Source organism: Bacillus cereus group sp. BfR-BA-01311, assembly GCF_022664295.1.
Lineage (GTDB): Bacteria > Bacillota > Bacilli > Bacillales > Bacillaceae_G > Bacillus_A > Bacillus_A cereus.
On record NZ_JAKUHC010000001.1, the window covers coordinates 114,687 to 997,672 of the forward strand.

An 882,986-nucleotide genomic window follows, 5' to 3' on the forward strand; every position below is an offset into this window, starting at 1 on the left:
ACAGGCATTATTAGTGGAGTTGCCTAAATTCTCTAACATGAAGGCGATGGAAGACATTATGGATCAATTAAATACTTGGTTTGCAACACATAAATAAAGCTGGGTATATGTAACAGCATTAGTGATTCATGTAGTACAGTTTTATATAATATGTCATATTTTTAAATATATACAAGATTTAACTGAATTTTTTTGAAATCTGTAATATATATTTTTTCTTGGTGTTACAATTTTTTCACTTGAAATATATGTCGGACGATGTTTAAATTAAAATCGTGAGTATAAAATTTGCTAATGATGAAACGTTTTCATATTTGGTGAATTTGATCAGATAAAATCGAGCGGTTTGTGGAAACATCCACACAACTACCAAGAGAAAAAGGGGCGAAAGACTAGATGTCAAAAATCATCGCGATTAACGCAGGAAGCTCTTCCTTAAAATTCCAATTATTTGAAATGCCAAGTGAAACAGTATTAACAAAAGGTTTAGTAGAACGTATCGGTTTAGAAGATAGTATCTTCACTATTACTGTAGATGGCGAAAAACAAAAAGAAATTACAAACATTCCAGATCACGCAGTAGCAGTTAATATGCTTCTTAAAAAGTTAACTGAAAACGGAATCGTTAAATCTCTAGATGAGATTGGCGGTATCGGTCACCGTGTTGTTCACGGCGGCGAAAAATTTGCTGACTCTGTTTTAATTACTGATGAAGTATTAGCTGATATCGAAGAATTAAGCGATTTAGCACCACTTCATAACCCAGCAAACGTTGTTGGTATTAAAGCATTCCAAGAAGTATTACCAAACGTACCAGCAGTAGCAGTATTCGATACAGCATTCCACCAAACAATGCCGGAATCTGCATTCCTATACAGCTTACCATATGAGTACTATGAAAAATTCGGCATCCGTAAATACGGTTTCCACGGAACTTCTCATAAATATGTAACTGAGCGTGCGGCTGAATTATTAGGTCGTCCAATTGAAAGCTTAAGCTTACTTTCTTGTCACTTAGGTAACGGTGCAAGTATCGCAGCAGTAGAAGGCGGTAAATCTATCGATACTTCTATGGGCTTCACACCACTTGCTGGTGTAACAATGGGTACACGTTCTGGTAACCTTGACCCTGCGTTAATTCCATACATCATGGAAAAAACAGGCCAAACAGTAGAAGAAGTAGTTAACGTATTAAACAAGAAGAGTGGTATGTTAGGTCTTACTGGTTACTCTAGTGACCTACGTGACATCATTGCGAAAGAAGAAGAAGGCGACCACCGTGCGAAAGTAGCACTTGATGTATTCGTAAGCCGTATCCACAAATACATCGGTTCTTACACTGCTCGTATGAAAGGTGTAGACGCAATCATCTTCACAGCTGGTGTAGGTGAAAACAGTGCGATTATTCGTGAGCGTGTATTAGAAGGCCTTGAGTACATGGGCGTATACTTCGATGCAAAACGTAATAACGTATTCGGTGAAGAAGCATTCATCAACTTCCCACACTCTCCAGTAAAAATTATCGTAATTCCAACTGACGAAGAAGTTATGATTGCTCGTGACGTACTACGTCTTGGAGATATTGGTTAATATATGAAAAGAAAGACGAGATCCTATAGGATTTCGTCTTTTTTCTTTTGGATGTATTTTAAAACTCCATCTGGATATAATATTTTTTCTTTCTGAATGAATGCCGTAATAGGAATCCATTTCGCATACGCTACTGTTTCTTCATCTTGTATATTTAATATTTTCATTTCATATAGTGACGTGTCTAATAAACGCAAAGAATATAGTTGAATGATTTCATGACCAATGTCTCCATCGAGATGAAAGACATTTTCTAAACACCCTAAATAATTGGTGATTTCTATCTCCGTATGAAGCTCTTCTTTAAACTCCCGAATAACAGTATGTGCTGATTTTTCACCAAGCTCAATTGAACCGCCAAGAGGACGATAATATATTTCGCCTTCTGTATAATATTCTTGTACGAGAAGGCGATCTTGATGTACAGCAAGACCGAAAGCTTTTGCACGTGGATACATATAGAATCACTCCTTATTTGTTTTGTATAAGGACGATTATAATGTATGGTGTGATAAAAGTATCGTGTATTTAAGTGTGCGGTCTAACTGTAATTCCATCAAATAAGTCTTTCCAAAATGCTTCATTGTATTGGTATACATCCATAATAGGACATTTCATAACGCAAATACGTTGTAATCCCCAATCTTCTTGGGTGATAGTTGGTATATCGGCAGGAATTAGTAACAGGACAGAGAATGTATGTGTAACGATTTGAGATAAAATTTGTTCTAGGGAACATGCTTCTTCATATGTTCCTCCAGTTCGAATAAATAATATGGATTCTGCCGTTTCAATTGTAGCTAGAAAACGATTAATACGATGTTCATAGTTTAACTTAATTTCTGTATAAGAAGGCCAAGAAGTAGGTGTGTTTACATCTGTTTTAAAGTCATGACAGGAGTCAATTTCATAAAGGTTGTCCCTTAATCTTAATTTTGCATCATCATCCCAAAATGAGATGAAGGATAAATTTTCGAAATTTAAAAAGCGGTCAAATCGATTGTGTAATAATACATTCACTTTTTCTAATGAGGGACTTAGCATAAAATCAATAACGCCAAAAAATGGTGATAATTCTAATTGATATAATGCCCAAGCCGGCCAGCAGTTTTGTCCTAAGCTGAATACCGCATTATATTCTTTTTTTATATCGGATAGATTCATGTGATTTATCTCATCCTTTTTGTTAATATTTTATGCCATTCAAAAATGGTATGTGAATAAAGATAGACAAGCATATTTGCAAAGAATAAGCAGAAATATGTTACAATAGAAAAAAATCGAACGAGGTGGTTGTTACGATGCGATCGAAGCGAGAACAAGCCATTTTAGACAATATAAAAGAATGGGAAGCGCAATTAGTTGAGCAAGAAGCGACCGATTTTCAAAAAGTGTTTGATAAATGGTTACATGCTACAGTTGCGAAATTACCTGAGAAAAAGCGAAAAGAATTCTTCACGAAAGCAGATGGATGGCTCTTTCATTTGCATGCATTTATTCAAAGTTCACAAGCACAGTTAGATGCACGTAATCGGATTTTAGGAACATCAAGGTTATTTGATGAATCGATTGAACAGCTTGAAGATTTGAAAGCATTATCTATTGATCAATTAACATACATAGCAGAGCAGCAAACAGCACGTCATCGTCTATATTCATTTGTACAAGGTGGGGCAACAGGTGCTGGAGGTTTATTATTATTAACGGCGGATTTTCCGGTTATGATCGCGTTAAATGTGAAGGCAGTCCAACTTATTGCAACATCATTTGGACATGATGTGAACAAGCCGTATGAAATGATGCTTGCGTTAAAGGTGTTTCATGCGTCATTACTACCAGGAAGACTTCAGCAATATGCATGGTACAATTTATTGCAAGAGCTGGAGCAAGAAGATTCGTTCTTTTACGAAGGAGACGAAGCAGTGCTACAAACAGCTTCTACTGAGGTTGTGTTAAAACAAATTTTGAAGACATTTTCGATTTATGCTCTTCGTCGTAAATTATTCCAAGGTATACCGGTAATTGGAATGGCAATTGGATCTACAGTGAATTATCGTTTAACAAGAAACGTTACTGAATTTGCAAATAGATTTTATCAAGTGCGCCATATAGTCGAGAAAGAAAAAAGAGCATAAAAAAAGCGAGAGGCCGAAGCCTTTCGCTTTTTTAATTTGTTGCATGTTTTTTGGACATTGGAACAGATACTGGCTGCTTTTCTGCTGTTTTTTCTGTTTTTGGATAATAAATTAAATCCAATGTTTTTGCCTGTACGGCAATCGAAAGAATAGTAAAAGCAATTTCTGTCCAATTTAAATAATATAATGAAAGCGCAAGAACAATCGCGTCAAAGACGAAGAAAATTTGCCCAATTGTAAAACGAGTTCGTTTACTTAATACAATTGTTAAAATATCGTCTCCACCGGTTGCACCGCCAAATCGTAATATAAAACCGAGTCCAATACCAGCTAACGCACCGCCAACTACTGCAGCTATAAATAAGTTATTTGATAAATCTACCGTAAATGGAGAATAATTTTCCATAAAGGAATAAAATACTCCGAATGAAATTGAACCTAGGAATGAATAACCAACCATTTTTCTACCTAAAAATGAAGCGCACAGTAAAATAATTGGGATATCCATTAATACAGTTGAAATAGATGGTGAAATATCATAAAAGTTTTGAATGAATAGTGCAATTCCTACAAATCCACCTTCTGTTAAGTGGTTTTGGAAGTGAATGTGATATAGCGCTGCTGCTAAAATAAATGAACCGATTAAAACCATAAAAATTTCTTTAATAATTTGCCGACTTTGGATGTTCCTCATCGTTATTCCTTCTTTCCGTAGTTAGTAGTCCTTTTTGTGTTGTAAACTAACTACGAGCTCACATGTAGCTTTCAGTTAGTTTACGAAAAAACTAACTACGCTATATGTCGCTGAAGAAATAACGAATAATCCTCTCGTCCATCAATTCTCCCTACCTTCGTTTTAGTTTAAGTCTTAAAACGACTAAACAAAACGTGGAGTAGGATTCGTCATTTAGCAATCCTGCTCTTCTTTGTTTTGTTTAGTTAGTAACAATTAAGTCCTAAACAAAACGCTATGTGTAAGAAGAGTCTTTTTTTTGCCAAATTATCCTTCGGGCAATCATAATTTCCCCACTCTCGTATTTTTTTCGCTAGACTAAAGTATCTGAGCTGAAAAATACGCTACGTGTATGATTCGTCAATACGATGCCACATGCTCCTTCGAGCGATCATGATATCAAAATCCCTTCCTTCAAGATTTATACTATTATATCATACTTTTAAAAAATGTATGCGGATGGAAACCGACAATAAACGGAGGGAATCTACAAAAAATGTTATGTTTAAATATTTTTGTAGAAAAGCCTAAGTTATTTCGGAGGATTGGACAGTTTATAACGGTTTGTCCAATAAGTAAGAAAAAAGGGTTTTATTCCGTTGTGTTCTTTTCATCACTTTTATCTTTAAAAAACGCATCCCAACTAATTACACTTAAAAAAGTTAAAGTGATAATAACGAAAGCACGCATAATTTTTAAACCTCCTTTTGTACATAGTATATGAATCATTCGATTCAGAATGTGTCATTTTTTTACAAGTCTTAACTATTATGAGAGTATATTAATATAGATAGATGAAGGGGAGAGTGAAGGTATGCTAAAAGACATGTTCAAAAGAAAAGAATTAATATGCATTTCATGTCAGAAAAAAATTCAATATGAAGAAGAGCTTGTTGCTTTTGTAAAGTTGCCGAAAGAAAGAAGTATATTAGTTGGTCCATTCGATGTATGTTTGGCGAAAACAGCACAAGAAATATATTGTAAATCATGTTATGACAAAAAAGCATGACCCAAAGTTATTGAGGGGCATGCTTTTTTCATTGGTGTGCTTTCCCCTCAGATACATTTTGAGTGAGTCGATACCAAAGCCAAAGGTCATTAATGATGGAAGCAAGATCGGCAATTTCTGAATTTAGTTTACAAGAAACTTCGAAGTCTTCTTCGTTATTTAAATAATGTTGTTTTGTATTAATATAGTGCTCAAGTTCTTTTATACGATCAGGAATTTTCCCGCGAACTTGTTCCCATTTTAGTAAAATAGCATGTTGCATTTTTTCGGGGATTTCTTCCCAGTCTTCTTGTAAATGTGGAATTTCAATTCCTAGATGTTCATCGTATAAGAAATACTTTTCCATAAGTTCACCCCCGTTTTCCTGCTTATATTGTACATAAAAACAGAAAGAAGTTCGACGAAATTGTTTGAAAAAATTTGAAAATGACTCTTGATACATTTTGTGAAAGGTGGTAAAGTGTGAATTATTATAAAAGAAAATGAATATTTATTCTTTAGGGGGATGCAAAATGGAGAAGAAAAAAGTTGTATTAGCATATTCCGGAGGTCTTGATACTTCCGTTGCAATTAAATGGTTACAAGAGAAGAATTATGATATTATCGCGCTTTGTTTAGACTTAGGGGAAGGTAAAGACTTAGCATTTGTAAAAGAAAAGGCACTTTCAGTAGGTGCAATTAAATCATATATGATTGATGTTCAAGAAGAATTTGCAAACGAATATGCATTGATGGCGATGCAAGCACACACATTATACGAAGGGAAATACCCTCTTGTCTCTGCATTATCTCGTCCGCTTATTGCGAAGAAATTAGTAGAAATCGCAGAACAAGAAGGCGCAACTGCAGTTGCACACGGATGTACAGGGAAAGGAAATGATCAAGTTCGTTTTGAAGTTTCTATTCAAGCATTAAATCCTTACTTAGAAGTGATTGCACCTGTACGTGAATGGAAGTGGTCACGTGAAGAAGAAATTGCCTATGCAAAAGAAAACGATGTACCAATTCCGATTAATTTAGATAGCCCGTTTTCAATCGATCAAAACTTATGGGGACGCAGCAACGAATGTGGAATTTTAGAAGATCCATGGGCAGCGCCGCCAGAAGATGCATATGAGATGACATTGGCATTAGAAGATACACCGAATAAACCAGAGTTTGTAGAAATCGGATTTGAAGCAGGCGTACCGACTACTTTAAATGGCACTGCATATTCACTTGCAGAATTAATTAAAACGTTAAATGCGCTTGCTGGAAAACACGGCGTTGGACGTATTGATCACGTAGAAAATCGTCTTGTCGGTATTAAATCTCGTGAAGTATACGAATGCCCAGCAGCAATGACGTTAATCACTGCGCATAAAGAGTTGGAAGATTTAACACACGTAAAAGAAGTAGCACATTTTAAACCAGTGATTGAACAGAAAATAACAGAACTTATTTATAATGGTTTATGGTTCTCGCCTTTAAAACAAGCGCTTCATGCATTTTTACAAGAAACGCAAAAGAATGTAACAGGTACAGTGCGTGTGAAATTATTTAAAGGTCATGCGATTGTAGAAGGACGTAAATCTGAATACTCTTTATACGATGAAAAATTAGCAACATATACTGCTCAGGACGAATTTAATCATGATGCAGCAGTTGGATTCATTTCATTATTCGGTTTACCGACGAAAGTATACAGCCAAGTGAATCAAAAGAAGGTGGAAGCGTGAGCAAACTTTGGGGCGGACGTTTTACAGAAGAAGCGGAAGCATGGGTTGAAGAGTTCGGAGCATCCATCTCCTTCGATCAACAATTAGTAAATCAAGATATAAATGGGAGTATGGCACACGTAACGATGCTAGCAAAGCAAGGCATCGTTACGCAAGAAGAAGCAGAGAAAATAAAGATAGGTCTTCAATATTTATTGAAAGAAGCAAAAGAGAATAAGCTACAATTTTCAGTAGAAGCAGAAGATATTCATTTAAACATCGAAAAAATGTTAATTGAACAAATTGGCGAAGTAGGAGGAAAACTTCACACTGGCCGAAGTCGTAATGATCAAGTAGCGACAGATATGCATTTGTATTTAAAAGAAAAGGTAGAACATATTATAAAAGCTACAAAGCAATTGCAAACTGTTCTTGTTCATCAAGCAGAAAATAATATTGAAACCATTATGCCTGGCTATACGCATTTGCAACGTGCTCAGCCGATTTCATTTGCTCATCATATTCTCGCTTACTTTTGGATGTTAGAGCGTGATGTGAATCGTTATGAAGATTCGTTAAAACGTATTAACATTTCGCCATTAGGAGCAGGAGCGTTAGCTGGAACGACATTCCCCATTGACCGAGAGTATAGTGCGGAGCTTCTTGGATTTAATGGAATCTATGAAAATAGTTTAGATGCAGTAAGCGATCGTGATTTCATACTGGAGTTCCTAAGTAACTCCTCTATGCTTATGATGCACTTATCACGCTTTTGCGAAGAACTTATTTTATGGAGTAGCCAAGAGTTTCAATTTATTGAAATGAGCGATCAATATGCAACGGGAAGCAGCATTATGCCGCAAAAGAAAAACCCGGATATGGCGGAACTAATCCGTGGTAAAACAGGCAGAGTATACGGTAATTTATTCAGTTTACTCACAGTAATGAAAGGATTACCGCTCGCTTACAATAAAGACTTACAAGAAGATAAAGAAGGAATGTTTGATACAGTTAAAACAGTAGAAGGATGCCTTCATATTATGGCGGGCATGCTTGAAACGATGACTGTAAACAAAGAAAAAATGAGGCAAGCTGTGACGCAAGATTTCTCCAACGCAACAGAAATTGCTGACTATTTAGCGAACAAAGGACTACCATTCCGTCAAGCTCATGAAATTGTTGGAAAGTTAGTGCTATATTGCACACAAAAAGGAATTTATTTATTAGATGTCTCTCTTGAAACATATAAAGAAATGAGCTCCTTATTTGAAGAAGATTTGTATGAAGTGCTGTCACCATATGCAGCTGTAAAGCGTCGTAACAGTGCTGGCGGGACTGGGTTTGAACAAATCAAAAACGCTTTGGAGAAGGCGAAGGGGTTAACGAAAGAAGTTATTAAGAATTGAGTTGGGAAGTACGCCAGTCTAGTAAAGTCTGGCGTACTTTATTTTTTACTAGCATTTAAGTTAAAATGTAGTAAAAAATAACAATTTAGGGGAAGTCTATGAAAAAAATAGTGTTGATCATTGTACTGTTAATTAGCTTAATTGCAAATGCTAAAGTGTTTCTTTTGGACAAATATATGTATGTTGGTGAAAAAGAAAAGCGAGAAGAAGCGGTTATCGCAACGATGTGGCATTTACAAGATAAAGGATATAAAGAAAGTGATATTTTATATATAAAACCGGCCTTTTATAGCAAAATGGATTCGTATGGTATGAATGTACAGTTTAAAGATGAACCAAATGAATCATATACATATAGAGTTTTAAAAGATGCGAAAACAAATAAACTAACTGTACACCAAGATAGCAATGAGTCTGGTGGTATGGGCGGGAAACATCAAGAGCTTAAATAAAGAAAGAAAACGACTGATGGCATTCGCCTGCAGTCGTTTTCTTTTAATCATACTTATGTCGATCTTCCGTAATTCGAATATACTCAATATCCATCAAATCACGAAGTAATGCACCATTACTTAGTTCAACGCCGTGCTTCTCTTTAAAATGAGTGCGAATCGTATCTAGCATTTCAATTTCTTTGCCGTTCACATCTAAAATAATGCGTTCAGAATCATCCATATAGCATCCTCCTTTTTTACACATATATATTTTGTCCGTCTATTTCTAAAAAATGTATGTTAACGTAATGTTAGGAAATAAGAAAGGGATGGAAAATGAGACGTATTTATTTTATAGGGCTAATTTTGTACACATTCATTGTATTACATGTTGCATTCCAAAATATCTTTTCATTTGAGGATTTAGAAACAGTACACGTTGCGATATTTATTTTTGCTCTATTTGTAGTAGATTGCTTTATTTCTATATGGCTTTCGAAAAGAAAAGATATACAAGGCAAAAAAGAAATGGAACGGAAAAAGAGAAAACGTTCCTTTTGGATGATGACATACTGTTTGTCTTTAGTGCTTACTGCTGCTTTTTTTAGTGAACATATTCCATTAGAAAGAGTAAATATTGGATTTGGAGCATTCGTATTCGCATACTATTTTTTTATGCACTTTCTTCCTTATATGAAAGAAAAGCGAGGAGAAGAGGAAAATCCGCTTGTAGAAGAAGAGAAAGAACAAGAGCATAAGAGAATAGAAGGGGATATAAAGAAACTTGGAGAACAAAAGTGGTATTTAAAATCAAAAATCATATACGTTCTTTGCTTTATTACGCCGCCAATTGGTTATTTGTATGTTTTCTTATTTCGTAAAAAAATGACAGAAGGTGCAAGGCGAACGTACTTAACGGTTGCGACGATTATGATGGCATTATGGTCTTTGAAGTTTCTTCCGCCTTATGTGTTGGCAATTACCGTTGTTGTCGTAGCATGTCTTTTGTTTATAGTGAAGTTTATAAAATGAAAAACACCAAGCCTATGTGGACTTGGTGTTTTATCTATAAATTAAAGCTCACCTTGCTCTTCATCACCACGAACAACAAGGACATCGCATTTCGCATAGCGAATAATATGTTCAGAGACGCTACCAATTAGGAAACGCTCAACAGCATTTAAACCAGTCGCACCACACATAATTAAATCTACTTTATGGTTTGGAGCGATTTCTTTTGAAATTTTTGATTTAGGATTACCGAATTCTAATACAGTTTCAATTTTTTCAAGGCCAGCTTCAAGCGCAGTTTTTTTGTAGTCTTCTAATAGGTCTTCTGCAAATAGATTTGCACGTTCCGCAATTGCACGGCTATAAGCTTCTACTGCTGAGTATGCTTTTACATCAACGATATGAGCAATTGTTAATGTTGCATTGTTGCGCTTTGCGACTTGAATTGCTTTTTTAAAGGCTTTTTCTGCTTCTTTAGAACCATCCACCGCGATTAAAATATTTGTATATGTATTATTCATAGTAAATTCCTCCCAATCTGTTTTATAACTGTTTACAACTTAATTATAAAACAAATTTTGGTAACGTGCTTGCCAGAAACGTTACAGAATTTTGAAAACTCTGTTTCAATTCATTTTAGTTGTAATTGGAGCGAGAACTTGTTACATATGAAGTATAGCAATTTAAAAGGGGGCAGTTTTGTGAGACATGCGCTCATTACAGCCGGTACGAAAGGTTTAGGAAAGCAAGTAACAGAAAAGTTATTGGCTAAAGGCTATTCAGTAACAGTAACGTACCATAGCGATATCACGGCTATGGAAACGATGAAAGAAACATATAAAGATGTGGAAGAGCGTCTACAATTCGTGCAAGCGGATGTCACGAAAAAGGAAGATTTACATAAAATAGTAGAAGAAGCGATGAGCCGTTTTGGCAAAATTGACTTTTTAATTAATAATGCTGGTCCATATGTATTTGAACGAAAAAAGTTAGTTGATTATGAAGAAGATGAATGGAATGAAATGATTCAGGGAAATTTAACAGCGGTATTTCATTTATTAAAACTTGTCGTTCCGGTCATGAGAAAACAGAACTTTGGCCGTATTATTAATTACGGATTTCAAGGGGCGGATAGTGCACCGGGATGGATTTATCGTTCAGCTTTTGCCGCAGCGAAAGTAGGACTTGTTTCATTAACGAAAACAGTTGCTTATGAAGAAGCGGAGTATGGTATCACTGCGAACATGGTATGTCCTGGTGATATTATTGGCGATATGAAAGAGGCAACTATTCAAGAAGCACGTCAGCTGAAAGAGCATAACACACCGATTGGTAGATCTGGAACAGGTGAAGATATTGCAAGAACCATTTCGTTTTTATGTGAGGACGATTCCGATATGATTACCGGTACAATTATTGAAGTGACTGGTGCAGTGGATGTTATTCATAGACATCGATAGAATAAAATAAGATGAAGTTTCGAATAATTGGACAGTTTATCCATTGTGCTGAGAGGTGCGGATAATACTGTCCTTTAATATAAAATTAAATCTATCGGAAAACTCGTGTTATTTTTTTGTCAAATATTGAGATATTATGTTAAAATATAAGAGCGTAGAAAGCGCTTTAAAAAATGATTCAGGGGTCATTTCATAACTCAAGGGGGAACTAATCATGCGTATCGGTATTCCAACAGAAATTAAAAACAATGAAAACCGTGTGGCAATGACGCCAGCGGGAGCAGTACATTTAGTACAAAATGGTCACGAAGTTTTTGTTCAAAAAGGAGCAGGTTTAGGATCTGGCTTTACAGATGAAGAATACGTACAAGCTGGTGCGAAACTTGTAGAAACTGCTGAAGAAGCATGGAATCAAGATATGGTTATGAAGGTAAAAGAGCCAGTAGCAAGTGAATACGGCTATTTCCGTGAAGGCTTAATCTTATTCACATACTTACACTTAGCTCCAGAACCAGAATTAACGAAAGCATTAATCGATAACAAAGTTGCATCAATCGCATACGAAACAGTACAATTAGACAATCGTTCTTTACCATTACTTGCACCTATGAGTGAAGTGGCTGGTCGTATGTCTGCACAAATCGGTGCACAATTCCTTGAGAAAAACAAAGGCGGTAAAGGTATTTTACTTGCAGGCGTTCCAGGGGTAAAACGCGGCAAAGTAACAATCATTGGCGGTGGTCAAGCTGGTACAAACGCAGCTAAGATTGCAGTAGGTTTAGGTGCAGATGTAACAATCATTGATTTAAGTGCAGAACGTCTTCGTCAATTAGATGATATTTTCGGTAACCAAGTAAAAACATTAATGTCTAATCCATACAACATTGCAGAAGCTGTTAAAGAATCTGACCTTGTTATTGGAGCAGTATTAATTCCGGGTGCAAAAGCGCCAAAACTTGTAACTGAAGAAATGATTCAATCAATGGAACCAGGTTCTGTCGTTGTAGATATCGCGATTGACCAAGGTGGTATTTTCGAAACAACTGATCGTATTACAACTCATGACAACCCAACTTACGAAAAACATGGCGTTGTTCATTATGCAGTTGCTAATATGCCAGGTGCAGTTCCACGTACGTCAACTCTTGCATTAACAAACGTAACAGTACCATATGCAGTACAAATTGCTAACAAGGGCTACAAAGAAGCTTGCTTAGGCAACACTGCATTATTAAAAGGTATTAACACATTAGATGGTTATGTAACATTCGAAGCAGTTGCGGAAGCTCACGGCTTACAATACGCTGATGCAAAAGAGCTTCTTGAAAAAGCTCCTGCTTTATCATAATAGAAATACATTTGAGACCTTCCTTTTCGTGAGGAGGGTCTTTTTTATATGGAGAAATAACATGTGAATAATTGTTATTTATTGGTGTAAATCGATTTTTATTATGATAATTTAGAATTATATAATAAAAAGAGGGGATTCGATGGGGAGCAAAAAGAGGAAGAAAAAACAGGCAAAGAGACAAAGGTATATAAAGAACAAAAAGGAACAGAACATACCTTTTTCACAAAAAGTAGTCATTACGATAGAGAAAACATTTCGGTATATTTGTATGGCTCTGTATGTAATTTTGTGTATGTATTCATTTGGAGTGTTTTACAGTTTTGGGATAACTCCCAATATTATTGAGAGCATTCTAGAATTTATACTTGTTGTAATAGAATTAGCCTTATTCGTTATACTCTTTGCTACAGTATGGCCTAGTCATGAAAGTAAAAAAGATAGAAAAAGAAGCAAAAAATCTTCATACGCTTCAAGCTCATCAAGTGGATTCGGTGACTACAGTAGCAATGACTGTAGTAGCTCAAGTGATGGTGGAGGAGATTAAGTTAGTTTTTTAGAAGAACGACTAATGAAAGGATGGGACGAAAGATGGAGACTGTGAACTTAATAGAATTAACAAAGGATATTAAAGATCAACATAAAAACTTCGTCGTTTCAAATATAAACAGTCATTGCTTACGAATCGCTGTATTTACTGGTGAATATGATTGGCACTATCATTCTAATTCGGATGAATTATTTATTGTGTTAGAGGGAGAATTACTTATTGATTTTGAAGATGGAGAAACAGCGGTTTTAAAGCCAAATGATTCAATCTTAATTCCAGCATGTAAGATTCATAGAACGAGAGCATTAAAGAGAACTGTAAATCTTTGTTTTGAACATATAGAGGCGGATACGATTAAAGTGGAGCAATTATGAAAAAATTATCCGTAGCCGAGTATAGAAAAATCCTTCCGATTTTAGAAAGTCATACAAAAACGACGACGTTTGCTTATGCGGTATGTGATCAAGTGATAGATGGTGAGATTTTTGCAAACGAGAAATTAACAGCAGGACTAATTCGTACAGCTAACGGTATTTATTATTTATTTGGTGATACTGATGATCAAAATTATAACGAAGATTTATTTTCTTTTATAAAAAAGGCTATTGAAAAAACAGAGAAGAGATTTACATTGTTCTCTTCGAGTAACGAGTGGGAAATGATGATAGAAGAACGTTTTAGTCATGTACTTCGAAACATTCCGCGAATGAAATTTCAAAGCGTAACCTTTGAAGAGAGAAAACGAGATTGTAACAAAAATACATATGAAGTGAAGCGTATTGATAGAAGAGATATAGAACGAAGCAGTGAATTTAAAGAGGAGTACTACAAAGAATATTGGGGATCAAAAGAAACGTTTTTGAATAGTGGTTTTGGATTTTGTATAGAACAAGATGGGATAATTGTAGCTGAATGTGTCTCGATATTTAGCGGGAATGGTTATGCTGAAATAGATATTGCAACACATGAAGCGCATCAAGGGAAAGGATTAGCTCAAGCTGTTGCAACACGGTTCATTGAACATTGCATGCAAAATGATATTATACCGAGCTGGGATTGTTATGTAGACAATATTCCTTCGCGAAAATTAGCTAGTAAATTAAGTTTTTATCATCCAATAGAATACAGTTTGTTTGTACGTAAGAAAACGGGGGAAGAAAAATGAATGTAGAATTAACGAGATTTAAAGTTAAGCCTGGTAAGAGTCATCGAGTAAATGAATGGATGCAGCTTCTGAATGACAATATGAAAGAAGTACTTTTGACATTAAACGACGAAAAGATGTATGTTGAGACAATTTTCCGGGAAATAAGAGATGGAGAAGAGTACTTATATTGGTATTCTGTGCAAGGAGAAGGTGGGGCTCTTGTCGAAAATTCTCAGCATGAAATTGATAAAAAGCACTTGGAATTTTGGTATGAGTGTATTGATGAAGAAGCACCCTCTGTTGATATGAAAACAGAAGTCGTTATGATTCAAGATGTTGTGAATGACGCGATGGAATAATAGAATAGTATTTCAGAGAAGCGCATCAAAATGGATGTGCTTTTTATTATGAAACAATTTATAAAAGCTGCATTTGGATGTCTTTAAGTGAAAATAAAGAGGGATACTGAGAATATTTTAGGATAAACTATAAAGTGAAACTTTAATCAGTGTGGGGTTCATCCCCCATCTAACTTCTTGCTTCCGCTGAATTTTGATGTGAGGTCTTACTGCCCGTTAATGCGGGATAAAGAAATAAAAAACACGAAACCAAAAGACCTACCAATATACGGTGTAGTCGTAACAGGCAAAACAGAGGATTTACAAAGTTTACAAGGAGCACCATATATTAAGGCTGCTGTAAGAGGTGTAACAGTTGAGAAATATTGATTACAAGCAATTAATGTGAATAATCAGAAAATTTATGTTATAATATGGGAAAAGGAGGTTTATATGAGGCAAATACATGGAGCAATTTATATTTACATAACAATGTTTTTCGTGGCGGTATCCTATGGATTGGGGCACGTGTATTCGCATCCTATACTAACTTTTTTAAGCGGAGCATGTATGGCGTTTGCGCTTCTTGTCCACCTTTTCTCAGTTTGGATCGTGAAATTTCAATTAAATATTAGTGAAATAGAAGAAGGCACTTTTTGAGTGGCCTTCTTTTTTTAATAATATTTTGGAAGTTCTTGTAGCAATTTTTCAATTTCGCATTCTGTTTCTTCACATATAGAAAGCTTGCGCAGTCTGAAAAATAAGCTGCGTAAGAAAGATTTTATATTTCCGTATAGAAACTCGTATGATTCAATATGTAATGTTTGTTTTTGAACGGGTAATTGAGCTACTAAATCACGAAGGGCTAATATGAGTGCTTCTTCCTTTAAGCCATTTTGTAGCATTGCGACAATCGGATAAACGATACGTTCATCTTCTTCATATTTGTAATAGATGGAATGAACACAAACTTTGTTTAATAAAGTTTGTAATATTTCTTCGTAATATAAAGTTTCCAGTTTAGGACTATTCACAAGCGCCTCAAATGTATCAGAAGCATGAGCGATACTATGTGCCCAGCCGTGTTTTTGCACATATCCCCGGAAATCATGTTCGTTGTTCATATATAGAATTAGTTGATCTTTTACATTTGAAATATCAGTCTGTGATAAGAAATTATGATTTGTATCAGCATCAATAATGAGGGCAATTAATAATGTTGTAAATGCTCGGGTAAATACCGCATCTTCATCATCTGAATGAATCTTATACAATAAATATTTTTCACCGATGCTTTCTAATAATAGTTTCTGTAATTGTGTGTGTGAAAGATATTCCTTCTTGATGAGATGAAAAAAAGTAGAGTAGATGAGTTTGTCCCTTAAATAGCTATCAGTATCGCCAATTTGCTCAAGCATATTGGAATTTAAAGAATCAATGTTAAGTGTGTTATCCAGTATGTAATTATTATTACGAATTTCTTCTAACTGTTGTTGTAACATATAAACCCCCTGTTTTAGAAAATTCTGTATTTTAATAGTATAATAGAAGGAAGAAATAGACAATAAATAAGTGCATTTGAATGGAGGGGCATGATGAAGAGAGCTTTATTCTTTTTCATTAGTATTTTCTTTTTAGGAAGCTGCTCGATTTGGTATTTTACTTTTTCTAGCGAGAGCAAAAGTTGGACTGGACAATATAAAGGGCATATTAAGGATGACAGTGAAGATGGAATGTTTACGTTTCAATATAAGGGCGGGGATGGAAAGACAGAATTTAAAAACTTAGAGATTGCTATTAATGGAGCCTTTAGTACAATGACACAAACGTCAGAAGTTCATAGAGGAGCAAAGGTTGAAATGAAGTCTTCTTGTGTAAGTTGCGCGCCTATCTCTAAAGATGAACCTATAGAAGTTGTGATTAAATGGGATGATAAGTATGAGGAGAAGATGGTGTTAAATTTGAAATAGCCTAGAGTAAGGAGTTAAAAATGAATAGGCATATGAAAATTGTTATGTTTTTAAGTGTATTTCTAGTCGTATTATCAGCGTGTGATACAAAACAAGTAGAGCAAGTAACGGTAAAAGAAGTACCTAAAGAAGGGTATATCATATTAAGAAATGACACGATGTTTTTTGCCGATGATAAAACGGTTGAAACAAAAGTAGAGTTGCAACATTATATAGAACAACAAATGAATAAAGAGCATCCAGCACATATAGTCTTGAGCTTTAAGGACAAAGACGCATATAAACAGTTAAAAACAGGGGATAAAATAAAAGTATGGTTTTCTCAAATACTTGAAAGTTATCCAGCAAAAATGATTGTAGAGAAATTTGAAATAGTAGGGAAATAGAAAAAGGCAGCACTCCCGCTGCCTTTTTCTATTATTTTACAAATTGTAACTCTTTCGGGAATTTCGTTAAAATTTCTGATCCGTCTTTTGTGATGTAAATATCATCTTCAATACGAACGCCACCTACGTTTGGTACGTAAATACCAGGTTCGATTGTGAAGACCATACCTTCTTTTAATGGAGACTCGTTACCAGCTTTTACATCTGGATATTCGTGTACGCTAATTCCAAGTCCATGACCAAGTCGGTGTGGGAAGAAGTCTCCGTAACCTGCATCTGCAATAACAGAACGAGCAGCGTTGTCGATTGCGCCAAGTGTAACACCTGGTTTACATGCTTCAACTGCTTGTAGTTGTCCAGCAAGTACGGTGTTGTAAATACGAGTTTGTTCTTCAGAAATCTCGCCGAATGCCACTGTACGTGTAATATCAGAGCAATAACCGTCAATGATTACGCCTAAATCAAATAGTACGAAATCACCGCGTTTCATTTTGTTTGCGCCAGGAATACCGTGTGGAAGAGCTGAGTTCGCACCTGCTAATACCATCGTATCAAATGACATTTTATGTATGCCTTTTGTTTTTAATTCGTGTTCAATAATTGCTAATACTTCTAGTTCACTACGATCTTCTTTAATTGCATTTACACCAACTTCAACAGCATAGTCCGCCATTTTAGCTGCTTCGCGTAAAATAGAAAGTTCTTTTTCATCTTTAATTAAACGAAGTTCGCGAACTTTCTCCTCAGCTGATTTGAAAGCTGCATTTGGGAATAATTTCGTTAATTCTTCGTAGCGCTCTACGTTTAAATGTTCTTTTTCAATTGCAACTGCATTTGCATTGATGCCGCGGTCTTTAATTGCTTTTGCAATCATATCCCATGGTCTGTCAGTATCAGTAAATCCGATAATTTCATGTGCCCAGCCAGCGTTACGTGCTTGACCTTCTTCCATTTTAGGGCAAATTAAAATAGGTTCTTTTTCTTGGAATACAAACATACCAAGTAATCTTTCGTGTGGTTCACAGTGGAAGTTTGTCATGTAGAAGACGTTTGGTGTAGAAGTTAAGAACGCAGCTTCTACGTTTTTTTCTTTTAGCCATTGCATTAAATTTTCTAATCTAGCATTCATCTATTGGCACCCCCGAGATATTTAATTACAAATATAACTTTAACTCGGAAGAAAGTGTTATGACAAGTAAATAGATGTTAGAAAAGACAGGGAATTGAAAAATCATGTAGAATAAAAAGTGAGAATGTGAATAGGGGAGGAATGTAATAATGAAAGTATCTTATCATGGACATTCAGTTGTGAAAATTGAGGCGAATGAAAAAGTTATTTTAATTGACCCGTTTTTAACAGGTAATCCGAAAACAGATTTAAAAGCTGAAGATGTAAAAGTGGATGCAATTCTTTTATCGCATGGACACGGTGATCATGTTGGAGATACAGTAGAGCTTGCGAAGAAAAATAATGCAGTTGTTGTAGCGCCATTTGAACTAGCAACATTTTTAAGTTGGCAAGGTGTAAATACACACCCGATGCATATTGGGGGTTCACATGAATTTGACTTCGGAAAAGTGAAGTTTACACAAGCATTCCACGGCTCTAGTTATATTGATGAAGCAAATAAGACGATTACATATACAGGTATGCCAGCAGGTATTTTATTTACAGCAGAAGAGAAAACTGTATACCACGCAGGAGATACTGCACTATTCTCTGATATGAAGTTAATTGGGGAATTAAATAAAGTTGATCTAGCATTTTTACCAATTGGTGATAATTTCACAATGGGGCCAGAAGATGCTGTACTAGCGGCAAAATGGATTAATGCGAAAACTGTTGTACCGATGCATTACAATACGTTCCCAGTTATTGAACAAGATCCATATCAATTTGTAGAAAAGCTACAAAATTGTACAGGGAAAGTATTAGAAGCTGGAGAAAGTATTACACTATAGAAAAGAAACCCTTCATTTGAAAAGAAAAGTGAAGGGTTTTTTACGTGTGTAGGACAGCTTTTAATGCTTGTATTTGTTTTGGTGATTCTTCTCTTTTGGTACGTGGTTGTTCAGGTGTTTCATTCAATTCCATTGCAACTTTTTTCCCATCTACGAAAGCTAAAAATACAGCACCTACAACCTCTAAAAGTTTTTTCATCATGTGTTCGCTCCTCTGTTTTATTTCTTGTCTTAATTGTATAGGCAATTAAGTGGGCGAACTATCGAATGAGATGACAATAGCATTACATTGTTGTAATAGAATGACTGGTGGAATGTAAGCGTCATTTTGTTATAAAAAAAATAGTACAGGTATGCAAAGAGAGAGTGTAACAGTTTTGAAAATATAGTATACTGAAAGTACAACACATGAAGAATTTAGGGAAAAGAAAGTATGGTGAAACCATTTGGCTACCAAGCATAACCAAATTTTAGAACATATTAATAGCCTGCCAGTAGGCCATAAAATTTCTGTAAGACAAATTGCGAAAGATTTGAGTGTAAGTGAAGGGACCGCTTACCGTGCAATTAAAGATGCAGAAAATAAAGGATATGTTAGTACAATTGAACGTGTCGGAACAATTCGAATTGAACAAAAGAAGAAAGAGAATATCGAAAAACTGACATATGCAGAAGTCGTTAACATTGTCGACGGTCAAGTACTTGGAGGCAGAGAAGGACTACATAAAACATTAAATAAATTCGTAATCGGAGCTATGAAATTAGAAGCGATGATGCGCTATACAGAAGCTGGGAATTTACTCATTATTGGTAACCGTACCAATGCACATGAATTAGCGCTAGAAACTGGAGCCGCTGTATTAATTACGGGCGGATTTGATACGGAAGATCATGTGAAGAAATTAGCAGACGAATTAAAGCTGCCGATCATTTCAAGTAGCTACGATACATTTACGGTCGCAACGTTAATTAATCGTGCAATTTATGACCAACTTATTAAGAAAGAAATTGTACTCGTTGAAGATATTTTAACGCCAATTGAAGAAACGTTATATTTAAAGCCGAGTGATACAGTACAGCAATGGCATGCATATAACGAAGAGACAATGCACGGAAGATATCCAATTGTCGATGAAAGTAACAAAGTACTAGGAATCGTAACTTCAAAAGATATGATCGGAGTAGCGAAAGAAACACCAATTGATAAAGTAATGACAAAACACCCAATTACAGTGAACGGTAAAATGTCTGTCGCAGCTGCGGCACGTATGATGGTGTGGGAAGGAATTGAATTACTTCCTGTCGTTGAGGAAGGAAACAAACTGCAAGGTATTATTAGCCGTCAAGATGTACTTCAGGCACTGCAAATGATTCAACGTCAGCCACAAGTTGGAGAAACCATTGATGATATTGTAACGAATCAATTTATGACACCAAAAGAAGCGAAGAATGAGCATCTATATCAATTTTCGGTGACGCCGCAAATGACGAACTCAATCGGGACGTTATCGTACGGTGTATTTGCAACAATTGTGACAGAAGCGACAAATCGCGTCATTCGTGCGCAAAAGAAGAGTGATTTAATTGTTGAAAACTTAACGATTTATTTCGTAAAGCCGGTTCAAATTGATAATGTTGTATCTGTTCATCCGAAAGTATTAGAAATTGGACGTAAATTTGGTAAGGTCGATGTAGAGGTGCATCATGAAGGTAATGTTGTTGGAAAAGCATTACTTATGGTTCAGTTAATCGATAAATAAAAAGATGGAACAAATCGTTTTGATTTGTTCCATCTTTTTTTGTTGTTTTAAATTTGAAAGGCATGATTTTAGATGGGAGTTTTAGTGAAATATGTATGGGATGGAGTGGAAAAGTAATGTGAGAAAAGACGGAATAATAATTCAATTCAGTTGTATATTGTGTTATGATTATATTGTAAGAAAATGGAATCGCGAGAGGTGGTATGCATTATGTCGTCAGCCGTACTCTTTTTTGGTAGTATCGCACTATTTTACTTTCTTGTAATGATACCGATTCAATATTTATATTTACAAGGTTTACATGAAAAAAAGGAAAAGACAGGATTATCTCAGCGAGAGCTATATGAAAAAATGTCTTTTGGAGAAGAACAATTACATTTTCACGTACAAGGGAACCCATTTAATATACCATCTGCGTTTGTTGCGTATATGATTTTGAAAGTTAAGGGACGTAAAAAAGCATCACAATATTGATGCTTTTTTACGTTGCTTCATAGACTTCAGCTTCTTTAACTGCTAATGGCAAGAAATGTTTGTATTGGCGAAACCCGTTAAATACACTTGCACTACCAAATAGAACGAATAAAACACCAACGATAATACGAGCGGTTGAAAGTTCTAAAAAGAATTGGTTTATCCCGAAAAATAAAACGAATGAACCGAGTGCCATTGCGGATTTTCCTGAGAGCCAACCTTTCTCCATTGGGCGGTTTGTACGAAAGTATTTTGTTTTGTAAAAGAGGTACAACATAAATGAGACGATAATACAGAAGACTAATACTGGCATAATGAACACTCCCATCGCTTTGTGAAAAATAATAGAAAAGAAAAAGAAATATCTAAACTTTCTAACTTTTATTATAAAGCAATTGTTCGCATGTATGAAATATTTTCCGTTATAATGGAGGATAAAGTGAAGAAGTTGATTAAAAAGGAGATTATACATATGCATGAGCAAATTTTAGGAGCAATTAAAGAGTTTGATACAATTATTATTCATCGCCACGTGCGTCCGGATCCAGATGCGTTAGGTTCACAGGGTGGTCTTGGTACAATTCTACAAGAATCGTTTCCAGAGAAAAATATTTATACGGTTGGGTACAATGAGCCGTCACTAGCATACTTACGAGTAATGGATGATATTGAAGATAGTGTATACGAAAATGCGCTTGTTATTGTTTGTGATACTGCGAATCAAGAACGTGTTGACGATCAACGCTATACAAAAGGGAAGATGTTAATTAAAATTGATCATCATCCAAATGAAGATCCATATGGAGATATTACGTGGGTAGATACGACAGCGAGTTCTACAAGTGAAATGATTTATGAGTTTTATAACTATGGGAAAGATAAAGGATTAAAAATAACAAAAGAAGCAGCCCGCCTTATTTTAGCAGGAATTGTTGGAGATACAGGTCGTTTCTTATTCCCGAATACGACAGCAAAAACACTTCGTTACGTAAGTGAGCTTGTTGACATGGGTGTGAAATTCACAGATTTATACAATGAGATGTATAAGACAAAAGAAAAAATTGCTCGTTTAAACGGTTATATTTTACAAAACTTTACGATGGTAGAAGAAGGAGCAGCTTACATTAAATTAACGAAAGAAGTATTAGAAGAGTTTGATGTACTTCCTTCTGAAGCATCTGGTGTTGTTGGAGCGCTTGGCAATATTGATGGATTAAAGGCGTGGGTTCTATTTTTAGAGGAAGACGACGTAATTCGTGTTCGTCTTCGTTCAAAAGGACCAGTTATAAACAAATTAGCAATGCAATATAACGGCGGGGGGCATCCGATGGCTTCTGGTGCGAAGGCATCTTCTTGGGAAGAAGCGGATCGTCTTTTTGCTGATTTACGTGAGATTTGTAAATAAGAGACTATATGTTAGAACGAAAAGAAGGAGCGGCGCTAAAGCCCTCCTTCTTTATTTTTCTTTCTCTATAGTAATGCTAATTTCAAGCACTGTATCAAAAGATATTGTATCGACTTTAAAACGGTATAGCCGATCGTAATGTTTGTACGTTTTATTTTCGATTACCTTTTTAAGTAAGTCTTTATTTTTTGCGATACTTTGAATGTTTTTCGTTAAAAGATGTTGGAGGTCATTATGGATAGATGTAGTCATATTTTCGAGTGTGAGATTGTCTAAATCGTATTTTTCTCGATTAATAAGTTTTATTTTAATCTCTTGAATGGTTAAGAGCCGTTTATTTTCAGTGTTCAATTTTTCTTGATCTTCGAGAAGGACGTGGAGCTTTGCTTCTTGTTTTTCTATAATTTCTCTTTGTTCTGCTATTTTACTAGCTTGTTCTTCTTGAAAAACACCGTATATGTACAAAAAAATAAACCAGCTCAACACGCCTCCAACAGCAGCCCCAGCTAATACTAAGTACCATCTTTTTGCTGTATTGGCACTTGGTACTCTCATACATGTTCCTGCGTTAGCCATTTAATAATAATGAGACCTGTTTGCATACCACCAGTTGCGAAAAAAATAAGGAGAATTTGCTTTACGATATCTTTCATATCTCCGCCAAAGAAACTTCTTTCAAAGCTATAAAAGGTATCGAATGTTCCGCCGATTGCTGCAACGAGTGCCCAAATTCTTAAATTTTGGGCGAATTGATTAATGTAAGTTAGAGCTGGTTTTCCGATAAGAAACGCACCAAATCCACCAATTAATGAACCGCCAAGTATAACCCCAAAGGCAATAAAATAACTAATAATAAGCAGAGAGAAAAAAGTATGTTCTCTTACATCCATCGTCATTCCCCTTTCTTCTTCATATATATGGACAAAGTATAAGAAGTATGTTTTGATTTCCGCTTTCCTCATCACCTATAATAAAAGTAGTCAAATAGGTAAAGAGAGGGTACAACAGTGAAGTTTGTGCATTTACAATGTCAAACCGTTTTTAGTTTATTAAAAAGTGCTTGTAAAATTGATGAGCTTGTAGTCAGGGCGAAAGAACTCGGTTTTTCATCGCTGGCTATTACGGATGAAAATGTTATGTATGGCGTTATTCCGTTTTATAAAGCATGTAAGAAACATGGTATACAGCCTGTTATTGGATTAACCGCTTCTATTTTTAGTGAAGAAGAAGAAAGGTCTTATCCGCTTGTATTACTTGCTGAGAATGAAATAGGCTACCAAAATTTATTAAAGATTTCTAGCAGTATTATGACAAAGTCCAAAGAAGGTATTCCTAAGAAGTGGCTTGCGCATTATGCGAAAGGATTAATTGCAATTTCACCAGGTAAAGATGGCGAAATTGAGCAATTATTACTAGAAGATAATGAGAGTCAGGCTGAAGAAGTAGCTCGCACGTATCAAAATATGTTTGGCCATTTTTATATGAGTTTGCAGCATCATGCGATTCAAGATGAGTTGCTTTTACAAGAGAAACTACCTGAATTTATTAGTAGGGTTAATATTCCAGTCGTTGCAACAAACGATGTGCGCTATATCAATCAAAGTGACGCGCTTGTTCACGAATGTTTACTATCTGTTGAAAGTGGAACGAAAATGACTGATCCAGATAGGCCGAGGCTGAAAACAGATCAGTATTATTTAAAGTCATCGGATGAAATGGAAGCACTATTTTCCCATGCGCCGGAAGCAATCCAAAATACAATGAAAATTGCAGAGCGTTGCCAAGTAGAAATACCGTTCCATGTAAATCAACTTCCGAAGTTTCCTGTTCCGTCTAATGAAACGAGTGATATATACTTGCGTCGTGTTTGTGAAGAAGGTTTGCGGAAACGATATGGTGAACCGAAAGAAGTGCATATAAAGCGTTTGGATCATGAATTAAATGTTATTTCTCGTATGGGATTTAGTGATTATTTCCTCATCGTATGGGATTTTATGAAGTATGCACATGAAAATCATATTCTAACAGGACCAGGTCGTGGATCGGCAGCTGGTTCACTCGTTTCATACGTATTAGAAATTACAGATATTGATCCAATTGAATACGATCTATTATTTGAAAGGTTTTTAAATCCTGAACGTGTGACGCTTCCCGATATTGATATTGATTTTCCAGACGTAAGACGTGATGAGATGATTCGCTATGTGAAAGATAAATACGGTCAGCTCCGTGTTGCGCAAATTGTAACGTTTGGTACGCTTGCAGCAAAAGCGGCAATTAGAGACATTGCCCGCGTAATGGGGCTTCCGCCGCGAGATATTGATATATTTTCAAAACTTATTCCATCAAAGCTTGGTATAACGTTAAAAGATGCATATGAAGAATCACAATCACTTCGTGAGTTTATACAAGGGAATCTTCTGCATGAGCGTGTATTTGAAATCGCAAAACGTGTAGAAGGTTTACCACGTCATACGTCTATTCATGCGGCTGGTGTTATTATGAGTCAAGAACCGCTAACAGGAAGTGTAGCAATTCAAGAAGGACATAACGATGTTTATGTTACGCAATATCCAGCCGATGCGCTAGAAGAACTTGGTTTGCTTAAGATGGACTTTTTAGGATTACGTAATTTAACGTTACTTGAAAATATTATAAAATTTATCGCGAACAAAACAGGGAAAGAAATCGATATAAGAAACTTACCTCTTCAAGATGAAAAGACGTTCCAATTATTAGGGAGAGGGGATACAACAGGTGTATTCCAGCTTGAGTCGGGTGGTATGCGAAATGTACTTCGCGGGTTAAAACCGAATGAGTTTGAAGATATCGTAGCTGTTAACTCGTTATACAGACCAGGACCGATGGAACAGATACCGACTTTTATTGAATCGAAACATGGAAAAAGAAAAATTGAATATTTACATCCGGATTTAAAGCCAATTTTAGAAAGAACATACGGCGTCATTGTATACCAAGAACAAATTATGCAAATTGCATCGAAGTTAGCTGGTTTTTCGCTCGGAGAAGCAGATTTACTGCGCCGTGCGGTGAGTAAAAAAAATCGTGATATTTTAGATCAGGAACGTAAGCATTTCGTCCAAGGATGTTTGCGAAATGGTTATGATGAGACATCCGCAGAGAAAATTTATGATTTAATTGTAAGATTTGCGAATTACGGTTTTAACCGAAGTCACGCTGTAGCTTACAGTATGATCGGATATCAGCTTGCCTATTTGAAAGCGAATTATACGCTGGAATTTATGACGGCATTATTATCAAGCGCAATTGGAAATGAAGATAAGATTGTACAGTATATACGAGAAACGAAGCGGAAAGGTTTTCACGTTTTGCCACCGTCTCTTCAGAGGAGTGGCTACAACTTCCAAATAGAAGGGAATGCGATACGTTACAGTTTACTTTCGATCCGAAATATTGGAATGGCTACAGTGACGGCATTATTAGAAGAACGAGAGAAAAAAATGTTCGAAGATTTATTTGAATTTTGTCTTCGTATGCCGTCAAAGTTCGTAACGGAGCGTAATTTAGAAGCTTTCGTCTGGTCGGGATGTTTTGACGATTTTGGTGTTTCGAGAACGAATTTATGGAAAAGTATTAAAGGGGCGTTAGAGTACGCGAATCTCGCACGTGATTTAGGAGATGCTGTTCCAAAATCAAAATATGTACAAGGAGAAGAGTTATCTTTTATTGAACAACTAAATAAAGAGAAGGAAGCGCTTGGCTTTTATTTATCAAGTTATCCGACAGCGCAATATGTGAAGTTAGCAAAAGAATTAGAAATTCCATCTCTCGCTCAGGCGATGCGACACAAGAAAAAAGTACAAAGAGCTATTGTGTATATAACAAGTGTGAGAGTGATTCGTACGAAAAAGTTTCAAAAGATGGCATTTATTACATTCTGTGATCAAAATGATGAAATGGAAGCGGTCCTCTTCCCGGAAACGTATATACATTTCTCGGATAAGTTGCAAGAAGGAGCAATTGTTTTAGTTGACGGTACGATTGAGCTAAGAAATCATAAGCTGCAATGGATTGTAAATGGACTATATCTGCTAGAGGAAATGGATGTTTATGAAGAAAAGAAAGACGCATCTGTTTACGTGAAATTGCCGTCTCAGTATGAGAAAAAGCTTTTAAATCAGGTTACGAAAATATTGTTCGACTATTCAGGTTTTGCGAAAGTACTAATTTATTATGAAAAGGAACATAAAATGGTACAATTATCTCGGAGTTTATCGATTCATCCAAGTGAAGAATGTTTAGGAGCACTTCGTGAAATTGTCGGGGAAGAAAATGTAGTTGTGAAAATATAATGGACAATTTCCCTACACTTCGATTATTATAGTAGTAGTGTTCGTGGTCAGACCACTTGGAGAAATTGATATCAGCAAGAATAATTTGAGGAGAGTGGATAGTTTGTCAACACTTCGTGAAGAAGCACTTCACATGCATAAAGTGCATCAAGGAAAATTAGAAACTGTATCAAAAGTAAAAGTAGAAAATGCAAAAGATTTAAGTCTTGCATATTCTCCAGGGGTTGCAGAACCTTGTAAAGAAATTTATGACGATAAAAGTAAGGTATATGAATATACGATGAAGGGAAATATGGTAGCAGTTGTGACAGATGGAACAGCTGTACTTGGTCTTGGTAACATTGGACCTGAAGCATCTCTTCCAGTAATGGAAGGTAAAGCTGTATTATTCAAGAGCTTTGCTGGTGTAGATGCATTCCCAATTGCCTTAAATACAAACGATGTAGATAAAATTGTTGAAACTGTAAAATTAATGGAGCCAACTTTTGGCGGCGTTAACTTAGAAGATATCGCAGCACCAAACTGCTTCATTATTGAAGAGCGTTTGAAAAAAGAAACAAATATTCCTATCTTCCATGATGATCAACACGGAACAGCTATTGTAACAGTAGCAGGTCTTGTAAATGCACTGAAATTAGTTGGAAAGAAAATGTCTGACATTAAAGTTGTCGCAAATGGCGCAGGTGCAGCAGGTATTGCAATTATTAAACTTTTATATCGCTATGGTGTACGCGACATTATTATGTGTGACCGTAAAGGCGCAATCTATGATGGTCGTCCTACAGGTATGAATCCGGTGAAGGATGAAGTTGCAAAATATACAAATAAGAATCGTATAGAAGGTTCTTTAGCTGATGTTGTACAAGGTGCGGACGTATTCATTGGTGTATCTGCAGAAGGTGCATTAACAGAAGAGATGGTTCGTACAATGAATGACGATGCGATTATTTTTGCAATGGCGAATCCAGTTCCAGAAATTATGCCAGAATTGGCAAAAGCAGCGGGCGCAGCTGTTGTTGGAACAGGTCGTTCTGACTTCCCGAACCAAGTAAATAATGTACTGGCGTTCCCTGGTATTTTCCGCGGTGCACTTGACGTACATGCGACACAAATTAACGAAGAAATGAAGATGGCAGCTGTACAGGCTATTGCTGAGCTTGTAGCAGAAGATGAGTTAAATGCAGACTATATCATTCCGGCACCATTTGACGCGCGTGTAGCGCCTCAAGTAGCGGCTTACGTTGCAAAAGCAGCAATGGAGACAGGAGTAGCTCGCCGTCAAGTAGATCCAAATGAGATCGCTGAAAAAACAAAACAATTAGCGCTGATTGGTAAAGAATAAGCGAGGAATTTCCATTGACATCATCAAATACAAAAGTATATCTCGAAATTGTAAAAAAAATCCGTTCCATTATGGAAGAGGATGGTTTGGTGGCGGGGGATCGTTTGCCGTCTGAGCGTGAGTTAAGTTCACGCTTAAACGTAGGACGTTCCTCTGTAAGAGAAGCATTGCGTGCTTTAGAACTGGTAGGATTGATTGAAACGAGACGTGGTGAAGGGACGTTTATTCGAAACTTTTATGATAACGGTCTTGTACAATTAATTGCCCCGTTCTTATTGCAAGATGAGAAAACAATTCGTGATTTATTACAAACGAAACGATTACTTGAGAAAGATATGATTCGAATTGTATGTAATTTACCGAAAGAAACGTTTTCTAAAGTACTAAGTAGATTACACCAAGTACTTGAAGGAAATGAAAGCTCAGTCCCAACGCTTCATCAAACGTTCTTTAAAACACTTATTGAACAAGTCGATAATTATTTACTATATCGCATTTGGATGATCGTAAATGATTACGTAGCAACTCTTTCTTGTAAAGTTTCAAGAGATTCTATCGATATGTATAGAAAGCTTTATGCTACTTTGGAAGAAAAACAAGAAAATGATGCACTAAAAATTTACGATGAATTAGTAGAGAATATACAGTTTCACTCGTAATGTATAAAATTTGTCGAAATGACCATGACACGTTATGACAAACATTCTACCGCTTAGCGGTTAAAGTTAAACGTAAAGAGTGAGGTTATTAGACAGATTGAGAAGATAAGGCTAACATCAAACTTTGGTGTTAGCCCCATTTTCTTCTTACGCTAACCTTAGCTCTCAACGAAGGGGGTCAAATTGTGCTAAGAGATTTATTCGTGAAAAAGAAAAAGTACGCTGCAATACCTTCAGAACAAGTACGAAAAGATGTACCAGATGGCGTTATGACAAAATGTCCGGAATGTAAAAAAATCATGTATACGAAAGAACTTCTAAAAAATTTAAAAGTATGTGTGAATTGTGGATATCATCATCCTATGAATGCATGGGAACGTCTTGATAGTATATTGGACGAAGGGTCATTCCGTGAGTATGACAAAGAAATGGTTTCATTAAATCCACTCGAGTTTCCAGGTTATGAAGAGAAACTAGAGAGCGATCGTAAGAAGACTGAATTGAACGAAGCGGTTGTAACTGGTGAAGGAACAATTGATGACATGCTTGTTGTTGTTGCAGTAATGGATTCTCGTTTTCGAATGGGGAGCATGGGCTCTGTAGTAGGAGAAAAAATCGCCCGTGCGGTTGAAAAGGCGTACGACTTACAAGTTCCATTTATTATCTTTACTGCTTCGGGTGGTGCCCGTATGCAAGAAGGTATATTAAGTTTAATGCAAATGGCAAAAACAAGCGTAGCTTTGAAAAAGCATAGTAATGCAGGAGGATTATTTATTTCTGTTATGACTCACCCAACGACGGGCGGGGTTTCAGCGAGTTTCGCTTCACTTGGTGATTATAATCTTGCAGAACCAGGTGCACTTATCGGATTTGCTGGTAGACGTGTAATTGAACAAACGGTGCGTGAGAAACTACCAGAAGATTTCCAAACGGCAGAATTCTTACTAGATCATGGTCAATTAGATGCGGTGGTGCATCGTGATGATATGAGAGAATCACTTCGCAAGATTTTAGAAGTTCATCAAGGAGGGGAAATGGCTGTATGGCAGAGCTAGAATTTGAAAAACCAGTTGTTGAGCTAAGAAATAAGATTCGTGAACTGAAAGACTATACGAAAAACAGCCAGATGGACTTCAGTGAGGAGATTCGTATTTTGGAAGAAAAGCTAGAAAATTTAGAGGAAGATATATACGGCAATCTGAAAGTATGGGACCGTGTTCAAATTGCTCGTCATGCAGAACGACCGACAACGCTCGATTATATTGAGCACTTATTTACTGATTTTTTCGAATGTCATGGAGATCGTCTATTTGGCGATGATGCAGCGATTGTCGGCGGCATTGCCAAATATAAAGGGATGCCTGTAACTGTAATTGGGCATCAGCGCGGAAAAGATACGAAAGAAAATATTCGCCGTAACTTTGGAATGCCTCATCCAGAAGGATATCGAAAAGCACTACGTCTCATGAAACAAGCGGAAAAGTTTAATCGTCCTATTATTTGTTTCATCGATACGAAGGGAGCTTATCCTGGTAAAGCAGCTGAAGAACGTGGTCAAAGTGAAGCTATCGCCCGCAATTTATTTGAAATGGCAGGTTTAACGGTACCTGTTATTTGTATCGTTATCGGCGAAGGTGGTAGTGGTGGTGCGCTAGGCCTTGGAGTTGGAGATTACATTCATATGCTAGAAAATTCCACTTATTCTGTTATTACACCAGAGGGTGCAGCGGCAATTCTTTGGAAAGATGCAGGAAAAGCAAAGGAAGCTGCAGAGGCAATGAAAATTACAGCAGCAGATTTGAAAGAATTAGGTGTAATTGACGAAATTATTCCAGAAGCAAGAGGCGGAGCTCACCGTAATATTTTGAAACAGTCAGAAAATATAGACTTAATGATTCGAAAAACTTTTGAACAATTAAACGGAATTTCGAAAGATGAATTAATCGAAAAACGTTATGAAAAATATATGAAAATTGGGCAAGTTTCGTTTTCAAACGCTTCCATTTGGATAAAATAAGAAAAGCGTGCGTTCCACTTCGCGAATGCACGTTTTTATTATGAAAAGACACATCTTCTCCATTGTATTTTTATATTTTTTCGTGTTATTTTATTATAAGGCAAATAATCTTTATGAGGTGAGTACAAATGAAACGTATTGGTGTATTAACAAGTGGTGGAGATTCACCTGGTATGAATGCTGCCATTCGTGCAGTTGTTCGTAAAGCGATTTTCCATGATATTGAAGTATATGGTATTTACCATGGATACGCTGGATTAATTTCTGGTCACATTGAAAAATTAGAACTTGGTTCTGTTGGCGATATTATCCACCGCGGTGGTACAAAATTATATACAGCAAGATGTCCTGAGTTTAAAGATCCAGAAGTACGACTAAAAGGTATCGAGCAATTAAAGAAACACGGTATCGAAGGACTTGTTGTTATTGGTGGAGATGGTTCTTACCAAGGCGCTAAAAAATTAACTGAACAAGGATTCCCATGTGTTGGTGTACCAGGTACAATCGACAATGATATCCCTGGAACAGACTTCACAATTGGTTTCGATACAGCTTTAAACACTGTTATTGATGCAATTGATAAAATTCGTGACACAGCTACATCTCATGAACGTACATATGTTATCGAAGTAATGGGACGTCACGCTGGTGATATCGCATTATGGGCTGGTTTAGCTGATGGTGCGGAAACAATCTTAATTCCAGAAGAAGAGTATGACATGGATGATGTTATCGCTCGTCTGAAGCGTGGTAGTGAACGTGGTAAAAAACACAGTATTATCGTTGTAGCTGAAGGTGTTGGAAGTGCAATTGACATCGGTAAGCACATTGAAGAAGCAACAAACTTTGATACTCGTGTAACTGTATTAGGTCACGTACAACGTGGTGGATCACCAAGTGCACAAGACCGTGTATTAGCAAGTCGTCTTGGCGCAAGAGCAGTTGAATTATTAATTGCTGGTAAAGGCGGACGTTGTGTAGGTATTCAAGATAACAAACTTGTTGATCATGATATTATCGAAGCGTTAGCTCAAAAGCATACAATCGATAAAGACATGTATCAATTATCTAAAGAATTATCCATCTAATCGGCGTAATGTCAGATATTTGGGAACGGTTTCATAATTTTCGGAGGTGCAATATGCGTAAAACTAAAATTGTATGTACTATAGGTCCTGCTAGTGAAAGTATTGAAAAATTAGAGCAATTAATCGAAGCAGGTATGAACGTTGCTCGTTTAAACTTCTCTCATGGTAGCCATGAAGAACACGGAGCTCGTATTAAAAACATTCGTGAAGCTTCAAAGAAAACTGGTAAAACAGTTGGTATCTTACTTGATACAAAAGGTCCAGAAATCCGTACTCACGACTTCATAGACGGACAAGCTGAGCTTGTAACAGGTGCAGAAGTAGTTCTTTCTACTGAGCAAGTATTAGGTACTGCAGAGAAGTTCTCTGTATCTTATGCTGGTCTTTATGACGATGTAGACCCAGGTTCTCGTATTCTAATCGATGACGGTCTTATCGAACTAGAAGTAATCGAAAAAGCTGATGGAAACATCCGTACAAAAGTTCTTAACAGCGGAACTGTAAAAAATAAAAAAGGTGTTAACGTACCAAACGTAAGCATTAAGCTTCCTGGTATCACTGAAAAAGACGTAAAAGATATCATCTTCGGTATCGAGCAAAAAGTTGATTTCATTGCAGCTTCATTCGTGCGTAAAGCGTCTGACGTATTAGAAATCCGTGAATTATTAGAAGAGCATAACGCTCAATACATCCAAATCGTACCAAAAATCGAAAACCAAGAAGGTATCGACAACATCGATTCAATCTTAGAAGTTTCTGACGGTTTAATGGTAGCTCGTGGTGACATGGGTGTAGAAATTCCACCAGAAGAAGTACCGTTAGTACAAAAACGTCTAATTAAAAAATGTAACGTGTTAGGTAAACCAGTTATTACTGCAACACAAATGTTAGATTCTATGCAACGTAACCCACGTCCAACTCGTGCGGAAGCAAGTGACGTAGCTAACGCAATCTTCGATGGTACAGATGCAATCATGCTTTCAGGTGAAACAGCTGCTGGACAATACCCAGTAGAAGCAGTAACAATGATGGCTAACATTGCGGTACGTGTTGAAAAATCATTACAATATGAAGATATGTTCAAAAAACGTATTAAAGAGTTCACTCCAACAATTACAGATGCAATTAGCCAATCTGTTGCACATACAGCACTTGCTCTTGATGTAGCTGCAATCGTAGCTCCAACAGAAAGTGGATATACTGCGAAAATGATCTCTAAATACCGTCCAAAATCTCCAATCGTAGCTGTAACATCTGACGAGCAAGTAGGACGTCGTCTTGCACTTGTTTGGGGTGTACAAGCATTTATGGCTGAGAAGCGCGCAGCTTCAACTGACGAAATGTTAGATACAGCAATTCAAACAGGTATGGATGCAGGTCTAATCGGACTTGGAGATACTTTAGTGATTACTGCTGGTGTTCCAGTTGCTGAAACTGGTACAACAAACTTAATGAAAATCCACGTTGTTGGTGAAGAAATTGCTAAAGGACAAGGAATCGGTCGTAAAGCTGCAAAAGGTAAAGTAGTTGTAGCAAAAACAGCTGCTGAAGCTGTAGCGAACGTAAACGAAGGTGATATCCTTGTTACAACAAGCACTGATAAAGATATGATTCCTGCAATCGAAAAAGCTGCAGCTTTAGTTGTAGAAGAAGGTGGCTTAACAAGCCATGCAGCTGTTGTAGGTGTATCAATCGGTATTCCTGTTATCGTTGGTGTAAACGGCGTAACAGCAACTTTAAAAAATGGCCAAGAAGTAACAGTTGATGCAGCACGCGGAATTGTTTATAATGGACATGCGGAAGTGCTATAAGTAATACGGAGAGAAGGATCGGAGTCCTTCTCTTTTTTTTTTACACAAAAACGAGATAAAATTAGCTTAAAGCGCCTAGAATTGCTTTTAAAAGCTGTTTGTTATGGGTTTTAATATGAAAGGGTATCTATATTTCATATGATGTATATAGGCATTGTGAGGGCGTTAAAAGTGAGATGTGAGAGAGGTGTAGAACTATGAAGTGGTTACTATTCTTGTTTATTTTAATACCGGCGATTGAGATTACGGTCTTAATTGGATCAAGTCATGTAATAGGTTTATGGTCTACGTTCGCTATGATTGTATTTACAGGTGTTGTAGGTGTGTATTTGGCGAAAAGACAAGGGTTTAAAGTGCTTGGAGAGATTCAATCTAAGTTGAATAGAGGGGAAATGCCAGGTGAGGCGGTACTAGATGGTATTTTTGTATTTGTAGGAGGTATTCTCTTAGTGCTTCCTGGGTATGTGACAGATATGCTAGGGTTTATCTGCGTGATCCCTATTACGAGAGCTTTATTGAAGCCGCTTGTTATGAAGTGGATGGAATGGAAATTTAGAAAGAATTTTACTATTATTATTCAGAAATAGCACTTAGATTGTAGAAATCTAAGTGCTATTTTTTTGTCTTGTAAAAGGAGAGGAACTTGCTGATTGAAGCTTTGTTTTACCGCGCTATTTGTGGGGTGGAATTTCTATCTCAAAGCTGGGCTGCTCGTAAGTGTCTGATGTGGGGCGAATGATGAGTGGGGATGAACAAAACGTTCGCTTATTATATTTGCTATATAATTTTCGTTTGAACTCTTGTGTGTACTTCGATTAAACTTGTGATTTTTTAGTGCTATTAATTTAGATGAATAAGATGGAGGGAAACACTGCTAAATTAAAGTTTTGTTTTCTTATATAGAGGAACGATTGGTGTAAAAAATTCATATAAAAAGGCGGAGATTGTTAGTTGAAGTCTTATTTTATGCTATTTTGTATATTTATTCATTTACATAAAAAGTAATAAATGTAAATGATAATTATAAAATAAATAGAATAAATATGTAAAAACACCACGGAATATGCGTTTTTCATGCAAAAAAACAAGAGAATTATCTTTTTTGAGTGCAATTCTCTTGTTTTATGTAATAAGTATGAAAAATAAGTACAAGGAATAATCAGTGGGAATTTCCCACTGATTACATGTAAGTTTTTTGTTGTGTATGAATTAGAAACTATTATTTTGAAGGTGAACCTTTAATATATTTCCACAAGTCATGGAAGACATTAGCTTTGTGTAATGTATTAAGTAGTACTAAGGTGACTGGGCCGATGATTAATCCTAAAAAGCCAAAAAGTTTAAAGCCGACAAATAGAGCGACGAGTGTTGCTAATGGATCGAGACCGATGTTAGATGAAAGTACTTTCGGCTCCATAATTTGTCTTTGGACAATCACGACGATGTATAAAATGAGAAGACCAATGGCGAATGCGGTATCGCCAGTGAAAAATACGTATATAACCCATGGAACAAAGACTGCGCCTGTTCCTAAATATGGTAGTAAATCTACAACCCCTGTAATAATCGCGATAGTAATGGCGTATGGTACGCGTAATATTAAAAGCCCGATTAGTACAATGACAGTTGTCATAGATACGAGTGTAAGTTGTGCTTTCACAAAACCAAACAAAGCTTTTCTTAAGTCGACAAAAATAGTTTTTCCATAGCCATGTACACGATTCGGTAGCAATTTTCTTGCTTTCTGAGCAAGACGGTGCCAATCGTAACTAATGAAGAAAGTGGCTAATAAAATGAATACAAGGACAGTTAAAGTTGTTGGCAGTGCACTAATGAAATTCGTTAACCCGCTTATAATGGCGGTTAAAAGTTCTTTCATTTGTGTTGTCGCTTCTGTTCCTAAGTTTTGAATGTTTTGTGTAATTGTATAGCGCTGTGGTTCTCCAAGATGATTAAATTTAGAGATTAAATCATCGTAGAGAGGCATAATATGATTAAGTGCAAATTGCTGAGCGAATGTAACGATATCTGGAAACTTTACTGTAACAAGTTGTAGTAAGTATGTTGTGGCAGATATTGCTTCAGTCACAAGATATGTAACAAGTCCAACGATAGCTCCAAATACGAGAATTAAGCTAACGAGTACTGCTAGTGCGCGAGGAAATTGTAGTTTTTGATTAAGGAAATTGACGACAGGATTAATCAAATAAGCAAATGCAAAAGCGATAATAAAAGGATAGATAAGCCCTGACATGTATAGTAATACATAGAACACAGCTACCGTTGCTACAATGACAAATATGAGTCGCAATATCATATATAGTAAGTTTCGGTTCAAAGATGTATACCTCCCATTCCAATTTGGATTATCCTAATTCGTTCAACTTATAACGAGTGTGCCCCACTGATTAAAGTTTCACTTTATGTTATAGTGGAATGATGGATTTTTCCTGCTTTTTCAGTATGTGAGTGACTGTGAAAGCTTGGTGTTGATGCTTCTACTATATGGTAAAAACTTCATTTTCTCTTCTTTTTATTTTACCTGTTTCTAATTAGAAAAGAAAGAAGAGACGTCTGTTTTTTAAAATGTATACACGCTTAAATTTTTATGGTGAAAGTCTCAATTTATCATTTTAAAATACATAAAAAATGAAGTGATTCATGTTGAATAGGCATCGATATATCATGTATAACGATAGGTTTAAAGGTATTTTTGTTTGGAAATGAGTTCATTATTTTCAGAAAGGAAGTGCAAACATGATTAGTCAGTCAACGTTATTTTTATTCATACTACTTATTATAGGACTTATTGCGAAAAACCAATCGCTTACTGTGGCTATTGGTGTGTTATTTTTATTGAAGTTTACGTTTTTAGGAGATAAGGTCTTTCCTTATTTACAAACGAAAGGAATTAACCTAGGTGTAACGGTCATTACAATAGCGGTGCTCGTACCGATTGCGACGGGGGAAATAGGTTTTAAACAACTTGGAGAAGCGGCAAAATCTTATTATGCGTGGATTGCTTTAGCTTCAGGTGTAGCGGTCGCTTTGTTAGCGAAAGGCGGCGTACAATTGTTGACAACGGATCCCCACATTACAACTGCGCTTGTTTTTGGGACAATTATAGCGGTTGCGCTATTTAATGGGGTTGCTGTTGGTCCGTTAATTGGGGCTGGAATTGCCTATGCGGTTATGAGTATTATACAAATGTTTAAATAAGGAATTTTATAGTAATATAAAATTTTTGAATTCTTTCTGTTCACAAAAGTCAGATAATTGTTTATAATAGGATTAGAAACTTTGAAAAGTTACATAACAGCAGAGACTTTACACCAGATAAAATAAAAACAACATAAAACAATTTTATAATGATATTGTTTTATGTTGTTTTTATCATAAAACTCTTCGGAATTAATTTTCCTCACTAACTTGTTGTTTTGAGCGTGAGGATTCGGGGAGACATTCACGCTCATGCTTTCCATGTAAACAATGGACAATAAGAGGGGAACATCGCAACAAATTTGCATGATCGTGCATTTTGCTTGCCTAAAGAGTGAACGGGCGTTCATAATTCAAAAGGGGAGCAAATAGATATAAGGAGCAAGGTTGGGAGAATTTTCAGGAAAAGGAGAGAATGTCATGACTGTTATTCGAGGTTTAGAAGGGGTAGTAGCAACAACATCATCTGTGAGCTCTATTATTGATGATACATTAACTTATGTTGGGTATAATATTGATGATTTAGCTGAGAATGCTACGTTTGAAGAAGTAGTGTACTTATTATGGCACCGCAAGCTTCCTAATGAAAAAGAACTAGCAGAATTTAATGAAATTGTATCAGAATACTATAAAGTTCCAGGTGAGATTTTAACATATTTGAAACAAGTAGATTTAAAAATTGCACATCCGATGTCTGTTTTACGAACTGCAATTTCCATGCTATCATTATACGATGAGAGCGCTGAAATTATGGACGAAAAGTCCAATTATTTGAAAGCGGTTAAATTACAGGCGCAAGTAGGAACTTTAGTTGCTGCTTACGCGAGAATCCGTAAAGGTTTAGATATTGTTGAGCCAAGAAAGGATTTATCATTAGCTGCAAACTTCTTGTACATGTTAAATGATCGCGAGCCAAATGAAGTTGAAATTGAAGCTTTTGATAAGGCGCTTGTACTTCATGCAGATCATGAGTTAAACGCTTCTACATTTACTGCACGTGTTTGCGTAGCTACACTTTCAGATGTATATTCTGGTATTACAGCAGCAATCGGTGCATTAAAAGGTCCTCTTCACGGTGGGGCAAATGAAAATGTAATGAAGATGTTAACTGAGATTGGTGAAGAAGAAAATGTAGAGTCATATATTCATAATGCTCTTCAAAATAAAGTGAAAATCATGGGCTTTGGCCACCGTGTGTATGAGCAGGGTGATCCACGTGCAAAACACTTACGTGAAATGTCTAAGAGATTATGCGTGCTTTTAGGAGAAGAGAAATGGTATAATATGTCTATCAAAATTGAAGACATTGTAACAAAAGAAAAAGGTCTTCCACCAAATGTTGATTTCTATTCAGCTTCTGTATACCATTGTTTAGGAATTGACCATGACTTATTTACACCTATTTTTGCAATTAGCCGTATGTCAGGCTGGTTAGCTCATATTCTAGAACAATATGAAAACAACCGTTTAATTCGTCCGCGTGCTGATTATAATGGACCAACGCATCAAGTGTATGTTCCAATTGCACAACGATAAGCGAATAACACTATTTTGATAGTGAAAATACGCTTTCAAAAGTCTGATTTTTTCGGAAAGATGTAATGATTAGAATATTTTAATTTGACTAACGGTTTGAACTGAGGGGTTATTCCCTCAGTTTCATACATATGAAATTTCAAACATGGGGGTTATCACATTGACGACAGGTGAAAAAATTACTGTAACTAATGGTGTTATGAATGTACCAAACAATCCGATTATTCCATTTATCGAGGGAGATGGAATTGGTCCTGATATTTGGGCAGCTGCATCTCGCGTACTAGAAGCAGCAGTTGAAAAAGCTTATGATGGTGAGAAGAAAATCGTTTGGAAAGAAGTGCTTGCAGGGGAAAAAGCATTCAACCAAACAGGCGAGTGGTTACCAGAAGAAACTTTAAACTTAATTCGTGAATATTTAATCGCGATTAAAGGTCCACTTACAACTCCAGTTGGCGGTGGTATTCGTTCTCTAAACGTAGCACTTCGTCAAGAATTAGATTTATATGTATGTCTACGTCCAGTTCGTTATTTTGAAGGTGTTCCTTCACCTGTAAAACGTCCGGAAGATACTGATATGGTTATTTTCCGTGAAAATACAGAAGACATTTATGCTGGAATTGAATATGCGCAAGGATCTCCAGAAGCAGAAAAAGTTCTTGCTTTCTTAAAAGAAGCAATGGGTGTTAATAAAATCCGCTTCCCAGAAACATCTGGTATTGGTATTAAGCCAATTTCAGAAGAAGGGACAAAGCGTCTTGTTCGTGCTGCAATTCAATATGCAATTAACGAAAAACGCTCTTCTGTTACATTAGTTCATAAAGGAAACATTATGAAATTTACAGAAGGTGCTTTCAAAAACTGGGGTTACGAAGTAGCGGAACAAGAATTCGGCGACAAAGTATTTACTTGGGCTGAATACGATCGTATCGTTGAAAAAGATGGTAAAGATGCAGCGAATAAAGCGATGGCAGACGCTGAAGTGGCTGGAAAAATCATCGTAAAAGATTCTATTGCAGACATCTTCTTACAACAAATTTTAACTCGTCCACGTGAGTTCGATGTTGTTGCAACAATGAACTTAAATGGTGACTATATCTCTGATGCACTTGCTGCACAAGTAGGTGGAATTGGTATTGCACCTGGTGCAAACATTAACTATGTGACTGGACATGCTATCTTTGAAGCTACACACGGTACAGCTCCAAAATATGCAGGTTTAGATAAAGTAAACCCATCTTCTGTTCTTCTTTCAGGTGTATTATTATTAGAACACTTAGGATGGAACGAAGCTGCGAAATTAGTAACTGCTTCTGTTGAGAAAACAATTGCTTCAAAAGTAGTAACTTATGATTTCGCACGCTTAATGGAAGGTGCAACAGAAGTGAAATGTTCTGAGTTCGCTAATGAACTTATTAAAAACATGGATGTAGCGATAATCAAAAACGCATAATTAAAGCGGGGGGTAAATTATGACAATCAAACGCAAGAAGGTTTCAGTCATCGGTGCAGGGTTTACAGGGGCAACAACGGCATTCTTATTAGCACAAAAAGAACTTGCAGATGTTGTATTAGTGGACATTCCACAACTGGAAAATCCAACAAAAGGGAAAGCGTTAGATATGTTAGAAGCGAGCCCAGTACAAGGTTTTGATGCTAACATTATTGGAACATCTGATTACGCAGATACTGCTGATTCTGACGTTGTCGTTATTACAGCAGGTATTGCACGTAAGCCTGGTATGAGCCGTGATGACTTAGTAGCAACAAACTCTAAAATTATGAAAAGTATTACGCGCGACATTGCAAAACATTCACCAAATGCAATTATTGTTGTGTTAACAAATCCAGTTGATGCAATGACATATTCTGTATTTAAAGAAGCAGGATTCCCGAAAGAGCGTGTAATCGGCCAATCGGGTGTATTAGATACAGCTCGTTTCCGTACATTCATCGCACAGGAATTAAATCTTTCTGTCAAAGACATTACAGGATTTGTTCTTGGCGGACACGGTGACGACATGGTACCTCTTGTGCGTTATTCTTATGCAGGCGGTATTCCGTTAGAAACGTTAATTCCAAAAGAGCGTTTAGAAGCAATCGTAGAACGTACACGTAAAGGTGGCGGTGAGATTGTAGGCTTATTAGGAAACGGTAGTGCATATTACGCACCAGCAGCTTCTTTAGTTGAAATGACAGAAGCAATCTTAAAAGATCAACGCCGTATATTACCAGCTATTGCGTACCTTGAAGGTGAGTATGGTTATAGTGACCTTTACTTAGGGGTACCAGTAATTCTAGGTGGTAACGGAATTGAAAAAATTATTGAATTAGAACTTCTTGCAGATGAAAAAGAAGCGTTAGATCGCTCTGTAGAATCTGTACGTAATGTAATGAAAGTTCTTGTTTAATAATTGAATAGTAGTGAAAAAGATTCGGGATTCCGAATCTTTTTCTACTATTTACCGAATTGTTTTTTTGAAATAATATGAAAACGCTATCATTTGTAATATCCTATAATGAAACTGTAGATTTATACTATACATTGCCCTCATCATAGTAAATTTCGGATAAGGTATCGCCTTTAGTAGGATAATAAGGTGAAAAAATCGGAGGGGGTTGTAACATGTTAAAGAAAAAAGTTCAAATTGGTCGTAAAATGGATGAAATTACAGTAGGAGAGAAATTATCTATCACTGAAAAAATTGAGGATAAAGATTTGTTATTGTACTTAGGGTTAACGAATGATGCCAATCCATTATATATTCAGCATGATTACGCATCCCAAACTCCGTATGAAAAGCCGATTGTACCAAGCATTATGCTAACGGGAATGATTACAACGGCGGTTACGAAATATTTACCGGGTCCAGGAAGTCATATTACGAGAAAGGACCTTACATTCGTGAAACATGTTCACCATTATGAAACGTTACAAATCCACTTTGAAGTTGTGGCTGTTTCTGAGGAGGAACATACAATTGATATGCTTGTGTCTGCTCATGATGAAAAAGGAGAAACTGTTGTGAAAGGTTCATTAACAGTAACGCCACCTTTTAAATCAGTTTCTATTATGGAAAAAGCATTAGATAATTTTTAAAAAGATGAAAATATGAATAGCGCTAGCATACCTTTAATAAGGATGCTAGCGCTATTTTTAGTTGAAGAACCCTTCTTTGAACCCTTCAGCAAATTCTGAGCACCCCGTTTTAATCGTATCCCAGCTCGGAGCGTTAAAAGCAAGGATACATGTGACTGCTAAAGATAGAATGGATAGTATTAGTCGCATAATAGACCTCCGTATATTATTAATTTATATATTAAGATTAATGATATAATTATCGGTAATTGAAGTCAATTAAAGGAGTGGTTTTTTAGGTGAGGTGGAAAAGAGAAGACGTGATCTTTGAAACGGTAAGAGAAGCTGAAGTGTGGGCAGACGGGGTTGCGAATGAAATGTACGGGAGAGTATTTGATGGATATGAAACACCAGATTATAAAATAGCGTATGCTCTTTCGTTTTTCCTAGCACAAAATCAAGATTTTATAGTTCATACGGAAGTGAGCTTTAAAGAAGAGAGAGCAATCTATAAAGTTTGGCAAAATCCTGTGTAGTTGCAGGTGAATCGTAATTACTTCTATTTTCTCAATTCTACACAAACGATCTCCATGAATAGACAATTATATTGAGAGGGACCTTGTTTTCTAGTATGATGAGAATAACGGGGAAAATACTAGGATGAAGAAGGTTTCAAGTCTATAACTTGGAGGAAAAGAATGAACAATCGTATTTTAGTAGTTGATGATGAGGAATTTATCTTAACTTTAATCGAATTTAATTTACAACAAGCTGGGTTTGAAGTTATAACAGCGATGGATGGAGAAATGGCGCTTCAAAAAGCGACAACAGAACGCCCAGATTTAATTATATTAGATTTAATGCTTCCGAAAATGGATGGTATGGAAGTGTGTAAAGAATTACGATTGCAGCGCGTTATGACGCCGATTTTAATGTTAACGGCAAAAGATGATGAGTTTGATAAGGTGCTAGGCCTTGAACTTGGGGCGGATGATTATATGACAAAGCCATTTAGTCCAAGAGAAGTTGTTGCTCGTGTGAAGGCGATTTTGCGTCGTACGAAATTACAACAAGAAGAACAAGTTGCAGAAGCGCCAGATGAAGATAGCATCACAATTGCAGAACTTAAAATTTTACCGGAATTTTATGAGGCTTATTTCCAAGGAAGAAAGCTTGAATTAACACCAAAAGAATTTGAACTACTTGTGTATCTTGCGAAAAATAAAAGTCGCGTGTTGACACGTGATCAATTACTAAGTGCTGTATGGAATTACGATTTTGCTGGTGATACACGAATTGTTGATGTTCATATTAGCCATTTGCGCGATAAAATTGAACAAAATACGAAAAAACCGACGTACATTAAAACGATACGTGGTTTAGGATATAAATTAGAGGAGCCAAAAGGGAATGAATAAATTTCGTTCCAGGCTTCTTTTTACATTTGTTTCTCTTATTGTATTTATTTTAGTTGGACTAGGTTTATTACTAGAAACTGTGTTTGAAAACTACTATATAGATCATGCTAAAGAGAGAATGGTAAAAGAGACAGAGTATGTTGCGACGTTAGCAGAAGAGCAAGGTTTTGATAATGTCTTAAAAAACCCATACATATTTGAAAAGTTAGAAGAAAAAATACCAGCTTCTATCGTATTTTTGGATGAAAAAAAGAAAGTTCAATATAGAAAAGGACAAGAATTGGCATTTAGTCCAGAGACGATTAAAGAACTTTCTTCGGAAGTGGCAAAACAACGAAGTAAAGTGATTACGAAAGAAACGGATCGAAAGAATGAATTTTATCATGCGGTGTTCGTTCAAGATGTAGAAGGAAAACAAGGATACATTTTGGTGAAAAGTATAATTGATCCTTTAAGAGACGTACATCAAAAAACGTGGGGATTATTAATTATCGGATTTGTCATTGCTTGTCTCGTAGTTGTATTTTTAGGTATGAAAATTACAGGGCAATATATTAGGCCAATTGAATCGGTTACGAAAGTTGCAATTGAATTGGCAAAGGGTAATTATAAAGCACGTGCATACGAAAGTCATTCGGATGAAACAGGGATGCTGAGTAAAGCGATTAATATTTTAGCTCGAAATTTACAAGAGATGACACTTGAACAAGAAATGCAGCAAGATCGTCTGCATACGTTAATTGAAAATATGGGAAGCGGAATGATTTTAATTGATAGCCGAGGATATATAAACCTTGTAAACCGCTCTTATAAGGAAACTTTCCACGTAACAGATGAAGAATATTTAGATCGCTTATATTATGAATCGTTTCATCATACAGAAATTATTGAGCTTGTAGAAGAAATCTTTATGACAGAAGTGAAAGTGCGTAAACAAATGTTATTGCCACTTGGAATTGAACGGAAGCATTTCGAAGTATATGGAGCGCCGATTATCGGGACAAACCATGAATGGAAAGGGATTGTTCTCGTATTCCATGACATAACAGAGTTAAAGAAATTAGAACAAATGAGAAAAGACTTTTTAGCGAATGTTTCTCATGAATTAAAGACACCGATTACTTCTATTAAAGGTTTTTCAGAAACACTCTTAGACGGAGCGATGGATAATAAAAAATTCTGCGAACATTTCTTGCACATTATTTTAAAAGAAAGTGAGCGCATGCAAGGATTAATTGAAGATTTATTAGATTTGTCGAAGATCGAACAACAAGGATTTAAATTAAATATGGGAACCGTTGATATGAAGGGGCTGCTTGAAGATATTCATATGGTACTTGATAATAAAGCAGGAGAAAAAGAAATCTCTTTACAAGTTAATGTATTAAAACGTGCCTCTGTTATTGGAGATCCAAGTCGTTTGAAACAAATCTTTATTAATTTAATTAATAACGCAATCGTATATACACCGGCTGGAGGCGTTGTTTCAGTAGAGTTAGCGGAAGATAAATATAATGCTTATATAAAAGTATCGGATACTGGAATTGGTATTAGTAAAGAGGAAATTCCGCGTATTTTTGAACGTTTCTACCGGGTGGATAAAGCGAGAAGTAGAAATACTGGTGGTACCGGCCTTGGATTGTCGATCGTAAAGCATTTAGTTGAGGCGCATCAAGGTACGATTACAGTAGATAGTGAAGTTGGAGAAGGGACAACGTTTACAGTTGTTTTACCGAAATCAGCAACTGAAAAATAGGATGAAGGATGTTTACAATATATTAACAATGGCTTAATTAAATATTAATAAAGCTCTGTTAATATAATACATGAAAACCCCTTCATCCAAGGAGTAATTTTGGACGAGAATAGTTAAGCTGTTCTCGTCACTTCCCTTTATGCCAATATAAGTCTGTTGTATATATGAAAGAAAATAGCCGTTATTTTTCTTCTCTCTATTAGTCATGTTAATATAGAGAGAGGAAAGGAACGGTTTTTTTCTGTGAAAAAAATCATTTCAAATTTGTATGGGGAGGTTTCAATTTTGGAAAAAAAGGTCGTATTAGTAGATGGTAATAATATCGCGTATCGTGCTTTCTTTGCACTACCGCTTTTAAATAACGACAAAGGTATACATACGAACGCAATTTACGGTTTTACAATGATGTTAATGAGAATATTAGAGGAAGAAAAGCCAACTCATATGTTAGTGGCGTTTGATGCAGGCAAAACAACGTTCCGTCATAAAACGTATAGTGAGTATAAAGGAGGACGTCAAAAGACTCCACCTGAATTATCAGAGCAGTTCCCGTTTATTCGTGAGATGCTGGATGCGTTCAATGTACCGCGTTATGAATTAGAAAATTATGAAGCGGATGACATCATGGGAACGTTAGCGAAAGAAGCGAGTGAGCAAGGGGCGAGTGTAAAAGTTATTTCAGGAGATAAAGATTTACTTCAACTTGTTTCTGATAACACGCTTGTATGTATTCCGCGAAAAGGGATTACAGAAGTGGATGAATATACGAAAGAAGCTTTATTTGAAAAATACAGCTTATCACCAAAGCAAATTATCGATATGAAAGGTTTAATGGGAGACCAGTCAGATAATATACCGGGTGTACCAGGAGTTGGTGAAAAAACGGCAATTAAATTGTTAACACAGTTTGGAACGGTTGAAGCGGTGTATGAAAATATAGATCAAGTAAGTGGGAAGAAATTAAAAGAAAAACTGGAAGAAAATAAAGAACAAGCTCTTATGAGTAAGGATCTTGCAACTATTATTACAGATGCGCCGATTACAGTTCATGTGGATGATATGACGTATAAAGGATATGAAGCAAGTGATGTCATTCCAATGTTCGAGAGTTTAGGATTTACATCTCTTTTAAATAAATTAGGCGTTACGCCAGAAGAAACAGCTCCAGCTGAATTAGATGATATTACATTTGATATTGTGGAAGAAGTTACAGAAGAAATGCTTCAGCAAGATAGTGCGCTTATCGTTGAAGTACAAGAAGATAACTATCATAAAGCAGACATTCAAGGTTTCGGTATTCAAAATGAAAATGGATGTTACTTTATTCAGACAGACATTGCTCTTAAGTCAGATGCTTTTAAAGAGTGGCTTGCAGATGGAGAAATGAGAAAGCATACATTTGATGCGAAGCGTGCAATCGTTGCACTGAAATGGAATGGGATAGATATGCAAGGGATTGACTTTGATCTATTAATCGCTGCTTATTTACTTGACCCGGCTGATACAGATAAAGATTTCCGTACTGTAGCGAAAATGAAAGAAACGCATGCTGTGAAATCAGATGAAGAAGTTTACGGAAAAGGTGCGAAGCGTGCTGTTCCAGAGTTAAAGGTAGTCGCGGAGCATGTGGCTCGTAAAGTGCATGTATTATATGATGTAAAGCAAACATTCGTTGAAGAGTTAAAGAAGAATGAGCAATATGAACTGTTTACAGAGTTAGAATTGCCGCTTGCACGTGTATTAGCTGATATGGAAGTAAAGGGTGTAAAAGTTGATACAGAGCGTCTTCGTAATATGGGAGAAGAACTTGCGGGTAGATTAAAGGAAATGGAACAGGAAATCTATAAGCTTGCGGGAACAGAGTTTAATATTAATTCACCGAAGCAGCTTGGTGTTATTCTGTTTGAGAACTTAAACTTACCGGTTATTAAAAAGACGAAAACAGGTTATTCTACGTCAGCTGATGTACTAGATAAGCTTATGAATCACCATGAAATTATTCCAAATATTTTACATTATCGTCAATTAGGGAAACTAAATTCAACTTACATTGAAGGTTTACTGAAAGTTGTACATGAAGATTCATCTAAAATTCATACTCGCTTTAATCAAGTGTTAACGCAAACAGGTCGATTAAGTTCAACGGATCCGAACTTGCAAAATATCCCGATTCGATTAGAAGAAGGAAGAAAGATTCGTCAAGCATTTGTTCCATCAGAAGAAGGATGGATTATGTATGCGGCTGATTATTCACAAATCGAACTGCGTGTATTAGCTCATATTGCAAATGATAAAGGGCTAGTTGAAGCGTTCCAACATGACATGGATATTCATACGAAAACAGCTATGGATGTATTTGGCGTTGAAAAAGATGAAGTAACTTCAAATATGAGACGACAAGCGAAAGCTGTTAACTTCGGAATTGTGTATGGTATTAGTGATTATGGTCTTTCACAAAACTTAGGAATTACAAGAAAAGCAGCAGCGGAATTTATTGAAAAGTATTTAGAAAGTTTCCCTGGTGTACAAGAATACATGGAGGACATCGTAAAAGATGCGAAACAAAAAGGATATGTAGCTACCTTATTAAATCGTCGCCGTTATATTCCAGAAATTACGAGTCGTAATTTTAACTTGCGTAGCTTCGCTGAGCGTACAGCGATGAATACACCAATTCAAGGTACTGCAGCAGATATTATTAAAAAAGCGATGATTATTATGGCAGATCGTTTAGAAGAAGAAGGATTACAAGCGCGTCTTCTTCTGCAAGTACACGATGAATTAATATTTGAAGCACCAAAAGAAGAAATCGAAAAATTAGAGCAGCTTGTACCAGAAGTAATGGAGCATGCAATTGAACTGGCAGTTCCACTGAAAGTTGATTATTCTTACGGTCCAACTTGGTACGACGCAAAATAAGGAAGTGATGAAATGCCTGAATTACCAGAGGTTGAAAACGTCAGACGGACACTTGAAAATCTTGTAACAGGAAAAACAATTGAAGACGTCATTGTTACCTATCCCAAAATAGTAAAACGTCCAGATGATGCAGAAATCTTTAAAGAAATGCTAAAAGGCGAGACGATTGAAAATATAAAGCGAAGAGGAAAGTTTTTGCTTTTATATGTAACGAATTATGTCATTGTTTCACATTTGCGTATGGAAGGAAAATTTTTACTGCATCAAGAGGATGAACCAATTGATAAGCATACGCACGTCCGTTTCTTATTTACAGATGGAACTGAATTACATTATAAAGATGTGAGAAAGTTTGGTACGATGCACCTCTTTAAAAAAGGTGAGGAAATGAATCAAATGCCTCTAGCTGACTTAGGTCCAGAGCCATTTGATGCTGAATTGACACCACAGTATTTACACGAGAGATTGCAAAAGACAAATCGGAAAATAAAAGTTGTACTGTTAGACCAGCGTCTTTTAGTAGGGCTTGGAAATATATATGTAGATGAAGTTTTATTCCGTTCTCAAATTCACCCAGAACGAGAAGCGTCTTCTTTAACAGCGGAAGAAATTGAGCGGATTTATGAGGCGACTGTTACAACGTTAGGCGAAGCCGTGAAACGTGGCGGAAGTACAATTCGAACGTATATCAACTCACAAGGGCAAATTGGCTCATTCCAAGAACTTCTAAATGTATATGGAAAAAAAGGAGAACCGTGTGTGACTTGCGGTACGATATTAGAAAAAACAGTTGTTGGCGGAAGAGGAACGCATTACTGCCCGATTTGTCAGCCTAGAATATAGAAAAGAGATAACATCGGATAGGCATTTGTCATATACATACAGCAGAGCTATGTATAAGGGAGGAGCTTACCGATGTACCTTTATTTATCTCTTATTTTATTAGCTTTTACATTAAGCTTAGATAGCTGTAGTGTAGGGCTAACATATGGTTTAAGAAGCGTAAGAATTCCACTAAGATCAATTATAATTATCGGAATGTGTTCAGCGGCTGTTATGCTTGTTTCAATGGGAATTGGACATATGATCGCGAAAATATTTTCACCTGTTATCGCAACGCGTATCGGTGGGCTTGTTCTTATTGGAATAGGGATTTGGGTATTATATCAATTTTTTCGAAGTGAGAAAAAAGAAGAACCGAAGCAAGAGGAGAAGGTCTGGAAATTAGAGATTGCCTCGCTTGGGTTAGTAATTCAAATTTTACGGAAACCGACTGTAGCAGATTTCGATAAATCAGGCACCATTTCTGCAGGAGAAGCATTGCTTCTTGGTATCGCTCTTTCTGTAGATTCATTCGGTGCTGGAATTGGTGCGTCTTTATTAGGGTATGCACCTGCTATGATGGCGATATTAGTTGCAATTATGAGTTCCTTGTTTTTATTTATTGGAATGAAACTTGGAACGGTTTTATCGAATATGAAGTGGTTACAAAAATTTACATTCCTGCCTGGAGTATTACTCATTATTATTGGAATTTGGAAAATGTAAGTATGGGCGTGGAACATTAGTTTCGCGCCTTTTATTATGAGGAGGATTATATGATGACAGTAGTAATTGGATTAACAGGAGGCATTGCAAGTGGAAAAAGTACAGTATCTCAAATGTTTCGTGAACTGAGCATACCAGTTATTGATGCAGATATTATTGCACGAGAAGTTGTAGAGCGAGGAAAACCAGCATATAACAAAATAATAGAAGTATTTGGAACGGAAGTATTACAAGAAGATGGAGAACTAGATCGTCCAAAACTAGGAAGTGTCGTTTTCTATAATGAAGAAAAACGATTGCAGTTAAATAAAATTGTTCATCCTGCAGTGCGTGAGGAAATGAATAGGCAAAAGGAAATGTACATAAAAGAAGGTATGCAAGCGGTTGTGTTAGATATTCCTCTCTTATTTGAAAGCAAATTAACAAGTCTCGTTGACCGCGTTTTAGTTGTAGCGGTTAAGCCGCATACGCAATTAGAGCGTTTAATGAAACGAAATAACTTTTCAGAAGAAGAAGCAACAGCTCGTATTCAATCTCAAATGTCGTTAGAAGAAAAAGTGAAAAATGCAGATGAAGTGATAAATAATGATGGCACAATTATGGAAACGAAAACACAATTGCAGGTAATTTTAAAGAAGTGGAACATTATTGACTAAAAAATTGTGAAATTAATGAAAATGCTTAGTGACATATCTCCTTTTTGTGTTATACTATTATTGGGATTGGAGATAAATAGTATAACGCATTCAAGGGGGATAACATATTATGACTCGTGTGGCAATTAATGGATTTGGACGTATTGGGAGAATGGTATTTCGTCAAGCAATAAAAGAAAGCGCATTCGAAATTGTAGCAATCAATGCAAGCTATCCATCTGAAACGTTAGCACACTTAATTAAATATGATACAGTTCATGGCAAGTTTGACGGAACAGTAGAAGCATTTGAAGATCACTTATTAGTTGATGGAAAAATGATTCGCCTTTTAAACAACCGCGATCCAAAGGAATTGCCTTGGACAGATTTAGGTGTTGAAGTTGTAATTGAAGCAACTGGTAAATTTAATTCAAAAGAAAAAGCAATTCTTCACGTTGAAGCTGGAGCGAAAAAAGTTATTTTAACAGCGCCTGGTAAAAATGAAGATGTAACAATTGTAGTTGGTGTGAACGAAGACCAATTAGATATTACAAAACATACTGTTATTTCAAATGCATCTTGTACAACAAATTGTTTAGCGCCTGTTGTGAAGGTGTTAGATGAGCAGTTTGGAATTGAAAACGGTTTAATGACGACAGTTCACGCTTATACAAATGACCAAAAAAATATTGATAACCCACATAAAGATTTAAGAAGAGCACGTGCTTGCGGACAATCAATCATTCCGACAACGACAGGTGCTGCGAAAGCGCTAGCAAAAGTTCTTCCACATTTAAACGGAAAACTTCATGGTATGGCACTTCGTGTACCAACACCAAACGTGTCTCTTGTTGATTTAGTAGTAGATGTAAAACGCGATGTGACAGTTGAAGCTATTAACGATGCATTCAAAACTGTTGCAAACGGTGCGTTAAAAGGTATTGTAGAATTCAGCGAAGAGCCTTTAGTATCTATCGACTTTAATACAAATACACACTCAGCTATTATCGATGGTTTATCTACAATGGTAATGGGTGATCGTAAAGTGAAAGTACTTGCTTGGTATGATAACGAGTGGGGTTACTCTCGTCGTGTTGTAGATCTTGTAACGTTAGTTGTTGAAGAGTTAGCGAAACAAGAAAATGTGCAACACATTTAAGTGAATAAGGGAAGAGAGGGCAAGACGATATTTGCCCTCTTTTTTTAATTTTTTCTGAAAAGGAAAAAAATTATATAAGTATATTTTAAAAAGTGGACATACCACGAAACGTTGTGATTACTGCATTTGTGAATCGTTTATTTTTTTTAGGGAAAAGTAAAGAGGAAAATATGACAGAAAATCGAAAAAACTGTTGTTGCAAAATGAAAATAAACAAAGTATACTAACACTCGTAAACTTAAGAGCTGAGGTACGTAGTCACTACTTAAAGGGTTAGGACCTCTCTGGACTAACTTTCCCCCGTGGTAGTGGAGCAAGCCAAATTGCAAATTAGTTTTCAATTCGAACAGTTAGAATAAATTTACAAGGGGGAACTGTAGAATGGATACTATGGATACGATGGGTCGTCACGTGATCGCTGAACTTTGGGATTGCGATTTCGACAAGCTTAATGACATGCCGTATATTGAACAATTATTTGTGGATGCAGCACTAAGAGCTGGTGCTGAAGTGCGTGAGGTTGCTTTCCATAAATTTGCACCACAAGGTGTAAGTGGAGTAGTAATTATCTCAGAATCACATTTAACAATTCATAGCTTTCCGGAGCACGGTTACGCAAGTATTGATGTTTATACTTGTGGGGATCGTATTGATCCAAATGTTGCTGCAGAATATATTGCAGAAGGTTTAAACGCGAAAACGCGTGAGAGCATCGAGCTTCCTCGAGGCACTGGTAGCTTCGAAATTAAGCAGAGAGAAACAAAAGCTCTTTAAAAAAGAACATAATTGATTTAAAATGTAAAGAGGTGTATAATGCACCTCTTTTTTAGTTTATAAAAAAGGGAAAATATAACGTACTCGTTAGTTGAACAAATTGGACTCTTGCAAATGAGGTAGTGCCCTATATACCATCTTATTTTTAAGGATGAGATGATAAAGTGATGCGCTGGAACTTAAAGTGGTAAGAGAGTTAGAATGAGTTATATAATATTGTATATATATTTTAGGTGAAGTGAGTAGAGAAAAATAAAGAGTATAGTGTAAAGGAGTGAATGAATTGCGTTGTCCATCCTGTTCTCATAATGGTACAAGAGTGTTAGATTCGCGTCCGGTAGACGAGGGGCGCTCTATTCGAAGAAGGAGAGAGTGTGAAAGCTGCTTAAGTCGCTTTACGACCTTTGAAAGGGTAGAAGAGTCACCTCTTATCGTTGTAAAAAAAGAAGGCACACGAGAAGAGTTTAATAAAGAAAAGATTTTACGCGGTTTAATTAAAGCGTGTGAAAAAAGACCAGTATCTTTAAGACAATTAGAAGAAGTAACACAAAGCGTGGAACGTGAACTGCGTAATTTAGGTATATCAGAAGTGAAAAGTGATATGATTGGTGAAATTGTTATGGAAGAACTTCGCGATATTGATGATGTTGCTTACGTACGTTTTGCTTCTGTATATCGTCAATTTAAAGATTTAAATGTATTTATTGAAGAATTAAAAGATATACTGCAAAAAGAAAGAGAGTAGAAGTTGTATTTTATTCTCTTTACATACCGTAAGTAATAGGATAAGAGAGCTAGAAGCGCAAGCTAATAGCTCTTTTTCACTAAGAATTTATATAATGAAGATAGAACGAATGAAGTAGAGGATAGATTGGATGAGAGAAAGGAAAAGCAAGAATGGAAAAACAGTCATGGATGGAGCTATTGCCGATTGATCGTTATAAAGTAAGTGCGAAAGGACTACTGCACAATTACGACCGAAAAGTGTTAACGATGTTGTATCAGCCGTTAATAGGTAGTAGAGCTTTTAGCTTATACATGACACTATGGGGAGAGCTTGAGCAAGATCGTGTATTTGGAAAAGAGAATACGCATCATTCCCTTATGGTGACTATGCAAATGCAACTTCCTGAAGTATATGAGGAACGAGTAAAGTTAGAGGCAATTGGGCTTTTGAAGGTATATATTAAGAAAGAAAAAGATATTCGAATGTTCATATATGAGTTGCAACCACCTTTATCTCCGAAGCAGTTTTTTGATGATATTGTTTTAAGTATCTTTTTATACAATCGATTGAGCAGGACAAAATATAATCAAGTAAAGCAATATTTCTTAGAAGAAGAATTTGATTTTGCTTCTTATGAAAATGTTACGCGTTCTTTCAATGATGTGTTTGGTTCGTTTAATCCAGGACAACTTGAGCATGCGCAAGAAGACCTTCGTATTCCAAAAACGACAACTATGCCAAGTAACGAGAAGGGAGACGCTCCGAAAGTTTGGAATGATTTCTTTGATTTCTCTTTATTTGTAGATGGATTGTCCGCTCTTGTTCCTAAAAAGGCGATTACAGATCAAGTGAGAGACTGCGTTATAACACTTGCTTACGTGTATGGTGTAGATGTGTTATCGATGCAAAATATCGTTCTTGGTGCAGTGACAGAGATGCAAACAATTGATATGGAAAGGCTTAGAAAAGGAGCGCGCGATTGGTATCAATTTGAAAATGGTCAAGCATTACCGGTATTAAGTGAAAGAGTACAGCCTCATGCTGCACGTACGATGAAAGAGAAAGAGCCTTCATCGCAAGAGGAGATGCTAATAAAGCAGCTAGAGGAAATCTCACCAAAACAACTATTGAAAGAGATTTCTGGTGGTGCAGAGGCAACGAAAGCGGACTTGCAGATCGTTGAAGATGTCATGATTAATCAAAAATTGACACCAGGAGTTGTGAATGTACTTATTTATTACGTTATGCTACGCTCAGATATGAAACTTGCGAAAACGTATGTCGAGAAGATTGCTGGGCATTGGGCACGTAAAAAGGTCGGTACAGTAGCGGACGCGATGGCGTTAGCGAAAGAAGAGAACCGTCAATATCAAGAGTGGGCTGAGACGAAGAAAAAAGGCCGTACGGCGAAGAAAACGGTGCGGAAAGAAATGGTGCCAGATTGGCTTAAGGAAGAAGAGCCGAAAGAACAAGAGAAAGAAACAGTGAAGAAAGATGTAAGTGTAGAAAAAGATGCAAGTACGCTAGAAGATGAACGAAAACGACTAGAAGAAGTGTTAAAAAAATATAAGCGTGATTAATAGAAGAGAATGAACGCTCTTTGAGGTGAGAAAATGGAGCATATTCAAAATTCATTTGCAAAATTAATGGAAAATGAAAACTTTAAAAATAGATATGAAGTATTAAAGGCAGAAGTAATGGCGCATCCGCGTGTGAAAGAATTTATAGATGAACATAAGGGTGAAGTAACGACTTCTATGATTGAGCGCAGTCTTGTGAAGTTATATGAATATATTGGACAAAGTGTAGGTTGCGTGGATTGTCCGGATTTAGGCTCATGTAAAAATATGCTACAAGGGTACGAGCCAAAGCTTGTTATTCAAGGGAAGATGATTGATATTCAATACGATCGCTGCGTTAGAAAAGTAGCGCATGACGAGAGAAAGAAATATGAAAAACTTGTTCAAAGTGTATATATGCCAACGGATATTTTACAGGCAACTATGGAAAACTTAGATCCTTCTGATTTAAATGCACGTATCGATGCGATTGGTGCAGCGAATGAATTTTTAAGTACATATGAACCAGGTAAAAAAGCACAAGGTTTATATTTGTACGGTAAATTTGGTGTAGGAAAAACGTATTTGTTAGGAGCAATAGCGAACGAGCTTGCTCGAAAGAAAATAAGTTCGATGCTCGTATACTTCCCGGAATTTTTACGTGAAATTAAAAGTTCAATTCAAGATAATTCGATTGGTGAGAAGATTGATGCGGTTAAACGCGTACAAGTTTTAATGTTAGATGATATCGGGGCAGAAGCGATGTCAAGCTTTGTCCGTGACGATGTACTCGGTGCAATCTTACAATTCCGTATGTTAGAAAACTTACCGACGTTCTTTACGTCTAATTTTGATTTTAAACAACTGGAACACCATTTAACGTATACGCAGCGTGGCGAGGCTGAAGAAATGAAGGCAGCACGCATTATGGAACGAATTAAATATTTAGCGAAACCAATTCCGATTGGTGGGAAAAACCGTCGTCATAAGTAAAAGAGCAAGCTGAGAAGCTTGCTCTTTTGTATTATAGTGATATTTTCTTTTCAAATATGAGGTCGAAATATTCAGGTTGTCCAGAACTGCCAAACGTAGGGGCAACAATCTGTACGAACCTCCAGCCATCTCTAGCATGTTCTTGAATAATTTCTTGGTAGTCTTCAGCTGGTTTTGAGCGAGTGAACCCCCAATGTAATTCGACTTTTACGAATTTATATTCAAACATTCAGATACCCCCTTTTATTGATAAGTAAAGTATACAATAAAAATTCATAGTAGCTTGTATCATTTTTTTCTCCCTCCCTTAATATATATAAAATTAGCAAGCCATATTGAGTGGATTTTCTAACGATAGGAAATGTAATTCTACTAAGAGTGAACTTCACGCGGAACGGACTCTTATAGGATTTGTAACGTATAGATACAGTCCTTTAGAGCGGGGATAAAAGGGGGGACAAAAGTGATTGAAATTTGCTTCGAAGAAAAAAATGATGCTATGTACGTATATAGACAATTGCTGAAAAGAGCGGAAGTATTATATAAGGAAACGAGTGTGTATTTACAGGAACAAAAAGTGGTGATTCACATACCAGTACGTGAATCGAATTATATTGAAAAGATCTTATTGCCAGTAATGGTGTATTTCATTGTGAATGTGAAACAAAATGAGTGGATTTATACAATTTTAAAAGAAAAGTTTTTTTATGAAGAACAAGAAGAGTGTCATCAAATATTGCACATGGCACATGAGATTTTAAAGGGAAGAAGAAAAGGTGTAGCTCAGGATTTAACGCGTAACGCATTTGAGTCATATATTAAGTCTTCTTTAAATAATTGGCTTTGTGATCCGCTCTCATTCTCGTTTTCATCATATATCCGTTTTCGTCTTCGTACATATAGGGAAATGGTGGCTAAACTTGCGGAAGTGGCAATTGATGAATATAAGATGGAGCAAGAATACCAAATGTTCATTGAGACGCTTCGGCAACAAGTAAGTAGCCGTAAATCACGTTTGTCTTGCGTGCATCTTATTTTTGATGAAAGCTTTATCTTTTATGATGATAAAGGTAGACGTTTAAAACAGGAGAAGTTGGTCCAATATATAGATGAGGAATTATTAAAGCAAAATGATGTATATATTGATACGAAAGTAATTGCGCCGCTTCTTTCTATTTCGCCTAAAAAGATTTATTTATATACGAAAGAACAAGACCATAATATGATTATTACTTTGCGAAATGTGTTCCAAGAACGGGTCCAATTACATGGATTACATGATTTTGAGCGCAATGTGAAAAATTTAAAAAATAAAGGTAACGCCCTTGATTTTCTAAGTTTTTGAGCATATAATTACCTACATAAATGAAATATATTGAAATGTCATGATGAGGACATGAGTAGTTTTCTACGATTTTCAGAGAGGGAAGCCTTAGGGTGTGAGCTTCCTAGTACGGGATTATTACTTACCACCTCTAAACTTTAGCAGTGAACGGTTTTTCTAGTAATTGCTAACGGACAACACCGTTATGTTGAACTTGAGCAATTAACAATTATGTTAATTGGAACAAGGGTGGAACCACGAATTCAACACTCGTCCCTTTTTACGGGATGAGTGTTTTTTATTTTGAGAAAAAGAGGAGTGACCAGTGATGGCAGATGTAGTTAAAATTACTTTCCCTGATGGAGCTGTGAAGGAGTTTCCAAAAGGCGTAACAACTGAAGAAATCGCAGCTTCTATTAGCCCAGGCTTAAAGAAAAAAGCTGTAGCTGGAAAATTAAACGATGAGATGATCGATCTTGTTACACCAATCGAAGAAGATGGTGCAGTTTCTATCATTACATTAGATTCTGAAGATGGCCTATATATTTTACGCCATTCAACAGCCCACCTTTTAGCACAAGCGTTAAAACGTTTATATAAAGATGTTAAGGTTGAGCTCGGCATTGGTCCAGTAATTGAAAATGGCTTCTACTACGATATTGATATGGAAGAAGCAATTACAGTTGAAGACTTCAAGAAAATCGAAAAAGAAATGCAAAAAATCGTGAACGAGAACTTAGAAATCGTTCGTCATGAAGTACCACGTGCAGAAGCAATTCGTCGCTTTGAAGAAATCGGCGATGAGTTAAAATTAGATTTAATTAACGATCTTCCAGAAGATGCAGTTATTTCAATCTATGAGCAAGGCGAATTCTTCGACCTTTGTCGTGGTGTTCACCTTCCATCTACAGGGAAAATTAAAGTGTTTAAATTATTAAGCGTTGCAGGTGCTTACTGGCGCGGCGATAGCAATAATAAAATGCTACAACGTATTTACGGTACTGCATTCGTTAAAAAAGCGGAATTAGATGAGCACTTACGTATGCTTGAAGAAGCGAAAGAGCGCGATCACCGTAAATTAGGTAAAGAATTAAAACTATTTACTAATAGCCAAAAAGTAGGACAAGGTTTACCACTTTGGTTACCAAAGGGTGCAACAATTCGTCGTATTATCGAGCGTTATATCGTTGATAAAGAAGCAAGCTTAGGCTATGATCACGTATATACTCCAGTACTAGGAAGCAGAGAGCTTTATGAAACTTCTGGTCACTGGAACCACTACCGTGATGGCATGTTCCCATCAATGGAAATGGATAACGAAGAATTAGTTCTTCGTCCAATGAACTGTCCTCATCATATGATGGTTTATAAAAATGATATTCACAGCTACCGTGAATTACCAATCCGTATTGCGGAACTTGGAACAATGCACCGTTATGAAATGTCAGGTGCGTTATCTGGATTACAACGTGTACGCGGAATGACTTTAAACGATGCGCATATTTTCGTTCGTCCAGATCAAATTAAAGAAGAGTTAAAACGTGTTGTAAACTTAACTCTAGAAGTGTACAAAGATTTCGGTTTAGAGAACTACTCATTCCGTCTATCTTACCGCGACCCAGCAGATACTAAAAAGTATTATGCGGATGATGAGATGTGGGAAAAAGCACAAGGTATGTTAAAAGAAGCTATGGATGAAATGGGTCTTGATTACTATGAAGCTGAAGGTGAAGCGGCATTCTACGGTCCAAAACTTGACGTTCAAGTTCGTACTGCTCTTGGAAAAGACGAAACACTTTCAACTGTACAATTAGACTTCTTGCTTCCAGAACGCTTTGAATTATCATACGTTGGTGAAGACGGTAAACAACATCGTCCAGTTGTAATTCACCGTGGTGTTGTATCAACTATGGAACGTTTTGTAGCCTTCTTAATTGAAGAATACAAAGGTGCATTCCCAACATGGTTAGCTCCAGTTCAAGTACAAGTAATTCCAGTTTCTCCGCAAGTACATTTAGACTATGCGAAGAAAGTACAAGACGAATTGCGTCGTGCTGGTATCCGTGTTGAATTAGACACTCGTGAAGAGAAGATCGGTTACAAAATCCGTGAAGCACAAATGCAAAAAATTCCGTACATGCTTGTAGTAGGTGACAATGAAGTAACTGAAAACGGCGTAAACGTACGTAAATATGGTGAACAAAAATCAGAAACAATCGCATTAGATGCTTTTGTTGACATGATTAAAGTAGAAGGAAAACGATAAGAAAAAGCCGCGGTATACCGCGGCTTTTTTATGTAATATACTTGAGAAAAATTAGAAAAAATAACCATGTAACACTTATCATAAAAAAGTATTGCAAGTATGTTAGTTGTTTGTTACAATATTTCTTGTTGTTAGTAAAACACATCGCGTCTTCTTGACAGACGTCATGTCCTATGATAAACTCATCAAGGATAATAGAATATTGTTTTGTGGAACAAGTAGAAGCACCCGCTTCTCACCTGATGGACGCATTCGCAGTTAACAGGTAAATGTATTTCTTACTTAAGATTTTACAAGTGTGGGTGTCGTATGCCCGCACTTTTTTTGTTCGGGTTCTATGACTACAAAATATGTTCTGAGAAAACCTTGGAGGTGGCTTACTATTAGCAAGGATATGATGATTAACGAGCAAATTCGTGCACGTGAAGTACGTTTAGTTGGCGCAAATGGCGATCAACTTGGAATCAAGTCTCGTAATGACGCTTTAGACTTAGCTGCAAATCTTAATCTTGATTTAGTATTAGTTGCTCCAAATGCGAAACCGCCAGTATGCCGCATTATGGACTACGGTAAATTCCGCTTTGAGCAACAGAAGAAAGAAAAAGAGCAGCGCAAAAATCAAAAAGTAATTAGCATGAAAGAAGTTCGTTTAAGTCCAACAATTGATGAACACGACTTTAACACAAAACTTCGTAATGCTATCAAGTTTTTAGAGAAAGGCGACAAGGTTAAAGCATCAATTCGCTTTAAAGGACGTGCCATTACTCATAAAGAAATCGGTCAACGTGTTTTAGATCGCTTCTCAGAAGCTTGTGCTGAAGTTAGCACAGTTGAATCTAAGCCTAAAATGGAAGGACGCAGTATGTTCTTAGTTTTAGCACCGAAAAACGATAAGTAATAGATAGAGGAGGAAATACCTATGCCTAAACAAAAAACTCATCGCGGCGCTGCAAAGCGTTTCAAAAAGACTGGATCAGGTAAACTGAAACGTTCTCACGCTTACACAAGCCATTTATTCGCTAACAAATCTACAAAAGCTAAACGTAAACTACGTAAAGCTGGTGTAGTAAGCGCTGGTGACTTCAAACGCATTCGTCAAATGCTTGACAACTTAAAATAAGTTCGGCTGATATATAGAACAATTAGGAGGTAATATTATGCCAAGAGTAAAAGGTGGTACAGTTACTCGTCAACGTCGTAAAAAAGTAATTAAATTAGCAAAAGGTTACTACGGTTCAAAAAATACATTATTCAAGGTTGCTAACCAACAGGTTATGAAATCTCTAATGTATGCATTCCGTGACCGCCGTCAAAAGAAACGTGACTTCCGTAAATTATGGATTACACGTATCAACGCAGCAGCTCGTATGAATGGTCTTTCTTACAGCCGCTTAATGCACGGTCTTAAAAATGCTGGCATCGAAGTTAACCGCAAGATGCTTGCTGACTTAGCTGTTCATGACGAAAAAGCTTTCGCTGAATTAGCAACAGTTGCAAAAAACAACATTAACTAATTAATTAGTTGAAACCTTAGAAGAATTTTCTTCTAAGGTTTTTTTATTTGTATTCAAATAGAAGTTAGAAGTGAAAGAAATTCTAAAGATTAACGGCTATGTTGTTATCAATATGACAAAATCAATATAAAAGTTATAGCAGTATAGAAGAATATACATATGAAGTCAGGAGAATACTCCTGGCTTTTTTCAATTCTGCTCGTTTGGAAAGAAGAGTATCTTTCCTAGCTGAAACGACACTGCTATAATGGAAAGATGATATGGAACTTTCATCAGATGAACAATTTAAGAGCGATGACTGAAACGTATTTGTAAATTAAGGACAAGCTATTTTATAAAGAGTTAGATAGCTGACTTATTCATAAGAACTGAAACATAATAATGAACTTTGAGATGAAACAACATTGTTGCGTAAAATGCGATGTTGGAGGAGGACAATAGAATGGACTTACTACAACTATTTAAATTACAAAAAGAATTAGATGACCGTATTGCAAAAGAACATGACTTACAACCGAAAAAATTGTTAAAAGAAAAAATGTTAGCTCTTCTTGTAGAAATTGGAGAACTTGCAAATGAAACACGTTGTTTTAAATATTGGAGCAACAAACCAGCATCAGAACGTGAAGTAATATTAGAAGAATACGTAGATGGTTTGCATTTTATTTTATCAATCGGAATTGATTTAGGTATTGATAAAAACTTCCTATTCTATAAATGTGCACAGACGAATAAAACACAAGTGGAAATTTTCTTAGACACATATGCGAAAGTAATTCGTTTTACAGATCAACCATCTATTACAAACTATATTGAATTATTTACGAGCTATCTTCGACTTGGACAAGCACTTGAATTTGAACAAGAAGAGATTGAAAAAGCATATTTAGATAAAAATGAAGTAAATCATCAGCGTCAAACACAAGGATACTAATTTAATTTTTGAATATTTCAATTTAATTATTGTATAATGAATTGACTGAAGAAAAAGGAGGGTGTTGGCAATGACAAAATTAGACGCGACATTGACAATGCTAAAAGAATTAACAGATGCACGTGGTATTGCTGGTAATGAGCGTGAACCACGTGAAGTAATGAAGAAATATATTGAGCCGTTTGCGGACGAACTTTCTACTGATAATTTAGGGAGTTTAGTTGCGAAAAAAGTAGGGGAAGAAAACGGCCCGAAAATTATGGTTGCAGGTCATTTAGATGAAGTTGGATTTATGATTACACAAATCGATGACAAAGGTTTCCTTCGCTTCCAAACGGTTGGTGGCTGGTGGTCACAAGTTATGCTTGCGCAACGCGTGACGATTGTAACGCGTAAAGGAGATGTAACAGGTGTAATTGGTTCAAAACCACCGCACATTTTACCTCCAGAAGCTCGTAAAAAGCCAGTTGAAATTAAAGACATGTTCATCGATATCGGTGCTTCTAGCCAAGAAGAAGCGATGGAGTGGGGCGTACGACCAGGAGATCAAGTTGTACCTTACTTTGAATTCCAAGTGATGAAGAATGAAAAAATGTTACTTGCAAAAGCATGGGATAACCGAATCGGTTGTGCAATTGCAATTGACGTATTAAAACAATTAAAAGATGAAAAGCATCCAAACGTTGTATATGGCGTTGGAACTGTACAAGAAGAAGTTGGTCTTCGTGGCGCAAAAACATCTGCGAATTATATTAAACCAGATATCGCGTTCGCAGTAGATGTTGGTATCGCTGGAGATACACCGGGTGTAACGTCAAAAGAAGCACAAAGTAAAATGGGCGATGGACCACAAATCATTTTATATGATGCTTCTGTTATTGGACATACAGGTTTACGTGATTTCGTAGTTGATGTTGCTGATGAATTACAAATCCCGTATCAATATGATTCAGTAGCAGGCGGAGGAACGGATGCGGGTGCGATTCACATTGCTGTAAATGGTATTCCTTCTATGGCAATTACAATTGCAACGCGCTATATCCATTCTCATGCGGCAATGTTACATCGTGATGATTATGAAAATGCAGTGAAGTTAATTGTAGAAGTTATTAAACGTCTTGATAAAGAGGCTGTACATAACATTACATTTAATTAATAGAAAAAGCGAAGGAGCTTCTCCTTCGCTTTTTTATGTTTTAAAAAGGCCTTTCTAATCCTGCAGCAGTATGAGCCCCTAAAATAATTAAACGAGTTAATTGCATCGCCATAAAATGCGGGGTATATATCATCCCTCTTTTTAGCCATGACATAATCATTCCTAGGTGGGCACCAGTAACATAACTAATGAGAATATCGCGTGGAACCATTAGTTTTTCATCGTTAGGTTGTGAAATAGAGAGGCTTAATGTTAAATGCGTTTGAATTGCTTTCATCATCTTATACGTATAGTTTCCAGCAGCTTTATCACCAAGCATGACGTTATAGAAGTTAGTGTTTTCTGCAATATGTTCGAACAAGGCCAAAAAACTTGGATGTGGCGAATCAAATGTTAGTTGGAAATCTTCTTTATTTCTATTTCTCGGTTTAATTACTTCAGTTAGCTTTTCTAACATTTCTTCAATGCTTTTGTCTAGTAAGTCATATTTATCGTGGTAATGGCTATAAAATGTAGCGCGGTTTACAGGAGCGCGTTCTGCGATATGTTGAACAGTAACATTTTCAAAACCTTTTTCGCCTACTAAAGCGACAAAAGCATCCTGTATGAGTTGTCTCGTCCGTTTTACACGTGGATCATTTGTATTTTTAATAGACATTTTTATTTCCCCTCGTTTAATTTTCTATACTTAAACAACATATTGGTATTATATTGTTGTTTAAACGACATTTCATACGTAAATTGTCGGTTGTAGATTCAAAATAATTATTTATAATTATAAACGATAGTCCTTCAGAAATCAGCACCGCTCGCAGGTAGAGAAGTTTCGATTTACGCTGCAGATGGTGTGATTTTTTTGTTAAAAGGTTAATATAATTAACAATTAAACAATCTAAACAATAAGGACATAAATAGTTTAGAAAAAAATTATATGCGATATAAGGAGAGGAATGCAATGAATCAGTTTCGAAGAATGGTAATTATCAACATTATCACATTAATTGTACTAGTTGGCGGCGGTATTGGCGGTTATTACTATTACAATCAAACGGAAAATTACTTAAAAACAGACAATGCAAAGATTGATGGAAAGGTAATTCCGGTTGCTTCACCAGTAGCAGGTAAACTAACTGACTGGAAAGCTGAAGTAGGAAAAAATTATAATGAGAACGATAAATTAGGTACTGTTACTGTAGCGGCAGCTAATGGAGAACAAACAGTAGATGTAACAATTCCACAAAATGCAACAGTTGTACAATCAAACGCGACAACAAATGCTTTCGTTGGAGCGGGTAGCCCGATTGCTTATGCATTTGATATGAACAATTTATGGGTAACAGCAAACATTGAAGAAACAGATGTTGATGATGTTCAAAAAGGTCAAGATGTAGATGTGTATGTAGATGCATACCCAGATACAACGTTAACAGGAAAAGTAGAACAAGTTGGCTTAACAACAGCGAATACATTCTCTATGTTGCCATCAAGCAACGCAACAGCGAACTATACGAAAGTAACACAAGTAGTACCAGTTAAAATTTCTTTAGATCATAGCAAATCAGTAAATATTGTTCCTGGCATGAATGTGACAGTTCGTATTCATAAGTAAGGGGGAGATGAGATGTCCTCAATTGTAATTGCAGGATATGCACTATTTTGTATAATCGTCTTCTTCCTTGTAAATCGTCTTTTACGAAAGAAAAAAACGAAAATGGGAGAAGAACAAGTCCCAGCCGTAAGTAAAATAGAAGTAAGTAAAGTTGAAACAGAAGAGAAAGAAATTGAACGAAAGCAAGAATCGGAAATTTCTAATGTAGTTGAGTTAGAAACAGGAAAGCAAGAAGAAGTAAAACAAGAAAAAGAAGTGCCGAAAAAACAAATGTCTATGCCTGTAGAGAATGTGAACGTAAAAGCAGTTGTAGCTGTATTAATTCTAGGCATGTTCGTTTCTATTTTAAACCAAACAATCATTAATGTTGCATTACCTCCGTTAATGAATGAATTTAATGTATCAACTTCAACAGCACAATGGTTAATTACAGGCTTCATGCTTGTAAATGGTATTTTAGTACCGATTAGTGCCTTTTTAGTTTCACGATTTACGTATCGTAAATTATTCGTAGCAGCAATGTTATTCTTCACGGTAGGATCTATCATTTGTGCTACTTCAGGAAACTTTACAATGATGATGACAGGTCGCGTAATTCAAGCAGTTGGTGCGGGTATTTTAATGCCGGTTGGTATGAATATCTTCATGACGTTATTCCCGCCTCATAAACGCGGAGCGGCGATGGGATTACTAGGTGTAGCGATGATTTTAGCACCAGCTATCGGACCAACTGTAACAGGTTGGGTGATTGAAAACTATAGCTGGAACTTAATGTTCTATGCGATGTTTATTATTGGTTTAATTATTACGTTCCTATCTTTAAAATTCTTTACACTAGCTCAGCCGGTGTCTAAAACGAAATTAGATATATTCGGTGTGGTTAGTTCAAGTATTGGACTAGGAAGCTTATTGTACGGATTTAGTGAAGCTGGAAATAATAGTTGGACTAGTGCAGAAGTCATTATTTCACTTGTTATCGGTGTAATTGGTTTAGCGTTATTTATTTGGAGAGAGTTAACAACGGACAATAAAATGCTTGATTTACAAGTATTTAAATATCCAGTATTTACTTTTACTTTAGTAATTAATGCAATCGTTACGATGGCATTATTCGGAGGTATGTTATTGCTTCCAGTATATCTGCAAAACATTCGTGGCTTTACGCCAATTGAATCTGGTTTACTACTTCTTCCAGGATCATTAATTATGGGGATCATGGGACCAGTAGCGGGTAAATTATTCGATAAATATGGTATTCGTCCATTAGCGATAATTGGATTGGCAATTACGACGTATGCGACATATGAATTTACAAAATTATCGATGGATACGCCGTATAGCGTTATTATGACGGATTACATTATACGTTCAATTGGTATGTCATTCATTATGATGCCAATTATGACAGCTGGTATGAACGCGCTGCCGATGAAATTAATTTCTCACGGTACAGCAACGCAAAATACGTCAAGACAAGTAGCGGGTTCAATCGGAACAGCTATTTTAATTACACTTATGACGCAACAAACGACTGCTCACGTAGCTGATTACGGCAACATGTTAACAACATCAAACCCAATTTTAGTTGATAAAGTACACGGCATGGGTCAAAGCTTAGCGGCCTTAGCTGGATCAGCTCAAGCAGGAGACGCGATGAGCACACAACTATTATATGGACAAATTTCAAAGCTATCTGCAATTAACGGTATTAACGATGCCTTCTTAATCGCAACGATACTAGCAGGTATCGCTTGGGTGTTATCGTTCTTCTTACAATCAGGCAATAAACCAAATAGAAAAGCAGGGAATTAATTTCCTTGCTTTTTTGTTTTCTTATACAAGGATTCAATTAGATATAGAATGAATCACCTGCAGACATGAGAACCCAGAAAATAACTCCCAGTAGTCCGGCAGTAAAAATAATAAATCCTATGTTGTGTATACTTTTACATTGTGCTTGTAATCCATTTATCCTCGCTAATAAGACAATTAAAGAAATTAAAATTAGTATAAAGAAGTTGTTATAAAAAGAGTAAAGAGAGGTATCATCATGATACCTCTCTTTATCCTAAGAATGCTAACATATTATTCATAATATGAAATAACATAGCTGGAATAATGGATTTTGTTTTCAGGCGTAATATTTAAATATTACATATAAAGGTATATTTTTCATAAAATAATAAAAGAGGTATCACCCTGTAGTGATGCCTCTTTCTCATTGATAACTATGTTCTGTCTTGTTATTCAATTTTGCTTGCTCTATTTGCAATTCACGCTCTACCAATCGATCTAATTGCTGAATTGCTTTAAGTGCTTTTTCATAAGAAATTGTTCGATAATGATGCGCTCCGCCCGGTTCTTCATCTGCTTCGTCTGCCCATTTAATAATATTTTGAAGAGATGTTCTTTCAATTTCTTGTTCCACTAAGAAAGAATCTGTATGAAGAAGAATTGCAATAGAAATTTCTTTTGCTAGTTTTGGATGTTCTCCTAATCTAATAAGTAATTTATGTGCTCTTTCAGCGCCTTTAATTGCATGGATATCATTCTTTTTATATAAGTCATAATCCCATTCGCCGCCTGTGTACCACGTATGATGTCCGATATCATGAAGGAAGCCAGCTTTTGTGGCAGCATCGACTGAGGCGTGATGCTTTTTGGCTAGGTGAAACGCATGGTAAGCGACAGCGATCGCGTGGACCATTCCAGAACGGTTTACGTATTTTTGTGTAATGTGGTGTTTAAAAATTTGTTCAAGCGTAATACGGTGCATAAAACATTCACTCCTTTTATCTTATGGTGTATATGAAGAAAAATCGATCGGTTTAAATGTATTTTGAACATTGTACTCCATCATAGTTCGTTAGTAAAGTAGAAATGTTTAGGAGAAGAAAAAAATTTTCTGCAAAAAAATCACCTTAGCTTATGCAAAGGTGATTTTCAAATTGCTTATTTTTTTAATCCTTGCTCTAGTGTTTCTAACATTTCATGCTTTTCATTTTCATCAGCGTTTTTCCAAATGACTTCAAATAAAACGCCAAGACCTGGAAGCATTTTTTCTTCACCGCTTTGAATTGCATCGACGATTGTTTCTTGTAATTGATCTTGTGAATTTCCAGATACATTCGCTAATACGGCACCGCGTAAATTAAAACTCATTGCTTTCACCTCTTCTTCAGAATTGAAACTGACGTTAGTTTTTGTTCTTTTTTATGTAAATATGTATGAAAAATAGGCTATAATGATAAGACAAGAAGAGAGGGAAATACATATTATGAAAAACATTGATTCAGTACAAAATCCGCGTGTAAAGCAGTGGAAAAAGCTGCAAACGAAAAAAGAACGCGATAAAAAAGGTTTATTTTTTGTAGAAGGATTCCACTTAGTCGAGGAAGCTTTGAAGGCAGGAATTGTAACAGAACTTATCGTTTCAGATCAGACAGACCTTCCGAAAGATTGGACAGTTAATGATGTGGAAATGTACATCGTACCTGAGGCGATTGTAAAAATACTTCGTGAAACAGAAACGACGCAAGGTGTATTTGCTGTTTGTGAGAAGCATGAGAAAGAAGTAGCTCTTACTGATGGGAAATTCCTTTTATTAGATGGCCTGCAAGACCCAGGTAATTTAGGAACAATTATTCGTACAGCTGATGCAGCTGGTATTCACGCCGTTGTGCTTGGAGAAGGTTGTGTTGATGTTTACAATAGTAAAGTACTCCGCTCTACACAAGGCTCTATTTTCCACTTACCAATTGTAAAAGGGAACTTAGAAGAATGGGTAGACAAGTTAAAAGAAAATAACGTTCCTGTATATGGAACAGCTCTTGAAAATGGAGTTCCGTATGGTGAAGTAACGCCGGCTGGCAGTTTTGCATTAATTGTAGGAAATGAAGGAAATGGCGTACGCCAAGAAATTCTTGCAAAAACGGATCAAAACTTGTATATTCCGATTTACGGCGGGGCAGAATCATTAAATGTTGCGGTTGCAGCAGGGATTTTAACGTATTATTTGCAAAGCCCGGTTGCGAACAAATAAAAAACTTCTTATAATAAGTTGAAGTACATTATATTAAAAGTTAAATAACGAAAAACGTTGATAGAGAAGAGTAGCTTACAAAATCGCCATATAGGGAGAGAGTGCCGTAGACTGAAAGCATTCTTATGGTAGACGGAAGTGAATTCACCTCTGGAGTTGACGCCAGGACCATGTATATGTAAAGGCGTTCCGGTCAGAATTGATCGTTATAACTAATGAGTGGGCAGACATGTTCTGTCAATTTAGGGTGGTACCGCGAATTTACCTCGTCCCTTTTTGGGAGCGAGGTTTTTTTATTTTTAAAATTAGGAGGGTTCCAAAATGGAAGCACGTTTAAAAGAGCTAAAGCAAAAAGCGTTAGAGCTTATTGAAGAAGCGAAAGAGCTAAAGGGCTTAAACGACGTACGCGTAGCGTATTTAGGAAAAAAAGGCCCAATTACAGAAGTATTACGCGGCATGGGAAAATTATCAGCAGAAGAGCGTCCACGTATGGGAGCATTAGTAAATGAAGTACGTGAAGCGATTCAAACGCGTCTAGACGACAAAATTAGTAACTTAGAAAAAGCAGTAATTGAAGCGAAATTAGCTACTGAAACAATTGATGTTACATTGCCAGGTCGTCCTGTTGAAACAGGTTGTCACCATCCGTTAACGGCTGTTGTTGAGCAAATTGAAGATGTATTCATCGGTATGGGTTATGAAGTAGCTGAAGGAACAGAAGTAGAAAAAGACTACTACAACTTCGAAGCACTAAACTTACCGAAAGATCACCCAGCGCGTGATATGCAAGATACATTCTACATCACAGAAGAAACGTTACTACGTACACATACATCTTCTGTGCAAGCACGTACGATGGAAAATAATAAAGAAAAAGGCCCAATTAAAATTATTTGTCCTGGTAAAGTGTATCGCCGTGATGACGACGATGCGACGCATTCACATCAGTTCATGCAAATTGAAGGCCTTGTAATTGATAAAAACATTCGTATGAGTGACTTAAAAGGTACACTGCAAGTATTCGTGAAAAAGATGTTCGGTGAAGATCGTGAAATCCGTCTTCGTCCAAGTTTCTTCCCATTCACAGAGCCATCTGTAGAGATGGATATTTCTTGTATGATGTGTCATGGCAAAGGCTGCGGCACTTGTAAAGGAACTGGCTGGATTGAAATTCTAGGCGCAGGTATGGTTCACCCGAACGTACTTGAAATGGCTGGTTATGATTCAAAAGAATATCAAGGTTTCGCATTCGGTATGGGCGCAGAGCGTATCGCAATGTTGAAATACGGAGTAGATGACATTCGTCATTTCTATACAAATGATGTACGTTTCTTACAACAATTCAAACGAGCGTAAGGGAAGGAGAGGATAAGTATGTTCGTATCATATCGTTGGTTACAAGAGTATGTAGATATTAAAGATGTAACAGCACAAGAACTAGCAGACAAAATCACGAAAAGTGGTATTGAAGTAGAAGGCGTTGAAGTATTAAATAAAGGTGTAAAAGGTGTTGTAGTTGGTCACGTATTAGAATGTGAAAAACACCCAGAAGCTGATAAATTAAGCAAATGCTTAATCGATATCGGTGAAGAAGAGCCAGTTCAAATTATTTGTGGAGCTGCTAACATTGCAAAAGGTTTAAAAGTACCAGTTGCAAAAGTTGGAGCTGTACTTCCTGGTAACTTCAAAATCAAAAAAGCAAAACTACGCGGTGAAGCTTCTCACGGTATGGTTTGTGCTCTTCAAGAGCTTGGTATTGATGGAAAGTTAGTTTCAAAAGAATACGCAGATGGTATCTTCATCTTCCCAAGTGACGCTGAAGTTGGTGCAGATGCACTTGAAATTTTAAACTTACACGATGAAGTACTTGAGCTTGGCTTAACACCAAACCGTGCAGATTGCTTAAACATGTTAGGTGTTGCTTACGAAGTAGCTGCTATTTATGGCCGCGAAGTAAAACTTCCAGCTATCGACTTACAAGAAACAGCAGAAAAAACTTCTGATTATATTTCTGTAAGTGTAGAAGCGAAAGAAGAAAACCCATTATACATTGCAAAAATGGTTAAAAACGTAAAGATTGGTCCATCACCAATGTGGATGCAAACTCGTCTTATGGCAGCTGGCATTCGTCCAATTAGCAACGTAGTTGATATTACAAACTACATTTTAATGGAATACGGTCAACCGTTACATGCATTCGATTACGATAAATTAGGTTCAAAAGAAATCGTTGTTCGTCTTGCAAAAGAAGGCGAAAAAATTGAAACGTTAGATGATCAAGAGCGTACATTACAAAGGCACCACCTTGTAATTACAAACGGCACGAAAGCTTTAGCTGTTGCTGGTGTAATGGGCGGGGCGGATTCTGAAGTTACAAATGAGACAGTAAACGTTCTAATTGAGTCTGCATACTTTGCAGGTCAAACAGTACGTCGTACATCAAAAGACTTAGGTCTTCGTAGTGAATCAAGTGCACGTTTCGAAAAAGGAATCGACCCAACACGTACATTTGAAGCAATTCAACACGCAGCTGCTTTAATGGCGAAATATGCTGGCGGTGAAGCACTTGAAGGTGTAGTAGAAGCTGACAACTTACAAGTACAAGAGCGTACAGTATCTGTTACTGCTGAAAAAGTAAACCGTGTATTAGGTACAAATATTTCTGCGAGTGAAATGGGTACAATGTTCACAAACTTGAAATTCCCATTCACAGAAGTAGAAGGAACATTCCACGTGAATGTACCAGCACGTCGTCCTGATATTACAATTTCAGAAGACTTAGTAGAAGAAGTGGGCCGTCTATACGGTTATGACCACATTCCAGTTACATTACCTTCTGGAACGATGACTCGTGGTAAATTAACATCAGCACAAACGAAACGTCGTAAAGTACGCCGCTTCTTAGAGGGTGCTGGTTTATATGAAGCAATCACATATTCATTAACAAGCGCTGATAAAGCGAAACAATATATGGTTGAGCCAAACGAAAAGGCGCCTGTAGGTCTTGCACTTCCAATGAGTGAAGAACGTAGCCAACTTCGTTTAAGCTTAGTACCGCAATTACTAGAAGCAGTTTCATACAATGTCGCTCGTAAAAACGACAGCGTTGCTTTATACGAAGTAGGTTCTATCTTCTTACCGACAGAAGAAGGAGAACTTCCGAAAGAAGAACAACATCTTGCAGGTGTTATGACAGGTCTTGCTCTTCACCATGCATGGCAAGGTGAGAAGAAAGTAGTAGACTTCTTCGTTGTGAAAGGTGTACTAGAAGGACTATTCGACGTACTTGGCGTTGCAAACCAAATCACATATGCACCAGCAAAACGTGAAGGTATGCACCCAGGCCGTACAGCTGACATCGTATTAGATGGCGAAGTAATTGGTTTCATCGGTCAATTGCACCCAGAAGCAGAAAAACAATTAGATGTGAAAAATACATTCGTATTTGAATTATCTCTTGTAAAAGTATTCGGTGCAGACGCTGAAGAAACTTACTACGCAGCAATTCCACGTTTCCCATCTATGACACGTGACATGGCTGTTGTAGTAACAAAAGAAACAAAAGCTGGTGAAATGAAGCAAGTCATTGCTGAAGCTGGCGGAGCACTTCTGAAAGACGTAACACTATTCGACTTATACGAAGGTGAAAAAATGGAAGAAGGCAAGAAATCACTTGCATTCTCTATGACTTACTTCGATGCAGAACGTACATTAACAGACGAAGAAGTAACAGAAGCACATAACCGTGTACTAACAACGGTAGAAGAGAAATTCGGTGCGGAGTTACGTAAGTAATTAGAAAATTGCCGGATATATTCCGGCAATTTTTTTATTGGGTTAGTTGTCGGACACTGTCGGTAAGTCGATATATTACAAAAATCGCTCATATATTTTCCGACACCTTGCATCTTTCTCTCGAATGTAGTACATTAATTTTAGTTTAACAAAATGAAAGACGATGATAAGGAAAAGTAGTATATACTATAATCCAAAGCGAGTCAGGGACGGTGAGAGCCTGATGAGGCGGTATATGTGAAGAACACCTTGGAGTTGCTAACCGAAATTGAATCTTGTATTCAAGAGTAGACTTAGACGGGAATCCGGCCTGTTACAAACCGGGAAGTATGTATTACATACGAGTTAAAGTTGGTCTTTATGACAAATTGGGTGGTACCGCGAAGTTTAACCTTTCGTCCCTTTATGGATGAAAGGTTTTTTTGTATTTAAATATATGAGCAAAGGAGAATTTCACTATGGAAAACACATTAGTAAAAAGTCTGTATAGAGATACAGAAAAGTATGCAGATCAAACAGTACAAGTATCAGGGTGGATTCGTAACTTACGTGATTCAAAAGCATTTGGTTTCATCGAATTAAACGACGGTAGCTTCTTCAAAAGCGTTCAAATCGTTTTCGATACAGAATTAGAGAACTTCAAAGAAATTGCAAAACTTCCACTTAGCTCTTCAGTTAAAGTAGAAGGTAAAGTAATTGCAACGCCTGGAGCGAAGCAACCATTTGAAATTAAAGCAGAAAAAATTGATATCGAGGGCTTATCAGATTCTGATTACCCACTTCAAAAGAAACGTCATACATTTGAATACTTACGTACAATCGCTCACTTACGTCCAAGAACAAATGCATTCTCTGCAACGTTCCGCGTACGTTCTATCGCAGCATTTGCGATTCACCAATTCTTCCAAGAGCGTGGATTCGTACATGTTCATACACCTATCATCACTGGTAGTGATACAGAAGGTGCTGGCGAAATGTTCCGCGTAACAACGCAAGATTTAAATAACCTACCAAAAGGTGAAGACGGAAAAGTTGATGAGTCAAAAGACTTCTTCGGTAAAGAAACAAACTTAACAGTAAGTGGACAGCTGAACGCTGAAGCTTATGCATTAGCATTCCGTGATGTATACACATTCGGACCTACATTCCGTGCAGAAAACTCAAACACAACTCGCCACGCTGCTGAGTTCTGGATGGTTGAGCCTGAGATTGCATTCGCGGAACTAGGGGATGTAATGAACCTTACAGAAGATATGCTGAAGTATGCAATGAAATACGTATTAGAGCATGCACCAGAAGAAATGGAATTCTTCAACAGCTTCGTTGATAAAACAGTTCTTGAGCGCATGAACAACGTAATTAACTCAGACTTCGGTCGCATCACTTATACAGAAGCAATTAAAGTACTTCAAGAATCAGGTGCTGACTTCAAATACCCAGTAGAATGGGGAATTGACTTACAAACAGAGCACGAAAGATACTTATCAGAAGAAATCTTCAAACGCCCTGTATTCGTAACTGACTATCCGAAAGACATTAAAGCATTCTACATGCGTTTGAATGAAGACGGTAAAACAGTAGCTGCTACTGACCTTCTAGTTCCTGGCATCGGCGAATTAATCGGCGGAAGTCAACGTGAAGAAAGAATGGACGTTTTAGTAGACAGAATTAAAGAATTAGGTATGAACGAAGAGGACTACTGGTGGTACTTAGAACTTAGAAAATACGGCGGTACAAAACACGCTGGATTCGGTCTAGGTTTCGAGCGCTTCCTAATGTACATCACTGGCATGGCTAACATCCGTGACGTAATTCCATTCCCAAGAACTCCAGGTTCTTCTGAATTCTAAAATATGAAAAAAGCGAGAGGATTTCCTCTCGCTTTTTTGTTTGCATAGTTTATGACCCCGTAGCAAAAAGTAACGCGAAGGGGTGAATATAAATGAGTAAAAAAGTGAAAAAAGATCATTCAAGGTCAAGCCTTGGTTCTCCAGAAGTAGAAGGACAAGGAACGACGACACATGAAACAGGTTCACATAAAGTACCTTCATCAAATAAGAAGCAGAAACGAAGCTAACATAAAAAAGGAGAGTCTTGGCGACTCTCCTTTTTTCATGTATTACATCTTCTTATCGTTAATTTCTTTTGTAATCTTATTTATGTCTTTGCCTAATCGATCTAAATAGAAAAACCACAGTAAACTCATGAACACGTAATAGATGGCAATCACGCCAAGATTATCAGATATATTTTCGAATGTGGATTTAGTAGTGAAAAAAGCTCCCCAAATGGTAGAAATAGTGAAGTAAGAAAGTGGGCCTACGAGGTGTACGAAAACATATAATAGCTTTTTAACTTTTACAGCGTTCATATGAAAAACCTCCTTTTTCTAATCATACATTCAAGTTCCTCACAGAAGTGTTGTAGTTTTGCTGGATTATGTATTAACGAGCGAGCATCGTGTTTCCCGATAAATCTTCGAATCCGAAAGTTTAATAAGAAAGAGCGACCATAACGCTCTATTAAATCGTTGAACGCTCGTTGTTCACTTAGTAGCTGAATGTTTTCCCTAATTTCAAACTGTCTTTCGTGTGGATCGCCTAGTAAAATATTTAGAATCATTTGTAGAAGTAGCAATGGGGATGCCCTCCTATTTTGGAATAATCTGTATATTATAATTGTAACAAAACTATAAGGACAATAGTAGGGTGAAACAAAAAACAGGAGTTTGTAGGCTCCTGTTTTTGTCGATACTATTTTAATAAGCGAAGCGCCTTCTCCGTATTAGCGAAATGCAGTTTCACAAACTCAGGTAATCGTTCTTTACCAAGCTTTTGAATTAATTTAGCAGCAGCGATATCAACTTGTTTACCTGCACCTTTTGGAAGGGGCATACCAGCTTTTTTGCTTAGTTCGTTAAATTGTTTTACGAATGAGTAACGAGCTAAAATGGAGGCGGCGGCTACTGCTAAATGGACGCTTTCACCTTTCGTAGCGAAGTAAACATTTTCACGCTGTACCTGTTTTTGTTTTGCTAAATATTTATAGTATGTATCAGGTTGTGTGAATTGATCGATTAAGACGCCTTCAGGTTTTGTAGGTGCCATTTTAGCTAATAAGTTTGTAATAGCTTTATTGTGTAGTAAAGCTTTTAACTTACCTTGGTTGTTTCCTTTATCAAATAGCTCGTTATATTTTTCGTTATGAAGGACAAGAGAGCTATAAGGAACAACGTGTAGAAGTTGTTTCGCAATGGCAGTAATTTGTTCGTCATTTAAGTTTTTAGAGTCTTTTACACCAAGTTCTTTTAGTAGTGGAATTTGCTTCGCATCCACATATACAGCAACGACTGTCATCGGCCCGAAGAAATCACCAGTACCCACTTCATCTGACCCTACGATAGACATTGTACCGATGGAAGCAGGCGGTGCATAACGGTGTGAATCGACAGATTTTTTTACAGCTGTTTTTGGAGTTTGGAAGACAGTTTGCCAACGGGCAGCTTCTGCTTCAGCGCGGCCTCCTTGGAACATTACTTTTCCAGATTTATACGCTGTAATCGTGCAAGATGGTACCTTTGCCATGAAGATCCCGCCTTGCGGAGTTTTCGGGCTAAGCGAATGTTTATATTGTTGTTTCATGTCTTCAATTACTGTAGAATTTGTTTGAATTACGATAGAATTTGACATAATGGTCGCCCCTTTTTTTATATTGTTATTTTTATCATATCGGATTGTTCTTTCTGTTTCCATATTATGAAGGTTCATGGTATGATAAACTTTAGGATTCTGTACGTGATTGGAGGCCGGTGAGTTGTCACAACAAAAGGGAAAGAAAAGTCGAATTAATGTAGAAATCTATGGTCAGCAATATTCAGTTGTTGGCGATGAAAGTACAAGTCATATCCGCATGGTAGCAGCGATTGTGGATGATAAAATGCGCGAACTCAATGCCAAGAATCCTTCGCTTGACACGAGTAGACTAGCGGTATTGACGGCGGTAAACGTCATACACGATTACATAAAATTAAAAGAAGAACATGAGAAATTGAAAGAAAGTATGACAAAAAAAGGAATGGAATAACATGATTGATATTATTATCATTTTACTGCTTGTTATGGGATTTTTCCTCGGCTTACGCAGAGGGTTTATTCTGCAACTTGTAAAGTTAACAAGCTTTATTATCGCATACCTTGTTGCATACTGGTACTGTAAAGATTTAGCGCCAGCACTTGCGAAATTTATTCCGTATCCATTTGATAAAAACGTATCTGTTCCAGAATGGATTGATGCAAATAATATTGAGACAGTATTTTATCAAGCGCTTGCGTTTATCATATTGTTTATTATCACTAAAATTGCACTTTCATTACTTGGTAATTTGTTAAATATGTTTGCAGAAATACCGGTTTTAAAGCAAGTAAATGCGTTTGCGGGGGCAATCCTCGGATTTTTAGAAGTATATATTATTTTGTTTGTCTTAATTATCATTGGAAACATTCTTCCGATTGAACAAGTACAAACACCATTACAAAAATCATCAATTAGCAAAATAATTGTAGACGATACACCGATTCTATCTGAAAAGGTGAAGGAACTATGGCAGACAGGTAGCAGAGTATAACTTCTCTTTTTTCGGAAAGAGAAGTTTTTTTCTATGAAAGAAAGGCGGGGCAATGATGAAAGTAAATAAAAAACAAGTTATCAAATTATTAGAGACAATCGGGCTTTTTATGGAATTAAAGGGCGCGAATCCATTTAAAATATCTGCATTTCGTAAAGCGGCAGCAGCATTAGAAAGTGATGATCGTAGTCTTTCTGAGATTGAAGATTTCACGAAGATACCGGGCATTGGAAAAGGAACAGCAGCAGTTATTCAAGAATATATAGAATCGGGAACATCTGAAGTATTACAAGAACTTGAAAAAGAAGTACCAAGTAGCTTATTGCCGTTATTAAAACTACCAGGTCTTGGTGGTAAGAAGGTAGCTAAGTTATACAAAGAACTTGGTGTTGTTGATATGGAATCGCTAAAAGCTGTTTGTGAGGAAAATAAAGTACAAGCTTTAGCAGGTTTCGGTAAGAAGACAGAAGAGAAAATATTAGAAGCAATCGATCAAGTAGGCTCTCGTCCAGAGCGTTTACCAATTGCGATGGTATTGCCTATTGCCGGGGAAATAGAGGAGAAATTGTCGAATATTGCTGAAGTAATTCGTTTCTCTCGCGCTGGTAGTTTGCGCCGTGTTCGTGAAACAGTGAAAGATTTAGATTTTATCATTGCAACGACAGAACCAGCAGCGGTACGTGAGCATTTACTACAATTTGATAATATGATTGAAGTAATAGCAAGTGGAGATACAAAAGTTTCTGTCCGTCTTCAATATGAATATGATATTTCAATTGATTTCCGTTTAGTAAAACCAGAAGAGTTTATTACAACTCTTCACCATTTCACAGGTTCAAAAGATCATAACGTAAAAATGCGTCAAATCGCAAAAGATAAAGGCGAGAAAATTAGTGAGTACGGTGTAGAGAACTTGGAAACAGGTGAAGTGAAAACATTTGAGACTGAAGAAGACTTCTTTGCTCATTTCGGTTTGCCATTTATTCCGCCAGAAGTGCGTGAAGATGGAAAAGAAATTGAATTAATTAAAGAGTATCCGAACTTAATTCAGTTTTCCGATATACAAGGTGATTTACATATGCATACAACTTGGAGTGACGGTGCTTTTTCTATTGAAGAAATGGTACAAGCGTGCCGTGCTCGTGGATATAAGTTTATGGCGATTACTGATCACTCGCAATACTTAAAAGTGGCGAACGGTTTAACGAAAGAGCGTCTTCGTGAGCAAGCGAAAGAAATTGAACGTATGAATGAAAAGTATCCAGACATTACAATTTTACGCGGAATTGAAATGGACATTTTACCAGATGCCTCGCTTGATTTTGATGATGAAGTATTAGCAGAATTAGATTATGTCATTGGAGCGATTCACTCTAGCTTCTCACAAGACCGTGAAACGATTATGAAGCGTCTACGTACTGCACTTGAGAATAAACATGTCACAATGATTGCCCATCCTACAGGACGTCTTCTCGGGCGTCGTGAGGGTTATGATGTAGATACAGATTTATTAATTGAACTAGCAAAAGAGACAAATACAGTTTTAGAATTAAATGCGAATCCGAACCGTCTAGATTTAAGCGCGAAATTATTAAAACAAGCACAAGATGCTGGTGTGAAAGTAGCGATTAATACGGATGCTCATACGCTTGAAATGTTAGAAGATATGGAAACAGGTGTAGCAGCAGCACGTAAAGGTTGGATTCAAAAAGATAACGTGATTAACACGTGGGATATTGAACGTTTATTAGACTATATTAAACGTAATAAGTAATACAAGGGGGACCTGCAACATGTTAGAAAGAACGTTGCGTGTATTAGAATACAATAAAGTAAAAGAACAATTACTTGAACATACAGCATCTTCACTTGGTCGTGACAAAGTGAAGCATTTAGTGCCGAGCACTGATTTTGAAGAAATTGTAGAAATGCAAGATACAACGGATGAAGCAGCGAAAGTTATTCGTTTAAAAGGTAGTGCACCATTAGGTGGTATTACGGATATTCGCTCAAATGTGAAGCGTGCAAAAATTGGGAGTATGTTAAGTCCAAATGAATTACTTGATATTGCGAATACGATGTATGGTAGTCGTAATATGAAACGTTTCATTGAAGATATGGCTGATAACGGTGTCGAGCTTCCGATTTTAGAAACTCACGTCGCTCAAATTATATCTTTATATGATTTAGAAAAGAAAATTACAAATTGCATCGGTGACGGCGGTGAAGTAGTCGATAGCGCAAGTGATAAACTGCGTGGTATTCGTACTCAAATTCGTACTGCGGAAAGCCGTATTCGTGAAAAGTTAGAAAATATGACGCGCTCTTCAAACGCGCAAAAGATGCTGTCTGATTCGATTGTAACGATTCGTAACGAACGTTACGTAATCCCAGTAAAGCAAGAATATCGCGGCGTATATGGCGGTATTGTTCACGATCAATCTGCTTCTGGACAAACGTTATTTATTGAACCACAAGTAATTGTAGAATTAAATAATGCACTACAAGAAGCACGTGTGAAAGAAAAACAAGAAATTGAACGCATCTTATTGATGTTAACAGAAGAAGTAGCAGTAGAAGCCGATATCGTTTTATCAAACGTAGAAGTAGTTGCAAATCTTGATTTCATCTTTGCGAAAGCTTTTTATGCGAAACGAATTAAAGCAACGAAACCAATCGTAAATAACGAGCGTTATATGGATTTAAGACAAGCTCGCCATCCGCTAATCGATCCAGAAATAATCGTGCCAAATAACATTATGTTAGGTAAAGATTTCACGACAATTGTTATTACAGGACCGAATACAGGTGGTAAAACAGTTACGCTGAAAACAGTTGGTATTTGTGTGTTAATGGCGCAATCTGGCCTTCACATTCCAGTAATGGATGAGTCAGAGATTTGTGTATTCAAAAATATCTTTGCTGATATCGGTGATGAGCAATCGATTGAACAAAGTTTAAGTACGTTCTCCTCACATATGGTGAACATCGTTGATATTTTAGAAAAAGCTGATTTTGAAAGTTTAGTTTTATTCGATGAATTAGGTGCTGGAACAGACCCGCAAGAAGGGGCTGCACTTGCCATTTCAATTTTAGATGAAGTATGTAATCGCGGTGCTCGCGTTGTTGCAACGACGCATTATCCAGAATTAAAAGCATACGGATATAACCGTGAGCAAGTTATTAATGCGAGTGTTGAGTTTGATGTAAATACATTAAGTCCAACTTATAAATTATTAATCGGTGTACCAGGCCGTAGTAATGCCTTTGAAATTTCGAAACGTCTTGGATTATCTGATCGCGTTATTGAGCAAGCACGCAATCACATTAGTACAGATACGAATAAAATTGAAAATATGATTGCGAAGTTAGAAGAAAGCCAGAAGAACGCAGAGCGTGACTGGAACGAAGCAGAAGCGCTTCGCAAACAATCTGAAAAACTGCATCGTGAATTACAACGTCAAATCATTGAATTTAACGAAGATCGTGATGAACGATTATTAAAAGCGCAAAAAGAAGGAGAAGAAAAAGTCGAAGCTGCAAAGAAAGAAGCAGAAGGCATTATTCAAGAACTTCGTCAATTGCGTAAAGCACAGCTTGCAAATGTGAAAGACCACGAGCTAATTGAAGCGAAGAGTCGTCTAGAAGGCGCAGCACCAGAGCTTGTTAAGAAACAAAAAGTAAATGTGAAAAACACTGCACCGAAACAACAGTTACGTGCAGGTGATGAAGTGAAAGTATTAACGTTCGGTCAAAAAGGTCAACTACTTGAAAAAGTAAGCGATACAGAGTGGAGCGTACAAATCGGTATTCTGAAGATGAAAGTGAAAGAATCTAATATGGAATACATTAACACACCGAAGCAAACAGAGAAAAAAGCAGTTGCAACGGTAAAAGGTAGAGACTATCACGTTTCATTAGAACTTGATCTTCGTGGTGAACGATTTGAAAATGCAATGGCGCGCGTTGAGAAATACTTAGACGATGCCCAGCTTGCAAGCTATCCTCGCGTATCAATCATTCACGGTAAAGGGACAGGAGCACTTCGCCAAGGTGTACAAGATTACTTGAAGAAGCATCGCGGTGTAAAAACCTTCCGTTACGGTGACATGGGCGAGGGAGGCCTAGGCGTAACAGTTGTCGAATTAAAATAGAAAACAACGAAACAAAGGGGAAACCATTATATGTTTATGGACAAACTTGCAAAAGTATTGTTAGCTTGTTGTGGAATATTTTTGGTGATTGGGGTTATTTATTTAGTTGTTTTTGCGAAGTGAAAAAGCGTCAATCGTGGCAGAATGATATTGCCATAGATTGACGCTTTTAATATATGTGAAAAGGAATAGAACATGAAAATCAACCAATACATAAGCGAAGCAAAATTATGCTCCAGACGTGAAACAGATCGTCTCATTAAAGCTGGACGCGTGGCTATTAACGGCGAAATATGTACGCACGGTGCACTCGTAAGCGATGGTGATAGGGTAACGATTGATGGGCAAGTTATTGTAAAAGAAGAGAAAGAAAAAGTGTATATCGCATTTCATAAACCAGTCGGAATTACTTGTACAGCAGCCGATCATATTGAAGATAATATTATTGATTATATCAATTACCCAGAGCGAATCTTTCCAGTTGGGCGATTAGATAAAGCATCAGAAGGACTTATTTTATTAACGAATGACGGCGCGATTGCCAATCAAATTTTACATGGTGATCATGAGCACGAGAAAGAATATGTTGTCACAGTCGATAAACCTTTTACGGACTGGTTTATTGATGAGATGTCCCGCGGTGTAAAGATTAAAGATGGAATGACGAAGCCGTGCAAAGTGACAAGAGTCGATCAATCAACATTTCGTATCGTTTTAACGCAAGGAATGAACAGACAAATTCGTAGAATGAGTCGTGCTTTCGGATTTACTGTAATAAAGCTAAAGCGAGTACGCATTATGAATATAGAGCTAAATGAGCTTGAAGTTGGAAAGTGGCGGAGCGTTACAGCTGAAGAGTTAGAAATTTTAATAGGGCAGTTATAGGGAGGAAAAATTTTCTCCCTATATTTTTTTGTCAGAAAAAATAAAACTATTGATTTTTTAAAAAATAGCCCATATAATAAAAAACAACAAGTTTCGACAAGATATTTTATAAAAGTAATGATGAGGACATGAGTTGTATTTTACGATTCTCAGAGAGGGAAGCCTTAGGCTGTGAGCTTCCTAATACGAAAAGACAAGCTTACCACCTCTAAACTTCAAGAGTGAACTGCATACATGATGCATTGTAATTCTTGGCGGATAAAACCGTTATCAATTTACACGAGCTATAAAATGAGCTTATTTCATTATAAATTCATTTTATTAGAATAAGGGTGGAACCACGATTTCAACACTCGTCCCTTTATTAGGGACGGGTGTTTTTTGCGTTCTTTTACGGGGAAGTATGCTTGAAAGAGGATATGTAACGGATTTTAATTCAGAATATTTTGTTAATTTATTATTTTAGGAGGTTAGTAGAAATGAAATCATCTTTAAAGTTTTCAGAGATGTTTGCAATAAGTTTAATGTTATTTGCACTGTTTTTTGGTGCGGGTAATATGATTTTTCCACCAGCATTAGGACAAGGCGCTGGAACAGACGTATGGATTGCGTTGTTTGGTTTTATCGTAACAGGCGTTGGACTACCTTTATTAGGAGTAATTGTTATAGCTTTAAAGGGAGATATTAATGAGCTAGCAGGACGTGTACATCCTATATTCGCACTTGTTTTTATCACTGCAATTTATTTATGTTTAGGCGTATTCGTAAGTGTGCCGCGTACAGGAACAGTAGCTTATGAGATGAGTGTTGCACCGTTTTTACCAAGTGAGATAGCTGGTCAGTCATATCCACTTGTTATCTTTACACTTATTTTCTTTGCAGTCACTTTCTATTTAGCTTTAAATCCTTCGAAATTAGTGGGTCGTATTGGTAAAGTGCTAACTCCAATATTATTAGCTGTTATTGCAATTATCGTAGGTAAAGCACTTATTACACCAATTGGAGAATTTGGTGCACCGACAGAAGTGTATAGTGCTCCTCTCTTTAAAGGATTTATTGATGGATATTTAACTTTAGATGGACTTGCGGCACTGGTATTCGGAAATGTTGTAATTCATGCGTTAAAAGAAAAAGGCATTACAAATAAAAATAGTATTGCAAAAGTAACAATCTTTGCAGGATTTATTGCAGCACTTGGTTTACTACTTGTATATTTAGCGCTTGCGTATCTTGGAGCTTCTAGTGTATCGCTTGGAATGGGCGCAAACGGAGGAATTATTTTAACAAATGTCGTGAATCATTTATTTGGTAGCTACGGAACTTTATTACTAGGGATCGCAATTACAGCAGCATGTTTAACAACTTCTGTAGGTATTGTTGCAGCTTGTGGTGATTACTTCTCTTCTTTATTACCAAAGCTTTCTTATCAAAAAGTCGTTTTCATTTTCTGTGTATTAGCATTTATGGTAGCAAACCTTGGGTTAACTCAGTTAAATGCATTAGCATTACCAATCTTAATCGCAATTTATCCAATTGGAATCGTACTTATCGTATTATCACTTGTTGAAAACTACGTTCGTCTTCCATTAGCGATGTATGTGGGCGGGATTGTAGGAGCATTTGCAATAAGTTTCTTTGATGGGTTACACAATGCAAACCTTCAAATTGCAGCGCTAGCACCTATTTTAGATAAGATTCCATTATATAGTGTAGGAATTGGTTGGTTAGTTCCAGGCATAATCGGTATAGGATTTGGTTATATAGTTTCTAAGTTTCAAAAGCAGGAAATTGCTGTAGAAAAATAGAGAAAAGAGGCTTTCTATAATAGAAAGTCTCTTTTTTTGTAAAAAAAGCCGCATATAGAGAAATTTAGATATTAAAAATTTTATACGTAATATAGTTGACAAAAAATTTATGAGTAGGCTAAGATTGACTTAGTTGTGGAAATATTGGAAGGGAAGTGAGGGAAACGGGGTTTCTATAACTATAGTGTTGTTATGGGAAGAGGTGAAAGAAGAGGAGAAGAGAAAGTTTATTTTTTTTGACTTGCATTGAGAATGATAATCAATAAATACGTTTTATAATTTTTTCTCAGTTTCTATGCCTTCGTATAAGGAATAGGGTGAGATATTATTTTTAATATCCAATGAGAATGATAATCAATAACGCTTATGTTACATAAAATAATGCTAATTAAATAATAGGTAGAAGAGATTATTTTTTTCTTATGAATTGAGAATAATTATCATTTTCAGAAAAAGTGAAATGAAAGATAGCCAAGGAGGAAACAAGAAAAATGAAAAAGGTTTCTGTATTACCCGCTTTTATTATAACGTTCGTATGTATGCTAGCTTTTCTTGTAATGCCATACGGGAATGCTTCAGCAAAACTAGCTGATGGTACTTACGATATTAATTACGTAATTCAAAAAGCGGAAAATGATTCAGCTTCAATGGCAAATGACTATTTTGAAAAGCCGGCAAAATTAATAGTGAAAAACGGTGAGATGAGAGTACAAGTTCCGATGAATCATAGTGCTTGGATTACAGAATTTAAAGCACCGGAGAACGGGAATTTTGTTGATGCGAAAGTTGTTAATAAAGATGAATCGGCAGATAAAAGAACAGTAGAGTTTAAAGTAGATGATTTATCCAAACCGGCAGCTGTAAAAATTCATGTTGTTGTACCAAGTGCAAACTATGACCACCACTACACAATTCGTTTTGCTTTTGATGCAAATGTAAAAGCTGTAGGTGGCGATAATGGCGTAGCTGCTACAACAAAAAATAATGATCAAGCGAAAACAGATACACAAGTAAAAGAAGAGAAAACAAAAGTAGAGAGTAAGGAAACAGCTAAAGAAGTGAATAAAGAAACAAAAAATGAAAATGGAAAAGCTGAAAAAACAGATAACCCAAAAACAGGCGATGAAGCACGTATTGGATTGTTTGCAGCGTTAATTCTTATTTCAGGTGCTTTCTTAATTCGTAAAGTGAAATTGAGTAAATAAATCTTTTGAAGGGTGATGAATATATGTTTAAACAATTTAAAATGATTATTGCCGTATTTGCTGTTTTATTTACATTTATCGCAACACTAGGTTTACAAGATGCAAAGGCTGCTACAAAACTAGCTGATGGAAAATATAATATCGCTTTTACTGTATGGAAAGGCGATAAAGATGAATCGTCTAGAATGAATAGTTATTTTGAAAGCCCAGCAACATTAACAGTTAAAAATGGAAAACAATATGTTTCATTTAAAGTGAAAGATAGTGCTTCTATTAAAAGTTTCCAAGTAGAAAAAGATGGTCAATTTGTAGAAACAACCGTGTTAAGTGAAAACAAAAAAGATAATACTAGAGTTGTAGAATTTGAAGTTGCTGACTTGTCAAAAAAACTAAATGGCAAGGTGAAAATTAATATTCCAATTATTAATTATAATGCTTCGTATGATATTCGCTTTGTATTTGATGGGAACAGTATTAAATAATTTTCAAAAGGGAGAGTCGTTCCATTGAACAGGTATACAAAAATTATTGTTGCTATGTTTTTAATGATATTTACATTCGTATCAACATTACAACCACTTGCAGTTCAAGCAGCTACCAAGTTGGCTGACGGTGAATATTCAATTGGCTTCAAAGTTTTAAAAGATACATCAGATGAAGAATCGATGATGAATCAATATTCAGTAAGTCCGGGAACTTTAAAAGTGAAGGATGGGAAAAAGAAAGTATCCTTTACATTAACAAATAGTTCATGGATTACGAAATTTGAAACAGAAAAAGCAGGTAAGCTAGTTGCGACAAATGTAATTAGTGAAGATAAAGAAAAAGATACAAGAGTAGTAGAATTTGATGTAGAAGATGTAGAGAAGGTATTAAATGCAAAAGTAAAAGTAGATATTGATTTTTTAAATTATCATCATGAGTACGACGTTCGTATTGCATTTGATCAAAATAGCATTACACCAATTCATGTAGAAAAACCAAATGAAAAAGAGGACCCAGCTAATAAGCCAGATCCAAATGAAACTACCGATCCAGGTCAGAAGCCCGACCAAAAGCCTGACCCAGATCAACAACCAAATTCTAACACAATTACAGATGGTGCGTACAGCATTCCATTTAAAGTGTTAAAAGATCAAACAGATGAAGAATCTAAGATGAATAGTTACATGGTAAATCCAGGGGTATTAAAAGTAGAAAACGGTAAGAAAAAAGCAATTGTAACACTAAAAAGTAGCTCATTAATTAAAAATTTCCAAACGGAAAAAGATGGAGCATTTGTTGATGCAAAAGTAGTGAGTGAAGATAAGGAAAAAGATACAAGAGTAGTAGAGTTTGAAGTAAACGATTTATCTAAAAAACTAAATACAAAAGTATTTATCGAAATGGCATCAAGAAATTATAAGCAAATGCATGATGTACAACTTTTATTTGAACAAGATAAACTTGAACAAATTAAAAATGAAGAGAAACAACCAGAAGTAGAAAAACCGGAAGCAGAAAAACCAGATGAAAATAAAAAAACAGATGCTGAAACAATTAAAGATGGTGAATACAGCATCAATTTTAAGGCATTAAAAGATCAAACAGACGAAATTTCAATGATGAACACATATACAAAAAGTCCAGGTGTGCTAAAAGTAAAAGATGGTAAGAAGTATGTATCATTTACGTTAACGAACAGTTCTTGGATTACAAAATTTGAATTTGAGAAAAATAGTTCGTTTGTTGATGCAAATGTAATAAGTGAAGATAAAAAAACTGATACACGCGTAGTGGAAGTAGAAGTACCAGATTTATCGAAAAAGTTAAATGCAAAAGTAAAAGTAGATATCGATTCAATGAATTATCACCATTTTTACGATATTCAATTTGCATTTGATAAAGGTAGCATTAAGCCGTTAGATAACCAAGGTGAAAACACCAACCAAGGTGGAAACACCAACCAAGGTGAAAACAACAACCAAGGTGAAAACACCAACCAAGGTGAAAACAACAACCAAGATAATAACACAACAATTGATCCAAAAGCTCTTAAAGATGGTGAATACAGCATTGGCTTTAAAGTGTTAAAAGATCAAACAGATGAAATCTCAATGATGAACACATACACAAAAAGCCCAGGTGTATTAAAAGTAAAAGATGGTAAGAAATACGTATCGTTTACATTAACAAATAGTACATGGATTACGAAATTTGAATTTGAGAAAAATGGTTCTTTCGTTAATGCAAAAGTGTTAAGTGAAAATAAAGAACAAAATACAAGAGTAGTAGAAGTAGAAGTAAACGATTTGTCTAAAAAATTAAATGCAAAAGTAAAAGTAGATATTGATTCAATGAATTATCACCATGTCTATGATGTTCAATTTGTATTTGATCAAGACAGTATTAAAGCTTTAGGGAACCAAGGCGGAAACACCAACCAAGGCGGAAACGACAACCAAGGCGGAAACACCAACCAAGGTGGAAACAATAACCAAGGTGAAAATAATAAACCGAGAGTAATAGTTGATCCGAAAAATTTAGTAGATGGCCAATATGATATTACATTTAAAGTATTAAAAGATAAAACAGATGAGATTTCAAAGATGCATGACTATGTTGTAAATCCAGCGAAATTAATCGTAAAAGATGGTAAAAAATATATTGAGATGGCGCTGAAAAATAGTGCGTGGATTACGAAATTCCAAACGGAAAACAAGGAACTATTCGCTGATGCGAAAGTAGTAAGCGAAGATAAAAATGCAAATACGCGAGTAGTACAGTTTGAAGTAGAAGATCTATTTAAAAAATTAAACGCAAAAGTAAAGGTAGACATCGATGAGATGAACTACCATCATTTCTACGATGTACAAATTCAATTTGATACAAATAATATCGGCGCGTTAGGAACTCTTAAAGAGGAACCGAAAAATCCAGTGACTACACCGAAAGTAGATAATGTAAAAACAGTAGGTACTCCTGATTTTAACCGAAATGCAGATGGTCAGAAGAAAAAAGAAGATACAAAAAATGATTCAAAAAAAGAGAAAAATTCAAAAACTGCAGATACAGCACAACTTGGTTTATACATGGTGTTACTGCTAGGTTCACTTGCTTTACTAGTTCGTAAATATAGAGCAGGTAGATTGTAATTTTTGGAGTCTTGATGCATATTCGCGTGCATCAAGACTTGTTTCATATTGTATGGAAAGGAGTGGTGATTGAGAGTGAAGAAAATTGCAAGTGTACTAATGGCTATCATTTTGTTAATGAGTATAGCTGGGTGCTCATCACCAAAAAAAGAAACAGCAAAGCAGGTAAAGAGTGAGAGTAAAGAGCGCGCTGTTGCAACAACAGTGGCTGTTACTGAAATTATGGATGCGTTAGAAGTAGATTTAGTTGGCGTTCCAACAAGCTCTAAAACTTTACCGAAGCGATATAAAGGTTTACCTGAAGTTGGGAATCCAATGAGTCCAGATATGGAAAAGGTAAAGTCATTAAAGCCTTCAGAAGTGTTATCTGTGACAACACTTGAATATGAATTAAAGCCGGTTTTTGATGGTGTGGGTATGAAAGCAAACTTTTTAGATTTAACGAGTTTGAAAAATATGCAAAGTTCTATTAGTGATTTAGGTAAGAAATATGGGCGTGAAAAACAGGCCGAAGCAGTAGTAACTAAATTAGATAAAAAGGTTGCTAGCATTCAAAAAGAAGTAAAAGGAAAGAAAGAACCGACAGTACTTATTTTATTAGGTGTGCCGGGAAGTTATTTAGTAGCAACAGAGCATTCTTATATTGGAGATTTAGTGAAACAACTAGGTGGTAAAAATATTGTGCAAGGTGAACAAGTAGAATATTTAGCTTCTAATACAGAGTATTTAAAGAAAGCTGATCCAGATATTATTTTACGAGCAGCTCATGGTATGCCTGATGAAGTTGTAAAAATGTTTGATAAAGAATTTAAAACAAATGATATTTGGAAACACTTTGCTGCGGTTAAAAATAACCGTGTTTACGATTTAGAAGAGCGTTTATTTGGAACGACAGGCAATTTAGCAGCAATTGAAGCGTTAGATGAATTGAAAAAAATGATGTATCCGTGATGCATTTTGATATAAAGGAAGAGTAGAATGAATAAAAAAACTTGGAGTTTCCTCATTGTTACTGCATTGCTTATTGTTATGACATCATTGTCAGCGATGAAAGGGAGTTTAGAAGTAGGTATTGTTGAACTTGTACAAGGGATATTTACAGGTGGAAATGAAGATGTTGAAGTCATTAAAGATTTACGTTTCCCGCGTATTATTATTGCGTTGTTCACTGGAGCGGCTCTCGCTGTTTCAGGTGTGCTTTTTCAAGCTGTTATGAAAAATCCACTCGCCGATGCTGGGGTAATCGGTATATCTTCAGGAGCAAGTTTTATGACACTCGTTATTATTACGTTGTTTCCGCAATTCTTTTTCTGGACACCCGTATTCGCCTTTTTAGGTGGTGCGCTTGCATGTTATCTCGTTTATTCGTTTTCATGGAAATCAGGATTAAGCCCGCTTCGCATTATTTTAATTGGTATTGCCATTAATGCAATGTTTACTGGATTAAATGAATCATTCGTTACGATTTGTGGGTATTTTATTAAGAGTATTAAGCAAACGACGACTTCTAATATAACAATGAAGACGTGGGGCGATGTAGAAATAATGGTGACTTATGGAACGATTGGTCTTATTCTTGCTCTGTTCGTAGGAGCTTGGTGTAACTTATTATCGCTACAAGATAAGACTGCGAAAAACTTAGGCTTGCACGTGACGAGAGTTCGTCTTATTATTTCTGCCACTGCAGTACTCTTAGCGGCAGTATCAACAGCGATTGCAGGTGTTATTGCTTTTGTAGGATTACTAGTTCCGCATATTTCAAGACAATTAGTCGGTTCAGACCATAAAGTATTAATTCCATTTTCTGCGCTTGCAGGGGCGTTATTAATTTTGACGGCAGATACAATTGGAAGGTTAATTGTGCCACCTAACGAAATTCCAGCAGCAACAATTATGGCGGTTATTGGTGGTCCATTCTTAATATTTTTGCTTAGAAAGAGTGATAAAGTTCATGGAAATTAAAAATGTAACCTTTTCATACGATAACGTAACAAATCGTTTAAAGTCTGTTAGTAGTGAAATAGAAATCGGGAAAATTACAACAATCATTGGACCGAATGGATGTGGGAAATCAACATTACTTAGTGTCATGTCTAGAAACCACGCTCCTAGCAGTGGAGAAGTAATACTTGATGGGAAAGCGATTGGTGAATATAAACCGAAAGAGTTTGCTAGAAAGCTAGCAGTTGTCCATCAACAAAATGAGGCTCCAGCAGATATTACAGTGGAAAAGCTAATAAGCTTCGGGCGTATGCCATATAAAAATATATTCTCTCCGCAAACAGATGAAGATAGAGAAGCGATTGAGCGTGCACTAGTATGTACGAATTTACAAAGTAAGCGTGATAAGCCAATTTATGCTTTATCTGGTGGAGAGAGGCAGCGAGTTTGGATCGCGATGACATTAGCTCAAAATACACCAATGCTCTTCTTAGATGAGCCGACCACATATTTAGATATTTACTATCAGTTAGAAATATTAGAGTTAGTGAAAGAGTTAAATGAAGTGCATGGACTAACGATTGTAATGGTATTACATGATATTAATCAAGCCATTCGTTATAGCGACCATATTATCGTTATGAAAGATGGAGAAATCATTACGAAAGGTATTCCTAATGATGTAATAACAGAAGAAATGGTTAAAGCAATATATGGTGTAGATGTCATTGTAAAGCAGGATGAAGATACCGGATTGTACATGGTACCTATGGGAATCTAAAGGCTGAGCATAATCCGTTTTGAGGTGATAATTTGAATAGTAAGAAAGGACGGAAAAAGAATTCTTTTTTTCAACGCATACTTACAATTGTGTTTTTAGGAATCTTTTTCTATTCAATGTATGAGTTGGGCGGGATTTTCATGGATTATTATGAAAATCGTAAAGTAATGGCTGAGGCACAACATATTTATAAAAGAAGTCCAATGGAAGAAAAATCAGAAAATGGAGAGGTACGTAAACAGTTTCAGGATCTCCAGAAAATTAATCCAGAGATAGTCGGATGGATTACGATGGATGATACACAAATTAATTATCCAATCGTTCAAGCAAAAGATAATGATTACTATTTATTTCGTAATTATAAAGGTGAAGATATGAGAGCGGGAAGCATTTTTATGGACCATCGTAATGATGTGAAATCTCAAAATCGAAATACGATTTTATATGGCCATCGTATGAAAGATGGTTCTATGTTTGGTAGTTTAAAAAAAATGTTGGATGAAGACTTTTTTATGTCTCATCGTAAATTATATTACGATACATTATTTGAAGGATACGACGTTGAAGTTTTTTCAGTATACACGACAACAACGGACTTTTATTACATTGAAACGGATTTTGGAAATGATGCGGCATATGCATCGTTCTTAAAGGAAATTCAAGAAAAATCACTGTACAAAACGGATACGGAATTGACGGCTAATGATGAAATCGTAACACTTTCTACTTGTGATTATGCTCTTGATCCAGAGGCTGGAAGGCTAGTTGTACACGCAAAATTAGTAAAAAGAAATTAAAGAAAAAAGTATAGAATATGAGAAGTGATAGATAACGCTTCTCATATTCTATACTTTAAAAAAGGACTGTTCTTACTGTGCTGCAGCCATTGGCATACGTACAACTTTTACATCATAGTAAGCAATTTTATTATCAAGAATATATTCTGGCATTCCGCCTTGATGTGAGTGAGCATCTTTAAATGCAGCGCTCTTTGTCCAACCTTGGAAATCTTCTTTTGCATTCCAGCGAGTGCTAATTGTTACTTCATCATAATCAACTGTATTTTGTGTTAAAAGAACTTCTAGACCTAAAAAGCCTGGCATCGTTTCAACTTTACCTACTTTATTAAAACGCTCAATTAATTTATGCCCATTTCCCTTTGTAATTTTAGCTGTATTTGTAACAATAATCATGTTTATTCCTCCTATAAATGTAGCTATATTTTCAAGAACTCATATACATCAAATGATAATGAAAATCATTATCATTGTCAATGGTAAATGTGAAATATATAAGTTTTTTTCTATTATTTTGGACAGTGAGATTTTCATTTCAAAACATAGTAAATATGTGGCGGTTAAGTGCGAGAATGAGCTAGTTGTACTAGCAAAGCAATAATATGGTATAGTGAAACGAGGCTGTTTTTTCAGTCTCGTTTTTCAAATGCTTCCTGTAGAGAAAGCATGCAAATGGAAAGGAAGTTATTATATGCGATTAGAAGTAACTGTAAAAATAAAACCGAAATTTATAAAAGAAATTAAAAGTGGATATCCGCTTATTTTAAAAGATGCGATTCAAAATTTAAATGATGTTCGTGAAGAAGGAACAATCATCAAAGTAGTAGATGAGAAGAACAACTTTGTCGGAAAAGGTTATTATGGAAAGCAAAATAAAGGATACGGCTGGATTTTAACGAGAAAAGAGAGTGAACAAATTAATCAATCTTTCTTTGAAAGTAAAATCAAATCTGCCCTACATAAACGAAAGCAATTTTATAAATCAAGTGATACGACAGCATTCCGTGTGGTGAATGGTGAAGGTGATGGTCTTGGAGGACTAATTATCGATTATTATGATGGCTACTACGTAGTAAGTTGGTATAGTGAAGGGATTTACACTTTCAGAGATGAGATTATAGCCGCTCTTCAAAAAGTAGCAAACTTTAAAGGTATTTATGAGAAAAAGCGTTTTGATACGAAAGGGAAATATATTGAGGGTGATGATTTCGTAGCAGGAGAGCGCGGCGAGTTCCCACTTATCGTAAAAGAGAACGGTGTGAACTTTGCGGTTTATTTAAATGATGGGGCAATGGTTGGTGTATTTTTAGATCAACGTAACGTTCGAAAACAAATTCGTGATAAATATGCAAAGGGAAGAACAGTGTTAAATATGTTCTCTTATACAGGTGCTTTCTCTGTATTTGCAGCGCTTGGCGGAGCAAGTAAAACGACGAGTGTTGACCTTGCAAATCGTAGTTTAAGTAAAACGATTGAGCAGTTTAGTGTAAATGAAGTTGATTATGAAGCACAAGATATTATTGTAGAAGATGTATTTCTTTACTTCAAATATGCAGCTAAGAAAAAGATGAAATTTGATATGGTCGTACTTGATCCTCCAAGCTTCGCCCGCTCAAAAAAATATACATTTAGTGCAGCAAAAGATTATAAAAATTTATTAAAAGAAACAATTGCTATTACAGAAAATAACGGTATTATCGTTGCTTCTACAAATTGTAGCGCATTCGATATGAAAAAGTTTAAAGGCTTTATCGATACAGCCTTTAAAGAAATGAATGGCAAATATAAAATATTAGAAGAACATTCTTTACCAGAAGATTTCCGTACCATTGATCAATTTAAAGAAGGAGACTACTTAAAAGTAGTTTTCATCGAGAAAATTAAAGGTTAATAAAGAAAAGGAGCTCGAGTTTACTTGAGCTCCTTTTCTTATTGAACGATATTTTGTACTCTACCGACTTGTCCGTCCTGCAATCGCACTTTAATGCCATGCGGATGGGAAGGGGAGTTTGTTAAAATATCTTTTACAATTCCACGTGTTAATTTGCCTGTTCGTTGATCTTGTTTTAATACAATATCAACTTCAAGACCGGGCGCGATATTAGAACGTTTTTGTCCGTTCATTTACACACCTGTACGTCTACGTTGGTTGTTTGTTTTCTTTGTTTGTTGGTTTTGTAATTTTTTCGTTTCTTGGCTTTGATTTTTTGCATTTTGACCATTTCCATTTCCTTGCTTTTTCTTAGCAAGTTGTTCGCGCATTAAATCAGCTAAGCTTACTTTTTTGTTTTCTGACATGATAAGTCTCCTTTATATAAAGTTAATTATGAACAATCGTAGTGAATTTCATCATATCATTGTTAAGGAAGGAAGGGAAGTTGGTTTGAAAATTCATATATTTGTTTCAAGTCTGTAGTAGTTACGATACAATTGAGTTGTTAACGTTTGTAAAAAGGGGATAGACATATGTCACATCATATTTTATTAGTTGAAGATGATCTCTCAATTCAAGAGATGGTGGAAAAGTATTTAATAAAAGAGGGTTTTCAAGTAACAATTGCGTCTGATGGAGAGGAAGGCGTGAACACATATTTAAAAGGTTCATTTGATTTGATTATCCTTGACATTATGATGCCAAAGCTAGATGGCTTAGAAGTTGTACGAATCATTCGAGAAAAAAGTGCTGTTCCGATTTTAATGATGTCGGCAAAAGATACAGATGTTGATAAAGCTGTTGGATTAGGACTTGGAGCAGATGATTACATTTGTAAGCCGTTTTCTATGATTGAATTAGCTGCACGTGTAAAAGCGGGTATTCGGAGGTCTACGAAATATTCGGCTACAGAAACAACAGAAAAGATGATTCAAATTGGTGATTTAACAATTGATCCAATTAATTTTACAGTTGAAAAAAACGGGAAGTCTCTCAAACTTACTTTAAAAGAATTTGAGATTTTAAAGCTATTCGTAAAGAACCAAAATCGTGTATTTACGAAAGCGCAAATATATACATTAGTTTGGAATGAAGAGTATTACGGTGACGATAACGTTATTAATGTTCATATGAGAAGATTGCGTGAGAAAATCGAAAGTGATCCATCTAATCCAGAATATATTAAAACGTTATGGGGCATCGGCTATAAGTTAGAAGTGATGTAATATGGTCAATTTGTTAATAGGTATTATTTTTATATTGTTATGTGTTATTTATATGCAATATAGAATGAGAAAAAATAGTAGTGAAAATTTACGATACACATATGAAAAGTTAGAAAGTATTGTAAATGACAAAACAGGCGAGACGTTACTCGTTATGACAGATGATCTAGAATTGCAAAAATTATTAGTGGCAATTAATCAATTATTAGATGCAAAACAGAAAACGAATGCAGATCATGCAAAAGTAGAAATTTCGATGAGAAAAATGCTTTCAAATATTTCGCATGACTTGAAAACACCACTAACAGTTATTCTTGGATATACAGAAATGTTAAATAAGGATAAAACGATAAATAAAGAAGAACAACAAATATTACTTGAAAAAGTGCATACGAAAACACTAGAAGTGATGGAGTTAATTCATAAGTTTTTTGACTTGGCAAAATTAGAATCTGGTGACAAAGCAATTGAAATGACAAAAGTAAATATGAATGAAGTTTGCCGCGAGAAGATTTTATCATTTTATGATTTAGTGACGACGAAAGGTTTTCAGGTTCATATTGATATACCAGAAAGAAATATATACGCACTTGGAAATGTAGAAGTATTAGGTAGGGTATTGAATAATTTAATATCAAATGCAATTACATATGGAGACGATGGAAAGGCACTTGGTATGACGTTAAGAGATGATGACACGAGCGTGTATATAGATGTATGGGATAAAGGAAAAGGGATTGATGAATCTCATATTGATAAAGTGTTTGAGCGTATGTACACACTTGAAGATTCAAGAAATAGATTGTACCAAGGAAGTGGTCTCGGATTAACGATTACGAAACGGCTTGTGGAAGCGATGGACGGGAAAATCCATCTTTCTAGTAAACCGTATGAAAAAACAATTTTTACAATTGTATTAACAAAGATACAGTTTTAGCTTGTAGAGCAGTAGATTCTACAAGCTTTTTTTCAGCGTAAGGAATTTGTAAGAAACGGGTAAGAAAAAAGAGATTTCCGTTGTCTATTATAGAAATATAGAGTATTGCGAAAGGGGAAAGTAACATGACATATATATTAAAAACAAATCAGTTAACGAAAGTGTTTAAAGGGAAAGAAGTTATTTCCGGTGTTAACATGCATGTGAAAAAAGGAGAAATTTACGGTTTTTTAGGACCAAACGGTGCTGGTAAAACAACGATTATGAAAATGATTACAAATTTAATAAAACCGACGAGTGGTGATATTGAAATCTTCGGTGAGAAATTAACAGATACATCTTATGAAGTATTAAAAAGAATGGGGACAATTATTGAATACCCAATCTTTTATGATAAATTAACGGCGAAAGAAAACTTAGACCTACATTGTGAATATATGGGCTACTACGATAAAAATGCAATTGACCATGCTTTACATTTAGTGAAACTACAAGGGATAGATAATAAAAAAGTAAAAGATTTTTCATTAGGAATGAAACAACGACTCGGTATTGCAAGAGCAATCGTGACAAAGCCAGAATTGCTCATTTTAGATGAACCCATTAACGGTTTAGATCCAATTGGTATTAAAGAGTTACGAGACTTATTTAAAATGCTCTGCAAAGAATATGGCATTACATTATTAGTTTCTAGTCATATTTTAGGTGAGATGGAACTAATGGCGGATACAATTGGTGTGATTCAAAATGGAAAACTAATAAAAGAAGTTTCAATGAAGAGTATTAACGGAAAACAAACAGAGTATATTGAAATCACTGTTCCTGATGTGAAACGTGCAACTTATATTTTAGAAGATAAACTTGGTATAAAAAACTACAAAATAATGAGTGGAAACATGATTCGGGTTTATGATACGTTAGCGTCTCAGCAGGCCATTTCAAAAGCACTTATTATGAACGATGTGGAAATTGAAAGTATTAATAAGAAACATAGTTCCTTAGAAGAATATTTCTTAAATGTAATGGATGGAGAAGGTATTCATGCTTAATGGACTGTGGCTGAACCTGGTAAGTGGATTTATCGTAATGCTAATAAGTGGAATTTTATATTATAGAAAACCAGGGCGGAAATGGTTGTTCAGTGTACTAGTGATAGGAATGTTAAGCTTCGTTACTGCTGGAATTAGAATGTTAGCAGCGTAGAGACAGGTATATAAAGAATGGAGGCGTAATTTATATGTTTAAATTAATGAAGCTCGAATGGAAGAAACATAAATTATCTAGTTACTTTAAAGGGGTAGCAATTTGTATTATAGCAATTTTCGCTGCAGTAAGCCTTATGGCGTGGGGATCTAAGGTAGAGGATGATTTGATGTTCTCTAGCTATATGGAATACATGTCTTTAGCAAATATTCTTATTAGAATTACATTTATTATTTTTGCATCGGTTATTTTATCACGTTTAGTGATTGATGAATACAAGAACAAAACAATACAGCTACTATTTATGTATCCACTGCAAAGGAAAATGCTAATGAGTGCGAAATTAACAATTGTTTTTTGTTTTTGTTTTGTGAGCACGATTATCGCTACTTTCATTATTAGTTTGCTCATATTCTGTATGAATCCAATAATGGGACTACTTGAAACGCCTGTTACGATGGGGGAAATAATAGCTATCGTTCCAGCTACTATTATAAGTGCATTTATGATATCTGGTATTAGTTTAATTCCTTTATTTTTTGGAATGAGAAAGAAATCAACACCGACAACGATTACTTCTGCAGTAATAATTGGGATGATGATGAACAGTAACGTTGGTCCTGGAAATGGTCAAGTAAGTATGTTTGATTTTATAGCTATCCCAATCGTGCTCTGTTTATTAGGAATTTTCATTAGCTATCTATCGTTTCGTAAAATTGACAAGATAGATGTGGCGTGAAGCAAGCTTAAAACAAAAACGAACTGGGGTATGAATAGTGAAAAAAATGATAGTAATTGCAATATTATTCATTACAATTGCTAGTGTAGTTTTTGGTATTAAGGTATTTCAGGGGAAAGATTTTAAGAAAGAAAAGTCTTTTGATATAAATAATATAAACGCAATAGAAGTAGACAATGAAAATTGGAATCTTGAGTTTAAAAGTACAGACGCTAATAAAATAGTAATTTCTGCTCAAGGTGAACAAGCGGATAAAGAGATAGATCCTGTCAAAATAGAAAATGATGAAAATAAAATTATGGTTAAGCAAAAACAAGAGGCGAACAAATTTTTTAATGGTTTTACGTTTAGGAAGAAGAATAGTATATGTATAGCTATTCCGAAGAAAGAGATAGATAAAATTGTATTAAATAATAAATCAGGTGATGTGAAAATAAGAGATATAGTAGTAAAAAGTATCGTGACGAAAGGCAAATCTGGGGATGGAATGATTGTAGGACTATCAGCCGAGAAAGGTGAATTCATATCGCAAAGTGGAGAGTTAGTTGTAAAAGATAGTTCAGTACAAGAATTAAATATAAAGTCTACGACTGGTGATAACTATATCACAAATGTAAGTAACTCAAATATGAACATCACTTCAACATCTGGGGAAGTATTGCTGAAAGATATGATAGAAGGAAAATCATTATTTATAGAAACAAAATCAGGGGATATTGGCGTACGGTATAAAGGTGTCCCGGCATCATTGAAGCTTATGGCTAAAAGTAATTCGGCTGACGTAATAGTAGATTTAAAAGGACTTAAGAAAGATAAAAGTACAGAAAAAATAAAAGTAGGAACGATTGGTGATGCAAAAAACAAAGTGGAGATTTTAAGTAAGACAGGGGTCATTTATATTGATTAAGTCTTAGGAGGAGGGAGGACACTATCATGCTACATTTAATGAAGCTAGAATTGAAAAAGTTTAAGCTTGATTGGTACGTGAAGAGAGCAATTATTGCAAATATTGTTATACTGGCATTAATGATCTTTGTGAGCATCATTGCTCAAGTAGAAGGTGATGCAGAAATAAGGGATCCAGAGACGATATTGTTAATGGCTAGCACAATAGTAAGAGCAACATTTATTGTTTTTGGTAGTGTATTAATCGCAAGGCTAATAATTGGTGAATATAAAAATAAAACAATCCTACTTATGTTTTCTTATCCTATTAACCGAAAGAAAATGATGGCTAGTAAGTTGGCTATTACAGCGATAGTAACATTTATATCAGTTGTTTTATCTAACATTTTAGTAGTAGGAGTTTTCTTTGGTATAGATAGCTATTTTTCAATTCTTCCTAATTCATTCACAGTAGATCAGTTGATGCAAGAAGGAATAAAATTAGTTCCTTTAGCGATTGCAACTGCGGGAATGAGTTTAATCCCATTATATTTCGGAATGCGTAAACGTTCCGTGCCAACTACAATTGTTTCATCTCTTATCGTTGTATCAATTGCGATTAATAACAACCCAATGTTTTCTACAGCAACTTTTCTTCCCCTCCAACTAGCACTTGCAGCACTTGGAGTTGCGATTGCATATTACGGCATTAAAAATATAGAGAAGGAAGATATAACTGTATGATAAGAATACGTAAAAAAGAGTTGACGTTACACCAACTCTTTTTTTGGTATATGTATGATTCGTTACTACTCTGTAAATTTAGAGTGTTTGCTTAAATATTCTTGTACTTCTGGAGAAATGTTAAAGTTATTAGGACTTTTATATTCGATAGTAAACTCTCCGTCGGTACTTGTTTCGAAGGAGATTGCATAGCTATCCAGTTTAGCATCGTAAGAAGTATTTTTGGCTTCCGCATCTAAATCGAAGTATTTTGTAATATATTCTTTTGATTCCGCAATTGCTGCTTGTTTTCCCCAAGGGGTACCATAATATGTGAAATAAAGAGATACACTAATAACTCCAATAATAGAAGTAAGTAAAAGAGTTCCCATAGTTATTTTTTTATTTTTTGTATTCAATTTGGTTGCTCCTCCTCATAATATGTATTTATTTTAACTTGTTTTTTCCATAAAATAATCATTTAACAAAAAATAGTTTCACATGAAACAAGTTACAGAAAAAGACAAGATGTGTAAACACCTTGTCTTTTTTATCGTTACATTTTAGGAGCTTCCATTCCAGCCGCAGCCCACTCTTCTTTTGCGGGGCCGTACACACCAGGAACTGTTAAGCCGGCTTGTCGCATTAAAACTGTCATTTGCCCGCGATGATGATTTTGATGATTAATAAGTGTCATTAAAAATATAGAGTTCGGCATAGGGCGACCAAAGAAGTCGTTAATAGTAGCTAAGTCTTTATCAGTCCATTTACTTTGAAGTGTTTCAACAAAAGCCGCGTTCACTTTACGGTACTCATCTGCAATTGTTTTTGCAGAAGTTGGAACAGGATAATCTTTCGTTTCGCCTTCAAACTTTAGCCCTGTGCCAGATAGTATAACAGGAATTGCCGTCACGATATGCCAAGCAACTCTGCCTAACGTCCAATGTCCAGGTGCAATTTCTTGTGATAAAGATGCATCGGTTAATGAATCAAGCATTTTCTGAGTAGACTCAGCCTCATATGTCCATGATTGCAAGAAGCCGTCAATTGTTTGGTACATAGTTATCCCTCCTATTTTTGTTCATAGATTAAATTCGTGAGAGATAATATAATCCCTGTTCCACAAGAAATAATTAATTAAGGATTGCTACAATATGAAAACAATTAGAAAATATTTGTAAAAGTGTCAGGAAATGAATCTACTAATTTGTATATATAAAGAATAAAGAATAAAGAATAAAGAGTGGTGATAAGGGTGAAGGATATAGAAATAGTAGAAGGTCTTCGGAAACAAGATATGTTAGCATTACATACAGCAATTGATCGATATGGAGATTTAATTTACAAGGTAGTTCATAGTATTTTAGATACTGCACAGAGTAAGGTGTTAACGGTTGTATGTGTTTTTTATGGATCGTTATTATAATGAAGTTGATTTAAAAGTATTTGTATGGAATGAAGTAGCTTATATGAAAACAATATTAGACCGTAAAGGTGGAAGTGAGTTTCTGCATATAAAGTATAAAAATGATAAGGAATACGTATTATTGGGAAATACTGATGATTACAGAGAGTTATTTCAAATAGTAGGTAGGTTGAAAATAGCGAATGGAATAGAATTGAGATTACAAGATAAGAAATTAAAGAAAAAGTTAACTTTAAAACGAAGTGTGTTCAATATAATCATGTATTCACTTGTTATATATATTATGTACAAAGTCTATATAAATTTTATGCCATAATAGGAAAAGACGGCTTCACATATATGAAGCCGTCTTTTAATTAACCTTCTTCCCACTCTTCCTCATCAACGATAAGAAATAAGGTGCTCCAAGTACAGCGACGACAAGACCAGAAGGAATTTCTTTCGGATATGCAATTGTTCGGCCGAGTAAGTCAGCAATGGAAAGAAGAATTGCTCCAAACAGTGCTGAGCAAACGAATAGTCTTTGATGGTTCATACCAACAACAATTCTTGCTAAGTGAGGTGCGACAAGGCCTAAAAAGGCAATTGTACCGACAGCAGCGATATTTACTGATGCAAGTAGTGTCGCTAGCACAATTAGAGCAAGACGTGTTTTATTTACTGGTTGCCCAAGTCCAGTTGCTAAATCGTCTCCCAGTACGAGAACGTCAAGTTGTTTTATTAAGAAAAAGATAATGAATACAAGAATTAGAGATGGATATAGAATGATATTTTCTAAGTGATTCCACCCTCTTGCATACGTACTGCCAGATAACCATGTTAAAGCAGCGGCAACATTCAAATTGGCTCTAACGATAAAGATTTGAATAATTGCTGAGCCAAGCGCAGAAATACCAATCCCTATTAAAGCGAGAGCTGTTGGACTAAATCCTGATTTCCAAGAGAAGAAGAGGACAATTCCAACTGCAAGTAGTCCGCCAATAAATGCACCAATTGGTAGGAAGAAACCAGGAAGTGCAGGGAAGACATACATAATCGTTAAAGCACCGACACCAGCTCCCGATGAAATACCAATAATAGAAGGATCGGCAAGTGGGTTTCGTAATATACTTTGGAAAACAAGCCCACTTATTGCAAGGCATGCGCCAGCAATAGCAGCAACGAGCATTCTTGGTAAACGAAGATTCATCATCATATTTTTGTCAAATTGTGTTAATTGACCTGATATAACATTAGTAATGCTTTCGATATAAGCGTTACTACCGATTGTAACACCAAGAGCAATCGTCACAATACAAAGTGTGATAGATATAATGATTACCTTTTTATAAGAGTAATAGCGGGAACTAGCTCCAGCTGCATTCGCACCGTTATCATTCATATATTGTTTCGACTTCATCATTCGATACACTAAGTAAATAAGCCAAGGAGATCCAATCATTGCTGTGACTGCCCCAACAGGAAGTTCTGCACCGGTTGGATCTATTAATCTACCGACAACATCTGCTCCAAGCAATAATACTGCCCCCCATAAGAAAGAAGAGAGAAGAAGAGTAAAGTGTTGACGGTATCCGATAAGGCGCATTAAATGAGGTGCAACTAAGCCGACAAAGCCAATTGGTCCAACAACAGTAACAATTACTGCTGTTAAAAAGATTGCAGCAATGAAGGCGATAAGACGTGTTACTGCTGTTTTTTCACCAAGAGAAATAGCAACATCATCACCAAGTAAGAGAATGTTGAGTTTACGAGACATAAATAGTAAAACTAGGAAAGAAATAATGATAAATGGAAAAGCAAATTGAACGCCATCCCAGTTATTTTGAATAAGAGAGCCAGCTCCCCATAAAAATAAACCAGCTGTTTCATTTTCATAGAAAAGCTGCATCGTTCCGGTAAAGGCAGAGAGCATTAATGTAACGACCATACCAGCTAATGCCATTCTAAGTGGGGTTCCCTTTTTTCCACCAGAAATACGGTATACAAATAAAGCAGTAATAGCACCACCGATAAATGTGAACAGAAGAGAATTAATTTGTAAATCTTTCGGTAAGAAAATTGTAGCCGCTACTAGAAAGAAATATGCGCCAGAGTGAATACCCATTGTACTGGATTCAGCAAGTGGATTTTTCGTTAACGTTTGTAAAATAACCCCTGATGCAGCAAGAGCGCCTCCAGCTAAAATGGCAATTACAGCTCTAGGTAATCGAAGCATGATTAAAGTTTGATGTTCTAGCGATTGGTTCGGTGAGATAAGAGCATCAATAATCATACTATAGGAAATGTTTGCTTGACCTTGTCCGATATGAATAAAGAAAAGGAGGAGCAAGAGAGCTGCTCCTCCTCCGAATACAAGACTTGCTCGAAGTGTATGTTGTAAGCTATTCATTGTGTAATCACTTCTTCGCTGTCATTACATCTGCTACTTGTGTTGCTAAAGATGTTGCAGACTCAGGACCACCGAAAATCCAAGTGTCGCCTTTTAATTTATACATTTTGTTTTCTTTTTTGAACTTTAATTCTTCCCAAGCAGGGTTGCCTTTTAGTTGCGTGTCAAAAATGTTATCTTCATCCGCTACAATGTAAATGAAGTTTGAATCTTGTACACTTTGTAATGATTCTACAGTTGTTTGTTTAAAACCATCTGGCTCAGATTTTCCTGCTTCAAAAGTATTTGTTAGACCTAATTTTTTTGTAACTTGTAAAGCTAAAGAATTGTCAGTTAAGATACGGAATGTTGGTACGTTTTTAGCAGTAAATGCTTGTGCCATTGCGATGTTTTTATCTTTTAAGTCTGCTTTCTCAATTTTTGCTTTTGCATCAGCGAATGCTTTATCCATATCAGCTAATACTTTTTTACCTTCTTCTTCTTTTCCAACTGCTTTTGCAATTTGTTTAAATGTTTCTGTCATTTCAGCAAAGTGATCGTTATTGCTTGTTGATGGATCAAACATAACTGTTGGTGCAATTTGCTCTAATTCATTTTTAATTGCTTTACCACGGAATGAAGCTGTAATAATTAAGTCTGGTTTTAAACGGCTAATTTCTTCTAAGTTTGGTTGTTGACGTGTCCCTACATCTACAACATCTTTACTCGGTTTTGTTTTTGTATTTACCCATTTATTATAATTCTTAATGTCTGCCATCCCTACTGGCTGAACACCAAGTGCTAATAAGTCTTCAGAATATACCCACTCAAGTACAACTACTTTTTTTGCTGGTTTATCTAACTTCGTTTCCCCTTCAGCGTGTTTAATTGTTATAGCTTGATTTTTATTGTCCGCTTTTGTTTCTTTTTTCTCCTCTTTTTGCTGTCCGCATCCAACAGCGAATAGAAGAACTACTATGAAAATACTGAGAATTTTCTTCATCTTCTGCCCCCAAATTAAGTGTTTTTTGTAACTAGTACCATAAGTGAAAATGGTTATCAATTACAACACCCAAATCATACTATGAGGATATTTTAAGTGTCAATATATTTTTAAAATTTTGACGAAAAATAACGAACTATACGGATTTTTATATATTATAGTCGCTATTTATGAAGAATAAGCCTCTTTACTAAAAATATTGGCGAATGTGGAAAGTTTAAATGGGAAAGTGGCTGTGTACGATAGTGTAATGTGTATTGTTAATAGTCTGTGGAGATAAGGCGAAAGTACAAGCAAAAGGAGAGTGAATCGCATGTAATAATTACTAGAATGTATGGAGGAAATCTGTGTTTTATCCCCAACTAGGCAAAGTATTTCTTTGTTATTTAGATAGGTGTTTTTTAAGTCGGTGATTGCGCTAAAAAGATCGAATGTAAAGGAAGTGATCAACATGTCTTCATGGAGCAATAACGTAAATGGATATTGTGGGTGTAATAATCAAAATGGTGTACATGTTGATTCATGCTGTTTTAGTTGCGATGGGACAGTTCCTAAGGTTGGTCCAACCGGTCCGACGGGGGCAACAGGAGCAACAGGCGACACAGGTCCAACGGGAGCGACAGGAATAACAGGGGCAACGGGTCCAACAGGAGCGACAGGAATAACAGGAGCAACAGGCCCAACGGGAGCGACAGGAAGAACAGGGGCAACGGGACCAACAGGAGCGACAGGAATAACAGGAGCAACAGGAGCAACAGGAGCAACAGGCCCAACAGGAGCAACGGGTTCAACGGGGGCGACAGGGGTAACAGGCGACACAGGAGCAACAGGCCCAACAGGAATAACAGGGGCAACGGGTCCAACGGGGGCGACAGGAGTAACGGGTCCAACGGGAGCGACGGGTCCAACGGGAGCGACAGGCCCAACAGGAGCAACAGGCACAAGTATAACGGCAACATACGCCTTTGCAAATAATACGTCGGGTACAGCAATATCGGTACTACTAGGTGGAACAAACGTTCCGCTTCCAAACAATCAGAATATCGGTCCAGGTATTACAGTGTCTGGGGGGAACACAGTATTTACGGCTGCAAATGCAGGGAATTATTATATTTCATATTCAATTAATATAACGGCTGCATTATTAGTTAGTTCACGAATTACAATTAATGGGGCACCGCTTGCTGGGACTATTAATTCTCCTGCATTAGCAACGACATCATTTAGTGCGACAATTATTACGACTCTTGCGGCGGGGAGTGCAATTAGTTTGCAATTATTTGGTTTGTTAGCTGTTGCGACATTATCAACAACTACCCCAGGAGCGGTATTAACAATTATAAGATTAAGTTAATGACAAACTCTCTTACTCTTTTAAGAGTAAGAGAGTTTCTACATATAATAAGAAGTTAATGAAGTAAAGCATAGTTATATAAAAGTCAGAATATTATGATTGTAACGCTATGGTGACTATAATATAATGAAAATAACCATCATGAATGAACATTCATTTATTTTTTATGTATTTGAAGGGGGAATGAAGGTGGAAAAACCATGGTTGAAAAGTTATCCAGAGGAAATTCCTAGTACGATTTCTTATGATATTCAGCCGCTTCATAGATATGTAGAACAGATGGCATCTCGCTACCCAGAAAAGAAAGCGCTTCACTTTTTAGGGAAGGATATTACGTTTTCGGACTTCCATGATAAGGTGAAGAGGTTTGCAAATTATCTTCAAAAGCTCGGTGTGGAAAAGGGTGATCGAGTTGCTATTATGTTGCCAAATTGTCCGCAAGCTGTAATTGGTTATTACGGCACATTACTTGCGGGAGGTATCGTAGTACAAACAAATCCACTGTATACAGAAAGAGAATTAGAATATCAGCTTCATGACTCGGGAGCAAAAGTAATTCTTTGTCTCGATTTAGTGTTTCCAAGAGTAACGAATGTTCAATCTGCTACAAAAATTGAGCATATTATCGTAACTCGTATTGCAGACTTTTTGCCATTCCCTAAAAATCTATTGTATCCATTTGTGCAGAAAAAACAGTCGAATTTAGTTGTGAAAGTATCAGAGAGTGAAACGATTCATCTTTGGAATTCAGTAGAAAAAGAAGTGAATACGAATGTTGAGGTGCCTTGTGATCCTGAAAATGATCTAGCCCTTTTACAGTACACAGGAGGAACAACCGGATTTCCGAAAGGAGTTATGTTAACGCATAAAAACCTCGTCTCTAACACGTTAATGGGAGTTCAATGGTTATATAATTGCAAAGAAGGAGAAGAAGTCGTTCTTGGGGTTCTTCCATTTTTCCATGTTTATGGTATGACAGCTGTTATGAATTTAAGTATTATGCAAGGATACAAAATGGTCCTTATTCCAAAGTTTGATATGAAAATGGTTTTTGAAGCGATTAAGAAGCATAAAGTGACATTGTTTCCAGGGGCACCAACTATTTATATCGCTCTTTTAAATAGTCCGCTTTTAAAAGAATACGATATTTCTTCTATTCGTGCTTGTATTAGTGGATCAGCACCACTGCCAGTAGAAGTACAGGAAAAGTTCGAAAAAGTTACAGGTGGTAAACTAGTAGAGGGATATGGTTTAACAGAATCCTCTCCGGTTACACATAGTAATTTTTTATGGGAAAAGCGAGTGCCAGGTAGCATCGGAGTTCCGTGGCCAGATACAGAAGCAATCATTATGTCACTTGAAACTGGTGAGGCATTACCGCCAGGAGAAATAGGGGAAATTGTAGTGAAAGGTCCTCAAATTATGAAAGGATACTGGAATAAGCCAGAGGAAACAGCGGCTGTATTGCAAGATGGCTGGCTCCATACAGGGGATGTTGGCTACATGGATGAAGATGGATTCTTCTATGTAAAAGATCGCAAGAAAGATATGATTGTCGCGAGTGGATTTAATGTGTATCCTCGTGAAGTTGAAGAAGTATTATATGAGCATGAAAAAGTGCAAGAAGTAGTGACAATTGGAGTTCCAGATCCGTACCGAGGAGAGACAGTTAAAGCATTTGTTGTGTTAAAAGAAGGTACGGAGTGCTCTGAGGAAGAATTAAATCAGTTTGCACGTAAATATTTAGCGGCTTATAAAGTGCCGAAAGTATATGAGTTTAGAGATGAATTGCCAAAAACGACAGTAGGGAAAATTTTACGCCGTGTTCTAATAGATGAAGAGAAGAGAAAGAATGAGGATGAGCAAACGGGCTAAGGCCCTTTCTTTTTGAAAAAATAGGATTGACACTTTTCTAAATAGTCAGTATTATAAGAATATGAATGACTATTCATTCAGTCATCTTCTTGAAGGGGACAGTAAAGTGAAGAAAAATAGACCGAAATACAATCAAATTATTGATGCGGCAGTCATTGTGATTGCGGAGAATGGGTACCACCAAGCGCAAGTTTCTAAAATCGCAAAGCAAGCTGGGGTAGCTGATGGCACGATTTATTTATATTTTAAAAATAAAGAAGATATATTAATATCCTTATTCCAAGAGAAGATGGGAGAATTTGTCGAAACAATTCGTCAAAAAACAGCAGGAATTGAAAGCGCTGTATCGAAGTTATTCATGTTGGTAGAAACGCACTTCTTGCTGTTGTCGCAAAATGATCCTCTTGCTATCGTTACGCAATTAGAGCTAAGGCAGTCCAATCAAGACTTGCGCCTTAAAATAAATGAAGTATTAAAAGGCTACTTACAAGTTATGGATGAGATTTTAGAGACTGGTATAAAACAAGGTGAATTTCAAGCAGATTTAAATGTTCGCGTGGCAAGACAAATGATCTTTGGAACAGTAGATGAAGTTGTGACCAATTGGGTAATGAGCGATCATAAGTATGATCTGGTCGCACTTTCAAAAACGGTACACGGGCTACTTATTGCAGCTTGTGGTTATCGTCAATAATGGGAGGGATCATGTTGAAATTCCTATCTGTAAGAGTTGAAGATCATATCGCGGTGGCGACATTAAATCACGCACCAGCGAATGCGATGTCTTCACAAGTTATGCATGATGTTACTGAATTAATTGATCAAGTGGAAAAGGATGATAACATTCACGTTGTTGTTATTCACGGTGAAGGACGTTTCTTCTCAGCGGGAGCAGATATTAAAGAATTTACATCTGTTACTGAAGCGAAGCAAGCAACAGAATTAGCACAGCTTGGACAAGTTACGTTTGAGCGTGTTGAAAAATGTTCAAAACCAGTTATTGCGGCAATTCATGGAGCGGCACTGGGCGGCGGCCTTGAGTTTGCTATGTCTTGCCACATGCGCTTTGCAACTGAAAGTGCAAAACTTGGTTTACCTGAATTAACACTTGGATTAATTCCTGGCTTTGCAGGTACACAGCGCTTACCACGTTATGTTGGGAAAGCGAAAGCTTGTGAAATGATGTTAACAAGTACACCAATTACTGGTGCAGAAGCATTAAAGTGGGGACTTGTTAACGGATTGTTCTCTGAAGAATCTCTTTTAGATGATACGCTTAAAGTTGCAAAACAAATTGCTGGAAAAAGTCCAGCAACAACTCGTGCTGTACTAGAGTTATTGCAAACGACAAAATCGTCTCATTACTATGAAGGTGTACAACGTGAATCACAGATTTTTGGTGAAGTATTTACGAGTGAAGATGGAAGAGAAGGTGTAGCTGCATTTTTAGAAAAGCGTAAACCTTCATTTAGTGGCAGGTAGTTCAATTATTTTTTTAATATAAATTAACAGAAAATTAAAATTGATAGAATCTTTCTGAAAAACAAGGGGGTAAATGGAATGAACATCTACGTACTCATGAAACGAACATTTGATACAGAAGAAAAAATCGTAATTAAAAACGGTGCAATTTACGATGGCGAAGCGGAATTCATCATCAACCCTTACGATGAATATGCAATTGAAGAAGCAATTCAAGTAAGAGACGCACAAGGTGGAGAAGTTACAGTTGTAACAGTCGGTGGCGAAGATAGTGAGAAAGAACTTCGTACTGCATTAGCAATGGGCTGTGATAAAGCTGTATTAATTAATATTGAAGATGATGTAGAAAATGGTGACCAGTTCACGACAGCAAAAGTGCTTGCTGAATATTTAAAAGATAAAGATGCAGATTTAATTTTAGGCGGAAACGTTGCAATTGATGGTGCATCTGGACAAGTAGGACCACGCGTAGCTGAAGCGTTAAATATTCCGTATGTAACGACAATTACAAAACTTGAAATTGACGGTACAAATGTGAAGATTGAGCGTGATGTTGAAGGTGATACAGAAGTGATTGCAACTTCATTACCAGTTTTAGTAACAGCACAGCAAGGTTTAAATGAACCGCGTTATCCATCGCTTCCAGGTATTATGAAAGCGAAGAAAAAGCCGCTAGAAGAATTAGAATTAGATGATTTAGATTTAGAAGAAGATGATGTGGAAGCAAAGACAAAAACAATTGAAATCTATTTGCCTCCTAAGAAAGATGCAGGAAAAGTGTTACAAGGCGAGCTGCAAGATCAAGTAAAAGAACTTGTATCGTTGCTCCATACAGAAGCGAAAGTAATCTAATAAAATACGAAATTATATATGCAGGAGGGAAAATCTATGGCTCGTAAAGTATTAGTAATGGGTGAAGTTCGTGATGGATCGCTACGTAACGTTTCTTTTGAAGCGGTAGCAGCAGCAAAAACAATTGCAGAAGGCGGTGAAGTAGTAGGTCTTCTAATTGGAGACAGCGTTGCCTCTTTTGCAAATGAATTGATTCATTACGGTGCAGATCGCGTTGTGACAGTTGAAAATGATAAATTAAAATCATATACATCTGATGGTTATGCACAAGCGTTTTTAGCTGTACATGCTGAAGAAAATCCAGAAGGTATCGTTTTTGGACATACAGCACTTGGTAAAGATTTATCACCAAAATTAGCAGCGAAGCTTGAAGCTGGTTTAGTTTCTGACGTAACTGCTTTAGAGGTTGAAGGTGGAAATGTTATCTTCACTCGTCCAATTTACTCTGGTAAAGCATTCGAGAAGAAGATTGTAACAGACGGCATCTTATTTGCGACAGTGCGTCCAAATAACATTGCAACTCTGGAAAAAGATGAGTCTCGCAGCGGTGACGTATCTTCTATTACAGTTGATGTGAAAGATTTACGTACAATCATTCAAGATGTTGTCCGTAAAACAGCAGAAGGTGTGGATCTTTCTGAAGCAAAAGTTATTATCGCTGGCGGACGTGGTGTGAAGAGTGAAGAAGGCTTTAAGCCATTAAAAGAGTTAGCAGACGTACTAGGCGGCGCTGTTGGGGCATCTCGTGGTGCTTGTGACGCTGAATACTGTGATTACTCATTACAAATTGGTCAAACTGGTAAAGTTGTTACGCCAGACTTATACATTGCATGTGGTATTTCTGGTGCGATTCAGCATTTAGCAGGTATGTCTAACTCAAAAATAATCGTTGCGATTAATAAAGATCCAGAAGCAAGTATCTTTAAAGTAGCTGACTATGGTATTGTCGGTGACTTATTCGAAGTTGTACCTCTTTTAACAGAAGAGTTTAAAAAGTTAAAAGTACATTCATGATTTAAGTACCCTTGAGTTCCAAGTGAAGTACCCCTATATATAGAAAAAGGTGAGAGATCCCCTGTCTCTCATCTTTTTAGTATTTAATCCGTATTTTTATATAGTATAAAGGAACATTTTTTTGTTACAATACATAACGATACATATTATTCGCCACGTATATAAGTTAATGATATACTCTTGGTAGAATATACTTGAAGGAGGAAATAAAATGGCAATTGTAAACGCAAATGACCAAAGCTTCGCAGCAGAAACTAGCGAAGGTGTTGTATTATTAGATTTCTGGGCACCTTGGTGTGGACCTTGTAAAATGATCGCTCCTGTATTAGAGGAAATTGATGCAGAACTAGGCGAAAAAGTAAAAGTAGTAAAAGTAGACGTTGATGAAAACCAAGAAACTGCTCGTCAATTCGAAGTAATGAGCATTCCAGCTCTTTTCGTATTAAAAGACGGTAAAGTAGTTGATCAAGCGTTAGGTTACAAACCGAAAGAAGCGTTAGTAGAATTAGTTTCTAAACACTTCTAAAATAAAAAAAGCTACCATTTGGTAGCTTTTTTTATTTTCTTTTTTACAGTCTTTCCGTTACAATAAAAGAACGTATGTTGGGTGTTTGGGCATAGTATGTTTTCAAGGGAAAATAAAAATGCTAAGTATGTAGAAATGGAGGGAGACGAGTGCATGAACATTTGAAAGAGAAGTTGGCTATTTTACCAGATCAACCTGGTTGTTATTTGATGAAAGATAAGCAAGGAACGGTTATATATGTCGGAAAGGCAAAAGTGCTTAAAAATCGTGTGCGCTCGTACTTTACTGGTTCACATGATGGGAAAACACTGCGGCTTGTAGGAGAAATTGTTGATTTTGAATATATTGTAACCTCTTCGAATTTAGAAGCACTTATTTTAGAGTTAAATCTAATTAAAAAATATGATCCGAAATATAATATTCAATTAAAAGATGATAAAACATATCCTTTTATTAAAATTACGGCGGAGAAGCAACCGCGCTTACTCATTACTCGAAACGTAAAAAAGGATAAAGGGAAATATTTTGGTCCTTATCCAAATGCACAATCTGCTCATGAAACGAAAAAACTGCTAGATCGTATGTATCCACTTCGGAAATGCACGAATATGCCAGATAAAGTTTGTTTGTATTATCATATGGGTCAATGTTTAGCGCCTTGTGTGAAAGAAGTGACGGAAGAACAAAATAAAGAAATTGTAGATGAAATTATTAAGTTTTTAAATGGTGGACATAAAGAAGTTCGTTCAGAACTAGAAATAAAAATGTATGAGGCCTCAGAGAAACTAGAGTTTGAACGTGCAAAAGAGTTGCGTGATCAAATTGCTCATATTGATGCGATTATGGAAAAACAAAAGATGATTATGAGTGACTTAGTAGATCGTGATGTGTTTGGATATGCAGTGGATAAAGGATGGATGTGTGTTCAAGTTTTCTTCGTTCGAAAAGGAAAGCTAATTGAACGTGATGTTTCTATGTTTCCAATTTACGATGAACCAGAAGAGGGTTTTTTAACGTTTATCGGCCAATTTTATGAAAACAGTAGTCATTTTAAGCCGAAGGAAATTGTCGTTCCAGGAAGTATAGACTCGGAATTAGTAGAGCGCTTTTTAGAAGTGGAAGCGACGCAGCCGAAACGTGGTAAGAAAAAAGACCTTGTAGAATTGGCAAATAAAAATGCGAAGATTGCTCTTGAAGAGAAGTTTTACTTAATTGAACGTGATGAAGAACGAACGATTAAAGCGGTAGATCATTTAGGGAAGCAGCTTGGGATTGAAACGCCGTATCGTATTGAAGCGTTTGATAACTCAAATATTCAAGGAACAAATCCCGTTTCTGCAATGATTGCTTTTATCGATGGGAAACCGGCGAAGAAAGAGTATCGAAAATATAAAATTAAAACGGTTCAAGGGCCAGATGATTATGAGTCTATGAGAGAAGTTGTGAGGCGCCGTTATACAAGAGCGCTTAAAGAAAATTCACCTTTACCTGATTTGATTATTATTGATGGAGGAAAAGGCCATCTAGCGGCTGCAAGTGATATTTTAGAGAATGAGCTCGGATTATATATTCCGATGGCAGGTCTTGTAAAAGATGATAAACATAAAACCTCCCATTTAATTATTGGGGATCCACCGGAACCTGTGATGCTTGAGAGAAATAGCCAAGAATTTTATTTATTGCAGCGTATTCAAGATGAGGTGCATCGATTTGCGATTACATTCCATCGTCAATTACATGGGAAATCTGTCATTCAATCAGCATTGGATGATATTCCAGGAATCGGTGATAAACGGAAAAAGGTATTGTTAAAACATTTTGGTTCATTAAAGAAGATGAAAGAAGCTTCTATAGAGGAATTTGTCGAAGCGGGTATGCCGAAAAATGTCGCAGAGACGATTTATACGTATTTAACAGATAAGAAGACGTTGTAGTTTACAACGTCTTCTGTTTTTTGGTATAATTTCTGAAGATTTAAAATAAACTCATCTGAATGAAAATACAAAAAAGTCAACTAAACTGATATGTCTAGTTGACTGTAGGTAATGCTTACACTTCAATGAGATCTTTTATATCCCATTTTACAAGAAATGTAATAGAGTCAGAACGTTTTTTCTTTTCTTCGTATGACTCTGCAACGACGTTCCGTTGCTTTTGGATTTGTTCAGCGATGAATCCGGCTTCTAGTTGATAAGAAGAATGTCGTTTTTGTTTTTGACGTTCTGCGATGAGTGTGCCTTTAAGTTGGAACTGCATTTCACGACGCTTATGTTCAACAATGCTTAAAGTGCCCCAGCCAGCCTTTTCAAAGAACTGAATGACTTCTTCAATTGTTTCTAGCGGATATTTTCTTGCAAGGTTTCTACCAGACCAGTATAAAATACCATCTAAATCGTTGCCGATTAAATCAGGTAGTAATTCTTCACGTAGCAATTCATAAGCGAAGGCGTTCAATGAAACATCTTCTAAAGATGTTGTATCGATTGTATTTTTACTCACAATATTCCCCTCTTTCTATAGGGATTATTATATAACATTTCACATTTATAAAAACAGATTTTTCTTTAGGAAAATCTGAATATATAAGAAGAAAAAAAGAATTGGCAAATTATATGCAAATTATGTATACGTTTTCTTGACGCTTCGACAAAAATAGGAGTAAAATGAACTTGGTATCAAATTATGCTGAAATATTTCGAATAATTTTTTCAGTTTTTCTTATGCCAATAGTGAAAAAACATTATTGTCATAAACTAATCTGAAAACAGCAGTCAAACATTCAAGGGGGGTAATGGGGACATGAAAGGCCGCGAGTATACGTTTCGTAAGTGGCACTCATTAATGGGGGTCATCCCGGTTGGTGTCTTTTTGACGCAACATTTAATTGTAAACAACTTTGCAACACGAGGAGCAGAGGCTTTTAACAAAGCTGCAGGCTTTATGGAGCTCCTTCCATTCCGGTATGCGCTAGAAATTTTCATCATCTTTTTACCGATACTGTACCATGCTATATATGGCTTATATATTGCATTTACAGCTAAGAACAATGCAGTTTCTTACGGTTATTTCCGTAACTGGATGTTCGTCTTCCAAAGAATTTCAGGTATCGTTACGCTGATCTTCATTTCTTGGCACGTCTGGGAAACTCGTATTCAAGCAATGTTAGGTAAAGAGGTAAACTATGATATGATGGCAGATATTTTAAACAATCCAGCTATGTTTGCATTCTACTTAGTTGGTGTTGTTTCAACAATTTTCCACTTTGCAAATGGACTATGGACATTCTGCATCAGCTGGGGAATTACAGTATCTCCACGTTCACAAAGAATCTCTACTTATGTAACATTAGCTATTTTCTTAGGTTTATCTTATGTAGGTGTGAGTGCATTATTAGCGTTCATCGATCCACAGCTAGCAAACCAGTAAGGAGTGGGAGAGCATGAAAGGGAAACTTATAGTAGTCGGCGGTGGCTTGGCTGGCTTAATGGCAACGATTAAAGCGGCAGAAGCAGGAGTAAATGTTGAACTGTTTTCTTTAGTACCAGTAAAACGTTCACATTCTGTATGTGCTCAGGGCGGAATTAACGGTGCCGTAAATACGAAAGGTGAAGGGGATTCTCCATGGATCCACTTTGACGATACAATTTATGGTGGGGACTTCTTAGCGAACCAACCACCAGTTAAAGCAATGTGTGAAGCAGCACCTGGTATCATTCATTTAATGGACCGTATGGGTGTTATGTTCAACCGTACGGAAGAAGGACTTCTTGATTTCCGTCGATTTGGTGGAACGCAACATCACCGTACAGCATTTGCTGGTGCAACAACTGGACAGCAATTACTTTACGCATTAGATGAGCAAGTACGTCGTCACGAAGTAGCAGGACTTGTAACGAAATATGAAGGTTGGGATTTCTTACGAGCTGTTGTTGATGATGAAGGTGTGTGCCGAGGAATCGTTGCACAAGACTTACAAACTATGGAGATTAGAAGTTTCGGAGCAGATGCCGTGATTATGGCAACAGGGGGCCCTGGTATCATTTTCGGAAAATCAACAAACTCCATTATCAATACAGGTACAGCAGCTTCTGCTGTATATCAACAAGGCGCATATTATGCAAACGGTGAGTTCATTCAAATTCACCCAACGGCAATTCCTGGAGACGATAAATTACGTCTTATGAGTGAATCTGCACGTGGTGAAGGTGGACGTGTTTGGACATATAAAGATGGTAAACCATGGTACTTCTTAGAAGAAAAATATCCGGCTTACGGAAACCTTGTACCTCGTGACATCGCAACGCGTGAAATCTTTGATGTTTGCGTAGAGCAAAAACTAGGTATTAACGGTGAAAACATGGTGTACTTAGATCTTTCTCATAAAGATCCAAAAGAACTAGATATTAAACTAGGTGGAATTATTGAAATCTATGAGAAATTTACAGGGGATGATCCTCGTAAACTACCGATGAAAATCTTCCCAGCTGTTCACTATTCAATGGGCGGACTATGGGTTGATTATAAACAGATGACAAACATTCCAGGTTTATTTGCAGCAGGTGAGTGTGATTATTCTATGCACGGTGGTAACCGTCTTGGTGCGAACTCACTATTATCAGCAATTTATGGTGGTATGGTAGCAGGACCAAACGCAATTGAGTATATGAAAGGTCTTTCTAAATCATCTGATGCTGTTTCATCTACTGTATATGAGCAAAATGAATTAATCGAAACAGAGAAATTTAACAATATTTTAACGATGGATGGTAACGAAAATGCGTATGTTCTTCATAAAGAGCTTGGAGAATGGATGACAGATAACGTTACAGTAGTTCGTGAAAATAAAAAATTATTAGAAACAGATGCGAAAATTGAAGAATTAATGGCTCGTTACAAACGTATTAACATTAACGATACAGCAAGATGGAGTAACCAAGGTGCTTCATTTACACGCCAACTTGCAAATATGTTTGAGTTAGCACGTGTTATTACAATTGGCGCATATAACCGTAATGAGAGCCGTGGGGCGCATTACAAACCTGAATTCCCAAATCGTGATGATGCAAACTTCTTAAAAACTACGATGGCAAAATTTGAGGGAGAAGGAAATGCACCAGCATTCCATTACGAGGACGTTGATATTTCGTTAATTAAACCGCGTAAACGTGATTATTCTTCAAAACACGATGTAGCTGCTAAGGGTGAAGAGAAGGGGGATAAACAACATGTCTGAGAAAACAATCCGCCTCATCATTACGAGACAAGACGGGCCAGATGCGCAAGCGTTTGACCAAGAGTTTGAAATTCCATATCGTCCGAATATGAATATTATCTCAGCACTTATGGAAATCCGTCGTAATCCTGTTGATTCAAAAGGGAACCAAACAACTCCGATTGCCTGGGATATGAACTGCTTAGAGGAAGTATGTGGTGCATGTTCGATGGTGATTAACGGAAAACCACGTCAATCATGTACGGCACTTATCGATCAATTAGAGCAACCAATTCGCTTAAAACCGATGAAGACATTCCCGGTTGTACGTGACTTACAAGTTGATCGTAGTCGCATGTTTAATGCTCTAAAACGCGTTAAAGCGTGGATTCCAATTGATGGTACGTATGACCTAGGTCCAGGACCAAGAATGCCTGAGAAAAAGCGTCAATGGGCTTATGAGCTTTCAAAATGTATGACATGTGGTGTTTGCTTAGAATCATGTCCAAACGTAAACAGTAAGTCTGACTTTATTGGACCAGCACCGTTATCACAAGCTCGCTTATTCAACTCACATCCAACGGGTGAAATGCATAAAGCAGATCGCTTACGTGCAATTATGGGAGATGGAGGACTAGCAAACTGTGGTAACTCTCAAAACTGTGTGCAATCATGTCCGAAGGGTATTCCTTTAACAACTTCAATTGCGGCATTAAACCGTGATACAACAATTCAATCGTTCAAAGATTTCTTTGGTAGCGATAATAACTATTAATAAATATTGCCTCTTCATATCGAAGAGGCAATATTTATAACTTTATTTTTCTGTTTATTCTGTTTATTTCGAGGTGAAAAGGAGAGATAACAATGAAGAGGATTTCTTATATTGAAGACTTTGAGCAATGGGAAAGTGGTTTTTCGTTTTACAACCCTGTAAAGGTTCGTTTTGGTGAAGTAGATATGTTTGGACATGTAAATAATGTCGTTGCTTTTACTTATTTTGAAGAAGCTCGTATTGCGTTGTTTAAAGAACTTGGATTTATGCAAGAGTGGACACATGCATCATCAGAAACGATGATCGTTGTTGCGGATTTACAATGTAATTTTATTAAGCAAATATATTTTGATGAACAGCTGAAGGTGTATGTAAAGGCAGGATCGGTCGGGAATTCTTCTTTAGATTTACATTATATGGTGAAGAATGCAGCAGGAGAGGTTTGTTTAGTAGGTCGCGGAATGATGGTTCAAGCTTCGAAAAAAACAGGAAGAGGCGAACCATGGCCTGAAGAATGGAAGAAGAAATTACTACAATAATAGAGTGAAAGAAAAATAAGAGAGCAATTTGCTCTCTTATTTTTTGTCTTCCATCGCTTCTTCTAATGTTAAGTGATGTTTATATAGGTATGTAGCGTATGGATTACCAACGTAGCGTAAGTGCCATGGTTCATAGGCATATTCTGTTGTATCTGTTTTATCTTCTAAGTAACGAATGACAAAGCCGAATTCATGAGCATGTTCCGCGACCCATTTTCCTTCTGCTGTCTCTCCGAAGATAGGCTCTAATTGAAATTTAGCTGATTTTGAACTAATATCCATTGCTAAACCCGTTTGGTGTTCACTTGTACCAGGAATTGCGCTTACCGAATTAGCTTCGGCTTTTCCTTGACGTCTAACGTATGTATCATGCAACGATTTTTGGCGTTTGTATGAACGATAACCAGATACAGCTGTAAGATCAAGCCCTTCTTTTTTCGCAGCTTTGAACATGTTTTCAAGTGCCTCGGCAGCATCTTTGCGCAGCAATGTTTTTTCTTTATCTTTTGGACTAATAAATGGTACATTTGGTCTCGTTAAGTCTTCAGGAATGTATCCATCTGGTAGTTTTCGATGTTTATTAATTAAGACAAGATTAGATTTTGGATTTGTTACAACTGAAAAGTCATTGTCTATTTTCTTTGCATTATGATCAGCTTTTGGAAAAGCAGGAATCTCTTCTTTTTTATGGTTATTATGCTTTTGACTTTCGACAGCTTTTGCTTCATTATGTAGTGGTGTTTTAGAACCAAAGTAAGCGAAAGATGTGATCCCGATTACAATAGTAGTGGCAGAAATAATTATTATCTTTTTCATGATGCCTTGTAATCACAGTCCCTTCTTCATAAAATGTGTATTGTTTTTTTTATTATAAATCTAGTTTGTTGGAAAAGGAATATAAGAGTCATAACGTAATAGAAATGCAAAGAAAATGTCAGAAAATGTGTGAATTTGTAGTATTTTTTTATATAATTCATTTCTTATCTTTCATGATTTGCATTTTTTATGTAATATATATACATAAGAAGATGTAGCGATTATCGAGAATAAAGAACTTCTTGTATAGACTAGGAGTGAATGGGAATGGATTTTGCAACAATTATTGGACTTATTTTAGGATTTGTAGCAGTGGTAGTAGGGATGGTCGTCAAGGGCGCTGACGTAACAGCCTTATTAAATCCTGCCGCAGCATTAATTATTTTTATCGGTACATTTGCTGCAGTATGTATTGCATTTCCGATGAATCAACTAAAAAGGGTTCCAAAACTATTTAAAGTTCTTTTTGGTTCAAATAAAAAGGATTTAAGTTATGAACAGTTGCTAGAATTATTTGTTCATTGGACATCTGAAAGTAGAAAATACGGTATTTTGTCTTTAGAGCAACAATTAGACAAAATTCAAGATGAATTTCTTTTGCGCGGTATGAAATTTGTGATTGATGGCGTATCCGCAGAAGATTTAGAGCAGATTTTGGAATCTGAATTAGAAGCAATTGAAGAAAGACATGCAAAGGGAGCTGCTATTTTTTCACAAGCTGGTACGTATGCACCGACATTAGGAGTTTTAGGTGCTGTTATCGGTCTTGTAGCTGCGCTTGGTAACTTAACTGATATTGAAAAGTTAGGTCATGCTATTTCGGGTGCGTTTATTGCAACGATTTTTGGTATTTTTTCAGGTTATGTATTATGGCATCCATTTGCAAATAAGTTAAAACAAAAATCTTCAGCTGAAATTGAGAAAAAACGTTTAATCATTGATTGTTTATTAATGTTACAAGAAGGTACATATCCGTTTATTATGAAGAACCGCATTTTAGGTGCACTTTCTGCAACTGAGCGTAAAAAGCTAGAAAAAGGAGCAGAAAAAAATGCGGAGTAAGAAAAATAGAAGAGGCAAAAAGAAAAAACATGATGAGCATATCGATGAAACGTGGTTAATCCCATATTCTGATATGTTAACGTTGTTATTTGCATTGTTTATCGTTTTATTCGCAATGAGTAGTATAGATGCTGCGAAGTTTAAACAGATGGCAGTTGCTTTTCGAAGTGAATTAGCTGGGGGAACAGGTAACAAAGAATTTTTAAGTGATCAAAAGCCAAATGATGAAAAAGAATTATCAGCAAGTAGCCTTGAGGCAGAACAAGCAAAAAAACAAGAAGAAGCTAGAGCTAAAGAAAAAAAAGAGATGGATGAATTGAAAGCATTACAAAAAAAGATTGATCAATATATTAATGAAAAACAATTATCTTCTTCTTTTCAAACTAAATTAACTGAAAAGGGATTAATGGTGACAATATTAGAAAATATACTGTTTGATTCGGGGAAAGCAGATGTGAAATTAGAATCTTTAGGGATTGCAAAAGAGATGTCTAGCTTACTTGTTTCAGCGTCACCTCGTGAAATTACAGTATCGGGTCATACGGATAATGTCCCTATTGCCAATGCGCAGTTTGCGTCGAATTGGGAATTAAGTACGCAGCGGGCAGTTAATTTTATGCAAGTATTACTGCAAAATAAAGAATTACAACCAGAAAAATTTAGTGCGATTGGATACGGAGAATACCGTTCAATTGCTCCAAACGATACACAAGAAGGAAAGGCAAAGAATAGACGTGTGGAAGTATTTATCTTGCCTTTAACAGAGAAAGTAAAATAAAAGAGGATGGCGAATGCCATCCTCTTTTATTTTACATCAAATGATTTTAAGTTGTCGCGACGGATTTTATCTTTTTCTGCATCTGATTTTTTGAAATCATAATCATATAAAGCGCCTTCCCAATCGCCATACATTGGATTCGGGAAAATAATGAATTTCTCACCAAATTGTGCTTTTGAATCTGCTACTGTTTGGTTACGATCTTTTACAGATTTTCCATCAAAACCTGTGAAATCAGATAAGTTATCACCGAAGAATAAGACAATATCATGGGTTTGAGAAACGAGTTCACGGCGTTTTTCTTTTCCTTTTTCTTTCGGATCTTGTAGTAATATATGTTCTTTCGTTGCTTGAGGAGCACCTACACGCTCAAGATTTTTAATTGTTGCATCTAGTTGATTCGTTTTACGATTTGAGATGTAGTAAATATCTACACCTTTAGACTCTGTATATTTTAAGAAATCAATTGCGCCTGGAAGGGCTTCAGCCTCAGCTTTGTTAATCCAATCATCCCATTTGTAAGGATAGCCTTTGCCTGTTTTTACGCTCATTGCCTGATGAGGACTGTTATCTAAAACAGTTTCGTCTAAATCAAGCACGATAGCAGGTTTTTTCTCTGTCCCTTTTGCAAGAATTGCATCAAGCTTTAATTGACCAATGTTGTACCCTTGGTAGTAAAGTGCTTTCGTTTCACCGGCTGTTTGATACCATAAATCAGCCATTAATTGTTGTTCTGTTAATTTTACTTTCTCTTCTTTCGCCACTGTTTTCTCTGGTGTTCCTGAACATGCTACAAGTGATGTAGATAGAACCGCTACAGATAATAAAGTGGTAATGCCCCTCTTCATCTTCATATGTATCCTCCTTGATGTTAGAAAATCATTTTATATTATATATTAAAATATAATATTTTTATATGAACATTTGCATATTGTCTTTTGTATATATAGTAGTATGTCCTATATTAGAAAGATGAGCAAAATAATAATAGCTGTTTTGACAAGTTTTATTGTCGTAATGACAATTATAATTGACAAAAAGAACTTTGTTATTTACAATTTTAACTAAATAGAACAAATGATGGATTCATGACGATGTTTACATATAAGAGGATGAAGCGTGGTGCTATATTTTGTCTTGAATAAACATAGTCTTTGAAAGAGAGTACGAATGATACTAAAGGGGAGGCTTTATACTTGAGTTTACAAATTCAAAACTTAACGAAACAATTTGGGGAATCAAAAGCAGTTAACGGTTTGCAAATTTCGTTACCAAAAGGTGAAGTACTAGGGTTACTTGGACGAAATGGTGCAGGGAAAACAACAACAATCAAAATGCTTCTCGGATTATTAACGCCTAATGAAGGTTCGATTACATGGGATGGAAAAGCATTTGGAAATAGTGGTGTAACAATTGGGTATTTACCAGAAGAAAGAGGTTTATATACAAAAAGTAGAGTAATAGATCAGCTGCGATATTTTGGTAGATTAGAAGGAATGTCGAAGAAAGAAGTGGATCACGCTATTGATCACTGGTTAGAGCGTTTAGCGATACCAGAATATAAATTTAAAACGGCTGGAGAGCTTTCAAAAGGGAATCAGCAAAAAATCCAATTAATTGCTGCTCTTCTTCATAATCCGGAACTTCTCATTTTAGATGAACCATTCAGCGGCCTTGATCCAGTTAATGCTGGGATGTTAGCTAGTATTATTGAAGAACAAGTACAGAGCGGAAAGACGATTATTTTATCAAGTCATCGTATGGAACAAGTAGAGGCTTTTTGCCAACATGTATGTATTTTGAAAAAAGGTGAAGCAGTCGTAAAAGGACAGCTAAGTGATATTAAGAAAGAATACGGTTTCCGTAATTTAACGATTGAAGATACAGTAGAGAATGAAAAGGGATTAGAAGCTATACATGTATCGTATGAAAAACAACAAGGCCTTCTTTATGTGAAAGTACAAGACGATGCGGAAGCTCTCAAGATTTTGCAACAGTTGCAAGAGCAAGGTGTTAGCTTACGACAATTCAAAATGTTAGAGCCGACGTTAAACGAAATCTTTGTAGAGAGGGCGAAATAACGATGCGTAAATTTTCTCACGTATTTTCATTTTATTTTAGGGAAGCGTTTTTATCTAAGAAATCATTAATTACGAGTGCGATTTTATTTTTAGTTGTGTTTGGGATTTTTGCATTTAATCATTTTACTTCAGGCGATGATAAAAATAAGGATAAAGATAAAATTGCAGTTGTAGTAGAGAGTTCCACATATAAAGTACAAAAAGATGAGCTAAATAAGCTATTGCCATCAGCGAAAATAACAATTGGTTCAAAGGATGATTTTGATAAACTGCATAAGCAAGTAGAAGAAGGCGATTTAGATGGTCTATTCCATGTGACGGAAAAGGGTGGGGCTCCATCGATTACATATATGTATAATGGATTTCCAAGCCAAGCAACTTCGGCAATTATGGCAGGATATTTAAAGCAACAATATACGATGGTGACGATTGCCAAAAATAATGTTTCACCAGAAATTGCACAGCAATTACAAACAGAAATTCAAGTAAAGCAAGAAGCGATAAAAGATCGTACATCTTCTTTCGGAATTGCCTATTTCTTTACATTTGCTTTATATATGTTTATTGTAGCGTTCGGAAATACAATCGCAATGAATATTGCATCTGAAAAGGCGTCACGTGTAATGGAAGTAATGCTTCCGAAAGTGAAGCCTCTTACGATGATGTATGCGAAAATTTTAGCGGTTGTTTCAACAGCGTTATTGCAACTTGTCATATTGGCGTGTGGTTATCTTATTCCATATTTGTTAGGTTGGGTCGATTTAGAAAGTGCCTCACTATTTGGTATTCCAATTGACTTTACGAAATTAGATGCAAAAGTTATCAGCATGTTTCTTGTTTATTTCATTACGGGATATTTACTTTATGCGATGATGTATGCTGCTGCTGGAGCTGTCGTGTCTAAGACGGAGGATTTACAAGCTGTATCTTTCCCGGTAATGATTTTAATTATGGCTGCATTCTTTATTAGTATTAAATCATTAAGTGATCCGAATAGTACTATCGTTGTTGTAAGTTCTTACGTTCCATTTTTTACACCGATGGTTACCTTCTCACGTATTGTAGCTGGTGAAGCAGGTATGCTAGAAATTACGATAACATTAGCAGTCTTATTGGCGACAATTGCAGTATTAAATGCTGTTACAAGCCGCATTTACGTAAACGGCGTAATGAATTACTCAGATAAAGTGAAATTTAAAGATTTAGCGAAATTTATAAAGCGTCAATAATGAGAGAAAAGCATGATTTCAATAGGAAATCATGCTTTTTCTTTATGTATAAATTAAAAATAGTATATAATAATAAGAGTCGTCTTTTAATAGAATGAATAAAAAGGAGGGTGTGCAGATGGGGATTAGTAGTCGTTTTACAGTAGGTGTTCATATGCTGACATTACTTGCGATAGATCGAAACTCTCGCTGTACCTCTGAATGGATTGCCGGTAGTGTGAATACAAATCCAGTTGTGATTCGTCGCATTACAGGAATGTTGAAGAGAGCAGGACTTGTTGATGTACAAGCTGGTAAAGGTGGTACGACACTTGCTCGAGATTTAGAAGAAATTACATTACTTGATGTATATAAAGCAGTGGAAGTTGTAGAAGAAGGACAGCTATTTTCCTTCCATGAAAATCCCAACATTGAATGTCCAGTAGGAGCTAATATTCAATCAGTATTAGAAATTATTTTAATGCAAGCGCAAGAAGCGATGGAAAACGTACTTGCAAATGTAACGGTAGATCAATTAGTTACAAATTTAAAGTCTAAAATGAAAGAATAAAAAAAGCGAGCTTCCTCATAATGAGGGCTCGCATTTTTTTATTTAGAAATATTGAAAATTCTATTTTTCAGTATTTAAAATGAATTTACCTACGATAGCTGCGAAGATACCACCAAGAATTGGTGCTACGATGAATACCCATAGTTGAGAAAGTGCTTCTCCACCAACAAATAAAGCTGGTGCGATACTACGAGCTGGGTTAACAGATGTTCCAGTTAACGGAATTCCTAATAAGTGAATTAAAACTAATGTGAAACCAATTACTAGTCCAGCTAAAGAAGAACTTCCTTTTTTACCTGTTACAGCAACGATAACTAAAATAAATACGAAAGTTAAAATGAACTCAACTAAAAATGCTCCAGATAAACCCAGAGTTCCGAAACCATTTTGTCCTAAATTATCTAAAGGTGTTTTAGCAGATTTTAAAATTGTTACTAACGTTGCAGTTCCTAATAAACCACCTAAAATTTGAGCTAATACATAATAACAAAGTTCCATAGCGTTCATTCGTTTGTTGATGAACATAGCTACTGATACTGCTGGGTTAATGTGACATCCAGAAATTGTTCCGATGCTATATGCCATAGCTACAATAGATAAGCCGAAAGCCATAGCGATTCCTAATGTTCCGATTCCTTCAATTCCGCCGCCAGTGACAGCTACTCCAGTTCCGAATAATACAAGTACAAATGTACCAATAAATTCAGCGATTGCTTTTTTTAACATAATTTACCTCCTATTAATGCGCATGAAACGTATTATAACATAAGTTTTAGTATAAACAGCCAATGAAATACTATTCTGATAAGGCGAAATAGGGGGACAATAAAAAAGAGTATGGTTCATCTCTATAGAACCATACCCTTTTTTTATGCCGATTTTTTCTGTTTAACGACTGGAACAGAACGGTTTAAAATACTATTTGCAACCATTCCTAACATGATAATAATCATTCCGATGAGAGAAAGTCCTCCAGGGAGTGAACCATTTAAGAAAATGATTTCTCCAAGTACGGTAAAGACCATCGTTCCAGCTTGTGTTGCTTCAACAGCTCCAAGTAGAGCGAGGTTATCTTTTGCTAAGTCAGTAGCAAAGAAAAAGGTCATCGTTGCAATAACGCCGGAACATAATGCTAACAAAAATCCTTGAAGCATTTGGTTGGATGTTGGAATGCCAGTAGTAGAAAATCCGTATATACCAAGCAAGATTGTTATAGGAAGACTTCCAATTGCCATTCCTAATACACGTTGGAACGTATCAAGGCGTCCACCAACAAGCTCCATCATTTTTCGGTTACCGAACGGATATAAGAAAGCGGCTAATACGACAGGTAAAAAACCTGAAATGAACTGAGTCATTGTAATATGGCCTGCGGCAGTTGCTTGCATACAAATTACACCAAGTAAAATAAATAATGCAACATATAAGCTACGAAGTGGAATTTTTCCGCGTACAAGTTTCGTACCTGATTTTGTTTCTATTTTCACGAAAAATAGTGGTGATAGTAGTAAACCAGCTAAAATCGTAACTTGCCAAGTTCCAGCAACGAGCCAAGCTGGAGAAAAGACAGCTGAGAAACTTAATAAAGAATAAAAACCAATACCGGCAACAGAACCCCATCCGATCCATGCCAATGGATGTTTTTTTAACTCTTCCCATAATCCCCTAAAGTTTTTGCGAAATAAAACGATAAGGAATAAAATAGGAAGAGCAAATAAAAAACGGAAGGAAGCTGTCCAAGCCCAGCTCGTTCCAGATACATTCATTGCTCTATTAATAATAAAGGTTGCAGAAAAAAAGGCCGATGATAAAAGACCTAATAAAATTGCGCGCATGAAGTATAGCACTCCTTTCGAAAATAAATAATTATGTATAGTATGATATACTTTTAATTGTTAAAAGTAAACTATTTTATACCTTGAGGTGGTTTTATATATGAAAGAAAATGAAGATATGCAAACGAAAGAAGTCATTCAACAAGTTGGACAGTTATTGAGACAAATTCGAAATGAACAGAAATTAAGTTTAGAAGAATTAGCCCATAAAACAGGAGTTAGTAAATTAACATTAGGAAAGATAGAAAGAGGGGAAACAAATCCGACACTAGCTGTCATTTGGAAAATAACGAAAGGGTTATCAATTCCTTTATCCAGATTAATGGTTGCTGGAGAACCTGTAGCTGTTGCGCGCTGTGGAGAAGGATTTGCAGTAGATGAAGGACAAGCGTGGCATTTAGAAACGATGTTCCGTTATACGAAAGAAACAGGGATGGAAATGCACCGTGCTTGTTTACGATCAAATAGTATATATGAGCCAGAAGCTCATCATGAAGGTGCGATTGAGCTTGTAACGGTAATGAAAGGGAAAGTGTCTATTCAAGTGGAGAATGATGTATACGAATTAAATGAGTTTGATTCCATTCAATTTGAAGCGAATAAGAAGCATATTTATAAAAATGAAGAAGAAGAAGTGGCGGTATTACATTTAACGATGAAATATTCTTCATGAAAAAATCACCTATAGGATTCTATAGGTGATTTGCTCTTCTTAAGTATGTGAAATGATGCCATTAGTACGAACGTGGCATAAGTAATAAACAAATGAAATAAACTAAAAATCCTGTCCCAAAACATAAAACAGCAATAACCCAAATGATACGAATAAGAGTAGAGCTAATATCAAAATATTCTCCTAAACCACCACATATACCAAATAGCATTTTATCAGTTTCGGATTTACATAACCTTTTTGACATATTCCAATCAACTCCTTTTTATATCAAACTGCATACTTTTATTCTATATGGAAATTTATGAGAAGACTATGGGGTTGTATTACATTTTTTTGTGAGAAGCGATCGTATTAATTGTCTTAATTTTCAGTGGATATTAAACTTGTAGTTATGAGGTGATTTTTAATAAAGGGTGGGGAAATAGAGATGACAGTATATTGGTTGACTAACGTAATGCTTGAATCAGGATATACATATGAAGAAGAGAGAATTTCACAAACAGAAACAGAATTATGCAGTTTACTTATTGAAGATGGTCGAATTAAAAAAATTATAAAAGGGATTGTTCAAGAGGAAGATATAGTAACTTTTGATGCTAAGAACTTATTAATGTTGCCAGCTTTCAAAGAGATGCACATTCACATTGATAAAACATATTATAGTGGCCCATGGAAAGCTTGTATGCCAGCAGAAAGTATTTTTACACGTTTTAATGAAGAAGAAAAAATTTTACCAAAGCAATTAGCGACTGCTCAAAATAGAGCGGAAAATATGCTAGAGTTACTACTGCAAAATGGTGCAACGAATATTAGAACGCATTGTAATGTTGATCCAATTATTGGGCTTGGTAATTTGGAGGCGACGTTAGCGGCATTAGAAACATATAAAAATCGAGTATCTAGTAGAATTGTTGCGTTTCCGCAACATGGATTATTGCGCAGTAATTCTGTGCAACTCGTGAAAGATGCGATGCGTATGGGTGCTCATCTAGTCGGAGGAGTAGATCCAGCTACAGTGGATAATGACATTGAAAAGTCATTACATACAATTATGGATATCGCAGTAGAATTTAATGCGGATGTTGATATTCATTTGCACGATGCGAATAATCTTGGAACGTTTACGATGAAGAGATTGGCAAGTTTAACAGAAGAAGCAGGATGGCAAGGCCGTGTAACGATTAGTCATGCACTTGGACTTGGTGGTGTTACTGATAAAGAGGCTGAAGAAGTGGCAGAAAGACTCGCAAATGTAAATATTGATATTACTTCAACAGTGCCAATTGGTAAACAAGTAATCCCAATTCCGTTATTAGATAAAAAATGTGTTACGGTTTCATTAGGCAATGATAGCATTACAGATCATTGGTCACCGTTTGGAACAGGTGATATGCTTCAAAAGGCGAATCGATTAGCAGAGCGTTTTGGGTGGAGTGACGAAAGGTCTTTAGGAAAAGCACTCCGCTTTATTACAGGAGGAAAAGAAACGTTAAATAAGGAAGGGAAGCGAGTATGGCCGAATGTAGGGGATGAAGCGAGCTTTGTTTTGACGAATGCGACATGCGCTGCTGAAGCAGTAGCGCGTCAAACAGAAAAACGTTTAGTCGTGTATAAAGGAAATATTGTTGTTGGAAGTTTAAATGAGGTGGAATTAAATAATCTTGTGTAGAAGAATCGTTTAAATATTTTGAGGAGGGTTCTAATGGTGAGTATAGAACTCTTCTTTTTTATTCTTACAATATATTTTTATAGGAAAGCTAGAAGGGATGAAAAAATTGGACAATCAACATAACCAAAATCATATTATGGGAACTTTACAATGGTTTATATTTTTATTAGCGAATTCAATCGCACTACCAATTGTCGTTGGCGGATTATTTCATCTTACGACGGAAGAAATATTTTATTTAATGCAGCGTACGTTTTTTGTAGTTGGTATATCTTCTTTTTTACAAGGATGGCTTGGGCATAGACTACCAATTGCGGATGGGCCGGCTGGATCTTGGGTTGGTGTATTTACCGTACTTGCTTATGCAACGGCCGGACAAGATCAATTACATAGTACACTGCAAATTTTAGAATTAGGAATGATAATCTCCGGTATTATTTTAATAGGTTTAGGAGTAACTGGTTTTATAGGACGTATTTTATTTTTATTTACGCCGCTTGTGACAGGGACGTTTTTACTTTTATTATGTTTACAATTAAGTGGTGTATTTTTAAAAGGAATGTTAGGAATTACAGCTACTATTTCTCAAATCGACGGATTTACAGCAATGATCGCGTTTAGTATATTTCTGTTCGTTATTATACTATCTAATTTTGGAAAAGGCTTTGTCAAAAGTTATGCAGTTTTAATAGGATTAATTAGTGGGTGGATTATTTTTCTCATTGCAGGAAAAGTGACAATCCCATCTCAAGTAACTCATTTTGTGCAACTTCCACATATATTTGCTTGGGGACTTCCAAAATGGAATACAGGTATGGCTGTATCAAGTTTTGTTATGGTATGTATTTTAGTTTCGAATACGGTGGCAGCTATTATAGCAATTAATCAAGCAACTATTCATAAAGCGACTATTGAACAAAAACAGTTGAAAGATGGAACATGGGTTGGGGGGATTTCGCATATCATCTCTTCTGTATTTTCAACTGTAGGTGTCGTTCCGTTACCAGCAACGGCAGGATTTATACGTTTAACAAAACAAAAATATATCCGATCGTTCTTAATGGCATGTGCGTTACTAGTCGTAATGTCTCTTTTTCCAAGTATTATTCGTTACTTAGCATCTTTACCATCAGCTGTCGCATCGGCTGTTTTAATGGCTTCGTTCGTACAGTTAATTGGAATTGGATTTAATAATATAAAACAAGTGCCGATGAGTGAAAGGAATGTAACGATTTTAGGCGTTGCAGTATTATTTGGCAGCGGCGTTATGTTTTTACCGTCTGGAGCACTCCAATCCTTGCCGTCTGTTATGCAATATATATTCGGTAATGGCTTATTTGTAGGTACGGTTGTAAGTATATTGCTAGAACAAATATGGCGCGTTGGAAAGTAAGTGGATAAAAAGAGTGTACGCACTGTATAAAAGTCTAAAATAACATAGGAAATAAAGCCCATTTTCATTCACCACCTGCACATTTCGTTCATACAATATCTTGACTAAATAAACACCCAACTTACACATACACAGCTCTGGCTTAAGCAAGGAGGGTTATACCAGTTGAAGGAAAAAGCGTATCAATCTAAACCTTTACTCACAAAGAGAGAGAGAGAAGTATTTGAATTGCTGGTTCAAGATAAAACAACGAAGGAAATTGCAGGTGAACTTTTTATAAGTGAAAAGACAGTTCGCAACCACATCTCAAACGCAATGCAAAAGCTAGGGGTTAAAGGACGTTCACAAGCAGTTGTGGAGCTTCTTCGTATGGGAGAGCTCGAATTATAAGAAAGCAGCCGACTTTTATATAAAAGTCGGCTATTTTTTTGTTTGCTTCACTTGCTATATGAATGATAAAAACGTTTCATACATAAATAGGTAATAAGGAGGGGATATGTTGAAAAGGATACTGTTAGTTTCAACAAGTGCTCATGATATGAATGGACACCCGACTGGTTTGTGGCTTGAAGAGCTCGCAGCTCCTTATCATGTATTAAAAAAGGCTAAGTTTGATGTTGATATTGTGTCAATAAAAGGCGGGAGAGTACCTATAGATAGAGTGTCTATTCCGAATGGTATACCTCGCGAATTCAAGCATGTAGCTTCTTTATTGCAAAATACGAAGCCGATTTCAAATGTTCATTTTTCGGATTATGATGCGGTTTTATTTGGTGGTGGGCACGGGGCGATTGTAGATTTTCCAGGTAATCCATATGTAGCAAATTTGATTGAGAATATGTATAACAATAACCGGATTGTAGCGGCTGTTTGTCACGGAGTAAGCTCTTTAGTCGGTGTGAAAAATAAGGATGGCTCGTTTTTTGTTGCGGGTAAGCGTATAACAGGTTATACAAACGATGAAGAAAGAGCTGTACATTTAGAAAAGCGCGTTCCGTTTTTGCTAGAAAGTAAGTTGAAAGAAGAAGGAGCTTTGTTTTATGTAGCCCCCAATTTTACGCCGCATGTAGTAGTAGATGGTCATTTAATTACAGGACAAAATCCACAGTCTAGCGTGGAAATAGGTAAGGCTATAAAAAGGGCTGTAAATAAATTATAGAAAAAGTACCCGCTACTAACAAAGGTAGTGGGTATTTTTATCCCTCTATTTGCCGGGCAGTAGGACCCCCACTGATTAAAGTTTCACTGTATTCTAAAATTCCCGCCTCGAAATTGGTTTGTAACCGTCCAGTTGGTAATAATTGATTATAGTTTTTTATGTATAGTATATGAAAATGTAATAAACTAAAAAGGCATAGTGAGTATAATAACTTCATTTATAATCATTCGTGAATTTGCTATACTATTTTGTATGGACAAAAGGGGAGGCTCTTTTAAATGAGAAAAGTCGCATGTGCAAATACTTATATTAATAAAATAAAGCCCATTATTAGAAAGACAAGTTTTAGCCAATTGAAAATAGATGAAATTGCGAAATATATGGATATTAGTAAAGCTACTTTATATAAACGTTTTTCTTCGAAAGATGAAATTATTGAGGCGGTAGTAGAGGATTTCATGAACTATCTACTCGAAGGTGATGCGGATAATCAAGATGAAAGTATGTCATTTACAGAACGTTTCCAAAAGACGTTTATCCATTCTTTAAAATGTGTGACATATATTTCGGATGTTTTTTTGCAAGATTTGAAAGAAGCATATCCGCATTTGTCGGATCAATTAGTCGCTGCCCAACAAAATCGTAACCATAATTTGCAAATGTTTTTTGAAGCGGGTATGGAACAAGGTTATTTTAATAAAATGAATGCACAATTATTTATGGTACAAGATGATGTGATGTTAAGACGTATTATAGATCATTCTTTTTGTATTCAGTACGATATTACGTTAAAGAAAGCGATACTTGATTTTTATCAATTAAAGAAGTATCAACTTTTTAAACCAGAGTATATAGAAGCAATTGATGATTCTGAAATTGAAAAAGAAGTTATTGCTATTTTGCAAATGATTTCGTAAAAAAGCAGATCTCCCTTAATAGAGGAGAATCTGCTTTTTTAGTACATATTATTTTTGCAACTGTTTTAATACTAATTCGGCTACTAGACCACCTGAAGCTGGGTTTTGACCAGTGATAACACGATTATCTTCTAGAGCATAAGCTTCCCACGGTTGCGCGGCTTTTTCGTAAAGTCCTCCATTTTTAATGAGTTCATCTTCTGTTAAAAATGGAACGAATTGATCTAATTCAGCTAATTTTTCTTCTTCATTTGAAAAGCCTGTTACCTTCTTACCGCTAATTAAACGATCCCCATTGCTTAATGTAATATGAAATAAACCAGCAGCTCCATGACAAACCGAAGAAACAATTCCGCCGTTTTCATAAATATTGCGGCTAATATTTTGAAGTTCTTTATTTTCTGGGAAGTCCCAAATAACCCCGTGGCCACCTGCGTAATAAATAACAGCGTAGTCTTCTGGATTCACTTCACTTGGTTTCATTGTAGAACCGAGGCGATTCATAAACTCTTTCTTTTGATACCATTCCCAATCGATACTCTCCGCCATTGCTAAACTATGTGGATCAATTGGTGTATAACCGCCTTGTGGACTGACGTAATCAACTTCGTAACCCGCTTCTTCTACTTTTTTTACGAAATGTACAGCTTCACCAAGCCAAAGTCCGGTAGCCCTATTTAAATTTGGGTATTTTTCTACGCTTGTTAATACAACTAACATTTTTCTCTTCATCATAATCCTCCTATAATGTCTCTTCTATATAAAAGTTCTGTATGCGTTTCATTTTATTAAGTTAAAAAATGTAAATTTGAATAATCATGCCAGTCCTCCTTATATCGGCTTCGAAATTAGTGTATAATAACTTTCGAACAAAGTAAACTAAAAAGGCTTAATTAGTTTACTTTGTATATTTTTCGTTGACAAACTGTAATGCTGAAACTATGATAGTTCCATGAATATCGAACAACATACGTGTTTCGTTTCGAATTCAATTTACCCCGCATTAACGGGCAGTAAGACCTCCATCTCAAAATTCAGCGGAAGCAAAGAAGTTAGGTGGGGGTTGGGCTGCCCGTAAAAGCCCGATTGGTGAGGGCTAATAATCAGTGGGAGATGAACACAAACCGCACTGATTAAAGTTGCTAATTTATCGCACGATAAATTAGCAACTTTTACACATTTAATGAAGTTGTTTAGTGGTGATACAACATTTAAATAAGTTCATTTTTTATCTATAGTTTGATAGTTTTAAAATTGCAATCAGGAGAGTGTTACACATGGGGAAAGATATAAGAAACCATTCGAAATGGTTTGTTTTTACATTATGTTTTATTGTTTTGTTAGGACCGATGAACGCTGTGTTATTTAATGTAGCGCTAGAGGATATTGCCAATGATTTATCAATTAGTCAATCGAAAGTAAGCTGGGTTGTAGTAGGGTATTCCTTAGTTGTCGGTATTGGTTCGATAATATATGGAAAGCTGGCTGATCGTTACAGTGTAAAAAGACTATTAATTATTTCTATTATCATATTTGTAGCTGGTTCTATTGTTGGATTTATGAATCAATCTTATGAAATTATCATTTTCGCAAGGTTAGTGCAGGCGAGCGGGGGAGCAGCGTTTATTGCGCTTAGTATGATTGCGGTGGCGAAATTAGTTGCTCCAGCTAAAAAACCAGGTGCGTTAGCAATGATTAGTTCTTCTATTGCATTAGCGGTTGGTATTGGACCTTTAGTAGGTGGGGCAATTACAAATACGTTAGGGTGGCCGTATTTATTTTTATTTATGGTTATTTCAATGATTGGTATTTTCTTACTCGTAAAATTTATGCCAGAAGAGGCGCGACATACAGATGAAGTGTTTCGCTTTGATTTCATTGGAGCAGTTTTATTATTTGTATTGATTACGACCATTTTATTAGGAGTTAATATTAATAGTTGGCTTTTTGTGTTATCTGTTGTTTTTCTATTTTTATTTAAGGCTCATATGAAGAGAACAGAGTCGCCGTTTATTGATATTGAGTTATTTACAAATAAACCATTACTTCGTTTAATAGCGGTCGGATTTATCATTAATGTGGCGTTATGTGCTAGTTTATTATTATTACCATTACTGTTAGGAAGAGGACATGGATTGTCTCCATTCGTTATTGGAATTGTATTGTTTATTGCATCTCTCTTTGGTATTGTATCTAGTTTTATTACCGGAAAGATTATTCCTTCGTTTGGGAATGTGAAGATGATGTATGTAGCTTCTGTAGTTATGATCATTGGCTTTTTAATTTTAGGGATTATTCCGGACGGGAACTTACTCTTTATTTTATTTGCGGTTATTTTAACATTTATGAGTTATTCGGCAATTCAAGTATCATTAAACACATTTATCCCGAAAACATTAAATCCAGCTAAAGTTGGAGTCGGTCTTGGTTTATATAATTTAATTAACTTTTTCGGTATGGCATTTGGACCAGCTGTAGCGAGCAAAATTATGGAATCTACAAATAGTTATCGATTGAATTTTATTTTGATCGTCATTTTAATTGCTGCTCATTTCTTCTTATTGATGGGAATGTCTTCTTTTCAAAAAAAGATGGAGCAATGAATATGCACTTTATATAGAAGAAACCGACTTTCTTATAGAAGGTCGGTTATTTTTCTATCTTGCAAATTACGAAAAAAAGGAGCAAAATAAAAAAGGTCCTAGTCTATACATGGGAAAATGAAAATTTTCATACAGAAGCATTTGAAGTGAGCGAACTTAAAGTGTGTAAAATATAATGATAAACATAAAAGATGATGAATGAGAAAACGGGTGATGAAGTTGAATAGAGCAATCGGTGTTATCGATTCAGGAGTTGGCGGTTTAACAGTAGCGAAGGAATTAATTCGTCAGTTGCCGAAAGAGCGTATCATATATTTAGGAGATACAGCACGTTGTCCTTATGGTCCACGTTCTCGAGAAGAAGTACGTCAATTTACGTGGGAAATGACAGAGCATTTACTAGACTTAAATATTAAAATGTTAGTTATTGCGTGTAATACAGCAACTGCAGTTGTATTAGAAGAGATGCAAAAACAATTACCAATTCCAGTAGTAGGAGTTATTCACCCAGGATCACGTACAGCTTTAAAAGTGACAAACACGTATCACGTTGGGATTATTGGAACGATTGGAACGGTGAAAAGTGGTGCATACGAAGAGGCGTTAAAGTCTATTAATAACCGTGTTATGGTAGAAAGTTTAGCTTGTCCACCTTTCGTTGAACTTGTAGAGAGTGGGAATTTCGAAAGTGAAATGGCGTATGAAGTTGTAAGAGAAACGCTGCAACCACTGAAAAGTACCGATATTGATACACTTATATTAGGGTGTACACATTATCCGATTTTAGGACCTGTTATTAAAAAAGTAATGGGAGATAAAGTGCAACTAATTAGTTCTGGTGATGAAACAGCACGTGAAGTAAGTACAATCTTATATCATAGTAAAATGTTGAATGAAGGAGAAGAACAAAGCGATCATCTCTTCTTAACAACAGGAAAAATAGGCTTGTTTAAAGAAATTGCATCAAAATGGTTCGGTCAACCGATTGAAAATGTGAAGCATATTCATTTAGAAAAAGAATAATAGTAGAATTTATATAAGTGAGCTCCTGAGAAATCAGGAGTTTTTGTTTTATCTTGCTATTTGCTGGGGAGTAAGACCCCTACTGATTAAAGTTTCAATTTATAAGAGGCGCAGCTTGTTCTAAAACGTGAAACAGCTCGTATACATAATAGTACAAACTTAGATTTTAGGGGGGAATGGCATGCCTAAATCCACTTTTAAATGGGTTGTTGGTGCTACTGTGAGCGCTGTTTTACTAACAGGGTGTGGCTTTATAAATCAAGAGAAAGCAACTGAACAAATTGATCCGCCAAAACAAGTTACGTATACAGAGGGTGGGAAGAAAGAAGTAGCTAAAAAAGATAAGCAAGGGCAAATGGTAAACAGAGAACTATACCTTGTTGATAAAAATGGTTATGTTGTACCACAAACGTTAGCTATACCTACTCCGAAAGCAAATGAGACTGTGAAGCAAACGTTAGAATACCTTGTGAAAGATGGACCGGTAACGAATTTATTACCGAATGGGTTTCGTGCAGTCATTCCGGCGAATACAACGATGACTTTAGATTTGAAAAAGGACGGAACGGCAGTTATTGATTTCTCTAAAGAAATGAAAAACTATGCGAAAGAAGAAGAGCGTCAAATCGTTGAATCTATAGCTTGGACGTTGACGCAATTTACAGAGATAAAACAAGTGCAGTTCCAAATAAATGGTGAGAAATTGGCAAAGATGCCGGTTGGTGGTACACCGCTTGGTGAAGGAGTGAGCCGTGCAAATGGTATTAACTTCGATGATGAACAAGTAGCAGATGTAACAAATACAAAACCAGTCACACTGTATTTTATGGCGCAAAATAATAATAAACAGCAATACTACGTACCAGTCACACGCCGCGTTGCGGAAGGTAAAGAAAATGACTATGCAGCAATTATAGATGAACTTGTAAAAGGTCCGATCCATCAATCGCTCCTGAATGATTTTAATCCAGGCGTTAAGCTTATTACGAATCCGAAATTACAAGACGGAAATCTTACATTAAACTTTAATGAAAATATATTTGTAAACCCAGATAAAAATATGATCTCAAATTACGTATTGAAGTCGTTAGTTTTATCTTTAACAGAAAAGAAAGGTGTGAAAAATATTTCTATTGAAGTGAATGGAAAAGCAAATCTTATAGATGAAAAGGGCGGAAAGTTAATAAAACCTGTAGATCGTCCAGAAAACGTGAATACAGGTAGTTTTTAATCTTGAATAATTTGATATACTTAAGTAAGAAAGGAGAATTGCTTTTTGGGTTCTCCTTCTTTTATTGTATACATATCATACATTTAAATTTGGCTATACTAACGAGTAGTAATTAAGAGGAGGTTATTTTTATGCGAGTAGATGGTAGAGAGAAAACAGAATTACGCCATATACATATTCATACGAATTATTTAAAACATCCAGAGGGATCTGTATTAATTGAAGTTGGGGATACAAAGGTGATTTGCTCAGCAACAATTGAAGAGCGTGTACCACCGTTTATGCGTGGAGAAGGAAAAGGATGGGTAACAGCTGAATACGCGATGATTCCGCGTGCAACAGAACAACGTACGATTAGGGAGTCAAGCAAAGGGAAAGTAACAGGGCGTACAATGGAAATCCAGCGCTTAATTGGACGAGCATTACGTGCGGTAGTTGATTTAGAAGCGCTTGGCGAGAGAACAGTTTGGATTGACTGTGATGTCATCCAAGCAGATGGTGGAACGAGAACAGCTTCTATTACAGGTGCATACGTAGCGATGGTATTAGCGTTTGAGAAGTTATTACAAGCAGAAAAAGTATCTAAAATTCCAGTAAAAGATTATTTAGCAGCAACGTCAGTAGGAATTGTTGAAGAGCAAGGTGTTGTTTTAGATTTAAACTATGCAGAAGATTCTAAAGCAGACGTTGATATGAATGTAATTATGACTGGAAAAGGTCAGTTTGTTGAAGTGCAAGGAACTGGAGAAGAAGCGACGTTTAGTAGAGCGCAGTTAAATGAATTACTTGATGCAGCAGAACAAGGCATTTTCCAACTGATTGATATGCAAAAAGAAGCGTTAGGTGACATCGTATCTCATATAGAGTAGAGGTGGAAAGTATGAAACAAGTTGTTGTAGCGACAAAAAATATGGGGAAAGTACGTGAATTTGCTGAGTTATTTGAGCGATTTGATTTAGAAGTGAAATCATTACACGATTTTCCTCATATTGAAGAAGTCGAAGAAACTGGTGAAACATTTGAAGAAAATGCGATCTTAAAAGCGGATAGTTTGAGTAGACAGTTGAATGCAATTGTAATTGCGGATGATTCAGGTCTTATTGTAGATGCGTTAAACGGGAAACCAGGCGTGTATTCAGCTCGTTTTGCTGGAGAGCCAAAAGATGATCAAGCGAATATTGATAAAGTTTTACAAGAATTAAATGAAATACCGTTTGATAAGCGTAAAGCTCGCTTCTACTGTGCATTAGCAGTAGCTTTCCCTGAAGGTGATAAAAAGCCTGTCATTGTAAACGGGACATGTGAAGGATTTATTTTAGAACAACGCCGCGGAGAAAATGGCTTTGGATACGATCCGATCTTTTATGTGGAAGAATACAAAAAAGCAATGGCGGAATTAAGTTCAGATGAAAAAAATGCTATTAGTCACCGCGGACGTGCTCTTCGTAAGCTAGAAGAAAAAATCCCTGAATGGTTTTTAGGAGAATAAGGGAGAGAGATTGATGAAAGCTTTAATCGTAAGCGATAGTCATAGCTCTGTGAAGGAATTACAGCAGTTAAAAGAGAAGTATGAAGGGAAAGTAGATATCATGATTCATTGCGGTGATTCAGAGCTAACGCCTGCTCATGAAGAGCTGCAAGGTTTCCATGTTGTAAAAGGAAATTGTGATTATGCTAACTTTCAAGATGAAATTGTAACTGATGTAGATGGAATTCGCTTCTTAGTTGTACATGGGCATCGACATAATGTAAAAATGACATTACAAACGCTAGCGTACCATGCTGAAGAAGTGGGAGCGCAAGTTGCATGCTTTGGACATTCTCACGTATTAGGTGCGGAATTAATCGAGGGCGTTTTATTTATTAATCCAGGCAGTATTTTATTACCACGTCAGCGTGTAGAAAAGACATTTGCTTTATTAGAAATGGATGAAAATCAAATGGAAGTTCGTTTTGAAACGTTAGACGGACAACTAGTTGAACAGGCAGTTTTTAAAAGAGGATAAGAAAATTTATCCTCTTTTAAAAAAGGTGTTGACTTTATGTGTGGTTATACATATAATAAATATTGTCGATAGGGCAACGGCGCTAACGAAGAAAAGAAAATAACATATGCGGGTGTAGTTTAGTGGTAAAACAAGAGCCTTCCAAGCTCTGGTCGAGAGTTCGATTCTCTTCACCCGCTCCATGTCCCAGTAGCTCAGCCGGATAGAGCATACGCCTTCTAAGCGTACGGTCGGGAGTTCGAATCTCTCCTGGGACGCTAAAAAAACCTTGTTATCAAAAGATAACAAGGTTTTTTGTTTGTCTAAAATTTGATGTTTGGGTTATAAGTGTAGTTCATGCTTAATATTTGCGACCTTTCCTTTGATATTAAGCAGTTGCATATGTACTTTTTTTCTTAAATAAAAAGAGCGCCATTTATGCGCCCTATTCATCTTATTTAATTTAAAGAATTAATAGGTTTATGATGGAACTCAAATCCATATCCAGATTCTCTTAATTGTTTACTTGCAATATTATAAAATTCTTTACCATTCTAGTACGGTTGAGCAGCAGTTATCGGAACTTATCCCCGGCAGTGTGTTACAATTAATAGAAGCGGAAAATGAGAATCTCCAATTGACTGGACCTGTGATTGGTTAGATGGTTTAAGAAGGTCGTATAAAAAAGGGAGATGGCGCAAAGATGGCGAGATCAAATGAGAATGATTTAACGGAGAAATTGGCAGAAGGCCACCGAAAATATGGTGATGGCAATTTTACAGTACAGAACATCGGTGATGAAACTAACCCGAATTGGACTGTCGTAAAAAATGTGAGGAAGGGATCGGCAGGCATTCGCGAAGGAGAAGATATATTAAGACTGCGATCAAAATATATAAAATAGTACGGAAATGGGCGGAGCGGGAGCTCGAATTTCTCCTGGTACGCTACAAAAACCTTGTTATCTTTTGATAACAAGGTTTTCTGTTTAGTTATTAATAAACTTCTCAAATACAAAACCATAATCTTTCACATTATATTGTTTCTTCGTATCAACAAGCCAGTTAAAGGCAATCTCGTTCATTTCTTTAAATTGCTCTGCTAAATTTACTTGTGCGTTTGAAATGCGGCTAAAGGCATTAGATGCCATATCTAAACTTTTATGTGCATATTGTAATGTAATATCGTTGTCGTATGAAATTTCTTCGATTTTAAGTAAAGCCTTATATAAATCTTTTAATTCTTCAATATGTTTTTTATGAACATCAATTGAGTAATGTTCATCGCCCATTTGAAACTTAATTTCTACATCTAAATCAATCGTTCCTGCAGTTTCGAGTGCTACGTTTTTAATTTGATATTTACTATAACGAAAGCGGCGTAGTGTACGTTTTTTACTTGTTGCGCTTGTACCGTCTAAGTGAATTAACCCTTTGTTTGTGAAGCAATATTCATCTGATTTCGATTTAATTAGAAAGTAAATTTTCTCTCCATCTTCATGCATTACATAATCATCGGCATCGACCTTATCATAGTCTTTAGGTGTAATAACAGAACCTACATCGCTTAGTCCTAATACATCTGCGGCCATTTTTTTAAACATATATAATCCCCCTTGTAAATTAAATTCTTAATTGTATAAAAATATATTAACATGATTTTCATCCTTTGTTTTCTTGTAATACGAAAATATCTGAAGGTAAGTTAAGAAAAGTAATGAATAATTATTTTGATCCTAAATTATTTAGTAAATCTATTAGTTTAAGATTGGATTCTCCGAAAAATAACCAAGAGAAAAAAGTTAATTTTGCAAGTGATTATAGAGAAATTCCGTGAAAGCACCTCAAGCTATGTGAGGTGTTTTTCTATCCTCTTTTGAAATCTTACAATTCTGTAAGGTAACTGTAAGGTAGTTCGATGGTAACAAATTGCTAATCTTTTATAATGAAGATAACAACGATAAAACGAGGAGGCAGAAATGATGAAAGGATTAGTTGTAACGGGCTTAACGGTTGCTTTTGGATTTGTAGCATATGAGAAATTAACGTATGTAGTTGATGTTGTGAAACATTTGATTGCTTAGAGAAAACAGCCATGAGAGGGAAAGGGAATGAGTGAATGAATGGAATGGTTATTTGGAATTATAGGTACTTGTAGTGTAGTGTTATTGTTCTTTGTCCCAAGTGGTATACTTAGTTCGACAACAAGTTTGTTCTTCTTAAGTTTGTTTGCTTGTACGATGCTTATTATTATGTTTTTAATGAAGCGAAGTAAACCAATCTTCTATTTTAGCATGATTGTTATGGCAATTATTGTTCTCCAAATTATTACCCTTGTAATATACCCCACAATTATAAAAGCTTTCCATTAATGATGAATCCTCTGCGCTTGTTGCTGGGGATTTTTATTTGTACAATTTTAATTTTTAGTAGAGATTTATTCGTATTGGAATGTAAAAATTAAATATTTTTATATTTCAAACAAATAGTTTTGGGATGTTGTGTTCTCATTACGCATTTGATATATTTACTTTGAACATAATTAAAATCAAGAAAAAGAGGCGGACGTATGGATAAAAAAGAAAATACGGTCGTATTGTTTCCACAACTATCAGAGCGCTATATTGATGAAGGTTTTTTAGCGCTGAAAGAGCGGAAGTTCGAAGATGCATTGCGCTGCTTTGAAATATTACGTCAGTATAATGCGGAAACGGAACAAACGGAATTAGCTTCAGTTATTTGTTTACTCGAATTAAAACGTATGGAAGAAGCGAAAGACAAATGTGAACAGTTGCTTAAAACAGGAGTTGTCTTATTTGGTGATATTCTTGAAACGTACGTGACTATTTTAGTTCAAACAAATGATTATGAAGGTGTTATTGAAACTGTTGAAAAGGTTTTACAAACGAAAGATATAATGCCTGATCAAAAGGAAAAATTAGCGCAACTTGCTTTATTTGCAGAAGGTATGCTCAATGAGGGAGACGCATCGCTAGTGGATTCAAATTTTGAGTTGGATGAGTTTACTAATGAAATTTTTGGAGAAAACTTTGGACAGAAGCTAAGAGCGATTCAGCGACTTTCGTTAAAAGACTTAGATCTTGCATTACCTGTTTTAAAGAAATTTTTAATAGAAGAAGAGCAACACCCCTATTTGAAAACTTCTATTTTGTATAAAATGATAGAAAGTCAGGTAGAAGAGGAAATAGAGGTAGAAAAGTTTGGGAATACGATTAAGGTAATTCCAGCATTTACAGGTCATAATGAGGAGCAATCCAATAACATTATACATAAATTATCAAGTCGATTAGAGCAAAATTATCCCGATATATTTGAAGCAATGGTTACATATTGGAAAGAATTGCAAATTAGCGTTTTCCCATTTGCTCTATTAATGGATAAAGAAGAGATTTGGTCAGCTGTTTTAGAGAGAATTGGAAGAAAGCGTTTCGGATTGGCTATTGATGAAGAAGAGCTTATGGCAGCATACAATATCGAATTGGAAGAGTTTCATATTGCCTATCAATGGTTATTACGTGTTGAAAGAGAAGGATATTTGCCCGTATAATTATGAAAAAGAATCGTTCAGTTCTTGAAACGAGCATATTCTATGTTATAATGTAAGGGTTGCAAAAGGCAGAAAACTGCCTGTTTGTAAGAGAAGAGAAGTGTAATTCTCTTACTTAATATGTTTCATATTATTCTCGAACAAAATATACCGTAGTTGTCTTCTGGGCAATTAGTAGATTGGAACATTATATCTGAAAGCTTTTGCTAGAGGATTATTTGTGTATTTGTTATTTCAAAAAAGAGATAATGAAGATCTTAATCTATAGAGGTATGTGCATACATTATTATAGTTGGAGGGAAAGAATAAATGTCTACAAAATGGGAAAAATTAGAAGGTAACGTTGGCGTTTTAACAATCGAAGTTGATGCTAAAGAAGTAAACAACTCTATCGACGCTGCGTTCAAAAAAGTAGTAAAAACAATTAACGTACCAGGTTTCCGTAAAGGAAAAATGCCTCGTCCATTATTCGAACAACGCTTTGGTATTGAATCTTTATACCAAGATGCTTTAGATATCATTTTACCAAAAGCATACGGTGAAGCGATTGAAGAAGCTGGTATCTTCCCAGTTGATCATCCTGAAATCGACATCGAGAAGTTCGAAAAAAATGCTAACCTTATCTTCACTGCAAAAGTTACAGTGAAACCTGAAGTTAAATTAGGTGAGTACAAAGGTTTAGCAGTAGAAAAAGTTGAAACAACTGTAACTGACGAAGATGTAGAGAACGAATTAAAATCTTTACAAGAACGTCAAGCTGAACTAGTTGTTAAAGAAGAAGGAACTGTTGAAAACGGTGATACAGCTGTAATCGACTTCGAAGGTTTCGTTGATGGCGAAGCATTTGAAGGCGGAAAAGGCGAAAACTACTCTCTAGCAATCGGTTCTGGTACATTCATCCCAGGTTTCGAAGAGCAAGTAATCGGTCTTAAATCTGGTGAGTCTAAAGACGTTGAAGTATCATTCCCAGAAGAGTACCATGCTGCTGAATTAGCTGGCAAACCAGCAACATTCAAAGTAACAATTCACGAAATCAAAACAAAAGAACTTCCTGAGTTAAACGACGAGTTCGCTAAAGAAGCAGACGAAGCGGTTGCAACTCTTGATGAATTAAAAGCAAAACTTCGCACAAACTTAGAAGAAGGCAAAAAGCACGAAGCTGAGCACAAAGTACGTGACGAAGTAGTAGAATTAGCTGCTGCTAACGCTGAAATCGAAATTCCAGAAGCTATGATCAACACTGAGTTAGATCGTATGGTTCGTGAATTCGAGCAACGTTTAAGCCAACAAGGTATGAACCTTGAGCTTTACTACCAATTCACAGGTACTGATGCTGACAAATTAAAAGAGCAAATGAAAGAAGATGCACAAAAACGTGTAAGAATCAATCTTGTTCTTGAAGCTATCATTGAAGCTGAAAACATCGAAGTTACTGAAGAAGAAGTGACTGCAGAAGTTGAAAAAATGGCTGAAATGTACGGTATGCCAGTAGACGCTATCAAGCAAGCTCTTGGAAGCGTAGACGCTTTAGCTGAAGATCTTAAAGTGCGTAAAGCTGTAGACTTCTTAGTAGAAAACGCTGCATAATAAAATAACAAGGCACGATTAAAATCGTGCCTTGTTTTATAAATATAGAAATATATTTATAAAACTTTTCGATGGAGAAGGAAAAGTTCCTTTACAAGTCGAATATACATATTTCAAAAGTTTTAAAAATTTTTTATTTGTACATAACTAGTCATATTATTTGTATTTCTCGCCACGTAGTGACATAATATGTATTTACATACGATACATTTATCGTGTACATACGAAGGCAAGAGGTTAGCACTTTGTAAGGGGTGTGAAAATATGTTTAAATTTAATGATGAAAAAGGGCAATTAAAATGTTCTTTCTGTGGTAAAACACAAACGCAAGTTCGAAAGTTAGTGGCAGGTCCAGGTGTTTACATTTGTGATGAGTGTATCGAACTTTGTACTGAAATTGTACAAGAGGAGCTTGCGAAGGACGAAGAAGTAGAATTCAAAGATGTACCGAAACCGGTAGAAATTCGTGAAATCTTAGATGAGTATGTCATCGGGCAAGATAGCGCGAAAAAAGCACTAGCGGTAGCGGTATATAACCATTACAAACGCATTAATTCTAACAGCAAAATTGATGATGTAGAATTAGCGAAGAGTAATATCGCACTTATCGGGCCAACAGGTAGTGGTAAAACATTACTTGCACAAACGTTAGCGCGTATTCTAAATGTTCCATTTGCAATCGCGGACGCAACATCTTTAACAGAAGCTGGATATGTTGGGGAAGATGTAGAAAATATCTTACTAAAATTAATTCAAGCAGCTGATTATGATGTAGAGAAAGCGGAAAAAGGAATTATTTATATTGATGAGATTGATAAAGTGGCACGTAAGTCCGAAAATCCATCAATTACACGTGATGTATCTGGTGAAGGTGTGCAGCAGGCACTTCTGAAAATTTTAGAAGGTACTGTAGCAAGCGTTCCACCTCAAGGTGGTCGTAAGCATCCGCACCAAGAGTTTATTCAAATTGATACAACGAACATCTTATTCATTTGTGGTGGAGCGTTTGATGGCATTGAGCCGATTATTAAACGTCGCCTTGGTGAAAAAGTAATTGGATTTGGTTCTGAGAAGAAAAATGCTGATGTGAATGAGAAGCATGTTTTATCTCACGTATTACCAGAGGATCTTTTAAGATTTGGTTTAATTCCAGAGTTTATCGGTCGTCTTCCAGTTATTGCGAACCTAGAGCCACTTGATGAAGATGCTCTTGTTGATATTTTAACGAAACCGAAAAATGCACTTGTTAAGCAATTCCAAAAATTATTGGAGCTTGACGATGTTGAGTTAGAGTTTGAAGAAGGTGCACTAATCGAAATTGCGAAAAAAGCAATTGAACGTAAAACGGGTGCTCGTGGACTTCGTTCTATTATTGAAGGCTTAATGCTTGATGTAATGTTCGAACTTCCATCTCGTAAAGATATCGAGAAGTGTATTCTTACAAAAGAAACAGTAGCTGATAATGAGCCGCCAAAATTGGTGTTACAAGACGGTACTGTACTTGATACAAAAACATCTGCATAATGCGAAAGGGAAACAGCAATTTTTATAATTGCTGTTTTTCTTTATGTTTAGCTACGTTCCTCCGCGGAAATACTAAGAGATAAAATATTGCGGGAGGAAATAAATAATGAGCTGGACAAATATATTTTTAGTTGTTCAACTTGTTTTTGGTGTAATTGTCGGATTGTATTTCTGGCATTTACTTCGAAATCAACGAACACAAAAAGTTTCAATTGATCGAGAATCGAAAAAAGAATTAGAACAGCTTCGTAAAATGCGTGAGATTTCTTTAACAGAGCCGCTAGCAGAAAAGGTGCGTCCTACAACCTTTTTAGATATTGTAGGGCAAGAGGACGGAATTAAGTCGTTAAAAGCGGCTCTTTGTGGTCCGAATCCGCAACATGTAATCATATATGGCCCGCCAGGTGTTGGGAAAACAGCGGCAGCACGTCTTGTATTAGAAGAAGCGAAACGAAATCCTAAATCTCCATTTCGTACGAATGCAACATTTATTGAACTTGATGCGACAACAGCTCGGTTTGATGAACGTGGTATCGCAGATCCTTTAATAGGTTCGGTGCATGATCCGATTTATCAAGGCGCTGGGGCGATGGGGCAAGCAGGTATTCCGCAACCGAAAAAAGGTGCTGTAACAGATGCACATGGTGGTATTTTGTTTATTGATGAGATTGGCGAGCTCCATCCGATTCAAATGAACAAAATGTTAAAGGTGTTAGAAGATCGAAAAGTATTTTTAGAAAGTGCGTACTATAGTGAAGAAAATACGATGATCCCAACATATATACATGATATTTTCCAAAAAGGCTTACCGGCAGATTTTCGCTTAGTTGGAGCAACGACACGTTCGCCAGAGGAAATTCCTCCTGCTATTCGGTCACGTTGCTTAGAAGTGTTTTTCCGTGAATTAGATACGGAAGAAATTCAAAAAGTAGCGAAAAATGCCGCGGAAAAAGTGGAAATGCAAATAGGTGAAAATGGTATTGAAATGATCGGGATGTATGCAAGGAATGGACGAGAAGCGATTAATCTCGTGCAAATCTCTGCTGGTATGGCGATAAATGAAGAACGTTCTTTCATTAAGGATGAAGATATAGAGTGGGTTGTTCACTCAAGTCAGCTTACACCGAAATATGAAAAGCGCATTTATCCGATTCCAAGGATTGGTCTTGTAAATGGTCTTGCTGTATACGGACCAAATACAGGTGCGTTATTAGAAATTGAAGTAACAGCAATCAAGGCGAAAGATAAAGGATCGGTAAATGTTACCGGAATTGTGGAAGAAGAAAGTATTGGTAGTCAAACGAAATCGATTCGTCGTAAAAGTATGGCGAAAGGCTCTGTTGATAATGTATTAACAGTACTTCGTTCTTTAGATGTGTTGCCAGAAGGATATGATATACATATTAATTTTCCAGGTGGTATCCCGATTGATGGCCCTTCTGCAGGAATCGCTATGGCAACAGGTGTATATTCTGCGGTGCACCGCACGTATGTAAATAATGAAGTAGCGATGACAGGGGAAATAAGTATACACGGAGAAGTAAAGCCTATTGGTGGCGTATACGCAAAAATAAAAGCTGCGAAAAAAGCGGGAGCTAAGAAAGTCATTATTCCTGCTGAAAATATGCAACCATTTTTGTATACGATCAAGGGAATTGAAATTATTCCTGTCCGTAAGTTAAAAGAAGTATTTGAGTTAACGTTTATGCAAGAAAATATGCATAGAGAGCTAGATGTACATACTAAGGTAGACGAAACTGATGCACAATCTATGTAAAAATAAACAATAATAAAATTTGCCAGACTTCGTTTAAGTTTGTATGCTTAATCGGAGTCTTTTTCTTTTCGTGAGGTAGAAAAACAAGCTATTTACAATTGCGCGGAATCTCAGCAATTGCATCTAGGTGTATTGTAATATAAAATAGTTGAACAGGAGTTTAATTTATTATGGAGGTGCTATGTCTAGTATGAATACGAACGAAAGAATCGTGCCCCTCCTACCATTAAGAGGCGTTCTCGTATATCCAACGATGGTTTTGCATCTTGATGTAGGACGTGATAAATCGATACAAGCACTAGAGCAGGCGGCAATGGATGAAAATATCATCTTTTTAGCAATGCAAAAAGAAATGAATATCGATGATCCGAAAGAAGATGACATATATAGTGTAGGTACGGTGGCGAAAGTGAAGCAAATGTTAAAATTGCCGAACGGTACGCTTCGTGTCCTTGTGGAAGGTTTACATAGAGCAGAAGTAATAGAGTTTATCGAAGAAGAAAATGTAGTACAAGTGTCTATTAAAACGGTAACTGAAGAAGTAGAAGATGATTTAGAAGAGAAAGCTCTTATGCGTACGTTACTGGAGCATTTCGAACAATATATTAAAGTTTCGAAAAAAGTTTCAAATGAAACATTTGCAACGGTAGCTGATGTGGAAGAACCAGGGAGATTAGCTGATCTAATTGCTTCTCACTTGCCGATTAAAACGAAGCAGAAACAAGAGATTCTAGAGATTGTATCTGTAAAAGAACGATTACAAACACTTATTTCAATTATTCAAGATGAACAAGAGTTACTTAGCCTAGAAAAGAAAATTGGGCAAAAGGTGAAACGTTCCATGGAGCGCACGCAAAAAGAATATTTCTTACGTGAGCAAATGAAGGCGATTCAAACTGAACTTGGCGACAAAGAAGGCAAGGGCGGAGAAGTAGAGGAACTTCGTGAGAAAATTGAACAGTCAGGAATGCCGGAAGAAACAATGAAGGCTGCGCTGAAAGAATTAGATCGTTATGAAAAGTTACCAGCAAGTTCTGCGGAGAGTGGTGTTATTCGCAATTATATTGATTGGTTATTAGCGCTTCCGTGGACAGAGGCAACAGAAGATATAATTGATCTTGCTCATTCGGAAGAGATTTTAAATAACGATCATTACGGTCTTGAAAAAGTGAAAGAGCGTGTACTTGAATATTTAGCTGTACAGAAGTTAACGAATTCATTAAAAGGACCTATCCTTTGTTTAGTAGGCCCTCCTGGGGTCGGCAAAACTTCGTTAGCGCGTTCAATTGCAACATCATTGAATCGTAACTTCGTCCGTGTATCTCTTGGTGGTGTGCGTGATGAATCTGAAATTCGTGGTCACCGCCGTACATATGTTGGAGCAATGCCAGGACGCATTATTCAAGGTATGAAAAAGGCGAAAACAGTTAATCCAGTCTTCTTATTAGATGAGATTGATAAAATGTCTAACGATTTCCGTGGAGATCCATCAGCGGCATTACTTGAAGTATTAGATCCAGAACAAAACCATAACTTCAGTGATCATTACATTGAAGAACCATATGATCTATCAAAAGTTATGTTTGTAGCAACTGCTAATACACTTTCAAGTATTCCAGGTCCATTACTTGACCGTATGGAAATCATTTCGATTGCTGGCTATACAGAACTTGAAAAAGTACACATTGCTCGTGAGCATTTATTGCCGAAACAATTAAAAGAACATGGCTTACGAAAAGGTAATTTACAAGTGCGTGATGAAGTGCTGCTTGAGATTATTCGTTATTATACACGTGAGGCTGGTGTTCGTACGCTAGAGCGCCAAATTGCAAAAGTTTGCCGTAAAGTAGCGAAGATTATCGTTACAGCAGAACGTAAACGTATCGTTGTGACAGAGAAAAAGATTGTTGATTTACTTGGTAAACACATATTCCGTTATGGGCAAGCTGAAAAAACAGACCAAGTTGGTATGGCAACAGGTCTAGCTTACACAGCAGCAGGCGGCGATACACTTGCCATTGAAGTTTCTGTAGCGCCAGGAAAAGGGAAACTAATTTTAACAGGGAAACTTGGGGATGTTATGAAAGAATCAGCACAAGCTGCGTTTAGTTATATACGTTCTCGTGCAGAAGAGCTTCAGATCGATCCGAATTTCCATGAGAAAAATGATATTCATATTCACGTTCCAGAAGGAGCGGTTCCAAAAGACGGACCGTCAGCAGGTATTACGATGGCAACGGCACTTATTTCTGCGCTAACAGGTATTCCTGTAAGTAAAGAAGTGGGTATGACAGGTGAAATTACACTTCGTGGTCGTGTATTACCAATTGGTGGTTTAAAAGAAAAAACATTAAGTGCTCACCGCGCAGGCTTAACAAAAATTATTTTGCCAGCAGAAAACGAGAAAGATTTAGATGATATTCCAGAGAGCGTAAAAGAAAACCTTACGTTTGTGCTTGCATCTCATTTAGATGAAGTATTGGAGCACGCATTAGTAGGAGTGAAACAATGAAAGTAACAAAAGCAGATATTGTAATTAGTGCTGTTAAACCAGAACAATATCCAGACAGTGATTTACCAGAAATTGCATTAGCAGGTCGTTCAAATGTGGGGAAGTCTTCCTTTATTAATAAAATTTTAAATCGTAAAAAGTTAGTACGTATTTCTTCTAAACCAGGAAAAACGCAAACGCTGAACTTTTTCTTAATCAATGAGATGATGCACTTTGTTGATGTTCCAGGTTATGGATATGCGAAAGTATCTAAATCGGAGCGCGCTGCATGGGGGAAAATGATTGAAACGTACTTTACAACGCGTGAACAATTAGACGCAGCTGTATTAGTAGTTGATTTACGTCACCAACCAACAAGTGATGACGTGATGATGTATGATTTCTTAAAGCATTATGAAATCCCAACAATTATTATTGCGACGAAAGCCGATAAAATTCCGAAAGGAAAATGGCAAAAGCATTTAAAAGTTGTAAAAGAAACGCTTGCTGTTGAAATTGGCGATGAAATTGTTCTATTCTCTTCTGAAACAGGACTTGGAAAAGAAGAAGCGTGGAAAGCAATTCATAAATTTACAAAAACAAAAAACGCGTGACGAATGTCGCGCGTTTTTGTTTTGCTAAATTTTTTAGCGTACGTTTAATGTAACTTCAATATTTCCTCGTGTTGCTTTCGAGTAAGGACATACACCGTGAGCCGCTTCTACAAGTTCTTGTGCTTCGCTATGTGAAACGCCAGCCACATGTACATCAAGTACAGCAGATAGGCCGAAACCACCATCTGTATCTTTTCCGATAGAAACGTGAGCAGTTACTTCTGTACTTTCTACTTTCACACGTTTTGTACGAATGACAAGTTGTAATGCACTATCGAAACAAGCTGCATAACCAGCTGCAAATAGTTGTTCTGGATTTGTTGCTTCTCCGCCTGCACCACCTAGTGCTTTCGGCATTTTTACATCAAGATTTAATATGCCATCATCTGAAACTACTTTCCCATTTCTTCCACCTGTTGCTGTTACTGAAGCAGTATATAATTTATCCATATTTATTCCCCTTTTCCATCATTAATTGTTTTCATTGTGTCAATCAGTTTATTTAGTTGAATTAATAAAGAGCGATATTCTTGCTCTGTAATTCCTAAGTTTGTAGCCATCGTTGTCGGTAATGAACAAGCCTTTTCCTTTAAATCTTTGCCCTGTTCTGTTAATTCAATACAAACTTTTCGCTCGTCTTCTTTGGAACGAACACGTTTTACAAGTTTTAATGATTCCATACGTTTTAACATAGGTGTTAACGTACCAGAATCTAAAAATAGACGTTCTCCAATTTCTTTTACTGTTAGTCCATCTTGCTCCCATAGTACGAGTAAAGTAATGTACTGGGGATACGTAATACCCATTTCTTCTAAATAAGGTCGATAAAAACGAGTAACCTCTCTAGAGCAGGCGTAAATAGAAAAACAAAGTTGGTTATCTAGATGCAAAGAGTCTTCTGTCATAAATAACTCCCTTCTAATTAAGTTGTGCACAATTTAATTTTGTAAAACTAATATAACGAAAAAGAAATGCAATGTCAAATACATTGTATTGAGAAAGTCTTTGTTACATTTTGGAACAATCATACATATTTTCCTTCATGATGAAAGAAGATAGGGAAGATGATGTTATAATTTATATGGAATAGTTTCCATCACTTGATTATGAGGGCTTTTTTTGGTAACGTACAAATAGAGTTATTAATTTATAATCATTATAAAGTAGAATTTTTTTTATTAGTGTTACTGAATCTCCTTTATTACATACGGAGAATAATTAAAAAATAATCGGTTGTTCACACGATTGTCAGATTCATAAGAGGAAAGTTGTATTATGATAGTAGATAAAGTGATAAAACGGGTGAAGGGGGACATGCTGCGTGCATATTCTTGTTGTTAGTGTAAATTATCGAACAGCCCCTGTAGAATTTCGTGAGAAACTCACATTTCAGGCAGCAGAACTAGAGCGAGCGATGACTACATTACAAAATCAAAAGAGCGTGTTAGAGAATGTCATTGTGTCAACTTGTAATCGCACTGAGATTTATGCTGTTGTCGATCAATTACACACGGGACGGTATTATATTAAGAAGTTTTTAGCTGATTGGTTTCAGCTTGAAATAGAAGAAGTCGCGCCATATTTAACTATTTTTGAACAAGATGGCGCAATAGATCATTTATTCCGCGTAACGTGCGGTTTAGATTCAATGGTAGTCGGAGAAACGCAGATTTTAGGTCAAATAAAAGATAGCTTTTTAGAAGCGCAACAAGTTAAAGCAACAGGCACAATTTTTAATGAATTGTTTAAGCAAGTCATTACATTAGCAAAACGTGCCCACTCAGAAACAACAATCGGGGAAAGTGCAATGTCTGTTAGTTATGCTGCTGTTGAGCTTGGAAAGAAAATATTTGGCGAGTTAACAGATTGTCATGTGCTTATTCTTGGTGCTGGTAAAATGGGCGAACTTGCACTACAAAACTTATATGGAAGTGGTGCTCGTAAAGTAACAGTTATGAATAGGACGCTTTCGAAAGCAGAAGTAATGGCTGAGAAATATATGGGACATGCAAAATCGTTAAGCGAATTACAATGTGCATTATTAGAAGCAGATATTTTAATTAGTTCAACTGGTGCATCTGAGTATGTCATTACGAAAGAGATGATGACAAAGGTGGAGAAAATGCGCTCTGGTCGTCCATTATTTATGGTTGACATTGCAGTGCCGCGTGATATTGATCCAGCGATTGATGAGCTAGAAGGTTCTTTCTTGTATGATATTGATGATTTACAAGGAGTAGTGGAGGCAAACCGTGCTGAGCGTTTGAAAGAGGCAGAGAAAATTCAATTTATGATTGAAGAGGAAATTGTTCTATTTAAAACGTGGTTAAGTACACTTGGTGTTGTTCCATTAATATCAGCTCTTCGTGATAAGGCACTTGCAATCCAAAGTGAAACGATGGTAAGCCTAGAGCGAAAAATACCAAACCTTAGTGATCGTGAGAAAAAAGTTATTAGTAAGCATACGAAAAGTATTATTAATCAATTATTAAAAGACCCAATTTTAGTAGCGAAAGAAATAGCTGCTGAAGAGGGAGCGAGCGAAAAATTAGCGTTATTTGCAAAGATTTTTGATTTAGAAACGGAAGAAGTAGAGAGTCGTGCGGAAGAAGTAGAACATAAAAGAGTGTGGACACCATCCGTTCCATCTTTATAATTTGGAAGGATGATCGGATGAGTTTTTTAAATAACAGTATTATTTATCATATTGCAATTATTTTATATGCTTGTAGCATTAGTTTATATTTTATAGATTATTTCCAAAGTAACCGAAAGGCGAACCGATTTGCTTTTTGGTTACTTGCGATTGTATGGGTCCTGCAGTCTATTTTTATGTTGCTTAGAGCTACAGATTCAGAAACGAATCCTATTTTAACTTTATTATCAGGGATTTATTTTTATGTTTGGTTATTGATTACGATGTCGTTAGTTATTAATCGATTTATGAGAATTGACTTTTTAGTCTTTTTTACAAATGTTGTAGCATTTGGCGTAAGCGCTTTTTCTATTTTTACACCGCTCGGAAAGATGTCGCCAGTACTTGCGGAACAATTAGTTTCAGAACTTGTATACGTGCATGTCGGTATGGCAATTATTTCTTACGCAACGTTTACTGTATCGTTCATTTTTTCTATTATGTATTTATTGCAATATCGCCTATTAAAAAAGAAAAAATGGAATGCGAGATTAAGAAGGTTAGGGAATTTACCGAAGCTAGAATCTATGTCTTACGGATTAAATTTATTTTCTGTTCCATTTTTCTTACTAGCAATTTTATTAGGATGTATATGGGGATATACAAAATTGGATAATTTCCATTGGTATGATACGAAAGTAATCGGATCTTTTGTCGTTCTATTTGTGTATTGCACAGGTTTATATTTACGAGCGGCAGATGTGTTGCAAGGTAAGAAAATTGTACAGTGGAATATCGGATCGTTTCTCGTAATGCTAGTAAACATTTTTCTATTAAGCAGTTTGTCCAATTTCCACTTTTGGTATTTATAATGAGGAGAGAGAATTATGCGCAAAATTATTGTAGGATCACGAAAGAGTAAACTAGCATTAACGCAAACAAACTGGTTTATTGATCAGTTAAAAGCCTTAGGTCTACCATATGAATTTGAAGTGAAAGAAATTGTCACAAAAGGTGATGTTATTTTAGATGTTACTCTTTCAAAAGTAGGCGGAAAAGGCTTGTTTGTGAAAGAGATTGAACATGCGCTACTTACGAAAGAAATTGATATGGCTGTACATAGTATGAAAGATATGCCGGCCGTACTTCCAGAAGGATTAATGATCGGTTGTACACCAAAGCGTGTTGACCCTCGTGATGCTTTTATCTCAAAAAGCGGAGCGTCGTTTAAAGAGTTAGCAGAAGGCGCTATTTTAGGTACGAGTAGTTTAAGACGTAGTGCACAGCTACTCGCTGCGAGACCAGACTTACAAGTGAAGTGGATTCGCGGAAATATCGATACACGTTTACGTAAATTAAAAGAAGAAGATTACGATGCAATTATTTTAGCGACAGCAGGATTACAAAGAATGGGCTGGGATAATGAAGTTATTACAGAACATTTAGATGAGACGTTATGTGTACCTGCTGTAGGACAAGGTGCATTAGCGATTGAGTGTCGTGAGGATGATAAGGATTTACTGCAGTTGTTAGCTCATATGAATGATGGAATAACAGAAAAAACAGTGGCAGCAGAACGCGTATTTCTTCATAAACTTGAAGGTGGATGCCAAGTTCCGATCGCTGGATATGCAACTCTTACAGAAAATGATGCAATCGAATTAACAGCTCTTGTCGGGTCTATGGACGGTTCGGTTTTATTGAAAGAGACAGTAGTAGGAACTGATCCAGAGAAAGTAGGATTAGAGGCTGCGGACCGTTTAATTAACCAAGGCGCAAAAGAACTCATTCTTGCTGCAAATAAGGGGCAACAATAAATATGAACGCTCTCGCTGGCAAAACGGTATTGGTTACACGTGCCCAGCATCAAGCAAAACAAATGAGTGTAGCGGTGAAAGAAATGAGCGGAATTCCATTGGAAATTCCGCTTTTGCGTATGGAAGGTATGTCTCATACGCAAATTCAACATATTGAAGAGCAGCTACATTCATACGACTGGGTTATTTTTACGAGCAGAAATGGTGTAGCTTTCTTTCTAGATAGTTTAAAAAAGAAACTACCGCTAACCATTAAAATCGCTGCGGTAGGTGTGAAAACAAAATTAGAGTTAGAAAAAAGGGGCTATCAAGTTTATTTTGTTCCGACTTCATTTGTTGCAGAAGCATTTGCAGAAGAGTTTCTAAAAGAATTAAGTGGAAACGAACGTATTTTATTTCCGAAAGGGAATTTAGCAAGAGAGGTAATTCCGGTTGCACTTCGGGAAATTGGTGTTTCTCTAGATGAGCTAATCGTATACGGTACGAAAGTGAATATAGAAAAAAAGCAAGAACTTATAGCAGCATTGAAATTAGGGAAAGTAGACATTATTACATTTACGAGCCCTTCAACTGTTACTAGTTTTGTTCGTTTACTTGAGGGTACAAACTGGAGAGAATGGACAAAAAAATGTACAATTGCTTGTATAGGACCTATTACGGAAAAAGAGGCAAGTCTTTATTTTCCGTCTGTTATTGTGCCGAAAGAGTACACTGTAGAAGCATTACTACAATATGTTTGTGAATCTATAAAATGAAAGAATGGGGATAGAAATCTATGAACTCTTTACAATTTAATCGTCATCGTCGTTTAAGACAAAGCGGGGGCATGCGTGCACTTGTGCGTGAAACGTTTTTACATACCGAAGATTTTATTTACCCTATTTTTGTATTAGAAGGTGAAAATGTTCGTAATGAAGTTCCTTCTATGCCGGGCGTATATCAAATGTCTTTAGATTTATTGCAAGCTGAAATGCAAGAAGTTGTTGATTTAGGTATTCGTTCTGTTATTGTATTTGGTTTACCTGCTGAAAAGGATGAAGTTGGATCATCAGCATATTGTGATCATGGAATTGTACAACGTGCTATTCAGCAAATTAAAGGTGATTTCCCTGAGCTAGTAGTAGTTGCAGATACATGTTTATGTCAATTTACAAGCCATGGTCATTGCGGTGTAATTGAAGATGGGATTATTTTAAATGACGAGTCTCTTGCAGTTCTTGCGAAAACAGCTGTAAGTCAAGCGAAAGCAGGAGCGGATATTATTGCGCCATCAAACATGATGGACGGCTTCGTAACAGCAATTCGTCATGCATTAGACGAAAATGGTTTTGGACACGTGCCCGTTATGTCGTACGCTGTGAAATATTCATCAGCATTTTATGGACCATTCCGTGATGCTGCGCACGGTGCACCGCAATTTGGTGACCGTAAAACATATCAAATGGATCCGGCGAACCGTATGGAAGCATTCCGTGAAGCAGAATCAGATGTAATGGAAGGTGCAGATTTCTTAATCGTAAAACCAGCTCTTTCTTACTTAGATATCGTTCGTGATGTGAAAAATAACTTTAATTTACCAGTTGTCGCTTATAATGTAAGTGGTGAATATTCGATGATTAAAGCGGCAGCGCAAAATGGTTGGATTAATGAAAAAGAAGTTGTTCTTGAAAAATTAATTAGTATGAAACGTGCAGGGGCAGATTTAATTATTACGTATCATGCAAAAGATGCAGCAAGATGGTTACAAGAAGGAGGCGCTAAATAATGAAAAAGTTTGATAAGTCAATTGCAGCGTTTGAAGAGGCGCAAGGCTTAATGCCTGGTGGCGTAAATAGCCCGGTTCGTGCCTTTAAGTCTGTTGGGATGAATCCGTTGTTTATGGAGCGTGGAAAAGGCTCTAAGGTATATGATATCGATGGGAATGAATACATCGACTACGTATTATCATGGGGTCCTTTAATTCATGGTCATGCAAATGATCGTGTTGTAGAAGCGTTAAAATCTGTTGCTGAAAGAGGTACAAGCTTCGGTGCACCAACAGAAATTGAAAATAAATTAGCAAAACTTGTTATTGAGCGCGTGCCATCAATTGAGATTGTGCGTATGGTTAACTCTGGAACGGAAGCAACAATGAGTGCACTACGTTTAGCTCGTGGTTATACAGGTCGTAATAAAATCTTGAAATTTATTGGTTGTTACCACGGTCATGGTGATTCGTTATTAATTAAAGCTGGTTCTGGTGTGGCGACTTTAGGTTTACCAGATAGTCCTGGTGTACCAGAAGGTGTAGCGAAAAATACGATTACAGTAGCTTATAACGATTTAGAAAGCGTAAAATACGCGTTTGAACAATTCGGTGATGATATTGCTTGTGTAATTGTAGAACCAGTAGCAGGAAATATGGGGGTTGTTCCTCCGCAGCCTGGATTTTTAGAAGGTCTTCGTGAAGTAACAGAACAAAACGGTGCATTGCTTATTTTTGATGAAGTAATGACAGGGTTCCGAGTAGCTTATAATTGTGGCCAAGGTTATTATGGCGTAACGCCTGATTTAACATGCCTAGGTAAAGTAATCGGTGGTGGTTTACCGGTAGGAGCATACGGTGGTAAAGCGGAAATTATGCGCCAAGTTGCGCCAAGCGGACCGATTTACCAAGCTGGTACTTTATCAGGTAATCCACTTGCAATGGCGGCAGGTTATGAAACGTTAGTACAGTTAACGCCAGAATCATATGTAGAATTTGAGCGTAAAGCTGAAATGTTAGAAGCTGGATTACGTAAAGCAGCTGAAAAACATGGCATTCCGCATCATATTAACCGTGCAGGCTCTATGATTGGTATTTTCTTTACAGATGAACCCGTTATTAATTACGATGCAGCAAAATCTTCAAACTTAGAATTCTTTGCGGCTTACTATCGTGAAATGGTAGAACAAGGTGTATTCTTACCACCATCTCAATTCGAAGGTTTATTCTTATCGACAGCACATAGTGATGCAGATATTGAAGCGACGATTGCAGCAGCTGAAATTGCAATGTCAAAATTAAAATAATGTATTAGAGAAAAATCGCTCTCCATAAGGGGGGCGATTTTTTTTATTCATAAAGTAAGCTTCCCACACATAAATCTGTAATGACATATAGTTTGGGAGGGGGAAAAGAAGTGGCTACAGATCATTCGTTACGATTTTCATTAAAAGAATCTGTTTGGTTCCAAAAGGGACAGGAAGTCGATGAACTTTTGTCAATTTCGTTAGATCCAGACGTTGAGATAGAAGAGCTTGATCATGAAGTAATCGTGAGAGGGCAATTAGATTTAACGGGAGAGTATGTTGCACGAAAAGATGATTCGGCGTATTCATTAAGAGAACTATCGCCAGCAAAGTCAATTGATTATGTAGAAACAAGGGAAGATGGGGTTAATGAACTTGTTCATTCCTTTCCGCTTGAAATATCAATTCCGAGAAATCGAGTGAAAGTAATTGAAGAGCTATATGTATCAATTGAGGAATTTGATTATGAATTAAAGGAAAATGGTTGCTTACAATTATTAGCGGATATATCTATTAGCGGTTTGTGTGATGAAGAGAGAAACGAGGATGAAGCTGAAGAGGAAGAAACGGTGTATGCCGAGTTAGAAGAAGATTCAGCGCAAGAGGATGAAAATAGACCGGCGCCGCATGTAGAAGAACCAGCATATAAGGAATCAGATGAGTGGGAAGATTACGCATTTGAACCGTTCCAATTAGAGGAAAGAAAAGAGCAGGAATTAGAAGAAGAGAAGATAGAGGAACATGAATTTGTGGAGCGTGAAGAGGAGCAGGAAACAACGCCGCAATTTGAACTGTTCGGACGAAAAGATTTCAAGAAAGAAAAAGCGAAAAAGCAGGAAGAACAAGAAGAAGAGTACTCACAGCGAGATGAAAATGCGCTTTATTTAACAAAACTATTTACGAAAGAACCGGAAGAAGAATTTACAAAGTTAAGAATGTATTTCGTGCAAGAAGGGGATACAATTGAATCTATTGCAGACCGTTATGAAACGTCTGTACAAAATTTATACCGTGTCAATCAAACAGAAGATATATTTTTAAATACGGGGCAAATTATTTATATTCCCGTTTCAAGGGTAAAGGCGAAATAAGGAAGTGAGTGTTTTCACTCACTTCCTTTCTTAGAGGCTATGTTTTGAATAGAAAGGGTTATTCGTATGGATATTGAGTTGCGAAATCACTATGAACCTATCGTGAGGCAATATAGATTGGATACGCAGCATATGGAAGAGCACGGAAATGTAATGAAAATTTATACGAATCAAGGTCCATATGCACTCAAGAAAATAGAAGGCAGAAAGTTAGAGCGGAATAACTTTCTGCATCATATTCAATATTTGAAGGAGAAAGGTTTTTCAAATTATGTACCTATATATCATGCGACGGATGGAAGTTATATTTTAAGTGACGGGACGTATAATTATTATTTAATGCCTTGGTTAGAACGTGCAGAAGGAAACGGTGAGGACAATGATCAATACCATAAAATGTTTCAGACACTTGGAACGTTGCATCAAAAAACTGTGAAGGAAGAAACGTATACGGAAGAAGATTTAGAAAAACATTATACAAGTATATCCGATCGTTGGGAAAATGATGGTGAGATGTTAGAAGAGTTTCTCGTGGAATCTGAATCAAAATGGTATATGTCCCCGTTTGAATTGCAATATTGTACGTACTATCATCATGTAATGAGAGCGCGTGAATTTGCAACGAAGCAATTAAATGAGTGGAACGATGCGATGAAAGAAAAGGAGAAAACGCGTATTACTTTTGTGCATGGTAATGTGTCACTGAATCATTTTTTATTTGACTATGAACGGAATGGCTATTTTATTAGTTTAGAAAAATCGAAGTTTGCAACGCCTGTGCAAGATATAGTAGGTTTTTATTCACGGTCTTTAAACACATATCCAATCGCAAGAAGTGATCGGTTTGAATGGTTTCAAATGTATCAAAAAAATTTCCCTTTTACGAAAGAAGAGCAACTACTTATGTTTGCGTATATGACGTATCCATCGCAATTTATTCGGCAAATCCAGTCTTATAAGAAAAGAAGAGATAATCGTAACGAGGAAAATGAACTGCGCGGAGTAAAGAGTTTGCAACAATCGCATTGGCTCGTTAGCAATATAGAATATTTCCTGTCACAATTACAAGCTGCCCAGCAAGGGAACGGATAAAGTAAAGGCATTCCCCGCTTATGATTAGCCTTCACTAATCGGGCGTTTATGGGCAGCAGGGTTCCCGCCTAACTTTTTTACTTCAGCCAAATTTTGAGGTGGGGGTCTTACTGCCCGCAAATAACGGGATAAAGAAGATAAGTAGAGAATGCTACTTATCTTTTTTTGTATTCACCCGAAAAGTCATAGTTTTAAATTTAACTTGACGAATAAGGTTTCGTTTTTTACACTATTGTATATAATAATTAACAATCATATAAATGCCTTGAAGGGGAAGAGTATAACATGAAACGTCTTCAGAGAGGAGAATCATTAGCTGGGAGATTCTCTAGATAGTTATGTTAGAAGGTAGCCCTGGAGCATCTTTTCTGAACGGAATAGTTCTTATTAGGAAAAGACGGATTTGTCCGTTATCAAATTAAGAGTATAAGCAAATTATGAATTTGTTTGTAAATAAAGGTGGTACCGCGATGTCCCTCGTCCTTTTTGGATGAGGGACATTTTTTATTTTAAGGAGGGAAAATAATGTCAAACACGGAAAAGAATTTACCAACTAAATATGATCATATGTCCGTTGAAGAAGGCCTTTATCAATGGTGGCTTGAAGGCAAATATTTTGAAGCAACAGGAGACGAGAAGAAACAACCGTATACAATTGTAATTCCACCTCCGAACGTAACTGGTAAGTTACACTTAGGTCATGCTTGGGATACAACTCTTCAAGATATTTTAACTCGTACGAAGCGTATGCAAGGATACGATGTACTATGGCTTCCAGGAATGGACCATGCTGGTATCGCAACACAAGCGAAAGTAGAAGGAAAACTTCGTGAAGAAGGTATTTCACGTTACGATCTTGGCCGTGAAAAATTCCTTGAAAAAGCTTGGGAGTGGAAAGAAGAGTACGCTTCTCACATTCGTCAACAATGGGGGAAAGTTGGTTTAGGACTAGACTATTCTCGTGAACGTTTCACATTAGACAAAGGTTTATCAGATGCGGTTAATAAAGTATTCGTTCAATTATACGAAAAAGGCTTAATTTACCGTGGTGAATATATCATCAACTGGGATCCAGCAACACGTACAGCTCTTTCTGATATTGAAGTAATTCATAAAGAAGTTCAAGGTGCATTCTACCATATGAACTATCCGTTAACAGATGGTTCTGGTCACATTCGTCTTGCGACAACTCGTCCAGAAACGATGCTTGGTGATACAGCAGTAGCAGTTCATCCAGAAGACGATCGTTACAAACATTTAATCGGAAAAACAGTTACACTTCCAATCGTAGGCCGTGAGATTCCGATTATTGCTGATGAGTACGTAGAAAAAGATTTCGGAACGGGCGTTGTAAAAATTACACCAGCTCATGACCCGAATGACTTTGAAGTAGGTAACCGTCATGACTTACCACGCATTTTAGTAATGAACGAAGATGGATCGATGAACGAAAAAGCTGGTAAGTATAACGGTATGGATCGTTTCGAATGCCGTAAAGAATTAGTAAAAGACTTACAAGAAGCTGGCGTATTAGTAGAAATCGAGCCACATATGCATTCAGTAGGTCATAGTGAGCGTAGCGGTGCAGTTGTTGAGCCTTATTTATCAACACAGTGGTTCGTAAAAATGGCTCCACTTGCTGAAAAAGCAGTAGCGCTTCAACAAAAAGAAGAAGAAAAAGTAACGTTCGTACCAGAGCGTTTTGAAAACACATATTTACGTTGGATGGAAAATATTCATGACTGGTGTATTTCTCGTCAATTATGGTGGGGACACCGTATTCCAGCTTGGTACCATAAAGAAACTGGTGAAGTATACGTAGGTACAGAAGCACCAGCAGATATTGAAAACTGGAATCAAGATAACGATGTACTTGATACATGGTTCAGTTCAGCATTATGGCCATTCTCCACACTTGGTTGGCCAAATGAAGATTCAGCAGACTTCAAACGTTACTATTCAACAGATGCACTAGTAACGGGTTATGATATTATCTTCTTCTGGGTATCTCGTATGATTTTCCAAGGTTTAGAGTTTACAGGCGAGCGTCCATTTAAAGATGTATTAATTCACGGTTTAGTTCGTGACGAGCAAGGTCGTAAAATGAGTAAATCTCTTGGTAACGGTATTGACCCAATGGATGTTATCGAGAAGTACGGTGCAGATGCAATGCGTTTCTTCTTATCAACAGGAAGTGCACCAGGTCAAGATTTACGTTTCAGCATGGAAAAAGTAGAATCTACTTGGAACTTCATTAATAAAATTTGGAACGCATCACGTTTCGTATTAATGAACATGGATGATATGAAGTATGAAGAAATCGATTTAACTGGTGAAAAATCAGTTGCGGATAAGTGGATCTTAACTCGCTTAAACGAAACAATCGAAAGCGTAACACGTAACATGGATAAATATGAGTTCGGTGAAGCTGGTCGTTCATTATACAACTTCATTTGGGACGATTTCTGTGATTGGTATATTGAAATGGCGAAACTTCCACTATACGGTGAAGATGAAGCAGCTAAGAAAACAACTCGTTCTATTTTAGCTTACGTATTAGATCAAACAATGCGTCTATTACACCCATTCATGCCATTCGTAACAGAGAAAATTTGGCAACATTTACCGCATGAAGGCGAGTCTATTACAGTAGCTGCGTGGCCAACAGTTCGCGAAGATTTACAAGATACGGAGGCTGCGGCAGAAATGCACCTTCTAGTTGATATCATTCGCTCTGTTCGTAACATCCGTGCAGAAGTAAATACGCCAATGAGCAAAAAAGTTCAAATGCAAATTAAAGCAAAAGATGAGGCTGTACTTGCTCAACTTACGAAAAATAGCTCTTACATTGAGCGTTTCTGTAACCCAAGCGAATTAACAATTCAAACGGACTTACAAGCGCCAGAAAAAGCAATGACTGCAATCGTATCAGGTGCAGAGTTATTCTTACCGTTAGCTGATCTTATCAATCTTGATGAAGAGAGAGCTCGTCTTGAGAAAGAACTTGAGAAGTTCGATAAAGAAGTAGAACGTGTACAGAAGAAACTTTCTAACCAAGGTTTCGTAGCGAAAGCTCCTGCAGCGGTTATTGAAGGAGAGCGTGCGAAAGAGCAAGATTACCTAGAAAAACGCGAAGCAGTTCGTCAACGTCTAGCAGATCTTGAAAAGTAAAAATATTTTTAGAGACTCACTATATTGGTGAGTCTCTTTTCTTTGCGTATAATAGAACTATGAAAGTTGTCTTTTGAAAGGGGAAAAATATACGTGATACATACATACGAAGAAGCGATAGGGTGGATTCATAGCCGATTGAAATTTGGTATTAAACCAGGATTAGAAAGAATGAATTGGATGCTAGAAGAGCTCGGAAATCCAGAGCGTCATATAAAATGTGTTCATCTTGCTGGTACAAATGGAAAAGGTTCAACGTTAACATATATGCGTTACATGTTAGAAGGCGCGAAATATAAGGTAGGAACGTTTACCTCTCCTTACATCGAATCATTTAATGAACGCATTAGTGTGAATGGAACACCAATTGCAGACGAAGAGATTACTGAACTTATAAAGCTGGTAAAACCAGTCGTGGAAAAACTAGATGAAACGGATTTAGGGGAAGCGACAGAGTTTGAAATTATTACTGTTATGGCGATTTGCTATTTCGGCAAATTCAATTTCTGTGATGTTGTTTTATTTGAAACAGGGCTTGGTGGACGTTTTGATTCTACCAATGTTATACACCCTGTTCTCACGATTATTACGAATATCGGTCACGATCATATGCATATTTTAGGAAATACACTAGGAGAAATTGCATATGAAAAGGCGGGGATTATTAAGTCTGGCGTGCCGGTAATTACTGGTGTACAAGATGAAGAAGCTTTGCAAGTCATTCAAAATGTTGCAAAGGAAAATCATGCAAACTTATACGAGATGGGCAACCATTTTACAGCATTACATAAACAGTCTAGTGAAGATGGAGAACAGTTCGATTTCACTTGTCCTTTCGCCTCTTTTGAAGATGTGCGAATCACAATGAAAGGCAGCCACCAAGTAGGAAACGCAGCACTTGCGCTTATGGCAGTCATGTATGTAAAAACATACTTATCATTTTTAATTGAGGAAGAAGAAATAAGAACTGGATTACAGGAAGCGTATTGGGTGGGGCGCTTTGAAAAACTGCAAAGTAATCCAGATATTATTATAGATGGTGCTCATAATCCAGAAGGTATCGAAAGCCTTGTGAAAACAGTAGAAGCGCATTACAAAGATAAAAATGTAATAGTGTTATTTACTGCCCTTGGTGATAAACAATTACATAACATGGTAGGCCAATTAGAAACCATTGCAGATGAAATTATTTTTACAACATTCGCCTTTGATCGTGCTATTTCTGCTGATAAGCTTGCATCATATTCACAGAAAGAATCAAAATTAGTTTTTGAAAATTGGAAAGAGGCAATTGATACAAAAGTTGAAATGATAGCAGAAAATGATGTTTTTATCATAACAGGTTCTCTTTATTTCATTTCTGAAGTACGAAAATATATTTGCGAGAAAAACTAGATAGTCTTTGCTATCTAGTTTTTTTGTTCTACAAATGAAGTCAAATGCATACATATAAGATAAATATATAGGGTTATTTGGCGAATTCCTCTGACAAATATCTCGTTTTTTTATGAAATGAATATGATATGATGCGGACAACGATAAGAGGTGAGGTGTGAGTGTATGGACAAGCAATCACGAACGATCTCAGTGAAAGTGAATGGAACAGAAGCGAAGTATGAGGAAAAAAAGAAAGATGAATTTGAATGGATGGTAGTAGAAAGTGAACGACCGAAAAATGTTGTTCCGTTTCAAAAAGCGAAATCAATGTCTGTGGAAAAATACCGAAAGAAGTGGAGTAATACATTAATTGTAATCGTTGCAACTGCAATCATTATCGGTACGGCGTTTGGAATGGGGATGCTTCATTTACTTACTGGACAAGGAACGACAGGAGGAAGTGAAGTGACAGCTTCAAGGCCGACTGGAAATGGAGAATCAAAGGTGGGTGGAACGGCAGAACAAACACCAGCATCGAAAGAAGAAAAACAAAAAGCACAAGCAGGAACGTCATTGGATCCAATGAAATTATTTTTTGTTCAAGGGGGGCTTTATTCTTCTGAAGAAAAGGGACAGGCAGCTCTTGAAGAATGGAAAGGCAATGGGGGCATTGGTGCTTTGAGACCGAGCGGTGATAAGTATGCAATAGTTGTTGGTATTGCTAGCGATGAACAGTCTATAAATCAATTAATGACTAAGTATAAAAATGATGGTGTCTCCGTTTTAAAAAAGAACTGGGATATAACAGATAAAGCATTGCTGAAAGATGATAAAGAAGTAGGAACATTTTTAACAAAAGTGCAGCCATTATACACTCATTTAGCAAAATATGCTTCTAGCGTACAAGTTGGTGGAAAAAGCAGCGCAAAAGATATAGAAGCAATTGAAAAAGAATGGAAAAAGGTTGAAAAAGAAGGGAAAAGTATGAAACAAGAAGAAGCGAAGAAACTGTATATGTATACGTCGGTAGCTGTACAAACAGTAAAAGATGGGAAGATGGATAAGGAATCTTTGGCGAAATTAAATCAAGTTATTATTGATGGTTTACTCTCGTATGAAAAAATTGTTTCGTAGAAAGTGAAATGATAGGATAATAAAATGATAGGATAATAAAATGAGTAAGAAAGAAGTACATGTACTTCTTTCTTTTCTTTTGAATTTAGAGCAAAGTGCTTTCTCTATGACAGGAATATAATCGTATGCAATAAAGAAGTGTTATTTTAGTTAGAGAAATTAATATTTCTTTCATTTGTGGACAAACTATTCCTTTGATACGATTAATATAAATTGTTCTGCTTCATGTGAGAAAGGAAGGAGAAAATATGAGAAAAATAATTTTAGCTTCAGGGTCACCTCGGAGGAAGGAATTGCTTGAGTTAGCTAGTGTGCCATTTGAAATCGTTGTAAGTGAAGTAGAGGAAACAATTGGTGCATATTCATCGCCTTCTGATATTGTAATGTCGCTTGCCTTGCAAAAAGCATCAGCGGTGGCAGAAAATAATAGTGATCACATTGTGTTAGGTGCAGATACAATTGTTACATATGAGTCGCGTATTCTTGGTAAGCCTTCTAATGAGGATGAGGCGAAAGAGATGTTGCAATTACTATCAGGGAAAACACATGAAGTGTATACAGGTGTTGCAATTATAGCAAAAGAAAAAACGGTTACTTTTTATGAGCGTACAGAAGTTACATTTTGGGAGTTAACAGAAGAGGAAATTGATACATACGTCGCGTCGAAAGAACCTCTTGATAAAGCCGGTAGTTATGGGATTCAAGGTAAAGGATCTATTTTCGTTCAAAATATTCAAGGGGACTACTATAGTGTAGTTGGCTTACCAATTGCACGTCTCGTTCGGGAATTAAAACAATTTGATATTGATGTAACCCATGCGTAAAATTGCATGGGGTTTTCTTTGAGAGAACAAATAAAGGGGTGGAGAGATGAACGGTATTCGTGATGTTGTAAGAGAAGAACAGCCACGGGAGCGTTTATTGTTAGAAGGTGCTGGAAGTTTATCAAATCGAGAGCTTCTCGCAGTGTTACTCAGAACAGGTTCTAAAGAAGAAACAGTTTTAAAGTTGTCAGATAAAATTTTACATCAATTTGATGGCTTACGTATGTTGAAAGATGCAACATTAGAAGAGCTAATTAGTATACATGGTATTGGGATTTCAAAGGCATCGCAACTTATGGCAGCCTTTGAACTAGGCAGAAGAATGGTACGTTTAGAATATCAAAATAGATATAGTATTCGAAGTCCAGAAGATTGTGCGAAATACATGATGGAAGAAATGCGTTTTTTACAACAAGAGCATTTTGTTTGTTTATATTTAAATACAAAAAATCAAGTTATACATAGGCAAACGATCTTTATTGGAAGTTTAAACACGTCAATTGTACACCCGAGGGAAGTTTTTAAAGAAGCCTTCCGTCGTGCAGCAGCCTCTATCATATGTCTTCATAACCATCCCTCAGGAGATCCCACGCCGAGCCGTGAAGATATTGCAGTAACAAAACGCTTAGTAGAATGCGGCCAGATTATCGGAATTGAAGTGCTTGATCATATTATAATAGGTGACCATAAATTCGTGAGTTTAAAGGAAAAAGGTCATATTTAAGACTATGCTTTTTACTTATTTTGTTTTATAATGTGATTTATGAGTTTTTTGTAGAAATTTATCTACAAAAAGGATAAAGATATAAAAAACGTACTGTTTTTATAATATAAAGTAAGAAAAAATGAGTCCGTGAAAACAAGAAAGGAAGATAAATAATATGTTTGGATTTGGTGGATTTACTCGCGATCTTGGAATAGACTTAGGAACTGCGAACACGCTTGTATATGTAAAAGGAAAAGGTGTAGTTTTACGTGAACCTTCAGTAGTTGCGTTACAAACTGATACGAAACAAATCGTTGCTGTAGGTAGCGATGCAAAACAAATGATTGGTCGTACACCAGGGAACGTTGTGGCACTTCGCCCGATGAAAGACGGTGTAATTGCTGATTATGAAACAACTGCAACAATGATGAAATATTACATTCAACAAGCTCAAAAATCAAACGGTTTCTTCTCACGTAAGCCGTATGTAATGGTATGTGTACCATCTGGTATTACAGCTGTAGAAAGACGTGCAGTAATCGATGCGACTCGTCAAGCGGGTGCTCGTGATGCTTATCCTATCGAAGAGCCATTTGCAGCAGCAATTGGTGCAAACTTACCTGTTTGGGAACCAACTGGTAGTATGGTTGTTGATATCGGTGGCGGTACAACAGAAGTTGCAATTATTTCTCTAGGTGGTATTGTAACAAGCCAGTCAGTCCGTGTTGCTGGTGATGATATGGACGATTCAATCATTCAGTACATTAAGAAAAGCTATAACTTAATGATCGGTGAAAGAACAGCTGAAGCATTAAAATTAGAAATTGGTTCTGCAGGCGAGCCAGAAGGTATCGAGCCTATGGAAATTCGCGGTCGTGATTTAGTAAGTGGTTTACCAAAAACAGTACTAATTCAGCCAGAAGAAATTGCAGATGCATTAAAAGATACAGTAGATGCGATTGTAGAATCAGTTAAAAATACGTTAGAAAAAACTCCACCTGAATTAGCGGCTGATATTATGGACCGCGGTATCGTATTAACAGGTGGCGGGGCATTACTACGTAATTTAGATAAAGTAATTAGTGAAGAAACGAAAATGCCAGTTCTTGTTGCAGAAGATCCATTAGATTGCGTAGCAATTGGAACAGGTAAAGCATTAGACAATATCGATCTTTTCAAAACTGCTGCTCGATAATATTGCAAAATAAAAATCAGTGAAATTAAGAGGGTGTGAACGTGCCACAGTTTTTCTTAAACAAAAGATTAATTGTTTTGTTGGTTAGTATTATTCTTCTCGTGGCATTGATTGGAATCTCATTGAAAGAACGGAACAGTTTAACATGGCCAGAGCAGTTTGTTAAAGATACTGTCGGTGTTGTAGAACGTGTATTCCAAAAGCCAGCGAAATACGTAGCTGGATTCTTCGAAAATGTAGAGGATGTAAAGCGCACGTATGAAGAGAATAAAGAATTAAAAGCAAAATTAGATAATTATGCAGGTCTATCAGGGAAAGTAAAACAATTAGAAGATGATAACAAGAAGTTACAAGAGCTAACTGGTAAAAAAGAGTTAAATAGCGGGTATACTGAAATTCCAGCTACTGTTGTTTCTCGTAATCCAGATAAATGGTACGATTTAATTGGAATTGATAAAGGGGCACAGCAAGGAATTAAAAAAGATATGGCTGTAGTAACTTCACAAGGGTTAGTTGGAAGAGTGAAAAGTGTATCTCAGTTTACATCATCAGTAGAATTACTAAGTTCTATGAGCCGAACAAATCGCGTTTCTGCTATTGTACAAGGGCAAGAGAAAATCTTTGGATTGATTGAAGGTTATGACAAAGAAAAGCAATTACTTCTTTTCACAAAGATTGGCTCTGATGCACCGGTAGAGAAAGATCAACTAGTTGTAACATCTGGACTGGGTGATATTTTCCCGAAAGGTCTTGTAATTGGAAAAATCGTTGAAGTTCAGCCGGATGCATATGGCTTAACAAAAACAGCTTATGTAAAACCTGCCGCTGATTTAAATGACGTAGAGCATATTACGGTTGCTAAACGTGCAACACCTTCAGCGCCATTAGAATAGGAGGAGAAGAAGAGATGATGAAGATATTAAAAAGAGCAGCTCTTCCTCTTTTGCTCCTTTTTGTGTTTCTATTTGAAAATATGTTTGCTACTGTTGTTCCAACGGATGTATTTTGGAAAGACAGCATAGCAGCACCGCATTTCTTTATAATCGTCTTATGTTTTATTACAGTGTATTATAGTCCGGTCCAAGGGATTTATTACGGACTATTATTTGGCTTCTTATTTGATACCGTATACACAGAACTTGTCGGGATATATATTTTTGCTTATCCGATTTTAGCTTATTTAGTATATAGTGTGATGAAAGTACTACAATTGAATTTATTTATTGTTGTTTCTATCATATTAGCTAGCGTTGTAGCACTAGAGTATTATGTGTATGGATTCTTAACTTTATTAGGACGTACTCATATGCCAGCGTATGTCTTTTTCACAGATCGTCTCCTTTCTACTTTATTGTTAAATGCTATTTTCTTATTGATAGTTTGTTTCCCACTGAGACGATATATAGTGCGTCTTTCAAAAGCGATGGAAGAAAAAGAAAAAAGGATTTTCTAATTTTATGTCGAATTGAATCGGTGGGGTGAACTTTAGTGGAAGAAAAAAAGCAACAAAATGTAACGATAAAAGGGACAAAAGATGGGATAACGCTTCATTTAGATGATTGTTGTTCATTCTCAGAATTATTGATGGAATTAGACGAAAAACTTTCTACACATTACTACGATGGTGATGGGCGCTCTTTAATTGAAGTGCATGTGAAAGTAGGAAATCGTTATTTAACAGAAGTCCAACAAGAAGAGATTCGTACGTTAATTCGTAATAAAAAGAATCTTGTTGTGGATTCAATTGAAAGTGATGTTATCACTAAAGCAGAAGCAATAGCTTGGAAAGAAGAAACAGAAATTGTCCCTATTTCCAAAATTGTTCGCTCTGGACAAGTTTTACATGTAAAAGGAAATTTGTTGTTAATTGGAGATGTTAATCCAGGCGGAACGGTTATCGCTGGGGGGAATATTTTTGTCGTAGGATCATTAAGAGGAATTGCACATGCTGGGTATTATGGGGATTCGGATGCTGTAATCGCTGCATCTGTTATGAACCCGATGCAACTTCGAATTAGTGATGTGGCAATGCGGGCTCCGGAAGAGAAAGAAGACGGAGCGGAGGCGGCAGAATGTGCGTATATTAATGAGAACAATCACATTGTTGTCGATCGCCTGCAACTTCTCACTCATCTTAGACCTAATTTAACAAAGTTAGAAAGGGGAATTGTATAGCTGTGGGAGAGGCAATAGTAATTACATCTGGAAAAGGCGGAGTAGGTAAAACTACTACATCTGCGAACATTGGTACGGCCCTAGCGTTATCTGGAAAGAAAGTGTGCTTAATTGACACAGATATCGGTCTTCGAAATTTAGACGTAGTAATGGGGCTGGAAAATCGTATTGTATTTGATCTTGTTGATGTCGTTGAAGGGCGTTGCCGTTTACCTCAGGCTCTTATTAAAGACAAACGTTTTGATGATCTTTATTTATTACCTGCAGCACAAACGAGTGATAAATCAGCGGTAACACCTGAACAAATGGATGAATTAATACAAGTATTACGTCAAGATTATGATTACATATTAATCGATTGTCCTGCGGGGATTGAGCAGGGATTTAAAAATGCGGTAGCTGGTGCGGATAAAGCAATCGTTGTTACGACTCCAGAAGTATCCTCAATGCGCGATGCGGATCGTATTATTGGGCTTTTAGAAAAAGAGGATATTGAACCACCCAAACTTGTTATTAACCGTGTACGTAGTCATATGCTTCATGAACAGGATATGTTAGATGTTGATGAAATTGTACGTACATTGTCAATCGAGCTTCTTGGTGTTGTCGAAGATGACGATGAAGTTATTCGAGCTACAAATACAGGTGAACCTGTGGCGTTGCAACCAAGCGGAAAAGCAGCGTTGGCTTATCGTAATATTGCAAGACGCTTGTTAGGTGAGAATGTACCATTACAAGCATTTGAACAAGAAAAGGTATCGGTATTTGCAAAGGTGAAAAACTTCTTTGGAATCCGTTAAGAGCACTTCGCACATATGCGAGGTGCTTTCTTTTTTCTTCACACGAATATCTTTCTTTCTTAGCTCATACATATGTACAAACTGTATACAACTGTTTCTAATGAAATTAGCTTAACGAAAGAAAGGAGACAGTATGAAGAATAGACGCGTAGAAGAAATTAAAAAGCGGATTGCAAAAAGGAAGGCCGAGCAAGAAAGGATGGAGGAAGAGCAGTATTTTAACGGAGGGAATTTTGATAGTGAAGCAGTATTTATTGAAGATGGAGAAAAGGAAATGCATCCTTTATTTCGAAAGGAAGTCTTTTTCTTCAAAGTTTTATTATCAGCAATATTAGTTCTTTCGGTTGCTATTTTATATAAGAATGCTCCTTCTTCATTCAATGGAGCTAAAGCTGTTACAGAAAAAGTGATGAAAGAGGAATTTCAGTTTGCTACTGTAGCGAAATGGTACGAAAAGCAATTTGGAAAACCGCTTGTATTCTATTCGCCGAACGAGAAAAAAGAAGGAAGTATTCAGCAAAAAGATTATGCAATTCCTGCTTCTGGAAAGGTAATGCAAGGGTTTCAAAAAAATGGCCAAGGTGTATTTGTCCAAACAGCTACAAATGCAAAAGTGGAGTCAGTAAATGAAGGGTTAGTTGTTTTTGCAGGCAAGAAAGAGGAACTTGGAAATACAGTTCAAATTCAACATGCAGATGGTACGGAGTCATGGTATGCAAACTTAAACGATATGTCAGTGAAATTATATGATTACGTTTCAAAGAAACAAAAAATTGGAACGGTGAGTAATGATACAAATGATAAAAATGGAAAGTTTTATTTCGCGATAAAAAAGAATGAGAAATTTATTGATCCGATCCAGGTGATATCATTTGATTAAATATAGGGACGTTTTAACGAAAATTTCCGTGCATCCATTATTTTGGGTTATTATTGTCATTGGTATTTTTACTGCGCGTTTTAAAGAGTTACTACTGTTATTTTGTATTGTTCTTATTCATGAACTTGGGCATGCTTTTGCAGCAGCACACTATAATTGGCGTATAAAAAGAATTCAGCTTTTGCCGTTTGGTGGCGTTGCCGAGCTTGAGGAACATGGTAATAAGTCATTGAAAGAGGAACTTGTTGTCGTAATTGCAGGACCGATTCAACATGTTTGGATGATGCTGGTAGGTTATATGTTGTTCAAAGCTGGTTGGCTGAATGCAGATTTATATTATTTCTTCATGTGGAATAATATAATTATTTTAGCATTCAATTTACTTCCTATTTGGCCGTTAGATGGCGGGAAAGTATTGTTTAATGTATTATCATATCGTTTCCCTTATTTACAAGCACATGAAAAGATGATGCAATTGTCATGTGTTTTTTTTAGTGTAATATTAGGATGGCAGTTACTTTGGAATAGTAACAATATTATGATGTGGGTACTACTCATATTTTTAGCAGTGTCATTATATCAAGAGTGGAAACAAAGACGGTATGCATTTATGCGTTTTTTATTAGAACGTTATTATGGAAACAAAAGAGGAATCGAAAAGATTGCACCTATTGAAGTGCAAACGGAAGATCGTTTATATACGATCTTCACAAAATTTCGTAGAGGATATAAGCATTCTATTATCGTCCGTGGAAAATATAAAGAGCATTACACATTGGATGAAAATGAATTGCTCTATGCATATTTTACTGAAAAACGAACAACTTCATCAGTTGAAGAATTAATCGGTTAGTGTTGACGATAGCACTAACCTTTTATTATTGTAAAAGCAAAGAAGATTATAAAGTGAGGAAATAATTTTGAAAACGTTATATGTGAATTATGCTGGTTCGGAAAAGCGCGTTGCAATTGAAGAGAAGAAAAAGATTGTTGAGTTTTTATGGAAACGTAATGAAGAGCAAGAGATTGTTGGGCATATTTATGTTGGACGTGTCGTAAGAACAATTGCTGGAATGAATGCAGCTTTTGTAAACATCGGTTTAGAAAAACATGCTTACCTTTCATACGATGATGTACCATCTTCTTATCGTATACATGAAGGGCAAGCGATACTCGTACAAGTTGTGAAAGAGGCAATTGATACGAAAGGGCCTAAATTGACAGCGAATATAGAATTTACCGGGAAATATGTCGTTTATATGCCGTTTGATGAGATGCGCGCTGTTTCTCGAAAAATAAAAAATAATAAAAGAAGACAACAGTTACTCCAAATTGAAATAGAGGGAACGGGGGGGTACATTTTCCGTTCTGCTTCTGAAAAAGAAGCAATTGAAGAAATACAAGCTGAAATGCAAGGGTTACAACAGTTGTATGAAGAGTTAAAAAGAAAAGAGGGTCAAGGAAAGGTGCCGTTATTACTTCATCGACCGGCGACCTTTTTAGATCGTGTATTTCAAGAGAATCCAATTGAAACAATTGAAAAAGTAGTTGTAGATACAAGAAGTATAGTAAAGGAATTAGAAGACAAAGTTGGAAAAGAAAAAGTATCTTTTTATAATGAAAAGTCTTCGATGTTTAACTATTTTGGAATAGAGCGTGAGATTGAGAAAGCACTCCAAAAAATTGTTTGGCTTCCAAATGGTGCTTATTTAATTGTAGAACAAATGGAGACGATGACTGTAATTGATGTGAATACGGGCAAGTTTACGGGAAAACAAAATTTACAAGATACAGTACTTCGCACAAATGAGCTAGCCGCTGAAGAAATTGCACGCCAATTAAGACTTCGTGATATTGGTGGTATGATATTAATTGATTTTATTAATATGAAAAAAAGAGAAGATAAAGAAAAGGTAAGAGAATGTCTCATAGCTGCTATGCAAGGTGACCGAACATATACAAGGGTGCTCGGCTTTACGGAGCTAGGGATTTTGGAAATGACACGTAAACGTAAAAAGCATTCTTTACGGGACGTATTATTAAAAGAGTGTGTACCTTGCAAAGCGACGGGTTATGTGATGTCGCATGAAACAATTGCGTATGAGTTAGAGAGAGAACTAATCACATATGGCAATATAGAAGATGAAGCAGTATTAATCGCTGCGCCTAAAGAACTGCAAAAACAGTTTTTGCAAAAAGGATTACAAAAAAATATTCCATTTGAAATTTATTTCAAAGATGATATTATCGAAAAGTATGCTATCGTTCGTTTTGGAAGTAAAAAAGAAATTGTAGAACGGAAAAAATAGTTAGCAGAACATTTATTGACAACCGTCTATGATTCATGATAACATCTTTATGTTATAGTTTATAGCACCTAAACGGCTATATGCTACAACCGCACAAGACAGGTTCCCTAAAGGCATTTATGTCTACCTCGTTTTTGGCGAGTCTTAGTAATTAAGAGGAGGTGCAAGTATGTACGCAATTATCGAAACAGGTGGAAAACAAATTAAAGTTGAAGCTGGTCAAGCAATCTACATTGAAAAATTAGATGTTGAAGCTGGTGAAACTGTTACTTTTGACAAAGTTCTTTTCGTTGGTGGCGAAAACGTTAAAGTTGGTAGCCCAGTTGTAGAAGGTGCAACAGTTACTGCGAAAGTTGAAAAACAAGGTCGCGCTAAGAAAATCATCGTTTTCAAATACAAAGCGAAAAAGAACAATCGTAAGAAACAAGGTCATCGTCAACCTTACACTAAGCTAGTTGTTGAAGCTATCAACGCTTAATTCTGGTTAACATGATTAAAATTACGATAAGTCGCACGAAATTAGGAAGTATCCAATCATTTAAAATGACTGGACATGCCGATTATGCGCCACATGGACAAGACCTTGTCTGTGCTGGAACTACAGCGGTTGTGTTTGGTTCTATAAATGCAGTGGAAGAACTTTGTAATGTGCAAGCAACTATTGAACTCGGAAGTGATGGCGGATTCTTAACGTATGAATTGCCTAATGATTTAGACGTTCATGCAGCAGAAAAAGCACAAACGCTTTTAGAAGGATTAGTTGTTTCGCTTAAGACGATCGAACTTGATTACGGAAAGTATATCCGTTTAATAGAAAAAGTGCAGGAGGTGTAACGTATGTTAAGATTAGATCTTCAGTTTTTCGCATCTAAGAAAGGTGTAGGTAGTACAAAGAACGGTCGTGACTCTCAGTCAAAACGTCTTGGTGCTAAACGCGCAGATGGTCAAACGGTTACAGGTGGTTCAATTCTTTACCGTCAACGCGGTACAAAAATTTATCCAGGTGTTAACGTTGGTCGTGGTGGCGATGACACTTTATACGCGAAAGTTGACGGCGTAGTACGCTTTGAGCGTCTTGGTCGTGACCGCAAACAAGTGAGCGTATATCCTGTTGCTCAAGAAGCATAAGAACTCACGGAAAACTCTAACCTGAGTGCAGGTTAGAGTTTTTCTATATTAAGGGGTATCTAAATGAATGAAAAATGGACAATTATAGATGCATTGCGCCATTCAAGACATGATTGGCTCAATCGTATGCAGATGGTGAAAGGAAACCTTTCCCTTGGAAAAGTGGAAGAAATTCATAGTCTCATCGATCGTTTTGTCCAAGAAGCGAGACAAGAATCCAATCTGATGGGGCTATCAATGCCTTTATTTTCAGAGTGGATTTTAACATATAATTGGAAACAGCAGCCGTGCTTATTGGAGTACGAAGTATTAGGGAAATTACATAACTTATCTCACTTAGATGAGACTGTATGTACATGGACGAATCAATTTTTCTCGATGCTTCAGCATAGTTTAGACGTATATGTTGAAAATTATGTTTGTATCACAATTGAATGTGACGCGGATAATGCTCGTTTCTTTTTTGATTTTCGTGGTAAGCTAACGAGTGTAGAAGAACTACAGAATTGGCTTGCGACCCAAAACAATAAATGGTATTCCATTTCTTATACAGTGCGAGACGAAGAAGTCTCAGTTATATTACAACCAATTGAAAAAAGTGTGGTGAAATAATGTTTGTAGATCAGGTCAAGATATATGTAAAAGGCGGCGACGGTGGTAATGGTATGGTTGCGTATCGTCGTGAGAAGTATGTACCAAAAGGTGGCCCAGCAGGTGGCGACGGAGGTAAAGGTGCAGATGTTGTTTTCGTAGTTGAGGAAGGCTTACGTACATTAATGGACTTCCGCTACCAACGTCATTTCAAAGCTGATCGCGGTCAGCACGGAATGAGTAAAGGTCAGCACGGACGTAAATCTGAAGATTTACTTGTAAAGGTTCCGCCAGGAACAGTAGTAAAAGATGAAAAAACTGGTCAAATTCTTGCCGATTTAGTAACGCATGGACAAACTGCTGTAATTGCAAAAGGTGGCCGTGGTGGCCGTGGTAACTCACGTTTCGCAACAGCTACGAACCCAGCGCCAGAAATCGCTGAGAACGGGGAACCAGGTCAAGAGCGTGATGTTATTCTAGAACTTAAAGTACTAGCAGACGTTGGACTTGTTGGATTCCCAAGTGTAGGTAAATCTACATTATTATCTGTTGTATCATCAGCGCGTCCGAAAATTGCAGAGTATCACTTCACAACAATCGTTCCGAATCTTGGTGTTGTTGAAACTGGTGATAACCGCAGCTTCGTTATGGCTGACCTTCCAGGACTAATTGAAGGCGCACATGCTGGCGTCGGACTTGGACACCAATTCTTACGTCATATTGAGCGTACACGTGTAATCGTGCATGTTATTGATATGTCTGGTTTAGAAGGCCGTGATCCATATGAAGATTACGTAACGATTAATAATGAATTGAAAGAATACAATCTTCGCTTAACTGAGCGTCCGCAAGTTGTTGTTGCAAACAAAATGGATATGCCAGATGCAGAAGAAAACTTACAAGCATTTAAAGAGAAAGTGGGAGACGAAGTAAAAATCTTCCCAATCTCAGCTGTAACAAGACAAGGTGTTCGTGACTTACTGTTTGAAGTAGCGAACTTAATAGAAACAACACCAGAATTCCCAATACATGAAGTTGCGGATGAGTCTGATACAAGTGTAATGTACAAATTTGATACTGAAGGTGTTAAATTTGAAATTACACGTGAAAGTGATGGCACGTTTGTTATCTCTGGTTACGATATCGAGAAAACATTCAAGATGACAGACTTCTCACGTGATGAATCTGTACGTCGTTTCGCTCGTCAAATGCGCGGAATGGGTATTGATGAAGCGCTTCGTGCACGTGGTGCAAAAGACGGAGATATTGTAAAAATTCTTGAATATGAATTTGAATTTATCGATTAAGACTGCCGAAATACGGCAGTCTTTTTTTATATCGTAAAAATCGGATTTATATAGGAAAAAATCCCCACTAATTAAATTTTCAATTTATAATAAAAAGGGAGTGGTTTTTAGAAGAATTTTTTATGGGGAGAAAACGAACATGTATAAAATATTAATTGTAGAAGATGATGAGAAAATCGCGGGAATATTAGAAGAGCATTTAGAAAGATATGGCTATCAATCATTTAGAGCAAGTGATTTACGTCAAATAAAAGATGAGTTTGTAAAAGTGAATCCTCATCTCGTGTTACTTGATATTAATTTACCGTACTTTGACGGTTTTTATTGGTGTCGTCAAATTCGTACTGTATCGAATGCGCCAATTATTTTTGTTTCTGCAAGAACAGGAGAAATGGACCAAGTAATGGCGATTGAAAATGGCGGCGATGATTATATTACGAAGCCATTCCATTTAGATATCGTAATGGCAAAGGTGAAGAGTGCGCTTCGCCGTGGTTACGGAGAGTATGCTTCTGCTGCTGAGAGTGATTGTTTAGGTGTAAATGGACTGTTGTTATTCCCGTCTCAGCATATTGTTGAGTGGCAAGGACAACAAACTGAACTGACAAAAAATGAGTTTTACTTATTAGAGTGTTTAATGAAACAGGTGAATCAATATGTAACGCGCGAAGAACTGTTAGAAGCTCTATGGGATGAAGTAGCATTTGTGGATGATAATACATTAACCGTAAATGTAAAACGTGTAAGGAAGAAACTAGAGGAGTTAGGCATTAAAAATGCAATTGTAACGAAACGTGGATATGGTTATGCGCTTCTTACGGAGTGGGGCGAAGGGCATGAAGGTTAAAATTTACCTCATGGACCGCTTTTCTTTAATTCTTTCTTATATTGTTAGCCTTTGTTTATTTGGGCTCGTTTTACAGTTGCAAAGTCTTTTAGAAAAGCGATCCATTGATTGGAGTACATGGTTATATGGACTTTTATTAGGAACAGTTGTGTTTACTGTATACCTCATTTACGATTACCGAAAACGGAGTGTGTTTTTAAAGAGGATCGAAAAGTATGTTACTGGTGGAAATACATTACATGACTCTTTACTTATTGATGAATCTTATACATCAGAGCAAGAAATGGTCGTTGAATCTTTTACGTTATTAAGACAGCAATATATGAATGAAGTTCATAAACAGCATGCGAAAGAGCAACAGCAAATGATATTTATGAACCAATGGATTCACCAAATGAAAACACCAGTATCTGTTATTGAATTATTGCTGCAAAAGTTTGGCAAAGAGCATCGTGAGGCAAGAGCAACAGTTGAAAGTATTCGTGAAGAAAATAACCGTATACTAAATGGTTTAGATTTAGCGTTACATATGGCAAGACTAGAGCAGTTTGCGAAAGATTATAAGGTAGAAGTAGTAAATGTTATAGATGTCGTGCGAGGTATTATTAATGAAAATCGGAAATCCTTCATTCAATCGTCTGTATTTCCGAAAGTGATGTTTGAAGAAGATACTTGTATGGTTGCCTCTGATAGAAAATGGCTAAGTATTGCTATAGGTCAAATTGTTGTAAACGCAATTAAGTATACAAAAATTTCAGCGGCAGAGAAAAAAGAAATTCAATTTCAAATTCAAGAGAAAGACCAAAAGGTGTTATTACATATTAAGGACAATGGAATCGGTATTCCAGAGCAAGATGTAAAGCGTATATTTGATCCATTCTTTACGGGGGTAAATGGCCGTAAAACGAGAGAAGCGACTGGAATGGGTTTATATATTACGAAGGAAATTTGCGATAATTTACATCATGGAATGTATGTTCAATCGGCTGAAGGAGAAGGGACAACATTCACGTTCCAATTTGCAAAAGATGAAGAATATCATACATTGATGAGAAAAATGACAAAACTGTAAGATAACAAAACGTTTTGTAAGGGAAATCACTCGTTTCTTTTTCTTATTTTTCTTATAGTAAATGTAAGAAGAAAACACGTAGGGGGATTAGAAATGAGTGTTCTTGAAGTAAAAGGATTAACGAAGGTGTACCAATCAAAAGGTTCAGTAGCGACGACTGCTTTAAACGATATAAATTTTAAAATAGAAGAAGGCGAATTTGTAGGGATTATGGGTCCTTCAGGAAGCGGGAAAACGACGCTTTTAAATTTATTAGCAACAATTGATAAGCAAACTTCAGGTCATGTGCTTGTAAATGGTGAAGAAATTAATCAAATGCGTGCTGCAAAATTAGCGGAGTTTCGCCGTACACATTTAGGGTTCATCTTTCAAGATTTTAATTTACTTGATACGCTATCGATTAAAGAAAATATTATTTTACCTCTTGTAATGGCGAAGAAATCTGTAAATGAAATAGATGCAAAAGTGCTTGAGATTGCAAAGTTCTTAAATATTGAAGAAATATTAAATAAAAAAGTATACGAAGTATCTGGGGGACAACAACAACGTGCAGCAGCAGCGAGAGCAATCATTCATGAACCGACGTTAATTTTAGCAGATGAGCCAACTGGAAACTTAGACTCGAAGTCAGCGAAATCGCTAATGGGCGCTCTGCAAGATTTACACGAGCAAAAGAAAGTAACGATTGCAATGGTTACGCACGATCCAGTAGCGGCTAGTTATTGTGAACGTATCCTTTTCATACGCGATGGGGAAATTTTCTCGGAAATACATAAAGGAAGAACGAAACAAGCCTTTTTCCAAGAAATTCTGGACGTACTTGCGATGCTAGGAGGAGAATATCATGAACTTTCGCCAGCTCGCGCTTAATAACGTAAAAGGAAATTGGCGTAACTATAAAGCGTTTCTTATAAGTAGTTGTTTATCGATTGTCGTATTTTTCATGTATGCTTCTTTTATTTATCATCCAGATGTCGTAAGCGGTAATATTAGTATGAGAAAGATGATCACAAAAGGATTAGAATCGATGAATTATATTGTGGTCATCTTCTCGGCACTCTTTATTTTATATGCAAATTCAACGTTTTTACGAGCAAGAAAAAAAGAGTTTGGTCTACTAACATTAATAGGCGGAACGAAATCGCAGCTCGGCCGAATGATTATATTAGAGCAACTGATGTTAGGTAGTATTGCAATTGTAATTGGTATTGGGGTTGGAATGCTTTGTTCAAAATTATTTTTCCAAGCGTTAAGCGTATTATTGAAAATAGATAAGACACTTCCACTTGTTTGGAATAGTAAAGCAGTTCTTATTACAGCTGGCGTATACTTTATCCTATTTTTAATCCTATCATTGTTTAGCGTTTGGACGGTAGGACGCTTGCAAATTATTGATTTATTAAGAGAAGCTAGAAAGCAAAAAGTAGAGCCGTTTGCATTTACATGGTTATGTGTAGTTGGTATAGGATGTATTATTGTTGCATATGTACTTAGCTTCCAAGTAACGTTTCTGAATTTCCTCATCCTCTTTTTACCGGTGGTAGGACTGACAATTGGCGGAACGTATTTATTATTTACACAAGGTAGTACAGTTGTATTAAAAGCATTACAAAAAAGAAAGCAATCTTTCTATACGTATCCAAATATGTTTGTTCTTAGCAATCTTATTTATAAAATGAAAGATAATGCTCGTTTTCTATTTGTAATTTCTATTATTACGGCGGTAGTATCTTCAGCAGTAGGTACACTGTACGTATATTTTGAAAATATGAGTGCGAAAACGGTAGAACTTACACCACATGCTATTTCATATGAGGAAAAGGGGTTAAATACGCATAATCTTATTAATGAAGAAAAGGTACAGGAGCTTGTGAAGAGACACGGGTTTGAAGATGCGCGAAAAGTAACCTACGTTAAACTACCGGCAACACAGAAAATAACGTTGTTTAATAGTGAACATGAAGTACCGATGACGATTATTTCAGAAAAAGAATATAATGCAGAAGTGCGCAAACAAAAGAGAGAGCAACCTACAGAAGTTCATAATGCACCAGGTAGTGCAACGATGGTTATGGTTGATATGTCAAATGAACTGATGAAGATAGATCGTACGAAACCGTATGAATTTACAATTAACGGGCAAAAGCAGTCTGTTCAATTAAATAATCCAACGCAGTATTCTGTTTTTAATGATAGTGAATATCTTATTGTAAATGATCAAGATTTTGAGAAATATGCAAAACTCGTACCAGATGAAGAAAAGACGAAATATTACGGTTATTATATCGAGGATTGGAAAAATACAGAAAATCTTGTATTAGATTTGAAAAATGAAATTGCACCAGAAAAGCAAGGAGAATTGAGAAATTCAGTGTTTGCGTATAAGGATATAAGAGAAGGTGGAGCAATTACAATGTTCATCGGTTTCTTCGTAGCGGTACTGTTCTTCTTCTTCGCTTGTAGTATGACATACTTTAAATGGTTTAACGATAAAGAACAAGATCGTATTCAATTTAAATCGTTAAAGAGAATCGGTATGACAGATAAAGAAATTCGCAAAATTGCGATTCGACAAATGGGAGTTATCTTCTTTATCCCAATTTTAATCGGTTCCATTCATAGTGGAGTTGCTCTTCATACGTTAGGGAAAATGCTTTATATTGATTTATGGAAATCAGGTGCGCTTGTAATTGGAGCATACATTTTAGCTTCTGCCATTTACTTTATGATCGCGCAAAGAGGATATTTAAAACACGTAAAAAGCTAGGGGAACCTCTAGCTTTTTGCCTATGTAGTAAGTTACAGGAGGACGATAGATGAACATTTGGCAACTAGCGCTGCAAAATATAAAAGGAAATTGGCGTAATTATAAAGTGTTTTTCTTAAGTAGTTGTTTTGCAATATTTGCTTCTTACGCATATATGTCTGTCATTGTGCATCCGTATATGCAAGAGACGATGTGGTATCAAAACGTACGTTGGGTACTTATCATATGTAATGTTATAATCATTTCTTTTTTCGTCATATTTATTTTGTACTCTACTTCTATTTTCATAGAAGCACGTAAGAAAGAATTAGGGTTATATATGTTAATGGGAGCAACGAAATCTAACGTAATAGGAATGATTATGACCGAACAAATTTTAATCGGGGTCTTCGCGAATATTTTCGGTATTGTGCTCGGTATGATATTTTTAAAACTCTTTTTTATGGTATTTAGTATGTTACTGGGGCTTCCGAAAGAACTCCCTGTGATATTTGACGTAAGGGCGATTGGTGTAACATTTATTACATATATGGCCGTTTTTATTTTGTTATCTTTTATAAGTGCTTTACGTATATGGAATATAAAAATCATTCGGTTATTGAAAGAATTTCGAACAGATAAAAAAGAGAAGAAAACATCAAAGTGGCTTTGTTTATTCGGTTTTGCTTGTTTAGTGGGCGGGTATGCGTTGGCGCTACAAGTGACGATGACTACGATAGCAATATACTTTTTCCCTGTGTCTATACTTGTCTTTTTTGGAACGTACTTTTCTTTTACACATGGAGCTACCCAAGTGTTAGAAATGATAAAGCGAAATAAAAAGATTATGTATACATATCCGTATTTATTTATAGTGAATCAATTGTCACATCGAATGAAGGAAAATGGTCGCTTTTTCTTTCTGATGTCTATGGCAACGACGTTTGTAGTTACAGCAACAGGTACGGTGTTCTTATATTTTTCTAGCATGCAAGATATGTGGCGAACTGGAGGGGTACACTCGTTTTCGTACATAGAAAAAGGTATTTCTACTCATGAAGTCTTTGAGGAAGGTGCGGTTGAAAAATTACTGCATCAATATGAGTATGATGATTTTCAATATATGAGTTTTGTTGGAGTTTATGCATCCTTTCAGTCTAATAAGGGAGAAACAACAATAGTACCGCTTATAAAAGAAAGTGAATATAACCAAGAAGCAAGGAAACAAAGACAGAAAACGTATCGTCCTAAAAAAGGTACAGTGACACTCGTTTATTATAATAAATACAATAATTCGAATGTATATAATCAAAAAGAGATTCAATTGCAAGTAATGAATCAACCATATCAATTCGTATTTAACGGTCAGAAAGAAGGGGTTCAATTTAACCATCACCCTTCGTACATTAATGGTCTGTTCTTCGTTATGAATGATGAAGATTTTGACAGTATAGCAAATCAGGTTCCTGATTCTGAAAAAATGATATATAGAGGCTACACATTATCAAATATCGAAAAGACGAAGAAATTAAATGAAGATTTACGGAGACATATAAAACAAGATAATAATAATGCATTTCGAAGCAATATGGAGTTGTATGTAAATATGAAAGAAGGCGGCGATATTACTCTATTTGTAGGCTCATTTATTAGTATATTATTCTTTCTCACTTCATGTAGTATCGTGTATTTTAAATGGTTCCATAATATTGCATCGGACCGAAAGCAGTATGGTGCACTCTCTAAACTTGGAATGACGAAGGAAGAAGTATGGAAAATTTCTCGTTGGCAATTATGTATGCTATTTTTTGCGCCAATTATAGTAGGGAGTATGCATAGTGCAGTTGCATTATATACGTTTCATAATACGCTTTTTATGGATGGATCATTAAGAAAAGTAGGTTTGTTCATTCTGTTTTATATCGCAGCATGTATCATTTATTTCTTCTTCGCTCAAAGAGAGTATAAGAAACATTTAGACTAGCGAATGCTAGTCTTTTTTAAATATTCGAAATTTACATAGAAGAATATAAAAAAGTATGGTATAACAGTAAGAAAACGAAAAAGAGGGGAAAAGACGATGATTCGAGTAGGATATTTAGGACCAGAAGCAACATTTACAAATATGGCGGTGAGTCGTTTTTTTCCGGAAGCAGAGCATGTACCGTATCGAACGATTCCAGATTGTATAGATGCAGCTGCAAATGAAAATGTAGACTTCGCAGTCGTACCGTTAGAAAATGCAATAGAAGGTTCAGTGAATATAACGGTTGATTACCTTGTACATGAGCAGCCGCTTTCCATTGTAGGAGAAATTACAGTACCAATTCAGCAGCATTTACTTGTACATCCGCAGTATGCAGAAGTGTGGGAAGAAGTATATGCAGTGCATTCTCATCCGCATGCCATTGCACAGTGCCATAAATTTTTAAATGAAGAATTAAAAGGAGTAACTGTTCGAGATATGACATCTACAAGTGCTGCTGCACAATATGTGAAAGAACATCCTGAAGAGAAAATTGCCGCTATTGCAAATGAAGCGGCTGCAGAAAAATACGGATTAACAATTGTGAGACGTAGTATTCATACGCATAAAAATAATCACACACGTTTCTTAGTACTCCATAAGAAAAAGAAAGCAGTACTCCCGAATAACGGAGAGAACCGCGGAGAGAAAACGACGCTTATGATAACGTTACCTGCAGATTATGCAGGTGCCCTATATCAAGTGTTATCAGCTTTCGCATGGAGAAAATTAAACTTATCAAAAATCGAATCGCGTCCGATGAAAACAGGTCTTGGAAATTACTTTTTCTTAATCGATGTCGATAAAGCATACGATGACGTATTATTGCCAGGCGTAACGATGGAACTTGAAGCACTCGGTTTTTCTGTTACTGTGCTGGGGAGTTATTCTTCTTATTGGTTGTAAGATGTAGATGGAATGTTGGTGTTTGTCTAATCGTCAATATCATTTCATTGCCTAATATATTTTTTAATAGATTAATAAAATCCCACCTGCAGAAGGTGGGATTCTTTATTTTAACTTCGCAAGACGATCTTCTAACTGACCACGCCAAATATCAGCTAGTTCTGGAACAGCAAGAATTTTTTCAATGCCATCTTTATCTTTTCTATTATGAAAATAAATTTCGTTAGAGAACAAAACAGAAACATTGCTCGGCTGACGTTCTAGTAATGTAATTTTAGAATCTTTACGTACAGTACCTTCTTGAAGAACACGGCATAGGTAGCCTGTAAATCCAGTTGCTACAATACGCGGCAGTATGCCAGGGATGCCAAGACGTTTTGAAATTGTGCTACAAGGTACGCGAGCTTGCGTTACTTGAATGATTGCTTCGCCTAGTTGATATGTATCTCCGATGCATACGTCATGCTCTAACATATTTGTTACGGTAATGTTTTCACCAAATGTGGAAGCGGGAAGCGTAGTTTGAAATTCCTCTTCCCATAGTGCGTAATGCTCGTGTGGGTACACACAAACAGCGCGATCAGGTCCGCCGTGATGTTTTAAATCCGCTACGTCATCACCACGAAATCCGTCTTTTGAGAGAAAGGCCTCTTCTGTAGGATCTTTACATATACCTGTTATCATTTCTTTATCTTCGCCATATTTCATTTGTTTTGGTTTGCCAATGCTAAAGTGAACGAGTTCAATTCCCATATTTGATCTCCTTTACGATTGATTACAATATTATAGCATTAAAAAAGCACAGAGAATGATAAAAACTCTGTGCTTTACATTAATAAACGAGAAATCCTGCTTTATCTAACGCCTCACAAGCAGCATCTAATTTTTCTTTAGAATCTGCCTCGATTGTATGTAAGTGAATACCATCTGTTAGTTGTGAAAGATAGGAAGCATTTGTGTTTTCGATTTTTTGTAAATATTGCTCTACATCAAAGCGATTGCTTACCATAATGGAGGCTGTTAAGTCACCGTATACAGGATGCTCAACTTTTACGTCTTTAATCGTAACGCCATGGTCAACAAGCATTGTAAGTTCCTGACGTACTTCTGCTGGTTTATGTTGGCATACGATTACGCGTTCAAAAGTTTGTTGCTTCTCTTGTGGCTTTAAATATAAATAACCTTGAGCAGTCGCAATAATTGGTTCGTTTCGTGCTTTAAGCAAGGAAATATCTTGCACGATAACTTGTCTACTTACGTTCGTCTTTTTCGATAGTTCATTCCCCGATAACGGTTCATTTGCAGCAAGAAGCCACTGGAGGATAAGTTGTCGTCTTTCTTCACCTAAAATCTTTTTTTGTTCATTTTGTTTCATTATGATTTAACACCTCTATAAAATTGATTTCCAATTGTGTGTAGTGCATGAATAGTAGTATCAATTTGATCTTTCGTTGTTTGTTGTCCGAAAGAGAAGCGGACATATTGTTTTGCCTCTTCATACGTTTTTCCAATTGCAAGCATAGTTTTCGAAGGTTCTTGTTTACCGACTTGGCAAGCACTTCCGGTGGAAATGGCGATACCATGGCGATTACATTCTAGCATAGTATATTGACCTTCTATTCCTTTTATTGTAACCCCAACAATATGTGGTAAACAAGAAGTAGAATGACCTTCTACTTCAATTTCTAGCGGAAGTGTTTGTATTTGCTCTAAAAAGTAGGATCGTAACTCTTTAAAACGTAAACTTTCTTCCCGTTGAGTTTTTAATATATTTTCAGCAGCTGTTAAAAAAGATGCGATGCCGGGAACGTTCACTGTACCTGGGCGAAATCCTTTTTCGTGAGAAGTTCCTGGAAATACTTGTTCCCAGCGAATTTGCGGATTTATGTAGCAAGCGCCGACACCTTTTGGTCCGTATATTTTATGTGCTGAAACAGAAAGACTATCAATCCCCATCTCAAAAACATGGATAGGCAGTTTACCAAACGTTTGCACACAATCCGTATGAAATAAAACATTATATTTTTTTAAAAGTGCCCCGATTTCTGTAATGTTTTGAACGGTTCCGATTTCAGAGTTTCCATGCTGTATACTTGCTAGCACAGTATCTTCCGTAATAGCTGCCTCTAAATCTACTAAACAAATGAGTCCATTTTTATCAACAGGAATTTCAGTGATCGTATAGCCTTTTGATTTTAGAGATTGAAAATAACTTCGAATGGATGCATGTTCCATAGGTGTCGTAATAATATGCTTCTTATTTCGGGCATTTAGAAGTGATTGAATCGCAAGATAGTTCGATTCCGATCCACCGCTTGTGAAAAATACTCCTTGTTCTTTGCCTCCAATTATTTCCGCAAATGTTTTTCGGCAAACTTGTAATAAAGAAGAAGCCGTTCCTCCAATATCATGTAAACTTTGTTCATTTCCGAAGTATTGTGAAGCTGCTTTCATATATGTTTGTAACGCTTCCTCGCTCATAGGTGTAGTAGCTGCATAGTCAAGATATATCATCATGTAAGTTCCTCTCTCTAGTAAGAGTTACATTTCTTTTACTTTTTAAATGGTAGTGAAAATAAGAATTATAAAAAAACTCTTGTCATTATTTTAAAACTATGTAAATATAGGTGTCAAGACAGTTGAAAAGTGTAAAGTAGGAGGCAACAATTATGCCAAGCGCAGATGTCTTAATTATTGGAAGTGGCGTTGCGGCACTTCGTGTTGCAAAAGAGATTTGTCACGAAAAGAATGTGATTATTATCACAAAGGAGACGAAACGTAATAATAATACACATTTAGCTCAAGGTGGAATTGCCGCAGCGGTAGCTACATACGACAATCCTAATGATCATTTTGAAGATACGCTAGTAGCAGGGTGTCATTATAACAATGAAGAAGTGGTCCGTTATTTAGTCGAGGAAGGACCGAAAGAAATTAATAACCTTATTGAAAATGGAATGAAATTTGATGGAGATGAAACAGGTCCTCATCTTGGAAAAGAAGGAGCGCATCGAAAACGTCGTATTTTACATGCAGGTGGCGATGCAACAGGAAAGAATTTATTAGAGCATCTTATTCAAGAAGTAGCTCCATACGTTACGGTAGTGGAACAGGAAATGGTGCTCGATTTTATTATAGAAAAAGATAAATGTGTTGGGGCTTTAACTCGCAACAATAAAGGAGAATTGAAACGTTACAATGCAGATTATACGGTGTTAGCTTCAGGCGGTATTGGCGGTTTATACGCCTTTACTTCTAATGATGAGACGATTACAGGCGATGGACTTGCAATGGTGTACCGTGCAGGCGGAGAGCTTGTAGATTTAGAGTTTATACAATTTCATCCGACGATGTTATACGCGGGTGGGCGTTGTTCTGGTCTTGTGTCCGAAGCTGTTCGCGGAGAAGGAGCTGTCCTTATAAATGGAAAAGGGCAGCGTGTTATGATGGATATACATTCCGAACAGGATTTAGCGCCTCGTGATGTAGTCGCAAGGGCTATTCATGAACAGCTACTTGCGGGTGAAAAAGTGTACTTAAACATCGAAATGATTCAAAACTTTGAACAACGCTTTCCGACCGTGTCATCGATATGTAAAACAAATGGAGTCGATATAAATAAAAAACTTATTCCAGTCGTGCCTGGTACTCATTTTCACATGGGCGGCGTGAAAACGAACTGTGATGGAGAGACGTCTATTCCGAACTTATACGCAGTCGGTGAAGTAGCTTGTAACGGGGTTCATGGTGCAAATAGATTAGCGAGTAATTCATTATTAGAAGGTCTTGTGTTTGGAAAAAGAATCGGACGACACATTTTATCTAGAGAGACAAAAGAAAAGGTGAACATGCTAGCCGAAAAGGAAGCAAAGTTTATCGTTCTGAATCATTTACCGACGAAAGAAGAAATACAAAAATGCATGATGAAATATGTTGGGATTGTGCGAACAGAGCAAAGTTTATCTTATGCGAAGAGATGGCTTAGTAAGTATGGTGTTCGAAATATGATATTACAACATGATGTTCTTACGAATGAAGAGATAACGCTTATTAATATGTTAACGGTTTGTGAGCTTATAGTTGTGTCAGCCTTGCAAAGAGAAGAAAGTATTGGCGGGCATTACCGGAGTGATTATCCAGATAGAAATATAGGAAAGAAAGAGATTGTTCGAGTAAAGAGAAAACGACAACTTGTGTAATGAGGGGAAGAGGGGCTTTATGAACACGATAAAAGTTAAAGAAGCATTAAATCGATTTTTTTTAGAAGATATAGGGGAAAGAGATGTAACATCTCAGCTTATTTTTCCAGGTAACTTGCTTTCGAAAGGAACGTTTCTTGCGAAGGATACAGGGGTCTTTGCAGGACGTTTAGTAATTGAATCAGGATTTAAATTAATTGATGAGAGAATTGAAGTAGAGCTTCATAAAAAAGATGGGGACCTTGTAGAAAAAGGCGAAATCATTGCAACTGTGCAAGGTCCAATTGCATCGTTATTAACAGCAGAGCGCGTTATATTAAATGTTATTCAGCGTATGAGCGGAATAGCGACGATGACGCGTAAAGCGGTTCTTGCTTTAGATAGCAGTCATACTCGCATTTGTGATACGCGAAAAACGATGCCAGGACTACGTATGTTTGATAAGCATGCAGTCGTGTGCGGCGGTGGATTTAATCATCGCTTCGGTTTATATGATGGTGTCATGATTAAAGACAATCATATTGCGTTTGCTGGTTCTATTACAAAAGCTGTTACATCAGTGAAAGAGAAGTTAGGACATATGGTGAAAGTAGAAGTAGAAACAGAAACTGAGGAACAGGTGAGAGAGGCTGTTGCTGCTGGTGCTGATATTATTATGTTCGATAATCGTACGCCAGATGAAATCCGGGAGTTTTCAAAAATTGTACCAAGTGCTATCGTTACAGAAGCTTCAGGGGGCATCACAATTGAAGATTTACCGAAATACGGAAAAACAGGGGTAGATTATATTTCACTTGGAGCGTTAACACATTCAGTGAAAGCACTTGATATTAGTTTCAATATTGAAGGATAAGGAAAGTGGCTTAGAGGGGAGAAACGTATATGAGTATTTTAGAACAAGTACAGCCAATTGAAACGATGTTACCAGAGCGTTATTACACGATGTCAACGGAAGATATGGAAAAGCGTGTTCGTGAAATTAAAGAGAAAATGGGGAAAATGTTATTCATTCCAGGGCATCATTATCAAAAAGATGAAGTGGTACAATTTTCAGATGCAGCAGGGGATTCACTTCAGCTTGCACAAGTTGCAGCGAGCAATAAAGACGCAAAATATATTGTGTTTTGCGGGGTGCACTTTATGGCGGAAACAGCAGATATGTTAACGACAGATGATCAAGTTGTCATCTTACCAGATATGCGTGCAGGTTGTTCGATGGCGGATATGGCAGATATTGAACAAACAGAAAGAGCATGGAAAGAGCTCACGAAATTATTTGGAGATACGATGATTCCGTTAACATATGTGAACTCTACAGCTGCAATTAAAGCGTTTTGTGGTCGTAACGGAGGAGCAACAGTAACATCTTCTAATGCAAAGCAAATGGTATCTTGGGCGTTTACTCAAAAAGAACGTCTCGTCTTTTTACCAGACCAACATTTAGGGAGAAATACAGCGTACGATTTAGGTATCCCGTTAGATAAAATGGCAGTATGGGACCCACACACAGATTCATTAGAGTACGATGGGGATATAGAAGAAATTCAAGTAATTTTATGGAAAGGGCATTGTTCTGTTCATCAAAATTTTACAGTGAAGAACATTGAGAGCGTACGAAAAAATCATTCTGATATGAATATTATTGTACATCCAGAATGTTGCTATGAAGTTGTAGCTGCTTCAGATTATGCAGGCTCAACGAAATATATTATTGATATGATTGAATCAGCGCCATCTGGTAGCAAATGGGCGATTGGTACAGAAATGAATTTAGTGAACCGAATTATTCAGCAACATCCAGATAAAGAAATTGTTTCACTTAATCCATTTATGTGTCCGTGCTTAACGATGAACCGAATTGATCTGCCTCACTTATTATGGACACTTGAAACGATAGAAAGAGGAGAAGAAATTAACGTTATTAGCGTAGACAAACAAGTAACGGCAGAAGCGGTTCTTGCATTAAATCGTATGTTAGAGCGTGTGTAAAGCAACGGTATTCCTGTTGCTTTTTTTCATACATATAATCATAACGAGACCGAAATGGGCATACATTGTTTTGAAGAAATCATTGTGGTTCTTTATGCTTATTCCGCTTCGAATGATATTGAAAATCGAAGAAGTGATAAAAGTGAAAAGAAGTTAATGTTATTTAGAAAGAGTTACTTCATGAGATTTGTTACTTATAGATAAGTTATACAGGAGGGGGAAAATTTGAAAATTCATATCGTGCAAAAAGGGGATACCCTTTGGAAAATTGCGAAAAAGTACGGAGTGGATTTTGACACGTTGAAAAAAACAAATACACAACTTAGTAATCCAGATTTAATTATGCCAGGTATGAAAATTAAAGTGCCATCCAAGAGTGTTCACATGAAACAACAGGCTGGAGCAGGTTCAGCGCCTCCAAAGCAATACGTAAAAGAAGTGCAGCAAAAAGAATTTGCAGCAACACCAACTCCGCTTGGAATAGAAGATGAAGAAGAAGTTACGTATCAATCAGCACCAATTACACAGCAGCCAGCTATGCAACAAACACAAAAAGAAGTGCAAGTAAAACCGCAAAAGGAGATGCAGGTAAAGCCGCAAAAAGAAGTACAGGTGAAACCACAGAAGGAGATGCAGGTAAAGCCACAAAAAGAAGTACAGGTGAAACCGCAAAAAGAGGTGCAAAAAGAACAGCCAATTCAAAAAGAAAAACCAGTTGAAAAACCGTCTGTTATTCAAAAACCACCTGTGATAGAAAAACAAAAACCGGCGGAAAAAGAAAACACGAAGTTTTCGGTAAATGTATTACCGCAGCCGCCACAACCACCAATAAAACCGAAAAAAGAATATAAAATTTCAGATGTAATAAAAAAAGGAAGCGAGTTAATTGCTCCTCAAATTAGTAAAATGAAACCTAACAATATCATTTCTCAGCAAACGAAAAAAAACAATATAGTATCGCCGCAAGTGAAGAAAGAAAATGTAGGAAATATAGTATCGCCGCAAGTGAAGAAAGAAAATGTAGGAAATATAGTATCGCCACAAGTGAAGAAAGAAAATGTAGGAAATATAGTATCGCCGCAAGTGAAAAAAGAAAATGTAGGGAATATAGTGTCACCGCAAGTGAAAAAAGAAAACGTAGGGAATATAGTATCGCCAAATGTATCGAAAGAAAATGTAGTGATTCCACAAGTCATACCGCCAAATATTCAAATGCCAAATATTCAAATGCCAATCATGGATAACAACCAACCACCGAATATAATGCCAATCATGGATAACAACCAGCCACCGAATATAATGCCAATCATGGATAACAGCCAGCCACCGAATATAATGCCAATTATGGATAACAACCAGCCACCGAATATAATGCCAATTATGGATAACAACCAGCCGCCGAATATAATGCCGATTATGGATAACAATCAAATGCCGAATATGATGCCGATCATGGATAACAATCAAATGCCGAATATGATGCCGATTATGGATAACAATCAAATGCCGAATATGATGCCGATTATGGATAATAATCAAATGCCAAATATGATGCCAATTATGGATAACAACCAAATGCCGAATATGATGCCGATTATGGATAACAATCAACCACCGAATATGATGCCATATCAAATGCCGTATCAACAGCCTATGATGCCGCCGAATCCGTATTATCAACAACAAAATCCATATCAAATGCCATATCAGCAAGGAGCACCGTTTGGACCGCAATATACGTCTATGCCAAATCCAAATATGATGCCGATGGATAATAATATGCCACCGCTCGTGCAAGGAGAGGAAGATTGTGGATGCGGAGGAGAGAGTAGGCTATATAGTCCGCAACCTGGAGGGCCACAATACGCGAATCCTTTATATTATCAACCAACTCAATCAGCATATGCACCACAGCCAGGAACGATGTATTATCAACCTGATCCACCGAATGTATTTGGAGAGCCCGTTTCAGAAGAAGAGGACGAAGAAGAAGTTTAAAAAGGCGGGAGTATTCCCGCCTTTTTTACATTCCTGTTAATTAAGAAAATGAAGTTTTTTTATGAAGTGCTAGAAAATTCCTAGTGAAATATTAACAGTGTAAAAACCTTCTCGGTTACTCATCATAAGAGGGAGCTTTTCAGTAGAGAAGCTCATTCTAACAGAGGGGGTTTTTGTATTGAATACGAAAGTAAAAGTGATTGCTGCTTCTTTGTTAGTTACCAGTGCATTAGCTGCATGTGGTACACCGAAAGATAATAATGCAATGGATGGACGTAACTACAATTACGAGCGTACATCTTATAATGATACACACCAGTATCGTGATAATGTGACACGTAATGATCGTTATACAGATTATGTAACATATAGAAATGGTCGTAACGATACAGGATACAATTATTATCGAGATGTAAATTACAATGGGCAAATTGCTAATCCGCATCCAACTCGTAATATTACAATGAACAATTCATACATTAACAATGATGGTAAAACAGCTGAAAGAATAACAAATCGTGTGAAACGTATGAATAACGTAGACCGTGTGTCTACAGTTGTATATGGAAACGATGTAGCGATTGCGGTAAAACCACGTAACACAGTGACAAATGAAACGGCGATGGCTAACGAAATTCGTCAAGCTGTTGCAAATGAAGTTGGAAACAGAAACGTATATGTTTCTGTAAGAAATGATATGTTTACTCGTGTCGATGCAATGAGTACGCGTCTACGTAACGGTACAGTTACAAACGATTTTAATCGTGACATAGTGAATATGTTCCGAGACATTCGTTACGGTTTAACTGGTACAGTGCGATAACAAAACAAAAGAGGAAGGGATAGCCCTTCCTCTTTATTCATCGTTGTCTTGTAAGCGACGTTTTTTAATAAAATAACTAACGGAATAAGAAACTAAAAAGCATATGAAAAGAATACTACCTGTTGAAATAGCTTCAAATAGAGGTCTTTCTGGACTGAAAATAATATAAATAATAACCGTAACGATTCCTACAATAAGGGAGTGGAAGACAAGTTTGTAATAAGGAGTTAACTGTATTTCCTTTTCGCCTTCTTCTACATCGATTGAAACACTTAACTGTAAATAAGCAAGTAAAATACTTGTAAACATAAATAATAGCCACAATGGAGATTTCGTAATTTGATCAATGCCTTCAGTGAATCCGATATAGCCTAAAATTCCAACTACGCCAATGTATTGAAAAAGAAAGACAATACGTATGTTTTTTAACATTTGAAGAATGAGGCGTTCATCCTTTATTTTTTTCATAATATTCATCCCCTGCTTATTATGATTTCGCTGTCACATTAATTGTAACATATATATTACAATTATCAATTTATAATTTACATAAAATAATTTGGATGAAAGAGGAAATAAAATATTTTTATAAACATGTTGCACTTATACTTTATTAATGTTATATTAGCAAAGCGATGAGCTAATTTACGTAAGACGAGAGATATGCTTAAGTGCTAAACACGCGAATGTGGTCGCCTGGTCTCTCGCCGTAAACGCATCAAGACGCCTGCTTTGCAGGCGTCTTTCATTTTATATAAAAGTAAATGATACATGCAGATGAGGTAAACCCTTATCTGCATTTTTTATTTTTCGAAAGAAATGTAATATGGATAAAACCCCCATTTCCGGAAAAACTACTAATGAAAGTATGATCTTGCCTAAAAGAGGTGAACGGAAATGAAATGGATACTGATTGCGATGCAAGCTTTCGTTATGATGTTTTGTTTCGTTTATGGAACGAATGTGAAGGCGGAAGGGCCAGTACCAGAAGTAACGAAAAAAGAACCTGAGGTTACAATTTTATTAGAGCGTATGTATGTTGATGGCGAAGTAAGCGAAGAAATACTTACAGAAAAAGTGACGGATTTAGAAAAGTTTTTACAGCAGTATAAAGAATGGCAGCTCGTTGATCGTGATGATGTACAAATTGTATTGCAAAAGAAAGTTGATGATATTTCTCCGTTATTGAAAACGAGCGGGTATTTTGGTGTTTCAGAGGAAGGGATATTACAAATTTTCAAAGGTGTACCGAAAAGTGATAATGCGATCCATTCTTTCTTTCAAATTGATATGAAAAAGCTTGAGAGCTATGAACGTGCGAAATTGAAACGTGGCATTCGTATTAAATCAAAAGAAGGTTTTGTGAAGACGATTGAAAAAATGAAGCAATACGCAGTTCAAAGTAAGAAAAAAAGCAGCTCATGGTGAGCTGCTTTTTTTTCTTATTTGTTTTTAGCTAAAATTTCTTTTGCGATTTCATCAATTAGCATATCTTTTCCGATTGGATTGAATGCTTTCGTATTGAAGACTTCATTTGATACTTCATATACGTGATTATTTTTAACTGCTTTATTGTCTTTCCAAACGGCACTGTTTTTGTAGTCTTCGTAAACTTTATCAGCTTCGCCGCCGAAGTTTACAATAAACATTTGGTCAGGCTGGAATGCAACTAGACCTTCTAGTGATACTTGCGCCATCGTTTGTTTTAAATCCGTACCTTTTGTTGCTGGAAGTTTTAAGTCATTAAAGATGATGTCACCGTATCCGAAGCTACCGTATACACGGAAGTTTTGTGGTGTAACTGCAACGAACATAAAGTTCTCATCTTTTGTTTTCTCTTTAATTTTTTTAGATAAAGAGTCTGCTTTCTTATCGTAGTCTGCAATCCATTTGTCTGCTTTCTTCTCTTCGTCAAATAGCTTACCTACTTCTTTAAACTTACCACGCCAGTCTTCTAAGTTTGTTTCTAGAACAACTGTAGGTGCAACCTTTTCTAGTTGATCATAAATTTTTAATTGACGGTTGTTTAAAATAATCAAGTCTGGTTTTAAAGCAGTAACAGCTTCTAAATCAACTTTAGGTGCCCAGTACCAACCTACTGCTTTTACTCCATCTAACTTGTCTGTTAAGTGAGTTTGGATTTTATCTTTATATGTATTTGCTGTACCAACAGGTTTGTGTCCAAGAAGTAATAGTTCTTCTGTTGATCCAGATAAGTCAACAATTCTCTTTGGATTTACTGGAATTGTAGCTTCACCTTTAGCATGTTTTACAACTTTTGTTTTCGGTTGTTCTTTTGTTTTCGGTTGTTCTTTTGCTTTCGATTCTTCTTTTTGAGAAGAACAGCCAACGATAGAAAGAACAACAAGCATAATAGTAAATAAAATAAATAGTTTACGTTTCATCCTGATGTAACCCCTTTAATTAGTATTGATAATCATTATCGACTTCTGTATATTAAGGTGCTTTAACCTTTCTGTCAATGGAAAATAACAGAAGTTTCAAGTGGAGAACATTTGTTGGGGCAGTCTCGCTTTTCTATCATTAAATATGTTAAAATGGAATACATGATTTAAGAGGGAGAGATCGTATTTTGTTTGAATATGTTACAGGTTACGTGGAGTATGTAGGGCCGGAATATGTCGTAATTGATCATAATGGAATTGGTTATCAAATTTTCACACCAAATCCGTATGTATTTCAAAGAAGTAAGCAAGAAATCCGTGTCTATACATATCATTATGTGAGAGAAGATATTATGGCACTTTACGGGTTTAAAACACGTGAAGAGCGTTTATTATTTACAAAGTTGTTAGGCGTGTCTGGCATTGGGCCAAAAGGAGCTCTTGCAATTTTAGCTTCTGGTCAAACAGGACAGGTCGTTCAAGCGATTGAGCATGAAGATGAGAAGTTTTTAGTGAAATTCCCAGGCGTCGGAAAGAAAACAGCACGCCAAATGATTTTAGATTTAAAAGGAAAACTAGCAGATGTCGTACCAGATGCATTTGTTGATTTATTCTCAGACACAGAACGTTTTGATGAGAAGAAAGGTTCATCAGCTGAGCTTGATGAGGCACTGGAAGCTCTCCGCGCACTTGGATACGCAGAACGCGAAGTTTCTCGTGTTGTACCAGAGTTATTAAAAGAATCATTAACGACGGATCAGTATATTAAAAAGGCACTTAGTCTTTTACTAAATGGTAAGAGGTGAGTATAATGGACGAACGTCTCCTTTCAGGGGAATCTGCATATGAAGATGCGGATTTAGAATATTCATTACGGCCACAGACGCTCCGTCAGTATATTGGCCAAGATAAAGCAAAACATAATTTAGAAGTATTTATTGAAGCGGCGAAAATGCGTGAAGAAACGTTAGATCACGTCCTTTTATATGGACCACCAGGTCTTGGTAAAACGACGCTTGCGAATATTATTGCCAATGAGATGGGCGTTAATGTTAGAACAACTTCAGGTCCCGCAATTGAAAGACCAGGAGATTTAGCTGCTGTATTAACAGCGCTTCAGCCAGGGGATGTATTATTTATTGATGAAATTCATCGTTTGCATAGATCAATTGAAGAAGTATTGTATCCTGCGATGGAAGACTTTTGCCTTGATATTGTAATTGGAAAAGGGCCTTCAGCACGTTCTGTACGCCTAGATTTACCGCCATTTACATTAGTTGGAGCAACAACACGTGCTGGAGCATTATCGGCACCGCTTCGTGACCGCTTCGGTGTACTTTCAAGGTTAGAGTACTACACAGTAGATCAGCTTTCTGCGATTGTTGAACGTACAGCAGAAGTATTTGAAGTTGAAATCGATTCGTTAGCTGCATTAGAAATTGCAAGACGTGCTCGTGGTACACCTCGTATTGCGAATCGTCTTTTAAGACGTGTACGTGATTTCGCGCAAGTTCGTGGTAACGGAACGGTTACGATGGAAATTACACAAATGGCATTAGAATTGCTGCAAGTAGATAAATTAGGTCTAGATCATATTGATCATAAATTACTGCTTGGTATTATTGAGAAATTCCGTGGCGGTCCAGTTGGATTAGAAACGGTTTCAGCAACAATTGGAGAAGAATCTCATACGATTGAAGATGTGTATGAGCCGTATTTATTACAAATTGGCTTTTTACAACGAACGCCAAGGGGCCGAATTGTAACGCCGCTTGCGTATGAACATTTCGGAATGGAGATACCAAAAGTATGACGGAGATGCCAAAGCTGCTTATTACAGCCGGGATCTTACTCATCGTTGTTGGATTAGCTTGGAAGTTCATTGGAAGGCTTCCAGGCGATATTTTTGTGAAAAAAGGAAACGTTACCTTTTATTTTCCTATCATTACATGTATTGTGTTAAGTATTGTATTATCTTTTATTATGTATATAATAAATCGATTTAAATAAGAAATAGGTGGATATAGCTATGGATATAAATCTGTTTGATTTTCATTTACCAGAAGAACTTATTGCACAAGTCCCGTTAGAAGATCGTGAAACATCAAGATTAATGGTGTTAGACCGTGAAACAGGTGATATTGAGCATAAACATTTTACGGATATTCTTTCTTACTTACATGAGGGGGATTGCTTAGTTTTAAATGAAACGAAAGTTATGCCTGCTCGTTTGCACGGTGTGAAAGAAGATACAGGCGCGCACATTGAAGTACTTCTTTTAAAACAAGAAGAAGGTGATAAGTGGGAAACGCTTGTAAAGCCAGCGAAACGTGTAAAAGAAGGAACTGTTATCTCTTTTGGCGAAGGGAAATTAAAAGCAACTTGCACAGGAACTGCAGATCAAGGTGGACGCCAGCTTGAATTTTCATATGATGGCATCTTCTATGAAATTTTAGATGAACTTGGGGAAATGCCGCTTCCTCCATATATTAAAGAGACGCTGGAAGATCGCGATCGCTATCAAACAGTATATGCGAAAGAAATCGGTTCAGCAGCAGCGCCGACTGCGGGACTTCACTTTACAGAAGAGTTACTTGAGAAGTTAAAGCAAAAAGGCGTTCAGTTAGCATTCATTACACTTCACGTAGGACTTGGAACATTTAGACCAGTTTCTGCAGACACGATTGAAGAACACCATATGCACGCAGAATATTATCATATGTCTGAAGAGACAGCGGCATTATTAAATCGTGTGAAAGAGAATGGTGGACGTATTATTACTGTAGGTACGACATCAACTCGTACATTAGAAACAATTGCAACAGATCATGACGGTAAGCTCTGCGCCGCTTCTGGATGGACAGATATTTTCATGTATCCGGGATATGAATTTAAAGCAATTGATGGTTTAATTACAAACTTCCATTTACCGAAATCAACATTAATTATGCTTGTAAGTGCATTTGCAAATAGAGATAATGTACTTCATGCTTATAATGAAGCAGTAAAAGAAAAATATCGTTTCTTTAGCTTCGGTGATGCAATGTTCGTTGCATCTCACGCTAAAATGAGAAACAAATAAAAGGAGTAAGTTATGACAGCAATTCGTTATGAATTTATTAAGACATGTAAACAAACGGGTGCCCGTTTAGGTCGTGTGCATACGCCGCACGGTTCATTTGATACACCAACATTTATGCCAGTTGGTACACTTGCAACAGTTAAGACAATGTCACCAGAAGAATTAAAAGCAATGGATTCTGGGATTATTTTAAGTAATACGTATCATTTATGGCTACGTCCAGGTCATGAAATTATTCGTGAAGCAGGCGGCTTGCATAAATTTATGAACTGGGATCGTGCAATCTTAACAGACTCTGGTGGTTTCCAAGTATTCAGTTTAAGTGACTTCCGTCGTATTGAAGAGGAAGGCGTTCACTTCCGTAATCACTTAAATGGAGATAAATTATTCTTATCACCAGAAAAAGCGATGGAAATCCAAAATGCATTAGGTTCAGATATTATGATGGCGTTTGATGAGTGTCCACCATTCCCAGCTACTTTTGAATATATGAAGAAATCTGTAGAGCGTACGAGCCGCTGGGCAGAACGTTGCTTAAAAGCGCATGAACGTCCGCAAGATCAAGGTTTATTCGGTATTGTACAGGGCGGGGAGTACGAAGAGCTTCGTCGTCAAAGTGCGAAAGATCTTGTTTCAATGGACTTCCCTGGTTACGCTGTAGGTGGTTTATCTGTTGGTGAACCGAAAGATATTATGAACCGTGTTCTTGAGTTTACAACACCACTTCTTCCAGATAATAAGCCTCGTTACTTAATGGGTGTAGGTTCTCCTGACTCGTTAATCGATGGCGCAATTCGTGGGATTGATATGTTTGACTGCGTACTTCCAACTCGTATCGCTCGAAATGGTACGTGTATGACAAGTGAAGGTCGCCTTGTTGTAAAAAATGCGAAATTCGCAAGAGACTTCGGTCCGCTTGATCCAAACTGTGATTGCTACACATGTAAAAATTACTCACGTGCGTACATTCGTCACTTAATGAAATGTGATGAAACGTTCGGAATTCGTTTAACGTCTTATCACAACCTTCATTTTCTGTTAAACTTAATGGAGCAGGTGAGACAAGCTATTCGTGAAGACCGTCTTGGCGATTTCCGCGAAGAGTTCTTTGAACAGTATGGCTTTAATAAACCGAATGCTAAAAACTTCTAATACATAATTTAAAAGGAGGAACAAAAGATGAATGCAGGTATGATGAATATCGTTATGATCGTTGCGATGTTTGCGATTTTCTATTTCTTATTAATTCGCCCGCAACAAAAACGTCAAAAAGCAGTTGCTCAAATGCAAAGTGAGTTAGCAAAAGGTGATGCTATCGTAACAATCGGTGGTTTACACGGCACAATCGAATCAGTAGATGAGACAAAAATCGTTATTAAATCTGGTGGTTCACACTTAACTTTCGATCGCAATGCGATTCGTGAAGTTGTGAAAAACTAATGTGGAAGGCCCTGCATGAAATGTGCAGGGCCTTTTTTAGTTACTTTGCTTTGACATATTTACACCGAAAATACCACCGAGTGTACTCGCCCCCATTAATGCTAATTGATATAGTAATTGTGAGTTCGATAAGGTTTGAGAAAAGCCTAAATAGTTAACTAGAAAGACGAGTATAGTGAACGTGAGCCCTGTTGTGAAACCTACTAGCCAACCTTTTCCTTGAGCCTTTTTGCCGGCAGTAAATCCAGACATAAGCATAGATAAAAGAGCGAGTATAAAAATAGTAACGGTTAATGTCCCTTCATTTATATTCGTAAACTTTAATAAAAGAGCCATAATCATACTAGTAATAGATGCGAGAATTAGTAGCGTAACAATACCGAAGCCAATTGCAGTTGATAATTTTTTCGTTCCATCCATTTATGCATTCCCCCTTTTTAATACAAGCATATTTTCCTTTTGCTCAAGTTAGACTAGTTTCTTTTTTATAGGGGAGTCTATACGTAAAAAAGGAGATGTAGAAATGGAATGGATATCGGTAATTGGACGTACAATGCTTTTGTATATCATCATCTTAATTATTTTTCGTCTTATGGGTAAACGTGAGATAGGAGAGCTAAGTGTATTAGATTTAGTCGTATTTATTATGCTTGGAGAAATGGCTGTAGTAGCAATTGAAAATACCGATAAATCACTTTGGCATCAATTAGTTCCGATGACTTTTCTTATGTGCATACAAATCATTTTGTCAGTCATTTCATTAAAGTTTCAACGATTTCGGCATTTAATAGAAGGTGAACCAGCAATTATTATTAATGCGGGAAAGATTGATGAAAAAAAGATGAGAAACCAACGATATAATATTGATGATTTAATGATGCAATTAAGGGAACAAGGAGTTGGAGATATTCGGGATGTAGAATATGCTATTTTGGAACCGTCTGGGAAGTTATCTGTCTTTCAAAAACAAAAAAATAAACAAGATACATTGCAGTTTACGCTTCCTCTTATTATTGATGGAGAAATTCAATCTAGTCATTTACAAATGATTGAGCATACAGATGAATGGCTTATTGAGAAATTAAAAAACTTAGGTTATAACGATATAACACAAATTTTATACTGTAGTTTTCAAAATGGACAATTTTTTGTTGATGTAAAAGAAAATTAGAGACTTATCCTTTGGAAGAGTAAGGATGATTAGTATAACTAATAATCAGTGGAGATTACCCCACTGATTAAAGTTTCACCTTATTTCAAAAATGAAAGCTTACGAATGATAGGGAGACGACTTAACTCTTCTTTTCGAATGAGTTTGAAAGTGAAGAGAAGTACGATATAAACAATTGTTGTTAAAGTGATTTCCCATAATGTTTGTATGCCAAGGGAATGAGAGAAAATAATATATTTATGAAGATAAAAACCGAAGGCGCCTGCGATACCGATGGCAAGTCCGCCGAAAATATAGTCTTTTGCGTAAATGGTAAATGTAATCTTTTTTAAAACAGTAGCGTAGTGAAGAAATGTTACTGTTACAATATTTGCAGCAATAGCAAGTGCAACCCCCATCATTTGAAACTCTGGCCTTGATGCTAGTACAAAAATAACGATTAATTTCACGATGGCACCAATAAATGTATTCATCATTGCGGCTCTTGCTAAGTTTAAAGCTTGCAAAACAGAGGTAAGTGGACTTTGGAAATAATGAAATAAAAAGCAAGGCGCAAGAAGTTGAATGAATGCTGTTGCGCTGTCTGATCCATACATAAGAGTTAAAACAGGAGAAGCGAATACGTATAATATAACGACAGACCATCCGCCGGTAATTAATGAAATTCGAAGTGCTTGTTGTAAACGGTGCTCTACTAATTTATGTTGTCTTTTTGCCATTGCTTCACTAATAGAAGGAACGAGCGCTGTAGAGAGAGCGTATGTAATAAAGGCGGGTAGTGATAGGAGCGGGAATGCATAACCGTTTAATATACCGTATTGCTGGGTTGCAACAGAAGCAGCGACACCAGCGATTGCTAAGCTTTGCATAACGACAATAGGTTCAAAAAAATATGAAACGGAGCCGATTAAACGACTTCCTGTAGTTGGAAGGGCAATATCCATCAGAGAATAAAATGTCCCTTTGCTTTCCTTTACAGTAGTGAAAAATCCAGAGCGTATTGATAAATGTTTTTCTCGCTGAAATAACGTGAGTAAAAATAATAAGGATGCAACTTCACCGAGAACAGCTGATAACATAGCGCCGGCTGCAGCATATTCTATGCCGTAAGGTAAAAATAATTGAATGCATATAGCGATAATGGTAATGCGGACGACTTGTTCTAGAACTTGCGCATAAGCGCTAGGTTTCATGTTTTGTTTCCCTTGAAAGTAACCACGCAACACAGAAGAAACAGCAATAACAGGAACAACGGGCAAAATGGCCATTAATGGATAGTAGGTTCTTTCGTCGGTTAATAATGTTTTTGCTAAAATAGGTGTGAGGAACATAATTCCGATTGTTAAAATGATACTAATAACGGATGTAACAGCTAGTGATACGGTTAATATTTTTTTAACTCTTTGTTTATCGTTCACAGCTTCCGCTTCTGCTACAAATTTTGCGATTGCGACAGGAAGACCAATTTGTGTCAATGTAATTGCTAAAATGAATGTAGGAACGGCCATCATATAAAGACCAACGCCTTCTTCTCCTAAAATACGTGCCATTACTATGCGGTTGATAAAGCCGAGTATTTTTGTAATAAAGCCGGCTATCATTAAAATAAATGCGCCTTTTAAAAAGCTTTGTCTCGTCATGTTCTTCTCCTACCTTCTCAAAATCAATGGAATGATTTACAATAATTTATATGCACGTACGAGACAAGAATGACAAGCATTTAAGAGAGTGAAGTATGATAGTGCTCTTGAAAGTAGTTATTGCTGTCCATTAGAGCGGGATTAAAGCGACTTTTTCGTGCTGAAATAAGAAGGAGATGTTTATAGATGTTAGATAGAGAGGCTTTGGTAGAATCATACCGCGGACAGTTACAAGTCGTTTTAGAAAGTAAAGTAGAAGAGTTTCAAATGTTCGGTTACGACCGAGTGACAGATGATGACATTTGGAAGTTTCTTAAAGTGAAAAAGTGGAAGAAGATAGACAGCGATGTTAGATTGTATGAATTAGTTAATGACGTATTAACAGTAACAGCTAATGAATATATGACATATTTAACTGTTGAAGCTTACCAAGCGCCACTTTGGTCATTTGATGAGTACGAAAATAAATAACCGACTGCAATTGGTTTGTTCTTCCTTTTGCAGTATAATGATATGTATTGATAAAGAGGAAATAATTATGTCTAAGATTATATATAAAGGAGGTAGTGAAGAGGAAAATAAATGATGGAAGTGTAGGTAGTGTAAAAGCTTACCTATAGAGCTAGTGATGAACTAGCAAAAATTATAGAAAGGAAGTCTACTAACTAGGCGTATGCACACGTATAGCAGTGAATCGTAAGAGATTTATTGAAAGTGTTAGTAGCAGAAAGAGGGTACATATGGCAAAGCGTGGTACGAGAATTGCCGCCTTTTTCCTCATCGTCTTATTAATCGGTGGAGTAATTGGTGCGGCAGGAAAAGACATAGCAAAAGGAATTAGTCTAGGACTAGACCTTCGCGGTGGTTTTGAAATTCTGTATGAAGTAAAACCAGCCAAAAAAGGTGATAAAATCGATCGAGATGTACTTGTAAGTACAGTAGGTGCTCTTGAAAATCGTGTCAATGTTCTCGGTGTAAGTGAGCCGAACATTCAAATCGAAGGGCAAGATCGAATTCGTGTACAGCTTGCTGGTGTACAAGATCAGCAAAAAGCACGTGAAATGTTATCAACACAAGCGAAATTAACATTCCGTGATGTGGACGATAACCTTCTTATGGATGGAACGGATTTAAAAGGCGGCGGAGCGAAGCAAACATTTGATGAGCAAGGCCGTGCGAGCGTAGGTCTTACACTAAAAAGCGCTGAAAAATTCCGTGAAGTAACTGAAAAAATTTCTAAAATGCCACCACCAACGAATTTAATGGTAATTTGGCTTGACTTTGAAGAAGGAAAAGATTCATATAAAGCAGAATCTGCAAAACCGAATCCGAAGTTCTTATCAGCAGCAACAGTAAACCAAGTATTTAACCAAGCTGAAGTATCTATCGTAGGTGGAAACTTCACAGTTGAAAGTGCGAAACAACTTTCATCTTTATTAAATGCAGGTGCACTTCCTGTTGATTTAAAAGAAATGTATTCAACATCTGTTGGAGCGAAATTTGGTCAACAAGCGTTAGAGCAAACGATTTTCGCTAGTGCGATTGGTATCGCTCTTATTTTCTTATTTATGCTTGTATTCTACCGTTTACCAGGACTTGTAGCGGTTATTATGTTAGGGTTATACATTTTCGTTACATTACTTGTCTTTAACTGGATGCATGCAGTTCTTACGTTGCCAGGTATTGCAGCGTTAGTGCTCGGAGTAGGTATCGCAGTTGATGCGAATATTATTACGTACGAGAGACTGAAAGAAGAGCTGAAAATCGGTAAGTCCATGATGTCAGCGTTCCGTGCTGGTAACCATCGTTCATTAGCAACAATTTTAGATGCGAATATTACAACTCTTGCAGCTGCTGGTGTATTATTTGTTTACGGTAATAGCTCTGTAAAAGGTTTCGCAACAAGTTTAATCGTAAGTATTTTAGTTGGTTTTATTACGAACGTATTCGGTACTCGTTTCTTACTAAGTTTACTTGTAAAGAGCCGTTACTTCGATAAAAAACCAGGATATTTTGGTGTGAAACAAAAGGATATTATTCCTTTAACAAAAGGTGTAGTACATCCGCCAACAAGATTTGATCGTATTAATTTCGTAAATATCGGTCATAAATTCCTTATCTTCTCGATTGTAGTTGTAATTGCGGGTGCAATTATCTTACCAATTTTCAAATTGAATCTTGGTATTGACTTTGCGAGTGGTACACGTATCGACTTGCAATCAAAACAAGCCGTTACTGTGTCTGATGTTCATAAAGATTTTAAAGAATTGAACATTGATGTGAAGGAAGAAAATATTGTACCGACTGGAGATGACAATAAAGGTTTCGCAGTTCGTACATTAGGTGTTTTATCAAAAGATGAAATTGCGAAAACAAAAACATTCTTCCACGATAAATATGGTACAGATCCAAACGTAAGTACAGTTTCACCGACAATTGGTAAAGAAATTGCACGAAATGCATTTATCGCAGTACTGATTGCTTCTGCGGTTATCATTTTATACGTAAGTATTCGTTTCCGATTTACGTATGCGTTATCTGCAGTACTTGCATTATTACATGACGCATTCGTTATGATTGTTATGTTTAGTATTTTCCAACTAGAGGTAGACTTAACGTTTATTGCGGCAGTACTAACAATCATCGGTTATTCTATTAATGACTCGATTGTTACATTTGATAGAAACCGTGAATTATACAAACAGAAAAAACGAGTTCGCGACAAAAAAGATCTAGAAGAAATCGTAAATGCAAGTATTCGCCAAACGCTTGGTCGTTCGATTAACACCGTATTAACAGTGTTATTCCCAGTAATCGCACTGCTTATCTTCGGTAGTGAGTCACTACGTAACTTCTCGTTTGCGTTACTTGTTGGATTAATTGTAGGTACGTACTCTTCTGTTTTCGTTGCCTCTCAAATTTGGTTAATGCTTGAAAATCGTCGTTTGAAAAAGGGAAAAAACAAGAAGAAGGTTGAGAAAGTAGAATCTGAACCGCAAGTATAGAAAAGATGATGTCTCTTTATGAGGCATCTCTTTTTTCGTTTGTGGATACAATAAGATAGCAACTTTTTAACAGAAAGAAGATGGAAGAAAGTGGTGGTGTTATCGCTGTTTTTGTTAAAATAAAAAGATAGGTTAAGAAAAGAAGGGATTTTAATTATGGAAAAAGATGAACGTTTTAAACAGGCCGAGTTTGGTGCTATTGTCGGGATCGTTGGTAATATTATATTAGCGATTGTAAAGGCGGTAATTGGTTATATTGGGAACAGTAAAGCGCTATTAGCGGATGCCGTGCATTCTGCATCAGATGTAATAGGTTCGCTAGCTGTACTTTTTGGATTGCGAGCGGCAAAGCAGCCACCTGATGAGGATCATCCGTATGGTCATGGTAAAGCGGAATCGATTTCAGCGATTATTGTTGCGGTATTATTATTTATTGTGGGACTTGAAATCGCGATTTCGTCTATAAAAGCTTTTTCGCAAGAACTAGAACCGCCGAAAGGAATTACGATATTTGCTGTTGTTCTTTCAATCGTCGTGAAAGAAGGAATGTTTCAATATAAATTCCGATTAGGGAAAAGAGTAAACAGTGATGCAATTATTGCAAATGCATATGAGCACCGTTCGGATGTATTTTCTTCAATTGCAGCTTTAATCGGTATTTGTGCAGCTATAATAGGTGGTAAGCTTGGTATAGACTGGCTTGTATACGCTGATCCAATTGCGGGATTAGTTGTTTCACTTCTTGTTGTAAAAATGGCATGGAGCATTGGAGCGGAAGCAATTCATGCAACGCTTGACCATGTTCTTCATGAGGAGGATGTTATTCCGCTTAGAGAAGCAGTTCTTCAAGTGGATGGTGTGAAAAAAATTGGTTCTTTATATGCACGGGAGCATGGTCATTATGTTATTGTCGATATTAAAGTGTCTGTAGATCCATACATTACTGTAGAAGAAGGACACCGTATTGGAAAACATGTGAAAGAAATACTTATGAAACAAGATAATGTACAAAATGTATTCGTACATATAAATCCGTATTCTCCAAATTAAACATCATTAACATTTTAGTATATAGATATTGCATCGTAGTTTGCATTATATTGTCACCCCTTAATCTGTCTTGTATAATGAACAGGTTAAGGGGTGATTTCGTGTTACAACCGAAGACGCGTTGGAAAGAAAAAGAATATAATGACGAGCGAGTGAGTGAATTAGCAAGTAAATTACAGTTATCGCCACTTGTCGTTTCATTATTCCTCGGTAGAGGACTAGATACAGAAGATAAGATTTTAGATTTTTTAAATACAGAAAATCAAGAATTTCATGATCCATTTTTATTAGAAGGAATGGATAGAACGGTAGAACGTGTAAATAAGGCGATTCAAAATGGAGAGCAAATATTAATATTTGGTGATTACGATGCGGACGGAGTAAGTAGTACGACAGTTTTATATCTTGCCCTTCAAGAATTAGGTGCAGAAGTAGAATTTTACATTCCAAATCGTTTTACAGAAGGGTATGGACCGAACGAAGAAGCATTTCGTTGGGCGCATAGCGCAGGGTTCTCGCTAATTATTACTGTCGATACTGGTATTGCAGCAGTACATGAAGCGAATGTAGCGAAAGAGCTTGGAATAGATCTAATTATTACAGATCACCATGAGCCACCGCCAGAATTGCCAGAAGCACTTGCGATTATACATCCGAAATTAGATGGCGGTGTATATCCGTTTCACTATTTAGCTGGTGTAGGTGTTGCGTTTAAAGTTGCGCATGCACTATTAGGCCGTGTACCAGAACATTTATTAGAGATCGCAGTAATCGGTACAGTAGCCGATTTAGTATCACTTCATGGTGAAAATAGGTTGCTAGTGAAACGCGGTTTAAAACATATGCGTATGACAAGAAATATTGGTTTGAAGGCATTGTTTAAAGTTGCTAACGTTTCGCAAAGTGAAATTACCGAAGAGAGTATTGGCTTCTCAATTGCACCTCGTATTAATGCGGTTGGGCGTTTAGAAGATGCTGCGCCGGCTGTACACCTTTTATTATCAGATGATCCAGAGGAAGCGAAAGAGCTAGCTGAAGAAATTGATGAGCTGAACAAACTGCGAAAAGATATTGTAAAGCAAATTACAGAAGAGGCTATCGCTGAAGTTGAAAATAACTTCCCGCCAGAAGAAAATAAAGTATTAGTACTTGCAAAAGAAGGCTGGAACCCAGGGGTAATTGGAATTGTTGCTTCGAAATTAGTTGAACGTTTTTATCGTCCGACGATTGTATTAAGCATTGATCCTATAAAAGAAACAGCAAAAGGTTCAGCACGCAGTATAGCAGGATTTGATTTATTTGCAAATTTATCAGATTGTAGAGAGTTATTACCACACTTCGGAGGACATCCGATGGCAGCGGGAATGACGCTACATATGAATGATGTAGATGAATTACGTCGCCGCTTAAATGAACAAGCAGATGCAATTTTAACAGAAGAAGATTTTATTCCAATTACAGCAGTTGATGTTTTTTGTAAAGTAGAGGATGTAACGCTAGCAGCAATCGAAGATATGCAAAAACTAGCCCCGTTTGGTGTTGGGAATCCGAAACCACGTATTGCAGTAAAAGATGCAGAGTTAGAAAGCATTCGCGCAATCGGATCAGATGGCTCTCATTTAAAAATGGCTCTTCGTGATGGACAAGCAACACTGGATACAATTGGATTTGGTTTTGGTGCATATGCGAAAGAAATCTCTCCAGTTGCAAAAGTATCTGTAATAGGAGAAGCATCCATCAATGAATGGAATAATTTTAAGAAGCCACAACTAATGGTACAAGATATTGCTGTAGAGGCGTGGCAATTATTTGATTGGCGTAGTATGCGCAATGCAGAAGCAAATTTAGCAGAACTTCCGAAAGAAAAAATAACAATGGTGTATTTTTCTGAAGAGGTATTGAATAAATTTTCTTTAGAGGGCTATAAAGAAAAGCTCATGCATGCTTCAGAAGTAACGCATTTAGATGATCAATATATCGTGTTACTTGATTTACCAAAAGGAACAGATGAATTACGTGAGCTCTTTAAAGTAGGATTCCCAGCGCGAATTTATACACTATTTTATCAAGAGAATAACCACTTATTTAGTACAGTTCCGACGAGAGAACACTTTAAATGGTACTATTCTTTCTTAAGCCAAAAAACACCATTTTCTTTAAGGCAATATGGAGAACAACTATGTCGTCATAAAGGTTGGTCAAAAGATACAGTAAATTTCATGACACAGGTGTTTTTTGAGTTAGAATTTGTTACAATAAAAGATGGCGTCATTTTTATGGCAGACAAAAAACAAAAGCGTGATTTAATTGAATCGAACACATATCGTGAAAAAATGAACCACTTACAATTAGAAAAAGAATTGGTTTATAGCACATATCAGCAACTATATACATGGTTTGAAACGATTCGTAATCATAAAGAAGTAGAACAGTTAGGGTAAAGGATTTGTATTTACAAACCTTTTAGATCTGAGGAGGATTCAGAAATATGGATTTCAAGCAACATATCGCAATTGTACCGGATTATCCGAAAGAAGGTATTGTGTTTAAAGACATTACACCTTTAATGAATGACGGTAAAGCATACAAAGCAGCAACAGACGCAATCGTAGAGTACGCAAAAGAAAGAGATATCGATGTTGTAGTAGGACCAGAAGCTCGTGGTTTTATTATCGGTTGCCCAGTTTCTTATGCGTTAGAAGTAGGATTTGCGCCAGTTCGTAAATTAGGAAAATTACCACGTGAAGTAATTACAGTTGACTACGGTAAAGAATATGGTAAAGATGTTTTAACAATCCATAAAGATGCAATTAAGCCAGGTCAACGCGTATTAATTACAGATGATCTATTAGCTACAGGTGGAACAATCGAAGCGACAATTAAGCTAGTTGAAGAGCTAGGCGGAGTTGTAGCAGGAATTGCATTCTTAGTAGAACTTACTTACTTAGATGGTCGTAAAATGTTAGATGGTTACGATGTATTAGTATTAGAAAAATACTAATCACTATATAGGTAAAACTACGGTGATAAAAAGTACCCGTGAATCTCTTGGAGAGGAGCGGGTACTTTTGTATAATTGAACAAAAAATTATGGTGAAATGTCAGTAAAATCTTTTCCTTTTCACAATTCACAATCATTGGGTTATAATGATAGAATATAATTTATTCTATTAAATAAAGATAAAGTCAATTTTCAATAAAAGGTGATTCGATGGCAAATGAGCAGGTACTAACAGCTGAACAGGTACTCGAGAAAGCAAGTCAATATTTAGCGGATGAAGATATTGAGCTAGTGGCACGTGCCTATGAATATGCACGTGATGCGCATAGCGAACAATATAGAAAATCGGGTGAACCGTATATTATTCATCCGATTCAAGTTGCAGGTATTTTAGTTGATTTACACATGGATCCAGCTACGGTATCAGCAGGTTTCTTACATGATGTAGTGGAAGATACAGAGATTACGTTAGAAGATATTGAACGGGAATTTAACAAAGAAATTGCTATGCTTGTTGATGGCGTTACAAAGCTTGGGAAGATCAAATATAAATCTCACGAACAACAACAAGCAGAAAACCATCGCAAAATGTTTATTGCAATGGCTCAAGATATTCGAGTTATTTTAATTAAACTAGCTGATCGTCTTCATAACATGCGTACATTGAAACATTTGCCTCAAGAGAAGCAGCGTCGCATAGCGAATGAAACGTTAGAAATCTTTGCACCTTTGGCACATAGACTCGGAATTAGTACTATTAAATGGGAGCTAGAGGATACGTCACTTCGCTATTTAAATCCACAACAATATTATCGTATTGTAAATTTAATGAAGCGTAAACGTGCAGAACGTGAAGAATATTTAGACGAAGTAATGACTGGTATTCGTGAGAAATTAAAAGAAGTTGCAATTCAACCTGAGATTTCTGGAAGACCGAAACATATTTACAGTATTTATCGTAAAATGGCACTGCAAAATAAGCAGTTCAATGAAATTTACGATTTATTAGCTGTACGTGTCGTTGTAAATAGTATTAAAGATTGTTATGCTGTGCTTGGAATTATTCATACGTGCTGGAAGCCGATGCCAGGTCGTTTTAAAGATTATATTGCAATGCCAAAAGCAAATCTATATCAATCTCTTCATACGACTGTAATTGGACCGAAAGGTGATCCACTTGAAGTGCAAATTCGTACGAAAGAAATGCACGAAATTGCAGAATTCGGGATCGCGGCACACTGGGCATACAAAGAAGGAAAAACAGCAGAAACAACAGGTACATTAGAGAAGAAACTCACATGGTTCCGTCAAATATTAGAATGGCAAAATGAAGCTTCTAATGCAGAAGAATTTATGGAGTCATTAAAAATTGATTTATTCTCTGACATGGTATTCGTCTTTACACCGAAAGGCGATGTAATGGAATTACCACTTGGATCTGTTCCGATTGATTTCGCGTATCGTGTCCATTCGGAAATTGGGAATAAAACAATTGGTGCAAAAGTAAACGGGAAAATGGTGACGCTGGATTATAAATTAAAAACAGGCGACATCATTGAAATTTTAACGTCGAAACATTCATATGGCCCAAGCCAGGATTGGGTAAAACTTGCTCAAACATCTCATGCGAAAAATAAAATTCGTCAATTCTTTAAGAAACAACGTAGAGACGAAAATATTGAAAAAGGCCGTGAACTTGTTGAAAAGGAAGTACGTGGTCTAGAGTATGAGATGAAAGAAGTATTGGCGCCGGATAACTTAAAACGCGTCGCTGAGAAATTTAACTTTGCAAATGAAGAAGATATGTTTGCAGCAGTTGGATATAGCGGAATTACAGCTTCGCAAATTGTTACGCGACTAACGGACAAGTTCCGCAAACAACGCGAAGAAGAAGAAATTGTTGAAGTTAAAGAAGTCCGTAAACCGATGAAAATTCGAAAATGGGATTCTGGTGTAAAGGTAAGCGGTGCTGATAATTTATTAATCCGTTTATCGAAATGCTGTAACCCAGTTCCGGGCGATGATATCGTTGGGTATATTACGAAAGGCCGAGGTGTATCAATTCACCGCCGTGATTGTGTAAATGTTCATACAGAAGAAGCTGTAGAACGATTATTAGAGGTAGAGTGGGAAGGTAGCCCTGAAAAAGAAATTGAGTATAACGTTGATATTGAAATTTCAGGTTACGATCGCCGCGGTTTATTAAATGAAGTACTGCAAGCTGTTACAGAGACGAAAACATACATTTCAGCTGTTTCTGGTAGAAGTGACCGTAATAAGATGGCAACAATTAATATGTCAATCTCGATTCGTAACTTACAACACTTGAAAAAAGTAGTAGAACGCATTAAACGCGTTCCAGAAATTTATGCAGTACGACGCATGATGCATTAATAGGGAGTGTAGAAAGATGAGAGTTGTTTTACAACGATCAAAGAAAGCGTCTGTCACAGTAGACGGTGAGATCGTAGGACAAATTCCGTTCGGTTTAACATTACTAGTTGGCATTACGCACGAAGATACAGAAAAAGATGCAACTTACATTGCGGAAAAAATTGCAAACTTACGTATTTTTGAAGATGAGAGCGGAAAGATGAATCATTCTGTACTTGATGTAGAAGGACAAGTTCTATCTATTTCGCAATTCACATTATACGGAGATTGCCGCAAGGGCAGACGTCCAAACTTTATGGATGCTGCGAAACCTGATTATGCAGAGCGTTTATACGATTTCTTTAATGAAGAAGTTCGTAAACAAGGATTACATGTGGAAACAGGAAAGTTTGGAGCAATGATGGACGTTTCTTTGATCAATGATGGTCCGGTGACCTTAATTGTAGAAAGTAAATAGTGTTCATAAAAAAGAGAGGGTTATATAATCCTCTCTTTTTTATACATTGTTGTATGTTTTGTTCATTTATTTGGAATCAATAGCAGTTTCGGTTATGTATAACTCTCTCATCAATATGGAACAATAAAAAGTAAAACATCCATATTGAATGTGAGGGATATACGTATGCGTATGAATGAAAAAGGGCATTCTGTTACAAATGGTGCAAATCAACTGTTTAACGTGAATTTTCATGATTTTATTTCAAAAGAGCAAAACAATACTTCAATGGAGCTTGCTTCGGAGTTTGGGATTTCTCTTCAAGATGTAAAGCGTTTAAAGAAGCAGATTGAACGTTCTTAGAGCACTTGACAATCCTACTTAACAAACGTATAGTAATTTTATATTTACATATGAATATAACCGTTGATAGAGAAGAGTAAATGAGACACACATGGAAAGAGAAGGAATGTCTTAGGCTGAAAACATTTCTGCATGATGACTGATTGAATGACACTCTAGAGGTTTCAACTTGAACGGCATATATGCTTAGTAGGGATGAACGCATATTTAAGCGTTATTAAAAAAGTGGAAGCATACGTGCTTCAATTAGGGTGGCACCACGGGTATAATACTCTCGTCCCTACTGTTTAAACAGTAGAGGCGGGAGTTTTTTTATTTTTATTAAGATTAAAACAATTTGAGGAGGAACTGAATATGTCTATTCAAATCCCACGCGGAACGCAAGATATTCTTCCAGGCACTGTTGAGTTATGGCAGTATATCGAAGGGCAAGCACGCGAAATTTGCCGTCGTTACAATTATAAAGAAATTCGTACACCAATCTTTGAACACACTGAGCTATTTTTACGCGGTGTTGGTGATACGACAGATATCGTACAAAAAGAAATGTACTCATTCCAAGATCGTGGAGAGCGTAGCTTAACATTACGTCCAGAAGGTACTGCACCTGTTGTACGTTCTTACGTTGAAAATAAAATGTTTGGTGATGCGACACAACCAACGAAATTATACTATATCGGTCAAATGTTCCGTTATGAAAGACCACAAGCAGGTCGCTATCGTCAATTCGTACAATTCGGTATCGAAGCAATCGGCAGTAATGACCCTGCAATTGATGCAGAAGTAATTGCACTTGCTGTTGAATTTTACCGCGGCATGGGCTTAAAAAATATTAAAGTTGTATTAAACAGTTTAGGTGACGCAGCGAGCCGTCAAGCACACCGTGATGCATTAATCGCACACTTTGAGCCACGTATCGGCGAATTCTGTTCTGACTGTCAATCTCGCTTAGAAAAGAACCCACTTCGAATTTTAGACTGTAAGAAGGACCGTAACCATGAATTAATGGGAACAGCACCATCTATTACAGAATACTTAAACGAAGATTCAGCAGTATACTATGACAAAGTTCAAGAACTATTAACGATGATGGATGTTCCATTTGAAAAAGATCCGAACTTAGTGCGTGGTTTAGACTACTATCAACACACTGTTTTTGAAATTATGAGTGAGGCAGAAGGTTTCGGTGCGATCACTACATTAAGCGGTGGTGGCCGTTATAACGGACTTGTACAAGAAATTGGTGGACCAGAAATGCCAGGTATCGGTTTTGCAATGAGTATTGAACGTTTAATTATGGCGCTAAAAGCTGAAAACATTGAATTACCACTTGAACATAGCATTGATTGTTACGTTGTAGCGCTTGGCGAAAAAGCGAAAGACCATGCTGCAAAAGTTGCGTTCGATCTTCGTAAAGCTGGATTGTCAGTTGAAAAAGATTATTTAGATCGCAAAATGAAAGCACAATTTAAATCAGCAGATCGTCTAAAGGCGAAATTTGTAGCTGTATTAGGAGAAGATGAGCTAGATAAAGGCATCATTAACTTAAAAGATATGGCAACAGGTGAACAAGAAGAAGTAGCGTTAGATGTATTTGCTTCATACGTAGCAGAGAAATTAATATAGGGGGAACTTACAGTGGCTGAAAGAACACATGCATGTGGAAAAGTAACAGTAGAAGCTGTTGGACAAACAGTTCAATTAAAAGGTTGGGTACAAAAACGCCGTGACTTAGGTGGATTAATCTTTATCGATTTACGTGACCGTACAGGTATCGTACAAGTTGTATTTAACCCAGAAACATCAAAAGAAGCGTTAGAAGTAGCAGAAACAATTCGTAGCGAATACGTATTACACGTAGAAGGTACAGTTGTTGAACGTGGTGAAGGCGCAATTAATGACAATATGGCAACTGGTCGTATTGAAGTACAAGCAACAAAAGTAAATGTACTAAATGCAGCGAAAACAACGCCAATTATCATTGCTGATGATACAGATGCATCAGAAGATGTGCGTTTAAAATATCGTTATTTAGACTTACGTCGTCCTGTAATGTTCAACACATTCAAAATGCGTCACGATGTAACAAAAACAATTCGTAACTTCTTAGATACAGAAGAGTTCTTAGAAGTAGAAACACCAATTTTAACGAAAAGCACGCCAGAAGGAGCTCGTGACTATTTAGTGCCAAGTCGTGTACATGATGGTGAATTCTATGCATTACCACAGTCACCACAGTTATTTAAACAGCTTCTTATGGTCGGCGGATTTGAGCGTTACTATCAAGTAGCACGTTGTTTCCGTGATGAAGATTTACGTGCGGATCGTCAACCAGAATTCACGCAAATCGATATCGAAGCTTCATTCTTAACACAAGATGAAATTTTAGATATGATGGAGCGTATGATGACGAAAGTTATGAAGGATGCAAAAGGTGTAGAAGTGAGTGCACCATTCCCTCGTATGAAATATGCTGATGCAATGGCTCGCTACGGTTCTGATAAGCCAGATACACGCTTTGAAATGGAACTAACAGACTTATCTGAGTTTGCAGCAGATTGTGGCTTTAAAGTGTTTACAAGTGCTGTAGAAAGCGGCGGACAAGTAAAAGCAATTAATGCAAAAGGTGCTGCAAGTAAATATTCTCGTAAAGACATCGATGCATTAACTGAATTCGTGAAAGTATACGGTGCAAAAGGTCTAGCTTGGCTTAAAGTTGAAGAAGACGGCCTAAAAGGACCGATTGCGAAATTCTTCGGTGAAGAAGATGCAAATGTGTTAATGAGCACATTAGAAGCTACTGCTGGCGACTTATTACTATTCGTAGCAGATAAGAAGAGCGTTGTTGCAGATAGCTTAGGCGCACTTCGTTTACGTCTAGGTAAAGAGCTTGAGTTAATTGATGAAAGTAAATTTAACTTCCTATGGGTAACTGATTGGCCACTACTTGAGTACGATGAAGATGCAGATCGTTACTTCGCAGCTCACCACCCATTCACAATGCCATTCCGTGAAGACGTTGAGTTACTAGAAACAGCACCAGAAAAAGCACGTGCACAAGCATATGACCTTGTATTAAACGGTTATGAGCTTGGTGGTGGATCACTTCGTATTTACGAGCGTGACGTACAAGAAAAAATGTTCAAAGCACTTGGATTCTCACAAGAAGAAGCGCAAGAGCAATTCGGATTCTTATTAGAAGCATTCGAATACGGTACACCACCACACGGCGGAATCGCATTAGGTTTAGATCGTCTTGTTATGTTACTTGCAGGCCGTACGAACCTTCGTGATACAATTGCATTCCCGAAAACAGCAAGCGCAAGCTGCTTATTAACAGAAGCTCCAAGCCCAGTTGCAGAAGCGCAGCTTGAAGAACTGAACTTAAAATTAAGCTTGAAAGAAGAGAAGTAAGAATAGGGTCTAGATGGTTATACTATAACCGTCTAGACTTTTTTTGAGAGGTTGTTTAAAAAGTCCGGTTTAGATAACTGTCGCATCTCATCGTTGCTTCGCCAGTCCGGTGCTCGAGTAGTGTTTCTACACTGCGCTCCTCCTGGCTTCAGCGCCTCGATCTGCTCGGTTCTCTAAATCCTCTTTTTTAAACGTGTATTTAGGAAGAAATAAAATTCTGGTCTATGTTTTCATTCTCGAAATATGTATTTTTAGGAATTCTATAACTTTTTCTATACAAATAGTCGGAAAAACGCTAGAATACATGGTAGACCATTTTTGTAATAGGAGTGTAGAGCTGAATGTTACATCAATTTTCACGTAATGAATTAGCCTTCGGTAAAGAAGGACTTGAAATATTAAAAAATAGTACAGTCGGTATTTTAGGAATTGGCGGTGTAGGTTCTTTTGCAGCTGAAGCGTTAGCACGTTCTGGCGTAGGACGTCTCGTATTAGTTGATAAAGACGTTGTAGATATTACAAACGTAAACCGTCAAATTCACGCTTTAGTATCTACTGTAGGACGTTCAAAAGTAGAATTAATGAAAGAGCGTATCGCGGACATTAACCCAGAGTGTGAAGTAATTGGACTAGAAATGTTTTATACAGATGAAACATATGAAGAGTTCTTTAAGTACGGTTTAGACTTTGTAGTGGATGCATCTGATACGATTACGTTCAAAATTCATTTAATTAAACAATGTTTACGTCGTAAAATTAAAATTATCTCAAGTATGGGTGCAGCGAATAAAATGGACCCAACTCGTTTCCGTATTGCGGACATCTCTAAAACACATACAGATCCAATTGCGAAAGTCATTCGTACGAAGCTTCGTAAAGAGGGTATTAAAAAAGGTGTAAAAGTTGTCTTCTCTGACGAAAACCCAATCGTAATTCGTGAAGAAGTACGTAAAGAAATTGTACCAGACGAGAATGCAAAAATTCGTAAGGCGAAATTACCGCCTTCATCAAATGCATTCGTACCATCTGTGGCAGGCTTAATTATGGCAAGTCACGTTGTACGTGAACGCATTAAAAACGTAGAAGTGAAACGTGTAGGGCAAGAATAAAAGAAAAGCATATATCCATTTTGGATATATGCTTTTTTATCTCTTTGGGAAAGAAAACTCCATCTGATTTGTGTTACGGGTGAAAATCAACAATTCAGGTGGAGATGAGTTGCCGTAAGAAGGTAGACCAAACACCTTTGTTTCGTTCATAACAATTTCTTGAGGGCGAATATTTGTTTCTTTTTGTCTTACGATATAATCTGCCCTTAGATAAGGAGGGAATATATCGTAAGATAACGAAATTGGATAATAATAATTTGGTTACTTGAGCTAAAAGAAATAATTTTAATAAACTCTCTAAGAAAGGTGGTGAAAGCAATGGTTAGAAAGAAAGCAGTGAAAGTATTACGTAAACAAAAGAAAAGAGAAAACATGCAACGATTCACGCAGAAACAGAATATTGGGCGAGCTTGCTTGACTGCAAAAGAATTCCGCTTACTGCAACGCATGTCACATAGTTCAAAAGCGTTACGAAATGTTGGGTTGTACACGATGAAACAAAGTTACTTGAATCATAATAAAATGGCTACTGTAAAAGAAGTGGACACTGCCATGCAAACCGATATGAACTACTGGGGCATTCAATCAAACTCTGTCCAAGCAATTCGTAGAGCCTTATATGCAGAAGTAAAAAGCTTTTTTAAGGCATTGGAACAGTGGAAGAAAAAAACTGAAACATTCACAGGTCGTCCTAAGTTTCCAAATTATTCTCGTTCAAATGACAAACGAATCATTGAAATCTATCAAGTTCCAAAAGTGGATGATAACGGGTATTGGATCATTCCGATGAATGTGGCATTCAGAAAAAAATTCGGTTCCATTAAAATATGTATGCCTAAAAACTTGAGAAATAAAAAAATCTCCTACATTGAGATTGTACCGAAGCAAAAAGGTCGGTTCTTTGAGGTGCATTACACATATGAGATGTACGTTTCTCAAATGAAGAAACAATCCACGACTACTAGTAGCGCTTTGAGTTGCGATTTAGGTGTAGACAGATTAGTAAGTTGCGTGACAAATACGGGTGATACATTTTTAATTGATGGAAAAAAATTAAAATCCATAAACCAATATTTCAACAAAGCGATACGTAATCTGCAACTGAAAAATATGGAAAATGGACTTTCAAAACGCGTTGTAACGAATAAAATGGCCGCACTTTGGCATAAACGAGAACGACAAATAAATGGTTACATTTCACAAACTGTAGGCTTGTTGTTCAAAAAAGTGAAAGTATTTGGCATAGATACGGTTGTCGTAGGGTATAATGCTGGTTGGAAACAAAAATCAGATATGGGAAAAAAGAATAATCAAAAGTTTGTTCAAATCCCATTTCATAAACTGATTGCAGCAATTGAGAATAAGTGTGTAAAAGAAGGCATCCGATTTTTGAAACAAGAAGAAAGCTATACTTCAAAAGCCAGTTTCCTAGACAAAGATCCGATTCCTGTTTGGTCTAAGGATGATAAGAAGTATTATCACTTTAGTGGCAAACGAATGACTCGTGGTCTGTACCAAAGTAAAGCAGGAACATGTATCCATGCTGATATTAATGGTGCATTGAATACATTGCAAAAATCAAGAGTTGTAGAATTGGATGACAATCTCAAGGTGAAAACGCCGATTCTATTAGAAGTGCAAAAATGTAAGGCTGTTGCTTCGCGCATAGCTTAGTGGGTGCGTCAACCATCCATGTGTACTCGACTTGTCGGGGCTTGTAGCACACGCCGGAGTCATCTGAGTGGTGGCTTCTTCTATAAGGAAGAATTGCTCTTTTTCGAAAGGGTGGTGCAAGTGGGAAAACAATCGTTCGTTGCCAGTACCAACCAAAAACATACTTGGGGTGTTACCGTAAGGTGGCATGAATACTAGAGCGTCAACTGTCTAGCGATAGACGAAAAGACCTAGCGTTCTAACTCAAGCCCCCACTGAAATGTTTCATCTCAGTGGGGGGAGTTGACATGTATTAAAGAAATATGGATATTTGCATTACTACTAGTTCAAATGTAAGTAAGGTTAGTAAGCAATAATCATATTTATCTGATTTATAGGCGGATGTCTTTTTTAGACTGTTAATGGTGAAAAGAGCTAAAGTTAGGACGAGAAGGCCAAGAGTTATTTTGAAGATTATTAATGAAATAGCGACCATCTCCCTTTAAAGGTATATGTTTATAATAACATTTCTGTTGTAGGAGTTTCCTTGTATGACAAGGAGGAATGTTATTGTCAATCTTTGTCGTTAAATCGATATCCTTTATTGAATCGTTGATATATTGTAAGTTGTGATAGATAAATTTGAAAAATCGTTGATATATTGCAAGTTGTGATAGATAAATTTGAAAAATCGTTGATATATTGTAAGTTGTGATAGATAAATTTGAAAAATCGTTGATATATTGCAAGTTGTGATAGATATATTCGAAAAACCGTTAATATAATTTCATTTACCGATATCTATATATGGTTCACCGAAAACAAACAGGGATGTCACTCAGTTAAAAAAGTGACATCCCTGTTTTTAATTCTCTGCAGAATAAATAATATCTAAATTCCCATTTTGATCGGTTTTGAAAATCGGGGCAATTTGCTCTTCTTGCTCTTCGACTGAAACAAGTTTTCGAGCACGATCCATAATTCGAACAAGCATCGCGTAATCTTCTTCGATTGCTTGTTGTTTTTTTGTGAGTACCGCTAATTTCGTTTCAAGTTCATGATTCGTTTTTTGCAGAGAGGTGAGTTGAGCTTGTAATACATCATTTTCAGTTTGCAACTTTGCAAGTGAAGGATTGTTATGTTCTAAATTTTGTAAAAATGAAATGACATTTTGCATTGTAAGATCTTGTTTACTTGGCGTAATATCTTCTGAAAAATCGGCGTCAATTACGAGTTGTTTCGTTTTCGTGAACCGATTTTTTTCTATATTAGCTTCAGAACGTTTTAATTCTTTACGTTGTTTTTTTGCAAGCTGCACCGCATCTTCGTAATTCGGTCTTACTTCAGCATTCCATCTAAAGCCGCAAGCTGCTGAAGTCCGGTTCAACGCATCGCCAACTTCATCAAATGCTTTTATTTGTGTACTTCCGCTGCGAATATGTCGTAAAACAGTTTCTGCTAAAAGGAGATCATCTTCTTTTGTCCATGCATCTTGACGTGTTTTCATAAGCGAAGCCTCCATAATGGTGACGTTTTCGTTTATGTTACCCTTTATTTTTCGTTTTATTCGAAGTTTGTAATCTTTCATAAACAGTAGAAAGTGCTTGCTCAAATTTTCCTGTCGTTTTCGGTTTATAATATTGCTTGCTTTTTATTTTATCAGGTAAGTATTGTTGCCTTACCCAGCCGTTTGGATGGTCGTGCGGATATAAATATCCAATGCCTCTTCCAAGTGATTCTGCGCCTTTGTAATGACTATCTTTTAAATGGCTTGGAATGTCACCTGTTTGACCGTTGCGTAAATCGTGTAATGCAGCATCAAGTGCTTTATAAGCTGAATTTGATTTTGGTGATAAGCATAGCTCGATAACGGCATTTGCAAGTGGGATGCGTGCTTCTGGGAATCCAACTCGTTCAGCTGATTCAATTGCAGCTAGTGTACGTGGTCCAGCTTGTGGGCTAGCAAGTCCAATATCTTCATAAGCCATAATAAGAAGGCGTCTGCCAATGCTTTGTAAATCACCTGCTTCAATAAGGCGTGCTAAATAATGGAGTGCTGCATTTACATCACTTCCGCGCACTGATTTTTGAAATGCTGATAATACATCATAATGAGCATCGCCGCCTTTGTCGTGGACGAAGCTCTTCTTTTGTAAGCATTCTTCTGCAATCTCGAGTGTGATTTCAGCCGCTTGATCGTCTGTAGTAAAGCTAGATAATACAGCAAGCTCAAGTGCGTTATAAGCGGAACGCATATCACCACCAGAGGCGTTTGCAAAGTGATGTAGTGCTTCATCTGTTACCGTTACTGCATATTCTCCAAGCCCTTTTTCTTTATCTTCTAAAGCTCTTTTTAACCCAATTAAAATATCTTCTTCTGTTAGTGCGTGTAATTCGAAAATTTGACACCTGCTTCGAATAGCGGAGTTTATTGCATGGAATGGATTACTTGTCGTAGCACCAATTAAAGTAAGAAGTCCGCTTTCTAAGTGAGGTAATAGAAAGTCTTGCTTTGCTTTATCTAGACGGTGAACTTCATCTAAAATTAAAACGAGGTGTCGATGCATCTTCGCTTCTTGTACGACAACTTCCATATCTTTTTTATTGTGAGTAACAGCGTTCAATAGACGAAACGGGGTACCGGTACTTCCTGCAATTGCACTGGCAATGGATGTTTTTCCTGTACCTGGAGGACCGTATAAAATCATAGATTGAAAATGATTGGCTTGGACCATTCGCCATAAAATCTTTCCTTCACCAACTAAATGTTGTTGCCCAATAATTTCTTGAATATTTGTAGGGCGCATTCGATGTGCGAGTGGTTGTTTCATTTGGACCGTCTCCCTTAATATATAATCTCGTTCTATCGTATCATTTTTTTCTACGGAATTTGAAATAGGATGCTGTTTTATGGGAAAAATGAAGGTTAATATTTTCATTTTTCTTTCAATTGTAATAATTTCCGAGTTTTTCAATGTGATTTTATGTTATCATTTTGATACACAAGTTGAAATTTCTTATAATACTATATTATGCTATAATTTCATAGGATTTTAAATTGTGTTCTTTTTATAAATAAGATATAACCAATAGAAGTGAAAATTTGAAAAGAGGTGCAAAATAGATGAAGATTTCAACAAAAGGCCGCTATGGCTTAACAATTATGATTGATCTTGCAAAAAAGTTTGGTGAAGGTCCGATTTCATTAAAATCAATTGCGCAGGCGCATGACTTATCCGAGCATTACTTAGAGCAATTAATTTCACCACTTCGTAACGCTCGTCTTGTAAAGAGTACGCGCGGGGCATACGGCGGATATGTATTATCTGATCAACCGGCTAACATTACAGCTGGGGATGTAATCCGTGTATTAGAGGGACCGATTAGTGTTGTAGAAATGATAGAAGAAGAAGAGCCAGCACAGCGCCAGTTATGGATGCGTGTTCGTGATGCGGTGCAAGAAGTGTTAGATAGTACAACGTTAGAAGATTTAGTACGTTATGAGGAAGAAAATCACGGGGGCTATATGTTTTACATTTAATTCCTTGTGAAACGATTTGGAAAGAAGGAGATTTAATGGAACGCATTTACTTAGATCATGCTGCGACATCTCCGACTCACCCAGAAGTGGTCGAAAAGATGATTCCATATATGACAGAAATATTCGGGAACCCGTCTAGTATTCACTTTTATGGACGTCAAACTCGCCATGCAGTAGATGAGGCGAGACGAGTGTGTGCACGCAGCATTCATGCGAATCCGAATGAAATTATATTTACGAGCGGTGGTACAGAAGCTGATAATTTAGCGCTTATCGGTGTAGCACGTGCGAACCGTCATAAAGGTAACCACATAATAACGACGCAAATTGAACATCATGCGATTTTGCATACGTGCGAATTGTTAGAGCGTGAAGGGTTTGAAGTGACATATTTACCTGTCGATGAAACAGGGCTTATTCAAGTTTCTGACATACAAAAGGCATTAACAGAAGAGACGATTCTTGTATCTGTTATGTTTGGGAATAATGAAGTAGGGACAATGCAACCAATTGTGGAAATAGGAAAGTTGCTAAAAGATCATCAAGCTTATTTCCATACAGATGCGGTACAAGCTTACGGTTTAGTAGAAATTAATGTGAAAGAGTTTGGAATTGATTTATTATCAATTTCAGCTCATAAAATTAATGGGCCAAAAGGTGTAGGGTTCTTATACGCTGGTGCAAATGTGAAATTTGAACCGTTATTAATAGGCGGAGAGCAAGAAAGAAAACGCCGTGCTGGTACGGAAAATGTGCCTAGTATTGCTGGGCTTCAGCATGCAATTCTTATAGCTGAAAAAACTCGTGAGCAAAAAAATGCCCAATATGAAGAGTTTAAAGATATAATGGTATCTGTCTTCAAAAATGAAGGCATTACTTTCGAGGTAAACGGAAACTTAGAACATCGCTTACCGCATGTACTTAATGTAAGTTTTACAGGAATGAACATTGAACCATTTCTTGTGAACTTAGACCTTGCTGGTATTGCAGTATCAAGCGGTTCTGCTTGTACAGCTGGTTCGATTGATCCATCACATGTATTAGTAGCGATGTTTGGAAAAGACTCCGATCAAATACGTTCATCCGTACGCTTTAGTTTTGGACTTGGAAATACGAAAGAGCAAATTGAAAAAGCGGCGTACGAAACAGTGAAAATCGTGAAGCGATTAACACAAAATTAGCATGGGAGGTGACATGATGAACAAACTACCTCACGAAACACGCGTTGTCATCGGAATGTCCGGTGGCGTCGATTCATCTGTAGCAGCACTTTTATTAAAAGAGCAAGGTTATGATGTAATCGGAATTTTTATGAAAAACTGGGATGATACAGATGAGAATGGTGTCTGCACAGCAACAGAAGATTACAATGATGTAATTGAAGTGTGTAACCAAATTGGTATTCCGTATTATGCAGTAAACTTTGAAAAACAATACTGGGATAAAGTATTTACGTACTTCTTAGATGAGTACCGAGCTGGTCGTACACCAAACCCAGATGTAATGTGTAATAAAGAAATTAAATTTAAAGCATTTTTAGAGCATGCAATTGCGCTTGGTGCGGATTATGTGGCAACAGGCCATTATGCACGCGTTGCTTATATGGACGGCGAATATAAAATGCTTCGCGGTGTTGATGACAATAAAGATCAAACATATTTCTTAAATCAATTAAGCCAAGAGCAATTATCAAAAACAATGTTCCCGTTAGGTGAATTAAAGAAACCGCAAATTCGTGAAATGGCGAAAGAAGCTGGCTTAGCGACAGCGGCGAAAAAAGATAGTACAGGTATTTGCTTCATTGGTGAGCGTAACTTTAAAGATTTCTTAAGTAACTACTTACCGGCACAACCAGGTGTAATGCAAACATTATCTGGTGAAGTGAAAGGGAAGCATGACGGTTTAATGTATTATACAATTGGACAACGTCATGGCCTTGGAATTGGTGGTAATGGTGATCCATGGTTTGCTGTTGGGAAAAATCTAAAAGAAAACATTTTATATGTTGATCAAGGATTCCATAACGAACTTCTATATGGTGATGAAGTTATTGCTACGAATGTAGGATGGGTAAGTAACAAAGAAAAAGAAACAGAATTTAAGTGCACGGCGAAATTCCGTTATCGTCAAGAAGACAATAAAGTAACGGTTCAAATAGTTGATGAAAATACAGTTCGTATTCTTTGTGATGAGCCAATTCGTGCAATTACACCAGGACAAGCAGTCGTTTTCTATGATGGAGATGAGTGCTTAGGCGGTGCTACAATTGATGAAGTATACCGTAGTGGTAAGAAATTGGATTATTTAGGATAAACGAGAAGCCTCTGCCGATTAGCGGTTAGAGGTTTCTTTTACATAAAGCGAATTTTCGTTCGCTTGGAAAATACATTCTTTGTTATAATTTGTTGTAGAGGTGAAGGACATGTCAAACAAACTTGAAACAGGTATTCAATATATGCAAGAAGGAAACTGGGAAGAAGCAGCTAAAAATTTTACAGAAGCAATCGAAGAAAATCCGAAAGATGCGCTTGGGTACATTAATTTTGCAAATTTATTAGACGTATTAGGTGATAGCGAGCGAGCGATTTTATTTTATAAACGTGCACTAGAGTTAGATGATAAATCTGCAGCAGCCTATTATGGTTTAGGAAATGTATATTATGGCCAAGAGCAATTTACTGAAGCGAAAGCTGTATTTGAACAAGCAATGCAAGCTGGATTACAATCAGCTGATGTAACATTTATGTTAGGTATCACACATGTACAGCTTGGAAATGATCGTCTTGCACTACCATTCTTACAAAGAGCAACAGAATTAGATGAAAACGATGTAGAAGCTGTATTCCAGTGCGGACTTTGCTTCGCGCGATTAGAACACGTTCAAGAGGCGAAACCTTATTTTGAAAAGGTATTAGAAATGGATGAGGAGCATGCAGATGCGTATTACAATTTAGGTGTTGCGTACGTATTTGAGGAAAATAATGAGAAGGCTCTCGCTTTATTTAAGAAAGCAACTGAAATTCAGCCAGATCACTTTTTAGCGGGTAATGGCGTTCGTTTATTAGAGCAAGAAGCTGAATAAGATAAAAATATAGTTTAATGGGTAGTTATCCCTCATCTAAAAAGGTGGGGGATGTACTGCTTATTAAAGTGAAAATACCGGAAAGGAGAGGAAAAATGGGAAATCAACATGCAATGGATTTGTTTGAGGAAGAGAAAAAGTTTATAAAAGCGCAAGTTCTTCATACCATTTTCCACAACGAAGAAAACCTCTATTCCGTTGTCAGTATGAAAGTCATTGAAACGAATGAAACGTATGACGAAAAGAAAGTAATGATAAACGGTCATTTTCCCCGCATGCATGAAGATGAAGTGTTTACATTGACAGGTCATTTTAAGGACCATCCAAAGTATGGAAAACAATATATGGTTGAAACATTTAAAAAAGAATTGCCGCAAACAAAAGCAGGTATGGTGCAATATTTAGCGAGTGATTTATTTAAAGGGATAGGAAAGCGTACAGCTGAAAAAATTGTGGACCATCTCGGAGAACATGCTATTTCTAAAATTATGGATGACCCTGAGGCATTAAATGGTGTTGTTAATAAACAAAAGGCTCAGGAAATATATGAGACAATTGTTGAACATCAAGGGCTAGAGAAAGTAATGAGCTTTTTAAATGGCTACGGTTTTGGAACGAAACTTTCTATTAAGATTTACCAGCAATATAAAGAGATGACATTAGAAGTGATTCGTAATAATCCGTATCAACTTATCGAAGAAGTGGACGGGATTGGTTTTGGAAGAGCGGATGATATAGGGCGTGCGTTAGGGATATCGGGTAATCATGACGACCGTGTACGCGCAGGATGTTTTTACACATTAGAGAATGTCTCATTACAACTTGGTCACGTTTATATGAGGAAAGATCAACTTGTAAGAGAAACGATGTCACTTTTAAACAATCAAGAAGGAAGAGTGACTGAGGAAGATATTATAGGTTGTATTGAAACGATGCAAAGTGAAGGGAAAGTCATCATCGAAGAAGAACGAGTGTATTTAGCAACGTTATTCTACTCTGAGAAAGGTGTTGTAAAGTCTATTCGCAGGCTTATGAATCAAGAAGAAACACCTTCATTTCCAGAAGCAGAAGTGTTAAAAACGTTAGGTGAAATTGAAGAACAACTCAACGTACAATATGCACCGTTTCAGCAAGAAGCAATTCAAACGGCACTTCATAAACCGATGATGTTATTGACAGGTGGACCAGGAACAGGGAAAACAACAGTTATTAAAGGGATTGTTGAAATGTATGCGTCACTTCACGGGTTATCGTTAAATCCGAATGAATACAGTGATGATAATCCATTTCCAATACTATTAACAGCTCCAACAGGAAGAGCAGCGAAGCGGATGAGTGAATCGACAGGACTTCCAGCTTGCACAATTCACCGTTTACTTGGTTGGACGCCAGAAGGATCTTTCCAGCGTAATGAAACGGATCCTGTCCAAGGTAAGCTCCTTATTATCGATGAATTTTCAATGGTTGATATTTGGCTTGCAAATCAGCTATTTAAGTCGTTGCCGACGAACATTCAAGTTATCGTTGTAGGTGATGAAGATCAGTTGCCATCTGTAGGACCTGGACAAGTATTAAAAGATTTATTAAATGCAGGCGCAGTTCCGACAGTGAAGCTTACTGAAATTTATCGTCAAGCGGAAGGCTCATCAGTGATTCAACTTGCCCATGCGATAAAAAATGGAACTCTACCACCCGATTTAGCACAAAATCAAAAAGATCGTTCATTTATCAGCTGTACAGGAGCTCAAATTGTTGAGGTTGTGAAAAAAGTTTGTGAAAATGCTAAAACAAAAGGCTTTAGCGCAAGAGATGTACAAGTATTAGCACCGATGTACCGCGGGCCTGCTGGTATTAATGTATTAAACGAAGCGCTGCAACAAGTATTTAATCCGAAGAGGGAAAAGAGTAAAGAAATTGCTTACGGTGATGTTGTGTATCGAAGAGGCGATAAAGTACTGCAACTCGTGAATCAGCCGGAGAGCCAAGTGTTTAATGGTGATATTGGGGAAATTGTTTCGGTGTTTTATGCGAAAGAAAACGTTGAGCAACAAGATATGATTATCGTTTCATTTGATGGAATTGAGGTAACGTATACGAAGCCCGATTTAAATCAAATTACGCATGCATATTGTTGTTCCATTCATAAATCACAAGGTAGTGAATTTCCGATTGTTATTATGCCAATCGTGAAAAGTTACAACCGTATGTTACGTCGTAATTTAATTTACACGGGCATTACAAGAAGTAAGAAGTTCCTTATTATTTGCGGAGAGGAAGCAGCTTTCCAATCTGGTGTAAATCGCCTTGATGATGCAATGCGTCAAACAACCTTAGCTAGTCGCTTGCAAGAATCACAAGGAGAAGTACAGATGGTCACAGTTAATGGCGAGGAAATGGACGTGGAAAACATTTCACCGTATGATTTCATGTAACAAGGTGAAATTATATAGTGAAACTTTCAAACGCATAGCGTTGAAAGGCTCCAGTAAAATGTATAAATGAATGCAGTTTGGACATAATGGCGAATAGAATCTGGGAGACTGTAAGGAGATGAAAGCCATATGTTTATTTGTCCAAATTGCAAAGGGAAAGACATTGGAAAAATAGGTGTCAACCAATTTTATTGCTGGAATTGTTATATCGAATTATCGGTTTCAAAGGGGAAAATCCATACGCATCAAGTTGAGGAAGATGGTTCATTAAGCTCTCTTGATGATTTATTTGATGAGAATGAAAGAACGATCGGATAACGAAAAGGGGGATTTACTTTGAATCTACGCAATTCATTAATCGCATTAGGTGTTGGAGCTGCAGCATATCAATATGCTCGTAAGCAAGATGTATTTTCAAAACGCAATATGAAAAAAGCACGTAAGATGATTAAGTCTTACTTATAATCATTTCGATAAAGTGAAAAACTCCCTTGTAGACAAGGGAGTTTTTTTATGCACCCATATGCAAATAAAAAAGTCCGATCTCTGAGAAAAGATAAGATAGACCGTAGCAGCCAACGCCAAGTATTCCATACTGCCATAATTGCTTCGCTTTTTCTTTACGTGAGGAATGAATAAAGAACCCCTTCCAAATACCGAACCCGATACAAATCCATTCAAGAATCATAAAAAGTGCTGATAATCCAAGCATAAACAAAACCATAATTAGCCCTCCTGATTATATTAATTCATGCTGTATTCTCAGGGGTGGTTGTCCTTGTTATGTTATTTATATGTACGTCTTTAAAAAACAGTATGGTCCGTATGAAAAGATTTTAAAAGTTTCGCACATAACCTACCCCATTTATTTTCAAAATAAAGGTGGAGGAGGTTTTTCATGTGAAGAATCTTAAAATCATTTGGATATATCGTTTAGGATTATTGTTACTTGTTTTTCTTTGTCTGCTCGTCTTTTTAAAAATTAAGCCGCTATGGGCACCGATTATTTTTGTATTTAAAGTAGCAATCACGCCGTTTCTTATCGCGTGTTTTATTGCGTATTTATTGCACCCTTTAATTGAAAAAATTCATAAGGAAGGGATGCCCCGTACACTTGCCATTTTGCTCATTTATATCCTTTTCTTTGGCGGAATTGGTTATGGGATTTATAAAGGAACACCAGTTGTTATTAAACAGTTACAAGAGATTAATGAACAATTTCCCCAGTTTACAAAGATGTACGATTCGTGGATGGATGGCGTTACAGAACAAACAGCGAATTTCCCTTCGTTCATTCATGAAAAGGTGAAGCAACTTTTTGTGGGTGTGGAAACGAAGATTCAAGCGCTTTTAAATAAAGTGATGAGTACAGCTCGTGGTGTACTCGATTCATTGCTCATTATTTTCTTAATACCGTTTATTGTATTTTACATATTAAAAGATTATGGTGAGTTTTATCATATCTTTTGGAAACTAGTCCCAAGTAAATGGCGAGGTACGGGGCAAATGCTTGCGAAAGAAATTGATAAGTCACTTGGAAGCTATATTCGAGGACAGTTATTTGTTTGTTTAGTATTAGGGGGAGTATCAGCTCTTTCTTTTTGGTTTATCGGTATGAAATATCCATTATTGCTTGGCATTATTATTGGGGTAACGGATATAATCCCATACTTCGGTCCTATTTTAGGAGCGATCCCGACGTTAATGATTGCAGCAACAGTATCAACGAGTTTACTTATTAAGGCGGGGATCACGATTGCGATTTTGCAATTTGTGGAGAGTAACATTTTATCGCCTTACATCGTTGGTAAGTCACTTCGTATGCATCCCGTTATTATTATGCTTGCCTTACTAGTTGGGGGAGAGGTAGCTGGGATTGTAGGATTGCTAATATCGGTTCCGATTTTAGCAGTTATTCGCACTGTCATTGTTCATGTGAGACCGCTCTTGAAAAAAGAAGATGTGTAAGTATAGAAGCCCTCTATGTAAGAAATAGAGGGCTAATCATATATTTATTTAGAAAGTTGCTCGTGTATTTTTTGAACGAGGGAGCCCACATCATTTGTTTGAATATGTTTTATTTTTTTCCATTCGTTATCATACATAAATATAATTTGATTATTGAAAAGACGCTTTTGTTCTTTTAGATTAGAAATTTTTGCGAAAGAGTACTCTTCAAATATTGGATTCTTACTTACATCTGGCCCATAAAAGAATAGTCTTTTGTTCGTTAAAATTAGCAATCCTGGCCTTGCGACGGAACGATAAATAAATATGTCTAATGAACATGCTGCGTAAAATAATATCGTTTCGTCAGTCGCTAATATGTTTTTAGCTTTGCTAAGTAAGGTTGTCATTGTGATCGCTCCTTTATTTTATTAACAATAATTTAATTGTAGCAAAAAAAGTAATATTTAGAAATTTTTATAAATCATTCTTATAAGGAGATTCCGATTTGTTAATAAACGCATAATATATGAAAAGGCTGTTAAGAATGAATAGTAGAATACCTATGATAAATAAGCAATTAATACAATATAAATGATTATCTACATTGACAAACTTAAGAGAATTCTATTATATTTAGTCATATAATACATTAAATCAATGACGGAACAAGTACGTTACAGTCCATTTATAGAGAGAAGCTTCCATATGGCTGAAAGAAGCTTTAAATGAAGGGTAACAGAAAGCTAATCCTGAGAGCAGCTAATCACTGCCGTCTTGCCACGTTACGGCACCATGAGGTGATGAATTGATTGTTATTGTAATCAATTCATAATTAGGGTGGTATCGCGAGTTAACTCTCGTCCCTTTTATAGGGACGGGAGTTTTTTATATTTAAGGAGGAAAATACAATGAAACAACTAACAGGCGCACAAATTCGTCAAATGTTTTTAGACTTTTTCCAAGAAAAAGGACATGCAGTAGAACCTAGTGCATCACTAGTTCCGCATGAAGATCCATCTCTTCTATGGATTAATAGTGGTGTAGCTACATTAAAAAAATATTTTGATGGACGTGTAATCCCACAAAATCCACGTATTACAAATGCTCAAAAATCAATTCGTACAAACGATATTGAAAACGTAGGGAAAACAGCTCGTCACCATACATTCTTTGAAATGTTAGGAAACTTCTCAATTGGTGATTACTTCAAAGAAGAAGCAATTACATGGGCTTGGGAATTCTTAACGAGCGACAAATGGATCGGATTCGATAAAGAATTACTATCAGTTACAATCCATCCAGAAGATGAAGAAGCATTCACAATTTGGAATGAGAAAATGGGCGTTCCAAAAGAGCGTATTATCCGCTTAGAAGAAAACTTCTGGGATATCGGTGAAGGGCCAAGTGGACCGAATACAGAGATTTTCTATGACCGCGGAGAAGCTTACGGTAATGACTTTAGTGACCCAGAATTATATCCAGGCGGAGAAAACGAGCGTTACTTAGAAGTATGGAACCTTGTATTCTCTCAATTTAACCATAATCCAGACGGTTCATATACACCACTTCCTAAGAAAAACATTGATACAGGGATGGGTCTAGAGCGTATGACATCTATCGTTCAAGATGTACCTACGAACTTTGATACAGACCTATTCATGCCGATGATTGGTGCAACAGAAACAATTTCTGGTGAAAAATATCGTAATGGCGATTTAGAAAAAGATATGGCATTCAAAGTAATTGCTGACCATATCCGTACAGTAACATTCGCTGTTGGTGACGGTGCTCTTCCATCTAACGAAGGCCGTGGTTATGTATTACGTCGTTTATTACGCCGCGCTGTTCGTTATTCGAAGAAATTAAACATCAACCGTCCATTTATGTTTGAATTAGTACCGGTTGTTGGAGAAGTAATGAAAGACTTCTATCCAGAAGTACTTGAAAAGAAAGATTTCATTGCGAAAGTTGTGAAGAACGAAGAAGAGCGTTTCCATGAAACACTTCATGATGGTGAAGCGATTTTAGCTGAAGTAATTGCAAAAGCAAAAGAAGAAAAAACAACTGTTATTTCTGGAGTAGATGCGTTCCGTCTATATGACACATACGGTTTCCCAATTGAATTAACAGAAGAATATGCAGAAGAAGCTGGCATGACAGTTGATCATGAAGGTTTTGAAAATGAAATGGAAAAACAACGTGAGCGTGCACGTGCTGCTCGTCAAGACGTTGATTCTATGCAAGTTCAAGGTGGTGTCCTTGGAGAAATTAAAGTAGCGAGCGAATTCGTTGGTTACGGTACAGTTGCAACAGAAAGTAACGTTGTTGCACTTGTGAAAAACGGCGAATACACAGACAGCTTACAAGCTGGTGAAGAAGGACAGTTAATTCTTGATGTAACACCATTCTATGCTGAGAGTGGTGGACAAATTGCAGACCGTGGTTACCTTCTTGCAGATGGTGTGAAAGTTCTTGTAAAAGACGTACAAAAAGCACCAAACGGCCAAAACTTGCATAAAGTTGTTGTTGAAGAAGGTATATTAACGAAAGATGCGGCTGTAAAAGCTATTATCGATACGAAAAACCGTAGTAGCGTTGTAAAAAATCATACAGCAACTCACTTACTACACCAAGCATTAAAAGACGTACTTGGAACACACGTTAACCAAGCAGGTTCTCTTGTAACTTCTGAACGTCTACGTTTTGACTTCTCTCACTTCGGTCAAGTACAAGCTGACGAATTAGAAAAAATTGAGCGTATGGTAAACGAAAAAATTTGGGAAAGTATTGATGTTGAGATTTCTCAAAAAGCAATCGAAGAAGCGAAAGAAATGGGCGCAATGGCATTATTCGGTGAAAAATACGGAGATGTTGTACGCGTTGTACAAGTTGGCGATTACAGCTTAGAGCTTTGTGGTGGTTGTCACGTTGATAATACAGCTTCTATCGGTATTTTCAAAATCGTTGCTGAGTCTGGTATTGGTGCAGGAACTCGTCGTATTGAAGCAGTAACTGGTAAGTCTGCATACGAATTAATGAACGATCAAGTAGGTTTATTAAAAGAAGCAGCAGGAAAAATGAAAACAAATCCGAAAGATATTTTAACAAGAGTTGATGGTCTATTTGCTGAAGTGAAACAACTGCAAAAAGAAAATGAATCTCTTGCTGCGAAATTAAGCAATATCGAAGCTGGAAACTTAACTGATTCTGTAATGACAGTTGATGGTGTGAATGTATTAGCAGCGAAAGTAAATGTTGCAGATATGAACAACTTACGTACGATGATGGATGATCTGAAAAATAAATTAGAGTCAGCAGTTGTTGTATTAGCGTCTGTTAATGACGATAAAGTAAACATCCTAGCAGGTGTAACGAAAGACTTAATTAGCCAAGGTTACCATGCTGGTAAACTTGTGAAAGAAGTAGCTTCTCGTTGCGGCGGTGGCGGTGGTGGCCGTCCTGATATGGCGCAAGCAGGCGGTAAAAACCCAGCTCAAGTCGAAGAAGCTTTAGCATTTGTACAAGAGTACGTTAAATCTGTTTCAAAATAAAGAGATAGTAGTGTACAATGGTAGGGAGAGGAGAAGTTCTTCTCCCTATACTTACTATATAAGTGAGGTGCTTGAAATGGACGGTTTTGATAAAACAATGAAGTTTAGCATTCAAGATGAAAAACAGAGTGTCCATGTAAATGATGTACTTTTAACTGTGTATGATGCACTTCAAGAAAAAGGCTATAATCCGATTAACCAAATCGTCGGTTATTTATTAAGTGGAGACCCAGCATACATACCTCGCCATAAAGATGCACGTAGCATCATTCGCAAGCTTGAACGTGATGAGTTAATTGAAGAGCTTGTGAAGTCTTACTTGAAACATCATCGTGAGGAGTAGTTTATGCGGATATTAGGTTTAGATGTAGGTACAAAAACAGTCGGAGTTGCAATTAGCGACGAGATGGGCTGGACAGCACAAGGATTAGAAACAATTAAGATTAACGAAGAACGAGGTCACTTTGGTTTTGATCGTATTTCTGAGTTAGTAAAGCAGTACAATGTGGACAAAATAGTAGTAGGTTTACCTAAAAATATGAATGGTACAATTGGCCCACGTGGTGAAGCGTGCCAACAATTTGCAGAAAACCTACGAGAGCTGTTACAATTAGACGTTGTAATGTGGGACGAGCGTTTGTCAACAATGGCAGCGGAACGTCTACTCATTTCAGCTGATGTAAGTCGTAAGAAGCGAAAACAAGTAATCGATAAGATGGCTGCAGTCGTAATCTTACAAGGATTTTTAGATAGAAAATAAGAGGTGACCAAAATGGAAGAACGTCAAATTACAATTGTAGACGAAAAAGGTAACGAACATTTATGTGAAATTATTTTCACTTTTGATGCTGACAAATTTGGTAAAAAATCATACGTAATCTTCTCTCCAATCGGTGAAGTAGATGAAGATGGAGACCCAATTTATGATGCAATGGCTTATGAGCAAAATGAAGAAGAGGGCGGAGTTTTACTTCCAATCGAATCAGAAGAAGAGTGGGAAATGGTACAAGAAACGTTTAACACTATTGCTGATGAGCAAGAAGCTGAATAATAAGTACTGAAAAGATGGACGACATACAGTCCATCTTTTTTTTGTATTTATATGTAAAATGAAAGATTTTTTGTCGAAACTGTGTAAGTCTTTGTAGTATAATGAGACGGATTGTAGAAAAATAAAGTATCAATTAAAAAAGATAAGTGAATTTGTTGCGTTTTTACATCGTGCTGTATAGAAAGGTGTACATACGGTCTACAATTAAGTAAGGAGGAAATGTTTTGATAGAGAATCAAGTGAAAAAGAAGCGTAGACGCATCTTTTTATTTTCGATTATTGCACTGCTTTTAGTTTGTGGTTCAGTCTATGCGTATATTTCATCCGCATTAGGACCAGTTGATAGCGGGAATAAAAAAGAGATTGAAGTAGAAATTCCGAAAGGATCATCTACAAGTAAAATTGGAGAAATTTTAGAAGAAAAAGGCGCTGTAAAAAACGGTACAGTTTTTAGTTTTTATACAAAGGCTAAATCGAAAAGTTTACAAGCAGGTACATATTTATTAAATCCTTCAATGAATGCTGAAGATGTGATCGAACAAATGTCATCTGGCAACGTGCATCGTCCAGCTCTTTATAAAGTGACGATTAAAGAAGGGGCGCAAGTAACTGAAATTGCAGAAACGATTGCGACAGAACTAAAGTGGAATAAAGATGATGTTACGCGTCAATTAAACGATAAAGCATTTATTCAAAAAATGCAGCAAAAGTATCCGAAGTTATTAACAGATAAAATCTTTGATAGTAATATTAAATACCCATTAGAAGGTTATTTATATCCTGCAACGTATTCGTTTTATAAGAAAGATACGACGTTAGAAGCAATTGTAATTCCAATGCTTGAGAAAACAAATGCAATCATTGTTCAAAATGAGGCGAAAATGAAAGCGAAGAATTGGGATGTTCATCAGCTTTTAACATTATCTTCACTTATTGAAGAAGAGGCAACTGGTTTTACAGATCGTCAAAAGATCTCTAGTGTCTTTTATAATCGTTTAACAAAAGGTATGCCACTTCAAACGGATCCAACGGTATTATATGCACTTGGAAAGCATAAACAACGTGTATTATACGAAGATTTAAAGGTCAACTCACCGTATAATACGTATGTTGTAAAAGGATTGCCGGTAGGGCCGATCGCAAACTCTGGTAAACATTCAGTGGAAGCTGCGTTAGAACCTGCGCAAACAGATTATTATTATTTCTTAGCTGCACCAAGTGGTGAAGTGTATTATGCGAAAACATTAGAAGAGCATAATGCATTAAAGCAAAAATACATTACGAAAAAACAGTGAAATGGGGAGGGATAGCGAAAAAAGTCGCACATCCCTCTTTTTTGTGGTAAAATATATCGGGTTAAAAACTGGCAGAAGAATCGTTTTTAATATCAAAACGGGACGTACAAGCTAAGGGTAAAGCTGGCTTGTATTTTTATTGCATTCTATGTGTGAAAAGACGTCATAGAGGCACTTCTCCATGTAAATAAGGAGGACCATTTATGGAGGATGCAGTTAACGAGTACCTATTATCATTTATTGATCCGAAAGATAAATTAATTCTTGAAATGGAAGAATATGCAACAGAAAATCATGTGCCGATTATGGATCGACTTGGAATGGAATTTATGCTGCAATTTTTACGTTTAATTGGACCGAAAAGCATTTTAGAACTTGGAACAGCAATCGGTTATTCTAGTATTCGTATGATGCAAGCTATTCCAAATTCACGTATTGTGACAGTTGAGCGCAATCGTGAGCGATATGAAAAAGCACTTGAATATATAGAACGTTCCCCAGTAACAGATCGTATTTCAGTTATTTACGGTGATGCGTTAGAGACAGGTGAACAAGTAAAAGAACACGGGACATTTGACGTTATTTTTATTGATGCAGCAAAAGGACAGTATCGTCGCTTTTTTGACTTATATGAACCGTTATTAAATCCTGGTGGAGTAATTATTTCAGATAATGTTATGTACCACGGTCTTGTAACGACAAAAGAGAAAATTGAAAACAGACGTACACGTGGTTTAATCCGTCGTATTAAGACGTACAATGAGTGGCTTATGAATCATGAAGGATATGATACAACGATTTTCCCAATTGGTGATGGAGTAGCTGTTAGTAAAAAGAGAGGGTGACCAAGGTATGAAGAAACCTGAATTGTTAGTAACGCCAAGAGCGGTGGCGGATATCGAACCTCTTGCGAAAGCAGGAGCAGATGCGGTAATGATCGGTGAGCAAAAGTTTGGTTTACGTTTAGCAGGGGAGTTTTCACGTGAAGATGTAAAACAAACTGTGAAGATTGCACATGAAAATGGTGTGAAAGTATACGTAGCCATGAACGCTATGTTCCACAACGATAAAGTAGAAGAATTAACAGATTACGTTTCATTTTTAAACGAAGTAAATGTAGATGCAATTGTTTTCGGAGATCCAGCGGTATTAATGGCTGTTCGCGAAGTAGCACCAAATATGCAGTTGCACTGGAATACAGAAACGACAGCAACAAACTGGTTCACTTGTAACTACTGGGGACAAAGAGGAGCGAAGCGCGCTGTATTAGCTCGTGAGCTGAGCTTAGATGAAATTGTTGATTTAAAAGAAAATGCTGAAGTGGAACTAGAAGTACAAATTCACGGTATGACTTGTATGTTCCAATCGAAGCGTTCATTAGTAGGAAACTACTTTGAGTATCAAGGACGTAATCTTGACATTGAAAAGAAAAAATATGAAGAGAATATGTTCTTATATGACCCAGAGCGTAACAATAAATATCCAATTTATGAAGATGAAAATGGTACTCACATTATGAGTCCGAACGATATTTGTTTCATCGATGAATTAGAGGAACTAATCGAAGCTGAAGTTGATAGCTTAAAAATCGACGGTGTACTAAAAAGCTCTGAATACATTATTGAAGTAACGAAGAAATATCGTCAAGCGATTGATTTATGCGTAGAAGATCGTGATGCATATTATGACGTGAAAGATGATCTATATAAAGAAATAGAAGAAATGCAACCAGTAAATCGTCCGTTAGATACAGGATTCTTCTTTAAAGAAACGGTTTACTAAACGAGGAGGGTGTAGGAAATGACTGTACAAGAAATTTCACGAGTGATCGATGGCAAACGTGTTATTGTGAAGAAACCTGAACTGTTAATCCCTGCGGGTAACTTAGAAAAATTAAAAGTAGCTATCCATTACGGGGCAGATGCTGTATATTTAGGTGGACAAGAATTTGGTCTTCGTTCGAATGCAGGTAACTTTACGCTAGAAGAAATGGCAGAAGGCGTTGAGTTTGCAAAGAAGTATGGAGCAAAAATATACGTAACAACAAATATCTTTGCACATAATGAAAATATGGACGGGCTAGAGGAATATTTAAAAGGGATTGAAAAAGCTGGCGTAACGGGAATTATCGTTGCTGATCCGCTTATCATTGAGACTTGTAAACGCGTAGCGCCTTCTGTTGAGGTGCATTTAAGCACACAGCAATCACTATCCAACTGGAAAGCAGCACAGTATTGGAAAGAAGAAGGTTTACATCGTCTTGTATTAGCTCGTGAAGCAAGCTATGAAGAAATGAAAGAAATTAAAGAAAAAGTGGATATTGAAATTGAAGCATTCGTACATGGTGCAATGTGTATCGCATATTCAGGAAGATGCACATTAAGTAACCATATGACAGCGCGTGATTCTAATCGTGGTGGTTGTTGCCAATCTTGCCGCTGGGATTATGATTTAGTTCAAACAGTATCACAACATAAAGATGCAAAAGAGCTTCCTCTATTCCAAGAAGGAGATGCTCACTTTGCGATGAGTCCAAAAGATTTAAATTTAATTTTATCAATTCCGAAAATGATTGAAATCGGAATCGATAGCTTAAAGGTAGAAGGACGTATGAAATCAATCCATTACGTAGCGACTGTAGCAACTGTATATCGTAAAGTAATTGATGCTTATTGTGCGGATCCAGATAACTTTGAGTTTAAACAAGAATGGTTAGATGAGCTTGATAAATGTGCAAATCGTGATACAGCTCCTGCATTCTTTGAAGGGGTTCCAGGACATCAAGAGCAAATGTTTGGAAATCATAGTAAGAAAACAACGTATGATTTTGCTGGTTTAGTGTTAGATTATAATGAAGAAACGGGCATCGTAACGATTGAGCAACGTAATCATTTCAAACCAGGACATGAAGTGGAGTTCTTTGGACCAGAAATAGAAAACTTTACGCAAACGGTGGAGAAAATTTGGGATGAGGATGGAAACGAATTAGATGCAGCGAGACATCCGTTGCAAATCGTGAAATTCAAAGTGGATCAACGAGTGTATGTGAATAATATGATGCGCAAAAGCATACTTCAATAAGAAAGAGTGATAGTCGAATGGGGACGAATAAGCCTGTTGTAATTGGAATTGCTGGTGGTTCGGGATCAGGTAAAACGAGTGTAACGAAAGCGATTTTTGACCATTTTAAAGGTCATTCTATTTTAATCTTAGAGCAAGATTATTATTACAAAGATCAAAGCCATTTACCAATGGAAGAGCGTTTAAAAACAAATTATGATCATCCGCTTGCGTTTGATAATGATCTGTTAATTGAACATTTGCAGCAGTTGCTTGCATATGAGCAAATTGATAAGCCTGTATATGACTATACATTGCATACGCGTTCAGAAGAAATTATTCCAGTTGAGCCGAAAGATGTAATTATTTTAGAAGGAATTCTTATTTTAGAAGACCCACGTCTTTGCGAGTTAATGGACATTAAATTATTCGTTGATACGGATGCTGACCTTCGTATTCTGCGTCGCATGCAGCGTGATATTAAAGAGCGCGGTCGTACGATGGATTCAGTTATTGATCAGTACGTAAATGTTGTACGTCCAATGCACAATCAATTTATTGAGCCTTCTAAGAAATTTGCGGATATTATTATCCCTGAAGGTGGACAAAACCACGTTGCAATTGATATTATGGTGACAAAAATTGCAACAATTCTTGAACAAAAAGTAAATTTGTAATAGCATAGTAAAAGATATACGGTAGGAAGGGATTTTTTCCCTTCCTATCGAATACAATGAAACATGCAACCTCATCTATATATAGGTGAGGGCATATTTATATCAACTTTCCATACATATCTTCTTTATATAAAGAAGAATTGGAAATACGGGGTTGTATGTGACAACTCCGCTAGTGCAAGGGTACTAGAAACCTCCGCTAACAATGGAAGCGGAGGAGTTTTCATATGGAACTCCTCTTTTTTTCGGGGGATTGGTATATAAAAGGAGTGGAAAATATGTCAACAGAAAAAACATACCCTATGACGCAAGAGGGTAAGCAAAAACTAGAGAACGAACTTGAGCAATTAAAAACAGTAAGACGTAAAGAAGTAGTAGAACGTATTAAAATCGCACGTAGCTTCGGGGACCTTTCTGAGAACTCTGAGTACGATGCAGCGAAAGATGAGCAAGCGTTCGTAGAAGGACGTATTACACAATTAGAAAATATGATTCGTAACGCAGTTATCATTAAAGATAATGGCGAAGTATCTACTGTTGTTACATTAGGTAAAACAGTAACATTTAAAGAATTACCTAATGGAGATGAAGAAGCGTACACAATCGTAGGTAGCGCGGAAGCTGACCCATTTGAAGGAAGAATTTCTAACGATTCTCCAATCGCAAAAAGCTTATTAGGTAAGCAAATTGGTGAGAAAGTAACAATCCAAACACCAGGCGGAGAAATGCAAGTAGAGATTGTCTCTGTAAAATAAAAAAAAAGATTCTCCTATCGGGAGAATCTTTTTTTTTATCCCGCTATTTGCCAGGCAGTAAGACCACTATCTCAAACTTCAGCGGAAGTAAAGAAGTTAGGTGGGCGTCGGACTGCTCGTAAACGCCCGCTTGGTGAGGGCTAATTAAAGTTTCACTTTATCTGTAGAATAGAAAAAATTGTGTAAACCTTAGAGTGATTCGACAAAAAATGTCAAAAAAACATTTTAAACTTTGATATCATAATTGGAGAATATAGGTTTCAAAAGGGAAAAGGGGCTAATTATGAAACATAAAATCTTTACAGGATTGGTTTGTAGTATCTCTATATTAGGACTTGCTGCCTGCGGAACGAAAGAGGAAACTACATCATCAAAGGGAGAAAAAGTGAAGCAAGAAGAAAAACAGGATATTAAAGCAACTGAGAGTTCAAAAGCAACTGAGAGTTCAAAAGCCTTAGCAAATCCACAAGATAAAAAGGAATTCAATGATTTTGATGTAGCGTATCAATTAGCTATTGTGATGAAAATATTTCAAGATGTAACGATTAAGTACGATTATGCGATTGGGAATCCAGATTATTTATTGCGAGATTCGATGGATCAAAAAACAATAGATGATATGAAGAATATGTTACAAGAACAGGCGAAAAATAATGATAAAATTTTAAAAGATGAAGTGAATCAAGCATATACATATTTAAAACAATCGAAAGTAAGTAATAAAGATGACGTTCAAAAAATAATAGATGCACAAAATAATTATTTACATATTGTAGATAAGATGATTACTTGTATTGATTCTGTAACAGTTGAGAATGCAAAAGAAAAAAGAAATGAAATGGATAATTTCAGTAAGGACTATTTAAAAGTAGCGGCTAATGTAACAACTACTGTAATTGAAGTTGCTAAAAACACTGGAGTGAATGAAACTGAATTTAAATCGCTTCTTACGAAATTTTTAGAGAAGCCAAAAAAACAATAATAGCTTTATATAATATCTATTTTTGTTTTGGAGCTTGTATAAATAAAATAGTACCTCGTCTAAACTACAATAGACGAGGTGTTTTTTATGAAAATAAAACGGAGAATTACAATTGTTTTAATTTGTTTTATGAGCGTTATGTTTTTATTGCTTTGTCGTTTAATCCAAATTCAAATTATAGATACAGAATCATTTACTGATCGCAAAATAAATTTAATTGAAAAAAGTGTTACGCAACGCACACAATCTATTACAGTAGACGATGGACGTGGGCAGTTTATAGATCGTAATGGTAAAGAAATAGGTGAGGAAAAATATCCTGTTTTAATTATTTTTCCATTTTTACAAATAAAAAATGACATGTTAGAGAAAATCGCGCATATCATTGGTGTGTCGAGACAAGAGATTAGAAGACAAATGAAAAATAACAAAAATGCATTTACCCTACAAGGAGAAACTGCTCCATTTCGAGTGACACGAGAGCAGATGGAGAAGGTAAATGAATTACATGTATTAGGTATTGTAGCAGCTGAAGTGCGATTAAAACAAACTGGAGAGATAAGTCATTTAATTGGTGATGTAGGGGAGAACGAAAGGGAATTTCAAAAGCGATATGGAGAATTGAAAAAAATTTCAAAACAAACGCCGATAGGTATTTCAGGATTACAGCAATCATTTGATGAATTTCTATTGACTGATGGAGAGGCAAAAGTATTATATCAAGTAGATCGGCAAGGAGAACCAATTTTCGGAAAGCAAGCGAAATACACTTCACCAGGAAATCCATTTTATCCAGTTAGGATTCAAACTACTTTACATAAAGAGTTGCAGCAAAAAGCAGAAGAAGTGATTGAAGCAAACGAAATAAAGAAGGGGGGATTAGTATTACTTGATGTAAAGACAAATGAAATATTAGCGATGGTTAGTAAGCCGTCTTTACAAGTAAGGGATGAGAATTTATATAAAACTACACTTGAAAATCAAATGTTAACGCCACATTTTCCAGGCTCTGTTTTTAAAACAGTAGTTGCAGCTGCAGTCATTGATCAAAAAGTAAATTTGTTTAATCGGACATTTAACTGTAATAAAGATTTATATGGTGAAAACGACCCGCAAGTTAGGATGGGTACGCTTAACTTTAAAGAGAGCTTTGCTAGGAGCTGTAACAGGACATTTTCCGAGTTAGGTAACGAGCTATTACAAAAGGATAGGACGGTGTTAGAAACATACGTAGCAGCTCTAGGAGCAAATGAAAAGGTTGGATGGAAAGGTTCTGTATTTCATACACCTCATTTTGAGCAAATGCCAGAAGAGAAAGGCACTACTATTTGGGGGAATGAAGAAAATAAAAGTAATAAAAAAGCGGTAGAACAAACAGCGATTGGACAGAAAGATGTACGTATATCACCTCTAGCAATTGCAAATATGATGGCGACGATTGCGAGGAATGGAGAAAAGATGGAAGTGAAAGCTGTTGAAAAAATAGTATATAAAAATGGAGCGGATTTTTTTACATTTGAGAGCCATACGTTAAATGGAAAACAGCTTTCGTATGAAACAGTGAAAACATTACAAGAGTTATTAAGAGGCGTTGTAACAAGGGAGAAAGGAACAGGAACAGCATTCCGTTCGTTGCCACTAAGTGTTGCTGGAAAATCCGGGACAGCGCAAACAGGGAAAGGGACGAGGGTGAATCGCTGGTTTGCAGGTTATTTTCCGTATGAGAATCCAAGATATGCTTTAGTTGTTGTTGATCTAGAGACTGATAGCAAAGTGAATAAAGTTACACCTACTTTTAAAGATATGGTGGGAGCAATCTATCAATTGGAGAATGAAAAGTAATCTTGCAATTTATAGTGAAATGTCTTCATTTCATGAAAATATCATTGTAAATGTTCAACCTTTCTAGATTTAATGTTACAATAGCAATTAGGAAAAACTGCATGGAGGTTTGGAGAATGGCAGGAGGATCAAGATTCCAACAGAAACAACAAAAACGTCGTCAAAACGGTGTTTTAAATATTGCAATCGCTATTGTATTACTATTAGTAGCTATTGTAGCATATCAATTGTTCGTTCCTAGTACGAAAGAGCAAGCATCTTCTACTGATAAGAAAGTCTCTCAACAAACAACAAAGAATGAGAAAGCTGGAAAATCAGAAGATAAAGAATCTGCTAAGAAAAAAGAAAAAGAACAAGAGCAAGCAGAAGCTAAGAAAAAAGCTGAAGAAGAGAAGCTAAAGGCTGAAGAAGAACAGAAAAAAGCTGAAGAAGAAGCGAAAGCTAACGAGAAAGTATCAGCTGAAAAAACTGTATCTAAGGCAAAAGAGGCTTACACAAAACCTTCTTGGAAAGCTGTAGGAACAGAACAAGGTTCATCACCGGCGATGACGTTTAAACAAGGGTCATCAGATTGGAATGAGATGCAAAGTGCAATTGCTGCAGGTGTTGAGATACCGAAAGAGCAATTAGTATTCCATTTTGTTGGAAGAGACAAAACTGGAAAGAGCAAAGCTTATGGTGATGTTCAAGATAAGCAAAGTGGGAAAAGATATTACGTAAATATTGATTGGGTAGACAATGAGGGCTGGAAACCAGTACTTGTTCAAACTCTAAACTAAAAAAGAGAAGCTCCTTAGGAGCTTCTCTTTTTTGTTAACGTAATTTCTTTAATTTAAAATGAACAACCGCGCTATAATACGGTCTTTTGCTTTCAGGATCCATAACCATTTGATGAGAGATGTGATGAACTTCAAGCATAAGTGCTTTATTATTATCAATTTGTTCACTAATTTTTCGTTCTAAAGAAGCTAAGTCTCCCGCTTCAAAAAACTCTACTTTATCTTCTAACATTTCAAAGGTAAATGACATGAAGACGGCCCCTCTCCTATGTAATCAACTATAGTGTAACAAAGAAAAGAAGGAAATACCATGTACATTTCAATTGACATTTTTAGAAAGAGGGAATATCATACTGATAAAACCGATAAGAAAAAGGGGAATTTTTATGGGTACAGAATTTAATGGTTTATTTGATGAGTGGGCTCATACGTACGACTCATTTGTACAAGGCGAAGATATACAATATAAAGAAGTTTTCGCTCATTATGAGGACATTCTAGAGGATGTAGTTAACAAGTCATTTGGTAATGTATTAGAATTTGGTGTCGGTACAGGTAATTTAACAAATAAATTATTACTTGCTGGCCGCACAGTTTACGGTATAGAACCGTCGCGTGAAATGCGCATGATTGCAAAAGAGAAATTGCCAAAAGAATTTTCAATTACAGAGGGTGATTTTCTTTCGTTTGAAGTTCCAAATTCAATTGATACCATTGTAAGCACCTATGCATTTCATCATTTAACAGATGATGAAAAAAATGTAGCGATTGCGAAGTATAGTCAATTGCTAAACAAAGGTGGTAAAATAGTGTTTGCTGATACGATATTTGCAGATCAAGATGCATATGATAAAACTGTTGAAACAGCAAAAGAAAGAGGTTTCCACCAGTTAGCAAACGATTTGCAAACGGAATACTATACACGTATTCCAGTTATGCAGACTATTTTTGAAAACAATGGCTTCCATGTAACTTTCACGAGATTAAATCATTTCGTTTGGGTAATGGAGGCAACTAAGCAATAGAAAGAGGGATTAGATTGAGAATTGCTGTAATTGGAGCAATGGAAGAAGAAGTACGTATTTTACGTGACAAATTAGAACAAGCAGAAACAGAAACGGTTGCTGGTTGTGAATTTACGAAAGGGCTATTAGCAGGGCATGAAGTAATCTTGTTAAAGTCTGGTATTGGTAAAGTAAACGCAGCGATGTCAACGACAATTTTATTAGAAAAATATAAGCCTGAAAAAGTCATTAATACTGGTTCAGCTGGTGGATTCCATCATTCTCTAAACGTTGGTGATGTAGTTATTTCCACTGAAGTTCGTCACCATGACGTAGATGTAACAGCATTTAACTATGAATATGGTCAAGTACCAGGAATGCCGCCTGGATTTAAAGCTGATGAGGCGTTAGTTGCATTAGCTGAGAAATGTATGCAGGCTGAAGAAAATATTCAAGTTGTAAAAGGTATGATTGCAACAGGTGATTCATTTATGAGTGATCCGAACCGCGTTGCAGCCATCCGTGATAAATTTGAAAATCTTTATGCGGTAGAAATGGAAGCAGCAGCTGTTGCACAAGTATGCCACCAATATGAAATTCCGTTTGTTATCATTCGCGCACTTTCTGATATTGCTGGTAAAGAATCAAATGTTTCATTTGATCAGTTTTTAGATCAAGCAGCTCTTCATTCTACAAACTTTATCGTAAAAGTGTTAGAAGAGTTAAAGTAATGTAACAAAAAGGCAACTGTCTCATATAAAGAAAATACATACAGTTGCCTTTTCTTTATTGGCAAACAAGGGGGAGAACACGATGAATGTATATCGTGGAGTTCATGAGTTAATTGGTCATACACCAATTGTAGAAATTACTCGTTTTTCACTTCCAACAGGGGTCCGTTTATTTGCAAAGCTTGAATTTTATAATCCAGGCGGAAGCGTTAAGGATCGTTTAGGAAGAGAATTAATCGAAGATGCGCTAGAAAAAGGGCTTGTTACCCAGGGTGGAACAATTATTGAACCGACTGCTGGGAATACTGGTATTGGACTGGCACTTGCAGCATTAGAACATGATTTACGTGTTATTGTTTGTGTACCAGAGAAATTTAGTATTGAAAAACAAGAATTAATGAAAGCACTAGGTGCAACTGTCATGCATACACCGACTGAGCAAGGAATGACCGGTGCAATTGCTAAAGCAAAAGAGTTAGTAAATGAAATACCGAATTCATACTCTCCAAGTCAGTTCGCAAATGAGGCAAATCCTCGTGCATATTTTAAAACATTAGGACCTGAACTGTGGGACGCATTGAATGGAGAGATTAACATATTTGTTGCTGGAGCAGGAACTGGCGGTACGTTTATGGGGACTGCATCTTACTTGAAAGAAAAAAATATAGATATTAAAACAGTTATCGTAGAGCCAGAAGGATCTATTTTAAATGGTGGTAAGGCTGGTTCACATGAGACCGAAGGAATTGGACTGGAATTTATCCCCCCATTTTTGAAGACATCTTATTTTGATGAAATTCATACGATTTCTGATCGAAATGCATTTTTACGAGTGAAAGAATTAGCGCAAAAAGAAGGACTTCTCGTTGGAAGCTCTTCAGGAGCAGCATTTCATGCGAGCTTACTTGAGGCAGAGAAGGCAGCACCAGGTACAAATATTGTAACCATTTTTCCAGATAGCAGTGAGCGCTATTTAAGTAAAGACATATACAAAGGATGGGAATAAAAAATGAGAGCAAAGACAAAGTTAATTCATGGTATTCGCATAGGAGAACCTTCAACTGGATCTGTAAACGTACCGATTTATCAAACAAGTACGTACAAACAAGAAGCAGTTGGTAAGCATCAAGGATATGAATATTCACGTACAGGTAACCCAACACGTGCAGCTTTAGAAGAAATGATTGCTGTATTAGAAAATGGGCATGCTGGATTTGCATTTGGTTCAGGAATGGCTGCTATTACAGCGACAATTATGTTGTTCTCAAAAGGTGACCACGTTATTTTAACAGATGATGTGTATGGCGGAACATACCGCGTTATTACGAAAGTATTAAACCGTTTCGGTATTGAGCATACATTTGTAGATACAACAAACTTAGAGGAAGTTGAAGAAGCGATTCGTCCAAATACGAAAGCAATTTATGTAGAAACACCAACGAACCCACTACTAAAAATTACTGATATTAAGAAAATATCTACTCTTGCTAAAGAGAAAGACTTATTAACAATTATTGATAACACATTCATGACGCCATATTGGCAGTCGCCGATTTCTTTAGGAGCAGATATTGTGCTTCATAGTGCAACGAAATATTTAGGAGGTCATAGTGACGTAGTTGCAGGTCTAGTAGTTGTAAATAGCCCACAACTAGCAGAAGATCTTCACTTTGTACAAAACTCAACAGGAGGTATTCTTGGGCCACAAGACAGCTTCTTACTACTTCGTGGTTTAAAAACATTAGGAATTCGTATGGAAGAACATGAAACGAATTCACGCGCTATTGCTGAGTTCTTAAATAATCATCCAAAAGTAAATAAAGTATATTACCCAGGTCTTGAATCACATCAAAACCACGAGTTAGCAACAGAACAAGCAAATGGATTTGGGGCAATTATCTCATTTGATGTAGATAGTGAAGAGACATTAAATAAAGTACTTGAGAAATTGCAGTACTTTACACTTGCTGAAAGTTTAGGAGCAGTAGAAAGTTTAATTTCTATTCCATCTCAAATGACACATGCATCAATCCCAGCTGATCGCCGCAAAGAATTAGGAATTACAGATACATTAATTCGTATTTCTGTCGGTATTGAAGATGGTGAAGATTTAATTGAAGATTTAGCACAAGCGCTAGCATAATAAAAAAACGCACTGCTCTATATTAGCAGTGCGTTTTTTTATTACATTATTTTGTGAAACATTTCACAAAATAGACATACACAAACGAAATGATTTCATGTATATTGAATTCAGGAAATGTTACTCACGAACAAACTTGTGAAACATTTCACAAACAATGAAATTCATGTAGGAAAGCATCTCTATTTTTTTATGTTAATTGGGACTTATTTTGACCTATAGGGACATATAAGGAACGTGATAGTAGAATAGGAGGAAATTTACATGGTAGTCAAAGAGAAAGTTGTAAATGAAATGCAGGAAGTAAAAAAGATGATTGATACGCTAGTAAATAATGGTCAACAAGCTTTACAAGCATTAGAAAGTTTTACACAAGAGGAAATTGACAACATTGTTCATGAAATGGCATTAGCAGGTGTTGATCAACATATGCCGCTAGCAAAATTAGCAGTTGAAGAAACTGGCCGTGGTGTATATGAAGACAAATGCATTAAAAATATTTTTGCCACTGAATATATTTGGCATAGTATAAAGCAAGATAAAACGGTAGGAATTATTCACGAAGATTCTCATGAAGAAATAATAGAAATCGCGGAACCTGTCGGTGTAGTAGCTGGGGTAACGCCAGTAACGAATCCAACGTCGACAACAATGTTTAAAGCGTTAATTGCGATAAAAACAAGAAATCCAATTATTTTCGCATTTCATCCTTCCGCACAAAAATGTTCTGTGGCAGCGGCGAAAACAGTATATGATGCAGCGATGAAAGCTGGTGCACCAAAACACTGTATTCAATGGATTGAAAGACCGTCTGTTGAAGCGACGAAACAATTAATGAACCATGATGGTGTAGCACTCGTTCTAGCAACTGGAGGCGCTGGTATGGTGAAATCAGCTTACTCTACTGGAAAACCAGCGTTAGGCGTTGGGCCTGGTAATGTACCGTGTTATATAGAAAAATCAGCACATGTAAAACGAGCTGTTAATGATTTAATTTTATCGAAAACATTTGATAACGGTATGATTTGTGCATCGGAACAAGCAATCATTGTCGATAAAGAAATCTATGATGATGTTAAAACAGAAATGATTGAAAACAATTGTTACTTTGTAACAGAAGAAGAAAGAGAAAAATTAGAAAAGCTTGTTATAAATGAAAATACATGTGCAGTAAATAGTGATATTGTAGGGAAATCAGCACAGTATATTGCCGATTTAGTTGGGATTACTGTTCCTGAACATACAAAAATGCTTGTAGCTGAAATTCAAGGTATCGGAGCAGCATATCCGTTATCTCGTGAGAAACTGAGTCCAGTATTAGCTTGTGTGAAGGCGAATTCATTAGAAGAAGGATTTACATATTGCGAAGAAATGTTGAACCTCGGTGGTTTAGGACATTCAGCAGTTATCCATTCTACAAATAAAGATGTGCAAAAGCAATTTGGGTTACGTATGAAAGCTTGCCGTCTCATTGTAAATGCACCTTCATCACAAGGTGGAATAGGGGATATATATAATGGATTTATTCCATCACTTACACTTGGTTGTGGTTCATACGGAAAGAATTCAGTTTCCCAAAATGTAACAGCCACTCATTTATTAAATATAAAAAGGCTGGCAAATAGAAAAAAGAATATGCAGTGGTTCAAATTACCACCAAAAATTTATTTTGAAAAACATGCTACAGCTTATTTAGCAAATATGCCTAACATTTCACGTGCATTTATTGTAACGGACCCTGGAATGGTTGAACATGGCTATGTCGATACAGTCGCGCACTATTTAAACAAGCATGCAAATGATGTGAAAGTTGAAGTTTTCTTTGAGGTCGAACCAGATCCATCAGATGAAACTGTTTTTAAAGGTGCGGAAATGATGAGAAGCTTTAAGCCAGATGTAATTATCGCACTTGGTGGTGGTTCAGCTATGGATGCAGCAAAAGGAATGTGGTTATTCTATGAGCATCCAGAAACGACATTCTATGGCATTAAACAGAAGTTTTTAGATATAAGAAAACGTACATGTAAATATCCGGAATTAGGAAATAAGGCGCAGTTTGTTGCGATTCCAACGACATCAGGAACGGGATCAGAAGTGACACCATTTGCGGTTATTACAGATAAGAAAAATAATATAAAGTATCCGCTTGCAGATTATGAATTAACACCAGATGTAGCAATTGTTGATCCGCAATTTGTAATGACAGTACCACCACATGTAACAGCAGATACTGGTATGGATGTTTTAACACATGCAATTGAGGCGTATGTGTCTGTTATGGCAAATGACTATACAGATGGATTAGCATTAAAAGCTATTGATCTCGTATTCAAATATTTACCGAGAGCATATAAAGATGGAAATGATGAAGAAGCAAGAGAAAAAATGCATAACGCTTCTGCAATTGCAGGTATGGCATTTGCAAATGCTTTCCTCGGTATTAATCACAGCTTAGCACATAAAATTGGACCAGAATTCCATATTCCGCACGGACGCGCAAATGCCATTCTAATGCCGCATGTAGTCCGCTATAATGCTATTAAGCCAAGAAAACACGCATTGTTCTCAAAATATGAGCACTTTGTGGCAGATGAAAGATATGCACATATAGCGAGAATGCTCGGGCTTCCAGCAAGCTCGGCAGCAGAAGGGGTGGAATCACTCGTCAAAGCAATTATTGAGCTTGGAAAAAGCTTAAATATTAATATGAGTATTGCAGGACAAGGAGTAGATAAAGAGCAATTTGAAGAGGTTGTTGGAGTATTAGCAGAAAGAGCTTTTGAAGATCAATGTACAACTGCTAATCCAAAGTTGCCGCTTATTTCAGAACTGAAAGAAATTTATATGGAAGCATATAAAGGTGAATAATGATTAAAAAAGAGCCGCAGTAAAGCGGCTCTTTTTTTATTGGAAAACATCTCCCAGAATGGATGTATTTACTGGTCTTTCAGTTTCATAGAATATGATACAGTGAAATGGAGGAGTGAGAATATAATGAAAGAATTAAAAGGAAAAATAGAAGACTATACTCGGTTCGGACAAATTCTTCTCGCTGTAAGTACATTGTTAATGGTTGGCTTGTTGATTCCGAATGGAGCAAAAGAGACAATCCAATTTTTTGTTATGATGGGGAGCATCGTTATATTTTTAAGTTTATCGTTCTTTTTCTTTCAGCGTGTGAAAGTGATGCGTGACCAGCTAGAGGAAAATGAATGTGAATAATATTGTTAACTAGAGCGCGGCGAAAAGAAAAAATCTTTTTGTCACGCTTTTTGTTTTTTGTAGAAAAATGTATGCGTTTCGTGTTGACAATGATAATCCTTATCAATTAAAGTAGAATAGTAGTTAATGATTATCATTATCAATTAGAGGTGAAGGAATGAAAAAATCTATTACGCTATTTACAGCGATTTTATCTATTTTTTTCTTGTTAATAGGTTGCAGTGCCAAAGGGGACGAAAAAGCGTCTGCAACCAAAACAGAAAAAGGAAAAGAGAAAATCGAAATTACCGACCTATCAGGAAGAAAGGTAACATTCGATAAAGTGCCAGAAAGTTTTGCAACATTAAGTATGGGGGACATGGATATTATTCATGCTTTAGGTGGAAAAATAGTAGGTCGCCCGGATACGAAATTAACTCTTCCAGAGGAGTTAAAGAAAGCACAAGTAATTGGGAATGCACATCAACCGAATTTTGAGCAAATTGCTAGTTTAAAGCCCGATGTACTTGTTGCTAACAATGGATTCCAAAAGAATGTGCCAACGGTTGAAGGACAAGGAACGCAAGTTATCATTTCTTCTGCGAATTCTGTACAAGATATTCAAAAGAATATTGAATTATATGGAACGGTAATGAAGAAAGAAGATAAAGCAAAAGAAATTAATCAAAAAATGAATGATCAAATGAAGAAATATGAGAAAAAGAGCGATGTGAAAGCATTGCTAGTGTATGGCGCACCAGGTACTTATTTAGCGGCATTACCAACATCTTTATCAGGTGATATTTTAGAAAAAACAGGCGGAAAAAATATTGCTTCTGATTTTCCAGAAACGAAAGAATATCCGCAATATGCACAGCTAAGTGTAGAACGTATTATTGAGGCGAATCCAGATGTGATTTATTTAATTACACACGGAGATCCAAAAAGTGTGAAGAAAGCATTCGAAGGCGAAATGATGAAAAATGAAGCGTGGAAAAATTTAGAGGCAGTAAAACAAAACCGCGTAGTTATTTTGCCACCTGATTTATTTGGATCTAATCCTGGTACAAAAGTTACAGAAGCAATGGACTTTATGTATAAAAGTATACAAGATGTAAGGAAATGATACGTATGGAAAGTAGTGAAGTAGTAAGAGAAAAGGAACATCCTTTTGCGAAAAAAAGATGGATAATAGCAATTACTTTAGTTATATTAACAATCCTAGGTCTCTTGTACGGTCTTTTCGCAGGAAGTTTATCCTTTTCTATACGAGATATTTTAACAGGTATACAAGAGGAAGGTTCGACAGTTCATCGAATTGTATGGGATCTTCGCATACCGAGAGTGCTTATTGGGTTTATAGTAGGAACATGTTTAGCTGCATCTGGTACACTGCTACAAGGGGTTATGAGAAACCCTCTTGCAGATCCTGGTATTATCGGAGTTTCATCTGGAGCAGGCTTTGTAGCAATTGTCATCATGATTTTATTCCCACAGCATCTAGCTTTTTTACCACTAGGGGCGTTTTTAGGAGCTTTCATAACAGCGATGGTTATTTATGCTTTATCATGGCAAAAAGGGGCACCACCTTCAAGAATCGTCTTAGTAGGGGTGTCGATCAATGCATTAATTGGTGCAGCAACGTCAGCATTAATGTTATTACATAGTGACAAAGTACAATCGGTGTTACCGTGGTTAGCGGGCGGTATTGGTGGTGTAAGTTGGGCACATTTAAACATGATTATTTATTATGCAATATTCGCCATTATATTAGCTTTCTTTGGTATTAAGCATATTCGAGTGTTAATGCTTGGAGATGAAATGGCAAAGTTATTAGGACATAATGTGGAAAAAAGTCGGTTTTATTTAATCGTAGTAAGTACATTATTAGCTGGAATTGCAGTAAGTGTGTCTGGTCTTATTGGATTTGTCGGTCTTGTCGTACCACATATGCTACGTTTATTAGTTGGAAATGATTATAGATATTTGCTACCTTTATCATGCCTTGGCGGCGGGGTATTACTTGTTTTTGCGGATGCAATAGCTCGAAGTTGGTTTGACCCAATCGAATTGCCTGTTGGTATTTTACTGTCCTTCTTAGGTGGTCCGTTCTTCTTATATTTAATTCATAGAGGAGGAAAACAAAGTGATTTCCGTTAACAAAGTGTTTTACGCACACTCTGAAAGATTTCAAATGCAAAATATGAATGTACATATTAAGGTTGGAGAAATCGTTAGTTTAATTGGTCCGAATGGATCGGGAAAATCTACTTTGCTTCGTTTAATAGCAAGGCTACTGAAACAAAGCGAAGGGGACATCATTTTAGATGGGAAAAATATTCATATGATGAAGAGTGCTGATGTAGCGAAGCAATTAGCAATGTTACCACAAATGCATGATCATCAATTAGACTTAACAGTGAAAGAACTAATTGAGTTCGGAAGAGGTCCACATAAATCATGGAGTAGCCGCTTAAATAAAGAAGATGAAGAAATTGTTGATTGGGCATTGTCTGTTACAAATCTTGAAGGGTATGAATATCGTCTTTTACATTCTTTATCAGGAGGGGAACGGCAACGTGCTTGGATTGCGATGACGCTAGCGCAACGTACAAATGTCTTATTATTGGATGAACCAACAACCTTTTTAGATATCGTTCACCAGTTGGAAGTAATGGAACTTGTGAAACGATTAAATGAGGAGTTTGGAATGACAATTATAATGGTTTTACATGACATTAACCAAGCTGCTCAATATAGTGATCGTTTACTTGTATTAAAGCGAGGAAAGATTCAGTATGATGGTATACCAGAAGAAGTACTATGCCATGAAATGTTTCAACATGTATTTGGCATAGATGTAGATATTTTTCAGGGAAGTGACAAGCCTTTTTTTACACCGAAACGAATTTCTAAAAGGGGAGAAGAGCGATGCAAACAGAAGAGCGTATTACCACTGAATTAGTAAGAGAATTTGTTATGGCAGCTCACGGGGATTTAGAGAAAGTACAAGAGCTATTGGTTGAATCACCAAGCTTACTTCACGCTTCTTATAATTGGGGTGGATCAGATTGGGAAAGTGCGTTAGGCGCATCGGCACATGTAGGTCGTAAAGATATTGCTCTTTATTTACTAGAAAAGGGTGCTCGGATGGATATTTTTGCAGCAGCTATGCTTGGTGAATTAGAAGTTGTACAAGCTATTTTAGTAGCTCAACCAGAAGCATTGCGCGCATCTGGCCCTCATGGTATTTCTCTTCTTCAACATGCACGAATGGGTGGAGAGAAATCTAAGCGTGTATATGATTATTTAGCAATACTATCTTAATGAACGAAGGAAGTTCTTATGAGCGGTAAACTTTTCACTTGAAACAATTGGAAAGTTTACCGCCCGTTAGAACGGGATAAGTATCTAGTATATTTGAAAATCCTACACCCCCCTCAATTGTAGTTTTCTTTATGCTAGTTATGATATGGATGCAGTGGACAATATTTGTCTACTGCTTTTTTTAGTTATTTGGAATGAATATTGTGTATTTTATCGTTGGTTCATTTATCCCGCTATTTTCCAGGCAGTAAGACTCTTGCCTAAAAATTCAGTTAAAGCAAAGAAGTTAGACGGGAGATCCACTGCCCGTAAACGTCCGATTGGTAAAGGCTAATAATCAGTGGGGTGAACAAAATTCCCCACTGATTAAAGTTTCACTTTATAATAAATAGTAACATACCGTATACATACAAAACATGATCGTGAAATGAAGAATAAATTAGTGGAAAGGAGTGCCAGCATGTTTCATACAGAACGTTTACAAATTCGCAAATATACAATGGATGATTTACAGTTCTACGTTTCACTGTGGGGGAACGAGAAGGTAATGCGTTATATTGGAAATGGGACGTTAAAAACATATATGCAGTGTAAAAAAAGTCTGGAGGAATGGGTGATTCCTAGCTATAAAAACGGTCTCGGTTTATTTGTATTGATTGAAAAGGAAACGGGAACAAGAATTGGTCATGCAGGGCTGGTAAAGCAGAAGATAGATGGAAAAGAGGAAATTGAAATTGGTTATTGGTTACTTCCTCAGTATTGGGGAAAAGGGTATGCAAAAGAAGCGGCGGCAGCATTTCGTGACTATGGTTTCCAAGCATTACGAATGAATAAATTAATTTCTCTTATTAATCCGAATCATCCCGCCTCAATATTTGTTGCTAGAAAAACTGGGCTCAGCTATGAGAAAACAACGTCATTTCATGGAATCGATGTTCTAGTTTATTCTATTAAGCGTGTTGGATGAAAAAATTACTTTTTTAAAGGTAAATTGCATTTTTTGAAGAATGGTATATGAAAATAAAGGGAGGGGTTACATGTACATTTATCATAATGGACTTATTATTCGTGAGGGAACGAGTAGCGTACCAGCATATGCAATTAAAGCTTTGTTTGAAGATGCTGGTTGGAGTAATGATAATATCCCTTCTTGGCAAATTGAAAAATTTACGATAGCATTTGAAAATTCAACATGGGCTTTCACAATTTGGGATGAGGAAGAGATGATTGCGATGGTTAGAGTCATTTCTGATGGAATTATGATTGCGAACATAGTAAATTTAGTTGTGAAGTGTGAATATAGAGGGAAGGGATTAGGTAAGAAGCTTGTAGCTCTTTGCCTGCAAAAACTTCCCCACGGTGATTGGTTTGCGCATACATCAGCGAACAATTTTGATTTTTATAGAAGCTGTGGATTTGAAGTTAGAGAGCTATCGAGAAATGGAACATGTGCGTATTATGGATATCAAGTCGCAAAAAGAGATGGTCACCGATAAATGAATGGAAAGTAAAAAAGTATAGCGAGGTAATTTTGAGACTTTTGATAATAGAGAATGGATTGAGGCTCGTTTTATGATAAAATAAAAGAAAATTCTGTTTATTATTAGGGGGATAAAAATGAGTGTAAAAGCTGGGGATGTATTTAAATATGAAAGAAGATTTACTGAGGAAGAAGTTTTTGAATTTGCAAATATTACCGGTGATAAAGGTAGACACCATGTGGAATACGATGAAAATGGAAGATTAATGGTTCATGGTTTATTGACTGCTAGCATTGGGACGAAAGTGGGAGAAGAGTTACATTACATAGCAAGAGAATTAGTAAGTGAGTTTATTAGACCAGTTTTCACAGGAGATACGATCACTTGTGAACTAACTTTAACAAATGTTGAGCAAATGGAAGGCTATAAAAAAGTTTCAATCGAGTCAGTTTATCGCAATCAGCATGAAAAGACTGTACTAGTTGGGACAAGTTATGGAATTATAAGGGGATAAAAAAGAAGCCTGTTTAACAGGCTTCTTTTTTATTATTTAGTAAACACGTTTTCGATTTTCTGCATAACTAGAGATGAGTAATAATGCAGTTTCTTCTCCTATATTACGAACAATATGAGGAACGCATGCATTCCATGAGAAAGAATCACCTTCTTCTACAATTGCAATATCTTCACCGTGCTGAACTTCTAATTTTCCGCGTAATACAAGGTGACATTCTTCCCCTTCATGGGCATTTGGTGAATTTTCTTTCGGGAATCCAGTAGGGATTTCTACTAAAGATAGGCGAAGGCCCCCTTGCTCCGCAACATGTTCAATTCTTTGCTCATCTTTGCCGTATACACTGTATTTCCGTTCTTCTTTTTTGACAATTTTTAATCGATCTTTTTGCTCTAACAATAAATAGGGAAGGGGAACGTTTAAAAAATTGGAGATCGTTTCTAAAGTTGAGATAGATGGTGATGTTTTATTATTTTCAACCTGACTCATAAATCCTTTAGAAAGACCTGTTCCCTCACAAATTTGTGCGATTGTTATGCCCCTACGTTGACGAATTTCACGTATTGCAGAACCAATATTCATAAAATCAAGCTCCTTTTTGTAAACAACTATTTGTATCATAGCAAAAAAAATATATTTTTTCCCAGTGAAAATGAATTGACGAATAAAAAAAATTAGTGTATGTTTTGTGATGTAAATAAAAGTTTTGTACAAGAAAACTATAAAGGAGAGAAAGAAATGAATCAACATATTGGTAACTTAATTATTCGTATCGTGTTAGGGGTAACATTCTTCATGCACGGTTTAACAAAATTCCAATCAGGAATTGACAATATTGCAGGGTGGTTTACAAGCATTGGTTTACCAGGAGGACTTGCATACGGTGTAGCAACATTTGAATTAGTTGGAGGCCTATTATTAATTCTAGGTTTAGGTGTAAGATATATTGGATTATTATTTGCGCTTGTTATGGTTGGAGCAATCGTAAAAGTGAAATGGTCAGCTGGTTTATTGGGAGATGGAAAAAATCCTGGTTTCGAATTAGAACTTGCATTATTAGCAATGGGTGCATATTTATTTGTTGCAAAAGCTGATGGTTTTGTAGATAATTTCTTAAAAGAAAAAATGTCAAAGAAGAACTAATTTAAATGGGGGGGCTAACAAGATGAGTTTTCAACTTCATCCCGATACAACACTTGATGTTGTTCATTTATACGTATCTAATGTAAAGAAATCACTAGAGTTTTATACGGAAGTACTAAGTATGAAGGTGCTAAAAGAAGAAGAAGCAGTCGTTACATTTGGGAATGAAAATGATGAACCACTTCTTATCATTGAAGAAAAGAAAGAAGCTTTTCCGAAACAAAGAGCAAGAACAGGGTTATATCATTACGCAATTTTATTACCAAGTAGGCAGGATTTAGCGAATGTTCTTCGTCATCTTGTAGAGATGGTATATCCACTACATGGCGGAGCCGATCATTACTTTAGTGAAGCTCTTTATTTAGCTGATCCAGATGGAAACGGGATTGAAATTTATCATGATCGACAAAAAGAAGTTTGGCGTGATGAGAATGGAGAACTCCCATTTGTTAGTAACCCGTTAGCTGGTGAAGAATTATTACAGCAAGGAAGTACATGGAATGGATTTCCAGCTGGTACTGTGATGGGGCATATTCATTTCCATGTAGCTGATTTAGAGGAAGCGAAACGTTTCTATGTTGATGGTCTTGGTTTTGAAGTAACGATCCCAGCTCGTAATGGAGCGTTGTTCGTATCAGCAGGTGGTTATCATCACCATATCGGTTTAAATACGTGGCAAGGTGAAGGGGTACCACCGCAAATGCCAGGTTCTGTTGGTTTAAAATATTTCACAATTGTACTAGCGGATGAAAAACAAAAAGAGCAAGTATGTGAAAGCTTAAAAAATATTGGCAAGATTGCTACGTACAAAGATGGAATATTACAAGTCGAGGATCCATTTGGACATTGTATCCATTTCAAAATAAAAGGAGAAGCCTAAAAAGGCTTCTCTTTTTTAGTTTCTTATAATTGCGTTTTCGTTTTGTAAAAATAGTTCATCAAATTGTTTTGCAAGCTCAAAATCTAGTTTCGTTAAACCTTTTGCATTCCAAGATGACAAAGTAATAATAACTGCTTTATACTGGATAAGGATAAATGGATGGTGATTATGTTCTTCTGATAGTTTGGCGGCTTCAGAGACAAATTCGACTCCTTTTAAGTAGTCGGAAAACATATATTTTCGTTCAATCCATTTCTCATCTTTTACCATCCATTTATCTACCTTCAATAATTCCTCGTGAACTTCTTCTTCAGTTAATCTTAGCATCATTTTTCACATCCTTTACTGGAAGTAACGCAAGACCATTGTTAATAAGGCGTGTTACAGCTTCGTCAGTTGTGAAAGTAGAAAGTTGATGTAGTAATGCTGCAGATGTTTCATGCCCTTTGTTATGCTCTAAAAGTAACTCTAATACTTCAAGGCGCAGCAACCATTCTTTCGCATAAAATTTATTTAATACTTCTTGAATTGCTACTAATTGATCGATATGCGCTTCGTGTAAAATCCCCTCACTTCGAATATCTCGAACTGTTTGATACATACGTTCAAGTTCATTCAGTACAAGTGGAGCAGGAATTTCTTGAACTTCTTCATCCATTGGGAAAAATGCTGCTGCATCTGCGGCACCTGGGAATACTGAAGTGATTTGTGAGCCAACAGCCATATCAAATGCGCCCCATGAAGCATCAAATAAAACGCGGGCGTTATAAGTAACTGTGCAATCGATAAAGGAAATAAGAGCAATTTTCTTATCGTTTTTTACAATATCTGTTACTGTTCCTTTTACATGAATACCACTTGCAAAAGTAAACTCAGCGATAGTTCCAATTGTAATTCCTAATGATTGTAGTTGTTCGTCTGTACAATTTTCTAATGCAATATTTTCAGTGAGTAATCCAATTGGTGTTCCAAATCCGTCACTGTGTACAGAAGTAGAATGATTCGCTAACTGTTTATTATGAAGTGCTAATGCCGTTGGCGAATTTGTTCGCATGTAAATTAATTCACCTGCATCGTTTTCAATTGTCTCGCTAAATGTACCTGTAATTTGTAATCCGCTATTTAGCTCAGCTGTTGCATAGTTCTCAGAGCGAATTGCTTTTTCTAAACCTTCTTTTCCACCTGTTTTAAAGGCCATTGTTTTAGAAAATGTTTCAAGCGCATCTGTTAATTCTTCAAAGGACTTGCAAACGAATAGTTGTGGTTGCATTTTTGTTACGTCATAAGTTGTCCCTGTACATGCTTCGATAGAAAATGGAACTTTTTCTACAGCGTCTGTTAAGCAATGTTTGCTTTCGCCAACAGAAGAAAGGAGACCAGCACCATATATTTTTGGATCATCTATATTTCCAATCAATCCATATTCTACTGTCCACCAGAAAAGACGTGAAATTTGTTCAGCTTCTGATAAACCAGAAACTAAGTTTTGTTTTTCAATTACAGCATTTTCAGCAGCCTTAACTTCATCAGGAGTAGAAGTAGGGCTTTCTTTTACTATCGTTAATGTACGAACAGCTTCAAATGCATCATGTTCTTCTTTTGTAGAGAAAGCTTTTGCACCAATTTGCCCAAAACGTTTCACATATTTTGCATATGTAGGATCAAGTAAAATCGGTGCGTGTCCTGCGGCTTCGTGTACGATATCTGGCGCTGGTGTGTACTCGATATTTTCTACTTTCCGAATATCTGTTGCGATTGGTAGTAATCCGTGTCCTTGGAAATCGAAGAATGCTACGCCGGGAATAAGTCCGTCAATCGTTACAGCACCCCAGCCACTTGGTGCCAAACACTCATTCATTTCTTCTACTTTTGGAATTGAATCTATATTAATACCAGATGATTGTAGTCCGTTCACATAGGCTGGATGAGCAACGTCTTTTAAGAAGCTATGATTTTGTCTCATAATATAACGCCACACAGCGTGATTCACCGGTGTGTATTGGTCATAATGTTGTGTGGATACGAATGGTTTTAAATGTGATGGAATTTCTGTTTTCTTTGTCATTTAGACATCCTCCTTTTTTTCAATAAAATTGAATATCGATTTCGTATAGCTTGTATCACCTCCTTTCATTTTTGTAAGCGCTTATAAAATTTTATCATAAGATTCGGAATTATTTAACATCTGTTTCTGTGAGAAATAGAAAAAGCCCCTATCGGAAAGTCCGATAGGGGCGAAAGAATCGCGGTACCACCCTATTTGTAAGTGAAAATATACTTACATCTCAATTAATGATAACGGAAAAATTCCGTCTTTTCCTTCATGCATAAAAGCACTACGAAAAAGAAGCTCCAGAATTGTAATTCATACTTATATATGTGCTAATTTCCACCGACCATTAGCTCTCTGTAACAGGGATATAAGATACTACTGCGATTCTTTCAACGCGTATATATGAAATTGTGTAAGAGGATGGACGCAAAAAAGTCCCTATCGGAAAATCCGATAGGGACGATAAAAATCGCGGTACCACCCTATTTGTAAACAACTAATTGTTTACCACTCACTTTACGATAACGGAAAGATCCGTCTTTCTCTTCATGCATAAAAAGCATTACGGGAAAGAAGCTCCAGAATTGTAATTCACGCTTGTATATGTACTGATTCGCACCAACCATCAGTTCTCTGAGACAGTGATATAAGTCGCTACTAGTATTCCTTCAAAGCCGATATATAATTCGTTCAACTAAACTATGTTTTGTATTATAAAACTATATTAAAAAAATTGTCAACAAAAATTTTTTATCCCGTGTTAATGAGCAGTAAAATTCCTACCTCAAAATTCGGTTGGAGTAAAGAAGTGAGAGGGGAGATTAACTGTCCGTAACTCCCGATTGGTGAAGGCTAATAATCAGTGGGGATGAACGAAATCTCCACTGATTAAAGTTTCACTTTATTTCACTTCTAAATTAACAGTTAAATTAGAGGTATTGCCAGCTGCATCAGTTGCTACAATGTGAATAGTATTTTTTCCTTCTTGTAATTGAGTACGATCGAAATAAATGTCATAGCTTTTCTCCCAAGGGTTCAGGAATGCCTGGTCCCATACACCATTTCCATTAATTTCATATTGCATTCTCACTGGAATACCAGGTGCTATCCAACCAAATTCTGACATCCAATCTAGTAGAATATCATCAACTTTTCCTTTAATTACGAGATTTTCTTGGTCAACTTCGTATGTTAACTTAGGTGCAGTTCGATCAAGAAATACAGCAGCTGTTTGTTTTGTTTCTCCGCCAGAATTAGAAGCAACTGCTTCGATTTGATATAGCCCGTCAGCTAAAGGAGTGCCATCGGCTTTTGTACCATTCCATTTGAAAGGTTTGTATCCAGGAGTTGCATTTTTAGCTTGATGGATAATCCCTTGATACGTTACACGTTCTTTCGTAACTAAATTTGCATGCAATGTGACATCATCCACAGGCGCAACTAAATAGTAGTTGATGAGATTATCATCTAGTACGTGGTCGCCATTTGGGCTAAAAGTAGAATTAATAATTTCAAGTCCATCGATACGTTTATAATCTTTAGGATCGATACTAAATGTGAATGGAATTCGAATTTCTTCTTTTGCCCCTTGTTCTTTTACATATACATTTCCAGTATACACACCTTGTGGTAGTGAGCTATCTACATTGATAGTAAATGGTTTTTCGGTACTACTATTTGTTTGTATGCTAATCGATGAAGGGACAGAAGCTCTTACTTTTGTGTTTGCATCTAGTAATTCCACACGAGTTGAAAAACTTTTCTTTTTACTAGAAAGGTTTTGTAATGTAACATTTTGCGTCAGTTTTACTTTTCCTCTATTGGGCTTAATAAGACCGAAGCTGACATTGTTAGGTTTTACTAATACATTTGTTTGAGCTGCTTTCGGAATGTTAATTAAACCAGATCCTTGTGCCATAACAGGGTATGCATTTTCATTGACATCATGTAATGTTTTGGCATTGTTGGCAAGAGCCGCTTTCAATTGTTCTGTCGTCCAATCAGGATGCATTTGACGCAAGAGGGCAACCGCTCCAGCTACTTGCGGAGCAGCCATACTTGTTCCGTTATGCGATTCATAGCCGCCTCGCGGTACTGTACTAGTAATTTGTACTCCAGGTGCAACAACATCAGGCTTTATTAGCCAACTTCCTTGTGATGGTCCTCTTGAACTAAAGTTACCGATAAGTTCTGTTTGCTTTGGTTGTCCAATTTTTATATTTTTCTTTCGTTTTGTAATTAAAGTTTTTAATTCTTCCCCATTTGTATTTGATAATTGCATTACTGGGACAGCTAGATGTTCACGTGAAAAATATTCCGGCATCATATTAATTTCTTTTTCGCTAGAGATTAATAACACACCAAGTGCACCAGCTTGCTTCGCTTGTCCTGCTTTTACTAATGTACTAGAAGTACCTTGTAAAATAAGTACGAATTTCCCTTTCACATCTTGTTTTGCATAATCACTTGGATTGCCATAACCAACATATACAAGAGGAGAATCATTTCCTATTGGAAAATCGGATTTTGATAATGGTAATCCTTGATATGTTTTGCTGGAACCAGTTACTTGGAATGTTGGAAACGGGATAGAAACCGTAGATGCTCCAACAGAAATGACACTACTTGCGTTACCGGGAGCATCAACAGACCAAGGTTTTGGTCTGTCATTTCCATTTGAAACGACAGCAGTAACACCAAGTTTCGCTGCTCGTTCTAACGTTAATGTTACAGGCTGATCAGGTACATTTAAATCCTGCCCAAGGGAGAGGTTTAACACATCCGCACCATCTTGAATTGCTCGCTCAATTCCTTGGATAATATCATCTGTTGTACCAGTTCCACCGTCATTCATTACACGATAGGCTAGAATAGAAGCGTTTGGAGCAACGCCTTTAATTTTTCCGTTACCCGCAATAATTCCAGCTACATGAGTACCATGTACGTTACCATCCATTGGATCGTTATCTTCATCAACCGTGTCATATCCACCGATATAATTTGCCTTTAGGTCAGGGTGTGTATAGTCTACGCCAGAGTCGATAATGGCTACTTTCATGTCTTTTCCATCAAGCGGTTTGCCAAATGGATCTTTTAAATTCCACGCTTCAGTTGCACCAATTGTCGGTCCACCGATATTTGGTGCTTCTTCGTTAATAGCACTTTTTGATGTTTCATGCAATTTATATGTTAAGTTCGGATAGACTGCTTTTACTTCAGGTAAAGAGGCAAGAGAGGTAATTTGATCTCCAGGAATTGAAATAGAGAATCCGGAAAATAACGTATTATACACTTCTTTAATTTTTGCACCAGGTGCTTTTTCTTTTATTTTCTTAGTCGTATCTTCTTGTGCTTTTTTGAGCTCAGCATGATAAGACTGTGCATTACTATTTTGTAAATCTGGAGCATGCTGAATATTACTTTGAGCAGCGAGAGGTGCATGTTGTAATTCTACAATTACTGATATTTCTTTTGTTGTTTTCGTTTCAACATTTTGAGCGATTTTATGTTCTCCCCACTGTTCAATCGTTGTTTTTAATTGTGGACTAAATTGCTTCTCCTTTTGTAGTGATTCAGCATGAGCACTTAAAGCTCCAAAACTAGAAAAGACAAGCGCCATGCTTAATAGTGTAGATGTAGTTTTTTTCATTGATACTCCCCCTAATAAAAAGCGCCAATATTCAGAAATGTAATCTTACATTTTAGTTAGAACTTATACATATAAATGTTGGCTAAACTATACTTTCGACATAATTCATACCAATCCTCTATGAATTGAAAATTTCTTGGGGAATTTTTTCTGATTATGTCGAATCGATATTTTTCACATATTGTAGGAAGAAAGTGAGGAATGCTATGAGGGAAATGGAGTGATGGTATGAAAAGGCTAATAGTAAGTAGTAGTGTAGTGTTGTTTATGTTTTTATGTTCTATCGCTATTACTAGCGCAGAAAATAATAGTGTGAAAGTTGCTTTTATTCGTCATCATAACCTTTGGATTAAAGTTGATGGGAAAGAAAAACAACTTACAAAAGGAGAGTACATAACAGGGCCAAAGTGGTCACATGATGGAGAATGGCTGGCATATGTAAAAGGGAAGAAACAAAGTATTCTTGAGTTATATCGGTTGAAAGATGGAAAGAAAGTTACGCCGTTTCACTCAGAAGCATCGAATTATCAATGGTCACCAACAGAAAATATAATTGCATTTATATTTACAGGTACATTACATACATTTGATGTAGAAAAAAAGAATGCAGATTTTGAAAATGTATCGGCTGGTGTAGGAGATTATGCATGGTATCCTGATGGAAAGAAGTTTTTTGTATCCTCTGAAGCACACTTACTTCCAACAGGATGGACAGGGGCTCAGCTATATGAAGTGCAAAAAGATGCACATATGAATCCTCACAAAATGAAGCATTTGTATGCATTACCAAATGAACATGATGATTTCCTAGCATTAGTTGCAAGTGGCTTTCAGTGGTCGCCAGATCAAAAGTGGATTTCATTTTTAGCAGTACCGACAGCTTCATGGTCAGCTGATAGCAATACGCTTTGCTTAGTTCGTGCAGATGGTAGTCGTTTTGAAAAGGTAGATCAAATGTTATTAAACACACAATGGTTCAAATGGGCGCCAGCCAACAATATATTGGCCTATATTGAAGGAAGCGGGAGAGTTGCATTAGAGAATAAACATTTAAAAATAAAAGAACTGCCAGTACTCCAGCAGCAAACATTTACGCCGAAAGGATATGTGGATTGGGATTTTACATGGAAGAACGATAATGTAATTATCGTTTCACGAGCAAAAGAGGGAGGGTTTGAAACTCTGCCAGAAAAAAGGCCATTCCCATCTTTATATGAGATAAATAGCACAAGCGATAAACAATATCAAATTACAAAGTCATCTAATAAGCAAGGCGATTATCATCCAATTTTCATGAAGAAGAGCAATCAATTAATATGGATACGTTCAGATCGTAAGAAAGCTAATATATGGATAGCTCATAGTGATGGAAAACATGAAAAAAAGTGGATTGAAAATGTAGATATACCAGAGTGGTATTATGAGAAATGGAATTGGGAAAATGTTATCTCGGTGAAAGAAGAATAAAAAACTGCCTAAAAGATTGTTTTAGGCAGTTTTTTACTGTTATTTATGTGTTTTATTTGGCTTTTTTTTCGCTGGGTTTCCGTTCCCTTGGCGCTTTCTATTTTGTTCATCTTTTGCTTGTTTTTCATGTAGTGTATCTAAAAATTCATTCGAGTTACTCATGTTTATATCTCTCCTTTCATTTTGTCATGATTACTATAACCATTTAGGAGGATAATCATGAGTTAGAAGTTAGGCACTTAATTTTCTTCGATAATGTAAGTAAAATATTCCATACATAACAAATAGCATGAGTAAAACTTGTAACTCTACATTTTCTTTTAAAATAGCTGCGATAGTGTCTGGTAAGTACGGTGATTTATCGTTTGTGCTTAAACCTAACCATTTATTTAAGAGGCTAATGGTACAAAACATAAAAACACCGGACCAGCTTGCCGTAATTGCTTTTTGCTTAATTTTTGTTTCACGTTCATCATCTGTAATCCAAGGATTAGCAGTTTTATCCCGCATTAACGGGCAGTAAGACCCCCACCTCAAAATTCAGCGGAGGCAAAGAAGTTAGGTGGGGATCAACTGTCCGTAAAAGCCCGATTGGTTCAACTAATAATCCGTGGGGGGATGAACAAAACCCCCACGGATTAAAGTTTCACTTTATCACTACTAAAAAATCCATTTATGTATCCCCATATAATCATTCCAATTAAGATGGTTATCCATTTTATATTTTTTGATTCACTTCTCCCTTGTAAAAAGTATTTTACATATCAGTTTTTCATATAGCAGGAATAAAGTATGAGATAGGGAAGAAATATGTAAGAGGATTTCATAATGAGAGGAGGAAGGGGATGAAAATCGTCTTTGTTCGGCACGGGGAAGGAGAACATACAAGGGATTTGCCATCAAGTTTAAAAGTGCTTCATCCGCCATTGACGGATGAAGGAAGGAATCAGGCTAAATTACTTCAATGCAATGTGCCATTACAAGAGGCGGATATATTAATTGCTAGTCCTACACTTAGAACTTTGCAAACGGCGACAATATGGAGTGCGAAAGTTGCTTGTCAAAAAATCGTTCATCCATATGTATCTCCGCGTATTTTTCCTTATCGAGAAGGAGCAAAAACATTACCATGTGACCACATAGTAGATCAGGGGGTAATAACAAATTTACTTCCACATTTTTCGATAGAGAAAAGTACAAATAAACAGCTATGGACGGAAGGTATAAATACTATTTCAGAGAATCGTTTTCAGCAAATCGTAGATGAATTTCTTCTTTGGTGTTGTGAGCTAGGCGCTGAAAGAATTTGCATTGTATCTCACGACGGGACAATTACAGCATATAGGCAATATTTACAGAAAGTCGTTTTAACTAGATCTGATTTTTTGCAAGAAACGGGTATATATGAAATGGATGTATCCCTTAAAATTTTGATTGAGGAGATCTAATTATAGGATGGTGGGTGTATGTTGAATGTTGCACTAGTAGTTGGTTTTAATTCGGATTTAGAGGCGCAATCAATCCGAGCATCTCTTGAATATTTTGGTGCAAGGGTTGTGACATATTGGATTGGTAGACCGAAAGATTTTGTGGAAGTTCTTTCTGGAAAGAACTTATTTAACGATATTAATTATATTATTTTTTGCTTTCATGGTGAAGAAGGGAAGTTTGTCATGGAAGAGTTAGGCGAAGAAGTATATGAACAAGATGAACCGAGAGGGTATTTTGGTACAGAAGAAATTTATAAATATGCAAAATTGCATAATACACATATTGTAAATAGCGGGTGCACGTTAGGGGAGCAAAATCTAGCAAAATCTTTTTTACATAGTGGTGCGAAATCATATATTGGATCGATTGATTATGTAGATGGAAATGCAGCACTTATGTTTACTATACGCTTATTTTATGGGGTTATTAACCATGGGAAAACGTTAGAAGAAGCCTTTCAAGAAGCGAGTTTAATTGATGAGGAGACACATACATTTCGATTCTATAATTAGCGTGAAACACGTTTATTCTATATTCGAATAAACGTGTTTCACATTTAACTCACATTTTTTTTACATTTTTTTCAATGAAAATGGTTATCACTTGTGGTATGATATGTTCAAGTTTTTACAGGTAATAAAAGTTACTATATAAACGTTAGTTTTTAATGTTTCATACGCATGTCACAGATTATTCATAATTAACGTTTGAAAAATAAGTAACTAATGTTATTATATTATCTGTAACTAACTTAATTACAACTTTAGGAGGAAGATATGGTTATTCAATTTTTAAGAGAAAACAAAGCAGTTTCTTTTGCATTAGCAGTAATTCGAGTATATCTTGGTTACACATGGTTAATGGCTGGAATCGGTAAACTACAAGGAAAAGGATTCGATGCAACAGGTTATTTGCAAGGGGCAATTGAAAAATCTAAAGGTGCACAACCGGCTGTTCAATCTTGGTGGGCATCATTCTTACAAGAATTTGCAATTCCAAATGTAGATTTGTTTAATACACTTGTAACATGGGGAGAAATTTTAGTCGGAATTGGTTTAATTGTAGGCTGTTTAACAAAAACAGCGGTCTTTTTTGGTCTTGTAATGAACTTTTCCTATATGTTTAGTGGGTCAATTGGTGTGAACCCTGAGATGGTTATCTTATCTATGTTTGTTCTTGTTTCCGGTATGAACGCTGGGAAATTTGGAATGGATGGCTTCGTTATCCCGAAAGTATTAGGATCAAAAACTCCAAAACGCCAAAAGCAAGCTGCTTAATATATGAAAACGGGTATCTCATTTTGAGATACCCGTTTATGTTATTTTTCAACTTTAATCGGATTGTTCTTAAAGAAATCTTTTACATACCCGACAAATTCTCGTGGTTCTTGGCGAAATGGTGCATGATAACCTTTTTCAATAATATGTAAAGTGCTATTTTTTAAGAATTGATGATACGTTTCTCCTTCTTTCCAGGAAACGCTACTATCATTTCTGCCCCATATAATTAAAGTTGGCTGTTTTATTTCATTTGCATTAATTTTAAGACGTCTAGGCCATAATTTCATTTTATTATAATGCTCTTCATCATTACGTTTGAATTTCACTTTGCTTTCATCATAATCTGTAATAGAAGAAACGGCATTTAAATCAGTCGACAATTGTGGTTTTGGTGAGCCTTGTTTATTAACGAATGTATGAGGGCCACCTGTAGCATCAGTTAAAATAAGGTGAGTAACTGCTTCAGGATATAAATATGTTAAATTTAGAGAAATTTCTCCCCCCATGGAATGCCCCAGTATTGCGAATGAATCATACCCTAGTTTTTTCATTAATTTATAATACAAATTTGCATGAGTTGGAAAAGAATAATAAAAATCCATTGGCTTAGATGAGCGCCCGAATCCTAAAGCATCTACAGAAATAATTGTATGATCTTTTGCTAAATCGGAGTAAATCTTTTGAAAACCATCTGATGACCCTCCAAAGCCATGAATCATAAGTAAAGGTGGTTTTTCATTACCAATCTTTTTAAAGTAAATGGTTTGACCATCTATTTCTACCATTTTTTCCTCGGTAGCTAGTTTCGCTGTAATTGTATTTTTAACTTGTTTTACTTGTTCTACTGGCTTTTCTGCTGCACTACATCCTACTAATAGTGTAAGAGTAAGACAACCTACCATAAAATAGCTAAATTGCTTCAATTAGGTGTCTCCTTTCTAACATAACGCTGTATCTATCATAGCAAATAGCATATTACGATTTCCAGGAAGTTGGCTACCATTTTTTATCATAAGAGGTGAAAGGAGCGTTTCTTGGAAATTTTCTGTTTGAAGAAATTGACGAAATGTAAATTGTGAGTGTGGAACATCAATTCGTACTATACCATTCCAACATTCACATATCTTTTTTAATAATTGGATAGCATCTTCTTCTTGCTTGGCGATAAGTGGATTGATACATAATATATTGCCCTTTTGTATGCATAATGAAAAAGCTTCTATACAGTTATTTCTTTCAATTTTAAAAGAGTATACGGCCCTTGGTAATAGCAAAGAGTAAAGTAGAGAACGATTCATACCAGTTGCAATTTGATCCAGAGAAGTAAGAGATATAAGGTCTTCTTCTTGTACTTGTTGTAAGTGAGAAGGATACGTCTTAATAGTCTGCTTTTCAAAACGATGAATCGTTGTTGCTGTTTGAAATCCACATGATGTGTATAGAGGTTCGCCAGCTTTTGTCGCAATAAGTGCAATGGGTTGTTTTGGATGAATTTGTTCCAAGCAATGATTTAGCAACATGCGCCCTAATCCGCGTCCTTGAAAATTAGGGTGAACGATTAACATACCAATGGAAGCGAAGTTACTTGGAAAGGGAAATACTCCTCCAGTCGCAATGAGTTTGTTTTCATGAATGTAACCTACAAGTGTGCCGATAGAAAGATACATTTCGAATTGTTTTTTCATAAAAATTTCATCGTGTAACCATCCAACAGATTTGCAAAGATTAAGTAATTCAAAAATAAAAGACTCATTTAGCTTTACTATTTTCATAAAGGCTCACCGCATTTCTATTTATTTTCATAAAAATAGAGTCAAAATGTAAAAAAAGAGATTTATGTTAAATGAAATCCAACTTGTTTATATTTAAATTGTAAAGGGCGAGATGATTGATACAAAAAGACAAAGTTATACAAATTATAACTGATATTTACATAAGTTAACAAAAAATTTACATACAGCTAATTTTCTCTTAATAGTCTTCCATTAAATTTGATAGTGGGAAATGAATAACCTAATTAGGGGGACAAGACAGTGAAAAAGTTTGTGAAAAAAGCATGGCCATTTGCAGTTGTGGCATCATTAGCAGTTACTTCGGTAGCAACATGGAATTTTACTCGTTCTAGTGAGGTTAATGCAGATGAGAACGGAAGCAATGCAAAGATTAAAAATGTTATCGTATTAATTGGGGATGGTATGGGCCCTTCATATATGACGGCTCACCGTTATATGAAAGATAATCCAAAAACCTTTGAAATGGAATCTACAGAATTTGATAAGCATCTTGTAGGAACACAAAAAACATACCCAGAAGATGAACATGAAAATATTACAGACTCTGCATCGGCAGCAACAGCTATGTCAGCAGGGATTAAAACATATAATGCTGCAATTGCAGTTGATAATGATAAAACGGAAGTGAAAACAGTTCTTGAGCAAGCGAAAGAAAAAGGGAAATCAACGGGACTCGTTGCAACTTCTGAAATTACACATGCAACACCAGCTGCTTTCGGTGCGCATGACATTAGCCGTAAAAATATGGACGCAATTGCAAATGATTATTTTGATGAGAAAATTAAAGGGAAGCATAAAGTAGATGTTATGCTTGGCGGCGGCGTAAAGAACTTTGTTAGAAAAGATCGTAATCTTACAGAAGAGTTCAAGAAATCTGGTTATAGCTATGTAACGGATCGAGATCAATTGTTAAATGATAAAAATGATCAAATTCTTGGTTTATTTGCACCAGGTGGATTAGATAAAATGATTGACCGTAATGAGAAAACACCTTCATTAGAAGAAATGACTAATGCAGCAATTGAGCGTTTGAACAAAAATAAAAATGGTTTCTTCTTAATGGTGGAAGGAAGTCAAATCGACTGGGCTGGACATGATAATGATATTGTTGGTGCAATGAGTGAAATGGAAGACTTCGAAAAAGCTTTCAAAGCAGCGATTGAGTTTGCGAAAAAAGATAAAAATACGTTAGTTGTTGCAACGGCAGATCACGCTACTGGTGGATTATCTTTAGGTGCCAATGGCGAGTATAACTTTAAAGTAGATCCAATTAAAGCTGCAAAGCGTACACCAGACTTTATGGCAAATGAGATTGCAAAAGGTGCAAATGTAGAAGAAACATTGAAAAAGTATATTGATTTACAATTAACTCCAGAAGAAATTCAAGCTGTAAATGATATAGCTCCTTCAAAAGATGTAACAAAGATTGATAATGCAATTGAAGATATTTTCAATAAGCGCTCGGTTACAGGCTGGACAACGGGTGGACATACAGGGGAAGATGTGAACGTATATGCATTTGGTCCAGGTAAATACTTGTTCTCTGGCGTTCAAGAGAATACAAATATAGCGAAACGTGTCTTTGATATTGTTGGCGGAGGCGATCCGAATAAAGGAAGACGCTAATTAAGAGCGAAAGTGAGGCGAAATGCCTCACTTTTCTTTTTAGGAGTTGGGAATATGAAAAATTTATTTAGGAAATTAAGATTCCTTTTAGTATTTGTAGTATTACTAGTTGGATGTCAACAAGAAGAGAATAATGTAGAACAAAAATCTACTACTAAAAAAACTGAGGAAAAGGTACAAATAACAAAAGAAGAAGAGAGATCTATTCAAGATGTTATTCATACATTTGTGCGAACGACGAATGAAAAAAATCTTGCAGAACATATGGAGTTATTTTCAAAGAAGATGCCTAGTGCTGAAGACTTAAAAACACAAAAAGAAGCCGCATTTCAAAAGGGAAATAAGAAAATTGAATTGGAACATATAGATATGAAAGTTAGTAAAGTAGGGTATGTTATTGTTGAAACGAAAGAAAAGGAAGTAGACGACAGTATCACTCTTCAAAAGAAAGTACAGTATGCCCTTGGAAAAGAAGAGGATAAATGGAAGATTGAAGAGGTTCGAACAATAGAGAAAAAATAACGTGAAACTTTAATAAGTGTAGGAGTCGTACTTCCCAAAATGGTAGAAAAAAGGTTCTCATTGGCGAGAACCTTTTTTTATAGTGGTAGCATAATTTGATTTGAGCATGCCTCAATATCATCAATATCTTGACGGATTGTGGCCATTTTATTATCAAGATCTTCAGCTTTCATTGCTGCATCATGTAGTTCATCTTTTAAATACTCCGGTATTTTCCCTTCATATTTATAATAAAGTTTGTGTTCTAAACTTGCCCAAAAGTCCATTGCTAGTGTACGTAACTGAATTTCTGCAAATACATCTTTTGTACCAGAATTTAGTGATAAAGGGTATTTAATAATCATGTGTAAACTTTTATATCCGTTTCGTTTTGGATTAGCGATATAATCTTTTACTTCTATGACTTCCATATCTTCGCGTTTTTGAATGACTTCTTTCAAATGATAGATATCTTCTACGAAGCAACATGTAATACGAATACCAATAATATCTTGTAAATGTGTTTGGGCGTTTTCAACTGTTGGTAATAAGCTTTTGCGCTCTAGTTTTTTAATAATACTTTCAGGTTGTTTTAGTCTTGTTTTTATATGTTCAAACGGGTTGTAATCCTCTAGAAATTGAGCTTCCCGGTTCATAATTTCAAATTTAGTTTTTAACTCTTCTAAAGCAAATGTATATGGTAATACAAAAGCTTTCCAGTAGTTAACTGTTGATTGATTATATTCCATTTATATACACACCTTTTCCTATTTGCAAGTGAGGTCGTTATTATACTAAATACCAAATCATATAAGCGCAAGCAGCAAATGATGAGATCATAAAGCGATATTTAGTTTTCATACTTTCAACTCCTTTCGAGTAAGATTTTATATAAATAAACGTGATTGTTAATAAGTTCACTATGTACAGTTTCTATAGTAATAGATTCGTGTGAATTTCGTATGAACTAATTGTTTCAGCTTTTTGTCTTTTTTGCTGTTAATCATAATTATTATTCGGATTTAAAGTGTTTTTATTTGATTTATCTATTTGTATAAATTAATGTATATTTGAATTTATAGTTATTGAGGAGGATATATGGTGAACTTTGAAGAATTAGCAATTGCTAGACGTTCTGCAATGAAATTTATACAAGGTATAGAAATCCCTAATGAGGATTTTAAAAAAATATTTGAGTTAACTAAGCTTTCTCCATCTTGCTATAATTTGCAGCACACACATTATGTTGTAATTCGTGATCAAGAGCGAAAAGAAAGATTAAAAGAATTAGCTTTCGGTCAATATAAAGTATCGAGTGCATCAGCGGTAGTGCTCGTTTGTGGTGATAAAAAGGCATACCAAAATGTTGAAAATATTTACTTCGGTATGAAAGTTTTAAAAATGATTGATGAATGTGAATATGAAGATACAATTAGGCAAACGAAAGGTTTATATGAAGGAAAAGGAGAGCGTTTCATGGAGGATGAAGCGATTAGAAATGCTTCGTTAAGCGCGATGACTTTTATGTACGCAGCTAAATATTATGGCTATGATACATGTCCAATGATTGGTTTCGATGAAAAAGCAGTACAAAGTGAATTAAATATGCCGGAGCATATAGTACCTGTTTTAATGATTACGATAGGAAAAAGTGATATGACTAAAACTCGCCCACGAGGATATCGAAAGCCGATTAGTGAATTTGTTACATACGAATCGTTTTAATAAAGTGAAACTTTTAATTAGTGGGGGTCTTACTGCCCGTTAATGCGGGAGAAAATTGATTTAACTATAAAAACAAGGGGATTCTAAATGGAATCTTCTTGTTTTTGCAATTGACAAATAGAATGAAGTTTTATAATATATAAATCGTAATCATTACGTTTTAGTTGCAATCTTTGAAAGAAAGGAGAATTAAATATGCGTGTAAATATTACATTAGCTTGTACGGAGTGCGGCGATCGTAATTACATTTCTAAGAAAAATAAACGAAACAATCCAGAACGCATCGAACTAAAAAAATATTGTCCACGATTAAAGCGAGTAACGTTACACCGTGAGACGAAGTAGAAGACTAGAGATATCTCTAGTCTTTTTTTGTTAATAAGTTTTGGTTTTCTTTGTTATAATTACCTTAAATTGTAACGAAGGAGAGGGCATGGTGAATCAAAAAGATAAAGAAAGAAAAGAGCACGTAGCTCATATTATTGAAATTCCAGATGAATATAGGCTTGTTGTAGATGATCAAGAAGGGGTTGATGCCCCGTATCATCTATTATGGTGGGAGCATAAAGAGGATCAGGAGAGAACGATACAAATTACATTGAATAGACATACTGGTAATTTAATTGAATTTAGGATAGATGATGGAAATTATTTTTCGAGTGATAAGGAAGTTATAGAGGAGAATAGGGTAAGAGAGATTGCAAATGTATTTATAAAAAAACATGTGGAAGAAGGATTAGAGTTTTATACATATGTAACTATCCAGGATGATTGGCGTGGCTGGAAAGAAATAAATTATATGCAAGAAGTAAATGGATATCCATTACCGGATACAGGATGTGTGGTGCAAGTGCATCCTTCAGGGAATGTTGTGAATTTTCATTATAACGGACGAGAAAGCATAAAAGAAAAGCCGTTATGGCCAAGTGAGATTGTTGAGGAGAATATCGTTTTAGACAACTTAAAGGCCAAACAAGATATGAGGCTTGTATTTGTAGATTTAACACATTCTTTATGTAAATATGAAAATGGAGAAGAAGTAAAAGGGTACCACCTTGTGTATGTACCAGAACCTAGTCATGTATTTATTGATGCAAGTACAGGTAAAGATTTATTTGGACCAGATCATTATAAATTACCGCCAACAGTGGCTGTTAGAAAACAAAAAAAGGGTAGCCAACAAGATGATGTATTCGATTTGTTTGACTGGAATAAAGAAGGTTTTACAAAAGTAGATGAGACGGAAAATGATGATGAAATAAGGATGAAATTTGTTCTGAAAGAGGAATTACAAAAACAGAAAGAAGAAAAGAATCCGTATTTAATGAATGAATTCTTTAACAAGCATTTACCGATGTTGAAATATAATAATTTAGTTAGCGTTACAATTGATAAATTAACCAATGAATTAACTGGTTTTATAAAACTGACAGATGATAAAAAAGTAAAGCAAATACTGTCTAGAGAGGAATGTTTACAAAAAGCACTTCAATTTTTAGAACGAGTTATTCCAGATATCAAACAATATCTGCGTCTTTGGGAGGAACGTGAAGAAGCAGAAGATGGGATTGAAAGATTTATCTTTTCTGTATATATAAATGATATTCCGGCAGAGTATAACCAATTTATGATCAACATCAATGCAGAAAATGGTGCTGTTATGCACTACTCGGGGGAGTCTAGCAACTTTATAAAAAAATTACTTACATATGAAACAACACCAAAAGTAACAAAAGAAAAAGCGTTAGAAATATACAGAGAGGCTATCCGAGTTAAATTAGAATGGTTTGTAGATCATGATGCAGAGGAAACGAAATACAAACTACTGTACAAACAAACGACAGATGAAAAACATAAAGAACCTTTTGATTGTAGTCGGGAAATTCGTTATATTGATGCCCAAACTGGGAGAAAGATTTGGAGTAAGTAAAATAAAAAGAGTTATTTTTCAAAGAAAATAACTCTTTTTATTTTTATAATTTGCCTGTTCGCTTTTCAAAAGTAAATGTGATAGGAAGATTGGAATGAGAACTATCACTTTTAAATATTACTTTCCATTCTTTAGTATGGGCTTTAATTTCAAAATTAAGAAGATTCATCGCTCTACGTTTATCTATTTCTAAAAACATATTATGAATTTCTGGTTCTTGCTGTAAATTAAGAGCCTTTAGTGTGACTGTAAATGTGAAAAAATTCTGCCCTTCATATACTATTTTTGATATTTTTGTTTTTTGTGTATTTAACAGCACATAAAAACGGTCTGATGGAGTTAATTGTACAGAGTCATCAGTAATTTCATTCTCGCTATTATGAAGTTCAACTAAGAAAGATGTACTATGGGAAGAATCTTTTTTGCTTGTAATCTGTAATTCAGTAGGAATCATCGGTATTTCATAAAAGTCATTCCTTATTATGTTATTGTAATCCTCTGAAAATTTACGGACTTCTTTTGGAAAAGAGTCTTCTTGTGTACTTAAAAAAGTTTTATGTTGCTTTGGAATTTTTTTACTAAAATTTAATGTTTCTTTAAAGTAATAATTGGATCCAGTTAAAAATAAAAAACTACAAATTAATAAAAAAATTCGATACAGATTTTGAAAATGAAAGAACAATAATATACATGTAATAATTCCAATTACATAGAAAATAAAGATAAGTAGTTCTAGTTTTGAGTGAAAGGAGAAACCATAGTTATGAAAAAATTTTATTCCAGTTATAATTTGAGCTCCAAAAAACAAAGAAATCCCAAATTGAAAAAATAATAAATCAGGCCCTCTTTTAATAACAAAAGTAATGAACGAAATGAAAAGTAAAAATACTCCTAAATAAATTGTTACATTTAATAATCGATCTAATGTAAGCATGAATAATGTCCCCTTTAATAGCATATTCATATATAAATAACAATTTTATATAATTATAATATAACAATAAATTATTTTAAATGTTGGAAGTGTTGAGTTTTATAAAAAAACTGTACAGACACAAACAACCTCACGCCCACATACACATAATAAAGACCACTATTTTGGCGGAGGTGAAAGGTTTGAGTCTATTCGCCGCAATTGGATATATGGTTCGAGAAGTGTTTGTCTTTGTTTCTTATGTGAAGAATAATGCGTTCCCGCAGCCGTTATCATCAGATGATGAGAGAAAGTACTTAGAGTTAATGGAGCAAGGTGATGCTCAAGCGAGAAATCTTTTAATTGAACATAATTTACGGCTTGTAGCTCATATCGTTAAAAAATTTGAGAACACAGGAGAAGATGCAGAAGATTTAATTTCAATTGGTACGATTGGGCTCATTAAAGCGATCGAGAGCTATTCTGCAGGAAAGGGAACGAAGCTTGCGACGTATGCAGCACGCTGTATTGAAAATGAAATTTTGATGCATTTACGTGTACTAAAGAAAACGAAAAAAGATGTTTCACTTCATGATCCGATCGGGCAAGATAAAGAGGGCAATGAAATATCGCTTATTGATATATTAAAATCAGAGTCTGAAGATGTAATTGATATGATTCAGCTTAGTATGGAGTTAGAAAAAATTAAAGAGTATATCGATATTTTAGACGAAAGAGAAAAAGAAGTGATTGTGAAACGTTTTGGACTTGGGCTAGATAAGGAGAAAACACAGCGGGAAATCGCTAAGGCGCTTGGTATTTCTAGAAGCTACGTATCACGGATTGAAAAGCGTGCTTTAATGAAAATGTTCCACGAGTTTGTCAGGGCAGAGAAAGAGAAAAAAGCGAAAGAGTAAAGTGTATTAGAAGCAGCCATATTTAAAATGGGCTGCTTTTCTTATTGTAAATAAGAAAAGAAAACGCGTTATGCTAAGAAGAAATACATGTTCACTGTTGAAAATGACGGATTCTATCTGTAATATTAGAAGGTGCTAAATAATTTAAGAATAATACCATACTTAGTTTTCTGTATATATAATAAGGCTGCTTTATATGATATGTGGGAATAAGAACCAATTTTACATATGATATAGAAAGAAAAGAAGGGAAAACTAAAGTTATAGACTGATTAGGGGGTTTCGCAATTTGCGACGTACATTATATCGACTTATGATAGAACTTACAAATGGTCGCTTTACTTCTTATATATTACGTAAATTTGCACAATCTCGTTTGAGCTCTATCATTATTCCATCGTATGCGAAAGTTTTTCAAATTAATCAAGATGAGATGGAAAAGGGTTTGAAGGAATATAGAACATTGCATGAATTATTTACGCGTAAGCTAAAAGAAGGAAAGCGTAGTATTGATACAGATGCATCGAGTATCGTTAGTCCTGTTGATGGTGTTTTTGCAGATCATGGTCCTATTGAGGATACAAAAACATTTTATATTAAAGGAAAGCGCTATTCAATTGTGGATATGCTAGGTAATGAAGAACGTGCAACGCGATATGCAGGCGGTACATATATGGTAATTTATTTGAGTCCAAGTCATTATCATCGTATTCATAGTCCGCTTTCTGGTTCTGTGACTGAAAGATTTGTACTCGGTAGAAAATCATATCCGGTAAATGCAGCTGGTATGGAATACGGGAAAGAACCACTGTCAAAAAATTATCGTTCTGTTACAGAAGTAAGCAGTGATGGCGAGCATATGGCTCTTGTAAAAGTAGGGGCCATGTTTGTTAATAGTATTGAGCTTTTACATGAGAGAGACACTGTTCAAAAAGGTGAAGAAATGGCATACTTTACATTTGGTTCAACAGTTGTGTTATTGTTTGAAAAAGATATGATAGAAGTAGTGCAGGAATTAAAGAGTGGACAAGAGCTTCGTCTTGGTGAAAAAATAGCTACTCGCTTAGCTCATAAATAAAGAAAAGCTTTTATAACCGTAAGTAAGAGTTATGGGCAAAGATACTTAATGATGAAATCCCCTAGATGGGAGTACTTGTTTATTCGAGAGCCATCGTAGGATGGCTCTTTTTACAGGGCATCCAATAAATTATCCTTTAACTGTTTAATTGGTAAGGGCTGATTAAACTTTCACTTTATATGTAATCAAGATGATTTGACAAGCTTGTCCTCTAATGAGCGTCTAATGATTTCTTGTTTTATAAGTAAAATGAAGTCGGGATTTAATTTTAGTTCTTTTGCTTTATAATAAGACTCAGTGAGTAACTCAGTGGATAACTGTTCCATATGTTTTGTTTTCAAGGTGAGTCACCTCCTAATAATATAAGGATTGATTCGTTGATGCATTTAATGTACCAAAAAAATATGACAGTCACAAATGAGTGGTTATCCACATACCTAGGTGGATAAAGTGTGTATAGTTTGTTAGTAAATTCCAAATTAACTGAAAAATTAATGTGGAAAATGTGTACAATTTTATCCACAGGTTATATATCGAAAAATGTTGTCGAAAAATTTTATGAAAAATCCTCAAAGAGGTGAAAGAAATTGAAACTATTTTTACCAAATGAATATGTGAAAAATGTATATCATGTTCAACCAGAAGATTTAAAAAAACGTGGGATTAAAGGCGTTATTACTGACTTAGATAACACTTTAATTGAATGGGATCGTCCCAATGCAACACCGCAACTTGAAAAATGGTTCTTGGAAATGAAAGAGCAAGGCATTCAAGTAACGGTCGTTTCAAATAATAATGAGCAACGTGTAAAAGATTTTGCTGATCCATTAGGTATTCCATTTATTCATAGTGCACGTAAACCATTTGTTCGCGCATTTAAGCGTGCGATACAAGAGATGCGTTTGCAGCCAGATGAAGTTGTAGTAATTGGAGATCAGTTACTGACGGACGTGCTTGGTGGCAACCGAGTAGGCCTTCATACAATTTTAGTTGTACCGGTAGCACAAACGGACGGATTAGTAACGCGCTTTAATCGAAAAATTGAACGAAGAATTATGAAAAATATGAAGAAAAAAGGTTTAATTAACTGGGAGGAATAAAGTTTGACTGAAACAATTAAATGTATTGGTTGCGGTGTAGAAATTCAAACAGAAAATAAAAACGAAGTGGGGTATGCTCCTGCCTCATCTTTAGAGAAAGAACAAGTTATTTGTCAACGTTGTTTTCGCTTGAAGCATTACAATGAAATTCAAGATGTATCGTTAACAGATGATGACTTCCTACGCATTTTAAATGGAATTGGAAAATCAGATGCATTAGTAGTCAAAATTGTAGATATTTTTGATTTTAATGGTAGCTGGTTACCTGGCTTACATCGTTTCGTAGGGAATAATAAAGTATTACTTGTTGGAAATAAAGCTGATTTAATTCCAAAGTCAGTAAAACATGATAAAGTAAAACATTGGATGCGCTATAGTGCAAAGCAGCTAGGATTAAAACCAGAAGATGTCTTTTTAATTAGTGCAGCGAAGGGACAAGGAATCGCTGAACTAGCAGATGCTATTGAGTATTATCGCGGCGGCAAAGATGTTTATGTTGTCGGATGTACGAATGTAGGGAAATCGACATTTATTAATCGTATGATTAAAGAATTTAGTGATGAGACTGAAAATGTAATTACAACATCTCATTTCCCAGGAACAACACTTGATTTAATTGATATTCCATTGGACGAAGAGTCTTCTTTATATGATACGCCAGGTATTATTAACCACCACCAAATGGCTCATTATGTTGGAAAGCAAAGCTTAAAGCTTATTACACCAACAAAAGAAATTAAGCCGATGGTATTCCAATTAAATGAAGAACAAACGTTATTTTTTAGTGGGTTGGCACGTTTTGATTATGTAAGTGGTGGTCGTCGTGCATTTACTTGTCACTTCTCGAATCGCTTAACAATCCATCGTACAAAGCTTGAGAAAGCAGATGAATTATATAAAAATCATGCCGGGGATTTACTAAGCCCACCAACGCCAGAAGAATTAGCAAATATGCCTGAGCTAGTGAAATACGAATTTAATATTCGTGAACCTAAAACGGATGTTGTATTCTCTGGATTAGGATGGGTTACTGTGAACGAACCAGGAGCAAAAATTGTTGCACACGTACCAAAAGGAGTAAGTGTTTCACTACGTAAATCTTTAATTTAATATGGAGAGGGATTTATGAAACAATTATATGGTGTAATCGGAAATCCAATTGGACATTCATTATCACCCGTTATGCATAACGATGCATTTGAACACTTGAATATGGATGCCCATTATCATGCGTTCCTTGTTGAAGAGGAATTGCTAGGGGAAGCAGTAAGAGGTTTAAAAGCATTAGGTATTTCAGGATTTAATGTAACAACTCCGCACAAGGTTGCTATTATGGAGTATTTGGATGAGATTGACCCATTGGCAAGGAAAATCGGTGCAGTAAATACAGTGGTTCATAAGGATGGAAGATTAATTGGCTATAACACAGACGGGATTGGTTTTGTTCGAGCGCTGCAGTCAATTAGTAATGAACCACTTCAAGGGAAACGTATTTTGTTACTTGGTTCAGGTGGTGCTAGCCGAGCTATTTATTTTTCTCTTGCTGATGTAGGTGTAAAAGAGATTGATGTAGCCAATCGTACAGTAGATAAGGCGAAGGAACTTATTGCTGCACGTACGGCCGATGTTAATTCTGTTGCTTTGTCGTTAGAAAAAGCGACAGAAGAACAAGGAAATTATGATATTATCATTCAGACGACAACGATAGGTATGCATCCACACGTAGAACATACGCCATTACAAATTTGTTCGTTAAAAAAAGGAACGATTGTATCAGATATAATTTATAATCCATTTGAAACGAAAATTTTATGTGAGGCAAAAGAGCAAGGCGCAATCATTCAAAATGGTATTGATATGTTTGTTTATCAAGGAGCACTTGCATTTGAAATGTGGACAGGACGCACGCCAAATATCGAGAGAATGAAACAATTAGTTATAGAAAAGCTTGGAGGCTAACATATATGTTAACAGGAAAACAAAAAAGATTTTTACGTGCACAAGCACATCATTTAACACCAATTTTTCAAGTAGGAAAAGGCGGAGTAAATGAAAATATGATTAAACAAATCGCAGATACTTTAGAAGCTCGTGAGTTATTTAAAGTAAGTGTATTACAAAACTGTGAATTTGATCGCCGTGAGGTTGCGGAAGAACTTGCAAAAGGTGCACGTGCTGAAATCGTTCAAGTAATTGGAAGCACAATCGTTTTATACAAAGAATCAAGAGAAAATAAACAAATTAAGCTTCCTCGATAAAAAGACTAGCATGCGCTATTTTTATCGTTTATGCGTAATGATGTAGAGAGCGAAACCAATTGAACTTTTATTAATAGCAACTCTCTTCATTCCTAACCGAGGAGAGTTGCTGTATGTAAAAGGAAGGGGCGTTTCTTTTGAGAAAAATTGGCATCATTGGCGGTACATTTGATCCGCCTCACTATGGACATTTGCTAATTGCAAATGAAGTATATCATGCTTTGAACTTGGAAGAAGTATGGTTCTTGCCAAACCAGATTCCGCCACATAAACAAGGGCGGAATATTACAAGTGTAGAAAGTCGTTTACATATGTTAGAGCTCGCGACTGAGGCAGAAGAGCACTTTTCTATTTGTTTAGAAGAGCTAAGTAGGAAGGGCCCATCTTATACGTATGACACTATGTTACAATTGACGAAGAAGTATCCGGATGTGCAGTTTCACTTTATTATTGGTGGGGATATGGTTGAGTATTTACCGAAGTGGTATAACATTGAAGCTTTACTTAATCTTGTAACGTTTGTTGGAGTTGCAAGACCTGGGTATACATTGCATACACCATATAAGATTACTACAGTGGAAATTCCGGAATTTGCAGTTTCTTCATCCTTATTACGTGAGAGATATAAGGAGAAGAAAACGTGTAAATATTTACTTCCCGAAAAAGTACAGGTATATATCGAGAGGAATGGGTTGTATGAATCGTGAGAATGCACTGCATATTGTCAAACAACAAATGCATGAAAAACGTTATATACACACAATTGGTGTAATGGAGACAGCGATTGAGCTTGCTAAGTTATACAGTGTGGACGAAAAAAAAGCAGAGATGGCAGCTATATTCCATGATTATGCGAAATGTAGAGCAATTTCAGAGATGGAAGAAATTATTAAACGTGAAGATTTGCCGAAAGACTTACTTTGCTATAACAAAGAGTTATGGCATGCACCTGTTGGGGCATACTTAGTAGAAAAAGAAGTAGGCATTACGGATTCTGAAATTTTGCAAGCTATTACATATCATACAAGTGGTCATGAGAATATGACGATGTTAGATAAAGTGATTTATGTAGCTGATTACATTGAACCTGGGCGAAAGTTTCCAGGAGTGGAAGAGGCTCGTAAACTCGCATATACGGATATAAATCAAGCTTTATTATTTGCGTTAAAGAGAACAATTCAATTTTTAATGGAAAAAAATCAGACGATTTATCCATTAACATTCCAAACATACAATGCAGTTATCAAGGAGGAAATGAGTAAATGAACGATAAAGATTTATTAGTATTAGCGGCAAAAGCAGCTGATGATAAGAGAGCAGAAGATATGGTTGTCCTAAATATGCAAGGTATTTCACCAATTGCAGATTATTTCATTATTTGTCACGGAAATTCAGACAAACAAGTGCAAGCAATTGCACGTGAAATTAAATCAAAAGCACATGAGTTCCAAATCGACGTACAACGTATGGAAGGGTTTGACGAAGCACGTTGGGTATTAGTTGATCTTGGAGATGTAGTTGCTCATGTATTCCATAAAGATGAGCGTAATCACTATAATTTAGAGCGTCTATGGGGCGATGTGCCACGTGAAGATATTACAGAAGAGTTAGGCCAATGAAATACGAACAATTTGCATTGTTGTACGACGAACTAATGAATGATGTCCCTTATGATAAATGGGTGGAATTTACAGAGGGAAGTTTACAGCAGGCAGATATGAAAGAGGCAAAAATTCTTGATGTAGCATGCGGTACGGGTAATGTAACCCTGCCGCTTGTGCAAAAGGGTTACGATTTAATAGGTGTCGATCTTTCAGAAGAAATGTTAACAGTCGCTCAGCAAAAACTAGGAGGAGAGGGATACTTTATTCCTTTTTATCAACAAGACATGCGAGAGCTTGATGTTCCAGGTGAGTTTGATTGTGTAACCATCTTTTGTGATTCGTTAAATTATGTATTGCAAGAAGATGGAGTACAAGAAACATTTAGAAGAGTATTTCACCATTTACGTCAAGATGGTTTGTTTTTATTTGATGTACATTCTTTATATAAAATACATCATGTATTTCAAAATGAAACGTATACAGTGAATGGAGAAGAAATATCTCTTATTTGGAATTGCTTCCCTGGTGAAGAATCAAATAGTGTAGAGCATGATTTAACATTCTTTGTTCAAGATCCGGAAGAAGATGTGTACCATCGGTTTGACGAATGTCACGTGCAACGTGCATATCAAGTGGAAGAGTTAACGAAATGGCTTGAAGAAGCAGGTTTTACAGTGCTTCGTGTAACAGGTGATTTTGAGCGACTTGAAGTTACAGAACAAACAGAGCGTATTTTCTTCATGGCGAAGAAAAACGGATAAAAACAAAAGCAACCGAGAAGGTTGCTTTTGTTTTATAAAGAAGATGTATTTTTAGTTCTAGCATAATCTGAAGATTGTATGCGTAAAGTGTGGGAATAGTAGTTGAAGTGAAAATGTATTGTAAAAAAGTAAGTATTTATAAAAAGGATTTGGAATGAAAATGACGTATTTATTATGTGTGTTTATTGAATTGCTGATCAACGCATTCTAAATCTTCATCAAATTTTTCATGTGTTCGCTCGATTAACTTATGGAACATATCTCCAACGTGCTCTTCTAAAACCCGAATGCCCTCCCCAGTAACGCCGCCTTTCACGCAAACCTTTTCTTGTAAGGTAGGTAATGTGAAGATTTCTTTTTCAAGTAATTTCCCCATCCCCACGACCATTTCACTTACTAAAGTAGTAGCCTCTTCGTGTGTAATATTTGTTTTATCTACAGCAGCGTTAATGAAGCATTGTAGTAAATAACTAAAGAAAGCAGGACCGCAACTTGCTATATCAGATGAAACGCGCGTTATATCTTCTTCTATTACAAGAGGTGTAGAAATGTTTTTGAATAGACGAAGTAGTTTTTGTTGCCATTCTTCAGAGCAATTATCTCCAAATGTAAATAGTGAGGCGCCAGAGAGCGCGCGATTTGTGATACTTGGAATGATACGCGCGACGTGGCAAGGTACGAGAGTCTCTAATTGTGATGGAGATATTGGACTTGTAATAGAAACTAAGCACGTTTCATCAGAAAAATGTTCAGCGTATTTTTTTAGGATAGGGTATATATCTATCGGCTTGACACAAATAAAAATAAGTTGTGATTGTTCGATTACTTCCGGGATTGTTTTTGCTATATGAACAGAAGGGTATTTTTCTTTTATATGATATGCTTTTGCAGGCGTCCGATTAATGATTGTAAGGCACGAAGGTTTGACAGCACGGGTTTCTAAAAATGCATCGATTAGTATATTCCCCATGTTTCCTGTCCCTATAATTCCTATGTTCAAAGTTTCATCCCTCCTTCGTAACAGCTTTCTCCTAAACAATATGAATGATGTTATAAATTTATGATTAGAGGTGTAAAATGATGTGGGATTTTCCGAAAAAGTGGTTAGGTTTAGTAGCTATTATTGGAACTTTACTTTTTCTTGTTTTTTGGAAAACGAATCAGAGTGTAGAACGAATGCCTATTACAATGAATGTACAAGAGAAGGAGATCGAAAAAAAGGGTAAACCGAAAATATCGGATACAAAGGAACAGAAAAGAACAATTATAATTGATGTGAAAGGAGCGGTTAGTAAAGAAGGGGTATATGAAATGAAGGAAGGAGATCGCGTAAAGGACGCGGTTCAAAAGGCTGGTGGTTTTTTATCAGAAGTAGATATGAAAAAAGTGAATTTAGCACAAATTGTACAAGATCAAATGCTTCTTTATATACCGAGTAAAAATGAATCAGAACAAGGGGTGCTTACTTCTTCTAAGGAAGATGGCAAGATTCGAATAAATACAGCGGCGAAAGAACAACTAGAAAAAATTACAGGGATTGGCTCTCGAAAGGCAGAAAGTATTTTGAAATATCGAGAAGAACATGGTCCGTTTCAGAAAATAGAAGATTTATTAGAGATTGATGGAATTGGCGCGAAGTCTCTTGAAAAGATAAAAGATCAAATTATTATTCCGTAAAAGATTGACGAAGTTTTTCTTCTTTCGCTACACTACAAGTAGACAAAAAAGTAGGTGAAAAATATGGAACGAATTTCATGGGATCAATATTTTATGACGCAAAGCCATCTACTATCTTTGCGTAGTACATGTACAAGGCTTGCGGTAGGAGCGACAATCGTTCGCGATAAACGAATTATTGCTGGTGGATATAATGGTTCAATTAAAGGTGGCGTACATTGTATAGATGATGGTTGTTACGTAATCGATAATCATTGTGTTCGGACAATTCATGCCGAAATGAATGCTTTATTACAATGTGCCAAGTTTGGTGCGAAAACAGAGGAAGCAGAAATTTACGTTACGCATTTCCCTTGTTTACAATGTTGTAAGGCAATTATTCAAAGTGGTATTACAGCGGTTTATTATGCGCAGGATTATAAAAATCATCCATACGCCATAGAGTTATTTGAACAAGCGAATGTAACAGTGAAACACGTTCCGCTAGAATATGATATTGCTGCATTAGAGGATCAAAAACGTTATACAGAGTTGAAAGAATTATTTGCGTCTTTAGAAAAAGATAATTTATCAATGGAAGAATTACAGCATGTATTCACGAAAGCAAAAATGATGCTATAAGGAGTGAGTATAAGTTGCAAGAACAATGGGGGTATGTTGCAATCTCGTTTATAATAGGGATTGCAATTGCCTTTTCCTCGTCACTTTTATTGATAGTTTTTTGCCTCTTTTTAAATGTTTTCTTCTGTTTATATCGCACTTCGCGTAAAACCTTCATTCTTTGTATTGTAGCGTGCTTTAGTAGCGTTATATATACTTCCTATGTTCAAGTATGGAATAAGCCTCTAGGGAAGCCCTATGCAGTTACAAGAGGGGTTATACAAAACACACCGCTTGTTAATGGGGATCGCCTATCTTTTCAATTTGAAGATCAGAATAAAAATATAGTGCAGTTAAGTTATAGAATAAAATCAGCTTTGGAAAAGAAAAAAATGCAACAATTATACGCAGGGATATCATGTGTATTCGAGGGTGAGAGGAAAGAACCGGAAACAGCTCGGAATTTTCATGGTTTTAATTACCGTGATTATTTATACAAGCAACATATTCATTTCACATTTAAGGCTACATATATTTCTGAATGCTATAAAACATCATTGTCGCTCACGCAATGGATTCTTCTTTTAAGGCAACAAGCAATCTCGAAAGTTACAGAAATGTTTCCAGAGCAATCAGGTGCTTTTATGAATGCATTACTCTTTGGTGATAGACAACAAATGACGTTTGAAGTGGAAGAGCAATATCAACAATTTGGTCTTGTACATTTGTTAGCAATTTCAGGTTCACACATTGTATTGTTGATGGTGATAGTATATTTTATTTTGCTAAGAAGCGGTGCGACGAGGGAGGTAGCAACAATTTGCCTTATCATTTGTATTCCTTTGTATATGGTTTTAGCAGGGGCTTCACCCTCTGTTATAAGAGCTTCTATAACAGGGGTTTTGATGTTGATTGCTTTTATGTGCTCGATTCGTTTATCTAGTTTAGATGCTTTAAGTGTAACAGCTATATGTATGCTTATATATGACCCTTATCTTGTTTTTAATATTGGATTTCAGTTTTCTTTTGTAGGTAGCTTCGCTTTACTTTTGTCTGCTCCGTTATTGTTAGGGAGTAGCAACGGAGTAATCCGAAATTCTATTTATATTTCTATCATTTCACAGCTCGTTAGTACTCCGATTTTGTTATATCACTTTGGTTATTTTTCTCCATATAGCATTCTCCTCAATCTCTTATACGTTCCGTTTTTATCTATCATTGTATTACCATGTAGCATTATTATTTTACTGTGTATGCCAATTGTCCCGTTTCTCGCAAAAGGATTTGCGGATGTATTATCAATAGGCTTGAGTATGTCTAATGATTTTCTAAGTTATTGTGAAAGTTTACCCTTTACCCAGCTTATCTTCGGGGAAACGCCCTTCAATCTTGTAGCTGTATATTGCGCGAGTATTGTCAGTATATTGATGGTTTGGGAAAGAAGAGCGCCGAAAAAAATGGTTTGTATAGTTGCGAGTGTATTTATTTTTATTAGCACATGTCATTATGTATATCCATATTTTAGAGGAAGCGGAAGTGTAACATTTATTGATGTTGGACAAGGTGATGCAATATTAATTCGCCTTCCGTATGATAAAGGGATTTATCTTATTGATACAGGTGGAACGCTTCGTGTGAATAAGGAAGAATGGCAACAAAAAAAGCATGAATTTTCTGTTGGGAATGATGTTTTAATACCCTTTTTACAAAAAGAAGGTATTAAAACAATTGATAAATTAATCGTAACGCATGGAGATGCAGATCATATAGGTGCTGCGCAAGAATTATTATCATATATACCTGTAAAAGAAGTGGTATTTGGCCGAAAGGGAAAAGATGCAGTATTAGAAAAAGTAGTCAAGAAACAGGCATTAGAAAAGGAAATGAAAATAACTGAAGTGGGGGAAGGGGCGAGTTGGAGTGTAAATGAAGCGGAATTTTTCGTTTTAGCTCCAAAAGGAAAAGAAAAAAGCGAAAATAACGCTTCAATTGTAATATGGGCAAAACTTGGAGGGTTGAAGTGGCTATTTACAGGCGATTTGGAAGAAGAAGGGGAAAAGATTTTAGTAGAGGCATATCCAGATTTACAAGTGGATGTTTTAAAAGTTGCTCATCATGGGAGTAATACGTCATCTATAGAGCCTTTTTTGAACGTCATACAGCCTCGTGTAGCGATTATATCTGTTGGTAAGCAGAATAGGTATGGACACCCGCATAAAGAAGTGATAGAGCGTTTTGAGAAGATGGGGAGTGCGATATGGCGCACGGACAAGCAAGGTGCTATTTCCTATGTTTTTAAAGGGGAAAATGGAACCTTTAAAAGTAAAATCACATATGATAAAACACATAATAGATGAAAAAGAGAAGACTGCCATGAAGTGGCAGTCTTTAAGAACCGATAAATTTAATAACAGTTGCAATGATGAAAAGTGTTGCGAAAAAACCAAATGAGACGATAAATCCTACCCCTGAATCAATAGCGTCATTGCGTTTACTTTGAACGTTTTGTTCAAAATCATTCATTTAGAATCCCTCCCCAACATTCCACTTTAGTATAAAATATTGTCAGAAAAAAATCTACAATTTCCATATGAAGAGAAAACGAGCTTTTTTGCTACTTTTAAATCATGAAGTAATGTGAGTTTTTCGTTTCCAAGCATGTTAACAGTTGGCACTTATACTCAAATTTTTATTGCGAATAATAAAGGGAAGGTGATTACCGCACACCAATAAGAAACCCGGGGCTTATTGCGTGGCGTTTAATATAAATAAAGGGACGGGTTATAAAGCCTGTTCCTTTGTACTTGTAAAACAAAAGCTAGGGCATTAGTATAAATATATATTGCCAAGTTAGGGAGTAGGAAAAAGTATGAGTGATATACATAAAAAAATTAAAAAGAAACAGTTTGCTCCGTTATATTTACTATATGGAACGGAAGCTTTTTTTATAAATGAAACGATAAAGCTTATTACGACAGAAGCACTTGAAGAAGAAGATCGAGAGTTTAATGTTGTGACATACGATTTAGAAGAAGCGTATTTAGAAGATGTGGTTGAGGATGCGCGTACGCTTCCTTTCTTCGGAGAACGGAAAGTACTGTTAATAAAATCACCGCTATTTTTGACTTCGCAAAAAGAAAAGTTAGAGCAAAATATAAAAATTTTAGAAGAATACATTGGTGAACCTTCTCCATTTTCTATTCTTGTTTTTGTTGCGCCTTACGAAAAACTTGATGAGCGAAAAAAAATTACAAAACTATTAAAGAAAACAGCAGATGTAGTAGAAGCAAATGCGATGCAAATACAGGATGTTCAGAAGTGGATTGTTGCTCGTGCAGATGAAGTGCATGTGCATATTGATAACACGGCTGTTAGTTTGTTGCTAGAGCTTGTGGGAAGTAATGTAACAATGTTGGCGAAGGAAATGGACAAGTTAACGTTATACGTTGGTATGGGCGGAGAGATTACGACGAAACTTGTTGCAGAGCTTGTACCAAAATCCGTTGAGCAAAATGTATTCGCTTTGACAGAAAAAGTGGTGAAAAAAGATATTGCAGGTGCAATGCAAATTTTGGATGGATTATTTACGCAGCAGGAAGAGCCGATTAAATTGCTTGCGTTATTAGTGAGTCAATTCCGCTTGTTGTATCAAGTGAAAGAGCTACAGCAACGTGGTTATGGACAAAATCAAATTGCGTCTCATATTGGTGTACATCCGTATCGCGTGAAGTTGGCAATGAATCAAACGAAGTTTTTCTCTTTTGAAGAATTAAAAAAAGTGATTATAGAATTAGCGGAAGCTGATTATAGTATGAAGACGGGAAAGATGGATAAGAAACTTGTGCTCGAGTTTTTCTTAATGCGATTAAATCATATGTGATGACACAAAAAAGTTCATGTACTAAGTACATGAACTTTTTTGTATATAAAAAAACGATCCAAATGGATCGTTTTTTAAACGCCTTACGCGTTTACTTGTTTCGCTAAGCGAGATTTTTGACGAGCTGCAGCGTTTTGGTGGATAAGACCTTTACGAGCTGCTTTGTCAAGTTTTTTAGAAGCAGTTTTGAAAGCTTCTTTAGCATTTTCAAGATCGTTATTAGTAACTAAAGCTTCTACAGTTTTAACAGCAGAACGCATGTCAGACTTGATAGAAGCGTTATGTGCACGACGCTCTTCGCTAAGTTTAGCGCGTTTGATAGCAGATTTGATGTTTGCCATACTTTTCACCTCCCTGGTGCAATCGAATGACTCGATTCTTACATAGAACAAGTGATATTCTATCAAACGGTGAAGAGAATTGCAATAGTATATCCATGAAATTTCACGTAAAGGAAAGAATGACCTTATATAACTTTGGGAAATCTAACGATATTTACTATGAATTACGGAGGAGATACGATGAAAGAACCATTAGATTTAAGTAAATATAGCATTAGAACTGACCTTGCTGTAGAAGCCCATCAAATGTTGCAAGAAAGCCAAGAGGAACAAAAAGGGATACAGGGAGTTATTGTAAAAGAGAGAGAAGAAGAGGGGACTATAATTACAAAAGTAACAATTGATGAAGCTGCCTCTGAAGCGATGGGTAAAAAGCCTGGAAATTATTTAACGCTTGAAGTTCAAGGTATACGTCAGCAAGATACAGAACTTCAACAAAAAGTGGAGCGTATTTTTGCAAAAGAATTTTCTAATTTCTTAGAAGAGGTTGGCGTTACAAAAGAAGCAAGCTGTTTAATTGTAGGTCTTGGGAATTGGAATGTAACACCAGATGCTCTTGGACCGATAGTTGTAGAAAATGTATTAGTAACGAGACATTTGTTTCAATTACAGCCTGAAAGTGTAGAAGAAGGGTTTAGGCCTGTTAGTGCAATTCGGCCGGGGGTAATGGGAATTACAGGGATCGAAACGAGCGATGTTATTTATGGGATTATTGAGAAGACGAACCCGGACTTTGTAATTGCGATTGACGCATTAGCTGCCCGTTCTATTGAACGAGTAAATAGCACGATACAAATTTCTGATACTGGAATTCATCCCGGATCGGGGGTTGGGAATAAACGTAAAGAACTAAGTAAAGGCACATTAGGTATCCCTGTAATCGCGATTGGTGTTCCGACTGTGGTCGATGCTGTTTCGATTACAAGTGATACGATTGATTTTATTTTGAAACATTTCGGCCGAGAGATGAAAGAAGGAAATAAACCTTCACGCTCTTTGTTACCAGCGGGATTTTCATTTGGAGAAAAGAAAAAATTAACGGAAGAAGATATGCCGGATGAAAAGAGCAGAAATATGTTTTTAGGTGCTGTTGGCACGTTGGGAGAAGAAGAAAAAAGAAGGCTGATTTATGAAGTGCTATCTCCTCTTGGTCATAATTTAATGGTAACCCCAAAAGAAGTAGATACTTTTATTGAGGATATGGCGAATGTAATAGCGAGTGGTTTAAATGCGGCGCTGCATCATCAAATTGATCAAGATAATACGGGAGCATATACACATTGAGGGGAACAGATGATTATCGTTTGAGTCGCTTTACGCTTTTGTGTATATGTAGTGTGGCTTTATGTTTACTTATGATGATAGCAGGAGTGGCACTTGCTAATCATGGTTTGAAAAGTATGAAAGGCTATCAGCAACTGTCATATGAACAAATAGCTCATATGACAGGGACAGAAAGTACAGGTGCTGAATCAGAAATTTTGGGTAGCTCGTTTTCGGCCTCAGAAAAACAACAACAGTTAGAACGTTTAAGAAGTTTTAATGTTGTAGAAGGAATTGGGATGGCAGTAGCAAGTGTAGCTTATGAAATGACGAAGTTCGGAACGGATATCGTTGTTGGGAAAATAAAAGGAATTTTTAGCTAAGAGTAACATGGGAGGCGGTTGTTTTACTGGTTTGTAAGACAGCCGTTTTAAAATTTGAAAAGGGTTTGTCTCTTATGGTTTATTCGCATAAGATATAGATAGAATGATTTGTATCGTAAGCAGCACGAGTTTTCATTGAATCTTTGTTGCTCTATTGATATAATCAGTGCTAGTGTATATTGGCGAGACTATTAGGAGTTGAGAACATAGATGAATAAAGAAGAAAGAGCAAAAAGACAGTCCAAAATTCGTAATTTCTCTATTATTGCTCATATTGACCACGGAAAATCAACGTTAGCAGACCGTATTTTAGAGAAAACAAACGCGTTAACACAACGTGAAATGAAAGCTCAGTTGCTTGACTCTATGGATTTAGAGCGTGAGCGTGGTATTACAATCAAATTAAACGCAGTACAATTAAACTATAAAGCAAAAGATGGTGAAGAGTATATTCTTCATTTAATTGATACACCAGGACACGTCGACTTTACGTACGAAGTATCTCGTAGTTTAGCGGCTTGTGAAGGCGCGATTCTTGTAGTAGATGCAGCGCAAGGTATTGAAGCGCAAACGTTAGCAAACGTATACTTAGCGCTTGATAATAATTTAGAAATTTTACCAGTTATTAATAAAATCGACTTACCGAGTGCGGATCCAGAACGTGTACGTCAAGAGGTAGAAGATGTAATTGGTTTAGATGCATCAGAAGCGGTACTTGCTTCTGCGAAAGCTGGAATTGGTATTGAAGAAATTTTAGAACAAATTGTTGAAAAAGTACCAGCTCCGTCGGGTGATTCAGAAGAGCCATTACAATGTATGATTTTCGACTCTTTATATGATCCGTACCGCGGTGTAATTGCTTATATCCGTGTTGTAAATGGAACAGTAAAAGTTGGCGATAAAGTACGTATGATGGCAACGGGTAAAGAATTTGAAGTAACAGAAGTAGGTGTATTTACACCGAAAACTACGCAACGTGACGAGTTAACAGTAGGTGATGTAGGTTTCTTAGCAGCATCGATTAAAAATGTTGGTGACACACGTGTTGGTGATACGATTACACATGCGAAACGTCCAGCTGCAGAGCCGTTAGCAGGTTACCGTAAGTTAAACCCGATGGTATTCTGTGGTCTGTATCCAATTGACTCTGCTCGTTATAACGATTTACGTGATGCATTAGAAAAATTAGAGTTAAACGATTCTGCTCTTGAGTTTGAACCAGAAACATCTCAAGCGCTAGGATTTGGTTTCCGTTGTGGTTTCTTAGGGCTTCTTCACATGGAAATCATTCAAGAACGTATTGAACGTGAATTTAAGATTGACTTAATTACAACAGCGCCAAGCGTTATTTATAAAGTTTATTTAACTAACGGTGAAGATGTTATTGTTGATAACCCATCTAATATGCCAGATCCACAGTCTATCGATCGTGTAGAAGAGCCGTTTGTGAAGGCTTCAATTATGGTTCCGAATGACTATGTTGGAGCTGTAATGGAGATTTGCCAAGGTAAACGTGGAACGTTTATTGATATGCAATATTTAGATGAAACGCGTGTTACATTAACATATGAAATCCCGTTATCAGAAATCGTATATGACTTCTTCGATCAATTGAAATCAAATACGAAAGGGTATGCATCATTTGACTACGAGTTAATTGGGTATAAGCCATCTAAACTTGTGAAAATGGATATTCTTTTAAATAATGAACAAGTGGATGCTTTATCATTTATCGTACACCGTGATTCAGCGTATGACCGTGGTAAAGTAATCGTAGAGAAATTAAAAGAATTAATTCCGAGACAACAGTTCGAAGTGCCAATTCAGGCGACTATCGGAAATAAAGTTGTAGCACGTTCTACAATTAAAGCGATGCGTAAAAACGTACTTGCAAAATGTTACGGCGGTGACATTTCTCGTAAGCGTAAACTTCTTGATAAGCAAAAAGAAGGTAAAAAACGTATGAAGTCTGTTGGCTCTGTAGAAGTACCGCAAGAGGCATTCATGGCTGTACTGAAAATGGATGACAACTAATATTTGAAATAAAAAAGAAGTCGTTTGTGCGGCTTCTTTTTTCTGTATAATTACTTTTTAGACATCTGAGCAGCTCTCATTTACAATAATGAGAGAGCTTTTTAGTTCATATAGAGTTAGGAGATTGTTAATGTCCGAAAATATTCGAAAAGATATTCAAGATAAAATACAAAATGGTAATTTTAATTGTGAAAAGGAATTGACGCTTTCTATTATTAGTGGAAAGTGGAAAGTTGTGATACTGTGGCATCTTGGTGTGGAAGGGCCGCATCGTTTCAGTGAATTACAACGGTTATTCCCAAGCATTTCTCATAAAGTTTTGTCGAACCAATTAAAAGAGTTAATGGAAGATGGGATTGTTGATCGGACAGTATATCCCGAAATTCCTCCTCGCGTTGAGTATTATATGACGGAACTAGGCATGTCACTTTTACCGATCGTTGAAATGATGTATGATTGGGGAAAAATGCGAATGGAACAAATTCGTAATACGTTAGAGAAGTAGAGAACCCTCCGGAGTGCGGAGGTTTTCTTTTTAGAAAGGTAGGAGTTATATTTGGTACAAGCTGCATACATTCATATTCCATTTTGTCAGCACATTTGTCACTATTGTGATTTTAATAAAGTGTTTATTGAACGCCAACCGGTTGATCAATATTTAGATTATTTAGAGAAGGAAATAATAAATACGGTTCAAAAAGTTCCATTTGATAGTATGAAAACGATTTTTGTGGGTGGGGGAACTCCGACAGCGTTAAATATGGAACAGACAAAAAAATTACTCGAGATTATTAATCGTCATTTGCGTCCGTTCGCCCCGAATTGTGAATTAACATTTGAAGCGAATCCAGGAGATTTACCGAAAGAGAAGCTAAATGTACTGCTAGAAGGTGGAGTAAATCGAATTAGTTTTGGTGTGCAAACGTTCCGTGATGAACTTCTTGAGAAGATCGGGCGCAAGCATACGAGGGAAGATGCATTCCTCGCGATTCGAGAGGCACAGGAAGTAGGCTTTAAAAATATTAATGTAGATATTATTTATGCTTTGCCAGGACAGACGATAGAAGATGTAAAAGAAACATTAGATATTGCTTTTACGCTTGGTGTACAACATTTCTCGGCATATTCATTAATTGTGGAGCCAAAAACAGTGTTTTATAACTTAATGAACAAAGGGAAATTACGTCTTCCGGGTGAAGACCATGAAGCGAAAATGTATGAAATAGTAATGGATGAAATGGAGAAACACGGTTATAACCAGTATGAAATTAGTAATTTCTCAAAAGGTGACAATAAAAGTAGACATAATCTCACATACTGGAATAATGAAGAGTATTATGGATTTGGAGCTGGAGCTCATAGTTATGTGAACGGAGAACGTATTCAAAATGTTGGTCCTCTGAAGCAATATTTTAATAAAATTGATGAAACAGGATTTCCGTATTTAGATGTTCACAAAGTGACGGAGAAAGAAAGAATGGAAGAAGAGCTGTTCTTAGGGCTTCGAAAAACAAAAGGTGTTTCTAAAACGGCGTTCCGCAATAAATTTAATGTAGAGATGGATCAAGTTTTCGCGAAGCAGTTACAAAGCAACCAAGAGCAGGGATTGCTTGAAGAGGAAGATGGACATGTGCGTTTAACGCGAAAAGGAAAATTATTAGGGAATGAAGTATTCCAATCATTTTTGATTGACTAATTAAATGTTCCATAGGCGTGAAAAAGTTTCATTATTTCGTGACGTTTCCGTTGACAATTGAATGTCAATTTTGGTAAGTTATTAATAGATTTAGCACTCAAAGACAAAGAGTGCTAACAGAGGTGATGATGAGATGCTTACGGAACGTCAGCTCTTAATTTTACAAACAATTATTGATGACTTTATTGGATCAGCGCAGCCCGTTGGGTCTAGAACGTTGGCTAAAAAAGATGAAATCACATTTAGTTCAGCTACTATTCGAAATGAAATGGCGGACTTAGAAGAATTAGGTTTTATTGAAAAAACGCACAGTTCTTCTGGACGTGTTCCTTCTGAGAAAGGCTACCGATTTTATGTAGACCATCTTTTAGCGCCGCAAAACTTACCGAACGCTGAAATTGTACAAATTAAAGATTTATTTGCTGAAAGAATTTTTGAAGCGGAAAAAATTGCACAGCAATCTGCTCAAATTTTATCAGAACTTACGAATTATACGGCAATTGTTCTTGGACCGAAGTTAAGTACAAATAAACTTAAAAATGTACAAATTGTGCCGCTTGATCGTCAAACTGCAGTCGCTATTATTGTAACCGATACAGGGCATGTACAAAGTAAAACGATTACCGTTCCGGAATCTGTTGATTTATCAGATTTAGAAAAAATGGTTAATATTTTAAATGAAAAGCTATCTGGCGTACCGATGGAAGAACTTCATAATAAAATCTTTAAGGAAATTGTTACAGTTTTACGTGGGTATGTTCATAATTACGATAGTGCAATAAAAATGTTGGATGGTACATTTCAAGTTCCGTTATCGGAAAAGATATACTTTGGAGGAAAAGCAAATATGCTTTCGCAGCCAGAGTTCCATGACATTCAAAAGGTTAGATCTTTACTTACCATGATTGATAATGAAGCCGAATTTTATGACATTTTGCGTCATAAACAAGTCGGGATTCAAGTGAAAATTGGTAGGGAAAACTCTTCGACGGCTATGGAGGATTGTAGTTTAATTTCTGCAACATATTCGATTGGCGAAGAGCAACTTGGAACAATTGCTATTTTAGGTCCTACGAGAATGCAATATTCTCGTGTAATTAGTTTGTTACAGTTATTTACGAGACAATTTACTGATGGGCTTAAAAAGTAAATGAGAGTAATACATTCGCTCAAGTGATGAAATTTTCATTGCTGTGTGTAATATATAATGATTAGGTAATCATGCTATGCATGATACCTAATACCTTTTAAGGAGGTGAATATTGTGGAAGAGCGTAACGAACAAGTGGTAGAAGAAGTAAAAGAAGCGCAAGTTGAAGAAGCTGTCACGCCAGAAAACAGTGAAGAAACTGTAGAAGAAAAAAGTGAGGCTGCTCTTTTACAAGAAAAAGTAGATGAGTTACAAGCGAAACTAACGGAAACGGAAGGTCGCACATTACGTCTACAAGCTGATTTTGAAAATTATAAGCGCCGTGTCCAAATGGATAAACAGGCTGCTGAAAAATATAGAGCACAAAGTCTAGTTTCAGACATCTTGCCAGCTCTTGATAATTTTGAAAGAGCAATGCAAGTGGAAGCGACTGATGAGCAAACGAAATCATTGTTACAAGGTATGGAGATGGTGCATCGTCAATTGTTAGAAGCGCTGACTAAAGAAGGTGTGGAAGTGATTGAAGCTGTTGGTAAACAGTTTGATCCTAATGAACACCAAGCTATTATGCAAGTGGAAGATAGTGAATTTGAATCAAACGCGGTTGTGGAAGAATTCCAAAAAGGTTATAAATTAAAAGACCGTGTGATTCGCCCATCAATGGTAAAAGTAAATCAATAATTTACATAAAACTAGGAGGATTCGCCATGAGTAAAATTATCGGTATTGACTTAGGTACAACAAACTCTTGTGTAGCTGTTATGGAAGGTGGAGAACCAAAGGTTATCCCAAATCCAGAAGGGAACCGCACAACACCTTCTGTTGTAGCTTTCAAAAATGAAGAACGTCAAGTTGGGGAAGTTGCAAAGCGCCAAGCAATTACAAACCCAAATACAATCATGTCTGTTAAACGTCATATGGGTACAGACTACAAAGTAGAAGTTGAAGGTAAAGATTATACACCTCAAGAAATTTCTGCAATCATTTTACAAAATTTAAAAGCTTCTGCTGAAGCATACTTAGGTGAAACAGTAACGAAAGCTGTTATTACAGTACCTGCATACTTCAACGATGCAGAGCGTCAAGCAACGAAAGATGCTGGTCGTATCGCTGGTTTAGAAGTTGAGCGTATCATTAACGAGCCAACAGCAGCAGCACTTGCTTACGGTTTAGAAAAACAAGACGAAGAACAAAAAATCTTAGTATATGACTTAGGTGGCGGTACATTTGACGTATCTATCCTTGAGTTAGCAGACGGCACATTCGAAGTTATTTCAACTGCTGGTGACAACCGTCTTGGTGGCGATGACTTTGACCAAGTTATCATCGATCACTTAGTAGCTGAGTTCAAAAAAGAAAATAACATTGATTTAAGCCAAGATAAAATGGCGCTTCAACGCTTGAAAGATGCAGCTGAAAAAGCGAAAAAAGATCTTTCTGGTGTAACACAAACTCAAATTTCATTACCATTCATTAGTGCTGGAGCTGCCGGTCCATTACACTTAGAATTAACGTTAACAAGAGCGAAATTCGAAGAGCTTTCAGCAGGTCTTGTTGAAAGAACATTAGAGCCAACTCGTCGTGCATTAAAAGACGCTGGTTTTGCTCCAAGCGAATTAGATAAAGTTATTCTTGTTGGTGGATCTACTCGTATCCCAGCTGTACAAGAAGCTATTAAACGTGAAACTGGTAAAGAGCCATATAAAGGTGTAAACCCTGATGAAGTTGTAGCATTAGGTGCTGCAGTTCAAGGTGGCGTACTTACTGGTGATGTAGAAGGCGTTCTATTATTAGACGTAACTCCACTTTCTTTAGGTATTGAAACTATGGGTGGCGTGTTCACGAAATTAATCGAGCGTAACACTACAATTCCAACAAGTAAGTCACAAGTATTCTCGACAGCTGCTGATAATCAACCAGCAGTAGACATTCACGTATTACAAGGTGAGCGTCCGATGTCAGCTGACAACAAAACGTTAGGTCGTTTCCAATTAACTGACCTTCCACCAGCACCACGTGGTATTCCACAAATCGAAGTAACATTCGATATTGATGCGAACGGTATCGTTAACGTACGTGCGAAAGACTTAGGAACAAGCAAAGAGCAAGCTATTACAATCCAATCTTCTTCAGGTCTTTCTGATGAAGAAGTAGAACGTATGGTACAAGAAGCGGAAGCAAATGCTGACGCTGACCAAAAACGTAAGGAAGAAGTTGAACTTCGTAATGAAGCTGACCAACTTGTATTCCAAACAGACAAAGTTGTAAAAGATTTAGAAGGTAAAGTAGATGCAGCTGAAGTTGCAAAAGCAACAGAAGCGAAAGAAGCATTACAAGCTGCAATCGAGAAAAACGAGCTTGAAGAAATTCGTGCGAAAAAAGATGCTTTACAAGAAATTGTACAACAATTAACTGTTAAATTATACGAGCAAGCTCAAGCAGCTGCTGGTCAAGCAGAAGGTGCGCAAGGTGCACAAGACGCTGGCGCGAAGAAAGACAATGTAGTTGATGCTGAGTTTGAAGAAGTAAAAGAAGACAAGTAATTCAACTGTAAACATAATAAGTAAGATGACAAAAAGTCAAAGTCAAGCGTGCCTTGACTTTGGCTTTTTTCACGAATGAGAAGCGATGTGTGAGGATCTTAAGTTTTTCGCTTTGCATACTGTAAGTGAGGAAACTTTGTTGCAAAGCACTTTCTTTCGGTGTTAAAATTACGTTTATGTGAAAGATTCGGGGGTTGTAAATTTATGAGTAAACGAGACTATTATGAGGTCCTTGGACTTAGCAAGGGCGCTTCAACAGATGAAATAAAAAAAGCGTATCGTCGTTTGGCTAAAAAATACCATCCAGACGTAAGCAAAGAAGAAAATGCAATTGAAAAGTTTAAAGAAGTACAAGAAGCATACGAAGTGTTAAGTGATGATCAAAAGCGTGCGCAGTACGATCAATTTGGTCATGCTGGTGCAAATCAAGGATTCGGTGGATTTGGCGGCGGAGGAGACTTCGGCGGTGGCTTCGGTTTTGAAGATATATTTAGTTCTTTCTTTGGCGGTGGCGGCGGCAGGCGTCGTGATCCAAATGCTCCGCGCCAAGGCGCTGACTTACAATATCAAGTCACTTTAGATTTTGAAGAAGCTATTTTTGGTAAGGAATTAAATGTGGAAATTCCAGTAGAAGATCCATGTGATACTTGTAAAGGTAGTGGAGCAAAACCAGGAACTTCAAAAGAAACATGTAAACATTGTTCAGGTTCTGGTCAAGTGAGTGTTGAACAAAACACACCGTTTGGTCGTATCGTAAACCGTCAAGCTTGTGGTCATTGTTCAGGAACTGGACAAATTATTAAAGAAAAATGTACGACATGTCACGGTTCAGGTAAAGTTCGTAAACGTAAAAAAATTAATGTTAAAATTCCAGCGGGTATTGATAATGGTCAACAAATTCGTGTGTCTGGAAAAGGTGAAGCCGGCGTAAATGGCGGACCAGCAGGAGACTTATATGTTGTTGTTCATGTAAGAAATCATGAATTCTTCGAGCGTGAAGGAGACCACATTATTTGCGAAATGCCATTAACATTTGCACAAATGGCACTTGGTGCTGAAGTGGAAGTCCCTACTGTTCATGGTAAAGTGAAGCTGAAAATCCCAGCAGGAACACAAACTGGAACAGAGTTCCGCTTAAAAGGAAAAGGTGCTCCGAACGTACGTGGATACGGTCAAGGAGATCAATATGTAGTCGTTCGTGTTGTTGTACCGACGAAATTGACTTCACAGCAAAAAGATTTATTACGTGAATTTGCAGGACAAGAAGAGCAGGATGATAGTTTATTCGGAAAGCTTAAACGTGCTTTCAAAGGGGAATAATGGAAATAAAAAATGGAGTTGGTAAATTGTGAAATGGTCAGAAATTAGTATTCATACAACAGAAGAAGCAGTAGAAGCTGTCTCTCATATTTTACATGAAGCTGGTGCTAGCGGAGTTGCGATTGAGGATCCAGCGGAGTTAACGAAAGAGCGCGAGCAACAATATGGTGAAATTTATGCATTGAATCCAGATGAATATCCGGCGGAAGGTGTATTAATAAAAGCATATTTCCCGCAAACCGATTCTTTACATGAAACGATTGCAGGTGTAAAATCATCTATTGATGTGCTTCCATCTTACGACATCGAAATTGGTACTGGAAATATTACCGTTAACGAAGTCAATGAAGAAGATTGGGCTACTGCTTGGAAAAAATATTACCATCCAGTACAAATTTCTGATACATTCACAATCGTACCGACTTGGGAAGAATATACACCATCTTCTCCTGATGAAAAAATCATTGAATTAGACCCGGGCATGGCGTTTGGTACAGGAACTCATCCAACAACAACGATGTGTATCCGTGCTTTAGAAAAAACAGTACAGCCAGGTGACGCTATTATTGATGTAGGAACAGGTTCTGGTGTACTTAGTATTGCAGCAGCAAAATTAGGTGCGTCTTCTGTTCAAGCGTATGATTTAGATCCGGTTGCGGTTGAAAGTGCAGAAATGAATGTACGTTTAAATAAAACAGATGATATCGTGTCTGTTGGACAAAATAGTCTTTTAGAAGGTATTGAAGGTCCTGTTGATTTAATCGTAGCTAACTTATTAGCAGAAATTATTCTATTATTCCCTGAAGATGCAGCAAGAGTTGTGAAGTCAGGTGGATTATTTATTACATCGGGCATTATTGCTGCGAAGGAAAAAGTAATTTCTGGGGCGCTAGAAAAAGCTGGATTTACAATTGAAGAAGTGTTACGAATGGAAGATTGGGTAGCAATTATTGCACGAAATGCGTAATATAGATTTTAGTCTATAATGAAAAGGGGAGTCTCTCACTATAAGGTGAGGGACTTGCCGTTTGTTATATGAAAAATGATAACGTTTCGTTCTTTTCGTAAGTGTTGACTTACGAAAGGAACGAAACTCTACTAAGGTGATTATATGCAACGTTATTTTGTAGAAGAGAAATATGTAAATGAGACAAGTATTCGCATTGTAGGTGATGACGTACATCATATCGCAAGAGTGATGCGTATGTCAGCTGGTGATCATATTTATTGCTGTGTAAATGGAAAAACAGCAGTATGTTCAATTGATGAAATTACCAGTGAATTTATTAATACGGCTATTGTAGAATGGGTAGAGGCGTCAAGTGAACTTCCTGTTTTCGTGACGATTGCAAGTGGACTGCCAAAAGGAGACAAGCTAGAGTTAATTTTTCAAAAAGGAACTGAGCTTGGGGCAGCTGCATTTTTACCATTTCAAGCATCTCGCTCTATCGTAAAATGGGATGCGAAAAAAGCTGATAAAAAAGTTGAGCGTTTAAGAAAAATTGTGAAAGAAGCTGCGGAACAATCACATAGAAGTGAAATTCCAGAAGTACATGCTCCAGCATCATTTAAGCAATTGCTTTCAATGAGTGGTGAGTATGATGCTTGTCTTGTTGCTTACGAAGAGGAAGCAAAACAAGGCGAGAAATCTAATTTTGCGAAAGCTTTAACGACAATGAAACCAGGTCAAAAGCTATTGATTGTATTTGGCCCAGAAGGCGGTTTAGCTGAGGAAGAGATTACAGCGCTTCGTGAACATAAATTTGTACCATGTAGTTTAGGACCAAGAATTTTAAGAACAGAAACGGCGCCGTTATACGCGTTAAGTGCTGCTTCGTATCATTTTGAATTGATGGGGTGATGATCAATGTCAACTGTTGCGTTCCATACGTTAGGTTGTAAAGTAAACCACTATGAAACAGAAGCCATTTGGCAATTGTTTAAACAAGGTGGTTATGAAAGAACAGAATATGAAAAGAAAGCTGATGTATATGTTATTAACACATGTACAGTAACGAATACTGGGGACAAAAAAAGCCGTCAAGTAATCAGACGTGCTGTGCGTCAAAATCCAGATGCAGTTATTTGTGTAACGGGATGTTATGCACAAACATCTCCAGCTGAAATTATGGCGATCCCGGGTGTGGATATTGTAGTTGGTACACAGGATCGTGAAAAGATGTTAGGTTACATCGAAGAATTCCGTAAAGAGCGTCAACCAATTAATGCTGTCCGCAATATTATGAAAACACGTGTGTACGAAGAACTTGATGTACCTTATTTCACGGATCGTACACGTGCGTCTTTAAAAATACAAGAGGGTTGCAATAACTTCTGTACATTCTGTATCATTCCTTGGGCGCGCGGTTTAATGCGTTCTCGTGATGGAAAAGAAGTTATTAAACAAGCGCAACAATTAGTGGATGCAGGCTATAAAGAAATCGTATTAACGGGTATTCATACAGGTGGATACGGCGAAGACATAAAAGATTATAACTTAGCTGGATTACTTCGTGATATGGAAGCGGAAGTAGGCGGATTAAAACGTCTTCGTATTTCTTCTATTGAAGCGAGTCAAATTTCAGATGAAGTAATTGAAGTGTTAGATAAATCTGAAGTAGTTGTACGCCACTTGCATATTCCGTTGCAATCTGGCTCTAATACTGTATTAAAACGTATGCGTCGTAAATATACGATGGAATTCTTCCAAGAGCGTTTAGATCGTTTGAAAGAAGCGTTACCAGGCCTTGCGATTACATCTGACGTAATCGTTGGTTTCCCAGGTGAAACAGAAGAAGAATTCATGGAAACATACAATTTCATTAAAGAGAACCGCTTCTCTGAGTTACATGTGTTCCCTTACTCAAAACGTACAGGAACACCTGCAGCGCGCATGGAAGATCAAGTTCCTGAAGATGTGAAGAACGATCGTGTTCATCGTTTAATTGAGCTATCTAATCAATTAGCGAAAGAGTACGCATCAGCGTTTGAAGGTGAAGTGCTTGAAATCATTCCGGAAGAGCAATTTAAAGAGGGCGACCGTGAAGGGTTATATGTAGGTTATACAGATAACTACTTGAAAATTGTATTTGAAGGATCAGAAGAATTAATTGGTAAGCTAGTGAAAGTGAAAATTACGAAAGCTGGTTATCCATATAACGAAGCGCAATTTGTTCGTGTTCTTGAAGATGATGTGAAAAAAGAATCAGCTAGCGCATAAAAAGAGCGTGCAACCGGAAACGGTTTGCATGCTTTCTTTATTTGAAGCGATTAAGTAATAGAAGGTGGGGAGGCGTTTCATGCATCCCTGTATGAAAAAAGATGAAATGATAAAAATATAGTTGTCTTCATCAGTGAAGGATACTAGTTATTTGCATAACTTTTGAAAAGGAAATGCTTCTATTCTTCTTTTATTCTGCCAAATAGTTGACCTGAAGTGATAAAATGTATTATAATCGTAAAAGACATGCTGAAGAAGTGTTTCTTTTTGCATGCTGAAGTTAGTATGTAAGTGTGATGTTTCGGAGGGAGGGAAAGAGAATGTCAAAAACAGTCGTTCGTAAAAACGAGTCTTTGGAGGATGCACTTCGCCGTTTTAAAAGATCGGTTTCTAAAACTGGTACACTTGCTGAAGCAAGAAAGCGCGAGTTTTATGAAAAACCAAGTGTAAAACGTAAGAAGAAATCTGAAGCGGCAAGAAAGCGTAAATTCTAAGAGAGGGTGTAAGTTATGAGTCTTCTCGGTCGTTTAAACGATGATATGAAACAAGCGATGAAGAATAAACAAAAAGAAAAATTAACCGTTATTCGTATGGTTAAGGCTGCTTTACAAAATGAAGGTATTAAACTGCAACATACTCTTACTGAAGAAGAGGAAATAACAGTTTTAGCTCGTGAAGTAAAACAGTATAAGGACTCCCTCCTTGAATTTAAAAAAGCTGGTCGTGAAGACCTTGTTAATAAACTGCAAAGTGAAATTCAGATTTTAAGCGCATATTTGCCAGAGCAATTAACTGAAGAAGAACTAGTTGATGTAATCAAGCAAGTTATTTCTGAAGTTGGTGCGACTTCTAAAGCAGATATGGGTAAGGTGATGACTGCTGTTATGCCGAAAGTAAAAGGTAAAACAGACGGATCACTTGTGAATAAGCTGGTTATCCAGCTATTAGCATAAAAAAACGTCTCATTTCGTATGAGACGTTTTTTTATTGTTCTTATTAAGGAGAAACGCTATATTGCTTAAAAAGCGTTTCTGTAAGTGATAAAAACCCCTCTAGTTAAAGTTTCAATTTATTATTTCCTTGTATAATTCCGATTCTACACCTATTCTTACTTCCTTGACTAAAACTTCTTTCGCGAATAAAAGCTAAGTACCGAGCCTTCTGAAACTCAGATTGAAGTTTTATAGCTTGCTCTTCAGCATAATCCTCAAAGGTAACGAAAGAGATTCTAACTATTTTAGATTTTGCATCAGTTGCATAAAATGGCTGGATATTACTGTCGGTAACTTGTTTTAAAACATTCAAAATTTCTTGACCAAAGCCGATTTCCTTTCGTATTTCCTCATTTATTAATTCATTTTTTAATGAACCCTAATATTTTTTGAAATTCATATAACAACCATCTATAAAATATTCTTACTTACAACGTAACATTCAGATTGAAGAAATTTTCTTTTTTTTGATTTTATCCCGCATTAACGGGTAGCCCGATTGGTGAGGATTGATTATAGTTTTACTTTATCTCAGTTGTCCAATAAATGACAACTACTTATTCTATGGTCAGTATGTCACGTCCAGAACGAATTGTAACAGGTTTTTTCAAGTTTCCCACTTCTCGCTAGGCTCAATTTCTTAATGTAACTTGTACTGATATCCTGTAGGGGCGCATATTCTTGTATTAATACTTCTATTATTAAAGGTAACATCCTCTGATCCATCATTGTCCTGACAAATATGATTTCATATAGCGACTGTTTTAATTAACATGATATGAACTCTTGCAGAATATAGTTATGTTAGTGAAGTCGTTATAACACGATAGGCACTTGTGAAGAAATACATATATATGGGATGAGAGGGGGTCTTTCGAGATGAAGAAATTAGAACAAATGAAAAATTGGTTGACAAAACAAGTAGACCTACCAGTGGATGTATTAATGGATCTACCTCGGATTACTCTTGTTGGGCAAATACATATTTATATAGAAAATCATCGGGGGTTATTAGTGTTTTCAGATAAAGAAGTGCGATTGCTTTTAAAACACGGTCAATTATTAATTAAAGGACAATCCTTTGTTATTAAAACGATTCTTCCAGAAGAGCTTTTACTCGAGGGGATAATTGAGCAAGTAACATTTTTAGAAAATGAAAAAAAAGGTGATTGAAGTGAAACTTCCATTTGTGAAGTTTTTCTTCTTTATCCTGTAAAAGTTCCGTTGATAGAGACTGATTACAGTTTTACTCTGTTTTATTTTAGTACGAGCTATTTTAATGCTTCAAATAAAAAGTAGTATATCTACTTTTAGAAGGGTAGTGAAGGTGGTAAATGAAAAATAAATGGTTTATAAAGTGGCTTGGATATGTAAAAGTGCGAATTGAAGGTAGAGGAGCGGAACGGTTTGTTAATGAATGTGTACGGAGGAATTTATTAGTTTGGGATGTTAAAAAGATAGCTGATGAAACGTTAGTTTTTTGTATGTTGTTACGCGATGTGAAAAAAATAAAACCAATTTATAGAAAAAATGAATGTAAATTATATTTTATTGGACGTTATGGTTTTCCTTTTTGGAATAAACGTTTAATTAAAAACAGTGGATTTTTAATTGGTTTTTTAATTTTCTTTTTTGGTGTGATTGCAATGTCAAATATGGTTTGGAAAATTGAAATTACAGGAGCTAAACCTGAAACAGAATATATATTGATGAAAGAATTGGATAAAATGGGTATTAAAAAAGGGAAACTACAATTTCAAATGCCGAATGTAGAAGATGTACAACGCCATTTGACAGATAATATTAATGCCATTACTTGGGCGGGACTAGAAGTAAGGGGAACGACTTATCATTTTAAAATTGTTGAAAAAAACGAACCGAAGAAAGAAAAGGAACAAAGGCCGCAAAATTTAGTAGCAAAAAAAGAAGCGATTATTACAAAGACGTTTGTAGAAGTTGGAAAGCCGGTTGTACTGAAAAATGATCATGTAGAAAAAGGGCAGATTCTCGTATCGGGAATATATGGTAATGAGGAAAGTCCGACGATTGTTTCAGCGAAAGGTATTGTATATGGCGAAACGTGGTATACATCTAAGGTGGATGTCCCGTTAAAGACGCAATTCCAAGTGTATACTGGTAATGTATACAATGAACATTTTCTTAAATTCGGGGATACGAAAATAAAAATATGGGGATTTCAGCATGATAAGTATAAACGCTCTCGTACTGAAAGTGTAAAGCATGATGTGAAATTATTTGGTTTTACACTGCCGATTGCATATGAAAAAGATGTTGTGAGAGAAGAGGAAGAAGCGAATCGAGAATATACAGAAAAGCAAGCGCTGAAAGTAGCGAAAGAGATGGCCGAAAAAGAACTAAAGAAAAAATTGGATGAACATGCTATGATTGTAAGTGATAAGATTTTGAGTAAAGAGGTTGAGGCGGATCAACTGAAAGTCACATTGCATTATACTGTGGTTGAAAATATTGCAGAGCCACAACCAATATCCGAATCCGATATTCAAGGAGACTGAGTAATGGCAGAACAATTAGTAGAAATGAACCAACAATTGGAAAATGCTAACGAAGCAATCGCTCTTTTTGGAGTTAATGATGCGCATTTAAAAGTAATTGAACGAGAACTGAATGTATCGATCGTAACTAGAGGAGAAACTGTTCATGTATCTGGGGCAGTTGAAACGGTGGCACTCGTAGAAAAAATCTTACAGCAATTACTTGTTGTAATTCGTAAAAGTATATCAATTTCAGAGAGAGATGTTGCGTATGCGATTCAGCTTGCACAACAAGGGAAAATTGCTCAATTTGAAGAGTTATATGAGGAAGAAATTTTCAAGACTGCAAAAGGTAAATCCATTCGTGTAAAAACAATGGGGCAAAGAAGATATATTCATGCGATGAAGAAGAATGATATTGTCTTTGGGATAGGGCCTGCAGGAACTGGAAAAACATATTTAGCTGTAGTAATGGCTGTGAGGGCTTTAAAACAAGGATATGTAAAGAAAATTATTTTAACAAGACCTGCTGTAGAAGCTGGAGAAAATTTAGGTTTTTTACCAGGGGATTTGAAAGAGAAGGTAGATCCATACTTACGCCCGTTATATGATGCTTTACATGATATTCTTGGACAAGAATATACGCAGCGTATGATGGAGCGAGGAGTAATTGAAATAGCTCCGCTTGCTTATATGAGGGGGCGTACGCTTGATGATTCATTTGTTATTTTAGATGAGGCTCAAAATACAACGGGTGCTCAAATAAAAATGTTTTTAACAAGATTAGGTTTTAGTTCTAAAATGGTTATTACAGGGGACCCTTCACAAGTAGACTTGCCAAAAGGGGTAAAATCAGGGCTATCTATAGCTGCTAATATTTTATCTGGTGTATCAGGTCTGTCATTTATTACATTAGAACAAACGGACGTTGTGAGACATCCATTGGTGCAACGTATTATTGAGGCATATGATAAAATGGAATGATCCTATTTGTCAGGATCATTTCTTTTTGTATGATAAGGTTGGCGAACGTCATATTGTTTACTATCATGAAAGATAAGGAAAATAAACTATTGGTACTAGTGTATAAAATATTGCCTCAAAGTATCGTTTGGTAGAAGAAATGAAAGCTATAAATAGTTTCACTTTATTTCTGGAGAGGAGAAGGTATTGAAATCATGTCAAGATCTCAAGAAATTTCTAAGTGGTTTCGTAATTTACAACATTCGAAAAAACTAAGTTGGATTTCTTACGTTGTGTTAGGAGCAGTGCTGTTTTTTGCGCTTATGAATAATGTAAAACCAGAACAATTAGATGTTAATATGTATTCTATTGCGAAAAAGACAATCCATTCTCCTATAAAAATTGAAGATAAAGTTACAACGGATAAAAAGAAAAAAGAAGCCGCTACAAAAGTTGAAGATCAATATACATATAAAAGTGAGTATAAACAAAACAAAGTTGATATTGTGAATGACGTCTTTGCTAAAGTGGATGAAGTGGTGCAAGAGATTAAAGCTGTTGGACCGGATGATCAAAAAAAGATGACTGATGCTGAGAAAGTGGACAAGTTAAAAAAGAAACTACCCGCTGACTTAACGAAAGAATTATCTGATTCAAACTTACTAAGTTTGATTAATGCAGATTCGAGCCAATTAGTATTAGCGAAAGATGCTGCGGTCACGGCGATTAATAGTATCATGACTGAGCATATTAAAATGGACGAATTGAAAGATGCGAAAGAACGATATGTAAGTGAGATGAATAGTGTTAATGTTGATAATGGTTTAAAAGAGTCGATTAAAGCGCTAGGAAGATATGCAATTTCAGCGAACTATTTTTATGACCCGATCTTAACGAAAGAGAAGAGAAAAGCAGAGGAAGACTTAGTTCCACCTGTTTATATTCTTCAAGGACAAGTTCTTGTTAGAGAAGGTGAAACCATTTCAAGTGATGTGTATAATCAGTTGAAATTAGTTGGTTTGTTAGAAAAAGGGAACGGCTTTCAACCTTATGTTGGATTAGCGGTACTCATTGGTGTGTTACTATACTTTATGCATAAACAATTTGAATTATTTTTAAAGAGAAAAAGAGAAGATAGACCGTATGTTTTAGCGTATATTACAATTTTGTCTATCACAATCGTCTTAATGAAAATCATTAGTTTGTTTCAAAAACTTGAATACGCGGGGATTGCATATGTTGTCCCAGTTGCGATGGGAACAATACTTGTAAAACTAATGATTGGTGATCGATTTGTCTTTTTAACGAGTATGATTTTTTCTGTATGCGGAAGTATTATGTTTAATGAAGGGGTAACGAGTACATTAAATTATAGTGTAGGGATTTACGTATTGTTAAGTTCATTATCGGTTAGTATTTTCTTGCGAGAAAAAAATCGTCGTACAATGATTTTACAAGCTGGTATACTCGTTTCTGTATTAAATGTAGTCGTATTGGCGGCGCTCTTATTATTACGTAATGGGAATTTTTCGCCTCTTGAAATTGGTACGCAATTATTAATGGCTTCACTTTCAGGGATTATATCATCCGTTTTGGCTATGGGGATTTTACCATATTTAGAAAGTGGACTTGGAATCGTATCAAGTATGAAGCTTATGGAATTATCAAGCCCAAATCATCCGCTTTTACGCAGAATTTTGTTAGAAGCGCCAGGGACATATCATCATAGTGTAATGGTAGCGAATCTTTCTGAGGCTGCTTGTGAAGCAGTCGGGGCAAATGGTGTATTAGCGCGTGTAGGGGCATATTATCATGATGTAGGAAAAACAGTACAACCGCAATTTTTTATTGAAAACCAAATGGGAATTGAAAACCCGCATGATAAATTAGATCCTGTAACGAGTAAAGATATTATAATTGCTCACGTAACGGATGGAGTAAGAATGCTCGAAGAATATCATATTCCACAAGAAATTATTGATATCGCTGGGCAACATCACGGTACAACGTTACTGAAATATTTTTATTATAAAGCTATTAAAGAAGATAAAGAAAAATATACAGAAGAGATGTTCCGTTATCCAGGTTCAAAAGCAACTTCGAAAGAATCGGCAATTGTTGGTATTGCTGATAGTGTAGAAGCTGCGGTACGTTCTATGAATCACCCAACGCCAGAACAAATTAATAATTTGGTGCAAAGTATTATTAAAGATCGACTGCAAGACGGTCAATTTAGTGAATGTGATTTGACGTTTAAGGAACTACAAATCGTTGGAAAAACGTTGTGTGAAACGTTAAATGGTATTTTCCATTCGCGTATTACATATCCGGAACCTCCGGAAGAAAAGGAGAAAGAATGAATTTGTTAATTGATTTTATTGATGAAACAGAAGAAGTAAAAGAAGAGTATATGAGTTTAATTCGTGAAGTGTTAGAAAAAGCAGCTCAAATGGAAAATATCGAGGATGGTGCGGAGGTATCGGTGACATTTGTAGATAATGAGCGCATTAGAGAAATTAATCGTGATTACCGAGATAAAGATCAACCTACAGATGTAATATCCTTTGCCATGGAAGAGATGGGAGAAGGAGAAATGGAGATTGTTGGTGCAGAGATGCCGCGCATGTTAGGGGATCTTATTATCTCTATTCCAAGGGCGAAAGAGCAAGCTGAAGAGTACGGACATTCTTTCGATCGTGAACTTGGATTTTTGGCGTTACATGGCTTTTTACATTTACTTGGTTATGATCACATGACAGAAGAAGATGAAAAAGAAATGTTCGGAAGACAAAAAGAAATTTTAGAAGCTTTTGGATTAGGACGATGAAAAAAGGAAAACTTATAGATAGTTTTGGATATGCTATAGCTGGTATATTCTTTTGTTTTCGTCATGAACGAAATATGAAAATCCATTATTTAGCCGCAGTCATTGTTATATGCTGCGGCTTTTATTTCCATATTACGAAAATAGAGTGGATGATATTACTTATTGTAATAGGGAGTGTAATGAGTTTAGAGATGGTAAATACGGCTGTGGAAAAAACGGTAGATTTAGCGACTGCCGATATTCATCCGTTTGCAAAAATTGCAAAGGATGTTGCGGCAGGAGCGGTTTTATTGTTTGCAATTATAGCTGTTATAATTGGTGCTATTATCTTTTTACCGTATATGGTATAGTTGCATTCCGAAGCTTTTATTAAGCTTTGGAAGTGCCGTAAGGGCCTTTAATGAGAGAGTGTATCTCTTCATAGCTGTGAACAGGAAGGATGCGGGAATATGAATAGTAAACAATTAATTCTAGAAGCAATCGAAGCGCGTAAACAAGCGTACGTACCATATTCTAAATTTCAAGTAGGTGCAGCATTATTAACGCGCGGTGGAAAAGTATATCGTGGATGTAATGTTGAGAATGCATCATATGGCTTATGTAATTGTGCTGAAAGAACAGCTTTATTTAAGGCGGTTTCTGAAGGGGATAACGAATTTGTAGCCATTGCGGTTGTAGCAGATACAAAGCGTCCAGTACCTCCTTGTGGAGCATGTCGACAAGTTATGGTAGAATTATGTAAACAGGATACGAAAGTATACTTATCAAACTTACATGGTGACGTTCAAGAGACGACAGTCGGAGAATTGTTACCAGGAGCATTTTTAGCGGAGGATTTACATGAATAGAAAAGGTTATAAATCAGGTTTTGTCTCTATTATTGGCAGACCGAATGTTGGAAAATCTACATTTTTAAACCGTATTATCGGCCAGAAAATTGCTATTATGAGTGATAAGCCACAAACGACTCGTAATAAAATTCAAGGTGTATATACAGAAAATGATGCACAAGTTATTTTCATTGATACACCAGGAATACATAAACCTAAACATAAATTAGGCGACTTCATGGTAAAGATGGCGCAAACGACATTAAAAGAAGTTGATATTGTTCTGTTTATGGTTAATGCAGTTGAAGGATTTGGTCGTGGTGAGGAATTCATCATTGAGAAATTAAAAGAAACGAAACAACCAGTATTTTTAGTCATTAATAAAATTGACCAACTTCATCCAGAGCAATTACTAGAGTTAATTGATCAATATCGTAAACTACATGAATTTGCAGAGATTGTACCAATTTCTGCGTTAGACGGTAATAATGTGGACGCTTTAATTGGAACAATTAAAAAGTATTTACCAGAAGGACCACAATACTATCCAGAGAATCAAGTAACGGATCATCCGGAGAGATTTATTATTGCAGAGCTTATTCGTGAGAAAGTACTACATTTAACACGTGAAGAAGTGCCGCATTCTGTGGCTGTTGTTATCGATGCGATTCAAAAGCGTGAGGGCGGGGCAGTTTATATAAATGCAACGATTGTTGTTGAACGTGCATCACAAAAAGGAATCATCATCGGAAAACAAGGAAAAATGTTAAAAGAAGTTGGTAAGCGAGCTCGTTTTGATATTGAAGCGCTACTTGGTTCTAAAGTATTTTTAGAAGTATGGGTAAAAGTGCAAAAAGATTGGCGTAATAAAATGTCTCAGCTTCGTGACCTAGGTTTCCGCGAGGATGAGTACTAAAATAGAGTAAAGTTGTAATCAGTGGATGGTTGGTTCATCCACTGATTATTGGTTTTTATGAACTTTGATAAATTAGGAAAAATTTTTCTCACATGAAAATGGACAAAATGGGTCAATTTAATAACAACAAAGGAAATTGGTTTATAGGCTACGCTTATTGAGAAAGGTGGATTCTTATGCTAGATTTTACCTGGAAGTTTTTCTCCAAAACAGGAAGCATTGAAACGTACTTGCTTTTGAAAGAAATGGAAAAAGACGTAAACGATGAGATGGATCAACATGAAGAGGAGCTAGCGCATCTAGACTCTCCAATTTCTTGACCCGTTTTGTTCAAACCTTGGATGGTGACGAACATGTTTCAAAAAGTTGAGGGCATCGTTATCCGTACGACAGATTACGGAGAAACGAACAAGATTGTTACAATATTCTCAAGAGAACTTGGTAAGGTAAGTGCAATGGCAAGAGGGGCAAAAAAACCGAAAAGCCGATTAGCATCTGTGTCGCAATTAATGACACATGGCCAGTTTCTTATTCAAATGGGATCTGGGCTTGGAACATTGCAACAAGGCGAGATTATTTCAACTATGAAAGAAATTCGCGAGGATATATTTTTAACTGCTTATGCATCATTTATTGTTGAATTAACTGATAAAGCAACAGAAGATAAAAAACATAATCCGTATTTATTTGAAATGTTATATCAAACGTTGCATTATATGTGTGAGGGTGTTGATCCAGAAGTATTATCATTAATTTATCAAACGAAAATGCTTCCGGTATTAGGGATGCGCCCGTACTTTGATACATGTGCGATTTGTCATCAAGAAACAGACTTTGTCGCCTTCTCCGTCAGGGAAGGCGGTTTTCTGTGCTCACGTCATGCAGAGCAAGACCCATATCGTATACCGGTAGGAGAAGCTGTTCATAAATTATTACGTCTTTTCTTCCATTTCGATTTACATAGGCTCGGAAATGTATCGGTAAAGGATAGCACAAAAAAACAAATGCGTTTAGTATTGAATACATATTATGATGAATATTGCGGAATTTATTTGAAATCAAGACGTTTTTTAGAACAACTTGATAAGTTTCAAATATAATTTTGGGCCGTATACGGTCCTTTTTACATACTTTCTTTTTCGAATAGCATATTTAGTATATAATATTTAAGAGATAGTATAACTTTTTTCGTTGTGCATTAAAGGTGGTGATTATCATAGAGCTGAATAAACGGCAAGAACATATCATTCAGATTGTAAAAGATCACGGTCCTATTACAGGGGAATCAATTGCAGCGCAATTGGGTCTAACACGTGCGACGCTAAGACCAGACTTAGCAATTTTAACGATGGCTGGTTATTTAGAAGCACGTCCACGCGTAGGTTATTTTTATACGGGTAAAACTGGGGGGCAGCTATTATCTGAAGCTGTTAAGAAAATTAAAGTACAAGATTATCAATCTAGACCGGTTGTAATTGATAAAAATGTTTCCGTATACGATGCAATTTGTACGATGTTTTTAGAGGACGTTGGTACATTGTTCGTTGTAGATCAGATGACTCTATTAGTTGGTGTTGTGTCTCGTAAAGATTTATTAAGAGCGAGCTTAGGAAAGCAGGATTTAACCTCTCTTCCGGTTAATATTATCATGACAAGGATGCCAAACATTGCGATGTGTCGTAGAGAGGATTCTTTATATGATATTGCGATGGAATTAATAGAAAGACAGATTGATGCAATGCCAGTTGTAAAAGATACGAAACAAGGTTTAGAAGTGATTGGGCGAATTACAAAAACAAATATTACACGTGCGTTTGTAAATTTAGTAAATAACGAATAAGTGTAATTTGTTTAAAGTGAGGTAATGTAATGGATAATAAAATCGTATATGTCGTATCTGACTCTGTAGGGGAAACGGCTGATTTGGTTGTTCGAGCAGCAATGGGGCAATTCCCGTTTGCTCCTGATATTAGACGTGTACCGTATGTAGAAGATACAGGGACATTAAAAGAAGTGATTTCGATTGCTAAGAGTAATCAAGCACTTATATGTTTTACGTTAGTTAAGCCTGATATGCGCCAGTATTTAGTAACAGAGGCTGCAAAAGAAGGGGTAGAGGCATACGATATTATCGGCCCTCTTATTGATCAAATTGAAGAAATTACGGGGCAAGTGCCGAGATATGAGCCAGGTGTTGTCCGTAGGTTAGATGAAGAATACTTTAAAAAGATTGAAGCGATTGAGTTTGCTGTGAAGTATGATGACGGCAGAGATGCACGAGGTATTTTAAAAGCAGATATCGTGTTGATTGGTGTTTCGCGTACATCAAAAACACCACTTTCCCAATATTTAGCTCATAACAAACGCTTGAAAGTTGCGAATGTACCACTCGTGCCAGAAGTTGACCCACCTGAAGAACTATATCAAGTGGCAAAAGAAAAATGTTTCGGTTTGAAAATTACGCCAGATAAGTTAAATCATATTCGAAAAGAACGATTAAAATCACTTGGATTAAGTGATGGAGCAACATATGCAAATATTAATCGTATTCAAGAAGAAATTGATCACTTTGAGGAAGTAATTAGTAAAATAAATTGCCAAGTAATCGATGTATCGAATAAAGCGATTGAAGAAACAGCAAATATTATTGTGAATGCAGTGCAAAACCAAAAAATGTTTTAGCACATTTACCAAAGGTGAATGTGCTTTTTTCGCTCGTGTGAAATATGATACCTATGGATTTTGTAATAGATTGTAGTGTAATGGTTATACTTATACTCCTTTGTCTTTTAGTATATTCAAGGTGTGAGTTTGTCATCCTGAAATGTAAGATGAAAAAATAAAGGGATATGTAGCGTAGTTGAAGAAAATATATTATAATAAAAAATTGTGATAAAAACCTATATTTTACGTTTAGACTTTAATTTTTCAGAATAAACTAGGGATAGGATTTACGAAAAAGACATGTAATTACGTTAAATCGACAAAATCTATACAAGAAAACGCACATTATGGAAGGATTCACAGAAGGGATGTAGAATACAGAAATATGCAAAACATCAACAACATATTAGTTGGTGTAGATGTATATCCCGTGAAGGCTGAAATTGTGCAAGTTGGAGCGGAATTTCATGTCGGAATTTTGTTTGTCGCATCATATGCTCATCCTTTAAGGAAATAGCAAGGCAATTGGATCATTGTAGATACTGAACAAAATGGAGTTGATTGTTATATGGATCAACATGAAAAAGTTACAGATCTCAAGATCAAACAGTATATGTGGCTTGCTACTCTTCTTGGAAAAAGGTGTATATGTATTGTTTCTAAGAGATACATTTGTAACAGATGAGCAAATGTATACAATTTTATATAGCAAGTATGTATATGCGATTTATGCAGATAAAGGACCTATAGGAAAGGTTCAAAATCGTTTATACAATGTAATCGGCAACACTTTCTAACAAGTTTAGAAAAATATTGTCGAATTATAAAGGAATTTTTTAATTTATATCGAATACAAAATACGACACGGAGATGGAGTTATGGGGAACAGAATTCCCGAAGAAGTTGTTGAACAGATTCGGACATCATCCGATATTGTAGAAGTCATTGGTGAATACGTTCAACTTAGAAAACAGGGGCGTAACTATTTCGGCCTTTGTCCATTTCATGGTGAGAATTCTCCTTCATTCTCTGTTTCATCTGATAAGCAAATTTTTCATTGCTTCGGATGTGGAGAAGGTGGAAATGTATTTTCCTTTCTAATGAAAATGGAAGGACTGGCTTTTACCGAGGCTGTTCAAAAGCTAGGCGAAAGAAATGGAATTGCGGTTGCAGAGTACACATCAGGACAAGGACAACAAGAAGACATATCTGATGACACTGTCATCATGCAACAAGCTCATGAATTATTGAAAAAGTATTATCATCATTTATTAGTAAATACGGAAGAGGGAAATGAAGCACTTTCATATTTATTAAACCGTGGTATTACGAAAGAGATGATTGAGAAGTTTGAAATTGGTTATGCATCACCTGCTTGGGATGCGGCGACGAAAATTTTACAAAAAAGAGGTTTATCGCTGTCTAGTATGGAACAAGCTGGCCTTCTAATAAGAAGTGAGAAGGATGGTAGTCATTACGATCGCTTCCGTGGAAGAGTTATGTTCCCGATCTATACGTTACAAGGTAAGGTGATAGCGTTTAGTGGAAGGGCGTTAGGGGATGACACTCCGAAATATTTAAATAGCCCTGAAACACCGATTTTTCACAAAAGTAAATTGTTGTATAACTTCCACCAAGCAAGACCGTTTATTAGAAAGCGTGGGCAAGTGGTTCTTTTTGAAGGATATGCCGATGTACTAGCTGCGGTAAAAAGTGGTGTGGAAGAAGCTGTTGCGACAATGGGAACAGCTTTAACTGAAGAACAAGCAAAACTTCTGCGACGTAACGTTGAAACTGTTGTTCTTTGCTATGATGGTGATAAAGCAGGGCGAGAAGCGACGATGAAAGCAGGGCAATTATTGCTAAAAGTTGGTTGCCAAGTGAAAGTCACATCCTTGCCAGATAAGCTTGATCCTGATGAATATGTGCAACAATATGGGACTACCGCTTTTGAAAATCTTGTGAAATCAAGTGTGAGTTTTGTTGGTTTTAAAATAAATTATTTGCGTTTAGGGAAAAATTTGCAAGATGAGTCTGGCAAAGAAGAATATGTGAAAAGTGTTTTAAAAGAGTTATCGTTGTTACAAGATGCGATGCAGGCAGAGTCATATTTGAAGTCATTATCGCAAGAATTTTCGTATTCAATGGAAACACTTTTGAATCAATTGCACCAATATCGCAAAGAACAAAAGGTACAGCAAAAACAAATAAAGCAGGTTGCTAAACCGTCTCAAGTCGTTCAAACAAAACCGAAGTTAACAGGTTTTGAAAGAGCGGAAAGAGAAATTATTTACCATATGTTGCAAAGTGCAGAAGTAGCTGTTCGTATGGAATCCCATATAGAAGATTTTCATACAGAAGAACATAAAGGGATTTTATATGAACTATACGCATATTATGAAAAGGGAAATGAACCTTCAGTCGGAACATTTTTAAGTTGGCTCTCTGATGAAAAGTTGAAAAATATTATCACTGATATTTCGACGGATGAATTTATTAATCCAGAATACACAGAAGAAGTGTTGCAAGGCCATTTGGAGACGCTTAGGCGGCATCAGGAAAAACTTGAAAAGATGGAGATCATCTTTAAAGTGAAACAAATGGAAAAAACAGATCCTGTAGAGGCTGCTAAATATTATGTAGCATATTTACAAAATCAAAAAGCGAGAAAATAGCTTTTTTGATAAAGTTTTAGTATAATGAATGTTTGTATCTCGCGTAAGGAGGGGAACAGATGGCTGACAAACCAGCTCGTTCTAAACAAATTGAAACTGAAATGACCCTTGAGCAAGTGAAAGAACAACTCACTGAGCTCGGAAAAAAACGTGGCGTTCTTACATATGAAGAGATTGCAGAACGCATGAATGGATTTGAAATTGAATCCGATCAAATGGATGAATACTATGAATATTTAGGTGAACAAGGCATTGACTTAGTTGGTGATAATGACAACGAAGAAGGCCCTAATAATCGCCAAATTTCAAAAACAGAAGAAGAGTTTGACCTCAATGATTTAAGTGTACCACCAGGGGTTAAAATCAACGATCCTGTTCGTATGTATTTAAAAGAAATTGGTCGTGTAGACTTACTATCTGCAGAAGAAGAAATTCGACTTGCAACGCGTATTGAAGAAGGCGATGAAGAAGCGAAACGTCGTCTTGCAGAAGCAAACTTACGTCTTGTAGTAAGTATTGCAAAGCGCTATGTAGGCCGTGGTATGCTTTTCTTAGACTTAATTCAAGAAGGTAATATGGGTCTAATTAAAGCTGTTGAAAAGTTCGATTATCGTAAAGGTTTCAAATTTAGTACGTATGCAACTTGGTGGATTCGCCAAGCTATTACACGTGCCATTGCAGACCAAGCGCGAACAATTCGTATTCCAGTCCATATGGTTGAAACGATTAACAAGTTAATTCGTGTACAACGCCAATTATTACAAGATTTAGGTCGTGAACCGTCTCCTGAAGAGATTGGTGAAGAAATGGATCTTGCTCCAGAAAAAGTACGTGAAATCTTAAAAATTGCACAGGAGCCAGTTTCTCTTGAAACACCAATTGGTGAAGAAGATGACTCCCATTTAGGTGACTTTATTGAAGACCAAGAAGCAACATCGCCTGCGGACCATGCAGCCTATGAATTGCTAAAAGAACAATTAGAAGATGTGTTAGATACGCTAACAGATCGTGAAGAAAATGTTCTACGTCTTCGTTTCGGTTTAGATGATGGACGAACTCGTACGCTTGAAGAAGTTGGGAAAGTATTTGGCGTAACGAGAGAGCGTATCCGTCAAATTGAAGCAAAAGCACTTCGCAAATTAAGACATCCAAGCCGTAGTAAGCGTCTTAAGGATTTCTTAGAATAGGTTATTTTTTAAGTTTACTTCACCATTGTGAAGTAAACTTTTTTATTTTGTTAATTTTTGTTAAAATTTAGCTATCGGCAACGATTACAATTTCTTGTAATTTATTTTACAGAATTGTCTTTTGATTTGCAAATGCTCATTTTTCGATTTTTCGATTAATTTTGTTTATTCTATACAAAAATATATGTAGAAAAGCGAAAAATATGATGAGAAACGTTAATAATTATCGAAATAATAAGCGATATGACAATAAAAAACAATAAACTGAATTTATGGAATATTTTTAACAAGTGGTAGTTTACTCTTTTCTGATAGAGCGTTTTCAAGTACAATGGAAATGACTGAATCATCTAACTATTTAGGGGTATAGAGGGGGGAGAAGAGATATGAAACGTAATCCGCTGATTCCGTTCGCTCTTATTGCAGCATTGGGTATTATCGTTATGTTTGTATTTTCATTTCAGGGGCTAAATAAATCTAAAGAGTTAGCTGATGCAAAAAATGGCGGGAAGCCAGCACAAACGGCATCAAAACCAGAAGATATTGTGAAGCAAAGCTGTACGAGCTGCCATGGTGATCAGTTACAAGGGGCAGTTGGACCTAACTTGCAAAAAATTGGTGGGAAACTTTCAAAGGATGAAATTAAAGAAATTCTTTCGAAAGGAAAAGGCAATATGCCTGCCAATATAGTTCCAGCTGATCAAGCCGCTAAAGTAGCTGATTGGTTATCGAAGAAAAAATAAAGTTCCGTATGACAAGCCTTTTGCTTATGCAAAGGGCTTGTTTTTCTATATTTTCTAAAATACGATGAATGATAGAGCAGTGAATTGTTGTTATGGGCTTGCAACAACTACTATAAATTCATTATCATGGAGACAGACTGACAAGAGAAGGAGTAATGGAAATACATGAATGAAGTAAAGCTTTCAAAACGATTAGAAGAAGTTGTACGTGAAATACCAGTAGGATCTACAGTCGCTGATATTGGATCGGATCATGCGTATTTACCGTGTTATACAATTATAAATAATATTGCTACAAAAGCAGTTGCAGGAGAGGTCGTAGATGGACCATTTCGCTCTGCGCAAGCAACTGTAGCTGAAAGTGGTTTACAAGATAAAGTAGATGTGCGTAAAGGGAATGGATTAGCTGTTATCGCACCAGGAGAAGTAGATGTAATTACAGTTGCCGGAATGGGCGGAGCGTTAATTCGTGACATTTTAGAAAGTGGTAAAGAAAAATTAGAAGGTGTAACACGTTTAATTTTACAGCCTAATATTGCAGCGCATCATATTCGTGAATGGTTTATTGAGAATGGTTGGGAGCTTATCCATGAAAAAATCGTAAAAGAAGATGGGAAAATTTACGAAATTTTAGTAGGGGAGCGAGGAAATGTTGCAGCGCCTTACTCTGAAAATAAACAAGCTGAATTGTTTATGGGACCATTTTTAATAACAGAAAAAAGTGAAGCCTTCGTTGAAAAATGGGAAGGAGAATTAAAAAACTTCCAAAATATTTTAAAACAGTTAGAACGTGCAGCTGATTCTGAAGAAACAAAAGCGAAGCGTGGGGAAGTAGAAGCGAAAATGAAAATGATAGGGGAGGTTTTATCATGAGTAAAATTCCAAATGGCCATGAAATTATTTCTTTATTTGAAAGTATGTATCCGAAGCATTTGGCGATGGAAGGAGATAAGATTGGCCTGCAGATTGGAGCGCTTAATAAACCGGTGCGGCACGTATTGATTGCGTTAGATGTAACGGAAGAAGTTGTGGATGAAGCAATTCAATTAGGGGCAAATGTCATTATTGCTCATCATCCTTTAATTTTTAACCCGTTAAAAGCGATTCATACAGATAAGGCGTATGGGAAAATTATTGAAAAGTGTATTAAAAATGATATTGCAATCTATGCAGCGCATACAAATGTGGATGTTGCTAAGGGCGGGGTAAATGATTTACTTGCTGAGGTGTTAGGATTGCAAAATACAGAAGTTTTGGCACCGACATATGCAGAAGAAATGAAAAAAGTTGTTGTGTTTGTGCCAGTCACTCATGCAGAAGAAGTAAGGAATGCATTAGGAGACGCAGGTGCTGGTCATATCGGCAATTATAGCCACTGTACGTTTAGTAGCGAGGGTACAGGCACATTTGTACCTCAAGAGGGGACAAATCCTTATATCGGGGAAACTGGACAGTTAGAACGTGTAGAAGAAGTGCGAATCGAAACGATTATTCCAGCTTCATTACAGCGGAAAGTGATTAAAGCAATGGTAACGGCGCACCCTTATGAAGAAGTAGCATACGATGTGTATCCGCTTGATAATAAAGGTGAAACGTTAGGCCTAGGAAAAATAGGATACTTACAAGAAGAAATGACGCTTGGTCAATTTGCAGAACATGTGAAACAATCATTAGACGTGAAGGGCGCAAGAGTTGTCGGTAAGTTAGACGATAAAGTGCGTAAAGTAGCTGTACTTGGTGGAGATGGTAATAAATATATAAACCAAGCGAAATTTAAAGGAGCAGATGTATATGTAACTGGTGACATGTACTATCATGTTGCTCATGATGCGATGATGCTCGGTTTAAATATAGTTGACCCAGGACATAATGTTGAAAAAGTAATGAAACAAGGTGTACAAAAGCAATTACAAGAAAAAGTAGATGCAAAGAAACTCAATGTACACATTCATGCTTCGCAGTTACATACAGATCCATTTATATTTGTATAAGAAAAATAAAAACCGTTGCTCATGCAAGCAACGGTTTTTATTATTGTTCTTTTTTCACTTTCACGCGAGGTAATATTTTTTGTAACGGTACTTTTCGAACTCTTTCCCATGTAGCGGGATTCATTGGGTTATATTGCTCTAAGAAAGCGATAACTTCTTTCGTAATTGGCGTTGGAGTAGAAGCACCTGCTGTAACAGCTACGTTTTCTACACCTTGTAGCCACTCTAATTGAATTTCGCTTACATCAGCAACTCGATATGCTTTTGTACCCGCGATTTCTTGTGATACTTGTGCTAAGCGATTTGAATTGTTACTTTTCGGATCACCAACAACAATTGTTAAGTCTGCAACATCAGCTTGTTTAGCGACAGCTTCTTGGCGAACTTGAGTTGCTAAACAAATTTCTTTATGGAATTCTGCTGTTGGGAATTTTTTTTGAATGTCCTCCATTAAATGTTGAACATCCCATTGACTCATCGTTGTTTGATTTGTTACTAAAATTTTATCTGTTGGGATTTCTAATGTTTTTAAATCATCGGCTCTTTCGATAAGGTGAACGATGTCAGGTGCAATACCAACTGCGCCTTCTGGCTCTGGATGATTTTTTTTACCGATATAAATGACATGATACCCTTCCGCTTTCTTAGCTTCGATAAGGTCATGCGTCTTGGTAACATCTGGGCAAGTAGCATCGATTGTTGTTAAACCTTTTTCTTTTGCGCGTTGTTTAACTTCTGGAGAAACACCGTGTGCAGTGAAAATAACAGTACCAGAATCAATTTTATCTAAAATTTCTAAGCGACTTGGACCGTCTAATGTGATGATTCCATCTTCTTCAAAAGCGTCTGTAACATGTTTATTGTGAACAATCATACCTAAAATATAAATGGGTCTCGGCAATGATTTATCTAATGCGGCGTTACGTGCAATTACCATTGCATCGACAACACCGTAGCAATAACCACGAGGGGAAATTTTAACAATTTTCATATGAGTAATCCTCTCCTTCTAAACAAGGGATACTTTTGTGCATAGTCTTTTACATTATAAAGGAGGAGTGGATAGAAAACAAAGGATTGTTACACATATAGTTTTGGTTTTGTTGCTGTTTGTTGAACTGGTTCTTTCGGTAACTCTTTTTCTATTACAGGTTCAATCACTATTTTCTTTCGTTTTCGTTTCTTTTTTTGAGGTGCAGGAGGCGGACTTTCTACTTCAACTGGCTCTGTTACATTTTCCGTTTGATTTTCTTCCGTGCTTTTTCCAGAGGTGAGGATTTTAACAATGCTTGGTAGACTACGCATAATAGGACCGTACTGTTCGACGACAGGACCTACAGATTGAACGACTTGGGATACTTTTTCGATGTTATTTATCATATTAGTTGGATTTGAAATTAAGTTCGAAAAAAAACTGCCGATGCCACTGCTTGCTGTTGCCGCAGCTGTAGTTGTGCCCCCGCGCGTTTCATTTGATTCATACATTTGAGGCGGTATCATTTGCTCAGGATGTTGCTGCATGTATGGTTGATATTGTGGATGTTGCTGCGGATATTGTTGCTGGTATTGCTGCGGATATTGCTGATGATATTGCGGCGGTGGTGGTTGCTGATGCATCATTGGTTGCCCTTCCATTTGTCGGTAAGGTGGAACCATTTGCATAAAAGGCTCGGTTGGATCGTGTTTTTTAAAAAGCTTAGCAAGAAAACCTTTCTTTTTTTGTGCCATTGGTGGTAGTTGTGGAATTGGATATGGTGTATAAGGTTGCTGCCCTGGATTCGGATACATTTGCCTTGTAGGGGATTTCGGAAACATGTGAGAAATCCTCCTTTCTTCAGTTAGGTATATACACATACAATATGCAATAAAAGGGAAGAAGGTTAGTTTTTGAAGTGAAAACCTAAACTAAAGATGGATTTTACTTGTAGATTTCGATATAATGTAGACTTGACTGATTTGTGCGCGCAGTAGAAATTTTAGAAAGAAGGTGTAACTTATGACACAACAAACTTTTACACAGTATGATTTTAAACCATTTTTAATAGATGCAGTTCGTGAACTACGCTTTACAGAGCCGACAGGAATTCAGCAGAAAATTTTCCCAGTCGTGAAAAAAGGTGTAAGTGTAATTGGACAATCCCAAACAGGTTCTGGGAAAACACATGCATACTTACTTCCTACATTAAACAGAATTAATGCAAGTCGTGAAGAAGTACAACTTGTTATTACAGCGCCTACTCGTGAGTTAGCACAACAAATTTACGAAGAAGTCGTGAAATTAACAAAGTTTTGTGCGGAAGACCAAATGATTACAGCACGTTGTTTAATTGGTGGAACTGATAAACAACGTTCAATTGAGAAATTGAAAAAACAACCTCATATCGTAGTTGGGACACCAGGACGTATTAAAGACTTAGTTGAAGAACAAGCATTATTTGTTCATAAAGCAAATACGATTATTGTCGATGAAGCAGACTTAATGCTTGATATGGGATTCATTCATGATGTAGACAAAATTGCAGCACGCATGCCTAAAAACTTGCAAATGTTAGTTTTCTCTGCAACAATTCCTCAAAAACTAAAACCGTTTCTGAAGAAATATATGGAGAATCCAGAGCATATTCATATCAATCCAAAACAAGTTGCAGCTGGAAACATTGAACACTATTTAGTGCCTTCTAAACATCGTAATAAAATTGATTTAGTGCATAAAATGCTACTTCAATTTAAACCGTATTTAGCAGTTGTTTTCACGAATACGAAAAAGATGGCAGACCAAGTTGCTGATGGATTAATGGAACGTGGCTTAAAAGTTGGACGAATTCACGGGGATTTATCACCACGTGATCGTAAAAAAATGATGAAACAAATTCGTGACCTTGAATTCCAATATATTGTTGCGACTGATTTAGCAGCACGTGGTATTGATATTGAAGGGATTAGCCATGTTATTAACTATGAGTTACCATCAGATTTAGATTTCTTCGTTCACCGCGTTGGAAGAACAGCACGTGCGGGGCATTCTGGTATTGCAGTGACGATTTATGATCCAGCAAACGAAGAAGCGTTAGATAGCTTAGAAAAACAACGTCATATCGAGTTTAAACATGTAGATTTACGTGGAGATGAGTGGGCAGATTTAGGTGAGCGTCGTCGTCGTAAGAGCCGTAAAAAACCAAATGACGAACTTGATGTTATGGCAACGAAAGTTATAAAAAAACCGAAAAAAGTAAAACCAAACTATAAACGTAAACTTGCAACAGAACGTGACAAAGTGAAGAGAAAATATAGCAATAAAAAAAGATAAGGGGTTTCCCTTATCTTTTTTTAATCCCGGTAATTTAAATGAAGAGTATAGTCTGTCTAAATAGTCATATGAATTTGTGTAGTGCGTCTTTTGTGAACAAACAATTCACTACATATTTCTACAAATTATGCTATCATTATATCTATTGTATATTGAAGAGGTGATTGTATGTTAAAGATTGGATCTCATGTTTCTATGAGTGGTAAGAAAATGTTATTAGCAGCAAGTGAAGAGGCTGTTTCATACGGTGCAACAACGTTTATGATTTATACAGGTGCACCGCAAAATACACGAAGAAAACCAATTGAAGAATTGAACATAGAAGCAGGAAGAAAACATATGGAGCTGAACGGAATTGAGGAAATTATCGTCCATGCGCCGTATATTATTAATGTTGGGAATACGACGAAGCCAGAAACATTCCAATTAGGCGTAGACTTTCTTCGCATGGAAATTGAAAGAACATCGGCATTAGGTGTAGCGAAACAAATTGTTCTTCACCCAGGAGCGCACGTTGGTGCTGGAGCAGATGCTGGTATTCAACAAATTATTAAAGGGCTTAATGAAGTATTAACGCCAGAACAGACGGTTAACATTGCGTTAGAGACGATGGCAGGAAAAGGAACAGAATGCGGTCGTAGCTTTGAAGAAATTGCGAAGATTATTGATGGTGTAAAATATAATGAAAAGCTATCTGTATGCTTTGATACGTGTCATACGCACGATGCAGGATATGATATTGTAAATGACTTTGACGGCGTATTAAACGAATTTGATAAGATCGTTGGTATAGATCGTTTACAAGTACTTCATATTAATGATAGTAAAAATGTACGCGGAGCAGGAAAAGACCGTCATGAAAACATTGGATTTGGTCACATTGGGTATAAAGCATTGCATCACATTGTACATCATCCACAGTTAATGCATGTACCAAAAATTCTTGAAACACCGTATGTAGGGGAAGATAAAAAAGATAAGAAGCCACCATATAAATTGGAAATCGAAATGCTGAAAAACGGCACTTTTGATGAAGGGCTTCTTGAAAAAATTAAAGCGCAATAAGGAGGGGAAATCCCCTCCTTATTTTAGTAGTTGCTGAAATAATGTATTTACTTGTTGGGCAGTGGCAGGGGAAGTTACTTTTGCGATCTGTTTTAAGAGCTCTAGTCGCTCGTTGTTATCGTAAATATTAATATTTTTACCCTTCATAAGTAAAACGATTTGGTCAGCTTGTGCGGCTGTAATAGGAACTTCGTATTCTTTGCTATATTTTAATAACTCTTTTGTAGAAATATGATTTAATTTTTTATTAACAATTTGTTTAATGAGGTTCATCTTATTATCCTCCTTCACGCGTTCTTCTATCGAAATATATGAGCATGTAGCTTGTACATATTCGTATGGAGTTTCTTTTTTCATGAGGAAAAGAAGCGTATGTTATAATATAAGGACGAAACTACAGAAAAAGAGTACAGGGAGGGCTTATGGAGCAAAAGCAACATCGAAAAGAAAGTGTTATTCATCTCATTTATCGTTTAGTTATGATTATTTTTGGAGCAGCATGCGCGGCGGTGGCGATTGAACTATTTTTAATGCCAAATAAAATTATTGATGGTGGAATTATTGGTATTTCTCTTATATTAGATTATCTTACTCCTAACATTTGGTGGTTAAGTTTTTCTACTTTAGTCGTTGTTCTCAATATCCCATTTATGTATTCCGGTTATAAGCAAATTGGAAAAACATTTATGTTATCTTCGACATTTGGTATTGTAGCGTTAGCTTTCATTGAGTCAACGTTACATGCGGTGCCACCATTTACAACAGAACCTATTTTAGCGACAGTGTTTGGTGGGCTTATTTTAGGTCTTGGTGTAGGACTTGTAATTCGTCATGGTGGGTCGTTAGATGGAACTGAAATTATGGGGATTTTATTAACGAAGAAACTACCGTTCTCTGTTGGTGAATTCGTAATGTTTGTGAACTTATTTATTTTTGCATGGGCAGCATTTGTGTTTGGTGTGGAACAAGCGATGTATTCTGTTATGACGTACTATATCGCATTTAAAACAATCGATACAGTAATTCAAGGGCTAGATGAAACGAAGGCGGTTTTAATTGTATCTGATCAATATGAGGAAGTATCAAACGCGATTTTGCATCGTCTTGGCCGTGGAACGACAAAGCTTGTAGCGAAAGGTGGTTACACGGATAAAGAAAAAGAAGTTATTTATGCAGTTGTAACGCGTCTAGAAGTGACGAAGTTAAAATCAATTGTGCATGAAATTGATGAAAATGCATTTGTTACGATTATGAGCACGCAAGAGACAAATGGTGGTAAGTTTAAATCGGCTATTCACTAAAAGTTTATAGGAATATTTTTTGAAAGCAGAGAATTTTTCTCTGCTTTTTGTTATAATAGTAAGGTTTCTTGAAAAAATAGATATATTTTAGGCAGATTGGTTTACAACTATAATAAGCTGTACTATAATTCAAATAGATATAAATCGGAATCATTCTGAATTAAAATAGGTGAGATGCTATGAATAATATATTAGAAATTGAAGGTTTAACATTCCGATATGAAGATCGGAATGTGTTAGAAAATATTAATTTGCAAGTTCCGAAGGGAGCTTTTTTAGGTTTAGTGGGACCGAATGGTTCAGGTAAATCAACTTTACTTAAGTGTTTATTAGGCGTTTTAAAGCCAAAAGAAGGAAGCATACGCGTGTTTGGCGTTGATAGTAAGAAGTTTAAGGAATGGAACAAAGTTGGTTATGTATCCCAAAAGGCAAATAGTTTCAATTCTGGTTTTCCAGCAACTGTTTCTGAAGTTGTCTCAATGGGACTTGTTTCGAAAAAAGGGCTTTTTCGCTTTTTTACAAAAGAGGATAAAAAAAAGGTAGAAAAAGCAATTGCTGATGTAGGGATGAGTGAGTTTCAAGGTCGTAACATTGGAGAGCTTTCTGGTGGACAGCAACAGCGTGTATTTATTGCTCGTGCGCTCGTTAGTGATCCTGAATTGCTTATTTTGGACGAGCCTACTGTTGGAATCGATGTGAAAAATGTGGAAAGTTTTTACGAAATATTAGAGGATTTAAACAAAAGGCTCGGGATCACATTAATTCTTGTTACTCATGATATGGGAGCTGTTACTGAAAAAGTAACACATGTTGCATGCCTAAACCAACATCTACATTTCCATGGAAATGTAGAGAAGTTCCGAGAGTTAGAAGATGCAGAAATGTCCGTCTTATATGGACATCATGTTCATCGTTTAGAACACGAACATGAGCATCACGGGAGGATATAATGATACAAGATTTTTTACAATATGACTTTTTACGTAATTCTTTATACGCAGGTATTTTAATTGGACTTGTTGCACCGCTAATTGGTGTGTTTGTTGTTATTCGTCGTTTATCTCTTATTGCGGATGCATTAAGTCACGTGACGTTATCGGGTATTGCAGCAAGTTTATTACTTGAAAAAACCATTTTTACAGGTGGATTTTTAAACCCCTTATATATGGGGATGATTTTCTCGATTGGTGGAGCGCTACTAATCGAAAAGTTACGAACTGTATATAAGCACTATCAAGAATTAGCAATTCCAATTATCCTTTCGGCAGGGATGGGGGTTGGAGTTATTTTCATTTCACTTGCAAATGGATTTAACACAGACTTATTTAGTTATTTATTTGGTAGTGTCAGTGCTGTAACAAGTACAGATTTAATTATTATTGGGATTGTAGCAATTGTTGTTGTTGCGACAATTATTTTATTATATAAAGAGCTGTTTCTATTATCATTTGATGAGGAATACGCAGTATCAACTGGTTTAAGAGCGAAATGGATTCACTTTATTTTCATTATATTAGTTGCTCTTGTCATTGCAGTATCAATGCGTGTAGTGGGGGTTCTTCTCGTATCATCATTAATGACATTACCAGTTGCAGCAAGTATTCGTATTGCTAAAGGATTTAAACAAACAATTTTCTTTTCCATTTTATTTGGTGAAATTGCAGTAATTGGTGGAATGTTTGCTTCGTATCAACTTGATCTAGCGCCAGGTGGTACAATTGTTATGATAGCAGTTCTTATTTTAATCGGTGCGATTTTATGGAAGAAGAAAAAAACTGCATAAAGTAGGGATAGGTATGAATCTAACAGAAGCTTTACGCCTAATGAAAGAAAAAGGATATAAACATACTGGAAAAAGAGAAGAGATGCTCAGATTATTTGCAGCACATAATCGTTATTTAACTGCGAAAGACGTTTTAGAACATATGAAAGACGATTATCCAGGGCTTAGTTTTGATACGATTTATCGTAACTTAACAGTTTTTGCTGAGATTGGTGTTTTAGAACAAACGGAATTAAATGGCGAAAAACATTTTCGTTTTACTTGTTCTATTATGGAACATCATCATCATTTTATTTGTTTGGATTGTGGGGGGACGAAAGAGATTACTTCCTGCCCAATGGATTTTATGAATAAAGATTTTACTGGTTATGAAGTAACGGGTCATAAGTTTGAAATATATGGTCGTTGTCCAAAATGTGCAAAGTAAAAGCTCGTCGGTTATGTAACTGACGAGCTTTTTTACGTAGAAAAGAAGGTTGCTCACAAATATTGTGGCAACCTTCTTTTTATTGTTCTTGTGTCTCTTTTTCTTTTTCTCGTTCAGCAGCCATTTCAGCAGCAATTACGTCGATTTCTTTTTTCAGTTCTTCTACCATTGTTTCTTCTGGTACTTTACGAACGACTTGCCCTTTACGGAATAATAATCCCTCTCCACGTGCACCGGCAATACCGATATCAGCTTCACGAGCTTCACCAGGGCCATTTACAGCGCAACCAAGTACTGCAACTTTAATTGGTACTTGAAGTGTAGAGATGTATTCTTCCACTTCGTTAGCAATGCTAATTAAATCGATTTCAATACGACCACAAGTTGGACAAGAGATAAGTGTTGCTGCATTAGACGCAAGACCGAATGATTTTAATAATTCGCGAGCAACTTTTACTTCTTCAACTGGATCAGCACTTAATGAAATACGTAGTGTATTTCCGATGCCTTTATTTAAGATTGCTCCAAGACCAGCAGCACTTTTTACAGTTCCGGCAAACAATGTTCCAGATTCTGTAATACCTAAATGTAATGGATAATCAAAAGCACGAGCAGCTTTCTCGTATGCTTCGATTGCTAAGTTAACATCAGAGGCTTTCATAGATACGATAATATCGTGGAAATCTAAGTCCTCTAAAATTTTAATATGATGTAGCGCGCTCTCAACCATACCATCTGCAGTTGGGTACCCGTACTTTTCTAAAATGTGTCGCTCTAATGAACCAGCGTTTACACCGATACGGATTGGAATACCGCGCTCTTTTGCTGCATTTACAACAGCTTCTACTTTATGGCGACGACCAATATTACCTGGATTGATACGTACTTTATCGATGCCACCTTCAATTGCTTTTAAAGCAAGGCGATAATCAAAATGAATATCAGCAACAAGTGGAATGTTGATTTGTTTTTTTATATCAGCAATAGCATCTGCTGCGCGTTCATCTGGAACGGCAACGCGGACGACTTGACAGCCGGCTTCTTCTAAACGCTTGATTTCAGCAACTGTTGCTTCAACATCATGTGTTTTTGTTGTTGTCATACTTTGTATAATTAATTCATTATTACCGCCGATTGTTAAATTACCGACTTTAACTGGACGTGTTTTTGTACGATGAGTCATTTCATTCACGAATAGATCGCTCTCCTTATAAAAGAAGTTTCTTATTTAGTCCCTCATATCAATGATAGTATACGTGATATAGGGCTATAGAAACCGAAGTACTCGGTTTCACTTTTACTATTGTATCAGCGCCTTTATGTAATTGACAAGGATTAAGTGATAGCTTATTGATATAACGGGAATTTATAAGACTTTCCAATTTGTATTTTTGTAGCAGATGTACTTTTGTTTAATTGTTTAAAGTCGTCAATGACTTTTTCTATGGAAGGAATTTTTTTCTTGTTAATTTGTTCTGTAATAGAAAGAACTGTCTCACCAGTTTTTACTTCAATTGTTTTATAAGATACATCCGTTTCTTTTTCTGTTTTGTTCGCTTTATTTTGTTGACTGTCTGTGTTTTCTTTTTTAATTGTTTGAGCAGCAGTTGTTTTTTTATATGAACTTAACATCGGTAAAGTACCGATTTTTATATCGTAATAAAATATATAACCGAGAACAAGCACGAATAGGAATATACCTAATCTCTTCATATTCTTCACTCCTTTGCTAGGAATATATGCTTGTCCAAAAAAAAAATGCCTATTTAGGCATTTTTTATTTTTCTTTCGGTTTGGGTACCTCTTTAATCGTTAAGTATAGAACGATTAAAACAACAGCGATATAAATGAACGTTGCTCCAGGTACGACGATTTTGAATAAATCCATAATCATGAAGAAAATGGTTGGGATCGTGTAGCTGTATGCAGTTAGTGTCCAAACTTGTTTATAGGATAGTTTACGTTGACCGCTCATAGCAGAACCGATGAACGCAAGTAAAGTCACGCCTACAAAAGTTATGAATAATTGGAATAGGTACACTAAGAATCCAATAACAAATAATAAAATTGGATAAATATTATCGAATAAAGAAATAAATTCTTGTAGATCTTTTTTCTCAAGAGATGCACCTAACAAATCGTTATAAGAATACGTTTGTGTTTGACCATTTCCCATAGAGACTACTTTATCTTTTAAAACAAATAAACCTGTTTTATTTTGATATTTTTCTAGGTCTGTTGAATTTGGATCAAATACGAAAAGTGTATTTCCTTCTTCTTTTTCAATAGGTTGATCAATATCGGCTTTTAGTTCGCCATTTTCGATTTTAAAATCAGGTAAATCTTTATCGATGACTTGATTTACCATGCCAACACCATCCTGGATAAAACTACCGTACAAAAAAGTTCTTGGAATAGTAGTAATTAAGCAAAGTAGCATAATATACAAAATGGTTTTACCGATTTTTTGAAAACGGAATAGCGCCATATCTTTAGGCGAGTATATGCTTTTTACGAATTGGGTAAATATGGACATAGATTCACTTCCTTTATGTATGTATAAAATCATTGTAACGTAGGAATCTAGAGAATCTCAAGATATATTATATTTACATATAGTGGAGATAACTAAATTTCTTTTATTAACTTTCTTCTTTTAAATAAGAAAAATACAATTGACACTTTTCTTTTCTATATGGTAAATTTATCTTACATTTCTTAAAGAGCATATCCGATAGGAATTCCTCTATTTGATATGTTGTTACATACATAATTGTGGACCCTTAGCTCAGCTGGTTAGAGCAGACGGCTCATAACCGTCCGGTCGTAGGTTCGAGTCCTACAGGGTCCATATCCATTTCGCATGTTTATTATGTTAGCAGGAAGCTTCCTTGTAGAAGGAAGCTTTTTTTACGGAATATATGAGCATTTTAATTGAAAAGAAGTGGGAATTTTGCTACTTTAATGATAGCAAGACAATGTGATTTATTTGTTTGCACCCTATGGCAATTAGGGTAGAATGAAGTTGTATGTCACTTAAGTGGCAATACATAAACTGGGAGGAATATAACAATGGCAAAACACGAATTACCAAATTTACCTTATGCGTATGATGCTTTAGAGCCTCACTTTGACAAAGAAACAATGAACATCCATCATACAAAACATCACAACACGTACATTACAAACTTAAACGCTGCTTTAGAAGGTCATGCAGAATTAGCTGACAAAAGCGTAGAAGAATTAGTTGCAAACTTAAACGAAGTACCAGAAGCAATCCGTACAGCAGTACGTAACAATGGTGGCGGACATGCTAACCATACATTCTTCTGGACAATCCTATCTCCAAACGGCGGAGGACAACCTGTAGGTGAACTTGCAACTGCAATTGAAGCAAAATTCGGTAGCTTCGATGCATTCAAAGAAGAATTCGCAAAAGCTGGCGCAACTCGCTTCGGTTCTGGTTGGGCTTGGTTAGTAGTAAACAATGGTGAGTTAGAAGTAACAAGCACTCCAAACCAAGATTCTCCTTTAACTGAAGGTAAAACTCCAGTTATCGGTTTAGATGTTTGGGAGCATGCTTACTACTTAAACTACCAAAACCGTCGTCCAGACTACATCGGCGCATTCTGGAACGTTGTAGATTGGAACGCTGCTGAAAAACGTTACCAAGAAGCAAAATAATCGTAATAAATATAGAAAAAGCTAGGGGAGAGCTCCTAGCTTTTTTCTATGCTTTCCTTTTACATAATTGGGCTTGTCTTTGGAAGACTAGAACATGAAGTAAAGGAGAGTTGTGTATGAAATGGAAACATATAATTGGTGACGTTGAAGTGAATCGGGATTTAGTGTTATTGCTCCTTATAGGAGGTTTATACACGCTCGCAATTTCTTTATCGAATACGTTTGTAAATATTTATTTATGGAAACAAACACAAAATTATGTGAATCTTGGCTTGTATAATTTAGCCAGCGTGGTATTACAGCCTCTCACATTTCTTGTAGGGGGAAAATTAGCGAAACGTATCGATCGCTCGATTTTATTACGAATAGGAGTAGGGACGCTCGCAATTTTTTTTATTGTTGTCTTAGTAGCAGGGAAAAGTGCTTCTCAGTATATTTTATTAATGGGGGCTCTTTTAGGAGTAGGATACGGTTTTTACTGGTTGGCTTTTAACTTATTGACATTTGAAATTACAGAACCAGAAACAAGAGATTTCTTTAATGGGTTTCTTGGACTTCTTACATCCTTCTCTGGAATGATTGGACCAATAGCAGCAGGATACACAATTTCACGTATGGAGAAATGGAGTGGCTATACTGTTATATTCTTTCTTTCATTAGTTCTATTTGCAATTGCTGTCGTCTTAAGCTTCTTTTTATCTAAAAGAGAATGTGAAGGGCGTTATGAAATCGTGCAAGTATTGAAAGAACGACGGATTGATAAAAATTGGGGAAAGATTACACGAGCTCATTTTTTCCAAGGATTGAGAGAAGGAACATTTATTTTTGTCATTTCAGTATATGTTTATTTAGCAACTAATAGTGAGTTTGCATTAGGGAAATACAGTTTAGTGAACTCTGCTGTATCCTTTGTATGTTATTACTTAGTTGCTCGTATGTTAAAGAAGGAGTGGCGAAAAAAAGCAATTTTACTTGGAGGCATTATTTTATATGCTGTCGTCTTTTTAGTTATTTTCAATGTTACATACACGAAATTACTTATTTATGCGGCATGTATTGCAATTGCATATCCTATTTTACTTGTTCCGTACGGATCAATGACATATGACGTAATTGGTAGAGCGAAAAATGCGAGAGAATGGCGTGTGGAATATGTCGTTGTTCGGGAGCTGTGGTTAAACGCCGGAAGAATCTGTTCCATTTTAAGTTTTTTATGTGCTGTACTATTCTTTCCACCTGAAAAAAGTTTACCTTACTTATTATGTATTTTAGGTGCTGGACATTTTCTTATTTATTTTGCAGTTAAAAATGTCAAATATGATGAGGGAAATGCGAGTAAAGCAAGTGTTGTAACGCAAGGGAACGCGCAAAACCAAACTGAACCAGAAGGTTAACTTCTCGTTTGTTTTATGCTAGAATAGAAAAAGATGTAAGACAGCAGTGAGGACACCTGTATGAAGGTGTCCCTTTCACATTACATAGCTGTTGGTAGAGGGGGTTTGTATGAGCAAGAAACAGAAGCAAAATAAGAAAAAGACCCACGTTCCTTTTCGGTTAAACGTGCTGTTTTTCTGCGTGTTTTTAATGTTCTCCGCGGTTATTGTAAGGCTCGGATATGTACAAATTGTTCGTGGTGAAGAATATAAGAATGAAGTGGAGAAGAAAGAAAACTCAACGATAAGTAATCCTGTACCGCGTGGGAAAATATTTGACCGTTATGGGCGAGCTGTAGTAGATAATGTAGCCATTCGTACTATTACATTTACAAAAATGAAAGGATCAACTGCAGAAGATCGCTTAGAAACAGCGAAAAAGCTAGCAGATTTGATTGAAGTACCGACAGATAAATTAACGGATCGCGATAAAAAGGATTATTGGCTTGCTATGCATAAAGAGGAAGCTAAAGAAAAAATTACGAATAAAGATCGTCAAGAGTTTAAAGATAAAAAAATTGATGATAAAGAATTAGACGAGCGTCAGCGAAGTCGTGTAACAGAAGAAGAGGTTAATCAATTATCCGCAAAAGATCTAGAAATACTAGCGATTAAGAGTAAGATGGATGGCGGATATGCAATGACACCTCAAGTTATTAAAAAGGATGCTACAGAAAAGGAATATTCGATTATTAGTGAAAACCTAGCAGCATTACCAGGTGTAGATACGAATGTTGATTGGGAGCGAAAATATACGTACGATGATTTATTCCGAAGTGTACTAGGTGGGGTGTCGACATCTGATGAAGGCTTACCGAGAGAAAGACTAGATTACTATCTTGTTCGTGATTATAATCGAAATGACCGAGTAGGAAAAAGTTATCTTGAACAACAGTATGAAGATAGTCTGCATGGTACGAAAGCAGAAGTTAGAAATGTTACAGATAAAAACGGTAATATTTTAGAAACGATTAATGTATCAAAAGGACAAAGCGGTAATGACTTGAACTTAACAATTGATATGGAATTACAAAAGCGCGTGGAAGATATTCTTGCGAAGAATTTAATGAGGTTTAAAGGAAGCGAACCTCTTTTAGATCGCGCATTCGTTGTAATGATGAACCCAAAAAATGGTGAAGTTTTATCTATGGCGGGGAAACAATTAGTTAACGAAGATGGCCAAACGAAAGTAAATGACTTTGCATTAGGTACCATGACAAGTTCTTATCCGATGGGATCAACTGTAAAAGGTGCAACAGTACTTACAGGATATCAAACTGGTGCGATTCAACCAGGGGCAGTACAATTGGATGAACCAATTAAATTAAAAGGTACACCTACGAAGTCGTCTTGGAAAACGATGGGATACATTAATGACCTGACAGCTTTAAAAATGTCTTCTAACGTTTATATGTTTAAAACAGCGATGAATATCGCCGGTGTTCAGTATGTGAGAGGTGGTACGTTAGATATACCTCAAAAAGCATTTGATACGATGCGTTATTATTTCGGACAGTTTGGACTTGGTGTAAAAACAGGAATTGATTTACCGAATGAATCTGCTGGTCAGATGGGTAGAAGTAGTCAACCAGGTTTCTTACTAGATTTATCAATTGGACAGTATGATACGTATACACCACTTCAATTAGCGCAATATATTTCGACGATTGCCAATGGCGGATATCGTATGCAACCACAAGTTGTAAAAGAAATTCGTCAACCGGCAGTGAAACCGGATGAAGTTGGGAAAGTTGTTCAATCTATGGAACCGAAAGTATTAAATCGTGTTGATATGCCAGAATCGCAAATTAAGCGTGTTCAAGAAGGATTTAGACAAGTTTATAATGATTCAGGTGGTACAGCTACAAAATACTTTACAGGTGCAAAATATAAAGCGGCAGGGAAGACAGGTACCGCGCAAACTGTGTATGGCGGAGATAAAGAGATTGGTAGAAAGGCAAACGGTGAACGTGTGGAAACATATAACTTAACATTAGTAGGTTATGCGCCACTTGAAGATCCAGAAGTAGCATTCTCTGTTGTCGTTCCGTGGGTACATGATGATAAGACTGGTATTAATGGATATATTGGTCGTGAAATTATGGACGCTTACTTTGATTTGAAAAACAAGGAAGTAAATGGTGAAGCTCCAAAAGATGATAAAGACAATAAAAATAAAGAGCAAGATGATGAATAAAAAAGTTGTAAAAAAGCACACTATCTGAAAAGATAGTGTGCTTTTTTTTATGGTTTATGCATATCGTGTAATAAATGTGGACAAGTATATAACATTGAAAAAACGCGGCCGTATAAATGATACTTGTATATGATGGGATAGGGGATAACTGTTTTATAGGGAAATCATCAGAGGAAATGAATAGCTACTACTGAATTAAAATTGTACCGTATGTTGATTTTTGTGGAACTTTACAAAACTTTTACAAACAATTAAAACCGAATTAATAGTTTAGCAGTATTCTTATATCTGTAATCCTGTTATTTCCGGTTACTTCTAGGAGGAAGAACACGTGAAATGGATGCGTACACCGATTAAAGTTTTCGTATTATCAATATGGTTCCTCTGTTTTGAAATGTCTACTGCATTTGCTTTAAATGATACGGGAGAAGTTAGAGTTGATGGATCCTCAACGGTTTTTCCTATTATAGAAGCAGTAGCGGAGGAATATACAAAGGTGCATCCAGACGTGAAAATTTCCATCAGTATTTCTGGAACTGGGGGAGGATTTAATCGTTTCAGTAAAGGAGAAGTAGATATAAATAATGCTTCGAGAGTAATGAAACAAGTCGAGAAAAATGAAATGAAGAAAAACTCTATTCAGTTCACACCTTTTGAGGTTGCTAACGACGGTCTTACGATTGTTGTGAATCGCCATAATACATGGGTAGACGATATGTCAGTAGACGAGTTACGACTACTTTGGAGTGAAGATGGAAGAGAGAAGCGATGGTCACAAATTCATTCAACATGGCCACGTGAACAAGTGAAGTTTTATGCACCAGGCGTAGACTCTGGTACGTATGATTATTTTCAAAATGTCATCTTACAAAATCATCGCATTGTAAAAAAAGTCTCTTTGTCTGAAGATGATCAAGTTATTATGCAAGGGGTAATGAATGATAAACATGCCATTGCTTTTGTAGGATATGCTTATTATATGGCTAATCGAGATAAGGTGAAAGCAATAAAAGTAAATGGTGTATTTCCGACGAAAGAGACCATTCAATCAGGTAAGTATAAGCCGTTATCTAGGCCGCTACTTACTTATGTGAATAATGCATCTATCCGAAATAAAATGAATGTAGCAAACTATGTTGAGTTTATGATTCAGCATGTCGGTAACCTCGCTGAAGAGGTCGGGTATGTAAAATTAAGAAAAGAAAAATATAATGAACAGCTGCGTATGTTAACAGAAATAAAAAGGTAATGTCAGGGTGGAAAGGGGTTTTCATCTTTGGCTCATAATGACAAAAGTCAAATTACATTTTCTGTACAACATTTGATTGAAAGAAATACAAAACAAAGAAAAAAAACGCAGCGAATCAATCGAATAGTACCTTTATTACTAAAAATAATTGCTAGTGTTTCTATTGTGACGACACTTGGCATTGTTTTTACGCTCTCTAATGAAACAATCATGTTTTTTCAAAAAATATCATTATACTCCTTTTTAACGGAGAAAGAATGGTTACCATTTTTTGAAGATCCTAAATTCGGTATATTACCACTTATATGTGGAACGTTCCTTGTAACAGCAATTGCTATGTTTGGAGCAATTCCTATCGGTTTAGCGTGTGCCGTATTTTTAAGCGAATATGCTTCAAATAGTGCACGGAAAATATTAAAGCCGATGTTAGAGCTATTAGCAGGTATCCCGACAATTGTATATGGTTTTTTTGCATTAACAGTTGTTACACCGCTTTTACAAAGGATTATACCAGATTTACAGTTTTTTAATGCGATTAGTCCAGGAATCGTTATCGGATTTATGATGATGCCTACAATTGCATCTCTATCTGAAGACGCGATGAGAGCTGTGGCGAAAGGGACGAAAGAAGCTTCATTAGCACTGGGAGCGACGCGGTTTGAAATGGTAAAACAAGTGGTGTTTCCGTCCGCTTTTACAGGGATTATGGCAGCAATTATATTAGCAGCTTCTCGTGCAATTGGTGAAACGATGATCGTTGTAATTGCAGCAGGATCCACACCAAATGTATCGCTTGATCCGACACATTCTATTCAAACGTTAACAGCCTATATTGTGCAAGTAAGTTTAGGTGATGCTCCGCATGGAACGATTACGTATTACAGCATGTATGCTGTAGGCGCAACATTATTTTTGTTTACCTTTATTATGAACATCATTTCGCAGTCAATTATGCGCCGTTTTAGGAGGATGACATAATATGCGAATGTTGAATCATAAAAAAATACAAAAAAATATGGCATCACGCTTTTTAAAAGATCGAATTTACAAATTGTTATTTTATATAGCAATTTTATTTTCAATCGTAATTTTGTTTTTGTTACTGTTTCAAATTGTTGAAAAAGGTATAAGTTATCTTTCAATAGATTTCTTTACAAATTTCGCTTCACGTAATCCGAAAGAAGCTGGTATTGCTGCAGCTTTGTCAGGGACAATATTATTTATGAGTATTGTTATACCTGTTTCTTTTATATTTGGAGTTGGAACAGCACTTTATTTAGAGCAATATGCGAAGGAATCTCTATTTAAAAAAATAATAGAGATTAATAATCAAACGTTAGCAGGAGTACCATCCGTTGTATTTGGATTGCTTGGTTTAACTATTTTTGTATATGCTCTTCATTTAGGAGAGAGTATAGTTGCAGCAGCATTGACGATGAGTCTACTCGTTTTACCAACAGTTGTTGTGGCGAGTCAAGAAGCAATTCGAACAGTACCAAGTGTTTTATTAGAGGGTTCTTACGGATTAGGTGCTACGAAGTGGCAAACGATGTATCAAATTGTATTGCCATATGCTTTCCCAGGGATTATAACGGGCTGTACGTTAGCGATATCAAGAGCAATTGGAGAGGCTGCACCACTATTAGTTATTGGGGCACTTGCGTTTGCAAATTATGTTCCATTTAGTATGTTTGATAGATTTACAGTTCTACCAATTCAAATTTTTAATTGGATGAGTAGGCCACAAGAAGAATTTCAGTATGTAGCAGCAGCTGGGATGATTGTTTTGTTAGGTTTGTTGCTATTTATCAATATATTTGTTTTATGGTTACGAAATCGAAAATAAGTTGGAAGTGGATGAAAGGGGAATTCAAATGGTAGCAACAGTAGTAAATGTACAGGTGAAAAACGAAGAGAAAATCGAGACTGCGCCAAAGAAGGTAGTATTTGATACGAAAAACTTAAATTTATGGTACGGGGAAGACCATGCTTTAAAAGATATTAATTTAAGTATTCATGAGAATGAAGTTACAGCCATTATCGGTCCAAGTGGCTGTGGTAAATCAACGTACTTAAAAACATTAAATCGCATGGTAGAGTTAGTACCGATCGTTCGAACTACAGGTGTAATTGAGTATAGAGAACGCAATATATTTGATAAATCATATCCAGTTGAAGAATTAAGAACGCATGTAGGAATGGTGTTCCAAAAGCCAAATCCATTTCCAAAATCTATTTATGAGAATGTAACATACGGTCCAAAAATCCATGGTATTCGTGACAAAAAGACATTAGATGAAATTGTTGAAAAAAGTTTACGTGGAGCAGCGATTTGGGATGAGTTAAAAGATCGTTTGCACGATAATGCATACGGTTTATCTGGTGGACAGCAACAGCGTCTATGCATCGCACGCTGCTTAGCTATTGAGCCAGACGTTATTTTAATGGATGAGCCAACATCGGCATTAGACCCAATTTCAACATTGAAAGTAGAAGAATTAATTCAAGAGCTAAAGAGAGATTTTAGTATTGTTATCGTAACGCATAATATGCAACAAGCAGCGCGTATTTCAGACAAAACAGCTTTCTTCTTAAGCGGGGAAGTTGTGGAGTATACAGATACAAACAAATTATTTACGACTCCTTCAGATAAGCGTACAGAAGATTATATTACAGGTCGCTTTGGTTGATATCGTTTCAAAGCTAAGAGCAAATGCCCTCTTAAGAGAGGGCATTTCTTATTTTATCTTACTGTTAATAAAGAAGTAATACTTCTCCTTATCTTAAGGTTTATTACAAGCGTAAGAGGCTATGTAGGAGATTTACCCCGCTATTTGCGGGCAGTAAGACCCCCACCTTAAAATTTAGCGAAAGCAAAGAAGTTAGGGAGGGGATCTTGCTGCCTATCAAATCCCGATTGATGAGGGTTGATTAAAGTTTCACTTTTATATAATGGCACATAATATTGAGGGGGAAGAAAAATGGTAAGAGAACAGTTTCAAGGTGATTTAAAAGCGTTACAGCAAAAGGTGATTGAGCTTGGAGAATTAGCAAATGCGGCTTTATTGATTGCTATGGAAGGTCTGCATACAAGGGATGTAGAGAAAGCGTTAGAGGTCATTGATGGTGATTACCGCATGGATAATTTAGAAGAGGAAATAAACGATCTTGCGCTTATGCTCATTACGAAGCAGCAACCTGTAGCAAGTGACTTAAGAAGGATTTTTATTTCAATTAAAACAGCGACAGATTTAGAGCGCATTGCAGATCATGCTGTTAATATTGCAAAGGCTACAATTCGTCTTGGGGAAAAAGAAGTGGCTGTTAGTTTGCACAACCTAGATGAAATGTTTGCGGTTGCAAATGAGATGTTGCATTTAGCGTTAGAAGCATATGAACAAGAAAATTTAACTTTTGCGAAACAAATTGCTGAAATGGATGATTCCGTTGATGAAATATATGGAAAAGCAATTCGTGAGTTTATATCTTCAGTTCCGGAACAACCAGAAGCAATTACGCAAATTACACAATTATCATTTGTCGCGAGATATATTGAGCGTGTAGCAGATCATATTACAAATATTGCTGAAAATGTCTTTTATTTAGTAAAAGGAAAGCATTATTTATTGAATGAGTAGGAAAAAAAGCAGGTGATGAGAAATCACCTGCTTTTTTTAGTCAAAACATGACAAAAAAAGCTCGTTGTTTCCTTTAGTTTATGATGATAAGATGTATCATAATGTAATGGGAAAATTAGTATATATGTTTGTCGTTAATAAGTATTATTTACCAATTTATAGTAAGCGCTTTCTTGTTGTTTGAAATGTACGTTTTTATAGGTTAGAAATTTAATTATATAGTCTTCTAAATGAGGATGTGTTTAACTAATCAAGTTTATGCTGCTAGTTCATGTGGGATAGGGAATATACATATGGTATATGGAGTTACTGAACATTATATAAGTGGAGGCTGAAGTATATGAAGGGGGTTATTTTAGCTGGAGGAAAAGGAAGGCGCCTTAGACCATTAACATGTAATACTCCAAAGCCGATGTTACCATTATTAGAAAAACCAGTTTTAGAATATAATATTGAGTTATTACGCCAGCATGGTATTCGTGAAATTGCAATTACTGTTCAATATATGAGTACGACCATTAAGCAATATTTTGGTGACGGTAGTAAATGGGGAGTTAACTTGTATTATTTTGAAGACTCTCCTCCGCTTGGTACAGCAGGGAGTATTAAACAAGCAGAACAATTTTTAGATGAAACATTTGTTGTGATAAGCGGGGATGCATTAACTGACTTTCAATTATCAGAAGGAATTAGGTTTCATGAACAAAAGAAAAGAATGGTAACAATGTTTGTGAAAGAAGTAGAAAATCCACTCTCATTTGGATTGGTTGTAATGAATAAAGACCAGGAGGTTACACGATATATAGAAAAGCCGGGCTGGAATGAGGTAGTATCTAATGTTGTGAATACAGGCATATATATTATGGAGCCAGAAATCTTTTCTTACATACCGCCTAGGCAATTTTTTGATTTCAGTCATGATGTGTTTCCGTTATTGGCAAACAAAAATGTGTTATTCGCATATTTGTCAGAAGGTTATTGGTTAGATATCGGCACATTTAATCAATATCGACAAGCACAATTTGATTTGTTAACGAAAAAGTTACAAGTACCTATTCCTTATACAGAAGTATTACCGATGGTATGGATGGGAGAAGGGGTGACGATTGGTAAAGGGACGAAAATTCATGGCCCCTCTTTTATTGGAGAAGGAGCAAAGATTGGTACAGGAGCTGTAATTGAGCCATATTCTATTATTGGGAAAAATAGTATCGTTTCAAATTATTCTCATCTTCAAAAAAGTATTGTTTTTGCAAATACCCACATTGGGAAGTATTGTGAACTATTAGAAACGACAATAGGAGAGCGTACAATAGTTGAAGATGATGTTACACTGTTTCAAAAAAGTGTTGTAGCGGATCACTGTCACATCGGAAGAAGTACGGTAATTAAGCAAAAAGGAAAACTATGGCCTTATAAGGCGATTGATAGTCATTCGATAGTAGGAGCGGCTGGTATTCAAGAAAGTGAAATGAGTGCAGGGTGGTTACAAAAAAGCCGCATTGTAGGAAGAGGGAATGTTGAAATTACTCCGCAGTTTATCGTGAAGATTGCGATGGCGTATGGTTCTCTTTTTAAAAAAGGAGAAAGTATATTAATTGGAAGTCAAGAAAATATAGAAACAACCTCTTATAAAAATTTATTTTTACATGCTATTCATGGTATAGGGATTCATACGATGGAATGTAAAGAAATGAACGAGTCACTTTTTCAATATAGTGTTCACCAGTTGCAATGTGCAGGTGGTGTTTTCATTCAAGTGGAGAATGAGAATGAGATTGTTATAAAGTTATACGGTCAAGCTGGCATGCCGTTAACGTATAAGCAGCAAAAAGAGATAGAACAAGTATATATGTCCGAATTGTTTTATTACGTGCATGAGAAAGAAATGGGGCGTAATAAGCTCGTTCATGTTTCTATGAATGAGTATATAGAAGTTATATTGGAGCATATTGATATCGAGAAAATACAGATGCAGAAGTTTCATCTTCTTATTAATAAGAGAAATGATACGTTGCAACATTTACTCATGCTCTTTCTGCAAAGACTTGGTTGTACAGTTACATGGATTTATGCAAGCGAACAAAAAGATCATGTGAAAGCTTTGATGAAATCAAGTAAAGCGAATATGGCTCTTATGTTTTCTGAGCAAGGAAATCATTTCGAATTATACGATAAACATAGTAATATTTACCAAGGTACAGATTTGGAAGAGGTAGATATTCCAGATTTCTTACTCGAATCGACAAGAAATATTTACCCAATGTCTTTGAAGTTAGGAGAATGTTATCTTCTATTTTATACGCAGGATGAAAGAAAGTCGTTTCAAGTAAGGTGGAAGCGAGATATTTTATATCGGATTGGAAAATTATTCGAGCTAATAGCATTGCAAGGAAAAACGTTTCTCAGCATAGTAGAGCAATCACCTCCGCTCTATTTACTTTATGATGAAGTGGTATGTTCATGGAATGAAAAAGGGGAAATTATGAGGAAATTATTGGATGATATAGAAAGGAAGGGAGAAGGTATATTTGAAGGAGTACAGTTCAAATATACTGAAAAAGAGTGGTCTTATATCGTTTCTGACACAAAACAACCAAAATTTTTGGTGTATTCACATGCTAGAAACCCAGTAATAGCAAGGGAAAATATGAAAAATCTTATAGAAAAAATTAGACAATATCAAAAGGTGTAGAATTTTTATTTTAAAAGTGGTATTATAGTATAGTCTGATTTAAGTTATTAGTACTGGAGGGAAATAAGAATGCGTGTGAATATTACTCTAGCATGTACAGAATGCGGAGATCGTAACTATATCTCAAAGAAAAATAAACGTAACAACGCTGAGCGTATCGAGCTTAAAAAGTATTGCAAGCGTGACAAGAAGTCTACGTTACACCGTGAAACAAAGTAAGCAGTAGGAATATTTTCCTACTGTTTCTTTTTTTATTCGATTCCTATGTTAAAAGTGATACACTATCAGCATAGAGTAAAGTGTCACTGTAAGGGGGAGAATGTGTGAAAGCAGAGAAAGTACGTTTACGTAAACAAATAATAGAACACATGAATTCTTTATCAGAAGAACAGTATACAACTTTATCAGAACAGATTGCATTTTCGTTGTATGCGCAAAAAGAGTGGGTTGAAGCTAAAACAATTGGAATTACTCTTTCAATGGAAAATGAAGTGAATACATATCCTATTATCGAAAAAGCTTGGGAAGAAGGAAAGAAAGTTGTAGTTCCTAAGTGTAATAAAGGAACTAGAACGATGTCCTTCCGGCAAATTAATAATTTTGATCAATTAGAAACGGTGTATATGAATTTACGTGAACCGATTCCTGGGCTTACGGAAGAAGTGAATATGGATGAAATTGATCTTCAAATTGTCCCAGGCGTAGCTTATACAGAACGAGGAGAGCGAATTGGGTACGGCGGTGGCTATTATGATCGTTATCTCGTGCATTATAAAGGGAAAACGCTGTCATTAGCGTATGATTTTCAAATGGTAAAACACATTCCAGTAGAGCCATTTGATAAAAACATAGAAAAAATTATTACAGAAAAAGGAACACTGCTTATAAATAAGCTTGTATAGACAAATAAAAATTGACGAGACTTTTTCTTCTTGATTATAATAAAATATGTGAACGTTTTCTTATTATAATTTTTTATAGTAAGTGAGCATAGAGGGTGATGAAATGGTATCTATTTATGATATTCAGCAATTGCTAAAGAAATTTGGTACGATTATTTATACGGGAGATCGAATTGCAGATTTACAATTAATGCAAGATGAATTGCGTGAATTAAATCAATCACAGCTAATCGATCCACAAGACTATCAAACAGCTTTATTTTTATTGAAGCAAGAAATTCAAAAAGAGCTAAATAAGAATTAGATAAAGGTAGGTAAGCAACATGGAAGAGAAATGGTTAGTTGGTGTTGACCTTGGTGGTACAACGATTAAATTAGCATTTATTAATGTATACGGTGAAATTTTACATAAGTGGGAAATCCCTACGAATACAGGTGAGCAAGGAAAACATATTACACTTGATGTTGCGAAAGCAATTGATAAAAAGCTAGAAGAATTAGGCGAATTGAAGAGCAAATTAATTGGTATTGGTATGGGAGCTCCTGGTCCTGTACATGTGGCGTCTGGAATGATTTATGAAGCGGTTAATTTAGGATGGAAAAACTATCCGCTAAAAGATTTATTAGAAGTAGAAACAGGATTACCTGTTGTTATTGATAATGATGCAAACTTAGCAGCGCTTGGTGAAATGTGGAAAGGTGCTGGTGAAGGTGCAAAAGATTTAATCTGTATGACACTTGGTACGGGCGTTGGTGGTGGTGTAATCGCCAATGGTGAGATTGTACACGGCGTGAGTGGTGCTGCTGGTGAGATTGGACATATTACAGTCGTTACAGAAAATGCTTTCCCATGTAATTGCGGGAAGTCTGGTTGCTTAGAAACAGTAGCATCTGCGACAGGTATTGTACGTGTTGCTATGCAAAAAATACAAGAGACTAATAAAGAGAGCATGTTGCGTTCTATGTTAGCTGAAGAAGGACGTATTACATCAAAAGATGTCTTTGAAGCAATTGGACAAGGTGATGAATTAGCAGGTGAAGTAGTAGAAAAAGTAGCTTCTTATTTAGGATTAGCTGTAGCGAACCTTTCTAGTACATTGAACCCAGAGAAAATTGTTATTGGTGGAGGCGTGTCTAAAGCTGGAGATGCGCTATTAGAACCAATTCAACGCTATTTCGAGCAATACGCTTTCTCACGTGCTGTAAAGAGCACGAAGTTAGCTATTGCAACACTTGGTAATGATGCAGGTGTTATCGGAGGAGCTTGGCTTGTAAAAAAGCACAAATACGAAGCGAAGATGATATAAGTTGTGAAATATGAAAAGAGGAAGGGGGAACCCTTCCTCTTTTTGTGTAAAATCTCGATGAAGAATAAAGTGTAAACGAATTAAGCTGCTGGTGGATACCCGTTATATAGAACAGTCATGATCGTAAACCATCCGAAAACGAGTACAGTTGCAATTGCAAAGCCGCTCGCGAAAAAGTTTTTTTCACGAAGTGTTCTAAGCGTAGCAAATACAGCTAACAGAGTGACAAGTGTAAAAATAATAACAAGGCCCATACAATATCCTCCTCTGTCTACCCATTTCTTATTATGAGTTTTTGGAATATTTACTCTTTTATATTGTACATGTTTTAAAAATGATTGTCGAGATAGCATCCTTTCTTTTCCTCAGAGAAAGAAATGTTGTATCATTAAAAGTAAGTTTAACAACTGGAGGAGATTTTCATATGAAATGGATACAAATGCCGTTAGGCCCATTACAAACAAATGCTTATATTTTAATGAACGATCAAAAAGAGTGCATTATCTTTGACCCTGGTCATGAAGGTGAAAAGCTCGTTACATATTTACAAGAAGAACAATTAAAACCATTGGCTGTTTTATTAACACATGCTCACTTTGATCATATCGGTGCTGTTGATGCCGTAAGAGACGCTTTTCATATTCCTGTGTACGTACATAAAGAAGAAGCAGATTGGTTAGGAGATGCAACTGTAAACGGCTCTCAAATTTTTATGATGAACCGCAGTATTACAGCAAAACCAGCGGATCATATTATTGATGCAGAAGGTACATTAACAATTGGATCATTTAATTTTGAAATTTTTGAGACACCAGGACATTCTCCAGGAAGTATTTCTTATTATAGTAAAGAAGCGAATGCTGTATTCTCAGGAGATGTATTGTTCCAAATGAGCATTGGAAGAACAGATTTGCCTGGTGGAAGTTTTGCTGAATTAATTGGAAGTATTGAAGAGAAATTATTTGTATTACCAGATGAAACAGCGGTATTATGTGGACATGGTCCAGAAACAAGCATTGGCTTTGAAAAAGAAAATAATCCGTTTTTACAATAAGGAGTCATTATGGGAATGGAGCTCATTTTAAGAGAATGGATGGGGAAAGAAAAGGATTATTCAATTTCATATAGTACGTATATGAACCTTGTATTGTATACGGAGGGTCATGGATATTATATGAAAGAACGTGAAAAGATTGGAAGACAAGGGGATTTTTTTACAAGTAGCAATGTATCCTCTGTTTTTGCAAAAACTTTTGCTAAACTTTTTATTCGTCTTGTTGAAAATGGTGAAGTTGCTTCGAATATTTGTGAGGTTGGTGGGGGAACAGGGAAGTTTGCCTATGATGTTTTACAAGAATGGAAGCAATTATCTCCAAACACCTTTATTAATTTAAACTATTCAATGATTGAAGTGAGCCCTTTTCATAGGAAATTACAGCAGGAGAAACTTGGCTCATTTTCTAATGTATCGTACTATACCTCCTATAGTGAAATGGGAGATTCTTTCGAGGGAATTCTTTTTTCGAATGAGTTGTTTGATGCATTTCCTGTTGAAGTAATTGAGAAAAGAAATGGTATATTGTATGAAGTACGTATTACATATACAGAGGAAGGAAACCTTTCAGAAGTATGTAGGCCGTTAAATAAAAGAATTGGTCGCTATTTATTGAAATATAATATTCATATTGCTGAAGGGCAACGTTTTGAAGTACCAATTGTTATGGAGGAGTATATAAAAGAAATTTCGAAATGGTTTCAAAAAGGTATATGTATTACAGTTGATTACGGATACACAAAAGAAGAATGGATGCATCCAGCACACCGCGAAGGAAGTTTGCGAGGATATTATCAGCATAAGCTAATGCGTAACCCACTAGCGCATCCAGGTGAAATGGATCTTACTACTCATGTTCATTGGGACGAGCTAAAGGAGATGTTTAGTATGCAAGGAATGAGTGCAGTATGGCATAAGAAACAATCTGAGTTCTTGTTAGCTGCAGGGATATTAGAACAGCTTACGAGCCATCAAGATACGAATCCTTTTTCTGAAACGCAAAAACAAAATCGAGCAGTTCGTTCTATGATTTTAAATGGAGGAGTAGGGAGTTCGTTTGATGTTGTTATACATACAAAAGATATGCAACATTTACATTTGGATCGGTATGTAACAATATAAAAAACAAGACACAGTATATACTGTGTCTTGTTTTTTAATACGACTTATGTAGTATTATATATTTCCTCTCATGATATATATTTATATTAAAGATATGAGATAAAAAATATAGAATACGTTCTTTTTCTGCGATTATTAGTCCCTAACCTAATAATACGCGAACGAGTTGAATGATTGTTTCATTCTCTACTTTGTAATAAATTTCCAATCCTTTTCTTTCACTAGAAACGATTTTAGCGCTTTTTAATTTTGCTAAATGCTGTGAAATTGTAGATTGTGGCATGTTTAAGCCAGTATACATTGTAGAAACGTTGCTTGGACCGCGCTCGATTAATCCTTTTACGATACATAAACGAACAGGATGAGCTAGCACTTTTAATAATTCTGCATTACTTTCATATAGTTCTAATTCTTTTTGAAAGGTTTCTAACATGTTCTTTTCCACCTCCGTGTGAGCTATTATACCATACTATACATACCAAAAATTTAAAGAAAAGAAAATAGTTGTTGCAGAAAAAAAGTCCTAAAGTAAAGAAATTGTAAGAAAAGAGACCCGGATGTAAATAAAATAGGTAAATTAGCATGTTTTTGTAAAATGACATTTTTGGGTGAAAATTTCGATGCGTTTTAAAAATTGAAAGATATAGATATATTTGTAACACAATTTTATCATGATTTTCTTATTCTTTCAAATGAATATACGAAATTTTTAAAATAATATGACAAAGGAATTATAATGATATATATAGAATATAAAACAGGTTAAAAGAAAAGAAGCTGAATGTCATTCGCTTCTTTATGGTGATAATGAAATATTTGATTACGGCTGATAAATCTTAGGATGATCAAGTCATTAGTCATTTATTCTAAAATTCATCTTTTAGCAACGTTAAAAATCTGTGATTCCATATGTTCTCATAAAAATCAATTGTCTCTTTTGCGGACATAAAAGGATTATTCAACGTAGAGGTTGTTTTCTGTCCCATAAAGTTTTCGTATCCTAGTCCGTGGGCAAACTTAATCGTTGCATCCATACAGTACTCTGTTTGGGCGCCACAAAATTCAATGCGATTTACAGATAATTGATCTAAAATTTCTTTTAAGTTTGTTTTATAAAATGAATTTGCATGTGTTTTTCTTACAAAAAAATCTTGTTCTTGAACATCTAGATCGGTATGAATAGCCCAAAGTTCTTTCTCGGGTACTAAATCATCATCACAATGTTGAACAAAAAGGATTGGTTTATTTAATTTTCTATATGAAGAAATTCTTTTATTTACTTTTGTTAGTAAGTTCTGTAAATCAAATAAATGCTCCTCGCTATAACATACGCCATTTTGTAAATCGATAACGATTAAAATATCTGCACAAGTATCCATTATTTTCACCCCTTTTTATTTCTTAATATATCAATTAACCCATTATTTAGAAATAGATGATATACTTTTATTTTTTATGGACTATAAGAAAAGAAGAAATTCAAATGAATATAGCTAAACCGCATAAAAAGAAGATATGAAAACCTAATCTCATATCTTCTTTTTCTCTATGCATTTACAGGTTCTTCTACATAAGAAAGGGCATTTTCAAAATCGGATATTAAATCGTTAACATTTTCAAGACCGACTGATAACCGAAGTAATGAATTAGAGATTCCTCTTTTATCACGAGCTTCTTGCGACAGTGCTGCATGTGACATTTTTGCTGGATAAGAAAGAATTGACTCTACAGCTCCTAAACTAACTGCAAAAACAGGCAATTTTACTTTTGATAAAAATTTGCGGAGTGCATCTTCTGACTGCAAAGTAAACGATAAGACCGCTCCAGCTGATGTTGCTTGAGATTGTTGAATATCAAATCCGAGATGAGTTTGTAATCCCGGATAATAGACATTTTTAACTTTAGAGTGCTCTTGTAAATAATGTGCGATTTTATTGGCATTTTTAGCTGAATGTTCGAGGCGTACATGCAATGTTTTTAGACCGCGAAGTACGAGAGAACAATCTTGAGGTCCTAAAATAGCACCGAATGCATTTTGTAAAAATCCAAGCTTTTGAGCGAGTTCTGAATCTTTTACTACTGCTAATCCGGCAGTAACATCACTATGACCAGCAATAAATTTTGTAGCACTATGAAGAACGACATCAGCTCCAAGTTCAAGTGGTTTTTGGAATAGTGGTGTCAAAAATGTATTATCAACAAAAGTAAGAGCCCCAATAGATTTTGCGAGTTTAGAGACCTCGCGAATATCTGTCACTTTTAAAAGTGGGTTAGAAGGTGTTTCTACATAAAAGAGCTTTGTATTTGGTTTAATGTTTTGTTTTATTTCTTCTAAATTGGTCATATCAACAAATGTATGTGAAACACCGTAACGGGAGAGTACCTCAGTTATCACTCGGTAAGTGCCTCCGTACACATCTTCTGAAATGAGTACGTGATCACCTTGTGAAAGAAGGAGGAATGCAGTGGAAATCGCTGCAATGCCTGATGCAAAGGCGAATCCTTTTGTTCCGCCTTCTAATAAAGCAATGATATCTTCAAGAGCTTCACGAGTTGGATTTCCTGACCTGCTATAGTCATATTTTCCGAACGTATCTACATCAAACTGGTGAAAAGTTGATGTGTTATAAATAGGAACGTTCACAGCGCCTGTTTGCGAGTCGTGTTTATATTGGTTGTGTAGTAAGAGTGTATCTATAGAATAGCTCATATTCTTACACCTTCTTTTACGAGTTTAATTGCTTGCTTTAAGTCTTGAATTAAATCGTTACTATTTTCAATGCCAACTGAGAATCGAAGAAGACGATTGCATACGCCGTTTGCTGTTCTAATTTCTTCAGGAATATCAGCATGTGTTTGCGTTGCTGGATAAGTCATTAAACTTTCTACACCACCAAGACTTTCGGCAAATGTAATTAAGGATAAAGATTGTAAGAATGGATTAATCCAAGCTTCATCTTTAAGGCGGAATGAGATCATGCCACCTCTTCCTGGATAAAATACATCTGTCACCCCGTCCTCATCATTTAAATACGCAACAACTGCTTTCGCATTTTCTTCATGTTGCCTCATGCGAAGCGCTAACGTTTTCATACCGCGAATTAATAACCATGAGTCAAATGGGCTTAAAACTGCACCTGATGCATTATGATAATGAGCGATTTCCTCGCAAAGTTCCTTTCCTTTTGCAACGACAAGCCCGCTTAGTACATCGTTATGTCCCCCTAAATATTTCGTTGCGCTATGAAGTACAATGTCAGCACCTTCTGTTAATGGTTGCTGTATATAAGGTGTGTAGAAAGTGTTGTCTACAATAAGAAGTAGTCCGTTCCTTTTCGCTACAGTTGCGACAGCAGCAATATCAGTAACTTGCATTAATGGATTAGTTGGAGTTTCTATGAAAATAGCCTTCGTTTCAGTTGTGATAGCTTGCTCAATTTGTTTAATAGACTGTGTATTTACGTATCTACATCGAATATTCCACTTTTTTTCATGCTCAGAAAATAATCGATACGTTCCCCCGTATAAATCTTCAGATACAATAAGTTCGTCTCCAGAGCGGAATAGAGAAAGGACGAGGAGAACAGCCGCCATCCCTGAACTACAGGCATAACCTTGTTCGCCATATTCTAAGTCTGCGATCGCCTGTTCTAAAAGACCGCGAGTTGGATTGCCAGTTCGTGAATAGTCAAAGCCAGTAGATTTACCAATTCCTTCGTGACGATAAGCGGTTGAGAAATAAACTGGTGGATTAACCGTTCCGGTTGTAGTTTCACTGCGATTTCCGATTTGTGCTAGTTTTGTTTCGATTGTTGACATGTGAAAATTCCTCCTTTTTAAATTGAAACATTAAGTGAATATAAAATAAAAAAAGCCTTCTAAGAAGAAGGCTTTCGGTTTGAATAGAGTCTTCTTCTCATCTGTCAAATCTTTCACAATTTGCTGGAATTAGCACCTTATTAACAAAATGTTAATGGTTGCTGAGGCGTCACAGGGCCAGTCCCTCTACCTCTCTAGATAAGAATGTTCGTATGAAATTTTTATTATGTTTTTAACTTTACAATAAAATATAACTGAATTGCAACTTTATTTTAAATAATTTTTATTTTTCCGCAAGTGTCATTGACTTTTACTTTTGTGCATGCTAAATTTATTAAAAAATTAACAAACATTGTTAAAAGGGGAACGCATTTCCTTTTAGCTACATAAATAAAATAATAAAGACAACTCTTATTGAGAGCGGTGGAGGGAAAGGCCCTGTGAAACCCGGCAACCTTCAAACGAAATGTTTGAAACGGTGCTAATACCTGCAAAATGAATGTTTTGCATAATAAGAGGAGGAACGATTATGTCCCCCTCTTCAAAGTGAAGAGGGGGTTTTTATATTGATAGAAATGAGGGAGAGTCGTGAAATTACTAGATTTATTATCAAAAGGAATTGTAATAGGTGATGGTGCGGTTGGGACGTTATTGCATTCACATGGTTTGCAAAGTAGCTTTGAAGAATTGAATGTATCTGATCCAGACTTAATTATATCGATTCATAAACAATATGTAGCTGCTGGAGCAGATGTAATTCAAACGAATACGTATGGAGCAAATGAGGCGAAATTACGTATGTATGGTTTAGAAAATCAAGTTACAGAAATTAATAGAGCGGCAGTAAAACTGGCGAAAGCATCTGTGACAGATAAAAATGCAATTTTAGGAACAATTGGTGGTATGAAACATATCGGAGCTGTTACAACGACTGATATGGAAAGAGAGTTTATGTTACTTGAACAGGCAGGGGCTTTACTAGAAGAACAGGTTGATGGATTACTATTAGAAACTTTTTACGATGAATTTGAATTACTTCATGCCGTTAAAGTATTGCGTAAGCAAACGAATATTCCAATTGTTGCGCAATTAGCGTTACATGAAGCAGGTACGACTCAAAATGGAAATGATGTCAATGAAATATTAAAGCAACTTATAGATTACGGTGCAAATGTTGTTGGATTGAATTGTCAACTAGGGCCGCTTCATATGACGGAAGCTTTCAAAATGATATCGATTCCTCAAAATGGCTATTTATCAGCATACCCAAATGCAGGCCTCCCGAATTATGTGGATGGACGTTACGTATATGAGGGAAGCCCAGCTTATTTTGAAGCGATGACACCGAGATTTATTGAGCAAGGTATTCGGTTATTGGGTGGTTGTTGTGGTACGACTCCAGAACATATTCAAAGTATGAAGCGCGCTGTTGCGAATATTACCCCTGTAATAGAAAAAGACACGATTCAAAGGCCGAAAGTCGTTCATACGCATGAGAAACGTTCGAAGGCTCACGTCACTCTAGCAGAGAAAGCGAAAAAACAAACGACAGTTGTAGTGGAATTAGATCCACCGAAAACGTTAGATACACAGCGTTTTTTTGAAGGAGCAAGAGCGTTAAAAAGAGCGGGAGCAGATGCTATTACTCTAGCAGATAATTCATTAGCATCGCCTCGTGTTTCTAATATGGCGATGGGTGCGTTATTAACGAAGCATGATATCCCAGTATTGACGCATTTAACGTGTAGAGATCATAACGTCATTGGACTACAATCTCATTTGTTAGGTTTATCGGCGTTAGGGATGGAAGAAGTGTTAGCTTTAACTGGTGATCCAGCGCGCGTTGGTGATTTTCCCGGTGCCACTTCTGTATATGATTTATCCTCTATTGAGCTTATTAAAATGATTAAAGAAATGAACGATGGACGTTCAATTTTAGGGAAATCAATTGGACCGGCGACAAGGTTTTCTGTAGGCGGCGCATTTAATCCTCACGTGAGGCACTTAAAAGCAGCGGTTAAGCGAATGGAACGAAAAATAGATGCTGGAGCGGAGTATTTTTTAACTCAGCCAATTTACGATATCAAGTTAATTGAAGAAGTGTATGAAGCGACAAAGCATTTGGAACAACCTATTTTTATTGGAATTATGCCGTTAGTAAGTAAGCGGAATGCAGATTTTCTTCATTTTGAGGTGCCGGGTATTACTCTTCCTGAAGAAATAAGAGAGAGAATGGATGGACATGAAACAAAAGAGGCAGCAATTGAGGAAGGGATCCGCATTTCACAAGAATTGGTCGACGCAGCGATGAAATATTTTAATGGTATTTATCTTATTACACCATTTTTAAAGTATGAAATTACAGAACATCTTGTTAAATATGTAAGAGAAAAGCAAGAAGTGAAAGAAGGTATTAATTGATGAAGTGTATAGAAGAAAAATTAAAAAATAGCATTTTAATATTAGATGGTGCAATGGGGACAATGATTCAGCAAGAGGATTTAACTGCTGAAGATTTCGGAGGAGAAGAGTACGAGGGCTGTAATGAATATTTAGTGGAAACAAGACCAGACGTTATTTTAAAGATTCATAAAGCTTATATTGAAGCTGGAGCGGATATTATTGAAACAAATACATTTGGGGCAACGAATATTGTACTAAGTGATTATGATCTGTCTCATTTAGATGAAGAACTAAATGAAAAGGCAGCACTTTTGGCGAAGCAAGCTGTTAAAGAAAGCGGGAAGGAAGTATATGTTGCGGGAGCGATGGGACCAACAACGAAAGCAATTAGTGTTACAGGTGGTGTGACTTTTGAAGAATTGATTGAGGCTTATACAAGGCAGGCACGAGGATTATTAAAAGGAGAAGTTGATGTATTACTCGTTGAGACGAGTCAAGATATGCGTAACGTGAAAGCAGCTTATATTGGAATTCAAGCCGCTTTTGAAGAACTGAAAAAAACGGTTCCTATTATGATTTCAGGAACGATTGAGCCAATGGGAACGACTCTGGCTGGGCAAACAATTGAAGCTTTTTATTTATCAGTAGAACATATGAAACCATTATCTGTTGGGTTAAACTGTGCGACTGGTCCGGAGTTTATGAGGGACCATATTCGTTCACTATCTGATTTATCGGAGTGTTACATTTCTTGTTATCCAAATGCAGGTCTTCCTGATGAAGATGGACATTACCATGAATCTCCATCTTCTCTTGCTGAAAAGGTGAAGCGATTTGCTGAAGAAGGATGGGTTAATATTATTGGTGGTTGTTGTGGCACGACACCAGAACATATAAAAGCAATGAAATCCGCGCTAGCATCTCTTAGGCCTCGTGACCATCATGAGAGAGAAGGACATGGAATTAGTGGATTAGAAGCACTGCAATATGATGAGTCTATGAGACCGTTATTTGTAGGTGAAAGAACGAATGTTATTGGGTCACGTAAATTTAAACGCTTAGTAGCAGAAGGGAAATTTGAAGAGGCTGCTGAAGTGGCAAGAGCGCAAGTGAAGAAAAATGCTCATATTATTGACATTTGTATGGCAGATCCTGATCGCGATGAAATAGAAGATATGGAAAACTTCTTAGCAGAAGTTACGAAAGTTTTAAAAGTACCGATTATGATTGATTCAACAGATGAAAATGTGATGGAGCGAGCTCTTACTTATATTCAAGGAAAAGCTGTTATTAATTCAATTAATTTAGAAGATGGAGAAGAACGATTTAAAAAAGTGACACCGCTTCTTCAAAAGTATGGTGCCGCTATAGTTGTAGGAACAATTGATGAAGACGGTATGGCGGTTAGTGCGGAACGAAAGATAGAAATTGCGAAAAGAAGCTATGAATTACTTACAAAGAAGTATGGGATACGCCCGTCAGATATTATTTTTGATGCACTTGTGTTTCCAGTAGGGACAGGTGATGAAGAATATATTGGCTCAGCGGCAGCGACTATAGAAGGAATTCGCCTTATTAAAGAAGCGTTACCAGAGTGTTTAACGATTTTAGGTGTAAGTAACATATCATTTGGTTTACCACCGGCTGGACGTGAAGTATTAAATTCAGTCTTTTTATATCATGCTACGAAAGCAGGATTAGATTACGCGATTGTGAATACGGAAAAATTAGAACGCTATGCGTCGATTCCAGAGGAAGAAAAACGCCTTGCAGATGCATTACTGTTTGAAACGACGAAAGAGACGTTAGAAGAATTTACAAACTTTTACCGAGTTGCTAAAAAGAAAGATGTCGTTGTGCAAGAAACGTTAACGCTTGATGAAAGACTAGCAAATTATATTGTAGAAGGTACGAAACAAGGATTACACGAGGATTTAAGTCTTGCACTTGAAGAAGGAAGAAAACCTCTTGATATTATTAACGGTCCGCTTATGACAGGGATGGACGAGGTAGGACGACTATTTAATAATAATGAACTTATTGTTGCTGAAGTATTGCAAAGTGCCGAAAGTATGAAAGCCGCTGTAAGCTATTTAGAGCCACATATGGAATCTAGTGATAGTGCGAAAAAAGGGAAAGTATTGTTAGCAACTGTAAAAGGTGACGTGCATGATATTGGGAAAAATCTCGTTGAAATTATTTTAGCGAATAACGGATATGAGATTATTAATTTAGGAATTAATGTACGTTCGGATCGAATTGTTCAAGAAGTACAAGAAAAGAAGCCGGACATTATAGGCCTTTCAGGTTTATTAGTAAAATCAGCGCAACAAATGGTAACGACTGCTGAAGATTTAAAAGCGGCAAATATTGATGTGCCCATTGTTGTAGGTGGTGCAGCGTTAACGAGAAAGTTTACAGATAATCGGATTTCACCATCATATAAAGGACTCGTTTGTTATGCGAGTGATGCGATGACGGGGCTCGATATTATTAATAAGCTTCAAAAAGAAGAAGAGCGTGAGAAGATGAAGCAGGATAAAAAAGAACGTCATCTTCATATCGTAAAAAAAGAGGAGAAGAAAGTAGAAATTCCAGCAGTAATTGAGCCATTACCAAAATCAGAGGTTATGGTGCCTGATTCAACAAAACGAATTGTATTACGAGATGTTCCAGCCCTTCATCTCGCACCATTTCTGAATAGACAAATGCTACTTGGGCATCACCTTGGATTAAAAGGAAATGTGAAGAAGCTTTTGAAAGAGGGAGATAAGAGAGCACATGAATTAAATGATTTAATAGATGAATTATTGCAGGAAGGACAATCTTGGTTAAAGCCGAAAGCAGTGTATCAATTTTTCCCAGCGCAAAGCGACGGACAAAACATTGTAATATATGATCCAGAAGATCATACGCGTGTTATAGAGCGTTTCACATTCCCTAGACAAGGAAAGGCTCCCTATCGTACTTTAGGTGATTATTTGCGCCCAATAGGAGATGAGATGGACTATGTTGCTTTCTTATCTGTTACGGTTGGGGAAGGAGTTCGGGATATTGCTGAAGAGTGGAAGGCGAAAGGTGATTACCTACGTAGTCATGCCATTCAATCGTTAGCGCTTGAATTAGCGGAAGGACTTGCTGAAAAAACACATATGCTCATTCGTGACCGCTGGGGCATTCCGGACTCACCTGAACTGACGATGGAAGAACGTTTCCGTACGAAATATAGAGGAATACGAGTGTCATTTGGTTATCCGGCGTGTCCAGAACTTGCAGATCAAGAAAAGCTATTTCGCTTAATTCATCCAGAGGAAATAGGTATTTCATTAACAGAAGGATTCATGATGGAGCCAGAAGCGTCCGTAACGGCTATGGTATTTTCTCACCCTGAGGCAAGATATTTTAGTGTATTATAGTCTAGAAGGGGGAGACGTATGAAGAAAATAGTCTTTACAGGTGGCGGTTCGGCAGGACATGTAACACCTAATTTAGCCATTATCCCATATTTACAGGAAGACAACTGGGATATCTCTTATATTGGTTCTCACCAAGGTATTGAGAAAACGATTATAGAAAAGGAAGGCATTCCCTACTATAGTATTTCGAGTGGAAAGCTACGTCGTTATTTTGATTTAAAAAATATAAAAGATCCTTTTCTTGTAATGAAGGGTGTTATGGATGCGTATGTAAGAATTCGAAAACTAAAACCAGATGTGATTTTTTCAAAAGGTGGTTTCGTATCTGTACCAGTCGTAATTGGCGGATGGCTAAATAGAGTACCAGTTTTATTACATGAATCTGATATGACGCCAGGACTAGCAAATAAAATTGCGCTTCGTTTTGCTTCGAAAATATTTGTTACATTTGAAGAAGCAGCGAAACATTTACCGAAAGAAAAAGTAATATATACGGGGTCTCCTGTACGTGAAGAAGTGCTGAAGGGAAATCGTGAAAAAGGTTTAGCGTTTTTAGGTTTTTCACGTAAAAAGCCAGTTATTACGATTATGGGAGGCAGCTTGGGCGCGAAAAAAATTAATGATACGGCTCGAGAAGCATTACCAGAACTTCTTAAAAAGTATCAAATTGTTCACCTTTGCGGAAAAGGTAACCTTGATGAAAGTTTACAAAATAAAGAAGGATATAGACAATTTGAATACGTACATGGAGAACTGCCAGATATATTAGCGGTAACAGATTTTGTTATTTCACGCGCGGGCTCCAACGCAATTTTTGAATTTTTAACATTACAAAAGCCGATGGTTTTAATTCCATTATCGAAATTTGCAAGCCGTGGAGATCAAATATTAAATGCAGAGTCCTTTGAAAGACAAGGATATGCCTCCGTATTATATGAAGAAGATGTAAATGTAAAATCTCTTATAAAGTATGTCGAAGAATTAAATCAAAATAATGAGAAGTATAAAATAGCACTAAAAAAATATAATGGAAAAGAAGCAATTAAAACAATCATTCAAAATATTTCAGAGGCATGATGAAATAATCATGCCTCTTTTAGTAGGGTGAAAGATTCCAAGAATTGATATTTTTATGTTACAATAAAGTGAAACTTTAATCAGTTGGGTGCATCCCACATCTAACTTCTTTACTGTTACTGAATTTTGAGGAGGGAGTCTTACTGCCCTCAAATAGCGGGATAACAAATGGGTTAATAGGGAAATTCCAATTAATGAGGCGTGAAAATACGAATGGATTAGGAGTGACTGTGTTGGAGCTAAGTCTCTATGAAAATACTGCACTTATTATATGCTTTGTGTTGTACGTTGGTAGTGTTATTGTTTATATTTCAAGGAAATTTTCGCAAGAAAGAGAGCTTGAAAAGTCAGAGATAACAGCTGAACTAGAAATGTTAGCTGATGAAAGTTATAAAAAACAAAAAATAAAAGAAGACCATGAAGCATCCCATCATTTAAACGCAAATAAGTTTTAAAGATGGGGATTTTTTTTGAAGTTGTTCTTTATTGTAGCTATAACAAATAACGCTAAAAAGGAGTTTCCCCATACATAATGAAGGAGTGTATATAAATGAATTTTTATATCGCCTCAGGTTTCCAAAATAAACATCTTGTACGTTCCGTAGCAAATGAACTGAAACATGCAGGATGGCACCATACATATGATTGGACCAAAAACGAAAAAGCAGCAAATGAAGAACAATTAAGAGAAATTGGTCAGGCAGAACAAAATGCTGTAAAAGAAGCGGATGTATTTTTACTTATATTAGATGGCGGAAATGGGAGCCATACAGAGTTTGGAATGGCGATTACACTAGAGAAAACGATATATGTATATCATGCAGGAAACCCGCTCCAAACAACGTTCTATCACTTGCCAGAAATAAATATTTTTGAAGGAGATGTAGCTGAGTTTGCATCTTATGTTATGAATCATATGAAATAATAGTAACTACCTAAAAGGTTATAAAAGTGATCTTTTGGGTACAGTGATGATAAGAAACGTATATAAAGGAGTACATAATATGAAATTAGAAAATGGATGGGAAACGAGCTTTTTAGAAGTCGTACAAAATAGTGAATTTAAGAAAGAGGCACTTCTTAGTCAATTGCTTTGTCAGGATAGTGAAGAAGTAGAAGAGCTTGTGGATGATTACGGCTACGAAGAACTTGTTGAACGTGAACATGATGATGAGTTAGCTGAAATCTTAGGAGAAGAACTTTTTAGTGAGATGGAACGCCAAGTATTCTTATCTTCAAACCCAGAAGAAAAATTGATTTCATTCGTCAATGGATTAGGTTTTCATGTGTTAGATTGGATCGTTCTTCTTGAAACAGAATTTGGCATTGATAGTGCAAACTTTACATCAGATGCTGTGAAGGTGTTAGAAAAGCGTTTCAGACAGTTTCCATACATAGAGGACAAGACAATTTTTGATATGACATTTGGAGAATCGATGGATGTATTAGAATCTGTTACAGGATTACAACTAAAGGAAAAGATGAACGTATAATGAAAAAAGAACGTGATTGGATCACGTTCTTTTTTTACATAATAATAATTTTATCATCTAGTTTTGTCTGCCCGGTAAGAAGTGCGTTTAAATATTCCACTTTTCTTATACAAGCTTGTATATGTCTTTCAATCTCTTGTAACTCTGCTTGGTGATGCGTTTCAATTGGATGAATTTGTACGTTGAATTTTTCAAATTGACTACTATATGTTATTTCTGCATAGCCGCTCATAATATCGGTTTCGTTATGAAATAAAAATTGCTTCGTTTTGTCACAGAATGATACATCCTGAAAGCCATATACTTTTAATGCTTCAATTACTTTTTTAATCATTTTTGTATTCATTTTTTAACCCTCTTTACGAAGTTCTACTTATATATTATAACATAAAAAATTACATAGAAAGCGCTTCCAAGTGTATTTTATTATAAACTTTACGTTTCAATCACAAAAATGAAACAAAGAAAAAATAATTGTAAAGAAGGAAGGACTCTTTTATTGTTTCGTCATATATATAGAGAAATAGTGCAATGAAAGGAAATTTTCCGAGGTGGAGATCGTATTTCCAATTTGAGCGCAGTAAAAGAGGTGAGAATTTTGAACTTTGATATTGTAGGACAAAAAGCATATATAAAAGATGGACCGCATCGGAACCGAATTGGAATTGTAAAGAAAAATGAGACAAAATTAGCATCGCAGTTTGCTATTGTAATTGGAGAACAAATCATTGATGTAGAGTTAAAGGATATCGTGTTAGTTGGAGTAGACGTAGGACAATTTCATAAATGGTGCGAACAAAATGGTTATTTGTGAAAAGGACGGGCTGTGAGATAATGAAATATATTTGAGGAAAGAGGATATGTTATTGTATTCTCTTTTTCTATGTTTAAAGAGGCGAAAATGAAATATAAAGAACAGGAGTTTACGTTGGAGTTAAAAGAGAACATTCAATGTATGGAGAAGGAAATAGAGCGAATATCACTTAAACTGCATAAAGAGTATTCACATTTATACATAGAAAAACACATGGAATTAGATATGGGATTTGCAAGAGAAAAAGAGAATTCCTTTGAGGTGGGTTATTATTCATCAGTTGCTATAGCTATATTAGATGAAGAAAAAGAGCTGATTGGATTTCATAATATTACAATTTAGAAATGTGAAAGAATCTTTTTAGGAATGCCAATTCAATCAAACATTTTGGGGAGTAAGAAAGTAGGGGAACTCGCTGATGAATCTTGTTATGAGATTGAGGAAGAGTTAAAAGAGCAACTAGAAGAATACTTAGAGTGATAATTCTCAAGATAAAATCTATAAAGAGGGAACGGAATAAAAAAGACGCTAACAATTGTATGTTAGCGTCTTTTTTTCATTATGAAGCAATTTCACCAGTTTTTGTATCATCTTGATTGTACGTATCTTGATCTAATTCACCAAGCCATTTACTTGAAATAAGACCTGCTGTCATAGAGCCACTTACGTTAAGAGCTGTACGCCCCATATCGATTAATGGCTCAACCGAGATAACTAGAGCAACAATACCGATTGGTAAGTTCATTGTAGATAGTACGATTAAAGCTGCGAATGTTGCGCCGCCACCAACTCCGGCAACACCGAATGAGCTAATAGCAACAACAGCGATTAAAGTTAAAATAAATTGTGGTTGTAATGGATCAATTCCTACAGTTGGAGCGACCATCATTGCAAGCATTGCTGGATAAATACCTGCGCAACCGTTTTGTCCGATAGATACCCCAAATGAAGCTGCGAAGTTTGCAATTCCTTCGGAAATACCAAGCTTTTCTTTTTGAGCTTCAATATTTAATGGCATCGCACCAGCACTAGAGCGAGATGTGAATGCAAAAGTTAGTACAGGGAACACTTTTTTCAAATATTGAATTGGATTTAAACCAGACAATGCAATTAATAATAAGTGAATGATAAACATTACGATAAGTGCTACGTAAGAGGCTAGCACGAAGTTACCAAGTTTTAAAATAGCATTTATATCGCTACCAGCAACTGTTTTTGCCATAAGAGCTAATACGCCGTATGGAGTAAGGCGTAAAATTAATGTTACCATACGCATTACGATTGCATATACAGCATCAAGCATCTTCTTAAATAGCTCTGCTTGTTCTGGATATTTTCGTTTTACACCTATAAAGGCAATGCCGATAAAGGCTGCAAATATTACGACAGAAATTGTTGATGTTGGACGAGCGCCTGTTAAATCAAGAAACGGATTTGTAGGTAATAGCTCTAATAATTTATCTGGAATTGTTGTCTTTTCAATAGAAGTAAATCTTTCTTCAACTAGTTTCAGACGAGCAGATTCTGCATCACCTTGTTGTAGGCCGGTTGCAGATACATCAAATCCTGCACTTGCAGCGATACCGACAGCTGCAGCGATTCCTGTAGTAAGAATTAAAATACCGATAATAAGGCCGCTAATTTTACCAAGATTTTTCGTTAACTGTAATTTTGTAAATGCTGAAATAATAGATACTAAAATAAGTGGCATAACGATCATTTGAAGTAATTTTACATAACCGTTACCGATTAAGCCAAACCAAGTATTTGATTCAATAATTACTTTAGAAGTTGGTTCATAAATAAATTGTAATATAAGACCGAATAAAATTCCGACTCCTAAAGCAGTAAATACACGTTTATTAAAAGATACATGCTTACGTTGCATATAATATAATACGCCAACTAAAATGAGCATGACTGCAACGTTAATTCCGACAAGCAGTGTATTCATGTTGATTCCCCCTAATTCCAATCTGTTATATAGAATATAAGGTAATAAAACCTATAAGTCAACTAGGAAATTCCGGAATTAAAAAAAAGATGGCAAAATGCCATCTTTTAATGTCCAGCCCCAGGCACAAGTAAGAATGTCGTGTAGTATGTAAATCCTATGAAGAAAACAGTTAAATATGCCCCGAATACGTATATATACATACGCTCTGTTAATTTTAAATAGCTTAAAAGTACGAAGAAACCTGTTTGTCCTAAAAATAGTAGTGCGGCCGGTTGCATATCCCCTACGTAAAACATAACCGAGAAAATTCCAGTCCAAAAGCCGAGAACGCGAAACATGCGCTCCATGCCATCTCCCTCCTTTTCTAAAAAAAGTAAACCTCACCTCATTATAGTTTATTTTTCTTACTATTGTAAATATTCGTTCATATAAAAAGAAGCCAATTATTATTGGCTTCTTTTTATATGAACAATTAAATTGTTAGTTTATAATTACAAGATTTACATCCATCTAATAGACTATCATTTCGAGTTAATTCCATGTTAGGGAATAGGATTTCAAAAATCCCTTTCATCATATCTCCGTGCATGTTACAAATTTCAGTTGGATGATGAACAGCAACTTCTTTAAATGGACAATTGTGTACATCATAGAAAATTTTTGTTCCATCTGCACTTAATTCAAATGCAGGTGATAAGCCAGCTGTTGAGAAAGCTTCTTTTGCAATTTGAACTTTTTGTTCCACTGTTAAAGCATCTTCACTCACATTTAAACGTTGCATATGTTGTTGCATTAATTCAGCTCCGAATTGTTTTCCTGTTTCGTATAGCGCTTTCTCACCAGCAGCACCAAGACTAAGTAAAGAATTAAATGCGATTCTTGCTAACAATTGATAATCACGGAATGGAAATTGTAATTGGATAACATCTTCAGATAAGACATACAATCTGCTCGGTCGTCCGCCTTTTCCAGTTTTCTTCGTTTCCGATTTTAGCATATGAACATCTTCTAATTTAGATAAATGTAAACGCGCTACGTTTGGATGAATGTCAAACTCATCTGCAATTTCTTGTACCGTTACGTAACTATGTTTTTGCGAAATATATTTATAAATGTAATAACGAGTTGGGTCAGATAATACACCTGTAATTTTTAAAGCTTGTTCCATGAGGATCTCCACCTTTATCACTTTATCCAAGATAATAACATTATAATACAGATAAACATGAGTATAGGTAATTTCAGACAATAATTCGGAAATTGTTCATAATTTCACAAACATATTTTTCCTTTTTCCTCTATTGAAAATACAAAAGTCCAAATTTTTATTGCGCATGTTTTCATGCTATATACATAGTGAGGAGGGAAAAGTGATGAATGGGATTGAAATTTTTGCGAATGCAATTTTAAAAGAAGCGTGTAGGGTACAAGCGTCAGATTTACATATTGTGCCCCGGCAGAAGGATGTAGCGGTGCAACTACGTATAGGAAAAGATTTAATGACGAGACAGTGTATTGAAAAGGAGTTTGGAGAAAAACTTGTCTCACATTTCAAATTTTTAGCATCTATGGACATAGGCGAGAAACGGAAGCCACAGAATGGTTCGTTGTATTTGCAAATTGATGGACAAGAAGTGTATTTACGCCTTTCAACACTTCCAACAGTATATCAAGAAAGTCTCGTTATTCGCCTTCATTTACAAGCATCTGTTCAGCCCTTATCACATCTTTCGTTATTTCCAAGTACGGCAGCAAAACTACTCTCGTTTTTACGCTATTCACAGGGGCTACTTGTGTTTACTGGACCGACTGGATCTGGGAAGACGACGACAATGTATGCATTATTAGAGGTAATTAGAAAAAAGAAAACACGTCGCATTATTACACTTGAAGATCCGGTTGAAAAAAGAAGTGACGATGTATTACAAATTCAAATAAATGAAAAAGCGGGTCTCACATATGAAACAGGATTAAAGGCTATTTTACGTCATGATCCAGATATTATTTTAGTCGGTGAAATCCGTGATGAAGAAACAGCAAAAATAGCTATAAGAGCAAGTTTGACAGGACATTTAGTAATGACAACACTGCATACGAATGATGCGAAAGGAGCAATCATTCGCTTCATGGATTATGGTATAACGAGGCAAGAGATTGAACAGTCTTTATTGGCTGTAGCTGCACAGCGACTTGTCGAATTGAAGTGTCCGTTTTGCAGAGGAAAGTGCTCAACTTTATGTAAATCAATGAGACAAGTAAGGCAAGCAAGCATTTATGAGCTACTATATGGATATGAGTTAAAACAAGCGCTTAAAGAAGCAGATGGAGAATGTGTTACTTACAAACATGAGACTTTAGAATCGTCAATACGAAAAGGATATGCTTTAGGTTTTTTAGAAGAAGATGTTTATGTTTAAGAAAACTTGGAGTTTAAGTGATCAAGTAGTATTGTTGAAACGTTTAGGAGAATTATTAGAAAAAGGCTACTCTCTTTTACAAGCATTAGAATTTTTACAGTTTCAATTACCTGTAGAAAAGAAAGTACAATTGCAGCGCATGATTGAGGGGTTAAAAGATGGGAAAAGTCTACACGATTCTTTTCATCAGTTAAAGTTTCATCAGGACATGTTAAGTTATTTATTTTATGCCGAGCAACATGGTGATATTTCTTTTGCTTTGCAACAAGGAAGTGCACTTCTTTATAAGAAAGATAAGTATAGGAGAGACATGATGAAAATAATGCAGTATCCTATGTTTTTGATGTTTTTTCTACTAATCATGCTCTTTATTTTTAAACTCATTTTATTACCTCAGGTTGAAATGGTTTATAGTTCGTTCGGTTCTAATACACCACTACTTACAGAAAAAATTTTAAGTGCAATAAAACTGCTACCTTACATTATTTTAACCGCTATTTTAACTGTTAGTATTGGAGGTATTTTATACATGTTGTATTTTAGGAAACTTCCACATATTAGACAGGTAAAAATTATGCTTCGTATTCCCCTCATCAAAACATTTCTTATTTTAAAGCATTCACATTATTTTGCTACTCAGTTGAGTGGTTTATTAAATGGTGGACTATCAGTATGTGAAGCTTTAACAATAATGATGGAGCAAAGATATCATCCGTTCTTTAAATATGAAGCGAGCCGGATTGAAAGACAATTAATTGGAGGAGAACAGTTACAATCTATCATTGCTAAAAGTGGGTATTACGAGAAAGAACTTTCTTATGTTATTACGCATGGACAAGCAAACGGCAATTTAGGGATTGAATTAGGTGACTATAGCGATCTTATTATGGAAAAGATGGAACGGAAAATTAAACATATGTTAGTTATCATTCAGCCTATTTTATTTACATGTATTGGAGGAATCGTTGTCCTTATGTATTTAGCGATGATTATGCCGATGTTTCAAATGATGAATTCTATTTAGGGGGCATTTGTATGCAGAATGAGGAAGGGTTTACTCTGTTAGAGATGCTATTAGTAATGGTTGTCATAACTATATTATTACTACTAATTATTCCGAATGTAGTTACACAGCGCTCATCGGTCCAAGGAAAAGGTTGTGCAGCTTACGTGAAATCTATAGAAGCGCAAATACAAGTATATCAATTACAACATAATAAAATTCCATCGTTAAAAGAACTGACAGATGAAAAGTATATTACAACTGATAAGTGCCCGAATGGCGAATCTATTCATATTTCAGATGATGGCGCAGTATCAATTAGGGCATTGTGAAACAACAGGGGTTTACTTTTTTAGAAATGTTACTCGTTTTATTTGCTATTTCTGTATTAAGTATAGTTACGTATTTTAGTGTTCATTCCTTATACGAGCGACAAAAAGTTGAACAATTTTTGAGACAGTTTTCAAATGATATTTTGTATATGCAGCAATTAGCGATAAACCGTCAAAAGCACTATACATTACGTTGGCATAAAGATAGAAATATGTATGCTATAAAAGAGTCAGGTACAAAGTATTATATCGTCAAGCGAGAGTATGAAGAAGATATACAAATTGATTTGCATACGTTTCCAAATCCGATGACATATAATCCAAGTGGAAATATTAATAGAGGTGGTACGATTATAATTTCGTATCGAAATTATAAATATGAAATTGTATTTCAGCTTGGAAGAGGGAGATTTACGTATCGTGAAATGTCAAAAAGGATCCATAATGGCTGAAATGATTGTATCGTTAAGTGTTTTAATGATGGCTGTATCGTTACTACTACCGCAAACAGTATTAGTTATGCAAGAAAGAAAAAATATACAAATTCGTTATAAGGCAACTGGATTATTAAAAAAAGAAGCAGCTATATATATGTATGGAAATGAAGAAAAGCGAATAATAGAAAAGAATATAAATGGAATTGTGTATTACACATATTGGGGAGGCAATGAAGTTTGTACTGTGTGGAGAGATGTGAAAGACAGAATGATGGAACAATGCTTTTATGTAGGAGAAAAAATAAATTAGAATTTGGTTTTTCATTAATAGAAATGATTGTATGTCTGTTTCTATTATCAATATTTTTTTTGCTCTTTCCCCGCCTACATTTCATTGAAATGGAAAATAAACAGTCGAAAGGGTTAAATGATTGGGAGTGGGATGTGTATTTAGGGCAAATGCAATTGGAGTTTCGTGAAGTATCATCTGGAGAACAGCTAGCATTTGAAAATGGAGAAAGTATTCTACGATTCCGATCGCGTAATGGGAGTGAAGTATCGTATGAAAAAGAGAATAGTCGTCTTATAAGAAAGGTAAATAGGCGCGGGAGGGAAGTTGTTTTACAAAATATTGGAACGGTTTCTTACAAACTAACACCTCATGTACTCATTATAAATGTGAAAGATACTAGTGGGAAAATATATGAAGGTGTAGTTATGCGATATAGCGAAATAGGAATAAACGTATGAGAAAGCAAAATGGATTTACAATGCCTGGAACGATTATCTTTCTTATTTTATTAACTTCTTTTTTTATATACGAAACAAATATGTTGTTTACAGATAAAAAATTTTATATAGAAATAGAACAAAAGTTTTTATTGGATGAATTACTTAACCGATCTATTACAGATATAAAAAAAGATTTACAGCAAAAAGAAAAAGAAGGTACATTTTTCTTTCAGTATGAAAAGGGAGAAGCGAGTGGAAATTATGTCTTTGAAAATGATTTAATTCTCGTTACGTTGCAGTGCACACTCAAACAGGAAGCTTTCTATACGGTAGGTTTTCGGTATAGAAAAAAGGATGGAAAAATAGTGGATTGGATAGAAGGATAATATGTGAAATATATGGAGATAAACCAGGATTTTCTATTGTAAATTAAATTGATTTTTTAGAAGAAATGGATAAATATAATGATTAAAAGTTTAAATTTTCTCAAAAAAGAGAAAGGTAGAAAGAATATGATATATTCATGCTATCCAATCATTATTTTTAGGGAGAATAGGGAAATGACAAACAACAATCAAATAGGTGAAAATAAGGAACAAACTATTTTTGATCATAAAGGAAATACGATTATGACAGAAGATAGAGAAATACACATTATTTCAAAATTCGAAGAACCTCTTATTGTCGTATTAGCAAATGTACTAAGTGATGAAGAGTGTGATGAATTAATTGAAATGTCTAAAAATAAAATGAAGCGTTCTAAAGTTGGTTCATCACGTGATGTAAATGATATTCGAACAAGTAGCGGTGCATTTTTGGAAGACAATGAACTTACTTCAAAGATTGAAAAACGAATTTCATCTATCATGAATGTTCCTGCGTCGCATGGTGAAGGATTGCACATTTTAAATTATGAAGTGGATCAACAATATAAAGCACACTATGATTATTTTGCGGAACATAGTAGATCAGCTGCTAACAATCGTATTAGTACGCTTGTAATGTACTTAAATGATGTAGAAGAAGGCGGGGAAACGTACTTCCCGAAATTAAATCTTTCTGTACATCCTAGAAAAGGAATGGCAGTATACTTTGAGTATTTTTATCAAGATCAATCACTAAATGAGCTTACGTTACATGGAGGGGCACCTGTAACGAAAGGCGAGAAATGGATTGCAACGCAGTGGGTGAGAAGAGGTACTTATAAGTAAAAGCGAATGTTACGTTTTGTTCTTCATAGTATAAGAACAAAACGTTTTTTTATTAAACAAAGTAGCATCTTTCGTTATAATAACAATTAATAAATGACGATTGAGAGGACAGAAAATGAAATCTATATACATAACCGGCTATATGGGAGCAGGGAAAACAACAATTGGAAAAGCGTTAAGTAAAGAACTTCAAATAGATGTTGTAGATACTGATCAAAAAATTGAAGAGAAGCAAGAGAAGGCAATTCGAAATATTTTTGCCGAAGAAGGCGAAATGGCTTTTCGGGAATATGAAAGCGAAATGTTACGTGCGCTACCAGTCCATAATGTCATTATTACAACTGGTGGGGGAATTATTGAACGAGCGGAAAATCGCAAGTGGATGAAAGAGAACGGAACTGTCGTGTATTTATATTGTGATCCGCACGTAATTGCAGAAAGGCTTCGTGAAGATACGACACGTCCACTATTTCAAAAGAAAGATATAGATGCATTTGTAACGAAATTTGAATCACGTCGAGCTTATTATGAAGAGGCTCACATTCATATCGATACGACAAATAAGTCTGTAAAGCAAATTATGAATGAATTAAAGGAAAAGATTAATGTATAAAAAAGTGGACATACTAATCAAGTAGAGGTGATGATAATATGTCTACTAATGATTATGTTCGCTTTGTGACGCAGCAGTTTGTGTCATATATGGATGCTCCAAAAGAAGATCGAAAACAAAAGAAAGAACAACGCCGTGCTGAAAAAGAGCCATTTATGAATAAGTGGTTTGGGGTTATGCCGCTGAGTGCTGCTTTGTTTTACCGAAATGTAAAAAGTAAAAGAAAAAAATCAAGTTGAATTTTAGTCATATGTTTAGCAAACCAAAAATCCCCTAGTGTCGTATTACACTAGGGGATTTTTATTTACTGCACGGATTCTTGTTCTTCCGTAACGGCATGTATTTTATTGTTCACCCAGACAAATCCAATTCCGATACAAATGGAAATGCCCCATCCAACAGCGGTCATAATTGCTCTCATTTCACCGTAGCCATCTACACCGAAAACAGAGATGAAATAAATTTTTAAGAAGCTTTTTAATATGAATTGTAGACCGAAAAAGAGCGTTAAATATTGCAATGCTGGATAGATACGACTATCACGATACAGTTCACGACTTTTATCACGGTCATGCCCTTGCAGTGCTGCAATATCTGCTGCGAAATATAACATAAGTGGTTTTTTTATAAAAATTGTACATATAACAATAATGCCGAGTACGATGTGATAATATGCATCATTCCACAACATTCGTTCAGCTGACCCAGATAATAAATCTACCGTTGTATTAGAAATGAGTGTAATTAAAATAAAGAACCCTGTCACGTTAAACTGTTTTTCTTTTTTAAAGGTATACAGTGTATAAATAATCCCCGGAACAGAGGAAAGTAACATCGCGTAATAAGGATCGATATAAGGTTTTGCAAATTTCCAAATGAGGAATGGGATTACGAGATAAAAGACAAGATCTAATATAGCTTTTTTATTTTGATTCATACAAAGCCTCCTTAAGTCATACATATATTTTATAATATAATTTCTGAAAATTGTATAAGGTTTAATGGGAAAAGAAAAAATATATCAATTTTCGAGGGGGTAGTAGATTGAAAAAAATTGCCCCTAGCGTAGTAAGTTTTTTTAGTATATAATAAAGGAAACGCTTTCATTTTTAATTTGTTCACAAAATGGACGGAAAATCACATATTTACTATCGATATGTTGCTTTATAATGAAACTAATTAAATATACATGCATACAATATTGTGAAATAAATAACATAAATAATCTATATAAATGTAAACGTTATCAAAAGAGAGAGGTGGAGACAATGAGTAAATTTTTCTTCAATCATAATCCAGCAACAGTAGAGGATGGAAGGCTTGTTAAATATGCTGAAATTATTTATGGAGAAGGTGGCCGTTCTGTATTAGAAAATTTAATGGTGAAGGCATCTATCAGATTGCGTGATCGTTATCCGAATAAATCTGACGAGCAGATCTCGAACCTAGTAAATAAAGGCATCCATGATATGTTTCAAAAATATGTGAGCGAGTAAGAGTGGCCAATGGCTGCTCTTATTTTTTTGTATAAGGATTGTCACTCTAGCTGAAAATAAACATGTATTCTGAAAAACGTAAAAAGGAGTGGGAAAGATGAGCAATGGAATTGGACGTTCGAAAGAAAATCTTCCAACTGATGCAAATCATGTGAGCGCGAAGGATCGTGCGTATCAAAAACGCATGGCAAAGCAAAAACAACAAGAGCGTAATGAGGATAGAGAGTAACTCGAAATAAAGCTCCTTCTAAAGCAGAAGGAGCTTTATTTTGATAGAAAATGATTCGCGGTAACATAAAAGAGTCCACCGTTAATAATTTGCACTGTAATACGTGGTTCATACTGTTCTTGCAGAGCTTGTTTTTCAATTTCATAGCTCTCAGGAAGTTCGTCACTTTCTTCATAAAAACGGTTTAAAAGGTCTAAATCATGATTCCAACGCACTCTTGCTTCTTTTGCCCACGTGTGGTCATCTTCTGCAATTATATTTTTTAAAGCGTCTTCTATGCGTTGTAAACCACTTTGAGGTTTAATGATGGGCGAGAGCGTAAAACAAAAATCAGGTATTTTTGGTGTAAGTTTAATGTTTGTTAATGTTTCATGAAAGTTTGCCATCATTGTTCCAGAAATGAGATGAATACCAATCGAGTGAAGGATGTCTTTTTTTCGATCACATTGATAGGAAACTTTTATATTAATACCGAGCCAAGGGTGGAGCGGTGTATGTGTTGCTCCATTATGTCTTACATCCTCATATAAACGTATGTATGAGCCTAATTCTTTTGTCGTTTGGAAAATTTGATGTAGACGTGGTGAACCGTAGTGAATAAGCTCACCATCATTTTCTTCATTTTCTGGATTTGTAATAAGAGTAAGGCGCATCGGATTCGGTACGCCTCCTGTTTTCTCAAGATAGTGCCAATAAAAAGGGCGATTCATTAATAATTTATCCATCTCAATTGTTAACTGTACATCTAATAAATGAGGAGAACGTTCTAAAATTTCACAGTTATTCGCCTCAAAGAAATTGTATAAGTAATTATGAATTTCATGTTGCTGCATAGCCTTGCACCTCAGCTTCATTTCGTTTCGCAAAGTCGATAATAGATGTTAAGTTTTCCATCTTAATTCTAATTTCACCTTCGCTTTTTGATTGCGCGAAAATTTCTTGAATGTGCGCGTCGATGTTTTTCATATTAATTCTCGTTAAAATTTCATCGAGTTCACCGATAACACGCTCGAATAAGTTGATTTTTTCATATAACAGTTTCAGAATATGTTCTTCAACAGTATGCTTTGTAGCTAAGTTATAAATATGAACATCATTCTTTTGACCGAGACGGTGAATACGTCCGATTCTTTGCTCAAGACGCATTGGATTCCATGGCAAATCATAATTGATCATATGGCTACAAAACTGTAAGTTAATGCCTTCTCCGCCAGCTTCCGTTGCAATTAACACTTGGGCACGATTTTGGAAAAGTTCCTTCATCCAATCTTTCTTCCCGCGTTTAAATCCGCCGCGGAATGGGACAGAAGAAATACCGTGTTGTTGTAAAAACCATTGTAAGTACATCTGTGATGCTCGGTATTCCGTGAAAATGACGACTTTATCGTCAATTTCTTTTATAAGCTCTAGAGTTTTAGTTGCTTTCGAGTTGAAAGGAATATGATTAATTTTGTCCATTAGCACATCGATATGTGGATCTTTTATATAATGTTCGTTTTCTTTCTGTCTTTTTTCTACATGCTTTTTCAATGAATAGTAAACAGCCTCACGACTACTACATGCTTCCCGTTTTAAAGTTAACGATGAGAAAGCAGATGTGAAGGCGTCTTGTCCTCGCCAATTTTCGATATCATTATATAGAGCTTGTTCTTGTTCATTAAACTCAACAAAAATTGTACGTACATGTCTCTTCGGCCAATCGATACCGGTATTATGTCGTCTATTTCGCACCATTACTTTATTAATGAGAGCTTTTAAGTCTTCATCTGATTCGGCTGAGCGATTTTTGGAAGCGTAATATTCTTCAAAGTTGGATTGATTGCCTAAATGTCCTGGTTTTAATAAAGAAACAAGGTTAAAAATTTCATCAATCTTATTTTGAACAGGAGTAGCGGTTAGTAATAAACAAAACTTCTTTTTTAATCGTTGTGCAAATTCATAGTTTTTTGTTTTATTATTTTTCAGTTTATGTGCTTCATCGATAATAATAAGGTCATATTCTAAGTTCAACACGATATCGCGATGTGGTGAACGTTTCGCAGTATCAATTGATGATACGATTACGTCAGCTTGTTCCCACGAGTAGCTTTTCTTTTGTGCTACAGCGGGAATGAAAAACTTTGTATTCAGCTCGTATGCCCATTGTGATACGAGAGAAGCTGGGACAAGTATAAGTACCTTTTTCACAAGCCCGCGGACCATGTATTCTTTCAAAATAAGTCCAGCTTCGATTGTTTTTCCAAGACCTACTTCATCTGCTAGAATCGCTTTACCATTCATTTGTTCAATCACATTTTGAGCGACTTCTAATTGATGCGGAAGCGGTGTGAAATGGGATAAATGTTTCGGTGCTTGTAGTCCATCAAAAGTAGGAACAAGTAACGATTTTTCTGTTTCATAAGCTAAGTGATATAAATCCCAGTTTGTCCAAGGACCATCTTCGTCAATTCTATTTAAAAAATTGTTTTGCCACGTCCGATCTACGGAAATATCGACATTCATTACAACTCTCCCACCTTTTATAAACTAAAGTAATTATTTTTTAATGTATGATGATTTACCTTAAAAGAAGGCATAATTATCGTTATTAAAGGCTATATGATAGACAATAATAAAGTATTAAATCTCAAAAGCTGTATTTATTGTGTTTTAACATAAAAAATTCTAAATTATTTTTTATGCTAGAATATTGATGAAATATAGCGAATGATGTTAGGATAATGGTGTGAAATGTGTGGAATCTTTCGTATTTTATCCAAGAAAGTGATTTTTTATTTACGCTTTCATAAAAAAATATAATGAGATTCCGTATATCCTATCTTTTCAGAATGAAAATGTTTAGAAAAGGGAAGCAACTTTTATTGATTTGTCAAAGCATAAGGGGGAGAGAGCATGATTACATTACAACGTACACCGTTATTTGATGTATACGCGAAGTATGGTGGGAAAACAATCGACTTCGGTGGTTGGGAATTACCAGTTCAATTTTCAAGCATTAAAGAAGAACACGAAGCTGTACGTACAGCTGCAGGTTTGTTCGATGTGTCTCATATGGGAGAAGTTGAAGTAAAAGGTGTAGATAGTTTAGCATTTTTACAACGTGTTGTTACAAATGACGTATCTACCTTAAAGGTAGGGGGCGCACAATATACAGCTATGTGCTACGAAAATGGTGGTACAGTAGATGATTTATTAATCTACAAACGTGGTGAAGAAGACTATTTATTAGTAATCAATGCATCAAATATCGAGAAAGATTACGAATGGTTAGCAAGTCATGTAATTGGCGATGCGACAGTAGTCAATGTTTCTAGTGAAGTTGCACAGCTTGCAATTCAAGGACCAAAAGCAGAAGGCATTTTACAAAAAGTTGTGTCAGAAGATTTGAAAGAAATTAAGTTCTTTAAATTTAAAAACGATATTCTTGTAGATGGAATTCCAGCACTTGTATCTCGTACAGGTTACACAGGTGAAGATGGATTCGAAATTTACTGTAAGAGTGAAGATGCTGCAAAACTTTGGGAGAAACTTCTTGAAGTTGGAGCAGAAGAGGGCTTAAAAGCATGTGGTTTAGGTGCTCGTGATACACTTCGATTCGAAGCAACATTACCACTTTATGGACAAGAATTATCAAAAGATATTACACCGATTGAGGCTGGAATTGGCTTTGCGGTAAAAACAAATAAAGAAGCAGACTTCTTTGGAAAAGCAACGTTAAAAGAGCAAAAAGAAAACGGTGCGCCTCGTAAATTAGTCGGCATCGAAGTAATCGAACGTGGAATTCCTCGTACGCATTACCCTGTATTTATTGGTGAAGAAAAAATTGGGGAAGTAACAAGTGGTACACAATCTCCAACGTTAAAGAAAAGCATTGGTTTAGCACTAATTGATGTAAAATACGCAGCAGTTGATACAGAAGTAGAAATTGAAATTCGTAATAAACGCGTCAAAGCAGTAGTTGTTCCAACACCATTTTACAAACGTTCAAAGTAACGGGGAGAGGGGTAGATTTCATGTTGCATCGTTATCTTCCAATGACAGAAGAAGACAAAAAAGAAATGTTACAAACGATCGGCGTTCAAACGATCGATGAATTATTCTCTGATATTCCAGAGAGTGTTCGTTTTAAAGGGGATTTAAAAATTAAAGAAGCAAAATCAGAGCCAGAGCTTTTAAAAGAGCTATCTCAAATGGCTAGTAAAAATGCTAACTTAAAAGAATACGCTTCTTTCTTAGGAGCAGGCGTATACGATCATTATGCTCCAGTAATTGTAGATCATGTTATTTCTCGCTCAGAATTTTATACAGCTTATACACCATACCAACCGGAAATTTCACAAGGGGAATTACAAGCAATCTTTGAATTCCAAACAATGATTTGTGAATTAACAGGAATGGATGTAGCAAACTCTTCTATGTATGACGGGGGTACAGCTTTAGCTGAAGCGGCAATGTTAGCAGCTGGCCATACTCGCAAAAAGAAAATTCTTGTATCTAGCGCGGTTCATCCAGAATCAAGAGCAGTACTTGAAACGTATGCAAAAGGTCAAAATCTTGAAGTTGTTGAAATTAATCATAAAGATGGTGTAACAGATTTAGACGTATTACAAAGTGAAGTAGATGATACAGTTGCTTGTGTAATCGTTCAATATCCAAACTTCTTCGGACAAGTTGAAAAATTAGCTGATATTGAAAAAATCGTTCATCAACAAAAATCATTATTTATCGTTTCTTCAAATCCATTATCATTAGGCGCATTAACACCACCAGGGAAATTTGGTGCTGATATTGTAATCGGTGATGCACAACCATTCGGTATTCCAACGCAGTTTGGTGGACCGCACTGTGGTTACTTTGCAACAACGAAAGCATTTATGCGTAAAATTCCAGGACGTCTTGTTGGACAAACTGTAGATTCAGATGGTAAACGTGGATTTGTATTAACGTTACAAGCACGTGAACAGCATATTCGCCGTGATAAAGCGACGTCTAATATTTGTTCAAACCAAGCGTTAAATGCATTAGCAGCTTCTGTTGCAATGACGGCACTTGGCAAACAAGGTGTGAAAGAAATGGCACGTCAAAACATTTCTAAAGCACAGTATGCAAAACGTCAATTTGAGGCGAAAGGCTTCACAGTAACATTTGCTGGACCATTCTTCAATGAGTTTGTTGTAGATTGCAAACGTCCAGTGAAAGAAGTAAACGATGCATTATTACAAAAGAATATTATCGGTGGTTACGATCTAGGCCGTGATTATAAAGAGCATGAAAACCATATGCTTGTAGCAGTAACTGAGCTTCGTACAAAAGAGGAAATTGACACACTTGTAAACGAAATGGGGGCTATCCAATGAAGAACCAAGACCAAGCACTTATCTTTGAAGTGAGTAAAGAAGGACGCATAGGATATAGCTTACCCAAATTAGATGTAGAAGAAGTGAAACTAGAAGATGTGTTTGAGAGCGATTATATTCGAGTAGAAGATGCAGAGCTACCAGAAGTATCTGAACTTGATATTATGCGCCACTATACAGCACTTTCAAACCGTAACCACGGTGTTGATTCTGGATTCTATCCACTTGGATCTTGTACGATGAAATATAATCCGAAAATTAATGAGAGTGTAGCTCGTTTCGCAGGATTTGCAAATATTCATCCACTGCAAGATGAAAAGACAGTACAAGGTGCAATGGAATTAATGTACGACTTACAAGAGCATTTAATTGAAATTACAGGTATGGATACTGTTACTTTACAACCAGCAGCTGGTGCACACGGAGAATGGACAGGTTTAATGTTAATTCGTGCATACCATGAAGCGAATGGTGACTTTAACCGTACGAAAGTAATTGTACCTGACTCTGCTCACGGAACGAACCCAGCATCTGCAACTGTAGCTGGTTTTGAAACAATTACAGTAAAATCAAATGAAAATGGCCTTGTTGACTTAGAAGACTTAAAACGTGTTGTAAACGAAGAAACAGCAGCACTTATGTTAACAAATCCTAATACATTAGGTCTATTCGAAGAAAATATTTTAGAAATGGCAGAAATCGTCCATAATGCAGGCGGTAAATTATACTATGATGGTGCAAACTTAAATGCGGTATTAAGCCAAGCACGCCCAGGAGATATGGGATTTGATGTTGTGCATTTAAACCTTCATAAAACATTTACAGGTCCTCACGGCGGTGGTGGCCCAGGTTCTGGTCCAGTAGGTGTGAAAGCGGATTTAATTCCGTACTTACCAAAACCGATTTTAGAGAAAACGGAAAGTGGTTATCACTTCAACTACGACCGCCCAGAAGCAATTGGTCGTGTGAAACCATTCTATGGTAACTTCGGAATTAACGTTCGTGCATACACGTATATTCGCTCTATGGGTCCAGATGGTTTGCGTGCAGTAACGGAGTATGCTGTATTAAATGCGAACTATATGATGAGAAGATTAGCGCCATTCTATGATCTTCCATTCGATAGACATTGTAAGCATGAATTTGTATTATCAGGTCGTCGTCAAAAGAAACTTGGTGTACGTACATTAGATATTGCAAAACGTCTGCTTGATTTTGGTTACCATCCACCAACAATTTACTTCCCATTAAATGTGGAAGAATGTATTATGATTGAGCCGACAGAAACAGAATCAAAAGAAACATTAGATGGTTTCATTGATAAGATGATTCAAATCGCTAAAGAAGTAGAAGAAAATCCAGAAGTTGTACAAGAAGCACCGCATACGACAGTCATTAAACGTTTAGACGAAACGATGGCTGCACGTAAACCAGTTTTACGTTATGCAAAGCCAGCTCCTGTACAAGTTTGATTAGAATAACAAAAGAAGAACTCGCTGAGGCGGGTTCTTTTTTTGTATGGATAATTTGTCCCGCATTAACGGACAGTAAACTTCCAACTCAAAACTTAGCTGGTGCAAAGAAGTCAGGTGGGAGATAAACTGTCCGTAAATGCCCGATTGGTTCAACTAATAATCAGTGGGGATGAACAAAAATCCCCACTGATTAAAGTTTCACTTTATGCAGAAATAGTGAAGAAAATGTTAAAAAAATATATTTTTTGTTTCCTAATAGTGTAAAGGTGTAGTTTTATAGGTAGTTTTGTTGAAAAAGTCGGTTTGATAAAAGTATTTATTTTTGTTAGAATTTTATTGAAATTAAGAAGATGTGATGAGGCAAAGATTACTCATTTTTATGTATATGTGAAAAAACGAACAAGACGGGGGTGAAAGTGTGGGATATCGATGTTATAGAATGGTATACCATTTAGAAAATGGAGAAACAATTAAAGATGTAAAAGAATTTTGCTATCGAGACCAAGGAAAAGTGTTAGAAAGAGTAGCAAATCGTGTAATGGATAATAGAGAAGTGACGGCGATTGATAAACAAGGAACAATCATTTCAATAGCATGTGAGGACATTGTAAAGGTAGAACTTGATTACATAACAGAAAGTTAACCTTGAGTCATATCGAATTATTCGATAAAATAAACTGTTGAATGGTGAAGTGAGAAGAGAGGAGTTTATCATGGGTAGTACAAGACACTTTTATATGTTTATCTTAGCGTTTGTTCTTGTTGTGGCATTAACGATTTACTTAATTGTTGACAGCAGCTGGTACAACACAGTTCATCCGGCATTCCTTCTGTTTATGTATATAGGAATTGCAGTAGTAAGTTTCGGAATGAGAGACGAGATGTTAGATCGCTTTGAAAAGTGATACATATACGAAAGACCAACAGGAAAATGTTGGTCTTTTTTTCTTGCCAAAAATAGGATGATGTGTATATACTGTATATATAAGGTATACACAGTATATACACACACTGGAGGAAAACATGAATATTATTATTTCGAATTCTTCCCAAGACCCTATTTATGTGCAAATAAGAAAACAATTAAGCCAGCTTATTTTAAATGGTGTTTTAAAGGGTGGAGACCAATTACCGTCTATTCGTAGCTTAGCGAAGGAATTGCAAATTAGTGTAATTACAACGAAGCGTGCGTACGAGGAGCTTGAAAAAGAAGGATATATAGAAACTGTTGCTGGGAAGGGGACTTATGTTTCACGTAAAAATAATGAACTATTAAAAGAACAGCGGCTACGTCTATTGGAAAGTAAGGCTGAAGAAATCGTAAAAGAAAGTAAAGTGTTGCAGCTTTCACTTGAAGAATTGCAGCAGATGATTGCGTGTTTATATAAGGGGGAATAAGAGATGTTAGAGCTAAAAAATGTTTGTAAAAGTTATCAAGATTTTGCAGTGAAAAATATAAGTTTTGCATTACCACGAGGATATATTATGGGGTTTGTCGGACCAAATGGTGCTGGGAAAAGTACAACGATCAAAATGATTATGAATTTAATTAGAAAAGATAGCGGCGATATAAAAATTTTTGGCAAAGACAATAAGAAAGCCGAAAAGGACATAAAACAGAATATTGGTTTTGTATATGATGAAAATCATTATTACGAAGATTTAACGTGTGAACAAATGAAACGTATTATTGCACCGTTATATAAAAAGTGGGACGAAGAGCAGTATCAATCGTATATGCATAGATTGCAAGTTCCAAAGTATAAAAAAATTAAAGAGCTATCTAAAGGGATGAAAATGAAGTTTGCGATTGCCATCGCACTTTCGCACCACGCAGAGTTTATTATTATGGACGAACCGACAGCAGGGTTAGATCCAGTTGTTCGAAGTGAATTACTTGATATGTTGCAAGAAATTGTAATGGAAGATGAAGTATCCGTATTATTCTCAACGCACATTACAACAGATTTAGAGCGCATTGCAGATTATATTACGTTTATCAACGATGGAGAAATTATATTTACTGGTGAAAAAGAAGACTTAATGGAGAACTACGTAATCGTAAAAGGAAGTAATGATTTATTAGACCGAGAAGGAAAAGAACTATTTGTTGGATTACGAAAAAATAAATTTGGTTTTGAAGGTTTAGCGAAGGATAAACAAACAATTATCGATTGGTTTGGAAATGAGGTTGTACTAGAAAAGCCTACATTAGATGACATTATCGTTTACACTGCGAAAGGGAGAGGTGCCTATGCGTCAGCTCGTATATAAAGATTTGTTCTTTTTTCGGGTAATTTGGTTAGTGAATCTTGTTATGCCCCTTTTGTTCTTTATGTTAGATGCAAGTGGTGAATTGTTATTTCCAATGAGTTGTCTATTTATAACCTTTTCATCGGTTATGACGTTAACCGTTATGGATGAAAGAAATAAAAGTGACATTGTTATAAATAGTTTACCGGTAAGTCGAAAGGATATCATAATTGCTAGATATATTTCCTGTGCAATATTCATTGTTGGTGCCATTCTCTCTACGATGTTAGTTGTTTTTCTTATAAGGGGTATTGTGGTTATTAGTGATATCGGTGTATATCATCCTAATCTATACATTGAAATTCCATGGTATGAAGTCATAAATGGAGCTGTTTATGCCGCATTTTTTGTTGTCACGTTTTTCCCTAGTTATTATGGTACAAAATCGAAGGTAGTAAGAAGTATAGGATCAGCAGCATCAATAGGAGTGGGTGTAATTCTTTGGATATTTATTAGTGATGGGCTGAATGAAACAACATCTTCATTCAGTGAGTGGATTATGAATCCAGTACATATTGGTGTATTTATAGTTGGAGGAATGATATTAGCTAGTGTCTATATCGCTTCTATGTTTCTTACAATTAAAATTTATGAAACGCGTGATTTATAGAGAGGAGAATTCATATGCAACAGTTGATTTTGAAGGAGTTTTTTTTACAGAAGAAGATGTTTCCTTTCTATTTTTTAATCCCTATTTTATCTATTTTTAAGAATTCCGTCGAACCAATGGGGATTGCAATAGGAGTATTTATAACATGTAGTACGATTATATATATTTCTTTTTATTATGACGAGAAAAGTAAAGCAGAAAAAGTGTTAGTGAGTTTGCCTATAGCGAGAAAAGAGATAATTATAGCTAAATATATTTCAAGCACATTATTTATTATGGCTGGTTTGAGTGTAACTTTTATAGTCGTAATATTAGGAAATATTTTATTGAACAGAGATATAGTTATGCCTGGGTATGCAATATTTTCAGCAATAGTAGCAACTTTGATTTATTGTGCAGTAACGATACCGACTAATTACATTGGGGGATATAAAGTTATTACTGTCTTAAATTTGATTATGCTTTTTCCTTTAATGGGTATGATTGGTCTTATGTGCAATATTTTTGGTGATAAAACAATTATGTTAAAAGTACTCCACTCTCAAGAGGCTACACTAGCAATGGGTGTTCTTAGTATTGGAGTGTTAGTAAGTATAGTCATATCAATGTTTCTCTCAATGAAAATGTTTCAGGAGGCAGAGTTATAGAAGGAGCATTTTCATATTAGGAGGGGGAATACATGATCAAGCAACTAATTTTAAAAGATTTCATTATTCAATGGAAATTTTTAATTTGGTACATACTGTACCCTGTTTTCTTTTATATGGCCTTAAAAGATACGGAAAATCTGTTCATAATTATGTCAGTAATTATTACAATTGGGGCAACAGTAAAAACATTTGAAGCAGATAGTAAAAATGAGAGTGAAGTTATAGTAAATAGTTTACCAATATTGAGAAAACAAATTGTGTATGCGAAATATATAGTAGCAATAATTATTCTTTTTATAAGTGTAACGGTCGGTTGTTTCACGATAGGAATGAAGAGCGGGGTTAACTTATTTGAATTTATTGAAACGACAATGGTTGCTAGTATTAGCTTTATTTTATTGTATTTAAGCTTTGTTTTACCAATAGCCTTTTGGCTAGGGTATAAGAAATCCATTTTCATTACGATAGTAATATTCATGGCACCGATAGTTGTTTTAGAAGCTTTGTTTCAAATCAACTTAGAACAAATTCAACTATATAACAGCTTGTTATTCATTAGTTCAATATGCATGTTCATAATATCTATCTTTGTTTCAGTAAAAATATATGAACAAAGAGAATTTTAAAAGGTGCCTTAAAAAAGGCACCTTCTTCAATAACGACAATACGAGAGCAGTAGTTTATAAAAAGAAACGCTATTTGGTACATCTTTCGGAGTATGTAATATAAAGCTGAAAACGATGATGAGAATAAGAAATAGGAAAAATAAAAATAGGATTTGCTTATGTATAGAATTTTGCATATTATTCACTCCTTTTTTTAGGTAGTATGTCCAAAAGAAAGGAGTGTATGAAAAATGTTAGGAGGGGAGAATGATGAACAAAAGAAAATGGTTATATAGAATAGGAATATTTTTATTTTCAATCGGTCTCATATTAGCAAATGTTTACTCGGATATACCACCGTTATTTCCAGGTTTACATAAAAGGGTTGGTATAAGTATTGCCATAGTTGGTCTGTTTTGGCTTATCACATCTAACTTCTACAGAAAGTCTGAATGAATATAAAAAAGGACAGTTACTCTTTTTCAGAAGTACTGTCCTTTTTTAATAACTTATTCCATAGTTTGGCGATACTCCATATAATGACGATTGCAATGGAGGCGATAATGGACCAAACAATTGATATAATTTCAAGTGTCATGTTAGGAAGGAATGTGAGAATGGATAATACTTTATGAAACAATGATTCTATTATATGAAAACTTATTTGTAATAGAATGACGATACCAAGTGTGATCCATGCTAATATTTTCTTTCCTTGTTCTTTCCACATGACATTCACCTCACGTTAGCTTAATAGTTTTAAGCCAACAGCGCCGCATAGAATACAGCTTAAGAAAGCAAGACGACGCCAATCCGCTGATTCTCGGAAAATGAGAATGCCTAGAAGTGCACTTCCAGCAGTTCCGATTCCAGTCCAAATTGCGTAAGCAGTTCCCATCGGTAATGTGTTCATCGCAAGAGATAAGAAGAAGAAGCTTACGCCGAAGTTAGCGATTAAAATAACTTTTGGTGCCCAGCCTTTCTTTTCAGTGGCTACTTTCATAAAGAGTACACCAATAATTTCACAAATACCAGCTAGAATTAAAAATACCCAAGCCATTTTATGCGGCCTCCTTCGCTTCTTTTTCTTCTGTTACTCGTTTTAAACCAATTACTCCGAAGAAGATTAAACCGATTAATAAAACTTTTACGATAGAGAAAGGTTCTCCGAAGATGAAAATCTCTGTAAGAACGATTCCACCAGCTCCGATTCCTGTAAAGACTGCGTATACAGTGCCGACAGGTAAATCTTTATAAGCTCTAAATAATAAGACGAAACTAATTGTAATTAATAGAGCAACACCAGCCCATTCAAGTGGTGCCTCTGCTTTTTTTAGTCCAATCACCCAAAATATTTCAATAATACCAGCGATGATTACATAAATCCATGCCATATGTCATTTCTCCTTCCTACCAGTCGTTAGGTAAAGGGCTTAAAAACGACGCATTGCAAAGGAGCAATCCGTCAGTTTGAAAGTCCGCGCCAAAATACTTTCCAAGAAGCGTCTAAACGTGTCTCAAAACGATTTAAACCCGCGTATAATAGTTCAACCATAAGACCGTCGAGTAAGCATAGAAAAGCCTCTAAGGCGTCTTTTACTTCAATGTTATGCAGCTCATCTTGTTCGCTTGCTCTTTTAAATACAGGGAATAAAAGTTTTCCGACGTTTTCAATGTGTACATTTGCTTTATTAATAATTTGTTCGCGAAATGCATCAGGCGGAAAATAAGAAGTTCGTAACCAAAACATTGATTCTTCACTTTCACCAAATCGTTTTGCATACCCTTTTAATAATTTTAAAAGCAATTCTTCAGTGGACGAATTGGAAAAGCTTTCGATATCGCCTGTGAAGCTCTGCAAATCTTTTTGAAGAGCAGATTCTAAGCATATGAAATATAGCTCTTCTTTTCCTTTAAAGTGTGCGTAAATCGATGGTTTTTTAATCCCAACTTCTTGAGCAATATTTGCCAATGAAGTTCCTTCATAGCCGTAGCGTGCGAAATGAGAAAGTGCTACAGCTTTAATGCGGTTTGCTGTCATTTTCATCCCCTACCTACCGTTCGTTAGGTTCATTATATGAAATGGGAAATATAAAGTCAATAGGTGAAGAGCTGAGAAAGAGCGTTATAAGTAACGCTCTTTTTAGACAGTCTCTCGCTCAATTAAATGGAATGAAAGTTCTTTTGCACTGCCGACAATTTGCTCGCTTTGGATCTGCTTATGGAATAAAGAAAAAGCATGTGAGCCCATTGCGAGACCGGGATGTTCAATTGTGGAAATTTCTAATGCCTTTGAAATTTCATGATTATCAAATCCAAGGATAGCAAGGTCTTCAGGTACTCGAATACCATGTTTTCGAGCCTCTGTTAATAAACCAGCTGCAACTTGATCGTTCGCTGTGAAAATAGCAGTTAGACGATTTTTCATATTTAAAATACGATGGAGTATTTGTGCTCCGTCCTGCATTGTATAGCATTGGTGGAAAATCCATTCAGGATGCAACGTTTTCCCTTCGTTACGAAGTGTATCGGCGAACGCTTTTTCGCGCTCCATGGAATTTACACTTGTTTTTCTTGCTAAACAAATTCCGATTTTTTCATGGCCTCTACTTAGTAAATAGGCAGTACCAAGACGGAAACCTTCATAATGATCTACGTAGATGGATGAAATGAGGGGATGCTTCATTTTTTCACATGAAATAATAGGGGCAAATTTTGCAAAAGGTTCGATTTGTTCCCAAGAGCTCGTTCGGGAGCAAATAATCATCCCATCAAATTGTTTCATTTTCATCATTTCAAGAACACGAATTTCTTCAATGCTATCGTAATTCGTTTGACATAAATTAATATGATACCCAGCTAATAACGCTTCGTTTCCGATTCCTTCAATAATCGTACTGAAGTAGGGGAGGTTAATGAAAGGAAGCATAACGCCAATTGTATATGTTTTCCCTCTTATTAAATGGACAGCATTTATATTTTTTGCGTAGTTTAATTCTTCAACAGCATCTAGAACACGCTTACGCTTTTCTTCTTTTACGTAAGGGTGATTATTCAGGACACGAGAAACAGTTGATATCGATACACCAGCAGTTTTAGCAATTTGTTTTATATTGGCCATATGTATCACCTCTTTCCCTTATTATAAAGGGAAAATAATAAGAAAGAAAAAATCTTGACCTGAAAAGCTTTTCACAAACTATGGTATTAATAAGACTTCTTTTTATTCGCGTAACCTTTTCACTTGGGCGTAAGAATGATAGAGGTCTTTTTTGTTTGCAAAAAGTGTTGTCAAAATGTGTGAGAATAACGTGGAAAGTTTTCAAAGGTGGAGTTTGGTGACAAAGCGAATATGAAGAGAATATCAACGCTTCGTTCGTTAAGAGAGCGGTATGAAAGGGCGGAAACAAATTGAAAAAAAGAATCATTTGTTTCGTGTTTTCTAGTTTCGTGCTTAGTTCGTGCTCGTTTCAGCAAACGATGCAAGAAGAAAAACACTTTGTGGGAACAACGGGAGGAGCTATGGATCGTGTTACAGATCCTATTCCGCTAAAGGAACTTCCAAAATATTTTCCGGTGAAGTTTAAAGTTCCAACGTTTTTACCGTACGATATTACAAGTGATGTGAAGGGGGAAGTAAGAACGCTTGGGAAAAAGAACACTGTCTTAACGATTAAATATAAACAGAAAGAACCAGGTAGAAATGAGTATATTGAGTTAAATGTCGCGAACTTTCCTTATAGTTTTCCGGATCTTGTGGAAGAGAAGCGATTTCAAGAACAAATGAAACTGAATAATGGAACGTCTGCTTATTTTAAAAATAAAGATGATTATGAACGTGGTGACGAATTTGCTACGCTTATATGGAAAGAGAAAGGAATTGAATATCAACTGCTGTATCGGAATGTAGAAGAGAACGATGAAAAGGTAATCAAGCAGAATTTATTATACATTGCGAATAAGATGAAATGAAAAAACTAGCTGATTTATTCAGCTAGTTTTTTGTATGTTATTATTTCTTTTTAATTTTGCCTGTCCAAGATTTAAATCCACCTTGTAATTGGTAGAAATCTTTGTAGCCTTGTTTTTTTAAGTATTGCGCTGCACGACCTGTACGGAATCCGCTTTGGCAATATAAGTAAACAGGTTGATCTTGACGAAGTTCTTTATGGCGAAGGCGAATTTGTGATAACGGAATGTTACGTGCACCTAAAATATGCCCTGCGTTATATTCGTCTGCTTCACGAATATCGATAAGCTGTGCTTTACGGTAGCCAGCGCGAAATTCTTCTTCTGTAAGAGTTTTAATTAATTTTTTCTGATAGAAGTACATCCATACAGTGTAGCCGATAAATGCTACGATTACGGCTAATAAAATAATCCAAGTTGTTGACACGATTCTATCGCTCCCTTTTTTCTTATCCTACTTTCAATATTATAATGCCCTTATGTATTTATGCAACAGATTCATTTGCATATAAGAAGAAATTTCGTATTCTTTCACAAATTTTGTCGAATTTGGTAGACTAGAGAATGTGAAAAATAATTGGTTATATGAGGTGCAGGATGGGAAAAGAAAAATGGTGTTATATTAACTCTGGTCAATGTTCACCGGCATTTAATATGGCGTTAGATGAATGTTTATTAAATTGGCAAAGTGAAAAGAAAATGCCACCAACAATTCGTTTTTATGAATGGGAAGTACCAACATTAACAGTTGGGTATTTTCAACGTGTTGAAAAAGATATTAATATGGATGTAGTTAACGAAAAGAAATATGGATTCGTTCGTCGTCAAACAGGCGGCAGGGGTGTACTACATGACAAAGAGTTAACGTATAGTGTTATTGTGTCTGAAGATCATCCGAATATGCCGAAAACAGTTACAGAAGCGTATCGTGTTATTTCGCAAGGTTTATTAGATGGTTTTAAGGCATTAGGGTTAGAAGCATATTATGCAGTTCCAAAAACAGAAGCAGATCGTGAAAATTTAAAAAATCCACGTTCCGGCGTATGTTTTGATGCACCATCTTGGTATGAAATTGTAGTGGAAGGACGAAAAATTGCTGGTAGTGCTCAAACGCGTCAAAAAGGTGTTATTCTACAGCATGGATCGATTCCATTAGAAATTGATTTAGATGAACTATATGATCTATTTTTATTCCCAAATGAACGTGTGAAGGAACGCATGAAGAGTATGTTCTCTTCTAAAGCAGTAGCAATTAATGAATTAACAGACCGTACATTTACGATAGAACAGTTAATTAAAGCGTTTGAAGTTGGCTTTGAAAAAGGATTGGATGTAGAACTTGTTCCATATGAATTAACAGAAGAACAGTTACATGAAGTTCAAACGTTAGCGAAAGAAAAGTATGAAAGTAATGAGTGGAATTATAAAAAATAAGAGATGGCAATTGCCATCTCTTATTTTTTTATAGTAAATTAAGTACTTTTTCTACTTTGATTCCTTTATCTTGTAAAGAACGAAGGCGACTTACAACGTCCATAATTTCTTTGTCAAATGTAACGCTAATACCTTGGCTTTGTAGTTCTTCTTTTAAGCTTTCAATAGAATCATCTATGTCGATGCCAAGCTCGTAATCTTGACAAACTTCAATTGTCTTTTTCACGAGTTTAACATAATTTTCTTGTAGTTTTGAATTTGTTTCAGTCAAAGCAGGCTGCTTCGGTTTTGCAGGAGCAACCGGTGCTGTCTCTTGCTTTGTAACTGGAGTAGGGACCGCTTTTTTCACAGGCGCTGGAGTAACTAGTTCTACAGCTGCTTCTACGCTTACTGGCTTCGGTGTCGGTACCGGAGTAGGCTTAGGTGCCATAGCAGGTGTTTCCACACGCGTAACAGGCTTAGGAGCAGGCGTAATTGCTTTTGGAGCTTCTACAACTACTTCCTTTTTCGGTGCTGCTTCTACCTGTGTTTCTTCTTGCTCGGCAGCTTCTTTATTTTCTTTACTCCACATAACGCGTTCAATTTCTAGAGAAACATTGTTTTTGTTCATCGCTGTTAATGTAACTTTACCAACTTCAGCGTTTCCAGTGAAATCAACAATTTTATAAATAACACTCTTGTTCCAATCCACGTTTCCGCTCAAAAATAATTCTTCGTTACATTTCGGCGTTAAGCCCTCGATTTTAATTTCTGCGTTTACACCGTTTTCACTATATACCATAATTAGCGAAGCATTTACATCTTCGTCTGCTAACATTAGTTCACGTACCATTTTGCCGGTGCGTACTTGCGTTTTCTTCTTAACTGACATCTAATTTCTCCTCTCAAAAATTCAGTAATAATAAAAAAATCGTATAACGAAAAATAATTGCTCACGAAGATTTATGATACCGATAATAAAAGCATCACGTCAACAATTAACTTTAATTATTTTGCATTTTTCTTATTTTCTTTATGAAATTTTTCAATTTGTAAAATTAGACAGAAGAAAAAACAGCCTTTTGAAGGACTGTTAAAAATTTGATTTTTTATATAGTAATTTATATAAAATAAAAAATAAGATAGCAATTAAAGCATTTTGCCAAAAGTTTAGATGATAAATGAGATAAGGTTGCTTTTGGAAATAAATATTTAAGAATACAGCGGAACAAAATGGAGTAGCAAATGCGAATCCAAATAGAATTCTTCTTTTCCAATTCATTTTCTGATTAAAGGAGTAACGCTTTAATAAATATAAAATAAATAGTATACCTAGTATAATTATTGAAACAGACAAAGTAGTTCCAAGGATGCTAAAAGGCGGACTTGATAATGTATTGTTTTTTTCAAAGAAAAACATAAAAAATGAAATAATTGTATTTATGCCAAACTGTATAGCAAGAAGTAAGCTAATAGAAAATCCAATTAAAGAGGCTTTTTCTAACTTTGTTTGAGTTGGTAAAGCTGATATAAGTTCATCGCAATAAGATTGTAAATTATCTCCAAAGATGTCATAAGCGTTTTTATTTTCTGCTTGTGCTTCGATGAGGTGATCTAATATTTCTAGTAACAGTTCTTCCATTTGTTGCTCTGGCACGTTAGATAAACGAAGATAAACTAACATATCGCTATAAGCAACTTCATTTTCAGGTGTTAGAAGCTCACGTTTTTTATTATTCAATTCAATCATGTCTTGTGCATTCATCCCTATCACTCCCCCTGTAATAAGTTATTTACCGTAGTTGAAACCATTCCCCAGCTTTGTTTAAATTCTTCAAGCTGCTCTAATCCTTTATCGGTTATGTGATAATATTTTCGCTTTGGACCGAGTGAGGAAGCTTTTAATGTTCCTTCAATCAATTTTTCTTTTTGCATACGTAATAATAACGGATAGATGCTTCCTTCGCTTACGAATGTAAATCCGTGTTTATTTAATTTTGTGCTCAGTTCATATCCGTACACTTCTTCTTGTGAAATGATGTATAGGATGCAACCTTCTAATACACCTTTTAACATTTGGCTGTGCATGATTTCACCACCTTTTACTCAGGTAACTTGCGTTGCAAGGTAGCTGTTATCCAAATTATAACATTCAGTAACTTGCAACGCAAGTTACTGAAGTGGAAAACTTTAATGCGTGTTAATTTTTCAACGTTTCCCATACTAACGAGAGGGAGGGAAGCACATGAAACCATTTATGCCAAAACTCGTTTACTTTGAACCAAAGGCACTTGAATATCCGCTTGGAAAAGAGCTTTATGAGAAGTTTACGAAGATGGGATTAGAAATTCGTGAAACGACATCACATAATCAAATTAGAAATTTGCCAGGAGAAAATGATTTGCAAAAGTATCGTAATGCAAAGGCTACACTTGTCGTTGGAGTAAGGAAGACGCTAAAGTTTGATACGTCAAAACCGTCAGCTGAATATGCAATTCCGCTCGCAACAGGGTGTATGGGACATTGTCATTATTGCTATTTGCAAACAACACTTGGGAGTAAGCCTTACGTTCGTGTGTATGTCAATCTTGATGAAATATTTGAGAAGGCAAAGCAATATATGGATGAAAGGGCACCTGAAATAACAAGATTTGAAGCAGCGTGTACATCAGACATTGTTGGGATTGATCATTTAACACATGCATTAAAGCGGGCGATTGAATTCATTGGAGAAAGTGAATATGGGCGCTTACGTTTCGTCACGAAATATTCGCACGTTGATCATTTATTAGATGCAAAGCATAATGGGAAAACTCGTTTCAGGTTTAGTATAAATTCACGATATGTAATTAAAAATTTTGAACCAGGGACATCGCCATTTGAGGAGCGAATTGAGGCGGCACGTAAAGTAGCAGGTGCAGGTTATCCACTTGGTTTTATAGTCGCGCCACTTTATATGCATGAAGGATGGGAAGAAGGATATCGTGAACTATTTGAGCGACTGTACAATGCGCTGAAAGATATGACGATACCAAATTTAACGTTTGAATTAATTCAGCATCGTTTTACGAAACCAGCGAAAAAGGTTATTCAAGAGCGTTATCCAAATACGAAGCTTGAAATGGATGAAGAGAAGCGGAAGTATAAATGGGGACGATATGGCATCGGAAAATATGTATATAAAAAGGATGATGCAGCAGTATTGGAAGAAACGATAAGAGGTTATATAAATGAATTTTTTCCTAATGCAGAAATACAATATTTTACTTAAGGGGGGTCTGTATGCAAATACAGATTCTTTTTTGTTTTATATATTTAGGCTCGTTTTCAACTTGTCACGTTATTCTTTCTGGTGTATCATTTTATTGATTGCTTCGTACGGAATAAGCAAAATGAACTTGGATGGAGGAAACCGATGCCTACCCCTAGTATGGAAGATTATATTGAACAAATTTATTTGTTGATTGATGAAAAGGGTTACGCCCGCGTATCTGATATTGCTGAAGCGCTTAGTGTACATCCATCCTCTGTAACAAAAATGGTGCAAAAATTAGACAAAGATGAATATCTAATTTATGAAAAATATAGAGGGCTTGTATTAACAACAAAAGGTAAAAAAATCGGAGAACGTCTCGTATATCGTCATGACTTGCTAGAGCAATTTATGCGTATTATCGGTGTGGATGAAAGTAAAATTTACAATGATGTAGAAGGAATTGAACATCATTTAAGTTGGGAAGCGATTGATCGCATTGGTGATTTAGTGCAATACTTTGAACAAGATACAGTCCGAGTGGAAACACTTCGCGGTGTTCAAAGAGCAAATGAAGAGAAAAGTAATTAAGGGGAACGTATGGCGTTTCCTTTTTTATTTCAATTCGAAAAGGATGGGAGAATTATGAAAGCAATTATTTTTGATTTTGATGGATTAATTGTGGACACAGAAACGATATGGTTTCACTCTTTCAGAGATGCTGTTCGTGAATACGGCGGGGAACTACCTTTAGAGGAATTTGCGAAATGCATTGGAACAACAGATGAGGTACTTTATACATATCTAAATGATCAATTAAAAGAGAAGTTTAACAAAAGTGTATTAAAAGAAAAAGTGGCAACTTTACATAAAGAGAAAATGAGAATACCAGAAGCTCGTGACGGGGTAAAAGAATATTTAGAAGAAGCGAAAGAAATGGGATTAAAAATCGCACTAGCTTCTAGTTCTTCTAGAGAATGGGTTATTCATTTTTTAGAAGAGCTACAAATTCGAGAATATTTTGAAGTAATTAAAACGAGAGAAGATGTTGAGAAGGTAAAACCAGATCCAGCTCTTTATCGAGTTGCAATAGAAGAATTAGGAATTAAGCCATCTGAAGCTGTTGTATTTGAAGACTCATTAAATGGATTGAGAGCAGCAGTTGCAGCGGGATTAACGTGCGTTGTGGTACCTAATGATGTGACACGGAATTTACCGTTTGAAAATCATCATCTTCGAATTGAAAGTATGAGAGAGAAAAGTTTAAAAGAAGTGCTTCAAAGTATAAAAAAAGACCGTATTTCCTAAAAGGAAGCACGGTCTTTCTTTTTGCTTTTTTTGCCTTCAATGACAGTTAAATGAGACTGTTTTCTTTTTCGTTTCAAAGTGGAAGAATTCCCTTTTTTACTTTTGTCATTAGAAGTATTTGACTTAAAGAAAGAATTGCCTAGGGGTGCTACATTTTGTTTCCCATGTTTGCGGTTCGATTGTTTTGCCGCACGCTTATATGAGCTTTGCGAATTTGCGGAACCACTGGAATTTGTAAACATCTTGTATAGCAAGTAAAAGATACCGACAACAAGTAACATGTACCCGATATTTCTTAATACACCCATGGGATTTGTAATAACAGATGAAACAAGGCCGAATATTGCCAATCCGATAATAAGCACAAATATAGCGAAAGTAAACGAACGACCGTTCATAAGGGACACCTCCTAAAAACATATATTGAAATTAGTATATTAACGATGAGGAAAGGAGTTGAACACCATTTTTAAATAATTATTGTTTGTTCTCTAAACGTAATAATTCTTCAAACGATGCAATTGCTACTTCCACTTGATCATCTGTTGGTTCTTTCGTTGTTAATAGTTGTAGCCATAATCCAGGATATCCAAGTACGCGTAATACGGGAATGTCTCGTAATCGATTTGTAAATTGCAATACTTCAAAAGAAATACCAAGTACAACTGGAATTAATAAAATTCTGTTTATAACTCGTGCCCAAAGAGGATCTGTAGGGACTAGGAAATAAACGAACATTCCAATAATGACTGTAAATATAATAAAGCTACTGCCGCATCTATAATGGAGACGAGTTTGCTTTTGAACGTTTTCTACAGTCAGAGGAAGGTTATTCTCGTAAGCATTGATTACCTTATGCTCTGCACCGTGATACTGAAATACCCGCTTAATAAGTGGGGTTAAAGAAATAAAGTATATATAGCTCAATAATAGCATGAGCTTAATGACACTTTCGACAATGATTTGCCCAGTATGAGATGGGAAAATCGGTCTCGTTAATTCAGCTAATAGTGCAGGAACTGCTGTGAAAATGACTTTACCGAATATAAAAGATAAAACGCCAACAGCTGCAACTCCTAATACCATCGTTAATTTTGATTGTTCTTCTTTTTTATTTGCAATTTGTTCATCATCTTCTGGGTGGACGTCAAATCGTTCTGAAGCGAAGTTTAAATGCTTTGCTCCATTCGCACTTGCATCCACAATAGCGGCAATCCCTCGTAAAAATGGAATTTTTTTTAGGGTAGATAGTACTTTATTACGAACGCGTGGTAATCGATAAAATTCAATCGATTTATCTTTACGACGAACCGCTGTAACAGTATATTCTCTACCGCCAAACATAACTCCTTCTATGACCGCTTGCCCGCCATATATTTGTTTTGACTCTTCTGCCATGTTAACACCAACCTGTATTTGTTTCTCTCTTATGTAGAAAAAGAGGCAATTGTCATACTGGGTTCTGTCGTTTTGAAATAAGACAATCACCGAGTTTCCTTTATTTTATCGGCAAATACAAGTAGATGACAAGGGAAAATGTTATGAGAGTCGGACATTTCTTATTCTTTTTATAGACAAATTTCGCAGGATTTAAACATGCTTCAAAATAGTTTCGGGCATACTATTGAGCGGAGGTGTCGATGTGAGTCAAGAACAATTAGGAACAAGGAATTTTGTGCAGATTGGTTTGTTTGGTGGAATCTTTTGGGGCGGGATCTGGTATTTCCTTCATATATTTTCATTCACGGAGGCGGGACCGAATTATTTCCTTTTACCATTTGCGTTTGGAAGTTGGAAAGAGGGTGTATGGGGCAATGTGTTCGGAATAGTGTGTATGGGACTTCTTTCAATTTTGATCGCCTTTTTGTATAAAGCATTTTTTGCGAAGTTTGAAGGGATTATAGCGGGAATTATTTATGGGCTATTTTGGTGGGCACTACTGTTTTTGGGGATGGGTTTAATGGCTCCTGTTATTAAAAGTGCGCTCCATTTACCAAAAGAGACAATTGTGACGACAATATGTATTTTTATATTGTATGGTGTGTTTATAGCATATTCTGTTTCTTACGCAGTAAATAGCAATAAAGCAGAACAAGAAGGGCAAGAGAAGACGAACTATTCAAATAAGTAACTCCTATGTTAAAATATTGTATAGATATTTAATATTAAGGAGTTTTAAGAATATGAAAAAGTTACTCCTCGTAAACGGTCCTAACCTAAATCGCCTCGGTGTTCGTGAGGTAAATGTATATGGAAAGGGCACGCTAGCGACACTTGAAGCAGATATGAAGCAAGAAGCAGAAACAATGGGAGTGGAGTTAGAATGTTTCCAATCGAATCATGAAGGTGCCATTATCGACATTATTCATGAAGCGGAAGATATATATGAAGGGATCATTTTAAATCCGGGAGCATTTACGCATTATAGCTATGCGATTCGTGATGCCATTGCGAGCATTTCGATTCCTGTTATTGAAGTACATATTTCTAACATTCATCAGCGTGAATCGTTCCGTCATGAATCTGTGACGGCAGCTGTTTGTGCAGGTCAAATTGTAGGATTTGGTTTTTATGGCTATAAGTTAGCGTTATTTGCATTAATGGAGAAATTGAGGGAGGCATAAAGTAATGGAGAAAATTGAAAGATTACGAAGTGCATTTGATGAGGCTGGCATTGACGGTATTTTGTTAACAAATGAACATAGTCGTAGATATATGGCTAACTTCACAGGAACAGCAGGCGTTGTTCTTATTTCAAAAGATCGTGCTCAATTTATTACAGATTTCCGTTACGTCGAGCAGGCAAGTAAACAAGCGGTTGGATATGAGGTTGTACAGCACGCAGGATTGATCATTGATGAAGTGGCAAAGCAAGTGAAAGAGCTTGGAATTCAAAAACTTGGTTTTGAGCAAGATACTCTTACATATAGTTCTTATTCAGTGCATAAGGAAGCGATTGATGCTGAATTTATCCCGACTTCTGGACTTGTAGAAAAGTTACGCTTGATAAAGACTGATTCAGAGATTAAGATATTAAAGGAAGCTGCACAGATTGCAGATGCTGCCTTTGAGCATATTCTATCATTCATTCGCCCGGGAGTATCTGAAATTGAAGTGTCAAATGAACTTGAATTTTTCATGAGAAAACAAGGAGCAACATCTTCTTCGTTTGATATTATCGTTGCTTCAGGTCTTCGTTCGGCATTACCGCACGGCGTGGCATCTGAAAAAGTGATAGAAACAGGAGATTTCGTTACATTAGACTTCGGCGCTTATTACAAAGGATATTGTTCTGATATTACTCGTACGATTGCAGTCGGTGAACCATCTGATAAATTAAAAGAAATTTATAATATCGTTTTAGAAGCACAACTACGTGGTGTGAACGGTATTAAAGCTGGTTTAACAGGTCGCGAGGCTGATGCGCTAACGCGTGACTACATAACGGAAAAAGGATATGGTGAATACTTTGGACACTCTACTGGTCATGGAATAGGTCTTGAAATCCATGAAGCACCAGGTTTAGCGTTCCGTTCTGATACAGTACTTGAACCAGGTATGGCTGTAACAGTAGAGCCAGGTATTTATATTCCAGGTATTGGCGGCGTACGTATTGAAGATGATATCATTGTGACAAGTGAAGGTAATGAAGTAATTACGAAATCACCAAAAGAACTTATTATTTTGTAATACACAGGAGGATTTTTTTACATGATTTCAGTAAACGATTTTCGTACAGGTTTAACAATTTCAGTGGACAATGCCCTTTGGCAAGTACTTGATTTCCAACACGTAAAGCCAGGTAAAGGTGCTGCATTCGTTCGTTCTAAACTACGTAATCTTCGCACAGGTTCTGTTCAAGAGAAAACATTCCGTGCAGGTGAGAAAGTAGAAAAAGCACACATCGAAAACCGTCGTATGCAATACTTATACGCAAGCGGTGAGGCTCACGTATTTATGGATAACGGAACTTATGAGCAAATCGAACTTGGTGAAAAACAAATCGAGCGCGAGCTTAAATTCCTAAAAGAAAACATGGAAGTAGCAATTATGACTTACCAAGGCGAAGTACTTGGTGTTGAACTTCCAAACACAGTTGAATTACAAGTTACAGAAACAGAGCCTGGTATTAAAGGTGATACTGCTTCTAACGTAACAAAACCAGCTACATTAGAAACTGGTCTTGTTGTACAAGTACCAATCTTCATTAACGAAGGCGAAATGCTTATCATCAACACTGGTGAAGGTAAATACGTTTCTCGTGCATAGTAAAAAAACACTCGTGATAATTCACGAGTGTTTTTTTTATAGGAAATAGGGTAGATAGTAAATAGCTGTTACTATAAAACTGACTAAAACAAGTGAAAGAGTACCCATAATAGATGGAGTCAAAACAATTTGAAATGGTTTTATTTCGCCAGTCTCAACGCCAGTTAATGTTTTACTTATTGCGTGATCTGTAATGTTATTTCTATGGTTACTCATAATAATTAACCACATAATTGCAAATATTGCTAAACTACCAAGGAAAAAGGTCTCTATAAATGACCAACCGACTAATAATGAAAAAAGATAAATAAGAGCTAATTCTACTACAACGGTTAAACTAATTTTCAATGCCTTCATATTTTTCCTCCTCATTCTGTAATTTCAACCAGTTTAAAAAATTTTCACGTGACACGACATGCAGAGAGCAAGGTGACCTTACTTCTTTCTCTAGTGCAGCGTGTTCGTCTGGAAACTTGTTTTCCACATGCAATGAAATATAGGGTAGTTTTTCTTGTGCTTTTAGTGAGCGGATATTATTCGTTTTAGCACCAGCAAATACGTAGGAAAGTTGTAAGTCTAAAAAGGCGATTTTAAAGATTTCTTTTTTAGTAGCCTCGTTATAGCCTTTTCCCCAGTATGGATAGCCAATCCAACTACCAATGTGAGATTGCTTTTTTTCATTATTAATATGTTTAAGTGTGGTGAGGCCAATTATTTCATTTTCTTCATTCACAATCATTCTCGATAAGGATTTCTTTTGACGCTCTTCTTCTATTGCGAAAAGAAGAAATGTTTTCGTGTCTTCGATGTTTTCTACCGTTATCCCCAATGCATTTTTTATATGTGGATCACTTGATAGCTCGAAAATCACATTTGTATAGCATAAATCTAGTGGTAATAAAGTGACGTGCTGCATGGTTTAAACCCCTTTCAAACTAAATATACCATAATATACCATAAAATAATATGAATATTCAGATTCTAATTCAGACTTTAGAGAAAAATTATGTTTTTACTTCTGAAATAGACAACCTCTGCATATGGTTGTACAAATATATTCTTTTTTAGAATACGAAGTTAGTAACTGTTACGGGAGAAGGTGGAAGAATGAAACAGTGGCTAGCGGCAATGGAAACATCCGTGCTTGTTATGGGGGCACTTCGATTATTTTCAGGTAGTGCGGAGATATTTGCTGCTTTGCTTATGCTTTATGTGAATGATGCGAAGAAAGCGTTGTTTATAAATGGTATGTTGGCGTTTGTTGGACCTACCGTATTAATTTTAACAATGACAATTGGGATAGCGAGTGTAGCAAGTGAAATTTCTTTCTTGAAGCTCTTTTTTCTAGCGCTTGGGATTTGCTGTATTTTTATCGCATTACTGAAATAGTAAGTCGAGTATAGTGGGGAGAAGCCGATGAAAGAGGTATTAGAAGTTTTACCAAAAACGATGAAGTACTTAATTGAAGAATGTAAGCAATACGATGCTTTAGAGGAAATTCGTGTTCGAATTGGAAGGCCGCTAGAGTGTATTGCACACGGAAAGGTGTTTTTTTATGACTATATCACTACTGCAGAGGATGCTATTTACTTATTGAATAAATTAAGTCAATTCTCAATTTATACGATGGAAGAGGAATTAAAACGTGGGTATGTGACGCTTCGCGGGGGGCATAGAATCGGGTTAGCAGGAAAAGTCATTACAGAAAAAAGCGCAGTGAAAATGATTCGTGATGTCTCTTCCTTTAATATTCGTATTGCTCGTCAAAAAATAGGGATTGCTGAACCGCTTTTGCCATATTTGTATGAAAAAAGGTGGTTAAACACGATGGTAATTGGCCCTCCCCAAACGGGAAAAACGACACTTTTAAGAGATGTAGCACGTTGCATGAGTCAAGGGGTAAGTGCTTCGGAAATTCCTTCCTGTAAAGTGGGGATCGTTGATGAACGGTCAGAAATTGCTGGCTGTGTGAAAGGAATCCCGCAATATGATTTTGGTACCCGAGTCGATGTGTTAGACGCATGTCCAAAGGCAGAAGGAATGATGATGATGATTCGTTCTATGAGTCCTGATATTTTGATCGTAGATGAAATTGGCCGTAAAGAAGATAGTGAAGCAATTATGGAGGCAGTGCATGCAGGTGTTCAGCTTTTTATAAGCGCACACGGATTTTCCTATGAGGATGTTGTGAGACGTCCATCGCTCAAGGCAGTGCTAGAGCTTGGTATATTTGATAGGTTTGTGGAGTTGTCAAAAGCGAGGGGTCCAGGAACGGTTATGCAGGTGAAAGATAAATATGGAAAACCAGTGTTATCAAATAGAAAGGCTGAGGGCGTATGGTGAAAATATTTGGTGCAGTGTTAATCGTTGCGGTCAGCACCTTTTTCGGGTTTTCGTACGCTAAAAGATACAGTGAGAGGCCGAGGCAACTTAGGTTATTAAAATCAGCACTTCAATCATTAGAGGCAGAAATTATGTATGGACACACACCTTTATCTGAGGCTGCCGAGCGATTAGTTAAACAAATGCCAAAGCCATTAAATTGGATATTTCAAAGTTTCGCTAAAAAACTAGAAAGTGGAGAACAAACGGTAAGGGAAGCTTGGATAGATAGTTTGAAAGAGAATTGGAAGTTGACGGCTTTTCAACAAACCGAGTATGAAATACTGCAGCAATTTGGTGAAACGCTCGGGCAACATGATCGTGAATCACAACAAAAACATATTCGCTTATGTATTACACATTTGGAGAGAGAAGAAGAGGAAGCGAAAGCTTTACAACTGCAATACGAAAAAATGATTAAGAGCTTAGGGGTACTAGCAGGGCTACTAATTGTAATTTTACTGCTATAGGGGGGAGAAAGGCGATGTCCATTGATGTTGGATTAATATTTCAAATCGCCGGAATCGGCATTGTTTTAGCTTTCATTCATACTGTACTAAAAGAATTGAAGCGTGAGGATATTGCAAATTGGGTTATCCTTGTCGGTTTTGTCGTCATTTTATTTCATGTTGCATTTTTAATTAATACGCTATTCGACAAGATTAAAAGTGTCTTTCTCTTCCAGTAAAGGAGGCGGTTCGAATCGAAATTATACAAATTGTCGGATTAGGCCTCGTTGCTACGTTTTTAGCTGCTGTTTTGAACCAGCATAAATCTAGTATTACATCTTTATTTATTGTGTTCGTAGGTAGCGTGATGTTTCTTATTTTAATCGATCAAATTCATTCTATTTTACAAATGATTGAGAGAGTAGCGAGTGAAGCGAAAGTTAGTAACGTCTACGTGGAAACGTTACTAAAGATTATTGGAATTGCTTATATTGCCGAGTTTGGAGCTCAAATTACAAAAGATGCTGGTCAAGGTGCCATCGCTTCGAAAATTGAACTTGCTGGGAAAATCTTAATTCTCGTTATGGCAATTCCTATTTTGACGGTTGTAATTGAAACTATTCTCGGATTTTTACCGACGGGATAAGGGGGAGTGAATGTTGAGGTGGTTTGGAGCTAAGCTGCTATTTGCTTGCTTCCTTTTCTTTTCTTTACCGGTTGTTGTACAAGCTTCTCCTGTAGAAACAAACGTCGTTGATCAACAATTGGATAAGCTCGGAATTGAAGATGTGAAGCAATTTTGGGACGGGCTTGTTACAAAATATGGAGGCTATTTGCCAGAGAGTCAAAAAGGGAGTTTTATGGAGTTTGTAAAGGGAGAAAAAGAATTCTCTCTAAAAGAGTGGATGATAGGGTTATTAAAATATTTATTTCATGAGCTTGCAGCTAATGGAAAACTGCTTGGCACACTCATTATGCTCACAATCTTTAGTGCATTGTTGCAATCACTGCAATCCGCTTTTTCAAAAAGTAGTGTAAGCAAAATTGCTGATGCTGTTGTATATATGGTACTTATTATTTTTGCTTTAAATAGTTTTTATGTCGTTATGACATATGCAAGAGAAACGATACAAACAATGGTAGATTTCATATTAGCGCTATTGCCAATTTTATTGGCGCTTATAGCGACTGGTGGCGGGGTTGTATCTGTATCTTTCTTTCATCCGATTATCATTTTCTTAATGAATACAAGCGGGCTTCTTATGAATTATATCGTTCTACCGCTTTTATTACTGGCAACGATATTAAGTATTGTAAGTACAATGAGTGATCAATATAAAGTGACGAAATTGTCCAAGCTTCTGCAAAACGTTAGCGTTGGGATTATCGGTATTTTCTTAACGATTTTTTTAGGAGTATTATCTGTACAAGGAACAGCAACAGCCGTCGCTGATGGAATAGCTGTGAAAACTGCTAAATTTGTAACAGGGAACTTCATTCCAGTAGTCGGAAGGATGTTTACAGAAGCGGCAGATACTGTTATTAGCGCATCAGGATTATTGAAAAACACAGTCGGAATTATTGGACTCGTCATTTTATGTTTAATTGTTGCTTTTCCAGCGATTCAAATTTTCTGTATCGCATTTATTTATAAATTCGCAGCAGCAGTATTGCAACCGGTTGGCGGCGGAGCAATTATTCAATGCTTAGACATTATTGGACGAAGCATCATTTACGTATTTGCTTGCTTAGCTATCGTATCATTTATGTTCTTTTTAAGTATTACAATTATTATTGCTGCGGGGAATATTACACTTATGATGCGGTAGGAGGTGAAGAGTATGCAATTTGTTACAGAGTGGATCAGAAATATTATCGTTTTTTTGCTCTTAGCAACAATGCTTCATCTTATTCTTCCAAATTCGAATTTGCAAAAATACGTTAAATTCGTTGTAAGTCTTTTGTTAGTCGTATTAATTTTAACACCTCTTTTTAAACTATTGCAGACAGATGTAAATGAAGTAATTGCAAATTTTAATGAAGAAAAGTACGTAGCAGAAGGATCTGTAAAAAATTCAATAGATTCGAAGAAAAAAGAAATACAAGCTCTAACACGTGCATATAGTTTAGAAGAGATGGCTACCAAAATGAAAAAAGAAGTAGGAAAAGAGTTTGAGAAACAGTATGGTATGACTGTCTCCGAAATACAAATAGTCGCAGCGGAAAGCACAGCGGAAGTAAAGTCAGCGAAAGATATTCAATCTGTTGTTGTGACGTTAAAAGAAAAAGAACGTAGTAAAAATGATGCAATCGAAACAGTAAAACCAGTTGAAATTAACACGAAAGAACCACCGAAAAAAGTAGAGGAAACGAATGTAGAAATGAAAGACTTCTTTTCAAGCAGGTGGCAACTAGAGAATAAACAAATCCAAGTTCAAATGGAAGGGAGGACAGGTAGAGTAAATGGACAATAAAGATAAAAATTCGAAGTTCTCATTTTTTCGAAACTTATTGAATGGAGATGAAAAAGAAAGTAATGAGAAGGGTAAAAAGGTAACACCTAAGTTCTTACTTGTCCTACTCATACTTGGAATTTTGCTTATGTTTTCTAGTAGTTTTTTTTCAAGTAAAAAAGAAGAAGTACCTGTATTTAAAGAACAAAAAACTCAAAACCAGGAAAAAGATGTACCAACTTTTGGACAAAAAAATAATGATAATATGTCAAATGTAGAAAAATATGAAAAAGCGTATGAACAAGAATTAAAAACTGCTTTAGAAGAAATAGCAGGAGTAAAAGACGTAACGATTAAAGTGAATTTAGATTCATCTGAAGAAAAAATTTTAGAAAAAAATACAGTGAAACGCTCACAAACAACAGGTGAAACAGATAAAACAGGCGGTAAGAGAGAAGTAGAGGACGAGTCTCTTGATGAAAAGACTGTCATTATACGTGAAGGGGATAAAGAAACTCCTGTTGTTTTACGAACAGAGAAGCCGAAAGTACGTGGTGTTCTTGTCGTAGCAAAGGGAGTGGATAATATACAAGTTAAAGCAATGGTAAAAGAAGCTGTGATAAGGCTGCTAGATGTACCGGCCCATCGCGTTTCAGTTTCACCGAAAAATTGATAGGGAGGAAATAAAGTGTTAAAAAAACAAACAGTTTGGTTATTAACGATGTTAAGTTTAGTTGTTGTACTATCTGTGTATTACGTGACAACTCCTGACAAAATGAATACAGCATCGCCGGCAACAGGTGAAAAGATTGGACAAGAAAAACAAGGTACTGATAAAGCAGTAACAAACGAAGCGCCTAAAGAAACTCCGAAAAAAGAAAATACAAGCAAGGAAACAACAAATAAAGAAACAGACAAAAAAGAAAATGCAAAAAAAGAAACAAGTAAAAAAGAGGGCAATGTATCAGTTCAATCAAGTGATGAGAATTTCACAGCTTTACGTATGCAAATGGAAGATCAGCGTAGTGAACAAAAAGCAAAATTACAAGAAGTGATGAGTTCAACAAAAGCTTCAGCAACAGAAAAGAATAAAGCGAAAGAAAATTTTGATGCCATTACGACAATGGAAACGAAGCAAGAATTACTTGAGACAGTAATTAAATCTCAAGGAGGATATCCAGATGCTCTTGTAAGAGCTGATGGCACTGATATTAGAGTAACGGTTAAAGCGGCAAAACATTCACAGAAAGAAGCAAATAAAATTATTCAACTTGTAAGAAGTGAAGGCGGATCAAAAGATGTAGGTGTGAAATTTGATCCACCAGCGAAATAAGTGAAACTTTAATCCGTGGGGATTTCCCTGCGGATTATTATCTTTTACTAAGCAAAGGGTATGCAAATAGTAAAATAGAGTATGTAAGTAAATGTGTGAATAGAAAAAAGCTATCATTTTCGATAGCTTTTTTCTATGTCGTCTTTGTAATTATTTTTACTATGTTCAACTCGGAATGGAGAAACACGTTGTGAGTAAAAGATTAATGGTTCATGGTACTGATGATTACTTTTTCCGGATTTGACGTGGATGAAAAGAACGCATGCCCAAACGATTACGGCAGGTAAAAAGAGAATGAGCCATATCATATTTCCACACCTCAACACAATATATTTTCTACACTTTGAACATACTATTCTTATATGAAGGAATGATGAACGGCGTGTAAACAAAAAAATAATATTTGGTAAAAATATGTTATTGACTATAGGTGTGGTGAAGAGTGAGGAGGGAATGGCATGTTTGCTTTGTAACGTTTTGCAAAAGTAGTGAATGTTTTTTAAGAAGTGGTCTTGCCAATTTCATGTGAAACTTGGTATTATTACTAGGTATTAAATTTTTATTGGAATAATATTTTTACAGGAATTTCGATTTATTATAAAGAAATATAAATTGGAATGTTTAAAAAATTTATCGTAAGATGGAAATAGTAAATATTTCTATTAGTTAATGAAATATATTTTCTAATAGAGTACATCGTATTTTTACAGTCAATCTAGTTTTCGTGACGAGAATCTGTAAAAACGGGACAAACAAGAGTATGGGAGTGGATTTTACATGTTTAAAATTCAAGAAGTTCGTGAATTAATTAAATTAATTGATAGCTCTAATATTGATGAATTTGAATACAAAAAAGACGGTACAACAATCAAAATGAAAAAGCGTGGTAATGAAGTTGTTGCTGTGCAAGCACCTGCAGCAAAACAAGCTATGCAACCAGTAGCGCCTGTTGAAGTTGAAACGACAGTAGCAGCAGCGCAAGCAGAAGTGCCAAAACAAGAAGAGAAGAAGGTTGTTCAAAATGAAAACCTACATAAAATCACATCACCGATGGTAGGTACATTCTATTCTTCTTCTTCGCCTGATACACCTCCATATGTAAGTGTTGGGGATAGAGTATCGAAAGATTCTATCGTATGTATTGTCGAGGCTATGAAGTTATTTAACGAAATTGATGCTGATGTAGAGGGCGAAATTGTTGAAATTCTTGTTAATAACGGACAGCTTGTTGAATATGGACAACCGCTATTTCTTGTAAAAGCGTAATAAGGGAGTCTTTGTGATGATAAAAAAAGTATTAATAGCCAATCGTGGGGAAATTGCTGTACGAATTATTCGTGCTTGTAAAGAAATGGATATTGAAACAGTTGCAATTTATTCAGAAGCAGATAAAGAGTCACTTCACGTACAGATTGCAGACGAGGCGTATTGTGTAGGACCAACGATTTCGAAAGAAAGCTATTTAAATTTGACAAACATTATTAGCGTTGCGAAGTTAACAGGCTGCGATGCTATTCATCCGGGATACGGATTTTTAGCAGAGAATGCAGATTTCGCAGAGTTATGCCGTGAATGTAACTTGATTTTTATCGGTCCAAGTCCAGAAGCTATTTCAAAGATGGGCACAAAAGACGTTGCTCGTGATACAATGAAAGAAGCAGGGGTTCCGATTGTACCAGGTTCACAAGGGATTATTAAAAATACCGAAGAAGCGATTGAGCTTGCTAATCAAATTGGATATCCAGTTATTATTAAAGCGACTGCAGGTGGCGGTGGAAAAGGTATTCGTGTTGCACGCCATGAAGAAGAGCTTATAAAAGGAATTCAAATTACACAGCAAGAAGCTAGTACCGCTTTTGGGAACCCTGGTGTATACTTAGAAAAGTACGTTGAAGATTTCCGCCATGTTGAGATTCAAATAATGGCAGATACACATGGAAATGCCATTCATTTAGGAGAGCGTGATTGTACAATTCAGCGCCGTTTGCAAAAACTATTAGAAGAAAGTCCATCACCTGCACTTGATGAAGAGATTCGCAAGCAGATGGGTGAAGCGGCAGTTAAAGCGGCGGTAGCGGTTGATTATACAGGTGCTGGTACGGTTGAGTTTATTTATGAATATAAAACGAAAACCTTTTACTTCATGGAGATGAATACGAGAATTCAGGTTGAGCATCCGGTTACTGAAATGGTAACAGGAATGGACTTAATTAAAGAACAAATTCTTGTTGCTTCAGGAGAAAAGTTATCGTTACAGCAAGAAGAAGTACAATTTAATGGTTGGGCAATTGAATGTCGAATTAATGCGGAAAACCCTGCCAAAAAATTTATGCCATCTCCAGGTAAAGTAGAAATGTACTTACCACCAGGAGGATTTGGTATTCGCGTCGATTCAGCTGTATATCCGGGATATTCAATCCCACCTTTCTATGATTCGATGGTTGCTAAATTAATTGTTCACGGAAAAACACGTGAAGAGGCAATTGCAAAAATGAAGCGCGCACTTAGTGAATTTGTCATTGAAGGCGTACATACAACAATCCCGTTCCATTTGCAATTGCTAGATCATCCTGATTTTGTAAAAGGTGAGTTTAATACGAAATTTTTGGAAGAGCATGAACTTGTGACGCAGTGATACATTAAAGGAGGTTTTTTTCATGGCTGAACATATGTTAGATATGGGTCAAGATACAACTCTTGGTAAAGTAGAAATTGCACCAGAAGTAATTGAAGTAATTGCAGGTATTGCAGCTGCTGAAGTAGAAGGTGTAGCGGCAATGCGCGGTAATTTTGCTACAGATGTTGTTGAGAAGTTAGGTAAGAAAAATCATGGTAAAGGTGTAAAGGTTGAATTAGCAAACGAAGATATTATCGTTGACCTTTATGTTGTAATGTATTTTGGTGTAGCAATTCCAGTTGTTGCACAAAAGATTCAAGACAATATTCGCCAAGCACTCTTTACAATGACAGGACTTGAGCCAAAAGAAGTGAATGTTCACATCGTTGGCGTAACATTCGAAACACAAAAAACAGAAATCGAACCAGTGTAAGAATGAAAAGGTGCCTAGTAACATAGGCATCTTTTTTATCGTTTCATTTCTTCACAAATTACAACCCTCTAATTATTATACTATTTCAAAAAATAAGAAATAAACAAGAAAATGTGTCGTTTTTCCAAAAAACGTACATTGTGATAAGATATGGAACTTGAAGTTAATCTTTTTATTATTTTTCAGCCTTGTAACCCGTGTGTGAAACGATAAATTGTGTTATTATCATTGTATTATAAGGTTGGAAAATCAATGAAAACTGTAAGAGTAAGTGAATTGACGGCTTATAAATTATAATAATATAACAAAGTATAAGGAAAGACTTGAAGCATAAAGGAGAGTTACAATGAAACGTAGGACGGCTAGAGAAAGAGCAATGCAAGCATTATACCAAATGGATATTACAGGTGAATTAGAACCGAAAGTAGCAGTGGAAAACACGCTAGATGAAGGCGAAGAAACAAATGAGTTTCTAGAGTCACTTGTAGTAGGTTTTGTAGAAAATAAAGAAGCAATCGATGAAGCGATTCGTCAAAATTTAAAAAAGTGGAAGCTTGAGCGTATTAGTATTGTTGATCGCAGTATTTTACGTGTAGCTGTGTATGAAATGAAATACATGGAAGAAATTCCACACAACGTAACAATTAACGAAGCAATTGAAATTGCTAAAACATTTGGGGATGAGGAATCTCGTCGTTTTATTAACGGCGTTTTATCTAATATAAAAGATACACTGTAAATTCTTTAAGGGGGAATCTTAAAATGGTAGCAGTAATCATCAAAGGAAATGAAGTTGCGGAGAAAAAACGAGCACAATTAACAGAAGAAGTTGTGAAGTTGAAAGAGCAAGGTATTGTACCAGGATTAGCAGTTATTTTAGTTGGAGAAGATCCAGCATCTCGTTCTTATGTGAAAGGAAAAGAAAAAGGCTGTGAACAAGTAGGGATTTACTCAGAGCTAATTGAACTTCCTGAAACAATTACTGAGGAACGTTTGCTTGCTGAAATCGATCGCTTAAATGGCGATGACCGTATTAATGGCATATTAGTGCAATTACCTTTACCAAAACATATTGAAGAAAAAGCTATCATTGAAAGAATTTCACCAGAAAAGGATGTAGACGGATTTCATCCAATCAGCGTGGGACGTATGATGACGGGACAAGATACATTCCTTCCATGTACACCGCATGGTATTGTAGAATTAGTAAAAGAAACAAATCTTGATATTTCTGGAAAACATGTAGTAGTAATTGGAAGAAGTAATATTGTCGGTAAACCAGTGGGGCAATTGTTTTTAAATGAAAATGCCACTGTCACATATTGTCATTCTAAGACGCAAAATATGAAAGAGTTATCGAAGTTAGCTGATATTTTAATCGTAGCTGTTGGACGACCTAAAATGATAACAGCGGATTATATTAAAGAAGGGGCGGTTGTAATTGACGTTGGTGTTAACCGTTTAGAAACAGGAAAACTTTGTGGTGATGTTGACTTTGACAACGTGTTAGATGTTGCGGGTTACATTACACCTGTGCCAAAGGGTGTTGGTCCAATGACAATCACAATGCTTCTTCATAATACTGTTGAATCTGCCAAACGTGCAGGTGTCGTTTGTAAATAATTTGAGTCGGCTATGAGGAGAGAGAAATGGAGAAGCAATATTTAACCGTTACAGCGTTAACACGCTATATAAAAACAAAAATAGAATATGATCCGCATTTGCAGTCTGTTTGGTTAAAAGGTGAAATTTCCAACTTTAAAAATCATAGCCGTGGCCACATGTATTTTACATTGAAAGATGAAAATGCAAGAATCGCAGCGGTTATGTTTGCGGGCCATAATCGTAATATTAAATTCAAACCTGAAAATGGGATGAAGGTACTCGTGAAAGGAAAAATCTCTGTTTACGAGGCGAGTGGTTCTTATCAAATTTATATTCAAGACATGCAGCCTGACGGAGTCGGAAATTTACATTTAGCGTACGAACAGTTAAAAGTTCGTTTAGAAGAGGAAGGACTTTTTTCTCAAGTTTATAAAAAAGCGATTCCTCCTTACGCTAAAACAATAGGTGTGATTACGTCGCCAACAGGAGCAGCGATTCGTGATATTATAACAACGATTAAACGTCGTTATCCAATTGGGAATGTTATTGTATTTCCGGTACTTGTACAAGGGGAGTCAGCGGCTCCCTCGATTGTACAAGCGATTCGTACAGCGAATGAAATGGGAGAGATAGATGTACTAATCGTTGGTCGTGGTGGAGGTTCTATTGAGGAATTATGGGCTTTCAATGAGGAAATGGTTGCAAGAGCAATCTTTCAGAGTGAAATTCCTATTATTTCGGCAGTAGGCCATGAAACAGATTTTACAATTGCAGATTTTGTTGCAGATTTACGCGCGCCAACACCGACCGCAGCAGCTGAGTTGGCAGCACCTAACATTATAGAGTTACAAGAAAAGGTATTACAAAGAACTCTGAGATTGCAAAGAGCAATGAGAGAGTTAGTACATAAAAAAGAAGAAAAACTACAAGTGTTGCAAAAATCGTATGCGTTCCGTTATCCAAGACAAGTATATGAGCAAAAGGAAGAGCAATTAGATAGAGCGCTAGAACAGCTTGTTTTAGCGAAAGAGCGCTATATTGATAAAAAGGTGAATCAGTTAAAGCAACTTTCATTTTATTTAGAGAAGCACCACCCATCTCAAAAAATTATGCAAACGAAGGTAGCTGTGGAAACGTTGCAAAAGCAATTACAACGTGAAATGCAAACGTTACTTCAAACGAAAGAATTTGCCTTTGTAAGAGCTGCTCAAAAACTTGAAGCGTTAAGTCCGCTTAAAGTAATGATGAGAGGGTACGGGCTTGTATATGATGAAGAGAAGCAAGTGTTAAAAAGTGTGAAAGATGTAAGCCTTGGAGATGCTGTTTCAGTTCAATTACAAGATGGAATACTAGATTGTAGCGTATCAGGCATAGAGGAGCGTGAATTGAATAATGGAAAATAAATTAAGCTTTGAAGAGGCAATTTCGCAACTTGAGCATCTTGTTTCTAAGCTAGAACAAGGTGACGTACCTTTAGAAGAAGCGATTTCTTATTTTAAAGAAGGTATGGAATTATCTAAGCTTTGTGATGAGAAGCTGAAGAATGTACAAGAACAAATAGCAGTTATTCTTGGGGAAGATGGAGAGCTTGAACCGTTTACTGCTTTAGGAGATGAAGCATAGTGACGATTGCTTTTGATACTTTTTTGAAAGAAAGTAAAACTTTCGTAGAAGAAAAACTTGTAAGCTATGCAAATGGATTACAATGTCCAAATGTACTTCGTGAAGCGATGGCATATTCTTTGGAAGCGGGTGGAAAACGTCTCCGCCCGTTACTTTTGTTTGCAACATTACAAGCGTTTGGGAAAGAAAGAAATCTTGGAGTAGGTGCAGCTTGTGCTCTTGAAATGATTCATACATATTCGTTAGTTCATGATGATTTACCTTGTATGGATGATGATGATTTAAGAAGAGGAAAGCCCACAAATCACAAAGTATTTGGTGAAGCGATGGCAGTTTTAGCAGGAGATGGCTTATTGACATACGCTTTTCAAGTTATTATGGCATATGAGCAAAAAGAAATTTCTGCTGAAAAAAAAGTAAGACTTGTACTTGAACTCGCAAAAGCAGCAGGACCAGAAGGAATGGTTGGCGGACAAGTGGCAGATATGGAAGCGGAAGGGAAACGCCTTACGATTGATGAATTGGAGTACATCCATAAACATAAGACCGGAAAACTACTTGAATTTGCTGTACTTGCGGGTGCGATACTTTCTGATGCGACAGAAGAGCAAGAAGAAAAGTTGCTTACGTTTGCCAAATATATCGGTCTAGCTTTCCAAATTCGAGATGATATTTTAGATGTCGAAGGAACTGAAGAAGAGATTGGAAAACCGATTGGTAGTGATCTTTCTAATGAAAAGAGCACATATACGACGTTGTTTACTGTAGATAGAGCAAAGGATATTTTAGAAGAAACAATTGCAGAAGCAAAAGGTGCGATTAGCTCCTTGCAATTACAAGATGAATATTTACTATCTATTTGCGATTTGATTGCAAAACGTAATAACTAATATAACAGCGTTTTCATTTGTTGAGTCATTCATCATTTTATGATATAAATGTAGGAAAAGGTTTTTCTTTTCTTGTTATTGGCAAAAATATATGTAGATTACATTGCCGTTATCACTTCGTGTTAGCGGCTATTTTTTTCATCGCCTAAAGAAATATGGTTTATAATAGGATTAAGGCGCAATAGACTGGTTAATAGCGGGACAAGACGAAAAATAGAAAAGAGAATTTCTTGTTTTGTGTAAATGTTTTTTATAATATTTGACATGTTGACAGATTATGAAATGAAAGTGAGTGATCCATGTGGATCTAACGCAAATTCAAAACCCTAGTTTTTTGAAAGATATGTCTATCAGTGAACTAGAGGGATTGAGTGAGGATATTCGTAAGTTTTTAATTGAAGAGCTCTCTCAAACAGGTGGACATATTGCACCTAATTTAGGTGTAGTAGAACTCACAATTGCTCTGCACAAATTATTTGATAGCCCGCAAGATAAATTTTTATGGGATGTAGGACATCAATCCTATGTACATAAAATTTTAACTGGACGCGCGAAAGAGTTTGGCACATTAAGGCAATATCAAGGTCTATGTGGTTTCCCGAAACGTTGTGAGAGTGAGCACGATGTATGGGAAACTGGTCATAGCTCGACTTCGTTATCGGCTGCAATGGGAATGGCTCTGGCACGTGATTTAAAGAAAACGAAAGAATATGTTATACCAATTATTGGAGATGGTGCTTTAACAGGCGGAATGGCTTTAGAGGCATTGAACCATATTGGACATGAAAAAACAGATATGATTGTTATTTTGAATGATAATGAAATGTCAATTGCACCAAACGTTGGTGCGCTTCATAATGTGCTCGGTCGTTTACGTACCGCAGGAAAATATCACTGGGTAAAAGATGAATTAGAGTATATATTAAAGAAAATTCCAGCAGTTGGCGGGAAAGTGGCTGCGACAGCAGAGAAAATAAAAGATAGTCTTAAATATTTACTAGTATCTGGTGTCTTTTTCGAAGAGTTAGGCTTTACATATTTAGGTCCAGTCGATGGGCATGATTATGAAAAGTTATTCGAAACGTTGCAATATGCAAAGAAAACAAAAGGCCCAGTACTCGTTCACGTTATTACGAAAAAAGGAAAAGGTTATAAACCGGCTGAGAGTGACGTTATTGGAACTTGGCATGGAACAGGACCTTATAAAATTGAATCAGGTGACTTCGTTAAGCCGAAAGAAGTTGCACCAGCATGGAGTGCTGTCGTTAGTGAAACAGTACTTAAGCTAGCGAGAGCAGATGAGCGTATCGTAGCAATTACACCTGCAATGCCTGTTGGATCAAAACTTGAGAAATTCCAAAAAGAATTCCCAGATCGTATGATTGATGTAGGTATCGCAGAACAGCATGCTACAACAATGGCAGCAGGTATGGCAACGCAAGGAATGAAGCCATTCTTAGCGATTTATTCAACATTTTTACAAAGAGCATATGACCAAGTTGTTCATGATATATGCCGCCAAAATTTAAATGTTTTCATCGGAATAGATCGTTCGGGATTAGTAGGAGCAGATGGTGAAACGCATCAAGGCGTATTTGATATCTCATTCTTACGTCACTTGCCGAATATGGTGCTTATGATGCCGAAAGATGAAAATGAAGGTCAACATTTAGTTTATACGGCGATGCAATATGAAGATGGACCAATCGCATTGCGTTATGCGCGCGGTAATGGACTTGGCGTTCATATGGATGAAGAATTAAAGGCGATTCCAATCGGTACGTGGGAGACGTTAAAAGAGGGTACACAAGCAGCTATTTTAACGTTTGGTACGACAATACCAATGGCAATGGAAGCAGCTGAGCGTCTTGAAAAAGCTGGGGTTTCAGTGAAAGTAGTGAATGCTCGCTTTATTAAACCAATGGATGAAGCATATTTACATGATCTTCTAGGAAAGAATATACCGATTTTAACGATTGAAGAAGCTTGTTTAATCGGTGGTTTTGGAACAGGAGTAGTTGAATTTGCATCTGAAAATGGTTACCATAGTGCATTGGTTGAACGAATGGGTATTCCAGACCGCTTCATAGAGCACGGAAGTGTAACAAAATTATTAGAAGAAATTGGTTTAACGACAGATGCTGTTGTAGACCGTATTCATACAATGATTCCATCAAAACAAAAAAGGGCGTAACAAATGAGCGTAAAAAAAGAAAGAGTAGATGTACTATTAGTAGAGCGAGGACTTATAGAAACGCGTGAGAAAGCAAAGCGCGCCATTATGGCCGGACTCGTATATGCGAATGAGATGAGACTTGATAAGCCAGGAGAGAAAATCTCGCAAGATACTGAGATTACGGTGAAGGGACAAGTTATGCCGTATGTAAGTCGTGGTGGTTATAAACTTGAAAAGGCATTAGAGACATTTCATCTTGATTTACAAGATAAAGTTATGATAGATATTGGTTCATCAACTGGTGGCTTTACAGATTGCGCGCTTCAAAATGGAGCGAAATTATCTTATGCATTAGATGTAGGATACAATCAACTAGCGTGGAAATTACGTCAAGATGAGCGTGTTGTTGTAATGGAACGAACAAACTTCCGTTACGTGACACCAGCAGACTTAGAACGTGGTTTACCTCAATTTGCAAGTATTGATGTTTCATTTATATCATTAAAGCTTATACTGCCAGTTTTAAAAACAATGCTTATGCCTAACGGAGATGTAGCAGCGTTAATTAAACCGCAGTTTGAAGCTGGAAGAGAGCAAGTTGGGAAAAAAGGTATCGTTCGCGATAGAAAAGTACATGAAGCTGTTGTAGAAATGATTGTCGAGTTTGCTTTAAAAGAAGGCTATGATGTGGAAGGTTTAACATTCTCACCAATTACGGGTGGGGATGGTAATATTGAATTTTTAATTCATCTGAAATGGCATGGTGAACGTGAGAATGGCGAAAATCATTCTCCGATTTCTATAGAGCAAGTTGTTACAGAAGCGCATGAAGTTCTAAAACAAAAAGGGAAAGGGGAATAACATATGTTGTTCCTCTTTTTGCTGTAATTGTATAATGATTGTAAAAACAATTGTGTACAAGAAACGAATTATAAGTTAACATAAATAAGTGAAGTATACCAATGTTTAAACTATGGTAAGAGATAGTGTGAGGTGCAAATGTATGAATAAAGGTCAGCGCCATATTAAAATCAGGGAAATTATTGCAAACAAAGAAATTGAAACACAAGATGAATTAGTTGATATTTTACGTAATGAGGGATTTAATGTAACGCAAGCAACAGTATCGCGCGATATTAAAGAACTGCACTTAGTGAAGGTGCCATTACATGATGGGCGCTATAAATATAGCTTGCCAGCAGATCAACGATTTAACCCGTTACAAAAATTAAAACGAAATCTAGTGGATTCATTTGTAAAATTAGACACGGCAGGACATATGCTTGTGCTAAAAACATTGCCTGGTAACGCTCATTCACTTGGAGCACTTATTGATCATTTAGAGTGGGATGAGATCATCGGAACCATCTGTGGTGATGATACTTGCTTAATTATTTGCCGTACACCTGACGATACAGGTGTTGTCTCTGATCGTTTCTTAAATATGTTGTAACAAAAAATCTTGTTTGCTTTCCATCGTAAAGTGGAAAGTGAACAAGATATTTTTATTGGTTAAAAATATGAATTTTCAATTGTAATATAATATTTTGTTTGCATAAAGTTAGAAAATAGATGGATTGACCCGTAAAACAAATGTTTGGTACAATGAAGCGGGTTAGAAGAGTATATACATACAAATATATAGCATGATTATTTGAATGAAGAACTGAGAAAATCCTTTAGTAAGGGATTATTTTATAACGAGGTGAATGGGGCATTGTTATCGGAATTATCGATTAGAAACTTTGCTATTATTGAAGCATTAAATATTTCTTTTCAAAAAGGTTTAACGGTTTTAAGCGGTGAAACAGGGGCCGGAAAATCGATTATTATTGATGCAATTAGTTTACTTGTAGGTGGCCGTGGATCAGCAGAATTTGTTCGATATGGAACAGAGAAGGCTGAGATTGAAGGGCTATTTTATGTTGAAGATGAGAAGCATCCATGTATTGAAAAGGCAGAAGAGTTAGATATAGAAATAGAAGATGGCATGATTATTTTAAAGCGTGATATTGCTGCGAACGGGAAGAGTGTATGTCGTGTAAATGGGAAGCTTGTTACACTTAGCATATTAAAAGAAATTGGGAAAACACTTGTTGATATTCATGGACAGCACGAAACGCAAGATTTAATGAATGAAGAACGACATCTGTTTATGCTTGATCACTTTGATGGGGATCGAATCGTTAAACAATTAGACATATATCAAAACGTATACGCTGACTATGAAAAATTAAAAAAACAATTGAAATCGTTAAGTGAAAATGAGCAACAAATGGCACATCGCTTAGATTTAATTCAATTTCAGCATGAAGAAATTCGCAAGGCGGATTTAAAGATGGATGAAGAAAATGAATTAACTGAGGAACGATTGCAAATTTCTAATTTTGAAAAGATTTATAAAGCGTTAGGTGATGCATATCGTTCGTTAAGTGCCGACGGACAAGGGTTAGATAATGTAAGAAGTGCAATGGGGCAAATGGAAAGTATTACACATTTAGATGAAGTGTATCAGGAGAATCATGATTCAATTGCAAATAGCTATTACTTATTAGAAGAGGTTGCCTATCAACTGAGAGAAAAGCTCGATATGATGGAATATGATCCAAATCGTTTAGATGAAATCGAAACACGTTTGAATGAAATTCGTATGCTAAAGAGAAAATATGGAAATACTGTAGAAGAGATTTTAGCGTATGCTGATAAAATTGAACAGGAAATTTTTACGATTGAAAATAAAGACGTTCATATTGAAACGACGAAGAAACAGTTGAAGGAATTAGAAAGTGTTATTCTGAAAGAAGCAACGTTGTTAAGTAATATGCGTCATGAGCTTGCAGAACACCTTACAAATGCAATTCATCAGGAATTAAAAGAATTATATATGGAAAAAACGAAATTTGAAGTGAGAATTATGAAGAGAGAAGGAAATGTAGAAGAGCCCCTTGTGGAAGGTGCGCCGGTAAGACTTACGGCGGATGGTTACGATCATGTGGAATTTTATATTTCAACGAACCCAGGAGAGCCGCTAAAACCACTTTCAAAGGTTGCATCTGGCGGAGAGTTATCTCGTATCATTTTAGCTTTAAAAAGCATTTTTTCTAAGCATCAAGGGGTTGCATCTGTTATTTTTGATGAAGTGGATACGGGTGTAAGTGGCCGGGTCGCACAGGCTATTGCGGAAAAAATTTATCGAGTATCAGTAAACTCGCAAGTACTTTGTATTACGCACTTACCTCAAGTAGCTTCAATGGCAGATTCACATTTATTTATTCGAAAACAAGTAGCGAATGATCGGACAATTACATCGGTTACTGTTTTAACTATGGAGGATAAAGTAACAGAAATAGCTCGAATGATTTCTGGTGTGGAAATCACAGATTTAACGACAGAGCATGCGAAAGAATTACTTACGCAAGCGCATCATTTTAAACAGACAGCAGAGGCTATCCAGTAATGGATAGCTTTTTTTCTCAAATGACGATTTCTTAATTCTTCCGGTTATAAATAAAGCACTGCAAGGAGAGATTAAAAAGTGAAGCCAAGAGGCTGAATGTGGGGTAGGAGCGAGGAGAGTGAACAAGTTGAAATTAGAAAAATTTCGAAAAATAATAGGTCTTTGTCTCCTTGTTTCTTTAGTTTTTATTGGATGTTTTAAACCGCTTCGAACGTTTATTTCATCACCGAAACAACTTGTTGTTTTTGAAGGACAACAATCAGAAATATCATCATTACCAGTTTTCAAAGCTTCATCCACAAATCGTCATGTATTTACAGTGAGTTCGAATGAACAAAAACAAGGACTTATGGTAAATTCTCATCAAAATGGTGAAGCTGATATGGTATTTCAGCTTGCTGGTTTTCCAGTAAAAAAAGTAAATGTGAAAGTGTTAAAAGATTTTAAAGTGATTCCAGGTGGACAATCAATTGGTGTGAAATTAAATACAAAAGGTGTACTTGTTGTAGGCCATCATTTAATTCAAACTGAAAAAGGTAAAATATCTCCTGGTGAAACAGCAGGTGTACAAATTGGAGATATGATTACTGAAATTAATGGTAAAACAATTGAAAGAATGAGTGATGTAGCACCGTTTATTCATAATAGTGGAGAAACAGGTGAACCGCTTAATCTTGTATTGTTAAGAGATGGAAAATATATTCGTACGAAGCTAACTCCACAAAAAGACAACGGTGAATCGTCTTATCGAATTGGCTTGTATATCCGTGATTCGGCAGCTGGAATTGGAACGATGACATTTGTTCATCCAGATTCTATGAAATATGGGGCACTTGGTCATGTTATTTCTGATAATGATACGAAAAAGCCGATTCAAGTCGAAGATGGACAAATTATGCGCTCGACAGTTACATCAATTGAAAGAGGTAGTCATGGGAATCCAGGGGAGAAATTAGCAAGATTCTCACCAGACCGTGAAGTGATTGGCAATATTACAATTAATAGTCCATATGGTATTTTTGGAAAATTAAATACGAATATGAAAAACGGTATAATGGATAAAGCAATGCCTATCGCATTATCTCATCAAGTAAAAGAAGGACCGGCAAAAATATTAACAGTTATTGATCAAGATAAAGTAGAAGCGTTTGATATTGAAGTCGTTAGTACAGTGCAGCAAAAATTCCCAGCCACAAAGGGTATGGTAATAAAAGTAACAGATAAACGTCTATTAGCGAAAACGGGCGGTATCGTACAAGGAATGAGCGGAAGTCCAATTGTACAAAATGGAAAAGTAATTGGTGCTGTTACACATGTATTTGTAAATGATCCAACATCAGGATATGGTGTTCATATTGAATGGATGTTACATCAAGCTGGAATTAATATTTATGATCAAGAGAAAAAAGCGAGCTAATATATATTATTAGCTCGCTTTTTCTGTTGAAAAATTCGTTGAAATTTTGTAAAAGCTCCGCAAGAGGTGTTTTTTGTTGTAAAATAAAAGGAAAGGGTTGAACGTTTCGTTGTATTTCTATGATGGAATGTGTTGCGAAAGGGAATAAATGAACGATAAACATATTTTTTTGTGATTTTATCGGAAAGTAAGAAACTTTAAAAGGGAATTTTCACACAATTGTCGAACAATTCATGTAGCCTAGAAGGATACACATGTCGGAGAATCGATTCGGTAAGGGAGGAAAAGCTGTGGAGAAAATTAAAGTATGTCTTGTGGATGATAATAAAGAACTAGTATCAATGTTAGAGAGCTATGTAGCCGCTCAAGATGATATGGAAGTAATCGGTACTGCTTATAATGGTCAAGAGTGTTTAAACTTATTAACAGATAAGCAACCTGATGTACTCGTTTTAGACATTATTATGCCACACTTAGATGGTTTAGCTGTATTGGAGAAAATGCGACATATTGAAAGGTTAAAACAGCCTAGCGTAATTATGTTGACAGCATTTGGCCAAGAAGATGTGACGAAAAAAGCAGTTGACTTAGGTGCCTCATATTTCATATTAAAACCATTTGATATGGAGAATTTAACGAGTCATATTCGTCAAGTGAGTGGTAAAGCAAATGCTATGATTAAGCGTCCACTACCATCATTCCGATCAGCAACAACAGTAGATGGAAAACCGAAAAACTTAGATGCGAGTATTACGAGTATCATTCATGAAATTGGTGTACCCGCTCATATTAAAGGATATATGTATTTACGAGAAGCAATCTCCATGGTATACAATGATATCGAATTATTAGGATCGATTACGAAAGTATTGTATCCAGATATCGCAAAGAAATATAATACCACAGCAAGCCGTGTGGAGCGCGCAATTCGTCACGCAATTGAAGTAGCTTGGAGCCGTGGGAATATTGATTCTATTTCGTCCTTATTCGGTTATACAGTATCCATGTCAAAAGCAAAACCTACGAATTCTGAGTTCATCGCAATGGTTGCGGATAAGCTGAGACTTGAACATAAAGCTAGTTGAGAGTAGAAGTAGCAATGGGTTTTCGTTTTAGTAAAACCGATGTATGCTGGAACGCTATGCTCGATGTTAATTTTAAAGCCAATAAACTTTTTAATGAAAGACCAATGAATGTTATAATTCGTTGGTCTTTTTATTTTGTTGAGAAAAAGAGATTATTTGATATCATGGGAAATAAAACCTATTTTTAGTAATATTACATGTAAGTGAGTTTTTTTATAAGGTAATAAAATAGATATAGATAGGGAGAAGGGGAATGGAAAATAAGATTTCAACTTGGCTAGGAATAGTAGCAGCTATGGGAGTTCTTGCTATTGCAGTTACATTTGGAATGTTAGAACTTGCAGATAATCCAGTAGATAAAGAAGTGAGCGCTCAAATAGATAAAAAAGAAGACCAAACAATAGTAGGTAGAGAGGTGGATGGGGTCTTTGTTGATGTGTATGTTACTGAAAATTCTACTGAAAGCGAAGTCATTACAGCGATGCATCGCATGACTCATCAAAAAGTGGTGGCAGAACGAAAATCGGGCTCTATCCCAATGATTCAAAGTAATGCTAAAAAATTAAAAGAAATTATAAATAAGAGTAGCTTTACGAAGAAAAATGAACTTTTAGCAATTGCTGATAGATGGGCGAAAAAAGATTTTAGTAAAATTGTAGAAGATCACAATTATTTCTCGGATGCTCAAGAAGATAGCGTTTGTAAAGCAACTAGAGCAATGGATGCGTTAGAAGAGCAACATTATATTTTAACTACATTCGGGGAGGAAAAAGCGAAAGAACTATACGAATCAGGGGATGCTCCGCACGTTCAATAAAAAATAATATAAAGGGCTTCTAGTTTTTTTATGATCGTGTTTTTAGGACGCAATGGGGACTTATAAATAAATAGTCTGCTTTCTTTATGACGTGTAACAAAAAAAGAAAAGATGTGATTCATTATTAAATGATGAAGGAACGGCTAAATCACATCGTAGTACATCTGTTAAAGGATTTTAGTAGGAAAGGCATCCGTGATATAATAGAAAATAATAAAAAGTCCTGCAAAACAGGACTGTATTATTCTTCGTCTTTATTTTGTTTTTCTAATTCAACTAGCTTTTGAATTAAAATGTGCTGCGGCATATGCATGAGTTGTTCAAGTGGAACACCTAGTGCTTTTGATAAGCGGACTGCAGTATCTGGAGAGATTTGTAATGGTCTCATAGAAGTACCTCCTTTTTCGTATAGTATAGCATAAGATTGGGGGAGTGAGGATGACTCTTATATTTGCACATCGTGGTGCGGCTGGAACGTACCCAGAAAATACAATGATTTCATTTGAAGCGGCTGAGTCTTTTAGAGCGGATGGAATTGAACTTGATGTTCAATTAACGAAAGATGGAAAAGTTGTCGTCATTCATGATGAAACGGTGGACCGGACAACAAATGGAAAAGGCGCGGTTCGGAATTATGTATATGAGGACTTATGCAAGTTAGATGCAAGTTATAAATTTGGTGATAAAGTAGGTTTTTGTAAAATACCACTTTTAGAAGAGGTATTAGAATGGCTTGAACAAACGAGTTTGCTACTTAATATTGAACTTAAAAATAATAAAATTCCATACAGAGGTTTAGAGGAAGAAGTTATAACGCTTGTACGGAAATTTAGTCTAGAGGATCGCGTTGTATTTTCTTCGTTTAATCACTACAGTATGAAACGGTGCCATATGATGGCTCCTGATATTCAAACAGCAATTTTATATCGCGAAGGTTTGCATAGTCCGTGGGCATACGCGAAAAAAATGGGGGCTACAGCAGTACATCCGAATTATCGTTACCTTCAAGATGCTATTGCCGAACTAACGATGGAAAGTGGTGTAGAGGTTCGCCCTTATACAATTAATGAAGAAACGCTTATGCGTAAATATTTTGATATGAATATATCGGCGATTATTACTGATTACCCTGAAACGGCAAGAACGTTAATGCCAATAAAAAAATGAGACCGCGTGTAACGGTCTCATTTTTTTATTTATAAATAGTGGGGCATTCCTATCTTCTAAAGCGAGCTTGTACTTTATTTCGTTTACGGTCTCGGTGCAAGACGAAGCCACCGAAGATATAAAACCCGAGCCCGAAGCAGAGAGCGCCGATTAAAAATTGTAACCACAGTATAGAGATTGGTGGAAATAGAATCCCGAATACAGTATCTCTCATTAACTTTATACCAAACACAGCTAATGAAATAGGGATGAGTGCTAATAGTAGAGCAACGTAACGCTGCATACATAACGCTCCTTTTCAGATTATTTCGTATATTTTAATGATGTTATACGGAAAGGGGGTTTGTCAAGAGGGTGCTGAACGAGTAAGATAAGGGTGTGAAAAAATTTGCAGAGTTACTTCGAGAGGAAGTGGAATATATGAAACAAAAAGTATTAATTGTTGGTGCAGGTGAAGGCGGGAGCGCACTGCTGAATCTGTTACAAAGTTCGAATATATTTCAAATTATAGGGATTATTGATATAAATCCGTTGGCAAAAGGATTGCAAATTGCTAAGGAATACGGGATTGCAATTGGAGAGAATGTAACTCCATTTCTTTCTATGCATATCGATGTAATATTTGATATGACAGGTGAAGATGATATGCATAAGGTTTTATTGGAAAAAAAGAAAAAAGACACTCTTCTTATACCAGGTGATATCGCAAAAATTGTTACAGGATTAGCGCATGAGAAGGAAGGGCTAATTGGGCGATTAGAGGAACAAACGCAACAAGGAGAATTAATTTTAAATTCTACACATGACGGCATGATCGTAATTGATCGAGAGGGACAAGTTCGTCTTTTTAATAAAAGTGCAGAGCGTATTATCGGATATAAAAAAGAAGAGGCGATAGGAAAATATATTTTAGAAGTCATTCCAACTAGTAAATTACTTCGCATTATACGTACGAAACAAATAGAAGTAAATTATGAACTAACATTAGAGAATGGAAAGAAAATTATTACAACGCGTATACCGATATTAAAAGAGGGCGGAGAGGTACAAGGGGCATTTGCAATTTTTAAAGATATAACAGAAGTTGTAGATTTAGCGGAAGAAGTTACAGATTTAAAGGAAATTCAAACACTATTAGAGGCAATTATTAACTCATCTGAAGAAGCAATTTCGGTTGTGGATGAAAAAGGAAGAGGTTTAGTCATTAACCCGGCATATACGAAATTAACGGGTTTAACAGAAGAAGATATTATTGGGAAGCCTGCTACAACTGATATTGTAGAAGGCGAAAGTATGCATATGAAAGTACTTCGAACGCGTCGTGCGGTGCGCGGAATACATATGAAGATTGGGCAAAAAAAGCGCGATGTAATTGTAAACGTGGCACCAGTCATTGTGGATGGAATATTGAAAGGAAGCGTCGGCGTTATCCGTGACGTGTCGGAAATTCAAAAGTTAACAAATGAATTGAATAGAGCAAGGCAAATTATTCGCACATTAGAAGCAAAATATTCATTTGATGATATTGTCGGGAATTCAGATGAAACAACGGCAGCTATCGAACAGGCGAAGCTAGGAGCAAATACACCAGCAACAGTACTGTTACGCGGTGAATCTGGGACTGGTAAAGAATTGTTTGCACATGCAATCCATAATGGAAGTAATCGAAAATACAATAAGTTCGTCCGTGTAAACTGTGCGGCCATTTCGGAGACGTTGTTAGAAAGTGAATTATTTGGTTATGAGGAAGGGGCGTTTTCTGGAGCGAAAAGAGGCGGGAAACGTGGGTTCTTTGAGGAAGCAAATAACGGTAGTATTTTTTTAGATGAAATAGGGGAGTTGTCTGCAAATACACAAGCGAAACTCCTTCGTGTACTGCAGGAAAAAGAAATTGTAAAAGTTGGTGGAACGAAAGCGATACCTATTAATGTTCGAGTAATTGCAGCGACGCATGTGAATTTAGAAAAGGCTATTTTAGAAGGGAAGTTTAGGGAGGATTTATATTATCGATTAAATAAAATCCCAATTCAAATTCCATCTCTTCGTCAACGTAAAGGAGATATACCGACAATTGCGGACAGATTGATTCAAAAAATTAATCAAGATTACGGTCGTAATGTAGAAGGGCTCACTGATTCAGCCATTTTATATTTACAATCATACGAATGGCCAGGGAATGTGAGGGAACTTGAAAATATTCTGGGAAGAGCTATTATCTTTATGAATTATAACGAGACCTATATTGATGTACACCATTTACCGCCATTACATAACGAAGAGCAGGTGGAGTCAAAGCAATCTCATTTATTACCTGAATTAGAAGAAAAGCCACTTGAACATTTAGTGACAGAGTTTGAAGGGAATATTATTCATGAATATTTGGAGAGATTTGATGGGAATAAAACGCAAACTGCAAAAGCGTTAGGAATTTCCGTTCGAAATTTATATTACAAGCTAGAAAAGTATGACCATGCAAAAAATAGCGTGCAATAAATTGCGTACCGTGCAATTTATTGCATGGTATACAAAAAGTGACAAAATAAGACAGAATCTTTTGTTATTTTCCAAAGTATTGATTTTACTGCATTTTGAATGCGTTTTCATTATTGGTAAGACCACTTTTAAAAGTTGGCACGGTATTTGCTTTATAAATAGACGAGGGACGACGGAAAGGGTTGATTACAAAATATGAAGTTAGAATACTTAATTGATCAAGCAGCAGGGCAGCCTAAAAAAACTGTAGCTGTAGCAGTAGCTGAAGATCATGAAGTAATTGAAGCTGTAGCGAAAGCAATTAAATTACAGTTAGCTCAATTTCGTCTATATGGAAATCAAGAAAAAATAATGGGGATGCTACAAGAACATGGTTTACAAACTTCAGAACATGTTGAAGTGATTGCAGCAATTTCTAGTGCAGAGGCTGCAGAACTTTCTGTTAAAGCTGTGAGAAATGGTGAAGCAGACGTGCTTATGAAGGGGAACATCCCAACAGCGAATATTTTGAAGGCTGTGTTAAACAAAGAGTGGGGCCTACGTAAAGGTAGCGTACTTTCACATGTAGCAGCATTTGAAGTTCCAAATTACGATCGTCTTATTTTCGTTACAGATGCAGCGATGAACATCGCACCTGATGTAACACAAAAAGCTGCTATTATACAAAATACTGTAGAAGTTGCCCGGGCAATAGGGATCGACTTGCCAAAAGTGGCACCAATTGCAGCAGTAGAAGTTGTGAATCCAGCGATGCAGGCGACAATTGATGCAGCGATGTTAACACAAATGAATCGCCGCGGACAAATTAAAGATTGTATCGTTGATGGACCACTTGCTTTAGATAATGCAGTATCACAAATTGCAGCAGAGCATAAAGGCATAGTAAGTGATGTAGCAGGTAAGGCAGATATTTTACTCGTCCCAACGATTGAAGCTGGAAATGTGCTATATAAATCACTCGTATACTTTGCGGATGCAAAAGTAGGAGCAATGATTGCTGGCGCAAAAGCACCGATTGTTTTAACATCTCGTGCTGATTCAGCAGAAACAAAAGTATATTCATTAGCATTGGCAGTTGCGACTGCTTCAAAATAAACCAAAAAGGGTAAAACATTAGGGGGAAACGACAATGACATTAGAAATCTTCGAATACTTAGAAAAATATGATTATGAGCAAGTAGTATTTTGTCAAGATAAAGAATCTGGTTTAAAAGCAATTATTGCAATTCATGATACAACACTTGGACCGGCTCTTGGTGGAACAAGAATGTGGACATATGATTCTGAAGAAGCGGCGATTGAAGATGCATTGCGTCTTGCAAAAGGGATGACATACAAAAACGCAGCAGCTGGTTTAAACTTAGGTGGTGCGAAAACAGTAATTATCGGTGATCCTCGTAAAGATAAGAGCGAAGCAATGTTCCGTGCACTAGGACGTTATATCCAAGGACTAAACGGACGTTACATTACAGCTGAAGATGTTGGTACAACAGTAGATGATATGGATATTATCCATGAAGAAACTGACTTTGTAACAGGTATCTCACCATCATTCGGTTCTTCTGGTAACCCATCTCCGGTAACTGCATACGGTGTTTACCGTGGTATGAAAGCAGCTGCAAAAGAAGCTTTCGGTACTGACAATTTAGAAGGAAAAGTAATTGCTGTTCAAGGCGTTGGTAACGTAGCATATCACCTATGCAAACATTTACACGCTGAAGGAGCAAAATTAATCGTTACAGATATTAATAAAGAAGCTGTACAACGTGCTGTAGAAGAATTCGGTGCATCAGCAGTTGAACCAAATGAAATTTACGGTGTTGAATGCGATATTTACGCACCATGTGCACTAGGCGCAACAGTTAATGATGAAACTATTCCACAACTTAAAGCAAAAGTAATCGCAGGTTCTGCAAATAACCAATTAAAAGAAGATCGTCATGGTGACATCATTCATGAAATGGGTATTGTATACGCACCAGATTATGTAATTAATGCAGGTGGCGTAATTAACGTAGCAGACGAATTATATGGATACAATAGAGAACGTGCACTAAAACGTGTTGAGTCTATTTATGACACGATTGCAAAAGTAATCGAAATTTCAAAACGCGATGGCATAGCAACTTATGTAGCGGCAGATCGTCTAGCTGAAGAGCGCATTGCAAGCTTGAAGAATTCTCGTAGCACTTACTTACGCAACGGTCACGATATTATTAGCCGTCGCTAATCATTCATATATAACTTTTACAAAAGGTGTGGTTACCTCTTATGAGGTTTCCACTTCCTTTTGAATTTATTAGTGGAGGTAGCAACATTGTCTGTAAATCGAATTCTTGTTATTAACCCAGGTAGTACATCCACAAAAATTGGTGTTTTTGATAATGAAAGACCCGTTCTAGAAGAAACGATTCGTCATGACGTAGAACAGATTGGAAAATATAAGAGAATTATCGACCAATATGAGTTTCGAAAAGAAACGATTTTAGAAGTTCTACATTCTCATGGTATTAACATTTCAAAATTAAACGCTGTTTGTGGGCGTGGTGGATTACTTCGTCCAATCGAAGGCGGTACGTATACAGTAAACGATGCGATGTTAGAAGATTTGAAAAATGGCTTTAGCGGTCATCACGCTTCAAACCTTGGAGGCATTTTAGCATATGAAATTGCTTCTGGATTAAACATTCCTGCATTCATTGTAGATCCTGTCGTTGTAGATGAGATGGAACCGGTTGCTCGTATAAGTGGCATTGCTGGTATGGAACGCAAAAGTATCTTCCATGCATTAAATCAAAAAGCAGTTGCTCGTAAAGTAGCTGAACAGTTAAATCACAAATACGAGGATTTAAATTTATTAGTTACACATATGGGTGGCGGTATTACAGTTGGTGCTCATAAAAAAGGAAGAGTAATCGATGTGAATAACGGTTTAAACGGAGAAGGACCATTTAGTCCAGAGCGCGCTGGTACAGTACCAGTAGGGCAACTAGTAGAAATGTGTTTCTCTGGTGAGTATTACCGTGATGAAATGATTAAAAAACTTGTCGGACAAGGTGGACTTGTAAGTTTAATCGGTACAAATGATGCGATTAAAGTAGAGCAAATGGTTGAAAAAGGTGATCCTGAAGCAACTCTTATTTATAAAGCAATGGCATATCAAGTTGCAAAAGAGATTGGCGGAGCTAGCGCTGTACTTCACGGGAAAATCGATGCAATCGTATTAACTGGTGGACTGGCATACAGTAAAATTCTTGTCGATGAAATAAAAGAGCGAGTGGACTGGATTGCAGATGTTATCGTACATCCAGGCGAAGATGAGTTAGAAGCGTTAGCAGAAGGAGCACTTCGTGTATTACGTGAAGAAGAAGCTCCAAAAGAATACGTTGTACGTGAAAAAGAAACGGTAGCTAGGGGTTGAGATAATGGCAAAAGAATATGATTTAGTCATCGTTGGCGGCGGTACTGGTGGATATGTTGCTGCAATTCGTGCATCACAACTAGGGTTAAAAACTGCACTAGTCGAAAAAGAAAATCTTGGTGGTACTTGTTTACACAAAGGATGTATTCCTAGTAAAGCTCTTTTACGTAGTGCGGAAGTATATGCAACTGCTAAAAAAAGCGAAGAGTTCGGAGTTATTGCAAGCAATGTAGAACTAAACTTTGCGAAAGTACAAGAGCGTAAAGAGAAGATAGTAACGCAGCTTCATAAAGGCGTTCAACATTTAATGAAACAAGGTAAAATTGATGTGTTTGAAGGTATTGGCCGTATTCTTGGCCCATCTATTTTCTCTCCGATGCCAGGGACAATTTCAGTTGAACTTGCAAGTGGAGAAGAGAATGAAATGTTAATTCCAAAAAATGTACTTATTGCAACAGGTTCTCGTCCAAATTCATTACCAGGTTTAGAATTAGACGGAGAGTACGTAATGTCTTCAGATCATGCTCTAAAAATGGAAACGCTTCCTAGTTCGATTATTATCGTTGGTGGCGGTGTAATCGGTATTGAGTGGGCATCTATGCTTGCTGACTTCGGTGTAGAAGTTACAGTATTAGAGTATGCGAAAACGATATTACCACTAGAAGATCAAGACGTTTCAAAAGAAATGCAACGTCTATTCAAGAAAAAAGGTATTAAAGTGGTAACTGGTGCAAAAGTATTACCAGAAACATTGGTAAAAGATAATGGAGTAACAATCCAAGCTGAACACAACGGTGAAAATAAAGAATTTAAAGCAGAAAAAATGCTTGTATCTGTAGGAAGACAAGCGAATACGCAAAATATTGGCTTAGAGAATACAGATATCGTTGTGGAAAAAGGATACATTCAAACAAATGAGTTTTATCAAACGAAAGAATCGCATATTTACGCAATTGGAGATGTAATCGGTGGCCTGCAACTCGCTCACGTTGCTTCTCACGAAGGAATTGCTGCAGTAGAACATATTGCAGGGAAAGAAGTTACACCAATCGATTACTCTATGGTATCAAAATGCGTATATAGCAGTCCGGAAGTTGCTTCTGTCGGTTTAACAGAACAAGAAGCGAAAGAAAAAGGCTATAAGTTAAAAGTAGGTAAGTTCTCATTCCGCGCAATCGGAAAAGCACTTGTATACGGAGAATCAGATGGTTTCGTAAAACTTGTAGTTGATGAAGAGACAAATGACATTCTTGGTGTTCATATGATTGGACCGCATGTAACAGATATGATTTCTGAAGCGGGTCTTGCAAGAGTACTTGATGCAACACCTTGGGAAGTAGCACATACAATTCATCCGCATCCATCATTATCTGAGGCGATTGGTGAAGCAGCACTTGCTGTAGATGGAAGAGCGTTACACGCATAAAAATGTGGATTTAGGAGGTTATGAAAAATGGCAGAAGTAAAAGAAAAGCGCCATGAAGAGCTTGGCTTAAGTGATGAGCAAGTATTAGAAATGTTCCGTACGATGTTACTTGCACGTAAAATCGACGAACGTATGTGGTTATTAAACCGTGCTGGTAAAATTCCATTCGTAATTTCTTGTCAAGGACAAGAGGCTGCACAAGTTGGAGCGGCGTTCGCTCTTGATAGAGAGAAAGATTATGCATTACCATACTACCGTGATATGGGTGTTGTACTAGCATTTGGTATGACAGCTAAAGAGCTTATGTTGTCTGCTTTCGCGAAAGCTGGAGATCCAAACTCTGGTGGTCGTCAAATGCCTGGTCACTTCGGTCAAAAGAAAAATCGTATTGTTACAGGTTCATCTCCAGTAACAACGCAAGTACCACATGCAGTTGGTATTGCATTAGCTGGAAAAATGGAGAAGAAAGATTTAGTAACGTTCGTTACATTTGGAGAAGGTTCTTCAAACCAAGGTGACTTCCATGAAGGGGCAAACTTTGCTGGTGTACACAAACTACCTGTTATTTTTATGTGTGAAAATAACAAATATGCAATCTCTATTCCAGTTGAAAAACAATTAGCATGTAAAAACGTATCAGATCGTGCGATTGGTTACGGTATGCCTGGATATACAATAGACGGAAACGATCCGCTTGCAGTATATAAAGCTGTAAAAGAAGCAGCAGATCGCGGTCGCCGTGGTGAAGGCCCAACTTTAATTGAAACAGTATCATATCGTTTAACAGCACATTCTAGTGACGATGATGATCGTGTTTATCGTGATAAAGAAGAAGTAGAAGAAGCAAAGAAAAAAGATTCAATTATAACATTCGCGGCTTATTTAAAAGAAGCTGGTGTATTAACTGAGGAATCGGAAAAACAAATGTTAGACGAAATTATGCATATAGTAAATGAAGCAACAGAATATGCAGAAAATGCTCCGTATGCAGCACCTGAAGATGCATTGAAGCACGTATACGCAGAATAGGGGGGAACGTTTCATGGCTGTAATGTCTTATATTGATGCTATTACATTAGCAATGCGCGAAGAAATGGAACGCGATGAGAAAGTATTCGTTTTAGGAGAAGATGTTGGTAAAAAAGGTGGCGTGTTTAAAGCGACACACGGTTTGTATGATCAATTTGGTGAAGATCGTGCGCTTGATGCACCGCTTGCAGAATCTGCAATTGCTGGGGTAGCAATTGGTGCGGCAATGTATGGTATGCGTCCAATCGCTGAAATGCAGTTTGCTGATTTCATCATGCCAGCAGTAAACCAAATTGTTTCTGAGGCAGCAAAAATTCGTTATCGTTCTAATAATGATTGGACTTGTCCAGTTACAATTCGTGCACCATTTGGCGGGGGTGTTCACGGTGCATTGTATCATTCACAATCTGTAGAAGCGATGTTTGCAAACCAACCAGGTTTAAAAATCGTTATCCCTTCTACACCATATGATGCAAAAGGCTTATTAAAAGCAGCCATTCGTGATGAAGATCCAGTATTATTCTTCGAACATAAACGTGCATATCGTTTAATTAAAGGTGAAGTGCCGGAGGATGACTACGTATTACCAATCGGAAAAGCAGATGTAAAACGTGAAGGTGATGATATTACAGTTATCACGTACGGATTATGTGTTCATTTTGCTCTTCAAGCGGCTGAAAAGTTAGCACAAGATGGCATCTCTGCACACATTCTTGATTTACGTACTGTATATCCATTAGATAAAGAAGCAATCATTGAAGCAGCTTCTAAAACAGGTAAAGTTCTTCTTGTAACAGAAGACAATAAAGAAGGAAGCATTATGAGTGAAGTGGCAGCAATTATTGCTGAAAACTGTCTATTTGATTTAGATGCGCCAATCGCACGTCTTGCAGGTCCAGACGTTCCAGCAATGCCATATGCACCAACAATGGAAAAATTCTTTATGGTAAATCCAGATAAAGTTGAAAAAGCAATGCGTGAACTTGCGGAATTTTAATCGGGGGGACTATACATGGCTGTAGAAAATATTACAATGCCTCAGCTCGGGGAGAGCGTTACAGAGGGCACAATTAGTAAATGGCTCGTTAATGTTGGCGATCACGTAAACAAGTATGATCCGCTTGCAGAAGTAATGACTGATAAAGTAAATGCTGAAGTACCATCTTCTTTCACGGGGATTGTAAAAGAGTTAATCGCTGGTGAAGGTGATACGTTAGCTGTAGGTGAAGTAGTTTGTGTGATTCAAGTAGAAGGCGCAGATGAAGTAGCAGCAACAGCTGTTGAAGAAAAAACGAAAGAAGAACCAAAGGCAGAAGTAGCTACGTCTGAAAAAGCACCGAAAGTAAAACAACCAACTGATGGAAAACCACGTTTTTCACCAGCTGTGTTAAAACTTGCGGGTGAGCATAACGTTGATTTAGATCTAGTAGAAGGTACGGGAGCAAACGGCCGTATCACTCGTAAAGATATTTTAAAGCTAGTGGAATCTGGAAATATTCCGCAAGCAGGTGCAGCGAAGAAAGAGGAAGCTGTAGCGGCAGTAGTAGAAGCTCGCCCAGAAGCACCAAAAGCAGCACCAATAGCGCAAAAAGTAGAAGCTGCGAAACCAGTTTCTGTACCTACAATGCCTGGAGATATCGAAATTCCAGTAACAGGTGTGCGTAAAGCAATCGCAGCAAACATGTTACGTAGTAAACATGAAGCACCGCATGCTTGGATGATGATTGAAGTAGATGTGACAAACCTTGTGTCATACCGTAACTCAATTAAAGGTGACTTTAAGAAGCGTGAAGGCTTTAACTTAACGTTCTTTGCTTTCTTCGTAAAAGCAGTAGCACAAGCGTTAAAAGAGTATCCTCAAATTAATTCAATGTGGGCTGGCGATAAAATTGTTCAGAAGAAAGATATTAACCTTTCTATCGCTGTTGCAACAGAGGAAGAACTATTTGTACCAGTAATTAAGCAAGCGGACGAGAAAACAATTAAAGGTATCGCTCGTGAAATTACAGAACTTGCAGGAAAAGTACGTACGAAATCGTTAAAAGCAGACGAAATGCAAGGTGGAACATTTACAATTAATAACACAGGATCATTCGGTTCTGTTCAATCTATGGGTATTATTAATTACCCACAAGCGGCTATTTTACAAGTTGAATCAATTGTAAAGCGCCCAGTAATTATGGATAATGGTATGTTCGGTGCTCGTGACATGGTTAACTTATGTTTATCACTTGATCACCGAGTACTTGATGGTTTAATTTGTGGTAAGTTCTTAGGGCGTGTTAAAGAAATTTTAGAAAACATGTCAGAAAATAATACATCTGTATATTAATAAAAAGCTCGCTTATGCGAGCTTTTTATTATCTTATTTCTTCATCTACATCCTACTATATGTATAAATATCTTTCCCAGTAATCTTACAATAAACGATTATGTATTAGGAATTTACGAAAATACATTGCTGATATATGGTATATGGATATAAAATAAGAAAAGAATAATTTTTTTGGCAAATCTTACTGATGAAACTGTAGTATAATATATTGTATTGTATGAAAAAGAGAGTTATTCTATATAAGTGTTTTATAGATAATGTGTAATCAGTCGTCAAAACATGAAGAATGTTGACTCCTGGTTTTTTATTTTTGCCGTAACAATGTTTCAGGAGGATGTCATGAAAAGAAGTACCGAGTTTCTAAAAAGTTTAGATGTAAAATTAATTTTAATTTTGTGTGCACTATGTGTGACGAGTATAGCTGCTATATATAGCAGTCAGCAAACGGGACAGTATGGAGCTGCAAACTTTGCTATGAAACAAGGTGTTAACTACATAATTGGGGTTGTATTGTTACTTCTTGTTGCAAGCATTGATTTAGATCAGTTACAAAAATTATCTTGGCCGCTTTATATTGCTGGGTTTGCTTCACTTATTCTTTTGAAAGTATTACCACCATCAGGTTTTACACCTGAAAAATTAGGTGCAAAAAGATGGTTTGTTTTCCCAGTATTTGGACAAATTCAGCCGTCTGAGTTTTTCAAAATTGCATTGCTACTTGTAGTAGCGAGTATAGCAGTAAAACATAATGCACAGTATATGGCAAGGACATTCCAAACAGATTTAAAGCTAGTAGGTAAAATTATGCTAGTGTCACTTCCACCTATGGCGGTTGTATATAGTCAACCTGATACAGGTATGGTGTTCTTATATGCTGCTGCTATTGCATGTATTTTATTTATGTCAGGTATTCAAAAGAAATTGATAGCATTATGTACAGTTATTCCGTTGACCATATTATCTGCTTTAATATTTATTTTCTTTAAGTATCAAGATTTTTTCTATAATAATTTAGTTACTTTACTAAAACCTCACCAACAGTCGCGTATTGTAGGTTGGTTAAATCCATTTGAAAATGCAGATCAAGGTTATCAAACGCAACAATCGATTTTAGCTGTAGGTAGTGGAGGAATGGAAGGTAAAGGGTTTGGGGGAGGAAGCGTCTATATCCCAGAGAAGCATACTGACTTTATTTTCGCTACAATTGCCGAAGAAGGTGGATTTATCGTAGCAGCCTTAGTTGTCTTCTTGTTCCTATTACTACTATATCGAACAATTATTATTGGTTATTCCGCTGATAATTTATTTGGTACATTATTATGCGCTGGATCGATCGGTATATTAACAGTTCAAATATTCCAAAACATCGGTATGATCGTTGGATTAATGCCTGTAAAAGGTATTGCATTACCTTTCTTATCGTATGGGGGAAGTTCCTTATTCTCGAATATGATTATGATGGGGCTCATACTATCGGTACGGAAAACGTATAAAAAATATATGTTTTCAGTTAAGTAAAAAAAGCTGGTTCGTTTTTAAACGAACCAGCTTTTTTACATATATGCTCATAAACGTTGCAAACTAAAACAGGTTAGCAGTTTGAGACGGGTAAGGAGTGCAAAATGATGCATATGCATATTTTTGAAGGAGCACGGCATCTTTCTAGTAGTGAATGGGTTATTCGGGCTATTATAGCATACATATTTTTAATATTAGTTGCGAAAGCGATGGGACAAAGGTCTATCGCATAACTTCGTTTTTTAGATGTTGTATTAGTGTTATTGCTTGGTGGGAATATTTCTAATGCATTGTCTGATGAAAAAGTAGGGTTACTGGGCTCGATGATTACAACGTTCATACTCGTTGTACTTCATATTATAAGCTCAGTTTTAATGCTGAAATGGGATAGATGGAGACGTTTTTTAGAGCCTGCACCTATTATTCTTATACATAATGGTTCCATTGATTTTAGCAATTTGAAAAAGGCGAGAATTACCGTGGAATATTTGTTTTCGGAACTTCGTATGCGAAATGTGAGCGATATTCAAACGATTAAATTAGCATTATGGGAAGCGAACGGTGTCGTTTCTATATTTCGGTATCCAGAATATGAAGCAGTTTCGCGGCTTGATCTTAAAGTGGCGGGAAAAAAATCTCCAGTTTCTTTTGTATTAGTAAAGGATGGGAGGATACAGAAAGATGTTCTTGCATTATTAGGAAAAAAAGAAGCGTGGGCGAGAGAATTTATAGAGGAGAGTACAGAAGTCGAATCTATTATGTTAGCTACAGTAGATGAATCACATAAAATAAATATTTTGTTAAAAAAATGAAAAATATACGCATTTTGTCGTTTCGTACATATGATACAATAGTGTGGACAACGAAAAAGGAGGCGATACGGTGGGATATGTAGAAGAATTACGAAAAATAGTTGGTCATCGCCCTTTAATTTTAGTTGGTGCTGTTGTACTCGTTATAAATGAAAATGGATATGTTTTATTGCAGCAGCGGACAGAGCCGTACGGAAAATGGGGGCTACCTGGCGGGCTAATGGAGCTTAGTGAATCACCAGAAGAAACAGCTTATCGTGAAGTATATGAAGAGACAGGAATAAAAGTGAAGAACTTGCGACTAATCAATGTATTTTCTGGAGCGAACTACTTTACAAAATTAGCAAACGGTGATGAATTTCAATCTGTAACAACCGCCTATTATACGGATGAATACGAAGGGGATTTTGTTATGAATAAAGAAGAAGCAGTTCAGCTTAAATTCTTTTCAGTAACAGAACTACCTGACTATATTGTAGGATCGCATAAAAAAATGATTGCTGAATATATGAAGATTATGGAAAAAAAGATATAATCATAGTGAAAGAAATACAAAAACACAGTTCTGGTTGGTAGTCCAGACGCATGATTTCATGTCAGTAACCTTCCCCTCCGGGATGTCCCGTATTTCTAATTTTTTAAAGGAGGGGCTGTCAATGGATTTGACAGTATATCACGATGGCCAATTTTTTGTTGGAATTATTACATGCAAAGAACAAGGGAAATTGTATGGGTCGAGGTATATTTTTGGGGCAGAACCGTCAGATGAAGAAGTGCTTATGTTTGTGAATAGTTCACTTTTAGAGCATTTTCAGCATTTTGCAAAATGTGGTGTAGAAGTTAAAGAAAAACAGCGTCCTAAAAACATAAAGCGTATCATACGACAAGCAGCAAAAGAAACAAATGTTAAACGTTTTACTAAGGCGCAAGAGGCGATTAGTTTATCTTATGACTTGCATAAACAAGAAAAGAAAGTGCAGTCTAAGGAGAAGCGAGAAGCTGAAAAAGAAAGAAGACGTTTAATGAAAGTACAAAAAGCAAAGCAAAAACATCGTGGTCATTAAAGAAAAGGTGTTAGAGCAAGTGCTCTAACACCTTTTCTATACTTAAATACAAGTAAACTTACTTGTATTTCATAAACATTAACTGGTAAGATACAAATAGGTAGTTTTAGAGGAGGGAAAAGAGTGATTAATTTTAACTTTTTTATGAATGATGTTGTCCGCCAAGCGCGTGAAGAGATTGTCTCTGCTGGATATACAGAATTGACGACGCCAGAAGCGGTAGAAGAAGCGTTTAAAAGAAATGGAACAACACTTGTAATGGTAAACTCTGTATGTGGTTGTGCAGGTGGTATTGCTCGTCCTGCTGCTGCGCATTCCGTACATTATGATAAACGTCCTAACCACCTTGTAACGGTGTTTGCAGGTCAAGATAAAGAAGCGACAGCAAGAGCGCGTGAATATTTCGAAGGGTACCCACCTTCTTCTCCATCATTTGCTTTATTAAAAGATGGAAAAATTGTAACGATGGTAGAGCGTCATGAAATTGAAGGTCATGAACCGATGCAAGTTATTGCGAAACTACAATCATATTTTGAAGAGAATTGTGAAGAACTATAAAAAATAAGAGAAAAGGCGGCACGTCCACAATCAAGTGGATGTGCCGCCTTTTTTATTTATTATTAAAATTTATGGAATATGCATAGTTGTGTTATTTTATGCATCATTTTATACATAAAAAATAGCATTTATATTGTTTTGTTATTTATTTTTATTTTATATATTGCATAAAAATAAAAGTGCTGATACAATACAAACATCGAATAAATATTCTATTAAACTTTTAAATATACATCATTAGGGGGAAGAAAGATGAAGAAGTTAGTATCAATATCGTTTGCACTTATTTTAATTGTAAGTATATTCAGCGCTTGTAGTAATGGGGAATCGAAAGAAACAAAAGGAAATAAAAAAGTACTCGTAATGGGAACTTCAGCAGATTATAAACCTTATGAATATGTAGATGCGTCAAAGAGCGATGAAATTATCGGCTTTGATGTTGATGTTGCTAAATATATCGGAAAAGAACTTGGGTATGAAGTGAAAGTGAAAGATATGGATTTTGGTGGTTTATTAGCATCTCTTAGTTCAGGAAAAGTTGATTTCGTAATGGCAGGCATGACGCCAACTGCAGAGCGTAAAAATAATGTTGATTTTACAGATATTTATTTTGTTGCGAAAAATATGGTCGTTTCTAAAAAGAATTCTAACATTAAATCTGTAGAGGATTTAAAAGGGAAAAAAGTAGGAGTACAAACAGGGTCTATTCAAGAAGAGAAAGTAGCAGAATTTAAAAAACAAGTAGATTTCCAGGTTGAGGGACGTGACCGTATACCAGAAATCGTACAAGAAATTAAAGCTGGTCGTTTTGACGCTGCAATTATAGAAGACACAGTTGCTAAAAATTATTTAGAGAAAATGAAAGATTTACAAGGAGTTGAAATTAAAGAAGCGCCAGAAGAAGTTGGAGCAGCAATTGCCCTTCCGAAAAACAGTGATAAAACAGCTGAATTTAATAAAGTAATTAAAAAAATGCAAGAAAATGGAGAAATGGATAAATTAGTGAAGAAATGGTTTGGCAGCGGAAAATAAGCTGCCTTTCACTTTTCTGTGAGGGGAATGAAAAGAATGAACTTAGATTTTTCGGCGATTACGCCTTCGATACCATATATACTAAAAGGTTTAGAAGTTACTTTGAAAATTGTAGCAGTATCAGCTTTAGCAGGATTTATTTTAGGAACGCTATTAGCACTTTGTAAAATTGCTAGAATACGAGCATTAAATATAGCAGCAGATTTTTATACATCAATTTTTCGTGGTACACCCCTTGTATTGCAATTAATGATTATTTATTTCGGTGTCCCGCAAATAATTGGTTATGAAATACCAGCATTCTTAGCTGCTGTACTTGCATTTAGCTTGAATTCAGGTGCATACATGTCAGAAGTAATTCGTGCTGGTATTCAAGCGGTGGATAAAGGACAAACAGAAGCAGCAATGGCTTTAGGGGTACCATACGGAAAAATGATGAGAAATATTATTTTCCCTCAAGCATTAAAAAATATATTACCAGCGCTTGTGAACGAATTTGCGACACTTACGAAAGAATCGGCTGTAGTAACAGTAATAGGCGCGACTGATTTAATGCGTCGTGCTTACATCGTAGGCGGTGAGACATTTAAATATCTTGAACCATTACTTTTTGTTGGACTGATTTATTATATGTTAGTCATTATTCTTACATTAGTCGGGAAGGCAATTGAAGGGAGAATGAAGAAAAGTGATTAAAATTGAAAACCTTCATAAATCATTTGGTAAAAACGAAGTATTAAAAGGAATTACAACAACGATTGAAAAAGGGGAAGTAGTTGCAATTATAGGACCTTCTGGATCAGGAAAATCAACATTTTTACGTTGTATGAATATGTTAGAAGCACCAACGGATGGTCACATTTGGATTGGAACGGAAGAAGTAACGAATCCGAAAACGAATGTTATGCATGTTCGTGAAAATGTCGGTATGGTATTTCAACATTTTCACTTATTTCCTCATATGACTGTATTAGAAAATATTACGTATGCTCCTACCAATGTAAAAGGGGTAACGAAGCAAGAAGCTGAAAAGAAAGCTGAGAAACTTTTAGAAAAGGTTGGACTAGTAGATAAAAAAGATACGTATCCAAATCGTCTTTCGGGAGGACAAAAGCAACGTGTAGCAATTGCAAGAGCGTTAGCAATGGAACCCGAAGTTATGTTATTTGATGAACCGACATCGGCGCTAGATCCAGAGATGGTGAAAGAAGTGTTAGAAGTTATGAAATCGTTAGTTACGACAGGAATGACGATGGCTATCGTTACACATGAAATGGGCTTTGCAAAAGAAGTGGCAGATCGTGTTCTTTTCTTAGACGGAGGAAAGCTTGTAGAAGATAGTGCGCCAGAAGAATTTTTTGCAGCACCGAAAAGTGAACGTGCGCAACAATTTTTACAAAAAATATTGTAATATGAAAAGGTTATGTGAATAATAAGTAGAAAAGGATGACATTGTGTCATCCTTTTTTTATACTAGCTGTAAATACGTTTATACATATAGGAGTAATGATATGTTTAAAATTGGATACCGTACAGTAAAAACAGCAATAGGGACAGGCGCGGCAGTTTTTATTGCTCAGTTATTAGGGTTGGAATTTTATAGTTCAGCAGGTATTTTAGTTATTTTATGTGTACAAAATACGAAGCGCAAATCGCTTCAAGTGTCGTTACATCGTTTTCTAGCTTGTGTATTATCAATGGTATTCGCGTTTTGTATTTTTGAAACGATCGGCTATACACCACTTGCAATTAGCATATTGTTACTTACATTTATTCCGACTGCAGTAATGCTTAAAATTCAAGAAGGCATTGTCACGAGTTCAGTTATTGTTATGCATCTATATTCATTGAAGCAAATTACATGGCTTATAGTTGGAAATGAAATTGCTATATTAACGATAGGGATTAGCGTGGCGTTATTAGTAAATATGTATATGCCGAGTAGTGAAAATAAGCTAAAAGAGTATCAGGATAAAATAGAGAGCAATTTTAAAACGATTTTGTTTGAAATGGTTGTGTATTTACGAAATCGAGAAAGTAGTTGGAGTGGGGCAGAACTCATTGAAACCGAGAATATGTTAAATGAAGCAAGAGATTTATCGTTTAAAAAACTTGAGAATGCATTTATGCGAGAAGATGATTATTACTATCGTTATTTTAATATGCGTATGCAACAATTCGAAATTTTAGAGCGAATGATACCACTAGCAGCTTCTTTATCATGGACATATGAACAAGCTGATATGATTGCAGATGTTGTTGAAAACATTGGTAATGCTATTAGCCCTGAGAGTACTGGCGTTATTTCCTTAAGGCAGCTTCAAGAAATGAGGGGATTATTTAGAGACATGCCATTACCAGCTACACGCGAAGAATTTGAGATACGTGCGAAACTTGTTCAACTTGTGTATGAAATGGAACAATATTTACTCATTAAAAGTCGCTTTAAGGGAAAGGATAATATAAAAGAACTTATATAGAAGGTAGGAATTATCTATGCCGTATCTTCTCTCTATCATATTATGTCTTTCTTTATCGCCGATTTGGCCTCTTGGGGATAATCCGCGTGCCGGAGATCCTTTTATTATTGTAAATAAAGCAACGAATAAATTAGCTTACATTGACGATGGAAAGATTCAAAAGGTTTTTCCAGTAGCGACAGGGAAAACGAATGAATTAACTCCAGAAGGAACTTTTGATGTTGTAATGAAAGCGAAGGATCCGTATTATATTGCGAAGGATATTCCAGGTGGGTCGCCAAAAAATCCACTTGGGTCAAGGTGGATTGGATTTAATGCAAGAGGAACTGATGGAAGTAAATATGGAATACATGGAACAAACCAACCGAGTTCAATTGGAAAGTATATTTCACAAGGGTGTATAAGAATGAAGAAAAACGATGTGGAATATTTGTTTGATCGCATTCCAATTGGAACGAAAGTATGGATTGTGAAATCGAAAAAATCATTTCAGCAATTGGCAAAAGAAAAAGGAGCCGTTGCATATGAAAAAGCCAACGAAAAGGTTGGCTTTTTCTATTATAATAAGTTGTCTTGACATGTGTACATAACCGTGCGTTAATGAGAATATAGAAAGATAAAATTAGATAAAGGGGTTGCTCATATGTACTTGAATCCAAAACTTTCGTATATGCAGTTTTTTATGGGATTTCTATTTGTTATTACATTCATATTGGCAACTTTTAATATATGTTCTTATCTTGTAGCGATTGTATGTATGGCATTACTTAATCTAACTTTTGTTATTGGAGCATTTCAGCAGAAACAATATACAAGTTTTGTAATAGCACTTGTAATGTCATTTTCCTTTAGTATTGTAGCGATTGTGTTTTATATAAAATAAACCATCTCGATGTCGAGATGGTTTATTTTGTCATGTGTAAAAAGTAAAAAAAGGACGAACACATCGCCCTTTTTACCAAAACATACTCGCGCCAGCAAGTAATGTTGTTACAAGCATAGAAATCAGCATCACATAAACCATAACTTTTTGAGCTTTTTTATGCATCGTTATACCTCCTTGCAAATCAGTACAATTTCATTGTAACGAGAAATGAAATTATGGACAAGGGGAGAGTGAGGACAAAATTCGGGAGGGGATTGCAAAATATAACAGGAAATTTGAGTGTGTATAGAGAATATAGTAAAAGGGTATATTGTTAATTTTTAGTTGGGCAAGCTGAAGAATGGAGATACGATGATGAAAATATACGAAACAGATCGTTTATACTTAAGGGAAATTGATGAGTCGTATGCTGAAACAGTTCTTCAATATTACGACAGAAATCGTGAATTTTTAAAAGCTTGGGAAGAGTATAGACCGGATGATTTTTTTACGCTAGATTATCAAAAGAAAAAGTTGCAAAAGGATAGAAAAGAGTTCGAAGAAGGGAAAATCATCAGACTATGGATTTTTAAAAAGGGTGATGATACGAAAATAATTGGGTGTATTTCATTTAATTTAATCGTTCGTGGCATTTATCAATCTTGTGTACTCAGTTATAAATTAGATAAAGCAGAGTTAAACAAAGGGTATACGACAGAAGCGCTTAGAAAAGCAATTCAAGTTGCTTTTGGGGAATTTCAGTTACATCGTATAGAAGCTCCGATTATGCCTCGTAATTTAGCATCTATACAAGTAGTAACGAAGATAGGTTTTCAATATGAAGGCGTGTCTAGGAAGATGTTAATGGTAAATGGCGTGTGGGAAGATCATATGCGCTGGGTATTGTTAAATGAGTAATAGAAAGCAGATGGTTATCTAGATATGTAAACCATCTGTTTTTTGTCTTGTATTTCGAAACTTTTGCGAAATTCTGTTATAATTAATAGTGTTACATACATAATGGTAGTGCAGGAGGCGCAGTCTTATGATTAATCAAGAACGTTTAGTAAATGAATTTATGGAATTAGTACAAGTAGATTCTGAAACGAAATTTGAAGCAGAAATCTGCAAAGTATTAACGAAGAAATTTACAGATTTAGGTGTAGAAGTATTTGAAGATGACACAATGGCTGTAACTGGTCATGGTGCAGGTAACTTAATTTGTACTTTACCAGCAACAAAAGATGGTGTTGATACAATTTACTTTACTTCTCATATGGATACAGTAGTTCCTGGTAATGGAATTAAGCCTTCTATTAAAGATGGATATATCGTATCAGATGGTACAACAATTTTAGGTGCGGATGATAAAGCTGGATTAGCATCAATGTTCGAAGCAATCCGTGTTTTAAAAGAGAAAAATATCCCTCATGGTAAAATAGAATTTATTATTACAGTCGGAGAAGAATCAGGTCTTGTTGGTGCAAAAGCATTAGACCGTGAGCGTATTACAGCGAAATATGGCTACGCATTAGATAGCGATGGAAAAGTTGGTGAAATCGTTGTTGCAGCTCCAACACAAGCGAAAGTGAACGCAATTATTCGCGGGAAAACAGCTCACGCTGGTGTAGCGCCGGAGAAAGGTGTATCTGCAATTACTATCGCAGCGAAAGCAATTGCGAAGATGCCACTTGGTCGCATTGACTCTGAAACGACTGCAAATATTGGACGTTTTGAAGGTGGTACACAAACGAATATCGTTTGCGATCATGTACAAATCTTTGCAGAAGCTCGTTCTTTAATTAATGAGAAAATGGAAGCACAAGTTGCGAAAATGAAAGAAGCATTTGAAACAACTGCAAAAGAAATGGGCGGTCATGCAGACGTTGAAGTAAACGTTATGTACCCAGGATTTAAATTTGCTGATGGCGATCACGTTGTAGAAGTTGCAAAACGTGCAGCTGAAAAAATTGGTCGTACACCTTCTCTTCATCAAAGTGGTGGCGGAAGTGATGCAAACGTAATTGCAGGACATGGTATCCCAACAGTTAACTTAGCGGTTGGTTATGAAGAAATTCATACAACAAACGAGAAGATTCCTGTTGAAGAATTAGCAAAAACAGCAGAATTAGTTGTTGCAATTATTGAAGAAGTAGCGAAGTAATGGAATAGAAAAAGCGTGTAAATCAATTATGATTTACACGCTTTTTATTTTGATTCGATTGCTTTGACAAGACGTATAAGCGAATATAAGAAAAACTATGGAAGTATATACGTTGTTGCTACATGTACTAGACGAGGGAATAACCTTAACGTATTCATATTGAAAATCGGAAGTAGTAAATAATTAATTGCAATGATTAATATAACTACAAGGAATGTATAGTTGAGTTTATCCCGCTATTTGCCGGACAGTAAGACCCCTACCTCAAAATTCAGCGAAAGTAAAGAAGTTAGGTGGGGACCCTGCTGCCCGTAAAAGTCCGATTAGTGAGAGTTGATTAAAGTTTCGATTTATATCGATTATAAAAAAGAACAAGTAATTATTATAACTATTGTGCAAAATTTGATATAATAAAAGAACGAACGTTCTGATTAGGGAGTGAGTACTATGCGAGAAATGTATCCGAAAAATGGTCGTGTTATTTTACATGTAGATATGAATTGCTTTTTCGCATCTGTTGAAATTGCTCATGATCCATCATTACAAGGAAAGCCATTAGCGGTTGCTGGAAATGAAAAAGAGAGAAAAGGAATTATTATAACATGTAGTTATGAGGCGAGAGAATACGGAATACGTACGACGATGCCCCTTTGGGAAGCGAAAAGGTTATGCCCGCAATTAGTTGTAAGGCGTCCTAATTTCACATTATATCGCGAAGCTTCATTTCAAATGTTTCAAGTCCTTTCTCGTTTTACAGAAAAGATACAACCAGTCTCAATAGATGAAGGATATTTAGATATTACAGATTGCTACGCACTTGGTTCGCCTCTTGAAATAGCAAAGATGATTCAACAAGCACTATTAACAGAGTTGCAGCTTCCGTGTAGTATCGGAATCGCTCCAAATCTTTTCCTAGCAAAAACAGCTTCTGATATGAAAAAACCTCTCGGTATTACCGTACTTCGAAAACGTGATATTCCAGAAATGATTTGGCCACTTTCAGTTGAAGCAATGCATGGGATTGGAGAAAAAACAGCTGAAAAATTAAATGAAATTCATATACATACAATTGAACAGTTAGCGAAGGGAGACGAGCATATCATTCGCGCTAAAATTGGCAAGCACGGTATTGATTTACAAAAGCGTGCAAAAGGTACGGATGATAGGGAAGTGGATCCGAGTCAAATGGGCCAACATAAAAGTGTCGGTAACTCGATGACTTTTTCAAAGGATATGGATGAAGAGAAAGAATTACTTGATATGTTAGAACGGTTATCAAAATCAGTGAGTAAAAGATTACAAAAGCGAACCCTTGTCAGCTATAATATTCAAATTATGATTAAATACCATGATAGGCGAACAGTAACACGGAGTAAGCAATTGAAAAATGCAATTTGGGAAGAACGCGATATTTTTCAAGCAGCATCCCGTTTATGGAAGCAACATTGGGATGGTGATTCCGTTCGTTTACTAGGTGTTACAGCTACTGAAATAGAGTGGAAGACAGAATCGGTGAAACAATTAGATTTATTTTCATTTGAAGAGGATGCGAAAAAAGAACCACTACTTGCTGTTATTGATCAAATTAACGATAAGTATGGAACACCGATTTTACAACGAGGTAGTCAACTACTACGTAAGCAAGAGAAGTCGTTTCAACAAAAGTTAGAAAATAAGTTTATGTAGAAGGTGTCATGAAGTAGTAAAATCATGACACCTTTCCTATTATACAGGCACCAAGTGATACGAGAGCATTTGTCCGTAACCCAGCCATTCGGTGTCTCCATTGTCTTTCCATTCCAATGCAAGCTCCTACAATAATTGCTATAACTAACCTGAATACAATGTCGTACCATACCATCATGGTCACCTCCATATATAATATGTGTTATGTTTTTTAGAATGAGCGGGGGATACCCACTCATTCTTATTTTTACAACCAGCTATGAAACTTTTTAATATAAAGCTTTTTCAGGAATTGTGTTAAAAAAGCGTAGCCTAATAGTATTCCTACTAACCAAGGGAAATAGTTAAGTGGCAATGCTTGTAAACCAACGGCCGCACCAAGTGGTGAGAATGGAATACAAATCCCGATTGCCATAATAAGAGCGGTTAATAAAACGACTGGTGTTGATGCAGTGCTTTGAATAAATGGAATCTTTTGTGTTCTTATCATGTGAACAATTAAAGTTTGTGTTAACAATCCAACGACAAACCAACCGGACTGGAATAATGATTGCTCGCTCGATGTATTTGCACCAAATACATTCCACATGACTACGTATGTGATAATATCAAATATAGAACTAATTGGGCCGATACAAATAATGAAGTTTCGTAAGTTTGCAGTATCCCATTTTCGTGGTTTTTCTAGAAACTCTTTATCCATTTTGTCCCATGGAATAGAAAGTTGTGAAATATCATAAAGTAAGTTTTGAATTAAAAGATGAATGGCAAGCATCGGTAAAAAAGGAATGAAAGCACTTGCTACTAACACGCTAAACACATTACCGAAGTTAGAGCTAGCTGTCATCTTAATATATTTTAAAATATTTCCGAATGTAGTACGTCCTTCTAAAATCCCTGCTTCTAATATAGTTAAACTTTTTTCGAGTAGAATAATATCGGAAGCTTCTTTCGCAATATCAGTAGCAGTATCAACAGATATTCCGACATCAGCTTCACGTAATGCTACAGCATCGTTAATGCCGTCTCCCATGTAACCTACAGTGTGTCCATTTCCTTGTAATGCGTGTATAATACGAGATTTTTGCATTGGATTAAGCTTCGCAAATACAGTCGTTTCTTCGGCAAGTCTTGCTAATGCTTTATCTGGTAAAGAATCAATCTCGTAACCGAGGATTGGTTCGCAGATATCTAATCCAACTTCTTTACAAACCTTTCTTGTAACAATTTCGTTATCGCCAGTTAAAATTTTCACTTGTACACCATGTTTTTGTAATGCTTGAATTGCAGCTGCTGCAGATGGTTTCGGTGGATCTAAAAAGCCGATATATCCAGCGAGAATCATATCAGTTTCGTCTTTTACTGCGTACTCTGTATCATTTATTCTTCTATCTTTTTTATAAGCCACAGCAATAACCCGCATACCTTCACTATTTAGTGTCTCACTTAGTTTTTTGACATTTGAACGTATTTCCTCGGTGAGTGGAACGATTTTTTCATCCACTTCAGTGTAGTTACAAATTGATAAAATTTCTTCTACGGCACCTTTACAAAGCATTGTATGTTCACCTGAAATATCCTTTACGATGACTGACATACGCCGGCGGGCGAAATCGAATGGAATTTCATCTAGCTTTTGAAAAGCTGATGGATTAAATGTATTGTTTTCCTCTGTATGCTTAATAACAGCTTTATCTATTAAATTTTTCAATCCAGTTTGATAGAAACTATTTAAATAGGCAAATTGCAAGACGCGATTGCATTCATTTCCCTTGGGATCTAAGTGACGAACAAGGACAACTTTATCTTCTGTTAAAGTTCCGGTTTTATCTGTACAAAGAATGTTCATAGCACCTAAGTTTTGAATAGAATTTAGCTGTTTTACAATTACTTTTTGTTTAGACATGTTAACGGCACCTTTAGCTAAATTAGCAGTTACAATCATCGGTAACATTTCAGGTGTAAGGCCGACAGCGACGGCAATAGCGAAGAAGAAAGCTTCTTGCCAATCATCTTTTGTGAATCCATTAATGAGAAGGACAATAGGTGCCATAATAAGCATGAATGTAATTAAGAGCCAGCTTACTTTGTTTACACCTTTATCAAAGCTTGTTTCTACACGCTTTCCAATTACCTTATTGGCTAAAGAGCCGAAATACGTATCGGTACTTGTTGAGATGACAACAGCTTTTGCGCTACCACTTACAATATTTGTTCCCATGAAACAAAGGTTTTCCATATCGAGTGGATTGTAATTTTTTTTCATGTTTGTCGGTAAGATATGCTTATTTTCTGTATGGTAGCAGTGTTCGTATTTTTCTACAGGAAGTGCTTCCCCTGTTAAAGAAGATTGATTAACAAATAAATCTTTAGCGGATACAATACGCACATCAGCTGGAACGATATCACCGGCTGAAAGGGAAATGATATCGCCAGGTACAAGTTCCTCAATTGGAATTTCTGTTGTGTAATTTCGATTTAAATTCGTTACATTTTTTGTTTCATGTACAAATCCATTTATTCTAAATACGCTTGCAGTTGTTCGAACCATAGCTTTTAAATTATCAGCAGCTTTTTGAGAACGAAATTCTTGGGAAAACCGAATTGTTGCACTAAGTAGTACCATTGCAGATACGACAATTGTTCCTTGCATATCATCCGTGAAAAAGGAGAGTGCTCCAAGAGCTAATAAAACGAAAATAAATGGATTTTTAAATGCCGACAGAAATTGAATGTACCATGGTGCCATTTTATTATGAGCTATTTCGTTCGGACCATATAAAGAAAGTCTACGAGACGCTTCTTGTTTAGATAATCCATCTTGTGTTGTTTCTAAAAGTTTTAACGCAGAGCTTACATCTTGTGTTGCAACCTCCACTAATAATTCGTTATTTGTTTTCATGCTATCTTGCTCATAAGCATGCTTTGTTTCTTGTCTTTGTAAATTAAACATCGGTAGTTCCTCCTCTGTCATGAAGGAGGAAACAATCTGTTACCTAACTATTTGAAATGGTGAGGAACAGTTTCTTTCCTACCTACATGATGAAATATGAATGTAAAACGTATGGGTATCTGGGCCGAATCATCAATTGCCAACTGTTCCTCACCTCCGTACAATTTAGTAGTTTCTGAATATGCTATGTTTGTTTCATAGTAAGGTGCATATAGACGTAAAAAGACCTTTACTCAAAACGAGTAAAGGTCTGAATTCGCAGTTAAAAGAGTCCACAACAAAGACTGTTAGTAGACATAAATAAAAACAGTTTTTGTGTATGACAAAATACATGCACCTCTCCCTCGTTGAGTTTTAGCACTGTATAGCATAGGTACTGAAACCAGCTACATTAAAAAAGGCCTTCATTCCGACCTTTCCTGTTGACCCATTGGCGTCTCTCGACATTTTTGGGCAGCAGCGTTTCTCTATACAGGAGCCTCACCTAACAGAGACCATATTCAATTACATGTTGAATGTTAGCACTGTAAAATTGTAGTGTCAATATCTTTTTATCTGTGTTTTTTAAAATATTAAACGGATTTATAATAGATATGTGGGATGAAATGTATGATATTGATTATGAATAATATGGAAAATAAATATTTTTATAAAAGGGGAATTTGTAATGGTACCACAAAATTTTATTATAAATATTGAGAATCAAAAATAGAAAACAAATTGTTTCTTTTGCGCTACAGGCAAAAGAATTATTCAATAAATCAAGTGAAAAGATAATTTTAAATGAGTTTGAGCGAAGTATGTATACCGACTTTTGGATGGAATATGATCATTTGTTAAATAAGTATAAATAAAAAAGCACTGTAACCAGTGCTTTTTTATTATAGATTACGAGATTGTAGGGTTTTCAAAAATAACAATCTCTGAACTGTTTGTAGTTGAAACGCGTTGGGCGTAATATGTTAAAGCTGAAGAAATATATGCTGGTAACGTATCATTTGTATGTGATGTTGTATATTCATGGATTAATTCCTTTAAAGTTGTCCATTCTAATTGTGCTGGGTGATCAGACACGAAAGAACTTACCCAGCGATCAAATGAAGATGAAAAATCAGTTTGTAAACGAAATACTTCTTTCATAATAAAACGCTCCCTTAAAATGTAGTATAATTATTTTAACACAAAATACGAACGATAGCTAAATTTTTCGAGTATAACGTTCGTGTTATATAGTTGTCTAGATGTTTGGTTATGTAAATTCAATTTGCCATTTGAAATAACATTCCGTAAGATGAGAGATAGAGTATATTTAGAGCTGGAGGAAAGAAAGTGGAATTTGTATTTTTAGGAACTGGTGCAGGTGTTCCTTCAAAAGGAAGGAACGTTTCAGCAATTGCTTTACAATTGTTAGAAGAACGAGGACAAACTTGGTTATTTGATTGTGGCGAGGCCACGCAACATCAAATATTACATACATCTGTACGTCCGCGCCGCATTGAAAAAATATTTATTACGCATTTACATGGCGATCATATTTTTGGATTGCCTGGTTTATTAGGTAGCCGTTCATTTCAAGGAGGAACTACGCCTTTAACGGTGTATGGACCGAAAGGAATTAAACAATTTATTGAAGTGGCATTATCGGTAAGTACGACACATGTGAAATATCCACTTGAAGTTGTGGAGATAACAGAAGAAGGTACCGTATTTGAAGATAATGAATTTTATGTAGAAACGAAAAGATTGTCACACGGTATAGAATGCTTTGGATATCGTATTGTAGAGAAAGATATACAAGGTGCTCTTTTAGTTGATAAGTTGCTTGAGATGGGTGTGAAACCAGGTCCAATTTTTAAACGTTTAAAAGATGGTGAAGTAGTTGAATTAGAGGATGGCACGATATTAAATGGAAATGAGTTTATCGGCCCACCTCAAAAAGGAAGAATTATTACTATCTTAGGTGATACGCGATATTGCGAAGCGAGTAGGGAGCTTGCGCAAGATGCAGATGTACTTGTCCATGAAGCGACTTTCGCAGCAGAAGATGAGCAACAAGCGTATGATTATTTTCATTCTACATCTAAGCAAGCTGCGAGCATTGCACTTCAGGCAAATGCGAAGCGATTAATCTTAACTCACATTAGTTCTCGCTATCAAGGAGACACATATAAGGAATTATTGAAAGAGGCAAGAGAGTTGTTTTCTAATACAGAAATAGCGACAGATTTGAAATCATTCCCAGTAGAAAAATAATAATTTTGTAAAAAATGGTAACGGCAGGTTACCATTTTTTTATGTTTAAAAAAATTTAAAAATAAAACTGTTATTATTTTATACTTATACTTGGATGATACAGAAAATTAGAATGGTTTGAATATATACGATAAAAATACGAAATAATGATTATTTAGAAAAACTGTTATATAAGTCAGATGACATACAAGTGATACAAATAGCAGAAATGGAATGTTATTCAGAACTTTTAAAATTCAACAAAAGTAAGCGTTTTATAAAAAACAAGCTATAATGAGGGCAGATTATAATTTATGATAAGTCGCATGTATTTTAGTCATTATCGTAACAAGTGAAGTTGACTAAATCATGAGAGAGTAACACGAGAATTATAATAGGAAAGATATTACTATTATTTGTCATAAGTCTTTTTCACTTTTTAGCTAAACGATATGATTAGCAAGTGTAGCTATTGCGAGTTCCTTAGTAGAAGCTTTTTATTAATAAGGTGGTGGAGATTTAATTGGTACACCACTCTTTAAAAGAGTTCAGAACATCAGCAGGTAGTCTAGGCGGAATAGCGGGTGCAAATTTAGTTGCATTAGCAATGGTTATATCACTTGTTTATGCTATGCTTGCAATGGCTTCTGTGTTAAACTTTGGATTGCTACCAGACTTTATTCTGGATCATCTTGTATCATTTTTAAATGAAAATAATGCTAAGATTCTTATGTAGTATGATAACTGGTATTATTTCAGGTTATATTGGATTACTTTTATTCAAAAACTATCCAATTCGTACAGCAGAACAAATTCGTGGTACAACTGGAAAAGCGACAGATGTAGCAGCTTAATAGAATAGTAGAATAAATTTTTTCATAGAGGTTTAGGGGGAGTTATGATGAAGTATCGCTCAGTATTTGATATTATCGGTCCAGTTATGATTGGACCATCAAGTTCACATACAGCAGGCGCGGCAAGAATGGGGCAAGTTGCTCGCCAGCTGTTTCGTCATGAACCAGAAAGAGTAAGCATTTCGTTATATGGATCATTTGCAAAGACGTATCGAGGGCATGGTACGGATGTAGCACTAATCGGTGGAATATTAGGATTTGAAACAGATGACTTACGTATTCCAGAGGCGCTAGAAATAGCAAAAGAGCGCGAAATTGAAGTGGAATTCATTGAAGAAGATGCCAATGCACCTCATCCAAATACAGCGAGAATTCGTTTGTATAAAGGTGAAGATGAAATTGAAGTTGTTGCTTGCTCAATTGGTGGCGGTAAAATTGAAGTTGTAGAATTAAACGGATTCGATCTTCAATTATCAGGCACGAGCCCAGCACTACTTATTGTAAATAACGATCGCTTCGGTGCTATTGCAGCGGTAGCTTCAATCCTTGCGAAACATGAGATTAACATTAGTACAATGAGTGTTTCTCGTAAAGAAAAAGGAAGAAGAGCGCTTATGGTCATTGAAACAGATGAATTATTAGCAGATGAAGTAATTGAAGAAATAAAAGCGCAACAAAATATTTGTCAAGTAACTATTATGGAATAATTGCAGGGGGGACACACCATGTTTCGGAACGCAGCGGAACTAGTGGCGCAAGCTAAAGAACAAAATGTAAAAATCGCAGAAATTATGATTCAATGTGAAATGGAAACAAGAAGTATTTCACGTGAAGAAGTAATTGCTGGTATGGAAAAGAACTTAGTCGTGATGGAGCAAGCAGTAGAACGTGGTATTCGCGGCGTGAAATCACCAACTGGTTTAACTGGTGGAGATGCTGTAAAAGTTCAAGCGTATATGAAGAGCGGAAAAGGCTTATCTGGAGATACGATTTTGGATGCAGTAAGCAAAGCTGTTGCAACAAATGAAGTAAACGCAGCGATGGGAATTATTTGTGCAACACCAACAGCAGGTTCTGCTGGAACAGTGCCAGGTGTACTATTTGCACTAAGAGAAAAATTGCAGCCTACACGTGAAGAAATGATTGAATTCTTATTTACAGCAGGAGCTTTCGGTATGGTTGTTGCGAATAACGCTTGTATTTCTGGTGCAGCGGGAGGATGCCAAGCTGAAGTTGGTTCAGCAAGTGGAATGGCGGCTGCAGCCGCAGTTGAGATGGCTGGTGGAACACAAGATCAAGCAGCTACAGCGATGGCAATTTCATTAAAGAACATGCTTGGTTTAGTGTGTGATCCTGTTGCAGGACTTGTAGAAGTACCTTGTGTAAAACGTAATGCAGCAGGAGCTGCGAATGCGATGATTTCAGCAGATTTAGCATTAGCTGGTGTAACGAGTACAATTCCATGTGATGAAGTAATTGAGGCAATGTTTAGAATCGGACAAACGATGCCAGTAGCACTTCGTGAAACAGCAGAAGGTGGACTTGCAGCAACGCCGACTGGTCGTCGCCTGCAAGAAGAGATTTTTGGGAAGAACAATAACTAAGTGTAATTATAGAAAAAGGAGCTCAAATAAACTTGAGCTCCTTTTTCTATTTTTCTTTTGTTAGTTGTTCTAATGTTTTTCCAAGATTATGTGATCGTTTCGTTGCCTGTGTAATACAAGAAATAAGTGCTTGTTGAAATTTATGTTCTTGTAATACTTCAATACCTGCTTCGGTAGTTCCACCAGGAGAAGTAATTTCCTTTCTCAAAATAGAAGGGTGTTTGTCACTTGCTTTTAGCATTTCAGCAGCACCAATCATCGTTTGAAGAATAAGTGATTTTGCAACATCTTCTTTTAAACCGATTTTTTTTGCAGCTTCTTCCATAGCTTCCACTACGTAATAAATATAAGCAGGTCCACTTCCGGATAATGCAGTGACAGCATGCATATCTTCTTCCTCTACAACAGAGACGAGACCAATCGTTTCAAATAAAGATGTTGCAGTGCGAATATGCTCCGCTGTTGCATGTTTTGAAGGGGAGATAGCGGTAGCTGATTTTAAAATGGCTGCGGATGTATTTGGCATTGCACGAATAATTGGAACGTCTTTTTGAAGTAGTTTTCTAATTGAGTCAGTAGAAACACCTGCTAGTAATGAAATAATAAGCACGTTATTATTTATGTATTCTTTAAAAGGGGTAAGCGCCTCTGCAACATCCTTTGGTTTCATTGCTAGAAAAAGAATATTTGCATCAGTAAGTAATTCTTTTTTATTATGAGTACCTTTGACACCGTATTTTTTATGTAGCTCTTGTAATCTTGTCTCGTTAGAATGATTACTTACAGTAATTTGTTCACCTTTAACGACATTTGCATGTAACAAGCCACCAATAATAGCTTCGGCAATAGAGCCTGCACCGAGAAAGGAAATGTTTTGAATAGACATGATGTTCCTCCTTTAATTTTGGTTAGAAATTCTTATAAATGTACATACATTCGTTTTTTTATAGGAAACACCTCTTTTTATCTGAAAATAATGACAAATATATATAGAAGTTGTAAACTGAAGAAGTATTCATTTTTGAACCGGAAAGAGACAGGGGGGGCTAAGCATGACGGCGATTCACCGAATGGAGATTCCTGTACCATTTGCAGTGGAAACTGTGAATGTGTTTTTAGTTGAGGGGGAGACATTAACATTAATTGATACAGGGACGAATACAGAAGAGTCAAGGAATGCGTTAGAAAGTCAATTAGGTGCATTAGGACATACGATAGAAGATATTGAAACAGTAGTCATTACGCATCATCATGCAGATCATTGTGGACTTTTAAATATATTTTCTGAGAAGACGAATATTATTGGACATCCTTGGAATGAGCCTTGGATTACACAAAATCCAGAATTTTTAAAGCGGTATCATGAATTTTTTAGAGAGACGGCCTTACAGTTTGGTGTGCCAGCAGCATTTTTGAAAGACGAGTCGTTATTGACGACGAGGACACTTAAATATTCTTGTAATAGATCGTTAACGCATACTGTGAGAGAAGGAGATCGTATTGATTCTTTGCCTGGATTTACAGTACTTGAAACACCAGGTCATGCTTCTACTCATATTTCTTTATATAGAGAATCTGATGGAATATTAATTGGTGGAGATGCTCTCATTAGTCATATTTCTTCGAATCCAATACTAGAACCGCCATATGAAGGGCAAACAGAGCGGGCACGCCCATTACTACAATATAATCAAACATTACAGCGTTTAAGCGAAATGAATATTTCACGCATTTTATCAGGGCATGGGGAAGATGTTCTAAATGTGAAACAACTTATTGAAACGAGATTACAAAAGCAAGAAACACGTGCTTTTAAAGTGCTTGAGTTATTAAAGGAAAAACCAATGACAGCATTTGAAGTATGTGTAAAACTATTTCCGGTATTATATAAAGAACAATTACCACTTACTATTTCAGAAACGGTTGGACAATTGGACTATTTAGCATATAATCAACAAGTGATGATTGATGAGTCATCGCAACAATTGATTTATTATGCAAAGTAGGTGACAGCAATGACAGGACGTTTACAAAATAAAGTAATCGTCATTACAGGTGCTTCTAGTGGGATTGGTGAGCAAGTTGCAATGCAAGTTGCAGCACAGGGAGCGACGCCAGTATTAATGGCTCGAACAGAAGAGAAACTACAAGTGTTAGTAGACAAAATTAAAGAAACTTATAATACGCCTTGCTATTATTATGTATTAGATGTAAGTGAAGAGATGGAAGTACAGTCTGTTTTTTCAAAGGTATTACAAGAAGTGGGACGTATTGATATATTAGTAAACAATGCGGGATTTGGTATTTTTAAAACGTTTGAAGATGCGTCAATGGGTGAAGTAAAAGATATGTTCCAAGTAAATGTATTTGGATTAGTAGCATGTACGAAAGCGGTACTACCTTATATGGTAAACAAGAACGAAGGACATATTATTAATATTGCTTCACTTGCCGGAAAAATTGCAACTCCGAAATCAAGTGCGTATGCAGCAACGAAACATGCTGTATTAGGATTTACGAATAGTTTACGCATGGAATTAGCGAATACAGATATTTATGTTACAGCAATTAATCCAGGTCCGATAGATACAAACTTTTTTGAAATAGCGGATCAATCTGGTACATATGTAAAGAATATGGGACGTTACATGTTAAAACCAACATACGTAGCAGAACAAATCGTAAAGTCGATGCACACGAAAAAACGTGAAGTAAACTTACCGAAGTGGATGGGAATTGGTCCCAAACTTTATGCTTTATTCCCAGGTTTATTTGAACGTGTAGCAGGTAAATCATTAAGTAAAAAATAGGAGATTTCCACATGGAAATCTCCTATTTTTTATTGTTTTCCAGTCACATAATCATAAACAATATCCTCAATCTCCTCGTATAAATCAATTTCAATATTTGAATGAGTCACCGTTTGAATATGTTTCACTAGCATTTCCTGATCTTCTTTTGATATTGGACTGCATTGATATTGCTGAAAACTTTTTATAATCATTTTCTCAATTAATTTTTCGTTCATATTTTTTCCCGCCTGTATGTACGTATGTATTGTTTTATTGTACTTGAAGTGAAATAAAAAAACTACTATGCACTATTTTTGTATAAAAATTCGGTTGAGTATATTGTTTTTCTAATAAAATTAAGTTTTTTTAGATTTAAAAATTTATAAATATTTAATTGACTCTATAAATATACAATATTATAATCATACTTAATTTAAAGAATCGATTTGAGGAGGAACTTATGAAAGTCGCAATTATTGGAGCCACTGGATATGGGGGCATTGAATTAATTCGTTTATTAGAACAACATCCATATTTTTCGATAGCATCTCTTCATTCTTTTTCGCAAGTTGGTGAGTGTATAACAAATGTATATCCGCATCTTCGAAATGTTCTCGTTCATACGTTACAAGAAATTGATGTGAAGACAATAGGGAAAGAAGCAGAAATCGTATTTCTAGCAACCCCAGCAGGAGTATCGGCGGAGTTAACGCCCAAGTTAGTAGCAGAAGGTTTAAAAGTAATTGACCTATCTGGAGACTTTCGTATGATAGATCCTTCGTCATATGAACTGTGGTATAAAAGGCCAGCAGCGAAAGAAGAAATTCTTAGAAAAGCAGTGTATGGGTTAAGTGAATGGAAAAGGACTGAGATTCAAAAAGCAAATTTAATTGCAAACCCAGGATGTTTTGCTACAGCCACATTGCTAGCGATAGCGCCGTTAATACGTAGTAGCATGATTGAAGAAGATTCGATTATTATTGATGCGAAATCAGGGGTATCAGGAGCAGGTAAAACACCAACAACAATGACTCACTTTCCTGAGCTATATGATAACTTGCACATTTATAAAGTGAATGAGCATCAGCACGTTCCAGAGATTGAGCAAATGCTTACAGAATGGAATAATGGATCACAGCCAATTACATTTAGCACACATTTAATACCGATATCACGAGGAATTATGATTACACTTTATGCAAAAGTAAAACAAAAGATGGAAATAAAGCAACTTCAAAAATTGTATGAAGAAACGTATGAACAATCGCCTTTCATCCGAATTTGTACGCAAGGGAAATTTCCAAGTCCAAAAGAAGTGAGAGGCTCAAATTATTGTGATATTGGCATAGCTTACGATGAAAGAACTGAAAGAGTTACGGTCGTTTCTGTTATAGACAATATGATGAAAGGCGCGGCTGGGCAAGCGATTCAAAATGCAAACATAATAGCGGGACTAGAAGAGACAACAGGTTTACAACATATGCCGCTTTATCTATAAGGGGGACATGATGATTAAAGTAGCGTCTATTACAAAATTAGAAAATGGTTCAATTGTAACGCCTAAAGGCTTTTCGGCAATTGGTACTGTAAATGGTCTGAAAAAGGAGAAAAAGGATTTAGGGGCAATCGTTTGTGACGTACCAGCATCATGTGCCGCTGTGTATACAACGAATCAAATACAAGCAGCCCCTTTGCAAGTAACGAAGGATAGTATAACGGCAGAAGGGAAGTTACAAGCAATTATCGTTAATAGTGGAAATGCAAATGCTTGTACTGGAATGCAAGGATTACAAGACGCATACGAGATGCGCGCGTTAGGGGCGGAACATTTTGGAGTGAAAGAAAATTACGTTGCAGTAGCTTCAACAGGTGTAATTGGTGTTCCACTGCCGATGGATATAATCCGAAAGGGGATTGCAACTCTTATACCGACGAAGGAAAAAAGTGGAGCGTATTCTTTTTCTGAAGCAATTTTAACGACGGATCTTATCACGAAAGAAACTTGCTATGAAATGATTATTGATGGGAAGAAAGTGGCGATTGCGGGTGTTGCAAAGGGTTCAGGGATGATTCATCCGAATATGGCAACGATGCTTAGTTTTATTACGACAGATGCTCATATAGAGCATGACGTATTGCAAACAGCATTATCCCAAATTACGAATCATACATTTAATCAAATTACGGTAGATGGAGATACTTCTACGAATGATATGGTCATCGTTATGGCAAGTGGATTATCAGAAACAAGCCCGATAAATATGGAACATACAGATTGGGAAACTTTCGTATGTACTTTACAGAAGGTATGTGAAGATTTAGCAAAAAAAATTGCGCAAGATGGTGAAGGCGCTACGAAGTTAATAGAAGTCAATGTGCTAGGAGCTCAAACGAATGAAGAGGCAAAAAAAATTGCAAAGCAAATAGTCGGTTCGAGTCTTGTGAAAACAGCAATACATGGTGAAGACCCAAACTGGGGGCGAATTATTAGCAGTATTGGACAAAGTGAAGTAGTTATTAATCCGAACACAATTGACATTACTCTTCAATCTATATCGGTATTAAAAAATAGTGAGCCTCAAATATTTTCTGAAGAAGAAATGAAAGAGAGATTACAAGAAGATGAAATAGTCATTAATGTGTACTTACACTTAGGTGAAGAGACAGGATCAGCTTGGGGCTGTGACTTAAGCTATGAATATGTGAAAATAAATGCTTGTTATCGTACATAAGGAGAGAGAAGATGAGCGATTATATTGTAGTGAAATGCGGCGGTAGTATGTTGAATCAATTAAATGATGTGTTTTTTGAATGTATAAAGAAATTGCAACAGAAGTATAAAGTAGTGATTGTTCATGGTGGTGGACCAGAAATTGATGCCAAATTAAAAGATTGTAACATCAACGTAGAAAAAAGAGATGGATTACGGATAACACCAAAAGAAGTTATGGATGTTGTTCAAATGGTGCTATGCGGAAGTACGAATAAAAAATTCGTAATGAATTTACAAAAGCATAATTTACTTGCTGTAGGTTGTTCAGGGTGTGACGGCAATTTACTTCAAGTTCAACCTGTCAGCGAGGAGATAGGATATGTGGGAGAAGTAAGTTATGTAGAAACAGCCTTATTAAAAGGATTAATAAATATGGGGTATATTCCTGTTATTGCTCCAATCGGGGTAAATGGTAATGAAATTTATAACATAAATGCGGACAATGCTGCAGCTGGGATTGCGGCCGCGTTAGGGGCAAAAGAGCTGATTTTTATTACGGATGTAGATGGAATATTACATGAAGGGAATTTGGTAAAGGAAACGGATGAATCTGAAATTGCTACTTTTATAGAAACAGGTGTTATTACAGGTGGGATGATTCCGAAAGTACAAGCGGCACTAGCATCATTAAAAATGGGAGTGCAAAAGATAAGTATTGTGAATGGTACAAAAGATTTTACTGAGGTTACGGGAGAGTGTATTGGAACGACGGTAACGAAAGGCGTGAGTATTGCATGACGAGTCATCTTTTTCAAACGTATGGCAGAAGAACTATTGAGTTTGTAAAGGGAACTGGAACGAAAGTTATTGATAATAACGGTAAGGAATATTTAGATTTCACATCAGGAATTGGCGTATGTAATTTAGGACATTGTCACCCTACTGTTCTCAAAGGTGTACAAGATCAACTTGATGATATATGGCATATATCTAACCTGTTTACAAACAGCTTACAAGAAGAAGTTGCGTCATTATTAACAGAAAATAGAGCATTAGATTATGTGTTTTTCTGTAATAGTGGGGCAGAGGCAAATGAAGCGGCTTTAAAGTTAGCACGTAAGCATACTGGAAAATCTCTCGTCGTAACATGCCAGCAGTCTTTTCACGGTAGAACATTTGGAACGATGAGTGCAACAGGCCAAGATAAGGTAAAAGAAGGATTTGGTCCATTACTTCCATCTTTTTTACATATCCCTTTTAATGATATTAAAGCATTAGAGGAAGTAATGAATGAAGAAGTTGCGGCGGTAATGGTAGAAGTTGTTCAAGGAGAGGGAGGAGTAATACCTGCCGATCTATCTTTTTTGAAAGAGATTGAAACATTATGTAATAAGTTCGGTTCCTTATTTATTATAGACGAAGTACAAACGGGGATAGGAAGAACTGGAACACTATTCGCTTATGAACAAGTGCGAATAGAGCCTGATATCGTTACCGTTGCAAAGGCACTTGGGAATGGGGTTCCTGTCGGAGCGATGATTGGCCGGAAAGAGCTCGGAACGTCGTTTACTGCAGGATCACACGGTTCAACTTTTGGCGGGAATTACATCGCGATGGCTGCAGCGAAAGAAGTATTGCAAGTGAGTAAAAAACCATCGTTTTTAAAAGAAGTACAAGAAAAGGGCGAGTACGTATTAGAGAAGTTGCAAGAGGAATTACAGCATGTCGAATGTATTCAAAATATACGTGGTAAGGGGCTTATGATTGGGATTGAGTGTAAGCATGAAGTTGCAAGTTTTATAGAACAACTAGAAAACGAAGGGCTTCTCGTATTACAAGCAGGCCCTAATGTTATAAGACTATTACCGCCACTCATTGTCACGAATGAAGAGTTAGAACAGGCAGTATATATAATAAAAAAAGTAGTTTGTACAAAAAACGTATCAATCATATAAGGGGGAAGTTTCATGTCAACTGTACAAGTACCGAAATTAAATACGAAAGATCTTTTAACACTAGAAGAATTAACGAAAGAAGAAATTATTTCTTTAATTGAGTTCGCTATATATTTAAAAAAGAATAAGCAAGAGCCTTTATTACAAGGCAAAATATTAGGGCTTATTTTTGATAAGCATTCAACTCGTACTCGTGTATCTTTTGAAGCGGGAATGGTACAACTCGGGGGACATGGTATGTTTTTAAGTGGAAAAGAGATGCAAATGGGAAGAGGAGAAACTGTTTCAGATACTGCGAAAGTATTATCGCAGTATATTGACGGGATTATGATACGTACATTCTCGCACGCGGATGTAGAAGAGCTTGCAAAAGAATCAAGTATTCCTGTTATTAACGGTTTAACGGATGATCATCATCCTTGTCAAGCATTGGCAGACCTCATGACGATATATGAAGAAACAAATACATTTAAAGGAATAAAATTGGCTTACGTAGGTGACGGAAATAATGTATGTCATTCATTGTTGCTAGCGAGTGCAAAAGTCGGAATGCATATGACTGTTGCAACGCCTGTAGGATATGAACCTAATGAAGAGATTGTAAAAAAAGCGTTAGCGATTGCCAAGGAAACAGGAGCTGAAATTGAAGTTTTGCATGATCCTGAATTAGCAGTGAATGAAGCTGATTTCATTTATACTGACGTTTGGATGAGCATGGGGCAAGAGGGCGAAGAAGAGAAATATACTTTATTTCAGCCATACCAAATCAATAACGAACTTGCTAAGCATGCGAAGCAAACATATCGTTTCTTACACTGTTTACCTGCCCATCGTGAAGAAGAAGTAACAGGAGAAATTATAGATGGACCGCAGTCTATTGTCTTTGAGCAAGCTGGTAATCGATTGCATGCTCAAAAAGCGTTATTAGTGAGTTTATTTAAAAATGTAGAAGAGCCTTCCTAAAAGGGAGGTTTTTTTATATTAAAATGTCATATGTATATTTAGTTAACCATTTCGATATCATTTATAATAAAAGAGAAAACTAAATTTGTTTTTCAGAGTGTGTAAGGACATACTACATATAAAAATATAGTTAAAGAGATGATGAGGGTGAAAACAACTAAGAAAACATATTCGTTTTTTCAGCGGATGTGGAGAATATTAAAGTTTCAATATTATAAGTTGCTTCGATCGCCAGAAGGCGCAAAGAAAGTATCGTTAGGGTTTGCTATAGGATTCGGCTTAGAAATGTTAGTCATTTATACGGCATCGCTCGTATATGTAATATTTTATCCAATCGTCAGGTTAGCAAAGGGATCTTTTCCTGCGGCAGTTATTGGCAATATTATTGGGAAAATATCGTTTCTCCCAGTATTTTTATTTCCGCTTGCGTATGCGCTAGGAAAAATGATTTATCCATTTCATGTACAGAAAATTCATCATGAACCATTTACGATATCGGACTTGTTTTCAAGTCACATTTTTACGATATTAAAGAGCTTATTACAAAGTGAAGTGTATGTATTAATTGGAATGACGATTTTAGGAGTTGTGTTTGGTCTCATTTCGTATTTCGTTGTGCATTATTTATACGAAAAGAACCGTAAGTTACGCTTGAAGAAAAGGAAGAAACGAGTGAGAGAACCACTTGTACAATTATAAACAATGTCACATCCATTTTCTCCTTTGAATATGTTTAAGAAAAAGGAGGAGAGGATAATGTATTATTATTACGTACCTCAAGTATATCCATATGTAAATTATTATCCGGTTTATGATACGAGTAGACAATACGAATTATATCGGCAACAACAATTACAGCAATTATCACAAATACCACAATTACCACAACAACAGCCTACACAGGAAAAAAAACCATATTTAACAACATGGCCATATTCCAATGTGTACTATGGTAACTATTACGAATCATAAAGCTGCTTCTATTTAGAAGCAGCTTTATACGTTTGTTTTCAAAATTAAATTTTGAATGGTTTGAAGAGAATGAATGAGCTTTTCGCGCTCTTCCTCAGATAATGTTTGGAAATTTTCTTTTAGTTTGTCTAAAATGAATTGCTGATACTGATTTACTAATAATTTCCCTTCAGCTGTTAGGGAAATTAAAATGACCCGTCGATCTTTTTCGCTATAATGACGCTCTATTAGTTCTTCTTGAATAAGTTTGTTTAATAGAGGTGTCATGTTAGGCCGTGAAATCGCTAGCCGCTTGCCGATTTCGGAAACTGCTAATGTGCCGTTTTCATGCAAAAGCAGTAATACTTGTGTATGTGATGGCGGCATATGTCTTTGAGAAGAAAATTCTCCAGGAAGCATAAATTTGCGATAAAAAAGAGGCACTAGCGAAAGAAGATGATCAACAATACGTTCCCACTCGCGTGATTCCATATAAAGGCCCCCTTCCACTATCATTGTAACAAAAAAGACATGTTATAAAAATAGAATTGTTTCATGGGAATTTTAATATTTGTAGGCCAATACTTTTTTTGTAAATGAATCGGCAATAATCGTATAGCCTTTATCATTTGGGTGTACTTGGTCAAAGAGCAATTCTTTTTTATCATTCGATATTAATTTACGAATTGGCAAAACGATAGATGGTTGATTCACTTTTGCAATGGAATAAACGGATTCATTCCAGCCGTCTAAAAACATATCTGCATAACTTGCGATGGAGTCATCGAGTTGTAACGGGTTATAGAGTTCTGAGAGAATGAGTAAAGCGTCCGGATTTTGATCTCGAACTGTCTTTACAATACTTTTTACATCCGCTTCAAAATGAGCTTTTTCTTTATTTAACATTTTTATACCATCTATAACACCAACATCACGATTTAAGCGAAATAAATTATTTCCCCCAATATTAATTGTAATGATATTTGCTGCTCTAATTTTTTGCTTTACATCTTCTGATTGAACTTTTTTAGCGAGACGATCTGTTGTAAGACCGTTTATCCCGAGGTTTTCTACCGTAATTGGTTTATGAATTTGTGCTTCTATTTGTTTAGAGGCTAATTCAGCAAATCCACCTTGTGTTGATCCATATCCTTTGGCGAGCGAATCACCTAGTACGAGATGATAAAAGGAATCGTTTGTTTGCTTATCAATCCAACTTGGAGTAGATGTTTTTTCTGTTTTTTCTTCGGGTTCATTTTGTTTTGTCTCGTCGTTCTTTTCAAAATAAGAATAAGAAATGATCAGAAGGAGGAGACAAACAATTGTTAAGATGACTTTTTTCATAAATTCATCCTCCTTGTAATTGGTAATTGTATCATATTCAGCAGTATTAGCAATGTAAGGGCATATTATATGTTTATGAAAAGTTTATAATAACTTTACAGAAAATTTGTTGAAGTTTGTCAAAAAATATTGACGATAGGAAAGAACTTTATATATGATAATGTCAGATAAGGTGAAACTTTAATTAGTGGGAGCTTTATTTCCTTTTAATTAATAGTCTTCATCAATCGGGCGTTTAAGGGGACTACTCGTTAGCGCAGGGTGAAATGAAAATTGTGTCTCTAATAGAAGAAAAAAGGTATGTGGTTAGAGACAGATAGGGATTCATTTCATTATTTCTGGTAATTGTATAAGGGGGATTTTTTGTGAAAAAGTCAAAAAAAATGCTAGCTGGAGCAACTCTTGCGATTGGTGTAATGGCACCGCAAGTAATGCCAGCAACAGCTCATGCAGATGAGAACACTGGGGAGAGTACAGTTAACTTACGAATTCTAGAAACATCAGATATTCACGTTAACTTAATGAATTACGATTATTATCAAACGAAAACAGATAATAAAGTAGGTCTTGTACAAACGGCCACACTCGTTAATAAAGCACGTGAAGAAGTGAAAAACTCTGTCCTATTTGATGATGGGGATGCATTACAAGGGACACCGCTTGGAGATTATGTAGCGAATAAAATAAAAGATCCGAAGAATCGTGTGGATCCTAGTTATACACATCCATTATATCGTGTAATGAATTTAATGAAGTATGACGTCATCTCTCTTGGGAATCATGAATTTAACTACGGTTTAGATTATTTAAAGGAAGTGACTAGTAAAACAAAAATTCCGGTTATTAACTCGAATGTCTACAGAGATGACCATGATGGTAATGATGAGAATGACGAGCATTACTTTGATAGACCATATCATATTTTAGAGAAAGAAGTAGTGGATGAAGCAGGCCAAAAACAAATAGTGAAAATTGGTGTAATGGGATTTGTTCCACCACAAATTATGAATTGGGATAAAGCGAATTTAGAAGGAAAAGTAAAAGCAAAAGATATTGTGCAAACAGCGAAAAAATTAGTTCCGGAAATGAAGGCGCAAGGTGCGGATATTATAGTTGCACTAGCGCATTCAGGTGTTGATAAGAGTGGATACAACGAAGGAATGGAAAATTCATCGTTTTATTTAGCGACAGAAGTTCCTGGCGTAAATGCAGTATTAATGGGACATTCACATACTGAAGTGAAGGATGTATTTAATGGTGTTCCAGTTGTAATGCCCGGTGTTTTTGGTAGTAACTTAGGTATTATTGATATGCAATTGAAAAAGGTAAACGGAAAATGGGAAGTGCAAAAAGATCAGTCTAAGCCGCAACTTCGTCCGATTGCTGATAGTAAAGGTAATCCGTTAGTAGAATCTGATCAAAAATTAGTTAATGAAATTAAAGATGAACATGAAAAGACAATCGAATATGTAAATACACATGTAGGTAAAACGAAAGCACCAATTAATAGTTATTTTTCATTAGTACAAGATGATCCTTCCGTACAAATTGTGACAAATGCGCAAAAATGGTATGTAGAACAAGAACTAGAAAAACCAGAATACGAAAAGATTAAAGATATTCCAGTTTTATCTGCAGGAGCACCATTTAAAGCAGGTGGCCGAAACGGTGCTACATATTATACGGATATTCCAGCTGGAACGTTAGCAATTAAAAACGTTGCAGATTTATACGTGTATCCAAACACGTTATATGCTGTAAAAGTAAATGGGGCACAAGTGAAAGAATGGCTTGAAATGTCTGCAGGTCAGTTTAATCAAATTGATCCAAAGAAAACAGAAGAACAGCCGTTAGTAAATATAGGCTATCCTACATATAACTTCGATATTTTAGATGGCTTAAAATACGAAATTGATGTAACACAACCGGCGAAATACGATAAAGATGGAAAAGTTGTAAATGCAAATGCTAATCGTATTGTAAATATGACATATGAAGGGAAGCCAGTAGCTGACAAGCAAGAGTTCATCGTCGCTACAAATAACTATCGTGGAAGTAGCCAAACGTTCCCAGGTGTAAGTAAAGGGGAAGTTGTATACCAATCACAAGATGAAACACGTCAAATTATTGTGAAGTATATGCAAAAAATAAAAGATATTGATCCAGCAGCTGATCAAAACTGGGCGTTTAAACCAATTGTTGCAGATAAATTAAATACAACATTTGATTCTTCACCAAATGCACAAAAGTATATAAAGAAAGATGGAAAGATTTCATATGTTGGACCATCTGAAAATGAATTTGCTAAATATGCAATTGATATAACGAAGAAGAATGATGATAAAGAAACTGGTGAAGGAAATCCAACGACACCGCCGAAAGGTGATGGAGAAAATCCGACGACACCGCCAACAGGTAATGGAGAAAACTCAATACCACCAACAGAAGAAGGTAATAATGGAAATGAACCAAAGCAAGATGGAAACAATACTGGATCTGGACAAACTACAACAGATGATCAAAATACAAAAGAAACAACAACAACTGTAAGTGAAAATAAAGAAGCTGAAAAAGATGAACGTGATTTACCGAAAACAGGTGCAAGTATTGCTTCTACAATTGGAGCTGGTCTTGCGTTTGTTGGAGCGGGATTACTTCTGTTATTTAGAAGAAAGAAAGCGAATAGATAGTCAAGAAATATAAAAAGGATTACCGATTTGGTAATCCTTTTTGTTATATTATGAAACTGGTACTGCTTTTTCTTTTTTCCATGAAAGACCGAATCCAGTAAAACCGACAATAATGGTTACGACTGGACATGCTAAACAGAAGATTGCGTATGGCAGGTAATCGAATGTTGGAACGCTAAGAACGTTTGTTAAGAATACGCCACTTACACCCCATGGTACGAGTGGATTAATTACTGTACCAGCATCTTCTAATACTCGTGATAAATTACGACGTTCTAAACCGACTTCATCGTATTTATTAGCAAATGCTTGTCCTGTTAAAACGATGGATAAGTACTGCTCACCAAGTAAGAAGTTTACACCAATTGCAGTTGAAGCAGTAGAAATAATTAAGCGTGTACTAGTTTTTACGAAGCTAGAGATAATATTCATCAGCTGCGCTATAATACCCATTCCTTGTAATAATCCTCCCATACAAAGAGCTAGGAAAATAAGAGCAATTGACATCATCATACTTTGCAGGCCACCGCGAGATAATAAGCTGTCAATGTCTTTGATACCAGTTTTAGAAACGTAACCGTCTTGCATAATTTTTATTAAATCAGCTAAAGAAGTGCTAGGTTTAAAAATAAAGAGAATAATAATCCCTACCACAATTCCTGCAAGTAATGTTGGAACTGCGGGTACCTTTTTAAATGCGAATAGGAACAGTAATAAAATAGGAATCAGTGTAACGATAGAAATCGTTGCATTTTTTTCTAGTGTGTTAATAAATGCTGAGAAATCAACGTTTCCACCAGATCCGCTTCCTAAAATGAAAAATGCGATAAAAGCAATAATGAAAGCTGGCACTGTTGTCCAAAGCATGTTACGAATATGTTCAAATAAATCTACACCTGTTACAGCAGGCGCTAAGTTTGTTGTATCAGATAAAGGAGACATTTTATCTCCGAAGAATGCACCAGAAATAATTGCACCAGCAATAAGAGCTGGATCGTATCCAAGGGCAGTACCCATTCCCATAAAGGCAAGTCCTACAGTTGCAGCAGTTGTAAAAGCACTACCGATACTCGTTCCAACAATTGCACAAACAACAAAAACAGTTGGAACGAAAATTTTTGGAGATACAAGTTGGAAGCCGTATACCATTAAAGTGGGAATAGTTCCAGCTGCGATCCAAACGCTAATTAATACGCCTACAAGTAAGAAAATAAATATAGATGGAATACCAGCTGAAATACTACTGATCATCCCTTTCTCCATAGTAGACCAAGAGATTTTCTTCAGGAATCCAAATGCTAATAAAAGAACGATACCAAATAAAATTGGGATGTGTGGTGAAACTTCTAATTGAATAACACTAAAACCAATACAGAAAAAGATAAAAATTGTTAAAAGAACAGACTCAATTTTTGAAACCATTGTTTTCCCCTCCTAAGTAATGTAAAATAGCTCTTTTTTATATAAAATTCGCCAATATTGTATATTTCCTTCTAAAATTTAGAATTTTGTGACAAATTACCGGTAATTGTTAGTCCTTCTATATGATACGGAAATGATTGGATAAAAAAACGTCCCTGCATATAATTATGCAGGGACGAAGAAATCGCGGTACCACCCTAGCTTGTGAAATGAATGCGTCACAAAATAAAGGGTCATATGATATGCGCTTATAAAATAAAAAACGCCCCTGCAATATATGCAGGGACGAAAAATTCGCGGTACCACCCTAAATTGTGAAACAGTGTCGTTTCACCACTCTTTAGACATAACGGTCTATAACCGTCTTTCACTACTCCTCACGTTTCGTAAAAGAAGCTCCAGGGGGTAATTCATAATTCGCTCTGTACTGGTTCGCACCGACCACCAGCTCTCTGAAATCAGAAATCGAAATACTACTAAATCCTATCAACGCCGATTCATATGATGTTAGTTAAATTTTTATCATATTTTCATCTTACATGTCAATAAAAATATTAAATGTTTTTTTAGGGAAATAAAGGATAATTGTTTTTAACGCTGTAAAAATGTACGTTATAATGAATTTGAAAGGGGGAGGAAAGAGTGAAGAAAAAAATAATTCTTTTTACCACTTTATTAGTTATTGGAGGAAGTGCTGGAATTTACACAGTTTTTGCGGCTGAATCAGAGCAGTTGAAACAAAAGCAAATACAACAGTCAGAAGTGAAGAAAGTAAAAGAAATAGAAGAGAAGAAATCAATGGAAAAAGCAGCAGAAAAACTAGGAGTTTCTACTGAGGGGAAAACAAAAGAAGAGGTTACGAAAGAAGTAAATACCGCTAGGTTTGAGAAGCGTCATGATTTATTAATTGAGCACGCTAAGCAACTTGGAATTGATACAGAGGGGAAAAAAGATGAAGAAATTATTTTAGAAATTGGAAAGATACAGCATGGAAAGTAGAACAACTTATCGTAGGATAAGTTGTTCTTTTTTAAGAACTATTTGATTTTAAAATAATTGACAGTCATTCGGATTTAATGTTAACTATATTTATAAACAAGTTAACATTAGGGGTGACAATTGTGACAATAAATAGTAGAACGATTGAAAAATCATCTTATACATATGAAGAATTAGCAGAGAAAAATAAAGCTTACGTATGGCACCCATTTACACAAATGAAAGATTATTTAGAAGAAGATCCTGTCATTATTGAACGTGGAGAGGGAAGAAAACTATACGATGTAAATGGTAATGAATATTGGGATGGTGTTTCATCTATATGGTTAAATGTTCACGGACATCAAGTACCGGAATTAGATGAAGCAATTCGTGAGCAATTAAATAAAATTGCTCATTCTACTATGTTAGGACTTGCTAACGTTCCATCTATTTTATTAGCAGAAAAAATTATTGAGGTTGTACCAGATGGATTGAAGAAGGTATTCTATTCTGATTCAGGTTCTACCGCTGTTGAAATTGCAATTAAGATGGCTTTCCAATATTGGCAGCATAAAGGGAAACCAAAGAAACAAAGATTCGTTACATTAAAAGAAGCATATCACGGTGATACAATTGGAGCTGTTTCAGTAGGAGCAATAGACTTGTTTCACCAAGTGTATAGTTCGCTCTTATTTGATGCGATTAAAATGCCGTATCCATATACATATCGTTCTCCTTACGGAAATAATAAGGAGGAAATTGTAAAAATCCATTTAGAAGAAATGGAAGAATTGTTGAAAGAAAAGCATGAAGAAGTAGCTGCCATCATTGTAGAGCCATTAATGCAAGGTGCTGGCGGAATGATTACAATGCCAAAAGGATATTTAAAAGGACTGCGCGATTTATGTACAAAGTACAATGTATTATTTATTACAGATGAGGTAGCGACTGGATTTGGGCGTACAGGGAAAATGTTTGCGTGTGAACATGAAAATGTGACACCAGACATTTTAACTGCTGGGAAAGGTTTAACAGGTGGATATTTACCAATTGCAGTTACGGTAACGACAGATGAAATATATAATGCCTTCTTAGGAGAATATGAAGAACAAAAAACATTTTTCCATGGACATAGCTACACAGGTAATCCGTTAGGGTGTGCCGTAGCAATCGCGAATCTAGAACTATATGAAAAAACAAATTTAATAGAAGAAGTGGCACGTAAAACGGATTATGTGACAGCGCAATTAGAAAAGCTCTTTGCGTATAAACATGTAGGTGATATTCGTCAGTGCGGATTAATGGTTGGTATTGAGCTTGTGAAGAATAAGGAAACGAAAGAAGCGTTTGACTGGACAGAAAGAGTCGGTGTTCAAGTATGTAAACGCTCAAGAGAGCTGGGTATGATTTTACGACCGCTAGGTAACACGATTGTATTTATGCCACCACTTGCTTCTACTTTTGAAGAGATTGATGATATGTTACGCATTTTATATAAGGCAATCTCAGATGTTACGGAGGGAGAATAATGAGTGGTTTTTTCATAACAGCAACTGATACTGAAGTTGGAAAAACAGTAGTTGCAGGTGCTATAGCAGGTGTATTTAGAGAATTAGGATATAACGTAGGGGTATATAAACCGTTACAAAGTGGGCATGTTGCATCAAACCCTGAGGGAGATGCGGCAAGGTTAAAAGCATTATCAGGTGTACCGACACCAGAAAATGAAATTTGCCCTTATTCTATTGAAGAACCACTTGCTCCGAGACTTGCCATGAAAAGAGCTGGAAGAGTAGTAAAGTTAAAAGAAATTACTGATTACTATAATGAACTATTAAAAGAGTTTAATAGCTTATTTGTAGAAGGAGCAGGTGGGCTTGCTGTCCCATATACAGAAGATGCTTTAGTAATTGATTTTGCAAAAGAATTACAGTTGCCTCTTATTGTAGTAGCTCGTCCTACATTAGGAACAGTAAATCATACAGTGTTAACGATTGCTTACGCAAAGGCGCATGGTTTAACCGTAGCGGGTGTCATTTTATCAGGTTGCAAAGAATGTGAAATGGAAAGAGTGCAAGAAAATAAAGAGATGATTGAAGAGCTGAGCGGGGTACCAGTTTTAGGATTATTGCCATTCTTTGCAGGTGAGTTTACGAAAGAAGAAGTATTAGAATCTGCAAAAGAACATATTATGATTTCAAAATTAGAGGAGTTTATCCAAAATGAATCAAACGTGGCGGGCGCACCTTCAATCTAAATTACAACAATTACATGAGCAAGGGCAGTATCGTGATTTGCATGTAACAGAGAAGGCAGAAGAGACTTGGCTTATTCAAGATAAAAAAAGGATGTTAAATTTAGCGTCAAATAATTATTTAGGGTTAGCTGGAGATGAAAGGTTAAAAGAAGCTGCTATTGCCTGTACAAAAAGATATGGAACTGGAGCGACTGCCTCTCGTCTCGTTGTAGGAAATCATCCATTATATGAAGAGGTTGAGAGAAGTATATGTGACTGGAAAGGTACTGAAAGAGCTTTAATTGTAAATAGTGGGTATACGGCAAATATAGGTGCCATATCTTCTTTAGCCTCTCGGCACGATATTGTTTTTAGTGATAAGTTAAATCACGCAAGTATTGTTGATGGGATCATATTAAGCGGGGCAGAGCATAAAAGGTATCGTCATAATGATTTGGATCATTTAGAGAAGTTGTTGAAAATGGCTTCGCCTGAAAAAAGGAAATTAATCGTAACAGATACCGTTTTTAGTATGGATGGTGATACTGCGTATTTGAGAGGTTTAGTACAGCTGAAAGAGAAATACGGGGCAATCATTATAGTCGATGAAGCACATGCGAGTGGAATATATGGAATCGGCGGAGCTGGGTTATCTCATATAGAAAAAAATCTTGCTCAAAAAATTGATATACATATGGGGACGTTTAGCAAGGCTTTAGGGTGTTATGGTGCGTATTTGACAGGTGATGAAATTTATATAGAGTATTTACAAAATATGATGAGAAGCTTTATTTTTACTACAGCTTTACCACCAAGTACGTTAGGAGCGGTGCAAAAAGCAATTGAAATTGTAAAAGAAGATAACGAAAGAAGAGAGAACCTTATAGCAAACGGAGAATACTTCAGAACTAAATTAAGGGATGCTGGTTTTGATATTGGGAATAGTTCAACTCATATTGTACCGATTGTAGTCGGTTCAAATGAACATGCTTTACGGTTTAGTAAAAGGTTACAAGAGGCAGGGATTGCGGCTATTGCAATTCGTCCGCCAACTGTGCCGGTTCATAGTTCTCGAATTCGCTTTGCAGTTACATCGCAACATACAATAGCTGATTTAAAATGGGCTATTGACCGAATTATCCACATTGCGAAAGAAGAGGAGCTTTTCGTATGAATGAGCTAAAGATTATTTTTATCCCCGGATGGGGAATGGAAGAGAATATTTGGGATTTAGTACTTCCGTATTTTAAAGGATATTCTGTTCAATGCATAGGTTGGCGTAATGTGAAAGAACGAAGTGAATTTGCGGAACGAATTATAGATGTAGCGCATAATGACAACGTAATATTGGTTGGATGGTCACTAGGAGCGTTAGCAGCAGTTGAAGCTTATAAAAAGATTCAGGCAAAAGGCATCGTATTAATTGGTGGTACTGCTAAATTTACAAATACGAGCGATTACAGTAACGGATGGAATGCTTTGCATGTAGAACGGCTGAAAAGGAATTTGGCGAGAAGGAAAGAAGATACGCTCAAGCGGTTTTATGAAAATATGTTTACGAAAGATGAGCTAAAAGAGAATAAAAACTTTGAAGACATTGTAGACCGTTTTAAAGGTGATTCTATTCAGTCTTTACAACTAGGTTTGGATTATTTAATAGAAACAGATATGAGAGAAGAACTAAAAGAAATTAAAGTACCTATACTACTTATTCACGGAGAACAGGATGTAATATGCCCATTGTCTGCGGCACGTAGTATGACGGAAAATAGCAGCAGCGAGCTGAAAGTAGTAAGTGAAGCAGGGCATGCGTTATGTGTGACGAATTTTGAATATTGCGCAAATGAGATAATTCAATTTGTAGAGGGGATACGACATGATCAACAAAACGTTACTACAAAAACGGTTTAATGGGGCAGCCGTATCTTACGATCGATATGCAAATGTACAAAAAAAGATGGCACATTCATTACTTTCAATCTTAAAGGAACGATATAGTGAAACGGCATCAATACGTATTTTAGAACTGGGATGCGGGACGGGGTATGTAACAGAGCAATTATCAAAGTTATTTCCGAAAGCACATATTACAGCAGTTGATTTTGCTGAAAGTATGATTGCGATTGCGCAAACTAGACAAAATGTAAAAAATGTAACGTTTCACTGTGAAGATATTGAGCGATTACGATTAGAAGAATCATATGATGTCATTATTTCAAATGCTACATTTCAATGGTTAAATAATTTACAACAAGTGTTAAGAAATTTATTTCAACATTTGTCTATAGATGGGATATTACTCTTTTCAACGTTTGGACATGAAACATTTCAAGAATTGCATGCTTCGTTCCAACGTGCGAAAGAAGAAAGAAATATAAAAAATGAAACATCGATTGGTCAACGTTTTTATTCAAAAGATCAGTTGCTTCATATATGTAAGATAGAAACAGGGGATGTGCATGTTTCTGAAACATGTTACATAGAGAGTTTTACAGAAGTTAAGGAGTTTCTGCATTCTATTCGAAAAGTAGGAGCAACTAATAGCAATGAAGGATCATATTGTCAAAGTCCCTCACTCTTTCGTGCGATGCTACGCATATACGAAAGAGACTTCACGGGAAATGAAGGGATAATGGCAACGTATCATGCTTTATTTATACATATAACAAAAGAGGGGAAGAGATGAAATGAAACAAGTACAAACAAAAAGGGATTGGAAAAAACTTGCATACGACGTAGTGGAAGAGAAGATGATTACGAAAGAAGATGCAATAGCGATATTAGAAGCTGATGATACAGAAGTTTTAGAAATTATGAATGCAGCTTACATCATTCGCCATCATCACTTTGGTAAGAAAGTAAAATTGAATATGATTATTAATACGAAATCTGGATTATGTCCTGAAGATTGTGGATATTGCTCACAGTCTATTATTTCAGAAGCACCGATTGATAAATATGCATGGTTAACGCAGGAGAAGATTGTAGAAGGGGCACATGAAGCAATACGCCGTAAAGCAGGTACATATTGTATTGTAGCGTCTGGTCGTCGTCCGACGGATAAAGAGGTAAATCACGTAATTGGAGCAGTTAAGGAAATTCGTGAAACGACAGACTTGAAGATTTGTTGTTGTTTAGGTTTCTTAAATGAAGATCAAGCAGGACGTTTAGCGGAAGCAGGCGTGCATCGTTATAACCACAACTTAAATACACATGCAAATAATTACGATAGTATTTGTTCAACTCATACGTATGATGATCGTGTTGATACAGTTCAAAAAGCAAAACAAGCGGGCATTTCCCCATGCTCGGGAGCGATTTTTGGCATGGGAGAAACAATTGAAGAGCGTGCTGAAATTGCATTTGAATTACAACGTATAGATGCAGATTCTATCCCTTGTAATTTCCTTGTTGCTGTAAAGGGGACACCTCTTGAAGGACAAAAAGAGTTAACTCCAGTAGAATGTTTAAAAGTACTGGCAATGATGCGTTTTGTAAACCCAACAAAAGAAATTCGTATTTCAGGAGGACGTGAAATCAATTTACGTTCTGTACAGCCAATCGGTTTATTTGCAGCAAATTCTATTTTTGTCGGGGACTACTTAACGACAGCTGGACAAGAGCCGACTGCAGACTGGGGTATGATTGCAGATTTAGGATTTGAGATTGAAGAGTGTGCATTATAAGATAGATGAAAAAGCAAACTTGTAAAAGGGTTTGCTTTTTTTGTAAATAAAATGTAATAAATAGTTGTGAACGCCTGTTACTATTGGTTTTTGAACGAAAAAAAGAATTTTTGTGAACGAATTTTCCAAGCCCTAGTTGTACATAGTAAATATGTAATTTATATTGGGTTGGAGGATTTTACATGTACAAATACATATTAGCGATTATGACTTGTTTAATTTTAATAAAAGCAATAAGTTCTGATCCAGTTAAGGCTGCTGAAAATCCTGAACAAAAAGAGATGCAACAAAGAATCGAACAACACTTTCGAACGAAAGCTGAACATTTTGGATTGAAAACGGAAGGAAAAGATTTAAAGGAAGTTAGAAAAGAAATTACTATTATAGAAGAAGCGAAAAAAAGAGAGAATGTATGGAGAACAGCACAAGCTCTTCATATAAAAACAGAAGGAAAAACGATGAATGAATTAATAAAAGATGTACAAAAAAAGGTGAAAAAATAAAAAGAGGCCGTAGCCTCTTTTTTTATACCCATTGTTTTGATAAGTGAGCCATTTCAATTGCAGCAACAGCTGATTCATATCCTTTATTACCAGCTTTCGTACCTGCGCGTTCAATCGCTTGTTCAATTGTTTCTGTCGTTAATACGCCGAAAATAACTGGGATGTCCATTTGTAGTGATAAAGACGCAACACCTTTTGCTACTTCATTACAAACGTAATCGTAGTGAGTTGTAGCACCTCGGATTACAGTACCTAATGTAATAACAGCATCATACTTTCCGCTACTAGCCATCTTTTTAGCGATTAAAGGAATTTCAAATGCACCAGGAACCCAAGCAACATCAATATCATTTTCTTCTACACCGTGACGCTTTAATCCGTCTAAAGCGCCGCCAAGTAACTTACTTGTAATAAATTCGTTAAAACGTCCAACAACAACTCCAACTTTTAATCCTGTACCAACTAAATGACCTTCGAATACCATAATAAATCTCTCCTTTAATTATAAGTTTAGTAAGTGTCCTAATTTGTTTACTTTCGTTTGTAAATACGATTTATTCTCTTCTTTTGCTGGCATTTGCAACGGTACACGCTCGACTACTTCTAAATCGTAACCTTGTAAGCCAGCAATTTTTCTTGGGTTATTCGTTAATAATCGTAAACTTTGTAAACCTAAATCTTTTAATATTTGTGCTCCGATACCGTAATCACGAAGATCAGCAGGGAAGCCGAGTTTTTCATTTGCTTCTACAGTATCGAATCCTTCTTCTTGTAATTTATAAGCACGAAGCTTATTAAGAAGCCCAATGCCTCTTCCTTCTTGTCTCATATAAAGAAGAACACCTTTTCCTTCACGCTCAATTTGAGCAAGTGCTGCATGGAGTTGTGGTCCGCAATCGCAGCGATGTGAACCGAATACATCTCCTGTTAAGCATTCAGAATGAACACGCACAAGTACCGGTTCACCTATTGAAATATCACCTTTTACAAGTGCGATATGTTCTTTCGTATCTAATGAGTTAGAATAGCCAATTGCGTGGAAAGTACCGAAATCTGTAGGTAATGTAATTTCCACCTCTCTCGTCACAAGTGTTTCATGATGGCGGCGGTAAGCAATTAAATCTTCTATTGTAATCATTTTTATATCAAATTGTTTTGCGCATTCTATTAAATCAGGTACACGTGCCATCGTGCCGTCCTCATTTATAATCTCGCAAATAACTCCAGCTGGTTCGGCACCGCATAGCTTCGCTAAATCAACAGCAGCTTCTGTATGACCTGCACGACGCAGGACACCGCCTTCTTTCGCAATTAATGGAAAGATATGTCCAGGTCGATTGAAATCAGCGCCTTTTGATGCGGGGTTTAACAATTCTTGTATCGTAGTTGCACGTTCGTGAGCGCTAATCCCTGTTGTTGTAGAAACATGGTCAATGCTCACTGTAAACGCAGTATGATGTGAATCTGTATTATGAGATACCATTGGTTCTAATTGTAGACGTTCTGCGTACCCTGCTGTAATCGGTACACAAACGAGACCACGGCCATGTGTAATCATAAAATTAATTGTTTCTGGTGTAATGTACTCTGCTAAAGCAATAAAATCGCCTTCATTTTCTCGGTTTTCATCATCACATACGATAACGACTTTACCTTGTTTTAAATCTTCTAGAGCTTCTTCAATACGATGAAACATTGTGCTTCCCCCTTATAGAAATCCGTTTTCTTGTAAAAAGCTTTCAGTCATTGAACCTACTCGTTTTGTAGGTTTAGTAATAAAGCGTTCGATATATTTACCAATCATGTCACACTCAATGTTTACGATATCTCCGGCATTTTTTTCTCCAATGACAGATTCGCTTACTGTGTGCGGGATGAGTGAAATCGTTATGGAAGATTCGTCTATATCAAATATCGTTAAACTCGTTCCATCAACAGCAATGGACCCTTTCTGCAAACAATAGCGCAGCAGTTCATCAGAAATTGCTATTTTGTAATAGACGGCATTGTAATGTTGTTTTTTATTTAAAATCGTTCCGATGCCATCAATATGTCCTGAAACGAAATGTCCACCGAATCGTCCATTTGCAGCCATTGCTCGCTCTAAATTTACTTTAGAGTGCGGTTTAAGCATGCGAAGTGATGTCGACTGCATCGTTTCAGGCATTGCATCAACTGTAAATGAAGTAGTTGTAAAGCTTGTTACAGTTAAGCAAATACCGTTAACCGCGATACTATCACCTAAGTGAACATCTAATAAAATTTTCTTTGCATGAATCGTTAATTTCATCGCTTCTCCGCTTTGTTGCATGTTTGCTATCGTTCCTAATTCTTCTACAATTCCTGTAAACATTTCGTCACCTCGTTTCGGGCATTCGCAACGATTTTTATATCATCACCAATTTGTTTCATCTCTTGAATTTTCAAGGAAAGCGCATTTTGTAATTTTGAAAAACCATTTCCTCCAAATAAAGTAGGAGCATCTTTCCCACCAATTAATTTCGGGCTTATATAGGTTACAATTTCATTAAAATTGTTTGTTTTTAAGAAACTTGCATGAATCGATTGGCCACCTTCAACGAATAGAGAAAGAATTTGTTTCTCTCCAAGAAAGGAAAGAAGGTCCGCGATTTCTATATGTTTCGTTTCCATTTGGAATATAGCTATATTTTTAGATTCATAAGAAGATATCTTCTCTTCCTTTACATCCTTACCGACAATAATCCATGTCGGTGCTAAACCATCTGTTATAACATGAGAAGATGGTGGCGTTCGTAAATGGGTATCTAAAACAACGCGAATAGGATGTTTCCCACCATTTGTAATTCTTGTTGTTAAATGAGGATTATCAGCTATAACTGTATTCACTCCAACAAGAATTGCATCATGTGTATGGCGATATTGGTGAACATCAGCACGTGCTTCTTCACCTGTAATCCACTTACTTTCACCAGTTACAGTTGCTGTTTTTCCATCTAAGCTCATCGCTGTTTTGATTGTTACAAAAGGGCGCTTCGTTTTCATGTAGTGAAAAAAGTAGCGATTTAATAAAACTGCTTCTGCTTCAAGAACACCGGTCGTTACTTCAATTCTAGCTTCCTCTAATCTTCTTTTTCCGTTACCAGAAACGAGCGGATTACAATCGAGAGTAGCAATTACAACACGCTTAACTCCTTTTTCGATGAGCAATTCACAACAAGGTGGTGTTTTTCCAAAGTGGCTACACGGTTCCAGTGTTACATAAACGGTAGCGTCTTTGGCGTTCTGACCAGCCATTTGAAGGGCATGAACTTCTGCGTGTTCTTCACCAGCTCGTAAATGAGCCCCCATACCAACGATGTTTCCATCTTTTACAACAACAGCACCAACCATAGGATTTGGACTTGTTTGTCCTGATGTCCCTTCTGCTAACTGCAGGGCAATCCTCATATATTCTTGATCTGTCATTTTCTTCACCTCTCCTAAAAAAATCAAAAAACCCCAAGGATTTAATATCCTTGGGGTTTGGGAGACGTGATTTCTAGAAATATAGTTTGAATACGAAAGCATAGGAAAGAAACCTAACGATAATTGATATTTCTGCATAAGGAAAAAACCTAGCAAAATATCGAATTTTTAAACGCTAGTTGTCTCTTTTTATTTCAGTATAAAAAATAAGTATAGAAAATTAAACATATATAAAGAATCAAAATGAATCTTTAAAAATATGCATACTGAAATAAAAGTGTATTCACTATATAAAAAACTAGAAACATATCCTTCTCCCATCCAGACTATACTGTCGGCCCTAGAGTTTCACTAGATCCACCGTTTTCGAGTTGAAAACGGGTCACGGACTTAGAAGTTTTCACTTCATCACCGCCGGTTGGGAATTTCACCCGACCCCGAAGGATGCTGTTTGCTCAAATTATAGCACAAAAAAAATAAAAGGCTAGTAAAAAATATTCGAATGTGAAGAATTGTGTGAAAATATATGCAGGCTGGAATGGAAATAAAAGTATTAGAAATGTTGTAAGGAGAAGGGATATAACGGAGTTGCTAAAAAGAAAAAACATGCACAAAAAAATGTGCATGTCACATGTAAAATTATTCTGCCTCTGGTGCTCTAACAACAGACTCGAATTTACCTTTATGCGAAGCGTCGCAATAAGGCATATTTTTTGATAAACCACAACGGCATAAAGAAAATGCCGGTTTTGCTGGGAATACATTCCCTTGTGAGTCGACTAATTCCACGTCCCCTGTAACGCGAAAAGAGCCATTATCATTTACTTTAATTTGTACTTTTGCCAACGTTATCCCTCCTTCCCAAACGCTTAATTTCATCATATAATCAAGGGAAGTGCTTGACAATATAAAAAGAGCACTTTGTTTGAGAAAGAAGAGAGTGTTATAATAGTTTTCATAACTGACTAGAGTAAGGTGACGAGAGATGGATAAACAATTACATACATTACGAAACATTGCAAATGAGCGCACGTGGGCATCATTTTTGAATGATAATCACCCATATAGTTTGTTACATTGGTCCATTGCAGGTGTAGGGCAAGAGGCAAAGGATGTTTGGTTACTTCAAGATGAAGTAACATTTCAAACGACAGAATTCCCAACGTTAGATGATGCAATGCAATGGATTTCTGAAAATATGGAACAAGTTACAGACGTTTTAGCGCAATAAAAAACAGGCTTATGCAAGCCTGTTTTTTGTTTCTTTCACATATGTGTTTAAAAATTGATCGACGGCTGCTTCGTACTCTTCTTTATTTTCGTTATAAGAGCAAGCGTGTGCACCGTGTTCTGCAATATAAAGCTGCTTATTATTTTCTTTCGCTTCATATAACGCTTTTGTCATATCAGCTAAAATATAGTCGTCATCTTTACTATGAATAAAGAGAACGGGATTGTTAATGTTTTTTATACAGTCGATTGGTGAAACTTCACGAATTGTATAACCGTCACGAACTTTCAAAAATGCGTTTGCTAAAGGTAATAAAGGCCATTTTGGTAAATGGAATTCAACCTTTAAACGGTGCTGTAATTGTCCTTGAAAATCAGAGAAAGGACAATCTGCAATATAGAAATCAGCACCATCTTCTACAAGTCCTGCGTATTGAAGAAGTGTTGCAGCTCCCATAGATTCACCATGAATACCAAGTGTAATATTGGTGCCAAAACGGTTTTTTAGCCAGTCAACTACGGATTTTAAATCATGTTTTTCATAGTATCCATAGCTTGTTGTTTTTCCGCCAGTTTTACCATGACGACGATGATCGTAAATGAGGACGTTATATCCCCTTTTTAAGAATAAGTTTGCATATTTTACAGAGTTTATTTTATTTACAGTTACACCGTGGCAAAAAACCATAAACTTATTGGTGGAATGACCGGCAGGAATGTAATATCCGTGAAGGTCGTATCCGAATTGTGAAGGGATATGAATTTCTTCTTTATGAAGAGCATCAAAATCCTCTATACGAAAATGTTTTTTCGTTTCTCTTTCGAGTACTTCTTCCTCTGTTTTTTTCTTTAAGTACATCACTTTATTTGTAAAGAAAATCCCAAGGGCAGTTATTGCACCTAGTATAGTAAACAATGCTGCAAAAAAACGTTTCATACTTTACCTCATCCTCCAAATACCGTTACATGTGATACACTTATATTGTATCACAATGATATAAAAGGGGAGAAATAGGAAATGCTGCATATACAAAAAATTACGCCAGCGATGAAAGAAACAATCCGAATGTTCATGTGTGAGAACTGGGGAAGTTCATTGATGGTTTCACGTGGTAAGGGACATCAGTTAGAAGAGTTGCCAGGATTTGTTGCGCTCTCAGATGACAGAATAATCGGAATTATAACGTATGAAGTGACCGGAAATATATGCGAAATTGTATCGCTAGATAGCTTTGAAGAAAGAAAAGGAATAGGGACGAAACTTGTGGATTGTGTATTACAAGTTGCAGAAGAAGAACGGTGCAGACAGGTTTGGCTTATTACAACAAATGATAATATGAATGCGTTACGATTTTACCAAAAACGTAATTTTGTAATGACTAATTTATATGTGAATGCGGTAGAGGAGGCACGAAAAATAAAGAAAGAAATTCCACGTATGGGATATGATAATATCCCAATTTTACATGAAATTCAGTTGGAGTATCGTTTAGTGAAATGATGTAACAATTTTCAGAAATATGAGTTATTAATCTTGACGGATAGTGTAATTTAGGTTACCGTAAAATTGTAATCTATTACCATATTAAGGGGTGACGATGTGGCAACTATACGTGATGTTGCAAAATTGGCAGGTGTTTCAGTCGCAACCGTTTCACGAGTTATTAATGAAAAAGGATACGTTCATGAGGACACAGTAAAACAAGTAAAGGAAGCAATTGAAGAATTACGTTATAGGCCAAACAGTGCAGCGAAGCCACTATTTAAAGAGAGTTCAACGATAATTGCATTACTTGTAGATAATCTATATGACCCATCAAACATCACTTTGCTACATTGTATTGAGGAAATAGCGTATAAAGAAGGATATCAAATTATTGTTTGTAATATAGAGAATAAAGATAGATACATACATATGTTGAATGAAAATAACGTTGCAGGTGTTATTTTGACAAGATCCGTTTTTAAAAGTATAGGAGAAATCCCACTTCCGTTTGTTGTGATTGATGAAAAAAAATCTCATGCAAATTATTATAAAAGTGGCCAAAGAGCGGTCTCTTTATTAAAAGAAAAAGGCTGTCACTTTCTTGCTTATTTCGGTGAGGGCGAAGATAGTGAAGAAATGGAAGAGTACATATCAGGATTTTTAGACGCTGTTTGGGAGGAAGGAATCTCTTATCGAGAAGAATGTGTACAAGGGTATACGAATAAACAGTTTGTTACATTATTGCAAACTTATCCGTATATAGATGGAATTGTAACTTCAAGTGATAAGATTACCTTTGAGTTAATTCGAGCAGCAAAAAAATTAAATATCCGTATACCGGATAAATTGAAAATTATTGGACTGAACGGGAGTATAGACAGTGAGTGGGCAGGTCTGTCATTTATGCAAATGGAAAGTTGTATCGAAGAAAATGGGAAAATAGCATTGCAACAATTAAAGGGAAAAATAAAAAAGTAAAAGGTGCGTTTTATACGCACCTTTTTATAATGTAATTGCGGCAATAAAGCCAAATATAAGTAACGGTATATTGTAATGTAGAAAAGTGGGTACACATGTATCCCATATATGATGGTGCTGACCATCAGCATTTAAACCGGATGTTGGTCCAAGGGTACTATCCGATGCTGGAGATCCTGCGTCACCTAGTGCTCCGGCTGTACCGATAATTGCAATTGTGGCCATTGGACTAAATCCAAGCTGAATGCAAAGAGGTACAAAAATGGTTGTTAAGATAGGGATGGTTGAAAAGGATGAACCAATTCCCATCGTAACGAGAAGTCCAATAACGAGCATAAGAAATGCAGCGAGTGGTTTGTTATTTCCGATTATATGTGCACTCGTTTGCACTAGAGATTCAACATGTCCTGTTTTTCGAAGAACAGCGCCGAATCCAGCGGCAGCAATCATAACAAAGCCAATAAAGGACATCATACGCATTCCGCTTGTTAATATCGCATCTGCTTCTTTAAGTGGTAGACTGCCACTAACTGATAAGACGATAATACCTGCTAAAGCACCGAAAATCATTGATTCTGTTGTTAATTGAACAGTTAATGTAGCAATGATAGATAATAACCCGAAAGTAATGCTACGTTTTGTATAGGGAACGATTTCATTTTCGGTAGTATGAATTTGTTCTGTTTCATACGTACGAGGTTTTCGGTACGTAATGAATACCGCTACACATAATCCAATAATCATACCGATTGCTGGAATAGTCATTGCTTTTGGAATAAGTGTGACATCAAATGTAAGGCCGCTTTGCGCAGCGTTGGTTTGCAATACGTCATGATAAATTTTTCCGAACCCTGCAGGGATCCACATATAAGGAGTAATCAATCCAAATGTAATAATACATGTGACAAGTCTGCGATCCACTTTCAGCTCATTTAATACTTTTAAAAGTGCTGGAATTAAGATGGGGATGAAAGCAATGTGAACAGGAATCACATTTTGTGAGAAACAAGCCATCGTTAAAATAATGAATAAAATAAGTATTTTAGAATAAACTTGTTTTTTCGTGTCTTGTTCATTGCCAATCCATTTTAATGCAGTTTGAATCATAGCATCTGGAAGTCCTGTTTTGGAAAGGGAAATAGCGAAACCACCAAGCATTGCATAACTTAAAGCGATTGGAGCACTGTTTCCAAGACCAGTTGTAAAAGTGTTAATCGTTTCTGAAATACCGAGTCCGCCGATAAGTCCGCCTGTTAAAGCTCCAACAATGATGGCGACAATGACCTGGACACGTAACAAACTAAGCAATAGCATAATTGCTACTGCGACGAGTACAGCGTTCATAATAAATGTAATCTCCCTAAATTTTTATTCTGTTAAGACAAGTAAATATGAAACATTTTGCTATGTTTATACATACTTGCGACATATTATTATAAAATGTTTTCTATGAAATGTAAAAGAGCCTTTTGTTACTAATGCTGAAAAGCTAGCTCTTGTTTAATTGATTGTAAAGAATTAGCGAATAATTCAGGTTCTTCTAAATCAGGAGAATGTGCTGAATTTGGGAACCAAATCATCTTTTTTATAGGCGCTTCAATAATATCGCAATATTCCTGAACGAGTGCATAAGGAGTTTGATAATCATAGCGACCAGAACAAAAATAAACTGGAATAGATAAACTTGAGATAGAAGAAAAGAAATCGATTGTCAGCATTTCTTCCCATAAAATGCCGGATTTTAAATTTCCTGCGAGAAACTTGAACCAATCTAATAGCGTATATTCGGGAGAAAAGAAACCTTTTCGTATGAAAGAAAAGGAAGATCCGTTTTGGATTGCGCCTCCAAATGTGCCAAGCCACTTTCTTTGAATAATGAGACGTCTCGTATCTAAAAATGGTGGTTTGCCTAATTTTAAAAGGGAAGCTAATGCTTTTTTATGATCATGTTTTTTTGCAGAATGAATTAAATGTTGATATAGCAATTCTTCATTTTGTTTCATATGTACAATTTGCCCAATACCGATGTAAGCCTCGATATACTTTGGATATTGATGTGCTATGTTAAGCCCAATAATACTTCCCCAAGAATGACCAGCGAGAAATAGTTTTTGTTTGTTGAACTTTTTAAGTACATATTGAATCACTTCTTTTGCATCGGAAACGAATTGTTCGATTGTGAAATTTGCTCCGAAATCTTTCATTGAAAAGGATTTACCAGCCCCGCGCTGATCCCAATTAATAACAATAAATTGCTTCTCTAATTCTTTTTGAAAATGGCGAATAAATCCGATTTGTGCCATCCCAGGTCCGCCGTGACAGCATAATAAAATAGGTTGCTCTACGTTTTGTCCACGCATAAGGAGAGTTTGTTTTCGATTATTAATCATAACGCTTTCTATCGTAGCGATACTATTAGGAATGAGTTGTTTGTTTTCGTTATAGAACTGAGGGGTGTAGCTACGAAAAAGCATATTGAAAACCTCCTTTTGTGAAATCGTATGAATCGCACAGGCTATTCATTTTGCATATACTGTTAGAAAATCATTGTAACATACCATACTAGTGTCATTTCAACACGGGAGGAGGGAAATTGTGACGATTGGAGAAATTATAGATGGTTTAAATAGACGTGAATCCATCGCTATTATAGCAAAACGTCTTGAAATAAGCCCGTATACATTATCGAAGAAATTAAGATTGATTGGATACGAATATGATGGAGAGCAGAAGAAACGTATTTTTGTAGGAGATGGAGAAGAACCACGTCACTTACAACTCCAAGAAGCGACCGCCCTTCAATATGAGAAAACAGATTATCAATTATTAATTTATGAGCAATTACAAAGCATTTATGAGTTATTAAGAAAAAGAGAAGAAGTAATTGCACCAATTGTGAGTAAAAGTACAGAGAAAAAGAGACGAACCTTTTCTATTAATACAGAAATATTAGCAAGATTGGACCTTATATCAGAATCGAAAGGAATTCAAAAATCTAAACTTGTAGAAGAGGCGTTGCAACAATTTTTACAGCAATATGAAGTTGACAAAACATCACATTTTGATAACTAAAGAAAAGGATACTATGTTCATTAGAAGAACGAGTATCCTTTTTATGATGTATATTACGTATAAAATAGAGGATCAGTACAAATCCTTTATACGTGAAAAATGAAATTCATTATTAGAGAAACACTTAATTTACTTTTTGAATTCTTCCATCAATAACTGGCTGAATTGGTTCTTTTAATTGTTTTACGTAATTGACTAACGCTTCAAAGTCGTTTGGCCCAGTTTCTGCATTTTTACCATTTTTAAATGATACGAATCCATCACCACCAGAAGCTAAGAAGGCATTTGCAACTACGCTATACGTTGTAGATGGAGATAATTCTTCTCCGTTTGTTAAACGTATATTTGTAACTTTTTCACCGTTTGGTTTATTTGCATCCCACGTATATTGAATACCTGAAATTTGAAGCATTCTTGTTGTTCCTTTTTGCCATTGCTGATTTAAAATATCGCGAATGTCTTGACCTGTTAAATCTACTTTAATCAATTGATTTCCAAAAGGTTGAATGCCGTATAACTCACCCCACGTAATATCACCAGCATCTAAGTCATTACGAATGCCACCAGGATTCATGAGGGAGATTTGAGTTTGCATCGTTTGACGCTGAGCATCGGCAACTAAATTTCCAAGAGTGGACTCACCAGCATCATTTTGTTTACGGTCGATAGGTGCTGTAGATTTTCCGACCACTTCATTTACAAGTGGTGCGATTTTTTCTTTATATTGATCTAGTTTTTTCTTTACTTGTTTATCAGGTTCTACACCTTCATGATACGTTGTAATAACTTCAGCTTTTTTCTTTACAATATCCTTTGTTTTACGATCAATTGTTACATCGACGTCTGAGAAAGCCATTCCGTATGAATTTGCTTGGACAATTAGTTTATTATTTACTGTACCATTTACATACGTATGACTATGTCCACCGAAAATAACATCAACTTCTGGGTCTGTTTCATTTGCAATTCGAGTAAGATCGCCATTTGTTACCCCAGACTCATCGGTTGTTCCACCGACATGAGCAAGAACGACGATAGATTTAACGCCGAGGCGTTTTAATTGTTGTGTTGATTTATTAATTGCTTCTACTTCATCAGTAATTTGTACATTGTTAAGCATCGTAGGCATAACGACATTTGGTGTATCAGTTGTAACAACCCCAATGAATCCTACAGGAACACCATCTACCATTTTTACGGTAAATGGTGGTAAAAATAAGCGGCCAGTTGATTTGTTATAGAAATTAGCAGCTACATAGGGGAAGTTAGCCCCTTTGAAATTTCCTGTTTTTTCATGATATCCACCGTAAATGAGGCGTTTCATTTCATCAATGCCTTCATCAAATTCATGGTTCCCGATTGTACCGACATCAAATTTTAAGTCATTTAAAAATTCAATCGTCGGTTCATCTTGTAATAATGCTGAAACTGGTGGACTAGCTCCGACGATATCACCAGCATGTACGAGAAGTGTATTAGGGTTTTGGTTTTTATGTTCTTTTAAATAAGTAGCTAAGTAATCAGCGCCACCAGCTTCTTTATTATTGATTTTTTTAACAGTATCTAGTTGTCCATGGAGATCATTAATACCAAGCATTTGTACGTCTATGTAGCGGTTTTGTTCAGCTGGATTCTGAGATGGGGGAGCGGCAAATACGCTTGAAAAAGTAATGGTGCTTAAAACAGCAACGGCAGGAATAATTTTTTTCCACATAATATAATTCTCCTTTTTTATAATCTGACATCATACGACATAATTTTAATAGATTCATAGGATTATAGCTACATAAAAATTTAGTCTTTTCGAAAAATTAACATATTTACAAAAAGTGAATAATAGAGTAAAGACCCTTTTTTATTGTCGATTTCATTGTGTATCTACTATAATGGAGAAAAAAGTAAAAGGTGAGTAGCATGAAGAAAAAGAAACAAAGACAAATGCAAAGACAATCACAAGTGAATCAACCAAAGAAAGAAACACTTACATTAGGCGATCAATTAAATGATTCACTCATGCAACAATTAAAGAGTAAGAAGAAAGAGTTGCAAGTGAGGGAAGAGGAAAAAGAGGCAGCTGAACTGGAAAGAAAGCGCCAAGAACAAAAAGAACGTGAAAAGAATAAATCATTTGAAGAACTGCTAAGTGAAAGTAACCTTACTTGGAAAGACTTTAAATAATAAAAAAATGATCAGTGAAATACCACTGATCATTTTTTGACGAGCTTGTAAGAAAAGGGGAGTTAGAATGAGAAAAATTGTCGTTGTTCCACATGAAAACCATTGGAGTGAAAAATTTCAAATGGAGGCTAAAAGATTAAAATCAGCGATGCCAGAAACGGTAAAAATTTATCATATTGGAAGTACGTCAGTTCCCGGACTGGCAGCTAAACCTATTATTGATATGATCATGGAAGTAGAAAATATCGAAAGAGTAGATGGGTGGAATGAACGATTTATAGAGCTTGGTTACATCGTAAAAGGGGAAAATGGTATTTCAAGACGACGATATTTTATTCATGGAACTGAAGAAAAACGCTCGTATCATTTACACGTGTTTGAAAAAGGAAATCCAGAGATAGTAAGGCATTTAGCATTTCGTGATTATATGATGGCTCATTGTGAAGAAGCAGAGGCATATGCAACCTTAAAGAAAGAATTAGCCGAAAAGTATACATATGATGGCGCGTTATATACGGAAGGAAAAAATGAGTTTGTGCGCAATGTGGATGAAAAAGCGAAAGAATGGAGAAAAAATAACGTGAATGAATGAGTTCACGCTATTTTTTAGCTATATAAAAGTGTTATGTAAACTGTACGTATGTTTTGACTTTTGGGATGAATCTTGTTGAAATAAAATTGTGGCTTATAAAAAATGTAACAATGAAAGGGAGACGACTGTGCATATTCCAACAACTACACTTCATAATGGCGTGAAAATGCCGATGATTGGTCTAGGCGTATATAAAGCGAAAGAAGGAGACGAAGTAAAGCAAGCAGTAAAAACAGCGTTAGAAGTTGGATACCGTTCGATTGATACAGCAACTGTATATGAAAATGAAAGCGGTGTCGGAGAGGCGATACGTGAATCAGGAATTCCAAGAGAAGATATATTTATTACAACAAAAGTATGGAACGACGATCAAGGATATGAGGAGACACTCGAGGCGTTTGAAAAGAGTTTGAAAAAATTACAAATGGACTATGTAGATTTATATTTAATACATTGGCCGGTAAGAGGGAAGTATGTTGATACGTACCGAGCTTTAGAGAAATTGTATGAAGAAGGTAAAGTGCGTGCGATTGGTGTTTCTAATTTTCATAAACATCATTTAGAACTATTATTACCAAATTGCAAAGTGAAGCCGATGGTAAACCAAGTGGAACTTCATCCGATGTTGACGCAATTTGAGTTGCGAAATTATTGTCAAGATGAGCAAATTCAAATGGAAGCATGGAGTCCGTTAATGAGGGGCGGAGAAGTATTCCAGCATCCAATCATTCAGGCTATTGCTAACAAATATGAAAAAACACCTGCACAAGTTATATTAAGGTGGGATATTCAAAGCGGGATTGTTACAATTCCTAAATCTGTTACACCATCTCGTATTAAAGAAAACTTTACTATTTCTGATTTTGCACTAACTGAAGAAGAGATACGTCAAATTAACACGTTGAATCGTGATTTACATGTAGGAACGAATCCTGATAAATATGATACGTTATAAAAAAGACTGTCTCCTAATACTGGAGACAGTCTTTTGTTTTATCGGTAATTCGATATTTTTAACGATGCAAAGCATATGTGTCATATTTAACAATTTTTTGAAGTTGTATATATTCTTCTTTCGTTAAAGGTAACTGTTGACTAGCTCGTATATTTTCCTGTAATTGTTGAAGAGAGCTTGCACCAGGTATAACAGCTGCAACAGTCTTATTATGTAAGCAATATTGAATAGCTGTTCCTGTTAAAGAGCGTTCTCCAATCATTTCTTTTACACTTGCTAGAGTTGCATGTAATTCATCGTAAGAATAAGAGAGATAATCCTTTTCCTTTACTCTTTCTATCTTTCTTGCATTATTGTCAGTTAAAATTCCTTTTGCAAGTGGCCCGCGGGCAATGACGCTAATTTGGTGTTCATTTAGAAGGGGGAACCATTCTTCTGGACGACGATTTAAAAGGTTATATTCCATTAGTACACTAACGATGTTTGAGCGTTTTGCATATTCACGAACGACATTTGGGCGTATAGAAGAAATACCGTAATGGCGAATAATACCTTCCTTTTTCAATTCTTCAAAAGCTTCAATTGTTTCATCTATTGGATCTTCAATTGTTCCGCCATGAAGTTGGTAAAGGTCAATATAATCAGTTTGAAGTCTACGTAAACTTTCCTTTACTTCAGTCTTTATGTAAGCTTTAGAAGGATCCCAAGACCAGCCATTTTTTTCTTCTGTCCAACGATTTCCAACCTTCGTTGTAAGTACAATTTGGTCTCTTCTTCCCTTCAAGGCTTTTCCAACAAATTCTTCATTTAATCCGTAATCATATAAATCTGCTGTATCAAAAAAATTAATTCCTAAATCGATCGCTTCATCGATAATATGCATAGCTTCTGTTTCAGATGTACCGAGAGACATACAGCCAAGGCCCATTTCTGTAACAAACAAATCTGAGTTTCCTAATTGACGTTTTTTCATAGGTCAACCTCCTTACCTTTATTGTACGAGAGGGAAAAGAGGTTGACAAACGTTTACTTTCCGCTTCGCATTAACTGCCCGTAAAAGCATGATTAATGTTTCACTTTATTTGCTGTAATCCACTCTTGTACAGTTGTATACTCTTTGCTATATTGCTTTAGCTTATGGCGAATTTGCCATGCTTTTCCGACTAAAGTGACACGATTTGGTAAAATATAAACTTTCATTTCTATCACGCTCCTTTCAATGTGGTAAAATGTATGAGGAAAGAATAGGAAATAGAACAGGGAGATGAAGTAGTATGAGTAATCTTGCAGAGAGAACAGTAAAAACTGAGCCAATTTTTGATGGTAGAGTTATAAAAGTTCGTGTTGATGATGTAGTATTACCAAATGGAGCAATGAGTAAACGTGAAATTGTAAATCACCCTGGTGCAGTTGCTATTATTGCTATTACTGATGAGGGGAAAATTGTGCTTGTTGAGCAGTATCGTAAAGCACTTGAAAAGGCGATTATAGAAATTCCGGCTGGCAAGTTAGAACCTGGTGAAAAACCTGAGGTAACAGCAGTTCGTGAATTAGAAGAGGAAACAGGATATGTATGTGAAAATATGGAGCTCATTACTTCTTTCTATACATCTCCAGGATTCGCAGATGAAATTTTATATGTATATAAAGCGACAGGTTTGACAAGAAAAGAAAATAAAGCTGAGTTAGATGAAGATGAGTTTGTGGAATTAATGGAAGTATCGTTAGAAGAAGCGATTACTCTTATGAAAGATCTTCGTATTCATGATGCGAAGACGATGTTTGCAGTACAATATTTACAACTACAAAAATAAACACTCGCCAAAGGCGAGTGTTTTTTAATTGATTTTTGCATATACACGTGCATCACGTAAGCTACCATCTGGTGCTAGGAAATCATTTTCCATTGTCCCTTCTAGAATGAATTCTAGACGTTCTGCTAAGCTACATGCATTTATATTTGTTGCATCAGTACGAATTTCAATTCTTCTAGCGCCTAGTTTATCAAAGGCGAACTGAATTGCACCTTTAACAGCTTCGGTCATATAGCCTTGTTTTGTATAGGCACTATGTAGCCAGAAGTGAAGTGAAAACTTTGGAATATCCCAGTTTTCAGGCTTTAGTGTAATTGCTCCGATGAATGTACCAGATACTTTATCGTATAAGTGAAAATCAAGTGTTTCACGAAGTAAAAACTGTCCGTGAGCTTCGCGAACAATTTCTTCAGCACTCTCTTCTGTTTCAGCGTTAATTGGTATCCACGGTACTAAGTCTTCTAGAGAAGCTTGGATTGCTTCATATACTTCTGCACCATCACCTGGAAATGGTTTACGAACTTGCAAGCGTTCAGTTTGAAATAATGTTGGAAAATCTAATAATAATGGTTTCAAGAGAAATCCCTCCTATTCTCTACTTTTTAGTTTAGCAAAGTAGAGCGGAATTTCAATGTTAATTCGTCATACTTTTTTCTTTCTTTCATACATTTTTAATAAGAGTGTGAACGGAGGGAAGAAAAATGTGGCGAAAAAATTGGCAAGACCGTGTAATGTCTCACATACAGGAAAACTCTTCATTATATATATTTAACGCTGTTTTATTATTGATGGGAGTAATATTCGGAGCCATTCTCGTGAATAGTTTACAAATCAATCAAAAACAAGATTTATCATTTTATTTACAACGTTTTTTTGGACAAGTCTCTAAAGGAGAATTTGCCATTGCGGGCGAAATGTTTCGAGAAAGTTACTTTTCGCAATTAAAATACATCGGATTTATTTGGATTTTAGGAATTTCAATTATTGGATTACCACTTATTTTTATTTTATTATTTGTAAAAGGAGTTGTCGTTGGATTTACAGTTGGTTTTTTAGTAAGTCAGCATGGATGGAATGGACTATTATTAGCATTTGTATCTGTTTTGCCACAAAATTTAATTATCATTCCAGTCTTTCTCGTTATGACAACCATTGCTGCAAGTTTTTCTTTACGGATGATTAGGCATCAATTTATTAGAAAAATAACCGAGCCACTATTACCATTATTAATCCGTTATACATGCTTCTTTCTCGTAATTGGAGTGGTGTTAGCACTTGCTTCTAGTGTGGAGGCTTACGCATCACCAGTTTTAATGAAAGAAGTCGTTGAGGCTATTAATAAAAAATAAATACTTTTTGAGAATAATTATCAATTTGTTTTTATTGTTTTTTCTTTTGACAGAAGCCCTTCTTCTGATATAATGGTGTAAGAGTGGCGAGGAGGGAGTAGTACCGAATGGAAGAAAGAATTGAACGAATTAAGAAGCAATTACATGCAGCGAGCTACAAATTAACACCGCAACGTGAAGCAACAGTTCGTGTGCTGCTAGAAAATGAAGAAGATCATTTAAGCGCAGAAGATGTTTACCTCCTTGTAAAAGAAAAGTCGCCAGAGATCGGATTAGCAACCGTCTATCGAACTTTAGAACTATTATCTGAGTTAAAAGTTGTCGATAAGATTAACTTCGGAGACGGTGTTTCACGCTATGACTTACGCCAAGAAGGTGCGCAGCGTTTCCACCATCATTTGATTTGTACACAATGTGGTGCTGTACAAGAAATACAAGAAGATTTACTTGGTGAAGTGGAAAGGAAAGTAGAACGAGACTGGAGCTTTAAGGTGAAAGATCATCGTTTAACATTCCATGGGATTTGTAAAAATTGTCAAGAAAATGAAACGGATGAAAAATAACCTTTTCCTATTTATCTAGGAAGAGGTTTTTTTATTTGAATAAGGTATAAATTGGTGAAAGCTTGGCATATGTTGTAATAACTTATATTTTGGAGGAATTTACAATGCGCCGAGCTTTAAAATTAACTTTTGATGGAATAAAAGTATTTTTATTATTTACAAGTTGTACGATTTTGTTTTATTTCGCTATACTATGGATAAATGAAGAATATGAAAGCTATCATCGTTATGAAAAACCTAAAGAAGAGACTGTAGAAAAAGTATCAGGGAATGAAGAACCGGCAAAGGATGCTTTCGTAAATAGAATGATGTTTTTCTATGAAAATGGGGAGTAGTGTAGAGTGGAAGATCAATTAAAAGATTTTATTCATTATATGGTTGTCGAAAAAGGATTAGCAAAGAATACAGTAGTATCTTATGAACGGGATTTAAAAAGCTACGTAAAGTATTTGCAAAATGTGGAACAGACGAAAACTTTTCATGAAGTGACCCGTTTACACATTGTTAACTTTTTGCAGTATTTAAAAGAGAACGGAAAATCTTCGAAAACATTGGCGCGTCATATCGCATCAATTCGTTCGTTCCACCAATTTTTACTTCGTGAACGAGCGGTAGAACACGATCCATCCGTACATATTGAAACGCCACAAGGGGAACGGAAATTACCAAAGGTATTATCAGTTGATGAAGTAGAGGCGTTACTTCAAACACCAAAAATGACAAGTGCTTTTGGTATTCGTGATAAGGCGATGCTAGAGTTACTGTATGCGACAGGACTTCGTGTTTCAGAATTGATTGCACTCAATTTAGAAGATGTACATTTAACGATGGGATTTGTTCGTTGCATAGGGAAAGGGAATAAAGAAAGAATTATTCCACTAGGAAGTTTAGCAACGGAAGCAATTCAAAAGTATATTGAAAAAGGAAGAAGAGAATTAATGGGGAAAAAAGTAGTAGATGCACTCTTTTTAAACCATCATGGTAATCGATTATCAAGACAAGGATTTTGGAAAATATTAAAACGATTAGCGAAAGAGGCAAATATTGAAAAAGAACTTACACCTCATACGTTGCGTCACTCGTTTGCTACGCACTTATTAGAAAATGGAGCAGATTTACGTGCTGTACAAGAAATGCTTGGACATGCAGATATTTCAACTACGCAAATCTATACGCACGTTTCAAAAACTAGATTAAAAGATGTATATAAACAGTTTCATCCGAGAGCATAGTTACTATGCTCTTTTTTTCATAGATTAAGAGGGGAAGACCGTTTCACAGAAACTTCACAAACATTTCGTATATTGTTTTCAGCAGAAGACTGGAATATTACAATGTATTTCCTCTATACTAAATAAAGTATAAAGGAGGAAATGATGATGAAAAAACTGATTATAACTTTATTTATCGCGATGCTAGCGTTGGCTGGCTGTAATACAAACAAAGAAGAACCGAAAAAAGAACAGAAACTTGAAGCTGTAAAAGTAGCAGTCCAAACAAATCCGAAAGAAATTAAACCAGGTGAAAAAACAGAAGTACAAGCACTTGTTACACAAGGGAAAGAAAAAGTAACGGATGCCGATGATGTAAAGTTTGAAATTTGGAAAGATGGCGACGAAAAGCACGAGATGTTAGATGGTAAGCATAAAGGAAAAGGTGTTTATGCAGTAGAGAAAACATTCGAAACGGATGGAGTATACCATATTATTGCTCACACAAATGCACGTGAAATGCACGTTATGCCAGAAGTGAAAGTTGCTGTAGGAAATGCGAAAGTAGAAGATGCGAAAAAAGAAAATAGTGATCACAGTGCAGGACATGGAGATCATAAAAGTGACACAATGATCCATCTTATGGCTGGAGACATAAAGGCAAATGCTGAATCTACAATGAAAGTTCATTTAAAGCAAAAAGAAGAAGCATTAACTGGTGCTGAAGTACAACTAGAGATTTGGAAAGATGGTGTTGAAAAACACGAATTTATTCCAGCGAAAGAAGGGAATAAAGGAGAGTATGAAACGAAACATACTTTCAAAGAGAACGGTGCTTACAAAGTGAAAGTACATGTAAGAAAAGGCGAATTGCATGAACATAAAGAAGAAACAATAGAAGTAAAATAAAAAGTAGCTCTTTAGAGCTACTTTTTATTTTTAATATGAAGAAATAAATCATAAAAAAATTAGCACTTCGTTGCAGAATGGATTACAATAGAAGTGTGAAGAAAATGAGAAATTCTACGAAAATGTATTAAAAAGAAAGCGTAAACATGTTATGATATCAGTATCAGATGTCTGACATCTGACTTAGAAAAAACTAGAAATGTTTTTGAATCGTTTCAAGTAAACGAAATAGGTTAGAAAATGATTTAAAGAAGTACTGTTTGACAATGAGAATTCTTTTGGATAACAGTTTCACTTTATAGCGTTTTGAACATACTACAAGAAGTAGAACTGAACTTATAGGAGGTCGCAGTTATGAATAAATATAAACGTATATTCCTAGTCGTAATGGACTCTGTGGGAATCGGTGAAGCACCAGATGCTGAGCAATTTGGTGATCTAGGATCTGACACAATTGGTCACATTGCTGAACATATGAATGGGTTACAAATGCCTAACATGGTGAAATTAGGTCTTGGTAACATTCGAGAAATGAAAGGTATCTCTAAAGTAGAGAAACCACTTGGATATTACACAAAAATGCAAGAGAAATCTACTGGTAAAGATACAATGACAGGTCACTGGGAAATCATGGGCCTTTACATTGATACACCATTCCAAGTGTTCCCAGAAGGATTCCCGAAAGAATTACTTGATGAATTAGAAGAAAAAACAGGCCGTAAAATTATCGGTAATAAGCCAGCTTCTGGAACTGAGATTCTTGATGAACTTGGTCAAGAGCAAATGGAAACAGGCTCTTTAATCGTTTATACTTCTGCTGATAGCGTATTGCAAATTGCAGCACACGAAGAAGTAGTGCCACTTGATGAGTTATATAAAATCTGTAAAATTGCACGTGAATTAACATTAGATGAGAAATACATGGTAGGTCGTGTTATTGCTCGTCCATTCGTTGGTGAACCTGGAAACTTTACACGTACACCAAATCGTCATGACTATGCATTAAAACCATTCGGCCGTACAGTAATGAACGAATTAAAAGATAGTGACTACGATGTAATTGCTATTGGTAAAATCTCTGATATTTATGATGGTGAAGGGGTAACTGAATCACTTCGTACGAAGTCTAACATGGATGGAATGGATAAGCTTGTAGATACATTAAATATGGACTTTACAGGTCTTAGCTTCTTAAACTTAGTTGACTTTGATGCATTATTCGGCCACCGCCGTGATCCACAAGGATACGGAGAAGCTCTGCAAGAATATGATGCACGTCTTCCAGAAGTATTCGCAAAACTAAAAGAAGATGATCTATTATTAATTACAGCAGACCACGGTAATGATCCAATTCACCCTGGTACTGACCATACACGTGAATATGTACCATTATTAGCATATAGCCCAAGCATGAAAGAAGGCGGACAAGAGTTACCACTTCGTCAAACATTTGCTGATATTGGTGCAACAGTAGCAGAAAACTTCGGTGTGAAAATGCCAGAATACGGAACAAGCTTCTTAAACGAGCTAAAGAAATAGGGGGATAAACAAATGAATCGTGAACTTATTACAAAATCAGCTTCATACTTAAAAGAGAAATTTCAAGAGACACCACAAGTAGGACTAATCCTTGGATCAGGACTAGGTGTATTAGCAGACGAAATTGAGAATGCAGTAACAGTACCTTACAGTGAAATCCCTGAATTCCCAGTATCAACTGTAGAAGGCCATGCAGGTCAACTAGTATTTGGTACACTTCAAGGTGTAACAGTAGTAGCAATGCAAGGACGTTTCCACTTCTATGAAGGATACGACATGCAAAAAGTAACATTCCCAGTTCGTGTTATGAAAGAACTAGGTGTAGAAACAGTAGTTGTAACAAACGCAGCTGGTGGTGTAAATACATCATTTGAGCCAGGCGATCTTATGTTAATTTCAGACCACATTAACTTCATGGGTACGAATCCATTAATCGGACCGAATGATTCTGAAATGGGCGTACGTTTCCCTGATATGTCTACATCATATACAGTAGAACTTCGCGAAATGGCGAAACAAGTTGCAGCAGACTTAAATATTAAAGTACAAGAAGGTGTATACGTAGGAATGACAGGTCCTGTATATGAAACACCTGCTGAAATTCGTATGCTTCGTACACTTGGCGGAGATGCAGTTGGTATGTCAACAGTACCTGAAGTAATTGTAGCGCGTCACGCTGGTATGAAAGTATTAGGTATTTCTTGTATTTCAAATATGGCAGCTGGTATTTTAGATCAACCACTTCACCACGATGAAGTAATTGAAACGACAGAACGTGTTAAAGCTAACTTCTTAGCATTAGTAAAAGCAATCGTAAAACAAATGAAGGGGTGACTTCACAATGAGAATGGTGGACCTAATTGCAAAAAAACGTGACGGACATGCATTAACGACAGAAGAAATTAACTTTATTGTTGAAGGATATACGAATGGTGATATTCCTGATTATCAAGTAAGTTCACTTGCAATGGCAATTTTCTTCCAAGATATGAACGATCAAGAGCGTGCTGATTTAACGATGGCAATGGTAAATAGCGGTGATACAATCGACTTATCGGCTATTGAAGGTGTAAAAGTAGATAAGCATTCAACAGGTGGTGTTGGTGATACAACGACACTTGTATTAGGTCCATTAGTAGCTGCTTTAGATGTACCAGTAGCGAAAATGTCTGGACGCGGTTTAGGACATACTGGTGGTACAATTGATAAATTAGAAGCAGTTCCAGGATTCCATGTGGAAATTGAAAACGATGAATTCATGCGTCTTGTAAATGAAAACAAAATCGCTGTTATCGGCCAAAGTGGTAACTTAACACCTGCTGATAAAAAGCTATATGCACTTCGTGATGTAACAGCAACAGTAAACTCAATTCCGCTTATTGCAAGTTCGATTATGAGTAAAAAAATTGCTGCTGGTGCAGATGCAATTGTTCTTGATGTAAAAACTGGAGCAGGTGCATTTATGAAAACGGATGAAGATGCAAAACGTTTAGCAGAAGCAATGGTACGTATCGGTAATAACGTTGGTCGTAATACGATGGCAGTTATTTCTGATATGAGTCAACCACTCGGTGAAGCTATCGGTAACGCATTAGAAGTTCAAGAAGCAATTGATACATTACAAGGTAAAGGGCCGAAAGATTTAGAAGAGCTATGTTTAACACTTGGAAGTCAAATGGTGTACCTTGCTGGACAAGCTTCATCTTTAGAAGATGCACGTGAAAAGCTAATTGAAGTAATGAACAACGGAAAAGCGCTAGAATCATTTAAAACGTTCTTATCAGCGCAAGGCGGTGACGCATCTGTTGTTGATGACCCTTCTAAATTGCCACAAGCACAATTTAAAATTGAAGTGGAAGCGAAAGAAGACGGATATGTATCAGAAATCGTTGCAGACGAAATCGGAACAGCAGCAATGCTTTTAGGAGCAGGACGTGCAACGAAAGAGTCTGAAATTGATTTAGCAGTTGGTCTAATGCTGCGCAAAAAAGTAGGCGATAGCGTGAAGCAAGGTGAATCTCTCGTTACAATTTACGCAAACCGCGAAAATGTTGAAGATGTAAAAGCGAAAATTTATGAGAACATGAAGATCTCTAAAGAACACGTAGATGCACCAACTTTAGTACACGGTATCGTAACGAAGTAATAAAAAAAGCTGAGGAGATTTCTCCTTGGCTTTTTTTACTATTTTTTGTTTATAATAATAATGGGTGAAATTATGATTAGAATTTGTGCAGTAACAAAAACAGATGAAGTATTATATGATGTTTCTCTAGAAGAAACAAAGAAAGACCATATTGTATGGTATTGGCTAGATTTATATAAGCCAACGAAAGAAGAGTATACATATATTCTGCAAGACCATTTTAAGTTCCATCCCCTTGCAATTGAAGACTGTCTAGAATACGTACAGAGGCCAAAAGTTGATTTTTATGATGGATATAACTTTTTAGTTCTTCACGCGTTTGGAGAAGATGGGCTAGAACCACATGAAATTGATTTGTTTGTTAGTGATCGCTATATTGTTTCTTTCCATTTTTCTCATAATAATGCAATTGAAAGAGTATGGAAAACACTTGGTGAGAAGAGGCGGATTAAGAAAGGACCTTTACATGTAGCACATACGATCACTGATCAAATTGTAGATGATTATTTCGCACCTGTATATTACATTGAAGATCATTTAAATGCGATTGATGATAATTTAACAGGTGAGACAGCAGGAGCCGTACTAGAAGAAGTATTCGATATTAGGGCAGATTTATCTAAGTTAAGACGTACAATTATTCCAATGCGTGATTTATTGTATCGTATTTTGAATTCCACTCGTTTTTACGGTATAAGCGATCATGAAATTTACTTTAAAGATATACATGATCATTTGCTTAAATTAACAGAAATGATTGAGGCAAGTCGAGAGTTAACAGCAGATATTCGGGATAGTTATTTTTCATTAAACTCACATCATATGAATAACATTATGAAAACATTAACTGTATTCTCGACTATTTTCATGCCATTAACATTTATTGCGGGAGTATATGGAATGAACTTTACGCATATGCCAGAGCTTGGTGGACAATATAGTTATTTTATTTGTCTACTTATCATGGCACTAATTGGCGGCGGAATGATGGCCTGGTTTTATAAAAAAGGATGGTTTAAGTAAAAAAACACCGAGGATTTCCTCGGTGTTTTTTTTAACCAATAGCATGTAATACAAACATAGCTAAGAATAAGCATGTAATGATATACATAGATGGTGCGACTTCTTTACGCTTTCCAAGAGCAACTTTTAAGATAGGGTAAGCAATAAATCCGAACGCAATGCCATCAGCGATACTATATGTGAGCGGGATCATGACGATAATTAAGAACGCTGGAAATCCTTCTGAAAAATCGTTCAGAGGAATTTGCTGAATGCTTGTAATCATCAGGCCGCCAATAATAATTAAGATTGGTGCAATGGCACTATCAGGAATTAGTTTGACAAACGGAAGAGCAAACAGTGATGCAAAGAATAGCAACCCCGTAACGATAGACGTCAGACCTGTCTTTCCGCCTGCAGTAATACCTGCGGCACTCTCTACTGTTGATACGGTAGGGCTTGTGCCAAATAGACCACATGTCATTGCTGAAATTGCATTGGCTTGGTAAGCACGTGGGAATTTACGGTCATCTTCTAATAAACCGTGCAGAAGTCCCATGTTCTCAAAAATAAGCACCATGCTTAAGGAGAATGTTGCAATCCAAAATGGTAAGGAAGAAAGTTTGCCAAATGACATAGCTCCAAACACATCGCCGTAATTAGCGAATGAGAATGAACTATTTCCGATTTGACTTGTATCAACAAGGCCAAATAGCCATGCAATACCAGTTCCTATTGCAATCGTCCATAAAAAGTTTCCACGTACGTTACGAATAAATAATACAAGTGCAATGATAAGAGTAAGTAATGTCGCAAGAACGACAGGATTACTTAATTTCCCCATTGCCACAGCAGTATTTGGGTTCGAAACGACTAAACCACCTTTTTGCAATCCGATAAACGCTAAAAATAATCCGATGCCGACAGTAATCGCTTCCTTTAATGACTTTGGAATTGATATTGATAGCACGCGAGCGATTGGTGTAAAAGCGGCAATTGCAAAAATAATACCAGAGATAAAGACAGCAGCCAATGCTTCTTGCCAAGTTAGTCCAAGCGTATGCACAGCTGTGTACGTGAAGAATGCATTTACACCCATACCCGGGACAAGAATAGCAGGTGCATTTGCCCAAAATGCCATGAGTAGACATCCGACAAATGAACTAAAAACAGTTGCTAAAATTCCAGCTTCAAGAGGAATGCCAGCATCTGATAAGATTGACGCATTTACAATCATAATATATACGATTGTGAAAAATGACGTAACTCCAGCTAAAACTTCTTGTTTTGGTGATGTTTCGTGTAAACCTAATTTAAATGTTCTTTCAAGTATTCCTTTCATGTTAAACCTTCTTTTTCATATCCCTCTCCCACCCGTGATATCTCTTTTGTAAGAGCTCACCGTTCTTTATTATATCAGAACATCATGTTTTTACAACAAGTAAAATGATAACGTTTACTTGTAAAGAGAATTCGTTATAAATACGTAAAAATAGCCCGTATGGATGAAATGATTTCTAATTCACCCGATTGAATGGGAGGGGCTGCTTGTGCATGTAAAGTAGCATAAGACGTAACCTCCCTTGGTAATTGGGCAGATTCTTCAACGAATGAGAGGGGAACAGGATTAATATTTAAATTATATGTACTCGCAATAGCACGAGCTTTTTCTACTGCTTGGTGCAGAGCTTGAATGAGAGCTTGCTCATAATATTTATTTGGATGAGATACTCGGAAACGTAAACCTTTTGCTACATTTGCACCATTTGAAACGGCTATATCATATACTTCCCCAGCTTTTTGTACATTTAAAACGGTAATTTCATACAAATGCTCCACGCGGTATCCTTGTAGCAATGCTTTATCATTTACATATTCGTATTGAGGAGTGATCGTATAAGAAATCGTTTCTATATCTTTATCGGCAATACCAAGCTGTTTAAGTGCATCCAGCAATTGTTTGGATTGCACTGCATTTTCTTCTTGAGCCTGTTTTACATTTTTATCATCTGTTCGAATGCCAAGCGTTAATATAACAACATTCGGTTTTGCTTTAACGACACCTTCGCCTTGTACAGTAATAGTAGCTTCTTTACCAGTATTAGCTGTGCGTACGTTGTGTAAATAAGGATTCATTCCACCCTGCATTTTCCATCACCATCCTTTTTATATGTATATGTGTGAACAAAAAAGAAATTTATATGAAAAAAGTTACATAAATGAGAATGTTGAGGAAAGAAAGCATATACAACATAGGTATTTATAGATTATAATATGTGTAAATATGATAAAAAAGGGACGAGGCTATTGAACGAAAAAAGAGAAACGCTGATTTTAGATTTATCTGCATCATTTCGAAAAATGATACGTTTACTACAAAATGATATTAATACACGTTTTGCAGAACATATGCCATATAATGAATTTTCTGTATTACGTGCGTTATTTTTAAAGAGTCCACAGATGGCTTCGCAAATTGCGAGTGAAGTAAACGTAACCTCCAGTCATATTACAGCTGTTACAGATCGTCTCGTACGAAAAGGATTAGTAGAAAGAAAACGTTCTAATTCAGATCGTCGAATCGTGTACTTAGAAATTACAGAGCACGGAAGAGAAGTAACTGAAAAACTTGAAGCTGTGCGTAAAGAATATTATAAAGAGAGATTTAAAGGTTGGAGCGACCAAGAAATAGAAATGGTCTTAGAACTATTTGGCCGCGTATTATAATAAATGAGGATAGGAAGCGAAAGCATTCCTATCCTTTTTCTTTTGAATAAAAATATTTTGAAACTCCGATACTTTAATTAAAAAATCGGAGGAAAGATTATGAAATATATTGCTGCACTTACCATTTTATTTGGTGGTTTTTTCTGTTTTCAAACATTCACGTACGCAGATACGCCTATCCAAGTAGTGCGAAAAGAAGTGAAGTACATTGAAAATGATAATACAGTCTTATATTCGAAATTATGGGTTCGTTCTATGCAAAACGCAGTATTATTCCACCATAGCGATAATATTCGTAATCGGGACACATTACGTAATGTAACAAGTTCATCGCTTGTTAAAGCGAAGCAACTATCTTTTCAGAAAGCAGCACTTTATATACCGAGACTATCGCAATACGTATCAAAAATAGGGAAAGAAAACATTCAAGTGTACTACATTGCGATTCACTATAATGTGAAAAAAGAAAATGCATATCAATTAGATGGCATGAACTATTTTCTACAAGTATTCGTAAAAGAGTGTGGGGAATGGAAAATTGCCGAAAGTGTAGTTGCCCCGACAGAGCAAATTGTGCAAAATGGTGATGGATTTGGAATGAAAGAAGAGATGGTGTATGGGGATAGGAGAGAGAATTTAAAATAACCTCCTCTTAAAGAGGAGGTTATTTTACACGCCAAGAAAATTTTAATTTTAATAAGCGAGATAATAGTAGGTAGACTATCGTACTGGTCCCTATAAAACCAATATAATAATTTAAGATAGAATGACTTCCGCCCGCTGCCATTCCTCCAAACATTCCAATAAAGATTACACAACATATCATACATAGTGTTTTAAGCTTCGGATATAATAGAAAGTTTCCGTTTTGTTCATTAGGTGATCTTGTATATAAGTACATTCCTAAAGGGAATAGAATAAGCATATTTGCGATTGGACCGGTAAGTTTTGTTGCTGAAGGAATATACGTAAAATTAGGTTCATCATGACGTACGCCTTGTTGATCAGTATAAGCACGTTGAGGATCGTAATTAAAATTAATATTGAATCCACGAACGGGCGCTAAAATACTCATTTTTTCTATTACTGAACCGTAACGATCTACATTTTCCTCCGTATAGACGGTATGATTGGAAGTAAGTCCAACCGTATGAATAGAAATAGCTCCGGCAATTAGAGTCGGCAAAATAAAAGGGAATCCAAGTATAGCAACACTGAAGAATCCTTGTGAAAGCATATTACCAGCAATTGTTCCTATGCATAATGCAAGTGTATAGATAGCAATTAAGATGATAACCATGTACAAGAAGTAAGTATGAAATGGTGAAAATATTTGATACTTATTATGAAAGGTTGTCTTTTTCATAATAGCAAAAAGTCCCCAATTTAGTATAACGATAGCTACAATATTACACACACCAAAAAGCCATTTCGTTATGAAGAGATGTTTTCGTTTAAATGGCATAGACCATAAAATGTCACTTGATTGATTTTGACGTTCCCATCCAATAAGAATGCAGGCTAATATAATAAGGAGTCCTCCTTGAACCATGATAGCATCGGGAAGTGAAAGTTGATAATAGTATCGGTATATATATTTCCATTCATTATGTTCATGAAAATATTTTAATTGCTCGGCAGCTGCTAAATAGTATTTATATGATAGTACATAAAAACTTACTAACCAAAATAGCCAAACAATATATTTACTTTGTTTGTAGGTATGCCCCCATAATGCTTTTTGAAACATAGGATCTCTCCTTTAAAAAACTTTATAGTTTGTAAGACGTGATAATATAAAATAAGTGACGATTCCAAATAAAAAGAATCCAACATAGTAACTAAATAATAAATCAAAACGTTTTAACATTTGCCCACCTATTAATGCAAAATAAAAGGTAGTACACCACATCCAGAGTGAGTTGTATTTTGGAAAAAGGAAAATTTTCTTATTATGTTCATTAGGTGACCTTGCATAGAGAAACATCCCAATAAGCAAACTGAAAATTGTATAGAAGATAGGAACAAGTATTATTTTTGCAGAGTAATAACTATGAAAAGTAGGTCCCCTTTGTATTACTTTTCCATGATCTTCATCTGATTGGGCAGTAGGGTGGTAATTATAACTAATTGAAAAGTCTAATATAGCGCTTGAAATGTTGGTTTTTTTATTGAATTTATAAACGTTTTCGAAACTTGTATAACTTTTATTTTCGTGTATTGCTTCAGCGTGAGCTGTAAAGAAAAGGAGTAAGAGTGAAAAGATTCCCATTCCCATTATGCAAAAAGTAATGCTGAAGATGCTTTGTGAAATAATACTGCCAGTAAATGTACCTATACATAAAGAGACAGTATAGATAGCGATATATGTGAAAATTGCATACAAGAAATATCGATGAAACGGTTCGAAAGATTGATATTCAAAGTGAATCGTAGATTTATAAATAAAATACATAAGACCCCAATTGATTAGAAATGATAGTACAATGAAAAATCCACCGAAAACCCACTTCGATAAGAACATATCACGTCTTTTAAATGGAAATGTCATAAGTGAATCTCCATTTTGATTACTTCGCTCCCAGCCAATTAATATACAGGATAGGATAATTGTAATAATACTTAACCAAAAGCTATTAGAAGAATAAAAAGAATAATGATAGTAGAACTTTTCTTCACCTATTTTTTCTGGATGGAGAAAGAGAGACTGTTGAGTTTCTGCTGCTTGATAGTATTCGAAAGATAAAAAATAAAGTGAACTGAAGAGAAAAAGTAACGCAGCATATTTCCCGCGCTTCCAATTCCACATCCACAACGCTTTATGAAACATATCCATCCTCCTCCAGTGTCGTAACGAAGACATCTTCAAGTGACATTGTTAATTCTTCAATGAGCAGTGGTTGTTCTTTATAAAACTTCTCGAGTGTTGTAGCCACATTTCCTTCAATTAAGATTGTATATACTTTTCCTGTTTGATTTAATATTTTAATATTGCTTAAGTTTTCTAGTTTTTGAGGTAATGAACGCTCGTAAGCTACTTGTATTTTTGCAAATTGTGATTTTGCATCGTCTAGTGACGTAATGGATGCTACAGTATGTCCTTTTAACATAATGATCGTATCTGCAATTTGTTCCACTTCATCTAAATGATGGGTAGAGATGAAAATGGTAATTTCTTTTTCTGCAACTTCTCCAACGAGAAACTGTAAAATCTGTCTTTTAACGATAGGATCAAGTCCGTTTGTTGGTTCATCTAAAATAATATATTCTGCCTGTGCAGCAACAGCTAAAATGATAGCAAGCAGTGCCTTCATTCCTTTTGAATAACTACGAATTCGTTTGTTTGGTAAGTTGAAACGTTCTAGTAGTTCGTAGAAATATGGTTCATCAAATGCGGTATAAACTGCTTTATAAAACTTCACGATTTCTTTTACTGTATAACCGTTCAGTATGTTAGTAGAATCCGGAACATATACGATTTTTTGTTTCGTTTCAGGATTTTTATGGATGTCGATATCCTTATATGTAACAGTTCCCTCGTCTGGGTCTAAAATCCCGACTATCGTTCGTAATAAAGTTGTTTTTCCCGCGCCGTTTCTTCCAAGTAATCCGACGATACTACCTTTTTGTAATGTGAAAGAAACATCGTCTAAAATTGTTTGATTATCAATTGTTTTCTTCAAGCTTGTCACTTTCAACATCCGTATTCCCTCCAATCTCTTTATAGTATGAATCTATCCAATCATGAATTTTATCTTTCGTAATACCAAGATAAGAGGCTTCTAATAGTAATTGATGAAATTGCTTTTCAACCATAGCGATTTTCCTTTCGTCTAATGTTGGGGTAATCGATTGGGATACAAATGTTCCTTTTCCTCGTAACGTTTCAATAATTCCTTGTCTCTCTAACTCTTGATACGCTTTACTCACTGTATTTGGATTTATAACGAGTAAAGAAGCGAGTTCGCGTACAGAAGGAAGTTTATCACTTGGAGCCAACATGTTTTTCAATACGAGTTCTTTTATATTTTGAACAATTTGTTCCCATATCGGAGTGTTGCTTCTTGGATCAAGTTGAATATGCAAGAGCAATGTCTCCTTCCTCATATGTATTAAGTGTACTACTATGTGTAATACACTTAATACAATATAGGGGACGAATGTATTTGTCAACTGAAAATAATAGAAAAAATTGGTATTAAAAAAAGGAGAATTGGAAAAAATAGGTCTGATATAGAATGGAGGGTTAGTCATGAAGCGAGTTTTTGGAATACTTGTTTGTTTCATGTTATTGCTTTCTGGAACTTCAGTGAGTTTTGCGCAATCTGAAAAAACGAAGCAGGAGAAAACAGAAGAAACAACGCCGAAGTTAGCGGAACAAGCGTCGTCAGCAATCGTAATTGAGCAAGATACAGGTAAAGTTTTATTTGATAAAAACCCAAATGAAAAATTACCACCTGCTAGTATGACAAAGATTATGACAATGCTTTTAATTATGGAACAAGTTGAAAAAGGAAAACTAAAACTGACCGATAAAGTTAGAGCGAGTGAACATGCAGCTTCAATGGGTGGATCGCAAATCTTTTTAGAACCTGGGGAAGAGATGACTGTAAATGAGATGTTAAAGGGTATTGCAATTGCATCTGGAAATGACGCATCTGTTGCAGTAGCCGAGCACATCGCAGGTTCAGAAGAAGGATTTGTAAATATGATGAACAAAAAGGCGAAAGATTTAGGGCTGAAAAATACACATTTTCAAAATCCAACAGGTCTTCCGGCCAAAGACCATTATTCGACAGCAAATGATATGGCTATAATGGCGAGAGAATTGATGAAGTATCCACTTATTCGTAAATACACAGGTAAGTACGAAGATTATTTACGTGAAGATACGGATAAAAAGTTTTGGCTCGTTAATACGAATAAACTAGTACGTTTTTATCCTGGCGTAGATGGAGTAAAAACAGGTTTTACGACAGAAGCGAAATATTGTTTAACAGCATCGGCTGAAAAAAATGGTATGCGTGTCATTTCAGTTGTCATGGGAGCACCAACATCAAAAGAACGGAACAACCAAGTGACAAAGCTTCTTGACTATGCATTTGGACAATATATGACAAAGAAATTGTATACGCGCGGCGAAAAAATTAAGACAGTTCAAGTAGGAAAAGGGAAAAAAGAAAAAGTAGATTTAGTTGCGTCAGATAATGTTTCTCTTCTTATGAAGAAGGGCGAGAATATGGACAAGGTAAAACAAGAAGTAATTGCTGAAAAGAAAGTAAAAGCACCGATTAAAAAAGGTGACGCGCTTGGCACCCTTGTTATTAAAAAAGATAAAGATGTTTTATTAAAACAAACAATTGTAGCAAAAGAAGATGTTGCTGCAGCGAGCTGGTGGGAGTTATTTAAAAGAAGTTTTGGGATGTTTTCAACATCAAAATAGCGGCAAATATTTTGCCGCTTTTCTATTCGTATGTAAGTGAATAATGCTGAAAGGTTTCACTTTATGACGAAATAGTTCTTCTTTTGTCAGCAGGAAGGATTCTTATTTTGTATCACGAAAATCTTTATGTATGTGAATAAGTAAAGTTTGAGCATAAGGAGGAAATCGTGTGAGTCTTTCCATGCAATTAGAAGTAAAACGTGACGTCCTATGTGTGAGACTAGAGGGTGAATTAGATCATCATACGGCTGAAGAGTTGCGAACGAAAGTAACAGATATGATTGAGACACATGGTGTTCATCATATTGTTTTGAGCCTAGAGAACTTATCGTTTATGGATAGTTCTGGTCTAGGTGTTATATTAGGCCGATATAAACACGTAAAGGGATTAGGTGGAGAAATGGTTGTTTGTGCAATTTCACCGCCTGTTAAGCGTTTATTTGAAATGTCGGGCTTATTCAAAATCGTTCGCTTAGAAGAAAGTGAAGCGCACGCGCTCGCGACGTTGGGGGTGGCATAGATGAGAAATGAAATGAACCTTCAATTTTCAGCATTAAGTCAAAATGAATCATTCGCTCGCGTTACAGTGGCGGCTTTCATTGCACAACTAGATCCAACGATGGAAGAATTAACGGAGATTAAAACAGTTGTGTCAGAAGCAGTTACAAATGCAATTATTCATGGATACGAAGGAAATGCAGAAGGTATTGTTTATATTTCTGTAATTTTGGAAGAAGCAATGGTGAAACTCACGATTCGAGATGAAGGGATTGGAATCTTTAACTTAGATGAAGCGAGACAACCCCTTTTTACAACTAAACCTGAATTAGAGCGTTCCGGAATGGGATTTACTATCATGGAAAATTTTATGGATGAAGTAGAAGTTATTTCAAACGAATCTTTCGGGACAACAATCCATTTGACAAAATACTTATCAAATAGTAACGCTCTATGCAATTAAGGAGAATAGCCTATGGACATAGAGGTCAAAAATGAAAAGAAGAAACCTCAGTTAAAGGACCACGAGCTAAAAGCGTTAATTCAAAAAAGTCAAGATGGAGATCAACAAGCGAGAGATACAATCGTTCAAAGTAATATGCGCCTCGTTTGGTCGGTTGTACAGCGGTTTCTTAATCGAGGATACGAACCAGACGACCTATTTCAAATTGGATGTATTGGGCTCTTGAAATCGGTAGATAAATTTGATTTATCTTTCGACGTGAAATTTTCAACATATGCAGTTCCAATGATTATTGGTGAAATACAACGTTTCTTACGCGATGATGGATCAGTAAAAGTTAGTAGGTCTTTAAAAGAAACAGGAAACAAAATTCGAAAGATGAGAGATGAGCTTTCGAAAGAATTCGGAAGGGCTCCAACGATTAATGAAGTGGCAGAGGCACTAGAACTAACGCCAGAGGAAGTTGTTCTAGCACAAGAAGCGAGCCGGGCCCCTTCATCTATACATGAAACTGTATATGAAAACGATGGAGATCCAATCACTATTTTAGATCAAATTGCAGATCAATCTGAAACGAAATGGTTCGATAAAATTGCTTTAAAAGAAGCGATTAGAGAACTAGATGAACGAGAGCGCTTAATTGTATACTTGCGTTACTATAAAGATCAAACACAGTCAGAAGTAGCCGAGCGCATAGGCATTTCGCAAGTACAAGTTTCAAGACTTGAAAAGAAAATATTAAAACAGATGAAAGATCGAATAGACGAATAATCGTCTATTCGATTTTTTTATGCCGTTAATAGGAGAGAGATGTTAATTTTCGCAAAAATTAACAGAATTTATTGATAATTTAGTTAATTTAAAATATAATCCAAGTATGAACTTGTCATAAAGGGGGAAGGAAATATGGAAACGAGGCAACAATGGGGAACGAGAGCTGGATTTATTTTCGCAGCGGTCGGATCTGCCGTTGGATTAGGAAACATATGGCGTTTTCCTTATACAGCGTATGAAAATGGAGGAGGAGCATTCTTTTTACCGTATTTATTTGCATTATTAACGACTGGTATTTCATTGTTAGCGTTTGAGTTTGCCCTTGGTCATCGTCATCGTGGCTCAGCACCACTTACATTTTTCCGTATTAGCCCGCGTGCAGAATTTATTGGATGGTGGCAAATGTGCGTAACATTTATTGTTTCAACATATTATGCAGTGATTATTGCTTGGTCTATATCGTATACATACTTTGCAATTACTGGAGCATGGGGAAAAGACACGCAATCATTTTTATTTAAAGAGTACTTACATGTTGCAGATAAGCCAGGACAATTTGGAGGACTTGTACCAGAAGTATTAATTCCGTTAGCTCTCGTTTGGATTATTGTGCTTGGCGTTGCATTTAAAGGAGTTAAAAAAGGAATCGAAGTTGTTAACCGTATATTTATTCCTTTATTAGTTGTTATGTTCCTTATTATCGTTGTTCGTGCAGTGACGATGGAAGGTGCTATGCAAGGACTAGATGCATTCTTTAAACCAGATTGGAGTCGTATTTTTGATGGGAAAGTATGGCTTGCTGCTTACGGTCAAATATTCTTTAGTTTATCTTTAGCATTTGGAATTATGATTACGTATTCTAGTTATTTACCGAAAAACTCGGATACAACAAATAATGCCTTTATTACTGGATTTGCAAACTCAGGATTTGAATTATTAGCAGGTATTGGGGTCTTTGCAGCTCTTGGATTTATGGCAAATAATATGGGAGTACCGGTTGATAAAGTAGCAAGTGCTGGCGTTGGGCTTGCGTTCGTAGTATTTCCCCAAATTATTAATGAATTGCCGATGTCACCGTTGTTTGGTGTTTTATTTTTCTTATCGTTAACGGTTGCTGGAATTACATCACTTATTTCACTCGCGGAAGTATGCTTTGCCGCTGTATCTGAAAAATTCAGTTTAAGTCGGGAAAAAACTATTGGAATTATGGGAACCCTTCTCGTGATAGTTTCTCTTGTTTTTGCAACACGTGGTGGACTTATGTTCTTAGATGTTGTCGACTATTTCGCTAATAATTTCGGATTAATTACAATTGCACTTGCGGAAGTAGTTACGATAGGGCTCATTTTACGCCGTTTACCAGTTTATCAAAATCATGCAAACTTTGTATCTGATATTAAATTAGGAACGTTTTGGAGAGTGAGTTTACTCGTTATTACTCCGCTTATGTTAGGGTATATGCTAATTGATGGTACAATCCAAAATATTAAAAAGAACTACGGAGATTATCCGACTGAGTTTGTTGTAACGTATGGTTGGTCGATAGCAGCAGCATTCCTCATAGTTGCAATAATCATTGGCCTGAAAAAATGGGATGCACAAATTCATTCGGATTCTGCCAAGCTTGAAAAAGAATGGAAAGATCGAGGTGTTTCATAATGAGTGGATCAGCGATTATGATGATGGTTATTGGAATAGTAGTCATTTGGGGAGGGCTTGCATTAAGTATTGTAAACTTATTTAAGAAAAAGGCATAAGTAAAAAACATCTGTACCGAAATGGTGCAGATGTTTTTTTATGAAAAAATTGTATTAGAAAAAAATTCAATAACCATACTACAACTACGAGGAAGAGTGAAGGGGTGAATGAAAGTTGGAACAAACGATTTATATTAAAATGCGCAATCGTTTAAAAGTTTCTCCTACTTATGAAGTAAAGCTGGGCGATGTTGCTCAACTTGCCGGAGATTCTTCCGTAGTTGAGTTGTTACAAAATGAGATAGTTTACAAAATAACAGCGCATGATAAGACGCATGTTGTAATTGATGTTATGAAAGTAATTGAGATTATTCAACAGAAAGCATCTCATGTACAAATTAATTTACTCGGTTCTGGACAAACTCTTGTTGAAATTATATACGAAAAAAAGAAGACACACCCAATTTTTTTCGGGCTTGTATGGCTGTTACTGTTCATTGGAGCGGCCCTTGCGATCATTTATTTCCATGAAGATGTAAGTATGCAACAAGTACATCAACGGTTATATTACATGATTACTGGAGAATTTAATGCGCAACCACTTTTATTTCAAATCCCTTATTCTTTAGGTCTTGGCTTAGGGATGGTTTTATTTTTTAATCATGTATTTCAAAAGCGAATTAATGAAGAGCCGAGTCCGTTAGAAGTTGAGATGTTTCAATACCAACAGTCACTTGATCAGTATGTAATCGTTAATGAAAACAAGGATAATATGAAACAACTTGCCGATGATTGAGTCTGGATTTGTTATTTTAATTGGTTTAGCTGGAGGGATTGCGGTAGGTAGCGGATATGTCGCATTTTTAGCTGTACTTGGTATAATCCCCCGTTTAGCCCAATTAACGAGAAGTGGAAAGCATATTCAATATTTTGAGTGGGCAGTCATTGCAGGTACTTTAACAGGGGCTTGGTGCAGTTTGAAAAACATTACATTCCAAACGTCGCAGTATTGGCTCGTTATATTAGGGATATTTTGTGGCACATTCATCGGAATGCTTGCTGCGGCATTAACAGAGGTGTTAAATGTTCTGCCTATTTTAGCGAAACGAGTAGGGGTAGAGGGGAAGATTATTGTTTTACTCGTTGCTCTTGTACTTGGAAAAGTAATAGGATCGTTGTTTCACTGGATTTATTTCGTAAAGTAGGAGGCAGTATATAAATGACAAGTCAGAAATTGAAGGATGATTACATAAATAAAGTGAAGGAGTATCATCCAAAGCCAAACTATTTACTAAATTGTATCAAAGCATTTCTTGTAGGTGGACTCATTTGCACAGTTGGAGAAGTATTGATGAAATTTTATATACATTATTTTCACTTCAGTGAACAAGAGGCAGGAAACCCAACTGTTGCAACCCTTGTTTTATTATCCGCGATTTTAACAGGGTGTGGTGTATATGATAAAATCGGTCAATTTGCTGGAGCAGGATCAGCGGTACCGGTAACAGGATTTGCAAATTCTATGGCGAGCGCTGCCTTAGAACATAAGAGCGAAGGGGTTGTTCTAGGGATTGCTACAAATATGTTTAAACTGGCAGGAAGTGTGATTGTATTTGGGGTTGTTGGTGCATATATCATTGGGTTAATAAGGTATACCTTTAAAATTTTTATGTCTTAAAGGAGGGCTAGTATGAGGTTGACCGGAAAACAAACGTGGGTATTTCAAAATGATATATATGTGAATGCAACGGGTACTGCTGTCGGTCCGAAAGAAGCTGAGGGCCCTCTCGGGAAAAAATTTGATATTTCATATGGTGACTTGCATTGTGGAGAAGAAAATTGGGAGCTTGCCGAACGAAGATTAATGTCAGACTCAATTCAACAAGCAGTGCAAAAAGGGAATATAAAAACATCGCAAATTGATTTCTTTTTAGCGGGAGATTTATTAAATCAAACAGTGACAGCAAATTATGTTGCGCGTAAGTGGGGCATTCCTTTTTTAGGAATGTTTAGCGCTTGTGCGACGTCTATGGAGACTTTAGCAGTTGGCTCAGCTTTTATAGACGGTGGATTTGCAAATCGTGTCTTAGCGACAGTAAGTAGTCATAATGCAACGGCTGAAAGACAATTTCGCTATCCAACAGAGTACGGTGGACAAAAGCCAGGGACAGCAAATTCAACTGTGACTGGTGCAGGATCTATATTAATTAGCAATGAAAAAAGTGCAATTAAAATTACGTCGGCTACAATTGGAAAAGTGCAAGATTTAGGAATTACAAATCCTTTGGATATGGGGGCAGCGATGGCTCCAGCAGCAGCTCATACAATTCAACAACATTTTGAAGATTTAAGAAGAAGTGCCGATGATTATGATTTGATTGTTACGGGTGATTTATCAGCTGTTGGGACGCCGATTGCGAAACAACTTTTACTTGAGGAAGGTTATGATCTTGGGCATATATACAATGATTGTGGATTGATGATTTATGAATCAAGTCAAGAAGAAGTGTTTGCAGGTGGTAGTGGTTGCGCTTGTTCAGCAGTTGTCACATATGGTCATTTATTACACGAGATGCAAAAAGGGAATTTACAACGAATTTTTGTCGTTGCGACTGGTGCATTATTAAGCCCGATGATGATGCAACAGAAGGAAACGATTCCAACAATTGCACATGGTGTCGTATTTGAGAGAGTTAAAGGAGAGTGAATTGTGGATTTTATATATGCATTTCTTGTAGGTGGAGTTATTTGTTTAATTGGGCAACTATTGTTAGATTTCGTAAAGTTAACACCAGCTCATTTAATGGCAACTTTTGTAGTCATCGGAGCAATTTTAGATGGATTTGGATTGTACGATAAACTAATAAAGTTTGCAGGTGCTGGAGCAACAGTCCCTATTACAAGTTTTGGACATTCACTATTGCACGGAGCAATGCATGCAGCAGAAAAACATGGATATTTAGGAATTGGTATTGGCATGTTTAGTTTAACGTCTGCGGGCATTTCCGCAGCGATATTGTTTTCGTTTTTTATAGCACTTATATGTAAACCGAAAGGATAAATCAAATGAGACGAAGGGTTGTTTTGGTCACAGATGGAGATGAATATGCAAAGCGGACAATTGAGCTTTTAACGAAGGAATTTGGGGGAAGGTGTATTTCAGCATCACAAAGTAATCCAACCAAATTGACAGGGAAAAAAGTTGTTGAGCTTATTATGCAAACGCCATATGACCCTGTATTTGTCATGTTTGATGACAGTGGATTTATTGGAGAAGGATCTGGTGAAAAGGCTTTAAAATATGTGGCTACCCATAAACAAATTGATGTGCTCGGTATTTTAGCGGTAGCGTCTAATACGCATCATTGGGAATGGGCACGTGTAGATGTAAGTGTAGATCGGAATGGGAATTTAACCGAATACGGTGTTGATAAATTTGGACTTCCAGATGGCGAAATTGGCAGAATTAGCGGAGATACAATTTATTGTTTAGATGACTTGAATGTTCCTGTCATCGTTGGAGTCGGTGACATTGGTAAGATGTGTGGAAATGATGAATGGGAGAGGGGATCACCTATTACGAAGAAAGCAATTCAATTAATTTTGGAAAGGAGTGGTTTTTATGACGAAGCCTAAAAAAGTGGATATCCCTATATCAACTTTCATAAGTGACAATGAAAATTATTTAAAGCAGACAGTTGGGCTAGGCGTTACATACGATGTTGGCATTCGTAAATTTCAAATTTTGAATAAAGAAATTGGTGTGTTATTTGTAAACGGACTTTGTGATACAAATTATATTATCCCTATTTTAGAAGAAGCGGTGGATACAAATGAGATAAGGGATGTAGAAGAAGATACAGTGAAGCTTTTAGAGAATCGCTTAATCCATCAACAAGTAAGTAAAGTGAAAACGATGGATGAGGTAATGCTCCAAGTATTATCAGGACTCATCGTGATATTTGTGGAAGGTGAAACGGAAGCGTTTGCAATCGATGTTCGTAGTTATCCAGGGCGAACGCCGACAGAACCAGATACCGAAAAGGTAGTACGCGGTGCAAGGGATGGATTTGTTGAAAATATCGTTGTAAATACAGCATTAATCCGTAGAAGAATTCGAGATCCACGTCTTCGAAATGAAATGGTTCGAGTAGGAGATAGATCACAAACGGATATTTGCATTACATACGTTCAAGATGTTGCAAATCCAGATTTAGTAAAGATTATAAAACAAGAATTAAATAACATCGATGTAGATGGAATTACGATGGCGGATAAAACAGTAGAAGAATTTGTTGTAAAGCAAAGCTATAACCCATTTCCACTTATTCGATATACAGAAAGGCCAGATGTAGCAGCAAATCATCTACTAGAAGGACATGTGTTAGTACTTGTTGACACATCGCCAAGTGCTATGATTACACCGACAACATATTTTCATCATTTACAGCACGCGGAAGAGTTTAGACAAAATCCAGCTGTCGGTACATTTTTACGCTGGGTGCGCTTTTTAGGTGTTATATTCTCGTTATTTTTATTACCATTTTGGTTAGTGTTTGTATTTGATCCAACTCTTTTGCCAGCAAATCTTGCTTTTATTGGACCGACTAAGATGACGCATTTACCAATTTTATTACAGGTGTTAATGGCAGAGGTCGGACTTGAGTTTTTAAGGATGGCAGCCATTCATACTCCAACGCCGTTATCGTCTGCAGCAGGGTTGATTTCCGCTATATTAATTGGTCAAATTGCAATTGATGTAGGTTTGTTTGTGCCAGAAGTAATTTTGTATGTAGCAGTTTCGATGATTGGTGCATATGCAACACCGAGTTATGAATTAGGGTTAGGGAATAAGGTTGGGAAATTGTTTGTTATTATTTTAACAGGCCTCTTCCATGAGATGGGATTTGTAATTGGTATGACGATATTAATTTTATTTTTAACGTCTATAAAAAGTTTACAAACACCTTATTTATGGCCGTTTTTACCATTTGATTGGGGCGCATTAACAAAAATTTTACTCCGTCCAACGATGTCTAGTTTAAAAGTACGACCAAGTATTGTAAGACCTCAAAATGTAAAAAGACAAAAATAAACGGGATTATACACCCGTTTATTTTTTTTAGCAAAAATTTATTATTTTTTAACAAAAATCAAACATTTTTTGTGTACACTTAGAGTAGATATTGTGTATGGAAGGGGAAGAGGACATGATTAAATTATTTGTAAGTGATTTAGATGACACGCTCGTTTACGATGTGAATCATATGCAAAAAGAAGATGAACGTGCGCTGTGTTGGTTAGCTGAGAAAGGGACAAATATTTGTTTTGCCTCTGGCCGCTTTACACACAGAATTGATGAAGTTGTAAAAAGGTTTTCATTCCCATATTATACAACTGGCTTAAATGGAGCGACAATGTTGCTTCCGGATGGAAATTTATTTCATGAATCGAGTTTTGAAAATGTGGTTGCCCAGGAAATATATCGATATATACATAAAAAAGGACTAGCGGATATTGTTTGTGCAAATGAGCAGCGATATACAAAAAGGAAGAATGAACATCACCATAATTTTGAAGCGTATATGGGCGTGCATATCGCTGAAATTGAAGCGTTAGAAGAAGAGTTTGGTAAGACTGTACACCCTGCAAAATTGTTTGTTTTTGGAGAAGAAGAGAAAATTGTGACGTTAGATCAAGAGCTACGAGATACGTTTCAAGGCGAAGCGGAAGTTTTTATATCAGGTAAACGCTATGTTGATATTATGCCAAGAGGCGTGAGTAAGGGGAGTGCTCTAAAGCGACTAATGGACCATTTGCAAATTGAAGCAAATGAAGTTGCTTGTATTGGAGATTCTTTCAATGATATTTCTATGTTTGAAGTAACCCCGCATTCATTTACTCTTCATCATGCCCATCCATATGTAAAGGAGAAAGCAAATCATATAGTGCGTTCGGTTGAAGAGGCTGTTATGAAATTACCATTACTTGTATAAAAAAGAAGCCCGTCACTGGCGGGCTTCTTTTTTACTTGAATAAAGATTTAACAAAATCAATGATACTTGAGAAGAAATCTTTCACTTTATCTAGAAAACTTTGTCCTTCTTCAGAACCTAAGAAGGCAGAAACGTGTTCTTTTGCTTTGTTTAATTGACTACCAACTTGATTCCAATCGATATTAAGATTTTTCATTTTATCAAATAACGATACTAAGTTATCTAACTGTTCATCTGTCAATGTAATGCCGAGTTGATCAGCAATTTTTTTAATTAATGAACGTAAATCTTCTGTTGTTTTTGGCTGTTCTTTTGCAATTTCTTCTTTAATTTTTGCAACAAGTTGAACTGCTTTTTCTTCACCAATTTTATCACCAAGCTGGGCTGTTTGTACCATTTCTTCATTCGCTACTTTTTTAACTTCTTCAGGAATTTGTTTATTGGACGCAGTTTCGTATGCTTTCATTAATCCAGTTAAAGCTGCAGTTCCTGAAACTTTAAAAGGTGCAGTAATTTGAATTTCTGCATCTTTTACACCTGCTGTAATCAAAGCGTTAGTGTACATTGCATCTGTTACCCAGTTAATGTTCTTTGATCGTACAATAAGACCAGATCCTGGTTTTGTGTATGTAATCATAGAAGAAGAAATTGCTCTCGTACCAATTTGTGCTTTTGGAACAATGCCTTCTAGAAATTTATGTTCTTCCGCATTAGATACAGTAATAATTGTAGCATCTTTCGGTGCTTTCATTTCTTTTAACAGATCTTGTTTTTGTTGTTCAGATAAGTTCTCTCCTAATGTAACAATTGATTCTCCCTCGATGATGTCTGCAAACGAAGCTGTTGGCATCATAAATACCGTTACAGCTAATAGCAGAGCTAATAATTTCGTTTTCACGAAAAATCGCTCCCTTTCTCTTTCTAAAATTTTCGGGCAACAAAGTTATTATAGTATATATTTCTTATTTGTCACCTAGCTTTTTCCACATTTCAAAAAAGAAGTATCTAGATTGTCGGATTCTTTTTGTTTCTAGTCATGAATGTGGTAATATAGTGCTGAGATAGTTGAAAGGAGACATATACGTATGAAAACTTTAGGATACATATTAATGGAAAACGGTGAAAAAATCGACTTGGAATTTTTCCCAGAAGAAGCACCGAAAACAGTAGAAAACTTTAAAAAATTAGCAGAGCAAGGATTTTATGACGGTGTTACATTCCACCGTGTTATTCCTGGCTTCGTAAGCCAAGGTGGAGACCCAACAGGTACAGGTGCAGGTGGCCCAGGTTACTCTATTCCATGTGAAACTGATGGAAACCCTCATAGACACCTTGTAGGATCACTTTCTATGGCTCACGCTGGCCGTAACACAGGCGGTAGCCAATTCTTTATCGTTCATGAGCCACAGCCGCATTTAGATGGTGTTCATACTGTATTCGGTAAAGCAACAAGCGGTATTGAAACAGTATTAAAAATGCGTCAAGGCGATGTAATGAAAGAAGTTAAAGTTTGGGAAGAATAAGGTAAGGAAAAAGAGAGCTTTTGCTCTCTTTTTTATTTTTAATGAGATTGAGTACTACTTCTACAGCTCATCATACAAGTAGTATTGTTGCTAAAATATATTGTTTGTGAGAACAAACCTTTAACCAATTACATAGAATACATTACATTATATGTTTCAATAAATATTTTTTGTTATATTAATTTTGCTAGAATTGTGCTGCTTTAGAGTAACTATAAATGAAGTGCTGTTGAATGATATGTTTCTTTCCATTCCATATAAAATTTTCTTTTTTTAACTCTATTTATTAAAGGAATAGTGCTGAAACATAGATTTGACTTTCTTCTTTTCGCTTTGTATGATTATCAAGTTGTTTTAGACTCTTCTCACTCTGTTGAAAATATTGTAAAATGAATGTGATATGAAAAGAGTGATTGAGGGGATTACTAGTTTGTAACTTTTGTAAGAAGGGATAAGGGTTATGTTAATTCGTTTTAAAAAAAGTTATGAAAAAATTGCAATGGGGCTTCTTTCGTTTATGCCAACTGAAAAAGATGTGAAAACATTACAATTGACAATGAAAGAATATGAAGCAAAAGATGATTGGCAATTGTATTTGTGGAAAGAAAATGAAGATTTTGTTGGAATAATGGGGATTGTAAAAAAAGAGAATCAAGTATTAGAAATTCAGCATTTGAGTGTGAACCCGTCTCACCGTCATGTGGGGATTGGGACGAAGATGGTTCAAGAGTTAAAGAGTAAATTTCTTGAGTTTACAATTTGCGGAAATGAGCAAACAGCAAGTTTTTGCGAAAAATGTAAAGGGCTAGAACAAAATATACATTCGTGAAAGCAGAGATAAGTAGTTTATTATCTCTGCTTTCTTTTTTGTAATTGTTCGTTTCGTTCAGTAATGACCTCTGTGCGATCACGCAAAGTGTGCTTGTTTATAATATATTCACCTGGGATAGCATTCAAGTCTTTCCAAGAGAGGTTTTGTTTTTGACATAACTCTATGCACTGCTTCTCTAACGATGAATCTGATAAGGGTAAAAATAAAGGTACAAAACGTTCTTTTTTATGGATAGATTGCAATCTTTCATTGAGCAAGGAAAGAAGTTGTACTTGATTAATTCCTAAACGTTGTAAAGGCACACCGCTTTTTTCTAAAATTGTAATTGCGCTTTTCATCATTTTTGTAGAACCATTCCAATTAGCACGTCTTTGGTGGTATAAAGAAACTGCAATTTGAATGAGACCAACTAAGTAATGATCACGATTACCTCTTGGTTTTGTCTTCCAATACTCTTCTAGTATTTCGTGGCATTCAAAATAGTCATAATCTCCATGGAAATGAATTAAAAATTGTATGTATTCGGTAGGATACATGTTTTCTCGCTCCTATCTAACGGTTATACATATAAGTGTATCATAGAAATATGAACAATAAACGACTAGGAGGTTTCCCCCTAGCCGTTATTGTTCATATTAGCAGAAGCAAGCTGCTCCTACAATAATTAGTAAAATAAACAGTACAACAAGTAATGCGAACCCACCGCTAAAACCACAATCAACGTGACCCATAGTTTTTTGACCTCCTACATTGTTCTTACTACACTGTTATCATATGAAGTGGTGGGCATGATGACATAGGCATCGGTCTATTTTTAATTAAATTTCTTAAAAAGGTTGGATAGAACATGAGTATGCTCTATACTTATGTTGTTATAGAAAAAATGTGGTGGGATGCTTTGTGCAATATAATTTTAAAGTAGAGGCTTTTGAAGGGCCGTTAGATCTATTGTTACATTTAATACATCGTTATGAAATTGATATATATAATATTCCTGTAGCAGATATTACAGAGCAATATTTATCTTATGTGCATACGATGAAAGAACTTCAATTAGATGTTGCAAGTGAGTATTTAGTAATGGCTGCAACGTTATTACAAATTAAAAGTAAGATGTTGTTGCCGAAACATGAAGAAGATGTACTTGATAACGGTGATGATTTTATAGATGATCCTCGTCAAGAATTGATGGAGAGGTTAATTGAATATAAGAAATATAAGCAAGTTGCTACTGAGTTAAAAGAAAGAGAACAAGAAAGAGCACAGCTATATACACGTCCACCAATTGACTTTACATCGTTGCAACAAGAAGAGGAGACAAGCTTACCTCTTGATGTTACGTTATATGATATGCTAGCAGCATTTCAAAAATTAATGCGCCGTAAAAAGGCAAAAAAACCTGTAACAACACGTATTACTCGTCAAGAAATACCAATTGAACAGCGAATGACTGATATTTTAAAACAGTTAAAAATAAAGGGTGGTCGCCAAAGTTTTTATGATTTGTTTGTTGATGATGAACGTGAAATAATGGTTGTAACATTTTTAGCAGTTCTGGAACTTATGAAAAACCAACAAATCATAATTGAGCAAGAACATAATTTTGATGAAATTTTCGTATCAAGCTCTAATAAATCTGCATAGAGCAAGTATGTGAAAATGGGATAGCAACATTTTATCTCATGCTATGTTTTAATGTATCGTTTGGAACAAGAGAAAAAATATTGAACCGAACGCATTAATTGTGATTCGGTTTTTTGATGTGTATTTTTATGAGAAAATAGAAGGAAGGAGCTCGTGAAATGGATAGGAAAGAACAAAAGTCAATTATTGAAGGCCTTTTATTTGTTTCTGGTGATGAAGGGATTTATCCAGAACAAATAGCGAAAGTTCTTGAAATTGAAATGAATGAAGCAATTAATATTTTAGAAGAAATGCAACAAGAATGTGAAGGTGCAAACCGTGGTTTGCAAATTGTACAGTATGCAAAAGTATATCGTTTTGCTACAAAGAAAGAACATGCTTCATATTATCAAAAATTAATAGATACACCAACAGCTGCTTCACTCTCACAAGCTGCCCTCGAAACGTTAGCGATTGTTGCATATCGCCAACCAATCACAAGGACTGAAATGGAAGAGATTAGAGGAGTTAAAACTGATAAGGCGTTACAAACGTTGGTTTCACATTTACTTATAAAAGAAATGGGAAGAGCAGAAGGACCAGGGCGTCCTATTTTATACGGAACAACAAAAGAATTTTTAGACACATTTGGATTGAAAACATTAGATGATTTACCACCGCTTTCTGAAGAGAATGAACAAATGAATGAAGCAGATTTATTCTTCGGTTCCTTACAAGAGATATCGAAATAAAAGCTTAGCATTTTGCTAAGCTTTTTTTGTATATCAATTATTTACAGTGCCATACTAAATGAAAAAAGGAGACGAGTTATGAGAGGTATGCGGATTATTTTATTATTAGTTTCTGTTTTATTATGTTTTTCTTTAAATAGCGCATCAGCTAAAAGGTATATGATGTCCATTCATACTACGTCTCCTTTACATATGCATCGGCAACATCTTAGTAAAATGAAAGTGAGCTTTTTAAAAGTGGGGCAAGGTGACGCAACACTTATTATAATGCCAAATGGACAAACAATGTTAATTGATGGAGGACCTTATGAAGCAGGAGAGGTTATTATTCAGAAATTAATTGAGAAAGGGATTAATCATTTAGATGTAATTGTCAGTACGCATCCCGATATGGATCATATAGGGGGGTTAATTCCAATTGTAGAGCAAATGCCGGTATCGCTTATATTAGATAGCGGAAAAACATATAGTTCTCTTACTTATCATACGTATCGGAATAATATAAAAAAAAGAGGGATACCTTTCGTTTCAGTAAAGGAAGGACAATATATACCGCTGGATCCACATGTTTCTATACAAGTATTAAACAACGGGAAATCAAAAGATGAAAATAATGAATCCTCAATTGTTTTAAAGGTGCGATATGGAAAAGCGGATTTTTTATTAATGGGTGACGCGGATGTACGGACAGAACATGAAATATTAAAACAATTTGATGTCCATGCAGATGTGTTAAAAGTGGGGCATCATGGCTCATATACTTCAACAAGTGAAACGTTTATAAAAAAAGTGGAACCGCAGTTTGCTATTCTATCGTACGGGAGTAATAATCCGTATGGACATCCTCACCAAAGTGTAGTGAAACGCTTAAAAAGGCACGGTATAATGGTATATAGAACGAATAAACGTACAGTAGAAATGGAAACAGATGGTGAACATATTATGTTAGAATCTAGCGGATTAATGCCATTGTTGAAGTGATTTCTATATTAGGGGGCGATACTGTCCCTTTTTGGAAAAATGAATAATATATATTATAATTATAAGAGACGTAAGAAATTTCCTTTTCTGTTGAATAAAAAGGAAATTTCATTAGAATGTATAGACAACTACTCGTGCGTATATTAAGATGGAACTAGGCGAATAAGGTAATAATAACAAGTAGGTAATTCATGGGAAAGGATCGATGAAAATGAAAACGCAAATTGTCATCAATGCCAAAATTTACACAGGTCAAGAAATAGTGGAAAACGGATTTATTCGTTACGCAGAAACCATTAAAGAAATTGGTTTGATGGCTCAATATGTACCACAAGAAAATGAAACTGTTTTTGATGCTACAGGGAAGATTATAATTCCAGGTATGATCGATGTTCATATTCATGGTGGATACGATATTGATGCGATGGATGCAAATAGCGATGGGTTAGTAACTCTAGGTAAAGAAATGTTAAAAGAAGGGGTTACAACTTACTTCCCAACAACAATGACACAAGCTCCAGAGGCAATTGAAGCAGCGTTAACTGCTGCGAAAGAAGCAAAAGAAAAAGGAGCGCATTTCGAATATATTCATTTAGAAGGACCTTATGTTTCAAAGAAACGTGCAGGTGCACAGCCACTTGAACATATCGTTCCTGCAAATATTGAGCAATTTAAACAATGGCAAGAAGCAAGTGGGAACTTAATTAAATTAGTAACATATGCACCAGAAGAAGAGGGAGCATTAGAGTTTGAACAATATCTTGCTGAAACTGGTGTAGTTGGCACAATGGGACATACAGATGCAATTGATGCGCAACTAAAAAATAGAAAGATTACACATGCGACACATTTATACAATCAAATGCGTGGATTACATCACCGTGAACCAGGAGTTGTGGGTCATGTGTTATTAAATCCAGATGTAATGGTTGAAGTAATTACAGATGGTATTCATATTCACCCTGATATGGTGAAATTAGCATATAAGTTAAAAGGACCGAAAAAAGTAAGTGTTATTACTGACGCAATGCGTGCAAAAGGTCTTGAAGATGGATTATATGAGCTTGGCGGACAGCCAGTACATGTAAAAGATGGTAGTGCTCGATTAGAAGATGGAACGTTAGCTGGTAGTATTCTAAAAATGGATCAAGCTTTCCGAAATGTAATTGAATTTACAGGTTGTTCAATCGAAGATGCAGTACTTATGACATCAGTTAACCAAGCAGAAGAGTTTGGATTAAATAATAAAGGTGCATTAGCGGTAGGAAAAGATGCAGACTTTGTTGTGATGAATGAAGATTTACATGTATATGATACGGTTCGTTTAGGAATTCATATGAAGGAAGGGAAGTAATTAAATGAATATTCTTGTTGTAAAAACTCCAGAAGAATTAGCAGAAGCAGGTTATAAATTAATTGAAGAAGTTGTAAAAACAAAAGAAAATCCAACATTAGGAATGGCTACAGGAAGCTCTCCATTAGGTATTTATGCAGAAATGCGAAAAAATAAACTTGATACAAGCCGTGTAACCACTGTAAACTTAGATGAGTACGTAAATTTACCACATGAAGATAAAAACAGCTATCACTATTTCATGCAAGAACAGTTGTTTGATCATCTTCCATTTAAACAAACTTATGTACCAAACGGGATGGCAAGTGATTTAGAGGAAGAGTGCAAACGTTACGAGAGCATTCTAGCTGCTAACCCAGTTGACCTACAGATTCTTGGAATCGGTGAAAACGGTCACATCGGATTTAATGAGCCAGGAACACCGTTTAATTCTCCAACAAACATTGTTGAATTAACAGAATCTACACGCCAAGCAAACCTTCGATTCTTCGAAAAAGAAGAAGATGTGCCAACTCATGCGATTACAATGGGAATTGGAAGCATTATGAAAGCGAAACAAGTTCTACTTGTTGCTATGGGTTCTAAAAAGGCAGAAGCTGTTAAAGAATTATTGCAAGGTGAATATAGTGAAGAGTGTCCGGCTACAGTTTTACAACGTCATCCGAATGTAACCGTAATCGCTGATCAAGAAGCTCTATCTTTATGCAGTGAGGCGATTGCTGATGAACATCGACAAGTATTCACCATTTCCGATCTATTATCAGATTCAAGAGTGGGTGAAACAGCTAATTGAGGACGGCGAATGGAAGCCGGGAGATAAAATCCCATCTGAGAATGAACTTTGTGATAAGTTCGAAGTGAGTCGAATGACAATCAGACAGGCGATTAATAATTTAGTGGAACAAGGCTATTTATATCGGAAGCGTGGAATTGGAACATTTGTCCAACTTCCGAAAGTGGAACAAAAATTGCAAGGAATGACGGGATTCACAGAAGACATGATTTCTCGTGGGATGAACCCAAGTAGTCAATTACTTAGTTTCCGCCTAGTTCCAGCTACTGCTAAAATAGCAGACCGGTTGAGAATACAGGAGGGGGAATCGGTTTATGAAGTGAGGCGTATTCGCTTAGCTGATGATGAACCGATTGCTTTTGAGACGACATATTTGTCGCCAGCTCTTGTAAAAGATATTAACGAAGAGATATTGCAACAATCTTTATATGAACATTTAGAGAAAAAACTGGGCTTTAAACTTGTTAGCGCTACTCAGTCAATTGAAGCTTCCGTTGCGACGGAAAATGAAGCTGAACATCTGCATATTCCTAAAAAGGCGCCTGTACTTGTAATGCGTCAATGGTCATATTCAGAAGGTGAGATACCGCTAGAGTACGTGAAATGTATTTATCGTGGAGATCGTTATAAATTTATTACGAATATCGCACGTAACAAATAGTATATTTCAGTTTGTGAAGTACAGTGGAATTGAAAATGGTTAACATGTAAAGAAATAAAAATACGACTCATCCTTATAAGGAATGAGTCGTATTTTTATTATGAGCAATTACGTGGTTAACAGCATCTTTGACGTGATTTACTACATAGTGAGCGTGTTTTTTTACTGCATCATCTGCTTGCGACATAGCAAAACTGTGAGGAGTTAAAGAAAACATAGGAATGTCATTATAAGAATCCCCTATACAAGCAATTTCCTCAGGTTTTATTTGAAACTCATTTAATAAAACAGAAATGGCAGAGCCTTTACTAACATTCGGTGGCATTACATCTAAACATTGTTCTGCTGAGATGAAAGTACTAACTTTCCCGTGGAATTTTTCATCAATTTTTTTCTGAAGGAGTTGTAAGCTCTCCTTTGTTCCACCGACAGAAATTTTATTTGGGAAAATTGTATCATCAATCTTCTGTAGTAAGTTTGGTTCTTCAACAGAAGTCATAGTTACTTGTTGTTCAAGTTCTTGAATGAAAGGTGTTTTCTCTTCAATGTAATAATTATGCTCATCACTTACATAACGGAAATAAGGATCTTCATTCGTCATAGCTAACAAATCGGGAAGTATGCTGGAATCAAAAGTTGCAGATAATAGTTGTTTATTTTCATGTGTATATACAAAAACACCATTTACACTAATGCGATGAAAATTTGTATTTACAGCTTTCATTAAGTCTGCAATTTCATTATCAAGTCTTCCGGAAGCGAAGCAAAGAATAACATTTTGCTCGGCAAGGCTGCGCAGTGCCGCAACATCTTGTTCGTCAATAAGACCTCCGTGTTGCATCATTGTACCATCGATATCACTTACAAACATTTTAATCATGCTGTTATCTCCTTTCTATGTACAGTTGCTCTTACATTATACGCATCATATATAAACATGTCTAAAAAATGAATTTTTATTAAATGGCAGATGTTTTACATTGACGACAAAGAAGAATATTCTGTAACATAAAAGTAGGCTATTTAAGTACGAGGGTGGTGTTATATGAGTAATTATCTAGAAATTAAAAAAGTTTTAAATAATAATGTCATCATTGCTAGCCATCCGGAACACGAGGAAGTAGTAGTGATTGGTAAAGGAATTGGATTTGGGAAAAAAGCGAAAGATGTATTGGAGCAAGAACAAATCGAAAAGATGTTTGTCTTAAAAAATGAACGTGATCGTGAACAATACAAATTATTAGTGCCGCATATTAGTGAAAAATTAATTGAATTGATGAACGATATTATGCTGTACATTCAAGGGAAAGCGAAATCGCCACTAAATGAACATATTCATATTGCGTTAACAGATCATATTTCATTTGCGATTAAAAGGTTAAAACAAGGACTTACAATTGATAACCCTTTTTTAGTTGAAACAAAAATGCTCTATCCAAAGGAATATGAAATTGCGGAAGGTGTTGTAGAACTTTTAAATTCTCGTTTGCAAATTACATTGCCAGAAGGAGAAATTGGTTTTATTGCACTTCACATTTACAGTTCGCTTACAAATTCTGATTTATCTTCAGTTAATCAAAACTCCCGTCTCATTGCACAACTTGTATCTTTAATTGAGACAAACTTACAAATTACATTAGATCAAGAGAGCATTCATTATTTACGTCTTATTCGTCATCTTCAATATGCTATTGAGAGGGTGAAAAAAGGAGAAAAAGTAGAGGAATCGCAAAGTTTTGCTGATTTATTAAAGGCGGAGTATCCAGCTTGCTATAACTTGGCTTGGAAGCTAGTTAAGGTCATGCAAAAAGAGTTGCAACTACCTGTATATGAAGCTGAAAGTATTTATTTAACGATGCACTTGCAACGCTTAGTAAAGGCAGAGCATGTGTAAAAAGCCATATATTTTTGTCTAAAATGAAAACGTTAAAAAAAATGATTGAATCGCTTACAATAGTTATGTATAATAACTATTGCAAAGTTATACAAATTTCGACAAACACATTAAGGTGAGTAACGAAAACGTTTGCCTTAATTATAGTGAACTTATACGTAAACCTATTTTTGACACGTGTTACTGATTCGATCAGGCATGAGTGGAGAAAAGTAAGGAATGTAAGCTAGAGAAAGGGATATACTACCCTTTGTATAGCTATCGTTCTATCTTTTTTTCCTCATGTCTTTTTGGCGTTTGTCGGAAGGTATCAATATAGATAAGAGAGGAAGGGTTTCCATGTTTAAGAAGATCTTTGGTGTTCTTCAAAAAGTCGGAAAAGCGTTAATGCTTCCAGTAGCGATTTTACCGGCGGCAGGTATTTTACTTGGATTTGGTAATGCATTTCAAAATCCACAGTTAACAAATGTTATTCCTGCTTTAAAAGCAGATTGGTTCGTAATGGTTGCAAAAATTATGGAACAATCTGGTGATATTATTTTCGCTAACCTTGCATTATTATTCGCAGTTGGGGTAGCAATTGGTTTAGCTGGTGGAGACGGAGTAGCTGGTTTAGCAGCATTCGTCGGCTACTTAATTATGAACAAAACGATGAGTGTGTTCTTAGAAGTAGATAAGCTAGTGAAAGTAACAAGTTCTGGAGCAGACCCAGTAAAAATTGGATTTGCAGATCCAGCGTATGCAAACGTATTAGGTATTCCAACGCTACAAACAGGGGTATTTGGTGGTATTATCGTCGGTATAGTAGCGGCATATTGCTATAATAAATACTTCAATATTGAATTACCATCATACTTAGGTTTCTTTGCAGGTAAGCGTTTCGTACCGATTGCAACTGCAACATTCTCTTTAATAGTAGGTATTATCATGTGCTTCGTTTGGCCATACATTCAAGGTGGCTTAAACACGTTCTCACATCAAATGATTGATGCAAATAGAACAATTGCAGCATTTATATTCGGTTTAATTGAACGTTCATTAATTCCATTTGGATTACATCACATTTTCTATTCACCGTTCTGGTTCGAATTCGGTCAGTATACAAATGCAGCTGGCGAATTAATCCGTGGTGACCAAAAAATCTTTATGGCACAGTTAAAAGACGGTGTAGAATTAACAGCAGGGACATTTACAACTGGTAAGTATCCGTTCATGATGTTCGGTCTTCCAGCAGCAGCTTTAGCAATGTACCATGAAGCACGTCCAGAAAATAAAAAATTAGCAGCAGGTATTTTAGGTTCTGCAGCATTAACATCTTTCTTAACAGGTATTACAGAGCCACTTGAATTTTCATTCTTATTCGTAGCGCCAGTATTATTCGGAATTCACGCTGTATTTGCTGGTCTATCATTTATGACAATGCAAATTTTAGGTGTTAAAATTGGTATGACATTCTCTGGTGGTTTAATTGACTTCCTATTATTCGGTGTACTACCAGGCCGTACAGCATGGTGGTGGGTAATTATTGTTGGTCTTGTACTAGCAGTTATTTACTACTTCGGATTCCGCTTTGCAATTCGTAAATGGAATCTAAAAACACCTGGTCGTGAAGTGGCAAATGCAAATGACGGCGCAGGAAAAGCAGAAGCAGGCGAACTCCCTCGTGAAGTATTAGTAGCACTTGGTGGTAAAGAAAACATTGCTTCTTTAGATGCTTGTATTACTCGTTTACGTGTTCAAGTTAACGAACAAAAGAATGTAAACAAAGACCGCTTAAAAGAACTTGGAGCAGCTGGTGTACTTGAAGTTGGAAATAACATTCAAGCTATTTTCGGACCGAAATCTGACACATTAAAATCACAAATTCATGATATTATGTCAGGTCGTACACCTCATGTTGAAAAAGAAGAACCTGTAAAAGTGGAAGAAACTCCTCAAAAAGTTGATGAAAATGAAACAATTGTATCACCAATCGAAGGAAAAATCTTACCAATTACAGAAGTACCTGACCAAGTATTCTCAGGAAAAATGATGGGAGACGGATTTGCAATTGAGCCAACTGAAGGAACAGTAGTTTCTCCAGTGAACGGTGAGATTGTCAATGTATTCCCTACAAAACATGCGATTGGTATTCAATCTGAAGGCGGAAAAGAAATTTTAATTCACTTCGGTATTGATACTGTAAAATTAAATGGTGAAGGTTTTGAAGCGCTTGTAGCACAAGGCGACAAGGTGAAACAAGGCCAACCATTATTAAAAGTAGATCTTGCATTTGTAAAAGAAAATGCACCATCTATCATTACACCAATTGTCTTTACAAACTTACAACAAGGGCAACAAGTCGAATTGAAAAAAGATGGAAATGTTAAGAAGGGCGAAACCGCTATTATTGACATTCAGTAGGAATTTGACGCAAAATGTTTATAATTATAATAGGCGATGTGGTTGACCGAACATCGCCTATTATATACAATAGATGATGTAGTACTCACGTCTATACAACTAAAAAATACTGTAATTTAAAGGAGATAAATTATCATGGAAAAAATCTTTAAAGTAACTAGCGACTCAGGAATTCATGCTCGTCCAGCAACTCTACTTGTAAACACTGCAAGCAAATTCGGTTCTGATATTAACTTAGAGTATAACGGAAAGAACGTTAACTTAAAATCAATCATGGGCGTTATGTCTTTAGGCATTCAACAAAACGCAGAAATTAAAATCACTGCAAATGGTGATGATGCAGCTCAAGCACTAGCAGCTATCGAAGAAACTATGAAAAACGAAGGATTAGGAGAATAATGACTCTTAACATTCAAGGGATCGCTGCATCAAGTGGGATTGCTATTGCAAAGGCTTTCAGACTTGAAAATCCTGAATTTAACATCGAAAAGAAATCAATTACAAACGAAGCTGCAGAAATTGCACGCTTAGACGCTGCGCTTGAGAAAGCAAAAACTGAATTAGAAGCTATTAAGGACCACGCATTTGCTGAGCTAGGTGCTGACAAAGCTGCAATCTTTGAAGCACATTTATTAGTGTTAAATGATCCAGAACTAGTAAACCCAGTAAAAGATAAAGTAAATAGCGAAAAAGTAAATGCTGAATTTGCAATGGATGAAGTTGCATCAATGTTTATTTCTATGTTTGAAAACATGGATAACGAATATATGAAAGAACGTGCTGCGGACATTCGTGACGTAACAAAACGCGTTCTTGCACATTTACTAGGAATTAACTTCTCAAATCCTGGTACAATTTCTGAAGAGGTAATCATCATTGCTGAAGATTTAACACCATCTGATACAGCTCAGTTAAACCGTAAGTATGCAAAAGGTTTCACTACTGATATCGGTGGACGTACATCTCACTCAGCAATTATGGCTCGTTCTATGGAAATTCCAGCTGTTGTTGGTACAAAAGTTGTTATGGAGAAAATCCAAAATGGCGATATCGTTATCATTGACGGTTTAGATGGAGAAGTAATTGTAAACCCATCAGAAGAAACTCTTCGTTCGTTTGAAGAAAAGAAAGCGAAATTTGAAGAGCAAAAAGCTGAATGGGCTAAATTAAAAGACCAAGCTACTGTAACAAGTGACGGACATCACGTTGAGCTTGTTGCAAATATCGGAACACCAAATGATGTACAAGGTATTATCGATAATGGCGGAGAAGGCGTTGGCTTATACCGTACAGAATTCTTATACATGGGCCGTGACAATCTTCCAACAGAAGAAGAGCAGTTCGAAGCATATAAAGCAGTTCTTGAAGGTGTAAAAGAAGGTCAACCAGTCGTTGTTCGTACACTTGACATCGGTGGAGATAAAGAGCTTCCATACTTACATTTACCAAAAGAAATGAACCCATTCTTAGGATACCGTGCAATCCGCTTATGTCTTGATGAGCAAGATGTGTTCCGTACACAACTTCGTGCATTACTTCGTGCTAGCGTATACGGTAACTTAAAAATTATGTTCCCAATGATTGCAACTCTTGATGAGTTCCGTCAAGCGAAAGCGATTTTATTAGAAGAGAAAGCGAAACTTGTAGAAGCGGGTACAACTGTTTCTGATTCTATTGAAGTTGGTATGATGGTTGAAATCCCAGCTTCAGCAGTATTAGCAGATCAATTCGCGAAAGAAGTTGACTTCTTCTCTATCGGAACAAATGATTTAATCCAATACACAATGGCTGCAGACCGTATGAACGAACAAGTATCTTACTTATACCAACCATATAACCCATCTATTTTACGTCTTGTAAAAATGGTTATCGATGCTGCTCATAAAGAAGGCAAATGGGCTGGTATGTGTGGTGAGATGGCGGGCGATTCACTTGCTATCCCATTATTATTAGGATTAGGTTTAGATGAGTTCAGTATGAGTGCAACATCTATTCTTCCTGCAAGAACACAGCTAAGTAAGTTGTCAAAAGCAGAAATGGAAACATTAGCAGAAAAAGCATTAATGATGTCAACTGCTGAAGAAGTTGTTGAACTAGTTAAAAGCATATAATCAATAAAAAAACCTGAGCCGATTTGAAATCGGTCTCAGGTTTTTTCTATGAGAAAAATAAAGCTTATTTTCTTACTCTTAAAGATAAGGAACAGAATTAGATAGCGATAGCAACGATATCAGTTGGGCATACACGTAAAATACCAGTAAAAGTATTTCGATTTTGATTGTGTTTATCGTCTTTATTGTTATCTTTGTTATCTTTGTCATTACGAGCTAAAGCAGAGAAAAGAGCAACACCGTTACAGAAACCTTCAAAAATTACATTGTTGAAAGATCCAACACCTTTAACGCTTAATAGAGAAAGCTCTGTTCCAACTGAAATGCTAGCAAGTACGTTACATACAGCTGGTTGTTGTGGTTTAACCTCTCTCTCTTTCTCACGATGGTCGCGCTCTCTTTCATGATGATGACAGTCTCTAAAGTTATCACAGCATCCAAATGATCCAAACATAATCCTCATCACCCCCTTCACACTTATAATCTATGTAAGTTCGGTAGTTAGTGACTGGACAGAGAGTGGAATTTTTTCTAGGGGATTTTCTCATTTTAAATGACTAGCTGGGTGTTTAGTATGGAATGATGTTTAAAATAGGGGAAATATAACAAAAAATGTAAAAACCACCGAAATAAATGAAATGGGTAGCCTTTACACTTTTTTACTTTTATATAAAACGATGATATATACAGGAAGAGCTAGGAGTAGTGGTACAATGGATCGTGCAGTATGTTTTTCTGATTCTAATTGGAATGCTTCTTCTTTTGGGAATTGTAAAATGGAGATGTTTGCGGCATCACCAATAAAATATAGAAGCAGTACAGTTACTATGTAACATAAAAGTGCGATAAAGCTTCCGTATGAACTCAATGAAAATCCCTCTCTTGTTATCTATTTGTTATCATTGTATCACAATTGTAACAAAAATACACGGGTATATTTCAACAGCTTAACAAAATTCGACACGAAACGTCACGTTTATTTATGAGAAGGGAATAGAATATACTTTTCCATAAGTATAAATGTCGAATGATTTGTAGTAATATTACAAAATTATGACAGGGAATAAAAAAACGAAGGCAATGTAGTTGCCTTCGTTTTTTATTATTTTGCCCACTCGCTTACTTGCTCTACGCTCATGCGAGGTGCAGGGTGGCCTTTTAAAGTTGATTCACCAATTGTAATAAGCATAATTGGAACGTAACGAGATGAAACGTTAAATTCGTCTGTCAGTGCTTGTGGATTGAAGCCACCAATAGCACAAGTATCCCAACCAGTTGCTTTAGCTGCAAGCATAAGTTGCATTGCTGCTAAAGATGCATTTGAAAAGGCAGCATCTCTTGGGAATTGTTCACGAGCATATGCAGATTCAATATTTTTAGCTAAGCGTTCTTTTGCTTCTTCTTTCATAAATCCTTGTTCTACAATTGGACCATATACTGGCTCAACATTTTTATAAGCTTCTAAATCACCTAAAATAGCGACTACTGCAGAAGCATCAAGAATTTGTTGTTGGTTATAAGCTATTGGGTGTAATCGTTTTTGTACATCTTCACCTTGAAAAACAAGGAATTTCCAGTGTTGTAAGTTCCAAGCGGAAGGTGCTTGTGCTGCTGCTTTTAAAATCTCATGTAATTCTGTAGATGAGATTTCTTTATTTGGGTTGAATGCACGTGTAGATGTGCGTTCATATAGAACGTTAAAAAAGTTGTCGTTTGTCATAATATATCCTCCAAATTGTATATAAAATTATCGGGAAAACGCAATGTATATTACTTACATTTTGTAAGTTATCGAATTTAAGAATATAATATCTTTATTTTAATTGTCAAGTTTTAAGAAATAAGCTAGGGCATTCATACAAACGATATAATTCCTATAATCATACACTAAAAAAGGAATTTATAGAGTGAAAAGGGAAGATAACATTCTCAATTAGCTTGTTAATATGTATTTCTCACAAATTAAAGTTTATTGGAGAACAGTCTTTTAGAAATGTTTGTGAGGAATTCAGTAGAACAAGATATATGAAGTGAGTGAAGACTAGTGATGAACATACTACATTTTTTATTAGAGAATACGGTTTTCCAAAATGTGTTACAAGATCTGCAGTTAAATGTCCTTTATATAGAAAATGGATGTAAACATCAACAAACGATAGAAAATATCCATCCAAAATGTATGTTTATAGCAAATAGTTTTGAAGAGGGCGAACTATTATTTCAAAGAACGAAACCGCACATTATAATTATGTATGTAACAGATTATTCTCAAATAAAATATATAAAGAATATGTATACCTCGCAAAGTACATTCATTGTCATTTGGGATCAACAAATAACAAAGGAATTTACAGATGTACTTGCATTAGGAATACGTAATATTGTAATAGCCCCTGTAACTCCGCAAGCAGTGTTAGAAGAAGTGAATAAGAGTTTGTATCAACTTTCTTTAGTAAGGCAAGTTAGTTTACAACAGGAACTGCTTCAAACGATGTTTGATTTTCAAAATGATTTATTATTTATAGTAGAAGATGATGAAATTGTTGATTGTAATACAAATTTTTTAACGTTTTTCGGATATGAAAATTTGTTTGCCTATCGCGAGCAACATTTAGTATTTGCTGAACATTTTATTAGAGAAAATGGATACTACTCGACGACGCATGATATAACATGGCTAGACGATACTTTATCAAGCGGTAGAAGAATTAAGATGTCAAATTATGAAGGGGCAGTATCTACTTTTCTATTACGTGCGACACCATTGCCAGAAGATTTATCAAGATTTATTGTAAAGTGCACGGAAATTACAGAATTAGATGAAATCTATCAAGAACAAGAAAGACTTGCTATGATAGATTCATTGACAGAGATTTATAATCGTTTAAAGTTTCAACAAATACTAGAGGTAGAATGGGAAAAGGTAATACGTAACGATGAGAAAATAGCAATTATTTTATTTGATATAGATAATTTTAAAACAGTTAATGACACATATGGTCATGATTTTGGCGATTTGGCATTAATACAACTTGCAGAGCTTATGAAATCTAAAGTGGAGCAGCAACATGTATTTGCAAGATGGGGAGGGGAAGAATTCATTATATTAGTGACAAATACAGTAGAAAAGGAAGCATTTCAAGTTGCGGAATCATTACGATTCTTCATTGAAACAAAGCAATTCACTGGAATTTCGAAGTTAACAGCTAGCTTTGGAGTTGCGTTATATGAACAAGGAACTACAAGAGAAGAATTAATGCAACGAGCGGATATTGCATTATATGAAGCGAAAAAAAATGGAAAGAATCAAGTATGTGTGTATAGAAAAGAAAAAATGTGATTTTTCGCAACAAATTGTTGCGATTTTTTTTTATTGTTTGATAATAGAATAGGGGGACAATTTTTAGCGAAGGAATTATGGAGGATCAATATGATAAAAAAAGTAATGGTGGTGGCTTCACTGTCTGCTATAGTTGGCGGCGGAGTATACTATTTTCTTGTTAGCCCCAATATAAAGGAAAACACTGTATTAACAACTAAAGTGAATCCTACTATTGAATCGGAAGTACAAGGGAATATAGAAGAAAAAGAAGAGCAACAAATTGATTATGCTAGCATATCTCAAAAATTAGATCAATATTTAGTCGGAAAGCAATTCAATGGAACAGTTTTGGTAACAGATAAAGAGCATGTTATATTGAATAAAGGATATGGGTATGCTGATGTTCAAAATAAAATAGAAAATACGCCTCAAACAAAATATCGTATCGGTTCTATTACGAAAACAGTCGTTGCCACATCTATTTTACAGCTGCAAGAACAAGGGAAATTGAATATTCAAGATAATGTAAATAAATATATTCCTTCATTTCCGGAGAATAAAAATATTACGCTATATCATTTATTAACGCATACCTCTGGTTTACCTGAACACGCAAAAGGCAATATTAATGCGGCTTCTCGCTTACAGTTAATGAATTGGATTGGACGTCAAAATTTAGAATTTCCTGCAGGAACGGGTTGGAGATATACAGATTATAATTATATGGTGCTTGCTTATATAATAGAACATATATCGAAAAAACCTTTAGGAGATTACATAAAAGAAAACATATTTGTAAAAGCAGATATGCATGAATCCGGTATGGGAAATATGGTACCTGGAGATAAAAATTTTACAAAGGGTTATGTGAAAAAAAATCAAGAGCTTGTACCAGCGCAGAAGTTAGGTATGGATTGGTTATATGGTTGTGGTGAGATGTATACGACAGTTGGAGATATGAAGAAATTAGACGAAGCAATTATAAATGGAAAACTTCTTTCTGAACAAAGTATACAAGCAATGTTTTCACCTTCAGCAGAACGGAAATATGCATTTAGTTTTTATATATATCCAGATTATTTTCATAATCATGGTGTATTATCTGGTTGGAACACTTTCAATAATTTTAATAAAGAAAAAGGAACTTTTGTTATTTTATTTTCAAATGTGAAAAATAGTATGGATGATGACTTTAATAAAGAGTTCCGAAAGATGGTAAATGATTTATTAGAACAAAGGGGATGAGAAAATGGAACATAAAACTTTATCAATAGGTTTCATTGGTATTGGCGTAATGGGAAAAAGTATGGTTTATCACTTAATGCAAGATGGTCATAAAGTATATGTATATAATAGAACGAAAGCAAAAACAGATTCTTTAGTGCAAGATGGTGCAAATTGGTGTAATACGCCAAAAGAGTTAGTAAAGCAAGTTGATATTGTAATGACAATGGTTGGATATCCACATGATGTAGAAGAAGTGTATTTTGGTATAGAAGGAATTATAGAACATGCAAAAGAAGGTACGATAGCAATTGACTTTACGACATCTACACCTACTTTAGCAAAACGGATTAATGAAGTTGCAAAAAGCAAAAATATATATACGTTAGATGCACCTGTCTCAGGAGGAGATGTTGGTGCGAAAGAAGCAAAACTCGCAATTATGGTAGGTGGGGAGAAAGAAATATATGATAGATGCTTACCTTTACTTGAAAAGTTAGGAACAAACATTCAATTACAAGGACCAGCTGGGAGTGGACAACATACAAAAATGTGCAATCAAATTGCGATTGCTTCCAATATGATTGGAGTATGTGAAGCTGTTGCTTACGCGAAGAAGGCTGGACTGAATCCAGATAAAGTGTTAGAGAGTATTTCAACAGGGGCAGCAGGTAGCTGGTCATTAAGTAATTTAGCTCCTCGAATGTTAAAAGGAGACTTTGAGCCAGGATTTTATGTGAAGCATTTTATGAAAGATATGAAAATTGCTTTAGAGGAAGCAGAAAAATTACAATTACCAGTCCCAGGCTTAAGTTTGGCGAAAGAATTGTATGAAGAGTTAATTAAGGATGGCGAAGAAAATAGTGGAACACAAGTACTATATAAAAAATATATAAGGGGGTAAACGAGGTGGACCTTCAAAAGTTTGATGAGATGATTGATACTGTACAGCGAGCTACTTGTATGCAAATTAATGAGAAACAAAAAGAAGCTTTTAAACAAAAATATGATTTTGAACCAAAATTTGAATATGGAAGAGATGAGAAGGGGCATTATGTAATTCGAACCTCAAAAAAGATGTTAGAAGAAATGGAGTTTTATTTGGCATTGAAATATGATCGTGATGGAGTGGATCTTTATATGCAAGCTGAGATTGACGGTATATTTCATGTATCTGTTAGCTATGGTGAAGATGCCCTACATCTACAAGAATTGTTTCAATTTCTAGAAGAAAATAAATAAAAGTCCTCATTTGAGGACTTTTATTTATTTAGTCATCTTTAATTTTTATAATTATAAGTTAGAAGCGCGGCGGCATCGTTCAACCGGGAATGGGATAATTTGTGCGATGTGATTAGGACCAAATTGTTTTGTACGAGCATGGCGTATTATATAAAAAGCACACAGAATTGAAACAGGAATAGCACCGAATAAACCAAATAATAAAGCGCTTACACAAGATGCGACAAATCCTAAAACACCAATTTCTAACTCTTCCATAATAGCTCCTAAAATAACAGGAAATGCTCCACATGTAACCCCAAGTATAAGTGCGATAAGTAAGCTCATGATTATCCCCCTCTGTTTGCGATATTATTTTCCTTCTCAGTTAATTGTAGTATATCACATACAAAACAGAATTTTCAGAAAAAATTCAATAAATGTTCAAAAAAAGTTCAAAAAATGCACTTGAAAAATCAAGGTGTTAAATTTGTGATGAAATGGTACTTCAAGTAAATAAAAAATCAGGCTTATTTCAAAATGAAATAAGCCTGTTCCATAGGAGGATGTATATATGTAGAGTGAATAAAAGTTTGGAAAAGGGGATCCAAGTCCTTTTATTCAACTAACTACCTTAATAGATTGGAACCCAGCCTTCAGTTGTCACAAAAATACGAATAGCTACAACTTGGCGATCATCTTGCAAAGTAAAATAATGTCTTGCATTTTCAGGAACAGATATTAAATCGCCTGGCTCAAGTTCAACATCAAAGAATTTCCCATCTTTTCCTTCAATAGCGAAAATGCCATGACCACTGACGATAAAGCGAACTTCGTCATCTGTATGATGGTGTTCCTTTTGGAAATTAATTAATAATTCGTCAAGGTTAGGGGTGCTATTTGAAAGTGAAATTACATCATGTGCTTTATAACCACGGCGTGCTGAAACATCAGCAATTTCTTTTGAAAACACAGCTAATATTTCAGCTTTGTTTTCATCTGTTAACGAATAATTTTCATTTAAATGAGTAGGAAGTTTAGAAATATTCCATTTCTCATATAAAACGCCTTCCTCTTGTAGAAATTTAGATACTTCCACTTCATTTTCAATACGAGTATTTCCTTCATGAATACGAATTTGCGCCATTAGAAACGCCTCCTTGAATTGATAATAGTTTTATATGAAATTGGAATAGAAACTCATAAGCTTCTAATCTCTTCTTTGCATCAAAGCTATCTCGGCCCCATACGGTAATACCGTGGTTACGGATTAATACTGCACCCGAATCTCCTTGTATATGCTTTCGGAAGTTTTCTCCAAGCGTTGGGATATGGGCATGGTTTTCAATAATAGGAATTTGAATTGTTGCACCTTCTTCCCAAATATCGAGAGCTTTAATAATTTCTTGATTTTGAAAGGTGACTGCATCACTATATAAATTTGTGATGACATTATTATCGGTTGTATGAACATGAAGTACGCACCCGGCATTCGTATTGTTATAAATGTGTGTATGCAATATTGTTTCTGCTGAAGGGTGTAATTCAGTCTCTAAAACGGGAACTCCTACATGATCTACTAATAGAAAATCATCTGGAGTGGTTTTTGTTTTATCTTTACCGCTTGCTGTAATAAGAAAAGTAAGTGGTTCATGACTAACCTTTATAGAAATATTACCACTTGTTGCTGGGAACCAATTTCGTGTTGTTAACTCTTTTTTTATCTCGCTTAAGTCATACCATTGACGAAAAAGTTGTTTCATGCCTTCACCTCCAACAAAAGTTTTAATTCAGCTTGCACATCTTGAAATGTTTCAAATGGTGTATAAGCAATATGATTTTCTTCACACTTTGTAATAAGAAAATCGCGAGCGAATACTTTATCAGCTTGTTTCGCGGCTTGTAAATCAGTAATAGAATCTCCAATTACAATATGAAAGTCATCTGTATCACTTAATTTACGGATTAATGATGATTTACATAATCCGCAATGATTTTGACAATGATCATCACAAGAATGAGGCCATTTAACTGTAATAAACTCTGCTGAAAAGTCTGTTTCATTACAATAAATTTGCTCTTTTGGAATGATTCCTTGTAAGAGTGGATAGACGAAGAAATCCATTCCACCTGATATCACGTAAAAAGAAATGTTATTTTCCTTTACGAATTGTATAAACTCATGAAAACCACTACGGATTTCAGCAGTTTCTATTAAAAATTGAATAATATCATCGTGCAGATTAGTAGGTATGAATTGAAATAATTGAGAAACACCTTCTTGAATGGATAGTTCTTGTGATAAAATTTTATTCTTTACTTCTTCGGCTTCTGGTGGTGCGAATTTTTCCATAATGGACATAATGTTATCATTGTTTGTAATCGTGCCATCGAAATCACAAAATACTTGAATACTCATAATTTCACCTCATAAGAGGGATTTCCCCATATTTGTAGTGCACTATGCAAATTTATGTCGTCTACTTCATGGAGTGGTTTATTTTGCAAAGTAGCATCAATTGCAGTACGGAAAGCTTTACCGCCGCCTTGCGCTCCATTTGGATGTCCGTGTATCCCGCCGCCAGCATTAATAACAACATCTTTACCGAAATCTCGTACAATAAAGGGAACGAAACCAGGATGAATACCAGCAGACGGAACAGAAAAGCTCTTCTTGAAAAATGCATCGTCTTCAGTTAAATATTTTGAGATAGCAAGAGCCTCCTCTTTTTCTAGCGCAACACTTCCGTATGGAGATGGGAATAATGAAAAGTCAGCCCCAGCATAACGTAGTAGCTTTCCAAGTAATAATGGAGATGAAACTCCATATAACTTGGATGCTGAATAAGCACCACTTACAGCAGGATGTGCCATAATAGGAACTGGGATTTCATCATCTTCTGCAAGTGATTGTAGTACATCTAGTCCGTAAGCAAATACGTTAAATAATAGAATATCAGCTCCAGCTTGCACTGCACGTTTCGCATTTTCTTTTAAATCAAAAGTTCGTCCTGTTAAATTTACGGCATATAACGTTTTATGACCGTATGTTTCGTAAACAGATTGTAAAACTTCTTTTCCAGATACAATGCGTTTCGTAAGTGGTGTTAATGCATTTTCAAATAATATTTCATCATCTTTTACTATATCTACACCACCAATTGCTTGATCGCGTAATTGCGTTTTTAAATACCCAATGTTTCGTCCAATCATTCCTTTAAAAATACTCATTAAAAGAGGACGATCATGCACTTGTAAAAGGTTTCGAATACCATCAATCCCGAATTTTGGACCAGGAAAATGTTTTTTTAACTCGTCTGAAAAAGTTAAATCAATTAATTTTACTTCGCCATCAAGTGATAGCTTTCCAAATGTAGTCGTTAAAATCGCTGGTAAATCTGGACTGAAGTTTAATAGCGGATATTCAATTTTAATAATTCCGCGTTTTACTTTCTTACGTAAATACGAATTGGTATGTTCATGTTCAGCTAATTCCTCAACATGAATGACGTTGCCTTTATGCTGCTTTAATTGTTCTTGCAATAAGTGTGGCAAATGAGTCCAAGAACCAATTGTTAATCCGAGTGCAATTTGTTCCGCCTTTTTTTCTAAGTTATGTGAATCGTCATGAATTAAATACGTCGCTATAATTCCGCTCATTGTTATAACCTCCTAGTTAAATAAAAAAACCTCTCAGCTAAGGAGAGGTTTTTTTACAACCAGCTCCTTATCTGTCAGCGTAATGCTGCGAGAATTAGCACCGTGTCTACAATTGTAGATCGGTTGCCGGGTTTCGTCGGGCTCGTCCCTCCACCTGCTCTTGATAAGAAGTATTTAGAAATGTTTAAAAATTTAAGATAACTGAATTTTGTCAGATATTTTTCATGTTGTCAATTATTTTTTGAAAAAATTTAATTTATCAATTCGATTAATGGCTTCTCGTAATCTATCTTCTGTATGCAAGAGACCAACACGGACATACCCTTCGCCATGCTCACCAAATCCAACACCAGGAGCAACTGCGACATGTACTTTTTCTAGTAAAATATCAGAAAATTGTTCAGAGGTATATCCTTTTGGAACAGGAAGCCATGCAAAGAATGATCCTGTTGGAATGTCTACATTCCAACCAATTGAGTGACAGGCTGAAATAAGAGCATTTCTTCGAGATTCGTAACTATTTACAAGGTCTATTACACAAGACTGTGAACTTAATAGCGCTTCTCGAGCAGCATCTTGAACTGCACCGAATATACTAACATACATATGATCTTGTAATAGGTTAATTGTTTCAATCACACTTTCATTCCCTACAGCAAAAGCGATGCGCCAGCCGGCCATATTGAAAGTTTTTGATAACGTGTAAATTTCAATTCCTATATCTTTCGCGCCATCTGCTTGCAAGAAACTAACTGGTTTTTGACCATCGAATCCAATCGCACCGTAAGCAAAATCATGAACGACTAATATATTATGTTTATTAGCAAAATGAATGGTTTCATTAAAGAAATCTTTTGATGCAGTAGCACCGGTCGGATTATTTGGATAGTTTAAAAACATTAATTTTGCACGCTCGGCAATAGAGTCATCAATGTTCGTATAATCTGGTAAAAAATTATTTTCTGCAATAAGTGGCATTGTTTCAAATTGTGCTTTTGCTAAAGCAACTCCTGATAAATAATCTGGATAGCCTGGATCTGGAACGAGAATCGTATCACCAGGGTTTGTAAAACAAACTGGTAATTCTACTAATCCAGCCTTTCCGCCAAACAAAATAGCAACTTCTGTTTTTGGATTTACTACTACATCATATTCACGTTGATAGAATGTTGCCACGGCTTCTTTTAAACTTTCATGTCCGCGAAATGGCGGATATTTATGATGAATGGTCTTTTCTGCAGCATCTTGTAAAGCTTTTACGATATGCTGCGGTGTTGGTTGATCTGGATTACCTTGACCTAGATTAATAACATCGTGACCAGCTGCTACGACTTTGTTAACTTTTGCAACAAGTGAAGCGAAAAATTGTGTCGGCAATGATGTTACTATCTCAGAAGGTTGAAATAATTTCATACTTTCCACCTCTTTTGAAAGTTGTTACAATTCTAGTGACAAATGATATAATCTTTCCAGTATTTTGTAAAGAAAAAATTATGAATGGGGCTGACAAAATGAAAGTCGCATGTATTCAAATGGACATTGTCTTTGGAGATGTAGAAAAAAATATTGAGAATGCTAAAAATAAAATAAGTGAAGCGGTGAAGGAAAGACCAGATGTTATTGTCTTACCAGAACTTTGGACAACAGGATATGATTTAACTAGGCTCTCTGAAATTGCAGATAGGGATGGATTGGAAACGAAAGAAAAGTTGAAAGAATGGTCGAAGCAATATGGTGTACATATTGTCGGTGGTTCTATAGCGAAGCAAACAGAGCAAGGTGTTACAAATACAATGTATGTTGTAACTAATAAAGGAGAACTAGTTAATGAATATAGTAAAGTGCACTTATTTCAGCTTATGGATGAACATAAATATTTAATCGCTGGAAATAGTACAGGTGAATTTAAGTTAGATGATGTAGAGTGCGCCGGCGCAATTTGTTATGATATTCGTTTTCCGGAGTGGATGCGCGTTCATACTGCGAAAGGTGCAAAAGTATTATTTGTTGTAGCTGAATGGCCATTAGTTCGTTTAGCACATTGGCGTTTGCTATTGCAAGCAAGAGCAGTTGAAAATCAGTGTTATGTTGTTGCGTGTAATAGAGCAGGGAAGGATCCGAATAATGTGTTTGCAGGTCATTCTTTAATTGTGGATCCTTGGGGTGAAGTTGTAGTAGAGGCGAATGAAGAGGAATCAATTTTATTTGGAGAGCTTGAATTCGAGAAAATTAAAGAAGTACGTAAAGGAATTCCAGTTTTTGCGGATCGCCGTCCAGAATTATACAAATAAAATGTTGACAAGTGATTTTTATTCTTGGTATAGTCTTCAACATAAAGTTAAAAATTCAAAAAATTATACAACTCTTATCAAGAGCAGGTGGAGGGATTTGGCCCGATGAAGCCCAGCAACCGACCGTAATACCATTGTGAAATGGGGCGTTTATTACGCCAAAAGGCACGGTGCTAATTCCAGCAGAAAGTAAAACTTTCTGGCAGATAAGAGGGGAGAAGATAAACTTCAAACCTCTTTCTTAGTGGAAAGAGGTTTTTCTATGTTAGAAAAACCTCTGAATTTAAAAAGGGGGAGAAGAAGATGGGATATTATTTATTAACAGAAATAACAGCTGTACAATATGCGAAAGATCATGGCTATTTTGAAGAGAAGGCAAATGTCATTTGTCATGAAATTGGAGATGGAAACTTAAATTACGTGTTTAAATTAGATGATGGAGAGAAATCCATTATAATAAAACAAGCACTGCCTTATGCGAAAGTAGTTGGTGAAAGCTGGCCATTGTCTATAAAAAGAGCAACGATTGAAAGCAAGGCATTACAAATTTTTGCGCAGTATGTACCGGATTATGTTCCAGTAGTGTACAGTCATGACGAAGAGTTAGCGATAACGGTAATAGAAGACTTATCAAGACTAACAATTACAAGAAAAGGATTAATAGACGGAGAAGAATATCCGCTTTTATCCCAGCATATTGGTCGTTTTCTAGCACATGTTTTATTTTACACTTCAGATTTTGGTTTACAGTCAAAAGAGAAAAGGGTACTAGAAGGTACCTTTGTAAATCCGGACCTTTGTAAAATTACAGAGGATTTAGTGTTTACAGATCCGTTTGGACATTATGATACAAATGATTATGAGCGAGATTTACAGCTCGTGGTTGATGAACTTTGGAGTGATAAAACTTTAAAACTAAAAGTAGCACAATATAAATATAAGTTCTTAACAAGAAAAGAAACTCTTATTCATGGTGATTTACATACTGGTAGTATTTTTTCGTCACCTTCTGAAACGAAAGTGATTGATCCAGAATTTGCGGCATATGGCCCATTTGGGTTTGACATAGGTCAATTTATTGCAAATCTATTATTAAATGCGTTATCTAGAGAAGAAGAAAAGAGAAGTGTACTATTTTTCCATATAGAAAAGACGTGGAGTTATTTTGTAGAGACTTTTACAAAGTTATGGATTGGAGAAGGTGTAGAAGCATATACGAAAGAAAAACAATGGTTACCAATTATTTTGCAAAATATCTTTACTGATGCTGTTGGATTTGCCGGATGTGAACTAATTCGTAGAACAATTGGTTTAGCTCATGTAGCAGATTTAGATGAAATAGAAAATAAAGAAACAAGAATTCAAGCTAAGAAACAAGCGCTATCCTTAGGAAAAGAACTAATAAAATATGAATCTAAAAGTGCTGATATTCAACTGTTTCGAACATTATTTCAACAGACAGTTTCAAGGGGTGTAAAAGCATGAGTACAATCGTTACTGTTCCGAGATCTGTAAGTTGGAAAGGGGATGCAATTGCGGTATTAAATCAAACGAAATTGCCACATAGCACAGAATACAAAACATTAACGACTATTGAAGAGGTTTGGAAAAGTATCATAATGTTAGAAGTACGCGGAGCGCCTGCAATTGGAATTGTAGCTGCATTTGGCTTGGCGCTTGCAGCGAAAAAATATAATACTTTACATATCGAAGAATTTCAAAAGAAGTTTAATAGAGACTGTAACTATTTAGGGACATCACGCCCAACGGCAGTAAATTTATTTTGGGCAATTGATCGTATGAGAGAATCTATTCGAGAGATTACTACAATAAAAGAAGCACAAAAAATATTAGAAGAAGAAGCGCTTCGCATTCAACAGGAAGATGAAGAGGTGTGTCGAAATATTGGGGAATATGCGTTAACATGTTTTAAAGATGGCGATAATATTTTAACAATCTGTAACGCTGGAAGTATCGCAACTGCCAGATATGGAACTGCATTAGCTCCCTTTTATATTGGAAAAGAGAAAGGTGTGCGTTTACATGCATATGCGTGTGAAACGAGACCAGTTTTACAAGGTGGTCGCTTAACGACGTGGGAATTGAAGCAAGCAAATATTGATGTGACCCTTATAACAGATAATACTGCAGCTCATGCTATTCAAACGAAAGAAATAAACGCAATTATTGTGGGGGCGGATCGAATTGTCGCAAATGGAGATACAGCCAATAAAATAGGGACAATGAATTTAGCTATTTTAGCAAAGTACTTTAATATCCCATTTTACGTTGCTGCGCCACTGTCAACATTTGATGTTACGAAAGAAACTGGAGCCGAAATTATTATTGAAGAAAGAGATGAAACAGAAGTTACGAAAATCTTTGGAAAACAAGTAGCACCAATTGGAACGGATGTTTATAATCCAGCATTTGACATAACGCCGAATGAATTAATTACAGGAATTATTACTGAGAAAGGTATTATACGCGGGGACTATAAACGAGAAATTGCATCATTATTTGAAAAACAAGCTAATACATAATAGCTTGTTTTTTTATGCCTAAATGCAGTGTTTTCTCTTACTTATATAATGAAAGGAGGGGAAGAGGGTGGAAGAGTGGATCAAGATGATAGGTAATGTAGGGTTTCCGATTGTTGTAACATTATATTTACTCCACCGTATTGAAAGTAAATTAGAGGGGGTAATTGTTGCAATTGAGAAGCTCCCGCGGCAATTACTAAAGTACGAAGATCCTCGGGATAAAAAATAAAGTTTGCTCTTCTTGAGCAAACTTTATTTTTATTGAGCGGTATAACCACCATCGATAACGACAGCTTGACCAGTTATACCTTTAGCTTTTTCACTCGCTAAAAACATCGCATAATCTGCAATTTCTTGTACTTGTAATAAGCGCTTTTGTGGAACGAGTGGATAAATAACATCTTCTAAAACATTTTCAAGTGGTACATTTCGTGTAGTAGCTAAGTCTTGTAGTTGATTACGTACAAGGGGGGTATCAACATAACCAGGGCAAAGGGCATTAACAGTAATACCATGCGTAGCACCTTCTAAAGCGGCAACTTTTGTTAATCCAATTACGCCATGTTTTGCACTATTGTAGGCAGCTTTTCCAGCAAACCCGACAAGGCCGTTAATAGAAGCGACATTAATAATACGACCATATTTTTGTTGTTTCATAATCGGAAAGGCATGCTTAATTGCAATAAACGGAGCAATTTGCATAATTTGAATTAGTAGCTCGAACTTTTCAGTTGGAAAGTCTTCAATGGGTGAAACGTGTTGCATTCCTGCGTTGTTAATTAATATATGTAATGAACCGAAATGATCAACTGTTTGAGAAATTGCTGCTGTAATTTCCTCTTCAGATGTAACGTCACATTTTAAACCGATAGCTTGAAAACCTTCATTTTGTAATTGTTCAGCAGCTTCTTTTGCACGTTCTTCAAGCCGATCGGTAATCACAACTTTTGCACCTTCTTTTGCAAAAGCCTTTCCCATTTCATAACCAATACCACTTGCAGCACCTGTTAAAAAGACAACTCGATTTGTAACCATGATGAAAAACATCCCTTCATAATAAAGTTTTCATAGTGCTCTATTTAGAGAAGCTATAATGAAATTCCTGCAAACATTTGGAAAAATATCGTTAGCTATCTTGTTTTGCAAAATAGTCTTTGCTATACTATTTTGTAAAGCAAGATACTTACGCTTATCTATCTTGTAAAGCAAGATAGTAGGAGGATTTGAATTATGTCGACAAGTCAAATGCTGAAAGGGATTTTAGAAGGATGCTTACTTGCTATTATTTCTGAAGGCGAAATATACGGTTATGAAATGAGTGAGAAGCTAGCAAAGTATGGTTTTACAATGGCGAGTGAGGGAAGTATTTATCCGTTATTAATACGAATGCAAAAAGAAGGACTAATAACAAGCGTAATGAAGGAATCTCCATCTGGTCCAAAGAGAAAATATTATACATTAACAGAAAAAGGCGAGGAAGCACTTGATGAATTTATGGATCGCTGGGAAACGATGCAAAGTAGTGTAGAACGTCTACTTGAAGGGAAGGGAAGGAGAAAATAATGCTATCAAGTGAAGCGCGAAAGTTTTTGTTAGATATGAGATTATTTTTGACGGCAAAGAGTGTGAAAGAAAGCGATATTGAAAATTTTATAGAAGATGCGGAACTCCATTTAATTGAGGGTGAGAGTGATGGGAAAAGTGTAGAAGATATTTTCGGAAGCTCACCGAAAGAATATGCAAATGAACTTGTCAAAGTAATGGAAAGAGATAGACAGGAAACGTGGAAGCAAATTGGTTTTACAGTAATGAATATCGTATCGTTTTGGATTATTGCTTCTATCTTAATAGTGAATCATGGAATGTTACAGATTTCACTTATTCAGTGTATCGGTTATAGTTTTTCATTGATTTTAGTTGTTATAGGTCCTAATTTTCTACTTCGCAAAATGGCCTTCGTCACAAGTTTTACAAAAACATGGTTTTCTATGTGGTCTTTAGTTATGATCGCTCCAATGTTTTTATTAGGAGCTGTTACGATATTAGACGTGATATATCCGACAAAAATGCTCACATTCACCGAAGTGCAAAGTTATATAGTGGCTGGTGGGATTTTTATCATCACAGTAGCTATAAATATATATTTTGAAGGATGGTTTAAAAACTTATATTTAATCATTCCACTTTCAATTATGTTAGTGTTTAAAACATTTACAACGGAAGACCTTGTTCCAATGTTATTTCAAATTATATGTTTATACGGAAGTTTATTTATTTTAATTTTTGTTGAAATTATGATGAAGGCGAATAGAAGAGAAATGGTTAAATAAGGGAGTGATAAAATGCTATCAAATGAAGGGCAAAAATTTTTAGATGATACCCAAGGGTATTTACGAACAAAGGGCATTAGAGAAGCTGATATTATTTCCTTTATAGAAGATGGGGAAGTTCATTTAATAGAAGGAGAAAAGAGAGGGAAGAGTGTAAATGATATATTCGGACATGCTCCAAAAGAGTATGCAAATCAACTTGCCAAAGAGATGGAAGTTGATAAAAAAGGGAATTATAAATTATTGCTTTATTTCATTATAAATTTATTAGCATTCACGATGATGAAGAGTGTATTTTTTAGTGAAGTCGACCATCGTTTGTCTTATTCTTTAATTGAATTAATTGGCTATCCGATTATGATTTTTGTAGGAATTAGTGTATTAATATGGGGCATGAGAACAGCCTCATTTAAGCGGAAAAGAACTGAATTTTTAATTATGTATATAAGTGGTGCAATGTGGTTTTTATTAGTTTTCAGTATTGCATTATTAAATAATTTTTATGGTACAACTTTTATTAAATTTACTAGTACAGAAAGCTTCATTCTTGTTGGTATAGTAGTTCTTTTAGCGGCTGGTACAAATATTAAATTTGGTGGTTGGTTTACTCTGTCATATTTACTGGTTCCAATTGTATTAGAATATGTATTTGTAATGATAGATGTACCAAGTATTATTGGAATGTATGTACAACAAATAATTCTTTTCATTGTTATTTACATGCTTTTGAAAATTCATATAAAATTAGAAAAAAGGAAAGTATAAGAATAAAAAGAGAGACAGTATTATTTATAGGTAAATTGAGTAGTAGTTTTCTAAGGTTAACCTAACTATACCTCTTTTATAAAAAGGATACATGTTGGCTATTTTAATACTGTAATAGATTATACATCTGGATATGTTTTGTTCTTCGGTTTTATTGGAAAAGGGCTGCTCTGGATATACCAAAAATTATTTCCAAAGAAATATTATATAGGGATTTTTAGAGGGATTACATTTACATTTAGTTGTCTATTTTTATTTCTAGCAGCCGGAATTTTGTTTGTTGATTGGAACAAGTTGTTTTAAACAGTAACATGAGGGTTACTGTTTTTTTCTTTGCAATAAAGAGCTTTGTAAAGAGAGTGTTTTTTGTTCGTTCGTCAATAGAGACTGAATAGGAACATTTTCAGGGCGCGGGACTATCGGATACATAAGATTGGTTGGAGAAGGATGGTGCTCCGAGCCAGTTGGGGAATGAGGATCTGCGTGAGTAAGTTTTCCGTGAACACGTCTTGTAAATAAAATATGACCGATTTCGTGAGCAAGCGTATATATATTTTTCATAGGAGCAGCCGAGTTTGTTAAAACGATATATCCGGTAAGTTGTTGCTGTTTTGCTAAAGAGTAAGCGCAGGCAATTACTGCTGTTTCTTTGAAATAATCACTGCCAATATAACAAATATAAAGGTCGCATTCAGGAGCTTCATTTACACATGTTTGGAAAAAGGATGCCAGCTTTTCTTGACTTTGAATAGAATTTTTATAACTGATTTCACGGTCAAAAAAACGGAAAAGTTCATTTAATACAATTACTTCTTGAATTTGAAATGTAATGGGGTGCCAAATTGATTCTGCAACAGCTAAATCTTTTGCGATGCGGTCATCAGAAATATCGGCGCCGGGAGTAATACAAATACATATATTGACGTATGGATCCATAAGGAACACCTCAACTGAAAAAAAGTTCTTCCTATAATATATGTGGGGAAAAGATGTCATGTATGGATAAACGCCTTCTTTATTGAATATATAGATGACAAGTCGAAAAAATTTCATAGTTCTATAACGTAGTGTGATCATCTTTTTGATATAGTAAAGAAAAGGGGGAGAATATATGTATACATTAAAAATCGTTTCAGACAGAGAAGCTCTTTATCAATTTGCAAGTTATGTAAGAGTTGTACAAGGGGTGGAAGATGTATATGTAGAGGTGGGAGAACCTTTATATGAACATCCGTTAATGAAGTTTTATGTACATATTAAGCTGAAAGAAACATATGAGCAGCATAAAGCGTTACAGGAAATAGCAAGATTAGTAGAATTGGGGCGTTTTACATATGTCCATTATCGTAATGATGAAATTGAGGAAGCTTTTGAAGCTGTAAAATATGAAAGTTTTAAGAAATAAAGGTGAAAAAAAGGAGGCGAAAGCTTCTTTTTTTCTTTAAAATTACATGAACAAAAAGAGCAAAATTTTGTTATGATAAGGGAGGTTAGGGAAAGGGGAATTTACATATGGGGTATATTGAAGAGTTACGAAAAGTCGTTGGTACAAGGCCGCTTATTCTCGTAGGATCAGCAATTATTATATTAAACGATAATCAAGAAGTATTGCTTCAATATCGTTCAGATACATATGATTGGGGTGTACCTGGTGGGGCGATGGAACTGGGCGAAACGACAGAAGAAACTGCACGTAGAGAGTTATTTGAGGAAACGGGGTTAACTGCAAAAATAATGCAATTTCTTGGTGTTCTATCAGGAAAAGAAGTATATTTCCGTTATCCGAATGGCGATGAAATTTTCAATGTTATTCATCTGTATCAGGCACATCATGTGAGCGGGGAATTAAAGCTCGATCATGAAGGGTTAAAACTTCAATATTTTCCAGTAGATAAGTTGCCAAAATTGAATGAAACGACAGAGAAAATTTTACAAAAGTTTTTATATGCGCTGACAGAATAGAAGGTTAATTCCTTCTATTTTTATTATATTAAATATTTTGATTTTTTAGTATGTTTATAGTATGATAGTTATAGATATACATCTTATGGAATTTCACCTAAAAACTGACTAGGGTACATAAGAGAGGGGCAAGTGCAAAATGCATAATGTTGTTATTACAGCTGCAGTTCGTTCGCCAATTGGAACTTTTGGAGGAGCGCTAAAAAATGTAACGCCAGTAGAATTAGCTGTTCCTGTACTTCAGGAAGCTGTAAAACGAGGCGGGGTAGAACCACATGAAGTTGATGAAGTAATTTTAGGTCATTGTATTCAAAGAACTGATGAAGCAAATACAGCGAGAACAGCTGCATTAGCGGCAGGATTTCCTGATACAGTTACGGGATATACAATCCAACGTCAATGTTCTTCAGGTATGCAAGCAATTATGTCAGCTGCAATGCAAATCCAATTAGGTGTAAGTGATGTTGTTGTTGCAGGTGGGGTAGAAGCGATGAGTTCGAGCCCTTATGCATTGAAACAGCACCGCTGGGGACAACGTCTACAGCACGGAGAAATTCGTGATACGGTGTGGGAAGTGTTAGAAGATCCGATTCACCATATTATGATGGGTGAAACAGCGGAAAATTTAGTTGAACAATATGAAATTACAAGAGAGGAACAAGATGAAGTTGCTCTTCGCAGTCATACATTGGCACTGAAGGCAATCGAGTCTGGATACTTTGACGATCAAATTGTTCCTATTACAATAAAAGAGCGTAGAAAAGAAGTTATATTTTCGAAGGATGAGCATCCACGTGCAGATATTACAGCGGAAAAATTAGCAGGGTTAAAACCAGCATTCCGTAAAGATGGGTCTGTAACTGCAGGTAATGCATCTGGCCTGAATGACGGAAGTGCAGTTCTAGTATTAATGAGCGAAGAAAAAGCAAAAGAAAAAGGCTTACAACCGTTAGCTAGAATTGTTGGATATTCAGTAGCTGGAGTAGACCCGAAAATTATGGGTATTGGACCAGCACCAGCAATTCGTAAAGGTTTAGAAAAAGTAGATTGGTCATTGGAAGATGCAGATTTACTTGAAATTAATGAAGCTTTCGCGGCTCAATATTTAGCTGTAGAGAAAGAGTTAGGCTTAGACCGTGAAAAAGTGAACGTAAACGGTAGTGGCGTAGGACTTGGGCATCCAATTGGTTGTACAGGGGCTCGTATTATAGTAAGTTTAATTCACGAATTAAAAAGACGTGGGTTAGAAAAAGGAATTGCCTCTTTATGCGTCGGTGGCGGTATCGGGGTTGCCTTATTTATAGAAGCATTATAAAAAAGAAGCAGCTATTGCTGCTTCTTTTTTTACGCCTCAAATAGATGATGGAATAATCGATCGCGATTTTCAAAGAAAAGTTTCGTCGTTTGGTAATGCTCAGTTTCTTCTAATGTGGATTCGTGAATTCCCTCTTGTGTTAAAGAATATATAGTGGATTCAGGATAAGCCATTAAAATAGGAGAATGCGTCGCGATAACAAATTGTGAACCTTGTTCAGCTAGTTCGTGCATTCGAATGAGCATGGAAAGTTGTCTCATTGGTGATAAAGCTGCCTCAGGCTCATCTAAAATGTATAAACCTTGTCCTGAAAAACGGTTCATAAATAATGAGAAGAATGATTCACCGTGTGATTGTTTGTGTAGTGAGATACCACCATAAGAGTTGATAACCGGATTCCCACGTGCTTCTCTATCAGCATCTATTTCATCAATATAAGAAGCAACGTTATAAAATGATTCAGCGCGAAGAAAGAAACCGTCGTTTGGTGTATTGAAACTTTTTGAAATTCGAAGGTATTCATGTAAAGATGAATGGGAATCGTTTGTGCTAAAGCGGAAGTTCTTCGTTCCACCTTCTGCATTAAAACCTAACGCAATTGCAATTCCTTCAAGTAATGTTGATTTACCTGTTCCGTTTTCTCCAATAATGAATGTTACATTTGGATGGAAAGCTAGTGATTGTAATGTTCGAATAGCGGGTAAGCAGTAAGGATATGCGGAAAAACTAGGGATATTTTCTTTTTTTAATGTGACATTTTGTAAAAAGGGTACGTCAATCAATATATAAACCTCAATTCATAACGGATTTTGAATTTAAAAAGGCAGCAAATACAAGTGTTAATGACACCTGAATCCCTTCTTGTTTTCTGAATATTTTATGTGGATTATATCATTTAAACTATCATATTCCAATGTGAAAATAAATATTGCATGAAGATCCATTCTCTCGTTATGATATATGGTATTCTATTGAAAATGTGAGAAGGAGTTAAAGTATGCCGTTTACATTTGCACATCCAGCAGCAGTTCTTCCTTTTGCGAAAAAGCACTCTAAACATATTTCAGTAACGGCTCTTATATTAGGTAGTATGGCGCCTGACTTTGAATATTTTTTGCACTTTAGACCCTATGGTGTTATTGGCCATACATGGCTTGGGTTCTTATATTTAAATTTACCGCTTGTATTTCTAATCGCATACATATATCATTACATTTTAAAAAAGCCGTTTATAACGCATTTGCCTAAACCGTTTGCTGGTTATTATTCATATGCAATAGATGAGAGGTGGGGGCTACATACCTGGAAAGAATTCTTTGTATTTTGCTATTCTGCATTATTCGGTATGCTCACGCATGTCGTTTGGGATGCATTTACTCATAATACAGGCTATTTCGTTATGAAAATAGCATTGTTACAAATTGAATTACGCAGTATTCCATTGTATAAATATATGCAACATGGGAGTACATGTGTTGGCTTATTATTGCTATTATACGTACTATGGAAGTATAAAGATGAAACAGGGAAAGATATGATTGTAGCTTTAGAAAAAAGAAAGTATTGGGTTTCGATAATCATTGTGACAGCTTTTATATTTATCGTGCATGCGTTCCTAGATCCCTATTTTCATATTTTCCAAATTGGAGGTATAATAGTATCTGGACTGACAAGTTCATTTTGTGGAATTGTCATTGTTTCTATAGTTTACAAAGCAAGGGACTAATTTTATATTCATGAATGATAGCGTTAGGAGAAATGAAATGATGAAAGCATGGAAAAGTATTTTTGTTTTATGTAGTTTTCTTCTTATGTTAAGTGGTTGCTTCCATCAAGAAGAAAAGAAAGCTGAACCGAAGAAGAAAGAATCTATTCCTGAAACGAAAGAATATGGTGGGCGTGAGCTGAAAAAAGTAGGACAAAAAGTGAAAGAAACAGGATGGGGTACTTTCAAGTTAGAGCAGATGCATTCTGTGAATCAAACATTTGAAGTAGCGCCAATGAAAATTCACGTACAAGATGTGAAAGTAATCTCTTTATCACAAATGAGTGAAAAGGCAAAAAATACATTGAAAGTATACACGGCACTAACTCCTGAAGAAGTAAAACGTAGATTAGGGGATAAAGTAAGCCAAGAAGATGCAGAATTATATGCATCGCTAAGTGGAACAGAGATTAGTAATACAATTCGTTACGTTGAGATTACATATAAAGTGGAGAATAGCGGAAATAAAAATATGCAATTTTTCTCTATGAATGATGTTATGATTAATGGTAAGCAACATTTTAAAGTAGCCACTCAAAACTTTTTATATGACGAAGATACGTTAGTTGGTACAAAAAATGTATCAAGAGAAGACTATAAGCCTGGTGAAATAAGAGATGGTATTATTGGTTTAATACTTGACGATGGAAAAGACAAGGTAAAGGATATTCAGTTTACAACTGATGATTTACTTGCAGGAGATTCAGAAACACAAGATGTTGTAAAAGAGCCACAAACGTTTAACATCTCACTAAAATAATGTAAGACAAAACAGTCAGCATACAAATATTATGCTGACTGTTTTTTTATTTCTTTTATGTATGAATCTACATTTTGAAAAGGCACCTTAATTTTAAACGCATCTTTTTGTTCATTAAATTGCTTTTCATTGTAGGGACCGAAACGTTTATTGTGCTTTACATCAATAATCCAATAATGTTCACTTTTTTTATTTGCAATTGCTGCGTCAGGGTTATTTGGATCTGATTTTTCCTCAGTTTGTTTTGCAATAATGTATTTATCATCCCAAGCAATGTCTGTAATTTTTGCAGGGATGTATTGTGTGGCATATACAGCATCTTGCGAGGGGAAAAGTTCAAATGCATTTCCAGAAGTACGTATGAGTTCGTATTCATCGTTAACCGTATAAGTTAAGTGACTTGTGTTTCCTGCACAACCAGTTAATAGGAAGGCGACGAATAGGATTATCCATTTTTTCAATATGGGAACCTCCTTTATAATGCTATTGTAACAAATTGTACAAGAAAAGTAAGAGAAACGCTAGTTTACAATGTTTTTTAGAAGTGGTACGATGAGACGGGTAAAGAAGGATATGAAGGAGTCGACATAAAATGAAGTTAAAGATGCATCGTCCAGCGCTTGTAATGAATCGCATAGGTGCTTCCCTAATTGACATGTTTTTAATCTCGGTTATGTATGGTGCAGTAGTAGCTATTATGACCGGAAACTATAGTGCTATGTTTAAGCGCTTTAATATAAGCTTAGGTGATTTTAGATATGATTTCGCAGTAGTTTTCATATTAATGGCGATATATTTTATTGTATTACCCTTTATTTGGAACGGTGTTACACTTGGCAAAAAGGTAACGAGAATAAAATTAATTTCATTGAAGAGTGAAAAGCTAACGTTGCAAACATTAATTATAAGATTTTTTGTAGTGTTATTACCGAACGTATTGCTATTAGGAATTCCATTAATATGTAATGTATATATGATGTTGTTCCGCAAAGATAATTGTGGTTTTCAGGATTTAATTACAAAAACGAAAGTAATAAGTCTTGTATAATGAAAAAAAGACCTTTTTATATATAAAAGGGTCTTTTTGATTTTATAAGTATATGGGGAATGTTTACAGTAAGGAAAAGCCAAAATGTGTTATTTCCATTTATAATAGATTGAAAATTAAGAAAATGATATAATGATTAAAAATAATATCTTTATTCCGCCATATTGGGGCTGAGTAAAATTTCATTTTATATAATAAGGGGGAAGTTAAAATGACAGGAGGTAGCATAATTTTTTGGGGTATTCTCATTTTTATCGGTCTAGTTTTCGATCAGCGTAATAATAAGAAAAAAGAAGGATAAAAAGTAAACGTTTACAAATTAAATAGCAATTTTTCTTGCTTGCAGATTAATCTTATAAAGGAGTATACTGAATGACGGTAAGACTTATAGAAGGGGTAATGAAAATGAAGCTTGCAGGAAAAGTTGCTATCGTAACTGGCGGTGGCATCGGTATTGGACGTAATACAGCTCTTTTGTTGGCTAAACAAGGCGCAAAAGTTATTGTGACGGACATTGATCAAGAGAGTGGACAAGCAACAGTGGAGGAAATTATGAATCTAGGCGGAGAAGCACTTTTTGTATCCTATGATATGGGAAAGCAAGGAGATTGGCAACGCGTTATTAGCATTACTTTGAATGCATTCAGTCGCATTGATATGCTTTTTCAAAATGCTGGTTTATATAAAATAGATTCTATTTTTTCTCGCCAACAAGAGAACGATTCCAATGTACTTTGTATTAATGACGTTTGGATAGAGATAAAACAATTAACGTCATCTTTTATGAAACAGCAAGAAGAAGTGGTGCTTAGTGATTTACCGATTTTCGGTATTATTAGCACGAAAGGACAATCATTTCATACAGTAGAAGCCCTAGTATAATAATGAAAACCGCCCTCAATATATGTGGACGGTTTTTTGTATGTGTATAGTAAAGATAAATTTTTTAGCGAATACGTTGTTCAGTTTGGTTATCAAAGAAATGCGCTTTATTCATATCAAATGCTAATTTAATTTGGTCACCAGGTGAAAACGTATGTCTTGCATCTACACGTGCCGCAAAATCTTGATTCCCAAGTTTCATATATAAAATGGATTCAGCACCTAATAACTCAGCGACTTCAATTTTTGTTGTGAAGGCAGTAGATTGTGAAGCTTCTAAAAATAGTAGTTCATCATGAATGTCCTCTGGACGAATACCTAAAACAATTTCCTTATTTACATAGCCTTGTTCACGTAGCATCTTCATTTTTCCTTCAGATACTTTGATTTTTATAGTATTGTCTATAACGAAATCGGTTTCAGTCAATTTACCACGGAAGAAGTTCATCGCTGGTGACCCGATAAATCCACCCACGAAAATGTTTTCTGGTGTTTCATATACTTCTTTTGGTGTTCCAATTTGTTGAATCTTTCCATCCTTCATAACGACAAGACGCGAAGCCATAGTCATTGCTTCTGTTTGGTCATGTGTTACATAAATTGTTGTTGTTCCAAGGCGATGATGTAGCTTAGAAATTTCTGAGCGCATTGCAACACGGAGTTTAGCATCTAAGTTTGATAATGGTTCATCCATTAAGAAAACTTTTGCATCTCGAACGATTGCTCTACCTAACGCAACACGTTGGCGCTGTCCACCTGATAATGCTTTCGGTTTTCTATCTAAATATTGTTCAAGTCCTAAAATTTTTGCTGCATCTTTCACACGACGATCGATTTCATCTTTTGGTATTTTTCGAAGTTTTAATCCAAATGCCATATTATCATATACACTCATATGTGGATAAAGAGCGTAGTTTTGGAATACCATAGCGATATCTCGATCTTTTGGAGGAACATCATTCATTAGTTTACCATCAATTGAAAACTCGCCTTTTGAAATATCTTCAAGTCCAGCTACCATTCGTAATGTTGTAGATTTTCCGCATCCAGAAGGACCGACAAATACAATAAATTCTTTATCTTGAATGTGTAAATTAAAATCAGTTACAGCTGTTACGTTATTATCATATATTTTATAAATGTTTTCTAATTTAAGTTCTGCCATGGTATTTCCCCCTAGAAATAATTATGCAAACGTTTTCTTTGAATTCATTATAAACGAATAGATTCAAAAAATAAATAAAAAAATAAAACGTTTTCATTTATTGGAGATTTATTAGTGGTTTTCATATGTTTTCTTAGAAAAAGAACAATAAAAATTGTAAGCGCTATTTTAAATTGAGATAGAATCTGTTATCATTCATTAATGAAAACGTTTGCGCCTTAAAAAAGAGAAAAATGAATGATGAATGAAATGGGGTAGCATAATGGAAAAACAATGGTGGAAAGAAAGTGTAGTATATCAAATTTATCCTCGTAGCTTTATGGATAGTAATGGTGATGGTATAGGAGATCTTCAAGGGATTATTTCAAAGCTAGATTACTTAAAAGAGTTAGGGATTGATGTGATTTGGTTATCACCAGTCTATGAATCTCCAAATGATGATAATGGTTATGATATAAGCGATTATTGTAAAATTATGAACGAGTTCGGAACAATGGAAGATTGGGATGAGCTATTACATGAAATGCATGAACGTAATATGAAACTTATGATGGACTTAGTTGTTAATCATACTTCGGATGAACATAATTGGTTTATTGAATCACGTAAATCAAAAGATAATAAATATAGAGATTACTATATATGGCGCCCTGGAAAAGAAGGAAAAGAGCCGAATAACTGGGGAGCAGCGTTTAGTGGATCAGCATGGCAGTATGATGAAATGACAGATGAATATTATTTACATCTGTTTTCTAAAAAACAGCCAGATTTAAATTGGGATAATGAAAAGGTAAGACAAGATGTTTATGAAATGATGAAGTTTTGGTTAGAAAAAGGAATTGATGGCTTCCGTATGGATGTTATTAATTTTATTTCTAAAGAAGAGGGATTACCAGCTGTTGAAACAGAAGAAGAGGGGTATGTTTCAGGTCATAAGCATTTTATGAACGGTCCAAACATTCATAAATATTTACATGAAATGAATGAGGAAGTATTATCGCATTATGATATTATGACGGTTGGTGAAATGCCTGGTGTAACGACAGAAGAAGCGAAATTGTATACTGGAGAAGAACGAAAAGAATTGCAAATGGTATTCCAATTTGAACATATGGATTTAGATTCAGGAGAAGGTGGAAAGTGGGATGTAAAACCATGCTCACTTCTTACTTTAAAAGAGAATTTAACAAAGTGGCAAAAAGCATTAGAGCATACCGGATGGAATAGCCTTTATTGGAATAATCATGATCAGCCTCGCGTTGTATCTCGTTTTGGTAATGATGGAATGTATCGCATTGAATCAGCAAAAATGTTAGCGACAGTTCTTCATATGATGAAAGGAACGCCATATATTTATCAAGGAGAGGAAATCGGAATGACGAACGTCCGATTTGAGTCGATTGATGAATATCGAGATATTGAAACGTTAAATATGTATAAAGAAAAAGTGATAGACCATGGTGAAGATATAGAAAAAGTAATGGAATCTATTTATATAAAGGGTCGTGATAATGCTAGAACTCCGATGCAGTGGAATGATCAGAATCACGCTGGATTTACAAAAGGTGAACCTTGGATTACTGTAAATCCTAACTATAAAGAGATTAATGTGAAACAAGCAATCCAAGATGAAGGTTCAATTTTTTATTACTATAAGAAATTAATTGAACTACGCAAAAATAATGAAATAGTTGTGTATGGATCATATGATTTAATATTAAATAATGACCCTTCTATTTTTGCTTATGTAAGAACATATGGAGATGAAAAACTACTTGTCATTGCAAACTTTACTGCGGATGAAAGTGTATTTGAAATGCCTAAGGATATTAGTTATAGTGAATCAGAGTTATTTATACACAATTACGATGTAGAAATCGGATCAATAGATAACATTCCATTACGTCCGTATGAAGCGATAGTGTTCAAATTGAAATAAGAAAAAGCCTTATGCCACTTCAAACTTGGCATAAGGCTTTTTTGGATTACCATTTTAATATGGAGAATCCATATGGAGGAAGTGTAACTTGTAATACACTTGCTTCTGCTGAAAATTCTTCGTTTGTATAAATGTTAATTATTTTCTTACCAGTAACATGAAGAGGGAGTGAAACTGTAACTTCACTATTAGTAGGGTTTAAAACGAAAAAGATAGTTTCATCCTCATATGTTTTCGTATAAGAAATATAATTATGTTCATCATTTGCTTCGATGAATTGAAAAGTACCATGTCCTCCAAATGCTTTATGTTGTTTCCGTAATAAAATCAATGTTTGTATATGGGTAAATAATGCATGATCTTGTTCTTTAGTATCCCAAATCATACATTTACGGCAATCAGGGTCCATGCCGCCATCCATACCGATTTCATCTCCGTAATAAATACAAGGAGAGCCGATGAAAGAAAGATGGAATACATAGAGCAATTTCAACTTATTTTTATCTCCGTTGCATGTTGTTAAAATTCTTGGAGTATCATGGCTATCTAATAAATGAAATGCTGCTTCATTTACATTCATAGAGTAGGAATGTAGAGATTCTGTAATTTGCTTCATGAATTCACTTGCTTTAATGGAATCGTTAGCAAAGTAAGAAAGTAGAGCGTTTGTAACAGGATAGCTCATGACAGCATCAAATTGATCGCCTTGTAGCCACGGAAGGGCATCGTGCCAAATTTCTCCCAAAATATATACTTCAGGATTTAGTGTCTTTATTTCAGTTCGGAATTCTCTCCAAAAGTTGTGATCGACTTCATTGGCGACATCAAGGCGCCAGCCATCTATATTGAATTCTCGTACCCAATAACGTCCTACTTCAAGTAAGTATTCTTTTACATCTAGATGAGCTGTATTTAATTTAGGCATATACGGTGTAAAGGCGAAAGTATCATAATTTGGAAGTGGTTCGGTTATAATCGGAAATTCATGAATGTGGAACCACTCTTTATATGCGGACTTCTCACCATTCTCTAGTACGTCTTGAAATTTCTCGAAAAAGTATCCACTATGATTAAACACAGCATCGAGCATTACTTTTATACCGTGCTTATGACATTCTTCAACGAGCTCTTTAAAAGTTTCTTTCGTCCCAAATTGTGGGTCAATTTCCATATAGTCAATTGTGTCATATTTATGGTTTGAATGAGCTTTGAAAATAGGTGTGAAATATATTCCGGAAATGCCAAGCTTAACAAGGTAATCAAGGTTTTGAATAACACCAGAAAAATCTCCGCCGAAAAAATTAGTTGGAGTTGGATTCGCACTTCCCCAAGGAAGGGTGTTTTCTGGATTCAGCGTACTATCGCCATTAGCGAATCGCTCAGGGAAAATCTGATACCAAATGGTGTCTTTAATCCACGATGGTGCTTTGAATACATCATCTGCATGAATAAATGGAAAACAAAAAAAGTTACCAACATCATCATTTGGAATGTTAGAAAAGAATCCTCGCTCTGTATAAATAAGAGTGTCTGTTTCAGATTTTAATTCAAACCCATAACGTAAGCGCTTAAATTTTGGTTCGATTGCAATGGACCAATAATCAAATAATGCAGTAGAACCCGTTTTTTTCATCGGTGTACTTGCTGATATCCATTTCCCGTCTTTCCATTCGTAAGGATCACCGTAAATAAGATCGGCGCTTTGAACATCATCTCTCTTAGTACGTATTCGGATGTGAATTGTTTGTTCATCGTAAGCGTATGCATAATTATCTTTCGGCCTATGATAAATGGCTTCTTTAAACATATAGAAAATCCCCCCTTCAATATCTCTATACATAGTATTCCCTTAAGTGTAATAATAAAGCCTATATTGCAAACGATTGCCTTTCTTATAGCTTTAATATTGCTTATAAGAGTAGTATTCATTTCATATAAAGTCAATGTATAAAGAGTATAATGACATAATTTTTAAATTAATATTTGCAAAATGAATAAAAGAATGTATAATGATAGACAAATAGCGCAAACGTTTTCATAGACTTGAGATATTGTTTGCGCTTCAATTAAACTATTAAATGCAAACGTTTTCAGTTACTAAGGTACATAGACAATTTAGGGAGGTTTTTGGGATGAAGAAAGCATTATCATTATTAACGGTTTCAGCATTATCTATTGGTATGTTATCTGCATGTGGACCGAAAGATTCAGGGGAAAAAGAGGAAAGTAAAGCGAAAAAAGACTATGATCTTCTTGTTTGGGAAGATGAGAAAAAAGGTGTGGGTCTAGAGCCAGCGGTGAAAAGTTTTGAAAAGAAATATAATGTGAAAGTAAAAGTTGAAGAGGTTCAGATGACGAAACAAATAGAAAAACTTCGTCTCGACGGTCCAGCTGGCACAGGGCCAGATGTTGTAACATTGCCACATGATCATATTGGTAATGCGGTAACAGAAGGGCTACTTTCAGAAGTGAAAGTAGATGATACAGTAAAAAGTAAATTTACTAATTTATCAATAGAAGCACAAACATATAACGGAAAAATATATGGTTTACCAAAAGCAATTGAGACACCAGTCTTTATTTATAATAAAAAAATGATGCAAAAAGCGCCAGAAACGATGGATGAACTGTTTAACTTCTCAAAAGACTTTACGAAAGATGGAAAATATGGATTTTTAGCATTAGGAGATAACTTCTACTTTGCTAATGCATTTATGGCAGGTATGGGTGGTTATGTATTTGGTGAAAAAGATGGAAAGCCAAATGCAAATGATATTGGATTAAATAATAGCGGTGCGGTACAAGGTGCTGAATATATTCAAAAATGGTATAAAGAAAAGTTATTCCCCAAAGGTATTATCGGTGAATCTGGTGGTTCAGCTGCAGATGGATTATTTAATGAAGGAAAAGCAGCATCTATTATGAATGGTCCATGGGCATTCCAAGCGATGGAAAAGGCTGGAATAGACTATGGTGTTGCTCCAATGCCTAAATTACCAAATGGTCAACCGATGAAAACGTTCGTTGGCGTAAAAGGATGGCATGTAACAAGCTTCTCTAAACAAAATGATTTAGCTACAAAATTTACTGAGTGGGTTACAAATGAAGAAAATGCTAAAATTCGCTTTGAGAAAACGAAAGAAATTCCACCAGTAAAATCAGTAATGGAAGATCCAATCATTAAAGAAAATGAGGCTGCAAAAGCGGTTGCGACGCAATCTGAAAATGGAATTCCAATGCCAAATATTCCAGAAATGCAAGAAGTTTGGAAACCAGCTGGAGATGCGCTTCAATTAGTTGTATCAGATAAAGAAGCACCAAAATCCGCACTTGATAGTGCAGTGAAACAAATTAAAGGTAATATTGAGGCAAATCATAGTAAGAAAAAATAAGGTGAAATTCGTGCCTCTAATATGAGGGGCACGAATTCTCTCCCTTCCATGTGGGAAGAAAAAAGGGGGAAGGAACATGCAAACATCTATGGAACCTGCAAAAGGGTTAAATGATTCAAAGCATAGGAAAGTGGCAACCATGTTATCAATCATTCCAGGCGTGGGCCAAATGTATAATAAACAATTTGTAAAAGGTCTTATTTTTCTAGTATTAACAGGTTCATTTATTGTAGCCTTTGCTGATTTATTAAATATGGGATTATGGGGCATTGTAACGCTCGGTACAGAAGTTCCACGTGACCATTCCGTCTTTCTATTAGTAGAAGGGATTTTGGCGCTTATCGTTATCGCTTTTGGGCTTGGCATATATGCATTTAACTTATATGATGCATATCAAAATGGGAAGAAACGTGATATTGGAACACCGTTAAATTCTGTAAAAGAGCAATACCGTAATTTGTTAGATCAAGGCTTTCCTTATTTAATGGTTTCACCAGGTTTTCTACTACTTATCTTTGTTGTCGTATTTCCAATCATCTTCGTAATTTTAATTGGATTTACAAACTATGATTTATATCATTCTCCTCCAGCTAAATTAGTAGATTGGGTGGGCTTTAAAAACTTTATTGATATTTTCACATTACCGATGTGGAGAGATACATTTTTAAGTGTATTTTCTTGGACTGTCATTTGGACATTCGTTGCAACAACATTACAAGTTGCACTTGGTATTTTTTTAGCGATTATCGTAAATCAGCCTGGTATTAAAGGTAAGGCAATTATTCGAACAATCTTTATTTTACCGTGGGCTGTTCCAGCATTCGTATCTATTCTTGTATTTGCTGGTATGTTTAATGAAACATTTGGAGCAATTAATAACCAAGTATTAGCTTTATTCGGAATTGAAAAGATTGCTTGGATGACAGACCCGTTTTGGTCAAAGATTGCTTTAATTATGATTCAAACGTGGCTTGGTTTCCCGTTCGTCTTTGCGATGACAACAGGTATACTGCAATCGATTCCAGGAGAATTATATGAAGCGGCTACAGTAGATGGAGCAACTGCTTGGCAACAGTTCTGCAAAATTACATTGCCACTAGTGTTATACGCAACAGCGCCAATATTAATTACGCAATATACGTTTAACTTTAATAATTTTAGTATTATTTATCTATTTAATAACGGGGGACCTGCTGTGTCTGGACAAAATGCAGGTGGAACGGATATTTTAATTTCATGGATCTATAAGTTAACGATGACTTCGGCTCAATACGGCAAAGCAGCAGCTCTTACAATGATTTTATCGTTAATCGTTATTACAGTTGCGTTATGGCAATTTAAGAGAACAAAATCATTCCAAGAAGAGGATATGATGTAAATGAATATTAAACGACAAAAGATGCTACGTCTTTCATTAAGTTATTTAGTTATCTTCATAATGTGTGCGATTGTTTTCTATCCATTACTATGGATAATTGGCTCATCGTTTAATCCAGGAGATAGTTTATCTGGGTCAAGTATCATTCCAAAAAATGCCACATTAGATCATTATCGCAAGCTACTTGATCTCGATTCAAGTAATTACTTACTTTGGTATAAAAATACTTTGAAAGTTAGCGTAATGACTATGATTTTCTCTGTACTAGCCATTAGTTTTACTGCTTATGCATTTTCGAGATATCGTTTTGTTGGAAGAAAGAATGGTTTATTAACATTTTTAATTCTGCAAATGATCCCGAATTTTGCAGCGTTAATCGCACTATATATATTAGCTCAGTTAACAGGATTACTTGATACACATCTTGCATTAATTTTAATTTATGTGGGCGGAGCAATTCCGATGAATACATGGCTTATGAAAGGGTATTTTGATACGATTCCGAAAGAACTAGATGAATCAGCTCGAATGGATGGAGCAGGGCATTTCCGTATTTTCTGGCAAATCATTATGCCACTTGCAAAGCCAATCGTAGCGGTTGTAGCATTATTTACTTTCATTGGTCCATTTACAGATTTCATTTTAGCGAGTATCATTTTGCGAACACCAGAAAATTATACTTTAGCAGTTGGATTATATGAAATGGTTGCGAAAAAATTCGGTAATGAATTTACAACGTTTGCAGCGGGTTCTGTGTTAATTGCGATCCCGATTTCAATTTTATTCCTATCACTACAAAAATATTTTGTTTCCGGTTTAACAGCTGGAGGTACAAAAGGATGAAAAATGGGACATTACGTCCCATTTTTCTTTTCATCTCCCTATAAATAAGTTTATAGGGAGATGAAAAGAGATTTGACATCACATGTGAAAAGAAGTGAAATAAATAGTATATTATAGTATAGGAAAAAATAGCTATATCCCTTACAATACATGAAGAGGGAGAATAGGATTAGTTTTGCAAGATATAAGAAATGAAAGTTTATGACTTGCAATGAGTGCGAGATAAAATATATGAAAAATGGCAGAGAAATGAGAGGAGGGGGATTTTTATGACAGTTACAATTAAAGATGTGGCGAAGCAAGCGAATGTGGCACCATCAACAGTTTCTCGTGTAATTGCTGATAATCCAAGTATAAGTGAAAAGACAAAGCGCCGTGTTAGGAAAGTGATGAGTGAATTAGGGTATCATCCCAATTTAAATGCGAGAAATCTTGCGAACCAAACGACGAAAACACTTGGTCTTGTTATGCCAAGTTCTGCAAGTAAAGCTTTTCAAAATCCATTTTTCCCAGAAGTTATAAGAGGGATTAGTTCATTTGCACACGTAGAAGGTTATGCGCTTTACATGTCGACAGGTGAAACGGAAGAGGAAATTTTTAATGGTGTCGTAAAGATGGTACAGGGACGCCAAATTGGTGGCATTATTCTTTTATATTCAAGGGAGAATGATCGGATTATTCAATATTTACATGAACAAAATTTCCCGTTTGTTTTAATAGGAAAACCATATGATCGAAAAGATGAAATTACATATGTAGATAATGACAATTATACAGCTGCAAGAGAAGTGGCAGAATATTTAATTTCATTAGGGCATAAGCAAATCGCGTTCATTGGTGGTGGGTCAGATTTACTTGTAACGAGAGATCGTTTAGCTGGTATGAGTGATGCCTTGAAATTAGCAGACATTGTATTACCAAAAGAATATATTTTACATTTTGATTTTTCGAGGGAAAGTGGTCAACAAGCTGTTGAGGAATTAATGGGACTGCAGCAACCGCCAACGGCAATTATGGCGACGGATGACTTAATTGGACTTGGTGTGTTAAGTGCTCTTTCTAAAAAAGGATTCGTTGTACCGAAAGATGTTTCTATTGTAAGCTTTAATAATGCTTTATTATCAGAAATTGCGAGCCCTCCACTTTCGACAGTTGATGTGAATATTTATCAGCTAGGATATGAGGCAGCAAAAGCTTTAGTTGATAAAGTAGAGAATGCAGAATCCACTGCAAAGTGTATCATTATTCCTCATAAATTACTAAAACGTCAAACTTGTGATCATTATGCATAAAAAAGCTAAGAGTTTAACTCTTAGCTTTTTTCATTAGAAAGGCTTCTAATCGGTCGCAGCCTTCTTTTAAAGTTTCGATACTATACGCATAGGACAAGCGAAGGTAGCCTTCACCGTATTCAGAGAATGCTGTTCCAGGAACTACAGCTAGTCCCGCTTCTTTGACAAGATCAAGTGCAAAATCAAATGATGAAGATGTCAAATGACCAACATATGGGAATAAGTAAAATGCACCTGTTGGCTTTTCAACTGTTAATCCCATTTGAGTGAGTCTATTATATACGTAATCACGGCGTTTTTTATATTGGTGGCGCATCATTTTTGGTGCGTCTTTAGCTGCTGTTAATGCTTCAATTGCAGCGTATTGAGCGATTGAAGTAGCACACGTTACATTATATTGATGAACTTTTAATATGTGTCCTGCTAAATAGCTTGGTGCAAATAAAAGTCCAACACGCCAGCCAGTCATAGAATGTGATTTAGATAAACCGTTAATGACAATTGTCTTTTCACGCATTTCTGGGAAATGAGCGATAGATGTATGCTTTTGTTCATATACAAGCTCGCTATAAATTTCATCTGAAAGGACGAAAATATTTTTATCTTTTAAAACATCTACAATATCTTTTAGCTCTTCTGTTGATAAAGTTACACCAGTTGGATTAGAAGGATACGGTAGTACGATACATCTTGTTTTTTCTGTAATAGCATTTTTAAGCGCTTCAGCTGTTAAACGAAATCCAGTTTCACGAACATCTACAAAAACAGGCGTTGCACCGCATAATCGAATAATGGGTTCGTAACCTGGATAAATAGGAGCAGGTAAAACTACTTCTGTTCCTGGCTCTAAAATCGTTCGGAATGCAACATCAATTGCTTCGCTAGCACCGATTGTAACGATGGTTTCGTTTTCAGGTGAGTAATGTAAATCGTAGTTATCTTTTACGAAGTTACAAGCTGCCTTACGTAATTCTAGTAAACCAGCGTTATGTGTATAGCTTGTATAGTTTTCTGTAATCGCCCGTTTTGCCGCTTCTTTCACGAGAGAAGGTGTAGGGAAATCGGGTTGTCCAATTGTTAAAGAAATCAAATTATCATAGTTTTGAATCATGTTAGAGAATTGACGGATTCCAGAAATTTGGATATCCTTCACTCTAGGGTTAATGAATTGTTCCATTGTATCTCCCTTTCTTCCGTTTGAAAATTAAGTTCATTTTATCATATTTTCTATGATTACGCTTTGTATATGTTATTTAGAAAGAGAGAGAAAAGAGAAAAAAAGCCGCTATAAGCGACTTTTTAATATCCGTATTCCCAATCTATTTCATCTTCATTCCAGAGTACAGAGGATACCTTGCCAAGGTGAACAACTGATTCGTTCACAGCACATGTGCAGTTTTCTTCTCCCGCTTTATGCTGTAACTCTTCATATACTGATTTTTCAACATTTTCTAGAACAACCAAATTTTCTTCTTTTAAAACAAGCGTAGTACCCGCCATATTTATCTTCCTCCTACTAAAGTAATGATCACTTATTTGTAAACATAGATAGTATGGATTATATGCTGTATTTTGCTATAGTTGTCCGTCTAAAAAAGTATTTTTATATTTTCTTTGTAATCCGTATTCATTGTATACTGCACGAAAGAAATTTGGTACAGGGTTTACAATCATTTCGAAAATCTGTAACAATTATTATGAGTTGTTAACAAAGAATTAACAAATATGTTAAGAAAAATCAAAATTTTAAAACAAATACACCTATAAAATGATATAATCATATCAAAATACATATAGGGGATGAGAGGTTATGGAGCTTATCCGTGATTTATTGATTCAAATTGCCATCATAATTTTGCCACTATTTTTATATGAAGCGATTCGTTTAAATCGCTATCAAGAAATGCCTCCGAAGCCAAATCGTTACTTTATTATGTTTTTATCTAGCGTTACGCTCGTTCTCTCCATGACATACTCTATTTGTTTTGGCAATGTGTGTGGGTATAACTTTCACCCCATTCCAATTGTCAGTGGTTTTTTATATGGTGGGATTGTTGGTTTAATCCCAGCGGTTATTTTTGTTGCATACGAATGGTTACTAAAGGGAATGAGCTTTCTTCCAGTTTTAGAAGTAATATTTTTATTGATAGTTCCGCTATTTTTATCAAAGAAATGGTCTCTTTTTTCAAGGGATAAGAAATTAATTTTAGCATTTATGATTTCATCATTTTATGTGCTTGTTTCTTTAGTATTAGGCATGATTAATGTTCTTTTGGAAACAGGATTTACACCGTATATTTCGCAAATATATAGCGGATTTATATTTGCCTCGCTTATCATGGTCATGACAATGGTATTTCAGGTGTATTTAACTGAATATTTAAATGAAAATGCATTGCTACGTACAGAGATGCAAAAATCAGAAAAGCTTAATATTGTAAGTGAGTTAGCAGCAAGTGTGGCACATGAAGTTCGAAATCCACTAACTGTTGTTCGTGGATTTATCCAATTGCTAGAAAGTACGGAAGATGTGAAGAATAAGGATTATATGCGTCTCGTATTAGCTGAATTGGATCGGGCGGAACAAATTATTTCAGATTACTTAAATTTAGCAAGGCCGCAAATTGAGAAAAAAGAACACATTTGTTTATCAGCCCAATTAATAGAAATGACCACTCTCATGTCGTCATTTGCAGCGATGCAAGGTGTATATTTACAAGTTGAAATTTCAGAAAGTCTTTATACGATTGGTGATAAGACAAAATTGAAGCAAGCTATTATGAATGTTGTTAAAAATGGTATTGAAGCAATTCAAGGAAATAAAGGATATTTAAAAGTAACAGCTATTCAAAAAGACGAAACAATCATAATAAGAGTTAAAGATAGTGGTGTTGGTATGACGAATGAACAGTTAGCAAGGCTTGGGCAACCATATTATTCTTTAAAAGAAAAAGGGACAGGATTAGGACTTATGGTAACATTTAGTATTTTACAAGCGCATAATGGTACATTGGAATATAAGAGTGAAAGTGGAAAAGGCACTGAAGCAATTATTATATTACCAGCTGTACAAAATAAGGAATAAAAGTTACCGATGAAAGGTAACTTTTTATTTTATATTGTTTATTCATTTGTTTTTTCTTGTTTTGCTCGGCTAAATAAACTTTTAAATGATTGAAAGAAGCTTTGCTCTTTTGAGGCAGCAACCATTCTTTTTGTTTCTTGAATTTCTCGAATAACTTGCATAAGCTGTGCATCACGGTTACTGTCTTTATTATAAATTTGACTAACAAGTTTATTCATTTTTTCTTCCTGTTTGGATTCTCGTTTATACATATGATTCATTAATAAGTCCATCTTTTCTTTTTGCAGTGCATCTGTTTGAGCGGCGTGATCGACTAACTCTTGAAGCATTTTTTCTTGAGAGCCTTCTTTTACATAAACTTGTTGCATCAATTCGTCTAGTTTCTCATCCTTTAAACGATTTTGTGTAATTAAAGTAGAATTTTGATGAATAATTGCCTCATTTAATTGAGCTAGCATTTCAAGTTTTAACATGAACTCCTCAAAGTTACGCCCATCTTCTTTTTCTTTCGTTTGTATCTCTTGCTTATCTTGTATAACTGGTACAGGTGGGGCCTCTTTTTCTTTTAAAATAATCGGTATCGTTTCTGAAATATCTTCTTGTAATGTAGCAGCTCTTTCGTGTATAGATTTCAATAATTTTAAATCATCAAGTTTATAAATACGAGCATCAGCTGTTTTGGAAATCATATAACCATGTTCTTCTAACAGTTGACTATATTTGCGAACTATATGTTTTGGGATGCCTGTTTTATTCGTGACATCTTTCGTTTTATAGGTAGCTTCCATCATATTTCCTCCCCAAAAAGTATCGTATATATCATTTCAATCTTTTATGAGGACTTCCTTTGAAAAAGAATGTCGGAAGGCTATTAGTTTTCTACAGCATTAGTGAAAAAATGAAAATTTTTGGCGGAATGGCAAGGAATAACTAAAATAATGTCTGAAAACATATACAGGAGAAGTTTGTTATAATAACGGAGGAAAAGAAACTGGTAGAAACATGGAGGTATACATGAAGCAATTAAAAGGTATTATCATTTCAATTATCGCAATTCTGTCTATTTTAGTAGCAGTTTATGAAGTACTTGTGCCAGAGGAAACAAGTGTAAAGAAAACGAATACGTATGATCAAGTGTTAGAATTTCCGAAAGAACGTTATCCAGAGACAGGAAAACATATTACGGATGCTATAAAAGAAGGGCATTCAGAAGTTTGTACAATCGATCGTGGTGGTGCTGCAGATAGAAGGAAATTGTCGTTAGCACCATATTCATCAAAAAAAGGGTATGATCGTGATGAATGGCCAATGGCGATGTGCAAGGAAGGCGGAAAAGGAGCACATATTGAATATATAAGTCCGGCGGATAACCGCGGAGCAGGCTCTTGGGTAGGGAATAAGTTAGATAAATACCCAGATGGTACGCGAGTAAAATTTGAAGTGAAGTAGTAGTTGTATATTTCATAATGAAGGAGAAGGGGAACTATGGAGTTAACGATTTCTTATTCGCAATTAATGTTGATGAATTATGACGGTGAGCAGCCTTATGTAGATTGGACTGATGAAGATTTTGAAAGAGGTTATGCTAAGGCAGATGGAACTGTTATTTTTGAAGCACTTTCTGATTATACTTGTGAAGTGAAAGTGACCCCAGGGAAACATATTGAAAAAGAAGAAGTAGTTAGAACGATTACGGTTCCTTTTACAGTTGAAAATGAAAGTATCGTTATAACGAGTATTCTTTCTAATAAATTTCAAATACCTATTCCAAATGGTGAGTATACAGTTGTATTACAAGCAATTCCTCTTGAAGAGCCAACGGATGATGAATTATATAAAATACAATATGAATTCTTTTTTGAAAGTAAAGAATAAAAAATGGGTTATCCTGAGAAAAGGATAACCCATTTTTGTTATGCGTTTGTTTTTAAAAGGGAACGAGCATCTTTCGCTGCTTGCACCATATGTTCTAAAGCTGGAATAACTTCTTCTGTTCTTCTCGTTTTTAAACCACAATCAGGATTAATCCAGAAATATTTAGGATCACATACTTCTAAAGATTGTTCTACGATTTTATACATTTCATCTTTACTCGGTACACGTGGGCTATGAATATCATATACACCTAGGCCGATGCCTTTTTCATATGTTGTATGTTTTAATGTATCAATAAATTCTCCGTGACTTCTTGATGTTTCGATAGAAATTACATCTGCATCTAATGCGCGAATCGCGTCAACAATATCTTCGAAGTTACTGTAACACATATGAGTATGAATTTGTGTTTCATTTGCTACAGAAGAAGTTGCTAAAAGGAAGGATTGTACTGCCCATGTAATATAAGTATCCCAATCTTTTTCTTTTAGTGGCATTCCTTCACGAAGTGCGGGCTCATCGACTTGGATTACTCTAATTCCGGAAGATTCAAGTAGTTCAATTTCGTGACGAAGAGCTAGTGCAATTTGATACGAAACTTCTTTTCTTGGAATATCATTTCGAACGAAGGACCAATTTAAAATTGTAACAGGTCCGGTTAACATTCCTTTTACAACTTTCTCTGTTAAGCTTTGCGCATAAACTGTTTCCTTAATAGTCATGCCGTTAATAAAGGCTACATCACCATAAATAACAGGTGGTTTTACGCAGCGGGAACCGTATGATTGTACCCAACCGTTTTTAGTGAATGAGAAACCAGCAAGGCGCTCACCAAAATATTCGACCATGTCAGTTCTTTCAAATTCACCATGTACAAGGACATCAAGCCCAATTTCTTCTTGGTAACGAATCCATTTTTCTGTCTCTTTTTCAATAAATTGTTCATATTGTTCATTTGAAATAACACCGTTACGCCATTCTTTTCGCGTTTGACGAACTTCAGTTGTTTGCGGGAAGCTACCAATAGTCGTTGTTGGTAATAGCGGTAACTCTAGAGCAACTTGTTGTAATTCGTATCGTTTTTCAAATGGAAGAGGACGTGAAAAATCTTCTTCTTTTAGTGCTGTTCGTGCTGCTTTGACATCTTCTCGGTTACGTGCAGCAGATGAACGAATTGTATGATGTACGTTTCGATATGTTTCCAGCTCATTACTAATGCTTTCTGTACCTTGAGTGAGAGCGGAATGAATAAGAACTAATTCTTCTAATTTTTGATTTGCAAATGCTAACGCATCAAACAGCTCAGTCGATAAGTGAGTTTCTTCTGTTTTATCGATTGGTGTATGCAATAAGCTACAAGAAGGCTGAACGATGATATCTTTCGTTTGGACTTGTTTTTGTAACGTTGTAAATAACTCAAGAACTTCATCAAGGTCAGCTCTCCAAATGTTACGGCCATCTATACAACCGACAGCTAAAGTTTTATCAGCTGGGAATCCATATTTTGAAATAGCATTTAGATTACCTTCTTTACCATGAATGAAATCTAATCCAATACCGGATACCGGGAATGTAATAATTTCTTCATAGTTTTCTTCTACGCTATCAAAATATGTTTGTAAAAGAAGAGTCGCATTTGGAACTTCTTTACGAATAGCTTCATAAATTTCTTTTGCTTGTTGAACTTCTTTTTTAGTTAAAGAAGCGAAAATCGGTTCATCAACTTGAATGGCTGGTGCACCAGCTGCATGTAGTTCTGAAAGCAGTTGTACGTAAGGTGCAACTAATTGTTTTAAAATGGTAGGAAATTGTTCTTGTGTATAGCCTTTAGCTAATTTTAAGAAAGTATATGGTCCTAAAATAACAGGCTTTCCATCTACTCCTAATTCTTGTTTTGCCTCTTCGTATAAGCGAAGTGGACGATTATCTTTTAAAGAGATTTGTAATCCCTCTTCATATTCAGGAACGATATAGTGATAGTTTGTGTTAAACCATTTTGTCATTTCGGAAGCTACGTGATCTTTAGAGCCACGCGCCATTGCGAAATATACATCAAGGTAAGATGTAAACTCAGAAAAACGTGATGGAATAAATCCTAGCATATAGGCAGTATCCAAAACGTGATCATAATATGTAAAGTCGCCAATTGGAATGAGTTCAATCCCTTTTTCTTGCTGTACTTTTACGTGTTGAAGGCGAATTTCTTTCATTGTTGTTAAAAATTGTTCTTCATCGATTTTATTGGACCAAAAAGCTTCCAATGTTTTTTTCCACTCTCGTTGTAGTCCGATACGTGGATAACCTAAGTTACTTGTTTGAATTGCCATTTTAAATTCCTCCCTAATTGAAAGTAAGCATTTCCGTTTACTAGGAAATACCTATAACAAAAAGTACAAAGACATAGAAAATAAGCCTTCCTTTTTGTTTTAACACCTCATCATCATCCGTGAATCTATCAGTGTTGTTAAAACAGGCAGGTCTCCTGACTTATGCTTCATATAATTTCTTTCACCTTCCCGTTTTCACAGTGGCACCAAAAAGAAATCTCAGCATTTACAGTGGCGGGACCGTGTTGGAGTTTCACCAAGCTTCCCTTTTAAACACGAAACGAAACTTTCGTGTACCTATTTTCCTTTTGAAAGGAATTTAACAAGCGATATGATATTGAAACAAATTCTAACACAATTTTTGGAATTTTGTCTACTGTTTTAAAATAAGAAAATTCAAAAGTTTTTATTTCTTATTATTCTTACTTTTTATATTCTGGAGTAACTAATAATATTACAGTATGAAAAGAGAAATTGAGCTATGAAAGAAGTAGGGATGTCTTCTTTCATAGCTCAATTTTCATCTATAGCAACCTCTGAAAGTCGACCTGCTATAGCATCTTTAAGGAGAGTGTTTAGCCATTGTAATTCAACTGTAATATGCTCAATTACACTTTGCAAAATATATAGTTGTGCACGTGGAACCTTTCCTTTATTACAATCATATATCGTTTGCATAGTATGTAAATATTGAAGAGTATCGTTCTTCTTTTTTTCTAAAATAGGAACTAATTCGTGATCATTGCTAAAGTGAGCGAAAGATAAAGCTGAATAAATAGGTTTATATATTTGGTTTTTGGCTTCGAATTGTTTTAATAGTAAAGTGTGGAATAGTTTTTTACCTTCTTCTGTTATATGAAAAATTGTTTTGTCAGGTCGATTTGTGTCTCTAATTACATTTGTAATATGAATTGCGCCTTGCTTTTCTAATTGCTCGAAGGCGTAATAAAGTGATCCTTTAGCATATTTAATGTAACAATCCATTTGTCGTTCTTTCATAATATGCTGCACTTCATATGGATGTTTATCTCCTTCAAGTAGCAAGCCGAGAATGACTAATTTCATGCTCATGCTGTCTCAACTCCTGTATATAAAAACTTTATCCCGCTATTTGTGGGCAGTAAGATTCCCACCCAAAAATTCAGCGGAAGCAAAGAAGTTAGGTGGGGATTAACTGCCTGTAAAAACCCGATTTAATCAGTGGGGGATGACCCCCCACTGATTAAAGTTTCACTTTATACATATTATAAACGGCATATCCTTTTTCATAAAGGGATATGCCGCTTCTTTTTTATATTAACTAACTTGCTTTTGTTTTTCTTTCTTTTTAGGGCCTGTAAAGAGGCGTTCATTTCCCATAAGTAAAATACAAATAATACTTAGTACAGCCGGGATGAGTGCCCAGAAGAATGTGTTCGCAATAGATGTAGCGAGAGCTTCCTTAATACCCGCTAATATTTCAGCAGGAATTTTTGCGGTAGCGCCTGGTGATAATAAGAAACTTGTGTCTCCGCCTTTTGGAGCTAATTTTGCTAGTTCAGGGGGGAATACAGAGTTTAGTTTATCTGTAAAAATATGATTTTGAATTGTACCAAAAATCGTTACACCAAGAGTCATACCGAGTGATCGGAAGAATGAGTTTGTTGATGTCGCCGAACCACGGTCCCGCATTTCCAACTTGTGAATAGAAGACATACTTAATACTGAGAATGAGAAACCAACACCAAGCCCAGCGAGAATCATAAATAGTGTTACGAGTAAACGAGGTGTGTCCATTGTTAAAGTACTTAATAAATAAATACCAAGAACGAAGAAGACACCAGATACCATCATAATGTTACGATAGCTTGTTCGAGAAGCTAATTGTCCTCCCGTTTGACTTCCAATTACAGAACCAACCATCATTGGTGTTAAAATTAATCCAGCATTAGAGGCGGAACCTCCAAGGACGCCTTGAATGAAGATTGGAATATAAACTGTACAGATAATGAAAGCGGCACCATAGAAAAAGGCAACTCCTTGACTAGCTGCGAATAAAGGTTTTTTAAATAGATGGAATGAAATAATAGGCTCGGTTGCTTTTCGTTCTACAAAGAAGAAAATAATAAGCGTAATAACTACTGTTGTAAATAAGCCAATAATTACAGTAGAATTCCAGGCATATTCCTTACCACCAAGTTCTAATGCGAACATTAAGCAAACGATACTTATGACAAGTGTAATAGCACCAGCCCAATCAATTTTTTGTTTTCTAAATTCTAGAGACTCACTGTAGTATTTAGTAATGAAGAAAAAGGAGATAAGTCCTAATGGAATATTGATATAGAAGACCCAATGCCAACTTATATAGTCTGTAATATAAGCACCTAATAAAGGACCGAATACACTAGATGTCCCGAAAACAGCACCGAATAGTCCTGTCATCTTCCCGCGTTTTTCTGGTGGGAAGATATCGTACATAATTGTGAAGGCGATAGGCATAAGGGCACCACCACCGATCCCTTGAATAGCTCTATAAATACTTAATTGCTCAATGCTTGAAGCTGTTCCGCAGAGCGCAGAACCGAATAAGAAAAGAATGAGGCCACCAATATAAAAACGTTTCCGCCCGTACATATCAGAAAGTTTCCCGAAGATAGGCATCCCTGCCATTGTTGCTACCATATAAGCTGATGTGACCCAAACAAACTTATCAAATCCTCCCAGGTCTCCAACGATTGTTGCCATTGCGGTTGCAACGATTGTATTATCCATTGCGGCCATTAATATACCAAGCAGTAAACCAGCAACAACAAATTTTGTCTTGTTGGCTTCTTTTTTTAATGGTTGAGTTTCCAAATATAACCCTCCTTTAGAAATAAGTAAACTATATTAAGTTTTGAGTGCAGTGGATAAAAAATTTTAATGTATAGTTGATTTTAATTTCTTTTCCATAAGTGCACTGATATGCCATAAAGAATATTATAGTCAAATTTGACTATAAGGCAAACTTTTTCTTACGTCAAAATATTCTTTCGTATGAGTAGAGAACGAGTGAGCCATACTGAATATTGCTATGAAGGGAATGAAGTAAATTGTAAAAAAATTTCATAAAGAACACCTTCTGTTAATAGATGAAAAATGGTTTTTTCTTCATATTGTCGAATAGGATAAAAGGAAGAGAAATATTAAACATTGCTTGTAGCAAGCTTTAGTAATTTGGGGAATTCATTGTGTGTATGTTACATCTGAAATGAGGTGAATATATATTATGAAAATATGGGGACGAATTTCGGATACAGGAAAGTATTCAATACCGCTACAACCAGTATTGTGGATTGACGGATCGAAAAAGGAAAACGAATTTCCTCAAGTAGCCGTTACATTACAAATTGGTAGTATGTATACAGAACAATTTTCGTATGAATTGACCTACGATGTAAACGACATACTTATTATGAGAATTGAAGTGGAAAATAAAGGGGTAGAAATGATTTCGAGAGTTGTTGTAAGTCATATGATTCGAGATTACTTTGCTTATATTCCTAATTCTTTAAAAGTTGATAAGGGGATAAGTGAGTTTTTATTCCAGCTTGTTAGATGGCGAATTGATGATTTGTTACCAAATGAGAAGGTGGAACTACGTTGTAAAATAAAAGCTAATAAAGATAAAGCTCTTAAACAAACATTCTTTCAGGCTACATATACATTTCAAGATAAAGAGATATCATATGGCCCACTGCAAACAAATGAAGTTGTTGTGCGTCAATGATAAAAAGGAACCTGTACAAAAGGTTCCTTTTTTAGTGAAGGTTGTGTTTTTTGAGTATTTTCTTTTGCTCCATTCCTTTTTTTCCTACATAGTTATTTTTGTAGCCAAAGTATAGAATAAATAAAAATGAAACAACATTAACAATAGCGTCGATTTGATCGTTTGTAATAAAGTGTATCCCGAAAGAGGTAAATAATAATTTTAATGATAATAGAAAACCAGCTAGTAAACGCATAGCATCTGATAGATTCTCTTTTTGTAGCATATAGATTACTCCTTTCTATAAAAGTTATATATTATATATATGAAATAGAGTAGAAAAGGTATACAAGCTTAAGCAGAAATGTACATTGCATATGTACATTTTTTATTTTGTAGAAAAACATTATTGATATAGAAACATATATTGGTATAAAAGGGGGGAAAGTATGAAACATAAAGGAAAAATTAGTGGATTATTGCTTGGCAATACTGTGGCAGTTACAGAATGGATTGCACTTCAGGATGTAATTGCAAAACTGGATTCACGATCATTTTATACCGTCTTTATTATTTATATATTGCAAATGATACTAAGTTATTATTTTGGACATTGGTACGATAAAAGAACAAACGAGCGTATGGGTATGGAAGTAGGAGGAATGGCAAGCAATGATTTTGTTGTTGATTTTTTTGGGAAAGTAGCTGCTTTATCTGAAAGAGATTCTCGTAATATTACAGTGTACATTCTTTCTGTAAAAGAATGGGAAGGATTAAAAGACACGTTGCAAGAAAAAAAGTTGGGAGTGTTAGTACAAAAATTAGAGAGTACCATTGTAAAGACAATTCGGAAGGGCGATGTTGTTACAAAGTGGGATGAAAATAAGTACGTTATTGTAGCAATTGATAATGGTCATGAAACATCAACAATAACAAAACGATTAATGAAAAATATTGAAAGTGAAATAGAAGGTGATTTACTCAGTGTCACTCTTTTATTTGGAGCAGCTAGCTATCCAGTAGAAGGAAAAACGTTTGAAGAACTGTTGAGAAAGTCGCAAAATCAATTGTACCAGTATAGAAATTTGCAAGAAAATGAGTGAAGCTTTGATTTGAAGATATATGATAGGAAGATGTTTTATTTGTAACATTTTTTTGACTTTTATTACAAAAAAACGCCACGTTTGTAATAAAAGTCTTTAAAAATATATGAAATAAGCATATAATTATGATGGTAGTGCCAATGCAATTTGCACAGTGTGTTTTATTTTAAAAGTGTAGAGGAAAGCAAGCTCTACACTTTTCCTTTTTAGGAAATGAAAAGAATATTTGTAAGTTGTTGCGAGATATCGATTGTACTGTGTAAAATGAACAAAGAGATTAATTGATAGAAAGCTGGAAAGGGAATGATAGACGTGAGAGCGGAGCGATCACCTTTTATCAGGTGAACTATTATAGTCTTATTAAGACTGAGGTGAAATTCCGTGGATATGAAAGTAATACATAGTGTGAACAGGCCTTAAAAAACACGAAGTAGTATACTTAAAGATGGATATGGAATTGCTAAATAATTCAAAAAGAATAATGTAATATCAAGTAATAATTTGTACAAACAATATTAATGATCTTCGTAAAAAAGATGCGAGTGTATAGAACAATTACATATTTTATAACTTTTTTATATTACACGATGGTCGTTTATAAGTAGGAGGAAGAGATGTTGAAATATAGTAAATTAGCAATTGTAACTACATTATCAATGATTTTATTAGCCGGTTGTTTCGGTCCGAAACCAGAAGAAGAATTATATGTAGCGTTTGAAAACGCTGCTAAACAAGAAAAAACAATGTTTGAAGATGCAAAAAAACTTGAGACTTTAGAGAAAGAAGGACAAGAATTATATAACCAGATTGTGCAAGAAGGAAAAGATAATAATCAAACTGTTAAAGAAAAACTGAATCAAGCAGTGAAAAATACAACTGAACGAGAAAAAGTGCTTACAAAAGAAAAAGAAGTTTTAAATAAAGCGCAAGAAGAAGTGAAGTCAGCTGATAAGTATGTGAAGAAAATTGAAGATAAGAAATTGAAAGATCAAGCTGATAAAGTGAAAAGCACGTATGAGAAACGCCACGATTCATTTAATAAAATGTATGACAGCTATAACAAATCTTTAAAACAAGAAAAAGAGTTATATACAATGTTACAAGATAAAGGTACTAAATTAAAAGATATTAGTGAAAAAGTAAAAGTAGTAAATCAATCTTATAAGGATATTGAGTCAGAAAAAGATAAATTTAATGAATTTACAAAGTCTTATAATACAGAAAAAGTAGCTTTTTATAAACAAGCAAATATTAAAATTAAAGAAGAGAAAAAATAAAACAGTTTGGCCTACACTTGGCCAAACTGTTTTATTTTTTTGTATAAGTACGACTATACCATGGAACAGGCTCACTTAATTTTTTTTCTTGTTTTAATGCTTCAGGACCAATATAATCTTGAAGTGTTTTTTTTGCTACTGTTAAAGATAAGGTTGTTTTCGGATTTCGATAGGAGGATTCAAGATGACCAAGATGCGGTAGAATTCGAAAATCTTCTTTCGTAGGAGGGATGTGGAAAAAATAATCGCCTAAACGTATAAGGACATCAGATTGTTGTTGGCTAAAACGTGGGTTTCTAGAAAAATGCAATCCTTCTTTAATTGCTTTTTTTTCAGCAATCAAACGTTCTAAAGTTGTCTTTTTTAACCAGTATAAATATTTAGGATTAGTAGCTGCTTTAGCATGACGATTCACAACGAAAATAGATTGAGCTAGTCGATTAATAGAATGTTGGTTTTGTAATTGAGATTGTGGTTGTGAAGGTTTCATATTGAATCTCCTTTCAATTTTTCATTATTATACCATAAATAAAATAGGTATTTATTATACGCAAAAAGTGATTGTATATATTTTCAATATTAAAGCAATATTGTTACAAAAAACAACTATTTTGTATAATAGTAATAGAATATGTTTTTGAAATTTGATAATGAAAGAGTGAGAAGTTTGAAAGCAATATTAAAACAACAGTATGCCATTATAGATATTGGATCTAATACAATGCGTTTAGTTATTTATGAAAAGCAAAATGGAGGTTTTTATAAAGAGATTGAAAATACGAAAGTTGTTGCTAGGTTAAGGAATTACTTAATTGATGGTGTGTTGAATGAAGAGGGAATAGAAGTATTATTACAGACATTATTTCAATTTCAAGAAAGTACAAGATTCCATCAGTTGCATCATGTACTTTGTGTTGCAACAGCAACAATTAGACAGTCGGAGAATCAAGAGGAAATTAAAAAGCTTGTTGAAGGACAAACGGACTTTACTCTTAGAGTATTATCAGAGTATGAGGAAGCGCGTTACGGATACTTGGCGGTTATGAATTCTACATCGTTTTCAGAAGGAATAACGGTAGATATTGGTGGGGGAAGTACGGAAGTTACATACTTTAGAAATAGAGAGATTTTAGAGTACCATAGTTTTCCTTTTGGGGCACTTTCTTTAAAGCAACAATTTATTAAAGGTGATATTCCTACTAAAGATGAGTTAGAGGGAATGCAACAGTATTTAGAGTCTCAATTTCGAACGTTACCATGGTTAATCAATAAGAAATTGCCTCTTATTGCAATTGGTGGTAGTGCTAGGAACTTAGTAAAAATCCATCAAAATTTAATATGTTATCCTATAGCAGGATTACATTTATACAAGATGAAAGAAGAAGATATTGAAAGTGTAAAAGAGGAATTGGAAAAATTGTCGTTCATAGAACTTCAGAAATTGGAAGGATTGGCAAAAGATCGAGCAGATACGATTATTCCAGCGGTTGAAGTATTTCATACACTTGTTCATGTTATAGAGGCACCGGCATTTGTATTAAGTAGAAAAGGGTTAAGAGAAGGTGTTTTCTATGAAGAGTTGACAAAAGATTTGGGGATTTCATATTATCCGAACGTAGTTGAAGAAAGTTTGTATTTACTATCACATGAATACGAAATGGACATGGAATTTGTTATTCAACTTATTAAACATGGAAGACTAATTTGCAAACAACTTGAGGAAATAGGGCTTATTTCTATGTCAGTAAAAGACTGGGAAGTGTTCCATCAAGCAGCGAAAGTATTTAATATAGGCAAATATATAGACGAAGAAGCGAGCCGTTTACATACGTTTTATTTATTAGCGAATAAGACAATTGATGGCATGATGCATAAAGATAGAGTGAGGTTAGCACTTATTGCATCTTATAAATCAAAAATGCTATTTAAACAATATTTATCTCCATTTGAAGGTTGGTTTGATAAAAGTGAACAAAAAAAAATCCGCCTATTAGGAGCTGTTTTACAATTTTCAGCTGCTTTAAATGTAAGGCAACGATCGCTTGTTGATACCATATCTATAACAGAAAGCGAAGAGGGATTAACGTTTAAAGTTTTATGTGAACAGTCTGCCTTAGCAGAAAAAGTGCAAGCTGAAAAACAAAAAAAACAGTTAGAAAGAGTATTAAAAACGAATATTAATTTATTATTTGAACTAAAACATTAGGTTGTACGGATGTCTTTACGAAAAATTTACACTTTGTAATATTGTAATTTGATAAAATGAAATTAACTAAATTATAGTAAAAAAGTTTCAAGGGGAAGTGTGAAGAGAATGGAATTATCGAAGGGGAATGCAGTAAATTTAAATGATACAGCTTATTACAATAATCGAGAGTTAAGTTGGTTAGCATTTAATGAACGTGTCTTACAAGAAGCGCAAGATGCAAATAATCCACTTTTGGAAAGATTGAAATTTATTAGTATTTTTAGTTCGAATTTAGATGAATTTTTTATGGTACGTGTAGCGGGATTAAAGGATCAAGTGAGTGCTGGATTTAATCAACCAGAAAATAAAGCTGGCTTAACACCGAAAAAGCAATTAAATAAAATTGCGATAAAAGCCCATGCACTAATGACAGTACAATATGATACATTTAAAAATTATGTATTACCAGCGCTTGAGTTAGAGGGAATTGAACGTTTAACATTCAATGATTTGACGAAAGAGCAGCGAGAATTTATAGAAGAGTATTTTGACGAGCAAATTTTTCCGGTGTTAACTCCTGTAGCTATTGATGCATATCGCCCATTTCCAATGTTATTAAACAAAAGTTTGAATTTGGCTACTCTTTTATATGATGAGAAGCAAGCAGAAGAAGAAAACAGGACGAAGTTAGGGATTGTACAAGTTCCTTCATTACTTGAGCGCTTCATAATTTTACCGAGTGAAGGGCAAAAGCATAAATTTATTTTATTAGAAGACGTAATTAGTAGCTTTACTCATAAATTATTTACGGGATATACAGTATCATCTGTTACTCGTTTCCGTATTACACGCAATGCAGATTTAACGATTCATGAAGAAGGTGCGAGAGATTTATTAAAGGTAATTGAAAAAGAATTAAAAAAGCGTAAGTGGGGGGCTGCTGTACGTTTAGAAGTTGGGAAAGAACACATTGATGAAAGAGTATTAGCGTTATTATATGAGGTTCTGGAAGTAAAAGATGAAGATGTATATATAATGGATGGCCCATTAGATTTAACATGTTTGTTTTCTTTATATAAAAAACTAGCTCCTTTATATGAACATCTTGTATATCCAGCTCTTATTCCGCAACCGCCTCAAGATTTAGGTGATGAAGAAGATGTATTTGAAAAAGCAATTGAGCATGATATTTTATTACATCATCCTTTTGAATCATTTCAGCCGGTAGTTGATTTTGTCCGTGATGCGGCAGACGATCCGAATGTACTTGCGATTAAACAAACGTTATATCGTGTAAGTGGTGATTCACCGATTATTCAGGCGTTAAAGATAGCGGCTGAAAAGGGAAAACAAGTGACGGTATTAGTTGAATTAAAGGCAAGGTTTGATGAAGAAAACAATGTTCACTGGGCTAAAGAATTGGAACAGGCAGGCTGTCATGTTATTTACGGTGTCAGTCACTTGAAAACACATAGTAAAATTACGCTAGTTGTAAGGAGAAAAAACGGAAAAATCGAAAGGTTCGTACATCTCGGAACTGGGAACTATAATGATGCAACAGCGAAGTTATATACTGATTTTGGATATATTACATCAAGAAAAGATTTTGGGGTCGATGCAACCAATTTCTTTAATTATTTAAGTGGTTATACAACAAAGCCACATTTTCATCATTTATCGGTTGCTCCATTTGATATAAGAGAGCAATTTATGGATTTAATAGATGAAGAAATCCGTTATCATAGGCAATATGGAAATGGATATATTATCGCTAAGATGAATTCATTAACAGATAAACCGTTAATAAAAAAAATGTACGAAGCATCACAAGCTGGAGTAAAGGTAGAGCTCATTGTTCGAGGAACATGTTGCCTACGACCTGGTATTCCAAATGTAAGTGAAAATATTCGTGTAGTTAGTGTTGTTGGAAGATATTTAGAACATAGCCGTATTTATTATTTCCATCATAATGGGGAGGAGAAAATATATTTATCTTCAGCTGATTTGATGACGCGAAATATGGAGAAGCGAGTGGAAATATCTTTCCCGATATTAGATATTGAAATGAAGGCACGAATTAAGGCGATTTTACAGCTTACATTAGCTGATAATGTGAAAACACGTGAACAAAATAAAGATGGTGATTACTATTATGTTATTAATGGTAGTACAGAAGAAATTGATAGCCAAGTGAAGTTGTTTAAGATGGCGTATCAAAATACAGACGCTGAATAATGAAAAAAAGTAAAAACCTCTTATGTCCATAAGAGGTTTTTACTTTTTTCTACTCATATGCTCCAAAAATAGAAGGATGAGTAGAAACAATAGTTTTATTATAAGCGTGTAATGAGATGGCTCGTTGAGAGAATAATATTTGAAAGAATCGTTACTTTAACCTAGTAATAGTAGGGTTGCTGACATGGTCCACCGTAACAAGGATAAGGTGCTGGCGGCGGGAAAGGTGGTGGATAAGGTGGATAAAATGGTCGAGGGCCGAAAGCTAATGCTCCGCCGAGCAATCCACCAGCAATTCCAGCTAGAAAGGGAACGCCAAAAAACGGGAAGAAGCGTGAGTCGCCTACTGGACCAATAGGTGCTGAACGGACTGGAATTGGTTGATAATATGGATACATGAACATACCTCCTTTATTGGACTCACTTTTATCATATGGTAAACGAAACATGGATGAGCGCGTACAAGAAAGGATATGTAAGAAAATAGGCGAATTATTACGAATGTTGGAGTGTGAAAATTGTGATTTCAGGTTTTGACATGAAACGAAATGGGACACGTGTTCTTCCGAGGCCTCGATTGACATAGAGAGTTAAATCCTGCATCGTATAGAAGCCTTCAATATAGTCTTTGGCGAGTAATGGTGTAATAATAGCCCCTAAAAAAGGAATTTGTACTTGTCCGCCATGGCTATGACCAGAAAGTTGCAAGTTGATTGGATATTTGGAAATTTGCGGCGCGATATCTGGCTCGTGAACAAGAACGATGTTATAAGTATTTTGCCGTGCATGTTGTAATGTTTTCTCTATTTTTGGTTTGCCTAGTAGTATATCATCGAGACCGAAAATAGAAATTTCACTATTATCCATTAGACGAATTCTTTTTTTACTATTTAGCAATAGTTCAAATCCTGATTCACGCATGATGTGCTCATAGTATTCAGTTCCATATCCACCGTGATCATGGTTACCATAAATAGCGAATTTACCGAAGGGGGCTTGTATATTTTTTAAAATGGACGCGACAAAAGGAGTGTCAGTATACGTTTGATAATTATCAATGAGATCTCCGGTAAAAAGGACAATATCTGGATTTACAGCATTAATTTTAGAAACAACTTGAGATAAATGTTGAAGCGAGAAATAGTATCCGAGATGTAAATCGCTGAATTGAAGAATTTTCATACCATGAAAACTTTTTGGGATGAGTTGTGATTTTAATGTGTGCTGTGTAAAAGAAATGAAATGGGGTTCTATATATTTAGCATAGTAGTATCCGATGCCACTGGTTATAAATGAATAGAGACAAGTACGCATACCAATTTTCAAAAAATTTCTTCTTGTAATGTGCGTCATAAAAATATGAGTATACCTCAATGTTTTTATTCCATTTACAGGCTACTCAAATCTCCTTTCAGTTTATTTAAAAATATACTTTACATAATAAAAAATTAGTATAGATTACGAAAAAAATGAATAAAAAGAAAGTTCTTTACATTAAAATATCAGAAAAGTTTAAAAATATAAAGATTTCTATTAAATAAAGTGATAAAATGAATGTGTATTCATTTTTTTGGAGGGGATGTATGTGAAAGAAAAGGTAGTTATTATAACAGGTGGATCGAGTGGAATGGGAAAAGGAATGGCGACTCGCTTTGCAAAAGAAGGGGCACGAGTTGTTATTACAGGACGTACAAAAGAAAAACTAGAGGAAACAAAGTTGGAAATTGAACAATTTCCAGGGCAAGTATTACCTGTACAAATGGATGTAAGAAATACGGATGACATTCAGAAAATGATTGAACAGATTGATGAGAAGTTTGGTCGAATTGATGTTTTAATAAATAATGCAGCTGGAAACTTTATTTGTCCAGCAGAAGATTTATCCGTGAATGGCTGGAATTCGGTCATTAATATTGTATTAAACGGTACATTTTACTGTAGCCATGCTGTCGGAAAATATTGGATTGAAAAAGGTATAAAAGGGAATATCATTAACATGGTAGCAACATATGCATGGGATGCAGGTCCAGGAGTTATTCATTCGGCTGCAGCGAAGGCAGGAGTATTAGCGATGACGAAGACGCTCGCTGTTGAGTGGGGACGTAAATATGGAATACGAGTTAACGCTATCGCTCCAGGACCAATTGAACGTACGGGCGGTGCTGATAAATTATGGATTTCAGAAGAAATGGCTAAGCGTACGATACAAAGTGTTCCGCTTGGAAGGCTGGGTACGCCAGAAGAAATCGCTGGTCTAGCTTATTATTTATGCTCAGATGAAGCTGCGTACATAAATGGAACTTGCATGACAATGGATGGAGGACAACATTTACATCAATATCCATTTTAAAAGGGATAAAAAATGAATGTTTGATTCATTTTTTTACGGTTAAATGTGACGGAATTGTGACATATGAAAGAAAAGTGTTTACAAGAGGTCATATATACGTTATATTTAAGACCTCTTTTTTCTTCATAGTAGAATTGCTAATTCCCCTTAGCATTTTACCCCTCTAATCCCTTCAGGAAAACTGAAGGGATTTTTTATTATTTTTCCGTAAATATCATGTTATAATTTTTGAAAAGTAAAGGGAGGGAAGCACGTTGATAGATGCATTAGATGTAATGAGTAACTTGGATAAAGTCCTTCCTTATTATCAAGCTATTTTTAGTGCTGATGAGCATACTGTAATTGGATATGAAGTAGTAGGACGTATTCAAACAGAAGAGGGCATACAAAGTTTAGCTTCTTTCTTTCACGATGATTCGATTCCAAGTGAATTTCAACTGGAAGCGGATAATATTATAGTAGAAAAAGCTTTAAATCGTTATTTAGAAAGCGATCAAAAATTATTATTATTTATACATCGGAATGCTAATGTATTAATGAATGATGATGATGAAAGCTTGCTTCAACTTTTATTGAGGTATGAAGAACAAGGTTTAAATTTAAAACAAATTGTTTTAGAGATTACAGAGCATGAATGTAAAGAAGATATAGAGCAATTTAATCATTTGCTTATGTATTATCGTACATATGGTATTCAAATTTCGATTAATAAAGTCGGAACGGGTACAAGTAATTTAGAGCGTATTAGCGTGTTAGCACCTGATATTTTAAAAGTAGATTTAACGAACTTAAGGCAAACAGCACTTTTACAATCTTATCAAGATATTTTATATTCTTTATCATTACTTGCTAGAAGAATTGGTGCAACTTTATTATATGAAGAAATAGATGCTTTTTATCAACTGCAATATGCTTGGAAGAACGGCGGAAGATATTATCAAGGTAATTATTTAAAAGAATGTTTACCTGATTTTATTGAAACGAATGTTTTGAAAGAGCGACTAGGTAATGAATGTCATCAGTTTATTCAGCATGAAAAGAAGAAGTTACAAAAAATTTATAATTTAACAGAGATGTTACGCGATCGCATTGGCGATGTTTTATCAAAACAAAAAAAGAATGAAGATATAAATGATTGGTTATTACAATTTAGTCAAAGTGTATCACAGTGTAGTTTTCGTATATTTATTTGTAATGAAGATGGTTTCCAACAATCAGGAAATGTTATGAAAAAAGATGGAGAATGGATTGTGATGCCTGATTATTATATGAAGAACTGGAGCTGGCGCCCGTATTTTCTCGAGAATATAATGAAAATGCGTTTTGAGAATAAGGCGAGGCTTTCAGATTTATATGCAGATATTGAAACGGGAGAAATGGTACGAACATTTTCTTTCCCGATTGATGATGACAACTTTTTATTTATAGATTTATCTTATGAATATTTATATGAAGAAGATGTTTTATTTTAATGCACGAAGAGATTCGTGCATTTTTTGTTTGTTTTTATCATAAATTGGTAATAGTGAAAATGGTGATGAAAATGCTGTCTATCGTTGTAAAGATTTTACGAACGAAATCTGTCCTTTCTTTGCATAATCATTGTTACAATGAATACTACAAAGACAAGTTTTTTTAAAGGAAGGTGAAAAAATGAGGAAATATGGAATATGGCTTGTTCTATTTGTATGTGTTGCCTTTCTAGTTGGTTATAGTGTTACCACTGTTTTAGGAAAAGAGGAAGTGGAAGTCGATCGGAAAGAAGTATTTACAACGATACAAAAAGGCTATGAAACCCAGTTTTCAATTCGTGGGAAGCATTTGCCGATGAATAAGATGATAGAGACGTTATCACCGTATTTTACAGATAATTTCCTTCAAGTATTTACAGATGAAAATAGCAGAAGTGATAAACAAAGTGGTGAATATTTACTTCCGGCAAAAGAAGCACCGTTTTCTTTTAATTCAGAAACGAAAATGTCGTATGATCAAGAGCATAAAAATTTATATGTATATGAGCGGACAAAAAGTGGACAATATCAAATTGTAACATTGAAAAGGGATCAAGATAAATGGAAGTTAGCAGGATATCATGAAAGTCAGGAACTTTTAACTGAAATAAAAAGGTTGCAACAATTATAAAGTGAAACTTTTAATTAGTGGGAGTTTTACTACCTACAAACAGCGGGATAAGAATAGGAATAGGTATTTACCTATTCCTATTCTATATTGAGTAGTTGTTGTAACTTTTCAATTTGAAAACCTGCAACTACTTCGCCATCAATTACGACTGTTGGAGTTGAATAGGAATCATAGTCGTTTAAAAGACGATTGCGAGCAGCAGCGTCTTTTTTTACGTCAAATTCTTCATATGCAACGTTATTATGCTTCAAAAATTCTTTTACAATAACACATGGCGGACAATCGGGTTGTGTATAAACCTCAATTTTTTTCATTGTAATTCCTCCTTTTTTCTGTTTTTTATTATATTCTTCCAGTATAAAAACCGCAATAATGAAGGAGAAATATGTTCTTTCTGTTTTTTCCTTCGCATTTCGACAAATTTTTAGTTGAGTTTCTGGCCAATAACCTTTATCCTAGAGTGTGGAACATTTTTTCTGTTATGACGGATAGAATGAGTATAGCTGTAAAACCTATTGGTAGGAAGATCAGAGAAAGGAGAGATTTCATGTCTCTACTCCAAGGAATTTTAACTCGACTTGTTAGTCTACAAGAACAAGCTGAAAGCGGTGAAGTAGCACAACGCTATTTTGAAGTGAACGGTGAGCGCAAATGTAGCGTGAAATTTTTCGATAAAAGTGAAATGTATGAGTTAGAAGTGTATCAACAAGGTGAAAAACCTCAAGTATATCAATTCGATAATATCGACATGGTTGCAATTGAGATTTACGATATCATTTCTTGATACATATAAAAAAGGTACTGCCACATGGCAGTACCTTTTTTAGTTCTATTACTTTCTAGCATAATGTATAGAAGTTTTTTATTTTTCCTACAATGGTATTAAAATGAAAATTTAATCCGTGCAAGTTTGCTTATCCATGTGGATAATTAGTCCCGTCAACCGGGTGAATATGTGAAGCTAAACTTCTCACTATCGCTGGGTTTTGCAAATAGCGGGAGAAATATAACTAGGAGGTTATCGTATGGAACGTTTACCAGTTGTGATTTGTCCTAATTGTCAAAGTTCTGCTGAGATTATTCATGTATTAACGGCTCAATCTAATCAAAATGTAATTTATACGTGCCAAGTTTGTCACTTTGTAATTCGAAATATTGAAACGAATAAAGGATAGGAAGTTATAATTTTAGTTTTTGTCCCATACAATGAGAATACGAAAAGTCTGTCTAATTGAAAGGACGTGACTCTGTGGACGGTGCACATAAATTTTACAATGTTTCAGAGAGACATTTAAATTTTGATATGGTCTTTAACCGTATTTGTAGTTTCATTGAAAAGGATCCGCGAAATTTGTATCGATTATCCATTGGGACAGACTCGCAAGCGCATCAAAAGGATACGAGGTTTATTACAGCAATCCATATTCATCGTGTTGGAAAAGGTGCCTGGGGTTGTTTACACCATAGATCAGTAAAAGATAAGCCAGCGACCTTACGTGAGAAAATATATTTAGAAACGCAGTTTAGTCAAGAAATCGCATGTCTATTTACGCCTACTCATATACAAACAATATGGGAGTTATTGCATCCTTATGCTCAAGATGGGGCTGGATTCATAATGGAAATTCATTTAGACATTGGGAATGATGGCTTAACAAAAGAATTTATTTTAGATATGACAGAAAAAATTCGAGCGATGGGATTAACTGCAAAAATTAAGCCGGATGCTTATGCGGCGTTTAGCTATGCAAATCGATATACGAAATGATTTTTTTGTATGTGTACGATTGTTACATATCTTTTAATAAAAACTGAATATTACATCTATTAAATAGGTTGAATTTTTTATATAATAAGAGTAACGATGCGAGTGTAAGGAGAGGGGTATATGCAAAGGGAAGTTGTTTTAACGAAGGAAGAAGAAAGTTTACTACTAGATATTTTATTTCAGCAAAATTACGCAAGTGAAATTTTAGCTGTGGAACTTACAGATATTGAGAATGGTTTGAAACAGACAGATGTGATGCAATATAAAAAAATCACAAGGTTATTTTACAGATTAAAAAATAAAGGGTATTAAGCGCTACCGGAATGGTAGTCTTTTTTTTGTGCGGTATGCTAAAATAGCTGTGTGATTGTATTTTTATTGAAATAAATTTAGGACAAAATAATAATATGAAAACGCTGTCATAAAATGTGAATAGAGTTGTGAACATAAGCAGGAAAAAGGGAAAATGGGGGATGTAATATGATTAGTATTCCGAAAGACGAATTTCAACAAATTCTTGTGAAGGATTTAATGATTTCATCGGAAAAAGTAGCTCATGTCCAAATTGGAAATAGTTTAGAACATGCTTTACTCGTTCTTGTAAAATCTGGATATTCAGCGATACCTGTCTTAGATCCAATGTATAAACTACATGGTTTGATTAGTACTGCCATGATATTAGATGGTATGTTAGGATTAGAACGTATTGAGTTTGAAAGGCTCGATGATATGAAAGTAGAGCAGGTGATGAAAGAAGATATACCTGTTCTTAAATTAGACGATTCATTTGCAAAAGCTTTAGAAATGACAATTGATCATCCTTTTATTTGCGCTGTTAATGAAGAAGGCTATTTTGAGGGGATTTTAACACGTCGGGCTATTTTAAAATTGTTGAATAAGAAAGTAAGGCAACATAATCGATAAAGTGAAAAAAGTGACTTCATAGAAACGAAGAAGTCACTTTTTTTTCGTGCATATCACTTGTGTATGTATTATATTTAAAAAGACATAAAACATAAGGAAAGTTTGTGCTGGACAATTGTATTTTCTGAATGAAAGCATTCGGGTAAATTAAGGATGAAAAGCTTATTGAAATAAGGTGTATGGAAGCTAAGGAAAGAGGGAGAAAGTTGCAAATTGATGATTTTCAAATGATGGTTGTGTTAGCTCAGGAATCAAATATGAGAAAAGCGGCGGAACGTTTATTTGTTTCCCAACCTGCGCTGAGTCAACGATTACAATCTATGGAGAAACAATGGGGAATGAAGTTTTTTATTCGCTCACAAAAAGGATTGACAATTACACCTGAAGGGGAAAAAGTTGCAAATTATGCCAAAGAAATGTTGCAAAGGGAAGAAGATATAAAAAGTGAGCTGGCTGTTTTCAGAACGGAAACTCATGGAACGTTAAAAATAGCTGTTGCATCAGTTATTGGTCAATATTGGCTCCCACCTGTTTTGAAAAAGTTTGTGCATAAATATCCTTCTGTAAAGATATCGCTGTTTACTGGATGGAGTAGTGAAGTGCAAAAGCAGTTTTATGAAGGAGACGTGCATGTTGCTATACTGAGGGGAACACAAGAATATAAAGGTCAGAAGCAACAATTATTTGAAGATGAACTGTATTTAGTTGATAAAGAAATAAAAGATATTTCGATGTTAAAAGAAACAAATAGGCCGTTCATTCAATTTAAAAGTGACTCGACTTATTATGGACAAATACAAAATTGGTGGTATGGTTTATTTTCTAATCCGCCTAAGCGAACGATTGTAGTTGACCAAATTGAAACATGTAAACAACTTGTTTTAAATGGTATAGGTTATGCCCTTTTACCTTCTACTGTTTTAAAGGAAGTACAGGAAAATATGTATAAAACACCTGTTCAACTGACGAGAGAAACATGGTTGTTAACAAGTGACTCGGCAAGGCAGTTGAAGCAAGTACAAGCATTTTTAGAAATTATAGAAGAAATTCAAAGGGGAAAATAAGATTATTATCTTGCTACTCGCTCTTTCGTTTGGTAGAGTAACATTATAAATGGATTTAGGAGGCAACAAGAATGAAAATGATGGACGCTAACGAAATTATTTCGTTTATTCAAAAAAGTGAAAAGAAAACTCCTGTAAAGGTATACATAAAAGGGGATTTAAAAGAAGTAACATTCCCTGAAACAGTACAAGCATTTGTGAATAAAAAATCAGGTGTATTATTCGGAGAATGGTCTGAAATTAAGACAATTCTTGATGAGAATAATAAGCACATCGTTGACTACGTTGTAGAAAACGATCGTCGTAATTCTGCAATCCCAATGCTTGATTTAAAAGGTATTAAAGCTCGCATCGAGCCAGGTGCTATTATTCGTGACCATGTTGAAATTGGTGACAACGCTGTAATTATGATGAATGCAACAATTAACATTGGTGCTGTAATTGGTGAAGGTTCTATGATCGACATGAACGCAGTACTTGGTGGACGTGCAACAGTCGGTAAAAACTGTCACGTAGGTGCAGGTGCTGTACTTGCAGGTGTTATTGAGCCACCTTCTGCAAAACCAGTTATCGTTGAAGATGATGTAGTAATCGGTGCAAATGTAGTTGTTTTAGAGGGTGTTACAGTAGGTAAAGGTGCAGTTGTAGCAGCGGGAGCTGTTGTAACAGAAGATGTGCCTCCATACACAGTTGTTGCAGGTACTCCAGCACGTGTAATTAAAGAAATTGATGAGAAGACAAAAGCAAAAACAGAAATTAAACAAGAGCTTCGTCAATTAAACCCAGAGAAATAAAAAGTAAAAAAAGCGTAAGAGCGTAAATGGGCTCTTACGCTTTTTATAGATAGAGGTGCAAAAATGACAGTAAGCAAATTTGTCCAAATTCGTAGAGATCTACATAGAATTCCAGAAATCGGATTTAAGGAATGGAAAACACAACAGTATATTTTAGATTATATAGGAACACTTTCTCATGAATTTGTGGAAGTGAAGACATGGAAAACGGGTGTAATCGTTAAAGTAAATGGAAAAAATCCCGAAAAAATAATAGGTTATCGTGCAGATATAGACGGTTTACCAATTACAGAGGAAACTGGATACGAGTTTGCTTCTATTCATGAAGGAATGATGCATGCATGTGGCCATGATGTACATACAACAATCGGTTTAGGCCTTCTAACGAAAGCTGTGAGCGAAAGAATAGATGATGACCTTGTATTTCTATTCCAGCCAGCAGAAGAAGGACCAGGCGGTGCTCTTCCTATGTTAGAAAGTGAAGAGTTAAAAGAATGGAAACCAAATATAATTCTTGGTCTTCATATTGCACCAGAATACGCTGTGGGGACAATTGCAACGAAAGAAGGACTGTTATTTGCCAATACTTCAGAATTATATATTGATTTAAAAGGGAAAGGTGGCCATGCTGCCTATCCACATACTGCAAATGACATGATTGTTGCAGCGAGTCATCTTGTTACACAGCTTCAATCCGTTATTAGTCGCAATGTAAATCCTCTTGATAGTGCAGTAATTACAATCGGGAAAATTACTGGTGGTACGGTTCAAAATATTATTGCAGAAAAATCTCGTTTAGAAGGAACGATTCGAACATTATCAGTGGAATCAATGAAGCGTGTGAAAAGCAGAATTGAGTCAATTGTTGCAGGTATCGAAGCTTCTTTCCAGTGTGAGGCGATTATAGATTACGGAGCAATGTATCATCAAGTATATAACCATGAAGAGTTAACGAGAGAGTTTATGGAATTTGTACATAAACAAACTGATATGAATGTTATTACATGTACTGAGGCAATGACGGGTGAAGATTTTGGTTATATGCTTCGAGAAATCCCTGGATTTATGTTTTGGCTTGGAGTAAATTCAGAATATGGTTTACATCATGCAAAATTAAAACCAGACGAAGAAGTGATTGAAAAGGCAATTACATTTTTAAGCCAATATGTAAAGTGGAAAGGGAATAGAAAATAAAACTTCCACTTTCTTGAAGGTTCCAAAAAACTTTTTGTTCTGAGGTGTAAGTAACGCTCGTATAGATTGATTTTAGACATTTACATACAAATGGAAGAATTAAAGTTAATTGTACTGTTTTAATAATGAGCAGGGGGTTTAGCCACTGCTCATTATTAATTATTTGACTAACTTATATATGTTTACTTTTAGTATGAAAAGTGTGTAAAATCAATGTGAAACATAGAAAAAAGGGTGGGGAATTACGTGCAAATTAGCAGTGCGATTTTATGTTTCGTCTTATATGCGTATGTTATTATTGCGGCGGTTTATTTTGGGATAAGTTTTTATGCCTATCGTCTAGTAGATAATAATGAATATGACGAAACATACAAATGGGTGAAGAGATATTTATCACCTGTACTAGAAATTATGAATGGGTTTGTGCTCTTTTTATTTATTGGATTAATTGCTTTTTCAACGAGTTTAGTAGGGAATAAAACTACGTTATTTGTATTGGGTATCATTATTTTTATGTTGTTAGGAATAAGGATTGGTAATACGGTCTTTTGGAATGAAAGAAAAGTAGATGGTTGGACGGGAATGTTAATTCCGTGCATGTTAGCTGCAATCGTGACAAATATAGAGCATGAATATTATCAATTACATTTTTGGCTTATTATCGTTTTAACAATTCTTTCTGTTTTGTATATAAGCACAGTAGTACTAACATATATTGCACATGAAAAAGGAGATGTTAAAGGCACTCGTTTCTTTAGAGGACGGGCATTATTTTGGAGTGTGCCGACGATGGTAGTTATCGCGCTTATTGCGATATTAGTAAATGGATATCAATTTTCTAATTGGCAACTATTTTTAGAAAATTGGTGGATCTTTATCTTTTCGTTTATTGCTTTTTTAGGTGCAACGCATTATTTATTCCATCAACATCATTACATATGGGCGTTGTTATTTGCATTCACACAGCTTCTATTTGCCTTTTTTGGTCAAGAAACATTATTATTCGTTTTTGAAACATTTAGTTCTTTTGGAAATATATTTGTATTTGCTATGCTACTTGTTGGTATCGCTTTTTACTTACAACAATATTTTTATATACAAAAACAAAAATAAGAGCTAATTACAGTTTTTGTGACGCATATAAAGTGTGTTACACTGAAAATAAATAGTACTTGAAGTTATTGGAGGAATTCCTGTGGGTGAGAAAGAAAAAGAATTTGCTGTCATTGGACTTGGTCGCTTTGGTGGAAGTATTTGCCGAGAACTAGCTCAATTAGGTATGGAAGTAATGGCAATCGATTCAGATGAGGATAAAATTAATGAATTTGCAAATATAGCTTCGCATGCTGTAATTGCAGATTCAACAGATGAGATGGTATTAAAAAGCCTTGGTATTCGAAATTTTGATCACGTAGTCGTTGCTATTGGAGATAATTTAAATTCAAGTATTTTAACGACTTTGATTTTGAAAGAGTTGGGTGTAAAAAATATTACTGTAAAAGCTCAAAATGATTATCATGAAAAAGTGTTAAGTAAAATAGGTGCAGATCATATTGTGCATCCAGAACGTGATATGGGAAAAAGGATTGCTAATAATATTGCATCAAGCAATGTGTTAGACTACCTTGAGCTTTCAGATGAGCATAGTATTGTAGAGATTATTGCGAATAAAAAAATTGATGGGCACTCTTTAATTGAATTAGATATTCGTGCGAAGTTTGGATTGAATATTGTAGCAATTAAACGAGGCAAAGAAGTTATCGTATCCCCTCGAGCTACGGAGAATATTCAAGCAGGAGATATATTAATTGTCATTGGTCATGACGATGAAGTGGATCGATTTAAACACTTTTTAAGATAAGAGAAAAGAAAAGGACAATGCCTTCATGGCATTGTCCTTTTCTTATATTTCCATAATGATTGGTAAAATCATTGGACGGCGTTTCGTTTTCTCATATAGGAATGGAGCTAATGTGTCTGTAATTTCATTTTTAATTTCAGACCATTGTGTTGTTTTACGCTCCATTACTTTTTCTAAATGAGTTGTAATTAATGTTTGTGCATCATTGATTAAATCGCTACTTTCACGCATGTAAACGAAACCGCGTGAGATGATATCAGGTCCTGCTGCAACTTTAAATTCTTTCATATCAATGCTTACAACTACAATTACAAGTCCTTCTTCAGAAAGGATACGACGATCGCGTAATACGATATTGCCAATATCTCCAATACCGTTTCCATCAATGTAGACCGAACCAGATGGGATTTTTCCAGCTACGCTAGCTTCATCCGAACGTAAAGCAAGAACATCGCCATTATCCATAATGAAGCAATTTTCTTCAGGGATGCCACAATCATTTGCTATGTTCATGTGCATACGCTGCATACGATATTCACCATGAATTGGCATGAAGTACTTCGGTTTAATTAGACGTAACATTAACTTTTGTTCTTCTTGTCCACCGTGTCCACTTGTATGGATATTTGAAAGTTTCCCATGAATTACATCAGCGCCAGCGCGGTACAACATGTTAATTGTACGACTTACGCTAATTGTATTTCCTGGAATTGGTGAAGAAGAGAAAACAACTGTATCTCCAGGAATAATTTGAATTTGGCGGTGTGTACCGTTTGCAATACGTGAAAGTGCTGCCATCGGTTCACCTTGACTACCTGTACATAAAATAACAACTTTATTAGCTGGTAAGCGGTTTAGTTGAGATGCATCTATGAATGTATCTTTCGGGCAACGAATATAACCAAGGTTTTGTCCAATTTCAATCGCTGCTTCCATACTTCGACCAAACACAGCTACTTTACGGTTGTTTTCAACAGCAGCTTCAACAACTTGTTGTAAGCGGTGAATATTTGATGCAAAGGTTGCGAATATAATCCGTCCTTCTACTTTACGGAAAATGTCTTGAATGCTATCACCAACGCGACGCTCAGACATAGTAAAGTTTGGAACTTCACTGTTCGTACTATCAGATAATAGACATAGTACGCCATCTTTACCGATTTCAGCCATTTTTGTTAAATCAGCTGGTTCACCAACTGGTGTGAAGTCAAATTTGAAGTCACCTGTATGAACGACTTGACCTTGAGGTGTTTTCACAACAACGCCGTACGAATCTGGAATACTGTGAGTTGTACGGAAGAAGGATACAGACGTTTTTTTGAATTTAATAACGTCATCTTCTTGAATCTCGTAAAGTTTTGCTTTACGAAGTAAGCCGTGTTCTTCTAGTTTGTTTTTGATGAGTGCAATTGCTAATTTTCCGCCGTAAATTGGAATGTTCACTTGACGTAATAGGTAAGGGATTCCGCCGATATGATCTTCGTGACCATGTGTAATGAATAACCCTTTAATTTTATCTTCGTTTCGCACAAAATAAGTGTAGTCTGGTATTACATAATCGATTCCGAGAAGTTCGTCCTCTGGAAATTTAATTCCAGCATCAATTATAATAATTTCATCTTGAAATTGAACAGCGTATGTATTTTTACCGATTTCACCAAGCCCACCGAGAGCAAATACAGCAACTTGGTCGTTTTTTAGAAATTTCATATCGCTATACGATTTCCGCTAATGTTAAATCAGCGTTTTCTTTTTCATATTCAAGATGAGCGCCAGTAACAGACTGAACAAACTCGATATTATATGCGAACTTATTTAATTTTGTACGAACATCCTTTTCAGACGTAGCCTCTAAATATAAAACTTTTGTATTTTCACGTACTGGAACCTCAGTTAATTTTTCTTGATAAAATACTTTAAAAATCATTTGGAAAACCTCTCCTTGTCTATGTTTTGCATTATCTGTTACTTATTATAAAGCAAACAGTCACGATTTTCATGTTTTTTCGAATGAGAATGAAGAAAAAGCCCGAAATGGGCACAATTTAAGCGACTGTCTTTTTACGGACTAGACCATTTAAATAACGCTTGAGCTTTTTCTTCAGCTTCTTCAGCATGATTACTCCTTCCTTTCCTTATTTTAAACATGCCTATTACTAGTGAAAACTCTATCTCTGATATAAGAGATAGGACAAAAGTGAATGGTGAATCTTGTCCTTTCCCATACAGTGAAAGTTATTCTATAGTAACGATTAGTAGCCGTTAGTTATAGGTATAGTATGAGGAAGAATGGAAAAGAAAATTCATACGAACAAGTATCCACATGTTTTACTAATATATATATGCAAAGTTTACAAATAAGGTCAGAAAGGGAACGCTTTCTTCACAGATGTTTAATATGTTATACTTTTTTTTAGAATTTGAAAAGTGATATTCAAAATAGGAATATAGAGTGCCAGAAAGGATTTTGACAAATGAATGATAAAATTGTCTTTTTTGATATTGATGGAACATTATTAGATCATGATAAAAAAATTCCGCAATCTACACGAGATGCAGTAAAACAGTTACAAGAAAAAGGTGTGCATGTAGCAATTGCGACAGGGCGCGCGCCATTTATGTTCGAAGATATTCGTAAGGAACTTGATATACATAATTATGTTAGTTTTAATGGACAATATGTTGTCTTTGAAGATGAGGTAATATTTAATAATCCGTTACATCCAGATGCTTTACATAAGTTTACTCAGTTTGCAAAACAAGAAGGATATCCACTTGTATATCTTGACCATCAAGATATGAGAGCATCAGTGGAATATCATGATTATGTGAAAGAAGGCTTTGGAAGCTTAAACTTTGAGCATCCAGCATATGAGCCTAATTTTTATGAGGAACGTAATATTTATCAAACACTACTTTTTTGTGAAGTAAATGAAGAGGAAAAGTTTATTAATCATTATCCAGATTTTCATTTTATTCGTTGGCATGCATATTCAATGGATATCATTCCGAATGGTGGTTCTAAGGCAAAAGGAATTGAGAAATACATTGAAAAGTTAGGTTTTAATCGTGATCAAGTGTATGCATTTGGAGATGGCTTAAATGATTTAGAAATGATCGAAGCCGTTGGCACAGGTATTGTGATGGGAAATGGCCATGAAGACTTGAAAAAACTTGCAAATCATGTGACAAAGGATGTTAATGAAGACGGTATATATCATGGACTAAAGTGGGCTGGATTGCTATAAGTGAATATGGAACCCATTTCATAATAAAAAGGCGGAAGATTAACTTCCGCCTTTTTATTATTATCGCTCTAGAGGTTTGGAATCATCAGGAGCGGCAAAAGGATTTTCTTTATTGATATGGTCATAGAACATAACGCCATTTAAATGGTCAATCTCGTGCTGAAATACGATTGCTGGTAAACCTTTTAAACGTAATTTTACTTCTTCTCCGTTAATAGAAGTTGCTTTTACTGTAATTCTTGTATAACGAGGAACATAACCAGGTACTTCGCGGTCTACAGATAGACAGCCTTCACCACCCTGTAAATATGTACGTTCAACAGAATGGCTAATGATTTTTGGATTGAATAATGCATGGCTATATAATGTACCATCCGCATCGGTTACATGAACTGCAATCATTTTTTTTGAAACACCGATTTGCGGAGCCGCTAATCCGATTCCAGGGCGTAAACTATATTTTTCAGCCATTTCAGGATCTTGGCTATTTATTACGAATTCAATCATTTCTTTTAAGGTAGTTGTATCTTCTTCGCTTGCCGGTAAGGACACCTCTTCTGCAACGTTGCGCAAAATAGGATCTCCTTCGCGAATAACATCTTTCATTGTAAGCATATGTAATCTCTCCTTTCCTCTTTAGTCTACCAAAGGAGATGGAAAAAGTCATCGGCAAGAAAGGGAAGGCATTTTGGAACTCGTTCTATTATAGAGTAGTTATGTATGTGATAAACAGAAAAAGACGGCAAAGCCGTCTTTTTCTTTCCATAGTTGTTTCGTTTTACAATTAGCGAATGCAAGCAGCACCAACGATAATTAAAAGAATAAACAACACAACGATTAAGGCGAAGCCGCGTCCAGACCCGCCACAAGAACCGCCATAACCGTAGGAAGGATATGAACAAGTTGGATAGCAATATGAGTATCCGTACATGAGATGACCTCCTTTATCATTTCCCGCTAATACTGCGGTTACTATAATGTATGGAAGAGAGGGTAGAAATGTATAGGTATTTACCTAAAAAAGGAAGAGTAGTTTGTATATTTTTGTTACGAAGAGAGAAAAACTAAAGAGAATTAAATCGTTTACATATTATTCTAAGAGAAAAAATAAGTGAAAAAGGGAATAATATAACAGTAGGTCAATGCTTACTAATACAGATGTAAAAAATAAAAACACGTTTGTGTAGTAGAAACCTGCATATTATTTATAAAAAAACGTATTCAAAGTAATTGACATCGTAATTAGAATAGTTGTAAACTAAAAAACGTGATCAAGATTGTATTAATATGTTTCTGAAAAAACATTAGTACAGATTGTTAGGTACACAAAATTATTCTCAACCGACATACAAACATGTTGGTTTACATCGTTGCGCTTTTTAAACTGGAAAATAGCCAGTGAAAGCGTTTCAGAATATGGTTCAAGAGAGGAAGAGGTGAACGGAATGGGTACTAAAACAAAAAAGACCCTATTTAATGTTGATGAGCAAATGAAAGCTATCGCAGCTCAATTTGAAACATTACAAATTTTAAATGAAAACGGTGAAGTTGTGAATGAAGCAGCTATGCCTGAATTATCTGATGATCAATTAAAAGAATTAATGCGTCGTATGGTGTATACTCGCGTATTAGATCAACGTTCTATTTCTTTAAACCGTCAAGGACGTTTAGGTTTCTACGCACCTACAGCTGGACAAGAAGCTTCTCAATTAGCAAGTCATTTCGCACTTGAAGCAGAAGACTTCATCTTACCAGGATACCGTGATGTACCACAATTAGTATGGCACGGATTACCATTATACCAAGCATTCTTATTCTCTCGTGGACACTTCATGGGTAACCAAATGCCTGAGAATGTAAATGCATTAGCTCCACAGATCATTATCGGTGCGCAAATCATCCAAACTGCTGGTGTTGCGTTAGGTATGAAACTACGTGGTAAAAAATCTGTTGCAATTACTTACACTGGTGACGGTGGTGCTTCACAAGGTGACTTCTACGAAGGTATGAACTTTGCAGGTGCATTCAAAGCTCCAGCAATCTTCGTTGTTCAAAACAACCGTTATGCAATCTCTACTCCAGTAGAAAAGCAATCTGCAGCTAAAACTGTAGCACAAAAAGCAGTAGCAGCAGGTATTTACGGAATTCAAGTAGACGGTATGGATCCATTAGCTGTATACGCAGCAACTGCTTTCGCTCGTGAGCGCGCAGTAAATGGCGAAGGCCCTACTTTAATCGAGACTTTAACATTCCGTTACGGTCCACATACAATGGCTGGTGATGACCCAACTCGTTACCGTACAAAAGATATCGAAAACGAATGGGAACAAAAAGACCCAATCGTACGCTTCCGTAAGTTCTTAGAAGCTAAAGGCCTATGGTCTCAAGAAGTTGAAGAGACAGTAATCGAAGAAGCAAAAGAAGATATCAAACAAGCAATTGCTAAGGCTGACCAAGCTCCAAAACAAAAAGTAACTGATTTAATGGAAATCATGTACGAAAAAATGCCTTACAACTTAGCTGAACAATATGAAATCTACAAAGAAAAGGAGTCGAAGTAAGCCATGGCTCAAATGACAATGATTCAAGCAATCACTGATGCTTTACGCGTTGAAATGAAAAATGACCCTAACGTACTTGTATTTGGTGAAGACGTTGGTGTAAACGGCGGTGTATTCCGTGCTACTGAAGGTTTACAAGCTGAATTTGGTGAAGATCGTGTAATGGATACTCCACTTGCAGAGTCTGGTATTGGTGGACTTGCAGTTGGTCTTGCACTTGAAGGATTCCGTCCAGTTCCAGAAATCCAATTCTTCGGTTTCGTTTATGAAGTAATGGATTCAATTTCTGGTCAATTAGCTCGTATGCGTTACCGTTCTGGTGGACGTTGGACTGCTCCAGTAACAGTTCGTTCTCCATTCGGTGGTGGTGTTCATACTCCTGAACTTCATGCTGATAGCTTAGAAGGATTAGTGGCTCAACAACCTGGTCTAAAAGTTGTTATTCCATCTACTCCATACGATGCTAAAGGTCTTTTAATCTCTGCGATTCGTGACAACGATCCAGTTATCTACTTAGAGCATATGAAATTGTACCGTTCATTCCGTCAAGAGGTACCAGAAGGTGATTACACAATTGATTTAGGTAAAGCTGATATCAAACGTGAAGGTACAGATGTATCTGTTATCGCTTACGGTGCTATGGTTCACGCTGCATTAAAAGCTGCTGAAGAACTTGAAAAAGAAGGTATCTCTTTAGAGGTTGTTGACTTACGTACAGTTCAACCATTAGATATCGAAACAATCATCGCTTCTGTTGAAAAAACAGGTCGCGTAGTTGTAGTTCAAGAAGCTCAAAAACAAGCTGGTATTGCAGCTAACGTTGTAGCGGAAATTAACGACCGTGCAATCTTAAACTTAGAAGCTCCAGTTGTACGTGTTGCAGCTGCTGATACAGTATTCCCATTCTCTCAAGCAGAGAGCGTATGGTTACCAAACCACAAAGATATTGTTGAAGCTGTAAACAAAGTAATGAACTTCTAATTTTTAGCTTTTCATGTGCAAAAGAAATCAGCACATGCTGGTTTCTTTTGTACATATTCCATAATAATGAAATGAATCAGGGGGCTGAATTCCGTGGCATTTGAATTTAAACTACCAGATATCGGTGAAGGTATCCACGAAGGTGAAATCGTAAAATGGTTTATTAAACCAGGCGATGAAGTAAACGAAGACGATGTACTTCTTGAAGTACAAAATGATAAAGCAGTAGTAGAAATCCCTTCTCCTGTTAAAGGTAAAGTACTTGAAGTACTTGTAGAAGAAGGAACAGTTGCAATCGTAGGAGATACATTAATTAAATTTGATGCTCCTGGATACGAAAACCTTAAATTTAAAGGTGACGATCATGATGAAGCTCCAAAAGCTGAAGAAGCAGCAGTAGAAGCTCCAGCAGCGGAAGCTACTCCAGCAGCAACTGCAGAAGTAGTAAATGAGCGCGTAATCGCTATGCCATCTGTTCGTAAATACGCTCGTGAAAAAGGTGTAGACATTCATAAAGTAGCTGGTACTGGTAAGAATGGCCGTATCGTAAAAGCTGACATCGATGCATTTGCAAATGGTGGACAAACTGTAGCAGCAACTGAGGCTCCAGCAGCAGTAGAAGCTACTCCAGCAGCAGCGAAAGAAGAAGCACCAAAAGCACAACCAATCCCAGCTGGTGAATATCCAGAAACTCGTGAGAAAATGAGTGGTATCCGTAAAGCGATTGCGAAAGCAATGGTTAACTCTAAACACACAGCTCCTCACGTAACATTAATGGACGAAGTAGATGTAACAGAACTTGTTGCTCACCGTAAGAAGTTCAAAGCAGTAGCAGCTGACAAAGGTATTAAATTAACTTACCTTCCGTACGTTGTTAAAGCTTTAACATCTGCATTACGTGAATACCCAATGTTAAACACTTCTTTAGACGATGCATCTCAAGAAGTAGTTCATAAACATTACTTCAATATCGGTATCGCAGCTGATACAGACAAAGGTCTATTAGTACCAGTTGTTAAAGATACAGATCGTAAGTCTATCTTCACAATCTCTAACGAGATCAATGATCTTGCTGGTAAAGCACGTGAAGGTCGTCTAGCTCCAGCAGAAATGAAAGGTGCTTCTTGCACAATTACAAACATTGGTTCTGCAGGTGGACAATGGTTCACTCCAGTTATCAACCACCCAGAAGTAGCAATCCTTGGTATCGGCCGTATCGCTGAAAAACCAGTTGTGAAAAACGGTGAGATCGTTGCAGCTCCAGTATTAGCATTATCTCTAAGCTTTGACCATCGTTTAATTGACGGTGCAACTGCTCAAAAAGCGTTAAACCAAATTAAACGTCTATTGAATGACCCACAATTATTAGTAATGGAGGCGTAATAACAATGGTAGTAGGAGATTTCCCAATTGAATTAGATACAGTCGTTGTTGGTGCAGGTCCTGGTGGATACGTTGCGGCAATTCGTGCAGCACAATTAGGTCAAAAGGTAGCAATCATTGAAAAAGCTAACCTTGGTGGCGTATGCTTAAACGTTGGATGTATTCCTTCAAAAGCGTTAATCAATGCAGGTCATCGTTATGAGAATGCAATGCATTCTGATGACATGGGTATTACTGCAGAAAACGTAAAAGTTGACTTTACAAAAGTTCAAGAATGGAAAAACGGCGTAGTTAAGAAATTAACTGGCGGTGTTGAAGGCCTTCTTAAAGGCAACAAAGTTGAAATCATTCGCGGTGAAGCTTACTTCGTAGATGCTAATACATTACGCGTTATGACTGAAGATGCAGCTCAAACTTATACGTTTAAAAATGCTGTTCTTGCAACTGGTTCTACACCAATCGAAATTCCAGGATTCAAATACTCTAAACGTGTTATCAACTCTACAGGTGCTTTAAGCTTACCTGAAATTCCTAAAAAACTTGTTGTAATCGGCGGCGGTTACATCGGTATGGAATTAGGTACTGCATATGCTAACTTCGGTACAGAAGTTACTGTAGTAGAAGCTGGCGACGAAATCTTAGCTGGTTTCGAAAAAGCTATGAGCTCTGTTGTTAAACGTGCTCTACAGAAAAAAGGTAACGTAAATATCCATACAAAAGCTATGGCTAAAGGCGTTGAAGAAACAGAAACTGGCGTAAAAGTTAGCTTTGAAGTTAAAGGTGAAATCCAAACTGTAGAAGCAGATTACGTATTAGTAACTGTAGGTCGTCGTCCAAACACTCAAGAAATCGGTCTTGAGCAAGTTGGAGTTAAAATGACTGACCGCGGCATCATCGAAATCGATGAGCAATGTCGTACAAATGTACCAAACATCTATGCAATCGGTGATATCGTTCCTGGACCACCATTAGCTCACAAAGCTTCTTACGAAGGTAAAGTAGCTGTAGAAGCAATTAGTGGCCATGCATCAGCTATCGATTACATCGGAATTCCTGCAGTATGCTTCACTGATCCAGAATTAGCATCTGTTGGTTACACTAAAAAACAAGCTGAAGAAGCTGGAATGACTGTAACTGTATCTAAGTTCCCATTCGCTGCTAACGGTCGTGCATTATCATTAAACAGCACTGACGGTTTCTTACAACTTGTAACACGTAAAGAAGATGGTCTTCTTGTAGGTGCTCAAGTTGCAGGTGCAGGTGCTTCTGATATTATCTCTGAGATTGGTTTAGCTATCGAAGCTGGAATGACAGCTGAAGATATCGCTCAAACAATCCATGCTCACCCAACATTAGGTGAAATCACAATGGAAGCAGCTGAAGTTGCTCTTGGAATGCCAATTCACATTGTAAAATAATTTAAGTAATGTAAATAGCCCTTCTCTTATTGTAAGAGAGGGGCTATTTTTATTTTCATCAAATGACTTGCAAGGTCTTTAAACGTACTTGTCGAATGAATATATAATACTTTAACAAATGATTCCGGCTTAACTTACTTCAAAGGTAATATATATCATCCTATAATATGTAATTGATTCAAACGTACCCCCATATATTAATAAAATAGAGCATGTCAAAGGAGAAGGTTCCATGAAAATATTACATGTTATATTTTATCATTTACTACTATGGAGTGGCTTTTCCACTGTATTAACATTATCGAATGGTGATAAGTTTCATTATAAAGTTATTCTTTTTTTCGTATTTCTATATTTAGCCTATGTAATAGCATATTTTGTATTGCACGTAAGAAAGCAAGCTTTATTTCTTACATGTTCGAATTGTATATTATTTTTAATCATATTATCTATTTTTTAAATTAGCGTTTATAAAAATACATTGTTCTTCCATTAAATAATTGTAACTCTCCTTCTAATTTCTTCGCTAAAAAACGGCAAAATTCATTTGCTTTCCCTTTGTCACCAAATGTTGCATTAGGTGGTAAAGAAACTTGGATGAAAGATTGTTCATTTTCTATACCAACACCAATATAAATTGAGTCATACCGGTCGTGATTGGATTGAAGTTTTAATGTTGTTGTAGATGTATCTAAAATTTCATAAGGAAAAGCGGTATTTGTATACGTGTAATTAATTTGGGCACCAGTTTTAGAAGTAACTGTTTTATAATAATGAAAAAGTTGTTTTATATCATCTATTGAAACTGATTGTTGGTTGGATTTCGGTACAAGCGTAATAAAGGCGTGTTGCATATAAGTTCCCCCTAACTTAGTAGAATACTATCATTCTACATCCTACTGAATTTTTTGACAATTAAAAGGAGTATTACATGTTTTGTTTAATATACTATTAATGAAACGTGATGTAGAAAGGTGGAAACCAATGTTTGAAAAATTGTATGATGAGCATGAAAGTGTGAAGGTACGATTTTTAGGGTTTATGACACATGATACACGTTATGATTTTGGTGTTATTTATACAAATATGTTTTTTGGAAAGCCGCTCATTGTTTGTATGCAAACAGGAAGGTCTACTTTACTCGGACGAGATGATGTAGAGAATGTTCAATATATACAGGAGATTTTTAAATTAGGATCAGAAGAGGAAGCAAAGGAGTTAGCTCAGTTTTTCAAATTTCTAGTTCCGTCAACTTCTTTACATGCGGAATATGAAGAATAATTAATGTGAAACAGTCGTACTTATAAATATGGCTGTTTTTTATTTGAATATCGCATACTAATTTAAATTTAAAATATTTAATGTGTTATACTAAAAACCTATTGACGTAAAAAGTATAACATATTAAAATAAAGACAGAAAGTTAAGCGGTTACAAAAAGTTTTTGGGATTATAAACTTAGGGGGAAATGAAAAATGGGAACAATCGTATGTCAAGATTGTGAAGGTACAATTGCACACTTCGAAGATGAGAAAGTAACGGTACTTTACGGGAAATGTGGATCTTGCGGATGTGATCACACAGAGCATACAAAAGCCCAATAATTGATAGGAAATGGACAGCTAAAAGTTTTTAGGACCATAAACTTAGGGGGAAATGAAAAATGGGAACAATCGTATGCCAAGTATGTGAAGGAACAATCGGACATTTTGAAGATGAGAAAACGACGGTACTTTACGGAAAATGCGGAACAAATTGTGACTGTGCTAGAAAAGATAATGCGAAAGCTTAATGATAAATAAATAGATTACTATTGAAACTCAGGGGGAAATGAAAATGGGAACAATCGTATGCCAAGTATGTGAAGGAACAATTGGACATTTTGAAGATGAAAAATCAACAGTACTATACGGGAAATGTGGATCTCATTGCGAATGTGACCATAAAGAACATACAAAAGCTTAATAATAAGAAAAAGCGCCTACATGTGTAGGCGCTTTTTTAATAAATTGTAGTTGTATGACCAACTGTTGCAACGATTGCATCATCCCTAATCGGAATAAAGCTTATGGAGGTCTGTGGTGTACTAGAAGAAGCGTATTGGCTCATTATACGACTATCGATACGGGTAATAGTATCGGTCAAGAAAGCTGAAATAAAAGCGTAAGGGACTCGTCGTTCATTTAATGAATAAATAATTTCTTCTTTTGTTTTTACACCTACGCCATGCCCGTAAAAAAAGAAATTTCCTAAATAGATTGTATTTTCTCCTTGCCATTCAATCGTAGCTGGATTTACTTGTGGGTTTTTAAAGTAAACGAGGTCACCTGGAACAAGATCGCCACCGTTTTTTGTTATGAGCCTTAGATCTTGGTCGTAGTCCCATGTATAAAGTAAAAGGTTTGCAAATAGACGATTGAAAGTTTCTTCCTCATACAATGATAGTAAAGCTTTATAAAAAATAATGATCATAGCGGTTGCGCATTCAGTTCCATATAGTTTTCCGTTTTTGAAAATATCCTGTATGGCAATAGAAGGTGGTATGTTTGGAAGAAGCTCGAATCCCCCAAGAGACGTTCTTTTCCAATACTGGGGGTTGCAAAAGGATTGCTGAAATGTACGAAACTGAAATCCACTTTGAAAAAGCTCTAGTGCAGAGATAATAATATTAACTCGTAAATTGAGATCAAAGCTGAGTTCATCAGCTGTTCGGAAGGAATAAACTTCTTGATTTCCTGCCATTATTGATAAAATTTGTTGTTTCTCTGCTGCAAATGGCTCGTATTCATTTGTAATATAAGGATGTACAATAGAACGGCCTATTACAATCATAATAGTATCCCCACCTATACGTTACATTCTTAAGTATCGTATGAAGAAAAGGAAAAAAGGTGAAAAAAAAGCCTATCAACTGATAGGCTTGTACTCTTTAATAACACGTAATGTTTGTAATGTCATATCTTCAGGACCTTGTACAGGTAAACCTGCTTCTAAGTTTTTACGAATATACTCTAAGTTTTCTTGTGTAATAATTTCCCCCGGAGTAAAGATTGGAATCCCTGGCGGATAAACCATAACAAAATCAGCTATAATACGACCCGCTGCATTTTCAAATGGAATGACTTCTGTTTCCGAATAAAAAGCATCTCGAGGAGAAAGTGCTAGCACTGGAATTTCTGGAATCTCTACTTGTACTTGAACACCTTTATCTGCCCTATTTCTAAATGTTGCTGCTAAATCTTGTAATGCTGCAATAAGTGTATTTGTATCACTTTCTGTATCTCCCAAAGTGATAAGACATAGTATGTTGTATAGATCTGAGAGTTCTACTTCAATGTTATATTGCTCTCTAAGCCATACTTCAGCTTGGTGGCCGGTAATACCTAAATCTTTTACAGATACAATTATCTTTGTAGGATCATAGTTAAAGGTAGCATCTGTACCTAACATTTCTTTTCCAGGACAGTAAAGATGCTCAATAGAATTTATAGCATCACGAACATGCTCAGCTAATTGTATTGTTTGTTCTATGAGTGCTGTTCCTTCTGTAGCAAGACGTTTTCTCGCAACATCAAGGGATGCTAACAAGATGTAAGAAGTTGATGTGGTTGTAAGCATGCTAATAATAGATTGGACATGCTTTACATTCACTAAGCCTTCTTTCACATTAAGAATAGAACTTTGAGTTAAAGAGCCTCCTAATTTGTGAACACTTGTTGCTGCCATATCCGCACCAGCTTGCATCGCTGACATAGGTAATTCATCGTGAAAATGAATATGAACACCATGAGCTTCGTCGACTAGTACAGGGATGTCATAAGAATGTGCTAATTGTACAATCTGTTCTAAGTCTGCAGCAAACCCAAAGTACGTTGGGTTAATAACAAGTAAGCCCTTTGCATCTGAGTGCTCTTCAAGTGCTTTTTTGACAGATTGAATTGTGATTCCATGAGAAATACCGAGCTTCGGATCGATTTCAGGATGCATGAAAATCGGTTTTGCACCTGAGAAAATAATAGCTGACATTACTGATTTATGCACGTTTCGTGGTACTAGGATTTTGTCACCAGGACCGCAAACGCTCATCACCATTGTCATAATAGCGCCACTTGTACCTTGAATAGAAAAGAAAGTATGATCTGCACCGAATGCGGCTGCTGCTAAATCTTGTGCTTCTTTAATCATACCTTTTGGATGATGTAAATCATCGAGTGGCGCAATATTAATTAAATCAATTGCTAATGCATTATGCCCAATAAATTCGCGAAATGTAGGATCCATGCCCTGTCCTTTTTTATGACCAGGAATATGGAATTGAATTGGATTTCGCTTACTGTGCTCAACTAAAGCGGTAAACAATGGTGTTTCGTATTGGGACAATCTATACACCCCTTCTTCTTCATAATATTTAGTGTAATTTGTTTTATATAATCCTGCTCTAAAAAAGTGTAGCCCTTTTTAGAATAAGGCTTGTTTTTCTGCCATTCAAAAAATCGTTTTTGAGATGGTAGCTTCACTTTATTTTCTATAAAACAAAAGCATTATATCACCAATAATTATAGATGTATAGAAAAAAATCTTTTTAAGGTGAGTATGTTTAATAGTTAGCCTCAACTAATGAATAGAGGAAGACAATTCCATTAAAATGAATAAATAGTGTATAATGCAGAGTGGCTATAATGAAGAATAAAATATTCTCTTTAAGATAGCATAATGAAACAAGAAGAAATGATAAATGAGGTGCAAAATGGAATATCAATATCCGTTAGATTATGATTGGTCAAATGAGGAAATGGTTACAATGGTGAAGTTTTATGAAGCGATTGAGAAAGCTTATGAAAAAGGAATTATAAGAGAAGAGTTAATGGGTTTATATCGTCGTTTTAAAGAGATTGTTCCATCGAAAGCAGAAGAAAAGAAAATTGATAAAGAATTTCAAGAGGTAAGTGGATACTCTATATATCGTGCTATTCAAAGGGCAAAAGAAGTCGAAGAACAAAAGCTTGTAAAAATGTAAAAAATATTTTGAAAAATAAAAACTGAAGTGATATAATGTGATAACAACTAAAAACGGACAATATAAATTGTCCGTTTTCTACTATCGATTACAAAGTGCATATAAAGGAAGGAGTGATTGCATCGTAGATTCAATCTTAGCAAGGAATTGTTCGTTGGTCATTGCTGAAAACTCCTCTGGTGATATATGAATACCAACTAATAATTCTGCTTTTTTTACAGTAGCTAATCGTTCAATCATCTTTTGTAAGTCTTCGGTTTCAAGTGTTTTATGTAATTTCACACTTGGTTTAGTATGGTCAATGGACCAAACGAAGTCATTTGGAATATTTGTTTTTAAATCATTTAAATGTTCTAAGAAGGCATGAGCCGTCTCAACTTTTTGTGGACACTCATAGATTAAACCAAAGTATATGAAGGCATGAGTACCCCATAAGCCGATTTGGAAATGCGGTAGCATTTTATATCCTCGTTTATTTGTTGAAAAAGCAACCCAAGTATCGTTTGGTGGATTGACTTTGCGGCGTGCGTGTTTTGCAACATGATAAAAAAAGTTCTCATCAGTTTGTTTGGATAAGTATTCTGCAAATTGTTCCCCTAAAGCTTCTAGCTTAGGATGAATGTTCGTTTTAATTGCACTCATTCGTTCTTCGAGACCATCAACTGTAAAGACATCAAAATCAGTTGACTTGAATGTTTGTATTGTCATGATTGTTCCTCCAACTCCTATTTTGCTTTTATTTTAGCATAGCTTGTACTATTCATAAAAAAAACAGCACAAAAAAATTTAAATAAAAAAATATAATTTTGTTGCATAGATGATTTATCCAACATAGTATAGTATAAAACAAAAAATCAGAAAATTTAATTAATTCTAGTCCGAGGGCAGACGAATATTGGGAGGAGGCAAATAATATGAGACAGGTGATTAATGCGTTAAAGAGAACAGATGCTGAAAAGAGAATACCGGTGCTACGTTTGGAGCTAGATTATGAATTAGCAACTTTATATGATGCGATGATGGAAGATGATAACCAGAAAAAAGAAGAGTGTGTACAAAAGTTAGAAGTGTTAAGACTTGAAATGATTCGTTTAGAAGCGTAATAATAGTATATGTATAAAAAATTAGTTGGTGCGAACCTTATAAAGGGTTCGTTTTTTCTGTGAACAGTATAGATCGGAGTGTTTAAACATGCAAGAAGTATGGAAAGACATCGATGCACACGCCAAACGGTGGATTCGGGATGCAGGAGAGCATTTAATGGCATCAATGAAAAAAGCACTTATTATAGAAACAAAATCAAATGCAGCTGACTTAGTTACAAATATGGACCGAGAGATAGAACAGTTTTTAATTGGGAAAATTAAAGAAACATTCCCGAATCATAATATTTTAGGAGAAGAGGGTTATGGAGACGAGATAACGTCTTCTGACGGGGTTGTTTGGTTAATTGATCCAATTGACGGCACGATGAACTTTGTTCATCAAAAAAGAAATTTTGCGATTTCAATTGGGATTTATGAGAACGGTATCGGAAAGATTGGACTTATATATGATCCAGTGCATGATGAACTATATCATGCAGTCAAGGGATCTGGAGCTTTTTGTAATGATATATCAATTCCTCCATTGGAAAAAGGAACTGTAGAGCAAGGTATTGTAGCTTTAAATGCGATATGGCTTACAGATAATCCATTGCTTAATATGGAAAGTATGATGGCACTTGTTAAGAAAGCAAGGGGCACAAGGTCATATGGCTGTGCAGCATTAGAGATGGTATACGTTGCAACAGGAAGAATAGATGCATATGTAACGCCGAGATTATCACCATGGGATTTTGGCGGAGGGCAGATAATTGTAGAAGAAGTTGGAGGTAAGGTGACGACATTCTCTGGAGCGCCACTTTCTATCATAGAGAAGAGCAGTGTGTTAGTTGCAAAACCAGGAGTGTATGAAGAAGTGTTATCGTTTATATGAGAGCAACAAAAAAAGTAAGAGGCTGTGTATAAGCTTCTTACTTTTTAGCGTTATTGTGATTTGCGCATTTTTCTTTTTGTTACAAAACCGTATCCAACTGTAACAAATGTGCCGATAATGCAAATAATAATACCGATTGGACTATTTTCAGCAATCATAATGCCGATACCGATTAAGAAAATAACACCGATAATTGCAGTTAATAAAAAGCGATATTGAATGTGTTCCATTTCTTCACCCTCCAATCTCATTTTACTTTCACAAAAGTAAGAATACAACTATATTTTCATTCTTGCTTTTATTTTAATTGCTATTGTATCCCCTTCGCTCTTATAATAGAGAAGGATTAAAAAGACATTAGGAGTTGGACATGTTGAAAAAACGACAAGATTTACGTAATATAGCAATTATTGCCCACGTTGACCATGGTAAAACAACACTTGTTGACCAGTTATTACGTCAAGCGGGGACTTTCCGTGCGAACGAACACGTTGAAGAACGCGCAATGGATTCAAATGATCTAGAAAGAGAACGCGGTATTACAATTTTAGCGAAAAATACAGCGATTCACTATGAAGATAAAAGAATTAACATTTTAGATACACCTGGTCACGCTGACTTCGGTGGAGAAGTAGAACGTATCATGAAAATGGTTGATGGTGTTTTACTTGTTGTTGATGCATATGAAGGTTGTATGCCACAAACACGATTTGTTTTAAAGAAAGCTCTTGAGCAAAACTTAACTCCAATCGTAGTTGTAAACAAAATTGACCGTGACTTCGCTCGTCCAGATGAAGTAGTTGATGAAGTAATCGACTTATTCATTGAGCTTGGTGCAAACGAAGATCAATTAGAGTTCCCAGTTGTATTTGCATCAGCAATGAACGGAACAGCAAGCTTAGATTCAAATCCAGCAAATCAAGAAGAGAATATGAAATCATTATTCGATACAATTATCGAACATATTCCAGCACCAATTGATAACAGCGAAGAGCCACTTCAATTCCAAGTAGCACTTCTTGATTACAACGACTACGTTGGACGTATTGGAGTTGGTCGCGTATTCCGCGGTACAATGAAGGTTGGACAACAAGTTGCTTTAATGAAAGTAGACGGAAGCGTGAAGCAATTCCGCGTAACGAAATTATTCGGTTACATGGGATTAAAACGTCAAGAAATTGAAGAAGCAAAAGCAGGGGACTTAGTAGCCGTTTCTGGTATGGAAGACATTAACGTAGGTGAAACAGTATGTCCAGTTGAACATCAAGATGCGTTACCATTATTACGTATTGATGAGCCAACACTACAAATGACGTTCCTTGTAAATAACAGCCCATTTGCAGGTCGTGAAGGTAAATACATTACATCTCGTAAAATTGAAGAGCGTCTTCGTTCACAATTAGAAACAGATGTAAGTTTACGTGTAGATAATACAGATTCTCCTGATGCGTGGATCGTATCTGGACGTGGGGAACTACATTTATCTATCTTAATTGAAAACATGCGTCGTGAAGGTTATGAATTACAAGTATCTAAGCCAGAAGTAATCATTAAAGAAGTTGATGGCGTAAGATGTGAGCCTGTAGAGCGCGTACAAATCGATGTACCTGAAGAATACACTGGTTCTATTATGGAATCTATGGGTGCACGTAAAGGTGAAATGTTAGATATGGTGAATAACGGAAACGGTCAAGTTCGTCTTACTTTCATGGTTCCAGCACGTGGTTTAATTGGTTACACAACAGAATTCTTAACATTAACTCGTGGTTACGGTATTTTAAACCATACATTCGATTGCTACCAACCAGTACACGCTGGACAAGTTGGTGGACGTCGCCAAGGTGTTCTAGTTTCACTTGAAACAGGAAAAGCATCACAATACGGTATTATGCAAGTTGAAGACCGTGGTGTAATCTTCGTTGAACCAGGTACAGAAGTATATGCTGGTATGATTGTCGGAGAACACACTCGTGAGAACGACTTAACAGTTAACGTTGTGAAAATGAAACAACAAACTAACATTCGTTCTGCGACGAAAGATCAAACTTCAACAATGAAGAAACCACGCCTAATGACTTTAGAAGAATCATTAGAGTACTTAAACGATGACGAGTTCTGTGAAGTAACTCCAGAATCAATTCGTCTACGTAAAAAGATTCTTGATAAGAGTGAGCGCGAAAGAGCTGCTAAGAAAAAGAAATCTGTTGAAGCGTAAAAATAAAAAAAACAACGCCCTTTATAAAGGGCGTTGTTTTTTTATTTTGTTTATTTTTTAGAATATTTACTCTTTTTTTGTGGACAGTATTTTTTTTGCGAGTTACTCTTGTATTAAGTGTATAAAGAAAATTGCATTTTACTGCTAGGGGGGGAAGAGTGTGTTAGAAAGGATGTCTTTTTTTGCAAAATTGTGTAAGGTAGATGAAAATCCAGAGTTAGGAATGTGGTTACTTTATGGGACGATTATTATATTAAGTGCTCTCGTTTATAATTTAGGGTTTGCTAGAAAGTTGTCTGTACTAAAAAATATTGTGATATACATATCATTAGCAATTGGATGCACAGTATTAACCTTTTTTGCTGTGTTTTTACCTGTTGGAGAAGGACTTGTTGTAGCGGCAATTGTACTTGGAATTTATAGACTGCGTTTGCGTCAAGCGAAACAACAAAAAGCAGGATAAGAAAGGGGAGTTTTCATGCGTTCAGTACAAGATGCACTATATAATTGGTTAACAATTAAAACAGTTGCGGAAGCACGTCCAGATGATAGTGCTGCAAAAGAAACATATTTGTTATTTCAAAATATGGTATATGAAGAACATAAATTAAGAAATGTGGAAGTCGAAAAGAACGAGGAAATGTATTTAATTACATATGAAATAAATGGAGAACGGAAATCTGCAAGGTTTCCGTTAGAAGCCATTGATTGTTTTTTGGATCAGATGAATCGTGAACCAGAAAAATATAAATAAGTCCTTATCTATATGAGTAAGGACTTATTTACATTTTACCAATCATCTTCGATTTTTTTATCACGATATAATCGGAAATTACCACTTGCATGACGTTCCATTGTACGCTCTGCAATTCGTTCTGAACATTCCATGCACATATATGTATGAATAGGGCGATTACGCAGTTTTTTTGCCATAGGATTTTCATCATCTAACATATCTTTTTTATCACAAATCATACATTTGACTCTCATTTCGTCACCTCAATACGAATTCTATCAGTATAAGTATATCATGGAAGTATAATGTTTTTGAATAATAGTGGGAAAAAATAATATTTTCGCAATTCAAAAAATAAGTTATGATAAGGATATACCAAGTATATTTGGAGGTGAAAATATGGCGAATGTAGTAGAGCCTACCTTAACAGAGGATTTAGTACAAACGTTGCGTAAAGAGTGTATTGTTATGATAGCAACGACAGATTTCGAAAAACAAGTTCCTAACGTAAGTGCTATTTCTTGGGTGTATGCAGTGAGTGAAACTAGTATTCGATTTGCAGTAGATCAACGTTCACGTATTGTGGAAAATATACGTCATAATACAGGTGTGGTATTGACTATAATGGCGAATGAATCCGTATTTTCTATAAGTGGTGCAGGTGAAATTTTGACAGATAGAATGGAAGGTATTTCTCTAAAATTAACTGTAATAGAAGTAAAGGTGCAAGAAGTGCGTGATGTTATGTTTTATGGAGCGAAACTTGCAATTGAACCAACATATGAAAAAACATATGATCTTCGGGCAGCGAAAAAGCTGGATAACGAAGTGTTAGTAGGGATAAGAGAATTATAAAGATGCTAAATAAGAAATTCGTTTATTCACTTTTGTAGTCGGTTATTGTGATTTAACGTTAATAATTATAATAAAAAGTAATATATTGAATAGAAATGAATAAAGAATAAATAAAAGGTTTAATGACTATGATTTTCGATTCTACCTCGTTTACACGGTACATATAATTATAACAATGGTTCGTCCATATTTTATGGATGAAACCCTTGTTCTACAAATTTAAAAGTGGAGTCAGGGGGTAACAGGTTGGATAAAATTTATGTGTTAGATACGAATGTACTTTTGCAGGATCCTTTATCTATTTTTTCATTTGAAACCAATGAAGTAGTGATTCCAGCAGTTGTATTAGAAGAGGTTGATTCGAAAAAACGTTATATGGATGAAGTAGGAAGAAACGCTCGTTATGTATCTAAGTTAATAGATAAGTTTCGTGAAATAGGAAAGCTGCATGAAAGTATCCCGCTAGAAAACGGCGGAACATTTCGTATTGAATTGAACCATCGTTCATTTGTGCAACTACAAGATATTTTTGTAGAAAAAACAAATGATAATCGAATTTTAGCTGTAGCAAAAAATCTATCTTTAGAAGAACAGGAAAAAGAGGACGGGAAGTCTGTTATTTTAGTAAGTAAAGATGTACTCGTAAGGGTAAAAGCTGATGCAATTGGTTTGAAGGCTGAAGATTATTTAAGTGATCGCGTAATTGAAGTAGAAAATATATATTCTGGTTTTTTAGAAGGATATATATCAAAAGAACAATTGGATTATTTTTATGAGAAAGGTGAATTGCCTCTATCTGAAATTGCGAATCATCCTTTTTACCCAAATCAATTTGTAGTAATGAAAGATGCATTAGGGGGCTCTAGTTCTGCGCTTGGCATTGTGGATCACTTAGGGAAGAAGGTAAAGAAACTTATTTTTCACAATGAACAAGTGTGGGGGATACGACCACGAAACGTGCAGCAAATTATGGGATTAGAATTGTTGCTTCGTGAAGATATTCCGCTTGTAACGTTAACGGGGAAAGCCGGCACAGGAAAAACGTTACTTGCGTTAGCTTCGGGACTTATGCAAACAGAAGACTTAGGGTTATATAAAAAATTACTTGTGGCAAGACCAATTGTTCCAGTCGGAAAAGATATCGGTTATTTACCAGGAGAAAAAGAAGAAAAATTAAGACCATGGATGCAGCCAATTTTTGATAACCTAGAGTATTTATTTAATACGAAAAAGCCAGGAGAGTTAGATGCTATTTTAGCTGGAATGGGTTCGATTGAAGTAGAAGCCCTTACTTATATACGCGGGAGAAGTATTCCAGATCAGTTCATTATCATTGACGAAGCACAAAATTTAACAAAGCATGAAGTGAAGACGATATTAACTAGGGTAGGGGAAAAGAGTAAGATTGTATTGATGGGAGATCCTCAGCAAATTGATCACCCATATTTAGATGAATATAATAATGGCTTAACGTATGTTGTAGAGAAGTTTAAAGAACAGCGTATTAGTGGTCATGTGAAGTTTGTTAAAGGGGAGCGATCTAATTTAGCTCAACTAGCAGCAGATTTATTGTAAAAAAGGAGTGAGCTTAAGCTCACTCCTTTTCTTTAAATAATTGTAAATTTACGGATGTTACGGATTGGATTTTGTTGATTAGATCCATCGTTGAAATAGAGATGAACAGGCCCGTCTTCTTTTAATGGTTTTCCTTCTTTTGAAAAGCCTAGTATAGCATTTTTGACAGTTTCTAATGGAAGTGTCATTGTATGATCTACCGTTTCAATTTCAACTTGCGTAGCGTCCTCTAAAATTTCAGCGTTAGCAAGGAATGGATGAAATGGTATACCAAATGTTCCAGTAATCAGCTGTTCTTTTTTATATTTCTTCACACTTTGTTGTATTGGAGGAAAAGCGGCACCATCACGGATTTCGCGATCCCAATGTTCTGAAGTGTTTTTTAAATAAGTTTCTAGTTCAGACGTGTTTTCTCTAGTTTCATCAAAGTAAGTTGTCAAATCTACTTTTCGATCATCAAAGATCCAAACAGTTGGATCAATAGTGATTGGAAAACGTACTTTTCCGTTAATAAATAAAATTTCGCTCATTGTTGTTCCCCCATTTGTGTTATACTCCCACTTTTCAGTATAATAGTATTAGACACTGTTGTCACAAAAAATGTTTCTATTGCAATTTATTAAAACTATCGCTAATATTAATAGATAGGATAGAGGAGAGTAGGACGGAAACGGAGGGAATCAATTTGGCGTCTGAGACAGTAGCAAATCATCAGGAAAAGGCACTAGCCCTTCTACAAGCGGATGCAGAGAAGATTTTAAGACTTATTAAGGTGCAAATGGACCATCTTACAATGCCGCAATGTCCATTATATGAAGAAGTGTTAGACACACAAATGTTTGGACTATCCCGCGAGGTCGATTTTGCAGTTCGCCTTGGTCTTATTGCAGAAGAACAAGGGAAAGCAATGTTAGGTGAGCTCGAACGTGAGTTATCTGCACTTCATGAAGCATTTACAAACAAACAACAATAACGGGTTCAAATAAGGGGGCTCAAACTAAATTAGTTTGAGCTTTTTATTTGTATAATAAAGCAGGAAGAATGAATGTACATATGGAATACAACAATAATTAAATTGAAACAGAAAGAGGAAATGAAATGAAAAAAGTATGGAAATCAATGGATTATTCATTGTTACTTCCTCTTGTTATCTTATGTGTGCTGGGGGTAATAATGGTATATAGTTCTAGTTCCATTGTTGCGATTTCGCGATTTGATAAACCAGCAAATTTCTTTTTTAAAAGACAATTAATTACTTTAGTTGTTGGGACAATAGTATTAATAATTATTGCTACTATCCCATATAAAGTTTGGAGAAAACGAATTTTTTTGTTGGGGAGTTACGGTGCTAGTGTTGCTTTATTAGCTGCAGCTGCCTTTTTCACTAAGTCAGTAAACGGTGCAAACGGATGGATATTTGGAATACAGCCTGCGGAATTTGTAAAGATAACGGTTATCCTCATATTAGCTCATTTTTTTGCGAAAAGACAAGAAACGAATACACCTGTTTTCAAAGGGTCAGGTCCAGTACTCATTGGTGTAGGTATAATCATGTTTTTAATATTAAAGCAAAATGATTTAGGTACTGATTTGTTAATTGCAGGAACAGTAGGAATTATGTTCCTTTGTTCGGGAGTACAGGTTAACTTATGGATTAAACGAATTGCTTTAACTTCTATAGTATGGATTCCGGCACTATATCTTCTTGGCAATTATGCATTAAATCCATATCAAAAGGCACGTTTTTCTGTTTTCCTTGATCCGTTTAATGATCCTCAAAAGGATGGATTCCAATTGGTGAATTCATTTATTGGAATTGCTTCTGGAGGGCTTAATGGTAGGGGATTAGGAAATAGTGTGCAAAAGTATGGTTATTTACCAGAACCACAAACGGATTTTATTATGGCAATTATATCGGAAGAACTTGGTTTTATAGGCGTAGCAATCATTTTGATTTGTTTATTGCTTATAATTATTCGATCATTTAGAGTCGCACAAAAGTGTACAGATCCATTTGGAAGTTTAATAGCTATCGGAATTGCAAGCTTGTTTGGAGTTCAAACGTTTATTAATGTTGGTGGTATGTCTGGAGTAATACCACTTACCGGAGTACCATTACCGTTTGTCAGTTACGGTGGTAGTTCTTTATTAGCTAATCTACTTGCGATGGGGATACTACTCAATATTGCTAGTCACGTGAAACGACAAGAGAAACAACAGAATGGATTAATGAAAGAAAAAGAACAAAATGGACCACATCTTGTAGTTGTAAAATAAAAACACATTGTGCTTTAGAGCATGATGTGTTTTTATTTTTAAGTAGTTTTAAATGTGATGTATTAATATATCTTTCGGTTAAACAATATATCACATTTAGTTTAATGTGATATACAATTAAGTTGTTAGAAAAGGAAGAGGTATGCTATACTATTTTTGTGAAACAAATTGCACAGAAAACTTATCATTTGTTAAAAAATAAGGTATGATGGATAAAAATAAAGTGAAGCTTTCTAAGTATAATATAATGTGGAAAGTGAAGAACTTCACGCTTTTTAAGGTGTGTATATATTTTATCTCTAGAGTGGTAGGAAAGTAGAGGGGGAAAATCATGACAAAGCTGCAACGTATTCAAAAAGTATTGGTAGCTAACCGTGGAGAGATTGCAATTCGTGTGTTTCGAGCGTGTTCGGAACTTGGATTAAAAACAGTTGCAATCTATTCTAAAGAGGATAGTGGTTCTTATCATCGCTATAAAGCCGATGAGTCCTATTTAGTTGGGGAAGGAAAAAAACCAATTGATGCTTATCTAGATATTGAAGGCATTATTGAGATTGCAAAAAGTAATCATGTAGATGCAATCCACCCTGGATATGGTTTCTTGTCAGAAAATATTCAATTCGCTAAACGTTGTGAAGAAGAAGGAATTATCTTTATCGGTCCGAAAAGTAAGCATTTAGATATGTTTGGAGATAAAGTGAAAGCAAGAACACAAGCGCAGCTAGCACAAATTCCAGTTATACCTGGTAGTGATGGTCCAGTAAATTCATTAGAAGAAGTCGAAAAATTTGCTGAAAAGTATGATTACCCGATTATTATTAAAGCATCCCTTGGGGGTGGCGGTCGTGGTATGCGTATTGTGCGTACTAGTGAGGAATTAGGAGAATCATATAATCGAGCGAAATCAGAAGCGAAAGCAGCCTTTGGTAATGATGAAGTTTACGTCGAAAAATTCGTTGAAAAACCTAAACATATAGAAGTACAAATTTTAGCAGATGAAGAAGGCAATGTTGTTCATTTATACGAGCGTGACTGTTCTGTACAACGTCGTCATCAAAAAGTTGTAGAAATTGCACCGAGTGTATCACTTTCAGATGATCTGCGTCAGCGTATTTGTGATGCTGCTGTGAAGTTAACGAAAAATGTAAATTATTTAAATGCAGGAACAGTAGAATTCCTTGTAAAAGATGATGAGTTTTACTTTATTGAAGTAAATCCACGTGTTCAAGTAGAACATACGATTACAGAAATGATTACGGGAGTAGATATTGTTCAATCACAAATTTTAATAGCTGATGGACATTCATTACATAGCAAAATGGTAGGTGTTCCGAAGCAAGAGGAAGTAGTTGTACATGGATTTGCAATTCAATCTCGTGTAACAACTGAAGATCCGCTAAATAATTTTATGCCGGATACAGGAAAAATTATGGCATATCGATCAGGCGGTGGTTTTGGTGTACGTCTTGATACAGGAAATAGCTTCCAAGGTGCAGTTATTACACCGTACTACGATTCTTTACTTGTAAAAGTTACAACTTGGGCACTTACTTTTGAGCAAGCTGCTGCAAAAATGGAACGTAACTTAAAAGAATTCCGTATTCGTGGTATTAAAACAAATATTCCATTCCTAGAGAATGTAGTAAAACATAAAAACTTCTTATCAGGAGAATATGATACTTCATTTATCGATGCGTCACCTGAATTGTTCTTGTTCCCGAAACGTAAAGACCGTGGAACGAAAATGTTAAATTACATTGGTACAGTAACAGTAAATGGTTTCCCAGGAGTAGGTAAAAAAGAAAAACCAATATTCCCAGATGCTCGTATTCCATGTTTAAAACATTCAGAGCCAATCCAAAATGGAACGAAACAAATTTTGGACGAGCGTGGAGCGGACGGATTAGTAAAATGGGTACAGGATCAAAAACGTGTACTTTTAACGGATACAACATTCCGTGATGCACACCAGTCATTACTTGCAACTCGTATTCGTACAAAAGATTTACATCAAATTGCGGAGCCAACAGCGAGAATGTTACCGAACCTATTCTCAGCGGAAATGTGGGGCGGTGCAACGTTTGATGTTGCGTATCGTTTCTTAAAAGAAGATCCATGGGAACGATTACTAGATCTTCGTGAAAAAATGCCGAACGTGTTATTCCAAATGTTACTTCGTTCTTCAAACGCAGTTGGATACAAAAACTATCCAGATAATTTAATTCAAAAATTTGTGGAATGTTCTGCTCAAGCAGGCATTGATGTATTCCGTATTTTTGATAGCTTAAACTGGGTGGAAGGCATGAGAGTTGCAATTGACGCTGTACGAGACACTGGTAAAATTGCAGAAGCAACAATGTGCTACACAGGGGATATCCATGATCCACTGCGTAGTAAATATGATTTAAATTACTATAAAAATTTAGCAAAAGAGTTAGAAGCATCAGGAGCTCACATTTTAGGTATTAAAGATATGGCGGGCTTATTAAAACCAAATGCAGCATATGATTTAGTTTCTGCATTAAAAGAGACAGTGTCGATTCCGATTCACCTGCATACGCACGATACGAGTGGAAATGGTATATTAACGTATACGAAGGCAATTGAAGCGGGTGTTGATATCGTCGATGTAGCAGTGAGTTCTATGGCTGGTCAAACGTCACAACCAAGTGCGAACACGCTATACTATGCATTAGGTGGAAACGAAAGACAACCAGATGTTAATGTAGATTCTTTAGAAAAACTATCTCATTATTGGGAAGATGTACGCAAATACTATGGACCGTTTGAAAGTGGTATGAATGCGCCTCATACAGAGGTATATATGCATGAAATGCCGGGTGGGCAGTATAGTAATCTTCAGCAACAAGCGAAGGCGGTTGGTTTAGGAGATCGCTTCGATGAAGTGAAAGTAATGTACCGCCGTGTGAATGACATGTTTGGAGATATTGTAAAAGTAACGCCATCATCAAAAGTTGTTGGTGATATGGCATTATTTATGGTTCAAAACCATCTGACAGAACAAGATGTTTTAGAGCGTGGACATGCTATGGACTTCCCAGGATCTGTTGTTGAAATGTTCTCTGGTGATTTAGGTCAACCGTACGGTGGTTTCCCGAAAGAATTACAAAAGATTATTTTAAAAGGGAAAGAGCCATTAACAGTAAGACCAGGTGAATTACTAGAGCCAGTAGATTTCGAAGCGTTAAAAGAAGAATTATTCCATAAACTTGGACGCGAAGTAACGATTTTTGATGTAGTTGCATATGCTTTATATCCAAAAGTATTTATGGATTATGAAAAAGTTGCTGAGCTTTATGGAAATGTATCTGTACTTGATACACCGACGTTCTTCTATGGTATGAGACTAGGTGAAGAAATTGATGTGGAAATTGAACAGGGTAAAACATTGATGGTTAAACTAGTATCAATTGGAGAACCTCAGCCGGATGGAAATCGTGTCCTTTACTTGGAATTTAACGGTCAACCACGTGAAATTATCGTGAAAGACGAGAGTGTAAAAGCAACAGTTGCACAACGTGTGAAAGGAAACCGTGAGAATCCAAATCATATTAGTGCAACGATGCCAGGAACGGTAATTAAAGTAGTTGTAAAAGAAGGCGATGAAGTGAAAAAAGGCGATTCTATGGCAATTACAGAAGCGATGAAAATGGAAACGACAGTTCAAGCGCCGTTCAATGGTAAAGTGAAGAAAGTATATGTTAACGATGGTGATGCGATTCAAACGGGTGATTTACTTATTGAATTAGATCACTAAAATAAAAAAAGGGCTGTGTAAATACAGCTCTTTTTTTATTGCAAAAAAATCCCTTGCCGAATTGGCAAGGGATTTTAGTTTTATATTATTTTGTTTGTTTAGAAGTTGATTCAGCTTCTTTTGCATTCACTTTACTTCTTGTTCCTAACATAACTAAATAGCATAGTACGGCAAACAAGCAAGAAATAAATAGAGAATGTAACAATGCCATTGCTAAACTAGCGTTTGTAAATACAACTAAAACTCCTACTACAGCTTGAAGTGTAACAAGGATAAATGAAATGATCCATCCCCAATATACGACAGGTTGCTGTTTGTAATGGCGAATAGCGAGAATCATCGCGTATAGTATCCAAGCGAAAATTAACATCGCTGCAACTCTATGGCCCATTTGAACCCATTCATGTAGTTGAGTTGGCATAGGTCTGTTTTTGCTACATAAAGGAAAGTCTGGACAGGCTAAGCTAGCTCGTTCGTGACGTACTAAAGCGCCTGTGTAGACGACGATATAACTGTAAATTGTTACACCATAGATATGGAATTTCATTTTTTTGTCCATAATAAGTGAACGTGCATCAAACTTTTGGTCAATTTCAAAGATAAGACACGTTAATAAAATGACAGAAGCAAATGAAATTAAGGAAATACCAAAATGAATAGCAAGTACAGCTGGCATTTGTCCCCAAACAACTGCTGCTGCTCCCATTAATGCTTGTGCAACTAAAAATACGAAGGATAAAATTGCTAACGTTTTTGTTTCACGCACATGTTTATAATATTTCCAGGACAAAATACAAAGGAGAGTGACAAGAATTCCAGCTGATCCTGATGTTAATCGGTGGCTAAGTTCAATAATAGTTTCCATTGATAAATTAGATGGAACAAATTCACCGTTACAAAGTGGCCATGATTTACCACAACCTTGACCAGAACCTGTTTTTGTAACTAAAGCGCCTCCTAATAAAACTATTAATAAATCAAGGCTTGTAATGACTGCTAACCATTTAATAAAGCGTTGCAATCTCTTTCACCATCTTTCTGCTATGAAGTTATTGCGAAATATTTTCATTCCATTATGTATAGAATAAAACGCGCTAGTTCCTATGATATATAAAAAATAATAAAATAGCAAAGAAATGGAGGAGGAAGGAAATGGGGAGAAAATAGGTGTAAAAACAGGGTTCCTAAGGAAAATTTTAGGTGGAAAATAGGCTATTTTGAAAAGAAATGGGGAGAATACGTGTTAAATAGGACAAAATAGTTTATTATAGAAGGTAACATCATGTTATGATAAGGACAAGTCAGAATGAAGTTTTTTATATTCGACACAAAAAGTTCATGTTTTCTTCACAAAATGTTCGGGAAATATGATTTAATATATTGGAGTATGAGCGTAGATTAGTAGTAGAATGGGTTAACAATGTTTCTACTGTAATAATATTGCTATATAGAAGCGAATTATTTCATTTGAAATATGCGCAAAAAGAAAGATGAAAGTTTTAAGAGGGGGTTAGAGTGATGAACCATGCAACAAGTGAGCTGCATGATGAGTCCGCTGTTACAAGTGTACCGGAAACAACTCGGTTACAAGATTTAAAAGCACTCGTTAAAATGGGGATTGTAAACTCAAATACACTTACTGTATTTACAGGATTTTGGTTGGCATTACACTTTAATGGATTAAGTGTAATGGACAATCTGGATAAGTTATTCTTTACAATCGTTGGTTCTGGATTAGTTATGGCAGGGGTATGTTGTTTAAACAACTACATTGATCGAGACATCGATCCATTAATGGAAAGAACAAAGACCCGTCCAACGGTTACTGGAAAGTATAAACCAGGATTTGCACTTACATTTGGACTAGTCATATTACTTCTTGGTTTTGCATTTTTATTATTAACAACACCAATGGCAGTCTTAATGGGATTTATTGGTGCTTTCACATATGTTGTTCTATATAGTTTATGGACAAAGAGAAAGTATACACTAAATACTGTTGTAGGTAGTATATCTGGTGCAGTTCCTCCTTTAATTGGATGGGCAGCAATCGATCCATCTTTAGGCCATCCAATTGCTTGGATGTTATTTTTAATTATGTTTATTTGGCAAATCCCACATTTCCTTGCATTAGCAATGAAACGTGTTGATGAATATCGAAATGCAGGAATTCCAATGCTTCCTGTAGTTCATGGATTTGAAATTACGAAACGCCAAATTATGATTTGGACAGTATGTTTATTACCACTACCATTTTATATGAGTGGACTAGGGATAACATTTATGGTAATTGCAACACTGCTTAACATCGGATGGATCGTTTTAGGATTTTATGGCTTCCGTAAGAAAGATGACATCAAATGGTCCGTGCAAATGTTTGTTTATTCCCTAAATTATTTAACAATCTTATTTGTATCAATGATTGTAGTTACATTCTTCTAAGACAACGACATAATTGGATTTCTTTACGTTGAGATTTACTTTACTTAACTATAAAGTACAATCTAATTCACAAGGAAAGTGGGGGTTGTTTGTATGAAGAAACAGTGGCGACTGCTTTCGTTCGTTTCACTGCTGGCTTTACTGTTAGGGGGATGCGGTAAAGCCTTTCAATCTACTTTAATTCCGCAAGGAGAAGTAGCAAAAATGCAATATGATTTACTTCTACTGGCGAGTGCAATCATGGTAGGAGTAGTACTAGTAGTTACTATTATTTTCTTATATGTAATTGTGCGTTTCCGACAAAAGAAAGGTCAGGAAGATTATATTCCAGAGCAAGTTGAAGGGAATCACAAGCTAGAAATTATATGGACAGTTATTCCGATTATTCTTTTACTAATCTTAGCTGTTCCAACAGTTACATATACATTCAAACTTGCTGATGTAAGTGCGATGGAGAAAAAGAATATTGATAAAGATACTATCGTTGTTGATGTAACAGCGAATCTTTATTGGTGGGAATTTTCTTATAAATCAGAAAAGATAGTAACTTCGCAAGATTTGGTCATCCCCACAGGTAAGAAAGTGTATTTAAATTTGAAGGGTGCCGATATTAAACACTCATTTTGGGTTCCATCTTTAGCAGGGAAAATGGATACAAATACAGACAATGTGAACAAAATGTGGTTAAAGGCAGATAAATCGGGCACTTATAATGGTTTTTGTACAGAATTTTGCGGCCCATCACATTCTTTAATGCAATTTAAAGTGAAAGCTTTAGATGAAAGCGAGTACAAAAAGTGGCTTGCTGATATGAAGAAGATTGATGGGAAGAAAGAAGTAGCTTCAACAAAGGCGCAAGAGGGCCAAGAAATATTTAATAAAAGCTGTATTGGTTGTCACGCAGTTGGATCTAATGATAGTAGACCACCTTCCGCTCGTATCGCACCAAACTTAGCAAACTTTGCGGATCGCGATATGGTTGCCGGTATTGCCGAAAACAATGAAGAAAACTTAAAAAAATGGCTGAAAGATCCTGAAAATATGAAGCCAGGAAACAAAATGACTGGCAAATATGGCAACTTAACGGATGATCAAATTGATGCGTTAAATGCATACTTACAAACGTTAAAAGTTGAAAAGTAAAGAGGGACTATTCGCGAAGGGGAGGTTGAAAACGTGAGTTCTGTAGCAAAAAAACAGGGGATGGGTGCTGTCATATGGGATTATTTAACGACAGTAGACCATAAAAAGATTGCCATTCTCTATTTAATTGCAGGTGGATTGTTTTTTGTAATAGGCGGAATAGAAGCTCTATTTATTCGCCTTCAATTAGCGATTCCTAACAACGCTTTTCTTGTTGGGGATGCTTATAATCAAGTATTAACGATGCACGGTACAACAATGATTTTCCTCGCAGCTATGCCACTCGTGTTTGCATTTATGAACGCCGCTGTACCACTTCAAATTGGTGCACGTGATGTAGCGTTCCCGTTTTTGAATTCACTCGGATTTTGGTTATTTTTCTTTGGTGGAGTATTTTTAAATTTAAGTTGGTTTTTAGGTGGAGCACCTGATGCAGGATGGACATCTTATGCATCTTTAGCTTTAGCCTCTAAAGGTCATGGTGTTGATTTCTATGTACTCGGCTTGCAAATCTCAGGTATTGGTACATTAATAGGAGGGATTAACTTCCTTGTAACCATTATTAATATGCGGGCGCCAGGAATGACGTACATGCGTATGCCGATGTTTACATGGACGACATTTGTAACATCTTCGCTTATATTATTCGCTTTTCCGCCGTTAACTGTAGGATTAGGGCTTTTAATGTTAGATCGTTTATTTGGAACAAGTTTCTTTAATCCGGCATTGGGCGGGAATACAATTATATGGGAGCATTTATTCTGGATTTTCGGTCATCCAGAAGTATACATTCTTATACTCCCAGCTTTCGGAATATTCTCAGAAATCTTCGCGACATTTTCGAAAAAACGATTGTTTGGTTATTCATCGATGGTGTTTGCGACTGTATTAATTGGATTTTTAGGATTTATGGTATGGGCGCACCATATGTTTACTGTTGGACTTGGTCCAGTTGCTAATGCTATTTTCTCAGTCGCAACAATGGCGATTGCGGTTCCGACTGGTATCAAAATATTCAACTGGCTCTTTACAATGTGGGGCGGAAGTATTCGTTTTACGACACCAATGATGTGGGCAGTAGCTTTCATTCCATCATTCGTAATGGGTGGAGTTACAGGGGTTATGCTAGCATCTGCACCAGCTGATTATCAATTTCATGATAACTATTTCGTAGTAGCGCATTTTCATTATGTAATCGTTGGCGGTGTTGTATTTGGTTTACTTGCAGGAGCTCATTATTATTGGCCACTGATGTTTAATAAAGTATTAAATGAAACATTAGGAAAGATAACGTTTTGGCTATTCTTTATCGGCTTCCATTTAACGTTCTTTATTCAGCATTTCCTTGGCTTGATTGGTATGCCACGCCGTTACTACACATATCTTGAAGGGCAAGGGTTGGAAATGGGGAATATGATTAGTTCCATCGGAGCGGTGTTTATGGCTCTTGGAACGATTGTTCTTCTATTCAATGTAATTAAAACGACAGTATCAAAAGAAAAAGCTGGTCGTGATCCGTGGGATGCACGTACATTAGAATGGACAATGCCAGCACCGACACCAGAATATAACTTTAAACAATTACCATTTGTTCGCGGATTAGATCCGTTTTGGATTGAAAAACGTGAAGGTAATAAAGAGATGACAGCAGCGGAACCAGTTGGTGATATTCATATGCCAAATCCTTCGTTTTCACCATTTGTCATTTCTTTCGGATTGTTTATAGCGGCATTTGGTGCGATGTATATGCAGGGCGGAAAAGATAAGTTCTGGTTATTAGTAGCAATTATTGGTTTAATCATTACATTTGGCGCAATGTTCCTACGTTCAGTAATTGATGATCATGGGTATCATATTCATAAAGAAGATTTAGAGGATAAGGGGGGCAAGGCATAATGCATGTAGATGAAAAATTAACGAATGAAACATTTCCAGCAGAGCCTGAAAAAGCAACCCTTGAAGGGAAAAATAAGTTTGTCGGTTTTTGGTTATTTCTTGGAGGCGAAACAGTGTTGTTCGCTTCCTTATTCGGAACATATTTAGCGTTAAAGAATTCTACAAATGGTGGACCAACATCTCAAGAGATGTTCCAAATGCCACTCGTTTTCATTATGACGATGCTTTTATTAACGAGTAGCTTAACGAGTGTATATGCGATGTATCACATGAAAAACTTTAACTTTAAGAAAATGCAGCTTTGGTTACTAGTAACAGTATTGCTAGGTTTAGGGTTTTTAGGGTTTGAGATATATGAGTTTTATCATTATACACATGAATTTAAGCATACTATGAGAAGTAGTGCGTTTGGCTCTGCGTTTTATGCTCTTGTTGGTACACATGGACTCCACGTATTGTTTGGGTTATGTTGGATTCTAACATTAATCTTTAGAAATGCGAAGAGAGGTCTAAATTTATACAATGCACCGAAGTTTTATGTTGCATCGATTTATTGGCACTTTATTGACGTAGTTTGGGTGTTTATTTTCACTGTAGTATATTTAATGGGAATGGTGGGATAAACAATGGCGATAAAGCAAACGAATAATCCTAAAGTTGATCTTGTTTATCGGAAGAGAAAAAGTGCGGAGGAAATGAGGCATCAAGTTATTACGTTTGCATTAATGATTTTTTTAACATTAGTTGCATTTGTAGCGGTGGCGTATCCAAAAACTTTTAGTCCGATTTTCTCTGTACCGTTTATTTTACTATTAGCAGTGGTACAAGTAATTTTTCAATTGTATTATTTTATGCATATGAGTCATAAAGGACATGAAGCAGCAAGTTTCTTTCTTTACTCTGGTTTGCTAATAGGGTTAATTACAATTTTAGCTTTTATGACAATCGTGTGGATTTGAAAAGTGAAAAATAAGGGAGCTTGTGTTGTCACAGCTCCCTCTTCATATTATGAGATAACCTTACGAAGGTAGGTGTGAAAATGAGTAACTTGTGGATATTTGGTTTTCAGGCTTTATGGAGTCCAATCTTTTTATTATTTATGCTTTCGATTCTTATTGGGTACTTCTTAATTATTGGGCCATATAGAATGCGATTTGAAAATGCGACGAAGGTAAGTAAGAAGCAAATTTTTTATTTTACGACTGGTATTGTTCTTTTGTATTTTGTAAAGGGAGGGCCTATTGATTTAATTGGCCATATTATATTTAGTGCTCATATGTTTGAAATGGCAGTCATGTATATTGCAGTTCCACCGTTACTGTTGCTTGGTATACCAATTTGGTTATATCGTTACATTACTTCTTTTAAGTTTGTTCAAATTATATTAAAGGCATTTGCTAAACCGCTTATTGCGTTATTTGTATTTAACGGCCTGTTTTCTTTTTATCATTTACCAGTTGTTTTTGATACGGTAAAACAAAGTCAAATAGCTCATCCTATTTGTCTCGCTATATTGTTTTTTACAGCAATCATGATGTGGTGGCCGATGTTAAATCCATTACCAGAATATCAAACATTAAGTGATATAAAGAAACTTGGTTATATGTTTGCTAATGGCATATTATTAACGCCTGCTTGTGCGTTAATCATTTTTGCGACAGCCCCGTTATTTGCAACGTATACGGATCCGGCTGCTTGGATGAAAGCGATGGAACTATGTGTACCAGCGGGCACTTTATCAGATTTAAATATAACGGGACCAGAATTTTTGCACTGGATGCCAGTCGTACAAGACCAGCAAACTGGTGGTATCATAATGAAAATTGTCCAGGAAATAGTGTACGGTACAATTATAGGCTATGTATTCTTTAGATGGGCACGTAGAGAACGTGAAAAGGATAAGGAGCAGTTGCAACAATTGCCGCCGTATTTACAGACTAAGTAAAAAAAAGTGTATGGGATTCCATGCGCTTTTTCTTTTTAGTTTTAGCTACCTTAAAAAAGATTGAATTTTCTAATTTTTCGTGTTAAGTTAGTGTAGGCGTGTACTAAAAGTGGAGATAAAATTTACTACTAGCTTTCATGCGTAATAATTCCATATGTAGTGCAAGTTTTTTAGAGAGTTACAAATATATATTGTTATCTTTAATAAACACGAACTATTTTAAGGGGGAGTTTAAATGGGTAGTAGTGGAAGTATGGTAAAGCCGATTAGTGGTTTTTTGACAGCACTAATTCAATATCCAGTACCAGTAGTAGAATCGCGTGCAGACATTGATAAACAAATTCAACAAATCATAAAAACAATTCATTCGACCAAATCAGGTTACCCTGGTTTAGAATTGATAGTATTTCCTGAATATAGTACACAAGGGCTCAATACAAAAAAATGGACTACAGAAGAATTTTTATGCACAGTGCCTGGGCCAGAAACAGACTTATTTGCTGAGGCATGTAAAGAATCTAAAGTATATGGTGTTTTTTCAATAATGGAGAAAAATCCTGATGGTGGAGAGCCATATAATACAGCAGTTATTATTGATCCACAAGGTGAAATGATTTTGAAGTATCGTAAGCTAAATCCTTGGGTGCCAGTCGAGCCTTGGAAAGCTGGAGATTTAGGCTTACCTGTTTGTGATGGACCTGGAGGAAGTAAATTAGCTGTTTGTATTTGTCATGATGGCATGTTCCCTGAAGTAGCTCGTGAAGCGGCCTATAAAGGTGCAAATGTCTTAATTCGTATTTCTGGATATAGTACACAAGTTAGTGAACAATGGATGCTAACCAATCGTTCAAATGCATGGCAGAATTTAATGTATACATTGTCGGTAAACTTAGCGGGTTATGATGGCGTATTTTATTACTTTGGTGAAGGACAAGTATGTAATTTTGATGGGACTACTTTAGTACAGGGACATCGAAATCCTTGGGAGATTGTTACTGCTGAAGTATATCCAGAACTAGCAAATCAGGCTAGATTAGGATGGGGATTGGAAAATAATATATATAATCTAGGTTCAAGAGGATATGTAGCAACTCCTGGTGGGGTGAAAGAAAATCCATATACGTTTGTAAAAGATTTAGCTGAAGGTAAATATAAGGTTCCTTGGGAAGATGAGATTAAAGTAAAAGATGGATCTATTTATGGATATCCAGTAAAAAAAACGATTCATTCTTAGGGAAGGGAAATAAAACAAGCGCATCATATTGATGCGCTTGTTTTTGTTAATCAATAATTTGAAATTCTTTTAACTCTTTTTCGACATTTTGTAGGAGTTGTTCGCTTTTTTGAAGTACATTCGTTGGGAAAGTCTCATCATCACCATATTCAACGCCGTGAGGATAATAATGTTTTCCTAATAAGGGGGGAAGTAGTTTTACTTCAGCGTGTCTACTGCCAATGTCACCTTCAACAGCAACTCCTTGCACTCGTAAATAATAAACATCCTTTAATATTTCAAATTTATAATCGTATGTAACTCGCTCATAATCCCACTGTCCGGCAAGTACGAAGTGGTTGTTTTCCATGATTTCAGTTAAAAGAGTTAATTCAACGACGGCTCCATTAAATTTCGTATTTGTAAATTGCATATAATACCTCCTTTTTTAATGTTACATCATTATTTTTATAATAGTATGAATAATAAGAAAGTGCAATTCATATTGAGAGAAAAGGGATAATCCAGACTTTTTTCACAAAAATATGATATAGTGAAAAGAGTACGGTACACACAAAAAGAAAGAAAAGGATTTGTGTATATCTCAATTTTATGTTTTGTTCAGGAGGTATATCGTTTGAAGAAATTATTGCGTATCGTAATGATTACATTTTTAATTTTAGCTGTTGATTTATACGGGAAATTACTCGTTTCACAATATATATTAACCCCATCTCAATCAAAGCAAGAAAATAAAATTGTGAAAAAGAAAAAGCAAATTAAGGAAGACTCCTCAGACACTGTTTTAAATATGATTGGTGAAGACTCTGAAAACTTATTAGCGAAGTGGGGAGAACCCTCTCGAATAGAGCCATCTGCATACGGATATGAATGGTGGGTATACAACCAGGATTTAACTCAGTATGTTCAATTTGGAGTTTCTGAACGTAAAGTTGTAACGGCATACGCAGCTGGTGAACAAGTTAAGGTTCCACCTTATTATATAAATGAAAAATATGAAGAAGTATATAAAAAAAGTCCGCTTTCGCATGAAATTTCATTAAAAAGAGGGAAAAATAGTTATCAATTTGAGCTATCTGATACCGAAGTCATGGAACAACCGTTAATACCTGTAGAAGATGGATGGGCGCAATTGTATTTTGATCAATTTACACATGAGCTTGTTGGTGTTCGTTATATGGATGATGAAACTTTATTACGCCAAAGACCGTATCAGCTCGTTTATTCAGGTGAATTAATAGCAGAACAACCATTGACTCCAGAAAAAATAAAACAAGTAGAAAATGGGAATATGCAACAAATTTTTGATTTAACAAATATCATTCGGAGCCGTCATAAATTACCATTATTAATATGGGATCAGGAAACAGCAGATGTTGCTGTTGGTCACAGTAAAGATATGAAAGACAATAATTATTTTTCTCATGACTCACCTACATTAGGTACGCTAGGAGATCGTTTGCAGCGCGGGAAAGTAGGATTTCAACTTGCTGGTGAGAACATAGCGGCGCAACATAGTGATGGAATTGCGGCAGTGCAAGGTTGGTTAAATAGTGAGGGGCATAGAAAGAATTTATTAAATGAACAATTTACAGGATTAGGTGTTGGTGTATACGATAAATTTTATACACAAAACTTTATTCGAAAATAAAGTGAAATTGTAAGCGGTGGGGTGTTAACATCACCAAATTAGTTACTTCGTATTCACTGAATTGTAGGTGGGAATCTGACCGTATGCAAATAGCAGAAAAAAAGGTGCATGAATCGTCTAAAAATAGGCGAACCATGCGCCTTTTTTTTCTTACTATATAGTAGATATACATGGAGAGGTGAGGATTATGCCAACAACAAAAGGACCGTTACATCCATCGGTTCAACAGTTTAAAGAATTTGTAAACCATCACCCTAAAATGGTTCATGAGGTTAGAAGTGGTCATAAAACATGGCAACAATTTTATGAAGAATGGTACTTACTTGGTGAAGAAGATCCAATATGGGCAACTTATAGACCGGATGGAGCACCTGCGTTTTCTTCGGTAAAAGAAAATAAAAAAGAAAAAGATAATCGAACTGAAGAGGAAAAAACTGCTGATGTGATGGGGCAAATGCTTTCTTTTTTTAAAAAGTTGGACGTGGAACAAATGCAGAACCATTTAGCCAATGTGACGAGTGCAATCGGGAGCGTGCAACAAGTTATTCAGCAATTTCAAGGTAACCGTACGCAGCAAGAGCAAAGTACTTCAGAAAATAACCCATTTTTCTTTCAAAAGGATTAGGGGGAAAGATGATGAGAGCAGAAATTATGGAGTTTATAAAGGCTGATGAGGATTTATCTCGCTATATTAGAGAGCAACCGTACTGGTATAGAAAATTAACACGAAATCCTGAAGAAAAAGAGGCTTTTGAGTTAGCGGCGATGCAACATTTCAAAAAAACAATACCAGATAAAGTGGAAAAGTTTCAAAATCAATTGGCCGTTGCTTCGATCATGATTGATATGTTTCAGTATATGAAGCAACAAAATGCAACCTAATTGGAAGTGAAAAATATGTCCGTCATGCAGAACTTTTGTTACAATAGAGGTTGATTATTTAAAAAGGAGTTGCAGCATGACGGAAATTTGTTTAGTACGACATGGACAAACTGATTGGAATTTTCAAGAAATTATTCAGGGGCGAGAAGATATTCCGCTTAATGAAGTTGGTAAGAAGCAAGCGAGTCAGAGTGCAGCTGCTTTACAAGAAGAAACGTGGGATATCATTATAAGTAGCCCGTTAATTAGAGCGCAAGAAACGGCTAATGAAATTGCAAAGACAGTTGGATTACAATCGATTTTATTAGATGAGCGATTTGTTGAACGGAATTTTGGAGAAGCTTCAGGGAAGCCGGTTGCGGCTGTTAGAGAGTTGATTGCTGAAGGTAAAGTAGAAGGTATGGAGCGAGATGAAGAGATTGTAGCTCGTTGCTTTGCTGCTTTAGAAGATGTTGCGACAACTCATTTTGGCAAACGTATTATTATTGTTGCTCACTCACACGCGATAAAAGCGATTTTACATGCCATTGAACCAGATGAAATTACATTTAAGACACCATTAAAAAATGCGTGTATTAGTTATGTGAAACAAAATAGTGGAAAGTGGGATGTTCTTAAATATAATATAGCGGAACATATTAATGTATAAGTGTGTACGGATATAGTGTAAAAATAGTTTCATTATATCTTTCTTTTGAGTAAGTCACTTCAATTAGTAGTTCTAATCTAAATGTGGTATGATGGATACTCGGAGGTGTCTCTCATGATTGTAGCGACGCTAGAAAGCGTATTAATATTAGATAAGGCAGAGCAGCTTGCAAAAGCGATTATCTGTTCAGATATAGCAGAAGATTATCGTAAGTATTATAGAGAATTACATGAAGATATGGAACTTCAGACGCTCATTCAGCAATTTACAGCGATGAAAGAACGGTATGAGGAAGTACAGCGTTTTGGAAAATACCATCCTGACTATACTACCGTGTCAATGAAAATGAGAGAATTAAAGCGTTCTGTGGACTTACATGATAAGGTTGCAGCTTTTAAAAGAGCAGAAACTGCTTTGCAGAAGTTATTAGACGAAGTTAGTGTAGTAATCGGTTCGGAAGTGTCTTCTTCCATTAAAGTGCCAACAGGAAATCCATTCTTTGATGCTGGTGGCTGTGGTGGAGGTTGTGGTACTGGCGGAGGTTGTGGTTGTAAAAAAACGGGGTGATGTACCCCGTTTTTTAGAAGTTGGAAGAAAACGTATACAGAGTTTGTCCTGTAATGTTATAAATTTCTGATTGGTTTTCATAGAATATAAAATATATGTTTTTAAAAGGAGAAGATGGAGAAGATTATGTTCGGGCAACGACAAAGTATGATTGTTTATTTACATTCATTGAAACATGCCAAGATTTTAAGGAAATATGGTAACATACATTACATATCAAAACGATTAAAATATGCTGTAGTATATTGTGATATGGAACAAATTGAGCATATGATGCATAAGTTGAACAAACTTCCTTTTGTGAAAAAGATAGAACAGTCGTATCGCCCGTATTTAAAAACGGAATTTGAAAATTCCCGTCCTGATCGAGCAAAAGAATACGATTATAGCTAATAGAAAAAATCCCCGGCTAAATTTAGCCGGGGATTTTTCACTTGAAATAACGTGTTATTTCATCGGAGGAATGAAATTGTTCATTCGTAAAATACCAATTAAATGATTAAAAAATAGTTCTTTTTCTGGGAAAGTTGTAGATGGTTTTACAGTAAAGGTAGCCACTTTTTTTCCGAGTTGTTCTGCCGTTTCTTCAAATAAAATGACACGTTTACTTTTTTTATTTTCAAATACAGGAATGCCTTCACGACATATGTATAATGGTTGGAAATCACCAGTAGTAGTTGGTTTTAATATTACAACAAGCGAACATACTTTTTTATCGTTTTTTATCGTTTCAAATTGTAACATATGTGCTATACGTTCTTGATTTGTTTTGGCAATTTCAAGTAATTCATATAAATCAGAGTAGCCTTCTCCAAGTTCTATAAAGCGTTGAATCATATCTTTTCCTCCTCTTTCTTTTACTGTACCATTTCACTTTTTAAATGAAAAGCACACAAAGAAAAAAAACCCTGCATAGCAGGGCCCTTCTTATACTAGCATGTACTAGTAAGAAGGCAAAGGGAGAGGAGAAACCGGAGGAAGAACTTATGGGGAAACGTAAGTCTTCTCCGCGGTTGGCAACAACATCGAAGGTGATGTTGTTATAATTATTTATGTCCAATCTAAATGAAGATATACATAATGAAATTAAATTTTATGTTGGGCTTTTTATTTTTCTTTTTTTTATTTTGTGATAGGATAAAAAAGATAAAGTGGAACTAATATACATATTGGGTTCATATTAGTGAATGATGAGATGAATACATAAAAATAACGAGAGGTTATTTGAGGCAGAGTTTTCCTATAGTTAGGTGAATGTGGTTTGTTAACGGTTACCGAAGTGGGAATGCCTTTCTATAATCGCTCGATAGATTGAAATAAAGGTAGTGACAACAGATGAGAGTAGTTTCAGGAAAATGTAAAGGACACCCACTTAAAGCGGTTCCTGGTAATACAACACGTCCAACGACAGATAAAGTAAAAGAATCTATTTTTAATATGATAGGTCCTTATTTTGATGGTGGTATCGCCCTTGATTTATTTGGTGGTAGTGGTGGTCTTGGAATTGAGGCTTTGAGCAGAGGGATTGATAAAGCAATTTTTGTTGATCGGGATAGTAAAGCGATAAAAGTAATTCATCAAAATTTAGAAAGTTGTAGAGTACAGGAACAAGCTGAAGTATATCGAAATGATGCTGAACGTGCAGTAAAGGCGCTAATAAAACGTGAAATGTCATTCGATCTTATATTGATAGATCCTCCATATAAAGAGCAAAAAATTGTATCTTTAATTAGTATAATGGATCAACATGGATTGCTACATAGTGATGGATTAATTATGGCAGAGCATGGTAATGATGTAGTTTTACCTAATTCAATAGGAAGGCTTGTAAAAGTACGAGCTGAGAATTATGGGATTACTGCAATATCGATTTATAAGTATGAAGGTGAGGGGACAGAATGACAAGTATAGCTATTTCTTCAGGAAGTTTTGATCCAATTACCCTTGGGCATCTGGATATTATTAAAAGGGGAGCAAAAGTATTTGATGAGGTGTACGTAGTCGTTTTAAACAATTCATCAAAAAAACCATTCTTTTCAGTTGAAGAGCGATTAGAATTAATTCGAGAAGCGACAAAGGATATCCCGAATGTAAAAGTAGATTCACATAGTGGGCTATTAGTAGAGTATGCAAAAATGCGTAATGCAAATGCAATATTACGTGGTTTACGAGCAGTTTCTGATTTTGAATATGAGATGCAAATTACTTCTATGAATCGAAAATTAGATGAAAATATTGAAACATTTTTTATTATGACAAACAATCAATATTCATTTTTAAGCTCGAGTATTGTAAAAGAAGTTGCGAGGTATGGAGGAAGTGTAGTAGATCTTGTACCTCCTATTGTAGAACGTGCTTTAAAAGAAAAGTTTCAAACCCCGTTAAAGTGAACGGGGTTTTTCTTTATATGTGCGCAAAAATAATAAAATAACATATAAGTATAGACAAAATAATGTGAAAATTGGTCCATAATGTATAAAAGATGTCCAAATTTCATGTAGTATAGAAGGATGTTCGGATAAAAATACAGGAATATCTTTTGGCATAGGCGAGAAAGAACTCACTTTCTCATAAAATGGTGTCCAAAATACAAATGTAAAAATAGGGGCAAGAATACTTTGAATAATTCGTGCGAAAAAATAGGGTTTAAATCGGATATCTGTTTCAGCTAATATGCTAGCAACTTGTGCCTGAATAGAAAGACCACTAAATGCTAAAATGAAGCTCGTTACCATAGCTTGTTGTAAGAGCGGTGTTTCATTTATTTGACTAATCATTTGGCTTCCGAGTGTCATTTCGAAAATACCTGATAATATAGGTATACTAAAATCTGTACTTAGTTGGAAGAATGATAAAATATGTTGCATAATAAAAGAAAGAGCTGCTGTAATGTGAAATACAGTAATCATTTTATTTAACACAGAGAATAAAATAATAAATCCGCCAATCATAAGTAATGTTTGAATAGAAGAAACAATGGCATCCCCAAGTAATTTACCAATTGGTCTTTTTTCTTGTAAGCGTGTCTCGTGAAGGATTAAAAAAGGGTTTTGAAAGCGACGTTTTTTTGTAGTGTGTGTATTAATTTTGTAAGCGGTATTATCGCCGTAAAAACGCATAATTAATCCGACAGCAAAGTTACTGAAATAATGGGCAGCGGCTAATATAATTCCTAATTTCGGATTATTAAAAAAACCGATAGACACAGCACCGAAAATAAAAAGTGGATTAGAAGAATTTGTGAAAGAAACGAGGCGCTCCGCTTCAATCTGAGTTAAAAGATTGCTTTTTCGTAGTCTAGCGCTTAATTTGGCGCCTGCAGGGAAACCAGAAGCCATTCCCATCGCCCAAACAAATCCGCCTATCCCTGGAACGCGAAAAAGTGGGCGCATGAGTGGTTCTAATATAACGCCAATAAATTTTACAACACCGATACTAATTAGAAGTTCCGCAATGATGAAAAACGGTAGTAGTGAAGGGAATACAACTTCCCACCATATATTTAACCCGCGAATAGAAGCTTGCAAAGCGGCTTGGGGGTGGAGTACAAGAGAAAAGGTTAAAAATAGCGTTGATATGGTAAGGAAAGCGGTTTTCCATTTTTCATACATGTAAGTAAATCCCCCTTTGTCCCAAAAAACGTTCATTTCAGTATACGTGGATACGTAGTGAATTTAGACCATAAGTATGAAAAAGGAATGAAAAAAATTAAAGGGTGAGAAAAATGAAAGAACCAAAGATTGGTTTAGCACTTGGGTCTGGAGGAGCGAAAGGGTTTGCTCATATTGGTGTAATAAAGGTTTTAAGGGAAGCGGGTATCCCTATTCACATGATTGCAGGAAGTAGTATGGGGGCGCTAATAGGTACGTTTTATGCGGCAAGTAGTAACGTTGAAAGATTGTATAAATTGGCATCTGTTTTTAAGCGGAAGTATTATTTAGATTTCACGGTACCGAAAATGGGATTTATTGCTGGAAAACGTGTCAAAGATATGATTAAAATGTTTACATATAATAAAAATTTAGAAGAGTTAGATATCCCGACGGCTGTTGTGGCTACTGACATATTGAAGGGGGAAAAAGTGGTTTTTACAAGTGGGCCAGTTGCAGATGCGGTGAGGGCTAGCATATCTGTTCCTGGAGTGTTTGTACCAGAAAAAATAGATGGAAGATTATTAGTGGATGGTGGAGTCATTGATCGCATCCCAGTATCGGTTGTGAAAGAGTTAGGGGCCGATATTGTTATCGCTGTTGATGTATCTCCAATTAAGGTAAATGGCGATGTTACGTCCATTTATGACGTAATCATGCAAAGTATTGAAATTATGCAGCATGAGCTTGTAATGAATCGGCAAATTGCATCGGATTTAATGATGCGACCAGCTGTAGAGCAATTTAGTTCACGTGCTTTTACAAACATTGAAGACATTATTCGAGTTGGAGAAGTAGAAGCAGAAAAACATATTTCAAATATTTATTTATTAATTGAGCAGTGGAAGGAGAAACATAATGTTTAAGCGTTTTCGGTTTATATATGCAATCTTAATAGGGGTTATATTGGCGATGTTACTTGTTTACGTACGTTTACCGTATTATATAACAAAACCAGGAATGGCTGCCAAATTAGAGCCTTATGTTCAAGTTGAGGGTGGAACGAAAGAATCTGGTGATTTTATGCTTGTTACGGTTTCAATGGGACCAGCAAATGTGGTGAATTTAATAGCGGCACAGTTTAATAAATATACACATATTTCGAAAGCGGAAGAAATATTGCAAAAAGGTGAGAGTGATGAAGAATATCAATTTCGCCAAAATTATGCGATGAAAGATTCACAAAATGCAGCGATTTATAATGCATATAAACGTGCAAATCGCTCAGTATCTTTTGAAAATAAAGGTGTATTAGTTGCTGGTGTGGCAAAAGGAATGCCGTCAGAAGGAAAGCTTAAGCTTGGTGATGTTATTATAGCTGTTGACGGAAAAACATTTGAAAAGACGGAGCAATTTATTGAATATATGACAGGGAAAAAAGAAAATGATGCTGTAAGTATTGAGTACATGAGAAATGGAAAACAATTGAAAGAGAATTTAAATGTAAAGACGATTCCTAATGGGAATGGACGTGTCGGTATAGGTGTTTCTATCGTTACGGAAAGAGAACTAGTGGTCGATCCGAAAGTGAAAATTAATTCTAATGAAATTGGTGGACCATCCGCAGGTTTAATGTTCACATTAGAAATATATAATCAACTTGTGGAAGAAGACTTAACGAAAGGACATGAAATAGCTGGAACAGGTACAATTAATGAAAAAGGAGAAGTGGGCCCGATTGGTGGTATAAATCAAAAAGTGGTGGCTGCTAGCGATGCTGGGGCTGAAGTGTTCTTTGCGCCAAATGAAAAAGGTGCGGAGAAATCGAACTATAAAGATGCACTTGAGACTGCAAAGGATATTAAAACAAAAATGAAAATTGTACCAGTGGATACGCTGGATGATGCGTTAACATATTTAGAAAAGATGGATAAGGAAAAAACCTCTCTGAAATAGAGAGGTTTTTTATAGGAATTTTGTAGTTGTTTCATCATAGCGAATAGGATGGTGTGTTATATCCTGTTTTAATAGTTGTGTGCGTAACGGTTCGTGCATGATGGAGAAATATACAGAGTTTGCTTTTTTCTCTATATCTAAAGCGGCATGGTCGAATGTTTTTGTATGAGTAAGGATTGGAAGTTCGATTTTTTTCTTATTTTTTGAAAGGTAAGTTTGTCCTTTTTGTGACATGCCTAGCAGGCGAATATATGGTGCGTGTTGTTCTATATTTGCACTACGTATATCCTCTTTTGTTGTGTTTGTTAAAATGTGTGTACAAGCTCTTTGTAATCTAGTCCATGTATAACGTTTTGTTTTTAATGCTTCCATGAATGAATAGAAGGAGGAACTGTTTTGTATTTTTGATAAAATACGATGCTCTAAACCTTCTTCTATTTCATATATATGTCGTAAGTCCCCTGGAGACATCGTCATGAGTCTATATTTAAAAAATGAAAAGTATTGTTCCCAATTATGTAATATCCCGTAGTTTTGTTTGTAATTTGCTAAAAGCGAAGTGGTTGCCTGTGGGAGAAAAGGTTCAATTGTTGTAAATGATCCTTCTTCGCTAAAGAGTTGTTTTCGGATGCTTGTCGCGCTTGCAATATGTTGGTCATTAAATGTTTCATCATGATAATGAGAGGCAAATCTTTTTATAGTTTGAGCTTGTATAGAGCTATTTTGTGACAGAATTGCTTTCATATATTGGAAGCCTAAAATATTATTTGGTTGTGACATATCTATGTTTTTTTCAGATGTTAAAATGTGTGAGAAAGCATCCGATGTTGCTTTTGCATAACTATTACCAGCGTCCATGAATTGTTTTACAAGGCAGTTAAAAGTCTCTTCTTCGTTTTTTTGTATGGAGATGGTATTATAAAAATTTTCGATTTGTCCATCCTCACTACCGAAACAAATTTCGGAAACACGTAGGGCATTTAAAATGGAAATAGCACCATTTGCGAAGGTTTCAGCCTTTTGTGTTGCAAAGACGTATGGAAGCTCTACAACAAGGTCTACGCCGTTTGCTAAGGCCATTTTAGTGCGATACCATTTGGAAATGAGTGCGGGCTCACCACGCTGTAAAAAAGGACCACTCATAACGGCAATTATTATATCGGATTGTGTTAACTTTTTTGTCTGTTGCACATGATAAAGATGACCGTTATGAAAAGGGTTATATTCAACAACAATACCACCAGCTTTTATGGTAATCTCTCCTTTCGATGTAGCATCTTTTTGAAAAACGTGATACTCTATATATTATTTACTATGATGACTTCATTATAGTGTAAAGAAAAAACATTGACAAATATAAAATGGCTAGCTATAATTTTGTTTGTTGCCTTGAGGTGATATGATATGAAATGGTCCATCCATCAATTGAATAAATTGAGAAATAAAGGATTGACATTGGATGAGATGGTAGATGTAAGTGAGCTAAAAGAGGTCGAGAAAGATATTCGTGAAATTAATCCTGTTCATGTAACGGGAAGAGTTGATTTTGGCTCCGGTAAGTTTACGTTTCATCTACATATAACTGGAAGCATGGTTTTACCATGTTCTCGCTCTTTAGTAGATGTGACATTACCATTTGACATTAAAACAACTGAGGTGTTCCAAACTTCACAAGAAGAATTTGAAACTGAAGCTGAAATTCATTCTTTAGAAGGAGAAGTACTTGACTTACTGCCCGTAATCAAGGAAAATATACTTTTGGAGATTCCAATGCAAATTTTCAGTGATGATGTTTCTGGTGGAGCACCGACGCAAGGTCAAGACTGGCAAGTGATTTCGGAAGAAGACAAAGAAAAGACTGTTGATCCAAGATTGGCAGGACTTGCAAAGTTTTTTGACAAATAATCGGAAGACTGGTTCAGGCCTTCATATGAAAATAACTATTTCTTTTAAGGAGGTGGGAAGAATGGCTGTACCTTTTAGAAGAACTTCTAAAACAGTAAAAAGAAAGCGTCGTACGCATTTCAAATTATCAGTACCTGGTATGGTAGAGTGCCCAAGCTGTGGTGAAGCGAAATTAGCTCACCGTGTATGTAAAGCATGCGGTACTTACAAAGGTAAAGAAGTAATCAGCAAGTAATTGCGGGAAAATAAACGCAGAAGATATCTTCTGCGTTTATTTTTTTTGCCTTAATCTTTAGTTGTTGTATTCTATCTTTTCTAGTAACTGCATATGCTTAATAAAAAATGCATAGGGAGGACTAGAGAGATGGCGACAACAAGACAAGATGCTTGGACTGATGATGAAGATTTGCTTCTGGCAGAAGTAGTACTCCGGCATATTCGAGAAGGTGGAACACAACTTTCTGCCTTTAAGGAAGTGGGGAAAAATTTATCTCGTACACCAGCAGCATGTGGGTTTAGATGGAATTCTTACGTAAGAAAGCAATATAAAGAACGTATTGAGGAAGCAAAGCAACTTCGTAAAGTAGAACATTATGAAGTGAAAGAGACAAAGGTGTTAGAACCTACGTCAATTACGTTGAATGATGTTATTGATTTCTTGCAAAATTATAAAGATGAAAACTCTTTAACGGTGTTGCAACAACAAGTTGAATCATTACAAACAGAAAGAGAGCGTCTTCTGGAGCGATTATCAGTATATGAAGAAGAGTATAGAACATTACTTGATTATATCGATCAAAAAAGAAGTGTAATGGTAGCGGAAAGAAACAATGCTCGCTCGAATGAGAAGTTAGAGAAGCTTAAGAAATAAAAAACAGCTGTTATACAGCTGTTTTTTTATTTCTTAAGCGGATTCTTCGTTTGTAACCGCATTCAAATTTGTTTCTGGATGCCAAATATAAAAATCACCATCAGTTACTGATACGGGGGTGAAATTTAATTTATCCCAAAAACCAGCTGAATGAATACGTGCTATCGTTTTAATAGGAAATTGCATTTGTTTCGCATGATTTACAAGCATTTGCCCGAATCCTTGTTTTTGAAAAGTTGGTAATACTTCAAGTTTATAAAGTTCTAGGTAAGGACCTGTAATTTCGAATGGTTCTCCGCCGTTTCTTTTCATATATAGACTCATGCGTGCGATTAGTGATCCACCATAATAAATGCCATAAAATGGAGATTCACTGTCGTTTTCAATGATGTTTGCTTGCAATTCTTCCAGCATAGATAGTTCCTGGGCTCCGCACCCTTTAAATTTTTTGAATTCATCTAATGTTTTATAATTGATGAGCAAGCGCTCAACTTTTGGGAATCCCATTACATCACATCCTTTTGTTATCTTGTTGAATGCAGAAAAGTAAAAATATTTACAATAATAGTATAACTCATTTTTTTATTTTTATGAAGAAGATAGTATATTTCTTTTATTATTTTTTTGAGGATTTGCTAAACTAAGAGTATAAGTGTATTAATAGGTAGTATTATACATAGCGAAAAAAGAGAGTGTATTTGTTTGGCAGAGGACAACGAAATTATAGGGCGTGCTCATGTACTTTAAAAAGATATAAAAAGGAGGGGAGGCAAGGGCGCTTAATGTGAATCCCTTGTGTGAAAATGAAAATTGGAATTGTCGGACCAGGTGCTATTGGTCTATTGTATACATTTTATTTACAAAAAAGTAACCAAGATGTTACGTTGTTTACAAGAACGGCTAAGCAGGCTGAAGAGTTGAATGAAACAGGTGTAACTTGTATTAGAGATGGAAGATGTGAAACAGTATATCCATCTGTTTTACCGATAGAAAGTATGGTAGCGCAAAATTTAGATTATATATTTATTTCTGTGAAGCAATATCATATAGATGACGTACTACCGTTTGTGGAAGGGGCATCATCATTAATCTTTTTGCAAAACGGAATGTCGCATCTTCAAAAGATGCTGAAAATAGGGAGTGAAAATATAGCTGTTGGTATTGTAGAACATGGTGCGAAAAAAGAGGGAGGGCATATCGTTCATCATACTGGGATAGGGGTAACAAAATTTGGAGTGGTTTGTGGTCAATCTATACATTTTAAAAAAATATTCCGTTATTTTCCTGTTACTTATTTTCCAGTTCAAATAGAAACGGATTGGGAAGAGATTATGCACAAAAAATTAGTAGTAAATGTATGTATCAATCCATTGACAGCACTATTGGGAGTTAAGAATGGTGAATTAATCACGAATCGTTTTTTTTATCAAATGATGGAGCAAGTGTTTCAGGAGGTCGCATTTCTTATTAGAGGAGAAAAAGAAATGGTATGGCAAATGGTACGAAATGTGTGTGAAGGAACGTCTCGTAATACATCCTCTATGTTAGCGGATGTAAGAGCGAATAGACAGACGGAAATTAATGCGATTGTTGGATATGTATTAGAAGAAGCTAAGAAACAGCAACTACCAGTTCCGACACTTCAATTTTTGTTCGATGCAATAAAAGGGTTAGAAACAAGAGTATAAGTGTTATTCTTTGCTTTTACGTGAAACATTGACTACAATGTGGATTGGTGAGAGAACTGGATACGAAAGGAAGAATTATATGGAGATAAAAGAAATCTCTGTTCCGCAACAAGGTGTTGTAGCGGACTATATGAACGGTAAAAAAGAGATACAGTCATGTTTTGATTATATGTTAACAGAAGATGCTTTTAAACAACGTTTACATGATTTGCGTGAAAGGGAGTTTTTCCGCCGAGATTTAGTAGCGCATTTATTAGAATATAATACAAAATTACAAGCGGGAGAATCTACACTTCAAAATGTAAAAGCGCTTGGAGATGAAAATACATATGTTGTTATAGCTGGACAACAAGCAGGGTTATTAACTGGACCGCTTTATACAATTCATAAAGTTATTTCAATTTTACAGCTTGCAAAGGAAAAGGAAGAAAGTTTAGGAGTTAAAGTTGTCCCTGTCTTCTGGATTGCGGGTGAAGACCATGATATGGATGAGATTAACCATACTTTTGTAGCGAAAAATAAAAAGATGAAAAAAACTATTTTTTATGACCGTAATCCGAAAAAGGCGAGTGCTTCTGAGTCTGAACTTTCTGTTGAAGATTGTAGAAATTGGATTGAAGAGATTTTTAAAACATACCCAGAAACAAATTTTACAAAGGATGTATTAAAATTTGTTGATGATGCTTTGAAAAAATCGAATACGTATGTAGATTTCTTTGCTCATCTTATTACGAAAATCTTTGCTAATTCTGGTTTAATCCTTGTTGATTCACATCATCCTGAATTAAGAAAGTTAGAAATTCCATTTTTCAAGCGAATTATAAGTAAGTATAAAGAGGTACAAGAGGGGCTTCGTAATCAGCAAGAAGTAATTAAAGAACTAGGATACAAACCGATTATTGAAACGAAGTCTCATGCAGTGCATATATTCATGGAAATAGATAATGAACGAGTATTGCTTGAAGATCAACAAGGTAAGTTTGTTGGAAAGGATGGGGCGCATTCCTTTTCATACGAAGAGTTGATTGAAGAGATGGAGAGAAATCCGGCACGTTTTAGTAATAATGTTGTAACACGTCCTCTTATGCAAGAGTATGTATTTCCTACGCTCGCATTTATTGGAGGTCCAGGAGAATTAGCTTATTGGAGTGAATTACAACAAGTATTCCATACTGTCGGTTTTCAAATGCCACCTGTCGTTCCTCGTCTTACAATTACTTATGTGGAGAGAGATATAGCGACGGATTTATTTGATTTGCAATTGAGAGAAAGTGATCCGTTTTTAAATGATGTCGATAAATTGCGTGAAAACTGGTTGTCTAATCAAATAGAGGAACCGATTGATGATCATTTTGAAAAGGCGAAAAAAGAAATTGCCGATATTCATACATCTTTACAGCAATTTGTAAAGAAAATAGAGCCAGGGTTAGGTGCGTTTGCAGGGAAAAACGAATTGAAAATTAATGAACAAATTGAACTGCTGGAAAGAATGTTGAAAAGAAATGTTGAGAAAAAGTATGAGGTTCAGCTAAATAAATTCCGCCGTATACAATTCGCACTTCGTCCATTAGGTGCACCGCAAGAACGTGTGTGGAATGTATGTTATTATTTAAATCAGTTTGGTTTGGATTTCGTTGATCGTGTAATGGAAAACCCTTTTTCTTGGGACGGAAAACATCATGTTATAAAACTATAAAATCTTGCTCTTTGGAGCAGGATTTTATTTTTATTCCGTTGAATTTACTGTGAAGTGATTTTTTTCTGAATTATCAATCAAAAAGTGTTAAATATGGCAATTGTGTTGGATACTTAAATATATGACAAAATAGCACAAAATGTAAACGTATTATTCGCTTTTTCGACAGTTTTTTATTTAAATTCCCGCAAAAGATGATAAAATTTAGTATATAATAAAAGAAAATAGCGATTTGTATAGTATGTTGCCTTTGTTGGTAAGTTAAATGAGTCGTTCTTTCGTATTATTTCATTCTCTAAGCGTGAAATATGTGTTTAGAGGAAGGGATACATTCAACATAATTAATTGGAAAAAGAGTAGGTGCAACAATGTTTAAACACGTAACAGTGCTTTTAAAGGAAACAGTAGACGGCTTAGATATAAAGCCAGATGGTACATATGTAGATTGTACACTGGGGGGAGGAGGACATAGTTCTTATTTATTATCCCAATTAACTGAAGGTGGAAAATTAATAGCGTTTGATCAAGATGAGATAGCGATTCAAAACGCGAAAGAAAAGTTCTCTTCATACGGTGAACAGTTTATAACAGTAAAGAGTAACTTCCGTTATTTAGCTGAAAAACTGCAGGAAATAGGTATAACAGAAGTAGACGGTATTTTATTTGATTTAGGTGTTTCATCCCCACAATTAGATACACCAGAACGAGGCTTTAGTTATCATCATGATGCACCGCTAGATATGCGGATGGATCAAGATGCCCCATTAACAGCGTACGATGTTGTAAATAGCTGGTCATATGAACAACTTGTAAGGATTTTCTTCCAATACGGTGAAGAGAAATTTTCAAAACAAATTGCAAGAAAAATTGAAGCTTATCGTGAGAATAAAGCTATTGAAACGACAGGAGAATTAGTAGAGCTAATTAAAGAAGGTATTCCGGCTCCTGCTCGTAGAACGGGTGGGCATCCTGCTAAGCGAGTGTTTCAGGCAATTCGTATAGCTGTAAACGATGAATTAAAAGTATTTGAAGAAGCATTGGAATCTGCTATTGAGATGGTTAAGCCAGGTGGAAGGGTTAGTGTTATAACATTCCATTCATTAGAAGATCGTATTTGTAAAACAACGTTTAAGCGAAATAGTACAACGCCACAATTGCCGCCAGGATTACCGATTATTCCTGATGAATTTAAGCCGAAATTAAAGCTTATTACAAGAAAACCAATTTTACCTTCTGATATAGAGCTAGAAGAAAATAATCGTGCGCGTTCTGCGAAGTTGAGAATCGCTGAAAAACGATAAAAGGGAGAGAGAGGTATGACTAATTTAGCTGTAAAGTACAAACAACAAGCGCAAGAAGAGGTGCAAATTCAAACGCCCCCACAGCAGATGGCTAAGCCGAAGGTTAAAGCGAAAATTACAAGAATCGAAAAACTGTTGTATGTAGCGTTTATTGGCTTTTTATTGTATGCCTGTGTCGCGTTTATTGGAAATAAAGCAGGCCTTTATCAAGTTAATGTAGAAGCAGCGACGATAGAAGAAAAAATTGTACAGCAGCAAAAAGAAAATCAAGAATTACAAGCTGAAGTAGAGAAGTTAAGTCGCTATGAACGAATCGCTGAAGTTGCAAAAAAACATGGGCTAGAAATTAATGCGAATAATGTGAAAGGCCTCAAATAAGGCAATAGGTGTGAAGGAACGATGAAGAAGAATATGACTAAATTTCATACCAATAAGGGAGCAGGTTATTTTATGATATTTTTCCTCCTGCTCTTTTTGCTGTTATTAGCCCGATTTTTTTACATACAATCAACAGGAACCGTTCATAATCAGGATTTAGATGCACTTGCTAAACAAAAGCATAGTAAAAAAGGAGTTCTTGAAGCGAACCGAGGAACCATTTATGATCAAAACGGTCATGTGTTAGCGCAAGACGCAAACTCTTACAAAATGGTAGCTGCACTAAAAGGTGCTAACTCAGTTGAGAATAAAGAAGATACTGCAAAGAAAATTGCAGGAGTACTTGGAAAAGGCGAAGAGGATATTTTAGCTTCTTTAAACAAGGAAGGTAGAAGTCAAGTCGAATTTGGAACGTTAGGCAAGGATTTGACGAAAGAAAAGAAGGAACAAATAGAAGCGTTGAAGTTGCCGGGAATATCTTTTATTACAGAAAATGCAAGGGTGTATCCAAACGGTGATTTTGCATCTTACGTTATAGGTCATGCAAAACCAAATGAGAATGGAACCTCGGTAGGTCAATTTGGCATAGAGAAAAGCTTGGATAAATACTTAAGTGCTTCGAACGGAGAAGTAGCATATACAGGTGATCGTAAAGGTGTGTCCCTTGATGGGGGAAAAGTTAATGTAAAGGCACCTAAAAATGGAGATAATGCTTATTTAACAATTGATCAACGTGTCCAAAGTTATTTAGAAGACGCGATGAAAGCAGCAAGTAAGCAATATGAGCCAGAAAGTTTAATAGGGATTGTTGCAGATCCGAAAACTGGGAAAATATTAGCGATGTCTACTAAACCTAGTTATGACCCTAATGATCGCCAAATTAAATATTTCTTCAATGACGCGATTGCCAATGCATTTGAACCTGGATCGACAATGAAAATTTTTACGTTAGCGGCAGCTATTAATGAAGGTGTGTACAAAGGACAAGATTATTATCAATCCGGGACATATCAAGTCGGAAATAGGAAAATAAAAGATCATAATGGCGGTGCTGGTTGGGGCTCTATCACGTTTGATGAAGGGGTAGAGCGTTCTTCAAACGTAGCGTTTGCAATTTTAGGAGATCAAAAACTTGGTCCAGAACGTTTCCGAAAATATATTCATAGTTTTGGATTAGATGAAAAAACGAACATTGATTTATCAGGTGAAGGATCGAATACAATTTTATTTGATCAGCAAATACAACAAGTGACAACAGCTTTTGGACAAGGTTCCACTGTAACACCAATTCAGCTTGTACAAGCTGCAACGGCCATTGCAAATGATGGGAAAATGATGAAACCTTATGCAATTGATAAAATTGTAGATCCGATAACAGACAAAGTAAAATTAGAACATAAGCCAGAAGAAGTAGGAAAACCTGTTACAAAGGAAACAGCAGCGCAAGTAAGACAGTTATTAGAACGTGTTGTTACATCTCCGAAAGGTACAGGGACAGCTTATAAAATTGATGGATATTCAGTTGGTGGTAAAACAGGTACAGCGCAAATTCCGGATGGAAAAGGCGGCTATATGACAGGAAGACAGAATTATATATTCTCATTCTTAGGTATGGCACCAATGGACGATCCACAACTTGTCGTGTATGTAGCTGTTAAACAGCCGAAATTAAAAGATGATGAGAACGGCGCACAACCTTTAGCTGATATTTTTAAATATGTAACAAAAAATAGTTTAGAGTATTTAAAGATTAAGCCAAATGAAGTGAAAGATCCGAAAAAACATCTGAAAGAACAACAAACTACTGTTCCAGATGTAACTGGTAAAACGATGGCTGAAGCGGGGAAAGCGATTGATAAAGCAAAACTTCGTCCAATCGTACTAGGTGAAGGGAAAGTACAGCAACAAGTACCAAAAGCGACTGAACAAACATTAAAAGGCGACCGAGTCTTCTTGGTAGGAGATAAGCCTACAATGCCAAATATACAAGGATGGGCACTGCGTGATGTTATGAATTTAGCGAAGACATTACAGCTTAACTTGAAACCTTCTGGTACAGGATACGTAACAGAACAAAGTGTGGCGGAAGGAACATTATTACAACCTGGTACAGAATTAGGTGTCACACTCGTACCGCCACTCGAACCACAGCAAGAAGCAGAAAAGCCGTAATGGTAAAAGAGAATAAGTTCTAATTAAATAAGTACAAGCATATATTGGAACAAGCTAGGCGTAAGGGAGGCTTGTTCCGATATGCGTGTATCAAATGTAACAGTTAGAAAACGACTTATTTTTATACTTATATCAGGTATACTTATTTTCACTATTATCGATATTCGTCTTGGATATGTGCAATTTTTTCTTGGGAATATGTTAACGGATCGTGCGAAAGATTCATGGAGTCGTAATATTACTTTTGAACCCGAACGTGGGAAAATTTTAGACCGAAATGGTGTGGAACTTGCCACGAATAAAAGTGCTCCAACTGTCTTTGTTGTACCGAGGCAAATTGAAAAACCAGCAGAGACTGCAGAGAAGTTAGCTGCAGTATTAGGTGTGGAAAAAGATGAGATTTATAAAAGGATTACAAAAAAAGAATCGATTGTAAGGTTAGATAAAGGCGGAAGGAAAATATCACATGACAAAGCGAAAGAAGTACGAGGATTAAGTTTGAAGGGCGTGTATATCGCAGAGGATTCTATCCGGTACTATCCATTTGGAAACTTTTTATCACATGTATTAGGTTTTGCAGGTAGCGATAACCAAGGTCTTATGGGACTAGAAAAATATTATGATAAAGAGCTAAATGGGGACAAAGGTCATGTGCGTTTTTTTGCAGATGCGAAAGGACAAAGGATGCCTAATGTTGGTGATGATTTCAAAAAGCCAGAAGCTGGTTTAAATTTAGGATTAACAATCGATGCGCGTATTACAAGGATTATGGAAAGAGAAATGAATATTGCGGAGTCAACTTATAATCCTGACGGTATGATTGCGATTGCAATGAATCCTAAAAATGGTGAAATTTTAGGTATGTCTAGTCGACCGAGTTTTGACCCAGCGGATTTTCAAAGTGTCTCTCCAGAAGTGTATAACAGAAATCTACCTGTATGGAGTACGTATGAGCCTGGTTCAACATTTAAGATCATTACATTAGCTGCAGCATTGAATGAAAATTTAGTAGACTTAGAGAAGGATACGTTTTATGATGATGGAGCAGCTGAAGTAGGTGGAGCTAGATTGAAATGCTGGAAAGCAGGAGGTCATGGCAGTCAAACGTTTTTAGAAGTCGTTCAAAACTCATGTAACCCGGGATTTATTGAACTTGGTGATCGCCTTGGTAAAGACCGATTATTTAAATACATTCGTAATTTTGGTTTTGGGCAGAAGACTGGAATTGACTTGCAAGGTGAAGGCAGTGGGATTTTATTTAATTTAGATAAAGTTGGTCCAGTAGAGCAAGCAACAACTTCATTCGGCCAAGGGGTTTCTGTTACACCGATTCAACAAGTAGCAGCTGTAGCGGCGGCTGTAAATGGTGGAACATTGTATCAGCCGTATATAGCTAAGGAGTTTATTGATCCGAAAAATAATCAAGTTGTTAGTAAAAAGACACCTGTTGAGAAAAGAAAAGTTATTTCCAAGGAAACTTCAGAAAAAGTTCGTTATGCATTAGAGAATGTTGTAGCGAAAGGTTCTGGTAAAGGTGCTTATATTGATGGATATCGTGTAGGTGGAAAAACGGGTACTGCTCAAAAGGTGAAAGATGGTAAATATTTAGAGAATAATTATATAGTATCTTTTATCGGATTTGCTCCAGCGGATGATCCAGAGATTGTTGTGTATGTTGCTGTTGATAATCCAAAAGGGGTTACACAGTTTGGTGGAGTGGTAGCAGCTCCGATTGTCGGGAATATCCTTCGAGATGCGCTTCCTGTTATGGGAGTGAAACCGAGAAAAGAACAAGTTGAGAAAGAATATAAATGGGGCGATACACCAACTGTGGAAGTTCCGAATTTAATTGGAATGAAAAAGAAAGACTTACAAACACAACTCGTCGATTTGAAGCTTGATATAAGTGGAGATGGAGAGAAAGTAATTAAACAATCACCAGAAGCGGGAGCTAAAGTAAAAGAAGGCTCAAAAATTAGAATTTACTTCGGGAATTAAAGGTAACATAGTACGTTTTATGGTACAATTGGTGGAAGTGAGTTCTTTATAGAACAGTTACTTAATTTGAGACAGTAAGTGTCTCATTCATAAATAGGTCAGTAGCACTTACCTCCTTATATAGGAGGTAATGTGTTGCTTACTGAAAAAAGATAAATAAACAATGTAGAGAGGGTTTAGTGAAATGAAGTTGCATACACTTGTATCATGTTTGCATGATTTTCCAGTTGTTCCAAAAGAAAATCCAGAAATCACATCTATAGAAGCTGATTCACGTAAAGTGAAAGAGGGAAGCTTATTTGTATGTATGAAAGGATATACGGTTGATAGCCATGATTTTGCTAAGCAAGCAGCGGCACAAGGAGCGGCTGCTATTGTTGCGGAAAGACCAATTGATGTTGACGTTCCAGTTGTACTTGTGAAAAATACTTTTCGTTCGTTAGCGGTTTTAGCTGATTATTTTTATGGTCAACCGACACACAAGTTACATTTAATCGGAATTACAGGTACAAATGGAAAGACAACAACATCGCATATTATGGATGAGATTATGCGAGCACATGGTCATAAAACAGGGCTAATTGGAACGATTAATATGAAAATCGGTGATGAAACATTTGAGGTGAAAAATACAACACCAGATGCACTAACACTTCAACAGACGTTTTCAAAAATGGTTGAACAAGGTGTGGACAGCACGGTAATGGAAGTTTCGTCACATGCGTTAGATCTTGGTCGTGTACACGGATGTGATTATGATGTAGCGGTGTTTACGAATTTAACACAAGATCATTTAGACTATCATAAAACGATGGAAGAATATAAACATGCAAAAGGGTTACTATTTGCACAGCTTGGCAATAGTTATAATCATAATCGTGAAAAGTACGCTGTGCTGAATAGCGATGATAATGTAACAGAAGAGTATATGAGAAGTACTGCAGCAACAGTTGTAACATATGGTATTGATACAACAAGTGATATTATGGCAAAAAATATCGTTATGACGAGTGGCGGGACTACATTTACGCTTGTCACACCATATGAAAGTGTAAATGTTACGATGAAATTAATAGGTAAATTTAATGTATATAACGTACTTGCAGCAACAGCAGCAGGACTTGTTTCGGGTGTGAAATTAGAAACAATCATTGCTGTTATAAAGGATTTAGCTGGGGTTCCAGGACGTTTTGAAGTTGTTGATGGAGGGCAAAATTATACAGTTATTGTTGATTACGCACATACGCCAGATAGTTTAGAAAATGTATTAAAAACTGCCAAACAATTTGCAAAAGGTGATGTGTATTGTATCGTTGGTTGTGGTGGCGATAGGGACCGAACGAAGAGACCGATAATGGCAAGTGTTGCAACAAAATATGCAACTCATGCAATTTATACATCAGATAATCCAAGAAGTGAAGATCCAGCGGCTATTTTAGATGATATGGTACATGGTGCAAGCGGGAAAAATTATGAAATGATCATTGATAGAAAAGAAGCAATACACCATGCAATCGCTAAAGCGAAAGCAGATGATATCATTATTATTGCTGGTAAGGGGCATGAAACGTATCAAATTATTGGTAAAGAAGTTCATCATTTCGATGATCGTGAAGTTGCTAAAGAAGCAATTACAGGGCGTTTAAACAACGAAGAGTAACAACGTGAGAGGAGGACTACATGTGCTTGAGCAAGGTTTATTAGTAACGGCTGGGGTAGCATTCTTAATTTCTGTTGCCCTTTCGCCATTGTTTATTCCATTTTTAAGAAAATTAAAGTTCGGACAGAGTATTCGTGATGAGGGACCAAAGTCACATCAAAAAAAATCAGGGACACCGACAATGGGTGGTATCGTCATATACGTATCTATGATGGTAACTTCACTTATTATGGCGATTAAGTTTAATTATTTAGGTGCAGAGGTTTCGTTATTACTATTAGTGACGTTTGGTTACGGATTGATTGGATTTTTAGATGACTACATAAAGGTAGTTAAGAAGAGAAATCTTGGTTTAACATCAAAGCAAAAATTAGTAGGTCAGCTTGTTATTGCTATTGCATTCTTTTTAATTGGAAAAGGGCAAGCGTTCCACACATACATCATGATTCCGGGAACGGATGTTAAGTTTGAATTAGGTTGGGCGTATTTCGTACTTGTACTATTTATGCTTATTGGTGGATCAAATGCAGTTAACTTAACTGACGGTTTAGATGGTTTATTATCAGGAACAGCTGCTATTGCATTTGGAGCATTTAGTATTATTGCTGTGGCACAAGAGCAATTTGGAGTAGCGATATTCTGTATGGCAGTTGTAGGAGCTGTACTTGGATTTTTAGTATTCAATGCGAATCCAGCAAAAGTGTTTATGGGAGATACAGGTTCATTAGCTTTAGGTGGAGCCATTGCAGCTGTAGCGATTTTATTAAAACAAGAATTGCTACTTGTAATTATTGGCGGAGTATTCGTAATGGAAACTTTATCGGTTATCATTCAGGTCATTTCATTTAAAACAACAGGAAAACGTGTCTTTAAAATGAGTCCATTACACCATCACTATGAATTATGTGGTTGGTCAGAGTGGCGTGTTGTTGTGACGTTTTGGTCTGCAGGATTTTTATTAGCTGTGTTAGGAATTTATATCGGGGTGTGGATGTAATTGAAAACTGTAACTGAATTTCAAAATAAGAATATTCTTGTATTGGGCATTGCAAAAAGTGGTTATGCAGCAGCTACATTGTTACAAAAGTTAGGGGCAAATGTTATTGTAAATGACGGAAAGCCTTTAGCAGAGAATGTACTTGCTGCAGAATTACAAGCAAAAGGAATGGACGTTGTATGCGGTGGTCATCCTTTAGAATTATTAGAGAGAAATATTTCTCTTGTAGTAAAAAATCCAGGAATCCCGTATTCTAATCCAATATTAGTTGCTGCGAAAGAAAAGCAAATTCCGATTGTTACGGAAGTTGAATTAGCATATCGTATTTCAGAAGCACCATTTGTTGGGATTACGGGGTCTAACGGTAAAACGACGACGACAATGCTGACATTTGAAATGCTAAAAGAAGGACAAAAGCATCCTGTAATTGCAGGGAACATTGGAACTGTAGCGTGTGAAGTAGCACAGGATGCAAAAGAAAATGAAGTTGTAGTTACAGAACTTTCATCGTTTCAATTGATGGGAGTAGAATTGTTCCAACCTAAAATTGCTGCGTTTTTAAATTTATTTGAGGCCCACTTAGATTATCATGGGACGAAGAAAGAATATGGTTTAGCAAAAGCAAATATTTTTAAAAACCAAACAGAAAATGATTATAGTGTAATAAATGCGGATGATGCAGATGTGATGGCTTTGTCTGCGTATTCTAAAGGTCAAAAAATCCTGTTTTCGACAACGAAAGAAATTGAAGATGGTGCGTGTATAAAAGATAACGCTCTTTATTTCAAAGGTGAAAAAGTTATTGAAGTAAGCGATATCGTTTTACCTGGTCAACATAATCTAGAAAATATTTTAGCTGCGATGAGTATTGCGAAATTATTAGGTACTTCTAATGAAGCAATTACGGTCGTGTTAAAACGTTTTACGGGTGTAAAACATCGTTTAGAATATGTAACAACGATTAACAACCGTAAGTTTTATAATGATTCAAAAGCAACGAATATGTTAGCGACTGAGAAAGCACTATCTGCGTTTACACAACCGATTGTGTTACTAGCAGGTGGGCTTGATCGCGGAAATGAATTCGATGATTTAATTCCGTATTTCAAAAATGTAAAAGCGATTGTAACATTTGGACAAACAGCTCCTAAACTAGTAAGAGCGGCAGAAAAAGCGGGGTTAGATATAATTGAAAGTGTCGATACTTTAGATGAAGCAGTGGTGAAAGCTTATGCTCATTCTAAAGATGGTGATGTCGTTCTTCTTTCTCCAGCGTGTGCAAGCTGGGATCAATTTAAAACATTTGAAGAAAGAGGAGACATTTTTATACAAGCTGTGCATAAACTTATATAAAGTAAATCAAAACATCAGTAGGCTAACACCTACTGATGTTTTGTTACATAGGGCAAAAGGTTGTGCCTAAAGAGGTGGTGTTTGTGGGTAATGAAGAAAACGCCTGATTTTATTCTCATCATCGTAACACTTTCATTGTTGACAATCGGAATGATTATGGTTTATAGTGCGAGTGCAGTTTGGGCCTCTTATAAAATGGGGGACTCATTCTTTTTTGCAAAAAGACAATTACTGTTTGCGGGTCTTGGTGTAGTAGCTATGTTTTTTATTATGAAAATTGATTATTGGGTGTGGCGTACGTATTCAAAAGTGATTTTGCTAGTTTGCTTCATTCTTCTTATTCTCGTTCTTATTCCTGGAGTAGGTCTTGTTCGAGGAGGAGCACGAAGTTGGATTGGAATCGGAGCATTTTCGATTCAGCCGTCAGAATTTATGAAGTTTGCGATGATTATTTTCTTGGCAAAGTTTTTAGCAGAACGGCAAAAATTGATTACATCTTTTAAACGTGGTTTATTACCGGCTCTTAGTTTTGTGTTTCTTGCTTTTGGGATGATTATGTTACAGCCAGACCTTGGGACAGGAACGGTAATGGTTGGGACATGTATCATTATGATATTCATTTCGGGAGCGAGAGTTTTTCACTTTGCAATGTTTGGTTTGATTGGTGTAGCAGGATTTGTAGGGTTAATTGCATCAGCACCGTATCGAATGAAACGCATTACATCATATTTAGATCCGTGGTCAGATCCGCTCGGGAGTGGATTTCAAATTATCCAATCATTACTTGCAATTGGACCTGGTGGATTATTTGGGCTTGGACTTGGACAAAGTAGACAAAAATTTCTTTATTTACCTGAACCACAAACTGACTTTATATTTGCGATCTTATCCGAGGAATTAGGTTTTATTGGTGGTTCATTTGTGTTATTATTATTTAGTCTATTATTATGGCGCGGGATTCGTATCGCATTAGGAGCGCCAGATTTATATGGTACGTTTTTAGCAGTAGGTATTGTGGCGATGATTGCGATTCAAGTAATGATTAATGTTGGTGTTGTAACAGGACTAATGCCTGTTACGGGTATTACCTTACCGTTTTTAAGTTATGGTGGATCAAGTTTGACATTAATGTTAATGGCAGTAGGTGTATTATTAAATATAAGTCGCCATTCTCGCTACTAAACCCTGTTTATAAGACAGGGTTTTTCGTATGTGTGTAAAAATGCAATATGTATATAGAAATAAATATAATGGAAATAAGAAAAGAGAAGCGGAGGAGTTAGTAGTGCGTGTATTAGTGAGTGGTGGGGGTACTGGTGGTCATATTTATCCAGCTCTTGCTTTAATTAGAGAAATAAAAAAGTTAAATCCAGAAGCAAGATTTTTATATATTGGTACGGAAAATGGACTAGAGAGTACAATCGTTCCAAAAGCAGGTATACCATTTCAATCTATTGTTATAAGTGGATTTAAACGAAAAATATCATTAGATAATGTGAAAACAGTAATGCGTTTTCTAAAAGGTGTACAGGATAGTAAACGATATATTCGTCGTTTTAATCCGGATATCGTAATTGGAACGGGTGGATATGTATGTGGACCAGTTGTATACGCTGCAGCCAAATTAGGTATTCCAACTATTGTACATGAACAAAATAGTGTACCAGGTGTAACGAACAAGTTTTTAAGCCGTTATGTTGATAAAGTTGCTGTTTGTTTTGAAGCAGCTATAGAGCATTTTCCGGAGTCAAAAGTGGTAATGACAGGTAATCCACGAGCATCAGAGGTAATGGAACAAAATGGAATGAAGGGGAAACGTTCAGTTGGGCTTTCTCTTCCTAAAAAGTCTGTACTTATATTTGGTGGAAGTCGTGGGGCTAGACCGATTAACGATGCCTTCGTTGAAGCAATTGAACAGTTTGGGAACAAAAGCTACGAAATACTATATGTAACAGGTGAAGTACATTATGACAAAGTGATGGAAGCCGTGAAGCAAAAAGGGAACCCAAGCAATGTTATTATTAAGCCGTTCATTCATAATATGCCAGAGGTACTAACTGGTGTAGACCTTGTTGTTTCAAGGGCTGGGGCAACAACACTTGCAGAATTAACAGCGTTAGGAAAACCAAGTGTGTTAATACCGAGTCCGTATGTAACAAATAATCATCAGGAAAAGAATGCACGTTCAGTTGTTGATAAAGGAGCGGCAAAAATGTTACTTGAAAAAGATTTAACAGCTGAAACGCTTATTCGTGATATTGATGAGATTTTATTAGATGCACAAACATTACAAAATATGAAGCTAGCTGCTAAGCAACTAGGTATTCCAGATGCAGCAAATAAGCTGTATGAAGTAATGAATAAACTTGTAAAAAAATAAAGTGAGGCTTTAATCAGTGGGGAGTGATTCTCTCTCTTTGATTATTACCTTTCACTAATCGGATGTTTACTGGTATCCTCATTCCGCCTAATTTCTTTGTTATCACCTAATTTTGATTTAGGAGCTGTACTGCCCGTAAATAGAGGGATAACGTTAGGTGAACGCCCTGCATATTATTGTCATAAGGAGACTTAATATGGGGGAGATTGTCTATGGAACAATTAGTAAATGAGCTTATAGAAGCAGACGTTGGTCGTGTTTTGGTTAACGAGCCGTTAGCACGTTATACAACTATGAAAATAGGTGGCCCAGCGGATATTTTAATTGTGCCAAAGCATGTAGCCGGTATTGAAAAAACATTACAGTTAGTAAAGCAATACAAAGCGAAGTGGACTGTAATTGGTCGCGGTTCAAACCTTCTTGTATCTGATCAAGGTATAGAAGGTGTTGTTATTCGTTTAGGAGAAGGATTAGATCACTTAGAGGTCGAAAAACATAAGGTAAGAGTTGGTAGTGGGTATCCTCTTATTAAATTGTCAACTTTACTTAGTCGTCAAGGGTTAGCTGGATTGGAGTTTGCAAGCGGTATTCCAGGAAGTGTCGGTGGTGCAGTATATATGAATGCAGGTGCACATAAATCGGATATATCGAGTGTATTATCGAAGGCTCTCATTCTGTTTGAAGACGGTGCAATTGACTGGTTAACGAATAAAGAACTGGAGTTTTCTTATCGGGCATCTGTATTGCAAACGAAACGTCCTGGTATTGTTTTAGAGGCGGTGTTTCAATTACAGGCGGGGAAACGTGAAGAAATTGTACGTAGCATGCAAAATAATAAAGATTACCGCCGTGAAACGCAACCATGGAATCACCCGTGTGCAGGAAGTGTATTTCGGAATCCAATCCCACATTTTGCAGGAGATTTAGTAGAAAAAGCAGGGCTTCGTGGCTATAGGATTGGTGGAGCTCAAATTTCTGAAATGCATGGCAATTTTATTGTTAATACTGGGGGAGCTTCAGCGCAAGATGTATTGTCTTTAATTGAATTAATAAAACATACAATTAAGGATAAATTTGATGTAGATATGCACACAGAAGTAGAAATCATTGGAAGATAACGGTTATTCGTTCCGCTCATTATCATTTATGTTATAATAAGAAGATAAGAACGGCATGAGGAACATGCCGTTCTTTATGTTACATAGGGGGATCGTACATGAATAATAGTAAAGTGATTAAACTACAAGATCGTGTACCAAAATTGAAAAATCAAAAGAAAAAAAACAAAAAAAATGTTAATCATCGATTGATTTTATACATATCAATTTTATTTTTATTAGTGCTCTTTTTAATTTATTTTCGGTCTCCGCTTAGTAATATAAAAAAGATTAGTGTGTTTGGAAATCACTATATGACGGATGAACAAGTAATGAAGGATTCAGGCGTAACATATGATACAAGTTATTTCCGAGTGACAGCACATAAAGCTGAAGAAAACTTAACGAAGCGAAAAGAAATTAAAGCAGTAAATGTAAAAAAACGTTTTCCAAACAATATTGATATTCATATCGAAGAATATTTAACGATTGGTTATATAAATAAAGAGGGAAAATTACAACCGTTATTAGAGAATGGAAAAACGCTTGATGTACTACCTAATGGAAAACTTCCTGTTGCAGCACCGATTTTCGAACCTTTTAAAGAAGAGAAAATGAAGGAGTTAATCGCTGAACTAGAAAAATTAACACCAGCTATTTTAAAATCTATTTCGGAGATTCGCTATTCACCAACGAATGCGAATGAAGATCATCTTACTTTATATATGAATGAAGGTTATGAAGTGAGCACTACAATTCAAAATTTCGCAAAACGTATGGAAGCCTATCCGCTTATTTTAAAAACAATTGAGCCAGGTAAGAAGGTATTAATTGACTTAGAAGTAGGTGCATATACGAAAGAATTAGGTGCGGAAGAAAAAAAAGAATAGAATGGTAGTTTTCGTTACTTATAGCAGAAAAAACGAAACGAACGTTCTATTATGTGTATACGAATTTAGAAGAATGGTTCATTTGATGAAAAATATGTAAAAATTCTTAGATTCATACTAGTATTGGTACAAGTTTCACTTTTCTATGAGTACATCTTAGTGTAGACTTATACTTGGCGGTAAACTTTACACTCGAAATAGAATTATTTCAAGATAAGCAGTTATTCATAGTTTACTGCGATATTCTTAATTGAATGCTAAATAAAAATAAGAAAAATATAGGGTTAAAAAAGGGAAACGTATAAAGACGTTGAATATTTTTCTTATAAATAGTAAAGTTGCGATTGTTGTTCCATATATTGAGTTGTATGGTATAAATAAAGAAGGAGGTGCCAAAGAATGAACAGCAATGAAATATATGTTAGTCTTGACATCGGTACATCCAATGTTAAAGTCATCATTGGTGAAATGGTTAATGACAGCTTAAACATTATTGGTGTTGGAAATGTAAAATCAAATGGTTTAAAGAAGGGATCGATAGTTGATATAGACGAGACTGTTCGATCAATTAAAAAAGCAATTGAACAAGCTGAGCGCATGGTGGGGATCCACATTGAGCAAGTTGTAGTAGGTGTCAATGCAAACCAGGTACAGCTACTTCCTTGTCACGGAGTAGTCGCTGTTTCAAATGAAGATCGTGAAATCGGGAATGAAGATGTCTTACGCGTTCTAGATGCAGCACAAGTTGTGTCAATTGCTCCAGAACGTGAGTTTATTGATGTGGTACCTCGACAGTTCATCGTAGACGGTCTTGACGAGATTAACGATCCACGCGGGATGATCGGTGTAAGATTAGAAATGGAAGGTACACTTATTACAGGCTCGAGAACTTTACTACATAACCTACTTCGTTGTGTAGAAAAAGCAGGTCTTGAAATTGTTGATATTTGTCTTCAACCTTTAGCGGCTGCAACAGTTGCAATATCTTCAGATGAAAAAAATAGAGGAGTAGCCCTTGTTGATATGGGGGGAGGATCTACAACTTTATCTATTTTTAAAGATGGAGAGTTACAAGCGACAAGCGTATTACCATTAGGTGGAGACCATATAACGAAAGATATTGCGATTGGGTTGAAAACTTCAACAGAAAATGCAGATCAAATTAAGTTGAAATATGGACATGCTTTTTATGATACAGCATCTGAAGAAGAGATGTTTACGGTTCCTATTATGGGAAGTGATCAAACAGAACAATATTCTCAGTTGGAATTATCGGATATAATAGAGGCTCGTGTAGAGGAAATTTTAATGTTTGTTCAAGATGAAGTGCGTAAGTTAGGAGTAAAGCAAGTGGCTTCTGGTTATGTACTAACTGGCGGAATTGCTTCTATGCCAGGTGTTCTTGATCTTGCATATGATATTTTACATGAAAATGTTCGTGTAGCAACTCCTGATTATATTGGTGTGCGTGAGCCCCAATATACAAGTGGAGTTGGATTAATTAAACATTCTTATCAAAAAGCTAAATTACGTGGGAAAAATGTGCAGGAAAAGCAAGAGCATTTTGAACCAGTACCAGCACCAGCACCAACGCCGGTACAACAGCAACCCACGAAACAAAAAACTCGTAATCAAAACAATAATAATCAAAATGATGACCGCATGATGTCAAAAGTAAAACGTGTATTCCGTTATTTATGGGATTAAAATTGGACACGAAAAATGAGGTTCTAGGGGGATTTCGACATGTTAGAGTTTGATACTACTCAAGATCAATTAGCGAATATAAAAGTTATCGGTGTCGGCGGTGGCGGAAACAATGCTGTAAACCGTATGATTGAACACGGTGTACAAGGTGTAGACTTTATCGCTGTGAACACTGATGCACAAGCATTAAATCTATCAAAAGCTGAAACAAAAATGCAAATTGGTGGAAAATTAACGCGTGGACTTGGTGCAGGCGCAAACCCTGAAGTAGGGAAAAAAGCTGCAGAAGAAAGTAAAGAACAGATCCAAGAAGCACTTCGTGGTGCGGATATGGTCTTCGTAACTGCCGGTATGGGCGGTGGAACTGGAACTGGTGCAGCTCCAGTTGTTGCTCAAGTTGCAAAAGAATTAGGTGCTTTAACAGTAGGTGTTGTAACACGTCCATTTACTTTTGAAGGACGTAAGCGTGCGACGCAAGCAGCATCTGGTATTGCAGCATTTAAAGAAAATGTAGATACTCTTATTGTAATTCCAAACGATCGCTTATTAGAGATTGTTGATAAAAATACGCCAATGTTAGAAGCATTCCGTGAAGCTGATAACGTATTACGTCAAGGTGTTCAAGGTATTTCGGATTTAATTGCAACGCCAGGTTTAATTAACTTAGACTTTGCAGACGTAAAGACAATTATGTCTAATAGAGGTTCTGCTTTAATGGGTATTGGTTCTGGTAATGGGGAAAATCGTGCTGCAGAAGCTGCGAAAAAAGCGATTTCTAGCCCATTACTAGAAACATCTATTGATGGAGCTCAAGGTGTTATCATGAACATTACGGGTGGCGCTAACTTAAGCTTATATGAAGTACAAGAAGCGGCAGACATCGTAGCTTCAGCTTCAGATCCAGAAGTAAATATGATCTTCGGTTCTGTTATTAACGAAGGATTAAAAGATGATATCGTTGTAACTGTAATTGCAACTGGTTTTGATGATAGCATTGCAACTCAACCACCAAAACCAATTATTCGTCCGAATGCGAACCACACGCAACAACAGCAACAACCAGTAGCTCAACCTTCAAAACAGCGTGAAGTAAAACGTGAAATGAAGCGTGAAGAGCCAGTTGTACATGAGCGTCATTCAGATTCAGATGATATCGATATTCCAGCATTTTTACGTAACCGTCGTAGACGATAAAAAAAGGAGCTTTCATGCTCCTTTTTATTTTTTATGGAAAAGACCTGCTAAGCAGGTCTTTTTTTATTTCGTATATTTCAATATATTTTGTTTGTGAAAATAAGAGTATATCATTCTATGAATTTGTACTTTTATTTTTTACCGACAGATTATGTCTAGAAATCACAAAATAACAAAAAAACACCTCCGCAAATTGACACACTTTCCTATTGGATATGCATTATACTAGTCTCAACTTGAAAAAAGAGGTGAATTGTTTGGTTGTTTACGCCGACGTTGTTTGGTTGTTAAACGCCTGCATTGATTTTCTTTTGCTTTTATTAACAGCTACCGTGTTAAAAAAGAAAATCAAAAGATGGAGGCTTGTGTTAGGGGCATTTATAGGTTCAACTATTGTTATTTTTGCCTTTACTCCTTTTGCTTCTATGATGACACATCCAATTATGAAACTACTGTACTCGTTACTTATTGTGTATACAGCATTTGGGTTTACGACATTTAGAAATTATGCACAAACTGTTTTTACTTTTTACTTTGTAACCTTTATGGTTGGCGGAGGATTAATTGGAACTCATTTCTTTTTGCAAACGAATGAAATGGTAAATGGATTGGTTCAATCTCAGTCAATTTCTTACGGTGATCCAATTAGTTGGTTATTTGTTATTTTTGGTTTTCCAGTAATTTATTATTTTTCTAAAAAGCGTATTGAAAGCGTAGAGGTCACGAAAATACACTATGATCAAATTGTGAAAGTAAAAATTCAATTAGCCGAAGAAGAACTAGAACTCGCAGGTCTTATTGACAGTGGGAACCAACTTTATGACCCATTAACAAAAACACCTGTTATGATTATGCATGTTTCATCATTAGAACATTGCTTACCATCTTGGTTAACAGAACAAATTTATTCCAAAACAGAAATTCCTCAAATACCAGAAAATGATTCTGGTTGGGCGACCAAATTACGCTTAATTCCTTTCCGTGCAGTAGGAGTAGAGAGTCAATTTTTGTGGGCAATTAAGCCTGACAGTGTGCAAGTTGACCATGAAGGTAGTTCTATTGTTGTAAACAAAGTATTAATTGGATTAAATACACAACAGCTGTCTACTAATGGGGAGTATCAATGTATTGTGCATCCAAAAATGTTGATTTCGCAAAAAATGGTGATTGCTTAATAAATGAGAGGCGGGATAATATGATGAAATTAAAATTTTATTTAGTATACCTTTGGTATAAAGTATTGCTGAAATTAGGAATTAAGACCGATGAAATTTATTATATTGGTGGAAGTGAAGCGTTGCCACCACCGTTAACAAAAGAAGAAGAGGAAGTTCTTTTGAATAAATTGCCAAAAGGAGATCAGGCAGCAAGGTCATTACTTATTGAACGTAACTTAAGGCTCGTTGTATATATAGCAAGAAAGTTTGAAAATACAGGGATAAATATTGAAGATTTGATTAGTATAGGAACAATCGGCCTTATTAAAGCGGTAAATACATTTAATCCAGAAAAGAAAATAAAATTAGCAACATATGCATCGCGTTGTATAGAAAATGAAATTTTAATGCATTTACGTCGAAATAACAAAAATCGTTCGGAAGTTTCTTTTGATGAACCACTAAACATTGATTGGGATGGGAATGAACTGTTATTGTCTGACGTGTTAGGTACAGATGATGATATTATTACAAAAGATTTAGAAGCTACTGTAGATCGTCACCTTTTAATGAAAGCATTACACCAATTAAATGATCGTGAAAAACAAATTATGGAACTTCGGTTTGGGCTTGCTGGAGGAGAGGAAAAGACGCAAAAAGATGTGGCTGATATGCTTGGGATTTCACAGTCATACATTTCGCGTTTAGAAAAAAGAATTATAAAAAGATTACGAAAAGAATTTAATAAAATGGTGTAAAGAATAAGACCAGCCGTTATGTAGGCTGGTCTTATTCTATTTAGTTGTATTAGGAAAGATAATTTAAATAATAAATCGTGAAAAAACCACATGCATAAAATCCCCTTCAAAGGAAATACTTTACACTGTACAGCAACTCCCGATAGGAGGGAACACTTTGACGAGAAACAAAGTAGAAATTTGCGGTGTTGATACAGCTAAACTTCCAGTATTAAAAAATGAAGAGATGCGTAAATTATTTCGTGAAATGCAAAGTGGAGAGATAAGCGCAAGAGAAAAATTAGTGAATGGAAACTTACGTCTTGTACTGAGCGTCATCCAAAGATTTAATAACAGAGGAGAATATGTTGACGATTTATTTCAAGTTGGTTGCATCGGACTTATGAAATCAATTGATAATTTTGATTTAGGCCAAAATGTAAAATTTTCAACGTATGCTGTGCCGATGATTATTGGGGAAATACGCAGATATTTGCGTGATAATAATCCGATTCGCGTATCGCGCTCATTGCGAGATATTGCGTATAAAGCTTTGCAAGTAAGAGAAAAATTGATTGCAGAAAATTCAAAAGAACCAACAGCAATGGATATTGCAAAAGTGCTAGAAGTAACTCATGAAGAGATAGTATTTGCTTTAGATGCGATTCAAGATCCAGTTTCATTATTTGAACCGATTTATAATGATGGGGGAGATCCTATCTTTGTTATGGATCAGTTAAGTGATGAAAAACAAAAGGACGAGCAGTGGGTTGAAGAATTAGCATTGAAAGAAGGAATGAAGCGTTTAAATGATAGAGAGAAAATGATTATTAGAAAACGTTTCTTCCAAGGAAAGACACAGATGGAAGTTGCAGAAGAAATTGGGATTTCCCAAGCGCAAGTATCACGTTTAGAGAAGTCAGCCATTAAACAAATGAATAAAACGATTCAAGGATAAGGTCTCACCAATTATGGTGAGACCTTTTTATATGTAATATGGTTTGTGCTCATAGTAGGGGATTAGTGTTCATATAATGAAACTAGCATGGTGTTTCGTATAGGTGGCTTCCTGTAAATATGAGAAACAGTTTCCAATTTGTCATATAAGGGAGAGGATAAAAATGGTGATACGAATTTCAGAGTTACAGATGAAGGATGTTATAAATATTTCAGATGGAAAAAGGATTGGGAATATTGGAGATATTGAAATTGATATGAACACAGGGAAAATTTGTTCTGTTATTATTTCCAAACAGACACGTATGCTGGGTATTTTTGGAAAAGATGTTGAGATTGTAATTCCTTGGAAGGAAATTGTGAAAATTGGGGAAGATGTCATACTTGTAAGAGTAAATCCTGTTAATTCTGTAACAGAATCAATACAAACACCGACAATTTCATAAAGAATATTACAAATTCCTCTTTTTTTTCTGTTAGGATTATGAAAAAATAAAAGTATGGTAAAATAGACAGGAAGTACCATGCTTTTTTCTGTTATTTTAATTAAAAGGAGCCGCTTTATTATGAGAGAACCATTTAAATATGTGGACGGTATACTGTATTTACAAGCGTGGAAAGAACTTGGAAACATTACTGCTGGATTTACGACAAAAGATGGTGGGATAAGTACGGGCTCCTTTCATGCGATGAATTTAGGATTACATGTGAATGATATCGTGGAGAACGTTCATGAAAACAGACGCATTTTAGCAAATAAGTTACAAAAACCATTAGAAAACTGGATTTGCTCTGAACAAGTTCATGCTCATCATGTTGAAAAAGTAGGGCAACAGGAAAAGGGAAGTGGTGTCTATTCATATGAGGACGGCATTTCAAAAACAGATGGCATTTATACGAGTAATGAAGATGTTCTGTTAACGTCTTGTTACGCGGATTGTGTTCCGCTCTATTTTTATGCACCATCACATGGTATGATAGGACTTGCGCATGCTGGATGGAAAGGCACTGTACAAGAGATTGCAAAGGAAATGATTCAAAAGTGGAATGCAGAAGGTATTTCAAGTGATGAAATTCATGTTGCAATTGGGCCGTCGATCGGATCTTGTTGTTATGTTGTGGATGATCGTGTATTAACAGCAGCACAGGAAGTAGTTAGCGGTGCTGTTCCTCATCAAAAAATTTCTGACGGGCAGTACGCAATTAATTTAAAAGAAATTAATCGTATATTATGTGTACAAGCAGGCATAAAAGAAGAGCATATTGTAATGTCATCTCTTTGTACAAGCTGTGAAGAGCAACTATTTTTCTCTCATCGTCGTGATCAAGGTAAGACAGGAAGAATGTTGAGTTTCATAGGTTTTAAGGAGGAAGGAAGCAAGTGACAGTACAAGAAAATTTAGTAATTGTAAATGAAGCTATTAAAGAATCTTGCGCTCGAGCTGGACGTTCGTTGCAAGATATTAAACTTGTTGCAGTTACAAAAACTGTAGGGATTGAAAAAACAAACGAAGTAATTGAAGCTGGAATTATCGATTTAGGTGAAAATAGAAATGAAGGTTTCTTACAGAAATACGAGCATTTCGGTTCAAAAGTTAATTGGCACTTTATTGGCTCATTACAAACGAGAAAAGTAAAAGAAATCATTAATGAAATTGATTATTTACATTCGTTAGATCGTCTTTCGCTGGCGAAAGAAATTCAGAAACGTGCTGATAAGAAAGTGAAATGCTTTATTCAAGTGAAAACTTCATCTGAAGAATCGAAGCAAGGATTGGCAATAGAAGAGGTTGTTTCTTTTATTCAAAGTTTGCAAGAATTCGATAAAATTGAAGTGGTTGGACTAATGACGATGGCTCCATTTACAGAAGAAGAGGAAGAAATCAGACGCTGTTTTAAGGAATTACGTATGCTGCAAACAGAGGTGCAGGAGCTAGAGTTATTACATGCGCCATGTAAAGAATTATCAATGGGAATGTCCAACGATTACACAATTGCAATTGAAGAAGGGGCTACATATATTCGTTTGGGAACGATTTTAGTAGGAAAAGCGTAAAAGGAAGGAGAATCTTATTATGAGTTGGTCAAAAGTAAAATACTTCTTTTTTGATACACCGGAAGAAAAAGAAGCAGCTCAATATGGTTATGAAAAGGAGCAAACAGACATGAAAAAGCAGCAAGATCCACCAGAACAACAAGACGTTACGTTTCCGAAAGCGCAACCGAAGCAAAATGTTGTGAGTATTGAAACAGCAAAACAATCTTCAAAAGTTGTTTTATTAGAACCACGCACATATTCGGAAGCACAAGGGATTGCGGACCACTTAAAAGGTAGACGAGCTGTTGTAATTAATTTGCAGAGAATGTCTACTGATCAAGCGGTACGTATCGTTGACTTTTTAAGTGGTACTGTATACGCTATAGGCGGGGACATTCAAAAAATAGGGCCGAAAACATTTATGTGTACACCTGAAAATGTAGATATTGTTGGTGCGATTTCAGAGTTATTCGGTGAAGAAGAAGAAACAAATATAAAGAGGTGGTAATACGCCATGACAACAGTTTTTATAGTGTTAAGTTATGCTATCGAGATTTACTCGTGGGCACTTATTATTTACATTCTCCTATCATGGTTTCCTGGTGCAAAGGAATCATCTTTTGGAGAGTTCCTGGCACGTATTTGTGAACCGTATTTAGAACCATTCCGCCGCTTTATTCCGCCGCTTGGAATGATTGATATTTCTCCAATCGTTGCGATCTTTGCGTTGAAACTTGCTAAAACTGGTTTGTTCAGTTTATTAAGCTATTTCTTATAGTAAGAAGGTAAATACATGAGCATCTACGAACATTTTAGGCCTGATGAGGAGGTCTTTGTGGATAAAGTGCTAGAGTGGAAGCGAGCGGCGGAGTACCATCAAGTGAAGTTAACGGATTTTCTTGATCCTAGGCAACAACAAATTGTTTCAATGGTAATAGGACAAGGTGATGTTGCTGTACAATTTGGTGGTGCAACGCCTAATGCAGAGCGTAAAAGAGCACTTATTTATCCAGACTATCTAGAATTAAATGAAGAAGAATTTCAAGTAGAAGTATTAGAAATTGACTATCCTTCCAAGTTTTATACGCTAGAACATAGGCAAATATTAGGTACATTTATGTCTCTTGGTTTAACAAGAGAAAAATGTGGTGATATTTTGCTGCAAGAAAATCGTGCCCAAATTGTAGTTGCGAAAGAAATTGTATCGTATATTGAGATGAACTTACAATCAATAGGGAAAGTAAAAGTCTCTTTAGCGTCAGTGCAAGGAGAACAAATTCTACAGATAGATGAAACGTGGGGAGAGAAATCTGGAACGGTTTCTTCACTTCGTTTAGATGTTATGTTAGCTGAAATGTTACATTTATCTAGACAGAAAGTACAACCTTTCATAAAAAATGGTTTAGTAAAAGTCAATTGGAAAACAGTGGAGCAAACTTCTTATGAATGCTATCCAGGAGATGTTTTTTCTGTTAGAGGATATGGCCGAAGTAAATTATTTTCTGTAGAAGGTAGAACAAAACGCGACAAATGGAGAATTTTGTATGGTATACTAAAATGATTGGTTTTTTAGAAGGAAATCCTCCTATTTTGTCGAAGAAAAGATATAATTGAAAGAGGAAATTTAGATAACTACTTGGAGGTGGCGTTGTGCCGTTAACACCATTAGATATTCATAACAAAGAATTTGGTCGCGGATTCCGTGGCTATGATGAAGATCAAGTAAATGAGTTTCTTGATCAAATTATCAAAGATTATGAATTGGTCATTCGTGAGAAAAAAGCTTTAGAAGAAAAAGTTGCGCAGTTAGAAGGGAAGTTAGATCATTTCTCTAATATTGAAGATACGTTAAACAAATCTATCGTCGTTGCACAAGAAGCAGCGGAAGAAGTAAAACGTAATGCGCAAAAAGAAGCGAAATTAATTGTGCGTGAAGCTGAAAAGAATGCTGATCGTATTATTAACGAAGCATTAGTAAAATCAAGAAAAGTTGCTTTTGATATTGAAGAGCTAAAGAAACAAGCGAAAGTATTCCGAACTCGTTTCCGTATGTTATTAGAAACACAGCTTGAGATGTTAAACAACGATGATTGGGATAAACTAATTGAATTAGAAGACGAAGTAGATGAACTGTTGAAAAAAGAAGAAACAGTGTAAGCTTGACGTTTTTCTCATTATTACATATAATTTTAAACAACATATTTATTAAGAAAAACGAAGATAGGGATAAGTACCTTTTCAAACCTTATATAGCGAACTGAGGATGGTGTAAGCTCAGGATAAGGAGATAGTGGGAATATCACCCTGGAGTTCCGCGCTGAACAAATAGAGTAAGCGTAGGCGTGTATTCGCGTTAAGAATATAAAGAGGATTCTATACATATGTATATGATCTACTAGGGTGGTACCGCGGGAGACTTTCTCGTCCCTTTTTGGGATGAGAAGGTCTCTTTTTTATTCCGTTTTTTAAGTGTTTCTTTTATACATGTAAGGAGGAATTGAGCATGGAGTACAAAAATACATTACTGATGCCAAAAACAGAGTTCCCAATGCGTGGGAATTTACCAAAACGTGAGCCTGCAATGCAAGAAAAATGGGCTGAAATGAATATTTACGAAAAAGTACAAGAACATACAAAAGGACGTCCTTTATTTGTATTGCATGATGGACCTCCATATGCGAATGGTGACATTCATATGGGACATGCATTAAATAAAGTATTAAAAGACTTTATTGTTCGTTATAAATCAATGACTGGTTTTAGTGCGCCATATGTTCCAGGATGGGATACGCACGGTTTACCAATTGAACAAGCTTTAACAAATAAAGGTGTAAAACGTAAAGAAATGACAGTTGCTGAGTTCCGTAAGTTATGTGCAGAGTATGCATATGAACAAGTAGAACGTCAACGTGAACAATTTAAGCGTCTAGGTGTACGTGCAGATTGGGATAATCCATATATTACTTTAGAGCCAGCTTATGAAGCACAACAAATTAAAGTGTTTGGTGACATGGCGAAAAAAGGTTATATCTATAAAGGTCAAAAACCAGTTTACTGGTCTCCAACGAGTGAATCTGCTTTAGCGGAAGCTGAAATTGAATATCAAGATAAAAAATCAGCATCTATTTACGTAGCATTCCCTGTAAAAGATGGAAAGAACGTATTAGAAGGTGATGAAAAGTACATCATTTGGACAACGACACCTTGGACATTACCTGCAAACTTAGGTATTTCTGTTCACCCAGAGCTTGAATATAGCATTGTAAAAGTAAACGATGAGAAATATATCATTGCTTCTGAGCTGTTTGAGACAGTTGCAAAAACGTTAGAGTGGGAAAATGCTGAAGTTGTGAAAACAGTAAAAGGTAGCGAACTTGAGTACACAGTTGCAAAACATCCATTCTACGATCGTGATTCATTAGTTATGCTAGGAGACCACGTAACAACAGATGCAGGTACAGGTTGTGTTCATACAGCACCAGGACACGGGGAAGATGACTTCGTTGTTGGTAAAAAGTATGGATTAGAAGTACTTTGCCCAGTCGATGATAAAGGTGTATTAACAAATGAGGCACCTGGATTTGAAGGCTTATTCTATGATAAAGCTAACAAACCAATTACAGAAAAATTAGAAGAAGTAGGCGCGTTACTGAAACTAACATTCATTACACATTCATACCCACATGATTGGAGAACGAAAAAACCAATTATTTTCCGTGCGACAGCACAGTGGTTTGCATCTATTGAAGCATTCCGTAAAGAATTAATAGAAGCTGTAGCAGAAACAAAATGGGTACCAGCATGGGGAGAAACTCGTCTTCATAATATGGTTCGTGACCGTGGTGACTGGTGTATTTCTCGTCAGCGTGCATGGGGTGTGCCAATTCCGGTATTCTATGCTGAGAATGGTGATCCAATTATTACGGATGAAACAATTAACCATGTAGCAGATTTATTCCGTGAACACGGTTCTAACGTATGGTTCGAGCGTGAAGCGAAAGATCTATTACCAGAAGGATTTACACATCCAGGTAGCCCAAATGGCGAATTCCGTAAAGAAACAGACATCATGGATGTATGGTTCGATTCAGGTTCTTCTCACCAAGCGGTATTAGAAGAGCGCGAAGATTTACAGCGTCCAGCTGATTTATATTTAGAAGGATCTGACCAGTATCGTGGTTGGTTTAACTCTTCATTATCAACAGCAGTTGCTGTAACAGGTAAAGCTCCATATAAAGGCGTACTAAGTCACGGTTTCGTACTAGATGGTGAAGGACGTAAGATGAGTAAGTCGATTGGAAACATCGTCGTACCGAAGAAAATTATGGATCAATTAGGCGGAGACATTTTACGCTTATGGGTATCTTCTGTTGACTATCAATCTGACGTACGTATTTCAGATGATATTTTAAAACAAGTAGCAGAAGTGTATCGTAAAATCCGTAACACATTCCGTTTCTTATTAGGAAACTTAGACGACTTTAAGCCAAGTGAAAATGCAGTAGCTGTAGCTGAACTTCGTGAAGTAGATCGTTACATGTTAGTGAAATTAAATGACTTAATTACAAAAGTTAAAGAAGCATATGAGACATACGACTTTGCTGCTGTGTATCATGCAATTCATAACTTCTGTACAATTGATTTAAGTTCATTCTATTTAGACTTTGCAAAAGACATTTTATATATTGAAGGTGCAAACCACGAAGATCGTCGTGCGATTCAAACTGTATTATATGATGTTCTTGTTGCGTTAACGAAACTTGTAACACCAATCTTACCGCATACAGCTGATGAAGTATGGCCATACATTCCAGGCGTAACAGAAGAAAGTGTACAATTAACTGATATGCCAGAAGCTGTACAATTAGATGACGCGGAAGCGTTAAAAACAAAATGGGATGCATTTATGACATTACGTGATGACGTGTTAAAAGCACTAGAAGTAGCTCGTAATGAAAAAGTAATCGGTAAGTCATTAAATGCAAGCATTACGCTATATCCAACTGCAGAAATGAAAGCTATGTTAGAGTCTATTAGTGAAGACTTAAAGCAATTATTCATCGTTTCTGAGTATAAACTTGGTGGTATGATGGATGAAGCGCCAGCAGATGCACCGAAGTATGAACATACAGCGGTTGTTGTTGCTCAAGCAACTGGTGAAACATGTGAACGTTGTTGGGTAGTTTCAGAAACAATTGGTAAAGATGCTGAACATGAAACATTATGTGAGCGTTGTGCAACAGTTGTTAAAGAAAACTATGTAAAATAATAAAAAAAGCTGACTGCTATTGATGCAGTCAGTTTTTTTGTTGATGGCATATCAAAATCACTTTCAGACTCTTTCCTGTGAAGGAAAAATGTGTGTGAGGTAAGCAAATAAATTTCGGACACACTAACTGTACATTACAGCTAGGAGGAATGTACACGTGAATGAAATTTACATGGAAATAAAAGAAGAATTGCAATTGATGAGAAAAGAGTTGCAAGAGAGACTAGCTAAAGAAGTAATGCACAAATATGATGTCGAGTTCAGCCAAGAGCTTGGATATGAAATTAAGGAAGAGATAAAGAAAAAATTGCTATTACATGATATAAAAGAGGATTTAAAGGATGTAGAACGCGCATTATTTAAAATGGAAATAGACATGTATGGTATTTGTGAAGAGACGGGGAGATTAATTTCGACAAAGCAAATGAAGACAATGCCGACTGCCCGTACGATTCATGAATTCTTTTATGAAAAGGTAAATGTATGAATACGCACAACGATATTATATTACCTTTTTTTAATTTATTTTATTCTTCTATAAAGGTTCATTGTGAAAAGGTAGCAGCTATGCTAAAATTTTGAGGTACACTGTCTTTGTGGGGGAAATGAAAATGATATATTATGTAATAGCGTTATTCGTCATTGCTATCGATCAAATATCGAAGTGGTTAATTGTAAAGAACATGGAATTGGGTACGAGTATTCCGATTATCGACAATGTATTATACATAACATCACATCGAAATAGAGGCGCTGCTTGGGGTATTTTAGAAAATAAAATGTGGTTCTTCTACATTATTACAGTTGTTTTTGTAGTGTTTATTGTATTTTATATGAAAAAGTATGCGAAAACAGACAAACTTCTAGGTATTTCGTTAGGCCTAATTTTGGGCGGGGCAATTGGTAACTTTATTGATCGTGTATTTAGACAAGAAGTAGTGGATTTCATTCACGTGTATATTTTCTCGTACAACTATCCAGTATTCAATATAGCTGATTCAGCATTATGTATTGGTGTTGTATTAATTATTATTCAAACATTATTAGAAGGCAAGAAAGCGAAGGAGTAATTGAATGAGTGAAGTAGTACAAGTAACAGTTGCAGCAGAGCAAAAAAATGAGCGAATTGATAAATTCGTTGCAGGGATAAATAACGAATGGTCACGTACGCAAGTGCAGCAATGGATTAAAGATGACGTTGTGACAGTAAACGGGAAAGTGGTAAAAGGGAATTATAAAGTAAAAGAAGAAGATGAAATTACAGTAACAATTCCTGAACCAGAAGAGTTAGATATTCAACCAGAGGATTTAAATTTAGAAATTTATTATGAAGATGCAGATGTGCTTGTTGTAAATAAGCCACGTGGTATGGTTGTACATCCAGCACCAGGGCATACAAGTGGTACACTTGTAAATGGCCTTATGCATCATTGTACAGACTTATCAGGCATTAACGGTGTAATGCGTCCAGGTATCGTGCATCGTATTGATAAAGATACATCTGGACTATTAATGGTTGCTAAAAATGATATGGCACATGAATCGCTTGTGAATCAGCTTGTAGCAAAAACAGTAACGAGACGTTACAAAGCGATTGTACACGGTGTGATTCCGCATGATAAGGGAACGATTGATGCTCCGATTGCTCGTGATAAGAAAGAGCGTCAAAGTATGACAGTTGATGAAAATGGTAAGAACGCTGTTACGCACTTCCAAGTGTTAGAACGCTTTAAAGACTTTACACTTGTAGAATGTCGCTTAGAAACGGGACGTACGCACCAAATTCGTGTTCATATGAAATATATTGGCTATCCACTTGCAGGAGATCCGAAGTATGGTCCGAAGAAAACGTTAGATATGAATGGACAAGCACTTCATGCGGGTATTTTAGGCTTTGATCATCCTCGTACGGGTGAATATATTCAGTTTGAGGCACCGATTCCAGAAGTGTTTGAAGACGCATTAAATATTTTACGAAAATAGTATTGACAAATCATAAGAAAATTGAGATACTGACAACAGTTAAATAATGATCCTTTAACACAGCCCCGTGAGGTTGAGAAGGTAACGGTTTGAAATACTTAGGGTATGTTGTACCCTTTTTTCAAAAGTCCTCTCGCACACGCTGAGAGGACTTTTTTTATACCATTACTCTCACGCAAGAAAAAAGCTTGGAGGTGTAGAGCATGCAAGAGAAAGCTGTCGTTTTAGATGACCAAATGATTCGCCGCGCTTTAACACGAATTAGTCATGAAATCGTGGAACGAAATAAAGGTGTCGATAATTGTGTTCTTGTCGGAATTAAAACTCGTGGAATTTTTATTGCACAACGTTTGGCAGAACGAATTGGTCAAATTGAAGGAAAAGAAATGGAAGTTGGAGAGTTAGACATTACGTTATATCGTGATGATTTAACACTACAATCGAAAAATAAAGAACCACTTGTAAAAGGTTCTGATATCCCTGTAGATATTACGAAGAAAAAAGTTATCCTTGTGGATGACGTATTATATACAGGAAGAACAGTTCGAGCAGCAATGGATGCTCTTATGGATTTAGGTAGACCATCTCAAATCCAATTGGCGGTTCTTGTTGATAGAGGTCATCGCGAATTACCAATTCGCGCTGATTATGTAGGGAAGAATATTCCAACATCAAGTGAAGAGCGTATCGAAGTTGATTTGCAAGAGACAGATCAACAAGATCGAGTAAGCATATACGATAAGTAAAGCCCTTTTAAATGTAGTCCTGTGAGGCTGCCAAAGGGTCTTGGCTTTCATATGTCAAATTTGGCATACGAAAGTGTAGGACTCTTTGTGCACAGGCACAAAGAGTTTTTTTATTGCAAAGATTTAAACTGAAGGAGGATGTAACAATGGAACAAAAGCCAGTGTTAGACGTTAATGAAGTACCGAAACCGGGAAAATGGTTATTTTTAAGTATACAACATTTGTTCGCGATGTTTGGATCAACAGTGCTTGTTCCGTTTTTAACAGGATTGAATCCATCAGTAGCATTAATATCAAGTGGATTAGGAACGTTAGCATTCCTTCTTATAACGAAAGGTCAAGTACCTGCTTATCTAGGATCATCATTCGCCTTTATCGCACCGATTATAACAGCGAAAACGGCAGGTGGACCGGGAGCGGCAATGCTTGGTGGTTTGCTAGCAGGACTTGTGTACATCTTAATCTCACTCGGAATTAAGAAATCAGGATCAGAGTGGATTATGAAATTACTACCACCAATCGTAGTTGGTCCAGTAGTAATGGTAATCGGTCTAGCTTTAGCACATACAGCAGTTAACATGGCGATGAACGGTGCGGATGGCAAATATAGCTTTACACACTTTTCAGTAGCGTTAGTAACATTAGCAATTACAATTATATGCTCGATATTTGGAAGAGGATTTTTCAGTATCATACCAGTGTTACTTGGCATTATCGGCGGATATATCTTCGCTTACTTCCAAGGGCTAGTAGACTTAAAGCCGGTAGCTGAGGCAAAATGGTTTGTTGTACCAGATTTCACAGTACCATTTGTAACATACACACCAGAGTTTTCATGGAAGATTGTACTCTTGATGGTACCAGTTGCACTAGTAACAATATCAGAACATATCGGACATCAAATTGTTCTTGGAAATGTTATTAAAAGAGATTTAATTGAAAAACCAGGTTTACACCGTTCAATCTTCGGTGACGGAGTAGCAACATTAATCGCGTCACTAATCGGTGGGCCACCGAATACAACGTATGGTGAAAACATCGGTGTGCTAGCAATTACGAGAGCATACAGTGTATACTTATTCATCGGTTCAGCAGTATTCGCAATCATGTTCGGATTTATCGGTAAGATTTCTGCACTGATTCATTCGATCCCAACACCAGTTATGGGTGGTGTATCAATCTTACTATTCGGTGTAATCGCATCAAGCGGATTACGCATGATGGTAGATGATAAAACAGATTTAAGTGACAAACGAAACTTAATGATTGCATCAGTAATATTAGTAATCGGTATTGGTGGAGCGGTACTTCACGTAGGAGAATCATTCCAAGTAGAAGGAATGGCACTAGCAGCAATTGTAGGTGTACTGTTAAATCTACTACTACCGGAAACGAAACAAATAAAACAATCTAAGCAGATTGCTTCATAATAATAACCTTTTAATTCAGTCCTGTGAGACCGGAAAGGGTGGCTTCTTTCTTGCACCCTAGTCTCACACGATTAGGGTATTTTTATGCAAAGGTTGTTATAAAAATTCAAAAGTGGTAACATAAAAATCAGAAAGATGAGGGATGACGATGAGCCATTTGTTAACGATGAGTGAATTATCGGAAGTAGAAATTTCAGAAATCCTAAAAGATGCAGAAGATTTTGCGAATGGAAAAGAGAGCAAAACGACAGAGCAAACTTTTGTTGCGAACTTGTTCTTTGAGAATAGTACGAGAACGAGATTTAGCTTTGAAGTTGCTGAGAAGAGATTAGGACTTGATGTTTTAAACTTTTCAGCTGATGCATCTAGCGTACAAAAAGGAGAAACTCTATACGATACGATAAGAACACTAGAATCAATCGGAACAAAAGCAGTGGTCATCCGCCACGAGCAAGATCGCTACTTCGATGAACTAAAAGATCAGGTGAATATTCCAATCTTAAATGCTGGAGATGGATGCGGAAACCACCCAACACAGTGCCTACTGGACCTTCTTACAATTAAACAAGAGTTTGGAAGATTTGAAGGTTTGAAGATTGCAATAGTAGGAGATGTTCGTCATAGCCGAGTAGCACGTTCTAATGCAGAAGCATTAACGAAGCTTGGTGCAACAATTTACTTTGCAAGTCCAGAAGAGTGGAAAGATGAAGACAACACATTTGGAACATACAAACCATTAGATGAACTTGTTCCAGAAGTTGATGTAATGATGTTACTCCGTGTACAACATGAGCGTCATGATCATTATGAAACAGACATTATGAAAGAATATCATGAGAAACACGGATTAACAGTAGAAAGAGAAAAGCGTATGAAAGAAGGAAGCATTATTATGCATCCAGCTCCTGTAAACCGTGATGTTGAAATTGCAAGTGAACTTGTTGAGTGTGAGCGTTCACGTATATTTAAACAAATGGAAAATGGAGTTTACGTAAGAATGGCTGTACTAAAACGCGCCTTACCAAATGTATTAGGAGGAATGAAACATGAATTATTTGTTTAAAAATGGTCGTTATATGAATGAAGAAGGAAAAATCGTAGCAACGGATCTTCTCGTACAAGACGGTAAAATCGCTAAGGTAGCAGAAAATATTACGGCAGATAATGCTGAAGTAATCGATGTGAACGGAAAGTTAATCGCACCTGGATTAGTAGATGTACACGTACATCTTCGTGAACCAGGTGGTGAACATAAAGAAACAATTGAAACAGGTACACTAGCAGCGGCAAAAGGTGGATTCACTACAATTTGCGCAATGCCAAATACACGCCCGGTACCAGATTGCAGAGAACATATGGAAGACTTGCAAAAACGTATTGAAGAAAAAGCTCATGTTAACGTACTACCATACGGAGCAATTACAGTACGTCAAGCTGGTTCTGAAATGACAGATTTCGAAACATTAAAAGAACTTGGAGCATTTGCTTTCACAGATGACGGCGTAGGCGTACAAGATGCGAGCATGATGTTAGCGGCTATGAAACGTGCAGCAAAATTAGATATGGCAGTAGTTGCGCACTGTGAAGAGAATACGCTTATTAATAAAGGTTGTGTACATGAAGGGAAGTTTTCTGAGAAACACGGATTAAACGGTATCCCATCAGTATGTGAATCTGTACATATTGCAAGGGATATACTGCTTGCTGAAGCAGCAGATTGCCACTATCACGTATGTCATGTAAGTACGAAAGGTTCTGTACGTGTAATCCGTGATGCGAAACGCGCTGGAATTAAAATAACAGCAGAAGTAACACCGCATCACCTAGTGTTATGTGAAGATGATATCCCATCAGCTGATCCTAACTTTAAAATGAACCCACCGCTTCGTGGAAAAGAAGACCATGCAGCATTAATTGAAGGTTTATTAGATGGAACGATCGATATGATCGCAACTGACCATGCACCGCATACAGCGGAAGAGAAAGCACAAGGAATTGAAAGAGCACCGTTTGGAATTACTGGTTTTGAAACAGCATTCCCGCTTCTATACACAAACCTTGTGAAAAAGGGAGTTATTACGCTAGAACAGTTAATTCAATTCTTAACAGAAAAGCCAGCTGATACATTCGGCTTAGAAGCAGGTCGCCTAAAAGAAGGTAGAGCAGCTGATATTACAATCATTGATTTAGAACAAGAAGAAGAGATTGACCCAACAACATTCTTATCAAAAGGAAAAAATACACCATTCGCAGGTTGGAAATGCCAAGGATGGCCGGTAATGACAATCGTTGGTGGTAAGATCGCATGGCAAAAGGAGAGTGCATTAGTATGAAAAGACAACTTATCTTAGAAGATGGAACAGTATTAATTGGAACAGGTTTCGGAGGCGAAATCGAAAAGTCAGGTGAGGTTGTATTTACAACAGGAATGACTGGATATCAAGAAACATTATCTGATCCATCATATTGCGGTCAAATCGTAACATTCACGTACCCATTAATCGGAAACTACGGCATTAACCGTGACGATTTTGAATCCATTCACCCATCTGTAAATGGTTTAATCGTAAACGAAATTTGTGATCACCCATCAAACTTCCGTAATGAAATTTCGTTAAATGATTACTTGAAAGAAAGAAATATCCCAGGATTAGCAGGGATTGATACGAGAAAATTAACGAGAAAAATTCGTCAATACGGTACATTACGTGGACGCCTTTGTAACATGGATGCAGATGTAGAGTACATTGTAAGCCAATTAAAAGCGACAGTATTTACAGATCATGTAAAACGCGTATCAACGAAAGATCCATACCCAAGCCCAGGTCGTGGTCACCGAGTTGTACTAGTAGACTTCGGTATGAAACATGGTATTTTACGAGAATTAAATAAGCGTGACTGTGATGTAATTGTAGTTCCTTACAACACAACAGCGGAAGAAATTTTACGCCTTAGCCCAGATGGAATTATGTTAAGTAATGGACCTGGAGATCCGAAAGATGTACCAGAAGCAATTGAAATGTTAAAAGACATTATCGGTAAAGTTCCTTTATTCGGAATTTGCCTAGGACATCAATTGTTCGCTCTAGCATCAGGTGCAAATACAAGTAAGTTGAAATTTGGTCACCGTGGTTTAAACCATCCAGTAAAAAATCTTGCAACTGGAAAAGTAGCAATTACATCTCAAAACCACGGATACGCAGTAGAAGAAGAATCAGTTGAAAATACAGATCTTGAAATTACACATGTTGCTTTAAACGATGGAACGGTAGAAGGTCTTCGTCATAAGAAGTTCCCGGCATTTACAGTACAATACCATCCAGAAGCTTCAGCGGGACCAGAAGATGCAAATGATTTATTCGAAGATTTCTTAACAATGATTGAAAACTTCAAGAAAGAAGGGGAAGAGTTATGCCAAAACGCCTAGACATTAACACAATTTTAGTAATCGGATCAGGACCAATTGTAATTGGGCAAGCAGCGGAGTTTGACTACTCTGGTACACAAGCTTGTCAATCTCTTAAAGAGGAAGGTTACAAAGTAATCCTTGTTAACTCTAACCCAGCAACAATTATGACGGATACTGCAACAGCAGATAAAGTATACATCGAGCCATTAACATTAGAATTCGTAAGCCGTATTATTCGTAAAGAACGTCCTGATGCAATCCTACCAACATTAGGTGGTCAAACAGGTTTAAACATGGCTGTTGAACTTGCAAAATCAGGCGTACTTGACGAGTGTGGAGTTGAAATTTTAGGAACAAAATTATCAGCAATCGAGCAAGCGGAAGATCGTGATTTATTCCGTACATTAATGCAAGATTTAAATGAACCAACACCACCAAGTGAAATTATTCATAACCTTGATGAAGCATATGGATTTGTAAACGAAATTGGTTACCCAGTAATCGTTCGACCAGCGTTCACATTAGGAGGAACGGGCGGCGGAATTTGTCATAACGAAGAAGAGCTAATTGAAATCGTAACAAGTGGTTTAAAACATAGCCCAGTAACACAATGTTTATTAGAGAAAAGTATTGCTGGCTGTAAAGAAATTGAATACGAAGTAATGCGTGATTCAAATGATAACGCGATTGTAGTGTGTAACATGGAAAATATCGATCCAGTTGGTGTTCATACAGGTGATTCAATCGTTGTAGCACCGAGCCAAACGCTAAGCGACCGTGAATACCAAATGTTACGTAACACGTCATTACGAATTATTCGTGCACTAGGAATTGAAGGTGGATGTAACGTTCAGCTTGCACTAGATCCATATAGCTTCCAATACTATGTAATCGAAGTAAATCCACGTGTAAGTCGTTCATCTGCACTAGCATCTAAAGCAACTGGATATCCAATTGCGAAATTAGCAGCAAAAATTGCAGTCGGCTTAACGTTAGATGAAATCGTAAACCCAGTAACACAAAAAACTTACGCTTGCTTCGAGCCAGCGTTAGACTATGTTGTTTCAAAAATTCCACGTTGGCCGTTTGATAAGTTTGAATCAGCGAACAGAACGCTTGGAACACAAATGAAAGCAACTGGTGAAGTTATGTCAATCGGACGTAACTTAGAAGAATCATTACTAAAAGCAGTTCGTTCTTTAGAGCTTGGCATTTATCACTTAGAATTAGACCACTTAAAAGAACTTGATAAAGAAACGATGAAAAAACGTATCATTAAAGCGGATGATGAACGACTGTTTATTGTAGCAGAAGCAATTCGCCAAGGTGTAACGAAAGAAGAAATCAATGAATGGTGTGAAATGGACTTCTTCTTCTTACAAAAAGTTGAAAACATCGTAAATATGGAACGTGAAGTAAAAGCGAATGTAGGAAATATGGAAGTACTACAAACTGCAAAAGAAATGGGCTTCAGCGATCACTACATTGCAGCAGCTTGGAACAAAACGGAGCGCGAAATTTACGATATGCGTAAAGAAAATAATATGATGCCAGTATTCAAAATGGTAGATACTTGTGCGGCAGAGTTTGAATCTGCAACGCCATATTACTACAGCACATATGCGGACGAAAATGAATCGATTGTAACAGATCGTAAGAGTGTAGTAGTTCTAGGATCTGGTCCGATCCGTATTGGTCAAGGTGTTGAGTTTGATTACGCAACAGTTCACTCAGTATGGGCAATTAAAGAAGCTGGATATGAAGCAATTATCATTAACAACAACCCAGAAACAGTTTCAACAGACTTCAGTATTTCTGACAAATTATACTTTGAACCATTAACGATTGAAGATGTAATGCATATTATCGATTTAGAAAAACCAGAAGGTGTTATCGTTCAGTTCGGTGGACAAACGGCAATTAACTTAGCAGCGAAACTAGAAGAACACGGTGTGAAAATTTTAGGAACATCACTTGAAGACTTAGACCGTGCAGAAGATCGTGATAAATTCGAAGCTGCTTTAACAAAACTTGGCATCCCGCAACCAGTTGGTAAAACAGCAACGACTGTAGAACAAGCGGTAGCAATCGCAGAAGAAATTGGTTACCCAGTATTAGTAAGACCATCTTACGTACTAGGTGGACGTGCGATGGAAATCGTATATCGTCAAGAAGAACTACTGCACTACATGAAAAATGCAGTTAAAGTTCATGCAGATCACCCAGTATTAATCGACCGTTACATGGTTGGTAAAGAAATTGAAGTAGATGCAATTTCCGATGGTGAGAATGTATTCATTCCAGGTATTATGGAACATATTGAACGCGCTGGAGTTCACTCTGGTGACTCAATTGGAGTATATCCACCACAAAGTTTATCTGAAAAACTAAAAGAACAAATCATTGAACATACAATTGCACTTGGAAAAGGATTAAACATTGTTGGATTACTAAATATCCAGTTTGTAGTATTCAAAGATCAAGTGTACGTAATTGAAGTAAATCCACGTGCAAGCCGTACAGTACCGTTCTTAAGTAAAATTACAGGCGTACCGATGGCGAATGTTGCAACGAAAGTTATTTTAGGGCAAGACCTAGTAGAGCAAGGATACGGAACTGGCTATCACCCAGAAGAGAAAGAAGTATATGTAAAAGCTCCGGTATTCTCATTCGCGAAACTACGCTCAGTTGATACAACATTAGGACCTGAAATGAAATCAACAGGGGAAGTAATGGGTAAAGACTTAACGCTTGAAAAAGCATTATATAAAGGGTTAGTTGCTTCTGGAATTAACATCCCAACGCACGGCTCAGTAATCATTACTGTAGCGGATAAAGATAAAGAAGAGGCGATGGAAATTGCAAAACGTTTCCACGAAATCGGCTATAACTTATTAGCAACAGCTGGAACAGCACAATCATTAGAAGAGCAAAATATCCCAGTACAAGTTGTAAACAAAATTGATTCTGAAGACTACAACTTACTAGATATTATCCGTCAAGGAAAAGCACAGTTTGTAATTAACACATTAACAAAAGGTAAACAACCAGCGCGTGATGGTTTCCGCATTCGCCGTGAATCAGTAGAAAATGGTGTGGCTTGCTTAACATCACTTGATACAACAAGAGCAATCTTACGAGTATTAGAATCTATGACATTCTCAGCTCATTCAATGAAAGAAATTACGCAAACAAAGCGTCACGAGGTGGTACATGCATGATGCAAAAGCAAAATATGATCGTCGTTAACCAAAAAGAAATCGCAAAAAATATTTACGAATTAGTGCTTCAAGGAACGTTAGTACAGCAAATGAACGAACCAGGGCAGTTTGTACACATTAAGGTAGCAGAGGGCATTGCGCCCCTTCTGCGCCGCCCAATTAGTATTTGTAATGTAGATCAAGAGAAGAACGAATTTACAATGCTATATCGTGCCGAAGGACAAGGGACAAAAACATTAGCAACTAGAAAACAAGGTGAAATGGTAGATGTACTAGGACCATTAGGACACGGTTTTCCTGTAGAAGAAGCAGAAGCTGGTCAAACAGCTTTACTAGTAGGTGGGGGAATTGGTGTACCACCACTTTATGAATTATCACAGCGCCTCGTTGCAAAAGGTGTACGTGTTATTCACATCTTAGGCTTTCAAACGAAAGATGTAGTTTTCTATGAAGAAAAATTTGCAGAACTTGGTGATACGTACGTTGCGACAGTAGACGGTACACACGGTACAAAAGGATTTGTCACAGATGTAATTGATAATTACGGAATTGACTTTGATATTCTTTATTCATGTGGTCCGCTAGCGATGCTTCGTGCATTAGAAGGACGTTACAAAGAGAAAAAAGCCTATATTTCATTAGAAGAACGTATGGGCTGTGGTATTGGAGCTTGTTTCGCATGTGTATGCCACTTACAAGAAGATCCAAGTGGACATTCTTACAAGAAGGTGTGTAGCGACGGACCAGTATTTCCAATCGGGGAGGTTGTACTATGAACAGATTGCAAGTTGAATTACCAGGATTATCATTAAAAAATCCAATTATACCGGCATCTGGATGCTTTGGGTTTGGTCGTGAATATGCACAGTTTTACGATTTAAGTGTACTAGGATCAATCATGATTAAAGCGACGACAGAACAACCACGTTATGGAAATCCAACGCCTCGTGTTGCTGAAACACCAGGGGGCATGCTAAATGCAATCGGACTTCAAAACCCGGGATTAGACAAAGTAATGAATTCGGAATTACCATGGTTAGAACAATTTGACCTTCCAATTATTGCAAACGTTGCAGGCTCACAAGCTGAGGATTACGTAGCGGTTGCGAAGGAAATTTCTAAAGCGCCTAATGTCCATGCACTAGAATTAAACATTTCTTGTCCGAACGTAAAAACAGGTGGTATCGCCTTTGGTACAAATCCTGAAATTGCTGCTGATTTAACGAAGCGAGTAAAAGAGGTTTCTGAAGTACCTGTATACGTGAAATTGTCACCGAACGTGGCAAACATAGTAGAAATTGCAAAAGCGATTGAAAATGCAGGTGCAGATGGTTTAACGATGATTAATACATTGCTTGGTATGCGTCTAGATTTAAAAACAGCTAAACCAATTTTAGCAAACCGTACAGGCGGATTATCAGGTCCTGCGATTAAGCCAGTAGCAATTCGCATGGTACATGAAGTAAGCCAAGCGGTTAACATTCCAATTATCGGAATGGGTGGTATTGAAACAGCTGAAGATGTAATTGAATTCTTCTATGCTGGCGCAAGCGCAGTTGCAGTAGGTACAGCGAACTTTATCGATCCGTTCGTATGTCCGACGATTATTGAAGAGTTACCAGCATTATTAGATGAATTAGGATTTGATCACATTTCGGAATGTCAAGGAAGGAGCTGGAAGCAAACATGTCACAGTCGTTAATCGTTGCACTAGATTTTCCAGGGAAACAAGAAGTAGAACAATTCTTACACCACTTTGAAGGGGAAGAGTTATTTGTCAAAGTAGGTATGGAGTTATTTTACAAAGAAGGCCCTGCGATTATTACGTACTTAAAAGAAAAAGGACATAAGATCTTCTTAGATTTAAAACTTCATGATATTCCGAATACAGTAAAAAGCGCTATGCGTAGCCTAGCTAGTCTAGATGTTGATATGGTAAATGTTCATGCTGCTGGGGGAAGCAGCATGATGAAAGCTGCGATTGAGGGATTAGAGGAAGGTAAGCAAGAAGGAAAAGAGAGACCGATTTGTATTGCAGTTACACAACTAACAAGCACTTCGGAAGCTATGATGAAAAAAGAGATCGGCATTGAGAAAACGTTAGAAGAAGCGGTTGCTCATTATGCAAAATTAACGAAAGAAAGTGGACTTGATGGCGTTGTTTGTTCAACACTTGAAGTTCCAAAATTACGTGAAGTATGCGGAAATGAATTTGTAACAGTAACACCGGGGATTCGTCTTGCAAGCGATGATGTAAATGACCAAGTGCGCGTAGCAACACCGAAACGTGCGAGGGAACTTGGCTCAAGCTACATCGTAGTTGGACGTAGTATTACAAAAGCAGAAAATCCGCTTGAAGCGTATAAAACAGTAAAACAACAGTGGGAAGGTGTAACAGTATGAAAAAAGAAATCGCATCGCATTTATTAGAAATTGGAGCAGTATTTTTACAACCGAATGATCCATTCACTTGGTCTTCAGGTATGAAATCACCAATTTATTGTGATAACCGTTTAACTTTATCTTATCCAAAAGTACGTCAAGCGATTGCAGCTGGATTAGAAGAGTTAATTAAAGAGCACTTCCCAACTGTAGAAATTATTGCAGGAACAGCAACTGCTGGTATTGCGCACGCTGCATGGGTAAGCGATCGTATGGATTTACCAATGTGCTACGTACGTAGTAAAGCAAAAGGTCACGGTAAAGGGAACCAAATCGAAGGAAAAGCTGAAAAAGGTCAAAAAGTCGTAGTAGTAGAAGACTTAATTTCAACTGGCGGTAGTGCAATTACATGTGTAGAAGCACTTCGCGAAGCTGGATGTGAAGTATTAGGAATCGTATCAATCTTCACATATGAGTTAGAAGCAGGAAAAGAAAAACTAGAAGCAGCTAACGTAGCATCATATTCTTTAAGTGATTACAGTGCATTAACTGAAGTTGCAGCAGAAAAAGGTATGATTGGACAAGCTGAAACGAAAAAATTACAAGAGTGGCGTAAAAATCCAGCTAACGAAGCTTGGATCACAGGGTAACATGAAAAAAACGACCGCGGGGGAACGCGGTCGTTTTTTGTATTATTGTTAAAACTTCATGTAAAGAACAGATAGTAGGAATATCGTACTTGAGTTGTGAGTTATCTCGATTTAACCATATCCCTTGCATCCCAGCTGCTGTACTACTAATCGCATCAGTCTCTAATCGATCGCCAATATAATAGCAATCTTTCATTTCAAGGTTCGATTGTAATACGGTTCTGTGAAAAATTTCAGGATCTGTTTCGATATACCAAGTTCACTAGAAGTAAATATATATTTGAAAAAAATCTATAATACCATTTCTTTCAGCAGCCTCATAATCAAGTAAAGTTCCATCAATATCAAAGAAAATCATATTACAATCTCCTTAACTACTTAGTGCTTTCTGCAAGCTTATATCCTTTTACAAACAATAGAGTCACATAAGAAACAATAAATGAGAAAATGCTATACATGCCGACCCAAAAGAAAAATTTTGGAGTAAAGGCGATAACACCTATTATTAAAAAACTAGCAAACGTTACAATCGGCATTACGTAATACGTTTTCGTCTTGCGCGTTCCAATAACAGAAACGATAAAGATAAGTAACGGACAAATTAATAAGACGAAAATCAATTCATTCATAGTTATGTCCCCTTTTCTAATTGCAGTAATCTGTTTCTCGTAAACGTTTTGAAAAAATTACTCTCCTAATATAATTTCGCTAAGGGATAACGAATCCCTGTTGAAAACCAGTAATTCATGATGAATTTTACAAGAAAAAACGTAAGCAAGAGAACACTTGCTTACGTTATAAAATAAACATCGCAAAGATAGTGGTGACAATTAAACCGATAACAACCGGTAAAAAGTTTCGGCGTGCCAGTTCAAATGGATCTACCTTGCAAATTGCAGCAGCAGGAATAAGCGCCCAAGGAATTAACGTCCCGCCCCCGGTCCATATAGCCGCAATTTGTCCGAGTGCTGTTAATGTAGCTGTTCCATGACCTAAAGCTGTTCCGAAAAGGTTTGCAATGGAACCAGCAAGCGATATACCGGAAAAACCAGATCCATCTAAGCCTGTTATGACACCAACGATAGTTAATGTTCCCGCTGATACGTATTGGTTTAAAGGGACCGTTTGAGATAAGGCAATCCCTAAGTCGTTAATGATTCCATGTGAACCTTTCGGTAAATAGTCTCCGATAATTTTCACAAAGCCGCTATCTCCTAAATAAAAGAGTGCAGCAATTGGAATAACTGGACCAAAGATTTTAAATCCAAATTGGAGCCCTTCTATAAAATAATCGGTTGTTTTATTTAGTCCATTACCTTTGTAGGCGATGAGTGAAATGATGATAATCATAATAACAGTCGTTCCGCCGATAAGTGCAGTTGCGTCGCTTCCTTGTAGTTGAAATTGAATCATGCAAAGGATATCAATGATATATACGATAGGGATACAAATAGCGAGCCATTTCTTTGTGCGAGGAGATAATGAAGTGAGCGTTTTAGAAGACTCAGTTGATAGAATAGATTCTTGTATAGCTAAGCCTGTATGAAACTCTTTTCGTAAGAAGAAAAAAGCGACGGAAGTTGTCACAACGCCCATAACGATAACGAGTGGAACACTTGCAGATACGACGCTGGAAACAGGGAGACCAGCAGCGTCTGCGGTTAATTTTGGTGCGCCTTGTATAACGAAGTCGCCGGATAAAGCAATCCCATGACCGAATAAGTTCATAGCAATTGCTACTCCAATTGGAGGAAGACCGACACGTACAGCAACCGGTAATAAAATAGCTCCCATTAAGGCGACAGCGGGAGAAGGCCAAAAGAAGAAAGAAATTGTCATCATCAAAAGGCCAATAATCCAGTAGGCGAGGGTAGGGGTACGGATCATCTTTGTAAATGGTGAAATCATCGTATCATTTATACCGGTATGAACGAGTAGGTTACTCATCGATACAATAATAGAAATGATTAATATAGTTGGTAATAGCTCAGTAATGGCGTAAATAAAACTTTGAAAAATGCCGCTAACGGCAAGAGGGATAGAACTTGTAGCAGTTAATGCTAATAAAAAGATAAAAACGATACAAATAATTGTAGTATCTTTCCGGAGAATAAAAAAGGTAATAATAGTGAGTAAACAAATAACATAGAGAGCGTGTAATAGCGTTAATTCAACTCCCATAACATTCACATCCTTAGGCAATCGTGTAGTTTATTGTATGAAAGTAGGGAAAGTATGTGAGTATAAGAAACAGAAAAAAAGGTAAAATTTCATGTACTGAAATGGTAAGGATAAAAAATGGATGTTACAATACAATTAATCCTAAAAATGGAATTCGAGGAGGGCTTATGCACAAAAAAATTGGATTTTTGGGATTTATCATATCTTGTAGTCTATTAATCATTTTAAAGCTATTTACAAACAATGAATGGATAAGTATTATACCTGTTTTCGGGTTTGTATTTATACTTTTATATAACTGGGATGGTATGAAACAATACAGTAAAAAGTATCGGAATTATGATAGGTATCATCGTTGTTTGCTCATTGTTCGCAGGGGTTATTTTAATAGAGGGTCAGAAACAAATGGAGAAAATGTCTATTTTTCAAGAATGGATGTCTTCTGCAAACGTTCTTTATCTTGTAATTATAGTTGTTATTTTTCTAAGAATTGTTATAAGTATAGCAAGTTACATATTAAAGGAGAAGTAGAATGGGGGAGTGCGAATGAGAGAAAAAATAGGATATTATGGTGTGCTAGTTTGTTTACTATTATCAATTATTTCAGGACAATTTCTTAACAGTGAATGGGTACCAGTTATATTATGTATAGGAGTATTGATTTTTGCTCCTATGTATCGCTGGAATGAATGGAAAGCATATAGTCGAAAAAAGAAAATGGTTTTCAGCATCGAATTTGTCATTATAATCAGCACAATTCCGTTTTTGTTATGGAAAGGAAATGAGATAATAGATGGAATTGTAATGTTTCAAGGGTGGTTGTTTATTGCGAAAATGCTATATTTAATATGCATTTTAATGTTGGTAGTGGTAGTCACTAAAATAGTAAACGAAAAGCTATTCGTTAATGAATAAAAGAAAATGCCACCTTATTCGGTGGCATTTCCTCATTTTACTGCATGAGTTTTTTGCATCTTTTTAATTAAACGAATTTGTCCACGATGATTGATTTCATCTTCAAAAACGTGAAACCACTTAAAATAGTTATTTGCTGGTTTGTCATACCAAAAGTCTGTCGTTTTAAATAACCATTCATCAGGTAATGATTGAAATATTGCAATCGTTTTGGAACGTACTTCTTGTAATGTATTGATGTAAAATTCTATAGCGTTTCCTTTTATTTTCTCACGCCCAAGATGGCCTAATTCAATGCCAGGTAACCAGCGTTCTAATTCAGCCTCCGTTGGTTCACGGTCTTCAAAAGTATGAATCTGGTAGTAAAATTCAATAGCAGCCATATGATACAATAACATGCCAATTGAATTTGCTTCCTTATCATATAAATAATCAAGTTCTTCAATTGTTAAACTTTCCACTGCTTGCATTGTTGTATAGCGAGCGTAATTCATCATGGAAACAAGCTTTGAAAATTCTACATGTAAACCCTCCAATTTATCAATTACAAAATTCAATTAAAATTCCCCCTCTTTAAATGAATACTCCAGAGAAGGAATTCTATGTGCAAAAAAAGTTTTGTTTAAACCTTCATAATATTAACAAGGGATTATAATTAGTTCTCTATTTGATTTTGTAATAACGTCATAACCATCTTTGGTGATGACAATATCATCTTCGATTCTACAACCGCCCCAGTTCGGTATGTAAATGCCCGGCTCAACTGTAACAACCATACCTTCTTGTAAAGTTGCCTTGCTTTCTTGGGATAAGCGAAGTGGTTCATGTATTTCTAACCCAAGACCGTGCCCGGTAGAGTGGCCAAAGTATTGACCGTATCCATGTTCTGTAATGTAATTCCTCGTTATATCATCGATACTTTTCGCAGTTTCTCCAGGCTTAATTGCTTCAGTCCCACGCTTTAACGCTTCTCGTACAACATTGTATATTTTTTGGAATTCTTCCGATGGTTCCCCGATTGCTACGGTACGTGTTATATCGGAACAATATCCGTCGTAAAGTGCACCGAAGTCTAATGTAACGATATCGCCTCGTTCGATTATTTTATTTGATGCAACTCCATGGGGAAGTGAAGAACGAACGCCTGAGGCTACAATGATTTGGAATGAAGAAGATGTGGCCCCTTTTTTTCGCATGAAAAATTCTAACTCATCTCGAACGTCAGTCTCGCTTATTCCAGGCTTTAGAAATGTAACAATATGGTGAAATGCTTCGTCAGCGATCGTAGCTGCGATTTTCATTGTTTCTATTTCAGATGTGTCTTTAATAAGTCGAATATCTTCAATAATCTCACACACTGGAACCATTTCTGTATGTATATATTTTTGTAGTTTCTTAAATTGTTGCAAAGTCATATTATTGTCTTCTATACCAAGTTTTTGAATTTTTAATTTTGATACTTGATTTGCAACTTCTTCTTCTAAATTTCCTTTATGCATAATAATTTCTGCTGCTTTTATTTCCGTTTTTGCTTGATCTACGTAACGGAAATCAGTAATGAAAATAGCTTTATGCGCAGCGATTAAGACAACGCCTGCGCTACCTGTAAAGTTTGTTGCGTATTGACGGTTTTCTTTTTTTGTAATAAGTAACCCGTCGATTCCGTAATTATGTAGTTGTTTTTGGATGTTAGTTATTCTTACATTCATTTTAATTCCTCCTTTTTACATTAATAAAGCAAGAATTGTGCCAGTATATTTATTTAGAATAAAAGAGAAGAGGGTAGCTGTGTGTCAAAAAAACTAGACGAATGTAAAATAAATATATATAAAATTTTTACAGTAAGTTTTTATGTGACTGAACAATAATATAAACTCGCAAACGAAAATCTTTTTAATTTAAATATTATATTTTTTGTATAAATGGATTAATTTAATTGGTATAATAAGGGATTGTTACGTTTTTTATAGGTAAAGAGATGTAACGAAAAAAACTGGGTTAAGGAATGTGAGTGTATGAAGAAATTAAGTAAAGTAATGTCATTTTGTTTGGCCGCTAGTATGCTTGTTATAACGGGGTGTGAAACAAGTGAACACAAAGTTCAAGTAAATGAAACGATTGAACAGCTTGATGAAGCGCCAGAAGTGACAGAAAAAGAAGCGAAAAAGATTGTAAGAAAGAGTGTAGATGGAATAGCAAATGCGTTTAGTGAGATGGAAAAAGAAAATGGATGGAGCCGAAATAATCCTGGGGATTTAGAGACAGCTAAAAAAGGAGTTAAAGGATTGGTTTCAGAAAAGTTTGTAGAGAATCAGCTTCCTGAATTGCTTGCTAACTTTAATAGATCGAGAGAGACTGATATGTTACCATTCCCAAATTATTTTCAAACTGAAATAAGATTTTCTTCTTCACAAGATAAAGAAAATTTAACGGTACATACATTAAGTTTAGAAGATGAAATAGGTCATGCGGCCCAAGATTGGGAATTTCATTTGGTGTATAAAGAAGGGGGATGGTTAATGGATAAATGGTCATTCGTTTTTCCTGAAGATTTAAAACTTACAAAAGAAGAAGCAAATAGAATTTTAAAAATGCCAGACGATAAGAATGTGTCATTTGTAAGTGAAGAAAATAGTGGCGATAAGAAATACATATTCAAAGATAGTAACGGATTAATTACTGTAAATGCGAAAACATCTCTTATTTCATACAATGTAGATAAAAATAGGTATGAAAAGGTAACGAAAGAAAGAAATATTCAAGAAACAGAACAAGTACAGAGAAAGGATTCGAGTGCGTATACAGGCTCAAAAGAAGAGAAACAATCGCAAAAAGAATCTTCTTCAAAGATAGATAGAGCAAATGTTTTAAGTGAATTAGCTGCTATAGATAAACAAGAAAAACATACGAATGCTATGTCAACCAATGATATAGTAAATGAAATAGAAGGAAATTATGAACTGTGGGATAATAAACTAAATGAAATTTACAGTACATTAAAAAGTACGATGTCACCTGATGCGTTTCAGTCGTTAAAAACGAAACAAATTGCGTGGGTTAAAGAAAAAGAAAGTAAAGTTAAAGCAATTGGTACTGATACAAATAACGGAACGATGAGGCGTATAGAAGCTTCAGAAGAGAAATATAAGATGACAAAAGCAAGATGTTATGAATTAGTAAATGGGTATATGAACTAGTGTGAACGAATATAAAAAATGCGTTGCTTATAAGCAACGCATTTTTGTATTTACGCTTTTAATTTCATTACAATATCAGCATCTGGTGTTACATATACGGTTTGCTGATTGTCGTACGTAACAAAACCAAGTTTTGCACCACTCGGTTTTTTGACATGGCGTATTTTGGTGAAATCAACAGGTACAGAGCTAGACTCTTTCGCTTTACTGTAATAGGCAGCAATTTTGGCAGCTTCTAGTAAAGTTTCTTCAGCAGGCTCTAAAGAACGAATGACAACGTGAGAGCCAGGTATGTCTTTCGTATGTAACCAAATTTCATCACGGCGGGCAAACTTCGTTGTTAAATAATCATTTTGTTTATTGTTTTTACCAACGAAAATCTCTGTGCCATCACTTGCTACATATTTATCTAATACTGGTTTAGTAGGCTTTTTCTTTGCGTTTTTCGTTTTGCGATTGCGCACATAACCTTCTTCAGCTAATTCCTCACGAATTTCTTCAATATCTTTTGAAGAAGCAGCTTCCATTTGTTGAAGTAAGCTATCAAAATAAAGAATTTCTTCATTTGTTTTTTCGATTTGTTCTTCTACAACAGCAACCGAATTTTTTGCTTTTTGATACTTTTGGAAATAGCGTTGTGCATTTTCAGATGGTGTTTTTAAAGGATCTAATGTGATTTTTACAGTTCCACCATCCTCATCGTAATAATTAACGACCTCAATATCTTTATCGCCCTTTTTTAAAGCGTACATATTGGCTGTAAGTAGCTCTCCAAATAGTTGATATTTATCTGCTTTTCCAGCATCTTGCAGTGTTTTTTCGAGTTTAATGAGTTTTTTCTCGTTTTTATTTTTTTCGTTTTGCATAAAGCGTTCTAAATCATGAGCTTGTTGTTTTACACGATCACGTTCTGCTTTGCCAAAGAAGAAACGATCTAACAATTCGCTTACTGATGAGAATGTTTTTTCTTCTCCTTGCAAGTGTGTAAGAGGGAAAAGATAAAAGAATTCTTTTCCATTTGCAGTAATCATTGTAGGTGTATATGCATGAGATAGTAATGGTGTTTGTATAGAGAAAAATGCTTCTGATAATGCTTTCTCGTTTACCATACCGGCTTTCTTTACTACTTCTTTTGCAAATAATGGGGATATTCCCATGAAAGCACCGACGAGTTGTTTATCCATATTTCCAGATAGAAAGTCTAGCGGTCTAATAAAATCATCTGCGGTTTCAATTTGCAGAGGATTGATTTTATGTTGGGCTGGTGGCGCGACGTACTCAGCACCAGCATATACAGTTCGGTGACGGTTTACGGCTAATGAAACGTGTTTTAAGCTATCTAAAATCACGTTTGTTTTCGTATCTAATAAGATAATGTTACTATGTCGTCCCATTATTTCAATTACTAATGTTTTTAATGATTCGTCTCCGATTTCATTACGACTGCGAACTGTAATTTGAATAATGCGTTCTAAGTCGATTTGTTCAATTTTTTCAATAAATCCACCTTCTAAATGTTTGCGAAGAAGCATACAGAACATCGGCGGTATTGCTGGCGAATCGTAGTTTTGATTCGTTAAGTGCATACGCGCATATGTAGGATGAGATGAAAGAATTAGTTTTTGGTTCTTTCCATTCGCTCGAATATGTAATAAAATCTCGTATTTTGAAGGTTGATATATTTTGGAAATTCTTCCTGTGTAAAGAGAATTTTCAATTTCATGTGTAATCGCTCTTGTAAATAATCCATCGAATGCCATAAATGAACACTCCTTTCTAACTAAATGTTAATTATAGCATTTTTTTGGACGAGGCTGAATAAGCTTTCAATAGAGTATGTCTGGAATCAGGAGGTCGATAGCAGGATGAACTGGTATGGAATGCGAGCACATGAAGTGGAAGAAAGAACGAATACGAATGTAAAGGTTGGACTTACAGAGAAAGAAGCAGAAGGGCGAGTAAAGAAATTTGGTACTAATGAATTAGAAGAAGCAAAAAGGCCTTCTGCACTAATGGTATTTTTAGCACAGTTTAAAGATTTCATGGTACTCGTTTTGTTTGGAGCAACAATTGTTTCTGCGTTTTTAGGTGAATACATTGATTCTATTGCTATTGTTGCCATTGTTATTATCAATGGTATTCTCGGCTTTTTTCAAGAAAGAAAAGCTGAAAAATCATTGGAAGCTTTAAAGGAACTAGCTGCCCCGCAAGTTACTGTAATGCGGAATGGAAAGTGGGTAAAAGCACCATCTAAAGCACTTGTTTTAGGTGATATTATTAAGTTTTCCAGTGGTGATCGTATTGGGGCTGATGTGCGTCTTGTTGAGGCATCAAGTTTATATATTGAAGAGTCTGCTTTGACAGGGGAGTCCGTACCTGTACAAAAGAAGGTAGAAGCACTGCAAGGGCAAGATGTTGCAATTGGGGATCAAAAAAATATGGCTTTTATGGGGACAATGATTACGCGAGGATCTGGTACAGGAGTCGTTGTAGCAACTGGTATGAATACAGCGATGGGGCAAATTGCAAATATGTTGCAAAATGCAGAGCAAATGGAAACGCCACTGCAAAGAAGGTTAGAACAGCTCGGAAAAATATTAATTATTGTAGCTCTTATTTTGACAGCGCTCGTTGTATTGGCTGGTGTGTATCAAGGGAATGAAGTATATCATATGTTTTTAGCTGGCGTATCGCTAGCTGTTGCGGCTATTCCAGAAGGATTGCCAGCAATTGTTACAGTAGCTTTATCCCTTGGTGTACAGCGTATGATAAAAAAGAGAGCAATTGTAAGGAAGTTACCGGCCGTAGAAACGTTAGGCTGCGCTTCTGTTATATGCTCTGATAAAACGGGAACAATGACACAAAACAAAATGATGGTAACACATATGTGGTCAGGCGGAGAATTGTGGAAAGTGACAGGGCAAGGATATGAACCTAATGGCTCTTTTATGAAAGGTGAAAAAGAAGTGAATCCAGCTAAGACAAAATCACTTTATCAGCTACTTACATTTGGTTCACTATGTAACAATGCAAATATTATTCAAAAGAAAAAGGCGTACGTATTAGATGGGGATCCAACAGAGGGAGCGCTTGTAGCTGCAGCAATGAAAGCTGGGATAACACGTGAGGCATTGAAAGGGAAATTTGAAATTATTCGTGAATTTCCATTTGATTCAACTCGAAAAATGATGAGTGTTATTGTACGAGATCGAGAGGGGAAAAAGTTTATTGTTACGAAAGGAGCACCGGATGTTCTTTTGCAAATGAGTCAAACAATCTTATGGGGGGATAAGCAGCAGCCGTTAAGTGAGCTATATAGAAAAGAAGTACAGGCGGCTATTCATAGCTTAGGTAGTCAAGCGCTTCGAACAATTGCAGTTGCGTTTAAACCTTTAAAAGTCACGGATTCTATTGAACATGAAAGAGACGTTGAAAAAGATTTTATGTTGGTTGGGATACAAGGTATGATTGACCCGCCAAGGCCAGAAGTCGCGCAGGCGGTAAAAGAGTGTAAAGAAGCTGGTATTCGAACAGTAATGATTACAGGTGATCATAAAGTGACAGCAATGGCGATTGCTGAACAATTAGGAGTTTTACCACCAGATGGACGCGTTGTTGAAGGAGTAGAACTCGCGAATATGGATGTGGAGGAATTAGAAAATGTTGTAGAAGATACGTATGTATTCGCTCGTGTATCACCTGAGCATAAATTGAAAATTGTTAAAGCATTGCAAAATCAAGGACATATAGTAGCGATGACAGGTGATGGAGTGAACGATGCTCCAGCTATAAAAACAGCGGATATTGGGATAGCGATGGGGATTACAGGGACAGATGTTGCAAAAGAAGCCTCTTCACTTGTTTTACTAGATGATAATTTTGCTACAATTAAGTCAGCGATTAAAGAAGGAAGAAATATATACGAGAACATACGTAAGTTCATTCGCTACTTATTGGCGTCAAATGTTGGAGAAATTTTAGTTATGTTATTTGCGATGTTACTTGCATTACCACTGCCGATGGTTCCTATTCAAATTTTATGGGTGAACTTAGTTACTGATGGTTTACCAGCGATGGCATTAGGTTTGGATAAGGCTGAAGGAGATGTGATGAAGAGAACACCGCGTCACCCGAAAGAAGGGGTATTCGCTAGAGGGCTTGCGTGGAAAATAATAAGTCGAGGGTTTTTAATTGGAGCAGTGACGTTAGTGGCGTTTATTATTGCGTATAACCAACATCCAAATGAACTGAAATATGCACAAACTGTAGCGTTCGCGACGTTGGTACTTGCACAGCTTATTCATGTATTTGATTGTCGTAGTGAGCATTCTGTCTTTCACCGTAATCCATTTGGGAACGTGTATTTAGTAGGGGCGGTTATTATTTCGTTACTACTTATGCTAGTGGTTATATATTATCCACCGTTACAACCGATCTTTAGCACAATGCCGATACAAGCAAGAGATTGGTTATTAATTGGAGGTTTGTCATCAATTCCGACTTTCTTACTAGTAGGTTCTTTATTAACAGGGAAAAAGGCTAAGAAGAAAAAGCCGATGTTATATAAGAAGGGATTAAACTTGAAATAGTCAATGTTATGAAAATGTGATATAATTTACAGAAGGTAGTAGAGCCTTGTCTCTATTACCTTTTTCATTGAGTTATTTTATGGCTTGGATGTGATAAAAATGATTTCTAGTATGACAGGGTTTGGAAGATCGAAAGTAGAAAGTGATACTTTTCAAATTACAGTAGAAATGAAATCGGTGAACCACCGTTTTTTAGAGATGAGTATTCGACTTCCTAAGCAAATGATGGTATTTGAGGACAAAATTCGTAAAATAATTGCACAGCAAGTTCGACGTGGGCGCATCGAAGTGTCTATTAGTATAGCAGGTGAAGGACTTGTTGAAAGAAAATTAAGTGTGAATTGGTCACTTCTTGAGCAGTACCAATCGATGATGGAAGATATAAAAGGGAAATTTCAATTACAAGATTCTATTACACTCGAACAATTAATGGCAATGCCAGAAGTAACAGCAATTGAAGAAATAGAAAATGTAAATGAACATTTTGAGAACAGTTTATATGAGGCTGTTCGTCAAGCTGCTCATATGTTGAAAACGATGAGAGATGGCGAAGGAGAACGATTACATAAAGATATAGCGTATCGTTTACAAGAGATTAGCAATTGTGTAAATGCGATTATTCCACATGCACCAATTGTTACACAAAAATATCGTGAACGATTAGAAAATCGCTTAAAAGAATTACATAATCAAGATCTAGATGAACAAAGATTGCTAACAGAAGTCGCAATCTTTGCAGAGCGTTGTGATATTCATGAAGAGTTAGTTCGTTTGCAAAGTCATTTAGAGCAATTTCGTGAAACATTGCAGATTGAAGAGCCTGTTGGAAGGAAAATGGATTTCATCGTGCAAGAGATGCATAGAGAAATTAATACGATTGGTTCTAAGGCAAATGACTTAACAATTTCAAAATATGTTGTAGAAATGAAAAATAACCTTGAAAAAATTCGTGAACAAGTACAAAATATTGAGTAGCTTTCAAAAAATATATAAAGTTATACGTGGTGGAGAAATCGGATAGACTTACTAGGAGGCGCAAACTATGGCCATGCGGTTTTTAAATATTGGATACGGAAATATTGTATCTGCTCATCGAATTATTGCTATTGTAAGTCCGGAGTCAGCTCCTATTAAACGAACAGTACAAGAAGCACGCGAACATAATGCTTTGCTTGATGCTACGTATGGGAGAAAAACAAGGGCGGTTATTGTTATGGATGATGGGCATGTTGTATTAAGTCCAATTCAACCAGAGACGATTGCACATCGTTTGAATAATAAAGAAGATTTAAGTGAGGAAGGGTAGGTTTTACATATTTATGAGAAGTAGAAGAGGATTGCTCATCGTTCTTTCAGGGCCTTCTGGGGTTGGAAAAGGGACGGTTCGTAAAGAGCTGTTTAGCCATGAGGATACACGTTTTCAGTACTCTATTTCAGTAACGACACGTAAGCCGCGTGAAGGTGAAGTAGATGGTGTGGATTATTTCTTTAAAGAAAGAGAAGAATTCGAGGAAATGATTCGTAATGAAAAATTACTTGAGTGGGCTGAGTTCGTAGGTAATTATTACGGAACACCGATTGACTATGTTGAAAAAACATTACAAGAAGGAAAAGATGTATTCTTAGAAATTGAAGTGCAAGGAGCAATTCAAGTTAAGAAAGCTTTCCCAGAAGGTGTATTTATTTTCTTAGCACCTCCAAGTTTATCTGAACTAAAGAGCCGTATTGTCGGACGTGGTACAGAGACTGAAGATGTTATTGAAAATCGTTTAACTGTAGCGAAAGAAGAAATCGAGATGATGGACGCTTACGACTATGTAGTAGAAAACGATCAAGTTGAATTAGCTTGTGATAGAATTAAAGCAATTGTGGTTGGCGAACATTGCCGCCGCGAAAGGGTAGCAAAATATTATAAAGAAATGACGGAGGGTCTATAATTATGTTAAATCCATCAATTGACTCATTACTACAAAAAATCGATTCTAAGTACACTTTAGTAACAGTGGCTGCAAAACGCGCACGTGAAATGCAACTTGCTAATAACTGTGTTGTAGAAAAACCTGTTTCTCATAAATGTGTAGGTAAAGCATTAGAAGAAATCGATGCAGAAGCATTAAGCTACGTACCAAGTGAAGATAAAGTAGCTGAATAAGCCTTTGCCTTCGACAAAATAAAACATAGACTTTATAATTTTCTATGTAACGGTAACAACCTATTTACAAGTAGGTTGTTATTTTTTTACGAAAGGAATGAAATATCGGTACTGACGAGCTGAGAATTCTATTTCAGTATTATAAGTTTGAAAAAGAAAGAGGACGAGTCATATGCTAAAAGGGAAAAAGATACTTTTATGTGTAACAGGAGGCATTGCGGTTTTTAAAGCAGCTGCGTTAACGAGTAAATTGACACAATCTGGCGCGATTGTCAAAGTAATGATGAGTGAGTCGGCAATGAAGTTTGTTACGCCTCTTACATTCCAAGCGCTTTCTCGCCATGATGTATATACGGATACATTCGATGAGAAAGACTCAGCTGTTATTGCTCATATTGATTTAGCAGATTGGGCGGATGTTGTACTTGTCGCACCTGCTACTGCCAATTGTATTGGAAAGTTAGCTGGTGGTATTGCAGATGATATGATTACAACTACTTTGTTAGCTACTACAGCTCCGGTATGGATTGCGCCTGCTATGAATGTGCATATGTATGAAAATAAAATAGTTCAAAAAAATATGATGACATTGAAAACGCTAGGATATACATTTATTGAGCCTGGGGAAGGCTTTTTAGCATGTGGATATGTAGCGAAGGGACGACTAGAAGAACCTGAAGCAATTATTGCACGGTTAGAGGAAGCTTTCTCAGAACACAAACCATTGCAGGGAAAAAGAATATTAATAACTGCTGGCCCAACACGTGAAAAGGTTGATCCAGTTCGTTTTATGACGAATTTTTCTTCTGGGAAAATGGGGTATGCGATTGCGGAAGTGGCAGCGAATTTAGGCGCTGATGTTATACTCGTTTCAGGACCGACAGCATTAAATCCACCGTTACATGTAACGACAGTGCAAGTGGAATCTGCACAAGATATGTTAGAAGCAGTTCTTCAACATTATCAAAACGTAGACGTTGTCATTAAAACAGCAGCAGTTGCAGATTATCGTCCGAAATATGTGCATGAGAATAAAATGAAAAAGCAAAATGGTGATGCTGTCATTGAACTTGAAAGAACGGTGGATATTTTAAAAACATTAGGTCAGAAAAAGGATAAACAGTTACTTATCGGTTTTGCTGCTGAAACGACAAATGTAGAGGAATATGCAACGAAAAAACTACGTGAGAAAAATGCAGATATGATTGTCGCGAATGATGTAAAAGCGCAAGGAGCTGGATTTGGCACGGATACGAATATTGTAACAATGTATAGAAAAGATGGAAAAGTTATTGAGTTGCCACTTTTAATGAAAAAAGAGGTAGCTCGTGAAATATTGAAGCAAATTGAAATGATGTTAGAAGATGATCGTTTATGAAATTTGCAAGTGTAATTGTTGATGTACCTGCCCGTCAGACAGATCGACCATTTGATTACATTATTCCTAAAAAATGGGAAGATATTGTACAGACAGGAATGCGTGTAGTAGTTCCGTTTGGGCCAAGAAAATTGCAAGGTTTTATTATTGGGATTAAAGATTCGGTGGATGTAGAAAGTAAGAAGTTAAAGACAATCCATGAAATATTAGATGTAACACCGGTTTTAAATGATGAATTATTAAAGCTTGGATATTGGCTTACAAGTGAAACGTTATGCTACATGATTTCAGCTTTTCAAGTGATGCTTCCAACTGCGATAAAAGCAACGTATAAAAAACGTCTACAACTTTGTAAACAGGAAGAAATAGCACCTGAAATACTATATTTATTTCAGGATAAAGAAGCAATTGATTTTGAAGTAATCGAGCAACAGCCACATTTATACCGAACTATTCAACAAGAAATTAAAAATGGTACGGTTGAAGTCGTTTATCAGGTGAAAGATAAAGTACAAAAGAAGAAGCAAAGAGTGGTTCAGCCGGAGTTGCCAGAAGATAAATTGGAATTAGCGGCATTTGAACTGAAAAGTAAAAAACAACAAGATGTACTGTATTATTTTGTGGAAAATTATAAAAGTACACCGTTGAAAGTAATTACAGAAGAGTTACAAATAACAGATGCTCCAATAAAAGCACTTGTTAAAAAGGGATTCATTTCAGAAAAGTATGTGGAAGTATACCGAAATCCGTATGACGATGATGATTTTGAACAAACAAAACCATTTCCACTTACGGAGGAACAAAAACAAGTTATTACACCGATTTTATCATCAATTACAAATGAAACTTATAATCCATTTTTACTATATGGTGTTACAGGAAGTGGAAAGACAGAAGTATATTTACAATCTATAGCAGCAGTGCTCAAGAAAGGAAAAGAAGCTATCGTTCTTGTTCCTGAAATTGCACTAACGCCCCAAATGGTGGATCGTTTTAAAGGTAGGTTTGGCTCGCAAGTTGCAGTTCTTCATAGTGCGTTGTCTGTTGGAGAAAAGTATGACGAGTGGCGTAAGATTTTAAGAAAAGAAGTGAAAGTTGTAGTTGGTGCGCGTTCAGCTGTTTTTGCGCCTTTTGAGAATTTAGGGATTATTATTATTGATGAAGAGCATGAATCAAGTTACAAACAAGAAGATAATCCGAGGTATCATGCAAGAGATGTAGCTGTCTGGAGAGGACAATATCATAAATGTCCTATCGTTCTTGGTAGTGCGACACCAACACTTGAATCGTTTGCAAGGGCGAAAAAAGGTGTTTATGAACTATTAACAATGGAAAAACGTATGAATGAACAAGCTTTACCAACGGTAGAGATTGTTGACATGCGAGAAGAACTTCGTGACGGGAATCGATCAATGTTTTCTAAGGCGCTGCATGAAAAAATAGCAGATCGATTAGAAAAGAAAGAACAAATGGTACTCTTTTTAAATAGAAGAGGTCATTCTACATTTGTTATGTGCCGTGATTGTGGGTATGTTGTCCAATGTCCGCATTGTGATATTTCATTGACATATCATAAAATGAATCATCGTTTAAAATGTCATTATTGTAGTTACGAAGAGAATATGCCAACTGAGTGTCCAGCTTGTCAAAGTACATACATTCGTTTCTTTGGTACAGGTACACAAAAGGTAGAAGAAGAAATTACAAAACTATTTCCAGAGGCGCGAGTCATTCGAATGGATGTAGATACGACAAGTCGAAAAGGAATGCATGAAAAATTATTAAAGGCGTTTGGGGAAGAAAAAGCAGATATATTACTTGGAACACAAATGATTGCTAAAGGATTAGATTTTCCGAAAGTAACGCTCGTTGGGGTTTTAACTGCAGATACGATGCTTCACTTACCTGATTTTCGGGCGAGTGAAAAGACATATCAGTTATTGACGCAAGTAAGTGGACGAGCGGGTAGACATGAATTGCCAGGGGAAGTTGTGATTCAAACGTATACGCCAGAACATTACAGTATAGAGTTAGCGAAGAACCAACAATATGATGTGTTTTTTGACCAAGAAATGCAAATGAGACGAACAAGACAATATCCCCCATATTACTATGTTGTACTCGTAACTGTATCTCATCCAGAATTATTAAAAGCGGTACAAGTGACGGAAAAAATTGCCTCGTATTTACGAACGCATTGCTCACAGCAAACAATGGTGCTAGGACCAGTTGCTTCAGCGATTCCAAGGATAAAAGATAGATATCGTTATCAATGCATGATAAAATACAAACGGGAACCAAACTTAAAGAACGTGCTCAAAATGGTAAATGAACATTATCAAGCAGAAATGCAAAAAGAGCTACAAATCTCAATTGATTTTAATCCAACAATGTTAATGTAGCGGAGGGAAATATGGCAGTTTTAGAAATAATAAAGCATCCAAATGAAGTGTTAGAAACACCATGCGAAAGAGTAATTAACTTTGATAAAAAGTTAGTGAAATTGTTGAAAGATATGCATGAAACAATGTTAATTGCGGACGGAGTCGGTTTAGCTGCGCCTCAAGTAGGTGTAAGCTTGCAAGTAGCGGTTGTTGATGTCGATGATGATACTGGGAAAATCGAGTTAATCAATCCATCAATATTAGAAAAACGTGGTGAACAAGTAGGTCCCGAAGGCTGTTTAAGCTTCCCGGGACTTTATGGTGAAGTAGAACGTGCCGATTATATTAAAGTAAGAGCGCAAAATCGCCGTGGGAAAGTATTCTTATTAGAAGCGGAAGGATTTTTAGCGCGTGCAATTCAACATGAAATTGATCATTTACACGGTGTTTTATTTACATCGAAAGTGACAAGATATTATGAAGAAAACGAACTAGAATAGGTGTTAAAAGGAGCGGTTTTTAAATGATAAAAGTAGTGTTTATGGGAACACCGGACTTTTCAGTGCCGGTGCTTCGTCGTCTTATTGAAGATGGCTATGAGGTAGTAGGTGTTGTGACGCAACCTGATCGTCCAGTAGGTAGAAAAAAAGTATTAACACCTACACCTGTTAAAGTTGAAGCGGAAAAACATGGTATCCCTGTGTTACAGCCGTTAAAAATTCGTGAAAAAGATGAATATGAAAAAGTATTGGCATTAGAGCCAGATTTAATTGTAACAGCTGCATTTGGGCAGATTGTACCAAATGAAATTTTAGAAGCACCAAAGTATGGGTGTATTAATGTTCACGCTTCTTTACTTCCTGAACTTCGTGGTGGTGCACCAATTCATTATGCAATTATGGAAGGTAAAGAAAAAACAGGTATTACAATTATGTATATGGTAGAAAAATTGGATGCTGGTGATATCTTAACGCAAGTGGAAGTTGAAATTGAAGAGCGTGAAACGACAGGCTCATTATTTGATAAATTAAGTGAAGCAGGAGCACACCTTCTATCTAAAACAGTGCCTTTATTAATTCAAGGTAAGTTAGAACCGATTAAACAAAACGAAGAAGAAGTAACGTTTGCGTACAATATAAAACGTGAGCAAGAGAAAATTGATTGGACAAAAACAGGTGAAGAAGTATACAATCACATTCGCGGATTGAATCCATGGCCAGTTGCTTATACAACTTTAGCAGGACAAGTTGTTAAAGTATGGTGGGGGGAAAAAGTGCCTATAACTGAACCGGCTGAAGCAGGTACGATTGTTGCAATCGAAGAAGATGGTTTTGTTGTAGCAACGAGTAATGAAACAGGTGTTAAAATTACTGAATTGCAACCTTCTGGTAAAAAGCGTATGAGTTGTTCACAATTTTTACGTGGAACAAAACCTGAAATTGGAACGAAGTTAGGAGAAAATGCATGAGACAAAATGTTCGTGAATTAGCTCTTGATGGTTTAATTCAAGTGGAAAAAAGTGGTGCATATAGCAACTTACTTTTAAATAATCTAATTGAAAAAAGTGCAATTGATAGAAAAGATATTGGTTTATTAACTGAAATTGTATATGGAACGATTCAACGTCGTGACACATTAGATTATTATTTACAGCCTTTTTTAAAAAAGAAGGTTGAGGCGTGGGTAATAGTATTGCTTCGCTTATCTTTATATCAAATGATTTATTTAGACCGAGTGCCAGAAAGAGCGGCTATTCATGAAGCGGTTGAGATTGCAAAGCGTCGCGGGCATAAAGGAATTGCTGGTATGGTGAACGGTGTATTACGTTCGATTCAGAGAGAAGGTGTACCTTCTGTAGATGAAATCAAGGATCCAGTAGAACGTCTTGCAATTACAACAAGTCATCCAGTTTGGCTTGTCCAAGAGTGGACTTCAGAATACGGTTTAGAAACTGCAGAAAAAATGTGCGAAGTAAACATGTTACCACCTGTACCAACAGCGCGTGTGAATGTTGATAAGGTAACTGTAGAAGAAGCGATTGAGTTGTTAGCAAGTGAAGGTATAGAAGCAAAACGTGGTGACTTATCAGATGATGCTATTCAGATTGAAAGAGGAAATGTAGCGCATACAGAAGCGTTTAAAAAAGGATTTCTTTCTATTCAAGATGAAAGTTCTATGCTTGTAGCACGCGCTTTAGAACCGAGTACGGGAGATGCAGTTCTTGATAGTTGTGCTGCTCCAGGCGGAAAAACAACGCATATCGCGGAACGATTAAAGGGAACTGGTAAGGTCATGTCCCTTGATTTACATGCACACAAAGTACGTTTAATTAAACAGCAAGCAGAGCGACTTGGTCTAGAAAATGTCGAAACTAAAGCGCTAGATGCTAGAAAAGTGCAAGAGCACTTTGCAAATGAAACGTTTGATAAAATATTGGTAGATGCACCGTGTTCTGGATTTGGTGTAATTAGACGTAAACCTGATATTAAGTTAGGAAAAGATAAAGGCGATAGTGAAAGATTATCGACGATTCAAATTGCAATACTAGAAAAAATAGCACCATTATTAAAACAAGGCGGTCGTCTTGTTTATAGTACGTGCACAATTGAGAAAATAGAAAATGAACAAGTAATAGAGAAATTTTTACAAGAACATCCTGAATTTGAATGGGATACTACGCTTAAAGAGCGTATGCCAGAAAAATTAACTCCGTATATTGATGAAGGTCAAGTGCAAATTTTACCGCATTATTTTGCGACGGATGGCTTTTATATTGCTTGTTTAAGGAAGAAGGTGTAGCATCATGGAAACGACTGTAAGAAAACAAAAGAAAAATTTAGAAACGAAGAAACCATCAATTTACTCTTTACAACTTCATGAAATGCAAGATTGGTTAAAGGAACAAGGAGAACCGAAGTTCCGTGCTGGACAAATTTTTGATTGGTTATATAAAAAACGTGTAAAAAATTATGAGGATATGTCAAACCTTTCTAAAGGATTGCGTGATAAATTGTCGAATTCCTTTGATATTACTACTTTAAAAACGTTAGTAAAACAAACGTCTTCGGATGGAACAATTAAATTCTTATTCCAATTATATGACGGATATTCTATTGAAACGGTATTAATGCGACACGAATATGGAAATTCCATTTGTGTAACAACGCAAGTTGGTTGTCGTATTGGGTGTACGTTCTGTGCTTCGACACTTGGTGGATTAAAGCGAAACCTAGAAGCTGGAGAAATCGTAGCGCAAGTAGTAGAAGTTCAGCGTGCGCTTGATGAAACAGAAGAACGTGTAAGTTCTCTTGTTGTTATGGGGATTGGAGAACCATTTGATAACTATGATAATTTAATGGGATTCTTACGCATCATTAACCATGAAAAAGGACTTCATATTGGTGCGAGACATATGACTGTTTCGACGAGTGGAATTATCCCGAAAATTTATAAGTTTGCTGAAGAAGATCTACAAATTAATTTTGCGATTTCATTGCATGCTCCAAACTCAGAATTACGTTCAAAATTAATGCCGATTAACCGTGCTTATAAATTACCAGATTTAATGGAAGCTATTAAATACTATGTAAATAGAACAGGGCGTCGCATTACTTTTGAATATGGATTATTTGGAGGAGAAAATGACCAAGTAGAGCATGCTGAAGAGCTTGCTGCGCTCTTAAAAGGTGTAAAATGTCATGTGAACTTGATTCCGGTAAACTACGTACCTGAACGTGATTATGTACGTACGCCACGTGAACAAATTTTCTTGTTCGAAAAAACGTTAAAAGATCGTGGAGTGAATGTAACGATTCGCCGTGAACAAGGTCATGATATTGATGCAGCCTGCGGTCAGTTGCGTGCGAAGGAGCGCAAAGAAGAGACGAGGTGACGAGATGAAAGCCGTATTTCTATCGGATAAAGGAAAAGTTCGTCAACATAATGAAGATAGTGCAGGAGTTTTTCACAATTTAGATGGAAATGTATTAGCGGTAGTAGCAGATGGAATGGGAGGTCATCGAGCTGGTGATGTAGCTAGCTCGATGGCCATTCAATTATTCCATGATTATTGGAAGCAAACACATAATATGAATGAGCCGAAAAAAGTAGAACAATGGTTACATACTAGTGTTGGGATTATTAATGAGCGTATATATGAATATGCTCAGCAAAATGCAGAATGTAATGGTATGGGAACAACGCTTATAATAGCTGTTTGTACACCAAGCTTTGTGACAATAGGGCATATAGGAGATAGTCGTTGCTATATGGTATCAGAAGGAGAAATGACGCTAGTAACGGAAGATCATTCGCTTGTAAATGAGCTTGTGAAACATGGTGAAATTTCAAAGGAAGACGCAGAGTATCATCCGAAAAAGAATGTGTTATTAAGAGCATTAGGAACAGAAGAAAAAGTTGGGTTAGATGTTAAAACGTTGGTGATTGAGGAAGATGATCAATTACTTCTTTGCTCTGATGGGTTATCAAACAAAGTTTCTATTGATGATATGCGACAAATTTTACAGTTAAATGAACAGCTTGAAGGTAAAGGGCAGTGTCTCATTCAATTGGCAAATGATCGCGGTGGAGAAGATAATATCACACTTGTTCTTATTGATTATGCGGGTTCGACAAACGAAAGTAGGTGAAGTACAACGTGCTGATTGGAAAACGCTTAAATGACCGTTATAAGCTGCTGAAAATGATTGGTGGTGGCGGAATGGCCAATGTATATTTAGCTCATGATGATATACTTGGCCGAGATGTAGCGGTAAAAATATTAAGACTCGACTACTCAAATAACGAAGAGTTTATTAAACGTTTCCATCGAGAAGCGCAGTCTGTTACAACGTTGTCGCATCCAAATATTGTGAATATGTATGATGTCGGAGAAGAAGATGGTATATACTATCTTGTCATGGAATATGTACCAGGACAAACATTGAAGCAATACATAATTGAGCGAGGGATGTTACCTATAGGAGAAGCTCTTGATATTATGGAGCAGTTAACATCCGCTATGGCACACGCCCATCATTTTGAAATTGTGCATCGTGATATAAAGCCGCACAATATTTTAATTCGAGCTGATGGAATAATAAAAGTAACAGATTTTGGAATTGCGACAGCTACAAGTGCAACAACAATTACACATACAAATTCAGTGCTCGGTTCAGTCCATTATTTATCACCAGAACAGGCACGTGGCGGAATAGCAAATAAACAATCAGATATCTATTCTCTTGGGATAGTTATGTTTGAATTGTTAACAGGAAGACAACCGTTTTCTGGCGAATCTGCTGTTGCTATAGCTTTAAAACATTTACAAAGTGAAATCCCATCACCAAAAAGATGGAATGAAAATATTCCGCAAAGTGTTGAAAATATTATATTAAAAGCAACTGCAAAAGATCCGTTCCATCGATATCAATCTGCCAATGCGATGAAGCGAGATATTGAAACTGCGCTATATCCAGAGAGGATAAATGAGCAACCGTTTTACATACCAGAAGATATGGAAGCGACGAAAGCGATTCCGATTATTCAACAAGAACAATTATTTGAAAATGTAAGTGATGAAACGATTGTTTTAAAAGGGAGTAAGGTGGAAGAACCGATAAGAGCAGAAGCAGCTGAGTTAGATAAGAAGAAAAAACGGAGTAACAAGTGGCTTAAAGTTTTAATTTCAACATTTTTATTTTTAGCAATAGGAATAACATTAGCGCTTACGGTTATTCCAGGATTATTTATTCCGAAAGATGTGAAAGTTCCTGATGTGGCTGGTATGAAATACACGACAGCTGTAAATACATTAGTAGAAAAGGGCTTTGAGGTGACGGAGCCTAATATTGTATATACAGATGATGTTGAAGTTGGGGATGTAATAAAAACGGACCCTGTAGCAGGAAGAGTCGTAAAAGAAAACGCTAAAATTACTATCTATCAATCAGGTGGGAAAAAGAAAAGTAAGATGGCGAATTTCACAGGGCAAAACTTTGAGAGTGTAAAAGCTGAGTTAGAAGAAAAATATAAACAAGTTACAGTAAATTATATTGAAAATGATAAGCCGAAAGGTGAAATTGTAGAGCAAATTCCGACGCCTGATCAAATGGTTATAGAAGCGGAGCAAGAACTGAAAATCTGGGTAAGTAAAGGTCCTTATCAAATTAGACCAGGTGACTTTTCGGGGTGGACTGAAAATAGTGTAACTGGTTATTTGAATGAGAGAAAACTAACGTCAGATATAAAACGAGAGTATTCAGATACAATCGAAAAAGGACTTGTAATTTCGCAATTTCCAAAACCAGGTACACCATTAAAAGAGGGAGATAAAGTAACTATTATTATCTCTGATGGTCAAAAGCCTAAAGTGACTAAAACGGTAAAATTGGACAATATCTCTATCCCATATGAGCCTGCTGTAACAGGTGAAAAAAAGCCGCAAACAATAGAAATTTATAAAGAAGACATGCAGCAAAAAATGGATAGACCGGTTGAAACGAGAACAATTACTGAATCAGCGACTATTTCTTTAGAATTTGTAATTCAAGAAGGTTCAAAGGGACACTATAAAATTGTACGAGATGGAGTAACGATTATTGATAAAGAAGTACCATATCCAACTCAATAATAGTGAAAGTCTACTTATTATTATTGCCTGTTATGCTGTCTACAAAGTGGACGGTATAGCAGGCAAAAATATATGATTCAAAAAGCTAGTAACGTGATGCAGCTGTAAATATTTTTTTGCATTTAATGGGAAATTTAATGTATATTAGCGAAAGTATATATGGTAGGTTTTGAAATCGTTATTTAGAAAATTTAAATCCATTCATTTTTAAATTCAGCATCACCTTATACAAAAAAGGAGAATTCTATGCCAGAAGGAAAAATTATAAAAGCTTTAAGTGGGTTTTATTACGTGCAGCATGAAGAAGGGGTTACGCAATGTCGTGGACGAGGTGTATTTAGAAAAAATAAAATTACACCACTTGTAGGAGACCAAGTTGTTTTTCAGGCAGATAATCCAACTGAAGGTTATGTGCTTGAAGTGTTTGATCGAAAAAATGAACTTGTTAGACCTCCTATTGCTAATGTCGATCAAGCGATTCTTGTGTTCTCTGCAGTAGAACCAGATTTTAATCCTGGACTGTTAGATCGATTTTTAGTGCTGATTGAATATCATAACATTAAGCCAATTATTTGTATTAGCAAGATGGATTTAGTAGATGAAAAGATGAAAGCAACTGTTGAAGCTTATGCGAATGATTATCGTGAGATGGGTTATGATGTTTTATTTACTTCTATTAATACGTCAGAAAGTATTGATATATTAAAACCATACTTAGAAAATTGTGTTTCTGTCGTTGCGGGTCAATCTGGTGTGGGGAAATCTTCAATACTTAATGTGCTACGTCCAGAATTAGAGCTGAAAACAAATGATATTTCCTCCCATTTAGGACGCGGGAAGCATACGACAAGACACGTAGAATTAATTGCAATTGGGAGTGGACTAGTAGCAGATACACCGGGTTTTAGTTCACTAGATTTCATTGATATAGAAGTAGAAGATCTTACATATTGTTTTCCAGAGTTGAAAGAAGCGAGCCAATACTGTAAATTTAGAGGGTGTACACATCTTTCTGAACCGAAATGTGCGGTGAAAGCTGCGGTTGAAGAAGGGAAGATTACAGAATATCGCTATAAGAACTATAAACAATTCGTAGAAGAAATTAGAGAGAGAAAGCCGAGGTATTAGTTATGATTAAAATTGCACCATCGATTTTATCAGCAGATTTTTCAAAATTAGGGGAAGAGATTAAAGATGTAGAAAAGGGCGGAGCGGATTACATTCACGTTGACGTAATGGATGGACATTTCGTACCAAATATTACGATTGGACCGTTAATTGTAGAAGCTATCCGTCCAATTACATCATTACCATTAGATGTACATTTAATGATTGAAAATCCTGATAACTATATCCCGACTTTCGCACAAGCGGGAGCGGATATTATTACTGTTCACGTAGAGGCGTGTCCACATCTACATCGTACAATTCAGTTAATTAAATCTCATGGTATTAAAGCGGGCGTTGTATTAAATCCACATACGCCAGTTTCAGTAATTGAGCATGTATTAGAAGATATAGATATGGTATTACTTATGACAGTAAACCCTGGATTTGGTGGACAGAAGTTTATCCATTCTGTATTACCGAAAATTAAACAAGTTGCAGACATGGTGAAAGAGCGCAATCTAGAAGTAGAAATTGAAGTTGATGGTGGTGTAAATGCTGAAACAGCAAGACTTTGTGTGGAAGCAGGAGCAAATGTACTTGTAGCTGGATCAGCAGTATACAATCAAAAAGACCGCGGTGAAGCAATTCGCGTAATTCGTGGGTAGTGATGAACTTTATCCTAGTAAGGTATTCATAGGATAGCGTAAAAATATGTAAAAAGGCAATCTACCGAATGGCAGATTGCCTTTTTACAATGGAAGGGGAAGAAAAAATGATTATTCATATTTTGGCAGGAGGACCTTCGGAATATTGTGCAGATTTTGCTCGATATGAGGATGAGGAAGTAGTGTGGGCAGCGGTTGATAGGGGAGTATACCGTCTATTAAAGAAAGGGATTACACCGGCTGTTGCGTTTGGAGATTACGATTCAGTTACCGAAGAAGAATTAGTATGGATGGGACAGCAAACGAACGAATTACATATTGTTCCGCGAGAAAAAGATCAAACGGATTTAGAAATTGCAATTAACTGGGCATTAGGACAGAAGCCGGCACTAATTCGTATTTTTGGTGCTACCGGTGGAAGGCTTGATCACGGTTTGGCAAATATACAGATGCTTTTAAAAGGGTTAGAAGTAGAGATAGAAATGTGTATTGTGGACAATAAAAATGAAATAACAGTTAAAAAAGTGGGTACACATATAATTGAAGAAAATAAAAATTTTCCTTATGTATCTTTTGTACCAGTTACTGAAATAGTGGAAGGGATTACATTGTTTGGTTTTAAGTACCCGCTTACTAATAAAACAATAGAGTGGGGATCAACACTTTGTATTAGTAACGAACTCGTTGAGGAAAAAGGTACTTTTTCATTTACTTCTGGCATATTAATGTTGATAAGAAGCACTGATTGAAGAAACAATTTTGCTCCTTACATCATATAGTGACCAAGTGGAGTAATGGGGATTAGGAGGGAAACCATGAGATTTTATACAATTAAGTTACCTAAATTTCTTGGTGGAATTGTTCGTGCAATGTTAAATACCTTCAAAAAAGATTAAAAAAAGCACCTATCACCGGTGCTTTTTCCATTGTTATAGTAAAAAAAGAGCCTATCGGCTCTTTTTTTTATTATTAAACACGTTCGATTTTGCCAGATTTTAATGCTCTAGCAGAAACGTAAACACGTTGAACTTTTCCGTCGATGCGTACGCGAACTTTTTGAAGGTTAGCGCCCCACTTACGTTTTGTAGCGTTCATTGCGTGAGAACGAGAGTTACCAGAACGAGCTTTTCTTCCAGTAATAGCACAAACACGAGCCATTTATATTTCCCTCCCTTGATACCTTACCATACGTAATTTTTCAATGTTAGTCTTTTATGCGATGCTAAAAACACTACTATAATTTAACACAACTAAAAAGAGAATGCAACACCGTAGAAAAAAGAAATCAAGAAAATTTACTTGACACTATATGTCAATGAAGAAAAGTTGAAATCCATAAAAATTGCTTGACATATTATAGTGGTACATGTTGTATAATAACAATGGACTATTTTGCTCATCATAAAAAAGTGTAATTTAAAACATAAAATATGAGAGTGAAAAGAAAGAACGATGGAATTTTCTTTAAAAAGATTATATGATAGTAACTAAAGTAGTCTAGCTCACTTTCACCATTTATGAAGGGGGAAACGAGATGTCAATTGAAATTAAAACGAAGTACGGTCAAATTGATATTAGTACAGATGTAATTGCAACAATTGCTGGAGGTGCCGCGGTAGATTGCTACGGTATCGTAGGTATGGCATCAAAAAATCAGTTAAAAGATGGATTAACAGACATTTTACGAAAAGAAAACTTCACTAGAGGTGTTATTGTTCGTAAAGATGAAGATGAAGTACATATTGATATGTATATTATTGTGAGCTATGGTACGAAAATTTCAGAAGTGGCACATAATGTGCAGACGAAAGTGAAATATACATTAGATCAAACTGTAGGACTAGCAGTAGATTCTGTAAACATCTACGTACAAGGAGTTAAAGTAATAAACTTGTAATGTGCATTAAGGAGGAAAATCTGTGTCAATTCAAAAAATTGATGGAAAACGTTTATCACAAATGATCATGCAAGGAGCGAATAATTTAACAAATAATGTTCAGCTTGTTGATGCATTAAACGTATTTCCAGTTCCAGATGGCGATACCGGTACAAACATGAACTTATCTATGACTTCAGGTGCGCGTGAAGTGAAAGCAAATCCTTCACAGCATGCTGGTAAAGTCGGCGTAAGTTTAGCCAAAGGATTATTAATGGGAGCTCGTGGTAACTCTGGAGTTATTTTATCTCAGTTGTTCCGTGGTTTCTCTAAATCCATTGAACAAAAAGAAGAATTAACAACAGTTGATTTTGCTGCAGCACTAGAAGCTGGAGTAGAGGCGGCTTATAAAGCGGTTATGAAACCGATTGAAGGAACGATTTTAACGGTTGCAAGAGAAACGGGTAAATATGCAGTAACAGTTGCGAAAAAACAGCGCGACTTTGTTTTGTTTATGGAAGACGTTGTGAAAGAAGCAAACGCATCGTTAAATCGTACGCCAGATTTATTACCTGTATTAAAACAAGTTGGCGTTGTAGATAGCGGTGGTAAAGGTCTTGTAGTGGTATACGAAGGGTTTTTAGCTGACTTAAAAGGAGAAACGATTTCTTCTGATGCACCGACGCAACCATCTATGAATGAAATGGTACGCGCAGAACATCACCGTAGTGTACAAAGCCAATTGAGTACAGAAGATATTAAGTATGGATATTGTACGGAGTTCATGGTGAAATTAGAGGCTGAAAAGGTGAAAGAGCATAATTTCTCTGAACAAAAATTCCGTGAAGATATTAGTGTATATGGTGATTCTCTACTAGTTGTGTCTGATGATGAAATTGTAAAAGTTCATATCCATGCAGAACATCCTGGAGACGCTATGAACTACGGGCAAAAATACGGTAGTTTAATTAAGATTAAAGTAGAAAATATGCGTGAACAGCATACTGCTTTGTTAGATGAACCTACTATGGTTCCTGAGCAACCAGCTCAATCGAAAGAAAAACAACCATATGGTATCGTAACTGTAGCTATGGGTTCTGGTATTAAAACTTTATTTGAGAGCATCGGCGCAACGAAAGTTATCGAAGGTGGTCAAACGATGAATCCAAGTACGGAGGATATCGTGAAGGCAATTGAAGAAGCAAATGCTGAAAAAATCATTATTTTACCGAATAACGGAAATATTGTAATGGCAGCAGAACAAGCGGCATCAGTTGTAGATCAAGAAGTTATTGTTGTTCGTTCAAAAACAGTTCCTCAAGGTATGGCAGCAATGTTAGCATTTAACCCAGTTGGAACGTTAGAAGAGAATGAAGAAAACATGCAAGAAGCTTTATCTCATGTGAAAACAGGTCAAATTACGTATGCTGTACGTGATACGGAAATTGATGGTGTAGCAATTCAAAAAGATGATTTCATGTGTATTGCAGATGGGAAAATTGTATCTACAAATGCTGAAAAGGTAGGAGCTGCGAAGCAATTACTAGAAGCGCTTATTGATGAAGATTCTGAAATCGTAACGATTCTACAAGGGGAAGATGCAACTGATGAAGAAGTAGCGGAGTTAGTTGAATTTGTAGAAGAGAAATTTGAAGATGCAGAAGTAGAAGTACATGCTGGAAACCAACCAGTGTATTCTTTCATCTTCTCTGTAGAATAAGATAAGATTCGTTTTGAAAATAAATGGATTACTTACTTGCTAATGGATAAGAAGTAGTAATATGAAGTTTATTACTAGTTTTTATTCAAAAGGCTAGCATATTGAAGAGAGAAAAGAGCCTTGCTGCTAATAGTGAGGCTCTTTTTTACTTGTTTTATATAAGGGATTTGAGTAGTTTCTCTTAGAATGCCTATGATAGAATATATAAGGTGAAAGAGAGCGATTACAGATGCTAATTGGTACTCAAATAAAATGCAATAAAGAAAATAATGTGACGGGGTGTGAGAATCTTGAATGATGCTGTACAAGTTCCTGTTACGGATGTAAAGGGGATCGGAGGAGAAACATCTGAGTTACTACATGAGATGGGTATTTATACAGTTTCTCATCTATTAGAACATTTTCCGTACCGTTATGAAGATTATGCGATGAAAGATCTTGCTGAAGTAAAGCATGATGAACGTGTAACAGTTGAAGGGAAGGTTCATAGTGCTCCTTTGCTGCAATATTATGGTAAGAAGAAATCGCGTTTAACAGTTCGTGTTCTCGTCGGTCGTTATTTAATTACGGCGGTATGTTTTAATAGGCCTTACTATAAGCAAAAATTAAAGTTAGATGAAACGATAACGATTACTGGTAAATGGGATCAACATCGTCAAACAATTGCTGTATCAGAACTTCATTTTGGACCGGTTGTACGTCAACAAGAAGTGGAACCTGTTTATTCAGTAAAGGGGAAACTTACAGTAAAACAGATGCGTCGTTTTATTGCTCAAGCGTTAAAGGAATATGGAGATTCTATAGTCGAAGTGTTACCGGATGGTTTGTTAGGGCGATATAAATTATTACCAAGATATGAAGCGCTCAGGGCATTGCATTTTCCGGTAGGACAGGAAGATTTGAAGCAAGCGCGTCGCCGTTTTGTATATGAAGAATTTTTCTTATTTCAGCTGAAAATGCAAACGCTCCGGAAAATGGAGAGGGAAAATTCAAAAGGGACGAAGAAAGAGATTCCGTCAGCAGAATTACAAGAATTTATCGATGCACTGCCGTTTCCATTAACGGGTGCGCAGCGCCGAGTTGTAGATGAAATTTTGAAAGATATGACATCTCCTTATCGGATGAACCGACTATTGCAAGGTGACGTTGGTTCTGGGAAAACAGTTGTTGCTGCGATTGGTCTTTATGCATCGAAATTAGCTCATTATCAAGGTGCTTTAATGGTTCCTACAGAAATTTTAGCTGAGCAACATTATCAGTCGCTTGCTGAAACGTTTTCGCATTTTGGTATGAAGGTGGAACTGTTAACAAGTTCTGTTAAAGGAGCGAGACGTCGAGAAATTTTAGCGAAGTTAGAACAAGGAGAAATAGATATTCTTGTTGGAACGCATGCCTTAATTCAAGATGAAGTTATATTTCATAGGTTGGGTCTCGTTATTACAGATGAACAGCATCGATTTGGTGTAGCGCAGCGCCGAGTTTTACGGGAGAAAGGTGAAAGTCCAGATGTATTATTTATGACAGCGACACCAATTCCGCGTACGCTTGCAATTACTGCATTTGGAGAGATGGATGTTTCGATAATCGATGAGATGCCAGCAGGTAGAAAGGTGATTGAAACATACTGGGCAAAACATGATATGTTAGATCGCGTTCTCGGTTTCGTTGAAAAGGAGATAAAAAAAGGAAGACAGGCATACGTTATTTGTCCTCTAATTGAAGAATCTGAGAAACTTGATGTGCAAAATGCTATCGACTTACATAGTATGCTGACGCATCATTACCAAGGGAAATGCCAAGTTGGATTGATGCATGGGAGATTATCGTCTCAGGAAAAAGAAGAGATAATGGGACAGTTTAGTGAAAATAAAGTACAAATTCTTGTATCGACAACAGTTGTTGAAGTAGGTGTGAACGTACCGAATGCGACTGTAATGGTTATTTATGATGCAGAACGTTTCGGTTTATCGCAGCTTCATCAGCTTAGAGGGCGTGTCGGCCGTGGTAGTGAACAATCATATTGTTTATTAATAGCAGACCCTAAATCAGAAACAGGGAAAGAAAGAATGCGCATAATGACTGAAACAAATGATGGATTTGTATTGTCAGAAAAAGATTTAGAATTACGAGGTCCTGGAGATTTCTTTGGGAGTAAGCAAAGTGGCTTACCAGAATTTAAGGTTGCTGACATGGTACATGATTATCGAGCGTTAGAAACGGCAAGGCAAGATGCGGCGATACTAGTAGATTCAGAAGCGTTTTGGCACAATGATCAGTATGCTGCCTTGCGTACGTATCTTGATGGGACAGGTGTGTTCCAAGGAGAGAAGCTCGATTAAAGGGAGTCAACAAAAGTTTTTGTTGCATTCTACTTTTAATGATTATATACTACTGTTAGTACCTAGTCATAAAAATGGATGGTGCGGTATGAAAAAAAGAAGAAGTAAAAAAGAAAGACAAGAGTTATTACAACAAACAATCGAATCAAATCCTTTTATTACGGATGAAGATTTAGCGGAAAAATTTCAAGTGAGTATACAAACGGTACGACTTGATCGTATGGAATTGTCTATTCCTGAATTAAGAGAGAGAATTAAACATGTAGCTACAAAGCAACATGAAGAAGATGTGAAATCTTTACCGTTAGAAGAGGTTGTTGGAGAAATTATTGATATTGAATTAGATAGACATGCAATCTCTATCTTTGAAGTAAAGATAGAACATGTATTTAAAAGAAATCAAATCGCTCGTGGGCATCATCTGTTTGCGCAAGCAAACTCACTAGCTGTTGCGGTTATTGATGAAGAATTAGCTTTAACTGCAAAGTCTACCATTCGATACATTCGCCCTGTAAAATTAGGAGAGCGTGTTGTTGCAAAAGCGCGCGTTGAAGATGTAGAGAATGATAAAGGACGGACGGTTGTCAAAGTGCGTAGCTTCGTTGGAGAAGAACTTGTTTTTACAGGCACTTTTGAAATGTATCGATCTAGTAATTATAGTGAGGAAGGTAACAACTTATGAAAATCGCAATAGATGCAATGGGCGGAGATTACGCTCCAAAGGCTGTAGTATTAGGGGCAATGAAAGCTATTAAGGAATATTCTGATTTACATATTACGTTAGTAGGGAAAGAAGAGGAAATTCGTCAATACTTAACGAGTGATGAACGAATTACTATTCTTCATACAGACGAAAAAATAGAATCAACGGAGGAACCAGTAAGAGCGGTTCGTCGAAAAAAACAAGCTTCAATGGTGCTTGCGGCACAACAAGTAAAGGATGGAGAAGCAGACGCTTGTATATCCGCAGGTAGTACAGGAGCTTTAATGGCAGCTGGATTATTTGTAGTCGGTCGTATGGAAGGAATTGAGCGACCAGCTTTATCGCCTACAATGCCAACTGTAGATGGAAAAGGTTTTGTTATGTTAGATGTTGGAGCAAATGTTGATGCAAAACCAATTCATTTATATCAATATGCAGTAATGGGATCTGTTTATGCTGAGAAGGTAAGAGGAATTGAAAATCCTCGCGTTGGACTATTAAACGTTGGAACAGAGGATGGAAAAGGAAACGAGCTTTCAAAGCAAGTATTTGCAATGCTTAAAGATGCGCCAATTAATTTCGTGGGGAACGTTGAATCAAGAGATTTATTGCAAGGTGTAGCAGATGTTGTTGTATGTGATGGTTTTACAGGGAATGTAGCGTTGAAATCATTAGAGGGAACAGCACTTGCGCTATTCTCTATGTTGAAAGAACAGTTAATGAGTTCATTTACGAGCAAATTAGCAGCGGCGGTATTAAAGCCAAAACTTATGGTATTAAAAGATAAAATGGATTATTCGGAGTATGGAGGAGCTGCATTATTTGGATTGAAAGCACCTGTCATTAAGGCTCACGGTTCTTCTAATGACCAGTCGATATTTAGTGCGATTCGTCAAACGAGAGAAATGGTAGCGAAAGAAGTAATTCCTACGATTTCAAGCGTAATGGAGAAAGAGTCACTCCAATAAGAGGAGGATTTGAAATGGGAAAAATAGCATTTCTTTTTCCGGGCCAAGGTTCACAGGCAGTTGGAATGGGTAAACAATTAGCAGAGAATAATAAAGAGGTTGCAAAAGTGTTTGCAAAAGCAGATGAGGTGTTGGAAGATTCACTTTCAGAAGTGATTTTTGAAGGACCGCAGGAAAAGCTTACATTAACAACAAATGCGCAGCCTGCATTATTAACAACGAGTTTTGCTATTTTGACAGCTTTGAAAGAGTATGACATTACACCTGACTTTGTCGCTGGTCATAGTTTAGGTGAATATAGTGCTCTTGTAGCAGCTGGTGCATTAACTTTTGAAGATGCTGTATATGCTGTAAGGAAACGCGGGGAATATATGGAAGAAGCTGTTCCGGGCGGGGAAGGCGCAATGGCAGCTATATTAGGTGCTGACCCACATATGCTGAAACAAGTTACAGAAGAAGTAACAAGTGAAGGATATGCAGTGCAAATCGCTAATATGAATAGTACGAAGCAAATTGTGATTTCTGGAACGAAGCAAGGCGTAGAGGTTGCTTCTCAAAGAGCGAAAGAAAATGGTGCAAAGAGAGCGATTCCACTAAAAGTAAGTGGGCCATTCCATTCTTCACTTATGAAGCCGGCAGCTGAGAAGTTCCAAAGTGTTTTAAATGAAATTACAATTCATGACACGAATATTCCTGTTATTGCAAATGTTACGGCGGAAGTTATTACACGTGGTGCAGACATTCAAGAAAAGTTAATCGAACAGCTTTATTCGCCTGTATTATGGTACCCGTCTATTGAATATATGGTGAACCAGGGAGTAGATACATTTATTGAAATTGGACCTGGAAAAGTACTTGCTGGACTTATGAAGTCAATTGATTCATCAGTAAAAGCATATGCGATATACGATGAAGAGACATTAAAAGATACCATTTCAAATTTGAGAGGAGAAAACTGATGTTAAAAGGGAAGGTAGCATTAGTAACTGGCGCTTCACGTGGAATTGGTCGCGCGATTGCGATTGATTTAGCGAAACAAGGGGCAAATGTAGTAGTAAATTATGCTGGTAATGAACAAAAAGCAAATGAAGTAGTAGATGAAATTAAAAAATTAGGTTCTGATGCAATTGCGGTAAGAGCAGATGTTGCAAATGCTGATGATGTTACAAATATGGTGAAACAAACAGTAGATACATTTGGACAAGTTGATATTCTTGTAAATAATGCTGGTGTAACGAAAGATAATTTATTAATGCGTATGAAAGAAGAAGAATGGGATACAGTTATTAATACAAACTTAAAAGGTGTATTCTTATGTACAAAAGCAGTATCTCGTTATATGATGCGTCAACGTCACGGTAGAATTATAAACATCGCTTCGGTTGTTGGTGTTATAGGAAACCCAGGACAAGCTAACTATGTTGCTGCTAAAGCGGGTGTTATTGGATTAACAAAAACATCTGCAAAAGAGTTAGCAAGTCGAAATATTACAGTGAATGCAATTGCGCCGGGCTTTATTGCGACTGATATGACGGATGTACTAGATGAGAATATTAAAGCCGAAATGTTAAAAGTTATTCCAGCTGCTCAATTTGGTGAAGCGAAAGATATCGCGAATGCTGTAACGTTTTTTGCTTCTGATCAAAGCAAATATGTTACAGGTCAAACGTTAAATGTTGATGGCGGTATGGTAATGTAATAAAAGAATCGATTTCACCTAGTTTTTTTGGTCAATATTTAATATAATATTTGAGGGGAGGTGAATGGAATGGCAGATGTTTTAGAGCGCGTAACAAAAATCATCGTTGATCGTTTAGGAGTAGAAGAGACTGAGGTAGTACCAGCTGCAAGCTTCAAGGAAGATTTAGGAGCAGACTCCCTAGATGTAGTAGAACTTGTAATGCAATTAGAAGATGAATTCGAAATGGAAATTTCTGATGAAGATGCTGAAAAGATTGCTACTGTTGGCGATGCTGTGACTTACATAGAGAGTCATCTATAATGCTTAAGTGAAGTCCCGTTTTTTAGCGGGGCTTTCTGGCTTATATCTGGAGGGACCTATGCCGTACCGAAAATATAGAGAAAAAAAATACGAAACAAAATATCGTGAAGCATTTAAAGTGTTTCAAGAAAAGATAGGTATTACGTTTACAGATGAAAAATTATTGATTCAAGCATTTACGCATTCATCGTATGTGAATGAGCATCGAAAAAAACCGCATGAAGATAATGAGCGTCTTGAATTTCTTGGAGATGCAGTATTGGAACTGACTGTATCGCAGTATCTGTTTCAAAAATATCCGACAATGAGCGAAGGAGAGTTAACAAAACTACGTGCAGCTATTGTATGTGAGCCATCTCTTGTTCGTTTTGCGAACGAATTGTCATTTGGTAGCCTTGTTTTATTAGGAAAAGGTGAAGAAATGACAGGTGGACGTGAACGACCAGCTTTATTAGCGGATGTCTTTGAAGCGTTTATTGGTGCCCTTTATCTTGATCAAGGGCTAGAAACAGTTTGGGAATTCTTAAAAGAAATTGTATATCCGAAAATTAATGAGGGTGCTTTTTCTCATGTGATGGATTATAAGAGTCAGTTGCAAGAATTGATTCAGCGTGATGGCAGTGGCAATGTTGAGTATCAAATTTTGCAAGAAAAAGGACCAGCTCACAATCGAGAATTTGTGTCACGTGTTACGTTAAATAACGTAGCTTTAGGTCTTGGTAGTGGTAAGTCGAAAAAAGAAGCAGAGCAACAAGCTGCTGCAGAAGCATTGAAAAAATTAAAAGAACAACTATAAGGAATCCCCCTTTGAATGAGGGGGATTCCTTGTGCATAGAATGAAACTTTCTTTTTGTTTATAATGAAAAAGAAGGTAAATCCGTATAATACTTGTTTTTGTATAGAGAACATTTATAACGACGGAGAATAGGAGGAAGGCCTTTCGTGTTTTTAAAAAGATTAGAAATAGCAGGGTTTAAGTCTTTTGCTGAGCGTGTATCTGTTGATTTTGTCCCAGGTGTAACTTCTGTAGTAGGACCTAATGGAAGCGGGAAAAGTAATATTACTGATGCAATTCGCTGGGTACTTGGTGAACAATCTGCAAAATCATTACGTGGTGCAAAGATGGAGGATATTATTTTTGCAGGCAGTGATACGAGGAGAGCGGTTAATGTTGCTGAAGTAACATTAACTTTAAATAATGAAGATCAACGTTTACCAATTGAATACAATGAGGTGTGTGTAACACGTCGTGTATCTCGTTCAGGTGATAGTGATTTTTATATTAATAAACAATCATGTAGATTGAAAGATATTATCGATTTATTTATGGACTCTGGTATGGGAAGAGAAGCTTTTTCAATTATTAGCCAGGGGAAAGTGGAAGAGATTTTAAGTAGTAAGTCAGAAGAGCGTCGAGGTGTATTTGAAGAAGCGGCAGGCGTACTAAAATACAAACTTCGCAAAAAGAAAGCTGAAGGGAAATTAGCAGAAACACAAGAAAACTTAAATCGTGTACAAGATATAATTCATGAATTAAGTAGTCAAGTAGAACCTTTAGAAAGACAAGCTTCTATTGCGAAAGATTATCTTGAGAATAAAGAAGAATTAGAGAAAGTAGAAGCTGCGCTTATTGTCCATGAAATTGAAGAATTGCACGAGAAATGGGAAGCGCTTCGAAATCAGTTTGGGCATAATAAAAACGAAGAAGCTAAAATGTCAACGAATTTACAAAAAAGTGAAGAAGAGCTTGAGGAATTACGAGGACAATTACAAGCGGTAGATGAGTCTGTAGACTCGTTGCAAGAAGTACTTCTTCTTTCTAGTAAAGAGCTAGAAAAACTTGAAGGGCAGCGCGAGTTGTTAAAAGAGAGAAAGCAAAATGCTACGACGCATTGTGCGCAACTTGAGCAGTTAATTGTTGAATTAACAGAGAAAGCTAAAAGTTACGATGGTGAGATTGAGTCAAGTACAGAAGCTTTAATGCAATTTGTGAATGAAGTAAAAGAGTTGGAGCAAAAATTGCATGATAATGAGCAACTGCTTGCTACTTTTGCTGACAATTTAGAGGAACAGATTGAGAATTTAAAAGGTGACTATATTGAGCTTTTAAATCAACAAGCTAGTCATCGTAATGAATTATCTATGATTGAAGAACAATCTAAACAGCAAACGTCTAAAAACGAGCGTCTAGATGAAGAGAATGCGAAATATGTAGAAATGCGTATGGAAATTACAGCGAAAAAGACGAAACTTGTAGAAAGTTACGAACAAGCGAAAGAAAAAGTAGCTGGCATTCTCTCAAACATACAGAAGACAGAGGCGGCGCTTGGGAAATGTAAGACGCAGTATAGTGAAAATGAAACAAAACTGTATCAAGCATATCAATTTGTGCAACAGGCACGTTCTCGAAAAGAAATGCTTGAAGAGATGCAAGAAGATTATTCTGGATTCTATCAAGGTGTACGTGAAGTATTGAAAGCTAGAGAAAATAGGTTGCAAGGTATCGAGGGTGCTGTTGCGGAACTGTTAACGGTACCGAAAGAATACGAAGTTGCAATGGAAATTGCTCTAGGTGCAGCGATGCAGCATATTGTTGTACAAACAGAGGAGCATGCTCGTAATGCGATAGCATTTTTAAAGCAAAATAAACATGGACGTGCAACGTTTTTACCGCAAGCTGTTATTAAAAGCAGGTCTTTATCATTTGAGCAATTACGCATTGCAAATCAACACCCATCTTTTGTAGGTGTGGCGGCAGAACTTGTGCAGTACAACAATAAATATGAAAATGTAGTTTCAAATTTATTAGGTACGGTTATTGTTGGGAAAGATTTACGCGGAGCAAATGAGTTGGCGAAACAACTGCAATACCGTTATCGCATTGTAACAATCGAAGGTGATGTAGTGAATCCTGGCGGTTCTATGACTGGTGGGGCGGTAAAGCAAGCGAAATCTTCTTTATTAGGACGCCAACGTGAACTGGAAGAGTGGACTCGCAAGTTAACTGATATGGAAGAAAAAACAATGAAGTTAGAAAACTTTGTTAAAGCAGTAAAACAAGAGATTCAAGAAAAAGAAGTGAAAATACGCGAACTAAGGCAAACTGTAGAAGTAGATCGTGTAGATGAGCAGAAATTAAGAGAAGAGATTAATCGTCTAGAATTAGAAGAACATCGTATTAATGATCGATTGTCTATTTATGATTTAGAGATTGAAGGGTTTTTACAAGATCGAGTAAAAATGCAAGGGCGTAAAGAGGAGTTAGAAGGGATTTTAACGAATCTTCAAGCTGATATCACTAAGTTAGATAGTAAAATTGTAGCTTTAACAAAACAAAAAAGTGAGCAACATTCTTCGAAAGAAAAAGTTCAAAAAGAAATGACGGAGTTAAAAGTGCTGGTAGCTGAAAAGCAACAACGCTTATTTAATCAAAAAGAAAAAGTTGAACGATTGACGAAGGAAAAAGAAGAAACGGATGCGACACTTGTAAAAACGAAAGAGGATTTAGCGTTCTTAAAACAAGAAATGACATCTAATTCAAGTGGTGAAGAGCAAATTACGAATATGATTGAGAAGAAAGCATATGATCGTAATCAAACTTCAGAATTAATTCGCTCTCGTCGTGAACAACGTGTATCGTTGCAAGAGAGGGTAGAACATTTAGAGCACAATTTGAAAGAAACGACAGGTAAACATAAATATATTCTTGAAATGTTGAAAGATCAAGAAGTGAGAATAAATCGACTTGATGTAGAGTTGGAAAATAGATTACAACATTTACGTGAAACATATACGATTTCATTTGAAGCGGCAAAACTAAAATATACAATGACAATGCCTGCAGAAGATGCGCGTAAGAAAGTAAAGTTAATCAAATTATCTATAGAAGAGTTAGGTACAGTGAACCTAGGGGCAATTGATGAATATGAACGTGTAGCGGAGCGTCATACATTCTTACTAGAGCAGAGAGACGACCTAGAAGAAGCGAAAGCGACATTGCACCAGCTTATTACCGAAATGGATGAAGAAATGAAAAAACGCTTTTCTACTACGTTTGAAGGCATTAGAATGGAGTTTCAATCGGTATTCTCTGAATTATTTGGAGGCGGTAGAGCGGATTTAGTAATGACTAATCCAGAGGATTTACTAAATACGGGTATTGATATTGTAGCACAACCGCCAGGGAAGAAACTGCAGAACTTAGGTTTACTTTCAGGTGGAGAGCGTGCTTTAACAGCAATTGCGCTTTTATTTGGTATTTTAAAAGTACGCCCAGTACCATTCTGTGTACTAGATGAGGTAGAGGCAGCCCTTGATGAGGCGAATGTAGCTCGTTTTGCACAGTATTTAAAGAAATTCAGTAATGAGACGCAGTTTATTGTAATTACACATAGAAAAGGTACAATGGAAGAGTCTGATGTGTTGTACGGTGTAACAATGCAAGAATCAGGGGTATCTAAACTTGTTTCGGTTCGTTTAGACGCCGGAGAAGAACTTATTGCAAGTGAATAGGAAGGATGGGAAAGTATGAGTTTTTTTAAAAAACTAAAAGAAAAAATTTCAAAACAAACGGATACAGTTACAGAGAAATTTAAACAAGGATTAGAAAAAACGAGAAATTCATTTGCGGATAAAGTGAATGATTTAGTTTATCGTTACCGTAAAGTGGACGAAGATTTTTTCGAAGAGTTAGAAGAGATCTTAATCGGTGCAGACGTTGGCGTTGCGACGGTAATGGAATTAATTGACCAATTGAAAGAAGAAGTACAACGTCGTAACATTCAAGATCCAAAAGAAGTACAAGCTGTTATTTCAGAAAAACTAGTAGGAATTTACAAAGGCGACAGCGATTTTAGTAACGAAATTAATATGCAAGAGGACCAATTAACGGTTGTTTTATTTGTTGGTGTTAATGGTGTAGGAAAAACGACGACAATTGGTAAACTGGCGCATAAGTTTAAATCAGAAGGTAAGTCAGTCCTATTAGCGGCAGGAGACACATTCCGTGCTGGAGCGATTGAACAATTAGAAGTATGGGGCGATCGCGTTGGTGTAGAAGTGATTAAACAAGGATCTGGATCTGATCCAGCGGCGGTTATGTATGACGCTGTACAAGCTGCGAAAGCACGTAAGGTAGATGTATTACTATGTGACACAGCAGGACGCTTGCAAAATAAAGTAAATTTAATGAAAGAATTAGAGAAGGTGAAGCGTGTAATTGAGCGTGAAGTACCAGGTGCTCCTCATGAAGTATTACTTGTTATTGATGCAACAACAGGACAAAACGGTTTAAGCCAAGCGAAAACATTCCGTGAAGCAACGAATGTAACTGGTATTGTTTTAACGAAGTTAGATGGAACTGCTAAAGGTGGTATTGTATTAGCGATTCGTAACGAAATGGATGTACCAGTGAAGTTTGTTGGATTAGGAGAGCAAATGGATGACTTGCAACAGTTTGATCCAGAACAATATGTGTATGGTTTATTTGCGAACTTAGTAGAAACAGAAGAAGCATAAGTGAAAGGAGCGGTATTTCCGCTTCTTTTTCTATAAAAAATATATGATGTTAAGAAAAAAACTTGACACTCTTTTGGACTACATGTAAACTAATTCATGTAAAGGGAAATCACTTAACAAAGGATGATCCAACATGCTCGAAAAAACAACGAGAATGAACTATTTATTTGATTTTTATCAATCGTTGTTAACGCAAAAACAAAGAAGTTATATGTCGCTTTATTATCTAGATGATTTATCTCTTGGTGAAATTGCGGAAGAATTTGATGTAAGTCGCCAAGCCGTGTATGATAACATTAAACGGACTGAAGCGATGCTTGAAGAATATGAAGAAAAATTAGTATTACTTCAAAAGTTTCAAGAGCGACAGCGACTTGTTGCAAAGCTAAAACAGCTAATCAGCGAAGAAGAGCATGTAAATGAAGAAATGAAACAAGTTGTTGAAGCTATCGAAAAATTAGATTAGGAGGGCGGCAATATGGCATTTGAAGGATTAGCCGACCGACTTCAACAGACAATGCAAAAAATCCGCGGCAAAGGAAAAGTTTCTGAAGCCGATGTGAAAGAAATGATGAGAGAAGTTCGTCTAGCTCTTTTAGAAGCAGATGTTAACTTTAAAGTAGTAAAAGATTTTGTGAAGCGTGTGTCTGAACGTGCTGTCGGACAAGATGTAATGAAAAGTTTGACACCTGGACAACAAGTAATTAAAGTTGTACAGGAAGAACTTACAGAACTTATGGGCGGAGAGCAAAGCAAAATTGCTGTTGCTAATAAGCCACCGACTGTTATTATGATGGTTGGTCTGCAAGGTGCGGGTAAAACAACGACGACAGGTAAGCTTGCGAATTTGCTTCGTAAAAAGCATAACCGTAAACCGATGCTTGTTGCAGCGGATATTTACCGTCCAGCAGCGATTAAACAGCTTGAAACATTAGGGAAGCAATTGGACATGCCTGTATTCTCTTTAGGAGATCAAGTAAGTCCTGTTGAAATTGCGAAACAAGCGATTGCAAAAGCAAAAGAAGATCATCACGATTATGTTTTAATCGATACAGCGGGTCGCCTGCATATTGATGAAGAACTAATGGATGAATTAGCGAAAGTTAAAGAAGTTGCTAAACCGGATGAAATTTTCCTTGTTGTCGATGCGATGACGGGACAAGACGCGGTAAATGTTGCGCAAAGTTTCCATGAACAGTTAGGTTTAACAGGTGTTGTATTAACGAAATTAGATGGTGATACGCGCGGTGGTGCTGCATTATCTATTAAGGCTGTAACAAACACGCCGATTAAATTTGCTGGTATGGGTGAAAAACTAGATGCAATTGAAGCGTTCCATCCAGAGCGTATGGCATCCCGTATTTTAGGGATGGGCGATGTCTTAACATTGATTGAAAAAGCGCAAGCTACAGTTGATGAAGAGAAAGCAAAAGAACTTGAGCAAAAAATGCGTACGCTTTCGTTTACGCTTGACGATTTCCTAGAACAACTTGGACAAGTGCGTCAACTTGGGCCGCTTGATGAATTGTTAGGAATGCTTCCTGGTGCAAATAAAATTAAAGGGCTGAAAAACGCGCAAGTTGATGAAAAACAAATTGGGCATATTGAGGCAATTATTCGTTCTATGACTAAATTAGAACGAGAACAACCGGAAATAATCAATGCTAGTCGCAAAAAGCGCATTGCCAAAGGTAGCGGTACAACTGTACAAGAAATCAATCGTCTAATTAAACAATTCGATGACATGAAAAAAATGATGAAGACGATGACGGGAATGCAAAAAGGTAAGAAAAAAGGACTAGGTGGATTGAAGTTTCCATTCATGTAAGGAAAAAAAGATGGCTCTGTTAAGAAAAAATACTTTACAAAGCAATAGTCTTTTTGCTAATATAATTATCTGTGTGAAATAAATTCGGAGGTGCTTTATAAATGGCAGTTAAAATTCGTTTAAAACGTATGGGAGCTAAAAAAACTCCTTTCTATCGTGTAGTTGTTGCAGATTCTCGTTCTCCTCGTGACGGACGTTTCATTGAGGAAATCGGAACTTACAATCCAGTTGCTCAACCAGCTGAAGTTAAGATCAACGAAGAAGCAGCATTAAAATGGTTAGGAAATGGTGCTAAACCATCTGATACAGTTCGTAACTTATTCTCTAACCAAGGTATCATGGAGAAATTCCACTTATCTAAACAAGGTAAGTAATTGAGGCAATGACTATGAAGAAGTTAGTCGAGACGATTGTCAAGCCTCTTGTCGATTATCCTGAAGATGTAAAAGTTACACAGGAACTTTGCAACGGAGAGATAAAGTATCGATTAACTGTACATCCTGAGGATGTTGGAAAAGTCATTGGAAAGCAAGGGAGAGTTGCGAAAGCGATTCGAATGCTCTTGTATTCAGTGGGACATCATAATGATGAAAAAGTAACACTGGAAATTCAATAAACGTAAAAAAGGGCGAGGAGTTATTCCTCTCCCTTTTTTAACATTTAAATAGAGAGTGCATGTTCCATCTGTGAAATGGAGATGCTTAATTTATATAGAAACCAGGGGTGACATACTATTTATGACAAAATGGTTTAACGTAGGGAAAATTGTAAATACTCATGGCGTAAGAGGAGAAATCCGTGTTATTTCTCGTACTGATTTTCCAGAAGAGCGATATAAAGTAGGAAACACGTTATACATATCGAATGAGAAAGGCACAGACTACCTTCCGGTGAAGGTAACTTCTCATCGCCAACATAAGACATTCGATTTATTAACATTTGAAGGATATAACAATGTAGATGAAGTAGAGAAGTTTAAAGGTTCTTTAATAAAAGTACCAGAAGAGCAGTTAGGTGAACTTGCTGAAGGTGAATACTACTATCATGAAATTATTGGTTGCAGTGTTGTAACGGAAGAAGGAGAAGCGCTAGGGACAATCAAAGAGATTCTATCTCCTGGTGCAAATGATGTTTGGGTAATTAAACGCCCGAAGGGTCAAGATCTCTTAATTCCTTATATCGATGACGTTGTACTTCAAGTTAATATTGAAAATAAATTAGTAACCATTCATGTAATGGAAGGGCTGCTATAATGAAAATTGATATTTTAACGTTGTTCCCAGACATGTTTACCGGTGTATTTGGATCTTCTATATTAAAGAAGGCGCAAGAAAAAGAAGCGGTAAACCTTCGTGTTGTTAACTTTCGTGATTATACAACAAGTAAGCATAATAGCGTAGACGATTATCCTTACGGCGGAGGAGCTGGTATGGTGCTTACTCCTCAGCCTATTTTTGATGCTGTAGAAGATTTGACGAAAGAAACAGAGCGTAAGCCGAGAGTTGTCTTAATGTGTCCGCAGGGCGAAAGGTTTACGCAGAAGAAAGCGGAAGAGCTTGCAGGGGAAGAACATTTAATCTTCGTATGTGGGCATTATGAAGGATATGACGAACGAATTCGTGAGCATCTCGTAACGGATGAGATTTCTATTGGTGACTATGTATTAACGGGCGGCGAATTAGCCTCTATGGTTATTACTGATAGTGTGGTACGTCTCTTGCCAGGTGTGTTAGGAAATCATGCTTCACAAGTAGAGGATTCGTTTAGTACAGGTTTATTAGAGCATCCTCATTATACACGTCCGGCTGATTTTCGTGGTATGAAGGTACCGGATGTATTAATGTCAGGGAATCATAAAAATATTGATGAATGGCGACATAAGGAATCTTTGCGCCGAACGTATACGCGTAGACCTGATTTATTAGATGAGAGAGAGTTATCTAAACAAGAGAAAAAATGGCTTGAGGAAATAAAGCGAGAGCAGTAATAACTTCATATATTTGCTATTGCAACAGGCCTAGTAATATGCTATTATAACATTTGTGCTACTGAAATCAGTAGCCGTATTAACGATGTTCCGCTGTAATTTATTAAGACTTTATAAGAGCATCTGTTTAAAGGAGAGAATTTAATATGCAACAATTAATCGCAGAAATTACAAAAGGCCAATTAAAAACTGACCTTCCTTCATTCCGTCCTGGTGACACTTTACGTGTACACGTAAAAGTTGTTGAGGGAACTCGTGAAAGAATTCAGCTTTTCGAAGGTGTTGTAATTAAACGTCGTGGTGGCGGAATCAGTGAAACATTCACAGTTCGTAAGATTTCTTACGGTGTAGGTGTTGAGCGTACATTCCCAGTTCACACGCCAAGAATCGCGAAAATCGAAGTACTTCGCCGTGGTAAAGTACGTCGTGCTAAGTTATACTACTTACGTAACCTTCGCGGTAAAAAAGCACGTATTAAAGAAATTCGATAAGACATGTATGGGAGCTTGTAAATGCACAAGCTCCCTTTTTCCAATCTATATGAAATTTTGGTATAATACGAGCAGTTTACATAACCGTGGAGGGGAAATGCATGAAAAAAGAGAAGAGTTCACTTTGGGAATGGATTAAAGCAATTTTGATTGCTGTTGTATTAGCTGGTGTTATTAGACAGTTTTTCTTTGCGCCAATTCTCGTAGACGGGGTATCGATGGCGCCTACTTTACATGATCGTGATCGAATGATTGTGAATAAAATTGGTTATCACATTGGAGATCCAAAACGCTTTGATATTATCGTATTTCGAGCAACAGAAGATAAAGATTACATTAAGCGCATTATAGGCCTGCCAGGCGATGAAATAGAGTATCGTAATGATAAACTGTATGTTAACGGAAAAGCTTATGAGGAGCCGTATTTAGACAAGCAGAAAAAGCAAATTGCTGACGGACCGCTTACATATGATTTTAATCTTGAAGAAATGACAGGCAAGAAAACCGTTCCAAAAGATCAATTATTTGTTTTAGGTGATAATCGTCGTTTTAGTAAAGATAGCCGTTCAATCGGTACGATTTCAATGGATCAAGTAATTGGTAAAGCTAATATGTTATATTGGCCGTTAGAAGACGCACGTATTGTGAAATAAATGAAAAAGAAGGTGGCAACATGGTAATTCAATGGTTTCCAGGGCATATGGCGAAGGCTAGACGCCAAGTAACGGAGAAATTAAAATTAATTGATGTTGTAATTGAACTTGTAGATGCTCGATTACCATTATCATCTCGAAACCCAATGATTGATGAAATCATTACACATAAGCCAAGGCTTGTTGTTTTAAATAAAGCGGATATGGCGGATGATCGTTTAACAAAACAATGGATCGCATATTTTAAAGAAAACGGCCATATGGCAATTTCGATTAACGCGCAAGCTGGACAAGGTATGAAGGAAATTGCAGCAGCTTGTAAAGTGCTTGTTAAAGAAAAATTTGATAAAATGGTTGCAAAAGGTATTAGACCGAGAGCGATTCGTGCATTAATTGTAGGTATACCAAATGTTGGTAAATCTACATTGATTAATAAATTGGCAAAGAAAAATATTGCTAAAACAGGAGATCGTCCAGGTGTGACAACAGCTCAACAATGGATTAAAGTTGGGAAGGAAATGGAATTGTTAGATACACCAGGTATTCTGTGGCCTAAATTTGAAGATCAATTAGTGGGTCTTCGTTTAGCGACAACGGGTGCAATTAAAGATTCAATTTTAAATTTACAAGATGTAGCTGTTTACGCATTACGTTTTATGGAGAAACATTATCCAGAACGCTTGAAAGAACGCTATAATTTAAATGAGATTCCAGAAGATATTGTGGAATTATTCGATGCAATTGGAAAAAATAGAGGTTGCTTAATGGGCGGCGGAATGATTGATTATGATAAGACATCTGAGCTTGTGCTTCGTGAGCTTCGTGGTGGCAAACTTGGAAAAATGACGTTTGAAACACCGGAAGAGTTTGGAGAGCAAGTGGAAGATGTGGAAAAAATAGAAGAAGTATAAGACGTGCGTTTGTGCGTCTTTTCTTTTTGGATATGTTTAAAAAGGAGCTTGTATAAATGCAAACTATGACGATAAAAGAAGCGGAAAATGTATTGAAAGAAATTATGAATGAAGAAGATGATCGCTTTCAACTATTAATGAAAGATGAGCGAAAAGGTGTTCAAAAGCTCGTTTTGAAGTGGTATAAACAAAAAGAGTTAGAACAGAAAGAAAAAGAGAAGTTTTTTGAAATGTCCAAGTATGAAAATGCTTTGCGTGAAAAAGGGGTCACATATATCGCGGGTATTGATGAAGTAGGGCGCGGTCCGTTGGCTGGGCCTGTTGTGACGGCAGCTGTCGTTCTTCCTGAGGATTTTTATATTCCAGGGTTAAATGACTCGAAAAAGTTGAGTGAAGCGAAACGTGAGCGTTTTTATGATGAAATAAAAGTACAAGCAATTGCAATTGGAGTAGGAATTGTATCACCGCAAGTTATTGATGACATTAATATTTACCAAGCAACGAAACAAGCGATGTTAGATGCAGTTGCAAATTTATCTTGTACACCCCAACATTTATTAATTGATGCGATGAAGCTTCCTACACCAATTCCGCAAACATCAATTATTAAAGGTGATGCGAAAAGTGTTTCGATTTCAGCCGCATCCATTATCGCAAAAGTAACGAGAGATCGTATGATGAAAGAACTGGGAGAGAAGTATCCTCAATATGGATTTGAGCAACATATGGGTTATGGCACAAAGCAACATTTAGAGGCAATTGAAGTGCATGGAGTATTAGATGAACACCGAAAGTCATTCGCGCCAATTAAAGATATGATTCAAAAATAAGCTGTAAATATACAGCTTATTTTTTTATTTTGGGATATAAACATTACTATTTTTGAAAAAGAATAAAGCGATTTCAGTTTTCTGACACTTTATTGTAGACAGCGTGCCAATCATCTTATACAATGGCAATGTAATGTTTTTTAAACATTAAAAAACTTTTCGAGTAAAACAGGAAAACAGGGGAGGATGGGACCATGAATATCCATGAGTACCAAGGTAAGGCAGTCCTTAGAAGCTATGGGGTTAGCGTTCCGAACGGGAAGGTTGCGTTTACAGTAGAAGAAGCTGTAGAAGCAGCGAAAGAATTAGGAACAGATGTATGTGTAGTGAAAGCACAAATTCACGCTGGTGGACGCGGCAAAGCTGGCGGAGTAAAAGTTGCAAAAAATTTAGATGAAGTTCGTACATATGCAGAAAGCATTTTAGGAACTACACTTGTGACACATCAAACAGGTCCTGAAGGTAAGGAAGTAAAACGCTTACTTATCGAAGAAGGTTGCGATATTAAAAAAGAATATTATGTAGGTCTAGTTTTAGATCGTGCAACTTCTCAAGTTGTTTTAATGGCGTCTGAAGAAGGCGGAACAGAAATTGAAGAAGTAGCAGAAAAAACACCTGAAAAAATCTTTAAAGAATATATTGATCCAGCAGTAGGCTTACAAGGTTTCCAAGCGCGCCGAATTGCATTTAACATCAATATTCCAAAAGAGCTTGTAGGACAAGCTGTGAAGTTTATGATGGGCTTATATCGTGCGTTTATCGAAAAAGATTGCTCTATCGCTGAGATTAATCCACTTGTTACAACAGGTGAAGGTAAAGTTATGGCATTAGATGCAAAATTAAACTTTGATTCTAATGCGTTATATCGCCATAAAGACATTTTAGAGCTTCGTGATCTTGATGAAGAGGATTCAAAAGAAATTGAAGCTTCAAAATACGACTTAAACTACATTCCTTTAGATGGAAATATCGGTTGTATGGTTAATGGTGCAGGTTTAGCGATGGCTACAATGGATATCATTAAACATTACCACGGTGACCCAGCTAACTTCTTAGATGTTGGTGGCGGTGCAACTGCAGAAAAAGTTACAGAAGCATTCAAAATTATCCTTTCTGACAAAAATGTAAAAGGTATCTTCGTTAACATTTTTGGTGGCATTATGAAGTGTGATGTTATTGCAGAAGGTGTTATTGAAGCAACGAAACAAGTAGGTCTTGAGTTACCTTTAGTTGTACGTCTTGAAGGTACAAACGTAGAACTAGGTAAGAAAATTTTAAATGAGTCTGGCTTAAATATTGTTGCAGCAGAATCTATGGCAGACGGTGCACAAAAAATTGTTTCACTAGTGGGCTAATAGAAAGCGGGGGAGAAAAATGAGCGTATTAGTTAATAAAGATACAAAAGTTATTGTTCAAGGTATTACAGGTTCTCAAGGTTTATTCCATACAAAACAAATGATTGAATACGGTACGAAAATTGTCGGTGGTGTAACACCAGGTAAGGGCGGCACTGATATTGAAGGTGTACCAGTATTTGATACAGTAGAAGATGCAGTGAAAGCAACAGGCGCAAACGCTTCAGTTGTATACGTTCCACCCGCTTTTGCGGCAGATGCAATTATGGAAGCTGTTGATGCAGAAATTGATTTAGTAGTATGTATTACTGAAGGGATTCCTGTATTAGATATGGTAAACGTAAAGAGATATATGGCGGGTAAACATACACGTTTACTTGGACCAAACTGCCCAGGTGTAATCACACCAGATGAATGTAAGATTGGTATTATGCCAGGATATATTCATAAAAAAGGTCATGTTGGTATCGTATCTCGCTCTGGTACATTAACTTATGAAGCTGTACATCAGTTAACACAAGAAGGTATTGGCCAATCTACTGCTGTAGGTATCGGCGGAGACCCTGTTAACGGTACAGACTTTATTGATGCGTTAAAAGCATTTAATGAAGATGAAGAAACACATGCTGTAATTATGATTGGTGAAATCGGCGGTACAGCAGAAGAAGAGGCAGCTGAATGGGTAAAAGCTAATATGACAAAACCTGTTGTAGGCTTCATTGGTGGTCAAACAGCGCCTGCTGGCAAACGTATGGGCCATGCTGGTGCAATCATTTCTGGCGGTAAAGGAACTGCTGCTGAAAAGATTAAAACAATGGAAGCTTGTGGCATTAAAGTAGCTGAAACTCCAGCAGTTATGGGAGAAACGCTAATCTCTGTTTTAAAAGAAAAAGGTTTATTTGAGACTTGTAAAAACTATTAATCTGTTGAAAGACACCTTCTTACTTGAGGGTGTCTTTTTACACTTTTTTCTGTTTACATAATAAAAATTATGGGTAAGGAGAATTAAGATGAAAAGAGAGAGATTATTACATCTTCATTACTTGCTAGCAGATTATTGGAAAGCGATGGAGAGGCTACTATATGTCGATCCAGAATTAAAGAACATATATAATTTTAACGAAAAACAAATGGAACACTACACTGGAATATCCTCGAAAAAATCTTCAGAACTAGTAAAATTTCTTCAAAGTTCAAATCTTCCGCAATATATATCTTATTTAGAGAGAAATCGTATTTTTTATATAACGATATGGGATGAAGATTATCCGCAATTATTACGTGAAATACAAGACCCTCCCTTCGTTTTATATGGAAAAGGAGAGAAAGATTTCCTGAATAAAGTAAATAAATTAGCAGTTGTTGGAACGAGAGAACCATCATTATATGGTCATGAGAGTTTGAAGTTTATTTTACACCCTTTATTAGAAAGAGAGTGGCTTATTGTCAGTGGGTTTGCAAAAGGGATAGATACAATGTCTCATGAGATTACAGTAAGGCATCATTGCCCGACTATTGCGATATTAGGGCATGGATTGTCTTTTATGTATCCGAAAGAAAATAGACATTTATATGAAATGTGGAAGGAATATATATTGTTATTGACAGAGTATCCGCCGCACTATGCACCGAAAAAATGGTATTTTCCAAAAAGGAACCGGATTATTAGTGGTATAAGTAAAGGTGTTTTAGTTGTAGAAGCGAAATCGAGAAGTGGAACACTTATTACTGCAGACCTTGCGTTAGAGCAAAATAGAGAGGTGTTTGCGCTTCCTGGACCTATATTTGTAGAGGGGGCATCGGGAACGAATCATCTTATTCAGCAAGGAGCAAAACTAGTAAGAAATGCAGAAGATATCTTGGAAGAGATTTTAAATTAACCTTATATTTTTATGTTTTTATTAAACAATTATTGACAAATGGTAGATTGGCACTGTATGGTATATTCATTCTTGATTGACAAAAACAAGAGAAATCAATAAGATTAATGAAGACTTGAATCCACCTCTTAAGGAGGCACTAGCATGTCAGATTACCTCGTAATCGTGGAGTCGCCTTCTAAGGCGAAGACCATTGAGAAATATTTAGGAAAAAAATACAAAGTTGTCGCGTCTATGGGACATGTTCGCGATTTGCCAAAAAGTCAAATGGGGATAGAAGTAAAGAACAACTTCACCCCGAAGTATATTACCATTCGTGGTAAAGGTCCCGTCTTAAAAGATTTAAAATCAGCGGCGAAAAAAGCAAAGAAAGTCTATCTCGCGGCCGATCCAGACCGTGAAGGGGAAGCGATTGCTTGGCATTTAGCGAATACGTTAAATGTGGACGTTGAATCAGATTGTCGGGTTGTGTTTAATGAGATTACGAAAGATGCAATCAAAGAATCATTTAAACATCCTCGTGCAATTAATATGGATTTAGTGGATGCACAACAAGCAAGACGTATACTTGATCGTCTTGTTGGTTACAATATTAGTCCTTTATTATGGAAGAAAGTAAAAAAAGGATTAAGTGCAGGACGTGTACAATCTGTAGCAGTTCGTTTAATCATCGAGCGTGAAAGGGAAATTCAAAACTTTGAACCTGAAGAATTCTGGACAATTAAAACAGAATTTGTAAAAGGAAAAGACACATTTGAAGCAAGCTTTTACGGTGTAGATGGTGAAAAAGTTCAATTAACAAATGAAACGCAAGTGAATGAAATAATTGAACAGATGAAAGACAATGCGTTTTCAGTTGAAAATGTAACGCGCAAAGAGCGAAAACGTAATCCTGCATTACCGTTTACAACATCTTCCTTGCAACAAGAAGCAGCACGTAAGTTAAACATGCGAGCAAAGAAAACAATGATGCTTGCACAGCAATTGTATGAAGGGATAGATCTTGGAAAACAAGGAACTGTAGGTCTTATTACGTATATGAGAACTGATTCAACACGTATCTCAGAAACAGCTCAAACAGAGGCTCGTACTTACATCACTGAAGCGTATGGTACGGAATACATAGGAACAGAAAAGAAGAAAGAAACGAAAAAGTCAAATGCACAAGATGCGCATGAGGCAATTCGTCCTACTTCAGTAATGAGAAAGCCAGAGGAACTAAAAAGTTTCTTAGGTCGTGATCAACTTCGATTATATAAATTGATTTGGGAGCGATTTGTTGCAAGTCAAATGGCGTCTGCTATAATGGATACTGTGACAGCGAGACTCATTAATAACAATGTTCAGTTCCGTGCAAGTGGATCGGTTGTAAAGTTCCCAGGATTTATGAAAGTGTATGTAGAGTCAAAAGATGATGGTGCTGAAGAAAAGGATAAGATGTTGCCACCTTTAGAAGTAGGGGAAACTGTATTTTCAAAGGATTTAGAACCAAAGCAACATTTTACACAACCTCCTCCGCGCTATACAGAGGCTCGCCTAGTAAGAACACTTGAAGAACTTGGAATTGGAAGACCGTCAACATATGTACCTACACTTGAAACAATTCAAAAGCGTGGGTATGTAGGTTTGGATAATAAACGCTTCGTTCCGACTGAACTTGGTGAAATAGTAATTGAACTTATTTTAGAGTTTTTCCCAGAAATTATTAACATTGAATTTACTGCCAATATGGAGCAAAGCCTTGATGAAGTAGAAGAAGGAAATGCGAATTGGGTAAAAATTGTTGATGATTTCTACGTAGGTTTTGAACCGCGTTTAGAAAAAGCGGAAAAAGAAATGCGTGAAGTGGAAATTAAAGATGAACCAGCTGGGGAAGATTGTGAATTATGTAATCACCCAATGGTCTTTAAAATGGGTAAATACGGGAAATTTATGGCTTGCTCGAATTTCCCAGATTGTCGTAATACAAAGCCGATTGTGAAAGAAATCGGTGTTACTTGTCCAAAGTGTGATAAGGGTCAAATTATTGAACGCCGTAGTAATAAAAAGAAACGTCTTTTCTATGGGTGCGGTACGTATCCGGAATGCGACTTTGTATCTTGGGATAAGCCAATTGGTCGTAAGTGTCCGAAGTGCGAAGGCATGCTTGTAGAGAAAAAGTTGAAAAAAGGCGTGCAAGTACAATGTATTTCGTGCGATTATGAAGAAGAACAACAAATGTGAGCGTAACTGCTCACATTTTTTTCGGGAAGAAAAGGAAAGGTGATATAAATGACAACACAAGTAGTAAACGTCATTGGCGCAGGTCTTGCAGGAAGTGAAGCAGCTTACCAAATTGCAAAACGTGGTGTCCAAGTTAGATTATATGAAATGAGACCGGTAAGGCAAACGCCAGCTCATCACACAGATAAATTCGCTGAATTAGTATGTAGTAACTCACTTCGTGCAAACACTTTAACAAATGCAGTTGGAGTTATTAAAGAGGAAATGCGCTTAATGGATTCTGTAATTATTCGTGCGGCGGATGAGTGCTCTGTACCAGCTGGAGGTGCTTTAGCTGTAGATCGTCATGAGTTCGCAGCTAAAGTAACAGAATACGTAAAGAACCATCCAAATGTAATTGTAATGAATGAAGAAATTACAGATATTCCAGAGGGACCGACAATTATTGCTACAGGTCCATTAACATCTCCTGATCTTTCTGCAAAATTGAAAGAATTAACAGGAGAAGATTATTTCTACTTCTATGATGCTGCAGCCCCAATCGTAGAAAAAGACAGCATTGATATGAATAAAGTGTATTTAAAATCGCGTTATGACAAAGGTGAAGCTGCATATTTAAATTGCCCAATGACAGAAGAAGAGTTTGATCGTTTTTATGAGGCTCTAATTGCTGCTGAGACAGTGCCTTTAAAAGAGTTTGAAAAAGAAATTTTCTTTGAAGGTTGTATGCCAGTAGAAGTTATGGCAAGTAGAGGGAGACAGACGTTAGTATTTGGACCTATGAAACCTGTTGGATTGGAAGATCCAAAAACAGGGAAAACGCCATATGCTGTTGTTCAGTTACGTCAAGATGATGCAGCGGGAACTTTATACAATATCGTAGGTTTCCAAACTCATTTAAAGTGGGGACCGCAAAAAGAAGTGCTACAGCTAATTCCGGGATTGGAAAATGCAGAGATTGTACGTTATGGTGTAATGCATCGTAATACGTTTATTAATTCACCTAATTTGCTTCGTCCAACATATCAATATAAACAACGTGATGATTTATTCTTCGCTGGTCAAATGACTGGAGTAGAGGGATATGTTGAATCAGCAGCATCAGGATTATTAGCAGGAATTAATGCTGCGCGTCTTGTGCAAGGTGAAGAGCCAGTTGTATTACCGCCAGTAACTGCGATGGGTAGCATGGCAAATTACATTACGGCAACGAACGCTAAAAACTTCCAGCCGATGAATGCGAACTTCGGTCTATTTGCACCGTTAGAGAAGAAGATTAAAAAGAAAGCAGAACGAAATGAAGCGTACGCAGCACGCGCTTTAGAAACGATTCGAAATTTTGTAAATATTTAGTTAAATTTCTTGCAAAGGCTACTAAGTTGTGATACGATTTAGTAGCCTTTATTGAGGTGAGTTGTGTGAATGTGAAGAAATTGTTACAATTATTCGTTGGATATTTACAAATTGAAAGAAATTATTCAAAATATACAATTGCAAGTTATCAAAATGATTTAGAACATTTTGTGCAATTTATGGAACGAGAAGGCATATCCTCTTTTTTAGACGTTACATACGCGGATGTTCGTTTGTACTTAACGACGTTGCACGATGAAAAGTTAGCCCGTAAATCTGTCGCAAGAAAAGTATCAAGCTTACGAAGTTTATATCGTTTTTTGATGCGTGAAGGTTATCGAAAGGATAATCCGTTTGCACTTGCGTCACTCCCCAAAAAAGAATTGTCAATCCCAAAGTTTTTATATGCTGAAGAGTTAGAGGAATTATTTGAAGTTTCTGACACGGAAACGCCATTAGGTCAAAGGAATCAAGCTTTATTAGAGTTGATGTATGCGACTGGGATCCGTGTGAGTGAATGTGTCAATTTACAACTTACCGATATTGACTTTGCGGTGGGAACAATTTTAGTAATGGGAAAAGGAAAAAAACAAAGGTATATTCCGTTCGGAAGCTATGCGCAAGATTCTTTAATTACTTATATAGAGAATGGGAGAAAACAGTTAGTTAATAAGACTGACGAAGATTCTCATATGGTATTTTTAAATGCGAAAGGTACACCGCTAACAAGTCGTGGGGTTCGTTATGTTTTAAATGAACTCATTAAAAAGGCTTCGCTGACAATGCGGATAAGTCCCCATATGTTAAGGCATACATTTGCTACACATATGCTAGATGAAGGGGCGGATTTACGTACTGTACAGGAGCTATTAGGCCATGAAAATTTGTCGACGACACAAATTTATACGCATGTCTCTAAAGAAAGATTGCGTTCTGTTTACATGAAGCATCACCCGCGGGCATAAATTGCTTTAAAAGCTATAAAAACAAATAAAGGAGTTTTTTCTATGGGAAATTTCCACGCTACAACGATATTTGCAGTTCATCATAATGGAGAATGTGCAATGGCTGGAGATGGCCAAGTGACAATGGGAAATGCTGTTGTAATGAAACATACAGCTCGTAAAGTTCGTAAACTTTTCCAAGGTAAAGTTTTAGCTGGTTTCGCAGGATCAGTTGCTGACGCATTTACTCTTTTTGAAATGTTTGAAGGGAAATTAGAAGAGTATAATGGCAACTTGCAGCGTGCTGCTGTTGAAATGGCAAAACAATGGCGTGGCGATAAAATGTTACGTCAGCTAGAAGCGATGCTCATTGTCATGGATAAAACAACTATGCTCCTTGTTTCAGGTACAGGAGAAGTGATTGAACCGGATGATGGTATTTTAGCAATTGGATCTGGTGGGAATTATGCACTTTCTGCAGGTCGTGCTTTAAAGCAATATGCAAGTGAACACTTAACAGCGAAGCAAATTGCGAAAGCGAGTTTAGAGATTGCTGGCGATATTTGTGTTTATACGAATCACAACATAATTGTTGAAGAATTGTAGAATCGTAAGGGAGGCATTTTATATGCATTTACATTTTACTCCGCGCCAAATTGTGGAAAAATTAGATCAATACATCATCGGTCAAAAAGACGCAAAGAAAGCGGTTGCTGTAGCGTTGAGAAATCGATATCGCCGCAGTAAATTAGCTGAAAATTTACGTGACGAAATTGCACCTAAAAATATTTTAATGATTGGACCGACAGGTGTTGGGAAAACAGAGGTAGCACGACGAATGGCGAAACTCGTTGGAGCACCTTTTATTAAGGTTGAGGCTACAAAATTCACAGAAGTTGGATATGTGGGTAGAGATGTAGAGTCGATGGTACGTGACTTGGTGGAAACATCGGTTCGTATCGTAAAAGAAGAAATGGTAGTGAAAGTTCAAGATAAAGCAGAAGAGCAAGCGAATCAACGTCTTGTTGAAATTTTAGTGCCGAGTCCGGAGAAGCAATCTGGATTCAAAAATCCATTAGAGATGCTTTTTGGAGGCGCTCAAAATTCGAATCAAACGTCTGATACACAAGAAGATGTTGAAATCGAAAAGAAACGTCAAGATGTGGAGAGAAAGCTTGCTGCAGGGCTTCTTGAAGAAGAAATTGTATCGATTGAAGTGACTGAACAACAGTCTTCCATGTTTGATATGTTACAAGGAACTGGCATGGAACAAATGGGAATGAATTTCCAAGATGCGCTAGGAAGTTTTATGCCGAAAAAAACGAAAAAACGTAAACTTTCTGTAAAAGAAGCAAGAAAACTCTTGACAAATGAAGAGGCACAGCGCTTAATTGATATGGATGAAGTTACACAAGAGGCTGTTTATCGTGCTGAACAGCTCGGGATTATTTTTATCGATGAAATTGACAAAATTGCTGGTAAGCAGTCGAATAGCGTAGATGTATCACGTGAAGGTGTGCAACGTGACATTCTGCCAATTGTAGAAGGGTCGAATGTTGCGACAAAATACGGATCAGTAAAAACGGATTATATTTTATTCGTTGCAGCTGGAGCGTTCCATATGTCTAAACCGTCGGATTTAATTCCGGAATTGCAAGGGAGATTTCCGATTCGAGTAGAATTAACAAAATTATCGACAGACGATTTTGTTAAAATATTAATCGAGCCTGACAATGCGTTAATTAAACAATATATGGCATTATTAGCGACTGAAGGTATAGAAATTGAATTTTCAGACGAAGCTATTCGTAAGATTGCTGAGATTGCTTATCAAGTTAATCAGGATACAGATAATATTGGAGCAAGAAGACTTCATACGATTATGGAGAAGCTCCTTGAAGATTTATCGTTTGAAGCATCTGAAATTACGTTAGAGAAAATAACGATAACACCTCAATACGTTGAGGAGAAATTAGCAACAATTGCTAAAAATAAAGATGTGAGCCAGTTTATTTTGTAATAGTGTCATCAGGTGACTCGCCCTAGTTTCCAAGTGATGAAAAAATATGTGAGTAACATGTAGGAGGAACTTTTGAAATGGAATTATTAGCAAAAACGAGAAAATTAAATGCGTTATTACAGAGCGCAGCAGGGAAGCCTGTAAACTTTAGAGAAATGTCTGACACAATGTGTGAAGTAATCGAAGCAAACGTATTCGTAGTTAGCCGTCGTGGTAAATTACTAGGTTATGCAATTCACCAACAAATCGAAAACGAACGCATGAAGCAAATGCTTGCAGAACGTCAATTCCCAGAAGAATATACACAAAGCTTATTCAACATTACAGAAACATCTTCAAACTTAGATGTGAACAGTGCTTACACAGCATTCCCAGTAGAAAACAGAGAATTATTCGGTCAAGGTTTAACTACAATCGTACCAATCGTTGGTGGCGGTGAGCGTCTAGGTACATTAGTATTAGCTCGTCTTGGTCAAGAGTTCTTAGATGATGATTTAATCCTTGCTGAGTACAGCTCAACTGTTGTAGGTATGGAAATCTTACGTGAAAAAGCAGAAGAAATCGAAGAGGAAGCGCGTAGTAAAGCTGTTGTTCAAATGGCAATCAGCTCATTATCTTACAGTGAGTTAGAAGCAATTGAGCATATCTTCGAAGAATTAAATGGAACAGAAGGTTTACTTGTTGCAAGTAAAATTGCTGATCGCGTAGGAATTACTCGCTCTGTAATCGTAAATGCACTACGTAAATTAGAAAGTGCTGGTGTTATTGAGTCTCGCTCTTTAGGTATGAAAGGAACATACATTAAAGTGCTAAACGACAAGTTTCTACAAGAACTTGCTAAATTAAAAACAAACTAATTTATAAAAAACTCTCCTCAATTGAGGAGAGTTTTTTTGTGCAATGGATAGATGATGCTTGTGAAAAGTGTCATAAGTGTGTTTTCTGGGAAAACTATTAATTGTATTTACTTTTTTGCTTAAAAGAAATGAAGGTTGGTAATACTAGAATTCGAGTATGAACAAAGAAAGTTTTACATTGTTCGCATTTTCGACTTGATTGAAATATTTCAGTATGATATAGTAAGCAGTGGTGTCAGTACAAAGTACACACGTTTACTGATTTAAGTGTTGGTGCTACGTTTGTAGTTTCGCTTAGAGATGAAGTAAACGGAGGATATCAAAAACCATTTAGGAGGAACTATATTATGTCAGTAATTTCTATGAAGCAATTGCTTGAAGCTGGTGTTCATTTCGGACATCAAACTCGTCGTTGGAACCCAAAAATGAAGCGTTACATTTTCACAGAGCGTAACGGTATCTACATCATCGACTTACAAAAAACTGTGAAAAAAGTTGAGGAAGCTTACAGAACGATGCGCGACATCGCTGCTGAAGGCGGAGACATCTTATTCGTAGGTACTAAAAAACAAGCACAAGAAGCTATTAAAGAAGAAGCAACTCGTGCTGGTATGTACTTCGTTAACCAACGTTGGTTAGGCGGAACTTTAACAAACTTCCAAACAATCCAAAAGCGTATCAAGCGTCTTAAAGACATCGAAAGAATGCAAGAAGATGGTACTTTCGAAGTACTTCCTAAGAAAGAAGTTGTTCAACTTAAAAAAGAGTTAGAGCGTCTTGAGAAATTCTTAGGCGGTATTAAAGATATGAAAGGTCTTCCAAGTGCATTATTCGTAGTAGACCCTCGTAAAGAGCGTATTGCAGTTGCTGAAGCACGCAAATTACACATTCCAATCATCGGTATCGTTGATACAAACTGTGATCCAGACGAAATCGATCACGTTATCCCAGCAAACGATGATGCAATTCGTGCTGTAAAACTTCTTACATCTAAAATGGCAGACGCGATCCTTGAAGCAAAACAAGGTGAAGAAACTGTTACTGCGTAACAAAGTTGGAAAGGTGATAAGGGGTTCGGCCTTTTATCACCTTTTTTAAGGTATAAACACCTTTATAAAAGGTATAAATACATATTTTAGGAGGATGAAAAGTATGGCAATCACTGCTCAAATGGTAAAAGAATTACGTGAAAAAACTGGCGCAGGTATGATGGACTGCAAAAAAGCTTTAACAGAAACTAACGGCGACATGGAGAAGGCAATTGACTTCTTACGTGAAAAAGGTATTGCGAAAGCTGCTAAAAAAGCAGACCGCATTGCTGCTGAAGGTTTAACTTTCATCGAAACAAACGGTAACGACGCTTTAATCTTAGAATTAAACTCTGAAACTGATTTCGTTGCGAAAAACGAAGGTTTCCAAACACTAATTAAAGAATTAGCTGCTCACTTATTAACTAACAAACCAGCTAACGTTGAAGAAGCTATGGCTCAAACAATGGAAAACGGTAAAAAAGTTGAAGAGCACATCAACGAAGCAATCGCTAAAATTGGTGAAAAACTTACACTTCGTCGTTTCGAAATCGTATCAAAAACTGATGCAGATGCATTCGGCGCTTACCTACACATGGGTGGACGCATTGGTGTATTAACAGTTCTTGAAGGTTCTACTGATGAAGCTGCTGCTAAAGATGTTGCAATGCACATCGCTGCAGTTAACCCTAAATACATCGACCGCGATGCTGTAACAGCTGAAGAAGTTGAGCATGAGCGTCAAGTATTAACACAACAAGCATTAAACGAAGGCAAGCCTGAGAAAATTGTTGCGAAAATGGTTGAAGGCCGTCTAGGCAAATTCTTCGAAGAGATTTGCTTACTTGACCAAGCATTCGTTAAAAACCCTGATATGAAAGTTCGTCAGTTCGTTGAGTCTAAAGGCGGAACATTAAAAGGATTCGTTCGCTACGCTGTTGGTGAAGGTATCGAAAAACGCGAAGACAACTTTGCTGAAGAAGTAATGAACCAAGTAAAAGGTAGTAACTAATACAGATTAGGGAACACATTGTGTTCCCTTTTTTAAAATAAAGATGTAAGCAATTGGAGGTTCATTATGAGTAAACCGAAATATAATCGTGTCGTTTTAAAGCTAAGTGGAGAAGCTTTAGCTGGAGAGCAAGGATTTGGAATTAACCCAACTGTTATTAAGTCAGTTGCGGAACAAGTAAAAGAAATTGCAGAACTTGATGTAGAGGTTGCTGTTGTTGTTGGTGGCGGTAACATTTGGCGCGGGAAAATTGGAAGTGAAATGGGCATGGATCGTGCAGGGGCAGATTACATGGGCATGTTAGCGACAGTTATGAATTCATTAGCTCTTCAAGATAGCTTGGAGAATATCGGAATTCAAACTCGTGTACAAACTTCAATTGAGATGCGTCAAGTTGCAGAACCTTACATTCGTCGTAAAGCAGTTCGTCACTTAGAGAAAAAACGTGTTGTTATCTTTGCAGCAGGTACAGGTAACCCATACTTCTCTACAGATACAACAGCAGCATTACGTGCGGCAGAAATTGAAGCAGATGTAATTTTAATGGCGAAAAACAATGTAGATGGTGTATATAATGCAGATCCATCTATTGATCCAACAGCTACGAAATACGAAACGCTTACTTACTTAGACGTATTAAAAGAAGGTTTAGGTGTAATGGATTCTACAGCTTCTTCTCTATGTATGGATAATGATATTCCATTAATTGTATTCTCAGTTATGGAAAAAGGTAATATTAAACGTGCCGTTTTAGGCGAAAATATCGGAACAGTGGTAAGGGGGAAATAAATATGGGACAACAAGTATTGAAGTCTTCAAATGAAAAAATGGAAAAAGCAGTTGCTGCTTATTCTCGTGAATTAGCAACAGTTCGTGCTGGCCGTGCAAACGCGTCTGTATTAGATAAGGTACAAGTTGATTACTATGGTGCACCAACACCAGTTGTGCAATTAGCGAACATTACAGTTCCAGAAGCGCGTTTACTAGTAATTCAACCTTATGATAAAACTTCTATCGGTGATATTGAAAAAGCAATTTTAAAAGCAGATTTAGGCTTAAACCCTTCTAATGATGGAACTGTAATTCGTATTGCATTCCCTGCACTAACAGAAGAGCGTCGTCGTGATCTTGTAAAAGTTGTGAAAAAATATGCTGAAGAAGCAAAAGTTGCTGTTCGTAACGTACGTCGTGACGGAAATGATGATCTTAAGAAGCTTGAAAAAGCTGGCGAGATTACAGAAGATGATTTAAGAGGATATACTGAAGATATCCAAAAAGAAACAGATAAATATATTGCAAAAGTTGACGAAATCGCAAAAAACAAAGAAAAAGAAATCATGGAAGTGTAATAGCGATAACTTCGCAAATATGACCCTCTTCTTAAGGGGGTCTTTTTACACTTTTAGGCATACGTCTGCTTGCTGGAGGGTATGAATGATGTTTAAAAACTTTCCTTTTTTTAAAGGTAAAAAGGACACATCGTTTGATCATCTCGTTGAAGAAGTGAAAAAAGGATATATCCCAGAACATATTGCCATCATTATGGATGGGAATGGAAGATGGGCAAAGAGGAGAGCAATGCCTCGTATTGCGGGACATCATGAAGGTATGCAAGTTGTAAAGAAAATTACAAAATTTGCAAGTAAACTTAATGTGAAAGTGTTAACTCTCTATGCTTTTTCAACTGAGAACTGGAAAAGACCGAAAAAGGAAGTTGATTATTTAATGAGGCTTCCAGAAGAATTTCTAGGTACATTTTTACCAGAATTGATTGAAGAAAACGTACAAGTCCGAGTAATAGGGCAAAAAGATCGTCTTCCTACGCATACACGCAGAGCGATGGAGAAAGCCATGGAAGATACGAAAGAGAATACGGGATTAATTCTTAATTTCGCGTTAAACTATGGAAGTCGAGATGAAATCGTTTCTGCTGTGCAACATATGATGAAAGATAATGAGGAAGGAAAAATTCGTTCTGAAGAGGTAAGTGAAGAAATGCTTTCCTCCTACTTAATGACGAGTTCTTTACCTGATCCAGAGTTGTTAATCCGAACAAGCGGAGAGCTACGTATTAGTAATTTCATGTTATGGCAAATTGCATATTCGGAGTTTTGGTTTACAGACGTGTATTGGCCAGACTTCAAAGAAGAACATTTGCTAAATGCGATTACTGACTTTCAACATAGAGGGCGCAGATTCGGAGGCGTGTAGAAAGAGAGGGTTTGGTAGTGAAACAGAGAATTATTACTGGAGTGGTTGCTGCCGCGCTATTCATTCCCATCGTAATATACGGTGGCGTGCCTTTTACGGTTTTAGTGTATGCACTTGCTTCTATAGGTTTATATGAATTAATTCGTATGAATAAGCTTACGCTTATTTCAGTACCGACAGTTTTAGCTGCAGTATTATTGTGGATTCTTTTAATTCCAAGTAGTGCATCAGAACTGTTTGCATGGATTGGATTAGGTAAATTGGAAATCACATTTGTGATTGTTTTATTACTTTTATCATATACAGTCCTTTCTAAGAATACATTTACTTTTGATAATGCTTCATTTTTACTGATGGCAACGACATATGTGGCAATGGGATTCTTATATTTAAATGAAACGAGAATATTAGGAATTAAATATGTATTTTGCGCATTATTTGTTATATGGGCTACTGATTCAGGCGCATATTTCGTAGGAAAAGCATTGGGCAAGAGAAAATTGTGGCCAGAAATTAGTCCGAATAAAACGATTGAAGGTTCATTAGGCGGTATCGTTTGTGGAATTATTGTGGCACTTGTTTACAACGTGTTCTTCCCAGTCGAATCGAATGTAGTAATTTTAATTGTGCTGACAATTATCATTTCTATTTTTGGACAAATTGGTGATTTAGTACAATCTGCTTTTAAACGTCATTATGGCGTAAAGGATTCAGGTACAATTTTACCTGGGCATGGTGGTATATTAGACCGAACAGATAGTTGGTTATTCGTTTTACCAATTCTCTACTTCTTATTACAATACAATTAATAAATGAACGAGGGGTTGGAGTCATGAAAAACATTAGTTTATTAGGTGCAAGCGGATCAATTGGTACACAAACTTTAGATGTATTACGCTCGCACCCAGACCAATTCCGTCTCGTTGCTTTTTCTGTAGGGAAAAATATTGACTACGCAGTAAAGGTAATTCAAGAATTTTCTCCGCAAATCGTCTCTGTGCAAAGAGAGGAAGATGTTTTAAAATTACAATCTGTTTCTGGTAATACAAAAATTGTATATGGTAGTGAAGGACTTTTAGAAGTAGCATTACATCCAGATGCGGAGATTGTAGTAAATGCTGTTGTAGGTAGCGTAGGGTTGTTACCAACACTTCGTGCAATTGAGGCGAAAAAAACAATTGGAATTGCAAATAAAGAAACGTTAGTAACTGCAGGACATCTTGTAATGGAAGCAGCACGAAAACATAATGTTTCGTTACTTCCAGTAGATAGTGAACATTCGGCTATTTTTCAGTGCTTGAATGGTGAAAATGAAAAAAGAATTTCTCGTCTTATTATAACGGCTTCTGGTGGAAGTTTCCGTGATAAAACGAGGGATGAATTGCATCATGTGACCGTAGAAGATGCGCTTCGACATCCAAACTGGTCAATGGGTTCGAAAATTACAATTGATTCTGCTACAATGATGAATAAGGGACTAGAAGTAATTGAAGCACATTGGCTTTTTGGTATCCCTTATGAGCAAATCGATGTTGTTTTACATAAAGAAAGTATTATCCATTCTATGGTTGAATTTGAAGATCGTAGTGTAATGGCGCAGCTTGGTTCACCTGATATGCGAGTACCAATTCAATACGCACTTACATATCCTGATAGATTGCCTCTTTCAGACACAAAACAGTTAAACTTATGGGAAATAGGGACGTTGCATTTTGAGAAAATGGACCAAGAACGATTCCGTTGTTTACGTTTTGCGTATGAAGCTGGAAAAGCAGGTGGAAGTATGCCAGCTGTAATGAACGCAGCGAATGAAGTAGCTGTTGAAGCCTTTTTACAAAAGAGAATTGGTTTCTTAACAGTGGAAGACCTCATTGAAAAAGCAATGAACCATCACAATGTCATTGCACGACCGAGCTTAGAGGAAATTTTGGAAATTGATGCGGCCACAAGACGGTTTGTGATGGAACAAATTTAGCAAAGGTGGTTATGGAATTGAATACAGCGATTGCCTTTATATTAATTTTCGGTGCACTCGTATTTTTCCATGAGCTAGGGCATCTATATTTCGCAAAAAGAGCAGGTATTTTATGCCGCGAGTTTGCGATTGGTTTTGGTCCGAAAATATTCTCATTTGAAAAGAATGAAACGGTGTATACGATTCGATTACTGCCCCTTGGTGGCTATGTAAGAATGGCCGGCGAGGATGCGGACACAGTTGAGTTAAAGCCTGGGAAAAAGGTTGGCCTTGTATTAAATGAAAAAGACGAAGTTGTGAAATTAGTTTTTGATGGATATGAAAAGTATCCAAATGTTCGTGTTATTGAAGTCGAACAAGCTGATTTGGAGCATAATTTAACAATTTCGGGCTATGAAGAGTACGAGGAAGAGCTTCAAACATTCCGAGTGAATGAAAAGGCTCGTATTATTACTGCGGGGGAAGAAATTCAAATTGCTCCGTATAATAGACAATTTGGCTCGAAAAAACTAGGGCAACGCGCTTTAACAATCTTTGCGGGTCCTGCAATGAACTTCATTTTAGCATTTGTTATTTTTGTGATTCTTGGATTTGTACAAGGGGTTCCTATTGACAAACCAATGGTTGGAAAAGTGATGGATAACAGTGCAGCACAGCAAGCTGGATTGAAAGAGAATGATACAATTCAAGCTATTGATGGGAAAAACACAAGTACATGGAAAGATGTTGTTACTATTGTACGTGAAAACCCAAATAAAGAAATTACGTTACAAGTAAAGCGTGATAATGAACAGTTTAATGTGAAAGTAACGCCAACACTCGATAAAGAAGGAAAAGACGAAGTTGGTAGAATCGGTGTGTATTCTCCTGTAGAGAAAACAGTAATGGGTTCTATTAAATCAGGATTTGAACAAACGTACCAATGGACGAAACTAATTTTTGAATCTCTTGTTAAATTAGTAACTGGTCAATTTTCTATTAATGAGTTATCAGGTCCAGTAGGAATTTATAATCTAACAGATCAAGTTGTAGATTATGGGTTTACGCGTGTACTAAGTTTAGCTGCAGTTCTAAGCATTAATCTTGGTTTATTTAATTTATTACCAGTTCCTGCTTTAGATGGTGGCCGTTTATTCTTCTTCTTAATTGAAGCGTTACGAGGGAAACCAATTGATCGCCAAAAAGAAGGAATGGTTCACTTTATTGGTTTTGCATTATTAATGTTACTTATGTTAGTTGTAACTTGGAATGACATTCGTAAGTTTTTCTTGTAAAATAAAGTGAAACTTATAATGAAATAGAGCTCGTAGAATAAAATCCCTCACCTAACTCGAGGTGAGGGGTTTTACTGCGTGTAAGAGTAAAATGAAGAGGTGCAAATAAATGAAACAAAGTATGGTATTCAGTCCTACATTACGTGAAGTTCCAGCTGATGCTGAAATTAAGAGTCATCAGCTATTACTTCGTGCAGGTTTTATGCGTCAAAATGCTTCTGGTATTTATAGCTTTCTACCATTTGGATTAAAAGTATTACACAAAGTAGAACGTATCGTTCGAGAAGAAATGGAGCGCGCAGGAGCTGTAGAATTATTAATGCCAGCTATGCAAGCTGCGGAATTATGGCAAGAATCAGGTCGTTGGTATTCTTACGGATCTGAATTAATGCGTATGAAAGATCGTAATGCTCGTGAATTCGCATTAGGAGCGACACATGAGGAAGTAATTACGGATCTTGTGCGTGATGAAGTGAAATCATATAAAAAATTACCGTTAACATTATACCAAATTCAAACAAAATTCCGTGATGAGCAAAGACCTCGTTTCGGCTTATTACGTGGAAGAGAGTTTCTAATGAAAGATGCATACTCTTTCCATGCTACACAAGAGAGCTTAGATGAAGTATACGATCGTTTATATAAAGCATACTCTAACATTTTTGCTCGCTGTGGCTTGAATTTCCGTGCAGTTATTGCTGATTCTGGAGCAATGGGCGGAAAAGATACACATGAATTTATGGTATTATCTGATGTTGGTGAAGATACAATTGCATACTCTGACACATCTGATTATGCAGCAAACATCGAAATGGCTCCTGTTGTAGCTACGTATACGAAGAGTGACGAAGCAGAAAAAGCACTTGAAAAAGTAGCAACACCAGACCAAAAAGCAATTGAAGAAGTATCTGCATTCTTAAACATCGAAGCTGACAAGTGCATTAAGTCTATGGTGTTTAAAGTAGATGAGAAATTAGTAGTGGTACTTGTTCGTGGTGATCACGAAGTAAACGATGTGAAAGTGAAAAATGTATACGGCGCTTCAGTTGTTGAGCTTGCTTCTCATGAAGAAGTAAAAGCATTATTAAATTGTGAAGTTGGTTCATTAGGACCGATTAATGTAACAGGTGATATCGAAATTATTGCTGATCATGCTGTAGCATCAATTGTTAACGGATGTTCAGGAGCGAATGAAGAAGGATTCCATTATGTAAATGTAAATCCAGAACGTGACTTTAAAGTAAGTCAATATACAGATTTACGCTTCATTCAAGAAGGAGACCAATCTCCAGACGGAAATGGAACAATTCTTTTTGCACGCGGAATTGAAGTTGGTCATGTATTCAAATTAGGAACTCGTTATAGTGAAGCAATGAACGCAACATTCCTGGATGAAAACGGAAAAACACAACCACTTATTATGGGTTGTTACGGTATCGGGGTATCTCGTACAGTGGCAGCAATTGCAGAGCAGTTTAACGATGAGAACGGCTTAGTTTGGCCAAAAGCTGTAGCACCGTTCCATGTGCATGTAATTCCAGTAAATATGAAATCGGATGCACAACGTGAAATGGGTGAAAATATCTACAACTCATTACAAGAACAAGGCTATGAAGTGTTATTAGACGATCGTGCAGAACGTGCAGGAGTTAAATTTGCAGATGCAGATTTATTCGGTCTTCCAGTTCGTGTTACAGTTGGTAAAAAAGCAGACGAAGGTATTGTAGAAGTGAAAGTACGTGCTACAGGTGAGTCTGAAGAAGTAAAAGTAGAAGAACTTCAAACATATATTGCAAATATTTTAAAATAAGAAGAGGTACCTCGTAATGGGGTACCTTCTCTTTCTTTGTAAACGTATTTTGTAAAAGAAGAGGTGAGAAATCTTTCTTTGTGGTACGTTTCAATTTATAATAGCAAATGGAAGGAGAGTGCTTATGTCTTTAACAAATGAACAACAAGAGCGATTTCAAATTTTGCTCCAGCAGTTGCAAATACCAGACGACCTTATAAATCAATATTTACAAGGCGGTGGTATTGAAAGGCTCGTTATTGATAAAGCGAATAAAAGTTGGCATTTTGATTTACAAGTGCCACGTATTTTGCCTACAGAATTATATGAATTGCTAGAAACAAAGCTTAAGCAATCATTTTCTCATATTGCAAGAACAACATTTGCATTAGAAACAGAGAATAAACAATTTACAGAAGAAGAAGTGAGGGCGTATTGGCCGCTTTGTACGGAACGAATTACATTTTCACCTATGTTCGCATACTTAAAGAAGCAGCTTCCACAGGTGAATGGAGTGAAGTTGCTAATAAATGTGAATAACGAGTTGGAGTCTACTGCTTTAAAGAAAAACGTTGCGAAACCAGTAGGGGATCAATACGAAATTTTTGGATTCCCGCGTTTTCAGTTAGACACACATATACAGCAAAATACAGAAGAAATGCAAAAGTTTCGTGAACAAACGCAGCAAGAAGACCGCGAGCGTGTTATACAAGCTATGGAAGAAATGGCGAAGAAGCAAGCTGAGGAAAGCAGCGTTGTGTATGAAGGACCGATTACACTCGGGTATCTTATTAAGCCAGATGAAGAGATTACACCGATGCGAGAAATTCAAGATGAAGAAAGAAGAAAAACGGTTCAAGGATATGTCTTCCATGTAGAAACAAAAGAGCTTCGTAGTGGACGTACGTTATTAACTTTAAAAATAACGGATTATACGGATTCTATTATGATCAAAATGTTCTCGCGTGACAAAGAAGATATTCCAATGCTGCAATCCTTGAAAAAAGGAATGTGGGTGAAAGCGCGTGGTTCTGTTCAAAACGATACATTCGTTCGAGATTTAGTAATGATTGCAAATGATATTAATGAAATAACAGGACCGTCTCGTAAAGATAAAGCACCAGAAGGCGAAAAACGAGTAGAGCTGCATCTCCATACTCCGATGAGTCAAATGGACGCTGTCACTCCAGTTTCTAAGCTTGTTGCTCAAGCTGGTAAATGGGGACATGAGGCTATTGCGGTTACAGACCATGCCGTGGCTCAGTCTTTCCCAGAGGCGTATTCTGCGGGGAAGAAGGCTGGAGTTAAAGTTATATATGGTGTAGAAGCAAATTTAGTTAATGATGGTGTACCGATAGCATATAACGAAGCGCATCGTTTACTTGCAGAGGAAACGTATGTTGTTTTCGACGTTGAGACGACAGGTTTATCAGCTGTATACGATACAGTTATTGAGTTGGCTGCTGTAAAAGTAAAGGGTGGCGAAATTATTGACCGCTTTGAATCTTTTGCAAATCCGCATCAACCATTATCGGCGACGATCATTGAATTAACAGGTATTACAGATGATATGTTAACTGATGCACCTGAAGTGGACGAAGTGTTTAAAAAGTTTGAGGAATGGATGGGCGACCATACACTTGTTGCCCATAACGCGAGCTTTGATATGGGCTTTATTAACGTAGGTTTTAAAAAGGCTGGACTAGAAAAAACGAATAACCCCGTTATTGATACGTTAGAACTTGCACGATTCTTATTCCCAGAAATGAAAAATCATCGATTAAATACGATGTGTAAAAAACTTGATATTGAATTAACACAACATCACCGTGCGATTTATGATACAGAAGCGACGGGATATTTACTTGTGAAAATGTTGAAAGACGTAATTGAAAAGGGATTTGAATATCACGATCAATTAAATGATAGCATGGGACAAGGGGATGCGTATAAGCGTGGCCGTCCAAGTCATATGACGTTACTTGCCACATCAGATGTTGGATTGAAAAATTTATATAAACTTGTTTCATATTCTCACCTTAATTACTTTTACCGTGTACCACGTGTGCCGAGGTCACTATTAAAAAAATACCGTGAAGGAATTTTAGTAGGAACGGCTTGTGATAAAGGTGAAGTTTTCGAGGCAATGATGCAAAAGGCACCTGAAGAGGTAGAAGAAATTGCCCAGTTCTATGATTACATTGAAGTAATGCCTCCAGAGGTGTTGCGTCATTTAGTAGAACGTGAACTTGTTCGAGACGAAGGTCAATTAAAAACAATTATTTCTAACTTAGTAAAACTAGGTGAGACGTTAGATAAACCAGTTGTTGCTACAGGAAACGTGCATTATTTAGACCCTGAGGATGCAATGTATCGTAAAATTTTAGTCAGTTCGCAGGGCGGAGCCAATCCGTTAAATCGACATTCATTACCGCCAGTACATTTCCGTACAACTGATGAAATGTTAGAATGTTTTTCATTCTTAGGTGAAGATAAAGCGAAAGAAGTTGTTGTAACAAATACACAAAAGATTGCGTCATTAATTGGTGATGTGCATCCAGTAAAAGACGATTTATACACACCGAAAATTGAAGGTGCTGATGATGAAACGCGTGATATGAGTTATAAAATGGCGCGTAGCATTTATGGTGAAGAGCTACCGGAAATTGTAGAAGCACGTTTAGAAAAAGAATTAAAAAGTATTATTGGGCATGGATTCGCCGTAATTTATTTAATTTCACATAAGCTTGTGAAAAAATCGTTAGTAGACGGATATCTAGTAGGTTCGCGTGGATCGGTAGGATCATCATTTGTTGCAACGATGATGGAAATTACAGAAGTAAACCCATTACCACCACACTATGTATGTCCGAAGTGTAAGCAATCAGAATTCTTTAATGATGGTTCTGTAGGCTCTGGTTTTGACTTACCAGATAAAGAATGTCCTGCTTGTAATATTCCATATGTAAAAGATGGACATGACATTCCGTTCGAAACATTCCTTGGATTTAAAGGAGATAAGGTACCCGATATCGATTTGAACTTCTCCGGGGAATACCAACCACGTGCCCATAACTATACGAAAGTACTGTTCGGTGAAGACTATGTATATCGTGCAGGAACGATTGGTACAGTTGCGGAAAAAACTGCTTACGGATATGTAAAAGGTTATGCAAATGATCATAACTTAACGATTCGAAATGCAGAGATTGATCGCTTAGTAGCAGGGTGTACCGGTGTAAAACGTACAACAGGACAGCATCCAGGCGGTATTATCGTTGTGCCAGATTACATGGATATCTTTGATTTCTCACCAATACAGTATCCAGCTGATTCAATTGGTGCTGAATGGAGAACAACGCATTTTGATTTCCACTCGATTCATGATAATTTATTGAAACTTGATATACTAGGACACGATGATCCGACCGTTATTCGTATGTTACAAGATTTAAGTGGTATTGATCCGAAAACAATCCCAACGGATGATCCAGAAGTAATGAAAATTTTCTCTGGTCCAGAATCGTTAGGGGTAACGGAAGAACAAATTAACTGTAAAACAGGTACACTTGGTATACCAGAGTTTGGTACAAAATTCGTAAGACAGATGTTAGAAGAGACAAAACCGACGACATTCTCAGAGTTAGTCCAAATTTCTGGACTATCACATGGTACCGACGTATGGCTTGGTAATGCAAACGAGTTAATTTATAACGGTACATGTACGCTGAGCGAAGTTATCGGTTGTCGTGATGACATCATGGTATATTTAATCTATCAAGGTCTAGATCCATCATTAGCCTTCAAAATCATGGAGTCAGTTCGTAAAGGTAAAGGTGTACCGGAAGAATGGGAAGAAGACATGAAAAATAATAATGTACCAGGTTGGTATATTGATTCATGTAAGAAGATTAAATACATGTTCCCTAAAGCCCATGCGGCTGCTTACGTACTTATGGCTGTACGTATCGCATACTTTAAAGTACATTTTGCACTGTTATTCTATGCCGCATATTTTACAGTTCGTGCAGATGATTTTGATGTAGAGGCAATGGCGAAAGGTTCAGCATCTATACGTGCAAGAATTGATGAAATTGCTCAAAAGGGACTCGATGCTGCGCCGAAAGAGAAGAGTTTATTAACGGTACTAGAAATGACACTTGAAATGTGTGAGCGTGGATACTCATTCCAAAAGGTGGATTTATACCGCTCACATGCAACAGAATTTATTATTGATGGAGATACATTAATCCCTCCATTTAATGCAGTACCTGGTCTTGGCACAAACGCAGCTTTAAGTATTGTAGAAGCACGTAAAAATGGAGACTTCTTATCAAAAGAAGACTTGCAACAGCGAAGTAAGGTTTCGAAAACAATTATTGAGTATTTAGATAGCCAAGGTTGTTTAGGAGACTTACCAGATCAAAACCAGTTATCACTGTTCTAGTAGGTAGGAAAAGTCTTTGCAAATCAACATTTCCTATGATATACTATTAACCGAGATAACCATGTCATGTATATTGTGTAAAGAAAAGAGTGGGGAAACCCACTCTTTCGTGTTACTATCTATGTTTTATCTACGTAGATAGGTAAAAGATTTCTGTCGTATATACATATTTTGTTACAAGTTTTACTTCTTAAATTTGGTAATACTAAGACAGATAATCCCTGCTGAACAGCAGGGGCTTTTGTTAGCTAACGAGAAAGAATAAGATAGACCGTTTTTAAATTGGCGGGGTCTTCTTCTTTTAAATGGTACATGACGGCAGGAAGGAGGCTGTTTATGGATAAGAAAGTCACAGAAGTTGTAGAAGCATTTGCGCAGCCGATCGTTGAAGAGTTAAATCTTGAACTTGTAGATGTAGAGTATGTGAAAGAAGGACAAGACTGGTTCTTACGCGTATTCATCGATTCTGAAAAGGGAGTCGACATTGAAGAATGCGGTGCGGTAAGTGAACGTTTAAGCGAAGCTTTAGATAAAGAGGACCCAATTCCTCATCTTTACTTTTTGGATGTATCATCTCCTGGAGCGGAACGCCCATTAAAGAAAGAAAAAGACTTCCAGCAAGCGGTAGGAAAACAAGTGGCAATTAAAACATATGAGCCGATTGATGGTGAAAAGATGTTTGAAGGAAAACTGCTTTCTTACGATGGTACAACAATAACATTATTATTAACAATTAAAACACGTAAAAAAGAAATCCAAATTTCGATGGATAAAGTCGCAAATGCGCGACTTGCTGTTACGTTTTAGTTAGAAGGGGGATCTTCATGAGCACTGAGTTATTAGATGCTTTGCTCGTATTAGAATCTGAAAAAGGCATTAGCAAAGACATTATTATTGATGCGATTGAAGCAGCTTTAATCTCTGCTTATAAGCGCAATTTTAATCAAGCACAAAACGTTCGTGTGAGCTTTAACCCAGAAGTGGGAACAATTCAAGTTTTAGCACGTAAAGACGTAGTAGACAATGTGTTTGATCCACGTCTTGAAATTTCTGTAGAGGAAGCAAGACAAATTAATCCAAACTACCAAGATGGTGACGTACTAGAAATTGAAGTAACACCAAAAGACTTTGGACGTATTGCAGCACAAACTGCAAAACAAGTTGTAACACAACGAGTGCGTGAAGCAGAGCGCGGTGTTATTTACTCTGAGTTTAGTGATCGTGAAGAAGATATTATGGTAGGTATTGTACAACGTCAAGATGCTCGTTTTATCTATGTAAGCTTAGGAAAAGTAGAAGCTTTATTACCTGTAAGTGAGCAAATGCCTAATGAGCAATACAAACCACATGATCGTATTCGCGTATTCATTACGAAAGTAGAAAAAACGACAAAAGGACCACAAATTTACGTATCACGTACACATCCTGGTCTTTTAAAACGTTTATTCGAAATGGAAGTTCCTGAAATCTATGATGGAACTGTAGAAATTCGTTCTGTAGCACGTGAAGCTGGCGATCGCTCTAAAATCTCTGTATATGCAGAGAACACTGATGTTGATCCAGTTGGTTCTTGTGTAGGACCAAAAGGGCAACGTGTACAACGCATTGTAGACGAATTAAAAGGTGAAAAAATTGACATCGTTCGCTGGTCAAATGATCCAGTTGAATATGTTGCAAATGCATTAAGCCCATCACAAGTTGTTAAAGTACTTGTAGATGAAGAAGAAAAAGCGACAACAGTAGTTGTTCCAGACCACCAGCTATCATTAGCTATCGGTAAGCGTGGACAAAATGCACGTCTTGCAGCTAAATTAACAGGCTGGAAAATTGACATTAAGAGTGAGTCTGATGCGAAACAACTTGGTATTGTAACAGAAGAAGATAGCGTAATCGCATTTGGATTCGATTCAGTGGAAGACGAAATCGAATAGAGGTGATGAGTATGAGCAATCGAAAAGTTCCGTTACGAAAATGTGTTGCAACGCAAGAAATGAAATCAAAACGAGAGCTCGTTCGCATTGTTCGTTCCAAAGAGGGAGAAGTGTCCATTGATTTAACTGGGAAAAAATCAGGACGAGGTGCTTACTTGTCGAAGGACAAGGAGAGCATTCTTCAAGCTCAAAAGAAAAATGTTTTGGAACATCATCTAAAAGCGAAAATCGACGGTTCTTTATATGAAGAGCTTCTTGAGCTTGTTGAGAAGGAGTCGAAATAAGTGTCCGATTGGAAATCGTTTTTAGGACTAGCAAACCGGGCTCGGAAAATTATTTCGGGTGAAGAACTCGTTTTAAAAGAAGTACGAAGTGGCAAAGCAAAACTTGTATTGCTATCTGAAGATGCGTCAGTAAATACTACAAAACGCATCACAGATAAAACTACGTACTACAACGTACCAATGAGAAAGGTCGAAAATCGACAACAATTAGGGCATGCGATTGGGAGAGATGAGCGAGTCGTTGTAGCTGTGTTAGATGAAGGCTTTGCGAAAAAGCTGCGTAGCATGCTCGATACAAATTACCGGGGGTGAAGGTATGAGTAAAATTCGAGTGCATGAATATGCAAAAAAACATAATATCTCAAGTAAAGATCTTATGACAAAACTAAAAGAAATGAATATCGAGGTTTCGAATCATATGACAATGTTAGACGATGAAGTAGTAAATAAATTAGATAATGAATATCAAACTGAAAAACCTTCTGTTGCAGATGAGTTTGAAGTAGAAGAAAAAGTTGTTCGCAGTAAAAAGAACAGCAATAAGAAAAAGAAAAAAGGCAAAGGAAACGAAGACAAACGTCAAGAAAACTTTGCTGGTAGACAACAAACTCAAATTGTAGAAACACCAGATAAAATTACTTTCTCTGGAAGCCTTACAGTAGGAGATCTTGCTAAAAAATTAAGCAAAGAGCCATCTGAAATTATTAAGAAGCTCTTCATGCTTGGAATTATGGCAACAATTAACCAAGACTTGGATAAAGATACAATTGAGTTAATTGCTAACGACTACGGTATTGAAGTAGAAGAAGAAGTAATTGTGAGCGAGACTGAGTTTGAAACATTCATTGATGAGCAAGATGATGAAGAGAACTTAAAAGAACGTCCAGCTGTAGTTACAATCATGGGACACGTTGACCACGGTAAAACAACATTACTGGATTCTATTCGTAACTCAAAAGTAACTGCAGGCGAAGCGGGTGGAATTACTCAGCATATCGGTGCATATCAAGTTGAAGTAAACGATAAGAAGATCACATTCTTAGATACACCTGGTCACGCAGCATTTACAACGATGCGTGCTCGTGGTGCACAAGTAACGGATATTACAATCCTTGTTGTTGCAGCGGATGACGGTGTTATGCCACAAACGGTTGAAGCAATTAACCATGCGAAGGCAGCAGGAGTACCAATTATTGTTGCTGTGAATAAAATGGATAAACCAGCTGCAAACCCTGATCGCGTAATGCAAGAACTAACTGAATATGAATTAGTTCCAGAAGCTTGGGGCGGAGATACTATTTTCGTACCAATTTCTGCAATTCAAGGCGAAGGCATTGACAACTTACTAGAAATGATCCTTCTTGTAAGTGAAGTAGAAGAATATAAAGCAAATCCAAACCGCTATGCAACTGGTACAGTAATCGAAGCACAGCTTGATAAAGGTAAAGGAACTATCGCGACATTACTTGTTCAAAACGGTACGCTTCGAGTTGGAGATCCAATCGTTGTTGGAACTTCATTCGGACGTGTTCGTGCAATGGTAAGTGATATTGGTCGTCGTGTAAAAGTTGCTGGTCCATCAACTCCTGTTGAAATTACTGGTTTAAACGAAGTACCACAAGCTGGAGATCGTTTCATGGCATTCGCTGATGAGAAGAAAGCTCGTCAAATTGGTGAATCACGTGCACAAGAAGCGTTAGTTGCACAACGTGGTGAGAAATCTAAATTAAGCCTTGAAGATTTATTCCAACAAATCCAAGAGGGCGATGTAAAAGAAATTAACTTAATCGTAAAAGCAGACGTACAAGGTTCTGTTGAAGCGATGGCAGCATCACTTCGTAAAATTGATGTTGAAGGCGTAAAAGTTAAAATCATTCACACTGGTGTAGGTGCGATTACAGAATCTGATATCATTTTAGCTTCTGCATCTAATGCAATTGTAATTGGATTTAACGTACGTCCAGATGTGAACGCGAAGCGTACAGCTGAATTAGAGAACGTTGATATTCGTTTACACCGTATTATTTATAAAGTAATCGAAGAGATTGAAGCAGCTATGCAAGGTATGCTTGATCCAGAATTCGAAGAAAAAGTAATCGGTCAAGCAGAAGTTCGTCAAACGTTTAAAGTAACAAAAGTTGGAACAATCGCAGGTTGTTACGTAACAGACGGTAAAATTACGCGTGATAGTGGCGTACGTATTATCCGTGACGGCGTAGTAATTTTCGAAGGACAACTTGATACGTTAAAACGTTTCAAAGACGACGTAAAAGAAGTTGCACAAAACTATGAGTGTGGTATTACAATTGAGAGATATAATGATCTTAAAGAAGGGGACATCATTGAAGCGTACATTATGGAAGAAGTGAAGCGATGATTATCGCTTCACTCTCATTCGAGTGTATGATTTACGATGTGCATTCTTTAAAAGAGAAACGTGCAATTTTACAACGTGTGTTAACTCGTGTGAAACAGCGCTATAATGTAGCTGTTTCTGAAGTTGGGCACCAAGATGTATGGCAACGTACAGAAATTGCAATTGTTTCCGTATCCTCAAATCGTGTTATCTGTGAAAAAGAAATGAATCGTGTACTTGAGTACATCGATTCATTTCCTGAAATTGAACGTACAATAACACATTTGGAATGGTATTGAATGAGGTGAAGAGTTATGAAATTACGTGCGAACCGTGTGGGCGAGCAAATGAAAAAAGAATTAGGCGACATTATCAGTCGTAAAATTAAAGACCCACGTATTGGATTTGTTACAGTAACAGATGTACAAGTGAGTGGTGATTTACAAATTGCTAAAGTATATATTTCTGTTTTAGGTGACGAAGAACAGAAAGAAAATACTTTAAAAGGTTTAGCGAAGGCAAAAGGCTTTATTCGTTCAGAGATTGGCCAACGTATTCGTCTTCGTAAAACACCGGAAATTACCTTTGAGTTTGATGAGTCTATCGGATATGGTCATCGAATTGATACACTTTTACATGAAATTAATAAAGACGGTAAACGTGAAGAATAATGGATAGACATTTGTCTATCCATTTTTTCAATGCAAAATAAGTTTTGGATATTTAATACGAAAGAATTATGATGAGGTGAACATATATGGAAGGTGTAGTATTATTACATAAGCCAAAAGGCATGACATCACATGATTGTGTATTTAAATTAAGAAAGATATTGCGAGAAAAGAGAATTGGTCATACGGGAACATTAGACCCAGATGTAACAGGAGTATTACCAATTTGCGTTGGAAGAGCAACGAAAATTGCACAATTTTTAACAAGTGAAACGAAAACATATGAAGGTGAAGTAACATTAGGGTTTTCAACGACAACTGAAGATGCTTCTGGTGAGGTTGTTGAAACGAAAAATGTAAATCGTACTATTACTCGTAAGGAAGTAGAGAAAGTCCTTGCGGAATTAACAGGCACGATTGAACAAATGCCACCAATGTTCTCGGCTGTAAAAGTAAACGGGAAAAAATTATACGAATATGCAAGAGCAGGACAAGAGGTGGAACGTCCAGTTCGTACAATTACAATTCATGAATTCGTATTACTTGATGATCGTGAAGTTTTTGAAGGAGAAAATATTTCATTCCGTTTCCGTGTAACGTGTAGTAAAGGAACATATGTAAGAACGTTAGCTGTAATGATCGGGGAGAAACTTGGTTTCCCATCACATATGTCTCATCTTGTAAGAACGGCATCTGGTGAATTTTTATTAGAAGATTGCATATCATTTGAAGAAATTGAAGAAAACGTGCAAAATGGAACAGTAGAGTCTATCTTCATTTCAATTGATCAAGCATTAAGCAAGTTTCCAAAAATGGTTGTAGATGAAAAGCAAGCAGAGAAAATAAAGAATGGTATGTTCTTAAAGAATGAATTAGAAATAACAGCACCATTTATTACAGTGTTTGATAAAAATGATCGTTGCTTAGCAATTTATGAACATCATCCGAAACATCCTGGCATGTTAAAGCCGATGAAAGTACTTGTGAATAATCAAGAACTAAAGCTATAATGAATTATTGGAAGGATTATTACAGAAAAAGGTGAATTCAAGCGTGAAACTTATTCATTTAACTCATCCACATGAACAAAATAAATTAGAATTACCACCTACTGTAATGGCATTAGGATTTTTTGATGGCATTCATTTAGGACATCAATGTGTAATTCGAACTGCGAAAAAAATAGCGGACGAACGAGGATATAAAAGTGCAGTTATGACATTTCATCCTCATCCATCTGTTGTTTTAGGGAAAAAGGATGCGCATGTGGAGTATATTACACCAATGCGCGATAAAGAAAAAATAGTCGAAAGCTTAGGAATCGATATATTATATGTGATTAAATTTGATGAATCATTTGCAGGGTTATTACCGCAACAATTTGTAGATGATTATATTATTGGTTTAAATGTAAAGCATGTAGTAGCAGGGTTTGATTATTCATATGGACGTTTAGGAAAGGGAAAGATGGAGACTTTACCATTTCATGCAAGAGGGGAGTTTACACAGACTGTGATTGAAAAAGTTGAATTTCAAGAAGAGAAAGTAAGTTCTACAGCATTACGAAAGTTAATTCGAAATGGCGAAATGGAGCAAATTCCATCTATTTTAGGTAGAGCCTATACTGTAGCGGGAACAGTTATACACGGCGACAAACGTGGGCGTCAAATTGGTTTCCCAACAGCTAATGTAGGTTTAAGTGATGAGTATTTATTGCCACCTGTAGGTGTTTATGCAGTGAGATTAAAAGTTCACGATGAATGGTACGATGGTGTATGTAATATTGGATATAAACCGACTTTTAAAGAAGATGAGCGTCAATTATCAATTGAAGTGCACTTATTTGAATTTAACAAAGATATATACGATCAAAATGTTACAGTAGAGTGGCATATGCGTATAAGATCAGAAAAGAAATTCAACGGTATTGATGAGTTAGTTGAACAAATCGCAAAAGATAAGAAAACAGCACAAGAATATTTTATGAGCGAGAAGAATATACTTGCTTTTTCAAATGAAAAGTAGTATTCTATGTTATGTACTTTATGACAACCATTGCTTGGCATTGCGACTCACCGACGCTTGCTAGGTAATTGGGGGTTTAATTAATAGGAGGTGAAATAGGATGGCTTTAACACAAGAACGTAAAAATGAAATCATTGCACAATTTAGAACTCATGAGACTGATACTGGTTCTCCAGAGGTTCAAATTGCTGTCCTAACGGAGCAAATTAACACTCTAAACGAGCACTTACGTACTCACAAGAAAGATCATCATTCACGTCGTGGTCTATTAAAGATGGTTGGTAAACGTCGTAACTTACTAACTTACCTTCGTAATAGCGATATCACACGTTACCGTGAATTAATCACAAAGCTTGGCTTACGTCGATAGTCAAAGAAGCGGGAATATTCCCGCTTTTTTGTTAGGTAAAAATATATCTTCTACGCTTTATAGCTTACTTAATTTTAGGCAATACTAGAGGTAGAATATTGTGATATACTATCCATTTACATAGAAGAATTGAATACTTTAAATTGAGAGGGGTACTTAAATGAGTCAAGAAAAGCAAGTCTTCTCGATAGATTTAGCTGGTCGCCAGCTAACAGTTGAAACTGGTCAGCTTGCAAAACAAGCGAACGGAGCAGTATTAGTAAGATATGGCGATACAGCGGTTCTATCTACAGCAACTGCATCAAAAGAAGCAAAAAATGTAGATTTCTTCCCACTTACAGTAAACTATGAAGAGCGTTTATATGCAGTCGGAAAAATTCCTGGCGGTTTTATTAAGCGTGAAGGTCGTCCAAGTGAAAAAGCAATTTTGGCAAGTCGTTTAATCGACCGTCCAATTCGTCCGCTATTCGCAGATGGCTTCCGTAATGAAGTACAAGTTGTCAGCATTGTAATGAGTGTTGATCAAGATTGTTCTTCTGAAATGGCAGCTATGCTTGGTTCTTCATTAGCGTTATCGATTTCAGATATTCCATTTGAAGGTCCAATCGCTGGTGCGACAGTTGGCCGTATTAATGGCGAATTCGTTATTAACCCAACAGTAGAACAGCAAGAACAAAGTGATATCCACTTAGTTGTAGCTGGTACGAAAGATGCGATTAACATGGTTGAAGCAGGAGCAGATCAAGTACCTGAAGAAACAATGTTAGAAGCAATTATGTTTGGTCATGACGAAATTAAACGTCTAATTGCATTCCAAGAAGAGATTGTACAAGCTGTAGGTAAAGAGAAATCAGAAGTGAAACTTTATGAAGTTGACGCTGATCTTAACCAAGCTGTACGTGAAATGGCTGAAGAAGATATGCATTCAGCAATTCAAGTACATGAGAAACATGCACGTGAAGATGCAATTAACGAAGTGAAAAAGCGTGTTATTGAGCATTACGAAGCGCAGGAAGCTGACGCTGATACATTAGGACAAGTAAATGAGATTTTATATAAAATTGTAAAAGAAGAAGTACGTCGTCTTATTACAGTTGAAAAAATCCGTCCAGATGGCCGTAAAGGTGACGAAATCCGCCCATTAGCATCAGAGGTTGGTATTTTATCTCGTACACACGGTTCTGGTTTGTTCACTCGTGGACAAACACAAGCATTAAGTATTTGTACATTAGGTGCATTAGGCGATGTGCAAATTTTAGATGGTCTTGGCGTAGAAGAATCAAAACGCTTTATGCACCATTACAATTTCCCATCATTTAGTGTTGGTGAAACAAGACCAATGCGTGGACCAGGTCGTCGTGAAATCGGTCACGGTGCACTAGGAGAACGCGCACTTGAGCCTGTAATTCCATCTGAAAAAGATTTCCCATACACAGTACGTCTTGTATCTGAAGTTTTAGAATCAAATGGTTCTACTTCACAAGCAAGTATTTGTGGTAGTACTTTAGCAATGATGGATGCTGGTGTTCCACTTAAAGCTCCAGTTGCAGGTATTGCAATGGGTCTAGTTAAAACTGGTGAGCATTACACAATTTTATCTGATATTCAAGGTATGGAAGATCATTTAGGTGATATGGACTTTAAAGTAGCAGGTACAGCACAAGGTGTAACTGCACTACAAATGGACATTAAAATCGATGGTCTATCTCGTGAAATTTTAGAAGAGGCATTACAACAAGCGAAAGTTGGTCGTGTGCACATTCTAAATCATATGTTATCTGTTATTCCAGAGCCACGCACTGAATTATCAGCGTACGCTCCAAAGATTATTACAATGACAATTAATCCAGATAAAATCCGTGACGTTATCGGACCGAGCGGTAAACAAATCAATAAAATTATTGAAGAAACTGGCGTTAAAATTGACATCGAGCAAGATGGCACAGTATTCATTTCTTCAATAAACCAAGAAATGAACGACAAAGCTAAGAAAATTATCGAAGATATCGTTCGCGAAGTACAAGTAGGTGAAATCTACGAAGGAAAAGTGAAACGTGTTGAGAAATTCGGTGCTTTCGTTGAATTATTCAGCGGTAAAGATGGATTAGTTCACATTTCTGAACTTGCACTTGAGCGTGTAGGTAAAGTAGAAGACGTTGTAAAAATCGGTGATGTAATTACGGTTAAAGTTATCGAGATTGACAAGCAAGGTCGCGTAAATCTATCTAGAAAAGTATTGCTAAAAGAAGAGCAAGAAAAAGAAGCTGCTAAAGAAGAAAACAAACAAGAGCAGCAATAAGTAAAAGCCAGTTTAACTGGCTTTTTTGTTATGTAAAAATATGATTTATATATATTTTTATGTCAGCATAGGTATAGTTTTCATTATAACGCTCAAATTAACAAAGATAAGAAGAAAAATGTTTTTTATATAGTTAAATTGGGAGGGTTTATATGAAAGTTCGTATATTGGCATACATATGTATATTTTCTTTATATGTCAGCTTAGGCTCTTATTCTGTTTTTGCACAGGATAACTTATATGAAGAAATTCAAAAGCATGCAAAACAATATGAGATTGCACCTCAAAATGCGATGATTGATAAAATATGGAAAGCAACACCAGGATATAATGGAAGACAAGTTGATATGGAAGCATCCTATAACAATATGAAGAAGCTAAAGGAATTTGATCAAAAACACCTTGAATTCAAGGAAGTATCACCGAGTGTCCATTTAGAAGATTTATCACCCGCTCCAATTTATAGAGGCCATCCGAATAAAAAAATGGTAGGATTAACAATAAATGTGGCATGGGGAAATGAGTATTTGCCTCGTATATTAGAAATATTGAAAAAGCATGATGTGAAGGCGACTTTCTTTTTAGAAGGACGTTGGGTGAAAGAAAATTTACGATTTGCAAAAATGATTGTCGATGCAAATCAAGAAGTCGGAAATCATTCTTATACGCACCCTAATATGAAAACGCTATCGTCTGATGAAATACGAGAGCAGTTACAAAAAACAAATCGAATGATAGAAGTAGTAACGAATCAAAAAGTAAGATGGTTTGCCCCGCCGAGTGGAAGTTTTCGGGATGAAGTCGTGAAAATCGCTGATGATTTCCAAATGGGAACGATTATGTGGACTGTCGATACAATCGATTGGAAGCGACCTGAGCCAGATGTACTATTGCAGAGAGTAATGAGAAAAATACACCCAGGTGCTATCGTATTAATGCATCCTACTTCGTCAACGGCAGAAGCATTAGATACAATGATTAAAAAATTGAAGGAACAAGGATATAAAGTGGGGAATATAACAGAATTACTGGATGAAAAACGTGTGGATTAAATACATTTGCATGACATTCATCCTTAAACTTGTTATCATTAAATAATAGCACTTATTTAGAGAAACTGGCAGTAGGAGGAAAGTTTTTGATTAAAAAATATACTTGTAAAAATGGTGTAAGAATAGTTATGGAGAATATACCAACTGTAAGATCGGTTGCGATTGGTATTTGGATCCATGCGGGATCAAGAAATGAAAATGAAAAAAATAACGGGATTTCTCACTTTTTAGAGCATATGTTCTTTAAAGGGACAGAAACACGTAGTGCACGCGAAATTGCAGAATCATTTGATAGCATTGGTGGACAAGTGAATGCTTTTACTTCAAAAGAATACACTTGTTACTATGCAAAAGTACTAGATGAACATGCTAAATATGCTTTAGATGTATTAGCTGACATGTTCTTTAATTCAACATTTGATGAAGAAGAATTGAAAAAAGAGAAGAATGTCGTATGTGAAGAAATTAAAATGTACGAAGATGCTCCAGATGATATTGTGCATGATATGTTAACGAAAGCAACATATGAAACGCATCCACTTGGATATCCTATTTTAGGAACAGAAGAAACGCTTAATACGTTTACAGGTGATACGTTACGTCAATATATAAAAGATCATTACACACCTGAAAATGTAGTTGTATCAATCGCAGGAAATATTGATGAAGCATTTTTACAAACAGTGGAGCAATATTTCGGTAGTTATGAAGGAACAACAAACCGTGAACAAGTACATAGCCCAATTTTCCATTTCAATAAGGTAGCCCGTAAAAAAGAAACGGAACAAGCTCATTTATGTCTAGGATATAAAGGCTTACAAATGGGACACGAAGATATTTATAACTTAATTGTATTAAATAATGTTTTAGGCGGTAGCATGAGTAGCCGTTTATTCCAAGAAGTACGTGAGCAACGTGGATTAGCTTACTCAGTATTTTCTTACCACTCTTCTTATGAAGATACAGGCATGTTAACACTTTACGGTGGAACAGGTAGCCAACAATTAGATACATTGTATGAAACAATGCAAGAAACATTAGAGACATTGAAAAATACAGGTATTACAGAAAAAGAGCTTATGAATAGTAAAGAGCAATTAAAAGGAAACTTAATGTTAAGTTTAGAAAGTACAAATAGCCGTATGAGCCGTAACGGTAAAAATGAATTGCTTCTTCGTAAACATCGTTCACTTGATGAGATTATTGAAAGTGTAAACACTGTAACAAAAGAAAATGTGGACGGATTAATTCGCAATATGTTTACTGACGAGTTCTCTGCGGCACTTATTAGTCCAGACGGAAAACTTCCAAAAGGAATAAAACTATAATCAATTTTTACGATGTAAAAAAAATAACCTTCTCTCTTTTTAAATGAGAGAAGGTTATTTTTTTTATACATATAGAATAGGTACTAATTATAGACAATGCAAATGAAAAATTCATTAGGGGAGTGGAGTGTGTATGCGATTAAGTGAATTAAGTGGTAAAGAGGTTGTAGATATAGAAAAAGCGGAAAAAATGGGAGTCTTAGGTTATATGGATTTAGAGATTAATGAGAAAGACGGGCAAATACAAACACTTATAATACCTGTAGGGAAGTGGGGAGGTTTTAAAAAGGAACCACAAGAAGTAAGGGTGGCATGGAGTCAAATAAAGAAAGTCGGACACGATATGCTTCTTTGTGATAGTATAGATCGTTCAAATTCGGAGTGAAGGATGGCCATTTTGGTCATCTTTTTTTGTATCTACATAGAAACCTGATAAATCATATGTGCATTTGGATTTTCAATCACCATAAACTCGTACATTACATATGATGTGGAGGAAAAAGAAAAAGTAGGCACTTTTCTTATAAATGACAGAAAAAGAAGGTGAATTAGGGAATGTTGACTGAGATGCATATTGCTGTCATAGGAGGAGATGCAAGACAGCTAGAAGTAATTCGTAAGCTAGTTGAATTGGATGCGAAACTTTCTTTGATAGGTTTTGATCAGTTAGATCATGGTTTCACAGGGGCAGCAAAAGAAAGTATACAAAATTTAGATTTCACTTCTGTAGACGCAATTATTTTGCCGGTTGCCGGTACAAATGCCAAAGGAGAAGTAGATACTATTTTTTCAAATGAAAAAGTTTCAATAACGAAAGAACAAATTGAAAATACACCAGAACACTTTACTATATATTCAGGTATTGGTACACCTTACTTGGAAAATCTCGTATCTACTACGAACCGAAAACTTGTTAAATTATTTGATCGTGATGATGTAGCAATATACAATTCTATTCCAACGGTAGAAGGTACATTAATGATGGTAATTCAACATACCGACTATACAATTCATGGGTCCAATGTAATGGTTCTAGGATTTGGTAGAACAGGAATGAGTGTTGCGAGAGCATTTCAATCATTAGGAGCCCATGTCAAAGTTGGAGCAAGACGATCTGAACATATTGCACGTATTACAGAAATGATGTTTTCTCCTTTTCATATGCAAGACATAGAGAAAGAAGTAGGAAATATCGATATTGTAATTAATACGATTCCGCACCTCGTTGTAACAGCGAATGTTATTGCAAAAATGCCAGCTCATACGTTAGTGATTGATTTAGCTTCTAAACCAGGCGGTACCGACTTTAGATATGCGGAAAAAAGAGGAGTCAAAGCATTGCTAGCACCTGGATTACCAGGTATTGTTGCCCCAAAAACGGCTGGGCAAATCTTAGCAAATGTTCTTTCTCAGTTATTAGCAGCAGATGCAATCGCAAAGGAGGAGGAAAAGAAATGAGTTTGAAGGGGAAACGAATTGGTTTCGGATTTACAGGTTCACATTGTACGTATGAGGAAGTTATGCCGCACTTAGAAAAATTAATTGCTGAAGGAGCAGAAGTACGTCCTGTTGTTTCATACACTGTTCAATCAACAAATACTAGATTTGGAGAAGGAGCAGAGTGGATTAAGAAGATTGAAGAAATAACAGGTTTTAAAGCAATTAATTCAATTGTTGGAGCAGAGCCACTTGGACCTAAAATTCCATTAGACTGCATGGTAATCGCTCCTTTAACAGGAAATTCTATGAGTAAATTTGCAAATGCAATGACAGATTCTCCAGTACTAATGGCAGCAAAAGCGACGCTAAGAAATGGCAAGCCTGTCGTATTGGCGGTTTCGACGAATGATGCTTTAGGATTAAATGGGGTAAATCTCATGCGCCTAATGGCAACAAAAAACATCTACTTCGTCCCATTCGGTCAAGATGCGCCAGAGAAAAAACCGAACTCAATGGTAGCTCGTATGGAGTTACTGGAAGATACAGTATTAGAAGCGCTGCAAGGGAAGCAATTGCAACCGGTGGTCGTAGAAAAATTCAGATATATGAATTAAAAAACGAAAAAAAACGGACAATTTTTGATGAAACCATCATTCTTACTGTAGAATATGATAAAATTAACGTTATTAAGATTAGAAGGGGTATTGTATACTCCTTCTGATTCTAAGTTATAGAAGGATTGGTATCTAGAAAGGGGCATAGTGATGGAAAAGCAAAAAACTTTTCATGTCGCTGTAGTTGGAGCAACCGGCGCAGTTGGTGAACAAATGTTAAATACTTTAGAGAAACGAGAATTTCCAATCGGGAAATTAACGTTACTTTCATCTAAACGATCTGCAGGTAAGAAACTTGTATTTAAAGGCGAAGAATTTACAGTTCAAGAGGCAACTCCTGAAAGCTTTGAAGGAGTAGATATTGCACTATTTAGTGCTGGTGGATCTGTATCGAAACAATTAGCGCCAGAAGCAGCAAAACGCGGTGCGATTGTTGTTGATAATACAAGTGCATTCCGTATGACAGAAAACGTGCCACTTGTTGTACCTGAAGTAAATGAAAACGACTTAAAAGAACATAATGGTATTATTGCAAATCCAAACTGTTCTACAATTCAAATGGTAGTAGCTCTTGAGCCAGTTCGTCAGCAATATGGTTTAAAACGAGTAATCGTTTCCACATATCAAGCTGTATCAGGTGCTGGTGCGGCAGCTATTGAAGAACTGCATGAACAATCACAAGCAATCTTAAATGGCGAAGAAGTTAAGGCAAATGTTCTTCCTGTATCAGGTGATAAGAAGCATTTCCCAATTGCTTTTAATGCGATTCCACAGATTGATAAATTCCAAGATAATGGATTTACGTTTGAAGAAATGAAAATGATTAACGAAACGAAAAAAATTATGCATATGCCTGAATTAGAAGTAGCGGCAACATGTGTACGTTTACCAGTTGTATCAGGACACTCTGAGTCTGTTTACATCGAAGTAGAAAAAGAAGGCGTAACAGTAGCAGAATTAAAGAGCTTACTTGCAAATGCGGAAGGTATTGTTCTACAAGATAATCCAGAAGAGCAGTTATATCCAATGCCAGCTACTGCAGTAGGTAAAAACGAAGTATTCGTTGGAAGAATCCGTAAAGATTTAAATAACGATAAAGGATTCCATCTTTGGGTCGTATCTGATAACTTATTAAAAGGCGCTGCATGGAATTCTGTTCAAATTGCAGAGAGCTTAGTAAAATTACAATTAGTGTAAACGGCTAAGAGAAGGTGCAAAATATGAAAATAATTGTTCAAAAATTTGGTGGCACATCAGTACGTGATGACAATGGACGTAAGCATGCGCTTCATCATATAAAAAAATCATTAGCTGCTGGTTATAAAGTAGTTACTGTCGTATCTGCTATGGGCCGTAAAGGTGAACCATATGCAACGGATACGTTATTAAGTCTTGTAAATCAAGAGGAATCTACTATTTCTAAGCGTGAGCAAGATTTATTATTATCGTGTGGAGAGTTAATCTCTGCAATTGTTTTCTCTAATATGTTGAATGAGAACGGTATAAAAGCAGCAGCATTAAATGGTGCACAAGCTGGTTTTGTAACGAATGATGACTTTACGAATGCAAAGATTATTGAAATGAATTGCGATCGTATACATGAAGAGTTAGAAAATGTAGATGTAATCGTCGTTACAGGATTCCAGGGACAAACGAAAAAAGGTGATACGACAACACTTGGACGCGGAGGTAGTGATACTTCAGCTTCAGCATTAGGTGTTGCACTTCATGCTGAATACATCGATATATTCACTGATGTAGAAGGTGTTATGACTGCGGATCCTCGTATTGTAAAAGATGCACGTCATCTTCAAACTGTAACGTATAACGAAATTTGTAACATGGCTTATCAAGGTGCGAAAGTCGTTCATCCACGTGCAGTTGAAATTGCGATGCATGCAAAAGTGCCACTTCGTGTACGTTCTACGTATTCTGATAGTGAAGGTACGCTTATTTCAGCATATGACGGTGCTACAAGAGGTCGTGATGTAGAAGAACGTCCTGTTACAGGCATTGCCCACGTATCAAACGTAACGCAAATTAAAGTGCTTGCAAAAGAAACGGCATATGATTTGCAACAACATGTGTTTAAAGAGATGGCGAACGAAGGAATAAGTGTTGATTTAATTAATATTTCACCTACTGGCGTAGCATATACAGTGAGTGATAATGTATCAAGTCATGCAGTTAAATTATTACAGAACCTTGGATATGAGCCGATTGTGACAGAACATTGTGCGAAAGTATCTATCGTTGGGGCTGGAATGGCAGGATACCCAGGGGTTACTGCGAAAATCGTTACAGCTTTAGCGGAAAAAGGTATTCAAATCCTGCAATCGGCAGATAGTCATACAACAATTTGGGTTCTTGTAAAAGAAACTGATTTAGTGGAGGCTGTAAATGCATTACATAGTGCGTTTGAGCTTTCAAAAGAAAAGCAACTGGAACAATAAGGAGTGAGACCATGATAGATTTTGGGACAATTGCAACCGCGATGGTAACACCGTTTGATATAAACGGGAATATCGATTTTGCAAAGACAACGAAATTGGTAAATTATTTAATTGATAACGGTACAACAGCAATCGTGGTAGGAGGAACGACAGGAGAATCTCCTACATTAACTTCAGAAGAGAAAGTAGCGTTATATCGCCATGTCGTATCTGTTGTCGATAAAAGAGTGCCCGTAATCGCTGGAACAGGTAGCAATAATACGCATGCTTCTATTGACTTAACTAAAAAGGCAACAGAAGTTGGTGTGGATGCAGTAATGCTAGTAGCACCGTATTATAACAAACCGAGTCAAGAAGGAATGTATCAGCATTTTAAAGCAATTGCTGAAAGCACGCCGCTTCCGGTTATGCTATATAACGTTCCAGGACGATCTATTGTACAAATCTCCGTTGATACAGTTGTTCGTTTATCAGAAATAGAAAACATTGTTGCTATTAAAGATGCCGGCGGCGATGTGTTAACAATGACAGAAATCATTGAAAAAACAGCGGACGACTTTGCGGTATACAGCGGTGATGACGGTTTAACGTTACCAGCTATGGCAGTTGGAGCGAAAGGTATCGTTTCGGTAGCATCTCATGTTATCGGAAACGAAATGCAAGAGATGATTACAGCATTTCAAGCAGGAGAGTTTAAGAAGGCACAAAAATTACATCAATTACTTGTAAGAGTAACTGATTCATTATTTATGGCGCCAAGTCCAACTCCAGTAAAAACAGCGTTACAAATGGTTGGATTAGATGTAGGTTCTGTACGTTTACCACTTCTTCCATTAACAGAAGAGGAAAGAGTAACGTTACAATCTGTTATGCAATCTATCCCTCGTTAATAAAAAATGACCTAGTGTAGAACTAGGTCATTTTTTATTATATGCAAATCTTTTCCTCTTTTTTTCACCTATATGTGTTTTTATAAGAACATTAATCGCTTCTTCATTATATGTATAAGAAAATAATCATCCCCCTTTAACTGAGTCAAAAAATGATAGATATTATGGAATAAACGTAATAAACCACGGTGTCTGTTTTTAGAGAAATCCCCTAAAATGTGACGTAATTCATAAAAAAACTCCATTTTGTAAGTGTTTTTGTTGGATTCTAGAAAAATAAATCTTGAAACTCCCTATTATGAAATGAATTTAGCGTATGTATGGCTAGTTCTTCAAAATAATATGGAGTATAAAATCGGAGTAAATATAAAGGAAATACGTTCGATACTTTTATTGTCATTCCGTTCTTTTACTCTTTCTTTCGCACGATTTAACTTGTGTTCTATTTCTTGTATCAGGTATAATATGGCTAAGTAGCTTAGTACGGGTATGCTTAGCAAAATTGGTAAAAATTATAATTTGATTACATTTTCATATCATATCGAATAAGATATTTGATTTATATAATGAAAGAGAGGTGAAACCTGGTTTAAAAAATAAACAAGGACATGATATCGCATAACGGTAAGGACATTCGTCTTGGACGGTGAATATATGGTGGTTGTAGAGTTTCCCCTGGTGTCTCTGCAATTTTAGTGAAATCAGTGTTTGAAAGATTTTTAAACCAGGCAACAACATGAAGAGAAAAGAGAATGAGTCTGTTAAAGTATTTGCTCTTGGTGGAGTAGGTGAAATCGGGAAAAACATGTACTGTGTTGAAATTGATTCTGAAATCTTTATTGTAGATGCAGGGTTAATGTTCCCGGGAGATGAAATGTTTGGAATTGATATCGTTATTCCTGATATTACATATTTAGTGGAAAACCAAGAGCGAGTAAAAGGTTTATTTATTACTCACGGTCATGAAGATCATATTGGTGGTATTGTTTACGTACTTCGTAAATTATCTATTCCAGTATATGCAACGAAATTAACAGTAGGACTTATACAAGAAAAACTTGGCGAAGCGGGTATGTTAGGCCGTGTAGACTTAAAAACAATCGATTCAAATTCAACAGTAGAGTTTAATACTACAACGGTGTCATTCTTTGGAACGACACATAGTATTCCAGATTCTGTTGGTGTTTGTTTCCATACATCAAAAGGTGCGATTGTATATACAGGAGACTTTAAATTCGATCAAACGCCAATTGGAAATAGTGGAGCAGACCTTGGGAAAATGGCGCAAATCGGAAATGAAGGCGTACTTTGCTTATTATCTGATAGTACAAACGCAGAGCGCCCAGGCTATACAGGTTCAGAAAAAGAAGTTGGTGTAGAAATCTCTAAAGTGTTCTACGGCGCAGAAGGTCGTATTATTGTTGCTTCATTTGCATCGAATGTACATCGTATTCAACAAGTATTTGATGCAGCTGCTGAAACAGGAAGAAAAGTGGCGGTAGTAGGACGTAGTATGGTGAAAGTAGTAGATATCGCAAGACGTCTTGGTTATTTAGATGTTCCAGAAGGTATGGTTATTTCATTACAAGAAGTAGACAACTTCCCAGAGAAAAAGGTAGCTATTTTAACGACAGGTAGTCAAGGTGAACCGATGGCTGCTCTATCTAGAATGGCAAAACAAGCACATAAACAAATTTCAATTCGTAAAGGTGATACTGTTATCATTGCTGCTTCTCCAATTCCGGGTAATGAAATATCTGTATCAAAAATTATTGATTTGTTATTTAGAGCTGGAGCTGAAGTTGTTTATTACGGCGAACGAAAAGTTCACGTGTCAGGTCACGGTAGCCAAGAAGAATTAAAATTAATGTTAAATTTAATGAAACCAAAGTACTTTGTACCCGTACATGGTGAGTTCCGTATGCAAAAAGCACATGCATATTTAGCTGAAGATGTAGGTATTACAAGAGAAAATATCTTTATCGTAGAAAAAGGCGATGTAATTGCTTTTGGTGACGATGAAGCAAACTTAGTCGGTAAAGTACAAGCTGGTAATGTTTTAATTGATGGATTAGGTGTAGGTGACGTTGGTAATATCGTTCTTCGAGATAGAAAGATGTTATCTCAAGATGGAATACTAGTAGTTGTTGTAACGCTTGGTAAAGATGAAAAGAAAATTATCTCTGGTCCAGAAATCATTTCACGTGGTTTCGTATATGTTCGTGAATCAGAAGCGTTAATTGAACGATCTACAGAGATTGTACGTATGATTGTTGAGCAGTCAATTAAAGAATATTCAATTGAATGGTCAATGTTAAAACAAAATATTCGTGAATTATTAGGACAGTTCTTGTACGAAGAGACAAAGAGGAAACCTATGATTTTACCGATTATTATGGAAGTATAAAAAGATCACCCTTATGGGTGATCTTTTTTCTTTTTAACCCTATCGAATGAAATTTATAACTTAAGAAATAATAGTTATATACGAGTGAAAGGGGATGCGAAATGACAGAACGTGATCGATATACAAATGAAGAAAAAGAAGCTGAGCCAAAAGAAGCTGGAAAAGAGGCTTCAATAGTTGAAAAAATTCAACAGCTTGGACAGACAAATGTACCACAGATGAATGAATCACGTATTCATTGTTTAACGATTATCGGACAAGTGGAAGGTCATGTTCAATTACCACCGCAAAATAAAACAACAAAATATGAGCATATCATTCCGCAAATTGTTGCGATTGAACAAAATCCGAAAATTGAAGGTTTGCTTTTAATATTAAATACAGTTGGAGGTGACGTTGAAGCTGGGCTAGCAATTTCTGAAATGGTAGCTTCACTTTCAAAACCAACAGTATCTCTAGTTTTAGGTGGGGGACATTCCATCGGTGTACCGATTGCTGTTTCTACTGACTATTCGTTTATTGCGGAAACTGCGACGATGACAATTCATCCAATTCGTTTAACAGGTCTTGTCATAGGTGTGCCACAAACATTTGAGTATTTGGATAAGATGCAAGAAAGAGTCATTCGTTTTGTGACGAAGCACTCGAAAGTAACAGAAGATCGTTTTAAAGAGCTTATGTTTGCGAAAGGAAATTTAACGCGAGATATTGGGACGAATGTAATTGGTGGGGATGCAGTAAAGTACGGTCTTATAGATGATGTCGGCGGTATTGGAAATGCGATTCGAAAATTAAACGAATTAATAGATGTTCGTGCGGAAGATAGTACAGAAGGGACAATGCTACAATGATTTTATATACAATTATGCCAGAGCAACTTGTGTATCCGGTCGATTATTCACAATGTGAAAGTCAAAAAGTTGTAAATATAAATGGTGTGGAATTAATGGTTTCTGAAGAGGAACATGGATGTTATTCTATTGTACGTGTGCTAAGTACGGACCCACTTCACTATTTAGAGTTTGAGCCCGGTCAGAAAATAACCTTTTAGCAAAAAGAAGGATTTTGTTTAGAAGCTATGGTATAATATAAAAAACAAGACGGTTGAGCAGCCATGAGTAGGCTGCTTTCTTCTGTTTATTTAGCATTTTACAAGAAGTGTAAAAATAGAAGATATAAAGACCAGAAAAATAGAGAAAACAGACATATAAATAGAGCGTTTTGAAGGGAGCTTTACTTATATGTAGAACACGAGGTGAAGAAATGGCAAAACAAAAGCAAAGAGGGACGAAGGCAAAGGCAAGACGTACGATAAAGCCAACTTTGTATTATGAAATCGTCGGTTTAACTCTTTTTGCACTTTCAATCATTACGATTTTACAGCTAGGCGTTGTAGGGAAATCGTTTGTGTTATTTTTTCGCTTCTTCTTTGGTGAGTGGTACATAATTGGTGTGTTAGGTGTAATAGCTTTATCGGTTTCCTTTGTTATAAAACGCGGATGGCCGAACCTTTTAAATAAACGATTAATTGGATTTTATTTAATTGTATTGGCGATATTAATGTTTAGTCATATTACATTATTTAACCTTCTTACAAAAGATGGAGCAGTGCAAAATACTTCTGTTATTGTGAGTACGAAAGATAACTTCTTTCTTGAAATGAAAAAGGGGCCAGATAGCGTTCATTTAGGTGGTGGTATGTTTGGTGCGCTTATGTTCGCAACATGTTACTTCTTATTTGACGAAGTAGGAGCTTATATCATTGGTATTATTCTAGTTATTCTCGGTATACTTTGTATAACAAATAAGCATATTGGAGAAGTGTTAGCTCCAGTTGGTAGAATTCTTAGAAGTCAGTTTCAAGTGATGCAAGGGGATTATAAAGATTGGAGAGCCAAAAGAACGGCTGAACAAACAGAAAAGAAAAAAACAACAAGAAGCACAAGAAGCAAACGTGCTGCAGAACAAGAAGAAATTATTGAGCCGATGGAAGAAATCTCAATTGATCCTCCGATTATTTCGAATTTCACTGAGAATTATCCTGTAAATGAAGAAGAGGATAAACGAATCGAAGTAGAGCAAGAAGAGTTGATCACTTCACCGTTTATTGAAGAGACTCCGCCAATTGAAGAACCAAAGAAAAAGCGTGGAGAAAAAATTGTTGAATCGTTAGAGAGTGAAGCGCAAGCACCTCCTATGCAATTTTCAAATGTAGAAAATAAAGATTACAAGCTTCCTTCACTTGATATATTAAAATTTCCAAAGAATAAGCAAGTTACAAATGAAAATGCGGAAATTTATGAGAATGCTCGTAAATTAGAACGTACATTCCAAAGTTTCGGAGTGAAAGCGAAAGTAACAAAAGTGCATAGAGGTCCTGCAGTTACAAAATATGAAGTGTATCCTGATATGGGGGTAAAGGTAAGCAAAATTGTCAGTTTAAGTGATGATTTAGCCCTTGCTTTAGCTGCAAAGGACATTCGTATTGAAGCGCCAATTCCCGGGAAATCAGCTGTAGGGATCGAAGTTCCAAACTCAGAAGTTTCGATGGTAACGCTGAGGGAAGTTCTTGACTCTAAGGCTAATAATCATCCGGAAGAGAAGTTGTTAATTGGTCTTGGCCGAGATATTACAGGTGAAGCTGTATTAGCCCGTCTAAATAAAATGCCTCATTTACTCGTAGCTGGTGCGACAGGTAGCGGGAAAAGTGTATGTATTAACGGTATTATTGTTAGTATTTTAATGCGTGCAAAACCACATGAAGTAAAATTAATGATGATTGACCCGAAAATGGTAGAGCTAAATGTATATAACGGTGTGCCTCATTTGTTAACGCCAGTTGTAACTGATCCGAAAAAAGCATCGCAAGCATTGAAAAAAGTTGTGAGTGAAATGGAACGTCGTTATGAATTGTTTGCTCATAGTGGTACACGTAACATTGAAGGATACAACGATTATATAAAAGAGCATAATAGTCAATCAGAAGCGAAACAACCCGAATTACCTTATATTGTAGTAATTGTGGACGAGTTAGCAGATTTAATGATGGTTGCTTCGTCTGATGTAGAGGATGCGATTATGCGTCTAGCGCAAATGGCTCGTGCTGCTGGTATTCATTTAATTATTGCAACGCAACGTCCGTCAGTTGACGTTATTACGGGTGTTATTAAAGCAAATATTCCATCACGTATTGCATTCGCTGTATCTTCTCAAACAGATTCTCGTACAATTCTTGACGGTGGTGGTGCAGAGAAGCTACTAGGTCGTGGAGACATGCTGTTTATACCAATTGGTGCATCGAAACCTGTACGTGTACAAGGCGCATTTTTATCAGATGATGAAGTTGAGAGAGTTGTAGAATATGTTATTGGACAGCAAAAAGCACAATATCAAGAAGATATGATTCCGCAAGATGTTCCTGATACGAAGCAGGAAGTAGAAGATGAATTATATGATGAAGCGGTTCAACTTGTAGTGGAAATGCAAACAGCATCTGTTTCTATGTTACAACGTAGGTTTAGAGTAGGTTATACGCGAGCTGCTCGCCTAATTGATGCAATGGAAATGAATGGTGTAGTAGGTCCGTATGAAGGGAGTAAACCGAGAGAAGTACTCATTAATGATGTACAAGAAAAAAGTTCTTAAAAAAGCCTAATTGTTTTTACAATTAGGCTTTTTTATATAGTGTTTTTGTTATATACTATACTCAGCGATAAAGAAAGGGCTTACATTTAGGGGCGCCCTTTAGAATACGAATACTTTGAGTATGTTTTATGTAAATGTTCGATATTTAATGCAGAAAAATGTTAGATTTTGTTGACACGTATGAGAGCAAGTGGTAAGATTACTTCGAAAAGAATCACTGCCTCATATAATCTTGGAGATAAGGTCCATAAGTTTCTACCTGGCAACCATGAATTGCTAGACTATGAGGGGAAAAGTGTGTAACAAAGGATGTAAAGGATCTTTGTGCCGAACTTTTTCTCGAAATGAGGAATGTTTATGGTGCAAAGTTTTTTTTATGCAATAAAGAGTGAAAATTTTATTTTAAAAAATTATTATTATTTATTCGACAATTACACTTATTTTGGTGTTTAGTCATTTGTACTATGTTGTAAGTTGAAAAAAGAGAAAAGAAGTCTTACATCAGAGGTCGAATAATTGAAATGCGGGGGAGTCTTATGTCAGTAAAATCTGATAGTCGTCACCTATATCTACGGGTGATTGATCACATCAAAGAAAAAATTAAAGATGGCGCTTATAAAGAACGACAAAAGTTACCATCAGAGTTTGATTTAGCGAAAGAACTTGGCGTAAGTAGAGCGACTTTAAGGGAAGCGTTGCGTATTTTAGAAGAAGAAAATGTTGTCATTCGTAGACATGGTGTAGGGACATTTGTAAATGCAAAGCCATTATTTTCTTCTGGAATAGAACAACTTTCTAGTATTACAGATATGATTTCTAGTGTGGGGAAAACACCAGGAACAATCTTTTTATCATCATCTACTACAACTTTAACAGAAGAGGAAAAAGAGAAGTTTAATAGTGAAGATGGTTTTAATGCAGTGATGATTGAACGCGTGCGTACAGCAGATGGGGAACCTGTTGTGTATTGTATCGATAAACTTGCAAAAGAAATATTGCCAGACTTATCGGGTTATAATGAGGAATCATTATTAACGGTGATACATAATAACACGCATAAGCGCATAACATATGCGGTTGCTCACATTGAGCCAATTGGCTATCACCCTAAAATCTCACCAATTTTAGAATGTGAGCCTGAAACAGCACTGCTTGTATTAAAACAAATGCACTATGATCAAAATGATGAGCCAATCTTATATTCTATCAATTACTTTAGAGCTGATAAATTTAGCTTCCACGTATTAAGAAAGCGTATGTAGGTAAATTCCTTTTTAGGGAGGTGACAGCAAGAAGTAAGGAACAGCAGCGTAAGAATAAATAAATATATATCATTTTTGGAGGGGTTTCTAGTATGAAGAAAAAAGCAGGCCTTTTATTATCATTAACTTTAGCAGCAAGTACAGTTTTAGGTGCATGTGGTAACTCGGATAAGGCGAGCAGTGACAAGAAAGACACGAAAGACAATAAAGACTTCAAGGTTGGTCTCGTAACGGATGTTGGGGGCGTTGATGATAAGTCATTTAACCAATCTTCTTGGGAAGGGTTACAAAAGTTTGGTAAAGATAATGGTTTAAAAGAAAAGACAAATTATCGTTACCTTCAGTCTGAAAAAGAAGCTGATTATATTCCGAATTTAAAAAAATTCTCAAAAGATAAATATGATTTAACATTCGGAATTGGTTATAAATTAGAAGGTGCAATTAAAGAAGTAGCAAAAGAATCTTCAAAACAACAATTTGCAATCGTAGATACTGTTGTAGATGCACCGAACGTAACGAGTATTACGTTTAAAGATCATGAAGGATCATTCCTTGTAGGTGCGGTAGCAGCTATGTCAACAAAATCGAATAAAGTAGGATTTGTTGGTGGAATGAAAAGTGATTTAATTAGTAAATTTGAAAATGGATTTAAAGCTGGTGCAAAGGCAGTAAATCCAAACATTGAAATCGTATCTGAATATGCAGAAGCATTCGATAAGCCTGAAAAAGGTACAGTTCTTGCTTCAGCAATGTATGGTCAAGGCGTAGACGTAATTTATCATGCTGCTGGTGGTACAGGTAACGGTGTGTTCACAGAAGCGAAAAACCGTAAGAAAAAAGGTGAAAATGTTTGGGTAATCGGTGTTGACCGTGACCAACATCAAGAAGGTATGCCTGAAAATGTAACATTAACTTCAATGATTAAACGTGTTGATGTAGCAGTAGAAAAAGTAGCTAAAGAAGCAAAAGATGGGAATTTAAAAGGCGGGAAAATTGAAGAGTTTGGCTTAAAAGATGACGGTATTGGTATTTCAAAAACAACTGATAACGTGAAAAAAGTTAACCCTGAAATTTTAACAAAAGTAGAAGAGCTTGAAAAGAAAATTACAGCCGGTGAAATTAAAGTGCCAGCTACAGATAAAGAGTATAAAGAATATGAAGCTTCTCTAAAAAAATAAATAGAGAAATAGCAAAGGTTAGTTCAGAGAACTAACCTTTGTATGTATAAAACTTCCGAATTGCTTAATAAGTTAATAGTGTAATAGGGAATGTTCCCTGTTAAAAGGAGGAACACAATGGAATACGTAATTGAGATGAATAACATTACGAAAGTATTCCCAGGCATTGTAGCGAATGATGATATTACGCTGCAAGTAAAGCAGGGTGAGATACATGCTTTACTTGGAGAAAATGGTGCAGGGAAATCCACATTGATGAATGTACTATTTGGTTTGTACCAACCAGAGCAGGGTGAAATTAAAATTAAAGGTAAACCTGTAAAAATCACAAATCCGAATATAGCAAATGACCTTGGTATTGGAATGGTCCATCAACACTTTATGCTTGTTCATAATTTTACAGTTACAGAGAATATTATTCTCGGAAATGAACCGAAGAAAAAAGGGAAAATTGCTGTTGAGGAAGCTGCTAAAGAAATTCAAAAACTGTCTGAACAATACGGTTTATCTGTAGATCCATATGCGAAAATACAGGATATTTCAGTTGGTATGCAGCAGCGTGTTGAGATTTTGAAAACTCTTTACCGCGGTGCAGAAATTTTAATATTTGATGAACCAACAGCTGTGTTAACACCGCAAGAAATTCATGAGCTAATTCAAATTATGAAAAAGCTTGTGCAAGAAGGAAAATCTATTGTTCTTATTACACATAAGTTGAAAGAAATTATGGAAGTTTGCGATCGTTGTACGATTATTCGTAAAGGAAAAGGGATTGGAACGGTTGACGTTGCAAATACGGATGAAAATAAACTTGCAGAATTAATGGTCGGACGTCAAGTGAATTTTAAAACAGAAAAAATAGACGCGAAGCCAAAAGAAGAGGTACTTTCAATTGCAAACCTTGTTGTTCACGATGCACGTCAACTACCTGCTGTAAAAGGCCTTGACTTAACTGTTCGTGCGGGGGAAATTGTTGGGATTGCAGGGATTGATGGAAACGGACAAAGTGAATTAATAGAAGCAATTACTGGTTTACGAAAAGTTGAGTCAGGTTCTATTGCAATTAAAGGAAAAGAAATAACAAATTGGCCTGTTAGAAGAATAACAGAAGAAGGAATTGGTCATATTCCAGAAGATCGTCATAAACACGGACTCGTTCTTGATTTTTCTGTTAGAGATAATATAGTTCTGCAAACGTATTATAAAAATCCATTTTCAAAGAAAGGGATTTTAAATTTCAGCAAAATTACAGAAAAAGCAAAGGCTCTTATTGAACAGTTTGATGTGCGTACACCTAGTGAGCAAACGTTAGCACGCGCTCTATCTGGGGGGAATCAACAAAAAGCAATTATTGCACGTGAAGTAGACCGAAATCCAGATTTATTAATTGCGGCACAGCCAACACGTGGTTTAGATGTAGGAGCAATTGAATTTATTCATAAGAGATTAATAGAGCAAAGGGATAAAGGAAAAGGTGTATTACTTTTATCATTAGAGTTAGATGAAATCTTAAATGTTAGCGATCGAATTGCTGTTATTTATGAAGGGGAAATTGTAGCAATAGTTGATGCGAAAGAAACGAATGAACAACAGCTTGGATTGTTAATGGCTGGAGGAACAAAGAAGGAGCAGGTGGGTACAAATGGCTAAAAAGCTTTTAACAGAACGAACGATAAATATTTTAGTCCCAGTACTATCCGTTATTTTCGGCTTACTTGTAGGAGCGATTGTAATGCTAGTTAGTGGCTATGATCCAATTGTTGGTTATAGTGCACTTTGGACAGGAATGTTCGGCAGCGCAAGTGCGATTGGTGAAACGCTTCGTACAATGATACCGCTTATTCTTGCTGGCTTATCGGTGGCGTTTGCATTTCGTACAGGTTTATTTAATATCGGGGTAGAGGGTCAATTGTTAGTTGGTTGGCTTGCAGCGGTTTGGTTCGGTTATGCAGTCTCACTACCAGCTTTCCTTCATATTCCATTATCTATTTTATTTGCAGCATTGGTGGGCGGAATTTGGGGCTTCATTCCGGGATATTTAAAAGGGAAGTTTCAAGTGAATGAAGTTATTGTAACTATTATGATGAACTATATCGCTTTGTATGTAACGTATGACATCATTAAGCGTTTCTTACATGCGGGTAATGACAAAACGTATGATATTAAAGAGAGTGCGTCACTATCTTCAGACTGGCTTGCTTCTATTACTGATGGTTCACGTCTACACTGGGGAATTATTGTAGCAATTTTAATCGCTATTTTAATGTGGTTCTTATTAGATCGAACAACTTTAGGTTACGAATTAAAGTCAGTAGGATTTAATCAGCATGCTTCTCAATATGCAGGTATGAAAGTTTCTCGTAATGTAGTATTCTCCATGACAATTGCTGGTGCATTTGCGGGGATTGGTGGAGCGATGGAAGGATTAGGGACATTCCAGAGTATGACAGCGATGTCTTCGTTTACAGGAGTAGGATTTGATGGGATTGCCGTAGCATTACTTGGAGGGAATAATCCGTTTGGTATAATCCTTTCAGCTTTATTATTTGGTGGTTTGAAAAGTGCTTCCCCTCAAATGAACTTTGAGGCAGATGTACCGTCAGAGCTTATTAATGTAATTATTGCATGTATCATCTTCTTTGTTGCATGTAGTTATGTGTTAAGATGGGCGCTTACACGCATGAGCAAGGAGGGGAAATAAATGAGCTTTTTAGATATATTAGCCATTCTTGTGACGGGTACGTTATATACATCGGCACCTATCATTTTCACAGCACTAGGTGGTGTATTTAGTGAACGATCGGGTGTTGTAAACATCGGATTAGAAGGACTAATGCTATTTGGTGCATTTATTGGAGTCGTTACAAACTTATTAATGGGTGATACTTGGGGAACGATGACTCCGTGGATTGCGTTACTATTTGCGGCAATTGGTAGTGGATTATTTGCATTACTTCATGCGGTAGCTTCTATTACATTCCGAGCAGATCAAGTTGTAAGTGGTGTAGCCATTAACTTCTTATCTCTTGGTTTAACAGTATTTGCAATTAAGAAGATTTTTGATAAAGGGCAGACTGACTTTATTCAGTATCGTATTGAAAAGATTGATATTCCAGGCCTTTCGGATATTCCGGTTTTAGGGAAAATATTTTTCTCGAACGTACCAATAACGTCATATATTGCCATTATTTTAGCATTCGTTGTTTGGTATGTTATTTATAAAACACCGTTCGGTCTTCGTCTACGTGCTGTTGGTGAACACCCAATGGCAGCGGATACGATGGGGATTAACGTATATAAAATGCGCTATATTGGAGTCTGTATTTCAGGAGTGTTTGCTGGAATTGGTGGAGCGATTTTTGCAATGTCAATTTCTAATAACTTCTCAGGGGCAACTATTACAGGACAAGGTTTCTTAGCTTTAGCTGCTATGATTTTTGGAAAGTGGAATCCACTAGGCGCACTAGGTGCAGCTCTATTCTTTGGTTTTGCGCAATCTCTAAGTGTAACGGGCGGAACAATCCCTGTATTAGATCAAATTCCAAGTGTTTTATTAACGATATTACCATATATATTCACAATATTAGCGCTTGTTGGTTTTGTAGGTCGTTCTGAAGCTCCGAAAGCTTTAGGAACTCCTTATGAAAAAGGAAAACGATAAGTATTTTATAAGTATAAAAAAGCTCGCACATTAGTGTGGGCTTTTTTACATAGAATATATTTAATACGGAATTTTACTATGTTCCTTACATATTAAAGTTTTTAGAAAGAATCATATGTAAGCATAATAAGGGAGAAAAGTTGATTTTTTATTTCTAAAAACTGTATATTGAAGAGGAATATTCCTATATACGTAAAGGAGGGCTATAAATGAAACTAATGGAACAACAACTACATGAGTTAGGTGGTTTGCGCGTACATATTATTCCGACTGATAAATATAAAACGAATACCTTTGTATTTCGTTTTAAAGCGCCTTTAAATGAGGAGACGGTGACAGAGCGTGCCCTATTGCCATACGTATTGCAAAGTGCGACAGAAAAATTACCTTCTGTAATTCGTCTTCGTCAATATTTAGAAGAATTATACGGATCTTCTTTAGCGGTAGATGTAAGTAAAAAAGGGGAAGACCATATTATCTCCATTTATGTAGACATTGCAAATGAAGTTTATTTACATGATGCACCACCGTTATTTGAAAAAGCGCTTTCTATGTTGTCAGATATTGTGTTACATCCAGCAACGGAGGGGAACGGTTTCCTATCTTCTATCGTAGAAAGTGAAAAAAGAGCACTGTTACAGAGAATTGAAGCTACTTATGATGATAAAATGCGTTATGCAAACGAGCGTTTAATTGAAGAAATGTGCAAAGTAGAACCGTATCGTTTAAGTGCAAATGGAAAAAAAGAGAGTGTTATGTCTATTACAAATGAAAGTTTGTATCAATATTATCAAAAGGTGTTAGCGGAAGATGAAATGGATCTATATATTATTGGTGATATTTCAGAAAACGCCGTTGATCTTGTAAGTAAGTATTTTTCTATTTCAACTCGTCCAGTGAGAGAAAGAAATGTACTCCTTCATAGACGAAATAATGAAGAAAAAGAAGTTGTTGAAAAACAAGAATTAAAACAAAGTAAATTACACATCGGTTATCGTACATTTGTCACATATAAAGATGAAGATTATTTTGCATTGCAATTGTTCAATGGATTGTTTGGTGGCTTTTCTCATTCGAAGTTATTCGTAAATGTGCGTGAAAAAAATAGTTTAGCGTACTATGCAGCATCGCGCTTTGAAAGTCATAAAGGTTTATTATTTGTTATGTCAGGAATCGAAGCGAAAAATTATGAAAAAGCAGTTGAGATTATTAAAGAACAAATGCTTGCGATGCAAAACGGAGAGTTTTCTGAAGAAGAAATACATCAAACAAAAAGTGTCATCCAAAATCAAATATTAGAGGCAATTGATACACCACGTGGCTTTGTAGAAATGCTATATCATGGTATTATTTCAGATCGTACACGTCCAGTTGAAGAATGGCTTACAGGTATAGAAAGTGTGACGAAAGAAGAAATTGTAAAAGTTGCTAAAAATATTGAACTAGATACAATTTACTTTTTACAAGGAACGGAGGGAGAGTAAATGGAGAAAATTGTTTATGAGCAATTAAAAGAAACACTTTATTATGAAAAACTTCCTAATGGATTAGATGTATACGTTTTACCGAAACAAGGATTTAATAAAACATTTGCGACGTTTACGACGAAATATGGTTCTGTAGATAATACATTTGTACCATTAGGGAAAGAAGAAATGATTCGTGTGCCTGATGGAATTGCACATTTTCTTGAGCATAAATTATTTGAAAAAGAAGATCACGATGCTTTCCAATTGTTTAGTAAACAAGGAGCATCGGCAAATGCTTTTACATCCTTTACACGAACAGCTTACCTTTTTTCATGTACTTCAAACGTAGAACAAAATTTAAATACATTGCTAAACTTCGTGCAAGAGCCTTATTTCTCTGAAAAAACGGTTGAAAAAGAGAAGGGGATAATTGGGCAAGAAATTCAAATGTATCAAGATAACCCAGATTGGCGTTTGTACTTCGGGTTAATTGATAGCTTGTTTGTAAAACACCCAATTAAAATTGATATTGCAGGGACAATCGAATCTATTAGTAAAATTACGAAAGATTTATTGTATGAATGTTATGAAACATTTTATCATCCGAGCAATATGTTATTATTTGTTGTGGGTGCAATTGATCCAGAGAAAACAATGGATTTAGTACGTGAAAATCAAGCGAAAAAAGATTATAAAAACCAGCCAGAAATTGTGCGTTCATTTGAAGAAGAACCAAATGAGGTAAATGAAAAGAAAAAAATTATTTCAATGCCTGTGCAAACACCGAAATGTTTAGTTGGTATTAAAGCGACTAATTTAAAGGAAAAGGGGCAAGCGCTTTTAAAACAAGAAATTGCGCTTACGTTACTCTTAGATTATTTATTTGGGAAAAGTTCTGTTCATTACGAAACTTTATATAATGAAGGGCTTATTGATGATTCATTCTCGTATGACTATACAGAAGAAAATAACTTCGGTTTTGCAATGGTTGGCGGTGATACGAAACAACCTGATGAATTGGCAAATCGTTTAAAAGATATTTTATTAAAAACAGATTATGATCAATTAGATGCGGCGGCATTAGAACGAGTGAAGAAAAAGAAAATTGGTGGTTTTTTACGCTCGTTGAATTCACCAGAATATATTGCAAATCAATTTACACGATACGCGTTTAATGAATCTAGCCTATTTGACGCATTGACTGTATTAGAAGGACTAACCGTTCAAGACTTACAAGAAGTAGCGAAATTATTGTTATCAGAAGACAAAATGAGTATTTGTCAGGTGTTACCGAAAAAATAAAATTAAAAAGATACCCTCATCTTATCATTGAAAAATTGTAAGATGAGGGTATTATTTAGTTATGTGAAAATTGAACTTGTAGAGATAAGAGAGGGACTTTATGAAAAAGTATGCGTTAGTAACTGGAGGGAGCGGAGGAATTGGCTCTGCTATTTCGAAACAATTAATTCAAGATGGATATACAGTTTATGTTCATTACAATAACAGTGAAGAAAAGGTATTGGAATTGCAGAAGGCATGGGGAGAAGTTATCCCTGTTCAAGCGAATTTAGCTTCTAGTGATGGAGCAGAGCAATTGTGGGGACAAATTGAACATCCTATTGATGTTATTGTATACGCAGCTGGGAAGAGTATTTTTGGACTAGTAACAGATGTAACAAACGATGAATTGGATTATATGGTAGAACTTCAAGTGAAGAACGTATATAAATTACTTTCTATGGCACTTCCGCCTATGATCGGGAGAAGAAGTGGTAATATTGTAATTGTTTCATCTATATGGGGACAAATAGGGGCTTCTTGTGAAGTGCTTTATTCAATGGTAAAAGGGGCACAAAATTCATATGTGAAAGCTTTAGCGAAAGAAGTTTCTTTAAGTGGATTACGTGTGAATGCAGTAGCACCAGGAGCAATTGAAACGGAAATGTTAAGTGTTTTTTCTGAAGAAGATAAAATGGGAATTGCTGAAGATATACCATTAGGTAGAATAGGATTACCAGAAGAAGTAGCGAAAACAGTTTCATTCCTCGTATCACCAGGAGCGTCTTACATAACTGGACAAATTATCGGAGTGAATGGCGGTTGGCACTGCTAAAAAATTCTTACATAAAAAATGAATAGTTGCACAAATTAAGGATGATTTTATTACTCAATAGTGAGGTGCTTAATTATGTCAGTATTAGATAATTTTGATCAGTGGAAGAGCTTTTTAGGAGAACGTTTAGAGCAAGCGCAAGACAAAGGTTTAGATGGCGGTGCGGTATCAGATATGGCGTTTCGTGTTGGCGACTATCTTGCTAATGAGGTAGAAGGACGCAATGACCAAGAGAAATTATTAGCTGAGCTTTGGAAAGTTGCTGATGAACAGGAGCAACATACAATTGCAAATTTAATGGTTAAGTTCGTACAACATAAGTAAAAGTAGAGAGGAGATTCTCCTCTCTACTTTTTTTGTATAATAATTACACAGGGTAGATTATACATTTAGCTTCCCTATTAAGGTGAAATCATATAATATAGTACGTAGGTGTAAAGTAAGCAAGGGGAGTGATCTTGGATGATTGAATGGTATTTTGAATATGAAATACATAAAAACCGACCTGGCTTGCTTGGTGACGTTTCTTCGTTAATCGGTATGCTCGGCATTAATATTGTCACAATTAATGGTGTAGATAATGCACGACGTGGGTTACTTCTTATGTGTGATAATCAAGAGCAAATCTCTAGACTTGAATCAATTTTAAATACGATGGATAACATAACGGTAACGAAATATCGTCCGCCCAAGCTAAGAGATAAGCTAGCGGTTAGACATGGTAGGTACATACAACGAGATGCAGATGATAAGAAAACATTTCGATTTGTGCGTGATGAATTAGGCCTACTTGTAGACTTTATGGCAGAAATTATGAAAAAAGAAGGCCATAAACTAATTGGGATACGCGGAATGCCTCGTGTCGGAAAAACAGAATCCATTGTTGCTGCAAGTGTTTGTGCAAATAAAAGGTGGTTATTTGTATCATCTACTCTTATTAAGCAAACTGTTCGTAGTCAATTAATTGAAGATGAGTATAGCGATGACAATATTTTCATCCTAGATGGAATTGTGTCAACGAAGCGTGCTAACGAAAGACATTGGCAGCTCGTTCGTGAAATTATGAGATTGCCTGCAACGAAAGTTGTGGAACATCCTGATGTATTTGTGAGTCAGTCAGAATACACATTGGATGATTTTGATTATATTATCGAGTTGCGTAACGATTATGATGAAGAAATTCAATATAATTTAGTAGATGAAATTGAGCAAGGTACGCAAAATAATTTCTCTATGTTTGACTTTTAAAGAAATATTGAGGTGTTAGTAGTGACGGAATTGGGACAAAAGCTGAAAGAAGCAAGAGAAGCGAAAGGCTTGTCTATTGATCAGCTGCATGAGATTACAAAAATTCAAAAACGCCATTTAGTGGCAATTGAAGAAGGCAATTATGATGTATTGCCAGGAGCTTTTTATGCGCGTGCATTCATTAAACAATACGCAGATGCGGTTGGATTAAATGGAGAGGAACTGCTCGTAGAACATCAGAGTACGATACCACAATCTGAAAAGCGTGAAGTTCCACAAGTATCAACGGGACAAAAAACACAAGAAACAATGCAAAAATCTTCATCATGGCCAATTGCAGATCACATGCCGAAAATCTTAGTTGCGCTGTTAGTGATCGCAGTTGGAGTGGTAATCTGGTTTGTGTTTCAAGCGTTAACTGGAAAAGATGATGAAAAAGTTCCGAGTGCTCAAAGTGAGAAAATTGAAGTTCAAAAAGCGAAAGATTCTCCGTTAGATACGAAGAAAGATGAAGTGAAAGCGGAAGAGCCAAAAAAAGAGGAACCAAAGAAAGAAGAACCAAAGAAAGAGGAGCAACCAGCACAACCAACTGGACAGCAAGAAGTGAAAGTAGTTGGAACAACTGGAAAGGTATCTACTTTGGAAATTCATAATAATAAAACATTAGAACTGGAATTATCGGGTAAAGGTGCGAGTTATGTAGATGTTAAAGATGATGCTGGGAATGTGATTCTAAACGCTACAGTACAAGAGGGCCAAATAGAAAAACGTGATGTATCAACATTAAAAGAAGTGCGACTTAATATTGGAAATGCAACGAATGTTGAAGTTAAACTGAATGGCCAAGTGGTCGCTTATCCATTGGATCCAGAAAAAGAACTTCACCAAAGATTGGTGATAAAAAACCAAGGGATAGAGCAACCTGCACAATAACAGTCATCGCTTCGATGACTTTTTTTCGATGAACAAATGTTTTTGATATGATGGAGGAATAGCTGTGAATTTACCAAATAAAATTACAATATCTAGAATCTTCTTAATTCCAATTTTTATGGTAATTATGTTAGCACCCTTTGATTGGGGTTCATACAAAATTGGTGATGTTGATTTACCGATTCAACATTTAGTGGGGGCACTTATCTTTATCATTGCTTCAGCTACAGATTGGATTGATGGACATTACGCAAGAAAATATAATCTTGTAACGAATTTAGGGAAGTTTCTTGACCCGTTAGCTGATAAATTACTTGTTTCGGCAGCACTTATTACATTGGTAGAGATGCAATATGTACCGGCTTGGATTGTTATTGTAATTATCAGTCGTGAGTTTGCGGTAACTGGTTTACGTCTTGTACTTGCTGGAACAGGGGAAGTAGTTGCAGCAAACCAGCTAGGAAAAATTAAGACATGGACACAAATTATTGCGATTGCAGCATATTTATTACACGATGTACCTTTAAATTTAATCCATATTCCAGTTGCGGATATCTTCATATGGATTGCATTAATCTTTACTGTTATTTCAGGATGGGATTATTTCTGGAAAAATAGAGCTGCTTTTGTAAACTCAAAATAGAAGTTTATGGGGGAATTGGGATGAATGCTGAGATTATTGCGGTTGGAACTGAATTATTACTTGGACAAATTGCAAATACAAATGCCCAGTTTTTATCTGAAAAGTTAGCTTCAATCGGAATTAACGTGTACTATCATACTGTTGTTGGTGATAATAATAAGCGATTGCAAAAGGCGATTGAAGCTGCGGAAGAACGTGCTGATATACTTATTTTTACAGGTGGATTAGGACCGACAAAAGATGATTTAACGAAAGAAACGATAGCTGCTAGTTTAGATGAAGAGCTTGTGTATGATGAAAAGGCATTAGCCTTAATAAGTAATTACTTTAAGCGTACAGGCCGTGAATTTACGGAGAATAATAAAAAGCAAGCGCTCGTTTTAAATGGAGCAACAGTATTTGCAAATGACCACGGTATGGCGCCGGGTATGGGGGTAAATAAGAACGGAAAAGTTTATATTTTATTACCAGGGCCGCCAAAAGAAATGAAACCAATGTATGTAAGTTACGTAGAGCCTTTTTTACGTAATTTTACAACAGGAGAAAACATTTATTCTCGTGTGCTTCGTTTCTTCGGCATTGGGGAGTCCCAATTAGAGGTGAAAGTTCAAGATTTAATTGATGGACAAACAAACCCAACAATTGCCCCGTTAGCAAATGATGGAGAAGTGACATTACGTTTAACCGCTAAGCATCAAAATGTTAGCGAAGCGGAGAAACTAATTCAACATGTGGAAGATTTGATTTTAGAAAGAGTAGGAGAATTTTTCTACGGATATGACCAAGAATTTTTGCATTATAAGGCAATCGAGTTATTGAAGAGAAAAGGGTTAACTTTAGCGTGTGCAGAAAGTTTAACAGGTGGTCTTTTTGGAAATCAAGTAACTGAAAACGCTGGTGTTTCTTCTGTGTTTAAAGGCGGTGTCATTTGTTATCATAATGATGTGAAGCAATATGTTTTACGTGTGCCTGAAGAAGTGTTGCATACTGATGGTGCAGTTAGTAAAGAATGTGCTCGTTATCTTGCTGAAAATGTTAAGGATGTACTAAAAGCGGATATTGGAATTAGTTTCACTGGGGTAGCAGGGCCAGATGCTTCAGAACAGAAAGAACCAGGAACAGTATTTGTTGGGCTTTCGATTAAGGATGAACCAACTGTAGTCTTTCCTCTTAATTTAAGCGGAAGTCGTCAACAAATTAGAGAACGAACAGCAAAATATGGATTTTATCATTTATATAAAAAGCTAGAAGAGATATAAGTTTCTTCTAGTTTTTTTACGGTTAAATTTAGATATTATTTGATAGAAAATAAAAAAATCGAATAAATGTTCGATTTTTGTTGGCAAATTGAATTGAAAATAGGTATAATAAGATTAGCAATTCAGTTAAGGAGGAATTTTGAATGAGTGATCGTCAAGCAGCGTTAGATATGGCGTTAAAACAAATAGAGAAGCAATTCGGTAAAGGTTCAATTATGAAATTAGGAGAACAAGCGGAGCGTAGAGTTTCTACGGTTTCTAGTGGTTCTTTAGCACTTGATGTGGCACTAGGGGTAGGCGGATATCCACGTGGCCGTATTATCGAAATTTACGGACCTGAAAGTTCAGGTAAAACGACAGTTTCATTACATGCAATTGCAGAAGTACAACGTCAAGGTGGACAAGCAGCATTCATCGATGCGGAGCACGCAATGGATCCTGTATATGCACAAAAATTAGGCGTTAACATAGATGAATTACTATTATCACAGCCTGATACAGGGGAGCAAGGATTAGAAATCGCGGAAGCACTTGTACGAAGTGGTGCGGTTGACATTATCGTAATTGACTCTGTAGCAGCTCTTGTACCGAAAGCAGAGATTGAAGGCGACATGGGTGACTCACACGTAGGTTTACAAGCACGTTTAATGTCACAAGCACTTCGTAAGCTTTCAGGAGCAATCAACAAATCAAAAACAATTGCAATCTTTATTAACCAAATTCGTGAAAAAGTTGGGGTTATGTTCGGAAACCCAGAAACAACTCCAGGTGGTCGTGCGTTGAAATTCTATTCAACTGTTCGTCTTGAAGTGCGTCGTGCGGAGCAATTAAAGCAAGGTAACGACATCGTTGGTAATAAAACAAAAGTAAAAGTAGTGAAAAATAAAGTAGCACCACCATTCCGTGTTGCTGAAGTTGATATTATGTACGGAGAAGGTATTTCAAGAGAAGGTGAAATCTTGGATATGGCTTCTGAGCTTGATATCGTTCAAAAGAGCGGTGCTTGGTATTCTTATAATGAAGAACGCCTAGGACAAGGTCGTGAAAATTCGAAGCAGTTCTTAAAAGAAAATACAGATTTAAGAGAAGAAATTGCTTTCTTTATTCGTGAGCATCACGGAATTAGTGAAGATTCTGGTGCTGAGGGCGCAGAAGATTCAACTCTTCTTGATTAAAAAAATAAAAGACACGGCCTCGTGTCTTTTATTTTTTTATCTACTATTAAGGAGCATAATACTATAGATAAAAAATATTTTTTTATTTCAAATGCGTTGTGTAAAGAGGGATATATAAATATTTTAAGTAAAAGAAATGGGAATTACTAAGGTTTTCCAGTATAGTAGGCTCCTTACTTTTAAAATTTAGGTCACATTCAAGGCTGAAGGCAAAGAAAGTAAAAGTAGACAACGCTTGACAATGAAAATTACGATAGATACAATGAGAATGTATATTTTTTCTTATATACAATATACTCTTCTCAAGAAGAGAAGTAATATTCGGAGTAAGGTTTAAATCTTACCGAAATAATAATATGACATTTTAATTGTGAAATGAAGAAAGTCCCTTAAAAAAGCGGGACGACGGTCTTTGCTGTATGTTGTAATTCAATGTACATGCCGACAGTCTTTTTTCATTCATAGCAAGGGGAGGTGAAATCATGACGAGTACAGTTTGGATACTCATCTCCATTTTGCTTGCAACAGTCGGTGCAGTTGTTGGCTTTTTTGTTCGAAAGTCTATTGCTGAAGCGAAGATTAATGGTGCGGCTAATGAAGCGAGACGTATTTTAGACGAAGCGAATCGTGATGCTGAAGCACTTAAGAAAGAAGCGCTTTTAGAAGCAAAGGATGAAATTCATACACTTCGTACAGAAGCTGAATTAGAAATTCGTGACCGTAGAAGCGAATTACAAAAACAAGAAAATCGTTTAATGCAAAAAGAAGAGAACCTTGATCGTAAAGACGAAACGCTCGATAAACGCGAGCAACAGTTAGAGAAGAAAGAGGAATCTCTTGTAGCGAGACAACAACAGATTGAAGAGTTGGAAAGCAAAGTGGGAGAGTTAGTTCAAAAGCAACAAACAGAATTAGAGCGCATTTCCAATCTGACACGCGAACAAGCGAAAGCAATTATTCTTGGTAAAGTAGAAAGTGAAGTTTCTCATGAAATCGCTGTTATGGTAAAAGAAAGTGAAGTTCGCGCGAAAGAAGAAGCGGATAAGAAAGCAAAAGAGATTTTATCTCTTGCAATGCAAAGATGTGCAGCTGATCATGTTGCTGAAACAACCGTTTCGGTTGTAAATCTTCCAAATGACGAAATGAAGGGACGTATTATCGGGCGTGAAGGTCGTAATATTCGTACGTTAGAAACGTTAACGGGTATTGACTTAATTATCGATGATACACCAGAGGCAGTAATCCTTTCTGGATTCGACCCAATTCGTCGTGAAACAGCTCGTATCGCTCTTGATAAACTAGTACAGGACGGACGTATTCACCCAGCGCGTATTGAAGAGATGGTCGAAAAATCAAGACGTGAAGTGGACGAGTATATTCGCGAAGTCGGAGAGCAAACAACGTTTGAAGTGGGTGTTCACGGATTACATCCAGATTTAATTAAAATTTTAGGTCGTTTAAAATACCGTACAAGTTATGGTCAAAACGTCTTAAAACACTCTATGGAAGTTGCATATTTAACTGGACTTATGGCGGCAGAGCTTGGCGAGGATGAAAAACTAGCAAGACGTGCAGGTCTATTACATGATATCGGAAAAGCGATTGACCATGAAGTAGAAGGAAGTCACGTTGAAATTGGTGTTGAACTTGCAACGAAATATAAAGAGCATCCTGTAGTTATAAACAGTATCGCATCTCACCATGGTGACACAGAACCAACTTCTATCATTGCAGTTTTAGTTGCAGCAGCAGATGCTTTATCAGCTGCAAGACCGGGAGCTCGTAGTGAAACACTTGAAAACTATATTCGTCGTCTTGAAAAGTTAGAAGAGATTTCAGAGTCTTATGAAGGCGTTGAAAAGTCATTTGCAATTCAAGCAGGACGTGAAGTTCGTATTTTGGTAAAACCAGATACAATCGATGACTTAGAAGCTCATCGTTTAGCTCGTGATATCCGAAAACGTATTGAAAATGAACTGGATTACCCAGGACATATTAAAGTAACTGTTATTCGTGAAACACGTGCAGTGGAATACGCAAAATAAAGTGGTGAAACACCACTTTATTTTTTTGTGTTGGAATTGGATAAAATAAAGACAGTTAGTTATATAGTATAAAAGTGAAACAAACTTATAATAAACATATTATAAGGAATTTACTTGATGCTATAGCAATAAAAAATGCAGTACATAGAAAGGGTAAGACATATGAGAATATTATTTGTTGGGGATGTAGTAGGATCTCCTGGTAGAGGTATGATTCAACAATACGTACCGGCATTAAAGAAAAAATATACACCTACAGTAACAATCATTAATGGAGAAAACGCAGCAGGTGGCCGTGGGATTACAGAAAAAATATATCGAAATTTTTTAGAATGTGGGGCGCAAGCAGTTACACTTGGAAACCACGCTTGGGATAATCGTGAAGTATTTGAATTCATCGATGATGCAAAATATCTTGCAAGACCAGCTAACTTCCCAGAAGGAACTCCAGGAAAAGGACTTATCTTTGTGAACTGTAATGGAACAGAAGTTGCAGTTATTAACTTACAAGGACGTACTTTCCTTCCTCCGATTGATTGTCCATTCCGTAAAGTGGATGAATTAATTAATATTGCGAAAAAACGTACGAATATTATCTTTGTTGACTTCCATGCGGAAACTACAAGTGAAAAACAAGCGCTAGGTTGGTATGTAGATGGACGTGCTACAGCAGTAGTAGGTACGCATACGCATGTCCCTACAGCAGATAACCGTATTTTACCAAGCGGAACGGCATACATTACAGATGTTGGAATGACAGGGCCGTATGATGGAATATTAGGTATGGATAGAGAAGCAGTATTGAAGAAGTTTTTAACAAACTTACCAGTACGATTTGAAGTAACAAATGGTAGAACGCAATTAAGTGCAGTGTTAATTGATGTGGATCCAAATACAGGAAAAGCAAAGAAAATTGAACGTATTTTAATTAATGACGATCAACCATTTTTTGAGTAAATTCCCGTTAAATTTTAGATAAGTTATTATATTTTAATTTTTTAGAAAAATTACGAAAATTTAGCAGGAATACGCGCCATTCCTCGTGAATATAAGTTAAAGTGAAATAATTGCTAATACTTTTTAAAGAAACGAGGAGGAAACGCGGAATGGAAATATTAAAAGTTAAAGCAACGTCGGTCCCTAATTCTGTAGCTGGTGCACTTGCAGGTGTTATTCGCGAACGCGGAACAGCAGAAATTCAAGCTATTGGTGCAGGTGCATTGAACCAAGCGGTAAAGGCAGTAGCAATCGCAAGAGGATTTGTAGCGCCTAGTGGTTTGGACCTGATTTGTATCCCAGCGTTTACAGATATTATGATTGATGGCGAAGAGCGTACAGCAATAAAATTAATTGTAGAACCTCGTTAAGTTTTAAACAACCTGTTTGCAGTATGCAAACAGGTTGTTTTTATAATGGAGGAATGAAAATGAAAATTTTTGATGCTCATTGTGACGTGCTTCTTCAGTTATGGAGTGCACAAGGGAAAAGGAATTTTAACGATGATTCACAATTACATATTACATTTGAACAGTTAAAGAGAAGAAAAGGAAGTATACAATGTTTTGCTATATATGTACCAGAAACAGTGGCATATGAAAACCGATTTGAAGCAGCATTACAAATGGTAGATATTTTTTATAATGAAATTTTATCCCTACCAGGTGTAAAGTTTATTCAGACAAAAGATGATATTAACATGTTAAAACAGGACGAGGTTGGAGCGATATTAACACTAGAAGGATGCGAAGCAATTGGAAAAGAAGCAATGAAATTACGGTTGTTGTACCGCCTAGGAGTACGTTCTTTTGGACTAACATGGAATTATGCCAATCTCTTAGCTGATGGTGCGCTAGAGACACGTGGGGCGGGTTTAACGAATTTTGGTAAACAGGTTGTACAAGAACTGAATGCGCTACATGTATGGACTGATGTGTCTCATCTGAATGAAAGAAGTTTTTGGGATGTTATAGAGATTGCAAAAAATCCTATTGCTTCCCACTCAAATTGTATGAAACTTTGCGAGCACCCACGTAATTTAAACGATGAACAACTTAAAGCTCTTATAAAGAAAAATGGCATGATCGGTGTCACTTTTGTACCGCAGTTTCTAACGAATGAAAATGAAGCAAATATAACAGATATAGTAAGACATATCGAATATATTTGTTCATTAGGTGGAGAGTACAATATAGGATTTGGTTCAGATTTTGATGGGATTTTAGAAACAGTTGTAAATGTATCAGTTTATCGAGATTATGAAAATGTAATGAATGAGCTTTGTAAACACTATGCTACATCTACTGTAGAACGATTTTTATATGATAATTTTGTAGAACATATGAGTTTTTAAGTTTCGGTTTAAAATTCAGAAAAATTAAAATTAATTCATTTGATTTTATTGCTTTTTTTAAGACCTAATACTAGAATGAAAAACAAAATAGCTTTATACTAAAGATTCAGGGAAATCAGAAGAGGCATAATTTGCGTCCGTTGTAGTTTATTTGCATAAAAAATGCTAAACTATTACTGTAAAAAAATACACTACAATGAATGCAGCCAAAAGGGGTGTAGGAGATGATTAGTCAACTTTCATGGAAAGTTGGAGGCCAACAAGGTGAAGGAATTGAAAGTACAGGAGAAATCTTCTGTATTGCATTAAACCGATTAGGATATTACCTATACGGTTACCGCCACTTCTCATCACGTATAAAAGGCGGCCACACAAATAATAAAATTCGTGTAAGTACAACAGAAGTACGAGCGATCTCAGATGATTTAGATATTTTAATTGCTTTTGACCAAGAAACAATTGATTTTAATTTCCACGAACTACGTCCGGGCGGGATTGTAGTTGCAGATGCGAAATTTAATCCGACAATACCTGACAATACAGATGTAAATCTGTATGTGATACCGTTTACAGATATTGCTTCAGAATTAGGTACATCATTAATGAAAAACATGGTTGCTGTTGGAGCATCAAGTGCAGTATTAGGATTAGATGAAACAGCTTATTTAGATGTTGTTGAAGAAATCTTTGGTCGTAAAGGAGAGCAAGTCGTTCAAAAGAATATGGACGCAATTAAACGTGGCTCTCAATATATGAAAGAATTACTAGGTGAGAAAGTAAACATGATGCAGCTTGAAAAAGCTGATGGTAAAAAACGCATGTTTATGATTGGGAACGATGCAATCGCATTTGGTGCGGTAGCTGGTGGTGCTCGTTTTATGTCAGCATACCCAATCACACCTGCATCAGAAATTATGGAATACTTAATTAAAAAATTACCGAAAGTCGGCGGAACAGTAATCCAAACTGAGGATGAAATCGCAGCTTGTACAATGGCAATCGGTGCAAACTATGCTGGTGTTCGTACATTAACGGCATCTGCTGGTCCAGGTCTTTCATTAATGATGGAAGCAATCGGTTTAGCAGGTATTACAGAAACTCCATTAGTAATTGTTGATACACAACGTGGCGGCCCAAGTACAGGATTACCAACTAAGCAAGAACAGTCTGACTTAATGGCGATGATTTACGGTACGCATGGTGAAATTCCAAAAATCGTAATGGCGCCAAGTACAGTTGAAGAAGCTTTCTATGACATTGTAGAAGCATTTAACTTATCTGAAGAATATCAAGTTCCTGTTATTTTCTTAACAGATTTACAGCTTTCTTTAGGAAAACAAACAGTAGAACCACTTAAATTAGATAAAGTGGAAATTCGTCGTGGTAAGCTTGATTTAGAAGTAGAATTACCAGAACGTGAAAATAAAGCATACTTCAAGCGTTATGAAGTAACAGAAGACGGCGTTTCACCACGTGTTTTACCTGGTATGAAAAATGGTGTTCACCATGTTACAGGTGTAGAACATGATGAAACTGGAAAACCATCGGAATCAGCAATAAACCGTAAAAATCAAATGGACAAACGTTTCCGTAAAATGGAGAACTTGAAGTTTAATACCCCTGTTTATAAAAATGTTAAGCATGAAGAAGCAGACGTATTGCTTGTTGGATTTAACTCAACTCGTGGTGCGATCGAAGAGGCAATGACGCGTTTAGAACAAGAGGGTATGAAAGTAAACCATGCTCATGTGCGTTTAATTCACCCGTTCCCAACAGCTGAAATCGATCCACTTGTGAAAAAGGCGAAGCGTGTTGTAGTAGTAGAAAACAATGCAACAGGTCAGCTTGCTAACATTATGAAAATGAATCTTGGTAATGGTGAGAAAATTTCTAGTCTTTTAAAATATGATGGAAACCCATTCTTGCCGAAAGAGATTTACAACGAATGCAAAAAAGGGGTTGTATTAAATGGCAACATTTAAGGACTTTCGTAACAGTGTAAAGCCAAACTGGTGCCCAGGTTGCGGAGACTTCTCAGTGCAAGCTGCAATTCAACGTGCGGCAGCTAACGTTGGCCTAAATCCAGATGAACTTGCTGTTATTTCTGGTATCGGCTGTTCAGGCCGTATTTCAGGTTATATTAATTCATATGGTGTGCATAGTATTCATGGTCGTGCCCTTCCAATTGCGCAAGGTGTGAAAATGGCAAATCGTGATTTAACAGTTATCGCTTCAGGTGGTGACGGTGATGGATTTGCGATTGGTATGGGTCATACAATCCATTCTATTCGTCGTAATATCGACATTACGTACATCGTAATGGATAACCAAATTTACGGATTAACAAAAGGGCAAACTTCACCACGTAGTGAAGCTGGATTTAAAACGAAAAGCACACCACAAGGTTCAATTGAACCATCACTAAATGTAATGGAAATGGCCTTAACAGCTGGTGCGACATTTGTGGCGCAAAGCTTTTCGAGTGATTTAAAAGAATTAACACAAATTATTGAAGCTGGTATTAACCATAAAGGATTTTCATTAATTAACGTATTTAGCCCATGTGTTACTTACAATAAAGTAAATACTTACGATTGGTTTAAAGAGAATTTAACGAAACTAAGCACAGTAGAGGGATATGATCCATCTAATCGCATGATGGCTATGCAAACTTTAATGGAAAATAACGGTTTAGTAACAGGGTTAATTTATCAAAATACTAAGCAACCATCATATCAAGAACTTGTTAAAGGCTATAGTGAAGAGCCTTTAGTGAAATCTGATTTAAATATGGATCAGAAAATGTTTGATGAGCTTGTTGCTGAATTTATGTAATGTAAGAAGAGGAGGTTGCCGATTTGGTAACCTTTTTTTATGTACAAAAATATAGGGTAGTCTTATTTACTTAGAAAATTCAGAATGATAAAATAATATATAAATCGTTGTATGAAAATGGCAAGTTCATTGCTTATGAAATGTAAGATAATAAAGGGCCTCTTTATTGTTAAAATTGGCGAAATACATCATACTATGGTAATGTTTATAGGGATAAAGCAATATGCTTTTTGGTAGGACAACAAGAAATGATAAAAAGGGAATGTCTATTTGCGTGGGGAAGACTTCATTCTTATGAATGATTAGATTGATTACTCAAGTTTCAAAGGACAAGTTATCTCTCAAGCTATCTAACCATTTTTGAGGTGAGTCTAGGCGCATTAAAATGGACTATAGAGTATGTATAGTTAAGGGTGAAAGGAGATTACCAATGAACGAGCAACAACGATTAGCAAGTCAACAAGCAAATTCCTCTACGAAAAAAGAAGAGAAAGATTATAGTAAATACTTTGAAAGTGTATATCAACCACCTTCCTTAAAGGATGCGAAAAAGCGCGGGAAAGAAGAAGTTAAAATTGAACGGGATTTTGGCTTACCTGAAGAGTTTCGCAATTTTGGTACAGGAAGAAAGTTCTATATTCGTACATATGGTTGTCAAATGAATGAGCATGATACGGAAGTAATGGCAGGCATTTTCACCGCACTTGGATATGAACCAACTTTTTCAACTGAGGATGCAGATGTAGTTTTATTAAACACTTGTGCAATTCGTGAAAATGCTGAAAATAAGGTGTTTGGTGAGCTAGGCCATTTAAAGTCACTCAAACGAAGAAATCCAGACCTTTTAATTGGTGTATGTGGTTGTATGTCTCAAGAGGAATCTGTTGTAAATAAAATTATGCAAAAAAATCAGCATGTAGATATGGTATTTGGAACGCATAATATTCATAGATTACCGTACATTCTAAAAGATGCGATGTTCTCGAAAGAGACGGTAGTTGAAGTATGGTCAAAAGAAGGTGACGTAATTGAAAACCTTCCGAAAGTACGTCGTGGTGATATTAAAGCTTGGGTAAATATTATGTATGGCTGTGATAAATTCTGTACGTATTGTATTGTACCGTATACACGCGGAAAAGAGCGAAGTAGACGTCCAGAAGATATTATCCAAGAGATTCGTCATTTAGCTGCAAATGGTTATAAAGAAATTACTTTACTTGGTCAAAACGTAAATGCATATGGTAAAGACTTTGAAGATATAGAATACGGTCTTGGCGATTTAATGGACGAACTTCGTAAAGTTGATATTGCCCGTATTCGTTTTACAACGAGCCATCCACGTGATTTCGATGATCACTTAATTGAAGTGCTTGGCAAAGGTGGCAACCTAGTAGAACATATCCATTTACCAGTTCAATCTGGAAGTACGGATATGCTGAAAATTATGGCACGTAAATATTCGCGTGAGCATTATTTAGAACTTGTAAGAAAAATTAAAGAAGCAATTCCAGATGCAGTATTAACAACAGATATTATCGTTGGTTTTCCAAATGAAACAGATGAGCAATTTGAAGAAACGATGTCGTTATATCGTGAAGTAGGGTTTGATACTGCCTTTACATTCATTTACTCTCCTCGCGAAGGTACACCAGCTGCAAAAATGAAAGATAATGTACCGATGGAAGTAAAGAAAGAACGTCTTCAACGCTTAAATACACTAGTAAATACGTTGGCAATTGAAAAGAATAGTCGTTACAAAGGTCAAATTGTAGAAGTGTTAGTTGATGGGGAAAGTAAAAATAATCCGGAAGTACTTGCAGGTTATACTCGTACGAATAAACTTGTAAACTTCGTCGCTTCAAAATCTTTAATTGGTCAGCTTGTGAAAGTAAAAATAACGGAAGCAAAAACTTGGTCTCTTAACGGGGAATTAGTTGAAGAGCCGATTGAGGTGAAATAATAGATGAAAGTATATTCGAAAGATGACATTGTTGAACAAGCGAAAGAATTAGCAAAAATGATTTCTGAAACAGAAGAAGTTGATTTTTTTAAGAAAGCAGAGGCGCAAATTCATAAAAATGAAAATGTAAAGCGCGCAATCGATGAAATTAAAGCACTGCAAAAACAAGCAGTAAACTTGCAACATTACGGGAAATGGGAAGCTTTAAAAAAGGTAGAAGCTGAAATTGATGCATTGCAAGATAAGTTAGACAGTATTCCAGTCGTACAACAATTTAAATCTTCACAAACATACGTAAATGACTTATTACAGTTAGTTGCTAGTACAATTTCTAACAACGTAACAGATGAAATATTAATTTCAACTGGTGGCGATGTACTAAAGGGTGAAACTGGCGCAGCAGTAGAAAGTAAAAAAGGAAATTGTGGTTGTTAAAGAGATGTCATATTGACATCTCTTTTTTTGTGGATTAAACGTAAGGTCTTCTCAAAAAAAAGAATGACACATTCCGCTATTGTCACGCATATGATTAAGTGAATAGTGATTGAGGAGGGTTACGAATGTCCGAATTTAGAGAGATTATTACAAAAGCAGTGGTTGGAAAAGGACGTAAGTATACAAAGTCAACGCATACATGTGAATCGAATAATGAGCCAACAAGTATTTTAGGGTGCTGGGTAATTAACCACTCGTACGAAGCAAGAAAGAATGGAAAACATGTGGAAATTGAAGGTTTCTATGATGTGAACACTTGGTATTCATTTGATGGAAATACAAAGACTGAAGTTGTAACAGAACGTGTGAACTACACGGACGAAGTAAGTATTGGTTATCGTGATAAAAACTTTTCTGGTGACGATTTAGAAATTATTGCTCGTGTTATTCAGCCGCCAAATTGTTTAGAAGCACTTGTATCACCAAATGGTAATAAAATTGTTGTAACTGTAGAACGTGAATTTGTAACAGAAGTAGTTGGAGAAACGAAAATTTGTGTAAGTGTAAATCCTGAAGGCTGCGTAGAATCAGATGATGATTTCCAAATTGCTGATGATGAATTTGAAGAATTAGATCCGAACTTTATCGTTGATGCAGAAGAAGAGTAATAGAAAGCTAGGGAGAAGTTCTTCCTAGCTTTTTACTTTACATAAGTGGCGCTGAATGAACATGATTCTTTATGAAATATGTTATAATGAAGAAAGACTCCTGAAATAGGAGATAAGAGTGTCCGTGAAATGCGACATATATGAAAATAGATTATCATGTAAGAATTATGGAGGAAAAGTATGACTCAATATACGCCTATGATACAGCAATATTTAAAGGTTAAGGCAGATTATCAAGATGCCTTTTTATTTTTTCGCTTAGGCGATTTTTATGAAATGTTCTTTGAGGATGCTGTTAAAGCAGCCCATGAACTTGAAATTACATTAACGAGCCGAGATGGTGGTAGTAGTGAACGTATACCAATGTGCGGTGTACCATATCATGCGGCTAAAAACTATATTGAACAACTTGTTGAAAAAGGATATAAAGTAGCTGTTTGTGAGCAAGTAGAAGATCCGAAAACAGCTAAAGGTGTAGTACGTCGTGAAGTAGTACAATTAATTACGCCAGGAACGATGATGGAAGGGCGTACAATTGATGAGAAAGAAAACAACTTCTTAGCCGCATTAACACATTTTGAAGATGGATCATATGCATTAGCTTGTAACGACTTAACGACTGGACAAAATACAGTAACGTTACTGACTGGTTCAGTAGAAGATATTTTATTAGAAGTGTATGCAACTGGTTCGAAAGAAATTGTTGTTGATTCTTCATTTTCTAAAGATGAACTAAACAAGTTAACTGAAACATTGAAAATGACGATTTCGTATGAAGATGCAACGGCAATTCCGGAAGGATTAGAACATCTTGTGAAAAATGTTTCACAAGCAAAATTAATTAAAGCAGTTGGACGTTTATTTAACTATGTAATAAGAACGCAAAAACGTTCTTTAGATCATTTGCAACCAGTAGAAATTTATTATACGAATCAATTTATGAAAATTGATGTACATTCAAAGCGAAACTTAGAACTGACAGAAACACTTCGGACGAAAGAAAAAACAGGATCACTATTATGGTTATTGGACAAGACGAAAACAGCTATGGGTGGTCGTATGTTAAAACAGTGGATGGAACGTCCACTTATACAGAAAGAAAGAATTGAAGAGCGTTTAGAAATGGTTGAAACGTTTGTAAATGATTACTTCTTACGTGAAGATTTAAAAGAAAAGTTAAAAGAAGTATATGATTTAGAACGCTTAGCAGGAAAAGTTGCATTTGGTAACGTAAATGCAAGAGACTTATTACAATTAAGACGTTCATTACTTCAAGTGCCAGCTATTTTAGAAGCAATTAGTTTGTTAGATAACGCTTATGCATCGAGATTAATTCAAGGTGCAGATCCATGTGAAAGCTTAACAGAATTACTAGGAAGAAGTATTCAAGAAAACCCACCGCTTTCAATTAAAGATGGAGATATTATTAAAGATGGTTATAATGACAAGCTTGATCAATATCGTTACGTGAGTAAAAACGGGAAAACGTGGATTGCTGAGCTTGAAAAAAGAGAACGTGATATTACTGGAATTAAATCGTTAAAAATCGGATACAACCGTATTTTCGGTTACTACATTGAAGTAACGAAAGCGAATCTTGCAGCACTTCCAGAAGGTCGCTATGAACGTAAACAGACGCTTGCTAATGCTGAACGTTTCATTACAGATGAACTGAAAGAAAAAGAAACGTTAATTTTAGAAGCAGAAGAAAAAATTGTACAACTAGAATACGATTTATTTACAGCGCTTCGTGAAGAAGTAAAAGTATTTATTCCGAAATTACAACATTTAGCAAAAGTAATTAGTGAATTAGACGTACTGCAAAGTTTTGCGACAGTTAGTGAAGAAGAACAGTTTGTAAAACCTGTACTAACAACGAAGCGTGAAATCTTTATTAAAGATGGTCGTCATCCTGTCGTTGAAAAAGTATTGAACGGGAAATTGTATGTACCGAATGATTGTATTATGCCAGAGAAGATGGATGTCTTTTTAATTACAGGACCGAACATGTCTGGTAAAAGTACGTATATGAGACAATTAGCACTTGTAACTGTTATGTCGCAAATCGGTTGTTTCGTACCAGCAACAGAAGCAGTATTACCTGTATTTGATCAAATCTTTACGAGAATTGGTGCAGCGGATGATTTAATATCAGGTCAAAGTACATTTATGGTCGAAATGTTAGAAGCGAAAAATGCAATTGCAAACGCATCAGAAAGAAGTTTAATTTTATTCGATGAAATTGGACGAGGTACATCTACCTATGATGGTATGGCACTTGCACAAGCAATCATTGAACATATTCATGACCAAATTGGTGCAAAAACGTTATTCTCTACGCATTATCATGAATTGACTGTGTTAGAAGAGAGTTTAGATCAACTGAAAAATGTACACGTTTCAGCAATTGAAGAGAATGGAAAAGTAGTATTCCTTCATAAAATTCAAGACGGGGCAGCTGATAAAAGTTACGGAATTCACGTTGCGCAACTTGCAGAGCTTCCAGATAGCTTAATCGCCCGCGCGAAAGAAGTGTTAGCACAGCTAGAAGGACAGGAAGAAATTATTATTCCAAAACGAGTAGAAGTGAAAGTACAAGAAGCTGCTCCAGAACCTGTAGTTGTAAAAGAGGAAATAGCAGAAATACAGGAAACGAAAGTAGAGACTGAAGAAGAATCGCAACTATCTTTCTTTGGAGGAGAACAGTCTTCGAAGAAACAAGACAAACCTCTGCTAGATCAAAAAGAAACAGCAGTATTGGCGCAAATTAAAAAAATCGATTTACTTGATATGACACCTTTAGAAGCGATGAACGAATTGTATCGCTTACAGAAAAAGTTAAAGAAAGGATGAGTAAGTAGATGGGGAAAATTCGCAAACTCGATGACCAACTCTCTAACTTAATTGCGGCAGGGGAAGTAGTAGAGCGCCCTGCTTCAGTCGTAAAAGAACTTGTGGAAAATTCTATCGATGCGAATAGTACATCTATTGAAATCCACTTAGAAGAAGCTGGGTTATCGAAAATTCGTATCATTGATAACGGTGATGGTATTGCAGAAGAAGACTGTATCGTCGCTTTTGAACGCCATGCGACGAGTAAAATTAAAGATGAAAACGATCTGTTTCGCATAAGAACACTCGGTTTCCGCGGTGAGGCATTGCCGAGTATTGCCTCTGTTAGTGAATTAGAATTAATTACTAGCACAGGTGATGCGCCTGGTACACACCTCATAATTAAAGGTGGAGACATTATAAAACAAGAGAAGACTGCGAGCCGAAAAGGAACAGATATTACAGTACAAAACTTATTCTTTAATACACCAGCGCGTCTTAAATATATGAAAACCATTCATACGGAGCTCGGGAATATTACAGATATCGTGTATCGTATTGCAATGTCACATCCAGAAGTATCGTTAAAACTGTTTCATAATGAAAAGAAATTGCTTCATACATCAGGTAACGGTGATGTAAGACAAGTACTTGCATCGATTTACAGTATTCAAGTTGCGAAGAAGCTTGTTCCAATTGAAGCTGAATCTTTAGACTTTACAATTAAAGGCTATGTAACATTACCAGAAGTAACGAGAGCATCTCGTAATTATATGTCAACGATCGTAAATGGTCGTTACGTTCGAAACTTTGTACTAATGAAAGCAATTCAGCAAGGCTACCATACATTACTGCCAGTTGGCCGGTATCCAATTGGCTTCTTATCGATTGAAATGGATCCAATGCTAGTTGACGTTAACGTACATCCAGCGAAGTTAGAGGTTCGTTTTAGTAAAGAACAAGAATTGCTAAAGCTGATCGAAGAAACATTGCAAGCTGCATTTAAAAAAATACAGCTCATTCCAGATGCAGGCGTAACAACGAAGAAAAAAGAAAAAGACGAAAGTGTGCAAGAACAGTTCCAGTTTGAGCATGCGAAGCCGAAAGAACCATCTATGCCGGACATTGTTTTACCAACTGGCATGGATGCAAAACAAGAAGAACCGCAGGCTGTGAAACAGCCACCACAACTGTGGCAACCGCCGAAACAAGAATGGCAACCACCACAGTCGCTCATAAGAGAAGAACAAAGTTGGCAACCATCCACTAAACCGATAATCGAAGAACCAATTCAAGAAGAGAAATCGTGGGACAGTAATGAAGAGGATTTTGAACTAGAGGAATTAGAAGAAGAAGTTCGGGAAATAAAAGAGATTGAAATGAACGGGAATGACTTACCACCGCTTTATCCAATTGGACAAATGCATGGAACATATATTTTCGCTCAAAATGATAAAGGCTTATATATGATTGACCAGCATGCCGCGCAGGAACGTATTAATTATGAATACTTCCGTGATAAAGTAGGAAGGGTAGCGCAAGAAGTACAAGAGTTACTTGTACCGTACCGTATTGATCTATCTCTTACTGAATTTTTACGTGTCGAAGAACAGTTAGAAGAACTAAAAAAAGTTGGGCTATTTTTAGAACAATTCGGCCATCAATCCTTTATCGTCCGCTCGCATCCAACATGGTTCCCGAAAGGACAAGAAACAGAAATTATCGATGAAATGATGGAGCAAGTTGTCAAACTAAAAAAAGTGGATATTAAAAAGTTACGTGAAGAAGCAGCCATCATGATGAGCTGTAAAGCATCCATTAAAGCGAATCAATATTTAACGAACGATCAAATATTTGCCTTACTGGAAGAATTACGTACAACAACAAACCCATACACATGCCCACACGGAAGACCGATTCTTGTGCATCATTCTACTTATGAGTTGGAGAAGATGTTTAAGAGGGTTATGTAGAGTGAATAAATTATATTTCAAAAGGGAGCAACATTTACTGTTGCTCCCTTTTCATATGTAGATTTAATAGTTAAACGAGAATATGGTGGAGTAATTTTACCGTTTATTTCTTGGTTGTGTTAGCTTAAATTTATCTATGTATAAAAAAGCGCTGTATACAGCACTTTTTAAAATGTGCATGAATTGTATCATTACTAACTAAATAACTATGCATGGTTGAATGTTGCTTCTTATTTAGCTAATTGTTATAAAGATCTATACAATTACTTATTTTTATTATTATTAATTTTTTCAGTGTATAGAACTTGCTCTTTATAGTGCTTCTTAATTGGGAAGTTATGTGTACCTGTGCCGTTCTTGAATTTTTTATCAATGGGGTTCTTTAGAGGAACTGTTGTAGTTTCAGTAAATTCATATGGGTAATTTATTTTAGATTTATCTTCAAACATGAAAATGCCTCCTTTTAGGATCTCCTAAATTCTTTACTATAACATGATATGCATATAGATATTTTTTGGACTAGTTATTTATATAGGTTAATGGAATTTAATTACATAACTACTGAAACATTTTAAAGGAAAACAATTTGAGAAAGAAATGGTATGAATAGCTGTTGGCTCCTATTGTTGTTTTTTTTGTTTGACAGCACAGTTAATTATGTATATAAATTCAATATAGATTGTTTTTATAATATGGTTTATATGGGGTTTTCTTGATAATATAATGTGGAATATTATAGTGTTATTAGGTTATTAGGAACATTTAATGCTGTTTCATAACTGAAAGGTAATTGAAAAAAAACTGAAACTTTTCTCATAAAAATTCAATCTAACTTGAAAAATGAAAGGAAAATGAAATTTTCCAAAAGATATTCTTTGTTAAGATAAAAAGCATACATACAAAAAGTATTGACATATCTTAAAAATGTATTTTCAAGATATAGTGGGGGAAAAGATGAGATTAGAAAAACAATTAATAAAAAAGATGTATTATGAAACATTCCTAATGGAGAATGAAACAAAACCAACTCTTGACGTACTTGGACAAGCTTATGTAAACGAAGAAAAAAATGAGATTTCTGATGGGTCTTATATTCGTTTTGCACAAGGTGAATTTTATTATCGTCATCAAGATTTTGAAGCAGCTATTTTTAAATGGGAGAAGGTTAGTAATGAATTAGCACCATGGGCACAAAAAAATATTGCGGATGCTTATTTCGAACTGAATCAGTTATCATTTGCTGAAAATATTTATACTTCTATTACTACTGATAATAAAATATTGATGACCGAAATTAGACTACAATTACTTTCTCTTTACATTGAGCAAAATAATTTTGACTCAGCTTTCGGTGTTATTAAAGAAGCAGTTTCTTTAAATCCTGATTATCCGAATGTCACAAAAATTGCCCGTTCCTTTTATGAGGAACAGCAAGATTTTGATAGTGCAGTAGAGCTTGCTGTGAATGAGTTAATTCGCATAGAATCGTATCCTTGGTTTGAGGTGTTAAAAGGATATATCGATAAAGGGTTTACTAAACATATTTCACCAGACTATTTTTATGATGCATTAGCTACATTAAATAATGTAGATCAAGTACAATTTACGCAAATGGTTTCATCACTCTGGAACAGTTATAAAAATGAAAAAAATTACTTATTGTGGCTTAACACAATAAATGAATTTTTCTTACATATTGAAATACATTCGTCCGATATATGGAACAAAGTTTCTGCTCTTTACGAAGAAACGTACTTTGCATTAATTCAAGGTCAATATACGCTTAGACAATTAAACGATATCATACCAAATCTGTTAGCAAATTGGTTAAAGGTAGTCAATCCATCTTATGCTGTATTTCCATCTGCAGCTGTATTGGCATGGGATGAGATTTTCCCTTCCAAAATAGATTCAGCAAATATAGAACATGCGGAAAACTTACTGTCACATTCTATTAATCATGTAAATGGCTTAGAGTACAGCTTACACCTTTTTGAATCTATTACACAGTGGGCACAAAAGCAGAATATAGAAATAGGTCACCGATTTAAATGGTTAGTTGACGAGCTCGCAGATTTAAGAACAAATCGTATTTTAGTAACGGGAACTTCAGGGAACGGAAAAACTACATTTATTAACTCTATATTAGGAGAAAATATATTAGAAAAATCAATTTCAAATGTAGTAGTTTTAAAAAATGATGCTCATATAGAAATAAACGCTATAACAGACTCAGCAATTACAACAACGGAAGATGTCTCTGATTACCATAATATGATGTCTCAGCACCATCAAACATATAGAGATAGAGCGTGTGTTGAATTTAAATTACCATGCAGATTTTTAAATGAAAATAAACTTACATTTGTAGTGACACCTGGCTTTAATAGGAATAACGACACTAGAGATGAGATATTCGAATATTTAAATTCTGTAGACGAATTACTGTTCGTATTGAATGCGGATTCACCTTTTACTGATAAAGAACGTGACATTCTATTAAGTATTCAAGAACATACGCCAAATTTACAAATTCATTTCTTATTAAATAAAATCGATAACATTTACAGTGAAGCAGAAGTGAAAAGGGTATTACATGATACGGCAACGAGAATAAACACATATTTCCCGTATGCGAGAATTTTCCCTTATTCCTCGTTATATACAAGTAGTCAACAATTAAATGATTTAACTGAGTTTATTCATTTTAACTTTAATCATAAAAATATCGATGCAGAACGTACTGAAAAGTTATTATTTTTCATTCGAAAAACAATTACATATCTTTTGGATAAACGTGTTGAGAAAGAAAATAATCTGGTGGATGCTATTAATTGGAATGAAGATATGCTAGTGAAACTAAACGGTAGCATTAATAACCTTACTACATTTGAGAGGGAAAAAATTCATTTCATTACACAATCATATCGTTCAATGAAGACTGAAATTACAAATGATCTTACTGAAAATATTCCGAAGATATTAAAGAGCTGTTCTAATTTAATTAGTGAAGAAAGTGATTTCGGGCACATGGATACGGAACTAAATAAAGCAATGAATGAAAGAGTGCATAAATATTTAGAACAAACTGTGTTACCTAATCTGGCTCTTTCTATGCAAAATTGGATTGCAACTTCTAATAATGAGCTTCTTCAAAGTCAAACGTATTTAGAAGAACTTAGTGAAGGGCTTAATTCACTATTTGGAGAAAATAGAATACAGTTAGAATGTGACTTTAAAGTGCTTGATGACTGGCGCAGAGATACTGACAGGATGACGACTAGAATACAAATGGATGAAGTAAATATTTTACGTCGATTTACGCCAGCACAATTCTTACTGAAAAGTGCCGGTAAATTATTTGGAGTTCTTCCTAAAAATAAATCTATGCTATATAACAAATACAAACAGTATGTAGAAAATGAAGATTATACTGAAGTAACGGCTTCTATTATGAAGAAATTTTTCTTGCAATTTGAGCTGTTTGAAAACACACAAGAGCGAGATATTAATATATTCTTTAGGAATCCATTTAACTCCTTAAAGCAAGCTGTAGAAAACACGCATTTAGAAATACAAGAAAAACAAGAGATATTACATAAGATGAAATCAAATCCTGAAATCTATCACGATTCTATCATGCTCTTTGAATTGAGATTGCGTCAATGTGAAGTGATTTTAAATATAGGTGATGATAATACTTTTGCGGATGTAGCTTTAGAAACAAGCGTAGAATAAAAGTAAAAGGGAGCAACTGTAATAAGTTGCTCCTTTTTCATATATAGATTATTTTTCTGTTTCTTTAATTTTAGTTTGTACTTCGCCAGTTTTAATTTTATTGCTTTCTGAGAAGCGTAATAAATCGCCTTCAATAATTTTGTCAGACATTCGTAATTCATTTTGGGCACGTTTAATGAGGGCTTGAGCTTCTTTTTTTGGTAAATCTACAATTTCACCTGTTATACGGTCGTAGAAAGTGTTGTTTTTGTATGCATACTTATCTGTAACGAAGCTACCATCACGTAAAACAACAAAGCCAGTATATTCATCTGAAAACATATCATGGCCAAAACGAATATCATTCGTAGAATCAACACCTAATAAATTTAGAATAGTAGGTTTCATATCGATTTGTCCAGTAGGCTTTGAAATAGTTTGACCTTCTGTTTGTCCAGGAATATGAATATAGAAAGGTGTACGTTGTAAATTTAAAGTATCAAATTCTGTTATTTGATCTTTTTCTAAAAACTGTGCCATTGCACGATTATGTTTTTCGGAAATACCATAATGATCACCGTATAACACAATAATAGAATCATCGTAAAGCCCCTCGGCCTTTAGACGTTCAATAAATTTTTTAATTGATTCGTCTAAGTAACGTGCTGTTACGATGTAACGATCAAATACGCCATTACCAGAGTTGTATGGTTCAATGAATTTTGTATCTTCATCATACGTAAATGGATAATGGTTTGTTAAAGTAAGGAAACGAGCATAGAATGGTTGATTAACAGTTTTTAATATATCTACTGATTGATCAAAGTATTCGATATCTTTTAATCCCCAATTTAAATTTGTTTCTGGTGTAATTTTGTAATCAAGCTCATTATAGTAACGATCATAACCAAGAGCAGAGTACATGATATTACGATTCCAAAATGTTGCGTTATTCGCATGAAATACAGAAGTGAAATAACCTTGCTGACGTAAAATTTCTGGAGTTGCAGTATAATCATTGTTACCGTGTGTAAAGAATACAGCTCCTCGATTTAATGGATACAACGACGTATCGATTAGAAATTCAGAATCAGATGTTTTCCCTTGACCAGTTTGATGGAAAAAGTTATCAAAGTAATAACTTTCATTTATGAATTCATTTAGGAATGGTGTAACTTCTTGCCCGTTCACTGATGCGCCTATTAAGAAGGTCTGCAAGGATTCAAGAGTGACGACAATTACGTTTTTTCCTTTCGCTGCACCAAACATATTAGGGTTTGGCTCGCTTTGATTTGCTTTTACGTAGTTTTCAGTTTCTTGTAATTTACTACTATCAGCAAGTGCTTTTTGTGACCCAGCTTTTACTTGCAGTGTTAAGTCATATACTTGGTGAGTATATAAGCCTAAATTTTTGACAAGCATGACTCGGTCGAATGATCTTGTTAATAATTCAGGGCGCTCTTTTTCTGCAAGATGTAGATTCGCAAAGAATACACCAATCGTTAAAAGAAAGTATAACAAGCGCGTAGAATGAGTTACACGTTCTGTTTTAAAGACCAATGATTTCTTTTTTAATAAAATAAAGAAGAAAACAATGTCTACGAATGCGAGTATAATTTTGTAGTTTAATATTTCTATAATACTGCCGCCTAATTGGCCGAAGTTTGAGGTTTGTCCAAGTACTGGTAATGTAACGAAATCACTATAAAAATCATAGAACATTACATTTCCAACAAGCACGATTGTTAATAAGAAATTAATACAGACCGCTATATAATTTCGCTTTTCACCAGTTGCAAATAATGCTAATCCAACAAATGCTAATGATGCGGCTAGAGGGCTAATAAACAAAATGAGCTCTTGCGTTGAAGACTCGATTTTTAAATCAAAACTGAATCGCGTAATAAGATATGTTTTTAACCATACTGCTAAAGCCATTATTATAACAAAACTTATATTTTGCATTTGTAAATTTATTTTGTTCTTCATTTTTACACCTTCTTTATATAATTTATTTAACTAAAGTTATATATTATGTTTTTATAACTATTAGAGTGTAATGAACCATTTAGACTTTGTTTTCTAAAGGGAATAATTTTAAGTATTCATATATATACAATGGGGATTTTTAAAGCGTAGTAGCATAAATATAACTCTTTTTGAGAAACGGGCAGAACAAGTCATAGTTGTAGTGAAATTGACTTATAGACATCCTACCATATTAAACACTATGATGATGTTACAAAATATCGAACAAATAGAAGTGAAAATGGATAGAGACTTTTAAAACTGTTGACATTCAATTTATTAGAATTGAATGTCAATCGTTTTAAATATACAGTTATATTACATATGTATTTTGTAAAATCCCGATTTTTTGTCGGTTAATTATTAGCAGGGAAGGATAGGGGGTTTATTAATATAATTTTACTATATGTAAGTAAAGTGTTTTGAAATTGAAAATATTTGACTGACATTTTAATGATAGAAATTAAATGTCAGATAAGTACTTTCCAACATACAGACCACTTGCAGCTGCTTGAGATAATGAATGCGTAACGCCTGAACAATCTCCAATTAAAAATAGCCCATGTATACTAGTTTCAAAATGATTATTAATTTTTATCGTAGGAGCATAGAACTTTCCATCAATTCCATATAGTAAAGTATGTTGATCAATAGGTTCTTGTATAAATTGTTCTAAACGTAATAAAAATTCTTTGAGTCCTTCAATATATAATTGAGGAATTTCTTGATTCAAATCTCCATAATCCCCCTGTAGTGTAGGCTGTATACGGCTATGTTCCATGCTGTTTTCCGCCGTAGGTTGTTTCTTTAGTAAGTCCTCTAAGCGCTGTATAACAATCCGATCTCGTCCTTGGTTAATGCCTTTAATAATTGAACTTGCGTATACATTTGCTTCTTTGAGAGTTGGAAAATAGTTAGGAATAAATAAAGTGAAATTTAAATTAGAAGTGCCAGTTCCTTGCTCTCGAAAATTTTGACCGTCAGGCATAACTAAACCTTCTTCGTACTTTCGAATGATGCGTCCTTTTGGATTCATACAGTAAGTAGTTGCTGTGAAATGCTCACCTTGATAAGAAAGTTTTGTTTCAAAAGTATCTTTTAATATAGAACGTAATTGATGTTCTTTCATTTCTACTCTAATTCCTAAATCTACACGTGTTTGCTCCTGAGAAATATTTAGGGAACTGCACATTTCTTTTAACCAATCGGCCCCAGAGCGCCCAGTTGCAAATACTAGTTGCTTAGTTTGAACTGTTCCTTGATTTGTATCTATTGTAAAATGATCTTCCTGTTTCAGAATATGTTGTACATCTATATGAAATTGGATCTTTATTTTCGTCAGTAAAAATTCATAGAGCTGCTGAAAAATGTTACTGGAAAGTGTAGTACCAAGATGTCTTACTTCTGTTGTTAGCATTTGTAAACCAGACGCTTCAGCTCTCTTAGTGAGACTTGAATTTTCAGTAGAATATTTTGAAACCGAACTTCCACCAAACTGACATAGAATTTCATCTACTTCAGCCATGAGTTGTAAAAAACCCTCTTTACCGACTTTTTTCTCAAGTTCTCCGCCAAATCCGTTTGTATAATTAAATTTCCCTTCAGATTTGCCTAAACCACCAAACCCGAAATATTTATCACATGTAGTACAATTACACACTTTTCCTTCGTCTAAAGGACAATGGCGATCTTCTAGCGCTTTACCTTTATCAAGAATTAAAACTTTTTTGTTACTTTTAGCTAGTGAATAAGCCATAAAAATGCTACTTACTCCAGCGCCGATAATCGTAACATCATACATATTCTTCCACCTGCTAACGAATAGTTTGTTTTTTATTTTTCTAGTGTATAACAATTTTATGAAGTTAAGAAATAGCTTTTATTAATAAAGTGGGAGTTTTTGAACTTGATGCTTTATTAATTTCTACGAGTGGTGGAGTAAATACAAAAATTTTTATTTGAAAGAAGAAACAGTTTAAAAAATAACTATGTCATATGATTAATAACATCTTACATAGAAAAAACAGACCTTTTAAGTGAAGAGGTCTGTTAATGATTTTAAATCTTATTTAGCAAACACATGATTACCAATTACTGCTACTGTTTGACGTGTCGTAATCCACTTGTCCGTTGATGTTTTTGGATTGTAGAAATAAATCCAGTCTGAATCTACTCCATTTGTGGAGATAGCCTCTTCTACAGCCATTTTTGCTTCTGCACTTGCAGGTTGATTAATTCTTCCATCTGTAACAGGAGTAAATGCATATCCGTATTTAATAGGTTCATAAATAACGCCTGTTATTGTATTTGGAAAACCTTTTGCATTTACACGATTTAGTATAACTTTGGCTACTGCTACTTTTCCTTTATAGGATTCGCCACCTGCTTCAGCGGTAACTAAGCGTGCCATTAAGTCTTTTTCTTTTTGTGAAATACTTGAGTTGATTTTTAAATGTTGTCCTGTATAAAGCTTGTTTCCGACTGTATTGTTCATTTGTTTTATAGATTGGACAGTGACATTGTAACGCTTTGCTATCGTTTCTAATGAATCTCCCGGTTGTACTTGATAAATAATTTGTTCAGAAATGTTCGCAGGCTTGGCATTTTGAGGAACAGTGATTTCATTTGATTTCACGGACCCTGGAATATGTAACTGTTCGCCAATAAAGGTTTTATCGTTTCCTTTATTATTAGCCTGTTTAATGGATTGTATTGAAACTCCGTATTGTTTACTAATGCTCCAAAGTGTATCGTTCTTTTTTACTGTATGAATGGTAGAAGCTTCAGCTGTACTTTGACTACATACGAATGTAATTGCGGCCGCAGATAAAGGAATTATATGTTTTATTTTTAGTAATTTCATTGTAAATCCTCCTAAGAAAAAATTAAGGTAAAACGATTAAGTAATGTAGTTTGAAATGTGTATATGCGTAATATATTAATGTAAGTATATTAGCACATATAAAATAAATAATCACTATAAGTTTCATATTCGTTTAGTGTAGAGTCAGAATATGAAATATTGCATATGAAAATACATTGAAGTTCATATTTCTGATTACTATAATCTATTTAGTAGAAAGGGAATACGTTATAGGATTAATGATTATAGATTAATATAATGATTAATAATTATTAATAGGAGGATTGATGTAATGAAAATATTTCAAAAAATGTGTGCGTCAACTGTAATCATTACAACACTTTTAGGAACAGGAGGCACTATCAATAGTGTATATGCTGATTCTATAGAACAGCAGAGTAAATTAGGGATAGAACAAGAAACAGATAAGCAAATCATTGTAAAATTTAAAGCGGATTTGGATTTGCCATATGAAGATGGTATTGAAAAACAAATACAATCTCAAACGAATGATAAAATAATAAAAGATCTTTTGACAGAATATCCAGATGTAACATTTACTCGTTTATTCACATCTGTAAGCCCGGAACAAATACAAAACCTTGAAGTGAAAGCACCTAATCATGTATCTACAAGTCTATTAAACTACTATATTCTTCAAAATCAAAATAGTGGGTATGAAGAAGAAATAGTAGATAAGTTAAAGGCATCTTCTTTAATAGAAGATGCGTATATGAAGAAACAAGAGAAAATAATGCCACCTGAAGTGCAATCATCAAGTGTAGCTCTTAATCCTAATAACAATCCTAGATTTAAAAAACAAGGTTATCTTGAAGCAGCCCCATACGGTATTAATGCGCCTTTCGCCTGGGGAATTCAAGGCGGTAATGGAAATGGTATTACTTTTGTTGATATGGAATACGGATGGCTATTAAATCATGAGGATTTATTACATCAAAATATTGAATTAATGTCTGGAAGAAATATAGATCAGCATGTCGGTCATGGGACGTCTGTACTAGGAATTGTATCCTCTGAGGACAATGAAGTCGGGAATATTGGGATTGCGCCAAAAGCGAAAGCAAAGGTTATCTCTCAAATAAGAGATAACGGACAGTATAATACGGCTGATGCAATATTAAGCGCTGTAAATCAGTTAGAAGCTGGGGATGTTTTATTATTAGAGGCGCAAGCATCCTTTGATGGATATGGTGATAAATATTTACCTGTTGAAGTACAACCAGATATTTTTGATGCAATTCGTGCTGGTACAGATAAAGGGATTGTAATTATAGAGGCTGGAGCAAATGGGTGGAATGATTTAGACCAGTTCAAAGATAGAAAAGGTAAGCAAGTCTTAAATCGTAATAGTAAAGATTTTAAAGATTCGGGTGCAATTATGGTAGGCGCTGGCTCTTCATCTTTCCCTCATGAACGTATGTGGTTTTCGAATTATGGAAGCCGTATTGATGTGTACGGATGGGGAGAAAATGTAGATACAACTACAGCTGAACAAAGTAGAAGTGCTGTAAATCTTTATACTTCAAGCTTTAGCGGAACATCTAGTGCCTCGCCAATTATTGCTGGGGCAGCGACTTTAGTACAAAGCATTGCTAAAGAAAATTTAGGACAACCATATAGACCTAGTGAACTAAGAGCAATATTAAGCAACCAGAGCACAGGAACAAAATCTAAAGATCCATATGCAGATAAAATTGGTGTTTTACCAGATTTGAAGTCTATACTAGTAAACTTAGGCTATGAACAAAGAAAACCAAACGGTGGGAATGAATTACAAGTAACAGAAAATGAACCAAATAATGAGCCTAGACAGGCAAATAAAGTTAACTTTCATACACCGGTGAAAGGAATGCTACATAATAGTGATAGAGTAGATGTATTTACTTTCCAAATTGACTCGCCGGAAAATATTAATATTTCTCTACTAAATGAACAAAATATCGGAATGACATGGGTACTTCATCATGAATCAGATTTAAATAACTATGTAGCATATGGTGAAAATGAAGGCAATGTAGTTAAAGGAACTTATAATGCAAAGCCAGGTAAATATTATTTATACGTCTATAAATATGAGAATAAAGATGGTTCATACGTATTGAACATAAAATAAGTAAAAGGAACTTCAGATGAAGTTCCTTTAAATTTTCTAATTTAGTATATGTGAATGATTTTTTAACTTTACTTCTATGCAATATTTCATATTGATGAAATGTTATTTATTTTTTCTGAACTAGCTTATATTATATTCAATAAGTTTGATATAAAAACAGAAAAAGAGAGGGATAATAATGAGCAATAAGAAGTTAATTTTGAAATTATTCATATGTAGTACAATATTTATCACATTTGTATTTGCTTTACATGATAAGAGAGTAGTTGCAGCTAGCTCTGTTAATGAGCTTGAAAATTGGTCGAAATGGATGCAACCTATACCTGATAATATCCCGTTAGCACGAATTTCAATTCCAGGAACACACGATAGTGGGACGTTCAAGTTGCAAAATCCGATTAAGCAAGTATGGGGAATGACGCAAGAATATGATTTTCGCTATCAAATGGACCATGGAGCTCGCATTTTTGATATAAGAGGACGTTTAACAGATGATAATACGATAGTTCTTCATCATGGGCCATTATATCTTTATGTAACACTGCATGAATTCATAAACGAAGCGAAACAATTTTTAAGAGATAACCCGAGTGAAACGATTATTATGTCTTTAAAAAAAGAGTATGAGGATATGAAAGGGGCAGAAGATTCATTTAGTAGTACGTTTGAAAAAAATTATTTTGTTGATCCTATCTTTTTAAAAACAGAAGGAAATATAAAACTTGGAGATGCTCGTGGGAAAATTGTACTACTAAAAAGATATAGTGGTAGTAATGAATCTGGAGGATATAATAATTTTTATTGGCCAGATAATGAGACGTTTACCATAACTGTAAATCAAAATGTAAATGTAACAGTACAAGATAAATATAAAGTGAGTTATGATGAGAAAGTAAAATCTATTAAAGATACAATGAATGAAACGATGAACAATAGCGAGGATTTAAATCATCTATATATAAATTTTACAAGCTTGTCTTCTGGTGGTACAGCATGGAATAGTCCATATTACTATGCCTCTTATATAAATCCTGAAATTGCAAACCATATAAAACAAAAGAATCCTGCGAGAGTAGGCTGGGTAATTCAAGACTACATAAATGAAAAGTGGTCACCATTATTGTATCAAGAAGTTATAAGAGCGAATAAGTCATTAATAAAAGAATAAAGATGATGAGAGTGAGAAGCGATAAAATATATCGCTTCTTATTTCTTTTCCAATAACCAACAATAGAAATACAGTGTATCTTGTAAATGGAACAATTTTTGAGTTATCTCAGTCGATGTTTCATTATGAAAAGGCGAAACTTTTAAATCGAATTAATTTTAAATGAAAAATTATCGTGTGAAAAAAGCAACTGGTCCTAAGTGATCAGTTGCTTTTTATTTTTTAAGTGGATGAGCAAAAAAACACGAAAGTGGTTGGTCCGCTTTTTGCAAACATCTATTATGATAAGAGAAGAAAGGTAGTATGTTATCAACGTTTTAAAGAGGAAGATTTTTATGTAAGTTCTTTAATTAAAATAGATGGGTCTTAGAGAGGTGAAAAGACAATGAGTTTTGCAATTTCACTAGTCGTTATTATTGTAATTGTATCGCTATTTGGGACTGTACTAGTTGCAAGAAACGTGGAGGAGAATTACGGTAAGTCTACAAAAAGAAATGTGAAAAACTTATCTGCAATCTATATTCTTCTTCTTTTTGTTCTACTGGCCGGGGTAACATGGTACGCGGTAATGATTTAATAGTTTGTAAAAGAACTGAAATGAGAGTATGAAGTTGGAATTTCAGAAGCTATTGAGTAATCAGAAAGAGAACCATTTTGGATATATCCATTTACGGATAAGAAAATGTGACTAATTAATACTATTTTTACGGTGAATACTGTTAGTAAAAAATGAGGATAGTTCGTTTTGAAAGGAGGAAACTAGATGGAATGGAAACCAAATCGTGCAGATAAGACACCTGTATATAAACAAATCGCGGATTATATTGAAAGAGGCATTTCTTCAGGTGAATTTCCTTCTGATAGTAAGTTACCTTCTGAGCGTATGTTAGCAAAGGAATTACAGGTGAACCGGAGTACAATAGTAGCTGCGTATGAAGAATTAAAATCACTTGGAGTAGTAGAACGGCAAAAGGGAAGCGGAACACGGGTCAATACAGACATATGGGGTGTCTCACATAAACGAATACCGAACTGGGGTAGGTACGTGGAGGATGGATCGTTCTTACCTAACGTACCACTCGTTCAACAAATTCGAACGGAAACACAAAAAGATGATTTAATTAATTTAGCAAGCGGTGAACTGTCACCAGAATTAATTCCAAGTGATAGATTTCGAACAATTTTGTCGGAGAAAACATTTATGGAAAACCTCGGTTATGATCATCCACTTGGAAATGAGATGTTGAGAAAAACAATTGCAGCACATGTTCAGCAATATAAACAAATTGAAGCAGATTCAAGCTCTATTCTTATTACGTCAGGAGCACAACAGGCGCTTAATCTTATCGTTCAATGTTTATTAAAACCTGGCGATGCGATAGCGATTGAAGATCCTTCGTATTGTTTTTCGCTTCCAATGTTTAAATCGGCCGGTTTAAACATATTTCATTTACCTGTTGATGAGCATGGAATGAATCCAGATGACTTAATCGATTTGCACAAAAAGCATCGCATTCGTATGGTGTTTTTGAATCCAGATTATCAGAATCCGACGGGGACTGTGCTTTCATTAGCGAGACGTAAAAAAATTTTAGAACTGTCTTCTGAGTTCGGTATACCAATTGTAGAAGATGATCCGTATAGTTTAATCTCTTTTAATGGAGAAGTGAACCCGACATTAAAATCAATGGACCAAAATGGAAATGTTCTTTATATAAGTTCATTATCAAAAATTGTTGCATCAGGATTACGTATTGGATGGATAATTGGTCCTACACGTGTAATTGAGCGTTTAGCAGATGCAAAGCAACAAGTTGATTTTGGCCATAGTGTATTTACGCAGTGGGTAGCAAATCAATTTTTAGAATCAAAGGATTTCCATAAACATATTACGATACTTCGTGGACAATTGAAGCAAAGAAGAGATGTATTAATTGCAGAGCTTGAAGGAACATTGGGAGACCGAGTTGAATGTTTCGTGCCAGAGGGTGGAATACATGTATGGTGTAAAGTGAAAGGAAAGTTTGATGAATATCACTTATTAGGTGAATCTATACAGAATGGTGTCGCATTTGTTCCGGGCAGTGTTTTAGGTTCGAAAAATGAATATATACGATTTACGTTTGGTAGAGCGAATATAGAACAAATTCAACTTGGAATTAAACGGTTTGCCGACACGCTAAATGAGATTTCATAATATGGATGTGTGATAGTGAAATGAGGGAAAGAAATGAAGTACGTGACGCTTTTACTTCAAGTAGGCGTGCTATATGTATTTAGCCTAGTGGGTACGTGGATTCAAGGAGTATTCCATCTATCAATGCCAGGAAGTTTAATAGGGATGTTAATACTGTTCCTGCTCCTTTCCACTCGCGTTTTACCGTTAAAATGGTTTGAGTTAGGTGCGGAAAAGTTAATCGTATTTTTACCGTTATTTTTAATCCCTTCGACAACAGGGCTCATGGAATACGGGTCTTTTCTTTTCAGTAAGGAGAGTATTATATTCCTTTTAGTAGTTGCAAGTACTGTAGTAACTTTGATTGTTTCAGGGTATATAAGTCAAATATTAATAACAACAAAAAAATAAAATCGACAAGGTGCACGATTCAAATGGTCTTAATTATTATTACTGTAGCAATTTATTTCTTGGCGACAAAGCTATATAAAAAATTTACGTTTGCATTTACGTTACCGGTGTTAACAGTTACGGCAATTATGATTTGTTTATTTTTCATTTTTGGTATTTCTCATCATGAGTATAGGGAAAATGGAGGAGACATTCTTTCAAGCTTATTGAGCCCTGCAATTGTAGCATTAGCCATACCTCTATTTAAAGAGCGAAAGATACTTATGAAAAATTTTTTATCGATACTTATTGGAGTAGTGATAGGTATAGTGGCTGTAACGAGTATGAATGTAGTGATTGGCGGAATTTTAAATATAGATAAGGAACTTATATTAACTACTTTACCACAGTTAGCAACGATGCCTATTGCCCTATCATTAGCGGATCAAATTGGTGGTATTCCATCTATGACTTCTAGTTTTGTAGTTGTTGCAGGAATAACAGGCGCTATGATCGGACCAACAGTACTTAAGTTTTTCAGTATAACAAGTACGATTGGAAAAGGAGTTGGAATGGGCTGTGCATCACATATTATCGGTGTGAGCCGTCTCGTGAAGGAAGGCGAGAAAGAGGCGACAATCGGTTCGGTAACGATGATTGTAACTGGAATACTCATTAGTATACTAATACCGTATGGAACGAAATTTATTTTTTAAATGTAATGGAGATGATAACAATGACAACATGGTTTATAGTTACATTATTTGTTTTTGGAGCTATTAAAGTATTAGTTTCTAGCATGCCCACTTCTGTTGTAGAATCAATTATTAGTAAATTTGAATTGCATCAAAAGCTTGAGGCGGAAAATACTTCTATATCGATAGATGGAAAAAATATAGAGGGAGAAATGAAACTACAAGTTATTCATGAATTTAATGAGGCTTTGTTTTTAGATAAACATTATTTCCCGCCGCACGGAGAAGGGACACCCATAGTCATTGATACGAAGAAAGGGAATAAAGAGATTAGATTTTCGCTATATAGCTATGAAGAACATGTTGATGTCATTAAGCAATATAAGAAGAAAGTCGTTGCCTATCGTTTACGCTCTAAAAGCCTTCAAACATTGGCACCATTAGCAATAACGGAAGAGTATGCTTAAGAAGGGACCTATAATGGTCTCTTTATTTTTTTATCCAATTATATACGTTCCAAATAAAAGAATGAAAAATCATATAACCAAATAAAGAATATGTATGGTTCCAATTCGCGCTATGTACAAATAAACCTAAACTTTCAGCAATCTGTTCAAAAAGGCTAGCACAAATACCGATTGAAATAATAAATAAAATTCTAGAAACGTTAGATAATTTTTTTGAAATGTGTATAAAGATAACTGTTAAAATCGGCAGTACGAACAATGTAAAAGCTATATTAACCGAAAATGTGGATGAGAAGGGCCTAGCCGGAAAGGAATATATTTGTTTATGAACAAAAAAGGCATCTAAGCAAGTTCCAATAATAGAAGAGAGAAAGATTGTAACTACTAATGCTAGAAACTCATTCTTCTTCTCGGAGGAGGACATTTTTCTTTGCGAGAATGGCGAGTTCAATTTTTTCGAGTGTTTTGCAGTAGTCTTCTGTAATTTGTCCATTTATATTTTCCTCCTTATCAACTAAGTAATTTACAACTTGCCAATCAGTAAACCAATCTTCACTGTCAACTTCTTCATGCTTCATATCTCGCCATGCATAGATGAGTGCAGGGCTGTATATGCGATAAGCGCCATTTCGTAACTGGCATTTCTTTATTCGGCGCTTATAAAACTCACGGGAAAAAGATTCATTTACACTTGAAAATAAATGGGGCCAGTAATCTTTCCTTGATCCTGTATGTGGATGGTGTTGAGCCCAGCGTATTATTTGAGATAAAACATGTGTATCTCGAAATAATAATGAGTACAATCTTTTTCCAATTAATATCCGTTCATGTAAGGAAGTGAAATGTTTCATTGTATCACCAAATAGTAACACTTTTTGTTTCTTATCATTTTCGTAGAATGGGAAAAGAATATGATTAAACTGAAAGAAATCAAAGAGTTTAAATCCAATACTATTTAGTACAGTCTTTTTAAATTGTACATTTTGAATCACTCTTTTTTCTAAGTAGTTTTGTTCATTAATAATAGTGGCAATCGCTAAAGTTTTTTTGTTACCTGTTTTCCAAAAATGGTTCCACATCGTTTCCATAAATGTAGAAACATTTAGGTGAGGGAGAAGGTGAAATAACTTTTGTGATCTTTTTACACTTTGTTCGTAAAGTAAAAATTGAGGGTATACATCTTGGAAAATAAGCCAATTCCCTCTTTCTAAAAAAGAAAAAAATATGAATTGATCTTTCTCTGATAAAATTCTCGTATATAAATCGCCCTTTAAATCAGTCATATTCCAACCGCCGTTACGTGATACCATATGCCCAAGCAGTGCCCAATGTATTTCTGGATATTGAATGTAAAATTGGTAGTATGCGCGTGTTCTTGTAACATTATTTTTATTTAGCTGTTCTGTTTGTATTTTTATTTTGTTGATGATGAGTTGCTCTTCTTTCGTTAATTTATACATGGTATCAGAAGGAATAAGTTTGCTTTTTTGTTTCAATTCATTTTTTACATCGAATAGGGAGAGAGGCAGTGCTTTGGAAGGTCCGTTATATGTATGATATGAATTGTTTCGGTCCATTCCGTTACCTCCCTTTTTCATAAATTTAAACATGATTATTGGCTATGAATCATTCTATTTATTTTATTACGAGTATAAGAAATAAATGAGCGGTGTTTTTTTACAAGGAATTTATTTATCATGCAAACAGTATGGAAAATCTTACTGTTGTGAGGTGAAATGAAAAACAGAAACTAAGTTTAATAGTTTCTGTTTTTTTATTTTGTCAATTAAATGTAACAAACGACGATTAGGATTTGAATCAATTGAAAATAATTCAATAAATATTATTTAAATTGAGATGTTTCGTAGGAGGAAAAGGAATGTTAAATAAAATAATTTTAATTACTGGTGGTACAGGTTCGTGGGGGCATGAACTTATAAAACAACTATTAGAAAAATCACCGAAAGAAATTAGAGTTTTTTCAAGAAATGAAACGGTTCAGTTTGAAATGCAGCAACAGTTTATAAATGATGATAGGCTAAAATTTATTATTGGAGATATTCGTGATAAAGATCAACTAGTCTATGCATGCCAAGGTGTACATTATGTATTCCATCTTGCAGCTTTAAAACACGTTCCAGTATGTGAGTATTATCCTTATGAAGCTATAAAAACTAACATACATGGTACGCAAAATGTAATTGAAGCCTCTACACAGATGCAAGTTGAAAAAGTTATATATGTTTCAACGGATAAAGCAGCTGATCCATCAAATACGTATGGGATGACAAAAGCAATTGGTGAAAAATTAATGGTTCATGCGAATATACAAACGAAGAAAACAAAATTCATTTGTGTTCGTGGTGGAAATGTTTTAGGAACGAGTGGAAGTGTAGTACCGCTTTTTAAACAACAAATTAAAAGATCTTCAGAAGTAGGGATTACCGATGCGAATATGACTAGATTTTTCTTAACAGTTGAAGATGCTGTTGGATTGTTATTTAAAGCCGTATATCAAGGTAGAGGCGGGGAAATCTTTGTTATGAAAATGCCGGCATGTAAAATAACAGATTTAGCGGAAATATTAATTGAAGATTCAAAAAAAGAAAATATTAAGGTGAAAGAGGTAGGGATAAGACCGGGTGAAAAATTAAGTGAAATGCTTCTATCTGAGGTAGAGAGTAAAACAAGTATAAGTTTTAATCAAAATTATTTTGTGGTACTACCGACGATTCCTATCGAAGGACTTCAAGAATATTATTCTAGCTATCCGCTAGTGGATGTGAAGAGTTTTAGTTCTCAACAAGATTTACTTGCAAAACATGAGGTGAAACAAATGCTATTAAAAGGAGGGTTTTTGCGATGAAAAAAAATGCGAGCCTTTTAATAACTGGTGCAAATGGTTTCACAGGCCGCCATGCTTGCCACTATTTTTTAGAGCAGGGCTTTCATGTAATTCCTATGTTTCAAAATCGTGCACATAGAGAAAAAATTAGAAATGGTATTACGTGTAATTTAACTAATAAGAGCGAAGTAATGAAGGTAATGAAACAAATAAAGCCAGACTACGTATTGCATTTAGCAGGAAGGAATTCGGTTATAGAATCTTGGACAGCTGCTCTTGAGTATATAGAGATTAATGTAATAGGAACGTTATATTTATTAGAAGCAATTAAGCAAGAAGCCTCGCATTGTAGAACATTAGTTATAGGATCTGCTTTGCAAGCAGATAGTATGAACGAAATGAAAATTTCAAATCCATATAGTTTAAGTAAAACGATGCAAGTCATTATTGCAGAGGCTTGGGGAGGATTAATGGATTCAAATATTATCATTGCAAAGCCCTCAAACTTAATTGGTCCAGGGGTATCGAATGGTATTTGTTCGATTCTCGCAAAGAAAATAATAGATATAGAATCAGGTAGAAGTAAGGCTATTATCGAAGTAAACAGTTTGAAAGATAGTAGAGATTTTCTAGATGTACGTGATGCGGTCAAAGCGTATCATGTGTTATTACGAGATGGAATAAATGGAAAACAATATAATATCGGATCAGGAGTAAAACGATCTTTATTAGATGTACTAGAACAATATAAAGAATTAACACAGCTAAATTTTTTTATAGAGGAAACAGAGAAAAGTGGGAGCGACTCAAATGAGAGTTTAGCAACAGAGGAAATAAAAAATTTAGGTTGGATCCCAGAAATTGAATTTCATCAATCATTAAAAGATGTACTTGAGTATGCGAAGTGTAGTGACATCTGCATGCAATGAAAAACAAAAAAGGGTGTAAGAAATATATGAATGGTTATGAAGTAATAGATAATCAAAATACGCTATTTCTTTCAATTGTTGATACGCTGGACTGGAGAGATGAAGAAGCGCATGTATTGCTTATTTATGAGGCAATACATAAATATCAAGCGTATGTAGAAGAAAAAAGGGTTAATCGAATAAAGTCAGCATTAGAGACGGAAACTAGATATGTGATTCAAATCTTTGCTCAATACGAGTGTAGTGAGTATGGAAATGATTTTTATGAACTCATTAACGATCTTTTACAAGATATAGAGGTGGAGTTAAAGATTTATATAAAAAATAATAAGTTTATTTACATTTAAAAGGTAAAGAGAAAGCTAGATTTTTAATAATAAAGGTGGGTATAAGTTATGAGCAAAACGATTCTTTTTACTGGGGGCGGTACAGCCGGACACGTTATGATTAATATTGTATTAATTCCTAAATTTATAGAGAAAGGCTGGAGAGTCGAGTATATTGGATCCAAAAATGGAATTGAAAAATCATTAGTGCAAAATGTTAAATACAATAGTGTTTCAACGGGAAAGCTTAGGAGATATTGGGATTGGGAGAATTTTAAAGATCCTTTTAAAATTATACGCGGTTGTTTACAAAGTTATAATTTAATTAAGAAAACAAAGCCTGACGTTATCTTTTCAGCAGGAGGATTTGTTTCAGTTCCTGTAGCTATAGGAGCATGGTTAAATCGTGTGCCTATAATTATACGTGAACCAGATAGCACATTAGGGCTTGCCAATAAAATAGCATTACCTTTTGCTACAAAGCTATGCACAACATTTCCTCAGGCAGGAGAAAATGTAAGTAATGAGAAGAAGGTTTATGTAGGACCAATTGTAAGGGAAGAAATTGAGAAGGGTAACGTATTACGAGGAAGAAGATATTGTGAATTTCAGCAAGATAAACCAGTATTATTAATTATGGGTGGGAGTCAAGGTGCTAAGTGGATAAATGATATGGTAAGGGAATGTTTAGATACAATACTATTAAACTTTAATATTATTCATATATGTGGTAAAGGGAAGGTAGACCCATCTATTGGCATGGAGGGATATATGCAATTTGAATATATAGGCGACGAGTTGCCGCATATACTAAATATGGCAAGTGTTGTAGTTTCTAGAGCGGGTTCTACTGCTATTTCTGAATTGTTATTTTTGAAGAAACCGATGTTGCTTATCCCGTTAACTAACAGTTCCAGTAGGGGAGATCAAGTTTTAAATGCTGAATATTTTTCACGGCAAGGATATGCGGAAGTTATACTCCAAGACAGAGTAAGTACGAATACATTTATACATGCAGTAAATAAGTTGTATACAAATAAGGAGAAATATATTCAAAACATGAATGGATATAAGAAAACAAATGATGAGGGAATTCATCAAATAATAGATATAATAAATGAAGTGGTGAAGTAATAGAAATGTAAATAGAAAAACAAAAGGAAAGAAGGTATCTTCTTTCCTTTTTGCTATATTTGTTCTAATTAGTTATGTACTATGGGTGAATGCCGTTTTCTAATAGCTCAGTAAATGCATGAATATGAATAGGTTTACTGTAATAATAACCTTGAATAAACTGACATTTATTTTTTTGAAGGAAATTTACGTGCTCTTTCGTTTCTACACCTTCAGCAATGACAGACATTCCTAATGTATTTGCTAATGTGATGATCGTTTTAATAATTTCCATTCCATCATCACATGTTTCAGACATTGTAATAAATTCTCTCGGGATTTTTAACGTATCAATTGGATACAAAGGTAAGTAGGCTAGCGAAGAATAACCTGTACCAAAATCGTCGATAGAAATGTGAATCCCTAAACTTTTTAGTGTACGCAGTTTTATCAATGTTTCTCGCTCATCCATCATTGCAATTCGCTCTGTTAATTCAAGATCAAGAGAGCTTGCTGGTAAACCTGTATTTGTTAAAGTAGAAGAAATAGATTTTACAAAATCCTCTTGTTCAAATTCCTTAGCAGATAAATTTACACCTATTTTTAAATGTGAATATCCGAGTGCGTGCCAACGTTTCATTTGTTTACAAGCCTGCTCTAATGTCCATTTACCTATTGAAATAATTTGTAGTGTTTCTTCTGCAATCGGAATAAACTCGTATGGAGAAATAATACCTAATTCAGGATGATTCCACCTAATTAAAGCTTCTGCACCGATAATTTTATTAGATTCACTATCAACTTGAGGTTGATACAAAAGGAACAATTCTTCATTTTGTAGTGCGTTTGGTAAATCTTTTTCTAATCGTAATCGTCTTTCAATTTTTTTAGCGATTACATCGTCATAAATAGAGACAGAATTAAGCTCTTTTGCTTTTGCATCATACATTGCAACATTAGCGTTTTTCAGAAGTGTAGCGGTATCGATTCCGGAATGTGGATAAATAGCGATGCCGATACTCAGTGATAAAGTTAATTTATGCTCATGTATGATAAATGACTTTTTCATGCATTTAAATAATTGGTTACATAATTGGAATAAGTAATCTTCGTCAGTATAGTTTTCAATTATGATTGTAAATTCATCGCCACCGATTCTTGAAAGATGAGTATGTGATGGAAGACATGATTGGAAGCGCTTTGCTACTTCTTCTAATATGTAGTCTCCTGATGAATGTCCAAGTGTATCGTTAATTGCTTTAAAGCGATCTAAATCTAAATATAATAATGCGAACTCGCTTTCTGTTATTTCAGCATTTTTTATAACTCTCTTTAATTTCTTATGGAAAAAGGCACGGTTACCAATTTTCGTTACAGTGTCATGGAATGCTAAATATTTTATTTCTTCTTGCTGTTTTTTTAGTGCAGTAATATCTTTCACCATAATATAGCTTCCTGAAATTTGTCCGTCTATTATAATAGGAATGATTGTAACGTATAAAAAATAAGTAAAGCCATCTTTATATTGAGAACTAAGTTGTAAGGATGCCGATTCTTGTTGTTTCACTTTCTCTAACGCCAATGCTAGCTTATGCTTATCTTCATCTAAAATAATCGAAAAACAAGTTTCACCGAGTAACTCATCTGTTGGTGCTCCAAGTAGTACACTCCCAGCCTTATTTACATTTAAGAATATTCCATTTAAATCAATGGTGAAAATAGGGTCAGGATGATATTCATATAATGATTTGAATTTTTGTTGTTTTTGAGAAAGAGCCTCTGATTTATGAACTAAATCAGAAGTCCGTAAAGTAACTTTTTCTTCTAGTTGGGCATTAAATGCCTGCAAACGTTTTGTTAAGGAATTGTTTTGCATACGTACGATAGAATGACGAATGAGTACGAAAATAAAAGTAATACAATTTCCTGTAATGAGAGTTGAAGATGATGTTTGTTCTTTTAATGTAAACCCGATTAGTATTGCAACAGCAAGATAGGGAAATACAACTAAAGCTTTTTTTCCTATTATAGGGTTTACAAGGAAATAATTTTTATGGCTATTATGATCTTCTGAAATAGAGCCAGCTATTGCAATAAGTAATATAGGTATTCTATATAAAAGACGTAATAATATTATCGTTTCAGTTGATAAGTGATTATTTAAGTAAAAATAAATATAGTTAAAAGTTGCAGAACTTATTAATACAAAAATAAAGATATAAATTTTCCGTTTGGAATTAAAAATTGTTGGACGGAAAAAGAGACTAACACCTAGCAGTAGAAATAATAAATCTGCAATTGGGTATAAAAATGAAAGGAAAACATCTCCTAGTGAAAGAGCGAATATATTTAAATTTGGTTGATTAAATAAATACCATTCTAATGTAAATATGGAAGTAAGCACTATGCATATATCACAAATAAAGAACGCTTTTTCCCATTTATTGCATTCCTTTAAGATTTTATAGCAGAAAGCGATAAGACAGAAAAATAGAAAAAACATGTAAAATACATCAGAAACCGTAAAACGATGTATTGGAATTTCGAAGAAGCTATCTTGATATGTATATACTATTTTCCCTAATAAAAAACTACCAATTGCTATTGTAATACATATCCAAAACGGATTTGAACTGACTTTTTTAGAATATATAGAGTAAATCAGTGATACAAATGTAATGGCTTCAACGACAAGTGAAGCGAAGCGTACATCTGAATTTGAAAAATGAGTAGGGAACAGATAGAAAAACATAAAATAGATTGAATAGCATATTAATGTTCCGATTAATATACATAATTGTAAATTTTTATTTAATTTCAATGAAATCACCTTCTTTAATTATGCACTATGTTCGTTATATCTATACATAATAATATTATTTAAGAATTGTATCAGATTTCCTTATAAAAATCATGTTTATAAGGAAAGTGTTAAAGAGTGTAAGTATTCTTAAGGTTGAAAAAATATTGCGGTTGATAGTATAGACTGTATCAAGACTTTAAATAGAAATTGTATATTTAGTCATCCTTTGAATTGTAAAGTTTTTTTAGTGATTTGTAAGTGGAGATGCAAAATTGCATATAAAATGATGAGTATCTTTTTTTGGTGAGCTTTTTATTTTTAATCTGAAGATTAATATTTGTGAAAATGTTGAGAAAAGATATAAAATAAGAACGTGTATTCTTACAGAGTGGAATAGTATTGCCACTAAATAGGGAGGCTTTTTTATGATATATCGAATTAAAGATGCAGAAATATACTATGAAATTGTGGGAGGGGGTAAACCGGTCATTATCATACATGGCTGCACCCCTGACCATAGGTTAATGATGAAATGTATGGAATCAGTATTTCAGAAATATGAAGGTTATAAGCGAATATATATTGATTTACCTGGAATGGGAAAATCGAATGCTCCAAATTGGATAAATAGTTCAGATCGTATAGTAGAAGTGCTTATCACATTTATTGAGGAAATCATTTCTACTGAAAAATTTTTATTGGTAGGAGAATCATATGGAGGCTATTTAGCCAAAGGTATACTTGCAAAGATGTTTGAGAGAGTTAGCGGATTACTATTAGTATGTCCTGTTGTTGTAGCGGAGCCAGAAAAAAGGATTCTTCCAGATAAACAGGTAATTGTACAAGATGAGGAATTTTTAAATACGCTCACTTCCACAGAAAGAGAGGAGTTTTGTGAGTTAGCTGTAATAGCAAATGAATATACATATAAGCGATTTAAAGAAGAAATTAAGCCTGGGTTAGATGTTGCTAATTATGAATTTATTGAAAGGTTGCAAAAGAATTACTCTCTTACTATGGATTTTCAGCATGAAAAATATGAAAATCCCGTTCTTTTACTGACTGGAAGACAAGATATATCAGTAGGTTATCAAAATATTATAGAAATTATTGAAGAATATCCAAGGGCAACATTAGCAGTGTTAGATATGGCAGGGCATAATTTGCAAATTGAGCAGCCTGAATTATTTGAGAGTTTAGTAGGAGAATGGATTAGACGAACAAATCAGCACAGTTTATAAAGTATTTTAGTATTACCCCTAAGTGTTGAAATGGGATAAATGAACGTGATTTATTAACTTATCTCGCTATTTGCCGGGCAGCCCGATTAGTGAGGGCTGATTAACGTTTCACTTTATAAAAAATTTTCAGGAGAAATTATGAGCACATATATTTATATGGTTAGACATGGTGAATCACCAAAACTAGAAGGAAATGAAAGAATGCGTGGATTAACTGAGAGGGGACATATGGATGCCCGTAGAGTAACTGACATATTAAAAGCGGAGAGGATTGATACTTTTATTTCCAGTCCTTATAATCGGGCTATGCTAACGATAGAGGAGTCAGCTAATTTCCATGAAAAAGAAATAGTAGTATATGAAAATCTTAAAGAGTGTATGTTTTCAAGTGAGGATCAGGTTATATCAGACAAAGAGGTGTATCCACTTGTACAGAAGATGTTCTCTAATCCTGACTTTGCACGAACGGAAGGAGAGTCATATGCAGATTGCCAGAGAAGAGTAGTGAAAGTATTAAAAGAAATCTTAATGGATTTTCGAGGATGCAAAATTGTAATTGGTACACATGGGCTTGTCATGACATTAATGATGAACTATTTTGATAAACAATATGGTTTTGAATTTTTAATGAATACGTCAAAACCGGATATATATAAGATGGAATTTAAAGAAGAACAATTAATGAATGTAGAGAGATTATGGAAAGCTGAATAAAATTAGTTGCATGGATTTTGTTGTAAAAGTTACTTTTATAGCAAAGTCTTTTTTTGAATAGAAAGCATCTTTATCAACTATTGTTAGAATGTTAAATAAATAAGTAATTATTCAGTCTTTGAATAAATTATGGAGAAATTGGTTTAGGGAAACAATTTTAAATGTGTCAAAATTCCAAACGTTGGATTTATATTCAATAGGAGAAAAAGATGTAGAATTTTGTCTTACAGTCCCCGTTTACTTTTCATTTCATTACATATAGGCTTTGTGGTGTAAGGGAGGACATTGCCTTTACGTAAAATCTATAAGGAGGTCATTGTAATGAAACAGATTAAAAAGTTTGCGGGAGTTGCTTTAGCGGGGACGATTGGATTAAGTGGATTACTGTTTTTAGAACCAAGTGTAAGCGTTGCGGAAGCACAGCAAGTGAAAGTAGAAAATTTCAATACAATTGATGTAACGATGAATCTAAATGAATTGTATGTATTAAGTGGCAGAAGCATTGATATTCTTTCTGGAGATAAAGAAGCAATTCAGTTAAATAAATACACAATTAGTTTTAATAAACCTGGGAAGTATGTGATTAAAGTAAATGGCTGTATTTATGATGATGTATATACTTTTATTGTAAATGAGTAGTATATATTCTTAAATTGCGAGATAAAAACAGAAACACCCTATTTGCGATGAGAGTCGTAAATAGGGTGAATTTATTTGTATTAAGCTGTACTTTAAATATGTTCACTAATTTTCTTTTTGTTATGTAAAAGTGTTAACAATGTAAATGAAATATACATCTTCACAGTCAAAAAAGTTAAAATATTTCGTTTTAAGGATTATAATGGAGGGAGGAACATAAAAGGGAGTGAATGAACTTGAAACAAGAACTTATTGAAAGATTTACGAGATATGTAAAAATTGATACGCAATCAAATGAAGAAAGTCATACAGTACCAACAACACCAGGACAAATTGAGTTTGGTAAGTTATTAGTGGAAGAGCTAAAAGAAATTGGTTTAACAGAAGTAACGATGGATGATAATGGCTATGTAATGGCAACACTTCCAGCTAATACGGACAAGGATGTTCCTGTAATCGGATTTTTAGCCCATTTAGATACGGCAACAGACTTTACAGGGAAAAACGTCAAACCACAAATTCATGAAAATTTTGATGGTAATGCAATTACGTTAAATGAAGAGCTAAATGTTGTGTTAACACCAGAGCAGTTTCCGGAATTACCATCATATAAAGGACATACCATTATTACAACTGATGGTACAACACTTCTAGGAGCAGATGATAAAGCTGGTCTTACAGAAATTATGGTTGCAATGAACCATTTAATACATAATCCGCAAATTAAGCACGGGAAAATAAGAGTAGCATTTACACCGGATGAAGAAATTGGTCGTGGGCCAGCGCATTTTGATGTAGAAGCGTTTGGTGCATCATTCGCTTATACGATGGATGGAGGTCCATTAGGTGGTTTAGAGTATGAAAGTTTTAATGCTGCAGGTGCTAAGTTAACGTTTAACGGAACGAATACACATCCTGGAACAGCAAAAAATAAAATGCGCAATGCTACTAAACTTGCTATGGAATTTAATGGGTATTTACCAGTAGAAGATGCGCCAGAATATACAGAAGGCTATGAAGGATTCTATCATTTACTTTCTTTAAATGGTGATGTTGAGCAAAGTAAAGCATATTATATTATTCGAGACTTTGATCGTGAAAATTTTGAGGCACGTAAAAATAACGTTAAAAATATTGTGAAGACTATGCAAGAAAAATATGGCGAAGATGCAGTCGTTTTAGAAATGAATGATCAATACTATAACATGCTTGAAAAAATTGAACCGGTAAGAGAAATTGTTGATATTGCATATGAAGCAATGAAAAGTTTAGACATTGAACCAAATATTCATCCGATTCGCGGAGGCACAGATGGATCACAATTATCATATATGGGATTACCGACGCCGAATATTTTCACTGGTGGTGAAAACTATCACGGTAAATTTGAGTATGTTTCGGTAGATACTATGGAAAAAGCCGTTCAAGTTATTGTGGAAATTGCAAGACGTTTTGAGGAGCAAGCTTAAAAAAGAACCAAGTAGTACGAATGTGCTACTTGGTTCTTTTAATATAGTACTCGCCACAAATAAAAAGTCGCATAAGACTCCCAATTAGCCCAGTTTGCCGCGAAATCTTTTATTTTATTTTTTGTCGGTTTATTTTCGGAACCTGTTAAAAATTTAATTGCATTATGCAGACCAACATCATCAATTGGAAAAGCCGAAGGAAATCTTAAACAACGCATTAAAACATAGTTGGCAGTCCATGGTCCTATACCATGGATAGCAGTTAATTGTTTCTCAGCAACCTTTACATCTTGTGTTTGCAGTAAATCCTCTTTTGATAATTTTCTCTCTGTAATAAGCTTCGCAATACCGATTAAATATTCACATTTTCTAGTCGTCATTTTTAATTGTTGAAGATTTTCTACATGTAGATTTGCAATTGTTTCAGGTGATGGGAATATCCAATGTTTTCTACCGTCCCATTCTACATAACTTCCAAATTGCTCAACTAATCTCCTTTTTAGTGTATAAGCATATGTTAGGTTAATTTGTTGACCGATAATTCCCCAGGAAAGTGCCTCAAATAAGTCTGGAATGCCTAAAGTACGAAGGCCATAATATTGTTCAATTGGTCCTTGAAGGAGTAAATCATGTTTAGCTAATGTATAAAATGGGGCTAAATCAGTAGTTAAATCAAACCATTCTTTTACATAGTTAACTACAGCTTCACGTATCGATTTTTCAGATGTATATGGTTCTTCTAAACAACGTATTTGAATATTCCCATCTGTATTCACACTAATTTCAACTAAAGGATTTACATCTTGAACAGGGATAACTTTATAAATTTTGTTATCTTCAATATGGAACATACATTCATTGTTAGAGCGTGATAGATAACGTAAATTTTCTTGGAAACAAAATTCTTTTGGAACTGCTATAGATAATGCGCTATTATATTCTGCTGTCATATGAATTCCACCTGCAACTTTTCTAATGTAAGCAATTTTTTCTTCATTTCTAATCCACCCCTAAATCCGGTTAGTTTCCCATTCTTCCCAATAACGCGGTGACAAGGAATGGTAATAAGAAGAGGGTTAGCAGCAATAGCAGAAGCAACGGCGCGCACAGCTTTAGGTTTTTGAATTCTTTCAGCAATTTCTGTATAAGAATATGTCTTTCCATAAGGAATTTCACGTACCGTATTCCAAACAGATAATTGAAAATTAGTTCCATAAGCATCGATAGGAAATGTAAAAGTTTCTCGCTTGTTTTCTAAATACTCGATAACTTCTTGCGTATATATTTGCAAGTAATCTGGACTATGAGTCAATATATGTTGGGGCAGTTTTTTTCTAGCCCATATATTTAATTCTTCAAAGTTTTCGTCTTGTGATCCAATGAAACATAGTCCATTTTCAGTTGCAGCAATATGAAATCGCCAATTTTCATGTGTAAGTAGCGTCCAATATATATAATTATTTTTGTAGGAATTCATTATCGTATCCCTCTTTCATTTCGTTCTTTTTTCGATATTCAGTAGGAGTAAATCCGGTTTTCTTTTTAAATAAAGTTGCGAAATACTCTGGGTTTTCTATCCCGACAGCAGTACTAATTTCTTTAATAGATTGATTTGTGTGTAAAAGGTATTCGGTTGCTTTAAGAACCCTGAATTGTTGTATATATTCTATAGGAGTTAACCCTATTATTCTTTTGAAAGTACGTTGTAAATGAAAAGGGCTACCGTGACACATTTCCGCAAGCATGTCGAGAGTTAAGGATTCGTCATAATGCTTTTCGATATAGTCTTTAATTTGTTCTACCCACTCTTCATTAGGTAAAGTGATCCCATTTGGCTTACAACGTTTGCACGGGCGAAAGTTCTCACTTAATGCTTGCTCTGCATGATGAAAAATTCGTACATTGTTTCTATTCGGTATTCTTGATTTGCATGATGGTCTGCAAAAGATTCCAGTTGATTTCACAGCATAAAAGAATTTGCTATCATAGGAAGAATCATTATGAATAATTGCTTGCCAATACTCATTTGTTAATGTAACTCCTTCATTGTGCATAGAACATCACCTCTGAAATTAGTATAACCTGAATAAAGTGCGTATGTATGTATTCATAAATGTAAGAGCAAGATTACAAAGGTGAAAATATGATTGTTTTCTATTTTGTGATAGCATGAAATTTGGAAATAAACATCAAGAGGAGGACTATAGATGAAGTTAATTTCATGGAATGTAAATGGTTTGCGAGCTGTTATCGCAAAAGGTGGATTTTTGGAATATCTTGAGGAATCAAGTGCTGACATATTTTGTCTACAAGAGATTAAATTACAAGAAGGGCAAATTGATTTAAATTTAGAGGGATATTATACATACTGGAATTATGCTGTGAAAAAAGGATATTCAGGAACTGCTATTTTTTCGAAAAAAGAACCGCTTTCAGTTACATATGGTTTAGGCATTGAAGAGCATGATCAAGAAGGGCGACTTATTACTTTAGAATTCGAAGATTTTCACATGATAACGTTATATACACCAAATTCAAAACGTGGATTAGAACGATTAGATTACAGAATGAAATGGGAAGATGATTTCAGGTCCTATATCAAACGATTAGATGAGAAGAAACCAGTTATTTTTTGTGGAGACTTAAATGTTGCTCATAAAGAAATCGATTTGAAAAATCCGAAAAGTAATCGTGAAAATCCTGGATTCTCTGATGAGGAACGAGAGAAATTTTCATGTATTTTAGAAGAAGGATTTATTGATACATATCGTTACCTTTATCCTAATCAAGAAGGTGCATACTCGTGGTGGTCGTATCGTATGGGCGCGAGAGCGAAAAATATCGGATGGCGTTTAGATTATTTTGTTATTTCGGAAAGAATGAAAGACCAAATAACAGAAGCGAAAATTAATAGTGAAGTAATGGGGTCAGACCATTGTCCAGTTGAATTACATATAAATTTCTAAAAAAAAGAAGTATCTCCCTAATATTAGGGAGATACTTCTTTTTTTAATTCAGTTTGTTAAAATTTTTCAAATCATTCTTGAAATAATTTCATATTAAATATATACTTAGTAACGATAATCATTATCAGTGAAAATGATTATCAAGTGATGAAGGCGTAAAAGAATTATAGTCTAGGGGAAGTGAACGGGAATGAGTTCTGGATAAAATTATTAATCTAATGAAATATATATATGGGACAAGGTTCATATAGTTAAATTTTATTGAGAATATAGTTTGAAAATTCGAGAGGAGACATATAAAGATGAACAAGAAATTATTTACTTTAGGGATGGTTACAGTTTTAAGTGTAGGTTTAGCGGCATGTAATAGTGCGGATAAAACTTCAGGCGAGCAAAAACAACAGACAAAAGCTACGGAAACGAAAAAAGATGAAAAACGAAAAATCACATATTTAGGTAAAGAGTATACAGTGCCAGCAAAAGTAGATAAAATTGCGACAGCTAGTTTAGAGTCAATGGAAGATGCGGCAGTACTTGGAATTAAACCAGTTGGTGCCATTACTGTAGGTGGTAAATTACCAAAATATCTTGAAAAAGAGTTAGAAGGTGCTAAATCTGTTGGTGAGAAAATGCAACCCAATTTCGAAACATTACTACAATTAAAACCAGATGTTATTACATCGAGTACGAAATTCCCAGCAGAAACAGCTGAAAAGTTTACGAAAGTAGCTCCTACATTCCCGGTATCACACGTTTCAACAAATTGGGAAGATAACTTAAAGTTAATGGGAGAATTAACTGGTAAAAAAGATAAAGCCGAAAAAATTATTAAGGATTACAATTCGGACGCTGAAAAAGCAAAAGCAAAACTAGGAGATAAGTTAAAAGATAAAAAAGTACTTGTCATAAGACTAAGAGCAAACGAATTATTCCTATATCCAGAAGGAGTATACTTCAATCCTGTAATTTATAAAGATCTTGGACTAACTGCTCCAGAACAATTGAAAACTGTAAAAGCACAAGAGAAAATTTCATTTGAAAAACTTGCTGAACTTAACCCAGATTATATTTTCTTACAATATGAGGCAAGTGAAAATAAAAACCCGAAAGTGTTAGAAGAAATTGAAAGTAATCCAATTTGGCAAAGTATGAATGCTGCGAAGGAAAAGAAAGTATTTGTAAATGTTGTAGATCCAATGGCACAAGGTGGTACAGCTTGGAGTAAAACAGCATTCTTAAAAGAAGCCGTGAAAAATTTATCTAAATAATACAATAAGTAAGGTGCGTTGAATGATATGCAGAAAACAAATGCAGTACCAGTAACTATATTATGTATAGCACCCATACTCATCTTATTTACAATTATACTTTCGATTTTGTATGGGGCAAAAAGTATTGACGCTGAAACAGTGTGGAACGCATTATTTCATTTTGATTCAAGCGATGTAAATCATAATATTATTATTACTTCACGTTTACCAAGGGTAGTTGCAGCTCTTTTAGTCGGAGCATTTCTAGCCATATCAGGAGCACTTATGCAGGGGATGACAAGAAACTATCTTGCATCCCCTTCTATTATGGGTGTGACGGATGGCGCTGCCTTTGTTATTACACTTAGCATGATTTTTCTTCCGGGAATGTCATCAATTGGTATGGTTGTATGTTCAATGATTGGTTCTGCACTAGGAGCCGGTATCGTGTTTGGTTTTGGTTCGCTCCTTCAAAATGGCTTATCACCAGTTAGGTTAGCGATTATAGGAACAGTTATTGGAACATTTTTAAGTAGTGTATCGGCTGCAATGGCTTCGTATTTCCAAATTTCTCAAAATGTTAGTTTTTGGTTTAATGCAAAGTTAGATCAAGTAGATCCTAATATCATTAAAATCACGATACCGTTTGGGATAATTGGAATAATTTTAGCATTGTTAATATCAAAATCTATTACCATTCTTTCATTAGGCGAAGAGGTTTCTATTAATTTAGGGCAACGTACAAAACTAGTTAAAGCGATGGCAATTTTATCGGTAATTTTCTTAACAGGAACAGCAGTTGCTTTAGTGGGGAAAGTTGGTTTTGTAGGTTTAATTATTCCGCACATTACGCGCTTTATAATTGGGGTAGATTATAAGTGGATTTTGCCATGTGCAGGTGTTATTGGTGGCGTTTTCTTAGCGTTATGTGACGTTTTGAGTAGATTTGTAAACTATCCATTTGAAACACCTATTGGAGTCGTTACCTCTTTAATTGGAATTCCTTTCTTCCTTTATTTAATCCGTACTAGAGGAGGAGAGAGACATGCTTAAAAGTTCAAGTCAACGTTTCGGAATGACGATGGGGATTATTATATTTTTAATACTATGTGCTATTTATATTAGTTTAACAAATGGTACGTTCGACATTACGATTACAGATGTATTTAAAACACTGTTTAGAATTGATCCAGTACCAGAACATGATTTAGTTATTTTTGAGTTTCGCCTTCCGCGCATCGTAATTGCTGGATTAGTAGGATTAGGCCTTGGTGTTGCGGGTGCCGTTATTCAAGGGATTACGAGAAATGGGTTGGCGGACCCAGGTATTTTAGGCGTAAATGCCGGAGCAGGAACAGCGATTGTCATTTTTATGTTTTTCTTTCAAGGGCAATTAAAAAGCACAGACTGGGTTTCTATTATGATGATGCCAATGTTTGGTTTAGTAGGCGGATTAGGTGCAGCTATCATCATTTATCTGTTTTCTTGGAAAAACGGTAAATTAGATTCGCAGCGACTTTTATTAACAGGGATTGCAATTGGATCAGGATTTGGAGCCTTTTCTATGTACTTATCACTCAAAATGAAGTCAACTGATTTTGAAATGGCCGCAGTGTGGGTGTCTGGAAGCATATATAGTGCAAACTGGAAGTATATTGTGGCTATGTTACCATGGCTTATTATCTTAATTCCGCTTATACAAAAGAAAGCTTATTTATTAGATTTATTTCAATTGGAAGAAACGAGTATTACAAGTTTAGGTGTTTCAGTAGAAAGAGAGAAATCGATTTTACTATTAAGTAGTATCGGGCTTGTGAGCGCATGTGTTGCTGTTTCAGGGAGTATCGGTTTTATTGGCTTAATGGCACCGCATATAGCGAAAAGGCTTGTCGGTATTCAACATAAGTATATAATTCCTACGTGCGGCGTAATCGGAATGTTTCTTGTAATTGCTTCAGACTTTATTGCGAAAACAGTTTTTACACCTGTAGAGCTACCAGTGGGAATCGTTATTTCTATTGTCGGTGTACCGTATTTCTTATATTTACTTTATAAGGCGAAAGCGTAAGAGGAGGAATAAAAGTGAGTATTTTAAGTGCAAAAAATTTAGAAACAAGTTATGAAAAGCTTACAGTGTTTCGCGATTTAAATGTGGAAATACAAGAAGGAAAAGTAACGACAATTATAGGTCCAAACGGTTGCGGTAAATCGACATTGTTAAAAACAATGGGAAGAATTTTAAAACAAAAAAGCGGTAAAGTATATTTGCAAGGACAGGATTTACATACAATTCCAACGAAAGAAATTGCGAAGCAGTTAGCTTTACTCCCGCAAACTCCAATTGCACCAGGTGAGCTTAAAGTGGAAGAATTAATTTCTTATGGACGCTATCCACATCGAAATAACGTAAATAAGTTAACGACAAAAGATAAAGAAATGATTGATTGGGCATTAGATATAACGAAAACTTCTGAATTTCGAACGAGACAAATTGCAAATTTATCAGGTGGTCAAAGACAAAAGGTATGGCTAGCGATGGCATTAGCACAAGAGACAGAAGTGTTGCTATTAGATGAGCCAACTACATACCTTGATATGTCTCATCAATTAGATGTATTACAAATTGTGGAGAAGTTAAATAAAGAACATAATTGTACGGTTGTTATGGTATTACATGATATTAACCATGCATCAAGGTTTTCAGATGAAATTATTGCAATGAAGGAAGGCGAAATTGTTACAATTGGTAGCCCAGAAGAAATCATTACAAATGAAGTGTTAAAAGAAGTATTTCATATTGATGCGCGTGTCATGATTGATCCGTATAACGGGGCTCCTGTTTGTTTCGGTTATGATAGCGTTGTATCTCAAGAAGAAAAAATCGAAATATATGTAACAAGTTAAAAAGGGGGGGATAGGGTGAATACTACAGTTGAAAAACAGCAGATTATAACATCTAATACAGAGCAGTGGAAAATGTATTCAAAATTAGAAGGTAAGGAATATCAAATTCATATTTCAAAGCCGAGGCAACCAGCACCGGATTCAGGATATCCCGTTATTTACGTATTAGATGGCAATGCCTTTTTTCAAACATTTCATGAAGCAGTTAAAATACAATCAGTAAGAGCGGAAAAAACTGGTGTTTCACCAGCTGTTATAGTTGGAGTGGGTTATCCGATTGAAGGCGCATTTTCAGGGGAAGAAAGGTGCTATGATTTTACGCCTAGCGTAATTTCAAAAGATGCCCCTTTAAAACCAGACGGTAAACCGTGGCCTAAAACAGGAGGAGCACATAATTTCTTTACTTTTATTGAAGAAGAACTGAAACCACAAATTGAAAAGAATTTTGAGATTGATAAAAGTAAGCAAACGTTATTTGGACATTCTTTAGGTGGACTATTTGCTTTGCATATACTATTTACAAACTTAAACGCTTTTCAAAATTATTTTATTAGTAGTCCATCTATATGGTGGAATAATAAATCCGTTCTTGAAAAAGAAGAGAACCTTATACATGAATTAAACAATGCTAAGTTTGAAACAGGAGTGTTCCTTACAGTTGGATCACTTGAACGAGAGCATATGGTTGTAGGTGCAAATGAATTATCAGAGCGCCTTCTCCAAGTAAACCACGATAAACTTAAATTTAAGTTTTATGAAGCTGAAGGGGAGAATCATGCATCTGTTGTGCCGACGTCTTTAAGTAAAGGATTGAGGTTTATTAGTTACGTATAGGAAAAAAGGTTATGGATGAAACATTCCATAACCTTTTTTAATGTGTAGAATTGTCCTTTTCGAAAGTTTTGTTTCAACTTTTCGTCTAAAGAGACAAAAAGTTGTCACAAAACGGTCACAATTAGCATAAACATAAAATAGACGAAATGAACTTATTTCCAAAAAGGCTTGGTTTATTCCGATCATGATTTGTAGAGCTGAAAAAGTATGGATGAAAAGTTCACTATATTCCCAAGGAGGTAGATCGTATGAAAACTATTCTTGCTATCGCTGGACTTATTTGGGTTCTATCACATGGCATTCCAATTTATGAAGGAGAACAAATTCGCAGTGCTCTAAATAAAAATTTTAATGAATATCATATCATTGATCGGCAAGATAATGTTGTGACAGTTCGAGTAAATGACTGTTTTCATACGGTAACCGTTGAAGGAACTTCAGTAGTGAATGATACAAAAGTATGTGATCAGCAATAATTATATATGGAAAGAAAAAATTCTCGGGTTAAATATCTGAAAATTTAAATTAAAATATTATAGACGAAGAATAAGCGGGGGCGGGTAATCCCCGCTTATTCTTGTTTCACTTTATTGAATTTTGATGAGAGATATAATGATTTTTTGACAAAAAGGAAAGGGTATACTGAAAATTGAGATTAAGAAGCTAATGCGTTGTTAAGAATAATCATAAAGTGTAAATATACTCTTATGGGGTATCATGCGTAGATATTTAATGCTATAATTGGTATACTCATAAAAAACAATTGTTTTATTGGATGAAGAGAAACTTTAAGAAGGTGATAATATGGATCATAAAGAGCATGAAGCAGTAACACATAGATCAGAAAAAGAAAAAGAACAGATTATAAATAGATTAAAGAGAATTGAAGGACAGGTCCGCGGTATTCAAAACATGATTGAAAATGATCGTTATTGCGTAGATATTTTAGTGCAAATTTCAGCGATTAATGCAGCGATGAAAAAAGTAGGAATGGGCGTTCTCAAAAATCATACGAGTCATTGTGTTTCAGGAGCTATTAAAAATGGAAATGGTGACGAAGCAATTGAAGAATTAATGACAGTATTTGAACGTTTTTCAAAAGCGTAAAAACAAGCTAGTATTTAACTGGCTTGTTTTTTTGTTTACCCTCATATTGGATTTGGGTGTATTGTAGTGAAAAAGTGTGTGTAAAATAAACTTTTAGAAAATAATTGAAAAATCATGATACAAAACCATTGATTACCTTAGGGGGGTATGGTAAGATGTAATTGTGATTAACAAACAATGAATAAACAAGAGGAGGATTTTAAATGGAACAGTTAACATTACAGGTTGAAGGTATGTCTTGTGGACATTGTGTAAATGCTATCGAAAGCAGTGTGAAAGAGCTAAACGGTGTTGAACAAGTGAAGGTTCAATTAGCAGAAGGAACTGTTGAAGTTACTATCGACTCGTCTGCTGTAACATTAAAAGATATCGTTGCTGTAATCGAAGATCAAGGATACGATGTTCAATAATTATTTTTAGATATGGAAATAAATCGTACTTTAAATGAAGTACGATTTATTTTGCTAATCATTATACCTCATAAGGGTATATAGAGGTGAGAGACATGAATGAAAAAAAAGAGGCCAATCTTCAAATATCAGGAATGACATGTGCGGCATGTGCAAATAGAATTGAAAAAGGTCTAAAAAAAGTAGAAGGTGTTCATGAGGCAAATGTAAATTTTGCGCTTGAAAAAACAAAAATAATGTACGATCCAACTAAAACAAATCCGCAACAATTTAAAGAAAAAGTTGAATCATTAGGATATGGAATTGTAAGTGATAAAGCTGAATTTACTGTTTCAGGAATGACATGTGCAGCATGTGCAAATAGAGTTGAAAAGCGTTTAAATAAGTTAGATGGTGTGAACAAGGCGACAGTAAATTTTGCTTTAGAATCAGCCACAGTAGACTTTAACCCTGATGAAGTTAATGTAAATGAAATGAAGAGCGCGATTACGAAGCTAGGATATAAATTAGAAGTGAAACCAGATGATCAAGATGCATCAACTGATCATCGATTACAAGAAATTGAAAGACAAAAGAAGAAGTTTATTATTTCGTTTATTTTATCTTTCCCATTATTGTGGGCAATGGTTAGTCATTTCTCATTTACGTCATTTATTTATTTACCGGATATGTTAATGAACCCTTGGGTGCAACTAGCACTTGCAACTCCTGTTCAATTTATCATTGGTGGACAGTTTTATGTTGGGGCTTATAAAGCGTTACGCAATAAAAGTGCTAATATGGATGTTCTCGTGGCGCTTGGAACGTCGGCCGCGTACTTCTATAGTGTATATTTAAGTATTCAATCTATTGGTTCTTCGGAACATATGACAGATTTATATTTTGAAACGAGTGCGGTACTTATTACATTAATTATTTTAGGTAAATTATTTGAAGCGAAAGCAAAAGGGCGCTCATCAGAAGCAATTAAAAAATTGATGGGTTTACAAGCGAAGACAGCTACAGTTGTGCGAGATGGAACAGAAATAAAAATTTTGATTGAAGAAGTAGTAGCTGGTGATATCGTCTATGTAAAGCCTGGTGAAAAAATACCAGTAGATGGTGAGATTGTAGAAGGAAAGTCAGCAATTGATGAATCGATGTTAACGGGTGAAAGTATTCCTGTTGATAAGTCAATTGGGGATGTAGTAATAGGTTCGACAATAAATAAAAATGGATTTTTAAAAGTGAAAGCAACTAAGGTAGGAAGAGATACTGCATTAGCTCAAATTATTAAAGTAGTAGAAGAGGCACAAGGTTCAAAAGCTCCTATTCAAAGGGTAGCAGATCAAATTTCAGGTATTTTCGTACCGGTTGTAGTTGTGATTGCGATTATCACATTTGCAGTATGGATGATATTTGTTACACCTGGTGATTTTGGCGGAGCACTTGAGAAAATGATAGCAGTACTTGTTATTGCTTGTCCATGTGCATTAGGTCTTGCAACGCCTACATCTATTATGGCAGGATCAGGAAGATCGGCTGAGTATGGTATTTTATTTAAAGGTGGAGAGCATTTAGAAGCAACGCACCGATTAGATACGGTTATTCTAGATAAAACGGGTACAGTGACAAATGGGAAGCCAGTATTAACAGATGTAATTGTAGCAGATGGATTCAATGAAAATGAACTGCTTAGATTAGTAGGGGCAGCAGAAAGAAATTCTGAACATCCGCTTGCAGAAGCGATTGTAGAAGGAATTAAAGAAAAGAAAATTGATATCCAAAGTTCAGAAACGTTTGAAGCGATTCCGGGATTTGGTATCGAATCAGTTGTAGAAGGAAAACACTTATTAATTGGTACACGTCGATTAATGAAGAAATTCAATATTGATATTGAAGAAGTTTCTAAATCAATGGAAGCGCTAGAACGAGAAGGAAAAACAGCAATGCTTATTGCAATCGATAAAGAATATGCTGGTATAGTTGCCGTTGCAGATACTGTGAAAGATACTTCAAAAGCAGCTATCGCAAGACTGAAAAAAATGGGTCTAGACGTTGTGATGATTACAGGAGATAATACACAAACTGCTCAGGCAATTGCAAAGCAAGTTGGTATTGATCACGTAATTGCAGAAGTATTGCCAGAAGGAAAAGCAGAAGAAGTGAAAAAACTGCAAGCAAATGGTAAGAAAGTAGCGATGGTTGGAGACGGGATAAATGATGCTCCTGCTCTTGCTACAGCGAACATTGGTATGGCAATTGGAACGGGAACGGATGTAGCGATGGAAGCAGCGGATATAACGTTAATCCGCGGTGACTTAAATAGTATTGCTGATGCGATATTTATGAGTAAAATGACGATAAGAAATATTAAACAAAATTTATTCTGGGCATTAGCTTATAACGCGTTAGGAATTCCAATTGCGGCATTAGGTTTCTTAGCCCCTTGGGTTGCTGGAGCAGCGATGGCATTTAGTTCTGTATCCGTTGTATTAAATGCATTACGATTACAAAGAGTTAAATTAAAACCTTAAAAAGCTACATTAAGTAATTGAATAGAATTAAAAAACAATACTTGAATAAGTATTGTTTTTTTGTTCGTATAGAAATTAAAACGATATAATAAAGCAGAAATATAGAATCGTATGTAGTAGAAAAGTTAAGAGGTAGTTTGGTAAGGAGACTTATATATGTTAAAAGATATTATAATTAGAACATTCCAGAAAAAAGATTTAGATCAAGTATTACAATTGTTCTATGAAACAGTTCATACGGTTAATGCAAAAGATTATAATGAGTTACAGCTACAGGCGTGGGCACCGGAGCGACTAGATAGAGAAAATTGGTTACAGTCTTTAGAAAAGAATATTAGCTATGTAGCGGATCATAAAGGTATGATTGTGGGGTTTGGGGATTATAACAATGATCGTTACGTAGATCGTTTATTTACGCATAAAGATTATCAAGGGAAAAGAGTCGCTTCATACATACTACAGAAGTTAGAAAAAGAAGCAGTGAACTTGGGACATAGGGAGATATATACAGAGGCGAGCATTACCGCAAAACCTTTTTTTGAAAGTAAAGATTTTATTTGCATAAAAGAACAAAAGAAACAGCATAATGGTCAGATTTTTATTAATTATGTTATGAAAAAATATCCTTCTCATAAATGAGAAGGATATTTTTTCATTATTTTACAGCTTCTTTTAGTTCTTTACCAGCTTTGAAAGCAGGTACTTTAGAAGCTGCGATTTGCATTTCTTCACCAGTTTGTGGGTTACGGCCTGTACGAGCAGCTCTTTCGCGAACTTCGAATGTACCGAATCCGATAAGTTGTACTTTTTCACCAGCAGCTAAAGTGTTAGTGATTGATTCTACTACAGTTTGTACAACTACAGTAGCTTCTTTTTGAGAAATCTCAGCATTTTGTGCTACGTTTTTAATTAATTCTGTTTTGTTCATGTTTTTCACCTCATATGTAAATAATGCTATTTAAGTTGTTATTATAACGTATAAAACATTCGAGAACAAGTGTACGTACATATATTCGCAAAAAAAATGAAATTTGTAATATTTTTAGGGTTCTTTATAGACATTCTATTTAAGCCGACAGAGATTTGTTCTTCATTTCAGTCTTCTCTTGATAAGAAGATAGTTTCTTATTATAAGATATGAAGTAAGGTAGTGCTACAAATAACATACCTCCTACTAAATTTCCAAAGAAAACAAAAATAAAGTTTGGAAAATATTCAGCCCAAGTGAAATGACCGGCAAAAATTGCGGCTGGGATGACAAACATATTTGCTACAACGTGTTGAAATCCAATTGCAACAAAAGTCATAACTGGGAACCAAATACCGATAATCTTTCCGATAAATTCTTTACTTCCCATACTGAGCCAAACAGCTAAACAAACGAGCCAATTACATCCGATTGCAGAAATAAATGCTTGCAATGGTGTATCTTGTAGTTTCGCTTGAGCGATAGAAATAGTTTTCGCTAAAAAAGCTCCTTCAGTTAAGCCAACGATATGGCCGAAAAAGTAGGCTACAAATACAGCCCCTATGAAATTGCTAAACGTAACAATAACTAAATTTCGTATGAAATGAAATAAAGTAATTTTCTTTTGAAGCCAAGCCATAGAAACTGTCATCATGTTACCAGTTACTAGTTCACCGCCTGCAAGAATAACGAGAATAAGACCGATAGGGAATACAGCAGCGCCTAGAAAACTAGTAAATGATCCCCAATATTTTGGCATTGTTCCAATAACATGAATATCGAGTAAATACCCTAATGCGATAAAAGCACCGCCAAAAAAACCGAGAATTAGCATAGGGAGTAATGATAAATGAGCTTTTTTCCTTCCGGAATTCGCAGCAAGTTCCGTAATTTCTTCTGGTGTAAATACAGACATGAATAACCCCTCCGTAATAAAATGATGGAATGAATAGAAAAAGATTCGAAAATATATGTATTATAAAAATATGGTATGACTTCTGTATAAAATTGTCAAAGTGAATAGGGAGGAAATTACATATTAATAACATTGTTCATGTTGTCACATTAATGTAACAATAAGGATTTAAAGTGTTTCTAGAGGTGAAAACATGAATACGAATCATGTAAAAAAAGAACGAAAAAAATCAATCGTAAAGATATTTATTATTAGTTTTATAAGTATATTAATGATACTAGTAAGTTTGTATTATTATGCGACAGAAATAGAACGAAAACTAGTAACAGTTACATGGAATGAAATAGAAGCTTCTGCAATTCCTAAAGAATTTAATAATAAAAAAATATTACAGTTTTCAGATGTACATTTAGGGCCAGAGTTTACATTGAAGCAACTTGAACATTTGGTGGAGAAGATGAATGAATTACATCCAGATATAGTAGTTTTTACCGGAGATTTAATAGATAAATTTGGTTCTTATAGTGCAGAAAGAGAGGGAGCGAAGGCTATTTTGCAGAAAATTTATGCTCCCTTAGGGAAATATGCTGTGTTTGGGAATCATGATAGGGGCGGGGGCGGTAGTTTATTTTACAAAAAATATATGGAGGAAGCTGGTTTTTCTGTATTAGTAAATGAAGTGCAGAAAATTAAAGTGGAAAACGGCAAATATATTACAATATCAGGTTTGGATGATTTTCTATTAGGGAAGCCGAAAATAGATTCAACTTTAAAAAACTTGAAACAAAATGATTTCAACATGTTATTAGTACATGAGCCGGATGTTGTAACCAAAATAAATCGTTACCCAGTTGATCTTCAACTGTCAGGACATAGTCACGGAGGACAAGTCCAAATCCCTTTTGTAGGTCCGTTAATTACTACCAAACTAGCTGAGAGTTATGTTGAAGGCATGTATGAAGTGGAGGGGAAGAGTAAGCAGTTATATTTATATGTAAATCGTGGTATTGGGACTACTAGGATGCCTGTTAGATTTTGTAGTGTACCTGAACTTTCAGTTTTTGTGTTGAAGCAAAAGAGTGACTAGAATATTTAACAATATGATTCGGAGGAACGTGCGATGTTGGGCGATGGAAAACAGTTTCTTAAAACTTTAGATGTGACAAAGTAATTTTCATAAATAAAAAACAACAATAGGACCTATAAAGGGTCCTATTGTTGTTTTTATCCTGCATTGATTGCCCATAAATGTCCGGTTGATGGGGGCTAATTATAGTTTTACTTTGTTATTTTTGCAAGGAAAGACCATCAAAATATGTTCTATAGTTATTTGAGAATTCGAAGTTGTTTTTTGCATCCCAATTAATAGACCAAGACATTAGGCCGCGGAATGCAGGATAGCCACTCTGGTTAGAAAGTTTATACTTTCCTCCGAACGGAACTCCTTTAATGATATAATTTAAAGCTTTTTTCATTTCAGTTGGCGAAATGTATCCACCACTTGGAGCTGCCGCTGGTGCTGCTGGAAGCCCAATCATGACTTGATCTGAACGAAGAGCTGGGAAAATGTTATTTGCATTACCACCTACAGGAAAACCATGTAAGAGCATATCTGCCATAGCGACCTCGTAGTCTGCAGTACCTTGATTGTAGTTATTACCGTCCATTCCAATCCCGCTACCAGCGTTGTAGTGTTGAACATGAATGTATGTTAGTTTATCTTTCACTCCGTAAATAATTGGTAAATATGCACCCCATATGCTTCCATATGCGCTATAACCGCCTTGAACATAAGCTGTTTCAGGAGCCATGCTTAATAGAAAATCTGGACCATAATGATCTGAGATTGTTCGAATAGCTGATATAAGATTTACGATTTGGGGAGTAGTTGGATTTTTGAAATTAGTATCATTTCCGTTTAAGTAAATACCTGATTCAAGGTCAATATCTATTCCATCAAAACCGTATTTATCGATTAGAGACTGTATGGAATTAATAAAACGATCCTTAGCGGCATTGTCAGGAAGTAAAACGACTCCATTTTGTCCACCTATTGAAAGAACTACTTTCTTTCCTTTACTTTTTAAATAAGAAATATCTGATTTGAAGTCTGCATCTGTACCATACACAGGAGAAAATTCAACAGTGGAACGATCACCACCAGTTTCACCAAAAGATACATTGATTACATCCCATTTTGGTGAAACGTCTTTTAATTTAATAATGCCAGTACCGTTATCAAAGTTATGCCAATATCCAACGAGTAATTTTGAACCTAAATTGTTTGCTGCTTGTGCTTGGAAAGGGGATAGCGGTAGAAGTAAGAACATTACTAAAATGCAACAAAAAAATTTGAACTTGTTTAACATATCAACACTCCTATACAAAAAGTTGTCTAGATGTATAATCTTGTTTATTTAATAATATCTGAAAATTCTTTCTTTTGTAAGGGGACTATAATTTTCTCAACAATTGTGTATGGGAAAGTATTAAACCTAATGTAATAATTTTTGAAGAAGGTTGAATTGTAATCGTTAAATTCAGAATATTTTGATATATTTTAACGTATAGAACAAAATCTTTCGCACAGTACTCTTACATAAGTTTCAAAATTTAGTTTGGAAGGGGATGTACAAGATTTGGATAAAAATCTAAAGAAAGACCTCAAAATACGCCACATTACAATGATTTCAATTGGCGGCGTAATAGGGGCTGGTTTGTTTGTTGGAAGTGGTGCAGTTGTACATTCGGCAGGACCAGGTTCTATCGTTTCATATGCATTAGCAGGACTTCTAGTCATTTTCGTCATGAGAATGCTAGGAGAAATGGCAGCTGTTAATCCGACAAGTGGTTCATTTGCAACGTATGCAAGAGAAGCGATTGGTCCTTGGGCGGGTTATACAATAGGCTGGTTATACTGGTTTTTTTGGGTAATTGTTATTGCAATAGAAGCCACAGCAGGTGCTGGTATTATCCAATATTGGATTCCACAAATACCGCTTTGGTTATTAAGTTTAATATTAACAATTTTATTAACGCTGACGAACGTTTTTTCGGTGAAATCATTTGGAGAGTTTGAATATTGGTTTTCTTTTATTAAAGTAATAAGTATTGTTTTGTTCCTTTGTCTAGGTCTTGCTGTTATTTTAGGATTTGTTCCAGGAACAGAAGCACCCGGCACTTCGAATTTAATTGGACAAGGTGGATTTATGCCAAACGGTATAAGTTCGGTCCTGCTTGGAATTACTGTTGTTATATTTTCATTTATGGGATCAGAGATTGTAGCAGTAGCCGCAGGTGAATCTGCAGAACCTGTAAAAGCAGTAAAAACAGCAACAAACAGTGTGATTTGGCGTATTCTTGTATTTTTTATTGGGTCTATAGCGGTAGTTGTTACGCTACTGCCATGGAATTCAGCAAACATATTAAAAAGTCCATTTGTAGCTGTACTTGAACATATAGGAATACCAGCGGCAGCACAAATTATGAATTTTATCGTTTTAACAGCTGTACTTTCTTGCTTAAATTCAGGCTTATATACAAATTCAAGAATGCTTTTTTCAATGGCAGAAAGAGGAGATGCTCCAAAGTCATTTTTAAAATTGAACAGTAGTGGTGTTCCCGTTCGAGCGGTTTTATTTGGAACTTTCTTCGCTTATATTGGAGTTGTGTTTAGTTACATTTCTCCAGATAAAGTCTTTTTGTTTTTAGTGAATGCATCTGGCGGGATTGCGTTACTAGTTTATCTCGTTATTGCAGTTTCGCATTTAAAGATGCGTAAAAAAATGGGGAAAGTAGAACAACAAAATTTGAAAGTGAAAATGTGGGTTTTTCCGTATGTAACGTATGTTACAATTGCTGCTATTATAGCAGTTTTAGTTGCGATGTTCGCAATTGATACTTTACGTTCACAAGCATTTTTAACAATGTTTGTTACTGTTCTTATCATACTTTCTTATTTTATTTTTAATAGAAATAAAAATATCACAGTTTTGCATCCTAAAAGTAAGAATGGGGAATCTGTTCGATTCTAATTTTCTTATTTTCGAAGAGAGTTACACCCAATCATTGCTATAAAAGAATCATATATAATCATAGAAACAGGTAATTACTATTGTCATAGTGGATATAAACTTTTTTCTTGACTTTTTATACGAAGGCGAGCAAAATGGTAAAAAAGGAAGGGGGGATGATGATGGAAGAGTACGTATTAGAGCTGTATAACCTGTTATATACGACAGAATGGCAAGATATTGTTTCGTTTCTAGGAATCGTATTTTGCATGAAAATTGTAATTGTATATATGGAAGAGCAAGGTATGTTCTATTCCTTCTCATCTCCGTTCGATGTGCAGCGCGAGCCGTTGCTAAACTATGCCAATGTGAATTACGAACAATTTCCTTTTGTAGTTTTCTTTATGATTCGATTTATTACAGCAATTGTAAGGAAAAAGGAAAGTGATGATGAAGAGTGCCATTCAACTTGTAAGGTAGCTAACGTTTTTTAAGCTAAATACAAGGAGGAGATTTATATGTGGTTTCGATTTCTTATGATTGGTTTCTTTTCATTAACAGCAATTTCATTAATGGGATATCAAGTGTCTGAAATTTTTCAAGCATATAGCGATACATTTTTTAACAAAAACTAATCGCATTGCTATTTGAATAATAAAGCGATAAAATCCTTCTTAAGAAGTTTTATTAAGAAGGATTTTTTTCTTTGTCTGGTCTTGCTGTGTCAAACTATTGTCACATTTACACTGTGAATAATATGTTAAAATAGTGAGGTTATGTATACATACTTGAAGGAAGAGGGAGTGACCATTTTGGTGGATCAATCAACAAATCAGAAAAGCTATGCTCCTATTGTGATAACGCTTTCTGTAATTGTAAATGCGATTATTTTATTTTTGTTCTTTGGACCTGTTGGCTATGAAGGAGAAGTACATTTTGATGTAACGATTTTACCAATGTTAAACGCGATTTTTAATAGCTTTACGTTCGTATTTTTATTAGCAGCGTTATTCTCTATTATTAAAAAGAATGTGAAAATGCATCGTGGTTTTATCCTTGCAGCATTTACGACAACTTTACTATTTTGTGTGTCGTATTTATCGTATCATTACTTAGCACCGGCAACACATTTTGGCGGAGAAGGATTCATTAAATATGTGTATTTCATCATTTTAATTACACATATTATCCTAGCAGCAATTATCGTACCACTTGCATTGTTTGCGCTTGTATTTGGTTTTACAAATCAATTAACACGTCACCGTAAAATTGTACGTTGGACGATGCCGATTTGGTTATATGTAAGTTTATCTGGTGTTATTGTTTACTTAATGATCTCACCTTATTACCAATAAAAAAATCTCAGCCTGTAGGCTGGGATTTTTTTATTAGGCAAATATTTTTGTGAAATGAAAAAAATATGGTATACAAAAGTATAGTTGCTTTTCATATAGAAGGGATGGTAAAGAAATATGCAAAATTTTGTATTTCGTAATCCAACGAAACTTATTTTCGGTAAAGGTCAATTAGAACAGTTAAAAACTGAAATTCCACAGTTCGGTAAAAAAGTTCTTCTCGTATACGGGGGAGGCAGCATTAAAAGAAACGGTATTTATGATAATGTAATTTCTATTTTAAAGGATATTAATGCAGAAGTATTTGAATTAACAGGTGTTGAACCGAATCCACGTGTATCAACTGTAAAGAAAGGGATTCAAATTTGTAAAGAGAATGGTGTTGAATTTATTTTAGCAGTTGGTGGAGGAAGTGTAATCGACTGTACGAAGGCAATTGCAGCTGGTAGTAAGTACGATGGAGATGTATGGGATATTGTAACGAAAAAAACATTTGCTAATGAGGCATTACCATTTGGTACTGTACTTACTCTTGCAGCAACAGGATCTGAAATGAATGCAGGCTCGGTAATTACAAACTGGGAAACGAATGAAAAGTATGGATGGGGTAGCCCGGTTACTTTCCCGCAGTTTTCGATTTTAGATCCAGTTCATACTACTTCTGTACCGAAAGATCAAACAATTTACGGTATGGTAGATATTATGTCGCACGTATTAGAACAATATTTCCATCATGGAACGAATACAGAACTACAAGATCGTTATTGTGAAGCTGTTTTAAAAACAGTAATTGAGACAGCTCCTAAGCTTTTAAGTGATTTAGAAAATTATGAGCATAGAGAAACTATTTTATATTGTGGTACTATGGCGTTAAACGGCATTTTAGCAATGGGAGTAAAAGGAGATTGGGCGACTCATAATATTGAGCATGCAGTTTCTGCTGTTCATGATATACCACACGGGGGTGGCCTTGCGATTTTATTCCCGAACTGGATGAAGCATGTTGTAGAGGGAAATGTAAGTCGTTTTAAACAGTTTGCTATTCGAGTATTCAATGTAGAAACAGATGGAAAGACTAATCGAGAAATTGCGTTAGAAGGAATTCAGGCGTTACGTCAATTTTGGACTTCAATTGAGGCGCCAGTAACATTATCTGATTACGCTATTGGAGAAAATGAAATTGATTTAATGGCGGATAAAGCGATGGCGTATGGTGAATTTGGTAACTTTAAAAAATTAAATAAAGATGATGTTTTAAGTATATATAAAGCTTCTTTATAAGTGAATTTAGAAAAGAAATCTATTTGATTGTTTGATCGAATAGGTTTCTTTTTTTGCTGTTTATAAATGTTTGTGGATGTTTTTGATTATTTTTGATTGTTTATGGTTGATTTTTGTGACCGTTTTCATTATACTGTAATCAAAGAAGAGGTGAATAAAATGTTAACTCCTGAACGTCATCAAATGATATTGCAACTTGTAAAAGAACAGAAAGTTGTAAAATTACAGCAATTAGTTGAAAGAACAGAAAGCTCTGAGTCGACAATTCGCCGTGATTTAGCACAATTGGAAAAGCAAAGGTTATTAAAAAGAGTTCATGGTGGTGCCGCTGTTTTAACAGGAAAAGGGCAAGAACCAACGATGGTCGAAAAATCATCCAAAAACATTCAAATAAAACAACAAATTGCTAAGTATGCGGCTAGCGTTATTGAACAAGCTGATTGTATTTATTTAGATGCAGGAAGTACAACATTTGAAATGATTCCATTTTTAATAAATAAAGATGTTACTGTCGTTACGAATGGACTTATGCATATTGAAGCTTTAGTTGAAAATAATATTCGTGCGTATTTACTAGGCGGAATGATGAAGAGTAGGACGAAAGCTTTAATCGGTGCTATGGCACAGGAAAGTATGCAGAAGTATCGTTTTGATAAATGTTTTTTAGGTGCAAATGGTGTACATGAACAGCTTGGCTTTACAACGCCAGATCCAGAAGAAGCGCTCTTAAAACAAATGGCATTAACATTAGCAAACGAAGGATATTTCTTAATTGATGAAAGTAAGTTTTCAGAAGTTGCGTTTGCGAAAATTGCAAATGTTGAAGATGCAAATATTATTACAAACCATTTAGAAATTGATTTAGAAAAATATAAACAACAAACCAATGTAATTGAGGCTGATAAACAATGATCTATACAGTTACTTTAAACCCATCTATTGATTATGTAGTGCAAGTTTCTTCCTTTGATTTAGGAACAATAAATCGAGCGGAAAAAGATATGAAGTTTCCTGGAGGAAAAGGAATTAATGTTTCTCGTGTTCTTCAGCGTTTAGGTGTTAAAAATATAGCACTTGGATTTACTGGTGGATTTACTGGTCAATTTATTAAAGAGGTATTACAGACGGAAGGTGTAACAACAAACTTCGTCCAAGTAGATGAAGATACTCGCATTAATGTGAAAATAAAAGGGGAAGAAGAAACAGAATTAAATGGCCAAGGTCCTATTGTAACAAAAGAGCAGTTCGAACAGTTAATGAAAAAAATTGAGAGTATGCAACCTGGAGATTGTGTTGTACTTGCTGGGAGTGTACCAGTTTCTATTCCAAGTACCTTTTACGAATCAATTGCTGCGTTTGGAGCTGAAAAAGGTATTCGTGTAGTAGTAGATGCAAGTGGAAGTGCACTGCAACATGTAATTAAAAATAAGCCATTTTTAATTAAGCCAAACCACCATGAACTTGGTGAGTTGTTTGGAGTGGAGCTTTCAACAGTAGAGGACGTTTTACCTTATGGAAGAAAATTAATTGAACAAGGTGTAAAACACGTTATCGTATCGATGGCTGGAGAGGGAGCTTTATTATTTACGGCAGAAGGTATATATGAAGCGACTGTTCCAAAAGGTGTTGTAATTAATTCAGTTGGGGCCGGGGATTCTCTTGTTGCAGGGTTTGTAGGCAAATATGAACAGACAAAAGATATTGAAAAGGCATTTCAATACGGCGTTGCAACAGGGAGTGCAACAGCATTTTCAGCTGATTTATGTAAGAAGGAAAAAGTAGAAGAATTATTGTCGCAAGTAATTGTAGCTAAGCGATAGGGGGAAGCAACATATGAAAATTACAGAACTATTAAAAAGGGATACAGTCATTATGGATTTGACAGCTTCAAATAAAGAAGCTGTCATAGATGAATTAGTTGAGAAATTAAACGGGGCAAATCGTTTAAATAGTAAAACGGAATTTAAAGAAGCTATTTTAAAGCGGGAGGCCCAAAGTACGACTGGAATAGGGGAAGGTATTGCAATACCTCATGCGAAGACAAAGGCTGTTAAACAACCATCGATTTGTTTTGGTAGAAGTGTAAGCGGTATCAATTATGAGTCGCTTGACGGACAGCCAGCACACTTATTCTTTATGATTGCTGCAAGTGAAGGAGCGAATAATACTCATTTAGAAACGTTGTCTCGTTTATCGACATTATTAATGGATGAAGGATTTCGCAAGCAACTATTAGAAGCAAAGGATGAAAGTGAGCTTCTTCAACTATTTGATGAAAAAGAGAATGAAAAAGAAGAAGAGATTGAAGTCGCAAAACCAGAAGGAAATGAACCGTACGTACTTGCTGTTACAGCTTGTCCAACTGGAATCGCTCACACATATATGGCAGCGGATAGCTTAAAAGCAAAAGCGACAGAGTTAGGAATAGCGATTAAAGTTGAAACAAACGGATCAACAGGTATTAAAAACGGTTTAACGAAAGAGGATATTGAACGTGCAACAGCTATTATTGTTGCGGCGGATAAACAAGTAGAAATGAATCGTTTTGCTGGTAAACATGTCATTCAAGTGCCAGTTGCTGATGGGATTCGAAAAACGGAAAATCTGCTTAAGCGAGCTGTCAAACAAGATGCACCAATCTTTAAAGGTGTAAAAGAGGACGGGAAATCAGAAAGTATTGAGGGAGAAAAAGGATTAGGAATTTATAAGCATTTAATGAGCGGTGTAAGTAATATGCTTCCATTCGTTGTTGGTGGCGGGATTTTAATAGCGTTAGCGTTTTCGTTTGGTGGTATAAAGGCGGAAGGTCCTTTAGCTGAATTGTTCATGTCAATTGGTGGAGGAAAAACAGGTGCGTTTTTATTCCTTGTACCAATTTTAGCTGGATTTATTGCAAGTTCTATTGCTGATCGTCCTGGTTTTATGCCTGGTGTTGTAGGTGGATTTTTAGCAGCGAATGCGAATGCTGGATTTTTAGGTGGGTTAATTGCTGGTTTCTTAGCTGGATATGTTGTTTTAGGGTTGAAAAGATTATTTTCAGGACTACCAGTACAATTAGAAGGAATTAAACCTGTATTGTTATATCCAGTCTTTGGATTATTGATTACAGGAGTTGTAATGCAAAAAGTAGTAATTCCGCCTGTAGTAGCATTAAATGAAATGTTGACAGGGTGGTTAAATGGTTTAAACGGTACGAATGCTATATTACTAGGTCTTATTTTAGGTGGTATGATGGCAATTGATATGGGGGGGCCAATTAATAAAGCGGCATTTACGTTTGGTATTGCTGCAATAGAAGCGCAGAATTTTGGAGTGCACTCAGCAGTTATGGCTGGTGGGATGGTACCACCACTTGCGATTGCATTCGCAACTACATTCTTTAAATCAAAGTTTACAGAAGCGGAACGTAAATCTGGTTTAACAAATTATATTATGGGAGCGTCGTTCATTACAGAAGGTGCGATTCCGTTTGCAGCTGCAGATCCGGTTCGAGTAATCGTAAGTTGTGTTGTTGGTTCAAGTATTGCAGGTGCGTTATCTATGTTATTCCAAATTACATTACCGGCACCGCATGGTGGATTATTTGTAATAGCGTTAGTAAATAAACCGTTACTATATATTTTCTCTATATTAATTGGAACAATTGTCTCGGCTGTTATGCTAGGTGTTTGGAAAAAGAAAGTTCAATAACAAATAAAAAGAGAGCAGTTTTTAGTAGCTGCTCTCTTTTTATTACAAAAAAATAGGTTAACAATTGAATATTGATGTTTTTTGGTAAAAGATGTAACGAATTGTGAATTTTTTGTAACAAAAAAGTAACACTGTAATTTTTTCTGGAAAAAAGTTCTTGTGCTCGTATATGAAAAATATATGAAAACCACTGGAGATTGTATGAGAAATACATTTTATTAATATGGAAATTTATGTTACAACTCGTTAATCGTATATTACGAATGCTTTGTAATTGTGTGATTTCTAAAAATTCTAAAAATCTGTTGCTATAATGAAAATACGAAAACAAAGCAAATGGAGGCTATTCATGAAAAAATTATTAGGTATAGCAACAGCAGCAGTTTTTGGTCTTGGGATTTTTGCGGGTTCTGCTAAAGCGGAAACAATTGTAACAACAGACGTATTAAATGTTAGAGAAAACCCAAATGTAGAGTCAAAGCTTGTAGGTAAAGTGTTCAGTGGGAATACACTAGATGTTATAAATACAGAAAATGGATGGACAAAAATTAAGTTGAACGGTAAGGAAGCGTTTGTAAGTGCCGATTTTACAAAGAGCACATATTATGTAACGGCGGGCGTATTAAATGTTCGTGCTGGAGCGAATACTGATTCTGAAATTTTAGGTAAACTTAATAAAAATGATGTGATTGAAACGACGAATCAAGTTCAAAATGAATGGTTACAATTCGACTACAATGGAAAAGTTGGATATGTTCACGTGCCATTTTTAACAGGAACAGCACCTGTAATCGAAAAGAAAGAGGTTGTAGCTCAAGAAGAAGCGCCAGCTAGAACAAATACGCCAGTTAAAAATAATACAGTAGTTAAGAATAAAGAGTCTGTTAAGAGTAACGATTCTATTAAGAATGTAGAATCAAGTAAACCTGTGGTAAAAGAAAAACCGGCTGCAAAACCAGTTGCAAAATCTACTGAAACAAGTGCGCCTACTGGTGGTCGTGAAATTACAGTAGAAGCGACGGCATATACAGCAGATCCGAGTGAGAATGGTTCGTATGGTGGTCGTGTATTAACTGCAATGGGGCATGATTTAACAGCAAATCCAAATATGAAAGTAATTGCTGTTGATCCGAAAGTAATTCCGCTTGGATCAAAAGTATGGGTAGAAGGATATGGAGAAGCGATTGCTGGAGACACCGGTGGTGCGATTAAAGGAAATCGTATTGATGTATTAGTCGGTTCAGATGGTAGTGCTAATAGCTGGGGGCGCAAATCTGTAAAAGTGAAAGTTATACAATAGGTTATCGATATTAATATAAAAAGCGGTTGCTTGAAACTATGTAAGCAGCCGCTTTTTATGGATTATTGAAATGGATAAATAGTTTTACCTGTAATAATTTTATATGCACTGCAAAATTGCGTTTGTATATATTCTGTATTTTTATTTTCTGGATGTAATGTTGTTTCATGGAGAGTAGAATGAAAAGCCCGTAGTAAACAATTTAGGGCGAAGTATAATTCCTCTTGTGAACAATTTTGTTCTTTTGTAGAAGTGGCTAAAATGAGGTCTTTTGTCAAAGATGAAAAATTGATGGTGGATTGTTTCATAGTTAACTCATCCTCTCGAAACTATTTTTATCATGTATATGCAGAATTGGACAAACTATGTTCTTTTTTCTGTATAATTTCATGTACCGAAATGAAAGAACTTGCAATCATGCCGTTAAAATTGGTAAGATTGGGTATAATCAATAGATGGAGTATATTACATAAAGAGAGTTGAATGATATGGGAGAAGTGCAACGTGAAAAAGTTGCTGTCATCATTGGACCAACTGCTGTTGGAAAGACGAAGTTAAGTATCGATCTTGCCAAAGCGTTGAACGGTGAAATTATTAGTGGTGATTCCATGCAGATCTATCGAACGATGGATATTGGAACCGCAAAGGTAACAAAAGCAGAGATGGACGGAATTCCACATTATATGATCGATATAAAAAATCCGGAAGATTCATTTTCTGTCGCGGAATTTCAAGAACGTGTTCGCAAGCATATTCGAGAAATTACAGAACGTGGTAAATTACCAATTATAGTTGGTGGGACCGGTCTTTATATACAATCTGTTTTATTCGATTATCAGTTTACAGATGATGCTGGTGATGTGATATACCGAGAGCAAATGGAAAAGTTAGCTTTAGAACGCGGTGTGGAATATGTACATAAAAAATTGCAAGAAGTAGATCCAGAAAGTGCGGAGCGTATTCATGCAAATAATGTACGACGTGTCATTCGGGCGTTAGAAATTTTCCACACGACGGGTGAAAAAATGAGTGAACAAATTGAGAAACAAGAAAAAGAGTTACTCTATGATGTTTCATTAATTGGCTTGACAATGGATCGAGAAATGCTATACGATCGCATTAACTTACGAGTGGATTTAATGATGGAACAAGGCCTATTAGAGGAAGTAGAAGGGCTGTATAATAGAGGGATACGAGATTGTCAATCTATTCAAGCGATTGGATATAAAGAAATCTATGATTATTTTGAGAATCGAGCCTCTTTAGAAGATGCGGTATCACAATTAAAGACGAATTCGCGTCGTTATGCAAAGCGTCAATTAACGTGGTTCCGTAATAAAATGGATGTCACGTGGTTTGATGTTACAGACGGTGAAAAAACGTCAGAAATTTTACGATACATAGAAGGAAAGTTACAAGTAAAGTCGAATAATAGTAAGTAGAGAAAAAGAGGAGGATTCGACATGAAGCAATCAATCAATATTCAAGATCAGTTTTTAAATCAACTCCGTAAAGAAAATACGTTTGTTACGCTGTACTTATTAAATGGTTTCCAGCTTCGTGGACTAATTAAAGGATTTGATAATTTTACAGTCCTGCTGGAAACAGAAGGTAAGCAACAGCTTATTTATAAACATGCAATTTCTACATTTGTACCACAAAAAAATGTTTCAATTGAATTAGAATAGTAATGAATTATTGTACATAACAAAAAAGAGCGAGTTTCTGAAGTGACCCCTAAAAGTTAGACACGGTTATTTCATTAGGCAGCTTGATAAAAGTGAGTCCGGTATTGTACCGGGCTCATTTTTAATTTTGCCTTAATCCGTTTCGTATTATAATAATCTATATATTTTTCTAATTCTATTTTAAAGTGCTCTACATTTTCAAATTCTTTTATGTAGAGGAACTCCGACTTCATAATCCCAAAGAAATTTTCTATTACTGCGTTGTCGTAACAGTTGCCTTTTCGAGACATACTCTGGACGATAGCTCTTGATTCAAGTGTCCGGACGTACTGTCTCATTTGATAATGCCATCCTTGATCCGAATGCATCAGTAGCTGGTGGGTTTCAGGTAAAGGTTCCAATGCTTTCTCTAACATGTCTGAAACAAGCGAATACGTCGGTCTAGAACCAATTGTATAGGTAATAATTTCACCATTATACAAATCTAATACAGGTGATACATACAGTTTTTCTCCAAACAATTTAAACTCTGTGATGTCCGTTACCCACTTTTGATTCGGTGCATCTGTATGAAAATTACGCTCTAAAATATTAGGTGCAATTCTACCGACTTTTCCTTTATAGGATTTATATTTCTTCATACGCACAAGACACTTTAATCCAAGCTCTTTCATAATGCGCTGAACCTTCTTGTGGTTCACTTTCTGGCCACGATTCGTTAATTCATCACGAATGCGACGGTAACCATAACGACCTTCATTTTCCTCATAAATCGCTTTAATCTCAGCTTTCAAATCAGCATCTACATCTGGACGATTTATTTTCTTTACTAAATCATAATACGTGCTTCGAGGAATAGTAGCTAGCTTCACGAGTGCCTTCACCGAATATTTATGCCTTAATTCATAGACTACTTGCGCTTTGTCTTGTTTTGTGATTTTTCCTTGTTTTGAACTAAGGCATTTAACTTTTTTAAGTACTCATTTTCCATCTCAAGCTGTTTAATGCGTGCTTCAAGTGCTTCGACTGACCCTTCAGCTAAAGGTTGTTTTACTTGTTTATTTGAATCTTTTTTCATGGATGGACGCCCCTTTTTCTTAGATTGAAGGGCATCAATTCCTTGTGTTTCGAGCTGTTTTTTCCAAACAGAAATCGTTGAAGGGGCAGGAATATTAAAGATAGCTGCCGTCTCAAATAAGGACATACCGTTTTCAATCATAAAGTTTAGTACGTCTAGTTTAAATTGTTGTGTGTAATTTGTACATCGTTTTAGAAAAGCTTCCAGACCATTCTGTTTATATTGGTTTACCCAATTCAAAATGATTGTGTCACTTATACCGAGCGATCTACCCACTTCTCGATAACTTTCATTTCCGTTCAAATAACGTAGAACGATTTGTATTTTTTCACCAGCTGTAAATTTAGCCATAGAAAAACTGCACCTCCAATTGTTAGATTGTGTCTAACAATTGGGGTGCAGTTCAGTTTCTCGCTCTTTTTTTATTTGTCATAAACAATATATAGTGAAATTTAAGCGATTCTAAATACAGTAAGGCGGATGTTAATATTTCCTGTTGCAGGGATCGTAATCTCATTAAGAGTAGATTGGACAGAGATTCTTGCACCAGCTGCTAATGTTTCGATTGTAGTAAATGAAAGTGAGTCGCCTATTAAATTTGAAGAGAAATTATCAGTTGCGACTGCCCCATTAATTGAAATGCCTACTCCAAGAGGAGCGCATCCTGGCGCAGTTGTAGAAATGGATACGCTAATTACATAAATACCACCGTTAATAACAGTAACTGTATCTGTGCCGTTGAAGATAATATTGTTTACGTTAATTGCAGTACTAAAAATAAAGTTATTAAATTGCAGTACTGTTTGCTGAATATTGTTTGTTACAACAATTGTTGCTATAGGGAAGCTAGGTCCAGTTGGCCCAGTAGGTCCGGTAGGTCCACCAGAAGGTCCAGTAGGTCCAGTAACTCCTATGCCAGTAGCGCCGGTAGCACCCGTTGGTCCTTGAATGCCTTGAGGTCCGGTAGCGCCCGTGTTACCTTGAGGTCCCTGAGGTCCAGTAGCGCCGGTAGCGCCCGTGTTACCTTGAACACCTTGAGGTCCAGTGGCACCAGTAGCACCCGTGTTACCTTGAACGCCTTGAGGTCCAGTAGCGCCAGTAGCACCAGCAGGTCCTTGAGCGCCTGTATTGCCGGTAGCGCCTGTGTTACCTTGAGGCCCTTGAGGTCCAGTAGCGCCAGTAGCACCCGTGTTACCTTGAACACCTTGAGGTCCAGTAGCGCCAGTAGCACCAGCAGGTCCTTGAGCACCTTGAGGTCCAGTGGCACCGGTAGCACCCGTGTTACCTTGAACACCTTGAGGTCCAGTGGCACCGGTAGCACCCGTGTTACCTTGAACACCTTGAGGTCCAGTGGCACCAGTAGCACCTGTGTTACCTTGAGCACCTTGAGGTCCAGTGGCACCAGTAGCACCTGTGTTACCTTGAGCACCCTGAGGTCCAGTAGGTCCGGGAGGCCCGCCAGAAGGTCCGGTAGGTCCGGTAACTCCTATACCAGTAGCGCCAGTGGCACCCGTGTTACCTTGAATACCTTGAGGTCCAGTAGCACCAGTAGCGCCGGTAGCCCCCGCAGGTCCTTGAGCGCCTGTATTGCCGGTAGCGCCTGTGTTACCTTGAGGTCCCTGAGGTCCAGTAGCGCCGGTAGCCCCTGCAGGTCCTTGAGCGCCCGTATTGCCGGTAGCGCCTGTGTTACCTTGAGGTCCCTGAGGTCCAGTAGCGCCAGTAGCACCAGTAGGTCCTTGAGCGCCCGTATTGCCGGTAGCGCCTGTGTTACCTTGAGGTCCCTGAGGTCCAGTAGCACCGGTAGCACCCGTGTTACCTCGAGGTCCAGTGGCACCAGTGGCGCCTGCTGGTCCAGTAGGTCCGGTAGGTCCTTGGATGAACGAAGCAGAATTAACTAGAGCAGTTTGTAATGCTGCTATTAATTTAAGGAGCTCTTGAAGTGTGCAAGGGTCTATTCGGAATAATTTTGTAATGTATAGTAAATAGTTAATGAGATTTTGAAGCTCAATAAATACAGCGCTTGCTACAAAGGTTGGATTTCTTAATATAGTTATTAAGTTTTTAATAATAGCTAACCCTTGTGCTTTCAGGGAGGAAGTAGCGTCTAGTGAACAAATAAATTTACTTAGTAGGTTCAATGTATCGATTAGATCTTCAATATTTTGGGGAGATGGATTTGCGAAAAGTTTTGGGATTATTTTTGTTAAATCAATAATAATCGCACGAAATGTTCTAAGTTGAGCTTTAGTAATTGGGATTGATGGAGTATTTGGGATTCGTCCAGCGCTACTTGGAAAGCATGGTTTGGAGAATTTGTTTTGATTGTCGTTATAACGAGACATTAAATCTCTCCTTTCTCACGAAAATGTGAACGAAACTCATCATAGTAGATGCAGAAATTAGTTAAATGGTCATAGTAAAATCGTTTGTTTAAAGAAAAAAATAGAAAAAACGCCTTACAATAAGGCGTTTTTTCTATTTTCTGCGTATTGATAATATCGCTTTAATGAAATTTTTGATTTGAATCCAGCGAGTTTTATAATTTCTGATTCAGGAGTTTCTTTTTTTATTAAGTTTAAAATATAGGTGTTACGAAAATGTTGTCCTGAAATTCCTTTACGTAAATTGGCTCTAGCCACTTCGAGGCGAATCATTTTTTGTATAGCAATTTCCGTTAATGCCTTTGGTGCATCATTTTCATATACCCACCTGTATGTTCCACGGTTAAAATCGAATGCGACAAATAATGGATCATCACTATGGTATTTGGGGCGAACTGGTTCTGGGATGCTTTTGTAATAATTATATAGTTGTTTTTTGTCTTCTTTTGCTAATGTAATTGTTCTTTCTACACCTGCGGTTGCTGGGATTGACAATGTGTTAGTTTCAAAGTGAACGTGATGCATTGTTAATGCTGTAAGTTCCTGTAAGGATAAACCGTAGTCAATCAATAGATTTAAAATAGCGATATTGCGATCCATTAATAAGGGGCGCACAGGAAGTTGTTTTTCTGAAAGTCCTTCTAATGAAGTGACTATATACTTTAACCTTTTTTCTTCATCAGGTGAAATGAAATCTTCGTTACGAAGTGTACGGTCTGGTTGAATAGATATTTCCATATTTTTTAATGGATTAGGAATGTTTAGAAAATGATGCATTCTATTTAGTACAATAAATACACGATGCATCGTTTTTTCTGAGTAATGTCGATTCGTTTTTAAATCGGAAAAGTAATCTTCGTAGTCTTTTGTACAAAGTGTAGCCCATATATTACTGGAAGGGAGCTTTTTGTTTTTTTCTAACCAATGTCCGAAGTCTTCAACGTCATAAACATAACGTTTAATAGTTGAGGGTTTTCGGCCTTTATTCAATAAAAAAATAGAAAAGGCTTGTATTGTATCATGGAATTCCGTTGTCTCCATAGTCCCACCACCTTAATTATTTCTTATATTATAGCAAACTTTTCTGAAAATAGGCATTTACAAGGGGGACAGGAATAATAATATTTGGTGAGTGGATAAAATGAGGTGATTGTATGGAACAATCGATGCGAAAGAAAAACAACAATCAAATTAATATTGTGTTAAACCATCGAAAGAAAATTTCTTTGCCAGCCGCAGAAAATAAAACGGTAATTTCAAATGAAACTGCAATTAAACATGAAATGCTGCAGAGAATTGAAGAAGAGATGGGGAAGCTTGTTGGGATGGATGATATAAAAAAGATAATAAAAGAAATATATGCTTGGATTTATGTGAATAAAAAAAGACAAGAGAAGGGATTGAAGTCTGAGAAGCAAGTACTTCATATGCTGTTTAAAGGGAATCCGGGTACAGGGAAGACAACTGTTGCTAGAATGATAGGAAAATTGCTGTTTGAGATGAATATTCTATCAAAAGGGCACTTGGTTGAAGCTGAACGTGCTGATCTTGTAGGAGAGTACATCGGCCATACAGCTCAAAAAACAAGAGACTTAATAAAAAAAGCAATGGGAGGTATTTTGTTTATTGATGAGGCGTATTCTTTAGCTCGAGGAGGAGAGAAGGACTTTGGAAAAGAAGCAATTGATACGCTTGTAAAACATATGGAAGATAAACAACATGGTTTTGTATTGATTTTAGCTGGATATTCAAGAGAGATGAATCACTTTCTTTCATTAAATCCAGGGCTGCAATCTCGTTTTCCATTTATTATTGAATTTGCGGATTACTCGGTAAATCAGTTGTTGGAAATTGGGAAAAGAATGTATGAAGAGCGTGAATATCAGTTATCGAAAGAGGCTGAATGGAAATTTAGGGATCATTTACATGCTGTAAAGTATTCGTCGCAAATTACATCGTTTAGTAATGGGCGGTATGTACGGAATATTGTTGAAAAATCAATTCGTACACAGGCGATGCGGTTGTTGCAAGAAGATGCCTATGATAAAAATGATTTAATTGGAATATCGAGTATGGATTTGATGCTCGAAGAGGAGACGCACAGTACATAAACTGTGCGTCGATTTTTGTGTATAAGTTCGTTTACTCTTTTTTTTCTTTTTCTTGGTGTACTTTATGGAAGTGTTCCATTTTAGCGCTCTTTTCGTGTGCTGAATTAGGATCGTGTCCAAATTGATTTACTGAGCTTTTTTGAGCTCCTTTATTAACGTGGTTTGTCATTTGTATTCACCTCACTTTAAAAATTAGTATAAACATTATATAAAGAAAAAATCGTTAGAAAAGAAAAACCTCTTTACGATATGTAAAGAGGTTAGATTGCTATTTATGGATTGAACGTTCTTTCGTTTCGATACGTCTGTGTGGTAAATGCCATTTGTAATGAATAGAAACCATGCGGAAGCAAACAATTAAAATGAATAAAATGTAAAGAGCCCAATCGCTAACAATAATTTGAGCGCCAATTAAAAAACCTGCTAAAATTGTCCAAAAGGCATATACTTCAGCTCGAAGAACGAGAGGTTTCCTGCGGGCTAAAAGATCGCGAATGATACCGCCGCCGATACCAGTTAAAACAGCTGCTACAATTGTGGCGCTAATTGGTAAATTTAATTTTTGGGCATATAATGCTCCTTGTACAGCAAATGCTGATAAGCCGATAGCGTCAGTGATATTTTCCCACTTTTTCCAATGTCTAATTAACTTATTTGGAAAAAGAAAAATAATAGTCATTGATAAAAGTGCGATTTGGAATAACATGTCTTGTTGCCAAAACGCGACAATCGGATAACCGATTAATAAATTACGAAGGGCACCTCCCCCAAATGCGGTTGCCATTCCTAAAATATACACCCCGAAAATATCATAATCCTCTTCCATTGCAACAATGGCTCCGCTTAGTGCGAAAGCGATTGTGCCTATGATGCTAAAAATCTCCCATGCCATGAATTTTCTCCCCCGCTAACTAGATGAAATGTGCTTCCTCTGCTATTATATTAGAAGGTTTAAATTTCGAAAAGGATGAGTGAACATATTTGATGGAAGAAAAAGAAAAAGTCATATTAGTAGGCTGTCAATTGCCACAAGATGATGATGAAAAATTTATGCATTCCATGAAAGAGCTTGCATCACTAGCGAAGACTGCACGAGCAGAATTGTTAGTGTCAACAACGCAAAAACGACCAAAGTTTCATCCGGCAACTTACATAGGTAAAGGGAAATTAGAAGAGCTTACAATGTTAACTGAAGAGTTAGAGCCGGATGTTATTGTATTTAATAATGAATTAACGCCGAGTCAAATTCGGAATTTATCCTCAGTATTAGATGCGAGAGTAATTGATCGAACGCAACTAATACTGGATATTTTTGCGCAACGTGCGAAGTCGAGGGAAGGTAAGCTTCAAGTAGAATTAGCTCAGTTGCAATATACAATGCCGCGTCTTATGGGGCAAGGATTGTCCTTATCGCGTCTTGGTGGTGGTATTGGAACAAGAGGACCGGGTGAGACGAAATTAGAGACGGATCGTCGTCATATTCGATCGCGTATTGATGAAATAAAGAAACAACTTGCAGTTGTTGTGGAACATCGAAAAAGATATCGTGAGAGAAGAAAAGATAATAAAGTATTTCAAGTGTCATTAATAGGGTATACAAATGCAGGGAAATCGACACTGTTTAATAGATTAACGGAAGCTGATACGTTTGAAGAAAACCTTCTGTTTGCAACATTAGACCCAACGACAAGGAAGATGCCGTTACCTTCTGGTTATACAGTATTACTAACTGATACTGTTGGTTTTATACAAGATTTACCTACTTCATTAATCGCTGCTTTTCGTTCAACACTGGAAGAAGCGGGGGAAGCGGATGTCATTTTACATGTAGTTGATTCCGCGGATCCTAACTACATAGGGCATGAAAAAACAGTAAAAAGATTATTATCAGAACTTGAAATTAACCATATTCCTGTTATTACGTTATATAATAAAAAAGATGAATTACATCAAAACTTTATTCCGTTTCCGAAAAGTGATTTCTTAATGACTAGTGCTTTTGAAGAAAGTGATTTATTGCGTATAAAAGAAGCGATAGAAACGAAGATGAAGAAAGAAATGGATCGTTATCGAGTGGAAATCCCTCCGAGTGAAGGTAAGTTGTTAACGCTTTTAAAGACGGAAACTCTATTAGCAAAGATGGAGTTTCTAGAAGATAAATTTGTATATGATTGTGCAGGGTATATTTTTACTCATTCATCGCTTAATGTGCAATTAAAGAGATTTTTAGTGGAAGAAGGAGAAAATAAAAATGTTTGATCGTTTGAAAAATGGAGAAAAAATTGCTCCAATCGTAAAAGAAGTAGAGAGTCAGATTACAGAAGTACATAAACGTGCGGATGAAGTAATTGAAAGCAATCAGTTTCGTGTATTAGAAAGTTTTCGTAAACATAAAATTAGTGACTCGCATTTTATCCCGACAACAGGTTATGGTTATGATGATATTGGCCGTGATACGTTAGAAAAAGTGTATGCTGATGTATTTGGGGCGGAAGCTGGACTTGTTCGTCCGCAAATTATTTCAGGTACTCACGCTATCTCTACAGCGTTATTTGGTATTTTACGCCCGGGAGATGAGTTATTGTATATCACTGGGAAACCGTATGATACGTTAGAGGAAATTGTTGGTGTACGTGGGAAAGGTGTAGGTTCATTTAAAGAATATAATATCGGTTACAATGCAGTTCCGCTAACTGAAGCTGGGCTTGTTGATTTTGAGGCTGTTGCAGCAGCGATTCATAATAATACGAAAATGATCGGTATTCAGCGCTCGAAAGGTTATGCTACTCGTCCATCGTTTACTATTTCTCAAATTAAAGAGATGATCGCGTTTGTTAAAGAAATTAAACCTGATGTTGTTGTGTTTGTAGATAACTGTTATGGTGAGTTTATTGAAGAGCAAGAGCCATGTCATGTTGGTGCAGATTTAATGGCGGGTTCGCTTATTAAAAACCCGGGCGGCGGAATTGTTAAAACTGGTGGTTATATTGTCGGGAAAGAACAGTATGTTGAAGCGTGTGCATATCGTTTAACGTCTCCGGGAATTGGTGCGGAAGCTGGAGCGTCTTTATACAGTCTGCAAGAAATGTATCAAGGGTTCTTCTTAGCGCCACATGTTGCAGGACAAGCGCTGAAAGGTGCAATTTTTACAGCTGCGTTTTTAGAAAAGTTAGGAATGAACACGTCACCAGCGTGGAATGCGCCAAGAACAGACTTAATTCAATCTGTTCAATTTGATGATAAAGACCGTATGATTGCCTTCTGCCAAGCGATTCAATATGCATCTCCAATTAATTCGCATTTTACTCCGTATGCAAACTATATGCCAGGTTATGAAGATGATGTAATTATGGCGGCGGGAACATTTATTCAAGGTGCAAGTATTGAATTGTCTGCTGATGGTCCGATTAGACCACCGTATGTTGCATATGTGCAAGGTGGATTAACGTATTCGCATGTTAAAATTGCGATTTGTTCTGCAATTGATGAATTGATTGAAAAGAATTTATTAACAATTTCTTAAAGGGGAGCTGTCGATATCGGCAGCTTTTTTCGTATAAAAGTAACGATTTATGCGATTAGAAAAAAGAATGAAAAAATTTATAAAAAAATCATGTAAGAAAAGCTAACATCTATTGACACTAAACATAACATGTTATAAAATGAGAAGTAGTTAAGGCGAAGGAGGAACTGAAAAATGAAAGAAGATAGACGTTCTGCCCCGCTGTTTCCAATTGGTATTGTTATGGATTTAACACAATTGTCTGCACGTCAAATTCGCTACTATGAAGAGCATAATCTTGTTTCTCCAACCCGTACAAAGGGGAATCGTAGATTGTTTTCATTTAACGATGTAGATAAGTTGTTAGAAATTAAAGATTTGTTAGATCAAGGCCTGAATATGGCTGGTATTAAACAAGTGTTACTAATGAAAGAAAATCAAACAGAAGCAGTGAAAGTAAAAGAAGAAACGAAAGAAATTTCAAAAACTGAGCTTCGCAAAATACTTCGAGATGAACTACAACATACAGGTAGATTCAATCGAACTTCATTGCGACAAGGTGACATTTCAAGATTTTTTCACTAAAGATAACTGATTCTGAAGGCGATTAGAGGGACTAAGGAGGAATTTATAATGTCTAGATACACAAAAGAAGATATTTTCCGTTTGGCGAAAGAAGAGAATGTAAAGTATATCCGTTTACAATTTACGGACCTTTTAGGGGTAATTAAAAACGTAGAGATTCCAGTGAGACAATTAACGAAAGCTCTTGATAACAAAATGATGTTTGATGGATCTTCGATTGAAGGTTTCGTACGTATTGAAGAGTCTGATATGTATTTATATCCTGATTTAGACACTTGGGTAATTTTCCCTTGGACAGCTGAAAAAGGTAAAGTAGCTCGACTAATCTGTGATATTTACAATGCAGATGGCACTCCATTTGATGGAGACCCACGTAACAACTTAAAACGTGTGTTAAAAGAAATGGAAGCTTTAGGATTTTCAGACTTCAATCTTGGACCAGAGCCAGAATTCTTCCTATTTAAGGTTGATGAAAAAGGAAATCCAACATTAGAACTAAACGATAACGGTGGATACTTCGACCTTGCGCCGATGGATCTAGGGGAAAACTGTCGTCGTGATATCGTTCTTGAACTTGAAGAAATGGGATTTGAAATTGAAGCATCTCACCATGAGGTTGCTCCAGGACAGCACGAAATTGACTTTAAATATGCAAATGCAATTCGCTCATGTGATGACATTCAAACATTCAAACTTGTTGTAAAAACAATTGCTCGTAAACATGGTTTACACGCAACGTTTATGCCAAAACCACTATACGGTGTGAACGGTTCAGGTATGCACTGTAACTTATCATTATTTAAAAATGGTGAGAACGTATTCTTTGATGCAAACGGTGACTTACAATTAAGTGATGATGCTCGTCACTTCATCGCAGGTATTTTAAAACATGCACCAGCATTTACAGCGATAGCAAACCCAACTGTAAACTCATATAAACGTCTAGTACCTGGATATGAAGCGCCTTGTTACGTAGCATGGTCTGCACAAAACCGTAGCCCGTTAGTACGTATCCCTGCATCTCGTGGTATTAGTACACGCGTAGAAGTACGTAGTGTTGACCCAGCTGCAAACCCATATTTAGTAATGGCTACATTATTAGCTGCAGGTCTTGATGGAATTAAAAACAAATTAACTCCACCAGCTGCAGTAGACCGTAACATCTATGTAATGACAAAAGAAGAGCGCGAAGAAGCAGGTATCGTTGACTTACCAGCAACATTAGCGCAAGCATTAGTTACATTACAATCTAATGAAGTAGTATGCGGTGCACTAGGAGAACACTTACTTGAGCACTTCATCGAAGCGAAAGAGATTGAGTGGGATATCTTTAGAACACAAGTTCACCAATGGGAACGCGATCAATATATGTCTCTATACTAAGAGGCTCAAACCCTTGACACACAACGTGTTGAGGGTTTTTTTATTTTGTGGGTAAAA

Annotated in this window: 912 protein-coding genes, 3 tRNA genes, 13 pseudogenes, 8 riboswitches and 13 other annotated features (1 of these 949 only partly in view); of the genes and pseudogenes, 726 read left to right on the forward strand and 202 right to left on the reverse strand. The window is 36.0% G+C overall.

The window, feature by feature from the left end; genetic code table 11:
- Positions 1 to 97 carry the end of a class I SAM-dependent methyltransferase gene (locus MR136_RS00620; RefSeq protein WP_000084367.1) on the forward strand. Its footprint begins 890 nt before the window's first position, so the window shows 97 of its 987 coding nt (coding positions 891–987); its start codon lies beyond the left edge, outside the window; it ends in the stop codon at positions 95 to 97.
- A 299-nt stretch (positions 98 to 396) separates the two neighbouring features.
- Positions 397 to 1,590: an acetate kinase gene (gene ackA, locus MR136_RS00625; RefSeq protein WP_000034574.1), complete on the forward strand. Its 1,194-nt coding sequence runs from the start codon at positions 397 to 399 to the stop codon at positions 1,588 to 1,590.
- Positions 1,591 to 1,613: 23 nt separating this feature from the next.
- Here ackA and MR136_RS00630 read toward each other — a convergent pair whose 3' ends face one another.
- Both MR136_RS00630 and MR136_RS00635 read right to left on the reverse strand, forming a co-directional pair.
- Positions 1,614 to 2,048, reverse strand: a complete 435-nt coding sequence (locus MR136_RS00630; protein WP_000283500.1) for an NUDIX hydrolase — start codon at positions 2,046 to 2,048, stop codon at positions 1,614 to 1,616.
- 70 nt (positions 2,049 to 2,118) lie between these two features.
- Positions 2,119 to 2,754 (reverse strand): DUF1796 family putative cysteine peptidase, encoded by a 636-nt coding sequence (locus MR136_RS00635; RefSeq protein ID WP_078421206.1) that lies wholly within the window; start codon positions 2,752 to 2,754, stop codon positions 2,119 to 2,121.
- Between the two features lie 137 nt (positions 2,755 to 2,891).
- Between MR136_RS00635 and MR136_RS00640 the strand changes: the two genes are divergently transcribed.
- Entirely contained in the window at positions 2,892 to 3,725 is an 834-nt protein-coding gene (locus MR136_RS00640) for an EcsC family protein (RefSeq protein ID WP_001256850.1), read from the forward strand.
- A 31-nt stretch (positions 3,726 to 3,756) separates the two neighbouring features.
- Here the strand turns inward: MR136_RS00640 and MR136_RS00645 are convergent, their stop codons facing one another.
- On the reverse strand, positions 3,757 to 4,419 hold the full coding sequence (locus tag MR136_RS00645) for a YitT family protein (RefSeq protein ID WP_001244515.1): 663 nt from the start codon (positions 4,417 to 4,419) through the stop codon (positions 3,757 to 3,759).
- 853 nt (positions 4,420 to 5,272) lie between these two features.
- Here MR136_RS00645 and MR136_RS00650 point away from each other — a divergent pair.
- Positions 5,273 to 5,467 carry a hypothetical protein gene (locus MR136_RS00650; protein ID WP_000910273.1) on the forward strand — a complete coding sequence of 65 codons (195 nt, stop codon included), beginning with the start codon at positions 5,273 to 5,275 and terminating at the stop codon, positions 5,465 to 5,467.
- Between the two features lie 28 nt (positions 5,468 to 5,495).
- Here MR136_RS00650 and MR136_RS00655 read toward each other — a convergent pair whose 3' ends face one another.
- Positions 5,496 to 5,813: a hypothetical protein gene (locus tag MR136_RS00655; protein WP_000417218.1), complete on the reverse strand. Its 318-nt coding sequence runs from the start codon at positions 5,811 to 5,813 to the stop codon at positions 5,496 to 5,498.
- Positions 5,814 to 5,979: 166 nt separating this feature from the next.
- On the opposite strand from MR136_RS00655, the gene MR136_RS00660 reads away from it, so the two are divergent.
- From MR136_RS00660 to MR136_RS00670, 3 genes are all read left to right on the forward strand, one after another.
- Positions 5,980 to 7,185: an argininosuccinate synthase gene (locus MR136_RS00660; RefSeq protein ID WP_000412315.1), complete on the forward strand. Its 1,206-nt coding sequence runs from the start codon at positions 5,980 to 5,982 to the stop codon at positions 7,183 to 7,185.
- The gene (argH, locus tag MR136_RS00665; protein WP_242259224.1) at positions 7,182 to 8,570 is read left to right on the forward strand and encodes an argininosuccinate lyase; all 1,389 of its coding nucleotides are present in this window, start codon (positions 7,182 to 7,184) and stop codon (positions 8,568 to 8,570) included. Before MR136_RS00660 ends, argH begins: the two co-directional genes overlap by 4 nt.
- A 98-nt stretch (positions 8,571 to 8,668) precedes the next feature.
- Positions 8,669 to 9,022 carry a DUF3139 domain-containing protein gene (locus MR136_RS00670; protein ID WP_000725032.1) on the forward strand — a complete coding sequence of 118 codons (354 nt, stop codon included), beginning with the start codon at positions 8,669 to 8,671 and terminating at the stop codon, positions 9,020 to 9,022.
- A 43-nt stretch (positions 9,023 to 9,065) separates the two neighbouring features.
- On the opposite strand, the gene MR136_RS00675 is transcribed toward MR136_RS00670, so the two are convergent.
- Positions 9,066 to 9,245 carry a hypothetical protein gene (locus MR136_RS00675; protein ID WP_000342760.1) on the reverse strand — a complete coding sequence of 60 codons (180 nt, stop codon included), beginning with the start codon at positions 9,243 to 9,245 and terminating at the stop codon, positions 9,066 to 9,068.
- Positions 9,246 to 9,340: 95 nt separating this feature from the next.
- On the opposite strand from MR136_RS00675, the gene MR136_RS00680 reads away from it, so the two are divergent.
- Positions 9,341 to 10,036, forward strand: coding sequence for a hypothetical protein (locus MR136_RS00680; protein ID WP_061457757.1), 696 nt, complete (start codon positions 9,341 to 9,343; stop codon positions 10,034 to 10,036).
- Positions 10,037 to 10,077: 41 nt separating this feature from the next.
- On the opposite strand, the gene MR136_RS00685 is transcribed toward MR136_RS00680, so the two are convergent.
- Positions 10,078 to 10,536 carry a universal stress protein gene (locus tag MR136_RS00685; protein WP_001066673.1) on the reverse strand — a complete coding sequence of 153 codons (459 nt, stop codon included), beginning with the start codon at positions 10,534 to 10,536 and terminating at the stop codon, positions 10,078 to 10,080.
- Between the two features lie 147 nt (positions 10,537 to 10,683).
- Between MR136_RS00685 and MR136_RS00690 the strand changes: the two genes are divergently transcribed.
- The 8 genes and pseudogenes from MR136_RS00690 (at position 10,684) to MR136_RS00725 (ending at position 15,518) form a co-directional block, all read left to right on the forward strand.
- Entirely contained in the window at positions 10,684 to 11,475 is a 792-nt protein-coding gene (locus tag MR136_RS00690) for an SDR family oxidoreductase (protein WP_002024902.1), read from the forward strand.
- 214 nt (positions 11,476 to 11,689) lie between these two features.
- Positions 11,690 to 12,823 carry an alanine dehydrogenase gene (ald, locus tag MR136_RS00695; protein WP_001219403.1) on the forward strand — a complete coding sequence of 378 codons (1,134 nt, stop codon included), beginning with the start codon at positions 11,690 to 11,692 and terminating at the stop codon, positions 12,821 to 12,823.
- A 142-nt stretch (positions 12,824 to 12,965) separates the two neighbouring features.
- Positions 12,966 to 13,370: a hypothetical protein gene (locus tag MR136_RS00700; RefSeq protein WP_000534944.1), complete on the forward strand. Its 405-nt coding sequence runs from the start codon at positions 12,966 to 12,968 to the stop codon at positions 13,368 to 13,370.
- 44 nt (positions 13,371 to 13,414) lie between these two features.
- A complete protein-coding gene (locus MR136_RS00705; protein WP_000450925.1) occupies positions 13,415 to 13,747 on the forward strand; it encodes a cupin domain-containing protein in 333 nt (110 codons plus the stop codon).
- Positions 13,744 to 14,538, forward strand: a complete 795-nt coding sequence (locus MR136_RS00710) for a GNAT family N-acetyltransferase (RefSeq protein WP_103622269.1) — start codon at positions 13,744 to 13,746, stop codon at positions 14,536 to 14,538. Before MR136_RS00705 ends, MR136_RS00710 begins: the two co-directional genes overlap by 4 nt.
- Positions 14,535 to 14,879 carry a DUF6176 family protein gene (locus MR136_RS00715; protein WP_242259225.1) on the forward strand — a complete coding sequence of 115 codons (345 nt, stop codon included), beginning with the start codon at positions 14,535 to 14,537 and terminating at the stop codon, positions 14,877 to 14,879. The genes MR136_RS00710 and MR136_RS00715 overlap by 4 nt, the downstream gene beginning before the upstream one ends.
- Positions 14,880 to 15,107: 228 nt before the next feature.
- Positions 15,108 to 15,248 (forward strand): annotated as a pseudogene (locus MR136_RS00720) (anti sigma factor C-terminal domain-containing protein); the annotation flags it as partial.
- A 63-nt stretch (positions 15,249 to 15,311) separates the two neighbouring features.
- A complete protein-coding gene (locus tag MR136_RS00725) occupies positions 15,312 to 15,518 on the forward strand; it encodes a hypothetical protein (protein WP_001248908.1) in 207 nt (68 codons plus the stop codon).
- A gap of 14 nt (positions 15,519 to 15,532) precedes the next feature.
- Here MR136_RS00725 and MR136_RS00730 read toward each other — a convergent pair whose 3' ends face one another.
- Positions 15,533 to 16,360: a DUF2785 domain-containing protein gene (locus MR136_RS00730; RefSeq protein ID WP_242259226.1), complete on the reverse strand. Its 828-nt coding sequence runs from the start codon at positions 16,358 to 16,360 to the stop codon at positions 15,533 to 15,535.
- A gap of 93 nt (positions 16,361 to 16,453) precedes the next feature.
- Between MR136_RS00730 and MR136_RS00735 the strand changes: the two genes are divergently transcribed.
- A complete protein-coding gene (locus tag MR136_RS00735) occupies positions 16,454 to 16,828 on the forward strand; it encodes a hypothetical protein (RefSeq protein ID WP_000816717.1) in 375 nt (124 codons plus the stop codon).
- 20 nt (positions 16,829 to 16,848) lie between these two features.
- The gene (locus MR136_RS00740) at positions 16,849 to 17,214 is read left to right on the forward strand and encodes a DUF3221 domain-containing protein (RefSeq protein ID WP_001079377.1); all 366 of its coding nucleotides are present in this window, start codon (positions 16,849 to 16,851) and stop codon (positions 17,212 to 17,214) included.
- 31 nt (positions 17,215 to 17,245) lie between these two features.
- On the opposite strand, the gene pepQ (MR136_RS00745) is transcribed toward MR136_RS00740, so the two are convergent.
- Entirely contained in the window at positions 17,246 to 18,343 is a 1,098-nt protein-coding gene (pepQ, locus tag MR136_RS00745; RefSeq protein WP_000994026.1) for a Xaa-Pro dipeptidase, read from the reverse strand.
- 149 nt (positions 18,344 to 18,492) lie between these two features.
- Here pepQ (MR136_RS00745) and MR136_RS00750 point away from each other — a divergent pair, with 149 nt between their 5' ends.
- Positions 18,493 to 19,176: a metal-dependent hydrolase gene (locus MR136_RS00750; protein WP_000868918.1), complete on the forward strand. Its 684-nt coding sequence runs from the start codon at positions 18,493 to 18,495 to the stop codon at positions 19,174 to 19,176.
- Positions 19,177 to 19,216: 40 nt separating this feature from the next.
- On the opposite strand, the gene MR136_RS00755 is transcribed toward MR136_RS00750, so the two are convergent.
- Positions 19,217 to 19,378: a hypothetical protein gene (locus MR136_RS00755; protein ID WP_000976303.1), complete on the reverse strand. Its 162-nt coding sequence runs from the start codon at positions 19,376 to 19,378 to the stop codon at positions 19,217 to 19,219.
- Between the two features lie 244 nt (positions 19,379 to 19,622).
- Here MR136_RS00755 and MR136_RS00760 point away from each other — a divergent pair, with 244 nt between their 5' ends.
- Positions 19,623 to 20,936 (forward strand): CBS domain-containing protein, encoded by a 1,314-nt coding sequence (locus tag MR136_RS00760; protein WP_000201572.1) that lies wholly within the window; start codon positions 19,623 to 19,625, stop codon positions 20,934 to 20,936.
- Between the two features lie 210 nt (positions 20,937 to 21,146).
- Positions 21,147 to 21,410, forward strand: a complete 264-nt coding sequence (locus MR136_RS00765) for a DUF3949 domain-containing protein (protein WP_000093045.1) — start codon at positions 21,147 to 21,149, stop codon at positions 21,408 to 21,410.
- 7 nt (positions 21,411 to 21,417) lie between these two features.
- On the opposite strand, the gene MR136_RS00770 is transcribed toward MR136_RS00765, so the two are convergent.
- Positions 21,418 to 21,723, reverse strand: coding sequence for a YtpI family protein (locus MR136_RS00770; RefSeq protein ID WP_001144776.1), 306 nt, complete (start codon positions 21,721 to 21,723; stop codon positions 21,418 to 21,420).
- A 159-nt stretch (positions 21,724 to 21,882) separates the two neighbouring features.
- Between MR136_RS00770 and MR136_RS00775 the strand changes: the two genes are divergently transcribed.
- The gene (locus MR136_RS00775) at positions 21,883 to 22,815 is read left to right on the forward strand and encodes a DHH family phosphoesterase (protein WP_000545136.1); all 933 of its coding nucleotides are present in this window, start codon (positions 21,883 to 21,885) and stop codon (positions 22,813 to 22,815) included.
- Between the two features lie 51 nt (positions 22,816 to 22,866).
- Here the strand turns inward: MR136_RS00775 and ytrI are convergent, their stop codons facing one another.
- Both ytrI and MR136_RS00785 read right to left on the reverse strand, forming a co-directional pair.
- Positions 22,867 to 23,370 carry a sporulation membrane protein YtrI gene (gene ytrI / locus MR136_RS00780; RefSeq protein ID WP_001265736.1) on the reverse strand — a complete coding sequence of 168 codons (504 nt, stop codon included), beginning with the start codon at positions 23,368 to 23,370 and terminating at the stop codon, positions 22,867 to 22,869.
- On the reverse strand, positions 23,367 to 23,780 hold the full coding sequence (locus tag MR136_RS00785; RefSeq protein ID WP_002005839.1) for a YtrH family sporulation protein: 414 nt from the start codon (positions 23,778 to 23,780) through the stop codon (positions 23,367 to 23,369). The genes ytrI and MR136_RS00785 overlap by 4 nt, the downstream gene beginning before the upstream one ends.
- Before the next feature lie 42 nt (positions 23,781 to 23,822).
- Here MR136_RS00785 and dnaE point away from each other — a divergent pair, with 42 nt between their 5' ends.
- The 8 genes from dnaE (at position 23,823) to MR136_RS00825 (ending at position 34,653) form a co-directional block, all read left to right on the forward strand.
- A complete protein-coding gene (gene dnaE, locus MR136_RS00790) occupies positions 23,823 to 27,149 on the forward strand; it encodes a DNA polymerase III subunit alpha (RefSeq protein WP_242259227.1) in 3,327 nt (1,108 codons plus the stop codon).
- 133 nt (positions 27,150 to 27,282) lie between these two features.
- Positions 27,283 to 28,491, forward strand: coding sequence for an NADP-dependent malic enzyme (ystJ, locus tag MR136_RS00795; RefSeq protein WP_161508111.1), 1,209 nt, complete (start codon positions 27,283 to 27,285; stop codon positions 28,489 to 28,491).
- Between the two features lie 14 nt (positions 28,492 to 28,505).
- Positions 28,506 to 29,150 (forward strand): FadR/GntR family transcriptional regulator, encoded by a 645-nt coding sequence (locus MR136_RS00800; protein ID WP_000204448.1) that lies wholly within the window; start codon positions 28,506 to 28,508, stop codon positions 29,148 to 29,150.
- A gap of 185 nt (positions 29,151 to 29,335) precedes the next feature.
- A complete protein-coding gene (gene accD / locus MR136_RS00805) occupies positions 29,336 to 30,205 on the forward strand; it encodes an acetyl-CoA carboxylase, carboxyltransferase subunit beta (RefSeq protein WP_000942856.1) in 870 nt (289 codons plus the stop codon).
- Complete coding sequence (accA, locus tag MR136_RS00810) at positions 30,193 to 31,167, forward strand: acetyl-CoA carboxylase carboxyl transferase subunit alpha (protein WP_000818804.1); 975 nt, start codon at positions 30,193 to 30,195, stop codon at positions 31,165 to 31,167. The genes accD and accA overlap by 13 nt, the downstream gene beginning before the upstream one ends.
- A gap of 128 nt (positions 31,168 to 31,295) precedes the next feature.
- Positions 31,296 to 32,255, forward strand: a complete 960-nt coding sequence (gene pfkA, locus MR136_RS00815) for a 6-phosphofructokinase (RefSeq protein WP_000821157.1) — start codon at positions 31,296 to 31,298, stop codon at positions 32,253 to 32,255.
- Between the two features lie 53 nt (positions 32,256 to 32,308).
- The gene (gene pyk / locus MR136_RS00820) at positions 32,309 to 34,066 is read left to right on the forward strand and encodes a pyruvate kinase (protein WP_242259228.1); all 1,758 of its coding nucleotides are present in this window, start codon (positions 32,309 to 32,311) and stop codon (positions 34,064 to 34,066) included.
- 197 nt (positions 34,067 to 34,263) lie between these two features.
- Entirely contained in the window at positions 34,264 to 34,653 is a 390-nt protein-coding gene (locus MR136_RS00825; RefSeq protein WP_242259229.1) for an FxsA family protein, read from the forward strand.
- A 632-nt stretch (positions 34,654 to 35,285) separates the two neighbouring features.
- Here the strand turns inward: MR136_RS00825 and ytvI are convergent.
- Positions 35,286 to 36,404, reverse strand: coding sequence for a sporulation integral membrane protein YtvI (gene ytvI, locus MR136_RS00830; protein WP_242259230.1), 1,119 nt, complete (start codon positions 36,402 to 36,404; stop codon positions 35,286 to 35,288).
- A 419-nt stretch (positions 36,405 to 36,823) separates the two neighbouring features.
- Between ytvI and MR136_RS00835 the strand changes: the two genes are divergently transcribed.
- The 5 genes from MR136_RS00835 to MR136_RS00855 all read left to right on the forward strand — a co-directional run bounded on the left by MR136_RS00835 (position 36,824) and on the right by MR136_RS00855 (position 41,921).
- Positions 36,824 to 37,285 (forward strand): DUF441 domain-containing protein, encoded by a 462-nt coding sequence (locus MR136_RS00835; protein ID WP_000625507.1) that lies wholly within the window; start codon positions 36,824 to 36,826, stop codon positions 37,283 to 37,285.
- A gap of 387 nt (positions 37,286 to 37,672) precedes the next feature.
- Positions 37,673 to 38,821 carry a citrate synthase gene (gene citZ / locus MR136_RS00840; protein WP_000503652.1) on the forward strand — a complete coding sequence of 383 codons (1,149 nt, stop codon included), beginning with the start codon at positions 37,673 to 37,675 and terminating at the stop codon, positions 38,819 to 38,821.
- 160 nt (positions 38,822 to 38,981) lie between these two features.
- Positions 38,982 to 40,274, forward strand: coding sequence for an NADP-dependent isocitrate dehydrogenase (gene icd, locus MR136_RS00845; protein WP_000206898.1), 1,293 nt, complete (start codon positions 38,982 to 38,984; stop codon positions 40,272 to 40,274).
- Between the two features lie 19 nt (positions 40,275 to 40,293).
- Entirely contained in the window at positions 40,294 to 41,232 is a 939-nt protein-coding gene (mdh, locus tag MR136_RS00850; protein WP_000153230.1) for a malate dehydrogenase, read from the forward strand.
- Between the two features lie 215 nt (positions 41,233 to 41,447).
- Entirely contained in the window at positions 41,448 to 41,921 is a 474-nt protein-coding gene (locus tag MR136_RS00855; RefSeq protein WP_000914180.1) for a MaoC family dehydratase, read from the forward strand.
- Between the two features lie 57 nt (positions 41,922 to 41,978).
- On the opposite strand, the gene MR136_RS28385 is transcribed toward MR136_RS00855, so the two are convergent.
- Positions 41,979 to 42,110, reverse strand: a complete 132-nt coding sequence (locus MR136_RS28385; protein WP_001237022.1) for a hypothetical protein — start codon at positions 42,108 to 42,110, stop codon at positions 41,979 to 41,981.
- Between the two features lie 89 nt (positions 42,111 to 42,199).
- Between MR136_RS28385 and MR136_RS00860 the strand changes: the two genes are divergently transcribed.
- The 12 genes from MR136_RS00860 to dnaI all read left to right on the forward strand — a co-directional run bounded on the left by MR136_RS00860 (position 42,200) and on the right by dnaI (position 55,388).
- Positions 42,200 to 42,436 carry a hypothetical protein gene (locus tag MR136_RS00860; protein ID WP_001267383.1) on the forward strand — a complete coding sequence of 79 codons (237 nt, stop codon included), beginning with the start codon at positions 42,200 to 42,202 and terminating at the stop codon, positions 42,434 to 42,436.
- Positions 42,437 to 42,598: 162 nt separating this feature from the next.
- Positions 42,599 to 43,318, forward strand: a complete 720-nt coding sequence (gene phoP, locus MR136_RS00865; protein WP_001065220.1) for a two-component system response regulator PhoP — start codon at positions 42,599 to 42,601, stop codon at positions 43,316 to 43,318.
- Positions 43,311 to 45,074 (forward strand): sensory box histidine kinase PhoR, encoded by a 1,764-nt coding sequence (gene phoR / locus MR136_RS00870; RefSeq protein WP_001032102.1) that lies wholly within the window; start codon positions 43,311 to 43,313, stop codon positions 45,072 to 45,074. Before phoP ends, phoR begins: the two co-directional genes overlap by 8 nt.
- A 285-nt stretch (positions 45,075 to 45,359) precedes the next feature.
- On the forward strand, positions 45,360 to 47,993 hold the full coding sequence (gene polA / locus MR136_RS00875) for a DNA polymerase I (RefSeq protein WP_142391044.1): 2,634 nt from the start codon (positions 45,360 to 45,362) through the stop codon (positions 47,991 to 47,993).
- 12 nt (positions 47,994 to 48,005) lie between these two features.
- Positions 48,006 to 48,836, forward strand: a complete 831-nt coding sequence (mutM, locus tag MR136_RS00880) for a DNA-formamidopyrimidine glycosylase (protein ID WP_001114480.1) — start codon at positions 48,006 to 48,008, stop codon at positions 48,834 to 48,836.
- A 72-nt stretch (positions 48,837 to 48,908) separates the two neighbouring features.
- Complete coding sequence (ytaF, locus tag MR136_RS00885) at positions 48,909 to 49,541, forward strand: sporulation membrane protein YtaF (protein WP_098582950.1); 633 nt, start codon at positions 48,909 to 48,911, stop codon at positions 49,539 to 49,541.
- Positions 49,542 to 49,594: 53 nt separating this feature from the next.
- Positions 49,595 to 50,197 carry a dephospho-CoA kinase gene (gene coaE / locus MR136_RS00890; RefSeq protein WP_000219307.1) on the forward strand — a complete coding sequence of 201 codons (603 nt, stop codon included), beginning with the start codon at positions 49,595 to 49,597 and terminating at the stop codon, positions 50,195 to 50,197.
- 109 nt (positions 50,198 to 50,306) lie between these two features.
- Complete coding sequence (locus MR136_RS00895) at positions 50,307 to 51,335, forward strand: glyceraldehyde-3-phosphate dehydrogenase (RefSeq protein WP_000198974.1); 1,029 nt, start codon at positions 50,307 to 50,309, stop codon at positions 51,333 to 51,335.
- Positions 51,336 to 51,725: 390 nt separating this feature from the next.
- On the forward strand, positions 51,726 to 52,109 hold the full coding sequence (gene speD / locus MR136_RS00900; protein WP_002003660.1) for an adenosylmethionine decarboxylase: 384 nt from the start codon (positions 51,726 to 51,728) through the stop codon (positions 52,107 to 52,109).
- A 283-nt stretch (positions 52,110 to 52,392) separates the two neighbouring features.
- Positions 52,393 to 52,854, forward strand: coding sequence for a transcriptional regulator NrdR (gene nrdR, locus MR136_RS00905; protein WP_001203687.1), 462 nt, complete (start codon positions 52,393 to 52,395; stop codon positions 52,852 to 52,854).
- Positions 52,855 to 53,006: 152 nt separating this feature from the next.
- Complete coding sequence (locus MR136_RS00910) at positions 53,007 to 54,416, forward strand: replication initiation and membrane attachment family protein (protein ID WP_000415049.1); 1,410 nt, start codon at positions 53,007 to 53,009, stop codon at positions 54,414 to 54,416.
- Positions 54,417 to 54,449: 33 nt separating this feature from the next.
- Complete coding sequence (dnaI, locus tag MR136_RS00915) at positions 54,450 to 55,388, forward strand: primosomal protein DnaI (protein WP_000400104.1); 939 nt, start codon at positions 54,450 to 54,452, stop codon at positions 55,386 to 55,388.
- Between the two features lie 31 nt (positions 55,389 to 55,419).
- On the opposite strand, the gene MR136_RS00920 is transcribed toward dnaI, so the two are convergent.
- On the reverse strand, positions 55,420 to 55,617 hold the full coding sequence (locus tag MR136_RS00920) for a DUF4177 domain-containing protein (protein WP_000464456.1): 198 nt from the start codon (positions 55,615 to 55,617) through the stop codon (positions 55,420 to 55,422).
- Between the two features lie 234 nt (positions 55,618 to 55,851).
- Between MR136_RS00920 and ytxC the strand changes: the two genes are divergently transcribed.
- The 7 genes from ytxC to MR136_RS00955 all read left to right on the forward strand — a co-directional run bounded on the left by ytxC (position 55,852) and on the right by MR136_RS00955 (position 62,582).
- Entirely contained in the window at positions 55,852 to 56,733 is an 882-nt protein-coding gene (ytxC, locus tag MR136_RS00925) for a putative sporulation protein YtxC (protein ID WP_103622276.1), read from the forward strand.
- A gap of 31 nt (positions 56,734 to 56,764) precedes the next feature.
- Positions 56,765 to 56,993: a binding site (T-box leader), on the forward strand.
- A gap of 47 nt (positions 56,994 to 57,040) precedes the next feature.
- Positions 57,041 to 58,978: a threonine--tRNA ligase gene (gene thrS, locus MR136_RS00930; protein WP_000786083.1), complete on the forward strand. Its 1,938-nt coding sequence runs from the start codon at positions 57,041 to 57,043 to the stop codon at positions 58,976 to 58,978.
- A gap of 210 nt (positions 58,979 to 59,188) precedes the next feature.
- Positions 59,189 to 59,309, forward strand: a sequence feature (ribosomal protein L20 leader region).
- A 63-nt stretch (positions 59,310 to 59,372) separates the two neighbouring features.
- Positions 59,373 to 59,876, forward strand: coding sequence for a translation initiation factor IF-3 (gene infC / locus MR136_RS00935; protein ID WP_000973215.1), 504 nt, complete (start codon positions 59,373 to 59,375; stop codon positions 59,874 to 59,876).
- A 21-nt stretch (positions 59,877 to 59,897) separates the two neighbouring features.
- The gene (gene rpmI, locus MR136_RS00940) at positions 59,898 to 60,098 is read left to right on the forward strand and encodes a 50S ribosomal protein L35 (protein WP_001125945.1); all 201 of its coding nucleotides are present in this window, start codon (positions 59,898 to 59,900) and stop codon (positions 60,096 to 60,098) included.
- A 37-nt stretch (positions 60,099 to 60,135) separates the two neighbouring features.
- Positions 60,136 to 60,492, forward strand: coding sequence for a 50S ribosomal protein L20 (gene rplT / locus MR136_RS00945; RefSeq protein WP_001138362.1), 357 nt, complete (start codon positions 60,136 to 60,138; stop codon positions 60,490 to 60,492).
- A 442-nt stretch (positions 60,493 to 60,934) separates the two neighbouring features.
- Positions 60,935 to 61,426 (forward strand): dUTP diphosphatase, encoded by a 492-nt coding sequence (locus MR136_RS00950; protein WP_000365050.1) that lies wholly within the window; start codon positions 60,935 to 60,937, stop codon positions 61,424 to 61,426.
- A gap of 70 nt (positions 61,427 to 61,496) precedes the next feature.
- A complete protein-coding gene (locus MR136_RS00955; RefSeq protein ID WP_000163555.1) occupies positions 61,497 to 62,582 on the forward strand; it encodes a M42 family metallopeptidase in 1,086 nt (361 codons plus the stop codon).
- A gap of 40 nt (positions 62,583 to 62,622) precedes the next feature.
- Here the strand turns inward: MR136_RS00955 and MR136_RS00960 are convergent, their stop codons facing one another.
- The gene (locus MR136_RS00960; protein ID WP_000023672.1) at positions 62,623 to 63,240 is read right to left on the reverse strand and encodes a TetR/AcrR family transcriptional regulator; all 618 of its coding nucleotides are present in this window, start codon (positions 63,238 to 63,240) and stop codon (positions 62,623 to 62,625) included.
- Positions 63,241 to 63,537: 297 nt separating this feature from the next.
- On the opposite strand from MR136_RS00960, the gene MR136_RS00965 reads away from it, so the two are divergent.
- Both MR136_RS00965 and MR136_RS00970 read left to right on the forward strand, forming a co-directional pair.
- Positions 63,538 to 64,191: an HlyD family secretion protein gene (locus MR136_RS00965; RefSeq protein WP_001071419.1), complete on the forward strand. Its 654-nt coding sequence runs from the start codon at positions 63,538 to 63,540 to the stop codon at positions 64,189 to 64,191.
- Positions 64,192 to 64,203: 12 nt separating this feature from the next.
- Positions 64,204 to 66,003 (forward strand): DHA2 family efflux MFS transporter permease subunit, encoded by a 1,800-nt coding sequence (locus MR136_RS00970; RefSeq protein WP_000095295.1) that lies wholly within the window; start codon positions 64,204 to 64,206, stop codon positions 66,001 to 66,003.
- Between the two features lie 37 nt (positions 66,004 to 66,040).
- On the opposite strand, the pseudogene MR136_RS00975 reads toward MR136_RS00970, so the two are convergent.
- The 4 genes and pseudogenes from MR136_RS00975 to sspI all read right to left on the reverse strand — a co-directional run.
- Positions 66,041 to 66,196 (reverse strand): annotated as a pseudogene (locus MR136_RS00975) (DNA-binding protein); the annotation flags it as partial.
- A 58-nt stretch (positions 66,197 to 66,254) separates the two neighbouring features.
- Positions 66,255 to 66,335, reverse strand: a pseudogene (locus MR136_RS00980) (CPBP family intramembrane glutamic endopeptidase); the annotation flags it as partial.
- A 74-nt stretch (positions 66,336 to 66,409) separates the two neighbouring features.
- Positions 66,410 to 66,967 (reverse strand): HD domain-containing protein, encoded by a 558-nt coding sequence (locus tag MR136_RS00985; protein ID WP_000554786.1) that lies wholly within the window; start codon positions 66,965 to 66,967, stop codon positions 66,410 to 66,412.
- 176 nt (positions 66,968 to 67,143) lie between these two features.
- Positions 67,144 to 67,353 carry a small acid-soluble spore protein SspI gene (sspI, locus tag MR136_RS00990; protein WP_000009509.1) on the reverse strand — a complete coding sequence of 70 codons (210 nt, stop codon included), beginning with the start codon at positions 67,351 to 67,353 and terminating at the stop codon, positions 67,144 to 67,146.
- An 82-nt stretch (positions 67,354 to 67,435) separates the two neighbouring features.
- Between sspI and MR136_RS00995 the strand changes: the two genes are divergently transcribed.
- The 5 genes from MR136_RS00995 (at position 67,436) to MR136_RS01015 (ending at position 74,105) form a co-directional block, all read left to right on the forward strand.
- The gene (locus MR136_RS00995; protein ID WP_001986644.1) at positions 67,436 to 68,233 is read left to right on the forward strand and encodes a TrmH family RNA methyltransferase; all 798 of its coding nucleotides are present in this window, start codon (positions 67,436 to 67,438) and stop codon (positions 68,231 to 68,233) included.
- 48 nt (positions 68,234 to 68,281) lie between these two features.
- Positions 68,282 to 68,510: a binding site (T-box leader), on the forward strand.
- A gap of 44 nt (positions 68,511 to 68,554) precedes the next feature.
- Positions 68,555 to 69,589 (forward strand): phenylalanine--tRNA ligase subunit alpha, encoded by a 1,035-nt coding sequence (gene pheS / locus MR136_RS01000; protein ID WP_000388219.1) that lies wholly within the window; start codon positions 68,555 to 68,557, stop codon positions 69,587 to 69,589.
- Between the two features lie 18 nt (positions 69,590 to 69,607).
- A complete protein-coding gene (gene pheT, locus MR136_RS01005) occupies positions 69,608 to 72,028 on the forward strand; it encodes a phenylalanine--tRNA ligase subunit beta (RefSeq protein WP_017673994.1) in 2,421 nt (806 codons plus the stop codon).
- A 154-nt stretch (positions 72,029 to 72,182) separates the two neighbouring features.
- Positions 72,183 to 72,434: a binding site (T-box leader), on the forward strand.
- A 52-nt stretch (positions 72,435 to 72,486) separates the two neighbouring features.
- Positions 72,487 to 73,878, forward strand: coding sequence for an asparagine--tRNA ligase (gene asnS, locus MR136_RS01010; RefSeq protein ID WP_000432177.1), 1,392 nt, complete (start codon positions 72,487 to 72,489; stop codon positions 73,876 to 73,878).
- 92 nt (positions 73,879 to 73,970) lie between these two features.
- The gene (locus MR136_RS01015; RefSeq protein ID WP_000039592.1) at positions 73,971 to 74,105 is read left to right on the forward strand and encodes a YuzL family protein; all 135 of its coding nucleotides are present in this window, start codon (positions 73,971 to 73,973) and stop codon (positions 74,103 to 74,105) included.
- Positions 74,106 to 74,147: 42 nt separating this feature from the next.
- Here the strand turns inward: MR136_RS01015 and MR136_RS01020 are convergent, their stop codons facing one another.
- The 3 genes from MR136_RS01020 to rnhC all read right to left on the reverse strand — a co-directional run bounded on the left by MR136_RS01020 (position 74,148) and on the right by rnhC (position 75,717).
- Complete coding sequence (locus MR136_RS01020; RefSeq protein WP_017673996.1) at positions 74,148 to 74,399, reverse strand: hypothetical protein; 252 nt, start codon at positions 74,397 to 74,399, stop codon at positions 74,148 to 74,150.
- Positions 74,396 to 74,665 carry a hypothetical protein gene (locus MR136_RS01025; protein WP_000925539.1) on the reverse strand — a complete coding sequence of 90 codons (270 nt, stop codon included), beginning with the start codon at positions 74,663 to 74,665 and terminating at the stop codon, positions 74,396 to 74,398. Before MR136_RS01025 ends, MR136_RS01020 begins: the two co-directional genes overlap by 4 nt.
- A gap of 116 nt (positions 74,666 to 74,781) precedes the next feature.
- Positions 74,782 to 75,717 (reverse strand): ribonuclease HIII, encoded by a 936-nt coding sequence (gene rnhC / locus MR136_RS01030; RefSeq protein ID WP_098582959.1) that lies wholly within the window; start codon positions 75,715 to 75,717, stop codon positions 74,782 to 74,784.
- 124 nt (positions 75,718 to 75,841) lie between these two features.
- Here rnhC and zapA point away from each other — a divergent pair, with 124 nt between their 5' ends.
- The 13 genes from zapA (at position 75,842) to srtB (ending at position 91,354) form a co-directional block, all read left to right on the forward strand.
- The gene (gene zapA, locus MR136_RS01035; protein WP_000082701.1) at positions 75,842 to 76,111 is read left to right on the forward strand and encodes a cell division protein ZapA; all 270 of its coding nucleotides are present in this window, start codon (positions 75,842 to 75,844) and stop codon (positions 76,109 to 76,111) included.
- 1 nt (position 76,112) lies between these two features.
- Positions 76,113 to 76,652, forward strand: a complete 540-nt coding sequence (locus MR136_RS01040) for a CvpA family protein (protein ID WP_000565409.1) — start codon at positions 76,113 to 76,115, stop codon at positions 76,650 to 76,652.
- A gap of 55 nt (positions 76,653 to 76,707) precedes the next feature.
- Positions 76,708 to 78,426 carry a DNA polymerase/3'-5' exonuclease PolX gene (gene polX / locus MR136_RS01045; RefSeq protein ID WP_000867532.1) on the forward strand — a complete coding sequence of 573 codons (1,719 nt, stop codon included), beginning with the start codon at positions 76,708 to 76,710 and terminating at the stop codon, positions 78,424 to 78,426.
- 19 nt (positions 78,427 to 78,445) lie between these two features.
- Positions 78,446 to 80,806, forward strand: a complete 2,361-nt coding sequence (locus tag MR136_RS01050) for an endonuclease MutS2 (protein ID WP_242259231.1) — start codon at positions 78,446 to 78,448, stop codon at positions 80,804 to 80,806.
- Between the two features lie 195 nt (positions 80,807 to 81,001).
- Positions 81,002 to 81,691, forward strand: coding sequence for a 23S rRNA pseudouridine(2604) synthase RluF (locus MR136_RS01055; RefSeq protein WP_242259232.1), 690 nt, complete (start codon positions 81,002 to 81,004; stop codon positions 81,689 to 81,691).
- 108 nt (positions 81,692 to 81,799) lie between these two features.
- Positions 81,800 to 82,055 (forward strand) — a binding site (T-box leader).
- Between the two features lie 115 nt (positions 82,056 to 82,170).
- Positions 82,171 to 83,496: a branched-chain amino acid transport system II carrier protein BrnQ6 gene (gene brnQ6, locus MR136_RS01060; RefSeq protein WP_000842652.1), complete on the forward strand. Its 1,326-nt coding sequence runs from the start codon at positions 82,171 to 82,173 to the stop codon at positions 83,494 to 83,496.
- 491 nt (positions 83,497 to 83,987) lie between these two features.
- Positions 83,988 to 84,701 carry a heme uptake protein IsdC gene (gene isdC, locus MR136_RS01065; RefSeq protein ID WP_048656156.1) on the forward strand — a complete coding sequence of 238 codons (714 nt, stop codon included), beginning with the start codon at positions 83,988 to 83,990 and terminating at the stop codon, positions 84,699 to 84,701.
- 23 nt (positions 84,702 to 84,724) lie between these two features.
- Positions 84,725 to 85,183, forward strand: a complete 459-nt coding sequence (locus tag MR136_RS01070) for an NEAT domain-containing protein (RefSeq protein ID WP_000476164.1) — start codon at positions 84,725 to 84,727, stop codon at positions 85,181 to 85,183.
- A 24-nt stretch (positions 85,184 to 85,207) separates the two neighbouring features.
- Positions 85,208 to 87,835: an NEAT domain-containing protein gene (locus MR136_RS01075; protein WP_242259233.1), complete on the forward strand. Its 2,628-nt coding sequence runs from the start codon at positions 85,208 to 85,210 to the stop codon at positions 87,833 to 87,835.
- A 69-nt stretch (positions 87,836 to 87,904) separates the two neighbouring features.
- Entirely contained in the window at positions 87,905 to 88,786 is an 882-nt protein-coding gene (gene isdE, locus MR136_RS01080; RefSeq protein WP_002183961.1) for a heme ABC transporter substrate-binding protein IsdE, read from the forward strand.
- 27 nt (positions 88,787 to 88,813) lie between these two features.
- Positions 88,814 to 89,797 (forward strand): FecCD family ABC transporter permease, encoded by a 984-nt coding sequence (locus MR136_RS01085; protein WP_242259234.1) that lies wholly within the window; start codon positions 88,814 to 88,816, stop codon positions 89,795 to 89,797.
- Positions 89,787 to 90,557, forward strand: coding sequence for an ABC transporter ATP-binding protein (locus MR136_RS01090; RefSeq protein WP_000403758.1), 771 nt, complete (start codon positions 89,787 to 89,789; stop codon positions 90,555 to 90,557). The genes MR136_RS01085 and MR136_RS01090 overlap by 11 nt, the downstream gene beginning before the upstream one ends.
- 32 nt (positions 90,558 to 90,589) lie before the next feature.
- Positions 90,590 to 91,354: a class B sortase gene (gene srtB / locus MR136_RS01095; protein WP_001086126.1), complete on the forward strand. Its 765-nt coding sequence runs from the start codon at positions 90,590 to 90,592 to the stop codon at positions 91,352 to 91,354.
- Positions 91,355 to 91,426: 72 nt separating this feature from the next.
- On the opposite strand, the gene isdG is transcribed toward srtB, so the two are convergent.
- A complete protein-coding gene (gene isdG, locus MR136_RS01100) occupies positions 91,427 to 91,750 on the reverse strand; it encodes a heme oxygenase (RefSeq protein ID WP_000587818.1) in 324 nt (107 codons plus the stop codon).
- A gap of 295 nt (positions 91,751 to 92,045) precedes the next feature.
- On the opposite strand from isdG, the gene MR136_RS01105 reads away from it, so the two are divergent.
- Positions 92,046 to 93,245, forward strand: coding sequence for a class I SAM-dependent rRNA methyltransferase (locus MR136_RS01105; RefSeq protein WP_001235507.1), 1,200 nt, complete (start codon positions 92,046 to 92,048; stop codon positions 93,243 to 93,245).
- A 38-nt stretch (positions 93,246 to 93,283) separates the two neighbouring features.
- Here MR136_RS01105 and MR136_RS01110 read toward each other — a convergent pair whose 3' ends face one another.
- Both MR136_RS01110 and MR136_RS01115 read right to left on the reverse strand, forming a co-directional pair.
- A complete protein-coding gene (locus tag MR136_RS01110) occupies positions 93,284 to 93,478 on the reverse strand; it encodes a YwbE family protein (RefSeq protein WP_001014310.1) in 195 nt (64 codons plus the stop codon).
- Positions 93,479 to 93,652, reverse strand: coding sequence for a hypothetical protein (locus tag MR136_RS01115; RefSeq protein ID WP_001293578.1), 174 nt, complete (start codon positions 93,650 to 93,652; stop codon positions 93,479 to 93,481).
- Between the two features lie 168 nt (positions 93,653 to 93,820).
- Here MR136_RS01115 and MR136_RS01120 point away from each other — a divergent pair, with 168 nt between their 5' ends.
- The 7 genes from MR136_RS01120 (at position 93,821) to MR136_RS01150 (ending at position 99,021) form a co-directional block, all read left to right on the forward strand.
- Entirely contained in the window at positions 93,821 to 94,513 is a 693-nt protein-coding gene (locus MR136_RS01120; RefSeq protein ID WP_000018059.1) for a response regulator transcription factor, read from the forward strand.
- Position 94,514: 1 nt separating this feature from the next.
- Positions 94,515 to 95,450: a HAMP domain-containing histidine kinase gene (locus tag MR136_RS01125; RefSeq protein ID WP_063245283.1), complete on the forward strand. Its 936-nt coding sequence runs from the start codon at positions 94,515 to 94,517 to the stop codon at positions 95,448 to 95,450.
- A 125-nt stretch (positions 95,451 to 95,575) separates the two neighbouring features.
- The gene (locus MR136_RS01130) at positions 95,576 to 96,499 is read left to right on the forward strand and encodes an ABC transporter ATP-binding protein (protein WP_000221062.1); all 924 of its coding nucleotides are present in this window, start codon (positions 95,576 to 95,578) and stop codon (positions 96,497 to 96,499) included.
- Positions 96,492 to 96,653 (forward strand): hypothetical protein, encoded by a 162-nt coding sequence (locus MR136_RS01135; protein ID WP_000931815.1) that lies wholly within the window; start codon positions 96,492 to 96,494, stop codon positions 96,651 to 96,653. The genes MR136_RS01130 and MR136_RS01135 overlap by 8 nt, the downstream gene beginning before the upstream one ends.
- A 34-nt stretch (positions 96,654 to 96,687) precedes the next feature.
- Positions 96,688 to 97,392 carry an ABC transporter permease gene (locus tag MR136_RS01140; protein WP_000475536.1) on the forward strand — a complete coding sequence of 235 codons (705 nt, stop codon included), beginning with the start codon at positions 96,688 to 96,690 and terminating at the stop codon, positions 97,390 to 97,392.
- A 37-nt stretch (positions 97,393 to 97,429) separates the two neighbouring features.
- A complete protein-coding gene (locus MR136_RS01145; protein ID WP_242259235.1) occupies positions 97,430 to 98,299 on the forward strand; it encodes a DUF4097 family beta strand repeat-containing protein in 870 nt (289 codons plus the stop codon).
- Between the two features lie 26 nt (positions 98,300 to 98,325).
- A complete protein-coding gene (locus MR136_RS01150; RefSeq protein ID WP_242259236.1) occupies positions 98,326 to 99,021 on the forward strand; it encodes an ABC transporter permease in 696 nt (231 codons plus the stop codon).
- Between the two features lie 65 nt (positions 99,022 to 99,086).
- Here MR136_RS01150 and MR136_RS01155 read toward each other — a convergent pair whose 3' ends face one another.
- Together MR136_RS01155 and MR136_RS01160 are read right to left on the reverse strand one after the other, a co-directional pair.
- Positions 99,087 to 99,419 (reverse strand): YfjL-like protein, encoded by a 333-nt coding sequence (locus tag MR136_RS01155; RefSeq protein ID WP_242259237.1) that lies wholly within the window; start codon positions 99,417 to 99,419, stop codon positions 99,087 to 99,089.
- 137 nt (positions 99,420 to 99,556) lie between these two features.
- The gene (locus MR136_RS01160; RefSeq protein ID WP_242259238.1) at positions 99,557 to 100,060 is read right to left on the reverse strand and encodes a DinB family protein; all 504 of its coding nucleotides are present in this window, start codon (positions 100,058 to 100,060) and stop codon (positions 99,557 to 99,559) included.
- Positions 100,061 to 100,255: 195 nt separating this feature from the next.
- Here MR136_RS01160 and MR136_RS28515 point away from each other — a divergent pair, with 195 nt between their 5' ends.
- Together MR136_RS28515 and MR136_RS01170 are read left to right on the forward strand one after the other, a co-directional pair.
- The gene (locus tag MR136_RS28515; protein ID WP_002026384.1) at positions 100,256 to 100,426 is read left to right on the forward strand and encodes a hypothetical protein; all 171 of its coding nucleotides are present in this window, start codon (positions 100,256 to 100,258) and stop codon (positions 100,424 to 100,426) included.
- Positions 100,392 to 100,742: pseudogene (locus MR136_RS01170) on the forward strand (hypothetical protein); the annotation flags it as partial. The gene MR136_RS28515 and the pseudogene MR136_RS01170, both read left to right, overlap by 35 nt.
- 36 nt (positions 100,743 to 100,778) lie before the next feature.
- Here the strand turns inward: MR136_RS01170 and fhuB are convergent.
- Positions 100,779 to 102,815, reverse strand: a complete 2,037-nt coding sequence (fhuB, locus tag MR136_RS01175) for a Fe(3+)-hydroxamate ABC transporter permease FhuB (protein ID WP_242259239.1) — start codon at positions 102,813 to 102,815, stop codon at positions 100,779 to 100,781.
- 7 nt (positions 102,816 to 102,822) lie between these two features.
- The gene (locus MR136_RS01180; RefSeq protein ID WP_000722821.1) at positions 102,823 to 103,797 is read right to left on the reverse strand and encodes an ABC transporter substrate-binding protein; all 975 of its coding nucleotides are present in this window, start codon (positions 103,795 to 103,797) and stop codon (positions 102,823 to 102,825) included.
- Between the two features lie 451 nt (positions 103,798 to 104,248).
- On the opposite strand from MR136_RS01180, the gene MR136_RS01185 reads away from it, so the two are divergent.
- From MR136_RS01185 to uvrC, 8 genes are all read left to right on the forward strand, one after another.
- On the forward strand, positions 104,249 to 105,151 hold the full coding sequence (locus MR136_RS01185) for a BclA C-terminal domain-containing protein (protein WP_242259240.1): 903 nt from the start codon (positions 104,249 to 104,251) through the stop codon (positions 105,149 to 105,151).
- Between the two features lie 189 nt (positions 105,152 to 105,340).
- Positions 105,341 to 107,026, forward strand: a complete 1,686-nt coding sequence (locus MR136_RS01190) for a long-chain-fatty-acid--CoA ligase (protein ID WP_000414744.1) — start codon at positions 105,341 to 105,343, stop codon at positions 107,024 to 107,026.
- Between the two features lie 106 nt (positions 107,027 to 107,132).
- A complete protein-coding gene (locus tag MR136_RS01195) occupies positions 107,133 to 107,720 on the forward strand; it encodes a TetR/AcrR family transcriptional regulator (RefSeq protein WP_000742223.1) in 588 nt (195 codons plus the stop codon).
- A gap of 11 nt (positions 107,721 to 107,731) precedes the next feature.
- The gene (locus MR136_RS01200) at positions 107,732 to 108,508 is read left to right on the forward strand and encodes an enoyl-CoA hydratase (RefSeq protein WP_098584328.1); all 777 of its coding nucleotides are present in this window, start codon (positions 107,732 to 107,734) and stop codon (positions 108,506 to 108,508) included.
- Between the two features lie 78 nt (positions 108,509 to 108,586).
- The gene (gene etfB / locus MR136_RS01205) at positions 108,587 to 109,360 is read left to right on the forward strand and encodes an electron transfer flavoprotein subunit beta (protein ID WP_001029028.1); all 774 of its coding nucleotides are present in this window, start codon (positions 108,587 to 108,589) and stop codon (positions 109,358 to 109,360) included.
- Between the two features lie 36 nt (positions 109,361 to 109,396).
- Positions 109,397 to 110,374, forward strand: a complete 978-nt coding sequence (etfA, locus tag MR136_RS01210) for an electron transfer flavoprotein subunit alpha (RefSeq protein WP_000101945.1) — start codon at positions 109,397 to 109,399, stop codon at positions 110,372 to 110,374.
- A 211-nt stretch (positions 110,375 to 110,585) separates the two neighbouring features.
- The gene (trxA, locus tag MR136_RS01215) at positions 110,586 to 110,900 is read left to right on the forward strand and encodes a thioredoxin (RefSeq protein WP_001018943.1); all 315 of its coding nucleotides are present in this window, start codon (positions 110,586 to 110,588) and stop codon (positions 110,898 to 110,900) included.
- Between the two features lie 149 nt (positions 110,901 to 111,049).
- Positions 111,050 to 112,834 carry an excinuclease ABC subunit C gene (gene uvrC / locus MR136_RS01220; protein WP_000544296.1) on the forward strand — a complete coding sequence of 595 codons (1,785 nt, stop codon included), beginning with the start codon at positions 111,050 to 111,052 and terminating at the stop codon, positions 112,832 to 112,834.
- Positions 112,835 to 112,949: 115 nt separating this feature from the next.
- Here the strand turns inward: uvrC and MR136_RS01225 are convergent, their stop codons facing one another.
- Complete coding sequence (locus MR136_RS01225) at positions 112,950 to 113,399, reverse strand: YslB family protein (RefSeq protein ID WP_000042226.1); 450 nt, start codon at positions 113,397 to 113,399, stop codon at positions 112,950 to 112,952.
- Positions 113,400 to 113,699: 300 nt separating this feature from the next.
- Between MR136_RS01225 and sdhC the strand changes: the two genes are divergently transcribed.
- From sdhC to MR136_RS01245, 4 genes are all read left to right on the forward strand, one after another.
- Positions 113,700 to 114,326, forward strand: coding sequence for a succinate dehydrogenase cytochrome B558 (gene sdhC / locus MR136_RS01230; RefSeq protein ID WP_000678354.1), 627 nt, complete (start codon positions 113,700 to 113,702; stop codon positions 114,324 to 114,326).
- A 13-nt stretch (positions 114,327 to 114,339) separates the two neighbouring features.
- Positions 114,340 to 116,133: a succinate dehydrogenase flavoprotein subunit gene (sdhA, locus tag MR136_RS01235; protein WP_000676750.1), complete on the forward strand. Its 1,794-nt coding sequence runs from the start codon at positions 114,340 to 114,342 to the stop codon at positions 116,131 to 116,133.
- Complete coding sequence (sdhB, locus tag MR136_RS01240) at positions 116,126 to 116,887, forward strand: succinate dehydrogenase iron-sulfur subunit (protein WP_001291827.1); 762 nt, start codon at positions 116,126 to 116,128, stop codon at positions 116,885 to 116,887. Before sdhA ends, sdhB begins: the two co-directional genes overlap by 8 nt.
- A gap of 92 nt (positions 116,888 to 116,979) precedes the next feature.
- On the forward strand, positions 116,980 to 117,426 hold the full coding sequence (locus MR136_RS01245; protein ID WP_000822734.1) for an acyl-CoA thioesterase: 447 nt from the start codon (positions 116,980 to 116,982) through the stop codon (positions 117,424 to 117,426).
- Between the two features lie 36 nt (positions 117,427 to 117,462).
- Here MR136_RS01245 and MR136_RS01250 read toward each other — a convergent pair whose 3' ends face one another.
- The gene (locus tag MR136_RS01250; RefSeq protein WP_000720201.1) at positions 117,463 to 118,242 is read right to left on the reverse strand and encodes a M15 family metallopeptidase; all 780 of its coding nucleotides are present in this window, start codon (positions 118,240 to 118,242) and stop codon (positions 117,463 to 117,465) included.
- Positions 118,243 to 118,509: 267 nt separating this feature from the next.
- On the opposite strand from MR136_RS01250, the gene motA reads away from it, so the two are divergent.
- Positions 118,510 to 119,304, forward strand: a complete 795-nt coding sequence (gene motA / locus MR136_RS01255) for a flagellar motor stator protein MotA (RefSeq protein ID WP_000344859.1) — start codon at positions 118,510 to 118,512, stop codon at positions 119,302 to 119,304.
- Positions 119,294 to 120,082, forward strand: coding sequence for a flagellar motor protein MotB (motB, locus tag MR136_RS01260; RefSeq protein WP_001256734.1), 789 nt, complete (start codon positions 119,294 to 119,296; stop codon positions 120,080 to 120,082). The genes motA and motB overlap by 11 nt, the downstream gene beginning before the upstream one ends.
- Before the next feature lie 26 nt (positions 120,083 to 120,108).
- On the opposite strand, the gene MR136_RS01265 is transcribed toward motB, so the two are convergent.
- Complete coding sequence (locus MR136_RS01265; protein ID WP_000782767.1) at positions 120,109 to 120,936, reverse strand: 5'-nucleotidase, lipoprotein e(P4) family; 828 nt, start codon at positions 120,934 to 120,936, stop codon at positions 120,109 to 120,111.
- Between the two features lie 342 nt (positions 120,937 to 121,278).
- Between MR136_RS01265 and MR136_RS01270 the strand changes: the two genes are divergently transcribed.
- The 3 genes from MR136_RS01270 to MR136_RS01280 all read left to right on the forward strand — a co-directional run bounded on the left by MR136_RS01270 (position 121,279) and on the right by MR136_RS01280 (position 123,942).
- Positions 121,279 to 122,163, forward strand: coding sequence for an ABC transporter ATP-binding protein (locus MR136_RS01270; RefSeq protein WP_000058117.1), 885 nt, complete (start codon positions 121,279 to 121,281; stop codon positions 122,161 to 122,163).
- 2 nt (positions 122,164 to 122,165) lie between these two features.
- Positions 122,166 to 123,392 carry an ABC transporter permease gene (locus MR136_RS01275; protein ID WP_001224980.1) on the forward strand — a complete coding sequence of 409 codons (1,227 nt, stop codon included), beginning with the start codon at positions 122,166 to 122,168 and terminating at the stop codon, positions 123,390 to 123,392.
- Positions 123,393 to 123,510: 118 nt separating this feature from the next.
- Positions 123,511 to 123,942: an Rrf2 family transcriptional regulator gene (locus MR136_RS01280; protein WP_000512998.1), complete on the forward strand. Its 432-nt coding sequence runs from the start codon at positions 123,511 to 123,513 to the stop codon at positions 123,940 to 123,942.
- 60 nt (positions 123,943 to 124,002) lie between these two features.
- On the opposite strand, the gene MR136_RS01285 is transcribed toward MR136_RS01280, so the two are convergent.
- Both MR136_RS01285 and MR136_RS01290 read right to left on the reverse strand, forming a co-directional pair.
- Positions 124,003 to 124,668 (reverse strand): aquaporin, encoded by a 666-nt coding sequence (locus tag MR136_RS01285; protein WP_000913213.1) that lies wholly within the window; start codon positions 124,666 to 124,668, stop codon positions 124,003 to 124,005.
- 143 nt (positions 124,669 to 124,811) lie between these two features.
- Positions 124,812 to 125,777 (reverse strand): DMT family transporter, encoded by a 966-nt coding sequence (locus MR136_RS01290; protein ID WP_001201636.1) that lies wholly within the window; start codon positions 125,775 to 125,777, stop codon positions 124,812 to 124,814.
- A 100-nt stretch (positions 125,778 to 125,877) separates the two neighbouring features.
- Between MR136_RS01290 and MR136_RS01295 the strand changes: the two genes are divergently transcribed.
- Positions 125,878 to 126,450: a helix-turn-helix domain-containing protein gene (locus MR136_RS01295; protein WP_000661920.1), complete on the forward strand. Its 573-nt coding sequence runs from the start codon at positions 125,878 to 125,880 to the stop codon at positions 126,448 to 126,450.
- 61 nt (positions 126,451 to 126,511) lie between these two features.
- Here the strand turns inward: MR136_RS01295 and MR136_RS01300 are convergent, their stop codons facing one another.
- The gene (locus MR136_RS01300; RefSeq protein ID WP_000044334.1) at positions 126,512 to 126,697 is read right to left on the reverse strand and encodes a PspC domain-containing protein; all 186 of its coding nucleotides are present in this window, start codon (positions 126,695 to 126,697) and stop codon (positions 126,512 to 126,514) included.
- Positions 126,698 to 126,880: 183 nt separating this feature from the next.
- On the opposite strand from MR136_RS01300, the gene MR136_RS01305 reads away from it, so the two are divergent.
- The 5 genes from MR136_RS01305 (at position 126,881) to MR136_RS01325 (ending at position 131,591) form a co-directional block, all read left to right on the forward strand.
- Positions 126,881 to 128,122 (forward strand): amidohydrolase family protein, encoded by a 1,242-nt coding sequence (locus tag MR136_RS01305; RefSeq protein WP_242259241.1) that lies wholly within the window; start codon positions 126,881 to 126,883, stop codon positions 128,120 to 128,122.
- A 97-nt stretch (positions 128,123 to 128,219) separates the two neighbouring features.
- Complete coding sequence (locus MR136_RS01310) at positions 128,220 to 129,515, forward strand: purine/pyrimidine permease (protein ID WP_000732140.1); 1,296 nt, start codon at positions 128,220 to 128,222, stop codon at positions 129,513 to 129,515.
- Between the two features lie 165 nt (positions 129,516 to 129,680).
- A complete protein-coding gene (gene gerE, locus MR136_RS01315; RefSeq protein WP_000659484.1) occupies positions 129,681 to 129,905 on the forward strand; it encodes a spore germination transcription factor GerE in 225 nt (74 codons plus the stop codon).
- 106 nt (positions 129,906 to 130,011) lie between these two features.
- Positions 130,012 to 130,674 carry a type 1 glutamine amidotransferase domain-containing protein gene (locus MR136_RS01320; RefSeq protein WP_000919607.1) on the forward strand — a complete coding sequence of 221 codons (663 nt, stop codon included), beginning with the start codon at positions 130,012 to 130,014 and terminating at the stop codon, positions 130,672 to 130,674.
- A gap of 278 nt (positions 130,675 to 130,952) precedes the next feature.
- Positions 130,953 to 131,591, forward strand: coding sequence for a TetR/AcrR family transcriptional regulator (locus MR136_RS01325; protein WP_001233006.1), 639 nt, complete (start codon positions 130,953 to 130,955; stop codon positions 131,589 to 131,591).
- A gap of 48 nt (positions 131,592 to 131,639) precedes the next feature.
- On the opposite strand, the gene MR136_RS01330 is transcribed toward MR136_RS01325, so the two are convergent.
- Entirely contained in the window at positions 131,640 to 132,323 is a 684-nt protein-coding gene (locus MR136_RS01330) for a type 1 glutamine amidotransferase domain-containing protein (RefSeq protein WP_000823847.1), read from the reverse strand.
- Between the two features lie 545 nt (positions 132,324 to 132,868).
- Here MR136_RS01330 and MR136_RS01335 point away from each other — a divergent pair.
- The 8 genes from MR136_RS01335 (at position 132,869) to MR136_RS01370 (ending at position 138,711) form a co-directional block, all read left to right on the forward strand.
- Complete coding sequence (locus tag MR136_RS01335) at positions 132,869 to 134,194, forward strand: MFS transporter (protein WP_000513854.1); 1,326 nt, start codon at positions 132,869 to 132,871, stop codon at positions 134,192 to 134,194.
- Between the two features lie 213 nt (positions 134,195 to 134,407).
- On the forward strand, positions 134,408 to 135,217 hold the full coding sequence (gene racE, locus MR136_RS01340; protein WP_000774005.1) for a glutamate racemase: 810 nt from the start codon (positions 134,408 to 134,410) through the stop codon (positions 135,215 to 135,217).
- Between the two features lie 181 nt (positions 135,218 to 135,398).
- Positions 135,399 to 136,448, forward strand: coding sequence for a spore germination protein GerM (gene gerM, locus MR136_RS01345; RefSeq protein WP_001126746.1), 1,050 nt, complete (start codon positions 135,399 to 135,401; stop codon positions 136,446 to 136,448).
- Between the two features lie 131 nt (positions 136,449 to 136,579).
- Positions 136,580 to 137,317, forward strand: a complete 738-nt coding sequence (rph, locus tag MR136_RS01350; RefSeq protein ID WP_001261765.1) for a ribonuclease PH — start codon at positions 136,580 to 136,582, stop codon at positions 137,315 to 137,317.
- A gap of 11 nt (positions 137,318 to 137,328) precedes the next feature.
- Positions 137,329 to 137,937 (forward strand): XTP/dITP diphosphatase, encoded by a 609-nt coding sequence (locus MR136_RS01355; RefSeq protein ID WP_000815939.1) that lies wholly within the window; start codon positions 137,329 to 137,331, stop codon positions 137,935 to 137,937.
- 13 nt (positions 137,938 to 137,950) lie between these two features.
- Positions 137,951 to 138,454 carry a metallophosphoesterase gene (locus MR136_RS01360; protein WP_000645488.1) on the forward strand — a complete coding sequence of 168 codons (504 nt, stop codon included), beginning with the start codon at positions 137,951 to 137,953 and terminating at the stop codon, positions 138,452 to 138,454.
- A 108-nt stretch (positions 138,455 to 138,562) separates the two neighbouring features.
- A tRNA-Gly gene (locus MR136_RS01365) sits at positions 138,563 to 138,636 on the forward strand.
- A 1-nt stretch (position 138,637) separates the two neighbouring features.
- A tRNA-Arg gene (locus MR136_RS01370) sits at positions 138,638 to 138,711 on the forward strand.
- A 180-nt stretch (positions 138,712 to 138,891) separates the two neighbouring features.
- Here MR136_RS01370 and MR136_RS28735 read toward each other — a convergent pair.
- Positions 138,892 to 138,984 (reverse strand): annotated as a pseudogene (locus MR136_RS28735) (DUF6572 domain-containing protein); the annotation flags it as partial.
- Positions 138,985 to 139,136: 152 nt separating this feature from the next.
- On the opposite strand from MR136_RS28735, the gene MR136_RS01375 reads away from it, so the two are divergent.
- Positions 139,137 to 139,337 (forward strand): hypothetical protein, encoded by a 201-nt coding sequence (locus MR136_RS01375; protein ID WP_000124460.1) that lies wholly within the window; start codon positions 139,137 to 139,139, stop codon positions 139,335 to 139,337.
- Between the two features lie 84 nt (positions 139,338 to 139,421).
- On the opposite strand, the gene MR136_RS01380 is transcribed toward MR136_RS01375, so the two are convergent.
- Positions 139,422 to 140,036, reverse strand: coding sequence for a PH domain-containing protein (locus tag MR136_RS01380; protein WP_000473863.1), 615 nt, complete (start codon positions 140,034 to 140,036; stop codon positions 139,422 to 139,424).
- Between the two features lie 519 nt (positions 140,037 to 140,555).
- On the opposite strand from MR136_RS01380, the gene MR136_RS01385 reads away from it, so the two are divergent.
- The 7 genes from MR136_RS01385 (at position 140,556) to ysxC (ending at position 149,993) form a co-directional block, all read left to right on the forward strand.
- Positions 140,556 to 140,804 (forward strand): hypothetical protein, encoded by a 249-nt coding sequence (locus MR136_RS01385; protein ID WP_001983650.1) that lies wholly within the window; start codon positions 140,556 to 140,558, stop codon positions 140,802 to 140,804.
- A 197-nt stretch (positions 140,805 to 141,001) separates the two neighbouring features.
- Positions 141,002 to 142,000 (forward strand): hypothetical protein, encoded by a 999-nt coding sequence (locus MR136_RS01390; RefSeq protein ID WP_000358277.1) that lies wholly within the window; start codon positions 141,002 to 141,004, stop codon positions 141,998 to 142,000.
- A 309-nt stretch (positions 142,001 to 142,309) separates the two neighbouring features.
- Entirely contained in the window at positions 142,310 to 143,587 is a 1,278-nt protein-coding gene (gene tig / locus MR136_RS01395; RefSeq protein ID WP_000105215.1) for a trigger factor, read from the forward strand.
- Between the two features lie 264 nt (positions 143,588 to 143,851).
- Positions 143,852 to 145,111 (forward strand): ATP-dependent protease ATP-binding subunit ClpX, encoded by a 1,260-nt coding sequence (gene clpX, locus MR136_RS01400; protein WP_000472289.1) that lies wholly within the window; start codon positions 143,852 to 143,854, stop codon positions 145,109 to 145,111.
- 106 nt (positions 145,112 to 145,217) lie between these two features.
- A complete protein-coding gene (gene lonB / locus MR136_RS01405) occupies positions 145,218 to 146,888 on the forward strand; it encodes an ATP-dependent protease LonB (protein WP_000119176.1) in 1,671 nt (556 codons plus the stop codon).
- Positions 146,889 to 147,069: 181 nt separating this feature from the next.
- Entirely contained in the window at positions 147,070 to 149,400 is a 2,331-nt protein-coding gene (gene lon, locus MR136_RS01410) for an endopeptidase La (protein ID WP_242259242.1), read from the forward strand.
- The gene (gene ysxC / locus MR136_RS01415; RefSeq protein WP_000869116.1) at positions 149,397 to 149,993 is read left to right on the forward strand and encodes a ribosome biogenesis GTP-binding protein YsxC; all 597 of its coding nucleotides are present in this window, start codon (positions 149,397 to 149,399) and stop codon (positions 149,991 to 149,993) included. Before lon ends, ysxC begins: the two co-directional genes overlap by 4 nt.
- A gap of 33 nt (positions 149,994 to 150,026) precedes the next feature.
- Here ysxC and MR136_RS01420 read toward each other — a convergent pair whose 3' ends face one another.
- Together MR136_RS01420 and MR136_RS01425 are read right to left on the reverse strand one after the other, a co-directional pair.
- A complete protein-coding gene (locus tag MR136_RS01420; RefSeq protein WP_000359781.1) occupies positions 150,027 to 150,443 on the reverse strand; it encodes an organic hydroperoxide resistance protein in 417 nt (138 codons plus the stop codon).
- A gap of 2 nt (positions 150,444 to 150,445) precedes the next feature.
- Positions 150,446 to 150,898 carry a MarR family winged helix-turn-helix transcriptional regulator gene (locus MR136_RS01425; RefSeq protein WP_000133916.1) on the reverse strand — a complete coding sequence of 151 codons (453 nt, stop codon included), beginning with the start codon at positions 150,896 to 150,898 and terminating at the stop codon, positions 150,446 to 150,448.
- A 416-nt stretch (positions 150,899 to 151,314) separates the two neighbouring features.
- On the opposite strand from MR136_RS01425, the gene hemA reads away from it, so the two are divergent.
- The 32 genes from hemA to pheA all read left to right on the forward strand — a co-directional run bounded on the left by hemA (position 151,315) and on the right by pheA (position 184,873).
- Entirely contained in the window at positions 151,315 to 152,649 is a 1,335-nt protein-coding gene (gene hemA / locus MR136_RS01430) for a glutamyl-tRNA reductase (RefSeq protein WP_000547868.1), read from the forward strand.
- Positions 152,650 to 152,666: 17 nt separating this feature from the next.
- Positions 152,667 to 153,500 carry a cytochrome c biogenesis protein gene (locus MR136_RS01435; RefSeq protein ID WP_000008991.1) on the forward strand — a complete coding sequence of 278 codons (834 nt, stop codon included), beginning with the start codon at positions 152,667 to 152,669 and terminating at the stop codon, positions 153,498 to 153,500.
- Between the two features lie 15 nt (positions 153,501 to 153,515).
- Positions 153,516 to 154,445, forward strand: a complete 930-nt coding sequence (hemC, locus tag MR136_RS01440; RefSeq protein ID WP_001226422.1) for a hydroxymethylbilane synthase — start codon at positions 153,516 to 153,518, stop codon at positions 154,443 to 154,445.
- 2 nt (positions 154,446 to 154,447) lie between these two features.
- The gene (gene hemD / locus MR136_RS01445) at positions 154,448 to 155,200 is read left to right on the forward strand and encodes a uroporphyrinogen-III synthase (RefSeq protein WP_061457732.1); all 753 of its coding nucleotides are present in this window, start codon (positions 154,448 to 154,450) and stop codon (positions 155,198 to 155,200) included.
- Between the two features lie 20 nt (positions 155,201 to 155,220).
- Positions 155,221 to 156,210 carry a porphobilinogen synthase gene (gene hemB / locus MR136_RS01450; RefSeq protein WP_001087065.1) on the forward strand — a complete coding sequence of 330 codons (990 nt, stop codon included), beginning with the start codon at positions 155,221 to 155,223 and terminating at the stop codon, positions 156,208 to 156,210.
- Positions 156,210 to 157,496 (forward strand): glutamate-1-semialdehyde 2,1-aminomutase, encoded by a 1,287-nt coding sequence (gene hemL, locus MR136_RS01455; protein WP_061457731.1) that lies wholly within the window; start codon positions 156,210 to 156,212, stop codon positions 157,494 to 157,496. The genes hemB and hemL overlap by 1 nt, the downstream gene beginning before the upstream one ends.
- An 80-nt stretch (positions 157,497 to 157,576) precedes the next feature.
- The gene (gene spoVID / locus MR136_RS01460; protein WP_135277375.1) at positions 157,577 to 158,587 is read left to right on the forward strand and encodes a stage VI sporulation protein D; all 1,011 of its coding nucleotides are present in this window, start codon (positions 157,577 to 157,579) and stop codon (positions 158,585 to 158,587) included.
- A 66-nt stretch (positions 158,588 to 158,653) separates the two neighbouring features.
- Complete coding sequence (ysxE, locus tag MR136_RS01465; protein WP_000350658.1) at positions 158,654 to 159,679, forward strand: spore coat protein YsxE; 1,026 nt, start codon at positions 158,654 to 158,656, stop codon at positions 159,677 to 159,679.
- A gap of 256 nt (positions 159,680 to 159,935) precedes the next feature.
- Positions 159,936 to 160,167: a binding site (T-box leader), on the forward strand.
- A 37-nt stretch (positions 160,168 to 160,204) separates the two neighbouring features.
- Entirely contained in the window at positions 160,205 to 162,850 is a 2,646-nt protein-coding gene (locus tag MR136_RS01470; RefSeq protein ID WP_000072244.1) for a valine--tRNA ligase, read from the forward strand.
- 93 nt (positions 162,851 to 162,943) lie between these two features.
- Positions 162,944 to 164,245 (forward strand): bifunctional folylpolyglutamate synthase/dihydrofolate synthase, encoded by a 1,302-nt coding sequence (locus tag MR136_RS01475; RefSeq protein ID WP_061457729.1) that lies wholly within the window; start codon positions 162,944 to 162,946, stop codon positions 164,243 to 164,245.
- A 165-nt stretch (positions 164,246 to 164,410) separates the two neighbouring features.
- Positions 164,411 to 165,361: a hypothetical protein gene (locus MR136_RS01480; RefSeq protein WP_061457728.1), complete on the forward strand. Its 951-nt coding sequence runs from the start codon at positions 164,411 to 164,413 to the stop codon at positions 165,359 to 165,361.
- A gap of 248 nt (positions 165,362 to 165,609) precedes the next feature.
- Entirely contained in the window at positions 165,610 to 166,185 is a 576-nt protein-coding gene (locus MR136_RS01485; protein ID WP_001226291.1) for a Maf family protein, read from the forward strand.
- 46 nt (positions 166,186 to 166,231) lie between these two features.
- On the forward strand, positions 166,232 to 166,909 hold the full coding sequence (radC, locus tag MR136_RS01490) for a RadC family protein (RefSeq protein WP_001013390.1): 678 nt from the start codon (positions 166,232 to 166,234) through the stop codon (positions 166,907 to 166,909).
- Between the two features lie 157 nt (positions 166,910 to 167,066).
- Positions 167,067 to 168,086: a cell shape-determining protein MreB gene (gene mreB / locus MR136_RS01495; RefSeq protein ID WP_000466736.1), complete on the forward strand. Its 1,020-nt coding sequence runs from the start codon at positions 167,067 to 167,069 to the stop codon at positions 168,084 to 168,086.
- 41 nt (positions 168,087 to 168,127) lie between these two features.
- Positions 168,128 to 168,979: a rod shape-determining protein MreC gene (gene mreC / locus MR136_RS01500; RefSeq protein WP_001135488.1), complete on the forward strand. Its 852-nt coding sequence runs from the start codon at positions 168,128 to 168,130 to the stop codon at positions 168,977 to 168,979.
- A 14-nt stretch (positions 168,980 to 168,993) separates the two neighbouring features.
- The gene (mreD, locus tag MR136_RS01505) at positions 168,994 to 169,539 is read left to right on the forward strand and encodes a rod shape-determining protein MreD (protein WP_000975766.1); all 546 of its coding nucleotides are present in this window, start codon (positions 168,994 to 168,996) and stop codon (positions 169,537 to 169,539) included.
- A gap of 35 nt (positions 169,540 to 169,574) precedes the next feature.
- A complete protein-coding gene (gene minC, locus MR136_RS01510; protein WP_000391521.1) occupies positions 169,575 to 170,261 on the forward strand; it encodes a septum site-determining protein MinC in 687 nt (228 codons plus the stop codon).
- A gap of 2 nt (positions 170,262 to 170,263) precedes the next feature.
- Positions 170,264 to 171,061, forward strand: coding sequence for a septum site-determining protein MinD (gene minD, locus MR136_RS01515; protein WP_000503309.1), 798 nt, complete (start codon positions 170,264 to 170,266; stop codon positions 171,059 to 171,061).
- 133 nt (positions 171,062 to 171,194) lie between these two features.
- Positions 171,195 to 171,941: a stage IV sporulation protein SpoIVFA gene (gene spoIVFA, locus MR136_RS01520; RefSeq protein ID WP_000797471.1), complete on the forward strand. Its 747-nt coding sequence runs from the start codon at positions 171,195 to 171,197 to the stop codon at positions 171,939 to 171,941.
- Positions 171,934 to 172,794: a stage IV sporulation intramembrane metalloprotease SpoIVFB gene (gene spoIVFB / locus MR136_RS01525; protein WP_000599058.1), complete on the forward strand. Its 861-nt coding sequence runs from the start codon at positions 171,934 to 171,936 to the stop codon at positions 172,792 to 172,794. Before spoIVFA ends, spoIVFB begins: the two co-directional genes overlap by 8 nt.
- Before the next feature lie 67 nt (positions 172,795 to 172,861).
- Positions 172,862 to 174,250 carry an Rne/Rng family ribonuclease gene (locus MR136_RS01530; RefSeq protein ID WP_061457727.1) on the forward strand — a complete coding sequence of 463 codons (1,389 nt, stop codon included), beginning with the start codon at positions 172,862 to 172,864 and terminating at the stop codon, positions 174,248 to 174,250.
- Between the two features lie 77 nt (positions 174,251 to 174,327).
- Positions 174,328 to 174,405, forward strand: a sequence feature (ribosomal protein L21 leader region).
- Between the two features lie 14 nt (positions 174,406 to 174,419).
- A complete protein-coding gene (rplU, locus tag MR136_RS01535) occupies positions 174,420 to 174,728 on the forward strand; it encodes a 50S ribosomal protein L21 (RefSeq protein ID WP_000270907.1) in 309 nt (102 codons plus the stop codon).
- A gap of 11 nt (positions 174,729 to 174,739) precedes the next feature.
- Positions 174,740 to 175,084: a ribosomal-processing cysteine protease Prp gene (locus tag MR136_RS01540; RefSeq protein WP_001973720.1), complete on the forward strand. Its 345-nt coding sequence runs from the start codon at positions 174,740 to 174,742 to the stop codon at positions 175,082 to 175,084.
- 3 nt (positions 175,085 to 175,087) lie between these two features.
- On the forward strand, positions 175,088 to 175,378 hold the full coding sequence (rpmA, locus tag MR136_RS01545) for a 50S ribosomal protein L27 (RefSeq protein WP_000944958.1): 291 nt from the start codon (positions 175,088 to 175,090) through the stop codon (positions 175,376 to 175,378).
- Between the two features lie 63 nt (positions 175,379 to 175,441).
- Positions 175,442 to 175,990, forward strand: a complete 549-nt coding sequence (locus MR136_RS01550) for a sporulation initiation phosphotransferase B (protein WP_001003584.1) — start codon at positions 175,442 to 175,444, stop codon at positions 175,988 to 175,990.
- Positions 175,990 to 177,276: a GTPase ObgE gene (obgE, locus tag MR136_RS01555; RefSeq protein ID WP_000497128.1), complete on the forward strand. Its 1,287-nt coding sequence runs from the start codon at positions 175,990 to 175,992 to the stop codon at positions 177,274 to 177,276. Before MR136_RS01550 ends, obgE begins: the two co-directional genes overlap by 1 nt.
- 139 nt (positions 177,277 to 177,415) lie before the next feature.
- The gene (locus MR136_RS01560; RefSeq protein ID WP_000276723.1) at positions 177,416 to 178,123 is read left to right on the forward strand and encodes a response regulator transcription factor; all 708 of its coding nucleotides are present in this window, start codon (positions 177,416 to 177,418) and stop codon (positions 178,121 to 178,123) included.
- A complete protein-coding gene (locus MR136_RS01565) occupies positions 178,113 to 179,195 on the forward strand; it encodes a HAMP domain-containing histidine kinase (RefSeq protein ID WP_242259243.1) in 1,083 nt (360 codons plus the stop codon). Before MR136_RS01560 ends, MR136_RS01565 begins: the two co-directional genes overlap by 11 nt.
- Before the next feature lie 93 nt (positions 179,196 to 179,288).
- Positions 179,289 to 180,065, forward strand: coding sequence for an ABC transporter ATP-binding protein (locus MR136_RS01570; RefSeq protein WP_000114529.1), 777 nt, complete (start codon positions 179,289 to 179,291; stop codon positions 180,063 to 180,065).
- The gene (locus tag MR136_RS01575) at positions 180,040 to 181,962 is read left to right on the forward strand and encodes an ABC transporter permease (protein ID WP_001011413.1); all 1,923 of its coding nucleotides are present in this window, start codon (positions 180,040 to 180,042) and stop codon (positions 181,960 to 181,962) included. The genes MR136_RS01570 and MR136_RS01575 overlap by 26 nt, the downstream gene beginning before the upstream one ends.
- A 49-nt stretch (positions 181,963 to 182,011) precedes the next feature.
- Complete coding sequence (locus MR136_RS01580; RefSeq protein WP_103622304.1) at positions 182,012 to 183,925, forward strand: ABC transporter permease; 1,914 nt, start codon at positions 182,012 to 182,014, stop codon at positions 183,923 to 183,925.
- A gap of 96 nt (positions 183,926 to 184,021) precedes the next feature.
- Positions 184,022 to 184,873, forward strand: coding sequence for a prephenate dehydratase (gene pheA / locus MR136_RS01585; RefSeq protein ID WP_000621705.1), 852 nt, complete (start codon positions 184,022 to 184,024; stop codon positions 184,871 to 184,873).
- 105 nt (positions 184,874 to 184,978) lie between these two features.
- Here the strand turns inward: pheA and MR136_RS01590 are convergent, their stop codons facing one another.
- From MR136_RS01590 to MR136_RS01600, 3 genes are all read right to left on the reverse strand, one after another.
- The gene (locus MR136_RS01590) at positions 184,979 to 185,626 is read right to left on the reverse strand and encodes an MOSC domain-containing protein (RefSeq protein ID WP_000510667.1); all 648 of its coding nucleotides are present in this window, start codon (positions 185,624 to 185,626) and stop codon (positions 184,979 to 184,981) included.
- Positions 185,627 to 185,705: 79 nt separating this feature from the next.
- A complete protein-coding gene (locus MR136_RS01595; RefSeq protein WP_000812275.1) occupies positions 185,706 to 186,248 on the reverse strand; it encodes a transcription repressor NadR in 543 nt (180 codons plus the stop codon).
- Positions 186,248 to 187,390: an IscS subfamily cysteine desulfurase gene (locus tag MR136_RS01600; RefSeq protein WP_103622305.1), complete on the reverse strand. Its 1,143-nt coding sequence runs from the start codon at positions 187,388 to 187,390 to the stop codon at positions 186,248 to 186,250. The genes MR136_RS01595 and MR136_RS01600 overlap by 1 nt, the downstream gene beginning before the upstream one ends.
- Positions 187,391 to 187,542: 152 nt before the next feature.
- Here MR136_RS01600 and nadB point away from each other — a divergent pair, with 152 nt between their 5' ends.
- From nadB to MR136_RS01625, 5 genes and pseudogenes are all read left to right on the forward strand, one after another.
- Positions 187,543 to 189,072: an L-aspartate oxidase gene (nadB, locus tag MR136_RS01605; protein ID WP_242259244.1), complete on the forward strand. Its 1,530-nt coding sequence runs from the start codon at positions 187,543 to 187,545 to the stop codon at positions 189,070 to 189,072.
- Positions 189,073 to 189,091: 19 nt separating this feature from the next.
- Positions 189,092 to 189,925, forward strand: coding sequence for a carboxylating nicotinate-nucleotide diphosphorylase (gene nadC, locus MR136_RS01610; RefSeq protein ID WP_242259245.1), 834 nt, complete (start codon positions 189,092 to 189,094; stop codon positions 189,923 to 189,925).
- A 29-nt stretch (positions 189,926 to 189,954) separates the two neighbouring features.
- Positions 189,955 to 191,061, forward strand: a complete 1,107-nt coding sequence (gene nadA, locus MR136_RS01615; protein WP_000025339.1) for a quinolinate synthase NadA — start codon at positions 189,955 to 189,957, stop codon at positions 191,059 to 191,061.
- A gap of 225 nt (positions 191,062 to 191,286) precedes the next feature.
- Positions 191,287 to 191,443, forward strand: a pseudogene (gene safA / locus MR136_RS28520) (SafA/ExsA family spore coat assembly protein); the annotation flags it as partial.
- Between the two features lie 1,794 nt (positions 191,444 to 193,237).
- Positions 193,238 to 193,882: a YhcN/YlaJ family sporulation lipoprotein gene (locus MR136_RS01625; protein WP_001093536.1), complete on the forward strand. Its 645-nt coding sequence runs from the start codon at positions 193,238 to 193,240 to the stop codon at positions 193,880 to 193,882.
- 33 nt (positions 193,883 to 193,915) lie between these two features.
- On the opposite strand, the gene MR136_RS01630 is transcribed toward MR136_RS01625, so the two are convergent.
- The gene (locus MR136_RS01630) at positions 193,916 to 194,350 is read right to left on the reverse strand and encodes a branched-chain amino acid ABC transporter substrate-binding protein (protein WP_141540812.1); all 435 of its coding nucleotides are present in this window, start codon (positions 194,348 to 194,350) and stop codon (positions 193,916 to 193,918) included.
- A gap of 429 nt (positions 194,351 to 194,779) precedes the next feature.
- On the opposite strand from MR136_RS01630, the gene MR136_RS01635 reads away from it, so the two are divergent.
- Complete coding sequence (locus MR136_RS01635) at positions 194,780 to 195,310, forward strand: BofC C-terminal domain-containing protein (protein ID WP_000871192.1); 531 nt, start codon at positions 194,780 to 194,782, stop codon at positions 195,308 to 195,310.
- Positions 195,311 to 195,324: 14 nt separating this feature from the next.
- Here MR136_RS01635 and MR136_RS01640 read toward each other — a convergent pair whose 3' ends face one another.
- Positions 195,325 to 196,287, reverse strand: coding sequence for an iron-hydroxamate ABC transporter substrate-binding protein (locus MR136_RS01640; protein ID WP_242259247.1), 963 nt, complete (start codon positions 196,285 to 196,287; stop codon positions 195,325 to 195,327).
- Between the two features lie 188 nt (positions 196,288 to 196,475).
- Between MR136_RS01640 and ruvA the strand changes: the two genes are divergently transcribed.
- From ruvA to yajC, 6 genes are read left to right on the forward strand one after another with little or no spacing between them, the layout of a single operon-like run.
- Positions 196,476 to 197,093, forward strand: coding sequence for a Holliday junction DNA helicase RuvA (gene ruvA, locus MR136_RS01645; RefSeq protein ID WP_000464511.1), 618 nt, complete (start codon positions 196,476 to 196,478; stop codon positions 197,091 to 197,093).
- 5 nt (positions 197,094 to 197,098) lie between these two features.
- Positions 197,099 to 198,100 (forward strand): Holliday junction branch migration DNA helicase RuvB, encoded by a 1,002-nt coding sequence (ruvB, locus tag MR136_RS01650; RefSeq protein WP_000344449.1) that lies wholly within the window; start codon positions 197,099 to 197,101, stop codon positions 198,098 to 198,100.
- Positions 198,097 to 198,297, forward strand: coding sequence for a DUF2905 domain-containing protein (locus MR136_RS01655; protein ID WP_000138162.1), 201 nt, complete (start codon positions 198,097 to 198,099; stop codon positions 198,295 to 198,297). Before ruvB ends, MR136_RS01655 begins: the two co-directional genes overlap by 4 nt.
- A gap of 19 nt (positions 198,298 to 198,316) precedes the next feature.
- Positions 198,317 to 199,369 carry a tRNA preQ1(34) S-adenosylmethionine ribosyltransferase-isomerase QueA gene (gene queA, locus MR136_RS01660; protein WP_000354014.1) on the forward strand — a complete coding sequence of 351 codons (1,053 nt, stop codon included), beginning with the start codon at positions 198,317 to 198,319 and terminating at the stop codon, positions 199,367 to 199,369.
- Positions 199,370 to 199,381: 12 nt separating this feature from the next.
- On the forward strand, positions 199,382 to 200,521 hold the full coding sequence (gene tgt, locus MR136_RS01665) for a tRNA guanosine(34) transglycosylase Tgt (protein ID WP_000125365.1): 1,140 nt from the start codon (positions 199,382 to 199,384) through the stop codon (positions 200,519 to 200,521).
- A gap of 27 nt (positions 200,522 to 200,548) precedes the next feature.
- Positions 200,549 to 200,809, forward strand: coding sequence for a preprotein translocase subunit YajC (yajC, locus tag MR136_RS01670; protein ID WP_000991115.1), 261 nt, complete (start codon positions 200,549 to 200,551; stop codon positions 200,807 to 200,809).
- A 36-nt stretch (positions 200,810 to 200,845) separates the two neighbouring features.
- On the opposite strand, the gene MR136_RS01675 is transcribed toward yajC, so the two are convergent.
- The gene (locus MR136_RS01675) at positions 200,846 to 201,229 is read right to left on the reverse strand and encodes a TIGR04086 family membrane protein (protein ID WP_000349148.1); all 384 of its coding nucleotides are present in this window, start codon (positions 201,227 to 201,229) and stop codon (positions 200,846 to 200,848) included.
- 103 nt (positions 201,230 to 201,332) lie between these two features.
- On the opposite strand from MR136_RS01675, the gene MR136_RS01680 reads away from it, so the two are divergent.
- Positions 201,333 to 201,980: a DUF421 domain-containing protein gene (locus MR136_RS01680; protein WP_000454838.1), complete on the forward strand. Its 648-nt coding sequence runs from the start codon at positions 201,333 to 201,335 to the stop codon at positions 201,978 to 201,980.
- Positions 201,981 to 202,060: 80 nt separating this feature from the next.
- On the opposite strand, the gene spoVB is transcribed toward MR136_RS01680, so the two are convergent.
- Positions 202,061 to 203,620 carry a stage V sporulation protein B gene (spoVB, locus tag MR136_RS01685; RefSeq protein ID WP_000198301.1) on the reverse strand — a complete coding sequence of 520 codons (1,560 nt, stop codon included), beginning with the start codon at positions 203,618 to 203,620 and terminating at the stop codon, positions 202,061 to 202,063.
- A 186-nt stretch (positions 203,621 to 203,806) separates the two neighbouring features.
- On the opposite strand from spoVB, the gene MR136_RS01690 reads away from it, so the two are divergent.
- From MR136_RS01690 to MR136_RS01745, 12 genes are all read left to right on the forward strand, one after another.
- A complete protein-coding gene (locus MR136_RS01690) occupies positions 203,807 to 204,091 on the forward strand; it encodes a post-transcriptional regulator (RefSeq protein ID WP_000886980.1) in 285 nt (94 codons plus the stop codon).
- A gap of 269 nt (positions 204,092 to 204,360) precedes the next feature.
- Complete coding sequence (secDF, locus tag MR136_RS01695; RefSeq protein WP_242259248.1) at positions 204,361 to 206,625, forward strand: protein translocase subunit SecDF; 2,265 nt, start codon at positions 204,361 to 204,363, stop codon at positions 206,623 to 206,625.
- A gap of 156 nt (positions 206,626 to 206,781) precedes the next feature.
- Entirely contained in the window at positions 206,782 to 207,675 is an 894-nt protein-coding gene (locus MR136_RS01700) for a cation diffusion facilitator family transporter (protein ID WP_000409743.1), read from the forward strand.
- Positions 207,676 to 207,776: 101 nt separating this feature from the next.
- Entirely contained in the window at positions 207,777 to 210,116 is a 2,340-nt protein-coding gene (gene recJ / locus MR136_RS01705; RefSeq protein WP_061457723.1) for a single-stranded-DNA-specific exonuclease RecJ, read from the forward strand.
- Positions 210,117 to 210,163: 47 nt separating this feature from the next.
- Complete coding sequence (locus MR136_RS01710; protein ID WP_000346215.1) at positions 210,164 to 210,676, forward strand: adenine phosphoribosyltransferase; 513 nt, start codon at positions 210,164 to 210,166, stop codon at positions 210,674 to 210,676.
- Between the two features lie 210 nt (positions 210,677 to 210,886).
- A complete protein-coding gene (gene relA, locus MR136_RS01715) occupies positions 210,887 to 213,070 on the forward strand; it encodes a GTP diphosphokinase (RefSeq protein WP_001262795.1) in 2,184 nt (727 codons plus the stop codon).
- 16 nt (positions 213,071 to 213,086) lie between these two features.
- Positions 213,087 to 213,527: a D-tyrosyl-tRNA(Tyr) deacylase gene (locus tag MR136_RS01720; RefSeq protein WP_001266965.1), complete on the forward strand. Its 441-nt coding sequence runs from the start codon at positions 213,087 to 213,089 to the stop codon at positions 213,525 to 213,527.
- A gap of 165 nt (positions 213,528 to 213,692) precedes the next feature.
- Positions 213,693 to 213,869, forward strand: a complete 177-nt coding sequence (locus MR136_RS01725) for a hypothetical protein (protein WP_001242605.1) — start codon at positions 213,693 to 213,695, stop codon at positions 213,867 to 213,869.
- Between the two features lie 54 nt (positions 213,870 to 213,923).
- Positions 213,924 to 214,154, forward strand: a binding site (T-box leader).
- Positions 214,155 to 214,223: 69 nt separating this feature from the next.
- A complete protein-coding gene (gene hisS, locus MR136_RS01730) occupies positions 214,224 to 215,495 on the forward strand; it encodes a histidine--tRNA ligase (RefSeq protein WP_000027084.1) in 1,272 nt (423 codons plus the stop codon).
- 12 nt (positions 215,496 to 215,507) lie between these two features.
- Positions 215,508 to 217,283 (forward strand): aspartate--tRNA ligase, encoded by a 1,776-nt coding sequence (gene aspS / locus MR136_RS01735; RefSeq protein ID WP_000840891.1) that lies wholly within the window; start codon positions 215,508 to 215,510, stop codon positions 217,281 to 217,283.
- Between the two features lie 341 nt (positions 217,284 to 217,624).
- Positions 217,625 to 218,392: a tRNA threonylcarbamoyladenosine dehydratase gene (locus MR136_RS01740; RefSeq protein WP_000903179.1), complete on the forward strand. Its 768-nt coding sequence runs from the start codon at positions 217,625 to 217,627 to the stop codon at positions 218,390 to 218,392.
- Between the two features lie 318 nt (positions 218,393 to 218,710).
- A complete protein-coding gene (locus MR136_RS01745; RefSeq protein WP_000251808.1) occupies positions 218,711 to 220,066 on the forward strand; it encodes an RNA-guided endonuclease TnpB family protein in 1,356 nt (451 codons plus the stop codon).
- A gap of 844 nt (positions 220,067 to 220,910) precedes the next feature.
- On the opposite strand, the gene MR136_RS01750 is transcribed toward MR136_RS01745, so the two are convergent.
- Both MR136_RS01750 and MR136_RS01755 read right to left on the reverse strand, forming a co-directional pair.
- On the reverse strand, positions 220,911 to 221,552 hold the full coding sequence (locus MR136_RS01750) for an RsfA family transcriptional regulator (protein WP_000857713.1): 642 nt from the start codon (positions 221,550 to 221,552) through the stop codon (positions 220,911 to 220,913).
- Between the two features lie 37 nt (positions 221,553 to 221,589).
- The gene (locus MR136_RS01755; RefSeq protein WP_000812943.1) at positions 221,590 to 222,876 is read right to left on the reverse strand and encodes a replication-associated recombination protein A; all 1,287 of its coding nucleotides are present in this window, start codon (positions 222,874 to 222,876) and stop codon (positions 221,590 to 221,592) included.
- 293 nt (positions 222,877 to 223,169) lie between these two features.
- Between MR136_RS01755 and cymR the strand changes: the two genes are divergently transcribed.
- The 7 genes from cymR to MR136_RS01790 all read left to right on the forward strand — a co-directional run bounded on the left by cymR (position 223,170) and on the right by MR136_RS01790 (position 229,565).
- Complete coding sequence (gene cymR, locus MR136_RS01760) at positions 223,170 to 223,586, forward strand: cysteine metabolism transcriptional regulator CymR (protein WP_000704116.1); 417 nt, start codon at positions 223,170 to 223,172, stop codon at positions 223,584 to 223,586.
- Between the two features lie 35 nt (positions 223,587 to 223,621).
- Positions 223,622 to 224,767 carry a cysteine desulfurase family protein gene (locus tag MR136_RS01765; protein ID WP_000439881.1) on the forward strand — a complete coding sequence of 382 codons (1,146 nt, stop codon included), beginning with the start codon at positions 223,622 to 223,624 and terminating at the stop codon, positions 224,765 to 224,767.
- A 16-nt stretch (positions 224,768 to 224,783) separates the two neighbouring features.
- On the forward strand, positions 224,784 to 225,899 hold the full coding sequence (mnmA, locus tag MR136_RS01770; protein ID WP_001038010.1) for a tRNA 2-thiouridine(34) synthase MnmA: 1,116 nt from the start codon (positions 224,784 to 224,786) through the stop codon (positions 225,897 to 225,899).
- 109 nt (positions 225,900 to 226,008) lie between these two features.
- Positions 226,009 to 226,668, forward strand: a complete 660-nt coding sequence (locus MR136_RS01775; protein ID WP_000066409.1) for a tetratricopeptide repeat protein — start codon at positions 226,009 to 226,011, stop codon at positions 226,666 to 226,668.
- A gap of 95 nt (positions 226,669 to 226,763) precedes the next feature.
- Complete coding sequence (gene recD2, locus MR136_RS01780; protein ID WP_059303433.1) at positions 226,764 to 229,100, forward strand: SF1B family DNA helicase RecD2; 2,337 nt, start codon at positions 226,764 to 226,766, stop codon at positions 229,098 to 229,100.
- 129 nt (positions 229,101 to 229,229) lie between these two features.
- Entirely contained in the window at positions 229,230 to 229,418 is a 189-nt protein-coding gene (locus MR136_RS01785; RefSeq protein ID WP_000469281.1) for a hypothetical protein, read from the forward strand.
- Positions 229,419 to 229,436: 18 nt separating this feature from the next.
- Complete coding sequence (locus MR136_RS01790; protein ID WP_001053553.1) at positions 229,437 to 229,565, forward strand: YrzQ family protein; 129 nt, start codon at positions 229,437 to 229,439, stop codon at positions 229,563 to 229,565.
- Positions 229,566 to 229,611: 46 nt separating this feature from the next.
- Here MR136_RS01790 and MR136_RS01795 read toward each other — a convergent pair whose 3' ends face one another.
- Entirely contained in the window at positions 229,612 to 229,824 is a 213-nt protein-coding gene (locus MR136_RS01795; protein WP_000242535.1) for a hypothetical protein, read from the reverse strand.
- Positions 229,825 to 230,000: 176 nt separating this feature from the next.
- On the opposite strand from MR136_RS01795, the gene MR136_RS01800 reads away from it, so the two are divergent.
- Positions 230,001 to 231,068, forward strand: a complete 1,068-nt coding sequence (locus MR136_RS01800; protein WP_000793128.1) for an AI-2E family transporter — start codon at positions 230,001 to 230,003, stop codon at positions 231,066 to 231,068.
- Positions 231,069 to 231,112: 44 nt separating this feature from the next.
- Here MR136_RS01800 and MR136_RS01805 read toward each other — a convergent pair whose 3' ends face one another.
- A complete protein-coding gene (locus MR136_RS01805) occupies positions 231,113 to 231,457 on the reverse strand; it encodes a PH domain-containing protein (RefSeq protein WP_061457721.1) in 345 nt (114 codons plus the stop codon).
- 241 nt (positions 231,458 to 231,698) lie between these two features.
- Positions 231,699 to 231,918, forward strand: a binding site (T-box leader).
- A gap of 40 nt (positions 231,919 to 231,958) precedes the next feature.
- Between MR136_RS01805 and alaS the strand changes: the two genes are divergently transcribed.
- The 13 genes from alaS to MR136_RS01870 all read left to right on the forward strand — a co-directional run bounded on the left by alaS (position 231,959) and on the right by MR136_RS01870 (position 245,042).
- On the forward strand, positions 231,959 to 234,601 hold the full coding sequence (alaS, locus tag MR136_RS01810; RefSeq protein WP_061457720.1) for an alanine--tRNA ligase: 2,643 nt from the start codon (positions 231,959 to 231,961) through the stop codon (positions 234,599 to 234,601).
- A 76-nt stretch (positions 234,602 to 234,677) separates the two neighbouring features.
- On the forward strand, positions 234,678 to 234,944 hold the full coding sequence (locus MR136_RS01815; RefSeq protein WP_000348590.1) for an IreB family regulatory phosphoprotein: 267 nt from the start codon (positions 234,678 to 234,680) through the stop codon (positions 234,942 to 234,944).
- A 3-nt stretch (positions 234,945 to 234,947) separates the two neighbouring features.
- A complete protein-coding gene (gene ruvX, locus MR136_RS01820) occupies positions 234,948 to 235,361 on the forward strand; it encodes a Holliday junction resolvase RuvX (protein ID WP_001221192.1) in 414 nt (137 codons plus the stop codon).
- Between the two features lie 12 nt (positions 235,362 to 235,373).
- Positions 235,374 to 235,652 carry a DUF1292 domain-containing protein gene (locus MR136_RS01825; protein ID WP_000392730.1) on the forward strand — a complete coding sequence of 93 codons (279 nt, stop codon included), beginning with the start codon at positions 235,374 to 235,376 and terminating at the stop codon, positions 235,650 to 235,652.
- Positions 235,653 to 235,876: 224 nt separating this feature from the next.
- A complete protein-coding gene (gene mltG / locus MR136_RS01830; protein ID WP_000572134.1) occupies positions 235,877 to 236,947 on the forward strand; it encodes an endolytic transglycosylase MltG in 1,071 nt (356 codons plus the stop codon).
- A 203-nt stretch (positions 236,948 to 237,150) separates the two neighbouring features.
- Entirely contained in the window at positions 237,151 to 237,792 is a 642-nt protein-coding gene (locus MR136_RS01835; RefSeq protein ID WP_000389102.1) for an O-methyltransferase, read from the forward strand.
- A 7-nt stretch (positions 237,793 to 237,799) separates the two neighbouring features.
- Positions 237,800 to 238,729, forward strand: a complete 930-nt coding sequence (locus tag MR136_RS01840) for a peptidase U32 family protein (RefSeq protein ID WP_000742801.1) — start codon at positions 237,800 to 237,802, stop codon at positions 238,727 to 238,729.
- 18 nt (positions 238,730 to 238,747) lie between these two features.
- On the forward strand, positions 238,748 to 240,028 hold the full coding sequence (locus MR136_RS01845) for a peptidase U32 family protein (RefSeq protein ID WP_000217974.1): 1,281 nt from the start codon (positions 238,748 to 238,750) through the stop codon (positions 240,026 to 240,028).
- A gap of 17 nt (positions 240,029 to 240,045) precedes the next feature.
- Entirely contained in the window at positions 240,046 to 240,684 is a 639-nt protein-coding gene (gene udk / locus MR136_RS01850) for a uridine kinase (protein WP_000537078.1), read from the forward strand.
- A 278-nt stretch (positions 240,685 to 240,962) separates the two neighbouring features.
- On the forward strand, positions 240,963 to 241,439 hold the full coding sequence (gene greA, locus MR136_RS01855) for a transcription elongation factor GreA (RefSeq protein WP_014894880.1): 477 nt from the start codon (positions 240,963 to 240,965) through the stop codon (positions 241,437 to 241,439).
- Positions 241,440 to 241,722: 283 nt separating this feature from the next.
- Positions 241,723 to 242,421, forward strand: coding sequence for a hypothetical protein (locus MR136_RS01860; protein WP_000680872.1), 699 nt, complete (start codon positions 241,723 to 241,725; stop codon positions 242,419 to 242,421).
- Between the two features lie 87 nt (positions 242,422 to 242,508).
- Positions 242,509 to 244,263: a peptidoglycan D,D-transpeptidase FtsI family protein gene (locus MR136_RS01865; protein WP_000695148.1), complete on the forward strand. Its 1,755-nt coding sequence runs from the start codon at positions 242,509 to 242,511 to the stop codon at positions 244,261 to 244,263.
- A 116-nt stretch (positions 244,264 to 244,379) separates the two neighbouring features.
- The gene (locus tag MR136_RS01870) at positions 244,380 to 245,042 is read left to right on the forward strand and encodes a YrrS family protein (RefSeq protein ID WP_000897098.1); all 663 of its coding nucleotides are present in this window, start codon (positions 244,380 to 244,382) and stop codon (positions 245,040 to 245,042) included.
- A 34-nt stretch (positions 245,043 to 245,076) separates the two neighbouring features.
- Here the strand turns inward: MR136_RS01870 and MR136_RS01875 are convergent, their stop codons facing one another.
- Positions 245,077 to 245,292, reverse strand: a complete 216-nt coding sequence (locus MR136_RS01875; RefSeq protein ID WP_000010984.1) for a YrzA family protein — start codon at positions 245,290 to 245,292, stop codon at positions 245,077 to 245,079.
- Positions 245,293 to 245,428: 136 nt separating this feature from the next.
- Here MR136_RS01875 and MR136_RS01880 point away from each other — a divergent pair, with 136 nt between their 5' ends.
- The 13 genes from MR136_RS01880 to MR136_RS01940 all read left to right on the forward strand — a co-directional run bounded on the left by MR136_RS01880 (position 245,429) and on the right by MR136_RS01940 (position 257,443).
- Positions 245,429 to 246,067 (forward strand): class I SAM-dependent DNA methyltransferase, encoded by a 639-nt coding sequence (locus MR136_RS01880; protein ID WP_000536320.1) that lies wholly within the window; start codon positions 245,429 to 245,431, stop codon positions 246,065 to 246,067.
- 14 nt (positions 246,068 to 246,081) lie between these two features.
- Complete coding sequence (gene mtnN, locus MR136_RS01885) at positions 246,082 to 246,777, forward strand: 5'-methylthioadenosine/S-adenosylhomocysteine nucleosidase (protein ID WP_001217024.1); 696 nt, start codon at positions 246,082 to 246,084, stop codon at positions 246,775 to 246,777.
- Between the two features lie 82 nt (positions 246,778 to 246,859).
- The gene (locus MR136_RS01890; RefSeq protein ID WP_061457718.1) at positions 246,860 to 247,783 is read left to right on the forward strand and encodes an O-acetylserine dependent cystathionine beta-synthase; all 924 of its coding nucleotides are present in this window, start codon (positions 246,860 to 246,862) and stop codon (positions 247,781 to 247,783) included.
- Positions 247,784 to 247,786: 3 nt separating this feature from the next.
- Entirely contained in the window at positions 247,787 to 248,920 is a 1,134-nt protein-coding gene (locus tag MR136_RS01895) for a bifunctional cystathionine gamma-lyase/homocysteine desulfhydrase (RefSeq protein WP_001201908.1), read from the forward strand.
- A gap of 264 nt (positions 248,921 to 249,184) precedes the next feature.
- Positions 249,185 to 251,788 carry a bifunctional acetaldehyde-CoA/alcohol dehydrogenase gene (gene adhE / locus MR136_RS01900; RefSeq protein ID WP_061457717.1) on the forward strand — a complete coding sequence of 868 codons (2,604 nt, stop codon included), beginning with the start codon at positions 249,185 to 249,187 and terminating at the stop codon, positions 251,786 to 251,788.
- Positions 251,789 to 251,914: 126 nt separating this feature from the next.
- Positions 251,915 to 252,142 carry a YrhC family protein gene (locus tag MR136_RS01905; RefSeq protein WP_000661263.1) on the forward strand — a complete coding sequence of 76 codons (228 nt, stop codon included), beginning with the start codon at positions 251,915 to 251,917 and terminating at the stop codon, positions 252,140 to 252,142.
- 157 nt (positions 252,143 to 252,299) lie between these two features.
- Positions 252,300 to 253,247: an ABC transporter substrate-binding protein gene (locus tag MR136_RS01910; RefSeq protein WP_000748457.1), complete on the forward strand. Its 948-nt coding sequence runs from the start codon at positions 252,300 to 252,302 to the stop codon at positions 253,245 to 253,247.
- A 5-nt stretch (positions 253,248 to 253,252) separates the two neighbouring features.
- Positions 253,253 to 254,281: a FecCD family ABC transporter permease gene (locus MR136_RS01915; RefSeq protein ID WP_002179893.1), complete on the forward strand. Its 1,029-nt coding sequence runs from the start codon at positions 253,253 to 253,255 to the stop codon at positions 254,279 to 254,281.
- On the forward strand, positions 254,268 to 255,086 hold the full coding sequence (locus MR136_RS01920) for an ABC transporter ATP-binding protein (RefSeq protein WP_000626552.1): 819 nt from the start codon (positions 254,268 to 254,270) through the stop codon (positions 255,084 to 255,086). Before MR136_RS01915 ends, MR136_RS01920 begins: the two co-directional genes overlap by 14 nt.
- Positions 255,053 to 255,448: an ankyrin repeat domain-containing protein gene (locus MR136_RS01925; RefSeq protein ID WP_001192766.1), complete on the forward strand. Its 396-nt coding sequence runs from the start codon at positions 255,053 to 255,055 to the stop codon at positions 255,446 to 255,448. Before MR136_RS01920 ends, MR136_RS01925 begins: the two co-directional genes overlap by 34 nt.
- Positions 255,449 to 255,875: 427 nt before the next feature.
- Complete coding sequence (locus MR136_RS01930; RefSeq protein ID WP_128809284.1) at positions 255,876 to 256,415, forward strand: GNAT family N-acetyltransferase; 540 nt, start codon at positions 255,876 to 255,878, stop codon at positions 256,413 to 256,415.
- A gap of 70 nt (positions 256,416 to 256,485) precedes the next feature.
- The gene (locus MR136_RS01935; RefSeq protein WP_000276126.1) at positions 256,486 to 256,944 is read left to right on the forward strand and encodes a GNAT family N-acetyltransferase; all 459 of its coding nucleotides are present in this window, start codon (positions 256,486 to 256,488) and stop codon (positions 256,942 to 256,944) included.
- A gap of 121 nt (positions 256,945 to 257,065) precedes the next feature.
- Positions 257,066 to 257,443 (forward strand): hotdog family protein, encoded by a 378-nt coding sequence (locus MR136_RS01940; RefSeq protein ID WP_000111564.1) that lies wholly within the window; start codon positions 257,066 to 257,068, stop codon positions 257,441 to 257,443.
- Between the two features lie 36 nt (positions 257,444 to 257,479).
- Here MR136_RS01940 and MR136_RS01945 read toward each other — a convergent pair whose 3' ends face one another.
- A complete protein-coding gene (locus MR136_RS01945; RefSeq protein WP_001020693.1) occupies positions 257,480 to 258,025 on the reverse strand; it encodes a helix-turn-helix domain-containing protein in 546 nt (181 codons plus the stop codon).
- Positions 258,026 to 258,181: 156 nt separating this feature from the next.
- Between MR136_RS01945 and MR136_RS01950 the strand changes: the two genes are divergently transcribed.
- Positions 258,182 to 258,586: a DoxX family protein gene (locus MR136_RS01950; RefSeq protein WP_001071553.1), complete on the forward strand. Its 405-nt coding sequence runs from the start codon at positions 258,182 to 258,184 to the stop codon at positions 258,584 to 258,586.
- Positions 258,587 to 258,608: 22 nt separating this feature from the next.
- Positions 258,609 to 259,466: a VOC family protein gene (locus tag MR136_RS01955; RefSeq protein ID WP_000009833.1), complete on the forward strand. Its 858-nt coding sequence runs from the start codon at positions 258,609 to 258,611 to the stop codon at positions 259,464 to 259,466.
- 15 nt (positions 259,467 to 259,481) lie between these two features.
- Here the strand turns inward: MR136_RS01955 and MR136_RS01960 are convergent, their stop codons facing one another.
- From MR136_RS01960 to MR136_RS01970, 3 genes are all read right to left on the reverse strand, one after another.
- On the reverse strand, positions 259,482 to 259,796 hold the full coding sequence (locus MR136_RS01960) for a 4a-hydroxytetrahydrobiopterin dehydratase (RefSeq protein WP_048656880.1): 315 nt from the start codon (positions 259,794 to 259,796) through the stop codon (positions 259,482 to 259,484).
- Entirely contained in the window at positions 259,777 to 261,531 is a 1,755-nt protein-coding gene (locus MR136_RS01965) for an aromatic amino acid hydroxylase (RefSeq protein WP_000163213.1), read from the reverse strand. Before MR136_RS01965 ends, MR136_RS01960 begins: the two co-directional genes overlap by 20 nt.
- Positions 261,532 to 261,693: 162 nt before the next feature.
- Positions 261,694 to 261,921: a binding site (T-box leader), on the reverse strand.
- Between the two features lie 50 nt (positions 261,922 to 261,971).
- Positions 261,972 to 262,200, reverse strand: a binding site (T-box leader).
- Positions 262,201 to 262,420: 220 nt separating this feature from the next.
- Entirely contained in the window at positions 262,421 to 265,168 is a 2,748-nt protein-coding gene (locus tag MR136_RS01970; RefSeq protein WP_242259249.1) for a S8 family peptidase, read from the reverse strand.
- Between the two features lie 228 nt (positions 265,169 to 265,396).
- Between MR136_RS01970 and MR136_RS01975 the strand changes: the two genes are divergently transcribed.
- Positions 265,397 to 266,635 (forward strand): eIF2A-related protein, encoded by a 1,239-nt coding sequence (locus tag MR136_RS01975; protein ID WP_103622316.1) that lies wholly within the window; start codon positions 265,397 to 265,399, stop codon positions 266,633 to 266,635.
- Positions 266,636 to 266,674: 39 nt separating this feature from the next.
- Here MR136_RS01975 and MR136_RS01980 read toward each other — a convergent pair whose 3' ends face one another.
- Together MR136_RS01980 and MR136_RS01985 are read right to left on the reverse strand one after the other, a co-directional pair.
- Positions 266,675 to 266,797 (reverse strand): DUF4023 domain-containing protein, encoded by a 123-nt coding sequence (locus MR136_RS01980; protein ID WP_000071866.1) that lies wholly within the window; start codon positions 266,795 to 266,797, stop codon positions 266,675 to 266,677.
- Positions 266,798 to 266,866: 69 nt separating this feature from the next.
- The gene (locus MR136_RS01985) at positions 266,867 to 267,145 is read right to left on the reverse strand and encodes a hypothetical protein (protein WP_002164427.1); all 279 of its coding nucleotides are present in this window, start codon (positions 267,143 to 267,145) and stop codon (positions 266,867 to 266,869) included.
- Between the two features lie 335 nt (positions 267,146 to 267,480).
- Between MR136_RS01985 and MR136_RS01995 the strand changes: the two genes are divergently transcribed.
- From MR136_RS01995 to MR136_RS02005, 3 genes are all read left to right on the forward strand, one after another.
- A complete protein-coding gene (locus MR136_RS01995) occupies positions 267,481 to 268,083 on the forward strand; it encodes a histidine phosphatase family protein (RefSeq protein ID WP_103622317.1) in 603 nt (200 codons plus the stop codon).
- An 18-nt stretch (positions 268,084 to 268,101) separates the two neighbouring features.
- Positions 268,102 to 268,638: a hypothetical protein gene (locus MR136_RS02000; protein ID WP_000935633.1), complete on the forward strand. Its 537-nt coding sequence runs from the start codon at positions 268,102 to 268,104 to the stop codon at positions 268,636 to 268,638.
- Positions 268,639 to 268,902: 264 nt separating this feature from the next.
- Positions 268,903 to 269,403, forward strand: coding sequence for a DoxX family protein (locus MR136_RS02005; RefSeq protein WP_000236592.1), 501 nt, complete (start codon positions 268,903 to 268,905; stop codon positions 269,401 to 269,403).
- A gap of 41 nt (positions 269,404 to 269,444) precedes the next feature.
- Here MR136_RS02005 and MR136_RS02010 read toward each other — a convergent pair whose 3' ends face one another.
- Positions 269,445 to 270,329: an alpha/beta fold hydrolase gene (locus MR136_RS02010; protein WP_061457715.1), complete on the reverse strand. Its 885-nt coding sequence runs from the start codon at positions 270,327 to 270,329 to the stop codon at positions 269,445 to 269,447.
- Positions 270,330 to 270,344: 15 nt separating this feature from the next.
- Positions 270,345 to 271,178, reverse strand: coding sequence for a GNAT family N-acetyltransferase (locus MR136_RS02015; protein ID WP_000706687.1), 834 nt, complete (start codon positions 271,176 to 271,178; stop codon positions 270,345 to 270,347).
- A gap of 261 nt (positions 271,179 to 271,439) precedes the next feature.
- On the opposite strand from MR136_RS02015, the gene MR136_RS02020 reads away from it, so the two are divergent.
- The gene (locus MR136_RS02020) at positions 271,440 to 272,825 is read left to right on the forward strand and encodes an alkaline phosphatase (RefSeq protein WP_017673517.1); all 1,386 of its coding nucleotides are present in this window, start codon (positions 271,440 to 271,442) and stop codon (positions 272,823 to 272,825) included.
- A 54-nt stretch (positions 272,826 to 272,879) separates the two neighbouring features.
- Complete coding sequence (locus tag MR136_RS02025; protein WP_000792894.1) at positions 272,880 to 273,347, forward strand: hypothetical protein; 468 nt, start codon at positions 272,880 to 272,882, stop codon at positions 273,345 to 273,347.
- Between the two features lie 77 nt (positions 273,348 to 273,424).
- On the opposite strand, the gene MR136_RS02030 is transcribed toward MR136_RS02025, so the two are convergent.
- Positions 273,425 to 274,075 (reverse strand): GTP pyrophosphokinase, encoded by a 651-nt coding sequence (locus MR136_RS02030; protein ID WP_000456230.1) that lies wholly within the window; start codon positions 274,073 to 274,075, stop codon positions 273,425 to 273,427.
- Between the two features lie 349 nt (positions 274,076 to 274,424).
- On the opposite strand from MR136_RS02030, the gene MR136_RS02035 reads away from it, so the two are divergent.
- From MR136_RS02035 to MR136_RS02045, 3 genes are all read left to right on the forward strand, one after another.
- Positions 274,425 to 275,051, forward strand: coding sequence for a nitroreductase family protein (locus MR136_RS02035; protein ID WP_000245983.1), 627 nt, complete (start codon positions 274,425 to 274,427; stop codon positions 275,049 to 275,051).
- A gap of 195 nt (positions 275,052 to 275,246) precedes the next feature.
- Positions 275,247 to 275,396, forward strand: a complete 150-nt coding sequence (rpmG, locus tag MR136_RS02040) for a 50S ribosomal protein L33 (protein WP_001265617.1) — start codon at positions 275,247 to 275,249, stop codon at positions 275,394 to 275,396.
- 88 nt (positions 275,397 to 275,484) lie between these two features.
- Positions 275,485 to 276,981 carry a YcdB/YcdC domain-containing protein gene (locus MR136_RS02045; protein WP_061457714.1) on the forward strand — a complete coding sequence of 499 codons (1,497 nt, stop codon included), beginning with the start codon at positions 275,485 to 275,487 and terminating at the stop codon, positions 276,979 to 276,981.
- A gap of 43 nt (positions 276,982 to 277,024) precedes the next feature.
- On the opposite strand, the gene MR136_RS02050 is transcribed toward MR136_RS02045, so the two are convergent.
- Positions 277,025 to 277,945: a hypothetical protein gene (locus tag MR136_RS02050; protein WP_004407978.1), complete on the reverse strand. Its 921-nt coding sequence runs from the start codon at positions 277,943 to 277,945 to the stop codon at positions 277,025 to 277,027.
- 152 nt (positions 277,946 to 278,097) lie between these two features.
- Between MR136_RS02050 and sigK the strand changes: the two genes are divergently transcribed.
- Both sigK and MR136_RS02060 read left to right on the forward strand, forming a co-directional pair.
- Positions 278,098 to 278,811: an RNA polymerase sporulation sigma factor SigK gene (sigK, locus tag MR136_RS02055; protein WP_000051382.1), complete on the forward strand. Its 714-nt coding sequence runs from the start codon at positions 278,098 to 278,100 to the stop codon at positions 278,809 to 278,811.
- Positions 278,812 to 279,100: 289 nt separating this feature from the next.
- The gene (locus MR136_RS02060; protein ID WP_017673520.1) at positions 279,101 to 279,889 is read left to right on the forward strand and encodes a phosphatidylserine decarboxylase; all 789 of its coding nucleotides are present in this window, start codon (positions 279,101 to 279,103) and stop codon (positions 279,887 to 279,889) included.
- A gap of 185 nt (positions 279,890 to 280,074) precedes the next feature.
- Here the strand turns inward: MR136_RS02060 and sda are convergent, their stop codons facing one another.
- Positions 280,075 to 280,230, reverse strand: a complete 156-nt coding sequence (sda, locus tag MR136_RS02065) for a sporulation histidine kinase inhibitor Sda (RefSeq protein ID WP_000850094.1) — start codon at positions 280,228 to 280,230, stop codon at positions 280,075 to 280,077.
- Positions 280,231 to 280,476: 246 nt separating this feature from the next.
- Between sda and MR136_RS02070 the strand changes: the two genes are divergently transcribed.
- The 8 genes from MR136_RS02070 to MR136_RS02105 all read left to right on the forward strand — a co-directional run bounded on the left by MR136_RS02070 (position 280,477) and on the right by MR136_RS02105 (position 285,612).
- Complete coding sequence (locus MR136_RS02070) at positions 280,477 to 280,989, forward strand: YqeG family HAD IIIA-type phosphatase (protein ID WP_000765314.1); 513 nt, start codon at positions 280,477 to 280,479, stop codon at positions 280,987 to 280,989.
- A gap of 3 nt (positions 280,990 to 280,992) precedes the next feature.
- Positions 280,993 to 282,099, forward strand: coding sequence for a ribosome biogenesis GTPase YqeH (gene yqeH, locus MR136_RS02075; protein ID WP_000140799.1), 1,107 nt, complete (start codon positions 280,993 to 280,995; stop codon positions 282,097 to 282,099).
- A gap of 15 nt (positions 282,100 to 282,114) precedes the next feature.
- The gene (aroE, locus tag MR136_RS02080; RefSeq protein ID WP_000812076.1) at positions 282,115 to 282,948 is read left to right on the forward strand and encodes a shikimate dehydrogenase; all 834 of its coding nucleotides are present in this window, start codon (positions 282,115 to 282,117) and stop codon (positions 282,946 to 282,948) included.
- Positions 282,949 to 282,953: 5 nt separating this feature from the next.
- On the forward strand, positions 282,954 to 283,247 hold the full coding sequence (gene yhbY / locus MR136_RS02085) for a ribosome assembly RNA-binding protein YhbY (protein WP_000955224.1): 294 nt from the start codon (positions 282,954 to 282,956) through the stop codon (positions 283,245 to 283,247).
- Positions 283,248 to 283,384: 137 nt separating this feature from the next.
- Complete coding sequence (gene nadD / locus MR136_RS02090) at positions 283,385 to 283,954, forward strand: nicotinate-nucleotide adenylyltransferase (protein ID WP_001226048.1); 570 nt, start codon at positions 283,385 to 283,387, stop codon at positions 283,952 to 283,954.
- Positions 283,944 to 284,513 (forward strand): bis(5'-nucleosyl)-tetraphosphatase (symmetrical) YqeK, encoded by a 570-nt coding sequence (gene yqeK, locus MR136_RS02095; protein WP_061457713.1) that lies wholly within the window; start codon positions 283,944 to 283,946, stop codon positions 284,511 to 284,513. Before nadD ends, yqeK begins: the two co-directional genes overlap by 11 nt.
- The gene (gene rsfS, locus MR136_RS02100; protein ID WP_000998173.1) at positions 284,510 to 284,866 is read left to right on the forward strand and encodes a ribosome silencing factor; all 357 of its coding nucleotides are present in this window, start codon (positions 284,510 to 284,512) and stop codon (positions 284,864 to 284,866) included. The genes yqeK and rsfS overlap by 4 nt, the downstream gene beginning before the upstream one ends.
- On the forward strand, positions 284,863 to 285,612 hold the full coding sequence (locus MR136_RS02105; protein ID WP_017673523.1) for a class I SAM-dependent methyltransferase: 750 nt from the start codon (positions 284,863 to 284,865) through the stop codon (positions 285,610 to 285,612). Before rsfS ends, MR136_RS02105 begins: the two co-directional genes overlap by 4 nt.
- Before the next feature lie 172 nt (positions 285,613 to 285,784).
- Here MR136_RS02105 and comER read toward each other — a convergent pair whose 3' ends face one another.
- Entirely contained in the window at positions 285,785 to 286,612 is an 828-nt protein-coding gene (gene comER / locus MR136_RS02110) for a late competence protein ComER (protein WP_001020554.1), read from the reverse strand.
- A gap of 77 nt (positions 286,613 to 286,689) precedes the next feature.
- Here comER and MR136_RS02115 point away from each other — a divergent pair, with 77 nt between their 5' ends.
- The 3 genes from MR136_RS02115 to MR136_RS02125 all read left to right on the forward strand — a co-directional run bounded on the left by MR136_RS02115 (position 286,690) and on the right by MR136_RS02125 (position 290,246).
- Positions 286,690 to 287,289: a helix-hairpin-helix domain-containing protein gene (locus MR136_RS02115; RefSeq protein ID WP_000989932.1), complete on the forward strand. Its 600-nt coding sequence runs from the start codon at positions 286,690 to 286,692 to the stop codon at positions 287,287 to 287,289.
- Between the two features lie 63 nt (positions 287,290 to 287,352).
- On the forward strand, positions 287,353 to 287,910 hold the full coding sequence (locus tag MR136_RS02120) for a ComE operon protein 2 (RefSeq protein ID WP_000439769.1): 558 nt from the start codon (positions 287,353 to 287,355) through the stop codon (positions 287,908 to 287,910).
- Positions 287,911 to 287,924: 14 nt separating this feature from the next.
- Positions 287,925 to 290,246 carry a DNA internalization-related competence protein ComEC/Rec2 gene (locus MR136_RS02125; protein WP_061457712.1) on the forward strand — a complete coding sequence of 774 codons (2,322 nt, stop codon included), beginning with the start codon at positions 287,925 to 287,927 and terminating at the stop codon, positions 290,244 to 290,246.
- A gap of 31 nt (positions 290,247 to 290,277) precedes the next feature.
- Here the strand turns inward: MR136_RS02125 and MR136_RS02130 are convergent, their stop codons facing one another.
- Positions 290,278 to 290,412: a YqzM family protein gene (locus tag MR136_RS02130; RefSeq protein ID WP_000997609.1), complete on the reverse strand. Its 135-nt coding sequence runs from the start codon at positions 290,410 to 290,412 to the stop codon at positions 290,278 to 290,280.
- 346 nt (positions 290,413 to 290,758) lie between these two features.
- Here MR136_RS02130 and holA point away from each other — a divergent pair, with 346 nt between their 5' ends.
- Positions 290,759 to 291,769: a DNA polymerase III subunit delta gene (gene holA, locus MR136_RS02135; RefSeq protein ID WP_001279917.1), complete on the forward strand. Its 1,011-nt coding sequence runs from the start codon at positions 290,759 to 290,761 to the stop codon at positions 291,767 to 291,769.
- Between the two features lie 83 nt (positions 291,770 to 291,852).
- On the opposite strand, the gene rpsT is transcribed toward holA, so the two are convergent.
- A complete protein-coding gene (gene rpsT, locus MR136_RS02140) occupies positions 291,853 to 292,110 on the reverse strand; it encodes a 30S ribosomal protein S20 (protein ID WP_001274011.1) in 258 nt (85 codons plus the stop codon).
- Positions 292,111 to 292,290: 180 nt separating this feature from the next.
- Between rpsT and gpr the strand changes: the two genes are divergently transcribed.
- From gpr to MR136_RS02300, 32 genes are all read left to right on the forward strand, one after another.
- Positions 292,291 to 293,394, forward strand: coding sequence for a GPR endopeptidase (gpr, locus tag MR136_RS02145; RefSeq protein WP_000662619.1), 1,104 nt, complete (start codon positions 292,291 to 292,293; stop codon positions 293,392 to 293,394).
- A complete protein-coding gene (locus tag MR136_RS02150) occupies positions 293,391 to 293,756 on the forward strand; it encodes a YqxA family protein (protein ID WP_001215037.1) in 366 nt (121 codons plus the stop codon). The genes gpr and MR136_RS02150 overlap by 4 nt, the downstream gene beginning before the upstream one ends.
- Before the next feature lie 210 nt (positions 293,757 to 293,966).
- Positions 293,967 to 295,790, forward strand: coding sequence for an elongation factor 4 (lepA, locus tag MR136_RS02155; RefSeq protein ID WP_001030951.1), 1,824 nt, complete (start codon positions 293,967 to 293,969; stop codon positions 295,788 to 295,790).
- Between the two features lie 130 nt (positions 295,791 to 295,920).
- Positions 295,921 to 296,295, forward strand: a complete 375-nt coding sequence (locus MR136_RS02160) for a winged helix-turn-helix transcriptional regulator (protein ID WP_001293539.1) — start codon at positions 295,921 to 295,923, stop codon at positions 296,293 to 296,295.
- Positions 296,296 to 296,346: 51 nt separating this feature from the next.
- Positions 296,347 to 297,486 carry a radical SAM family heme chaperone HemW gene (gene hemW, locus MR136_RS02165; RefSeq protein WP_000249433.1) on the forward strand — a complete coding sequence of 380 codons (1,140 nt, stop codon included), beginning with the start codon at positions 296,347 to 296,349 and terminating at the stop codon, positions 297,484 to 297,486.
- Between the two features lie 133 nt (positions 297,487 to 297,619).
- A complete protein-coding gene (gene hrcA / locus MR136_RS02170; RefSeq protein ID WP_000954941.1) occupies positions 297,620 to 298,636 on the forward strand; it encodes a heat-inducible transcriptional repressor HrcA in 1,017 nt (338 codons plus the stop codon).
- 114 nt (positions 298,637 to 298,750) lie between these two features.
- The gene (gene grpE / locus MR136_RS02175) at positions 298,751 to 299,317 is read left to right on the forward strand and encodes a nucleotide exchange factor GrpE (protein WP_000392711.1); all 567 of its coding nucleotides are present in this window, start codon (positions 298,751 to 298,753) and stop codon (positions 299,315 to 299,317) included.
- Positions 299,318 to 299,343: 26 nt separating this feature from the next.
- A complete protein-coding gene (dnaK, locus tag MR136_RS02180) occupies positions 299,344 to 301,179 on the forward strand; it encodes a chaperone protein DnaK (RefSeq protein WP_000034700.1) in 1,836 nt (611 codons plus the stop codon).
- Between the two features lie 204 nt (positions 301,180 to 301,383).
- A complete protein-coding gene (dnaJ, locus tag MR136_RS02185; RefSeq protein ID WP_000043946.1) occupies positions 301,384 to 302,499 on the forward strand; it encodes a chaperone protein DnaJ in 1,116 nt (371 codons plus the stop codon).
- 28 nt (positions 302,500 to 302,527) lie between these two features.
- Complete coding sequence (gene prmA, locus MR136_RS02190) at positions 302,528 to 303,466, forward strand: 50S ribosomal protein L11 methyltransferase (protein WP_017673534.1); 939 nt, start codon at positions 302,528 to 302,530, stop codon at positions 303,464 to 303,466.
- A gap of 144 nt (positions 303,467 to 303,610) precedes the next feature.
- On the forward strand, positions 303,611 to 304,360 hold the full coding sequence (locus tag MR136_RS02195; RefSeq protein ID WP_001190154.1) for a 16S rRNA (uracil(1498)-N(3))-methyltransferase: 750 nt from the start codon (positions 303,611 to 303,613) through the stop codon (positions 304,358 to 304,360).
- A gap of 6 nt (positions 304,361 to 304,366) precedes the next feature.
- Positions 304,367 to 305,719 carry a tRNA (N(6)-L-threonylcarbamoyladenosine(37)-C(2))-methylthiotransferase MtaB gene (gene mtaB, locus MR136_RS02200; protein ID WP_000108680.1) on the forward strand — a complete coding sequence of 451 codons (1,353 nt, stop codon included), beginning with the start codon at positions 304,367 to 304,369 and terminating at the stop codon, positions 305,717 to 305,719.
- Positions 305,720 to 306,039: 320 nt separating this feature from the next.
- Positions 306,040 to 306,213, forward strand: coding sequence for a 30S ribosomal protein S21 (rpsU, locus tag MR136_RS02205; protein ID WP_000048061.1), 174 nt, complete (start codon positions 306,040 to 306,042; stop codon positions 306,211 to 306,213).
- Between the two features lie 15 nt (positions 306,214 to 306,228).
- Positions 306,229 to 306,672: a GatB/YqeY domain-containing protein gene (locus MR136_RS02210; RefSeq protein ID WP_000054562.1), complete on the forward strand. Its 444-nt coding sequence runs from the start codon at positions 306,229 to 306,231 to the stop codon at positions 306,670 to 306,672.
- Positions 306,673 to 307,590: 918 nt separating this feature from the next.
- Positions 307,591 to 307,884 carry a sporulation protein YqfC gene (gene yqfC / locus MR136_RS02215; protein ID WP_000732269.1) on the forward strand — a complete coding sequence of 98 codons (294 nt, stop codon included), beginning with the start codon at positions 307,591 to 307,593 and terminating at the stop codon, positions 307,882 to 307,884.
- Positions 307,885 to 308,045: 161 nt separating this feature from the next.
- Positions 308,046 to 309,245 (forward strand): sporulation protein YqfD, encoded by a 1,200-nt coding sequence (gene yqfD, locus MR136_RS02220; RefSeq protein WP_000792498.1) that lies wholly within the window; start codon positions 308,046 to 308,048, stop codon positions 309,243 to 309,245.
- 3 nt (positions 309,246 to 309,248) lie between these two features.
- Positions 309,249 to 310,208, forward strand: a complete 960-nt coding sequence (locus MR136_RS02225) for a PhoH family protein (protein WP_000840501.1) — start codon at positions 309,249 to 309,251, stop codon at positions 310,206 to 310,208.
- Between the two features lie 194 nt (positions 310,209 to 310,402).
- The gene (locus MR136_RS02230; protein ID WP_017673538.1) at positions 310,403 to 312,547 is read left to right on the forward strand and encodes an HD family phosphohydrolase; all 2,145 of its coding nucleotides are present in this window, start codon (positions 310,403 to 310,405) and stop codon (positions 312,545 to 312,547) included.
- Positions 312,544 to 313,014, forward strand: a complete 471-nt coding sequence (gene ybeY / locus MR136_RS02235; protein ID WP_001050397.1) for an rRNA maturation RNase YbeY — start codon at positions 312,544 to 312,546, stop codon at positions 313,012 to 313,014. Before MR136_RS02230 ends, ybeY begins: the two co-directional genes overlap by 4 nt.
- Positions 313,011 to 313,364 (forward strand): diacylglycerol kinase family protein, encoded by a 354-nt coding sequence (locus MR136_RS02240; RefSeq protein ID WP_000715464.1) that lies wholly within the window; start codon positions 313,011 to 313,013, stop codon positions 313,362 to 313,364. Before ybeY ends, MR136_RS02240 begins: the two co-directional genes overlap by 4 nt.
- Before the next feature lie 99 nt (positions 313,365 to 313,463).
- Positions 313,464 to 313,862 (forward strand): cytidine deaminase, encoded by a 399-nt coding sequence (locus MR136_RS02245; RefSeq protein ID WP_017673539.1) that lies wholly within the window; start codon positions 313,464 to 313,466, stop codon positions 313,860 to 313,862.
- The gene (gene era, locus MR136_RS02250) at positions 313,855 to 314,760 is read left to right on the forward strand and encodes a GTPase Era (RefSeq protein WP_001080230.1); all 906 of its coding nucleotides are present in this window, start codon (positions 313,855 to 313,857) and stop codon (positions 314,758 to 314,760) included. Before MR136_RS02245 ends, era begins: the two co-directional genes overlap by 8 nt.
- Before the next feature lie 176 nt (positions 314,761 to 314,936).
- Positions 314,937 to 315,080 carry a YqzL family protein gene (locus tag MR136_RS02255; RefSeq protein ID WP_000883924.1) on the forward strand — a complete coding sequence of 48 codons (144 nt, stop codon included), beginning with the start codon at positions 314,937 to 314,939 and terminating at the stop codon, positions 315,078 to 315,080.
- A 33-nt stretch (positions 315,081 to 315,113) separates the two neighbouring features.
- The gene (gene recO / locus MR136_RS02260) at positions 315,114 to 315,860 is read left to right on the forward strand and encodes a DNA repair protein RecO (RefSeq protein ID WP_000487013.1); all 747 of its coding nucleotides are present in this window, start codon (positions 315,114 to 315,116) and stop codon (positions 315,858 to 315,860) included.
- 107 nt (positions 315,861 to 315,967) lie between these two features.
- Positions 315,968 to 316,600, forward strand: a complete 633-nt coding sequence (locus MR136_RS02265) for a transcriptional regulator CcpN (RefSeq protein ID WP_000583756.1) — start codon at positions 315,968 to 315,970, stop codon at positions 316,598 to 316,600.
- A 29-nt stretch (positions 316,601 to 316,629) separates the two neighbouring features.
- On the forward strand, positions 316,630 to 317,442 hold the full coding sequence (locus tag MR136_RS02270; RefSeq protein ID WP_000368944.1) for a pyruvate, water dikinase regulatory protein: 813 nt from the start codon (positions 316,630 to 316,632) through the stop codon (positions 317,440 to 317,442).
- A 635-nt stretch (positions 317,443 to 318,077) separates the two neighbouring features.
- Positions 318,078 to 318,221, forward strand: a complete 144-nt coding sequence (locus MR136_RS02275) for a hypothetical protein (RefSeq protein ID WP_000479733.1) — start codon at positions 318,078 to 318,080, stop codon at positions 318,219 to 318,221.
- Between the two features lie 81 nt (positions 318,222 to 318,302).
- A complete protein-coding gene (gene dnaG, locus MR136_RS02280) occupies positions 318,303 to 320,099 on the forward strand; it encodes a DNA primase (protein WP_000528221.1) in 1,797 nt (598 codons plus the stop codon).
- Between the two features lie 59 nt (positions 320,100 to 320,158).
- The gene (gene rpoD, locus MR136_RS02285) at positions 320,159 to 321,286 is read left to right on the forward strand and encodes an RNA polymerase sigma factor RpoD (RefSeq protein WP_000764065.1); all 1,128 of its coding nucleotides are present in this window, start codon (positions 320,159 to 320,161) and stop codon (positions 321,284 to 321,286) included.
- A 386-nt stretch (positions 321,287 to 321,672) separates the two neighbouring features.
- Positions 321,673 to 322,029, forward strand: coding sequence for a cytochrome c550 (gene cccA / locus MR136_RS02290; RefSeq protein ID WP_000828141.1), 357 nt, complete (start codon positions 321,673 to 321,675; stop codon positions 322,027 to 322,029).
- A gap of 165 nt (positions 322,030 to 322,194) precedes the next feature.
- The gene (locus MR136_RS02295) at positions 322,195 to 322,902 is read left to right on the forward strand and encodes a tRNA (adenine(22)-N(1))-methyltransferase (protein WP_001006542.1); all 708 of its coding nucleotides are present in this window, start codon (positions 322,195 to 322,197) and stop codon (positions 322,900 to 322,902) included.
- Positions 322,899 to 324,020 carry a Nif3-like dinuclear metal center hexameric protein gene (locus tag MR136_RS02300; protein WP_017673540.1) on the forward strand — a complete coding sequence of 374 codons (1,122 nt, stop codon included), beginning with the start codon at positions 322,899 to 322,901 and terminating at the stop codon, positions 324,018 to 324,020. Before MR136_RS02295 ends, MR136_RS02300 begins: the two co-directional genes overlap by 4 nt.
- 40 nt (positions 324,021 to 324,060) lie before the next feature.
- Here the strand turns inward: MR136_RS02300 and MR136_RS02305 are convergent, their stop codons facing one another.
- Together MR136_RS02305 and MR136_RS02310 are read right to left on the reverse strand one after the other, a co-directional pair.
- Positions 324,061 to 325,011: a 4-hydroxy-3-methylbut-2-enyl diphosphate reductase gene (locus MR136_RS02305; protein WP_000706662.1), complete on the reverse strand. Its 951-nt coding sequence runs from the start codon at positions 325,009 to 325,011 to the stop codon at positions 324,061 to 324,063.
- Positions 325,012 to 325,100: 89 nt separating this feature from the next.
- A complete protein-coding gene (locus MR136_RS02310) occupies positions 325,101 to 325,835 on the reverse strand; it encodes a YqfQ family protein (protein WP_017673541.1) in 735 nt (244 codons plus the stop codon).
- 181 nt (positions 325,836 to 326,016) lie between these two features.
- Between MR136_RS02310 and MR136_RS02315 the strand changes: the two genes are divergently transcribed.
- Together MR136_RS02315 and MR136_RS02320 are read left to right on the forward strand one after the other, a co-directional pair.
- Positions 326,017 to 327,327: a DEAD/DEAH box helicase gene (locus MR136_RS02315; protein ID WP_242259250.1), complete on the forward strand. Its 1,311-nt coding sequence runs from the start codon at positions 326,017 to 326,019 to the stop codon at positions 327,325 to 327,327.
- 168 nt (positions 327,328 to 327,495) lie between these two features.
- On the forward strand, positions 327,496 to 328,392 hold the full coding sequence (locus tag MR136_RS02320) for a deoxyribonuclease IV (RefSeq protein WP_000912460.1): 897 nt from the start codon (positions 327,496 to 327,498) through the stop codon (positions 328,390 to 328,392).
- An 18-nt stretch (positions 328,393 to 328,410) separates the two neighbouring features.
- On the opposite strand, the gene MR136_RS02325 is transcribed toward MR136_RS02320, so the two are convergent.
- Positions 328,411 to 328,665 carry a DUF2624 domain-containing protein gene (locus tag MR136_RS02325; RefSeq protein ID WP_001048954.1) on the reverse strand — a complete coding sequence of 85 codons (255 nt, stop codon included), beginning with the start codon at positions 328,663 to 328,665 and terminating at the stop codon, positions 328,411 to 328,413.
- Positions 328,666 to 328,814: 149 nt separating this feature from the next.
- On the opposite strand from MR136_RS02325, the gene MR136_RS02330 reads away from it, so the two are divergent.
- The 4 genes from MR136_RS02330 to MR136_RS02345 all read left to right on the forward strand — a co-directional run bounded on the left by MR136_RS02330 (position 328,815) and on the right by MR136_RS02345 (position 331,903).
- Entirely contained in the window at positions 328,815 to 329,693 is an 879-nt protein-coding gene (locus MR136_RS02330; RefSeq protein WP_000435963.1) for a YitT family protein, read from the forward strand.
- 179 nt (positions 329,694 to 329,872) lie between these two features.
- Entirely contained in the window at positions 329,873 to 330,643 is a 771-nt protein-coding gene (locus MR136_RS02335; RefSeq protein ID WP_001059662.1) for a metal ABC transporter ATP-binding protein, read from the forward strand.
- Complete coding sequence (locus MR136_RS02340) at positions 330,643 to 331,476, forward strand: metal ABC transporter permease (RefSeq protein ID WP_000613815.1); 834 nt, start codon at positions 330,643 to 330,645, stop codon at positions 331,474 to 331,476. Before MR136_RS02335 ends, MR136_RS02340 begins: the two co-directional genes overlap by 1 nt.
- Before the next feature lie 13 nt (positions 331,477 to 331,489).
- Positions 331,490 to 331,903, forward strand: a complete 414-nt coding sequence (locus MR136_RS02345) for a Fur family transcriptional regulator (protein ID WP_001054516.1) — start codon at positions 331,490 to 331,492, stop codon at positions 331,901 to 331,903.
- A gap of 79 nt (positions 331,904 to 331,982) precedes the next feature.
- Here the strand turns inward: MR136_RS02345 and ispG are convergent, their stop codons facing one another.
- From ispG to yqgB, 3 genes are all read right to left on the reverse strand, one after another.
- The gene (gene ispG, locus MR136_RS02350) at positions 331,983 to 333,086 is read right to left on the reverse strand and encodes a flavodoxin-dependent (E)-4-hydroxy-3-methylbut-2-enyl-diphosphate synthase (RefSeq protein WP_153577907.1); all 1,104 of its coding nucleotides are present in this window, start codon (positions 333,084 to 333,086) and stop codon (positions 331,983 to 331,985) included.
- Between the two features lie 164 nt (positions 333,087 to 333,250).
- Positions 333,251 to 333,616, reverse strand: coding sequence for a protein YqfZ (gene yqfZ, locus MR136_RS02355; protein ID WP_000825414.1), 366 nt, complete (start codon positions 333,614 to 333,616; stop codon positions 333,251 to 333,253).
- Positions 333,617 to 333,680: 64 nt separating this feature from the next.
- Complete coding sequence (yqgB, locus tag MR136_RS02360; RefSeq protein ID WP_000021898.1) at positions 333,681 to 334,439, reverse strand: protein YqgB; 759 nt, start codon at positions 334,437 to 334,439, stop codon at positions 333,681 to 333,683.
- 241 nt (positions 334,440 to 334,680) lie between these two features.
- On the opposite strand from yqgB, the gene MR136_RS02365 reads away from it, so the two are divergent.
- The 14 genes from MR136_RS02365 (at position 334,681) to glcK (ending at position 349,008) form a co-directional block, all read left to right on the forward strand.
- Positions 334,681 to 334,754: transfer RNA gene (locus MR136_RS02365), tRNA-Ile, on the forward strand.
- Between the two features lie 221 nt (positions 334,755 to 334,975).
- Positions 334,976 to 335,587, forward strand: a complete 612-nt coding sequence (gene sodA / locus MR136_RS02370; RefSeq protein WP_001052031.1) for a superoxide dismutase [Mn] — start codon at positions 334,976 to 334,978, stop codon at positions 335,585 to 335,587.
- A 116-nt stretch (positions 335,588 to 335,703) separates the two neighbouring features.
- A complete protein-coding gene (locus tag MR136_RS02375) occupies positions 335,704 to 336,981 on the forward strand; it encodes an MFS transporter (protein WP_000871384.1) in 1,278 nt (425 codons plus the stop codon).
- A gap of 109 nt (positions 336,982 to 337,090) precedes the next feature.
- The gene (locus MR136_RS02380; RefSeq protein WP_017673544.1) at positions 337,091 to 339,217 is read left to right on the forward strand and encodes a peptidoglycan D,D-transpeptidase FtsI family protein; all 2,127 of its coding nucleotides are present in this window, start codon (positions 337,091 to 337,093) and stop codon (positions 339,215 to 339,217) included.
- 331 nt (positions 339,218 to 339,548) lie between these two features.
- The gene (locus MR136_RS02385) at positions 339,549 to 340,466 is read left to right on the forward strand and encodes a PstS family phosphate ABC transporter substrate-binding protein (protein WP_000871830.1); all 918 of its coding nucleotides are present in this window, start codon (positions 339,549 to 339,551) and stop codon (positions 340,464 to 340,466) included.
- Between the two features lie 27 nt (positions 340,467 to 340,493).
- Positions 340,494 to 341,444, forward strand: coding sequence for a phosphate ABC transporter permease subunit PstC (gene pstC / locus MR136_RS02390; protein WP_017673545.1), 951 nt, complete (start codon positions 340,494 to 340,496; stop codon positions 341,442 to 341,444).
- A 1-nt stretch (position 341,445) separates the two neighbouring features.
- Positions 341,446 to 342,312 carry a phosphate ABC transporter permease PstA gene (pstA, locus tag MR136_RS02395; RefSeq protein WP_061457709.1) on the forward strand — a complete coding sequence of 289 codons (867 nt, stop codon included), beginning with the start codon at positions 341,446 to 341,448 and terminating at the stop codon, positions 342,310 to 342,312.
- Between the two features lie 28 nt (positions 342,313 to 342,340).
- A complete protein-coding gene (gene pstB / locus MR136_RS02400) occupies positions 342,341 to 343,156 on the forward strand; it encodes a phosphate ABC transporter ATP-binding protein (protein WP_000226687.1) in 816 nt (271 codons plus the stop codon).
- 291 nt (positions 343,157 to 343,447) lie between these two features.
- On the forward strand, positions 343,448 to 344,104 hold the full coding sequence (gene phoU, locus MR136_RS02405; RefSeq protein ID WP_000251240.1) for a phosphate signaling complex protein PhoU: 657 nt from the start codon (positions 343,448 to 343,450) through the stop codon (positions 344,102 to 344,104).
- 340 nt (positions 344,105 to 344,444) lie between these two features.
- Positions 344,445 to 346,799 carry a sugar phosphate nucleotidyltransferase gene (locus MR136_RS02410; RefSeq protein ID WP_061457708.1) on the forward strand — a complete coding sequence of 785 codons (2,355 nt, stop codon included), beginning with the start codon at positions 344,445 to 344,447 and terminating at the stop codon, positions 346,797 to 346,799.
- A gap of 69 nt (positions 346,800 to 346,868) precedes the next feature.
- Complete coding sequence (gene rpmG, locus MR136_RS02415; protein WP_001265616.1) at positions 346,869 to 347,018, forward strand: 50S ribosomal protein L33; 150 nt, start codon at positions 346,869 to 346,871, stop codon at positions 347,016 to 347,018.
- A gap of 104 nt (positions 347,019 to 347,122) precedes the next feature.
- Positions 347,123 to 347,701, forward strand: a complete 579-nt coding sequence (locus MR136_RS02420; RefSeq protein WP_000642750.1) for a 5-formyltetrahydrofolate cyclo-ligase — start codon at positions 347,123 to 347,125, stop codon at positions 347,699 to 347,701.
- A gap of 103 nt (positions 347,702 to 347,804) precedes the next feature.
- Positions 347,805 to 348,005, forward strand: a complete 201-nt coding sequence (locus MR136_RS02425) for a YqgQ family protein (RefSeq protein ID WP_000253699.1) — start codon at positions 347,805 to 347,807, stop codon at positions 348,003 to 348,005.
- 19 nt (positions 348,006 to 348,024) lie between these two features.
- On the forward strand, positions 348,025 to 349,008 hold the full coding sequence (gene glcK / locus MR136_RS02430; RefSeq protein WP_017673547.1) for a glucokinase: 984 nt from the start codon (positions 348,025 to 348,027) through the stop codon (positions 349,006 to 349,008).
- Positions 349,009 to 349,088: 80 nt separating this feature from the next.
- On the opposite strand, the gene MR136_RS02435 is transcribed toward glcK, so the two are convergent.
- Entirely contained in the window at positions 349,089 to 349,262 is a 174-nt protein-coding gene (locus MR136_RS02435; protein ID WP_000524852.1) for a DUF2759 domain-containing protein, read from the reverse strand.
- A 170-nt stretch (positions 349,263 to 349,432) separates the two neighbouring features.
- Between MR136_RS02435 and MR136_RS02440 the strand changes: the two genes are divergently transcribed.
- The gene (locus MR136_RS02440) at positions 349,433 to 350,062 is read left to right on the forward strand and encodes an MBL fold metallo-hydrolase (RefSeq protein ID WP_000871225.1); all 630 of its coding nucleotides are present in this window, start codon (positions 349,433 to 349,435) and stop codon (positions 350,060 to 350,062) included.
- A 9-nt stretch (positions 350,063 to 350,071) separates the two neighbouring features.
- Positions 350,072 to 351,184, forward strand: a complete 1,113-nt coding sequence (locus MR136_RS02445; RefSeq protein ID WP_000525150.1) for a class I SAM-dependent methyltransferase — start codon at positions 350,072 to 350,074, stop codon at positions 351,182 to 351,184.
- Positions 351,185 to 351,326: 142 nt separating this feature from the next.
- On the opposite strand, the gene MR136_RS02450 is transcribed toward MR136_RS02445, so the two are convergent.
- The 4 genes from MR136_RS02450 to metI form a co-directional block, all read right to left on the reverse strand.
- Positions 351,327 to 351,617 carry an ArsR/SmtB family transcription factor gene (locus MR136_RS02450; RefSeq protein ID WP_000894377.1) on the reverse strand — a complete coding sequence of 97 codons (291 nt, stop codon included), beginning with the start codon at positions 351,615 to 351,617 and terminating at the stop codon, positions 351,327 to 351,329.
- A 433-nt stretch (positions 351,618 to 352,050) separates the two neighbouring features.
- Positions 352,051 to 352,563: a cysteine hydrolase family protein gene (locus MR136_RS02455; protein WP_000379157.1), complete on the reverse strand. Its 513-nt coding sequence runs from the start codon at positions 352,561 to 352,563 to the stop codon at positions 352,051 to 352,053.
- 167 nt (positions 352,564 to 352,730) lie between these two features.
- On the reverse strand, positions 352,731 to 353,894 hold the full coding sequence (gene metC, locus MR136_RS02460; RefSeq protein ID WP_000122299.1) for a cystathionine beta-lyase: 1,164 nt from the start codon (positions 353,892 to 353,894) through the stop codon (positions 352,731 to 352,733).
- The gene (metI, locus tag MR136_RS02465; RefSeq protein WP_017673550.1) at positions 353,891 to 355,003 is read right to left on the reverse strand and encodes a cystathionine gamma-synthase/O-acetylhomoserine thiolyase; all 1,113 of its coding nucleotides are present in this window, start codon (positions 355,001 to 355,003) and stop codon (positions 353,891 to 353,893) included. Before metI ends, metC begins: the two co-directional genes overlap by 4 nt.
- Before the next feature lie 94 nt (positions 355,004 to 355,097).
- Positions 355,098 to 355,208: riboswitch (SAM riboswitch) on the reverse strand.
- Positions 355,209 to 355,411: 203 nt separating this feature from the next.
- Positions 355,412 to 355,521, forward strand: a riboswitch (SAM riboswitch).
- Between the two features lie 70 nt (positions 355,522 to 355,591).
- On the opposite strand from metI, the gene MR136_RS02470 reads away from it, so the two are divergent.
- The 6 genes from MR136_RS02470 (at position 355,592) to MR136_RS02495 (ending at position 363,392) form a co-directional block, all read left to right on the forward strand.
- Entirely contained in the window at positions 355,592 to 357,424 is a 1,833-nt protein-coding gene (locus MR136_RS02470; RefSeq protein WP_000770352.1) for a bifunctional homocysteine S-methyltransferase/methylenetetrahydrofolate reductase, read from the forward strand.
- A complete protein-coding gene (metH, locus tag MR136_RS02475; RefSeq protein ID WP_061457706.1) occupies positions 357,424 to 360,822 on the forward strand; it encodes a methionine synthase in 3,399 nt (1,132 codons plus the stop codon). The genes MR136_RS02470 and metH overlap by 1 nt, the downstream gene beginning before the upstream one ends.
- An 18-nt stretch (positions 360,823 to 360,840) precedes the next feature.
- Positions 360,841 to 361,899: an undecaprenyldiphospho-muramoylpentapeptide beta-N-acetylglucosaminyltransferase gene (murG, locus tag MR136_RS02480; protein ID WP_000724775.1), complete on the forward strand. Its 1,059-nt coding sequence runs from the start codon at positions 360,841 to 360,843 to the stop codon at positions 361,897 to 361,899.
- A 194-nt stretch (positions 361,900 to 362,093) separates the two neighbouring features.
- Entirely contained in the window at positions 362,094 to 362,354 is a 261-nt protein-coding gene (locus MR136_RS02485) for a DUF3966 domain-containing protein (protein WP_001250699.1), read from the forward strand.
- A 95-nt stretch (positions 362,355 to 362,449) separates the two neighbouring features.
- The gene (locus MR136_RS02490) at positions 362,450 to 362,824 is read left to right on the forward strand and encodes a nucleoside 2-deoxyribosyltransferase (protein WP_001012343.1); all 375 of its coding nucleotides are present in this window, start codon (positions 362,450 to 362,452) and stop codon (positions 362,822 to 362,824) included.
- A gap of 79 nt (positions 362,825 to 362,903) precedes the next feature.
- Positions 362,904 to 363,392 carry a hypothetical protein gene (locus tag MR136_RS02495; protein WP_000764267.1) on the forward strand — a complete coding sequence of 163 codons (489 nt, stop codon included), beginning with the start codon at positions 362,904 to 362,906 and terminating at the stop codon, positions 363,390 to 363,392.
- Positions 363,393 to 363,426: 34 nt separating this feature from the next.
- On the opposite strand, the gene MR136_RS02500 is transcribed toward MR136_RS02495, so the two are convergent.
- Entirely contained in the window at positions 363,427 to 363,738 is a 312-nt protein-coding gene (locus tag MR136_RS02500; protein WP_001093237.1) for a hypothetical protein, read from the reverse strand.
- Positions 363,739 to 363,990: 252 nt separating this feature from the next.
- Here MR136_RS02500 and MR136_RS02505 point away from each other — a divergent pair, with 252 nt between their 5' ends.
- Together MR136_RS02505 and MR136_RS02510 are read left to right on the forward strand one after the other, a co-directional pair.
- Positions 363,991 to 364,206 carry a DUF3912 family protein gene (locus MR136_RS02505; protein ID WP_001008326.1) on the forward strand — a complete coding sequence of 72 codons (216 nt, stop codon included), beginning with the start codon at positions 363,991 to 363,993 and terminating at the stop codon, positions 364,204 to 364,206.
- Positions 364,207 to 364,293: 87 nt separating this feature from the next.
- Positions 364,294 to 364,686: pseudogene (locus MR136_RS02510) on the forward strand (hypothetical protein).
- 79 nt (positions 364,687 to 364,765) lie between these two features.
- Here the strand turns inward: MR136_RS02510 and MR136_RS02515 are convergent.
- The 3 genes from MR136_RS02515 to MR136_RS02525 all read right to left on the reverse strand — a co-directional run bounded on the left by MR136_RS02515 (position 364,766) and on the right by MR136_RS02525 (position 367,331).
- Positions 364,766 to 366,160, reverse strand: coding sequence for an L-cystine transporter (locus MR136_RS02515; RefSeq protein WP_001094344.1), 1,395 nt, complete (start codon positions 366,158 to 366,160; stop codon positions 364,766 to 364,768).
- A gap of 107 nt (positions 366,161 to 366,267) precedes the next feature.
- Complete coding sequence (locus tag MR136_RS02520) at positions 366,268 to 366,510, reverse strand: DUF2626 domain-containing protein (protein ID WP_000440716.1); 243 nt, start codon at positions 366,508 to 366,510, stop codon at positions 366,268 to 366,270.
- Positions 366,511 to 366,635: 125 nt separating this feature from the next.
- Positions 366,636 to 367,331, reverse strand: a complete 696-nt coding sequence (locus MR136_RS02525; protein WP_000434125.1) for a helix-turn-helix transcriptional regulator — start codon at positions 367,329 to 367,331, stop codon at positions 366,636 to 366,638.
- A 205-nt stretch (positions 367,332 to 367,536) separates the two neighbouring features.
- Between MR136_RS02525 and comGA the strand changes: the two genes are divergently transcribed.
- From comGA to MR136_RS02575, 10 genes are all read left to right on the forward strand, one after another.
- Positions 367,537 to 368,580 carry a competence type IV pilus ATPase ComGA gene (gene comGA / locus MR136_RS02530; RefSeq protein WP_001013169.1) on the forward strand — a complete coding sequence of 348 codons (1,044 nt, stop codon included), beginning with the start codon at positions 367,537 to 367,539 and terminating at the stop codon, positions 368,578 to 368,580.
- Positions 368,567 to 369,604 (forward strand): competence type IV pilus assembly protein ComGB, encoded by a 1,038-nt coding sequence (gene comGB, locus MR136_RS02535; protein WP_061457705.1) that lies wholly within the window; start codon positions 368,567 to 368,569, stop codon positions 369,602 to 369,604. The genes comGA and comGB overlap by 14 nt, the downstream gene beginning before the upstream one ends.
- Before the next feature lie 11 nt (positions 369,605 to 369,615).
- A complete protein-coding gene (comGC, locus tag MR136_RS02540) occupies positions 369,616 to 369,915 on the forward strand; it encodes a competence type IV pilus major pilin ComGC (RefSeq protein WP_001178687.1) in 300 nt (99 codons plus the stop codon).
- The gene (comGD, locus tag MR136_RS02545) at positions 369,912 to 370,367 is read left to right on the forward strand and encodes a competence type IV pilus minor pilin ComGD (protein WP_000813141.1); all 456 of its coding nucleotides are present in this window, start codon (positions 369,912 to 369,914) and stop codon (positions 370,365 to 370,367) included. Before comGC ends, comGD begins: the two co-directional genes overlap by 4 nt.
- Positions 370,360 to 370,662, forward strand: coding sequence for a hypothetical protein (locus tag MR136_RS02550; RefSeq protein WP_061457704.1), 303 nt, complete (start codon positions 370,360 to 370,362; stop codon positions 370,660 to 370,662). The genes comGD and MR136_RS02550 overlap by 8 nt, the downstream gene beginning before the upstream one ends.
- Positions 370,632 to 371,102, forward strand: a complete 471-nt coding sequence (gene comGF / locus MR136_RS02555) for a competence type IV pilus minor pilin ComGF (protein ID WP_000923101.1) — start codon at positions 370,632 to 370,634, stop codon at positions 371,100 to 371,102. The genes MR136_RS02550 and comGF overlap by 31 nt, the downstream gene beginning before the upstream one ends.
- The gene (comGG, locus tag MR136_RS02560; RefSeq protein ID WP_001231316.1) at positions 371,099 to 371,470 is read left to right on the forward strand and encodes a competence type IV pilus minor pilin ComGG; all 372 of its coding nucleotides are present in this window, start codon (positions 371,099 to 371,101) and stop codon (positions 371,468 to 371,470) included. The genes comGF and comGG overlap by 4 nt, the downstream gene beginning before the upstream one ends.
- A gap of 174 nt (positions 371,471 to 371,644) precedes the next feature.
- Complete coding sequence (locus MR136_RS02565) at positions 371,645 to 372,295, forward strand: 2OG-Fe(II) oxygenase (protein WP_000183863.1); 651 nt, start codon at positions 371,645 to 371,647, stop codon at positions 372,293 to 372,295.
- 115 nt (positions 372,296 to 372,410) lie between these two features.
- Positions 372,411 to 372,908 (forward strand): shikimate kinase, encoded by a 498-nt coding sequence (locus tag MR136_RS02570; protein ID WP_017673552.1) that lies wholly within the window; start codon positions 372,411 to 372,413, stop codon positions 372,906 to 372,908.
- 38 nt (positions 372,909 to 372,946) lie between these two features.
- Positions 372,947 to 373,147, forward strand: a complete 201-nt coding sequence (locus tag MR136_RS02575) for a YqzE family protein (RefSeq protein WP_000106083.1) — start codon at positions 372,947 to 372,949, stop codon at positions 373,145 to 373,147.
- A gap of 65 nt (positions 373,148 to 373,212) precedes the next feature.
- On the opposite strand, the gene MR136_RS02580 is transcribed toward MR136_RS02575, so the two are convergent.
- Together MR136_RS02580 and MR136_RS02585 are read right to left on the reverse strand one after the other, a co-directional pair.
- Entirely contained in the window at positions 373,213 to 373,845 is a 633-nt protein-coding gene (locus MR136_RS02580; protein ID WP_001073111.1) for a VC0807 family protein, read from the reverse strand.
- Between the two features lie 141 nt (positions 373,846 to 373,986).
- Complete coding sequence (locus MR136_RS02585) at positions 373,987 to 374,103, reverse strand: hypothetical protein (RefSeq protein WP_001987222.1); 117 nt, start codon at positions 374,101 to 374,103, stop codon at positions 373,987 to 373,989.
- A 73-nt stretch (positions 374,104 to 374,176) separates the two neighbouring features.
- Between MR136_RS02585 and MR136_RS02590 the strand changes: the two genes are divergently transcribed.
- Together MR136_RS02590 and MR136_RS28395 are read left to right on the forward strand one after the other, a co-directional pair.
- Positions 374,177 to 374,404, forward strand: a complete 228-nt coding sequence (locus MR136_RS02590) for a hypothetical protein (protein ID WP_000032702.1) — start codon at positions 374,177 to 374,179, stop codon at positions 374,402 to 374,404.
- Positions 374,405 to 374,501: 97 nt separating this feature from the next.
- Positions 374,502 to 374,633 carry a hypothetical protein gene (locus tag MR136_RS28395; RefSeq protein ID WP_000064668.1) on the forward strand — a complete coding sequence of 44 codons (132 nt, stop codon included), beginning with the start codon at positions 374,502 to 374,504 and terminating at the stop codon, positions 374,631 to 374,633.
- 35 nt (positions 374,634 to 374,668) lie between these two features.
- On the opposite strand, the gene MR136_RS02595 is transcribed toward MR136_RS28395, so the two are convergent.
- Both MR136_RS02595 and MR136_RS02600 read right to left on the reverse strand, forming a co-directional pair.
- Complete coding sequence (locus tag MR136_RS02595; RefSeq protein WP_001183964.1) at positions 374,669 to 375,466, reverse strand: YqhG family protein; 798 nt, start codon at positions 375,464 to 375,466, stop codon at positions 374,669 to 374,671.
- Positions 375,453 to 377,135 (reverse strand): DEAD/DEAH box helicase, encoded by a 1,683-nt coding sequence (locus MR136_RS02600; RefSeq protein WP_017673553.1) that lies wholly within the window; start codon positions 377,133 to 377,135, stop codon positions 375,453 to 375,455. The genes MR136_RS02595 and MR136_RS02600 overlap by 14 nt, the downstream gene beginning before the upstream one ends.
- A 390-nt stretch (positions 377,136 to 377,525) precedes the next feature.
- Here MR136_RS02600 and gcvT point away from each other — a divergent pair, with 390 nt between their 5' ends.
- The 11 genes from gcvT to MR136_RS02655 all read left to right on the forward strand — a co-directional run bounded on the left by gcvT (position 377,526) and on the right by MR136_RS02655 (position 386,099).
- The gene (gcvT, locus tag MR136_RS02605; protein ID WP_000631769.1) at positions 377,526 to 378,626 is read left to right on the forward strand and encodes a glycine cleavage system aminomethyltransferase GcvT; all 1,101 of its coding nucleotides are present in this window, start codon (positions 377,526 to 377,528) and stop codon (positions 378,624 to 378,626) included.
- A gap of 20 nt (positions 378,627 to 378,646) precedes the next feature.
- Positions 378,647 to 379,990 carry an aminomethyl-transferring glycine dehydrogenase subunit 1 gene (gcvPA, locus tag MR136_RS02610; protein ID WP_000903240.1) on the forward strand — a complete coding sequence of 448 codons (1,344 nt, stop codon included), beginning with the start codon at positions 378,647 to 378,649 and terminating at the stop codon, positions 379,988 to 379,990.
- Positions 379,987 to 381,462: an aminomethyl-transferring glycine dehydrogenase subunit 2 gene (gcvPB, locus tag MR136_RS02615; RefSeq protein WP_000795703.1), complete on the forward strand. Its 1,476-nt coding sequence runs from the start codon at positions 379,987 to 379,989 to the stop codon at positions 381,460 to 381,462. The genes gcvPA and gcvPB overlap by 4 nt, the downstream gene beginning before the upstream one ends.
- 442 nt (positions 381,463 to 381,904) lie before the next feature.
- Positions 381,905 to 382,108: a DUF3929 family protein gene (locus MR136_RS02620; protein WP_000262496.1), complete on the forward strand. Its 204-nt coding sequence runs from the start codon at positions 381,905 to 381,907 to the stop codon at positions 382,106 to 382,108.
- A 70-nt stretch (positions 382,109 to 382,178) separates the two neighbouring features.
- Positions 382,179 to 382,370, forward strand: coding sequence for a hypothetical protein (locus tag MR136_RS02625; RefSeq protein ID WP_000535933.1), 192 nt, complete (start codon positions 382,179 to 382,181; stop codon positions 382,368 to 382,370).
- 118 nt (positions 382,371 to 382,488) lie between these two features.
- Positions 382,489 to 382,863, forward strand: coding sequence for a GntR family transcriptional regulator (locus MR136_RS02630; RefSeq protein ID WP_001021364.1), 375 nt, complete (start codon positions 382,489 to 382,491; stop codon positions 382,861 to 382,863).
- Positions 382,864 to 382,866: 3 nt separating this feature from the next.
- Positions 382,867 to 383,739: an ABC transporter ATP-binding protein gene (locus MR136_RS02635; RefSeq protein WP_000891311.1), complete on the forward strand. Its 873-nt coding sequence runs from the start codon at positions 382,867 to 382,869 to the stop codon at positions 383,737 to 383,739.
- Entirely contained in the window at positions 383,720 to 384,388 is a 669-nt protein-coding gene (locus MR136_RS02640) for an ABC-2 transporter permease (RefSeq protein ID WP_017673555.1), read from the forward strand. Before MR136_RS02635 ends, MR136_RS02640 begins: the two co-directional genes overlap by 20 nt.
- 14 nt (positions 384,389 to 384,402) lie before the next feature.
- A complete protein-coding gene (locus tag MR136_RS02645; RefSeq protein ID WP_017673556.1) occupies positions 384,403 to 385,035 on the forward strand; it encodes an ABC-2 transporter permease in 633 nt (210 codons plus the stop codon).
- 32 nt (positions 385,036 to 385,067) lie between these two features.
- On the forward strand, positions 385,068 to 385,664 hold the full coding sequence (locus MR136_RS02650; protein WP_017673557.1) for an ABC-2 transporter permease: 597 nt from the start codon (positions 385,068 to 385,070) through the stop codon (positions 385,662 to 385,664).
- A gap of 246 nt (positions 385,665 to 385,910) precedes the next feature.
- Positions 385,911 to 386,099 (forward strand): hypothetical protein, encoded by a 189-nt coding sequence (locus MR136_RS02655; RefSeq protein WP_031312228.1) that lies wholly within the window; start codon positions 385,911 to 385,913, stop codon positions 386,097 to 386,099.
- A 16-nt stretch (positions 386,100 to 386,115) separates the two neighbouring features.
- Here MR136_RS02655 and MR136_RS02660 read toward each other — a convergent pair whose 3' ends face one another.
- The 5 genes from MR136_RS02660 to MR136_RS02680 all read right to left on the reverse strand — a co-directional run bounded on the left by MR136_RS02660 (position 386,116) and on the right by MR136_RS02680 (position 388,764).
- Complete coding sequence (locus tag MR136_RS02660) at positions 386,116 to 386,373, reverse strand: DUF3975 family protein (RefSeq protein ID WP_000265430.1); 258 nt, start codon at positions 386,371 to 386,373, stop codon at positions 386,116 to 386,118.
- Between the two features lie 15 nt (positions 386,374 to 386,388).
- Positions 386,389 to 386,703 (reverse strand): DMT family transporter, encoded by a 315-nt coding sequence (locus tag MR136_RS02665; RefSeq protein ID WP_000312623.1) that lies wholly within the window; start codon positions 386,701 to 386,703, stop codon positions 386,389 to 386,391.
- A 1-nt stretch (position 386,704) separates the two neighbouring features.
- The gene (locus MR136_RS02670) at positions 386,705 to 387,037 is read right to left on the reverse strand and encodes a DMT family transporter (protein ID WP_000312339.1); all 333 of its coding nucleotides are present in this window, start codon (positions 387,035 to 387,037) and stop codon (positions 386,705 to 386,707) included.
- A 71-nt stretch (positions 387,038 to 387,108) separates the two neighbouring features.
- The gene (locus tag MR136_RS02675) at positions 387,109 to 387,690 is read right to left on the reverse strand and encodes a TetR/AcrR family transcriptional regulator (RefSeq protein WP_002005730.1); all 582 of its coding nucleotides are present in this window, start codon (positions 387,688 to 387,690) and stop codon (positions 387,109 to 387,111) included.
- Positions 387,691 to 387,786: 96 nt separating this feature from the next.
- Positions 387,787 to 388,764 (reverse strand): LacI family DNA-binding transcriptional regulator, encoded by a 978-nt coding sequence (locus MR136_RS02680; protein WP_242259251.1) that lies wholly within the window; start codon positions 388,762 to 388,764, stop codon positions 387,787 to 387,789.
- A 314-nt stretch (positions 388,765 to 389,078) separates the two neighbouring features.
- Between MR136_RS02680 and MR136_RS02685 the strand changes: the two genes are divergently transcribed.
- Positions 389,079 to 389,615 carry a hypothetical protein gene (locus tag MR136_RS02685; RefSeq protein ID WP_033666640.1) on the forward strand — a complete coding sequence of 179 codons (537 nt, stop codon included), beginning with the start codon at positions 389,079 to 389,081 and terminating at the stop codon, positions 389,613 to 389,615.
- 40 nt (positions 389,616 to 389,655) lie between these two features.
- On the opposite strand, the gene MR136_RS02690 is transcribed toward MR136_RS02685, so the two are convergent.
- Positions 389,656 to 390,039 carry a rhodanese-like domain-containing protein gene (locus MR136_RS02690; RefSeq protein ID WP_000108653.1) on the reverse strand — a complete coding sequence of 128 codons (384 nt, stop codon included), beginning with the start codon at positions 390,037 to 390,039 and terminating at the stop codon, positions 389,656 to 389,658.
- 170 nt (positions 390,040 to 390,209) lie between these two features.
- On the opposite strand from MR136_RS02690, the gene MR136_RS02695 reads away from it, so the two are divergent.
- Entirely contained in the window at positions 390,210 to 391,046 is an 837-nt protein-coding gene (locus MR136_RS02695; protein WP_000514081.1) for a lipoate--protein ligase family protein, read from the forward strand.
- A gap of 28 nt (positions 391,047 to 391,074) precedes the next feature.
- Here the strand turns inward: MR136_RS02695 and MR136_RS02700 are convergent, their stop codons facing one another.
- From MR136_RS02700 to MR136_RS02710, 3 genes are all read right to left on the reverse strand, one after another.
- Positions 391,075 to 391,917: a hypothetical protein gene (locus MR136_RS02700; protein ID WP_000111900.1), complete on the reverse strand. Its 843-nt coding sequence runs from the start codon at positions 391,915 to 391,917 to the stop codon at positions 391,075 to 391,077.
- A 201-nt stretch (positions 391,918 to 392,118) separates the two neighbouring features.
- Positions 392,119 to 392,790, reverse strand: a complete 672-nt coding sequence (locus tag MR136_RS02705; protein WP_061457702.1) for a DUF1129 family protein — start codon at positions 392,788 to 392,790, stop codon at positions 392,119 to 392,121.
- Positions 392,791 to 392,795: 5 nt separating this feature from the next.
- Positions 392,796 to 393,113, reverse strand: a complete 318-nt coding sequence (locus MR136_RS02710; RefSeq protein ID WP_000556078.1) for a PadR family transcriptional regulator — start codon at positions 393,111 to 393,113, stop codon at positions 392,796 to 392,798.
- Between the two features lie 157 nt (positions 393,114 to 393,270).
- Between MR136_RS02710 and splB the strand changes: the two genes are divergently transcribed.
- The 3 genes from splB (at position 393,271) to MR136_RS02725 (ending at position 395,586) form a co-directional block, all read left to right on the forward strand.
- Positions 393,271 to 394,296 (forward strand): spore photoproduct lyase, encoded by a 1,026-nt coding sequence (gene splB / locus MR136_RS02715; protein WP_000802107.1) that lies wholly within the window; start codon positions 393,271 to 393,273, stop codon positions 394,294 to 394,296.
- A gap of 144 nt (positions 394,297 to 394,440) precedes the next feature.
- Positions 394,441 to 394,869 carry a transcriptional regulator MntR gene (mntR, locus tag MR136_RS02720; protein ID WP_001143085.1) on the forward strand — a complete coding sequence of 143 codons (429 nt, stop codon included), beginning with the start codon at positions 394,441 to 394,443 and terminating at the stop codon, positions 394,867 to 394,869.
- Positions 394,870 to 394,923: 54 nt separating this feature from the next.
- Positions 394,924 to 395,586 carry an HAD family hydrolase gene (locus MR136_RS02725; RefSeq protein ID WP_025687934.1) on the forward strand — a complete coding sequence of 221 codons (663 nt, stop codon included), beginning with the start codon at positions 394,924 to 394,926 and terminating at the stop codon, positions 395,584 to 395,586.
- On the opposite strand, the gene MR136_RS02730 is transcribed toward MR136_RS02725, so the two are convergent.
- Both MR136_RS02730 and MR136_RS02735 read right to left on the reverse strand, forming a co-directional pair.
- Complete coding sequence (locus tag MR136_RS02730; protein ID WP_001014463.1) at positions 395,583 to 395,984, reverse strand: SA1362 family protein; 402 nt, start codon at positions 395,982 to 395,984, stop codon at positions 395,583 to 395,585. The genes MR136_RS02725 and MR136_RS02730 overlap by 4 nt on opposite strands.
- A gap of 79 nt (positions 395,985 to 396,063) precedes the next feature.
- Positions 396,064 to 396,984 (reverse strand): DUF1385 domain-containing protein, encoded by a 921-nt coding sequence (locus MR136_RS02735; protein ID WP_000807121.1) that lies wholly within the window; start codon positions 396,982 to 396,984, stop codon positions 396,064 to 396,066.
- 244 nt (positions 396,985 to 397,228) lie between these two features.
- Between MR136_RS02735 and MR136_RS02740 the strand changes: the two genes are divergently transcribed.
- From MR136_RS02740 to efp, 4 genes are read left to right on the forward strand one after another with little or no spacing between them, the layout of a single operon-like run.
- Positions 397,229 to 397,717, forward strand: coding sequence for a YqhR family membrane protein (locus MR136_RS02740; RefSeq protein WP_000076881.1), 489 nt, complete (start codon positions 397,229 to 397,231; stop codon positions 397,715 to 397,717).
- A gap of 52 nt (positions 397,718 to 397,769) precedes the next feature.
- Positions 397,770 to 398,210 (forward strand): type II 3-dehydroquinate dehydratase, encoded by a 441-nt coding sequence (aroQ, locus tag MR136_RS02745; protein ID WP_000735140.1) that lies wholly within the window; start codon positions 397,770 to 397,772, stop codon positions 398,208 to 398,210.
- A 4-nt stretch (positions 398,211 to 398,214) separates the two neighbouring features.
- The gene (gene pepQ / locus MR136_RS02750) at positions 398,215 to 399,276 is read left to right on the forward strand and encodes a Xaa-Pro dipeptidase (RefSeq protein WP_000411040.1); all 1,062 of its coding nucleotides are present in this window, start codon (positions 398,215 to 398,217) and stop codon (positions 399,274 to 399,276) included.
- Between the two features lie 21 nt (positions 399,277 to 399,297).
- Positions 399,298 to 399,855: an elongation factor P gene (gene efp / locus MR136_RS02755; protein ID WP_000626516.1), complete on the forward strand. Its 558-nt coding sequence runs from the start codon at positions 399,298 to 399,300 to the stop codon at positions 399,853 to 399,855.
- Positions 399,856 to 399,891: 36 nt separating this feature from the next.
- Here the strand turns inward: efp and MR136_RS02760 are convergent, their stop codons facing one another.
- Both MR136_RS02760 and MR136_RS02765 read right to left on the reverse strand, forming a co-directional pair.
- Complete coding sequence (locus MR136_RS02760; protein WP_000645572.1) at positions 399,892 to 400,212, reverse strand: hypothetical protein; 321 nt, start codon at positions 400,210 to 400,212, stop codon at positions 399,892 to 399,894.
- Complete coding sequence (locus MR136_RS02765) at positions 400,193 to 400,771, reverse strand: GNAT family N-acetyltransferase (protein ID WP_001164987.1); 579 nt, start codon at positions 400,769 to 400,771, stop codon at positions 400,193 to 400,195. Before MR136_RS02765 ends, MR136_RS02760 begins: the two co-directional genes overlap by 20 nt.
- Before the next feature lie 191 nt (positions 400,772 to 400,962).
- Here MR136_RS02765 and MR136_RS02770 point away from each other — a divergent pair, with 191 nt between their 5' ends.
- Genes MR136_RS02770 through MR136_RS02810 form a run of 9 tightly spaced genes read left to right on the forward strand, consistent with a single transcriptional unit; the run spans position 400,963 to position 406,472 of the window.
- Complete coding sequence (locus MR136_RS02770) at positions 400,963 to 401,244, forward strand: YqhV family protein (protein WP_000816050.1); 282 nt, start codon at positions 400,963 to 400,965, stop codon at positions 401,242 to 401,244.
- A 27-nt stretch (positions 401,245 to 401,271) separates the two neighbouring features.
- Positions 401,272 to 402,198, forward strand: coding sequence for a stage III sporulation protein AA (spoIIIAA, locus tag MR136_RS02775; protein ID WP_000665905.1), 927 nt, complete (start codon positions 401,272 to 401,274; stop codon positions 402,196 to 402,198).
- On the forward strand, positions 402,192 to 402,707 hold the full coding sequence (gene spoIIIAB / locus MR136_RS02780; protein WP_000238702.1) for a stage III sporulation protein SpoIIIAB: 516 nt from the start codon (positions 402,192 to 402,194) through the stop codon (positions 402,705 to 402,707). The genes spoIIIAA and spoIIIAB overlap by 7 nt, the downstream gene beginning before the upstream one ends.
- Before the next feature lie 14 nt (positions 402,708 to 402,721).
- Positions 402,722 to 402,925: a stage III sporulation protein AC gene (gene spoIIIAC / locus MR136_RS02785; protein ID WP_000020914.1), complete on the forward strand. Its 204-nt coding sequence runs from the start codon at positions 402,722 to 402,724 to the stop codon at positions 402,923 to 402,925.
- Positions 402,926 to 402,948: 23 nt separating this feature from the next.
- Positions 402,949 to 403,332, forward strand: coding sequence for a stage III sporulation protein AD (spoIIIAD, locus tag MR136_RS02790; protein ID WP_077393170.1), 384 nt, complete (start codon positions 402,949 to 402,951; stop codon positions 403,330 to 403,332).
- Positions 403,333 to 403,342: 10 nt separating this feature from the next.
- On the forward strand, positions 403,343 to 404,515 hold the full coding sequence (gene spoIIIAE, locus MR136_RS02795; protein ID WP_242259252.1) for a stage III sporulation protein AE: 1,173 nt from the start codon (positions 403,343 to 403,345) through the stop codon (positions 404,513 to 404,515).
- 12 nt (positions 404,516 to 404,527) lie between these two features.
- The gene (gene spoIIIAF, locus MR136_RS02800; protein WP_001161054.1) at positions 404,528 to 405,160 is read left to right on the forward strand and encodes a stage III sporulation protein AF; all 633 of its coding nucleotides are present in this window, start codon (positions 404,528 to 404,530) and stop codon (positions 405,158 to 405,160) included.
- Complete coding sequence (spoIIIAG, locus tag MR136_RS02805; RefSeq protein ID WP_000368873.1) at positions 405,150 to 405,812, forward strand: stage III sporulation protein AG; 663 nt, start codon at positions 405,150 to 405,152, stop codon at positions 405,810 to 405,812. The genes spoIIIAF and spoIIIAG overlap by 11 nt, the downstream gene beginning before the upstream one ends.
- A 15-nt stretch (positions 405,813 to 405,827) precedes the next feature.
- A complete protein-coding gene (locus tag MR136_RS02810; RefSeq protein WP_000914710.1) occupies positions 405,828 to 406,472 on the forward strand; it encodes a SpoIIIAH-like family protein in 645 nt (214 codons plus the stop codon).
- Between the two features lie 113 nt (positions 406,473 to 406,585).
- Here MR136_RS02810 and MR136_RS02815 read toward each other — a convergent pair whose 3' ends face one another.
- On the reverse strand, positions 406,586 to 406,780 hold the full coding sequence (locus MR136_RS02815; RefSeq protein WP_002179810.1) for a hypothetical protein: 195 nt from the start codon (positions 406,778 to 406,780) through the stop codon (positions 406,586 to 406,588).
- A gap of 469 nt (positions 406,781 to 407,249) precedes the next feature.
- On the opposite strand from MR136_RS02815, the gene accB reads away from it, so the two are divergent.
- The 15 genes from accB (at position 407,250) to MR136_RS02890 (ending at position 422,592) form a co-directional block, all read left to right on the forward strand.
- Positions 407,250 to 407,738: an acetyl-CoA carboxylase biotin carboxyl carrier protein gene (accB, locus tag MR136_RS02820; protein WP_000472866.1), complete on the forward strand. Its 489-nt coding sequence runs from the start codon at positions 407,250 to 407,252 to the stop codon at positions 407,736 to 407,738.
- A 16-nt stretch (positions 407,739 to 407,754) separates the two neighbouring features.
- On the forward strand, positions 407,755 to 409,107 hold the full coding sequence (gene accC / locus MR136_RS02825) for an acetyl-CoA carboxylase biotin carboxylase subunit (RefSeq protein WP_000592871.1): 1,353 nt from the start codon (positions 407,755 to 407,757) through the stop codon (positions 409,105 to 409,107).
- A gap of 22 nt (positions 409,108 to 409,129) precedes the next feature.
- The gene (locus MR136_RS02830; protein WP_000807630.1) at positions 409,130 to 409,522 is read left to right on the forward strand and encodes an Asp23/Gls24 family envelope stress response protein; all 393 of its coding nucleotides are present in this window, start codon (positions 409,130 to 409,132) and stop codon (positions 409,520 to 409,522) included.
- 346 nt (positions 409,523 to 409,868) lie between these two features.
- Positions 409,869 to 410,261 (forward strand): N utilization substance protein NusB, encoded by a 393-nt coding sequence (gene nusB, locus MR136_RS02835; RefSeq protein WP_000830247.1) that lies wholly within the window; start codon positions 409,869 to 409,871, stop codon positions 410,259 to 410,261.
- Positions 410,262 to 410,284: 23 nt separating this feature from the next.
- Positions 410,285 to 411,145, forward strand: a complete 861-nt coding sequence (folD, locus tag MR136_RS02840) for a bifunctional methylenetetrahydrofolate dehydrogenase/methenyltetrahydrofolate cyclohydrolase FolD (protein WP_000226732.1) — start codon at positions 410,285 to 410,287, stop codon at positions 411,143 to 411,145.
- Positions 411,146 to 411,171: 26 nt separating this feature from the next.
- Entirely contained in the window at positions 411,172 to 412,530 is a 1,359-nt protein-coding gene (gene xseA / locus MR136_RS02845; RefSeq protein WP_000415251.1) for an exodeoxyribonuclease VII large subunit, read from the forward strand.
- Entirely contained in the window at positions 412,520 to 412,750 is a 231-nt protein-coding gene (gene xseB, locus MR136_RS02850; protein ID WP_017673561.1) for an exodeoxyribonuclease VII small subunit, read from the forward strand. Before xseA ends, xseB begins: the two co-directional genes overlap by 11 nt.
- Positions 412,750 to 413,640, forward strand: coding sequence for a (2E,6E)-farnesyl diphosphate synthase (gene ispA / locus MR136_RS02855; protein ID WP_000150380.1), 891 nt, complete (start codon positions 412,750 to 412,752; stop codon positions 413,638 to 413,640). Before xseB ends, ispA begins: the two co-directional genes overlap by 1 nt.
- Positions 413,641 to 413,941: 301 nt before the next feature.
- Positions 413,942 to 415,834: a 1-deoxy-D-xylulose-5-phosphate synthase gene (gene dxs, locus MR136_RS02860; protein ID WP_000366452.1), complete on the forward strand. Its 1,893-nt coding sequence runs from the start codon at positions 413,942 to 413,944 to the stop codon at positions 415,832 to 415,834.
- A 3-nt stretch (positions 415,835 to 415,837) separates the two neighbouring features.
- Positions 415,838 to 416,677: a TlyA family rRNA (cytidine-2'-O)-methyltransferase gene (locus tag MR136_RS02865; protein ID WP_000111875.1), complete on the forward strand. Its 840-nt coding sequence runs from the start codon at positions 415,838 to 415,840 to the stop codon at positions 416,675 to 416,677.
- A gap of 142 nt (positions 416,678 to 416,819) precedes the next feature.
- Positions 416,820 to 417,269 carry an arginine repressor ArgR gene (gene argR, locus MR136_RS02870; protein ID WP_001032580.1) on the forward strand — a complete coding sequence of 150 codons (450 nt, stop codon included), beginning with the start codon at positions 416,820 to 416,822 and terminating at the stop codon, positions 417,267 to 417,269.
- Positions 417,270 to 417,533: 264 nt separating this feature from the next.
- Positions 417,534 to 419,273, forward strand: coding sequence for a DNA repair protein RecN (gene recN, locus MR136_RS02875; RefSeq protein WP_000947768.1), 1,740 nt, complete (start codon positions 417,534 to 417,536; stop codon positions 419,271 to 419,273).
- 118 nt (positions 419,274 to 419,391) lie between these two features.
- Positions 419,392 to 420,690 (forward strand): SpoIVB peptidase, encoded by a 1,299-nt coding sequence (spoIVB, locus tag MR136_RS02880; protein WP_002000940.1) that lies wholly within the window; start codon positions 419,392 to 419,394, stop codon positions 420,688 to 420,690.
- A gap of 290 nt (positions 420,691 to 420,980) precedes the next feature.
- A complete protein-coding gene (gene spo0A, locus MR136_RS02885) occupies positions 420,981 to 421,775 on the forward strand; it encodes a sporulation transcription factor Spo0A (RefSeq protein ID WP_011110369.1) in 795 nt (264 codons plus the stop codon).
- A gap of 253 nt (positions 421,776 to 422,028) precedes the next feature.
- The gene (locus tag MR136_RS02890) at positions 422,029 to 422,592 is read left to right on the forward strand and encodes a PRK06770 family protein (protein ID WP_061457700.1); all 564 of its coding nucleotides are present in this window, start codon (positions 422,029 to 422,031) and stop codon (positions 422,590 to 422,592) included.
- A 241-nt stretch (positions 422,593 to 422,833) separates the two neighbouring features.
- On the opposite strand, the gene MR136_RS02895 is transcribed toward MR136_RS02890, so the two are convergent.
- Positions 422,834 to 422,980, reverse strand: a complete 147-nt coding sequence (locus tag MR136_RS02895; protein ID WP_001247671.1) for a YycC family protein — start codon at positions 422,978 to 422,980, stop codon at positions 422,834 to 422,836.
- A 50-nt stretch (positions 422,981 to 423,030) separates the two neighbouring features.
- Here MR136_RS02895 and MR136_RS02900 point away from each other — a divergent pair, with 50 nt between their 5' ends.
- Complete coding sequence (locus tag MR136_RS02900) at positions 423,031 to 423,759, forward strand: glycerophosphodiester phosphodiesterase (protein WP_061457699.1); 729 nt, start codon at positions 423,031 to 423,033, stop codon at positions 423,757 to 423,759.
- Between the two features lie 49 nt (positions 423,760 to 423,808).
- Here the strand turns inward: MR136_RS02900 and MR136_RS02905 are convergent, their stop codons facing one another.
- Positions 423,809 to 424,042 carry a DUF2627 domain-containing protein gene (locus MR136_RS02905; protein ID WP_001190211.1) on the reverse strand — a complete coding sequence of 78 codons (234 nt, stop codon included), beginning with the start codon at positions 424,040 to 424,042 and terminating at the stop codon, positions 423,809 to 423,811.
- Positions 424,043 to 424,179: 137 nt separating this feature from the next.
- On the opposite strand from MR136_RS02905, the gene MR136_RS02910 reads away from it, so the two are divergent.
- The 19 genes and pseudogenes from MR136_RS02910 to MR136_RS03000 all read left to right on the forward strand — a co-directional run bounded on the left by MR136_RS02910 (position 424,180) and on the right by MR136_RS03000 (position 442,810).
- A complete protein-coding gene (locus MR136_RS02910; protein ID WP_242259253.1) occupies positions 424,180 to 426,252 on the forward strand; it encodes a sigma 54-interacting transcriptional regulator in 2,073 nt (690 codons plus the stop codon).
- 195 nt (positions 426,253 to 426,447) lie between these two features.
- On the forward strand, positions 426,448 to 427,347 hold the full coding sequence (gene yqiS, locus MR136_RS02915) for a phosphate butyryltransferase (RefSeq protein WP_017673564.1): 900 nt from the start codon (positions 426,448 to 426,450) through the stop codon (positions 427,345 to 427,347).
- A 34-nt stretch (positions 427,348 to 427,381) separates the two neighbouring features.
- Positions 427,382 to 428,482, forward strand: coding sequence for a leucine dehydrogenase (locus MR136_RS02920; protein ID WP_000171355.1), 1,101 nt, complete (start codon positions 427,382 to 427,384; stop codon positions 428,480 to 428,482).
- A gap of 87 nt (positions 428,483 to 428,569) precedes the next feature.
- Entirely contained in the window at positions 428,570 to 429,673 is a 1,104-nt protein-coding gene (gene buk / locus MR136_RS02925) for a butyrate kinase (protein ID WP_000115781.1), read from the forward strand.
- 4 nt (positions 429,674 to 429,677) lie between these two features.
- Positions 429,678 to 431,099 (forward strand): dihydrolipoyl dehydrogenase, encoded by a 1,422-nt coding sequence (lpdA, locus tag MR136_RS02930; protein ID WP_001051289.1) that lies wholly within the window; start codon positions 429,678 to 429,680, stop codon positions 431,097 to 431,099.
- Positions 431,100 to 431,126: 27 nt separating this feature from the next.
- Positions 431,127 to 432,128, forward strand: a complete 1,002-nt coding sequence (gene bfmBAA, locus MR136_RS02935) for a 3-methyl-2-oxobutanoate dehydrogenase subunit alpha (RefSeq protein WP_000852551.1) — start codon at positions 431,127 to 431,129, stop codon at positions 432,126 to 432,128.
- Between the two features lie 13 nt (positions 432,129 to 432,141).
- Positions 432,142 to 433,125, forward strand: a complete 984-nt coding sequence (bfmBAB, locus tag MR136_RS02940) for a 3-methyl-2-oxobutanoate dehydrogenase subunit beta (RefSeq protein WP_000290071.1) — start codon at positions 432,142 to 432,144, stop codon at positions 433,123 to 433,125.
- A gap of 15 nt (positions 433,126 to 433,140) precedes the next feature.
- A complete protein-coding gene (locus MR136_RS02945) occupies positions 433,141 to 434,460 on the forward strand; it encodes a dihydrolipoamide acetyltransferase family protein (RefSeq protein WP_017673565.1) in 1,320 nt (439 codons plus the stop codon).
- A gap of 342 nt (positions 434,461 to 434,802) precedes the next feature.
- Positions 434,803 to 435,981 (forward strand): FtsW/RodA/SpoVE family cell cycle protein, encoded by a 1,179-nt coding sequence (locus MR136_RS02950; RefSeq protein ID WP_000831181.1) that lies wholly within the window; start codon positions 434,803 to 434,805, stop codon positions 435,979 to 435,981.
- A 107-nt stretch (positions 435,982 to 436,088) separates the two neighbouring features.
- Positions 436,089 to 436,793: pseudogene (locus MR136_RS02955) on the forward strand (DUF421 domain-containing protein).
- A gap of 70 nt (positions 436,794 to 436,863) precedes the next feature.
- Entirely contained in the window at positions 436,864 to 437,328 is a 465-nt protein-coding gene (locus MR136_RS02960; RefSeq protein WP_000542551.1) for an NUDIX hydrolase, read from the forward strand.
- A 121-nt stretch (positions 437,329 to 437,449) separates the two neighbouring features.
- A complete protein-coding gene (locus tag MR136_RS02965; RefSeq protein WP_017673568.1) occupies positions 437,450 to 437,857 on the forward strand; it encodes a YjdF family protein in 408 nt (135 codons plus the stop codon).
- Positions 437,858 to 438,001: 144 nt separating this feature from the next.
- Entirely contained in the window at positions 438,002 to 438,415 is a 414-nt protein-coding gene (locus tag MR136_RS02970; protein WP_001979317.1) for a BrxA/BrxB family bacilliredoxin, read from the forward strand.
- A gap of 252 nt (positions 438,416 to 438,667) precedes the next feature.
- A complete protein-coding gene (locus MR136_RS02975) occupies positions 438,668 to 439,447 on the forward strand; it encodes a transporter substrate-binding domain-containing protein (RefSeq protein ID WP_061457697.1) in 780 nt (259 codons plus the stop codon).
- A gap of 36 nt (positions 439,448 to 439,483) precedes the next feature.
- On the forward strand, positions 439,484 to 440,143 hold the full coding sequence (locus MR136_RS02980; protein WP_001046916.1) for an amino acid ABC transporter permease: 660 nt from the start codon (positions 439,484 to 439,486) through the stop codon (positions 440,141 to 440,143).
- Positions 440,136 to 440,858, forward strand: a complete 723-nt coding sequence (locus MR136_RS02985; RefSeq protein WP_000590206.1) for an amino acid ABC transporter ATP-binding protein — start codon at positions 440,136 to 440,138, stop codon at positions 440,856 to 440,858. The genes MR136_RS02980 and MR136_RS02985 overlap by 8 nt, the downstream gene beginning before the upstream one ends.
- 100 nt (positions 440,859 to 440,958) lie before the next feature.
- Positions 440,959 to 441,927 (forward strand): aromatic acid exporter family protein, encoded by a 969-nt coding sequence (locus tag MR136_RS02990; protein WP_000472673.1) that lies wholly within the window; start codon positions 440,959 to 440,961, stop codon positions 441,925 to 441,927.
- A gap of 16 nt (positions 441,928 to 441,943) precedes the next feature.
- Positions 441,944 to 442,504, forward strand: a complete 561-nt coding sequence (locus MR136_RS02995) for a L,D-transpeptidase (RefSeq protein ID WP_001146566.1) — start codon at positions 441,944 to 441,946, stop codon at positions 442,502 to 442,504.
- Positions 442,505 to 442,570: 66 nt separating this feature from the next.
- Positions 442,571 to 442,810, forward strand: a complete 240-nt coding sequence (locus tag MR136_RS03000; RefSeq protein WP_000281167.1) for a DUF3894 domain-containing protein — start codon at positions 442,571 to 442,573, stop codon at positions 442,808 to 442,810.
- 72 nt (positions 442,811 to 442,882) lie between these two features.
- Here the strand turns inward: MR136_RS03000 and prli42 are convergent, their stop codons facing one another.
- Positions 442,883 to 442,975, reverse strand: a complete 93-nt coding sequence (prli42, locus tag MR136_RS03005; RefSeq protein WP_000549040.1) for a stressosome-associated protein Prli42 — start codon at positions 442,973 to 442,975, stop codon at positions 442,883 to 442,885.
- Between the two features lie 189 nt (positions 442,976 to 443,164).
- Here prli42 and MR136_RS03010 point away from each other — a divergent pair, with 189 nt between their 5' ends.
- From MR136_RS03010 to MR136_RS03020, 3 genes are all read left to right on the forward strand, one after another.
- Positions 443,165 to 443,710: a GNAT family N-acetyltransferase gene (locus tag MR136_RS03010; RefSeq protein WP_001987197.1), complete on the forward strand. Its 546-nt coding sequence runs from the start codon at positions 443,165 to 443,167 to the stop codon at positions 443,708 to 443,710.
- 127 nt (positions 443,711 to 443,837) lie between these two features.
- Positions 443,838 to 444,956 (forward strand): tripeptidase T, encoded by a 1,119-nt coding sequence (locus tag MR136_RS03015; protein WP_000609803.1) that lies wholly within the window; start codon positions 443,838 to 443,840, stop codon positions 444,954 to 444,956.
- 447 nt (positions 444,957 to 445,403) lie between these two features.
- A complete protein-coding gene (locus tag MR136_RS03020) occupies positions 445,404 to 446,642 on the forward strand; it encodes a DNA polymerase IV (protein WP_001208858.1) in 1,239 nt (412 codons plus the stop codon).
- Positions 446,643 to 446,682: 40 nt separating this feature from the next.
- Here MR136_RS03020 and MR136_RS03025 read toward each other — a convergent pair.
- Positions 446,683 to 446,817, reverse strand: a pseudogene (locus MR136_RS03025) (MgtC/SapB family protein); the annotation flags it as partial.
- A 72-nt stretch (positions 446,818 to 446,889) separates the two neighbouring features.
- A complete protein-coding gene (mgtA, locus tag MR136_RS03030) occupies positions 446,890 to 449,595 on the reverse strand; it encodes a magnesium-translocating P-type ATPase (protein WP_242259254.1) in 2,706 nt (901 codons plus the stop codon).
- A 331-nt stretch (positions 449,596 to 449,926) separates the two neighbouring features.
- Positions 449,927 to 450,094: riboswitch (M-box (ykoK) riboswitch) on the reverse strand.
- 211 nt (positions 450,095 to 450,305) lie between these two features.
- On the opposite strand from mgtA, the pseudogene MR136_RS03035 reads away from it, so the two are divergent.
- Positions 450,306 to 450,449: pseudogene (locus tag MR136_RS03035) on the forward strand (DNA polymerase IV); the annotation flags it as partial.
- 34 nt (positions 450,450 to 450,483) lie between these two features.
- Here the strand turns inward: MR136_RS03035 and MR136_RS03040 are convergent.
- On the reverse strand, positions 450,484 to 450,735 hold the full coding sequence (locus MR136_RS03040; protein ID WP_000665709.1) for a DUF3932 family protein: 252 nt from the start codon (positions 450,733 to 450,735) through the stop codon (positions 450,484 to 450,486).
- Between the two features lie 189 nt (positions 450,736 to 450,924).
- On the opposite strand from MR136_RS03040, the gene rnz reads away from it, so the two are divergent.
- The 4 genes from rnz (at position 450,925) to sdaAA (ending at position 454,285) form a co-directional block, all read left to right on the forward strand.
- Complete coding sequence (rnz, locus tag MR136_RS03045; protein WP_000397455.1) at positions 450,925 to 451,848, forward strand: ribonuclease Z; 924 nt, start codon at positions 450,925 to 450,927, stop codon at positions 451,846 to 451,848.
- A 502-nt stretch (positions 451,849 to 452,350) separates the two neighbouring features.
- Positions 452,351 to 452,563 (forward strand): hypothetical protein, encoded by a 213-nt coding sequence (locus tag MR136_RS03050; protein WP_000233385.1) that lies wholly within the window; start codon positions 452,351 to 452,353, stop codon positions 452,561 to 452,563.
- Between the two features lie 165 nt (positions 452,564 to 452,728).
- Positions 452,729 to 453,388 carry an L-serine ammonia-lyase, iron-sulfur-dependent subunit beta gene (gene sdaAB, locus MR136_RS03055; RefSeq protein WP_000877445.1) on the forward strand — a complete coding sequence of 220 codons (660 nt, stop codon included), beginning with the start codon at positions 452,729 to 452,731 and terminating at the stop codon, positions 453,386 to 453,388.
- A gap of 18 nt (positions 453,389 to 453,406) precedes the next feature.
- Positions 453,407 to 454,285, forward strand: a complete 879-nt coding sequence (gene sdaAA, locus MR136_RS03060; protein WP_000489461.1) for an L-serine ammonia-lyase, iron-sulfur-dependent, subunit alpha — start codon at positions 453,407 to 453,409, stop codon at positions 454,283 to 454,285.
- 46 nt (positions 454,286 to 454,331) lie between these two features.
- Here sdaAA and proI read toward each other — a convergent pair whose 3' ends face one another.
- A complete protein-coding gene (gene proI, locus MR136_RS03065; RefSeq protein WP_061457694.1) occupies positions 454,332 to 455,171 on the reverse strand; it encodes a pyrroline-5-carboxylate reductase ProI in 840 nt (279 codons plus the stop codon).
- Between the two features lie 166 nt (positions 455,172 to 455,337).
- On the opposite strand from proI, the gene MR136_RS03070 reads away from it, so the two are divergent.
- Both MR136_RS03070 and MR136_RS03075 read left to right on the forward strand, forming a co-directional pair.
- Complete coding sequence (locus MR136_RS03070) at positions 455,338 to 456,291, forward strand: MBL fold metallo-hydrolase (RefSeq protein ID WP_000125146.1); 954 nt, start codon at positions 455,338 to 455,340, stop codon at positions 456,289 to 456,291.
- A gap of 9 nt (positions 456,292 to 456,300) precedes the next feature.
- Complete coding sequence (locus tag MR136_RS03075) at positions 456,301 to 457,095, forward strand: SDR family NAD(P)-dependent oxidoreductase (RefSeq protein ID WP_000147797.1); 795 nt, start codon at positions 456,301 to 456,303, stop codon at positions 457,093 to 457,095.
- 29 nt (positions 457,096 to 457,124) lie between these two features.
- Here MR136_RS03075 and MR136_RS03080 read toward each other — a convergent pair whose 3' ends face one another.
- A complete protein-coding gene (locus MR136_RS03080) occupies positions 457,125 to 457,313 on the reverse strand; it encodes a YqzH family protein (protein WP_001003222.1) in 189 nt (62 codons plus the stop codon).
- 224 nt (positions 457,314 to 457,537) lie between these two features.
- Between MR136_RS03080 and argC the strand changes: the two genes are divergently transcribed.
- From argC to MR136_RS03115, 7 genes are all read left to right on the forward strand, one after another.
- Positions 457,538 to 458,575: an N-acetyl-gamma-glutamyl-phosphate reductase gene (gene argC, locus MR136_RS03085; RefSeq protein ID WP_017673571.1), complete on the forward strand. Its 1,038-nt coding sequence runs from the start codon at positions 457,538 to 457,540 to the stop codon at positions 458,573 to 458,575.
- Positions 458,576 to 458,585: 10 nt separating this feature from the next.
- The gene (argJ, locus tag MR136_RS03090) at positions 458,586 to 459,809 is read left to right on the forward strand and encodes a bifunctional glutamate N-acetyltransferase/amino-acid acetyltransferase ArgJ (RefSeq protein ID WP_017673572.1); all 1,224 of its coding nucleotides are present in this window, start codon (positions 458,586 to 458,588) and stop codon (positions 459,807 to 459,809) included.
- A gap of 11 nt (positions 459,810 to 459,820) precedes the next feature.
- Positions 459,821 to 460,588: an acetylglutamate kinase gene (argB, locus tag MR136_RS03095; RefSeq protein WP_001286796.1), complete on the forward strand. Its 768-nt coding sequence runs from the start codon at positions 459,821 to 459,823 to the stop codon at positions 460,586 to 460,588.
- Positions 460,585 to 461,745, forward strand: a complete 1,161-nt coding sequence (locus tag MR136_RS03100; protein ID WP_000200549.1) for an acetylornithine transaminase — start codon at positions 460,585 to 460,587, stop codon at positions 461,743 to 461,745. The genes argB and MR136_RS03100 overlap by 4 nt, the downstream gene beginning before the upstream one ends.
- Positions 461,746 to 461,757: 12 nt before the next feature.
- A complete protein-coding gene (gene argF / locus MR136_RS03105) occupies positions 461,758 to 462,708 on the forward strand; it encodes an ornithine carbamoyltransferase (protein WP_000108863.1) in 951 nt (316 codons plus the stop codon).
- Positions 462,709 to 462,846: 138 nt separating this feature from the next.
- Positions 462,847 to 463,407, forward strand: a complete 561-nt coding sequence (locus tag MR136_RS03110; protein ID WP_002005691.1) for a DUF2062 domain-containing protein — start codon at positions 462,847 to 462,849, stop codon at positions 463,405 to 463,407.
- Between the two features lie 57 nt (positions 463,408 to 463,464).
- The gene (locus MR136_RS03115; protein ID WP_000291956.1) at positions 463,465 to 463,680 is read left to right on the forward strand and encodes a hypothetical protein; all 216 of its coding nucleotides are present in this window, start codon (positions 463,465 to 463,467) and stop codon (positions 463,678 to 463,680) included.
- A gap of 24 nt (positions 463,681 to 463,704) precedes the next feature.
- Here MR136_RS03115 and MR136_RS03120 read toward each other — a convergent pair whose 3' ends face one another.
- Together MR136_RS03120 and MR136_RS03125 are read right to left on the reverse strand one after the other, a co-directional pair.
- Positions 463,705 to 464,151 (reverse strand): MarR family winged helix-turn-helix transcriptional regulator, encoded by a 447-nt coding sequence (locus MR136_RS03120; protein ID WP_000445819.1) that lies wholly within the window; start codon positions 464,149 to 464,151, stop codon positions 463,705 to 463,707.
- 72 nt (positions 464,152 to 464,223) lie between these two features.
- A complete protein-coding gene (locus MR136_RS03125; protein ID WP_017673575.1) occupies positions 464,224 to 465,003 on the reverse strand; it encodes a GDSL-type esterase/lipase family protein in 780 nt (259 codons plus the stop codon).
- A gap of 365 nt (positions 465,004 to 465,368) precedes the next feature.
- Here MR136_RS03125 and cpdB point away from each other — a divergent pair, with 365 nt between their 5' ends.
- Entirely contained in the window at positions 465,369 to 467,693 is a 2,325-nt protein-coding gene (cpdB, locus tag MR136_RS03130) for a bifunctional 2',3'-cyclic-nucleotide 2'-phosphodiesterase/3'-nucleotidase (RefSeq protein ID WP_017673576.1), read from the forward strand.
- 48 nt (positions 467,694 to 467,741) lie between these two features.
- Here cpdB and nhaC read toward each other — a convergent pair whose 3' ends face one another.
- On the reverse strand, positions 467,742 to 469,115 hold the full coding sequence (gene nhaC / locus MR136_RS03135; protein WP_000253730.1) for a Na+/H+ antiporter NhaC: 1,374 nt from the start codon (positions 469,113 to 469,115) through the stop codon (positions 467,742 to 467,744).
- 278 nt (positions 469,116 to 469,393) lie between these two features.
- Positions 469,394 to 469,614 (reverse strand) — a binding site (T-box leader).
- Positions 469,615 to 469,757: 143 nt separating this feature from the next.
- Between nhaC and MR136_RS03140 the strand changes: the two genes are divergently transcribed.
- From MR136_RS03140 to MR136_RS03175, 8 genes are all read left to right on the forward strand, one after another.
- A complete protein-coding gene (locus MR136_RS03140) occupies positions 469,758 to 470,114 on the forward strand; it encodes a hypothetical protein (protein WP_000726905.1) in 357 nt (118 codons plus the stop codon).
- Between the two features lie 77 nt (positions 470,115 to 470,191).
- Positions 470,192 to 471,625: an adenosylmethionine--8-amino-7-oxononanoate transaminase gene (gene bioA / locus MR136_RS03145; RefSeq protein ID WP_048655595.1), complete on the forward strand. Its 1,434-nt coding sequence runs from the start codon at positions 470,192 to 470,194 to the stop codon at positions 471,623 to 471,625.
- Complete coding sequence (gene bioD, locus MR136_RS03150) at positions 471,625 to 472,353, forward strand: dethiobiotin synthase (RefSeq protein WP_000012470.1); 729 nt, start codon at positions 471,625 to 471,627, stop codon at positions 472,351 to 472,353. The genes bioA and bioD overlap by 1 nt, the downstream gene beginning before the upstream one ends.
- Positions 472,319 to 473,506: an 8-amino-7-oxononanoate synthase gene (gene bioF / locus MR136_RS03155; RefSeq protein ID WP_061457692.1), complete on the forward strand. Its 1,188-nt coding sequence runs from the start codon at positions 472,319 to 472,321 to the stop codon at positions 473,504 to 473,506. The genes bioD and bioF overlap by 35 nt, the downstream gene beginning before the upstream one ends.
- On the forward strand, positions 473,503 to 474,243 hold the full coding sequence (locus MR136_RS03160; RefSeq protein WP_017673582.1) for an alpha/beta fold hydrolase: 741 nt from the start codon (positions 473,503 to 473,505) through the stop codon (positions 474,241 to 474,243). Before bioF ends, MR136_RS03160 begins: the two co-directional genes overlap by 4 nt.
- Positions 474,209 to 475,018, forward strand: coding sequence for a malonyl-ACP O-methyltransferase BioC (bioC, locus tag MR136_RS03165; protein ID WP_000608911.1), 810 nt, complete (start codon positions 474,209 to 474,211; stop codon positions 475,016 to 475,018). Before MR136_RS03160 ends, bioC begins: the two co-directional genes overlap by 35 nt.
- 1 nt (position 475,019) lies before the next feature.
- Entirely contained in the window at positions 475,020 to 476,018 is a 999-nt protein-coding gene (gene bioB, locus MR136_RS03170) for a biotin synthase (protein WP_000815856.1), read from the forward strand.
- A 182-nt stretch (positions 476,019 to 476,200) separates the two neighbouring features.
- Positions 476,201 to 476,521, forward strand: coding sequence for a hypothetical protein (locus MR136_RS03175; RefSeq protein ID WP_000280032.1), 321 nt, complete (start codon positions 476,201 to 476,203; stop codon positions 476,519 to 476,521).
- 22 nt (positions 476,522 to 476,543) lie between these two features.
- Here MR136_RS03175 and ribH read toward each other — a convergent pair whose 3' ends face one another.
- The 5 genes from ribH to MR136_RS03200 form a co-directional block, all read right to left on the reverse strand.
- On the reverse strand, positions 476,544 to 477,005 hold the full coding sequence (gene ribH, locus MR136_RS03180; RefSeq protein WP_017673584.1) for a 6,7-dimethyl-8-ribityllumazine synthase: 462 nt from the start codon (positions 477,003 to 477,005) through the stop codon (positions 476,544 to 476,546).
- A gap of 18 nt (positions 477,006 to 477,023) precedes the next feature.
- Complete coding sequence (ribBA, locus tag MR136_RS03185) at positions 477,024 to 478,217, reverse strand: bifunctional 3,4-dihydroxy-2-butanone 4-phosphate synthase/GTP cyclohydrolase II (protein WP_000468981.1); 1,194 nt, start codon at positions 478,215 to 478,217, stop codon at positions 477,024 to 477,026.
- Between the two features lie 12 nt (positions 478,218 to 478,229).
- Positions 478,230 to 478,874 (reverse strand): riboflavin synthase subunit alpha, encoded by a 645-nt coding sequence (gene ribE / locus MR136_RS03190; protein WP_061457691.1) that lies wholly within the window; start codon positions 478,872 to 478,874, stop codon positions 478,230 to 478,232.
- Positions 478,856 to 479,968 (reverse strand): bifunctional diaminohydroxyphosphoribosylaminopyrimidine deaminase/5-amino-6-(5-phosphoribosylamino)uracil reductase RibD, encoded by a 1,113-nt coding sequence (gene ribD, locus MR136_RS03195; protein ID WP_061457689.1) that lies wholly within the window; start codon positions 479,966 to 479,968, stop codon positions 478,856 to 478,858. The genes ribE and ribD overlap by 19 nt, the downstream gene beginning before the upstream one ends.
- Before the next feature lie 305 nt (positions 479,969 to 480,273).
- Positions 480,274 to 480,417, reverse strand: a riboswitch (FMN riboswitch).
- Between the two features lie 190 nt (positions 480,418 to 480,607).
- Entirely contained in the window at positions 480,608 to 480,814 is a 207-nt protein-coding gene (locus MR136_RS03200) for a CDGSH iron-sulfur domain-containing protein (RefSeq protein WP_001151582.1), read from the reverse strand.
- 139 nt (positions 480,815 to 480,953) lie between these two features.
- On the opposite strand from MR136_RS03200, the gene MR136_RS03205 reads away from it, so the two are divergent.
- Positions 480,954 to 481,199, forward strand: a complete 246-nt coding sequence (locus tag MR136_RS03205) for a DUF2552 family protein (RefSeq protein WP_000360793.1) — start codon at positions 480,954 to 480,956, stop codon at positions 481,197 to 481,199.
- A 9-nt stretch (positions 481,200 to 481,208) separates the two neighbouring features.
- On the opposite strand, the gene MR136_RS03210 is transcribed toward MR136_RS03205, so the two are convergent.
- Positions 481,209 to 482,135, reverse strand: a complete 927-nt coding sequence (locus tag MR136_RS03210; protein WP_000819235.1) for an alpha/beta hydrolase — start codon at positions 482,133 to 482,135, stop codon at positions 481,209 to 481,211.
- Positions 482,136 to 482,216: 81 nt separating this feature from the next.
- Between MR136_RS03210 and MR136_RS03215 the strand changes: the two genes are divergently transcribed.
- Both MR136_RS03215 and MR136_RS03220 read left to right on the forward strand, forming a co-directional pair.
- Positions 482,217 to 482,699 carry a GNAT family N-acetyltransferase gene (locus tag MR136_RS03215; protein ID WP_000902435.1) on the forward strand — a complete coding sequence of 161 codons (483 nt, stop codon included), beginning with the start codon at positions 482,217 to 482,219 and terminating at the stop codon, positions 482,697 to 482,699.
- Between the two features lie 99 nt (positions 482,700 to 482,798).
- Positions 482,799 to 483,662, forward strand: a complete 864-nt coding sequence (locus MR136_RS03220) for a LacI family DNA-binding transcriptional regulator (protein ID WP_017673586.1) — start codon at positions 482,799 to 482,801, stop codon at positions 483,660 to 483,662.
- Between the two features lie 24 nt (positions 483,663 to 483,686).
- Here MR136_RS03220 and MR136_RS03225 read toward each other — a convergent pair whose 3' ends face one another.
- Positions 483,687 to 485,006 carry a Na+/H+ antiporter family protein gene (locus MR136_RS03225; protein WP_000994816.1) on the reverse strand — a complete coding sequence of 440 codons (1,320 nt, stop codon included), beginning with the start codon at positions 485,004 to 485,006 and terminating at the stop codon, positions 483,687 to 483,689.
- A gap of 131 nt (positions 485,007 to 485,137) precedes the next feature.
- A complete protein-coding gene (locus MR136_RS03230; protein WP_000898969.1) occupies positions 485,138 to 486,136 on the reverse strand; it encodes an alpha/beta fold hydrolase in 999 nt (332 codons plus the stop codon).
- A 121-nt stretch (positions 486,137 to 486,257) separates the two neighbouring features.
- Between MR136_RS03230 and MR136_RS03235 the strand changes: the two genes are divergently transcribed.
- On the forward strand, positions 486,258 to 486,734 hold the full coding sequence (locus MR136_RS03235) for a ribbon-helix-helix domain-containing protein (RefSeq protein WP_000151931.1): 477 nt from the start codon (positions 486,258 to 486,260) through the stop codon (positions 486,732 to 486,734).
- Between the two features lie 124 nt (positions 486,735 to 486,858).
- On the opposite strand, the gene MR136_RS03240 is transcribed toward MR136_RS03235, so the two are convergent.
- Entirely contained in the window at positions 486,859 to 488,448 is a 1,590-nt protein-coding gene (locus tag MR136_RS03240) for a bifunctional metallophosphatase/5'-nucleotidase (protein ID WP_061457688.1), read from the reverse strand.
- 200 nt (positions 488,449 to 488,648) lie between these two features.
- Here MR136_RS03240 and MR136_RS03245 point away from each other — a divergent pair, with 200 nt between their 5' ends.
- From MR136_RS03245 to MR136_RS03255, 3 genes are all read left to right on the forward strand, one after another.
- Positions 488,649 to 488,912: a YqkE family protein gene (locus MR136_RS03245; protein WP_000727561.1), complete on the forward strand. Its 264-nt coding sequence runs from the start codon at positions 488,649 to 488,651 to the stop codon at positions 488,910 to 488,912.
- A 67-nt stretch (positions 488,913 to 488,979) separates the two neighbouring features.
- Complete coding sequence (locus MR136_RS03250; protein WP_001227190.1) at positions 488,980 to 489,504, forward strand: GrpB family protein; 525 nt, start codon at positions 488,980 to 488,982, stop codon at positions 489,502 to 489,504.
- 127 nt (positions 489,505 to 489,631) lie between these two features.
- Positions 489,632 to 490,459, forward strand: coding sequence for an aldo/keto reductase (locus MR136_RS03255; RefSeq protein ID WP_000547993.1), 828 nt, complete (start codon positions 489,632 to 489,634; stop codon positions 490,457 to 490,459).
- 58 nt (positions 490,460 to 490,517) lie between these two features.
- Here MR136_RS03255 and MR136_RS03260 read toward each other — a convergent pair whose 3' ends face one another.
- Positions 490,518 to 491,432: an aldo/keto reductase gene (locus MR136_RS03260; protein WP_000747210.1), complete on the reverse strand. Its 915-nt coding sequence runs from the start codon at positions 491,430 to 491,432 to the stop codon at positions 490,518 to 490,520.
- Positions 491,433 to 491,524: 92 nt separating this feature from the next.
- Positions 491,525 to 491,659 carry a Z-ring formation inhibitor MciZ gene (gene mciZ, locus MR136_RS03265; RefSeq protein WP_000870302.1) on the reverse strand — a complete coding sequence of 45 codons (135 nt, stop codon included), beginning with the start codon at positions 491,657 to 491,659 and terminating at the stop codon, positions 491,525 to 491,527.
- Positions 491,660 to 491,733: 74 nt separating this feature from the next.
- On the opposite strand from mciZ, the gene MR136_RS03270 reads away from it, so the two are divergent.
- Positions 491,734 to 492,273, forward strand: coding sequence for an NUDIX hydrolase (locus tag MR136_RS03270; protein WP_000067042.1), 540 nt, complete (start codon positions 491,734 to 491,736; stop codon positions 492,271 to 492,273).
- 24 nt (positions 492,274 to 492,297) lie between these two features.
- On the opposite strand, the gene MR136_RS03275 is transcribed toward MR136_RS03270, so the two are convergent.
- Positions 492,298 to 492,849 (reverse strand): GNAT family N-acetyltransferase, encoded by a 552-nt coding sequence (locus MR136_RS03275; RefSeq protein ID WP_000803479.1) that lies wholly within the window; start codon positions 492,847 to 492,849, stop codon positions 492,298 to 492,300.
- A gap of 155 nt (positions 492,850 to 493,004) precedes the next feature.
- On the opposite strand from MR136_RS03275, the gene spoIIM reads away from it, so the two are divergent.
- The 9 genes from spoIIM (at position 493,005) to corA (ending at position 501,013) form a co-directional block, all read left to right on the forward strand.
- Positions 493,005 to 493,622 carry a stage II sporulation protein M gene (gene spoIIM, locus MR136_RS03280; RefSeq protein ID WP_013142149.1) on the forward strand — a complete coding sequence of 206 codons (618 nt, stop codon included), beginning with the start codon at positions 493,005 to 493,007 and terminating at the stop codon, positions 493,620 to 493,622.
- A gap of 107 nt (positions 493,623 to 493,729) precedes the next feature.
- Entirely contained in the window at positions 493,730 to 494,185 is a 456-nt protein-coding gene (fur, locus tag MR136_RS03285; protein WP_000392657.1) for a ferric iron uptake transcriptional regulator, read from the forward strand.
- 104 nt (positions 494,186 to 494,289) lie between these two features.
- Positions 494,290 to 494,520, forward strand: a complete 231-nt coding sequence (locus MR136_RS03290) for a YqzK family protein (RefSeq protein ID WP_001250432.1) — start codon at positions 494,290 to 494,292, stop codon at positions 494,518 to 494,520.
- Between the two features lie 6 nt (positions 494,521 to 494,526).
- Complete coding sequence (xerD, locus tag MR136_RS03295; protein ID WP_000390088.1) at positions 494,527 to 495,417, forward strand: site-specific tyrosine recombinase XerD; 891 nt, start codon at positions 494,527 to 494,529, stop codon at positions 495,415 to 495,417.
- A 147-nt stretch (positions 495,418 to 495,564) separates the two neighbouring features.
- Complete coding sequence (locus tag MR136_RS03300; protein WP_000733456.1) at positions 495,565 to 496,305, forward strand: FixH family protein; 741 nt, start codon at positions 495,565 to 495,567, stop codon at positions 496,303 to 496,305.
- A gap of 354 nt (positions 496,306 to 496,659) precedes the next feature.
- Positions 496,660 to 497,844 (forward strand): phosphopentomutase, encoded by a 1,185-nt coding sequence (deoB, locus tag MR136_RS03305; RefSeq protein ID WP_001046079.1) that lies wholly within the window; start codon positions 496,660 to 496,662, stop codon positions 497,842 to 497,844.
- 12 nt (positions 497,845 to 497,856) lie between these two features.
- A complete protein-coding gene (locus MR136_RS03310; RefSeq protein ID WP_001078446.1) occupies positions 497,857 to 498,678 on the forward strand; it encodes a purine-nucleoside phosphorylase in 822 nt (273 codons plus the stop codon).
- Positions 498,679 to 498,685: 7 nt separating this feature from the next.
- Entirely contained in the window at positions 498,686 to 499,990 is a 1,305-nt protein-coding gene (locus MR136_RS03315; protein ID WP_001243069.1) for a pyrimidine-nucleoside phosphorylase, read from the forward strand.
- A 60-nt stretch (positions 499,991 to 500,050) separates the two neighbouring features.
- Positions 500,051 to 501,013 (forward strand): magnesium/cobalt transporter CorA, encoded by a 963-nt coding sequence (gene corA / locus MR136_RS03320; protein ID WP_153580635.1) that lies wholly within the window; start codon positions 500,051 to 500,053, stop codon positions 501,011 to 501,013.
- Positions 501,014 to 501,044: 31 nt separating this feature from the next.
- Here the strand turns inward: corA and MR136_RS03325 are convergent, their stop codons facing one another.
- Positions 501,045 to 502,334 (reverse strand): NCS2 family permease, encoded by a 1,290-nt coding sequence (locus MR136_RS03325; protein WP_224201562.1) that lies wholly within the window; start codon positions 502,332 to 502,334, stop codon positions 501,045 to 501,047.
- Positions 502,335 to 502,468: 134 nt separating this feature from the next.
- A complete protein-coding gene (locus MR136_RS03330; RefSeq protein WP_001161448.1) occupies positions 502,469 to 503,140 on the reverse strand; it encodes an SIMPL domain-containing protein in 672 nt (223 codons plus the stop codon).
- A 159-nt stretch (positions 503,141 to 503,299) separates the two neighbouring features.
- Between MR136_RS03330 and MR136_RS03335 the strand changes: the two genes are divergently transcribed.
- Complete coding sequence (locus tag MR136_RS03335) at positions 503,300 to 503,719, forward strand: MarR family winged helix-turn-helix transcriptional regulator (RefSeq protein ID WP_001003305.1); 420 nt, start codon at positions 503,300 to 503,302, stop codon at positions 503,717 to 503,719.
- Positions 503,720 to 503,818: 99 nt separating this feature from the next.
- On the forward strand, positions 503,819 to 504,364 hold the full coding sequence (locus tag MR136_RS03340) for a hypothetical protein (RefSeq protein WP_242259255.1): 546 nt from the start codon (positions 503,819 to 503,821) through the stop codon (positions 504,362 to 504,364).
- A gap of 19 nt (positions 504,365 to 504,383) precedes the next feature.
- On the opposite strand, the gene MR136_RS03345 is transcribed toward MR136_RS03340, so the two are convergent.
- The 4 genes from MR136_RS03345 to MR136_RS03360 are packed head-to-tail and all read right to left on the reverse strand — an operon-like array spanning position 504,384 to position 507,805.
- Positions 504,384 to 505,469, reverse strand: a complete 1,086-nt coding sequence (locus MR136_RS03345) for an ABC-2 transporter permease (RefSeq protein WP_242259256.1) — start codon at positions 505,467 to 505,469, stop codon at positions 504,384 to 504,386.
- A 12-nt stretch (positions 505,470 to 505,481) separates the two neighbouring features.
- Positions 505,482 to 506,549: an ABC transporter permease gene (locus MR136_RS03350; protein ID WP_224201564.1), complete on the reverse strand. Its 1,068-nt coding sequence runs from the start codon at positions 506,547 to 506,549 to the stop codon at positions 505,482 to 505,484.
- On the reverse strand, positions 506,539 to 507,420 hold the full coding sequence (locus MR136_RS03355) for an ABC transporter ATP-binding protein (protein WP_224201565.1): 882 nt from the start codon (positions 507,418 to 507,420) through the stop codon (positions 506,539 to 506,541). Before MR136_RS03355 ends, MR136_RS03350 begins: the two co-directional genes overlap by 11 nt.
- Positions 507,386 to 507,805, reverse strand: coding sequence for a GntR family transcriptional regulator (locus MR136_RS03360; RefSeq protein WP_000548027.1), 420 nt, complete (start codon positions 507,803 to 507,805; stop codon positions 507,386 to 507,388). Before MR136_RS03360 ends, MR136_RS03355 begins: the two co-directional genes overlap by 35 nt.
- 166 nt (positions 507,806 to 507,971) lie before the next feature.
- On the opposite strand from MR136_RS03360, the gene dacF reads away from it, so the two are divergent.
- The 14 genes from dacF to MR136_RS03430 all read left to right on the forward strand — a co-directional run bounded on the left by dacF (position 507,972) and on the right by MR136_RS03430 (position 518,590).
- Positions 507,972 to 509,162, forward strand: coding sequence for a serine-type D-Ala-D-Ala carboxypeptidase DacF (gene dacF / locus MR136_RS03365; RefSeq protein ID WP_000831998.1), 1,191 nt, complete (start codon positions 507,972 to 507,974; stop codon positions 509,160 to 509,162).
- 169 nt (positions 509,163 to 509,331) lie between these two features.
- A complete protein-coding gene (gene spoIIAA / locus MR136_RS03370) occupies positions 509,332 to 509,682 on the forward strand; it encodes an anti-sigma F factor antagonist (RefSeq protein ID WP_000059135.1) in 351 nt (116 codons plus the stop codon).
- Entirely contained in the window at positions 509,683 to 510,123 is a 441-nt protein-coding gene (spoIIAB, locus tag MR136_RS03375) for an anti-sigma F factor (RefSeq protein ID WP_001243398.1), read from the forward strand.
- A gap of 12 nt (positions 510,124 to 510,135) precedes the next feature.
- The gene (gene sigF / locus MR136_RS03380; RefSeq protein ID WP_000350729.1) at positions 510,136 to 510,894 is read left to right on the forward strand and encodes an RNA polymerase sporulation sigma factor SigF; all 759 of its coding nucleotides are present in this window, start codon (positions 510,136 to 510,138) and stop codon (positions 510,892 to 510,894) included.
- Positions 510,895 to 511,029: 135 nt separating this feature from the next.
- Entirely contained in the window at positions 511,030 to 512,556 is a 1,527-nt protein-coding gene (locus tag MR136_RS03385; RefSeq protein WP_000450084.1) for a sodium-dependent transporter, read from the forward strand.
- A complete protein-coding gene (locus MR136_RS03390) occupies positions 512,556 to 512,654 on the forward strand; it encodes a methionine/alanine import family NSS transporter small subunit (protein WP_000016828.1) in 99 nt (32 codons plus the stop codon). Before MR136_RS03385 ends, MR136_RS03390 begins: the two co-directional genes overlap by 1 nt.
- Before the next feature lie 115 nt (positions 512,655 to 512,769).
- Positions 512,770 to 513,390, forward strand: coding sequence for a stage V sporulation protein AA (locus MR136_RS03395; protein ID WP_000438369.1), 621 nt, complete (start codon positions 512,770 to 512,772; stop codon positions 513,388 to 513,390).
- The gene (gene spoVAB / locus MR136_RS03400) at positions 513,383 to 513,799 is read left to right on the forward strand and encodes a stage V sporulation protein SpoVAB (protein ID WP_000572936.1); all 417 of its coding nucleotides are present in this window, start codon (positions 513,383 to 513,385) and stop codon (positions 513,797 to 513,799) included. The genes MR136_RS03395 and spoVAB overlap by 8 nt, the downstream gene beginning before the upstream one ends.
- A 14-nt stretch (positions 513,800 to 513,813) precedes the next feature.
- Positions 513,814 to 514,272 (forward strand): stage V sporulation protein AC, encoded by a 459-nt coding sequence (gene spoVAC, locus MR136_RS03405; protein WP_000203810.1) that lies wholly within the window; start codon positions 513,814 to 513,816, stop codon positions 514,270 to 514,272.
- A 12-nt stretch (positions 514,273 to 514,284) separates the two neighbouring features.
- Entirely contained in the window at positions 514,285 to 515,301 is a 1,017-nt protein-coding gene (gene spoVAD, locus MR136_RS03410) for a stage V sporulation protein AD (RefSeq protein WP_001241166.1), read from the forward strand.
- Positions 515,302 to 515,304: 3 nt separating this feature from the next.
- Positions 515,305 to 515,655 carry a stage V sporulation protein AE gene (gene spoVAE / locus MR136_RS03415; RefSeq protein ID WP_000345916.1) on the forward strand — a complete coding sequence of 117 codons (351 nt, stop codon included), beginning with the start codon at positions 515,305 to 515,307 and terminating at the stop codon, positions 515,653 to 515,655.
- 5 nt (positions 515,656 to 515,660) lie between these two features.
- The gene (gene spoVAEA, locus MR136_RS03420) at positions 515,661 to 516,230 is read left to right on the forward strand and encodes a stage V sporulation protein SpoVABEA (protein ID WP_001254415.1); all 570 of its coding nucleotides are present in this window, start codon (positions 515,661 to 515,663) and stop codon (positions 516,228 to 516,230) included.
- Complete coding sequence (gene spoVAF / locus MR136_RS03425; protein WP_000165595.1) at positions 516,217 to 517,689, forward strand: spore germination protein SpoVAF; 1,473 nt, start codon at positions 516,217 to 516,219, stop codon at positions 517,687 to 517,689. The genes spoVAEA and spoVAF overlap by 14 nt, the downstream gene beginning before the upstream one ends.
- Before the next feature lie 97 nt (positions 517,690 to 517,786).
- Positions 517,787 to 518,590 carry a Cof-type HAD-IIB family hydrolase gene (locus MR136_RS03430; RefSeq protein WP_002026273.1) on the forward strand — a complete coding sequence of 268 codons (804 nt, stop codon included), beginning with the start codon at positions 517,787 to 517,789 and terminating at the stop codon, positions 518,588 to 518,590.
- A gap of 31 nt (positions 518,591 to 518,621) precedes the next feature.
- On the opposite strand, the gene MR136_RS03435 is transcribed toward MR136_RS03430, so the two are convergent.
- On the reverse strand, positions 518,622 to 519,488 hold the full coding sequence (locus MR136_RS03435) for a DUF1002 domain-containing protein (RefSeq protein WP_000850515.1): 867 nt from the start codon (positions 519,486 to 519,488) through the stop codon (positions 518,622 to 518,624).
- Positions 519,489 to 519,675: 187 nt separating this feature from the next.
- Here MR136_RS03435 and MR136_RS03440 point away from each other — a divergent pair, with 187 nt between their 5' ends.
- Both MR136_RS03440 and ribT read left to right on the forward strand, forming a co-directional pair.
- Positions 519,676 to 520,113, forward strand: coding sequence for a peptidylprolyl isomerase (locus MR136_RS03440; protein ID WP_000853782.1), 438 nt, complete (start codon positions 519,676 to 519,678; stop codon positions 520,111 to 520,113).
- Between the two features lie 460 nt (positions 520,114 to 520,573).
- Complete coding sequence (gene ribT, locus MR136_RS03445; RefSeq protein ID WP_000908401.1) at positions 520,574 to 520,942, forward strand: GNAT family N-acetyltransferase RibT; 369 nt, start codon at positions 520,574 to 520,576, stop codon at positions 520,940 to 520,942.
- Between the two features lie 20 nt (positions 520,943 to 520,962).
- Here the strand turns inward: ribT and MR136_RS03450 are convergent, their stop codons facing one another.
- Together MR136_RS03450 and MR136_RS03455 are read right to left on the reverse strand one after the other, a co-directional pair.
- Positions 520,963 to 521,481: a DUF309 domain-containing protein gene (locus tag MR136_RS03450; RefSeq protein WP_000283597.1), complete on the reverse strand. Its 519-nt coding sequence runs from the start codon at positions 521,479 to 521,481 to the stop codon at positions 520,963 to 520,965.
- Positions 521,482 to 521,580: 99 nt separating this feature from the next.
- Positions 521,581 to 521,676 (reverse strand): YjcZ family sporulation protein, encoded by a 96-nt coding sequence (locus MR136_RS03455; protein ID WP_000510194.1) that lies wholly within the window; start codon positions 521,674 to 521,676, stop codon positions 521,581 to 521,583.
- Between the two features lie 169 nt (positions 521,677 to 521,845).
- Here MR136_RS03455 and scpA point away from each other — a divergent pair, with 169 nt between their 5' ends.
- The 6 genes from scpA (at position 521,846) to MR136_RS03490 (ending at position 527,109) form a co-directional block, all read left to right on the forward strand.
- The gene (gene scpA / locus MR136_RS03460; RefSeq protein ID WP_001199753.1) at positions 521,846 to 522,589 is read left to right on the forward strand and encodes a segregation/condensation protein A; all 744 of its coding nucleotides are present in this window, start codon (positions 521,846 to 521,848) and stop codon (positions 522,587 to 522,589) included.
- A 158-nt stretch (positions 522,590 to 522,747) separates the two neighbouring features.
- The gene (gene scpB / locus MR136_RS03465; protein ID WP_000375168.1) at positions 522,748 to 523,320 is read left to right on the forward strand and encodes a segregation/condensation protein ScpB; all 573 of its coding nucleotides are present in this window, start codon (positions 522,748 to 522,750) and stop codon (positions 523,318 to 523,320) included.
- A gap of 78 nt (positions 523,321 to 523,398) precedes the next feature.
- A complete protein-coding gene (locus MR136_RS03470; protein WP_001214826.1) occupies positions 523,399 to 524,301 on the forward strand; it encodes a ComEC/Rec2 family competence protein in 903 nt (300 codons plus the stop codon).
- Between the two features lie 211 nt (positions 524,302 to 524,512).
- Positions 524,513 to 525,655: an N-acetylglucosamine-6-phosphate deacetylase gene (nagA, locus tag MR136_RS03475; protein ID WP_002179749.1), complete on the forward strand. Its 1,143-nt coding sequence runs from the start codon at positions 524,513 to 524,515 to the stop codon at positions 525,653 to 525,655.
- Positions 525,656 to 525,659: 4 nt separating this feature from the next.
- Positions 525,660 to 526,448 carry a glucosamine-6-phosphate deaminase gene (nagB, locus tag MR136_RS03480; RefSeq protein WP_001024210.1) on the forward strand — a complete coding sequence of 263 codons (789 nt, stop codon included), beginning with the start codon at positions 525,660 to 525,662 and terminating at the stop codon, positions 526,446 to 526,448.
- Positions 526,378 to 527,109 carry a GntR family transcriptional regulator gene (locus MR136_RS03490; protein WP_014894892.1) on the forward strand — a complete coding sequence of 244 codons (732 nt, stop codon included), beginning with the start codon at positions 526,378 to 526,380 and terminating at the stop codon, positions 527,107 to 527,109. The genes nagB and MR136_RS03490 overlap by 71 nt, the downstream gene beginning before the upstream one ends.
- Positions 527,110 to 527,182: 73 nt before the next feature.
- Here MR136_RS03490 and MR136_RS03495 read toward each other — a convergent pair whose 3' ends face one another.
- Positions 527,183 to 527,989, reverse strand: coding sequence for a Cof-type HAD-IIB family hydrolase (locus tag MR136_RS03495; RefSeq protein ID WP_000594243.1), 807 nt, complete (start codon positions 527,987 to 527,989; stop codon positions 527,183 to 527,185).
- A 165-nt stretch (positions 527,990 to 528,154) separates the two neighbouring features.
- Here MR136_RS03495 and glcT point away from each other — a divergent pair, with 165 nt between their 5' ends.
- From glcT to ptsP, 4 genes are all read left to right on the forward strand, one after another.
- On the forward strand, positions 528,155 to 529,003 hold the full coding sequence (gene glcT / locus MR136_RS03500) for a glucose PTS transporter transcription antiterminator GlcT (protein ID WP_000073860.1): 849 nt from the start codon (positions 528,155 to 528,157) through the stop codon (positions 529,001 to 529,003).
- A gap of 339 nt (positions 529,004 to 529,342) precedes the next feature.
- A complete protein-coding gene (ptsG, locus tag MR136_RS03505) occupies positions 529,343 to 531,406 on the forward strand; it encodes a PTS glucose transporter subunit IIABC (RefSeq protein ID WP_000473178.1) in 2,064 nt (687 codons plus the stop codon).
- 135 nt (positions 531,407 to 531,541) lie between these two features.
- Positions 531,542 to 531,805 carry a phosphocarrier protein HPr gene (gene ptsH, locus MR136_RS03510; protein ID WP_000411080.1) on the forward strand — a complete coding sequence of 88 codons (264 nt, stop codon included), beginning with the start codon at positions 531,542 to 531,544 and terminating at the stop codon, positions 531,803 to 531,805.
- The gene (gene ptsP, locus MR136_RS03515) at positions 531,805 to 533,517 is read left to right on the forward strand and encodes a phosphoenolpyruvate--protein phosphotransferase (RefSeq protein WP_000174207.1); all 1,713 of its coding nucleotides are present in this window, start codon (positions 531,805 to 531,807) and stop codon (positions 533,515 to 533,517) included. The genes ptsH and ptsP overlap by 1 nt, the downstream gene beginning before the upstream one ends.
- Positions 533,518 to 533,614: 97 nt before the next feature.
- Here the strand turns inward: ptsP and MR136_RS03520 are convergent, their stop codons facing one another.
- The 3 genes from MR136_RS03520 to MR136_RS03530 form a co-directional block, all read right to left on the reverse strand.
- Positions 533,615 to 533,971: a DUF3915 domain-containing protein gene (locus MR136_RS03520; RefSeq protein ID WP_000468023.1), complete on the reverse strand. Its 357-nt coding sequence runs from the start codon at positions 533,969 to 533,971 to the stop codon at positions 533,615 to 533,617.
- Between the two features lie 195 nt (positions 533,972 to 534,166).
- Positions 534,167 to 534,385, reverse strand: coding sequence for a hypothetical protein (locus MR136_RS03525; protein ID WP_000100485.1), 219 nt, complete (start codon positions 534,383 to 534,385; stop codon positions 534,167 to 534,169).
- Between the two features lie 234 nt (positions 534,386 to 534,619).
- Positions 534,620 to 535,237: a nitroreductase family protein gene (locus tag MR136_RS03530; protein ID WP_000180387.1), complete on the reverse strand. Its 618-nt coding sequence runs from the start codon at positions 535,235 to 535,237 to the stop codon at positions 534,620 to 534,622.
- A 327-nt stretch (positions 535,238 to 535,564) separates the two neighbouring features.
- On the opposite strand from MR136_RS03530, the gene MR136_RS03535 reads away from it, so the two are divergent.
- The 4 genes from MR136_RS03535 (at position 535,565) to MR136_RS03550 (ending at position 539,305) form a co-directional block, all read left to right on the forward strand.
- Complete coding sequence (locus tag MR136_RS03535) at positions 535,565 to 536,857, forward strand: GGDEF domain-containing protein (protein WP_001023185.1); 1,293 nt, start codon at positions 535,565 to 535,567, stop codon at positions 536,855 to 536,857.
- 90 nt (positions 536,858 to 536,947) lie between these two features.
- Positions 536,948 to 538,084 carry a serine hydrolase gene (locus MR136_RS03540; RefSeq protein WP_242259257.1) on the forward strand — a complete coding sequence of 379 codons (1,137 nt, stop codon included), beginning with the start codon at positions 536,948 to 536,950 and terminating at the stop codon, positions 538,082 to 538,084.
- Positions 538,085 to 538,088: 4 nt separating this feature from the next.
- Positions 538,089 to 538,967, forward strand: coding sequence for an NAD(P)-dependent oxidoreductase (locus MR136_RS03545; RefSeq protein ID WP_000400431.1), 879 nt, complete (start codon positions 538,089 to 538,091; stop codon positions 538,965 to 538,967).
- Positions 538,968 to 538,972: 5 nt separating this feature from the next.
- A complete protein-coding gene (locus MR136_RS03550) occupies positions 538,973 to 539,305 on the forward strand; it encodes a DUF3909 family protein (protein ID WP_000365621.1) in 333 nt (110 codons plus the stop codon).
- Between the two features lie 51 nt (positions 539,306 to 539,356).
- On the opposite strand, the gene MR136_RS03555 is transcribed toward MR136_RS03550, so the two are convergent.
- The 6 genes from MR136_RS03555 to MR136_RS03580 all read right to left on the reverse strand — a co-directional run bounded on the left by MR136_RS03555 (position 539,357) and on the right by MR136_RS03580 (position 544,357).
- Positions 539,357 to 539,632, reverse strand: coding sequence for a hypothetical protein (locus tag MR136_RS03555; protein ID WP_000054659.1), 276 nt, complete (start codon positions 539,630 to 539,632; stop codon positions 539,357 to 539,359).
- Positions 539,633 to 539,918: 286 nt separating this feature from the next.
- Positions 539,919 to 540,431, reverse strand: coding sequence for a 1,2-dihydroxy-3-keto-5-methylthiopentene dioxygenase (locus MR136_RS03560; protein ID WP_000057300.1), 513 nt, complete (start codon positions 540,429 to 540,431; stop codon positions 539,919 to 539,921).
- Complete coding sequence (locus MR136_RS03565; RefSeq protein ID WP_061457686.1) at positions 540,409 to 541,047, reverse strand: methylthioribulose 1-phosphate dehydratase; 639 nt, start codon at positions 541,045 to 541,047, stop codon at positions 540,409 to 540,411. The genes MR136_RS03560 and MR136_RS03565 overlap by 23 nt, the downstream gene beginning before the upstream one ends.
- Complete coding sequence (locus MR136_RS03570; protein ID WP_017673600.1) at positions 541,044 to 541,703, reverse strand: 2-hydroxy-3-keto-5-methylthiopentenyl-1-phosphate phosphatase; 660 nt, start codon at positions 541,701 to 541,703, stop codon at positions 541,044 to 541,046. The genes MR136_RS03565 and MR136_RS03570 overlap by 4 nt, the downstream gene beginning before the upstream one ends.
- The gene (gene mtnW, locus MR136_RS03575; RefSeq protein WP_000014180.1) at positions 541,700 to 542,944 is read right to left on the reverse strand and encodes a 2,3-diketo-5-methylthiopentyl-1-phosphate enolase; all 1,245 of its coding nucleotides are present in this window, start codon (positions 542,942 to 542,944) and stop codon (positions 541,700 to 541,702) included. The genes MR136_RS03570 and mtnW overlap by 4 nt, the downstream gene beginning before the upstream one ends.
- Positions 542,945 to 543,008: 64 nt before the next feature.
- A riboswitch (SAM riboswitch) is annotated at positions 543,009 to 543,114 on the reverse strand.
- A gap of 64 nt (positions 543,115 to 543,178) precedes the next feature.
- The gene (locus tag MR136_RS03580) at positions 543,179 to 544,357 is read right to left on the reverse strand and encodes a pyridoxal phosphate-dependent aminotransferase (protein ID WP_017673601.1); all 1,179 of its coding nucleotides are present in this window, start codon (positions 544,355 to 544,357) and stop codon (positions 543,179 to 543,181) included.
- Between the two features lie 14 nt (positions 544,358 to 544,371).
- Here MR136_RS03580 and MR136_RS03585 point away from each other — a divergent pair, with 14 nt between their 5' ends.
- The 4 genes from MR136_RS03585 to MR136_RS03600 all read left to right on the forward strand — a co-directional run bounded on the left by MR136_RS03585 (position 544,372) and on the right by MR136_RS03600 (position 548,007).
- Positions 544,372 to 545,235, forward strand: coding sequence for a carbon-nitrogen family hydrolase (locus MR136_RS03585; protein WP_000869879.1), 864 nt, complete (start codon positions 544,372 to 544,374; stop codon positions 545,233 to 545,235).
- Between the two features lie 71 nt (positions 545,236 to 545,306).
- Positions 545,307 to 545,448, forward strand: a riboswitch (SAM riboswitch).
- Positions 545,449 to 545,538: 90 nt separating this feature from the next.
- Complete coding sequence (gene mtnK / locus MR136_RS03590) at positions 545,539 to 546,720, forward strand: S-methyl-5-thioribose kinase (RefSeq protein WP_017673602.1); 1,182 nt, start codon at positions 545,539 to 545,541, stop codon at positions 546,718 to 546,720.
- Positions 546,717 to 547,778 (forward strand): S-methyl-5-thioribose-1-phosphate isomerase, encoded by a 1,062-nt coding sequence (mtnA, locus tag MR136_RS03595; RefSeq protein ID WP_000104604.1) that lies wholly within the window; start codon positions 546,717 to 546,719, stop codon positions 547,776 to 547,778. Before mtnK ends, mtnA begins: the two co-directional genes overlap by 4 nt.
- A 67-nt stretch (positions 547,779 to 547,845) precedes the next feature.
- Complete coding sequence (locus tag MR136_RS03600; protein ID WP_000393336.1) at positions 547,846 to 548,007, forward strand: YvrJ family protein; 162 nt, start codon at positions 547,846 to 547,848, stop codon at positions 548,005 to 548,007.
- A 29-nt stretch (positions 548,008 to 548,036) separates the two neighbouring features.
- On the opposite strand, the gene MR136_RS03605 is transcribed toward MR136_RS03600, so the two are convergent.
- Complete coding sequence (locus MR136_RS03605) at positions 548,037 to 548,813, reverse strand: 3-hydroxybutyrate dehydrogenase (RefSeq protein ID WP_000258428.1); 777 nt, start codon at positions 548,811 to 548,813, stop codon at positions 548,037 to 548,039.
- Positions 548,814 to 549,008: 195 nt separating this feature from the next.
- On the opposite strand from MR136_RS03605, the gene MR136_RS03610 reads away from it, so the two are divergent.
- The 4 genes from MR136_RS03610 to MR136_RS03625 all read left to right on the forward strand — a co-directional run bounded on the left by MR136_RS03610 (position 549,009) and on the right by MR136_RS03625 (position 551,176).
- Positions 549,009 to 549,341: a PadR family transcriptional regulator gene (locus MR136_RS03610; protein ID WP_000107982.1), complete on the forward strand. Its 333-nt coding sequence runs from the start codon at positions 549,009 to 549,011 to the stop codon at positions 549,339 to 549,341.
- Positions 549,341 to 550,108, forward strand: a complete 768-nt coding sequence (locus MR136_RS03615; RefSeq protein ID WP_000952886.1) for a DUF1129 domain-containing protein — start codon at positions 549,341 to 549,343, stop codon at positions 550,106 to 550,108. Before MR136_RS03610 ends, MR136_RS03615 begins: the two co-directional genes overlap by 1 nt.
- A 12-nt stretch (positions 550,109 to 550,120) precedes the next feature.
- Positions 550,121 to 550,873 carry a DUF1129 domain-containing protein gene (locus tag MR136_RS03620; protein ID WP_061457684.1) on the forward strand — a complete coding sequence of 251 codons (753 nt, stop codon included), beginning with the start codon at positions 550,121 to 550,123 and terminating at the stop codon, positions 550,871 to 550,873.
- A 78-nt stretch (positions 550,874 to 550,951) separates the two neighbouring features.
- Positions 550,952 to 551,176, forward strand: coding sequence for a DNA-binding protein (locus MR136_RS03625; protein ID WP_370658437.1), 225 nt, complete (start codon positions 550,952 to 550,954; stop codon positions 551,174 to 551,176).
- Positions 551,177 to 551,191: 15 nt separating this feature from the next.
- Here MR136_RS03625 and MR136_RS03630 read toward each other — a convergent pair whose 3' ends face one another.
- Positions 551,192 to 551,809 (reverse strand): ImmA/IrrE family metallo-endopeptidase, encoded by a 618-nt coding sequence (locus tag MR136_RS03630; protein WP_000371608.1) that lies wholly within the window; start codon positions 551,807 to 551,809, stop codon positions 551,192 to 551,194.
- Positions 551,810 to 551,984: 175 nt separating this feature from the next.
- Here MR136_RS03630 and MR136_RS03635 point away from each other — a divergent pair, with 175 nt between their 5' ends.
- The 3 genes from MR136_RS03635 to MR136_RS03645 all read left to right on the forward strand — a co-directional run bounded on the left by MR136_RS03635 (position 551,985) and on the right by MR136_RS03645 (position 554,150).
- Positions 551,985 to 552,278 (forward strand): DUF3928 family protein, encoded by a 294-nt coding sequence (locus tag MR136_RS03635; RefSeq protein WP_000288330.1) that lies wholly within the window; start codon positions 551,985 to 551,987, stop codon positions 552,276 to 552,278.
- A 107-nt stretch (positions 552,279 to 552,385) separates the two neighbouring features.
- Entirely contained in the window at positions 552,386 to 552,835 is a 450-nt protein-coding gene (locus MR136_RS03640) for an NUDIX hydrolase (protein ID WP_000540529.1), read from the forward strand.
- Between the two features lie 139 nt (positions 552,836 to 552,974).
- The gene (locus MR136_RS03645; RefSeq protein ID WP_017673603.1) at positions 552,975 to 554,150 is read left to right on the forward strand and encodes an acetyl-CoA C-acetyltransferase; all 1,176 of its coding nucleotides are present in this window, start codon (positions 552,975 to 552,977) and stop codon (positions 554,148 to 554,150) included.
- A gap of 29 nt (positions 554,151 to 554,179) precedes the next feature.
- On the opposite strand, the gene MR136_RS03650 is transcribed toward MR136_RS03645, so the two are convergent.
- Complete coding sequence (locus tag MR136_RS03650; RefSeq protein WP_000567997.1) at positions 554,180 to 554,932, reverse strand: AAA family ATPase; 753 nt, start codon at positions 554,930 to 554,932, stop codon at positions 554,180 to 554,182.
- 215 nt (positions 554,933 to 555,147) lie between these two features.
- Between MR136_RS03650 and MR136_RS03655 the strand changes: the two genes are divergently transcribed.
- Together MR136_RS03655 and MR136_RS03660 are read left to right on the forward strand one after the other, a co-directional pair.
- Positions 555,148 to 555,876: a DUF4184 family protein gene (locus tag MR136_RS03655; RefSeq protein ID WP_001116855.1), complete on the forward strand. Its 729-nt coding sequence runs from the start codon at positions 555,148 to 555,150 to the stop codon at positions 555,874 to 555,876.
- Between the two features lie 37 nt (positions 555,877 to 555,913).
- Positions 555,914 to 556,675, forward strand: coding sequence for a hypothetical protein (locus tag MR136_RS03660; RefSeq protein ID WP_000973899.1), 762 nt, complete (start codon positions 555,914 to 555,916; stop codon positions 556,673 to 556,675).
- 29 nt (positions 556,676 to 556,704) lie between these two features.
- Here MR136_RS03660 and MR136_RS03665 read toward each other — a convergent pair whose 3' ends face one another.
- Positions 556,705 to 557,136, reverse strand: a complete 432-nt coding sequence (locus tag MR136_RS03665) for a DUF3997 domain-containing protein (RefSeq protein ID WP_000758789.1) — start codon at positions 557,134 to 557,136, stop codon at positions 556,705 to 556,707.
- Positions 557,137 to 557,267: 131 nt separating this feature from the next.
- Here MR136_RS03665 and MR136_RS03670 point away from each other — a divergent pair, with 131 nt between their 5' ends.
- The 3 genes from MR136_RS03670 (at position 557,268) to MR136_RS03680 (ending at position 558,605) form a co-directional block, all read left to right on the forward strand.
- On the forward strand, positions 557,268 to 557,723 hold the full coding sequence (locus tag MR136_RS03670; protein ID WP_000769081.1) for an RDD family protein: 456 nt from the start codon (positions 557,268 to 557,270) through the stop codon (positions 557,721 to 557,723).
- Between the two features lie 211 nt (positions 557,724 to 557,934).
- Positions 557,935 to 558,024 (forward strand): hypothetical protein, encoded by a 90-nt coding sequence (locus tag MR136_RS03675; protein ID WP_000145636.1) that lies wholly within the window; start codon positions 557,935 to 557,937, stop codon positions 558,022 to 558,024.
- A gap of 71 nt (positions 558,025 to 558,095) precedes the next feature.
- Positions 558,096 to 558,605, forward strand: coding sequence for an SDR family NAD(P)-dependent oxidoreductase (locus tag MR136_RS03680; protein WP_000218410.1), 510 nt, complete (start codon positions 558,096 to 558,098; stop codon positions 558,603 to 558,605).
- A 64-nt stretch (positions 558,606 to 558,669) separates the two neighbouring features.
- Here the strand turns inward: MR136_RS03680 and MR136_RS03685 are convergent, their stop codons facing one another.
- Positions 558,670 to 559,770: an ABC transporter ATP-binding protein gene (locus tag MR136_RS03685; RefSeq protein WP_000818931.1), complete on the reverse strand. Its 1,101-nt coding sequence runs from the start codon at positions 559,768 to 559,770 to the stop codon at positions 558,670 to 558,672.
- 262 nt (positions 559,771 to 560,032) lie between these two features.
- Here MR136_RS03685 and malL point away from each other — a divergent pair, with 262 nt between their 5' ends.
- On the forward strand, positions 560,033 to 561,709 hold the full coding sequence (gene malL / locus MR136_RS03690) for an oligo-1,6-glucosidase (RefSeq protein ID WP_000415177.1): 1,677 nt from the start codon (positions 560,033 to 560,035) through the stop codon (positions 561,707 to 561,709).
- 46 nt (positions 561,710 to 561,755) lie between these two features.
- Here malL and MR136_RS03695 read toward each other — a convergent pair whose 3' ends face one another.
- Positions 561,756 to 563,516 carry an alpha-glycosidase gene (locus MR136_RS03695; protein WP_061457682.1) on the reverse strand — a complete coding sequence of 587 codons (1,761 nt, stop codon included), beginning with the start codon at positions 563,514 to 563,516 and terminating at the stop codon, positions 561,756 to 561,758.
- A gap of 325 nt (positions 563,517 to 563,841) precedes the next feature.
- On the opposite strand from MR136_RS03695, the gene MR136_RS03700 reads away from it, so the two are divergent.
- From MR136_RS03700 to malR, 4 genes are all read left to right on the forward strand, one after another.
- Positions 563,842 to 565,101 carry an extracellular solute-binding protein gene (locus MR136_RS03700; RefSeq protein WP_061457680.1) on the forward strand — a complete coding sequence of 420 codons (1,260 nt, stop codon included), beginning with the start codon at positions 563,842 to 563,844 and terminating at the stop codon, positions 565,099 to 565,101.
- Positions 565,102 to 565,177: 76 nt separating this feature from the next.
- Positions 565,178 to 566,479, forward strand: a complete 1,302-nt coding sequence (gene malC, locus MR136_RS03705) for a maltosaccharide ABC transporter permease MalC (protein WP_061457678.1) — start codon at positions 565,178 to 565,180, stop codon at positions 566,477 to 566,479.
- Positions 566,480 to 567,322: a maltosaccharide ABC transporter permease MalD gene (gene malD, locus MR136_RS03710; protein ID WP_001022603.1), complete on the forward strand. Its 843-nt coding sequence runs from the start codon at positions 566,480 to 566,482 to the stop codon at positions 567,320 to 567,322.
- A gap of 269 nt (positions 567,323 to 567,591) precedes the next feature.
- A complete protein-coding gene (gene malR, locus MR136_RS03715) occupies positions 567,592 to 568,614 on the forward strand; it encodes a maltose operon transcriptional repressor MalR (protein ID WP_000219053.1) in 1,023 nt (340 codons plus the stop codon).
- A gap of 13 nt (positions 568,615 to 568,627) precedes the next feature.
- Here the strand turns inward: malR and MR136_RS03720 are convergent, their stop codons facing one another.
- Positions 568,628 to 569,791 carry an aminotransferase A gene (locus tag MR136_RS03720; protein WP_061457675.1) on the reverse strand — a complete coding sequence of 388 codons (1,164 nt, stop codon included), beginning with the start codon at positions 569,789 to 569,791 and terminating at the stop codon, positions 568,628 to 568,630.
- 122 nt (positions 569,792 to 569,913) lie between these two features.
- Positions 569,914 to 570,114 carry a hypothetical protein gene (locus MR136_RS03725; protein ID WP_000929280.1) on the reverse strand — a complete coding sequence of 67 codons (201 nt, stop codon included), beginning with the start codon at positions 570,112 to 570,114 and terminating at the stop codon, positions 569,914 to 569,916.
- A 310-nt stretch (positions 570,115 to 570,424) separates the two neighbouring features.
- Here MR136_RS03725 and kinB point away from each other — a divergent pair, with 310 nt between their 5' ends.
- On the forward strand, positions 570,425 to 571,699 hold the full coding sequence (gene kinB, locus MR136_RS03730; RefSeq protein WP_000420370.1) for a sporulation sensor histidine kinase KinB: 1,275 nt from the start codon (positions 570,425 to 570,427) through the stop codon (positions 571,697 to 571,699).
- Positions 571,700 to 571,737: 38 nt separating this feature from the next.
- Here kinB and MR136_RS03735 read toward each other — a convergent pair whose 3' ends face one another.
- A complete protein-coding gene (locus MR136_RS03735) occupies positions 571,738 to 572,487 on the reverse strand; it encodes a DUF3967 domain-containing protein (protein ID WP_000388471.1) in 750 nt (249 codons plus the stop codon).
- A gap of 226 nt (positions 572,488 to 572,713) precedes the next feature.
- Here MR136_RS03735 and nucA point away from each other — a divergent pair, with 226 nt between their 5' ends.
- Positions 572,714 to 573,148, forward strand: coding sequence for a DNA-entry nuclease (gene nucA / locus MR136_RS03740; protein WP_061457673.1), 435 nt, complete (start codon positions 572,714 to 572,716; stop codon positions 573,146 to 573,148).
- A 36-nt stretch (positions 573,149 to 573,184) separates the two neighbouring features.
- On the forward strand, positions 573,185 to 573,574 hold the full coding sequence (gene comJ / locus MR136_RS03745; RefSeq protein WP_000424030.1) for a competence protein ComJ: 390 nt from the start codon (positions 573,185 to 573,187) through the stop codon (positions 573,572 to 573,574).
- A 38-nt stretch (positions 573,575 to 573,612) separates the two neighbouring features.
- Here the strand turns inward: comJ and metE are convergent, their stop codons facing one another.
- The 3 genes from metE to MR136_RS03760 form a co-directional block, all read right to left on the reverse strand.
- Positions 573,613 to 575,901, reverse strand: a complete 2,289-nt coding sequence (metE, locus tag MR136_RS03750) for a 5-methyltetrahydropteroyltriglutamate--homocysteine S-methyltransferase (protein WP_001007609.1) — start codon at positions 575,899 to 575,901, stop codon at positions 573,613 to 573,615.
- 128 nt (positions 575,902 to 576,029) lie between these two features.
- Positions 576,030 to 576,217, reverse strand: a riboswitch (cobalamin riboswitch).
- Between the two features lie 197 nt (positions 576,218 to 576,414).
- A complete protein-coding gene (locus tag MR136_RS03755) occupies positions 576,415 to 576,972 on the reverse strand; it encodes a PadR family transcriptional regulator (RefSeq protein ID WP_000062063.1) in 558 nt (185 codons plus the stop codon).
- A gap of 225 nt (positions 576,973 to 577,197) precedes the next feature.
- On the reverse strand, positions 577,198 to 578,739 hold the full coding sequence (locus tag MR136_RS03760) for an MDR family MFS transporter (RefSeq protein WP_000449912.1): 1,542 nt from the start codon (positions 578,737 to 578,739) through the stop codon (positions 577,198 to 577,200).
- A 412-nt stretch (positions 578,740 to 579,151) separates the two neighbouring features.
- On the opposite strand from MR136_RS03760, the gene MR136_RS03765 reads away from it, so the two are divergent.
- Complete coding sequence (locus MR136_RS03765; protein WP_000708120.1) at positions 579,152 to 579,652, forward strand: hypothetical protein; 501 nt, start codon at positions 579,152 to 579,154, stop codon at positions 579,650 to 579,652.
- Between the two features lie 31 nt (positions 579,653 to 579,683).
- Here MR136_RS03765 and MR136_RS03770 read toward each other — a convergent pair whose 3' ends face one another.
- Entirely contained in the window at positions 579,684 to 579,917 is a 234-nt protein-coding gene (locus MR136_RS03770) for an SPP1 phage holin family protein (RefSeq protein ID WP_000939448.1), read from the reverse strand.
- A 163-nt stretch (positions 579,918 to 580,080) separates the two neighbouring features.
- Between MR136_RS03770 and MR136_RS03775 the strand changes: the two genes are divergently transcribed.
- Positions 580,081 to 580,734 (forward strand): diguanylate cyclase domain-containing protein, encoded by a 654-nt coding sequence (locus tag MR136_RS03775; RefSeq protein ID WP_000680820.1) that lies wholly within the window; start codon positions 580,081 to 580,083, stop codon positions 580,732 to 580,734.
- A 614-nt stretch (positions 580,735 to 581,348) separates the two neighbouring features.
- Entirely contained in the window at positions 581,349 to 582,011 is a 663-nt protein-coding gene (locus tag MR136_RS03780; protein ID WP_000922498.1) for a YkyA family protein, read from the forward strand.
- Positions 582,012 to 582,042: 31 nt separating this feature from the next.
- On the opposite strand, the gene MR136_RS03785 is transcribed toward MR136_RS03780, so the two are convergent.
- Complete coding sequence (locus tag MR136_RS03785; protein ID WP_000804870.1) at positions 582,043 to 582,501, reverse strand: YkyB family protein; 459 nt, start codon at positions 582,499 to 582,501, stop codon at positions 582,043 to 582,045.
- 141 nt (positions 582,502 to 582,642) lie between these two features.
- Here MR136_RS03785 and ppx point away from each other — a divergent pair, with 141 nt between their 5' ends.
- Positions 582,643 to 584,217: an exopolyphosphatase gene (gene ppx / locus MR136_RS03790; protein ID WP_004407438.1), complete on the forward strand. Its 1,575-nt coding sequence runs from the start codon at positions 582,643 to 582,645 to the stop codon at positions 584,215 to 584,217.
- A 108-nt stretch (positions 584,218 to 584,325) separates the two neighbouring features.
- Positions 584,326 to 586,434, forward strand: coding sequence for a polyphosphate kinase (locus MR136_RS03795; protein WP_061457668.1), 2,109 nt, complete (start codon positions 584,326 to 584,328; stop codon positions 586,432 to 586,434).
- Between the two features lie 161 nt (positions 586,435 to 586,595).
- Here the strand turns inward: MR136_RS03795 and MR136_RS03800 are convergent, their stop codons facing one another.
- Positions 586,596 to 586,832 (reverse strand): hypothetical protein, encoded by a 237-nt coding sequence (locus tag MR136_RS03800; RefSeq protein WP_000283738.1) that lies wholly within the window; start codon positions 586,830 to 586,832, stop codon positions 586,596 to 586,598.
- Positions 586,833 to 586,929: 97 nt separating this feature from the next.
- The gene (locus tag MR136_RS03805; RefSeq protein WP_061457698.1) at positions 586,930 to 587,787 is read right to left on the reverse strand and encodes a metallophosphoesterase; all 858 of its coding nucleotides are present in this window, start codon (positions 587,785 to 587,787) and stop codon (positions 586,930 to 586,932) included.
- Positions 587,788 to 588,019: 232 nt separating this feature from the next.
- Here MR136_RS03805 and fadH point away from each other — a divergent pair, with 232 nt between their 5' ends.
- From fadH to MR136_RS03820, 3 genes are all read left to right on the forward strand, one after another.
- Positions 588,020 to 588,784 (forward strand): 2,4-dienoyl-CoA reductase, encoded by a 765-nt coding sequence (fadH, locus tag MR136_RS03810; protein ID WP_000660913.1) that lies wholly within the window; start codon positions 588,020 to 588,022, stop codon positions 588,782 to 588,784.
- 254 nt (positions 588,785 to 589,038) lie between these two features.
- Positions 589,039 to 590,256, forward strand: coding sequence for an EAL domain-containing protein (locus tag MR136_RS03815; RefSeq protein ID WP_000564306.1), 1,218 nt, complete (start codon positions 589,039 to 589,041; stop codon positions 590,254 to 590,256).
- Between the two features lie 181 nt (positions 590,257 to 590,437).
- Positions 590,438 to 590,926 carry a DUF3993 domain-containing protein gene (locus MR136_RS03820; RefSeq protein ID WP_001233805.1) on the forward strand — a complete coding sequence of 163 codons (489 nt, stop codon included), beginning with the start codon at positions 590,438 to 590,440 and terminating at the stop codon, positions 590,924 to 590,926.
- Positions 590,927 to 591,003: 77 nt separating this feature from the next.
- Here the strand turns inward: MR136_RS03820 and MR136_RS03825 are convergent, their stop codons facing one another.
- On the reverse strand, positions 591,004 to 591,240 hold the full coding sequence (locus MR136_RS03825; RefSeq protein ID WP_000717873.1) for a glutaredoxin family protein: 237 nt from the start codon (positions 591,238 to 591,240) through the stop codon (positions 591,004 to 591,006).
- Positions 591,241 to 591,473: 233 nt separating this feature from the next.
- On the opposite strand from MR136_RS03825, the gene MR136_RS03830 reads away from it, so the two are divergent.
- The 10 genes from MR136_RS03830 to MR136_RS03875 all read left to right on the forward strand — a co-directional run bounded on the left by MR136_RS03830 (position 591,474) and on the right by MR136_RS03875 (position 598,531).
- The gene (locus tag MR136_RS03830) at positions 591,474 to 591,710 is read left to right on the forward strand and encodes a YkuJ family protein (RefSeq protein ID WP_000055151.1); all 237 of its coding nucleotides are present in this window, start codon (positions 591,474 to 591,476) and stop codon (positions 591,708 to 591,710) included.
- Positions 591,711 to 591,951: 241 nt separating this feature from the next.
- Positions 591,952 to 592,101 carry a hypothetical protein gene (locus MR136_RS03835; protein WP_000440540.1) on the forward strand — a complete coding sequence of 50 codons (150 nt, stop codon included), beginning with the start codon at positions 591,952 to 591,954 and terminating at the stop codon, positions 592,099 to 592,101.
- A 74-nt stretch (positions 592,102 to 592,175) separates the two neighbouring features.
- Complete coding sequence (locus tag MR136_RS03840; RefSeq protein ID WP_000348489.1) at positions 592,176 to 592,694, forward strand: ribonuclease H-like YkuK family protein; 519 nt, start codon at positions 592,176 to 592,178, stop codon at positions 592,692 to 592,694.
- 120 nt (positions 592,695 to 592,814) lie between these two features.
- A complete protein-coding gene (gene abbA / locus MR136_RS03845) occupies positions 592,815 to 593,006 on the forward strand; it encodes an antirepressor AbbA (protein ID WP_001188692.1) in 192 nt (63 codons plus the stop codon).
- Between the two features lie 168 nt (positions 593,007 to 593,174).
- Entirely contained in the window at positions 593,175 to 593,618 is a 444-nt protein-coding gene (gene cbpB, locus MR136_RS03850; protein WP_000623579.1) for a cyclic-di-AMP-binding protein CbpB, read from the forward strand.
- Between the two features lie 179 nt (positions 593,619 to 593,797).
- Complete coding sequence (locus tag MR136_RS03855; RefSeq protein WP_002026259.1) at positions 593,798 to 594,682, forward strand: LysR family transcriptional regulator; 885 nt, start codon at positions 593,798 to 593,800, stop codon at positions 594,680 to 594,682.
- Between the two features lie 71 nt (positions 594,683 to 594,753).
- Positions 594,754 to 595,476, forward strand: coding sequence for a 2,3,4,5-tetrahydropyridine-2,6-dicarboxylate N-acetyltransferase (gene dapD, locus MR136_RS03860; RefSeq protein WP_000783241.1), 723 nt, complete (start codon positions 594,754 to 594,756; stop codon positions 595,474 to 595,476).
- Positions 595,477 to 595,539: 63 nt separating this feature from the next.
- Entirely contained in the window at positions 595,540 to 596,670 is a 1,131-nt protein-coding gene (locus MR136_RS03865; protein WP_000218672.1) for an N-acetyldiaminopimelate deacetylase, read from the forward strand.
- 246 nt (positions 596,671 to 596,916) lie between these two features.
- Positions 596,917 to 597,783, forward strand: a complete 867-nt coding sequence (locus MR136_RS03870; RefSeq protein WP_001167324.1) for a cytochrome c oxidase assembly protein — start codon at positions 596,917 to 596,919, stop codon at positions 597,781 to 597,783.
- 82 nt (positions 597,784 to 597,865) lie between these two features.
- Positions 597,866 to 598,531 (forward strand): potassium channel family protein, encoded by a 666-nt coding sequence (locus tag MR136_RS03875; RefSeq protein WP_000504032.1) that lies wholly within the window; start codon positions 597,866 to 597,868, stop codon positions 598,529 to 598,531.
- 42 nt (positions 598,532 to 598,573) lie between these two features.
- Here MR136_RS03875 and rnjA read toward each other — a convergent pair whose 3' ends face one another.
- Together rnjA and MR136_RS03885 are read right to left on the reverse strand one after the other, a co-directional pair.
- Positions 598,574 to 600,241, reverse strand: a complete 1,668-nt coding sequence (rnjA, locus tag MR136_RS03880; protein WP_000670377.1) for a ribonuclease J1 — start codon at positions 600,239 to 600,241, stop codon at positions 598,574 to 598,576.
- A gap of 4 nt (positions 600,242 to 600,245) precedes the next feature.
- Complete coding sequence (locus MR136_RS03885; protein ID WP_000576435.1) at positions 600,246 to 600,458, reverse strand: DNA-dependent RNA polymerase subunit epsilon; 213 nt, start codon at positions 600,456 to 600,458, stop codon at positions 600,246 to 600,248.
- A gap of 547 nt (positions 600,459 to 601,005) precedes the next feature.
- Between MR136_RS03885 and MR136_RS03890 the strand changes: the two genes are divergently transcribed.
- Positions 601,006 to 601,779: a Cof-type HAD-IIB family hydrolase gene (locus tag MR136_RS03890; RefSeq protein ID WP_000998268.1), complete on the forward strand. Its 774-nt coding sequence runs from the start codon at positions 601,006 to 601,008 to the stop codon at positions 601,777 to 601,779.
- Positions 601,780 to 601,839: 60 nt separating this feature from the next.
- Here MR136_RS03890 and def (MR136_RS03895) read toward each other — a convergent pair whose 3' ends face one another.
- Complete coding sequence (gene def, locus MR136_RS03895; RefSeq protein WP_000957048.1) at positions 601,840 to 602,394, reverse strand: peptide deformylase; 555 nt, start codon at positions 602,392 to 602,394, stop codon at positions 601,840 to 601,842.
- 169 nt (positions 602,395 to 602,563) lie between these two features.
- Entirely contained in the window at positions 602,564 to 602,710 is a 147-nt protein-coding gene (locus MR136_RS03900) for a YjcZ family sporulation protein (protein ID WP_000274562.1), read from the reverse strand.
- A gap of 514 nt (positions 602,711 to 603,224) precedes the next feature.
- On the opposite strand from MR136_RS03900, the gene pdhA reads away from it, so the two are divergent.
- From pdhA to MR136_RS03925, 5 genes are all read left to right on the forward strand, one after another.
- Complete coding sequence (pdhA, locus tag MR136_RS03905; protein WP_000536895.1) at positions 603,225 to 604,340, forward strand: pyruvate dehydrogenase E1 component subunit alpha; 1,116 nt, start codon at positions 603,225 to 603,227, stop codon at positions 604,338 to 604,340.
- Positions 604,341 to 604,343: 3 nt separating this feature from the next.
- Positions 604,344 to 605,321: a pyruvate dehydrogenase complex E1 component subunit beta gene (gene pdhB, locus MR136_RS03910; RefSeq protein ID WP_000068168.1), complete on the forward strand. Its 978-nt coding sequence runs from the start codon at positions 604,344 to 604,346 to the stop codon at positions 605,319 to 605,321.
- Between the two features lie 93 nt (positions 605,322 to 605,414).
- A complete protein-coding gene (pdhC, locus tag MR136_RS03915; protein ID WP_000863419.1) occupies positions 605,415 to 606,704 on the forward strand; it encodes a pyruvate dehydrogenase complex dihydrolipoyllysine-residue acetyltransferase in 1,290 nt (429 codons plus the stop codon).
- Positions 606,705 to 606,709: 5 nt separating this feature from the next.
- Positions 606,710 to 608,122 carry a dihydrolipoyl dehydrogenase gene (gene lpdA, locus MR136_RS03920; protein ID WP_000260104.1) on the forward strand — a complete coding sequence of 471 codons (1,413 nt, stop codon included), beginning with the start codon at positions 606,710 to 606,712 and terminating at the stop codon, positions 608,120 to 608,122.
- Positions 608,123 to 608,354: 232 nt separating this feature from the next.
- Positions 608,355 to 608,582 (forward strand): hypothetical protein, encoded by a 228-nt coding sequence (locus MR136_RS03925; RefSeq protein WP_000697469.1) that lies wholly within the window; start codon positions 608,355 to 608,357, stop codon positions 608,580 to 608,582.
- 1 nt (position 608,583) lies between these two features.
- On the opposite strand, the gene MR136_RS03930 is transcribed toward MR136_RS03925, so the two are convergent.
- Positions 608,584 to 608,976, reverse strand: coding sequence for a DUF1885 family protein (locus tag MR136_RS03930; RefSeq protein WP_001163299.1), 393 nt, complete (start codon positions 608,974 to 608,976; stop codon positions 608,584 to 608,586).
- Positions 608,977 to 609,106: 130 nt separating this feature from the next.
- Here MR136_RS03930 and MR136_RS03935 point away from each other — a divergent pair, with 130 nt between their 5' ends.
- From MR136_RS03935 to MR136_RS03950, 4 genes are all read left to right on the forward strand, one after another.
- Positions 609,107 to 609,403 (forward strand): DUF3055 domain-containing protein, encoded by a 297-nt coding sequence (locus MR136_RS03935; protein ID WP_000462038.1) that lies wholly within the window; start codon positions 609,107 to 609,109, stop codon positions 609,401 to 609,403.
- A gap of 194 nt (positions 609,404 to 609,597) precedes the next feature.
- Positions 609,598 to 609,726 carry a GapA-binding peptide SR1P gene (locus MR136_RS03940; protein WP_000536778.1) on the forward strand — a complete coding sequence of 43 codons (129 nt, stop codon included), beginning with the start codon at positions 609,598 to 609,600 and terminating at the stop codon, positions 609,724 to 609,726.
- A gap of 59 nt (positions 609,727 to 609,785) precedes the next feature.
- Complete coding sequence (locus MR136_RS03945) at positions 609,786 to 609,914, forward strand: GapA-binding peptide SR1P (protein ID WP_000536803.1); 129 nt, start codon at positions 609,786 to 609,788, stop codon at positions 609,912 to 609,914.
- A gap of 44 nt (positions 609,915 to 609,958) precedes the next feature.
- The gene (locus MR136_RS03950) at positions 609,959 to 610,087 is read left to right on the forward strand and encodes a GapA-binding peptide SR1P (RefSeq protein WP_000536796.1); all 129 of its coding nucleotides are present in this window, start codon (positions 609,959 to 609,961) and stop codon (positions 610,085 to 610,087) included.
- A 36-nt stretch (positions 610,088 to 610,123) separates the two neighbouring features.
- Here the strand turns inward: MR136_RS03950 and MR136_RS03955 are convergent, their stop codons facing one another.
- On the reverse strand, positions 610,124 to 610,954 hold the full coding sequence (locus MR136_RS03955; protein WP_000635337.1) for a protein-glutamine gamma-glutamyltransferase: 831 nt from the start codon (positions 610,952 to 610,954) through the stop codon (positions 610,124 to 610,126).
- Between the two features lie 75 nt (positions 610,955 to 611,029).
- Complete coding sequence (gene speA, locus MR136_RS03960; RefSeq protein ID WP_000084899.1) at positions 611,030 to 612,502, reverse strand: arginine decarboxylase; 1,473 nt, start codon at positions 612,500 to 612,502, stop codon at positions 611,030 to 611,032.
- Positions 612,503 to 612,869: 367 nt separating this feature from the next.
- Here speA and MR136_RS03965 point away from each other — a divergent pair, with 367 nt between their 5' ends.
- Positions 612,870 to 613,139: a UPF0223 family protein gene (locus tag MR136_RS03965; protein ID WP_000456562.1), complete on the forward strand. Its 270-nt coding sequence runs from the start codon at positions 612,870 to 612,872 to the stop codon at positions 613,137 to 613,139.
- An 81-nt stretch (positions 613,140 to 613,220) separates the two neighbouring features.
- Here the strand turns inward: MR136_RS03965 and MR136_RS03970 are convergent, their stop codons facing one another.
- Positions 613,221 to 613,847 carry a YktB family protein gene (locus MR136_RS03970; RefSeq protein WP_000155317.1) on the reverse strand — a complete coding sequence of 209 codons (627 nt, stop codon included), beginning with the start codon at positions 613,845 to 613,847 and terminating at the stop codon, positions 613,221 to 613,223.
- Positions 613,848 to 614,053: 206 nt separating this feature from the next.
- On the opposite strand from MR136_RS03970, the gene MR136_RS03975 reads away from it, so the two are divergent.
- Complete coding sequence (locus tag MR136_RS03975) at positions 614,054 to 614,242, forward strand: hypothetical protein (protein WP_001250165.1); 189 nt, start codon at positions 614,054 to 614,056, stop codon at positions 614,240 to 614,242.
- A gap of 88 nt (positions 614,243 to 614,330) precedes the next feature.
- Positions 614,331 to 615,116: an inositol monophosphatase family protein gene (locus MR136_RS03980; RefSeq protein ID WP_001158701.1), complete on the forward strand. Its 786-nt coding sequence runs from the start codon at positions 614,331 to 614,333 to the stop codon at positions 615,114 to 615,116.
- 50 nt (positions 615,117 to 615,166) lie between these two features.
- Here the strand turns inward: MR136_RS03980 and MR136_RS03985 are convergent, their stop codons facing one another.
- The gene (locus tag MR136_RS03985; RefSeq protein ID WP_000400127.1) at positions 615,167 to 615,346 is read right to left on the reverse strand and encodes a DUF5325 family protein; all 180 of its coding nucleotides are present in this window, start codon (positions 615,344 to 615,346) and stop codon (positions 615,167 to 615,169) included.
- A gap of 140 nt (positions 615,347 to 615,486) precedes the next feature.
- Between MR136_RS03985 and typA the strand changes: the two genes are divergently transcribed.
- The 3 genes from typA (at position 615,487) to MR136_RS04000 (ending at position 618,085) form a co-directional block, all read left to right on the forward strand.
- Positions 615,487 to 617,331 (forward strand): translational GTPase TypA, encoded by a 1,845-nt coding sequence (gene typA / locus MR136_RS03990; protein WP_000914762.1) that lies wholly within the window; start codon positions 615,487 to 615,489, stop codon positions 617,329 to 617,331.
- Positions 617,332 to 617,491: 160 nt separating this feature from the next.
- Positions 617,492 to 617,794, forward strand: a complete 303-nt coding sequence (locus tag MR136_RS03995; RefSeq protein ID WP_000893662.1) for a YlaH-like family protein — start codon at positions 617,492 to 617,494, stop codon at positions 617,792 to 617,794.
- Between the two features lie 15 nt (positions 617,795 to 617,809).
- Positions 617,810 to 618,085: a hypothetical protein gene (locus tag MR136_RS04000; RefSeq protein WP_001258151.1), complete on the forward strand. Its 276-nt coding sequence runs from the start codon at positions 617,810 to 617,812 to the stop codon at positions 618,083 to 618,085.
- A gap of 35 nt (positions 618,086 to 618,120) precedes the next feature.
- Here MR136_RS04000 and MR136_RS04005 read toward each other — a convergent pair whose 3' ends face one another.
- A complete protein-coding gene (locus tag MR136_RS04005) occupies positions 618,121 to 618,321 on the reverse strand; it encodes a YlaI family protein (protein ID WP_002082250.1) in 201 nt (66 codons plus the stop codon).
- A 145-nt stretch (positions 618,322 to 618,466) separates the two neighbouring features.
- Here MR136_RS04005 and MR136_RS04010 point away from each other — a divergent pair, with 145 nt between their 5' ends.
- The gene (locus MR136_RS04010) at positions 618,467 to 618,922 is read left to right on the forward strand and encodes a pyridoxamine 5'-phosphate oxidase family protein (protein ID WP_000024593.1); all 456 of its coding nucleotides are present in this window, start codon (positions 618,467 to 618,469) and stop codon (positions 618,920 to 618,922) included.
- Positions 618,923 to 619,168: 246 nt separating this feature from the next.
- Positions 619,169 to 620,497: a PhoH family protein gene (locus MR136_RS04015; protein ID WP_000358083.1), complete on the forward strand. Its 1,329-nt coding sequence runs from the start codon at positions 619,169 to 619,171 to the stop codon at positions 620,495 to 620,497.
- 32 nt (positions 620,498 to 620,529) lie between these two features.
- Here the strand turns inward: MR136_RS04015 and MR136_RS04020 are convergent, their stop codons facing one another.
- Entirely contained in the window at positions 620,530 to 621,027 is a 498-nt protein-coding gene (locus tag MR136_RS04020; RefSeq protein WP_001289809.1) for a molybdopterin-binding protein, read from the reverse strand.
- Between the two features lie 155 nt (positions 621,028 to 621,182).
- Here MR136_RS04020 and MR136_RS04025 point away from each other — a divergent pair, with 155 nt between their 5' ends.
- The 3 genes from MR136_RS04025 (at position 621,183) to pyc (ending at position 626,552) form a co-directional block, all read left to right on the forward strand.
- Positions 621,183 to 621,470, forward strand: a complete 288-nt coding sequence (locus MR136_RS04025; RefSeq protein ID WP_000135694.1) for an Fpa/YlaN family protein — start codon at positions 621,183 to 621,185, stop codon at positions 621,468 to 621,470.
- A 125-nt stretch (positions 621,471 to 621,595) separates the two neighbouring features.
- A complete protein-coding gene (locus MR136_RS04030) occupies positions 621,596 to 622,774 on the forward strand; it encodes an FtsW/RodA/SpoVE family cell cycle protein (protein WP_000758402.1) in 1,179 nt (392 codons plus the stop codon).
- A gap of 331 nt (positions 622,775 to 623,105) precedes the next feature.
- Positions 623,106 to 626,552: a pyruvate carboxylase gene (gene pyc, locus MR136_RS04035; protein WP_000164090.1), complete on the forward strand. Its 3,447-nt coding sequence runs from the start codon at positions 623,106 to 623,108 to the stop codon at positions 626,550 to 626,552.
- Between the two features lie 85 nt (positions 626,553 to 626,637).
- Here the strand turns inward: pyc and ctaA are convergent, their stop codons facing one another.
- On the reverse strand, positions 626,638 to 627,573 hold the full coding sequence (gene ctaA, locus MR136_RS04040) for a heme A synthase (RefSeq protein ID WP_001188744.1): 936 nt from the start codon (positions 627,571 to 627,573) through the stop codon (positions 626,638 to 626,640).
- Between the two features lie 497 nt (positions 627,574 to 628,070).
- Here ctaA and ctaB point away from each other — a divergent pair, with 497 nt between their 5' ends.
- The 7 genes from ctaB (at position 628,071) to MR136_RS04075 (ending at position 635,212) form a co-directional block, all read left to right on the forward strand.
- Positions 628,071 to 628,994 (forward strand): protoheme IX farnesyltransferase, encoded by a 924-nt coding sequence (gene ctaB / locus MR136_RS04045; protein WP_242259258.1) that lies wholly within the window; start codon positions 628,071 to 628,073, stop codon positions 628,992 to 628,994.
- A gap of 93 nt (positions 628,995 to 629,087) precedes the next feature.
- Positions 629,088 to 630,137, forward strand: coding sequence for a cytochrome c oxidase subunit II (coxB, locus tag MR136_RS04050; RefSeq protein WP_000745268.1), 1,050 nt, complete (start codon positions 629,088 to 629,090; stop codon positions 630,135 to 630,137).
- Positions 630,138 to 630,197: 60 nt separating this feature from the next.
- On the forward strand, positions 630,198 to 632,033 hold the full coding sequence (ctaD, locus tag MR136_RS04055) for a cytochrome c oxidase subunit I (protein ID WP_153579316.1): 1,836 nt from the start codon (positions 630,198 to 630,200) through the stop codon (positions 632,031 to 632,033).
- The gene (ctaE, locus tag MR136_RS04060) at positions 632,033 to 632,656 is read left to right on the forward strand and encodes a cytochrome c oxidase subunit III (RefSeq protein ID WP_000557861.1); all 624 of its coding nucleotides are present in this window, start codon (positions 632,033 to 632,035) and stop codon (positions 632,654 to 632,656) included. Before ctaD ends, ctaE begins: the two co-directional genes overlap by 1 nt.
- 3 nt (positions 632,657 to 632,659) lie before the next feature.
- Positions 632,660 to 632,992, forward strand: coding sequence for a cytochrome c oxidase subunit IVB (gene ctaF / locus MR136_RS04065; protein WP_000985706.1), 333 nt, complete (start codon positions 632,660 to 632,662; stop codon positions 632,990 to 632,992).
- 80 nt (positions 632,993 to 633,072) lie between these two features.
- Positions 633,073 to 633,978, forward strand: a complete 906-nt coding sequence (gene ctaG / locus MR136_RS04070) for a cytochrome c oxidase assembly factor CtaG (protein WP_000069023.1) — start codon at positions 633,073 to 633,075, stop codon at positions 633,976 to 633,978.
- Positions 633,979 to 634,213: 235 nt separating this feature from the next.
- A complete protein-coding gene (locus MR136_RS04075; RefSeq protein ID WP_242259259.1) occupies positions 634,214 to 635,212 on the forward strand; it encodes a formamidase in 999 nt (332 codons plus the stop codon).
- A 46-nt stretch (positions 635,213 to 635,258) separates the two neighbouring features.
- On the opposite strand, the gene MR136_RS04080 is transcribed toward MR136_RS04075, so the two are convergent.
- Entirely contained in the window at positions 635,259 to 635,624 is a 366-nt protein-coding gene (locus MR136_RS04080; protein ID WP_001160947.1) for a YugN family protein, read from the reverse strand.
- A gap of 204 nt (positions 635,625 to 635,828) precedes the next feature.
- Here MR136_RS04080 and MR136_RS04085 point away from each other — a divergent pair, with 204 nt between their 5' ends.
- The 6 genes from MR136_RS04085 (at position 635,829) to MR136_RS04110 (ending at position 639,354) form a co-directional block, all read left to right on the forward strand.
- Entirely contained in the window at positions 635,829 to 636,863 is a 1,035-nt protein-coding gene (locus MR136_RS04085; RefSeq protein ID WP_017672847.1) for a CAP domain-containing protein, read from the forward strand.
- A gap of 187 nt (positions 636,864 to 637,050) precedes the next feature.
- Positions 637,051 to 637,488 (forward strand): YlbD family protein, encoded by a 438-nt coding sequence (locus MR136_RS04090; protein WP_001143346.1) that lies wholly within the window; start codon positions 637,051 to 637,053, stop codon positions 637,486 to 637,488.
- 11 nt (positions 637,489 to 637,499) lie between these two features.
- Positions 637,500 to 637,745 (forward strand): YlbE-like family protein, encoded by a 246-nt coding sequence (locus MR136_RS04095; protein ID WP_001200990.1) that lies wholly within the window; start codon positions 637,500 to 637,502, stop codon positions 637,743 to 637,745.
- Between the two features lie 76 nt (positions 637,746 to 637,821).
- On the forward strand, positions 637,822 to 638,394 hold the full coding sequence (locus tag MR136_RS04100; protein WP_000134946.1) for a histidine phosphatase family protein: 573 nt from the start codon (positions 637,822 to 637,824) through the stop codon (positions 638,392 to 638,394).
- 114 nt (positions 638,395 to 638,508) lie between these two features.
- Complete coding sequence (locus MR136_RS04105; RefSeq protein WP_242259260.1) at positions 638,509 to 638,961, forward strand: YlbF/YmcA family competence regulator; 453 nt, start codon at positions 638,509 to 638,511, stop codon at positions 638,959 to 638,961.
- 126 nt (positions 638,962 to 639,087) lie between these two features.
- On the forward strand, positions 639,088 to 639,354 hold the full coding sequence (locus MR136_RS04110) for a YlbG family protein (protein ID WP_002082261.1): 267 nt from the start codon (positions 639,088 to 639,090) through the stop codon (positions 639,352 to 639,354).
- 54 nt (positions 639,355 to 639,408) lie between these two features.
- On the opposite strand, the gene MR136_RS04115 is transcribed toward MR136_RS04110, so the two are convergent.
- The gene (locus MR136_RS04115) at positions 639,409 to 639,798 is read right to left on the reverse strand and encodes a DUF7147 family protein (RefSeq protein ID WP_000616017.1); all 390 of its coding nucleotides are present in this window, start codon (positions 639,796 to 639,798) and stop codon (positions 639,409 to 639,411) included.
- A gap of 498 nt (positions 639,799 to 640,296) precedes the next feature.
- Here MR136_RS04115 and rsmD point away from each other — a divergent pair, with 498 nt between their 5' ends.
- Together rsmD and coaD are read left to right on the forward strand one after the other, a co-directional pair.
- Entirely contained in the window at positions 640,297 to 640,863 is a 567-nt protein-coding gene (gene rsmD / locus MR136_RS04120) for a 16S rRNA (guanine(966)-N(2))-methyltransferase RsmD (RefSeq protein WP_001266978.1), read from the forward strand.
- Entirely contained in the window at positions 640,860 to 641,351 is a 492-nt protein-coding gene (coaD, locus tag MR136_RS04125; protein ID WP_000200601.1) for a pantetheine-phosphate adenylyltransferase, read from the forward strand. Before rsmD ends, coaD begins: the two co-directional genes overlap by 4 nt.
- Here the strand turns inward: coaD and ylbJ are convergent.
- A complete protein-coding gene (gene ylbJ, locus MR136_RS04130) occupies positions 641,343 to 642,572 on the reverse strand; it encodes a sporulation integral membrane protein YlbJ (protein WP_000273082.1) in 1,230 nt (409 codons plus the stop codon). The two genes, coaD and ylbJ, sit on opposite strands and share 9 nt — an antisense overlap.
- A gap of 113 nt (positions 642,573 to 642,685) precedes the next feature.
- On the opposite strand from ylbJ, the gene MR136_RS04135 reads away from it, so the two are divergent.
- Complete coding sequence (locus MR136_RS04135; protein WP_000662588.1) at positions 642,686 to 643,477, forward strand: patatin-like phospholipase family protein; 792 nt, start codon at positions 642,686 to 642,688, stop codon at positions 643,475 to 643,477.
- Positions 643,470 to 644,507, forward strand: coding sequence for a SepM family pheromone-processing serine protease (locus tag MR136_RS04140; protein ID WP_000476281.1), 1,038 nt, complete (start codon positions 643,470 to 643,472; stop codon positions 644,505 to 644,507). Before MR136_RS04135 ends, MR136_RS04140 begins: the two co-directional genes overlap by 8 nt.
- Positions 644,508 to 644,516: 9 nt before the next feature.
- Here MR136_RS04140 and MR136_RS04145 read toward each other — a convergent pair whose 3' ends face one another.
- Complete coding sequence (locus MR136_RS04145; protein ID WP_002182932.1) at positions 644,517 to 645,698, reverse strand: nucleotidyltransferase; 1,182 nt, start codon at positions 645,696 to 645,698, stop codon at positions 644,517 to 644,519.
- A gap of 213 nt (positions 645,699 to 645,911) precedes the next feature.
- On the opposite strand from MR136_RS04145, the gene MR136_RS04150 reads away from it, so the two are divergent.
- From MR136_RS04150 to MR136_RS04160, 3 genes are all read left to right on the forward strand, one after another.
- On the forward strand, positions 645,912 to 646,412 hold the full coding sequence (locus tag MR136_RS04150; RefSeq protein ID WP_000872149.1) for a YceD family protein: 501 nt from the start codon (positions 645,912 to 645,914) through the stop codon (positions 646,410 to 646,412).
- Between the two features lie 61 nt (positions 646,413 to 646,473).
- Positions 646,474 to 646,647 carry a 50S ribosomal protein L32 gene (rpmF, locus tag MR136_RS04155; RefSeq protein WP_001984764.1) on the forward strand — a complete coding sequence of 58 codons (174 nt, stop codon included), beginning with the start codon at positions 646,474 to 646,476 and terminating at the stop codon, positions 646,645 to 646,647.
- A gap of 129 nt (positions 646,648 to 646,776) precedes the next feature.
- Positions 646,777 to 647,283: an RsfA family transcriptional regulator gene (locus MR136_RS04160; RefSeq protein ID WP_000246467.1), complete on the forward strand. Its 507-nt coding sequence runs from the start codon at positions 646,777 to 646,779 to the stop codon at positions 647,281 to 647,283.
- 33 nt (positions 647,284 to 647,316) lie between these two features.
- Here MR136_RS04160 and MR136_RS04165 read toward each other — a convergent pair whose 3' ends face one another.
- A complete protein-coding gene (locus tag MR136_RS04165; protein WP_000506696.1) occupies positions 647,317 to 647,790 on the reverse strand; it encodes an N-acetyltransferase in 474 nt (157 codons plus the stop codon).
- A gap of 296 nt (positions 647,791 to 648,086) precedes the next feature.
- Between MR136_RS04165 and panE the strand changes: the two genes are divergently transcribed.
- From panE to pyrE, 39 genes are all read left to right on the forward strand, one after another.
- Complete coding sequence (gene panE, locus MR136_RS04170) at positions 648,087 to 648,971, forward strand: 2-dehydropantoate 2-reductase (protein ID WP_002182931.1); 885 nt, start codon at positions 648,087 to 648,089, stop codon at positions 648,969 to 648,971.
- Positions 648,972 to 649,050: 79 nt separating this feature from the next.
- Entirely contained in the window at positions 649,051 to 650,667 is a 1,617-nt protein-coding gene (bshC, locus tag MR136_RS04175) for a bacillithiol biosynthesis cysteine-adding enzyme BshC (RefSeq protein WP_098770766.1), read from the forward strand.
- 368 nt (positions 650,668 to 651,035) lie between these two features.
- Positions 651,036 to 651,968 carry a 16S rRNA (cytosine(1402)-N(4))-methyltransferase RsmH gene (gene rsmH, locus MR136_RS04180; protein WP_000472508.1) on the forward strand — a complete coding sequence of 311 codons (933 nt, stop codon included), beginning with the start codon at positions 651,036 to 651,038 and terminating at the stop codon, positions 651,966 to 651,968.
- A gap of 15 nt (positions 651,969 to 651,983) precedes the next feature.
- Positions 651,984 to 652,346 carry a cell division protein FtsL gene (gene ftsL / locus MR136_RS04185; protein ID WP_000182804.1) on the forward strand — a complete coding sequence of 121 codons (363 nt, stop codon included), beginning with the start codon at positions 651,984 to 651,986 and terminating at the stop codon, positions 652,344 to 652,346.
- 21 nt (positions 652,347 to 652,367) lie between these two features.
- Complete coding sequence (locus MR136_RS04190) at positions 652,368 to 654,518, forward strand: penicillin-binding protein (protein WP_000739960.1); 2,151 nt, start codon at positions 652,368 to 652,370, stop codon at positions 654,516 to 654,518.
- Positions 654,519 to 654,599: 81 nt separating this feature from the next.
- The gene (locus MR136_RS04195; protein ID WP_001266234.1) at positions 654,600 to 656,516 is read left to right on the forward strand and encodes a stage V sporulation protein D; all 1,917 of its coding nucleotides are present in this window, start codon (positions 654,600 to 654,602) and stop codon (positions 656,514 to 656,516) included.
- Between the two features lie 184 nt (positions 656,517 to 656,700).
- Positions 656,701 to 658,176 (forward strand): UDP-N-acetylmuramoyl-L-alanyl-D-glutamate--2,6-diaminopimelate ligase, encoded by a 1,476-nt coding sequence (gene murE / locus MR136_RS04200; RefSeq protein WP_000766313.1) that lies wholly within the window; start codon positions 656,701 to 656,703, stop codon positions 658,174 to 658,176.
- Between the two features lie 22 nt (positions 658,177 to 658,198).
- Positions 658,199 to 659,173 carry a phospho-N-acetylmuramoyl-pentapeptide-transferase gene (mraY, locus tag MR136_RS04205; protein WP_000893060.1) on the forward strand — a complete coding sequence of 325 codons (975 nt, stop codon included), beginning with the start codon at positions 658,199 to 658,201 and terminating at the stop codon, positions 659,171 to 659,173.
- Positions 659,174 to 660,526: a UDP-N-acetylmuramoyl-L-alanine--D-glutamate ligase gene (gene murD / locus MR136_RS04210; RefSeq protein WP_000860115.1), complete on the forward strand. Its 1,353-nt coding sequence runs from the start codon at positions 659,174 to 659,176 to the stop codon at positions 660,524 to 660,526.
- A 90-nt stretch (positions 660,527 to 660,616) separates the two neighbouring features.
- Positions 660,617 to 661,708, forward strand: a complete 1,092-nt coding sequence (gene spoVE, locus MR136_RS04215) for a stage V sporulation protein E (RefSeq protein WP_000753520.1) — start codon at positions 660,617 to 660,619, stop codon at positions 661,706 to 661,708.
- Between the two features lie 103 nt (positions 661,709 to 661,811).
- Positions 661,812 to 662,906, forward strand: coding sequence for an undecaprenyldiphospho-muramoylpentapeptide beta-N-acetylglucosaminyltransferase (gene murG, locus MR136_RS04220; protein WP_025689214.1), 1,095 nt, complete (start codon positions 661,812 to 661,814; stop codon positions 662,904 to 662,906).
- A 212-nt stretch (positions 662,907 to 663,118) separates the two neighbouring features.
- Positions 663,119 to 664,024: a UDP-N-acetylmuramate dehydrogenase gene (gene murB, locus MR136_RS04225; RefSeq protein WP_017672852.1), complete on the forward strand. Its 906-nt coding sequence runs from the start codon at positions 663,119 to 663,121 to the stop codon at positions 664,022 to 664,024.
- 98 nt (positions 664,025 to 664,122) lie between these two features.
- A complete protein-coding gene (gene divIB / locus MR136_RS04230) occupies positions 664,123 to 664,893 on the forward strand; it encodes a cell division protein DivIB (protein WP_001065793.1) in 771 nt (256 codons plus the stop codon).
- A gap of 399 nt (positions 664,894 to 665,292) precedes the next feature.
- Entirely contained in the window at positions 665,293 to 666,600 is a 1,308-nt protein-coding gene (gene ftsA, locus MR136_RS04235) for a cell division protein FtsA (RefSeq protein WP_001087558.1), read from the forward strand.
- 39 nt (positions 666,601 to 666,639) lie between these two features.
- Positions 666,640 to 667,794: a cell division protein FtsZ gene (gene ftsZ, locus MR136_RS04240; protein ID WP_000888984.1), complete on the forward strand. Its 1,155-nt coding sequence runs from the start codon at positions 666,640 to 666,642 to the stop codon at positions 667,792 to 667,794.
- 257 nt (positions 667,795 to 668,051) lie between these two features.
- On the forward strand, positions 668,052 to 668,969 hold the full coding sequence (gene spoIIGA, locus MR136_RS04245) for a sigma-E processing peptidase SpoIIGA (protein ID WP_000261975.1): 918 nt from the start codon (positions 668,052 to 668,054) through the stop codon (positions 668,967 to 668,969).
- A 20-nt stretch (positions 668,970 to 668,989) separates the two neighbouring features.
- Positions 668,990 to 669,709, forward strand: a complete 720-nt coding sequence (gene sigE, locus MR136_RS04250; RefSeq protein WP_000976948.1) for an RNA polymerase sporulation sigma factor SigE — start codon at positions 668,990 to 668,992, stop codon at positions 669,707 to 669,709.
- A gap of 157 nt (positions 669,710 to 669,866) precedes the next feature.
- Positions 669,867 to 670,646: an RNA polymerase sporulation sigma factor SigG gene (gene sigG, locus MR136_RS04255; RefSeq protein WP_000197755.1), complete on the forward strand. Its 780-nt coding sequence runs from the start codon at positions 669,867 to 669,869 to the stop codon at positions 670,644 to 670,646.
- A gap of 163 nt (positions 670,647 to 670,809) precedes the next feature.
- Positions 670,810 to 671,091 (forward strand): YlmC/YmxH family sporulation protein, encoded by a 282-nt coding sequence (locus MR136_RS04260; RefSeq protein ID WP_000236745.1) that lies wholly within the window; start codon positions 670,810 to 670,812, stop codon positions 671,089 to 671,091.
- A 120-nt stretch (positions 671,092 to 671,211) separates the two neighbouring features.
- Positions 671,212 to 672,030, forward strand: coding sequence for a peptidoglycan editing factor PgeF (gene pgeF, locus MR136_RS04265; protein ID WP_001209008.1), 819 nt, complete (start codon positions 671,212 to 671,214; stop codon positions 672,028 to 672,030).
- A complete protein-coding gene (locus tag MR136_RS04270) occupies positions 672,027 to 672,701 on the forward strand; it encodes a YggS family pyridoxal phosphate-dependent enzyme (RefSeq protein ID WP_000218005.1) in 675 nt (224 codons plus the stop codon). The genes pgeF and MR136_RS04270 overlap by 4 nt, the downstream gene beginning before the upstream one ends.
- Positions 672,702 to 672,720: 19 nt before the next feature.
- Positions 672,721 to 673,191, forward strand: a complete 471-nt coding sequence (locus MR136_RS04275; protein WP_000119129.1) for a cell division protein SepF — start codon at positions 672,721 to 672,723, stop codon at positions 673,189 to 673,191.
- Between the two features lie 6 nt (positions 673,192 to 673,197).
- Entirely contained in the window at positions 673,198 to 673,461 is a 264-nt protein-coding gene (locus tag MR136_RS04280) for a YggT family protein (protein WP_000214233.1), read from the forward strand.
- Between the two features lie 15 nt (positions 673,462 to 673,476).
- Positions 673,477 to 674,244 (forward strand): YlmH family RNA-binding protein, encoded by a 768-nt coding sequence (locus tag MR136_RS04285; protein ID WP_002164454.1) that lies wholly within the window; start codon positions 673,477 to 673,479, stop codon positions 674,242 to 674,244.
- An 89-nt stretch (positions 674,245 to 674,333) separates the two neighbouring features.
- Positions 674,334 to 674,840 (forward strand): septum site-determining protein DivIVA, encoded by a 507-nt coding sequence (gene divIVA, locus MR136_RS04290; RefSeq protein WP_001131611.1) that lies wholly within the window; start codon positions 674,334 to 674,336, stop codon positions 674,838 to 674,840.
- A gap of 51 nt (positions 674,841 to 674,891) precedes the next feature.
- Positions 674,892 to 675,115 (forward strand) — a binding site (T-box leader).
- 71 nt (positions 675,116 to 675,186) lie between these two features.
- The gene (gene ileS2 / locus MR136_RS04295) at positions 675,187 to 677,952 is read left to right on the forward strand and encodes an isoleucine--tRNA ligase (protein ID WP_000455951.1); all 2,766 of its coding nucleotides are present in this window, start codon (positions 675,187 to 675,189) and stop codon (positions 677,950 to 677,952) included.
- 157 nt (positions 677,953 to 678,109) lie between these two features.
- Positions 678,110 to 678,439 carry a TraR/DksA C4-type zinc finger protein gene (locus MR136_RS04300; protein ID WP_001002956.1) on the forward strand — a complete coding sequence of 110 codons (330 nt, stop codon included), beginning with the start codon at positions 678,110 to 678,112 and terminating at the stop codon, positions 678,437 to 678,439.
- Between the two features lie 124 nt (positions 678,440 to 678,563).
- Complete coding sequence (gene lspA, locus MR136_RS04305; RefSeq protein ID WP_000642180.1) at positions 678,564 to 679,022, forward strand: lipoprotein signal peptidase LspA; 459 nt, start codon at positions 678,564 to 678,566, stop codon at positions 679,020 to 679,022.
- A gap of 4 nt (positions 679,023 to 679,026) precedes the next feature.
- Positions 679,027 to 679,935 carry an RluA family pseudouridine synthase gene (locus tag MR136_RS04310; protein ID WP_017672853.1) on the forward strand — a complete coding sequence of 303 codons (909 nt, stop codon included), beginning with the start codon at positions 679,027 to 679,029 and terminating at the stop codon, positions 679,933 to 679,935.
- A gap of 203 nt (positions 679,936 to 680,138) precedes the next feature.
- The gene (gene pyrR / locus MR136_RS04315) at positions 680,139 to 680,681 is read left to right on the forward strand and encodes a bifunctional pyrimidine operon transcriptional regulator/uracil phosphoribosyltransferase (RefSeq protein WP_001156491.1); all 543 of its coding nucleotides are present in this window, start codon (positions 680,139 to 680,141) and stop codon (positions 680,679 to 680,681) included.
- A gap of 146 nt (positions 680,682 to 680,827) precedes the next feature.
- Positions 680,828 to 682,111 (forward strand): uracil permease, encoded by a 1,284-nt coding sequence (gene uraA / locus MR136_RS04320; RefSeq protein ID WP_000435928.1) that lies wholly within the window; start codon positions 680,828 to 680,830, stop codon positions 682,109 to 682,111.
- Positions 682,112 to 682,259: 148 nt separating this feature from the next.
- Positions 682,260 to 683,174, forward strand: a complete 915-nt coding sequence (gene pyrB / locus MR136_RS04325) for an aspartate carbamoyltransferase (RefSeq protein WP_000018849.1) — start codon at positions 682,260 to 682,262, stop codon at positions 683,172 to 683,174.
- Complete coding sequence (pyrC, locus tag MR136_RS04330; protein WP_017672854.1) at positions 683,158 to 684,444, forward strand: dihydroorotase; 1,287 nt, start codon at positions 683,158 to 683,160, stop codon at positions 684,442 to 684,444. The genes pyrB and pyrC overlap by 17 nt, the downstream gene beginning before the upstream one ends.
- Positions 684,441 to 685,538 carry a carbamoyl phosphate synthase small subunit gene (locus MR136_RS04335; protein ID WP_000828680.1) on the forward strand — a complete coding sequence of 366 codons (1,098 nt, stop codon included), beginning with the start codon at positions 684,441 to 684,443 and terminating at the stop codon, positions 685,536 to 685,538. The genes pyrC and MR136_RS04335 overlap by 4 nt, the downstream gene beginning before the upstream one ends.
- On the forward strand, positions 685,523 to 688,741 hold the full coding sequence (gene carB / locus MR136_RS04340; protein ID WP_001126101.1) for a carbamoyl-phosphate synthase large subunit: 3,219 nt from the start codon (positions 685,523 to 685,525) through the stop codon (positions 688,739 to 688,741). The genes MR136_RS04335 and carB overlap by 16 nt, the downstream gene beginning before the upstream one ends.
- Positions 688,738 to 689,517, forward strand: a complete 780-nt coding sequence (gene pyrK / locus MR136_RS04345) for a dihydroorotate oxidase B electron transfer subunit (RefSeq protein ID WP_000983359.1) — start codon at positions 688,738 to 688,740, stop codon at positions 689,515 to 689,517. The genes carB and pyrK overlap by 4 nt, the downstream gene beginning before the upstream one ends.
- Positions 689,514 to 690,443 carry a dihydroorotate oxidase B catalytic subunit gene (pyrD, locus tag MR136_RS04350; protein ID WP_001081049.1) on the forward strand — a complete coding sequence of 310 codons (930 nt, stop codon included), beginning with the start codon at positions 689,514 to 689,516 and terminating at the stop codon, positions 690,441 to 690,443. Before pyrK ends, pyrD begins: the two co-directional genes overlap by 4 nt.
- On the forward strand, positions 690,428 to 691,144 hold the full coding sequence (gene pyrF, locus MR136_RS04355) for an orotidine-5'-phosphate decarboxylase (RefSeq protein ID WP_000083510.1): 717 nt from the start codon (positions 690,428 to 690,430) through the stop codon (positions 691,142 to 691,144). The genes pyrD and pyrF overlap by 16 nt, the downstream gene beginning before the upstream one ends.
- On the forward strand, positions 691,141 to 691,773 hold the full coding sequence (gene pyrE / locus MR136_RS04360; RefSeq protein ID WP_061457661.1) for an orotate phosphoribosyltransferase: 633 nt from the start codon (positions 691,141 to 691,143) through the stop codon (positions 691,771 to 691,773). The genes pyrF and pyrE overlap by 4 nt, the downstream gene beginning before the upstream one ends.
- Here pyrE and MR136_RS04365 read toward each other — a convergent pair.
- The 3 genes and pseudogenes from MR136_RS04365 to MR136_RS04375 form a co-directional block, all read right to left on the reverse strand.
- A pseudogene (locus MR136_RS04365) lies at positions 691,763 to 692,061 on the reverse strand (HAD family hydrolase); the annotation flags it as partial. The gene pyrE and the pseudogene MR136_RS04365 overlap by 11 nt on opposite strands.
- A gap of 86 nt (positions 692,062 to 692,147) precedes the next feature.
- Positions 692,148 to 692,402: a YbeF family protein gene (locus MR136_RS04370; RefSeq protein ID WP_001003935.1), complete on the reverse strand. Its 255-nt coding sequence runs from the start codon at positions 692,400 to 692,402 to the stop codon at positions 692,148 to 692,150.
- Positions 692,403 to 692,568: 166 nt separating this feature from the next.
- A complete protein-coding gene (locus MR136_RS04375) occupies positions 692,569 to 693,954 on the reverse strand; it encodes a hypothetical protein (protein WP_017672855.1) in 1,386 nt (461 codons plus the stop codon).
- 167 nt (positions 693,955 to 694,121) lie between these two features.
- On the opposite strand from MR136_RS04375, the pseudogene MR136_RS04380 reads away from it, so the two are divergent.
- Together MR136_RS04380 and MR136_RS04385 are read left to right on the forward strand one after the other, a co-directional pair.
- A pseudogene (locus MR136_RS04380) lies at positions 694,122 to 694,485 on the forward strand (YoqO family protein).
- A 15-nt stretch (positions 694,486 to 694,500) separates the two neighbouring features.
- Positions 694,501 to 694,869, forward strand: a complete 369-nt coding sequence (locus MR136_RS04385) for a YoqO family protein (protein WP_001208250.1) — start codon at positions 694,501 to 694,503, stop codon at positions 694,867 to 694,869.
- Between the two features lie 32 nt (positions 694,870 to 694,901).
- On the opposite strand, the gene MR136_RS04390 is transcribed toward MR136_RS04385, so the two are convergent.
- A complete protein-coding gene (locus MR136_RS04390) occupies positions 694,902 to 695,426 on the reverse strand; it encodes a DinB family protein (protein ID WP_017672856.1) in 525 nt (174 codons plus the stop codon).
- Positions 695,427 to 695,507: 81 nt separating this feature from the next.
- Entirely contained in the window at positions 695,508 to 696,578 is a 1,071-nt protein-coding gene (locus tag MR136_RS04395; protein ID WP_025689245.1) for a M24 family metallopeptidase, read from the reverse strand.
- Positions 696,579 to 696,884: 306 nt separating this feature from the next.
- Here MR136_RS04395 and MR136_RS04400 point away from each other — a divergent pair, with 306 nt between their 5' ends.
- Complete coding sequence (locus MR136_RS04400) at positions 696,885 to 698,066, forward strand: lysozyme inhibitor LprI family protein (RefSeq protein ID WP_000736521.1); 1,182 nt, start codon at positions 696,885 to 696,887, stop codon at positions 698,064 to 698,066.
- Between the two features lie 50 nt (positions 698,067 to 698,116).
- On the opposite strand, the gene MR136_RS04405 is transcribed toward MR136_RS04400, so the two are convergent.
- Positions 698,117 to 699,826, reverse strand: coding sequence for an Rqc2 family fibronectin-binding protein (locus MR136_RS04405; RefSeq protein WP_000863284.1), 1,710 nt, complete (start codon positions 699,824 to 699,826; stop codon positions 698,117 to 698,119).
- Between the two features lie 105 nt (positions 699,827 to 699,931).
- Here MR136_RS04405 and MR136_RS04410 point away from each other — a divergent pair, with 105 nt between their 5' ends.
- The 17 genes from MR136_RS04410 (at position 699,932) to spoVM (ending at position 717,871) form a co-directional block, all read left to right on the forward strand.
- Complete coding sequence (locus MR136_RS04410) at positions 699,932 to 702,655, forward strand: calcium-translocating P-type ATPase, SERCA-type (RefSeq protein WP_001104778.1); 2,724 nt, start codon at positions 699,932 to 699,934, stop codon at positions 702,653 to 702,655.
- A 99-nt stretch (positions 702,656 to 702,754) separates the two neighbouring features.
- Positions 702,755 to 703,630 (forward strand): YicC/YloC family endoribonuclease, encoded by an 876-nt coding sequence (locus tag MR136_RS04415; RefSeq protein WP_000625866.1) that lies wholly within the window; start codon positions 702,755 to 702,757, stop codon positions 703,628 to 703,630.
- Between the two features lie 67 nt (positions 703,631 to 703,697).
- Positions 703,698 to 703,961: an extracellular matrix/biofilm regulator RemA gene (gene remA, locus MR136_RS04420; protein ID WP_001251456.1), complete on the forward strand. Its 264-nt coding sequence runs from the start codon at positions 703,698 to 703,700 to the stop codon at positions 703,959 to 703,961.
- Positions 703,962 to 703,974: 13 nt separating this feature from the next.
- Positions 703,975 to 704,592, forward strand: coding sequence for a guanylate kinase (gene gmk, locus MR136_RS04425; RefSeq protein ID WP_001257741.1), 618 nt, complete (start codon positions 703,975 to 703,977; stop codon positions 704,590 to 704,592).
- A 2-nt stretch (positions 704,593 to 704,594) separates the two neighbouring features.
- The gene (gene rpoZ, locus MR136_RS04430) at positions 704,595 to 704,807 is read left to right on the forward strand and encodes a DNA-directed RNA polymerase subunit omega (RefSeq protein ID WP_000933960.1); all 213 of its coding nucleotides are present in this window, start codon (positions 704,595 to 704,597) and stop codon (positions 704,805 to 704,807) included.
- 172 nt (positions 704,808 to 704,979) lie between these two features.
- A complete protein-coding gene (gene coaBC, locus MR136_RS04435; protein WP_000911750.1) occupies positions 704,980 to 706,185 on the forward strand; it encodes a bifunctional phosphopantothenoylcysteine decarboxylase/phosphopantothenate--cysteine ligase CoaBC in 1,206 nt (401 codons plus the stop codon).
- Positions 706,182 to 708,587: a primosomal protein N' gene (gene priA / locus MR136_RS04440; protein ID WP_000666720.1), complete on the forward strand. Its 2,406-nt coding sequence runs from the start codon at positions 706,182 to 706,184 to the stop codon at positions 708,585 to 708,587. The genes coaBC and priA overlap by 4 nt, the downstream gene beginning before the upstream one ends.
- Positions 708,588 to 708,598: 11 nt before the next feature.
- Positions 708,599 to 709,069, forward strand: a complete 471-nt coding sequence (gene def / locus MR136_RS04445; RefSeq protein ID WP_000279455.1) for a peptide deformylase — start codon at positions 708,599 to 708,601, stop codon at positions 709,067 to 709,069.
- A gap of 23 nt (positions 709,070 to 709,092) precedes the next feature.
- Positions 709,093 to 710,037 (forward strand): methionyl-tRNA formyltransferase, encoded by a 945-nt coding sequence (gene fmt, locus MR136_RS04450; protein WP_000598804.1) that lies wholly within the window; start codon positions 709,093 to 709,095, stop codon positions 710,035 to 710,037.
- Complete coding sequence (gene rsmB, locus MR136_RS04455) at positions 710,034 to 711,368, forward strand: 16S rRNA (cytosine(967)-C(5))-methyltransferase RsmB (RefSeq protein WP_242259261.1); 1,335 nt, start codon at positions 710,034 to 710,036, stop codon at positions 711,366 to 711,368. The genes fmt and rsmB overlap by 4 nt, the downstream gene beginning before the upstream one ends.
- A 4-nt stretch (positions 711,369 to 711,372) precedes the next feature.
- Positions 711,373 to 712,461 (forward strand): dual-specificity RNA methyltransferase RlmN, encoded by a 1,089-nt coding sequence (gene rlmN, locus MR136_RS04460; RefSeq protein WP_000450540.1) that lies wholly within the window; start codon positions 711,373 to 711,375, stop codon positions 712,459 to 712,461.
- 4 nt (positions 712,462 to 712,465) lie between these two features.
- Positions 712,466 to 713,218, forward strand: a complete 753-nt coding sequence (locus MR136_RS04465; RefSeq protein WP_000648703.1) for a Stp1/IreP family PP2C-type Ser/Thr phosphatase — start codon at positions 712,466 to 712,468, stop codon at positions 713,216 to 713,218.
- 8 nt (positions 713,219 to 713,226) lie between these two features.
- Entirely contained in the window at positions 713,227 to 715,200 is a 1,974-nt protein-coding gene (gene pknB, locus MR136_RS04470) for a Stk1 family PASTA domain-containing Ser/Thr kinase (protein ID WP_017672859.1), read from the forward strand.
- Between the two features lie 246 nt (positions 715,201 to 715,446).
- Positions 715,447 to 716,328 carry a ribosome small subunit-dependent GTPase A gene (gene rsgA, locus MR136_RS04475; protein ID WP_017672860.1) on the forward strand — a complete coding sequence of 294 codons (882 nt, stop codon included), beginning with the start codon at positions 715,447 to 715,449 and terminating at the stop codon, positions 716,326 to 716,328.
- 2 nt (positions 716,329 to 716,330) lie between these two features.
- Positions 716,331 to 716,975, forward strand: coding sequence for a ribulose-phosphate 3-epimerase (gene rpe, locus MR136_RS04480; RefSeq protein ID WP_000589974.1), 645 nt, complete (start codon positions 716,331 to 716,333; stop codon positions 716,973 to 716,975).
- Between the two features lie 68 nt (positions 716,976 to 717,043).
- A complete protein-coding gene (locus MR136_RS04485; RefSeq protein ID WP_002026234.1) occupies positions 717,044 to 717,724 on the forward strand; it encodes a thiamine diphosphokinase in 681 nt (226 codons plus the stop codon).
- Between the two features lie 66 nt (positions 717,725 to 717,790).
- Positions 717,791 to 717,871: a stage V sporulation protein SpoVM gene (gene spoVM, locus MR136_RS04490; RefSeq protein ID WP_001213599.1), complete on the forward strand. Its 81-nt coding sequence runs from the start codon at positions 717,791 to 717,793 to the stop codon at positions 717,869 to 717,871.
- A 73-nt stretch (positions 717,872 to 717,944) separates the two neighbouring features.
- Here spoVM and rpmB read toward each other — a convergent pair whose 3' ends face one another.
- Positions 717,945 to 718,133 carry a 50S ribosomal protein L28 gene (rpmB, locus tag MR136_RS04495; RefSeq protein WP_000124776.1) on the reverse strand — a complete coding sequence of 63 codons (189 nt, stop codon included), beginning with the start codon at positions 718,131 to 718,133 and terminating at the stop codon, positions 717,945 to 717,947.
- Positions 718,134 to 718,509: 376 nt separating this feature from the next.
- On the opposite strand from rpmB, the gene MR136_RS04500 reads away from it, so the two are divergent.
- The 88 genes from MR136_RS04500 to mutL all read left to right on the forward strand — a co-directional run bounded on the left by MR136_RS04500 (position 718,510) and on the right by mutL (position 816,975).
- Positions 718,510 to 718,872, forward strand: a complete 363-nt coding sequence (locus MR136_RS04500) for an Asp23/Gls24 family envelope stress response protein (protein ID WP_000021109.1) — start codon at positions 718,510 to 718,512, stop codon at positions 718,870 to 718,872.
- Between the two features lie 22 nt (positions 718,873 to 718,894).
- On the forward strand, positions 718,895 to 720,571 hold the full coding sequence (locus MR136_RS04505; protein WP_000027129.1) for a DAK2 domain-containing protein: 1,677 nt from the start codon (positions 718,895 to 718,897) through the stop codon (positions 720,569 to 720,571).
- A gap of 290 nt (positions 720,572 to 720,861) precedes the next feature.
- A complete protein-coding gene (gene recG / locus MR136_RS04510) occupies positions 720,862 to 722,910 on the forward strand; it encodes an ATP-dependent DNA helicase RecG (RefSeq protein WP_242259262.1) in 2,049 nt (682 codons plus the stop codon).
- Positions 722,911 to 722,998: 88 nt separating this feature from the next.
- Positions 722,999 to 723,592, forward strand: a complete 594-nt coding sequence (gene fapR / locus MR136_RS04515; protein ID WP_000747348.1) for a transcription factor FapR — start codon at positions 722,999 to 723,001, stop codon at positions 723,590 to 723,592.
- Complete coding sequence (plsX, locus tag MR136_RS04520; protein ID WP_000684115.1) at positions 723,589 to 724,581, forward strand: phosphate acyltransferase PlsX; 993 nt, start codon at positions 723,589 to 723,591, stop codon at positions 724,579 to 724,581. Before fapR ends, plsX begins: the two co-directional genes overlap by 4 nt.
- Before the next feature lie 14 nt (positions 724,582 to 724,595).
- Positions 724,596 to 725,540: an ACP S-malonyltransferase gene (gene fabD / locus MR136_RS04525; RefSeq protein ID WP_000515899.1), complete on the forward strand. Its 945-nt coding sequence runs from the start codon at positions 724,596 to 724,598 to the stop codon at positions 725,538 to 725,540.
- Positions 725,540 to 726,280, forward strand: coding sequence for a 3-oxoacyl-[acyl-carrier-protein] reductase (gene fabG / locus MR136_RS04530; protein ID WP_000911773.1), 741 nt, complete (start codon positions 725,540 to 725,542; stop codon positions 726,278 to 726,280). Before fabD ends, fabG begins: the two co-directional genes overlap by 1 nt.
- Before the next feature lie 69 nt (positions 726,281 to 726,349).
- Positions 726,350 to 726,583 (forward strand): acyl carrier protein, encoded by a 234-nt coding sequence (gene acpP, locus MR136_RS04535; protein WP_000786062.1) that lies wholly within the window; start codon positions 726,350 to 726,352, stop codon positions 726,581 to 726,583.
- A 58-nt stretch (positions 726,584 to 726,641) separates the two neighbouring features.
- Positions 726,642 to 727,379, forward strand: coding sequence for a ribonuclease III (rncS, locus tag MR136_RS04540; RefSeq protein ID WP_001146875.1), 738 nt, complete (start codon positions 726,642 to 726,644; stop codon positions 727,377 to 727,379).
- A gap of 146 nt (positions 727,380 to 727,525) precedes the next feature.
- Complete coding sequence (smc, locus tag MR136_RS04545) at positions 727,526 to 731,095, forward strand: chromosome segregation protein SMC (protein ID WP_242259263.1); 3,570 nt, start codon at positions 727,526 to 727,528, stop codon at positions 731,093 to 731,095.
- 15 nt (positions 731,096 to 731,110) lie between these two features.
- The gene (ftsY, locus tag MR136_RS04550; RefSeq protein WP_017672864.1) at positions 731,111 to 732,100 is read left to right on the forward strand and encodes a signal recognition particle-docking protein FtsY; all 990 of its coding nucleotides are present in this window, start codon (positions 731,111 to 731,113) and stop codon (positions 732,098 to 732,100) included.
- Between the two features lie 133 nt (positions 732,101 to 732,233).
- Positions 732,234 to 732,566 carry a putative DNA-binding protein gene (locus MR136_RS04555; RefSeq protein ID WP_000891062.1) on the forward strand — a complete coding sequence of 111 codons (333 nt, stop codon included), beginning with the start codon at positions 732,234 to 732,236 and terminating at the stop codon, positions 732,564 to 732,566.
- A gap of 12 nt (positions 732,567 to 732,578) precedes the next feature.
- Positions 732,579 to 733,928, forward strand: a complete 1,350-nt coding sequence (gene ffh, locus MR136_RS04560; RefSeq protein ID WP_000863460.1) for a signal recognition particle protein — start codon at positions 732,579 to 732,581, stop codon at positions 733,926 to 733,928.
- Between the two features lie 101 nt (positions 733,929 to 734,029).
- Positions 734,030 to 734,302 carry a 30S ribosomal protein S16 gene (rpsP, locus tag MR136_RS04565; RefSeq protein ID WP_000268750.1) on the forward strand — a complete coding sequence of 91 codons (273 nt, stop codon included), beginning with the start codon at positions 734,030 to 734,032 and terminating at the stop codon, positions 734,300 to 734,302.
- A gap of 14 nt (positions 734,303 to 734,316) precedes the next feature.
- Positions 734,317 to 734,544 (forward strand): KH domain-containing protein, encoded by a 228-nt coding sequence (locus tag MR136_RS04570; protein WP_000737401.1) that lies wholly within the window; start codon positions 734,317 to 734,319, stop codon positions 734,542 to 734,544.
- Between the two features lie 121 nt (positions 734,545 to 734,665).
- Positions 734,666 to 735,181, forward strand: a complete 516-nt coding sequence (gene rimM / locus MR136_RS04575) for a ribosome maturation factor RimM (protein WP_000170278.1) — start codon at positions 734,666 to 734,668, stop codon at positions 735,179 to 735,181.
- On the forward strand, positions 735,181 to 735,915 hold the full coding sequence (trmD, locus tag MR136_RS04580; RefSeq protein ID WP_000686903.1) for a tRNA (guanosine(37)-N1)-methyltransferase TrmD: 735 nt from the start codon (positions 735,181 to 735,183) through the stop codon (positions 735,913 to 735,915). Before rimM ends, trmD begins: the two co-directional genes overlap by 1 nt.
- Positions 735,916 to 736,061: 146 nt before the next feature.
- Positions 736,062 to 736,406, forward strand: a complete 345-nt coding sequence (rplS, locus tag MR136_RS04585; protein ID WP_001186516.1) for a 50S ribosomal protein L19 — start codon at positions 736,062 to 736,064, stop codon at positions 736,404 to 736,406.
- Between the two features lie 101 nt (positions 736,407 to 736,507).
- A complete protein-coding gene (lepB, locus tag MR136_RS04590) occupies positions 736,508 to 737,059 on the forward strand; it encodes a signal peptidase I (RefSeq protein ID WP_000711853.1) in 552 nt (183 codons plus the stop codon).
- A gap of 20 nt (positions 737,060 to 737,079) precedes the next feature.
- Positions 737,080 to 737,970, forward strand: a complete 891-nt coding sequence (ylqF, locus tag MR136_RS04595; protein WP_017672865.1) for a ribosome biogenesis GTPase YlqF — start codon at positions 737,080 to 737,082, stop codon at positions 737,968 to 737,970.
- A gap of 56 nt (positions 737,971 to 738,026) precedes the next feature.
- Positions 738,027 to 738,800 (forward strand): ribonuclease HII, encoded by a 774-nt coding sequence (locus MR136_RS04600; protein ID WP_061457655.1) that lies wholly within the window; start codon positions 738,027 to 738,029, stop codon positions 738,798 to 738,800.
- Positions 738,801 to 738,994: 194 nt separating this feature from the next.
- The gene (sucC, locus tag MR136_RS04605; RefSeq protein ID WP_001020791.1) at positions 738,995 to 740,155 is read left to right on the forward strand and encodes an ADP-forming succinate--CoA ligase subunit beta; all 1,161 of its coding nucleotides are present in this window, start codon (positions 738,995 to 738,997) and stop codon (positions 740,153 to 740,155) included.
- 19 nt (positions 740,156 to 740,174) lie between these two features.
- Positions 740,175 to 741,077, forward strand: a complete 903-nt coding sequence (gene sucD / locus MR136_RS04610) for a succinate--CoA ligase subunit alpha (protein WP_000115178.1) — start codon at positions 740,175 to 740,177, stop codon at positions 741,075 to 741,077.
- Between the two features lie 88 nt (positions 741,078 to 741,165).
- Positions 741,166 to 742,035, forward strand: coding sequence for a DNA-processing protein DprA (gene dprA / locus MR136_RS04615; protein WP_017672866.1), 870 nt, complete (start codon positions 741,166 to 741,168; stop codon positions 742,033 to 742,035).
- Between the two features lie 144 nt (positions 742,036 to 742,179).
- A complete protein-coding gene (gene topA / locus MR136_RS04620; protein WP_001286963.1) occupies positions 742,180 to 744,258 on the forward strand; it encodes a type I DNA topoisomerase in 2,079 nt (692 codons plus the stop codon).
- Positions 744,259 to 744,306: 48 nt separating this feature from the next.
- Positions 744,307 to 745,611, forward strand: coding sequence for an FADH(2)-oxidizing methylenetetrahydrofolate--tRNA-(uracil(54)-C(5))-methyltransferase TrmFO (gene trmFO / locus MR136_RS04625; RefSeq protein WP_061457652.1), 1,305 nt, complete (start codon positions 744,307 to 744,309; stop codon positions 745,609 to 745,611).
- 65 nt (positions 745,612 to 745,676) lie between these two features.
- A complete protein-coding gene (gene xerC / locus MR136_RS04630) occupies positions 745,677 to 746,576 on the forward strand; it encodes a tyrosine recombinase XerC (protein ID WP_001101243.1) in 900 nt (299 codons plus the stop codon).
- A gap of 42 nt (positions 746,577 to 746,618) precedes the next feature.
- The gene (gene hslV, locus MR136_RS04635; RefSeq protein ID WP_000526272.1) at positions 746,619 to 747,161 is read left to right on the forward strand and encodes an ATP-dependent protease proteolytic subunit HslV; all 543 of its coding nucleotides are present in this window, start codon (positions 746,619 to 746,621) and stop codon (positions 747,159 to 747,161) included.
- A 22-nt stretch (positions 747,162 to 747,183) separates the two neighbouring features.
- Positions 747,184 to 748,575: an ATP-dependent protease ATPase subunit HslU gene (gene hslU / locus MR136_RS04640; protein ID WP_000550078.1), complete on the forward strand. Its 1,392-nt coding sequence runs from the start codon at positions 747,184 to 747,186 to the stop codon at positions 748,573 to 748,575.
- 77 nt (positions 748,576 to 748,652) lie between these two features.
- Positions 748,653 to 749,432 carry a GTP-sensing pleiotropic transcriptional regulator CodY gene (gene codY / locus MR136_RS04645; RefSeq protein WP_000421290.1) on the forward strand — a complete coding sequence of 260 codons (780 nt, stop codon included), beginning with the start codon at positions 748,653 to 748,655 and terminating at the stop codon, positions 749,430 to 749,432.
- Between the two features lie 347 nt (positions 749,433 to 749,779).
- Positions 749,780 to 750,481 (forward strand): 30S ribosomal protein S2, encoded by a 702-nt coding sequence (rpsB, locus tag MR136_RS04650; RefSeq protein WP_000111485.1) that lies wholly within the window; start codon positions 749,780 to 749,782, stop codon positions 750,479 to 750,481.
- Between the two features lie 103 nt (positions 750,482 to 750,584).
- Positions 750,585 to 751,472: a translation elongation factor Ts gene (gene tsf / locus MR136_RS04655; protein WP_001018578.1), complete on the forward strand. Its 888-nt coding sequence runs from the start codon at positions 750,585 to 750,587 to the stop codon at positions 751,470 to 751,472.
- A gap of 66 nt (positions 751,473 to 751,538) precedes the next feature.
- Positions 751,539 to 752,261: a UMP kinase gene (gene pyrH / locus MR136_RS04660; protein ID WP_000042668.1), complete on the forward strand. Its 723-nt coding sequence runs from the start codon at positions 751,539 to 751,541 to the stop codon at positions 752,259 to 752,261.
- 2 nt (positions 752,262 to 752,263) lie between these two features.
- Complete coding sequence (frr, locus tag MR136_RS04665) at positions 752,264 to 752,821, forward strand: ribosome recycling factor (protein ID WP_000531501.1); 558 nt, start codon at positions 752,264 to 752,266, stop codon at positions 752,819 to 752,821.
- An 85-nt stretch (positions 752,822 to 752,906) separates the two neighbouring features.
- Entirely contained in the window at positions 752,907 to 753,683 is a 777-nt protein-coding gene (gene uppS, locus MR136_RS04670) for an isoprenyl transferase (RefSeq protein WP_061457651.1), read from the forward strand.
- Between the two features lie 17 nt (positions 753,684 to 753,700).
- Positions 753,701 to 754,492 (forward strand): phosphatidate cytidylyltransferase, encoded by a 792-nt coding sequence (gene cdsA / locus MR136_RS04675; protein WP_000813588.1) that lies wholly within the window; start codon positions 753,701 to 753,703, stop codon positions 754,490 to 754,492.
- Positions 754,493 to 754,515: 23 nt separating this feature from the next.
- Positions 754,516 to 755,658 carry a 1-deoxy-D-xylulose-5-phosphate reductoisomerase gene (gene dxr / locus MR136_RS04680; RefSeq protein WP_000790373.1) on the forward strand — a complete coding sequence of 381 codons (1,143 nt, stop codon included), beginning with the start codon at positions 754,516 to 754,518 and terminating at the stop codon, positions 755,656 to 755,658.
- Between the two features lie 17 nt (positions 755,659 to 755,675).
- Positions 755,676 to 756,932: an RIP metalloprotease RseP gene (gene rseP, locus MR136_RS04685; RefSeq protein ID WP_001090243.1), complete on the forward strand. Its 1,257-nt coding sequence runs from the start codon at positions 755,676 to 755,678 to the stop codon at positions 756,930 to 756,932.
- Between the two features lie 109 nt (positions 756,933 to 757,041).
- Positions 757,042 to 758,742: a proline--tRNA ligase gene (locus MR136_RS04690; protein ID WP_000814302.1), complete on the forward strand. Its 1,701-nt coding sequence runs from the start codon at positions 757,042 to 757,044 to the stop codon at positions 758,740 to 758,742.
- A 124-nt stretch (positions 758,743 to 758,866) separates the two neighbouring features.
- On the forward strand, positions 758,867 to 763,168 hold the full coding sequence (locus MR136_RS04695) for a PolC-type DNA polymerase III (RefSeq protein WP_061457648.1): 4,302 nt from the start codon (positions 758,867 to 758,869) through the stop codon (positions 763,166 to 763,168).
- A gap of 336 nt (positions 763,169 to 763,504) precedes the next feature.
- Positions 763,505 to 763,975: a ribosome maturation factor RimP gene (gene rimP / locus MR136_RS04700; protein WP_000359096.1), complete on the forward strand. Its 471-nt coding sequence runs from the start codon at positions 763,505 to 763,507 to the stop codon at positions 763,973 to 763,975.
- Positions 763,976 to 763,992: 17 nt separating this feature from the next.
- Complete coding sequence (nusA, locus tag MR136_RS04705) at positions 763,993 to 765,099, forward strand: transcription termination factor NusA (protein WP_000102604.1); 1,107 nt, start codon at positions 763,993 to 763,995, stop codon at positions 765,097 to 765,099.
- Positions 765,100 to 765,110: 11 nt separating this feature from the next.
- Positions 765,111 to 765,383 (forward strand): RNase P modulator RnpM, encoded by a 273-nt coding sequence (gene rnpM / locus MR136_RS04710; RefSeq protein WP_000071127.1) that lies wholly within the window; start codon positions 765,111 to 765,113, stop codon positions 765,381 to 765,383.
- A complete protein-coding gene (locus MR136_RS04715) occupies positions 765,384 to 765,695 on the forward strand; it encodes a YlxQ family RNA-binding protein (protein ID WP_001286523.1) in 312 nt (103 codons plus the stop codon).
- Positions 765,696 to 765,699: 4 nt separating this feature from the next.
- Positions 765,700 to 767,760: a translation initiation factor IF-2 gene (gene infB, locus MR136_RS04720; protein ID WP_000036343.1), complete on the forward strand. Its 2,061-nt coding sequence runs from the start codon at positions 765,700 to 765,702 to the stop codon at positions 767,758 to 767,760.
- Positions 767,757 to 768,038: a DUF503 domain-containing protein gene (locus MR136_RS04725; RefSeq protein ID WP_000582363.1), complete on the forward strand. Its 282-nt coding sequence runs from the start codon at positions 767,757 to 767,759 to the stop codon at positions 768,036 to 768,038. Before infB ends, MR136_RS04725 begins: the two co-directional genes overlap by 4 nt.
- Before the next feature lie 15 nt (positions 768,039 to 768,053).
- Positions 768,054 to 768,410: a 30S ribosome-binding factor RbfA gene (gene rbfA / locus MR136_RS04730; protein ID WP_000776437.1), complete on the forward strand. Its 357-nt coding sequence runs from the start codon at positions 768,054 to 768,056 to the stop codon at positions 768,408 to 768,410.
- 86 nt (positions 768,411 to 768,496) lie between these two features.
- On the forward strand, positions 768,497 to 769,420 hold the full coding sequence (gene truB / locus MR136_RS04735) for a tRNA pseudouridine(55) synthase TruB (protein ID WP_000399356.1): 924 nt from the start codon (positions 768,497 to 768,499) through the stop codon (positions 769,418 to 769,420).
- A gap of 43 nt (positions 769,421 to 769,463) precedes the next feature.
- Entirely contained in the window at positions 769,464 to 770,435 is a 972-nt protein-coding gene (gene ribF / locus MR136_RS04740) for a bifunctional riboflavin kinase/FAD synthetase (protein ID WP_000766707.1), read from the forward strand.
- 100 nt (positions 770,436 to 770,535) lie between these two features.
- The gene (gene rpsO, locus MR136_RS04745) at positions 770,536 to 770,805 is read left to right on the forward strand and encodes a 30S ribosomal protein S15 (protein ID WP_001229392.1); all 270 of its coding nucleotides are present in this window, start codon (positions 770,536 to 770,538) and stop codon (positions 770,803 to 770,805) included.
- 160 nt (positions 770,806 to 770,965) lie between these two features.
- Positions 770,966 to 773,104: a polyribonucleotide nucleotidyltransferase gene (gene pnp / locus MR136_RS04750; protein ID WP_000076737.1), complete on the forward strand. Its 2,139-nt coding sequence runs from the start codon at positions 770,966 to 770,968 to the stop codon at positions 773,102 to 773,104.
- A 152-nt stretch (positions 773,105 to 773,256) separates the two neighbouring features.
- A complete protein-coding gene (locus MR136_RS04755; RefSeq protein ID WP_017672874.1) occupies positions 773,257 to 774,156 on the forward strand; it encodes a polysaccharide deacetylase family protein in 900 nt (299 codons plus the stop codon).
- 86 nt (positions 774,157 to 774,242) lie between these two features.
- Positions 774,243 to 775,484: a M16 family metallopeptidase gene (locus tag MR136_RS04760; protein ID WP_000592996.1), complete on the forward strand. Its 1,242-nt coding sequence runs from the start codon at positions 774,243 to 774,245 to the stop codon at positions 775,482 to 775,484.
- 133 nt (positions 775,485 to 775,617) lie between these two features.
- Positions 775,618 to 775,869 carry a YlmC/YmxH family sporulation protein gene (locus MR136_RS04765; RefSeq protein WP_001239759.1) on the forward strand — a complete coding sequence of 84 codons (252 nt, stop codon included), beginning with the start codon at positions 775,618 to 775,620 and terminating at the stop codon, positions 775,867 to 775,869.
- A gap of 170 nt (positions 775,870 to 776,039) precedes the next feature.
- Positions 776,040 to 776,942, forward strand: a complete 903-nt coding sequence (gene dpaA, locus MR136_RS04770) for a dipicolinic acid synthetase subunit A (RefSeq protein WP_000954735.1) — start codon at positions 776,040 to 776,042, stop codon at positions 776,940 to 776,942.
- Positions 776,939 to 777,538 (forward strand): dipicolinate synthase subunit B, encoded by a 600-nt coding sequence (gene dpaB, locus MR136_RS04775; protein WP_000053596.1) that lies wholly within the window; start codon positions 776,939 to 776,941, stop codon positions 777,536 to 777,538. The genes dpaA and dpaB overlap by 4 nt, the downstream gene beginning before the upstream one ends.
- A 150-nt stretch (positions 777,539 to 777,688) precedes the next feature.
- A complete protein-coding gene (asd, locus tag MR136_RS04780) occupies positions 777,689 to 778,735 on the forward strand; it encodes an aspartate-semialdehyde dehydrogenase (protein WP_000414847.1) in 1,047 nt (348 codons plus the stop codon).
- A gap of 23 nt (positions 778,736 to 778,758) precedes the next feature.
- Positions 778,759 to 779,991: an aspartate kinase gene (gene dapG, locus MR136_RS04785; RefSeq protein ID WP_000692451.1), complete on the forward strand. Its 1,233-nt coding sequence runs from the start codon at positions 778,759 to 778,761 to the stop codon at positions 779,989 to 779,991.
- An 11-nt stretch (positions 779,992 to 780,002) separates the two neighbouring features.
- Entirely contained in the window at positions 780,003 to 780,881 is an 879-nt protein-coding gene (gene dapA, locus MR136_RS04790) for a 4-hydroxy-tetrahydrodipicolinate synthase (RefSeq protein WP_000564763.1), read from the forward strand.
- A 736-nt stretch (positions 780,882 to 781,617) separates the two neighbouring features.
- A complete protein-coding gene (locus MR136_RS04795; RefSeq protein ID WP_000823089.1) occupies positions 781,618 to 783,288 on the forward strand; it encodes a ribonuclease J in 1,671 nt (556 codons plus the stop codon).
- Positions 783,289 to 783,389: 101 nt separating this feature from the next.
- Complete coding sequence (gene tepA, locus MR136_RS04800; RefSeq protein WP_000139806.1) at positions 783,390 to 784,139, forward strand: translocation-enhancing protein TepA; 750 nt, start codon at positions 783,390 to 783,392, stop codon at positions 784,137 to 784,139.
- Entirely contained in the window at positions 784,136 to 784,339 is a 204-nt protein-coding gene (locus MR136_RS04805; protein WP_000605036.1) for a YlzJ-like family protein, read from the forward strand. Before tepA ends, MR136_RS04805 begins: the two co-directional genes overlap by 4 nt.
- 212 nt (positions 784,340 to 784,551) lie before the next feature.
- The gene (locus MR136_RS04810) at positions 784,552 to 786,933 is read left to right on the forward strand and encodes a DNA translocase FtsK (RefSeq protein WP_001118782.1); all 2,382 of its coding nucleotides are present in this window, start codon (positions 784,552 to 784,554) and stop codon (positions 786,931 to 786,933) included.
- A gap of 202 nt (positions 786,934 to 787,135) precedes the next feature.
- Positions 787,136 to 787,237, forward strand: a riboswitch (purine riboswitch).
- A gap of 232 nt (positions 787,238 to 787,469) precedes the next feature.
- Positions 787,470 to 788,195: a GntR family transcriptional regulator gene (locus MR136_RS04815; RefSeq protein WP_000114182.1), complete on the forward strand. Its 726-nt coding sequence runs from the start codon at positions 787,470 to 787,472 to the stop codon at positions 788,193 to 788,195.
- A gap of 92 nt (positions 788,196 to 788,287) precedes the next feature.
- Entirely contained in the window at positions 788,288 to 789,373 is a 1,086-nt protein-coding gene (locus tag MR136_RS04820) for a BMP family lipoprotein (protein WP_000725771.1), read from the forward strand.
- A 117-nt stretch (positions 789,374 to 789,490) separates the two neighbouring features.
- Complete coding sequence (locus tag MR136_RS04825) at positions 789,491 to 791,023, forward strand: ABC transporter ATP-binding protein (protein ID WP_000456914.1); 1,533 nt, start codon at positions 789,491 to 789,493, stop codon at positions 791,021 to 791,023.
- A complete protein-coding gene (locus MR136_RS04830; RefSeq protein ID WP_001085254.1) occupies positions 791,016 to 792,074 on the forward strand; it encodes an ABC transporter permease in 1,059 nt (352 codons plus the stop codon). The genes MR136_RS04825 and MR136_RS04830 overlap by 8 nt, the downstream gene beginning before the upstream one ends.
- Positions 792,075 to 793,034 carry an ABC transporter permease gene (locus MR136_RS04835; protein WP_000008856.1) on the forward strand — a complete coding sequence of 320 codons (960 nt, stop codon included), beginning with the start codon at positions 792,075 to 792,077 and terminating at the stop codon, positions 793,032 to 793,034.
- A 209-nt stretch (positions 793,035 to 793,243) separates the two neighbouring features.
- Positions 793,244 to 794,518 (forward strand): EF-P 5-aminopentanol modification-associated protein YfmF, encoded by a 1,275-nt coding sequence (yfmF, locus tag MR136_RS04840; protein ID WP_000772418.1) that lies wholly within the window; start codon positions 793,244 to 793,246, stop codon positions 794,516 to 794,518.
- Positions 794,519 to 795,805, forward strand: a complete 1,287-nt coding sequence (yfmH, locus tag MR136_RS04845) for an EF-P 5-aminopentanol modification-associated protein YfmH (protein WP_000411976.1) — start codon at positions 794,519 to 794,521, stop codon at positions 795,803 to 795,805.
- A gap of 100 nt (positions 795,806 to 795,905) precedes the next feature.
- On the forward strand, positions 795,906 to 796,619 hold the full coding sequence (gene ymfI, locus MR136_RS04850) for an elongation factor P 5-aminopentanone reductase (RefSeq protein WP_000759604.1): 714 nt from the start codon (positions 795,906 to 795,908) through the stop codon (positions 796,617 to 796,619).
- A 75-nt stretch (positions 796,620 to 796,694) separates the two neighbouring features.
- On the forward strand, positions 796,695 to 796,943 hold the full coding sequence (locus MR136_RS04855) for a DUF3243 domain-containing protein (protein ID WP_000114450.1): 249 nt from the start codon (positions 796,695 to 796,697) through the stop codon (positions 796,941 to 796,943).
- A gap of 138 nt (positions 796,944 to 797,081) precedes the next feature.
- Positions 797,082 to 797,867: a DUF3388 domain-containing protein gene (locus tag MR136_RS04860; protein ID WP_000574107.1), complete on the forward strand. Its 786-nt coding sequence runs from the start codon at positions 797,082 to 797,084 to the stop codon at positions 797,865 to 797,867.
- Between the two features lie 21 nt (positions 797,868 to 797,888).
- The gene (locus MR136_RS04865; protein ID WP_000137461.1) at positions 797,889 to 798,800 is read left to right on the forward strand and encodes a helix-turn-helix domain-containing protein; all 912 of its coding nucleotides are present in this window, start codon (positions 797,889 to 797,891) and stop codon (positions 798,798 to 798,800) included.
- A 64-nt stretch (positions 798,801 to 798,864) separates the two neighbouring features.
- Positions 798,865 to 799,443 (forward strand): CDP-diacylglycerol--glycerol-3-phosphate 3-phosphatidyltransferase, encoded by a 579-nt coding sequence (gene pgsA / locus MR136_RS04870; RefSeq protein ID WP_001052967.1) that lies wholly within the window; start codon positions 798,865 to 798,867, stop codon positions 799,441 to 799,443.
- 20 nt (positions 799,444 to 799,463) lie between these two features.
- A complete protein-coding gene (gene cinA / locus MR136_RS04875; RefSeq protein ID WP_000990690.1) occupies positions 799,464 to 800,702 on the forward strand; it encodes a competence/damage-inducible protein CinA in 1,239 nt (412 codons plus the stop codon).
- A 143-nt stretch (positions 800,703 to 800,845) separates the two neighbouring features.
- Positions 800,846 to 801,877 (forward strand): recombinase RecA, encoded by a 1,032-nt coding sequence (recA, locus tag MR136_RS04880; protein ID WP_001283860.1) that lies wholly within the window; start codon positions 800,846 to 800,848, stop codon positions 801,875 to 801,877.
- Between the two features lie 482 nt (positions 801,878 to 802,359).
- Positions 802,360 to 803,922 carry a ribonuclease Y gene (gene rny / locus MR136_RS04885; RefSeq protein ID WP_000204911.1) on the forward strand — a complete coding sequence of 521 codons (1,563 nt, stop codon included), beginning with the start codon at positions 802,360 to 802,362 and terminating at the stop codon, positions 803,920 to 803,922.
- A gap of 162 nt (positions 803,923 to 804,084) precedes the next feature.
- Positions 804,085 to 804,879: a TIGR00282 family metallophosphoesterase gene (locus MR136_RS04890; protein WP_001221095.1), complete on the forward strand. Its 795-nt coding sequence runs from the start codon at positions 804,085 to 804,087 to the stop codon at positions 804,877 to 804,879.
- A gap of 149 nt (positions 804,880 to 805,028) precedes the next feature.
- Positions 805,029 to 805,289, forward strand: a complete 261-nt coding sequence (gene spoVS / locus MR136_RS04895; RefSeq protein ID WP_000404341.1) for a stage V sporulation protein SpoVS — start codon at positions 805,029 to 805,031, stop codon at positions 805,287 to 805,289.
- A gap of 59 nt (positions 805,290 to 805,348) precedes the next feature.
- Entirely contained in the window at positions 805,349 to 806,272 is a 924-nt protein-coding gene (locus MR136_RS04900; protein WP_000688046.1) for a dipeptidase, read from the forward strand.
- A gap of 224 nt (positions 806,273 to 806,496) precedes the next feature.
- Entirely contained in the window at positions 806,497 to 808,254 is a 1,758-nt protein-coding gene (locus MR136_RS04905) for a 2-oxoacid:acceptor oxidoreductase subunit alpha (RefSeq protein WP_075677973.1), read from the forward strand.
- Complete coding sequence (locus MR136_RS04910; RefSeq protein ID WP_000190155.1) at positions 808,241 to 809,107, forward strand: 2-oxoacid:ferredoxin oxidoreductase subunit beta; 867 nt, start codon at positions 808,241 to 808,243, stop codon at positions 809,105 to 809,107. Before MR136_RS04905 ends, MR136_RS04910 begins: the two co-directional genes overlap by 14 nt.
- A 430-nt stretch (positions 809,108 to 809,537) precedes the next feature.
- Positions 809,538 to 811,067 (forward strand): tRNA (N6-isopentenyl adenosine(37)-C2)-methylthiotransferase MiaB, encoded by a 1,530-nt coding sequence (gene miaB / locus MR136_RS04915; protein WP_001005386.1) that lies wholly within the window; start codon positions 809,538 to 809,540, stop codon positions 811,065 to 811,067.
- A gap of 3 nt (positions 811,068 to 811,070) precedes the next feature.
- The gene (locus MR136_RS04920; RefSeq protein WP_000870461.1) at positions 811,071 to 811,502 is read left to right on the forward strand and encodes a YlbF/YmcA family competence regulator; all 432 of its coding nucleotides are present in this window, start codon (positions 811,071 to 811,073) and stop codon (positions 811,500 to 811,502) included.
- A gap of 125 nt (positions 811,503 to 811,627) precedes the next feature.
- Entirely contained in the window at positions 811,628 to 812,170 is a 543-nt protein-coding gene (gene cotE, locus MR136_RS04925) for an outer spore coat protein CotE (protein WP_001288799.1), read from the forward strand.
- Between the two features lie 180 nt (positions 812,171 to 812,350).
- The gene (mutS, locus tag MR136_RS04930) at positions 812,351 to 815,023 is read left to right on the forward strand and encodes a DNA mismatch repair protein MutS (protein ID WP_000196021.1); all 2,673 of its coding nucleotides are present in this window, start codon (positions 812,351 to 812,353) and stop codon (positions 815,021 to 815,023) included.
- An 8-nt stretch (positions 815,024 to 815,031) separates the two neighbouring features.
- Positions 815,032 to 816,975, forward strand: a complete 1,944-nt coding sequence (gene mutL / locus MR136_RS04935; RefSeq protein WP_000516465.1) for a DNA mismatch repair endonuclease MutL — start codon at positions 815,032 to 815,034, stop codon at positions 816,973 to 816,975.
- A 263-nt stretch (positions 816,976 to 817,238) separates the two neighbouring features.
- Here the strand turns inward: mutL and MR136_RS04940 are convergent, their stop codons facing one another.
- Positions 817,239 to 817,424: a hypothetical protein gene (locus tag MR136_RS04940; protein WP_000461138.1), complete on the reverse strand. Its 186-nt coding sequence runs from the start codon at positions 817,422 to 817,424 to the stop codon at positions 817,239 to 817,241.
- Positions 817,425 to 817,929: 505 nt separating this feature from the next.
- On the opposite strand from MR136_RS04940, the gene MR136_RS04945 reads away from it, so the two are divergent.
- Complete coding sequence (locus MR136_RS04945) at positions 817,930 to 820,713, forward strand: dynamin family protein (protein WP_098770997.1); 2,784 nt, start codon at positions 817,930 to 817,932, stop codon at positions 820,711 to 820,713.
- Between the two features lie 48 nt (positions 820,714 to 820,761).
- Here the strand turns inward: MR136_RS04945 and MR136_RS04950 are convergent, their stop codons facing one another.
- From MR136_RS04950 to MR136_RS04960, 3 genes are all read right to left on the reverse strand, one after another.
- A complete protein-coding gene (locus MR136_RS04950; RefSeq protein ID WP_242259264.1) occupies positions 820,762 to 822,681 on the reverse strand; it encodes an LTA synthase family protein in 1,920 nt (639 codons plus the stop codon).
- Positions 822,682 to 823,183: 502 nt separating this feature from the next.
- A complete protein-coding gene (locus tag MR136_RS04955) occupies positions 823,184 to 824,521 on the reverse strand; it encodes an NAD(P)/FAD-dependent oxidoreductase (RefSeq protein ID WP_098770999.1) in 1,338 nt (445 codons plus the stop codon).
- 264 nt (positions 824,522 to 824,785) lie between these two features.
- Complete coding sequence (locus MR136_RS04960; protein ID WP_061457637.1) at positions 824,786 to 825,583, reverse strand: cell wall hydrolase; 798 nt, start codon at positions 825,581 to 825,583, stop codon at positions 824,786 to 824,788.
- A 292-nt stretch (positions 825,584 to 825,875) separates the two neighbouring features.
- Here MR136_RS04960 and MR136_RS04965 point away from each other — a divergent pair, with 292 nt between their 5' ends.
- The 8 genes and pseudogenes from MR136_RS04965 (at position 825,876) to MR136_RS05000 (ending at position 832,613) form a co-directional block, all read left to right on the forward strand.
- Positions 825,876 to 827,717: a S8 family peptidase gene (locus tag MR136_RS04965; RefSeq protein WP_242259265.1), complete on the forward strand. Its 1,842-nt coding sequence runs from the start codon at positions 825,876 to 825,878 to the stop codon at positions 827,715 to 827,717.
- 178 nt (positions 827,718 to 827,895) lie between these two features.
- A complete protein-coding gene (plcA, locus tag MR136_RS04970) occupies positions 827,896 to 828,885 on the forward strand; it encodes a phosphatidylinositol diacylglycerol-lyase (protein WP_017672881.1) in 990 nt (329 codons plus the stop codon).
- Positions 828,886 to 828,952: 67 nt separating this feature from the next.
- Positions 828,953 to 829,051 (forward strand): annotated as a pseudogene (locus tag MR136_RS04975) (GntR family transcriptional regulator); the annotation flags it as partial.
- A 219-nt stretch (positions 829,052 to 829,270) separates the two neighbouring features.
- Positions 829,271 to 829,462: a hypothetical protein gene (locus tag MR136_RS04980; protein WP_000006458.1), complete on the forward strand. Its 192-nt coding sequence runs from the start codon at positions 829,271 to 829,273 to the stop codon at positions 829,460 to 829,462.
- 186 nt (positions 829,463 to 829,648) lie between these two features.
- Positions 829,649 to 831,082, forward strand: coding sequence for a MocR-like pyridoxine biosynthesis transcription factor PdxR (gene pdxR, locus MR136_RS04985; protein ID WP_000454965.1), 1,434 nt, complete (start codon positions 829,649 to 829,651; stop codon positions 831,080 to 831,082).
- A 33-nt stretch (positions 831,083 to 831,115) separates the two neighbouring features.
- Positions 831,116 to 831,472, forward strand: a complete 357-nt coding sequence (locus MR136_RS04990) for a CidA/LrgA family holin-like protein (protein WP_061457635.1) — start codon at positions 831,116 to 831,118, stop codon at positions 831,470 to 831,472.
- Positions 831,473 to 831,495: 23 nt separating this feature from the next.
- Positions 831,496 to 832,167 (forward strand): LrgB family protein, encoded by a 672-nt coding sequence (locus tag MR136_RS04995; RefSeq protein ID WP_000242940.1) that lies wholly within the window; start codon positions 831,496 to 831,498, stop codon positions 832,165 to 832,167.
- A gap of 20 nt (positions 832,168 to 832,187) precedes the next feature.
- Positions 832,188 to 832,613 carry a YfmQ family protein gene (locus MR136_RS05000; protein WP_000214634.1) on the forward strand — a complete coding sequence of 142 codons (426 nt, stop codon included), beginning with the start codon at positions 832,188 to 832,190 and terminating at the stop codon, positions 832,611 to 832,613.
- A 22-nt stretch (positions 832,614 to 832,635) separates the two neighbouring features.
- Here MR136_RS05000 and MR136_RS05005 read toward each other — a convergent pair whose 3' ends face one another.
- The gene (locus MR136_RS05005; protein WP_033693203.1) at positions 832,636 to 833,037 is read right to left on the reverse strand and encodes a CBO0543 family protein; all 402 of its coding nucleotides are present in this window, start codon (positions 833,035 to 833,037) and stop codon (positions 832,636 to 832,638) included.
- A complete protein-coding gene (locus MR136_RS05010; protein WP_061457633.1) occupies positions 833,012 to 834,190 on the reverse strand; it encodes a DUF2515 domain-containing protein in 1,179 nt (392 codons plus the stop codon). The genes MR136_RS05005 and MR136_RS05010 overlap by 26 nt, the downstream gene beginning before the upstream one ends.
- A gap of 302 nt (positions 834,191 to 834,492) precedes the next feature.
- Between MR136_RS05010 and MR136_RS05015 the strand changes: the two genes are divergently transcribed.
- From MR136_RS05015 to MR136_RS05030, 4 genes are read left to right on the forward strand one after another with little or no spacing between them, the layout of a single operon-like run.
- On the forward strand, positions 834,493 to 835,479 hold the full coding sequence (locus MR136_RS05015) for a UDP-N-acetylglucosamine 4,6-dehydratase family protein (RefSeq protein ID WP_017672883.1): 987 nt from the start codon (positions 834,493 to 834,495) through the stop codon (positions 835,477 to 835,479).
- Complete coding sequence (locus MR136_RS05020; RefSeq protein WP_000739077.1) at positions 835,476 to 836,387, forward strand: SDR family oxidoreductase; 912 nt, start codon at positions 835,476 to 835,478, stop codon at positions 836,385 to 836,387. The genes MR136_RS05015 and MR136_RS05020 overlap by 4 nt, the downstream gene beginning before the upstream one ends.
- Positions 836,384 to 836,734 carry a DUF6572 domain-containing protein gene (locus tag MR136_RS05025; RefSeq protein ID WP_002164458.1) on the forward strand — a complete coding sequence of 117 codons (351 nt, stop codon included), beginning with the start codon at positions 836,384 to 836,386 and terminating at the stop codon, positions 836,732 to 836,734. The genes MR136_RS05020 and MR136_RS05025 overlap by 4 nt, the downstream gene beginning before the upstream one ends.
- 48 nt (positions 836,735 to 836,782) lie before the next feature.
- Complete coding sequence (locus MR136_RS05030) at positions 836,783 to 837,847, forward strand: undecaprenyldiphospho-muramoylpentapeptide beta-N-acetylglucosaminyltransferase (RefSeq protein WP_061457631.1); 1,065 nt, start codon at positions 836,783 to 836,785, stop codon at positions 837,845 to 837,847.
- Between the two features lie 79 nt (positions 837,848 to 837,926).
- On the opposite strand, the gene MR136_RS05035 is transcribed toward MR136_RS05030, so the two are convergent.
- Positions 837,927 to 840,647 (reverse strand): sensor domain-containing protein, encoded by a 2,721-nt coding sequence (locus MR136_RS05035; RefSeq protein WP_000773557.1) that lies wholly within the window; start codon positions 840,645 to 840,647, stop codon positions 837,927 to 837,929.
- A 407-nt stretch (positions 840,648 to 841,054) separates the two neighbouring features.
- On the opposite strand from MR136_RS05035, the gene MR136_RS05040 reads away from it, so the two are divergent.
- The 4 genes from MR136_RS05040 to pepT all read left to right on the forward strand — a co-directional run bounded on the left by MR136_RS05040 (position 841,055) and on the right by pepT (position 844,692).
- Positions 841,055 to 841,870 carry an alpha/beta fold hydrolase gene (locus MR136_RS05040; RefSeq protein WP_061457628.1) on the forward strand — a complete coding sequence of 272 codons (816 nt, stop codon included), beginning with the start codon at positions 841,055 to 841,057 and terminating at the stop codon, positions 841,868 to 841,870.
- A 138-nt stretch (positions 841,871 to 842,008) separates the two neighbouring features.
- Positions 842,009 to 842,584, forward strand: a complete 576-nt coding sequence (locus tag MR136_RS05045; protein WP_000109179.1) for a histidine phosphatase family protein — start codon at positions 842,009 to 842,011, stop codon at positions 842,582 to 842,584.
- A gap of 321 nt (positions 842,585 to 842,905) precedes the next feature.
- Positions 842,906 to 843,223 (forward strand): hypothetical protein, encoded by a 318-nt coding sequence (locus MR136_RS05050; protein ID WP_000809495.1) that lies wholly within the window; start codon positions 842,906 to 842,908, stop codon positions 843,221 to 843,223.
- 236 nt (positions 843,224 to 843,459) lie between these two features.
- The gene (pepT, locus tag MR136_RS05055) at positions 843,460 to 844,692 is read left to right on the forward strand and encodes a peptidase T (protein WP_002164459.1); all 1,233 of its coding nucleotides are present in this window, start codon (positions 843,460 to 843,462) and stop codon (positions 844,690 to 844,692) included.
- 38 nt (positions 844,693 to 844,730) lie between these two features.
- On the opposite strand, the gene MR136_RS05060 is transcribed toward pepT, so the two are convergent.
- The 3 genes from MR136_RS05060 to MR136_RS05070 are packed head-to-tail and all read right to left on the reverse strand — an operon-like array spanning position 844,731 to position 846,746.
- Positions 844,731 to 845,642, reverse strand: coding sequence for a DNA glycosylase (locus MR136_RS05060; protein ID WP_061457625.1), 912 nt, complete (start codon positions 845,640 to 845,642; stop codon positions 844,731 to 844,733).
- Positions 845,639 to 846,169 (reverse strand): methylated-DNA--[protein]-cysteine S-methyltransferase, encoded by a 531-nt coding sequence (locus MR136_RS05065; RefSeq protein ID WP_017672885.1) that lies wholly within the window; start codon positions 846,167 to 846,169, stop codon positions 845,639 to 845,641. Before MR136_RS05065 ends, MR136_RS05060 begins: the two co-directional genes overlap by 4 nt.
- On the reverse strand, positions 846,150 to 846,746 hold the full coding sequence (locus tag MR136_RS05070) for a bifunctional transcriptional activator/DNA repair enzyme AdaA (RefSeq protein WP_000551322.1): 597 nt from the start codon (positions 846,744 to 846,746) through the stop codon (positions 846,150 to 846,152). Before MR136_RS05070 ends, MR136_RS05065 begins: the two co-directional genes overlap by 20 nt.
- A 153-nt stretch (positions 846,747 to 846,899) precedes the next feature.
- Here MR136_RS05070 and MR136_RS05075 point away from each other — a divergent pair, with 153 nt between their 5' ends.
- The 11 genes from MR136_RS05075 to MR136_RS05125 all read left to right on the forward strand — a co-directional run bounded on the left by MR136_RS05075 (position 846,900) and on the right by MR136_RS05125 (position 857,318).
- Positions 846,900 to 847,658: an exodeoxyribonuclease III gene (locus MR136_RS05075; protein WP_242259266.1), complete on the forward strand. Its 759-nt coding sequence runs from the start codon at positions 846,900 to 846,902 to the stop codon at positions 847,656 to 847,658.
- A gap of 302 nt (positions 847,659 to 847,960) precedes the next feature.
- Positions 847,961 to 848,926, forward strand: coding sequence for an iron-hydroxamate ABC transporter substrate-binding protein (locus tag MR136_RS05080; protein WP_001035506.1), 966 nt, complete (start codon positions 847,961 to 847,963; stop codon positions 848,924 to 848,926).
- Between the two features lie 27 nt (positions 848,927 to 848,953).
- Entirely contained in the window at positions 848,954 to 849,961 is a 1,008-nt protein-coding gene (locus tag MR136_RS05085; RefSeq protein ID WP_001173042.1) for a FecCD family ABC transporter permease, read from the forward strand.
- Positions 849,954 to 850,976: a FecCD family ABC transporter permease gene (locus MR136_RS05090; protein ID WP_000920450.1), complete on the forward strand. Its 1,023-nt coding sequence runs from the start codon at positions 849,954 to 849,956 to the stop codon at positions 850,974 to 850,976. Before MR136_RS05085 ends, MR136_RS05090 begins: the two co-directional genes overlap by 8 nt.
- A 14-nt stretch (positions 850,977 to 850,990) precedes the next feature.
- Positions 850,991 to 851,812: an ABC transporter ATP-binding protein gene (locus MR136_RS05095; RefSeq protein WP_061457623.1), complete on the forward strand. Its 822-nt coding sequence runs from the start codon at positions 850,991 to 850,993 to the stop codon at positions 851,810 to 851,812.
- 15 nt (positions 851,813 to 851,827) lie between these two features.
- The gene (locus MR136_RS05100) at positions 851,828 to 852,646 is read left to right on the forward strand and encodes an alpha/beta hydrolase (protein ID WP_031312077.1); all 819 of its coding nucleotides are present in this window, start codon (positions 851,828 to 851,830) and stop codon (positions 852,644 to 852,646) included.
- Between the two features lie 248 nt (positions 852,647 to 852,894).
- Positions 852,895 to 853,122: a hypothetical protein gene (locus tag MR136_RS05105; protein ID WP_000849103.1), complete on the forward strand. Its 228-nt coding sequence runs from the start codon at positions 852,895 to 852,897 to the stop codon at positions 853,120 to 853,122.
- A 328-nt stretch (positions 853,123 to 853,450) separates the two neighbouring features.
- Positions 853,451 to 853,753: a metal-sensing transcriptional repressor gene (locus tag MR136_RS05110; protein ID WP_000349637.1), complete on the forward strand. Its 303-nt coding sequence runs from the start codon at positions 853,451 to 853,453 to the stop codon at positions 853,751 to 853,753.
- Positions 853,754 to 853,956: 203 nt separating this feature from the next.
- Positions 853,957 to 854,163: a copper chaperone CopZ gene (copZ, locus tag MR136_RS05115; protein WP_000436973.1), complete on the forward strand. Its 207-nt coding sequence runs from the start codon at positions 853,957 to 853,959 to the stop codon at positions 854,161 to 854,163.
- Between the two features lie 95 nt (positions 854,164 to 854,258).
- Positions 854,259 to 856,679 carry a heavy metal translocating P-type ATPase gene (locus MR136_RS05120; RefSeq protein ID WP_001003179.1) on the forward strand — a complete coding sequence of 807 codons (2,421 nt, stop codon included), beginning with the start codon at positions 854,259 to 854,261 and terminating at the stop codon, positions 856,677 to 856,679.
- Positions 856,680 to 856,835: 156 nt separating this feature from the next.
- Entirely contained in the window at positions 856,836 to 857,318 is a 483-nt protein-coding gene (locus tag MR136_RS05125) for a GNAT family N-acetyltransferase (RefSeq protein WP_061457622.1), read from the forward strand.
- 16 nt (positions 857,319 to 857,334) lie between these two features.
- Here MR136_RS05125 and MR136_RS05130 read toward each other — a convergent pair whose 3' ends face one another.
- Positions 857,335 to 857,607, reverse strand: a complete 273-nt coding sequence (locus tag MR136_RS05130; RefSeq protein ID WP_001043904.1) for an HU family DNA-binding protein — start codon at positions 857,605 to 857,607, stop codon at positions 857,335 to 857,337.
- A gap of 139 nt (positions 857,608 to 857,746) precedes the next feature.
- Positions 857,747 to 858,562 (reverse strand): formate/nitrite transporter family protein, encoded by an 816-nt coding sequence (locus MR136_RS05135; RefSeq protein WP_000110545.1) that lies wholly within the window; start codon positions 858,560 to 858,562, stop codon positions 857,747 to 857,749.
- Between the two features lie 193 nt (positions 858,563 to 858,755).
- Here MR136_RS05135 and MR136_RS05140 point away from each other — a divergent pair, with 193 nt between their 5' ends.
- Positions 858,756 to 859,649: a metallophosphoesterase gene (locus tag MR136_RS05140; RefSeq protein ID WP_001095336.1), complete on the forward strand. Its 894-nt coding sequence runs from the start codon at positions 858,756 to 858,758 to the stop codon at positions 859,647 to 859,649.
- Between the two features lie 199 nt (positions 859,650 to 859,848).
- Here the strand turns inward: MR136_RS05140 and MR136_RS05145 are convergent, their stop codons facing one another.
- On the reverse strand, positions 859,849 to 860,931 hold the full coding sequence (locus tag MR136_RS05145; RefSeq protein WP_000932436.1) for a chitinase: 1,083 nt from the start codon (positions 860,929 to 860,931) through the stop codon (positions 859,849 to 859,851).
- Between the two features lie 270 nt (positions 860,932 to 861,201).
- Between MR136_RS05145 and gabP the strand changes: the two genes are divergently transcribed.
- From gabP to entD, 8 genes are all read left to right on the forward strand, one after another.
- On the forward strand, positions 861,202 to 862,596 hold the full coding sequence (gene gabP / locus MR136_RS05150) for a GABA permease (protein ID WP_017672889.1): 1,395 nt from the start codon (positions 861,202 to 861,204) through the stop codon (positions 862,594 to 862,596).
- 134 nt (positions 862,597 to 862,730) lie between these two features.
- Positions 862,731 to 863,069: a hypothetical protein gene (locus MR136_RS05155; protein ID WP_121868051.1), complete on the forward strand. Its 339-nt coding sequence runs from the start codon at positions 862,731 to 862,733 to the stop codon at positions 863,067 to 863,069.
- Between the two features lie 318 nt (positions 863,070 to 863,387).
- Positions 863,388 to 863,930, forward strand: coding sequence for a DUF420 domain-containing protein (locus MR136_RS05160; protein ID WP_000228315.1), 543 nt, complete (start codon positions 863,388 to 863,390; stop codon positions 863,928 to 863,930).
- Positions 863,931 to 864,047: 117 nt separating this feature from the next.
- Positions 864,048 to 865,211: an iron-containing alcohol dehydrogenase gene (locus tag MR136_RS05165; RefSeq protein WP_242259267.1), complete on the forward strand. Its 1,164-nt coding sequence runs from the start codon at positions 864,048 to 864,050 to the stop codon at positions 865,209 to 865,211.
- 159 nt (positions 865,212 to 865,370) lie between these two features.
- Positions 865,371 to 866,123, forward strand: a complete 753-nt coding sequence (locus MR136_RS05170; RefSeq protein ID WP_242259268.1) for a DeoR/GlpR family DNA-binding transcription regulator — start codon at positions 865,371 to 865,373, stop codon at positions 866,121 to 866,123.
- Positions 866,120 to 867,031 carry a 1-phosphofructokinase gene (gene pfkB, locus MR136_RS05175; protein ID WP_000640859.1) on the forward strand — a complete coding sequence of 304 codons (912 nt, stop codon included), beginning with the start codon at positions 866,120 to 866,122 and terminating at the stop codon, positions 867,029 to 867,031. Before MR136_RS05170 ends, pfkB begins: the two co-directional genes overlap by 4 nt.
- Positions 867,032 to 867,044: 13 nt before the next feature.
- Positions 867,045 to 868,901 carry a PTS fructose transporter subunit IIABC gene (locus MR136_RS05180; RefSeq protein WP_000704605.1) on the forward strand — a complete coding sequence of 619 codons (1,857 nt, stop codon included), beginning with the start codon at positions 867,045 to 867,047 and terminating at the stop codon, positions 868,899 to 868,901.
- Between the two features lie 349 nt (positions 868,902 to 869,250).
- Positions 869,251 to 870,201, forward strand: a complete 951-nt coding sequence (gene entD, locus MR136_RS05185; RefSeq protein WP_000734610.1) for a cell wall-binding protein EntD — start codon at positions 869,251 to 869,253, stop codon at positions 870,199 to 870,201.
- A 62-nt stretch (positions 870,202 to 870,263) separates the two neighbouring features.
- Here entD and MR136_RS05190 read toward each other — a convergent pair whose 3' ends face one another.
- Positions 870,264 to 870,509: a hypothetical protein gene (locus MR136_RS05190; protein ID WP_000814429.1), complete on the reverse strand. Its 246-nt coding sequence runs from the start codon at positions 870,507 to 870,509 to the stop codon at positions 870,264 to 870,266.
- Positions 870,510 to 870,689: 180 nt separating this feature from the next.
- Between MR136_RS05190 and miaA the strand changes: the two genes are divergently transcribed.
- Both miaA and hfq read left to right on the forward strand, forming a co-directional pair.
- On the forward strand, positions 870,690 to 871,643 hold the full coding sequence (gene miaA / locus MR136_RS05195) for a tRNA (adenosine(37)-N6)-dimethylallyltransferase MiaA (RefSeq protein WP_000504929.1): 954 nt from the start codon (positions 870,690 to 870,692) through the stop codon (positions 871,641 to 871,643).
- A gap of 21 nt (positions 871,644 to 871,664) precedes the next feature.
- Positions 871,665 to 871,889, forward strand: a complete 225-nt coding sequence (gene hfq / locus MR136_RS05200) for an RNA chaperone Hfq (protein ID WP_000813896.1) — start codon at positions 871,665 to 871,667, stop codon at positions 871,887 to 871,889.
- Between the two features lie 74 nt (positions 871,890 to 871,963).
- Here the strand turns inward: hfq and MR136_RS05205 are convergent.
- The 3 genes from MR136_RS05205 to MR136_RS05215 all read right to left on the reverse strand — a co-directional run bounded on the left by MR136_RS05205 (position 871,964) and on the right by MR136_RS05215 (position 876,389).
- A protein-coding gene (locus MR136_RS05205) for an IS3 family transposase (protein ID WP_242259269.1) occupies positions 871,964 to 873,318 on the reverse strand; the annotation gives its coding sequence in 2 pieces (ribosomal slippage) (positions 871,964 to 872,865 and positions 872,865 to 873,318; 1,356 coding nt in all).
- Positions 873,319 to 873,419: 101 nt separating this feature from the next.
- On the reverse strand, positions 873,420 to 875,309 hold the full coding sequence (locus tag MR136_RS05210; RefSeq protein WP_242259270.1) for a Gly-Xaa-Xaa repeat protein: 1,890 nt from the start codon (positions 875,307 to 875,309) through the stop codon (positions 873,420 to 873,422).
- A gap of 114 nt (positions 875,310 to 875,423) precedes the next feature.
- A complete protein-coding gene (locus MR136_RS05215; protein ID WP_000450326.1) occupies positions 875,424 to 876,389 on the reverse strand; it encodes a tyrosine-type recombinase/integrase in 966 nt (321 codons plus the stop codon).
- 113 nt (positions 876,390 to 876,502) lie between these two features.
- On the opposite strand from MR136_RS05215, the gene spoVK reads away from it, so the two are divergent.
- Positions 876,503 to 877,459, forward strand: a complete 957-nt coding sequence (gene spoVK, locus MR136_RS05220) for a stage V sporulation protein K (RefSeq protein WP_061457619.1) — start codon at positions 876,503 to 876,505, stop codon at positions 877,457 to 877,459.
- Between the two features lie 31 nt (positions 877,460 to 877,490).
- Here spoVK and MR136_RS05225 read toward each other — a convergent pair whose 3' ends face one another.
- Together MR136_RS05225 and MR136_RS05230 are read right to left on the reverse strand one after the other, a co-directional pair.
- Positions 877,491 to 877,628, reverse strand: a complete 138-nt coding sequence (locus MR136_RS05225) for a hypothetical protein (protein ID WP_000181503.1) — start codon at positions 877,626 to 877,628, stop codon at positions 877,491 to 877,493.
- Between the two features lie 99 nt (positions 877,629 to 877,727).
- Positions 877,728 to 878,351: a trimeric intracellular cation channel family protein gene (locus MR136_RS05230; protein WP_000312266.1), complete on the reverse strand. Its 624-nt coding sequence runs from the start codon at positions 878,349 to 878,351 to the stop codon at positions 877,728 to 877,730.
- A 92-nt stretch (positions 878,352 to 878,443) separates the two neighbouring features.
- Between MR136_RS05230 and hflX the strand changes: the two genes are divergently transcribed.
- The 4 genes from hflX to glnA all read left to right on the forward strand — a co-directional run bounded on the left by hflX (position 878,444) and on the right by glnA (position 882,929).
- Positions 878,444 to 879,718, forward strand: coding sequence for a GTPase HflX (gene hflX, locus MR136_RS05235; protein ID WP_000391395.1), 1,275 nt, complete (start codon positions 878,444 to 878,446; stop codon positions 879,716 to 879,718).
- Entirely contained in the window at positions 879,711 to 880,982 is a 1,272-nt protein-coding gene (locus MR136_RS05240) for a methionine gamma-lyase family protein (RefSeq protein ID WP_000460290.1), read from the forward strand. The genes hflX and MR136_RS05240 overlap by 8 nt, the downstream gene beginning before the upstream one ends.
- A gap of 174 nt (positions 880,983 to 881,156) precedes the next feature.
- Positions 881,157 to 881,546, forward strand: a complete 390-nt coding sequence (glnR, locus tag MR136_RS05245) for a transcriptional repressor GlnR (protein ID WP_000656783.1) — start codon at positions 881,157 to 881,159, stop codon at positions 881,544 to 881,546.
- 48 nt (positions 881,547 to 881,594) lie between these two features.
- On the forward strand, positions 881,595 to 882,929 hold the full coding sequence (gene glnA / locus MR136_RS05250; protein ID WP_000092763.1) for a type I glutamate--ammonia ligase: 1,335 nt from the start codon (positions 881,595 to 881,597) through the stop codon (positions 882,927 to 882,929).
- The last annotated feature ends 57 nt before the right edge of the window (positions 882,930 to 882,986 follow it).

What these genes read in the sequence shown, in the direction of transcription:
- argJ (WP_017673572.1), top strand. Translation starts at nt 458,586, where the DNA reads ATGATTAAAGTAGCGTCTATTACAAAATTAGAAAATGGTTCAATTGTA.
- MR136_RS02450 (WP_000894377.1), bottom strand. Translation starts at nt 351,617, where the DNA reads ATGTTAGAAACCTTTCAAAAAGAATTAGAACTATATGAAAGTAATGCA.
- coxB (WP_000745268.1), top strand. Translation starts at nt 629,088, where the DNA reads ATGAAGAAACAGTGGCGACTGCTTTCGTTCGTTTCACTGCTGGCTTTA.
- MR136_RS02335 (WP_001059662.1), top strand. Translation starts at nt 329,873, where the DNA reads ATGAATAATATATTAGAAATTGAAGGTTTAACATTCCGATATGAAGAT.
- MR136_RS03945 (WP_000536803.1), top strand. Translation starts at nt 609,786, where the DNA reads ATGGGAACAATCGTATGCCAAGTATGTGAAGGAACAATCGGACATTTT.
- pnp (WP_000076737.1), top strand. Translation starts at nt 770,966, where the DNA reads ATGAGTCAAGAAAAGCAAGTCTTCTCGATAGATTTAGCTGGTCGCCAG.
- MR136_RS02445 (WP_000525150.1), top strand. Translation starts at nt 350,072, where the DNA reads ATGGGAATGGAGCTCATTTTAAGAGAATGGATGGGGAAAGAAAAGGAT.
- mutL (WP_000516465.1), top strand. Translation starts at nt 815,032, where the DNA reads ATGGGGAAAATTCGCAAACTCGATGACCAACTCTCTAACTTAATTGCG.
- ileS2 (WP_000455951.1), top strand. Translation starts at nt 675,187, where the DNA reads ATGGAGTACAAAAATACATTACTGATGCCAAAAACAGAGTTCCCAATG.
- MR136_RS01955 (WP_000009833.1), top strand. Translation starts at nt 258,609, where the DNA reads ATGAGTTTTCAACTTCATCCCGATACAACACTTGATGTTGTTCATTTA.
- sucC (WP_001020791.1), top strand. Translation starts at nt 738,995, where the DNA reads ATGAATATCCATGAGTACCAAGGTAAGGCAGTCCTTAGAAGCTATGGG.
- deoB (WP_001046079.1), top strand. Translation starts at nt 496,660, where the DNA reads ATGAATAAATATAAACGTATATTCCTAGTCGTAATGGACTCTGTGGGA.
- MR136_RS04940 (WP_000461138.1), bottom strand. Translation starts at nt 817,424, where the DNA reads ATGTTTGAAGATAAATCTAAAATAAATTACCCATATGAATTTACTGAA.
- MR136_RS03970 (WP_000155317.1), bottom strand. Translation starts at nt 613,847, where the DNA reads ATGACAATACAAACATTCAAGTCAACTGATTTTGATGTCTTTACAGTT.
- MR136_RS04150 (WP_000872149.1), top strand. Translation starts at nt 645,912, where the DNA reads ATGAAATGGTCCATCCATCAATTGAATAAATTGAGAAATAAAGGATTG.
- asd (WP_000414847.1), top strand. Translation starts at nt 777,689, where the DNA reads ATGGAAAAGCAAAAAACTTTTCATGTCGCTGTAGTTGGAGCAACCGGC.
- MR136_RS01470 (WP_000072244.1), top strand. Translation starts at nt 160,205, where the DNA reads ATGTCAAACACGGAAAAGAATTTACCAACTAAATATGATCATATGTCC.
- MR136_RS28395 (WP_000064668.1), top strand. Translation starts at nt 374,502, where the DNA reads ATGAGCAATGGAATTGGACGTTCGAAAGAAAATCTTCCAACTGATGCA.
- MR136_RS01890 (WP_061457718.1), top strand. Translation starts at nt 246,860, where the DNA reads ATGAATGTATATCGTGGAGTTCATGAGTTAATTGGTCATACACCAATT.
- accA (WP_000818804.1), top strand. Translation starts at nt 30,193, where the DNA reads ATGGCAGAGCTAGAATTTGAAAAACCAGTTGTTGAGCTAAGAAATAAG.
- MR136_RS01970 (WP_242259249.1), bottom strand. Translation starts at nt 265,168, where the DNA reads ATGAAAAAAACTACATCTACACTATTAAGCATGGCGCTTGTCTTTTCT.
- MR136_RS01070 (WP_000476164.1), top strand. Translation starts at nt 84,725, where the DNA reads ATGTTTAAACAATTTAAAATGATTATTGCCGTATTTGCTGTTTTATTT.
- rpmA (WP_000944958.1), top strand. Translation starts at nt 175,088, where the DNA reads ATGTTAAGATTAGATCTTCAGTTTTTCGCATCTAAGAAAGGTGTAGGT.
- MR136_RS01945 (WP_001020693.1), bottom strand. Translation starts at nt 258,025, where the DNA reads ATGAATATTGGTTCTGCAATACGTGAAATTCGTCAACGTAGGGGCATA.
- MR136_RS04405 (WP_000863284.1), bottom strand. Translation starts at nt 699,826, where the DNA reads ATGGCATTCGATGGATTATTTACAAGAGCGATTACACATGAAATTGAA.
- MR136_RS03270 (WP_000067042.1), top strand. Translation starts at nt 491,734, where the DNA reads ATGAGTAATCTTGCAGAGAGAACAGTAAAAACTGAGCCAATTTTTGAT.
- MR136_RS01185 (WP_242259240.1), top strand. Translation starts at nt 104,249, where the DNA reads ATGTCTTCATGGAGCAATAACGTAAATGGATATTGTGGGTGTAATAAT.
- yajC (WP_000991115.1), top strand. Translation starts at nt 200,549, where the DNA reads ATGAATGCAGGTATGATGAATATCGTTATGATCGTTGCGATGTTTGCG.
- ispG (WP_153577907.1), bottom strand. Translation starts at nt 333,086, where the DNA reads ATGACTCATCGTACAAAAACACGTCCAGTTAAAGTCGGTAATTTAACA.
- MR136_RS04485 (WP_002026234.1), top strand. Translation starts at nt 717,044, where the DNA reads ATGGCAGATTGCCTTTTTACAATGGAAGGGGAAGAAAAAATGATTATT.
- MR136_RS03075 (WP_000147797.1), top strand. Translation starts at nt 456,301, where the DNA reads ATGACAGGACGTTTACAAAATAAAGTAATCGTCATTACAGGTGCTTCT.
- MR136_RS01540 (WP_001973720.1), top strand. Translation starts at nt 174,740, where the DNA reads ATGATTAAAATTACGATAAGTCGCACGAAATTAGGAAGTATCCAATCA.
- MR136_RS00920 (WP_000464456.1), bottom strand. Translation starts at nt 55,617, where the DNA reads ATGTTTGAATATAAATTCGTAAAAGTCGAATTACATTGGGGGTTCACT.
- MR136_RS04135 (WP_000662588.1), top strand. Translation starts at nt 642,686, where the DNA reads ATGAAAGAACCAAAGATTGGTTTAGCACTTGGGTCTGGAGGAGCGAAA.
- MR136_RS03330 (WP_001161448.1), bottom strand. Translation starts at nt 503,140, where the DNA reads ATGCAGGGTGGAATGAATCCTTATTTACACAACGTACGCACAGCTAAT.
- MR136_RS01710 (WP_000346215.1), top strand. Translation starts at nt 210,164, where the DNA reads ATGGATTTCAAGCAACATATCGCAATTGTACCGGATTATCCGAAAGAA.
- ctaE (WP_000557861.1), top strand. Translation starts at nt 632,033, where the DNA reads ATGCATGTAGATGAAAAATTAACGAATGAAACATTTCCAGCAGAGCCT.
- MR136_RS01280 (WP_000512998.1), top strand. Translation starts at nt 123,511, where the DNA reads ATGGGGATTAGTAGTCGTTTTACAGTAGGTGTTCATATGCTGACATTA.
- MR136_RS02305 (WP_000706662.1), bottom strand. Translation starts at nt 325,011, where the DNA reads ATGAAAATTGTTAAAATTTCCCCTCGTGGTTATTGCTACGGTGTTGTC.
- MR136_RS02585 (WP_001987222.1), bottom strand. Translation starts at nt 374,103, where the DNA reads ATGCATGTATATTTAATTAGTTTCATTATAAAGCAACATATCGATAGT.
- MR136_RS01020 (WP_017673996.1), bottom strand. Translation starts at nt 74,399, where the DNA reads ATGAACGCTGTAAAAGTTAAAAAGCTATTATATGTTTTCGTACACCTC.
- pheS (WP_000388219.1), top strand. Translation starts at nt 68,555, where the DNA reads ATGGAAGCACGTTTAAAAGAGCTAAAGCAAAAAGCGTTAGAGCTTATT.
- MR136_RS03890 (WP_000998268.1), top strand. Translation starts at nt 601,006, where the DNA reads ATGAATGATAAAATTGTCTTTTTTGATATTGATGGAACATTATTAGAT.
- MR136_RS02675 (WP_002005730.1), bottom strand. Translation starts at nt 387,690, where the DNA reads ATGAAAATGACAGCAAACCGCATTAAAGCTGTAGCACTTTCTCATTTC.
- hisS (WP_000027084.1), top strand. Translation starts at nt 214,224, where the DNA reads ATGTCTATTCAAATCCCACGCGGAACGCAAGATATTCTTCCAGGCACT.
- MR136_RS01750 (WP_000857713.1), bottom strand. Translation starts at nt 221,552, where the DNA reads ATGAAAACACGTCAAGATGCATGGACAAAAGAAGATGATCTCCTTTTA.
- pyrB (WP_000018849.1), top strand. Translation starts at nt 682,260, where the DNA reads ATGAGCCATTTGTTAACGATGAGTGAATTATCGGAAGTAGAAATTTCA.
- MR136_RS01130 (WP_000221062.1), top strand. Translation starts at nt 95,576, where the DNA reads ATGACATATATATTAAAAACAAATCAGTTAACGAAAGTGTTTAAAGGG.
- MR136_RS05190 (WP_000814429.1), bottom strand. Translation starts at nt 870,509, where the DNA reads ATGAAACAATCCACCATCAATTTTTCATCTTTGACAAAAGACCTCATT.
- MR136_RS02580 (WP_001073111.1), bottom strand. Translation starts at nt 373,845, where the DNA reads ATGAATCAAAATAAAAAAGCTATATTAGATCTTGTCTTTTATCTCGTA.
- pepQ (WP_000994026.1), bottom strand. Translation starts at nt 18,343, where the DNA reads ATGAATGCTAGATTAGAAAATTTAATGCAATGGCTAAAAGAAAAAAAC.
- MR136_RS02595 (WP_001183964.1), bottom strand. Translation starts at nt 375,466, where the DNA reads ATGCAGCAACATGAAATTCATAATTACTTATACAATTTCTTTGAGGCG.
- MR136_RS02345 (WP_001054516.1), top strand. Translation starts at nt 331,490, where the DNA reads ATGAATCTAACAGAAGCTTTACGCCTAATGAAAGAAAAAGGATATAAA.
- MR136_RS00895 (WP_000198974.1), top strand. Translation starts at nt 50,307, where the DNA reads ATGACTCGTGTGGCAATTAATGGATTTGGACGTATTGGGAGAATGGTA.
- infB (WP_000036343.1), top strand. Translation starts at nt 765,700, where the DNA reads ATGAGTAAAATTCGAGTGCATGAATATGCAAAAAAACATAATATCTCA.
- MR136_RS03645 (WP_017673603.1), top strand. Translation starts at nt 552,975, where the DNA reads ATGCATAATGTTGTTATTACAGCTGCAGTTCGTTCGCCAATTGGAACT.
- pgeF (WP_001209008.1), top strand. Translation starts at nt 671,212, where the DNA reads ATGAGAGAACCATTTAAATATGTGGACGGTATACTGTATTTACAAGCG.
- fur (WP_000392657.1), top strand. Translation starts at nt 493,730, where the DNA reads ATGGAAGAAAGAATTGAACGAATTAAGAAGCAATTACATGCAGCGAGC.
- mtnW (WP_000014180.1), bottom strand. Translation starts at nt 542,944, where the DNA reads ATGAGCGGAATTATAGCGACGTATTTAATTCATGACGATTCACATAAC.
- mdh (WP_000153230.1), top strand. Translation starts at nt 40,294, where the DNA reads ATGACAATCAAACGCAAGAAGGTTTCAGTCATCGGTGCAGGGTTTACA.
- lonB (WP_000119176.1), top strand. Translation starts at nt 145,218, where the DNA reads ATGAGCTGGACAAATATATTTTTAGTTGTTCAACTTGTTTTTGGTGTA.
- MR136_RS01090 (WP_000403758.1), top strand. Translation starts at nt 89,787, where the DNA reads ATGGAAATTAAAAATGTAACCTTTTCATACGATAACGTAACAAATCGT.
- MR136_RS02425 (WP_000253699.1), top strand. Translation starts at nt 347,805, where the DNA reads ATGGTATCTATTTATGATATTCAGCAATTGCTAAAGAAATTTGGTACG.
- rnpM (WP_000071127.1), top strand. Translation starts at nt 765,111, where the DNA reads ATGAGCAATCGAAAAGTTCCGTTACGAAAATGTGTTGCAACGCAAGAA.
- MR136_RS03925 (WP_000697469.1), top strand. Translation starts at nt 608,355, where the DNA reads ATGAAAATATTACATGTTATATTTTATCATTTACTACTATGGAGTGGC.
- MR136_RS03020 (WP_001208858.1), top strand. Translation starts at nt 445,404, where the DNA reads ATGCGAGAAATGTATCCGAAAAATGGTCGTGTTATTTTACATGTAGAT.
- MR136_RS01125 (WP_063245283.1), top strand. Translation starts at nt 94,515, where the DNA reads ATGGTCAATTTGTTAATAGGTATTATTTTTATATTGTTATGTGTTATT.
- MR136_RS03630 (WP_000371608.1), bottom strand. Translation starts at nt 551,809, where the DNA reads ATGGATCCATACGTCAATATATGTATTTGTATTACTCCCGGCGCCGAT.
- MR136_RS05010 (WP_061457633.1), bottom strand. Translation starts at nt 834,190, where the DNA reads ATGGACCGAAACAATTCATATCATACATATAACGGACCTTCCAAAGCA.
- recD2 (WP_059303433.1), top strand. Translation starts at nt 226,764, where the DNA reads ATGGGAAATCAACATGCAATGGATTTGTTTGAGGAAGAGAAAAAGTTT.
- MR136_RS01825 (WP_000392730.1), top strand. Translation starts at nt 235,374, where the DNA reads ATGGAAGAACGTCAAATTACAATTGTAGACGAAAAAGGTAACGAACAT.
- MR136_RS01675 (WP_000349148.1), bottom strand. Translation starts at nt 201,229, where the DNA reads ATGGATGGAACGAAAAAATTATCAACTGCAATTGGCTTCGGTATTGTT.
- cccA (WP_000828141.1), top strand. Translation starts at nt 321,673, where the DNA reads ATGAAACGTAATCCGCTGATTCCGTTCGCTCTTATTGCAGCATTGGGT.
- greA (WP_014894880.1), top strand. Translation starts at nt 240,963, where the DNA reads ATGTCAACAGAAAAAACATACCCTATGACGCAAGAGGGTAAGCAAAAA.
- ftsA (WP_001087558.1), top strand. Translation starts at nt 665,293, where the DNA reads ATGAACAGCAATGAAATATATGTTAGTCTTGACATCGGTACATCCAAT.
- MR136_RS02765 (WP_001164987.1), bottom strand. Translation starts at nt 400,771, where the DNA reads ATGCAGCACGTCACTTTATTACCACTAGATTTATGCTATACAAATGTG.
- dnaG (WP_000528221.1), top strand. Translation starts at nt 318,303, where the DNA reads ATGGGGAACAGAATTCCCGAAGAAGTTGTTGAACAGATTCGGACATCA.
- ruvX (WP_001221192.1), top strand. Translation starts at nt 234,948, where the DNA reads ATGCGGATATTAGGTTTAGATGTAGGTACAAAAACAGTCGGAGTTGCA.
- rsmH (WP_000472508.1), top strand. Translation starts at nt 651,036, where the DNA reads ATGTTTAAACACGTAACAGTGCTTTTAAAGGAAACAGTAGACGGCTTA.
- MR136_RS01580 (WP_103622304.1), top strand. Translation starts at nt 182,012, where the DNA reads ATGAACATTTGGCAACTAGCGCTGCAAAATATAAAAGGAAATTGGCGT.
- spoIIIAB (WP_000238702.1), top strand. Translation starts at nt 402,192, where the DNA reads ATGGTGAAAATATTTGGTGCAGTGTTAATCGTTGCGGTCAGCACCTTT.
- miaB (WP_001005386.1), top strand. Translation starts at nt 809,538, where the DNA reads ATGAACGAGCAACAACGATTAGCAAGTCAACAAGCAAATTCCTCTACG.
- proI (WP_061457694.1), bottom strand. Translation starts at nt 455,171, where the DNA reads ATGTCTATTCAAAACATTTCCTTTCTCGGTGCAGGCTCTATTGCCGAA.
- MR136_RS04905 (WP_075677973.1), top strand. Translation starts at nt 806,497, where the DNA reads ATGATTAGTCAACTTTCATGGAAAGTTGGAGGCCAACAAGGTGAAGGA.
- clpX (WP_000472289.1), top strand. Translation starts at nt 143,852, where the DNA reads ATGTTTAAATTTAATGATGAAAAAGGGCAATTAAAATGTTCTTTCTGT.
- bioA (WP_048655595.1), top strand. Translation starts at nt 470,192, where the DNA reads ATGTTAACTATATTTATAAACAAGTTAACATTAGGGGTGACAATTGTG.
- MR136_RS04195 (WP_001266234.1), top strand. Translation starts at nt 654,600, where the DNA reads ATGCGTGTATCAAATGTAACAGTTAGAAAACGACTTATTTTTATACTT.
- pyrH (WP_000042668.1), top strand. Translation starts at nt 751,539, where the DNA reads ATGAGTAAACCGAAATATAATCGTGTCGTTTTAAAGCTAAGTGGAGAA.
- motA (WP_000344859.1), top strand. Translation starts at nt 118,510, where the DNA reads ATGGATTTTGCAACAATTATTGGACTTATTTTAGGATTTGTAGCAGTG.
- dapD (WP_000783241.1), top strand. Translation starts at nt 594,754, where the DNA reads ATGAAAATGATGGACGCTAACGAAATTATTTCGTTTATTCAAAAAAGT.
- ytrI (WP_001265736.1), bottom strand. Translation starts at nt 23,370, where the DNA reads ATGAGAGTACCAAGTGCCAATACAGCAAAAAGATGGTACTTAGTATTA.
- MR136_RS02760 (WP_000645572.1), bottom strand. Translation starts at nt 400,212, where the DNA reads ATGAAGGCATTGAAAATTAGTTTAACCGTTGTAGTAGAATTAGCTCTT.
- nadB (WP_242259244.1), top strand. Translation starts at nt 187,543, where the DNA reads ATGCCAAGCGCAGATGTCTTAATTATTGGAAGTGGCGTTGCGGCACTT.
- yqfZ (WP_000825414.1), bottom strand. Translation starts at nt 333,616, where the DNA reads ATGAAGAGATTAGGTATATTCCTATTCGTGCTTGTTCTCGGTTATATA.
- dnaK (WP_000034700.1), top strand. Translation starts at nt 299,344, where the DNA reads ATGAGTAAAATTATCGGTATTGACTTAGGTACAACAAACTCTTGTGTA.
- MR136_RS03735 (WP_000388471.1), bottom strand. Translation starts at nt 572,487, where the DNA reads ATGGAAGCTACCTATAAAACGAAAGATGTCACGAATAAAACAGGCATC.
- MR136_RS03770 (WP_000939448.1), bottom strand. Translation starts at nt 579,917, where the DNA reads ATGCTACAAAAAGAGAATCTATCAGATGCTATGCGTTTACTAGCTGGT.
- spoVAB (WP_000572936.1), top strand. Translation starts at nt 513,383, where the DNA reads ATGATTGAGTCTGGATTTGTTATTTTAATTGGTTTAGCTGGAGGGATT.
- MR136_RS04725 (WP_000582363.1), top strand. Translation starts at nt 767,757, where the DNA reads ATGATTATCGCTTCACTCTCATTCGAGTGTATGATTTACGATGTGCAT.
- MR136_RS05045 (WP_000109179.1), top strand. Translation starts at nt 842,009, where the DNA reads ATGAGCACATATATTTATATGGTTAGACATGGTGAATCACCAAAACTA.
- glnA (WP_000092763.1), top strand. Translation starts at nt 881,595, where the DNA reads ATGTCTAGATACACAAAAGAAGATATTTTCCGTTTGGCGAAAGAAGAG.
- MR136_RS01335 (WP_000513854.1), top strand. Translation starts at nt 132,869, where the DNA reads ATGGGGAAAGATATAAGAAACCATTCGAAATGGTTTGTTTTTACATTA.
- MR136_RS01420 (WP_000359781.1), bottom strand. Translation starts at nt 150,443, where the DNA reads ATGGATAAATTATATACTGCTTCAGTAACAGCAACAGGTGGAAGAAAT.
- MR136_RS02240 (WP_000715464.1), top strand. Translation starts at nt 313,011, where the DNA reads ATGAAAAAAGGAAAACTTATAGATAGTTTTGGATATGCTATAGCTGGT.
- MR136_RS00690 (WP_002024902.1), top strand. Translation starts at nt 10,684, where the DNA reads ATGAAGTATAGCAATTTAAAAGGGGGCAGTTTTGTGAGACATGCGCTC.
- rnhC (WP_098582959.1), bottom strand. Translation starts at nt 75,717, where the DNA reads ATGTCAAATTCTATCGTAATTCAAACAAATTCTACAGTAATTGAAGAC.
- mtnK (WP_017673602.1), top strand. Translation starts at nt 545,539, where the DNA reads ATGGGATATTATTTATTAACAGAAATAACAGCTGTACAATATGCGAAA.
- MR136_RS04810 (WP_001118782.1), top strand. Translation starts at nt 784,552, where the DNA reads ATGGCAAAACAAAAGCAAAGAGGGACGAAGGCAAAGGCAAGACGTACG.
- MR136_RS05080 (WP_001035506.1), top strand. Translation starts at nt 847,961, where the DNA reads ATGAACAAGAAATTATTTACTTTAGGGATGGTTACAGTTTTAAGTGTA.
- coaE (WP_000219307.1), top strand. Translation starts at nt 49,595, where the DNA reads ATGACAGTAGTAATTGGATTAACAGGAGGCATTGCAAGTGGAAAAAGT.
- MR136_RS04280 (WP_000214233.1), top strand. Translation starts at nt 673,198, where the DNA reads ATGACAACAGTTTTTATAGTGTTAAGTTATGCTATCGAGATTTACTCG.
- dpaB (WP_000053596.1), top strand. Translation starts at nt 776,939, where the DNA reads ATGAGTTTGAAGGGGAAACGAATTGGTTTCGGATTTACAGGTTCACAT.
- MR136_RS03775 (WP_000680820.1), top strand. Translation starts at nt 580,081, where the DNA reads ATGAAACATAAAGGAAAAATTAGTGGATTATTGCTTGGCAATACTGTG.
- MR136_RS03980 (WP_001158701.1), top strand. Translation starts at nt 614,331, where the DNA reads ATGCAAGAAGTATGGAAAGACATCGATGCACACGCCAAACGGTGGATT.
- efp (WP_000626516.1), top strand. Translation starts at nt 399,298, where the DNA reads ATGATTTCAGTAAACGATTTTCGTACAGGTTTAACAATTTCAGTGGAC.
- MR136_RS05110 (WP_000349637.1), top strand. Translation starts at nt 853,451, where the DNA reads ATGGATCATAAAGAGCATGAAGCAGTAACACATAGATCAGAAAAAGAA.
- MR136_RS04375 (WP_017672855.1), bottom strand. Translation starts at nt 693,954, where the DNA reads ATGGGAGTTGAATTAACGCTATTACACGCTCTCTATGTTATTTGTTTA.
- MR136_RS02640 (WP_017673555.1), top strand. Translation starts at nt 383,720, where the DNA reads ATGCGTCAGCTCGTATATAAAGATTTGTTCTTTTTTCGGGTAATTTGG.
- MR136_RS02710 (WP_000556078.1), bottom strand. Translation starts at nt 393,113, where the DNA reads ATGCACAGCCAAATGTTAAAAGGTGTATTAGAAGGTTGCATCCTATAC.
- MR136_RS01385 (WP_001983650.1), top strand. Translation starts at nt 140,556, where the DNA reads ATGGAATGGTTATTTGGAATTATAGGTACTTGTAGTGTAGTGTTATTG.
- MR136_RS04075 (WP_242259259.1), top strand. Translation starts at nt 634,214, where the DNA reads ATGGGTAGTAGTGGAAGTATGGTAAAGCCGATTAGTGGTTTTTTGACA.
- MR136_RS05230 (WP_000312266.1), bottom strand. Translation starts at nt 878,351, where the DNA reads ATGGCATGGGAGATTTTTAGCATCATAGGCACAATCGCTTTCGCACTA.
- MR136_RS02210 (WP_000054562.1), top strand. Translation starts at nt 306,229, where the DNA reads ATGAGTCTTCTCGGTCGTTTAAACGATGATATGAAACAAGCGATGAAG.
- MR136_RS03965 (WP_000456562.1), top strand. Translation starts at nt 612,870, where the DNA reads ATGGAATATCAATATCCGTTAGATTATGATTGGTCAAATGAGGAAATG.
- MR136_RS01980 (WP_000071866.1), bottom strand. Translation starts at nt 266,797, where the DNA reads ATGAGTAACTCGAATGAATTTTTAGATACACTACATGAAAAACAAGCA.
- MR136_RS02590 (WP_000032702.1), top strand. Translation starts at nt 374,177, where the DNA reads ATGAGTAAATTTTTCTTCAATCATAATCCAGCAACAGTAGAGGATGGA.
- lepB (WP_000711853.1), top strand. Translation starts at nt 736,508, where the DNA reads ATGAAAAAAGAGAAGAGTTCACTTTGGGAATGGATTAAAGCAATTTTG.
- fapR (WP_000747348.1), top strand. Translation starts at nt 722,999, where the DNA reads ATGAAAAAAAGAAGAAGTAAAAAAGAAAGACAAGAGTTATTACAACAA.
- MR136_RS01015 (WP_000039592.1), top strand. Translation starts at nt 73,971, where the DNA reads ATGAGTAAAAAAGTGAAAAAAGATCATTCAAGGTCAAGCCTTGGTTCT.
- MR136_RS04500 (WP_000021109.1), top strand. Translation starts at nt 718,510, where the DNA reads ATGTCAATTGAAATTAAAACGAAGTACGGTCAAATTGATATTAGTACA.
- spoIIIAA (WP_000665905.1), top strand. Translation starts at nt 401,272, where the DNA reads ATGAAAGAGGTATTAGAAGTTTTACCAAAAACGATGAAGTACTTAATT.
- MR136_RS02045 (WP_061457714.1), top strand. Translation starts at nt 275,485, where the DNA reads ATGGTGAATCAAAAAGATAAAGAAAGAAAAGAGCACGTAGCTCATATT.
- rpoD (WP_000764065.1), top strand. Translation starts at nt 320,159, where the DNA reads ATGGCTGACAAACCAGCTCGTTCTAAACAAATTGAAACTGAAATGACC.
- MR136_RS00675 (WP_000342760.1), bottom strand. Translation starts at nt 9,245, where the DNA reads ATGGATGATTCTGAACGCATTATTTTAGATGTGAACGGCAAAGAAATT.
- MR136_RS03345 (WP_242259256.1), bottom strand. Translation starts at nt 505,469, where the DNA reads ATGTTTCAAAAAGCATTATGGGGGCATACCTACAAACAAAGTAAATAT.
- MR136_RS03865 (WP_000218672.1), top strand. Translation starts at nt 595,540, where the DNA reads ATGACAGTAAGCAAATTTGTCCAAATTCGTAGAGATCTACATAGAATT.
- MR136_RS03520 (WP_000468023.1), bottom strand. Translation starts at nt 533,971, where the DNA reads ATGTTTGGATCATTTGGATGCTGTGATAACTTTAGAGACTGTCATCAT.
- spoVID (WP_135277375.1), top strand. Translation starts at nt 157,577, where the DNA reads ATGACATATAGTTTGGGAGGGGGAAAAGAAGTGGCTACAGATCATTCG.
- spoIIIAC (WP_000020914.1), top strand. Translation starts at nt 402,722, where the DNA reads ATGTCCATTGATGTTGGATTAATATTTCAAATCGCCGGAATCGGCATT.
- MR136_RS05085 (WP_001173042.1), top strand. Translation starts at nt 848,954, where the DNA reads ATGCAGAAAACAAATGCAGTACCAGTAACTATATTATGTATAGCACCC.
- MR136_RS03125 (WP_017673575.1), bottom strand. Translation starts at nt 465,003, where the DNA reads ATGAAAAAAGTCATCTTAACAATTGTTTGTCTCCTCCTTCTGATCATT.
- yqeK (WP_061457713.1), top strand. Translation starts at nt 283,944, where the DNA reads ATGAATCGTGAGAATGCACTGCATATTGTCAAACAACAAATGCATGAA.
- MR136_RS03355 (WP_224201565.1), bottom strand. Translation starts at nt 507,420, where the DNA reads ATGTTGAAAGTGACAAGCTTGAAGAAAACAATTGATAATCAAACAATT.
- spoIIAB (WP_001243398.1), top strand. Translation starts at nt 509,683, where the DNA reads ATGAGAAATGAAATGAACCTTCAATTTTCAGCATTAAGTCAAAATGAA.
- ftsY (WP_017672864.1), top strand. Translation starts at nt 731,111, where the DNA reads ATGAGTTTTTTTAAAAAACTAAAAGAAAAAATTTCAAAACAAACGGAT.
- MR136_RS01655 (WP_000138162.1), top strand. Translation starts at nt 198,097, where the DNA reads ATGACGGAGATGCCAAAGCTGCTTATTACAGCCGGGATCTTACTCATC.
- MR136_RS03310 (WP_001078446.1), top strand. Translation starts at nt 497,857, where the DNA reads ATGAATCGTGAACTTATTACAAAATCAGCTTCATACTTAAAAGAGAAA.
- MR136_RS03885 (WP_000576435.1), bottom strand. Translation starts at nt 600,458, where the DNA reads ATGATTTTTAAAGTATTTTATCAAGAAAAATTAACTGAGGTTCCAGTA.
- secDF (WP_242259248.1), top strand. Translation starts at nt 204,361, where the DNA reads ATGGCAAAGCGTGGTACGAGAATTGCCGCCTTTTTCCTCATCGTCTTA.
- spoVE (WP_000753520.1), top strand. Translation starts at nt 660,617, where the DNA reads ATGAAGAAAACGCCTGATTTTATTCTCATCATCGTAACACTTTCATTG.
- MR136_RS03955 (WP_000635337.1), bottom strand. Translation starts at nt 610,954, where the DNA reads ATGATTGTAATAGGCCGTTCTATTGTACATCCTTATATTACAAATGAA.
- MR136_RS03340 (WP_242259255.1), top strand. Translation starts at nt 503,819, where the DNA reads ATGAAATATATTGCTGCACTTACCATTTTATTTGGTGGTTTTTTCTGT.
- MR136_RS03015 (WP_000609803.1), top strand. Translation starts at nt 443,838, where the DNA reads ATGATTAATCAAGAACGTTTAGTAAATGAATTTATGGAATTAGTACAA.
- MR136_RS04140 (WP_000476281.1), top strand. Translation starts at nt 643,470, where the DNA reads ATGTTTAAGCGTTTTCGGTTTATATATGCAATCTTAATAGGGGTTATA.
- gmk (WP_001257741.1), top strand. Translation starts at nt 703,975, where the DNA reads ATGAGAAGTAGAAGAGGATTGCTCATCGTTCTTTCAGGGCCTTCTGGG.
- MR136_RS02330 (WP_000435963.1), top strand. Translation starts at nt 328,815, where the DNA reads ATGGAGCAAAAGCAACATCGAAAAGAAAGTGTTATTCATCTCATTTAT.
- MR136_RS03795 (WP_061457668.1), top strand. Translation starts at nt 584,326, where the DNA reads ATGGAATTATCGAAGGGGAATGCAGTAAATTTAAATGATACAGCTTAT.
- MR136_RS01690 (WP_000886980.1), top strand. Translation starts at nt 203,807, where the DNA reads ATGTTAGATAGAGAGGCTTTGGTAGAATCATACCGCGGACAGTTACAA.
- pfkA (WP_000821157.1), top strand. Translation starts at nt 31,296, where the DNA reads ATGAAACGTATTGGTGTATTAACAAGTGGTGGAGATTCACCTGGTATG.
- hemD (WP_061457732.1), top strand. Translation starts at nt 154,448, where the DNA reads ATGAACGCTCTCGCTGGCAAAACGGTATTGGTTACACGTGCCCAGCAT.
- mntR (WP_001143085.1), top strand. Translation starts at nt 394,441, where the DNA reads ATGCCTACCCCTAGTATGGAAGATTATATTGAACAAATTTATTTGTTG.
- radC (WP_001013390.1), top strand. Translation starts at nt 166,232, where the DNA reads ATGAACGGTATTCGTGATGTTGTAAGAGAAGAACAGCCACGGGAGCGT.
- MR136_RS02230 (WP_017673538.1), top strand. Translation starts at nt 310,403, where the DNA reads ATGTCAAGATCTCAAGAAATTTCTAAGTGGTTTCGTAATTTACAACAT.
- spoIIIAF (WP_001161054.1), top strand. Translation starts at nt 404,528, where the DNA reads ATGCAATTTGTTACAGAGTGGATCAGAAATATTATCGTTTTTTTGCTC.
- MR136_RS02830 (WP_000807630.1), top strand. Translation starts at nt 409,130, where the DNA reads ATGGCTGAACATATGTTAGATATGGGTCAAGATACAACTCTTGGTAAA.
- MR136_RS01875 (WP_000010984.1), bottom strand. Translation starts at nt 245,292, where the DNA reads ATGTCATTTACCTTTGAAATGTTAGAAGATAAAGTAGAGTTTTTTGAA.
- cinA (WP_000990690.1), top strand. Translation starts at nt 799,464, where the DNA reads ATGAATGCTGAGATTATTGCGGTTGGAACTGAATTATTACTTGGACAA.
- mgtA (WP_242259254.1), bottom strand. Translation starts at nt 449,595, where the DNA reads ATGTTTAATTTACAAAGACAAGAAACAAAGCATGCTTATGAGCAAGAT.
- MR136_RS04835 (WP_000008856.1), top strand. Translation starts at nt 792,075, where the DNA reads ATGAGCTTTTTAGATATATTAGCCATTCTTGTGACGGGTACGTTATAT.
- spoVAC (WP_000203810.1), top strand. Translation starts at nt 513,814, where the DNA reads ATGACAAGTCAGAAATTGAAGGATGATTACATAAATAAAGTGAAGGAG.
- MR136_RS00965 (WP_001071419.1), top strand. Translation starts at nt 63,538, where the DNA reads ATGAATCAGTTTCGAAGAATGGTAATTATCAACATTATCACATTAATT.
- ylqF (WP_017672865.1), top strand. Translation starts at nt 737,080, where the DNA reads ATGGTAATTCAATGGTTTCCAGGGCATATGGCGAAGGCTAGACGCCAA.
- MR136_RS03725 (WP_000929280.1), bottom strand. Translation starts at nt 570,114, where the DNA reads ATGGCGGGTACTACGCTTGTTTTAAAAGAAGAAAATTTGGTTGTTCTA.
- glcT (WP_000073860.1), top strand. Translation starts at nt 528,155, where the DNA reads ATGAGTAATTATCTAGAAATTAAAAAAGTTTTAAATAATAATGTCATC.
- rsfS (WP_000998173.1), top strand. Translation starts at nt 284,510, where the DNA reads ATGAACGATAAAGATTTATTAGTATTAGCGGCAAAAGCAGCTGATGAT.
- MR136_RS02770 (WP_000816050.1), top strand. Translation starts at nt 400,963, where the DNA reads ATGAAACAGTGGCTAGCGGCAATGGAAACATCCGTGCTTGTTATGGGG.
- plsX (WP_000684115.1), top strand. Translation starts at nt 723,589, where the DNA reads ATGAAAATCGCAATAGATGCAATGGGCGGAGATTACGCTCCAAAGGCT.
- rpe (WP_000589974.1), top strand. Translation starts at nt 716,331, where the DNA reads ATGATTAAAATTGCACCATCGATTTTATCAGCAGATTTTTCAAAATTA.
- MR136_RS01040 (WP_000565409.1), top strand. Translation starts at nt 76,113, where the DNA reads ATGATTGATATTATTATCATTTTACTGCTTGTTATGGGATTTTTCCTC.
- MR136_RS02600 (WP_017673553.1), bottom strand. Translation starts at nt 377,135, where the DNA reads ATGAATGTCGATATTTCCGTAGATCGGACGTGGCAAAACAATTTTTTA.
- metH (WP_061457706.1), top strand. Translation starts at nt 357,424, where the DNA reads ATGAAGTGTATAGAAGAAAAATTAAAAAATAGCATTTTAATATTAGAT.
- lspA (WP_000642180.1), top strand. Translation starts at nt 678,564, where the DNA reads ATGATATATTATGTAATAGCGTTATTCGTCATTGCTATCGATCAAATA.
- divIB (WP_001065793.1), top strand. Translation starts at nt 664,123, where the DNA reads ATGAATAATAGTAAAGTGATTAAACTACAAGATCGTGTACCAAAATTG.
- MR136_RS02325 (WP_001048954.1), bottom strand. Translation starts at nt 328,665, where the DNA reads ATGAACCTCATTAAACAAATTGTTAATAAAAAATTAAATCATATTTCT.
- rnjA (WP_000670377.1), bottom strand. Translation starts at nt 600,241, where the DNA reads ATGAAATTTCTAAAAAACGACCAAGTTGCTGTATTTGCTCTCGGTGGG.
- MR136_RS01975 (WP_103622316.1), top strand. Translation starts at nt 265,397, where the DNA reads ATGAAAAGGCTAATAGTAAGTAGTAGTGTAGTGTTGTTTATGTTTTTA.
- ruvB (WP_000344449.1), top strand. Translation starts at nt 197,099, where the DNA reads ATGGACGAACGTCTCCTTTCAGGGGAATCTGCATATGAAGATGCGGAT.
- MR136_RS00735 (WP_000816717.1), top strand. Translation starts at nt 16,454, where the DNA reads ATGAAGAGAGCTTTATTCTTTTTCATTAGTATTTTCTTTTTAGGAAGC.
- carB (WP_001126101.1), top strand. Translation starts at nt 685,523, where the DNA reads ATGCCAAAACGCCTAGACATTAACACAATTTTAGTAATCGGATCAGGA.
- MR136_RS04855 (WP_000114450.1), top strand. Translation starts at nt 796,695, where the DNA reads ATGTCAGTATTAGATAATTTTGATCAGTGGAAGAGCTTTTTAGGAGAA.
- plcA (WP_017672881.1), top strand. Translation starts at nt 827,896, where the DNA reads ATGAGCAATAAGAAGTTAATTTTGAAATTATTCATATGTAGTACAATA.
- etfB (WP_001029028.1), top strand. Translation starts at nt 108,587, where the DNA reads ATGAACATCTACGTACTCATGAAACGAACATTTGATACAGAAGAAAAA.
- MR136_RS02310 (WP_017673541.1), bottom strand. Translation starts at nt 325,835, where the DNA reads ATGTTTCCGAAATCCCCTACAAGGCAAATGTATCCGAATCCAGGGCAG.
- MR136_RS04945 (WP_098770997.1), top strand. Translation starts at nt 817,930, where the DNA reads ATGAGATTAGAAAAACAATTAATAAAAAAGATGTATTATGAAACATTC.
- nadC (WP_242259245.1), top strand. Translation starts at nt 189,092, where the DNA reads ATGAACACGATAAAAGTTAAAGAAGCATTAAATCGATTTTTTTTAGAA.
- MR136_RS03010 (WP_001987197.1), top strand. Translation starts at nt 443,165, where the DNA reads ATGATGAAAATATACGAAACAGATCGTTTATACTTAAGGGAAATTGAT.
- MR136_RS04400 (WP_000736521.1), top strand. Translation starts at nt 696,885, where the DNA reads ATGAAGAAATTAAGTAAAGTAATGTCATTTTGTTTGGCCGCTAGTATG.
- MR136_RS00650 (WP_000910273.1), top strand. Translation starts at nt 5,273, where the DNA reads ATGCTAAAAGACATGTTCAAAAGAAAAGAATTAATATGCATTTCATGT.
- malR (WP_000219053.1), top strand. Translation starts at nt 567,592, where the DNA reads ATGACAGTTACAATTAAAGATGTGGCGAAGCAAGCGAATGTGGCACCA.
- pdxR (WP_000454965.1), top strand. Translation starts at nt 829,649, where the DNA reads ATGGAATGGAAACCAAATCGTGCAGATAAGACACCTGTATATAAACAA.
- MR136_RS03720 (WP_061457675.1), bottom strand. Translation starts at nt 569,791, where the DNA reads ATGGAACAATTCATTAACCCTAGAGTGAAGGATATCCAAATTTCTGGA.
- MR136_RS02435 (WP_000524852.1), bottom strand. Translation starts at nt 349,262, where the DNA reads ATGGGCCTTGTTATTATTTTTACACTTGTCACTCTGTTAGCTGTATTT.
- MR136_RS01140 (WP_000475536.1), top strand. Translation starts at nt 96,688, where the DNA reads ATGTTTAAATTAATGAAGCTCGAATGGAAGAAACATAAATTATCTAGT.
- MR136_RS01745 (WP_000251808.1), top strand. Translation starts at nt 218,711, where the DNA reads ATGGTTAGAAAGAAAGCAGTGAAAGTATTACGTAAACAAAAGAAAAGA.
- MR136_RS05020 (WP_000739077.1), top strand. Translation starts at nt 835,476, where the DNA reads ATGAAAAAAAATGCGAGCCTTTTAATAACTGGTGCAAATGGTTTCACA.
- argF (WP_000108863.1), top strand. Translation starts at nt 461,758, where the DNA reads ATGTCAACTGTACAAGTACCGAAATTAAATACGAAAGATCTTTTAACA.
- pstB (WP_000226687.1), top strand. Translation starts at nt 342,341, where the DNA reads ATGGTAGCAACAGTAGTAAATGTACAGGTGAAAAACGAAGAGAAAATC.
- MR136_RS04095 (WP_001200990.1), top strand. Translation starts at nt 637,500, where the DNA reads ATGAGAGCAGAAATTATGGAGTTTATAAAGGCTGATGAGGATTTATCT.
- lon (WP_242259242.1), top strand. Translation starts at nt 147,070, where the DNA reads ATGTCTAGTATGAATACGAACGAAAGAATCGTGCCCCTCCTACCATTA.
- MR136_RS00710 (WP_103622269.1), top strand. Translation starts at nt 13,744, where the DNA reads ATGAAAAAATTATCCGTAGCCGAGTATAGAAAAATCCTTCCGATTTTA.
- tgt (WP_000125365.1), top strand. Translation starts at nt 199,382, where the DNA reads ATGACAGCAATTCGTTATGAATTTATTAAGACATGTAAACAAACGGGT.
- MR136_RS01905 (WP_000661263.1), top strand. Translation starts at nt 251,915, where the DNA reads ATGAAAGAATTAAAAGGAAAAATAGAAGACTATACTCGGTTCGGACAA.
- ctaD (WP_153579316.1), top strand. Translation starts at nt 630,198, where the DNA reads ATGGGTGCTGTCATATGGGATTATTTAACGACAGTAGACCATAAAAAG.
- hslV (WP_000526272.1), top strand. Translation starts at nt 746,619, where the DNA reads ATGGGAAATTTCCACGCTACAACGATATTTGCAGTTCATCATAATGGA.
- fmt (WP_000598804.1), top strand. Translation starts at nt 709,093, where the DNA reads ATGATAAAAGTAGTGTTTATGGGAACACCGGACTTTTCAGTGCCGGTG.
- MR136_RS03290 (WP_001250432.1), top strand. Translation starts at nt 494,290, where the DNA reads ATGCGCCGAGCTTTAAAATTAACTTTTGATGGAATAAAAGTATTTTTA.
- lpdA (WP_001051289.1), top strand. Translation starts at nt 429,678, where the DNA reads ATGGCAAAAGAATATGATTTAGTCATCGTTGGCGGCGGTACTGGTGGA.
- dnaI (WP_000400104.1), top strand. Translation starts at nt 54,450, where the DNA reads ATGGAGCATATTCAAAATTCATTTGCAAAATTAATGGAAAATGAAAAC.
- cbpB (WP_000623579.1), top strand. Translation starts at nt 593,175, where the DNA reads ATGATTAGTATTCCGAAAGACGAATTTCAACAAATTCTTGTGAAGGAT.
- lpdA (WP_000260104.1), top strand. Translation starts at nt 606,710, where the DNA reads ATGGTAGTAGGAGATTTCCCAATTGAATTAGATACAGTCGTTGTTGGT.
- mutM (WP_001114480.1), top strand. Translation starts at nt 48,006, where the DNA reads ATGCCTGAATTACCAGAGGTTGAAAACGTCAGACGGACACTTGAAAAT.
- yfmH (WP_000411976.1), top strand. Translation starts at nt 794,519, where the DNA reads ATGGAGAAAATTGTTTATGAGCAATTAAAAGAAACACTTTATTATGAA.
- MR136_RS03495 (WP_000594243.1), bottom strand. Translation starts at nt 527,989, where the DNA reads ATGATTAAAATGTTTGTAAGTGATATCGATGGTACAATGATGCAACAC.
- MR136_RS02655 (WP_031312228.1), top strand. Translation starts at nt 385,911, where the DNA reads ATGATGAACAAAAGAAAATGGTTATATAGAATAGGAATATTTTTATTT.
- MR136_RS00670 (WP_000725032.1), top strand. Translation starts at nt 8,669, where the DNA reads ATGAAAAAAATAGTGTTGATCATTGTACTGTTAATTAGCTTAATTGCA.
- MR136_RS04090 (WP_001143346.1), top strand. Translation starts at nt 637,051, where the DNA reads ATGCCAACAACAAAAGGACCGTTACATCCATCGGTTCAACAGTTTAAA.
- MR136_RS02890 (WP_061457700.1), top strand. Translation starts at nt 422,029, where the DNA reads ATGGAAAATAAGATTTCAACTTGGCTAGGAATAGTAGCAGCTATGGGA.
- MR136_RS01160 (WP_242259238.1), bottom strand. Translation starts at nt 100,060, where the DNA reads ATGTACCAAACAATTGACGGCTTCTTGCAATCATGGACATATGAGGCT.
- MR136_RS04260 (WP_000236745.1), top strand. Translation starts at nt 670,810, where the DNA reads ATGGTGATACGAATTTCAGAGTTACAGATGAAGGATGTTATAAATATT.
- bioD (WP_000012470.1), top strand. Translation starts at nt 471,625, where the DNA reads ATGAGTGGTTTTTTCATAACAGCAACTGATACTGAAGTTGGAAAAACA.
- mutS (WP_000196021.1), top strand. Translation starts at nt 812,351, where the DNA reads ATGACTCAATATACGCCTATGATACAGCAATATTTAAAGGTTAAGGCA.
- MR136_RS01590 (WP_000510667.1), bottom strand. Translation starts at nt 185,626, where the DNA reads ATGGGAATTGAACTCGTTCACTTTAGCATTGGCAAACCAAAACAAATG.
- MR136_RS03000 (WP_000281167.1), top strand. Translation starts at nt 442,571, where the DNA reads ATGTACTTGAATCCAAAACTTTCGTATATGCAGTTTTTTATGGGATTT.
- MR136_RS04860 (WP_000574107.1), top strand. Translation starts at nt 797,082, where the DNA reads ATGATTGAATGGTATTTTGAATATGAAATACATAAAAACCGACCTGGC.
- MR136_RS05105 (WP_000849103.1), top strand. Translation starts at nt 852,895, where the DNA reads ATGAAAACTATTCTTGCTATCGCTGGACTTATTTGGGTTCTATCACAT.
- MR136_RS01595 (WP_000812275.1), bottom strand. Translation starts at nt 186,248, where the DNA reads ATGAAACAAAATGAACAAAAAAAGATTTTAGGTGAAGAAAGACGACAA.
- MR136_RS01265 (WP_000782767.1), bottom strand. Translation starts at nt 120,936, where the DNA reads ATGAAGATGAAGAGGGGCATTACCACTTTATTATCTGTAGCGGTTCTA.
- MR136_RS02050 (WP_004407978.1), bottom strand. Translation starts at nt 277,945, where the DNA reads ATGAATATGCTATTAAAGGGGACATTATTCATGCTTACATTAGATCGA.
- nhaC (WP_000253730.1), bottom strand. Translation starts at nt 469,115, where the DNA reads ATGGTTTCAAAAATTGAGTCTGTTCTTTTAACAATTTTTATCTTTTTC.
- rsmB (WP_242259261.1), top strand. Translation starts at nt 710,034, where the DNA reads ATGAGACAAAATGTTCGTGAATTAGCTCTTGATGGTTTAATTCAAGTG.
- trmFO (WP_061457652.1), top strand. Translation starts at nt 744,307, where the DNA reads ATGACAACACAAGTAGTAAACGTCATTGGCGCAGGTCTTGCAGGAAGT.
- MR136_RS04115 (WP_000616017.1), bottom strand. Translation starts at nt 639,798, where the DNA reads ATGATTCAACGCTTTATAGAACTTGGAGAAGGCTACTCTGATTTATAT.
- coaBC (WP_000911750.1), top strand. Translation starts at nt 704,980, where the DNA reads ATGCTAAAAGGGAAAAAGATACTTTTATGTGTAACAGGAGGCATTGCG.
- MR136_RS05090 (WP_000920450.1), top strand. Translation starts at nt 849,954, where the DNA reads ATGCTTAAAAGTTCAAGTCAACGTTTCGGAATGACGATGGGGATTATT.
- scpB (WP_000375168.1), top strand. Translation starts at nt 522,748, where the DNA reads ATGGATAGGAAAGAACAAAAGTCAATTATTGAAGGCCTTTTATTTGTT.
- pyc (WP_000164090.1), top strand. Translation starts at nt 623,106, where the DNA reads ATGACAAAGCTGCAACGTATTCAAAAAGTATTGGTAGCTAACCGTGGA.
- speD (WP_002003660.1), top strand. Translation starts at nt 51,726, where the DNA reads ATGGATACGATGGGTCGTCACGTGATCGCTGAACTTTGGGATTGCGAT.
- MR136_RS04980 (WP_000006458.1), top strand. Translation starts at nt 829,271, where the DNA reads ATGAGTTTTGCAATTTCACTAGTCGTTATTATTGTAATTGTATCGCTA.
- MR136_RS00685 (WP_001066673.1), bottom strand. Translation starts at nt 10,536, where the DNA reads ATGAATAATACATATACAAATATTTTAATCGCGGTGGATGGTTCTAAA.
- MR136_RS05170 (WP_242259268.1), top strand. Translation starts at nt 865,371, where the DNA reads ATGTTAACTCCTGAACGTCATCAAATGATATTGCAACTTGTAAAAGAA.
- rph (WP_001261765.1), top strand. Translation starts at nt 136,580, where the DNA reads ATGCGAGTAGATGGTAGAGAGAAAACAGAATTACGCCATATACATATT.
- MR136_RS02130 (WP_000997609.1), bottom strand. Translation starts at nt 290,412, where the DNA reads ATGAATGATTTTGAACAAAACGTTCAAAGTAAACGCAATGACGCTATT.
- ffh (WP_000863460.1), top strand. Translation starts at nt 732,579, where the DNA reads ATGGCATTTGAAGGATTAGCCGACCGACTTCAACAGACAATGCAAAAA.
- MR136_RS03975 (WP_001250165.1), top strand. Translation starts at nt 614,054, where the DNA reads ATGAGACAGGTGATTAATGCGTTAAAGAGAACAGATGCTGAAAAGAGA.
- MR136_RS05140 (WP_001095336.1), top strand. Translation starts at nt 858,756, where the DNA reads ATGAATACGAATCATGTAAAAAAAGAACGAAAAAAATCAATCGTAAAG.
- metI (WP_017673550.1), bottom strand. Translation starts at nt 355,003, where the DNA reads ATGTCAACAATCGAAACAAAACTAGCACAAATCGGAAATCGCAGTGAA.
- MR136_RS02945 (WP_017673565.1), top strand. Translation starts at nt 433,141, where the DNA reads ATGGCTGTAGAAAATATTACAATGCCTCAGCTCGGGGAGAGCGTTACA.
- argC (WP_017673571.1), top strand. Translation starts at nt 457,538, where the DNA reads ATGAAAGTCGCAATTATTGGAGCCACTGGATATGGGGGCATTGAATTA.
- lepA (WP_001030951.1), top strand. Translation starts at nt 293,967, where the DNA reads ATGAATAAAGAAGAAAGAGCAAAAAGACAGTCCAAAATTCGTAATTTC.
- MR136_RS02970 (WP_001979317.1), top strand. Translation starts at nt 438,002, where the DNA reads ATGAATGATGTTGTCCGCCAAGCGCGTGAAGAGATTGTCTCTGCTGGA.
- aroE (WP_000812076.1), top strand. Translation starts at nt 282,115, where the DNA reads ATGAAACAATTATATGGTGTAATCGGAAATCCAATTGGACATTCATTA.
- MR136_RS01055 (WP_242259232.1), top strand. Translation starts at nt 81,002, where the DNA reads ATGAAAATCAACCAATACATAAGCGAAGCAAAATTATGCTCCAGACGT.
- MR136_RS02225 (WP_000840501.1), top strand. Translation starts at nt 309,249, where the DNA reads ATGGCAGAACAATTAGTAGAAATGAACCAACAATTGGAAAATGCTAAC.
- MR136_RS03855 (WP_002026259.1), top strand. Translation starts at nt 593,798, where the DNA reads ATGGAAGCTAAGGAAAGAGGGAGAAAGTTGCAAATTGATGATTTTCAA.
- rncS (WP_001146875.1), top strand. Translation starts at nt 726,642, where the DNA reads ATGCCGTACCGAAAATATAGAGAAAAAAAATACGAAACAAAATATCGT.
- MR136_RS02000 (WP_000935633.1), top strand. Translation starts at nt 268,102, where the DNA reads ATGTTGAATGTTGCACTAGTAGTTGGTTTTAATTCGGATTTAGAGGCG.
- acpP (WP_000786062.1), top strand. Translation starts at nt 726,350, where the DNA reads ATGGCAGATGTTTTAGAGCGCGTAACAAAAATCATCGTTGATCGTTTA.
- MR136_RS02695 (WP_000514081.1), top strand. Translation starts at nt 390,210, where the DNA reads ATGGGAAAAGAAAAATGGTGTTATATTAACTCTGGTCAATGTTCACCG.
- ysxC (WP_000869116.1), top strand. Translation starts at nt 149,397, where the DNA reads ATGAAAGTAACAAAAGCAGATATTGTAATTAGTGCTGTTAAACCAGAA.
- malL (WP_000415177.1), top strand. Translation starts at nt 560,033, where the DNA reads ATGGAAAAACAATGGTGGAAAGAAAGTGTAGTATATCAAATTTATCCT.
- ftsL (WP_000182804.1), top strand. Translation starts at nt 651,984, where the DNA reads ATGACTAATTTAGCTGTAAAGTACAAACAACAAGCGCAAGAAGAGGTG.
- MR136_RS03670 (WP_000769081.1), top strand. Translation starts at nt 557,268, where the DNA reads ATGAAGTTAAAGATGCATCGTCCAGCGCTTGTAATGAATCGCATAGGT.
- MR136_RS01870 (WP_000897098.1), top strand. Translation starts at nt 244,380, where the DNA reads ATGGCAGGAGGATCAAGATTCCAACAGAAACAACAAAAACGTCGTCAA.
- rsmD (WP_001266978.1), top strand. Translation starts at nt 640,297, where the DNA reads ATGAGAGTAGTTTCAGGAAAATGTAAAGGACACCCACTTAAAGCGGTT.
- malC (WP_061457678.1), top strand. Translation starts at nt 565,178, where the DNA reads ATGCAAACATCTATGGAACCTGCAAAAGGGTTAAATGATTCAAAGCAT.
- ybeY (WP_001050397.1), top strand. Translation starts at nt 312,544, where the DNA reads ATGAATTTGTTAATTGATTTTATTGATGAAACAGAAGAAGTAAAAGAA.
- brnQ6 (WP_000842652.1), top strand. Translation starts at nt 82,171, where the DNA reads ATGAAATCATCTTTAAAGTTTTCAGAGATGTTTGCAATAAGTTTAATG.
- MR136_RS05180 (WP_000704605.1), top strand. Translation starts at nt 867,045, where the DNA reads ATGAAAATTACAGAACTATTAAAAAGGGATACAGTCATTATGGATTTG.
- mreB (WP_000466736.1), top strand. Translation starts at nt 167,067, where the DNA reads ATGTTTGGATTTGGTGGATTTACTCGCGATCTTGGAATAGACTTAGGA.
- isdG (WP_000587818.1), bottom strand. Translation starts at nt 91,750, where the DNA reads ATGATTATTGTTACAAATACAGCTAAAATTACAAAGGGAAATGGGCAT.
- MR136_RS02865 (WP_000111875.1), top strand. Translation starts at nt 415,838, where the DNA reads ATGAGCGTAAAAAAAGAAAGAGTAGATGTACTATTAGTAGAGCGAGGA.
- MR136_RS01380 (WP_000473863.1), bottom strand. Translation starts at nt 140,036, where the DNA reads ATGTTTAAAAAAATGGCCGCAGATGTATTAGGACTAAGCGATGTAGGT.
- rbfA (WP_000776437.1), top strand. Translation starts at nt 768,054, where the DNA reads ATGAAATTACGTGCGAACCGTGTGGGCGAGCAAATGAAAAAAGAATTA.
- MR136_RS04190 (WP_000739960.1), top strand. Translation starts at nt 652,368, where the DNA reads ATGAAGAAGAATATGACTAAATTTCATACCAATAAGGGAGCAGGTTAT.
- dapG (WP_000692451.1), top strand. Translation starts at nt 778,759, where the DNA reads ATGAAAATAATTGTTCAAAAATTTGGTGGCACATCAGTACGTGATGAC.
- ptsP (WP_000174207.1), top strand. Translation starts at nt 531,805, where the DNA reads ATGACTCTTAACATTCAAGGGATCGCTGCATCAAGTGGGATTGCTATT.
- MR136_RS03300 (WP_000733456.1), top strand. Translation starts at nt 495,565, where the DNA reads ATGAAAAAACTGATTATAACTTTATTTATCGCGATGCTAGCGTTGGCT.
- MR136_RS05075 (WP_242259266.1), top strand. Translation starts at nt 846,900, where the DNA reads ATGAAGTTAATTTCATGGAATGTAAATGGTTTGCGAGCTGTTATCGCA.
- hemL (WP_061457731.1), top strand. Translation starts at nt 156,210, where the DNA reads ATGAAAAAGTTTGATAAGTCAATTGCAGCGTTTGAAGAGGCGCAAGGC.
- MR136_RS03390 (WP_000016828.1), top strand. Translation starts at nt 512,556, where the DNA reads ATGAGTGGATCAGCGATTATGATGATGGTTATTGGAATAGTAGTCATT.
- MR136_RS01845 (WP_000217974.1), top strand. Translation starts at nt 238,748, where the DNA reads ATGACTGTACAAGAAATTTCACGAGTGATCGATGGCAAACGTGTTATT.
- sigE (WP_000976948.1), top strand. Translation starts at nt 668,990, where the DNA reads ATGATGAAATTAAAATTTTATTTAGTATACCTTTGGTATAAAGTATTG.
- hemB (WP_001087065.1), top strand. Translation starts at nt 155,221, where the DNA reads ATGAACTCTTTACAATTTAATCGTCATCGTCGTTTAAGACAAAGCGGG.
- MR136_RS02650 (WP_017673557.1), top strand. Translation starts at nt 385,068, where the DNA reads ATGATCAAGCAACTAATTTTAAAAGATTTCATTATTCAATGGAAATTT.
- MR136_RS04385 (WP_001208250.1), top strand. Translation starts at nt 694,501, where the DNA reads ATGAGAGAAAAAATAGGATATTATGGTGTGCTAGTTTGTTTACTATTA.
- pheA (WP_000621705.1), top strand. Translation starts at nt 184,022, where the DNA reads ATGATTCGAGTAGGATATTTAGGACCAGAAGCAACATTTACAAATATG.
- bioC (WP_000608911.1), top strand. Translation starts at nt 474,209, where the DNA reads ATGATCAACAAAACGTTACTACAAAAACGGTTTAATGGGGCAGCCGTA.
- MR136_RS03675 (WP_000145636.1), top strand. Translation starts at nt 557,935, where the DNA reads ATGACAGGAGGTAGCATAATTTTTTGGGGTATTCTCATTTTTATCGGT.
- sodA (WP_001052031.1), top strand. Translation starts at nt 334,976, where the DNA reads ATGGCAAAACACGAATTACCAAATTTACCTTATGCGTATGATGCTTTA.
- gpr (WP_000662619.1), top strand. Translation starts at nt 292,291, where the DNA reads ATGAAAGAACCATTAGATTTAAGTAAATATAGCATTAGAACTGACCTT.
- dapA (WP_000564763.1), top strand. Translation starts at nt 780,003, where the DNA reads ATGATAGATTTTGGGACAATTGCAACCGCGATGGTAACACCGTTTGAT.
- MR136_RS03780 (WP_000922498.1), top strand. Translation starts at nt 581,349, where the DNA reads ATGTTGAAATATAGTAAATTAGCAATTGTAACTACATTATCAATGATT.
- MR136_RS01390 (WP_000358277.1), top strand. Translation starts at nt 141,002, where the DNA reads ATGGATAAAAAAGAAAATACGGTCGTATTGTTTCCACAACTATCAGAG.
- sdaAA (WP_000489461.1), top strand. Translation starts at nt 453,407, where the DNA reads ATGTTTCGGAACGCAGCGGAACTAGTGGCGCAAGCTAAAGAACAAAAT.
- panE (WP_002182931.1), top strand. Translation starts at nt 648,087, where the DNA reads ATGAAAATTGGAATTGTCGGACCAGGTGCTATTGGTCTATTGTATACA.
- priA (WP_000666720.1), top strand. Translation starts at nt 706,182, where the DNA reads ATGAAATTTGCAAGTGTAATTGTTGATGTACCTGCCCGTCAGACAGAT.
- MR136_RS03900 (WP_000274562.1), bottom strand. Translation starts at nt 602,710, where the DNA reads ATGTACGGATACTCATATTGCTATCCAACTTGTTCATATCCTTCCTAC.
- MR136_RS02525 (WP_000434125.1), bottom strand. Translation starts at nt 367,331, where the DNA reads ATGGAACAAGCTTTAAAAATTACAGGTGTATTATCTGACCCAACTCGT.
- MR136_RS01785 (WP_000469281.1), top strand. Translation starts at nt 229,230, where the DNA reads ATGTTTATTTGTCCAAATTGCAAAGGGAAAGACATTGGAAAAATAGGT.
- comJ (WP_000424030.1), top strand. Translation starts at nt 573,185, where the DNA reads ATGGAGTTAACGATTTCTTATTCGCAATTAATGTTGATGAATTATGAC.
- MR136_RS03440 (WP_000853782.1), top strand. Translation starts at nt 519,676, where the DNA reads ATGAAAACTTTAGGATACATATTAATGGAAAACGGTGAAAAAATCGAC.
- frr (WP_000531501.1), top strand. Translation starts at nt 752,264, where the DNA reads ATGGGACAACAAGTATTGAAGTCTTCAAATGAAAAAATGGAAAAAGCA.
- ctaG (WP_000069023.1), top strand. Translation starts at nt 633,073, where the DNA reads ATGAGTAACTTGTGGATATTTGGTTTTCAGGCTTTATGGAGTCCAATC.
- ystJ (WP_161508111.1), top strand. Translation starts at nt 27,283, where the DNA reads ATGCATAAAGTGCATCAAGGAAAATTAGAAACTGTATCAAAAGTAAAA.
- MR136_RS04995 (WP_000242940.1), top strand. Translation starts at nt 831,496, where the DNA reads ATGGTCTTAATTATTATTACTGTAGCAATTTATTTCTTGGCGACAAAG.
- MR136_RS04600 (WP_061457655.1), top strand. Translation starts at nt 738,027, where the DNA reads ATGCAAACTATGACGATAAAAGAAGCGGAAAATGTATTGAAAGAAATT.
- rimP (WP_000359096.1), top strand. Translation starts at nt 763,505, where the DNA reads ATGGATAAGAAAGTCACAGAAGTTGTAGAAGCATTTGCGCAGCCGATC.
- MR136_RS04765 (WP_001239759.1), top strand. Translation starts at nt 775,618, where the DNA reads ATGCGATTAAGTGAATTAAGTGGTAAAGAGGTTGTAGATATAGAAAAA.
- yqiS (WP_017673564.1), top strand. Translation starts at nt 426,448, where the DNA reads ATGAAGTTAGAATACTTAATTGATCAAGCAGCAGGGCAGCCTAAAAAA.
- MR136_RS04105 (WP_242259260.1), top strand. Translation starts at nt 638,509, where the DNA reads ATGATTGTAGCGACGCTAGAAAGCGTATTAATATTAGATAAGGCAGAG.
- MR136_RS02255 (WP_000883924.1), top strand. Translation starts at nt 314,937, where the DNA reads ATGCTAGATTTTACCTGGAAGTTTTTCTCCAAAACAGGAAGCATTGAA.
- MR136_RS01290 (WP_001201636.1), bottom strand. Translation starts at nt 125,777, where the DNA reads ATGCGCGCAATTTTATTAGGTCTTTTATCATCGGCCTTTTTTTCTGCA.
- MR136_RS01795 (WP_000242535.1), bottom strand. Translation starts at nt 229,824, where the DNA reads ATGGTTTTGTTTATGCTTGGATTATCAGCACTTTTTATGATTCTTGAA.
- def (WP_000957048.1), bottom strand. Translation starts at nt 602,394, where the DNA reads ATGCTTACAATGAAAGATGTTATTCGCGAAGGAGATCCTATTTTGCGC.
- MR136_RS01915 (WP_002179893.1), top strand. Translation starts at nt 253,253, where the DNA reads ATGGAAAGTAGTGAAGTAGTAAGAGAAAAGGAACATCCTTTTGCGAAA.
- cotE (WP_001288799.1), top strand. Translation starts at nt 811,628, where the DNA reads ATGTCCGAATTTAGAGAGATTATTACAAAAGCAGTGGTTGGAAAAGGA.
- MR136_RS04825 (WP_000456914.1), top strand. Translation starts at nt 789,491, where the DNA reads ATGGAATACGTAATTGAGATGAATAACATTACGAAAGTATTCCCAGGC.
- MR136_RS04830 (WP_001085254.1), top strand. Translation starts at nt 791,016, where the DNA reads ATGGCTAAAAAGCTTTTAACAGAACGAACGATAAATATTTTAGTCCCA.
- gerM (WP_001126746.1), top strand. Translation starts at nt 135,399, where the DNA reads ATGCCTAAATCCACTTTTAAATGGGTTGTTGGTGCTACTGTGAGCGCT.
- MR136_RS01740 (WP_000903179.1), top strand. Translation starts at nt 217,625, where the DNA reads ATGTTACATCAATTTTCACGTAATGAATTAGCCTTCGGTAAAGAAGGA.
- MR136_RS03120 (WP_000445819.1), bottom strand. Translation starts at nt 464,151, where the DNA reads ATGGAATCACGCGAGTGGGAACGTATTGTTGATCATCTTCTTTCGCTA.
- holA (WP_001279917.1), top strand. Translation starts at nt 290,759, where the DNA reads ATGAGTGATATACATAAAAAAATTAAAAAGAAACAGTTTGCTCCGTTA.
- MR136_RS01275 (WP_001224980.1), top strand. Translation starts at nt 122,166, where the DNA reads ATGCGTAAATTTTCTCACGTATTTTCATTTTATTTTAGGGAAGCGTTT.
- mnmA (WP_001038010.1), top strand. Translation starts at nt 224,784, where the DNA reads ATGAACAAACTACCTCACGAAACACGCGTTGTCATCGGAATGTCCGGT.
- MR136_RS00825 (WP_242259229.1), top strand. Translation starts at nt 34,264, where the DNA reads ATGAAGTGGTTACTATTCTTGTTTATTTTAATACCGGCGATTGAGATT.
- MR136_RS02995 (WP_001146566.1), top strand. Translation starts at nt 441,944, where the DNA reads ATGCCGTATCTTCTCTCTATCATATTATGTCTTTCTTTATCGCCGATT.
- yhbY (WP_000955224.1), top strand. Translation starts at nt 282,954, where the DNA reads ATGTTAACAGGAAAACAAAAAAGATTTTTACGTGCACAAGCACATCAT.
- MR136_RS01110 (WP_001014310.1), bottom strand. Translation starts at nt 93,478, where the DNA reads ATGAACGGACAAAAACGTTCTAATATCGCGCCCGGTCTTGAAGTTGAT.
- MR136_RS01960 (WP_048656880.1), bottom strand. Translation starts at nt 259,796, where the DNA reads ATGATGCTAAGATTAACTGAAGAAGAAGTTCACGAGGAATTATTGAAG.
- pfkB (WP_000640859.1), top strand. Translation starts at nt 866,120, where the DNA reads ATGATCTATACAGTTACTTTAAACCCATCTATTGATTATGTAGTGCAA.
- MR136_RS03240 (WP_061457688.1), bottom strand. Translation starts at nt 488,448, where the DNA reads ATGTGGAAAAAAATTATTCCTGCCGTTGCTGTTTTAAGCACCATTACT.
- spoVM (WP_001213599.1), top strand. Translation starts at nt 717,791, where the DNA reads ATGAGATTTTATACAATTAAGTTACCTAAATTTCTTGGTGGAATTGTT.
- MR136_RS00630 (WP_000283500.1), bottom strand. Translation starts at nt 2,048, where the DNA reads ATGTATCCACGTGCAAAAGCTTTCGGTCTTGCTGTACATCAAGATCGC.
- MR136_RS03950 (WP_000536796.1), top strand. Translation starts at nt 609,959, where the DNA reads ATGGGAACAATCGTATGCCAAGTATGTGAAGGAACAATTGGACATTTT.
- MR136_RS00775 (WP_000545136.1), top strand. Translation starts at nt 21,883, where the DNA reads ATGCATGAGCAAATTTTAGGAGCAATTAAAGAGTTTGATACAATTATT.
- MR136_RS02670 (WP_000312339.1), bottom strand. Translation starts at nt 387,037, where the DNA reads ATGGCATGGATTTATGTAATCATCGCTGGTATTATTGAAATATTTTGG.
- MR136_RS02665 (WP_000312623.1), bottom strand. Translation starts at nt 386,703, where the DNA reads ATGGCTTGGGTATTTTTAATTCTAGCTGGTATTTGTGAAATTATTGGT.
- ptsG (WP_000473178.1), top strand. Translation starts at nt 529,343, where the DNA reads ATGTTTAAGAAGATCTTTGGTGTTCTTCAAAAAGTCGGAAAAGCGTTA.
- MR136_RS04910 (WP_000190155.1), top strand. Translation starts at nt 808,241, where the DNA reads ATGGCAACATTTAAGGACTTTCGTAACAGTGTAAAGCCAAACTGGTGC.
- udk (WP_000537078.1), top strand. Translation starts at nt 240,046, where the DNA reads ATGGGGACGAATAAGCCTGTTGTAATTGGAATTGCTGGTGGTTCGGGA.
- MR136_RS01355 (WP_000815939.1), top strand. Translation starts at nt 137,329, where the DNA reads ATGAAACAAGTTGTTGTAGCGACAAAAAATATGGGGAAAGTACGTGAA.
- rplU (WP_000270907.1), top strand. Translation starts at nt 174,420, where the DNA reads ATGTACGCAATTATCGAAACAGGTGGAAAACAAATTAAAGTTGAAGCT.
- MR136_RS02035 (WP_000245983.1), top strand. Translation starts at nt 274,425, where the DNA reads ATGGTGAACTTTGAAGAATTAGCAATTGCTAGACGTTCTGCAATGAAA.
- MR136_RS01775 (WP_000066409.1), top strand. Translation starts at nt 226,009, where the DNA reads ATGTCAAACAAACTTGAAACAGGTATTCAATATATGCAAGAAGGAAAC.
- MR136_RS05025 (WP_002164458.1), top strand. Translation starts at nt 836,384, where the DNA reads ATGAAAAACAAAAAAGGGTGTAAGAAATATATGAATGGTTATGAAGTA.
- MR136_RS01940 (WP_000111564.1), top strand. Translation starts at nt 257,066, where the DNA reads ATGAGTGTAAAAGCTGGGGATGTATTTAAATATGAAAGAAGATTTACT.
- MR136_RS03825 (WP_000717873.1), bottom strand. Translation starts at nt 591,240, where the DNA reads ATGAAAAAAATTGAGGTTTATACACAACCCGATTGTCCGCCATGTGTT.
- MR136_RS02635 (WP_000891311.1), top strand. Translation starts at nt 382,867, where the DNA reads ATGTTAGAGCTAAAAAATGTTTGTAAAAGTTATCAAGATTTTGCAGTG.
- trmD (WP_000686903.1), top strand. Translation starts at nt 735,181, where the DNA reads ATGAAAATTGATATTTTAACGTTGTTCCCAGACATGTTTACCGGTGTA.
- rpmF (WP_001984764.1), top strand. Translation starts at nt 646,474, where the DNA reads ATGGCTGTACCTTTTAGAAGAACTTCTAAAACAGTAAAAAGAAAGCGT.
- MR136_RS01200 (WP_098584328.1), top strand. Translation starts at nt 107,732, where the DNA reads ATGTTGAAATTCCTATCTGTAAGAGTTGAAGATCATATCGCGGTGGCG.
- MR136_RS02730 (WP_001014463.1), bottom strand. Translation starts at nt 395,984, where the DNA reads ATGAACGGTCGTTCGTTTACTTTCGCTATATTTGTGCTTATTATCGGA.
- sdhC (WP_000678354.1), top strand. Translation starts at nt 113,700, where the DNA reads ATGAAAGGCCGCGAGTATACGTTTCGTAAGTGGCACTCATTAATGGGG.
- MR136_RS01550 (WP_001003584.1), top strand. Translation starts at nt 175,442, where the DNA reads ATGAATGAAAAATGGACAATTATAGATGCATTGCGCCATTCAAGACAT.
- MR136_RS03680 (WP_000218410.1), top strand. Translation starts at nt 558,096, where the DNA reads ATGACGGTAAGACTTATAGAAGGGGTAATGAAAATGAAGCTTGCAGGA.
- MR136_RS01295 (WP_000661920.1), top strand. Translation starts at nt 125,878, where the DNA reads ATGAAAGAAAATGAAGATATGCAAACGAAAGAAGTCATTCAACAAGTT.
- queA (WP_000354014.1), top strand. Translation starts at nt 198,317, where the DNA reads ATGGATATAAATCTGTTTGATTTTCATTTACCAGAAGAACTTATTGCA.
- spoVAF (WP_000165595.1), top strand. Translation starts at nt 516,217, where the DNA reads ATGACGAAGCCTAAAAAAGTGGATATCCCTATATCAACTTTCATAAGT.
- MR136_RS02575 (WP_000106083.1), top strand. Translation starts at nt 372,947, where the DNA reads ATGTCTACTAATGATTATGTTCGCTTTGTGACGCAGCAGTTTGTGTCA.
- MR136_RS02295 (WP_001006542.1), top strand. Translation starts at nt 322,195, where the DNA reads ATGAATGAAGTAAAGCTTTCAAAACGATTAGAAGAAGTTGTACGTGAA.
- MR136_RS03210 (WP_000819235.1), bottom strand. Translation starts at nt 482,135, where the DNA reads ATGAAACGTTTTTTTGCAGCATTGTTTACTATACTAGGTGCAATAACT.
- MR136_RS02015 (WP_000706687.1), bottom strand. Translation starts at nt 271,178, where the DNA reads ATGAAAATAGTAAAGCTAAATGAGTCTTTTATTTTTGAATTACTTAAT.
- MR136_RS01320 (WP_000919607.1), top strand. Translation starts at nt 130,012, where the DNA reads ATGTTGAAAAGGATACTGTTAGTTTCAACAAGTGCTCATGATATGAAT.
- rny (WP_000204911.1), top strand. Translation starts at nt 802,360, where the DNA reads ATGACGAGTACAGTTTGGATACTCATCTCCATTTTGCTTGCAACAGTC.
- MR136_RS02270 (WP_000368944.1), top strand. Translation starts at nt 316,630, where the DNA reads ATGGATAATAAAATCGTATATGTCGTATCTGACTCTGTAGGGGAAACG.
- MR136_RS04415 (WP_000625866.1), top strand. Translation starts at nt 702,755, where the DNA reads ATGATTTCTAGTATGACAGGGTTTGGAAGATCGAAAGTAGAAAGTGAT.
- MR136_RS03570 (WP_017673600.1), bottom strand. Translation starts at nt 541,703, where the DNA reads ATGAGTATTCAAGTATTTTGTGATTTCGATGGCACGATTACAAACAAT.
- MR136_RS01360 (WP_000645488.1), top strand. Translation starts at nt 137,951, where the DNA reads ATGAAAGCTTTAATCGTAAGCGATAGTCATAGCTCTGTGAAGGAATTA.
- MR136_RS01815 (WP_000348590.1), top strand. Translation starts at nt 234,678, where the DNA reads ATGGACGGTTTTGATAAAACAATGAAGTTTAGCATTCAAGATGAAAAA.
- MR136_RS03610 (WP_000107982.1), top strand. Translation starts at nt 549,009, where the DNA reads ATGTCGACAAGTCAAATGCTGAAAGGGATTTTAGAAGGATGCTTACTT.
- coaD (WP_000200601.1), top strand. Translation starts at nt 640,860, where the DNA reads ATGACAAGTATAGCTATTTCTTCAGGAAGTTTTGATCCAATTACCCTT.
- MR136_RS02440 (WP_000871225.1), top strand. Translation starts at nt 349,433, where the DNA reads ATGAAATGGATACAAATGCCGTTAGGCCCATTACAAACAAATGCTTAT.
- yfmF (WP_000772418.1), top strand. Translation starts at nt 793,244, where the DNA reads ATGAAACTAATGGAACAACAACTACATGAGTTAGGTGGTTTGCGCGTA.
- MR136_RS03070 (WP_000125146.1), top strand. Translation starts at nt 455,338, where the DNA reads ATGACGGCGATTCACCGAATGGAGATTCCTGTACCATTTGCAGTGGAA.
- infC (WP_000973215.1), top strand. Translation starts at nt 59,373, where the DNA reads ATGATGATTAACGAGCAAATTCGTGCACGTGAAGTACGTTTAGTTGGC.
- MR136_RS03620 (WP_061457684.1), top strand. Translation starts at nt 550,121, where the DNA reads ATGCTATCAAATGAAGGGCAAAAATTTTTAGATGATACCCAAGGGTAT.
- MR136_RS01995 (WP_103622317.1), top strand. Translation starts at nt 267,481, where the DNA reads ATGAAAATCGTCTTTGTTCGGCACGGGGAAGGAGAACATACAAGGGAT.
- MR136_RS04030 (WP_000758402.1), top strand. Translation starts at nt 621,596, where the DNA reads ATGAAAAAAGTATGGAAATCAATGGATTATTCATTGTTACTTCCTCTT.
- MR136_RS02735 (WP_000807121.1), bottom strand. Translation starts at nt 396,984, where the DNA reads ATGGCAGAAGAGTCAAAACAAATATATGGCGGGCAAGCGGTCATAGAA.
- gcvPB (WP_000795703.1), top strand. Translation starts at nt 379,987, where the DNA reads ATGAAGAACCAAGACCAAGCACTTATCTTTGAAGTGAGTAAAGAAGGA.
- MR136_RS05130 (WP_001043904.1), bottom strand. Translation starts at nt 857,607, where the DNA reads ATGAACAAAACAGAATTAATTAAAAACGTAGCACAAAATGCTGAGATT.
- MR136_RS02645 (WP_017673556.1), top strand. Translation starts at nt 384,403, where the DNA reads ATGCAACAGTTGATTTTGAAGGAGTTTTTTTTACAGAAGAAGATGTTT.
- splB (WP_000802107.1), top strand. Translation starts at nt 393,271, where the DNA reads ATGAAACCATTTATGCCAAAACTCGTTTACTTTGAACCAAAGGCACTT.
- MR136_RS02340 (WP_000613815.1), top strand. Translation starts at nt 330,643, where the DNA reads ATGATACAAGATTTTTTACAATATGACTTTTTACGTAATTCTTTATAC.
- cymR (WP_000704116.1), top strand. Translation starts at nt 223,170, where the DNA reads ATGAAGATTTCAACAAAAGGCCGCTATGGCTTAACAATTATGATTGAT.
- MR136_RS04960 (WP_061457637.1), bottom strand. Translation starts at nt 825,583, where the DNA reads ATGAAATTACTAAAAATAAAACATATAATTCCTTTATCTGCGGCCGCA.
- MR136_RS01630 (WP_141540812.1), bottom strand. Translation starts at nt 194,350, where the DNA reads ATGAAAAAAATAAAGGATGAACGCCTCATTCTTCAAATGTTAAAAAAC.
- pdhA (WP_000536895.1), top strand. Translation starts at nt 603,225, where the DNA reads ATGGGTACTAAAACAAAAAAGACCCTATTTAATGTTGATGAGCAAATG.
- ppx (WP_004407438.1), top strand. Translation starts at nt 582,643, where the DNA reads ATGTTTTTGAAATTTGATAATGAAAGAGTGAGAAGTTTGAAAGCAATA.
- truB (WP_000399356.1), top strand. Translation starts at nt 768,497, where the DNA reads ATGGAAGGTGTAGTATTATTACATAAGCCAAAAGGCATGACATCACAT.
- MR136_RS02380 (WP_017673544.1), top strand. Translation starts at nt 337,091, where the DNA reads ATGAGCAAGAAACAGAAGCAAAATAAGAAAAAGACCCACGTTCCTTTT.
- MR136_RS03635 (WP_000288330.1), top strand. Translation starts at nt 551,985, where the DNA reads ATGTATACATTAAAAATCGTTTCAGACAGAGAAGCTCTTTATCAATTT.
- MR136_RS03640 (WP_000540529.1), top strand. Translation starts at nt 552,386, where the DNA reads ATGGGGTATATTGAAGAGTTACGAAAAGTCGTTGGTACAAGGCCGCTT.
- recA (WP_001283860.1), top strand. Translation starts at nt 800,846, where the DNA reads ATGAGTGATCGTCAAGCAGCGTTAGATATGGCGTTAAAACAAATAGAG.
- nagB (WP_001024210.1), top strand. Translation starts at nt 525,660, where the DNA reads ATGAATATTCTTGTTGTAAAAACTCCAGAAGAATTAGCAGAAGCAGGT.
- MR136_RS01930 (WP_128809284.1), top strand. Translation starts at nt 255,876, where the DNA reads ATGAAGAATAAATTAGTGGAAAGGAGTGCCAGCATGTTTCATACAGAA.
- MR136_RS02455 (WP_000379157.1), bottom strand. Translation starts at nt 352,563, where the DNA reads ATGGATACTTGTGCAGATATTTTAATCGTTATCGATTTACAAAATGGC.
- comGC (WP_001178687.1), top strand. Translation starts at nt 369,616, where the DNA reads ATGCAGAATGAGGAAGGGTTTACTCTGTTAGAGATGCTATTAGTAATG.
- MR136_RS03685 (WP_000818931.1), bottom strand. Translation starts at nt 559,770, where the DNA reads ATGGCAGAACTTAAATTAGAAAACATTTATAAAATATATGATAATAAC.
- ytaF (WP_098582950.1), top strand. Translation starts at nt 48,909, where the DNA reads ATGTACCTTTATTTATCTCTTATTTTATTAGCTTTTACATTAAGCTTA.
- MR136_RS05165 (WP_242259267.1), top strand. Translation starts at nt 864,048, where the DNA reads ATGCAAAATTTTGTATTTCGTAATCCAACGAAACTTATTTTCGGTAAA.
- hrcA (WP_000954941.1), top strand. Translation starts at nt 297,620, where the DNA reads ATGCTTACGGAACGTCAGCTCTTAATTTTACAAACAATTATTGATGAC.
- MR136_RS01680 (WP_000454838.1), top strand. Translation starts at nt 201,333, where the DNA reads ATGGAATGGATATCGGTAATTGGACGTACAATGCTTTTGTATATCATC.
- MR136_RS01635 (WP_000871192.1), top strand. Translation starts at nt 194,780, where the DNA reads ATGAAATGGATACTGATTGCGATGCAAGCTTTCGTTATGATGTTTTGT.
- racE (WP_000774005.1), top strand. Translation starts at nt 134,408, where the DNA reads ATGAAGTTGAATAGAGCAATCGGTGTTATCGATTCAGGAGTTGGCGGT.
- MR136_RS05210 (WP_242259270.1), bottom strand. Translation starts at nt 875,309, where the DNA reads ATGTCTCGTTATAACGACAATCAAAACAAATTCTCCAAACCATGCTTT.
- MR136_RS01560 (WP_000276723.1), top strand. Translation starts at nt 177,416, where the DNA reads ATGTATAAAATATTAATTGTAGAAGATGATGAGAAAATCGCGGGAATA.
- MR136_RS05000 (WP_000214634.1), top strand. Translation starts at nt 832,188, where the DNA reads ATGACAACATGGTTTATAGTTACATTATTTGTTTTTGGAGCTATTAAA.
- MR136_RS02495 (WP_000764267.1), top strand. Translation starts at nt 362,904, where the DNA reads ATGAAATTAGAAAATGGATGGGAAACGAGCTTTTTAGAAGTCGTACAA.
- rpmG (WP_001265617.1), top strand. Translation starts at nt 275,247, where the DNA reads ATGCGTGTAAATATTACATTAGCTTGTACGGAGTGCGGCGATCGTAAT.
- MR136_RS02630 (WP_001021364.1), top strand. Translation starts at nt 382,489, where the DNA reads ATGAATATTATTATTTCGAATTCTTCCCAAGACCCTATTTATGTGCAA.
- tig (WP_000105215.1), top strand. Translation starts at nt 142,310, where the DNA reads ATGTCTACAAAATGGGAAAAATTAGAAGGTAACGTTGGCGTTTTAACA.
- tepA (WP_000139806.1), top strand. Translation starts at nt 783,390, where the DNA reads ATGACAGAACGTGATCGATATACAAATGAAGAAAAAGAAGCTGAGCCA.
- MR136_RS03555 (WP_000054659.1), bottom strand. Translation starts at nt 539,632, where the DNA reads ATGAGCTTACTTATCGCACTTATACTTGGGGTTACATGTGGAGCATTT.
- MR136_RS01600 (WP_103622305.1), bottom strand. Translation starts at nt 187,390, where the DNA reads ATGATGATATATCTTGACTATGCAGCTACTACACCTATGAGCGAGGAA.
- MR136_RS04920 (WP_000870461.1), top strand. Translation starts at nt 811,071, where the DNA reads ATGAAAGTATATTCGAAAGATGACATTGTTGAACAAGCGAAAGAATTA.
- MR136_RS03820 (WP_001233805.1), top strand. Translation starts at nt 590,438, where the DNA reads ATGAGGAAATATGGAATATGGCTTGTTCTATTTGTATGTGTTGCCTTT.
- MR136_RS01485 (WP_001226291.1), top strand. Translation starts at nt 165,610, where the DNA reads ATGAGAAAAATAATTTTAGCTTCAGGGTCACCTCGGAGGAAGGAATTG.
- MR136_RS04160 (WP_000246467.1), top strand. Translation starts at nt 646,777, where the DNA reads ATGGCGACAACAAGACAAGATGCTTGGACTGATGATGAAGATTTGCTT.
- MR136_RS02700 (WP_000111900.1), bottom strand. Translation starts at nt 391,917, where the DNA reads ATGTCAGTTAAGAAGAAAACGCAAGTACGCACCGGCAAAATGGTACGT.
- sspI (WP_000009509.1), bottom strand. Translation starts at nt 67,353, where the DNA reads ATGAGTTTTAATTTACGCGGTGCCGTATTAGCGAATGTATCTGGAAAT.
- MR136_RS04555 (WP_000891062.1), top strand. Translation starts at nt 732,234, where the DNA reads ATGCTCGAAAAAACAACGAGAATGAACTATTTATTTGATTTTTATCAA.
- MR136_RS02120 (WP_000439769.1), top strand. Translation starts at nt 287,353, where the DNA reads ATGGAACGAATTTCATGGGATCAATATTTTATGACGCAAAGCCATCTA.
- folD (WP_000226732.1), top strand. Translation starts at nt 410,285, where the DNA reads ATGGTAGCAGTAATCATCAAAGGAAATGAAGTTGCGGAGAAAAAACGA.
- ymfI (WP_000759604.1), top strand. Translation starts at nt 795,906, where the DNA reads ATGAAAAAGTATGCGTTAGTAACTGGAGGGAGCGGAGGAATTGGCTCT.
- abbA (WP_001188692.1), top strand. Translation starts at nt 592,815, where the DNA reads ATGCAAAGGGAAGTTGTTTTAACGAAGGAAGAAGAAAGTTTACTACTA.
- MR136_RS05225 (WP_000181503.1), bottom strand. Translation starts at nt 877,628, where the DNA reads ATGACAAACCACGTTAATAAAGGAGCTCAAAAAAGCTCAGTAAATCAA.
- MR136_RS01120 (WP_000018059.1), top strand. Translation starts at nt 93,821, where the DNA reads ATGTCACATCATATTTTATTAGTTGAAGATGATCTCTCAATTCAAGAG.
- murG (WP_000724775.1), top strand. Translation starts at nt 360,841, where the DNA reads ATGAAGAAAATAGTCTTTACAGGTGGCGGTTCGGCAGGACATGTAACA.
- MR136_RS03250 (WP_001227190.1), top strand. Translation starts at nt 488,980, where the DNA reads ATGAGAAAAATTGTCGTTGTTCCACATGAAAACCATTGGAGTGAAAAA.
- rpmI (WP_001125945.1), top strand. Translation starts at nt 59,898, where the DNA reads ATGCCTAAACAAAAAACTCATCGCGGCGCTGCAAAGCGTTTCAAAAAG.
- MR136_RS02300 (WP_017673540.1), top strand. Translation starts at nt 322,899, where the DNA reads ATGAGTAAAATTCCAAATGGCCATGAAATTATTTCTTTATTTGAAAGT.
- sdaAB (WP_000877445.1), top strand. Translation starts at nt 452,729, where the DNA reads ATGAAGTATCGCTCAGTATTTGATATTATCGGTCCAGTTATGATTGGA.
- MR136_RS02815 (WP_002179810.1), bottom strand. Translation starts at nt 406,780, where the DNA reads ATGATATGGCTCATTCTCTTTTTACCTGCCGTAATCGTTTGGGCATGC.
- MR136_RS00740 (WP_001079377.1), top strand. Translation starts at nt 16,849, where the DNA reads ATGAATAGGCATATGAAAATTGTTATGTTTTTAAGTGTATTTCTAGTC.
- rpsT (WP_001274011.1), bottom strand. Translation starts at nt 292,110, where the DNA reads ATGGCAAACATCAAATCTGCTATCAAACGCGCTAAACTTAGCGAAGAG.
- MR136_RS01895 (WP_001201908.1), top strand. Translation starts at nt 247,787, where the DNA reads ATGAGAGCAAAGACAAAGTTAATTCATGGTATTCGCATAGGAGAACCT.
- MR136_RS03660 (WP_000973899.1), top strand. Translation starts at nt 555,914, where the DNA reads ATGATGAAAGCATGGAAAAGTATTTTTGTTTTATGTAGTTTTCTTCTT.
- bfmBAA (WP_000852551.1), top strand. Translation starts at nt 431,127, where the DNA reads ATGGCAGAAGTAAAAGAAAAGCGCCATGAAGAGCTTGGCTTAAGTGAT.
- MR136_RS04395 (WP_025689245.1), bottom strand. Translation starts at nt 696,578, where the DNA reads ATGAATGTAAGAATAACTAACATCCAAAAACAACTACATAATTACGGA.
- rplS (WP_001186516.1), top strand. Translation starts at nt 736,062, where the DNA reads ATGCAACAATTAATCGCAGAAATTACAAAAGGCCAATTAAAAACTGAC.
- MR136_RS02030 (WP_000456230.1), bottom strand. Translation starts at nt 274,075, where the DNA reads ATGGAATATAATCAATCAACAGTTAACTACTGGAAAGCTTTTGTATTA.
- MR136_RS01925 (WP_001192766.1), top strand. Translation starts at nt 255,053, where the DNA reads ATGCAAACAGAAGAGCGTATTACCACTGAATTAGTAAGAGAATTTGTT.
- MR136_RS00995 (WP_001986644.1), top strand. Translation starts at nt 67,436, where the DNA reads ATGATAAGACAAGAAGAGAGGGAAATACATATTATGAAAAACATTGAT.
- MR136_RS02195 (WP_001190154.1), top strand. Translation starts at nt 303,611, where the DNA reads ATGCAACGTTATTTTGTAGAAGAGAAATATGTAAATGAGACAAGTATT.
- MR136_RS00770 (WP_001144776.1), bottom strand. Translation starts at nt 21,723, where the DNA reads ATGCCAGTATTAGTCTTCTGTATTATCGTCTCATTTATGTTGTACCTC.
- MR136_RS01325 (WP_001233006.1), top strand. Translation starts at nt 130,953, where the DNA reads ATGAGAAAAGTCGCATGTGCAAATACTTATATTAATAAAATAAAGCCC.
- MR136_RS00910 (WP_000415049.1), top strand. Translation starts at nt 53,007, where the DNA reads ATGGAAAAACAGTCATGGATGGAGCTATTGCCGATTGATCGTTATAAA.
- MR136_RS02725 (WP_025687934.1), top strand. Translation starts at nt 394,924, where the DNA reads ATGAAAGCAATTATTTTTGATTTTGATGGATTAATTGTGGACACAGAA.
- MR136_RS02160 (WP_001293539.1), top strand. Translation starts at nt 295,921, where the DNA reads ATGTCCGAAAATATTCGAAAAGATATTCAAGATAAAATACAAAATGGT.
- etfA (WP_000101945.1), top strand. Translation starts at nt 109,397, where the DNA reads ATGGCTCGTAAAGTATTAGTAATGGGTGAAGTTCGTGATGGATCGCTA.
- MR136_RS03700 (WP_061457680.1), top strand. Translation starts at nt 563,842, where the DNA reads ATGAAGAAAGCATTATCATTATTAACGGTTTCAGCATTATCTATTGGT.
- MR136_RS00985 (WP_000554786.1), bottom strand. Translation starts at nt 66,967, where the DNA reads ATGCACCGTATTACGCTTGAACAAATTTTTAAACACCACATTACACAA.
- nagA (WP_002179749.1), top strand. Translation starts at nt 524,513, where the DNA reads ATGAAAACGCAAATTGTCATCAATGCCAAAATTTACACAGGTCAAGAA.
- MR136_RS03765 (WP_000708120.1), top strand. Translation starts at nt 579,152, where the DNA reads ATGAAAATATGGGGACGAATTTCGGATACAGGAAAGTATTCAATACCG.
- MR136_RS03655 (WP_001116855.1), top strand. Translation starts at nt 555,148, where the DNA reads ATGCCGTTTACATTTGCACATCCAGCAGCAGTTCTTCCTTTTGCGAAA.
- MR136_RS03560 (WP_000057300.1), bottom strand. Translation starts at nt 540,431, where the DNA reads ATGGCGCAAATTCGTATTCATGAAGGAAATACTCGTATTGAAAATGAA.
- MR136_RS04285 (WP_002164454.1), top strand. Translation starts at nt 673,477, where the DNA reads ATGAGCATCTACGAACATTTTAGGCCTGATGAGGAGGTCTTTGTGGAT.
- MR136_RS00950 (WP_000365050.1), top strand. Translation starts at nt 60,935, where the DNA reads ATGGACTTACTACAACTATTTAAATTACAAAAAGAATTAGATGACCGT.
- MR136_RS03540 (WP_242259257.1), top strand. Translation starts at nt 536,948, where the DNA reads ATGATAAAAAAAGTAATGGTGGTGGCTTCACTGTCTGCTATAGTTGGC.
- rsgA (WP_017672860.1), top strand. Translation starts at nt 715,447, where the DNA reads ATGCCAGAAGGAAAAATTATAAAAGCTTTAAGTGGGTTTTATTACGTG.
- MR136_RS03230 (WP_000898969.1), bottom strand. Translation starts at nt 486,136, where the DNA reads ATGCTTTTTCGTAGCTACACCCCTCAGTTCTATAACGAAAACAAACAA.
- MR136_RS03580 (WP_017673601.1), bottom strand. Translation starts at nt 544,357, where the DNA reads ATGAAATTATTTCAACCTTCTGAGATAGTAACATCATTGCCGACACAA.
- mtnA (WP_000104604.1), top strand. Translation starts at nt 546,717, where the DNA reads ATGAGTACAATCGTTACTGTTCCGAGATCTGTAAGTTGGAAAGGGGAT.
- prli42 (WP_000549040.1), bottom strand. Translation starts at nt 442,975, where the DNA reads ATGCATAAAAAAGCTCAAAAAGTTATGGTTTATGTGATGCTGATTTCT.
- MR136_RS02570 (WP_017673552.1), top strand. Translation starts at nt 372,411, where the DNA reads ATGAAATCTATATACATAACCGGCTATATGGGAGCAGGGAAAACAACA.
- MR136_RS00750 (WP_000868918.1), top strand. Translation starts at nt 18,493, where the DNA reads ATGAAAGTATCTTATCATGGACATTCAGTTGTGAAAATTGAGGCGAAT.
- gcvT (WP_000631769.1), top strand. Translation starts at nt 377,526, where the DNA reads ATGATTACATTACAACGTACACCGTTATTTGATGTATACGCGAAGTAT.
- MR136_RS00835 (WP_000625507.1), top strand. Translation starts at nt 36,824, where the DNA reads ATGATTAGTCAGTCAACGTTATTTTTATTCATACTACTTATTATAGGA.
- MR136_RS04990 (WP_061457635.1), top strand. Translation starts at nt 831,116, where the DNA reads ATGAAGTACGTGACGCTTTTACTTCAAGTAGGCGTGCTATATGTATTT.
- MR136_RS03785 (WP_000804870.1), bottom strand. Translation starts at nt 582,501, where the DNA reads ATGAAACCTTCACAACCACAATCTCAATTACAAAACCAACATTCTATT.
- sdhA (WP_000676750.1), top strand. Translation starts at nt 114,340, where the DNA reads ATGAAAGGGAAACTTATAGTAGTCGGCGGTGGCTTGGCTGGCTTAATG.
- MR136_RS01310 (WP_000732140.1), top strand. Translation starts at nt 128,220, where the DNA reads ATGAAAAAATTGGACAATCAACATAACCAAAATCATATTATGGGAACT.
- MR136_RS03605 (WP_000258428.1), bottom strand. Translation starts at nt 548,813, where the DNA reads ATGGTTACAAATCGAGTTGTCTTTTTAACAGGTGCTGCAAGTGGTATT.
- MR136_RS04805 (WP_000605036.1), top strand. Translation starts at nt 784,136, where the DNA reads ATGATTTTATATACAATTATGCCAGAGCAACTTGTGTATCCGGTCGAT.
- MR136_RS01330 (WP_000823847.1), bottom strand. Translation starts at nt 132,323, where the DNA reads ATGAAGAGAAAAATGTTAGTTGTATTAACAAGCGTAGAAAAATACCCA.
- ftsZ (WP_000888984.1), top strand. Translation starts at nt 666,640, where the DNA reads ATGTTAGAGTTTGATACTACTCAAGATCAATTAGCGAATATAAAAGTT.
- isdC (WP_048656156.1), top strand. Translation starts at nt 83,988, where the DNA reads ATGAAAAAGGTTTCTGTATTACCCGCTTTTATTATAACGTTCGTATGT.
- xseB (WP_017673561.1), top strand. Translation starts at nt 412,520, where the DNA reads ATGGAAAATAAATTAAGCTTTGAAGAGGCAATTTCGCAACTTGAGCAT.
- spoVK (WP_061457619.1), top strand. Translation starts at nt 876,503, where the DNA reads ATGGAACAATCGATGCGAAAGAAAAACAACAATCAAATTAATATTGTG.
- MR136_RS28385 (WP_001237022.1), bottom strand. Translation starts at nt 42,110, where the DNA reads ATGCGACTAATACTATCCATTCTATCTTTAGCAGTCACATGTATCCTT.
- MR136_RS05145 (WP_000932436.1), bottom strand. Translation starts at nt 860,931, where the DNA reads ATGTTAAACAAGTTCAAATTTTTTTGTTGCATTTTAGTAATGTTCTTA.
- MR136_RS02990 (WP_000472673.1), top strand. Translation starts at nt 440,959, where the DNA reads ATGTTTAAAATTGGATACCGTACAGTAAAAACAGCAATAGGGACAGGC.
- MR136_RS03175 (WP_000280032.1), top strand. Translation starts at nt 476,201, where the DNA reads ATGTACAAATACATATTAGCGATTATGACTTGTTTAATTTTAATAAAA.
- MR136_RS02900 (WP_061457699.1), top strand. Translation starts at nt 423,031, where the DNA reads ATGACTCTTATATTTGCACATCGTGGTGCGGCTGGAACGTACCCAGAA.
- metE (WP_001007609.1), bottom strand. Translation starts at nt 575,901, where the DNA reads ATGGCAATTCAAACAAGTAACTTAGGTTATCCACGTATCGGACTACAA.
- MR136_RS02245 (WP_017673539.1), top strand. Translation starts at nt 313,464, where the DNA reads ATGAATAGTAAACAATTAATTCTAGAAGCAATCGAAGCGCGTAAACAA.
- MR136_RS01765 (WP_000439881.1), top strand. Translation starts at nt 223,622, where the DNA reads ATGGAACGCATTTACTTAGATCATGCTGCGACATCTCCGACTCACCCA.
- MR136_RS03695 (WP_061457682.1), bottom strand. Translation starts at nt 563,516, where the DNA reads ATGTTTAAAGAAGCCATTTATCATAGGCCGAAAGATAATTATGCATAC.
- ysxE (WP_000350658.1), top strand. Translation starts at nt 158,654, where the DNA reads ATGGATATTGAGTTGCGAAATCACTATGAACCTATCGTGAGGCAATAT.
- fabD (WP_000515899.1), top strand. Translation starts at nt 724,596, where the DNA reads ATGGGAAAAATAGCATTTCTTTTTCCGGGCCAAGGTTCACAGGCAGTT.
- MR136_RS00960 (WP_000023672.1), bottom strand. Translation starts at nt 63,240, where the DNA reads ATGTCTATTAAAAATACAAATGATCCACGTGTAAAACGGACGAGACAA.
- MR136_RS00730 (WP_242259226.1), bottom strand. Translation starts at nt 16,360, where the DNA reads ATGTTACAACAACAGTTAGAAGAAATTCGTAATAATAATTACATACTG.
- MR136_RS01150 (WP_242259236.1), top strand. Translation starts at nt 98,326, where the DNA reads ATGCTACATTTAATGAAGCTAGAATTGAAAAAGTTTAAGCTTGATTGG.
- hslU (WP_000550078.1), top strand. Translation starts at nt 747,184, where the DNA reads ATGCATTTACATTTTACTCCGCGCCAAATTGTGGAAAAATTAGATCAA.
- MR136_RS03830 (WP_000055151.1), top strand. Translation starts at nt 591,474, where the DNA reads ATGTCTCTACTCCAAGGAATTTTAACTCGACTTGTTAGTCTACAAGAA.
- ribBA (WP_000468981.1), bottom strand. Translation starts at nt 478,217, where the DNA reads ATGTTTCATCGTATTGAAGAAGCTCTAGAAGATTTAAAACAAGGTAAA.
- phoP (WP_001065220.1), top strand. Translation starts at nt 42,599, where the DNA reads ATGAACAATCGTATTTTAGTAGTTGATGATGAGGAATTTATCTTAACT.
- spoVAEA (WP_001254415.1), top strand. Translation starts at nt 515,661, where the DNA reads ATGAGACGAAGGGTTGTTTTGGTCACAGATGGAGATGAATATGCAAAG.
- MR136_RS04410 (WP_001104778.1), top strand. Translation starts at nt 699,932, where the DNA reads ATGAACTGGTATGGAATGCGAGCACATGAAGTGGAAGAAAGAACGAAT.
- MR136_RS01285 (WP_000913213.1), bottom strand. Translation starts at nt 124,668, where the DNA reads ATGTTAAAAAAAGCAATCGCTGAATTTATTGGTACATTTGTACTTGTA.
- MR136_RS04100 (WP_000134946.1), top strand. Translation starts at nt 637,822, where the DNA reads ATGACGGAAATTTGTTTAGTACGACATGGACAAACTGATTGGAATTTT.
- MR136_RS03755 (WP_000062063.1), bottom strand. Translation starts at nt 576,972, where the DNA reads ATGAGCATGAAATTAGTCATTCTCGGCTTGCTACTTGAAGGAGATAAA.
- MR136_RS05240 (WP_000460290.1), top strand. Translation starts at nt 879,711, where the DNA reads ATGTTTGATCGTTTGAAAAATGGAGAAAAAATTGCTCCAATCGTAAAA.
- trxA (WP_001018943.1), top strand. Translation starts at nt 110,586, where the DNA reads ATGGCAATTGTAAACGCAAATGACCAAAGCTTCGCAGCAGAAACTAGC.
- MR136_RS03530 (WP_000180387.1), bottom strand. Translation starts at nt 535,237, where the DNA reads ATGACAAACGACAACTTTTTTAACGTTCTATATGAACGCACATCTACA.
- rpsO (WP_001229392.1), top strand. Translation starts at nt 770,536, where the DNA reads ATGGCTTTAACACAAGAACGTAAAAATGAAATCATTGCACAATTTAGA.
- MR136_RS03455 (WP_000510194.1), bottom strand. Translation starts at nt 521,676, where the DNA reads ATGGGTCACGTTGATTGTGGTTTTAGCGGTGGGTTCGCATTACTTGTT.
- pheT (WP_017673994.1), top strand. Translation starts at nt 69,608, where the DNA reads ATGTTCGTATCATATCGTTGGTTACAAGAGTATGTAGATATTAAAGAT.
- tsf (WP_001018578.1), top strand. Translation starts at nt 750,585, where the DNA reads ATGGCAATCACTGCTCAAATGGTAAAAGAATTACGTGAAAAAACTGGC.
- MR136_RS01985 (WP_002164427.1), bottom strand. Translation starts at nt 267,145, where the DNA reads ATGCGGGATAAAACTGCTAATCCTTGGATTACAGATGATGAACGTGAA.
- rpsU (WP_000048061.1), top strand. Translation starts at nt 306,040, where the DNA reads ATGTCAAAAACAGTCGTTCGTAAAAACGAGTCTTTGGAGGATGCACTT.
- MR136_RS03985 (WP_000400127.1), bottom strand. Translation starts at nt 615,346, where the DNA reads ATGGAACACATTCAATATCGCTTTTTATTAACTGCAATTATCGGTGTT.
- MR136_RS03245 (WP_000727561.1), top strand. Translation starts at nt 488,649, where the DNA reads ATGAAGAAAAAGAAACAAAGACAAATGCAAAGACAATCACAAGTGAAT.
- MR136_RS01115 (WP_001293578.1), bottom strand. Translation starts at nt 93,652, where the DNA reads ATGTCAGAAAACAAAAAAGTAAGCTTAGCTGATTTAATGCGCGAACAA.
- MR136_RS00855 (WP_000914180.1), top strand. Translation starts at nt 41,448, where the DNA reads ATGTTAAAGAAAAAAGTTCAAATTGGTCGTAAAATGGATGAAATTACA.
- xseA (WP_000415251.1), top strand. Translation starts at nt 411,172, where the DNA reads ATGGAGAAGCAATATTTAACCGTTACAGCGTTAACACGCTATATAAAA.
- spoIVFA (WP_000797471.1), top strand. Translation starts at nt 171,195, where the DNA reads ATGAAGAATAGACGCGTAGAAGAAATTAAAAAGCGGATTGCAAAAAGG.
- MR136_RS02550 (WP_061457704.1), top strand. Translation starts at nt 370,360, where the DNA reads ATGGCTGAAATGATTGTATCGTTAAGTGTTTTAATGATGGCTGTATCG.
- MR136_RS02490 (WP_001012343.1), top strand. Translation starts at nt 362,450, where the DNA reads ATGAATTTTTATATCGCCTCAGGTTTCCAAAATAAACATCTTGTACGT.
- uppS (WP_061457651.1), top strand. Translation starts at nt 752,907, where the DNA reads ATGATGTTTAAAAACTTTCCTTTTTTTAAAGGTAAAAAGGACACATCG.
- MR136_RS01805 (WP_061457721.1), bottom strand. Translation starts at nt 231,457, where the DNA reads ATGACAACCTTACTTAGCAAAGCTAAAAACATATTAGCGACTGACGAA.
- bioB (WP_000815856.1), top strand. Translation starts at nt 475,020, where the DNA reads ATGAAACAAGTACAAACAAAAAGGGATTGGAAAAAACTTGCATACGAC.
- MR136_RS05015 (WP_017672883.1), top strand. Translation starts at nt 834,493, where the DNA reads ATGTTAAATAAAATAATTTTAATTACTGGTGGTACAGGTTCGTGGGGG.
- dxr (WP_000790373.1), top strand. Translation starts at nt 754,516, where the DNA reads ATGAAAAACATTAGTTTATTAGGTGCAAGCGGATCAATTGGTACACAA.
- pyrK (WP_000983359.1), top strand. Translation starts at nt 688,738, where the DNA reads ATGATGCAAAAGCAAAATATGATCGTCGTTAACCAAAAAGAAATCGCA.
- corA (WP_153580635.1), top strand. Translation starts at nt 500,051, where the DNA reads ATGGGTGAAATTATGATTAGAATTTGTGCAGTAACAAAAACAGATGAA.
- topA (WP_001286963.1), top strand. Translation starts at nt 742,180, where the DNA reads ATGTCAGATTACCTCGTAATCGTGGAGTCGCCTTCTAAGGCGAAGACC.
- alaS (WP_061457720.1), top strand. Translation starts at nt 231,959, where the DNA reads ATGAAACAACTAACAGGCGCACAAATTCGTCAAATGTTTTTAGACTTT.
- pyrC (WP_017672854.1), top strand. Translation starts at nt 683,158, where the DNA reads ATGAATTATTTGTTTAAAAATGGTCGTTATATGAATGAAGAAGGAAAA.
- MR136_RS04080 (WP_001160947.1), bottom strand. Translation starts at nt 635,624, where the DNA reads ATGCAATTTACAAATACGAAATTTAATGGAGCCGTCGTTGAATTAACT.
- MR136_RS00705 (WP_000450925.1), top strand. Translation starts at nt 13,415, where the DNA reads ATGGAGACTGTGAACTTAATAGAATTAACAAAGGATATTAAAGATCAA.
- MR136_RS04815 (WP_000114182.1), top strand. Translation starts at nt 787,470, where the DNA reads ATGTCAGTAAAATCTGATAGTCGTCACCTATATCTACGGGTGATTGAT.
- MR136_RS04335 (WP_000828680.1), top strand. Translation starts at nt 684,441, where the DNA reads ATGAAAAGACAACTTATCTTAGAAGATGGAACAGTATTAATTGGAACA.
- dnaJ (WP_000043946.1), top strand. Translation starts at nt 301,384, where the DNA reads ATGAGTAAACGAGACTATTATGAGGTCCTTGGACTTAGCAAGGGCGCT.
- MR136_RS04695 (WP_061457648.1), top strand. Translation starts at nt 758,867, where the DNA reads ATGTCTTTAACAAATGAACAACAAGAGCGATTTCAAATTTTGCTCCAG.
- MR136_RS02905 (WP_001190211.1), bottom strand. Translation starts at nt 424,042, where the DNA reads ATGCAGCGTTACGTTGCTCTACTATTAGCACTCATCCCTATTTCATTA.
- MR136_RS03545 (WP_000400431.1), top strand. Translation starts at nt 538,089, where the DNA reads ATGGAACATAAAACTTTATCAATAGGTTTCATTGGTATTGGCGTAATG.
- era (WP_001080230.1), top strand. Translation starts at nt 313,855, where the DNA reads ATGAATAGAAAAGGTTATAAATCAGGTTTTGTCTCTATTATTGGCAGA.
- mciZ (WP_000870302.1), bottom strand. Translation starts at nt 491,659, where the DNA reads ATGAAAGTTTATATTTTACCAAATCGTGTCACTTTAGTCGGAAAAGCA.
- MR136_RS03450 (WP_000283597.1), bottom strand. Translation starts at nt 521,481, where the DNA reads ATGTATCCTACCGAATACATACAATTTTTAATTCATTTCCATGGAGAT.
- MR136_RS02895 (WP_001247671.1), bottom strand. Translation starts at nt 422,980, where the DNA reads ATGAGACCATTACAAATCTCTCCAGATACTGCAGTCCGCTTATCAAAA.
- MR136_RS01640 (WP_242259247.1), bottom strand. Translation starts at nt 196,287, where the DNA reads ATGAAACGTAAACTATTTATTTTATTTACTATTATGCTTGTTGTTCTT.
- MR136_RS02975 (WP_061457697.1), top strand. Translation starts at nt 438,668, where the DNA reads ATGAAGAAGTTAGTATCAATATCGTTTGCACTTATTTTAATTGTAAGT.
- motB (WP_001256734.1), top strand. Translation starts at nt 119,294, where the DNA reads ATGCGGAGTAAGAAAAATAGAAGAGGCAAAAAGAAAAAACATGATGAG.
- MR136_RS04690 (WP_000814302.1), top strand. Translation starts at nt 757,042, where the DNA reads ATGAAACAAAGTATGGTATTCAGTCCTACATTACGTGAAGTTCCAGCT.
- MR136_RS00680 (WP_061457757.1), top strand. Translation starts at nt 9,341, where the DNA reads ATGAGACGTATTTATTTTATAGGGCTAATTTTGTACACATTCATTGTA.
- dacF (WP_000831998.1), top strand. Translation starts at nt 507,972, where the DNA reads ATGAAGCGAGTTTTTGGAATACTTGTTTGTTTCATGTTATTGCTTTCT.
- MR136_RS01880 (WP_000536320.1), top strand. Translation starts at nt 245,429, where the DNA reads ATGGGTACAGAATTTAATGGTTTATTTGATGAGTGGGCTCATACGTAC.
- argB (WP_001286796.1), top strand. Translation starts at nt 459,821, where the DNA reads ATGAGCGATTATATTGTAGTGAAATGCGGCGGTAGTATGTTGAATCAA.
- MR136_RS04890 (WP_001221095.1), top strand. Translation starts at nt 804,085, where the DNA reads ATGAGAATATTATTTGTTGGGGATGTAGTAGGATCTCCTGGTAGAGGT.
- MR136_RS04020 (WP_001289809.1), bottom strand. Translation starts at nt 621,027, where the DNA reads ATGAGCGAAATTTTATTTATTAACGGAAAAGTACGTTTTCCAATCACT.
- recO (WP_000487013.1), top strand. Translation starts at nt 315,114, where the DNA reads ATGTTTCAAAAAGTTGAGGGCATCGTTATCCGTACGACAGATTACGGA.
- sucD (WP_000115178.1), top strand. Translation starts at nt 740,175, where the DNA reads ATGAGCGTATTAGTTAATAAAGATACAAAAGTTATTGTTCAAGGTATT.
- MR136_RS01565 (WP_242259243.1), top strand. Translation starts at nt 178,113, where the DNA reads ATGAAGGTTAAAATTTACCTCATGGACCGCTTTTCTTTAATTCTTTCT.
- yqgB (WP_000021898.1), bottom strand. Translation starts at nt 334,439, where the DNA reads ATGTCCATATTTACCCAATTCGTAAAAAGCATATACTCGCCTAAAGAT.
- spoIIM (WP_013142149.1), top strand. Translation starts at nt 493,005, where the DNA reads ATGTCTCACATACAGGAAAACTCTTCATTATATATATTTAACGCTGTT.
- MR136_RS01840 (WP_000742801.1), top strand. Translation starts at nt 237,800, where the DNA reads ATGAAGAAACCTGAATTGTTAGTAACGCCAAGAGCGGTGGCGGATATC.
- ribE (WP_061457691.1), bottom strand. Translation starts at nt 478,874, where the DNA reads ATGTTTACAGGAATTGTAGAAGAATTAGGAACGATAGCAAACATGCAA.
- spoIIIAE (WP_242259252.1), top strand. Translation starts at nt 403,343, where the DNA reads ATGTTGAGGTGGTTTGGAGCTAAGCTGCTATTTGCTTGCTTCCTTTTC.
- MR136_RS00715 (WP_242259225.1), top strand. Translation starts at nt 14,535, where the DNA reads ATGAATGTAGAATTAACGAGATTTAAAGTTAAGCCTGGTAAGAGTCAT.
- MR136_RS02625 (WP_000535933.1), top strand. Translation starts at nt 382,179, where the DNA reads ATGGGTAGTACAAGACACTTTTATATGTTTATCTTAGCGTTTGTTCTT.
- metC (WP_000122299.1), bottom strand. Translation starts at nt 353,894, where the DNA reads ATGAGCTATTCTATAGATACACTCTTACTACACAACCAATATAAACAC.
- spoVB (WP_000198301.1), bottom strand. Translation starts at nt 203,620, where the DNA reads ATGACGAGACAAAGCTTTTTAAAAGGCGCATTTATTTTAATGATAGCC.
- nucA (WP_061457673.1), top strand. Translation starts at nt 572,714, where the DNA reads ATGAAGCAATTAAAAGGTATTATCATTTCAATTATCGCAATTCTGTCT.
- phoU (WP_000251240.1), top strand. Translation starts at nt 343,448, where the DNA reads ATGGTAAGAGAACAGTTTCAAGGTGATTTAAAAGCGTTACAGCAAAAG.
- uraA (WP_000435928.1), top strand. Translation starts at nt 680,828, where the DNA reads ATGGAACAAAAGCCAGTGTTAGACGTTAATGAAGTACCGAAACCGGGA.
- MR136_RS04465 (WP_000648703.1), top strand. Translation starts at nt 712,466, where the DNA reads ATGAAAGCCGTATTTCTATCGGATAAAGGAAAAGTTCGTCAACATAAT.
- polX (WP_000867532.1), top strand. Translation starts at nt 76,708, where the DNA reads ATGAAAGTAAATAAAAAACAAGTTATCAAATTATTAGAGACAATCGGG.
- MR136_RS01950 (WP_001071553.1), top strand. Translation starts at nt 258,182, where the DNA reads ATGAATCAACATATTGGTAACTTAATTATTCGTATCGTGTTAGGGGTA.
- MR136_RS03215 (WP_000902435.1), top strand. Translation starts at nt 482,217, where the DNA reads ATGCTGCATATACAAAAAATTACGCCAGCGATGAAAGAAACAATCCGA.
- hfq (WP_000813896.1), top strand. Translation starts at nt 871,665, where the DNA reads ATGAAGCAATCAATCAATATTCAAGATCAGTTTTTAAATCAACTCCGT.
- accB (WP_000472866.1), top strand. Translation starts at nt 407,250, where the DNA reads ATGTTTAAAATTCAAGAAGTTCGTGAATTAATTAAATTAATTGATAGC.
- MR136_RS00755 (WP_000976303.1), bottom strand. Translation starts at nt 19,378, where the DNA reads ATGATGAAAAAACTTTTAGAGGTTGTAGGTGCTGTATTTTTAGCTTTC.
- hflX (WP_000391395.1), top strand. Translation starts at nt 878,444, where the DNA reads ATGGAAGAAAAAGAAAAAGTCATATTAGTAGGCTGTCAATTGCCACAA.
- MR136_RS04110 (WP_002082261.1), top strand. Translation starts at nt 639,088, where the DNA reads ATGTTCGGGCAACGACAAAGTATGATTGTTTATTTACATTCATTGAAA.
- MR136_RS02565 (WP_000183863.1), top strand. Translation starts at nt 371,645, where the DNA reads ATGACAAACAACAATCAAATAGGTGAAAATAAGGAACAAACTATTTTT.
- MR136_RS03490 (WP_014894892.1), top strand. Translation starts at nt 526,378, where the DNA reads ATGAACATCGACAAGTATTCACCATTTCCGATCTATTATCAGATTCAA.
- MR136_RS01865 (WP_000695148.1), top strand. Translation starts at nt 242,509, where the DNA reads ATGAAAATAAAACGGAGAATTACAATTGTTTTAATTTGTTTTATGAGC.
- MR136_RS05060 (WP_061457625.1), bottom strand. Translation starts at nt 845,642, where the DNA reads ATGACAGCAGAATATAATAGCGCATTATCTATAGCAGTTCCAAAAGAA.
- rlmN (WP_000450540.1), top strand. Translation starts at nt 711,373, where the DNA reads ATGGAAACGACTGTAAGAAAACAAAAGAAAAATTTAGAAACGAAGAAA.
- MR136_RS02705 (WP_061457702.1), bottom strand. Translation starts at nt 392,790, where the DNA reads ATGAATGCACAAGACATGATTGAATTGAATAATAAAAAACGTGAGCTT.
- MR136_RS03350 (WP_224201564.1), bottom strand. Translation starts at nt 506,549, where the DNA reads ATGTTTCATAAAGCGTTGTGGATGTGGAATTGGAAGCGCGGGAAATAT.
- MR136_RS00660 (WP_000412315.1), top strand. Translation starts at nt 5,980, where the DNA reads ATGGAGAAGAAAAAAGTTGTATTAGCATATTCCGGAGGTCTTGATACT.
- MR136_RS01435 (WP_000008991.1), top strand. Translation starts at nt 152,667, where the DNA reads ATGAGTTTTTTAAATAACAGTATTATTTATCATATTGCAATTATTTTA.
- MR136_RS02320 (WP_000912460.1), top strand. Translation starts at nt 327,496, where the DNA reads ATGTTAAAGATTGGATCTCATGTTTCTATGAGTGGTAAGAAAATGTTA.
- MR136_RS04955 (WP_098770999.1), bottom strand. Translation starts at nt 824,521, where the DNA reads ATGTATGATGTTACGATTATCGGCGCTGGAGTAAGTAGCATTTTTATG.
- MR136_RS03615 (WP_000952886.1), top strand. Translation starts at nt 549,341, where the DNA reads ATGCTATCAAGTGAAGCGCGAAAGTTTTTGTTAGATATGAGATTATTT.
- MR136_RS02315 (WP_242259250.1), top strand. Translation starts at nt 326,017, where the DNA reads ATGACACAACAAACTTTTACACAGTATGATTTTAAACCATTTTTAATA.
- murE (WP_000766313.1), top strand. Translation starts at nt 656,701, where the DNA reads ATGAAGTTGCATACACTTGTATCATGTTTGCATGATTTTCCAGTTGTT.
- MR136_RS01135 (WP_000931815.1), top strand. Translation starts at nt 96,492, where the DNA reads ATGCTTAATGGACTGTGGCTGAACCTGGTAAGTGGATTTATCGTAATG.
- typA (WP_000914762.1), top strand. Translation starts at nt 615,487, where the DNA reads ATGTTGAAAAAACGACAAGATTTACGTAATATAGCAATTATTGCCCAC.
- relA (WP_001262795.1), top strand. Translation starts at nt 210,887, where the DNA reads ATGGCAAATGAGCAGGTACTAACAGCTGAACAGGTACTCGAGAAAGCA.
- ylbJ (WP_000273082.1), bottom strand. Translation starts at nt 642,572, where the DNA reads ATGTATGAAAAATGGAAAACCGCTTTCCTTACCATATCAACGCTATTT.
- MR136_RS05040 (WP_061457628.1), top strand. Translation starts at nt 841,055, where the DNA reads ATGATATATCGAATTAAAGATGCAGAAATATACTATGAAATTGTGGGA.
- asnS (WP_000432177.1), top strand. Translation starts at nt 72,487, where the DNA reads ATGGAAAACACATTAGTAAAAAGTCTGTATAGAGATACAGAAAAGTAT.
- MR136_RS03115 (WP_000291956.1), top strand. Translation starts at nt 463,465, where the DNA reads ATGTATTATTATTACGTACCTCAAGTATATCCATATGTAAATTATTAT.
- MR136_RS03935 (WP_000462038.1), top strand. Translation starts at nt 609,107, where the DNA reads ATGTTTGAAAAATTGTATGATGAGCATGAAAGTGTGAAGGTACGATTT.
- ribH (WP_017673584.1), bottom strand. Translation starts at nt 477,005, where the DNA reads ATGGTATTCGAAGGTCATTTAGTTGGTACAGGATTAAAAGTTGGAGTT.
- fhuB (WP_242259239.1), bottom strand. Translation starts at nt 102,815, where the DNA reads ATGAATAGCTTACAACATACACTTCGAGCAAGTCTTGTATTCGGAGGA.
- MR136_RS01300 (WP_000044334.1), bottom strand. Translation starts at nt 126,697, where the DNA reads ATGTCAAAAAGGTTATGTAAATCCGAAACTGATAAAATGCTATTTGGT.
- MR136_RS02520 (WP_000440716.1), bottom strand. Translation starts at nt 366,510, where the DNA reads ATGGAGCGCATGTTTCGCGTTCTCGGCTTTTGGACTGGAATTTTCTCG.
- murB (WP_017672852.1), top strand. Translation starts at nt 663,119, where the DNA reads ATGGAACAATTAGTAAATGAGCTTATAGAAGCAGACGTTGGTCGTGTT.
- MR136_RS02980 (WP_001046916.1), top strand. Translation starts at nt 439,484, where the DNA reads ATGAACTTAGATTTTTCGGCGATTACGCCTTCGATACCATATATACTA.
- pyrE (WP_061457661.1), top strand. Translation starts at nt 691,141, where the DNA reads ATGAAAAAAGAAATCGCATCGCATTTATTAGAAATTGGAGCAGTATTT.
- MR136_RS00700 (WP_000534944.1), top strand. Translation starts at nt 12,966, where the DNA reads ATGGGGAGCAAAAAGAGGAAGAAAAAACAGGCAAAGAGACAAAGGTAT.
- MR136_RS03315 (WP_001243069.1), top strand. Translation starts at nt 498,686, where the DNA reads ATGAGAATGGTGGACCTAATTGCAAAAAAACGTGACGGACATGCATTA.
- entD (WP_000734610.1), top strand. Translation starts at nt 869,251, where the DNA reads ATGAAAAAATTATTAGGTATAGCAACAGCAGCAGTTTTTGGTCTTGGG.
- MR136_RS03800 (WP_000283738.1), bottom strand. Translation starts at nt 586,832, where the DNA reads ATGTATCCATATTATCAACCAATTCCAGTCCGTTCAGCACCTATTGGT.
- MR136_RS04570 (WP_000737401.1), top strand. Translation starts at nt 734,317, where the DNA reads ATGAAGAAGTTAGTCGAGACGATTGTCAAGCCTCTTGTCGATTATCCT.
- MR136_RS01835 (WP_000389102.1), top strand. Translation starts at nt 237,151, where the DNA reads ATGGAGGATGCAGTTAACGAGTACCTATTATCATTTATTGATCCGAAA.
- MR136_RS00640 (WP_001256850.1), top strand. Translation starts at nt 2,892, where the DNA reads ATGCGATCGAAGCGAGAACAAGCCATTTTAGACAATATAAAAGAATGG.
- MR136_RS01910 (WP_000748457.1), top strand. Translation starts at nt 252,300, where the DNA reads ATGAAAAAATCTATTACGCTATTTACAGCGATTTTATCTATTTTTTTC.
- rpoZ (WP_000933960.1), top strand. Translation starts at nt 704,595, where the DNA reads ATGTTAAATCCATCAATTGACTCATTACTACAAAAAATCGATTCTAAG.
- MR136_RS02620 (WP_000262496.1), top strand. Translation starts at nt 381,905, where the DNA reads ATGGTATACCATTTAGAAAATGGAGAAACAATTAAAGATGTAAAAGAA.
- MR136_RS00655 (WP_000417218.1), bottom strand. Translation starts at nt 5,813, where the DNA reads ATGGAAAAGTATTTCTTATACGATGAACATCTAGGAATTGAAATTCCA.
- MR136_RS02910 (WP_242259253.1), top strand. Translation starts at nt 424,180, where the DNA reads ATGAAACAAAAAGTATTAATTGTTGGTGCAGGTGAAGGCGGGAGCGCA.
- MR136_RS01935 (WP_000276126.1), top strand. Translation starts at nt 256,486, where the DNA reads ATGTACATTTATCATAATGGACTTATTATTCGTGAGGGAACGAGTAGC.
- MR136_RS05120 (WP_001003179.1), top strand. Translation starts at nt 854,259, where the DNA reads ATGAATGAAAAAAAAGAGGCCAATCTTCAAATATCAGGAATGACATGT.
- MR136_RS01105 (WP_001235507.1), top strand. Translation starts at nt 92,046, where the DNA reads ATGCGATTAGAAGTAACTGTAAAAATAAAACCGAAATTTATAAAAGAA.
- bshC (WP_098770766.1), top strand. Translation starts at nt 649,051, where the DNA reads ATGGAGATAAAAGAAATCTCTGTTCCGCAACAAGGTGTTGTAGCGGAC.
- MR136_RS03260 (WP_000747210.1), bottom strand. Translation starts at nt 491,432, where the DNA reads ATGAAAAAACGTCAATTAGGAAACTCAGATTTGTTTGTTACAGAAATG.
- MR136_RS02410 (WP_061457708.1), top strand. Translation starts at nt 344,445, where the DNA reads ATGAAGGGGGTTATTTTAGCTGGAGGAAAAGGAAGGCGCCTTAGACCA.
- MR136_RS02660 (WP_000265430.1), bottom strand. Translation starts at nt 386,373, where the DNA reads ATGTGGAAAGAACAAGGAAAGAAAATATTAGCATGGATCACACTTGGT.
- gcvPA (WP_000903240.1), top strand. Translation starts at nt 378,647, where the DNA reads ATGTTGCATCGTTATCTTCCAATGACAGAAGAAGACAAAAAAGAAATG.
- rimM (WP_000170278.1), top strand. Translation starts at nt 734,666, where the DNA reads ATGACAAAATGGTTTAACGTAGGGAAAATTGTAAATACTCATGGCGTA.
- MR136_RS03040 (WP_000665709.1), bottom strand. Translation starts at nt 450,735, where the DNA reads ATGAAAGAAGTATTTCGTTTACAAACTGATTTTTCATCTTCATTTGAT.
- bioF (WP_061457692.1), top strand. Translation starts at nt 472,319, where the DNA reads ATGAATCAAACGTGGCGGGCGCACCTTCAATCTAAATTACAACAATTA.
- MR136_RS03805 (WP_061457698.1), bottom strand. Translation starts at nt 587,787, where the DNA reads ATGACGCACATTACAAGAAGAAATTTTTTGAAAATTGGTATGCGTACT.
- aroQ (WP_000735140.1), top strand. Translation starts at nt 397,770, where the DNA reads ATGAAAAAGTTACTCCTCGTAAACGGTCCTAACCTAAATCGCCTCGGT.
- argR (WP_001032580.1), top strand. Translation starts at nt 416,820, where the DNA reads ATGAATAAAGGTCAGCGCCATATTAAAATCAGGGAAATTATTGCAAAC.
- MR136_RS04820 (WP_000725771.1), top strand. Translation starts at nt 788,288, where the DNA reads ATGAAGAAAAAAGCAGGCCTTTTATTATCATTAACTTTAGCAGCAAGT.
- ctaB (WP_242259258.1), top strand. Translation starts at nt 628,071, where the DNA reads ATGAACCATGCAACAAGTGAGCTGCATGATGAGTCCGCTGTTACAAGT.
- MR136_RS03325 (WP_224201562.1), bottom strand. Translation starts at nt 502,334, where the DNA reads ATGAAAGGAATACTTGAAAGAACATTTAAATTAGGTTTACACGAAACA.
- rpsP (WP_000268750.1), top strand. Translation starts at nt 734,030, where the DNA reads ATGGCAGTTAAAATTCGTTTAAAACGTATGGGAGCTAAAAAAACTCCT.
- MR136_RS03110 (WP_002005691.1), top strand. Translation starts at nt 462,847, where the DNA reads ATGATGAGGGTGAAAACAACTAAGAAAACATATTCGTTTTTTCAGCGG.
- MR136_RS03205 (WP_000360793.1), top strand. Translation starts at nt 480,954, where the DNA reads ATGGATAAACAATTACATACATTACGAAACATTGCAAATGAGCGCACG.
- MR136_RS03385 (WP_000450084.1), top strand. Translation starts at nt 511,030, where the DNA reads ATGGAAACGAGGCAACAATGGGGAACGAGAGCTGGATTTATTTTCGCA.
- obgE (WP_000497128.1), top strand. Translation starts at nt 175,990, where the DNA reads ATGTTTGTAGATCAGGTCAAGATATATGTAAAAGGCGGCGACGGTGGT.
- MR136_RS04965 (WP_242259265.1), top strand. Translation starts at nt 825,876, where the DNA reads ATGAAAATATTTCAAAAAATGTGTGCGTCAACTGTAATCATTACAACA.
- MR136_RS04000 (WP_001258151.1), top strand. Translation starts at nt 617,810, where the DNA reads ATGCGTTCAGTACAAGATGCACTATATAATTGGTTAACAATTAAAACA.
- phoR (WP_001032102.1), top strand. Translation starts at nt 43,311, where the DNA reads ATGAATAAATTTCGTTCCAGGCTTCTTTTTACATTTGTTTCTCTTATT.
- MR136_RS03930 (WP_001163299.1), bottom strand. Translation starts at nt 608,976, where the DNA reads ATGCAACACGCCTTTATTACGCTTGTACCGAAATCCAACCAACAATCA.
- pdhB (WP_000068168.1), top strand. Translation starts at nt 604,344, where the DNA reads ATGGCTCAAATGACAATGATTCAAGCAATCACTGATGCTTTACGCGTT.
- MR136_RS01860 (WP_000680872.1), top strand. Translation starts at nt 241,723, where the DNA reads ATGAAACATAAAATCTTTACAGGATTGGTTTGTAGTATCTCTATATTA.
- MR136_RS00725 (WP_001248908.1), top strand. Translation starts at nt 15,312, where the DNA reads ATGAGGCAAATACATGGAGCAATTTATATTTACATAACAATGTTTTTC.
- miaA (WP_000504929.1), top strand. Translation starts at nt 870,690, where the DNA reads ATGGGAGAAGTGCAACGTGAAAAAGTTGCTGTCATCATTGGACCAACT.
- spoVS (WP_000404341.1), top strand. Translation starts at nt 805,029, where the DNA reads ATGGAAATATTAAAAGTTAAAGCAACGTCGGTCCCTAATTCTGTAGCT.
- MR136_RS00645 (WP_001244515.1), bottom strand. Translation starts at nt 4,419, where the DNA reads ATGAGGAACATCCAAAGTCGGCAAATTATTAAAGAAATTTTTATGGTT.
- MR136_RS04310 (WP_017672853.1), top strand. Translation starts at nt 679,027, where the DNA reads ATGAGTGAAGTAGTACAAGTAACAGTTGCAGCAGAGCAAAAAAATGAG.
- ctaF (WP_000985706.1), top strand. Translation starts at nt 632,660, where the DNA reads ATGGCGATAAAGCAAACGAATAATCCTAAAGTTGATCTTGTTTATCGG.
- def (WP_000279455.1), top strand. Translation starts at nt 708,599, where the DNA reads ATGGCAGTTTTAGAAATAATAAAGCATCCAAATGAAGTGTTAGAAACA.
- MR136_RS00765 (WP_000093045.1), top strand. Translation starts at nt 21,147, where the DNA reads ATGTCGTCAGCCGTACTCTTTTTTGGTAGTATCGCACTATTTTACTTT.
- mtaB (WP_000108680.1), top strand. Translation starts at nt 304,367, where the DNA reads ATGTCAACTGTTGCGTTCCATACGTTAGGTTGTAAAGTAAACCACTAT.
- remA (WP_001251456.1), top strand. Translation starts at nt 703,698, where the DNA reads ATGGCCATGCGGTTTTTAAATATTGGATACGGAAATATTGTATCTGCT.
- MR136_RS01570 (WP_000114529.1), top strand. Translation starts at nt 179,289, where the DNA reads ATGAGTGTTCTTGAAGTAAAAGGATTAACGAAGGTGTACCAATCAAAA.
- rpsB (WP_000111485.1), top strand. Translation starts at nt 749,780, where the DNA reads ATGTCAGTAATTTCTATGAAGCAATTGCTTGAAGCTGGTGTTCATTTC.
- MR136_RS02950 (WP_000831181.1), top strand. Translation starts at nt 434,803, where the DNA reads ATGAAAAGAAGTACCGAGTTTCTAAAAAGTTTAGATGTAAAATTAATT.
- spoVAD (WP_001241166.1), top strand. Translation starts at nt 514,285, where the DNA reads ATGAGGTTGACCGGAAAACAAACGTGGGTATTTCAAAATGATATATAT.
- MR136_RS04950 (WP_242259264.1), bottom strand. Translation starts at nt 822,681, where the DNA reads ATGAAGAACAAAATAAATTTACAAATGCAAAATATAAGTTTTGTTATA.
- MR136_RS05050 (WP_000809495.1), top strand. Translation starts at nt 842,906, where the DNA reads ATGAAACAGATTAAAAAGTTTGCGGGAGTTGCTTTAGCGGGGACGATT.
- spoIIIAG (WP_000368873.1), top strand. Translation starts at nt 405,150, where the DNA reads ATGGACAATAAAGATAAAAATTCGAAGTTCTCATTTTTTCGAAACTTA.
- MR136_RS04900 (WP_000688046.1), top strand. Translation starts at nt 805,349, where the DNA reads ATGAAAATTTTTGATGCTCATTGTGACGTGCTTCTTCAGTTATGGAGT.
- glnR (WP_000656783.1), top strand. Translation starts at nt 881,157, where the DNA reads ATGAAAGAAGATAGACGTTCTGCCCCGCTGTTTCCAATTGGTATTGTT.
- MR136_RS02680 (WP_242259251.1), bottom strand. Translation starts at nt 388,764, where the DNA reads ATGGCCAATATAAAACAAATTGCTAAAACTGCTGGTGTATCGATATCA.
- MR136_RS03160 (WP_017673582.1), top strand. Translation starts at nt 473,503, where the DNA reads ATGAATGAGCTAAAGATTATTTTTATCCCCGGATGGGGAATGGAAGAG.
- MR136_RS01250 (WP_000720201.1), bottom strand. Translation starts at nt 118,242, where the DNA reads ATGAAAAAGATAATAATTATTTCTGCCACTACTATTGTAATCGGGATC.
- rpmB (WP_000124776.1), bottom strand. Translation starts at nt 718,133, where the DNA reads ATGGCTCGTGTTTGTGCTATTACTGGAAGAAAAGCTCGTTCTGGTAAC.
- MR136_RS04755 (WP_017672874.1), top strand. Translation starts at nt 773,257, where the DNA reads ATGAAAGTTCGTATATTGGCATACATATGTATATTTTCTTTATATGTC.
- MR136_RS02025 (WP_000792894.1), top strand. Translation starts at nt 272,880, where the DNA reads ATGAAAAATTTATTTAGGAAATTAAGATTCCTTTTAGTATTTGTAGTA.
- codY (WP_000421290.1), top strand. Translation starts at nt 748,653, where the DNA reads ATGGAATTATTAGCAAAAACGAGAAAATTAAATGCGTTATTACAGAGC.
- MR136_RS05125 (WP_061457622.1), top strand. Translation starts at nt 856,836, where the DNA reads ATGTTAAAAGATATTATAATTAGAACATTCCAGAAAAAAGATTTAGAT.
- nadA (WP_000025339.1), top strand. Translation starts at nt 189,955, where the DNA reads ATGAGTATTTTAGAACAAGTACAGCCAATTGAAACGATGTTACCAGAG.
- sigF (WP_000350729.1), top strand. Translation starts at nt 510,136, where the DNA reads ATGGACATAGAGGTCAAAAATGAAAAGAAGAAACCTCAGTTAAAGGAC.
- mreD (WP_000975766.1), top strand. Translation starts at nt 168,994, where the DNA reads ATGATGAAGATATTAAAAAGAGCAGCTCTTCCTCTTTTGCTCCTTTTT.
- MR136_RS05005 (WP_033693203.1), bottom strand. Translation starts at nt 833,037, where the DNA reads ATGTCCTCCTCCGAGAAGAAGAATGAGTTTCTAGCATTAGTAGTTACA.
- rpmG (WP_001265616.1), top strand. Translation starts at nt 346,869, where the DNA reads ATGCGTGTGAATATTACTCTAGCATGTACAGAATGCGGAGATCGTAAC.
- MR136_RS05030 (WP_061457631.1), top strand. Translation starts at nt 836,783, where the DNA reads ATGAGCAAAACGATTCTTTTTACTGGGGGCGGTACAGCCGGACACGTT.
- MR136_RS03470 (WP_001214826.1), top strand. Translation starts at nt 523,399, where the DNA reads ATGAGAGGTATGCGGATTATTTTATTATTAGTTTCTGTTTTATTATGT.
- MR136_RS01720 (WP_001266965.1), top strand. Translation starts at nt 213,087, where the DNA reads ATGAGAGTTGTTTTACAACGATCAAAGAAAGCGTCTGTCACAGTAGAC.
- MR136_RS01700 (WP_000409743.1), top strand. Translation starts at nt 206,782, where the DNA reads ATGGAAAAAGATGAACGTTTTAAACAGGCCGAGTTTGGTGCTATTGTC.
- thrS (WP_000786083.1), top strand. Translation starts at nt 57,041, where the DNA reads ATGGCAGATGTAGTTAAAATTACTTTCCCTGATGGAGCTGTGAAGGAG.
- MR136_RS03835 (WP_000440540.1), top strand. Translation starts at nt 591,952, where the DNA reads ATGGAACGTTTACCAGTTGTGATTTGTCCTAATTGTCAAAGTTCTGCT.
- fabG (WP_000911773.1), top strand. Translation starts at nt 725,540, where the DNA reads ATGTTAAAAGGGAAGGTAGCATTAGTAACTGGCGCTTCACGTGGAATT.
- hemC (WP_001226422.1), top strand. Translation starts at nt 153,516, where the DNA reads ATGCGCAAAATTATTGTAGGATCACGAAAGAGTAAACTAGCATTAACG.
- accC (WP_000592871.1), top strand. Translation starts at nt 407,755, where the DNA reads ATGATAAAAAAAGTATTAATAGCCAATCGTGGGGAAATTGCTGTACGA.
- comGB (WP_061457705.1), top strand. Translation starts at nt 368,567, where the DNA reads ATGTTTATGTTTAAGAAAACTTGGAGTTTAAGTGATCAAGTAGTATTG.
- MR136_RS02105 (WP_017673523.1), top strand. Translation starts at nt 284,863, where the DNA reads ATGAAATACGAACAATTTGCATTGTTGTACGACGAACTAATGAATGAT.
- comGG (WP_001231316.1), top strand. Translation starts at nt 371,099, where the DNA reads ATGAGAAAGCAAAATGGATTTACAATGCCTGGAACGATTATCTTTCTT.
- pyrR (WP_001156491.1), top strand. Translation starts at nt 680,139, where the DNA reads ATGCAAGAGAAAGCTGTCGTTTTAGATGACCAAATGATTCGCCGCGCT.
- pstA (WP_061457709.1), top strand. Translation starts at nt 341,446, where the DNA reads ATGCGAATGTTGAATCATAAAAAAATACAAAAAAATATGGCATCACGC.
- MR136_RS00635 (WP_078421206.1), bottom strand. Translation starts at nt 2,754, where the DNA reads ATGAATCTATCCGATATAAAAAAAGAATATAATGCGGTATTCAGCTTA.
- yqfD (WP_000792498.1), top strand. Translation starts at nt 308,046, where the DNA reads ATGAAAAATAAATGGTTTATAAAGTGGCTTGGATATGTAAAAGTGCGA.
- MR136_RS04370 (WP_001003935.1), bottom strand. Translation starts at nt 692,402, where the DNA reads ATGAATGAATTGATTTTCGTCTTATTAATTTGTCCGTTACTTATCTTT.
- rplT (WP_001138362.1), top strand. Translation starts at nt 60,136, where the DNA reads ATGCCAAGAGTAAAAGGTGGTACAGTTACTCGTCAACGTCGTAAAAAA.
- pyrF (WP_000083510.1), top strand. Translation starts at nt 690,428, where the DNA reads ATGTCACAGTCGTTAATCGTTGCACTAGATTTTCCAGGGAAACAAGAA.
- ribT (WP_000908401.1), top strand. Translation starts at nt 520,574, where the DNA reads ATGTTAATTCGTTTTAAAAAAAGTTATGAAAAAATTGCAATGGGGCTT.
- adhE (WP_061457717.1), top strand. Translation starts at nt 249,185, where the DNA reads ATGGTAGTCAAAGAGAAAGTTGTAAATGAAATGCAGGAAGTAAAAAAG.
- dprA (WP_017672866.1), top strand. Translation starts at nt 741,166, where the DNA reads ATGAAAAGAGAGAGATTATTACATCTTCATTACTTGCTAGCAGATTAT.
- MR136_RS01085 (WP_242259234.1), top strand. Translation starts at nt 88,814, where the DNA reads ATGAATAAAAAAACTTGGAGTTTCCTCATTGTTACTGCATTGCTTATT.
- MR136_RS05135 (WP_000110545.1), bottom strand. Translation starts at nt 858,562, where the DNA reads ATGTCTGTATTTACACCAGAAGAAATTACGGAACTTGCTGCGAATTCC.
- MR136_RS03535 (WP_001023185.1), top strand. Translation starts at nt 535,565, where the DNA reads ATGAACATACTACATTTTTTATTAGAGAATACGGTTTTCCAAAATGTG.
- MR136_RS00955 (WP_000163555.1), top strand. Translation starts at nt 61,497, where the DNA reads ATGACAAAATTAGACGCGACATTGACAATGCTAAAAGAATTAACAGAT.
- MR136_RS02920 (WP_000171355.1), top strand. Translation starts at nt 427,382, where the DNA reads ATGACATTAGAAATCTTCGAATACTTAGAAAAATATGATTATGAGCAA.
- sdhB (WP_001291827.1), top strand. Translation starts at nt 116,126, where the DNA reads ATGTCTGAGAAAACAATCCGCCTCATCATTACGAGACAAGACGGGCCA.
- ald (WP_001219403.1), top strand. Translation starts at nt 11,690, where the DNA reads ATGCGTATCGGTATTCCAACAGAAATTAAAAACAATGAAAACCGTGTG.
- ackA (WP_000034574.1), top strand. Translation starts at nt 397, where the DNA reads ATGTCAAAAATCATCGCGATTAACGCAGGAAGCTCTTCCTTAAAATTC.
- MR136_RS02005 (WP_000236592.1), top strand. Translation starts at nt 268,903, where the DNA reads ATGGTTATTCAATTTTTAAGAGAAAACAAAGCAGTTTCTTTTGCATTA.
- MR136_RS01050 (WP_242259231.1), top strand. Translation starts at nt 78,446, where the DNA reads ATGTTAGAAAGAACGTTGCGTGTATTAGAATACAATAAAGTAAAAGAA.
- MR136_RS03100 (WP_000200549.1), top strand. Translation starts at nt 460,585, where the DNA reads ATGACGAGTCATCTTTTTCAAACGTATGGCAGAAGAACTATTGAGTTT.
- MR136_RS03080 (WP_001003222.1), bottom strand. Translation starts at nt 457,313, where the DNA reads ATGAACGAAAAATTAATTGAGAAAATGATTATAAAAAGTTTTCAGCAA.
- pyrD (WP_001081049.1), top strand. Translation starts at nt 689,514, where the DNA reads ATGAACAGATTGCAAGTTGAATTACCAGGATTATCATTAAAAAATCCA.
- MR136_RS01245 (WP_000822734.1), top strand. Translation starts at nt 116,980, where the DNA reads ATGAAGAGGATTTCTTATATTGAAGACTTTGAGCAATGGGAAAGTGGT.
- MR136_RS01305 (WP_242259241.1), top strand. Translation starts at nt 126,881, where the DNA reads ATGACAGTATATTGGTTGACTAACGTAATGCTTGAATCAGGATATACA.
- MR136_RS05215 (WP_000450326.1), bottom strand. Translation starts at nt 876,389, where the DNA reads ATGGAGACAACGGAATTCCATGATACAATACAAGCCTTTTCTATTTTT.
- MR136_RS03225 (WP_000994816.1), bottom strand. Translation starts at nt 485,006, where the DNA reads ATGAACGCTGTACTCGTCGCAGTAGCAATTATGCTATTGCTTAGTTTG.
- MR136_RS02500 (WP_001093237.1), bottom strand. Translation starts at nt 363,738, where the DNA reads ATGAATACAAAAATGATTAAAAAAGTAATTGAAGCATTAAAAGTATAT.
- MR136_RS04010 (WP_000024593.1), top strand. Translation starts at nt 618,467, where the DNA reads ATGGCGAATGTAGTAGAGCCTACCTTAACAGAGGATTTAGTACAAACG.
- ptsH (WP_000411080.1), top strand. Translation starts at nt 531,542, where the DNA reads ATGGAAAAAATCTTTAAAGTAACTAGCGACTCAGGAATTCATGCTCGT.
- MR136_RS02115 (WP_000989932.1), top strand. Translation starts at nt 286,690, where the DNA reads ATGATGTGGGATTTTCCGAAAAAGTGGTTAGGTTTAGTAGCTATTATT.
- MR136_RS04275 (WP_000119129.1), top strand. Translation starts at nt 672,721, where the DNA reads ATGAGTTGGTCAAAAGTAAAATACTTCTTTTTTGATACACCGGAAGAA.
- MR136_RS03430 (WP_002026273.1), top strand. Translation starts at nt 517,787, where the DNA reads ATGGAAGGGGAAGAGGACATGATTAAATTATTTGTAAGTGATTTAGAT.
- MR136_RS01180 (WP_000722821.1), bottom strand. Translation starts at nt 103,797, where the DNA reads ATGAAGAAAATTCTCAGTATTTTCATAGTAGTTCTTCTATTCGCTGTT.
- MR136_RS05065 (WP_017672885.1), bottom strand. Translation starts at nt 846,169, where the DNA reads ATGAATTCCTACAAAAATAATTATATATATTGGACGCTACTTACACAT.
- MR136_RS04795 (WP_000823089.1), top strand. Translation starts at nt 781,618, where the DNA reads ATGAAGAGAAAAGAGAATGAGTCTGTTAAAGTATTTGCTCTTGGTGGA.
- MR136_RS01480 (WP_061457728.1), top strand. Translation starts at nt 164,411, where the DNA reads ATGGACAAGCAATCACGAACGATCTCAGTGAAAGTGAATGGAACAGAA.
- comGF (WP_000923101.1), top strand. Translation starts at nt 370,632, where the DNA reads ATGCTTTTATGTAGGAGAAAAAATAAATTAGAATTTGGTTTTTCATTA.
- MR136_RS02375 (WP_000871384.1), top strand. Translation starts at nt 335,704, where the DNA reads ATGAAATGGAAACATATAATTGGTGACGTTGAAGTGAATCGGGATTTA.
- MR136_RS01725 (WP_001242605.1), top strand. Translation starts at nt 213,693, where the DNA reads ATGCGTATGAATGAAAAAGGGCATTCTGTTACAAATGGTGCAAATCAA.
- malD (WP_001022603.1), top strand. Translation starts at nt 566,480, where the DNA reads ATGAATATTAAACGACAAAAGATGCTACGTCTTTCATTAAGTTATTTA.
- nusA (WP_000102604.1), top strand. Translation starts at nt 763,993, where the DNA reads ATGAGCACTGAGTTATTAGATGCTTTGCTCGTATTAGAATCTGAAAAA.
- nusB (WP_000830247.1), top strand. Translation starts at nt 409,869, where the DNA reads ATGAAACGTAGGACGGCTAGAGAAAGAGCAATGCAAGCATTATACCAA.
- copZ (WP_000436973.1), top strand. Translation starts at nt 853,957, where the DNA reads ATGGAACAGTTAACATTACAGGTTGAAGGTATGTCTTGTGGACATTGT.
- MR136_RS03565 (WP_061457686.1), bottom strand. Translation starts at nt 541,047, where the DNA reads ATGAAACAACTTTTTCGTCAATGGTATGACTTAAGCGAGATAAAAAAA.
- kinB (WP_000420370.1), top strand. Translation starts at nt 570,425, where the DNA reads ATGGAGCTTATCCGTGATTTATTGATTCAAATTGCCATCATAATTTTG.
- yqfC (WP_000732269.1), top strand. Translation starts at nt 307,591, where the DNA reads ATGAAGAAATTAGAACAAATGAAAAATTGGTTGACAAAACAAGTAGAC.
- MR136_RS01575 (WP_001011413.1), top strand. Translation starts at nt 180,040, where the DNA reads ATGAACTTTCGCCAGCTCGCGCTTAATAACGTAAAAGGAAATTGGCGT.
- MR136_RS02485 (WP_001250699.1), top strand. Translation starts at nt 362,094, where the DNA reads ATGAGGCGTGAAAATACGAATGGATTAGGAGTGACTGTGTTGGAGCTA.
- pyk (WP_242259228.1), top strand. Translation starts at nt 32,309, where the DNA reads ATGCGTAAAACTAAAATTGTATGTACTATAGGTCCTGCTAGTGAAAGT.
- MR136_RS02965 (WP_017673568.1), top strand. Translation starts at nt 437,450, where the DNA reads ATGGATTTGACAGTATATCACGATGGCCAATTTTTTGTTGGAATTATT.
- comGA (WP_001013169.1), top strand. Translation starts at nt 367,537, where the DNA reads ATGAATGGGATTGAAATTTTTGCGAATGCAATTTTAAAAGAAGCGTGT.
- MR136_RS00970 (WP_000095295.1), top strand. Translation starts at nt 64,204, where the DNA reads ATGTCCTCAATTGTAATTGCAGGATATGCACTATTTTGTATAATCGTC.
- MR136_RS04165 (WP_000506696.1), bottom strand. Translation starts at nt 647,790, where the DNA reads ATGGGATTCCCAAAAGTTGAGCGCTTGCTCATCAATTATAAAACATTA.
- bfmBAB (WP_000290071.1), top strand. Translation starts at nt 432,142, where the DNA reads ATGGCTGTAATGTCTTATATTGATGCTATTACATTAGCAATGCGCGAA.
- ribD (WP_061457689.1), bottom strand. Translation starts at nt 479,968, where the DNA reads ATGACAGATCAAGAATATATGAGGATTGCCCTGCAGTTAGCAGAAGGG.
- MR136_RS01755 (WP_000812943.1), bottom strand. Translation starts at nt 222,876, where the DNA reads ATGAAACAACCACTCGCACATCGAATGCGCCCTACAAATATTCAAGAA.
- MR136_RS05155 (WP_121868051.1), top strand. Translation starts at nt 862,731, where the DNA reads ATGGTAAAAAAGGAAGGGGGGATGATGATGGAAGAGTACGTATTAGAG.
- MR136_RS01965 (WP_000163213.1), bottom strand. Translation starts at nt 261,531, where the DNA reads ATGACAAAGAAAACAGAAATTCCATCACATTTAAAACCATTCGTATCC.
- MR136_RS05070 (WP_000551322.1), bottom strand. Translation starts at nt 846,746, where the DNA reads ATGCACAATGAAGGAGTTACATTAACAAATGAGTATTGGCAAGCAATT.
- MR136_RS02515 (WP_001094344.1), bottom strand. Translation starts at nt 366,160, where the DNA reads ATGAATACACTGCTTGTCGGAATTAACGTTGCAGTCATGCTCATTTTA.
- dpaA (WP_000954735.1), top strand. Translation starts at nt 776,040, where the DNA reads ATGTTGACTGAGATGCATATTGCTGTCATAGGAGGAGATGCAAGACAG.
- glcK (WP_017673547.1), top strand. Translation starts at nt 348,025, where the DNA reads ATGGAAGAGAAATGGTTAGTTGGTGTTGACCTTGGTGGTACAACGATT.
- MR136_RS01425 (WP_000133916.1), bottom strand. Translation starts at nt 150,898, where the DNA reads ATGACAGAAGACTCTTTGCATCTAGATAACCAACTTTGTTTTTCTATT.
- pepQ (WP_000411040.1), top strand. Translation starts at nt 398,215, where the DNA reads ATGGAGAAAATTGAAAGATTACGAAGTGCATTTGATGAGGCTGGCATT.
- MR136_RS01375 (WP_000124460.1), top strand. Translation starts at nt 139,137, where the DNA reads ATGGCGAGATCAAATGAGAATGATTTAACGGAGAAATTGGCAGAAGGC.
- MR136_RS03940 (WP_000536778.1), top strand. Translation starts at nt 609,598, where the DNA reads ATGGGAACAATCGTATGTCAAGATTGTGAAGGTACAATTGCACACTTC.
- MR136_RS04005 (WP_002082250.1), bottom strand. Translation starts at nt 618,321, where the DNA reads ATGAGAGTCAAATGTATGATTTGTGATAAAAAAGATATGTTAGATGAT.